A 922,746-nucleotide genomic window follows, 5' to 3' on the forward strand; every position below is an offset into this window, starting at 1 on the left:
TGACCGAACGCTCGGCCGCTGCGATGTCCGGACGGCGCTCAAGCAACTGCGAGGGCAACTGCACCGGAATCTGCGGCAACGCAGGGACACTGGTGGTCGGCGCCAGGCTGAAGTCGGCGGGCGCCTGCCCCATCAATACCGCAATGGCGCTTTCAAACTGCGCGCGCTGCCAGGCCAGGTCGATCAGGTCGGCTTGTGTGCTCTTCAGCTGGGTTTGCGCCTGAGCCACCGCATCACGACCGGAGACACCTGCCCGGTACTGGTTTTGCGTCAGTTTGAGCGAGCGCTCATAGGTATCGACCGTGGCTTCCAGCAAGCGCTTTTGCTCGTCGATCACGCGCAGTTGCAAGTAATTTTGCACCAGTTGCGATTGCAGACTCAGTTGCATCGAGGCCAGATCGGCCAGGCTCGCCTGTGCACTGGCCTTGTCCGCCTCCAGTCCGCGTCGCAGCTTGCCCCAGATATCCGCCTCCCAGCTCACGCCCAGTTGCGCGTTGTAGGTGTCACGAATCCCGCTGCTGGAGCTGCTGAGGCTGGAACTGCTGCTGCCGGTGCCCTGGCTTGAGCGGTTCTTGCTGGTGGTCAGGTCCAGTGTCGGGAAGAACGCGCCCCGTGCACTGCGCACCTGCGCTGCCGCCTGACGGTATTGCGCTTCGTACTGAGCGACCGTCTGGTTTGAGGTATTGAGTTTCTCTACCAGGCCGTTGAGTTGTGCATCGCCATAGATCTCCCACCATGCGCCGCGTGCAATGGCGTCGCTCGGGTTGGCCTGGGTCCAGCCTTCGGCCTGTTTGAAGTGCGCAGGCGTCGGCATGTCCGGCTGTTTGTAGTCCGGGCCCACCGCACACGCGCTGAGCAACAGCGCGCACAAGGCCGCGCCGACGGTGCGCTGCAAAGGCACCACACGCGGATATATAGAAACGTTCGGGCGACGGGTCATAGCGGAGTTTCCAGGGCAGCATCCGTTCGCACGCCGCGCCATTTATTGACACGATGACGCAAACGGTCGAGATAAAGGTAAACCACAGGCGTGGTGTACAACGTCAGAATCTGGCTGAGGATCAAGCCACCGATGATGGTCAGGCCCAGCGGGCGGCGCATTTCCGCGCCCTCGGCACTGCTCAGCAGCAACGGCACGGCACCGAGGATCGCCGCCAGCGTGGTCATCAGAATCGGCCGAAGACGCTGCAGACAGGCATTGCGGATGGATTCCAGTGGCGACATGCCACTGCCGCGCTCCAGTTGCAGGGCCAGGTCGATCATCAGAATGGCGTTCTTTTTCACCACGCCGATCAACAGAAACAGTCCCAACAGCGAGATCAGGCTGAACTGACCGCCGGTGAGGTAAATGCTCAGTAATGCCCCGACGCCCGCCGAGGGCAGCGTCGACAGAATCGTCAGCGGGTGGACATAGCTCTCGTAAAGAATGCCAAGGACCAGGTAAACCGCCACCAACGCCCCGAGGATCATCCACGGCTGGCTCTTCTGCGTGGCGGCAAAGGCATCGGCGGTGCCCGCCATTTTGGCAATCACGTCTTCAGGCAAGCCCACGGCAGCGACGGCACGTTCGATGGCTGCGGTGGCCTGATCCAGCGTGACGCCATCGGCGAGGTCGAAGGAGATGTTGTCCGAGGCGAACTGACCGTCGTGGTTGACCCGGTCATCCTCAAGGCTGCGTTCGTAGTGCGCGATGGTCGACAGCGGTACGCGTGCACCGTCTGCGGTGATCACCTGGACCTGCTCCAGCGTGACCGGGTCGAGCGCGTACTTGGGATTGACCTCCATCACCACCTGATACTGGTTCAGCGGGTCGTAGATGGTCGACACCTGACGCTGGCTGTAGGCGTTGTTCAGCACCGTGGTGACCATGTCCATGTCGATGCCCAGACGCTTGGCAGCATCGCGGTCGACGATCAGCGTCACCTGCTGCGTACCACCGCCGTCATGGGCGTCGATGGCCGTCAGTTCCTTGAGGGACTTCAAGGCCGTGACCACTTTCGGGTACCACAGACGCAGGCTCTCCAGATCGCCGCTCTGCAGGATGTACTGGTATTGCGAGGAAGTCTGCTCGCGCCCGCCACCCAGTTGCAGGTCCTGGTCCGGCTGCAGGAACAGACGTCCGCCCGGAACCTGAGGCATCTCCTTGCGCAGGCGTTCGACCACCTGCTCGGCGCCGATCTTGCGCTCGGCGATCGGTTTCAGGCGCACGATGATAAACGCATTGCCCGTGCCGCCATTGCCGCCGATGAATCCCGCAACGCTTTCAACCGCTGGGTCCTTGAGGATCGCGTTGCGGAACACGTCCATCTTCGGCTGCATGACCGAGAATGACAGCCCATCGTCACCGCGCACAAAGCCCATCAACTGGCCGGTGTCCTGTTGCGGCAGAAACGTTTTCGGCACGACCACGTACAGCACGATGTTCACGCCAATGGTCAGCAGCAACGTCAGCAGGGTCAGCCGGCGATGACGCAGCGCCCAGCCGAGGCTGCGGTCATAGCGGGCGACCATGCGGTCGTTGACGCGCTGGCTCCAGCGTTGCAAGCGGTTTTCAGTCCCGGGCACATGGGGCTTGAGCCAGCGGGCGCAAAGCATGGGCGTCAGCGTCAGCGAGACAATCAGCGACACCACGATCGACGCTGACAGCGTGATCGAGAACTCACGGAACAGGCTTTCCACCAAGCCGCCCATGAACAGAATCGAGATGAACACGGCCACCAGCGACACGTTCATCGACAGCAGCGTAAAACCGACTTCCTGCGCCCCGAGATACGCCGCTTTCATAGGCGGCACGCCTTCGTCGATATGCCGGGAAATGTTCTCCAGCACCACGATGGCATCGTCCACCACCAATCCCGTGGCGAGGATCAGCGCCATCAGCGACAGGTTGTTCAGGGAGAACCCGCACAGGTACATGATCGCGAACGTCCCTACCAACGATACCGGCACGGCCAGCGTCGGAATCAGCGACGCGCGGAAGTTACCCAGGAACAGGAACACCACGATGATCACCAGCACCACGGCAATGAGCAGCGTCATTTCGGCCTCGTGCAGCGTGGCCTTGATCACCGGCGAGCGGTCCATGGCCAGGTCCAGCTTGACGCTGGACGGGAGCACGGCCTGTAACGCGGGCAACTGAGCCTTGATCGCCGCGACGGTTTCGATGATGTTGGCACCGGCCTGACGGTTGATCACCAGCAGTACCGCCGATTTTTTGTTGAAGAAGCCGCTGTTGTAGCGGTCTTCGACCGAGTCCTTGACCTTCGCCACGTCTTTGAGCCGCAGTGCGGCACCGTTCTGATAACGAATGATCAGGGGTTCGTAATCCTTGGCTTTTTCCAGCTGATCGTTGGCTTGCACCTGCCAGTTGTTGTCGGCGTTCTCGACAAACCCTTTGGGCCGACGCACGTTGGAACCGGAAATCGTGGTACGCACATCGTCCAGCGACACGCCGTACTGATCGAGCAATTTGGGTTCGAGCTCGACCCGGACCGCCGGCAGCGAACTGCCGCCAATCTGCACTTCGCCGACGCCGTTCACCTGCGACAGGCTCTGCGACAGAATCGTCGACGCCAGGTCATACAACTGGCCTTTCTCCAGCACGTCCGAGGTCAACGACAGCACCATGATCGGCGCCTGGGACGGGTTGACCTTCTTGTAGGTCGGCATGCTGCGCATCCCGCTCGGCAACAGGTTGCGCGAGGCATTGATGGCCGCCTGCACTTCACGGGCTGCACCGTTGATGTCGCGGTCCATGTCGAACTGCAGAATCACCCGCGTCGTGCCCTGACTCGACCGGCTGCTCATGGTGTTGACCCCGGCAATCGTGCCCAGGGATCGCTCCAACGGTGTCGCCACGCTGGACGCCATGATTTCCGGGCTGGCACCGGGCAACGACGCCGTGACCACGATCACCGGGAAATCCATGTTCGGCAGCGGTGACACCGGCAGCAAGCCGAAGCTCATGCCGCCCAGCAGCATGATCGCCAGGCTCAGCAACATCGTCGCCACCGGCCTGCGGATGAAGGGCGCCGAGAGGTTCATGGCCGACAGCTCCAGGCCGCAAGTTTCAACTGGCAAGCAAAAGCAGAGGCCCCCGCATGCGCAGCCCTGCTTCTACCTTGCCGCTTGAAGCTTGAAACGTGCAGCTGGCCCGTCATACCGCCACCTCGGTCTTGCCCGAACGGCGGAACCGGCGCCCCATGCGATCAAAGTAAAGATAAATGACCGGTGTGGTGAACAGCGTCAGCACCTGGCTGACCAGCAAGCCGCCGACCATTACCAGGCCAAGGGGCTGGCGCAACTCGGCACCGGACCCGGTGGCGAACATCAGCGGAATCGCGCCGAACAGCGCTGCCAACGTGGTCATCAGGATCGGCCGGAACCGCAGCAGGGCCGCTTCGTAAATGGCGGTCTGTGGATCGACGCCGCGGTTGCGCTCGGCGTCCAGCGCGAAGTCGATCATCATGATCGCGTTCTTCTTCACGATCCCAATCAACAGAATGATACCGATGATCGCGATCATGCCCAGATCATTGCCGCTGAGGATCAACGCCAGCAACGCACCGATCGCGGCCGATGGCAGGGTCGAGAGAATGGTGATCGGGTGGATGTAGCTCTCGTACAGCACGCCCAGCACGATGTACATGGTCACGACGGCGGCCAGCACCAGCAGCAATGTGCTGGACAGCGAGGCTTGGAAGGCTTCGGCCGCACCCTGGAACTCGGTCTGTACGCCGATCGGCATGCCGATGTCTTTCTGCACCTGCTCGATCACCTCCACCGCCTGCCCCAGCGCCACGCCGGGCGCCAGGTTGAACGACATCATCACTGCCGGAAACTGGCCGATGTGAGTAATGGCGAGCTGGGCCTGACGTTGCTCGACCTTCGCCAGACTCGACAGCTTGACCTGCCCACCGTCGGTGGTCTTGACGTGAATCTGGTCCAGCGCCTTGGGGCCGAGGTCACTGGCCGCAGCCGCCTGCAGCACGACACGGTACTGGCTGGCCTGGGTGTAGATCGTGGAGATCTGCCGCTGGCCGAACGCGTCATACAACGCGTCGGTGATGTTGGACACCGTCACGCCCAGACGACTGGCAGCGTCCCGGTCGATGTTCAGGTACACCTGCAAGCCCTTGTCCTGAAGGTCGCTGGCGACGTCGGTCAGTTCGGGACGCTCGGCCAGCGCCTCCACCAGCTTGTTGCTCCAGAGACTCAACAGTTCAGCGTCCGGCGACGACATGCTGAACTGGTACTGCGTGCGACTGACACGGTCCTCGATCGTCAGGTCCTGCACCGGCTGCATGAACAGGCGGATGTCGGACAATTGATCGACCTGCGGCTGAATGCGTTGAATCACCTGAGTGGCGGTCAGGTCGCGCTGATTGTGAGGCTTGAGGTTGATCAGCATGCGACCGCTGTTCAGTGTCGCGTTATCGCCGTCGACGCCGATGTAAGACGACAGACTGGCCACCGCGGGGTCTTGCAGGATGATGTTCGCCAGCGCCTGCTGCCGCTCGCTCATAGAGGCAAATGACACCGATTGCGGCGCCTCGGAAATCCCCTGAATCACACCCGTGTCCTGCACCGGAAAGAACCCTTTCGGCACCGCCAGGTAGAGCAACACGGTAACCCCAAGGGTGGCGATGGCGACCAGCAGGGTCAGCGGTTGATGCTTGAGCACCCATTGCAGCTTGCGACCATAGGCGCCGATCAGCCAGTCGATCCACACACCACTGGCGCGATAGAAACGTCCCTGCTCCTCTTCCTTGGGTTCACGCTTGAGCAACCGGGCACACATCATCGGCGTCAGGGTCAGCGACACCACCAGCGAAATCAGGATCGCCACCGCCAGCGTGATGGCGAACTCACGGAACAACCGCCCAACCACATCTGCCATGAACAACAGCGGGATCAGGACCGCAATCAAGGAGATGGTCAGCGAAATCAAGGTGAACCCGATCTGCCGCGCGCCTTTTAGCGCCGCCTGCAACGGGGTTTCACCCTCCTCCAGATGCCGGGAAATGTTCTCCAGCATCACAATGGCATCGTCGACCACGAAACCGGTGGCAATGGTCATGGCCATCAAGGTCAGGTTATTGACCGAAAAACCGGCGAGGTACATGACGCCGAAGGTGCCCACCAGCGACAGCGGCACGGCAATGGAAGGAATGATGGTGGCGCTGAGCCGGCGCAGGAACAGGAAGGTGACCAGCACCACCAGCACGATGGAAATGAGCAGTTCGTGCTGCACATCGCTGACCGAGGCGCGGATGGTTTGGGTGCGGTCGGTCAGCACCACCACGTCGAGGCCGGCCGGCAGGTTGTCGGTGATGCTGGGCAGCAAGGCTTTGATCCGGTCGACCACTTCAATGACGTTGGCACCGGGCTGACGCTGGATATTGAGCAGGACCGCCTGATTCTGGTTCGCCCACGCGGCAAGCCGTTCATTCTCCGCGCCGTCGACGATCTGTGCGACGTCCTTGAGACGCAGCGGACCGCCGTTCTTGTACGCCAGGATCAGGTTGGCGTATTCCTCGGGGGATTTGAGCTGATCGTTGGCATCCAGCATCGACACCCGGGTCGGGCCATCGAAATTACCTTTGGGCGTATTGACGTTGGACGCGGTGACCAGCGTGCGGACGTCCGAAAGGTTCAGACCGTTGGCCGCCAAGGCGTCAGGGTTGACCTTGATCCGCACCGCCTGACGCTGACCGCCGGCAATGCTGACCATGCCGACGCCGCTGATCTGCGCGATCTTCTGCGCCATGCGCGTGTCGACCAGATCGTTGAGTTTAGGCAGCAGCATGGTTTTGGAGGTAATCGCCAGGGTCAGCACGGGCGTGTCGGCCGGGTTGACCTTGTTATAGGTCGGCGGTGCGGGCAAATCGTTCGGTAACAGGTTGGTCGCGCCGTTGATGGCGGCCTGCACTTCCTGCTCGGCGACATCCATGTTGATGTCCAGGCTGAAGCGCAAGGTGATCACCGATGCACCGCCCGAACTGGTGGACGCCATTTGCGTCAGGCCGGGCATCTGCCCGAACTGGCGTTCCAATGGCGCGGTCACGGCACTGGTCATCACTTGCGGGCTGGCACCCGGATACAGGGTCATCACCCGGATGGTCGGATAATCCACCTGCGGCAACGCCGAAACCGGCAGCAAGGTGTACGCGATCAGGCCGGCCAGGACGATGGCCAGCATGCTCAGCGTGGTCGCGACGGGCCTGAGGATGAACAGGCGGGACAGGTTCATACGTTGCCTTTTTTCGCGGTCGCGGCGTTGGCCGACTCACCGGACTCCTTTTCCTTGGACGGCTGCCCCTGCAGTTTCTGCCCAGGCGTCGCCGGCACCTCCTTGCTGTCGTTGACCACGTCCACATCGCTGCCGTCTTTCAGGCGGTCGGTGCCTTCGAGCACCACGCGGTCACCAGCGACCAGTCCTTCGGTCACGACCGTCGAGTTTTCATCGCTTGGCCCGGTTTTCAGCGAGCGAATACGGACTTTCTTGTCGCCCTCCATCACGTACACGAAGGTGCCATTGACGCCGAACTGAACGGCCGCCGAAGGCACCAGCACCACGTTTTTCAGGGTATTGGCCAGAAGCCGTGCGTTGACGAACTGATTGGGAAACAACGCTTCATTGGCGTTATCGAAGCGCGCCTTGAACTTCAGCGTGCCGGTGGTGATGTCGATCTGGTTGTCGATGCTCGCCAGCACACCCGTGGCCTGCAACTTCACGTCGCCGCGGTCCCACGCCTCGACCGGCAGCTTGTCGCCGCTGCGGTAGTGGCCGATCACGTCTGCCAGGTCTTTTTCCGGCAAGGTGAAGTTGACGGTGATGGGCTTGGTCTGGGTGATGACCGCCAGTGCAGTGGTGTCGTTGGCGGCAACCAGGTTACCGACGTCCAGCTGCCGCAGACCGATGCGGCCCGAGATGGGCGCCCGGATCTGCGTGAAATCGAGGTTGAGCTTGGCGTCACCCACGGCAGCCTGGTTGGTCTTGATGGTGCCCTGGTACTGACCGACCAACGATTCGGCGGTGTCCAGGGTCTGCTTGGCGATGCTGTCTTCTTTGTACAGGTCCCGATAACGCTGTACATCGATCTGAGCATTCTTCAGCAACGCCTGGTTCTGCATCAGCGTGCCTTCGGCCTGCTGCAACGCAATCTGGTAGCTGCGTGGGTCGATCACCGCCAGCAGATCGCCGGCCTTGACCTGCTGGCCTTCCTGAAAGTTGATCTTCATCAGTTCGCCGGCCACGCGGCTGCGCACATTGATCGTGTTCATCGCCGTGACGGTGCCCAGGGCTTTGTAGTAGATCGGGAAGTCACCGGTCGTTGCGGGTGCCACGCGCACCGGAACCAGGCCGGTGGAACCGCCGAATCCCGGACGCTGCCCCGTCATTTTCCCCGCCCCGCCACTGCGGCTGGCGCCCTTGTGCGCCTGACCGGATTGCTGCGCGGTGGCATCCATCTTGGCGGACGACCCCGGCCAGTACCGCCAACAGACGCCTGCGACAATCAATAGGACCAACAGGCTGATCAGCCAGCGGCGAGAATTACGGGAACCAGACGATTGCATGAATAAATCAACCAGTGTGCGCGTGAGCGTCTTCGGGAGGCTGAACAATAAGCATAGTGAGGTGCCAAGCAAAGGACCTTTACCGGCAATTTACCCAGTGCTTACTTAAGTAACGTGTTGACCTGCAAATGAAAACGGCCTGATCGAGTCAGGCCGCTTTGTGTTGCGAAGTATTGCCGTGCGTTATCCGGCAATACGCAACGAACAACTTACTTGAGCACGGCCAGTGCGGCGTCGTAGTTCGGCTCCTGGCCGATCTCGGGTACCAGTTCGCTGTGCAGCACGTTATCGTTTTCGTCCAGCACAACGACAGCGCGGGTGGTCAGGCCGACCATCGGGCCGTCAGCGATTGCCACACCGTAGGCTTGCATGAAGTCAGCGCCACGCATGGTGGACAGGTTTTTAACGTTTTCCAGGCCTTCGGCGCCGCAGAAACGCGCTTGCGCGAACGGCAGGTCAGCCGAGATGCACAGCACCACAGCGTTGTTCAGGTCATTGGCCTGAGCGTTGAACTTGCGGACCGAGGTGGCGCAGGTCGGGGTGTCAACGCTTGGGAAGATGTTCAGCACTTTGCGCTTGCCGGCAAAGGTTTCCAGGGTCACGTCAGACAGATCGCCACCGACCAGTTTGAAAGCGGGCGCCTTGCTGCCGACCTTTGGCAGTTCGCCGCTGATCTGTACCGGGGAGCCTCTACGAGTCACTTGAGCCATGAGCTGAGTCCTTATTTTGAGGTTGCGGGAAAGACAGGAAGTTAACCACGAATCGGCCTGACGACCTACTGGAAGGCATCACTTTGTTGTCGGTGGTGCCTTCGCCCTTTTAAAAATCCCGTTTATAGAAAATATCCAGCGAACTGGCGACGCCGCTCGCCGCCTCCACGTAGACCTTCTTGCTCAACAGGTACCGCAGGGCGATCGTATTCGCCGGTTCGAACACCCCTACTCCATACCGCAAACTGAGCTTGTCGGTGATCTTGCCACTGGCAACCACGGCGGTAGTGTCGCCACTGCCAGAGGTGTCCAGGTCGAAGTCTTTGATCCCGAGACCGGAGGCCAGTTTGCCCGCTGTTGACGAACTGCCGGCCAGCCCAAGTGCCAACGCGGCTTGAGCCATCATGTTGTTGTCTTCACCGTTGGTGGCCAACGGGCGGCCTAGCACCAGATAGGACAGCGCCTGCTCCTGACTCATCGCGGGCTCGGAAAATACCGTGGTCGTCGGCTGTTCGGCGCTGCCACTCAGGCGAATACCGGCAATCACATCGTCGGTCTGGCGAATCGCTTCGATGTCCAGGTACGGCTGATCCACCGGCCCCGCGAACAGCAGTCGCGCTTTGCGGATGGTCAGGCGCTGACCATAAGCGCGATAACGGCCGTCGTTGAGGTTCAGTTCGCCCCGGGTGTCCAGGTTGTCACCAATGTGAACGTGCCCCGCCAAGTTGGCCGTCAGACCGAAGCCGGTGAAACTCAACTGCTCCTGACCGACCTCGACGTTGATGTCCATGGCGATGGCCATCGGCGGCTTGCCCGCTTCGGTTTGCGCGCCGACGATCACCGTGTCATCGGACACTTTGACGGTGGACGGCGGCAATTGGCGGACCGTGATCTCGCCTTTGGGGATCAGCACCTTGCCCGACACCGCCAGCCGATCGCCCTGCAAGCTGATCTTAAGGTCGGGGGCTGCTTCCAGCTTGGCATAGGGTTCGACGGTGATCGGCAGATGCGAGCCCTGCAGGTTGATACCGACGTTCAACGCGTCAGCCCACGCAATCTGCCCGCTGATGCTGCCTTGACCCGCCGCGCCACTGCGCCAGTTGCCCTTCAACTGCACGTTCTCGCCTGCGATCAAGGCTTGCACATTGAGTTTTTCAAGGGTGATCGGCAGTTCCGGCCCGGACACTTCGCCGTCGCTCAACACGACATTGCCGTTAACCTGCGGTGCCAACAGACCACCGGAGATGCGCCCGCTGCCGTTCAGCTTGCCGTTGAGCTTTTCAACCATCGTGACGAAGGGCCGTGCCACGGACACATCAAGCCCCGTCAGCGTGAAATCGCCGTTGACGGGTTTGTTTTTCGCCACGGGATCAATGCTCAGGCGGGCCAGCAAGTCACCCAGCTTTCCACCTCGAAAATCCAGCGTGGTGTCGACTTTCTTAGGCGTCAGGCTGCTCGTGAGCTTCAGCGTCTGGTACGGAAAGTCCAGCCATTGGCTCTTCTCTTTGACGCGCAACGTGCCGCCACTGGCGTCGATCACCACCTGCCCGTGGGGTCCGGACGCCGGCAGATCCAGCTGGACATCAGCGTTCAACGCGCCTTTCCATGCAAAGTCCTTGGGCAACCACTGCGCGAGACTGTCCAGCGGGAACTGCTTGAGGTGGTAACGCAAGCGTGGGTCGGGCATCAGGCGCTGGTCTTCGCCGCACAGACTGGCCGGACCGGAGAGCCAGCAATGGGCGCCAAAATTGATTTTGCCGTCAGCGAGGCGTTCGAGTTTTGCCGGTTGCTGCAGCTTCCAGTCCTGCCCGCCCGTTTGCACATCACCGCTGGCCAGACGGCCGCGCCAGTTGCCCTTGTCAAGCGTGCCATCCAGCGCCAACGCCAGCTTGAGCAATGGCCCTTGCAGGTCAAGCTTGACCTGCTGACGCTTGATATCACCCTGACCATTCACCACGAGCGTGCCCAGCGCCGTGTCTCCTACCTGAATGCCGCTGGTTTTCAGGTCGACGGTCGCGCGTTGCGCAGTGTCCAGCTTCGCCGACAGGTTCAGGCTTTGCAGCTTGTTGGTCTCGTACGCCAGTTGCGTACCTTGCAGGCCCAGTTGCCCTTGGGGCGCCTGTAGCGTGCCGGCCAGATCGACACGGCCTTTGACCTGACCCTGCAGCCGCGGCCAGAGCTGACCCAGTCGCGGCAGGTTCAGGTCCAGTTGCGCGATCAGCTTCTGTTGCAGGCTTCCGGTGCCCTGAATGCGGTTGTCACCCAGACGAATGTCCAAGGCGCTCACGCTCCATCTGTCCCCTGCTCCATCGGCCTTGGCTTGCATCACCGCAGGCTGCCCCCGCAGGCGACCCTTGAGGTCAAGATCGGCATTCAGGTTCAGCCGTTCACCCTTGAAAGAACCCTTGCTGCGCAGCGGGCCAGCAAGTGATCCCGGTAGCTCCGCCACCCAGAACGAAGGATCGATGGCGCTCAAGTCCAGCGCGGTATCCCAAGCGACCCCGTCAGCGAACTGCACGTTAACGTGACCACTGGCTTTGCCTTGCCCCGCCACCAACTCAAGCTGCGGCAGGAAAATTTGCTGCAAATCCCCGCTGAACGGACTTTGCAGACTGAACGGACCCGCCGGGCCTTTGAAGTCACCGATGAAATTGCCCAGGTACTTGCCGTCTGTATAGGAAATCTCGCCATTAAAGGTATGAACACTGACTTGCGGTTCGTCGATCACCGGATATAGGCGGTGCCAGGGGAAATCGAGCCAGTCGACCTTTGCGTCGGCACTCAAGCCTTTTTGCCAATCCAGCGATCCGCTGATCTTCAACCACTGTTCGGCACTGGCGGTCAAGTCCAGGGTGGTGATTTGCGCACCCTTGGCATCGACCCGCCCTTGCAGCGCCAAGATAACCGGGCCCTGCTCGGCGGGCAGACTGGCGTTGCCGAGAATGGCGTATCCCTGCGCCAGATCGCCCTTGGCGTTCAGCGTCAGCTGGTTGAGTTGCAGCGTAGCGGGCAGGTCCTTGCTGGCTTTGAAACCGTCACTGGTGATCGCGACTTCTGCCGGCAGATTTTCCACCAGGGGCTGCAACTGCCCCACCAGCTTCGCCTCGATGTAGCCGCTGGTCTGAGCGTTCACATTCAGCGTCTTGAGCAGGTCGCCTGCCACATTCAAGGTCAACGACAACGGCTGACCACTCACATCAGGCAGCTTGACCTGACCTTGCGCCGTCAACGGCCAGTCACCGACGGGCTTCAGCAAACCGGTGAGGTCCAGCACGATGTCGTCGCGTTGCGCGTGCACGGAATCGATCTTCAAACCGTCTGCCGTCCAATGGGCCGCGAGCTGCACGTCCCGCACTTGCTCGGTCCCGTCCAGGTGCAGGCTGCCGATCTGAACCTCGCCCAGTTCGATGGCCACCGGCAACGTGAGCGTAGGCAGCGTGATCGGGCCGTCACTGCCTTCGTCGGTGGAAGGTGCGAAGTGCAGGCGAATATCCGAGGTCTTCAAGGTGTCGATGCACAGCGTCATCCGCATCAGGCACGACGGCGACCACTCGAACACCGGAGCGTCGACCTCGACCTTGCTCTCGCCTTGCTGCCAGACCAGGGCATCGGCTTGCCAGGCGCCGCCCAGACGACCCGAAAAGTTCTTGATCTCCAGACCCGGTACCCATGCTAATGCCCAGCGACTTCCTGACGATGTCCCAAGCACCAGCCCCAGTGAGATCACAATCAGGATCATCAGCGCCAAGACACTTGCCGCGAAAATAAGTGAAATGCGCTTCAACAGTGCCGCCTTTGTCACAATTCAGGTCCCATCGAGAAATGCAGACGAATGCCACCGTCATCATCCAGCGCGTGGGCCAGATCCAGTCGCAGCGGCCCCACCGGTGAAACCCAGCGAATGCCAATGCCGACGCCGGTTTTGAGGCTTGGCAAGTCCAGCGAGTTGAACGAGTTGCCTTGGTCGACGAAGGCCGCAACCCGCCACTTTTCAGCGATCGAGTACTGGTACTCAGCACTGCCGGCAATCATGTAGCGGCCGCCGATCTTGTCGCCATCAGAGTTTTCCGGGGACAGTGACTGATAGTCGTAACCCCGAACGCTCTGGTCACCACCGGCAAAGAATCGCAGCGAAGGCGGAATGGATTTGTAACCGTTGGTGGCCGTGCCGCCCACCTGCACGCGGCCGAGAAAACGGTGGTTCTGTGCAACCGTTGTCAGCCCCTTGATCAGTGCGGTGCCGTGCAGCACGTTGGCGTCCGAGCCCAGACCTTCCTTCGCCACCTCGGTTTCGAACTGCAGACGGTAACCGTTGTGCGGGTCAATCCGGTTATCGCTGCGCAGATAGGAATAGCTGATGCCGGGCATCAACAAGGTGCTCAAGCCTTCATCGTTGCCCAGACGGTACTCTTCCCGCTGCCATTTGAGGGAAATGACCCGCTCCCAGCCGCTGGGCAACTTGCTGTGCCACTCAGGACCGACCGTCAGCAGTTTGCTGAGGCTGTCGGTGTCAGCGATTTCTTCGTATTGATAGCCGCCAGCGAATCGCAGTTTATCGGTCAGTGGCGGGTCCAGCGGGATGTCATAAAACAGGCCGACGTTCTGGCGTGGCGCCGACAATTCGGATTCGACGCCGTAGCTGTGGCCTTGGGGATTGGCCCAGTGACGGGTCCAGTTGGCTTTTACGCGAGGACCGACGTCCGTCGAATAGCCCACACCCAGCCCCATGGTGCGAGGCTTGCGGGTTTGCAGTTGAACGTCGACGGGGATCACCTGACCTTGCGCATCGGTGGGTGACGCATCGACACGAACACCCTCGAAATAACCGCTTGATTGCATGGCCTGGTTGAGCTCGGCGATCAGCTCGGAATCGTAAGGCGTGTCCTCCTTGAAGGGCACCATGCGTTTGAGCAGGTCTTCATCAAACGGTGCATCGCCACTGAACGTGACTTTGCCCAGCGAAAACCGGGGGCCGCTGTCGTAAACCAGCTCGATGTCAGCGACACCCGCCCGCGGGTCAACGGACAGGCGTTGAACGACGAATCGCCCTTTGAAAAAGCCGTAGCGCGCGGCCTGATTCTGAATAAGGCGCTTGGCGTCCTCATAGCGACCGTGATTGAGCACCGCTCCCGACCTGAGTGCATCGCTCTTGGGCACTTTGAATGCCTTGAGCTGACGCGCATCGCCCTCGATCCGCACCGTGACGTTACGCAAATGCACCGGTTCGCCGGGCTCTACGGTAAGAACAAGGTGCAGGTCCTTGTCGGTCCGTTTGACCTCAGTATCGATCTGCGCCTGGTAGTAACCCAGCGCCTGGGCCGCTTTCTGTGCCTGCTCGACAGCGCCCACGCTAAAACGCTCGAGCGCCTGTTCATCACGCTCGCCGAGGGTGCCCACGTACCCTTCAATGTTGGATTTGAGCTCGGAATTGGACGGCTTGATCCTTACATCCAACTGCGCATCGGCGAACGCCGCACAGCTGGAAAACATCAGGATAAAACCACTGGTGAATCGACCGGGAAACTTCATAGGCGCGGATGCTAACACGAGCGGCGGGTGCTTCTGGAACCCGCTGGGATGGACAAAAGATCCGCGGTCAAACCATGGAACCGATTGAAACCTGAGGGTTTGGGTGAAAAAAGACGTGCTCTCGGATAGGTCCTACAGCCACTTCTCCAATCTCCTCATAACCCTGTCGTTTGTAGAACTCCAGATAATGGTCATTGCCGGTGTCCAGCACGATGCCTTTGGAGTGCTCGTCCACGGCGCACCAGTCATGCAGCGCTTGCAGCAACTGCTCACCGTGGTGTTTGCCCTGAAAATCGGGGTGGATCCCCAGCAGCGGCAGGACATGGACCGCATCGGAAGGCAGGCACGCCAGCACCGCCTGGTAATACTCCAGATACCGTTGAGTACAACGAAGCCCGGTGCTCATCACCATGCGCAACCGCCACGCCCAGCTTTCGGTGATGCCCAGACGCCGTTTCGGCGGCGCGATCAGCGCGACGCCGACCAGACGGTCCTCGACAAACAACCCCAGTGCCGGCATGTCTTGCAGGAAGTGCTGCTTCACCAACTCGCGAACCGTCGCGCGTACTCGATGCTCATAGCCGGACCGGCCGGATTCGAACAAATAACCGAAACTGGGTTCGTGCCGGTACGCCTGGTACAGCAATGATCGAGCTTCTCGGGAGTAACCGCTGTCCAGCTGACGGATGTCCGCAGATGCATGTGCTGATTCAGGCATGTGATCGTGTCCCTTTCGATGACCCGACTCGTTCGGACGGGCTCATGGTATCAAGCGTTCGAGTGGCGGGCCTTGACGACAGTTCCGATGAGTTTCCCAAGCATTTCCCACAGCGTAGCAGCCCGTCGATGAGTGAGATTGCCCTTGAGGCTGGCCGTTGGCAGGCAGGTCAGCTAGCATCGCGGTTTGTTTTTGCCAGGACTGCCGTCTATGAAAATTGTGTCTTTCAACATCAACGGCCTGCGCGCTCGCCCGCATCAGTTGGCGGCGCTGATTGAAAAACACCAGCCTGACGTCATTGGTCTGCAGGAAACCAAGGTCTCGGACGACCAGTTCCCGCAGGCCGAAATCGAAGCGCTGGGCTACCACGTGCACTTCCACGGGCAGAAAGGTCACTACGGCGTTGCCCTGCTCTCACGCCAGGCGCCACTTTCGCTGCATAAAGGCTTTGATACCGACGACGAAGACGCCCAGCGGCGATTTATCTGGGGCACCTTCGCCGACCGCAACGGCCTGCCGGTGACGATCATGAACGGTTACTTCCCGCAGGGCGAAAGCCGGGACCACCCTACCAAGTTCCCGGCCAAGACCAAGTTCTATGCCGACCTTCAGCACTTGCTGGAAACCCGGTTCTCCAACGACCAGGCTCTGGTAGTCATGGGCGACGTCAACATTTCGCCTGAAGACAGCGACATCGGTATCGGTCCGGACAACGCCAAGCGCTGGCTGAAAACCGGCAAGTGCAGCTTCCTTCCGGAAGAGCGCGAGTGGATGGCCAAACTCAAGAACTGGGGGTTGGTGGACAGCTTCCGTCATCTGTACCCGGAAGTGGTCGATCAGTTCAGCTGGTTTGATTACCGCAGCCGCGGCTTCGAAGACGAGCCCAAACGTGGCCTGCGCATCGACTTGATCCTGGCCTCCCATGGCCTGCAGCCGCGCATCCTGGCCGCCGGTGTGGATTACGACCTGCGCGGGATGGAAAAACCTTCCGATCACGCGCCGATCTGGCTTGAATTGAGCTGATACCTGGCGACTGTCCTCCGGCCAGCACCTGCTCCTGAACAGCCACTGGCTAACCCCCGTGGCTGTCATATCGCCGTAACGCATCTGTCTTATTCTCCGGCATCTCTCGACCATAAGAAGATGCCGCACATGCAGCGCGCTCGTTTTTTCTCACACGCCATCGCGGTCTGTCTGCTGTGGGCGCTCTCCTTCGGGGCCCGCGCGGCCGCACTCCCCGCCCCTACGGATGGCACGCCCGCGCTGCGCATTCAGGGCTCCAACACCATCGGCGCGCAACTGGGTCCGGCATTGGTCATCGGGCTGCTCAACCAGCAAGGCGCGCAGGCCATTGAGCAGCAGCCCGGCATCAGACCCAACGAATCGCGCATCGTCGGTCAACTGCCCTCAGGGCAGTCGGTCAGCATCGACATTGCCGCTCACGGCTCAAGCACAGGCTTCGTCGCGCTCAAGAGCGGTCAGGCGGATCTCGCCGCCGCTTCACGCCCCATCAAGGACGCTGAACTCAACGACCTGTCCGGCCTCGGCGATCTACGCAGCCGTGAGGCCGAACAGGTGATTGCCATCGATGGCGTTGCGGTCATCCTGCACCCGGCCAATCCACTGCGCGAACTGAGCACCGCGCAACTGGCGAAAGTCTTCTCGGGCGAGATCCATGACTGGGAGCAACTGGGCAGCACAGGCGGCCCCATTCATGTGTATGCCCGCGATCAGCAATCCGGCACTTTCGATACCTTCAACGAGCTGGTACTGGCGAAATTCGGCAAGACCCTGACCCGTGACACCCAGCGTTTCGAATCCAGCGAAGCGCTGTCCGACGAGGTCAGTCACGACCGGCAGGGGATCGGCTTCATCGGCCTGCCCTATGTCCGGCGGGCCAAGGCAGTGGCGATCAGTGACGGTACGTCGAAGCCTATGCTGCCCAGCATCAGTCTGATCGCGACGGAGGATTACCCGCTGTCGCGCCGTTTGTACTTCTATTTGCCGCCCGACGCCAAACAGCGTTGGGCCAAGGCGCTGGTCCGCTTCGCTCAAAGTCCGCAGGGCCAGTCCATCGTGGCGCAGAACGGTTTTGTCGCGCAGACCGTGCAGGCCGTGAAAGTACGCGCCACCTCGGAAATGCCCGTGGAGTATCAGAACCTGGCCCGTGAAGCCGAACGGCTGTCAGTGAATTTCCGCTTCGCCCAAGGCAGCGCGACACTGGACAACAAGGCTCGCCAAGACCTGAAACGGGTGGCCGACTACCTGAACGTCCACGACCTGCTGAATCAGAAGGTCACGCTGGTAGGGTTTGGGGATGCGAAAAGCGACCCGGCACGGGCCCAGTTACTCTCGAAACTCAGGGCCATGGCGGTGCGCCGGGAATTGCTGAAAAGCGGCGTGATCCCGCGCGATGTGCGCGGTTTCGGCGATGAAATGCCCGTCGCCGCGAACGACGCCGATGAAGGCCGTATCAAGAATCGTCGCGTTGAAGTGTGGGTGGAGTGAAGCGACCCTGCGGCGGGCTGGGCTGAATCACTGCGGGAGCGGATGGATTCTCATGGCGCTGTTAAGAATGCACCGCAGCCTTACCGACAAGGCTGCGAGTGCTCAAGCGCGTCCAATACCACCGCTGCATGAAGCTCAGCGATGCTCGCTGCGCATCAGCTCTTTCGGCACGTACTTGCCGACTTCGTATTTGCCGATGGCTGCGCGGTGCACTTCATCCGGGCCATCGGCCAATCGCAGGGTGCGCTGCATCGCGTACATGTAGGCCAGCGGGAAATCGCCGGAAACCCCTGCGCCGCCGTGGATCTGGATCGCCCGGTCAATGACCCGCAACGCCACGTTCGGCGCGACCACTTTGATCTGCGCGATTTCGCTTTTCGCCACCTTATTGCCGACCGTGTCCATCATGTACGCGGCTTTCAGAGTCAGCAGGCGCGCCATGTCGATTTCCATACGCGAATCGGCAATCTTGTCGATGTTCCCGCCCAATCGCGCCAGGGGTCGGCCGAACGCCGTACGCTGTACCGAGCGCTTGCACATCAGTTCCAGCGCACGCTCCGCCATACCGATCGAACGCATGCAGTGGTGGATCCGGCCAGGGCCAAGACGGCCTTGAGCGATCTCGAAACCACGGCCTTCGCCCAGCAAGACGTTTTCGTAGGGCACGCGTACGTTATCGAACAACACTTCAGCGTGACCGTGGGGCGCGTCGTCGTAGCCAAACACCGGCAACGGCCGCACGATTTTCACGCCGGGCGTGTCGGTAGGGACCAGAATCATCGAATGTTGCTGATGACGCGGTCCGTCAGGGTTGCTCAAGCCCATGAAGATCATGATTTTGCAGCGCGGGTCACAGGCGCCGGACGTCCACCATTTGCGGCCATTGATCACCCACTCATCGCCGTCGCGCTCCGCACGGGCGGCCATGTTGGTGGCATCCGATGAGGCTACGTCGGGCTCGGTCATGGCAAAGGCCGAACGGATTTCGCCGCGCAGCAAAGGCTCCAGCCACTGCTGCTTCTGCGCCTCGCTGGCGTAACGCACCAGCACTTCCATGTTGCCGGTGTCGGGCGCCGAGCAGTTGAACGGCTCAGGCCCCAGCAGAGAACGGCCCATGATTTCCGCCAGCGGAGCGTATTCCAGGTTGGTCAGGCCGGCGCCGAGTTCCGATTCGGGCAGAAACAGGTTCCACAACCCCTCGGCTTTGGCCCGCGCCTTGAGTTCCTCCATGATCGCCGTCGGTTGCCAACGATCCCCTTCTGCCACCTGCCGCTCAAACACGGGCTCGGCCGGGTACACGTAAGCGTCCATGAACGCGGTCACACGCTCGCGCAGTTCCTGGACCTTGGGGGAGTAAGCGAAATCCATGGGCAGCTACCTTCTGATGAGGTGGTTTCAAGTCATGGGACGATGCTAGAACAGGCCTTTCCATTTATCTAACCTATTCTCGGCGTGTATTAACATTCATAACCGATATATGATCAGGCCAGTTCCTGAACGACAGTACCAAGTCAGGCCGGACCCCAGCCCTAATAACAAAAGCAGCGTGAGGCGCACAGCAATGAACCTGAGCAAGGTCGATCTCAATCTCTTTATTGTCTTTGACGCCATCTATACGGAAGCCAACCTGACCCGCGCCGGTCAGATCGTCGGCATCACCCAGCCTGCGGTCTCAAACGCCCTGGCCCGTCTGCGGGAAACCTTCAATGATCCGCTGTTCGTCCGCACGGCCCAAGGCATGGTGCCCACGCCGATGGCCCAGAACATCATCGGCCCGGTGCGTAACGCACTCTCGTTGTTGCGCGTCTCGGTGCAGGAAAGCCGAATCTTCAACCCGCTCCAGGCCAACAAAAACTACCGCATCAGCATGACCGACCTGACCGAGGCCATTATTTTGCCGGCGCTGTTTCAACGGCTCCGCCGACTCGCGCCGGCAGTGACGATCGAAAGCTTCCTGTCCAAACGCAGGGAAACCACCAAAGAACTGGCCGCTGGCAGGCTTGATTTTGCGGTGGACGCGCCGCTCAACACCGATCCCCAGGTGCGGCACGTCAAACTCATGGAAGACAACTACGTGTGCGCCATGCGCCGAGGCCATCCGCTGGCCAATAAAGCCGCCATCAGCCTGGATGACTATTTGTCAGTGGCCCACATTCACATCTCCAGCCGCCGCAGCGGCTTGGGCTACGTGGACCTGGCGCTGGGTAAAATGGGCATTCAACGCAAAATCGCCCTGCGCTCGCAGCACTACCTGATGGCGTCACAAGTGTTGCAGCAGACCGACATGGTCATGACCGTCCCGGAACGTTTCGCGCGCCGCAACGACCTGCATTTCGTGTACCTGCCGGTCAACGATGTCCCCACCGTGGAGACGCACCTGTACTGGCACGAAAGCACCGATCAGGATCCGGCGAACCGCTGGATGCGCGAGCAGATCATTGAGCTTTGCCAACTGGTCACGGCTCAGGAACGCAAACTTGAGAAAGAACTTGAAGAAGCGGTTAAGTAATAAATATCAAATGGTTATGGCAATGTATTAATCCTTAATCGAGGTGAATGACGGTGGGAACCGCCTTGTTGGCGAGAGCGTCGTGTCAGCGATATCAACGTTCGTGACCTGACGCCTGTGCCAGCAAGTCGGCTGCCACCGCTCGAATGGCGAAGCTGATGCCGGCTTGACGTTTACGTCAAGGTCGCCGTACGTTAGCTCGACGCCTTTCTCGCACGAGCCCTTCCATGAGTAATCCGACTTACAGTATTTCCGACCTCGCACGCGAGCTGGACATCACCACGCGCACCATCCGCTTTTACGAAGAGCAAGGCATGCTATGTCCCGAGCGTCGTGGTCTGGAGCGTGTCTATTCGGCCCGGGACAAAGTCACACTCAAGCTGATCCTGCGCGGCAAGCGCATCGGCTTCTCGCTGGCTGAGTGTCGGGATCTGATCGGACTGTACGACCCGACCGGCGACAATCAGAAGCAACTCACCACGATGCTGGTGAAGATTGCGGAGCGCCGCGCACAGCTCGATCAACAGCTGCTGGACATCCAGCAAATGCAGCTGGAGCTCGACACCGCAGAAGAACGCTGCAGGGCGGCCCTCAGCAATTCTCTTTGAAAACGGCCGTTTAAATGCACTACCTGGAAATTGTTGAAGAAGGAATGCCTGTCATGCCCCTCCCGCAACGCGTACGTTTGGTGGAAGTCGGCCCTCGGGACGGCTTGCAGAATGAAGCCCGTCCGATCGACGTCGCCGACAAGATCCGCCTGGTGGATGACTTGACCCACGCCGGTCTTGGCTACATCGAGGTCGGCAGCTTCGTCTCGCCCAAATGGGTGCCACAAATGGCAGGGTCGGCAGAAGTCTTCGCCGGCATCCAGCGAAAGGACGGTGTCACCTATGCCGCCCTCGCGCCGAACCTTCGCGGCTTTGAAGACGCATTGACCGCCGGGGTCAAGGAGGTCGCGGTGTTCGCCGCCGCCTCGGAATCGTTTTCCCAACGCAACATCAATTGCTCGATCAGCGAGAGCCTCGATCGCTTCCTGCCGATCATGGAGGCCGCCCGCCTACACGGCATCCAGGTGCGCGGGTACGTGTCCTGTGTGCTGGGCTGCCCGTATGAAGGCGTCGTTTCACCTAAACAGGTGGCGGCGGTGGCCAATGAACTGTTCGCCATGGGCTGTTACGAAGTGTCACTCGGCGACACCATCGGCACGGGCACGCCAGGCGCCACCCGGGAATTGTTCAATGAAGTGGCCGGCCAGATACCGCGCAGCAAACTGGCCGGGCACTTCCACGACACCTACGGTCAGGCGTTGGCCAACATCTATGCGGGCCTCATGGAAGGCATTCAGGTGTTCGACAGCTCGGTCGCTGGCCTGGGCGGCTGCCCCTATGCCAAAGGGGCCACGGGCAATGTCGCGACTGAAGATGTGCTCTACATGCTGATGGGCCTGGGGATCGAGACCGGTGTGGATCTGGACGCGTTGATTGCCGCCGGGCAACGCATCAGCGACGTGCTCGGCCGCGCCAATGGCTCGCGGGTGGCAAAAGCGCGTTTGTCGGGCTGATGTGCGACAACTTGTCACACAGTGTTACCCTCACCGGCATTGGGACACAGAAACGGGTAACACGGAAACACTGAGTGACGATTGTCATGACCCGCTGTTTTCAAGCTTTTCTGCGAAGCCCCGGTTTCCGGGCCCTCCGCAAATTTCGGAAAAGTTGGCATGGCTTCTGCTATGTCTTACGTACAACAAAAATAACAAATCGCAGCAAACCAATAAAAACAAGACGTAACGGCTCTGACATAACAAGAACAACACGGACAGAGGCGTAGCTAACTGATTTTTTTGGAGTGGATCGCTTTGTGAGGCTTTGTCCTCTCGACCGTACAGAGAACAATAAAACTACCTTCAGGTAGCGACCGAACGGGTTGAATCGCAAGATCGAAGCAATATCAGCGCTCAAAAAAATACGTTTGCTCTTGATCCCGCATGGGGGTCGCTCAAAAAAGCAAAAAAGGTCTGGCCACCAAAAACAACAACAGGCCGCCTAAAAACAAAAAAGAGCATGCAACTGAACTTGGAGGGGAGCCTAGGCTCCCCTTCGTGCTGTCTGGGGTTTCAATCCCCTGCTCTCCCTGCCTGCCCCGACCTCGGTGTCCCGCCAACCCCCGAACCTCGTCACCACCTCGTTGACATCCGCCTGCTCACAGGTTTACGTTAACGTAAAGGTGATACTGAATATTGCCATCCGATAGCCCCTCCAAAAACAACAAGGGAACGCAGGCTCATGAATTACCCCACGCTCAATTTCGGCCTCGGCGAGACGCTGGACATGCTGCGCGATCAGGTGCAGGCATTCGTTGCCGCAGAACTCTCGCCTCGTGCCGCCCAGATCGACAAAGACAACCTGTTTCCGGCCGACATGTGGCGCAAGTTCGGTGAGATGGGCTTGTTGGGCATTACCGTTGATGAACAATACGGCGGCGCCGGACTGGGTTATTTAGCCCACGTGATTGCCATGGAAGAAATCAGCCGGGGCTCTGCGTCCGTCGCACTCTCCTACGGCGCGCATTCCAATCTGTGCGTCAACCAGATCAATCGCAACGGCAATCCCGAACAGAAAGCCCGCTATCTCCCCAGACTGATCAGCGGCGAACACATCGGCGCCCTGGCGATGAGCGAGCCCAACGCCGGTTCCGACGTCGTGTCGATGAAGCTGCGTGCCGACAAACGCGGCGATCGCTTCGTGCTCAACGGCAGCAAGACCTGGATCACCAACGGCCCTGATGCCAACACGTACGTAATCTATGCCAAGACCGACCTTGAGAAAGGTGCGCATGGCATCAGCGCCTTTATCGTCGAGCGCGACTGGAAAGGTTTTTCCCGCGGCAACAAGTTCGACAAATTGGGCATGCGCGGTTCGAACACCTGCGAGCTGTTCTTCGACGACGTGGAAGTTCCGGAAGAAAACCTTCTGGGTGCGCTGAACGGTGGCGTCAAGGTGCTCATGAGCGGGCTGGATTACGAGCGCGTCGTGCTCTCCGGCGGTCCGACCGGGATCATGCAGGCGTGCATGGACGTGGTGCTGCCTTACATCCACGACCGCAAGCAGTTCGGCCAGAGCATCGGCGAATTCCAGCTGATTCAGGGCAAGGTTGCCGACATGTACACCCAGCTCAACGCCAGCCGCGCGTACCTGTATGCCGTGGCCCAGGCGTGTGAACGCGGGGAAACCACACGCAAGGACGCTGCCGGGGTGATTCTCTACAGCGCGGAACGTGCCACACAGATGGCGCTGGACACCATTCAGATCCTTGGGGGTAACGGCTACATCAACGAATTCCCCGCCGGACGCCTGCTGCGTGACGCCAAGCTGTACGAAATCGGCGCCGGGACCAGCGAAATCCGGCGGATGCTCATCGGTCGCGAATTGTTCAACGAAACCCGCTGACAGCGCCGGAGGCAGCATGGCAATCCTGCACACCCGCATCAATCCGCGCTCGGCTGAGTTTTCCGCTAACCGCACCAGCCTGCAAAAACAGGTCGACGATTTGCGCCAGTTGCTGGCGCAGGTCCGGGAAGGCGGTGGCGCCAAAGCGCAAGAGCGCCACACCTCACGGGGCAAGCTGTTACCCCGCGACCGCATCGACCGATTGCTGGACACCGGCTCAGCGTTTCTTGAAATCAGCCAGCTGGCCGCGCACGACGTTTACGGTGAGGACGTGCCTTGCGCAGGCGTGATCGCTGGCATTGGCCGGGTCGAGGGCGTCGAGTGCATGATCATCGCCAACGACGCGACGGTCAAAGGCGGCTCGTATTACCCGCTGACGGTCAAGAAACACCTGCGCGCCCAAGCCATCGCGCAGCAGAACCGCTTGCCCTGCATTTATCTGGTCGATTCCGGTGGCGCCAACTTGCCGCGTCAGGACGAAGTGTTTCCGGACCGGGAGCATTTCGGCCGCATCTTTTTCAATCAGGCCAACATGAGTGCCCAGGGCATCCCGCAGATCGCGGTGGTCATGGGCTCTTGTACGGCGGGCGGCGCCTACGTGCCCGCGATGGCCGACGAGGCCATCATGGTCCGTCAACAGGCGACCATTTTTCTGGCAGGTCCGCCGCTGGTGAAAGCGGCCACCGGCGAGGTGGTCAGCGCCGAAGACCTGGGCGGTGCCGACGTGCACTGCAAGGTCTCCGGCGTCGCCGATCACTATGCCGACAGCGATGAACACGCCCTTGAGCTGGCACGTCGCAGCGTCGCTCACCTCAATTGGCGCAAACAGGGCGAACTGCAACGGCAAACGCCACTGGCGCCCCTTTACGCCAGTGACGAACTGTACGGCGTGATTTCAGCCGATCCCAAGCAGCCATTCGACGTGCGCGAAGTGATCGCCAGACTGGTCGACGGCTCGGTGTTCAATGAGTTCAAGGCGCTGTTCGGCACGACACTGGTCTGTGGTTTTGCACACCTGAACGGCTACCCGATCGCGATTCTCGCCAACAACGGCATTCTGTTCGCCGAAGCGGCGCAGAAAGGCGCGCACTTCATTGAACTGGCCTGCCAGCGCGGCATTCCCCTGCTTTTCCTGCAGAACATCACCGGGTTCATGGTCGGCCAGAAGTACGAAGCGGGCGGCATCGCCAAGCACGGGGCCAAGCTGGTCACGGCCGTGGCGTGCGCCAAAGTACCCAAGTTCACCGTCATCATTGGCGGCAGCTTCGGCGCCGGTAACTACGGCATGTGCGGTCGCGCCTATGACCCCCGCTTCCTGTGGATGTGGCCCAACGCGCGCATCGGCGTCATGGGTGGCGAACAGGCGGCGGGCGTGCTGGTGCAGGTCAAGCGAGAGCAGGCGGAGCGCAGCGGCCAGACGTTCACCGCCGAGCAGGAAGCCGAGTTGAAACAACCGATCCTTGACCAGTACGAACATCAGGGTCACCCCTACTACTCCAGCGCCCGGTTGTGGGACGACGGCGTGATCGATCCGGCGCAAACCCGCGACATTCTTGCCCTGGCGATCAGTGCCGCGCTCAACGCCCCCATCGAGGCGACACGCTTCGGCGTGTTCCGCATGTGACCGAGGATGACGCCTTCCATGAACGTCAATGATTTCGACACGCTTGAACTGGATTTCGACCCGCGCGGTTTCGCCACGCTGTGGCTCAATCGGCCGGAAAAGAACAATGCCTTCAACGCCCAGATGATTCGCGAGCTGATCATCGCGCTCGACCGTGTTCAGGGCGATGCCCGCTTGCGTTTTCTGGTGCTGCGGGCGCGGGGCAAGCACTTCAGCGCCGGGGCCGACCTGGCCTGGATGCAGGAATCCGCGAACCTGGACTACAACACCAACCTGGGGGACGCCCGCGAACTTGGCGAGCTGATGTACAACCTCGCCAAGCTGAAATTGCCTTCACTGGCCGTGGTGCAAGGCGCCGCCTACGGCGGTGCCCTGGGCCTGATCAGTTGCTGTGACATGGCAATCGGTGCCGACGACGCGCAATTCTGCCTGTCGGAAGTGAAAATCGGCCTGGCGCCTGCGGTGATCAGCCCGTTCGTGATTCAAGCCATCGGTGAACGCCACGCCCGCCGCTACGCACTCACCGCCGAACGTTTCAACGGCACACGCGCGCGCGAGATCGGGTTGCTCGCCGAGTCTTACCCCGCGTCAGAACTGGAACAGCAGGTTCAGCACTGGATCGACAACCTGCTGCTCAACAGCCCGCAGGCCATGCGCGTGAGCAAGGATCTGCTGCGCGAAGTCGGCCATGGCGAACTGTCGACCGCATTGCGCCGGTACTGTGAAAACGCTATCGCCAGAATCCGGGTCAGCCCGGAAGGCCAGGAAGGTTTGCGAGCCTTCCTGCAAAAACGCGATCCCGCCTGGCGCGATGACAACAATAAGAACGGAGAGTCACGCTGATGGACGCGATTAAAACCATCGCTTTAACCTCGGTGCTTGTCGCCAACCGGGGCGAAATCGCCTGCCGGATCATGCGCACCGCCCACGCGTTGGGCTTGACCACGGTGGCGGTTCACAGCGCGATCGATTGCGATGCCCGGCATGTGCGTGAAGCCGACGTCGCCGTGAATCTGGGCGGCAGCAAAGCCGCAGACAGTTACCTGCAGATCGACGCGTTGATTGCCGCCGCCCAAAGCAGCGGCGCTCAGGCGATTCATCCCGGTTATGGATTTCTCTCGGAAAACGCCGGATTTGCTCGCGCTGTCGAGCAAGCCGGCCTGGTGTTTCTGGGACCGCCTGCCTCTGCCATCGATGCCATGGGCAGTAAATCGGCGGCTAAATCGCTGATGGAAGCCGCGGGCGTTCCCCTCGTCCCCGGTTACCACGGCGAAGCGCAGGACGCTGCAACCTTCCGCGAAGCAGCCGCGCGCATCGGTTATCCGGTGCTCCTCAAAGCCACCGCAGGGGGCGGCGGTAAGGGCATGAAGGTTGTGGAGCGCGACGAAGACCTGGCCGAAGCGTTGGCGTCCGCGCAACGAGAAGCACAATCGTCGTTTGGCGACTCGCGCATGCTGGTGGAGAAATACGTGCTCCAGCCTCGCCATGTCGAAATCCAGGTGTTTGCCGATCAGCACGGTCATTGCCTGTACCTCAACGAACGGGACTGCTCGATCCAGCGTCGCCATCAAAAGGTGGTCGAAGAAGCGCCAGCACCCGGTCTTGGCCCGGCACTCCGTCGCGCGATGGGGGAAGCCGCCGTGCGGGCCGCGCAAGCCATCGGTTATGTCGGGGCCGGCACAGTGGAATTCCTGCTCGACGCCCGTGGCGAGTTCTTCTTCATGGAAATGAATACCCGCTTGCAGGTCGAGCACCCGGTGACCGAAGCCATCACGGGGCTGGACCTGGTCGCGTGGCAGATCCGCGTTGCCCAAGGCGAGCCGCTGCCCATGACGCAGGATCAGGTGCCGTTGAACGGGCATGCAATTGAGGTGCGGCTGTACGCCGAAGACCCGGCCAACGACTTTCTTCCGGCCACCGGCACGCTGACGTTGTATCGGGAATCGACGCCAGGTCCGGGACGCCGTGTCGACAGCGGCGTCAGCGAAGGCGATGACGTCTCGCCCTTCTACGATCCGATGCTGGGCAAATTGATTGCCTGGGGAGAGGACCGGGAACAGGCGCGCTTGCGGCTGTTGTCGATGCTTGACGAGTTTGCCGTCGGCGGGGTGCGGACCAATCTGGCGTTTCTGCGCCGGATCATTGCGCATCCGGCCTTTGCCGACGCTGAACTGGACACTGGCTTCATTCCTCGCTATCAGGCCAACCTGCTGCCACCGTCAGAGGCATTGTCGGACGCGTTCTGGCAAACCGCCGCGATTGCATGGCACCTCAGCACGCCGGCCAGGGTGCGCCATGACGATCCGCATTCGCCTTGGTCGGGGGCAAACGGCCTGCGTCTGGGGCTGCCCAGCGCGGTGGTCCTGCACCTGAGTTGCGCCGCAGAACACCGCGTGATTCGCCTGAAGGGCGATGACACGTCCACTGTTCAGTGGCTCGGCGAGCAGCTCGTCAGCGAGCACCATGGCGTGCGGCGCCAAACACGTGCGATGCGTCGCGCAGACACGCTGTACCTCAGTTGGCAAGGCGAGTTGCACGCGATCAGACGCTACGATCCAATCGCAGCCGTGGAGGCCAGCCACACCCATCAAGGCGGGCTGACCGCCCCCATGAATGGCAGCATCGTTCGGGTCTTGGTTGAGCTGGGTCAGGCGGTCGAGGCCGGGACACCTCTGGTCGTGCTGGAAGCCATGAAGATGGAACACAGCATCCGCGCGAGCGCGGCCGGAACGGTGTCGGCGTTGTACTGCACCGAGGGTGAAATGGTCAGCGAAGGGACGGTGCTGGTTGAGTTGAACGAGTTGAGCGCTGCCAAGGCGTCTTGACGTCCGTTGGGGATGGCCCCCGAATGCAAAATGCCAGTGGGAGCACATGCTTTGGCTCCCACCGGCATTAGTGTTTCATCACGACAGCAGCGCGGGCACCTGACCCGCGCCACCCTGCTTCCTTAAGCCGCGACTTCAAACAGCTTCGGCAACTCCACTTCCCCGCTGATCAGACTCTGACGCATCCGCGCCGCCTGCAACGCCGCTGCTTTCATCGCGGCCTCCTTGACGTGACCATATCCGCGAATACGCTCAGGCAGACGCGCCAGGCTCAACGCGGTGTGGCGATTCCCGGCATTCAAATGCGCCAGGATCAGTTCAACGTCGCTCACATAATGGTCGATCAATTCGCGCTCTTGACGACGCTCCAGGCTGCGCCCGAACGGATCAAACGCGGTGCCGCGCAGGAATTTGAACGTCGCCAGCACCTCGAATGCTTTCAGCATCCAGGGCCCGAAGCTGCGCTTGCGCGGCGCGCCGCTGTTGGGATCACGTTTGGCGAGCCACGACGGCGCCAGATGAAACTCCAGTCGGTAGTCGCCTTCGAATTGCGCCTGCAATTGCCGCGTGAACTCGCCATTGCTGTAAAGCCGCGCGACTTCGTACTCGTCTTTATAGGCCAACAGTTTGAAGTAATTGAACGCCACGGCTTCGGTCAGAACAGATGGCTCACCCGGGAACAACCGCGCTTCGGTGTCACGAACCTTATTGACCAACGCCAGATAGCGCTCACTGTAGGCCCGGTTCTGATAGTCGCCCAAGGTTTTGGCGTTATTGGCCAGACGCTCGTCCAGACTCAAGGCTTCTGGCGCCTGAGCCGGCACAGCGTCCGGGTTGGCGGCCGACTGCACCGCGGGCAGATCGAATGCGGCACGACGGCCCCACAGGAATGCCTGCTGGTTCAAATTGACCGCCACGCCGTTCAGCTCGATGGCTTTTTCAATGGCTGCTGAGGTCAACGGAATCAAACCAAGCTGAAAGGCGTACCCCAGCATGAACAGGTTGCTGGCGATGCTGTCGCCCATCAGTTTGGTGGCCAGATCCGTCGCCTGAACGAAATGGGTTTTCTCTGCGCCCACGGCCTCGATGATGGTCTGCATCATCGCCTCGGCCGGAAATTCGGCGTCCGGGTTGCGGGTGAATTCAGCCGTTGGCGTCTGCTGGCTGTTGACCACCGCGTAGGACTTGGCGCTGTTGAGCTTGGCAATCGCATCAGGTCCCGACGACACCAGCAAATCGCAACCCAGCAGCAGATTGGCTTCACCGGCGGCGATACGCACGGCGAACAGGTCTTCCTGCCGCGCGGCGATACGGATATGGCTCACCACAGGCCCGAACTTCTGCGCCAGGCCAGCCTGGTCCAGCACGCTGCAGCCCTTGCCTTCCAGGTTGGCCGCGTAGCCGAGCATCGCGCCCACGGTGGTGACGCCCGTGCCGCCGACACCCGGCAGCAGGATGTTGAAGGGCTGATCGAGGCTCGGCAGCGTCGGCTCAGGGAGCTCGGCAAACGCCTGCGCCTGCTTGGGCAGCTGCGGTTTGCGCAACTTGCCTCCGTGGACCGTCACGAAGCTTGGGCAAAAGCCTTCTACACAGCTGAAATCCTTGTTACAGGCGCTCTGATCGATCTCGCGCTTGCGCCCTTCAGCGGTTTCCTTCGGCAGAATCGACAGACAGCCTGATTTCGCGCCGCAATCGCCACAGCCTTCGCAGACGGCAGGGTTGATGATGGCGCGCTTGTCCAGGTCCAGCATCGTGCCGCGCTTACGGCGGCGGCGTTTCTCGGTCGCGCAGGTCTGGTCGTAAATAATCACCGAGACCCCTTTGAACTCGCGCAACTCTCGCTGCACGCTGTCCAGGTCACGGCGATGGTGGAAGGTGGTGATTGGTGCGAACTGCTCACGGCTCGGGTATTTGTCCGGATCATCCGACACCAGCGCAATCCGCTGCACGCCTTCGTTGAACACTTGACGGCTGAGCTGATCGACGCGCAAAACGCCATCGATTGGTTGACCGCCGGTCATGGCCACGGCGTCGTTGTAGAGAATCTTGTAGGTGATGTTGACCTTGGAAGCCACCGCAGCGCGCAGTGCCAGGTGCCCCGAATGAAAATAGGTGCCATCGCCCAGGTTCTGGAACACGTGCGGGGTTTCAGTGAAAGGGGCCTGACCGATCCACGTTACGCCCTCACCGCCCATCTGGGTAAAGGTGTCGGTTTCACGGTCCATCCAGATGGTCATGTAATGGCAGCCAATGCCTGCCAGCGCGCGGCTGCCTTCAGGCACCTTGGTGGAGGTGTTGTGCGGGCAACCTGAGCAGAAATGTGGCGTGCGCTGGGTCTTGAACAGCGGCGCGGCCAACGCCTTTTCCTTGTCTTGCAGAAATTGCAGACGCGCTTCGATTTTCGGGCTGCTGTAGATCGGCGCGAGCCGTTTGGCAATGACGCGGGCGATCATCGCGGGCGTCAATTCAGCCAGGTTTGGCAGCAACGAGCGGCCTTCTTCGTCGAACTCGCCCACCACACGCGGCCGCTGATCCACCGGCCAGTTGTATAACTGCCCGGTCAATTGGTCTTCGATCACGCTGCGTTTTTCTTCGACGACCAGGATCTCGTCGAGCCCTTCGGCGAAATCGTGTACCGAAACCGGCTCCAGCGGCCAGCTCATGCCGACCTTGAGCACCCGAATGCCCACCGACGCACACAGTGCCTCGTCGATGCCCAGCTCTTCCAGGGCCTGACGAACGTCCAGGTAGGATTTGCCCGTGGTGATGATGCCCAGACGCGGCTGCGGCGAGTCAATGACCACTTTGTTGAGCTGGTTGGCGCGGGCGAAGGCGCGGGCTGCATAGATCTTGTAGGTGTTCAGGCGTGCTTCCTGCGCCAGCGGCGGATCTGGCCAGCGAATGTGCAAACCGTCTTTGGGCAACTGGAAATCATCGGGGATGCGGGTCTGAATGCGCAGAGGATCGACTTCCACCACAGCGGAAGAATCGACGTTTTCGGCAATGGTTTTCATCGCTACCCAGCACCCGCTGTAGCGCGAAAGCTCCCAGCCGATGATGCCGTAATCGAGGATTTCCTGAACGTTGCTGGGGTTGAGCACCGGAATCATCGAGGCGATAAACGCATGCTCGCTCTGATGCGCGATGGTCGACGATTTGCAACCGTGGTCGTCACCCGCGAGGATCAACACCCCGCCCTTTTCGGCGACCCCGGCCGAGTTACCGTGCTTGAACACGTCACCACACCGGTCGACACCTGGCCCCTTGCCGTACCAGAGCGCGAACACGCCGTCGTACTTGCCATGGGGAAACAGATTGACCTGCTGACTGCCCCAGACCGCTGTGGCGGCCAGTTCTTCGTTGACGCCGGGCTGGAAGTGAATGGCGTTCTGCTGGAGATAGTCTTTCGCGTCCCACAGACTTTTATCCAGATTCCCCAGTGGCGAACCGCGGTATCCGGAAATGAACCCTGCGGTGTTCAGGCCACGGGCTTCATCCCGTTGCTTTTGCAGCATGGGCAGACGGGTTAACGCCTGGGTTCCGGTCAAGTACAGATTGCCGGTTGCGAGTCGGTACTTATCATCCAGACGAATATCAGCCAAAGACATTCAGGCACTCCTTTGTTTTTATTTAGTGCGTTTTGAATGTGGCGAGCAACGGCATCAGCGGCCTCGTGAGCCAAGGGCTGGCTGCTCGGTCGCCAGGACGGTTCAACCCGGCGCTCACAGGCCAAATACTGCCTGTGCCGCGCAGGCTTTTTCTTTCTAAATGGGCTGAAATCTGCTCATATCCTGCATGCCTGTTTCATTTAAAGAATAAAAAAGGGTCAATTCATGCAGGTCAAGCTCAGCCCCATCGATCGCAAAATTCTTCGCCTGTTGCAACACAATGCTGACCTCTCCGCCGCCGAGATCGCCGAGCGGGTGGAATTGTCGCAATCGCCGTGTTGGCGCCGGATCAACCGTCTGGAGGAGGAAGGCGTCATCGAGCGCAAGGTCGCCCTGCTCAACCCGGCCAAACTCGGGTTGACGATGACGGTGTTCGTCGACGTGAAATTATCCGGGCATGGCCGGCGTTATCTGACGGAGTTCGAAGAGGCAATCATCGGCTACCCCGAGGTGCTGGAGTGCTACACGATGGCGGGCGACATGGACTTCATGCTCAAGGTGGTGGTGCAAGACATCGCCAGCTACGAGCGTTTTCTGCGAGACCACCTGTTACAGAGCCCACACGTTCAGGAAGCGCACTCGAACATCGCCATGAGCGTGGTCAAGCGCACGACCGAGTTGCCGATTGATTAGGGAAGTTGCAGCAGCACGGAAAAATTTCGCCAGAATGCGAAATAACATTTGACGTGCAAATGATAATGATTATTATTGAGCGCAACCGGTCGCGAGACCGGTCGGTAACCCAGAAGCCTTAGGTCGGCTTCCGGATTATCTCCTCATCAGGCTAATCACGGTTTTTGACCCGGCTTTTTGCCGGGTCTTTTTTTTCTTGCCCTTTAAGGGTCTGGTTCGGTCGGGTGTTGCTGCGTCTTCAGGCTAATGAAGAAGGTGTCCCGTGCTTCGGAACTTGGTGATGGCGCGCATGATACCAAACCAGAATGAGCGTAGAACCCTTTGTGCTGTCAAATCCGACACAATTGGTAAAAAACCATCAATCAGCCGTTTAATATTGAGAATGAATCTCAGAAGCACTAACATCGAGCGGCATCACGGATGATGCCCCCACTCCTTCCTTAAAGGACGACACGGATGATCCGCGAGTGAACATGCCATGACGAATCAGCTCACTTCCCTGTTCTCTTTTTCAACGCAGCAACCCGACGAGCCTCTCAGCCAGCAAACGGACGGATACCGCCGTCGCATCCAGAAGCTGCCACGCAGGACTCAACAAGTCTTCCTGCTCAGCCGACTCGACCAGATGAGCTACGCCGATATCGCTCAGCTACTCGAAGTCGAGGTCAAGGCCGTCGAACGTTGCATGGTCCGCCTTCTGGAACAATGCAGCGATGGGCCCACACACCTGCAGGCAGCTAACACCATTAATTTGCAAGCGCACCGCTGGTATGTTCATTTGCAAAGCCCTCAGGCCACGGCGAGTCAGCGTATCGAGTTCCGTCACTGGCTCGATGCCGATGCAGGTCACCTGCGTGCCTTCCAGGAAACCGAACGCCTCTGGTGCCGCCTCGAAGCCCCGGCAGCCATTCTGGGCGCCAATGGCTGGCATCGTCGCAAACGCCGGGTCTACCTGGGATGGCTGTTGTTGACCGCCTTTTTGTGCAGCGTCCTGGTGACGGCCGAAGCATTTACCTGAACGCTGGCGTCTGCCGCGCATGGCCCAAAGACAAAACAATCTGTCGCGGTGCGCGCACCTGATCCGTGTAAAGTACCTGTCATAACAGCCCAGCGTGGCCGTCCGGCTTGCCCGCGACCGCCGCCCGATGGCCTCGATTTGGCATTTACGTACGCAGGACTTCTCCGTGACTCAGACCGCCCTTTCCATCACCTCTGATTTCGACAGCGGCAACATTGTCGTGCTCGACGCCAGCCACCCACAGAACGTGCAGCTGGCTATCCGCCCGGACACCCACAGCCCGCACTTTCAGTGGTTCCACTTCAAGGTTGATGGCATGCAGCCTGGGCAGCCACACGCTTTCAGCCTGAGTAATGCCAGCGAGTCCAGTTACAACCGTGCCTGGACCGGCTATAACGCCGCAGCGTCCTATGACCAGAAAACCTGGTTCCGCGTGCCCAGCCACTTTGACGGCAAGGCGCTGAACTTCAGCCTGTCGCCGGAACAGCCGCAGATCTGGTTCGCCTATTTCGAACCCTACAGCCGTGAACGGCATGACTGGCTGATCGATCAAGCGCTGAACAAGGCCGGTACCGAATTGCTGGCCACCGGCAAAAGCGTCGAAGGCCGTGACATCCCACTGCTGCGCAAAGGCGACGGCGCTGAGGGCAAGCGCAAGATCTGGATCATCGCGCAGCAACATCCCGGCGAGCACATGGCCGAATGGTTCATGGAAGGCGTGATCGAGCGCCTGCAAGAGAACGATGACGAGCTGCAAGCGCTCCTCGCCGCTGCCGACCTCTATCTGGTGCCGCACATGAACCCGGACGGTTCGTTCCACGGTCACCTGCGCACCAACGCACAAGGCAAGGACCTCAATCGTGCCTGGCAGGACTCCACGCCGGAGTTGAGCCCCGAGGTGTTCTTCGTCAAGGAGCAGATGGAGAAGTACGGCGTGGACATGTTTCTCGACGTGCACGGCGACGAGGAAATCCCTTACGTCTTCACGGCGGCGTGCGAAGGCAACCCTGGATACACCGACAAGCAAAAGGAACTGGAAGCCGACTTCCGCGCCCGTTTGAGCGGCCTGACCCGGGATTTTCAGACTCGCTACGGCTACCCGAAAGCGGCACCGGGCCAGGCCAATATGAATCTGGCCTGCAACAGTGTCGGCGAGCGTTACAAATGCCTGGCACTGACCCTGGAAATGCCGTTCAAGGATAACGACGACGCGCCGGACGCGCTCACCGGCTGGTCGGGCAAGCGCTCCATGCAACTGGCGCGCGATGTCCTGACGACGCTGGGGCAGATGGTGTCGGTGCTGCGTTGATCGATATTTAAAACCCGCTCGGCCGTTTCAGCGCCGATGGACTGCAGCGTGTGCGGTGAGTCAATGACGATGGATGTCAGGACTCACCGCATCCACGTCTGCTATTTGCCCCGCAGCATGCTGTCCAGCACCTCGTCCCTTCTGACCCAGCCGTGAAACAGTGCCGCCGCCAGGTGCATGAGAATGGTCAGGAAAAACAGATACGCCAGATACCGATGGGCCTTGCGCAAGAAGGCGAAAGTTTCCGCGTGGGCGGCGACAATCGACGGCAGGCGCACTGAACTGCTGAGCATCACCGGATCCCCTGCCGCCGAAATCATCGCCCAGCCAATCAACGGCATCGCCAGCATCAGGGCGTACAGAAGATAGTGCGAGAGCTTGGCCGCGAGTGCCTGCCAACCGGGTAGATCTACAGGCAACGGCGGCGTCTGTGTACTGAAGCGCACGATCAAGCGCACGATGACCAGCACCAGGATCGCGATGCCCAGCGGTTTGTGCAGATTCAACAGCCATTCGTGCCGCTCAGAGACTGAGGCGACCATGCCTGCGCCAATGAACAGCATTGCGATGACCATCAACGCCATCAACCAGTGAAGCGCGCGGGCCAGGGGCGCGAAATGTGCAGTGGGCGTACTCATGGCTGTTTCTCCTGTGCAGGCGCGGCTTTCAACTGATCGACTTCACTGGTGCGACGCATGTACGAAGACGCGTACGCTGCCGAGCGTGCTGCCAGCAAGGGGTCGTCGGACCCTTCTATGCCGCTGGGCAAGATCAGTGGATCGAAGTTGATGTCCCGGCAGTTGCCATCGAGTTGAGAGCTGTCGCCGTCAATGACCAGCGTCCCCGCGTTCACGGTCTTGTGATCGCCTGTCCAGGCTTTGGAGGCGTCGTTGGTCGGGTCTTGAGCGTTAGCCAGCGTCAACATCAGGTTCCAGCGTTGAGGACCGCTCGCCAGTTTCTGGCTCAGGTCCTGTTGCAGATAGTCTTTGGCATCCGGCGCGGGTGCATCGCCCTTGGCTTCCGGCACCAGGCTCCAGCGCACCGCTTGACGCTTGCCAGCGGCATCGACCAGCACGAACGCGTTCACGCTGTTATAGGTCTCGGTCACAAAGCTCGCTGACGGTTTTGCGGTCTTGACCCACGCAAGGAAGGGTTGGGCCTCGGGGTGAGCGGCGAAAAATGCCGGAGGCTTCGCGGGATCCGGCTTGCCGGTCTTGGGATCGGGCGAAGTGGCTTTCAGCAGATCGACAAAGGCCTCAGGCGTGCCCACCGGAAACACCGGCATGCTGTTCATGCCGGTACGCCATTGCTGGCCGTCGGGCTGCGTGAACTGAACGGCAAAACTGCGGATAGGGGCTGCGCTGTCCGGCGAATAGGGGTTGCCGGTGGGCAGCGCCAAACGGCCGATCACCGGCGTGCGACCACTGGCGAAGACCTGCGCTCTGGACAGCGAGGCCGCTGCACCATTGCTTTCAAAGTAACCCGCTACGCAAATCCCTTTTGGGTGGTTGCGGCGATAGCCCGGGTGTACGCCATTGCTCTGTTCGAACACGTTAACCACGCGGGCCGGGGTCAGGCGCTGGGGGTCCAGGCTGCCATTGACGTAGGCAAACGCGCCAGCGGCAATCAACACCACAAGGCCGATACCGGCCATGCGCACGAGCTTATCGGCATTGCTCAACGGTGGTTTACGCGGATACGGTGGCTCACGGTCAATCATCAATCACACTCCGGGCCTTGGGCCTCTATCAAACATACACATGGACAAGCGGTACGGTCCGACGCGTCTGGCGCAGGTTTATTCCACAGAACAATATTTATTTTTCAGGCAGTGGAATAACCTGCACTGGCATGCGTCTGTCTGGTCACACGATCTGAAACGATCCCGCTGATCGACCTGGAAGCCCCCATGAACGATGTCGACGATCAATTACGAGAGTTACTGCCGCGAATGCGTCGATTTGCGGTGTCGCTGACCCGTGATTACAGCAGCGCTGATGATCTGGTGCAGTCGACCCTGGAAAAGGCCCTGTCGGCCTGGTCCACCAAACGACAAGAAGGTGACCTGCGCGCCTGGCTGTTCTCTATTCTTTATAGGCAATTTCTGGACGCTCATCGACGTTCGCGTCGATACAGCCGCATGCTTGAACTGTTCACCGGTGGGAAAGAAGATCACTTCGAACCTTCCGTTGAACGTACGGTTGTGGCGCAGACCACGTTGCAGGCGTTCGAACGTCTGACGACCGAACAACGCGCCCTGCTGCTCTGGGTGTCGGTCGAGGGTCTGAGTTACAACGAAGTGGCGGCCATTCTCGATGTCCCCGTGGGGACCGTCATGTCCCGTTTGTCTCGCGCGCGTCAGGCTTTGCGCTTGCTCAGCGAAGGCGAAATCACCACCCCTGCCTTGCGGATACTGAAATGATTACCTTGCCTCCCAGCGAACGTGACGTGCACGCCTACGTCGACGGTCAGCTCAACGACGCCGACCAACAGACCATGGAAACCTATCTGGCGGCCAACCCTGAGCTGGCAAAACAGGTGCTGGCCTGGCAACTCGACGTGCAGAACCTACGCGCCGGCCTCAGCGGCGACTTGCACCGCCCCATGAACCCTGAGCTGGACCCTGCGTATGTTCGCCAGCGCCTGCGCCGTAACCGCACCCGTCATTTCGCAACCGCTGCGGTGTTGCTGATTGCCGTCAGTATCGGTGGCCTGAGTGGCTGGCAAGCACGCGAGATGACCCTCGCCAGCGGCGCACCACCGATGGCCGACGCCGTCCAGGCCTACCGGATGTTCGCGGTCAACGACAACATGGCCAGCGACTGGAACACCGGCAAACCGAACAACGTGCAAGTATGGCTGGACAAGAACTTCGCCCAGGCCAATCGCCTGCCAGACTTGGAATCCGCCGGGTTCAAACCGGTCAGCGGGCGTTTGACCAGCACCGAACAGGGCGCAGCGGCCATGGTGGTGTACAAGGATGAGCAAGGGCGCACGCTGAGCTTCTACATCCGGCCACCGGCCGAGCGCAACCATCTGCTGCCGCGCGGCACCCGCCGTGACGGCGAATTACAGGCCGATTACTGGTCAGGCGGTGGTTACAACTACGCCGTGGTCGGCCCCGCAGACGACCCGGCAGCGCAGGCGGCACGGCAAGCGTTGAAGCAGCCCATTTGAGACATGACGGAACTGGACGTTGTGGTTGCTCGCGAATGCGGTGGGTCAGGGACATCAATGGTGAATGACGCGCCGCATTCGCTGCCCTCGTAACCTCGGACGTCTCCTACAGGGATCGAGTCAACGCGCACATCGAGCGGCAGTCCATCTGTAGGAGTGAGTTTGGTCTGGGCGGCATTCCGACGAATGCGGTGGGTCAGGGACATCAATGGTGAATGACACGCCGCATTCGCTGCCCTCGTAACCTCGGACGTCTCCTACAGGGATCGAGTCAACGCGCACATCGAGCGGCATTCCATCTGTAGGAGCGAGCTTGGTCTGGGCGGCATTCCGACGAATGCGGTGGGTCAGGGACATCAATGGTGAATGACACGCCGCATTCGCTGCCCTCGTAACCTCGGACGTCTCCTACAAGGATCGAGTCAACGCGCACAAGCACGGTGACACACACAGGGTTCAGGTTCAGCCAGCCTCGGTTATCAGCCTCTCAACCTGCCCGGATCGCTCTGCAGCAACACCTTGTCCTGAATGTTGGACAGCGTGTCTTTCAGCCAGGAAACCCCGCGCCCCAACTTCGCCTGCGTGTCCTGCTGCAGTGCCTGGCTCAGCGTGCCGAGCAAATTCTGAGTTTTCGAGGATTTGAGCGGTGTGGTCTTGTCCTCTTCCAGATGACCCAGCACGTATCTGGAGATGCGCGTGGACTGGCTCGCCGACTGGCTGATCGACGCGTTAACCAATGCACCCTTTTCATACCCGATGCTGGTCTTGCTGCTCGCCTGATCATTGATCTGGAAATACTGGTAATTCTGCGAGTTCGGGTCAGTCGTCAGGTCCAGCTTCTGGCCCGGGTTCAAGGGTTTGTGGTAACTGGCGACCAGGTGCGATTGCTGGTCCTGCACGAGGGTGCGGTTCAGCTGATCACGGCCTTTGGACTGTGTCGACTGCGACACGTCATACGCGAAAGAATCCAGCTCGCCAGGACGCGCCGGGTTGCCTTCTCTGCTTTTCTCGGTCACCGATGCGCTGAAATCGGCAAGGCCGGTCAGCAGGCTATGGTCGGTTTCAGTCAGCTTGATCGAATTGACAGTCTCGGGTGCCGTCGCCGCGCGAGCCTCGGGATAGTGGCTGTGCAGCGTCTTGAAGGCGTCCTCGAACATCGACAGCAATTGCTGATCGCCGTCGCCGCGTTTGCGCGCCGCTTCGATCTGGTTCATGTAACCCTTGAGTGCTTTGGCCTGCTGATTGCTGTCGCCGAGAATCGCCGCGTTCTTAAGGTCCACGGACATGTTCAGATCGCCTGCCGCGCCGCTCATGCGCACCGATCGCCCGTCGGCGTCGGCGTGCAGCTCCAGGGTCTGCGTGCTGTCATCATTAAGCTTCAGGCGCGTGCTCAGATCGACCGAGGCAAATACGTTCGAGTCGAACTGGGTCAGGGCGTCGAGTTTGAGGGTTGGCGGGTTTTGAGTCAGGCCGTCGATGGCGGATTGAAAACCGTCAGCCATCTTGCCCAACGCCGCGAGCTCATCACTGCTGAGCTCACCACCATTCACCTGAGCCTGCACCGCCAGCCCGTTGTCCTGACTGGTCAAGGTCAGCTGCACGGTTTTCCCACTGGCGGTTTTCAGCGTCAGGCTGATCGAATTGTCCGCCGCCGTGCTGTGCAGTTTTGCCTGCGCCGCCTCCAGTGCAGCAGGCTCGAGCGCCTGGCCGGTGGTCGATCGGATGACTGACTGGGAAATGCTCTTGTTGGTCTGCGCCAGCTGGTTCAACAGCGATGCGCCCAGACCCTGGAAACGACTGGCACTGGAGGAACTGCCGAAATTGCCCGTCATGTTCAGCGAGACATTGTCCTGCTGCGTGTACTCCCAGGCAGGCGCAACGTCTGGGTCGGCAATCAGGCCACGTGCGGTATAGGTCTGTGCATCGATAACGCTGGCGTCTTGCCCCAGCGACACGACCGATGAAGGGGAAGACGGAACGGTTATCGAGTCCGCCACAGTGCTGATGGCCTGTGTATTGGTCACCGCTTTGGCAACCACCAGCGGCTGCGTGGCCGAAACCGAAGAAATCGCTGTCATGGCAGCTCCATGCTCAAGTGGGTCGTAGTTTCCTACACCTTGTGTCGGCTGCTCCAATTGTAACTTTAGCGATACAAAGCAGAGCGCCCTTACGGCGCCCTGCCCTTATACCTTCTGCCCGGCTTCTGTTCAGCTCAGCGCCTCGGCAATTTCAGCCAGAATCGACGGATCATCGATGGTCGCCGGCATGCTGTAGGGCTCTGCATCGGCAATCTTGCGCAGTACCGCGCGCAAGGTTTTGCCGGAGCGAGTCTTGGGCAGGCGCTTGACCACCACCACCCGGTTGAAGCAGGCCAACGCACCGATTTGCTCGCGAACGCGGGCGATCAATTCGAGCTGAACCTGTTCGGTGCTTTGCTGAACCCCGTCCTTGAGGACGACGAGCGCCAGTGGCACCTGTCCTTTGATCTCGTCATGCACACCAATGACTGCGCTCTCCGCCACGGCAGGATGTTGGCCGACCAGATCCTCCATTTCGCCGGTCGACAGTCGATGGCCGGACACGTTAATCACGTCGTCCGTGCGCCCCATGATGTAGACGAAGCCCTCGTCATCGACATAACCGCCGTCGCCGGTGTTGTAGTAACCGGGAAAGGTCTGCAGATACGCCTGAAGGTAACGTCCGTGATCGCCCCACAAGGTCTGGCTGCACCCCGGCGGCAGCGGCAGCGCGATCACGATCGAACCCTGCTCACCGGGTTTGAGCAAATGCCCTTCGTCGTCCATGACATGGACCGCGTAACCAGGAACCCCACGATTACTCGAACCTGGCGCGGGATGATGACCTTCCAGTCCCAGGCAAGGCGCGGTAACCGGCCAACCGGTCTCGGTCTGCCACCAGTGATCGAGCACTGGTTTGCCGGTCAGGCGCTCCAGCCATTCGTGGGTACTGGAATCGAGCTTTTCACCTGCCAGAAACAGGTGTCGGATGGAACTCAGGTCGCGGCCTTTCAGCCATTGGCCTTCAGGGTCTTCCTTGCGGATCGCGCGGATGGCCGTCGGTGCGCAAAACAGCGCATTCACCCGATATTGCTCAACGATGCGCCAGTACGCCCCGGCGTCGGGCGTCCGAATCGGCTTGCCTTCATAAAACACCGTCGTGCACCCGGCCATCAGCGGGCCATAGACGATGAGCGTATGCCCCACCACCCAGCCGACATCGGAAATACCCCACCACACATCACCTGCGCGCATGCCATACACCTGATGCAGGGTGTAAAGCATCGCCACGGCATGGCCACCGTTTTCGCGAACGATCCCCTTGGGTTTTCCGGTCGTGCCAGAGGTGTAAAGGACGTAGAGCGGGTCAAGGCTCGACACCGGGACCGGCTCGACCGGTTCAGCGCCTTGCAGGGCCGCCTCCCAGTCCAGATCACGCCCTTGCTGCATCGACGCGACCGCCTGCGGCCGTTGCCAGACCAGCACCTGTTCGGGCTGGTGTTGCGCCAGCGCGAGGGCTTTGTCCACCAGCGGCTTGTAGGGAATGACCCGGTCGAATTCCAGCCCGCAGGACGCCGTCAGCAGCAACCTTGGCTTTATGTCGTCGATCCGCAACGCCAGCTCGTGAGGCGCGAAGCCCCCGAACACCACCGAATGCACCGCGCCGATCCGCGCACAGGCCAGCATCGCCATGGCCGCTTGCGGGATCATGGGCATGTAGATGATGACCCCATCGCCCTTCCTTACGCCCGACTGGCGCAGCAAGCCGGCGAGGCGCGCCACCTCGTCACGCAATTCATTGAAGGTGTAGATCGCCTGTCGTCCGGTGACGGGCGAATCGTAAATCAGTGCCCGCTGCTCACCACGGCCCTGTTCGATCTGGTGATCGAGGGCCAGATAACAGGTATTGAGCTGTCCATCGGCAAACCAACGGTGGGTGCCATCAGGCAGGGTTTGGAGCGTGTTTTCAGGCGGGCGAAACCAGGCCACCTGTCGCGCTTGCTCTGCCCAATACTGCGCAGGTTCGGCAATGGAACGCCGATGATGCTCGGTGTAGTGCGCACTCGAGCCGGCGTCTTGACTGTCATTCATCCGTGGATCCCTGTGATTGTTCTTATGAGGGGCTGGCACACAGGAATGAAATTAGCAGAAGCTCAACGGCGCGCCATCGGCGTCCACTTTCTCAATCAATAAAACAGGTCACGCTGCGTTGGCTTTACCCGCACGCTGCACCAAGAGCCCAGCCAACGCGAGCAATGCCAGCACAACCACCACCGAACCATATACATTCGTGGTGACGATCAGGCCTTCGGTTTTGACCGCGAGCCCCGCGATCAACGACGGCACGCAAAACGCAAGGTAACTGAGGGCGAGAAAGGCCGACATCAAACCCGCCCGTTCATGGGCGTGGGCGAGCGGCAGCAACAAACGTAAGGCCCCGAGAAAACTCGCGCCAAAGCCAATGCCCGCCACCACGGCACCGGTGAAAAACAGCCACAGCCACCCCAGATTCACTGCAAGCAAGATGACCGACACCCCCACCGCTAAAAAGCTGCAGCCCACCAGCAACGCCAGTTGAGGCGCTCTCAAGCGCAGGTTGAGGATCGAAATCGCACCGCTGATGGTCAATGCAGCCACTGCCAGACCGCCGTTGATCACCGACGTTGATCCGGTGGCCGCCGTCAGCAGCGAAGGTGCCAGTGACAGGAAAAACCCGCCCAGCGCCCACGCCGCAATGTCTGCCGGCAGCACCAGCAACAACGTCCCTCGCGCCCGTTGAGGCACGAACAACGTAGGCTTGAGCGTCTTGAGCACACCCGGCTGCGGCGTCACCGTCTCGCCGACACGCAGCAAATACACCGCCTGAACCACGAACGCCGCGAGCAACAGCGCATACGCCAACAACAGGGGCATCGGCGCGAATTCGACCAGGACGCTCGTTCCCAACGCACCCAGCGCCATGCCAAACATCGGCGCAATGCTGTTGATCAACGGGCCCTGATGCTGGTCGGTGTCGAGCATGGCGGCGCCCAGCGCACTGCTGGCGATACCGGTCGCGATGCCTTGCACAATTCGCGCGGCAATCAGCCAACCGACGTCGCTCGCGGCAACGAACAGCAGCATCGACACGATCTCCAGCAGCAACGCGACGAAGATCACCGGACGACGCCCGAGGTAATCCGACAGCGAGCCAAACACCAGCAGTGTGCCGAGCAAACTCAAGGCATACACGGCAAAAATCAGCGTCAACAGCGCGGAGGAAAACCCCCAGGCGTGTTGATACACGTGATAGAGCGGCGTAGGCGCACTGGACGCGGCGAAAAAGCACAACATCACAAAGGCGAGGTAACCCAGGTGACCCTGTTTCCGACCATCGACTTGCGGGTTCTGCAAAGAATCAGACACGAGTACACTCTCCCCAAAAAGCACGCTGCAAAAGCTACGAGTTAGCGTTAGTGAGTGTGCGAGCAGAATCTGCTTAAAGCAAATACTTTGTGTTAAGGTCCGCTCCATGGCTATCAAAGAAGGCATTCGCACCGGCGGCCGCAGTGCCCGGGTGCAGACATCGATTCACGCGGCGGTTCGCGACCTGCTGCAAGAACAGGAACGCTCTGCATTGAGCGTGCCGATGATCGCAGCACGCGCCGGTGTCACACCCTCGACCATCTACCGTCGCTGGGGCGACCTCACGTCCCTGCTGGCTGACGCTGCGGTCGAGCGGTTGCGCCCGGACGAGCCGGTGGACTGCGGCAACCTGCGCGACGATTTGCGCACGTGGGTCGAGGTCTATCTGGAAGAAACCAACTCGGCACCCGGCCGCGAGATGATGCGTGACGTGGTCGCCAGCAGCGCGACCCTGTGCTCGGGAAAATGCCTGAACATCGTGCGCGATCAGTTGCAGATCATCATCGATCGTGCCAAAGCTCGCGGCGAACGCAGCCCTGACGCGGACGAACTGATCGACGCAGTCGTTGCACCGATGGTCTATCGCATTCTTTACGCCGAATCGGCCCCGACCCTTGAGCGCATGCATCAATTGCTGGATCGCTGTCTGGGATAAGCATGGCGCCTGTCAAATCGTTATGATGGCGGGCCCTCGGTCATTGGTGTCTTATCTCCATGCACACTCTTGCAGACCTGCGCGCCGGCAAGCTGGCGGGCATCAAGCGGCTGGACCTCAGTTGCGGCCTCACTGAATTTCCCGATGACATTTTCAGCCTCAGCGATTCGCTTGAGGTGCTGAACCTCTCCGGCAACCAGTTGAGCGAGCTGCCAACGGACCTGTACCGACTCAAACACCTGAAAATCCTGTTTTGCTCCGACAACCTCTTCACCCGGTTGCCGGAAGCACTGGGCCAGTGCGAGCAGTTGTTCTTCGTGGGGTTCAAAGCCTGTCGCATTCGCGAAGTGTCGCCACGTTCGTTGCCCCCTCACCTGCGCTCACTGGTGCTGACCGGGAACTGCATCGAGTCGCTGCCCGAAGAGCTGGGCCGGCATCCACACCTGCAAAAGCTGATGATGGCCGGCAATCGCCTGCAAAGCCTTCCTGCCTCGCTGGCGGCTTGCGAGCGCCTGGAACTGGTGCGTCTGGCCGCCAACGACATTCACCAACTGCCGGCGTGGCTGCTGAAGATGCCCAAACTGGCGTGGCTGGCCTTTTCAGGGAATCCGCTGAGCGACATCCATGTCGAGGAACCGATCCGTCAGATTCCATGGCAACAGTTGACGTTGCATCACGTGCTGGGCGAAGGCGCATCGGGCGTTATTCAGCAGGCTGAATGGCGCGACGAAGACGGTACCGTTCAGGACGTCGCAGTCAAACTGTACAAGGGCGACTTGACCAGCGATGGCTCGCCACTGAAGGAAATGGCGGCCTGCATCGCGGCGGGCCAGCATCCCAACCTGATTCCCGTGCTGGGGCAGATCTACGGCCACCCACAGCATGCACGTGGACTGGTGATGAAGCTCATTTCCCCGCGCTTCAGCACCCTCGCCCGCCCGCCGAGCCTGGAGTCCTGCACACGCGACGTCTACAACGGGACACGTCTGCCGTTGAATACACTGATGCGCATGGCCGCTGGCATCGCCTCTGCGTGCCGCCACTTGCATGCCCGCGGGATCAACCACGGCGACCTGTACGCGCACAACATCCTCTGGGACGAAGACGGCAACAGCTTGCTGGGCGACTTTGGCGCCGCTGCGTTTTATCCGGACGAACGGACAGGCGAAATGCTCGAACGCATCGAAGTGCAGGCCTTCGGGATATTGCTCGCAGAGTTATTAGCGTGTTGCGACGCGGGTGATGAACACACCGCCGAATTGAGGGCACTTCAAGCGCGTTGCGTGCAGAAGGACCTGATCACTCGCCCTGATTTTGCAGAAATCGAGCGATGCCTTCAGAACTGAGGGTTCAACCGGGCGTGATCGGGACATCCTTCATACGTTTGGGAGCGAATGAGTCCGCTCCCACACGATTTACCTGGTCTGATGCGGGTCGTTAATCAACCCGCCAGCCCGACGTACACGTTCTGCACATCGTCATGGCTGTCGATCGCTTCCAGGAAGGCTTCGACCTCAGCCATCTGCTCGTCGCTCAGACCTTCCACCGGGTTTTTCGGGCGATAGCCGATCTTCGCCGACTCGACGGTGAAACCGAATTCCGGCAGCGCCTTGCACACAGCGTCCAGGTCAGTGGGTTCGGTGTAGAACAGGGTGACGCCTTCATCGCCGGCCTCAACGTCCTGCGCGCCAGCCTCGATGGCGGCCTCTTCAGGGTCGGCCTTGCCATCGCCGGCGGCCTCAATCATGCCCAGATGGTCGAAGTCCCAGGTGATCGAACCTGCGGCGCCCATCTGACCTTTGCGGAACAGCACGCGGATCTCTGCGACGGTGCGGTTGACGTTGTCGGTCAGGCACTCGACGATCACCGGCACCTTGTGCGGCGCAAATCCTTCGTACGTCACCTTCTCGAAATGCACGTGCTCACCGGTCAGACCGGCGCCTTTCTTGATCGCGCGCTCCAGCGTCTCACGGGGCATCGAGGCTTTCTTCGCCTGTTCGACGACCAGACGCAACCGGGCGTTCATCTCGGGATCAGCGCCGGAACGTGCGGCAATCATGATTTCCTTGGACAGCTTGCCGAAAATACGCCCTTTGGCGTTGGCTGCTGCTTCTTTATGTTTGACCTTCCACTGTGCGCCCATGATTGCTCTCTTGTTCCGATGGCGATTGACCGTCGCTGTCAGCCCGACATGGCGCGCCGGACCGATAACGGTAAATGCTGAAAAAGGGTGACCGATGATGACACGCCAATGCAGGAGCATGGCGACCGGCGCATTTTATACGCGATGGCGACAGATGAAACCCCCGGCGTGCTGCCGTCGATCAAACCGGGGTCCATAAGTTTCAGAGAAAAAGCCACAAGATCCCTCAGCATATTCAAACGCGTGCTGTAGTCCGCTTCCGAAAATTTCGCAGCCGCTCTGCAGTTACCCTTTTGTTCCGCCTGTTTTCGTACCCTCTGCACCTCGAATTTTCAAGGTGACACAGCCGATGCGCGAAGCCCCGCACGTGACAATGACCCTGGCCATCGCCAATGGCCCCAGCAATCTGCAGGTCATCGGCGTCAACGGTCGGGACCGGTTGAATGCGCCCTTCTGCTTCGATGTCGACGTGGTCAGCCCTGATCCCTGGCTCGACTGCGCCGCTCTCCAGCAGCACGAAGCCTGGCTGCAACTCGGCGTGATCGCGGGCAATTCCCACGGCGTGCACGGGCAGATTCACACAGCGCACCCGCTGTATCGGGGCCGGGACCTGAGCCTTTACCGTCTGCGCTTGATGCCCGCCATGCAGCGGCTTGAACGCACAGTCCGCCGTCGAACCTTCAACGGCCTGACCGTGCCGCAGGTCATTGCCCGCGTACTGGAGAGCCATGGTCTGGGAGACGACCATGCCCGTTTCGATCACCTGATCGGCGTTTACCCCGCGCGCGAGCATTGCGTGCAATACGATGAGAGCGACCTGCATCTCCTGCGCAGGCTCTGCGAGGAAGAAGGCATCAGTTTTCGCTTCGAACACCACCCGCAGCGGCATACCGTGGTGTTTTCCGATGACCCGGCGGGCTTCCCAGAGTGGCCACGGGCAGTGGAGATTGATGACCTCGCCGAGCAACTGTCAGTCCGCACCTGCTACAGCAGCCACGCCGGCGAGCTTTACGTCCCTCAAACCTTTCTCGACGCGTCTACCCCCGCGCAAGCCGACAATCAACCGCTGTGGATGCCCTTCGAGTCAGGCGCGTTTAGTGGGCAAGGTCAGCAGCTCAGTGGCCGTCAACTGGAGCGTTTGCGCTGTGAACGGCGGGAGATCATGGGAAGCAGTGGTCACCCATGGTTGCGCAGCGGCGGTGTCATGCGAGTCGATGGGCAGGTTGAAGCCATGCTCAACGACCAGTGGCTGATCACGGACGTGCAGCATTCAGGCAAACAGCTGGCCCCTCTGCAGCATTGCCCGACCGCCAACGTCATCCAGATCCTGCATGCCGTTGCAGCCGCCGAGTCTTGCGCCCCCATCAGCGCAGCGCGGATGCGTGAGACAGCACTGGAGCAACCCGCGCTGGCCCGTTATTTCAACGCATTTCAGGTGCTTCCCTGGGCCATGCCGTTTCGCCCCTCACTGGAGCATGACAAACCGTGCCTGATCGGAGCACACGCCGCCACACAGACCATGGACGGTGCGGACAGGAAGGGTCGCATCAAGGTTCGCTACGACTGGCAGCCCAGTGACGTGATACAGGGCGGCGAGGACAGCTGGGCCCGCATTACCCACAACCTGGGGCACCGTCCGGCGGGGACGCGGCTGAACGTCATGTTTTTCGAAGGCGACCCGGATCAGCCCGTTGTGTGCGGCACCCTCGTCAGTGACACGCCCGAAACCCGTTTGACCCGTACCCTGCTGTTGGATGGCATCGGCCATGACAGGCCTGATTCGGTCTTGCAGCTGCGTGCCGGTCAACACCTGCGGGTTGACAGCCATACCCCGCTCATCCTGCGAAGCCCGCACGCGACGCTCAGCCTCTCCGACACCGGTATCCATCTTGCGCCCGTGGTGAAAGCGGCCGAGGTCGCTTCCGCGTTCCGACCGCAGGAGCAGGATGATCTGCCCTCTGATCTGCGACTGATGGCCCCCGCCGACCCCATGCGTCCGCTACCGCATTGCACGTGGTACATCGTGCGAATGCCGACGCCGGACCTGGCGCACCTGGCGCGCATTGCCCCCGAAGATATCCTCTTCGAAGGCACCACTGACCTCAACGGCTGGCTGGGCTTGAGTCCAACCGAGTTCTCGCGCCTGCTGTACCTTTATGGTGAGGCAGCCAACCCACTGTGCATAGCTCATCCGGGGCATTGCCGAACGCTGCGCAGCTGTTTTCATGTGGCGCCCGCTGCGCAGACCGGCGAGGCGTCTGAGGACTGGTCATAGGCGTCGCGCTAAGCGTGCTCGGCCAACGAGGCCCCTTGGTCCTCAGCGATGCTTGAACGTGGGTTCGCGTTTTTCGATGAAGGCCGCCATGCCTTCCTTTTGATCCTCGCTGGCAAAAGCAGCATGGAACACCCGCCGCTCGAAGCGAATGCCTTCGGCCAGACTGACTTCGAAGGCGCGGTTTACGCTTTCCTTGACCATCATCGCCACCGGTAAAGACTTGGCGGCGATGGTCTGGGCGACCTTCAACGCCTCTTCGAGCAGTTGCGCTTGCGGCAGGATTCGCGCCACCAGCCCTGCACGCTCGGCCTCTACCGCGTCGATCAAACGTCCCGTGAGGCACATTTCCATGGCTTTCGCCTTGCCGACCGCGCGGGTCAGCCGTTGCGTACCGCCCATGCCCGGCAATACACCCAATTTGATTTCGGGCTGACCAAACCGAGCGTTGTCTGCCGCCAGGATGAAGTCGCACATCAACGCCAGCTCACAGCCACCGCCCAGCGCAAAGCCCGCAACGGCCGCAATGATCGGCTTACGTCGATTGGCGACGCGATCACTGTCACTGAACAGGTCGTCGAGGTAGATCTGCGGGTATTTGAGCTCGGCCATTTCCTTGATATCAGCGCCCGCCGCGAACGCCTTGGCAGAACCTGTCAGGACGATGCAGCCGATATCCCGATTGCTTTCGAGCTCGTCAAGGGCATGGTTGAGTTCGCTGATCAGCGCTGAATTCAGGGCATTCAAGGCCTCCGGGCGATTAAGCGTAATGAGGGCAACCCGACCTTGAATCTCTTTGAGGATAGTTGTGTAACTCATTGTTCTTATTCCACTTTTTATTTTTTAACGGAAGCTCGAATCAACCTGATCGAACTTTAAGAGTCTTCTACAGGGCATTGATAAATAACGACTTTTATATAATTTCAATCGCCATCGCCGTGGCTTCTCCACCGCCGATGCAAATCGCTGCGACCCCGCGTTTCAACCCGCGCTGTTTCAATGCAGAAAGCAACGTCACCAGGATCCTCGCGCCCGATGCACCAATGGGGTGACCCAATGCACAGGCGCCGCCGTTAACGTTGACCTTTTCATGAGGCAACTCAAGCTTGCTCATCGTGACCAGCGCCACCACGGCGAACGCTTCATTGATCTCGAACAGATCGACGTCACTCAGTGACCATCCGGTTTTGCTCATGAGCGTTTCAATGGCCCCGATCGGCGCCGTTGGAAACAGTCCCGGCTGGTTCGCGTAGCCGGCATGTCCACGGATCACCGCCAATGGCGTCAGCCCCCGCCGCGTGGCTTCAGACTGGCGCATCAAGGTCAACGCCGCTGCGCCATCGGATATCGAACTTGAGTTGGCGGCAGTGACGGTGCCCCCTTCGCGGAAGGCCGGTTTCAGTTCAGGAATCTTGTCGAGCCGCGCTTTTGGCGGCTGCTCGTCCTGGCTGATGGTCTTCTGCTCTTTGCCGACCGTGACCAGGACGGGAACGATCTCCGCCTCGAAGCGGCCCTGCTTCATGGCGTCCTGAGCGCGCGTTAACGAGGCGACGGCGAACGCATCCTGCGCCTGCCGGCTGAATCCTTCGAACGACGCGCATTCTTCGGCAAAGGTGCCCATCAGTCGTCCGCGTTCATAAGCGTCTTCAAGGCCGTCGAAAAACATGTGGTCGATGATCTGGCCGTGGCCCATGCGGTAACCGCTGCGGGCTTTTTCCAGCAGATACGGCGCGTTGGACATGCTCTCCATCCCTCCCGCGACCACCACCTCGGCGCTGCCCGCGAGCAACAGGTCATGGGCCATGATCGCCGCCTGCATCCCGGATCCGCACATCTTGTTCAGCGTCGTGCACAGCGTGCCGTTGCTCAAGCCCGCTCCCAGAGCGGCTTGCCGAGCAGGTGCCTGGCCCAGGCCAGCGGGCAACACGCAACCGAAGAGCACTTGTTCGACGTCCGCTGCGCCGAAGCCAGCCCGCTCGACCGCCGCGCGGATCGCGGCCGACCCCAATTGCGGCGCGGTAAGGCTCTTCAAATCACCCTGGAACCCGCCCATGGGCGTACGAACGGCACTGACGATGACCACCGGGTCTTCGATCATTGTTTGGCGTTTGTTCAGTGACATGGAGCATCTCCTCGATTAGCGCGCCGCCATACGCAGGGCGCCGTCAAGACGGATCACCTCGCCGTTGAGCATGCTGTTTTCGATGATGTGGCGTGCGAGCGCAGCGTACTCGTCCGGCCGGCCGAGCCGTGGCGGGAATGGAACTCCGGCCGACAGGCTTTCACGCACTTGCGGGGTCATGCCCGCCATCATTGGGGTTTCGAAAATACCGGGCGCGATGGTCATGACCCGGATGCCGAACCGCGCCAGTTCCCGCGCAGCGGGTAATGTGAGGCTGGCGATGGCGCCTTTGGAGGCCGCATACGCCGCCTGGCCGATCTGGCCGTCGTAGGCCGCAACCGACGCGGTATTGATGATGACGCCGCGCTCCCCGCCCTCGTCGGCACTGCCTTCGGCAATGGCAGCAGCCGTGAGGCGCAAGAGATTGAAGCTGCCGATGAGGTTGACGTTGATGACGCGGCTGAAACTCTCGAGACCGTGAGGGCCTTCCTTGCCAAGGATTTTTTCCGCACCGACGATGCCGGCGCAGTTGATCAGGCCGTTCACCTGACCGAACTCGGTCAGCGCCTTCTCGACTGCCGCCCTGGCCGCGCTTTCCTGGGTAATGTCGGTGACACTGGCGCGCGCATTGGCGCCCAGCTTCTGGATCTGGCTGTCGAGCGCCTGAGCGTTGACGTCGACCAGCATGACTCTGGCGCCTGCGTCGATCAGCATCTGCGCCGAGGCGGCGCCCAGGCCGGATGCGCCGCCACTGACCAGAAATACCTTGCCTTCGATCTGCATGATGGTGTCTTCCCTACACTGTTTTTATTTTGTTTGTTGTCCGGAACAGCGAAATACTCCGCTCTGTCGCCCCGATGGGCAATAGTCAAAGCGCGCAGCGGGGGTGGTGCTTTTAGACAGTCGTCGGTGCCGGGCTACGCCTTGCGCTGCAATACCGCAGCGCCAGCCTGTGCCGACAACCGCCGGTTATCCAGTAACGCCAGCAGCGCAATCACCGCCACCCCGATGAAGGTCAGCTGGAAATCCGCCGTATGCGCCTGCCCTTCGTTCCCATGCAGGTACATCGAGCCGCGCAGCAGCAAGGCGGCAATCGCAACCCCCAAGCCCATGCTCAGCTGGAAGAACATGCTGAACATCGTCGAGGCGTCGCTCATCTGTGCCTTGGGCACGTCGGCAAAACCCAGCGTGTTGAACGCGGTGAACTGCATGGATCGCGACAGTCCGCCCACGAACAGGATCAGCAGGATCAACGGCCAGCTCATGTGCTCGTCGAGCAGCGCGCAGGCGGCGATGGCCAACACGCCGATCACGCCGTTGATCATCAGCACGGGCCGGAATCCCCAACGCTGCATGATCGCCGTGGTAAAGGGCTTCATTGCCAAGTTGCCAGCGAACACGCCCAGCACCAGCAGCCCGGAATCGAAGGCCGACAAGCCAAACCCCAGTTGAAACATCAGAGGGAGCAGAAACGGTAACGTGCTGATGGCGATGCGAAACAGCGAACCGCCGAACAGGCTGACACTGAACGTGCGAACGCCGATTACCGCAACGTTCATCAAGGGATGCTCGCGCTTGCGCATATGGGCCCACGCCAAGGCGCCGCAGGTCAGTCCCAACGCCGTCACGAGCAATCCGGGCCATTGGCTGGCGCGCCCCTGCCCGAGCATTTCCATGCCATACAGCAAAGCGGTGCAGGCGACGCCCAACAACACGAAACCGCCGAAATCGAAAGGGCGCTGGCTGGCCTCGTTGCGCCGGGGAATGAGCACCCAGGTGGCAAGCAAGGCAAGCACGCCCAGCGGCAGGTTCAGGTAAAAGATCCACTGCCAGGACGCATGGGTCACGATGAAACCGCCCAATGGCGGCCCCAGCACGGGCGCAACCAGACCCGGCCAGGTGATGAGTGAAATCACCCGCACCAGGTCTTTTTTCTCGGTTGCACGCATGACCGCCAGACGTCCAACCGGCACCATCATGGCGCCACTGATGCCTTGCAACACACGCGCCGCGACGAAGCTCTCCAGACCGGTGCTGATGCCGCACAGCAGCGATGACACTGTAAACAACACGATCGCGCCGCCAAACACCAGTCGGGACCCGAAGCGGTCGGCCAGCCAGCCACTGATAGGGATGAACGCGGCGATGGCCAGCATGTAGGCGCTCATGCCGATATTGAGGTCCACCGCCGCCACGCCGAAGGTTTTGGCCATTTCCGGGAGTGCGGTGGCGATCACCGTCGCGTCGAGGTTTTCCATGAAGAACGTAACCGCCACCAGCAAAGCGATCAGCGTCGATTGGCGTTGAGACATCAATACGGTCCTTGAATAGCGAGGGCAGGCTGCGCCTTAGAGTATCTGCTTCGACGCGTTTCCCGCAGACCGAAATGACCTCAAGCCGTCACGAATCGGTATTGGGCGATTATCGAACGAATTGCTGTGCAGGCGACGGTCCAGTGCTTTTGCAAGATTAACTATCTGGTACATTTTGCTTGCGCAGGCGTCTTCAAACGCGCACCCAATAAAAAGAGCGGACTGTCATGACCTCGAACGCTAAACACCCTTCCATCCTCGCAGGCCTCATAGGGGCAGGCATCCAGGCCTCACGCACGCCGTCGCTGCACGAACGCGAAGGCGATGCCCAAGGCATGCGTTACCTGTATCGAATCATCGATCTGGACGCCCTTGGACTCGACACCACCGCTCTGCCCGAACTAGTGACCGGGGCTCAGCGCAGCGGCTTCACCGGCCTCAACATCACCTTCCCGTGCAAACAGGCGGTCATACCGTTGCTCGACGCCTTGTCAGACGAAGCGCGCTGCATCGGCGCAGTGAACACCGTGGTGTTCCGCGACGGCCAGCGGATCGGCCACAACACGGACTGCTCAGGATTTGCCGAAGGGTTTCGGCGCGGGTTGGGCGACGTCGAGCGGGGCTGCGTCGTGCAAATGGGCGCAGGCGGCGCGGGTGCAGCCGTTGCTCATGGGTTGTTGAGTGAAGGCGTCGGGCAGTTGCGCATCTTTGACGTTGAGTCCGAACGCGCGCAAAGCCTGGTCGATAACCTCAACGCGCATTTTGGTGCCGGGCGCGCACGCGTCGGGCATGACCTGCCCGCCGCCATGGCGCAGGCTGATGGCCTGGTCAACACGACGCCCGTCGGTATGGCCAAGCTGCCGGGGACGCCCTTGCCGCCGGAGTTGTTGCGCGCAGAACAGTGGGTTGTGGAGATTATCTATTTCCCACTGGAAACCGAGCTGCTGGCGTTCGCTCGGCGCCTGGGTTGCCGCACACTGGACGGCAGCGCCATGGCCGTGTTTCAGGCGGTCAAGGCATTCGAACTGTTCACCGGCCAGACCGCCGACGTCGGTCGTATGCAAACGGCGTTTCGTTCGCTGGACGCCTGAAGCTGCCCAGGGCATCAGGTCCTAGGGCATCAGGTAACGCATCACCGAGTCGCTGATCATCGCTTTGTGTCGCGCCTTCACGTCCTGATCTTCCAGCTCGATCTGGAAGATCTCCGAAAACGTATGGCGGTTGGACACTCGGTAGAAACAGAACGAACTGATCAACATGTGCAGGTCGACCGCCTGCACACCCTTGCGGAAAATCCCTTCTTTTTCGCCCCGACGCAACGTTTCGTCCAGCGCTTGCAACACGTGCTGACTCAGCGCACGAATCGTCGGTGACTGTTTGACGTTGTCGCCATTGTGGATGTTCTCGATGCACACGATGCGCACGAAATCGACGTTACGATCATGGTGATCGAAGGTGAACTCGACCAGACGCTGGATCGCCGCCATGGGCTCCAGGACGTCGAGCTCCAGACTGCTCTCGGTGTGACGGATGTCGCCGTACAGCTTTTCCAATACTTCGGTGTACAGCTGTTCCTTGCTGTTGAAGTAGTAATAGATCATGCGTTTTGAGGTTTGTGTCCGTTCGGCGATGGCATCAACCCGAGCGCCCGAAAGTCCCTGGGCCACAAACTCGGCGACGGCCGCCTGAAGGATGCCGTCGCGGGTTTTTTCCGGATTGTTCTTGCGGCTCTTGCGTGGGGCCTCTACGGGCGCTTCGGCAAGGATGTCGTCGACAGTTTTCATGCTTGGCTCACGACCACGGTGGAATCGCGCGATTATGAGCCGCACGGCTGCGTTACGGAAGTGGCATATGCCAGCATGCCACCCTAACCTTCACAGACGCGCCTGCCGCGCGGCGCTGCTGCGCGACTTGGCCATGGCGGCCAACCGCACGGCCACGTTGGCGGCGCCGTAGCCGACATAGCCATTTTTGCGTTGCAGGATTTCGAAGAAAAACCGGTCGTCGAACGCCTCTGTGTAGACGTGGAACAGCTCGCCACCGTTGGCATCCCGGTCATACAAGACGTTGTAGTAAGCCAGCTCGCTCAGGAACTCGTCGTCGAAATCAAAACGGGCCGCCAGATCGTCGTAATAGTTGAGCGGGATGTCCAGCAACTGCACCCCCGCCTCTTTCGCCCTCGCGACCTGCGCAAAGATGTCGTCGCAGGCGAAGGCTATGTGATGCACGCCAGAGCCGCGGTAGCTGGACAGCGCGTGAGAAATGGCCGTGTTGCGGTTCTCCGAGATGTTCAACGGCAAGCGCACACTGCTGCAACGGCTGCGTAACGCACGGCTCTTCACCAGACCGTACGGGTCAGGCAGCACCACTTCGTCGTCCGCTTCGAAATCCAGCAGCGTTTTATAGAACAGCACCCAGCTGTCCAGGCTGTCGGCGGGCAACGCCATCGCCATGTGGTCGATGCGCTGCAGACCACTTCCGACCGCGGCCTGGGTGTCGATATTGAAATCACTGTCGTAGATCGACTGCCCGGCTGCGGCGGGCTCCACCAGATAGATCAGACTGCCGTCCGGCGCGCGCACGGCCGGAATTTCCCGCTCGTTGGGCCCGACCAGCCCACGGTACGGCTGGCCTTTGTACTGCCGCGCACGCTCGAGCGCCGCATGGCCGTTTTCGACCCGCAAGGCGGTGGCGCACAACGACGGACCGTGGGACTCGAAAAAACTGTGCGCGAACGAATAGGGCTCGGCATTCAGCACGATCTTGATGTCGCCCTGCCCCAGCAAGCTCACCGCCTTGGATCGATGCTGGCCGAGCCTGGCAAAACCGAGCTTCTCCAACCAACCGGCAAGCCGCGCGCCTTGCGCGTCATCCACGGCGAACTCAAGGAATTCGACACCGTCGTAACGACCCGCCTCGGGCGGGCTGAACAACAATGGCGGTGCGACCGGATGAGACTCACGCTCCAGCAACTCGCGGGTTTTCTCTTCCAGATACAACAGCGAACGCAAGCCGTCGGCAGCGTTGGCCCGCGGAGGCGCAGCGCGAAAACCGTCGTTGAAAATCTCCAGCGACAGCGGGCCGGTGTAACCACTCTTCAGAATCGGCGCGAGGAAGCCCGGCAAGTCGAACTCGCCCTGCCCCGGGAAACAGCGAAAATGCCGACTCCACTCCAGTACATCCATCGCCAGCACGGGGGCATCGGCCATCTGCACAAAAAAGATTTTGTTGCCGGGAATCTCGGCGATACCCGCAGGATTGCCCTTGAGCGAGAGCGTATGAAAGCTGTCGAGCAAAACGCCGAGGGCGGGATGGTCGACCTGACGCACCAGGTTCCATACCTGCTGCCAAGTGTTCACGTGACGCCCCCAGGCCAAGGCCTCGTAACCGATTCGCAGGTCGCGGGCGCCAGCGCGCTCGGCCAGCAGCGCCAGATCGTCCAGCAGAATGCGCTCATCGCCCAGTGAGTCACTGGCGGTGTTGCTGCACACCAGCACCAGGTCCGTGCCGAGCTCCTGCATCAGGTCGAACTTGCGCTCGGCGCGGTCGATGTTCCGCTGCAGACGGTCGCGGCGGCAGCCTTCAAAGTCGCGAAAGGGCTGAAACAGGGTGATCGCAATACCCAGATCAGCGCACATCTGGCGCACGTTGCGCGGACTGCCGTCGTAGTACAGAAGGTCGTTTTCGAATATCTCAACCCCGTCGAAACCGGCGGCGGCAATGGCTTCGAGCTTTTCTGGCAGGGTTCCGCTCAAGGAAACGGTGGCAATCGAGCGCTGCATGTTCTGACTCCTCGGTTATTTCACCTGACGGTCAGTTCTCCAGCCGGTGTTCAGGTGTTAAAGCGATTATTCTCCCGGTATCCTGTTACGGCAATTTAAATGTACGGACCGGTTAGTTTTGTGTTCGATAATCGCCCAAAAGCGCCCTGAGTCAATTGACGCTCCTGCCCATGCGCTCCACCATCGTTCTCACATTGTCGGACAAGGTTCAGCTTCAACCGATGCCGCGTGTCTGCGCTGCCTTGCATCGGCTTAGCGTCACCCAGACACAACCATAACAATTCCAAGACAGGTTAATGCTCATGCGCTCATACCCTGCTTCCCCTGCGCCGGTCGCAGCCACGCCCGTGCATCCCCATGCCGGGATCGGTGAAAAGATCCGCGGCGCGCTCGCCATCGGCAAGACCCGCTGGGGCATGCTGGCCCTGGTCTTCTTCGCCACCACCCTGAACTACATCGACCGCGCGGCGCTCGGCGTCATGCAGCCCATCCTGGCCAAACAGATGAGCTGGACGGCGATGGATTACGCCAACATCAACTTCTGGTTCCAGGTCGGATACGCCATCGGCTTTTTGCTTCAAGGACGGTTCATCGACCGGGTGGGCGTCAAGCGGGCGTTCTTTCTGGCGGTATTGCTCTGGAGCTTCGCGACCGGCGCACATGGCCTTGCGACCTCCGCCGCGGGCTTCATGGTCTGTCGCTTCATCCTCGGCATGACGGAAGCCGCCAACTACCCGGCGTGCGTCAAGACCACCCGTTTGTGGTTCCCGGCCGGCGAACGCGCGGTCGCCACCGGCATTTTCAACGCAGGCACTAACGTCGGCGCGATGGTCACCCCCGCCCTGTTGCCCCTGATCCTGACTGTGTGGGGCTGGCAGGCAGCGTTTATCTGCATGGGTGCTCTGGGTCTGACTTGGGTCGTCATCTGGCGCTTGAAGTACTTCAACCCTGAAGACCATCCGACCGTTCGCCAAAGCGAACTGGATTACATCAATCAGGCCAGTGAACCTGAACCCGCTCCCGCCAAAGTGCCCTTCTCGCAGATTCTCAAAATGCGCGGCACCTGGGCATTCGCGCTGGCCTATGCCATGACAGCGCCGGTCTTCTGGTTCTACCTGTACTGGCTACCGCCGTTCCTTAATCAGCAATACAACCTGGGCATCAACGTCACCCAGATGGGGATTCCCCTGATCCTGATCTGGCTGACCGCCGACTTCGGCAGCATCGGTGGCGGCATCCTCTCGTCGTGGTTGATAGGTCGTGGCATGCGCCCGACGACGTCGCGCCTGCTGTCGATGCTGGTGTTTGCACTGACGATCATCAGTGTGGTGTTTGCGGCCAACGCCAGCGGCTTGTGGGTCGCGGTCCTCGCCATTGCGCTGGCGGTCGGGGCGCATCAGGCGTGGACGGCGAACATCTGGAGTCTGGTGATGGACTACACGCCGAAACACATGATGAGCACGGTGTTCGGGTTCGGCGGCATGTGCGCGGCGATTGGCGGGATGTTCATGACCCAGATCGTCGGCGTCGTGCTGACGGCCACGCACAACAACTACAACGTGCTGTTCACGATGATCCCGGCGATGTATTTCATTGCGCTGGTGTGGATGTACTTCATGGCGCCTCGCACGGTTGAGAACGCGGGCGATTGATTGCCAAGGGCGAGAGAAAGGCTGTGGGTTTCACGTTATCTGGCGGATCCGGTGTTTGTGGTGACGCGATGTTTTGGGTTTAGCCTAAAGGCCAAACTGTTCCGCCTTCGGCGGGTTACTTGAAAACACCAAACAACCAAGTGTCTTTGCTCCTGGTTTGGCCCTCCTGCGTCGTCGTACCCTCCGGCGACGCTCCGCGGGCCCGCGCCGAACGGACATCCATGTCCTGACGGCGCTCTCTACTGTAGGAGCGCGCTTGCCCGCGATCTGCCGGGAACCGGCAGCAAAACCTGTGCATGCGGAGTGTCAGGCATAATCGAGTCGCCTGATTTTGCTACCGCTGCGCGGAAGATCGCGGGCAAGCGCGCTCCTACAAGGACTACAAAATCCTCCTGCTCCTGCTGTTGATTGTGCTCTTCTACATCAATAGTCCAAGCGCCACAAAACGCGACTTGGGTGCAGGCTGAACGCAGGCGGCGGGCCCACGGAGCGTCGCCGGAGAGAGGTACGACGACGAAGGAGTCGCCAAACCAGGAGCAAGCACCTGAACTGACCCCCGAAAGTTGGACACCCAGTCCAACCGAGGGGACAGTCATGACGAAGTACAATCCAGCCTTCAAGCTCAAGCTGGTTAAACAATGCCTGGCCGGCAACAGCACCAATAGGGTTGCAGTTAGAAATGGTATCGGTCACTCCATCCTGCAGCGCTGGGTGCGCAGCTATCAGCAACACGGTCTGCCCGGCCTTGCCAAGCAATACAGCCGCTATGACGCCCAGTTCAAACTCAATGTTTTACGGCGCATTGATCAGGATGGATTGTCGGACCAGCAAGCCGCCATTCTCTTTGGCATCCGCGGGCAAAACAGCATCGGGGAATGGAAGAGGCTGTACCATGCCGCAGGGATCAATGCGCTGAAACCGCATCGCGAGAGAGAACCTGCCATGCCTCAAAAACCGCCTGAAACACCTCTACAGTCCTGCCCTGACGATGACGAGCGTACTCGTCAGGAACTGCTCGATGAGCTGGGTTACCTGCGAGCGGAGAATGCCTACTTAAAAAAGCTCGATGCCTTGATCCGGGAGCAGAATGCAGCGCGAGCCAAAAAGCGCAAATAATCCAGGGGTTGAGGCATGAGCATTCGATGCAATGGCTGTTGCGTGCTGCTGGCCTGGCCCGAAGCACGTTCTACTATCAGGCCAAGGCAGTTGCCCGCGATAAATACGCCGGGCTCAAGGCTCACGTGCGACGCATTTATGAAGAGCACAAGGGACGCTACGGCTATCGCCGTATCACTGCGGTCCTGGGACAGATAGGCGAACATGCCAATCACAAGACGGTACAGCGGTTGATGCAGATGATGGGGCTCAAATCGTTGGTCAGGATCAAGAAATATCGCTCCTACAAAGGTCCTGAGGGCGAGACGGCGCCTAATCGGTTGGCGCGCCAATTCAAGGCCGACCTTCCCGACCAGAAATGGGTAACCGATGTCACCGAGTTCAAGGTCAACGGGCAAAAGCTGTACCTGTCGCCCGTGCTGGATCTTTGTACCCGAGAGATCGTGGCTTACCAGACCAGCAGGCGGCCGGTGTTTGAACTGGTGTCAAAAATGCTGGAAAAAGCTGTGGCACGACTGGGTCCAGGACAGACTCCGTTGCTGCACTCGGACCAAGGGTGGCAGTATCGTCAGCTCAACTACCGGCATCGGCTGGCCCAAATAGGCCTTCAACAAAGCATGTCTCGCAAAGGGAACTGCTACGACAACGCTGTGATGGAGCGCTTCTTCGGTACCCTGAAGAGCGAGTTTTTTTACCTTGAGCGCTTCGACACCGTTGAGCAATTAGAGGCCGGGCTCGACGAGTACATCCATTACTACAACCACGAGCGGATCAGCATGACGCTCAACGGCCTCAGTCCGGTGCAATTTCGAAAGCAGGTAATGAGTCAGTAATTTTGTCCAACTTTCGGGGGTCAGTTCACACCCTTGGTTACTTGGGGGTGGTGCGGCATCCCGACTTTTCCAAGTAACCCGCCGAAGGCGGAACAGCTTGGCCGTTAGGCCGAACCCAAACCTCGGCGCCGACACCTTTTAACAGCCATACGCCCTAACCCAGTGCCCCACCAAAAAAGTTAGCCGCCCTTCTTACGCTGCTGCCACGCCGCCGCCAGTCCACTCAGACAGATGATCGCAATCCCCGCCTGGGCCGTCAGTGACGGCGCATGGTTGAACACGATAAAGCCCCACAGCCCGGCAAACACAATCTGGCAATACCCGAACGGCGCCAACAGGGCCGGTGCCGCGAAGCGGAACGCCTGGGTCAGCATCAGGTGCGCAACCATGCCGCACGTGCCGAGCGCCAGCATGAACGGAATGTGCTTCCACTCCGGCGACTGCCAGAAGAAAGGCACGATGGCACTCATCAACAAGCTGTTGAACAACCCGGCGAAGAAGTTGCTGGTGGTCGGGCTGTCATGCGCCGCCACCAGGCGCGTGAGCAACTGGTAGCAGGCAAAGCACAACGCAGACCCCAGCGGCAGCAGCACGGCAGGCGTGAACAACTCGCCGCCCGGGTGCACGATCACCATGACCCCACTGAAACCCACCAGCACGGCAATCCACTGCCCGCGGCTGACCCGCTCCTTGAGCAACGGTACCGACAACGCCGTGACCAGCAGCGGCGCAAGAAAGTTGACTGCGGTCGCTTCAGCGATCGGGATGAACATCAACCCGCTGGTGAACAACAGGCTGGTTCCCAGCAAACAGGCCGCGCGCAGCGCCTGCAAGCCGGGACGCTTGGTGCGCAAGACCCGCAGTCCCGAAGACGGCATGAAGATGCAGGCCATCAGCGCGGTGTGCACCACGTAACGCACCCAGACCACCATCATGATCGGGTAAATGCCGGAAAGGTATTTGGACAAGGTGTCGTGACTGGAAAACAGGAAAGTCGCCAGGAGAATCAGTGCGATGCCCTTGAGCGGCTGGTTGACGCCGGAGAGCGGCGTGCTGGTGGTACTCATCAGCTTTCCTTTGGCCTTGCGTGAATGCGTGGTCGCCCCATTGCTGTTTAGAGCATTGGGGTAGACGAGGAAAGAATATAGAAGGCGTCGTCAGATAACCAAACATTCATGAACATTCAGTTGTTTTTTTGAATACGTAGTCGCGTTTGATCCTACCCGGACGCCAGATCTTTAACGGCAATAGACACGATGACGAATCCGGCGGGCGCCGGACTCGTTTCTCAAAGGCGGTTGAGGCGCTCCGCAGCTCAGTCCTGCAACGATTCAACGCCCAACTCGTTCCACACCTCCTCCGCCAGGTGAAACGACGCGTTGGCGGCGGGGATGCCGCAGTAGATCGCGCTCTGCATCAGCACTTCCTTGATCTCGTCGCGTGTCACGCCGTTGTTTTTCGCGGCACGCAGGTGCAGGCGCAGTTCGCCTTCACGGTTCATGCCGATCAGCATGGCGATGGTAATCAGGCTGCGGGTGTGGCGTGGCAAGCCGGGTCGGGTCCAGATGTCACCCCAGGCGTGCCGGGTAATCATTTCCTGAAACTCGCCGTTGAAGGGCGTGAGTTTTTCCAGGCTGCGGTCGACATGCGCGTCGCCCAGCACGGCGCGACGGACGTTCATGCCCGCCTCGTAACGTTGTTTTTCGTCCATTTTTGCTCTCGTCGGATTTAACGAAGATTGAAGGCCTGATGGTCAGCCACCGCGCGTTTGACCCAGCGCTTCGATTGCCCCAGGTACTGCGCGGGATTCAGCAAATTGTCCAGCGCCTGTGCTGACAGCTGCGCCGTGACCTCAGGCTCGTCGCCCAGGACCTCGCGCAGGTGCTTGCCCTGTTCGACGGCGCGGCGGCAGCATTGCTCGATCAGATGGTGCGCTGCGTCGCGGCCGATCCGCTGCGCGAGCGCAATACTCACCGCTTCGGCCAGCACCAGGCCGTGGGTCAGGTCCAGGTTCTGCGCCATGCGCCCGGCGTCGACTTCAAGACCCGGAATCACCGCCAGCGCTTGCTGCAACGAGCCGGACACCAGGCAGCACAGCTCTGGCAGGGTTTCCCACTCCGCATGCCACAACCCCAGGCTGCGTTCGTGTTCCTGTGGCATCGCGCTGAACATCGTGGCCACCAGACCCGGCGCTCGCGTGGCGGCGCCGATCATCACGGCGGCCCCCACGGGGTTGCGTTTGTGCGGCATGGTCGATGAACCGCCCTTGCCCGCCGCTGCGGGCTCGAACACCTCACCGGCTTCAGTCTGCATCATCAAGCTGATGTCCCTACCGATCTTGCCCAGCCCTCCCGCCACCAGGCCCAGCCAGCTGGCGAACTCCACCAGCCGGTCGCGCTGGGTGTGCCACGGCTGGTCCGGCAGGTTCAGTTTCAACTCCCGGGTCAGCGCTTCGGCAATCGGGAATGCCATTTCACCCAACGCCGCCAGGCTGCCCGACGCACCACCGAATTGCAGGCACAGCAGGCGAGGTTTGAGCTCCTTGAGCCGTTGCCGATGCCGAGTGATCGCGCCCAGCCACCCGGCGATTTTCGCGCCGAGGGTGATCGGGGTCGCCTGCTGCAGCCAGGTACGGCCCGGCATGGGCACGCCGGCATGCCGTTGAGCCTGCTGCGCCAGTGCGTCGGCCAGACTCGCCAGGTCCTTCTCCAGCAGGGTGATCGCGCTATGCAGTTGCACCACCAGCCCACTGTCCATGGCGTCCTGGCTGGTCGCGCCCATATGGACGTACCGCTCGGCCTTTTCGTTGCGCGTGGCGATTTGTTTGCCGAGCGCTTTGACCAACGGGATCGCCGAATTACCCGCATTGCCGATGGCAACCGCCAACGCATCGAAGTCGTAAAGCGAGGCGTCGCATGCCGCGACGATATCATTCACCACCTCGGCCGGGATCGCACCGATGGAAGCCTCGGCACGCGCCAGTGCGGCTTCGAAATCCAGCATGCCCTGCACACGGCCCCGGTCGGAAAAGACCTCACGCATGCCCTCTTGAGTGAAATAGTGGTCGAAAAGCTGATTGCCGGGTCTGTTCAACGTACTGCTCCTGACGGATCGTCCCTACCTTTGATGTCGCCTGCGATCAGAAATCGAAGAACACGGTTTCGTCTTCACCCTGAACGCGGATGTCAAAACGATAGGCTAATTGGCCGTCGACGCTGCACCGTTTAGCGATCAGTGTCTGGCGTCGCTGGGGCTGCTCGATCAGATTGAGCACTGGATCTACAGCGTTACTCGGGGCCTCGTCATCAAAGTACAGGCGCGTCTGCAGATGAATGTTGATGCCCCTGGCGAACAGGGAAACGTTGACGTGGGGCGCCATCGGTATGCCTGCAGCGTTCAGCACAACGCCCGGCTTGACGGTCTTGACCTGCCATTCACCCTCATCGGTGGTGGCTGTGCGACCAAAGCTGTTGAACGGTTTGTTGAGGTCGAAATCGGTGTGGTAACGACCCTCTGCGTCGGCCTGCCACAGCTCCAGAAAGGAGTCACGAATCAGGTGACCGTTGCCGTCGTAGACGTGCCCCAGCAACACGATATGCTCGCCGGTCGCGCCCGACCGGGCCATTTCGTTCCAGATTTCCTGTTCCCGCGCCGGGTTGCCCGCGGCTTCAAGTGCCAGACCGATGTGCACGTAGGGCCCGGCGGTCTGTGATGGGGTTTCCGGCAGTATTTGAACGGGCATGGGCAAACCTCCTCAGACGTTTTCGAAGTGTGTCTTGCGCTGACCGCGCAGGACGATATCAAAGCGGTAGGCCAGGCAATCCATCGGATTGGCCATGCTCATGTCGAGTCTGGCAATCAGGCTTTGCACCGCGTCTGCATTGGCGATGGACTTGACGATCGGACACATCCCGATCAGCGGGTCCCCATCGAAATACAGTTGCGTAATCAGGCGTGTCGAGATCGACGGGCCGCTGATGGACACGTGAATGTGCGCCGGACGCCAGTCGTTCGGGCCGTTACGCCATGGATACGGGCCGGGCTTTACCGTGCGAAAGCTGTAATGGCCATCGCGGTCGGTCAGGCAGCGACCTACGCCGCCGAAATTGGGGTCCAGCGGTGCCAGATACGCGTCTTTTTTGTGCCGATAACGGCCGCCCGCATTGGCTTGCCACATTTCCACCAGCGTGTGGGGCACTGGCTTGCCGTACTGATCGACGACCCGGCCAGCCAGGATGATGCGCTCCCCGATGGGCAGACCACCGTTGTTGAAATTCAACAGCAGGTCGGCGTCATGACGGCCGAATTGCAAATGGGAGAAGTCGGGCCCGCTGGTCTCGGAAATCGACTGCGGAATACTGACCAGTGCCTGCCGTGGAGAGCGCAGGATCGAGGTCTTGTAGTCAGGGGTCAGGGCTTTCGGGTGCCAGTTACGGTCGCGGATCGCGAAACGGCTGTCGAGTGCGTCGGACATGCCGGTCTCCTGTTTCCAGTTATTGAAGGTCCGCCTGCTTCAGCCCATTCGCTGACGGCGCGGCAATGCAGGCGATGACGCAGTGTCCCGCGCCATCGACCTCGACAACACTGAAAAGAAAGCCGACATCCATAACCAAACGGTTATGGATAGGTCCCCTCGCGATAGGCCTGCCCTACCTCTCGCAACGTCTCCACGCACCATTGGGCGGGAATCGACAGCGGTAGCGCCGGATTACTGCACAGGCCCACCGACCCGCCCGGTTCGCGAATCCCGAGCTCGAGCTCGACCAGTTCACCCACCTGCAGATCCTGGCGCACCGCATCGAACGGCGCGATCCAGACCGCATCGCTGCACTGCACGTAGCGGCGGCTGAGGGTCAGGGACAACGTTTCAAGACGCTGGCGTGGAGGATCGATACCATGCTGGACGAACAGGCTGTCGGCGAACTGGCGGATGGTGGTTCCCGCCAGCGGCAGCACAACCGGGAAATCCTCAAGCGTCAGTGAACGCTCCTCTGTTGTCAGCAACGGATGCCCCTGGCGCACCACCAACGTCATGGATTCGCTGTACAGGTGCTCGAAACTCAACCCGAGGATTTGCGGACTGTCAGTCATGCGTCCCACCACCAGATCGAGCTCGCCGAGGCGCAACTGCGACAGCAGATAGGCGCTCGGACCTGTCGCGACGCTGACCACCAATGCCGGATGTTTTGCATGCAAGCGACAGATGACCTCGGGCACCAGCAGGCTTTCCACGGTCGACAACACGCCCAGCCGGACCGCCACGGGCGCATGCTCCCCAGAACGCAGGCTGTTCACCCCTTCGCGCAATGCCTGGACACTCGGACCGGCATAGCGCATGAAGGCCACGCCCGACTCAGTAAGTGCCGCCCCGCTCTTGCTGCGCACGAACAGGCTGGCATTGAGCAGACCTTCCAGCTCCTTGAGGGTTTTGGACAATGCCGGCTGACTGATCGCCAGTTTGTCCGAGGCTTTTGCCAGGCTGCCTTGGCGCGCCACTTCAAGAAAACACACCAGGTGGCGGAATTTGATCCGGGTATCGATGTTCACGACGGTTTCGCGACCGGCACGGTGAAGCGAAACACGCTTCCTGTGCCCAAGGCGCTGGAAGCGGTCAATTCACCGCCATGAGCTCTGACGATCCCTTGCGAGATGTACAGCCCCAGACCCGTCCCGCTCGGATTGCCTTCCCGTATCCGCCAGTAACGCTCGAACACGTGAGGCAGTTGATCCGGGGCAATGCCGGCACCGGAATCGACGATGCTCACCGCGACGAAATCGCCCTCCAGGGTCGCCGTGACGCTGATCAACCCTTCCTTCGGGGTGAACTTGATCGCGTTACCTACCAGGTTGGACAGCACCTGAAACATCCGCTCCGGGTCGGCCATGATCTTGAGATGAGGCTCGCCGGAGAAGGTCAGGTCAATGAACTTGTTCAGCGCCAGCGGCGTCAGCAGCGACCAGGCGTCCTCGAAGAGCTGGCTGACTTCCAGCGTCTGCGGCGCGATGGAGTAACGACCCGCTTCGATCTTCGCAGTGTCGAGCAGGTCTTCCAACAGGTTGGTCATGCGCGCCGTGGCCCGCTGCAACGTGTCGATCGCCGAATTCAGGCGCTTGGACGCCGGGCTCACATCGGCGGCGATCAACCGTTGCATCATTCCGCACTGCATGACGATCGCTGTCAGCGGACTGCGCAGGTCGTGTGAAACCACCGCCACCAGTTCGTCTCGGGCCCGCACGGCGTCTTTCTCGCGCAACACTTGCCGCGACAAGTCCGACTCCAGTGCCGATCGCCGTAAGTCGGTCACGGCATACACATCGCCCACATCCCACCGCCGCGCCGTACCGTCAACCTGCTGCTTCCAGACTTCAAACGATTCACGGGGCTGCAAACGGTTGGCAACCACCACCTTCGACATCTCCGGGTTGCCGCTCCACTGCACGCTGTCCTTCTGCTCGGGCCGAAACCACAGGACGGCGTTGTCCACCGGCTTTGGCAAACTGAAGGCCAACAAACCACTGGCCACCGCCGGGTACGCCTGCGCAGGCGCAAACAGCGCGCCCAGGCTTTCTGTCGCCACGACGCTGTCCGGCTGCTGCTGAACCCAGCTTTGCAATGCCGTTATTTGCTCAGGCGTTGGACACTGGCCAAACAGATGCATCTGATCCTCGATGACGACCGCCAGGCCACTGGCGTCGACGAGTGCCAGGACGTCCTGCGCATGCTCGATCAAGCCCTGATACACATCGCCGTCAACCTCGGTCATCGCTCGGGCAAGCGTCGCAAGCAGGCCGGCTTTGGCCTGGCGCTGTTGCTGTGCATGCAGCGCTTCCAACGCGCTGATCTGCATCGAAAGCACCTGGCCGATGGTTTCGCAGGCCACGCGCAGTGCATGAGGCACCCGCAACGGCTGGCGATTACCGCAGCTGATCAGGCCCCACAACCGATCATCCTTGAGCAGCGAAATGCTCATGGACGAACGCACACCCATGTTTTGCATGTACTGACAGTGGACCGGCGACACACTGCGCAACACCGCGTACGCCATGTCCAGCGGCTGCCCCGTGTCAGGCCGCAGGGCCGGCACCATGGGCACAGGGATGTACGCGGCATCGGGAATGATGCGCAACCAGTTCAGGCGATAGAGTTCCCGCGCTTGCTCGGGGATGTCGCTGGCGGGGAAAAACAGGCCCTGATAGGCGTCAAGTTCACGGGTGGCGGACTCTGCGATGACCTGGCCGTGACCCTCCTCCTGAAAACGGTAGATCAGCACGCGGTCATAGCCGGTCAACGCACGAATCTCGGTGACGCTGATGTCGTAGAGCGCGGACAGGGTTTTCGCCGATTGAAGGCGGCGCAGCGTTCGGGACAGGCGTTGATCCAGCCTAAGCCCGGCAGACCGTGATTCGGCCTGAACCGGTTCAAGCTCGATGAACAGCAGGCCGTCGTGGCGATGAATCAGGCCCTCGAACGTCTGGTCGCCGATGTGCAGCGACAACGGATTGATTTCGTCGAGCGCTTCATGGAGCAATCGTTCACGCAGGTGTTCGGAAGGTTCGTCGCCGAGCCAGCCGGACAGACCCTGACCTGCCTGCGGCACAGGGTCGCCGGCCAGCAAGGATGAAGCATTGGCGCTGGCCTGCTGAACCGTCCAGGAAGCTTCGTCAACCGTCAGCAACACGCCATGGGGCTGAATCGCGCCCGGGATCCGGATGGGTTCGTCCGCGCAGCGCTGAAGCAGCGTCTGCAAATCGTGTTCAGACGTCATCGCAGCACTCCGTTGCATTCCAGCCAGCGGGCGAACAAGGCGAACGTCGCGCAGGCCGATTCCACCACCTGCGGGTTGTCGTCGGGATGATCGAAGTCAGCCAACCGGGTAAGGAAAGCCTTCCACAAGCGTCCTGTGTCCCGGCCGTAAACATCGAGGAATTCACCGCCGCTGTCGGCATCGATCGCCAATCGGTCGGCAATGATCCGGCGCAGGACTTGCCCGCCCAGCGTGGCGCCTTCCATCACATACATCACGCCGAGCAGGTCGGCCTCGCCGTTGATAGGCGGCAGGTCGGCGCACATCGGCAACGCGTCGATTTGTGCATCGCTCAGCCCCAAAGCGCGCAAATCTTTCACCAACGCCGGGACCTTTTGCCGTTCGGGCTGAGCGAGCCGCGGTGCATGAAATCGCTCGATCTGCCGTTGCAGCGGCGCATGAAAACCGTAGTACGCCTGGATGATTCGCTGATACGCATCGCGATCGAGGTCGGGGTGCGTCAGCGGCAATCGCGCCTCCAGCGCCTTGTGCTGCGCCGCAGTGGCGGCACGCAGCATCTGCAGGACGCAAGACGCCTGAGTTGCAGCACGGGAAGGCAGTAATTCGGGGGTAGCTTCAACCAAGGGCGGTGGCGTCCAGTCAGGATGGAAATGGCTTGGAGTACAGCGACATCCGCAGGTTCAGGGCAGATGGCTACCGCGCACACTAAGGGGCGCGGCGCCAAGGTGCAAACCTCTTTATCAAAAGATGTAATCGGTGGTCAGGAAGCTCGATTCGCGGTTGTGAATGATATCGCTGATCAGCGCTTTGTTGCTCTCCTGGAACTTGGTGGCCACCAATGTCCGGATCGAGAACACACGCAGTGCGTCGTCGACCGACAGAGTGCCTTCTGCCGAGTTCTTGCGACCGTTGAACGGGAAGCTGTCAGGGCCGCGCTGGCACTGGGCGTTGATATTGATCCGACCGACCTGATTGGCGAACGCATCCACCAGACGACCGACCTGCTTGGAATCGTTGCCGAAGATACTCAGCTGCTGGCCGAAGTCCGAGTCAAGCACGTATTCGATGACCGTTTCCAGATCACGGTACGCCACCACGGGCACCACCGGTCCGAACTGTTCTTCGTGGTAAACGCGCATGTCCGGGGTCACGGGGTACAGCACAGCCGGGTAGAAGAACTGCTGATGGGTCTCACCACCGCCTTCGTTGACCACTTTTGCGCCTTTGCTCACGGCGTCATCGACCAGGCCTTGCAGGTAGTCGGTCTTGCCGGGTTCTGGCAGCGGAGTCAGCGAAACGCCGGGTTCCCAAGGCATGCCTGGTTTGAGCTGTGCTAGCTTCTCTTCGAATTTTTCAAGGAAGCTGCCGACCACGTTTTCATGCACGAACAGGATTTTCAGCGCGGTGCAACGCTGGCCGTTGAACGACAAGGAACCGGTGATGGCTTCACTGACCGCGTTGTCCAGGTTGACGTCAGGCAACACGATGCCAGGGTTTTTGGCATCCAGACCCAGGGCTGCGCGCAGACGGTGCGGTTTCGGGTGCAGCTTTTTCAACGCGCTGGCGGCCTTGTTGGTGCCAATGAACGCAAAGACGTCGATCTTGCCGCTGGCCATCAGCGCGCTGACGGTCTCGCGGCCGCTGCCGTAAATCACGTTGATGACGCCGGCAGGGAAGCTGTCGCGGAAGGCTTCGAGCAGCGGACGGATCAACAACACGCCGAACTTGGCGGGCTTGAACACCACGGTGTTGCCCATGATCAGCGCCGGAATCAGGGTGGTGAAGGTTTCGTTCAACGGGTAGTTGTAAGGCCCCATGCACAAGGTGACGCCCAGCGGGACACGACGAATCTGGCCCAGCGTGTCCTGTTCAAGCTCGAAACGGCTGGAACGACGGTCCAGCTCCTTCAGCGCGTTGATGGTGTCGACGATGTAATCGCAAGTCCGGTCGAACTCTTTCTGTGAGTCCTTGAGGTTCTTGCCGATCTCCCACATCAGCAGCGTGACCACCGCATCGCGTTGCTCGCGCATGCGCTTGAGGAAGGTTTCGACATGATGGATGCGGTCGACAACGCGCATCGTAGGCCAGGCGCCCTGCCCGCGATCATAGGCTTTCACAGCGGCGTCCAGCGCGGTCATCGAGGTGTCTGCATCCATCAAAGGGGTGCTGCCGAGCACCACCGACTCCAGGCCCGCGTCGGTTTTCAACGACACCGGACTGAGCACCGGTGCCAGCGGCCCTTGCCACTGACGCAGCTCGCCATTCACCAGGTACTCACGCTGCTCGATGGCAGGCCCTGCCCGGAACTGCTCAGGAATCTCATCGGCCCTTGGGTACAGGTTGTCCAGGCGGTTTTGCAGGGTCATGTCTCTCTACCTCTTCCAGTCGGTAATCTTGCGAAACACACTACGCCACAGGTCGAAGCGAATGAAAAGAGTTGCGACGAATGTCACGGTGGCGTGACAGAGGCTTCGCCCTCTGGAAACTGCCGTTCATGCGCGTGAAGACGATAGCTTTGTCGCACCTCAGACCGGTGGGAGTCAGCTTGCTGACGAATGCGGCGTGTCATTCACCCTCGACAGTGATGATCCACCGCATTCGCTGCCCTCGTAACCTCGGACGTCTCCTACCGGTATGGGGGCGTCAGAGGAAAGTGCGTCAGGCATCGTAATGGGTGGGAGCCGGCTTGGTGCGGGCCGCGTTCGGACGAATGCGGTGGGTGCTCTGACATTTTCGTCACTGACCCACCGCATTCGCTGCCCTCGTAAACTCGGACGTCTCCTACCGGTATGGGGGCGTCAGAGGAAAGTGCGTCAGGCATCGTAATGGGTGGGAGCCGGCTTGGTGCGGGCCGCGTTCGGACGAATGCGGTGGGTGCTCTGACATTTTCATCACTGACCCACCGCATTCGCTGCCCTCGTAACCTCGGACGTCTCCCACCGGTATGGGGGCGTCAGAGGAAAGCGCGTCAGGCATCGTAATGGGTGGGAGCTGGCTTGGTGCGGGCCGCGTTCGGACGAATGCGGTGGGTGCTCTGACATTTTCGTCACTGACCCACCGCATTCGCTGCCCTCGTAACCTCGGACGTCTCCTACAGGGATGGCGGCGGTTCAGGCCACCGCTGTCTGGTTCCGACCCTGAGCCTTGGCCCGGAACAGTGCCTTGTCGGCGTCGTTGAGCAGCATGTGCACGTCCTGGTCAGCGCCGTTCATCGAAGCGACCCCGATGCTGGCGGTGATGCCTTCGACCTGCTCGCATGCCAGCCTTGCGATGGCCTGACGCAACTGCTCGGCCGTGGCCTGAGCGTCGTCGATCGAGGTGTCGATGAGCAGCATCGCGAACTCTTCGCCGCCCAGTCGGCCGCAGAGATCGATATCGCGAATGGACTCACAAATGACGGCGCCGATCTGCCTTAGCACCTTGTCGCCGGCCTGATGCCCGTATGAGTCGTTGATACGTTTGAAATGATCGATGTCCAGCATCAGCACTGACAGCGGCACTCGGTTGCGCTTGCAGTGCTCATAGGTCTGCTCGGCGCGTTTGAAAAACGCCCGACGGTTCTTCAAGCCGGTCAGCTCGTCGGTCTGCGCGGCGTGATTGGCGATGCTGTGCGCGTATTCCATTTCCCGCGTCAGCCGAAACGCCGTTTCCATGGCCTCCGACAGTTTGCGGGTTGCACTGATCACGAACGAGGCGAACACCAGCGTGGCAGCGGCCATGCCGATCTGCGTGGGCGCGGGCTGGAACAACAGCCATAACGAACACGGCAGCAACACCAGAGCAATCGACACGATGGTCATCGAACGGTAAGCGGAATAGCAGGACACTGCGCTCACCGACATTCCCACTATAAACAGCAGCACCAGCGTCTGGGTCAGCAGGTCGTTCGGACGCATCAATGCCAAGGCGCCACCGCCCCAGATCGCGGCCGACAGGGTCAGCGTCAGCCAGTATCGGAGCTCCCAGCGCTGTGGTGTCCGTGATTCGACCGGGCTGCGGAAATACGTCACCAACAGCACCGTCCGCAGCGCGGTCGATGCAGACAGCAGGCCGAGCCAGACCAGGATCACCGCGTGATCGACACGATCCCAACACAGCCAGCTCAACATCAGCGCAGCCAGATAGCTTCCCAACACAGAGAAAAACGTCTGGCGAAACAGCAAGTGCAAACGGTCGGTCCGCACGTGCCCCCGTATCAGGGCATCGCGCTCACGCTGATGCTCAAAGTGGTACATCGGATATTGGCTGCCCAACCCATGGTGACATGGCCGGATTGTGGCACCCGGCCATGAGGCAGCACAACTCACGCTCACTTAAACCGTGGAGAATTCCCGTTTGCGCAGGGAAAAACAGTGGGCATAGGCCAGAACGGCCAGTCTAGAGCCGTTACTTGGTCCCTGATTGAACGTTCAGTTCGATTCAACGAATTGGTTTGCCGACCTGAAGCCCTGCCGGAAACCTTAGACGTCCGCCCTCGTGATCAGGCAATGGGCCGGTACATCCGAGAGGGTTTGCTTGCATGGCTCGGCGACCCGCGAGCACACTGGGCCCAGGTTGATAACCACGCACTGATTTAGACAGGAAGGATGAATGATGACCACGCAAACCGAAACCGCCCTGCTTGCCGGCGGCTGCTTCTGGGGCATGCAGGATCTGCTGCGCCGCTACCCTGGCGTATTGTCCACGCGCGTGGGCTACTCGGGCGGCGACGTCGAGAACGCCACGTACCGCAACCATGGCACCCATGCCGAAGCGATTGAAATCGTGTTCGATCCAAACGTGATCAGCTATCGGCAGATCCTCGAATTCTTTTTCCAGATCCACGACCCGTCCACCGCCAATCGCCAGGGCAATGACATTGGCCTGAGTTACCGCTCAGCGATCTTCTACCTCAGCGAAGAACAGAAACGCGTCGCGCTGGACACCATCGAGGATGTCAACGCTTCAGGTCTCTGGCCGGGCAAAGTCGTCACTGAACTTGCACCGGCAGGCGCGTTCTGGGAGGCAGAACCTGAACATCAGGATTATCTCGAGCGCATTCCCAATGGCTACACCTGCCACTTCATCCGCCCGAACTGGAAGCTGCCGAAACGCGCTTGAGGCTCAGTGACAGCCCAACCCGTCGCTATTGCGTTGATCGCCCGCCACCGGCTGCTGCAGTGAAAACGGTGGTGCGCGGTCATATCGCGTTCGGCGGTGCAGCGCTGTAGGAGTGAGCTCGCTCACGAAGAGGCCGGAATGAACGACACGGATGTGCTGGATTCGCCGACGCCTTCGTGAGCAAGCTCACTCCCACAGAGACTCCGTTGCCTGACCCGACCAGTCAGGTCATGACACCCTGCTTCGCATCTCCCCATGCCAGTGGACCTCCTCAACACTCACGGCAATCCCCTCACCTGTAGGAGTGAGCTTGCTCACGAAGAGGCCGGCATGAACGACACGGATGCGCGGGATTTGCCGACGCCTTTGTGAGCGAACTCACTCCCACAAAGAACTCTATAAAACAGTGAGTGGATTAAGCGCCCTGCGAGTCGCGGTGGCTTTAATGCTTCATCCCTTCGAGCATTAACGTTATTCACACACGTGCGCAATAACGTCTTTAACTAGATCTCTTGCAATTGTTCACGCCATGTTTGCCAAGTGTTGCTGAGGCAACAGTGTTTATGCAGAAGGTGATGAGTCTGCGCATGCCTTTATATGCGGTCTTCTAGACGAAGCTCCGGTATTGCAAGCCTTCCTTGAAAACAACTGTCTGTTTAAACGACGGCACAGCCCTTGCACTTATACACCGACAACCGAGAGTGCCGGACTGTGTCCATTGTCGCCTTTAGTTCACCGCCCCATTTTTTGATAAGGCCTTATCCCAAGTATTCACCCACCCACTCCCCGCTGGGTTTGTTTGACCGGTTCAATCAACAGGATTCAGCTCGCCCGTTCTTCTCGCCAATCAGGAGCCACCTTATGACCCAACGCAAAGAGACCCTCAAACTCGGCCTGTTCTTGCGCGCGACCGGGCATCACATCGCCGCCTGGCGCGACAGCGGCTCACACGCCGATGCGGGGATTCGACTGGATCATTTCATCGATCTGGCGCGCAAGGCCGAAGCAGCGGGTTTCGACACGCTGTTTCTGGCAGACAGTGTCTCGGTGCGCGGCATCGACGCCCCCACCTTCGACCGAGTCATTGCGCCCAGCCTCAGCTTCGAACCGTTGACCCTGCTGTCGGCCCTGGCCGCCGTGACTTCACGCATCGGTCTGGTCGCGACCGCCAGCACCAGTTACAGCGAGCCCTTCAATCTCGCTCGACAGTTCGCCTCGCTGGATCAGATCAGTGGCGGCCGGGTGGGCTGGAATCTGGTCACCAGCAGTGATCCGGACGCGGCGAAAAATTTCGGCGGCGCATCTGAGGGCAGTCAGGCAGCTCATGCCGACCGCTATAGCCGGGCGCGTGAGTTTCATCAGGTGGTCGACAAGCTGTGGGACAGCTGGGAAGACGACACGCTGTTGCTGGACAAGGAAAAAGGCGTGTTTCTGGACCGCGACAAACTGCACCTGGCCGACCACCACGGTGAGCATTTCCACGTGCGGGGACCGCTGAATGTCCTGCGTTCGCCGCAGGGCAAGCCGGTCCTGGTGCAAGCGGGTGCCTCCGAAGACGGTCGCGCACTGGCGGCTTCAACCGCTGAAGCCATTTTCGCTGCGCATCAGAGCCTGGCCGATGCGCAAGCGTTCTACAGCGACATAAAATCGCGCGCCGCCGTGCTGGGGCGTAAGCCGGAACACATCAAGATCCTGCCCGGCGTGACCATTTTTACCGCCCCGACCTCGGCCCAAGCCCACGCCAAACATCAACGACTGCAGGATCTCGTTCATCCTCAGGTCGGTTTGAGCCTGTTGTCTGGCCTGCTTGGCGGCGTCGACCTCTCACACTTGCCACTGGATGGCCCGCTGCCCCAGGACCTGCCCGCGACCAACGCCTCGAAAAGCCGCCAGCAATTGATCCTGCAACTGGCCGCCGAAGGGTTGAGCATCCGCGAGTTGTACCTGCGACTGGCCGGAGCACGCGGCCATTGGACGTTAGTGGGATCCCCCGAAGAGGTGGTCGATCAGTTGCAGGCATGGTTCGAAGGTTACGGCGCTGACGGTTTCAACATCCTGCCGCCCACCTACCCCGAAGGCCTGGACGACTTTATCGCCCTGATCCTGCCGGAACTCAAACGCCGCGGGCTGGTGCCGGCGGATGGCCCAACTGGCAATACCCTGCGCGAACGCCTTGGCCTGCCCTACCCGGCGCACCCAGCGACCTTGCTGCGCGAGCGATCCTTGACAGTCTGATCGAACGAACTGACTGAGCGAGACGCTTGCAGGGGCGTCTTGCCCCTGCAAACAACCCTGCACCACAGCAAAGAGAGTTTCAGCATGGCTCACCAAATCAACGCGGCGTGGGGCGCAGGCCCCAGCGCCCGTTACGAACAACTCGCCGAGCGGTTTCGTCCGCTGTTCGCCAACCTGCGCGAAGGGGCAATCAGCCGCGAGCTTGAACGTCGATTGCCGTTTGAAGAAATCCAGCTGCTCAAGGCATCCGGGTTCACCGCCGTTCGCGTGCCCAAGGAATATGGCGGTTCGGGCGTCACACTACCTGAACTGACCAACCTGCTGATCGAACTGGGTGAAGCCGATTCCAATCTGGTCCAGGCGCTACGCGGGCATCTGGGTTTCACGGAAAACCTGCTCAACAGCCGCGATGAAGAGCGCCGCAAGCTGTGGTTCGAGCGACTGGTGCGGGGCGAAACGGTCGGACCGGCGACCGGCGAAGTCGGCTCGACGCCACAATCCCATCTCAACTCACGTCTGTACCTCGACGGTGAGCAATGGCGCATCGACGGCAACAAGTTCTATACCACCGGCTGCTTGTACAGCGACTGGATCGAGGTGGCCGTTAGCGATCATGACGACAAGCGAGTATTCGTCACCGTGCGCCGCGATGCCGACGGTGTCGAGGTCGTGGATGACTGGAACGGTTTCGGCCAGCGCCTCACGGCCAGTGGTACCACGCATGTGCGCGGCGTGGCGGTGGACACTCGCAATATCCTCAGCGTCGACGAGAAATTTCAATACTCGCCCGCGCTGTATCAGATCGTGCACCTGGCGAATCTGGCCGGTATCGGTCGCGCGCTCAGCGGCGAGGTCGCCGCCGCCGTGGCCCAGCGCACCCGTAGTTTCAGCAACGGCAATGCCCCGCGCGTCGCTCAGGACCCGCAAGTGCTGCAAGTCGTCGGCAGCCTGCGCGCCGCGGCCTACAGCGCAGGCGCCATTGTCCTGAAAACCGCCGAAGCGCTGGAACGCGCTTATCAAGCGCGGCTCAACGCAGATGACCACGCCGTCAAACAGGCCGTGGACATCGCAGAGCTGGAGATTGCGCAGTCGCAAACGGTGGTCAGCGACCTGATTCTGGAGGCGAGCTCGCGCATGTTCGACGCCCTCAGCGCGTCGGCCACTTTACGTCCGTTGGGTCTGGACCGATTCTGGCGCAACGCGCGGACGCTGACCTCGCACAACCCGCGCATCTACAAGGACCGTATCGTCGGGGACTTCGCGGTCAATGGCACAGCGCCGCCTGCGCAATGGAAAATCGGCGTGGTTTGAGGCTTTTTGGCGGGTCATCATCATGCCGAGTGACCTTGGCGCGATAAGTTTGCGCAAGCGTTTGCCGTGCCTCGGCAGGGGGAGCGGAATGTGACAGCCATCCGGGTGTCCGATTCTGCCAAAGCAGGCCCTTTGCGGTTGTGCGCCGGTCTGGCTGCGTATACTCCGGACAGCGATGAAGCGACAGGCTTTGAATCCGGGGGCCCGATGTCAGAAAAACGTCTTTCTCCACGCACGTCCGGCACTCATGAGGCCCCGGACCAGGCGTGGTCCGAGCACTACGACATGTCGCGGCTGCGGCGCGACACCGAGCAGACCTACCGCCTCCTGCCCGATCCTCACAGCGGCGTCGCCATCAGCGTTCTGCCCCCGCCTGCCTCCGCGCACCGGTTGGCCATGCTTGAACTCTGGGCACCGAGCATCACGCCCCCGTCTAAGACCGTCATCACCCAAAATTCGCCGCCGAACAATCCTCAAGCCGATTTTGCCAGCAGCGCTCACTTGCAAGTCATGGGCGAACTGACGGCCTCCATCGCGCACGAAATCTGCCAGCCGCTCCTGGCCATCGCTTCTAACGCGGCAGCGTGCATGCGTTGGCTACAACGGGAAAAACCGGTGGTGAGCGAGGCGATCGAGGGGCTCAGGGACATTCGTGCCGATTGCGAACGCGCGGCCAATATCGTCGCCGCCCTGCGCGCCCTGACCAGGCAGTCACCCTGCAATCCGCAACCTGTGGACGTAAATGACGTGATCCTTGAGGCTGTGAGGCTTCATAGGACCGCGCTGTCCGCCAGGAATGTAGCGCTGGTGATCGACTTGCGCGCCGATCAACCCGTGATAGCCGACCCCGTGCAGATTCAGCAATTGGTGTTCAACCTGATTGCCAACGCCATGGAGGCCATGGCCGGCCGCGAGTCGCCGGGGGCGATTGTGCGGCTTTCGTCCAGTACCTTGCAGGACGGTGTGCAGGTGTCGGTCGAAGACAATGGTCCGGGTATAGCGGTAGAGGACAGGCAGCGGATCTTCGAGGCGTTTCACACCACCAAGGAAAGCGGGCTGGGGATGGGGTTGACCATTTGCCGTTCGGTGGTGGAGGCGCACAAGGGTAATTTGTATGCCGAGGGGTCGGAGCTGGGGGGTGCGATGATACGGTTTCAGTTGCCCACTGGATGTAAGAATCACTGATTTCCTGCACGGGGTTGGGTTGGGGTGTATATCCGTTTCTTGCGGCGGCCCTGCCCACGCCACCTGCGTTCAGCCTGCACCCAAGTCGCGATGTGTGGTGTCTGGGCTTTCTCGGTTTGAAGATCAAAAGCGAGCGAGCTCAGACAATTTCTGCTGGCCGGCGCAAATCTCCTGACCGCCGCCTTACCTGTGGGAGACGTCGGACGTTAGGACGGCAGCGAATGCAGCCGGTCGTTCAACCATGACGGTTTTGGCCCTCCGCCTCCTTCAGAACCCGCGCGGACGAAGCTCGCGCCCGCAGGCTTCAATCAGCCCACCGCCAGGGTTGCAGTGACACTGGCGAATCTGACCCGGTGATAAATAGGCCATCTGTACCGAAAATCTCTCGAATTGGCCTAAACTGCCGCCTTGAAAGGCTTGTACCTCTTTGGCATCCGCCGATGGGGTCGCGATGAAGGCGGTTGAGGCATGCAAGACCCTGATTTTCTTAAGACTGTTGTGATGGTGCTGTTCAACGACGTGCTGATGCTCGACGTGACCGGCCCGATGGACGTTTTTTCGATTTCAAATCGCCTGTTGCCCAAGGAAAGACAGTACCGGCTCGTCACGGTGTCGGACCGGTCCGGGCTGGTGCGCAGTTCTTGCGGTCTCAAAGTGCACGCCGATCTGCGGCTGCAGGACTGTCCCGCCAATGTCGACCTGCTGCTGGTCCCCGGAGGCCCGGGCGCATACGGCTTCATCCACCCGGAGCTGACCGCCTGGCTGCCTGCTGCGGCAAAAAACGCACGCCGCTTTGGCGCGATCTGTACGGGGATCTTTCTGCTGGGCGAAGCCGGTTTGATCGACGGTTATCGTTGCACGACCCACTGGAATTATGTCGAGCGGCTGGCTCAGCGTTTTCCCGAGGCGCGGGTGGAAACCGAGCAGATTTACGTCATGGACCGCAACCTGATCACTTCGGGCGGTATTACGGCGGGCATTGACATGGCGCTGGCCGTGGTCGCTGAAGATCACGGCAAGGACATCGCGCTGGAAGTCGCCAAGGTGCTGCTGGTGGTGATGAAACGCCAGGGCGGTCAGACGCCTTATGGTCCATTGCTGGCTGCGGTACCCCGCGACGGCAGTGCCATTGCCAAAGTCCAGGCGCATGTCGTCGATCACATCGAGGCGCCCTACACCATCGATCGAATGGCCGAAATTGCCGCCATGAGCCCACGCAATTTCGCCCGTGCTTTCCAGCGTGACGTCGGCATGACACCCATGCAGTACGTGCAGAATGCGCGCATCGATCGCGCCCGCAAGCTGCTGGAATCCTGCGATGTCCCGCTTAAAGTGCTGGCCGCGCGCTGCGGTTTCGGCAGCGCGCGACACATGCGCAAAGTGTTCAGCGAGCGTATTGGCCTGTCGCCGAATCAGTATCGGCAGCAGTTCGGCGGCGAATGATCGAGGGGTGGTTTTGTATCGCTGTGTATCTGAATCACGCCGGGATACGCAGGCATTCATCCGCGGGGTGATTCGACACACGCAAGATACGTTGTCGCGTTGAAATGCACGCACGGTTTGAAGGGGCCCCGCCGGGTCTCCTGGCCATGAATGTGTATGGAGACATCCCCATGAAGCTGGCATTGCAGAACACCACCACCGGCCGTCTGTTCACCGCATCGCTGCTCGCGGCAAGCCTGTTTGGCGTGCTGGGCACAGCCCAGGCGCAAGACACTGCCACGCCCCCCACCACTGCCGTCAGCCATGCGGCGCCCTCGCCGTTCGGCCCCCTCAAGCACGTCAAGGCTGGCCTGCTGGACGTGGCGTATGCCGAAACCGGCCCGGCAGACGGGCAAGTGGTGATTCTCCTGCACGGCTGGCCGTACGACATTCATAGCTATGACGACGTCGCGCCTTTGCTTGCCGCCAAAGGATATCGGGTGCTGATGCCTTATGCCCGTGGCTACGGCGATACGCATTTCCTGTCCGACAAAACCCTGCGTAACGGCCAACCGGCTGCGCTGGCCAGCGATGTCATCGACTTCATGGACGCGCTCAAGATCAAGCAGGCCTTGCTTGGCGGTTATGACTGGGGCGCACGCTCAGCCGACATCGTCTCCGCCCTGTGGCCGGAACGCGTGAAAGCGCTGGTGTCGGTCAGCGGCTACCTGATCGGCAACCAGGCGGCGGGCAAGAACCCGCTGCCACCCAAAGCCGAACTCCAATGGTGGTACCAGTTCTACTTCGCCACCGACCGCGGCCGTGCCGGTTATGAAAAGAACACCCACGATTTCGCCAAACTGATCTGGCAGACCGCCTCGCCGAAATGGGCATTCGATGACGCGACCTATGATCGCAGTGCCAAGGCATTGGAAAACCCCGATCACGTCGACATCACGGTGTTCAACTACCGCTGGCGCCTGGGCCAGGTTGCGGGTGAGTCACGCTACGACGCGCTGGAACAGAAACTCGCCACCGCCCCCTCCATCGGCGTGCCGACCATCACGCTGGAAGGCGACGCAAACGGTGCTCCGCATCCGGCGCCCGAGGATTACGCCAAGCGCTTTACGGGCAAATACGAATTCCGTCTGATCAACGGCGGCATCGGCCATAACCTGCCGCAAGAAGCGCCACAGGCGTTCGCGCAAGCCGTGATCGATGCGGATCATTTGTAACGGGTGACCGGTGCCGTCGGCGAGGTGGGCCAACTGCCTCGCCGTCACCTTCTTTGCTGCAACCTGCCGTCACCGTGACATTCGGGTGTCACCGACACCAACCCGCCAGCTGAATGTCTTTTGCCCTCAAGGGCTTGCAAACGCTGCCGCACCGCCCTCTCTAAATCTGCTTGCCACCTAAAGATCTTGCTCCTAGACTCCGATGCATGCGTATGCAAGACAGGCTTCCGCAGCTGTGTCTTGCGCCCCGCCACGGCGGGAGGAAGCTAGCCAAAGGGCGTCTGGATCTGCCCGGATAAGAATAAAAAAAAGCAGGTGATGACGATGAATGCGTCCGTACACCAGGAACAACCGATCCTGCAGGTCAATGCCCTGCGTAAGTCCTACGGCCCCACCCATGCATTGGGCGGCGTCAGCTTCCAGATTTTCGCTGGAGAGGTGCACGCCTTGCTCGGTGAGAACGGCGCCGGCAAGTCGACACTGGTCAAGATTCTCACCGGGGTCGTCGCACCCAACGACGGAACCATGCAGTTCGCCGGTAGCGCTTATGCGCCCCGAACCATTCTGCAGGCGCGCGCCGCTGGCATCACGACGGCTTTTCAAGAACTCAGCCTGCTGACCAACCTGACCGTTGCGGAAAACCTGGCCCTGCCCAGGCAGACCAAAGGTTGGGGACGGTTGAACTCAAAGGCGAAGAACTGCGTTGCAGCCACCGCCACGCTGCTGCGCTACGGCCTTTCCGAGCTCAACCCCAATACCCGGGTGAGCGAACTGTCGCTCGCAGACCGACAGCGTCTGGAGATCGTTCGCGCGCTCAGCCATTCGCCTTCACTGCTGATTCTGGATGAGCCCACCGCGGTACTGCCCTCGACCGATTGGCTGTTCGATCTGATTCGCAAGGAAACCGCCAAAGGGACGGCGGTCCTTTACATCTCCCATCGCCTCAACGAGATCCGCCAGCTGTGCAGCCGCGCCACGGTCCTGCGCAGTGGTTGCAGCATCGAAACCACTGACCTGCAGAACACCGACGACGCGCGCATCTTCGAGATGATGGTCGGTCAGCGCATGGCATCGACCCTGAAGTCGTCCCACGTCCCGGCCGTTTCGTCACAGCCCCCCCGATTCCAGGTCACTGGACTGGACGCCGGTATGATCAAAGACCTGAGCTTTAAACTGCTTCCCGGTCAGATCGTGGGGGTGGCGGGGCTGGACGGTCAGGGTCAGTGCGACCTGTTTCACGCGCTGTATGGCTTGATTCCCAAGCGCGCCGGCACGCTGGAAGTCGATGGTAAAACCGTGACGATCAATTCGCCTTCCGGAGCGCTTGCGGCAGGTATTCAAGTCGCGCTCTTGCCCGAGGAGCGCAAGACGCAAGGGGTTTTCGGTGATCTGCCGGTCCGGGCGAACATGGCGATCTCAGCGCTCAACCGCATCGGCTTGCTCGGCTTCACCACACGCAAAAGCGAGCGGCAACTGGCCAAGGGTGTCGCCAGCGAGGTTGATCTTCAGGAGCGTTACCTGGATTTCCAGATCAGCGAATTGTCGGGCGGCAACCAGCAAAAAGCACTGCTCGGGCGCGTCCTGCTCACTCATGCCAATACCCTGCTGTTATTTGACCCGACGCGCGGGGTCGATGTGGGCACCAAGCAGGCCCTTTACCTTGCTATCGAGGCGTATGCCCGAAACGGCGGCGCGGTGCTGCTCTATTCTTCTGAACTCGCGGAACTGGTGCGATTGAGCGATCGTTGCCTGGTCATTTACGAAGGCCGCATCGCCGCGGAACTGGAAGGTGAGGCGATCGAAGAAACCCGACTCGTGGCGGCCGCCACGGGCAACCGTCGACACGCGGAAGGAGAAGCCGCATGACAAAGCCGTCTTCTTACCTGACCGCACTCTCCCGAAGCGGCGCGGGCACCGCTGCCCTGCTCTACCTTGTGCTCTTCGTGGCCTACGCGAGCGTTGAACGCAGTGCGCTGAGCGTGTCGGCGTTCAGCGACCTGATCAACAACGCCTCGCCGCTGGCGATCGCGGCCGCCGGCGGCACGCTGATCGTGCTGTTGCGCAGTTTCGACCTGTCGGTGGCCGGTGTCATTTCGTTGGTCAATGTGATCCTGGCGAGCTACCCGCTGGAAGACGCCACTGGCGCGGGCATCAGCCTCTGCCTGGCGTTGGCGATTGGCGCCCTGGTTGGCCTGGTGAATGGCGTGCTGGTCGCCTATGGCGGGTTCCAGTCGATTGCCGTGACGCTGGCCACGATGATCATGACCGGCGGCCTGGCGCTGGTGATCCTTGATGCACCCGGTGGGTCGGTCGCCGAATGGTTGAGCGAGACGCTGACCGATACGTTAGGGCCGGTGCCGATTTCAGGCCTGGTATTGCTGGCGGTGGTGATCGTGTGGGCGGTGATTCGAAAAACCGACTTCGGCGTGTCGCTGTACGCGGTCGGCCAGGACGAACACGCCGCTGCCCTGTCTGGCATAAAAGTACAGCGCACGCGCTGCCTGGCGTTTGTCATTGCAGGGGCGCTGTATGGCCTGAGCGGCTACATGCTCTCGGCGCAAACCGCCACCGGCAACCCGACGGCGGGCAATTCACTGTTGCTGCTGACCTTTGCTGCGATCGCGTTGGGCGGCACCTCGTTTCGAGGCGGCACGGGTGGCCTGACCGGCAGCATCATCGGCGCCGCCAGTCTGATGCTGCTGCAGAAGCTACTGTTCTCCATTGGGGTGCAGTCGTTCTACATCGGTTTGCTTCAAGGTGTGGTCATGATCCTCGCCGTCAGCCTGATGAACGTGGGCGAATGGTTCAACGTGAGGAAAGCCTGAGATGAGCAGCGTGCAGATCAAGTCGCCCGATTCCGCGCAAGCCGACGCCGTGAACGACGCCCCTCCCGACACCGCCACTGCGGACACTCGCAAATCGTCGCGGCTGTCCCGTGAAACGCTGAACATCGCCGGTGTGTTCCTGCTCTGCGTGCTGGCCATGCTCGCCGCCCGCTGGATCAACCCGAACGCCGGTGGTTATCAGCAGCTCGAAACGATTCTGGTGCTCTGCTCCTTTCTGGTGGTCGTGGCATTTGGTCAGGGGCTCGTGGTGTTGATCGGCGGCCTGGACCTGTCCATTCCCTCAGTGATCACCCTGGGTGGCATTCTGACCGCCGTGTGGGTCGGCGCGGACGGCGGCATCGTTAAAACCTGCGCCGTGCTTGCGGCCTGTGCCGGTGTCGGGGTGTTGAACGGTCTGGGAATCGGCATCTTCAAGGTCCCCGCCTTCATCATGACCCTGGCCATGGGCATCATCGTCTACAGCCTGTGCCTGGGCGCAACCGGCGGCTCTCCCAACGGTGTTTCGCCAAAAGCCCTGACCTGGCTCATGAGTGGTCGCGCGGCAGGCATTCCGGTCATCGTGATCTTCACGGTCATCGGGGCGGTGATCGCTTACCTCGTGCAGTCGCGCACCCGTTTCGGCATCCGCTTGTACGCGATGGGTTCGAACCCGACGGCCGCCCGTTTTGCCGGGCTGCACACCCTGCGCCTGACCCTCATGACCTATGCCTTGTGCGGGCTGCTCGCGGGGGTGACCGGCATGCTGCTGGTCGGCTATTCCAATGGCGCGACGTTGCGCATGGGCGAGCCGTATCTGCTGCCCTCGGTCGCGGCGGTGGTGATTGGCGGGTCCGCGATCAGCGGCGGGCGCGGCAGCTTTCTGGGCACCCTGGCCGGCGCGCTGTTGCTGACCATCCTGGACATGATCATTTCCAGCCTCGGTTTTTCCCAAGGCTGGCGAACCGTTATCTCCGGGGCAATCATCCTGTTCGCCATCCTCCTTCAGCACGAAGGGGCGATGGATTATCTGCGTTCACTCAAAGGCCGCAACAGCACCACCTGAACCGCGTTCACCGCCACATTCACCGCTACTTACAACAACAAAAGGCGCATGAGAATGAAGAGAGCACTGCAGTTAAACGCTTCACCCCTGCATAAAAAGATGCTGGCGATGCTCGCGGGCGTCATCGCACCGCTGGTGATCGGCGGCGTGTCGATGCCCGCCCACGCCGCGCCGAAGGATCACTACATCGTGTACCTGAGCCTCAGTTACAGCGGCAACGCGTGGCAATCGGAGGCTGCGAATCTGGTCAAGGCACTTGCGAAGACCCCGCCGTACGACAAGATGGTCGAGCTGCGCGAGGTCATTTCGGGCACGGATGTTCAGGCGCAGATTTCGGCGTACGAGAGCATCATCGCTGCGGGCGCCGACGGTGTGGTCAGTTTCCCGGTCTCGCCCACGGCGTTGAATCGCACGGTCAAGCGCGGCTGTGAAAAAGGCACCCTCTTCTACATGTACGACGCCACGGTCACCGAACCTTGCGCGTACAACGTCAGTTACATCACCGCCGGTTTCGGTGAGAACACGGCCCAGGCGCTGGTCAACGAGCTGCACGGCAAAGGCAAGATCTTCCTGAGCCGTGGCGTGCCGGGCAACTCGGTGGACAAGCGTCACTACGACGGCGCCATGAGCGTGTTCAAGAAATACCCCGGCATCCAGATCGTTGCCGAGTACTACGGCTATTGGGATGACCGCACCACGCAACAGGAAACCGCCAAGGCGCTCGCGGCCCATCCCGACGTGGAAGGCATCTGGGCCCAGGCCGGTGAGAATGGCGCGCTCAAGGCGTTGATTGCTGCCAATCACAAGCTGATCCCCATGACTGGCGAAAACTCCAACGGTTTCCGGCTCGGACTGGCCAACCCCGACTTCCAAGCCAAGGGCCTTCGCGGCGTCTCTTCCGGTTCACCACCAGCTGCAGCCGGCCTGGCGTTCAAGCTGTTGATGGAACAGTTGCAGGGCAAACGCGACATGAAGGTGCACAACATCGAGTACGCCTTACCATGGGTTCCGGCGGACAAGGTGAAGGTCTGCGAGGGCGACAAGGTGACGTCCGAATGCAACGTACTGGCGGAAGGCAAGGTCCCCGACTCGTTCGTGACCGAGGTTTTCGACCCGGTCCTGTTGCCGGAAATCTCGCTGCAATCAGCAACCGATGGCACCCCGACACCGGGCGCGACCATTCAGCCCTTGCCAGAAGACGCTGCGCGGGCCGCCGCCAACGAGCCCGGCATCAACTGCGCCAAGTGCGATGCGCCTCCCGGGCTCTATCACCTGACCAAGACCAAGGCATTTGACGCGCAATAACCGGACGATGGCCCGAGCATTCGGGCTCGGGCCACGGGAGCCTGCACATGACGTTACTGTTGAACTCCAGCCGTTTCGGGCTCACGGAACGGGCGTACAAACAGGTCGAACCGCGGATGTCGGCCGAACCCGGCGTCGGCGTGCGCATCGATGAATGGGTCTTCTATGCCGCGCGCATTCGTCCGCACTACGACCGCCTCAACGGCATCGTCGGCCAGCTCGCCGGGTTGCTGATTCTCGGGCAAGCCAGAAGCTGCTTCGAGGCGTACTACAACCTGGCCTCGACGCCTCTGGATCAGGTGGAGGAATGCCGCGATGGCCTGCTGTCGATCCGCCCGCCTGCGCAGGCTGCCGGTCATCACCGGCATCTGTGCAAAGCCGCCGCGCAGGTCGAGGACATCGCGCGTTCATTGCGTCGTACGGTCAATTGCCCTGAGGAACTGAGGCTTGAAATCCCGCGTATGGTGACGGCGCTGGAAGCGACGTGCGCGATGCTCAGGTGCGCCGCCGACCCTGAAGTCAGGCTTCAAACCATCGATTTTGCGCAGGGCTGTGCCTGCTGTATCCCTTTGCAAGCACTTGATTCTTCTCAGCTCGACCTCCCTTTCACCCCATAAAAACAACAGGTGATTTATGTCAGGCAATGCTTATTCCATCTGGGTGCTCGAATACAGCGCCGTGATCAACTACCCGGTCAGCGGCATCATCTTCGGCGCGCATAACCAGGGCGTTCGCAAACTGCCGTACTGCTACGTCCTGATTCAGGGCCACGGCAAGAACATCCTCGTGGACGTGGGCTACAACAGCAAAGAATACGGCGCCTATCTGGAGCAGAAATTCGGCGTCGGCAACTGGCATTCGCCCGCCACGGTGCTGGGCAATTGCGGCCTGACGCCTGAGGACATCGACACGGTCATCCTGACTCACGCCCACTTCGACCATCTGGGCAACACCGATGCGTTTCCCAACGCGACGTTTTACATCCAGGAAAAAGAACTCGCCAAGTGGATCTGGGTGATGTCGCTGCCGCAGCGTCACCAGAACTGGATGATGATCGCCACCGACCCGTCCGACGTGCTGCGCGCCGTGAATCTGGTCAAGGACGGCCGACTGAAATGCATCGACGGCGACGTCGCCGACTTTCTGCCAGGTATTGACCTGCACGTCGCCTACGACAGCCACACCTTTGCATCGATGTGGGTGCATGTGCGCAACGACCTTGCGCGGGAATCCCAGGACTCGTGGGTGCTGGCGGGCGATCTGGTCTACAGCTATGACAACTTCCTCTCCGAGGCCCAGGTGGCGAACGGCGAGGTGCGGGGTGAGTTGGCGATCACGCCGGTGGGGCTCGCATCGGGCAGCCAGACCAATCTGGTGCTGGCGACCGAGCAAATGCTCAAGGTCGTCGACTACGAGCCTAAACGGCTGATCCCGATCCATGAAGAACGCTTGAAAGACGTATTTCCGTCAAGACTGACTGCCCAGGGACTCCAGGTGACAGAGATCTGCCTGGGCGATCAACAGACCTCAAAGGTGGCCAACAATGCATGAACTTGACTCCCTGACCCAGGGCCGGCCCATTGCAATCGTCGGCGCGGGCCTGGTCGGCGCCGGCTGGGCACTGGTCTTTGCCCGGGCGGGACTCGCCGTTCGGATCTATGACGCAAACCCGGCGATTTCCAACGCCTCGGTCCCGTTGATCGCGCGGCAGATCGCAGACCTCACCGAGTTTGGCTTGTTGTCAGAACCTGCCGAGTCCATCCTCGCGCGCCTGACCGTGTGCGACACTTTGGAACAGGCCGTCAGCGGTGCATCGTATGTCCAGGAATCGATTCTGGAACGCACCGACGTCAAACGGGCGCTTATGCTTGAACTGGACGCCCTCGCCGGTCCCGACCTGATCATCGGGAGCTCCACGTCGGGTATTCCCGCCTCGGCGTTCGCATCGGATTTGAGCATTTCTTCGCGGGTCATCATTGCTCATCCGGTCAACCCGCCGTACCTCGTGCCCGTGGTTGAAATCGTACCCTCGCCTGACACCTCGTCGTCGGTCATCGCCTTCACGGCGTCGCTGATGGAGGCCGTGGGCCAAAGCGTCGTGCATGTGCGCAAAGAGGTGCCCGGCTTCGTGCTCAATCGCCTTCAGGCGGTACTGCTGCGCGAGGCCTGGGCACTGGTGGAAGAAGGCGTCGCGACCTGTGAAGACATCGATAAAACCGTGCGCGACGGGCTGGGCTGGCGTTGGTCGTTCATGGGGCCGTTCGAAACCATCGACCTGAATGCCGTCGGCGGTGTGGCTGATTATGCGCAACGTCTCGGGCCGCTCTATCGCGGCATTGCCGACTCGCGCTCCCACGAAGCAGAGTGGAGCCCTGAACTGATCAAGACCGTGGAAGACCAGCGCCGCACGTTTCTCGATTTCGGTGAACTGGAGACACGCCGTGCATGGCGCGACCGCCAGCTCATGGCGTTCAGCGCGCAGCGGCGCAAGACCGATCAGCGCTGATGAACTGACCCTCTAAAAGGCGGCCCTCACCTGAGGGCCGTTTGCGTTATTGCGCGGTCCAGCCACCGTCGACTTTCAATGCGGTGCCGGTGACCATCCTTGCCGCAGGCCCTGCGAGGTACAACGCCCCGCCGACGATGTCTGCCATCGTTGCCATGTGCCCCATCGGAATCTTCGACACCAGAAAGGCTTCCTTCTCCGGCGTGTCGACGATCTTGCGCACCATCGGCGTATCGACGAAGGTCGGGCACAGCGTGTTCACCCGGATGCCCTGCCCGGCCAGTTCGACCGCCATGGCCTTGGTCAGGCCTTCGATGGCGTGCTTGGTCATGCAGTACACCGTGCGATTAGGCGACCCGACGTGCCCCATCTGGGAAGACACATTGATGATGACTCCAGCGTCGGGCCCGGTATTAGCCAGCATCTTCTGCACCGCCGCTTGCGCGGTGACGAAGCACGCGCGCACGTTCAGGTTGAGCATGGTGTCCAGGTGTTCATCCGTGACCTCCAGCATAGGCTCGGGGTAATTAGTGCCCGCGTTGTTCACCAGGATGTCGAGCTGTGGGAGATCACCAATGACCGCCCGGATGGCGGTGCTGTCGGTGACATCGCAGACCGCCGTCCGCACGCTGCCGCCTCGCCGGCGAATGACGTCCGCAACCTGATCCAGATTGGCTTGCGTTCGGGCGACCAGCACCAGATCGGCCCCTGCTGCACTGAAGGCCAGTGCAACGCCCGCGCCGATGCCGGAACCGGCGCCCGTGATCAGGGCGACCTTTCCATCAAGTCGAAAAGAAGGCATCCCCAAGGTGTCGAATTCGCCTGCCAAGTCACTGTCCTCTAGCGGTATAAGATTTTGCTCGCACATCCGGGCGGCTCGCCAAGGCGGCGTTACCGCCCTCCCGTCACTTTTGCTGGCCTATTCGGCAATGCCCGCGTACGGCACCGCGCGCTTGCCGTAACGCCTTACACGAATATTGGCCTGCTCCCCATGGCCGGCAAACCCTTCCAGTGCACACAGCCGCGAACAGTACGCACCAATCATCGCTGACGCTTCGTCAGTCATGACTTTTTGATAGGTGCAGGTTTTCAGGAATTTACCGACCCACAGCCCACCGGTATAGCGCGCGGCCTTGCGGGTCGGCAACGTGTGGTTGGTGCCGATGGCCTTGTCGCCGAAGGCCACGTTGGTGCGCGGCCCCAGGAATAGCGCGCCGTAGTTGCGCATGTTCGCCAGGAACCAGTCCGGGTCCCTGGTCATGACTTGTACATGCTCGAAAGCAAGGTCGTTGGCGATGGCGAGCATCTCTTCATCGCTGTCAGCCACGATGACCTCACCAAAGCTGTGCCAGGATTTGCGCGCGATATCGGCCGTTGGAAGGATCTCAAGCAAGCGCTCGATCTCAGCCAGTGTGTCGCGCGCCAGCGATTCGGACGTGGTCAGCAGCACCGCAGGCGAGTCGGGCCCGTGTTCTGCCTGGCCCAGCAAGTCTGTCGCGCACAGTTCGCCGTCCACGCTGTCGTCGGCAATCACCAGGGTTTCCGTCGGCCCGGCGAACAGATCAATGCCCACCCGACCAAAGAGTTGGCGTTTCGCCTCGGCCACGAAGGCGTTGCCGGGGCCAACCAGAATGTCGACAGGTTTGATGCTCTGGGTGCCTATCGCCATGGCGGCGACCGCCTGAATACCGCCCAGGCAGTAGATCTCGTCGGCACCAGCCATGTGCTGTGCAACAACGATTGCAGGCGCGGGTTTGCCGTTGAACGGTGGCGCGGCCGTCATGACGCGCGGCACGCCCGCCACCTTGGCGGTGATGATGGACATATGCGCGGACGCCAGCAGCGGGTATTTTCCGCCCGGCACGTAGCAGCCCGCAGCATTCACCGGCAGGTTTTTATGCCCAAGAATGACGCCCGGCAGGGTCTCGATTTCGATGTCTTGAATACTGTCGCGCTGGTGTTGGGCAAAATTGCGCACCTGGGTTTGCGCGAACCGGATGTCTTCCAGATCACGCGGCGTGAGTTGCGCGTAGCAGGCGTCGATCTCTTCGGAGGTCAGTCGATAGCTGTCACGGTCCATCTTGTCGAACTTGATGGCAAGCTCACGGACCGCCACGTCACCACGGGCCTCCACGTCAGCGAGGATCGCTTCGACGGTGTCACGCACCTGGCGGTCGGCAGATTTTATCGCTTCTGCTTCGGCCCCCTTCTTTAGCCACTTAGCCATTTGCAGTCTCCAGAATTGTTATTGTTGATGGACGATTGCATACGCATGCAAACTCATCATAGAAGACCGCAAAGGGTTTTGAAAGCCAAGGGTGCGAACGGTCGTGAAATGATTTCAGGCGCGACAGTCGCCGTCAGCCAATCACCTCGGCGTAAACGTTTCGATCAATGTTGGCACCCGACAGGATCACGCCGACTTTTTTGCCTTTCATCGCCTCACCCTCCTGCATCAACGCCGCCAGCGCTGCAGCGCCTGCACCTTCAGCCAGATTGTGGGTGTCGCTGTAGTAAACGCGCATGGCCTCGGCAATCTCCTCGTCGCCGACCGAGACAACGCGTTGCGCGCCTTCTTTATAAATGGCAAATGCTTCCGGAATCGGATCGCGAACCGCCAACCCGTCGGCAAAAGTGTTCGCCGACGCGGTTTGGCGCACTACCCCCGCCTCGAACGATTGCCTGGCCGCGTCCGCTTCAGTGGACACCACGCCGACCACGCGGGTGTTCAGCTGCAATGCGTCACGCACGGCGATCACCCCGCAAATGCCCGAACCGCAACCAATGGGCACATAGACGGTGTGCAGGTCGGGTGCGGCGGTGAACAACTCCAGCGCATACGTCGCCACACCTTTGACCAAAGCCGGGTGGTAAGGCGGCACCAGGAAAAGGTCATGGGTTTTCGCCAGTCGCGCGGCTTCTCCACGGGCTACGTCGAAGTCCCGGCCGTACTCCACGACTTCCCCACCAAAACCGCGCATGGCGTTGTTCTTCTCCACGGAATTACCAACTGGCACCACGATCAACGCCCGCATCCCCGCTGCATGGGCCGCCATCGCGAGGCTCTGCCCGTGATTGCCGCGGGTGGCCGTGACGATGCCCTCAACGTCCGGGTGCGCGTGTTTCAGCCACTGCATGAAGGTGATACCACCGCGCACCTTGAAGGCCCCCGTAGGCGTGTGGTTTTCGTGTTTGACCCATACGGTGCAGCCCAGTCGTTCAGCGAGCAAAGGCCACGCGTATTGAGGCGTGGCAGGCATCACGCGGTACACCTGTCGGGCGGCATCTTCTAGGTCTTCACGAGTCAGTCGGTGCATGGTTTCCTCCAGCGTTCTGTTTGGTCGCAGTCTAGGCACCGAGCGGTGTCGCAGGCTTTCAAAAAACCCACCTGACCTTTGGGCAGATTCTTGAGTACTATCGCGCTTATGAGCCGTCCACACCGCGCCACCTCATCGCCCGTTGCCGAACCGGTCCGCCGCGTCGATGCGGGGTCGTGGACGATCGAATTGCTTCCGGCCTCCCCTTACGAAGCACGCTACGTCGCAACCCAGTCCAGCGTCGGTTTTGCGTTCGACAGTCAGCGGGGTACACACGCCATTGGCAGCGACCACCTCCGTCCGTTCGCTGCCGTGCCCAACGGCCTGGCGTTTGTGCCGGCGGGTTGCGACGTGTTTTCAGCGTCGCCCGACGGCGGTGAATACCTGTTGCTCAAACGCAACGACGGGGGGGCGTTGATCGGCGACCAAGCGTTCAACAACCTGGTCGACGCTCAGGCCATTCGCCTAGCACTCCGTATGCGCAATGCTTTGTTGCGTGCATCGGTCAATGATGACTGGGAGGCCTGGGCCATTGCCCTTACGGAACGGGCCATTCAGTCCCCCTCAAGCTTCCCTGCATCAAGTTCGGCAATGACCAGTAAGCGATTACGTTTACTCGATGAGTACATCGACTCAGGGCTTGATCGCCCTTTGAGCGTTCAAACCATGGCAAATCTGCTGGGATTGTCCGAGGGCTACTTCATGCGCGCCTTTACCCAGGCGACCGGGAAAAGCCCCCACAGCTACCTCATCGACCGCCGCGTAGCCCGCGCCCGCGCACTGCTGCGCGACGCCTCCGTCAGCGTCGCGGACATCGCACACGCGTGCGGCTTTTCCTCACAGGCACACCTCGCGACGACCTTCAGGCAGCGGCTGGGTGTGAGTCCGTCGCAATTGCGGGGGTGAGCGTAGAAAGGGTTTCAAAGCTGGTCAGCGTTGGACCTGCATCGCGCCAACACTGTGGGAGCCGAACTTGGTCTGGGCCGCATCCCGACGAACACTGAGTGTCAGGGACTGCAAATGCGGCTGCCTGTCCCGGCCTCTTCGTGAGCAAGCTCACTCCCACAGGTTTCGTGTTCAGCCAGTGACAGGAATTCTGCACCCAGACAGCGCAAAGCGCGCTTCGCTCTTGATCTTCATACCGCAGCAGCCCAGACACCACAAAACGCGACTTGGGTGCAGGCTGAACGCAGGCGGCGCGGAGTGGGTCGAGCGGCATGGATGCCGCGAGAGCGCTGCTAGGACATGGATGTCCGTTCAGCGCGGGCCCACGGAGCGTCGCCGGAGTGAAGGGACTCCGACGAAGGAGGAGCCCAACCAGGAGCATAAGACCCTTGGTTACTTGGGGTCTTTTCAAGTAACCCGCCGAAGGCGGAACAGTTTGGACGTTAGGACAAACCAAACCATCAGCGTCACCTCAAATCGTGGAAATGCACACCCTACAAGCGAGCTTGGTCTTAACCGCATACGAACGAAGACTGAGTTCCAGACACTGAATACGTGACTGCCCCGCACCGGCCTCTTCGTGAGCAAGCTCACTCCCACAGGTTCTGTGTCCGCCGGAATGTTGCGGTCATCGAGCCCACGGAGCCCACGCAACGGTCAGCTGGCACGCCCCAATCACTGTGGGAGCGAGCTTGCTCGCGAAGACTGAGTGTCAGGCACCACAAATGCGGCTGCCTGTCCCGGCCTCTTAAACCGGATGCGGCCCAGACCAAGCTCACTCCCACAGGTCTGAATCGTTGGGGAAATAGCCGCCAACCTCCTCCAGAGCACGTTCACTCCCACTGCCCGGATTTAGCCGGGCGCCTATCGCAAGCAACACGGCGGGCGCTGATCCGGATTTCTCACGCCTGACGCGCCAATAGACGTTCCAGCACCACTTCCAGCGGATGGCGCAACTCTCGGTCAGCCAGACGTTTGACCTGGCTGCGGCATGAATACCCCGTCGCCAAGGCTTCGCCCTGCTTGTCCAGTTTGGTCGCCCAGGATTGCTCGAAGATGGTCCGGGAGGTGTCCTGATTGCGCGCTTCGTGGCCGTAGGTGCCGGACATGCCGCAGCAGCCAGTGGCTTCGGTGACCAGCTTGAGGCCCATCCGCGCGAAGACTTTTTCCCATTGGGACGTACTGGCCGGGACGTTGGTTTTTTCAGTGCAGTGCGCCATCAGGCGGTATGCCTGGGCCCCCGGCTGCGGATTTTCCGGCAGGACGTCGATCAGCCACTCCTGAGGCAACAGCACCTTCGGGCAGTCGCTCAGCCCCGGCACCTTCTGGTATTCCTGCCGATAGACCAGGGTCATCGCAGGGTCCAGGCCCACCAGCGGCACGCCGCAATCCGCCAATGCCTTGAGTTGAGTGCCGTTGCGCACCGCCGCCTTGGCGAAGGCGCCCAGAAAACCTTGCACATGCAGCGGCTTGCCGTTGGCGCTGTACGGCGCGAGGAACACGCGATAGCCCAGTTGATGCACCAACTGAATGAGCGACGCCAGCAACGGGGTTTCGAAGTAGCGGGTGAAGGCGTCCTGCACCAACACCACGCTGCGCTCACGTTGCGCCGGGGTCAGTTCACGCAACGCCGGCACGCTGGCAACTTCGACTTTGCAGGCGCGCAAGGTCGATTGCAGGTTGTAGCGGTGGATCAACGGGCTGTCGAGCATGCCGACGTGGCGCTCCAGCAGCCCACTGACCCACTTCGATCCCATCACCGCGTTGTACAAACCGGGCGCGTACGCCATGTAGGGAATGGTGAATTCCAGCGACCCAATCAGGTAGTCGCGCAGAGGACGCTGGTACCGGCCGTGGTACAGCTCCAGGAAACGCGAGCGGAAATCCGGCACGTTGACCTTGATCGGGCATTGGCCCGCACAGGATTTACACGCCAGGCAACCGGCCATGGCGTCGTAGACCTCGTGGGAAAAATCCGGCTCGCCACGCTGGCGCGACAGGTTGTTACGCAGGCGCGCGGGCAGGCCCTTGATCCACGAGATCTTGCCTTGTGCCGCTTCCAGCACATCGATGTTGGCGGCCCCTTGCAGACGCAACCATTCGCGAATCAATGACGCGCGCCCTTTCGGCGAATGCTGACGCTCGCGCGTGGCTTTCCACGAGGGGCACATTGCGTCATTCGGGTCGAAGTTGTAGCAGGCGCCGTTACCGTTGCAATGAACCGCGCTGCCGAAACTCTGCCAGACGCGCTCGTCGATGCTCCGGTCCAGATCGCCACGCAGGGTGACTTCGTTGACCTTGAGCAAGCCTTCAGTGGCGTCTGGCGGCGTGCAGATCTTGCCCGGATTAAGCTGGTTGTGCGGATCGAACGCGCCTTTGAGTGATTGCAGCGCCGGGTACAGCTCACCGAAGAATGCCGGGACGTATTCGGAGCGCAGGCCCTTGCCATGCTCGCCCCACAACAGGCCGCCGTAGCGTTGCGTCAGTTCCGCGACGGCGTCGGAAATCGGCTTGACCAGCGCGGCCTGTGCCGGGTCTTTCATGTCCAGCGCAGGCCGTACGTGCAGGACGCCGGCATCAACGTGGCCGAACATCCCGTACGCCAGGCCATGGCCATCCAGCAGCGCGCGGAATTCGGCGATGTAATCAGCCAGTTTCTCCGGCGGAACAGCGGTGTCTTCCACGAACGGCTGCGGACGAACCTCACCCTCGACGTTACCCAGCAACCCCACTGAACGCTTGCGCATGGTGTACACGCGCGTCACCGCCTCGGCGCCCTCGGCCAGCGTGTGCCCCAGGCGCTCGATGGTGGTGTCGGCTTGCAGGTGTTCAACGAACGCCGCAACCTGCGCATTGACCTCGTCGATTGCATCGCCGCTGAACTCCACCAGGTTGATGCCCAAAGTCGGGCGTTCGGCATCGGCAGGGAAATACTCGGCGACGCTGTGCCAGACAATGTCTTTCATCGCAAGCATCAGGACCTTGGAGTCCACGGTTTCGATGGACAGCGGCTTCTTCGCAAGCAGCGCGTTGGCATCGCGCAAGGCGTCCATGAAGCTGCTGTAGCGCACGTTCACCAATACCGAGTATTTCGGAATCGGCAACACATTGAGCTTGGCTTCGACGATGTAACCCAGTGAGCCTTCAGCGCCGCACAGCACGCTGTTCAAGTTGAACTGCCCTTGCTCGTCACGCAGGTGCGCCAGGTCGTAGCCGGTCAGGCACCGGTTGAGCTTGGGGAAGATCGATTCGATCAGGTCGCCCTGGGTTTCCTGAATCTGCCGCGCCGTGCGGTACACCTCACCGATACGGCCGGGTCGAGCGCACGCAGCTTCCAGATCCGCATCCGACAACGGGTGGCTGTGAAGACGCTCCCCGCCCAACAACACGCTGTGCAATTCCAGCACGTGGTCGCGGGTCTTGCCGTAGGTGCAACTGCCCTGCCCGCTGGCATCGGTGTTGATCATCCCGCCAACGGTGGCGCGGTTGGAGGTCGACAGTTCCGGCGCGAAGAACAGCCCGTGAGGTTTGAGCGCGGCGTTGAGCTGATCCTTGACCACGCCCGCCTGCACGCGCACCCAGCGCTCGGCAACGTTAATTTCGAGAATGGTGTTCATGTGCCGCGACAGGTCGACGACGATCCCGTCGGTGAGTGACTGGCCGTTGGTGCCAGTGCCGCCGCCGCGCGGGGTCAGCTTGATCTGCCGGAAGCGCGGTTCGCCCATCAACGTCGCAATGCGCGCCACGTCGTCCGCGTCACGGGGGAACACTGCCGCTTGCGGCAGGCGCTGGTAGATCGAGTTGTCAGTGGCCAGCACCGTGCGGGTGGCGTAGTCGGCACTGAGCTGGCCGCGGAAACCGCTGGCGCGCAGGGCGTCGAGGAATTCGGGGTACTGGGCCGCAGGCAACGCGGTGGGCAGCTGGGCGATCATCGTGGGATGGCCTCTTGTCGGTCTATTCACGGGGAACATCAAAATACTTGTCGCCTGAGCATTAATCGGTCAGCCTCAGGTCGTTATGCCGCCAATGATCCTGCAGGTTACAGCGCGACACAAACGCAAATTCCTGCCGCTTTCGATGACTTTTGTGAATGAATTACCGTCACCTCACCCCTTCCATGTCGCTGCTGCTGGCCTTTGAGGCTGCAGCACGTCATGAAAGCTATACGCGCGCTGCCGTCGAACTGTCCCTGACCCAAAGCGCGGTGAGCCGTCAGGTTCAGGCCCTTGAGCAGCAACTGGGCCTGACGCTGTTTCGTCGCGAGGGCCGACAGGTGCAGCTGACGGACGTCGGGCGCCTGTATCAGCGTGAAATGAGCGAAGCCCTCGGCCGCATTCGCAGCGCGACCTTGCAGGCCATGGCCTATCAGTCCGGTGGCGGCACCCTTCGACTGGCCACCCTGCCGACCTTTGGTTCGAAGTGGTTGCTGCCGCGCCTGCATGATTTCTACCAGACACACCCCGGCATGCTGGTGCACATCAACTCGCGCATCGACGCCATCGACTTCGAAACCAGCGGCATCGACGCGGCCATTGTGGTCGGCACCCGTGATCTGCCGGGACTGATCAGCCACCGTCTGCACGCCGAAGAACTGGTGGTGATCGTCTCTGCACAGGTTGCCGAGACCCATGCAATATGGACGCCTGCGCTGATTGCCGAACAGATGCTGCTCACCGTCGCCAATAACCCCAACGTCTGGGGCGACTGGTTCAGCCATCACCATTTGCCCCATCGAATGATGCGCCTGGGCTCGAGTTTCGAGCTGACGTCGCACCTGATTCAGGCGGTGCGGGCCGGTATCGGCATAGGGCTGGTGCCGCGCATTCTGGTAACGGAGGAATTGGCGAGTGCCGAGCTGATCAGTCTGGACGTACCTTTCGCCAGCCAGCGCAATTACTACCTGACCTACCCGCCGCGTAACGAATTGCTGCCTTCGTTGCAGGCGTTTCGAGCGTGGCTGCTGGAGCAGATTTGAGCGCAAGAATGGCCGGGCGACCAAGCGATTCAGCGAGACGTGCTTACGCATAAGCTAATAATCAAAAGGTATTTAAATAATATTTTTTAGAACTCTATGATCGGGCATCCGGCGTCTGCCAGCGCCTTCCATCTGATCAAGAGTTCGTCATGCCCAACACATCGAATCGTGTACGCCGCCCGCTCTTCGCCGGACTTGTCGCCGCCCTCGCCTGCTGCTTCATCTTGCCGGCCCAGGCCCGTGAAACGGTCCGTATCGGTTATCAGAAATCTTCAACGCTGATCACCTTGCTCAAGGCACAGGGCACCCTCGAACAAGCGCTCGGCAAGGATGGCATCGACGTCACCTGGCATGAATTTCCCAGTGGATTACCGCTGCTGGAGGCGCTGAACATTGGCAACGTCGATGTGAGCGCCGACGTGGCCGACACCGTACCGATCTTCGCCCAGGCCGCGCAGGCCAAACTGACCTATTTCGCAGAAGAGTCGCCTTCGCCGAGCGCGCAGGCCATAGTGGTGCCCAAGGATTCGCCCATCCAGCAGCTGGCCGACCTCAAGGGCAAAAAAGTGGCGGTCACCAAGGCAGCCGGTACCCACTACCTGCTCATCGCTGCGCTGAGCAAGGCAGGACTTAAATTCTCGGACATCGAACCTGCCTATCTGTCGCCTGCCGATGGCCGGGCGGCGTTTGAAAACAACAAGGTCGACGCCTGGGTGACCTGGGAACCCTTTTTGACCAGCGTTCAGCGCCAGCTGCCGACACGCACACTCGCCGACGGTGCAGGTCTGGCCAGTTACAAGCGCTACTACCTGACCAGCACGCCGTACGCGAAAGCCCATCCCGAGGTGCTCAAGCGCGTTTATCAGCAACTGCAACAAGCCGGCAGTTGGATAAAGGCCAATCCGCAGGAAGCCGCCAAGGTACTCGGTCCGCTATGGGGCAACCTGGACGCCGCAACGGTCGAGGCCGCCAACGCCCATCGCAGCTATCAGGTCGAGCCGGTAAACGCCAACCAGTTGGGTGAGCAACAAAAGATCGCCGACGCATTCTTCGCTGCCGGTTTGCTGCCCAAGGCGGTAGACGCCAAGGACGTCGAGATCTGGAAGCCCTGATTATCCCGGCGGCCTGCCGCGGTGCAGGCCGTTATTCCCTTTCCCCTGTCGAGCATTCTGAATGAAAGGTCTTAAGCTGCTGTCGCTGTCCGTTGCCCTCGGCTCCGCCCTGCTGTTGAACGCTGTGTTTTCGGCCTCGGCCATGGCCGGCCTGCTGGAAAAAGGTCGCAGTCAGGGCCTGACGGCCGGCATCGCCAACGAACAGCCCTACGCATACATCGGCACGGATGGCAAAGTCACCGGTGCCAATGTCGAGATTCTCCAGGCCATCCTCTCACCGCTGGGTATCAACAAGATCGAGACACCGATCACCGAGTTCGGCTCGCTGGTGCCAGGGCTTGCCGCCGGGCGTTTCGATCTGATCGGTGCAGGTCTGTTCATCAACACGGCACGCTGCAAGGTCATTGGTTATTCCAACCCGGTGACACGTTCGGGCGGCGCGTTCATCGTCAAGGCCGGTAACCCGCTGAACCTGCACAGCCTCAAGGACGTTGCGGCCAACGGCAAGGCGCGGCTGGCGACTCAGCCAGGCAGCAATCAGGTGCAGGAGGCCAAAGACAGCGGCATCGCCACCGGCAACGTCGTGCTCTTCGACAAGGACACCGAGGCGCTGGCGGCGCTGGAGGCGGGTCGGGTCGATGTGGTGTATTTCCCGGACGCCGAAATCATCGGACTGCTGAAAAAGGCCAATAGTCCGACCATCGAGCGCGCCTTGCCGTTCAACCAGATCCCTGACGCGGAAGGCAAACCCACCTGGAATTACCACGCCTACGGCCTGCCGAAGAACGATCCTGAATTCACCCAGGCTTTCAACGAGCAACTGGCCAAGCTGCGCGCCTCCGGTGAGCTACTGAAAATCCTGCAGAAATACGGTTACACCGAGAACGAACTGCCACCGGCAGACATTACCGCCGAGCAACGCTGCAACCGCTGACCCTACCTTATTAGCGCTCAGCTCCTGAGCGCGTTTTGAACGCTGTAGCTGAACGCAAAAGAAGCCTCGGCCCCGACCCACACGAGTACGGCCATGTTCATCGATCCTTCTGCCGTGGAGACGGCCCGCTTCATCGCAGGCCAACTCGCCCACGGCGCCCTTGTGACCTTGCAGATCACCTTTTTCGCTCAGATCGTGGTGGTGGTGATGTCGTTCGTCATCGCGCTCATGCGCCTTTCGCCCTGGCGCGCGGTGCGCTGGGTGGCCACCGTCTACGTCGAAATCCTGCGCGGTATTTCTGCGCTGGTGTTGCTGTTCTATCTGTTCTTCATCCTTCCGCTGTTCGGCATCAGCCTGTCACCCATGACCACCGGTGTGCTGGGGTTGGGGCTGACCTTTTCGGCGTACGGGTCAGAGATCGTGCGCTCGGCATTGAGCAACGTCAGTCAGGGACAGCGTGACGCATTGCGCGCGCTGGACTTTGATTCGATCACTGCGTTTCGGCGCATCGTCTTGCCGCAAGCCCTGCCCTTCATGCTTCCGCCGATGGGCAATCAACTGGTCGAACTGCTGAAAACCACCTCACTGGTCTCATTGATCACGCTGACCGACCTGACCTTTGCAGGCGGACAACTGATCACCACCCTCGGACAGCAAACACTGATCTGGAGCATCGTCCTGGTGTGCTACTTCGTCATGGCCTGGCCGCTGAGCTGGCTGGTCAAACGCTACGAACTGCGCGTAACGGCCTGGCGCCAGGGGAACACCGTATGAACTTCGATTACGCGTTCGCCTGGTCCATCGTTCCCGAGCTTTTTCAGGGACTGCTGGTGACCGTTCAGGTCGTGGTACTGGGATTTCTGTTGGCGGTCGTGATGGGGCTGGTTCTGGCCATCGCCCAGCGTTCTGCAATGACCGTGATCCGGCGCGCGAGCAGCGGGTACCTGAGTTTCTTCCGCAACACGCCGCTGATGGTTCAGCTGTATGTCCTGTTCTTCGCGCTTCCCTTGGCCGGCATTACCCTTCCGGCGCTGTCGACGGGGGTGATCGGCCTGGGACTTTATTACGGCGCCTACATCGCTGAGGCCTTTCGCGGCGCGATTGAAGGTGTGCCCAAGGGCCAGTGGGAGGCGGCCAGAGCGCTGGACTTCGACAGCAGCACCACGTGGCAGCGCATCGTCTTGCCACAGGCCTTGAAACCCATGCTGCCCGTACTCGGCAATTACCTGATCGGCATGTTCAAGGAAACGCCGCTACTGGCCGTCATCACCATCCCCGAGCTGTTTCAGGCGGCCAAGCAAATCGCGGGCATGACCTACCGCTACAACGAACCGTATACGGTCATGGCGCTGATGTTCCTGGCCATCAGCGTGCCCACTTCCCTGTTGTTCAAATACATTGAAAGGCGCAGTCATGTCTGATCTCGCACACGGTCTACCGCTCTCTTCGCCCCAGATTGTGCTCAAGCACGTGGTCAAGCAATTTGGCGACCATCGGGTGATCGATCATCTGGACCTCAGCATCCCTCAAGGACAGAAAGTCGCGCTGATCGGTCCCAGTGGGTCAGGCAAATCCACCGTGCTGCGCCTGATCAAAGGGCTGGAAACCTACCAGCAAGGCCTCATCGAGGTCGCGGGCGCCGCTGTTCCCAGGCGCTCGTCGGGCTGGCGATGGCCCGGATCGAAAAAACAACCGGTCGAGCATCGGGTCGGCATGGTGTTTCAGCAGTTCAACCTGTTTCCGCACCTGACCGTTCAGGAAAACATCACCGAAGCGCCGTTCCACGTGCTCAGGCTCAGCCGCGAGGAGGCTCTGGAAAGTGCGCATCAATACCTGGCACTGGTCGGGCTCAGCCACAAGGCCGACGCTTACCCGAGTCAGTTGTCGGGTGGGCAGCAGCAACGCGTGGCCATCGCCCGAGCGTTGGCGATGCGTCCACGCGTGATGCTCTTCGATGAAGTGACGTCAGCGCTGGATCCGGAACTGGTGGGTGAAGTCCTGGCGGTCATTCGCGCCATCGCCCACGAACAGCAAATGACCATGCTGCTGGTGACCCACGAAATGAAGTTCGCCCAGGATATTGCTGACCGGGTGTTGTTCATGGAAGCGGGCAAGATCGTCGCCGATGGATCCCCGGAAGAGATTCTGGTGAACCCGACGAACGAGCGCACCCGACGGTTTCTGAACCTTGTGGAGCAACGCTGAAACGCCGATCCACGTAGTCGGCTTGACCCTTTTCGCGAACGACGTCTCTCCCACAGAGGGATTGAGAACGCATCCCCGATGCTGCATTCACTCCAAAGAGTCTGGCACCGGCTGCTTTTGATTCTGCTTGAAGGCTTAGCTCGGTATGCCAGTGATCCGGCACGAACGACAGTCATCCGTGTCAACCTGAGGTGTTGAGGCAAAGGATCTAGGCGTCATCCCGGAACCTTCCGTGGGAGATTCTATGATTCTCAAACCCGTGGTGTCAGTCCGTTTCTCGGGGGTCGCAAAGCCTGACAGCGTGCACCACATTCTGGATGACGCAGAGCGTCATTGAATGTGTTACCACGCGGAGCGTGGGAACCATCAGACAATCACGGGGCTCGCGATGGGAGTGGGCCAGTTTCATCAGGGGTGAATGACACACCGCATTCGTCAGCAAGCTGACTCCCACAGGTTTTGTGTTCAGCCGGTCACAGGAGTGAGTTACCCAAACAGAGCAAAGCGCGCTCTTGTTTTTGATCTTCATACCGCAGCAGGCCAGACACCACTAAACGCGACTTGGGTGCAGGCTGAACGCACGCGTCGCGCAGTGGGCCGAGCGGCATGGATGCCGCGAGAGCGCCGTCAAAACATGGATGTCCGTTCAGCGCGGGCCCACGGAGCGTCGCCGGAGTGAGCAACCGTGTCGCTTCTCAAGTCATTTCGCCGAAATGTTTTTGATCACGGATCATGGCATTGAGCCCTTCAGCATCGCAGCGAAGGGCTCGTAATGCCTCAGCGTTTGATGAACGCCAGGAGATCCTCGTTGATGACCTCAGGATGAGTGGTGCACATCCCGTGGGGATAGCCCTTGTAAACCTTGAGCGTTCCGTTTTTGACCAGCTTGATGGAAAGCTCGGCTGAGTCGGCGATGGGGACGATCTGATCGTCATCGCCGTGCAGGATCAGTACCGGCACGCTGATGTTCTTCAAGTCTTCGGTGAAGTCAGTTTCCGAAAACGCCTTGATGCAGTCATATTGGGCTTTCGCTCCACCGATCATGCCCTGGCGCCACCAGTTTCCTTTCACACCTTCCGACACCTTGGCGCCCTCGCGGTTGTAGCCATAAAACGGAATCGGCACCTCTGTGTAGAACTGGGCACGATTGGCGGCCAGCGCCGAGCGAAAGCCATCGAACACTTCCATCGGCAGACCACCAGGGTTTGCAGCCGACTTGACCATGATCGGAGGCACTGCGCCGATCAACACGGCTTTCGCCACGCGGCCAGCACCGTGCCGGGCGACATAACGCGCGACCTCGCCACCGCCCGTGGAATGTCCGATGTGCACGGCATTGGTCAACTTCAGATGAGCCACCAACTCAGCCACGTCCGCAGCGTAGGTGTCCATGTCATTACCGGTGGCGGTTTGCGTGGAGCGACCATGCCCTCTGCGGTCATGGGCGATCACACGGTAACCCTTGGAGACGAAAAACAGCATCTGGGCATCCCAGTCATCGGCAGTGAGCGGCCAGCCATGGTGAAACACGATCGGCTGCCCCGAACCCCAGTCCTTATAGAAAATTTTAGTGCCGTCAGTCGTGGTAAAGCTTGTCATGTCGGTGGGTTCTCCAGCGGTGTGCGGGGTTGTTGCGGCTTGAGCGACACTGCCGCCCACCACCATTCCTGAAAGCGAGCTCGCGGCCAGAACGGTCGCACTTACCTTCAGCATTTGTCGGCGTGAACTCGATGGCGTTTCATGGGTGTCAGACACACTACCTCCCTCTCTCGGCGATGCACGAAAGTCAGACTAAGAATGCGGATTTTAGAAAAGCGTGCTGAAGGTGGAGAAATTCGGCTTGTCGTCAAATCCGTCAGCCGTACGCTCGTCCTGGCACACACGAATGGATAAAAGCGCATTGCTCGCGATCAACCGTTCGAAGAAAGGCTGAAACACGCGCTCGACGCTCATGCGCATGGAATCTTCGGTCAACCACACGCCCTGAATGATCCAGCGAGCCAACCCACTGACGTCGCTGTGAAGCTGACAGCCGACGCAGCCAGCGTCGTCGTTTGCCTGGTCTACCGAGTCTCTTAGCAGCTGGCCGCAATGGGCCAGAAGGTGTTCACGCGTGTGAATCAGAACGACTCGGGATGCGGATTGAACGTTCATAGAGCTCTCCAGTTAACGGCTGCGCTTCCAACGGCGGCTGAGCGGCGTATGGATGTGGCTGGCCTGGTGGATATCATCGGTCGCCCGGACGGTGACCGCTATCGTCGATTCGGATAGCAGGCCTAAACCTTCGTATGACGCACAGGCACTCGTACTCGCCGTGGAAAGGCGATGGCGCTGGAGATGTCGGGATAAAGAGAGGCCTGCACAGCGCATGAACGGCTGACGGGCAGAAACAAAAAAGGCCAGCGCAATGCGCTGGCCTTTTCAGTGTTTCGTATGGCTCCACGACCTGGACTCGAACCAGGGACCCAGTGATTAACAGTCACTTGCTCTACCAACTGAGCTATCGCGGAATGCCGGCTATCTTACTGCCTGAAAAAGAGAAGTCAAGCGGCCACCTGAAAAAAATTAGCAGGATAATCAGGTGGTTAATCGATTAAACGCTCGTCAGACGAAAACGCCCCGTGCGGCACTCACCGTACGAGGCGTTCATTCATCGGCTCAGTCCGGCTTAACGACGATCGAGCCAGACGGTCTGCGCGTTGCAGAATTCGCGGATGCCGAAGTGCGACAGCTCGCGACCAAAACCGCTTTTCTTCACGCCACCGATTGGCACACGGGCATCGGAAGCCGTGTATCCGTTGATGAACACACCGCCCGTTTCCAGACGAGCGGCGATGTCGCGCGCTTTCTGCTCATCTGCGGTCCAGACGCTGCCAGCCAGGCCGAACTCACTGTCATTGGCCAGTTCAACCGCATGTTCGGCGTCCTGGGCGACGATCAGTGAAGCGACCGGGCCGAACAATTCTTCTTTGAAAGAGGTCATGCTCGGCGTCACATTCGACAGGATGGTCGGCGCGTAGTAGTTGCCCTCACCTGCCAGCTTTGCGCCGCCGAACAACAAGGTCGCGCCCTCGCCGACGGTCTTTTGTACCTGAGCGTGGAGCTCATCGCGCAAGTCGTAACGGGCCATCGGGCCAATGTAATGTTCTTCGACCAACGGATCGCCGACTTTCAGTGCCTTGACCGCCGCCACGAATTTTTCGGTGAACGCCGGCAATACGCTCTCTTCGACGATGATGCGCTTGGCGGCCACACAGATCTGGCCGCTGTTCTGATACCGCCCGACCGTTGCCGCTTTAACAGCCTCGTCGAGGTCCGCATCGGCGAGCACGATGAACGGATCGGAGCCGCCCAGTTCCAGTACGCACTTCTTCAGCGCCGCGCCCGCCTGAGCGGCGATCGCCGACCCAGCGCGCACGCTGCCAGTGACCGCCACCGCCGCAATGCGCGGATCGGCAATGGCCGTGGACACGCCTTCGTTGGTGACGTTGATGACCTCGAAGACACCCTCGGGCAATCCGGCTTCAACCCAGGCATCGCGCAACAGGTAGGCGCAGCCCATGACGTTCGGCGCATGCTTGAGCACGTAGGTATTGCCTGCAAGGATCATCGGAATCGCGCCGCGCAGCACTTGCCAGATCGGGAAGTTCCACGGCATCACGGTCAGGATCGGGCCCAACGGCAGATAGTCGATGTACGCCTTGTCATTTTCGACCGGGGTTTTTTCCGGGGTCAGCATGGCGGGGCCGTTTTCGGCGTACCACTCGCAGGTGACGGCGCACTTTTCGACTTCACCACGGGCCTGAGCGATCGGCTTGCCCATTTCGGCGGTGATCATCTGCGCAATCGTCTCGGCGTTGTTGCGCAGCGCCTTGGCCATCTTGCGCAATTGCTCGGCGCGCACACTCACCGGTTGTTTGCGCCAGAATTTAAAGCCCGCTGCGCTGCGTGCAAGTGATTGCTCGAGCTCGGCGGCGGTTTCGAACGGATATTCGGCAAAGACCACGCCGGTGGCAGGGTTCAGCGAGATGGCGTGGGTCGCAGAGGCGTGTTTGTACATAACGAAATCCTGTTGAATGGGTGTGATCTTAACCGTCAGGCGAACACCCGTTGCTGAAGTCTTGAGACCACGATAGGCTCTCGGCGGAATTTCCGATAATGAATAATTATCAAAAATACATTCTCAATTCGAGAAAGACTGAGACCTCGCTCATGGACCTGACCCAACTCGAGCTTTTCAAGGCCATCACCGAAGAAGGCAGCATCACCGCCGCCGCGCAGCGCCTGCATCGCGTGCCTTCAAACCTGACCACACGTATCAAGCAACTGGAGCAGGAACTGGGCGTCGATCTGTTCATTCGAGAGAAACTGCGGTTACGGCTCTCGCCCACAGGCTGGACGTTTCTCGATTACACGCGGCGTATTCTGGATCTGGTCGAAGAGGCCAGACAGGCGACCTCGGGGTCGGAACCACAAGGCGTGTTTTCGCTGGGTTCGATGGAAAGTACGGCGGCGGTGCGCATCCCTTCCCTGCTGGCGGAATTCCATCAGCGTTATCCGAAGGTCGAACTGGACCTGTCCACCGGACCTTCCGGCGACATGATCGATGGCGTGCTGTCGGGTCGGCTCAGCGCGGCATTCGTCGACGGTCCGCTGCGCCATCCTGAGCTGGAAGGGATCGAATTGTTCGAGGAGGAAATGCTGCTGATCACGGCCGCGAGCCATGAGCCTGTGACGCGGGCACTGGATGTGAACAGCAAGACGGTCTATGCGTTTCGCCAGAACTGCTCCTACAGGCGACATTTTGAGGCCTGGTTCAAAGCGGACATGGCAACGCCGGGCAAGATATTCGAGATGGAGTCCTATCACGGGATGCTCGCCTGCGTGACCGCTGGCGCGGGCGTGGCGATGATTCCACGCAGCATGCTGGAAAGCATGCCAGGCAGCCGCAACGTCAACGCGTACCCGTTGAGCGAGGCGTTTCGCTACCTGAACATCTGGCTGACGTGGCGGCGCGGCATACGCTCGCCCGCATTGAACACCTTCATCGATCTGGTGCAGACGGCCGTAAACGAAACGTCGCCGCCCGCCTCTCCATCCATTCCGGCTTGACGCCCGGTGCTCAGCAGCAACGCGCGTTACATTGGCGCTGACTGTAACGGGCCTTCTCGCGTTCACGAAAGAACGCTTCATAAGTCATCACGGGCTCGTCCGGGTGTTGCTTGGCCATGAACGCGAGATACCCGTCGTAGTCAGGCATGCCCAACATCAAACGCGCAGCGCGGCTGGCACGTGCAACGGCAGCAAGGGTTTTAGTGAGCATGGGGCGATCTCCTGAAAGCGAGGCCACTAGAATGCGCTCGATCACGGTATTTTGCACTGCGCAGATGGCACGTCTTTAAGCCATATCAGCCTGCTCGACCGCATACTCGATGCGGCGCACCCTGGATCAACCTTGCCGCCGGACCGCCACGCATTTGATCTCGACCAACAGGCCGGGATGCGCAAGCTCGCTCACGCCGATACAGGTCCAGGCGCACGTGCCTTGGGGAAACAGGCGATTCTTCACGTCGCGAAATACCGTCATGTGCTGCGACATGTCGACATGGTACGTCGTCATGTCAACCACATCCTCGAAGCGGCAACCTCCAGCAGCGAGCACACTGCGCAGGTTCTCCCAAGCCGCGACGAACTGCTGCTCGGGGTCTTCGATGACCTGAAGGTCGGCAGTACGGCCAACTTGCCCGGCACAAAACAGGGTCTCGGCCACCCTGACAGCGGGTGCATAGCTCGCTCGGGCGACGATAACCTTCATGGCATCTGGAACGATGATTTCGCGGTCGGTCACGGGACAGTCCTCAGGCAGTGTTCAAAGGGCGAGAATCTATCAGTTGTGGCATGCGGCTGCCTAACGACGGAAACCGTTTGGCCTGGGCATCCACCGATGCGGGTCTGACGGCCGCGATAAATCGCAGGCATAAAAAAACGCTGCATCAGATGCAGCGTTTTTGTGTGCGGCTATCAGCATAAATCACTACCAGATCGATTAGCCGTTCTGACGGCCGTAACCCATGGTGGTGTATTCCAGGCTGTGGGAGACGCCCGAGCCATCCACGTAGATCATGGTCGATTTAACCAGGCCGTCGACTTTTTCAGGGTCTTGAGCGGTTTTGACGCTGGTGACCTTGGCAACGTCGATGCCTTTGTGACGGTTGTACTGCTCGACCTGAGTCAAAGGCTGTGCGCTGGTTTGGGTGTCAGCGAAGGCGCTGACGGAAGCGAATGCGGCGAATACTGACAAGGCTGCGAAGGCTAAGGTTTTCATTTTTAAATCTCCAGAAAGGGGCTTGAGTCGTAAGTAAGCAAAGCGTGTGTTCGTTTGCTTGTGGAGCTGATTCTTCACCATTGTTCTCGAGATGGTAAATATTTACGGTCGATAAGACACATTACCGGCGTTGATACCAGAAGATTGTTTCACTCTAAGTAACAGACTGTTGTTGCAAATGATGGCAACGCATTAGATGCTGCGTGCGAATAACCGCGCCGTAGATTGGGCTAACTAATTATTTAGGCGCTTTACAGGATTAGGCTAAGGGTCTGATCGATCTATGCCCTTCCTGTTTGTTCGACTGATTCACCTATTTATTTCCATCCCCCTTATTTCGGAAAGCCAACCCTGCACGTCTTGATTCGAACTCGTGACGTGTCCGAGGGCATGGATTACGTGGGGTGTGGACCAAAAGTGTTGGACGGCCCAGCGAGTCGCGCCTGTTGGGCAGTGGAATATTCCACGCAGGAAAAAGAGATTGGCTGGGCACTCAGGATGCTCAGGAGCCCGACGGGCGAGCGGGCTTCTTGCGAAATACTCAATATCCAGAACACCAGACCAAGAGTCTTTCGTAAAAACTTCCACGGGACGCTGCCTTGGGTGACAGGTCATGTGAATTAGCCGACCAGGCACTTTCTAATCTAACTAACAATGCAGAAAGGCCCCTGACGCTGGCGGTGACAGACAACGAACAGGCAAAGAAAAAGCGATCACCCTGCCGCTGCGCAGGGTGATCGCTTTAACGTTCGCTATTTGGTGAGTCGATCGTAGTCCATCTCACCGGCCAGTTCACGGAAGTTCATGTGGTCCAATGGCTTGGCTGCCGTACGCCCGGCACCGACCTGATCGGAACCGTCGGATGCCAGCCCGCGCTCAGGCTTACCGTTGGCAGCGACAGCGTTGGCGCCTACGTGATCGGCACCGTCGGCGGCGACACGGTTAGCGCCAACGCGATCCGCGCCATCGGCGGCGACACGGTTTGCGCCCACGCGATCAGCGCCATCGGCAGCGACACGGTTTGCACCGACACGATCAGCGCCATCGGCAGCGACACGGTTTGCACCCACACGATCCGCACCATCGGCGGCAACGCGGTTAGCACCCACACGATCCGCGCCATCGGCAGCCACACGGTTTGCACCGACACGATCCGCGCCATCGGCAGCTACGCGGTTTGCACCGACACGATCCGCACCATCGGCAGCGACGCGGTTAGCACCCACGCGATCCGCGCCATCGGCAGCCACACGGTTTGCACCGACACGATCCGCGCCATCGGCAGCCACACGGTTTGCACCGACACGATCCGCACCATCGGCGGCGACGCGGTTAGCACCCACGCGATCCGCACCATCGGCAGCCACACGGTTTGCACCGACACGATCCGCGCCATCGGCAGCGACACGGTTAGCACCGACACGATCCGCGCCATCGGCAGCCACACGGTTTGCACCCACGCGATCCGCGCCATCGGCAGCGACGCGGTTTGCACCGACACGATCCGCACCATCGGCGGCGACGCGGTTAGCACCCACGCGGTCCGCGCCATCAGCGGCGAGTTTCGCGGCACCTACGTGATCGGCACCGTCGGAGGCCGTAGCGTTGGCGCCGACGTGATCTGCGCCGTCGGCTGCGACACGATTGGCCCCCACGCGGTCTGCGCCATCTGAGGCCAGCTTGCTGGCACCTACGTGGTCAGCACCATCGGCGGCTGTTGCGTTGGCCCCGACATGATCAGCGCCATCGGAAGCCGTCGCGTTCGCCCCGACATGATCAGCGCCATCGGAGGCTGTTCTGTTAGGGCCGACTTTCTCGGAACCGTATTCCGCAACCGTCTTGCCCTCATTCACATCTGAGGCTGCATACGCAGCCGACACGCCCAAGGCCAGCACGGAAACCGTCAGGCCCCAAATCATTTGTCTCTTCATAACCGAGTGCTCCAAGTGTCATGTCGGTTGATGTGAGCAAGATGCTCGGATGGTTGCCTACCTCGGCACTATTGTCTTCTTGGACATTCCATAACTTACGCTTTAAATGCGGAACGCCGATAAACGCTCGACGGCTATTTGAGTGGGTCAGTCAGCCGATCCAGTTGAACCGAACGGTTAATTAAAAACAGCGATCACACACGTTAACCTCAGGATAGTCCTCGCAGGGCCATTGTGCCCGTCTCTCAACGACGACCTGCCAAATGGCGGCTTATCTTATCCATTTCCGTTCGATCCAGCGCTGGGTTATTAGTTCGCCAGTTAGAGATAAAAGCACGATCAGGCAAGTTCGGCCAATAACACCTAAGTATGGAGTGACGAGGAGCAGCATTGCGTACTGAACCAAACTGAGGCCAAAGTAGTGCACCGAATAAGGGCATGACAGACGCCACGCTATAAAAGCCATCAGCCATAACTTGCAAGTACTTGATTCGTGACGGGCTTATAAAATCCGCAAGGGCGCCTAACGCCCTAACGGCCGCTTCACTTTCTTAACACTGAACGCAGACTTTCTGTGGAGGCAATGCCTCTGGAACAATCGCGCCAGAGCACTGCAAAGCCCCCATCATTCTGGTTAATGACGACCATGAAGACGATTGTCTTCAGGTTTCCGAGCCGTCACGTAACATCCCCCCATCACTTACCGCCCCATTGTCTACCTGAAGGACTCACGACCATGACTCTGCATCTGATCAACGCCGTCGCCCTCACCGCTGTCACCGTGTTCCTGGTCAACCGCGCCTTCGCACTGTACGACCTGGTCAATGCCGCCACCGTCTCCGAGCACATCTGAAACGGCCCGTGCCGCCTGAGATGTGCTCGGCATGCGCCGACCGCATTCAGGCGAACGGGTCCATTTGCCGCTTAAGTTTGTTCCCTTGCCCGTCTCCTGATGGTTGCCGTCCATTTCCAGTGACACCTCAATGCCCGTGATCTGGCGCGTAGCGGCAGTAAACCGGCGAGCGCGATCTTTCTGGATAGACCAACGCGTCTGACTTTACTGCTGCTGCGCAGCAGATCGCGGGCAAGCGCGCTACGCCCTGCGGGCAGAAGCGGGATTATCCTGCGTCTCTCTGCGCCCTCCTGGCAGAAGTGCGTGTTCGAACCCACGCCTTACGGCATGGGCCGGGTTTCCTGGGACATGAACTCGGTAATGCGTGAACGCAGCCAGCGCTCGGCAGGATCGTTGTCGTGCACGCCGCTCCAGACCATCGACAGCTCGGCCGGCTCGATCGGGAACGGCGGGTCTTCGGCGCGCAGAGCGCAACCTTCGACCAGCGCGCACGCGGCGTAATCCGGAACGGTGGCGATCAGTTCGGTGCCGGCCAGCAATGCACGCAGGCCACTGAACTGCGGCACGGCCACCACCACCCTTCTCGCCCGCCCCACCTTGGCCAGGTCGATGTCGATGTTGCCGGTCAGATCCCCCGAGAACGACACCATGGTGTGTGGACGCTCGCAGTAATCGTCCAGCGTCAATGTGCCGGGGCGTTTGTCGCCTCGCAGTACCTTGCAACCGATGTCGCGCAGCTTCTTGCGCTTGGCATTGGCGGGCAGCTCGGTGGTGTAGCTGATCCCGACCGAGATTTCACCCGACGCCAGCAACGCCGGCATGAGCAAAAAGTTGGCCCGACGCACCACGACGATAATGCCCGGAGCTTCTTCACGCAGTTTGCTGAGCAACGGTGGAAACAGCCCGAATTCTGCATCGTCGGACAAACCGATGCGGAACACGTCGCAACTGGTGCTCGGGTCGAACTCCTTCGCACGGCTCACCGCGCCGGAGATGGTGTCCAGCGCCGGTTGCAGCTCTTTGAGGATGTCCAGCGCGCGGGCGGTCGGCTCCATCGCCCGACCGTTGCGCAGCAGCAAAGGATCGTCGAACAGATCTCGCAAGCGCGCCAGCGCCGCACTGATCGCCGGCTGTCCCATGAACAGCTTCTCGGCCACGCGGGTCAGGTTTCGTTCGAACATCAACGATTCGAAGATCACCAGCAAGTTCATGTCGACGCGACGCAGGTCATTGCGATTCATTGAGCGGTTCCGGTTGTCAGGGAGGGAGGCGTGAACAAATGCCTGCGCGAGACATAAGCTTGCCAGATATACACCGCCACACCTCCCGGGAATTGAATAAATGTGCTCTTCGCGCGAGCAGGCGCCGTTTGGGGTCAGCAAACCCTGGCAGAGCACCGGTGGACTAAAAAGCGCACAGCGCAACAATCCCCTCTACCGCGCACCTGTCAGATTAGCCGCCTGCTTCCGATTTATCTCTAGAAGGCCGATTCATGGCAAGCCGATTGTCGCTGCTCACCCTGGCATTACTCGCATCTTCCACCGACCTGATGGCGGCCACTGACGACGGGGAGCACGGGTTTCTCGCCGACACCTCGTTAAACGTCCTGGCGCGTAACTTCTTTCTGCAAAACGACTACCGCACCGGGCATCCCGATCAAAGCTACCGGCAGGAATGGGCGCAAGGCTTCATCGCCAATCTACAGTCAGGCTTTACCCAGGGCACCCTGGGTGTGGGCGTCGATGCCCATGGATTCTATGGCTTGAAACTCGACAGCGGACGCGGACGCGCGGGAACCGGCCTGTTGCCACTGGACAGCGACGGTCGCGCCGAGGACGACTACTCCGATGCAGGCGGCGCGCTGAAACTGCGCCTGTCGAAAACCACCCTGAAGATCGGCGAGATGGAAGTGGAAACGCCGGTGCTCGACACCGGCGACAAGCGCCTGCAACCGGAGTACGCCAGCGGGTTGTTTCTGGACAGCCGTGACGTGGAAGGACTGAAACTGGTCGCTGGGCATTTCACCTCGTTCAAGAACGAAAACGCGTCCACCTCCCGGGGCGACTTCGACGGTTACGGCGCCACCACGCGCGGCCGCTCGATCAGCCTGGCAGGCGTGGAGACCACCGACAGCACGCCGGTCGGTGGCTCCGTGTACGCTTCGCAGCTCACCGACACCTGGCGCCAGTACTACGGAAACCTGCATTACACCGACGTACTGTCGGACAACAGCGCGTTGCTGTTGGACAGCAACCTTTACCGCACACTGGATCAAGGCAGTGAGCGTGCCGGGGCCATCGATAACACCGCCTACAGCCTGTCGGCCAAGTACAGCCTCGGTGCGCAAGCGTTTACCCTGGCCTGGCAAAAGATCGATGGCGACACGCCCTTCGACTTCGTCGGAGGCGACTCGATCTACCTCGCCAACTCGATCAAGTACGCCGACTTCAACGGTGCACACGAGCAGTCGTGGCAAGTGCGCTACGACCTGGATGCGGCATCGTTCGGTTTGCCGGGGTTGAAGTTCATGACCCGCTACGTGCGCGGCAGCCAGATCGATGGCACCCATGCACCACAAGGCGCGGTGTATCAGCCATTCGACGAGGTGTCAGGCCGTTATCAGCCCATTCAGGGCAAAGGTGGACGTCATTGGGAGCGCGATATCGACCTCAAGTACGTGGTGCAGTCCGGTCCGGCCAAGGACCTGTCGCTGGACGTGTCTCATGTCTCGCATCGCGGCAACGATGCTCAGGGCGGCGATGACATCGATCGTCTGTACATCGTCGTGCAGTATCCGCTCGACCTGCTCAAATGATGGGTATCGGCACGGTAGGTAATTGTCACTGCGCACCGCTGTGGGCGTGCGCCTGCTCGCGAACAAGCGCCCACAGCCTCAGCAGCCAGGCTTCACTCCGCACAGCACAAGGGAGCGGACGCCATCGAGCGCCGCCAGTTGAACGGCGTGACGCCGGTCATTCGGCTGAACACTCGGGTGAAATGCGACTGATCGGCAAACCCGCAATCCAGGCTGATCTGCGAAATGGTCAGCCCGGAATCGCTGAGCAGCCCCCTCGCCTTGTCCAGCCGCATCTGCAAATACCAGTCACGCGGCGAAAGGCCGGTGTTTTTCTTGAAGGCCCTGGAGAAATGGCTGCGGGACAACGAACATTCGCTGGCGATGCGGGCGATGGACAAGCCCTTGTCCATCTGGCTGGACATCAGCTCCTTGGCGCGGCGTTCCTGCCAGGGCGAAAGCGCCACCCGATCGGACGGAGGGTGCGGTGGTTGCTGGGCAGCATCCGGAACCAGGTGGGCGGATAGTTCGCGAACCACCTGTTCGAGCGCGTCGTGCTCGTCATCGGGCAGGGAGCGCAGGGACGCCAGTAGCGAACGAAACAGTGACGGGTTGATTGCGTTCATTCCGGGCTCTCCAGGTCATAGTGGACGGCCTCTGGAGTCTGGTCGGGCACCGCCTTAAAGTCCTTCTCGGGGTATTAAACGTTCTGAAGGGTTAATAAGGCAGCGTGCTTAAACCTCTGGATGCAGACGTCTTAAGAACAATTAAGGGCGACCGCCAATGACGCTGCCGGTGAACGGGTTTATCGTCGCATTCCTCAGAGGTTCGGTTCGCTGCGAGGGACGCAAGTGACCACTCGATACGTTGCAGGCATTCCGATCCCCGACAGCGCGATGGCACGCGCGGCGACCGAGCTGATGCGCGACACCCAATCCAGGCTGCTGTTCGATGCAGCCAGGCGTACGTTCGTGTTTGCCCGGCTACTGGGAGACAGCCGAGAACTGCGCCACGACCCCGAGCTGCTCTACATTGCCGCGCTGTTCCTGCGGATCGGCGTCACCGCGCTTTACCGTCATTCCCAGCAACGCTACGAGATCGACAGCGCCGACGCCGCAGCAGAATTTCTCAGCGGCTACGGCCGCTCTCGCGAGGAGATTGCCCAGGTCTGGGACGCCGTCGCACTGCACACCACCCCCGGCATTCCAGCGCACAAGCCACCGTTGACCGCGCTGCTCTGCGCCGCCGTGGACACCGACATGCTCGGCACCTACGGTCAGGCGCTCTCCCCAAGCGCGATCACCCGCATACTCCGCGAATTCCCCCGAGAGCCGGGGTTCAAGATCAAGTTTTTGCACACGCTGGCGCTGGGACAACTGCATCGACCGCACAGCACTTTCGGCACCATCAACGCGGATGTACTGGCCTTCCATGACCGGCACCTGAAGGTCGGCGGCTTTTGCGAGCAGTTGCTGGCGTCGACATGGCCGTATTGAACCCGGTATCGGACAGGCCCTAAACGACAGCAGGCAAGGTAAACACGAAGGTCGTCCCGCCATACCTCGCTGGCATCGCATACAACTGCCCGCCGTGGGCATGAATGATCGAGCGACAGATCGCCAGCCCCATGCCCATGCCTTTGTCCTTGGTGGTGAAAAAGGCATTGAACACCTTGTCCAGATCCTCCTGGTCAATGCCCGGCCCCGTGTCCTCAACGCTGACCACCAGATAATCACTGCCCACGACTTCGCTGGTGATCGACAGCCGACGCAGCACGTGATCGCCCGCACTCATCGCATCCACTGCGTTGAGGATCAGATTCAGCACCACTTGCTGCAATTGCACGCCCGAACCGATGACCTGCAACGGCGAAGGTGTCAGGTGCGTGCTCATCAGCACGCGCTGTTGTTCGACCTCGACCATCGTCAGGGTCACCACATGGCGGATCACATCGTTGATCAGCAGGCGTCGGCGTTGATGGGTGCCCTGCCGCGCCAGCGACTGCAACGCGTTGACGATCTGGCCTGCTCTTCGACCGTCCTGAACGATGTCCCGCAGACCTGACATCGCTTCGCCGATCTGCGGCGTCGCCCGGTTCAGCCAGCGAAGACTCGCTGCGGCGTTGGACACCATCGACGCCAGCGGCTGATTGATTTCATGGGCGATCGAAGCCGCCAGCTCTCCCATTACCGTGACCTGCGACACCTGCGCCAGCTTGGCGCGGGCATTGTGCAGCGCGGTCTCGATGTCCTGCCGACGGGCGTTTTCTTCTTTCAGCTGATGGTGCAGCCTGGCGGTTTCCAGCGAGATGGCCGCCTGCCCGGCGAGCAACTCCAACACCCCCGTGCGGCCAACGGTAAACACGCCCGCAGCCAGGTTGTTTTCCAGGTAGAGCACACCAATCAACTGCCCCTGCTTGAGCAACGGCAGGCACAACGCGGAACGGACAGGGTGCTTCTCGAGGTATTCGTCGTCGCCAAAGTAACCGTCGACACTGACGTCGTCGATCACCAACCGTTGGTGGGTGCGCATGACCCGATAAAGAATCGACAAGGGCAAATGGTGCTTGCCGGGAGTGAGCCGGACCAGCTGGACCTGCAGACCGTTGTCACAGCCCTGACCCATGGCACAGATAACAGGGGCGTCGCTTTTCACCAGCAGCAACACGGCACGTTGCGCGCCAGCATGCATGATGGTGGTGCTCATGAGCATTTCGATCAGCCGGTCCTGATCGGTTTCCTCGGACAACGCCTGCGCGGCCTTCATCACCGACGCCAGGTCCAGGGTGTCCTGGCCGCCAGGAATGACGACTGACGTACGCGAAGTCAGAATCGCCTCCTGGCGGCGAGCCTGTGCCGTGCGGAACTCGCTCCGGGCCGCGCTACGGTCCCCGTCGGGATCAAGTCCCAGATCAGGGATGTCCTTGAACTGATGCCATTGGCATTTGCACGAACGTAAATCAGCCAGCAGGCTTCCTGCGCTCTGATAGCGGTCATCCGGGTTCTTTGCGATCAGTTTCAGTACCAGTTGCGACAAGGGCTGCGGGATGTCGCCCCGAAACTCGCTCAGCGCCGGCGGCTGACGCGCCACATGGCAATACACCCATTCCACCGGGTCAAGGGCCTCGAACGGCAGACGCCCCGCCAGCCACTCGTAAAACGTCATGCCCAGCGCGTAAAGGTCGCTGCGCTGATCGGCCTGACGTTCGACCCTGCGGGCCTGCTCCGGAGACATGTAGGCCAGCGTTCCGCAGATCGAGTCAGACACGGGCAGAGCCCCTGCAGGGTAAGCGTCGACGCTCAACCCGAAACCGCTCAGGCGTACGATGCCGTCAGCGCCTTCCACCAGGTTGCAGGGCTTGATATCCCGGTGCAGCAGGCCATTGGCATGGGTTTCGAAGAGTGCGGCGGCGGCGCCTATCGCCAGGTGCAGAAAACGCTCGATGGAAACCGGCTGATCGGCCAGTGAGTGAAGCGGCTGCCCGCCCGGATCGCTCAACACCAGCAGTGGGCCGTTCTCTGATGAAAGCAGCGCCAGGGGTTGCAGTGACCAACCCGGCAGCAGCCTGTCGGCAAGACCGAATTCATGGGCAAGGCGCCGGGCTACCTCGTCCGTCGCGCTGCCAACGGCGCTGACGATTCGCCAATGTTGCTGCAGATCCTCAGCAAGCCTGACCCGATAGTGAGAGAGCTCGCCGTCCGTGAGCAGTAATGTCCACTCAAGCTGATCCCGCCACCCGGGTCCGAACGGTCCCGAGCCCAACATCACCCCGACTGGCGCATTTTGGGCGCTGCTCATGAAAATCCTTGATGACGTTCACAGTATTGGCCTAAGGCATTGCAGACTTCGCGCGCTGGGGAAAGAACCGGCTGTACCACCTCACCCCATGCAGCGACGAAGATGATCATAAGCCGAACTTTTTTATTTTGTTAATTGCCGTAAGTTGCATGTCGCTCGACATACCTACTACCTTCTTTGCACAAATGGATATTTGTGCGGTTAGTTCTTAAGGCAATACCGCGATGCGCTCGTGCATTTTCAGAAGTTCGATGACATTGCGCGCGTTCATTTTTGTCATCACGTGCTTCTTATGAACTTTTGCCGTGACTTCGCTGGTGCCCAACTCCACTGCAATCTGTTTATTCATTTTGCCGGTGATCAACAAACCCATGACCTGTTTTTCTCTTGGGGTCAGGCTGTTGAAACGCTCTTTGACGTTACAGGTCAGGCAGCGCTCGGTCAGATTCAGCGCGTCGTTCGCCAACGCTTCACGCACCAGATCGAGCAATTGCTCGGGTTCGAATGGCTTGGTCAAAAACTCATGAGCGCCGGCCTTGATCGCCCTGACCGACATCGCGATGGTGCCGTAACCGGTCATGAAAATGATGGGAAACTGCTGGCCTCTGACGGCCAATTCATCCTGCAGGTCGAAGCCGGTGCCCTGCGCCAGGTTCACGTCCAGCAGCAAACAGGTCGGCACCGCCTCCAACGGATGGGCGAGAAAGGCTTCGGCGCTGTCAAAGACGCTGCAGGCAATGTCCTCGGAGCTCAGCAACCGCTGCAATGCGGTGCGGATCGCTGCATCGTCGTCCACTACGTACACCCTGGGTGTTGCTTTCATACGTTCTTCCGTCAATTCAGTGGCCGACCGCCAGCGCTCTCTGATGTCGCGCATGATACCCGTCGGGCCCGCCGGGAACAGCCCTGGCGGCGCGCAGGTTTGCCAGCGACGCGGGGACATCCAGACCGCGAGGGTCAGGATCATGCGCCTCGCTTGCCCGTTCAGAGCCCAAGCCCAGCCGCAGACAGATGCGGGTCGCCGCCAGCATCCGGTAAAACCGGAAGGGTCCTTGCGCCGACACCATCAGCAGCGACTTGGTCGCCAGCCTGACCATGCAGTCCATCACGCAGCTACGGGCAAGCGTCGCGCACTGTAAGGCATTACAAGCCTGCTCAAGGGTGAAACGTCCGTCCAGATCGGCAAGTTGCCTGAGCACCGTGCGCTCATCGCGACTCAACAGGCGATAACTCCAGAACAGTGACGCCTGCATCGTCTGCTGGCGAGGCGGTGCCGTTCGCAGACTGGCGGACAGCAGGTGCATGCTCTCGTCCAGGCTCTCGACCAGCTGATACAAACCCAGCGCACACGCCCGGGCGGCGGCCATCTCAAGCGCCAACGGGATGCCGTCGAGACGCCGGCACACCTCACCCACCAGATCGATGCTGTAGTCGTCCAGTTCGGCATCGCTGGTGCTGGCGACCTGATAATCCAGCGCTCGCCAGTGCCTGAGAAAGAGCTGCGCCGAGTCGCTGTGCAGAATGGCGTCACGGCTCGCATCCGGCTCCGGCGATGTCAATGGCGGCACTTGAAGACTGCGCTCGCCGCCAATACGCAGCGGTTCGCGACTGGTCGCCAGGATCCGCAAACCCGGCGCGCCACGCAGGATCGCCTCCACCAGCGCCGCCACCTGATCGATCAGGTGTTCGCAGTTGTCCAGGATGAGCAAGCCCGAGCGCTGAGAAAGCTGTTGAATCAGAAACGCCAGCGGATCACCCGCGCAAACGTCGATCCCCAACGCCTGGAAGAATGTGTCGAGCAGACTTTCAGGGTGCTCCAACTCGGCCAGCGCCACGAAATACACCGCAGACGACGGGTCGTTTAGCCGCTGACGTCCCAGCTCCACGGCCAGACTGGTCTTGCCGACACCTCCGGGGCCGATGAGCGTGATCAACGCATGGTGGTCGCTCAACGCCGCATTGAGCTCGCCCAACAAGGCGTCGCGTCCGACCAGCTCTACGCCGGCAGGCAATCTGTTGCCGTGCGAAGCTGGCTGCCACTGAGTCGTGGGCGTCTCTTCAGGCTCCACCGCATCGACCACGCCACCCTCGCCGCCCAATAACAGGTAGCCGCGCCCTGGAATCGTGCGGATCAGATCACGATCGCTGCCCAGCGCCTTGCGCAACGCAGAGATGTGCACCTGCAGGTTATTTTCCTCGACGACCGTGTCCGGCCAGACCCGTTGCAGGATCTGCTCCTTGCTCACCAGTTGCCCCTGATGTCGGATCAGCAATTCGAGAATATCGAACGCGCGAGTGCCAATGCGCAGAGCAACGCCGTCTTTGAAAAGGTCCCTGAGGTCCAGGGACACCATAGCCTGACCGAGACTTATCATCGTATTCACGCAGTCCTTAGATTGGATTCGCACGCCCTGAGATCGCCGAACGCAGGCACGAAGTCATTCACTCGTGCACACGTACAACGCAGCTGATCCATTTTTAGTCAGCATTCATCTAATCAGTAAACGACAATGATCGATATTACCCGTAGGGGTAGTTACTACGAAGTAATTGATCTAACACCTGATCACCCGCCGAAAACGGTAGACGATTATTGGCCGATTATTAGTTGTTAATACAGCGTTCTGTCGTTGCATAACGAGCAACACGGCTTTGCGCAGCCGTCCCATTCTCCGGGTTTAACGTCTGCTTTAACGTGTCAGCCAATCGTCGATCACCGATCGACGCTCACATTGCCACTGACTGAGCAGACAGACATGACCACTCCCCTGACTTCCACGCTCAAGGCGCCCACGCAAGGGTTGTCCCGCGCCATGGTGCTGCTTTTTGCCTTTTGCTGCGGTGCCATCGTCGCCAATCTTTACTACGCCCAGCCCATCGTCGAGCTGATTGCGCCGGACCTGGGCCTCTCGTCCGGTAACGCCAGTCTCATCGTGTCGCTGACCCAGATCGGTTATGCGTTGGGCCTGCTGTTTCTGGTTCCGCTGTCTGACCTGGTCGAAAACCGCAAACTGATGATCGCCACCGCCGTGGTGGCCGGCGCCAGCCTGTTGGCGGCCGCAACGCTGCAGCACGCCAACGGATTCCTGCTGGTGTCACTGGTCATCGGCTTCAGTTCGGTGTCGGTGCAGATGCTGATTCCGCTGGCTGCCCACCTGGCGCCCGAGCAGTCTCGCGGCCAGGTCGTGGGCAACATCATGAGTGGCCTGCTGCTGGGCATCCTGCTCGCCCGTCCGCTGTCGAGCCTGGTCGCCGACCATTTCGGCTGGCGCGCGGTGTTCCTGTACGCCGCCGCGGTGATGCTGGCGATCGTCGCCGTGCTGGCGTTGACCATCCCGAAACGCGTGCCTGACCATAAAGCGTCGTACGGTGAGTTGTTGAAATCGCTGATGACGCTGATGCGTCGGCATGCGGTATTGCGCCAGCGTGCGCTGTATCAAGGCTTGCTGTTCGCGGCGTTCAGTTTGTTCTGGACCGCGGTGCCGATGGAGTTGGCGCGTCGTTTCGGCCTGTCGCAGACCCAGATCGCAATATTCGCGCTGGTGGGCGCCATGGGCGCAATCGCCGCGCCGATAGCGGGTCGGTTGGCTGACAGAGGCCTCACGCAACGAGCTTCGCTGGTGGCGTTGGTGCTGGCGCCAGTTGCCTTTCTGTTGGGATTGAAAGGCCCTGGCTACAGCGTGGTCGGGCTGGCGGTGACGGGCGTGTTGCTCGACTTTGCGGTGCAGATGAGCATGGTGTTGGGCCAACGGGCGATTTATGCGCTGGATCCGGCGAGCCGTGGGCGTTTGAACGCGTTGTACATGACGAGCATTTTTGTCGGTGGCGCGATAGGTTCGGCGCTGGCCAGCGGGCTGTATGAGCACCATGGCTGGCAGGGTGTGATCTCGTTGGGAGCGGGTCTGCCAGTGCTGGCGCTGGTGGTGTATTTGATCGTTGGTTTTAAGAAGCGCGTGTAGCTGCTGATCAGCGTCATCGTGAACTTCGACACCTCGGGGGCTTGGGCTTTCGGGGTGTTTTTTTGGGTGGTTCTGAGGTGGGTGCGGGGATCGGTTGTTTTGCTACTGCTGCGCGTCAGATCGCGGGAAAAGCCACGCTCCTACAGGGACCGCGTCGACCTGATGTTCTGTTTTTGGTCTGGAGCCGACGCTCGTCGTATTTTCGATTCAAGCATCAACCGTCTGGACTCCAAACTTCACTGTAGGAGCGCGCTTGCCCGCGATCTGCCGGGAACCGGCAGCAAGACCTGCGCATGCAGAGTGTCAGGCAGAAGCGGGTCGCTTGTTTTGCTACCGCTGCGCGGCAGATCGCGGGCAAGGTGGAACGCCACCCCGGTCGCTCCTACAGGGACAGCATCAACCTGACGTTTCTGTTTTTGGTCTGGGGCCAACGCTCTTCGCTTTCTTGATTCGATCATCAAGCGCCCTCCGTCCCAAATTGTAGGAGCGTGGCTTGTCCCGCGATCTGCCGGGAACCGGCAGCAAGACCTGCGCACGCGGGGTGTCAGGCAGAATCGAGTCGCCTGATTTTGCTACCGCTGCGCGGCAGATCGCGGGACAAGCCACGCTCCTACAGGGACAGCATCAACCTGACGTTTCTGTTTGATCGTTCCCACGCTCCGCGTGGTAACGCAGCGACTGACGCTCCGCGTCAACGTGGACGCAGAGCGTCCTGGCAGGCATTCCCACGCAGAGCGTGGGAACGATCGATCTATCTCGTCTGCGCTGCAATACCTGTGGGAGACGTCCGAGGTTACGAGGGGATGGGCCGCACTTCGGACGAATGCGGCGGGTCAGATACATCAACGCTGAATGACACGCCGCATTCGTCAGCTGCCGCCCGAACCCGACTATTCGCGTAGTTGCCAGCCCCGCCGCGCCAACGGCAAATCCACCAGCCGTCGCCCTACCGCCTGGCTCAACGCATTCCCCAGCGCCGCCGCCATCGGCCCCTGCACAATCTCCGCTGCCCCCAGAAACGGCTGGCCCGGCTGATCGATCAATTCCACCTCGACCTGACGCGGCAACGCTGGAAACCGGATGATCGGATAACCGCTCCAGTCATAACTGCGCACACCCTGCGGGTCATAATCCACCTGCTCGTAGAGGGTCCAGCTGGCCGATTGAACGATCCCGCCCTCGACCTGATTGCGCAGACCGTCTGGCGTCACGATCTGCCCGACATCCACCGCCGTCACCACCCGGTCGATCATCACCTCGCCTGTTTGTCGCTGGACGTGCACCTGAACCGCGATCGCGCAGTAGCCCATGATGTTCTTGTAACGGGCGAACGCAAAACCGATACCGCTCCCGGGACCTGGCGCCTTTTGCGGCCAGCCAAACGCTTTGGCCGTGTGCTCGATAACGGCCCGTGCGCGGGGGTCACTGAGGTTCTGCAAGCGAAACTGAACCGGATCGACACCCGCCTGTGCCGCCATCTGGTCCATCGCGCTTTCAATGCTGAAGACGTTGATGTGCGCCCCCAGCGAACGCATCGCCGACGTCCGGAACGGCATCTGCGTGACGAAGGTCATGTTGATCCGGCTGCTGGCGACGTCGTACAGCGGCACGACGTTTCGGTCGCCGTCGCCCTCGGGCTGCGCGATGGGCACCGAAGGCGACGGCGTAAAGGGTCGGGCCAGTAACCATGAGGGCATCAAGCGACCTGCGTTGACGATCCGCTCGTTGTGCGGCGTGGTCCACAGTTCGGTGTTCCAGTGCTGCAAGCGACCGGAACCGTCCATACCGACATCCAGCTCGACACGCATGGCCGAGCTGTAGGGCTCCCAGAGGTTTTCCTGCTCGCGCATCCATTGCAGCCGCACCGGCTGGCCTGGCATCGCCATCGCGATCAACGCCGCGTCGGCGGCAGCATCGTCGGCGCCGTTGTGGCCGTAACACCCTGAACCTTCGACGTGGATGCAACGCACCTGCTGCACAGGCAGACCCACCATTTCGGCGATGCCCGCACGCAAGGGGTAAACACCCTGGGTGTGCGTCCAGACCGTCAACACGCCGTCCTTGAACCAGGCAACCGAACACGACGGCCCGATAGAGCCATGCATCAGGTATTGCTTGGTGACCTTGGTCTTCCAGCCGTGGGGCACGGGCGCATCCGGCGTGCCTTTGCTGGTAATGGGATACCGCCGTGAAGGAAGCTCGGTGAGCAATTGATGTATGTTTCGGGCGTCAGGCAACGGGTTCCCATCGGACCAGCGCGCCACTTCATAGCCTTTGCGCATGGCCTTGATCGCCTGCCACTCGTCCTTGGCGACCACCGCCAGGTAGCTGCCGTCGCGCACCAGCTTGAGCACGCCGTTCATTTGCTCGATGACCGCCTGATCGATTTCCAGCAACTGGCTGCCGCGCCTGGGCGGACGGATGACCCGCGCATGCAGCATGCCGGGCAGACGCATGTCCTGCACGTAGCTGGCGACGCCGCTGACTTTGCCCGGAATGTCCAGACGCGGCATCGAGTGGCCGATCAATGTGAAGTGTTCGGGAGATTTTTTCGGCGAATCGGCACTCGCATAGCGGTGCAGTTGCACGCCCGCAACGGCCTGAACGTAGGTCATGGATCGACCTTCACGACCCAGCACGTTCCCGTCTCGGGTACTCAGGGTGTCGACCGGTTGCCCCCATTGCCGCGCAGCGGATTCCAGCAGCAACTGTCGAACCTGCGCAGCGGCGTTGAACAATGCCGTGCCGCTGTCGAACATCGTGTGGCTGCCCGCCGTGTAGCCCTCGTTGGGTGTCAACGCGGTGTCGGCTGTCAGGAACCGGATCGACTGGGGCGTGACCTCAAGGCGCTCGGCGGCGACTTGCAGCAACGCCGTCTTGACGCCTGTCCCCAGTTCGACCTTGCCGGTGTACACGGTAATGCCGTCTTTCTCGTCGATGCGAATCCACGCATCGAGGAACGGGTTCGTGCGCAGGCTGCCCGGTAAGTCCGGCGCCAGCACCTGAGTCCCGAGGGTGTCGACTTCGGTATCGGCAAACGCCCGACCGGCGCCCGGAACCATGGCGAACCCGACCACCAGCGCACCATTGATCAGGAAGGCGCGGCGGCCCTGATCCACCTCATCATGACGGTTCTTCATGCTTTCACCCCGCTGGCGACCACGGCCTTGATCGCCGAGAAGATCCGCATGTGAGTCCCGCAGCGGCACAGGTTGGGCGCCATGTGTTCGCGAATCTGTTCATCAGAAGGGTGCGGCACCGTCTCGATCAAGGCCTGAGCGCGCATGATCATGCCGGCGATGCAGTAACCGCATTGCGCGGCCTGCGCGTCGATGAACGCGGCCTGCAATGGTCCCGGCTTGTCGGCGCTGCCGAGCCCTTCCACGGTGCGGACCGTTTTGCCCGACGCCGCGGCGGCCGGTACCAGGCAGGAAAACACCGGTTTGTCGCCGACCATCACGGTGCACGCGCCGCACTGACCCAGGCCACAGCCGTACTTGGCACCGTTGAGTTCCAGATGATTACGCAAGGCATATAACAGGGGCATGTCGGGATCGATATCCAGCTGATGATCCTTGCCGTTGACGTTCAAGGTGATCATTTCGACTCCCCCTCATGACGAATCGTGGTGACGGTTTTTTCAAGGTCGGCCCATGGTTTGGCGGCACACGCCTGACCGCGCAGGTAACCGGCCAGTGCGGCGACGTGAGCGTCGTCGAGGGAGTCAGCGAACCCTGGCATGTAATGACTGGGCGCGCGGGTCGACAACGGAATGCCTTCGAGGATCGTTTTGATCAGGTTGCGCGGACTGTCCGAGGTCGCTGCAGACACCACGCTCAGGCCTGGGCGGCCGTCAATCGTGCGCATCGGGGCACCACCGCCATGGCAACCTGCACAGGCGCCTGCGAACAACGCCGCGCCTTCGCTTTGATCGGGTTTGGTTGCTGCGGGCGGAGCCGCAACGCAACTCGACACCGGCGCAGTTTTGTCAGCGCTCAGGCTGAGGATGTATTCAGCGACGGCTTCGGCATCCGCCCGAGGCAGCTGCGCCATGCTCAGGCTCACGGGTAGCATCGGCCCGGCGGCGCCACCATGACCCGGCGCGACTTCACCGCGCAGGTAAGCCACCAGTTGCTCCGGCGTCCACGGATTGGCCGCCTGGGCCATGCCGGTCAGGGCCGGCGCGTGCCAGCCATCCACCAGACCGCCCCCCAGATGCTCGCTGGATTTTTCGCCACCGATGAAGTTGAGAGGCGTGTGGCACGACGAGCAATGCCCTGCGCCCTCGACAAGATAACGCCCTCGGTTCCAACGTTCCGACTGCCCTGCGACCGGCACCAACGGGTCGTCGCGAAGGAACAGCAGGTTCCAGAACGACACCAGTGGCCGGAAGTTCATCGGGAACATCATGTGATTTTCCGGCGCGCGCGCCTGCACCGGGTCGACGCTCATCAAATAAGCGTAAGCGTCGCTGATGTCGGCGTTCGACATCCGGCTGTAATGCACGTAGGGGAACGCCGGGTAAAGAAAATGCCCGTCGCGGGAGATGCCTTTGCGCATCGCACGAACAAAGGCTTCTTCCGGCCAATTGCCGATGCCGGTATCCCGGTCAGGGGTGATGTTGGTGGTGTAGAGGGTGCCGAACGGCGTCACCAGCGGCAGCCCGCCCGCCATGTAGGCACCGCCGGGTCGCGTGTGGCAGACCGCACAGTCGCCCTGCTCCACGACCCGGGCGCCGCGCTCGATCTTCGTGGCGTCCGCCGTGACCGGCGTGTCGAGCGGTTTGATGGACGGGCGCCACATCATCACGGCGCACACGATTACGCCGATCAATGCGATCAGCAACACTGCCCAGAGCGTCATTCGCTTCATGGTCGGGCCTTCCTCGGATTCACGGCTTGTCGAGCGGAGAATCTAGCGGTCGGCTCGCAGATCGGCTTGTACCGCCGTGCTCATTCCGACGCCTGACTCGAAAAAAGTCCCATGCCTCGTTGCCGATTGCGCCAGGCGCTGGGGGTTTCACCGGTCAGGCGGGTGAACACGCGGGTCAGGTGTGGCTGATCGGCAAACCCGCAATCCTGCGCGATCTGCGCCATGGGAATGGGCGGCACGGCGCGCAGCAGTTCTCGCGCACGCTCGACGCGCATTTTCAACAGCCAGGCATGAGGCGCGATGCCTGTCGCCTGTTTGAAGGCCCGGGAAAAGTGGCTGCGGGTCAGTGCGCATTCCTGGGCAATGCGTTCCACCGACAGTTCACCGTCCAGCTGACTGGCGATCATGTCCTTGGCGATGGCCAACTGTGCAGGGGTCAGTGACGCGTGGGGCTTTCCGGATACCGGCGCAACACGCCCGTACCGATCGATGGCGTGGCTGCACATTGCCAATAACAGATGATCGAGAAACAGTCGGTTAGCCGTCTCGGGTTGCTGTAAAGCGGGCAACATCGCCTGGGCCAAGTGAAACAGCACGGCGTCCTGAGCACCGCCCTGCTCGTACCGAAAGACGCCCATTTTCTTGCCGCCGCGCTCAGCCTGCAGCTCGTCCAGTGTCTGGCGGGAGATCGTCAGTCGAAGGTTGTCGTAAGCCGAACGATGCTGGCAGCGCAGCTCGTTGCCCATGAAGGGCAAGGACACGCTGCCCGCGTGATAGCCGCCAGAATAATTAAGCCGTCGTCCGTGCCACAAACGATGGGCGGCGAAATCCTGCAGTTGGACGATGATCGAGAACGCATCGAGACAGGGAATATCGATGACTTTTTCAGGGTCGGGCGTTGTCTGTCTGATGCGCACGGCGGTGAATCTGTCATGGCTCAGCTGTTTGATCAGGGGCGCATTCAAGGATGCCTCCTCGTCTGAATCCTGTTTGATGAGTTCAGCCAACCGTCCACTCCCTGTATAGGGACGGCTGGCTTGCGGCAATCTTAGTCGACCAAAGGCACGTGTGCCGCACGCTGATAAGGACCGTACTCGACCGGCACCCACTGGAAATGCTTGCCGACCGCTACGATGTGGCCGGTGCCGGGGAACGGCAAATGGGCGGCCGCGACCCAGATCTTGCGCTTAGCTGCATCGCTGAAGACGGCATCGCGGCTGGCGATGGCGTTATTGCTGTTTTCATCGAAGGCGATGCTGACCTCCGGGTGCTCGAACTGCACGGCGAGGTTGTGCACCAGGTCGCCGATGAACAGGATGCTTTGCCCGTTCGAGGTGAACTGATAAGTCGTGCTGCCCGGCGTGTGCCCCGCCTCCAGCGTGGTGCGCACTTCAGCGACAGGGGACTGGCCCGCATCGAAGGTCTTGAAGCGACCGGCCGCCACGTAAGGCGCCGTCGAATCCTGGGCGATCTTGAAATAGGCTTTGGCTTGTTCCGGTACGCGATTCAGTGCCGTCGGGTCCAGCCAGTAATCGGCTTCGGGTTTGGCGGCATAGACCGTGGCATTGGCAAACACCGGCTGCTTGTTGGCGTCGACCAGCCCGCATACGTGATCCAGGTGCAGGTGGGTCAGCAGGATCGTATCGATTTGTTCCGGCTGATACCCGGCGGCCTTGATGTTCTGCGGCAGCATGCCGGCGGTTTCACCGATGCACTGCCCGGCGCCGGTGTCGACCAGGATCAGGTTTTTGCCGGTATTGATCAGAAAGGCATTGAACGCGGTCTGAACGCCCGGGGTTTCGATGGCATGCCGGGCCAAGAGCGCACGAATCTCTTCGGGCTTCATGCCTTTGAGCAACTTGGGTGACAGGTCGTTGTAACCATCGAACAACGCGGTGACTTCGTAATCGCCCACGGCAAGGCGGAAATAACCCGGCGCCTGGGTTTTCTGCTGGGCAGGGGGTTGCGCGGCGGCGAAGGGGATGGACAAGGCCATGCCCAGTCCCGCAATCATGGCCAGGGGAAACAGAGAAGCGCGCATGGGAAGCCTCGAATCGATGTATAGAGAGGCGCTCGATGGTGAGGCTCGCGTGCGCCGCGCGATTGAAGCAATGTGCTTGTTTTGGGAGCGCCTCTTCACCTCGCGCTTCCCGTTCCCGCATAGAGGGGTTGCAGGGCTTCTGGCTGCACGAACGCCCGCCTGCTGCAGCCCCACGCCTCTTCGGTTATAGACAGCTCGCCACCTGTGTCCCTACCATCCGCGCATGCCACAGCGACCTGCAACTTTCTAGCGGATATCCCTCAATGTCTACAGCCGTCCCCCACTACTCGCTGGCCTGGAGCCTGCTTCTGCTGTTGGCCGACGTGGTCGCCTGGCACCTCCTGGCCGACCGCAACCGCCTGGCGCGGATCGCCACTCGCCTGGCCGGATTTGTCGCCTATAGCCTGGTGATCATCAATGCCGGCGTCAGCCCGCTGGAAGCGCCGGCCTGGCCGGACGACAGCGCGCTTCAGTTTGGCGCGACGGCGCTGGCGATTGTCTGGTGGATGTATGCGGCTCGCACCCTGACCGTCTTGTTGGGCCTGTTGCTGACGGGACGCGTCGGCCACAGTGGGCGACTGTTGCAGGAGGTCATTGGCGCAGTGATCTTCCTGATCGCCATCGTGGCGGCCGCCGGTTATGTGTTGCAGTTGCCGGTGAAAGGTCTGCTGGCGACCTCCGGCGCCATGGCGATCATCGTCGGCCTCGCGTTGCAGAGCACATTGAGCGACGTGTTCTCCGGGATCATTCTCAACACCACCAAGCCCTATCAGGTGGATGACTCGATCTCCATTGATGGCATGGAAGGCAAGGTCATGGACATAGACTGGCGCGCCACGCACCTGCTGACCGGGGTCGGCACAATGGTGGTGATCCCCAACTCGGTGGCGGCCAAGGCGAAAATCGTGAATTTGAGCCGACCGGCCAATATTCACGGGGTGTCCATCAACATCATGATGTCGCCGCATATCCGCCCGCGTCGGGTACTCGATGCACTTGAACGCGCTTTGCAGGGTTGCAGCGCGCTGCTGCCGACACCCCGCCCCCGCGCCGTCGTCAAAGACACCAGCCCGACGACCATTGAATACTCCGTCACCGGTTTCATCAGCGACCTGGCGAACAAGAGCGATGTGCGCAATTTGCTGTTCGACCTGGCGTATCGTCACCTGGAAGCGGCCGGTATTGCCTGGCAGTCGGAAACCACGGCCGAAGCCGTGTCGCGCCCGAGGGCATTGCTGGACGAAGTGAAGATTTTCCGCACCAGCACAGCCGACGAGAAAGCCCAGTTGGCGCAGACCATGGTGTCGCGCGAATACACGACCGGTCAGACCATCGTCGAACTAGGGGACATCACTGACGGGCTGCTGGTCATCGCCACCGGCGTGGTCTCGGCCAACGTGCCGGATGGCAGCACTATGGTCGAGGTCGGGCGTATGGGCCCGGGCGAAGTGATGGGCGAACAGAGCGTACTTGCCGATACCCCTTCGGAGGCGCGCTTCATCGCCCTCACCTCCTGCGTCGTCTACCGCATCGACAAAGCCGCCACCCGCCAGTGCATGGAACACCGCGCCGACATCACCACCGCGCTGAACAAACTGCAGGCGATTCGTCAGCAAAGCACCCAGCATGTACTGCTGCGCAAACCGGTGATCATCAAGAAGAACAATTTTCTGGGCTGGTTGCAGAAGCGTTGATCAACAGGTTCGATGCCTGCTTCAGGTTTCGTCTTCGCTGCGATACCTGTGGCAGACGTCCGAGGTTACGAGGGTATGGGCCGCACTTCGGACGAATGCGCTGGGTCAGGTGCATCAAGGGTGAATGACAACTCGTATTCGTCAGCAAGCTGACTCCCACAGGTCCGGTTCCTGCTCCATATTTCGTCTGCGCCGCGAGACCTGTGGGAGACGTCCGAGGTTACGAGGGCAGCGAATGCGCTGGGTCAGGTACATCAAGGGTGAATGACACGCCGCATTCGTCAGCAAGCTGACTCCCACAGGTCCGGTGCCTGCTCCATATTTCGTCTGCGCCGCGAGACCTGTGGGAGACGTCCGAGGTTACGAGGGTATGGGCCGCACTTCGGACGAATGCGCTGGGTCAGGAACATCAAGGGTGAATGACAACTCGCATTCGTCAGCACGCTGACGCCCACCGATCTGAGGTGCAACCGCAGGTCCAGTAGACGCAGAGCGTCAGAGCCTGCATCCCCACGCGGAGCGTGGGTACGATCAAATCCTGCTTCCGCTCGAAAGGCTTGGGCGCGCTCCACGCATAAAGCGCATTGCATACAAATGCCCCTGATCCACACAGCACCAGGGGCCGTTGAAACGCTTTCAGGTCATTCGTCTTCCAGCAGCGAACGCAGCATCCACGCCGCTTTTTCGTGGACCTGCATACGCTGAGTCAGCAGGTCGGCAGTGGGTTCGTCGCTGACCTTTTCCAGCAGCGGGAACAGCCCGCGAGCGGTTCGGGTCACGGCTTCCTGGCCTTCCACGAGCTGTTTGATCATGTCGGTGGCCGCGGGTACGCCCGGCTCTTCCTTGATCGACGACAGGCGTGCGTAAGTCGAATAGGTGCCGGGTGCGGGAAAGCCCAGCGCCCGGATCCGTTCGGCTATGGCGTCGACGGCGGTGGCGAGTTCCGTGTATTGCTCCTCGAACAACAGGTGCAAGGTACGGAACATGGGACCTGTGACGTTCCAGTGAAAGTTGTGAGTTTTGAGGTACAGCACGTAGGTGTCGGAGATCAGCCGCGACAGCCCCTCGACGATCTCTGCGCGATCCTGTTCGTTGATGCCGATTTCAATAGCCATGTTGTTGCTCCCTGATGGTCTGTTTTCTCGTGATGAGACCATTGTAGGGAGCCGTTCACCGGGTCGGAAATCAGCCGTGGCAATCGCGGCCATCAACAATCGCTATGGCTGCGTGCGGTCTGGCCGGGTCAATCCGAGCTTGTCGATGCGGTAGCGCAGCATGTCGCGGGTCAACCCCAGCAGGCGTGCCGACTTGGTCACGTTCCAGTCAGTTTTGTCGAGGACCTTGCGCACCATTTCATTTTCCACTTCAGGCAGGTTCATGTTGCCCAGCCCCTCGTCTGCCAAGGGCGATTGAGGGTGCGGTTGATAGGACGACTGAGACTGCGCCTGGCCTTGATGCGAGGGTGCCTGAGGATTGAACGGCTGCATGAACCCGTGAGGCGTCATCGGCTCATCCATCAGGCTCATGCACAAGCCCAACTGATGCGGGGCGATGCAGCTGTTTTGCGTCAACAGCACTGTCTGCTCGAGCATGTTGCGCAGTTCGCGGACGTTACCCGGCCAGCTGTAACTGCGCAGCAGGTGTTCGGACTCGGCACTGAAATACAGATCGGTCTTGCCATAGCGCTTGCCATGCAACTGCAGGAAGTGCCGCGCCAGGCGGATGACATCGTCGCCCCTTGCCTGCAAGCGCGGCACCTTGATGGAGATGATGCGCAGGCGGAAAAACAGGTCACGACGGAATTTACCCTGCTGCACCATCTGTTCGAGGTTGCAATTGGTGGCGCTGATGATCCGCAGGTCTACCTTGCGCTCCTTGACCGAGCCGATCCTGCGCACCGTGCGGTCTTCGAGCAATTTGAGCAACTTGGCCTGCAGCAACAGATCCATTTCTCCGACTTCATCAAGGAACAGCGTGCCACCGTCCGCGGCTTCCACCAAGCCCGTGCGGCGATCCTTGGCGTCGGTAAAAGCGCCTTTCTCATGACCGAACAGCTCGGCCTCGATTAAATGCGCCGGGATCGACGCACAGTTGAACTCCACGAACGGCCCTTTGGCACGGGGTCCATCGAAATGCAGGGCGCGGGCAATCAGCTCCTTGCCGGTGCCGGTGTCGCCTTCGACGAGCACCGGTGGCAGGTCGCTGCTGGTCATGCGGCGCTCGGCGTCGAGCAGCTGGGTGACCACGCCCTTGACGTGCATCATTGCCGGCGAGTCGCCAATCAGGGCTTGCAGGCCGGAATGCTTGGCCTCCCGGTCCTGATAAAAGGACAGCGTTCGCTCCAGACGTTCGGCGGCCAGCGCCTTGTCCAGCAGCAGCTTCAGTTCAGGCAGCGCGACCGGTTTGGTCAGGTAATGAAAAGCACCCTCTTTCATCGCCGTGACCGCATCTTCGATGTTGCCGTAGCCGGTCATCATGATGAGCTTGAGGTCCGGCGCGCTTTCCTTGAGTGCATTGATCAGCTCATGGCCGCTCATGCCCGGCAGGGAGTTGTCGGTCAGTACGACATCAGGGCGCCAGTTCTGCAACAGCTTCAGCGCATCCTCGGCCGAATGACACACCCTGGCCTCGAAGTCCCGACGCTCCAGATAGGTCTGGATATTGCTGGCCAGGAGCTCGTCATCTTCAACCACCAGTATGCTGTGTTCCATCGAGTACCCCTCCCGCCGCAATTTTGAACGTCAGTTTCACACGGGTACCTTCCTGTTCACGGCTGGTCAACGAGACCTTGCCGGAGAACCGCTCCATGATCCGCTTTACCAGAACCAGCCCCACGCCCAGACCTCCCTGCTTGGTCGTGAAGAAGGGTTTGAACACCATTGCCTCCTGCTGCCGGGACATGCCCTTGCCGTTGTCTGTCACCGTCAGGTAAACCCGGCCGCTGGCAGGCTCGGAAACGACGTCAATCTTCAACTTGCCGTCTTTGGTCATTGCCTCCAGCGCGTTGGCCATCAAGCTATTCAGGATCTGTGCCAACAAAATTCGCTGGCTGATGACCAGAGGGGTTTCGACCGGGTTGAACTCCACCTCGATATTGGCGCGACGAATCTGCTGTTCGTAGGACTGCAGAACATCCTGCATGCACGACACCACATCCACCGCCTCGGATTCGCCACTGATGGGGCGTAACGAGAGCAGCAGTTCGCGCACCCATTTCGACATGCGGTCGACCTGGTTGATGATGTCGTTGATGTTCTTCTGGGCGGCCGGATCCACCACTTCCAGCGCCAGCTCGGCGCTGGACCGGATCGTCGCCAGCGGGTTGCGCAGGCTGTGCGCCACAGCCGATGACATCTCGCCCAAAGCGGCGAACTTCTCGCTGTTGATCAGTTGCCGTTGCTGGTATTCCAGAAGTCTGGAGGCCCGCCGTACGATCCAGAACAACCCGAGGTAAATCAGCATGCCGCCGATGCCGGTGGACACCCAGATCACGACGTAGCCGCGCTCGATACTGGCGATCAGGTCCTTGGGTTCCTTATAGATTTCGACGATTGCGAGCACGTCTTTTTCTTCTGCGTCGAACAGCGGGACGTAATTCTCGATGAATAGATAATCCGGGGGATTCAGGAACTTCTGCTCGTTCTGATGGCGTTGGGTTTCATGGTGCGCGCTGCCGGTTCGTTGCCGCGAACGGAACGCCGCTTCAAGGTCGTCGTTTCCAAGAATGGCCTTGCCGATCAAGGCCGGATTGGTCGACCAGATGATCACACGGTCCGAGGCGTAGACGTTGACGAGCAAGGCATCAGGCAATGAAGAAATGTGATCGAGAAACTCGTCCCGGGATTTGCGCCGCGTCTCCGGGTCGACATCCGCCACCGGCAAATCGCGCCGCGTATCCAGCAGTTCGGCCATGGTGCGGGTGGTTGGAATTTCAGCATGGCGGATTTCCGCACTGGCAATCGCATGGACGAATTGAGAGGTCAGCAGGGAGTCACGCTGGACCGCTTCACTGATGACGAAACGGGTGGAAATCAGCCCCAATCCAATAGCCACCGAAGCGATGACCAACAAGCTGACGATTGAAAACCAGCGCAGCAGGTTGAAGCGAGGCCGTGGTTTTTTTTCGAGTTCTTTGATGCTGGCTTGAGTCAGCATTTCACTGCGCCCTATAGATCCCATGACAGCCGTCCTGGTCACTTTTTAAAGTCGGTATAGCGCAAGGCATTGCTTTGCGACAGCTGATTTTTAGCGGCCTCCATCGCAATTGATATCATGGTGACACCATTTCGAATGACCGTTCGGCGCTTAGTCCCTGATAGCCAAGGGACTTTTCAAAAATTGATTGAACTTTTTTGAACGATCACCGTCCGTCCGACATTTTCATCGGTTTTCACGGGTGTCTTCCCCAGCCGTTCCCCAACAGTGGGGAGAGCGCCCCACTCCCCACACTGTTTCACCTGCGCAACGCCACGTCCCACTCTCGGGACCTGAACCTGCGGCCCCTCTAAATCAAGGCTCGCCAGCGATATTCAGCATTCTGGTACAGATGTTGCGCTGCCCGTCCCAGCCTCCTGGAACCGACGCCTTCGTCCGACTCACGCCAGAGGCAGGTTCATTGCGAGAGGGAAGACAAATGCCCAGCAAATTGACCCCCGCCGTAACGTTGCTGTCATTGATCGCAGCGATTCACGGTTCCGCCCAGGCCGCGCTGTTCGCGGTCGATCAGGGCCCCTACAGTCCGCAAAACGGTAACTTCGCCCAGTGGTATCAAGACACGCACGGTCGCACGCTCGACTTGTGCCTGGGCAAGGCACTGAGTTCCCGGGTCCCTTCCACCCCTGGGGTTCCATCGTATATGTGCACCCTGGCTGTCGCCGCTGGCGTGTTCGACGACACCCAGCCCACCGTGTTTCCGACCAACTTTCCTGACGAAGCGTTCTGGTTTCTGGCCGATGCCGCGATCCCGACGGCTGGCGCCACCGCGCTCAACCTGAAATACACGGCAGCCCTGGAGGCGGCGTTTGGTGGGGGCGATCCCGCGCCGAACGACCAGATCAGTTTTGCGCGGATTCGTATCCGGATGGACGCTCCCGTCGCAGGGACCTACACGATCACTCACCCCTACGGCGTCGATGTTTTTCAGGTGGACACACCCGGCACCAAAGCCATCAACATGACCCGCGACATCGGCATCGGCTCACCTGGAAATTACAGCGGAGCGCTGACGGGCGACGTCGGCCCCTTCCTGCGCAGCGTGAACGGCCCCTACATCGAGACTGACCCGACGACAGGCATCGCCTCAAGTTATATCGGCGATCCCAACCTGACGGAACAGGTGACCGGCAGCCCGTTCAACACCAACTTCATTCATGTCGAAGGCCCCAACGGCATTGACGGGCGCACCGACGTGTTCGGCATCACCGGCAAGCTGTCCACGGTCGTTCGGCCAACCCCGACGATCGTTCAGCGCGCCACGTACTCCCGCAAGACCGGGGGCACAGGCAACAGCGGCGTTCAGGCCCAGGAAGACGTGTTCTCGCTGGCGCCCCCACCGCCCGGCACTTCGCAATACGTCGACACCGACAACTCCACCATTGCCATGACCGAAGCCAATGGGACCGGCAGCTGGTACGGCCAGTCCACGGCCAACCCGACCCTGCCCGTCAACCTGCAGGTCACCGCCGACAACCATCTGGCGATTCCGCAGAACACGCCGACCACGGTGCCCCATGCGTTAACCGACCTGGTGAGCATCGACACGGCCAATTACAGCCTGTCGTCCGGACAACTCACCCTGGTTGCCAGCACCAGTGACGCGGCCACCGCGACCTCACTGACGGCCACCGGCAGTTCCGGCGGCGCCATCGGCACCCTCAGTGGCGACGGCGCGATCAAGACATTGACGACCGGCATTTCGCCGATCCCACCGGCCAAGGTCACGGTGACATCGGCCAACGGCGGCAGCGATACCGAAGAAGTGGTGATCGTTCCCTGATCGTAACCACTCCTTGCTCTCGAATCTGGAGGCAACATGAACAGTTGGCCAAGTCTGATTTTCGGCGCCATGAGTCTGATCGCAGTCAGTGAGGCGGCGTTTGCCGGTCTCTCGGCAGTGGACCCTGGGCCTTATACCGTCGCCACAGGACGTTTCCCCAAGTGGTACAAAGACCAGAACGATCTGTCGCTGGAACTGTGCCAGTCCAGGGCCGTGAGCTCACGGGTCGCGGCGACCGTTCCACCGGCTTACATGTGTACCCTCGGCGCGGTGCCGGGGCTGTATGACGACGCGTTTCCGATGGTCTATCCGGACAACTTCCCGGATGAGATGTTCTGGTACCTGCTCCAGGCCCAATTGAAAACCAACGTGAGCCCCATCGCGGGTTACGGGCTGGAAATCTACACGGCCGGCGTGGAAGCGGCGTTCGCCACCGATCCACCCACGGACGGTTCACAGCAGAGCTTCGCGCGGATTCGCATCCGCATCGACATCCCGGCCGGTCGTCCCGGGACGTACACCGTCACCCATCCATATGGCGTGGACACCTTCAATGTGACCACCACCGGCCGTCGGGCGATCAACCTCACCCGTGACATCGGCATCGGTGCCGCCGGCGACTTCGGTGGCGCGCTAAACGGCAACCTGGGCCCGTTCATCAAAGGCGTCGGTGCTCCTTACACCGAGGTCGATCCGGAAACCGGCAGCGTCAACACCTACATTGGCGACCCCAATGTGCCGGAGGCAATTGTCGGCAGTCCGTTCGGCACCAACTTCGTGAAAATCGAAGGCCCAGCCGGGACGCTCATCCAGAACCTCTTCACCGTCAGCGGCAAGGTGCTCGACCCAAGGGTTCAAACCCCGGTCGAGGTCAAACGCGGCACTTACAGCCGCAACGGCTCCGGCACCCGGATCGAGTTGTTCGCCTCATCCCCGAACAGCTCAAGCCTGTGCTATCGCGAAACACTCGCACTGGTTCCCGGCACCCCGGCTTCACCTTGCCAATTCAATATGCTCAGCGACAACAACGGCAACTTCTTCGTGGCGCATTCGGCCTCGACGCTGCCGCCGTTCGTGATCCTCACCGCGAGCAACCCGGTTGGCACCACCAAGCCCACCGCTGTTTCGACCAAGCTGGTGGACGTGGTGAAAATCCGCACCGCGCGCTACTCGTGGGACAACCACACCTTGGTAATGGAAGCCACGTCGAGTGACGAAAGCTCAGTCCCTGATTTGCTGGTCCAGGGTTTTGGACGCATGTCCAAGTCTGGCACCACCCAGCAGTTGAGCGTGCCGAACCTGACGCAGCCGCCGGCCTTCGTGACGGTCAAATCGGCCAGGGGCGGTTCCGACACCGAGCCCGTGACCGTCGTTGGCACCGCACCGAATACCGGCGCCAACCAGCCTCCCGTGGTGGTCAATGACACCGGCACCACTGGCTTCGGCGTCCCTCTGACCTTGAGCGTGCTGACCAACGACAGCGATCCGGACGGCGACCTGCCGCTGACCATCAGCGACCTGACCCAACCGGCCTCCGGCCAGGGCACCGTGGCACTGAACGGCACGACCTCGATCGTCTATACGCCGCCCGCAGTGGTCAACGCGCCGATCACGGCCACGTTCACCTACAAGGCTGTGGACAGCAAAGGACTGAAGTCGACCTCGGCGGCCACTGTCAGCGTCACCGTAACGCCTAACCGTCCACCGGTTGCCGGTGCCGACACGGGCGCAACGCTGGCCGGAACACCATTGGTTGTCAACGTACTGGCCAACGACACCGACCCTGAGGGCAACGTGCCGCTGAGCGTGACCAACCTGACTCAGCCTGCTGTCGGACGCGGCACGGTGACCACCAATGGCACCACCGTGACCTACACGCCGCCTGCGACGATCACCGCACCGTTCACCGCGACCTTCACTTACCAGGCAGCGGATTCCTTCGGAGCGTTGTCGACACCGGCCACGGTCAACGTCTCGGTCACCGCGCCTCCGGCCGGCACCGAAACCCTGACCATCACGGCGGCAACCGTGCAGGTACGCGGCGGCGGCGCGCTGTTCAGCTGGGATATTTCGGGCACCAGTTCGGTGACGACGGGCAACACCATCGTCATCCGGGTGACCACACCGACCGGCGTGCAGGAGCTTGATCGTGTGACGGTGCCTGTCACGGGTCGCTGGAGAAGTTCGGTGGTGAACACCATCGCACCGTCGGCCACCAACCCGACCGCCACCGCGACCTCGTCCAAAGGCACGGTCCGGACACTGCCGATCACCGTTCGTTGATGAAACCGGCCCGCCTGTGTGCACACGCAGGCGGGCCAACGTCGCTGGCCGCACACGCGGCCTGGGACAGGAGAACACCATGTCAGTCAGCCGTTGCCGTTTCCTGTATCGCACCGCCCTGCTTGTAGTGCTGGGCACGGTTTGCCTGTCGGCGCAGGCGGACGAGTTCATGGGCGGTGACGAACTGGGTGGCGGTTCGGAGTTGGGCGATGCGCCGATCAACTTTCCCGGAAGTTCGATCATCGGCCAGCACGCGACGATCCTGCAGCAGGGCTCGTCGAACATCGCCAGCCTGTCGCAAAGCGGCAGCTCGTTGTTGGGCAACATCGTTCAGGTCGGCAGTGCGCAAGAAGCCTACATCCTGCAACAGGGCTCCAATCTCTCGGCGTCCATCAACCAGCAGGGTTACGGCAACCAGGCGGACATCACACAGACCGGTTCGAACAATCAGGCAGCAATCACGCAAAACGGCGCCAACAACAGCGCCAGCATCAAACAGGCAGGCACAGGGCTGCAGAGCAGCATCAGTCAGTCTGGAAATGGCCAGAGCGTAGAGGTTCGTCAGCTGCATTGACGCGCTCGACACCTCGGCAACCAACCATCAGGAGTTCTACATCATGATTTTTAAACTCACCCCTGTCGCTGCTGCTGTTCTGGTCATGCTTACCGGACACGCCATGGCAGCGAACAGCCTGTCCACCCAGTACCAGAACGGAACGGGCAACACCGCCGACGTGCAGCAGATAACGGCCGCCCAGGCCAGTGTCCAGCAGGTGCAGATCGGTGACGGCAACGACACCGCTGCCTTCCAGCAGGACACCAATTCACAGATAGACCAGCTGCAAAACGGCAACCAGAACGGCGCGTATGGCGAGCAGCTTCAGGAGGTCGCCAGCAAGATCACCCAGCGCCAGGCCGATCAGCGCAACAACACCCATGCCAGTCAGTCGTTGGGTAGCGGCAACCAGATCACGACACAACAGTCGGGCAACAACAATATGGTCTTTGCCTATCAGGACAGCCAGATTGGCAGCACGATCATCACGGACCAGGCCGGCAGCGCGAACGACATCGCCGCCGAGCAACTGTTCGGCGGCAGCAACAACAGTTCGCAGATCACCCAGCGTGGCGATGGTAACCAGGGCTACAGCGAGCAGGTCAGCCACTTCAACGGGCAGATCCAGATCAACCAGAACGGCGAAGGCAACTACGCCTACACCGACCAGCGCAATGGCCTGGGTGGCTCGATCACGGTGGATCAGCTGGGTCAGTACAACACCGCGCAGATGTTCCAGGACGCGCAGACCAACAGCCATTCGAGCGTCAACCAGACCGGGACCTTCAACGAAGGCATTGTCGATCAGTACCAGGGCGCCAACAACCTGGGTGCGATCATCCAGTGGGGCGATCGCAACGCTGCAAGCGTCACGCAATACTTCGTCACCAGCAGCAACACCAACGTGTCCCAGAATGGCCAGGACAACTTGCATTACAGTTCCCAGGACGGCACTGGTCACAACCTGACGGCCGTTGCGACCGGCTCGGGAAACAAGGTGTACGCCAGCGATTACGAGAACACCAAGCCGGGTGGGCAGTTCGGGATTGGTCAAACGGCATTCCTGAACCAGAACGGTCAGCAGAACAGCATCAACCTGACCCAGAAAGGCGTCGGCAACCTGACCAACCTGAAACAGGACGGCGCGCGTAACGATGCGAAGGTGACTCAGAACGACAACTACAACGAGCTGTATTTCGAGCAGAACGGCAGCGACAACATTCTGATTGCCGATCAGCGCGGGGATGGTAACTACGCGACGGGCAACAGCTTCGGCAATGGCAACACGACGGACATTACGCAGTCGGGCAGTGACAACCGTTCGTACACCTATCAGGATGGCGATGCGAACATTGCGACGGTCAAGCAGGCTGACAGTTACAACGTGGCGTATGTGAGTCAAACGGGTAATGCGAACACCGCGAACGTGAACCAGAGCTCTACCAATCAGGCGGCGAGTGTGACTCAGGTGGGTTCCGCGAACATGGCGAGCGTGCGTCAGCAATAGTGGTTCAGTTGGCAGTAGAAGCCGCCGAAAGGCGGCTTTTTTGTTTGGTCTCGGGCTGCTGGGCGGACGCCAAATCTGTAGGCGCAATCGGAGGGTTACGACGGTCGCGAATGCGCTGGGTCAGGTACATCAAAGGTGAATGACAACTCGCATTCGTCAGCAAGCTGACTCCCACCGATCTGAGGTGCATCACAGATCCAGTAGACGCAGAGCGTCAGATCGTGCATGCCCACGCGGAGCGTTGATCGTTCCCACGCTCCGCGTGGTAACGCAGCGACTGACGCTCTGCGTCAACGTGGACGCGGAGCGTCCTTGCAGGCATCCCCACACAGAGCGTGTGGACAATCATATTTCGCCTGCGCTGCGATACCTGTGGGAGACGTCCGAGGTTACGAGGGCAGCGAATGCGGTGGGTCAGGTCCATCAAAGCTGAATGACACGCTGCATTCGTCAGCAAGCTGACTCCCACCGGTCTGAGGTAGACCGCGTGGATACTCTCAAACGGTAGGAGCGCTTGTCCGCGATCTGCCGGGCACCGGCAGCAAGACCTGTGCATGCGGGGCAACAGCCAGAATCGAGTCGTCTGGTTTTGCTACCGCTGCGCGGCAGATCGCGGGACAAGCCACGCTCCTACAGGGACCGAGCCCACCTGACGTTTCTGGCTTTGGTCTGAAGCTGACGTTCGTCGCATTTTCGATTCAGGCATCAATGTCTGGTCCTACCCATAATTGTAGGAGCGTGGCTTGTGTCTGGGCCGCATCCGGACGATCTGCCGGGCACCGGCAGCAAGACCGGTGCATGCGGGGCAACAGCCAGAATCGAGTCGTCTGGTTTTGCTACCGCTGCGCGGTAGATCGCGGGACAAGCCACGCTCCTACAGGGACCGAGCCCACCTGACGTTTCTGGCTTTGGTCTGAAGCTGACGCTCGTCGCATTTTCGATTCAGGCATCAATCGTCTGGACTCCAAATTTCACTGTAGGAGCGCGCTTGCCCGCGATCTGCCGGGCACCGGCAGCAAGACAGGTGCATGCGAGGTGTCAGGCAGAATCGAGTCGTCTGGTTTTGCTACCGCTGCGCGGCAGATCGCGGGACAAGCCACGCTCCTACAGGGACCGAGCCCACCTGACGTTTCTGGCTTTGGTCTGAAGCTTACGCTCGTCGCTGTTTCGATTCGGTCATCCATCATCTGGACTCCAAATTTCACTGTAGGAGCGCGCTTGTCCCGCGATCTGCCGGGAACCGGCAGCAAGACCGGTGCATGCGAGGTGTCAGGCAGAATCGAGTCGTCTGGTTTTGCTACCGCTGCGCGGCAGATCGCGGGACAAGCCACGCTCCTACAGGGACCGCGTCGACCTGATGTTTTTGTTTTTGGTCTGGAGCTGACGCTCCTCGCTTTTTGATTCGTGCATCCATCTCCCGAATTCCACTTCTCATTGTAGGAGCGTGGCTTGCCCGCGATCTGCCGGGAACCGGCAGCAAGACCTGTGCATGCGGAGTGTCAGGCAGAGTCGAGTCGCTTGGTTTTGATCGTTCCCACACTCCGCGTGGTAACACAGTGAATGACGCTCTGCGTCAACCGGGACGCAGAGCGTCCTCAAAGGCATTCCCACGCGGAGCGTGGGAACGATCATATTTCGTCTGCGCAGCGATACTTGTGGGAGACGTCCGAGGTTACGAGGGCAGCGAATGCGCTCAGTCGGCTACATCGGCGGTAAATGACACGCTGCATTCGTCAGCACGCTTAGTCCCACCGGCCTTAGGTGAACCGCGCGGGTACACTCAAATTGCTCTCCGCGTTGATCGTCCCCACGCTCCGCGTGGTAACGCAGCGACTGACGCTCTGCGTCAACCAAGACGCAGAGCGTCCGAACAGACATTCCCACGCGGAGCGTGGGAACGATCAACGATCATCAAGGCGGAACAGTTTGGCCGTTAGGCCGAACCAGAGAATTCAGCGACACCTGCGGCTTTGGATACTTGCATACGGCCATAATTTAACCAGCGCAGCGCCCCTCACTGCCCTTCTTCCGCCGGCTTGTTCTGGCTCAAATACCGGTCCAGCGTCTCATTCGGCGCACTGGTATCCCCGGCGATCTGCCACATGTGCCGCTCGATCCCCTGCGCCACCAGGTGCCCCACCGCCGCCTCGATCGCCGACAGTACACACAACTGCGCAGGCTCGTTCGTGGTATAGCCGGCTTCCAGTTCCAGCAACTTCTTGAACTCCACGAACTTGAACACCCCGGCGTTGTAACTGGTCGAGTAAATGGTCTTGCTGGTCATTACATTCGCCAGCACCTGACCACTGCGGACGTCCACCGCCCGCAAGTTGATGGTCACCTGATCCACACGGTATTCCTGAGAAGCACCGATCCCCAGGTAACGCGCGCCCTCCCCGCCACTGCGCACGTTGGTGTCGTACGCCACGATGCCGCCTTCGAGCATCAGGTTCGCCGCTTGCAAGGGCGGCAGTTCGTTGGGCAGTTGCACGTTTACCGGCGCACCATTGGGGCCCACCACGGCCGGCGGTTTTTTCTGCGAGGCGCGGATGATCTTGCGTTCGGTCAACAGGTTCTGCAGCCCTTCGCGTTCGAGCACCACGAACCAGCCGCTGGCCTGCATCGCATCCATCAGCATGCTGGCGGCGCCCTGGGTGACGCTGGTGGAGAAGGAACTGGCCGGGGTCGGTTTGTACTGCCCGGTCTGGTCACGAAAGCCATAGACCACCGCCACCAAACGCCCTTTGGGCCGGGGCATGGACAACAGGTCGTAGTAGGTCGACGCGCGCGGCGTCAGGGTCGGGGTTTCCTTCGCCTGTTCAGCCGGCATCGGCTCGCGGACGGCGCAGCCTTGCAGGGCAGCGACCAGCATCAGAAGGGTGATGCACTTTTTCATGGTCTTTCGCTCCTTTGGAACTTCAGCACCCGTCAGTTGGAGGTGAGTCCGTTGACGTTTACTTCCGAAATTTCGCCTGTGGCCCGATCGGTGATCTGAATACTCAAGGAGCCCGAATCGTCGATGACGTTGACGATGAAGGCATCCGTGGTCAGGCTGCCGCTGTTGCCGTTACGGATGTTGGTGAGCACCTGGGACAGCAGGCTTGATTGCAGTTGCTGGCTGAACCGCTCCAGTGCCGTCGTCCCGGCCGTGGATGACCGCTTCAGGTCAGGATCCTTGAAGTCGTTCTGCGCCTGGGCTTCGTTAAGCAGCGTGGGGCCGTTGAGCGGATTGCCACCGAAGTTCGGGTTCACCGGCGTGTACACCAGTTCGGTGGCCTGACTCAGCACGCTGAATCCAGTCAGCAACAGGCAGGTCGAGACGGCGGTTATTGTTCTGTTCATAGTTCGTCCTTCCCCAGATCGATGTTGTCCTGCAATTGAACTTGCAGCTTGCGTTGAACCACGGCCGCGCGAACGTCGTCAGCTGCTTGCTCGGCCAGCTCGCGGGTTTCGGTGGCGTTGGGTGCGATAAAGCGGCGGTACACGATGCGCTGGTCGTACTCGACCCAGATCAGGCTGCCCCAGCGCGGGTCGGGCCGTTCACGCACCACGAGGTTGAAATCCAGGCGGCTGGTGGCGCGCAGCCGGTCGGTGAAGGCGTTGTAGAAGTTATGGCCCACCAGCGAAATGCAGTCGTCGACGATGAACCCCATCATTTCGTCTTCCTCGTCGGCGTGCCCGACGGCGGCTGCCAGCCCGCCGATCAGCAACGCGGCACACAGCCCGATTTCTTTCAGACACAATGCTTTGAGGTGGAGGCCGACAGCGTTCATTGACTGCCCCCTCCCAACGGTGTGCCCAAGGACGTTCCCAGCGACACACCCGGTCCGTTGCTCGGTGGTGCGCCCGCGGTGCCGGGCGCGCCTGCCGGGCGGTTGCTCGAGGATTCCAGAAAGGCTTTTTCGGCCACGAAACGCCAGTCGGCATAGCTGGTCATGTCTTCGAATTCCTGCCACTGCGGCGGAAAATTCGCGGTTTTCAGCGGGGTCTGGGTGGACAGGCTGTAGACACCGGTGATGCGGCCGTCGATGGACTTGGTCAGCCCCCAGTCGTTGCTGCCGGTCATGGGGTCGGGGTACAGGCGACGGATGTGCCGCTGAACCGACGGAAAACGATGGTCTTCGAGCAGTTCGTCCAGCGTGGCCGGGTACTGAGCCACGCCGGTTCCGCTGCGGTAATAGCTGCGCAGCGCCTGGGCGTACTGGGTACCGACCCAGATCAGTTGCACTTCGCGCTCATGGGCGCCAACGGTGGACCAGACCTGACCAACCGCTGCCAGCGCCGTGCCCATGAGAACGATCAGCATCATCGCGCTCATGTAGGTGAAGCCTTGCTGGCGTCCCGCAAACGCGAGCGACTTACCATTGACCGAAGAGACTGCCATCACGCGCCCTCCCGGTGGCCCCGCTCTTGATATCCGCCACCGTGCCTGCGACACCTTCCGGTGGCGGGACGATGACCCACATGTCATTGCGTTCGGTGATCGGATCGGTCGGCAGGTTGCGCAGATAACGGTGAGTGACCATATCCTCCAGCGATTCAGGGTAGTGCCCGGTGTCGCCGTAATAGTGATCCAGGGCTTCGCGCATCACCGACAGGCTTTGGCGCAGCGCCGTTTCTTTAGAGTTTTCCAGGCTGGAAAAATAGCGCGGCACGGCGATGGTCATCAGCGTGGCGATGATGGCCATGACCACCAGCAACTCAATCAACGTAAAACCCTTGTGCTTACGCATGGCTCACCACTCCGAGTAGGCAATGCCGTTGAGGCCCTTGCCGCGTGTTTTGGAGTAAACGTCGAACACATCTTCACCATCGCGGGGGTTCTGCGCCGGACTGTCGTAGGAACGCAGGCCCCAGTCGTCTTCCGCTTCACGCTTGGGTTTGCCAAACGGATCGCGTGGAATGCGGCGCAGGAAAAAAATCTTGGCGCCCTTGGGGCTGCGCAAATCCCGCACGCCCTCGACCAACACTTTGAGGTTGGCCGGGTAGCCGTTGCTGGCCACCGACTTCTCGATCCGCCCTGAGTCGGCGGCGCGCTTGTAGGCGTCCAGCGCATCGCGAATCTGGTACAACGCGGTGCGCAGTTCCTGCTCCTTGCCACGGCGGATGACGGTTTCGGTCAATGGCGCCGCGATGCTCGCCAGCAGACCGACGATGGCCAGGGTCACGACCATCTCGATCAGGGTGAAGCCGCGGGTGGCGCGCTGGCGGTTCATGCTCAAGGTCTCTCTGCAGCGGCGGCCGGTGCAGCCGAAGGCACGGCGGCCAGAGGTGCCGACCGGCCGTTGATTTCTACGGTCACGGGGGCCATGTCCGGGTTGACCGTGTTCATGCGCATGCTGGTTTCGGTGCCGGAATCAAACTCCATGTCGCTCGGCGCCTGATACGGCAGGTTGCGTACGATGCGCGGCGTGATCGACAGCACCAGCTCGGATTTGCCGACAGTGTCCTTATTGCTGCCGAACAGGCGGCCGATGCCGGGGATATCACCCAGGCCGGGGATCTTGTTGCCGGTGGAGCTGTTGTCGTTGCGCACCAGGCCGGCGAGGATCTGGGTTTCACCGTCGTGCAGGCGCAATGTGGTCTGTGCGTTACGGGTGTCGACCTGGACCGGAATCGTGCCTTGGCGGGTCGGTTCCAGCGGCGTGGCGTTACTCACTTCCAGCGCGATCTTGATCGCCACCTCGTTGTCCAGGTGCACGATGGGCGTCACTTCCAGCTTCAGACCGACATCCAGGTACGTGATGCTTTCAGTGATCACCGGACCCTGTGTCGACGGCACCGAGGTGGCGCTGATGATCGGCACGCGTTGACCGATATGAATCCGTGCCTGTTCGCGGTTGCTGACGCGAATGGTCGGGCTGGCCAGCGTGTTGACGTCGTTGTCCTGGGCGTTGATCTTCAGTTGCGGCGACGGCGAGATCGAGATCCGGCTGGAGTTGATCCCCTTCAGCTGGTTGAGCACGCTGACCGCGGTGCCGTCGCTGTTGATCACCCCGAAGGTGTTCGGCCATTGCAGGCCCAGGTCGAGGATGCGCTGACGGGCGACCTCCATCACTTCCACTTCCAGCACGACCTCAGGGTTGGACTGGTCCTGGGAGAAAAACAGCTTCTCGGCCATGCGAATGGCATCTGGCGTATCACGCATGGTCAGGGTGTTAAGGCGCTCGTCGATGAACACATCGCGGGTCTTGAGCATGGTCTTGACCATGTTCAGCGCCGTGTTGGCGTCGGTGTTGGTCAGGTAGAAGGTGCGCATCACCAGTTCCTGATAGTCCTTCACCTTCTGTGGCGAGTCGGGATAGATCAGCAGCGTGTTGTCGTTCACCACTTTCTGGTGGAGCTGGTTCTGTTGCAGCAGCAGATCAATGGCGTCCTCGATACGCACTTCACGCACGAAGATCGTGGCTTTCAAGTCAGCACGCATGTCTTTGTCGAAGATGAAGTTCAACCCGGCCACCTGGGACAGCACCTCGAAGATCACCTTGAGGTTGGCGTCGCGAAACTCCAGGGTCACCGGTTTTTCAAGACGGGTCTTGAGCTGCGGGTTGGACACGGAGTTGCGCGTGCGCATCAGTTCGACGTTGCGCATCAGCTCCATCGCCCCTTCGTGCCGTGGGTCCAGTGCCAGCACCTGACGGGCTTCGTGTTCGGCGCCGGTCAGGTCGCCGCGGCGCAGGCTGGTCTGGCCCTTGACCAGCATGTCGTTGATATTGCGCATCTGTTCCAACAGGTACAGCGCGTCCCGGGCGCGGCCGTTGCTGGGTTCGATGGCGATCACCCGCGAGTAGTCGATCGCCGCGCTGTTGAAGTCCCGTTGGGACCGCTCGGAATCGGCCTTGGTCAGCAAGGTCTTGACCACGCGCGCCTTGCCGGAGGTCAGGGCGATACGCAGGGTCGCGTCCCGAGGATTGGCATTGACGGCGGCTTGCAACTTGGCAAGGCCTTCTTCGTAACGCCCCTCCTCGATCAGGTCCTGACCGATGGCCCGGTTCATGTCCGATGTGCAGGAAGCCAAAATCAGCCCCAGCGCCAAGGTGAAGCCCAGCAACAACGCGTTCAACGACAACCGCAGCGGACTCATGGTGCACTCCCCACAGACAAGGTCTGCGCAAACTTCAACGGCAGATAGACGAGGCTCATTTCAGTGGCCGAGATGCGGTCGACTTTGTAAACGTCGTCGATCACATCACCGGCCCTGACCACATAGAGCCGTTCTCCGTTTTGCAGGAAAACCTGCAACTGCTGGCTGTCCTCCAGCTTGCCAATGAACTGGAACGGAAGGGGCGGTGCAGTGGGCACCGTAGGGGTAGCGGGTGCGCTGTTGAGCGCGGCCTGCTGTTCGGCGGTCACCACGGGGGCGACGTACCAGCTTTGTGCAGCGAACAAATCCAGTTGAGGCACGTTCGCCACATCGGGTTTGACAACGCCGCTCTTGTCGGAACTGGCCTTCGCGGTGGCGACGGCATCCCGATGTTTGCTCGTGACCGGCGCGGCGGCGCTGCTCAGATCCTGCGCCTGTTCGCCGAAAAACTGCTCGGGCACCCAGGCAATCAGCCCGCAGATGCCAAAGAACGCCAGCCAGCCTGCTACGCGACGAGTGTTCATCACGACCTCGACAGGTAAAGGGTCATGCGGATACGCCCGGTCAACTCGGTGTCGGCGATGCGTTTACGCTGAAAGTCCACATCCTCGACCACCACCGCTGGCAGCTCGGTCAGCAGCGCGTGCAGAAAGCGGCGCAGTTGCGGGTAGCTGCCCCGTACCGGAAGCAGGATCTGATAACGCGCCAGTTGGGTTTTAGGGTCGATGCCCAGCGAGTACTCGCCGCGCGCCAGGTTGATTTTTTCCTTGCTGGCCATGGCGTAGATGCGGTCGATGGCCGACGTGGCGTCCAGTTGGGTCGGCAGTGCGCGATGGAATTCGTCCAGTTGCTGTTGGGGCACCACGGGCAGCACGGCTGTGCCGTTGGCGACTTTCTCGAGAAACTCGCTGGCCTTCTGGCTGTTCTGACGCAGGCTGTCCAGTGACTGCCAGTCCGGCAGCAGGCCGAACACGCCGTACGCCAGCACCAGCACCACCAGTGCCGCACCGCCCAGCCCCGGCCAACCGGCCCGCTGAACATGTTCACGCAGAATCAGGCTAGGGACGGACATCGCTCACCTCCCAGGTGGCCAACAGGTTGAACACGATCTGTTTTTGCGGCGAGTTGGCGACGATCTCGTGATTGACCAACGAGACATCGCTCAACTCGGGGCTGTCCTCCAGCTGCCGGTGAAAGGTCAGCATCGCTTCCAGATCCCGCGCTTCGGCGGTGATCCTGACCTGGCCTTTGCGGGCATCGGGGCTCAGGCTGAGCAGCGCGATGTCCTTGCCGCGCAGGGTTTCCAGCGCGGCAAACAGACGTTCCCAAGGGCGGCGCAGTTGGGTGGAAATCTGCTTCATCTCCAGCAAACGCACTTCCTGTTCACGCTGTTGCGCCGGGGACAGACCGGTCACGGGGCCGGTGTGCACCTGCAATTTCTTCTGTGCATGGCCCAGTTGGCCTTGCTCCTCGTGAATCTCTTCGCCGATGACGTGGGCACCGGCAGCCATCGCCACGCCCAGCACCAGGCCAATGGCCAGAAGGCTCCAGCCCAGCGTGCTGCCACGACGTTGTGGCTGAAACTCCAGATTCAGGGCGCGCATGTCAGTTCACCGCTCTGGACATGATGTGCAGGGGATCCTGGGTGTCGGCCTGATCGGCGGGCAACTCTAGGGTCTGGACGCCCAGGATCAGCGGTGCATCGGTGTGACGGGCCGGCGCATGCACGAACAGGTCCACGGGTTTATCGCCGTTCAGGCCGTGCAACTCGCTCTCGCGGGCGATCATCGAGGCGAGCGCGGCATCGCTGTCGGCGATCCGCAACGAACGCACGGCGGACCAGCGCCCTTCCCTGGCCAGCAACAACGTGCTGCGACCGGGCTCGGCGACCACGAACAGGAAGTCACGATCGCCGAAGCTTTTGTGAAAGCGGTTGAACGCCGTCATCACGTAGGGTTGCACCGACACCAGGCGCAAGCCGAGTGCTTTGACGATGTCGCGCAGACGGCTGAGCAAGGCCTCTGGCAAGCCGACCGCGATGCGCGCCAGCCCGGCGTTTTCTGGCGACAGACTGAGCGTCCACGCTTCGGCCGATTTGCCAAAGGTGTCGTCGAAGTACGCGCTGGCGTAGGCGCGCAGCTCGTCCGGCGTGGTGATGTGCTCGCTCCAGGGAATCAGCCCGAAACGGCTGTAATGGCTGGACAACAGAACACTCAACCGGGCGCGGCCCTTGACGTGCTCGGTGAGTAACCGTTGCAGCGTGTCCAGCGCCAGGGTGGCGGTCGATTGGCGGTCGGCGATGAAGCCGGCGCTGCCCAGCCAGGTCTTGCCGCGCGCATCGCAGCGGGACAGACCGACGCCATTGGCGCCGATCACGGCGACGTAGTGATCACGAAATGAAAGTGACACGATTGATCTCCTCCAGCGTGGTCCGGCCATCGCGCACCAGTTCCAGTGCCGAGCCGCGCAACAGGCGCAGGCCACGGCCGCAGGCGTACTGCTTGATCTGGGAGATGGGTTTGCGCTCTACGATCATCTGGCGAATTTCGTCGTCCAGGTGCAGCAGTTCGGCGATGGCGGTCCGGCCGCGATAGCCGGTGCCACGGCAGCGGCCGCAACCTGCGCCGTGTACGAAGCGGTAATGGCCGCTGTCTTGCGCGCTCAGGCCAGAGGCCCGCAGTTCGCTCTCGTCCGGAACGACCGGCGTCGCGCAGCCGGTGCACACCAGGCGAATCAAGCGTTGGGCAACCACCGCGTTGAGGGCCGAGACAAAACTGTAGGGATCGACTTCCATCTGGGTGAAACGGCCAATCACGTCGAACACGTTGTTGGCGTGAATGGTGGTGAACACCAGGTGCCCGGTCAGTGCCGATTGCACGGCGATCTGCGCGGTGTCAGGGTCGCGGATCTCACCGACCATGATCTTGTCCGGGTCATGACGCAGGATCGAGCGCAGACCGCGGGCGAACGTCAGGCCTTTTTTCTCGTTGACCGGAATCTGCAGGACACCCGGGAGCTGGTATTCCACCGGGTCTTCGATGGTGATGATCTTGTCCACGCCGTGGTTGATCTCGGTGATCATCGCGTAGAGCGTGGTGGTCTTGCCGCTGCCGGTGGGACCGGTCACCAGCACCATCCCGTAAGGTTCGGCGGCCAGACGACGCAGGCTGCGCAAGGTGGCCTCTTCAAACCCGAGTGCTTCGAGGCTGACGCCGCTGACCCGATCCGCCAGGTCCTGTTTGTCCAGCACCCGCAGCACGGCGTCTTCACCGAAAATGCTGGGCATGATGGAAATGCGGAAGTCGATCTGCCGACCACTGATGCCGATCTTGAAACGACCGTCCTGGGGCACGCGCTTCTCGCCGATGTCCAGCTCGGCCATGACCTTGATGCGGGAGATCACTTGATCGGCAAACTCGGCACCCTGCACTTTACTGATGTTGTTCAGCACGCCATCGATCCGGTACTTGATCACCAGACCGCTGCCGGTCACACCCAGATGGATGTCGCTGGCGTGCATCTTAAGGGCGTCGTAGAGGGTCGAGTTGACCAGCTTGACCACGGCGCTCGCGTCTTCGCTGATGCTGGTCAGCGACAGGCTTTCGAGGTTGTCGTATTCGTGCTGTTCGTCGTCGTGGCTGCCCAACGCGGCGACAGCATGGAAGCCTTCTTCCTGGCGGGCAAGGTAGGCACCGAGGTCGGCGGCGTGACACAGGTACAGCGCGGCGCCCTGCAGGCACTCATCGATCCAGGCCAGCCGTGCGTCGTCGAAGGGGTCGGCGAACACGCCGATCAGCGTGTCTTCGTGGCGCAACATGACGAATTCGCGTTTCAGTGCCTGAGCCAGGCTGACCTGATCGAACTCGGGAGTGCATTTGAACAGGCTGGAGGCATCCAGCACCGGGTAATGTAAGGTGGCGCCAAGGGCGCGAATGAAAGCGGCGGGTTCAAGGTTGGAGAGAGCTTCAAGCGCTTCGATCGGACGTTCGCTTTCAGCAACGGCGCGTTCTCTGGCGGCAGTCAGGAGGCTGCCTGGAAAACGTGTGGGTGACTCGACTGGCTGCGCCAGTGGCGGTCTTTCGACTGCGAGCGTAAGACTTTCCATCGAATGCACTCCCGGACCCCAAAAAAGGAACCACACATTCGACGCGCCTGACCGTCCCTGGCCAGTGTGCCGTTCCCGGAGCGCTCAAGAACACGATTCCTGAGGCGTCCGGACCCGGCTAGAGTTTGCCCTCCCCATCGAGGACCGCTTTGTCGCCGTCAGGCGACGCGATCTGCTTGTTGCCGCGACGGTCCGAGTGAACCCAGGTACCGTCGTACAACTGCAACGGGAATGCCTCTGCCGGGCTGTGCCGCCGTTCGATGAACCCGGCCGCCGGTGGCGCCTGGCTCGTCGAACGTCGCTCAGTACCCAACAAGTCACAGACAGCTCGGGCCAGTTCGGCCAGCGGAAACGGTTTGAAGAGGATGTGGCTGACACCCAGATCAGTGGCCCGACCGCAGACTTCGCTGGTCGGATGGCCGGTGATCAGAATGAAGTAACAATCCTTCTGCTTACGTACCGCATCGAGTACCTGAAACCCTTCCATATCGGGTAGGCGAAAATCGAGAACAACCACGTCCGGTGCGAACCCTTGTGCAAGGTCGATGGCACCCGCGCCATCGTTCGCGACCCGGACATCCAGGCCCTTGGCCTCCAGATACGACTGGAGGTTCTGCGCCAGGATCTGCTCGTCCTCAACAACCAATACTTTGTTTAACAAGGTGGACTCCTGAAATCGGGACAGGTCCTGTGGCCCGGTCTGGGGATTCCCGCCTTGTATTGGTACAAGAGCACTGTTCATGCCAGACCCTCCACTTGAAAATTTCTTAGCCCATGCCACTGATTTTCTTCATTAAAAAAGAAAGACCATGGGCACCACCTCAACCCCACTGCTGGGGGCAGTCGCCATCGGGAACCGGATTTGCCCCCACATTCGGGGAAAACCCGGGTCATCGCTCTGCCACCCGCTCTATCTTGCTTGCCGCGCGCAATCGTTGCAGTGCGGCGGCCGTCGCTTGCGCCTGTCGCTGCTGATCCAGCGCCTGACGTGCCATGGCCAGTCCCTGCCGGTCGTCGATGGCGTTGCCTGAGACTGTGTTCTCAACTTTGATCAAATGCCAGCCGTAAAGGGTCCGTACGGGCTGACTGACGGTGCCGGGTGTCAGGCTGAAGGCAGCGTCGGCGAACTCCGACACCATGCTTTCACGAGAAAAATAGCCCAGATCGCCGCCTTCGGCTGACCGGCTGTCCTGTGAGTAGCGTTGAGCGAGGGTAGCGAAGTCCTCGCCACCGATGATCCTGGCCCGTAACTGGAGGGCTTGTTGGTAAACAGCGTCGACTTTCGCAGCGTCGGCGTTGGCGTCGAGTGGCAGCAGAATGTGCCGGGCATGAATGCGCGGCGAGAGCTGCCGGTAGAACGCCTCCACCTCGGCATCACGCGCTGGCGGCACCTGGCTCAGCTCGGAGAGCATGCGCTGACTGGTCAGTTCCCGACGCAGGTACTCGGTGAATGTCTGGCTGTCGAAGCCGGCTTCCTCCAGGCGCCGATTAAAGATGTCATCGGAGGTGAACTCGTTACGCAGGGCGGTGAAGTTGTCCTGCACACTCTTTTCGTCGATACGCACGCCACGTTTGCCCGCTTCCTGCCACAGCAGTTCCTTGTCGATCAGGTCATCGAGTGCCGCGCTTCGAAGACGGCTGTACGCCACGGGATTGCGAATGGAGCCGACCATCCGTCCCTGGGCCTGCAAGTAGTCGGCGAAGTAGTGCTCCAGCTGCATCTGCCCGATCTCCACACCGTTGACCCGCGCCACCGCCACTTGGCCGAACGTGGGGTCTGCCACGGCTTCGGTGCGGCCCACCATGAGCAGCAAACCGGGCATCAAGAACGCCAACACGAATAAAATCAGCTTGAGCTTCATGGCGAAATCTCACTTCAGTTAGCAGCGTTGACCCTGGCGTATGGGCTGACCAGGTCAAAACGTTGTTGTTGCACATCCACCGTCACGACATGGGCGCCCGACATGCCCAGCCGACGCCCCGGTCCGAACCCCAACAGTGGGGTGAGCCCGGTGTTCACGTCATGCAACCCTTCCAGCGCCTTGACCAGTTGCTCGCGCGCGGGGTGACGACCGATCTGTCGCAGTGCCTCGGCGACCAGCAGCACCGAGCAATACGCATCGACCTGCAACACGGCGTACTGCCCTTTCAGCCCGCTTCGCGCTCGAACGCTGGCAAGGGCGGCCTTGCCCTCCTCCGTCCAGTCACCAGGAATGAACGGATACGCCAGAAACATGCGGCGGGAAAAAGATGCGGGGACTTGCCAGACATCGGCGGGCACCTGGGCCGAGGCCGCAAACAGATAAGGAGGCAACGCCGGGCCTTGCATCGACGATTGCAACGCCTGCGCCATCGGCACGAAGTCTGCGGAGCGCCCGAGGAAGAACAACGCTTTTGCAGCGGCCATGGATGCGTCAACCGTGACCGGTTGATCCAGTGAATAGGCTCTCAGACTGACATCGCTCCAGCCTTGTCCATTGAGGTGCTGCTTGAGGGTTTCGGCCTGGTGCTGATCCAGCGGATTGTCCTGATACACGATGAGCGTCTTGTCCGCTGCCAGTGCCAGGGTGTTCTGCGCGTAACCGGCCAGCGCCCGCAGTTGCTCGGAAGCACCGGGCAACGGTTCGAAGATCATCGGGCTGTCGCTTTCGCCACCCAGCAGAGAGACCGACCCCACCAACGGGACCCGGGCCTGCTCGATCAGCTCACCGATGCGACCGTCCAGCGCCGGAGCAAGGGGCGCAATCAACGCAAACACACCGTCTTCACCGGTCAGCGTCTGCAAGGCTGCCTCGGCAGTTTTCGCGTCAGGGCCGGGATCGACGATCTGCAGGGCCAGTTGCCGCCCATGAATGCCGCCCGCCTCGTTGATCGCGGCCAATGCGCCGTTCAGCACGGCGGCCATTGTCTCGCCCAATGGCGCCATCGCCCCCTGACTCGGCAGCAAGGTGCCCAACCGCAACGTCGAGCCTTGTATGCCGGGATCGCCGTCCTCTTCAATGCGTTTGAGGTAGGCCACAAGGTTGAGCTGATCCTGACTGGACATGACGAAACGCGGCATGGCGCTGTCCAGCGCATTACCGGCTGGATCGACGCCTTCGATGATGGCATGAGCGACAGCACCGTCGCTGTACGGCGGATGGCTGCGTCCTGCTCTGACCCGTTGACCGTAGGGCGTGCTCAGGCGTCGCCAAGTGATGTCCGGCGGACGCACGCCGCCTTCCGGTCGCCCACGGCCATCGGCGCCATGGCAGCCTGCGCACGGCATGGTCGAGGCAGGCACAACGGTGCCGGACACGCCAATGCGCGCCGATACCTCGGCACCGCTGACGGAAATGCCTTCGCGGTACAAACGTTTGCCAGCCGCCTCCGCCGGGCTCAGCTCCATGGCATGGGCCGCGCTCGTCAAGCACAACAGCAGGCTCAGCCTCAGGCTGAAAATCGCCAGCGACTTCATGGTCGACTCCTTAACGTCCGGCCACAGGCAAGGTCAGGAACTGCAAACGTTGAGCAATGGCGTCCACCGGCGCATCCGGACGGATCTTCGCCCAGCGCTTGTTCGCCACGTCCCCCACGATCAATTGTGTGGAGTGTTGTTCAGGGCTCGGAATCACTTGGCCCAAGCGCCCCAACACCAGGTTCATCTGCTCCTGCGTGCCGGTCAAAAAGCGCCAGTTGGGACCGTCGACCCCGTGTTTGGCCGCGAATGCCTTGAGCACGTCAGGCGTGTCGTTTGTCGGGTCGCTGGTCAGGGTGATGAAATACACCTGACGCGCCACCTCATCGCCCATCGCGGCCCGCACGTCCTTGAGCTTGCGCGTGATCAGCGGACAGGCGTCCTGGCAGTGGGTGAACACCACGTTGAGCAGCACCAGCCGATTCTTGAGCTCGTCGCTGTAGAAGCGCACGGTGTTGCCGTCCTGATCCTTCAAGGGCGTGTCGGTGAAATATTCCTGGGCGTCGTGAGTACCACTGGACGGCGGCGCGACCTGCACAGGCGACACCTTTGCCAGGGTCGGTGGTTCATGGGCTTCATGGGCCATCAACGCGGGCACGACCGACAGCAACGCCAGCCCCATCAGCCATCCTCTGGTCGACCGGCGGCCAGTACCAACGGCTATCCGGCTCATTGCTGTTCCCCCATCACGTACACCCCGTGACGACCGCTTTTGGACGCGCGGTCGCCGCGCAATTGTTCCACCCGTTCAACCAGCAAATCAGGGTCGGTAAAGCCGTAGAACCGCGTCCAGTGGCTGCTGCGCCCATCGCCGACCATGATCAGCGGCGGGTGATTTTGGGGGTCGGCGGTCCAGGTGCCGAGGCCTTTGAGGGTGGCGTCGATGGCCTGCGGGGTGCCGGTCAGCCACGCCCAGCCAGGGCCGTGCTGGAACCGGTTGGCGTACGTGAGCAGGCGCGGTGCGGTGTCGCGCAGCGGATCGACCGTGATGGAGACGATCTGCACCTCGGTGCCGACTTTCGCACCCAATTGCTTTTGCACCCGGGACATGATCGAGGAGATCACCGGGCACACCGTGGTGCAAGTGGTATAGATAAAGCCCATGACCACGATCCGGTCGCTGACCAGATCGTGCTTGAGGTTGACCGGCTCGCCGTTCTGGTTGGTCAGTTTGACGTCGGCGAAATGCACCACCGCACTGTCCTGTTTCACGGCGGCCTGCGGCGGCGCGTGATCGACGCCGCCATGGGCGTGCGCCGATAGGGTGAGTCCCTGAGCAATCAGCATGGCCAACATCGATACTGCAATGGCATTTTTCATGGCGTCGTCCTGTCGGAAACTGCAGGGCTTTGGTTGCTCAGGTGAACCGGCGAGTTGTCGACCGGCATTACCCGCAAGCTGGCGTAGGATTGTTCGTTGGCGCGGATGCCCAGGGATTCGGAGCGCGCGTGGAGGTAATACGCGCCGGTCTCGCTCAGGTCCGCCTGAGCTTCATAGATCCCCTCGCCGACTTCCACCGCCAGCACTTCTCGTGGCCGGGAGCTCGGTGCGAGGAAATAACGCAAATACACGTCTTTGGCGCCGGTCATGGGGGTGTTGTCGCGGCCCTGAACCAGGCGAATACGGATTGGCACCAGTTTGCCCACCGGTTCGAAACGGCGCTCCAGCAGAAAGGTCACGCGCGGGATCGCCAGGCGTTTTTCCAGCGCCGGGTTCACCTCGATCTGCGCGGTGAAACAGTGAATCACCTGGGGCTGGTTGAGCATGAATGCCACGTCGAATTTACCCGCGCTCGGCAGGCGCACCCGTGAGCTGTACACCCCTGGTTCAACCTCACGCAGACTGCGGTCGACCACCCGTACCGCACGCGCCGCGTTGCCCCGGTTGGGGTAACCGGACATCGGTGCGTTCATGCCTTCGGCATAGAAGTAGGTGGTGTTGTCCACGGGATTGACCACGAACACCGCATCGTTGTCCCGCGCCGGGCTCAGGCCAGCGGCGAGCGGCAAATCCCCCGCCAGGCGGGGTGCGGCGGGTCCGGCTTCGAACGATTGCAGGATCGGCTTGCGGTCCTTGCCCAGGCTGGACAGGTTGACCATGGTCACCCGCGGCGATGCCAAACCACGGATGTACGCGTAGTTCTGCGTCACGGTGACCTGAAACGGCTCCGGCGACACCTCCAGGTCATGCACGACGCTGTCGCTGGAGGCATCAATCACCAGGGCATGGCTGGTGAGGGTGTTGAGCACGAAACCATAGCGACCGTCTTCGCTGAAACTCATCGGGCCCAACCCTTGCTGCGAGGCAATGACCTTGCGCACCTCCAGGCTGCGCGCATCGATCACGGTCACCGAGCCGTCCTGACCATCGGCGACATACACCGCCTCGGACAGCGGCGAATAGGCAACCGACAGCGGATGAGCGCCGGTTTTCAGGGTTTTGCTGCGCGTGAGCGTCGCGATGTCGAAGACACCCACCGTGCCGGCGTCACGGCTGCTCACGAAGGCAAATCGTGAGTCCTTGCTGAAGGCGATCTCGTGATGGCCGGTGCCGGTCTGCAAGAAGCTCAGGACCTTCATCGACTGCGTATCGATCACGGTCACGCCGCTGGCGCCCTCGCTGGCAGCGTTGTTACCCACCCACAGGTAACGCTCGTCCGGCTGCAGCGCCACCCGCAACGGGTTCTCGCCGGCCGGGATGTTCAGCAGGACCTGGAATTTTTCCGCATCGATCACCGCCACCTCACCTGCGCCGGGCATCGACACGAACACCCGCTTGTCATCGTTGGTGGAGGTCCAGTCCATGCCGGGCTGCTTGAGCGCGATGCGGCTCATGGTGCTGGTGATCCCGCCCACCGAGACCGTCGGGTCGATCACCGTCGCGCTGGCGTCCTTGTTCAACACCATCAGAAAGTAACTGTTGAGGTCCAGCAAGGGCCGCGCGCCGATGGTGCTTTTCAGGTACAGCCCGACCCGCGACTTGCATTGCGCATCGTGGGAGCCGGCCTTTTCCTCGGCCACCGCCGGGTCGAGCCAGGCCCCGGGGGCGACGCCCGGCAACGGTTGACCGGTAGCCGTGTCGGTCACGCTGAAGCGCACGTCGGCAAACATCCCCTCCATGAGCGGGCCGCTGTTCAACGGCCGGGCTTCGAACTTGACGGTCACACCGTTTTTCACCAACTGCTGCTTGTCGCTGGCCATGCTGGGGATCGCCTGCGGACTGTCGCCTTCACTCAGGGCCAGGCTGGCGTCCTTGAGCGGCTCACCGGAGTGCCCCATGACCACCAGGGCCACCGCCAGCGCGCCGCCGGCAAAACCACCTCTGATCCATCCATTCACGCTGCACCCCCTGTGGAGCGGGCGCCAGTGCGCCGCTCCGATGAGTTGTGTCTGACCCGCGCCGATTGTTCTTGTACGCGCGGGCGGCTGGTTCGCAAGCCGGGCGCTAAGGCGCCGCAGCAGGTTCTGGATCGTTGGTGACCCGCAGGATGCCCCACAGCCCCGACGTGTTGCCGAACCCGGCATGGTCGCGGAACAGGTAATCCCCCGGCACAGCGTTCGCACCCCCGGCACTCGGGAACATGAGGCTGAAGTGCGCGGCGGGCAGGAGGCTCTCCTGGGCGCCGATGTACAGCGACATCGGGTTGTAGGCGAATCGCACCGACCCCACGCCCGACGGCCCCATCGGATAGCCGCCGGTGTCGGACTTCTCGGCCTGGAACGGATGCATCGGCCAGACATGACCGTCCAGCTGGAAGGTCGTGCCGCGACTGCCGCCGCCCGGCACCGTCAGATGCGTACGGAACGGCTGCCCCGGTTTGACGTACAGCACCGGTGTTTGCGGATCGCCGCCGACCAATGCGTTGCTGTAGGCCATGTGCGCGTTCGGCACATCGGCAAAGCCATGACCGTCGGCGTGGCCGAACGGCGCATCCGGGGACAGGCCGAACCGGTACCACAGCGGCTCGGTTCGGTAGTTGATGGCCATGCCGGAGTTGTCCTGCGGATCCGCCGGTACGCCATTGCCTTCGGCCGCCAGGTTCTCTACGGGCCGTCCATTGCCCCAGCGCATGTTCAGCGACTTCTGCATGACCAGCATGAAGTCCCGGTAGGCGGTCTGCCCGGTGACGCTCACCGTGGCGTTGGCCCGGGATTTGGTGTCCTCGGTCCAGGTCGCACCCAGCGGCATGATCGCCATGGCACCTGCCAGGCCTTTCTGCGGCTGCTTGATCATGTCTGCCGACGTCAGGTTGAAGCCGCCGAACTCCACAGGCGTGGTGTTGATGTTGTCCACGGCACGCCCCAGCTGCGACACCGGTTTGCCTTCGCGCTCCAGATGCCCCGCGTAGTACTGATAGGTGCGGGTTGGCCAGGCGCCCGATGTGCCGGCCCGAGGCGCAATGGTCTGCACCGGGTTGAGGCCGACGTTGAAGCCGTCCGACTTGGTGATGTCGTAAGCCAGCAACTGCGTGTGCATGCCCACGTGGCTCGATGGACGCATCAGGTTGTTGTTGAAGGTCGTCGAACCCTGCGCACTGTTGCGGTCACGTTTGACAGTACCGGCCATGACGGCGTAGGTCGGCAGGTCGGGCATGGCCGTTGGCAGGCGGTTTTCCAGGGTCACGTTGATGCAGTCGCCCGCACCGGCACGCAACATCAGCGGCTCGATCGGTACACCGGCCTTGAGCTTGCCAGTGATCGGGTCGAGATCGGCCTTGCGTACATACAGGATCGCGGTCGGATCGTGCAGCGGCCCGGCATGTCCACCGATGGTGAAGGTCACGCCATCCTCCGGATCCGTGACGGTGGTCTGTGGAATGGTCACCGCACGCTTGTTGTAGACCAGCGTACCGCCCGCCGGATTGAGCGGCGCACCAACGTGCTGCCCCTGCCCTGCGGCGTCGCCAACCGTCAGGTTCAGCGGATTGCCGAGGATGTCGTTGGCCAGTGCGACCACCACCTCGAAGTTGCGCTGCACGGTTGGCCGCGTTCCGACTCCGTTGGCATTGGTGGTGTAGCGTGGGCAGATCCCGTCGAACGCCACCGTGTTGCGCGCAATGACCGGTTTGGGGTTGTTCGGCAGCGCGAACAGGTCACTGCGCTGCGACCCGTAGTTGCGCATGATGCCCCACATGCCGTTCCAGTAGCCTTCCAGCGAAGCGTCCATCGAGTACAGATAGTCGCCGGTGTCGCTGGCTGCGCTGGACACCATGGCAACAGGCGCGTTGAAGCCCATCTGTTCGGAGATGCCGACCATCTGCGAAGACTTCCAGCCCGAGTTGGAGCTGTTGCCGAAGCCACTGCCGGAGTGCAGCCACTTCACGCCGTGCAACGTCACGTTGTGTTCTTCCTCGTGACCACCGGCGTGCAGGCGCAAGCGCACATTGTCACCGGTATAGGTGCGCAGCATTGGTGTGAACGGATCGCCCGGCATGTCGCCACCCCGATTGATGTGTGGCGGGAACTGCGTGATACCGCCGGTAGGACCGGTCGCCGAGGTGATCGCGCTCGGCGCCAGGTTCAGCGCAGGGATCGCCCGGTCGGTACGGGTCTGCAGGGCGTACGCCAGGTCGCCGGCCAGACCATTGGCCTGCATGCCCGGCTTGCCATCCGGCGCCGTGCGGTTCGGGTCATAGACCCTCAGCCCGACCGGCTCATGACGGTAGTTGACGACGAAGATACCAGGGTCATCCACCGAAATGGCTTGCGGACAGGGTCGGGTCGGGCAGCCTTCCAGCTCGCCGCTGCCGACTTCCAGCACCGAATCCAGCAGATTGGCGGCCGCCTTGCGCCCTGGCGGGTTGATCGCGTAGCGGAAACTGTTGGCACTGGCAGGATAGGCGTTGCCATTCGGCACCCCGTTCGGGCCGGCCCCGACATACACACCCGCTTCATAGGCATGCACGAAATCGCTGTATTCGAGGAAGAACTCGCGGAAGCTGTCGTTCTTGCCGTCGCCGTCCAGATCGCCGGTGGAAATCACCGCTTGCCACGACGTCGGGCCGCCATCCTGACGCGCGCCGCTGTACAAAGGTTCGCCGGTTTCCGCATGGAACCAGGTGGAGCCGGCAGGTTCAGCCAACACGGTGGCATAGAGGCCCAACTGCTGGTGAGTCGATGGGCCGAGGTGGTCGTGGGTGAAGATGGTGCCCAGGCCACGGTCGACACCTCGCGTGTTGACCACGGGGTCGGCGAACCAGCGCTGCATGGCAGTGCGGGCGCCCATCCAGTCGGCCCGGCCGAACTGGCCGAAATAAGGGTGTGCCTTGGCTTTCGGACACGCCGGGGTGCCGTCGCGGGCATCCGCCTCCGTGCAATTGTTGAAAGCGCGGATGGCGTGCACACGCTCCACCACGGTCGCCGGTGAAAGCAGCCCGTCTTCGTAGTTCCAGCCGTTGGCCGAACCATCGGCGGCGGTCAGGTCCCATTTGGGCAGGTGAATGTGTTGACCGATCACGTCGGTGGGCGTGCGCACCTGATAATCGTCCAGCTCGTAGTAATTCGGGATCAGGTTGGTCTGCTGGTACATCACGCAATCAAAGGTGTTGATGCGCATCACCAGCGGCTCAGGCGGACGTTGTTTGTTGATAACCGGCCATACGTCCTCCCACAGCGCCAGGATGCGCGCTTGCGGGAAGTGGTAGCCCACCTTGTTGTACACCGCGTCGAATTGCAGGTTGGCGGCTTTATAGATACGCGGGTGATCGGCGCTGTACTGCGAAGACCCCGTGAACGACATGCCGCTGCCCGTCTCACCGCTGTTGAACATCCCGTTGCCCGCCATGGACGTCAGGCGCTTGCCCCGATCGTCCATGCACGGTTCATAGAAGGGTGCGCCCGCCACCGGCAAGGCACCGTTGGTGCGGAACGCCTTCGCGACCACTTGCTTGCCGGGCAGCAAGGCAAAACTTGGGTGATCCGGTTTGGAATGGAACAGCATGGCGGCCTGCTCCACGTCCGTACCTTCTTCAGGCATGAACACGGCCTTGGCCTTGTGGACCACTTTCGACAGATCGGTGGCGGTGGTGACCGTTTCGGCTTCCCCGCCCGCCGCGACGCCATCCAGCGCGTGGCGTGGCAAGCCGCCATCCCAGCCGCCCGATTGCAGGGGATCGAGGTTGGCCCACAGCGCATTGCCGCTGTCGCGCAGGGCCTGGGCCTTGGCGCTGTCGAGCATGTCCAGGGGTGGGGTCGGCGGACGTTGTCCGACGGTGCTTTCCATGCCGCCGATCCAGAAGGGATAACCCGGGTTTTTCAATGAACCGTCGGCGTTGCGGTTGGCTTCGCTGCGGTCGACCAGGGCCACAGAACCGATGACCGCCTGACCACCCTCACCCGAGTGGCTGGCATCGTCGCCGCCCTGATCATCGTCGTCATCGCCATCATCGTCGTTGGCGGCCACCAACTCACCGAGTTTGGGCACCACGGCAACTTTGCCGGGCATGGGGGCCATGGCCTTGCCGGGCAGGGGCACGATGGCCGGTATTGGTGTGCCCGCTACGATTTCACCGTCCGGCAATGCGCGGGCACCCGCCGCCGGTTTACCGCTGCGCAAGGCAAACGGAGTGGTGTGGAACCCGTCGTTACTGGCCTGAGACACCTCAAGCCGGGTTCCTTCCTCGAATACGTCATGGATACGCCACATGGTCCACATGCCCTGGGCAAAGTGCGGATAGAAGTGACAGTGATAGATCGCATCGCCCGACACCCGGTTGCGGTTGCCCGAACCGCCGTTGGCGATTTCATAGGTATAGCCGCTGCCCGGACCGATGCCTTGGGCATCCATGTAATCGGAGTTGTCGTCGTTGGGGTTGAACAGCCACTGGTGTCCATGCAGGTGGAAGATGTGCTGTTCCTTGCCGTTATGGGTGTTGCGGATCTTCACCAGATCGCCGATGTAGCTGTGGTTGACGTTCGACGGTTCGGACGGATACAGCGCCATGCTCGCCTTGATGCCTGTCGCATCCCTGGGCGGTACCTGGCCGGGCAGGATCTGCTCAAGGCCGACGTTGGCTGGCACGTCCACCAGCATGCCGATGTCCCCCACGGTGTGGGAGCTGAGGAAGAACTCTTCATAGGCGCACGACAGGCAGTCGTGCATCGGCCCGACGCCCAGACGGTTGGCGATCACTTCAGCGCCGATACCGCCTGAGCCGTAGTTGATCATGAACGCGTCGCGGGTCGGTTCGAGCATGCGCCCGAACACGGGGTCGGCAAAGTAACCGGGGAACGCCTGGGTCACGGCGGATTCGTCGTTGAACACGGCAGCGAAATCGCGGAACGGTTCCAGTCGGTTGGGTACGGCCGGGTTGCGCTTGCCGATGCTTTCCAGCGGATAGGTGGAAGGCGGGAAGCTGCCATCCGGGTTGGGCCCCATCACAATGGCGTCGGTTTCGCTGTTGATGATCTCGTTGCCGTTGACCATGTTGACGATCGGCAGCCCCGCCTTGCCTTCGGTGATCCAGGGCTGGCGCTGCGGGTAGCGGGCTTCATAGTCGACGATGGGCTGACCGGTCGGCGCGCGGCCGACGCTGGCCAGGCGCATCTCCTCTTCGCTCAGGGTGTTGCGGTACATGCGCCCACCTTTAGGCACCACCACGACCTGGGCGAACAAGCCGTTGGCCATGTTGCCGGACGTGCCCTCCCCGCCGAAGGTTGCCGCCTGGCTGCTGGCACTGAAGGCGCCTTCACGCTCGGCGTACAAGGTATAGGAGCGCGTTGCGCCGGGAGCCAACAGGAAATTACCGTTGCGCCCGACGTTGGACGAGATGTCCGCAATGCTGTTGACCGCTTGCATGCCATTGACCGAGAAACCTACATAGCGCTCGCTGACCTGGTCGTTCACCACGAACTCGCCCGGCATGTTGGCGGCCGGGGTCTGGGCTTCGTCTTCGCCTTCCGGCACCTCCGGCCCTTCCATCTCGCTGTTCGGGTTGGCTTGCAGCGCCAGAAGGTTCTGCAAGGTGACGGTCAGACAATCCCCCGCCGCCACGCGTAACACCATCGGCCGCGGGCGTTTGTCGGGACGCAACGTCACCTTGCCGGGCACCGCAGCACCGCCTTTGGTGAGCAGGACGTTGTTTTCGTCGACCACATCACTGCGCAGGGCGTAGATCATGCCGTTGGCGTTTTGTGCGCCGAGCCGGTTGTACATCAGCGGTTGATCGAGTGCCACGACATTGGCGACCAGATTGCGCTCACACCGGATGGCGGCTTCGACGGTGTCCTCGACGGCGAACAAGGCACCGATCGACAGACAGAGATTGAGCAGACGGGATGGATTGGGCTTCATCGTGACGGGTCCTCCGCAACGGAAATCTCACATGACAGCGCATAACAGCCCTGAGCAACGTCCATGCCACAAAATCAAGGCTTAAAAATCAACGAGTTAGGTAACTGCGTCGTCAGAAATGGGGAAATGACAACGGTTCCGAACAACCCCCAGTCCCCGGAAGTGGGGCAATTCCCCACCTTGTTTTTTTCAGCTGAATTGCCTGAATCCCACTGTCTCCCCCACCTTTTAATCCGGACGGGAGGGCCAGTGGACCAGATGAGTCTTCACCGCCTGAACGTCAGTCTTCGCGAGCACGCTCACTTCCACAGTGGCACGTGCCCCTCGGGGTTCAATTGGCCAGTGCTGTCGAGGCATCACCCAGCAAACGGTGGTAATCACGCAGCACATCCGGCACGTAACGCTGGGTTTCGGCGAAGGGCGGGATCACGTTGCCGCGTTTGCTCACGGCTGCCGGGCCTGCGTTGTAGGCGGCCACGGCGAGCGACACGTCGTTGCCGAACATCACCATCAGTTGCTTGAGATAACGCGCGCCGCCCTGAATGTTCGCGCTCGGGTCCCAGACATTGGTCACCCCCATATCCCGTGCGGTGTCCGGCATCAACTGCATCAGCCCCGCCGCGCCCTTCACCGAGCGCGCCGAAGGGTTGTAGCCCGACTCGATGCGAATCACCGCGTGCAGCAACGCTTCGGGCAGTCCGTTGCTGGCCGCCGCCTGAGACACTTCCTGCGCATAGGGGCGTTGACTGGCGGTCATGCTTTTTTCGTCGGTGCCCGCCAAAGCGGTGCCGGCGGGTTGAAACGGGGGTTGCGACACCGGTTCGTGGAAGACGCTCTGAACGGCGCGACCGGCCCGCTTGACGTTGGAAATGATGATGTTGCCGTCGGGTCCCTTAGAGATATACACGTCGGCCTGAGCGGCCAGCGGCAGTATGCACAGCGTCAGCAATACGCCTCTGAACGTACGTTCAAAGTCCATCCGTGCCTCCTCTGGCACGCTCGCTAAAACTGGGGGTTATTCCCCACTCGCGGTGCCATGCAGGGGGTCAACGCAAAGGCTGTGCCGAACTGACACACCGCGCAAAACCCCGGTCCAGAAGCCTGCACGCAAAAGCTCAAGGCTGCGGGTGTCGGCGCGCACGGCAATTGCATAAGCCCTCCATACAACCCAGTTTGCGGAGGTTTCCATGGGGCTTTTCACCCGCTGTGCGCCGTCTTCTTCCCCACGTTTTCAGCGCGGCTTCACCCTGCTCGAATTGCTGGTGGTACTGGTGGTTCTGGGTCTGCTGGCTGGCATCGTGGCCCCCAAATACTTCAGTCAGCTGGGTCGCTCCCAGGCCAAGGTGGCCAGGGCGCAGATCGAGGGGCTGTCCAAGGCCCTGGACCTGTACCGGCTGGAGGTCGGCCATTACCCTTCCTCCGAACAAGGCTTGCAGGCCCTGGTCGCTGCCCCGCCGGAGGAAACCCGCTGGACCGGGCCGTATCTGCAGAAAAACGTGCCGCAGGATCCGTGGGGCCGGAATTACATCTACCGCTATCCCGGTGAAAACGGTGAGTACGACCTGCTCTCCATGGGCAAGGACGGTCAGCCCGGTGGCGAAGGCGAAGACGCCGAAATCACCAGTTGGCAGTGACAGCCATGAAATTTCTGATCAAGGCGGTGGGCAAACGCGGCGAAGTCCTGTCCCTGGCCATGGACGCCGACAATTCGATCGATGCGCAAAGTCTGGCGGAAGCGCAAGGCATGCGCGTCCTCAATGTCCGTGCCGAGTCGCGCTGGGTGATTCGTGGCTTTCGCAAACCTGAACATTTCAATCTGGTGCTGTTCAGTCAGGAACTGACCACCCTGCTCAACGCCGGCCTGCCGCTGATCGATGCGCTGGAAAGCCTGGCGGAGAAAGAAACCGCGCCTCAGGCACGCAAGACCCTCTGTGGTCTGGTGCGCCTGTTATACGAAGGCAAATCGTTCTCCCAGGCGCTGACCCAGTTCCCGGCGGTGTTCCCCACGCTGTATGTGGCGCTGGTGCAATCCAGCGAAAAGACCGGCGCGGTGGGCGAGGCACTGGGGCGGTACGTGTCCTACCGCAAGCGCATGGACGAAGTGCGCCAGCGCATCGTCAGCGCCTCGGTCTATCCGATGCTGTTGTTGATCGTCGGCGGCGCCGTGGTGCTGTTCCTGATGGGCTATGTGGTCCCGCGTTTCAGCCTGGTATTCGAAGGACTGGGTTCCAACCTGCCCTGGCTGTCGCGGGTCCTGATGGAAACGGGGATGTTCCTGCACGCTCACCAGATGGACTTTGCCATCGGTTTCGTGGCCTTCGTGCTGGGTTCGGTGATCCTGGTCCGCCAGCGACGATTTCGTCTGGGGTTCAACCGGGCCATCGAGCGGATACCCACGGTCTATCAGCGGGTGTTCATGTACGAGCTTGCGCGCTTCTACCGTTCGCTGGGCATTCTGCTGCAAGGCGGGATTCCGATCCTCACGGCCATGGGCATGGTGCGCAACCTGCTCGGCAGCGCTTCACAGCTGCGCCTGGACGCCGCCAGCGAGCGTATCCGCGAAGGTCAGGCGCTGTCCGTCGCACTGGAGCAGAACAGCCTCTCCACCCCGGTGTCGCTGCGCATGCTTCGCGCGGGCGAACAGTCCGGTAACCTGGGACAGATGATGGAACGCACCGCCGACTTCTACGACGAAGAGATCAGTCGCTGGATCGAGTGGTTCGTGCGCCTGTTCGAGCCCCTGCTGATGACCTTCATCGGATTGTTGATCGGCTTGATCGTGATCCTGATGTACATCCCGATCTTTGAGTTGGCGTCGAGCATTCATTGAATGGACCACGGATGGAGACTGTGTTGGAGGCCCCTTCGCGCAAGCAAAAAAAACGCCACGGCGAACCCTGGCGTTTTTTTGTCAACGACTGCTGTTCAAAGGATCAGCAGCACTTCGGACCGGCCTTGCCGCCGTAACGGGCGTCCTGACGTTCGCGGAAGAACGCTTCGTAGGACATCACCGGCTGGTCCGGGTGAGTCTTCTGCATGTGCTCGACGTAGTTGTCGTAGTCAGGCATGCCCACCATCAGGCGGGCCGCCTGCCCGAGGTATTTGCCGAGGCGACTCAGGTCATTGAACATCAGCGTGCTTCCGGCATCGCCTGGAACGGTGCTTCCTTGTCACTGCGCTCCTTCTTGACCCATGCCGCGCGGCCGACTTTCACCGCGTAGAACAGGATGCTGAGGACCACGAACAGGAACAGGGTGGTCAGCGCCGCGTTGGTGTACGCGTTGAAGATCACGTGCTGCATCTGATCGACGGTTTTGGCAGGGGCCAGGATCTGACCGGCTTCAGCTGCCGTGCTGTATTTCTTCGCCAGCGCCAGGAAGCCAACGGCCGGGCTGGGGTCGAACAGCTTGATGAAGCCCGCGGTCACGGTGCAGATCAGCAGCCACGACGCGGGCAGGATGGTGACCCACACGTACTGCTGACGTTTCATCTTGATCAGGACCACGGTCGCCAGCATCAGCGCGATACCCGCCAGCATCTGGTTGGAGATACCGAACAGCGGCCACAGCGTGTTGATGCCGCCCAGCGGATCGATCACGCCTTGATACAGCAGATAACCCCACAGCGCCACGCAACCACCGGTGCCAATCACGTTGGCGGTCCAGGACTCGGTGCGTTTGAGCGCGGGTACGAAGCTGCCCAGCAAATCTTGCAGCATGAAGCGACCGGCACGGGTACCGGCGTCAACCGCGGTCAGGATGAACAGCGCTTCGAACAGGATCGCGAAGTGGTACCAGAACGCCATGGTGTTCTGACCCGGCAGCACTTGGTGCAGGATCTGCGCGATACCGACCGCCAAGGTGGGTGCGCCACCGGCGCGGGCCAGCACGGTGTTTTCACCGATGTCTTTGGCCACCGCAGTCAGTGCTTCTGGAGTGATCGCAAAGCCCCAACCGGTGATGGTCTGAGCCACGGCAACCACGTCACCGCCGACCACTGCCGCCGGGCTGTTCATGGCGAAGTAAACGCCTGGATCGATGACCGAGGCGGCAACCATGGCCATGATCGCCACGAAGGACTCCATCAGCATGCCGCCGTAACCGATGTAACGGGCGTTCTTCTCGTTATCCAGCAGTTTTGGCGTAGTGCCGGAGGAGATCAGTGCGTGGAAACCCGACACCGCACCGCAAGCGATGGTGATGAACAGGAACGGGAACAGCGCGCCTTTCCAGACCGGACCGGTGCCGTCGGTGAACTGGGTCAGGGCCGGCATTTTCAGCTCGGGCGCCAGAATCAGAATGCCAATCGCCAGGGCGACGATGGTGCCGATTTTCAGGAAGGTCGACAGGTAGTCACGGGGAGCCAGCAGCAGCCAGACCGGCAGCATCGCGGCCACGAAGCCGTAACCGACCAGCATCCAGGTGATCTGCACACCGGTGAAGGTGAAGGCATGCGCCCACTCAGGGCTTGCCGCGACCTGACCACCGGCCCAGATCGACAGCAGCAAGAGCACAACGCCGATGATCGAAATCTCGCCGATACGACCCGGACGGATGTAGCGCATATACACGCCCATGAACATCGCGATCGGGATGGTCGCCAGCACGGTGAACATGCCCCATGGGCTTTCAGCCAGCGCTTTAACGACGATCAGCGCCAGCACTGCGAGGATGATGATCATGATCAGGAAGCAGCCGAACAAGGCGATGGTGCCTGGCACGCGGCCCATTTCCTCACGGACCATGTCGCCCAGCGAACGGCCGTTACGGCGGGTGGACAGGAACAGGATCATGAAGTCCTGAACCGCGCCGGCCAGCACTACACCGGCGATCAGCCACAGGGTGCCGGGCAGGTAGCCCATCTGCGCTGCCAGAACCGGGCCGACGAGCGGACCTGCGCCAGCGATGGCCGCGAAGTGGTGGCCGAACAGAATGTGTTTGTTGGTCGGAACGTAATCAAGGCCGTCATTGTTGATCACCGCAGGCGTGGCCCGGGTCGGATCGAGTTGCATGACGTGATTGGCGATGAACAGGCTGTAGTAGCGGTACGCAACCAGATAGATGGCCACGGCAGCGACGACAATCCAGAGAGCGTTGATGGCTTCGCCGCGGCGCAGCGCGACGACACCCAAGGCGCATGCCCCAAGGGCAGCGACGGCGAACCAACCCAGATGTTTGGTCAGTCGGGTCATTGTGGGTCTCCTGCCGAAGCTCATGGCTTGCGGCGTAATTGTTATTGTGTGCACCGGGATAACGGAGCGTCGCCACTATCCCCGCTGCTGTCACCCAGATAAATTCGTATTACTACGGGATCAACTGCGTAGTACTACGCAGACACGCCTGCACATACCTGACGCGGCTCTCGGCGCGGCGGGCTGCTGTGGGAGCGAATTCATTCGCGAAAGATGTTCCAGGCAACGCAGATGTTCGTGCTGTAATGCGCCCTACAACAACACCCCGCCCCGCCGGACATCACCACCATGCAACTCAAACACAAGATCGTCGCCCTTGGCATTTTGCCGCTGATCCTGGCCGTGTCGGTGATCTGCGCGTTGGTCATCGTGCAGAATCAGCGCCTGGGCGAGCAGCAAGCGCAGTTGATCGAAGACAGCATCCTGGCCAGCAAGCGCGCCGAACTGAAAAACTACGTAGAACTGGCCATGAGCGCCCTGGCACCGATCTACGACAGCGGGCGCAACGACGAGCAGACCAAACAGCAGGTGCTCGAAGAGTTGTCCAAGCTGAGCTTCGGCATCGACGGCTATTTCTTCGTATACGACCAGAGCGGCCGCAACCTGATGCACCCGCGCCAGGCGGCGCTGGTGGGCAAGGACTTGTGGAACATGACCGACCCGCAAGGGCTGCTGGTGATCCGCGCGTTGCTGCAAAGCGCGGAATCCGGTGATGGCTTCCAGCACTACGCCTGGGAAAAACCCTCCACCGGCCAGGTCACCGGCAAACTCGCCCACGTCGTCATGCTCAAGCGCTGGGGCTGGATGCTGGGCACCGGCATCTACCTGGAGGACGTCGAGCGCGCCACGCAACAGGCACGACAGGAAGTGGCGCGCGGTATCTACGCCACCATGCTCGATATCGGCGCTGTGGCCCTGATCGCGGTGCTGCTGGTCTTCGTCTGCGGTGTCACGCTCAACGCCAGCGAACACCGCCTCGCCGACCGCAAGCTGCAGATGCTCAACCAGCGCATCATGAATTTGCAGGAAGAAGAACGTTCCCGGCTGTCGCGAGAACTGCACGACGGCATCAGCCAGGTCCTGGTGTCGATCAAGTTCCAGTTCGAACTGGCCGGGCTGCAACTGGAAGGCAATGACCAGCGCGGCCTGGACACCCTGCGTCACGGCACCGAACGTCTCGGCGAGGCTATCGGTGAAATCCGCACCATTTCCCACGACCTGCGCCCTTCCCTGCTCGACACCCTGGGCCTGGCCGCCGCCGTCACGCAATTGGTGGCTGAATTCGAGCAACAGACCGGCCTGACGATTCATTACACCCACAACCTGAGCAACCTGAAACTCGCCGAAGGTGCGCCGGTGGCGCTGTTCCGGATTCTTCAGGAAGCGCTGACCAACATCGAGCGCCACGCCCATGCACAGAACGTCTACATCGACCTGCAAGGCACCCGCAAACAGGTGCAATTGACCGTTCGCGACGACGGCGTCGGCTTTCGGGTCGATGTCGCCAACCTGCAAGAGATACAGGGCGGCATCGGATTGCGTAATATCCGCGAGCGCGTCGAACACTTCCACGGCCAACTGAACCTGTACTCCGCGCCGGGCCATAGCGAGTTGACGGTCACCATGCCGGTGAGCGTCGCCGCGTGAACACCTTCTTCAGAACAGGAACCCTACCGCGATCATGAGCGCCAGCCAGACCATCCGTATTGCCCTGGTCGATGACCATTCTCTGGTCCGCGATGGCGTGCGCGCGCTGCTGTCCACTCGTCCCCTGTTCGAGGTGGTCGGCGAAGCGGAAAACGCTGCGCAGGCCCTGACGATGTGCGAGTCCCTCAAGCCGGACATCCTGCTGGTGGACATCGGCCTGCAGGACATGAACGGGCTGGAGCTGACCCAATTGATTCGCCAACGCTGCCCGGCGATCAAGATTCTGATCCTGAGCATGTATGACAATCAGGAATACGTTGCCACCTCGATCCGGGCGGGCGCCAGCGGTTACGTGCTGAAGAACGCCCCCTCCAGGGAGATCGTCGCGGCCATCGAAGCCATCGCCACCGGCGGCACGTTTTACAGCGCCGAGGTGACGCTGAAGCTGGTGTCGAAGAAGTCCGACGAAAACGAGCTGACACCCCGTGAAGTGCAGGTGCTCGTGGGACTGGCCAAAGGGCTGGACAACAAGACCATCGCCCGGGACCTGGCGATCAGCGTCAGGACCGTGGAAACCCACCGCCTGAGCATCCGCCGCAAGCTGAAAGTCGACAAACCGGCGGGGCTGGTGAAATACGCGATGGAGCATGGGTTGTTGTTGCCGTGATCAGTGAAGAGATCCTTCCATGTAGGAGCAGTGGCAATATTCACCCCTGCGGCAACGCCTTTTCTGCCGTTTCCTGATCCACTGGCAGCGCGAACCTGAACGTCGCCCCCTGCCCCGGCACATCAACCAACTCAATTCTGTGTCCGTGCAGTTGCAGGATCTGGTGCACGATCCTCAACCCCAGCCCGCCGTCGCGCCGCGCGCCGCCAATGTTGAACGGCCGCAGAAACAGCCCTTCGCGTAGCTCGGCGGCGATGCCGGGGCCGCTGTCGCTGACGGTGACTTCGACCTCGCGCCCTTTAGGCAACAGCGATACGCGAATTTCTCCACCGTGGGGCGTATGGCGCAAGGCGTTGTCCAGCAGGTTGGTCAACACTCGTTCGATCAACCCGAGGTCGGCGTGAACACCCGGCACGGACGGCGCGAAACTCGGCGTCAGGGTCACGGCCTTGGCTTCGGCGCTCAGCTCGAATTTCTGAAAGATGTCCTGCACCAGGTCCGTCAGCGAGAAACGCTCGACCACCGGGACCACAAAGCCATGCTCCAGTCGCACCAGTTCCAGCAATGACTGGGCGAGTCCACCGACCTTGCGGCTCTGGTCCAGCGCGATCCCCAGATACCGTCGACGCTCCTCGGGACTCAGGCTGGTGTCTTTGACCGACAGCACTTCCAGATAGCCGTGCAACGACGCCAAGGGCGTGCGCAGGTCGTGAGAAATATTGGCGACCAGCTCGCGCCGGTCCTGACTCTGGCGGGTCAAGGTCTGCCATTGCTCGCTCAACCGGTTCTGCATCTGTTTGAACGTCGCATCGAGCACGGCGATCTCGTCATGGCCCTGACGTGCGGGCGCCGCTGACGCACTCGGCAGCGGCACAGGCGCGGCGTTGATGTCGAAGCGTCCCACCGAATCGGTCAGCCGTCGCAAGGGACGCGTGATCAAACCGAACGCCGCCAGCCCCGCAAACAGACACAGCAACGCAATCAAACCGATGGACCACAGCGCCGTGTTCAACGCCTCGCTGGTGGCGCCACGCTCGGCAAACCGGTCATGGGCTTCACCCAACAGCACCACATACAAGAAACCTGAAGGCTTGCCCATCACCATCAACGGCGCCGCGCTGAACACCTTCCGCGCGTCGAGGCTGCGCGGGTCATCGCCCAGAATCGGCAGCGGCGCCCCGCTGAGCAGTTGCCGCACCGGTTCCAGATTGACCCGATCGCGCAAGATCCGGTCTTTAGGCGCGGCGTCGCCGACGATCTTGCCGTCCATGTCCAGCAGATAAACCTCGACGCTCGGGTTGACCAGCATCAACTGACTGAACAGCTCGCGCACCGCGTCCGGCTTGAGGCCATTGGCGTCCATCAACTGCGTGTCGCGGGCGATGTGCTGGGCAAGGTCACGGGACAGCCCTTGAACCACTTCCAGCTCGTGCATTTTGTTGGAGCGCACCTGCAGCCACACCGAGGTGCCGCAACAGATCAGCAACAACAGCGCGAAGACCAGTGACAATCGCTGGGTCAAGGTCATCTTCACGAAGCATCCCCCGACGATTCACCGGGTGCCACGAACTTGTAACCGCGTCCCCACACCGTGAGGATCCGCAACGGTTGTGCCGGATCGGCTTCGATCTTGGCGCGCAGGCGATTGATGTGGGTGTTGACGGTGTGCTCGTAGCCTTCGTGGTTGTAGCCCCAGACCGAGTTGAGCAGGTCGAGCCTGGAGAACACCTTGCCCGGTTGGCGGGCGAAGAAATACAACAGGTCGAACTCTCGCGGCGTCAAGTCCAGCAAACGGCCTTCCAGCGACGCTTCACGGGTCAACGGATCGATGAACAGCCCGGCGCTCGACAGGCTTCCAGCGTCCATCTTCAGGTTGCGCGCCATGGCGTCGACCCGACGCAACAGGGCCTTGACCCGGGCCACCAGTTCCATCATCGAGAAGGGTTTGGCCAGGTAATCATCGGCGCCCAGCTCCAGGCCGAGAATCCGGTGCATCTCGCTGGAGCGCGCGCTGGTGATGATGATGGGCGTGTAGCGGGTCATGGCGCGGGCGCGTCGGCAGATCTCCAGGCCGTCCACGCCCGGCAGCATCAGGTCGAGGATCAACGCATCCCAGCCGCCTTGCTCCAGCAGGCGCAGGCCCTTTTCGCCGTCGGCACTGTGCACCACGTCAAAATGCTCGTCCCGCAGATGCAGGCAAATCAGGTCGGCGATATGGCTATCGTCCTCGACCACCAGAATGCGTTTGGGCTGATCCATTGAAAGCAAACCTTACGGGCGCATCGTTTGCGCAATGACGCCATTGTGCCGATTTTGTCGGCGCGCAGTTATCACGAATTGTTTAACTCTCGGTGAGGATTCCGGGAACAGCGCGCGCCTAGTCTTGGCTCCATCGCATCAAAGGCCTGATCCGAAAGCGGTACGGGCTGTGCCGAGGAGATCATCATGCTTTCAAGAAGACAGTTCATGGTGCTGAGCAGCAGCGCCGGGGTCGCCGCCATTGCGCTAGGCGTCTTGCCCAAGTTTGCCGACGGCGAAACCATGACGCCATCTAGCGCGTTAATGGAAGACCAGCCCATCGGCAGTTTCGAAGTCAGTCACACCGACGCTGAATGGCATGCATTGCTCAGCGACGAACAGTTTCAGGTGCTGCGCCGTGAAGCCACCGAGCGCCCGTACAGCAGCCCGCTGAACGACGAGCACCGCACGGGCACGTTCGCCTGCGCCGGTTGCCAGTTGCCGCTGTTTTCCTCGAGCACCAAGTTCGACAGCCACACCGGCTGGCCCAGCTTCTGGCAGCCACTGGACAACGCCACGGCGATCCGCACCGACACCTCGTTCGGCGTGCTGCGCAAGGAAGTCCACTGTCGCCGCTGCGGCGGACACCTGGGCCACGTCTTCACCGACGGCCCGAAACCCACCGGCCTGCGGTATTGCATGAACGGGCTGGCGATGAGTTTTGCCGAGCAGCGAAGCTGACGCACGACACCGGTTCTGTGGGAGCGAATTCATTCGCGATGCGGTGGTTCAGACGCCAGAGAGGGGTCGGATGTACCGGCCTCTCGCGAATGAATTCGCTCCCACAGGGTAATCGTCATTTTATCGAATTCACATTTGAATGGACCCACTCCCATGCTCCTGATCATCCTTGCCTATCTCGGCGGCGTGCTGACCATCGTCAGCCCGTGCATCCTGCCGGTGCTGCCGTTTGTCTTTGCCCGCACCGGCCAACCGTTCGTGCGCAGTGGCCTGCCCTTGTTGGTGGGCATGGCGGTGACCTTTGCGCTGGTGGCGACCCTGGCGGCGGTCGGCGGTGGCTGGGTCGTCCAGCTCAATCAGTACGGACGCGGTCTGGCGCTGATTTTCGTCGCGCTGTTCGGCCTCACGCTGCTGCTGCCCAAGCTCGCCGAGCGCCTGACCCGGCCATTGGTGGCCGCGGGCAGTCGTTTGTCCGAAAACGCGGGCGTGGACGCCAGACCCAGCCCGTGGGCATCGTTCATGATCGGCGTCGCCACCGGCCTGCTGTGGGCGCCGTGCGCCGGGCCTATCCTCGGTCTGGTGTTGACCGGCGCGGCATTGCAAGGCGCCAGCATCGGCACCACCTTGCTCCTGCTGGCGTACGCTGCAGGCGCTGCAACGTCCCTGGCCCTTGCGTTGTTGCTGGGCGGCAAGGTGTTCACGGCGATGAAACGCTCACTGGGTGCCGGTGAGTGGATTCGTCGCGGGCTGGGTGCTGCCATGCTGGCAGGTGTCGCCGCCATCGCGCTGGGGCTGGACACCGGCATTCTGGCCCGCGTGTCGACGGCATCGACCGGCGGCCTGGAACAGTCGTTGGTGGGTCGGCTGACCGGGCGTACCCAGCCCGACAGCAACGTCATGCAGGGCGGCGCGATGATGGCGCAAAACATCCCCGGTCGCGACGAAGGCGGCGCCAGCATGCAGGCTTCAGGGGCAATGATGATGGCCGCGAAAAACACCACGTCGAGTCTGCCGGTCGAAGGCCAACTGCCTTCGCTCGATGGCGCCGTGCAGTGGTTGAACTCCGCCCCGCTGACCGCCGAACAATTGAAAGGCAAAGTGGTGCTGGTGGATTTCTGGACCTACTCCTGCATCAACTGCCTGCGCACCCTGCCCTATGTCAAAGCCTGGGCCGACAAATACCGTGACCAGGGCCTGGTGGTGATCGGCGTTCATGCCCCTGAGTTCGCGTTCGAACGCGACGTGAAGAACGTCACCAAGGCCATGGCCGATCTGGGCATTCATTACCCGGTGGCCATCGACAACGACTACAAGATCTGGCGCGCCTTCGACAACCAATACTGGCCTGCCCACTATTTCGCCGACGCCAAGGGCCGGATCCGCTACCACCACTTTGGTGAAGGCGCTTACGACGAGTCCGAGCGCGTGATTCAGGAACTGCTGCGCGAAGCAGGCCAGAGCCAGATCACCACCGACCTGATAGATGCCAACGGCAAGGGTGTGCAGCAGGCCGCAGACATGGGCGAGGTCAAGTCGCCAGAAACCTACCTGGGCCTGGAACGCGCCGAAAACTTTGTCTCGCCGGGCGGTGCCAAGGCTGACCAGGCTACCCGCTACAGCACGCCGGACACCCTGGCACTCAACCACTGGGGCCTGGACGGTCAATGGACCATCGGCGCCGAACGCGCCAGCCTCGCGGCTGCGAACGGCAAGATTGTCTACCGCTTCCACGCCCGTGATCTGCACCTGGTGCTGGGCCCCGGCAGCGACGGCAAGCCGGTGCGCTTCAAAGTGATGATCGACGGCCAGATGCCGGGTGACGCCCACGGCACCGATGTGGCGCCAGACGGCAGCGGCACCGTGACCGAACAACGTTTGTATCAGCTCGTACGTCAATCCGGCGATGTTGCCGACCACACCTTCACCATCGAATTCAGCGATCCGGGCGTGTCCGCTTACGCCTTCACCTTCGGTTGATTCCGTTCCCGTTTCAGGAGTGTCAGAAATGAAAAAGCTCAGTGTTTCCGGTTTTACCGCTGCGTTGCCTGCCTGGCGCCGCAACGGCCTGCGGTTGTTTGCCGGGGCCGTGCTGCTGCAAACCGCCGCCTGCTCCTTTGCCGGTGCCGAAGATGCAGTGCGCATCGCGCCGCCGCAAAAGGACGAGACAGTCAGCACCTCGCACAGCGAAACGGCGGTGCTCGCTGGCGGCTGCTTCTGGGGTGTTCAGGGCGTGTTCCAGCATGTGCAAGGGGTGAAAAAAGTCGTTTCGGGTTATGCCGGCGGCAAGGCCGACACCGCGCAATACGAGCGCGTCAGTGAAGGTGACACCGGGCACGCCGAATCGGTGGAAGTGACCTTCGACCCGACCCAGGTGAGCTACGGCACACTGCTGCAGATTTTCTTCTCGGTCGCCCACAACCCCACCGAGCTGAACCGTCAGGGTCCGGACCACGGCACTCAATACCGTTCGGCGATTTTCCCGGAGACACCGGAGCAGCAGGCCGTGGCCCAGGCGTACATCGCCCAGCTCGATGCCGCCAAATCGTTCAACGCACCGATTGTCACCAAGATCGAACAGTACAACGGGTTTTATCCGGCCGAGGATTATCACCAGAACTTCCTGACCACCCACCCGACCTACCCCTACATCGTGATCAACGACTTGCCCAAGGTCGGTCAGCTGAAGCAGTTGTTCGCCGATCGGTACAGCGAGCAGCCGGTGTTGTTGAAAACCGGGCAGTAGGTTGCCGGGGGTTGATTCTGGCTCGCAACGGCTGCTCACAGGCGGGTGAACAAACCAAAGTATGAGCGCCGAAAACCTACGTATCAGCCCGTGGTACCTAGGTACAAGTGACCTCGGCCGTCGGCAGGAATACCTTTAAGTCATTCCTGTCGCCCAGGCCGATCCCTCTTCAAGCTGTGGGAAACAGACCGTAACGGACAGGCCCGTCGAAGCACACTGTGAGGAGATTCATCATGTTTGCCGAACTCGATCCACGGCCCGGGCTGAACGCCGAATTCGCCGCCGATGCCCACGGTTTGTACACCACCCTGCACGGTCACGAGCGTGAGGCGTTTCTGCAGTTGCTGGATGAACACCTGCGCACGACCGAGCAGGTGGGAGGTTTCGCCCGGGAAGTGCGCTGGCGTTTGCGCAAGCTGAATTACCAGGCCCTCAAGCAACTGTTCAAGGGCCTCGATCAATCGACCCAGCAATTCATGGTGTTCTTGCGGGCCAAAATTCACGGTTTCGATGGGACCACGAGTCAGGACTTGCTGCCTGCACTGTCGCTGCCCGACGCCGAGCAGGCTCCGGGTTTTCGGGAGTGCTTCAAGGAAATCCACCAGCTGTCACAACATCTGGCCACGTTGACCACCCGTGCACAGCACTTCATGAACAAAGCCGTCGACGCGGGCGATTACGCCACCGCCAATCTGGTGAGTGAGTTGCTGTACCGCACCAATCAACTGATCTGCAAAATCAAGCTGGACATTCCGTCCGGCGCCTCGTTCACCAGCGAGTGCCGCCAGCCGACCCGTCCACATACCTGGTTTTCGACCATGGAAGTATGGGCACAAAGCCCGGGGCTCCTGGCCGTTACCGCCACCGACAGTCACCGTCTGTAAATCCACTCGCCGTGCCGTTTCTCTCCTCCCTTTGGCGCCCTGAACGGGCGCTTTTTTTTACTTCCCGATCAGGCATGGGTCATGTTCGCGTCATGAATTTCACCTGTTAATAAGAACGGGCTACGCTCACTCGATTCGAATGAAAAGATCTGCGCGGAAAGAATATTCAAATGAATGGGGCAGTCATCCCTCAGATGCATTGAACCGCTCTACTTCAAGGTCCATGGACCTTGGACGTGAGCAAGCAACACGAAAAAAGGCGCACGAGCGTCCAAGAACATGTCCGTTGATCCAGCGAGACTAACCGTCCCTAACCGGAGCCTGATAATGAACAAACTCACCACCGTGGCGGGCGCACCCGTCGTCGATAACCAGAACTCCCAATCGGCCGGCCCACGCGGCCCGCTGATGCTGCAAGACGTATGGTTGCTGGAAAAACTGGCCCACTTCGACCGTGAAGTCATCCCGGAGCGTCGCATGCACGCAAAAGGGTCTGGCGCCTTCGGCACCTTTACCGTGACCCACGACATCAGCCGCTACACCAAAGCGCAGCTGTTCTCGGACATCGGCAAGCAAACCGACATTTTTATTCGCTTCTCCACCGTGGCCGGTGAGCGCGGCGCTGCGGACGCCGAGCGCGACATCCGTGGTTTCGCCATCAAGTTCTACACTGAGCAAGGCAACTGGGACCTGGTGGGCAATAACACGCCGGTGTTCTTCCTGCGTGACCCGCTGAAATTCCCGGACCTGAACCACGCAATCAAACGCGACCCGCGCACCAACATGCGCAGCGCCGACAACAACTGGGATTTCTGGAGTTCGCTGCCTGAAGCGTTGCACCAGGTGACCGTGGTCATGAGCGACCGTGGCCTGCCCAAGTCCTATCGTCACATGCACGGTTTTGGCAGCCACACCTTCAGCTTCATCAGCCCGCAAAACGAGCGCTTCTGGGTCAAGTTCACGCTGAAAACCCAGCAAGGCATCGCGAACCTCACCGATCAGGAAGCGGCCGATCTGGTGGCCGGTGATCGCGAGACCCACCAGCGCGACCTGTACGACAGCATCGAAAAAGGCGACTTCCCGCAGTGGAAGATGTTCGTGCAGATCATGCCGGAGCAGGACGCCAACACGTACAAGATCCATCCGTTCGACCTCACCAAAGTCTGGCCGCACGCGGACTACCCGTTGATCGAAGTCGGCACGCTGGAGTTGAACCGCAACCCGGAAAACTATTTCCACGACGTGGAACAGGCTGCCTTCAACCCGGCGAACGTCGTACCCGGCATCAGCTTCTCGCCGGACAAGATGCTGCAAGGTCGTCTGTTCTCTTACGGCGATGCACAGCGCTACCGCCTGGGCGTCAACCATCATCAGATCCCGGTCAATGCGCCACAGTGCCCAGTCAACAGCTACCACCGCGACGGTCAGATGCGCGTGGACCGCAACGGCGGCGGCACCATCGGCTACGAGCCCAACAGCAAGGGTGCGTGGGTCGAACAACCGGACTTTTCCGAGCCACCGCTGGAGCTGCATGGCGCGGCAGCGAACTGGGATTTCCGCAAGGACGATGACGACTACTACTCGCAGCCTCGCGCATTGTTCCGCCTGATGACCCCGGCGCAGCAGCAGGTGCTGTTCGACAACACCGCTCGCGCTATCAGCGGTGCGTCGGCGGTGGTCAAGCAGCGTCACATCGACAACTGCACCAAGGCTGACCCCGCATATGGCGCAGGCGTTGCCGCCGCCATCGAGATGCTCGGCTGACGCACATTCGGCGTTGACACAAAGGGGTGTTCAGGCGACGGTACTGACACCCCTTTTTCTTGCGCCGTTTTTACCTGCGTATTCTGTGGAGCGACCCGCCATGAACGAACTCCAGCAATTGAACGAAAGCCACGGTCTGCTGCTGGTGTTCGTCAACGTGCTGCTGGAGCAGATCGGCTTGCCGGTCCCGGCGTACCCGACGCTGATCGTCACCGGCGCGCTGGCCATGCAAAGCAAGCCGTTGCTGGGCGCAGGCGTGCTGGTCGCCATGTTCGCCTGCCTTATCGCCGATGGTCTGTGGTATTGGGCGGGCAAACGTTATGGCGGCGTGCTGCTGAAATCCATCTGCAAAATTTCTCTGTCCCAGGACACCTGCATTCGTCAGGGCCTGAACGTCTACGACCGCGTCGGCCCGCGCGCCATGCTGCTGTCGAAATTCCTGCCCGGCGCGGGTGCTCTGGTCACTACAGTGGCGGGCATGAACGGTACGCCGATCGCTACGTTCATGCGTTACTCCCTCGCGGGCTCCTTCATATGGGCCGGCTCGGCGCTGCTGCTGGGCATGCTGTTCACCGACGCCATCATTCCGCTGCTAAGCCTGTTGGCCGGCTATCTGCCCATCGCCATTGCAGGCGTGCTGGCCGCTCTCGGGCTGTTCATTGGCTGGAAATACTGGAAGCGTCGGCACCTCTTGTCTCGCACCTCGAAAGTGCCACGCATTACCGTGCCCGAACTGCTTGCCCTGCGTGACTCGGAGGACGCGCCCGTGGTCATCGATGTGCGCCCCAAATTTCATACCGCCGTGGTCGAAGGCATTCCCGGCGCGGTATCGATCAGTCTTGAAGAGCCGCTGGAGCCCTGGCTCGAGCAACTGACCGACGTCGACATGGTGTTTTATTGCGCTTGCCCGAACGAGTTGTCGGCCGCTCTCCTGGCGCAGAAACTGCGCGCACATGGCCTGACACGGGGCAAGGCACTGGTCGGCGGGCTGGACGCCTGGCGAGAAGCACACGACGCATCCGATACACCGGGCCAGACCGCGACAGCCTAACCCGACCTGGCATCCATCAGGCGATGTCGATGACCACCTTCCCTTGGTTGCCTGCGCGGCTGACGCGTTCATACGCCTGATTGACGTCCGCCAGGGTAAAGCGCTGCTCGTCCAGTATCACCCGGAGTTGTCCGGCTTCGGCCATCCGCGTGGCCTCGGCCATGATTTCCCCGTGGTGCTTGCGCCCCTTCCCGGTCAGTAAAGGCAAAAGGGTCAACACGCCGGAATAGGTGGCGCCACGAAACGACAGCGGTGCCAGCACATGCTCGCCCCAACCCAGACAGCTCAGCACATGCCCAGTGTAGGTTTTGGCGGCGGCGAACGAAGCGTCCAGCGTGCTGCCGCCCACGGTGTCATAAACGATGTCGAAACCCTCGCCGTGGGTGTGCATCGTCAGATAGTCATCGACGGAGTTGCTGCGGTAATCGATGGCGATGGCGCCAAAGCGTTCGATGGCAGCGCGGCTGTGTGCCGACCCGGTGGCGAACACGTCGGCGCCTCGGGCCCTGGCAATCTGCACCGCGACATGCCCCACGCCGCCAGCGCCGCCGTGAATCAGGACTTTCTGGCCACTGCGCACGTTGGCGCGGTCCACCAGTCCTTCCCAGGCCGTTATGAAGATCAAGGGAAGCGCAGCGGCCTCGCGCATGCTCAGGTTGCTCGGCTTGCGAGCCAGCAAATCGGCATCCGTTGCGATGTACTGCGCCAGCGCGCCCTGATGGCCGCCGATGCCGCCTGCCATGCCGTAGACTTCATCGCCGACCGCAAAGGCAGTCACGCCTGCGCCGACCTATTCCACCACGCCGGCCACGTCCATGCCCAAGACCGCTGGCAGCAACTGTCTGGCATGGCCACCCTTGCCTGCGCTGATCTTGGTGTCCAGCGGGTTGACAGCGCTAGCCACCACCCGCACCAGCACCTGGCCTGCGCCGGGCGACGGTTTCTGCAGGGTCTGGACTTCAAGAGGTTGTTGATGTGTGACGGCGACAGCGGCCTGCATGGTGTTACGGGGATGAGTGCTCATGGTGCTCTCCGATTCAGTGACCCGGTATCGGGTGATGAGGCCAGTCTGTGCCCAAACTAGAATTCCGATAAGCCGCCAAATAGCTATAGTATTCATTCCATAAAACCACTAACTGAGGCCGCGATGGACACGCTTGAAGCCATGACCGTATTTGTCAGGGTTGTCGAACGGGGGAGTTTTTCGGCAGTGGCGCGCGAGCTGGGCACGACGCAGCCCACCGTCAGCAAGCAGATCAGCGCGCTGGAGCAGCGTCTGGGCGGACGGTTGATTGCACGCAGCACCCGGCAGTTGTCACTCACCGATGAGGGGCAGCGTTACTACCAGCAATGCCGCGAGATTCTGGCGGCCGTGGACAATGCCGAGCACAGCTTTCAGACCGGTCGCGAAGGCGTCGCGGGGCCGTTGCGCATCGCCTCTTCGGTGAGCTTCGGCCGATTACAGATCGCGCCTCGGTTGCACCGTTTTCTGCAGCGTTATCCGGACGTCACGATTGACCTGCAACTCAGCGACCAGAATGTCGACCTGGTCAGTGAAGGCGTAGACGTTGCGTTGCGGATCGGGGACCTCAAGGACAGCAGCCTGATTGCCCGTCAGATCGGCCTGACCCGCCGGCTGACGGTGGCATCGCCCGCGTACCTGAAGCACTACCACGCGCCGCAATCCCCGGATGATCTGACGCGGCACAACTGCATCCTGTTCAACCTGCTGGAGCAGTTCGACACCTGGACGTTCAACGCAGGTCAGTATCAGGTGCAGGTAAGCGGGAACGTGCGCAGCAACAACAGCGAGGCGATCCGGCAGATGGTGTTGAGCGGGCTGGGGATATCGCTGTCGCCGTCGTGGCTGTACCGCGATGACATTGAAGCCGGCCGGGTGATCCGGGTCTTGGAAGACTACACGCACTCTTCCCTGCCCATTCACGCAGTGTCACCGGCGAACCGCAGACAGTCGGCGCGGATTCGCGCGTTCGTGGATTTTCTGGTGGAGGCGTTTGCGGCGGATGAAGACCTGGCGCTTGTGTAAACGCCATTGATGCTGGTCGAAAGTTGTGGGAGCGCCACACGGGGCGCCTCCCACGCCCATCGCGCAGAAACTCGGCGGAAGCTTCAGACAGCGCTCAATGCAATACGCTCTGCAAGAACTGCCGGGTTCGAGGGTGCTCCGGTGCAGAGAAAATCTGCGCTGGCGGGCCCATTTCGACGATCTTGCCGGCATCGAAAAACACCACCCGATCCGCCACTTCACGAGCAAAGCCCATCTCGTGAGTCACTACGATCATCGTCATGCCTTCCGCCGCCAAGCCCTTCATCACGTTCAGCACTTCGCCGACGGTTTCCGGATCCAGCGCTGAAGTCGGCTCATCGAAGAGCAGCAGGCGAGGCTTCATCGCCAGCGCACGGACGATCGCCACACGCTGTTGCTGCCCGCCCGACAGTTCGCTCGGATAGCCATCGGCCTTGTGCCGCAGCCCAACGCGATCCAGCAACGCCAGCGCATTGGCTTGGGCATCGGCCTTGCTTTGCTTCTTTACCTTGACCGGCGCCAGAATCATGTTGGCCATGACCGTCATGTGCGGAAACAGGGTGTAATCCTGAAACACCATGCCGATGTCTTCACGCAAGCGGGCCATGGCTTTGCGGTCGTCGGCGCGTACCGAGTCGCCGCCCTCCACCACCACGCTGCCTGCCGAAGGCTCTTCCAAACTGTTGAGGCAACGAATGAATGTCGACTTGCCCGAACCGCTAGGGCCAATAATGACCACCACCTCGCCCTGCGCAACGTCCAGGTCGACGCCCTTGACCACCTCGACCTCGCCGAAGTGCTTGTGCAATCCACGCACCGTCAACATGCTTTTCATAGGCCGGCCTGCGCACGCGTGGCGGCTTGCAGTTTGTCCTGCGCGAGCGACAGGCGATCCCGTCGCGCCTGATTGGCCAGACGCTCCACCTGCAAGCGCGCATTGGCCCGCTGCAGGCTTGGGCGCAGTGACGACAATGCCGGGCCACCGGCCGAATCCCGGGACTGCACGTTGGCGGTCGGGTCCAGGCATTCGCGGACCTTATGCGCCGGCAAATTCAAAGCGTGCCCCAGTTGCGCCATGGCACAGGCGTCGACCATGTTTGTGTCGATGCGGTGCGCCGGTAAACCCGCGTCCATGGCCATGCGCACGGCCGCGCCGACCACGTGATGGGCCTCGCGGAACGACAGGTCGGCCTCACGCACGATAAGGTCGGCAAGCCCGGTGGCCGTAGAGAAATCTTCCCCGGCACGACGTACCGCCAGGTCAGCGTTGGGGATGGCCGTGCGCAGCACCAGTTCCAGCAGTTTCAGGCAACGCAGGGTTTCTTCCGCCGCCTCCCAGAAACCCCGAGTGCCTTCGCGGTTGGCGTCGCCGGTGTGGGAAAAGTTGCTGCCCTTGACCGTCACGCTCGCTGCCATCAGCAGGCCGACGATATGCCCGGTACGCCCTTTGAGGTATTCGAGCACGGTCGGGTTTTTTTTCTGCGGCATGATGCTCGACGTCGCTGCCACGCTGTCCGGGAAGTCGATCAGGCTGAACTCGTGGGTGCTCCAGACAAAGTAATCCTGAGCCACCCGGCTCCAGAACACCGACAACAGGCTCAGATGGGACAGGCTTTCCAGAATGAAATCCCGTGAGCCGACGGCGTCCAGTGCGTTGTCCAGATACCCGTCGAAACCCAGCAGTTCAGCCGTGCGCGCACGGTCGATGTCGAACGGCGTACCCGCAAACGCGGCGGCGCCCAGTGGGCTTTGATTCATGTTTTCCAGGGTCTGGGTCAGGCGTTTGCAATCGCGCTCAAGGGCCTGCTCCACCGCCGACAGGTAATAGCCGTAGGTGATCGGCTGCGCAGGCTGCAAATGGGTGTAACCAGGCATCACCACTTCGGCGAAGACTTCAGCATTGTTCAAGGCGGTCTGGCGGGTCTGGATAAGCACGTCGATCAGGCTCATCAGCACTTCCCGGCAACGCAGGCGATCCAGGGTGGCGAGGATGTCGTTGCGGCTGCGCCCGGTGTGCAGACGGCCGCCGATGTCGGTGCCGATCTGCTCGATCAGGTGCGCCTCGTAGTTGAAATAGGCGTCTTCGCGGGAAGGGTCGAGCGTCACCTCGCCTGGCCCGGCGGCTTCCATGTCCAGCACGCCTTTGGCCAGCGCAGTGGCGTGTTCGCCACGAATCAGACCCTGCTCGGCGAGCATCACGATGTGCGCCTTGTTAACGTTGCCCAGATTGATGAAGCCATCGGCAAACCCTTCCAGACGCGGCCGGTAGATGTACTCGTTGACCTCAGGGGCGGTGGTTTCCTTCAGGCGACGACTGACTTTGGATTCTTGCATGATCAAACCCCTTGACGAGTTACGCGCATCGCCGGACGACCCAGGCGACGCTCAAGATAACGGCTGAGCCAGCTCAGCAATGAACAGATGACGAAGTACACCAGCAGCACCAGCCCGTAGACACTGAACGCAGGGCTGACACCGGTCATGACGGTCGAGCGTTCGACGATGATCTGGCCGACCTTAAGAAACTCGCCGACGCCGACCAGCGCCCCCAGAGAAGTGGCCTGCACCAACATGGTGAGCAACCCCGTATATGCAGGAAGAATCGCCTTCATCGATTGCGGCGCAATCACATGCAGGTAGATCTGCCAGGGGCGCAGCCCCAGGGTCCACGCGCTTTTCCACTGGTGACGGGATACCGATTCCAGACCACCGCGCACGATCTCGATCCCGTTGGCGCTGCCCCACAACGTCAGACCCGTGACCACCGCCGCGAATGGACTCAAATCGAGCCCGAGCATCGGGGCGCCAAAGAAGATGAAGAACACATTGACGATCAGCGGGATTGAGCGGAACAGCTCGACGTAACCGTGGATAACCCAGCGCAACAGACGATTCTTCAGGGTCGCCAGCACGCCGAACAGGGCCGAGATCATCGTGGTAAACAGCAGAATCACCAGCGCGAGACGCACGGTCATCCACAAGCCCTTGAGCACGAAGCCCCAGTTCTCGATCAGAAAATTCATCGGAACCTCAGTGCCTGAAAGGTCGTTGCAGGTGGGCAGACAGGCGTCCGGTCAATAGCGCCAGGATCGCCACCAGGGTCAGGTACATCACGCAGATCGCGCTGAACATTTCGATCGCCCTGAAATCCGTGGCGATCCGATCAACCGCCACGAACGTCAGTTCCGCCAAGCCAATGGCTTGCAGATACGACGAGTTTTTCAGCAGTGAGATCGCGGTATTCAGCACAGCCGGCAGACTGGTACGGAATGCGATCGGCAAGGCCACCAGATAAAGGTACTGATAAGGCTTGAGGCTCAAGGCCATGCTCGCCTCGCGCATCTTGTGCTCCACCGTGGCCAACCCGCCCCGCATGTTCTCTACCTGATAGGCCCCTGCCCACAATGACAGGCAGAACACCCCTGACCAGAACAGCGACAATTCGAGCCCTATCGCTGGCAGGCCGTAAAAGATGAAGAACAGCTGCACCAGAATCGGTGTGTTGCGGATCAGCTCGACGTAGAGCACTACGACCTGCGCCAGCACCGGAATCCGCATCGCCCGCGCCGCACCACCGAAGATGCCGATCAGCAGGGAGAAGGCGATGGCGAGCAGCGAGACCCGGAGTGTCATCAGGACACCGTCGAGCAGCGCAGGCCATTGCGCGATCAGGTAATTGAAATCGAAATCCATGACAGCGCCCGATCAGAGTGTTTCAGCGGGTTTGGCTTGCTCGAATACGCTCAGGTAATAGCTCTGAATGTTTTCCGGTACGTACTGACGCACCCAGCCGCCGAACAGTTTGTCCTCGTGCATCTTCGCTACGGCGGCGCTGAGGTAGTCCCGTAATGGCTCGTCGTTCTTGCGCACGCCGATGGCGGCGTCGGAAATCTGGAACGGCTCGTTGATCAAGCGTGCATCGCTGTCGTTCGCGGCCACCACCACCAGTGTCGCGGCGTCATGGGTATAGGCATCAGCGCGGCCCTGGCGAAAGGTCTGCAAGGCATCGGCGGCGCTGTTCATGCGCAGGGTCTTGACCTGAGGCATGTGATCCTCGAACCACTTGGCTTGTACCGAGCCTTTGAGCGTGGCGAGGGTCTTGCCGTCGAGGTCCTTGATCGACTTGATCGGGCTGTCTTTCTTGACCACCACGTCACTCGCTCCCCAGCGATACGGTGTGGTGAAGTCGATGACCCGTTGACGCTCAGGCGTGACACCGAGGGTCGCGATGAGGAAGTCGACCTTACGTCCCAACAGCTGCGGAACGCGGTTCTCGGCGGTGACGCAGGTGAAGGTCACCTTGTCTTTAGAGCCCAATGCCCACAGCGCGATCTGCCTGGACATTTCCACCTCAACCCCGGCGAACTCGCCGTTGCCGTTCTGGAAACCGTAAGGCGGTTGGTCGCACCGCACCCCGGCACGGAGTTGGCCGGCTTCCTTTATTTCATCGGGCACTGGCGGCAGCTCCGTCGCGTGAACCTGTGCGATGCCTGTCAGCGAGACACATGAGAGCGCAAGTGCACGGCCCAATACGCTTAGCGAAAACAGCCTGGATGAGAACGACATATTGCCTCCTGGTTACCTACCAGCGCGGCGCCACACCACGTGACGTCACGCAACGATTTCAAGGGCAGAGAACAGCGGGTTTACAGCGCGGCCTGAGACGCCAGATACGCTTGAACATCGAGTCCGTCTGCGCGGAAGCTTCGATGTCGAAAACAGTTATAAAGCCTCTGGCTCATGCCAACAAATGACAATACATTGGTCATCCATACCAAATTGATATGGTCTGCCATGAACTTCAAACAAGTCGAAGCCTTTCGTGCCGTGATGTTGAGCGGCTCAATGACTGCCGCAGCCGAGTCGCTGCACACCTCGCAACCCAATATCAGCCGCCTGATTGCGCAACTGGAACGGGCCAGTGGCTTTAAATTATTCGAACGTGTGGGTGGCCGCCTCTTGCCCACCGACGAGGGCGCAGCGCTGTTCGCCGATGTGGAGCGGGCCTTCATCGGTTTGCAAAGCCTGCAGACTTCAGCGCAAAACATCCGCCGTGGAGGTACCGGGCAATTGCGCATCGCTGCAGTGCCGTCGCTGTCGCTGACCGTTTTGCCGAAGATCATCCAGCGCTTTCGTCAGGAGAACCCCGACGCGGCCATCTCGATCCACACCAGCGATTCGCCGATGGTTGCGCACTGGGCGGCCTCGCAGTTCTGCCATGTAGGGCTGGCGTCCTATGTCGGCGAGGATATGCCTGGCGTGCGCACGCAGAAAATCTGCGACGTGCCGGGAGTCTGCGTGTTTCCTACGGGGCATCGGTTGGGCGAGCTGACGGCGGTCAAGCCGGAGGATCTGAAAGGCGAGGAATTCATTTCGCTGTCGCTGAATGACGGCTCGCGAACCCGCGTGGATCGGGCGTTCGCAGGCGACAAGGAATACCGCAAGCTGAACCTGGAAACGCCCTATGCCGCGACCGTGTGTTCGTTGGTGGCGCTGGGACTGGGGGTGAGTATCGTCAGCCCGATGGTGGCGCTGGAGTATTTGCACATGGGCATCGAAACCCGCCCGTTCCTGCCCCAGATCCGTTTTTCCACTTACCTGTTGCTGCCGGAAGACCGGCCGCAAAGCCTGCTGAGTCAGCGTTTCGGCGTGTTGATCGAGGAGATGCTGACCGAGGCGAGCAAAGACTGGCAGGGATAGCGGACATGTCGATCGACCGAACGCTGTGAGCGTGAATGCGTTCACGAACACCGGGTCCATCCCTGAAAGGTTCATCGGATGTGCCCCGGCATTCGTCGGAATGCCGCCCAGAGCGAGCTCACTCCCACAGGTCTGCGGTCTGGACACAGGTTCGCGCATCAACCCGGCTCCCTGTGGGAGACGTCCGAGGTTACGAGGGTATGGGCCGCACTTCGGACGAATGCGGTGGGTCATTCACCGTCGAAGGCCCTAACCCAACGCATTCGCCAGCAAGCTCCCACAGACTCTCTGCTGCGTATGAATCAGATCCCGCTCAGCGCCAGGTCCATCGCGAAGTACGTGAAGATCAGGTCTGCGCCGGCGCGTTTGATCGCGCCCAGGCTTTCACGGACCACGCGTCCTTCGTCGATGGCGCCGGCCTGGGCGCCAAATTTGATCATCGCGTACTCGCCGCTCACTTGATACGCCGCCAATGGCAGGTTCGAGGCTTCACGGATATCGCGAATGATGTCCAGGTACGCGCCCGCGGGCTTGACCATCAGGGCGTCAGCGCCTTCGGCCTCGTCCAGCAGCGACTCGCGCAGGGCTTCGCGGCGGTTCATCGGGTTCATCTGGTAGCTCTTGCGGTCACCCTTGAGCGCCGAACCGCCTGCTTCACGGAAAGGGCCGTACAGCGACGACGCGAACTTGGTCGAGTACGCCATGATCGGCGTTTGGGTGAAGCCCGCTGCGTCCAGCGCGGCACGAATGGCCTTGACCTGGCCGTCCATCGCCGCCGACGGGGCAATCACGTCGGCGCCCGCGCGCGCGGCCATCACGGCCTGCTTGCCGAGGTTTTCGATGGTCGCATCGTTGTCGACATGTGCACCGTGCATCACGCCGCAGTGGCCATGGTCGGTGTATTCGCAGAAGCAGGTGTCGGACATCACGATCATTTCCGGCACGGCGTCCTTGATGGTGCGCGACATGCGCGACACCAGACCGTTTTCCTGCCAGGTGTCGCTGCCGGTGGCGTCCAGATGATGGGATACGCCGAAGGTCATCACCGACTTGATCCCGGCGCGGGCATAACGCTCCACTTCCTGGGCCAGCTTCGACTCGGGGATCCGACGCACGCCGGGCATGCTGTTGATCGGCACGAAATCGTCGATTTCTTCCTCGACGAAGATCGGCAGCACCAGATCGTTCAGCGTGAATTCGGTTTCCTGGAACAACGCGCGAAAGTTGGCGTTGCTGCGCAGGCGACGTGGACGGGCGGCGGGAAACAGACTGGACATGGCAATTCCTGATGAAAAGTTTCCGAAAAACGACCGGGCTGACGCATCCGGACGATATCAATGGCGCGAAGCTTATGCCTGCGCCGTTCTCGATTCAAATGTCGCGGCAATAAAGTCCCTTACTGAACCGGTAACAGTTGCTCAAGGGCCGTCGAACCAACTCAACGGCGCCCGGTCATTAAGCAAGAGCGGCAACCATTCCGGTTGCACGAGCGCTGACCCCGAGCCCCCTCTTGAACAGCCCATCCGCCGCGCGTCACTCAGACCTTCGTAACAACCGTTCACTGGACGGCCTCAACTTTTTCCTGGCGGATGTTCGCGACGGACTCGGTCCTTACCTCGCGATCTACCTGCTGGCTGTGCACAAATGGGACCCGGCCAGTATCGGGCTGGTGATGACCCTGGCTGGTATAGCCGCTTTGATCACCCAGACGCCAGCGGGTGCGCTGATTGACCGCACCCGCAGCAAGCGAATGGTTGTGGTCGTGGCGGCCTTGCTGGTGACCGCCGGGTGCGTGGTGCTGCCGTTCATCCACAGCTTCACCTGGGTCGCTATCACCCAATCGCTCAGCGCCATCGCGGGGTCCGTTTTCGCGCCGGCCATTGCGGCGATTTCCCTCGGAATCACCGGTCCCAAGGCGTTCACCCGGCGTACCGGCCGCAATGAGACCTGGAACCATGCGGGTAACGCTTGCGCGGCGCTGCTGGCAGGCGGCTGCTCCTGGTTGTTCGGGCCGATCGCGGTGTTTTATCTGATGGCGTTCATGGCCCTAGCGAGTATCGTCGCGGTGAGCTTCGTCGACGGTCATGCCATCGACCACGAGGTGGCCCGGGGCTTCGACCCCAGTGACAAGGGCGCGAACGAGCAACCGAGCGGATGGGCGACGCTGCTGAACAACAGGCCATTGTTGGTCTTCGCGATCTGTTGCGGCCTGTTCCACCTGGCCAATGCGGCGATGCTGACGCTGGTCAGCCAGAAGCTGTCACAGATCGACCTTCAACTGGCCACGCCGCTCACCTCGGCCTGCATCGTGGCTGCTCAGCTGGTCATGGTGCCGGTGGCCTGGCTGGTGGGTGCGAAGGCAGACAGTTGGGGACGCAAGCCGCTGCTCATGGCGGGATTTGTGATCCTGCCGCTGCGGGGGGTGCTGTATGTGCTCTCGGACAATCCGTACTGGCTGGTCGGCGTGCAGTTGCTCGACGGGATCGGCGCCGGGGCTTTCGGAGCGTTGCTGCCGCTGGTGGTCAAGGACCTGACGCAAGGCACCGGACGCTTCAACGTCAGCCTGGGTGCGATCTCGACGGTATTCGGTCTGGGCGCGGCACTGAGCAATGGCCTGGCGGGTCTGGTGGTTCGCGAAGCCGGTTACAGCGCTGCGTTTCTCACGCTGGCGGCCATCGCCGCCGTCGCGTTCGTGTTGCTGTGGCTGGGTGTTCCCGAAACCTTTAAGACCAGAACCGGTTCAACGGAGCGGCAACGCCATCCAGCGACTGAGCACGCCGACGATCACGACCAGGCGGAGCAACGCCCGATCAGCTGAAAGCCGATTGGGCATGCACAGGTACGAGTATTACGTAATACACCTATCAGAGGCATCGCTGTCGACTGACACAACCAGTCGGCGCGGTGTCCAGCCACTGTGCGGCGTCTTTTCGTGAGCCCGCCGCCCGCCTAGCCACGTGGCAGGCTATCTGCGCCCTCGCCCAGTTCGCGCTGCATCAACACCGTGTCGAGCCAACGGCCGTGCTTGAAGCCGACCGACTGGAACACGCCAACAGTACGAAATTCCAAACACTCGTGAAGGCGGATCGAGGCCGTGTTTTCGCTGTTGCCAATGACCGCAACCATTTGTCGACGACCACCCATAGTGCAACGCTCAATGATCTGCGCCAGCAAGGCTCGACCGATGCCCTTGCCAGCCATGCCCTCTCGAACGTACACGGAATCTTCCACGGTGAAACGATAGGCCGGACGCGGCCGATACAGCGTTGCGTAACCGTAGCCGACCACCTCGCCCTCAAGTTCCGCCACCAGATAAGGCAGGCCATGGCCACACACGTCCGTGCGGCGCTGACACATTTGCGTCAGGGTCGGCGGCTCCAGTTCGAAGCTGGCTGTGCCATGAATCACGTGATGGGCGTAAATTGCCTGCACGGCAGGCATGTCGTCTTCGAGGGCGTCGCGCAAGATAAGGTCGTGGGGCATGTGCGGTCTTCTTCTGGATCAAGATAAAGGCGGATGAGCGATGATGACGCGCCGCCATTCCAAAACAAAGCTATGATTCGTCATCCTCAGCATCAGTAAAACTTTGGCATGCAGCGGCTCAATCTCAATCACCTTCACACCTTCGCTCATGTCATTCACCACGGCAGCTTTTCCGCTGCAGCGGTGCGTCTGGGCCTGACTCAACCGGCCGTGAGCCTGCACATTCGCCTGCTTGAAGAACGGTTGAACCTGCGCCTCGTCGAGCGCGTTGGCAAACGCATCAAGCCGACGTCTGCCGGCAGCACGCTGCTGGAGCACATCAGTCGAATCGATGCCGTGGTCGAAGATGCCTTGCTTGACCTGTCGAGCCATGCGCAGGGCGTCGCCGGGCGAGTCGCTATCGGCACGGGCGCAACGGCCTGCATCCATCTCCTTCCGCCCATTTTGCAAACCTTGCGTCGGCAGTTTCCGGCGCTGGATGTGCGCGTCAGTACCGGCAACACCGACGGCATCTTGCGTGCGGTAGAGGAGAATCGCCTGGACCTTGCGCTGGTCACTCTGCCCGCGGCCGGTCGGAGCCTGTCGGTGACGCCGCTGATGGACGATGAGTTCGTGGCGATTTTCAGCGCCGAGCACCAGTCCCTTCCAGCGGATGTCACGCCCGGTTCACTGTTGTATCTGCCCCTGGTGGTGTTTGAAGCCGGCAGCAGCACCCGCCTGCTGATCGATGAGTGGTTCCTGCAAGCGGGGCTGCGGATCAAGCCGGTGATGGAGCTGGGCAGTATCGAGGCCATCAAGGAAATGGTCGCGGCCGGCTTGGGTTACAGCATCGTGCCGCGCATGTCGGTGGAAACGCCCCATCACCAAAGAGGCCTGCAGGTTCAGGGGCTGATGCCCACCTTGAGTCGCACGCTGGGCGTGGTGTTGCGTCAGGACAAACCGGTGAACAAGGCCCTGAGGCAGGTCCTCGACGCGTTGCAGACGCTCGCCCCCTGATTGGGTTTAGAATGCCGCCCTTTCTCATTACCGACCCGCCGCCACCCGATGAATGCCGACGCGCTGAACACCCTCAACGAACACCTGCTGACCGCCCTCGCCCCTGCGCCCGCGGAAACCCGTCGCCTGTTCCATGGCCGTGGTCGACGCTGGCCGGGGCTGGAGCAACTGACGGTCGACTGGATGCAAGGCGTCGTGCTGGTGTCGCTGTTCAAGGAACCTGCCAGCGTAGACCTCGACGCGCTGAAGCGCCTGCTCAATGATCTCGTTCAGACGCCCACTTGGCAGACCAGCCAGGCGCACACCCTGTTGCTGCAACACCGTTACCTGCCGGACAGCCTGACCGAAGCGCTGGTTGGCGAGATGCCGGACGAGTGGACGCTGACCGAGGGTGGCTTGCGCTACCTCGTGGATTTCGGCAAGAAGCAGAACACGGGGCTGTTCCTCGACATGCGTTATGGCCGCGACTGGGTGCGCGCCAATGCCTCGGGCAAACGCGTGCTCAACCTGTTTGCCTACACCTGCGGCTTTTCTGTGGCGGCCATCGAAGGCGGTGCGGATTTCGTGGTCAATCTGGACATGTCCCGTGCGGCGCTCAGCCGAGGCCGCGACAACCATCGCCTGAACGGCCATGACCTGAGCAAGGTCAGCTTTCTCGGGCATGAGCTGTTCAAGTCGTGGGGCAAAGTGAAAAGCGGTGGCCCTTATGACCTGGTGATCATCGACCCGCCGTCGTTCCAGAAAGGCAGCTTCCTGCTGACCAAGGATTACCAGCGCGTGCTGCGCAAGTTGCCGGAGTTGTTGAGCGCCGACGGCACTGTATTGGCGTGCATGAACGACCCGGCATTGGGCGCCGACTTCTTGGTTGAAGGCGTGACCCGAGAAGCGCCGAGCCTGCGCTTCGAGCAGCGACTCGACAATCCCCCGGAGTTTGCCGACGCGGAGGCCGGGGGCGGTTTGAAGGCGCTGGTGTTCCGACAGGGTTGCAACTGAGCCCCGGTGACGCAGCCCCGCGGTGACGCAGCCCCGCGGTGGCGCTAAGAGTCGCCACCGCTGCATGCCTTCGGGCCTAAGTTGCCAATGCCTGCTTCAACCGGGACTGCAACAAACCTGGAATCTTTCCTCCCTGCTCGACCACCGGCAAAAACCGCCTACGTTTTTTCTCCTCGTGGTTCTGCGCAATGTCGGCAATGCGGTGTTGCAGAAACGGATTGAGGAAACGGTCGCGCACACTGGCCAGATAATCCCGCGCCTGCGCCAATTCTCCTTTCGCTGCAAACACCGGCAGTACTTCCTCCTCCCATAGCGCCTCAAGACTCTGACGCAACGCTGAGTCGGCCATGGCCTGGTACACCGTTTCCTGGGCTGGACGCCCGTCGACCCGCCAGCGCTCGGCAAGCCAGCTGTGCCCCAGATTGAGCATGTACAGCTTGAACTGCTCGTATTGGTCCAGCTGGTCGGTGACCACGATGCAGGGATGCGTACAGGGCAGTCGCAGCCCGTCCTGCCGCTCGATGGCCCAGATCGCGTACGGCTCCGCCACCGCACCCACGGGCTGGATGGGCTGCGAAACGATGCGGTCTACCAGTGAGTTTGCCCAGCGGCAGGTGTCGCGCAAGTAATGGATGAACGCAGGCTCAATGCGCCACTCCGTCGCGAGGCGAATGATCAGGTCGCGCAGCACGTCGCCGTTGCGCGTCACCAGCTCGCAGGGAAACAACGACAGCGCGCCGCGTGGATTCAGCAACCAGCGGTCATGCAGCAAGACCAGCAATTTGGCCGGGAAGCTCACGGGTGCCGGCGCGTTGGCCGCCAGCCGGTCAGCGGAGTCTGCCGCATCGAGCACATAGCCTTTGTCGCCGGTATTGGAAATCACCACCTCGACGTCTTTCACGATGGCCTGACGCAGCTGCGACCAGTCTCGCCCGGCATTCAGCGCCGTCGCGATGGACGACGACCAGTACTCTTCATTCACCGTGCGCCCGCCTTCCGTGCCCTGGATCCGCACCGGATAACCGGCGCCGCTCGCCAAGGCCTGAACACGTTGCGCGCTGTCGGCACTGGCGGTGGTTTGCACGACCGTCACCTTGCCCAGTGCCTCGCCCTTGGCGAGCGCTTGGGAAATGAACAGGTCGGCATGCGCTTGCAGGAAACGGCTGGTGCCAAATTGCAGAATCGGGGTTGAAACGGGAGGGTTCATGCAGTGTCCCTTTCAAAGTGATGCGCGCCACCCATTCGGCGCTCGAGAACCTGTGGGAGCGAATTCATTCGCGATACCGGGGTGACGCCGCCACACAAGTCGCGCCTGAAACATTTTCGCGAATGAACTCGCTCCCACAGACGTTTATCTCTGCCCGATGGGTGCGATCAGCACTCGACGATCGCCTTGACCACGCCTTGCGCCGGGTCGAGCAGCGTTTGAAAGCGCTGCGGCACTTCGCTCAACTGCATGCGATGGGTGTTCAGCGCCGCATCGGGAATCAACCCGTCGCGCAGGCACTGTTCCACGTAACGGAAGTCCTCGACCGTCGCGTTCCGGCTGCCCATCAGTGTGGCTTCGCGCTTGTGAAATTCGGGATCGGAGAAGCTGATGGTGTCGCGCACAATGGACACCAGGACGTATTTGCCGCCGTGGGCGATGAACTCGAACCCACGCTCCATGGCCTTGGCATTGCCGGTGGCGTCGAACACCACGTCGAAGAATTCGCCTTGGGTCAGCTGTTCCAGTTGTTGCTTGTCATCGGCGCCAATCAACACGGCCGAACTGACTTTCAGATGCTCCTTGCAGAACGCCAGGCGATCCTCGCGGGTGTCGAGCACCGTGACCTGCGCGCCGCGCAAGCGGGAGAAAATGGCCACCGCCATGCCGATCGGGCCGGTACCGACGACCAGCGCACGCTGCCCTGCCTGAATATCGGATCGACGCACCGCATGCGCACCAATCGACAGAAACTCGATCATGGCCGCCTGGTCCAGCGTGATCCCGTTCGCCTTGAGCACAAAAGCGTGTGGCAGGCTGAGGTATTCGGTAAAGGCGCCATCGCGATGCACGCCCAGCACCTGAATGCGGACGCAACAATTGGTTTTCCCCTGACGACAGGCGATGCAATCGCCACACGACAGATACGGCATCACGTACACCACGTCGCCTGGCACCAGGCCGCTGCCGGCCTCGCTTTGCTCGACGATGCCCGAGAATTCATGCCCCATGACCCTGGGGTATTCGAGAAACGGTTGATTGCCGTTGAAAATGTGCAGATCAGTGCCACAGACCCCGACGCGCTTGATCCTGACCAGCGTTTCGCCAGGCGCGCGTTCGGGCTTTTGACGATCTTGCGCCAGCAGGGTACCGGGTGTTTCGCAAACGACGGTGAGCATGCTTTTTCTCCAGACCGTGCACGCTGCGCAGTGATGATGACAAAGGCTGCGGGTGACCGGGCGTGATCTATTGTTGTTGTGATCCTGGATGCGCCGGCCCTTGTAACGTACTCGGCGCTGCTGCGAAAAAGCTACACAGCGATTTGGATATTGGCAAGACCAATTAATTTTTAATCATATTGGCCTTACCAGATTAGGTATCAGAGGGTGGGCGCCGACAGGTGCATGTTGCGCGCCGACAGCCGGCTGTCATTCGCCCCTGAGCCTCGCTATGATCGGAGCCCATGACGCCCACTCTGCCCATTCGCTCACCCTGCCCGCCCGGCGCCTGCGTCTGCGACCGGGAACGCCTGCTGGAAACGCCCGGCACGGACATGCGCATCCTCTGCCTGACCCGTCAGGAGGAAAAGCGTCTGCTTGAGCGTCTGGAAAATATTGCCAGCCTGAGCGATCTGGAACATATGCAGCGACGCATGTTCGAGCTGCTCGGCATCCGCCTGGCGATTGCGCCCGGCTTCAATGAAGTGCGCAGCATGCGCGGCATCGTCATCGACATCGCCGAACTGCCCGGCATGTGCCGCAAGACCCGCGCGGCGATCCCGGCAGCGATCCGCCGCGGTCTTGAGAAGAACCCGGAAATTGCTTACGGCCTGCTCAATGCCCACGACCTGTTGCGGGATGCTTGAGGGATACGTCCCGCCATGCACAGTCCTGTGGGAGACGTCGGAGGTTACGACGGCAGCGAAGGCGGTGGGTCATTTGCCGGTGATGTATCTGCACCCGCGCATTCGCCACTGTCGTAACCTCCAGCAGCTCCCACAGGTCCTGCAGCAGCCACGCTTACCCGGCCTGCCCCGTCCATGGACTCAAATCCTTCTGCGCGGTCGGAACGATCAACAGCAAAACCTGTGGGAGACGTCGGAGGTTACGACGGCAGCGAAGGCGGTGGGTCATTTGCCGGTGATGTATCTGCACCCGCGCATTCGCCACTGTCGTAACCTCCAGCAGCTCCCACAGGTCTTGCAACAGCCACGCTTACCCGGCCTGCCCCGTCCATGGACTCAAATCCTTCTGCGCGGTCGGAACGATCAACAGCAAAAACTGTGGGAGACGTCGGAGGTTACGACGGTAGCGAAGGCGGTGGGTCATTTGCCGGTGATGTATCTGCACCCGCGCATTCGCCACTGTCGTAACCTCCAGCAGCTCCCACAGGTCTTGCAACAGCCACGCTTACCCGGCCTGCCCCGTCCATGGACTCAAATCCTTCTGCGCGGTCGGAACGATCAACAGCAAAAACTGTGGGAGACGTCGGAGGTTACGACGGTAGCGAAGGCGGTGGGTCATTTGCCGGTGATGTATCTGCACCCGCGCATTCGCCACTGTCGTAACCTCCAGCAGCTCCCACAGGTCCTGCAACAGCCACGCTTACCCGGCCTGCCCCGTCCATGGACTCAAATCCGCCTGCGCGGTCGGAACGATCAACAGCAAAACCTGTGGGAGACGTCCGAGGTTACGACGGCAGCGAAGGCGGTGGGTCATTTGCCGGTGATGTATCTGCGCCCGCGCATTCGCCACTGTCGTAACCTCCAGCAGCTCCCACAGGTCTTGCAACAGCCACGCTTACCCGGCCTGCTCCGTCCATGGACTCAAATCCTTCTGCGCGGTCGGAACGATCAACAGCAAAAACTGTGGGAGACGTCGGAGGTTACGACGGCAGCGAAGGCGGTGGTTCATTCGCCAAAGATGCCGCTGATCCACCGCATTCGTCCTAACGCGGCCCGCAGCAAGCCGGCTCACAGGGATTTGGTGTTCTGGTCGTTCCCACGCTCCGCGTGGTAACGCAGTGCCTGACGCTCTGCGTCAACCTGGACGCAGAGCGTCCTGACAGGCGTTCCAACGCAGAGCGTGGGAACGATCAACACGGTGTGCCATTGGCCGGTGATGTGACTGTACCCGCGCATTCGCCACTGTCGTAACCTCCAGCAGCTCCCACAGGTCCTGCAGCCGCCGCGCTTCCCCGCTCTGCTCCGTCCATGGACTCAGGTCTTCCCGAGGAAATGGACGGAGCAGCCCCACCTTGTTGCAACCGCAAGACTTACTTCTCCCATTGCGCCTTGGCGATCTTCAAGCCGTGCAGGCCGTTGTACTCCGCGCGTTTCGGTTGTTCCCAACCTTCCAGCAACGACGGCTCAAGGTCGTAGATTTCCACGCCCAGCGGACGGCAGACCGTCAGCGGGTCCTGCGCATCGGGGCCCCACATCGGCAGGGACAAGTCGCCGCCCGGGCAGGTCGACAGCGCGCACAGCACGTCGATCTCTGCGAAGAACTCCAGATAATCGCCCTTCTGCGCCGGACAGGCTTTCATGAAGTACATGTCATCGTGGTTCAGGCCCGTGCACTGGAAGATGTTCAGCACATCGTGCACGTCAAATTCGGTCAGGCCATGCGGCAAGACGGCACGGGTCAGGTTCGAGTGGCAGTGATGATGAAAATCTTCGCCCGTCAGCATCTTGTTCACGTACGGGTCGCAGCGAGTCCCGAGCAGGTCATGCAAGCGGCCGCCGTGCTCGTCGATGCCGTAGCTCGCCAGGCTGTCATCGGTAATCGTGACCATCGGCCGCAGGAACGGCAGGTTCGACCACAGGCGATCATGAGTGGTCACGTGCGCCCCTTGTAACTGACGGGTACGCGATGCCCACATGCGCTCACGGGGATCGTGGGCATTCCACACGTTGAAATCGCCGACCTGCGGCCCCACAGGCGTGGTCACACGGAACACCTGACCGGCCTTGACCTTCCAGGCGCGGCCGGTGCGAATCGGCACTTCGAACTGCTCGACCAGCGTTCGACCGTCCTGTCGCTCGCGAATACGCTCGTAGAACGCCGTATCGACCTGCAACGCAGCGCCTTTGCTGACCTGATAGGCGGCTGGGTAATCTTTGTACATGGCAATCTCCTGGTTCCTGAAAGATCGGGATTGTTCAACAACCCTGGTTCATTCAGGACAGCACACGGCGTGCCAGTGTTTGGATTGGAAGAGATAACCGTGTGTTACGCAGACCTGTAGGAGCGCGCTTGCCCGCGATTGCAGTGCGTCAGGCGATAGATGCGGCTCAGTCACTCCGCGTTCCGGGCAAGATGGAACGCTTCTGTCCTCAGGCCAAAACAATAACCTCAGCAGCACCCAAAAAAACGGAGACACACAACACCCAGCCCCGCCGATGAATCACTGGACTCACGGCAACCGCTTCACCCGCATCACCTCAACCGCCTCGACAAACCGCTTCACCGCCCACCGCTCCTGCAACGCCAACTCGACCAATTGCTGTCCGGTCTGCGGCGCCATGCCGTGCAACGGCGGATCAGTGTCCAGGTTGGTCGGAAAAGAATACCCGTCCGCACTCATGGCAATCACCGCCTGCATGCCCTCTTCATCCAGTTCACCCTGCTCGACCCGCTTGAGCATCAGCGGATACAGCGCCAGCATCATCCGTTCGCGGTTGACCGTCTCCATCGGCTTGCCGAACGCCGACGAAATTTGCAGCAGGTTCGCCATCCGGAACTGATCCGTCGTGTGGTTGGTACCCGCTGCATGGAACAGCGCAGGGTTAAAGAACAGCAGATCGCCCTTGTTCAACGGTAACTGAATCGCGTGGCCTGCGAAGTAGTCAATGAAGGCCCGATCACGCCAGGCCAGATACCCCAGTTCATATTGCTGGGAAAACGGCAACAACAGCGTCGGCCCGGTTTCCAGCGGCATGTCGGTGTGCGCCACCGCGCCTTGCAGCGTGAGGTGCTGCGACAGGCGATGCATCGGCAGCGGAAAGCGCGCGGCCACCTCATCGCTCTGGAAACCCAAGTGGTAATCGCGATGAGGCTGTTGCGCCTGCCCGCCCGGCGTCACCACATTGACCTGAGCCGTAGCCTGAAAATACGGCCCCAGCCACGACTCGGCGATCAGGCCGAGCAACGGATTGGCGTAGTACTCGATGAACGAGTCCGGCGAATGTTCGGCGGCTTTCTGCAGCGAATTCCAGATCCGCTGATTGGCGCCCGCCTTGGCGAAGTGGTCGGCCCGCACCACCCTCGCCGCTTCGTCCATGATGATCTGGCGGAACACCTCGCTGTGCCGGTCAACGACCGCCAGGTCAGGAAAGGCATTGCGCACCACCATCACGCCCGGCCCCTTGCTGAACAGGTGGTGCAGTTCGCTTAACAGGCCCTGACGGTCATGCAGAGCGGTGCTGCGCAGCGCGTCGGCGTCATAGATCACTACCCGGCTGACCACTTCCCGCGCGTGAGGATACTCGGCGGCATTCACCGGCTGTTCGCACAGCGCTGCGAAGGCCTGAACATCAATGTCACGCGCCGTGGCGAACAGGCTCACAATCCTGCTCCTGCGATGCCGTCCAGGGTCAACGGTGCATCAGGACGCGGCGTCGAACCGTCACCGCAGCCCATGATGCCCTGCTCCATGTCAATGATCGCGCCCGTGGTCATGCCCGACTGCTCGGAGAGCAGATAAGCGACGCTGTTGGCGACTTCCTGAGGTTTGAGCAGGCGACCGAACGGTGCCTGTGCTTCGGCGCGGGCCAGCCAGCCGTCATCGGCGCCGTGGTACTGGCGCTGGATCTGGTCTTCGTGGGGAGTGTCCATCCAGCCGATGTTCAGGCCGTTGACCCGAATCCGGTTGCGCAAGGTGCTGAAGGCAACGTTCTTGGTCAGCACGGCGAGCGCACCTTTGGAGGCCGCGTACGCCGACAGGAACGACTGACCGCCATGGCCGGAGACACTGAGGATGCTGACGATCGAGCCTTCGACCTGATTGGCGATCATCAACTTGATGCATTCCTGCATAAGGAAAAAAGGGGCTTTCACGTTGACCGCGAAGATGCGGTCGAACAACTCAGGTGAAGTGTCGATGATAGTGCCGCGGTCCGACATCCCGGCGCAGTTGACCAGGCCGTGAACGGTCCCGAAGTGTTCCTTGGCAGCGGCCACGACACGACGGCAATCGTCGACGTTTTCCATGTCGGCTTCAACGAAGAACGCCTGGCAGTCCAGTTCGGCCAATTGACGCACCTGCTGCTCGCCTTTGTCACGGCTGCGGCCGCAGACGATCAGCCCTGCCGCGCCACGCTGCGCAAGGGCGTGGGCCACTGCGGCGCCCAGGCCTTGGGTGCTGCCGGTGACGACGAAATAGCGACCGGTAAAAGAGGTAGATAGATCGAGTGCTGACATGCCTTCAGTCCTGCTGTTGTTGTTTTTGGCTGCGGGAATCGTCATCGCAATAGAATTTAAATTCCATCTGTACAACGATTGGAACTGAGACTAGCATTGCGAAAACCTCACAGACGCCCGAATCGACCTCAACAAGACCTCAAAAGGCTCAGGGATTCTCATGCTCGACCGCGCCCGACGTTTTTCCATCAAGCAGATCGCCGCCCAGGCGGGCGTCAGCAAAGCCACGGTCGATCGCGTGCTGCACGAACGAGGCTGCGTGCATTACCAGACCAACCGTCGCATTCAACAGGCCCTCGAAGAACTGGAAGCCCAGGAAAAAACCGGGCCTGCGGTCGGCCGCACCTTCCACATCGACATCATCCTGCACACCCCGAAACGTTTTAGCGACGCGGTGCAGGAGGCCATTCTCGGGCAACTGGGCAACCTGGCGCCGTTTCGTATTTTTCCCCGTTTCCACCTGTACCAGGAGATCGACACCCAGGAGATGCATGACCTTATCCTCAGGTGTGTCGGTAAAGGCAGTCAGGGCCTGATCCTCAAGGCGGCGGACGAGCCGCAGATCAATGAGGCCGTGAATCAGGTTACCGCCGCCGGCATCCCGGTCGTGACGCTGGTGTCCGATCTGCCCCAGAGCGAGCGCATCGGCTACATCGGCATGGACAATCGCACCGCCGGGCAAACGGCGGCGTACCTGATGGCGAGCTGGCTGGACAAGGCGACGCAGGACGTCGCGGTGGTGATCAGCAGCGAGTTGTTCCGTGGCGAAGAAGAGCGCGAGATGGGGTTTCGCACCTGGTTACGCAGCCGTGCCCCGCACCTGCGGGTGGTCGACATCACGGGCGGCTTGGGCGTGTACCAGCCGACCCTCGAACGCGTGACCGAAGCGCTAAAGGCCAATCCGTCGATCAAAGCCATCTACAGCGTCGGCGGCGGTAATCGCGCCATCGTCGATGCGTTCGCCGCGCTTGATCGCACCCTGGCCGTGTTCATCGGCCATGACCTGGATCAGGAAAACCGCCAATTGCTGGCGGAGGAAAAGATCGCCGCGATCATCGACCACAACCTGCTGGTCGACGCCCGGCATGCCTTCCTGCACATCCTGCAGTTTCACCGTCTGTGGAAGGTCGATCCGATCCCCGCCTCCCCCGTGCAGATCGTGACGCCGTTCAATCTGGCGCACTGACACCGTTTGCGAACCACAACCGATCTACCCGACAACAACAATCCCAGGAGATCCACCCATGCTACGCATCGCAGTCCTCGGCGCAGGCCGCATCGCCAACATTCACGCGGCCAACGTCGCGGCCAATCCGGATGTGCAACTGTCGGTGATCGCCGACCCCTGGCGCGAAGGCGTCGACAGGCTCGCGGCCAAACTGGGTTGCGCGGCCGCTTACAACTGCGCTGAGGCCATTGCGCGTGACGACGTCGATGCCATCGTCATCGGCACGCCCACCGACACTCACATCGACCTGATGCTGCGCGCCGTCCAACTGGGCAAACCGGTACTGTGCGAAAAGCCCATCGATCTGGATTTCGCCAAGGCGGCCAAAGCGGTGGAAGACATCGAGCGCCTGAACGGCAAGGTGATGCTGGGCTTCAACCGCCGTTTCGACCCGGACACCCTGCACATGCGCAAAGCGATTGCCAACGGCGACATCGGCGAGGTGCGCCAGGTGGTGATCACCAGCCGAGACCCTGGGTTGGCACCGGTGGAATACCTCAAGCATTCCGGAGGCATCTTCCGCGACATGACCATCCACGACTTCGACACCGCGCGCACGTTGCTTGGCGAGGAACCTGTTGAGGTGTTCGCCATTGCCAGCCGTCTGGTGGACCCGGCGCTGGCGCAGATCGACGACTACGACAGCGTCATGGTTCTGCTGCGCACGGCGTCCGGCAAGCAATGCCACATCAACTGTTGCCGCGAAGCGGTGTACGGCTACGACCAGCGCCTGGAGGTATTCGGCGCCAAGGGCATGATCCTCAACGACAACCACCGTCCCAGCACCGTGCGCACCTACAGCGCGACCCAGACCGAAGCCCGTGAGCCGTTGGAGAACTTCTTCCTTGAGCGCTACGCCGATTCCTATCGCAACGAGCTCAACCAGTTCATCGACGCCGTGAAGGCTGGCGAGCCGTTGCCCACCAACGCGCGGGATGGCCTGAAGGCGCTACACCTGGCCAACTGCGCGATTGAATCGATCAAAACCGGGCGGGCGGTGAAAGTCGAGGTTTGATCTGTCCCGATCTTCCAGCCAAATGCAAAACCCCTGTGGGAGCGAGCTTGCTCGCGAAGGCGTCAGGTCAGGTGTCACACCACTGAATGACAAACGGCTTTCGCGAGCAAGCTCGCTCCCACAGTTTCAGGTCCAACGACATCCATTTATTTTCTGAACCCGCTACCCGCGATTTATAACGCATCAAAACAGTGCCGCGTCCGCGCTCAAATCACGCCCGCAAAAACGGCCACCGCCCCCCTTCCCTGTCCATTTCCCACCTTTCGTACCTTTCCAGCCACAGAACCTGACCAAACGTGACAACAGCATGTCCACCCCGGACATGCGCCTCAAAGCGGACTGGAAATCGCACCTGTCGTCCTGAAGCTGCCCGATATGGCAGCGCAGATAACACTGACGAAGGGCGAAACCATGGCGATCGGCAAAATTCCCGTAACGGTCATCTCGGGCTTTCTCGGGGCAGGCAAAACCACATTGGTCAATCACCTGCTCAGCCAGAACCAGCAGTATCGGATCGGTGTCGTGGTCAATGAATTCGGCGAAGTCGGCATCGACGGCCAGTTGATCGTTTCCGAGCAGGAAGCGCTGATCGAGATCAATAACGGCTGCGTGTGCTGCACGGTGCGCGCCGATCTGGTGGCGAGCGTCAAGGAGATGCTTGACCTCGCGGGTCATCGCCTGGACCGGCTGATCATCGAAACCTCCGGCCTGGCAGACCCGGCGCCGGTGCTACAGACCTTTCTCGCCGATCCGGACCTGCGCACGCAGGTCGAGCTGGAGTCGGTGATCACGGTGGTCGATGCCCTGCACCTGACCGCTCAGTTGAAGGATGAGATCGTCCGCGAGCAGATCGCCTTCGCCGACACCCTGATCCTCAACAAGAGCGATCTGGTCAGCCAGGACGCGCTGGCCAGCATTGGCAATCAGGTGCGCCTGATCAACCGCACCGCGAGCGTGGTGCAGACCCATCACGCGCAAGTGGCCGTCGATGCCCTGCTCGGCACCCGGCGCTTCTCCTTGCCCAACCTGCTGATGATCGAACCCGATCTCCTCGAGGACGAAGGCCACGATCACGAACACGACGCCTCGATTTCCTCGTGCTCGGTGGTCACCCCCGGCGCGCTGGACCCCGACCGTTTCAACCGCTGGATCAGCCAGTTGGTTAACGACCAAGGCCAGCAACTGATGCGCATGAAAGGCCTGCTGAATTTCGCCAGTGAAGGCCGGCGCTTTCACTTCCACAGCGTGCACATGCTGCTCGAAGCGATGCCGGGCCGACGATGGGAAGAGGATGAATCCCGCGACAACCGCTTCGTGTTCATCGGCCGCGACCTGGACAGCGAACAGCTGCGTCAGGGTTTTCTCGACTGCCTGCACGCGGCCTGAGTTTTCAAACCTGCCCGCTTCACCTCTCACCCGAAACCGCTGGGTACGACAGCCCTCTACCTACAGGAACTGACCTCATGAAAAAGCAAGAAGCCTACACCGTCAGCATCGGTCTACTCGCCGTACTCGACACCTACCTGACCGCCACCGTATGGCCGGTACCCGTCTGGGTCACGTTCATTGCATGGGCGTCATTCTTCATCGTCGGCGGCGGCAATGCCGGCTTCGTGCGAAGCGTGGCGTCGAACCTCACGGGGCTTGTGATCAGCTCGCTCGTGCTGCTCGGGATCGCCACGGTCAGCGAGGCGCCGTTTTTCATCGCCCTGCTGGTGGGCGCCGGCAGCGCGTTGATGGTGCAGGCCTCGAAGGTGCCGCTGCTGAGCATCCTGCCGGCGATCGTCTGGGGGTTTGCCTCCACCGTCGGGACCACCGCCGTGGGTGGAAAACCCATGACCACGCCCGGCCTGGCCAATCCGGCGCTGATCGCCGCCGCTGCGCTGATCACCGGTGCCGTGTCCGGTTATGCCTCGGAACGCCTGGGCGATGCCCTCACCAGCAAGCCGCGCACGCAGCTGGCTTGATCCCTTTGACCCTCACACTGGAGCGCTAGATGAAACTACAACACTACCTCGGCGGCCTGGAAAACCTGGGCCCGGTCGATTTCGAGAAACAGGTCTTCGTGCAGGAATGGGAGAAACGCATATTCGGCATTCACACCACGATGATGGCCGAGAGCGCGCACCTGATCGACGCGCTGCCCAGGTACCCGATGGACACGCTGCCCACCGCGTTCAAAAGCGACTGGACCTGGGCCTCGTTGCGGACCGGCGCCGAAGGCATGCAACCGTTCGAGTACTTCAAGTTTCGCTACTACGAAAAGTGGCTGGGCGGGATTTCCGGGTTCTTTGTCGATCAGGGCTACATCAACGGCGATGAACTGAAGAGCCGCGCCGATTTTTACCGCCAGCAACCGGATGCGCCGCTGCCCGACAAGCCCAGCGCGCCAATTCGCGAACAGATCGTGCGCTACCTGCTGGAAGGCGATTCAGGCCTGCGCCCCTACGCCGGCACCGCGCTGTTTGCAGAAGGTGACAGCGTGACGGTCGCAGACCCCGTTGCGGTCGATCACACCCGCCTGCCCGGTTATTTGCGTTGCAAGTCGGGAAAGATCGTCGAGGTCTATCCGGGGGCCTACGCCTACTTCGTCAACACCGGTCCGGACGGGATTGGCGAGCCGATGCCCGTCTACCGCGTGGCCTTCGACGCGGCTGACATCTGGGGCGAGGAAAAGAGCGAACCCAACACCATGATCTACGCGGACCTGTTCGAGGCCTATCTGGTACCGCCGAAGTGAATCAGGTCCACGCCCGCTAACCCATGACAACGGAGCCATTCAATGAGCCAACTCTTCGATTATGAAAAACAACGAGAAGCCGAAAGCGCCGCCAAAGTGCGTGCGCTGGAAGCCCTGCTGATCGAAAAAGGGGTGATCGGCAGCGACTCGGTGGACACCGTGCTCGCCCATTTCGAGACCGTGGCCGGCCCTTTCAACGGCGCGAAAATCGTCGCCCGTGCCTGGGTCGACCCCGAATACAAGGCACGTCTGCTGGCCGATACGCCCAAGGCCATCGCCGAACTGAACCTGGCCCAGGGCATGGACGGTGCCGAGGGTGAGCACATGCTGGCCGTCGCCAACAGTCCGGAGGTGCACAACCTGATCATCTGCACCCTGTGCTCGTGCTACCCGTGGCCGATCCTCGGTTTGCCGCCGTATTGGTACAAGGACCCGGTGTTCCGCGCCCGAGGCGTGCGCGAACCTCGCGCGGTGTTGCGTGAATTCGGCGTACCGGTGAGTGACGACACCCAGGTCAAGGTCTGGGACAGCAGTGCGCAGATTCGCTGGTTCGTGGTGCCGGAACGCCCGGCAGGCTCCGAGCATTTGAGCGAAGCACAACTGGCCGAGCTGGTCACTCCCGAATCGATGATGGGTGTGGCGTTGATCGAACTGCCCGCTGTTTGAGGACTGCCCCATGTTTACGCGATTCGAAGAATTCGCTGCCAACAGCATGCTCGGCCACAAGGACTCGCCGCCGCGCTCGCAAGGCCGTTTGCACTTCACCCAGGACTGGCAGCGCAGCCTTTACGGGCTGGCGCTTGCGCTGTCCAAGGCGGGTCATTTCGAGTGGGAAGCCTTTCGCCAGAACCTGATCGGCTCGATCTCGACCTGGGAGCAGCTGCCCTGCGACAACCAGCCGCCGTGGGATTACTACGAACGCTATCTGGAGGCGCTGATCAAGGTGTTGCAAGCGCATTCGCTGCTGGACACCGATGAACTGCAAGCGCGCCTGATCGCGCTGAAAACCGACACCACTGACTCGAGGAACATCGCATGAGCAGCACTGTATTGACTCACTCCGCCACCCGTCGCCGCAGTTCGCGCCTGTTGGTGACCTTCGGTTCGATCCTGATGGGCCTGTCGCTGGTGTATTTCGCCGGCTTCTCACACCTGGAGCTGATCCATAACGCCGCCCACGACACCCGTCACAGCTCGGGTTTTCCTTGCCACTGATTGACCTTGCCGGAGCACCCTGAGCATGTTCAAACGCATCCTCACCACTGCCTGCTACACCGGCGCCATCGGCGCATTGCTGCTGACGCTGATGCAAAGCCTGTGGATCACGCCGTTGATTCTGCAGGCCGAAGTGTATGAAACCGCCGACGCTGCTCATGAACATGTTCAGGAGCAACAGGCTCATGAACACACAGCGGGCGCTCACGAGCACGAGCATGACGCCGAGGCCTGGACGCCGGAGGACGGCTGGCAGCGCACGTTGTCGACCTTTGGCGGCGATCTCGTCGTGGCCATCGGTTTCGCCCTGCTGCTTTGCGCGCTCTACAACCTGCGCGCCCCGGTCAAGGCCTGGCATGGTGTGCTGTGGGGCCTGGCCGGTTACGCCACGTTCTGTCTGGCCCCGGCTGCCGGTCTGCCACCGGAGTTGCCCGGGACCCTGGCCGCGGAACTGACCTCGCGACAGGACTGGTGGGGCGCCACGGCCTTGGCCACGGCGGTCGGGCTGGCTTTGCTGGTATTCGGCAAGCACGGGGGGTGGCGTGCGGCGGCATTGCTGTTGATCGCCGCGCCGCATGTCATCGGAGCACCCCAGCCGGCGGAGCACCATGCACTGGCACCGGATGCATTGCAGGCGCAGTTTCGGGTGGCGTCTTTACTGGTCAATGCAGTGTTCTGGATGGCGCTCGGTGGGATCAGCGGCTGGTGGTTCCGGCGTCATGGGCCTGAGGGCGAGGACCTCAGCACGCTGGCATCGGTGCGATAGCCCGGATATTGCATGTGTCATGTAAAGCCTCCTAAGGGGAGATGCTTAACCTGTAGGCGCGCGCTTGTCCGCGATTGTGTTGTGTCCACCCCTACACTGGCACAGACAGATCGCAATCGCGGGCAAGCGCGCTCCTACAACGTGCTGATCGTTGCTATTTCAAAGGAAACCCTATGCGCAAAATCAGCGTGGGCATGGTGTTGTTCCCCGGCTTTCAACTGCTGGACATCGCCGGCCCCAAGGACGCCTTTGCCCAGGTCAAGGTCTTGAGCAATGGCGAGTGTGAATACGAGATGCTCACGGTCGGCACGACGCGCAGCCCGTTGCTGTCTTCCAGCGGTCTGACGGTGATCCCGGACCGCACCATTTTCGACCCATGCCCGCATTTCGACACCATCATCGTGCCAGGCGGGCTGGGGATTTTCGATGTCTATGCCGACTCGACCCTGTGCGACTGGCTCAAGGTTCAGGAGAAGCGCTGCCGACGCCTGGCCGCGATCTGCAACGGCGTGTTCGCCTTCGGCGCAGCGGGCCTGATCGAACGTAAATCGGTGACCACGCACTGGATGGACGCCGCGCACCTGAGCGAGTTGTTTCCTTCGGCGCATGTCGACCCCGATCACATTCATGTCAAGGACGGCACGATCTACACCACCGCAGGCGTGACGGCCGGGATCGATCTGTCGTTGTTGATGATCGAGGAAGACTTCGGCAAACGCATGGCCATCGATGTTGCCAAGTACCTGGTGGTGTACCTGCGCCGTGCGGGCGGGCAATCGCAGTTCAGCCCGTTGCTGGATGTTCAGGGCGGCGTCGATTCACAGGTTGAGGCGATTCAGGATTACCTGCTTGCGCACCTGCACATCAACCATAGCCTGGCGTCGCTGGCCGAGCGTGTGCACATGAGCCCACGCAACCTGTCGCGGCTGTTTACCAAGGAAATCGGCACCCCGCCCATGGCCTTCCTCGCCGATGCAAGGATCGACGCCGTGCGCCGTTATCTGGAAACCACCGAGCAATCGATGAAAGAAATCGCCCACCGCTGCGGCTTCGAAAATGCCGACAGCCTGCGTCGGGTGTTCGTCAAACGACTGGCCATCAGCCCGGTTGAATATCGCCAGCGGTTTCGGTCGGGGACGTCGCCGGTCAAGGCTGAGCATGCGTTGTAACTTCTCGTGAACCTGAAACACTGTAGGTGTGAGCTTGCTCGCGAAGGCGGCCAGTCAGGCATTGAAGAGGTGACACGCCGTATTCGTGAGCAAGCTCTCTCCCACAGGTAGGTGTCTGTCCATGCGGTGGGTGTCGGTTGACCCACTCATCACTTGAAATCACGGCTGCGCACATCCAGTCCCGTCAGTAACGGCGTCAGGTCGAACAGCCGTTGCGCAATCACGTGACGTACGCCTTTCTGGTATTCGAATTTGCCGAACACCTGCATCAACTGCGACCCCACCAGCACCTTGCGCTGACGCTCGGCCAGGTCGCGCCAGACCACCACGTTGATCATGCCGTGTTCGTCTTCCAGGGTGACGAACGTCACGCCGCTGGCCGTACCGGGCCGTTGACGACCGACCACCAGCCCGGCGACGCTGAAGTTGCGCCCGTGCTCTTCGGTGAGCAGATCCTTTGAACTGCGAAAGCGTTTGGCCGCCAGCTTGTTGCGCAGCAAAGACAACGGGTGCGGACCCAGTGTCGTGCCGAGGGTGTCGTAATCGGCCACCAGATCCTGAGCGACGCTGGGCAATGGCAAGGCCACTTGCGCCTCTTCGCCGAAACAGTCATCGCCGAACAAGGGCCGCTGCACCTCGACCCCGGCAATCTCCCAACGCGCACGATGGCGATGCCCGGCCAACCCGCGCAAGGCCCCCGAATCGGCCAGTGATGCGCGGCCGCGGTTGTCCAGGTCGGCGCGTATGCACAGATCGGTGACGTCCTTGAACGCGCGTTGTTGCCGCGATTGCTCGATGCGCCGGGCGTCTTCTTCGCGAAAACCACGAATCATGCGCATCCCCATGCGGATCGCCAGATTGCGCGTGTATTCAGGGTTGTCGACCGGCTCAAGCGAACAGTCCCAGTCGCTGTAGCGCACGTCCACCGGACGGATCTCGATATGATGCCGACGCGCGTCCTGCAGCAACTGGTCGGGGCTGTAAAAACCCATGGGCCAGCTGTTGATCAGCGCGCAAGTGAATGCGGCCGGCTCGTGGCATTTGAGCCAGCAGCTGGCGTAGGTCAGCAAGGCGAAGCTGGCGGCATGGGACTCGGGGAAGCCGTAACTGCCGAAGCCCTTGATCTGCTCGAAGATGCGGTGAATGAACTCGTCCGGATAGCCCTTCTCTTTCATTCGTTCGCTGAGGCGAATCCGATGCGGCTCCAGCCCGCCATGACGTTTCCAGGCGGCCATGGAGCGGCGCAGCTGGTCGGCTTCTCCGGGCGAATAGTCGGCGGCAACGATGGCCAGTTGCATGACCTGTTCCTGAAACAGCGGCACGCCCAGCGTGCGCTTGAAGACTTCCTCAAGCGCCTCGGAGGGATAGGTCACCTCCTCCTCGCCATTTCGACGCCTCAAATACGGATGCACCATGTCGCCCTGAATCGGACCCGGCCGGACAATGGCGACCTCAATGACCAGATCATAAAACTCCTTGGGCCTGAGGCGCGGCAGCATCGACATCTGCGCCCGGGATTCAATCTGAAACACGCCGATGGTGTCGGCGCGGCTGATCATCTCGTAGGTCGGCTCATCCCCGGACGGAAGCGTCGCGATGGTCCAGCGCTGGTGCCGATGCAACTCCACCAGATCGAACGTCCGGCGCAGTGCGCTCAGCATGCCGAGGGCCAGGATGTCGACCTTGAGCAGCCCCACCAGATCCAGATCGTCCTTGTCCCACTGAATGATGGTGCGGTCAGCCATGGCGGCGTTTTCCACGGGCACCAGCGTCTCCAGTGGATGCTCGGAGATCACGAAACCGCCGGGGTGCTGGGACAGGTGCCGGGGAAAACCGATCAGTTCGCCGGTCAACGTCAATACGCGGCGCAACACCGGACTGTCGGCCTCGAACCCGCATTCACGCAGACGCTCAGGTGATGGCAAGGTATCGCTCCAGCGGCTGAAACAGTCCGCCAGTGCGTTGATCTGGTCGGGCGGCAAACCGAGCACCCGCGCCACGTCCCGCACCGCGCCCGCACCGTGATAAGTGCTCGCCACGGCGGTCAATGCCGCCCTGCCCCGGCCATAACGCCGAAAGATGTATTGCAGGACTTCCTCGCGGCGCTCGTGCTCGAAGTCGACGTCGATGTCCGGCGGCTCGTTACGTTCTTCGGAGATGAAACGCTCGAACAGCAGGTTGACGTTCGCGGGGTCAAGCTCGGTGATCCCGAGGGCAAAACACACGGTCGAGTTGGCCGCCGAGCCACGGCCCTGACACAGAATTCTCTGATCGCGGGCGAATTTGACGATGTCGTGCACGGTGAGGAAGTAACTTTCGTACTTCATCGTCGAGATGATCTTCAATTCCTTCTCGATGTTTTTCCGCGCCACCTCGGGCACGCCCTTGGGCCAGCGCCAGCGTGCACCGTCTTCGGTGAGCTGGCGCAGCCAACTGGCCGGTGTGTGTTGGGCAGGCACCAGCTCGTGGGGGTATTCGTAGCGCAGCTGTTTCAGGTCAAAACGGCAGCGCCGGGCGATGTTCAGGGTTTCAGCCAGCAGGTCGGCGGGATACAACTCGGCCAGCACATTTCGCGTGCGCAGATGCCGCTCGCCGTTGGGAAACAACCGATGGCCGGCCTCGGCCACGGTGGTGTGGTGACGAATCGCGGTCATGGTGTCTTGCAAGGCGCGACGGCCACGGGCGTGCATGTGCACATCGCCGCTGGCCACGGCCGGGATGTCGAGCGAACGCGCCAGCGCCAGAAGCCTCGACAGACGCAGGCTGTCATCGGGCCCGCAGTGCAGCTGCACGCTCAGCCACAGGTTTTGGTGAAAGGTCTGGCGCAGCCAGTTGCCTTGCTCATGCAACACCTCGGCACGCTGATCCAGGTCCGGCACCCATAACGCCAGCAACCCTGCCACCGGTCGCAGGAAATCCTCACGCAACAGCCGGTACTCGCCCTTCTTGCTGCGCCGTCGGCCCTCGGTGATCAACCCGCACAAGGCTTGATATCCGGCGAGGTCTTCCACCAACAGCACCATTTTCGGGCCGTTCTCAAGGGTGATCTCGCTGCCGATGATCAACGGCAGCTCACACTCCTGTGCGGCCTGCCAGGCGCGGACGATACCCGCCAGCGTGCATTCATCGGTGATGGCCAAGGCTTGATAGCCGTGACGTTTAGCCCGCTCGAACAGCTCCTTGGCGCTGGAGGCTCCGCGCTGAAAACTGAAGTGGGTGAGGCAGTGCAGCTCTGCGTAGTCGCCACTCATGCGAACCATCCCTGCAGCAACAGGCCGCTGTCATCCCCGACCTTGCGGTAGGCCCAGCCGCGCTGTCCGGTACGGGTCTCGACCAGAAAGTAATCGCGACGCACATCGCCGCCGTCCCACCATCCCGACTCGATGCGCTCAGGCCCGGCCAGCACCCGGACGCTGGAATCGCTCAGGTGTTCGGGCTCGCGCAGGAGCCATCCCGGACGGGAAACGTTGTGCACCGCCACAACGGGCTTGCTGGCAGACGTCGGCAACCACGCGCACTCGGGACGATGGTCGGCATGAAAGCCCAGGCCGCTGACCGCTTCATCGCCCAGTCGAGCACGCAGGCGTTCGCGTAACTGCTCCCACGGCATGTTCTGTTGCGGGCGATCATCAAACAGCTCGCGGTGAGAAGGCACGAAGGCCGGCAGATCCTTTGCCTGCAACCTCAACGCGCGCACGGGCGACGGCACCACCACCTGTTCCAGACGCCCGCGGGCCAGTTCGAACAGCCGGTCGGCTTCACGCTCGGCACTGAGTAAACCCACCGGAATCAGCGTATCGGGCGCCACGCTGCCGACACTGGGCACATGTTCCAGATGAATGATGAACCGCTGCACGCCGCTGTCGCGCCCGCCGAGAAACAACGCCAGATCGGCGATCATGCGTTTGAGCGGGAACAGCAGGGCCTGATGGGATTCCACGTCGAAATTGAGCTCGATGCGGGTGTCGAAATGATCGGGCGGCACGTAACACTCAAGGGGCATCGGCCTGCGCCCCAGCAAAGTGTCCAGGTGCTGCAGCACCTGGGGCGGAAAACGTCTGGCCAGGGTATCGCGAGGCAACGCCGACACCTGGCGCAGGCGATGCAGGCCCATGCGGCCAAAGGCTGTCGACACTTCCTGAGACAAGCCGATGCGATTGACCGGCATCTGTTCCAGCACCTGTTGCAGGCTGTCGTTGCAGGTCACCGCCAGGCCATCGTGGGCATTGGCGAGCATGCGCGCCGCCACCGGATTGGGCGCCACGACGATGCGATGAGTAAAACCCAATGCCGTCAGCTCCTGACGCAAACGCGCTTCGAACACCGGCCAGGGTCCGAACAGACCCAGGCTGGACTCGACTTCCATCAGCAGGACGCGGGGGTACTTAAGGCTGACCTGCGAGCTGAACCGATAGGCCCAGGCGGCCAGTAAACGGTGCCAGCGGCCTGTTTCATCCGGGTCGTATTCGACCGTCGCAAACGCGCGGGTCATGGCATGGGCGGCGGTCAGTGACTGACCGGGGCGTAATCCGAGTTCGCGCGCAGCGGCATTGACGGTTTGCAACACACGACGCTGGGCCGAGCCGCTGATCAACGCCAGCGGTTCTTCAGGGTTGGCGCGACGACGCATGACGCCGTCCAGCGCCAGTTGCGGCAGCAGGACACAGGCCCAGAGCATGGAAACCTCAAGCGTCGGTGGTAAACGGAATCGGAGAAGACGGCGCCAGACCACCACGGCACTTGAGCACCCGCAGCTGACGCGGTCGCACATCGATGGCGATGCGCAAGGCAGCGGGCGACGGGTTGACTGCCGCGTGTTGCCCACGGCAGGCAAAGGCCAGGGTTTCGCCGGTTTCCGCCGCCACCTGCAGACGGCGCAAGGCACGGTCGTCGACCTTGTCCGGCCAGCACAGTACCGCGCCACAACTGCCCGAACGCAGGCACTGCTCCACGGCCCACAAGGCGTCGCGTTCACTGGCTTCGATCACCGACAACTGCCGCAGATCGACACCGGCCGCCTGCCACGCTTGGGGGTACGGCACATGAGGCGGCGCCACCAGCACGATGCGCTCGCCACTGTCGGCCAGCCGCGCAAGGGTCGGCCACAGCAGGCGCAATTCACCGCTGCCATGGGCAGGAATCAGGATTTCGGTCAGCGCCGCAGGCGGCCATCCACCCATGGGCAACGCCGCATCGAGCAAGGCATGGCCAGTGGGTTGCGCTGCAACCGGCTGAACCTCGGGACGCCCTTTCCAGACCCGACGCTCGTCCAGCAGTGCGTTGAGGCTGACCACCGCGCCCATCATTCCCGGCGCACCAGGCCGCAGAACACGCCTTCGATGGCGAAGTCCTGATCGGGACGCACCACGATGGGGGCGTAGGCCGGGTTACGTGGCATCAGGCGAAAGGTGTCATGGCCGCGCTCCAGGCGCTTGATGGTCACCTCGCCGTCGAGCCGGGCCACGACGATCTGCCCGTCACGGGCCTCGGCACTTTGCAGGATGCCGACCAGATCGCCGTCGAAAATGCCGTCCTCGATCATCGAATCGCCTTTGACCCGTAGCAGGTAATCGGGAATGCGCAGGAAGGTGCGGCTGTCGAGGGTGAAAGTGTCGTGGACGTCGATGTCGGGACCGATGGGCGCACCGGCCGCGACGCGGCCCAGCACCGGAATTTCCAGCATGTGCACGCGTGGCCTGTTCTCCACCAGCCGGATGCCCCGCGCCTGATTGGCCGTGACTTCGATGAAACCAGCTTCGGTGAGCGCCACGATGTGCTTGCGCGCCACACTGCGCGACGCGAACCCGAAGGCCTCGGAGATTTCCGCCAGGCTCGGTGGCTGGCCATTTTGGGCGATGCGATCCCGAATGAAAGTCAGGATGGCAGAGCGTTTGGGAGATAAAGTCGTCATGGAGCACATTTGTACTCTTTTCGGATAAATCTGGCTAGGGCCGTTTATCCAGAGGCAACGTCTTACAGACAAGGTGACGTCAGCGTGAGGAACAGAAGGCCGCTGCACGGTCTTGGCCTATGCTCTGAAAACCCGCGCCCGCCCCTGTGCAGTCCTGGAGTCCCACCATGAACACACTGCCCGGCCTGTGCGCCCTGCTGCTGACACTCTGTTGCGCCTCGGCGACGGCCGAGGACTGGAAGCTGGCCAAGGACGAAGATGGCATCAAGGTTTACCTGAGCCGGTCGCCGACCTCGCAATACCAGAGCTTTCGCGGCGTAGCACTGATCAAGGCCGACGTGCCGACGCTCAGCCACCTGCAAGAGAACCTGACCATTGCCTGCAAATGGCTGTATGCCTGCGACGACATGCGTCTGTTGAAAGTCGACGGCGACAGCACCTTCGTCTACCTGACCACCGCCCTGCCCTGGCCCGCCAACACGCGGGACATGGTGCTCAAGGTGCAGACCGAGCAGGCTGACGACGGCAGTGTGATACGCCACTTGAGTGCGGTGCACGGCATGGAGCCGGTCGTGCCGGGGATGATTCGTGTCGAACAGCTGCAAGGCGTGTGGCAGATGGTGCCAAAGGGCGAGCGGGAAACAGAGGTGACGTATCAACTGCAAGCCGAACCGGCCGGGGACATTCCCTCATGGCTGGCAAATCGCTTCGTGATCGATGCGCCCATGGTGACGCTCAAAACCTTGCGCGCGGTCGCTGAGCGTCAGGGCGGGCATGCTGCGGACAACGATCTCCCGTAGGGTAGAAACAGGACATGTCCTGGCAGAAGCAAGCCTGGTCATCTCCATTGTTGGTTTTTGATGAGCCAAGGCGGATGAGTCTAGAACAGCGACGCCTGAGTGGGCGCGACAGGCTTCGCGGGCTTTGCCGATCGCTGAGGCATACCGCCCTCCAGGGTCAACAGCAGTTCCTTGGCCGCCAAACCACCGGCAAACCCGGTCAGCGCGCCGGAACGGCCAATCACACGGTGACAGGGCGCGACGATCGAAATCGGGTTCTTGCCATTGGCGGCACCGACTGCACGTACGGCCGCCGGGTTGCCGATCTGGACGGCAATGTCCAGGTAGCTGCGGGTTTCGCCAAAGGGAATGGTCAGCAAGGCGTGCCAGACTTTTTTCTGAAACTCGGTGCCGTGGAAGTCCAGCGCCAGATCGAAGCGATGACGGGTCCCGGCAAAATACTCGGTGAGTTGCTGCTCGGCTCGATCGAGAATCTCGCTGCCCTGATCCTCGTTCATGTCACCAAGCAAAACCCGGTTGGGACGGTCGTTTTCCCAGAGAATGGCCGCAAGGTAAGGACCGTTTGCAATCAGTTTCAACTGACCGACCGGGGATTCGATGAAGCGATAGGTGAAGGTCATGAGAGGCTCCTTGTGGAACGTCGACCGGGCCCTTCAGACATACGAGGCAGGTCGGTATGCGCCCATGGTAACCGCGATGGTTATCGCCGCGATCCAGTTCTTGCGATCAAATTCGGACTCAGCCGCCTTTGGCCTTGCCCGCCCCATCTGCCGCCGAGTTCCAGATGTGCATGGCCGCATACGCACGCCACGGCTTCCACGCCTCTGCCCGCACCTTGTGCAGCGCCAGCCGCGTGAGGCTCGAATCCTGCTGGGTCATGAGGTTCATCAGTACCAGGTCCGAGGCGGGCCAGGCATCGGGATCGCGCCAGGCGCGCATGGCGATGTACTCCACCGTCCACGGGCCAATGCCCGGCATCGCCAGCAACTGACGACGCAGTTCAGCGATGTCATCGCCATGGCTGACATTCAGCGAAATTTCGCCACTGGCAACGGCGGCGGCCACCCGTTGCAGCGTTTCAACGCGTTTGCCGGGCATACCGATCTTGTCCAGATCGACCCGCGCCAGTGCGTCCGGCGTAGGGAACCGCCAGGCAAGTTGTTCGACGGGGCTTTCAGGTACCTGCACGCCCGCTCGCTGCACCAGACGCCCGACGATGGTGGTCGCGCCCTTCACGCTCACCTGTTGCCCGACGATGGTCCGCACCACCAGCTCAAACCCCGAAAAAGCGCCTGGTACGCGCAGCCCTGGACGCTTCTGCACCAACGACGCCAGCCAAGGGTCGAGGGACAGACGGCGGTCGATGTCATCGGGCCTCGCGTACAGGTCGAACATGTGCGAGATCGGCTCGACCAGATCGTCGATGTGCCGACTGACCTCGCCGTGCACTGTCGCGATCAGATGATCCTGGGAAGGCGCCATCGCCACCGACAGCGTGCCGACGCTGCCCTTGAACTCGATATTGCGCAGATACACGCCGTCGATCACCGCCTCAACCCCGGCTGTCATCCGTGCGGCGAAGAAGTTGAGCATGCGTTGCCAGTCGAAAGGCGGATGAAACGGAAGGTGGCGGGACGCTTGGAGGTGGGATGTTTCGAGCATGGGGGAAGCCAGAGAGTCTTCGACCGGCTGTACGCTAACGCAGTGTCGGGCCAAACACAAAAAATGCAGCCACCCTCAAGACGCGGAGCGTCCGGGGAAGCATTACCACGCAGAGCGTGGGAACGATCAACAACAGACGCCGGGCATCCAGTGAGGTGTTACAACGCGGCGCGTGGGAACGATCAACATCAATTGCGCGTGAGGCCACGACAGCGCGTCATCACGTTGGACACCCCACCGCCCCGTCATTCAGATTCTGCTTGTAGTTCTCGTACTGCAGTGTGGCTTTGCCGTTGTTCCATTTCAGCGTCAGCACGAGCACGGAGTCGAAATCGTCGCCCATCCAGTCCTTGACCAGCTTGAGGTCCTTGCCGGAGGCCTCTTGAGCGACCTTGTTGATCAACTCAGGCAGGTAACCGTGGGACCAGGCGGTGTAGATCGTCGCGTCGTGGTATTTGTCGCGCATGAACTCATCGGCCAGGTCGCTGGTGTCGTTGGCGGCGAAATCGATATTGACCGGCAGGCCCAGCTTGATCGCGCTCGGCCCGACGGTCATCAAAGGGCGCAGGTAGCTGTAGGAATGGTCACCTTCACCCTCTTCAACATGGCGGCTCGGGTTGGCGGCGAAGATGAAGTCGGCTTTGCCGAAGGTCTTCGGCAACACCGTGGACAGGTCGATGGCGCGGTTAAGTCCCTGGCAGTTCAATTGCCCCAGCCCCATGTCGGGCTTCTCGGCATGGCGCAGAAAGACCAGCGTCTGAGTGCCGTTCTTGGGTTCTGCATGGACTCCTTTGCCCACGGTGAACCAGAACACCGCCGAGCAGATCAGCAAAAAGGGCAACAGAAAATAAGCGAAACGCTGGAGCGCGTGAGAAACAGCAGGTGATTTGAAAAAGGTCATGATGGCCCAAGTTCTGATGGTGCATGAGGGGCGTATAAGCCCTGAGCAACGTCCCTGTGAACTGGCAATTGGCTAACGAATGCAGGCTAGCGAAGCTTTATGTCCGTATGAAGAATGATCATCAGATGGGAAACAGCGTCAGAGGTTGCACGCAACCCCCTGATTTATCGTATTAATCGCCGAACGGTATGTAAGAAGATGTATCAAGACCGTGTTCAGGCAACCGCATCACGCCCTCTGTAACGGCTGCAAACGACTGCACTCACCACCACCGCCAGGCCCGCCAGGCTGTACACCCATGAAGGTGAGGCGATGGGCAGCAACACCCCGGCCAGCAAGGGACCGACGCCTGCACCGACATCACGCCAGACGGCATTGCCGGCCAGTGCCTGAACTCGCCCCGCGCCCGGATTACGCTCCGCGACCAAGGTGGTCACCAACGGCAGTTGCAACGCGCGCAGGATCAATACACCTCCCGCCCCCAGAATCAGCCAGTGAAACCCGAAGGCTGTCAGCGCCAGCGTGGTCAGCGCGGAAAACACCACCAGCATGCGCACGGCGCCGAAGGCATCGGCCGCACGCCCACCCAATGGGCTGAGCAACATCTCCGAGACATACCGCAGCGCCAGCAGTACGCCCGCAATGAACACCGCGTTGCCACCGAGCACCGATTGCGCCTGCAAAGACAAGCCAAAAATGAACAACCCGTCCAGCGCCACGCCTTCGATGAAGGACCACATGGCAATGCTGTCCGGCGCCTTGAATCGGCGCCCGCCCGGGCTTGGCATCGCATGGGGAATCTTCGGCAACCCTTTGGCGATCAATAACCCGGCCAGCGAAAAGAACGCCAGGATCAGGAAAATCAACCGGGGGCCGAAGTGCAGGCTGATCAAGGCGCCAATCGGCAGCGCCAGCATGGGACCAATCGCGATGATGGCGCGCGAGGTCCCTGAACGGCGTGCTGCGCCACCGGGCTCGGAGGTCGCCAGTGCCTGGGTCGACAGGTTCAGAGCGCCGAACGTCAGGCCCCACCCCAGACGCAGGATCAACAACCACCAGAACCCTGAAATGAACGAATTGCCCAGCGCACACAGTGCCGACACCAGTGCCGCGAGCATCACTGTCGGGCGATCACCGTGTCTGGCGTAGAAGCGCACCACGTAGCTGTAGCCGAAGATGCGCACCAACCGATTGGCTGCCAAGAGGATCCCCGCTTCGGGCAGGCTGATGCCAAACGCGTCGGCGTTCATTGGCAACAGCAGATACAGCAGAACATCGCTGGGCAGACACAGACTGAGAACGGTCGCCGAACGGCGTGAAGCGGAATCGGCATCTCGGGCGGCAAAAGACATGCGCAGAAAGATCCTGTAACACGTTGAAAGCCGCAGCATGAAGAGCGACGGCGCAACTGACAACCACTGATCGGGGCATTCCGCAAAAAAACACGACGCGCCCAACGCCGCTGTTCATCCAGCAACAGTGATTCAGCAATGTTGTTGACGGGGCAACTTACGCACGATGCGTAAAGCTGCCACAGGCACGATTTCCCGCGTGCAACCGCTCATGGCACAGAGCCTGCAATATTCCATTAACGCAGGCTGACTCGCGCTGACTGCCGATTTCGACATAAGCAGCCCTGTGCAGCTTCCGCCTCTTTCAATGGAATTTACCCATGAGCACTTTTCCTCGCTTGCCCACATCCCTGAAGCTGCTGGCTGCGGCACTGACCCTGACGCTTCAGCCTCTGGCTCACGCCGCTGAAACGCCGCCTGCCGAAGTCCATCTGGACTACGCCTATTACTCGCCCGTCAGCCTGGTGCTCAAGCATTTCGGCTGGCTGGAAAAAGCATTGCCTGACACCAAAGTGAGCTGGGTTTTCAGCCAGGGCAGCAACCGCTCGCTGGAGTACCTGAACAGCGGCGGCGTTGATTTCGCCTCGTCAGCCAGCCTCTCTGCCGTACTGGCTCGCGCCAACGGCAGTCCGATCAAATCGGTGTATGTGTACAGCCGCGCCGAATGGACAGCGTTGGTGGTGCGCAAGGATTCCACCCTCAAGAGCGTTGCAGACCTCAAAGGCAAGAAGATCGCCGCCACCAAAGGCACTGATCCCTACCTGTTCACCCTGCGCGCCTTGCAGCAGGCGAAACTGAGCAAAGACGATGTCGAGCTGCTGCACCTGCAACACCCGGACGGCCGCATCGCGCTGGAAAAAGGCGACGTTGACGCCTGGGCCGGCCTTGACCCCCATATGGCCGCCAGTGAAATCCAGGCCGGTTCGCGCCTGCTCTATCGCAACAAGGACTTCAACAGCTATGGCGTGGTCAGCGTGACCGAGCGCTATGCCAAGGAACACCCGGAGGCGATCAAGACCGTGCTGAGTGCCTACGAAAAAGCGCGGGAGTGGGCGCTGAAAAATCCGGATGAGTTTGCTCAGTTGCTGGCGACCGAATCGGGCCTGCCGCTGGACGTCGCCAAGCTGCAACTGACTCGCACCGACATCAGCAGCCCACAGCTCACCGCAAAGGACGTGACGGCGTCGAAAGGCGCCGCACCGATTCTGGTTTCCGAAGAACTGGTGCGCAAAGGCACTGATGTCGATCAGGTCATCGATCAATTGATCGACCCGAGCTTCGGCAAAGCAGCCATCGCCAAGCCATGAGCGACTCCAGAACGGCGACGTTGAACGTCCAGGCGTCTGCCTCGAAGAAGGCTGCCTCCCAAGCGGCGGCCCCCAGCGAAGTCGTCACGCAAACGCCCGGTCGATGGCGCACCCGACTCAAAGGCCTGGCCGTGCCGGTGGCGATTCTTGTGTTGCTGGAAATCGTCGTGCGGATTGGCTGGGTGCAGTCCTATCAAATGCCTGCGCCCAGCGAGATCGCCTCCACCCTGACCGATCTGGCCGACGGCGCGTTGTGGAAGCACATCGGCGCCAGCCTGACCCGCGTGCTCTGCGGGTTTGCCATCGGCGCCAGTCTCGCGCTGTTGTTCGCGGCCTGGGTGGGGCTGAGCCGCGAGGCCGAAGCGTATCTGGAGCCGACGTTTGCCGGGCTGCGATCCATTCCGAGCCTCGCGTGGGTGCCGCTGCTGCTCCTGTGGCTGGGGATCGGCGAGACGTCCAAAATCGTGTTGATCGCCATCGGCGCGTTCTTTCCCGTGTACCTCAACGGCGTGGCGGCGATACGCGGCATTGATCGCAAGCTGGTCGAAGTGGGCCGGATGTACCGCTTCAGTCAACGGCAGATGATCGTGCATCTGTTCTTGCCTGCTGCCCTGCCCGGCCTCTTCACCGGGCTGCGATCTGGGCTGAGCCTGGCCTGGATGTTTTTGGTGGCGGCGGAACTGATCGCCGCCACCAAAGGACTGGGGTATCTGCTCAGTGACGGCCGAGAGACGTCACGCCCGGACATCGTGCTGGCAGCGATCATCGTGCTGGCGTTGTTGGGAAAGCTGAGCGACGGCGTGCTGGCACTGCTCGAGAAACGCTTTCTGGCATGGCGCGATACGTTCAAGGGAAACCACTGATCTCGCGAACAATGCAAAAACCTGTAGGCGTGAGCTTGCTTGGGATGGGCGTATTCCAATCGATGACACGCGTGGGCAGTACCGGCCCCTTCGTGAGCAAGCTCACTCCCACAGAAAAACGCTGTTCACTTCTTACGCCCGCCTTCTGACTCCGCCTGCCTTTCATCCGATCCAGAGTTGACGAGACGATCGCTTTGGTGTTTCCTGAAACCGGTTTCAGAGCGTCATACGCTCTCCGTAAAAGCCTGCTGATAAATCCAATAAGGGTCAGGCCATGAACAGTATTCCATCACCGGCGCGCGCCCGCGTCACCATGAACGATGTCGCCGACATGGCCGGCGTGTCCAAAGCCAGCGTGTCGCGCTTCATCGGCGAAGACCGCCAATTGCTGTCCGAAGCCATTGCCCAGCGCATCGAACACGCCATCGAAACCCTCGGTTATCGCCCTAACCAAATGGCGCGCGGCCTCAAGCGCGGCCGTACTCGCTTGATCGGCATGCTGGTCGCCGACATCCGCAACCCCTACTCCATTGCCGTCATGCACGGCGTCGAAACCGCCTGCCGCAAGCACGGCTACAGCCTGGTGGTGTGCAACACCGACCGCGATGACGAACAGGAACGCCTGCATCTGGCGGCGCTGCGTTCATACAACATCGAAGGCCTGATCGTGAACACCCTCGGTCACCATCTGGATGAATTGCGCGAACTGCACAGCGAGCTGCCGATGGTCCTGGTGGACCGCAAGGTCGATCAACTGCAAAGCGATCTGGTGGGCCTGAATAACATCGCCGCCGTCAACCAGGCGCTGGATCACCTCCAGCAATCGGGGTACCGCGACATCCTCATGGTCACCGAACCGCAGGATGGCACCAGCTCGCGGATCGAGCGCGTTGACGCTTTCAAGTCCGGTATCGCCCAGCGTTCCGGCATGCGCGGTCAGGTGCGCGAGACCGGCGACCGCCTGCGCGATCATCTGCGTGAGTTCCTGGCCCAGACCGGTCATGGCCATAAAGCCGTGTTCACCGGCAACGGCGTAGCGACCCTGAACACCACCCGCCAGCTGCATGACCTGGGTTGCCATCTGTTCGATGACATTGGCCTGATTGCCCTCGACGAACTGGATTGGTATCCGTTGGTGGGCGGCGGTATTACCGCCCTGGCGCAACCGACCCACGACATCGGCGTGACCGCCTTCGAGTGCCTGCTCGGGCGTCTGCGCGGTGATCTGGACGCCGTGAAAACCTTTGACTTCCCGGCCCAACTGATCGTGCGCGGTTCCACGCGACAGCGACCCTGACCCCCTTTTTATACCGCAGGTCTTCGCGCCTGCTTTTTTGAAGAACTTTCTTCGAGCCCCTCGGCTCGAACAAAATGAAACCGGTTTCAGAGGACAATAACAATGAGCCGATTCCCCGTTGCCATCAGCCTGGGCGCCTTCGGTGCCGACTTCGTCCGCGAGCGCGGCCAAGCCAGCTTCATCCCGCTTCTGGTTGAGGCAGGCGTCACGCGCATCGAACTGCGCGAAGAACTGTTCAGCGGTCGCGAAGACCTGGCAGCCCTCGGCGAAGCCATTCGCGCCCAAGGACTGGAATGCCTGTATTCCGCACCGCTGGAGCTCTGGCTTGAAGGGCAGCGTCAACCCAATCCGGCGCTGGAAGCGACACTGCAGCGCGCATCGGCATGTGGCGCTGCATGGCTCAAGGTGTCGCTCGGGCATTTAACCGAGGACAGCGACATCGCCGCCCTCGCCGACCGTCTGGCCCGTTACGACGTGCACCTTCTTGTGGAGAACGACCAGACACCACAAGGCGGCCGCATCGAGCCTTTCACCGACTTCTTCGCCCGCGTCGATGCGTTGCAGATGCCCATCGGCATGACCTTCGACATCGGCAACTGGATGTGGCAGGAGCAGTCGGCCTCCAGCGCCGCCCGCCAGTTGGGTCGCTTCGTCGAATACGTGCATTGCAAAGCCGTAGTGCGCAACCCGGCGGGCAAGCTGATCGCCGTGCCGCCGACGCCAACCGACCTGCATCAGTGGGAACAACTGCTCAAGCACATGCCCACTGGCTTGCCCCGGGCCGTCGAATACCCGCTGCAAGGCGAGGATCTGCTGGAAGTCACGCGCACCCAGGTTGACGCCCTCGCCCGCCTCGGCCAACCGCGTGTTCAACCTGCTACTGAGGCCTTGAGCCATGTCTGAAATCGATATTCTTTCCTTCGGCGAAACCATGACCATGCTGGTCGCCGAGCAGACCGGCGATCTGGCTCAGGTTCGTCATTTCGAAAAGCGCATTGCCGGCGCCGACAGCAACGTTGCCATTGGCTTGTCTCGACTGGGTTTCAAGGTCGCGTGGCTGAGCCGTGTCGGCAACGACTCCATGGGCCGCTTCGTCACCGACAGCCTGCAACAGGAAGGTGTCGATTGCAGTCATGTGACGGTCGATGCGGGCCACCCCACCGGGTTTCAATTCAAATCGCTGGAGCTTGAAGGCGCCGACCCTGTGGTCGAGTACTTCCGCCGTGGCTCGGCAGCCAGTCACCTCTCGGTCAACGACATCGTTCCCGAATTGCTCAAGGCCCGGCACCTGCATGCTACCGGGATTCCTGCTGCGCTGTCCGACACCTGCCGAGAGCTGTCCCATGTGCTGATGACGCAGATGCGCGACGCCGGACGCAGTGTGTCGTTCGACCCCAATCTGCGGCCTTCGCTGTGGTCAAACCGGGCGACGATGATTCGTGAGGTGAACCGCCTCGCCAGCCTGGCGCACTGGGTGATGCCAGGCATGGCCGAGGGTGAACTGTTGACGGGCTACGACACCCCCGGCGACATCGCGAAGTTCTACCTGGACATGGGCGTGGAAGCGGTGGTGATCAAACTCGGCGCCAAAGGCGCGTATTACCGCACCCAACTCAACGAAGCGTTCGTGCCCGGCGTGCCGGTGGCCAAGGTCATTGACACGGTCGGTGCGGGCGATGGCTTTGCGGTCGGCGTGATCAGCGCGCTCCTGGAAAACCTCGGTATCGCCGAGGCAACCGCCCGTGGCAACTGGGTCGGCAGTCAAGCGGTGCAGAGCCGGGGCGACATGGAGGGTTTGCCCACTCGCGCCGCCTTGCACACGGCCGAACTGAACCAGACAACACGACGACAGACCGCCTGATTTCCCGTTAATTACGTGCACACACTGTTCCCCTTCACCTGCTGCGACAAAAACAACATGCTCAGGGAGCCTGAAATGGAAAAGCTACTCGAAACCGTCAAGCACGCCGGCCTCAAACGCCGCTGGCTGCTGATCATGCCGATTGTCTTCATCACCTACAGCCTGGCCTATCTGGACCGCGCCAACTATGGCTTCGCCGCTGCCTCGGGCATGGCCGAAGACCTGCACATCACCCCTGGCATGTCGTCGTTGCTGGGGGCGTTGTTCTTCCTCGGCTACTTCTTCTTCCAGGTCCCGGGCGCCATCTACGCCCAGAAGAAGAGCGTGAAGAAGCTGATTTTCGTCAGCCTGATTCTGTGGGGCAGCCTGGCGACCCTGACGGGCATCGTCTCCAACGCCTACATGCTGATCGGTATCCGCTTCATGCTCGGCGTGGTCGAGGCTGCCGTAATGCCGGCCATGCTGGTGTACCTCTGCTACTGGTTCACCAAAGCCGAACGCTCCCGCGCCAACACCGTGCTGATCCTCGGTAACCCGGTGACCATGCTCTGGATGTCGGTGGTGTCGGGCTATCTCGTAGCGCACTTCAGCTGGCGCTGGATGTTCATCGTCGAAGGCCTGCCTGCGGTGATCTGGGCGTTTATCTGGTGGCGCCTGGTGGACGAGCGTCCCGCGCAGGCCAAATGGCTGACCGAGGAAGAAAAGACCGAACTGCAAGCGCGTCTGGACGCCGAACAGGTCGGCATCAAACCGGTAAAGAACTACGCCGAAGCCTTCCGTTCGCCAAAAGTCCTGCTGCTGGCCGCGCAGTATTTCTGCTGGAGCATCGGCGTGTACGGCTTCGTGCTGTGGCTGCCAACGATCATCAAGAAAGGCATGCAGATAGACATGGTGGAAGCCGGCTGGTTGTCCGCACTGCCTTATCTGGCGGCGGTGATCGGCATGGTGCTGGTGTCCTGGGCGTCCGACAAACTGCAAAAACGCAAAGCCTTCGTCTGGCCGCCGCTGCTGCTGGCCGCCGTCGCGTTCTACGGTTCTTACGCGCTGGGTACCGACCACTTCTGGTGGTCCTACGCCCTGCTGGTAATCGCCGGCGCCTGCATGTACGCGCCTTATGGTCCGTTCTTCGCCATCGTGCCGGAAATCCTTCCCGCCAACGTCGCCGGTGGTGCCATGGCGTTGATCAACAGCCTGGGCGCCCTGGGTTCGTTTGCGGGCTCGTACCTGGTTGGCTACCTCAATGGCGTCACCGGCACCTTGAGCGCGTCCTACCTGTTCATGGGCGGCGCCTTGCTGGTGTCGGTCGTATTGACCTTGTTGCTCAAGCCGGACAACTCCGCAAAGCCGGTGCGCGATGAGCCGACTGTTCGTCGCACGCCTGCGCACCCCTGATCTGGAAGTCATTCGATGAAGAAGCACATTGTTCTCTATAAAAAACTGTCGGCGCCCCTGATGGAGCGCCTGCAGGCGCACGCCGAGGTCACGCTGATCGATGACCCGAAAACCCAGGATGGTCTGGCTCGACTGCGCGATGCCTTGCCCCAGGCGGACGGTCTGCTGGGCGCCAGCCTCAAGCTTGATGCGCAACTGCTCGATCTGGCGCCGAAGCTCAAGGCGGTGTCCAGCGTCTCCGTGGGCGTCGATAACTACGACATCGACGACCTCACCCGACGCGGCATCCTGCTGACGAACACCCCGGACGTACTGACTGAAACCACCGCAGACACCGGGTTTGCGCTGATCATGGCCACGGCCCGTCGCGTGGTGGAACTGGCCACGATGGTGCGCAACGGCGAATGGACGCAGAACATCGGCCCAACACATTTCGGTACCGATGTTCACGGCAAAACCCTCGGCATTGTCGGCATGGGACGGATCGGTGAAGCCGTGGCCCAGCGCGGCCACTTCGGCTTCGGCATGCCGGTGCTCTATCACAGTCACTCGCGCAAGCCGGCAGTCGAAGCCCGCTTCAATGCGCAATACCGCAGCCTGGACGCGCTGCTGCAAGAAGCTGATTTCGTCTGCCTGACCGTACCGCTGACCGCTGAAACGGAAGGCCTGATCGGCGCGGAGCAATTTGCCCGGATGCGCCCCGAGACGATCTTCATCAACATTGCGCGGGGCAAAGTGGTGGATGAGCAGGCCTTGATCAACGCCCTGCAGAACGGACAGATTCGCGCGGCAGGCCTCGACGTGTTCGAGCGTGAGCCGTTGCAGGCGGATTCCCTGCTGCTGCAACTGGACAACGTGGTGGCGACCCCGCACATGGGCTCGGCCACGCACGAGACCCGCGAGGCGATGGCACGTTGTGCCGTGGATAATCTGGTGGCGGCACTGACTGGAGAGCGGCCGAAGGATCTGGTGAATCCATCAGCCTGGAAAACCGGTGACCTTTAGGCGGGAGCTTGGTCTGCGGCGCATCCGGACGATTGCGGTGTTTCAGACTAAATTGCAGTGTCTGGTCTGACGCATCGCGAGCAAGCTCAATCCTGTAGAGATTGCAGTCCGCCTGGCGCAGCTTGCGCAGGCGAGAACTGCGCCCTCAATTCAAACCTTAAACCGCGTCACCATCGCCTTCAGGTCCACCGCCAGGCGCGACAGCTCATGGCTGGCCGCGCTGGTCTGGTTGGCACCCGCCGCCGTCTGCGCGGCCAGGTCGCGAATGTTCACCAGATTACGGTCCACTTCACGCGACACCTGCGCCTGCTCTTCCGAAGCGCTGGCAATGACCAGGTTGCGCTCATTGATCTGGGAGATCGCCTCGGTAATGAGCTCCAGCGCATCGCCCGCCGAACTGGCCAGGCTCAGCGTGGTGCGCGTGCTGTCCGTGTTACGTGACATGGATTGCACCGCATCGCCCGTCCGGGTCTGAATGCCGGCCACCATTTGCTCGATTTCAGTGGTCGATTGCGCCGTCCGGTGAGCCAGCGCGCGGACCTCATCGGCCACCACCGCAAAGCCACGCCCCGCCTCGCCCGCCCGTGCGGCTTCAATCGCGGCGTTGAGCGCCAACAGGTTGGTCTGCTCGGCGATCGAACGGATCACGTCGAGCACCTTGCCGATATCGCGGCCCTGCTCCGCCAGACCTTCCACCAACCCCGAGGTCGCCTGAATCTGCTGAGTCATGTCCTGAATCGACTTGACTGTTTCAACCACCCGGTCACGCCCCTGGCGCGCGGTCTGGTTGGATTGCTGCGAGGCTTCTGAGGTCGACACCGCGTTGCGCGCCACTTCTTCCACGGCAGCGGTCATTTCGTTGACCGCCGTCGCGGCCTGTTCGATTTCATTGTTTTGCTGCTGCAAACCCCGCGACGACTCTTCCGTCACCGCGCTCAGCTCCTCTGCGGCAGACGCCAGTTGCGTGGCCGAGCCCGAGATCAATTCGATGGTCTTGCGCAAGTTCTGTTGCATGGTCGCCAGCGCCTTCAATAACTGCGTGGCTTCATCCTTGCCATCCACTTCAATCGGTCGGGTCAAATCACCGGCGGCAATCTCTTCTGCAACCCGCACCGCTCTAGACAGCGGGTTGACGATACTTTTAGTCAGCAACCAGGCCAACAAAATGGTCATGAGCGCAGCGATAACCGAGACGGAAATAACACCTACATTGGCGCCATCATATTGCTGTTTCGAAACAACCGCCGCGTCGCCGGCACTTTTCTTATTGATGCTAATGAGCTGGTTAAGCTGGACCCCCATAAGGTCGGTGGCGTCTTTCATGCGGGTGTTGATCAAGTTGCGCATGTCTTCCGTCTTTTCCTGACGCGACAAGTCCAGTACTTGCGCCTGCACATCAAGAAAGGTTGCCAGCGTCGCCTCGAATTGACGATACACCGCCAACTCCTCGCCCTCGGCAGGTAACGCAGCGTAGTTCTTCTTGGCGTCCTGCAACTTTCCGATCAACTCGGCAATGCGCCCTTCGGTTTCGCGCAGTGCTGCAGGCTCGCGATTGACCAGCGTCCGGAAGGACGTGATGCGCAGGCGCAGAGTGTTTTCCAGCATGTTGCCCAGATACCCCACGCTGGGCAGCTGGTTGGTTTCAATGTCTGTGGTGGCCTGTCGAATCACAGCCATGCGATTGAGAGAGAAAAAGCCCAACCCGATCACCAGCACGGCGATGAAGGCGAACCCCAGGAATGCGCGAGGCGCGATGTTCATGTTTCTAATCGACATGGAATGTCTCTCTTCAAAGATCCGGCAGAGGCGTCCATGCGTAAATCAGGCGATCGAAACGTTAGTTCGTCTCGTTGGCAAAGGATGGCTGTCATATGACATGCAACTTCATGTTTCGCTGCCACCTGATCTTCTATCGGCAGAGGACGATCATTTATTCAGTGGACTTTGAATGTTTTTTTAAAACGGATGTTTTGCTGGATCCAATTCTTGGACCTAAAACGTTTGTGTGTTAACAGAGCGTTACAGTCAGACTAAACCGTCTTCGTTTGTCACAGGATTTGAGCCCGCTAATCACCTCGTCCATCCTGTTTGATCCGCAGAGAAACGCGCTGAAGTAATGGCCGTATGCCTTATTTTGCAATAACGATTCAGCGGGCCTTATAAAAATTAATTGGATATAACGAAGCTTGACGTCCATCAAAGAAACATAAAATTTTTCCTGCTGTAGGATTTTTTTCTCATGCCTGTCAGAAGTCGGTGCTACCTTTAGCTCTCTCGTGGCCTGTGGATCCATGCTCCGGCGAACCTGGTACTAGAAAATGCATCGTCATGCTCTGGCATGCGCGTTGCGACGTTCTCGGCACCGACTCACAGACACTTTTCCCTGCCCTGCGGAGCTCTGGATTTGCTCGATTGAACGAGGTAGGCCCCATGAACAAAGTCACGTTTCCAAACGCTTGTCAGCTGATGCGCTGGCACTTCCACCCGGTCGGCTTCGAAGCCAACATGGATGCACCCAGCAGCATGGTTGCGCGCCTGTTCGACCGTGCCAGCGGCGAGACGGTCATCGCGATCGCGGGGATTCCCTGCCAGACCGTGATGAACGCGATGGACGTGGAGCGCATTATCGAGGCCATTGAACTCGAGCTGGAAACCTTTGTTCCGCGGCAGACGCTCTACCTCAATCAGGCCTGAGGCCCACCGCGATGCAGGGCATCAGCGCCCTGCAATGTCCGTCCACCGGCCCGGAATTCGCCGCCTCCCGCCGTTCAGCTCAGGCAGCTCGTGCGAGCGCATCCCTCACCACACCGCAATCGTCGAATCCGCCCTTGGCTCTGTTCCTCCGCACAACACGCCACTCACTGGGTCGCGCACGATGATCTGCCCGCGACCGTAGTCGGTGGAATCGTAGGCGATGCTGATGTCGTGCCCTCGCCTGGCCAGCCCTGCCGCCAGGTCCCGCGAGGCGCCCTGCTCGATGCCTATTTTCAGGCCGCCCAGCCACTGCCAACGCGGTGCATCCAGCGCCGACTGCGGGTTGAGGTCGAAGTCCACCAGGTTCATCACCATCTGCACATGCCCCTGCGGCTGCATGTAACCGCCCATGACGCCAAACGGACCGACCGGCTGATCGTCCTTGGTCAGGAAGCCAGGAATGATCGTGTGGAAGGTCTTTTTGCCCGGAGCCAGGCAGTTGGCATGGGTTGGATCAAGGCTGAATTCCTGCCCGCGATTCTGCAACGCCAGGCCGCTGTCCGGCAGTACCACGCCGGAACCGAAGCCGTGGTAGTTGCTTTGAATGAACGACACCATGTTGCCCTCGGCATCGGCCGTCGCCAGGTACACCGTTCCGCTCGCGTGTGGATCACCCGGCGTGGGCGCTTGCGCCTGATCGCCAATCAACGCCCTGCGCGCGTCGCTGTAGCGGTCGCTCAACAGGTCTGCCACTGCCACGCGCATGTGATCGGGATCGGTGATGTGGTGCAGGCCGTCGCTGTACGCCAGCTTCATGGCCTCCAGCTGCCGATGCCAGGTCAGTTGACTGTCGCGATGATCGAATGCGAACCCCTCCAGTATCTTCAAGGTCATGAGTGCGACCAGGCCCTGGCCGCTGGGCGGGATCTCCCAGACGTCGTAGCCGCGATAGCGGATGCTGATCGGGTCAACCCATTGCGCGCGGAAACCCGCCAGGTCTTCAGCCCTCAAATAGCCGCCGGTTGAACGAGCATGCGCGTCGAGTCGCTGTGCCAGAGCGCCGCGATAGAGGCTTTCGCACTCCGTTGCTGCCAGTTCTTCCAGGGTGTTCGCCTGAGCCGGATTGCGAAACAGCTCACCCGCCTTTGGCGCTCGCCCGTCGATGAGGAAGGTCTGGAACCAGCTGTCCATCACGGGATCGCGGTGGGCACTGAATTCGTCGAACGCGATTTGCCATTGATGAGCAACCACGGGCGACAGCGGAAATCCGTCGCGGGCCAGGCTGATCGCCGGCTGCAACAGTTCGGCAAACGGCAGCTTTCCGAAACGCCGGGACAGCTCGGCCCAGGCCGAAGGGCAACCGGGCACCGTCACCGGTGTCCAGCCGTACATCGGCATCTGGTCATGCCCGGCGGCCTTCACGGCCTCGACACTCAAGGCCGCCGGCGCATGGCCGTTGGCGTTCAGTCCGTGGAGCTGACCCTTGCACCAGACCAGCGCGAAGGCGTCGCCGCCAATGCCGCAGCCGGTCGGTTCGACCACCGTTAATGCGGCCGCCGTGGCAATCGCGGCATCGATCGCATTGCCGCCCTTTTGCATGACTTCGATACCCGCTTGCGCCGCCAGCGGTTGCGACGCGGCGACCATGCCGCGTCGGGCAAACACGCTCTGGCGTTGCGAGGGATACGGGTATTGGTGAGCAGAAAATTTCAACATGACGAACGCTCTTCAGAAAACTGGATTCATTGCCCGGACTTGATGCGGTTCCATTCCCGGGTGATCAGGCGCTGGATGTTGTCCGGCAGGTCGGCGGACACGAAGGTGTGGCTGATCACCTCGTCACCCGGATAGATCCCCGGATTGCCGCTGACTTTTGGGTCCATCAAGGCAGTGGCGTCTGTGTTCGGGTTGGCATAACCGACGTAATCACTCACCGGCGCGATGACGTCCGGACGCAGCAGGTAATTGATGAACGCATGGGCGTTGGCGACGTTGCCGGCATCCTTGGGAATCGCCAGCATGTCGAACCACAGGTTCACGCCTTCCTTGGGAATCAGGTAGCGGATGTCGACGTTCTTCCCGGCTTCTTTGGCGCGCGTCTGGGCCTGCATCACGTCGCCCGAATAACCGACCGCCACGCAGATATCGCCGTTGGCGAGGTCAGCCGTGTACTTGGACGAGTTGAAATAGGTCACCGACGGACGCAGCTTCATCAGCAAGGCAGAGGCCTTTTTGTAGTCGTCGGGCTTGACGCTGTTGGGGTCCAGGCCCAGGTACAGCAGGGTCTGCGGAATGATCTTCACCGGCGCATCGAGAAACGCTACGCCGCAGCTCTTGAGCTTGGCCAGATTGTCGGGGTTGAGCACCATCGACCACGAATCCAGTACCGCGTCCTTGCCCAGCACCGCACGCACCTTCTCTTCGTTGTAACCGATGCCGACCGTGCCCCACATGTACGGCACGGCATAACGGTTGCCGGGGTCGGCGGCTTCCAGACGCTTCATCAAGCGCGGGTCCAGGTGATTCCAGTTGGTCAACAACGACCGCTGCAACGGCTGGTAGGCACCCGCCCGAATCTGCTTGGACAAGAACTGGCTGGAAGGCACCACCAGGTCATACCCCGAATGCCCCGACAGCATCTTCGCTTCGAGCATTTCGTTGGTGTCGAAGATGTCGTACTGAACCTTGATCCCGCTGTCCTTTTCGAAGTTTTTCAGGGTGTCGGGGCCGATGTAGTCCGACCAGTTATACATCTTCATCACGCCGTCGGCGGCATGCGCCGCGGGCAGAAAGGCAACAGAGCACAGAGCAGCGGCAAAGCAGAATGAACGCATGACGATTTCCTTGTGAGCGTTACAACACGCGGCTGAGAAAGGCTTGGGTACGGGGGTGGGTGGGACGGCTGAAAATCTGCTCGGGCGGGCCTTGTTCGATCAGTTCGCCCTGATCGAGCACCACCACACGGTCGGCGACTTCGCGGGCAAAGCCCATTTCGTGAGTCACGACCACCATGGTCATACCGTCTTCGGCAAGTGCCTTCATGACGTGCAGCACTTCGCCGACGGTTTCCGGGTCCAGCGCACTGGTCGGCTCGTCGAACAACATGGCCTTGGGTTTCATGGCCAGGGCGCGGGCAATCGCCACCCGCTGCTGCTGACCACCGGACAGCATCGAGGGGTAATGCCCGGCCTTGTCTGCCAGACCGACCCGCGCCAACAGTTCACGGCCCTGACTCAATGCTGCCTCACGCGAAACGCCCAGCACGTGAATCGGCGCTTCGATGATGTTTTCCAGCGCGGTCATGTGCGCGAACAAATTGAAGCGCTGAAAGACCATGCCGATGTCACGCCGCTGGCGAGCAATATTGCGCTCCGAATCGCGCACCAGACGGCCATCGGCACGTTCGCGATAGCCCATCGGCTGGCCATTGACCCGGATGCGCCCGGACTGGATGTCTTCCAGCAGGTTGATGCAACGGATGAACGTGGTTTTGCCCGAACCCGAGGCGCCGATCAGCACCACCACTTCGCCGCGACGGACCTGCAGGGAGATGCCCTTCAGGATTTCCAGATCGCCGAACGACTTGTGAACGTCCAGCGCCTCGATGATCAGTTCTTCGCTTTGATGCGCCATCTCAACGCCCCCTCAACAGTTTCATCGCACTGCGGCCAAACATGCGTTTCGCCGCAGGCGGTTGACGATCGGATTGGCCGAAACGCTGTTCAAGCCAGCGCTGGAAGAAGCCCCACAGGGTGGTGAGCATGAGGAAATAGATCGCGACCACGAGGTACAGCTCGAAGACCCGGAACGTTGCCGACGTGACCATTTGCGTGCTCAACAGCAACTCCTGCACCCCGATCACGCTGACCAGCGTTGTGTTTTTCAGCATCACGTTGAACTCGTTGCCCAGCGGCGGCACGATCACCCGGAATGCCTGTGGCAGCACGATGCGGCGCATCAGCTTGCCGAAGGTCATGCCCAGCGAACGGCCAGCTTCGTATTGGCCTTTGTCCACCGCGCCGATCCCCGCGCGGATGATTTCGGCCATGTAGGCGCCTTCATTCAGGCCCAGGGCGATGATCGCTGCCTGAATGTTGCCCGGCACGATGAACCAGCCCAGGTCGATGTCCTCGAAACGAAAAATGCCACCCGCGGCCAGTGCGGTGTAGAGGAACACGATCTGCACCAGCAACGGCGTGCCGCGCATCAGCCAGACGTAGAACCGAACCGGCAGGTTCAGCAGCGGATTCTTCGACAGGCGCATCAAGGCGGCGATCAGGCCCAGGGTGCACCCGAGCAGCATCGCCAGCACGCTGATCAGGCAGGTCAGCCACAACCCGGTGAGGTACACCCCACTGGGCTGCAACAGGTACTGCCAGAACACTTCCCAATTGAAATTCATCGGTCTATTCCGTTTGGCGGGCTTTCAATCGAGCTTGTCGCTTTCGACGTGCCATTTGGCGAGGAGCTGCGTGTAGCTGCCATCGCTGCGCATGTCGCTGATCACCTGTTGCACGGCGGCGGTCAGCTGCGGGTCGTCCTTGCGAATGCCCAGCCCGGTCAGAATCCGGCTGAAGGCAGGCACACCTTCCTGAAACAGGTCGGGCGCCATGTTGGCGTAGTAACCGGCGGTTTCTACCGTGGTGCCATAGGCGTCCACCTGACTGATCCGCAGCGCCTGAAAGGCATCGGTGTCGGTGTTGTAAACCACCAGTTTGAGCGGCGGCTTGCCGGCCTTGGTCAGGGTTTCGTTCTGGGCGTCTAGCAAGGTCTTGATGGTGGAGCCATTGAGCACCGCCACCTTGTGCCCCGAGAGATCATCCAGCGACTTGATGCCCTTGGGATTGCCTTTGGGCACCACCACCGACTGGCTGGAGTACATGTAGTTGACGATGTTGATCACTTCCCGACGCTCAGGCTTGTCGAACAACTGATCGACGATCATGTCGCACTGCTGCGCCAGCAATGCTGGCACCAGGCCGGAAAACGGAATCACCCGCCACTCGACCTTCTTGCCACCCAGACGCTTGGCAATTTCCACCCCGAGGTCGATGGTAAGGCCCACCGGTTTCTGCGCAGCATCGAACGACACCAGCGGCGGTGAGTCCATGCCAGAGCAATAGGTGACCTTATCGACCTTCTGCAGACGGTCTGGCACGGTCGGGTTGGCGAACACCATGGGTGCACACAGACTCATGGAAACGAGGGCGGCCAGCGCGGCGGGTTTGTGCATGACGAAAGCTCCGATTTCGGTAAGAAAGTAAGGGCAGTTCTGAACGTCGATACAGGGTGACCGGGTATCTCTGGCGGGCTGGTTGCCCGCTTCTGGTGTGAAAGAATGTCAGCCGCTCACGCAGGCTTATGTTGTTCGAGAAAAGCAACCAGGCTGGGAATCGTGCCTTCGATGTGGTCGCGCAGGACATGCTCGGCCTGATCGGCATCGCCCGCGCGCAACGCCTCAAGGATGACGGCATGTTCGTCACGGGCGCTCAGCGGCTTTTCACCATGCTCAAGCCAGACCCGCATGTGCGGCTCGATGGCGGTGTACAACGCAGAAATCTGGCGCATCAGTCGCGCCCGGCCGCTGAGGCTGCAGAGGTATTCATGGAATGCGCGGTGGCGCCCTACCCACTCGGAACTGTCGTCGCGGTAGTCGTCCATGTCGTCGAGCAGGCGTTCAAGGTGGATCAGGTGGCGCTCGGTGATTTTCGGCACAGCGACCCGGATCGCCAGGCCTTCCAGTGCGCTGCGCATCTCGAACACTTCGCGCATTTCTTCAATGTTCAATCCGCTGACTACTGCGCCACGGTTGGGGCGCAAGGTGACCAGTCCATCGGCCGCCAGGCGCCTGAATGCCTCACGCACCGGCATACGGCTCATGCCGATCTCGGTAGCAATGTCTTCGGCGATAAGCCGTTCGCCCATGCGGTACGTGCCCTTGCAGATAGCGTCGAGCAAAAAAGCGTAGGCCTCTTCTTCAGCAGTGACAGGTAAGCGGTCGGCGTATCCGGGTACGAGTCGCATAGCATTACCTTTTTGAATTTTTGTATCCAATCATCCACGGATACACAAAAGCAAAAGCGATGCCAGCTTGACACATCGTGCAGCAACTCAATGAACCTGTTACGAATTTTTAATGTGAACGCCCGCTGAGCAGTCACGATGGACTGCTACCGATTGGATCAGGCGTGGGAATGAACGCACCACCATCAAGCACAGGTGTGCGTTTGGGAAACGCGGGAATGTGACGGCGAACGGCTACGGGTGACGAATCACCGATTCGATCTGCAGCATGGCCGGCAGCAACGCGTCGGCGAGTTCCTGGGCCTTGGGCGTGGGTTGCATCTTGCGATTGCGTCGCAGGAACAATGGATCGCCGAAACATTGGCGTAACCGCACCAGCGATCCACTGACCGCAGGTTGAGACACGCGAAGGTGACGGGCCGCTTCGCTGACGCTGCGTTCGCGAAAGACCACCAGAAAGGTCAGAAGCAGATTCAGGTCAATGCCTAAAAGAATGTCTTCATTCAAGGACATGTCAGGTCACCTCATTCGCCTCGACGACGAAGCTGTTGAACTGGATGTGGCTGATGGCCCCGCTCGACAGCAAGTCCATGAAGCCGGTCAGCTCCGGGTGGGAGAAATGCGCTTGCATCTGAGTTTCGGACTGCCAATAACCGCTGACGATCCAAGAGGCGTCGTCATGTTTGCTGGCGGTAAAGGTGTAGGCGACGCACGGGGTCGTGCTGCTCAGAACGTCAAGCATGCGGGGCACACGCATGCCGACCTCGCTCGCACGCCCTTGGGCGGCGTGTATCTCCACGGTGTTGATGGCCGAAACAAGCATCATCCTCTCCTGCGATAAATGATCGGGTAAGTCTGACGACCGGAGGCGCCCGGATAAACCACAGGTTCGGAGTTTCAGCATTGCGGATTAAGCGACAATTAAGCAGATCTCGCTGGACAGAAGACCCTCATGGCAAAAGACAGGCTTTACCTGTGGGAGTCAACTTGCTGACGAATGCGGTGGGTCATTCAGCAGTGGTGTCACTGACCTAAAGCATTCGCCACTGTCGTAACCTCCAGCAGCTCCCACAAGGTACGCGGCAGGCGCGAAATCTCGGTTTATCCGGTCTTGCGCAGCAGACTCTCTGCCAGTTTATGCGTACCACAAAGCATGAATTCAACGCACTATCTGTGGGAGCAGTCCGAGGTTACGAGGGCCGCGAATGCGGTGTGTCATTTAGCGGTGATGTCACTGACCCACCGCATTCGCCACTGTCGTAACCTCCAGCAGCTCCCACAGGGTACGCGGCAGGCGCGAAGTCTCGGTTTATCCGGTCTTGTGCAGCAGACTCTCTGCCGGTTTATGCGTGCCACCAAGCATGAATTCAATGCACTACCTGTGGGAGCAGTCCGAGGTTACGAGGGGCTGGGCCGCAATTCGGACGAATGCGGTGTGTCATTTAGCGGTGATGTCACTGACCCACCGCATTCGCCACTGTCGTAACCTCCAGCAGCTCCCACAGGGTACGCGGCAGGCGCGAAGTCTCGGCTTATCCGGTCTTGCGCAGCAGACTCTCTGCCGGTTTATGCGTGCCACCAAGCATGTGTGCAACGCACTATCTGTGGGAGCAGTCCGAGGTTACGAGGGCCGCGAATGCGGTGTGTCATTTCGCGGTGATGTCACTAACACACCGCATTCGCCACTGTCGTAACCTCCAGCAGCTCCCACAGGGTACGCGGCAGGAGCGGAGTCTCGGGTAATCAGGTCTCTACTTGTGGGAGACGTCCGAGGTTACGAGGGCAGCGAATGCGATGTGTCATTCATCTTCGATGTCCCTGATCCAACGCATTCGTCGGAATGCCGCCCAGACCAAGCTCGTTCCTACAGTTCATGGGGCGTTCAACCGGGATGCCCGATCAGAAATTGCCTTTCAAGGCTTCCAGGCCGCCGTCATAGACACCTTGAAACAGCGCCTCGGCCTCGGCTTCGGAAATGCCGTTCGGGGTAAACACACCGGACCATTTCACCACGGCCGCGCTGTCGCCGTCGGCAATGACCTGTAGCTTCGCCAGATAGCCCGTTGCCGGAAATGGACCTTCGGTGATGGAGTAGCTGTAGGTGCGTGCCTGATTGTCGAAAGACTGCAGACGCTCGCTGATTTTCTCGCCGTCCTTCGTCGTCAGGTGACGAACGCGGCCGCCTTCGGCGGAGACGCTTTCGGCGATGAACGGCAGCCAGTCGGGCAGCGAAAGAAAACCGCCCACGAGTTCCCAGACCTTGTCCGCTGAAACCGGGATGCGGACGGATGCAGATGCTGTAGCCATGATGATTCTCCAGAAAGTTGTTCAGATTGCCAGGCTGTCGACGACGCCGCCATCGACCCGCAGGGCAGCCCCGGTGGTCGCCGAGGACAGTGGCGACGCGAGGTACGCAACCAGGTTGGCGACCTCGTCCACTTCCGCGGCGCGCTGGATGATAGACGAAGGCCGTGCGCGACGGACGAAATGATCGGCTTCATCACGGGCGCTGCGACCTGATTCAGCGATGGCGCCCTTGAGCATTTCTTCGACGCCATCGGTGAACGTCGGCCCTGGCAGAATGGCATTGACGGTCACGCCGGTGCCCGCCAGGCGCTTGGCCAGCCCGTGGGAAACCGCCAGATTCGCCGCCTTGGTGGTGCCGTAGTTGATCATGTTGGCGGGGATCGCCACGCCGGACTCGGACGAGACGAAGATCACCCGGCCCCACTTGTTGGCAACCATGTCGTTGACGTAATGCCGCGACAAGCGCACTCCGGAAATCACGTTCACTTCGTAGAAGCGTGTCCACTCCTCGTCGGGGGTCTCGAAGAAATCCATTTCGTTGAAGATGCCCAGGTTGTTCACCAGAATGTCCGCGCGCGGTTCGGCCTCGAACAACCGGTGCGCGCCTTCGGCGGTGCCCAGGTCGGCGACCACACCCCGCAATTGCGCATCCGGCACGTCGCGCTTGATCGCCGCAATGGCTTCATCAACCTTCCCTGCAGCACGGCCAATGATCACGACGGTTGCACCGGACAGCGCCAGCGCCTTGCCGATGCCCAGACCGATGCCGGCCGTCGAACCGCTGACAATTGCAAGCTTTCCACTCAAATCAATTTTCATCGTACACCTCAGAAATATGGGTTTGGCCTGGGCTGCCTTGGCAGCACACGATGGCCAGTCACCTGCTTGTTGACGTTGAACCGAAGCGTAAGGCGAGCAACAAAGACCGTCCAAGACTTGATTTGAATGGGTTGAGTCCCTAGACGTCTTACTGACCGATTCTGTATCCATCCGGACAGGATAAACCTCGGTTTTTCCTTCAGTTGTGTAGGACGCAGTCGATAACGTTGTCAGGATTGATACAAATACGGACGGGTGACGTCCGACAAAACGATAGAGACATCCCGGCCAACAGACCGCCGGGGTCAAACCGTGAGCTTGACTCAGGCGTGTGCCCGCGTTCGCACCGCTACTGCCAAGGAAGCCGAGATGATCGTCAACACTGCCTCAAGCGCTGCACTTGCAGCCTACTCCAGCGCCGCCACCCGCAAAGCCTCCGCTGACGCCAGCACCGCGCGCACCGACAGCGACCCGGTCGACAGCAACACCCAGACGGGCAGCATCGACTCGGTGAGCCTGTCGAAAACGTCCACGAACTATAGCCAGTCCATCGCCAACTATTCGCCCTTCTTCCCGGTTCGTTCAGGCATGGCGGCCGACGCGCTGGTGCTTGGTGTGTCTCAGCCTGGCGCGACGTCCAGCTCCAGGGACAAGACCTTCGCCGACGTCGCAACCGACGCCCGCAAGGGCATGGATGACAAGTACGCGCTGATGAAAGCCAGCGGCAAAGCCTACGACGGCAGTGACACCGACCGTAACTCGCTGATGGGCGATCTTGACCGGCGTTCGCTGTATGCCGTGGCCACTAACCAGGGCGGTCAGTTCAGTGCTGAAGAGCAGACAGCGGCCAAGGGCTTGATGCGTCAGCAAGAGCGTCTGGCCACCGGTTATTACAGTGGGCCTGCGGATCAGGAAAAGAACTTTACCGACCCTTACGCCAACGACCCGGTGGGTCGCGCAAAGGCGGCGCTGGCCTTCCTCGACAACATGGGCCCGGAAGAAAAAGCCGACCCGCAGTGGCTGATCCAGCACCAGACACTGAGCGATGCGCTGGCACAGACCGGCACCGACGACTCAACCACGAAGAAAGACCCAGGCCACTTCCACAACCTGTCGGAGATTCTGGCGGGCATCGACACCGATGGCTCGGACAGCAAAAAGCCCGGCGGCGATGAAAACACCACCAGCTATGTGTTCGAGCAGGTTCAGGCTGCGTTGCGGGCGACGCAGTAATTTAGAAGCGTCGCCGATCAGCGACGGACACATAAACCTGTGGGCGAATTCATTGGCAATGAGGTGATCCAGCCGACAGACACGTATCGGCTGAACCGGCCTCTCGCAAATGAATTCGCTCCCGCAGGGTTAGCGGGTGACGGGCTCGCTTACTTGGCCTTCAAGGCCGAGTAGCTGTTCATCAGGTTGCGGTAGTTCGGGATGCGCTGGGACAACAGGTTGGCCAGGCCTTCCATGTCGTTGCGCCAGTCGCGTTGCAGTTCGCACGCCACCGAGAACCAGTTCATCAGTTGCGCACCGGCAGCGGTCATGCGTGCCCAGGCAGCTTTCTGTACCACGTCGTTGAACGTGCCCGACGCATCGGTAACCACGAACACATCAAAACCTTCTTCCAGCGCGCACAGCGTCGGGAACGCCACGCACACGTCAGTCACCACGCCCGCGATGATCAGTTGCTTGCGGCCGGTGGCCTTGATCGCCTTGACGAAGTCTTCGTTGTCCCATGCGTTGATCTGGCCAGGACGGGCAATGTACGGCGCATCCGGAAACATTTCTTTCAGCTCAGGCACCAGCGGGCCGTTCGGGCCGGTTTCGAAGCTGGTGGTGAGGATGGTCGGCAGTTTGAAGAACTTGGCGCAATCGGCCAATGCCAGCACGTTGTTCTTGAATTCGTTGGGCGAGAAGTCCTGAACCAGCGAGATCAGGCCGGTCTGGTGATCGACCAGCAGCACGACGGCATCGTTGATATCCAGACGCTTGTAGGGAACGGTCATGGTTGACTCCAGTTAAGTGTGTGACAGGTGTGTGCGACTGCCGGCGAACTGCGCCGGCAAATAGCCTCGCCGGTCAGTCCCGGCGAGGTGTTTCATGCTCTTTCGGGCGGTGTTGTCAGAACGCAAAGCACGAGCAGCCAAACGCGCCCCAGAAACCCTGGAAGTCGCTGACCGGCACTTTCGATTGACGGGCCTTGTCATGGCTGTGGGCATGCACGGTGCATGGACCGCTGCACTGGTGAACGGCGGCCGCCATCGGCGCACCCGGACGCCAGTGCCCAGGCACCTTCGCCACCGGTGACCAGTCCGGCAGCACCGGCACGCTCGGCGGCGACAGCTGATCGAACTCTTGGGTGCCGTAGACGACCTTGCCGTCGACCACCGTCAACACCGACTCGATCCACTTGATCGACTCTTCCGGCACGCTGAAGAAGTCCTGCGACAGGGCGACGACATCGGCCAGTTGGCCGACCTTGATCTGGCCCTTCTTGCCCTGCTCGGACGAGAACCAGGCGCTGCCACGGGTGTACAACTCAAGCGCGGTGTCGCGAGAAAGCCCTTCGGGGTACAACTCCAGACCGCCCACCGTACGGCCGCTGACCATCCAGTACAGCGAAGTCCACGGGTTGTAGCTGGACACCCGCGTTGCGTCAGTACCCGCGCCGACCGGCACACCTTCAGCCAGCATGCGCTTGATCGGTGGCGTGTGCTCGCCAGCCTTGGCGCCGTAACGCTCGACGAAGTATTCGCCCTGAAACGCCATGCGGTCCTGAATCGCGATACCGCCGCCCAGCGCTTTCACGCGCTCGATGTTTTTCGGGGTGATGGTTTCGCAATGGTCGAAGAACCAGGGAATGCCGTTGAACGGGATCTCGCGGTTGACCTTCTCGAACACATCGAGCATGCGCGAGATCGACTCGTCATACGTGGCGTGCAGACGGAACGGCCAGCGGTGCTCCACCAGATGACGCACCACCGGCTCGAGGTCCTGTTCCATACCGGGCGGCAGGTCCGGACGTGGCTCGAGGAAGTCTTCAAAGTCCGCGGCCGAGAACGTCAACATCTCGCCCGCGCCGTTGTGACGCAGGAAGTCGTCGCCCTGATGCAAGGTGACCGAGCTGGTCCAGTTCTTGAAGTCGTTGAGCTCTTCCTTGGGCTTCTGGGTAAACAGGTTGTAGGCGATGCGCACGGTCAGCTGTTTCGCTTCAGCCAGTTGAGTGATGACGGCATAGTCGTCCGGGTAGTTCTGGAAACCACCGCCGGCGTCGATGGCGCTGGTCACGCCCAGACGATTCAGCTCGCGCATGAACTGGCGGGTCGAGTTGACCTGGTATTCAAGCGGCAGTTTTGGCCCTTTCGCCAGGGTCGAGTACAGGATCATCGCGTTCGGCTTGGCCACCAGCATGCCGGTCGGGTCACCGTTGCTGTCGCGGACGATCTCACCGCCAGGCGGGTTTGGCGTGTCACGGGTATACCCGGCGACCCGCAGCGCAGCGCGGTTGAGCAAAGCGCGGTCGTACAGGTGCAGGACGAACACCGGGGTATCGGGCGCTGCCTGATTGAGTTCTTCCAGAGTGGGCATGCGCTTTTCAGCGAACTGGAATTCGTTCCAGCCGCCCACCACCCTCACCCACTGCGGGGTCGGTGTGCGGTCGGCCTGCGCCTTGAGCATGCGCAAGGCGTCGGCCAGCGACGGCACGCCTTCCCAGCGCAGTTCAAGGTTGTAGTTCAGGCCGCCGCGAATCAGGTGCAAGTGCGAGTCGTTGAGGCCCGGGATCACCGTGCGCTTGTGCATGTCGATGACTTGGGTTGCACTCCCGCGCAACGACATGATTTCGGCGTCAGTGCCGACCGCGACGAATTTGCCGTCGCTGATCGCGACTGCGCTGGCCTTGGGTTTTTCCTGATCAACGGTGTGAAAGTTGCCGTTGTAGAGAATCAGATCGACGTTCATGGGGCCTCCGGCGGCTGAAGATTGAGAAGCACCGACGGCGAAGCCGGTGACAGGCATTGAAGAGAAAATGGCGGCCGCAGCGCTGAGCAGTGAGCCTTTGGCGACGAAGCTGCGACGTTCGCTGCTGGCCGGGGCTTCATCGCCCGGATCATCCTTCATGATCAGCTCCGGGCATGGGTTCAGGCTTGGCGTTGAGCCATGGCGCAAACAACCGGGTCGCCTGAGGCATCAGCAGATACACCACCAGCAGCACGATGGTGATGGTCACCAGTGCGGTACTGATGACGTAATTGCCCAACGGTGGAAAAGCACGGAACACCGGGCCCCACAGCAGGGGAATCAACAGGGTCAGCGGACAGATTACGAAAAAGGTGACGACCGCCTGTTTCCAGCGCGGCGGTGGCGGACTGTCGCTGGCAGGGACAAACCAGAATTCGTTGTGCCGGTTGACCTCCGTGAAGTCGCCATCGGCGAGCATCGGCGCCGCTTCGGCGACCAGCTCGCGGCGTTGCGTGGAGTCCAGCCAGCTTTGCATGGCATCGGTGGAGCAGAAACGCAGCACACTGGTGAACATGTGCAGACCGTTGGACTTGCCCCGAATCACGTCCACACCCAAATGCCCCGGATAGGTGGCCGCGACGGCCACTGTCCGCCGCAGCCAGGCTTCGTATTGCGCCTCCATGCCTTCCTTGGCGCGGTGCTTGATCACCAGCGTGACGATCTCGTCGGGCGACAGTTTCGAGGTCGGCGTGACCTCGGCAGACAAGGCAGACTCAGGCATAGCGAAGCGCTCCGGGCAAGCGAACATTGAGCGCCAGACGGCCAGGACCGGCGATCAGCACACTGGTAAAAATGATGATCAGCAACCAGCCGAACTGGCCTTGATCGATGCTCCAGTCGCTGTGCACCACGACCAGTGCCACCAGCAGCAGAAAGAGAATAGGCAGGCAAGCGAGTCTCGCCAGTACGCCGGTCAGAATCAGCAGCGGGCACAGCACCTCGGCGAAGATCGCCATGCTCAGGGTCAGGGGGGCGCCCAAATGGAACGGGTCTTCGATCAGGGACAACTGCGCATTGAAGTTCAGCAGCTTGGGCAGCCCGTGGACGAACAGCAGGAACAACGCACCGCTCGCCCGCAGGAACAAAAGCCCCAGATCCCGAGCGCGGTCGTCGACAGTTGAATAGTTCATCGCACACCCATGAATTCAGCGATACCCGTCGAGCCGAAACAGCGCCGACGGAAGGTGAAGCCATAGTGTCGTGGTGGGATATTCGGGTCTTGAACAGACGTGCTGTGAATGGACGGTTTGTGCGTGGGGCAACCGTTACCACTTGTTTCCGGATCATCCCGAATGACGCAGAGCGTCATTGAATGTGTCACCACGCGGAGCGCGGGACAATCAGCAGCGCAAAGCACGCTGTGGCTTTTGACCTTCATACCGCAGCAGCTCAGACGCCACAAAACGCGACTTGGGTGCAGGCCAAACGCAGACGGCGCGGAGTGGGTCGAGCGGCATGAATGCCGCGAGAGCGCCGTCAGGACATGGATGTCCGTTCGGCGCGGGCCCACGGAGCGTCGTCGGAATGCGGGTACCCGACGCAGGGGGGCCAAGCCAGGAGCCAGGACACTTGGTTACTTGGTGTCTTTTCAAGTAACCCGCCGAAGGCGGAACAGTTTGGACGTTAGGACAAACCAAACCATCAGCGTCACCTCAAATAACGGAAGTTCACACCATACATGTGAGCTTGGTCTGGGCCTGGAGGCGGACTACCATCCGTAGCAAATACTGAATTCAACGATACTTACGCTTTCAGTTGGCCTCCTGAATCTGCCCCTTGCGCTCCATGATCATCCGCTCGCCGCTTTGTTGCCGTTGCTGTTGCAGGGAATCGGAGGTGCCGCCGGAAGAGGACGAGCCAGAGCTCGTGCCCGGCCGTAATGCAGGGTTGGTCGTGCCCACACCGGAGCTGTTCACGCCGCCGTTGTTCATGCGGTTCTGACTGCTGGCGTTATTGACGCCGTTGGAGCCCGTGGCGGTGGTGTTATTGCTGTTGCTGCCATTGGTGTGGGTGGCATCGGTCCCGTTGGCGTTGGTGCCGTTGGTCCCCGTTGCATTGGTGTTGCTGCTGTTGCTGCCGTTGGTGTGCGTGGCGTCGGTGCCGTTGGCATTGATGCCGTTCGTCCCCGTAGCGTTCGTGTTGCCGCTGTTGGTGCCATTGGTCCCGGTCGCGTTGGTATTACTGCTGTTCGTGCCGTTGGTCCCGGTCGCGTTGGTGTTATTGCTGTTGGAGCCATTTGTGCCGGCCGCGCCGGTGCCCGAGGCGCCGCCCGCTGAGCCAGCCGCGCCACCACCCGCTGCACCACCGCCACCAATGCCCGAGGCGGCGAGCATTAACGGCGACGAGGCCGCCTGCTGCGCCATGGCGCCACTCGACGCGGCGGTCATGGCGGCAAACAACAAACACATCAAGGTCTTGTGTGAGCTGATCATCATCGTCTCTCCGGAATTGCCCCAAGGGTCTTTCCTTTCGAGGACAGACGATCATCAGCGTTCGCTTTATTTACGTCTCAGTACCTTGGCTTGACCGCTGTCCAGTCCGGCTTGTACTTCTGCATCTGCTTCACGTCGTCCCGTGAACGGATGCCGCAGGTCAGGTACTGGTCGTTGAGTTTGCCCAACTGGTCATAGTCCAGCTCAAGCCCCAGACCGGGTTCACGGGTGATTTTCACGCAACCGTCGACGATCGGCAGCTTGCCGCCCTTGATCACTTCTTCGTCCGGTTCCTGCCATGGGTAGTGGGTGTCGCAGGCGAAATCCAGATTCGGCACTGCCGCGGCCACATGCGTCATCGCCATCAGGCTGATGCCCAGGTGCGAGTTGGAGTGCATCGAAACACCCAGGCCGAACGTCTCGCACATCTTCGCCAGCGCCTGGGTGTCGCGCAGGCCGCCCCAGTAATGGTGATCGGCGAGGACGATCTGCACGCTGTTCTGTGCCACGCTGCGGCGAAACTCGTCAAAATCGGTGACCACCATATTGGTCGCCAGCGGCAAGCCCGTGCGCTTATGCAGCTCGGCCATGCCGTCCAGCCCCGGCGTCGGGTCTTCGTAGTACTGCAGATCATCACCCAGGCGTTCGGCCATGCGGATGGACGTTTCCAGCGACCAGTTGCCGTTCGGGTCGATACGCAGCGGGTAACCGGGAAAGGCTCTTTTCAGGGCCTTGATGCACGACACTTCATGTTCCGGATCAAGCGCGCCGGCCTTGAGTTTGATGCTCTTGAACCCGTAGGCTTCGATCATCCGCCGCGCCTGGGCGACGATCTGCTCTTCGCTCAACGCCTCGCCCCAACTGTCAGGTGCATACGGCGAGTCGGCGTGCTGCGCGTATTTGAAAAACAGGTATGCGCTGAACGGCACCTGATCGCGCACCGCACCGCCGAGCAGGTCCACCAGCGGCAGGTTCATCGAGCGTGCCTGCAGGTCGAGAAAGGCGACTTCGAACGCCGAATACGCGTTGCTCACGGCTTTGCTCGCGTGTGACCCCGGCGCCAGCTCGGCGCCTGCAAGGCTCGCCGGTTTGTGGACCGCAACCGTGGCTTTCACCACGGCTTTGAGCTGCGCGAGATTAAACGGATCCATGCCGATCAGTTGGCTCTTCACCTGTTTCTGAATCGCCAGCGCCGGGGCGTCGCCGTAGCTTTCGCCCAGACCGATATACCCGTTGTCGCTCTCGATTTCGATGATCGAGCGCAGCGCGAAAGGTTCGTGGATACCGCTGGCGTTGAGCAACGGCGGGTCACGGAACGCAATCGGAGTGACAGTAACGCGTGTGATTTTCAAAAGACGTCTCCCGGACGATCAAGGTTTAAGGCTCAATTCGAAACTGGGTCTGGGGTTACTTGGCAGCGCGCAGCGCCACCGGTTTCTCACTCGAGGGGGCGAGCGCCACGTCTCGCGGCTTTCCCGGTTGTTCACCTATGGGCGTGGTGCGGGCAAAGAAGATCACCACCGCAGCCACCAATGAGGTGATCGCCAGGCCGTAAAGGCCGCCCTGAATCGAGCCGGTGGTTTGCTCCAGGAAACCGAATGCGGTCGGCGCGACGAATCCGCCGAGGTTGCCGATGGAGTTGATCAGCGCAATCACCGCCGCTGCGATGCGTGCGTCCAGATAGCCTTGAGGAATCGGCCAGAACAGGGCCGAAGCCGCCTTGAAACCAATCGCCGCGAAACAGATGGCGACGAAGGCAAAGACCGGCCCGCCCGTGGTCGACATGAACATCCCGCAGGCGGCAATCACCAGCGTTACGGCGACCCACGCCTGTTGATGCTTGAAGCGTGCATCCAGTGCGGCAAAGCCATACATCGCGACGATGGAAATGATCCACGGTATCGAGTTGAACAGGCCGACTTCGAAGTCACTCAGGCTGCCCATCTTCTTGATCATGCTCGGCAGCCAGAACGTCGCGCCGTAGATGGTCAGCGCCACCGAGAAGTAGATGAAGCAGAACAGCAGGATCTGCCGATCCGCCAGCAATTTGAAGATCGACGGTTTGATCACTTGCGCCGCTTCCCGGGCGCGTTGCTCTTCTTCGATGGCATGGATCAGCGCGCCCTTCTCTTCCTCACTCAGCCACTTGGCGTCGCGGGGATGGGACTGCAACCAGAACCAGACGAAACCACACAAGGCGATGGACGCAAAACCCTCGATGATGAACATCCACTGCCAGCCGTGCAGGTTAAGGCCGCTGACGCCCAACAGTGCGCCGGACACAGGACCGGAAATCACCGATGCGATGGCCGAACCGCTGAGGAAAACCGCCATTGCTTTGCCGCGCTCGGCCGAGGGCAGCCATTGGGTGAAGTAGTAAATGATGCCGGGGAAGAAGCCCGCCTCCGCCGCGCCAAGGATAAAGCGCAGAACATAAAAGCTGGTCTCGCCTCGCACGAACGCCATGGCCATCGCCGCTGCGCCCCAGGTGAACATGATGCGGGTCAGCCAGGCGCGGGCGCCGAACCGTTGCAGCAGCAGGTTGGACGGGACTTCGAAGAGCGCATAGCCGACGAAGAACAGGCCGGCACCCAACCCGTACGCCGCAGCGCCAATGCCGAGGTCGGTTTCCATGTGGCTGCGCACGAAGCCGATGTTGACCCGGTCGATGTAGTTGACGATGAACATGATGACGAACAGCGGCAGCACGTGCCGCTTGACCTTGGCGGCCGCGCGGGCAAGCACGGTCGGGTCCGTCGTGGGATTGAGGGTATTCAAAGGGCAACTCCCGTTCATTGTTTTTTTGGGGATGAGCCGATGATGGACGCCGGTATTGTTCCCGTCTAATCTAGATTGACTGTTGATTGATACCCGGAATATATCAATGTTCGAGCTTGCTCAACTTCGCTGCTTCACCACGGTGGCCACGGAACTCAACTTCCGCCGCGCCGCCGAACGGCTGAACATGACTCAACCGCCTTTAAGCCGACAGATTCAGTTACTGGAGCATCACCTGGGGGTCGAACTGTTCACGCGCAGTACGCGAAGCGTGGCGCTCACGGCTGCCGGCCGGGCGTTCTTCATCGAGGCCCAGACGTTGCTCGAACACGCGCAACAGGCCGCACTCGCCGCCAAACGGATCGCCGAAGGGGATATTGGGTCGGTGACGATCAGTTTCGTCGGCAGCGCGGTGTACGAATTTCTGCCGAAGGTCATCGCCGAGGCGCGCCTCAATCAGCCACACGTGAAAATCTCCCTGACCGAAATGAACACCTATTCCCAGCACGAAGCCTTGAGGGCCCGGCGTATTGACCTGGGCATCGTCCGGGCGCCACTGCTGCAGGCCGGGTACGAAACCGAATGCCTGGTGCGCGAGCCCTTCGTGCTTGCCGTGCCGGGCAGCCATCCGCTGGCCAGCGCCGCTACCGTCAACGTGCAGGATCTGGATGCGCAGCCCTTCCTGATGTATTCGCACTCCGCTTACCCGCCGTTCAATGAACTGCTCACCGGTACGCTGCGTTCCGCGCAAGTGGCGCCGGAGTACGTGCAGTGGCTGGGGTCTTCGCTGACGATTCTGGCGCTGGTGAATGCGGGGATGGGTTTGGCACTGGTGCCCCGTTGCGCCACCAATGTGGTGTTCAAGAACGTGGTGTTCCGTGACATTGACCTGGGCGAAGGTGTGCAAAGCGAGCTGCATCTGGTCTGGCGTTCGGACAACGACAACCCGGCGTGCATGATGTTGCTGGAGGCGATTCGTGCGGCAGTGAAAGCCGAAACGGCGTAACGGAAGCGGCCTGATCGGACCGCTCCCATACCCAGGTCAGGTGCGTTGCGCGACCGTCGTGGTGTCCGTCGACAATGGTTGGTCCGGCGTGATCGACAACGGTTCGATCTTGCCGACGATGAACAGATAGCTGAACGCCCCCAGCAACGCGAATGCGCCTGCGGTCATCAACGGCGCGGTGAACGACCCGTTGCCCATCACCAGCATGAAACCGGTAAAGGTGGTGATGAAAATCCCTGCCGTGTTTGAGGCGAAATTCTGTATGCCACCGATGGACGCGACGTGGGCCGGCGTTGGCGCGACGTCGGCGGGCAGGCACCAGATGCTCGCGCCGGCAAATGCCAGGCTTGCATAGGCCAGGCTGAAGAACGCCAACATGGCGTAGGTGTTCGCGGTGAACACCGACAACGAGATACTCGATGACATCAGCATGCCGCCGACGATGCAGGTCTTGCGGGCTGCAGTCAGGCTCCAGCCACGACGGTACAAGGCATCAGAAGTCAGGCCGCCGACCCAGCCGCCGACAATGGATGCAATGGCCGGAATTGTCCCCAGAGTACCGAGGGACTTCAGCGAAAACCCGCGTTCAGTGACCAGGTAGGTCGGGAACCAGGTGATGAAGAAGTAGATGACGAAGTTCAGGCAGAAGAAGCCAAGCATCATGCCCCACAGCGTACGGTGGCGGAACAGTGATGCCCACTTGACCTTTGGCCGGGAAGCGACCGCTGCGACCTTGCCGGCCTCGTGCTGCTCAATGGCGGCAACGGCCTGTGGCTCCTTGTAGATCAGCCACCAGCCGATCACCCAGACCACGCCCACGGCACCAGTAATCACGAACGAAGCGCGCCAGCCCCAGAGCTCGATGATCAGCGCCACGACCGGAATCGACAGCGCCGAACCAACCCGCGAGCCGCTGTCGAAAATGCTGGTGGCAAACCCGCGCTCTTTCACGTCGAACCACTGACTGACGATTTTGGCGCAGGACGGATACGCCCCCGCCTCCCCCACGCCCAGCATCAACCGACAGCCGAACATCGTAGCCAGACTGCTGGCGGCAGCCGTCGCCGCCGTGAACAGCGACCACCAGGCCACCGCCAATGGCAGTGCGATCCTCGCGCCGACCTTATCGACGAACCAGCCAAAGGGCATTTGCATCAGCGCGTAGGTCCAGAAGAAACCGCTGAGCAGCAGGCCCATCTGTCCTGAGCCCAGGCCGAGTTCTTTCTGGATATAGGGCGCCGCAACCGCAAGGTTGGCCCTGTCGATGTAGTTGATGGCGACGGCAAGAAAGCAAAGAAATATGACCAACCAACGACCTTTCTGCATAGCGAGTCCTCCTGATTATTTTTATGAGTAAGACTTCGTGCGCGCTTCGGGCAGGGCCTTGAACCTGAATTCACGAGGGGCTTTTCAATGGATTGACATCCCACTGAAAATCGCAAATTGGCCTGACCAAATATCCGAATGCAGCCGATACTAGACCCGAAAAGAACGATATGGAAATCAGAAACGTGGTTTTTTTCGCACTTTTTCGCCAGCCGGTCGCGATTTGCATAATTTGGCCTGACCAATCTATGCTCCGCTCAACCGTCTTCCAAGAGGCTCTGCAAGGGCGACAGGCTGGGACAGCAACTGTAGGAGCGCGCTTGCCCACGATTGCGATTTACCTGCGACCTATTCGTTAACTGACACAACGTAACCCATAACAAAAAGGACTCCGCGATGAAGATGACTTTCCGTTGGTACGGGGACAGCGACCCCGTGACCTTGCCGTACATCCGCCAGATCCCCGGCATGACCGGCGTCGTGTCAGCCATTTACGACATCCCGGTTGGAGAGGTCTGGCCGCTGGAAAAAATCACCGAGCTCAAACGTACCGTGAACGCCCACGGCCTGGACCTCGACGTCATCGAGAGCGTGCCGGTGCACGAAGACATCAAACGCGGCCTGCCCAGCCGCGACCGCCTGATCGACAACTACGGCCAGACGCTGCGCAACCTCGCGGCGTGCGGGATCAAAGTGGTCTGCTACAACTTCATGCCGGTGTTCGACTGGACACGTTCGACGCTGGCCATGGAACTGCCCGATGGCTCGACCACACTGGCCTTCGACGTCGCCGTCATCGAACAGGCGAACCTCGACGACGGCATCAGCCTGCCGGGCTGGGACGTCAGCTATGAACCGGAAACCCTGAGGGCGCTGATCACCGAATACGCTCAGGTTGACGAAGCCACCCTGCGTGAGCGTCTGGCGTACTTTCTTCAGCGCATCATCCCGGTGGCCCGGGAGGCCGGAATCAAGATGGCCTTGCACCCTGACGACCCACCCCGCTCCATGTTCGGCATGCCCCGCGTGGTGAAAAACCGCGAAGACCTCGCGCAGGTCATGGCGATGGTCGATGATCCGGCGAACGGCCTGACGCTGTGCTCCGGCTCATTGGGTGCCGACCTGGGCAATGACATCCCGTCACTGGTCCGGGAATTTGGTGGCCAGGGCCGCATCCATTTCGCCCACCTGCGCAACGTCAAGGTCAACGAGGCCGGCGACTTCTATGAAACCGCCCACCGCTCCGAAGACGGCTCGCTGGACATGGCCGAAATCGTCAAGGCCTACGTGGAAACCGGCTTCGAGGGCTACTACCGCCCCGACCACGGCCGCATGATCTGGGGCGAAACCGGCAGACCGGGGTACGGCCTGTACGACCGGGCGTTGGGCGCGGTGTATCTCAACGGATTGTGGGAAGGGATTCGCAAGGGGATGCCAACAGCGCACTGAGCGATGCGTGGATGGGCGGTCAGCTCTAACCGAGGTGGTCAATGGGGTTATGTACCTGAATCAAACCTGAGGCCAGCATGCAGACTCAACAGCAGCGATGATCAACTGTGGGAGCGAATTCATTCGCGACTGGCCGGCGCATCAAGCACGTCTCTGTTGCCTGAACCTATTTCGCGAATGAATTCGGTCCCACAGCGTACGGGCCCAGGGCGGTCATCCCGTGTTGGCTCAACCCTGTTCGGTGTTCATCCCGTCCAGCCAGCGCGCTTCGGATCGGCGCAAATGCTCGCGCATAGCGGTCTGGGCGCCGATCAGGTCGCGGGCTTGCACCGCTTGCAGGATGGCTTCGTGTTCAGCGACGGCAATCGCCCAGGTTTCGCGGGTTTCGGAGTGCTCGCTGACGTGAGCCGTGAGCGGGCTGTAACGTTCTTCGAACAACGACGTGATGATGCGCACCAGCGTCGAGTTGCCGCTCATCTTCGCCAGGCGCTGGTGAAACTTGCGGTCATCGTCCAGCGCGGGCACGCCCTTGATCGCGCCTTCGCGCATCTTGTCGATGCAGGTCTGCAAATAGCGATAGTCAGCCTTGGTCCCGTGCAGGCAGGCCAGCATGACGCTCTCGCCCTCGATCAACGCACGGGCCTGCATCAGTTCGGACGGGCTCTCACCCAGCGTTCGCGTCTTGCCCTTGACGCCCAGCAAGTGCTCGCAGACGTAGATCCCCGAGCCCATGCGAATCTCGACACTGCCTTCGATTTCCAGTGCGATCAACGCTTCACGCAACGAAGGCCGCGAGACCCCCAACAACTGCGCCAGATCCCGTTCCGGAGGCAAACGGGAACCGGCCTTGATGCCATTCTTGCGAATATGCTCACGCAGGCGGTCAGCGGTTATCTGATAAAGGCGTCGTTCGGGGGGAAGGCTAGGCGCGGTCATGAATCACGTTCCATCGGTCTGCGCCGGAGCATATCACACGCCTCTCAACCAACCGCGCATGTGGCTAGCAATCCCGTTTCAACTTCTGCTCCGCCCGACCGGCCCTCCCCCGCTGCCCTTGTCCCTCCTGATCATCCCCACGCTCGGCGGTGGGATGCATCACCTGACGCTCTGCGTCAATCGAAGCAGAACGCAGAGCGTCCAAGGCGGCATTACCACGCGGAGCGTGGGAACGATCATGCAGCAAGGCTGACGCTTTACCTGTCGGGGCGACTGGGGTGCAGGCCAAACGCAGAAAACGCGCAGTGGGCCGAGCGGCATGGATGCCGCGAGAGCCGAAGGCGAAACGGTCAGGCCGTTAGGCCAGACCGCTAAGCACTCAACCGAGAAATCACATCATTCAACCCCACCGACAACCCATGCAAATCCTCACTGGCCGTCTGCGTACGCAACACATTGCTCTGATTCGTCGTCGCAATCGCCGTAATCTCCGTCAGATTGCGCGAAATATCCTCAGCCACCGATGTCTGCTCTTCCGCCGCCGTAGCAATCTGACGGTTCATGTCACGGATCGCCTCTACCGCAACCGTGATCCGCTGCAACGAAGAACCGGCCAACGCCACCTGATCCACGCTTTCCTGACTGCGCGCCTGCCCGCTTTCAATCGCCTGAGCCGCATCGATGGCACCGGTCTGCACCGAACTGATGATCTGATTGATTTCCGCCGTGGACGCCGCCGTCCGCTGCGCCAAGGTGCGCACCTCATCGGCAACGACCGCAAAACCGCGCCCGGCGTCGCCCGCACGTGCCGCTTCGATCGCCGCGTTAAGCGCCAGCAGATTGGTCTGCTCGGCAATCCCCCGAATCACCTCCAGCACCTTGCCGATCCGCCCACTGTCACTTTCCAGACGACGAATCACATCGGCGGTATTGCTGATCTCGGTGCGCATCTGTGTGATTGCCGTGATGGTTGCGCTCATCACCTTGCCACCGTCCTGTGAACTGCGGTCAGCTTCGTCGGCCGCCTGGGCGGCTTGTGCCGCATGACGCGCCACTTCCTGCGCGGTTGCCGACATCTCGGTCATCGCCGTTGCCACCTGATCGGTGCGCTCGAACTGCTCGTGCGTACCCTGCGCCATCAGGGCGGCAATCGCCTTCAACTCGCCGCCTGCGCTGTCCAGGTCGGTGGTGCTGCGTTTGAGGCGGGTGAAGGTATCCGCGAGAAAATCACGCAACGTATTGGCGGCCACCGCCAGACGCCCCAATTCGTCCTGACGGGTCACACCGACGCGGTCACTGAAACGTCCCTGACTCAACTGCGCGACGTATTCGATCAGCAGCGTGACCGGGCCGACGATGTTGCGATTGACCACCCACAGCGTCAGCACGCCCACCAGCAGGGCCGACGCCAGCATCACCAGCGTGCCGATCAGAATGGTCTGGTCCGCCGCGCTGCTGATCGACAACGACTGCTGGTCGCTCTGCTTGCGCAGGCTGGCCACCAGCGCGCTCATCTGCTCGCTGGCCGCGCGATCCACGCCTTTGACGGCCTGGTCGCCTGCGACCGGATCGCCCCCCGCCGCCACGAAAGCATCACGCCCCTTGCGATAGGCAACACCCAGCGCTCGGTGCTCGTCACGCAGCTTTTCCACCTGCCCTCGGATCTCGGCATCCAGAACGGTCATGGCACTCAGGCGCCCCAACGTGTCTTGTACCTGGCGTTCCTGCTCTTCGAACTGGGCCCAGAATTTGTCGCGATCCGCGGGCTGTTTGCCGCGCAGGAGCACGTTCTTCCACTCCTGAACCTGAATCTTGAATTGAAGATTGGCCTGATCGACCCGCTGTGAGGCCTGCAACGGACCTTCGAGCAAACCTCGGTAGGCGTGCACATTGCTGGAGAGGAACTGGAAACAGGCCAGGGCGATCAATAGCACCAGCACCAGACTGCCGCTGAGCAGCGCCAGAATCTGCAACTTCAAGGACTTGGACATACGGGAAAATCTCGTCAGGGGGGACTGCTGTCTTCAGCGCTGCCTCGTGAGCGCGCCGAAGGTTTGCCTGCTGGTCACATCCCTGTGCCGCTGTGTTGATCACGTTCGAAAACGTTTAAAAAACAACAGGGTTACCTAGGCTGATTCGACCCCATGGGACCGTTCTTTAGGCGACAGAACACAACGCCGACAGACGGTACGAAACCGTCAGCGAAGCGTCTAAAACGCGGGTCAAAAACTTGGCAGCCAGCGGCACCACCGACTCGTCGAAGTGGATCAACGTGCGACAGCGGGTTGTTTCAGCCAGCCCTCGCGGCACTCCATCAGGTAGTCGATGAAGGCGCGCAACCGCAGGGGCACATGCCGGTTGCTCGGGTAAAGCAGCGTGAACGGCCGAGAGCGCCCGGCGTAATCACCCAGCACTTCCACCAGTGATCCTTCTCGCAGCTCTTTTTCCACCGAAAAACGGTAGGCCTGAAACAGCCCAGCGCCGTGCCTGGCCAGCGTCACCCCGCCGAGTACGTCATCGGAGCAGCAGTAACCGCTTTCGGCCAGCAACTCGCGCGGCTGGCCGTTCTCCTGAAACAACCAGGGAATGCGTCGGCCGCTGCTGGGAAGCTCGTACTGAATGCACTCATGATTGGCAAGGTCCTCAAGGGTCAGCGGCGTGCCCGCCCGGTGCAGATAGTCCGGCGTGGCGATCATGACCAGCGCGCCATCCTCCAGCTTGCGCGCGATGAGCGTCGAGTCCGGCTGGGTACGCACGCGGATGGCCATGTCATAGCCCTCGGCAACGAAATCGATGTTGCGGTTGCTCAGGTTGATGTCGACGGTCACGTCCGGGTAGCGACGCCGGAACTCGGGGAGCAGCGGCAGAATCCGGTGATGCCCGTAGGTCGTCGGAATGCTCATGCGCAACGTGCCGGAGGGCTTCAATTGCTGGCCCGAGACCTGGCGTTCGGCTTCCACCAACTGCGTCAGGGCCTGGCTGCACTGTTCGAAATACACCCGACCGCTTTCGGTCAGACGAATGCTGCGGGTGGTCCGCACGAACATGCGCGCACCGAGCCGCTCTTCCAGCCGTGAAATGGAACGGCTCACGGCAGCTGGCGTCACACCCGCCGCCAGCGCCGCCGCTGTAAAGCTCCCCGCCTCTGCGGCCAGACAGAACAGCTCGATGCTGCCCAGTTGAATGTCGTCGAAATGGCGTTTCACGATTCGTTACACCGAGTATCAAGTGAAGGTTCCGGCACGCGGTTTATCACTTTGAGCAGCGTAAATATAGCCCTGTCAGACGTCGTCGCCGGGCTTGGAGTGCTGCCCAAACACTTGCGAAGGCCTGCGCAGCACCGGGTCGAACGGGTTGATCTTCTGACTGATGGCCGCCGCTTCACGCTTGAGCATGTCGACCACGGTCGGCATGCGTTCGGCGTTCAGGCGGTCGCTGATGGTTGCCACGCTCAGGGCGGCGACGGCGCGGCCTTCTCGGTCGAGGATCGGCACGGCAAGCCCGGCCATGCCTTCAAGCACGCCGGTGTTGCGTGAGGCATAGCCCAGGCGTCGCACGTTGTCGATTTCCGAGCGCAACATCACTTCGTCATACAAGTGAAAATCCCGAAGGCGCGGCAGGTTGTAGCGAATCACGGTGTCGCGCTCTTCCTCAGGCAGGAACGCCAGAATCGCCAGGCTGCCTTGCCCGACACCCAGCGCCACGCGGCCACCGATGTCGCCGGTAAAGGTGCGGATCGGGTATGGCCCTTCACTGCGATCCAGACAGACCGCATCGAATCCGCTGCGCGCCAGCAGGAACAACGAGTCGCCCAACGAGGCCGACAGTCGCAGCAGGCTGGGTCGCACCACGTCGCGCAAGTTGCCGGTCTGTCCCGCTCTCGCGGCCAGGGCGAAAAACTCCAGGCTCAAGCGATACCGTTTGCTGCGTGCGTCCTGCTCGACCATCCCTTCGTCCATCAGGCTGCGCAGCAGTCGATGCGTTGTGGGTTGCGAGAGTCCCACCTGTTGCGCGAGTTGCGTCACCCGTTCACCGCCTTCGGGGCACTCGCCCAGACAACGCAGAACCGCGAACAGGCGCGAAACCGCTCCGACACCTGCTTCTTTGGTCTCATCTTTATTCCGTTCAGTGGAATTCATTTGTCGTTATTCCTTAATCAAATCCACCTGATGAATAAACTTGAAAAAATCACTCATTCAGTGAAATTCGGCGTTGAGCCCATCCTATTCCCGGGCATAGGATCAGTCCACAGGGCGATTTGAATAACAGCGGCAGCCGACTCAGAGCGAGCGCCAGCGTCCACAGGTTTGCCAGCCTCCCGGCACGCCTTCTCTCTTCGCATCTGCCCATAAAAAACGCATGCCCCAGGCGTGCACGAATACGAGGTGGAAGCAGCCATGGCCTTTCTTCAGCTCCAGGCACTCTGTAAACGCTACGGCCCCGTCGATGCGGTGGTTGCCACTGATCTGTCGGTGGAAAAAGGCGAGTTCGTTTCCCTGCTCGGCCCGTCGGGCTGCGGCAAGACCACCACACTGCAAATGATCGCCGGCTTCGTGGACGTCAGCGCCGGACGCATCCTGCTCGACGGTCGCGACATCACCCACGCAAAGCCGGCGAGTCGCGGTCTGGGCGTGGTCTTCCAGTCCTATGCGCTGTTCCCGCACATGACCGTGCGTGACAACGTCGCCTTCGGCCTGAAAATGCGCAAGGTGGCCGCCGCCGATGTACAACGCCGCGTGTCGCGGGTGCTGGAACTGGTGCGCCTGGATCAACACGCCGAACGCTACCCCCGTGAACTGTCCGGCGGACAGCGTCAGCGTGTGGCGCTGGCACGGGCGTTGGTGATCGAGCCCCCGGTTCTGTTGCTCGACGAGCCGCTGTCCAACCTCGACGCCAACCTGCGCGAAGAAATGCAATTCGAAATCCGGCGCATTCAGCGCGAGGTCGGCATCACCACCCTGATGGTGACCCACGACCAGGCCGAAGCGCTGTCGATCAGCGACCGCGTGGTGGTCATGCAGGCCGGCCGCATCACCCAGATCGACGAACCTTACAAACTGTATGAACACCCCCGCACACGCTTTATTTCCGGGTTTGTCGGCAAGGCCAACCTGCTGCACGGCGACCGGGATCACAGCGGCACGGCCCAAGTGCGCCAGCAACAAGGCGAAGGCGAACTGACTCTCAGCCTGCGCCCGGAAAAAATCGATCTGGTGGACGCCGGCGCAGGTCGCCTTCAGGGCCGGATCGTCACGCGCTATTTCCTGGGCAGTCAGTGGTTGTACCGCGTCGAAACGTCCATCGGCGAACTGACCGTCGTGCGTCGCAACAATGGCGACGCGCCGCTCAACGAAGGCACTGCCGTCGGCCTCGACTGGCCCGCCGAATTGCTGCGTGTGCTGGCTGCCGATGAGGTGTCGGCATGAGTGGAGCAAGCGTGCTGCGCGACACCGGTCGCGGCTACCTGTTGTCGGCGCCCGCGCTGGCGCTGTTCGTCGGCCTGCTGGTGTTGCCGTTGCTGCTGACCCTGGTGCTGTCGTTCAACGTGTTCGATTACGAAGTCGGGGTCAAAGGCGATGCCTGGACCTTTGCGCAGTACCTGAACCTGATCACCGACTCCTACTTCTATGAAATCTTCTTTCGCACCTTTTGGATCAGTGCGCTGGTGACACTGCTGTGCGTGGTGATTGGTGTTCCGGAGGCGTACATCCTCAGCCGTATGGGCACACCGTGGCGCTCGATCTTCCTGATTCTGATCCTCACCCCGTTGCTCATTTCGGTGGTGGTCCGCGCATTTGGCTGGAGCTTGTTGCTGGGGGCCGACGGGTTGGTCAACCAGGCGATTCAGGCGCTGGGCGGTCGCCCGATCAAGATGCTCTATACCCCGTTCGCGGTGATCCTGGCACTGGTCCACGTGATGCTGCCGTTCATGATCATTCCCGTGTGGACCTCACTGCAGAAGCTCGACGCCTCGGCCGAGCAGGCCGCGCTGTCGCTGGGCGCTACGCAAGCCAAGGTCATGCGCCTGGTGGTGTTGCCGCAGGTCATGCCCGGCGTGTTGTCCGGCACGTTGATCGTGTTCGGCCTGTCGGCCAGTTCCTTCGCGATTCCGGGCCTGCTCGGCGGACGTCGCCTGAAAATGGTCGCGACCGTCGTCTACGACCAGTACCTCTCGGAACTCAACTGGCCCATGGGCGCCGCCATTGCCGTGGCGCTGTTGTTGATCAACCTGCTGGTCATGCTGTCGTGGAACCGGTTGGTCGAAGGTCGCTATAAAAAATCCCTGGGGGAATGATTGATGTCCAAGAACGGTCCTCTGGCCCTGTCTTTTCACGCCCTGGTCGTGGTGTTCATGCTGGCGCCGCTGGTGATGGTCTGTCTGGTGGCATTTACTCCGGAAAACACCCTGAGCCTGCCGTGGCACGGTTTCTCCCTGCGCTGGTTTGCAGCCGTGTTCGAACGCGCCGACTTCATTCAGTCGTTCTACAACAGCCTGATTCTGGCAGTGGTCGCGGCGACGCTCGCGACGCTGATTGCCGTGCCCGCCGCCCTGGCGATCACCCGCTATCAGTTCCCGGGCCGCAACTTCCTCAACGGGCTGTTTCTGTCGCCGATCATCATCCCGCATCTGGTGCTGGGCGTGGCGATGTTGCGCCTGTTCGCGCTGATGGGTGTCAACGGCAGTTTCGTCTGGCTGATGTTCGCCCATGTGGTGGTGATCACGCCTTACGTGTTGCGTCTGGTGATCGCCGCGGCCATTGGCGTTGATCGCAGCGCCGAACAGGCCGCCGAATCGCTGGGCGCCAGCCGCTTTACGCTGTTCCGCCAGATCACCTTGCCGATGATCCTGCCCGGCGTCGCCGGTGGCTGGCTGCTGGCGTTCATCAACAGCTTCGACGAGGTCACCCTGTCGATCTTCGTTACCTCGCCGTCGACCCAGACACTGCCGGTGCGCATGTACGTGTACGCCACCGAATCCATCGACCCGATGATGGCGGCCGTGTCGGCGCTGGTGATCGCACTGACGGCCGCGACCATGATCATCCTCGACCGGGTTTATGGCCTGGACCGCGTGCTCGTGGGTCGTCACTGATGAACATCACGCCCATGGACCACACCTGCCCCTTCTGCTGTTACCCGATAGAGAACGCACCATGGCTTTGCTGAAACGTCTGGCAGAACACGACCGCGAGGTCCTGCCGTTTACTCTCGATGGCCAACCTGCCACCGGGTTACAAGGCGACACACTGCTGACTGCCGTGCTGACCCGTGCCGACTCGCTGCGCGGCAGCGACTTCAGCGCCCAGCCCCGTGCGGGTTTCTGCCTGATGGGCGCCTGCCAGGATTGCTGGGTCAAACTGGGTGACGGCCGCCGGGTGCGCGCCTGCGCCACGCTGCTGGAGGCCGGACACTGCGTCAGCCGCGAGCCGGGGCGGACGCTATGAAGCCATCAGGTATTGTCATCATCGGCGCGGGGCCGGCCGGCATTCGTGCGGCTCAGACCCTCGTCGCCTACGGCCTGCAACCTTGCCTGATCGACGAAAGCCTGCGCGGTGGCGGGCAGATCTATCGCCGTCAACCGGAAAACTTCAAGCGTTCGGCCAAAGCACTCTATGGCTTTGAAGCGTCAAAAGCGCAGGCGGTGCACGCGACACTGGACCGGCTTCAGGCCGACATCGATTACCGCCCGCAAACCCTGGTCTGGAATGCCGAGGCGCGGTCGCTGGACACGTTGCACGACGGTGTCGCCGACCAGCTTCCGTATACGCATCTGATCGTTGCAACCGGGGCCACCGACCGCATCCTGCCGGTGCCGGGTTGGACGCTGCCGGGCGTCTACAGCCTGGGCGCTGCGCAAATCGCCTTGAAATTCCAGGGCTGCGCCATCGGCGAACGCGTGGTGTTCGCGGGCAGCGGACCTTTGCTCTATCTGGTGGCGTACCAATACGCGAAAGCGGGCGCGAAGGTGGCGGCAGTGCTCGACAGCTCGCCGTTGTCCGCGCAAACCCGCGCCCTGCCCGCGCTACTCGGTCAACCGGCGACCCTCGCCAAAGGCCTGTATTACCGTGGCTGGCTCACGGCCCATGGCGTGCCGGTGCATCAAGGGGTTCACCTGCAAAGCATTCAAGGCGAACAGCGTGTCCGCAGTGTGCGCTGGCGTCAGGGTGAGCAGGAAAGGACGCTTGATTGCGATGCCGTGGCCTTTGCTCACGCGTTGCGCAGCGAGACCCAGCTCGCCGATCTGCTGGGCTGTGCCTTCACCTGGAGCGACCTCAATCGCGCCTGGCTGCCGACCCAGGATACGTCTGGCCGCAGCAGCGTTGAAGGCGTTTACCTGGCAGGCGACGGCGCGGGCATCATGGGCGCCGACGCCGCCGAAATGGCCGGCGAACTCGCGGCCTTGACGCTCCTCAGCGACACCGGTCATCAGGTCGATGCCGCGCGCAGCACGGCGCTGCAACACAGGCTCGACGCCATCTGGCGCTTCCGTCACGGGCTGGAAACGGCGTTCCCTTTTCCCGAGGACTGGGCCGCCAAAGCGCCTGACAGCCTGACCGTCTGCCGCTGTGAAGAGGTCAGCGCTGGCAAGATCCGACAAACCGTCGAACAAGGCCACTGGGAGATCAACCGTGTAAAAGCCATGTGCCGCGTTGGCATGGGTCGTTGCCAGGGCAGGATGTGTGGCATGGCCGCCACGGAGATCGTTGCGCATGCGTCGGGCCGAGACATTGCCAGTGTGGGCAGGCTGCGCGGGCAGGCACCGATCAAACCGATTCCGTTCGGTGTGGAGGTGGACCAATGAGCCTGCCGATCGAGGTGGAGGCCGTGGTCATAGGCGGCGGCATCGTTGGCGCGTCCGCTGCGTTGTTTCTGGCGAAAAGCGGCAGGCGTGTGGTGTTGCTGGAGCGTGACTTTTTCGGCGCTCACTCCAGTGGAGTCAATTACGGCGGCGTGCGGCGGCAGGGTCGACCGCTGTCGCAGTTGCCGCTGTCCCAAAGGGCCCACGCCATCTGGGGCGACCTGACGAACCTGATCGGGATCGACGGCGAATACCTGCGCTCCGGTCATCTGAAACTGGCACGCAGTGACAAGGACATGGCCGCGCTGGCGGCCTACGAGCGGGCGTCGCGGGAGTTTGGTCTGGACCTGCAATTGCTCGACCGAGAGCAGCTGCGCGCCCGCTTTCCGTGGGCCGGTGATGTGGCGGTCGGCGCCTCGTTGTGCGCCGATGACGGTCACGCCAACCCGCGCATCGTTTCTCCAGCCTTTGCCCATGCCGCACGTCGAGCCGGTGCCGACGTCTACGAGCAGGCTGCGGCCTACGAGGTCAGCCATGACGGCCATGCGTTCACCGTCCGCACGGCCAGCGGCCAGACCTTTCGCGCCCCCTGGCTGCTGAACTGCGCCGGCGCGTGGGCGGCGGCGCTGGCGGAACAGTTTGGCGAACCGGTGCCGATGCGCTCGGGGCACCCTGCGATGCTGGTGACTGAACCGCTGCCGATGTTCATGGACGTCAGCACCGGCGTCGAAGGCGGCGGCATTTATGCCCGTCAGGTCGCACGCGGCAACTGCGTATTGGGCGGCGGTCAGGGCTTTGCGCTCGATCCCGCCACGGCGCGTCCCGGCCAGGCGGCGATTCTCGACATCCTGCGTAACGCCGTCGAACTCTATCCACCGCTGGCCGGTGCTCAGGCCATTCGCACCTGGAGCGGCACCGAAGGGTATCTGCCGGACCGCGAGCCGGTGCTCGGCGTCAGTTCCACTCAGCCGGGCCTGCTGCACGGCTTTGGTTTCGCCGGGTCTGGCTTTCAGATCGGCCCTGCGGCGGGCGAGGCCCTGGCACAGATTGTCTGCACCGGGGCGCCGTCGATCCGGCTCGATGCCTTTTCGATTCAGCGTTTTCAACCCGTTTCCCAGCCCGCATTGCCTACCGCACCGCCCGCAACCGCCGCCCCGGCTCACGCGGAAAACGTCATTCCATTGTTCAGAGGAAGATCGCAGCCATGAAAAACATGAACTCCGTTAAACGTTTTGCCCTGACCGGCTTGTCTTGTCTGCCGTTCGCCGCCCTGCTCACCTCGCTGCCGGCGCAGGCTGAACCGACGCTGTATCTGGGCATGAACGGCGGCACCATGGAACGCCTGTACGCCGATCAGGTGCTGCCGGCCTTCGAAATGGCCAATCACGTCAAAGTGGTGATCGTCCCGGGCACCTCATCGGACATCCTCGCCAAGGTCCAGGCGAGCAAGGACAACCCGCAGATGCACGTGATGTTCCTCGACGACGGCATCATGTACCGCGCCATTTCCATGGGCCTGTGCGGCAAGCTGCAGCCGAGCGCGGCCCTGGCGGACATTCCGGCCAAGGGCAAGATCAAGGACGAAGCCGTCGCGGTCAGCGTCGGGGTGACGGGCCTGGCGTACAACACCAAAATGTTCGAAGAAAACGGCTGGAAGGCGCCGACGTCGTGGGCTGACATGGCCGACAAGCGCTACAAGGACAAACTGGTGTTTCAGTCCCTCGCCTCTTCGACGTTCGGCCTGCATGGTTTCCTGATGTTCAACCGATTGCAGGGCGGCAGCGAAACCAACGTCGAGCCTGGGTTCAAGGCCTGGCCGAAGACCGTCGGGCCGAACGTGCTGGAGTACATTGCCAGCTCGGCGAAGATTTCCGAGATGGTTCAGACCGGCGAAGCGGCGTTGTTCCCGCTGACCCCGACCCAAGTCACCGCGATGAAGCTCAAGGGTGTGCCGGTGGAATACGCGCCGCCCAAGGAAGGCGCCGTGGTGTTGAACGTTGCGGAATGCACCATCGCCAATAACGACCAGCCGGAACTGGCGCAGAAGCTGGCGGAATTCCTGCTGACGCCCGAAGCCCAGGCCCCTGCGCTGGAACTGGGCGATCAGATACCGTCCAACCCAAAAACGCCGACCACTGACCGCACGCGTGGCCAGGTGGAAGCGATGAACAAATACCTGGAAACCGCCGTCACCATTGATTGGGATCAGGTCAACCAGATCCGCCCAGAATGGAACGCGCGCTGGAGCAAGACCATCGAGCGGTAAACGCGTTGCAGCATCTGTTCAGTGTGGGAGTGAACGTGCTCGCGAAGAGGTCCGTGCATCCGCAGGATCGCGAATGGATGACCCAAAGGCTTCGCGAGCAAGCTCGCTCCCACAGGTTCCGCGGCGGCCACGGGTATTGCGGCAGTCACGGGTTCTGGGTCTGCCTGGTCCACAGGTTTTGAGGCAGCAACAGACTCTGTGGTCTACCCGGTACCTGTGGGAGACGTCGGAGGTTACGACGGCAGCGAATGCGGTGGGTCAGTCTCCGTTGATGTCACTGCCCCACCGCATTCGCCACTGTCGTAACCTCCAGCAGCTCCCACAGGTCTTGCGGCGGCCACAGGTAGTGAGTAGGTCTTGAGGCTGCCACATGCCCTGAGCCTGCATGGTTCAGAAGTCTTGAGCCAGCCACAGGTTCTGGGTCTGCCTGGTCCAAAGGTTTTGAGGCAGCAACAGGCTCTGTGGTCTACCCGGTACCTGTGGGAGACGTCGGAGGTTACGACGGCAGCGAATGCGGTGGGTCAGTCTCCGCAGATGTCACTGCCCAACCGCATTCGCCACTGTCGTAACCTCCAGCAGCTCCCACAGGCCTTGCGGCGGCCACAAGCCTGAGTTTGCCTAGTTCAGAGGTCTTACGGGAGCCACAGGTTCTGGGTCCGGCTCAGCGATCTTGAGGCAGCCACAGGTTCTGGGTTTGCCCGGTCCTCAGGTCTTGAGGCAGCAACAACTTCTGTGGTCTACCCGGTACCTGTGGGAGACGTCGGAGGTTACGACGGCAGCGAATGCGGTGGGTCAGTCTCCGCAGATGTCACTGCCCCACCGCATTCGCCACTGTCGTAACCTCCAGCAGCTCCCACAGGTCTTGCGGCGGCCAAAAGCTCTGGTCTGCCTGGCCCACAGGTCTTGAGCCAGCCAAACGCCCTGAGCCTGCCTGGCTCAGAGGTCTTGAGCCAGCCACAGGTTCTGGGTCTACCCGGCTCAGCGATCTTGAGGCAGCCACAGGTTCTGGGTTTGCCCGGTCCTCAGGTCTTGAGGCAGCAACAACTTCTGTGGTCTACCCGGTACCTGTGGGAGACGTCGGAGGTTACGACGGCAGCGAATGCGGTGGGTCAGCCTCCGCAGATGTCACTGCACACCGCATTCCTGAGCAAGCTCTATTCCACAGATCTTGCGGCGGTGTGTCAGTCGCGACCGATGCCGATGTGCGCTCACCGAACATTGCGTCCAACTATCCTCTCTCGCGTCGGTCACACCCTTACTACCCACTGACTGATGACGAGACCGGATGAGTTTCATTCTTTGCATGACCGTGCTCGGCGTCTTGTTGATGCTGCTCGCACTGACCTCCTCTTACCTGCGCTGGCTGCCGGTCACGACCTCGGCGGTGTGTCTGGCGTTCGGCGCCGGTATTGGCCCTTGGGGCCTGGATCTGGTGCAGCTGGATATCCGCGACGCCCGCCACTGGCTGGAACGCCTGACCGAAGTCGCGGTGTTGTTCTCGCTGTTCAACACCGGCATCAAACTGCGCTTGCAACTGCATCGTAAAGCCTGGCATTCGGCCTACCTGCTGGCGGGGCCGGTGATGCTCGCCAGTATTTTGGGCATGTGCCTGGCCGCCCATTACCTGCTGGATATGCCGTGGGCTTTGGCGCTGTTGCTCGGCGCGATGCTGTCCCCCACCGACCCGGTTCTGGCGGGGCTGGTTCAGGTCAACAACGCGCAGGATTTCGACCGGGTTCGATTTGGCCTTTCTGGAGAGGCCGGGCTGAACGACGGCACCGCCTTTCCCTTCGTCATCTTTGCTCTGCTGTTTCTCAGTCATGGCACCTCGGACTTCACCTGGGTGCAGGGCTGGTTGCTGAAGAACCTGATCTGGGGCGTCCCCGTCGGCCTGCTGCTTGGCTACGGGTTAGGTCGTGGCGTCGGGCATCTGATGATCTACCTGCGAATCAAGAACGCCGACAGCACCAGTTCGCCCAATGATTTTCTGGCGCTCGCCCTGATCGCGATGGCCTACGTCGTCGCTGAAGGCCTGGGGGCCTATGGCTTTCTCTCGGTGTTTGCCGCAGGGCTGGGTCTGCGACGTGCCGAAGTTCACACCACTCAATCGGACCTTCCGTCCGAGCACGTGGCCAAACCGGTATTGGGGCACATGGACAGCGACCCCACGGCCGCCACGGTCACCCGACACGAAGAGCTCAGCGAATCGCAGTTGGCGGCCGGCGTGATGATGGGGGACATGCTCGCGTTTGGCAGCCTGGTGGAACGGGCCATGGAAGTGCTGTTGATCACCCTGCTTGGCGCGGCCATTGCCTTCTATTGGGACTGGCGCGCGGTAGGCTTGGGTCTTGCGCTGTTCTGCGTGATCCGGCCCCTGAGCGTCTGGCTACTGATCAGCTCCCGACTGCTTTCCCGTCCGCAAAAAGCGCTGGTGGGATGGTTCGGCATTCGCGGCATCGGCACGCTGTATTACCTGTGCTACGCGCTGTCTCACGGTTTACCCGCGGACGCGGTGCACACCACCATCGGCCTGACGCTTTCAGTGGTCGCGCTAAGCATTCTGCTGCACGGCATCAGCATTCAACCCCTGCTGGAGCGCTATGAGCGGAAAATGACGATGAACCGGGAAGAGTGATCGTTACGCCGATACAGGCGACAGCAGGCTTTCGATACCGGCGATCAGGTGCTCCAGAGTGACCGGTTTATGCAATACCACCGCAGCGTGTTCACAAGTCGCCCGCACCGCGTCCAGGTCGGCATGCCCGGTGAGCAGGAGAATCGGCAGTCCCGGCCTGATGTCGCGCAGCACGCGCGCCAGTGCCACGCCACTGAAATCGCGCATGGCGCAATCACTGACGACAATTGCCGGCGGCCGATGCCGGATCGCCTCGATGGCTTCAAAACCGCTGGAGACCGCCTCCACGTCGTAACCCGCATCGGCCAGGAGACGGGCCATGACCTCGCGTAGACGGTCATCATCATCGACCAGCAGCACGCTCACAGCACTGGCAGCCTGAGGGGTAGAGTCCAGCGGCGCGGTGTGCGCTCGCTCCTCGACAGCGCTGTCGCGCACCTTCAGCAACAACGTCACCGTCGTCCCGGATGTCATCCCGCAATGAATGGTCGCCGTGCCGCCCGCCTGTGCAGCGAATGCATACACCTGAGACAACCCCAGGCCGGTGCCCTGGCCTTCCTTCTTGGTGGTGAAAAAAGGCTCGAACACTTGGCGGGCGACGTCCGGAGGAATGCCGGGGCCGTCATCCTCCACCGTCAGCTCGACGTAAAGGCCGTCCGCCAACAGCTCATGCCCGCCCAGCTTGAGCAAGCGTGTGCTCACGCGAATGTTCCCGGTCCCCTGCATCGCATCGCGTGCGTTGACCAGCATGTTGAGCACGGCAGCCTCTAGCTGCGTGGCATCGCACAGTATTCGCGCGGGTGTGGTGTCCAGGTCGAACTGCAGGTTGATGTCCGGGCTCAGCACCCGGTTGAACAGCTCTTCGAGGCTGCGCACTTGAGCGCTGACGTCCAGCAGCGTCAAGGCGGAAGGATCTTCGCGAGTGAATGCCAACAGTTGCGCGATCAGCGATGCGCCTTTGTTCACCGCTTGCAAGCCCACTGACGCCCAGCGCCGGACGTCCTGCGGTTTGTCCGCCTTACGCTCGACGAACTGCAAGCTGGCGCTGATGGCTTGAAGCAGATTATTGAAGTCGTGAGCGATGCCGCTGGTGAGCTGCCCGATCGCAGAAACGCGCTGGTTTTGACGCAAGCGCGCGTGCTCATGCTGATCATCGGCCAATGCCGAGATGACTTTTCGACTCAGGCTGCGGGCCTGTTCGTCTTTCTCGGCGCTCAACTCACGCAACTGCAACAGCGCCGACGTCTGACGCGCCAACGCGGTCAGCGCGCCAATCTGGCGCGCGTCCAGGGTGCGCGGCACGGTATCGATTACACATACGGTGCCCAGTGCCTGGCCCTGCTGCGTGACAATCGGCGCGCCTGCGTAAAACCGAATGAACGGCTCGCCCACGACCAGTGGATTGCTGGCAAAACGCTCGTCCAGTGCGGCATCTTCAACGATCAGCAGCTGATCCGGTTCAAGAATGGCATACGCACAAAACGCCTGGTCACGGTGGGTTTCGCGTACCGACAGGCCGGTACAGGCCTTGAACCACTGCCGCTGATCATCGACCAACGACACCAGCGCAATGGGCGTCCCGCAAACGACCGACGCCAATTCGACGATGTCGTCGAATGCCTGTTCCGGGAGGCTGTCGAGGATCTGAAGGTGATCCAGCGCCTGAATACGTCGAGCTTCATCAAGTGGGAGCGGCGCGGGTCGATGGGTCATGGGGTTACGCAGGTCCACTAGGGGGTGGCGGATTATCGGTTCTGTGATCGGAGCACCGTTCCATGCGCTTTGTTCCGCTCTGTGTCACACATGATGCCCAAGGCTCGACAATACTGGCAAACGATCATGGCGTTCTAGTGGCTCCATCGGTCAGATTCTCACTCACCCTTCAGAACATTCCCGGCTAAATGAAATTGCTGTCCTCGTCTTGATAGACGACATCGATCATTTCATCGGAATAAGCGATTGGACGCTCTACGTCCCTATCGGTAGCTTGCTCATCAACTGATCCCGTCTTTTTCGCCACTTCTGCAATGTGGCCAAAAGTCGCACATCGTTGCCCTCACAAGGACCTGCCCTCGTGTCGCCCGACACGCTGCGCATCGAGACCGGATGCTTTGAACCATTCCTATATCTGCGTGGCGCGCGACATTATGTCGTGGTGCCGGCCATTGCGTGCGAGTCCAGAAACCATGTCCATCAATACGCCTCAACAGATTGCTGAAATCACCATCGAAGCCGGGGTGAAAAAGTCGCATTTGCCCACCCTCTCGGTTCTGGTCCTGGGATTTCTGGCCGGTGCGTTCATCGCGCTGGGCTTTCTGCTGGACATCCACGTCAGCACCATGATCCCCGCGCCATGGGCCTCGCTGGGTAACCTGCTGGGGGCTGCCGTGTTCCCGATTGGCTTGATCCTGGTGATCCTGGCCGGCGGCGAACTGTTGACCGGCAACATGATGAGCCTGCCAACCGCCCTGTTCGCTGGACGCATCTCGCTGTCTGCCGTCGCACGCAACTGGCTGCTGGTGACCTTCGCCAACCTGATCGGCGCCCTGTTTATCGCCTATTTCTTCGGCCATGTACTCGGCCTGACCGAAGGCGCGTATCTCGCCAAGACGCTGGCCATCGCCAAGGCCAAGGTGAGCGCCGATTTCGGTCAGGCCTTTATCTCCGGCATCGGCTGCAACTGGCTGGTGTGCCTCGCCGTCTGGTTGTCGTATGCGAGCAAGGACGTTACCGGCAAGATCCTCGGCATGTGGTTCCCGATCATGGCGTTCGTCGCCATCGGCTTCCAGCACGTGGTCGCGAACATGTTCGTGATCCCGGCGGCCATCTTCGCCGATGCGCTGAGCTGGGGTCAGTTTGTCGAAAACTTCTTCGCTGTGTTTCTGGGCAATGCGGTAGGGGGTGCAATTTTTGTCGGGCTGGCGTATTACGTATCGTATTCAAAGGCTTTCCCCAACTCGGCAGTCGGCGAAGACGCCGCGATGATCGAACAGCCGGGAAGCCAGAAAATTTAAACGATTCAATCGCGGGACGTTCAAAACAACGTTCCGCGGTTTGCTTCTGCCATGCAGCACGTTGTCGAGAAAAGTTATGTCGGATCGGGTTCTGATAGACGGGTATGCACGCAAGGTCGATTACGTTCGGATGTCCGTGACCGATCGGTGCGATTTCCGCTGCGTGTATTGCATGGCAGAGGACATGACGTTCCTGCCCCGCCAGCAGATTCTCTCGCTCGAAGAAATCCAGCAGATTGCCGAGCGGTTCGTTGCGCTGGGCACCAAAAAGATCCGCCTGACCGGTGGCGAGCCACTGGTACGCGCCGGCATCGTCGGCCTGTGCAAGAACATCGCGGCCCTGCCCGGCTTGCGCGAGTTGTGCATGACCACCAACGGGTCGCAATTGGAGAAGCTGGCGGCACCGCTGTTCGACGCGGGCCTCAAACGCTTGAACATCAGCCTGGACAGTCTGGACCCCGCCCGCTTCAAGGAACTGACGCGCACCGGTGATCTGGCCAAGGTCATCGCGGGCATCGATGCCGCCAACGCGGCCGGCTTTACCCATACCAAGCTCAACTGCGTGGTGATGCAGGGCCGCAACGATCACGAGATTAACGACCTAGTGGCGTTTGCCATCGACCGGGGCCTGGACATTACGTTCATCGAAGAAATGCCGTTAGGTGTGATCAGCGAACACAGCCGTGCCGAGTCATTTTTTTCCAGCGATCAGGTGCGTGAACGTATCGCCGAACGCTACACCCTGATCAATTCCACCGAATCGACCCAAGGTCCCTCACGCTATTGGCGCCTGGCCGAGGCGCCAGGCATTCGCGTGGGGTTCATCTCGCCTCACAGCCATAACTTTTGCGCGACCTGCAACCGGGTTCGCGTCACCGTCGAGGGCCGTCTGTTGCTGTGCCTGGGCAACGAGCATTCGGCCGACCTCAAAGCCGTCCTTCGGGCCAATCCCGGTCAGCCGGAGAAGCTGGAAAACGCCCTGATCGAGGCCATGAAACTCAAGCCCTACAAGCACAACTTCGAGATCAACGATGACGTGCAGGTGGTGCGGTTCATGAACATGACCGGTGGCTGATACGCCGACTTGATGAATCTGGACAGGTCCTGCGGGAGTCAGACGTTGATCCTCGGTTAATCCGCGATGGGGGCTCCAGACATCCCACGCAGTGCCTAACCCAACAACTGACTCACCACCGCTCGCAACTTCCCCGGCTTGACGGGTTTGTTCAACAACGGCGCGCCCAGCTTCTGCAGGGACCTGCGACACGCATCTGTACGGTCGGCGGTAATCATCACGCAGGGAATATCCAGGTTGAAGTGCGCGCGAATGTCCGCTACTACCTCGCAGCCCAGCACGCCGTGATCCAGATGGAAGTCAAACAGAATCAGCTCCGGCGCGCGGCCCTGCAGAACGCTGTAACATGCCGCCTGATCAGTCGCGGTAAGCACTTCACACCCCCACTGCCCCAGCAACGCCGCCATGCTCTCAAGGATGCTGGTCTCGTTATCCAGCACCAGCAAACGACGGCCCGGCAGCGGATTGCCTGCACCCGGTAACTGTTGCGCAACGGCACTGATCGGCACCGGCATGTCGGCTGACAGCGGCACGTTGATCGAGAACACTGAACCGCGCCCCGGTTGCGAGCGCACGTGAATGGCACAACCGAGAATACGGCCGATGCGCTCCACGATCGCCAACCCCAGCCCGACGCCTTTACGGTCCGCAGCGCGGCCGACGTCCAGTTGGTTGAACTCGAGAAAGATCGAATCCAGCCGGTCCTCGGCGATGCCGCGCCCGGTGTCCCACACCTCGATGCGCAACGACTCGCCGCGTTTGCGGGCACCCAGCAAAATGCCGCCGTGCTCGGTGTAGCGGCAGGCGTTGCTGAGAAAGTTACGCAGGATGCGCGTCAACAAACGCAGGTCTGTCCGCACGGCCAGCCCGGCGATGTGCGCACGCAGGGTCAACCCCGCTGCCGCGGCCACCGGCTCGAACTCGGAGACCAGTGGCGCCAGTATTTCTTCCAACCGATACAGCTCGATGTCCGGCTCAATGGACGCCCGGTCGAGCTTGGCAATGTCCAGCAGATCAGTGAGCAGGTCTTCGGCCCCCTCCAGCGCCTGATGCGTACGCTCCACCAATGTCTGTTCGGCAGTTGGCAGCGCGCGCTCACGCAGGGTGGAAATCAGCAGACGCGCCGCATTCAGTGGCTGCAACAGGTCATGGCTGGCCGCTGCGAGGTATTTGTCCTTGCTGCGGTTGGCGGATTCGGCAGCGTCCCGGGCTTCGCGCAGGTCATGTTCGATCTGCTCTCGCTGGTGGATCTGCTGTTGCAGGTTACGGTTGGCTTCCAGCAACTCGTCGGTGCGGGCGGCCACGCGCAATTCGAGTTGATCGTTGAGCTCCTGCAGGCGTTGCTGCGCCAGTTTGCGCTCGGTGATGTCCGCCACGAAGCCTTCGAACAAGCCGTCCTCGTCCGGTTTGAGCAGCAAGTTCATCAGCACGTCGACGTAACTGCCATCCCGGCGCCGCAACCGGGTTTCATACCCTTGCAGGCTGTGCTCGCGCTGCAGCACCTGAGCGATGGCGTTCATTTCCACCTGCCCCCCGATGAACAGCGTGCTGGCAAGGTCATCCAGCAACACCAACACCTCGTGCTCATCGCGATAACCGAGCATGCGCGCCAACGCCGGGTTAGCGGCGCGAAGGCCCTTGTGCAGGCTGGCCTGGAAGATGCCGTGCACGGCGTTTTCAAACAACCATTTATAGCGGTTGCGCTCGGTTTCCAGCTCCCCCAGACGCAGGGTCAGTTCCGGATAATGGCTTTTTCGGGTCGAGTGATTGCCCAACCCGAGCAGCGCTGTGAGCGCGCCTTGCTGGACGTCAGAGGGCTTCGCCATACACCACTTCGACGTCCCGCTGACTGGACACGCGCGGATTGGTCAGGATGCACGGATCGCCCATCGCATGCTGAGACAGAAACGGGATGTCAGCGATGCTCACGCCTTGCAGACCGAGGGTTTCGTGAAATCCGACCTGATGCTTGAGGGCGATCAGGTGCTCCACCAGACGTTTGCTGATGGCGACGTGATTCAGGCCCCGGCAATCGATACCCAGGGTTTCGGCGATCACCTTGAAGCGGTCCGGCGCCGAGCTGTAGTTGAACGCCACCACGTGCTCGACTAACACCGCATTGCACAGACCGTGTGGCAAGTCCAGAAAGCCCCCCAGGCTGTGGGACATGGCGTGCACGGCCCCGAGAATGGCATTGGAGAACGCCAGACCGGCCTGCATGCTCCCGAGCATGATTTTTTCGCGCAAGGCGATGTCGGCAGGGTTGGCGATCATCTGCACCAGATTGCCGTTGATCAGGCGCATGGCTTCCAGGGCATGAGGGTCGGTCAGCGGGCCATGACCGGTCGAGACGAACGCTTCAATCGCATGAACCAGCGCGTCGATGCCGGTACATGCAGACAGGAACGGGTCCATGCTCAAGGTGGTTTCCGGGTCGATCAGCGACACGTCGGGAACGACCGCCTTGCTGACGATGGAGAATTTCATGCGTTCCTGTTGATCGGAGATGATCACGAACTGCGACACGTCAGCCGAGGTGCCGGCCGTGGTCGGGATCAAAATCAGGGGTGGGCTCGGCACGCGGATGGTGTCGACGCCTTCGAACTCGAGGATGTTGCGTCCATGGGCCACAGCGATGCCGATGCCTTTGCCGCAATCCATCGGACTGCCGCCGCCCACGGCGACAATCACATCGCAGTGGTGCTCGCGATACAGCTCGGCGCCAAGCATGACTTCTTCGACCCGGGGGTTGGGCGACACGTTGCTATAGATGAAGTATTCCAGGCCATGGACCTGCAAGCTGGCTTCGACGTCAGCCACCCATCCGGCAGCGATGACGCCAGGGTCACTGACCACCAGCACTTTACGTGCGCCGAAGGTTTTGGCGTAGTTGCCCACGCTGTGACGACTGCCCGCACCGAAGATGATTTCCGGGGACACGAATTTACGCAGCTGGTGGAGGCTTTGGCTCATATCAAGCGCATTCTTGTTGTTATTAGAGAATGAACGCCAGCCTAGAGCATCTGCGGGGTAATGCAATAAGACCAACGACTGACGGTGTCGGCTCATGGCGAAGGTCTTCGTGCAGGAAAGAAGACCCGGTCAACGTTGATTGACCGGGCATGCCGATCAACGGTTGGCGAAGTACATGGTCACTTCAAATCCGATACGCAAATCGGTGAACGCTGGTGTTTTCCACATGGGCCTTTCCTCTTGTCGTTCAGGGGAGTGCCGGGTGGTCCGGCACCTTCATTAGCGCACGGAGCCGGTGCCCGGCGAATACTACTTTGGGACTGATTTGATCGTCCCCACGCTCTGCGTGGGGATGCCGCCCCGAATGCTCTGCGTCCACGCGAAAGCCGACGCGGGGCGTGGGGACGATCAACACTCTGGTTCGCTCCAGCGGGCTTGAGTATCAGCGCTTGTGTATCAGCGCTTGGTCACCAGTTCCTTGGGCAGCTTGAAGGTCCAGAGCATGCCGCCCTGGTTGAAGTCCTTCACCCGCTTGGCCACCTCGCCTCCCCACAGCGGCACCGCGCCGCCCCAACCGGACAGCACGGACACGTACTGTTCGCCGTCCATCTCCCAGGTGACCGGCGAACCCAGCACGCCTGAACCGGTCTGGAACTCCCAGACCTTGTCGCCGGTTTTGGCGTTGAACGCCTGCAAAAAACCTTCCGGCGTGCCGGTGAAGACCAGATTGCCCTTCGTCGCGAGCACCCCGCCCCACAGCGGCGCGTAGTTCTTGTGACGCCAGACTTCCTTGCCGGTTTTCGGGTCGATGGCGCGCAATACGCCAATGTAATCCTCGTTCAGCGGCTTGATGGTGAAGCCCGCGCCCAGAAACGCTGCGCCTTTCTTGTAGGCGATGCCTTCGTTCCAGATGTCCATGCCCCATTCGTTGCCCGGCACGTAGAACAGGCCGGTGTCAGGGCTGTAGGCCATGGGCATCCAGTTTTTCGCGCCGAGGAACGCGGGCGCCACGAACGCCGCCGAGCCCTTGGCTTCGCCGTCTGGTGCACCGGGACGGCTGGCGTCGATGTAGATCGGCCGACCGTCCTTGTCCAGGCCGCTGGCCCAGGTGATCTTGTCGGCGAACGGGAAACCGCGAATGAACTTGCCGTCCTTGCGATTGAGTACGTAGAAGAACCCGTTGCGGTCGGCCGTCGCGGCAGCCTGAACGGTCTTGCCGTTTTCCTGATAATCGAAGGAGATCAGTTCGTTCACGCCGTCATAGTCCCAGCCATCATGGGGCGTGCTCTGGAAGTGCCATTTGATGGTGCCGTCATCGGGGTTCAGCGACAGCCGCGACGAGGAATACAGGTTATCGCCCGGCCGCATGTGCGAATTCCACGGCGAGGGGTTGCCGGTGCCAATCAGGATCTGGTTATTGCTGGGGTCGTAATAGCCGCCAAGCCACGGCGCCGCGCCGCCGGTCTTCCACAGATCGCCCGGCCAGGTCTTGTTCGCCTCACCACCGGAGATGCCGTTTTCAATGGCCTGACCGTCTTTGTAGACGTAACCCATGTTGCCTTCCACGGTTGGACGCGACCACAGCAAGGTGCCGTTTTTCGGGTCGTAGGCTTCGACCTTGCCGACCACGCCAAACTCGCCGCCCGCAACGCCTGTGATCAGCTTGCCATTGACGATCATGGGCGCAGCGCTGATGGAGTAACCGGCCTTGTGGTCAGCGACCTGCTTGCTCCAGACCACTTTGCCCGTGTCTTTGTTGAGCGCGACCAGCTTGGCGTCGAGGGTGCCGAAGTACACCAGATCGCCGTACAGCGCCACGCCCCGGTTGATCACGTCGCAGCACGGACGGATGTCGTCAGGCAGACGCGCGTCGTACTGCCAAAGTTTCTTGCCAGTGCGCGCGTCCACCGCGAACACCCGTGAATAAGAGCCGGTGAGGTACATCACCCCGTCCTTGACCATGGGTTGCGCCTGCTGCCCACGCTGTTTTTCACCGCCAAACGAGAAGGCCCAAACGGGACGCAGGTCCTTGACGTTGTCGGTGTTGATGATGTCCAGCGGGCTGAAGCGCTGGCCCTGCACGCCCAGGCCGTTGGTGACGATCTGATTGGGGTTCTTGGGGTCCTGGAGGATTTCTTCGTCGGTCACAGCGGCCAGGAGGCTGCCGGACGACAGCATGGCGCTGACCAGCAGACCCAGTGCGAAAGAATGGCGACGTGCGGGTTGAATCATGACGGCTGCCTCTACGGTTTATTGTTGTTTTCTTCCTTTCGGGACATTTCCCCGATCAAGGCGATTGTTGGCGGGGAGGCCCGCCACAACAATTGCCCGCAGTGTGGAGGTCTCTAGTTCTTTGGTAGGTGGGTCAGCGCTCGGAGAACGGGCGTCAGTGCGCATCGACCCGCACCATCTGCGCCCGCTCGTACGCCGGATACAAATGGCTGACGCTGCGAATCAGTTCGTACCGGGTCAGGCTGATGGCAGCGAACCGCTCCGGAATCGGGCTTCCGATGAGCTCTGCCATGTCCGCGCCCTGGGCGGCCCCGTCCCTCAATAGCCTGTCGAGCCAGCCCAGGTAATCACGCATCTGCTCGAAAGGCCGGACGTCTGTCGCCACGGGACCATGGCCGGGTACCAACCATTTCCACGGCAGGCCCTGAAGGGTGTCCAGGTCGTTGAGCCACACCTGCACGCCCGGACTGTTCGGGGTTGTCAAAGCGCGTTGGTAAAAGACGATATCGCCCGCGAACAACACGCCCGTGTTTTCGTCGAGGATGGCGAGGTCGGCGCCCGTATGCCCGGAGAGCGCCACGAGGCGCAAGCGGTGACCGCCGAACGCCAGCGTGCCCGGCGCCACGACCTGCGTCGGAAGACGTATTTCGGTGCCTCGCATCCAGTCGCCGACCACCCGGTACAGGTTTTCCGTCAGGGCATCCCCGTGCTTGCGCATCAGGTCGGCGGCGCCGGCGAGCGCACCGATCGGCACATCGGCGAATGCCTGATTGCCCAGCACATGGTCGGGATGATGATGGGTCAGGAACACCTGAATCACCGGCTTGTCGGTCACCGTACCGATGGCAAGGCGCAAGGCCTCGCCATAGCGCCGTGACGGGCCGGTGTCGATGACCACCACGCCGCTGTCGGTGACGATAAAACCGGTGTTGACGATGTTGCCGCCGTTGCGTTTGTCGAAGTTTTCGGTCGTGCCCTCTAGCAGGTAAGTGTCTTCAGCGATCTGCCGGGGTTGCAGGCGATATTCCAGTTCCGCGTGTGCCAGCGCAGTGACGCAGACCAGCAGACACGCAACGAGGCACATGGCGGCACGCCGGCTCATTTCACGGCCGCGCTGAACAGGTTGCCGCTGATGTCGCGCAATGACAATTGGGTTTCGCCGTCATCCTCGATATCGAAACCCAGCGTCGGGTTCTCACTCACGGCCGGAAACAGCTCCAGCGTCGCCAGCAGTGTGCCGTGGGCGTCTTTCAGTTGCGCCTGATTCAGATAGAACTCGGGGATGCCGCTGACCATGCCGTTGTCCATCGGATGGGCAATCGTCACGCGCAAGCGGCTGAAGCCAGAACGTGGATATCGCCCTCCCATCACCTCGCCCATGTGCTCTTCCCATCCTGGCTGACTGCGCACGACGCTGGGCGCGGTGCACCCTCCGCCCGCTGCGTCAATGGTGGTCGAACCGATGTGCCAGACGCCATCCCGGGTCAACACAGCGGCACGCAAGGGCGTGGCCTGCTCAATGCGGATGCGGATCGACAGCCACGGCAGCACCCGCTCGACCGGTTGAAAATCGACGATCTGCGGCAAGGGATTGAGTTCGGCCCAGGCCAGAATCCGCACCACCTCACCCGCATACGCCCTGGCATCGATCTCGATCGGAACCTGGCGGGCGTCTTCGGCAAACGGCGGCGCGCGTAAAAGCACCTTATCGTCAAAGACGTAGGGCTGACCCTTCAGGAATTTCTGCTGGTAGTAGTCCCACATCACCGACGTGACCGGGTCTTTGCCAGGATCGGCGCAGGCCACCCCCGCCAGACACAGCAGCAAGGCAAACCCGGCCGCCCTGCCCTGAACACGGCTCACCGGTACATCTCCGGCACGTCGTACCGCATGCCGTACGCGGCGTAAATGCGCTGCACCTCGCCTTCACGAATCATCGTCTCCAGCGCCTCTTCGATGGCGTAAGCCAACTGGCGGTTGCTCTCATGCACCGCCATGCCGATCTCCCAAGTCTGCCGTCCCATGCTCGGGTAAGCGTTTTCGGCCAGCGACCATTGCGGGGCATGGGCCTGATGCAGTTGCCAGTCCACCTCGCCCCGCATGGCCATGACTGCGTCCACTTTGCCGTCGTGCATGGCCGCGAACGCCGCTTGTACCGACGGAAAATGGTGAGTACTGCCTGCAAATTGTGCGTTGAAGATCGAGGTCAGGTAGAACGACGGCACGCTGTCGATCTCGACGCCGATCGGATGTTCGGCAAACACTGCGACACTGGGCACGGCGTCCAGCCGCGTGCGGTCGAAGGCGACCTGCCAGCGCTCAGTCTGGTACGGCGCGAACATCACGACGTGGTCGTTTTCCAGCTCGCCGAGGTCATTGCGCTTCTGCGAATAATCCTTGTCGTAGGGCACGCGCATCATCAGGTCTGCCAGTTGCTGGCCACGCAACTGGCTGCCGCGCCAGATCAGGTCGCGCAGGTCGTCGTCGAGCTTTTCGCCGGGCGGCGCCCACATCAATTCCAGGCGCACGCCCAACGCCTTGGCCAGCATCGTCGCCAGGTCGACATCAACGCCGCGGGCCTGCCCGTCCACCTGGAAACTGTAGGGCGGAAAATCCTGGTACACCGCCACCTTGATCACTCCGGCCGCGATGATGCTGTCGTAGGTGCGAATCTGCGCGTGGGCAGGCTGGAACATCAGTACCAGGCAACAAAAGAAGGTGCTCAGTAGTACGGCGAAGGCACGCATACCGATCATTCCTCGGTGTGAACGCTGTCCAGATAAGTCCGCACCGCCCAGAGGGCTTCCTGACTCAAGTAGTCGGCCATCTTCGGCATGTACACACGACCGTCGCGCACCGCGCCATTGCGAACCCGCTCAACAAACCACTCATCGCCCGCACTGCCGACGTCCAGGTGCCGCAGGTCCGGCGCGATGCCGCCGGAAATGGCTTCGAGCCCATGGCAGGCGGCGCAGTTCTGGGTGTAGGCCGACTTGCCGATTTCCAGAGCCTTGTCGTGATCCCTGGACTCGCGATAGGGGTTTTCGGCCCGCCACTCAGGCCCCAGTTGTTCAAGGCCATCGGTGGCGACGGCATGGGGCACCACATCACCGTGAGCCTGAGCCAGGTTGCTGACGAGCAGACCACCGAGCATCAGTGCGCCCAACAGCAAGCTTCGTTTCTGGCTTCGGATTTCGGTCTCAGGCGGGGTCAGGTTTTTTGTTGTCATTATTTTGTCCTCAGAAGTGCATGCAAAAGCATGTCGCCATCTTAAGAACGGCTTCTGCGCGCCCGAATGCTGCTTTGGTGGCCGCGCCTTACTACCTTGGTACTGGCAGACCCGTACCATCTGCATATTTCCCCACCGGCCGGGCATTTCTATGCTGGCTCTGTCTGTAGGGAGTGCTCTATGCGCCAGATGGTGTTTCACCCATTGCTTTGCCTCGCCCTCGCCGCATGGCCGTTGCTGACGATGGCGGCCGAAGATCCTTTGCAGGTGCGCATCGGCTATCTGGCGTATATCCCGGACCCCGGCCCGGTCTTGTCCAACGTCATTCCCGAACCCCGAGACGCCGGGCTTCGCGGCGCAGAGCTGGCCATCGTCGATAGCAACAGCACCGGGCGTTTTCTCAAACACAGCTACAGCCTCACGAGTGCCAGTACGGACAACTCGGACGCATTGCTTGAGCAAGCCAGGGCGCAGCACGAACAGGGTTTGCGCCTGTTTGTGGTCAATGCACCGGCTGACACCTTGCGCCAGCTCAGTGCCGCGATGCCGGACAGCCTGTTGTTCAACGCGGGCAGTCCCGACGACAGCCTGCGCAGCACTGCCTGCCTGCACAACGTGCTGCACACATTGCCCAGCCGCGCGATGCTGGCCGATGCACTCGCGCAGTTTCTCACCGTTCGGCGCTTGACCCGCTGGCTGTTGATCGTCGGCCAGACGCCCGACGACCAGGCCTACGCCAATGCCTTGCGCCGCGCGGCAAAACGCTTCGGTCACATCATCGTCGCGGAGAAAGCTTTTACCTTCGATAACGATCAACGACGCAGCGCTCAGGCCGACATGCCGCTGTTCACCCAGACCGCCGAGTACGACGTGGTGCTGGTGGCGGACGAGCGCGGGGACTTCGGCGAGTACGTGCCCTACCAAACCTGGTACCCGCGCCCGGTGGCGGGCACACAGGGCCTGACCCCGACCGGTTGGCACAAGACCGTGGAAACCTACGGTGCCGCGCAACTGCAGAAACGCTTTGAAGCCGCGGCCGGGCGCTGGATGAACGACCGGGATTTTGCCGCCTGGATGGCCGTGCGCAGCATCGCCAGCGCCGTCACCCGGCTACGGGCCACCGATGCGATGCAGATTCGGGAACTCGAACTGGGCGACAACCTGCCGCTGGACGGCTTCAAGGGCAGCAAGCTCAGCTACCGGTCGTGGAACGGCCAGCTCCGGCAACCGATTCCGGTCGTCCAGCCCCGCGCGCTGGTCACTACTTCCCCGCAGGACGGTTTTCTGCACCCCGGTACCGAACTCGACAGCCTCGGCTATGACAAGCCCGAGGTGACCTGCACCTTTTGAACGCCTGACGCGTTGAAACACCGTTGCACTCCGGACAATTCCAACAACAAGGACCGCACCATGCGCCGCACCCTGATAGCCACTGCCCTGTTGATCGCTGCGGGCCAAAGCCTGGCCGCCACTGCGTTCGTCTCCAACGAGAAGGACAACAACCTCAGCCTGATCGACATGGAGACGTTGCAGGTGACCCAGACCTTGCCCGTCGGGATGCGGCCGCGCGGCCTGCTGCTGTCTCACGACAACACATTGCTCTACATCTGCGCGAGCGACTCGGACCGCGTGCAGGTGATGGACGTCGCCACGCGCAAGATCATCAAGGAACTGCCCTCCGGCAAGGACCCCGAGCAATTCGCCCTGCACCCCAATAACCGTTGGTTGTACGTCTCCAACGAAGACGACTCGCTGGTGACGGTCATCGACACCGAGACCTCGAAGGTGCTCGCGCAGGTGGACGTCGGCGTCGAGCCCGAAGGCATGGCGGTGAGCCCTGATGGCAAGTGGGCGGTCAATACCAGTGAAACCACCAACATGCTGCACTGGATCGACACCTCGACCCAGACGCTCGCCGATAACACGCTGGTCGATCAACGCCCGCGCTTCGTCGAGTTCACCAAGGACGGCTCGCAGCTGTGGTCGTCGGCAGAGATCGGCGGCACGGTGAGCGTGATCGACGTCGCCAGCCGCAAGATCCTCAGAACCCTGAAATTCGAGATCAAGGGCGTGCACCCGGACAAGGTGCAGCCGGTGGGCATCAAGATCAGCGATGACGGCAAATACGCATTTGTCGCCTTGGGGCCGGCCAATCATGTCGCGGTGATCGACGCCAAAACCCTGGACATCGTCGACTACCTGCTGGTGGGCCGCCGGGTCTGGCAGCTGTCCTTCACCCCGGATCAGAAACAGCTGTTGGCAACCAATGGCGTCAGCGGTGACGTCTCGGTGATCGACGTGGCCAGCCTCAAGGTGCTCAAGTCGGTCAAGGTCGGGCGTTATCCATGGGGCGTGGTGGTAGCGCCATGAGTGCGTTGCACGTCGACCAACTGAGTTTCTCCTATGGCCCACGTGAAGCATTGCGGCAGGTGTCGTTCAGCCTGGCGCCCGGTCGCTTCGCAGCCTTGCTGGGCCCGAACGGCGCGGGAAAATCCACCTTGATCGCGCTGTTGACCCGTCTCTACGACATACAGAAAGGCGAGATCCGCATGGGCGAATGTTCGCTGCGTCAGTCACCTCGCCCAGCCCTGAAGCAACTGGGTGTGGTATTTCAGCAAAGCACGCTGGATCTGGACCTGAGCGTTGAGCAGAACCTGCGGTATCACGCCGCGCTGCATGGTCTGGCCCGCCGCGAGGTCAACCAGCGGATTGAGCAGGAACTGGCCCGTCAGGGGTTGAGCGAGCGTCGTCGCGAGCGCGTCCGCGAACTGAATGGCGGGCACCGTCGCCGCGTAGAAATCGCGCGAGCGTTGCTGCATCAACCGCGGCTTCTGCTGCTGGACGAAGCCAGCGCAGGCCTTGATCCGGGAAGTCGTCTGGCCCTGAACCAGCATGTGCGCAGCCTGTGCCGCGAACAGGGTATCAGCGTGCTCTGGACCACCCATTTACTCGATGAAGTCCACAGCGACGACGACCTGCTGATTCTGCATCAGGGCCGTCTGGTTGCCAGCGGCCAGGCCCGTGACGTTAGCGCCGAGCACGGGGGCGGTCTGGACACCGCCTTCAATCGCTTGACCACCTCCTGCGGAGCGTCCCCACGATGAGCGCTTATTGGCACTGTTTCAGCGGGATCGTCTTGCGCGAATGGCTGCGGTTCGTGCTGCAACGCACGCGCTTCCTCAGCGCACTGGTGCGGCCGTTGCTGTGGCTGCTGGTGTTCGCCGCCGGTTTCCGTGCGGCGCTGGGCATCGCGATCATCGAACCTTATGACACCTACATTCCGTATGAGGTCTACATCATCCCCGGCCTGGCGTGCATGATTCTGCTGTTCAACGGCATGCAGGGCTCACTGTCGATGGTCTACGACCGTGAGATGGGCAGCATGCGCGTCCTGCTGACCAGTCCCCTGCCCCGCACGTTCCTGCTGGTAAGCAAACTGCTGGCGACCTCGCTGATCTCGCTGTTGCAGGTGTATACGTTTCTGGCCGTGGCGTGGGTGTATGGCGTGCAGCCGCCCGCGTCCGGGCTGCTCGTCGCATTGCCGGCCTTGCTGTTGGTCGCGTTGATGCTCAGCGCCCTGGGCTTGCTGCTGTCCAACGCCATTCGCCAACTGGAGAACTTCGCCGGCGTGATGAACTTCGTGATCTTCCCGCTGTTTTTCATGTCGTCGGCGCTGTACCCGTTGTGGAAGATGCGCGAGGCCAGCGAATGGCTGTATTGGCTGTGCGCGGTCAACCCGTTCAGCCATGCGGTGGAACTGGTGCGTTATGCCCTCTACGAACGGCTGAACCCGCTGGCACTCGCGGTCTGCCTGGTACTGACAGTGCTGTTTGCCTGGCTCGCCGTGCTGACCTTCAACCCGCAGCATGCGGCGGTGCGCAAACCGGGCTGAACGACGAAATTACGACTTTGGTACTGGTTTTCCTGTCTATGGTCGCATTCACAAAGCAGCGGGAGTGGCTTGTAATGCAGTCCATAAGAAGAAAGGAATTCTCGCCATGCCCCGTGCCTTGTCATTCGCCAGCCTGTTCGCCCTGATCCTGGGTTCAACCCCGATGATTCAGGCGGCGACCGCTGAGCCGGGTGCGCCGCTGTTCAACGCCGACGGTTACCGCATCACGCTGTACCGCAGCCCCACGCCCGAGCGGATAGCCGGCGCGCAGATCGTCAGCACCGAACAACTGCAGGCGTTGCTCAACCAACGTCCCCAACCTGTCCTGATCGACGTTTACCGCAGGCAATGGCTGCAAGGGCGCTTCATCGAGGACGAACCCCACGTCAACCTCCCCGGCAGTCACTGGCTGGCCAACACCGGCGACGGCGAACTGACCCCGCGCTGGATGGAATACCTGACCCTCAACCTGCGCGCGCTGACCGATGGTCATCAGGACACGCCCTTGGTGTTCTACTGCCGCGCCGATTGCTGGCTGAGCTGGAACGCGATAAAACGCGCCAGCGCCCTGGGCTACAGTCATCTGTATTGGTATCGCGACGGCCTGGACGCCTGGCAGGCTGCCGGACTGCCCGTGGAACCGGCACAACCCGAGCCTTTACGCTAAACGGCATCGACAATAAAAAAGGTAAAGAATCATGTACAAGATCCTGATTGCCGACGATCACCCGCTGTTTCGGGAGGCTATTCACAACGTCATCAGCGATGGTTTTCCTGGCAGTGACGTCATGGAAACCGAAGACCTGGACAGCGCGCTGGCCCTGACCCGGGCGCATGACGATCTGGATTTGATTCTGCTGGACCTGAACATGCCGGGCATGCACGGCCTCAATGGCCTCATCAACCTGCGCAACGAAGCACCAACCATTCCAGTGGTGATCGTGTCTGCCGAACAGGACAAACAGGTTGTGCTGCAGGCAATCACCTACGGCGCGGTGGGTTTTATCACCAAGTCTTCACCACGCAAGCAGATGACCGAGGCCATCGAGCAGATTCTCAATGGCAACGTGTACCTGCCGTCAGACATCATCCGCAGCCAGAAAAGCACGACACGGCGCAGCGGCAATGAAGCGCCCCACTTCCCGCCCGAACTGCTCCAGGCGCTTACCCGCAAGCAATTGCTGGTACTGGAGCGCATGACCAAAGGCGACTCCAACAAACAAATCGCCTACAGCCTGACCATTGCGGAAACCACGGTGAAGGCGCACGTCTCGGCGATCTTGCGCAAACTCAACGTGCATAACCGGGTGCAGGCGATCCTGAGTGCGGGCGATATCGATTTTGCGGCGTATTTGCGCAGGTAGCCGATCATGTCAATGCCAGTGGTGAGACTGTTTCCTGAGGGAGCGAATTCATTCGCGATTCGGCGGGCCGGCAGACACCTTTCTGTCGGTTGTGCGAGCCTCTCGCGAATGAATTCGCTCCCACAAGGTTCTCAACCGGACTGAAACCGGTCAGGACATTACCCCTGCTGCACCAATACCTCGAACGCCTCTTCGATATAACTGACCTTGGTCGGTCGCACCAACCGGGCGACCTCTTCGCCGTCGCGCATGAACACCAGCGTCGGCCATAACTTCACCCTGAAAGAACGCCCCAGCCGGCGTCCGCTGCCGTCCTCGATTTTGAGGCGCCGCACGTGCGGGTACTCGGCGATCACTTCTTCTATCAAGGGCTGCGCTGCATTGCAGTGACCGCACCAGTTGGTGCCGAACTCAATAACGCTGACGCCGCTCAGCGCATCCACGTCCGCTCGGATCAGGGTTTCGGGCACGTAAGGCTCGGTAGTCATGTGTTCACTCCCATCACGATCCCGCCAGTGTAGCGGCCCGCAGCAGCCCGACGCAAAACACCGAACGCCGCGCCACACCGGCAGCAAACCCTTCAAACGCGGTGTGACAGTCAGATCGAAGCTGCAGAAATTACGACTGCTGCGCAGCCGATCGCCGACAAGTCGGGCTCCCACGCCCTCCGGGCAGAATCAAAAGCGGCATGCCCGACACTATATGCTTCTGCCGAAGGCGTGGGAGTCCGCCGGGGTGGCGCTCCACCTTGCCGGGGATCTGGCGCGAAGCCGCAGTACCCTGAAAACCCGATGCGACAGGCAAATTGAATGCGCATCCGGAATGTTCAAGGTAACCAGATGGCATCCCACAATGGGTAATCGCCTATCCTTCTCACCAACCCGGCTCTCAGCGGGTTGGCGACGATATAGCGTGCGACGGCTTTGATATCTTCTTCCGAACGCAACGCCCGGTCATGGAATCCCTTCTGCCAGACCTGACACTGCCGGCCCAAGGCACGGTTGATGCTGTGAGCACTGCGTGATTTTGCGCGCCGCATCAAGGTCGATAACGTGCTGTCGTGCAGTTCAATGAGCCAGTGAAAATGGTCAGGCATGACGACCCAGGCCAGAGAGCGTGCCGCTCCCTCCTCCTCGGCGAGTCTGAACTCATCGACCACGAGTCTTCCCAGGCGCCAGTCGGCGAGGATTCGTGAACGGTTATGGACCACGGTGGTAAGCAGGTAGAGGTGATGACCGCCCGAATACCGGCCCGTGCGCAGTTGTCGTGAATGAGGTGCTGATTTCAGCATTCCTTTGCCTTTGCCCGTAAATGTCCTGGCAAAGGTTAGGAGGCATTGACCCTCATGGGAGCGGAGGATATTTTCCTGATGTGTCGCCCGAAGCAGCCGATCGCCGACAAGGTGCAGCGCCACCCCGGCAGCCTCCCACGCCCTCCGGGCAGAATCAAAAGCGTTGCGCCCGACACTGCACTGCGTCTGCCGAAGGCGTGGGAGTCTGGCTTGCCGACGATCTGGCGCGAAGCGGCAGTAAACCCTGACAACCCGGTGTGTCAGGCAGATTGAAGTAGCAGAGTTTACGACTGCTGCGCAGCCGATCGCCGACAAGGTGCAGCGCCACCCCGGCAGCAAAGACTGCGCTGCCGGTTAAGGACGCAAAGACGTCAACCCTTGATGAACCCCAGCAGGATCGTGTTGATCTCTTCCGGTTGGACGTTGCACATGCCGTGAGAACCGCCTTTCACCACGTGCAGGGTCGAGCCCTTCACGAGTTCGTGGCTCTTGTAGCCTGACGCAACGATCGGCACGATCTGGTCGTCGTCGCCGTGCAGAATCAGTGTCGGGACGTCGATCTTTTTCAGGTCTTCGGTGAAGTCGGTCTCGGAGAACGCCTTGATGCAGTCGAACTCGCCTTTGACGCTGCCGAGCATGCCGATCGACCAGAACGAATCGATCGCGCCTTGTGAGGTTTTCGCGCCGTCGCGGTTGAAGCCGAAGAACGGCACAGCAAGGTCTTTGAAGAATTGCGAGCGGTCGGCGGTGAAGCCGGCGCGGATGCCGTCGAACACGTCCATCGGCAGGCCTTCAGGGTTCGCCGCGGTTTTCAGCATGATCGGTGGAACGGCGCCGATCAGGACGGCTTTGGCCACACGCGAGGTGCCGTGGCGACCGATGTAACGCGCGACTTCGCCGCCACCGGTGGAGTGGCCGATCATGATTGCGTCTTTCAGGTCCAGCGCTTCGAACAGCTGCGCCAGGTCATCAGCGTAGGTGTCCATGTCGTTGCCGTCCCAGGTCTGCCCCGAACGTCCATGGCCGCGACGGTCATGGGCAATGACCCGGTAACCGTTTTGACCGAGGAACAGCATCTGTGCGTCCCAGGCGTCGCCGTCCAGTGGCCAGCCATGGGAGAACACGATTGGCTGGCCGGTGCCCCAGTCCTTGTAAAAAAACTCGGTGCCGTCTTTCAGGGTCAAGATAGACATTGGACGCAATCCTCGGGAACTGTGTAGGGAAGAGAGAGCGTAGTCCGGGATTGTGAATGTAGCTTGAAGGTATGTGCTTGTTTCAAGCCTGGTGCCGATGACCTGTGGGAGCGAATTCATTCGCGATGCGGGTGCAGGCGCCAACTGATGTGTCGGCTGTTCTGGCCTCTCGCGAATGAATTCGCTCCCACAGGGATTTGCTTGCGGACAGATGCGGCCGCGATGGACGCTAGATCTCCATACCGTCTCGAGCCACGTGCACGCCGTCCGGAAGCTCCCCGGCATGCTGGATCAGCCACGCATCCAGCGTGTGCCCGACGTGGGTCAGCACCGCCCGCTCGGGCTTCAATGCCTCGATGATCTGCAACGCCAGAGTCAAATCATTGTGATTACGCGGCGTTTGCGGCTGCGGCGGCATCGAGCAGTCCAGGACCAGTACGTCCAGCAGCTGACGCTGTAAATACGCCGTGGTGTCAGCGGGCAACCCCACTGTGTCGGTCAGGTAGGCCATTCGCCGGCCACCGCCTTCCAGCAGATAGCCCAGGGTCGGTTTCGAGTGCAGCAAGGGTAAGGCCGTGACACTCAGCTCGCCAAACTGGCGGGTCTCGAACGCCGCGAACGGCTGACTGAAATCCAGAATCCCCGGGTGTTTATACAGGTCCGACAGCCCTTCAGGATCGGCCGGGCCATGCACGGGAATCACCAGCCCCTGCCCCCAGCGTAAATGCAGCAAGCCCTGGGCGTGGTCGGCGTGGTAATGGGTCTGGAGGATGCCGCTGAAGCTGCGCGGCGGGAACCGCTCGGTGAGGTCTGGCAAGCCGCTGTCGATCAACCAGCGCTGATCGCCGAGCTCGACCAGCGCCGAGCACGGTCGTCGACGCCAACGCGAATCGGCATGGGCCGCCTGACAGGCCGGGCACTGACACCCGTAGACCGGCACCTGCCGCGCATCTCCGGTGCCGAGCAAGGTCAGACGCATGCGTGCTCCCGGTCGATCCGTTGCAGCAAGCGGACGACGGTTTGGTCCAGGGCTCCGGAATTGTCCAGCAGAATCACTGACGGACTATCCGCGAGCAAGTCATCGGCGAATTGCGCATTGCGCGTCAATCGCTCTTCGATCTCGTTCGCCGACTCCCGACCTCGCGCCAGCAAGCGTTGACGAAGGACCGCCTGATCGACCGACAGCAGCACCACCAGCAGATCCGGATAGCGCTCACGGGCCTGAGGCAGATGCCCGCGCGATCCGTTGATCAACACGTCATGACCATCAGCCAGCCATTGATCGATCTCTTTCGGAATCCCGTAGTGCAGGCCGTTGGCAAACCAGTCAAGGGCAAACGCGCCTTCAGCCTGCATGTGGTTGAACTGCTCGACGCTGACCGCCTGCGCCGCTTCGCCCTTGGCTTCCGCCGAGCGGGTGATGACCCGGCGCACGATCCGGCAGCCACGAGCGGCCATCGGTTCGCGCGCGGCATCCAGCAGGCTGTCCTTGCCCGAACCGGACGGTCCGATGAGATAGATCAACCTGCCAGCCATTAAAAAACCCTCTTCGCTTGTCGCCAGACCTGCTGGATCACCGGCAGTGTGCCCACGGCGCGGGCATGGATCAGGTCGGCGCGCAGCCCGACACGGATTTCGCCGCGATCGTGCAGACCGGCCGAACGCGCCGGGGCCAGGCTTACCGTGGTCACGGCCTGGGCCAGCCCTGCCCCCGACGTCTGCCGGGCTTCGTCCAGTTGCGCACCGAGCGCAAAGGCCGCTTGCAGCAGACTGGCCGGATAGTAATCGCTGGAGAGAATATCCAGTAGCCCTTCTTTAGCAAGGGTGGCCGCCGCAATATTGCCCGAGTGCGAACCGCCTCGGACGATGTTCGGCGCGCCCATCAGCACGCTCATGCCCAGGCGCCGGCACGCTTGCGCCGCTTCCAGCGTGGTCGGGAACTCGGCGATGGTCATCCCATACCCCGCCGATTCCTCGACGTGCTCGACCGTCGCGTCGTCGTGGCTGGCGACCGACAAGCCGCGGTCCAGGCAAATGTCGACGATCGCGCGGCGGTACCGGTCACTGTAGACCTTCGAGTTGGCGACCTGCTCGACGATGAATTCGTCCATCTGCTCGGTGCTCAGGTGGTACTTACCCATGTAGTACTCACGGTACTTGGATTCAAGGGCAAACTGACGCTGACCCGGCGAATGGTCCATGGTCGAGACCAGTTGCACCAGCGGCTGCTCCACCAGATCGCGGAACACGCTCAAGGTGTCCGGGTGGCAGACCTCGCAACGCAGGTGCAAACGGTGTTCGGCACGGGTCATGTCGGCTGCATTCGCCTGGGCGATGGCTTCGACCATCCCGGGCAGTTGCTGCATGCGCTTGCCCTTGGGGTTGACGTCGCCGATGGACAGCGCGTCGAACACCGTGGTGATGCCCGCAGCGATGATCTGCGCGTCATGGCTCATCACCGCCGAAGCTGACGGCCAGTCCACACCCGGACGTGGACTCAGGTGTTTTTCCAGGTTATCGGTGTGCAGTTCGACCAGCCCCGGCAGCAGGTAATCGCCGCCCAGGTTCTGTGCCTGTGGCAAATGGCTGACGCCGGTCTGAACGTCGCTGATCAGGCCGTCGCGAAGGACCACGGTGCCGGTGAACACCAGATCGGCAGTGACGATGTGGGCATTGGTCAGGATCTGTTCGTTCAGCATTGCAGTAACTCCTTCGCGGTCAAGTCCAGCGGTGTCATGTCCAGATGGCGGTCGGACACCGCCTCGCGAGCCAGACGGTCGTGAAAGATGCCGATCACGGCGGCACCGTCGGTTTTCGCTTCGTTGATCAGCTCCAGCACCACTTGGCGATTGCTGTCGTCCAGCGACGCCGTGGGTTCGTCCAACAGCATGACGGGCCACGGCACCATGAAGCCCCGCGCGATGTTGACCCGTTGCTGCTCGCCCCCGGAAAAGGTTCCCGGCGCCAGTTGCCACAGGCGTTGCGGGATGTTCAGACGACTCAACAGGTGTTCGGCGCGGGCCTGGGCCTCTGCGCGGCTCCAGCCGCGGGCCAACGCTGGCTCCATCACCACATCCAGCGTCGCGACACGGGGGATCACCCGCAGAAACTGGCTGACATAACCCAGCGTCAGTTGCCGCACCGCCAGTACATCACGTGGCTCGGCGTCCACCAGCTCCAGCCATTGGCCCTGATGCTGCACGCGGATGCTACCGCCTGCAGGCAGATAGTTGCCGTACAACGTGCGCAGCAGCGTGCTTTTACCGGCGCCGGAATGGCCGTGCAACACCAGGCACTCACCGCCTTGTACAGAGAAGCTCAAACCGCGTAACACGTTCAACACCACCCCGTTCTGCTGATGCAGGGTGAAGGTTTTCGAGAGGTCGCGGACCTCGATCAGCGTGTTCATTGGGACACCTTACAGTCAAAGGCTGAATTCAAATCAGGGCTGCAGCACCGAGGACACCAACAGTTGCGAATACGGGTGCTGCGGGTCGTCGAGGATCTGGTCCGTGAGACCGGTTTCCACCACGTGAGAACGGCGCATCACCATCAAGCGGTCGGCCAGCAGACGGGCCACGGCCAGGTCGTGCGTCACGATCACCACCGCCAGGTCCAGCTCACGCACCAGGCCGCGCATCAGATCGAGCAGCCGCGCCTGCACTGACACATCGAGGCCGCCCGTCGGCTCGTCCATGAACACCAGACGTGGTCCGGAAACCAGGTTGCGGGCAATCTGCAGGCGCTGTTGCATGCCTCCGGAAAAGGTCCGGGGCAGGTCGTCGATACGGGCAGGATCGATTTCCACCTGACTGAGCCAGTCAAGGCCCGCCGCACGCAGTTGCTGATAATTGCGCACGCCTTGAGCCATCAGGCGCTCGCCGATGTTGGCGCCCGCCGACACCGCCATGCGCAGACCGTCACGGGGGTTCTGCTCGACGAAGCCCCATTCGGTGCGTAACAAGGTGCGACGTTCGGCTTCACTGGCGCTGTACAGGTCCAACCAAGTGCCTTGTGTGGTGCGGTAATCGATGACGCCACGGTCCGGCGGGCAGCGACCGCTGAGCAGCGAAAGCAGCGTGGATTTGCCTGAGCCGGACTCACCGACAATGCCCAGCACCTCGCCTGGGTACAGCTCGAAGCTGACGTCCTGACAGCCCTTCTCAGCGCCATACAGTTTGGTCAGGCCATTGACCTTGAGCAGCGGTTGGGTGCGATCAGCGACCGTCACCTGAGAAACATTCTGAGCGGCATTCATTGGCCGTCCCTCCCCTCATTGACCCGCTGCGCGCAGTAGTCGGTGTCCGAGCAGACGAAGCTCTGGGTGCCCTGATCGTCGAGAATCAGCTCATCGAGGAACGAGTCATGGCTGCCGCAGATGGCACAGTTGTGCTCCCACTTCTGCACCTCGAACGGGTGATCCTCGAAGTCCAGGCTGGTGACGCGGGTGAACGGCGGCACGGCATACAGACGCTTCTCGCGGCCTGCACCGAACAGCATCAACGCCGGGCTCATGTCGAGCTTCGGGTTGTCGAATTTCGGGATCGGCGACGGGTCCATCACGTAACGCTCGTCCACCGTCACCGGGTAGGCATAGGCCGTCGCGATGTGGCCAAACGTGGCGATGTCTTCGTACAGTTTTACGTGCATCACGCCGTAGTCGTTCAGCGCGTGCATGGTGCGGGTCTCGGTTTCCGACGGTTCGATGAACCGCAGTGGCTCGGGGATCGGCACCTGATAGACCATGATCTGGTCGGCATGCAGCGGCGTTTCCGGGATGCGGTGACGGGTCTGGATGATCGTCGCCTCCGGCGTGCGCTCGGTGGTCTCGACGCCTGCGGTGCGGGCGAAGAACCGGCGGATCGACACCGCGTTGGTGGTGTCGTCAGCGCCCTGATCGATGACCTTGAGCACGTCTTCGGCGCCCAGGATCGCGGCAGTCAGTTGCATGCCGCCGGTTCCCCAACCGTACGGCAGCGGCATTTCACGCCCACCGAACGGCACCTGATAACCCGGAATCGCCACGGCTTTGAGCAGGCCGCGACGGATCATGCGTTTGGTCTGCTCATCCAGATAAGCGAAGTTGTAGGCCTCGTCGCGTGGCGGCCGAGGTTGCGTAGCGGCGTTCATTGGGCCTGCTCCTTGGAGGGCTTGCGCAGTTTGCGGATCAGTTCCAGTTCGGCCTGGAAGTCGACGTAATGCGGCAGTTTTAGGTGCGACACGAAGCCGGAAGCTTCGACGTTGTCGCAGTGCGCGAGCACGAATTCTTCCTGCTGCGCCGGCGAGACGATTTCCTCGGCGTATTCACCGGCGCGCAGCGAACGGTCCACCAGCGCCATGCCCATCGCCTTGCGCTCGGCATGCCCGAACGCCAGACCATAGCCGCGCGTGAATTGCGGCAGCTCGGTGGCCGAACCGACGAACTGGTTGACCATTTCGCACTCGGTGACTTCGATGGCGCCGATGGAGATCGGGAAGCCCAACTCTTCAGGCTCGATCCAGACCTCGACGTCTCCGACCCGTATCTCGCCCGCAAACGGGTGGTTACGGCCGTAGCCACGCTGCGTCGAATAACCCAGCGCCAGCAGGAAACCTTCGTCGCCCCGGGCCAGGGCCTGCAAACGCTCTGCACGGCTGGCCGGGTATTCCAGCGGTTCGCGGGTGATGTCGGCGACCGGCGCGCCGGTGTCGGCCTCTTCCTTGATCAGACCTTCTTTGGCCAACAAGCCCAGCACCCGCGGACAGGCCTCTACCGTGGCGTCTGGCTTGCCTTGCGGCCCCGGGTATTCACCTTCGGCCAGCAGCGTGAAATCCAGCAGACGATGGGTGTAGTCGAAGGTCGGCCCCAACAACTGTCCGCCCGGGACGTCCTTGAAGGTCGCGGACAAACGACGGTTGAGCTGCATCGACGAGGTGTTGATCGGCAGGCTCGCGCTGAAACGCGGCAGCGTGGTGCGATAAGCGCGCAGCAAAAAGATCGCCTCGACCAGATCGCCGGCCGCCTGTTTGATCGCCAGTGCGGCCAGTTCCTCGTCGTACAGCGAGCCTTCGGTCATGACCCGGGCCACGGCCAGCGGCAGTTGCTGACGGATTTGCTCGACGCCCAGTTCGGCCACCGAAGTGTCGCCACGACGTTTCTTCGCCAGCAGCTTGTGCGCATTATCGATGGCCTGTTCACCACCTTTGACGGCAACGTACATCAGGCACCTCCTTTCTTGAACGCGACCTGAGTGCTGCGCGGCAGGCCCATCAGTTCGCTGCCGGCGAGGAAAAACACGTCGATGCCACGGGGGAAATCGTTGTGCGCTTCACGCGCTTCCCAGAAGGCTTCCTGCAACGGCAGGCTCACATGGTTCTGGGTTTCGATGCCGGGACCGCGCAGGGCGACCTGGCGCCCACCTTGGAGGCTCGGCAGTTGAATCAGCAGCGTGCAAGACTGGTCGGGATATCGGTCGTTGCCCAGATCGAAGCCACTGAGGTCGTGCAACTGACTGTCGTCCAGCAGGGCAAAGCGCGCGTTCTGCCGGTCGCTGACGATCGGGCAGCCGCAATGAAAGGTCAGGTTGGCGCGAATTGCCTGGGTGTCGAATTTCGGCGCCAGCCACAGCGGTGTGTCGATATCCAGCAGCGCGAGGCACAACGCGTGACTGGCGGATGCCAGGCCTTCAAGGTGCGGCGGGGTCTGCGCTGACAGCAGGCTTTGCGTCACGCCAGGACCGGCAAGGGCCTTGAGGGCCGCACGGAAGCTGCGCTGGGCATCCAGCACGGGGTCGGCGAAGGCAGGCTGTAAAAGAGTCGCACTCATCAGTTTTCTCCTCTGACCAGCGTGAAGAACTCCACTTTGGTCGCTGCGGTTTCGGCTTGTTGTCGGGACCGGCGCGCGGCTTGCGCCTGGGCCAGCGGTTCAATCAGCTCACGCATCCAGTGAGCCTGTTGTGCACCTTGCAAATGCGCGTCGGCCAACGCCGCCAGTTCGGCATGGGCCTTGTCGCGGCCCGCCAGATAGCTGTAACCGGTGCGGCCATCGGCCAGGCGCACGACGCAGCGCGTCACGCTCATCTCACCGACGTTGAACGGTGCCCCGCTGCCGCCCATGCGGCCACGAACCAGGGTCATGCCGATTTCCGGGGCGCGAATCAGCTGGTATTCGGCGTCGCGCAATGCGTTTTCATGGGGCAGCAACTCGGCGCGCCGGGTACGCGAGAGCACGCCGATCCAGTGCTGGCGGGCAGCGTGCTCAGGCGCTGTAGCAGGAGCAGATGTGGCAGTCATCGAGGGCATCTCCATCAAGTGACGATCTGATACTGGAAGCGGTCGGAACGGCTGGTGGAATGGGCAATCTCCACCGGGTGTCCGTCCGCGTCGCGGGATAGGGTGAGCACGGTCAGCGCCGGCAGATGGCGCGGCATCAGCAACACGCTGGCCTCTTCACGGCTGGGCAGGCGTGCGCCGATGAGGCTGAACGTGCGGGTCAACGGCAGGCCGTGCCCTGCGAGAAACTGGCGCACCGAGCCGCTTTTGTAGTCGGCGAGCAAATCGCTGCGGCTGGCGCAGTAACGATGGCGAATCAGGCTCACCGGCTGGCCGTCGAGTCGACGCAGGGTTTGCAGCTCGATCAGCGGCGCCTGCTCTTCGAGGCCCAGGTGCTCGGCTTCTTCACGCGTCGCGACGCACTGGCGGCGTTGCAGCAGGATGGCTTCGACGCCATGACCCTGTGCCGACAGCGACTGGCTGTACGCGCTTTCCGCCGCCACCGGGTACACCAGCGGACGGCCCAGCACCTGAGTGCCCTTGCCCTGGCGGCGCAGCAGGCTGCCCTCGCGCACCAGTTCATCGATTGCCCGACGTACCGTGTGGCGGTTGACGTCGAAGCGCGCCGCCAGTTGCGTCTCGGCGGGCAGGAACTCGCCTGCGATATAACGGTTCAATTCGCTGCGCAAGGTGTCCGCCAGTTCGCGGTACACAGGCTCCCGCTGCGGGGTTTCACGGTGCAGGGCTTCGGCTTGTCTAGACAACTGCATGGCTAAAAAAAGGGTTCGCACCCTCTCCTGTCGTTGGCATTAGATGAACTGCTTGCGCAGGCGCTGGGAGAAGATGTCGATCACACTGACCACCACGATGATGACCAACAGCACCGAGCAGGTCTGGGTGAACTGGAAGGCGCGTATGTTTTCCCAGAGGATCACACCGATCCCGCCCGCGCCGACCATGCCCACGACCGTGGCCGAGCGCACATTGGATTCGAAGCGGTACAAGGCGTAGGAAATCCACAGCGGCATGACCTGCGGGATCACCCCGAAAATCACTTCCTGCAGTGCACTCGCACCGGTGGCGCGAACACCTTCCACGGGGCCCGGGTCAATGGCCTCGACGGCTTCGGCGAACAGTTTGGCGAGCACCCCGGTGGTGCTGATCCACAGCGCCAGGACACCGGCAAACGGGCCCAGGCCCACGGCCACGACGAACAACATCGCGAAGACCATTTCATTGATGGAGCGGAAGGCATCCATGACCCGGCGCAACGGTTGGTGAATCCACCACGGGGTGATGTTGTCGGCGCACAGCACGCCCAACGGCACCGAACAGACGATCGCGAGCAACGTGCCCCAGAGGGCGATGTGCACGGTGACGACCATTTCCTTGAGGTAGGCGCGCCATTCGTGGAAGTCAGGCGGGAAGAAGTCTGCGGCAAAAGTTGCCATGTTGCCGGAGTCGCGGTACAGCGCCAGCGGGTTCATTTCGGCGCCGTGCCAGGCCCAGGCCATGATGGCGAGGAAAAGGCCCCAGCCCAGGTATTGCGGCCAACTGCGCTTGCCGGCGATTTCAACGTAAGCAGCGTGAGTGGTCATAAAATTTCCCGATTGCTAATGCATGAACTGCGGTGACTGACGCGGCGCCCTGCTTGACCGTGAGGCATCAAGCCGAGTGCCACGTCCGGTGCATCAACCCGCCTTGGCGGTGTTCTGTTTTTCCAGTTCCGAGATGCGGTCCTGCAGCTTGGTCAGGCCAGCGTCGATCTCTTTCAGGCGGCTCGCCTTTTCGTCGGCGCTGAGCGTGGTGCTGGCAGTGGTCTCGGTCTTTTGCTTGAACAGCTCGAGCTGGCGAATGGTCAGCAACTGGTCATCCGAAGACTTGAGGAACTTGCCCATCTGCATGTTCTTCAACACCGCTTTTTCTTCGTCGGTGTCGCCATAGTTGGCGAAGAACTCGCGGATCTTGTTCTTGTCCGCGTCGGACAGGGATTTACGCAGGACCATCGGGTCGGCCGGGATGATCGGCGACTTCCAGATCACCTTGAGCTTCGCCGCGCTCTCCGGCTGGGTCACTTCCAGACGGTCCCAGCTTTCGGTGTTGAAGGTCGCGACATCCAGCTGACCCTTGGCAACGCTCAAGGCGTTGACTTCGTGGCTGGAGTTCAGCGTGCGTTTGAAGGCGGTGGCTGCATCCACGTGGTTCTTGGCGAACACGTAGTAGCCCGGAATCAGGTAGCCCGAGGTGGAGTTCGGGTCACCGTTGCCGAAGGTCAGTTCCTTGGCGTGCTTGAGCATGTCCTCGACCGAATTGATCGGGCTATCCTTGCGCGCAATGATCACGCTCCAGTAACCCGGCGCGCCGTTGGCGGCTGCGGTCTGGGCGAAGATTTCACCGCCCGAACGGTCCACGGCTTCCATCGCCGCCTTGTTGCCCAGCCAGGCCACGTCGACCTTGTTGAAGCGCATGCCCTGGATCAGGCCAGCGTAGTCAGAAGCGAAGGTGGCGTTGACTTTCAGGCCGGTTTTTTTCGACATGTCGTCGAGAAACGGCTGCCAGACACTTTTCAGGTTCTGCGAGGATTCGGTGGACATGATGCCGAAGTTGATAGCGCTGTCGTCAGCCTGCGCGGTGCCCATCAGGCAACCGGCGAGCACAGCGGCAGACGCGAACACGCGACCGAAACGGTTCAACATGGAGAGCTCCTGGAACGTGGTTATGGTGTTTTTTGGGGTTGTTGAAGCGACGCAATCGTCAGGCTTGGGCCAGCGCCAATTGCGGCGGTCGGCCTGGATTACGCCCTTTGTCTGCGAACATCAGGCTGGCGTCGGCGTCGGCGCCGTACAGGTCATTGAGGAACTGACCATTGAGGTCGGCGCCGCTGCCGTCGAAGTGGATGCGGCCGCCTTTGAGCGCCACGGCACGCGGGCAATAGCGCACGGCATAATCCACCTGATGCAAGGTGACCACGACGGTCTTGCCGTCCTGGCGGTTGATGTCGGCGAGAATTTCCATGACCTTGCGGGCGGACTCCGGGTCCAGCGACGCGATGGGCTCGTCCGCCAGAATCACTTCGGCTTGTTGCGTCAGGGCCCGGGCGATCGCCACGCGCTGCTGCTGACCACCCGACAAGGTTGAAGCACGCTGGCGAGCCAGATCGGCCAGGCCGACGCGTCCCAGATTAGCCATCGCACGGGCTTTTTCCTCGGCATTGAACATCCCCAGGCTGCCGCGCCAGCGCGGCATGCGGCCCAGGCAACCGAGCAGGACGTTGTCCAGCACGCTGAGGCGGTTGACCAGGTTGAACTGCTGGAAGATGTAACCAATGTCGGCGCGCAATCGGCGCACCTTGCCATTGAGTCGGCCCGAGGCCTGCACTTCACGGCCCAGCACACGGACACTGCCGCCATTGCTGCGATCACAGCAGGCAAGGCCTGCGAGATGGCGCAACAGCGTGGATTTCCCCGAACCCGAAGCGCCGATCAGCGCGACCATTTCTCCGGGTTGTATAGACAATGCGAGATCAACCAAAGCGGTTTTGCGAGCAAATGTCTTGTTCAAGCGGTCGACATGGATGGCTGCGTTCATGGGCTTCTCTTGTCTTTGATTGCGGCGTCCTGCCGAGGTGAAGGTTCTACCGTTCAGCCTGTCCCTGGCCGCGTTCGGTGCGAGTGACATTAGAGAGAGCGTGTGGCAGTTCGATGAACCGTCCATGAACGCGAGATAACAGTTCGTTGACCATTTGATGCCGGGGAATTTGCGGCTTTTGTCGACATGTTTGCCGAAAACAGCGGCCTTGACGGGGTGTTGGCTAGACAAGTCGAACGCAAGGAACGTGGCGTGTCCCGCGATCGACTGCGCAGAAGTCGTGAAAAAAATGAAGTGGGTCAGGTAAAACGCTTAGCAGGCATTACGACCGGTTCCCGGCCGATCACGGGACAAGCCACGCTCCTACACATTCAGCACCTGAGCACCTATCAATGAACTGGAAACAAACCCTCACCGTCGTACTGCTCAGCGCCCTGCCCTTCATGGCCAGCGCCGACAATCAGGAGAAGCCCACTTTGGCCGCAACCGGCTCTGCCCACTACCGCTTCGAACGTCTGAACATCGACTCGCCTGACGGCGAACGTCATTACCGTCTCGACATCGCGATTCCCGACGGAACTGCGCCAGCGACCGACTACCCGGTGATGTACCTGCTGGATGGCAATAACGCGCTGGCCGAGTTGCAGGACAGTTGGCTGGGCGAACTCGACGCAGGCACTCCGCCGCTGCTGGTGATGATCGGCTACGACATCGAGGGCACCTATGACGGTGAGCAGCGCACCCGGGATTACACCGGTACGACGTCCAGGGCGTTTCTCGATCTGATTGAAACGAAGATCAAACCCGAGGTCCAGGCGCACTACGCCATCGACCTCAACCGACAAACGCTGTGGGGGCATTCTTTCGGCGGGCTGTTCGTGCTCTCTGCGCTGCTGGAGCGCCCTGACGCTTTCCAGACCTGGATCGCCGCCAGCGCATCACTGTGGTATCAGCCAATGACCTTCGACAATGGCATGGCACTCAGAAAATTCCCCGAAGGGACCACGCGCACGGTGCGCCTGATCAGGGGTGAAAGAGAAGGCAAACCGCCCATCGCACAATTCGATGGTGGCTCGCCGGAAAGAAGGAAGGCGATGCAGGCAGTGCCCAGCGACGCCAATCGCCTGCTGGCGGAACATCTGGCGATCCTGCCCGGCGCCGAGGCCAGCTATGAACAGTTCAACGGACGTAACCACGGGCAGATGTTCAGCACGGCGTTGCACCTTGGCTTGCGCCGGGCTGCCGGATTGCCCGAGCGGCCTTGACGTTTTGAGCGATGACTCGTGCTCACCACACGACCTGTGGGAGCGAATTCATTCGCGATGCAATCCATCAGCCGATGCATCCGCGGCGGATGCACCGGCTTTCGCGAATGAATTCGCTCCCACAACGGCGTGCTTTGCGCCGCAGTCGGGGTTGTCAGATGCGGAACGTCCCCACCAGATGCTGCAAGCGCGCTGCCTGATGTTCCAGGTGGGTACAGGCCTCCAGCGTTGACTTCAGGTTGTCGACGCCTTCCTGGTTCAGTGTGTTGATCTCGGTGATGTCGACGTTGATCGATTCGACCACGGCGGTCTGTTCTTCGGTCGCGGTGGCCACCGACTGGTTCATGCCGTCGATTTCACCGATGCGGCGGGTCACGCTGTTCAGGCGTTCGCCGGCCTGGTTGGCGATGGTAACGCTGCTTTCGCTCTGGCGCTGGCTTTCGGTCATGTTCGCCACGGCGTCGCGAGCACCGACCTGCAATTCTTCGATCATGCCCTGCACCTGCTGCGCCGAATCCTGCGTCCGGTGCGCCAGATTACGCACTTCGTCCGCGACCACAGCAAAGCCACGACCGGCCTCACCCGCTCGCGCCGCCTCAATGGCTGCGTTGAGCGCCAGCAAGTTGGTTTGTTGCGAGATGCCGGTGATCACCTCGAGAATCTGACCGATGTTGGCGGTCTTGTTGTTGAGCGTTTCGATGTTCAGGCACGACTCGCTGATCTTTTCCGACAGTTGATCCATGGCCTTGATCGTCTGCGTGACAACGCCCTGACCTTCGCTGGCCAGTTGCGTGGCTTCGCTGGAATGCTGCGACGCCATGGCGGCGTTCTGAGCGATTTCCTGGGCGGCGGCACCGAGCTGATTGATCGCGGCGGCCACGCTGCTGGTGCGGCTGGCTTGTTGGTCGGAGTTGCCCATCGATGAGTTGGAAGCGCACACGACGCGTGCTGCCACTTCACCCAGTTGACCGGCGGTGGACGCCACCTCACGCATCGAACCATGAATACGCTCGACGAAGCGGTTGAAAGACTGCGCCATCGCGCCGAATTCGTCCTGCGAGACAATCGACAGACGTTTGGTCAGGTCGCCCTCACCGTCTGCGATGTCCTGCATGGCCCGGCCCATCTGGTGCAGCGGCTGCATGAGCACGCGGATCAGCAGGCCAAGCAGCAGCATGATGATTGCCACGGCAATGACCATCGCGGTGATCGCCGAAGAGCGGAATTCGCTGAGCATCGAGTAGGCCGCGTCACGGTCCAGCACCAGCGCGACGTACCAGTTGGCCGAGGACAAGCCGTCCACCTTGGTGAACGAAATGAACTGCGCCTTGCCGCCGGATTCGATTTCGGCCACGCCTGGCGCGATCTTCGGCGCCCCGTTCGGGTAAGCCTCACTGACGTTCTTGAGGATCAGCTTGCTGTCGGGGTGGATCAGGATCTTGCCATCGGCACTGACGATATAGGCGTAACCGTGCCCGCCGAAATTCAGCGAGTTGATGGTCTTGCTGATGACGTCCAGCGAAATGTCTGCGCCGGCGACGCCGATCATCTGGCCCTGCTGACGAACCGGCGTGGCCAGTGTCACCACCAGCTTGCCGGACGAGGCCGCAACGTACGGCTCGGTGACAATGGTGCCCTGCGCGGCATCGGCGGCCTTGTACCACCCGCGAGCTCGGGGATCGTAGTCGGCGGCGCGGTTACCGGCCGGCACCGAGAACATCAGCCCGTCCTTGCCGCCGAAGTAACTGAGCTGGAAGTTGTCCGGGTACACCGGCAGGCCGACGATACGCTGCAAGCTGCTCGGCGCCGGGCCGTCGGCGGCGATCTGCTGAGCCATGGAATACAAAAGCTGAGTACGACTGTCCAGCCAGGTCTGAATGTTCTGCGTGGTCAGACTGCCCAGTTGTTGCAGTTCTGCGTCCACGTTGTTCTTCAATGTTTCCCGCTGGCGAAAATCGTTCACCAGTATGAAACACGAGAAAGCAACAACAACTACCAGTGCAGCGGCCAGCAGGATCTTTCTGCTGAAACCCAGACGATTGATCATACGATTGTGTCCATAACCAGGAATGACAGCGACGTGAATGCGTAGCCGATCAGGCGCGCGCCGCGCTTTTTACGGGCTTATGCGAAGAAAGGGAAGACGCGGCCTGAAATATACTTCGGCCGCTGGATGGCAGAGTTTAATGCCGGTCGTCGAGGACACTAATCGGTCAGCACTTATTACGGGCGATACTTGGTTTTTGTTTAAACATCCGTCTAAGTGTGTTTAAAGCTGGATCCAATAATGTGCATTACATCGATAACGTGAAGGCGCTTGCTTGCCCGCGACTGCGGTTTGTCTGAGAAGAATTTATTAACTGACACTCCGCAATCGCGGGCAAGCAAGCGCCTACAACTAATGTGCAGCGTGTCAGGGCCCAACACGCACGCTGTTATTTTGCAAACAGCTGCCCGATGTCCTTGAACGCTTTGAACTCCAGCGCATTGCCGCAGGGGTCGAACAGGAACATGGTCGCCTGCTCCCCAACCTGCCCCTTGAAGCGCACGTAAGGCTCGATCACAAACTTCACGCCTTGGCCCTGCAACCGATCCGCAAGCGCCTCCCATTCTTCCCAGCCCAACACCACGCCGAAATGCGGCACCGGCACGTCATGGCCGTCCACGGCGTTGGTGCCCGCGTGGGCCTGGGAATCGGTTTTCGGGTGTTCGTGGATCACCAGCTGATGGCCGAAGAAATCAAAATCCGCCCAATGATCGCTGGAGCGACCTTCCGGCAAATTAAACACGTTGGCGTAGAAATGCCGTGCGGCGGCGAGGTCATAAACAGGAATAGCAAGATGGAACGGCGAGAGTTTCTGAGGGGTGGCGGTCACGGTCAACTTCCTCTTTTTGGGATGCGCTCATCTTTGCCCATTGAATCATTGATTGAAAGATCATAATTTTCGCGTCGAGCCACAATTATTTTGATCAGTGAGCCACCATGATCCGCGAGTTGAAAACGTTACTCACCGTCGAACGCCTCGGCACCTTTGTGGCGGCGGGCAACCAGATCGGCCTGACGCAATCAGCGGTCAGCGCGCAAATCCGAACCCTGGAAAAAGCGCTCGGCACCCCCCTGTTCGATCGCAGCGGACGCAGTGCCACCCTCAACGCGGCCGGTCAACGGGCATTGCCGATGGCACGGGAAATCGTTGAGCTGTATGAACGGATGGCCACGCCATCCGCCGACAGCGGCTATTTTGGCGAGCTGGTGATCGGCGCCATCGCCACGGTGCAAACCGGCCTGCTCCTCGCCGCACTGGTGCAACTCAACACCCAGGCGCCCACGGTCGAGGCCAAAGTGGTGCCGGGGGTTTCGCAGACATTGCTCAACAGCGTGGATGCCGGGGAGATCGACTTGGCGATCCTGATCCGGCCGCCCTTCGCGCTGCCCAAGGAACTCTCGCTGGAAGTCATCGAACGCGAGCCGTTCGTCCTGATCGCGCCTGTACATATGGAGGGTGATGACCCCCTTCAGCTGCTTCGCGATCACCGATTCGTGCGATACGACCGACACTCGTTCGGCGGGCGGCAGGTGACGCGGTTTCTGCGCGAGCAGGAAATTGAAACGCAGCCTGGACTTGAGCTGGACGAAGTGGACGCCATCGTGCGCATGGTCGAGGCCGGACTCGGTGTGTCCCTCGTGCCCCGAGCAGGTTTATGGCTGGAACGCGCCGCCCACATCCGGATCGTCGAACTCGGCGCGCTGACCTTTTACCGCGAGCTGGCGTTGGTGATGCGCCATGCGAATCGGCAACTCCCGCTGCAGCGGTTGTTTCGGGAGTGCCTGGCTCAAACCGACTGCAAATGACACCTCACCCTCTCCCCGCCCGCTGCCGCTTTGGCAGGCAATAGCTGTTGCGGCTTGTCGCATCCGGCGGTCGCTTTAGGGCAGCGATCCCGAAAGAAACACCCGGTCGGCAGGTTGCGGTTGCCCGGCAATTCGGTCGGCGCGGACACTTGGGCGTCGTCCACGGCCACGCCCAGTCGCGGCACGGCTTCCAGCAGCAACTGGGTGTAGGGATGACGTGGGCGTTCCAGCACCTCGGCGGCACTGCCCAGTTCGACGATCTGCCCCAGGTACATCACCGCGACCCGATCGGCCATGTGCCGCACCACCGAGACGTTGTGCGAAATCAGGATGTACGTCAGGTCACGACTGCGTTGCAGCTCGGCCAACAGATTGAGGATCTGCGCCTGCACCGAGATATCCAGCGCCGAGGTCGGCTCGTCGAGCACGATAATGTCCGGGTTCGATGACAGCGCCCTGGCGATGGCGATGCGCTGCCGTTGACCGCCTGAAAACTGATGAGGAAAACGGTCCATGTACTCGGTACGAATCCCGACCTGAGAGGCGACCTTCGCAGCGATGTCGCGCATGTCCCGACGCGGTGCCGAACGCTGGACGAACAGCGGCTCGGTGATCACCTTCCACACCGGCAATCGCGGATCGAGGGACGATTGCGGGTCCTGAAACACGATCTGCACGTTGCTGCTGCGTTCCTTGGCGTTGTTGTAGATCCACTCGAGTTTGCCCGACGTCGGCTTGATCAGGCCCATCAGCAACTGCGCAAGGGTGCTTTTGCCGCATCCCGACTCTCCCACCACGCCCAGGGTTTCTCCGGCACGCACCTGCAGGTCGATGCCGTTCAAGGCGTGGGCCAGGGCTTTGGGACGACCCAGCCAGTCCTTGCCCATGGGGTAATGCACGCGTACGTCTTCAAGTCCCAGAATGACCGGGTGTTCGTCGGGCAGTGATTTGAACGCTGCACGGGTCATGAATGCATCTCCTGGGCTGATGAGGATGATGGCTCGCTCAACCAGCAAGCGCTCTTGCGATCGGCAACGGCATTGATAACCTGCATGGGCGGGCGTTGCAGGCATTTGGGCATGGCATGGGCGCAGCGGTCGCGGAAGGTGCACCCCTCAGGCAAGGCCGACAGATTCGGCACCTGACCGGGAATGGTCATCAGGTCCTGACCCAGTTCAACCTGCTCCGGCAAGCCGCTGAGCAGCCCCTGAGTGTAGGGATGACGGGGATCGGCCATGACCTGCGAGGTCACGCCCTGCTCCACCACTGCACCGGTGTACATCACGTAAACCCGGTCGCAAAACTGCGAGACCAGCGCCATGTCGTGGGTGATCAGCAAAATCGCCGTGCCTCGCTCGCGGGCTTTCTCGCGCAGCAGCAGCAACACCTGCCGTTGCACGGTCACGTCCAGCGCGGTGGTCGGCTCGTCGGCAATCAACAACTGTGGATCGCAGGAGAACGCCAAGGCGATCATCACCCGCTGACGCATGCCACCGGAAAGCTCGAACGGGTAGCTGTTCATCACCTGTGCGGGATCGGCGATGTGCATGTCGCGAAGCAGCGCGATGGCTTTGGCGCGGGCGTCGGCCTTGCTCAGTTGCTGGTGATGGATGATCACATCCAGCATCTGCCGGCCGATGCGTCGTGTTGGATTCAGCGCGGTCATGGGTTCCTGAAAGATCATCGCCGCGTCGCGGCCACGGACCTTCAGCAGGTCTTTTTCCTTGGCGGTGAGCATGTCGCGGCCGAGGATGCTCAGGCTGCCGCTCTTCACTTGATAAGCGCGTTCAGGCAACAGGCGCAGGCTGAGCATGGCGGTGACTGACTTGCCGGACCCGGACTCACCGATCACCCCGACGATCTCACCGGGATTGACGTGCAACGACACGCCATTGAGCGCCTTGACCGTGCTCTTGTAGGCCGGGAACTCGATGCTCAGGTTGTCGATGGTCAATACCGGCGCGGTGTCGACAACGGGTTTAGAGGCTTGTGCGTGCATGATCATTTCCCCTGCTGGCGTGGGTCGAGCAGATCGCGTACGCCGTCGCCCAGAAGGTTGAATCCGGTGGCGGTGATCAGAATCGCCACGCCGGGAAAGGTCGAATACCACCACTGATCGAGGATGTAATTGCGACCCGTTGCGACCATCGCACCCCATTCGGCAGTGGGCTGTTGCGCACCGAGGCCGATGAAGCCCAGCGCCGAGGCCATGAGAATGGCGCTGCCGATGTCCAGACTGAGCTGCACCAGCAACGGCGGCATGGCGTTGCGCGCCACGTGCCAGAGCACCATGTGCCAGCGCCCTGCGCCGAAGGTTTCAGCGGCTTTGACGTAGCCCATCTGACGAATGCTCAGGGCCTGTCCCCGGGCCAATCGCACGTAAAAGGGAATTCGCACCAGGGTGATCGCCAGCATCGCGTTGAACAGGCTCGGGCCCAGGGCCGCGGCCAGCGCCATGATCAGCACCAGCGACGGCACCGACAGCATGATGTCCATCAGTCGCATAATCAGGCTGTCGAAGCGCCCGCCGATGATTCCGGACATGCAACCCAGCAGGCCACCCGCGAAGCATGACGCGAAGGCGACAAACAGCCCGACGCCCACGGACTGACGGCTGCCATACAGGACTCGACTGAACAGATCGCGGCCCACTTCATCGGTGCCGAACCAGTGCGCGGCAGAAGGCGCCGCCAGACGCTGGGTCAGGTTGAGCGCATTGGGATCATGGGACGCCAGCCAAGGCGCGAAGGCCATGCACAGCAGCACCATCAGGGTGATCAGCAACCCGGCCATGGTCAGCGGGCTGCGTCGCACCTGATGGGCCAGATACGCGAATTTGTCCTGCCAGCGCGAAGCCTTCGGCAGCGGCGCCACGACCGGCGCAGTGAGTGGAGTGGACATGTCAATTGACCTCGCCGATGCGTGGGTCGATCAGGCGGTACACCAGATCGATCGCCATGTTCAGCAGTACATAAATGAAGGACACCAGAATCGCGAAGCCCATGACCGCCGGGAAATCAAGCGACTGGATCGACTTGACCACGTAAGCGCCCATGCCGGGCCAGGCGAACACGGTTTCGGTGAGGACCGCGCCATAGAGCAGATCGCCCAGGGTCAGGCCCAGCACGGTCACCGATGGAATTAAGGCGTTGGGCAGCGCATGGCGCAGGATCACCGCCCACTTCGACAACCCATAGGCCCGCGCTGTACGGATGTAGTCCTCACCCAGTTGATCGAGCATCGCCGAGCGAATCTGTCGCGCGACCACCCCCAGGTTGACGAAGCCCAACGTGATCGCAGGCAGGATCAGGTGCTGGACGGCGTTGAAAAACAGACCGCTATCCCCCCCCAGCAAGGTGTCGATCAGGTAAAACCCGGTCACCGTCGGCGGCGGATCAAGGCCTTCATCAATCCGTCCGCTGCCCGGCAGCCAGTTCAAATGTCCGTAGAACAGCACGATCAGCCCCAGTCCGAGCCAGAACGCCGGAGTGGAAATCCCGGTGACCGCCAGGGTTCGCGCCACCTGATCGATAAACCGGTTGTGGTAGACCGCCGACAATACGCCCAGCGGTACTCCCACCAGAATCGACAGAGTCAGCGCCGCCAGCGCCAGCTCGAGGGTCGCCGGGAAGAACGCTTGCAAGTCTTCCAGCACCGGACGGTGGGTGCGAATCGACGTGCCCAGGTCGCCATGCAACAGGTCGAGCATGTAGCGGCCGTATTGGTGATACAGCGGCAGGTCCAGCCCCAGTTGATGGCGAATGTTCTCGACAATCGCGTCGGTGGCGCGGTCTCCCGCGATCAGCCGTGCGGGATCACCCGGAATCAGATGGGAGATGGAAAAAGTAATCAGGGAAACGCCGAACACCACCAGCAACAGGCCGCCCAGACGTTTACGCAAAATATTCAGGAAGGCCATCAGGCACCTCGGTCACGCATTCAATCGACAACGCGAAACAGATCGCGGACACAGCCCCGTCACGCCCTTCCCCGTGGGAGCGAATTCATTCGCGATGCGATCCATCCGCCGACACGTCTGCGGCGGATGTACTGGCCCTCGCGAATGAATTCGCTCCCACAGTGAAGCGTTGCGTGTGACACAGACCGATCACTCTCAATCCATGGCCTTGTGCAAGGCCATGAATGACGACAACGGCTTACTTGGTGATCGTGCCGATGTTGAACACTTGTTCCAGCATCGGGTTGAACACGTAGCCCTTGACCTTCTCGCTCATCGGCAAGGTGTAGGCCTTCTGGTACAGATAGGCGTAAACGCTGTCGTTGAGCACGATCTTCTGCGCCTGCTGGTACAGCTCGGTGCGCTTGGCCATGTCGTTGGTGGTCGCCGACTCGCGGATCAGCTTGTCCACCGCCGGGTTGTCGTAGAACGAACGGTTACCCGCCAGCCCTTTCAGCTTCGAATCGAAGAAGAAGTTCATGAACATGTAGGGGTCGGCGAAGTCCGGGCTCCAGGAGCCGATGGCGACATCGAAGTCCCCTGTGCCCAGACGCTCACGCATGCTCGCGTTGGCCAGCTTCTCCATTTTCAGGTTCACGCCCAGCGACTGCAGACCGGCTTGCAACGTCAGGCCGATAGGCTCCCAGTTCGGGTCCTTGTCGGAGTACATGAAGGTCAGGTTGCTGATCTTCGGCGAGACTTTGGCCAGGTCTTCTTTCGCCTTGGTCATGTCCTGTTTGAACGCAGGCTGCTTCTCGTCGTACGCCCACATGCCCTGAGGGATCGGACCGTTCAGTGGCTTGGCCTTGCCTTTGAGAATGCCGTTGATGATGCCGTCATAATCGAGCGACTCGACGATGGCGCGACGTGCATCAGGGTTGTTCATCGGCGCTTTCTGGGTGTTCAGGTAGAGCAAGGTGACACGCAGCGAAGGGTAATCGCCGACCACGATGCCGGACTTCTTCGCCAGGGCTTCGAGCTGGTCTTCTGGCATGTCCTCAATGATGTCCAGATCACCGTGCTCCAGTTGCAGACGACGCACCGACGCTTCACCGATGATTTTGACCACGACCTTTTTCAGGGTCGGCTTGGGGCCGGCGTAATAGCTGTTCTGCTCCATGGTGAGGGTCTGGCCCTTCTGCCAGTTGACCAGCTTGAACGCACCGGAACCGGCGGTGTGGTTCGACAGGTAAGCCTCGGCGCCTTCGCTTTTCTTGGCAACATCCGGGTTGATGATCGCCGCGCCGTTGTGCGCCAACGTCGAGAGAAACGGCGCATACGGCGCTTTCAGCGTGAATTTCACCGTGAGCGGATCGACCACCGTCACCGTCATGTCGTCCGGAAATGCACCGGACGGCCCTTGCTTGAGCTTCATCACCCGATCAAACGAAAACTTCACCGCCTCGGCATTCACTTCAGCGCCGTCATCGAACTTGTTGCCGGGCTTTAGCTTGAATTCCCAGGTCAGGTTGTCCGCCGAGGTCGACCAGCTGCTGGCCAGCTCACCCATGACTTCGGTGCTGCCTTTGCCATTCTCGACCTTATACGTCACCAGCCGCTGATACGCCGGGTAGGTCACGGTCCAGTCATTGTTGTCGATGGTCACGGCCGGGTCGAGGGTCTGCGGATCGGACGGTTTGCCGATCATCAGGGTGTCCTGGGGCACGGCTGCGCTGGCCGATTGCCAGGCACCCAGGCCCATGGCGGTGCAGAGGACTGCCATCGCCAGCGTGCGTGGGAGGGCGAGTGAGGTAACGATTGATTTCATGCCGGTTCCTTGATCGTTCGATGTGTGGAAGTTCGTCAGGTTTGTTGTTGGAGCTATACCGGGCAGTTAAAGCTCGAAGCCTTGCGGGCTACGACATGGCGCGCCCTGCTCTTTTCAAGTCAGGTCGGTGCCAGATTCAGCCGGGATTCATGGTCGTCCCGGTCAGGTGTCACAGGTGTCTCGGTCAGTGGGTCGGGCGAATCGATCCGTCGTCGATCAGCGGATAATCGTCAGCGCCCGGCAGCTCGTAGTGCCACCACTCGCTGTCGATGTAGGTGAATCCGGCCGCCAGCATGATCCCCAGCAGCAACAGGCGATTACGCTGCACGTCGGCGGGCAGATCGGAGAAGAACTGGTGGGAGTGCTCGCGCATGTCATCGAAGCCGGTGCCCATGTCCAGCGGCTTCCCCGTGGCATCGATCAGCGTCAAATCGACCGCCACGCCCCGGGAATGATGCGAACCGAGGCTCGGATCACGCACGTATTCGGGGTTGGGCAGCGCTTCCCAGAGCAGGTATTGCGCGTACGGCGGACGATAGGCATCGAAGATGCGCAGGGTCAGCCCGGCTTGGCGCGCCAGTCGGCTGGCCTTGCGCAGGCAGGCTTCGGCGTCGCGATGCAACAGGCAGCGCGGATCCTGATAAATCTGCTTGCCGGCCAGGTTGTCGACGCCGGCATAGATCAGGTCGACTTCGACCTGCAGCGCCTGGGCATCGACTTCGACGAGGGGGCTATTCACGTAAACACTCTCCAGATCAGCTCATACGGTTCATCACGCCCACGGCGCTTTTTTCAATCACGCAGTCGGGCTATTCGAACTGCCCGAACAGTTGTTGCAGTTCCCGGTTCTTCGCCAGGCGCTGATCGAGCCGGTCGCCGTACTTCTCGGCCACCGCCGACACCATCAGGTTGAACAGGCAGGTCAGCGGCGCCAGCGAGTCCCAGAACTGGCCGACATCGGAGTTCAGTTGCAGCAGATCGGTCGGGTAATCCCGCGCCCATGGGCAATGGAAATCCGTGATGAATGCCAGCGCCAAACCCTGCTGGTGCGCGACCTCGCAGAAGGTTCGGGCGACCGCCGAGTAGGTGCGAAAGTCAGCGATCACTGCGTAAGGATTTTCGAACTGCGAGTTCAACGACTCCGCGTAAGTGCCGGACAAACCGTCGACGTAATAGACCTTGGGCCGGATGTATTCGAGGTGCGAAAAAAAGGCATTGAGAATCCCGCGTGTGGTCTGAATACCGACAATGAACACCGCATCGGCGCTGTACAGCCGCTCGACGATGCGCGCAAAAGTGTCGCTGCGGGCCAGGGCATAGACGCGCTGAATGGCTTCCAGCTCCCGGTTCATCGAGCGCTCCAGGGCATCACCGTGAGTGCTTTCTTCGCGAAAGGCCCCCAGACGGTCAGTGATCACCCACGTGCTGGCGCTGTCGCCGCGCAGGCTCTGTTTGACGTCGTCAATATTGCGAAAACCCAGTGAGCGCAGGAACCGGCCCACCGAAATCCCGGTGGTGCCCGTTTGCTGGGCGATGCTGTCGGCGGTCTCGAACGGCAGCTTCTGGGGGTTGGCCAACAGGTACCCGGCGATACGTTTGCCGGTCGGCGTCAGGTCGCTGAACCGCTGCTCCAACGTCTCGAGGAAAGGACTCTTGGCCATGAACATCCTGCTTGAAACCGGCATTGAGAACAGCCGAAAAATGTTATCAGGAAGTCATTTTTCGACAAGATGTTATCAACATAACATCGGTTTTCGAGGTGGCACAATGATTTTTTTCAGGAGATTTCGGAAGGGATTTTTTGTGTTTCAGGGTGGTGCGGGCGGGACGCTAAATGCGCTTTTTATGGGCAAAAAACATCCCTGGAACGCTCTCCTGTAGGAGCGTGGCTTGTCCCGCGATCGGCGACGGAGTCGTCGTAAACCCTCACACGCACTCGTATCTCGAACGCCGCGTTTACCGAAGCCACGGCCGGTTCCCGGCCGATCGCGGGACGAGCCACGCTCCTACAGGAGAATGGCGCTTACCGGAAATTGGTCTTGACCAGTTCCAACACCTGATCCGCCTTGCCATTCATGACGGCCTTGAGCATGAACAGGCTGAAGCCCTTGGCCTGGGCCAGCTTGATCTTCGGCGGCAGACCCAATTCCTGCTTGGCCGTAACCACATCCACCAGCACGGGCCCCGGATGCTCGAAGGCTTTTTTCAGGGCGTTGGGGAGATCCGCCGAGTCTTCGACACGAATCCCCAGAATGCCCGAGCCGATGGCGATGTTGGCGAAACTGGTGCTGTGCAGATCGGTGTCGTGCGGCACGTAACCGCTGGCCTGCATCTCCATGGCGACGAAACCCAGCGAGCTGTTGTTGAACACCACCATCTTGATCGGCAGGTTGAGCTGACGAATGCTCAGCAAGTCCCCCATCAGCATCGACAGGCCGCCATCACCGCACAACGCCACCACCTGGCGCTGCGGGTGCGCGGCTTTCGCGCCCAGCGCCTGCGGCATGGCGTTGGCCATCGAGCCGTGGTTGAACGAACCCAACAATGAACGCTGGCCGTTCATGGTCAGGTAGCGCGCTGCCCACAGCGTCGGTGTGCCGACATCGACGGTGAAGATCGCATCCGGGTCGGCGTAGGCATCAACCATGCGCGTCAGGTACTGCGGATGAATGGGCTCACCGTGGCCCGACGGCGTGGCCAGCTCGTCCAGTTCCTCCCGGGCCTTGGCGTAATGATCCAGCGCCTTGTCCAGGAACTTGCGGTCCGTGTGCGTCTTGAGCCGTGGCAGCAGCGCAACGATGGTTTCGGCAATGCCGCCCGCCAACCCCAGCGTCAGCGGCACGCGTCGTCCCAGCGCTGCGGGATCAATGTCGATCTGAATGATGTTGGCTTTTTCCGGGTAGAAATTGCGGTACGGAAAGCTGCTGCCCAGGACGACCAGCGTGTCGCAGGACATCATCGCGTGGTAGCCAGAGCTGAAGCCGATCAGACCGGTCATGCCGACATCGAAGGGGTTGGCGTACTCGATGTACTGCTTGCCTCGCAACGCATGGACGACAGGGGCCGACAGTTTTTCCGCCAGCGCCACGACCTGATCGTGAGCATTGGCGCACCCGGCACCGGCGAGAATGGTCACGGCTTTTGATTGATCGAGGAGGTCCACCAAGCGTTGCAGGTCGTGCTCGGTCGGGATGACATGCGGCGGAGTGTGATCGACCCATGCCGGTTTGGCGTCCGGCGCCGCGCTCAGGGCGACGTCGCCCGGAATCACGATCACCGCAACGCCACGCTGGCTGATCGCCGCCCGCATCGCGCGTTCCAGCACACGGGGAAACTGCTCGGCGCTGCTGACGGCTTCGACGAAATGGCTGCACTCCTTGAACACATCCGTCGGATGGGTTTCCTGAAAGTAGTTCAGCCCGATCTCCGACGACGGGATCTGCGCGGCAATGGCCAGCACCGGGACGCGGCTGCGATGGCAGTCATAAAGGCCGTTGATCAAGTGCAGATTGCCCGGACCACAGCTCCCGGCACACACCGCCAGCTTGCCGGTGGACGCCGCCTCGGCGCCGGCCGCAAACGCAGCGACCTCCTCGTGGCGGGTGTGCATCCACTTGATCTTGCCCAAACGCTCCAGGCTGTCAGTCAGGCCGTTCAGGCTGTCGCCACTGACGCCCCAGATTTTCGAGACGCCTGCAGCGGCGAGGGTTTGCGCGAGGTAGTCGGCGATGGTTCTGCTGGACATGGGGCAGGTTCCTTGTCGAGTCAAAGGTACGCACGATGCCAGTGCCGACATCGCGCGCCGTTTCAAATCGACCTGTAGCACCGGTCACAGTTCAGTGCTTGTCAGGATGTGCGCCTTGTGGACAGCCGGATACGCAATGAACTGCACTGGACCTGTGGGAACGGGGGCCGCGTAAGGGCAGCGGCGAAGCCAGAGCACCATTCTCGCGCTCTGCACAACATCTCACGCGCCACACACGCCCCCTGTGTGAGCGAATTCATTCGCGATTGGCCGGTACAGACGAGACATCTCCATCGCCTTCCCCATCTTTCGCGAATGAATTCGCTCCCACAGGGGTTCGTTCACGTATTTCTCACACCGGAGGCTGCGCCACGGCCTTGCTCGGCGCGGCGATCTGGACTTTCGGGTTCACAGGTGTGGCAGCAGGCGTCGCGTATTGCTGCTTGAGGTGGCCGTCCTGGTCCAGCAGCCAGGCGTCGAGGATCTGCCGCACGACGGGACCGGCCACGCGACCGCCCGCCTCGCCGTTTTCGATCATGACCGCGACGGCGATCTTCGGGTTGGCAGCGGGTGCGAAGCCGACGAACAAGGCATTGTCACGATGGCGCTCCAGCGTCTTGTCGCGGTTGTAGCGCTCGCCCTGCTTGATCGCCACCACCTGAGCGGTACCACTTTTACCGGCGATGCGGTATTGCGCGCCTTGCGCGGCGGCACGGGCGATGCCGCGCGGGTCGTGCATCACCGCTTGCATGCCGTTGTTCACCTGATCCCACTCACGAGGATCGCGCAGGACGATGTTTGGCATCGGGTGCTCGTCGACCGGTGCGACCCCGCCGATTTCCTTGGCCAAGTGCGGCCGGTTCCAGACGCCTTTGTTGGCAATCAACGTGGTGGCCTGCGCCAGTTGCAACGGCGTGACCTGCATGTAGCCCTGACCAATGCCGAGAATGACGGTCTCGCCCGGGAACCACGCCTGACGTCGGGTGATGCGCTTCCATTCCTTGGACGGCATCAAGCCGGCGGACTCTTCGAACATGTCCAGCGAGACCTTCTGGCCGATGCCGAACATGGTCAGGTAATCGTGGAGACGATCGATGCCCAGCTTGTGCGCCAAGTCATAGAAATAAGTGTCATTGGAACGCATGATCGCAGCGTTCAGGTCCACCCAGCCGTCACCGCTGTGGTTCCAGTTGCGGTATTTGTGATCGAAGTCCGGCAACTGGAAGTAGCCGGGATCGAACACCCGCGTCGACGGCGTGATGATGCCGCTGTCCAGCCCGGCGATCGCCACCTCCGGTTTGATCGTCGAACCCGGCGCATACAGCCCGCGCAGCACGCGGTTGAACAGCGGACGGTCGACCGAATCACGCAGCGCCGAGTACTCCTTGAAACTGATACCGGTCACGAAGAGGTTAGGGTCGAAACTGGGTTTGCTGACCATCGCCAGCACCTCGCCGGTAGCCGGATCGATGGCGACCACTGAACCGCGACGATCACCCAGCGCTTCCTCTGCCGCTTCCTGCAACTTGATGTCCAGGCTCAGCATGATGCTTTTGCCGGCTACCGGATCCGTGTGCTTGAGGACGCGCAGGACACGGCCTTGCGCATTGGTCTCCACCTCTTCATAGCCGACGTGACCATGGAGTTCGTTCTCATAGAACCGCTCGATGCCGGTCTTGCCGATTGACTGGGTGCCGCGGTATTCGACCTGATCCAGCTGGGTGGCTTCTTTTTCGTTGATACGCCCGACATAGCCGATGGAGTGCGCAAAATGCTCGGCCAGCGGGTAATGCCGAACGAATTGCGCCTCGACGTCCAGTCCCGGCAGCCGGAACTGGTTCACCGCCAGCAGCGCGATCTGCTCTTCGGTGAGTTCATACAACAGCGTGACCGGCACGAACCGGTGCGGCGAGTTCTTCATCGCCTTGTCGAAGATGATGCGGTCTTCGTCCGGCAGGTTGAGGATCTGCATCAGTGTGTCGATGACCGCGTGCCAGTCCCCTGCCCGTTCACGAGTCATGGTCAGGTTGAAGCTGGGGCGGTTATCGGCGAGGATCACGCCGTTTCGGTCGTAGATCAGCCCACGTTCCGGCGGAATGGGCAGCACATGCACGCGGTTGTTTTCTGAAATGGTCGAGTGATAGGCGTATTCAGTGACCTGCAGGAAGTACATCCGGCAAACCAGTGCAACGCTGAGGATGGCCACGAACAAGGCGCAGGCGATCAAGCGTTTGTTGACCAGCCGCGTCTCTTTCTCATGGTCCTTGAGGGGTATGGGATCAGGCATTTCTACAGCTACTCGGTGAAAATGTGAACGGCACAGACAGCGTCCGCTGAAGATTGTCTGGACGCAAATGGCGTGCACGATACCAAGAAGCGCCTTCTTTCATGGACCGAACTTCATGAACATCCTGTCATGTTGGGGAGAAACGGCCAATGTCCGGCACCGCTGACGTCACGCCAAGCGGTCACTGCCCTCGAAGAATTATTACTGCAATTCAATGCAATTCCCGTTTGGCGAACCATACAGAGAGCTGCCCAACAGACGGATCAGATTGATCATGTCCTTCACGCCGGCTCAATCAGCACAAGAAACTCCACTACAACCCGCCTCACAGCGATCTTGAATATCTGTGCTGTAACTTGACCCGGATCAGCGCACAGTCAGACAAAAAATCCGACTATTACCAAATACGTAACAGTGATTTACCAATTCCACGGCATGCAACAGCCGGTAACACATCTATGATTGCAGTTCGCGTGGAAAAGATGGCCATCGGTAATGGTAGCTCCCCGCCTAGCGTGCGCCTTTCGCTCGCGGGCATGCCAGAGACCTAATGTCACACCCACCGCAGAGACGCCCGCACGACACCTCGTGCTGTCGTGCAAACCGTGAAATACACTTTAACGCCGCCCGCCTTTGGACCCTGCCCGTCATGGCCCTTGGACAGGTGCGTTCGCAAGGAGCCCTGAATGACAGAGAAATCCAAAGGTTTCACCCGCCGGCAGTTGCTGAAATCTTCAGCAGCGTCGCTGGCCGTGGGTGCTGCCGCTACGGCCAAGGCCGCCACCGTCGTCGGCGTTCCCCAATGGGTGCCTTTCGACCACAACGGCCCGATGCACTACGACACGCCGGGCTGGCAGTTCTTCAGTGCTGCCGAGGCCACGGCCGTCGAGGCTATCGTCGCGCGCCTGATTCCGGCCGATGAACTGAGCGTGAGCGGCAAAGACGCCGGTTGCGCGGTGTTCATCGACCGCCAGCTGGCCGGTGAATACGGCACCTTCAGCCGTCTGTACATGCAGGGTCCGTTCGAAAAAGGCACGCCGATGCAGGGCGATCAGTCGCCGCTCGTGCCCCGCGACCGCTACCGTCTGGGCCTGGCCGGGCTGGATACTTACTGTCAGAAGCAGTTCCAGAAGGGCTTCGCCGCCCTCGCCCCGGAAGAACAGGACAAAGTGCTTGTCGGCCTGGAAAAAGGCGAGATCGCGCTGGACGGCATCGACGCCAAGCTGTTCTTCCAGCAGGTACTGGGCAATACCATGGAAGGCTTCTTCGCCGACCCGGTCTACGGCGGCAACCGCGACATGGTGTCGTGGAAAATGATCGGCTTCCCCGGTGCCCGCTACGACTACCGCGAGTACATCGGCCTGCACAACCAGAAGCTCGACCTCGTGCCGCTCTCCATCATCGGCAGCTCCGCCTGGACCAAGAAAGGTTAATTCGACATGGCCAAAAAACTACCTTCCACGGACGTCGTGGTTGTCGGGCTCGGCTGGGCCGGATCCATCATTGCCAATGAACTGGCTGACGAAGACCTGAAAATCATCGGCTTCGAACGTGGACCATGGCGCGACACCGCGGCTGATTTCAACCTCGCCTCCGCCGCCGATGAATTGCGTTACAACCGCCGTCAGGACCTGATGCTGAGGACGCGGCAAAACACCACGACGATTCGCAACAGCGTCAACGAGACAGCGCTACCCATGCGCAGTTGGGGCTCGTTCCACCCCGGCAACGGTACCGGCGGCGCAGGCAACCACTGGGCGGGCATCACCTTCCGCTTCCAGCCTCATGAATTCCATCTGGCCACGCACCTCAGGGAACGTTATGGCAAGGAACTGTCGCCGGAACTGACCTTGCAGGACTGGGGCACCGACTGGGAAGAAATGGAACCGTTCTACACCAAGTTCGACCGTCTGGCAGGCGTCTCGGGCAAGGCCGGCAACATCAAGGGCGTGATTCAGGAAGGCGGCAACACCTTCGAAGGCGCGCGCTCCGAGGAATACCCCAACCCGCCGACCAAACAGACCTACGCCCCGATACTGTTTGCCGAAGCCGCTAAAAACCTGGGCTACAAACCGTTTCCGGTACCGTCGGCGCTGGTGTCCCAGCCTTACGTCAACTCGTTGGGCGTGGCGATGGGCCCTTGCACCTATTGCGGTTTCTGCACCAACTACGGCTGCGCCAACTACTCCAAGGCCAGCGCCATCACCACCGTGCTGCCGGTACTGATCCGCAAACCTAACTTCACCGCGATGACCAACTGCGAAGTCCTGCGGGTGACCATGGACAGCAGCGGCAAACGCGCCACCGGCATTGTCTACATGGACGCTAACGGCGAAGAGTGGGAACAGCCAGCGGAACTGGTGGTGATCAGCGCGTTCATTTTCGAAAACGTACGCCTGATGCTGCTGTCGGGCGTTGGCCAGCCGTACGACCCGGTCACCAACACCGGCACCACCGGCCGCAACTACGCGTACCAGACCGCCAACAGCGTGCGCATGTTCTTCGATGACAAGAACTTCAACCCATTTATCGGTGGCGGCGCCATTGGCATGGGCATCGACGAGTTCAACAACGACAACTTCGACCACTCCGGTCTGGGTTTCGTCGGCGGCGGCAGCACCCGGGTGACCCCGATTGGCGCTGCGCCGATCGACTCTCGTCCTACGCCGCCGGGCACGCCTGCCTGGGGTTCGGAATGGAAGAAGGCCACGGTCAAGAACTACGCCAGTACCATGTCCATCGGCTGTGAAGCCAGCAGTTACGCCACGCGCACCAACTACCTGTCGCTGGACCCGACCTACAAGGATCCGCTGGGCCGTCCGCTGCTGCGCATCACCTTCGACTTCCCGGAAAACGACCGCAAGATGGCGGCGTACGTCACGGGCAAGGTCGCCGAAATCGCCAAGAGCATGAACCCGCGCCAGATGGTACCGAGCGCACAAACCGGCCACTGGAACAGTTCGCCCTATCAGTCTTCGCACATCGTCGGCGGCTTCATCATGGGTGCCGATCCGAAGAACAGCTCGGTCAACAAGTACCTGCAAGTCTGGGGCGTGCCGAACCTGTTCGTGGTCGGTTCCTCGGCTTTCCCGCAGAACCCTGGCTACAACCCGACCGGTACCGTTGCGGCGCTGGCCTTCAAAGCGGCGGACGCCATCCGCACCCGCTACCTCAAGCGTCCAGGGGAGATGATCACGCTATGAAAACCCTACTGACTGTTTGTGCGGGCGTCATCGGACTGTCCATTTCAATCGCTCACGCCGCAACCGGTGCCGATTCCTACAACATCGTGGAAAAGGGCCGCTACCTGACCACGGTCGGCGACTGCACAGCGTGTCACACCATGCCGGGCAAACCGCTGTTTTCCGGCGGCGTGATCCTCGACACGCCGTTCGGCAAACTGGCGGGCGCCAACATCACACCGGACCCGGTTAACGGCATCGGCCGCTGGAGCTTCGAAGACTTCCAGAACGCCATGTCCAAGGGCCACGGGCTGGACGGCAAACGCCTGTATGGCGCCATGCCGTACACCGCGTACACCAAGGTCCTGCGTGAGGATAATCTGGCGATCTTCGCGTATCTGAAAACCGTCGATCCGGTGGACAACAAGGTCGAGACCAATCAGCTGCCCTTCCCGTTCAACGTGCGCACCAGCCTGATCGGCTGGAACCTGATCAACTTCAAGGAAGGCGAGTTCAAGGCCAATCCCCAGAAGTCCGAACAGTGGAACCGTGGCGCGTATCTGGTCGAAGGCCTGGGCCACTGCGGCACCTGCCACACGCCGAAAAACCTGATAGGTGGGGACAAGAATGACCAGTTCCTGACCGGTGCCAACCTGCAGAACTGGGTTGCACCGAATATCACGTCCACTGGCCACGACGGTCTTGGCGCGTGGAGCGAGGACGACATCGTCAAGTACCTGAAGACGGGTGCCAACCGCTTCGATATCGCCTCCGGGCCGATGGCCGAAGAAGTCGAGCACTCATCGCAACACTGGACCGATCAGGACCTGATGGCCGTGGCGGTTTATTTGAAGGACGGCGCGAAGCCGGTGGAAGCGGCCAAACCGTTGGCGGCAACCGATGCCTCAATGGTGACGGGCAAGGCGATCTACGCCGACCGCTGCTCGGCGTGCCATACGCCGAACGGAGAAGGCGCACCTAACCTGTTCCCGAAACTGGCGATGGCCCCGCTGATCAACAGCAACGATCCGTCGTCGCTGATCCGTGTGGTCCTGGCGGGCAGTCGCGCAGGCGCCACCGACGCAGCGCCCACGGCTCCGGCCATGCCGGCGTTCGGCTGGAACCTGTCGGACGAGAACGTCGCTGACGTGCTGACCTACGTCCGCAATACCTGGGGTAACGCGGCACCGGCGGTGTCCAGTGCCAGCGTGAAAGATGTGCGTGAGGCGTTGCGGGCGAAGTAATCGCGCCGCCGCTGTCCAAGCGTTGCTGGCGACATGAAATGCCCGGCTGCAGAGATGAGGCCGGGCATTTTTATTCACGAAAAAATGAGTGCGCTTCTGCTTCCGCCCGGATGGCACGCGAGTTGCCGGGGTGGCGCTCCACCTTGCCCCGCGATCTGGCGCGTAGCGACACTAACCCCGGCAATTGCAATGTCTCAGAAATGACCGAGGCGCTGGGTTTGCTGCCGGTCCCCGGCAGATCGCGGGACAAGCCGCGCTCCTACAGGGTGTCGATCACTGAGCAGACTCACACTTGTACGATGTCTTATCACGAGGTATTACTAGCGCGCCCGTAAGAAAAACAATCAACGGAGAACGCTACATGGCCTCAACGCTTTCTGACCTGTCCGGCAACGACGGTCGCAGAAGTTTCCTGAAGAAGTCCCTGGCTGTTTCGGCCACCCTCGCCGCCGCTGGCAGCATCACCCTGCCCCGCATCGCCAGCGCAGTGGAACCGCTTAGCCAGCGTTACCCGGACCCTCTGATTCACATCCTCGACGACAGCTTCCTCGACCTGCGCGTGTTCAACGCCAGCGTGGAAAAGCTCGCCACCGGCATGCGCTGGGCGGAAGGCCCGGTGTGGGTCGGAGACGGACGCTACCTGCTGGTCAGCGACATCCCCAACAACCGCATCATGCGCTGGGACGAGATCACCGATACCTTCACGGTGTATCGCCAGAATTCAAACTTTTCCAACGGCATGTGCCGTGATCGCCAAGGGCGTTTGCTCGTGTGTGAGGGGTCGACCACCACCAGCGAAGGTCGTCGGATCACCCGCACAGAGCCCAACGGCAAGATCACCGTGCTCGCGGACAGCTTTGACGGTAAGCCTTTCAACTCGCCGAACGACATCGTCTGCAAGCGAGATGACTCGATCTGGTTCACCGATCCGCCTTTCCAGACCGGCAACAACTACGAAGGGCACAAGATCACACCGACGCAACCTCACGCTGTGTACCGGATCGATGGTCAGAGCGGCAAGGTCTCCCGGGTCATCGACGACATGAAAGGCCCGAACGGCCTGTGTTTTTCGCCGGACGAAAAGACCCTGTATGTGGTAGAAGGCCGTGCGACGCCCAATCGTCTGATCTGGGCCATTACCGTGAACGATGACGGTTCTTTGGGCGCACGCCGCAAGCACATCGAAGGGCTGGATTATGCCGCCATCGACGGCATGAAATGCGACGAAGCCGGCAACTTGTGGTGTGGCTGGGGTGGCAACGGCGACCCGAAAGCCGATCTGGAGAAGCTGGACGGTGTGCGCGTGTTCAACCCGCAAGGCAAGGCGATCGGGCATATTTCTCTTCCTGAACGCTGCCCGAACCTGTGCTTTGGCGGACGTGAAGGCAACCGGTTGTTCATGGCCAGCAGTCATTCGATCTACTCGCTGTTCGTCAACACGCGGGGCGCCACTTTCGAATAAGGGTCAACCAGACCCTGAGCCATTCGGCTCAATGGCAAAGAAAAAAGGGCAGCCGGTTCACACCGCTGCCCTTTTCATGAATCACCCACCCGACCTTTCCAGCCAATCCCTCAAGCCATTTCAGCCTTGGCCATCGCGATCTTGGTCTTGACCTCTTGCTCAGCGATCTGCTGCTCTTGCTTTTGCTTCTGCAAATCGGCCACTTTCTTGTCAACCGCCGCCTGCTGTTCCGGCGACATGTTGTCGTACTCTTCCTTGCTCACGCCGGTCAGCTGCTGACGCACCTTCTCGGCATCGCTCTGGTTCATGTACGCCAGAAACTGGTCTTTGGCCGACGACGTCACCGACGCATCCGAATCGCTGCCCTCAACGGCAGCGAGCTCGCTGTCGACGGTTTTTGTCACGCTGTCCGTCGCGGCAACTTGCTTGTCAGCGCTGGACGAAAACGCAGCCGCAGCGGCCGCCTTGTCGTCATCCGACACCGAGGACGTGGTGTTGGCCATGGCCGCCTTGAGGTTCACCATCATTTTGGCGAAAGACTCGTTGTAGCCCTGGTCGGTGCTGCTCCCGGTCGAACTGTCGTTACTGCCGGCAATCGCCGCGACAGGCGCAGACGCACCCGCCATCGCGCTGACGGTGTACGCATCCTTCTCCGTTGGGTCGAAGTGCGTGTGGGCCACGGCTTTCGACGCAAAGTGCTGGATGGCACTGTTACCAATGATCATCTTTCACCTCCTTATCCAGGTTATCGATGTATCACAGGTCACAGCAAAACCGGTGCCATATGCCTTCACACCTGACGCAAGCCCCGTCTTGCCTGGATTCCGGTCATGTTTACCCGGCAACCGGAGCGGCAATACCGGCCCCGATTTGCCGTCGGCGGCAGACACTCGCCGCAGGGCTCATGCGCACCTCGCTCATTCGAGAAAGGCCTTCACCGTCTGATCGACCTTTTTCATCTCACAGACCGGCGCCATGTGACCGCAATCGTTGTCCAGCACCAACAGCTTCGTGGTGCGTTTCTGCGCCGCCAGCGCTTTGGAGGGCGCCGGGTCGACCAACCGATCCTGCTCGGAGGTGATGATGAGCAGGCGGGCCTTGATTTTGCGGGACAAGGTTGCCATGTCGCCGTCCCGCAGCAGTTCAAACGTGGTCATGGCCTGCAATTGTCGATACCAGTCCACCGCGCTGAAACTCTGGCTGGTTTGCGTGCCGTGCAGACGGTCTTCGGTCGGTCGCTTGGCCGCGACGGTTTTTGCGGCAGCATGCTCCGGCGTCCACAGCGACTCGGTGTGCAGGGCGGCAAGGTTTTTGAAGGGCGTGCCCGGTAGATAGTTGCCGCCGTTCCACCCAGGATTGCGCTCGATGGCACTCAATTCGGCTTTCCAGATCTGCAGATCGCTGGCGGTCGGTTGCGGCGTGCCGACGATGGTCACGATGTTGCTGGCGTAATCAGGGTACATCACGGCCCATTGCAACGCCTGCATGCCACCCATCGAAATCCCGACGATGGCATGTGCGTGATCGATGCCCAGGGTCAATGCCAATAGCCGATGCTGCGCCTTGACCATGTCACGAATCCCGAACTCAGGGAATTTAAGGCGCGGGTTGGTCTTGCTGTTGGAGGGCGAGCACGACACACCATTCCCCACTGCATCCAGCGCGATGACGTACCAGCGGTCGGTGTCGATGAGCTTGCCGGGACCGATCATGTCGACCTGGTCCGCCGTCCGCCCGGTAAGCCAGGTCGGCACTAGCACCACGTTGCTCTGGTCGGCGGCCAGCGTGCCGTAGGTGCGATAGCCGATCGAGCATTGCTTGACCTTGCCACCAACCATTGTCAGTGAGCCAATGCTCGCCAGTTGTTGTTCAGACGCGATGGACACACAGGCACTCGTCGCCGCCAGCAGCGCACAGAGCGCTTGGCCCGTCATTCGAAACAGATTCATGGCCTTCCCCCAAGAAGATCAGACTTCAATAATGCGGCCGAGGAAAACCATGTACGTCACAGACCATGCCGTCGTGCTGCAAAATCAGCGTAGACGGTTGTATCGCGGAGGATGAAAGAAGGGATGAACTGCTGTTTCGGAAGTTATGACCGTGAGGGTGAATCGGGATTTTCAGCCTGCAGCTGCAAGCCCCAATCACGCAGTGACGCGACCACCGGCCCGACTTCCCGCCCCTTGGCGGTCAGCAGGTATTCCAGCCGCGGCGGGTGCTGTTCATACAGGCGGCGCTCGATCAAACCGTGAGCTTCAAGCGCTTTGAGCCGCGTCGACAGCGTGCTGGGCGCGCACCCCTTGAGCGAGTCCTGCAGGTCCTGAAAACGCCGCGTGGGATTGCGCAGCAGATCACGCAGGATAAGGATGACCCACCGCTCCCCGATCACCTCAAGCGCGGTGATCACCGGGCAGAAGGCGTAGGTCGGCATGGCCGTGAACTCTGTTTTCTTAGCAGGAATGTCTGACATGGGCGGGAGTCTAGCAAGGGCGTACTGGACTGGAAAGCGTCCAGTCCAGGGGGCAATCCACAGGCGCCCTTCCTATTTACGGGCCTCCAGTATGAGGTTGAAGGGTGTCTCGGCGGCGCGACGGAAATACTTGAACCCCGCTTCGACAAACACATCGCGCAAGCGCCCCTCTCCCGCCTGCGCACCCAAGCCGAGCCCCACCTCTTGCGACAGTGAATTCGGCGTGCAGATAAACGTCGAGGCCGCATAAAACAAGCGACCTACCGGTGAGATGTTCTGCTCCAGCGTGTCGTTCGCATAAGGCTCGACCAACAGAACGGTCCCGTCCGGCTTCAAGGCCTGGAACGCATGACGCGCGGCACCGACCGGGTCTCCCATGTCGTGCAGGCAGTCGAAGTAACACACCAGATCATATGCTTCGCCGGGAAAATCCTTGGCCGCACCCTGCGCAAAGCTGACGCGATCACTGACGCCGCCCTCCTTTGCGCGCTGAGTTGCCGTGGAAACAGACGGCGCGTGATAGTCGAAACCTACAAACCGAGATGCCGGAAAGGCCTGTGCCATGACGATCGTCGAGGCGCCATGCCCGCAGCCAATGTCGGCAACCCTGGCACCTTTTTTCAGCTTGTCGACGACACCGTCCAACGCCGGTAGCCACTGACTCACCAAGTACGTCTTGTAACCCGGTCTGAAAAAACGCTCGGTGCCGCTGAACATACACGGATGGTGATCGCCCCAGGGAAGCCCGCCATCTCCCCGCATGGCGGCGACCAACTTGTCCTTGTCGTGGAACATCGACGCCACCACCATGATGCCGCCTGCCACGTAGACCGGCGAATCCTCGATGGCCAGCGCCAGCGCCTGTTCTTCGGGTAACACGAACTCACCGCCGCAGTGTTCCATATAGCCGGATGCGACATGCGCGCTCAGCCACTCGCGGATCAGCCGGGCATTGCAGCCTGTCTTCTCGGCAAGGGCTTGCGGGGTCACCGGTTTGCTATCCGCCATCGCCTTATACAGCCCCAGTTCATCGCCCAGCATCACATTGGCGAGCATCGCGGCGGCGCCCATGTCGGACACCAGCGAGCCCATGAACGCGTGAAGTTTTGCCTCGTCCATAACGGACCCTCCTCTCAGAAGGCCACCGTCGGCACGGGCTGATCTGTCCTGAAAACTGTTGGCGGTGGTCGGATGTAAACGACGGCGTGTTTCGTCAAGCCCGAACCGAGACAGGCCCTGCGTCGTCGTGAAGCGTAGATTCTAACCCCACGATGGAACGACGTACGTTTCACTGGGCCGAACGGCACCACCACGATTGCGCGTACCAGCGCTCACCGTCGAACTCGATCCCGCTCAGTGTGAAGCCCTCTCTGGCCATCGCCGAGACTGTGGCGTCGTAGAGTTCTGGCAATAACAACGCGCCTGCGCCGTAGACCGGCCGCAGGCTTGCCACGTTGGAGTGCCGGTTCAGCGCGTCGCACACGCGGTGGGCGATGGTCAGATCGCCGAGGATCGCGGCAGTGCGTTTTGCAGGCACCGACTGAAGTGCGACACCTTTGCTGCGTCGAGGGGTGATGACAAATTGCATGGTGGGGTTGCCTGATAAACTGTACGTATATACAGTTAACGCAACATGGCGTGCAGGGTCAACGGCGCCGAACCTCATTCCGACAAGGTGACGGCTCATGTGCGGCGGAATCGAAGCGAAAGACAAAAACCGGGCGTATGAGCCTGTGCGGGTCTATTTCCCGAATCCCAAAGCGGCGTTCCCGGTCATGCTGGAAGACGGCACCGATCTGGGATGGTTGCCCTGGGGGCGCCGTAAGGAACAACTCGGCAGCGGACCGCAAGGCGGCTGGGCAAGACGTGAGAGCCTTGAAAATGGCACGTGGGCGAAGTACCGGCCTCAGCGCGCGTTCGGGCTGATCAGCCGCTACATGGAGAAAGACGCCGAACGCGTGTCGCACTGGTTCGACGTGGAAGATGGGCAGGCGCTGGAATGCGTGGTGACCGGCGAGCCGGGAGACCGACGCGTGTATGTTGTGACGTCACCTTCGCCACCGCAGTTCTCAGCCATCCACGACCGCTGGCCGCTGATCGCGCAAATTCCGGGCGATGGGTTTATTGCAGCGTACTGAGGTCCAGCTTGTCCTGCGGCACCGGCATCGAGAAATAATAGCCCTGCGCCTGCCCTGCCCCCATCTCCCTCAACAGTTCCAGGGTCGCTGCATCCTCGACCCCTTCGGCGACCACGGTCAGCCCCAAAGACTCGGCCATGCGCACAATGGCGCGGACGATGGCGCGGCTGCGTGAACTGGTGGTCAGCTCCAGGGTGAACGACTTGTCGATCTTCAAACCGCTGAAATGGTACTGATGCACGTAACTGAGCGAGGAGAAACCCGCGCCGAAATCGTCGAGCACCACGGAAACACCGTTGTCGGCCAGATGCTTCATGGCCTGACGGGCCAACTCGGGCTCGGCCACCAGCGCGCCTTCGGTCAGTTCAAGGCAAATGCGCGACGGCGCGACCCCGTGCTGACTGAGCAGACCCAGCACCTCACTGGCGAACTCAGGCCGGCTGATGCTGTAGCTTGAGCAGTTCACGTGCACCGTCGGCCAATGCGCATGCGCGGGCTTGGCGAGCATCGCCACGACCTGCTGCAGCATGTAGAAGTCCAGTCTGCCGATCAGGCGCAAACCTTCCAGCGCGGGCAGGAATTGCCCGGGTGCAATCACCCGGCCATCCGACTGGCGCCAGCGAATGAGCGCTTCCAGCGCGAGAATCTTGCCCGTGGCGACGTCGATGATCGGCTGAAAATACGGCAGCAGTTCGTCGGTGCGCTTGAGCGCATTGCGCAGCGCCCCTTCCTGCTCCATCTGGTCGGACACCTCGCGGCGCACTTCCTGGTTGAACACTGCATAACTGTCGCGCCCGGCGTTCTTGACGCGGTACATCGCCGTGTCGGCGTCGCGCAACAGATCGGCCGGCTCTTTATGAAACTGTAAATCGGCCCCCACCACACCGATGCTGCAGGAGGAAAACACCGCATGCCCATCGATGTAAAACGGCACGTCGAACGCCAGCAGAATGCGCTCGGCAATCGCGACCGTGATGTCGGGCGGCGCCGCATAGGCCAGCACCGCGAACTCGTCGCCACCCAGCCGCGCCAACAGGTCGCTGTCACGCATGCAACTGCGCAGACGGTCGGCGGCCTGAATCAGCAGCAGGTCACCCGAATGGTGCCCCAGGCTGTCATTGACCATCTTGAAGCGGTCGAGGTCGATGAACATGACCACCAGTTCCTGCCCCTTGTCGCAGAAATTGTCCCACGCCACCTGCAAACGCTGTTGCAAATGGCTGCGGTTGGGCAGGCCGGTCAGTGAGTCGTGGGCATTCTCATGCTGCAGCTTGGCGTTGGCGTAATCCAGTTCACGGGTGCGGTCTTGCACTCGGGCTTCAAGCCGCAGATTGGCGGTATGAATCGCCTCGGCAGCGCTGCGTCGTGACAGCGCGGTGTCGATGTGCCGGGAAACGAAGGTCAGCAAATCCTGATCGCGAAGCGAATAGCTGACCTGTGGCGAATAACTCTGCACCGCCAGCACCCCACGCACGACACCGCCTTCGAACAACGGGATCCCGAGCCAGGAGCAGGAACGGTTGATGTCATTCTGGATGGTGATCTCACCCGAGTTTTCCAGGCGCCGCGCCTCGGCACTGTCGATCAGGCACGGACGGCGCTGGCGGATGACGTACTCGGTGAATCCACGCTCCCCCCGTCGAGGGTCGGGACGTCGGGTCAGGCGCTCATCGACGTAGTACGGGAAGGTCACCTCGCCCGTCGCGTCGTCGAACAGCGCGATGTAGAAGTTCAGGGCAAACAGCAGTTCACCGACGATGCCGTGCAGGCTTTTGAACAGGTCGGCCATATCGCCCGGCTGACTGGACAGCTCGGTGATCTGGAACAGCGCGCTCTGCAAGTGTTCCGCGCGCTCGCGGTCAGCGACTTCGCTGCGCAAGGCGTCGTTGAGGCGGGAGAGCTCGAGGGTTCGACGGGCCACGGTTTCTTCAAGCTGAGCGCGGTGCAGGATGCGGTCCAGCGCCATGGCCACGTGACGGGCGACAACCAGAAACAGCTCCTGATCCTCAACGCTGTAAACCCGCGAAACGTCGTAGACCTGCATGGCAAGCATGCCGAACACATCGTCGGAGGCGTTCTTCAGCGGCGCCCCCATCCAGAACTCGGGACGATGCCCGACGCAGTGAAAATGCTCCAGCGCCTGGGCCCGCTCGATGCCGGCGGCGTCAACGAACAGCGGTTGCTCGGTGGTCAGGACATACCCGGTCATGGACAGCCGCTCCGGGTCGAGAAATTCCTGGGTTTCGGCCTCCAGTGCGTCCACGTCAGTGATGTCAATGTAATAGGGATACGTGACCTTGCCGCTGTGGCTCTCGTACAGCGCCAGATAGAAGTTCTCGGCGTCGATCAGCGTCGACAGCTGTTCATGAACGCCCTGAAGAAACGCCGAACGGTCTCGGGTCGAACTCGCCAGGTAGGTGATTTCGTACAGCACCCGCTGAGTGGCCTGGGCGCGCGCCAGCGCGTCGGTCTGCAAGCGCGCACCCAGCTTGCTCGCCAACGCCACCAGAAACGGATTCCCGGACTCACGCTCAGGCGTCAGCAACCAGCCCAGCGCCGATTCGCCATGCCCCGTTACCCAGCGCTGCAGCCCGTGATCGCGACAGAACGCGTCGAAGCCTTCCCGGGGAATCAACCGGGGCCATTCGGTCCACGCATCGCCCTGCCCCATCAGATGCATGTGCTGTCCAGCGCGGTAGGCCGCCCAGCTCAGTTCAGGAGCGGCCAGCCTGGCTGCGCGCAATAACGATTCAAGGGTGGTTTCGTCGATCATCGAAGACACATCTTCCAGCCCGTCGTCGCGCGGTCGCGACGCCTGTTCGTCGGCTAATGGCGAGCGCTGGGTAGGGTTCGAGACACGGGAATTCATTGGCGCTCCATTGCCAGCCTGGGACTGGGCTATCTTCATGGGGTCTGACAGATGGTTGCAAGCGCCATATTCGTTTTTGCTGCCTATAAACGACGGAAAATGGGCATTTCACGACATTTCACGTGACTCTGACGTATTTATCGGCAGGCTGGCATTGAAATGAAAGTTTTTCCTGAAACGCCGGTCGGGTGAAGCGTCCCCGACATCGCGCTGTCTGAGAATGACCTTTGACCGTCTTCCCCGGTCTCAGAACCCCTAGGCACAGTCCTTTTTGCCCAACTGGAGATGATCACAACATGATCAAGACTTACAGCTACGCCGCGCAAAAACCCACTGACAAACTGGCGCCCTTTCAAATCGAACGCCGTGATCCGGGCGCCGATGACGTGCAGATCGACATCCTTTTTTGTGGCGTCTGCCACTCCGACCTGCACACCGCGCGTAATGAATGGAACAACACCTTGTACCCGTCGGTGCCGGGCCACGAGATCGTCGGCAAGGTCACGGCCGTCGGCGCCAACGTCAAACAGTTCAAAGTCGGTGATCTGGCAGGCGTGGGCTGCATGGTCGACAGCTGCCAGCATTGCGCCTCCTGCGCCGAAGGCGACGAGCAGTACTGCGAAAACGGCTTCACCGGCACGTACAACGGTCCGGTGTTCGGCGGCGAAAATACCTTCGGTGGCTATTCCGACAAGATCGTGGTGAAGGAAAAGTTCGTTCTGAAGATTTCTCACAGCGACAACCTCGCCGCTGTCGCGCCGTTGCTGTGTGCCGGGATCACTACCTATTCCCCGCTGCATCACTGGAAAGTCGGCCCGGGCAAGAAAGTCGGGGTGGTCGGGCTCGGTGGTCTGGGTCACATGGCCGTGAAAATCGCGCATGCCATGGGCGCACACGTAGTCCTGTTCACTACTTCGCCGAACAAGCGTGAAGACGGCCTGCGCCTGGGCGCCGACGAAGTCGTGGTCTCCAAAAACCCGGATGAGATGGCAAAACAGGCCAACAAGCTCGACTTCATCCTCAACACCGTCGCCGCGCCTCACGATCTGGATGCGTTCCTGAACCTGCTCAAGCGCGACGGCACGATGACGCTGGTCGGTGCGCCGGATCATCCCCATCCATCGCCTACGGTGTTCAACCTGATCTTCAAGCGCCGCAGCCTGGCAGGCTCGCTCATCGGCGGCATCAAGGAAACCCAGGAAATGCTGGATTTCTGCGCCAGACACGGGATCGTCTCGGACATCGAGATGATTCACATGAAGGACATCAACGAAGCCTACGAGCGCATGGTCAAGGGTGACGTGAAATACCGTTTCGTCATCGACATGGCCACCCTTAAAGAAGAAGCGTCAGCAGCCTGATGCTTCCAAGGCGCAGGGCTGATCGGCGTTCGCCGACCCGCCCGGCCCTTTCGTAACCTCCTGTGTTTTTCCTGCGCAAAATTTCCGCAACCATTCTCGTCGGCACAGGTCACTAATCCTGCGCTCCTTGCTCTGCAAGCCCCGCAACCCCTTGTTCCGCTTCAGCCGCCAGGCCCTTGTTCAAGTGTGCAAAGCGGATTAGAGAGAACCATTCAAAAGCGTATGTACTTATTCAAATGAATGCGCAGACCGTTCATTGATTATGGTGGGTCGCTTGACGCATCAACTGCCGTACATGCCTGGGCGCCCGCCCACCGTCGGGGCCAGGCTTGACTCAACGCTGACGAGGAACCTGTCCATGACCGATCAGCCTGATAAAAATGAGCCGCAATCCGACCTCACGGCCTTCACCGTGCCGTCGCGCAGAAACTTTCTCAAATCCATCGGTGTTTCCAGCCTCGCCGCCGCGACGGCGCCGATCTGGACCCAGGCACTGGAAGCCCAGGCCGCCGTGCCCGACGACACCGACCCACCGGCCAGGGATGAGCGGCGCATGACCCTCAAGGTCAATGGCCAGGCCCATACCCTCAATCTCCCCGCCAACGCCGCGCTGCTGGATGTGCTGCGTGACCGTTTGCAACTGACGGGCACCAAGAAAGGCTGCGACCACGGCCAGTGCGGGGCTTGCACCGTTCATGTCAACGGCACCGCGATCAACGCGTGTCTGTCGCTCGCAGCCATGCACGAAGGCGACGAGATCACCACCGTTGAAGGCCTCGCGAAAAACGGACAACTGCACCCGGTGCAGGAAGCCTTCTGGGAGCACGACGCCTACCAATGCGGTTACTGCACCAGCGGCCAGATCATGAGCGCCGTGGCCATGCTTCAGGACAAGAACATCGGCAGCGACGACCACAGCGTTCGCGAGGCCATGAGCGGCAACATCTGCCGCTGCGGCGCCTACAAGAACATTCTGGCGGCGATTCAGAGCGCAAGAATCAAGCTGCAGGAGGTGACCTGATGAGAGCCTTTGATTACGTCCGCGCCGGCAGCGTCGAGCAGGCCGTCGCGACCCACGCGAAAAGCGATACAGCGTTTTTTCTCGCCGGCGGCACCACCCTGCTCGATCTGGTGAAACTCGACGTGATGCCAGCCGATCAGGTAATCGACGTCAATCACCTGTCCCTCAAGCAGATCGAGGTGCAGAAGGACGGCCGCGTGCGCATCGGTGCGCTGGTGACTAACAGCGATCTGGCGCATCACGCCTACATTGTCGAACACTACCCGGTGTTGTCTCAGGCGCTGCTGTCCGGCGCGACCACGCAGTTGCGCAACAAGGCGACCACGGCGGGCAATGTCATGCAGCGGGTGCGTTGCAATTATTTCCGGGACGGCTATTCGCCGTGCAACAAACGTCAACCCGGCTCGGGCTGCGCCGCCATCGACGGCCATAACCGCAGCGTGCATGCGGTCCTCGGCACCAGCGACCAGTGCATCGCGACGCATCCGTCGGACATGTGCGTGGCGATGGCAGCCATCGGCGCAACCATCGACGTGCAGGGTCCCAAAGGCAAACGCAGCATCGACTTCCTCGACTTCCATCTGCTGCCGGGCTCGACACCCTGGAAAGAGCATGCCCTGCAGGACGACGAACTGATCACTCACGTGGTGCTGGAGGCACCGCTGGCCGGGAGCCGATCGGGTTACCTGAAGCTCCGTGACCGGGCCTCGTATCAGTTTGCCCTGGCGTCCAGCGCGGTGATTCTGGTGATGGATGGCGACACCGTGCGCGAGGCACGGATTGCCATGGGCGGCGTAGGCACCAGACCCTGGCGGGCGATGGAAGCCGAACGCGCGCTCAAAGGTGCGACCCTCACGCCGCAAAACATGGAGAAGGCGGCCGCGATCGCGATGCAAGGCGCCAAACCCTATCGCCATAACGCCTACAAGATTGCCCTTGGGCAACAGGCGATCGTGCGCAACCTCAGCACCCTGACGGCATGACCGGGAGGACACGAACATGACGGACTCAACCATGATCGGCTCGGCGCCACGCCGGATTGACGGGCGGCGCAAGGTGACCGGCGCGGCCATGTACGCCTCCGACCACCACCTGCAAAACATGGCTTACGGCTACGGCGTTTTCAGCACCGTCGCCAGCGGCAAGATCACCGCGCTGGACCTCGACGCGGCACGCAAATCCCCAGGCGTGCTGGAGGTTTTCCACCACGGCAATTTCCCGTCGCTGTACCACAACTCGGCGCTGCCGATGTCCTTCGCGCAGATCCTCAAGGCGGCCAAGTCCGACGAAAGCCGCCTGCCGTTCGAGGACGACACGGTGTACTACGCCGGGCAGTTCGTCGCCCTGGTGGTGGCCGATACCTTCGAGCACGCCCGCGCAGCGGCTTACAAGATCAAGGTCAGCTACAGCAAGACCAACGCCGTCGCCAACCTTGAGCAGGGTCTGAAAGCCGGCACGCTGCAGGACGGCAGCCCGAACCACACCCGAGGGGATGCGGCATCGGCCTTTGACAGCGCCGCCCACAGCATCGACGCGACGTATTCGACGCCGGTGGAAACCCATAACCCGATGGAAATGCACGCCACCGTCGCCAGTTGGGAAGACGGCCGACTGATTGTCTACGAGGCCTCTCAGGGTGTGGTCGCGCATCGCAACTCGCTGGCGAAGATCTTCGGGTTGATACCGGAAAAGGTCGAGGTTCGCGCGCCGTTCATTGGCTCGGGATTTGGCAGCAAGCTATGGATCTGGCCGCACTCGGTCGCGGCCTGTGGCGCAGCCAAGGTCCTCGATCGCCCGGTACAGTTGGTCGTACCTCGGCAACAGATGTTCACCACCACCGGGCATCGGCCTGAAACCCGGCAGCGGCTGCGCCTGGCCACCGACGACAAGGGCCAGCTGGTGTCGGTCCGTCACGAGTCGATCAACACCACGTCGTTCACCGACCCGTACAAGGAAAACTGCGGCACCTCGACCAAAAGCCTGTACAGCTGCGCGAACGTACTGGTGACGCACAAGACCATTGAAGTCAATCGCGGCACACCGACCTCGATGCGCGCGCCAGGCGCCGCGCCCGGGCTGTTCGCCCTGGAATCGGCGATGGACGAGATGGCCGATAAAATCGGCATGGACCCGCTGCAGTTTCGCAAGCTCAACGTCTCGGAACGTGACGAGAGCCAGAACCTGCCATGGTCCAGTAACCATTTGCAGGAATGCATCGACCAGGCGGCCGAGCGCTTCGGCTGGAGCAAGCGTAATCCCAAACCGGGTTCGATGAAGGAAGGCACTGAAATCATCGGCTATGGCATGGCGGCCTGTAACTGGGACGCCTATCGCACCCCTGCCGAGGCGCAAGTTTCATTGCGTGCAGACGGCACGGCGTACGCGATCTGCGGCGTGCAGGACATCGGGACCGGCACCTACACCATCGTGGCGCAAGTGGTCAGCAGCATCACCGGCATCCCGCTGGACAAAATCGAGGTCGAACTCGGCAACTCCTCGTTCCCTCCCGCGCCCGTGTCAGGCGGGTCCTGGGCGACGGCCAGCGTGTTGCCTGCGATTGCAGAAGCGACGCGTCAGGCCATCGAGCAACTGAAAGCCTTCTCCGCAGCACCCAAAGGCGTGTTTGCAGGGACCAAGGCCGATCAGATCAGCTTCGAACAGGGCCAGTTGAAAAGCGGCGAGAAAGCCTTTGCCATCGCCGACGTGCTCAAGGCGCAGAAGCAGTCGAGCGCCTTCGGTGAAGCGAAAACCGGGATGAACGACACCAGCAAGCATTCGTTCCGCTCGTTCGGGGTGCATTTCGTGGAAGTCCGCTGGGATCCGGGCATCTCGCGGCTGCGCGTCGCGCGGGTGGTCAGCGCCATCGACGTCGGCAAAGTGATCAACCACAAGACCTCGCTCAATCAGGTCGAAGGGGCCATCGTCATGGGCGTCGGGATGGCGCTGTTCGAAGCCACTGATTTCGACGAGCGCGACGGCATGCCGGTCAACAACAACTACGCCGAGTACGTGGTGCCCGTGCACGCAGACCAGCCGGAAATCGACGTGATCCTGCTCGATTATCCCGACTACGAACTCAATGAGTTCGGCGCACGCGGCATCGGCGAGATCGGCATTACCGGCCTTGCCGCGGCCGTCGCCAACGCCGTGTCACATGCCACTGGCAAGCGCATCCGCGACCTGCCGATCACCCTCGACAAACTGATGGAGCTGCCGCCAACGATGAGTGCCTAATCAACGATGAGGCCATCGTGTGGGCGCGAGTTCATTCGCGCCCACACGATATTGCGCCAACCCGGTACTGATCAAACGCTCACAGTAACTCCGGCTCGATCCGGTCCCGCCCTCCCATCTTTGCGGCATAGACACCCGAATCGGCGCGCAGCAGCAAGGCATCGCCTCCCTCGCCTTTACGCCAGCTGGCGATCCCGAAACTGGCGGTCACCCGGCCCACGCCGTCCACCGGTTCCGCGCGCAACGCCGCCCATAGCTCACTGGCGAGCGCAAACGCCTGGTTGCCATCGGTGTCCGGGCACAGCACCATGAACTCCTCGCCCCCGAGGCGGCAGAACACATCGCTGCGACGCAGACGGTGACAGAGGCGCCTGCAGATCGCCTGTAACACATGGTCACCCACCGCGTGCCCCAGTTGATCGTTGATGCACTTGAAATGATCGATGTCGAGCATCACGACCGCGAAAATCCCGCCGTGCCGCTCGACGCGCAGCAATTCAGCCTGCAGACGCTCCTGGAAATATCGCCGGTTGTAGACGCCCGTCAACGCGTCGGTCACCGACATGGTCCGCAGCTCTTCCTCCACACGCTTGCGTTCGGTGATGTCCAGACACACTGCCAGGTAGCCGATCCATTGATCGTGCTCATCAAGCACCGGGCTGACCTGCATGTTGACCCGCAGATGGCTTGCGTCCTGGCGCACCAATGTCCAGTCATGCGCCTGATGGCCGTGCTCCTCGACCGACTCCACAAGCATGGCTTCCCCGGTCTTGATCGAACGTCCATAACGCTGGCTCAGCTCGCAGACATGCTCGGCCAGCTCGGACGACAGGTGCAGCTGACGCAGCGTCAGTTGCCCGCACACCTCTTCACTGCTGTACCCCAGCATCCGTTCGGCGCCGATATTGAAGGTAGTGATCACCCCGTCCAGATCGGTGGCGATGATCGCCACTTGTGTCGCGGCGTCCAGCACATTGCGCAGCTGTCCGTGGGCGCTGCGCAGTTGCTGCTCGCGCTGACGCAACTGCCCGGTGCGCTGCTCCACCAGACGCAAGGCGCGCTGACGCTGGCTGATCAAGGCGTACAGCAAGGCACTGAGCATGAAACTGAGCAGCGCGCCGAGAACCACCACGCTGTCATTCCCGGACGGGTTGGCGGTGATGAACACCGTGGTCGGCCGGACTTGCAGGCGATAGCTGCGCCCAGCGAAATCCAGCGTTTTGGTGAGTTTCAGATCACTGATCGCTGGCTTGGTCGCCGATTCATACAACAGCGCCGGCGCCTGCGCCGACGTGAGGTCTTCCAGGCCAACCGCCAGATTGTCCTGGTCAGTGGGGGGCAATGCTTCGGTCATCATCTGGCGCAGGCTGATCACCGCCAGCAAGAATCCCTGCAAGGGCTCTGCCTCGGCTCCCGTGACATGAGAACGGGCCACCACGGGCGCAACCAACAGCACACCCTCGCGATTCTCCGTTTCCAGCCCCATCAGGTCCATCCGGGGCGAAGCCGCCATTTCACCAGACTGCAGCGCGCGCTCAAGCGTTGCCCGTCGTACGCTTTCGGAGTTCACGTCGAAGCCCAATGGCAAGGCCGAGGTGCCGAGGCTCCGGGCATACCGGACCGGGAAGTAATACGGCCGTGTGCCGGCCACCTTGAGCGCTTGATCGTCGCCGAGCTCTCGCACGGAATAATCCGTCAGACCAGCTTCGCGCGCGCGACGTTCATACGATGGTCGATCAGCATCAGCCACTTTCGGCGCCCACGCATAAACCTGGGTGTACACGAGCAGAGGATGAGTGAATCCGTTGAATTCGTCTTCCGACACCTCGTCGGAATACACGAAGAAGCGACGCAGACTGTCCACGCGTCGAACCTGTCCTTCGAGGCGGTCCTCAATTCGGCTGATACGCTCCGCGGCCAACAGTTCGAACCGCTGATACAACTGACGCTGATACGACTCGACATTGGCCCAAGCCAAAAAGGCTGTCAGCACGGCGCCCGCAGAAAACACGAGCGTACCCACAACCCATGAGGAGCTGTCTTCGTTGATGAGGCCAAGGATTTTGGCGCTTGCCTTGTTTGACGACATACGCAGAACTCATGACGCCACAGTGTTGCCGCGACACGTGGCCAGAATTCACTTATAGCTATTCGCCATTAGTTTGCATAGTGCTGTGTGTCGCCCGCCTTATAACGTGTCCAAGCGCCGGCCCGTGCGGGCTGGCGCTTGGCGCACGGCGGTAACGGTTCAGCGCGCGGTGATCTTCCAGGCGCGGTGGACTTTGCCGTTACGGGCGAAATCCGGGTCGATGGTTTGCTGGGTGATCTCCTCGACGGCATAACGTTCGGCCAGGTTCTCTTCCAGCTGGAACTTGCGGAAGTTGTTCGAGAAGTACAGCACCCCGCCGCTGGCCAGACGCGCCATCGCCAGGTCAATCAACTGCACCTGATCGCGCTGCACATCGAACACTCCCTCCATGCGCTTGGAGTTGGAGAACGTCGGCGGATCGATGAAGATCAGGTCGTACTCGTCACGACTGGACTCAAGCCAGGCCATGACATCGCCTTGCTCCAGACGGTTCTTGTCCGAGAAACCATTGAGCGACAGGTTGCGGCGTGCCCAGTCCAGATAAGTTTTCGACAGATCGACACTGGTCGTGCTGCGTGCACCGCCTTTGGCTGCATGAACGCTGGCCGTGGCGGTGTAACAGAACAGGTTAAGGAAACGCTTGCCCGCCGCTTCGCGCTGAATGCGCATCCGCATGGGTCGGTGATCGAGGAACAGACCGGTGTCCAGGTAGTCGGTCAGGTTGACCAGCAGCTTGATGCCGCCTTCGTTCACCTCGTTGAACTTGCCCTGCGCGCTCTGACGCTCGTATTGCCTGGTACCGCTCTGGCGCTCACGGCGCTTGACCACCACGCGGCTCTTGTCGATGTTCAGTGCCTGCGGAATCGCGGCCAGTGCGTCGAACATGCGAATCGAGGCCTTTTCCGGGTCGATGGACTTCGGTGCCGCGTACTCCTGAACGTGGACCCAGTCGTGGTACAGATCGATGGCCATCGCGTATTCAGGCATGTCCGCATCGTAGACGCGGTAGCAGTCGATCCCTTCGCGCTTGACCCACTTGCTCATTGCCTTGAGGTTCTTCTGCAGGCGGTTGGCAAACATTTGCCCGCCTTCGCTCAAGCGTGGCTGCTCGATGACCGGCGCCGGCGCAGGTGTCGGCTTGATCGGGTTGCCGTTCTTGTTGAACTGACGCTCTTGCGGCTCGTCCGGTGTCTGGTCGTAGGCGGCCTGCTCGCGCTCAGCCTGACGCTGTTCCGGGGTACGCCGCTCGCCCGTGACGAACTGGTCAGGCTGGACCTTGATCAGCAAAAGCTTGCAGGGCAACGCACCGTTCCAGAACGCATACTGCTTGTGGCTGCGGATGCCCATGCGCTTGCCCAGGTCCGGGGCGCCGGTAAACACGGCAGCCTCCCAGTTCAGGCATGCCTGACGCAGGCGCTCGCCGAGGTTCTGGTAGAGGTACAACAGGCTTGCCTCATCACCCAGACGCTCGCCGTACGGAGGGTTACAGATGACCAGGCCTTTCTGGTTCTGGTCTGGACGTGGCTCGAAGGTCGCGACCTCGCCCTGGTAAATCTTGATCCAGTCCGACAGGCCCGCGCGCTCGACGTTGTTGCGGCCGGGCTGAATCAGCCGTGGATCGGCTTCGTAGCCACGGATCCAGGACGGCGTCTTCGCAAGGCCTGCCTCGGCACGCGCCAGCGCTTCATCGTGCAATTTGCGCCACAGGGCCGGAACATGCCCCAGCCAGGCCGAAAAGCCCCAACGCTCGCGCTTCAGGTTCGGGGCGATGTCGGCGGCGATCATGGCGGCTTCGACCAGGAACGTGCCTGCGCCGCACATCGGGTCAGCCAGTGCACCGCCTTCGGCCGCGATACGTGGCCAGCCGGAACGGATGAGGATGGCGGCCGCGAGGTTTTCCTTCAACGGCGCCGCACCCTGCTGCAAGCGATAACCACGCTGGTGCAGGCTGTGGCCGGACAGGTCCAGGGAAAGGATGGCTTCGCCACGGTCCAGGCGCAGGTGAACGCGCAGGTCGGGATTGAGCTTGTCGATGGACGGGCGCAAACCGTCCGAGGTGCGCAGACGGTCGACGATGGCGTCTTTGACCTTCAAGGCGCCGAAATGGGTGTTGTCGATGCCCGAGCCGTGGCCACTGAATTCCACGGCCAGCGTGCCGTCGGGCTCCAGATGGTCGGCCCACTCGATGTCATGAACCCCGTGATAGAGGTCTTCGGCGTCCTTCATCGGGAAGCGCTTGAGCACCAGCAACACACGGTTGGCCAGCCGCGACCACAAACACAGCCGGTAGGCGGTTTCCATGTCGGCGCTGCCGCGGATGGTCGATGTGTGTTCGCGGGTTTCCTGGAGGCCAAGTGCAGTGGCTTCCTCAGCGAGCAGGCCTTCGAGGCCTTTGGGACAGGTGAGGAAAAGTTCGTAACGGTCCGACATGAGTATTCCAGAGCCTTGGCTATGAGTGGCTGGACAACGCATTGTCCAGCCCGATTCAAACAGGCGCCTTTCATGGAGAACGCCTGCGTGGCACACACATTGTGCCGATCCACCACACCGATACATTTCGAGTGAGGCAGCAGTGAGGCAGCTATGCCCGCCCGCATGGCGGGCCGACATTCTGATATTAAAAAACCACTATTCAGCCCGACGACGCCAGTAATAAAAAGTCACATCACTGACCCTTCGTCGTTTTAAATCTGACGTCAATCAGCCATCAGACGTACATGAGAACCACTCGCGAATTTCATGAAGACCCCCGAATCAGGGCGTCTGGCGAAAAAAACACCCTTGGAGCTGCTCGTTGCTTATGGTCTTAATGCCTCAACGGTTACGTTCTTATGACAAAACGATCATTCACAGCGTCCCATGCATTGGTTAGAAATCAACTCAGGTTGTCGTCGCAACGACGACAGCATCTGGCCCGCGACGCCGGCAGCGGGCCTGCAAAGGCAGAAGATTTCTGCCTGACCTCGACTCGAGGTCTCCAAGGACATAACAGTCAACAAACGAGGGCAACACCCTATGAGAAGACTTAAGCGTGATCCGTTGGAAAGAGCTTTTTCGCGCGGATATCAATACGGCGTAACTGGTAAATCCCGTGAGCTTTGCCCATTTACTCTACCGTCGGTACGTCAAGCCTGGATCAACGGCTGGCGAGAAGGACGAGGCGACAACTGGGACGGTATGACCGGCACTGCGGGTATACACAGGCTCAACGAACTTCACGCGGTCGGCTGACACTTAACTACCAAAGGGACATTCCGACTTTTTTAAGGTTTCTTCAGGAATTCGACAACTAGATTCGCTTCACCTTAACCATGCACGTCCCATCCGGACGGCGGGCTAAAGCCCAAGAGGGGTTCCAGTCGGAACCCCTCTTTTTGTTTCGGCATTCAAGCGTGTCAGCACAAGCTATTTCGGCATCGCAGCGATGGCGTCCACCGACTCGCGGATCAGCGCCGGGCCTTTGTAGATAAACCCTGAATAAATCTGCACCAGACTTGCCCCCGCTGCGATTTTTTCCGCTGCGTGCTTGCCCTCGGTAATGCCGCCCGCCGCGATGATCGGCAACTTGCCGCCCAGCTCACTGGCCAGCACCTTGACGATGTGCGTGCTTTTCTCCCGCACGGGCGCACCCGACAGACCGCCCGCCTCGTCACCGTGTGGCAGTCCTTCGACGCCTACGCGGCTCAATGTGGTGTTGGTGGCAATCACCGCGTCCATGCCCGACTCCAGCAGCGCGCTGGCGACCAATACCGTTTCTTCGTCGCTCATGTCCGGGGCGATCTTGATGGCCAGCGGCACGCGCTTGCCATGCGCCAGCGTCAAGGCTTCCTGGCGCACACGCAGCGCTTCGAGCAACTGTTTGAGCGAATCACCGAATTGCAGGCTACGCAGGCCTGGGGTGTTCGGCGAACTGACGTTGACGGTGATATAGCTGGCGTGGGTGTAAACCTTGTCGAGACAGATCAGGTAGTCGTCGACTGCGCGCTCGACCGGGGTGTCGAAGTTCTTGCCGATATTGATGCCCAGCACGCCGTTGTATTGGGCGGCCTGCACGCGACTGATCAGGTTGTCGACGCCCAGGTTGTTGAAACCCATGCGGTTGATGATGGCCTCGGCATGGGGCAGACGGAAAATCCGTGGCTTGGGATTGCCCGGCTGCGGACGCGGCGTCACAGTGCCGATTTCAACGAAACCGAAACCCAACTGAGCGAACCCGTCGATGGCCGCACCGTTCTTGTCCAGCCCGGCGGCAAGCCCGACCGGGTTTGGAAACTGCAAGCCCATGACCGTCACCGGCAACCGCACAGGCGCCTTGGTGAGCAGGCCATTGAGCCCCAGACGACCGCCCGCGCCGATCAGGTCGATGGACAGATCGTGGGACGTTTCCGGGGAAAGTTTGAACAGTAACTGGCGGGCCAGGTTATACATGGGCGGGCGCGGCTCGTTGAGGCTGAAGTCAGCGGCGGATTATAGACGCGCGCAGGGGTGAAGCGCGAGGCATGTCGAGCACTTTGCTCAACGCTCGGCGACTCACTGGCATATGGCTTGCTTGAGTCGGTTATCGAACTCGCTCCAACGGCGGAGAGAGTGATCGGACAATGGCGTCGTTTTCGTCCCGGTTATGGCCAGGATGAGGCGACGTTTTTTATGGAAGACCGCCAGCCTCTGCGCGCACGTCGGTCTTCAGGCGGAACCGAAAACCATGAACGACACCCTTGATACACCACTGGCCTGGGTCAATGGCAGCGACGCCCCGGAACTGACCACCATCGACGTGGGCTTCATGGCGCTCACCGACGCCGCTTCGCTGATCATCGCCGCGACGCAGGGCTTTGCTCAACCGTATGGTCTGAACATCAACTTGCACCGGCAACCGTCCTGGGCGAGCCTGCGCGACAAACTGGTCAGTGGCGAACTGCACGCCGCACACAGCCTTTACGGTCTGGTGTATGCCGCACAGCTGGGGATTGGCGGGCCCGCGAAGGACATGGCGGTTTTGATGGGTCTGAATCAAAACGGCCAAAGCATCAATCTCTCCCGGGCGCTGCAAGAACAAAGCGTGACCACTCCTGAAGCGCTGGACCGTCGTACGCACCAAAGCGGAACAAAACTCACCTTTGCGCAGACGTTTCCGACCGGCAATCACGCCATGTGGTTGTATTACTGGCTCGCCAGTCAGGGGATTCACCCCTTGCAGGACGTCGACAGCGTGGTCGTCCCGCCGCCACAGATGGTCGAACACCTCAAGGCGCAACGCATCGACGGCTTTTGTGTCGGTGAGCCGTGGGGCGCCAGCGCCGTCAGCCAGAATCTGGGCTTCACCCTGGCGACCACCCAGGCCATCTGGCCGGATCACCCTGAAAAGGTGCTCGGCTGCAGCCTGGAGTTCGTGCAGCGATACCCCAATACCTCGCGCGCCCTGGTCATGGCCGTGCTGGAGGCCAGCCGATTCATCGAAGAAAGCCCGGAAAATCGACGCAGTACCGCGCATATGCTCAGCGGCAGCGATTATGTGAACGCCGCCGTCGAGGACATCGAAGGGCGTTTGCTGGGCCAGTACAGCGACGGCCTTGGCAACGATTGGCAGGATCACCATGCCGCGAGCTTCCACCGTAACGGCGAGGTGAACATGCCTTACCTTTCCGACGGCATGTGGTTCATGACCCAGTTCCGCCGCTGGGGCCTGCTGCGCGAGGATCCGGATTACCTCAACGTCGCCCGGCAGGTACAGCAGCTTGCGCTCTATCGCCAGGCAGCCGAGGCACTGAACATCCCCGTGCCCGCCCAGGCGATGCGCAGCAGCCAGCTCATCGACGGCAAGGTCTGGGACGGCAGCGACCCGGTGGGTTATGCCCATGGTTTCAAACTGCACGCGCTGGCCGATACCGTGCCTGCCTCCATCGATCACTGAAGGGAGACGCAATCATGCTGCGAATCCTGTTGATCAACGACACCCCCAAGAAAGTCGGACGCTTGAAGGCCGCGCTCAGCGAGGCCGGCTTCGAGGTGATCGACGAGTCCGGGCTGATCATCGATCTGCCGGAGCGCGTGCAGGCGGTGCGTCCGGACGTGATTCTGATCGACACCGAGTCGCCGGGACGGGACGTACTGGAGCAAGTCGTGCTGATTACCCGCGACCTGCCCCGCCCGATCGTGATGTTCACCGATGAGCACGACCCCGGCGTCATGCGCCAGGCCATCAAGTCCGGGGTCAGCGCCTACATTGTCGAAGGCATTCACGCACAGCGCCTGCAGCCCATTCTCGACGTGGCCATGGCACGCTTCGAGAGCGATCAGGACCTGCGCGCGCAGCTTCAGGCGCGTGACCAGCAGTTGGCCGAGCGCAAGCGCATCGAAACCGCCAAAGGCCTGCTGATGAAGATGAAGAGTTGCACCGAGGACGAGGCCTACACGCTCATGCGCCGTCAGGCCATGAGCCGGCAGCAGAAGCTGGTGCAAGTGGCGGAGCAGATTATCGCCATGAGTGAGCTGCTGGGTTAACGGATGGCCCACGTTTTGCTACGTAGTTTGCACAGGTAGCCAACGGCGGTTGCCCCACTTTCGACAAAGACGTCGCACACCCTTTCGCACAGCGCGAACAGGGTTGCGACGTTTTTTCGTTTTGGCCCCCAGAAAACGGGCCGGGTGGAGCGCCGGGTTGGTGCTTCACCTGCAAGACCTGACCCGTGACGGTGCGAGCGACAGCCGCTCCAGCAACGATTTCCTGCAGATGAGGTGTTAGATGAATACAAGCTTCTGGAAAGCCGGCCATAAACCCACGCTGTTCGCAGCCTTCCTCTACTTCGACTTGAGCTTCATGGTCTGGTACCTGCTCGGCCCGCTGGCCGTGCAGATCGCCACAGACCTTCACCTCACCACGCAACAACGCGGCCTGATGGTCGCCACCCCGATCCTGGCGGGCGCATTCCTGCGGTTTTTGATGGGCATGCTCGCCGATCAGCTGTCACCCAAGACGGCCGGCATCATCGGCCAGATCATCGTCATCGCTGCTCTGCTTTGCGCCTGGCAACTGGGCATTCACAGCTATGAGCAAGCGTTGTTGCTGGGCGTGTTCCTGGGCATGGCCGGTGCCTCGTTTGCCGTGGCCCTGCCGCTGGCGTCGCAATGGTACCCGCCGCAGCACCAGGGCAAGGCGATGGGTATCGCAGGTGCAGGTAACTCCGGCACGGTGTTCGCCGCCCTGATCGCACCGGTCTTGGCTGCCAGCTTTGGCTGGAGCAATGTGTTCGGCTTCGCGGTCGTACCCCTGGTCCTGACCCTGATTGCCTTCTCGCTGATGGCGCGCAATGCGCCGGAGCGCCCGAAAGCCAAGTCGATGGGCGACTACTTCAAAGCCTTGGGCGACCGCGACAGCTGGTGGTTCATGTTCTTCTACAGCGTTACGTTCGGAGGCTTCATCGGTCTGGCCAGTGCCCTCCCCGGCTACTTCAACGATCAGTATGGCCTGAGCCCGGTGACGGCGGGCTACTACACCGCAGCCTGCGTGTTCGGCGGCAGCCTGATGCGCCCTCTTGGTGGCGCGCTGGCAGACCGCTTCGGCGGCATTCGCACCTTGTCCGGCATGTACGCGGTTGCCGCGATCTGCATCGCTGCTGTCGGTTTCAACCTGCCGAGCTCATGGGCCGCGCTGGCGCTGTTCGTCGCCGCCATGCTGGGCCTGGGCGCAGGTAACGGCGCGGTGTTCCAACTGGTGCCACAACGCTTTCGTAAAGAAATTGGCGTGATGACCGGCCTGATCGGCATGGCGGGCGGCATCGGCGGATTTCTCCTCGCCGCCGGTTTGGGTGCGATCAAGCAAAATACCGGCGACTATCAGCTGGGTCTGTGGCTGTTCGCTCTGCTCGGTGTGCTGGCATGGTTCGGCCTGATGAACGTCAAGCGCCGCTGGAGAACCACTTGGGGTTCCGCCGCCGTCACCGCTGCTCGCGTCTGAGCCTGACGGAGGTTGGCGATGAATCAACCGTTGACGTTGACCCCGGCCAAGGCAGTCGGCTTGCAGGTGCGCTTTGCCGAGTACAGCGCCAGCGGACCACGGGCTGAGAACCAGGACGCCACGCGCCTGGTCACCCCCGCGCCAGCGCTCGCCGCCAGCAAGGGATACCTGTTCGGGCTGGCGGACGGTGTCAGTCACTGTGCCGATGGCGGCCTGGCGTCCCGCTCGACCCTTCAGGCCCTGGCAATGGATTACTACGCCACGCCGGAAACCTGGGGCATCGCCCAGGCACTGGACCGCCTGCTGCTCGCACAGAATCGCTGGTTGCTGGCGAACGGTCTTTTGACCACGCTCAGCGCACTGGTCCTGCGCGGCCGTCGCTTTACCCTCGCCCATGTCGGTGACTCCCGGGTTTATCGCTGGCATGAAGGGGTGTTGCAGCGCATCAGCGAGGATCACGTCTGGGAGCAACCGGACATGCAGCACGTGCTCAAACGCGCGCTGGGCCTGGATCAATACGTGGTCATGGATTATCTGGACGGTGAACTGCGTCAGGGCGAACGTCTGCTGCTGATCAGCGACGGCGTCTGGTCGACGCTGAACGATGGGCGTATTCGTACGATTCTCAGCGAACAGCATGATCTGGACGCCGCCGTGCGGACGTTGGTCGACGCCGCGCACTTGTCTGGAAGCCAGGACAACGCCAGCGCCGTGCTGATCCAGATCGATCAGTTGGGCACCGATACGCTGGCCGATACGCTGATTCAGTTACAGCAGTGGCCGTTGCCGCCGTCACTCAAGCCTGGCCAGTCCTTCGAGGGCTGGCAGATCGAGCAGCGGCTGGGTGACTCACGGCAATCCTTGCTGTATCGGGTTCTCGACGCCGAGCGACAACCCTGGTTACTCAAAACCCTCCCCGACGCGCGTGACGATGAGCCCGGGGCCGGCCAGGCATTGCTGCTGGAAGAGTGGTTTCTGCGCCGGGTTGCCGGACGCTTTTTCCCACAAGTGCATCTCCTGCCTGATCGCCAGCATCTGTACTACGTCATGCGTGAGTACCCGGGCCAGACCTTGGCGCACACCTTCCGGCAACAGGGACCTATGGAGCTGGCGCGATGGTCAACCCTCGCGCGGGACCTGATAGGGGCTGTTGGCTTACTGCACCGACGCAATATCGTTCATCGCGACATCAAGCCGGAAAACGTGCTGATCGATGCCAACGGCGAGCTGCGCGTGCTGGATTTCGGCCTCGCCTTCTGCCCCGGTCTGTCTGCTGACGTCCAGGGCGATGTTCCTGGCACGCCGAGCTTTATCGCCCCCGAAGCGTTTGAAGGGGCCGAACCCGCGCCAGCACTCGACCTGTATGCCGCGAGCGTCACGCTGTATTTCCTGCTGACCGGGCACTATCCGTACGGAGAAATCGAGGCCTTTCAACACCGACGCTTCGGCAGCCCCATCCCCGTCAGCCGCTACCGCCCGGACGTACCCGAATGGATCGAGCATCATCTGGATCAGGCACTGCAAGCCGATCCGGCGAAACGCTTCGAAACGGCCGAACAATGGCTGCTGCAGCTCCAGCACGGCGAACTTGCGACCTTGAACACCCGGCCCAAACCTTTACTGGAACGCGAACCGCTCAAGGTCTGGCAAACCGTGGCACTGCTGTCGCTGGTGTTGAACCTGTTGTTGTGGATAGCGCTAATCAAACACTGACGCTGCCAACAGCGGGCATGAAGCAATTCCGCTTATCGCGCCATCCGCGAATACTTCTAAAGAAGAACGCATCGCAAAGCAGTTTCTTTTTCTCACCCGCCAGAAAAAGAAAAACCCGGCCGAGGCCGGGTTTTTCGTGAAGCGGGGGCTAATTACTTAGCTTGAGCTTCTACTTTCGCTTCTACGCGACGGTTTACAGCGCGGCCAGCTTCAGTTGCGTTGTCAGCAACTGGACGGGTTTCGCCGTAGCCAACCGAGTTCACGCGGTTAGCGCCAACACCGTACTGGTTAACCAGAACTTGTTTAACGGCGTTTGCACGACGCTCGGACAGTTTCTGGTTGTAAGCGTCAGGACCGACGGAGTCAGTGTGACCTTCAACAGTGGTGGTGGTTTGTGGGTACTGCTTCATGAAGTCAGCCAGGTTCTTGATGTCGCCGTAGCTGTTTGGCTTGACGACCGACTTGTTGAAGTCGAATTTCACGTCCAGCTCAACACGTACGACTTCAGCAACAGCCGGGCAACCGTTGGCATCAACAGTCACGTTAGCCGGGGTGTCCGGGCACTTGTCGACGTTATCGCAAACGCCGTCGTTGTCGCTGTCGGAGCACACTTCAGCAACTGGAGCAGGTGCGGCTTCAACTTTCTTGGAGCCACCACCGAAGTTCACACCGATACCGACGCTAGGCGCCCACTCGGTGTCGCCCTGGTCGATGTTGTACTGAGCTTCAACGCCAGCACGGGCGTAGAAGTTGTCGGTGAAGTAAAGCTTGGCACCGCCGCCGATGTTGGCGAAGGTGGAGCGGTTACGACCGCCGCTGCCGTTCTGACCGATGCTCTGATCGGAGAAACCAGCCGAGACGTACGGACGCAGCATGTCGCCCGGGTTGTTGAAGTGGTACAGAGCGTCCAGAGCGGTGTTCGCGCCCTTGATGTTCTTACCATCATCGCTACGGACGTTGTGAACTTCGTCGTAGCCCAGACGCAATTCAACGTCATCAGTCAGGAAGTAGCCAACCGAACCGCCGAACAGGTTGCCGTCGTTTTTGAAATTACGAGCGCTGTCGAACTGTTCTTTCTTGGCAAAGCCTTCGATTTCGACTGCGCCTTGGCCTTGTGCCAGAGCGCCGAACGAAGTTGCGGCAACAATAGTACCAATGGCCAAGCCCAAGGTGTTTTTCAGTTTCATCCGTTAAATCCCCATCTGGTGATTGTAAAGCGGTCCCCCTAACCGGGGGACAACTCGTCGGCAAGTCTATCAGAACTTGCCTGCCCGTTAGAGATATTTGCTCCGAGTTAAGTTTCGGTAACGCCTGCAAATTTCTCACGTAATTTATCGAGTGCCCTTTTGTACCGCATTTTCGTGGCACTCAGGCCCATGTGCATTATGTCTGCGATCTCCTGAAATTCCAGTTCTGCGACAAATCGAAGCACCAGAATCTCCCTGTCAATCGGGTTCACATGCACGAGCCAGCGATCGAGGCCGCCCTTCTCTTCCGGTTTCGGCGTCTTGTCTTCAGACGCTTCCTCGAGGGGGTCCAGACTCAAAGCGTCCATCAACCGACGCTTTCGTCGCTCCTTCCTGTACTGCGTGATGCATTCGTTGTAGGTGATGCTGTAGAGCCAGGTTTTGAACTTCGATTTCCCTTCGAAATTCTTCAACCCATACAACACCTTAAGCATCACTTCCTGACAGACATCGTCCGCATCGCGATCGTTCCCTAAATAGCGCGCGCAGACGTTAAAAAGTGTCCGCTGGTAACGTCGCATCAGCTCTTCGTAGGCCCGAGTCACGTGAAACAACTCGGCGTGCGAGCGCGCAACCAACTCCTCATCAGAGAGCTCGCGGGGGTCGTAACGCAGTGAGAGCGATTGGGGTTTATTCAAAACAGGTCGTGCCGACAGTCAGATAAATGTCCGCCTGGTCCCGGGACCTCCGGGATTTTGCGGCGGCATACATTAGCAGATTTGCCGGTTCAGCGGCTGCTCACTCGCTGCTCGAGAAGGATTCGGTTCGACAACGACACCAGTTCCCCTTCATCGGTCAGCAACGTGGTCTTCACCGTGCCAATCTCTTCGATCTGTCCTTCGACCTCTCCAATACGCACTTGTTGCCCTACCTGATACAACTCCCGCACATAAATTCCTGCCAGGATCTGGCTCGCGATTTCGCGGCTGCCCAGCCCCATGGCCAGCGCAACTGCCAGACCAACGGTAATCAATCCGATAACGATGACGTGGTTCAGCAGGTCGGTTTTGACCTCCAACTGGCTGATCGCCACCGAAATACTGATGATGATCACCAGCCACTGAGCGACACGCCCCAGGCCCGCCGCGTAATCCAGTCCGACGCCTTCTGCCGCGCCGCGAACGATACCGTTGACCAGCTGCGCCAACAATACGCCTACCAACAGTACCAGTGCCGCGCCAAACACCTTCGGCAGGTACAGCGCGAGCATGTCCAGGGTGGCCGATACACGCTCAAGGCCCAGGGACTCTGCCGCCGACACCAGGAAAATCAACAGCACGAACCAGTAGACGATCTTGCCGATCAGCGTCGAAATCGGAACCTGAATCCCTGCGCGACTGATCAGTTTCGTCAGGCCGGTGCCGCCCATCAAGCGATCCAGACCCAGTTTTGCCAACAGCTTGGATAACAGGGTGTCGAGCAGCTTGGCCACCACGAAACCCAACAGAACAACCACCAGAGCGCCGAACAGATTCGGGATGAAGTTCGCAACTTTGGTCCACAACGCAGTCATTGCGGTGACCAGGCTCTGTGTCCAGAGATCCAATTCCATATTCAATCAGCCTTGTCTTTGGCAGCGGTAAACGCAGTGCCGGCAATCGTCGCCTTGCGACGGGAAACAGGTGAAACGTGAGCCGAGCCGTTGTTCACGGCCATCATCAATGCTTGTGTGCAGCGGCCGAACAGGCTGAACAGATCGCCTGCACCGACCTGGCGGTTGGCCGTCTTCAGCACGCGCCCCAGTGCCGCATCATCATCCCGGCTGGAGGACGAGGAGTTAAGCATGTCTCGCAGTGATTCTTCAAACGGGTCGTGCATAGGCACCTCACGTGATGTCACTGAAAGACGCAGCCAATTTTGCCTGAGTCACACATCACACGGTAAACGACGTCGTTTTTTTCCATCAGACCCACCGCAGACGCTTCAACAACCACATCTGCCCCACCGCAACCACGACCATCAGCGTGCAGGCAAACACAAAACCATACGGATTATCCGAGCCTGGAATGCCGCCGACGTTGATACCCAGCAAACCGGTCAGGAAGCTCATGGGCAGGAAGATCCCGGTGATGATCCCGAAGCGGTACATGGTGCGGTTCATGCGTTCGTTGAGGCGTCTGTCTTCAGCCTCAAGCACCAGCCCAACGCGCTCCCGGGTCAATTCCAGTTCTTCCAGATAACGCGTCAGGCTGTTGTTCAATTCATTCCAGTAGTCAGCATCGTCGTCCAGAAACCATGGCATCTTGCTGCGCGTCAGCTGCGCGTAGATTTCACGCTGAGGGTGCAGAAACCGACGCATGCCCGCCGCCCTGCGGCGGATGTGAACCATGTTGCCGTGCTCAGGCATGTACCGTTCGTCGGCATCTATGCGTTCTTCCATGTCGTCGACCAGTTCGGTCAGCTCGCTGACCACCGCCTGGACCTTGTCGGTGAGCAATTGCGCCAGGTAAACCAGCAATTCGGATGCGGTTTTCGGTCCCTTGCCCTCGTTGAGCAAGTCAATCAATTCATCCGTCGCACGCAATGAGCGAAGACGCAGGGAAATCACACGCTGAGCCGCCGCGAAAATTCTCACCGACACCATGTCTTCAGGTTCGGCACCGGGGTTGAGATTCACCCCGCGCAAAAACAACAGCAGTTCATTGTCCGGCAGCGACAGCAAGCGAGGCCGGGTGTTTTCTTCAAGCATCAGGTCGCAAACGAACTCACTGAGGCCGCTCGCCGTGCGCAGCCACGTCTGTGTCTGCGGGTGACTGCGGTCCCAGTGAAGCCACACGCTTTCGTGGGGCTCCAGCTGCAGGCCATCCAGTTCGGTTCGAGCTATTGAACGCGCCCCGCCTTTACCGTCCAGCACGAAGGCATGAACCAGCCCCCACTGCGCGTTTGTCTCATCGAACATTCACTGTCCTTGGTGTCCTTGCGGTTTTCTGAAGGGCGAAGCCGGTCAGTCCGGCATTTTCAGGGGGCTAGGCGAAACGATGATGCCGTTATTGTCGGCGTACACGTATTCACCGGGGCGGAAAGTCACGCCGCCAAATGTCACCACCACGTTCAGATCGCCCAGTCCGCGTTTATCGGTCTTGAGCGGGTGACTGGCCAACGCCTGCACACCGAGATCGGTCTGCGCCAGGACATCGACATCACGCACGCAGCCATAGATGACCATGCCTTCCCAGCCATTTTTGGCTGCCTTCTCCGCCAGCATGTCACCCAGCAATGCCCGCCGCAGCGAGCCGCCACCATCGACCACCAGTACTTTGCCTTTGCCGTTCTGCTCGGCTTGCTCACGCACCAGCGAGTTGTCTTCGAAACACTTGAGGGTGACGATTTCGCCACCGAACGAATCGCGACCGCCAAAATTGCTGAACATCGGCTCGACCACCTGAACCAGCTCAGGGTAGGCGTCGCACAAATCCGGAGTGATGTAGTGCATGGGTAACTCCTGTCAGTGATTCGTTTCAAGGATGAACCTGCGGCTGGCAGGTTCGCGTGGCACGCATGTCAGACCATGACAAACGCCACAATGCTTCCTTATATAGAACAAAATACTGACCGACGAGTCTTGCTCACCTGCCGCACACCTTGGCCACTCGAACGGGTGTAGCTTAGCGCCACACGACGCCCATAGGAACGCTTATGGACGCGCAAGTCAGGAAGTTGCCACCCTATTCAGCGTTGATTCAGCATTTGACGGCGTGACCTGCCGGCTGAGCCAATCCGCCACCTTGGGCCACACCTGCGCCTGCGCGGACTTGCTGACCAGCATCTGGACATGACCGAACGCTTCGCTGAAGCCTTCCTGGCGCCCCAGGCACCAGAATTCTTTCTGCTCTGAACCGACTTGCTCGAACAACTCGCGACACGCCCATTCAGGGTCCTGATGATCGCCAGCTCCCGCCACACACAGCAGCGGCACCTGCACATGACGCAAGCCGGACCACCAGTCGTCTTTCTTGTCACCGAAGCGACCGAACAGGCCGTGCCAGCGCATGCTTTCAAGCAATATGCCCATCGGCTCGTCTTCAGGGCCTCGCTTGAAACGCGGTCCGGACACGTGTTCGAAGCGCTTGAGCAGCAACCTCGAACCCCACTGCAGTGGCGGCACCTTGAGCGGCCAGTACGTGCGCGAGACCTGACTGCCGAACAACGCCGCCGAAGCCACCTGCCCAGCGTCCAGGTAGTGACCGCCCAATGCCGCGGCGAGCGTTGTGCCGCCGAGAGAATGGCCGATCCAGTGCGGAATTTGCCCGGTCTGCTCACAGACGAACGCCGCGATGGCCGGCAGGTCGTAGCGCGCATAATCGGCGACACGGTTGTGCCGGTAGGCTTCATTACGCGCAGACAACCCGTGCCCACGCATTTCCGGAATCCACACGTCGAACCCTGCACGTGCCAGAAAGGCGCCCAGCCCGATGCCTTTGGGCGAGTACCAAAAACGTCGATTGGAGAAGCTGCCATGCAGCAGGATCACTGGCACGCCACGGACATCGGGAGCGGTGACCCGCCCGAGTCGGGTCACGGCCAGCTCGACCGTGAAGTCCATGCTGTTGCCGGGTTTCAGACGGTAGACGTCCTCGACCAGGTCGCCGCGTCGTTCGGCGCTGATCAAGGCCACTGGAAAAAGATGGCTGCTGCTTTGCATAGTGCTCTTGCTTGGTTCTGAAAAGGCACACCGCCGGAATAGCACGTAGAGGCTGTCCCGGGGCTGAACCCTTCACCTGAAAAATTCGCATGAAAAAGGGCGGAACCGTTGGGCCGCCCTTCTTCAGAAAGCCGGCCCGTCGAAACGGGCCAGCATCTTACTCGATTGCTCTACCTGTGGGGTATCAGGTTGGCGCATCCTCTTCAGAGAGGAAGAACCAGGTTTCCAGTACCGAGTCGGGGTTCAGCGAAACGCTTTCGATGCCCTGCTCCATCAGCCAGCGCGCCAGATCCGGGTGGTCGGACGGGCCCTGACCGCAGATGCCGATGTACTTGCCGGCCTTGTTACAGGCCTGAATGGCGCTGGACAGCAGCTTCTTGACCGCAGGATTACGCTCGTCGAACAGGTGCGCGATGATGCCGGAGTCGCGGTCCAGGCCCAGAGTCAGCTGGGTCAGGTCATTGGAACCGATGGAGAAGCCGTCGAAGAACTCGAGGAATTCTTCGGCCATCAGGGCGTTGGACGGCAGTTCGCACATCATGATCACGCGCAGACCGTTGTCGCCGCGCGCCAGACCGTTTTCGGCCAGCAGGTCGACCACCTGGCTCGCTTCACCCAGAGTGCGCACGAACGGTACCATGATTTCCACGTTGGTCAGGCCCATCTCGTTGCGCACGCGCTTGAGGGCGCGGCACTCGAGTTCGAAGCAGTCGCGGAAGTTTTCGCTGATGTAACGCGACGCACCGCGGAAGCCCAGCATCGGGTTCTCTTCTTCCGGCTCGTACAGCTTGCCACCGATCAGGTTGGCGTATTCGTTGGACTTGAAGTCCGACAGACGCACGATGACCTTCTTCGGCGAGAACGCAGCGGCCAGGGTACTGATCCCTTCGACCAGCTTCTCGACGTAGAAACCGACCGGATCGCTGTAACCGGCGATGCGCTTGTCGACGCTTTCCTTGATGTCCAGCGGCAGGTTCGGATAGTTCAGCAGCGCTTTGGGGTGCACGCCGATCATGCGGTTGATGATGAACTCCAGACGCGCCAGACCGATACCTGCGTTTGGCAACTGGGCGAAATCGAACGCACGATCCGGGTTACCGACGTTCATCATGATCTTGAACGGCAGCTCCGGCATGGCATCGACCGAGTTCTGCTTGATGTCGAAGCCCAACTCGCCTTCGAAGATGTAACCGGTGTCGCCTTCCGCACAGGAAACCGTCACGCCCTGACCGTCTTTCAACAGTTCGGTCGCGTTGCCGCAGCCCACAACGGCGGGAATGCCCAGTTCACGCGCAATGATCGCGGCGTGGCAGGTACGGCCGCCACGGTTGGTGACGATAGCGCTGGCACGCTTCATCACCGGTTCCCAATCCGGGTCGGTCATGTCGGAGACCAGCACGTCGCCGGCCTGAACCTTGTCCATCTCGGACACGTCCTTGATGATCCGCACCTTGCCCGCGCCGATGCGCTGACCAATCGCACGGCCTTCCGCCAGAACGGTGCCCTTCTCTTTGAGCAGGTAGCGTTCCATGACGTTGCCCGAGCTGCGGCTCTTCACGGTTTCAGGACGCGCCTGAACGATGTAGAGCTTGCCGTCGTCACCATCTTTCGCCCATTCGATGTCCATCGGGCACTGGTAGTGCTTCTCGATGATCATCGCCTGACGGGCCAGGTTGCTGACTTCTTCGTCGGAGAGACAGAAACGTGCGCGATCGGCGGCTTCCACGTCGATCACCTTGACCGATTTACCGGCTTTGGCTTCGTCACCGTAAATCATCTTGATCGCCTTGCTGCCCAGGTTACGGCGCAGGATCGCAGGACGACCGGCTTCAAGGGTGTTCTTGTGAACGTAGAACTCGTCCGGGTTGACCGCGCCTTGTACGACTGTTTCGCCCAGGCCGTAGGCGCCGGTAATGAACACCACGTCACGGAAACCGGATTCGGTGTCCAGCGTGAACATCACGCCCGCCGTGCCGGTTTCAGAGCGGACCATGCGCTGCACGCCCGCGGACAGTGCGACCAGCTTGTGGTCGAAGCCCTGGTGCACGCGGTAGGAAATGGCGCGGTCGTTGAACAGCGAGGCAAAGACTTCTTTCGCCGCGCGGATGACGTTGTCGACGCCACGGATATTAAGGAAAGTTTCCTGCTGACCGGCGAAGGACGCGTCAGGCAGGTCTTCTGCGGTGGCGGAAGAGCGCACGGCAACGGCGATGTCCGGATTGCCCGCCGAGAGCGCGGCGAAGGCAGTGCGGATTTCAGCGTTGAGCTTCTCGGGGAATTCGGCCTCCATGATCCACTGACGAATCTGCGCACCGGTTTTCGCCAGGGCGTTGACGTCGTCGACGTCCAGGGCATCGAGTGCCGCGTGAATCTGATCGTTCAGACCACTTTGCTCAAGAAAATCACGATAGGCCTGAGCGGTAGTGGCGAAGCCACCGGGGACGGAAACGCCTGCGCCCGCCAGGTTGCTGATCATCTCGCCGAGGGATGCGTTCTTGCCCCCCACATGCTCAACATCATGTTTGCCGAGCTTATCGAGGGAAACTACGTACTCTACCAAGGTGATCTCTCCACTAACCGAATTGTTGTTGGGAAAAGCATTGGTGCTGTCATCACAGGAAGAAAGTGACCCTTACGCGAATGGCCCGGACCCGAAAATCTTCATCCTGAAAATCAGAACCTTGAAAAAAGGTAGAATGCGGCCAGTCATGGCTCGCAAGCCCGCCTATGATATCCAAGAATCGTCACCAGCTTAAGGCCCAAGGCGCAAATGAAACGATCCGCTTTCTTTATCTCCGACGGCACCGGCATCACAGCCGAAACGCTTGGTCAGAGCCTGTTGGCGCAATTTGAAAACATAACCTTCAACAAGTTCACCAGGCCCTATATCGACAGCGTCGAGAAGGCCCGGGCGATGGTCCAGCAAATCAACAAGGCTGCCGAAAAAGACGAGGCGCGCCCCATCATCTTCGACACCATTGTCAATCAGGACATCCGCGAGATTCTGGCGACGTCCGACGGCTTCATGATCGATATTTTCTCGACCTTCCTGGCGCCTCTTGAGCAGGAGCTTAGTTCACACTCCTCCTACTCGGTGGGCAAATCACACTCCATCGGTCACAACTCCAATTACATGGAGCGGATCGAGGCGGTGAACTTCGCGCTGGACAACGATGACGGCGCCAGAACCCATTATTACGACAAGGCCGACATCATTCTGGTGGGTGTCTCTCGCTGTGGGAAGACGCCTACCTGTCTATACATGGCCATGCAATTCGGTATCCGCGCAGCCAACTATCCGTTGACCGAAGACGACATGGAGCGCCTGCAACTGCCGCCCGCGCTGAAGCAACACCGCTCGAAACTGTTCGGCCTGACCATCGACCCTGATCGCCTGACCGCCATTCGCCACGAACGCAAGCCCAACAGCCGTTATTCAAGTTTCGCCCAGTGCGAGTTCGAAGTGCGCGAAGTGGAAAACCTTTTCCGCCGCGAGAACATTCCGAACATCAATTCCACGCATTTTTCGGTCGAAGAAATCTCGGCGAAAGTGTTGGTGGAAAAAGGCGTCGAACGACGGTTTAAATAGCCGTTTTCAAACGGTAGGAGCGTGCTTGCGCGCGAATGCGTTGGGTCAGTTAAGCATTCGTAACAGGCAGAATGCTTTCGCGGGCAAGCGCGCTCCTACAAAAGACGAAGTCAAGCGTCAGAAACTGTCGCCCGGCACGCGAACCCACCCTTCCATCAACACCCGCGCACTGCGGCTCATGATGGCTTTCTTGACCTGCCATTCGCCGTCGACCAGCTCCGCCTCAGCGCCTACGCGCAAGGTGCCGGATGGATGGCCGAAACGGACCGCGCTGCGTTCGCCACCGCCTGCCGCCAGATTGACCAACGTGCCTGGAATCGCCGCCGCTGTCCCGATCGCGACCGCCGCCGTCCCCATCATGGCGTGGTGCAGCTTGCCCATGGACATGGCGCGTACCAGCAGATCGGCGTCCTCCACGGTCACACGCTTGCCGCTGGACGATACATACTCGCTGGGCGCTGCGACGAAGGCCACTTTGGGTGTGTGCTGACGCTTGGCCGCCTCGTCCACATGGGCAATCAAACCCATGCGCACGGCGCCGTACGCGCGAATGGTTTCAAACCTGTTTAAGGCATTCACGTCACTGTTGATCGCGTCCTGCAACTCGGTGCCGGTGTAACCGATGTCGCTGGCATTGACGAAAATGGTCGGGATGCCGGCATTGATCATGGTCGCCTTGAACGTGCCGACACCTGGCACCTCAAGCTCGTCCACCAGATTGCCGGTCGGGAACATTGAACCGCCCGCGCCCTCTTCTTCCGCTGCCGGGTCCATGAACTCTAACTGAACCTCGGCGGCCGGAAACGTCACGCCATCGAGTTCGAAGTCACCGGTTTCCTGCACCGCGCCGTGGGTCATCGGCACGTGGGCAATGATCGTCTTGCCAATGTTGGCTTGCCAGATACGGATCACGGCGACGCCGTTGTCCGGGACATGGCTCGCATCCACCAGACCATTGCTGATCGCGAACGGCCCAACCGCCGCGGAGAGGTTGCCACAGTTGCCGCTCCAGTCCACGAACGGCGTGTCGATGGACACCTGGCCGAACAGGTAGTCAACGTCGTGATCGGCCTTGATGCTTTTGGACAGAATCACGGTCTTGCTGGTACTGGACGTCGCGCCCCCCATGCCGTCGATCTGCTTGGCGTACGGATCGGGACTGCCGATCACCCGAAGCAACAGGGCATCACGGGCCGGACCAGGTACTTGGGCGGCCTCGGGTAGATCCTGTAGACGGAAAAACACGCCTTTACTGGTGCCGCCACGCATGTAAGTGGCGGGAATCCTGATTTGCGCTGTATGAGCCATGGAATCGTTTTCCTTTCGTTCAAACGCTAACGCCACCCCGAGGTGGCGTCAGCACATCGTCAGGCCACCGCGGCCGATTCGAGGAAGTCCTGAGCGAAGCGCTGCAAGACACCGCCTGCTTCGTAAATCGACACCTCTTCACCGGTGTCGAGGCGGCAGGTGACCGGCACCTCCAGACGCTCGCCGCTCTTGCGGTGAATCACCAGCGTCAGGGTTGCACGCGGCGTGCGCTCGCCGATGACGTCATACGTCTCGGTGCCGTCGATGCCCAGGGTCATGCGGTTGGTCCCGGGTTTGAACTCCAGCGGCAGGACGCCCATACCCACGAGGTTGGTGCGGTGGATGCGCTCGAAACCTTCGGCAACGATGGCTTGCACACCTGCCAGACGCACGCCTTTGGCCGCCCAGTCCCGGGACGAACCCTGACCGTAATCGGCACCTGCGACGATGATCAGCGGCTGCTTGCGCTCCATGTAGGTTTCGATGGCTTCCCACATGCGGGTGACCTGGCCTTCCGGTTCGATCCGCGCCAGCGAGCCCTGCTTGACCTTGCCGCCTTCCTGAACCATTTCATTGAACAGTTTAGGGTTGGCAAAGGTGGCGCGCTGCGCGGTCAGGTGGTCGCCACGGTGGGTCGCATAGGAGTTGAAGTCTTCTTCCGGCAGGCCCATTTTTGCCAGGTACTCACCCGCCGCGCTGTCGAGCATGATCGCGTTGGACGGCGACAGGTGATCGGTGGTGATGTTGTCCGGCAATACTGCCAACGGCCGCATGCCCTTGAGCGTGCGAGCTCCTGCCAGCGCGCCTTCCCAGTAAGGAGGACGGCGAATATAGGTGCTCATCGGGCGCCAGTCGTACAGCGGATCGACTTTCGGGCCGGTGTCTTCATGGATCGCGAACATCGGGATATAGACCTGGCGGAACTGTTCCGGCTTGACCGATGCCTTGACCACCGCATCGATTTCTTCATCCGTGGGCCAGATGTCTTTCAGGCGGATCTCCTGGCCGTCAGGGCCAATACCCAGCACATCCTTCTCGATATCGAAACGGATGGTGCCCGCGATTGCGTAGGCCACGACCAGAGGTGGTGAGGCGAGAAAGGCCTGCTTGGCATAAGGGTGGATACGGCCGTCGAAGTTGCGGTTGCCTGACAAAACGGCAGTGGCGTACAGGTCGCGGTCGATGATTTCCTGCTGAATCACCGGGTCCAGCGCACCCGACATGCCGTTGCAGGTGGTGCAGGCAAACGCGACGACACCGAAACCCAGCTGTTCCAGCTCGGTGGTCAGCCCGGCTTCGTCCAGGTACAGCGCCACCGTCTTGGAACCCGGCGCCAGCGAGGACTTGACCCACGGCTTCCGGGTCAGGCCCAGCGCGTTGGCATTGCGCGCCAACAACCCTGCGGCAATCACATTGCGCGGGTTGCTGGTGTTGGTGCAACTGGTGATGGCGGCAATGATGACCGCGCCATCGGGCATCTGGCCGGGCGTTTGCTCCCAGGCGCTTGCGATGCCTTTGGCCGCCAGATCCGAGGTCGCGACCCGGGCGTGAGGATTCGACGGCCCGGCCATGTTACGCACCACACTGGACAAGTCGAAGCTCAATACCCGCTCGTATTCGGCGGTCGTCAGGCTGTCAGCCCACAGACCGGTTTCCCTGGCATACGTCTCCACCAGCTTCACCTGATCGTCTTCACGGCCAGTGAGCTTGAGGTAGTCGATGGTTTGCTGGTCGATGGAAAACATCGCCGCCGTGGCGCCATATTCTGGCGCCATGTTGGAAATCGTCGCGCGATCCCCCAGCGTCAGCGCCCGAGCCCCCTCGCCATAGAATTCGAGGTACGCACCGACCACTTTCTGTTGGCGCAGGTATTCGGTCAGCGCCAACACCACGTCGGTGGCGGTAATCCCCGGCTGTGGGCGGCCGGTCAACTCGACACCAATGATGTCCGGCAGACGCATCCACGATGCGCGACCGAGCATGACGTTCTCCGCCTCCAGGCCGCCCACACCAATCGCGACCACCCCAAGAGCGTCAACGTGCGGCGTATGGCTGTCGGTCCCCACCAAGGTATCCGGGAACGCGACGCCGTTGAGCACCTGAATCACCGGCGACATTCGCTCCAGGTTGATCTGGTGCATGATGCCGTTGCCCGGCGGAATCACCTCAACGTTCTTGAACGCCTGCTTGGTCCAGTTGATGAAGTGGAAACGGTCTTCGTTGCGACGATCTTCGATCGCACGGTTCTTGGTGAACGCGTCGGGGTCATAGCCACCACACTCGACGGCCAGCGAGTGGTCGACGATCAATTGCACCGGCACCACCGGATTGACCTGCGCCGGATCACCGCCCATGTCGGCAATGGCGTCGCGCAGCCCGGCGAGGTCGACCAGCGCGGTCTGGCCCAGAATGTCGTGGCACACCACACGTGCCGGAAACCACGGAAAGTCGAGGTCGCGCTTGCGCTCGATCAGTTGTATCAGCGACGCCTTCAAGGTCGCGGGATCGCAGCGGCGGACCAGGTTCTCGGCCAGCACGCGGGAGGTGTACGGCAGTGTCGCGTAGGCACCGGGCTTGATGGCATCGACCGCCGCTTGGGCGTCGAAGTAGTCAAGCGAAGTGCCGGGCAGTTGCTTGCGATGTTCAGTGTTCATCATCAGGACTCGGTCACGGTAGTTGCGGAGGGTGGGGCCTGATCCGGCATTTTGAGTAGGAGCGCGCTTGCCCGCGATTGCGGTAAGCCAGACGACACATCCGTGTCTGATATGCCCAATCGCGGGCAAGCGCGCTCCTACAGGTATTCAGGCATCCCCACCGTTCAGCGTTGTTCGATTGGCACGAACGTGCGCTGCTCGACGCCGATGTATTCGGCGCTTGGACGGATGATGCGGTTATTGGCGCGCTGTTCGAACACATGGGACGCCCATCCCGTCAGGCGCGAGCAGACGAAGATCGGCGTGAACAGCTTGGTCGGAATGCCCATGAAGTGATACGCCGAGGCATGGTAGAAATCGGCGTTGGGAAACAGCTTCTTCTGCTCCCACATGGTCTTGTCGATGGCTTCGGAGACCGGAAACAGGACCTTGTCGCCTACTTCATCAGCCAGTTTTTTCGACCAGGCTTTGATCACCTCGTTGCGCGGATCGTTGTCTTTATAGATCGCGTGGCCGAACCCCATGATCTTGTCCTTGCGCGCCAGCATCGCCAGCGTCCCCTGGGTCGCCTCCTCAGCCGAAGAAAACTTTTCGATCATGTCCATGGCCGCTTCGTTGGCGCCGCCATGCAACGGACCGCGCAACGTGCCGATGGCGGCCGTGACACACGAAAACAGGTCCGACAGGGTCGACGCACAGACCCGCGCGGTGAAGGTCGAGGCGTTGAATTCGTGCTCTGCGTACAGAATCAGCGAGACGTCCATCACCTTGCGGTGCAGCTCGCTCGGGGCCTTGTCCAGCAGCAGCTTGAGGAAGTGTCCGGCGATGGACACCTCATCGGTCACGCAGTCGATACGCTTGCCGTCGTGGCTGAAGCGGTACCAGTAACACATGATCGCCGGGAACGCGGCCAGCAGCCGGTCGGTGGAATCGTGTTGCTGATCGAAGCTGGCTTCAGGTTCCAGCGTGCCGAGCATCGAACAGCCGGTCCGCATCACGTCCATCGGATGGGTGTCGGCGGGAATACGCTCCAGCACTTCTTTCAAGGCTTGCGGCAGATCACGCAGCCCCTGCAGCTTTTTCAGGTAACCGTCCAGCTGCGCCTGAGTCGGCAGCTCGCCGTACAGCAGCAAGTAGGCCACTTCTTCAAAACGAGCGTCAGCCGCCAGCTCGCGCACGTCATAACCGCGATAGGTCAGCCCGGCACCGGCCTGGCCAACGGTCGACAGGGCAGTCTGTCCGGCCACCTGGCCACGCAGACCAGCACCACTTAATACTTTTGCTTCAGCCATTGCTGTCTCCAATCTTATAGTTTTCGGAAAATCGGCAATTCATGTCTGCGCTCACCGGATCATCAGAACGACGCAGGTCTGTGGGAGCGAATTCATTCGCGAAACATTCAACAGGCACAGAGATGCACCGCCTCGACGGACGTCTCGCGAATGAATTCGCTCCCACAGTGTTGTAGACGCCCTTCCAAAAATCAGGGTGAACGCTTAGCCCTTCTTCTGCGCAAACAGCGCATCCAGCTTCTGTTCAAACGCGTGGTAATCGATGCGCTCATACAGCTCCATACGGGTCTGCATGGTGTCGACAACGTTCTTTTGCGTGCCATCGCGACGAATCGCCGTGTACACGTTTTCGGCAGCCTTGTTCATCGCACGGAAGGCCGACAGCGGATACAGCACCAGAGAAACCTCCGCGGACTTCAGTTCGTCGGTGGTAAACAGCGGCGTCGAGCCAAATTCAGTGATGTTCGCCAGAATCGGCGCCTTCACGCGCGACGCGAACAGTTTGTACATCTCAAGCTCTGTGATGGCCTCGGGGAAGACCATGTCTGCGCCCGCCTCGATGCATGCGGCCGCGCGGTCCAGTGCCGACTCCAGACCCTCGACCGCCAGCGCATCGGTCCGCGCCATGATCACGAAACTGTCGTCGGTGCGTGCATCGACCGCCGCCTTGATGCGGTCGACCATTTCCTGCTGCGAGACGATTTCCTTGCCCGGACGATGGCCGCAACGCTTGGCGCCCACCTGATCCTCAATGTGCATGGCCGCCGCGCCGAACTTGATCATCGACTTCACGGTCCGCGCCACGTTGAACGCCGACGCACCGAACCCCGTGTCTACGTCCACCAGCAATGGCAAATCGCAGACATCGGTGATACGACGCACGTCGGTCAACACGTCGTCCAGCCCGGTAATGCCCAGATCAGGCACACCCAGCGAGCCGGCCGCCACACCGCCGCCCGACAGGTAAATCGCCTTGAAGCCGGCACGTTGGGCCAACAGCGCATGGTTGGCATTGATGGCGCCGACCACTTGCAAAGGATGCTCGCTCGCCACGGCATCACGGAAGCGTTGGCCGGCAGTCGTTCTTGAAGTCATTGTTCACCTCGGGCAGGAGTGGCTTGATGGTGTTGTTCTTGATAGCGCTGTTCGATGTTGCGTTTCGAGGCGCCGATGTGACGGCGCATCAACAGTTCGGCCAACTCCCCGTCGCGGTCGGCGATGGCATCCAGAATGCGGTGATGCTCCGTGAAGGCCTGACGCGGGCGATTGGGCGTGGTGGAAAACTGGATGCGGTACATGCGCACAAGCTGGTAGAGCTCGCCGCAGAGCATCTGGGTCAACGTGCTGTTGCGCGCGCCCTGAATGATCCGGTAATGAAAGTCGAAATCGCCTTCCTGCTGGTAATAGCCCACACCCGCCTGAAACGCCGTATCGCGCTCATGGGTTTCGAGCACACGGCGCAACTCTTCGACTTCCTGAGCCGTCATCCGCTCGGCAGCGAGCCGACAGGCCATGCCTTCCAGGGATTCGCGAATTTCATAAAGCTCGACGAGTTCGGCATGACTCAGCGAAACCACGCGAGCGCCTACGTGTGGAACGCGCACCAGCAGGCGCTGGCCTTCGAGGCGATGGATCGCCTCACGCAAGGGCCCGCGACTGATGCCATACGTGCGCGCCAGTTCGGGCTCGGAAATCTTGCTGCCCGGCGCGATCTCACCCTTGACGATCGCGGCCTGAATGCGCCGGAAGACGTTCTCCGACAAGGTTTCCGAATCGACCTGAGCAATCGCCGGGGTTTCGATGGAATCCATCATTGTCGACACCTTTCAATGGAATGCGCCTAAAGCTAGCTAAATACCCCCTACCAGTCAAAGACAAATTTAGGATTGTCGACAATCGTCTAATAACCTCGGAGCATGAAGCGCTTTCCCACAGGCGCTGTCCATCCAACCCGTCACTGGCGCCATAAAACCTTCATGCTAGAATGCCGACCGCATCAGCCTGCCTGGTCACGCGACCAGAGACGTCCTTGCTGGACGTGGCTCTAAAGCCAGTCCGAACCCCGAGCTGACGTCAGAACAGCTCCTCGTTTCCCTTCATCACGCCAGGACCTATGAGCCGCCATTCCCTACTTCTTCTCCTGTGCCTGTTCTTCCTGGGCGTGCTTCACCCGGATTCGAGCCTGGCGGCCGACAAGACGGTATACGGCCTGAACGAGTACGCAGAACTGGCCGGCATTGACCTTCAGGTGGCGGCAAAACTGGACACGGGCGCTAAAACGGCGTCGCTCAGTGCGCGCGACATCAAGCGTTTCAAACGCGATGGCGAGTCCTGGGTACGCTTCTACCTGGCCATCGATGATGCCCACGAACACCCCATCGAACGCCCTTTGGCGCGAGTCAGCAAAATCAAGCGCCGCGCGGGCGATGTCGATCCCGACGACGAAAAGAAATACACCTCGCGGCCGGTGATCAGTCTCGATGTGTGCATGGGCAGGGCTTCACGCACCATCGAAGTGAACTTGACCGACCGAAGTGCATTCCAATACCCGCTTTTGATTGGCTCCGAGGCGCTCAAACACTTCGACGCGCTGGTCGATCCAAGCCTTAAATATGCAGCGGGCAAACCCGCCTGCGTCACTGATGCTCAAACCGCAGAGTAAACACATGCGCTCTCTAACCCTTCATCTGAAAATCCTGATCACAGCCCTGGTGGCACTGGGGACCGCGATCACGGCCTATCAGATATTGGTGCTCGGCATCCCGGTGACCGAAGACGAAACAGACGATTTGTGGAACATCGACGCCAAGGTCGAGTTCGTTGCCAACCCGAAAGACTCGGTCAAGGTCCAGATGTACGTACCGCCGCTCTCGCGCGACTACATCAGCCTCAACGAAAGCTTCATCTCCAACAACTACGGTGTGAACGTCAATCGCGCCGACGGCAACCGCAAGGTCACCTGGTCCGCCCGACGCGCCAACGGCAACCAGACGCTCTACTACCGCCTGGTGCTGACCAAGCGCTACAGCGGCGAAAAATCCAAGGTCAAGGGCCCGATCTTCCGGGACAGCATTGCTGTGGAGGGCCCGGAAAAAATCGCTGCCGACGCCCTGCTCGCCCCCATCCGCCAGCATTCGGCCGATGTCGAGACGTTCGTCAGCGAAGCCATCCGGCGTGTCAACAACCTGAGCGATGACAACGTCAAACTGCTTCTGGCCGGCGACACTTCGGTACAGAACAAGGCCCGCATCACCGAAATCCTGCTGTCCATCGCTCACGTCCCTGTCGAGAAGGTTCACACCATCCGACTGGTCGCCGACCAGCCGCAGACACCAGAGCTGTGGTTGCGCAGCTTCAATGGTAAGGACTGGCTGTATTTCAACCCTGAAACCGGTGAAGCCGGCCTGCCGCAGGACCGCCTCTTGTGGTGGATCGGCGACGACAACCTGATTACGGTCGAAGGAGGCAAGAAAGCGGCGGTCAGCTTCAGCCTGAACAACAGCGAGATGAATGCCATTCGCCTCGCCAAGCTCACCGACGAAAGCACGGACGCCGACTTCCTCGAATATTCGCTGTACGGCCTGCCGTTGCAGACCCAGCAGACCTTTATGATCATGGTGATGATCCCGATCGGGGTGCTGGTCATTCTGATCCTGCGCAACCTGATCGGCCTGCAGACCCTGGGGACGTTCACCCCGGTACTGATCGCACTGGCATTTCGTGAAACCCAACTGGGTTTCGGGATCGTCTTGTTCACGATCATTACCGCACTGGGGCTGTCGCTGCGCTCTTACCTTGAACACCTCAAGCTGCAAATGCTGCCCAGGTTGTCGGTGGTGCTGACCTTCGTGGTCGTGCTGATCGCCGCCATCAGCCTGTTCAGCCACAAACTGGGGCTTGAACGCGGCCTGTCGGTGGCCTTGTTCCCGATGGTGATTCTGACCATGACCATCGAACGCCTGTCGATCACATGGGAAGAACGTGGCGGCAGTCACGCCATGAAAGTCGCCATCGGCACGCTCTTCGCCGCCTCGTTGGCCCACATCATCATGAGTGTCCCGGAATTCATTTATTTCGTGTTCACCTTCCCGGCCATTCTCCTGATTCTCGTCGGCTTCATGCTGGCGATGGGTCGCTATCGCGGCTACCGTCTGACCGAACTGGTGCGTTTCAAGGCCTTCCTCAAGGAAGACGCCGAACGGGAAAACGTCAAATGATCGGCTGGTGGAAAACCTGGAAGGCGCTCGAGGCGAAAGGGATCATGGGCATCAACCGGCGTAACGCCGACTACGTGCTCAAGTACAACAAGCGCAGCCTGTACCCGATCGTCGATGACAAGATCATCACCAAGGAACGGGCCATCGCGGCTGGCATTCATGTGCCTGAAATGTACGGGATCATTTCCACCGAGAAGGAAATCGAGAAGCTCGACGACATCATCGGCGGGCGCAGCGACTTCGTCATCAAGCCCGCGCAGGGTGCGGGCGGCGACGGCATTCTGGTCATCGCCGACCGGTTTGAAGAGCGCTTTCGCACGATTTCCGGGCGCATCATCAGCCACGAAGAAATCGAGCATCAGATTTCCAGCATCCTGACCGGGCTGTACTCACTGGGTGGACACCGAGACCGCGCGCTGATCGAGTACCGCGTGACGCCCGACCAGATTTTCAAGAGCATCAGTTACGAGGGCGTGCCTGACATCCGGGTGATCGTGCTGATGGGCTACCCGGTCATGGCCATGTTGCGCCTGCCGACCCGCCAGTCCGGGGGCAAAGCCAACCTGCACCAGGGCGCCATCGGCGTAGGCGTTGACCTGGCCACCGGCCTGACCTTGCGCGGCACCTGGCTGAACAACATCATCAGCAAACACCCGGACACCACCAACGCCGTGGACGGCGTGCAGTTGCCCAACTGGGACGGATTCATGAAACTGGCCGCCGAATGCTACGAGCTGTGCGGCCTGGGCTACATCGGTGTCGACATGGTGCTGGATCAAGACCGCGGACCGCTGATTCTGGAGCTCAACGCCCGTCCGGGCCTGAACATTCAGATCGCCAACGACTGCGGCCTGACGCACCGAACAACAGCCGTAGAACAACGACTGGCCGAGCTCGCCGCCGAAGGCAGACACGAGAGCCCGGAAGAACGTGTGAAATTCGTCCAGGAATTGTTCGGACACGTCTGACTGACCAGCGAGCAAAGCGCCACGACACAGCGCAGACCCGACGCTGCCCCTAGGACTGAACCTCTCGGAGGACTACAATCGCCCTCCGCTGCCACCACTGATTTAGCTCGAATGCCAACCTGCTCCGTACACCCGCTTGCCTATCATGTCGACCCGACCGGGTATTTCTCGATCATTCGCCACGCCCCCGGTGCCGTGTTGCTGGACAGCGGTCGACCCGAAGCTGATCGCGGACGCTTCGACATCCTCAGTGCCTGGCCGGTGGAGACATTGGCGCCGGCGCCCCATGAAAGCGGCACGGCCTTCCTGCAGCGATTGCGCGAGCGCCTGGCCCGAATGGGCGAGGCGGATTTACCGGAAGAACACCCGCTGCCCTTTGCCGGCGGACTGATCGGCTATCTGGCGTACGATTTCGGTCGGCTGCTCGAACCCCTGCCCTCACAGGCCGTCGACGATCTGCACCTGCCCTCGGCCCGGCTCGGGCTTTATGCCTGGGCATTGATCAGCGATCACCAGTCAGGCACCAGCCAACTGGTGTTTCACCCGTCAATCGACGACGAAGCCCGTGAGCGACTGATCGGTCTATTTGAGCAACCACCTGCCAGAGACGACACCAGGTTCCAGCTGGCGGGTCCTTTTACCCCTGACATCAACGCCCCGCAGTATCAACAGGCCATCGAGCGTATTCATGCCTACATTCACGCAGGCGACTGCTATCAGGTGAATTATGCGCAGCGCTTCCGTGCCGAATACCGGGGAGATCCGTGGGCGGCCTATCAGGCGTTGCGTGTTGCCTGCCCCACTCCGTTTGCCGGCTATCTCAGCCTGCCCGAGGGGGACGCCGTATTGAGCCTGTCGCCGGAGCGCTTTGTCAGGGTCAGTCAGCGTCAGGTGGAAACCCGCCCCATCAAAGGCACCCGCCCACGGGGCAAGGATGCGACTGAAGACGTTGCCTACGCCGCAGAGCTTTTGTCCAGCCCGAAAGACCGCGCCGAAAACCTGATGATCGTTGACCTGCTGCGTAACGACCTGGGTCGCACCTGCCGCATCGGCTCGGTAAAGGTGCCCGAATTGTTCAGCCTTGAAAGCTACCCGAACGTCCACCACCTGGTCAGCGCCGTGACGGGCGAGTTGGCAATGGGTAAGGACGCGCTGGACCTGATTGGCGGAAGCTTCCCCGGAGGGTCGATTACCGGCGCGCCGAAAATCCGCTCCATGCAGATCATCGACGAGCTGGAACCCAGCCGTCGGGCGCTGTATTGCGGGTCGTTGTTGTACCTGGACGTGCGCGGCGAGATGGACAGCTCCATCGCCATTCGCAGCTTGCTGGCCAAAGACGGCCAGATCGCCTGCTGGGGCGGCGGCGGTATCGTCGCCGACTCGCAGTGGGAAGCCGAATACCAGGAAACCTTCACCAAAGTTCGGGTCTTGATGCAGACGCTGGAGGCGCTGTAACGCTCAGAACAATGGAAGCCACGCTGCTTACAGGCTCAACGCCCGATTCGATGCCTTGATGAACTCCCTTTTCAGCGCGTCGAACGAATGCACGGCCGGAAACTGGGGAAATTCCCGTATCACATTGTCGGGTGCATGAAACAGAATACCGACATCAGCCTCACCGAGCATGGTCGTGTCGTTGTACGAATCCCCCGCTGCGATCACGCGGTAATACAGGCTCTTGAAGGCCAGCACCGACTGACGCTTCGGATCTTTCTGCCGCAGCTGATAACTGACCACCCGATCGGTTTCATCCGTCACCAGACGGTGGCAAAGCAAGGTCGGGAAACCCAGCTGGCGCATCAGCGGCTGGGAAAATTCGTAGAAGGTGTCAGAGAGAATGACCACCTGAAACCGTTCGCGCAGCCAGTCGACAAATTCCACGGCGCCCTCCAGCGGCGACAGCGCGGCAATGACTTCCTGGATGTCTGACAGCTTCAGCCCGTGTTCGTCGAGTATTCGCAGGCGTTGCTTCATCAGCACGTCGTAGTCGGGGATATCGCGCGTGGTCGCGCGGAGCGACTCGATACCGGTTTTTTCCGCGAATGCGATCCAGATTTCCGGGACCAGCACACCTTCCAGGTCAAGACAGGCAATTTCCACAAACCACTCCTTGTGTGTTTATTCATGCGACGTCAGGGAAGCAGCACTCTAACCAGCTCGGCGGGCATCGCGCAAACTCAGGTTTCAGGCAAATCGCCGAAGGTTTTTGTTACCATCTGCGCCATTACGAGCGCTCAAGCGCCGCATTAAGAGCGCCTACGCGCCGCCACCGATTAGGAAGCCGCCTGATGAGCCATCCCTTCGACGTCGCCGAGATTGCCGCGACCTACGCTAACAAGTCCGCCCAGGACATTTTGAAGTTCGCCTTCCAGCACTTCGGCGACGAGCTGTGGATTTCCTTCAGCGGCGCCGAAGACGTGGTGCTGGTGGACATGGCCTGGAAGATCAACAAAAACGTCAAGGTCTTCAGCCTCGACACCGGCCGTCTGCATCCGGAAACCTACCGCTTCATCGATCAGGTCCGCGAGCACTACAAGATCGCCATCGATATCGTTTCACCTGACCGTGAAAAGCTTGAGCCTTTCGTCAAGGAAAAGGGACTGTTCAGCTTTTACAAGGACGGCCATGGTGAGTGCTGCGGCGTGCGCAAGATTGAACCGCTGCGCCGCAAACTCACCGACGTGAAGGCTTGGGCGACTGGCCAGCGCCGTGATCAGAGTCCGAGCACTCGCAACAGCGTGGCCGTGGTGGAAATCGACAGCGCGTTTTCGACGCCAGAGCGCCCGCTGTACAAATTCAACTCACTGGCGCAGATGAGCAGCGAAGACGTCTGGAATTACATCCGCATGCTCGAACTGCCCTACAACAGTTTGCACGAGCGCGGCTTCATCAGCATTGGCTGCGAACCTTGCACACGCCCTGTCCTGCCGAATCAGCACGAGCGCGAAGGCCGTTGGTGGTGGGAAGAGGCGACGCAGAAGGAATGCGGGCTGCATTCGGGGAATTTGATCACTAAAGCTTGATGGCCGCCGAACCGTAGGAGCGCGCGTGCCCGCGATAGCGGTATTTCAGTCACAGATGCAATGCCATGGCTGAAAAATCGCGGGCAAGCGCGCTCCTACGCGTCAGTGCCTGTCAATGCTCCGGCAGCACCACACCGTCGAACAGATCTTCCAGTTCCTGCTTGTTATGGCACTGGATCGCCTTGGCCATGACATCGCGGGTCAGGTGCGGCGCGAATTTCTCGATGAAGTCACACATGAAGCCCCGCAGGAATGTGCCGCGACGGAAACCGATCTTGGTAATGCTGGCTTCGAACAGTTCGCTGGCATCCAGTACCACCAGATCGCTGTCCAGCTTGGGGTCTACCGCCATTTTGGCGACGATGCCCACGCCCAGGCCAAGCCGTACGTAGGTTTTGATCACGTCGGCGTCGGCGGCCGTGAACACCACCTTCGGTGTCAGACCGCGATGACTGAACGCCTCGTCCAGCTTCGAACGGCCGGTGAAACCGAATACGTAGGTCACGATCGGGTATTCGGCCAGAATTTCCAGTGTCAGCTTGGGCACCTTGGTCAGCGGGTGTCCCTGAGGCACGACCACGCAGCGGTTCCAGGTGTAGCACGGCATCATCACCAGATCGCCGAACAGTTCCAGCGCCTCGGTGGCAATCGCGAAATCCACGGTACCGTCGGCGGCCATCTCAGCGATCTGCATCGGTGACCCCTGATGCATGTGCAACGCCACGTCCGGGTATTGCTTGATGAAATTGCTGATCACTGGCGGCAAGGCGTAACGCGCCTGGGTGTGGGTGGTCGCGATCGACAGAGTGCCTTTCTTCTCGTTGGAGAACTCCTGAGCGATCTGCTTGATGCTCTCGACCTTGCGCAGGATTTCGCCCGCTGTGGTAATGATCCGCTCCCCCGCCGGCGTCACGCGTGTCAGGTGCTTGCCACTGCGTGCAAAAACCTCGACACCCAACTCGTCTTCGAGCAAACGGATCTGTTTGCTGATACCCGGCTGCGAGGTATACAGGCTTTGTGCCGTCGCCGAAACGTTGAGGTCGTGGTGCGCCACTTCCCAGATGTAGCGCAATTGCTGAAGCTTCATATGTGTCCCTCAAAGCCGGAAGACGCCGCAGGCATCAGCGACGGTATATAACTGGATTAATGGTCAGGAAGGCAAAGATAGAACTTTTTATCACTTTTAAGCGGTAATGGCACGCTGCTTTTTTCGCGGCCCATGCGTTTCCCCTGATAACACTCACACGCCGGAACGGTTCTGCACCATCGGCACCATGTACACCGGCACCTCCGAAAGCTGTAAAACCCGCGCTGCAGTTCGCCCGATGGGCGTATCCCCCTCGGCGCCGTGGCTGTGGCTGCCGACCACCAGCAGATCGACTTCAAGCCTCTGCGCCTGTTCGAGTATCACGTTGGAGGGATCGCCCTGAACGACGCGTACGCTGCGAATCAGTTCAAGGTCCTGGTGATCTTCGCCAAGCTCATCACGAAAGCTGGCGAGCACCCTTTGCTCGATGCCTTCAATGACCGTATTCACACCTTCGCTGTGCAACTCTCTGAGCACGTCCTCAGCCAGATAGCTTTGCAGCACGGATTCAGCAAACAACCCCATGGGCTCGACGACATGGACCACGTGAAGCTCGGCATTGAACGTTTTGGCCAGCGCCAGCGCATGCTGCAGGACGTAGGGCGCATAAAGACCAAGGTCCGTGGCATACAGCATCGAGCGAATCATGTGACCTCCAGGCAGCCATGAAGGCGGAGACACCATTGAGCGTAGCAGCGCGCACGCGAAGCGGCGGGTTTGATACAGCTTTCCGGTCTAAAGGTTCACGGTTTTAGCTCATTGCTGATGCCATGGGGCACATGGCCCGTGGCGACCACCTCCCGTGCTTTCTCGCAATGCCCGGGTTGATCGTCGAAAAACACGTCGGCAGCGAAGGCCTCGAGGAAGGCCGACTTTTCCAGTCCTCCCAGGAAAAGCGACTCATCCAGTCGGATGTCCCACTCCCGCAGCGTGCGGATGACACGCTCGTGAGCGGGTGCAGAACGCGCGGTGACCAACGCCGTACGAATGGGGCATGACTCTTCGGGAAACTCGCGCTGCAGCAGGTTCAACGCGGCAAGGAACGGTTTGAACGGCCCGCCCGGCAATGGCTGACGCGCCGCTTCCCGCTCGCTGGCCTGAAAAGCCTCAAGGCCGCCGGATTGGTAGACGCGTTCGGACTCGTCGGAAAACAGCACCGCATCACCGTCGAAGGCGATGCGCAACTCGGCACTGGCGGCACGCCGGGCGCCACCGGACAGAATCGTCGCCGCCGCAAACCCCGCGTCCAGCGCGCTGCGCACATCCTCCGCGTGGGTGGACAGAAACAGGTGGCTGCCAAAGGCCGCGAGATAAGGAAATGGACTGCGCCCTCCGACGAATGCAGCGCGGGAGATGTCCAGACCGTAATGCTGAATCGAATTGAAGACGCGCAGGCCAGTGTCCGCGCTGTTACGGGAGACCAGAATGACCTCCACGCGGGACTGACTGAGACTGGCATTGAGGCTCAGCAGCTTTTCCACCAGCAGAAAGGCATCGCCGGGCTCCAGCACTTCATCTTCATGATCGATCTGGTACTGGCGATAGGCGGCCACCCCATCTGCCATGTAGATCGCATGACTTTCCCGCAGGTCGAACAAGGCGCGCGAAGAAATCGCCAACACCAGCTTGCCGCCTGCAGTTTTCATGGTGAGATCGTTGGCCATCGACTACTCCGTCCATTCAATGAGCTCGCGCTCCCCCCAGGGGTCGCGATTATAGAAAGATCGCTTCTAGCCTCCACGATGACTGCGATCGATGAAGGCCAGCGCGTGGTACAACGCCCGAATCTTCGGCATGTCACAGCCCGCCGCCAGCGCGACGGCCAGTGGTTTTGCGTAAATCGCTTCCAGCTCCAGAGGGCGCTTTTCGACAAAATCGTGGTGCATGCTCGGGCGGTAATCCGGCATGTGGCCGGTGACCTTGAATAATTGCTCCGCGTACCCTTGCGGCAAGGTATGGCCGCAGGCTTCAGCCCCCTGCACCACCTCGGCCATCAGCCCTTGAATCAACTCGCGGCTGTCCGGGTCCGCCATCAGCGGCGTGGTGCTGGCATTGAGCAAAACCGAAAGCCCGTTATAGGGTACGTTCCACACCAGTTTCTGCCAGCGCGCCTTGTCGAGGTTATCCATCGCCACCGATTCGATACCGGCCGCATGGAACAGCGCCGCGCCCTCTTCGACCACGTTCAGTCGGGCCGCCCCATCAGCCGCGGGACCGCTGTGATAACCAATGTTGACGGCGCCGAACGCCTGGTGTGCGATCTGACCGGGACCGGTGCGGTGTACGCAAATGAAGCACAATCCGCCAAGCAAATGCAGCGAGTCGGGCAACACGGCGCGCAGGTCATCCTCGACGCCAAGCCCGTTCTGCAGCATCAACACCTTGGCATTCGGCGCAGCGGCTTGAATGATTGCTGGCGCGACGCCGTCATTGCCGGTGGTCTTTGCGCCCACCAGCAACCAGTCACAGGCAGGCATCTCGTCGGCCAAGGCATAGGCCTGAACAGACTCCAGGCTCAACGCACCGTGCACCTGGCTTTCCACGCGCAAACCGTTCTGCGACACCGCGCTGAATTCACTGCGCAGCAGAAAGTGCACGTCATAGCCGGCCCGGGCCAGCATCAGGCCGTAAAAACCGCCGATCGCGCCGGTGCCGATGATGCCTATCCGTGGTTTTTTAATGGTTTCGCTCATGCTCCCCCCTTCAAGGTAACTCCTCAGGTGCGCGCCCCATGGCCTGGTCCAGGCCGATCATGAGGGCTTCAGCGGACATCTTGCTGCGTAACGCGCCGTAAAATTCACCGTCGCGAATGACGAACAGCGACGGCAGGTGGAAGACGCCATAGCGCTGCACCGCGCCTCCGTTTTCTTCGGCATCGATCCAGCACAGCCGGTCGACGGGCAACGATTGCTCTGGCAGATGCTGGCGGGCCCAACGGCAACTGGAGCAACCCACGCTGGTGAATATAAGCAGCGAGACGCCAGGCAGCGCCAGCAGTTGCTGGTCGAGGTCAAAATCCGTCAGTTGCAGTTGATCCACGTCGATCTCTCCAGGGTGCGCCGTGCGCTGTCCGTCCACAGGGCGCAGTTTAACCACATCGGGCGCGCTGTCTGCCCCGCCCCCAGACAAAAGTGGTCTGCAATCCCGCGCCTGTTGGACGAAAGCCACGTTTACCCATTGTCGAAGTACCGGCGAACGCGCTAAGGTTCGGCTCCCCCGTTGCGCTCCATAATGCTCGGCTCCGCCGCACGGGGACGTTGGCGGCCAGCATCCGTGACCTGATGAGTAACACGATGGCTGATTTACCGATTGACGACCTCAACGTTGCCTCCAACGAGACACTGATCACGCCGGATCAGCTCAAGCGCGAAATCCCCCTCACCGCTGCCGCCCAGGCCACCGTGAGCAAGGGTCGCGAAGTGATCCGCAACATTCTCGATGGCAAGGACCACCGGCTGTTCATCGTGATCGGGCCGTGCTCGATCCATGACATCAAGGCTGCCCACGAATACGCCGAGCGCCTGAAGGCACTGGCTGCGGAAGTGTCCGACACTCTGTATCTGGTCATGCGCGTCTACTTCGAAAAACCGCGCACTACCGTTGGCTGGAAAGGCCTGATCAACGACCCGTACCTTGATGACTCCTTCAAGATTCAGGACGGTCTGCATATCGGTCGTCAACTGCTGCTGGATCTGGCCGAGAAAGGCCTGCCGACCGCGACCGAAGCCCTTGACCCGATCTCGCCGCAATATCTGCAGGACCTGATCAGCTGGTCGGCCATCGGCGCACGCACCACCGAATCCCAGACTCACCGTGAAATGGCGTCCGGCCTGTCCTCGGCCGTCGGCTTCAAGAACGGCACCGACGGTGGCCTGACGGTTGCCATCAACGCCCTGCAGTCGGTGTCCAGTCCGCACCGTTTCCTGGGTATCAATCAGGAAGGCGGTGTCTCCATCGTCACCACCAAAGGCAATGCCTACGGTCACGTGGTGCTGCGCGGTGGCAACGGCAAGCCGAACTACGACTCGGTCAGCGTCGCGCTCTGCGAACAGGCGTTGAACAAGGCGAAGATCAAACCGAACATCATGGTCGATTGCAGCCACGCCAACTCCAACAAGGATCCGGCGCTGCAGCCACTGGTCATGGAAAACGTCGCCAACCAGATTCTGGAAGGTAACGAGTCGATCATCGGCCTGATGGTTGAAAGCCATCTGAAATGGGGTGCCCAAGCCATCCCTAAAGACCTCGCCGACCTGCAATACGGCGTGTCGATCACCGACGCCTGCATCGACTGGGAAAGCACCGAGAAGACCTTGCGCAGCATGCACGCGAAGCTCAAGGACGTGCTGCCCAAGCGCAAGCGCGACTGATCGCTACGCCAGAAACAACAACGCCGAGCAATTGCTCGGCGTTTTTCATTACAACGTTTATGGCTTAATCCAGGAATCCAGGTTCAGATCTTGGCGGCCTGACGCTGATTGCGCTCCATATAGCGTTCGACGTAAGAGCACGAGGGAATGACGGTGTAGCCCATGCTTTCTGCGTAATCGAGCGCCACTTCAGTCAGTGCCGCCGCAATGCCTCGTCCCCGCAAAGCGTTGGGAACGAACGTACGATAAATGTCCAGGGTCTGTTTCCCCAGGTCCATGTACGTCAGATAGGCTCGGTGACCGTCGATGTTGATTTCGAACTGGTGACCGGTCTTGTCATGGTGGATGGACAACGCCTCGCTCATCACTACTCCTCGCGGGTCTTGGAATTGGACCCTTACCTTACCCATCTTTGTCCGGCGAAGGAACCTCTACAGGCAAGTATGAAAACCACCGCGAGCCGACCGCCTTAGGGGCCTGTGCGCGCAATACTGCCTTCTACGCCACCCTGTGCCTGATTTGGACACCGAGAAGAGCTTTGCTGTTCTCAAACAAAGAGCACCTGCAAATAGTAGGCGCCATTATCGAATCCGCTCAAGTGAATCAACAGCAAAATGCACTGCCGCACATCTGACCGGGCAGCACGATGGAACCTGACGTCGCCGGGGAATGTCCATTGAGACGCCAGTGCTTCGCCAAAGTCACTTTAAGCACCAAAGAACAAGCATCCTCGGCGATCATCGTCTATACAAAAAAAGGCTGCAAAGCGGTTCAACGCCACTTGGCCGAGGCCGAAGTCACGACGATCGGCCTTGGTCAGGTTATTGACGTATGCAGGGTTTGGCGTCCATGGCCGCCCCACTGGCAGGTGTATTCGCCTGACAGGGCTGGGGTTTTTCCAGACAAAAAGCGTGAAGAAGTGCGCGGAACACTTTCAAAGCAAAGAATTTTATGCGGTTCTTGCGCTTAGTCCGTTTACTTACTACAAACAATGGGTAGTATGTACGCCGGTCATTTTCTCATTTTCGAGAGATGACTAATTTGATAGAAGTCCTTTAAGGGGAACACGATGAACAACGTTCTGAAATTCTCTGCTCTGGCCCTGGCCGCAGTTCTGGCTACCGGTTGCAGCAGCGCCTCCAAAGAAACCGAAGCTCGTCTGACTGCAACTGAAGACGCAGCTGCTCGTTCGCAAGCTCGTGCTGATGAAGCCTATCGCAAGGCTGATGAAGCTCTGGCTGCTGCTCAGAAAGCTCAGCAGACTGCTGACGAAGCCAACGAGCGCGCTCTGCGCATGTTGGACAAGGCAAGCCGCAAGTAATAATCCCTCGGGATTATTGATAAGCCGATCCGGTTTCGGATCGGCTTTTTTGTTGCCTGATTTCCTCACCCGGAACGCTTCCGGAATCGCCTTGAACGGCACGGTCTTCAGGCAATAAAAAACCCGTTCACCCTGCCCTGCCTTGCAGAGCCTGGTGAACGGGTATCAGCGTCAGGTCAGGCAGTTGCCGTTACTGCAGCGTGACCGGCGTGTTGTTCACGACCGGAGCCGCCGTTCCAGGCACCGCGATCTCCACCGGCATGCCGTCTTCGGCAGCGACCACATCACGCACTTCATCCCAATTGATCCGCAGGTTGTTGGCCAGGTCTTCACGCTTGAGCAGCGCGTTGATCACGGTTGTGTGCTTGTCGACCACCGACGGGTTGCCGCTTTCATCCAGTGGCGTGTGCGCTTCGAGGTACACCTTGCCACCGCTGATGCCGAACTTGTACGGCTCATTCATGATGCGCACAGTCGTGCCGACCGGAACCATGTTGGCCATTTCCAGCACGTTGTTGTTGTACATGCGGAAGCAGCCATGGCTGGTGCGCATGCCGATCCCGAACTTTTTGTTCGAGCCATGGATCAGGTAACCCGGCAAGCCCAGACCGAACTTGAACGGCCCCAGCGGGTTGTCCGGCCCTGCTGGCACCACGTTGGGCAGGATGTCGCCATCGGCGGCATGCTCGGCTTTGACCGAAGCAGGCGGTGTCCAGGTCGGGTTGGGTGTCTTGGCGGTCACCTTGGTGGTGGACACCGGCGAGCCCCAGCCTTCACGGCCAATACCCAGCGGGAAGGTGTACACCACGTTCTGGCCTTTCGGGTAGTAGTACAACCGGTACTCGGCAAGGTTGATGACGATCCCTTCACGCGGGCCCGGCGGCAGGATGAAGCGGGTCGGCAGAATGACCTGAGTCCCGGCGCCCGGCAACCAGGCGTCAACGCCGGGGTTGGCTGCGATCATTTCCAGATAGCCCAGGTCGTACTGGGTGGCGAGGTCGGCGAAGGTGTCTTCGTACTTGGCGGTGACGGTCTGGACCGCGCCGATGATGTCTTCGCCGGGTGGCGGCAACGGGAACTCCAGAGCGGAGACAGGGCCGGCCGCACACAGTGCAGCAAGCGACAGACAGCGGGCGAAAGCTGGAATGCGCGACAACATCCGGAGAATCCTTGGGTAAACGGGAGGCTTGAATGAGCGCGATTGTACACGCACCCAAAGGCCTTCGGGAGTAGGCGCGACGGCTTACTCGCCGGTGTCCAGTTCGGGCCAGATGGGGTTCCATCCGCGGCGCTGTGCGTCGATGATTGCCCGGCACAACGGGCACAGACGCTCATCCTGGTAAATGGCCTGCTCGACATTGGACCAGCGTGGCTGCGCGGGCAGCAGACTGCCACACAGAGTACGGTCGGCGGAACCCGCCAGCTCCAGTTGCCGGGCGGCCAGATGCACTCGAACTTCCTGGCACGCGAACAGGTCGAGCTGCTCATCGGGCTCGATCAGTTGATAGGCAAAAAGGGACCAGGCGGGACGGCGCGGCATGGGGGGCTCCAGTTCGGGGGCGCCACATTAGCCGAAAGCCTTAATTTGGAAAAGGGTTGGCTTGAGATTGTGACTCTGAAGCCCTTCGGGCCTATCGCGGGCAAGCCGCGCTCCTACATTTGCTTAAACGTGCCGCAGCCTGAAAGTTCTCCTTGTCCGCCTTGGCCCACCTCACCCAATTTCCAGCGAACTCAAAGACTGACAGCGCGATCCATCAGGCCATGGCATGTTTAAGCAAATGTCGGAGATTCTAGGGTTCTCAAACCAGTGATGCCAGTCCGTTTCTTGAGGGTCGCAAAGCCTGACAACGTGCGCTACATCCCGGATGACGCAGAGCGTCATTGAATGGGTTACCACGCGCAGCGTGGGAACCATCAGTTTGCTCGCGATGGGAGTGGGCCAGTTTCGTCAAAGGTGAATGACATGCCACATTCGTCAGCAAGCTAACTCCTACAGGGTTTATGTGTATTCAACAATTGAGGTGTTGAATCTAATCAGCGCCAAGCGCGCTCTGGCTTTTGATCTTCATACCGCAGCAGCCCAGACGCCCCAAAACGCGACTTGGGTGCAGGCTGAACGCAGGCGGCGTGGAGTGGGACGAGCGGCATGGATGCCGCGAGAGCCGCCCCCCGCCATGGATGGCGGATGGCGGCGGGCCCACGGAGCGTCGCCGAAGTGAAGGAACCCGACGAAGTCGGGCCCAACCAGGAGCCTGAAACCTGAACTGACCCCCAAAAGTTGGACACCCAGTCCAACCGAGGGGACAGTCATGACGAAGTACGATCCAGCCTTCAAACTCAAGCTGGTTAAACAATGCCTGGCCGGCAGCAGCACCAACGGGGTTGCAGTCAAAAATGGTATCGGTCATTCCCTCCTGCAGCGCTGGGTGCGCAGCTATCAGCAACACGGTCTGCCCGGCCTTGCCAAGCAATACAGCCGCTATGACGCCCAGTTCAAACTCAATGTTTTACAGCGCATTGATCAGGATGGATTGTCGGACCAGCAAGCCGCCATCCTCTTTGGCATCCGCGGGCAGAACTGCGTCGGGGAATGGAGGAAGCTGTATCATGCCGCAGGGATCAATGCGCTGAAACCGCATCGCGAGAGAGAACCTGCCATGCCTCAAAAACCGCCTGAAACACCTCTACAGTCCTGCCCTGACGATGACGAGCGTACTCGTCAGGAACTGCTCGATGAGCTGGGTTACCTGCGAGCGGAGAATGCCTATTTAAAAAAGCTCGATGCCTTGATCCGGGAGCAGAATGCAGCGCGAGCCAAAAAGCGCAAATAATCCAGGGGTTAAGGCATGAGCATTCGATGCAATGGCTGTTGCGTGCTGCTGGCCTGGCCCGAAGCACGTTCTACTATCAGGCCAAGGCAGTTGCCCGCGATAAATACGCCGGGCTCAAGGCTCACGTGCGACGCATTTATGAAGAGCACAAGGGACGCTACGGCTATCGCCGTATCACTGCGGTCCTGGGACAGATAGGCGAACATGCCAATCACAAGACGGTACAGCGGTTGATGCAGATGATGGGGCTCAAATCGTTGGTCAGGATCAAGAAATATCGCTCCTACAAAGGTCCTGAGGGCGAGACGGCGCCTAATCGGTTGGCGCGCCAATTCAAGGCCGACCTTCCCGACCAGAAATGGGTAACCGATGTCACCGAGTTCAAGGTCAACGGGCAAAAGCTGTACCTGTCGCCCGTGCTGGATCTTTGTACCCGAGAGATCGTGGCTTACCAGACCAGCAGGCGGCCGGTGTTTGAACTGGTGTCAAAAATGCTGGAAAAAGCTGTGGCACGACTGGGTCCAGGACAGACTCCGTTGCTGCACTCGGACCAAGGGTGGCAGTATCGTCAGCTCAACTACCGGCATCGGCTGGCCCAAATAGGCCTTCAACAAAGCATGTCTCGCAAAGGGAACTGCTACGACAACGCTGTGATGTAGCGCTTCTTCGGTACCCTGAAGAGCGAGTTTTTTTACCTTGAGCGCTTTGACACCGTTGAGCAATTAGAGGCCGGGCTCGACGAGTACATCCATTACTACAACCACGAGCGGATCAGCATGACGCTCAACGGCCTCAGTCCGGTGCAATTTCGAAAGCAGGTAATGAGTCAGTAATTTTGTCCAACTTTCGGGGGTCAGTTCAAACCCTTGGTTACTTGGGGTTATCAAGTAACCCGCCGAAGGCGGAACAGTTTGGACGTTAGGACAAACCAAGCTATCAGCGTCAGCCCGCACAGTGGAATTGCACACCAGCTTGCTGGCGAACTGGCCCGCAGGGCATCAGATTAAACATCCCAAGCCAAACCCTCAAAGCAACGCCTTCAACTCCGGCCAGACATTCTCCAACAACCGACCTTGCGCATTCGCCGCCGGGTGCAGACCGTCCGCCTGGGTGTACTCGGGAACGCCGCCGACCCCTTCGAGCATGAACGGCACCAGCGCGACCTTCTTCTCCGCCGCCAGATTGCTGTAAACCTCCTTAAACGCCTGGGTATAGCGCGCCCCATAATTCGGAGGAATCTGCATGCCCAGCAGCAACACCTTCGCACCCGCAGCCCGTGAGCTGTCGATCATCGACGCAAGATTTTGTTGCAATTGTGCAGGAGGCTGGCCGCGCAACCCATCGTTACCGCCCAGTTCAAGGATCACGAGGTCCGGCTTGTGCTCTGCAAGCAGCGCCGGCAGCCGCGCCTGCCCGCCTGCGCTGGTGTCGCCGCTGATCGACGCGTTGACCACTTTGTCCTTGTACCCTTGCTGCGCCAGGCGCTGCTCCAGCAAAGAGACCCAGCCCAGACGGGTATCCAGGCCGAAAGCCGCGCTGATACTATCCCCAACGATCAGCACCGTGCCTGCCATCGCTCCTTGAGACAACAACAGCAACCCCAGGCCAGCACTTAAAAACCACGCACGCATCGGATTCTCCATGAGCGAAAGTATTCTCAGTGCTCGGAACCTCAGCAAAGTGGTCCCAAGCACCGAAGGTGACTTGACCATCCTGCACGAACTCTCCCTGGAACTAAACAAGGGCGACACGCTGGCCATCGTCGGCGCCTCGGGTTCCGGCAAATCTACCCTGCTGGGTCTGCTGGCCGGCCTGGACTTGCCCAGCGCGGGCGCAGTGACGCTGTCGGGGCGTAACCTCAGTGAACTGGATGAAGACCAGCGGGCCAGGGTTCGCGCCGAGCACGTCGGCTTCGTGTTTCAGTCTTTTCAGTTGCTCGACAGCCTCAATGCGCTGGAAAACGTCATGTTGCCCATGGAGCTCGAGGGCCGCAAAGACGCCCGCGAGCAGGCGCGTCATCTGCTGGAACGCGTCGGTCTGGGCCAGCGACTGACCCATACGCCCCGACAGCTGTCCGGCGGCGAGCAGCAACGGGTCGCCATCGCCCGTGCCTTCGCGGCCGACCCTGACGTGCTGTTTGCCGACGAGCCGACCGGCAACCTCGACAGACACACCGGCGAGCGCATCAGCGATCTGTTGTTCGAACTGAACCAGGAACGCAACACCACCCTGGTGCTGGTGACCCATGATGAACGTCTGGCCCATCGATGCCGGCGCCTGATCCGACTTGAAGGTGGCCGTCTCGTCACCCCTATGGAGCCTTGATGGCACGTCTGCCGTTTGCCCGCCTGCTCAGCCTCGCCGCCCGCCAGTTGCTGCGCGACGCCCGCGCCGGGGAATTGCGTGTGCTGTTTTTCGCCCTCGTAGTTGCCGTGGCGGCCAGTACCGCCATCGGTTATTTCGGCTCGCGCCTGAACAGCGCCATGCTGCTGCGCGCCACCGAGTTCCTTGGCGCGGACCTGATTCTCAGCGGCTCGACCCCGGCCAGCCCTGAACAGATCGAAGCAGGAACCGCGCTCAAACTCGACCATTCTCAAATCGTGATCTTTTCCAGCGTGGTCGCGACCGACAACGGTATTCAACTGGCCAGCGTAAAGGCGGTGGATGCTGCTTATCCGTTACGGGGCGAACTGAAAAGCGCCGATGCGCCGTATCAGCCCGAGGTCACCGGTGGCGAACCGCAGGCGGGCGAAGCCTGGGCGGAAGCGCGCGTGCTGGCTGCACTCAATCTCAAGGTGGGCGACAGCATCGATGTCGGCTCCACGACACTCAAGCTCACTCGCGTCCTGACCTATGAGCCCGACCGCGCAGGCAATTTTTATAGCCTGACGCCTCGGGTCATGATCAACATGGCAGATCTGGCGGCCACCAAAGTGGTGCAACCGGGAAGCCGTGTCAGTTTTCGCGACCTGTGGCGCGGCACGCCGGAAAACCTGGCGGCGTATCGCAAAGCCATCGAGCCCGCTCTGGCCGCGAATCAGAAGATCGACGACGCCCGCGATGGCAATCAACAGATTGGCGGAGCGCTGGGCAAAGCCGAGCGTTACCTGAACATGGCCAGCCTCGTGGCTGTGCTGTTGGCGGGTGTCGCGGTGGCGCTGTCTGCCGCCCGTTTTGCCGTGCGACGGTTCGATGCCAGCGCTTTGCTGCGCTGCCTGGGCCTGTCACGCAACGAAGCCCTGGTGCTTTTCAGTCTGCAACTGGCGATGCTCGGCATCGTGGCAAGCGTTGCAGGCGCCCTGCTCGGCTGGTTCGCCCAATTGGGCCTGTTCTATCTGCTGGAAAATCTGCTGCCCGCCGCCGTTCCCCCAGGAGGATGGCTGCCTGCGCTTGCCGGGATCGGCACCGGCCTGGTCGCGCTCGCCGGTTTCGCCCTGCCGCCGCTGGCGGCGCTGGGCCGCGTTCCGCCGCTGCGCGTGCTGCGTCGCGACATGCTGCCGATTCCCGCCAGCACCTGGCTGGTGTACGGTGCGGCGCTGCTGGCCCTGGGCCTTATCATGTGGCGCCTGAGCCTGGATCTGGTGCTGACCTTCGCCCTGCTGGGCGGCGGCCTCATCGCTGCCGTGGTACTGGGCGGCGTCCTTCTGCTTGCCCTGCAAAGCCTGAGGCGTTTGCTGGCCGGGGCTTCATTGCCTTGGCGGTTGGGCTTGGGGCAACTGCTTCGGCATCCGATGGCGGCAGCCGGACAGTCGTTGGCGTTTGGCCTGATCCTGCTGTCGATGGGGTTGATCGCCCTGCTTCGGGGCGAACTGCTCGACACCTGGCAGAACCAGTTACCGAAGGATGCCCCCAACTATTTCGCCCTGAATATCCTGCCCACCGAGCGTGATCACTTTGCCGAGCGCATGGGCCAATTGTCGACCCACAGCGCGCCGCTGTACCCGATGATTCCGGGGCGCCTGATGAGCATCAATGGCGAGCCGGTCAGCAAGTTCGTGACCAAGGATTCACGCGGCGAAAACGCCACACAGCGCGATCTCAACCTGACGTGGTCCGCCAACCTGCCCGAAGGCAACAGCATCACGGAAGGCCAGTGGTGGACCAGCGACCAGCCGCCCGCCGACGACGAGATCCCGGGCGTATCGGTTGAAACCAAACTGGCCAAGAGCCTGAACATGAAGCTGGGCGATACCTTGAGTTTCGTGATTGGCGGTGCGAATCATGAGGTCAAAGTCACCAGCCTGCGCGACATCAACTGGGACACCTTTCAACCCAACTTCTTCATGATCTTCCAGCCCGGCACGCTCAAGGACGTCCCGACGACCTACCTGACCAGCTTCTACCTGGCGCCCGGCAACGACCAGCAGATCGTCGAGCTGTCCCGCGCGTTTCCCGCCGTGACCATCCTGCAAGTGGAAGCGTTGCTGGAACAGCTGCGCAGCATCCTCGATCAGGTCACGCTGGCGGTGCAGTACGTGCTCTTGTTCGTCCTGGCCGCCGGCCTGGCGGTGCTGTTCTCCGGCTTGCAGGCGACCCTTGACGAGCGCATTCGTCAGGGAGCGCTGCTCAGGGCGTTGGGGGCTAATCGGGCGCTGCTGATCAAGGCGCGTCGCATCGAATTCGGCCTCCTGGGCGCGGTCAGCGGTGTTCTGGCAGCGCTCGGCTGCGAACTGGTCAGCTTTGCGCTCTACCGCTACGCATTCAATCTGGAATGGCACCCGCACGCCTGGTTGCTGGTGCTGCCGTTGATCGGCGCCGCGCTGGTGGGAGGCGCAGGCGTGTTTGGCACCCGCCGGGCGCTGAACGCCAGTCCGCTAACGGTCCTGCGCGAAGGCTGACCCGCAAGGGTTGACCGGGGCGATGCCGACAGCAAAGATGTGGGCATCGCGCTCGGCCTCTCATCCTTGAGGCCGACCCTCGAACAGCGACCATCGAGAAATGCTTTGAGCACCAATATCAGTACCCGTGAAGGCCATACCGCCCTCAAGCAAGAACTCGATCACTTGTGGCGCGTCTACCGCCCGGAAATCACCCAGAAAGTGGCTTGGGCGGCCTCACTGGGTGACCGCAGCGAGAACGCCGACTATCAGTACAACAAGAAGCTGCTGCGTGAAATCGACCGCCGCGTGCGCTACCTGCGCAAGCGCCTGGAAGACATGCGCGTGGTGGATTATTCCCCCGAACAGGAAGGCCGGGTGTTCTTCGGCGCCTGGGTGGAAATCGAGAACGATGATGGCGACACCAAACGCTTTCGCATCGTGGGCTACGACGAAATCTACGGCCGTATGGACTACATCTCCATCGACTCACCCATGGCCCGTGCGCTGCTCAAGAAAGAGGAAGGCGATGAGGTGAAGGTGCAGACGCCCACCGGAGAAGCGATGTGGTACATCAACCACATTTCCTACAAAAACCCGCCAGACGCTGAGCCAGAGCCCGAGCAGAACGAATAACTCGGTTTGATTCGGCGACCCAGCCCATCAGCGTGAGCCGCTTCGCAGAGGCTCACGCGTTCGTGGAACGTGTCAATACTTCCAGGTCAGCGACGCCGTGACGTTGCGAGGGGCTCCGTAGTTGCTGGCGGTGCCGCTGTACAACGACGTCAGGTACTTGCGGTCGGTGACGTTGTTGAAGTTCAGCGCCGTGCTCCAGTTGCTGTCGATGTCGTAGCTGGTCATCAGGTCAACCAGTGCGTAGGCGTTCTGGCGGATGACGCTGATGTTGTCGTTCTGAATGCCGCTCTGCCAGCTGACGCGGGTGCCGATGCGGGCCTGCGGCAAGCCTGGCAGTCGGTAGGTCGCCATGCCACGGAAGCTGTGCGTCGGCACATACCGGCGCGATTTTTCGCCGTCTTCATTCTCGATATGCACGTAGGTGTAGCCCGCCAGCAGGTCCAGACCTGGCAGCGCTTCGCCCGAGGCTTCGAGCTCGATACCGCGGCTCTTGTAGTCGCCCGTGGGGTAGCGGTACTGAGAGCCGACCTGCACCGACTGGTCCAGCGCGACGACATTGCTTTGCTCGGTCTTGAATACCGCTGCCGTCAGGTTCAGGCGCTCATCCAGCACGCTGCCCTTGACGCCCGCCTCCAGGCTCTTGCCTTCGAGCGGGTCCACCGGTTTCCCATCGATACCGGCATAGCCATACTGCGGGTTATAGATTTGCGTCCAGCTGGTGTACAGGCTCCACTCCTTGTTCAGGTCATACACCAACCCGGTGTACGGCGTGACCTTGCCGTGCTCACGTTGTGCGTGGTCGACCCCATAACTCTCGCCCGTACCGTCGGTGCTGAGCATGCGCGCGCCGGCAATCCAGTGCAGGTCGTCCGCCAGACTGAAGCGGGCGCCGGCGAACAGGCTCTTCTGCCGGTCAATGGTGTTCTGGGTATTGATGTCGCTGGTGTAGAGGAATTGCGGTGGAGCCTCGGTGCCGGCCAGGATGCTGGCGAACGAGGTTTGGTAATAGCCGGTGTCCGCCGCGTCGTACTCGCGCGCCTTCTGGTGCGTGCGGCCATAGCTGGCGCCGAAGGTCAGTTCATGGTCCCGCCCGAACAGGCTGAACGGGCCGGTGACTTTCGCTTCGCCAATCAACTGGTGTGAACGGCCAGAGGTCCGGGCGGAGAAGGCTGTCGCATCGTCGTCGGTGACGCTGGCGACGTACAGCATGCTGCTGTTCTGGTATTCGGTGATGGCGGTGCCGCTGAGCGTGGCGTTCCAGCCGTTGCCGAAGTCATGGTTCAGCTCGGCAAAGACGCGCTGCGTATGAATGTTCCAGTAGGTCCACGGCTGGCCGACGTTCGAGCTGCGACTTGAGTAATGAATAGGGTTGTTATTGCCGTCGACCAAGGGCAGGTTGCCCCAGGTGCTGCCGTTCGAATCGCTGTTGTGCTGGGAGAAACCAACCGTCAGAGTGTCGGCGTCGGACAGGTCGAATGCCAGCAAGCCCGCCGCGACGTTCTTTTCGTGGCTGTAGCGGTCCATCCACGAATTGCCTTTTTCATGGGCGTAGATGAAGCGTCCGCGCACGTTTCCCGAGTCCGTCAGCGGGCCCGAAACATCCACATCGACACGACGGGTGTCCCAGGAACCCACGCTGGTGTCGATCTGCGCCTGAAAGTCCTTCGTCGGTCGCTTTCGCACGAAGTTGACCGTGGCCGACGGGTTGCCCGCCCCGCTCATCAAACCGTTCGCACCGTGCAGCACGTCGATCTGCTCGTATTCGGCCATGTCCAGATCACCGTTCAGGATGGTCTGGGTGAACGGCATGTTCATGCCGTCGAATTCGAAGCTGTTGATTTCGAAACCGCGCGAGGTGAATTCCGTTCGGTCGGATTCACTCTGCTCCACAGTCACCGACGGCGCGGAACGCAGCGCGTCCTTCACGCTGTTCATCTTGTAATCGTTGATCTGGTTACGGGTGATCGTGGTGATCGCTTGTGGCGTTTCCTTGTTGGTCAGCCCCAGCTTCGTGGTGCTGGAAGACGGCTTCCCGACATACCCTACGCTTTGCGCGTCATCCTGAGCGGCAATGTCCTGGATTTGCGTGGCGGGCAGGGTCATTTCATCGGCGGCATGCGCGAGGGAAACACTGTTGACGGCACTGGCAAAGAGCAACGTGGCGGAAACACAACGATTCAAGGTCTCGGTTCCTGGTAGCATAAAAAGAGACCGGATTCTGAATCAGAGTGAGAATGATTACTATATGTATCACTAACATTTATTCACATATTTTTCACAATCACTTCAAATGAATAGCTTAATCGTCGCCACGCGCTGCTTATGGATAGCCTTCGGGACGAAGAAGCCCGACCTAGAGGGGTCGCACAGGTATACCCCGCAACACTCAGATGGCCTTTCTTGACGCCAAGACAAACGCGGGTGAATGCAAATGCCGCAGTGACGCTCTCGCCTCCTCACGGCTGGCGTGAACCGCACGCCTTGTCGACGAACAGCGCGCAGCCTCCAGCGCCGATACACACCCCGGCGCACAGCATCACCGCCCAATGAAACGCGCTGATCAACGCCAGCCCCTGCAACGCCAGCACCTGCCCGAGCATCGCGGTCGCCATGAGGCCGCCGGTGCGGGCGATGGCGTTGTTAAGGCCAGACGCAGCGCCGGTCTGACGCGGATGAACAGACGAGAGGACCGCTGTCGTCAAGGGCGACACGGCAAGGGCCAGGCCCAGCGCAATGATCGCCAGTGCCGGAAACACTCCTCGCCAGTAATCCGCCTGAAGCCCGACACGTGCCAGCCACACAAAACCTGCTGCGACGATGCACGGCCCAACAGAAACCGGCGTACGCCGTACCGGCCCGCAAGCCCGCCCATCCAAGGCGACGTGACGGCAATGATCAGCGGCAGGGGCAACAATGCAGCGCCAGCCTCGGTGCTGGAATAGCCGCTGGCGACGATCAACACGTAAGGCAGCAGCACCATCAGGCAACCCAATGCGCCGTAGAGCAACAAGGTCAACGCGGTCAGGCTGCTAAACGTCGGCGAGCCGAACATCACCAGCGGCATCATTGCTGCAGCGCCCTTGCGGTGCTCCCAACAGATGAACGCCACCAGCAAGCCCACGCCGACGCACACGCCCGTGCCTCCCGCAGGCGTCAGACCTTCCGGCCCCGTCGCCAGGATCAGCCCCCAGGTCATCGCACCCAGCGCGACGGTCGCGAGCAATGCGCCGAGGCTGTCCAACGGCTGTCTGACCGCGGCACGCCCATCGACGCAATCGTTCTCACGCACATAGCGCCACGCGAGAAAAATCGCCGCGCTCGCCAACGGCACATTGATCAGGAAGATCATTCGCCAACTGAGCGTATCGATCAGCCATCCCCCGAAAATCGGGCCGCCAGCGCCCGTGGCGGCGCCCGCCGCTGCCCAGATGCCGGTCGCGCGGCCCCGTGCTTCACCCTGAAAGGTATCGCCGAGAATGGCCAGGCTGTTGGGCACCAACAACGCGGCACCGATACCCTGAACGAAGCGTGCCACCAGCAACACCGACAGGTTTGGGGCCGCGCCACAGGCGACCGAAGCCAGCGCAAAGGCCAAAGCGCCGACGATCAGGATACGCCGACGCCCGTAACGGTCGCCCAGTGCGCCGCCCAGCAACAGCAAGGCACTGAGCGGCAGCAGGTAGCCACCAATCAACCACTGCAGCGACTGGTGATCGCCCTGCATCGCGTGCCCGATTGCAGGCAAACCGACGTTGATCACGGAACTGTCGATGAACGCCAGACTCGACGCCAGGACACAGGTGATCAGTATCATGCGACGGCGATGATCGGTCAGTGACGGATCTGGCGCAGGGTTCATGGTCATCGACACGCTCGTACGCAAGGCAATCGGGGAAGGAGACATCGTGCTGTCGAGCGTGGCTCACAAACGGTTTTTTCGCCTGTTTCATGCGCGCCGCCGCGACAAGCTGCTAACGTGTGGCGCCACGACGAACCTATTGATAACCGACGACACCAAGGACAGACATGTTCGAATTTATCTTCCTCGCCGTTCTCATCGGCATGGGTGGCACCGCGTTGCTGGACCTCTGGGCCCAACTGCTCAAACGAACCCTCGGCTTGCCCACCCCGCCCTGGCATCTGGTGGGACGCTGGTTCGCCGGGATGCGCCACGGCCAGTTCGTGCACCGCAACGGCATCGGCAACTCGCCCGAGGTTCCGAATGAACTGAAGATCGGCTGGGCCGTGCATTACGGGGTCGGGATCATTTTCGCGGCCGCGTTGCTGATGATCTGGGGCGTGCAATGGGCGCACGCCCCGACATTCTTTCCGGCGCTGATCGTCGGGCTGGTCACGATCGGTGCGGGCTGGTTCATCCTGCAACCGGGCATGGGCGTTGGCGTTGCGTGCAATAAAGCACCCAACCCGACGCTGGCGCGCTTGCAGAATGTCATCGGCCACGTGGTGTTCGCGACAGGCATGTACTGGGCGGCGCTGTTGGTCGGCTGAATAGCGGTGGGCCCGGAACGCGTCTGATCGAGATGAACCTCTGCCCTGCTTGCGGGCTCTGAGTCTTCAGGGCCGAGACGGCTGATTCTCTTCATCTTCAAGGAGCAACCCATGACTCAGACTGCATTGGTCGTCGGCGCCAGCGGCATCGTCGGCAGCGCAACCACCCAACTGTTGCTTGCGAACGGCTGGCAGGTCGCCGCGCTTTCCCGTCACCCTTCGCAAGCTGCCGGTGTGATTCCCGTCGCCGCTGACCTGCAGGACCCTGATTCGGTCAAGCAAGCGCTCGAAGGCATCAAGCCGACCCACGTGTTCATCACCACCTGGTCGCGTCAGGCCACCGAGGCTGAGAACATCAAGGTCAACGCAGCCATGGTGCGCAACGTGCTGGATGCCTTGAGCCCTGGCAAAAGCGTCAAGCACGTGGCCCTGGTGACCGGTTTGAAACATTACCTCGGCCCGTTCGAGGCTTATGGCAAAGGGACGCTGCCACAGACGCCGTTTCGTGAAGAACAGGGCCGACTGGACATTGAGAACTTCTACTACGCCCAAGAAGACGAAGTGTTTGCCGCCGCCGAGCGCGACGGCTTTACCTGGAGCGTGCACCGCCCGCACACCGTGACCGGCGTTGCCGTGGGCAATGCCATGAACATGGCGACCACGTTGGCCGTCTACGCGTCGGTCTGCAAAGCCACGGGCAGGCCCTTCGTGTTCCCGGGCTCACGCGTGCAGTGGGACAGCCTCACCGACATGACCGACGCCCGCCAGTTGGCCAAACAACAGTTGTGGGCCGCCACCACGCCTGCGGCGGCGAATCAGGCGTTCAACGTCACCAACGGCGACGTGTTTCGCTGGAAATGGATGTGGACCCGGATCGCCGACTACTTCGGCCTGCACCCTGCGGCCTACCCGCCAAGCGTCTCGCCGCTGGAGACTCAAATGGCCGACGATCAAGCGGCCTGGACCGATATCGTGCGCGAACACGGCCTGAAAGAAGCCGACATCAACCGCCTGATCTCGCCCTGGCACACCGACGCGGACCTTGGACGCCCCATTGAAGTGATCACCGACATGTCGAAAAGCCGCGCATTGGGCTTCAAGGAGTTTCAAGCGAGCGATCAGGCGTTTTTTGACGTGTTCGACGAGCTGCGCAAGCAGCGGTTGATTCCGTAACGCCGTTGACTCCCTCTTCAATCAACTCGATACCACGGGTGGATGATCGTTCCCGCGCTCTGCGTGGGAATGCAGGGGTGGGACGCTCCGCGTCCAGGCTGAAGCAGAGCGTCGATTACTGCGTTACCACGCGGAGCGTGGGAACGATCATCATGAAGCGCTACATCTGCGCGACCAGGCGCCCTACGTCGGCCATTAGCGTGTTGATCTGATCGCCGGAGGCCTTCGCGCCGGTGTAATACACCGTGACGATCAACGGCGGACGATTCGGCGGCCAGATCACGGCAACGTCATTGCTCGCGTTGTTCGCTCCTGAACCGGTCTTGTCCCCTACCCTCCAGCCCTTGGGCAACCCGGCGCGCAGTTTCTTGTCGCCCGTCGTGTTGCTCACCAGCCAGGCGATCAGCTGGTCCCGCGAAGCACCGGACAGTACATCCCCCAGGATCAAGGAACGCAAACTCCGCAGCATCGCAATCGGCATGGTCGTGTCCTGCGGATCACCCGCGCGGTTTTCGTTCAGATCGGGTTCGCGTCGATCCAGTCGGGTGACCTGATCGCCCGTCGAACGCAACCATGCGGTCAACGCGGACGGGCCGCCAAAACTGTCCAGCAGTAGGTTGGCCGCCGTGTTGTCGCTCAACGTCACCGCCGCCTCGCAGATCGAACCCACGCTCAACCCGCCGTCACCCGTGTGTTTTTCCGTGGTCGGCGAATACGGCACCAACTGTTCCTTGCCGTACACGATCACCCGTGAAAGGTCTTCTTCCTTGCGGTCGACCCGCGCCAACACATACGCAGCAGCGAGCGCCTTGAACGTGCTGCACATCGCGAAACGCTCATCGCCGCGATGGGCGATCAGCCGCTGGCTGCCGGTATCGAGGATGGCCACGCCCAGGCGTCCGCCATGACGACGCTCCAGCTCAGCCAGTGCCTGTTCAATCGAAAAAGAGGATACGGCGCCGGGATCGGCAGCCATTAGGTTGAAACAATAAAAAGAAGGGATCGCCGCCAATGAGGCGCCAATCAGTTTCCTGCGGGTAATGGGCATACACTTCCCTGTCTTGCTTGATGGATGGACAACTGGATCGCCGTGGAGGGCAGCCCCCTACCTTGGGCGCCGTCAGGTCACGGTGATCGACGCACTCAGGCAGGCACGCCCAGAATGATGTGCGACGCCTTGATCACGGCGGTGGCGCTAACGCCCGGTTTCAGGCCCAACTCGGTCACCGCTTCGCGGGTCACGATCGAGTAGACCTCGGCGCCGCCCGCCAGCGTGACAATCACCTCGGCATTGACCGCCCCCTCGCTGACGCGGGTGACAGTGCCTTCCAGGCAATTGCGGGCAGACAGACGGAAACCGCTGGAGTCGGTCATCAGCATGACCCACGGCGCCTTGATCAGCGCAACCGCTTGCTTGCCAACGACCAGCCCCAGGCTCTTCACGCTTTGCAGCGTGACCACGGCGACCAGTTCTTCGCCGCCCGGCAGGGTCAGCACGACCTCGGCATTGACCGAGCCGTTCTGAATCTTGCTGACAACACCCTTGAACACGTTGCGAGCGCTGACTTTCATAAGCCTGACCTTGTGTGGTGGGGACGAACCGAGACACATCATCCGGTCAGACAGCGGGTCATTTCAACCCTCATCTGCGCTCGAACGAGCATCCCGGTGTGAGCGTGAGCTTCGCCCCACCCTCAGCCCCATCACGTCGAGGGCGTCACAACCATCATCGGTGGCGACTGAACGCTGAAACCGATCGCACCCAGGAAATCAGCCGCAAGGTCGTCGGGGAGTCATGCTCCTCGTGGCTTGCGGCCAGTTCCCCGGCCAGCGATGCCAGGGATTGTGGTAACAGCCACGACACCTCCTGCTCGGTGGCGTGCATCAGATTGGGATCGTCTTCTTTCTCGAACGCTGGCCATTCACTCATCGCAGTCACTCCCGTCAAACATGTTCTGCACACGCATGGATGTTTACAGATCGAGCACCAGCGGCCCTGAGGCCGGGACTGCGCAGCAGATCAGCACGTGGTCGGCCGCCGTCATTTCGGCGGGTGGGACCGGGTAATGCACCTGGCCACTGACGAGCCGGGTCTTGCAGGTGCCGCACGAACCGCCGCGGCAACTGTATTCGGGTTCGAGGCCGCGGCTCTCGGCCAGTTCCAGCAACGTCCCGCCATCGGGTTGCCAACGCGCTTCCTTGGCTGATCGCTCAAAGAGCACCGGCACCGAAACCGTGGCGGCAGGCGGCTGTTGAATCCCGGCCGTCTGTTGGTCGCGGGTGCGCTGCAGGGTCGACGGGCCAAAGGTTTCGGCATGGATTCGCTCGTCACGAACATGCATCGCCCTTAATTCGTCATACAGACCTTGTGTGAAGCTTGCCGGTCCGCAGACGTAAAAATCGAAATCGTCGAACGGCAGCAGCGCCTTGAGCAGATCCAGATCAATACGACCCGCAAGATGAAAGTCTTTGCTTAAACGGGCTTCGCGCTCAGGCTGGCTCAGCAGGCGGACAGCCGTCAGTTGTTCTCCGGCGCTGGCAACCAGTGTGTCCAATTCTTCGCGAAAAGCCAGATCCGCCAGACGACGTGCACTCTGTATGAACCAAGTGGGGCGCATGTGTCGGACGCGTTTGCCTTCATAGATCACCTCGCGCAGCATCGACAGCATCGGTGTCACGCCGATGCCGGCGCCCAACAACACCAGCGGCCGTTGCTCCCGAGGGTCCACCACAAAGCTGCCTTGCGGGGCTCGCGCTTCGATCAGGTCGCCGACCTTGTAGGCATCGTGCAAGTGCGCCGAGACCAGTCCGTCACGCTTGACACTGATGCGGAAGAAATCATCGGACGGCGCGCTCGACAGGCTGTAGGTGCGGATCACCGGTTTGGCATGCCCCTCCAGGGTCAGTCGCAACGGCAGATGCTGGCCCGCCTTGAATGCAGGCAAACCGGCGCCATCGGCTGGCTCGAAATAGAACGAGCGGATGCCTGCGCTTTCGTCTTCAATACGCGTCACCCGCAACGGGCGCCATTGGTCGCGCAGTGCATCGGCCTGAAGGCGCGCAGCGGTCTGTTCCCAATCGCCGGTCATCAGGCTATTGGGGGAGAAACCCTGGAATTCCCAGCGCGAACGCAACGCCTGAGGACGTCGAACCACGGCCTCGACCTTGACTTGCCAGAGTCGCTCGGCACCCTGAAAGGCGGCGATTTCCGGCCCGTCCAGGATCACCGTGGTACGGCCCACCAGTTGCAGCAGATCACCGGTGGTGAAGTCGATGAACACCAACCCGGCTTTCGGGTTGACGAGAAAGTTGCCCAGCGTATTGAAATGCAGGTTCCCGGCGAAGTCAGGAATCGTCAGCACGTCGCCCTCGACCCTGACGAAGCCCGGCTGCCCGCCGCGATGGGAAACGTCCACCGAGCGGTGTGGCTGCTCGCCCTCAAGGTCCACATAGCTGGCGACAAAAAAAGTATCGGCAGCACGGATCATCGCCACGGCCGCGTCGTCCAGACGGGCCATGCGTTCCATCGGCGCACGCGCCTTCACGTCAGGCAGCGCGACCTGTTTGAGCTCACGCAACTGGATGTATTGCGGACAGTTGCCGAATGAGTGCTCCACCTGCACCGTGAAACCCTGATCGCTGATCGTCTGGATATGGCCGTTGATACGGTTGCGCCGACGGGTGCGCAGGTCGATACCCAGCATGCCCACCGCCGCACCCGGTACGAACTGTGCGCCCATGGGATCGTCACGGTCGGGCAAGCGGGAAAACTGCAGATGGCGTCGATCGGGTGACGCGATGAAGCCTGCCTGCGCATCCATCAGGCTTGCCCACGGCCAGCCCTCGTCGTCCACCGCACCGATGAACATGTAGGGCAGATGCGCGTAGAACTCACGATGCTGATCGGGCATGTAATCACGAATGACTTTCTTGCCCATCACGCCCATCTGCTCGGCAACGCCGACGTGAGCTTGCAGCTCCACTTCACCGGAATGCCAGGGTGAGGGTCTTTCAAAAGAGGCATCGTTCATGACACAGACTCCCAAGGTCAGAGGGCCGCGTTTCTGCCCGTCGGCCGCAGGAAACTGGTTTGTCAGCGCACAGATCGCCAACAAACAGTACCCCTGCGGCCTTAGGCCAGAATCAAAAACAGCATCGAACTCCGTCAGCCGTTTCTCGGCACCTCGGAGGTTCCCGTCGAATCAGACCACCAGGCCTGCTTTGGTCCGGGGCATCGGCACAAAACCGTTGAGCCCTTCGATGCGCGCCAGCCAGGCGCGGACGTTCGGGTATGCCTGCAGCGAAACGTTGCCTTCCGGCGCATGGGCGATGTAACTGTAGCCCGCAACATCGGCGATGGTGGGGTGATCCGCCGCCAGGTATTCGCGACCGTTGAGGTGCGTCTCGATCACTTGCAGCACAGCGTGAGCGCGGTCGATGGTGTCCTTAGGGTCGAAACCCGCACCGAATACGGTGATCAGACGTGCGCGGGCCGGGCCGTTGTTGATCTGTCCAGCCGCGACCGCCAGCCAGCGTTGCACTTCTGCGGCACCGGCAGGATCAGCGGGTAACCATTTACCCGACGTGTCGTACTTTTTCGCCAGATACACCAGGATCGCAGTGGAATCGGCGATGATCGTGCCGTTGTCGTCAATGACCGGTACTTGGCCGAAGGCATTGATCGCCAGGTATTCCGGTGTCTTGTGCGCGCCTTTGGCCAGATCCACGAACTCGATCTGAGGGTCGAGCCCCAGCAGCGACAGCATCAACTGGGCACGATGAGAGTGGCCGGACAACGGGAAGTGATAGAGCTTGATGGCATTCATGGGTGTGGCTCCTGAGGCTGTCGTTGAGTGAGTTCAGCGCGGGAGAGGCGTTGCCGCCAGCGGGTTCACCGCGCCGATGGGTGAATACTGGGCCACGACGCCAAAGAGCAGAATAACCACAAAAGGCAATCCAGCATTTCAACCAGTGAAATGATTCGCCAAGGCCGGCGCGGTGCTCAGTGCTGCAAAACCGGGTGCTGACGCATGCGTTCAACGGCGAAGTCGACAAAACTGCGCACCCGGGCCGACGCACGCCGGCCTTCCCGATACACGAGGTGCACCGGTACAGGATCAGGCTCGAAGCCTTCAAGCACTACCCTCAGCCGACCCGCCAGGAGATGCGCATGTATTTCGTAGCCCAGGCAAGACGCGAGTCCCGCGCCGTTGATGGCGGCGCCGATAACGCCCACCTGGGTGGTGCAGCGCAGATTCGGCTTCAAGGCAACGCTGCGCAGTGAGCCCTCTCGCTGAAATCGCCACTCGAGCAGGCGGTGGCTGGCGCTGCACAACACCAGCGAATGCGCCGCGACGTCGGACGGTGTCGACGGCGCGCCGTGCCGTTCCAGGTAAGCAGGACTGGCGCAAACCATCTGGCGTACCGTCCCGACCTTGCGCGCCACCATGTAGGCATCGGGTAACGCGCCTACGAGCACGGCAACATCGACGCCTTCCTCGTGCAGATGGGGAAAGCGATCCTGATAGACCACCGACAGTTCGATACCGGGCCAGGCGTCCAGATAATCGAGAATGGCCGGGATCAGCAACTGGTCGCCGAACAACAGGGGCGTCACCAGTGTCAGCAAGCCACGGGGCTCGACATGCAGTCCGTTGGCCGAGGCATCGGCCTCGTCTGCCGCGCGTAGCAGGCGCGCACAATCGCTGGCGAACAGTCGCCCCGATTCAGTCAAGGTGACGCCCCGCGTGCTGCGCGCCAGCAGCCGCGTGCCCAGGCGCTTTTCCAGAGCGGCCAGCGAGCGACTGACAGTGGCTTCGGAGACGCCCAGTGTGCGCGACGCTGCCGCCAGCCCTTGCTCGGTGGCCACGGCGTCGAAAATGGTCATCTGTTGGTGGCGGTCCATCAGCGATGACTCCTGCCCGCCGCCTTGATCGCCGGGTCCTGCGTCATGCGCTCGACGCAATAATCGACGAAGGTGCGCACTTTGGCGGACACTTTGCGCTCCGCCTGATAGCAGACGTGTATCGGCAAGGCAGGCTCTTCAAACTCTTCGAGCACCAGCTCAAGCGCACCGCTGGCCACTTGATTGGCGACCTGATAGGACAGAACGCGGGTGACGCCCCAACCCATGGTTGCCGCCGTGATCGCGGCCTGGTTCGCCGACACGGTCAGACGCGACTGGAGATCGACGTGCACTGGCTTGCCTGCTTCCATGAACTCCCAGCGCCGGAGCAGGACGCTGGCGTGGGACACCACCAGCCGATGCTGTTTCAGGTCTTCGGGGTGTTGCGGACGCCCGTTGGCGTCAAGGTAGGCAGGCGATGCGCAAAGCACACGACGCACTTCGCCGACCTTGACGCCGTGCTGGGTGCTGTCCATCAGATGGCCGATGCGCACCGCGACATCGATGCCCTCTTCGACCATTTGCGTCACCCGGTCCAGCAACAGCGCGTTGATGCTCACGCCGGGGTATTGCTGCAGATAACCCACCACCAGCGGCATGACGAACAGCTCGCCGAAGAGCATCGACGCGGTGATCGTGAGTTGGCCGACCGGCGCGGCAATGCTCCCGCCAGCGGAGTCTTCAGCCTCTTCCAGCTCGCTCAAAATGCGACGACAGTCGGTGAGGTAACGTTGCCCCGCTTCGCTCAGGTGCACGCTGCGTGTGGTCCGTGACAACAGCAAGGTGCCGATGCGTTTCTCCAGCGCTGCGACCGCTCGGGTCACGCTGGGCGCCGACATATTCAGTCGCCGCGCGGCCGTGGCAAAACTGCGCTCCTCGCACACGGCAATGAAGACCTGCATTTCCTGAAATCTGTCCATGGATGGGCTCGGCTGTACGATGTTCTTGTAAGTGCTTGCGATAGTAGCGTTTTGAACCGGGAAACGGGCAACTCCTCCTCCCTACTTCTCGGGCGACCCATTCTTGTGGGAGCGAATTCATTTGCGAGACGGTCGTGCAGCCCACATACCTTCAGCGCCTGATCAATCTTTCGCGCATGAATTCGCGCCCACAGGTTCTTGGCGAGTCGACGTTGTGCCGTACACTCACGAAACATCCCGAAATATCCTCTTGACGAAACCCGTGCTTCTGAGCGTTCATATTGGCGCACGGTCATACTCTATTTTTCGCTTTTCTGCTCCTCGGGGAACACTCATGGTTTCGTCGGTTCTTGCAGCCTCGCTCTCGCGTCGCCGCATTCATTACAGCTGGGTCATTCTGGCCGTCACATTCCTGACCATGCTGGTAATGGCAGGTGCGGTCGGTGCTCCCGGGGTGTTCATCAAGCCGCTGGAGGCAGAGTTTGGCTGGGACACGGCCGAAATCTCTTCGGCGCTCGCGGTGCGTTTTGCCCTGTTCGGTCTGGTTGGACCGTTCGCGGCCGCCTTCATGAACCACTTCGGTGTCCGCAAGGTTGTGCTGACAGCCCTGACACTGGTCGCCAGCGGCATGATCCTGTCGCTGTTCATGACGCAGTTCTGGCAACTGGTGGTGTTGTGGGGATTGGTCGTGGGCTTCGGCACCGGACTGACGGCCATGGTGCTGGGAGCAACGGTTGCCACGCGCTGGTTCTCGCAACGCCGCGGCATGGCGATGGGCTTGCTGTCCGCCAGCTCCGCCACCGGTCAACTGGTGTTCATGCCGATGCTCGCCAACCTGACCGAGCATTTCGGCTGGCGGACCGCGCTGACCTGCATCTGTGTCGCCATCGTGATCGCCGGCGTTGCCGTGCTCGCGCTGATGCGCAACCGCCCTGCCGACCTGCAACTGCCGTCCTATGGCGAGACCGACATACAGCCGGTGGTGGCCAGCAATCAGACGTTCGCCGAACTGCTGGTCACGCCGATCAAGGTGCTGCGTGACGTGGCCGGGACCTGGACGTTCTGGGTGCTGTTCATGACGTTTTTCATCTGTGGCGCAAGTACCAACGGCCTGATTCAGACTCACTTCATCAGCCTGTGCGGCGATTACGGCCTCATCGCCACCACTGCAGCGGGCATGCTCGCGGTCATGGGGATTTTCGATTTTATCGGGACCATCGGCTCAGGCTGGTTGTCGGATCGCTTCGACAACCGCTGGCTGCTGTTCGGCTATTACGGGCTGCGCGGGGTGGCGCTGATCATCCTGCCGTTCTCGGATTTCACGGTGTACGGCCTGTCGTTCTTCGCCCTGATCTATGGCCTGGACTGGATCGCCACCGTACCGCCAACGGTGAAGCTGACGGTACAGAAGTTCGGACCTGAGCGTGCCAACATTGTCTTCGGCTGGATTTTCGCCGGCCACCAGTTGGGCGCCGCCTTCGCCGCTTTCGGTGCCGGATGGACACGCACGCATTTCGCCAGCTACCTGCCGGCCTTCTTTATCTCAGGCCTGCTGTGCGTCATTGCCGCGTTGATCGCGCTGTCCATTCTGCCGGTCCTGAAAACACCAAAGGCTCAGATCCACTGACGCGCGAGTACCCACAACCCAAACCCCAGGGCCATAAAGGCCCACGCCAGCAGCGGGTGGAACACCACCCGCCACGCCAGCGCCCGAGGTTCGAAGCCGACCCCGTGCACGTAGCCTGCGGCCACGCCCCACATGATCAGCATCAACAGGCTGTGGGAATAATGGCCCTGAGTATTGAGCATGGATGCCGGGTGGATCAGCAGCACCAGACTCAAAGGCACCGCCATCAGCAGGGACAAGACCCGGCCGATGGCATGCCTGTAGGGAGCGGCCAGCGCCTCAGCGGTCACGACCGTTCTCCCGAGCCCGGGCGTCCGCAGCCTCCAGCCACAAGGCGTTGATGATGCCGAAGCTGCAGGCCAGCAATACGCCAAGAATCCAGGCGAAATACCACATGACGATTCTCCTTAGTAAAGACCGTGAGGGTTGTGCTCGATGTGTGCGGTGGTGACCGTGCCCCACATCCTGGCGTAGCACCACAGGGTGTAGCAGAGGATCAGCGGCACGAAGATCGACGCCGCGATGAGCATGATGATCAGGGTTTTATGGCTGGACACTGCGTCCCATGCGGTCAGGCTCGACGCCGGGTCCAGACTCGACGGCATGACGAACGGAAACAGTGCGAAGCCTGCGGTGCACAGTGCGCCGACGATCGCCAGGCTGCTGCCCAGGAAGGCCGTTCTGCCCTGCCCCGCGCTGGCACCCAGCAACGCCAGCAGACCACCGAAAATCCCCAGCAACGGCGCAATGACGGTCAAAGGATGCGCGTGATAGTTGGCCATCCAGCCAGGGTTGGTCGCCGCGACGGTCTTGGCCAACGGGTTCAGCGCGGCGCTGGGGTCAAATGTCGAGGTGATGGCCAGGCCCTGAATGCCGCCGAACAGCAGCCAGGCACCTGCGCCAGTGAACGCCAGCAAGAACACCAGTGACAATCCTTGCGCGGCACGCCGCGAACGACGGGCAATCGCGCCCTCGGTGCGCATCATCAACCAGCTGCCGCCGTGCAGGCCGAGCATGCTGAGGCTGACCACGCCCGCCAGTAATCCGAACGGGCTGAGCAGTTGCCAGAAATTACCCTGATAGCTTGAGCGCAGCGTGTCATCGAACTGGAAAGGCACGCCCAGCAGCAGGTTGCCAAAGGCCACGCCGAATACCAGCGACGGCACCAGCCCCCCGACGAACAGGCCCCAGTCCCAACTCTGCCGCCAGCGGGTGTTTTCCAGCTTGCTGCGGTAATCGAAGCCCACTGGGCGCACGAACAAGGCAAACAGCACCAGCAGCAGCGCCCAATACAGGCCGGAAAACGCCGCCGAGTAGACCAGCGGCCATGCCGCGAACAGTGCGCCGCCGGCGGTGATCAACCACACCTGATTACCGTCCCAGTGCGGCGCGATGGTGTTGATCACTACCCTTCTCTCGTTGTCATTGCGACCGACAAAAGGCATCAGCATCGCCGCGCCCAGGTCGAAGCCGTCAGTCAGGGCGAAACCGATCAGCAGCACGCCGACCAGCACCCACCAGATCAGTTTGAGTGTTTCGTAATCGAACATCGTGTGTTCCTCAGGCCAGCGTCGGTTGGGGTGCGGCGGACACGTCAGCGTCGCGTCGTTCGAAGTGATAGCGACCGGTGTGCAAGCTGCTTGGGCCGAGTCGGGCGAACTTGATCATCAAGTACATCTCGATGATCAGCAGCACGGTGTAGAAACCCACCAGCGCCAGGATCGAGCCCAGCACGTCGCCCGACGACAGCGTCGACGCCGACAGGTGCACCGGCAGCACTTCACCGATCGACCACGGCTGACGACCGTGCTCGGCAACCCACCAGCCGGTCTGCGTAGCGATCCACGGCAGCGGCAGGCTGAACAGCGCCCACTTGAGCAACCAGCGCTTGCTGGATTCGTTCTTGCGCGCTGAGGCCCAGAAGGCACAGGCAAACAACAGCAGCATCAACACGCCGCTGAGCACCATCACGCGGAAGGTCCAGAAGATCGAGGCGACGTGAGGAATGGAATCCAGCGCGGCCTGATGAATCTGTTGCTCGTTGGCGTCCACCACCTTGTCGGTGTACTTCTTCAGCAACAGGCCGTAACCCAGGTCTTTCTTTACGTCGTTGAAGGCGGTGAGGGTCTGCTGGGTCTTGTCGCCGGCCCGCAGCTTGCCCAGCAGGTCGTATGCGACCATGCCATTGCGGATGCGGGCCTGATGCTCGCTGACCAGGTCCTTAATGCCGGTGACTTGTTTGTCCACCGAGCGCGTGGCGATGATGCCCATCACATACGGAATCTTCACCGCGTAATCGGTGCGCTGCTCCGCCTGGTTCGGCAGACCGAACAGCGTGAACGCAGCAGGCGCCGGTTCGGTTTCCCACTCAGCCTCGATGGCGGCGAGCTTGGTTTTCTGAACGTCACCGATTTCGTAACCGGATTCGTCGCCCAACACGATCACCGACAGGATCGAGGCCATACCGAACGCCGAGGCAATGGCGAACGAGCGGCGCGCGAAGCCGATGTCACGACCTTTGAGCAAATACCAGCTGGAAATCGCCAGCACGAAGATCGCGCCCGTGACGTAGCCGGAAGCAACGGTGTGAACAAACTTGACCTGTGCGACCGGGTTGAACAGCAGGTCGCTGAAACTGGTCAGTTCCATGCGCATGGTGGTGAAGTTGAATTCGGCGCCGACCGGGTTTTGCATCCAGCCGTTGGCGATCAGAATCCACAAGGCCGACAGGTTGGAACCGATCGCCACCAGCCACGTGACGGTCAGGTGCTGCACGCGGCTCAGCCGGTCCCAGCCGAAGAAGAACAAGCCAATGAAGGTCGACTCAAGGAAGAACGCCATCATGCCTTCGATGGCCAGCGGCGCGCCGAAAATGTCGCCCACGTAATGGCTGTAATACGCCCAGTTGGTGCCGAACTGGAATTCCATCGTCAGGCCCGTGGTCACCCCCAGGGCAAAGTTGATGCCGAACAGCTTGCCCCAGAATTTAGTCATGTCCTTGTAGACCTGTTTACCGGTCATGACGTAGACCGACTCCATGATCGCCAGCAGGAAGGTCATGCCCAGCGTCAGCGGGACGAACAGAAAGTGGTACAGCGCGGTCATTGCGAACTGCAGCCGAGATAAGTCGACGACTGATTCCGAAATCATTTTGGGTTCTTCTCAGGAAGTTCGGGAGGGGCGCCCACGACATGCAGGCCGGCTTGCACCCCGTCGTCCCTGACCTCGACCGGAGCGTCGAACCAGACGCTGCGAATCGCCATCAGCAAGACGAGTTTGATCAACAGGATCAGACCTATCTCTTTCGCCAGCGGGTGTTTGAGGAAATCGAAAGGACCGGGCATGTTGAGGACTCGTCGGGGTGCGGGGTATTTTTCCTACAGCCTCGTCCGAGACCCTTGATCTGGGTCAAAAAACGCAGAATCCGCCGGTGTGGCAGAACGCCACAGGGTTACGCCCTGCCAACTGTGTCCTCGGGGTCATCAGACGCTGGAAACGCGCAACTGATAACCCAGAGCACCACATGATGAACGGCAGATAAAGCTCTCAAGTGCCGGATTAATCAGCCGATATCGTGGTTGTACGAAGCAGTCTGGTCGTGTTCCTTTTCCGATGTCCGTCCGGAATCGGAAGACCTTGCGACTGCAGCCATGAGGTAGCCGTCCATGACACCCCCTGTTCTCCGTCGCCTGGCCCGCCGCGTGCTTGATCACGCCGTATGGCTGTGCCTGAGTGTTTTGGGGGTTCAGGCCGAACCGATTCGCATCGTCACCGAAGAGTTGCCGCCCTATAACATGACCCGCGACGGTCAGCTGACCGGGATGAGCACGGAGGTGGTGCAGGCGGTACTGAAGGAGGTAAACGTCCAGGCAACCATTCAGTCGATGCCATGGGCGCGCGCCTACGACCTGGCGCTGCACGACCCTGACGTCCTCATCTATTCCATCACCCGCACGGCCGAGCGCGAGCACCTGTTCAAGTGGGTCGGCACCATCGCCTCCTCTCGTTGGTACATCTATTCTTCGTCTGCCCATCCGGTCACCCTCCTGGACCTGAACGACGCCCGCGACTGGCAGACCGCAACGGTCAACGAAGACGTGGGCGAGCAATACCTCATGAGTCAGAAGTTCTTGATTGGCCAGCAACTGCAGTCCAGCAACCGATACGAGCTCAACTATCAAAAGCTGCAAACCGGGCACGTCGACCTGTGGATCTCCGACGAATTGAACGCCGACTACCTGGCCCGCCAGGTCGGCGACGACCCAGGCCGCACGCTGGTGCAGTCATTGCGCGTGCCCGCGCTGGAAGAAGCAGGAGGGTTCAACATGGCTTTCAGCGCAGGGACGGCGGATGCTACTGTTCAGCTGTTTCAAAAGGGCCTGAACGCCATTCGTGAGAACGGAACCTACGATGCTATTGCGCGGAAATGGAATTGAGCATGCTCGCAGAGTCCGAATCGAAACTCCCTGAACATTTCGCTGTGCGGCCTCGCACCGGCTCGCTGGCGCGCCGGTTGGTGATGGCGACACTGGCGTTTTGTGTGCTGTTCACGGTCGCCACCGTCACGGTGCGCACCTGGTTTGCCTGGAGCAACAACCTGGCGACCATGAATGCCGAATTGAACCTGATCGATCAGGTGTTCCAGGGCACGCTGTCCAAGGCCGTGTGGGAAATGGACAGCGAAGCCTTGCAGGCCCAGATCGACAGCGTGGCGCTGGCCGCTCCCGTCGGGCGTGTCGAGCTGCGCATCCTTCGCCCAGGCCGTGCGGCCGAGGTGCTGGAGCGTCAGCATCCGGGGCATACCGGCTCGATTCTCGCCCCGGCGTTGCATCGCCAGTTGATGGTCACTCCCTACCCCGGCGCCAACGAAGTGGTCGGCGAGTTGATCATCGAGGGCGACGAAAGCCTGCTCTGGAAGCGCCTGTGGAAAGAAGTCGGGATCATCATGCTGACCCAGATCATCCAGTCGCTGGCCCTTGCCGGTCTGATCATGGGCATGTTCAACCGTTCGGTGACGCTGCACGTACGTCGCATCGCCCGTCACCTGGAACAACTGACGCCGCAAAACCTCAAACAGCACCTCGCGCTGGAGCGACGGGGTAACGCCAGTGACGAACTGGACCTGTTGGAGGCCGGGGTCAACGATTTGCAAGACAAGCTGGCCAACCACCTGGAGCGCCAGACCCGCGACGAAATCGCCCTGGCCGCCAGCCGCGACCAACTGGCCGAGCTGGTCGAACAACGCACGGCGCAGTTGAAGGCGGCGAACATCCGTCTCGAAGCCCTGACCCGTTTCGACCCATTGACCGGCCTTGCCAACCGCCGGCATTTCGACGAGCTCAAGGAGCTGGAATTCAACCGTGCGTTGCGCCACCAGCAACCGTTTTCGGTGCTGATGTGCGACATCGATTTCTTCAAACTGTACAACGACACCTACGGCCATGCGATGGGCGACCAGTGCCTGCGCGACGTCGCACTGACCATGAGCGCGCTGTTTTCCCGGTCGGGTGAACTGGTGGCGCGTCTGGGCGGGGAAGAATTCGCGGTGCTGCTGCCAGGCCAGAACCGGCAGCAGGCACTGGACTCTGCGGAGCGTCTGCGTGAACTGCTGGAAAATCAGAAGCTGCCCCACAGCGCGTCGGCGGTGTCGCCCTACGTCACGCTGAGCATTGGCATCGCCGAACTCGACGCGGCGACCATGGATCGCTTCGACCAATTACTCCAAAGCGCCGACAAGGCGTTATACCGGGCCAAAAGTCAGGGCCGTAACCGGTGCGTGATCTGATCAGGGAGGATCTGACATGAGCAATGCCTCACACTCGATCAAACAGGGCTGGCGCGCTGCCGCAGCGACCGTGCTGGTGCTGTTCTGCCTGCAGGCTCAGGCCGAGCCGCTGCAGGTGGTCACCGAAGATTCGTCGTACAGCGAATTGCGCGACGGCAAGGTCGTAGGGGTCGCGAGTGAAATCGTCGAGCAGACCCTGGCCAAGGCCGGCGTCACCGAGTACCACATGGCCCTCTATCCCTGGGCGCGCGCCTATGACATGGCGCGACTGGAAGCCAACGTGCTGATCTACCCGATCATTCGCAGCGCCGAGCGCGAGCCGCTGTTCAAATGGGTGGGCGAACTGGATCAGGTCACGCCGATGTTCTACAAACTGCGTGAACGTCGCGACGTCGTGGTCAAGAGCCTGCAGGACGCCAAGAACTACAGCGTCGGCGTGGTGCGTGATGACTCGCGTCAGGAATACCTGGAGGGCAAGGGTTTCAGCAAGATGGTGGTGTCGTCCAACAACCTCGACAACCTGCGCAAACTGCTGAGCGGACAGGTCGCGCTGGTACCGTTGCCGGAACGTGAGGCACGGGAGCAGTGCGCAGACCTGCACATCGCCTTCGAAGACCTGGAAAGCGTGTACACGATTGACGAGCTGTCCAAAGGGCTCTACGTCGCACTGAGTCTCAAGACGCCTGACGAGACGGTCAAACGCATCACCGCCGCCTTCGCACAATTGAAAGAGGACGGGACGCTGGCGAAGGTCATGGCGCAGTAGACCCGGGTTGGCCGGATCTAACGCGCCGGCCTACACCATCGGCAGGCTTTTGAAGATGTCCAGTCGCTCGGCCTCTGACGCGAACGCCGCCAGGACCGGATAGGACTCGGCGCTGGCCTGATCGGGCACCACCAGTTGAATGAACGACCAGCCGACGGCGATGCTGATGCCGTCCTGACCGATGTCTTGACCTGCACTCAACGGCCGCTCGATCAGCTCCCGCTCAAGTTCCGCGCACGCCGTTTTCAATTGCTCGCTGACCCGCTCGACCCACGGTGCATGCTGAATCTCGGCCGGCCGCAGGTTGCGTTCGTAATAAATCTGCACGGCTTTCTCGTAAGCCACCAAGGCCAGCCCGGTCAGACGCAGGGTTCGTGCCCGCTCCGCCAGTGCCACAGGCATCAACCCATTGCCTGCGCCCTTAAGACACTCGACGTAATCAAGAATCAGGCTGGACTCCATGAGCACCTGGCCGTCATCGGTGATGAACGTGGGCGCCTTGATGACCGGATTGAGCTCCCTGAAACGCTCCATGCCTCGAAACACCGAGACCGACTCGTGTTCGAACGCAATGCCCATACGCTTAAGACTGACCGCGACCCGCCGAACGTAAGGCGAATCCAGCATGCCGATGAGCTTCATCCCGCACCCTCCTGTTAAGCAACGACATCAAGATACTGGCACTTTTTTGTGACGATGTTTCGCAGGCTAGCAAAAAGGCTCTGGCACGCCACTCTGCCTGTTGAAAAATACGTGAGTGTCCTCACAGTTCGTCTACGCTGTTTCACAAAGTCTTCACAAACATTCTGAAAAACTCCGCGCGACCTACGCCTCCCCCATTAATCCACCTGTCATCGACAGGTTTGTCCGACGTGCCGGTCGCAAGGATAGGACCGTTTTGGCGCACGTGCGGGCCATGTTTCGAGTAGTGCTTTATATGGAAATGCGTTCAAAGCTGAAACCGGTTACCTCCACTCGCCTCGTCATGCTGTTCTCCCTGTCTCTGGTTGCCTTTTACAACCTGGCGACATGGCATGCCCTGGTCGGTCTGACCCAGCTGCAAGGCATCAAGGCGATTGCGTTCTACGCCTCTTTTGCGTTCTTTCTCTGGGCCGCCATTACGCTGCTGCTGACCCCCTTCTCTTTCAAACCCACGCTCAAGCCCGTGCTGAGTCTGGTGGCGCTGTGCTCCGCCTCGGCGGCCTACTTCATGAACACTTACGGCATCACCATCGACACCGTGATGATGCAGAACGTGCTGGAAACCAACCCCGGCGAGGCCAAGGCCCTGATCAGCGGCAAGCTGTTCCTGTACCTGGGCTTGCTGGGTGCGTTGCCCATTGCCGTGATCTGGATGATCCCGGTCACCTATCGCCGTGTGCTGCCCGGTCTGGTCAACAAGGTGCTGGTGTGCATCGGTTGCGTGCTGGTGATCGCCGCCTCCGTCGGACCGTTCTATTCCACCTACGCGCCTATTTTTCGCGATGAAGACAAGCTGACCCACTTCATCAACCCGACCAATTACATTTACGCCATCGGCAAGCTGACCAAGCAGACGGTCGCGATCAAGGAAACCGTTAAGATCCAGGCCGTCGGTGAAGATTCGGTACTCAGCGCAGAAGCACAGCAGCGGCCGAAAAAGAGCCTGATGATTTTCGTCGTGGGTGAAACCGCCCGCGCCGACCATTTCTCGCTCAACGGTTATGCGCGCGACACCAACCCGGAATTGAAGAAGCAAGACATTCTCAACTTCACGCAAGTCGCCTCCTGTGGCACCTCGACCGCTGTGTCGGTGCCGTGCATGTTCTCCAAGTTTCCCCGCAGCGATTACAGCGACAAGAAAGGCAAGACCTACGAAGGCCTGCTGGACATGCTGCGGCGTGCGGGGTTGAAGGTCGTGTGGCTGGACAACAACAGCGACTGCAAGGGCACCTGTCTGCGCGTGCCGCACAGCGACATTCCAAAAACCCAGCCGAGCCCGTTCTGCGACGGTCAGAACTGCCTGGACGAAGCACTGCTGGTGGGTTTGCAGGACTACATTGACTCGCTAAAAGATAACGCCATCATCGTGCTGCACTCCGACGGCAGCCACGGCCCCGAATACTACGATCGTTACCCGAAAACCATGGAGCGCTTCACGCCGGTCTGCCACACCAACCAGTTGGGCAGTTGCACGTCGGATGAGCTGAAAAACGTTTACGACAACACGATCCTGTACACCGACCACTTCCTGTCGCAGACCATCGAGCTGCTCAAGCGCAATCAAGACAAAGTGGACACCTCGATGATCTACGTCTCGGACCATGGCGAGTCGCTGGGTGAAAACGGTGTTTACCTGCACGCCGCGCCGTACGCCATCGCCCCAAGCGCGCAGACTCACGTGCCGATGGTCATGTGGTTCGGCAACCAGACGCTGGAAGACGCCAGCATCGACCGCAGTTGCCTGGCGGCCAAGCAGAACCAGCCCGACCTGAGCCATGACTACATGTTTCATTCGGTGCTAGGCTTGCTCGGCGTCAACACCACCGAATACCAGCCGGCCCTCGATATTTTCCACAGCTGCAAGCGCAGCAAAGGATGACCTGACATGACCCTCCAGAACCCGGTGAACCACGCAGCAACACCGGTGTTCTGGAGGGACGCGCAGCTACCTTTCATCGAGGCGCGCTCCATCGCCGATGGCCGCAAGGTCTGCTATTCGCGCCATTCCCACGACGTGTTTTCCATCGGTGCCATCACCTCCGGGCACAGCACCTACCTGCACGAAAAGCACGAACAGCGCATCAGCACGGGCACCGTGGTATTGATGAACCCTGGCGATGTTCACGCGTGCAACCCCATTGACGATCAGCCTTGGTCGTACCTCATGCTGTACGTCGATGCACAGTGGCTGGGCCGGGTTCAGCAGGCGTGTGGCATCGATGGGTTTCGCCCGATTCCGGCCATCTCCAGTACCGATGCGGCGCTTTTTTCAGGGCTGCTGGATCTGCATCGGACGTTGATCGACCCGGGGCTGGATGCACTGGAAAAACACGAAGCGGCCATCGCCTTCTTCACCCTCCTGCAACAACGGTTGGGAGGTGCGGACGCACCGCTGAAGAAGGTCAACGCCAAAGTGGAACGCGCGGCGCAGTACATCAACCGGCATTTTCTGCGCGCCATCCGCCTGGAAGAAATCTGCCAGGCGGCCAACCTGTCGGAGGCGTACCTGATTCGCGCGTTCGAGCAGCATTACCACATGACGCCCCACGCCTACCTGATCAACCGGCGCATTCAGCATGCCCAGGCGCAACTGCGCGAAGGCGAGCCGATTGCCGACATCGCCCAGCAGAGCGGGTTTTCCGATCAGGCGCATTTCCAGCGGGTGTTCAAAAAGCACCTTGCCGCGACACCGGGCCAATACCGTCAGTGATTCAGACGTAAAGCAATGAAACGGCACACCCGGCCAGCAACGCCGCCATGCTGCGGTTGAACACCCGGATGCGATGGGCACTGCGCAGGTAAGGTCCCAGAAACGCACCGGCATAGGCCCAGCACGCGACGGACAAGAAGCAGACAACAAAGTAAACAAGCGCAAACAGACCGATCAACCGCGCTTCGCCATCCGCGACAAACGCCCCCATCCCCGCCACTGCCGCCAGCCATGCTTTGGGGTTGAGCCACTGCATCGCTGCGCCATGCCAGAACGACGGCCGGCGGGTGGGTTTGTCGACGTTGAGGCGGCCGTCGTCCATCGCCAGTTTCCACGCCAGGTACACCAGAAACGCCATGCCCGCCCAGCGAATGATGTCGGTCAGCATCGGGTACTGATGCAGCACCTCGTGCAGACCAAAGCCGGTGAAGATCAGCAGCACCACAAAGCCGACCGTCGACCCCATCACGTGTCGCAAACTGGTAACCAGCCCGAATTGCGCCCCACTGCTCAACGCCACCACGTTGACCGGGCCGGGTGAAATGGAAGCCGCCAGTGCAAAAGTCGCCATGGAAATCATCAGGTTCATTACAGCCGTTCTCCGTTCAATGAATGAACGGGGACGTTAAAGAACAGGACGCACGGCGTATTGAAGAAAACTGACCAGTGCACCCTTGCCCGTCCGTGGATCAATCGCTGGCTTGCGACAGCGGGCGCGCCACCTCTTCCAGCGACTTGCGTTCCGACGATACGCCCCAGATTGCCTGCACAGTCGCTGCCAACAGCATTAACGCCGCACCGATCAGATAGCCCACGAACACCGGACCGCGTTGATGGCTGTCGATCAATTCGCCAAACAGCGTGGGACCGACAATCCCGCCCAAGGCTGTGCCGAAGGCGTAAAACACGGCGATCGCCAACGCACGAATCTCCAGCGGAAAGGTTTCGGCCACCGTGAGATAGGCCGAACTGGCCGCCGCTGAAGCAAAGAAGAAGATGATCATCCAGGCAATCGCCTGCTGGGTGACGCTGAACAGACCCTGCTCGAACAGGTAGCCGCTGATGCTGAGCAACACCGCAGAAATCGCATAGGTGAGGCTGATCATGACGCGCCGTCCGATCACGTCGAACAGGCGCCCCAACAGTAATGGCCCGCAGAAGTTGCCCAAGGCCAGCGGCAACACGTACCAGCCAATCGACGCCGACGGCACTTGATAAAACTCGGTCAGGACCAGTGCGTAGGTGAAGAAGATCGCGTTGTAGAAAAATGCCTGGGCGGTGAGCAGTGTCAGTCCCACCAGCGCGCGTTGCCGATAGGTGTTGAACAAAGTGTCGAAGATCTCTCCCAGCGGCGTGTGGTCCCGGGCGTGAAGGCGCAGCTTCTGGCCGGTGGGCGTCGACAGCTCATGCCCCTGCTGACGGAAACGTTCTTCGATGCCCTCGACAATCACCCTCGCCTCCTCAGCCTGACCATGGATCAGCAACCAGCGTGGACTTTCCGGCAACCACAGGCGCATCAGCAGAATCACCAATCCCAGCACGGCCCCGATCCCGAAGCATAAACGCCAGCCCAGATCGCCACCGATCCAGTCAGGATCAAGCAGCAGTATCGACCCGCCTGCGCCCAGGGCCGCACCAATCCAGAACGTGCCATTAATGGTCAGATCGACCCAGCCGCGAAAACGCGCCGGGGTGAATTCCTGAATCGTCGAATTGATCGCCGTGTACTCGCCGCCGATGCCCATGCCGGTGAGAAAGCGAAACAACATGAAGCTCCACAGGCTGAACGAAAACGCCGTGGCGGCCGTCGCGCTGATGTACAGCGCCAAAGTGATGAAGAACAACTTGCGCCGCCCCAGCCGGTCGGTCAGCCACCCGAAAAACAACGCGCCAAGCACGGCCCCGGTGATGTAAGCGCCGCCCGCCAGACCGATATCGGCATTGGTCAATCGCAACACCGGACTTTCTTTCAACGCGCCGGACACCGACCCGGCCAGCGTGACCTCCAGTCCGTCGAGCAACCAGGTGATGCCCAGCGCAAACACCAGCAAGGTATGAAACCGCCCCCACGGCAACCGGTCGAGACGCGCCGGGAGGTCTGTTTCGAACAGCTTGCCCTTGCCCTGCTGCGATTCGGATGGAGTGCCCATGGTGCTCATGCCTGATCCTTGCGCCAGTGATCGGGGTGATCTCTGGCTTGAGAGTCCGGCGCTTGGGCGGGAGTTCAGACAAAACGCAGTGGGGCTCGCTTGGAGCAGGTACAGGCTGCCACATTTTCAGCGGCTGAAACTCAGCCTTCGTCCAGATGCGGCCCAGACCAAGCTCGCTTGTATGGTGTGCATTTCCACTACTTGAGGTGACGCTGATGGTTTGGTTTGGTTTGTCCTAACGGCCAAACTGTTCCGCCTTCGGCGGGTTACTTGAAAAGACCCCAAGTAACCAAGGGTCTGAGGCTCCCGGTTTGGCCCGACTTCGTCGGGTCCCTTCACTCCGGCGACGCTCCGTGGACCCGCGCTGAACGGACATCCATGTCCTAGCAGCGCTCTCGCGGCATCCATGCCGCTCGGCCCACTCCACGCCGCCTGCGTTCAGCCTGCACCCAAGTCGCGTTTTGTGGTGTCTGGGCTGCTGCGGTATGAAGATCAAGAGCCACAGCGCGCTTTGCGCTGCTTAGATTCAACACTTCAATCATTGAATAAACATAAGCCTGTGGGAGTTAGCTTGCTGACGAATTCGATGTGTCATTCACCCTTGATGAAACTGGCTCATTCCTATCGCGAACAGGCTGATGGTTCCCACGCTCAGCGTGGTAACACATTCAATGACGCTCTGCGTCATCCGGGATACAGCGCATGCTGTCAGGCTTTGCGATTCTCAAGAAACCGACTGACCGCACTGGTTTGAGAACCATAGAATCTCCCACAGGGAATGTGGTGTGCCCGATACCTGGAACGGACCTGGCGGCGATAGCAGAGGTTGCCTGCCATGCCCGGGCCGACCGTAAACCTGTGGGAGTGAGCTTGGCCTGGGCGGCATTCCGACGAAGAGGCCGGGACAGCCTGCCACATTTTCAGCGGCTGAAACTCAGTCTTCGTCCGGATGCGGCCCAGCCCAAGCTCGCTCCCATCGAGTGCGTGTCGCTCGGGATGTCCCACAAAAAAGCCCACCATTGGGTGGGCTCTCTGTCTGGATACAGCCGTCTAAGCCTTACAGGTTGAACACCGTCACCAGCTTGGTGTTCAGGTACGCTTCGATCGCCTCGGTGCCGCCTTCGGAGCCGTAACCGGAATCCTTGACGCCGCCGAACGGCACTTCCACCAGGCCGATGCCCTGATGGTTGATCGACAGCATGCCGGCTTCGATGCGGGTGCTGAGGATGTGGGCGGTTTTCATCGAGGTGGTGAACGCGTAGGACGCCAGACCGAACGGCACGCGGTTGGATTCCTTCACGGCGTCCTCGACGGTGTCGAATGGCACCAGCAACGCCAGTGGACCGAACGGTTCTTCGCTCATGACGCGCATGTCAGTGGTCAAGCCGCTGAGGACGGTTGGCTGGAAGAAGTAGCCCGGGCCGTCGATGGCCTTACCGCCGGTGTGCAGCGTGGCGCCTTTTTCACAGGCATCGTTGATGAGCGCTGTCAACGCTGGCGCGCGCCGTTCGTTGGCCAGAGGGCCCATGGTGACGCCCTGCTCCAGACCATTGCCGACTTTGACCTCGTGGGTCAGGCCGACGAACTTCTCGACGAACGCATCGAACACGCCGCGCTGCACCAGAATACGCGTCGGAGACACGCAGACCTGACCGGCATTACGGAACTTGGCGCCTGCCAGGGTGCGCGCCGCCAGATCGATGTCGGCATCGTCGAACACCAGTGCCGGCGCATGACCGCCCAACTCCATCGTGGCGCGTTTCATGTGCTGACCGGCCAAGGCGGCCAGCTGCTTGCCGACGGGCGTAGAGCCGGTGAAGGTGACTTTCTTGATGGTCGGGTGGGCAATCAGGTAGCTGGAGATCTGTGCCGGATCGCCGTAGACCAGGCCGATCACACCCGCAGGTACGCCAGCGTCGATGAAGGCGCGGATCAGTTCCGCAGGCGAAGCCGGGGTTTCTTCCGGCGCCTTGACGATGATCGAGCAACCCGCCGCCAGTGCAGAAGACAACTTGCGCACCACCTGGTTGATCGGGAAGTTCCACGGGGTGAATGCGGCGACCGGGCCGACCGGTTCCTTGATGACTTTCTGTTCCACAGAGACGTTGCGCGACGGCACCAGGCGGCCGTACGCACGGCGGCCCTCTTCGGCCAGCCAGTCGACGATGTCGGCGGCGGCCAGGGTTTCCATGCGCGCTTCGGCCAGTGGCTTGCCCTGCTCCTGAGTCATGATGCTGGCGATGTTATCGACCCGGTCACGCAGTAGATTGGCGGCTTTTTGCATGATCTTGTAGCGGTCATACGCCGGGGTGCTGCGCCAGGTTTCAAAACCACGCTCGGCGGCGGCCAGCGCCTGATCCAGATCGGCGATGTTGGCGTGGGCAACCGTGCCCAGGGTATCGCCCGTCGCCGGGTTGATCACGGCAATGGTGCGGCCGTCTTCACTGGCTCGCCATTGGCCATCGATATACAGCTGAACGTCTGGGTACATAAGAAGCTCCGGATGCGCCTGCGCGAGGCGGGAGAATGGGAAAACAAGCCGGACAATTTACGGGCATATACCAGTAATGGTCAAGGCTGCTTTATAGGATGTCTGATGAGGATGACACGCACACATGACGAGCAAACGCTCCATCAGCAGAACTGCATGAGTTGCTCCGCGTACGCCTTCAACACTTCGCGCTGCATCAGGAAGCTGGCGTATTTGCCTTCGCGGATGGTGGAAATCAGACCGGCACGCTCCAGCTCCTTGGTGTGATGGGACACCGTTGCGGCGCTCACCGGATGCACCTTGAGCAACTCGGCGCAGGGCACCGGTTCGGTCGACTCGCTGATCTGGACCAGAATCTGATAACGCCTGCGATCCGCCAATGCCCGAGAGATCAAGGCGATTTGCAGATCGGTCAACGGAAATTGATGTGCAGTGCTCATGAAGAACAGTAAACCCCAGTTGGAACCTCCTTGTCGGGACCTTTTGGTTGAGAGTCATGCTGACCACCGCTGACTTTCCCCGAATGTCACACCCTGAGTTCGACGCCAGCAGACGACTCAGGTTCACCGGCGACAGAATAAGCGTCTAGCGCAGACCCGCGAAGTCTTTTCTGGCATTCTGCGCGCCCTTTTTACTACGACCGCGCGTCCCGCCCATGCCATTTTTTTGTACACAATTTACAAATGAATTGTTTTTCCATGTGTCGACATGTTGTAGAGTCGCAAAACCTGACCAGCTAGACAGCTTTTGTATACAGGTCAGGACAGCGTCACTTGCAAAGCCCATGACCGTATAAAAACAAATGGCAGGCTAAACATGACCACACCGCAAAGCAGCTCTTCGTCCCGCTCCGTGTCACCCAAGAACAGGACCGACCTGATCTACGGGCTCAACGACCGTCCACACTTTACCGCCGCGATATTTGCAGCGTTGCAACACGTGCTCGCGAGCTTCGTCGGCATCATCACGCCGACCCTGATCGTCGGCAGCGTGCTGGGACTGGACAGCGAAGTGCCCTACCTCATCAGCATGGCGTTGTTCGTGTCCGGCCTGGGCACTTTTGTCCAGGCCAAACGCTTCGGCCCCATCGGTTCAGGGCTGCTATGTTTGCAGGGCACCAGCTTTTCGTTCCTCAGCGTAATCCTCAGCGCCGGGTTTCTGGTGAAAAGCCGGGGCGGCGGCACCGATGAAATATTGTCGACCATCTTCGGCGTGTGCTTCTGCGCCGCCTTCGTCGAAGTTGCGCTGAGCCAGTTCATTGGCAAGCTGCGCAAGCTGATCACGCCAGTGGTGACTGGCACCATCATTACTTTGATGGGCCTGTCGCTGTTAAAGGTCGCGATGACCGACATGGCGGGCGGCTTCGGTGCTACCGATCTGGGTTCAGCCACCAACCTGGGTCTGGCTGCACTGGTGCTCGGTACCATTGTGATTCTCAATCGTTTCAATATTCCGTTGCTGCGCCTGAGCGCGATCATCATCGGCCTGACCTTGGGCTTTCTGGTGGCCTGGTACATGGGGCGCGTGGACTTCGCGCACATGCCGCAGGTGCCGGTCATGAGCATTCCGGTGCCGTTCAAATACGGTTTCTCGTTCGACCTGCTGGCGTTCATCCCGATCGCGGTGATCTTTCTGGTGTCTCCACTGGAAGCGGCCGGCGATCTGACGGCCAACTCGATGATCTCGCAGCAACCCGTCAGCGGGCCGGTTTACATTCGGCGGATCAAATCGGGCCTGTTGGCTGATGGTCTGAACTCGGCGATGGCCGCCACCTTCAACAGCCTGCCCATGGTCACGTTCGCGCAGAACAACGGCGTGATCCAGTTAACCGGCGTGGCAAGCCGCTACGTCGCGTTCTTCATTGCCGGGATTCTGGTGCTGTTGGGGCTGTTCCCGATCATCGGCGCCGTCCTGCAACTCATGCCCAAGCCGGTACTCGGCGGCGCGACGTTGATCATGTTCGGCACCGTGGCGGTCGCAGGCATCAAGATCCTGTCCGAGGCCGGGCTACACCGGCGCAACATGCTGATCGTGGCGATTTCGCTGGGGATGGGGTTGGGCGTCGCGGCGGTCCCGGAAGTGTTGCGTGAGCTGCCCAAAGCGTTGCACAACATCTTTGAATCGCCGATCACCGTAGGCGCGTTCTGCGCGATCCTGCTCAATATCTTCCTGCCGGAAGAGCATGCTGAAGACGAGCTGACCGAATTCGACCCCGAAGCCTCGACCCTCAAGGTGTTGCAGGACCCGGCACCCGACGTTGAAAAGAACGCCGAAACAGAACCTCTCCCCGCACAAGCGGTCGCACAGTTGAACCGCTAGGCTGGTTGGCAGGGACGCAGTCGCGCCCCTGCCTGGCCTCGGCAACTGGAGCATTACGATGCAATTACGTCCCCTTCGGACCTTTTTTGCCTGCTTACTGATTCTGGCGTTAAGCGCTTGCGCGCTGTTCCCCAACCGCGACCCGCTGAACATCAACGTGGTGGGCATCGAGCCCCTGCCCGGGCAGGACCTGGAAATCCGGTTTGCGGTGAAACTGCGCCTGCAGAATCCGAACGACACCGACATCCAGTATGACGGCGTCGCGTTGAACCTGGACGTGAACGGCAAGCTGCTGGCGTCGGGCGTCAGCGACCAGAAAGGCACGATTACGCGGTTTTCTGAAGGGGTGTTGACCGTGCCGGTGACGGTGTCGGCCTTCGCCGCATTGCGTCAGGCGGTCGGTCTGAGCGAGCAGCAGCGTCTGGACAACCTGCCGTACGAATTGCACGGCAAGCTGGCGGGCGGGCTGTTTGGCACCATGCGTTTCTATGACAGCGGGACCTTGAGCCTCCCGCAGCCAGCGAGTGGGAGTTGGTGAACTGCCTCAAAATCCACAGGCGGCATTGATCACGGAGATGCTCATTCAATCACTGACAAACCGCACGCCAGGCTTGGCGCGCTCATCCACGACCAGTTCGAAAACGTCCGGCCGGGAATAATGACCGACGACGTCGAAGTCGTACCGCGCGCGCACCAGTTCATCGGTGTCGATCTCAGCCGTCAGCAAGCCCTTTTCTCCAACCAGCGGTCCGGCCAGCACTTCTCCCATGGGGCTCACGATCACGCTGCCGCCATTGATCAATGGCCGCTCAGCCGGCCAGTTGGCCACGTCGATACCCAATGCCTGGGGCGACGCCTGCACTTGGCACGCACTGATCAGAAAGACCCGACCTTCCTGCGCGACATGGCGCATCGTGCATTGCCACATTTCCCGCTCATCTACGGTCGGTGCACACCAGATCTCCACGCCTTTGGCATACATCGCGGTGCGCAACAGCGGCATCTGGTTTTCCCAGCACACTGCCGCACCGATGCGCCCGGCCTTGGCATCGATGACCGGTAATGTCGACCCGTCACCTTTGCCCCAGATCAGCCGTTCGGTGCCGGTAGGCATCAGCTTGCGATGCTTGGCGACCAGACCGCCTTCCGGCTCGAAGAACAGCACAGTGCAGAACAGGCTGCTGCCCGCCCGCTCAATCACCCCGATGACCAGGCTGGCGCCGGTGCGGGCCGACATCTCGGCCAATGCGTCGGTTTCTGCACCGGGCACATCGATGGCGTTCTCGAAATAGCGGGCGAACGCATCACGCCCTTCCGGCAGCCGATAACCTAGCTGAGTACCGAAGGTTTCACCTTTTGGGTAGCCGCCGAGCAACGCTTCGGGCATTACCACAACGCTGACGCCGGCATCGCGGATGGCCGCTTCGTAAGACAGAATCTGCGCGAGCGTGTCGGCTTTGCCGCCGGGCAACGCGCCGATCTGCAGCGCAGCAACGATGGATTTGGGCATTGGAAAACTCCTGTTTGGCGGTATGAGGCATCTGTTGCCAATTGTCCTCCCGTCACCCAACATGAATAAAGCCCTGCTCAATTGTAAATGATATGAACCAGATGAATATCGCCGACGTCGACCTCAACCTGCTGAAAGTCTTTGAAGCCCTGCACGATGAAACCAGCGCCAGCCGTGCAGCGTTGCGCCTGGGCGTTACTCAATCGGCGGTCAGCGCGGCGCTGCGGCGTTTGCGCGACGTGTACGACGATCAATTGTTCATCCGCACTGGACGCGGCCTGGCCCCCACTCTGCGCGCCAATCAGCTCAAACCCGTTGTGACGGACGCCTTGAACAAGTGCCGACAGAGCCTGGCCATGGTCGACCCGTCAGGCGCACATTTCGAAGGTCGCTCGGTCGCGCTGGGGCTCTCGGACGATTTCGAGATGGCGTTTGGCAGGCGCCTGATGGCTTCCATTCGCGAACGAGCGCCCGGCCTCAGGTTGATCTTTCGTCAAACCCACAGCCAGATCGTCGGCGCGGCATTGATGGAGCGCAGCATCGATCTGGCGATCGCGTCAGGCGGGCTGGCCGACCGGTTGCTGAGTCGGCGGGTGTTGGGCGAAGGGAGCTATTTGTGTCTGGCCGATGCCGCGAGTTTGAGGCCAGGTCAGCAGGCGCTGACCCTGGAAGAGTTCATCGCCCGCGAGCAGATTCTGGTGTCGTCGGGCGGCATCATCGGCATGGTCGATGAAGGGTTGTCGAGTCTGGGGCTGACGCGGACGGTGTGCGCGTCCACCACGCACTTCGCGGCGCTGCCCTATCTGCTCAAAGGCACTGACGCGATCTCGACCATTCCAGCGCATGCGGCCGAAGCGGTGGCGCAATTATCGGGCCTGGCCCTGCTCGATTGCCCGTTGTCGATGCCGCGTTATCCCATCGAGCTGGGCTGGCGCACCAGCGCTCAGATGGACCCGGCGGTCATGAAAGTACGAGAAGCCATCGAGGCGCTGTTCAAGGACAGCGCCTGAACCCTCAACCTCGGGCAGCGGCCACCAGGCGATTGACCTCGGCACGGACCATGTTGGCAAATTCCGGCGGCGACATGGCGTCCAGCTCGGCCCGGACCCACTCCGACCATTTGCCCTTGCGCTTGGCGCGCTCGCCCATCAGCCGGGCGGCTTCGCCCTTGGCCTTGCCAAGGTTGCTCTGCCACAGCTCGAACAGACGGGACTTCTCGTCTTCGATTTCGGCGCGCTCGGCGAGAGTCTTGTTGGCCAGGTTGTAACTCATGACGTTTACCTCGGTCTGCAAAAACGGGTGTTCAAAAACAGGGCGCGCGATCCCGGGCCAGTGCTGACCCGAAAGCGTCAGCATCTTACACCTGACGGCACGGATGCCCGATTACATTCGTCGCACTTTTTACGCGCAGGCGCGAATACAGTGCAACTTTTCCGGACCCGCAAGACTCAATTGGTCACTGCCATCATCAACTGAAAGGAAATAACCATGGCTCGTAAAACTGCTGCCCAGACCGCCGCCGAACAGATCAAGGATCAGGCATTCAGCGAACTGGCTTCCCTGATTGAAGAGTCCGACAAACTGCTCAAGGACAGCGCTGCGCTGGTCGGCGAAGAGGCAGAAACCGTGCGTCAGCAGCTGAGCGTGAAGCTCAAACAGGCTCTGGAGTCAGTCGGCAGCGTGCGTGAACGCACCAAACCTGCCGTTGAAGCCACCGAAACCTACATCGGCGGCCACCCGTGGCAGACCGTGGCGATCTCCGCCGGTTTTGGTCTGGTTGTGGGTCTGCTGCTGGGTCGTCGTTGATTCAAACGAGGCCAGCCCTGTAGGAGCGCGTTTGCCCGCGATTGCGATGGCGCTGTATCAGCAAAATCTTCATTGGCTGACACGGCGAGTTCGCGGGCAAGCGCGCTCCTACGATTGAACACTCGGCAACCGTCAAGAATCTTAACCCTGCCGCTGCGGCACCACGCCTTGCAGCAATCGGCCGAAGTAATCCGCCGTAAACGCCAATGGCTCGGCGTCCTTCACACCCACGGTCTTTCTCAGCATCCAGTCCCTGCGGCCCGCATCCAGTTGCAAGCTGTATTTTTCCTGTCCATGCAGGCTCAGGCCGCTGACCGAAAGACTCACCTGCCCTTTCGAGCCCATCGCATCCGGCACGAACTCGACCGGATGAGTCCCCAGTGCAAAGCACATGCGGCGCGTCATGAACGGGGAGTTTTCGTCGGGATAACCTTTGTTCTGGGCGAGGTGCGGTTCGTATTCAAAACGGGTCTGCCCCGCTTCGACCAGGGGCGCGAGCCAGTCCTCGACCTGCTGATACAGGGCCTCGATGCTGGCGTTCCACTGCGTCAGGTCATCCCGAAAACGCTGATGCTTTTGTTCCTCAAAACGCTGGTTGGCGGACAGCAGTTCACTGAGGCGTTGAATCTCGTCCATAACGGCGGTTCCCGGTTCACGCGCTCGAGCATTCGAGCGCGTGAACAGAGGGTGGCACAGCAGGCCAGTGCTGTCGCGTCACATCGTCGGGAGAGGTCTCAGGATTTGGGCGGGATCACTTCCAGCTGCGACAGGCGATGGCCCTTGACCAGCGCGGCGTCGATATCGGTCTTGGCTTTTTCGGCGACTTCCTGAGATTCGAACGGCCCGATCATGACCACTTCCTTGCCCTCGACCTTGACCACGTAAGAAGGGTAATGGTGCTCGACCAGCCAGTACGTCATGTCACTCAACGCTTCTTTCAAATGAACGCGAATGGTCCATTGAGGTGACGCCGGGGTCGGTGCTTCTGCGACCGAGTCAGCGGTCGATACCTTGGGGGCTGGCGCGGGTTTGCCAGCGTCACAGCCTGCCAGCATCACTACCGCCACCATCATTGCCATCTTGCGCACGTCTGTCGCTCCTCGTCTGAAGTGACGAGAGTCTATCACCGCAGGCCACCGCGAGTTGTAACGGGAAAGGCCGACGACCGGTGAGTAACCACCGATCACCTGCCTCTGCGCATCACACCTGCGACTTTCCGACGCGGGCCGGGTTCAGCGCTTCAGCCCCTGACGTCCCGGCACCGGCGTGTTTTCCCGAACGCGCATTCATGGCGGCGATTTCCTGCGCGGCCTTGGCCTTGTCGAACGACCCGTCCCACTTGGCGATGGCGATGGTGCCGATACCGTTCCCGATCAGGTTGGTCACCGCCCGCGCCTCGTTCAGAAAACGGTCGACGCCCAGGAGCAACACCAGACCGATCATGGGGATGCCGTGGAATACGGACAGCGTGGCGGCCAGCGTCACGAAACCTGCACCCGCCACACCCGCCGATCCCTTCGACGTCAACAGCAGCACGCCGAGCACGGTCAGCTGGTCCCACAGGGTCAGTGGCGTGTTGGTCGCCTGGGCCACGAAGATCGCGGCCATGGTCAGGTAGATGCAGGTGCCATCAGAGTTGAACGTGTATCCGGTGGGCAACACCATCCCCACCACCGACTTCTCGCAGCCGAGCTTTTCCAGCTTGACCATCATGCGCGGCAACACCGCCTCCGTTGAGCACGTACCCAGGGTGACGAGGATTTCATCCTTGAAATAGCGCAGGAACTGCAACAACGGAAGGCCCGACCAACGCGCAACCGCCCCGAGGATCACCACGATAAAGACCAGCGTGGTGACATACAGCGCCACCAGCAACTGGCCCAGCGACAACAGCGTGCCGATCCCGTATTTGCCGATGGTGAACGCCATACCGGCGCCAGCCCCCAGCGGCGCTAGGCGCATGACCATGGCGACCACGCGAAACAGACTCTGCAACAGCATGTCGATCACATTGACCAAGGGTTTGACAGGCTCACCAATCTGCACGAGCGCCACGCCCATCAGCACCGAGACCAGAATCACCTGCAGCATCGCGCCTTTGGCAAATGCGTCGAACAGCGTGGTCGGGATGATGTTCATGAAGAACTCGATCACCCCACCCTGCGCAGCCGCCGCCTGGGTGTAGCCTGAAATTGCGCTGCCGTTGATGGTGTTGACGTCGATATTCATGCCGACGCCCGGCTTGAGAATATTGACCACCACCAGGCCGATGACCAGCGCCAGCGTCGAAAGCACTTCAAAATAAATCAGTGCCTTGGCACCGATACGCCCGACTTCCTTGACGCTGCCCATCTTGGCGATGCCCACCACCAAGGTGCCGAAAATGATCGGAGCCAGCAGCATCTTGATCAGTTTGATGAAGCCATCGGCGAACGGTTGCAGCTTGGCGCCAATGTCGGGAAGGAAGAAGCCGATCGCACCGCCAATGACGATACCGATCAGCACCTGAACGTAGAGCTGGGAATACCAGCGTGTCGAAGCCTGTTCCATGGGATGCCTCACTGTTGTTTTTGTATGAGGGGAAAGGACTGAGCGGATACTGCAGGTCTCTCTGTGGGAGCGAGCTTGCTCGCGAAGCGATCGGTACAGTCGCTGCATTGTCGGTGGTTGAACCATCGTCTTCGCGAGCAAGCTCGCTCCCACAAAAGAGCTATTGCCCGTCGAGGGAAATCAGGCGCCCTCACCCAATTCGCGCATCACCGCATACAGCGCCGACTTGGCTTCGAAGCCCACACCCGGGATATCAGGCAGGCCGACATAACTGTTTTCGACGCGAATGCCATCGGCGAATCCACCGAATGGCTGGAACACGTCTGGATAGGATTCGTTCCCGCCCAGGTGCAGGCCGGCGGCGATGTTCAGCGACATCTGATGACCACCGTGGGGCACGACGCGGCGGGAGGACCAACCCAGCTCCTTCATCACATCGAGGGTGCGCAGGTATTCCACCAGGCCGTAGGACAGTGCGCAGTCGAACTGCAGGAAATCGCGGTCCGGGCGCATGCCGCCGTGGCGCAGCAAGTTGCGGGCATCCTGATGGGAGAACAGGTTTTCGCCTGTCGCCATCGGCAGGTCGTAGTGATTGGCCAGTTCGGCTTGCAGTGCGTAATCCAGAGGGTCGCCGACTTCTTCGTACCAGAACAGGTTGTACGGTTTGATGGCCTCGGCGTACGCAATACCGGTCTTGAGGTCGAAGCGACCGTTGGCGTCGACCGCCAGGCGCTGACCATCACCCACCACCTCCAGCACCGCTTCGATCCGGCGCAGGTCTTCGGCCAGCGGCACGGCGCCGATCTTCATTTTGACAACGTCGTAACCGCGATCCAGATAGCTCTGCATTTCGGCTTTGAGCTTGGTCTGGTCCTTGCCAGGGTAGTAATAGCCGCCTGCGGCGTAGACCCACACCTTGTCGTCCGCCACGCCGTTGCGATAACGGTCGGCCAACAGACGATACAGCGGTTTGCCTTCGATCTTCGCGACGGCGTCCCACACGGCCATGTCAATGGTGCCGACGGCGACTGAACGCTCGCCATGGCCGCCCGGTTTTTCGTTCGTCATCAGGGTTTTCCAGATGGCGAACGGGTCCAGGTTGTTGTGTTCCTTGTCGATCAACGATTCAGGGTCGGCTTCCAGCACGCGGGCCAGGAACCGGTCACGCATCAGGGCGCCCTGGCCGTAACGGCCGTTGGAGTTGAAGCCGTAGCCGATGACCGGCTTGCCGTCGCGGATGACGTCGGTGATCACGGCGACGACCGAGCAGGTCATTTTGGAGAAGTCGATGTAGGCATTGGCAATCGGCGAGGCAATGGAAACGGTTTTCTCGCGGATATCGACGATACGCATGGGTAACTCCTATTGTTTTCTGAAGCGTTTTTCGAAAAGACGGGCAGCCGTTGATGGGCTCACTCTAGGGCTGGACCTTTCGCCGCGGCCAATGCTAAAAACGCGGCACTCAATGCGCGGACGGCATCACGATGGAATTGGTCTGGCTGGAAGATTTCAATGCGTTGGCGCAGAGCGGCAACTTTTCTCGCGCGGCGGAACTGCGTCATGTGACCCAACCGGCGTTCAGCCGAAGGATCCGTGCGCTGGAGACGTGGGTCGGCGTGGACCTGTTCGAACGCACCACACAGGGCGCAACGTTGACCGATGCCGGGCGACACATGCTCGGCAGCGCGCAGGAAATGACCCGACGGCTCTATCAGATGCGTCAGGAAGCCCGCGAAGTCGCCGGCAAACAGGCACGGACGCTGCACTTTGCCGCCACGCACTCACTGTCGTTCACGTTTTTCCCCGGCTGGGTTCGGGCGGCGGAACGTACCAGCCCGATCGAGGCGATACGGCTGCACTCGGACAACATGCGGGTCTGCGAGCAGATGCTGCTCGGCGGCGAAGTGCAGTTTCTGCTGTGTCACCAGCACCCGGATGTGCCGCCGCAATTTCCCGCCGAATCCTTCCATTCGAAAGTGGTGGGCAGCGATCTTCTGATGCCGTTGCAGGCGCAGCAGTTTGAACACGCGCCTGTCACCGAATCGCTGTCATTGCTGGGTTACACGGCGGAATCCGGGCTTGGGCGAATCGTATCGGCGCGCCTGCGGCAGGAGGCACAACCACCCCATCTGCACACGGTGTTCAGCTCGCATCTGGCGGCCGTTCTGCTGTCGATGGCACTGGAGGGCAAAGGCTTTGCCTGGCTGCCGAAAACACTGGCCGAACCCGAACTCGTCAGCGGCAAGCTGGTTCGTGCGCTGGACGCGCACTGGGACATTGCGCTGGAGGTCCGCCTGTTCAGACCCGCCATGGCCCTGAGCGATTTTGCTGAGGATTTCTGGGCGAAACTCTAGCCATCTGGCCCCTCGAGCGCGGGGTGCAACGACCACGAAAAAGCCCCGACAACCTGAAATTGCCGGGGCTCTCGTCTAGGGTTCAACGGCTGGCGAAGTACATCGTGACTTCAAAGCCGATGCGCAGATCGGTGTAGGTCGGTTTGGTCCACATAAGCAACACTCCCTGGCGACACCGGGACAGTCCGGTGGCTCAGTTATACGCCAATGTCTACGCGTCGCAAGGCCTGAGGCCGCCCGCCCCGGCGTTGACCTTTATCGCCAGCGCAACACGGTCGCTACACCTGTCGCATCGCTGGGACGGACGTTGCGCAACGGAACGGGTGGATGTAAACCATTTGGCCGTGCAGCAGCGGCCTTGCGCTCATAGCCCGTAGGCCGGTACGGGTTTTGCTGCGGTGTCAGTGCGTCGCTGGATTATTTTTTGTAACAGGCGATATTTTCGGTAACGGCTAGTCTGAAGCATTACGCCCGCCGCCGAGAACCTTCGCGGCCTCACTCGTTGAGCACTGAAGAACAATAATTCATGCGCTGTCGCCGCCAGGTCGCAGACGCATCAGGAGAGAACGCCATGTCCTTGCAGACCACGGGAACCGGTCCCGCTGATCTCAATGCCTTTGTCGGAGACTACTTCCCCGACCGCAGCCTGCCCTCCGATGGCCTGATCGTGCAGTCGTGGTACCGCAGCGTCGTGGAGCACGGCCTGGAACCCGCCGCACGCGGCAACAAGGTGGTACTCAGTGCCGCAGAGATCCATCGCCATCAGGACTTTCACCACGACTATATGTCCATTGCCGGCCAAGGCGTCAGCGGGCTGGCAAAACGCGTAGGCCAGGCCGGTTTTGCCGTGTTGCTCAGCGACGAGCACGGCATCGCCCTTGACTCTCGCGTGCCCACGACCGGCAGCGCGTATGCCGATTCGGGGTTGATCATCGGCTCACGCTGGGACGAGTCGCTGGTCGGCACCAACGGCATCGGCACGGGCCTGGCCTCGGGCTGCGCGCTGATCATTCACCGGGACGAACACTTTCTGCGTGAGAACGACCGACTGAGCTGCTCCGTGTCGCCGATCTTCGATTCGCTGGGCAATGTGCGCGGCTGCCTGAATGCCTCATGCCTGAACAGCAACGGTCCGAAAGAGGCGCAGTACCTGACCCTGCAACTGGTGATCATGTACGCGCGGATGATCGAAAACGCGTATTTCCGTCACAGCCACCGCAATACGTTGACGCTGATGATCAAGCCGTGCGACGAGATCAGCGACCTGGCCAACGAGCAGCTACTGGCGCTGGACGATCAAGGACGGGTCATCGGCGCCAACCGCGCCGCCTTCGTCGAACACGAAACCCACGGCCACGGCCTGCTGCTCGGACGCAAGCTCAGTGAGCTGCTACCGGTGGACGTCGACGAGCTGCTGCGTCTGAACAACGGTGGCGCCAATGCGACTCGCCTGCGCATTGGCACGCGTCTGGTGGAGGTCGGGCTGCGCATGCCGGTCAAGGTTCACTCCGCCAAACCTGTCGACAGTCGCCCGCCCGCCGTGATCCACCGCGCGCCGACCCTGGACCAGCTCAGTGGCGCCGACGTTCGCCTGCAGCAGAGTGTGGCGCGTTTGTACAAGGTGCTGGACAAGGACCTGCCGATTCTCATCAACGGCGAAACCGGCACCGGCAAAGAAGCCTTTGCCCGTGCAATTCATCTGGCGAGCCGACGGCGGGCCGGGCCGTTTGTCGCGCTCAATTGCGCGGCGATTCCCGAAACCCTGATCGAAAGCGAACTGTTCGGCTACCGCAGCGGAAGCTTCACCGGGGCCAACAAGAAAGGCATGAAGGGCAAACTAGAAATCGCCAATGGTGGAACGTTGTTTCTCGATGAAATCGGCGACATGCCCGCTCACCTGCAAACCCGTTTGTTACGCGTGCTCGCTGAGCGTGAAATCTCGCCGCTGGGTGCTGACACGCCGCTGCCCCTGGATATTCAGGTGATCTCGGCAACCCATCAAAACCTTTCACAGATGATCGCCGGCAAGGCGTTCCGGGAAGACCTGTTCTATCGCCTCAACGGCATGTCGCTGCAACTCCCTGCGTTACGCGAACGCAGCGATATCCGGTCATTGATCGAAACGGTCCTGCGCGATCAGCCCGGAGGGGAATACTGCCGGATCGACACCGCCAGCCTGTCGCTGCTGAGCCGGTACGCCTGGCCAGGCAACATCCGCCAGTTGATCAACGTGCTGCGTTATGCCGTCGCGCTGGCGGAAGACGGCAGGATCACCACCGATTGCCTGCCTGCGGACGTGATCGATCAGGAGCAGGCTGTTCACTGGCCCGCGCCTGCCGAAACCCGACCGCCTTTGGCGCGATTGACCGCCGACGATGAAGGCCAGCACCTGCTGGACGCCTTACGCCGTCATCAATGGAACATCACCGCCGTGGCCGATGAGTTCGCGGTGGCGAGGTCGACGCTGTATCGCAAGATGAAAAAGTACCGGATCGTGGCGCCTAACCGGCTGACCTGAAGGACGCATCAGGCCGGTCAGTGACCTACTTCATGAACCCCTCCATGAAGTCGGCCACACCGCTGGCGATCTTTCGCCGCCAAGGGGGTGTCGAAGGATCGGCCAGGGTCTGATCCTCGTGCACAAAACTGCGAATGATCGCGTTGTAGCCCAACCAGCGGCAGGGTTCAGGCTCCCAACCCTTGAGTCGGTTCAGCCCGCCATCGCGGATCACCCACGGCTGACGTACCAGCGGCGTGTCGCGCGCCAGCATCAGGTCGGCCAGGGTCCGACCGCCCAGGTTGCTGGCGCCCACACCCTCTCCGCCGTACCCGCCGGACAGGGCAATCCCGCTGGCGTGATCGCAGAGCATGTGGGGGTGAAAGCGTCGGGACATGCCCAGGTTGCCGCCCCACGAATGCGTGATTCGGGTGTTTTTCAGTTGAGGGAACAGCTCGCCAAACAGGTAGCGGCGCAACTGGACCTCACTGTCGGTCAGGTCGAAGTTTTCTCGCAGGCGTCCGCCAAACTGATACCCACCACGCGCGCCGAACACCAGTCGGTCGTCCATGGACCGCTGGCCGTAAGTCACCTGCCGACTGTTTTCACCAAAGGCCTGGCCGTGACTCAGCCCGATCTCGTCCCAGACACTCGCGGGCAGCGGTTCGGTGGCAACGAGCAGGCTTTGTACCGGCAGCTGATAGCGGTCCAGCGGCGGCAGTTTCGCGGCGTAACCTTCAACCGCAGGCACCACCCACCGGCTGCGGACCTGACCGTGCGCAGTCGATACCTGCCCTGATCGCCAGTCAATGGCGGGGGTGTTCTCGTAGATGCGCACGCCCATGGCCTCGACCGCACGGGCCAGCCCGCGCACCAGTCTGGCCGGCTGAATCGTCGCCAAATGGGAATAATGAATCGCGCCATAGGGACGTGCGATACGCAGCTGCCCGGCCAATTGGTCGGGGCTCAGCCAGCGATAATCAGCCTCGGTCAGCCCTTGCTTGTGAAGCTTGTCCAGGTACTCGCGCAGGGTGCGTTCCTGTTCCGGATAACGCGCGGCGCAATACAACGCGCCGCCCTTGCGGTAATCGCAATCGATGCTCTCACGGTCGATGACGGCCTTGACCTCATCAGGGATGCCGAACAGCAGGTCGTACGAAGCGCGACGATCCTCAGCCGAAAGGCCGGCGAGCATACGGTCCTCCCCGAGCAGATTACCCATTACCCAGCCACCATTGCGGCCCGAAGCACCGAAGCCGGCGGTTTGACCTTCGATGATGACGACGTTCAGATCAGGCGCCTGACGCTTGAGGTAATAGGCCGTCCACAGCCCGGTGTAACCCGCGCCAATGATTGCCACGTCGACGTCGAGATCCTCGTGCAACGAAGCGCGAGGCGACAAGGGTTCGTCGAGCTGGTCCATCCATAAACTGATCGTTTGCCACGCAGGCATTGCAGCACTCCATCGACTTCGGCAGGTGGCGTTGATCCTAGCCGTGATGTCAAAAAATGTCTTGTACGCGGGTGTTTACGGTTGGGCCTGCCGTCGGCGTGACGGCAGGCCCACGTGCGACCGTGTGGGGGTCCAGGATGCTGACGCCCACAGGTCAGAGGCACACGCGAATCGTGCGATCCGTCGTGATGAATGGCTTAACAAGCCCGATCAGATCTGGATGTACACCACATGCGTATGCGTGAACTCGTACACGCCATGCTTGCCATCCGCGCCGCCGATCCCGGATTTGCGAACCCCGGCATGGAAACCCTGCATTGCCTCGAAGTTCTCACGGTTGATGTACGTCTCGCCGAAGTCGATCTCGTTGCAGGCGCGCATCGCGGCGGTCAGGTCGCGGGTGTAGATCGAGGATGTCAGGCCGTATTCGCAGTCGTTGGCCAACGCGATGGCTTCGTCCAGGTCGTCGACGATCTGGATCGGCAGCACCGGGCCGAAAATCTCCTGACGCATGACTTCCATGTCCTGACGGCAATTGGCAAGCACGGTCGGCTGGTAGTGAAAGCCCTTGCCGTTCTTGTCGGCAATGGCACCACCGGTGATGACCTGCGCGCCGTCGCTGACCGCCGTCTTGACCATCTGAGCCACCTTGTCCAGGCCCGCCTTGTTGACCAGCGGCCCCATGTCCAGCCCCTCTTCGGTCAGCGGATCGCCGTATTTGGTCGCCGCCATGGCCGCGCTGACCAGCTCGACGAACTGATCGGCGACTTTGCGTTCGACGTAGACCCGCTCGGCGCAGTTGCAGACCTGTCCGGTATTGATCACCCGGGATGCGGTAATCGCTTTCACGGCCAGTCCCAGGTCGGCATCGGCCAGCACAATGGCCGGGGCTTTGCCGCCCAGCTCCAGGTTCAGCTTGGTGATGTTGTGCGCCGCGGCCGCCATGATGCGCTGGCCGGTAGCGACGCTGCCGGTAAAGTTGACCATGTCCACGGCGGCACTGGCGCTGAGCGCATTGCCCACGGTGGCGCCCCTGCCTGAAACGATGTTGACGACGCCTTTGGGCAGGTCAGTCTCAGCCAGCAGCCTGGCGAACTCGAAGCAATTGATCGGCGTTTCTTCGCTCGGTTTGATGACGATCGTGTTGCCGGTGATCAACGCCGGGGCGAGCTTGCGGGCAATGAGAAAGAACGGGAAGTTCCACGGCAGGATTCCGGCCACTACGCCCAGCGGTTTGCGGAACACGAAGATGTTTTCGCCAGGCCGGTCGCTGGTGAGGATTTCCCCTTCCAGACGACGGCCCCATTCAGCCATGTAGTCCAGATAGTCCGCCGTGAAGTTGACCTCCACCCGCGCCAGCCCCAGCACCTTGCCCTGCTCGGCAGTGATGATCCGCGCCAGGCGCTCGGCGTTGTCGCGCACCTTTGTTGCGATCCGGCGTAGGTAACCGGCGCGTTCGTTGGCCGGTTTGCGTGCCCAGCCCTTTTGCGCCGTGCGGGCGGCCGCAATGGCGCGCTCGACCTCACTGAGGCTGGTTTCAGGCACCGACCCCAGCAGCTCGCCGTTGGCCGGGTTGAAGACCTCGATCAGGTTGTCGCCCGCGCTGAAGGCGCCGTCGATGTAACTTTGGTAAATCGGAAGAGAATTGCCCATGAGTGCTGCCTCTGCTGATTGATTGTTCTGTAGCGTTCCTTCCAGAACGCATCTGATCTGCTGTGGGAGCGAATTCATTCGCGAGACGGCCGTCTACCGACACACTCGCATCGCCGGGCCGCTTTCTTCGCGAATGAATACGCGCCCACAGGTCTCTGCCACCGCTGATGTCGGGTTTACTGAGTCGCCGCAGTCTTGGCCGACGCCATTTCTTTCTTCAGGTCGTTAGCGCGCTTGATGATGTATTGATGGACCAGCTCCACTTCGTCCGGCTTGAGTTCTTCGGCAAACGACGGCATGCCGTCATTGACCCGGCCGCCATACACAATTCCGAGGAACATCTGGTGGTTTTCCTTGCTGAGCATGCGCAAGTCCGGCAACACCCCACCGCTGATCGCGTTGATGCCGTGACACGTGTCGCAATGGCCGTTGAACAGCGCCCGGCCCTTGTCCACTTGCTCGGTGGTGCCGGTGAACGCAGGAGGATCGACCTTGCGGTCCGCGTATTTGTATTTGAGGTCGGGCAGTTTCGCCGTGCCGCCCAGCTTGTAGGTCAGCACTTGCGCGTTGGGCTTGACCCCGGCACGCAGCGACAGCGCACCGGCGAAGGTCGAAAAAGCTCCGCCCCAACCGGCCATGAACGTCACGTACTGTTCGCCGTCCACCTCGTACGTCACAGGCCCGGCCATCACGCCGGTGTTGGCGGGTTGTTCCCATAACACCTTGCCTTTGTCGGCCGAATAGGCCACTACCCGACCATCCGCCGTGCCCTCGAACAACAGATTGCCTGCAGTACTCAAGGTGCCGCCATTGAAGATCGTCGAGTACGGCACTTCCCAGCGCGCTTCCTGCTTGAGCGGGTCCCAGGCAATCAGCTTGCCGGTCCAGGTGTCCGCCAGTTTGCGCAGGCCATCAGGGTCTTCCGGCATCATCCCGGTGTTGACCTGCAGCTGGTACATGCTCTTGAACTTCTTGCGGGGCGGCTGGCCGTCGACGTCCTGGTACAGCGCCGACATGATGTGCGCCGGGATGTAGACCAGGCCCGTTTGCGGGTTGTAGGACATCGGCTGCCAATCGTGGGCGCCCCAGAACGCAGGCTGCACCAGCAGCGCTTTCTTCTCCGGATCGCGCCAGTAGACCGCAGCCTTCTCGTCGACAATCGGCCGGCCGGTCTTCATGTCCACGCCGGTGGCCCAGTTGATCGGCACGATGTTCTTCGCCGACAGCAATTCACCGGTCTTGCGATCAATGACGTAGAAAAAACCGTTCTTGGGCGATTGCATCAGCACCTGACGCATTTTGCCGTCGATCTTCAGGTCCGCGAGCATGATGTGGGCGGTCGCGGTGAAGTCCCACGCGTCCCCCGGGGTGGTCTGGTAATGCCAGACGTACTCGCCGTTGTCCGGGTTGATCGCAACGATGGACGACAGGAACAGATTGTCGCCCTTGCCTTCGGACCGCAGCCGAGGGTTCCACGACGAAGCGTTGCCCACGCCGATGTACAGCAGATTGAGTTTCGGGTCGTAGGACATGGAGTCCCAGACGGTACCGCCGCCGCCCTGCTCGACGAACTTGTCGCCAAACCAGGTTTTGCTGGCGATCTCCATGGCCTTGTTTTCCGGCGGCAGTTTCGGATCACCCGGCACGGTAAAGAACCGCCAGTCCTGCTTGCCGGTGTTCGCATCGTAAGCGGTGATGTAACCGCGCACCCCGTATTCGGCGCCGCCGTTGCCGATGATGACCTTGCCCTTCACCACGCGCGGCGCGCCGGTAATGGTAATGGAGCGGTCCGGGCTGGTCCGGGTGTCCACCGACCAGACCTTCTGGCCGGTTTTGGCATCGATGGCTTCAAGACGCCCGTCCAGCACGCCCACGAAGACTTTGCCGTCCCACACTGCCACGCCACGGTTCACCGCGTCGCAACAGGCTTCACCTGCACGACTGCGGTCCGAATGCGGGTCATATTTCCACAGCAGTTTGCCGTTGCGAGCGTCCAGCGCGTAGACCACCGAGAATGGCCCGGTGGTGTACATCACGCCGTCCACCACGATGGGGGTGGCCTCGACGCCCCGGTCGATATCAAGCTTGTATGACCAGGCCAGACCCAGCCCGCTCACGTTGTTGTCGTTGATTTTTTTCAACGGGCTGAAACGTTGCTCGTCGTAGGTCCGCCCGTGGCTCATCCAGTTGCCCGGCTCCTGATCGGCGGCGCTGATTCGTGCGCCGTCGACAGCGGCAGGCTGCTCGGCAGCAAGGCTTGAGGAAATGAAGCCGCCTTGGGACACGAAAGCGACTCCCAGCGCGACGGCGCTGACAAACAGGCGGGGCGGTGTGCCGGAAAGGCGAAGGTGCTGGCCAAATCGGTTCATGTGGCTCTCCGTTCTTATTAGCACCGGGCGCTCGTGTGTCCCGGCTGAACTCGAAAAGAGCAAAGGCTGTGCCACGCCTGAGAAACGTCTGATTTTCAGCCACTTATGACGATTAGCACGAGCGCAGTACACGGCTGTCGCGCTACACTTGTCGCGTTTGGGACAACACAGGCTGCAACAATTTCCGGCCAGGCGTGACAGTCAACCCAGCTGCAATCAAGATTGTTTTTCTAGACTGTCTGGCCACGGCCGAACCCGATGCTGGCATTGTGGTCAATCTCTCATTCGAACTCTCATCAGCGTGCTGTTCATGACCTCAGTCCTCCGTGACACTAACGCGTACAACGCCGCGACCCCCGCGTGCGCGGTACCTCACTCAAGCACGCTATGCTGCAAAGCCGAACTATGGTGAACACCTCCAATCCGCCAACGATGGCCACAATGACCGACCGCGCTGCGACCGATATCCCGTCTCCTCTGGACGATCCCGCACAGTGGATCATCTGCGAGCACTGCGATTCGCTCTACCAGGCTCAACCCCTGAACAAGAGCGAAGCCGCGTATTGTCTGCGGTGTGCGGCCCTGCTCGAACGAGGGCACCGCATGACCATTGAGCAGATGCTGGCGCTGAGCATTGCGGCGGGCATTTTGTTTATCTTCGCCAATGTATTTCCCGTCATCAGTATCAGCATGAAAGGGCTGTACAACGAGGTGACCTTGTGGGGGTCGGTCGAGGCCCTCGCCCAAGGACAGATCACGCTGATCGCGCTGGTTGCAGGGCTGGCCATCATCCTCGCCCCGGCCCTGCAGATCGCCCTGCTGTTCTGGGTCCTGGTCCATGCGCACCGCAACGAAATCGCTCCGGGCTTCAAGACCTGCATGCGCACCCTTGAACACTTGCGCCCCTGGAGCATGCTTGAGGTCTGCCTGCTCGGCATTCTGGTGGCGATCATCAAGCTGGCTGGCATGCTGGACGTGCATCCCGGCGTTGGGCTGTGGGCCATGGCGATGCTAATGGTGCTGATCCTGCTGATTGCCGGCAAAGACATCCGCAGGCTGTGGAACGAGTTGGGAGTGGAGCCCGAATGAACGGCATTCCTTTCGCCCGTGAGCACAAGGTTACCCTCTGCCATGTATGCAGCTACGTGTGTCCGCAGGACGCCCACGAGTGTCCGCGTTGCGACTCCGCCGTGCACACGCGCAAACCCAACAGCCTGATCCGGACGTGGGCCTTTCTGATCGCCGGCCTGATTTTCTACATCCCGGCGAACGTATTGCCCGTGATGTTCACGACCCTGCTGGGCAGCGCCAGCGAAAATACCATCATGAGTGGTGTGATCGAGTTCGCCGAAGGTGGCTCCTGGGACATCGCCATCCTGATTTTCATCGCCAGCGTGCTAGTGCCCTGCATCAAGTTTCTGGTGCTGGGGATGCTGTTGATTACCTGCCAGCGTCGCAGCCAGTGGGCGATGCGCGAGCGCTCACGGCTTTATCGGTTCATCGAGTTGATTGGCTACTGGTCGATGCTCGACGTGTTGGTGGTCGCCCTGGTGGCGGCGCTGGTTCAGTTTCGCGGGCTCAGCACCATCGAGCCACGGCTGGGCATCCTGTTCTTTGGTTTAGTGGTGGTCATGACGATGTTGGCCGCCATGAGTTTCGATCCCCGGCTCATCTGGGACGCAGAGGTTGAAGATGTCTGATAACACGCTACCCCCGTCAGCGCCGGCGCCCGTACGACCGCAGGTCAAGGCGCGCAAGGCCCGCATTTCACTGGTCTGGCTGGTACCGATCGTTGCCGGTGTCATCGGGCTTTCGATGGTCATTCATGACTTCCTCAACGTCGGCCCCAAGGTCGTGGTGAGTTTTCAGACCGCCGAAGGTCTGGAAGCCAAGAAGACACAGGTCAAATACAAGAACGTGGTGATCGGGACGGTGACCGACATCACGCTCAGCGATGACCGCACACACGTTCTGGCAACCATCGAACTGAACCAGTCGGCTGCGCCGTTTACCCGTGCAGACTCCCAATACTGGGTGGTACGTCCGCGCATCGGCGCGCATGGCATCTCCGGGGTCGACACCTTGCTGTCCGGCGCATTCATCGGCGCCGACGCGGGCAGCTCGGACAAGACCGAGAAGAATTTCACCGGCCTTGAAAACCCGCCGCCCGTGACCTTTGGCGAGAAAGGCAAACGCTTCATCCTGCACACCGACGACCTGGGCTCGCTCGACATCGGCTCGCCCATCTACTTCCGCCGCATTCAGGTTGGCCAGGTCGTCGCGTACGAGCTCGCCAAGGACGGCAAAGGCGTCGATGTCGAGATTTTCATCAATTCGCCCAATGACAAATACGTACTCGACGACTCACGCTTCTGGAACGCCAGCGGGGTCGACGTCAGCGTGGGCGCGGCAGGCCTGAAGGTCTCGACACAATCGCTGACCTCGATCATTTCCGGCGGCATCGCATTCCGTGAGCCGAAATACAGCCCGGACGCCAAGCCTGCGCAAAGCAATGCCGAGTTCAAGCTGTTCGAAGACCAGGCCACCGCCCTGGCGCCGCCGGATGGCGAACCCAAGTACATCCGCATGCGCTTCAACCAGTCGCTGCGGGGGCTGGTGGTCAATGCGCCGGTGGATTTTCTGGGCGTGAACATTGGCCGGGTGGTCTCGGTCGATCTGGATTATGACGCAGCGACCCGCACCTTCCCCGGAGTAGTCGGTGCCGTGATTTATCCTCAGCGCCTCGGCGCCGCCAACGACAAGCTCAAGGAGCAGGCCGGCGGTGGCGATGAAGAGGAGCAGACCTCGCGCATTCTGGGTGGCTTCGTGGAACGCGGGCTCCGCGCTCAGGTGCGCACCGGCAACCTGCTGACGGGCCAGCTTTATGTGGCCATGGACTTCGACCCGAAAGCCCCGAAGATCACGTACAACGCCAAAGCCCGCCCGCTGGAAATCCCCACCGTGGGCGGCAGTTTCGACAAGCTGCAGGAGCAGTTGCAGGCGTTCGTCGACAAGCTGGGGAAAATCCCGATCGACGAGTTGGCGACCAACTTGAACGGCAGCCTGGTTGAACTGCAAAAAACCATGAAGCAGGTCAATACAGACATCCTTCCGCAAATGCGCGGCACGCTGCAGCAAGCGCAGAAAACCATCGGGACCGCCAATTCGGCATTCTCCGAAGATTCGCCAGCGCGTCAGCAACTGGGTCAGGCGATGGAAGAAGTCCAGCGCACGGCCCGTTCGGTCCGCGTGCTGACAGACTTCCTCAGTCGCCATCCTGAGTCGCTGATCCGCGGCCGTTCCGGCGATGCCGCACCCGGCTCGTACAAAGGTTCTTCTTCTTCCCGTGAAATCGCTCCGGAGCCTGCCCAATGACTGTGCGCAAACACCTGTTGACCCTGGCCTGCGCGTTGAGCCTTGGCGCCTGTTCGTCGACGCCGACGCATTACTACACCCTGATCACGCCGCCCACCCAGGCACCGGCGAACACCGCGCAAGCGCCCTTCCAGTTCGAGATGCAGCCAGTGCTGATGGCCGTACAAGTGGATCAGCCGCCGCTGGTGGTCCGTCAGGGCGATAGCAGTCTGGCCATTCTGGAGAATGAACGGTGGGGCGCGCCGTTGGGCGACGAGTTCCACGACGCGTTGACCGGAGAACTGGAGCGGCGGTTTGGTTCCCGCGACCTGGCGGGCTTGCCCAAGCAGACCGACGAGCCGGTGTTGTCGGTGCGCACCGATGTAAGACGTTTTGAATCGGTGCTCGACCATTACGCAATGATTGACGTCGTCTGGAACCTGAGCCTGCGCAACAGCGGTAACAAACGACAGACACTGACCTGCAGCAGTGTCATTCGCCAGCCCGCGGGTGTCGGCATGGAGAGCCTGGTCCTGGCGCATCAAAAAGCGGTATCCAGTCTGGCCGACGTCATTGCCAGAACCGCCAATGCATGGGCGCGTCAACCCACTTCCCGGTGTCCGTCTTGAAACACGGCGAGTGCCGGACCTGAAACTCCCGATGGCCTGATAGCCCCGAACGCAGTGTTCGGGGCGTTGTTCAAACCTAGGCCTGTCGCCCTCTAAAACCTTTATAAAATCAAGCACAAGCACAATTCTTGTAACATGTGCTTCAAAGGCTGATAAGAACCCTTCGCGAAACCCACCCAAATGGGTTCAAAAACCGCCTCAGCGACCGAAAAGCCCCATCCAACGGAATGTGCGGCTACACTACTGATCGCTACCGTCGCAAAAAACCGTACGTGATCACACCCATTTCGTAAGTGTGCGCGTGAAAGGCACCCCGCCAGGTCGCTTTTCAACACGACGGTCAGTCGTTAAGCCATGGAGAAATATATGACCGGGATAGGTCCGAGACTGCGCCAGGAACGCCATCGTCTCAAACTTTCGCAAAGCGCAATGGGCGCAATCGGCGGGGTGGAAACCAACGCACAAGGCAATTACGAAAGTGGCGTGCGATACCCAAAAGCCGATTATCTGCTCCGCCTGATCGACGCTGGCGTGGACATCAACTTTGTCATGACCGGCACCCGGTCACCGGGTATCGGCCCTTTTACGTCAGTGGCTACGCCACCCAGTCCCGTCATCGATGAACATCTGGGCAAGGTCACGCATCAATTGCATCGCAATCTCCACGGCCTCATCGATGCGCTTTACCAGATGACGGTGCTGATCGAGTCCCGGGTGAACGACGCGGCCGACGAATCCGTGAAGATGGAACTCGATACCATTCGATCCGAAGCACAGGCACTCGCGGAAGCCTCCGTCAGACTGATTTTCGTCACCTCGAAACTGAGTTGATCTCGACCAGGCACGGTGTACACGCAACGCACACTGGGGCATGATCCGGGCATCGTCAGACCTTCCGGACAGCACCGTGCCCCTCCTCCGCCACGACCTCACCCAGCTCACCGCCAGCGCCGCCGCTCGCCTGCTTCAACGTCGCGAACTGACCGCGCACGACCTGCTCGGCGCATGCCTTGAGCGCATTCAGCAACGAGAGCCTGACGTTCTGGCCTGGCGCCAGTACGACGCCGACCGTGCGATGGCGCACGCACGAACACTCGACAACGGCCCCCTGCGTGGCCCCTTGCATGGTTTGCCGCTGGGCGTCAAAGACCTGTTCGACACGCGGGACTTTCCTTCCGCCTATGGCTCGGCCATCTACCAGCAGCACCAGCCCGTCAATGACGCGGCGGCTGTCGCGTTGTGCCGGGAAGCCGGTGCAATCGTTGTGGGCAAAACGGTCACCACCGAGTTCGCGACGTTTACGCCCGGTCCGACTCGCAATCCGCATAACCCAGCTCATACACCCGGCGGATCATCGAGCGGGTCGGCCGCTGCGGTGGCCACCCACATGGTGCCGCTCGCGCTGGGCACGCAAACCGCCGCGTCGGTGATTCGACCGGCCGCGTATTGCGGCATCGTGGGCTTCAAGCCCAGCTTTGGTCTGATTCCGCGCGCTGGCATCAAAAGCCTCAGTGAGTCGCTCGACACCGTCGGAGGGTTCGGCCGCAGTGTCGAAGACGTTGCGTTGCTGACTTCGGTAATGGCCAACGCCCCGCAATGGCGTCAACTGCCCCAGGACGCCAAGCCTCGCGTCGGCGTGTGCCGTACACCGCACTGGGACAGCGCCAGCCCGGCCGCACAGCAGGCATTCGAAAACACGGTTGAGCGTCTGGTCAAGGCAGGCGTGCGAGTGGTCGATGTCTCGCTCACCGGCGCCGTCTCGGCACTGACCGAGGTGCACGATCAGGTTATGTGCGCCGAGGCGTTCAAGGCCCTGGCGGATGAACGACTGAACCACCCGGATCAGTTGAGTGAACGTCTGAAGACGATGCTGGAGCATGGTTCACGGGTAACGTTCGAAGACAGCTTGAGACACCGCGCTCAAGTGGCTTCGGCGCGGCATCAAATGGGGCGAGGGTTTGTCGACTACGACCTGCTCCTGACGCCCAGCGCCTGCGGTGAAGCCGAACAAGGCCTTGAGCGCACCGGCGATCCACTGTTCTCGCGGATCTGGAGTCTGCTGGGATTGCCCAGCCTGAACTTGCCGGTCGGGTTCGGGCCGCAAGGTTTGCCGCTGGGCGTGCAGTTGATAGGGCCCGTCATGAGCGACACTGCAACGTTGGCGTTTTGCGCGTGGATCGAGCGACGCCTCAAAGCGTAATGCCCGTGCAGGTGCGCGCTTGCCCGCGAACGCATGCTTTCAGACACCTTCGCGGCATCTGAAAGCACGTAGAGCGGGCAAGCGCGCGCCTACCGTTCGCAGCCAGCTTAGCGACGCTTCATCCGGTCGATGATCACCGCCAGCAACAGGATTGTGCCGCGAATCACATACTGGTAGAAGGTGTCGATGTTCTTCAGGTTCATCGCGTTTTCAATGATCGCCAGAATCAACACCCCGGCAATCACATGACGAATCATGCCGATCCCGCCGCTCAGCGACACACCGCCCAGTACACAGGCAGAAATCACCGTCAGTTCGAAACCCTGACCGACCATGGGCTGACCGGACGTCATGCGCGAGGCCAGCACCACGCCCGCAAGGGCGCCGATGACGCCATGAACGACGAAGATGATGATCTTGGTACGATCGACATGCACGCCTGCCAGCAACGCTGCTTCCTGGTTGCCACCGATGGCCAGCGTGTTGCGACCGTAGGTGGTGTAGTTGAGCAGCCAGCCGAAGAACGCGAAGCACACAACCGTGATCAGGATCGGCACCGGTACGCCGAACAACTGGCCGTTGCCGAACACGAAAAAGGATTCCTCGCCGACGCCGACGGCCTTGCCGTTGGAGAAGATATAAGCCAGACCGCGAACGATCTGCATGGTCGCCAGTGTCGTGATCAGCGCATTGATGCGCAGCTTGGCGATGACGATGCCGTTGATCAGGCCCACCACCAAACCCATGGCCAGCGCCGCAGAGACGCCGAGAAACACGCTGTCGGTATCACGGATGACGATGGCCGCGATAACGCCCGAGCAGGCCAGTACGGAGCCGACCGACAGGTCGAAATGCCCGGAGGCCAGGCAATACAGCATCGTGCAGGCGGCAATGCCGACCGTCGAAATCGCCAGGCCCAAGCCACGCATGTTCAGCGGGGACATGAAGTTGTCGATCAGCAAGGCACAGAGCACGAAGATGCCCAGTGCAGCCAGGAGCATGGCCCAGTCGTCGAAGAATCGACGCATGTTCATGCCCTGGCGGGGAGCCGTCAGGCTGGTTTCGGTTGACATACGCACCTCGTTTTTATTTTTCACTGTCGTGACCAGAGTGTTCAGCCGCGTGTGCGCGGCAGTGCCAATTGCAACAACCGTTGTTCATTGGCCTCGTCGCGAGAAAGCTCGCCGGTGATGGCGCCTTCGCTCATGACCAGAATGCGGTCGGAAATACCCATGACTTCCATCAGATCGCTCGAAACCACGATGACCGCGATGCCATCGGCGGCCAGGTTGTGGATGATCTGGTAGATCTCGGATTTGGCGCCGATATCGATGCCGCGAGTCGGCTCGTCCAACAGCAGGACCTTCATCGGCATCGAGAGCCAGCGACCGAGAATGGCCTTCTGCTGATTGCCCCCTGAAAGGAACAGCATCTGCTGGTCCGGCGAAGGCGTCTTGACGTTCATCGAGCGGATCTGACCCTTGGCGTTTTCCCGCTCCCACTTGCCCTGAATCAGGCAACCCAGGTGCACGTGCCGTGGCCGCGCGCCGATGTTGATGTTCTCGGCGACGCTGGACAGCGGCACGATGCCTTCCTTCTTGCGGTCCTCGGGGCACAGCAGAATTCCGGCGTCGATGGCGTCGCGCGGCGAGCGCAGGTTCAGCGGCTGACCCTCCAGCTGCAACGTGCCGGCCTGACTGCGGGTGAGGCCCGACAGCATGCGGAACAGTTCGGTACGACCCGCGCCGACCAACCCGAAAAAGCCCAGCACCTCGCCCTTCTGCACCGCAAAACTCGCAGGTTCCTGAAGACCCGGACCCAGCAGGCCAGTCACCCGCAGGCTCGGCCCGTGATGCTGACGTGGACGGTAGTTGTAGATGTCCTGAATGTCGCGGCCGACCATACAGGTCACCAGCCGGTCGTGATCCAGTTCGGCCATGTCCTCAAAGGTGCGCACGAAGCGGCCATCCTTGAACACGGTCACGGCATCGCAGACGCGGAAAATTTCTTCCATGCGATGGGACACGTAGAGAATGACTCGGCCTTCGTCGCGCAGCTTGACGATGATCGCCATCAATCGGTCGATTTCCCGCGCAGACAGGCTGCTCGTGGGCTCATCGAACGCGATGACGTGGGCGTTGCGCGACATCGCCTTGGCAATTTCCACCAGCTGGCGCTGTCCCAGAGACAGATCGCCCAGACGGGTGCCCGGATCGATTTCGTCTGCCAGGCCTTTTAGCAGCTCCCGCGCGCGACGAATCATCGCCCGGCGATTGACCATGCCCCAGCGGTTGGGCATATGGCCGAGCAGCAGGTTCTCCGCCACCGACATTTCCGGCACGAGATGCAGTTCCTGGTGAATCACGGCCACGCCAGCGGCAATGCTGTCGGCTGTTGATTTGAAAGCCAGATGCTGATCGCCGATCTGCAGGTCGCCGCTGTTGGGTTGATACGAGCCGCCGAGGATCTTCAGCAGCGTCGATTTGCCCGCGCCGTTCTCGCCCATCAGCGCATGCACGCTGCCTGGCCGAGCTTCGAAATTGATGTCCGACAGGGCCTTCACGCCGGGAAATGTCTTGCCGATCCCGTTGAAGCGCAGGCTGCCGCCGTGCTGCGTTTGTTGTTGAACCGATGCCTGTTGCATGAACCACCTCCACCTCGCTCCGCCCCTCAAGGCGCGGAGCGAGGTCTTGCAGATATCCGCCTGACTTTCAGGCGTCCCGACTCGACTGCCGCGTTTACTTGTACAGACCGATTTTGGTCAGCACGTCCTTGAAGTTGGCGCGGGTGATCAGCGTCACGTCGTCCATCGCGGTGTATTTCGCAGGTTCTTTGCCGGTGGTGACCCACTCGTACATTTGCAGGGCGGTGTTGTAGCCCTCTTTGTCCGGGCTAGGCAGCATCGAGCCGAAGAAGCCGCTTTCCTTCTTCTTCAGTTCGTCGATGGCGTCGGTGCCGTTGATGCCGATACCGATCACGTTGGCCGGGGCGAACCCTGCGCCGGCGGTTGCGCGCACGCCACCGAGTACGGTGTTGTCGTTCATGCCGCCAACGATGAGGTTTTTCGCGCCGCTTGGCAGTTTAGGCAAGGCCGCGTTGGTGGCGTCCATGCTGCCGGGTACGTCGAGGGTTTTCTGCGGGGTGAAGAGGATATGGTCGGCTGGCAGGCCGGCCTTTTTCAGCGCATCGACCGAACCGTCCGTGCGCTTCTTGCCGGTGTCCAGTTCTTCATAGGTGTTGATGATCGCGTAGGTTTCTTTCCAGTCCCATTTGCGATTCTGTGCTTCGGTGGCCATCGCCGCGCCCTGCTTCTGGCCGACTTCGAACGCCGCCATGCCCAGGTACGGCACGTCTTCCATGAACTTGCCTTTGGCGTCGACGAAGCGATCGTCCACTGCCATGACCTTCATGTCGTTTGCCTTGGCTTTGGCAACGATCGATGGGCCGAGGGAAACATCAGGCGGGCAGATGACAAAGCCCTTAACGCCATTGGCGGCCAGGCTGTCGATGGCAGACAGGGTTTTCTCGCCGTCCGGTACGGCAATCTTGATCACTTCGAAACCGTGATCCTTGCCCGCCTTCTCAGCGAAGGCCCATTCGGTCTGGAACCAGGGTTCTTCAGCCTGCTTGACCAGAAATCCGATTTTGACCTTGTCGGCAGCGGATACACCGCCGCTCATGCCCAGAATGGCGGTGGCAACAGCGGCACAGCACAGGGAACGAATCCCGTGGCGACTCAACATAGCTAACTCCTTATTTTTATTGACTAGCTACAGCGTTCAGCAGTGAGTGTCGTGACGACCGAACCGTTACCGGACCGGGCGTCGATCGACTGAAAACAGTCATATCATATTATCAATGACGTCTATGTAACCGAGTGTCACACCCCTTGAGCAGTCCGGCATTCAACCGGCAAAACGGTGTGAAACCTTTCCTTCGATGCCCGTTTCGGCGCTGATCACACAGCCATCCAGCTCGAGCGCATCGCTGGCGGGTCTGGCGCTGGTGACAAACAGCGTGGTCATGTCCGGTCCGCCGAACACACAACTGGTGGGATGACTTAGCGGCACCTCCACGATCCGGTCGACACGGCCATCCGGCGCAAATCGAATAAGGCAGTGCCCGCCCCATCGGGCGTTCCATACATAGCCTTGAGCATCCATGGCGGAGCCGTCGGGCACGCCGCGTTCGTGTTGCGGCGCCCAGAGCGTGCGCTCGCCCAGCGCGCCATCGGCCTGGATCGGGTAGCGATAGATCACCCCGTCGAGGCTGTCGGCGCTGAGCAACGCGCGGTCGTCGTCGACCCAGAGCAAGGTGTTAACGATGCCTTGACCATTGAGCAACGGCGTGACACGAGCATCGGCATCGACCCGATAAATCCCGCCGGAACGCCGCTCCAACGGGAGGTCGCCGCCTTCGGCGTCCAGGTTGTTTTGCATGCTGCCCAGCCACAGCCGGCCCTGACGATCACAGCGGGCTTCGTTTGCGCGGTTGCCGGAGATCGGATCGGCGACGCACAGCAGGGAATACGCGGGATGATCGGCGGGAGAGTCAAGGTCGAGCCGGTAGACACCGCTGGCCAGTGTGACCAGCGCGTCGCCTTGAACAGTGGGAATGAAAGCAGACACCGGCTCGTTGAATTGCCAGTGGCGCACCTGCCCTTGATGCAGGCGCAGCGCGCGGAATCCGGCGATATCGACCCAGTACAGCGACTGTTGAAGATCATCCCAGAACGGCCCTTCGGCCAATTTGAATCGCTGGTCACTGACCGGCTGCCACTTCATAGCGAATGTCCTGTTTTTTATTCTTGTCCGAGGCCGATGGCCCCTCTTGTCTACTGACTGTCGAACGCTTGATGCGCCAGCGATCGCGAGATCACCTCGCAGGCGTTTTCAATCAAACTCATGCAGGCCCAGACACCCCGGGCCGAATCACGTGTTGCGATGGCGTCGGCCAGGTCCTTGTGCAACGGCAACGTTCTGCCCAACTCACCCGGCACCGCCGAGGACACCTCGAACGAAATTGCCAACAGCGCACCGAGCGCCGGCAGCATCTGCTCGATGAACTGGTTATGACTGGCCGCCAGCACCGCTTCGTGAAAACGCTGGTCGGCATGGTTGTAGTCACCCTTGTCCTTGACGCTGGTCTCCAGCACCCGGTACGCGGTCTGAATCTCGGCAATCTGCTGCGGTGTCGCACGTTCGCATGCCCAGCGCACCGCCATGGGTTCAATGGCGCGGCGCAGGTCCAGCAAGTCCATCACAAAGCTTTTAGGCAAGCCTTTGGCCGCTAACCAACCGACCACCTGCGGGTCGAACAGGTTCCAGCTGCGCACCGGCAAAACCCGTGTTCCCACCTTCGGGCCCACTTCCAGCATGCCCTTGGCAACCAGGGTCTTGATCGCTTCGCGGATCACCGTACGACTGACCCCGAACTCTTCACCCAATGCCGCCTCGACCTTCAACGACTGCCCTGCCCCCACGTTGCCTTGAGCAATCCAGGCGCCAAGGCGGTCTACAGTCGATGCGTGAAAACTGTTGCTCATTCGACCACCCCTCCTCGCGGCGTTTTCCGCGAATCGAGGCTAATCATCATACGATTGAGTGTCAAACGGCTGTACAACCCGAAAAAGCTCGGCTAAACCTGTTCGACGGATCTCAGCACACTGAACACGCCCCAATAGTATTACAATTTATTTTTAAATCGAGTGGTTTTGATCTATAAATCGATTAATTCGAGTGGATACAACCGAATAGTATTACGAATTCCCGGATGCAAGCCTTCGCAGCAAGGTGATTCTTCTTGTCGCCAGCGGCTTGCAGCCTGTAGCTGTTCCTAAAACAACAAAAGGAAGGACGTAATGAGGAAGACGCTTATCCCTGCTATTGGACTCTCACTGCTCGCAGCGGCCCTTCAGGCGAATGCCGCCGGGCTTACCGCAAAACACGGCGCATTCGGCAAGATGCCGGACGGCACCACCGTCGAGAAGTACACCCTGCGCAACAGCCTGGGCATGCAAGCCACGGTCATCACCTACGGTGGCACGCTGCAGTCGCTGCTGGTGCCGGACAAACACGGCAAGACCGAGGACGTGGTACTGGGTTTTGATGACCTGGACGGCTACCTCAAAGGCACTTCCTACTTCGGCGCGACCATCGGCCGCTTCGGCAACCGTTTGGCGGATGGCAAATTCAGCCTCGACGGCACGACCTACCAGGTCCCGCAGAACGACAAGACCAACGCACTGCATGGCGGCCCCAAAGGCTTCGACAAGCAGATCTGGAAGGCTGAACAGATCAAGGACAAGGGCTGGGTCGGCGTCAAACTGACCTACGTGTCGGCCGACGGAGAAATGGGCTTCCCCGGCACGCTGAAAACCGAAGTCACCTACAGCCTCAACGAAAAGAACGAGCTGCGCATTCAGTACCACGCCACCACCGACAAGCCGACGGTGCTGAACCTGACCAACCACAGCTACTTCAACCTGGCGGGTGCCGGCAATGGCGACATCCTCGACCAGGTGGCGATGGTCAAGGCATCGCACTACACGCCCGTCAACGTGAAACTGATTCCTACCGGCGAACTGCCGCCCGTGGCGGGCACGCCGCTGGACTTCCTCAAGCCCACGGCATTCGGCAAGCGAATCCGTGAAGATAACGAACAACTGAAGTTCGCCGAGCCGACTCAGGGCGGGTATGACCATAACTGGGTGCTGGACACCAAGGGCAAGGTGTCGGCGCTGGCGGCTGAAGTGGTCGATCCGAAATCCGGGCGGCACCTGCAGCTGTTCACCAGCGAGCCTGGCGTACAACTCTATACCGGCAACTTCCTGGACGGCACCGTGAAAGGCAAAGGCGGCAAGATCTACCCGCATTGGGGAGCCTTCACTCTGGAAACCCAGCACTACCCTGACTCCCCCAATCAGAAGGGATTTCCGTCAACGCGCCTCGATCCGGGCAAGGCCTACACCCAGACCACAGTGTTCAAGTTCGTCAGCAAGTAAACTGAACGACATTCGCCATGCCATGTGCGTGGCGAATGTCCGCTTACCTCTCTACTGCGGCACCCGCCAGCCACGCCCGAGCGCATGCTGGCACCCGCAAGAACGCGCCCCATCCATTCGCGCCCATCCTGACTTTCACCCGCCCTCATCTGTACCCAACGTAACCGTTTGGCCCCAAAAGAATTATTTCGAGTGAATTTTCCGGGCAGCAGCGACTCACTGAACTGTGAGCGACTGATACGGAGGTTTGCAAGAGTGGCACAGTACAAGCACTTCAGAATCGATTATCTGCTGCATGGCAAGTACAAAAGCTTCTACATCAGTGCCGAAGCCATGGATAACGCATCCGCCTGGCATTGGGCATCCGTGGACGCAGGATTCGGGCAGATACCGAAATACCGTTCGGACAAAGTGCCGAAAGTCAGCAAACCCAAAGCCGAGCAACTTGGGCTCACGGATGTTGAGTGGGCCGAATCCTGATTGGCTGAGTACAATCCCGACATTTGATCCGTCCTCGCCGGTTTGTCTGCACAGACGTATCGGCGAGGTTCGTTTTGCCCCTTGAAGTGGCCTATTGGCCGGGTGCGTGGAGCCAGTAACTGACCCCGCGCGCGCTGGAAAAAGCGGGATTGCCGGTATGGCGGCACTGGATCGGGCAGGCTGACATGAGTGCTTGCCCCGTGGATGCAAGCGCTGCCACGGACTATCAGAACAACCGCCAATTTCCTCGTGCAAACGGGGGCACTGCCCAAGGCATTTGACACCAAAAGCGTGATCGACACTTCATTCAATCACGCGTTCCACTGACCAGATTTCTGACAATTGGCGCACTGCATCAGTGCCATTGACGAAACTGATCATTAAACGACCATTACGGGTCAGCCCTTGCATTTAATGGCTTGCAGCCAGTTATCCACAGAGATACTCACGCTTTCCGTGGACAACTTTTTGAACGATATGGCGTTGACTTTTTTGAGCGGACGAGGCTAGCCGGCCGCTTTCAGATCACTGGCTCGCTCAACCGAATCTGATCAGATTCAACCCTTCGATTGCCAAAGGGTATGACGCGGCCATCGGCGGCTTGGAGCTTTCACAAGGGGTCATTGCCCGAGCGCTCGCCCCCGCGCACGTCATTGCTGTCGCGTCTGCGGATTACATGGCGGGACGCGCCCTGCCCCAGACACCAGAAGCACTGGGCACCCTTCAAGGCATCACCATGCGCGGCTCCAGCACGGGGCGCATCCGCCAGTGGGTATTTCGAAATGCCGCGGGCACAGAAGCCCAGGCAAACATCAATCCCGACATGGTGGTGAACGACCCGGCCGCCTTGCGCCAGGCGGCGCTGCTGGGTCTGGGTGTAGCCTTGCTGGTGGTGATGGACGCGCAGCCATGGATTGAAAGCGGCGCCCTGGTCAGGCTGTTACCGGGGTGGTACGCCGACGCCGGGCATGTCTCTCTGTACTACCCAAGCCGGAGGCTGGTACCCGCGAAAAAACCGCGTTTTTTTCGATTATCTTGTTCAAGCCTTCGAGCGTGAAGATTATGCCCGCCGCTTTGTGGGAGGCCCGGATTAGAGACCTGCAACGCGCTCCTTACACAGGCATCAGCTTGCGTCTTCCCTGTCAAAGAACAGCTATGGCGCTTGCAAGTTGCAGTTAACAGGTCTATTAACTTCCTGCGTCGCAGCCATGCTGCTGTCTAACATTCATTGAACCGGACCCCGCCAGGTCATGCGAATCACCACCCTGCCCATGGCCTTGCGCCGCTCCAAAGTACGGCACTCAGCCCGTCCGCCGGATACCTCGTCTCTCGCTTGAGCGCGTCTGCATATTCGCGCCAAGTCCGCCTGCTATTCCCCTTCAGTACGCCTGCCAACACGACCCCGAGCCTGCAAGCCCGGTCATGGTCGCGTGGCCTGATTCTGCGCGCCTTTGTGGCGCAAGCGAGAGACCGATGAAATTTGCACCCGTTGAAGACGCTCAGCGCTTTCTGGCGCAGCACCTCGATGTCGAAATGTTTGAACTGTTCATCCTCGATGCCAATGGCGTGCCGCGCGGCAAGCTGTTGCACCGCGATGAGCTGATCGCTGTTTATGAAAATGGACGGCCGTTGCCGAGTACGATCCTGGGCCTGACGCTGCAAGGCGACGATGTCGAGAACTCCGGCCTGGTCTGGGACGTGGGCGACATCGATTGTCGCGCCTACCCGCTGGAGGGCAGTCTGGTGCGACTGCCGTGGCGGCGGATTCCCACGGCTGCGGTGCAAGTCAGCATGCACCCGACCGAGGGCCTGCCAGCGACCATCGCCGATCCTCGTCACCTGCTGATCAGCGTCATCGAACGCCTGAACGCCGACGGTTACTACCCGGTCATGGCCTGCGAGCTGGAGTTTTATCTGCTGGATGCCAAACGCGATGTCAATGGCCGTCCGCAACCTGCGCTGGACGCCGACGGTGCCCGCCCTCGTCAGACGCAGGTCTACGGGCTACGCGAACTTGAACAGATCGAACCCTTCCTGGCCGACCTCTATGCCGCCTGCAAACTGCACGGCATTCCGGCGCGCACGGCGATCTCCGAATATGCGCCAGGGCAAGTGGAAATCACCTTAGAACACGGCGACGCACTTGAAGCCATGGATCAGGCCGTGCGCTACAAACGTCTGGTCAAGGCCGTCGCGCACACGCATGGCATGCAGGCCACCTTCATGGCCAAGCCGTTCGACGACCTCGCAGGCAGCGGCATGCACATGCACGTCAGTATCGCCGACGCAGAGGGCGTCAACCTGTTCGCCTCGCAAGATCCGGCGGGTACGCCTCTGCTGCGCAATGCCGTCGGGGGCATGCTCGAATCTCTGCTCGACTCATTGCTGCTGTTCTGTCCAAACGCCAACTCCTATCGTCGCTTTCAGGCCAACAGCTACGCGCCGCTCGCGCCGACATGGGGCGTGGATAACCGCACCGTCAGCCTGCGGGTACCTGGCGGCCCGGCCCACACCCGCCATATCGAACACCGTATCTGCGGCGCCGATGCCAATCCGTATCTGGCGGCGGCCGCGATCCTTGCAGGTATCCACCGTGGTATCACGCACAACATCGACCCGGGCGCGCCCGTCGAGGGCAACGGTTACGCGCAAGCCACGCGCCTGCTGCCCACTGACTGGTTGACCTCGCTGACCGCGCTGGAAAATTCGGCGTGGGCACGCGATGCGCTGGGAACCGAATTTCTGGGTGTTTACCTGGCCGTCAAACGTGCGGAATACCGGCAGTTCATGGCCGAAGTGGGAGAGCAGGACTGGCGTTGGTACCTGACGCAAGCCTGACCATCGCCCCCCACTTCTGACGAGTATCGGACATGACAGCACGCAGCAATTCCTACTACACCGCCACCCTGAATCAGGAAACGGACTACCCGACATTGCAAGGCCGGCACCAGGTCGACGTGGTGATCATCGGCGGGGGATTCACCGGCGTCGCCACGGCGGTCGAACTGGCGGAGCAAGGCCTGAAGGTCGCCATTGTCGAAAGCCACAAGATTGGCTGGGGCGCAACAGGACGCAACGGAGGACAAGTGACCGGTAGCCTCTCGGGCGACGAGGCCATGCGTAAGCAAATGCGCAAAACCCTGGGCGACGACGTGGACGACTTCATCTGGCAATTGCGCTGGCGCGGGCACGAGATCATTCGCCGTCGCGTGGAGAAATACGCCATCCCATGCGACCTGCGACACGGTCATCTCCATGCAGCCTACAAACCCGGCCACATGAGCGGCCTCAAGAACGACTACGACGAAGCGGTGCGTCGCGGCATGGGCGACGAAGTCACTCTGCTAGACCGCAGCCAGTTGCGGGACATCCTGCAAACCGATCTGTACCACGGCGCGATCAAAAACACGCGAAACATGCACTTGCACCCCCTCAACCTGTGCATCGGAGAAGCCCGTGCAGCTGAAGGAATGGGCGCGTTGATCTTCGAGAACAGCGAAGTCCTGCAGATCGTTCATGGCGACCGTCCTGCCGTGATCACGGCCCATGGGCGCATCGATGCCAAACACGTGATGCTTGCAGGCGACGTTTACCACCGCCTGGAGCCAGGCAAACTCAAGGGCAAGATCTTTCCGGCCATGGGTGGCATCGTCACCACCGCCCCTCTCGGCGCTCTCGCGTCCGAGCTCAACCCGGAAAACCTCGCGGTGTATGACTGCCGTTTCGTGCTCGATTATTACCGGATGACCGCCGACGGACGACTGTTGTTCGGGGGTGGCGCCAACTACAGCGGCAAGGATTCGCGGGACATCGCTGCGGAGCTGCGCCCTTGCATCGAACGCACGTTCCCTGCCCTCAAAGGCGTCGCAATCGATTATCAGTGGAGCTGCGCGATGGGCATCGTGATCAACCGCATCCCTCAGTTGGGCAAGCTTTCGGACAATGTCTGGTATTGCCAGGGCTATTCGGGTCACGGCATCGCGACCACCCATATCATGGGGGAGATCATGAGCCGTGCGATCACCGGTCACCTGGAGCAATTTGATACGTTTGCCGCGTGCAAGCACATTCGCGTGCCGATGGGCGATGTCCTCGGCAACCCGATGCTGGCGGCGGGTATGTGGTACTACCAGATGCTTGAACGGCTGCGGTGAGGCATGACCCAGGAGCAGGTCGGCGCGGCCTGACTCCCGTCCTGCGCCAGGCGCAAAAAATTTCGTTTTTTGAGCGACGGATATCCACCAACACGGCGTTAAACCCTCAGCTGCACACACTTTCGCGTGCAGGCATGAAGGAGTTGTCATGAGAGTCCCACAATCTCTGGCGAAATTACGCTATGCCCTGATCATCCCGTTGGCCTTCGCCGCGTTGGCCAGCACACCTGTCTATGCAAGGCCCGAGGTCATCATTCAGCAAGCACCTCCGCCCGTGCGCATGGAACCCATCCCCGGAGCCCGTCCCGGTTACGCCTGGGACCGTGGACACTGGCGCTGGGAAGGCCGGGGGTATGCCTGGGTTCCGGGGCACTGGCAGCCAGTGCGGCGCAATGCCCGCTGGGAACCCGGACACTGGGAGGCACGAGGCCCTAACTGGTACTGGATAGAAGGTCGCTGGGTCCGCTGAACCAATGGCGGGGTTGTGGTCTGTAATACAGGATATTTCAGCCCACCTCCCCGCCAGTCCGTCAATCGGATCTGGCTGCCCAGTGACCGGACCGAGACACGCCCCATTGAAAGACACTGACCCGGACATTGAGTTGTTGGCCCGCGTCGGCAACAACGAGCCGGAGGCCGTTAAAGAAATGGTGTCGCGCAAGTTACCGCGCTTGCTCGCGCTGGCCGGCAGACTGCTGGGCGACGCCGAAGAAGCACGTGACATCGCTCAGGAAAGCTTTCTGCGGGTCTGGAAAAACGCGGCCAGTTGGCGCAGTGGCCAGGCCCGATTCGATACGTGGCTGCACCGCGTAGCGCTGAACCTGTGTTACGACCGTTTGCGCAGTCGCCGAGAGCGGCCGCTGAATGCCATCGCCCTGGAAGACGAACCGCTGATCGACGCGATCGACAGCTCGCCGTCTCCGGAAGAGCAGTTGCAGCATCAGGCGCAAAGCGCACAGTTGTCGGCGGCACTGGCTGCACTGCCGGAACGTCAGCGTGAGGCGATCGTGCTGCAGTACTACCAGGATTTGTCGAACATCGAGGCGGCGGCGCTCATGGACGTCAGTGTCGAGGCACTGGAAAGCCTGCTCTCGCGAGCGAGGCGCAACCTGCGCCGCTATTTAGCCGAATCAGACCGTGCCGAATCAGCCGGTACGGTCACACCAGGGAGAGGAAAGCGATGACGCCCGAACGTTTTGCCCATCTGGCCGATGCCTACGGCGCCGACCTCAAACACTGGCCCGAAGCCGAACGCGAGGACGCGCGCACACTGATCGCGAGTGGGGATACACGCGTGCTTGTCGCACTGGACCAGGCGGCCTGGCTCGATCAGCGACTGGACGCCCATCAAGCGGCGCAACCGGATGTCCTGCTGATTCAAACGATCGTTGCCTCGGCATTTGCGGTCGAGCGGCCCTCTTTCCGGGCGCGCTATTCAAACTGGCTGCCGCGTATCGGCTTCTTCGGCGTAGGCCTGGCAGGCATCGCTGCCGGCATGCTGGTGGCCTCCCTCAGCCTGCCACTTGCGGGTACGCCTGAGGTGCTTCCAAGCATCTTCGACCATGGCGATGCCGACCTGATGCTGAGCCTTGATGCCGAGGAGAGCGAACAATGATTCGATCGTCAAAGCGCTTGAAAACACTGTTGGTGGTTTCGCTGCTGATCAATATTTTCCTCATCGGGGGCGTGGTCGGCGGGCTCTATCAATGGTCCAGCCATCAGCGTCCGACAGGAACAGTGGTGCAGCATGGATTGCGCCAGGCGCTCGCAAAACTGCCCGATGCCCAGCAGCATCAACTGCGGCGGATGCTGCGAGAGACCCGGCTGAAAAATCAGCCCCTGATCGTTGCCAGTCGCCAGGCACATCTGGACGTCATTCATCGCCTGCAGGCCCCGACGCTGAATCGCGAAGCGCTGGACGCCGACCTGGAGCGTGCGCGCACCGCCGACATTAACTTGCGTACACGCGTCGATGAGACGCTGGCGGATTTCGCCGCCAGCCTGCCTGCGGATGAACGAGAGACGCTGGCCGAAGCAATTGCCTCGCGCCGCCACAACGCCGCCCAAAAAGTGATGAACGACTGAAACACGGCGGCGGATTCCGCTCCCAGCTGCGTTAAACCCTTGTACGCCCTGGCAATCTGGCCGAGGCAGGACCCAACAAGGATCACTTATGCTGCGAATCACCAAGGCTGTATTGATCGTCACCGCCGTGACGATCTCGTTGTCAGGCTGCGTTATCGAACGCCCTCATCCACGCCGGCCACCGCCGCCTGTGGAAGTGGTTCCGGTCATGCCCGCGCCCGGCGCGCAATGGGTGGGCGGACACTATCGCTGGGGCGGTAACCAATGGCTGTGGGTGCCGGGTCACTGGCGCAGAATCTAAAGTGAATGCTCAGGCAGCGGTTCCCTTGGCTTGCTGGTCAAGATAGACCTGCAATTGCGGGTCAATGTGCAACGCTGCGACCAACTCATCCAGGTCATTGCGCTCCGCGTCCTGTCGATCGTCGACCAGCAGGACACTCGCGAGGTAGAGCGCATGACCGTCCAGCCGACCGCGCCCCGAATGTTCTCCGGTCTTCGCGTATCGATGCGCGTGCTAGCATCGCGGTCACGCTGATCGACAAAGGAGAAAACGCATGCTGGAACAGCATTCATTCGCCGCGTTTCTGTTCGACATGGACGGAACACTGACCAACTCGATTGCCGCCGCCGAACGCGTCTGGACGCGGTGGGCGCAGAGCAAAGGGCTGGATGTCGCGGCGTTGTTATCGACGATTCACGGCGTGCGATGCGTGGACACCTTGCGCCGCTTGAACCTGCCTGGCGTTGATCCAGAGCGTGAGGCGGAGCGGCTGGCACAGGCTGAAATCGATGACGTCGAGGGCGTGATCGCCATCGAAGGAGCGGCAGGTTTTTTGGCCGCGTTACCCGTTGAACGCTGGGCGGTGGTGACCTCAGCACCGCGGTTACTGGCCGAGCGCAGGATTCTCGCCGCAGGCTTGCCCCTTCCGCGCATCATGGTCGCCGCTGAGGACGTTCATCAGGGCAAACCTGCGCCAGACTGCTTTTTGCTCGCCGCGAAAAAGTTGGGGGTCAAGGCCGAGGAATGCCTGGTGTTCGAAGATGCACCGGCCGGCATTGCCGCCGCCGAAGCCGCCGGCGCCAAGCTGATGGTCATCACGGCCGCGCATCAGCACGCCTTCGAAACCACCCATCCGACGTTGGCCAGTTATGACACGTATGGCGTCGCAGTCACCGAACAGGGCTTGTTGCAATTGCGCTCACGTTGAACGCCATAAGATGAACAGGCACCGATTGCCGGTGCCTGTCGTTGCATCCCGATCAGGCAGCGCTGAGCACCCGCGCTAACGTCGCCTTGACCTTGCCGATGCCGTCGTGCAGCGCCTGCTCGATTTCAGCCATGGTGATCACGGCCGAAGATTTACCCGCGGCCGGGTTCACCACAAGCGCCAGACAGGCGTAGTCCAGTTCCAGCTCTCGGGCCAAGGCGGCCTCCGGCATGCCGGTCATGCCGACGATGTCGCAGCCATCACGCTCCAGACGAACGATCTCCGCCACCGTTTCCAGACGCGGGCCTTGCGTGCACGCATACACGCCAAAATCGCTGAACGTGCACCCTTCTGCCGCCAGCGCCGCAATCAGACGCGCGCGCAACGGCTCGCTGTAGGGATAACTGAAGTCGATGTGCGTGACCTGCTCCAGATCCTCCGCAAAAAAGGTGTGCTCACGCCCGCTGGTGTAGTCCACCAGGTCATGGGGTACACAGAAATGGCCGGTGCCCATGTCAGGGTGAATGCCGCCGACGGCATTGACCGCCAAAATGGCTTGAGCGCCAGCCTGCTTCAAGGCCCAGATATTGGCGCGGTAGTTAACCTTGTGCGGCGGAAAGCGGTGCGGATGGCCGTGGCGGGCAAGAAACATCACCTCACGTCCGGCATACTCGCCCACCTGAATCTCACCCGACGGAGCGCCATAGGGGGTATTCATTGGCAGTGACTGACGGATGGTCAGACCATCCAGTTGCGTCAGGCCGGTGCCGCCGATAATCGCATAAACAGTCATGGCAAATCCTTAATCGATCAGTTGAGCCGAGCGCAGCGCGCCCAGCGCCGCCAGCCAGCGTGGGTGCTGACGGTATTCGGTGGTGGCCAGGCCTCGTCCACGCATGCAAGCGAGACGCGCAGGGACGCTGAGCTTCATCCGCTGTGCGGCGCTCAGGGCCAGTTCAGCGGCGGAGCGATCGTTGCACACCAGTCCCATGTCGCAGCCCGCCGTCAAAGCCGCTTCAATGCGGCTGGCAGCATCACCGACGACGTGCGCACCGGCCATGGACAGGTCGTCACTGAAAATCACACCGTCGAAGCCCAGCTCCCCGCGCAGAATGTCCTGCAGCCAACGGCGCGAAAAGCCCGCAGGTTGTGAATCGACTTGCGGGTAGATGACATGCGCCGGCATCACGGCCGCCAGCTGGTTGCTCAACCGCGCGAAGGGCACCAGGTCGTTGGCGCGAATGGTGTCCAGACTGCGTTCGTCATTAGGGATCGCCACATGAGAGTCCGCCTCGGCCCAGCCGTGACCCGGAAAATGCTTGCCGGTGGCCGCCATGCCCGCCTCGTTCATGCCGCGAATGAAAGCGCCTGCCAACAGCGCCGCACGCTCGGGATCGCCTTCGAATGAACGGCTACCCACCACGGCGCTGCGTTGATAGTCCAGGTCCAGCACCGGCGCAAAGCTCAGGTCCAGGCCGACCGCCAGCACCTCGGTCGCCATCAACCAGCCACATTGCTCGGCCAGAAACTCGGCATTCGGGTTGTCCGCAATCGCACGCATCGCGGGCAACCGCACGAACCCCTGACGCAGGCGCTGAACGCGACCGCCCTCCTGATCCACCGCGAGCAGCAGGTCAGGACGGATGGCACGGATGGACGCGCTCAGCTCGCGGACTTGCCGCGGGCTCTCGATGTTTCGCGCGAAGATAATAAGGCCGCCCACTTCGGGCTGACGCAGAAACTGACGGTCTTCGGATGTCAGCCAGGTACCGGCGATATCCACCATCAGGGAGCCTTGCAGGCCAGAACTCATATGAAGATCCTTCAACAACCGTTGCTCAGTGCGGCATGGTGAGGGATCGAGGGGTGCGATGCAAATGCTCGCACCTTCGACACGGCAGGAAGCGCGTGATCAGACTTTTGCAGGCGCGGGTGCGGTGCTTTTGCTGCGTGGCTTGAGCTGAGCGCTGATCATTGCAGCGTCAGTGACACCGGTTTCGGCACGCATACCAGCGGCAAGGAACGGCACCATCAGCCGCATGACCTGCTCGATGGAGGTGTTCACACCGAAATCGGTTTCCGCGATGGCGCGTAGGGCCTTGATACCGGACATGCTGAACGCGGCGGCACCCAGCATGAAATGCACGCGCCAGAACAGTTCGATCGGGGGAATACGCGGTGCGGCTTCGTTGACCAGCAGCATGTAGCGGCGGAAAACCTTGCCGTACATGTCTTCCAGATAACGCCGCAAGTGGCCCTGACTCTGACTGAATGCCAGCCCCAGCAGCCGCATGAAAATAGACAAATCATTGCCGCTTCGAGGCTGCACGACCAACGCCTGCTCGACGAGCATCTCAAGCAATTCTTCAAGTGTCGGCTTGTGCTCGGGCCTGGCCTGGCGACGCTCCAGCTCTTTATCGAGACTGACGCAGAAAGGCCCGAGAAACCGCGAGAACACGGCCTGAATCAGCGCCTTCTTCGACCCGAAATGGTAGTTGACCGCTGCAAGATTCACCGAAGCCTTGCTGGTGATCAGCCGCAACGACGTTTCTGCAAAACCCTTTTCCGCGAACAGCTGCTCCGCAGCATCGAGAATTCGTTCAACTGTTTCCGACTGAGCCATGGTTAATCGCCTGACAAACACTTGTTTGAAACATACGTTTCAGCCGACGCCCTGTCAACCCTGGCTGTTCGCTTTCTGCCTGATCAGTCACGCCATTTAACCATACAAACCGGGGCGTTGAGCCACTCTCTCCTGCCGACTTGAAACCTCTTGGCAACAACCGTCCGGCCCGACCACTAAAAAGGAGGATTGCCAAGACGCGAGCACTGTATATAATCCCAGTCACTGTATAAAAAGCCAGAGCGATGCACATGATCAAACTGACGTCACGCCAAGCCGAGATTCTGGACTTCATCAAACGCTGTCTTGAAGACAACGGCTATCCGCCCACCCGCGCGGAAATCGCTCAGGAACTGGGGTTCAAATCACCGAACGCCGCTGAAGAACACCTCAAGGCGCTGGCACGCAAGGGCGCAATCGAAATGACACCGGGCGCCTCGCGAGGCATCCGCATTCCAGGCTTCGAACCCAAGACCGAAGACAGCGGCCTGCCGATCATCGGCCGTGTGGCAGCGGGCGCTCCGATCCTGGCGCAGCAACACATTGAAGAATCGCTGGCGATCAATCCCGCGTTCTTCCATCCCAGCGCTGATTATCTGCTGCGCGTACACGGCATGAGCATGAAAGACGTCGGCATCCTTGATGGCGACCTGCTGGCGGTGCATACCACCCGCGAGGCCCGTAACGGCCAGATCGTCGTGGCGCGGATCGGTGATGAAGTTACCGTCAAACGCTTCAAGCGTGAAGGCAGCAAGGTCTGGCTGATCGCCGAGAACCCTGACTTCGCGCCCATTGAAGTCAACCTGAAAGATCAGGATCTGGTCATTGAAGGGCTGAGCGTTGGCGTCATTCGCCGATAAGGAGAACGTTTATGCAGTTCCCACAGACACCGCAACAACATGCACAACTGCCGCTGTTCGAAGCATTCATGGCGCCCAGCCTGCCCATGCTCGACGTTCCGTTGCTTCAGGTGCCGGTATTGGACGACATCGTCGAATCGCCCTGGAGCAACGAACCAGAAGTTTTCAGTGAATTGTCATTGCGCGGCGCTGCCGGAAACTGCCTGAACCTGCTCGCGCCCATCTTGCGCGACCTGAGCCAGGACACAAACGATCGCTGGCTCACTCTGATCGCGCCTCCCGCCAGCGTGACTCAAGCCTGGCTGCGCGACGCGGGGCTTAACCGGGAACGCATTATCATGATGCAGCCCCGCGGCACGCAAAGCGCGCTGGAACTGACTCGCGAGGCCTTGCGCCTGGGCCGCAGCCACACCGTAGTGAGCTGGATCAACCCAATCTCCGGTCCTGCACGCCAGCAACTGATCAGCGCGGCACGAAGCGGGAGCGCACAGAGCCTGAACATTCGCTTGGGCTGAAGTGCCTCAACGGACGCGTGTGACAGGTAAGGGGATATCCCGGGCTTCTTTAGGGCAAAGAAGCCGACAGATACACATGCGACGATGCCGATCCTGAACAGGAGCGACGCAAAATCAATGCAGGACCCGAGGCCCCTCTTCTTCCTTGCTCAACTCGCCTTCAGCCAGGCGACCTGCCATCTGCACGCCAACGCTGAGCATCGCCTTGGCGACTTCGACGTGTTGACCCTGCAGAAATGCCTTGGCGTCCTCGGAAAAATTCAAGGTCACGAGCGACCCTTCATCCTCGGCGCGGCGCAGTTCGATGCGGCCGTCAGGCAGTTCAACAATTTCCAGAAAAGAGGTTGGCATCAGGACAGTTCTCCACGAAAGGCGGGCATTGTAACAGCCTGATGACTCATGCCCTAGCCCATCGATCATTCTGTCTCAGCACTCACTCAAGCCTTCACGAAAGCGAATGGCGAGTCCTTTGAGCTGCTGACGCCAGCTTTCCATCTCCTCACGGGTCAGCACAGGCTCTTCTGCTTCGTCGCCGCCAACTGCGATGATCAACGGCTGGGTAACATCACCTTTCGGTTTTTTGGGGGCGCGAGGCGGCTGAAACAGCCCGTTGTAGGACGCCAGCAACTGCGCCAGCCAGGTTTCGCGCTGCTGTGCCAGCTCGACCAGTTCAGCCATCTCAGGAATGGCGATGGCTTCCAGCACCTGCGGCGTCAGCAGGTCCTCGGCGCGCGGGGAATTGGCCTGCGGCAGACGATAGAAGCCCGCGATTTCGTGGCACAGCCCCAACAATGCGCCGTACAGATGAAACACCGCCGATTCGCGCTCGGCCTGCTCCAGCCCCTGCGCGTTCATGGCACGGCTTTCTTTGGCCTTGGCCATAGATTCCAGCGCAAGTCCTGCGAAGAAAATTTTCTGATTGGTGCGGGTATAGAGTTCGTGAGCCATGACGATGGCCTCCACATCAATGAAATTTGAACGAGCAAGCCAGGGTCAAAAAAATCCCTCGGCGCACGTTGCACGCCGAGGGATCTTTTAACGCAAAGCGCAGAGGCTCGCCAGTCTGATTCGAATCAGGCTCGCGCGATCAACGCTTGTCTTCGACCTTCCACGTGCCGCCGTCATAGAACGCGCGCCAGCCTGTCGGCTTGCCGTCCACTTCGGTCTGCACATATTGCTCCTTGGACTTGCGGCTGTAACGGATCACTGCCGGACGGCCGTCGGGGTCTTTCTTCGGCGCTTCGCACAGGAAATGGTACTTCGGATCGATCTCGTCCTTGTGCGGCACGATTTCCAGCACCAGTGGTGCACGGGTCTCGCGATTTTTCGGGAACTGGCTGGCCGCCAGGAACAGACCCGAAGCGCCGTCACGCAGGATGTAGGTGTCGTCGACCTTTTCGCACTTGAGCTCCGGCATTTTGACCGGGTCCATTTTTGGCGGCGCCGCCTCGCCGCTCTTCAGCAGCTTGCGGGTGTTCTTGCAGTTGGTGCAGCCGAAGAACTTGCCGAAACGGCCCGTCTTGAGTTGCATCTCGCCACCACACTTGTCGCATTCAACGCTCGGGCCTTCATAGCCCTTGATGCGGTAGGTGCCTTCTTCGATCTCATAGCCGGTGCAATCCGGGTTATTACCGCAGATGTGCAGCTTGTGCTTCTCATCCAGCAGGTAAGCGTCCATGGCCGTGCTGCACACCGGGCAACGGTGCTTGCCGCGCAGCACGCGGGATTCCGACTCACCCTCGTCGTCTTCGGCAATTTCATCGCCCGGCGTCAGGTTGACGGTGGCCTTGCAGCGCTCTTTCGGCGGCAGGCTGTAGCCCGAGCACCCGAGGAACACGCCGGTCGATGCGGTACGGATCTGCATCGGACGACCGCACACCTTGCACGGGATGTCCGTCATGACCGGCTGGTTGGCCCGCATGCCGCTGTCAGCCGCCTCGGCCACTTCCAGTTTTTTCTTGAAGTCGCCGTAGAATTCGTCGAGCACGTTTTTCCAGTCACGCTCGCCTTGTGCCACGTCGTCGAGGTTTTCTTCCATGCCGGCGGTGAAGCCGTAGTCCATCAGGTTAGAGAAGCTCTCAGACAGACGTTCCGTGACGATGTCACCCATCTTTTCCGAATAGAAACGACGGTTGTGAAGCGCGACATAGCCGCGATCCTGAATGGTCGAGATAATCGCCGCGTAAGTCGACGGGCGACCAATACCGCGCTTTTCCATCTCCTTGACCAGGCTCGCTTCGGAGTAACGCGCTGGCGGCTTGGTGAAGTGCTGGCTCGGGTCGAGTTTGATCAGCTTCAGGGTGTCGCCCTGGGCCATGTCCGGCAGTACGTCGTCGTCGCCTGGCTTGCTCATCTGGGGCAACACACGGGTGTAACCGTCGAATTTGAGGATACGACCCTTGGCACGCAGCTCGAATTCACCTGCGGCCACACTGACAGTGGTCGACAGGTATTGCGCCGGTGGCATCTGACAGGCCACGAACTGACGCCAGATCAGCTCATACAGGCGCTCAGCGTCACGCTCCATGCCGGTCAGCTTGCTCGGATGGGTATTGACGTCGGAAGGACGAATCGCTTCGTGAGCCTCCTGGGCGCCTTCCTTGCTGCTGTAAACGTTTGGCGACTCAGGCAGGTACTTTTTGCCGAACTCGTTTTCGATGTAAGTGCGCGCCATAGCCACGGCGTCGGCCGACAGGTTCGTCGAGTCGGTACGCATGTAGGTGATGTAACCCGCTTCGTACAGACGCTGAGCCATCATCATGGTTTTCTTCACGCCGTAGCCCAGGCGGTTGCTCGCGGCCTGCTGCAGCGTGGAAGTGATGAACGGTGCCGACGGTTTGCTGCTGGTCGGTTTGTCCTCACGCTTGGCGATGCTGTAAGCCGAAGCCTTGAGCTTCTCCAGCGCCGCCATGGCCTGGGCTTCGTTCAGCGGCTTGAAGGCTTCGCCGTTCTCGCGCGCCACTTCGAAACGCACGTTGGCGCCCTTGGCGGTGCCCAGATCGGCATGAATCTCCCAATATTCTTCCGGGATGAAGGCGCGGATTTCACGCTCGCGCTCCACCACCAGCTTCACGGCAACGGACTGTACGCGACCTGCCGACAGGCCCCGGGCGATCTTTTGCCACAGCAGCGGCGAAACCATGTAACCCACGACGCGGTCGAGGAATCGACGCGCCTGCTGGGCATTGACGCGGTCGATGTCCAGTTCGCCCGGCTTGGAGAAGGCTTCCTGGATGGCTTTCTTGGTGATCTCGTTGAACACCACGCGCTTGTAACGATCGTCGTCACCACCGATGGCTTCGCGCAGGTGCCAGGCAATGGCTTCCCCTTCGCGGTCCAAGTCCGTCGCGAGATAGATGGTGTCGGCATCCTTCGCCAACCGGCGCAACTCGTCGATCACCTTCTCCTTGCCGGGAAGGATTTCGTACTTGGCTTTCCAGCCATGTTCCGGATCGACGCCCATGCGTGCCACGAGCTGGCGCTTGGCCTTTTCCTTGGGCGACAGCGCAGGCGCTTCAGACGCGGTCTTGCCGCGCTTGGCAGCAGGCTCTTTGGCGGCGCTCGCCGAACCGCTGGTGGGCAGGTCTCGGATATGGCCGATACTCGACTTCACCACGTACTGGCTGCCCAGGTACTTGTTGATGGTCTTGGCCTTAGCCGGGGATTCCACAATGACCAGCGATTTGCCCATGGATCGGAAAATTCCTAATGCGAGAAAAAAGACGTTGGAGCCGTCGAGGCCCCGCTATATATAGTGGCTACAAGGTGAGGTCAAGCAGAGGCTACTGCAAGGGCTCGCCTTGCGACCTTGAAAAAAGGTCAGGTTCGGCCTGGACCAAAGCAAAGCGCGGCACGTGCTCCCCGTCAACCTCGACCGATTCCAGAAACATGCTCAAAGGGCGTACCCACAAGCCGAATTCGCCGTACAGCGCCTGATAGAACACCACTTCCTCTTCCGTCTCGGAATGCTTGGCGACACCGAAAACACGGTACTCGGGGCCTTTATAGTGGCGATAGAGACCTGGCTGTAACTGCATGGTGCGGACCTCACGGATTGACGCGAAAAAAACTTTCAAAAAACATTTCTCGAAAAAAACAAAAGCCGGGGCACCTGGCCCCGGCTCGCACACTCAGACCGGTTAAACGCGTTCGAACACGGTAGAGATGCCTTGGCCCAGGCCAATACACATGGTGGCAACACCCAGAGTGCCGCCCTTCTGCTTCATGACATTGAGCAAGGTGCCGGAAATACGCGCTCCCGAGCAACCGAACGGGTGACCCAAAGCGATAGCGCCGCCGTGCAGGTTAACCTTCTGGTCCATCTTGTCGAGCACTTTCAGATCTTTCAGTACAGGCAACGCCTGTGCAGCGAACGCTTCGTTGAGCTCGAAGTAGTCAATATCAGCGATGCTCAGACCCGCACGCTTGAGGGCTTTCTGGGTTGCTGGCACCGGTCCGTAACCCATGATCGCAGGATCGACACCGGCGACTGCCATGGAGCGGATCACCGCCATCGGCTGAATGCCCAGATCCATCGCACGCTGACCGGACATGACGATCATGCACGAGGCGCCGTCAGTGATCTGCGAGGACGTGCCCGCAGTCACGGTACCACCTTTTGGATTGAAGGCAGGTTTGAGGGCCGCCAGACTTTCCAGGGTGGTTTCGGGACGGATGGTCTCGTCGAAGTCATACATCTTCAGGAAGCCGTTCTCGTCATACCCTTGCATCGGGATGATTTCGTCCTTGAAGTTGCCTTCAACGGTCGCCTGGTGCGCCAGACGGTGCGAACGCACGCCGAACGCGTCCTGCGCTTCACGGGTGATGCCGTGCATCTTGCCGAGCATTTCTGCCGTCAGCCCCATCATGCCCGAGGCTTTCGCCGCATAAAGCGACATGTGCGGGTTGGGATCGACGCCGTGCATCATGCCGACGTGGCCCATGTGTTCGACACCACCGATGACGAAGACGTCACCGTTGTTGCTCATGATCGCCTGGGCCGCAGTGTGCAGCGCACTCATGGACGAACCACACAGGCGGCTGACCGTCTGGGCAGCGGAGGTGTGCGGGATCTGGGTCATCAGCGACGCCATGCGCGCAATGTTCCAGCCCTGCTCCAGGGTCTGGTTGACGCAGCCCCAGATCACGTCCTCGACTTCCGCCGGGTCGACCTTGCTGTTGCGCTCCAGCAGTTTGCTGATCAAGTGCGCCGACATGTCTTCAGCGCGGGTATTGCGGTGCATGCCACCCTTGGAGCGGCCCATCGGGGTGCGACCGAAGTCGACAATCACGACGTCTCTCGGATTCAAGCTCATATTTTCACCTGTTCGTTGGGCACTTAGCCGAAGAAGCGCTGGCCGGTCTTGGCCATTTCGCGCAGCTTCGCAGTGGGGTGGTACAAAGCGCCCAAATCAGCGTATTGGTCAGCCAGGGCAACGAATTCAGCGACACCGATCGAATCGATGTAGCGCAGTGCACCGCCACGGAACGGAGGGAAACCGATGCCGTAGATCAGGCCCATGTCGGCCTCGGCCGCCGTATCGACGATGCCGTCTTCCAGGCAACGAACGGTCTCCAGGCACAGCGGGATCATCATCCAGTTGATGATGTCTTCGTCAGTGACGTCACGCTGTTCGTAGACGATCGGCTTGAGCACTTCCAGCACGGAAGCGTCGACGACCTTCTTCGGTTTGCCTTTCTTGTCGGTCTCGTAGACGTAGAAGCCTTTGCCGTTCTTCTGACCGAGACGGTTGGCCTCGTACAGCGCGTCCACCGCAGAGCGACGGTCGTCCTTCATACGATCAGGGAAACCTTCGGCCATCACGTCACGGCCGTGGTGGCCGGTGTCGATACCCACGACGTCCATCAGGTAAGCAGGGCCCATCGGCCAGCCGAACTTCTCCATCACCTTGTCGATGCGCACGAAATCGACGCCAGCGCTGACCAGCTTGGCGAAACCGCCGAAGTACGGGAACAGAATACGGTTGACCAGGAAGCCCGGGCAGTCGTTGACCACGATCGGGTTCTTGCCCATCTTCTTGGCGTAAGCCACCGTGGTCGCCACCGCGACTTCGCTGGACTTCTCGCCGCGGATGACTTCAACCAGCGGCATCATGTGCACCGGGTTGAAGAAGTGCATGCCGACGAAGTTTTCCGGACGCTTGAGGGCTTTCGCCAGCAGGCTGATGGAGATCGTCGACGTGTTGGACGCCAGGATGGTGCCTTCGGCGACCTGACCTTCCACTTCGGACAACACCGCTTGCTTGACCTTTGGGTTCTCGACCACGGCTTCGACGACCAGATCGACATGGCCGAAGTCGCCGTAGGACAGCGTTGGACGAATCGCATTGAGCGCTTCAGCCATCTTCGCCGGCGTCAGACGGCCCTTCTCGACACGCTTGCCCAGCAGTTTCGACGCTTCGTTCAGGCCCAGTTCGATGGCCTCTTCACGAATGTCCTTCATCAGGATCGGCGTGCCTTTGACAGCCGACTGGTAGGCGATGCCGCCGCCCATGATGCCAGCGCCCAATACGGCTGCCTGCTTCACGTCCTTGGCGACTTCGTCGTAGATCTTGGCTTTCTTTTTCAGTTCCTGATCGTTGAGGAACAGACCGATCAGACTCTCGGCGGCCGATGTCTTGGCCATTTTGACGAAGCCGGCGGCCTCGACTTCCAGCGCCTTGTCACGACCGAAGTTAGCGGCTTTCTGAATGGTCTTGATCGCTTCGACCGGGGCCGGGTAGTTCGGACCCGCCTGACCGGCAACGAAACCCTTGGCGGTTTCGAAGGCCATCATCTGCTCGATGGCGTTCAGCTTGAGCTTTTCCAGTTTCGGCTGACGCTTGGCCTTGAAGTCGAACTCGCCCGAAATCGCGCGCTTGATCAGGTCCAGTGCCGCTTCTTGCAGCTTCTCTGGCGCGACAACAGCATCAACGGCGCCCACTTTCAGGGCATCTTCGGCACGATTGTCCTTGCCGGAAGCAATCCACTCGACCGCGTTATCGACGCCAATCAGACGCGGCAGGCGAACGGTGCCGCCAAAGCCCGGGTAGATCCCCAGCTTGACCTCAGGCAGACCGATCTTGGCCGTCGCAGACATGACCCGGAAGTCGGCTGCCAGGCACATTTCCAGACCGCCACCCAGCGCAATGCCATTGATGGCAGCAAGGGTTGGCACGTTCAGGTCTTCGAAGTCACTGAAGATTTTGTTCGCTTCAAGGTTTCCGGCAACCAGCTCGGCGTCCGGCAGCTTGAAGTTATCGACGAATTCGGTGATGTCGGCGCCGACGATGAAAACGTCCTTGCCGCTGGTGACGATGACGCCTTTGACTGAGCCGTCGGCCTTGATGGCATCGACAGCCTGACGCAGGTCGTTGAGGGTGAGGCGATTGAACTTGTTGACGGACTCACCCTTGAGGTCGAATTTCAATTCGACGATGCCACTTTCAAGAGCCTTAACCGTGATGGCTTTACCTTCGTAAATCATCAACTGATCTCCACGATATGGAAGCTGAACAATACGCGTCAGACGCTGAAATCCGGCGAAAAACACGACGTTTCCGTCGACGTACACACCAAACGCCAGGTACCCCGTCGACGCGATTCGGGCGCCTGTAAGAGCGTTCCTACGGCAAACACTCAATTCATACGCCCGTTTGATTTGGGTGCGCCTACCTTCGGCCATATTCCAGCAATTGTCAATTCGCCCGACAGCGGACAAAACCGGCAAATCACAGGTAAATGGCACATTTGATAACCCGCCATTCAGCGAAGTGATCTCGTTGAGCGGCAGACCTGAGGAATAAACGCGAGAAGCGACGACTGGCGTGGGTTGGCTGAAAAATAATGGGATCCACAGCAGACAAATGCACCATTAAGGTCTACATTCAGCGCACTGCGCATCAAGACGGGTCGTTTCTCGCAAGCCGTGTGAAGCGAATCTGAACGTCTTTTGCGGCATTGCACCGCAAAGCGCCACGAATTATCGGCCTGCCTGGCCAACCCCCAGCCCGATGTTGTTATCGGGCTTTTTAATGCCTGCGATTTGGTTAATGGCTCCGGCTCGAGGTCACGCCAAGGCTTTCAGCACCGCGGTGATGCGGTGCAACACTTCCGTTTCGCCCCGCTCTCCCCAATACAGTGCAATCAGCTGCTTGCCCGCCTCAACTTTGTAGACATCGGCTGGCAGCGTCTGCAAGTGCGGCAGCACGCGTGCATCTTCACAGGGCTCACGCCACTGATTGACCCAGTTTCCAGGCGTTGTCTGCCAGTAACTCCACGTATCCGGTTCGCGCGCGCGTCGAGGCCGGTGATACTGCGCGCATGGGCTCGGCGGCTCAACGGGCAGCCAGTGCGGCCAGCCTTGAGGAATCAGCTGCATCGCCAGCCCCATGCGTCGCGCCTCCATGCGCATGGCCATCCGGCCGCTCTGGGAGCGGGATGGCCTGAGCCACACCAGAGGACTCAAAACCACCGCAATGATTGACAGCACTATCCACACCGTCATATCTGTATGCCCCCGCCGCCGCAAGCGGTGAGCGAAACACAAAGGCGTGCCATGAGGCGCGTGAAAAGAGCCATAATCAAAACCATCGCAAACCTCAGAAGGAACATCCCATGTCCTATGTACATATTCTGGTAGCCGTGGACCTCACTGAAGAGTGCGATCCGGTTATCAAGAAAGCCAAGGATCTCGCGATTGCCAGCGGTGCCAAGCTGTCACTGGTGCACATCGTCGAGCCCATGGCCATGGCCTTTGGTGGCGATGTACCGATGGACCTGTCGCAACTGCAGCAACAGCAGTTCGATCAGGCCAAGGAAAAGCTTGAAGCCCTGAAACTGAAATACCCTGACGTACGCACCGGCGACAGCCACCTGACCTACGGCCAGCCCAGGCAGGAAATTCACAACCTGGCCAAGGAACACAACGTTGACCTGATCGTCGTGGGCAGCCACGGCCGTCACGGCCTTTCCCTGCTGCTCGGTTCCACCGCCAATGACGTACTGCACGGCGCGCCTTGCGACGTCCTGGCCGTGCGCCTGGCCAAACGCACGGAGTAATCGCACCCCTCAAACAAAAGCCCGAACCCTTGAAGGGGCTCGGGCTTTTTTGTTGCGAGGTGTCAGCGGATTACTCGTCCAGTTCAGCCCAGCGCTCAACCAGCGCTTCCAGTTCGCTGTTCATCTGTTCAAGCGACGCAAGTACCTTGGTCGTCTCAGCGGCAGGACGCTGGTAGAAAGCAGGGTCAGCGATTTCAGCCTCAACCGCCGCGATCTGCTGCTCTTTGGCATCGATCTCGCCAGGCAAAGCCTCCAGCTCGCGTTGTAGCTTGTAGCTGAGCTTCTTCTTCGCGACAGGCGCTGACTCCGACGCAGGCGTCGGGGCTGCGACCGGCTCTACAATCGCCGAATTCAGGTCGGCCTTGCCGGATTTGCTTTCGGTCACGCCCAGCAGACGCGGCGAACCGCCCTGACGCAGCCAGTCCTGATAGCCGCCGACGAACTCCCGCACCTTACCCTCGCCTTCGAAGACCAGGGTGCTGGTGACGACGTTATCGAGGAATGCCCGGTCGTGGCTGACCATCAGCACCGTGCCCTTGAAGGTCAACAGCACCTCTTCGAGCAGCTCCAGCGTTTCGACGTCCAGGTCGTTGGTGGGTTCGTCGAGGACCAGCAGGTTCGCGGGTTTGCTGAACAGCTTGGCCAGCAGCAAACGCGCACGCTCACCACCCGACAGCGCCTTGACCGGCGTCCGCGCACGTTGCGGGCTGAACAGGAAATCGCCGAGGTAGCTGAGCACGTGGCGGCTCTGACCGTCGATGTCGATGAAGTCGCGACCTTCCGCGACGTTGTCGATCACGGTCTTTTCCAGATCCAGTTGATGACGCAACTGGTCGAAATAAGCGACGTCCAGACGTGTGCCGACTTCCACCGTGCCGCTGGTGGGCTGGAGGTTGTCCAGCATCAGCTTGAGCAAAGTGGTCTTGCCGGTACCGTTGGCGCCCAGCAGACCGATGCGGTCTTCGCGCTGCAGCACCATCGAGAAATCCTTGATCAGCATCGGACCGCCCGGGTGCGCGAAACTGACGTTTTCCAGGACCATGACCTGCTTGCCGGACTTGTCGGCAGTGTCCAGCTGGATATTGGCCTTGCCGGTGCGCTCACGACGCTCGCTGCGCTCTACGCGCAATGCTTTAAGGGCGCGAACACGACCTTCGTTGCGGGTACGACGGGCCTTGATGCCTTGGCGAATCCACACTTCTTCCTGGGCCAGACGCTTGTCAAACAACGCATTCGCCGTCTCTTCGGCGGCGAGCATCGCTTCCTTGTGCACCAGGAAGCTGGCGTAATCGCCGTTCCAGTCGATCAGACCGCCACGGTCCAGCTCCAAGATGCGGGTCGCGAGGTTTTGCAGGAAAGAACGGTCGTGCGTAATGAACAGCACGGCACCCTGGAATTCCTTGAGCGCTTCTTCCAGCCAGGCAATGGCACCGATGTCCAGGTGGTTGGTCGGTTCGTCGAGCAGCAGCAAATCAGGTTCGGAGACCAGCGCCTGCGCCAGCAGGACACGACGACGCCAGCCACCGGACAACTCGGCGAGGGTCTTGTCGGCAGGCAGTTGCAGGCGGCTGAGGGTACTGTCGACCAGTTGCTGCAAGCGCCAGCCGTCACGGGCTTCGAGGTCCGACTGCACATGCATCAGCTTGTCGAGGTCTTCGGCAGTGACGATGTTCTGGCTCAGGTGATGGTATTCGGCAAGCAAGGCACCCACGCCGTCCAGGCCTTCCGCCACGACGTCGAACACGGTGCGGCCGTCGGCCACGGGCAATTCCTGAGGCAACTCGCCGATTTTCAGGCCAGGTGCACGCCAGACGCTGCCGTCATCGGGCAGTTGAACGCCCTTGACCAGCTTGAGCATGCTGGATTTACCGGTGCCGTTACGACCGATGATGCAGACCCGCTCTCCACGGGCGATCTGCCAGGACACCTTGTCCAACAACGGCATGGCGCCGAACGCAAGGGACACATCGGTGAATTTGAGCAGGGTCATGAGCTTCTCCAAAAACCGGGCGCGCATTCTACCTGAGATAGCGCAAGGATTGGGCGGGATTCGATGACGGGTTTGGGGGTTGACCTGAGAATCCAAAGTCAACGCCTCCCTCAACTGCAAGTATTTGTTTCCTTGGCCCCTCTCCCGCACCTTCGCGCTTCAACCCGCGCTGGCAAAAGGCTAAGCTAACGGCACTTTTCACGGTTCATCTGCACGGAAGTCTCATGCGCAGTCGTTTGTTCAGCCTTTTGTCCTGCCTGCTTCTGTCGGCCACCGCCGCCCAGTCCGTCCAAGCGGTCGATATCACCACCCAACGTCAATATTACGATCAAGCCAAACGCGCGCTGGCCAAAGGCGATGCGGGTCCTTATCGCATGTACGGCTCGGCGCTGGCGGATTACCCTCTCGAACCTTACCTGGCGTACGACGAGCTGACGGCTCGTCTGAATACCGCGAGCAACGACGAAGTCGAAAAATTCCTCGCCGATCATGGCGACCTTCCGCAGGCCAACTTCATGAAGTTGCGCTGGTTGCGTCTGCTGGCCTCACGAGGCGACTGGCAACCGTTCGTCAAGTATTACGACCCCAAACTCAACTTCGTGGAGCTCGACTGCCTCTACGGGTCTTATCAACTGAGCCATAACTTGCGCTCGGAAGGCTACGCCAACGCCGAAAAGACCTGGATGACAGGCAAGACCCTGCCAGCGGCCTGCGACACGTTCTTCGCGCAATGGGCCGTCGAAGGCCAACTGACCGAACAGAAGCGCTGGCAACGCGCCAAGCTGGCGGCCCAAGCGCGCAACTACGCGCTGGCCAACCAGTTGGTCAACAGCATGACGACACTCGCACCCCAAGGCCGTTTGCTGATCGCCGTGGCCCAGAAGCCGGAGATGGTCAACAACCAAAGCCAGTTCATGCCGGCGGACGAAGCCATGTCCGATGTCGTCGGACTGGGCCTGAGACGCCTGGCCAAGCAAGACCCCCAACGCGCGATGGAGCTGCTGGACAGCTACTCCCCGGTCCTGCACTTCTCCCATGAGGAGCAAGTGCAGATCGCCAAGGAAATCGGCCTGACGCTGGCGCGCAGCTACGATGGTCGCGCCCTTGAGGTGATGACCAAATACGACCCTGACCTGCGCGACAACACGGTCACTGAATGGCGCCTGCGTCTGTTGCTGCGCCTGGGTCGCTGGAACGATGCCTATGAACTGACCCGTCGCCTGCCTCAGGATCTGGCCACGACCAACCGCTGGCGCTACTGGCAGGCCCGCGCTCTTGAGCTGTCTCAGCCCAACAACCCGCAACTGCCGACGCTGTACCGGGCGGTTTCGAAAGAGCGCGACTTCTATGGTTTCCTCGCCGCCGATCGCATTCAGACCCCGTACATGCTGAATAACAAGCCTCTGATACTCAGCCAGGCGACGATCAACAAAGTCCGCAATGCTCCGGGCGTACGTCGGGCCCTGGAGTTCTACGAGCGTGGCGAGGTGGTCAACGGGCGTCGCGAGTGGTACCACGTCACCCGGCGCTTCAGCCGCGACGAAATGGTCGCCCAGGCCAAGCTGGCCTACGACATGCGCTGGTACTTCCCGGCCATTCGGACCATCAGCCAGGCGCAATACTGGGACGACCTCGACATTCGGTTCCCCATGGCGCATCGGGACACCCTGGTGCGTGAAGCACAGATCCGCGGTCTGCACTCCAGCTGGGTGTTCGCCATTACACGCCAGGAAAGTGCCTTCATGGACGACGCACGCTCAGGCGTCGGTGCTAGCGGTTTAATGCAATTGATGCCGGCGACGGCAAAAGAGACGGCCCGCAAGTTCAGCATCCCGTTGGCCTCTCCGGCGCAGGTGCTGGATCCGGACAAGAACATTCAGCTGGGTGCGGCTTACCTGAGTCAGGTGCATGCGCAGTTCAACGGCAACCGGGTGCTCGCTTCGGCGGCGTATAACGCAGGTCCGGGGCGTGTGCGGCAGTGGCTCAAAGGCGCGAATCATTTGTCGTTCGACGTGTGGGTCGAGAGCATTCCGTTCGATGAGACGCGTCAGTACGTGCAGAACGTATTGTCGTATGCGGTGATCTACGGGCAAAAGCTGAATGCACCGCAGCCTCTGGTGGATTGGCATGAGCGGTTTTTTGATGATTTTTGAGCGGGCCTCAGCTTGATGCGAAGGGGTGGATCATCTGGTTGATCTGCCCCTTTTTTTGGCTGGTTGGCGCTGGTTTCGTGTGAATACCCCATTGCTCTGGTCGCGCAGATACGGTTAGGCCTGCCCAAGTCGCGCTCGGCGGCGTTTGGGCCATTGATGTATGAGAAGCAAAATCAACAGCAGAAACAGAACAAAATCTGAACACAACTCTCTGGTTGACGCAGTCCCTGTACGAGCGCGCTTCCCCGCGATCTGCCGGGAACCGGCAGCAAGACCTGTGCATGCGGAGTGTCAGGCATGAATGAGTCGCCTGATTTTGCTACCGCTACGCGGCAGATCGCGGGACAAGCCACGCTCCTACGGGATTTCCGTCATTCGATACGTTTGATTTTGCTTTTCCTACGCGATAGTCCAAACGCCAAAAAAACGCGACTTGGGTGCAGGCTGAACGCAGGCCATGGATTTAAACCGAAATCCCGCGCCGAAGAACAACCCTGCGCGTGATTCGCACAACGCAACATCACTCGAGCACTTCAACCTCCATGCCAACCTCCACCACTCCCGGCCCGTCATTCACCATGTTCTGACCAAACCAGACCTCGCCTTCTTTCTCGCGATAGGTCTTGAGTGTGCTCAGCGGTTCACGGTCCTCACTGCGCTCGCCAGTGGCCGGATCGATCGTGGTCAGAATGCAACGCGAACACCCTTTGAGCAGACGAAACTCCACGCCACCGATGCGAATTCGCTTCCAGCCATCCTCCGCGAATGCCTCTGCCCCCTCCACCACCAGATTCGGACGAAACCGCAGCATCTCCTGAGGCCGGCCAATTTTTGCCGACAGGTCGTCCAGCGACGCCTGACCGATCAGCAACAGCGGAAACCCGTCAGCGAAACCGACTTTGTCCTCGACCGTGCCGTACCCGGACGGCAGCCAGCGCGCCCGCGCCTCGGGGATATGCACCATGCGCGTCGGCTTGCCGATGAACTCACTGACCCAGCGCGCCGCTTCATCGCCTGCATCGGGCACACGCAACGTGTCGCGCCAGACCGTCACACCGCGCAAGCTGGCTTCCAGCTCTTCAGGCACCGCGACATCCAGCGCCTCGATGCCCGGTGCCGACAGCGTCACACCGCCGCGGGCATTCCACAGCACGGAAAGTTGGGACATCTGCGGCAAGGCGCGTTGGGTGAAGAACCGACCATTGCTCTCATCGACCAGCATCCAGCGTCGATCACCCGTCAATCCCAACGCGTCGAAGCTGGCTTGCTGCAACGGTTCGGCCTTGCAGGATTTCAGGGGATACCGATACAGCGCACTGAGATGCAACATGAACGTGTCCTTGAAGTGATGAGCGCAAAGCCATCACTTTATACGAGGGAATGCCTCAAGGATCGGTACAGATACAAAAAAGCCCCTCCATACAGCAAGGGGCTCGAAACACGTGCGGGCGAATCAGTGGTCGAGCATCAGACGCTCGCGAACCACATCCACCAGCTTGTCCGGCTGGAATTTGGAGAGGAAGTTGTCGCAACCGACCTTCTTCACCATCGATTCGTTGAAGCTGCCGGACAACGAGGTATGCAAGACCACGTACAGACCCCGCAGACGTGGGTCGTGGCGTATTTCGGTGGTTAACCGGTAACCATCCATTTCCGGCATTTCCGCATCGGTGAAGATCATGAGCAACTTGTCGGTCATGACCTCGCCGCTGTCGGCCCAGCCCTTGAGCATATTGAGTGCCTTGAGTCCGTCGCTGGCCACGTGCATCTTCACGCCAAGCTGGGACAAGGTGTCACGCAGTTGCGAAAGCGCCACGTTAGAGTCATCGACCAGCAGCACTTCACGACCACGGGCACGCTCCAGAACCGGGTCCTCCAGCTTGTCGCGGGACACCTTGGCACTGTAAGGGACGATTTCCGCCAATACCTTTTCGACGTCGATGATTTCGACCAATTGGTCGTCGACCTTGCTGATGGCCGTCAGGTAATGCTGGCGCCCTGCACTGGTGGGCGGCGGCAGGATGGCCTCCCAGTTCATGTTGACGATGCGGTCAACGCCGCCGACCAGGAACGCCTGGACCGAGCGGTTGTATTCGGTAACGATGATGGTGCTCGACGGGCCCGGGACCAGCGGACGCATGCCGATGGCCTGAGACAGATCAATCACAGGAAGGGTTTGACCGCGCAGGTTTACCACGCCGCAGACAAACGGGTGGCGCTGCGGCATCAGCGTCAACTTGGGCAATTGCAGCACTTCCTGCACCTTGAATACGTTAATTGCGAACAATTGCCGACCCGCCAGGCGGAACATGAGAATTTCCAGGCGGTTCTCACCCACCAGCTGTGTTCGTTGGTCTACTGTGTCGAGAATGCCAGCCATCTGTTGCTCCTGGAGCAGGTTCTAGTAAGTCCGCCTACCCTTTATCGGCAGAGCCGGTGCAGACCTTAATGCTGATAAAAATGCCTGACGGCACAATTGATATCACATTAACATCATGCTTTACTGGCGTGCATCCAAAACACTGAAACTGCAGACAAACAGTGACTGTCTGTCCAATCTGCAGGCGGGTCTCAGCGTTTCCCCTAGGGGTATTCCTTAACGACAATCAGGGCAAACCTGATATTCGCGCTTTCTAATAGCCATTATTGTGACGCCATTCTCATTGAATGAATGGAGTCAGGTACGTGGTCGCGTTCGTGGAATCCCTCGATCCCCTCGTAAAACCAGTGATAACAGACCGGATTGTCTGGGCTGCGCCACGGGGTATCGCACACGACTGCACCTCGCTGACCGCAAACAAATCACAACAATCAGAAACGCCCTACAGACTTTCAATTGCCTTCAACATTAACTTTGGGCCACTCGCCCCCTGCGACCTTGAGTCGCTGTCCATGAAGAGTGGAGATTTCACATGCTGAACGGCAATGAGTGGCATCAACTGCACAGTGATTTTCTCGGCGACACCCAGCACCTGATGGGCCGCGCAGACGAATGCCTGAGTCACCTGGAACTGATCAGTGACGATAAGGATGCGATCGAGTGTCTGCTCGGCACGCTGCAACAGATCGCCGGCAAATCCGACGCGGCTCACGTCCAGGCGATCGCCAGCTTCGCCCGACAATTGCGTTACCTCTTGTACTTTGCCGGAGCGGCGGGACGCTTGCAGCCCAAAGCACTGGTGACCCTGCGCCAATGCCTGTCGCTGCTGTCGTGGCAGATCGAACTGGTCGACCCCCTCACCGGGCAACTGCCAATGGACGACAGCGAACAGCAACATTTGCTTGAGCAGTTCGGCTGCTGTTGCGGCATCGGACAGGTTGAAAGCAGCCCTGCCGTGGCTGTCGAGTGGCCCGTGCCTCTGACAGCGGCTCATTCCGAAACCGCCCTCGGCGAACGCGCCGAACGCTCCAGCGCACTCTGAGCCCTGCCCTCCGTCGCTGCGCCCTGCCGCTGCTGTTCGCCGGGGCGACCTGCCTGATAACCAGACCTTGTTGCGCTGCCCTCACTTGATCAAAATCAAACGTGACATGCCTGGGCCTTTCGGTTGCAGCGTAAGTTGGCAGGCGGCACGCGGAACTTCTGCAATACGCGACAACGTGCTTATATGTCGCGGAGGGCTTAATTAGCACTATCGTCCCAACCATAAATCCTGACTAACTGGACAACCCTTTTGCGTGCGTTATTTGCGCGCAAGGCTTAATAACGGCAGCATTTAAGGTAAGATCGGCGCCCGCGAATGAAAGCGGGAAGTTTGCGAACACATTATTCCTGTTAAAAGTCGACTCCTGGTTTTTGTACACACGTATAAAGGTGAACAGAAGCGTGCCGCTCTGTTGACCACGTTAAGTGGCCTGATACGTCCTGTTCAGGTATCCGCAGCAATTATCCGATGGCTTCATCCGCTATGCATGTCAGCAACAAGACCTTCACGTTATGGCCTATGAGCGCCAACACCGCATTTCGATGGGTAGCGATAGTCTGTCTCGGGATAACCGTGTGCAATGTCGCCGCTTTTTTTCTCGACGATGGCCTGTCATCCGCGCTGGCGCTGATTAATGTGCTCGCCTTGCTGGGCATCTGTTATTGCGTGAGTCGCCCCAGCAAGACCATACAGTTCCAGCCTCAGGAGCTGGCCGATCACATGCTGCAGGTCCAGGAAACGGAGCGTCATCGCCTGAGCCGTGAGCTGCACGACGATATCGGCCAGATGCTGACCGCCGCCAAACTGCAAAGTGACTGGCTGCAACGTCGAGCTCCCGAAGACCTGCATCCCCACTGCGCAATGCTCAACAACATTCTCGACGAAACGCTGGCCAAGGTACGAGATGTGTCGGCCATCCTGAATCCACGACAGCTGACAAGCCTGGGGCTCGAAGCCAGCCTGCGTGCACACCTGCTGCGCACGCTGGCGGACACTCCGGTGCTCTGGAGCCTGGAGTGTCACCAGCGGCTGGCGGGCATTCCTGAGGAAATGGCCGTGGCGGCCTTTCGCATCACTCAGGAAGCGGTCACCAACATGCTGCGTCACGCGCAAGCGAAGAACCTGCTGGTGCGCATCCAACGTCGTCCCGAAGGTCTGGCACTGAACATTTCCGATGACGGGCTGGGATTTTCGCCCGCCGACAATCCGGGTCAGCAAGGGCAACGCGGCATGGCGGGCATGGTCGAGCGGGCTACTCTGCTTGGCGGCCATCTCACCGTGGAAAGCGCGCCAGGCCATGGCACACACATTCAAGCCTTGTTTCCCTGGGCACCCCGCGCTCGGGAACGCGCCGACATAAGTAAGCACTCATGATCTGCAATCTTCTTCTGGTCGACGACCACGCTCTGATTCGTGCAGGTGTTCGCGCACTGGTTTCCGACATCCCCGGCTATCAGGTCATCGGCGAAGCCGCCGATGGCGATCATTTGCTGGAGATGACACTGGAATTGAAGCCGGACATCATCCTGCTCGACATTTCAATGAAGGACAGTAACGGACTGGACGCGCTGGAGCGGCTTCACAAAGCCCTGCCGGACAGCAAGGTGCTGATCCTCTCCATGCACACCGAACCGCAGATGATCATGCGGGCGCTGGAGGCCGGCGCGCACGGTTACCTGCTCAAGGACGCCACCGGCACCGAGATCGAGCAGGCCCTGGAAGCGTTGCGTAACGATGAACGCTACCTCAGCCCCGCCATCGCACACACCGTGATCAACCAGGCATTGGTCAGTGCTCAGTCGAACAAAGTGGAGCCGGTCGAGAACCACAACCTCACGGCACGCCAGCTGGAAATCCTGCGCCTGATCGTACGCGGCAAATCGACCCGGGAAATCGCGAACGGCCTGAACCTCAGCGTCAAGACCGTTGAAACCCACCGCTCGCAGATCATGAAGCGACTGCAGATCTACGACGTGGCGGGCCTGGTGTTGTTCTGCGTGAGAGAGCAGATCATCAGCCTGGACGACTGACGCTCGCGGCATTGCGCAAACGTTTGTCCCTCGTCGGCTGACCACCCGAGGCTTCGCATTAAGTTGCGAAATAGCTTGCCGGTCGATACACCCTCAGCGACTGAAAGGCTGCATCGCGAAGGCATGCGCTCCCACGGTTCACAACAAACAGCGGGTTACCCAATCCGCTTCGACTGCCCCAGCAGCGGCGAATGCGCGGGCAAGTGAATGCGCAAGGCCCCGGGACGCGCCTCGAAACGCAGGTTTTCGCCGCGCAGAGGCTCACCGTCCAGATTGATGTCCAGGCCCTCGGCGGACTTCAGCTCAACCCACGGCAAGCGTGCGCGAACGAACAGGTTGTCGATCCCCAACCCACCCTCCAGCAAGCTCTTGAGCGTACTGACAATTTCCTGTGGCGCCGGCAGAATGCTGATGTCGAGCAGGCCATCGTCCGCTAAGGCGTTGGGGCACAACGGATGCCCGCCACCCGCCTGTCGACCATTGCCAATCCCCAGCGCGAGCAGGTCGCCGCGCCAATGGAAGTCCGGACCGATCAATTCGCCGTAAGCAGCTTTCAACTCACTGAAACGCGACAGTCCCGTGAACAGGTACGCCGCGCCGCCCAGCACCTTTTTCAGGTCTTCCGAGGTGTTGGCGGTGACCTGACTGCCAAATCCTCCCGTGGCCATGTTGAGGAACATCTGGCCGTCGACAGCGCCCATGTCGACCGGCCGCGCCGGTACATCCAGCAAGTCGAGTGCACGTTCGATTTCCAGCGGGACGCCTGCAGAACGGGCGAAATCATTGGCAGTGCCCAATGGCAGTATCGTCAGACTCGCGTCGCTGTCCGCCAATGCCAGCGCCTCGGCGACATCGCGCAGCGTCCCGTCACCGCCGCCCGCAATGATCTGCGTGTGTCCGGCCGCCAGCGCTTCTGCAACCAGACGCTGCGCATCGCCGCCTTCCCACGTCAGTCGTACGTCCAGTTCCCAGCCATGCTTGCGTTTACGGTTAACGGCATCGCGAACGTCGTCGTTGAGCGCCTGTTTGCCATGAAGAATCAAGAGTGCCCTGCGCTCCGTCATACCTTTCCCTCTTCCTGTGCGATTCATTGCGTGAAGTGTTGACCTCAGCACCACGAAAAAAAGCCCTTTCAGGGATTTTTTTTTGCATCGCGGCGAAAATCGTCAAAACGCCCGCGAGCATTGGATCCCAAACCAAATCGGGTCCGGCGAACGTCTCACGCAGGCAGCGCGATGATGGCTTATGGCAGTCCTCGGCATGACAGTGACTGTTTCATGGGCTTTACTCTCGTAAGCACTCGTTTGAGGGATTTTCTGATGTGCTTTTGGAAGTGGTCTTACACCGTTTGAGAAGAAATAGGATTTTTTCCCAACGGCGGGATTGAAAAGCAGGTCAATAGGGTGCTTAATCGACAAATTATTGGCTTATTTTGAATTACCTTGCAAAAAAGTCATTAAATTGACTTTTAGACGGAATGCGGGGCGGATAGGCCAGTCATGGATTCATGGATTGAAGATGTGAGGACGATTTATGCGACTGCAACCGGTCGACAGCCTTCTGCTGACGCGAACCAGCCTGATCGAGTATTTCCTGTTCGCCGTCCGGCTGGTTCATGGAGTGACAGCCGTTCTACCCGGCATCCTGATCCTCGCGTACTGGAAAGCCGAAACACCAATACCGCCTCAAAGCTACCTGATGGTGCAGGTCTTCTTCGGCGTGGTGTGCGTGTTGATGTTCCAAGCGCTGGGGGTTTATTCGGAAAGCATTTTCACCAACCGCTCCCGCTTCAAGATGATCCTGTTCGTCTGGTCCTCTGCGTTTTGCGTGTTGTTGTTCATGCACAAAGCGATGAATCTCTTTGATTACATCACCCAGGAACAACTGATGGTGTGGTTCGTCGCCAGCCTGGTGATGTTCTGCGCCGACCGTTTGCTGCTCCTGCTGATCTACAAGCGCCTGATGGCACGTGGCTTCTTCCTGCAGAACGCAGTGATTCTGGGCGCCACCGAGAATGGACAGCGCCTGGCCGAATACATGCTGCAGAACCAGGACATCCGCTCCGGGGTATTGGGGTTCATCGACGACCGCATCGGCCGCCTGCCGAAAACCATGGCCGGCCTGCCCCTGCTTGGGAACACCAAAGACCTGGAAGTCCTGATCCGCGAGGAAAAAGTCACCCAGGTGCTGGTCGCCCTGCCCTGGTCTGCGGAAAACCGCATGGATTACATCATTCGCGAGCTGCGCAGGCTGCCGGTCAACGTCTTGCTGGTGCCGGACATGGTCGCCTTCAGGCACGCTCACAATCGCATCACCGAAGTGGCCAGCCTGCCGATGTTCAATGCCTCCGACGTCCCGTTGCGCGGCTGGTCGCCGTTGTTCAAGCGGGTCGAAGACATGGTGCTCTCGAGCCTGGCAATCCTGCTCCTCTCCCCGGTCATGCTGGTCATCGCCGCAGCCATCAAGCTGGACTCCCGAGGGCCGGTGCTGTTCTGGCAAAAACGCTATGGCTACAACAACCGGTTGATCACGGTGTGCAAATTTCGCTCGATGCACACCCATCAGGCGGACGCCACAGCAGAACAGCAGACCGTCAAGGGCGATACGCGGGTGACACGCGTCGGGCGTTTCATCCGCAAGACCAGCCTGGATGAGCTACCGCAATTGTTCAACGTCTTCGCGGGCAGCATGTCAATGGTGGGACCGCGCCCACATGCCACGGCCACCAAGGCCGCGGGCATTTTGTTCGAGCAAGCTGTCAAGGAGTACACCTCGCGTCATCGGGTCAAACCGGGCATTACCGGACTGGCTCAGATCAACGGTTTTCGTGGTGAGACAGATACTGTGGAGAAGATCGAAAAGCGTGTCGAATTCGATCTTGAGTACATCGAAAACTGGTCCGTCTGGTTCGATCTATACATCCTATTGCGCACTGTTCCGGCAGTGCTCTTCTCTCGCGAGGCTTACTGATGGGCACCCTTATTCCCTGCATTATCGCCGGCGGTGCCGGCACCCGATTGTGGCCAGTTTCACGTGAAGCGATGCCAAAGCCCTTCATGCGCCTGCCAGATGGCGAAAGCCTGCTGCAAAAGACCTTCAACCGTGCCAGCAACCTGGACGGCGTCGAAAGCCTGCTGACGGTAACCAACCGGGAAGTCTACTTCCGGACCGTCGATGACTATCGCTTGTTGAACAAGAACAAGATCCACCTCGACTTTCTGCTGGAGCCGTTCGGACGCAACACCGCGCCCGCCATCGCCGCCGCCGCGCTGCATGTCCAGGCGCTGCACGGTGACGAGGCTCAGTTGCTGATCCTTCCTGCCGATCAGCTGATCCACGACGTGGAGGCGTTCGCCACGGCGGTCAAGGATGCCCGCAAGCTCGCTGATGAGGGCTGGCTGGTGACCTTCGGCCTGATTCCCACGCGCGCGGAAACCGGCTTTGGTTACATCGAAAAAGGCCAGGCCTTGAGTGACAAGGCCTACCAGGTCGCGCGATTCGTCGAGAAGCCCGATGCGACCACCGCCAACGAGTACCTGAACGGTGGCCTGCACCTGTGGAACGCCGGGATGTTCTGCATGCGCGTCGACGTGCTGTTGCGCGAGCTGGAAACCCACGCACCCGATGTGCTGGCGGCCGTGCGTCACTGCCTTTCCCGGTGCAACAGCAAGGAAGGCAGCAACGAGCTGCAGATGGAACTGGACGCCACCACCTTCGCCCAGGCACCGGACATCTCGATTGACTACGCCTTGATGGAGCGCTCGCAGAAAGTGGCCGTGGTGCCATGCGAGCTTGGCTGGAGCGACATCGGTTCCTGGTCAGCGATTCGCGAGCTGGCCCCGGCGGATGAAAACGGCAACCAGTGCAACGGTCAGGTGGTGCTGCACGACGTCACCAACTGCTACATCGACTCCAAGAAGCGACTGGTCGGTGCCGTCGGTCTGGACAACCTGATCATTATCGACACCCCGGACGCCCTGTTGATTGCCGACGCCGAGCGCACCCAGGAAGTCAAACTCATTGCGCAGGAGCTCAAGCGCCAGGGCCATCCGGCGTACCTGCTGCACAACACCGTGACCCGGCCGTGGGGCACTTACACCGTCCTGGAAGAAGGCAAGCGCTTCAAGATCAAGCGCATCGTGGTCAAGCCCCAGGCGTCGTTGTCGCTGCAGATGCACCACCATCGCAGCGAACACTGGATCGTTGTCAGCGGCATGGCCCGCGTTACCAACGGCGAGCGCGAGTTCATGCTCGACACCAACGAATCGACCTTCATCAAGCCTGGCCACACTCACCGTCTGGTAAACCCCGGCGTGATCGATCTGGTGATGATCGAGGTACAGAGTGGCGAGTACCTGGGTGAAGACGACATCGTGCGTTTCACCGATGTGTACGGCCGCGTACCGGCTGCGCCGACGGTCTGATGAAACCCTGAACCGGCCGCGCGTGTCGCGGCTGACACCTCTTTAACGCAGCGAGGCACTCGTTCTCCCCTGAGCATTACCCCGCCCACGGCCATGCCGGGGCACTTCAGACATTGGACTTGGCGGTATCGCCGACATGATTGTTTTACCCGCAAGGGAGCCGTATTCATGCATGACAGGAGTTCTGGACCAATGAAAAATACGCTGCTGCTCGCCAGCGTACTGCTGCTGTGCGCGTGTAACACGCCCGCACGGATCGGGCTGCCGGAATCACCGGAAATCAAGGCCGCACAGGATGCAGGCCGAGCCCTGGCCGGCAAACCGCTGCCGCCTGAACGCATCCACGCCGGCGACACCCTGCGTATCGTGCGCAACACCGGCGAAGCGCCTTCGATCTCGGCGTTCACCGCCAACTCCATCTATGAGCTGACGCTGTTCCCGGTGCTCAACGACGGTACGTTTTCCTACCCGTACATCGGTTCAGTGAAAGCGGCCGGGTTGACCGTGCCGCAGCTCACCCAAGTGCTGGAAGACAAGCTTGCACCGGTCTACCGGGAAACCGCGCTGACCATCAACATCAGCCAGGCGCCCAGCAACATGGTGTTCGTGGGAGGCGCGGTGCGCAATCCGGCCAACCTGCCCGTGTCGGTGGTCACCAACCTTGAGCAGGCGCTGGTGGGGGCCGGGGGTATTAACCCGGATGCCGATGCGCGCCTCGTCGCGTTGCTGCGTCAGGGCGACGACGGCCTCTACAAGACGTATTTCTTCGATTACAGCAAGCTTCTCTACGCGGGCAGTGGAGGCCCGACGGCGCCGGTGTTGTTGCAGCGCGGTGATGTTGTGTTCGTCCCCAAATCCGGGGTCGGCAACAAGATCGACGGCGTGAATCTGTACTTCAACCAGTTGATCCCCTTCTCGAAATCGTTGGGCTTCGGTGTGAATTACAACCTGCGCGACAACAACTAATCGGAAGGGACCGCCGACATGATAACCATCCGCTCATTCCGCGATTTATTGCGCCTGTATTTCATCTTCCGACGCGAGGTGCAGATCACTGTGGTGGCGACGTTCGCGATCATCGTGCTCGGCGCATTCCTTTTGCCTAACCGGTACGAATCCACTGCCCTGTTGCTGGTCAAGCCTGGCCGTGACACCAGCACCGTGCCGATCGAACTCGCTGACCGGCAGTCGATCGCCGTGCCGAGTGCCCTGCGCGACCCCTTGCTCGACGAAGAGCGCATGCTGACGGGTCGCCCGATCATCCGGCTGGTCGTGCAGCAGTACATGGAAAAGCTGGCCGATGCACCGAAGCCCTCGGGCGTTTTCGCCACGATCAAAAACGCCCCGGGCGAGGTGTTCCGCGCCATCGTCAATGTCCTTCGCAGTGGGTTGGAAATGCTCGGACTGGTCGAGGCCCGCTCGCCGGAAGAGCGCCTCGCGGAAGACCTGGAAAAGAATTTCAAAGCCAGTCACGAACCGGGCTCTTCGGTGATGGAGCTGACCTTCACCTGGAACGATCCCGAGGTGGCCCAGGCGGTGTTGAAAAGCTGGGTAGATGAGTACGGCAACGAGCGTGCCCGGACCCTGGGGCGGGTAAACCTCTACGCGTTCTACGAACAGGAGGTCAAGGACACGCAAGCCAACATTCTCTCTCACAAGCACGACATCCAGACCCTGCTCGACCAGTTGGGCACCGTGAGCATCAATCAACGGCTGGCCGACATCGCTCAGGGCCTGAATGACCTGCGCACCGAGCGCAACAACACCGCCCGTTCCATTGCCTCGACCAAGGCCGGGATGGACAAGATTCAGGAGCAGATCAACAAGCAGACCCGGCTGATCAGTTCAGGCAAGGAGCTGGCCCTCAACCCGAGCCGTCAGGACTTGCAAAACCGCATCAACAGCAAGGAAGTCGAGCGTCAGGAACTGTTGCGCTCGTTCAAGGAAAGCGCGCCTCCGGTCCAGGCGCTGGACAATGAGATCAAGAACCTCAAAGCACTGTGGGCCAGTCAGGCAACGACCGTGCAACGCTCTGAAAACATTGCGCCCAATCCATTGTTCACCCGCCTGCAAAACATCCTCAACGACCAGCAGGCCAGTTACACCCGGCTGCTGGTGCAGCGAGAGCAACTCGACGCACAACTCGCTCAACTGGAGAAGGACCGGACCCAGGCACTGGACCTCGAACCCAAATTCTCGCGGCTGCAAAACGAGCTGAATGCCGAGGAAAAGAACTTCATTCTTTACACCGACAGCCTGGAAAAGGCACGCATCGACCGCGAGCTGGATAACAAGCGCATCAGCAACATTGCGATCATCGAACAAGCCACGCTCAACCCCAGCCGGGTATTTCCGAAAAGCCTGTTGATGTTGCTGCTGGCCATTCCGTTGAGTCTGGGTGTAGGCCTGTTAGCCCTGTATCTGTTCTACCTGCTGGACCAGCGCATCCACGACGGCGACAAGATCGAAGCGCAGTTCGGGGTGCCGTTGTGGACCAGTCTGCAGGACACCAGCATCGCGCAGCCGCATCGCAACAGCGCCTTCATCGCCAGTCTGTATCGCCTGTACAGCGTGCTGCCGCTCAACCAGGTGCCCGAAAAAGGGCTCAGCATCGGGCTGACATCGGCGCACTCGGGCGAAGGGGTGAGCTTCGTCGTCGAACACCTGCGCACGCTCCTTGAAGAGCATGGCCACAGCGTCCGTGTGGGGGATGGACGCGCGGCACAACCCGGTGAAATCCAGCTGATCGCTGCGTCCGATTTCTATTCGAACCAGCAAGCCTTCGTGCACTTGCGCGATGCCGACCTCATCGTGCTGGTGGTCCGGGCAGAAAGCTCCACCGTACCGATGCTGCAAAACGCACTGACGACGCTGACGACCGCGTTCAAGCATGTCGACGGCATCATTCTCAATCGTCGTCGCTTTGAAATTCCGGAAGGCGTCCTGGCCTGGATCGGCCGTTTCCGGAGGCAGCATTAACATGCAGATTGCCCTGCTCGCCCCTCTGCCGCCAGAACAGAACGGCATCGCCGATTACGCCGGCCACCTCAAGCAAGCCCTTGAGGAGATGGGGGTGCGGGTCAGAACGCCGCTGCAAGGAGTTGGCAACGATCCCCACGCGGCCCGTCGGCGTGTGGCCGATGCCGACTGGGCCGGCATTGACCTGGTGCATGCTGAAATCGGCGGCGGACGACTGGCCGAATTCCATGCGTTGCGCGCGTTGCGTAAGATGTACCCGCAGTTGCCCCTGACCGCTACGGTTCACGACCCTGAACGTCTTGTCTGGCGTCGGCACAGTTTGCCCTGGCCACTGTCGCTGGCGGCGTCGCTGCGCTCACCCCTGCCTGAAATCGCGACCGTGCTCGCCGACCCGCTCTGCTTGCGCGAGGAACGTCAGCTGGCGCGGCAATTGACCCGACTGGTGACCCTGACCCACATCGGGAATCGCTGCCTGCAACAACGCATGGGGCTGCAACAGGCACAGATGGCGGTGATCCCCCACGGCAATCTGCCGATCACACCGTTGCCGTTGCCTGCTCTGCAACCGCTCAAGCTGCTTTATTTCGGTTTCATCTACCGGGGTAAGGGCATTGAGGATCTGCTCGAATCCCTGGCGCAGCTGTTCGTCGAAAAACCCGCTTTGCGCGCCCGCGTGCGCCTGACCCTGGCGGGCGGCAGTGAGCCTGAAATGGCGTTCGGCCCCTCGGGCAGCTACCTGGAACAACTGCGTCAGCGTATCCGTGAGCTGGGGCTGACAGACCTGATCGGCTGGCACCTGGACCTACCGGCTGCCGATATCCCACGTGTGATCCAGGCGCATCACGTGATGGTGCTGCCGTATCGGGAGTCGAGCAAGCTGAAGATCCTCGGCAAACTGCGCGGCACCAGCGGCGCTCTCTCGTGGGCCACGGCCTGCGGGCGGGGCGTGATCACCTCCGACGCCCGCTCGTTTGCCGAAGAGGTGTCCCACGGTAATGGCGAAATTTATCCGCAAGGCAACGTTCCCGCGCTGACGTCGGCGTTGTCTCGCCTGTGCGAGCAGCCCCAAATCGCCCAGACGTGGGCCGACCGAGCGTCTACGCTGGGACGCGAGCGGGTCTGGAGCCTGACCGCCGAACGTTTTCACACACTTTTCCAACAGGCCTGCGGGGTTCGTCGATGAAGGGCAGAGCGTTACGGGCAATGGCAGTGGTCGGCGTCTGTGCGTTGACGTTGAGCAGTCCGGTGGTGGAGGCCGAGACTGTGTTGCGAGGGCAACGGGCAGTGACCTGGAAGGATTTTCTGGGGGTTAACGTGCAATTCCACTATTTCACCCCGGACATCTACCAGAAGCAGATGGCGCGGCTCGACGAGCTGGGGCTGAACTGGATTCGCTGGACGTTGCACTGGCCGATTCTGGAACCGGCGCCGGGGCAGTACAACCTGGCTGACCTGGACGCCGCGATGGCCGCTGCCGCGCCCCACCACTACAGCACGGTGGCGTACCTGGTAGGTTCGGCAACCTTCGACAGCAGTGGACCGCAGGGCGCGAGCAACGCGGATCAGTACCCGCCACGCGACAACAGCATCTTTGCCGAACGCATGACCGCCCTCGCCCAGCATTACCCGCAAGTCAGCCACTGGCAGGTCTGGAACGAGCCCAACATCATCTGGCTGCCGCAAGCGGATCCCGTCGCCTATTACAACCTGCTGACGCAGACCGCCAGCGCCATCCGCACCGCGTTGCCCGGCAAGCCGATCGTCACCGCCGGCGTCGCCTATTACGGGCAAATGCGCGGCTCCACCGCTTACATGCTGCAATCCATGGTCGACCAGGGCCTGGCCAGTCAAAACATCACGGCGGCCTACCACCCGTATTCCGAATACCCGGAAGGCGACTCGATCGGCGACCGGGATTTTCTGGTGCGTGGCAATGCCCTGAACAAGAGCCTGCATGACGCAGGCGTTAAAGACGTCTGGGCCACTGAATGGGGCTGGTCGAGCTACAAAGGCCCGGTGGAGATGCAGCACATCGTCGGGCTCGACGGCCAGGCCGACTACACGCTGCGCCGGTTGGCCATGATGAGCACGATGGATTATCAGCGCATCTTTCTGTTCAACCTGAGCGATCTCGATCAACGTGCCAGCGCCCGCGATCGAGGCTACGGGCTGGTGGACCTCAATGGCGAACCAAAGCCGGTGTACACCGCGCTGAAAAACTTTTTCGGCATCACCGGCCCGACGCTCATGCCTGCCGATCCACCGCCTGCACTGGCGATCCCCGAAGACCTGTACGCCGTCGCCTGGAACCGTGCGGACGGCGCTCATCTGTTGATGGCCTGGAGCGCCAGCAGCGCGCACCTGAACTTCCCTGGCATCAAGACCGCCACACTGTATGACCCGCTGACCGGCAACCACAGCGAACTGGCCAGCGCAAAGGGCGTCGATGTGCCGCTGACGCCCACCCTGCAAATTCTCGTCTGGAAGCCCTGACCATGCGCATTCTCTGGACATTGCCCTACCTGCCCTGGCCCACCACCAGCGGCGGCAAGACCCGGCAGTATCATCTGCTGCGCAACCTGGCCGCGCGGGGTCATCGCATCACGTTGCTGGTGCAGTCCAAGACCGAACTGGACGACGACACCCGCGCCGCGCTCGAACCGTGGCTGGAGCGGCTGATCGTGATCCCGCGGCGACCGTTGCGCAGCGTTCGCACGCTGCTCGCAGTGGCGTTCGCCAGACCGCCGATGCTCGCCAGCGCGAACGGTTTCTCGGCGCCGCTGCAACAGCAATTCGAAGCCTTGCTGCAAGAGCAATGGGACGTGATCCAGATTGAGCACAGCTACAGCTTTCAGCCCTTCGAAGAGCCGCTACGTCGCACCGGCAAGCACTTCATCATGACCGAACACAACGTTGAATCCGGCCTCGGCGCCGCCAGCTATCACCACTTCCCGGAGTGGGCGCGCCCGTTCACCCGCTTTGATCAGTGGCGTTACAGGCAATGGGAAGCACGCGTGTTCCGCCAGACCCGCGAACTGATCGCAGTCACCGAAGAAGACGCCAAGGGCCTGGCCCGGTTGAGCGCCAGAGCCACGGCGGTGGTGGTCAACGGCGTCGACTGCGATTACTACGCCAAAGTCTCCCCCGACCGCTACAGCCGACGCCTGCTGTTCATTGGCAACTACGAATACGGGCCGAATCTGGACGCTATGGAATGGGCGCTCGAACACATCATGCCCAAGGTCTGGAACCTCGACCCGATGGTGCGCATGACCGTAGGCGGCTATGCGCTGCCTGAAGAATGGAAAGAACGCTGGGCCGATCCGCGCATCGACTGGCTGGGGTTTGTGCCGGACCTGCGCACGGTCCAGAAGGAAGCGGCGATCTTCTTTGCGCCGCTGCGTGAAGGGGGCGGCTCCAAGCTCAAAGTGCTGGAGGCCATGGCCGCGGGCCTTGCAGTGGTCACCACCGAGCAAGGCTGTTCGGGGTTAAACGTGATCAATGGCACGCACTACCTGGGGTGCGAGGACGCACACGGTCTGGCGCTGCTGCTCGTTGAGGCCATCGAGCAACCCGCTCGACTGGCGAAAATCGGCGAGGCGGGCCGTGCCTACGTGCGCAGGCACCATGACTGGTCGGTGTCGGCCGCGCAGCTGGAAGGCATCTACTCTCGGGTTCACCAGCAGGAGGACGCTGACGCATGCGTGTAGGACTGGATTACCGCCCGGCGACTGGCTTTCCCAACAGCGGCATCGGCCGACAGAACATCGCGCTGGAGGACGCTTTCCGCGCACGGCCCGACGTGCAGCTGCAACTGTTCAGCATCGGGCCGCTCGGACATCCGGTTCGCAAGATTGCCCATTGCCCACGCTGGGCGACCCCGCTAAACGGCATTCACCGCTTACCAGAGCGCCTGCGTTTCGAAGCCTTCTTTCTCCCGGAGGCGTTGCGTGATGCGGAAATAGAGGTCTACATGGCCAACCTGAACATGGGGCTTCCAATGGGCCGCAAGCCTGCGGGCATGCGCTACATCCTGCAGCTTCATGACGTCTTCCAGCTGACCCTGAGCAACGCCCACGGATCGAAGATCAAGGCCAAGATCTACGGTCAGACCGATCGGCTGTCCATCGGTCATTCGGTCCGGGTCGCCGACCGCATCTGGACGCCGTCACAGTTCACGGCCGATGAAACCGTACGCCTGTTTCCCCATGCCCGGGACAAGGTACGGGTGCTGCCCAACCTGGTGGAAGGCTTCACCGCCGAACCCGCCGACCTCGAGACCCCGCTGCCCGAGCGTTACTGGTTGTGCGTGGGCACCCGCGAGCCGCGCAAGAACATCCCGTGGTTCGTCGAGGCCTGGCAGATCGCGCGCCGACAGTTTCCAAAAACCCCCGACCTGGTGCTGGTCGGTGGCCCTGCCGGATTGACCGGCACGCAACGTGAGCTGCCCGGTTTGCACATCGTCAGCGGTATCAGCGACGGCCAATTGCATCACGTCTACCGTCAGGCAGACCGCTTGTGGCATCCGTCTTACGGGGAGGGTTTCGGGTTGCCCGTCGTCGAAGCGCTGAGCGTCGGTACGCCGGTTGCGGTCGCCAGCGGTTCCTCCCTGGACGAGGTCACGCCCGACGGCAGCCCACGTTTCGCACCCGACGACCAGGCCGCGCTGGTGCGACTGATGGGCACGCTGTCCACCGAAGAAAAACACGACCCGGCGCCGCTGCTGGCATGGGCTCATCGTTACGGCGTCGAAGCGTATCGCCAGCGTTTCAATGAACTGCTGGACGAGTTGACCGGGGAGCCCGACTGATGCAATTGGCCATGCCCGTAGGCGTGTTCGTCGCACTGCTGTTCGGTGTGCTGGTCTGGGTGCTGCCCGCCATCAAGGTAACGGCGGCACTGATCGGTGTCGCCGCAGTGGTGACGATCATTCGCCGCCCGCTGCGTGGCCTGTTGCTGTTCGGTGTGCTGGCGACCTTTTTGCCCTACGCCACGGTGCAGATCGGCATCCGCACCACGGTGTCGGAAGCCCTGGTGATGCTGATCTGGGCCAGTCTGTTGGCGCATCGGCTGTTTGCCTTGTACAACCCGCCGCTGCAGCTGCTGCGCACCGAACGCTGGTTGATCGCCCTGATGATGTTCAGCGCCCTGCCCTTCGTGGCCGGGCAGTTGACGGTCAACGCCGACGGAAACGGGCCGGTCAACTGGGTGCGCTGGCTGTTCAATCTGTCCCCCCTGTTTCTCGTCCCTCGATTATTGAACGATGAAAAATCCCGTGAACAGATGACGGTCGCGCTTCTGCTGGGGACGCTGTTTCTGTTGCTGCTGTCGATTCCGGTGTACCTGAAGAGCGGCAGCTCGACGGCGATCATCTCGATCATCGGCGGGCTCGGCTACAGTAATCTGGACACTCTCAACGAAGGTTTATCCGGTCTGTCGACGCGTATGGGCACGCCGTGGACGCACCCCAACATCGCAGGCGGTGCATTGGCCATGCTGCTTCCGCTGGCATTCTGCATCGGCGTCACCCGCCAAGGAGCGGTGCGCACGCTGGGCCTGGCGGTGGCCGTGCTGGCGGCTGCCGGTCTGCTGTTCACAGGATCGCGCGGCGCCCTCCTGAGCCTGGTTCTGGTGATGTGCTGGATGGCACGCAGGCGGGTGCCGTATGTCGGCCGGTTACTGATGGCGGGCGTGTTTCTCGGTGCATTGCTGCTGATGTTCTACCCGCCGTTGCAAGAGCGATTGATCGGGCTGTTCTCCAGCAATGACGCCAGTACCGCGATCCGTTTCCAGGAATACTCGCACTTTCCCGACGCCATGAAGGTGTTCCCGCTGGGCATCGGCTTCAAGGTCGACCCACCGGTCCCCGGCACCGGGTTGTGGGGGATTTCCAATCTGTGGCTGAACTACGTCTACAAGCTGGGCATCCCCGGCATGCTGCTGTTCATTGCCGTCACCGTCAGTTGGTGGAAAGAAGCCCGGCTCGACCACAACACCGTGACGCTGAACCGTGACACCGCTTTGTGGCTCGGGACGCGCGCTGGCGTCCTGGCGGCGTTGCTGAGCGGATTCTTTGACCACTATTTCAGCTTCACCACGGTGCTGATTGCGCTGTTCTGGCTGCTGCTCGGGCTGAACCTGCACGAAGCCCGGCGCCTGGAGAAAAAGCGGCACAGCATGGCAACGGAACCAAGGGAGACACCATGAAACACCGCATGATGCATTCTCACGACCTGCGTCAACAATTGCCCGAATATGCGCGCAAGATGGGGGTCAGTGCGGAGGAACTCGAAGGCGCGTACGACTGGATGCTTGAAAACGACGTGTGCTTCGAAACACCGATGAAAGACAAGACCCTGTGTTTCATCAGCTACCTGAACATCGAGCCGCGCATCGAGCATCCCCTCGCCCGCCGCTTTTACCGGCTGCTCGGGAAAGAGACGCCAGGCGCCCTGATTCCGCTGTACGGGATCAACTGGCCGACCCTGCGCGACCGCATGCTGCGCACCTGGGAGCAGGCCTACAACATCCTCATCTGCAAGATCCCCAGCCATACGCTGCGGCTGTTATGGCTGCGCATGGGCGGGGCGAAGATCGGCAAGGGGTCGTCGGTGTGGCGCAACACGGAGATTCTCGGTGTCGATGGCCTGAGGATCGGTGACGACAGCACCGTCGGCTGGCACTGCCAACTGGACGCGCGTGGCGGTCTGATCATCGGTGACCACGTCACCATCGCCTCCCACGTCCTGATCATTGCCGGCGGCCACGACCTCAAGGCCCCCGAGTTCTGGGCGGTCGGCGGCCCGGTGTTCATCCGCGACTACGCCTGGATCGCCAGCCGGGCCCTGCTCTCGTTCGGCGCCGATATTGGCGAAGGTGCGGTGGTCGGCGGCGGTTCGGTGGTGTCCAAAGCGATTCCACCCTACGCCATCGTCAGCGGCCCGAATGCCGAGATCAAAGGCGAGCGCGCCCGAGGCCTCAACTACAAAGTGGGCGGCAAAGGCCTGTTCACGTTGTTCCACTGAGGACAGCCCATGTTCGGTTCGACGCTGTGGCTGACGCTGGCAACCCTGACCGGGCTGGCTGCAGGCTTCGCGCGCGAGTGGCTGCTGGTGGCGGCCTGGGGCGCGGGCGGCCGCAGCGATGCCTTTCTGGTGTCGTTGTTTTTGCCCGAGGCGTTGCGCATGGCGCTGGCCGCCGGTTTGCTCAGCGCCGCCGCCCTACCCTTGTATCAGCAGCGTTCACCGCAGGCACAACACGACTGGCTCGGGGCATTGGCGCCTCGGCTGCTGCTGTGCGGCGTTGGATTGAGTGTGTTGCTCGGGGTCGGTTCGCCTTTCTGGGTACGGTTGATCGGGCCGGGACTGGACGAGTCGGGGTGCGCGCTGGCGTCCGCTTCACTTCAGTGGCTGGCGTGGTCGGCACCGGGGTTTCTGTTGCACGCGCTGCTGTGCGTCCCCTTGCAGGCCCGCTCACGCTTCGTGCTGGCAGGGTTGGGGTCACTGCTGTTCAACCTGCCGCCGGTGATTTACCTGACGCTGATGCGCCACGCCGCTACACCCACAGGACTGGCAAGCGCGTGCGTGCTGGGCAGCCTGCTCATGCCCGCAGCGCTGCTGCCCACGCTGCTTCGCGATGGCTGGACGCCGTGGCGCTTGAGCCGCGCGCCCGGCGCGGGCCGTGAATTGCTGAAGCGCATCGGCCCACTGCTCAGCAGCAACCTGGCGAGCCAGGGCCTTGCCTTGCTGGAACGCATGGTCGCCTCGTTGCTGGGGGAAGGCGCAGTGACGTGGGTCAATCTGGCCCGCAAGCTCATCAACCTGCCCTTGATCGCCCTCATGAGCCTCAATCAGGTGCTGTTGGGGCTCATGAGCGGCACCCAGGGCGATCAACGCATGGCGTTGTTGCGCAAAGGTTTGAGCAGCGCCACGTTGCTGACCGTCCCCGCCGTGGCCGGTTTGATTGGCGCAGCCGGCGCACTGGTGACGTTGCTGCTGCCCCATCAGGCGATCGACAGTCCCTTGCCTGCACTGCTCGCCTGGTTCGCCGTGCCGCTGATGTTTGGTGCCTGGAACGCGTTGCTGGCCCGGTACGCCTACGCAGCGGGCGACACACGCCTGCCGCTACGCTGTGAACTGGCGGGCAGTTTGCTCAATGCCGTCCTGCTGGCGGTGCTGCCGTTTTTCTTCGGCTTGATCGGCATCGCCATGGCGGCCGTGTGCGGCGCGATCCTGACCGGGTTGCTGCTGATGCGTCGTCAGGACCTGTTGATGCATCTGCCGTGGCGTCAGCAGTGGCTGCTGGGCGTCGCGATCATGCTGCTCGCCGCCATCGTGTTGCATCCGCTGAGTAACACCTGGCTGCAACTGGGCCTGAGCAGCGCGTACGGCGCGGTGTTGCTGGCCGGTCTGGCGCTGTGGTTGAGGCCTTGGCGTGCCGTGAGCGCTTGACGTTTCCGGCGCTACCTCTGCGGCCAGATACCCGCGTAATGCGCATTCACTGTGCCGCAGATTTCCTTGACTGTCTGACGCAGCCAGCGGTGTGCCAGGTCCTTGTCGAAACGCGGGTGCCAGGCCTGAACGACCTGAACCGGCTCGAACTCAAGGGGAATCACGAACGGCCGCATGCGCAGCCCCAGCTCGCGCAGCCCCCACAGCACCGTCTCCGGCAAAGAAACGATCCGGTCGGAACTCGCCGTGGAGAAAATTGCGGAGTGGAAATTCGGCGTGGTCAGGGTGACACGCCGAGACAGCCCAAGGCGCTCCAGCGCCAGGTCAATCGGCCCGTGGGGGCGCCCCCGTCGGGACACGCTGACATGGTCGTAACGAGCGAACGTCTGTGGGGTGATCGGCGCGTCGAAGATCGGATGGTCTCCTCGCGCCAGCGCAACAAAACGGGTGGTGAGCAGTTGCTGCACCTTGATTTCAGGCCCGAAGTTACACCGCGCGGTCACGTGCAGGTCAATCCGGCCTTCACGCAGGGCATCGTCGTCACCCTCGCCCTCAGGCGCAAAACGCAGGGTGCTGTCAGGCGCATGGACCCGCAACGCGTCGACCAGTCGCCCGCCAAAGGCGCCGAAGAACACATCGTTGGAGCGCACATTGAAACAGCGCGCCAGCGTGCTCATGTCCACCTCATCCCGCGCCTGGAACACCTCCGTCGCCTGCTCGACCAGGTTGCGCACCTGAGCCTGCAACGCCAGCGCTCTGGGCGTGGGCACCAACCCGCGCCCGGCCCGCACCAGAACCGGATCGCCCAGCGCCTCGCGAATCCGCGTGAGCGTACGGCTCATCGCGGCCGGGCTCAAATGCATGCGCCTGGCGGCACCGACGACACTGCCCTCTTCCAGCAAGGCGTCGAGAGCGATCAGCAGGTTCATGTCAGGCAAAGGCATGGCGCGGTATCCGGTGTCAGTGGACACCGATGATGCGGGAAATGGTGGGGTTTGAGAATAACGGGAGAAGCAGAGGCCGCTCCTCCCTCGGTTGGAATCCGTTTAAGAGGGGTGGTTCGGTCGGAAACAGTCGGGCCGTTAGGCCAAACCTATCAGCCGCTCCCCTCAACAGCGGATGTGTACATGCCCTATGAGCCCTTTTAAACGAGCTCTGAAATCTCAATCAGATTCAGATCAGGATCCCGCACATACACCGACCGAATCGGCCCCGTGGCACCGGTGCGCAGGATCGGCCCTTCGATGATCGGCCACTGCGCCTCGTTCAGCCGCACCACCACCTGCTCCAGCGGAATCGAGGCGATGAAACACAGGTCCAGCGCACCGGGGACCGGCACGTGCGCCTTGGGCTCGAATTCCCGGCCGCGAAGGTGCAGGTTGATTTTCTGATTGCCATACCTGAACGCCATACGGCCCGCGCCAAAGGTTTCCAGCTGCATCCCCATCACACGGGTGTAGAAATCCACGGTAGCCTCGGCGTCGACCGCCGTCAGCACCAGATGGTCAAGATGATCGATCATGGTGTTGCCTCCAGGCAGGTCAGCTTCAAATCAATCCGCGAGCGCGCCACTCGGCACGTTGGCCGGCGTCGATCCCCAGTTGTTCCAGCACCTCATCGGTGTGCTGCCCCAACGTCGGGGCAGGACGACTGACGCCGCCCGGCGTGCTGCCCAGTTTGGGCACGATCCCCGGCAGCGTGACCGGCGTGCCGTCATCCAGCCGACTGTCCAGCAGCATGTCGCGCGCCTTGTAATGCGGGTCACTGGCGATGTCGGAGGCGTCGTAGATCTTGCCCGCGGGAATTCGCTCTGCGGTGAGTTTTGCCAGCACCTCGTCGAGGTCCAGGCTCGCGGCCCAGGCGGAAATCGCCGCGTCGATCAACTCGACCTGCTTCACCCGACCATCGTTGTGCGCGAGCGCCGGGTCAGCGGCCAGATCGGGCCGTTCGATCAAGGCCATCAGACGCTGATAGATACTGTCGCCGTTGCCCGCGATCAACGCATAGCGCCCATCGCGGCAACGGTAGGCATTGGACGGCGCGATGCCCGGCAGGCTGCTGCCCGCGGGCTGGCGCACAGCACCGAACACCGAAAATTCCGGGATCAGGCTTTCCATCATGTTGAAGACCGACTCATACAGCGCCACGTCGATTTCCTGACCTTCGCCACCGTTCTGGTCACGATGGCGGAGCGCGAGCAGCACACCAATGACGCCATGCAGGGCCGACAGCGAATCGCCGATGGAAACTCCGACTCGCACTGGTGTACGGTCCGGCTCGCCCGACAGATGACGCAAACCGCCCATGGCCTCACCGACCACGCCGAAACCCGGACGATCACGGTACGGCCCGGTCTGTCCGTACCCCGATACTCGCAGCATCACCAGTTTCGGGTTGAGCGCATGCAGCTCTTTCCAGCCCAGGCCCCAGCCTTCGAGCGTTCCAGGACGGAAGTTCTCCACCAGCACGTCGGCTTCGGCGATCAGCTTGCGCACGATGTCCTGACCTTCCGGTTCACGCAAATCAAGGGTGACCGAACGCTTGTTGCGTGAGGACACGGCCCACCACACCGACGTACCTTCGTGCAGCAGGCGCCACTTGCGCAGTGGATCACCGGTGCCCGGCGGCTCGATCTTGATCACATCGGCGCCGAACTCACCCAGCATCTTGGCAGCGAAGGGCCCGGCGATCAGTTGCCCGACTTCGATGACCCGGATCCCTTGCAAAGGCTTTTGCATGACATGCCCTTTGTTGTTCTGAAAAGTGAGGGCAATTGTCTGCTCTGCCGCGCGTGATGAAAATGCCTAATTTTCCACAGGGCATTCTGTTTCGCGAAGGCTCGGCTCACCAGCCGCCGCCCAGAGACGTGTATAAACCCACCAGCGCCAGCGTCTGTGCGGTCGCGCTGTCCACCTGCTGTTCCTGACTCGCCAACAATGCCTGCTGCACGGTCAGCACGTTGAGAAAATCCACCGCACCGGCCTTGTACTGCTCCCTGGCGTTGTTCAACGCGATCTGATTCTGCTGCACGGCCTCCTGGAGCGTGTGCTGCTGCAACTGGCTCGCGTTGTACAGGCTCATGCTGTCATCGATTTCCTGCCAGGCACGCAGCACGGTTTTCTGATAATTCAACGCCGCTTCCTGCTCCTGCGCTTCACGCAGATGCAACATGCCGCGCAGCCGCCCGCCTTCGAAAATCGGCACACTCAACTGAGGGCCTATCCCGAACTGGCGAGCGCCCCAACTGCCGAAATCCGCCAGTTGCAGAGACTGGAAACCGACGTTGCCCGACAACACGATCCGAGGATAAAAATCGCCCTCGGCCACCCCGACACTGGCGGCGGCAACGTGCATGCGCGCTTCGGCCTGGCGAATGTCGGGCCTCCGTTGAGCGAGATCCGACGGCAGACCCACCGGAATCGCGGCGGGCAGAGGTGCCATATCGGCGGGTTTTTCCAGCACTGACTGTAAGGTCCGGGGCGTCTGCGCGAGCAACAGGCTCAACGCGTTGATCAACTGCGCCTGACGGTGTTCGAGCAACGGAACCCGTGCTTCGACCGTCGCCACTTGCGCGGCCGCCTGAGCGACGTCCAGGTGCGTCGCGACGCCGTTGGCCAGCCGTGCGTTCGACAATTCCAGGCTGTTGCGCGACACCGCGAGGTTGTCCCGGGTCACGGCGAGGGTGTGTTGCACGCCCCGCAGTTGCAGGTAATCGCGAGCCGTTTCCGCCTGCACCGACAGCAGCACGCCGCGGCGGTCATTGTCAGCGACGGCAACGGTCGCGTCTGCCGCTTCGACTTCGCGCTTGACCCGGCCCCAGAGGTCCACTTCCCAGGAAGCATCGAATCCCCCGTCCCACAGATTGAACGCCGACTTGCCGCTCATGCCGGAGGGATCGCTCAACCCTTCCCCGCTGTTGCGGGCACGCTGGTAACTCATGCCTGCGGAGACGCTCGGCAGTTGATCGCTGGCCACGACCTGGCGTGCAGCGCGGCTTTGCTCAAGCCGTGTGCTCGCGATCTTCAGGTCGAGATTTGCGTTGCTCGCCTGGTCTATCAGCGATGAAAGCAGCGGATCGTTGAACACCTCCCACCAGCGCGGATTGATGGACGTGGCTTGAGGGCGGCTCGCCGCTTGCTCGCCCTGAGTCGGCAGCCAGTCGACCTGAGCCGCACTTTCCGGCGGCTTGAAATCGTGGCCGACCTGACAGGCGGACAGCAGAGCGGACAGCACCGCCGACGCCATTACCCAACGCCCTGCGGCACTGAGCGTGCTCAAGGACGCTGACCGCCCGCCGCTCGACATGTCACTGCCCACGGCTGGGCTCAGCGTCAAGACGAAGCGGCTCATCGGACGCTGACCTCTGCGTCAGGTGCATTGCGGGTATCGATGCTGGCCTCCACCGACATGCCCACCCGCAGGCGACTCAACACGGGTTGCTGCGCGTCCAGGACGATTTTGACCGGCAATCGTTGCACGACCTTGGTGAAGTTGCCCGTGGCGTTGTCCGGCTTGATCGCGGCAAAGGTCACACCGGTCGCGGGGGCGACGCTCTGAACGCGGCCTTTGAGGGTTTCACCGGGAAACGTGTCCACGCGTACCTGAACTGCCTGGCCCGGCGTGACGTCGGTCAGTTGGGTCTCCTGAAAGTTACCCACCACGTACACCTGATCCAGCGGCACCACCGACAGCAGCCGCGCACCAGGGGTGACGTAGTTGCCGACGCGTACGGCGCGTTCGCCGACCATGCCGTCCACCGGCGCGACAATGCGCGTGTAGGACACTTGCAACTGCGCCTGATCATGCGCGGCTTGCGCGCGTTTGAGCCCCGCTTCGGCGGCGTGTTGCTGCGCGGTCAGGATATCGACCTGTTTACGGTCAGCCGCCAGCGAGGCCACCGCGCTGTTCTGCCGCGCCCGCGCCGTGTCGATCCGGTTGCGCGCCTGTTGTGCATTCTGCACCGTGCCCGCGCCCATGCCTGCCAGATGCGCATAACGCGCCTGCTCCTGCTCGGCGAAGGTCACCTCGGCCTTGCTGGCAGCCAACGCCGCTTCAGCCTGAGCGATCACCGAAGCCTGGCGTTGCAGCACCGCGCTTGCCTGTTCGTACTGCGCCTTGGCCGTCAGCACCTCAGCCTGGGAGGCCGCCAACGCCGTCAGGAAATCCCGATCGTCGATCACAGCCAGCAACTGGCCCGCCTTGACCTGTTGGTTGTCTTCTACCAGCACCTGGCTGATGAAACCGGCGACCTTGGGTGCGACGTTCGAATAGTCGGCAGCGATGTAGGCGTCGTTGGTGCTCTGATGCCCACTCGTGCCAGTGAAACCGTAGATACTGGCAGCCGCCACCGCGATCACGGCGCCGCACACGGCCAGGGTTTGCTTGGAGGTCATGCTCATAAAAAGTGCTCTCAAACGTCTTGAATTCAGACGGCTGCGCGTGGCGGGTAGACCCGGCTCGGCATCAGCGGGATGAGCAGGATCAGCGCAGCTGCCACCCAGCCCATGCAGAAATAAAGGTCGATGCTGGTCAGGGTCACGACCTGCTCGTGAATGCGGTGCGCCAGTGACGCCAGCGCGTCCTGTCCAGCCAGCTCCGGCGTGTTGCCCAAACGATCCACCAGCACGCTGGAGTGAAAGTGCTGACGCGAGGTCGTCAGGGCATCCAGCACCCCGGTCGCAATCACCGAGGCCAGGCCGCGCACGGTGTTGAACCACGCCGAGGCAAAGGGACCGTCGGGCGGCGCAATGCCGCCCGTGGCTTGCATCAGCAATGGCAGGACGGCCATGGGTTGCCCGACCACCTGCAGCAGTTGCAGTGCGTAGAAGTTGTCGCGAATCCACTCCGGGCTCATCCGGGTCGCGGCGAAGCAATACAACGCCAGCACGCCCAGTCCGGCGGTCAGTACCCATCTGCAATCGATACGACGGATGTTGCACAGGGCGGCGACCAGCGGCAGCACCAGCAGTTGCGGCAACGCGACGAGAAGCATCATTGGCGCTGTCTGCAACGGCCGGTACCCATGCACCTGCGCCAGGTACGCTGAGGGAATTGAGCCTGTCGCGGTGAGCACCACCAGCACGCCACCGAGTGTGATCAGCGCGTGAGACAGGTTGAGATTGGAGAGCATCTGCAGCTTGAAGAACGGGATGGGCGCGAACCACTCATTGACCAGGAACAGCACCAGCAGCAGCAACCCGCCACAGAGCAACCCGGTGATCAGCGTCGACTCGAACCAGTCCAGACGGTTGCCCTGCAAGAGACCCGTGACCAGCATGCAGATCGCCGGCGTCCCCAGCAGCACGCCACGCCAGTTGAACGAATTGAACCGGTCAAGGCGCAGTGGGTCCTGTGGAATGCCGTGGGCAATGGCAATCATCGCCACCACACACGGCGCGATGACCTGCCAGAAGGTCCAGTGCCAATTGAAATAGTCAGTCCACAACGCAGCCAGCGGTGTGCCGAGACTGGGCGCGAAGGTGGCCGTCAGCGCATAACCCGCCAGACCATAGAGTTTGATGCCTGGCGGCAGAAATCGCAGCGCCACGGTCATCAGCATCGGTGGCAGGCAGCCGGCCGCAAGTCCCTGCAGGGCGCGCAGCAGCAGAAAGCTGCAATAGTCGGGTGCCAATGGACACAGCAGCGCCAGCACGATAAACACCGCAATGGCCCCGAGGGTGAAGCGGCGCAAGGACAGGGTGACGGCGAACCAGGGAGCGAATGCGGTGGCGGTCAACGAGGTGGCCGAATACAGCGAGGTAACCCATGTGGCTTCGTCGTAGCCGATGAACATCGCCCCGCGAATGTCTGCCAGGGCGATGCGAGTCACACCTTCGTTGATCCCCGCGACGAGCACCGCGATCAGTACACCCACCAGACCGGTGATGGTTTGCAGACCGAACGCGGTGGGCGCCGGGGCTTTAAGCGGCGCCACGCTGGCAGCCGCCGTCACGGCCGGGCACGCAGGTTTTTGCGCGGCGCACCGATCAACGCATCGCGAGACATAGGCAATCAACTCCGGGAACAGGGTTTATGCCTGGGAGTTTAAAAAAACCTGGGGATGAGAAAAATTAACATTTGAGCAGTGTATGAGTGCACCAGACGCACGAATCCAGCCACATCGCTGTTGCTGGAGCCAGGTCATGAAGCCTGAGGTGCGACTGTAGGCTGCGCACTCACGCGTACTCTGCGCGACAAGTCATCGGTTACGCGGGCAGCAAAGGAGTCACGCGTTCTCGCTGTCCCAAAACCGTTTGTACATCCCCAGTTTGCGTTTCAACGGCCGCGACAACCTGGCCTCCTCCTTGCCCAGTTTGAACGCCAGCAATTTCAAGCCGTTGCGCACGAACGATGCTGGCCAGAGGTACCAGCGTCGCAGGCCGAGAAAATCCAGTTCGGACTTCACGTAGCGAAATCCCTCCCCTCGCACACCGCCGAACCGCGCGTGAATCCAGGACTCACGGGCCTGAAAGACGCCAATGTCGAAGTACCGGCGAAACTCTTCGCGCAGGGTGTAGTTGTGCGAGTGACGGCAAACGGCGGAGCCTTGATAGGCGACTTTCCAATGGGTGAGCAGCATCTTTGCCGCCACGTACATGTCTTCGGACAGAATCACATGCCGAGGGAAGCCGCCCACCGCGCGCAAGGCATCGCGGCGGTAGGCAGAAAACGAGTTGGACATGAACGGCACCTTGATGCCCAGCTCCGGCACGTCGTCCATGCTCTTGATCCGAGACACCGGCGGGTAGTTGAACCAGCGGGCATGCTGGGACAGGACGGTGGCGTCCAGGTGCGGCAATTGACGCCCGCAGACCGCGCCGACCAAGGGGTCCTCGAACGGCGTCAGGATGTTTTCAACCGCACGCGGGTCTTCGAGATAAGCATCCTGGGTCAGGTAGACGAAGACGTCGTACCGGGGATGAGTCTCGGCCATCATCTGTCGGGTGCCACCGTGATTGAAATCCTTGCTGTCGATCTGGATCACGTCGTTGCAACGTGAGCGCGCCAGCTCCAGCGTGCCGTCAGTGGAGCTGGAATCAACGATCAAGGTGTCGAATTCTGCGGTCTGGGCCCAGAGAGAATCGAGCAAACGCTCAAGCTCCCTGCGCCCGTTGTACGTCGGGATCACACAGGCCACGCGCAAAGACTGCATAACAATACTCCGAGGCAAATGCTGGATGCCTATTTGTCATGACACGCTTTGAGGGTAGCGCAGGATTTCGAGATTGGATCCAGCCGCTTGTCAGCCCATGACCTCGCTCATCGGGATGAAGTTGAGCAAGTCACCTTCGGCAACCGTGGTGCCTTCGATCACTTCAATCAAGCCATCGGCCCACGCCGCACTGCGCAGCACGCCCGAGCTTTGGTTGCGGTAAGCGATCAGACGCCCTTGCTCCAGACGCCCGCGCAGGTACTCGCGACGGTTGCCAGGCTTGTCCCAGACAAACCCGGCGGGCACCTTGAATTGCAGCGGTTTGACGTCTTGCACGCCCAGACGGCGCAGCAGATAAGGCCTGGCCAACAGCGCAAAGGTCACCAGCGTCGAAGCCGGATTGCCGGGTAAACCGATCACCGGTACGCCGCGAAAATGACCAAAGGTCAGGGGTTTTCCCGGCTTGATCGCCAGTTTCCACAGCGCAATTTCACCCTCCTCACGCAATGCATGGCCGAGGAAATCCGCCTCGCCCACCGACACACCGCCCGTTGAAAGAATCAGGTCCACGTCACCCAGTGCGGCCAGCGCCGCGCGGGTCTTTTCAAGGTCGTCCGGTAGAATCCCGGCATCCACGACCTCGCAGCCCAGACGCTTGAGCCAGCTGCACAGCAACACGCGATTGCTGTTGTAGATCTGCCCCGGTCCCAACGGCAGACCCGGCTCGATCAACTCGTCGCCGCTGGACAACACAGCGACCCGGGCGCGCCGGACAACGTCCAGTTGCCCCAGGCCTAATGTGGCCGCCAGTCCCAGCTCGATGGACGTCATGACCGTGCCTGCGTCGAGCACCTTGTCGCCAACGGTGGTCTCCTGGCCTTTGGGACGGATGTTCTGCAGGGCCCTCAACGGCTCAAGGAAACGCACACGCGCATCGGGCTGAACCTCGGCGTTCTCCTGCATTTCCACGCAGTCCGCGCCTTCGGGCACCGGAGCGCCGGTAAAGATCCGCGCACACGTGCCCGGCTGCAAGGGTTGCGGCGCCTGACCCGCGAAAATCCGCTGGCTGACCGGCAACGGTTCCCCGGTCCAGTCGGCCATCCGCAGCGCGTAGCCGTCCATGGCGCTGTTGGGCCACGGCGGCAGGTCCAGCGTGGAAATCAGGTCATCGGCGAGTACCCGGCCCTGTGCATCGGCCAGTACCACCGTTTCACGCTCGGTGATCGACGTGGCTTCGGCCAGGCTCATCAAGCGTTCCATGGCTTCTTCCACCGGAATCAGGCCACGCATTTCAGGCTTGCTCATGGGTTCTCATCCACGGGTTGCGCACGGTTCAGCTTTCTTCAGGTGAGGCACGAAGTTGCACGGGCGAAAACTGTTGTTCAACTGATCGGCAAGGATGCCGTCCCAGCCCGTGCGCACCGCATTGGTCGAACCTGGCAGGCAGCAGACCAGCGTGCCATTGGCCAGGCCCGCCAGCGCCCGGGACTGAATGGTGGAGCTGCCGATGTCCGGTACCGAGATCTGGCGAAACAGCTCGCCAAAACCGTCGACCTGTTTGTCCAGCAGACACGCCACGGCTTCAGGCGTGCTGTCGCGACCGGTGAAACCGGTACCGCCGGTGATCAGCACCACTTGCACCGAGTCGTCTGCAATCCAGGTCGCGACCTGAGCGCGGATCTTGTACAGATCGTCCTTCAACAGCACGCGGTCGATCAACCCGTGACCGGCGGCGGTCAGGCGATCGACGAACATCTGTCCGGAGGTGTCATTTTCAAAAGTGCGGGTGTCGCTGACGGTCAAAACAGCAATGTTCAACGGCACAAAAGGTGTGTCAGCCTTGGCTTTCATCGGCGAGGTCCAGTTGTAGGGGAAACAGACCGGTGTTATATCACAGCACTCCTTTTTTCTCCGCTGACCGAGTTCGCCATGACTGCTCCCGACGCCCTACCGCCCTGCTCGATTCTGCTGTTGGCCGGGGGTCGGGGGCAGCGCATGGGCGGACGCGACAAAGGCCTGATCGAATGGCGCGGCGAGCCGCTGATTCAGCACCTGCACCGCCTGACTCGTCCCTTGACCGACGACCTGATCATTTCCTGCAACCGCAACCGTGAGCAGTACGCGCGTTTCGCCGATCAACTGGTGCAGGACGACGAAAGCGATTTTCCAGGGCCGTATGCCGGGATTCGCGCGGGGCTGGCGGTGGCGCGTCATGCGTACCTGCTGGTGATGCCATGCGACTCGCCGCTGCTGGATGTCGGATTGCTGGAGGGTCTGCGGCGCATGGCGCTGGCGCACCCCGGCAAGCCGGTGATGGTGCGTCAGGGTGAGCAATGGGAGCCCTTGTTGTGTTGCATACCTGCGGTTCACGCGCCGGTGTTCGAGGCGCATTGGCAGCAGGGCCAGCGCAGCCCGAGGCGGACTATGACCGACCTGGGCGCCGTGCCATTTCAATGTCCGGCGCAAGATCCACGGCTGGCGAATCTGAATACGCCGGATTTGTTGATCGATGTCAGGCCTTGAGGCGACAAATCAGGTTTCATGGAACTTTGCTGATCCCCTCTGCGTCAGAAACTTCACTACATAAAGAATTACCCTCGGAGACACAGTAATGAAACAACGGACCCTTCCTGCAGCCTTCCTGCTCGCACTTGGCCTGGCTTCCCTTGCCGGTTGCTCCTCGCCGACTGTGATCACCCTGAATGACGGCCGTGAGATCCAGGCTACGGATGCGCCGAAATATGACGAAGAATCCGGCTTCTATGAGTTCAAGCAATTGGACGGCAAAGAGACCCGTATCAACAAGGATCAGGTTCGTACTGTAAAAGAACTGTGATGTTTGATTGATTCAAAAAACCCGCCTTGATTGGCGGGTTTTTTTTGGGTTCTTGTCTAGTTTTGGCGCGGAATTTTGGTCTGGAGTGCTGCGGTATGAAGATCAACAACGAAACGCGCTTATGCGTTTGATCGTTCCCACGCTCCGCGTGCTAACGCAGCGTCTGACGCTCTGCGTCAGCGGGGACGCAGAGCGTCCTGGCAGGCAATTCCACGCAGAGCGGGGGAACGATCAAACACTCGAATCCGCAGAATGAGTAGAGTTAGGTACACCCACCAGCGTCCCGCCCTACCCTCAAATCAACTCCTTGAACCGATACCACATCATCCCCAACGCTAACAGCGGCGAACGCAGCCGCTCCCCGCCGGGAAATGTGCGGTGCGGAACCCTGGCAAACAACTCCACCGCCCGACTGTCCCGCTCGGCAATCGCCTGTGCCAGAATCCGCGCCGCAAAATGCGTGACGTTCAAACCGTGCCCCGAATAACCCTGTGCGTAAAACACATTCGGCGCCTTCGGCAAATACCCGATCTGCGGAAAGCGATTGGCACTGATACCGATCATCCCGCCCCATTGAAAGTCAATTCCCACACCCTTCAACTGCGGGAACACCCGCTCCATCTTCGGCCGCATGTAATCAGCGATGTTCGCCGGATCACGCCCCGAATAATTACAGGCCCCGCCGAACAACAGCCGGTTGTCCGCCGACAACCGGTAATAATCCAGCGCCACCCGCTGGTCACACAACGCCATGTTCTGCGGGATCAACGCCCTCGCCCGCGCCTCGCCCAACGGCTCGGTGGCGATGATGTAACTCCCGGCCGGCAGGAGCTTGCCCGTCAGTGCCGGCTCCAGCTTTTCGAGAAACGCATCGCACGCCAGCACCACCTGACCCGCCGAGACCTGACCATGATCGGTGAACACCTGGACCTTCGAACCGTGCACGATCCGGCGCACCGGGCTCGCCTCGTACAGGATCGCCCCCTTCGCTTCCGCCAGCCGCGCCTCGGCCAGGATCAGCTTGAGCGGGTGCAAATGCCCCGAGCCCATGTCGATCAACCCACCGACATAGGCGGATGAATTCACCACTTCGTGTAGCGCGTGTTTTTCGACCAGCCGCAGCGGGTGCGGATAGCCCTGGGCCGTCAGCGCGTCCAGTTCCTCCTGCAATCCCTTCCAGTGCGACTGAGTGTTGGCCAAGTCGCAATACCCCCAACGCAGGTCGCACGCCAGGCCGTTGTCGTTCACCCGCTGGCGCACGATGTCGACCGACTCGGAACCCGCCTGCTGCAAATACCGCACGCCTTCCTTGCCGACCCAGCGCTCGACGCCGCTGACGTCATGCCCCAGGCCACGAATCAACTGCCCTCCATTGCGGCCACTGGCGCCCCAGCCGATGCGCTGCGCCTCCAGCAGCACCACCGACATCCCGCGTTCGGCCAGTTCCAGCGCGGTGTTCACCCCTGTGAATCCACCGCCGATGATACAGACATCGGCGCTGATGGCGGTGTCCAAAGAGGCGCGCTCAGGTTCGAGCGCGACCGACGCGGCGTAGTACGAACCCGTGTGTGGCAGTGCAGCAGGCATAAAGCGTTCCTTAGCGATTGGATTTGATGTCGGTCCACTTGCGCGTCATCAGGCGCAAGGTCGCAGGTTTCAATTCCGAGGAGATGTAAAACCGGCTAATCACCTCAGACGTCGGGTAGATCGACGGGTTCTCGGTGATTTCCTTGCCCATCAGCGCATTGGACGCAGGGTTCGGGTTGGCGTAACCGACCGTCTCACTGACTTTGGCGATGACCTGCGGTTCGAGCAGGTAGTTGATGAATGCCAGCGCCTCTTTCGGGTGCTCAGCGTCCTTGGGAATCGCCAGCATGTCGAACCAGACGTTGGCCCCTTCCTTGGGAATGGAGTAGGCGATGTTCACGCCATTCTTCGCTTCTTCAGCACGGGACTTGGCCTGCAAAACATCGCCGGAATAACCGAACGCGACGCAGATGTCGCCGTTGGCCAGGTCCGACACCCATTTGGAGGAGTGGAAATAGGTGATGTACGGGCGCACTGCTTTGAGCTTCGCGGTCGCCGCGTCGTAGTCCTTGGCGTTCTCGCTACGCGGGGAAAGGCCCATGTAGTTGAGCACGGCGGGGAACACTTCATCGGGCGAGTCCATGTAGGAAACGCCACACTTCTGCAGTTTCTTCATGTTCTCGGGCTCGAATAACACCGCCCAGGAATCGATGGTGTCGACACCAAGTACGGCCTTGACCTTGTCCACGTTGTAGCCGATGCCATTGGTGCCCCACAGGTACGGCACGGCGTACTGGTTGCCCGGATCGTTGGCCTCCAGTTGCTTCATCAGTTGCGGGTCAAGGTTTTTCCAGTTCGGCAATTGGCTCTTGTCGAGCTTCTGGAACGCCCCGGCCTTGATTTGCCGACCCAGGAAGTGGTTCGACGGCACGACCACGTCGTAGCCCGAACGGCCGGTCAGCATCTTGCCTTCCAGCGTCTCATTGGAGTCGAACACGTCATAGGTCGGCTGGATGCCGGTGGCTTTCTGAAAATCCTCCAGCGTCGTCGGACCGATGTAATCGGACCAGTTGTAAATCTTCACGGTGTTGCCTTCGGCGTGCGCCTGGGTGACTGCGCCAGCGAGCATGGCCGGCAGAAACAGCGTGGTAACGATCAACTTCATGGTGCCCCCAACGTCAATGGAAAAGACCGCTGCGCTTAGACGCTCATCATCAGGAACTGGCGTTCCCATGAGCTGATCACGCGCTTGTAGTTTTCATGTTCGGCGCGTTTGACCGCGACGTAACCCTGCACGAACTTGTCGCCGAGGACCCTGCGCACCGCAGCGCTGGCTTCCATGCGTTCCAGCGCGTCTTCGATGGTCAATGGCAGGCGCAGGTTGCGTCGTTCATAGCCCCGGCCCTGAACCGGGGCGCTCGGGTCGCAGCCTTCGATCATGCCCATGTAGCCGCACAGCAGGCTGGCGGCGATGGCCAGGTACGGGTTGGCGTCAGCGCCCGGCAGACGGTTTTCGACCCGCCGCGCCTGCGCGTTGGACGCCGGCACACGCAAGCCGACGGTGCGATTCTCCTCGCCCCATTCCACGTTGACCGGCGCCGAGGTATCCGGCAGAAAACGGCGGAACGAGTTGGCGTTCGGCGCGAACAGCGGCAGCACTTCGGGGATGTAGCGCTGCAGGCCGCCGATGTGTTGCAGAAACAGTTTGCTGGGCTCGCCTTCGGGCGTGCTGAAGACGCTCAGGCCGGTCTTGATGTCGACCACGCTCTGATGCAGGTGCATGGCGCTGCCGGGTTCGTCGGTGATCGGCTTGGCCATGAAGGTCGCCGCCACATCATGCTTGAGTGCCGCCTCGCGCATGGTGCGTTTGAACACTGTGATCTGGTCGGCCAGGTCCAGCGCGTCGCCATGACGGAAGTTGATTTCCATCTGCGCCGGGCCGTCTTCGTGGATCAGCGTGTCCAGGTCCAGCCCTTGCGCCTCGCACCAGTCGTACACGTCTTCGAACAGCGGATCGAATTCGTTGGCCGCTTCGATGGAGAATGATTGACGCCCGCTCTCGGGACGCCCGGAACGTCCGGTCGGCACTTGCAACGGCAAGTCCGGGTCCGCGCAGCGCTGGGTCAGGTAGAACTCCATCTCCGGCGCCACCACCGGCCGCCAGCCCTGCGCGGCGTAGAGCTCCAACACTTTCTTGAGCACGTTGCGTGGCGACAACTCGATGGGATTGCCGTAGCGATCAAAGGTGTCGTGAATGACCATCGCCGTCGGCTCGATCGCCCAGGGCAGCACGTAGACCGCCTGCGGATCGGGGCGGCAGGTCATGTCGATGTCGGCCGGATCGAGCAGGTTGTAGTAGATGTCGTCGTCGACGTAGTCGCCGGTCACGGTCTGCAGCAGCACGCTTTCGGGCAGGCGCATGCCGTGTTCGTTGAGGAATTTGTTGGTAGGCAGAATCTTGCCGCGGGCGATGCCGGTCAGGTCGCTGACCACGCATTCGACTTCGGTGATGCCGTAGCTTTTCAACCACTCGGCGAGTGGGTCTTTCACGCTGCTGTCCATGGGACCTCTGGGGGTGACGACGAATCGTGGCGCGGTGGGCATTGGCCCGAGCGCTGTGCTGGGCCCTATGCTGGAAGATCGTCAAGCCGCCGGTCTATCCACTTTCGCGCCACCTGCCCGCCCTGTTTTGGTGCGGGCGCAGATTCAGCCAGCGGTCGCCGAAAGCCCCGGAAAGCGCGGCTTGCGGGGCGCAAAGGTGGGCTGCTATGGTGCCCGCACCTCATAACAACAGCGCTCAAGCGCAGGCCATTTATGTCGGTCAAGGTATTCGAAACCGTCGCCGCCGATCAGCAAGGCACTTCATACGCGGGCTGGAGCCTGCACTACGCGCAGATGTCTTCGGGGCAGTTCAAGGGCCGGCTGGTCGAGGCGGAACTGGGCGGCGTGCAAGTCTACGAAGAGCACATGAATACCCGCATCGAGCAGTATTACAAGGCGCCGAGCGATGCCTTGGTGTTCAGCTTCGACATGGCCGACCGCGCGCTGTACCTGCTAGACGCCAGCACGCAGAACCTGTGGATCACACCGGAGAACTATCGCGAAATCGCCGTGGTGATCAGACAGCACAGCCTCGGCACCCGCCATCTGCACCGCACCTTCGAAGACCTGTTGCTGACACCGCTCACGTCGACTCACGGCGCCTTGTTCAGTGGCTGGCTGAGCACAATGCTGACCCGCATGACTCAGGCAGAGAGCACAGAGTCGGTCCACTTGGGGGACCAGTTGATCGAAGATTGTCTGTACGTGCTGGAGCAGTCGGAGTGTTCGCCCGTATCGGGCAGAAACCTGCGCGTGCGTGATCAGCGCAAGATCGTCCAGCGCGTATTCGAACAGGTCAACGCCTACCCAACCGAGAACTTCAGCGTCGCCCAACTGGCCGAGACCGCGGATACCTCGTTCCAGCAGTTACGCAAGGCCTTCAATGAATGCGTCGGCATGGCGCCGACCGCCTGGCTGCGGACTCGACGCCTGAACCTGGCGCGTCAGGATCTTTTGTCAGCCAAGACCGAAGACACCAATGTTGCCGAAGTGGCGATGCGCTATTCGTTCTGGCATCTGGGGCGGTTTGCGGAAACCTACCGGGCGCTGTTCCTGGAATACCCCAGCCAGACCCTGGCTCGGTCTTCTCGATAGCACAGGCAACGCAGGCCGACCCTACTTCTGCCGTCCAATCACCCTTTCCACGCACCTCCCCTTGACGCGCGATGTTCGCTTGAGAACTGCCTCGCCCTTATAGTCCCCAAAAAGGAAACAATGAGTCTCTAATTAGGCCAATTGTTCCTCAATCTATTAGTCCGTACATTCACCTCCAAGCCAGCAAGCAGACAGCTCAACGAGCATCAGCGGCTACCCACGACTGACTCATTCGACCTAAAGGACTAAGACCTCATGAACGCCCTGAAAAAGACCCTGACCGCTACCCTCCTCGCGCTGTCCATCGGCAATGCTTTCGCCGCCGAAACTGCCGTGCCTGAGCATCAGACTCAAGCCTTCCTCAACGCCCTCGCGGCAGGTGGCGGACGCCCGCTGGAGCAAATGACGCCCAAGGATGCCCGTGCGGTGCTCACCGGTGCGCAAAACTCAGTGAAGGTAGACATGTCCGGCATTCAGGTCAGCGAGAAGACCATCAAGGCCGACAACCAGACCATCAAGCTGACGATCGTGCGTCCAGCAGGCGTCAAGGGTGACCTGCCGGTGTTCATGTATTTCCACGGCGGTGGCTGGGTACTCGGTGACTACCCGACGCATGCCCGCCTGATTCGCGATCTGGTGGTGGGCTCAGGCGCGGTGGCGGTTTACGTGGACTACACGCCTTCGCCGGAAGCGCATTACCCGACGGCGATCAATCAAGCCTATGCCGCGACCCGCTGGGTGGCTGAGCACGGTAAGGACATCAACGTCGATGGCTCAAGACTGGCCGTGGCCGGTAACAGCGTCGGCGGCAACATGGCCGCAGTGGTGGCGCTGATGGCCAAAGAGCAGAACACGCCGAAGCTGCGTTTCCAGTTGCTGCTGTGGCCGGTCACCGACGCGAACTTCGACACAGGCTCCTACCAGACGTACGCCGAGGGTCACTTCCTCACCAAAAACATGATGACCTGGTTCTGGGACAGCTACACCACCGACGCGAAACAGCGTGCCGACATTCACGCATCGCCTTTGCGTGCGACCACCGAGCAACTCAAGGGCCTGCCACCGGCGCTGGTGCAGACGGCCGGTCTGGATGTATTGCGTGACGAAGGCGAAGCCTATGCCCGGAAGCTGGATGCCGCTGGCGTCGATGTGACCGCGGTGCGCTACAACGGCATGGTCCACGACTATGGCCTGCTGAATCCGCTGAGCAACATTCCGGAGGTCAAGGCGGCGATGCGTCAGGCGGCAGGCGAGCTCAAGGCACACTTGAATTGATTGCCTGACCCGGCTGGCCGGCGAAGGCGGTGAGTCAATTGAGGACGACGTTGACTGACCTGCCGCATTCGCTGCCGTCGTAACCTCCGACGTCTCCCACAGGGACCGGGTAAACCCAGGACCTGTGGCTGGCGCAAGAGCTGTGGCAGACGCAGCACCCGTGGCTGCCGCAAGACCTGTGGTTGCCGCAGAACCTGTGGGAGCGAGCTTGCTCGCGAATGCGTTGGGGCAGTGACATCGATGGCGACTGACACACCGCATTCGCTGCCGTCGTAACCTCCGACGTCTCCCACAGGGATCGGGTAAACCCAGGACCTGTGGCTGCCGCAAGACCTGTGGCAGACGCAGAACCTGGGACTGCCGCAAGAGCTGTGGTTGCCGCAGAGCCTGTGGGAGCGAGCTTGCTCGCGAATGCGTTGGGGCAGTGACATCGATGGCGACTGACACACCGCATTCGCTGCCGTCGTAACCTCCGACGTCTCCCACAGGGACCGGGTGAACCCAGAACCTGTGGCTGGCGCAAGACCTGTGGCAGACGCAGAAGCCGCAAAATCTGTGGCTGCCGCAGAACCTGTGGGAGCGAGCTTACTCGCGAATGCGTTGGGGCAGTGACATCGATGGCGACTGACACACCGCATTCGCTGCCGTCGTAACCTCCGACGTCTCCCACAGGGATCGGGTAAACCCAGAACCTGTGGCTGGCGCAAGAGCTGTGGCAGACGCAGAACCCGTGGCTGCCGCAAGAGCTGTGGTTGCCGCAGAACCTGTGGGAGCGAGCTTGCTCGCGAATGCGTTGGGGCAGTGACATCGATGGCGACTGACACGCCGCCTTCGCTGCCGTCGTAACCTCCGACGTCTCCCACAGGGACCGGGTGAACCCAGAACCTGTGGCTGCTGCAAGACCTGTGGCAGACGCAGAACCTGGGACTGCCGCAAGAGCTGTGCAGACGCAGAACCTGGGGCTGCCGCAAAATCTGTGGTTGCCGCAGACCCTGTGGGAGCTGCTGGAGGTTACGACAGTGGCGAATACGGTGCTTCAGACACTGCAACGCTGGCTGACTGGACACCGCAATCAAACGCACATCGGTTCAAGGCTTTTTCTCCTGTGCACCGTAACGTCATGACTGACACCCTTGAGGCAACTGAAATGAGCCATACCTCCCGCACATGGGGCCGCAAAAGCAGTTTCTGGGTGGCCGCCGCCGTGGTTGTCCATACCCTGTGGACCAGCGCCGCCCCTGCCATGATGTACCCGCTTTACGCGCACCAATGGCAACTGACACCGACCGTGACCACGCTGATTTTTGCGGTGTTCCCGGTGTTCGTGGTGGCGACGCTGATTGCCTTGGGCGACCTCTCCGATTACATCGGCCGCCGTGCCGCGATGCTGTGGGGACTGACGGCGTCGTTGATCGGCGTGCTGCTGTTTGCGGTCGCGCCAGATGTCACTTGGTTGCTGGTGGGTCGGGCGTTCATGGGCATCGGCGTCGGGCTCTCCGCAGGCCCTTCAGCGGCCGCTGTGGTGGAATTCAGCGCACCGGGCAAAGCCAAACTTGCCGGCGCCATTACCACCGCCGCGCAGGCATTCGGTCTAGCGGCGGCACTGATCATGGGCGGCGGGTTGATTCAATACGCGCCCTTCCCCACCCGTTTGAGCTTCTGGGTGCTGGTGGTGGTGCTGGTCGCCACGCTGGCCGGCGTCTGGCACCTGCCGCGTCACACCAAGGCTGAAAGCAGCAAACGCTGGTCATTGAAACTGCCGCAGATTCACAAGCCGTTGCGCCGCGTTTTTCTGGTGTCGGTGAGTGCGGTGCTCAGCGCCTACTCAGTGGGCGCGACCATGTTGTCGCTGGGCTCGCAAATTGCCCATGACCTGATCGGCTCCAGCAATGCGCTGGTCAACGGCGGCGCGATTTCGCTGTTCGCCATTCTGGTGGGTTTCACCGGGATCGTTGCCAAACGCTTCACTTCAAAGCTGTCGATCATTGCCGGCGCGAGTCTCTCCATCGCCAGCCTGTTGTTGCTGATGCTGGCGACGGCGACCCATGCGCTGCCGGTGTTCCTGTTGTCCAGTGCCGCCAGCGGCGCCGGTTACAGCCTGTTGTTCATGGGCGGCTTGAACCTGATCAACGCCCATGCCCCGATGCACCACCGAGCCGGAACGCTGTCGGCGCTGTTTCTGGTGGCGTACCTGATGCAAGGCGTGGTTGCGATGCTGCTGGGCCGCGCGGCGACGGCCTGGGGCCTTGATCTGGCGATCGATGTGGGCTCGCTGGCGCTGGCCGGATTGAGTCTTGGGGCCATGCTGCTGGCGATCTATGTGCGGGAGCCGCAAAAACAAGCCGCAGACCAGCCGGCGTCCAGCGCTCAACCTGAAGCCGAGCGTTGATTGATCGAGCAGCAGGCACCTTAAGTAGCGAGTTTGTTCGCGAGGGTCAGCATCCCCATTGCCTGACCGCGTCCCGCGAATGAATTCGCCTTTGCGGCGATCTCACGGAGGTTCAAAATGCCCACGATTCACCGTTCCATGGCCCCGGCCCTCAGCTTCAATGGCGGCTTTGTCGACACCATCGGCTTTCTCGCCCTGCAAGGCCTGTTCACGGCTCACGTGACCGGCAACTTCGTGACCCTCGGCGTCAGCATCGTCCACGGCACTTCAGGCGCGCTGGCCAAACTCCTGGCATTACCGGTGTTCGCCGTGGTGGTTGGCCTGAGTCACATCGCCGCCGTTTCGATCAACCGGCGTGGATTGACACCCCTGCGACCGCTGCTGATCCTGCACACGCTCTTACTCGCCCTGTTCGGCGCATTGGCGATCGGGTTGGGGCCGTTCAGCGATGGCGACAGCGCCTCGGCGTTGATCACCGGCATGACCGGCGTGGCCGCCATGGCGATCCAGAACGCCATTTCGCGTCAGCACCTCAAAGGCGCGCCGCCTACCACCCTGATGACCGGGAATGTCACCCAAGGCGCTATCGATGTGTTCGCGCTGATCGGTTTACGCGACGAGCAAGAACGCAGTGTGATCAAACAGCGGCTCAAGCCCATCGCGCTGAACCTGCTGGGCTTCACCGTCGGCTGCATCGGTGCTGCGCTGTTGTATCTGGCGATAGGTCTGTGGTGCCTGGCTGTGCCGGTGCTGGTTGCAATCTGGACGTGCGTCAGGACATTTGGCAGCAATGACAGCCTGAGTTGAATCCCGTCTCACCCTCCCCGCGTTACCGCCGCAGCGAACCTGCATGGACAAGACGGCCGACGCCCTTCATGGCGTTGCGCCGTCAAGGCCGCTGTCACCCGCTCCGGGGCGACAGTTTCAGTAACAAGCCCATCCAGATGAATACATCGACGTTTCACCTCCTACCTTATGACTAGTACCCCCTATACCCCGACGACCGGTACGCAATCCAATCAAGCGCTGTTATCTGATAGTTATCAGCGTATTAACGCTGCCAATGGTTATAAAGAACGGGATTTGTCAATTTAACTGACATTGAAACCCGTGGGATCCAATCTAGGTTTCTAATCAAACGGATAACCGCAGACGAATAAAAACAATGCTCACTTTGAGGGTCGTGAGGCCCGAAGAGCGGCGGCAAGTTACATGGAACTGCTGCGCGGTTGTTGTCCCGAAGCGAAAATGGAATCAGGGTCACTGAAATGGAAAACATCGTCGTCGCTGACAAAGCAACTTCTCAGCTCACTGCCACTACCTGGGGCGATCTGGCCCTCAATCACCCCTCTGTCGTTCAGATGCCTGTTGCGCCTGACCGGGTTGCCTCGGCGAGCCGCAGTGGACAGGACCTGGTGGTCAATCTCAAGAATGGCGAACACATCAAGGTCGCCAACTTCTTCAATACCGGACCGGACGGCGTCCACAGCGACATGGTGTTTCAAGGCGACGACGGCGCGCTGTGGCAAGCCCAGTACGACGCGCAAGTGTTCAAGGGCTTTACTTTCGAAGAAGTCTCTTCCATTGACGAGTTGATTGCCGGTGCCGGTGTCGTGGGCAGCGCTACGCCTACTTGGGCGATTGCCGGATTGGGGTTGCTCGGCGCGGGCGGCGCTGCTGCGGCAGCAGGTGGAGGCGGTGGTGGAGGCGGCAGCGGAGGTGGCGCCGCGTCCCCCGATACGACAGCGCCCGATGCCCCCACAGGACTCGGCTTGTCCGCTGACGGTCTGTCGTTGAGTGGCCTGGGCGAAATAGGGTCGCGAGTCACCGTGTACGATGCCGCCGGGAACGTGCTGGGCTCCGGAACGGTAGGCAGCGACGGCCGTTTTCAGGTCGTTCTCAATGCACCGCAGACCAATGGGCAAGCACTGGATGTGACGCTGACCGACGCAGCCGGGAACGTCTCGACGCCAGGCTCCGTAACCGCGGTGGACACTACTGCCCCCAACGCACCCGGTAATCTGACGTTATCAGCAGACGGTCAGTCTCTGACCGGCACCGGCGAACCTGGCAGTAACGTGATCATCCGCGATGCAGCGGGCAACGTCCTGGGCACTGCTGTGGTGGGCAGCGACGGAACCTTCCAGGCCGTGCTCAATGCGCCACAAACCAATGGGCAGACGCTGGACGTCACCCTCACCGACGCAGCCGGGAACGTCTCGACGCCAGGCTCGGTGACCGCGGCAGACACCACTGCGCCTGCGGCACCAGGCAGTCTGGCTGTCAATGCGAATGGCACTGCCCTGAGCGGCACCGGTGAGGCCGGTGCAACGATTCAGGTACGGGCAGCAAATGGCACCTTGCTTGGAACCGCTACGGTTGCCGCTGATGGCACGTTTAACGTGACATTGAATCCCCCGCAGACCGATGGCCAATCGTTAACGGTCATCGCCATCGATGGGGCGGGTAACAGCTCGGCACCGGCCCAGGCCCAGGCGCCCGATACGGACGTCACGACACCGGGCAATGGCGATGTCACGGCACCGGACTCCCCTACAGGTGTCGCGATAAGCGGCAGCGGCGCACTGGTCAGCGGACACGGCGAAGCAGGCAGCACCGTCAACATCATCGACGCCAACGGCGTGTTGCTGGGGACCGGCATCGTCGGCGCTGACGGCACCTTCAGTGTCGGGCTGAATCCCGCGCCGCATAACGGTCAGGTCCTGCAGGTGACCCTGACTGACGCGGCCGGCAACGTCTCTTCAAATGTGCCGCTGCAGGCGCCCGACACCACCGCTCCGGCGCAGCCGGGCACGCTCGTCCTGTCGGCGGACGGCTTGACGCTGACCGGTGTCACCGAAGCTGGCGCACGGGTGCTGGTTCGCGATGCCTCAGGCGCGGTGATCGGATCGGCACGCGCCGGTCTGGATGGCACGTTCAGCGTGACGTTGTCGAGTGCCCAGACCAATGGCGAACACCTGGACGTCAGCGCCACTGACGCCGCCGGCAACACATCCTCCACGCCACTGACAGCCGCCGACACCACCGCCCCCGATCAGGTCACCAACGTGGTGATCAGCGCCAACGGTGCGCTGCTGTCTGGCAATGGCGAAATCGGGGCAACCGTCACCGTGCTTAACGCAGGCGGAACGGCAATCGGCACCGGTACTGTCGGCGCTAACGGCACGTTTCTGATCACGCTGACCAGCGCGCCAACCCCTGGCGAGCAACTGCAGATTATCCAGACCGATGCCGCAGGCCATCCTTCGCCGGCGCTCGACGTGACCGCACCCGATAACGCCGGGCCGGCGACGCCTGGAAACCTCGCGCTGGATGCGACCGGAGCGCAACTGACGGGCACCGGAACGGCCGGAAATCTCATCGAGGTACGTGATGCCCAAGGCAACGTGCTGGGAAGCACAGTGGTCGGGAACGACGGCACCTTTACCCTGACACTTACGACACCGCAGGCCAACGGTGAAGTGCTCAATGTCATCGCCACCGACAGCAGTGGCGAAAGCTCGGTGAGCGTACCGTTGACAGCGCCGGACATCACCGGGCCGCTGGCTGCCACTGATCTCGCCGTGGCGCAGGACGGCCTTTCGGTCACCGGTCGTGGCGAGCCTGGAGCAACGATCACCATCAGCAACGCTCAGGGTACTGTGCTCGGCACCGGCACCGTCTCTGCGACCGGCGCGTTCTCCGTGGTCCTGAATGCCGCGCAGACCAACGGTCAGGCGTTGCAGGTCGTGCTGACGGATGCCGTTGGAAATCCTTCGGCTTCGGCCCCCGTGGTTGCCGGGGATCTGGACGGGCCGCTGCAGCCTGATGGTCTCTCGCTCAGCAGCAATGGGACGTTACTCAGCGGTCACGGTGAAGCGGGATCGAGGATCACCGTCACCGACGCCAACGGTAACGTGCTCGGCACCGCCAGCGTCGCCGCCGACGGTTCATTCAGCGTGACCCTCAGCAGTGCGCAGAATAACGGGCAGACGTTATTGATCACCGCCAGCGACAGCGCCGGGAACCCTGCGGCACCGGTTCCCTTCACAACGCCCGATACCCAGGCACCGGCGGCGTTGACCAACGTTGCGCTGGATACATCGGGCGTTGTGCTCACGGGTACGGGCGAACCCGGTGCTGCTGTGACCGTGCGTGATGCACTCGGCACCGTGATCGGCTCGGGAAGTGTCGGGCCAAACGGCACCTTTACGCTCAACCTCACCACAGCGCAAACCGACGGGCAGTTGCTGCAGGTCACCCAGACCGACGTCGCGGGCAATCCGTCCACACCGGTGCCGGTCAATGCGCCTGACTTGAGCGTGCCTGCGCCGGTGACCAACGTCGACATCTCTGCCAATGGTGCGGTGGTCACCGGTAATGGTCAGATTGGCGCGACGGTGACGGTGACCGATGCCTCTGGCAATGCATTGGGCACAGCGGTGGTGGGCGCAAACGGGCGCTTCGAGGTCACGCTTTCCAGCCCGCAGATCAACGGCCAGGTGTTGAATGTGAGTCAGGCGGACGGTTCGGTGACCCCATCGACGCCAGTGCCTGTCGATGCCCCGGACATTCAGGCACCCGACGCGCCTGGCAACCTTACCCTGGACAACGCAGGCGTTCTGCTGAGCGGGCAAGCCGAGCCGGGTGCGACCGTGTACGTGCGGGATCAGAGTGGCAACCTGTTGGGCACTGCCACGGCAGATACCACAACCGGTGCCTTCCAGGTGACGCTGTCGCCCGCTCAGAGCAATGGTCAGACGGTACAGGTCACACAAACCGATACGCATGGAAACCTGTCGGCTTCTGCCCCGCTGACCGCACAGGACACAACGCCTGCCGATGCGCCGAGCAACGTGGCGATCACTGCGGACGGACATTATGTTTCGGGCAACGGCGTCGCCGGCGACACCATCGAAGTCCGCAGCGCGAACGGCACGCTGCTCGGGACAGCCGTGGTCGCAGCAAACGGCAGCTTCACCGTCACCCTGACCAGCCCTCAACAAAACGGCGAAACGCTGAATGTGACGCAGGTCGACGCCAGTCAGATCCCTTCGGCTGCGAACAGCGTTACCGCCCCTGACATTACCGCGCCGCTTGCGCCCACTGACCTGGCCGTCGACGCCAACGGCGTATTGACCGGCACCACCGAAGCCGGCGCCACCGTCAACGTGCTGGATGCCAACGGCAACCTGCTGGGCACGACAACGGCCGGGCCAAACGGCGGGTTCACCTTTAACCTGCCAGGCACACTCACTAACGGTCAGTGGGTGCAGGTCGTCGTTTCCGACGGCACCCATGACTCACTCCCGGTCAGCACTCAGGCGCCCGACACCACGCCCCCGCCCCCAGTGGCCAACCTCGCCGTCAGCCCGGACGGCTCTCAGGTGTCCGGTACCGGCGAGCCGGGAACCACCATCACCATCACCGCTCCCGGCAATGTGGTGATCGGGACTGGCGTTGTCGGGAACGACGGTGTCTTCGTCATCGGTCTGAACCCACCTGCGCAAAACGGCAGCATCAGCACGGTCATCAGCACGGACAGCAGCGGCAACCCCTCCACGGCGGTCCCCCTGCCCGGTCCTGACGGTACTCAGGTGGCCACGCCCACGGACCTGGCCATCAGCAGCGACGGCTTTACCCTGACCGGTGCCGGCACGCCTGGTACCACGGTCAATGTCCTTGCGGCAGACGGGACGAATCTGGGATCAGGCACCGTCAACAGCCTGGGTCGCTTCACCATCTTCATGCGCTTCGCCCAGCTGAATGCACAGACCTTGCACGTCACTGCCAGCGACGCCAGTGACCACAACTCGGTACCCGGCACGGTGGTTGCCGCTGACTCGACAGCGCCTGACGCACCCTCGGACCTGACCATCAACGCCAACGGCAGCGCGGTGACGGGCAAAGGTGAAGTCGGTGCTACCGTCACGATTACCGACAGTAGCGGCAACGTCTTGGGTACAGGCGTGGTTGCCAGCACCGGTAACTTCAGCATTGTCCTCAACCCTGCTCAGCTCAACGCGCAACCCCTGACGGCGACCCAAAGCGATGCGGCGGGTAACAGTTCGCAACCGGGCAGCGTGATCGCGCCGGACCTGCAAGCACCGAATGCCGCGACCGGTTTGTCCATCAACAGTGTCGGGACCGTGATCAGTGGCCAGGGTGAAGCGGGCGCCACCGTCACCGTTCGCGATGCGGCGGGCAACGTGCTGGCGACCGGAATCGTCGACCAGAGCGGCCAGTTCCAGGTGACGTTGCCGAACGCACAGACCAGCGGCGCGGCGTTGCAGGTCACCCTCACCGATGCGGCGGGCAACACCTCGCCGCAGAGCAACCTGAACACGGTAGACACCACACCACCGGCCCTCGTCCAGAACCTCAACATCAGCGCCAGCGGCAGCACGCTCACCGGCACCGGTGAAGTGGGCGCGACGGTGCGTGTCACCGACAGCAGCGGCACGCTGCTGGGCACCGGTATCGTGGCGGCGGACGGTTCATTCAGCATCACCCTCTCCCCGGCGCCGAACAACGGCCAGACCCTGGACATCAACCAGGTCGACCCCAGCGGCAACGCATCCCCGTCAGTCACCTTGCAGGCGCCTGACATCAGCCCGCCTGCGGCGCTGACTCAAGTCGCGGTCAATGGTGACGGCCTGACCGTCACAGGCCATGGCGAGCCGGGAGCCACCGTTTCGGTGCGCGGCGTGGACGGCACCTTGCTCGGCACCGGTCTGGTCGGGGCGAACGGTTCATTCAATCTCACACTCAGTTCGCCACAGATCAATGCTCAGGTGCTCACCGTCACCCAGGAAGACCCACCGGGCAACGTCTCCACTGCCGTGAATGTGGTATCGGTCGACCTCACAGCGCCTGATGCCCCGGCGGCCTTGAGCCTTAATGGCGCTGGCCTGCAACTGACCGGTAACGCCGAGGCCGGCAGCACCGTCATCGTGCGCGATGCCTCTGGCGGGATAATCGGTACCACCACTGCGGCCGCCAACGGAACGTTTCAGGTCACGCTTGGTTCGCCGCAACTCAATGGTCAGGCGCTGACCGTGACCGCCACTGATGCGGCAGGCAATGTGTCGACTTCGGCAGCCTATGTGGCGGGTGACACCACAGCCCCGCTGGCGGTGAGCAATCTGGCCGTCACGGCGGACGGTCTGTCACTGGCCGGTCACGGTGAAGCGGGCGCGACCGTGGTGGTGCGCGACGCCAGCGGAAACCAGTTGGGCACTGCAACCGTCAATGCCAATGGCAATTTCAGCCTGTCACTGACACCGGGCGCCTCAGCCGGCACCGTGCTCAATGTCATCCAGACCGACGCGGCGGGTAACGCATCGCCGCAAGCCGCCGTCACCGCGCCGGGCAATCTGGCGGAACCGGCACCGGCCAATCTCGCCTTGAGTGCCGACGGTCTTACCTTGACAGGTACCGCCACGGCCGGCAGTACGGTGAGCATACGCAGCCCATCCGGCACCTTGCTGGGGACCGCGCTGGTCGCCAGTGACGGTACGTTCAGCGCCACGCTGGGTACGCCGCAACTCAATGGCGAGCAACTGTCGGCGACCGCGACGTCGAGCGACGGCATCAATTCCTTGCCCACCGGTTACACCGCCGCAGACATCACCGCCCCGGCGCCACTGAGCAACCTTGTGCTGACCGCCGACGGCGCGGTGCTTACCGGCCATGGCGAAGCAGGCTCGACTGTGACGGTGATGGGCGCTGGTGGCGTGATTCTGGGTAACGCACTGGTCGCCGCCAACGGCACCTTCAGCCTGACGCTCACCACGCCGCAAATTGCAGGGCAAACACTGAACCTGAGCCAGACCGATGCGGCCGGGAACGAATCCACCAGCGTGAACCTTGTGGCAAGGGACCTCGTTGCGCCCGATGCGCCGGCCGCGCTGGCGGTCAGCAGCGACGGCAGCGTGCTCTCCGGGACCGGGGAAGCAGGCGCGACGGTCAACGTCTTCAGTGCCTCCGGCGCATTGTTGGGGTCCGGTAGCGTCCGGCTCGACGGCAGCTTCCAGATCACCCTCACAACCCCTCAGGCCAACGGTCAGACGCTCGCTGTCACCCTGACCGATGCCGCCGGGAATACCTCGGCCACCACCAACCTGGTCGCCGTCGACACCACCGCTCCCGCCGCACTCACCCAATTGGGCATCTCCAGCGACGGCGCTACGTTGACCGGACATGGCGAGGCCGGTGCAACGGTGACCGTCACCGACTCGGACGGCACCGTACTGGGCACGGTCGTGGTAGGCAGCACCGGGACATTTACCCTCGTCCTGGCCAACCCGCTGACCAATGCCGAAGTGCTGACGCTGGTGCAGACGGACACCACAGGCAACGTGTCGCCCACTGCGACCCTGGTAACGCCGGACTTCACGCCGCCTGACCCTCTGGCCAACGTCGACATCAATGCGGCGGGCGCGGTGGTGACCGGTAGCGGTGAGCCCGGGGCGACGGTCACCGTCAAAGACCCTGCCGGTAATGTGCTCGGCACCAGCGTGGTGTTGGCCGATGGCTCGTTCAGCGTCACCTTGAGCACACCGCAGATCAACAACCAGATCCTCAGCGTGCAGCAGGCCGACCCTCCGGGCAACGTCAGCGCAGCAGTGCCGGTGACCGCGCCTGACCTGACGCCTCCTCCAGTGCCGACGCAACTGCTGTTCAACGCAGACGGCGGCGTGCTGAGTGGCAGCGGCGAAGCCAACACGACCGTGCGTATCACGCTGGCTGATGGCACTCAGGTCGGCACCGGTTCGGTCGACGCCAGCGGACATTTCCTGATAACGCTCACGCAAGGACAAACCAACGGCGAGCAAGTCTTCGTGGTGCTCACCGATGCCAAAGGCAATGTGTCGGCGGCGGGCACTCTGTTCGCTCCGGATACCACCGCGCCGAACGCAGTGGCCAACCTGACGATCGATGATGCAGGCCGAGTCGTCAGCGGCACCGGTGAAGCAGGCGCGGCCATCGTCGTCAGCGACGCGGCGGGTAATGTTCTCGGTACTGCAACGGTCAGCGCGGGCGGCACCTTTACGCTCACGCTTTCGGTGCCTCAGCTCAATGGCGAGACGCTTTCGGTCATTCAACGGGACACGGCCGGGAACCCTTCGACACCCGCGACCATCGACGCGCCGGACATTACGGCGCCTGCCCTGCCCGTCGTCACCGGGCTGAGTGCCGATGGCGTGACCCTGACCGGCACCGGGGAAGCCGGGGCAACGATCCTGGTGACCAGTGCAACCGGCGCAGCGCTCGGCACTGCGACGGTCAATCCGGACGGTACATTCAGCGTCACCTTGGGATCACCCCAGCTCAACGGGCAGGTGCTCACCCTGACGCAGACCGATGTGGCCGCCAACGTCTCCGGCAACGTCACCTATCCAGTGCCGGACGTGACCGATCCAGCGCCGGTTGGCAACCTCGCCGTCAGCTCGAATGGCCTGGTCCTGACGGGTACAGGAGAAGCTGGCGCCACCGTGACAGTTTCCTTCCAGGGCGTCTCCCTGGGCTCTGCAACCGTTGCGGCCGACGGCACGTTCAGCGTCGACCTGTCGACGGCTCAGCTCAACGGTCAATTGCTGTCAGTGGTTCAGGTGGATGCCGGGACCAACGATTCAGCGCCAGTCACCGTCAATGCCCCGGATATCACTGCCCCTCTGCTGCCAACTGTCACCGAACTGACGGGGGGGACTGTACTGACCGGCACCGCCGAGGCAGGCAGCACCGTGACCGTGACGTCGGCAAGTGGCGTGTTGCTGGGGTCGGCCACAGCGCTGGCTGACGGCACCTACACCGTCAATTTGAATGCATCACAGACCAACGGCGAGACCCTGTTGGTGACGGCGACCGATGCCTCGAGTAACACATCGGTCACACTGGGCTTTGTTGCGCCCGACACCACCGATCCGGACCCGGTCAACACGCTGTCGATCAACCCGGATTACACCCAACTCGCCGGTCGTGGCGAAGTCGGCGCGACCGTGACGGTCAGCGTCAACGGTGCGGAGGTCGGGACCGGGACCGTGGGGGCCAACGGCACCTTTGTCATCAACCTGACCGGCGTCGCTGCCAATCAGACACTGTCCGTTGTTCAGACCGATGCCGCGGGCAATGACTCCACCGCCTCCACGCTCGTGGTGCCCCTCACACCTCCACCGGGTGCTCCGGACAACCTGGTCCTTACGCCAGACGGCGTGACACTGACCGGGACCGCAGCCAGCGGTGCCACCATCAACGTGTACAACGCGAACGGCACTCAAGTGGGCACAGGCACCGCAGGCATCGACGGCACCTTCACGGTGACGCTCAGCCCGGCGCAAACCAATGGCCAGATTCTGGACGTCACGGCGAGCACGGTGCTCGGTGGTTCTTCCGTGCCGAGCGAGGTCACGGCGGGCGACACCACGGCGCCGGTGCCGCTGACCGATCTGGCCATCAACGCGACGGGAACGACCGTCACTGGACGCGGCGAAGTCGGCGCGACGGTCACCATCACCTCCGCAAACGGAACGGCGCTGGGAACCGCTGTGGTCGGCGCAAACGGCACCTTCAGCGCGCAACTCAACAGCGCTCAAGCCAATGGACAAATCCTTAACGCGTTCCAGACAGACCCCGCAGGTAATCCGTCGACCACGCTGAATGTCACGGCGCCGGATATCACCGCGCCGAGTGCGCCCTCCGCGCTCGGCCTGAATGGCACCGGTCTGCTGTTGACGGGCCTGGGTGAGGCCGGCGCCACGGTGACCGTGCGCAGCGCGGCAGGCCTGGTGCTGGGCACCGGAATCGTGGCGGCGAACGGCACCTTCTCGGTGACGCTGAACACCGCACAACTCAACGGCCAGCCGTTGACCGTGAGTCAGGCCGATGCTGCTGGCAACGTCTCGGCATCGACGGGTTTGAACGCAACCGACACCACCCCGCCGGCCGGGTTGAGCAACCTCGCGCTCAACGCCGGTGGCTTGCAACTGAGCGGAACCGGCGAGCCGGGTGCGACCGTCAGCGTGACCAACGCCGCAGGCCAGGTGCTGGGCACCGCGCTGGTGGGTGCCGGTGGCAGCTTCACCGTGCAACTGTCCAGCGCGCAGCTCAACGGGCAGTCACTCAACGTGCAACAGGCGGACCCTGCCGGAAATCTCTCGCCTGTTACGAATCTGGTTGCCGCCGATATACAAGCGCCCACCGCCCCGACCGGCCTGACACTGGCGGCCAATGGTCTGACGGTGAGTGGCAGCGGCGAAGCGGGCGCGACGGTCAACGTCTACAGCGCGGGCGGCGCGTTGCTGGGCACCGGCACCGTGGGCAGCGGCGGGACGTTCAACTTCAACCTGACTTCGGCCGCGCAACTGGACGGGCAGCCGCTGACGGTTCGTCTGGTGGACGGCGCGGGCAATGTCTCCGCGGCGGGCAGCCTGACAGCGCCCGACACCACCGCGCCCGGCGCGCCAACCGGTGTTGCCATCAACGGCAGCGGTACCGTGTTGACGGGACTGGGTGTAGCAGGCTCGACCGTGACCGTACGCAGTGCGACAGGCGTTGTTCTCGGCACAGGCACCGTGGCAGCCAACGGCAGTTTCTCGGTCGCCCTGGCCGCTGCGCAGATCGACAACCAGGTACTGACCGTGACCCAGGCCGACCCGACCGGAAACGTCTCGGTATCGGCGACGGCAATCGCACCGGACCTGACCGCTCCCGTCGCGCCGACCACGCTGCTGGTCAGCGGCGACGGTCTGACGGTCAGTGGCACCGGGGAGGCCGGCTCCACGGTGACCATCAAGTCCGCCAGCGGCACCGTGCTCGGCACAGCGGTCGTTGGCAGCACCGGGGTGTTCAGCGTCGGGCTCAATGCGGCGCAGATCAACGGTGAGAAATTGTCCGTCAGCCTCACCGACACCCATGGCAACGTGTCGGTAGCGACCGTCGTCACGGCGCCCGATATCGACGTCAACGCGCCCGTGGTGGCCAGCGATAATCTGGCCACCGCCACGGTGATCATCGCGCCGGTCAAGGTCACGCAGAACTTCTCCGACTCTTTTGCCACCCTGCTGTCCGGCTTCTCGAAAACCTTCACCTTCACCGTCGCCAGCGGCACCAGCGTCGACCCAACGCTGACCCTGACCACGGGCAGCCTGGTCTCGTTGCTCGACGGCGTTTCCTACACGCTGCAAGTCAAGAGCGCCAGCGGCGCCTGGGTCACGCTGGACGTCAATGGCAGCGGTGGACTGCTCGACCTGATCGCCATTGCCGGTCAGGGTGTGCGGGTCAATATCGGCGACCTGCTGGGGGGCGACTATCGCCTGATCGTGGCCAGCTCCGGGATCGGATTGCTGACCACCGTCACCACTCAACTGCAACTGGATATCACCAGCCTGACGCAGTTCACCGGAACGGCCGGTGCTGCGATCACCGGCAACGTGATCAGCGACGTCGGCACCGACGGTCAGGTCGACCAGACCGGCCCTGACCAGGGCGCCTTGCTGCAGATCCAGAAAAACGGCAGCTATGTGGCGGCAGGGGGCGGCACGACCGTGCAGGGCCTGTACGGCACGCTGACCATCGACGCCAGCGGCAACTACAGCTACAAACCCAATGGCAGCCTGAGCAGCGTCGGCAAAGTGGATGTCTTCAACTACCAGCTGGTGCACGCGAACGGCCTGAGCGACACCGCCACGCTGTACGTTCGCATCGACAGTCCACAAGCGGCCGAGATCTGGAGCAACACCAACCTCGCCAGTCCGGCCTTGCTGGTGGACGCCACCAACGATATCGCCCACACGGGCATCACGCTGGTCAACCAGGAGACCACCACCAACTCGGCCTTGGGCAGCTTCAGCGTTTTGCTGGGCGGCAGCAGCGGTACCTACACGACAAGTGTCGGGGCCAATACCGTCAGTGACCTCACGGTCGTGGTCAACGCCAGTAATCTGTTGAGCCTGCTGAGTTCGGTGACGGTCAGTCTGTACAAGCTCAACACGGCCACCGGCCAATATGTGCTGGTGAAAAGCTACGGCGGCGGCTCGCTGCTCAACCTGGGGGGTGGCAACTACGGCATCCAGTTCGACGATCAAACCTCCGGCAGCTATCAGGTCAAAGTGGCCGTTGGCGGTCTGGGAGTGGGGAGCACGATCAACACCAGCCTTATCAACGTCGCCACCTCGACTAACCAGTTCGTGGTAGGCAGTTACACCCCTGTGGCGGGCAACCTGCTCACTGACACAGCGGGTGCCGGTGCAGACGTACTCGGCTCGGCCTACACCGTGCTGAGCGTGCAGCAGGGCGGGACGTTCGTTACGCCGGGCTACAACGGCACGACCCTCGTGGGCACCTACGGTTCGTTACTGGTGCATGCCGACGGCAGCTACGTCTACACACTCAATCCCGGTCAGAGCAGTGCGGTCATCGGGCACCAGGATGTGTTCACCTATCAGCTGACCCATCCCAATGGCAGCACGGATACCGCTACGTTGACCGTGGACCTGGACGCGGCCGGCGCCGTGGCCAGCACGTCCTTTGCGGCTCTGGCCAGCGTCGATGATCACAGCGCCGCGTCTCTGGCGACAACGGCCGCCGTTGCGGGCACCGAGCTGATTCAGGGCACCGACGGCAACGACACCCTCGACGGGTCCCACGGCGGCGCCGTGACCCTGCAAGGCGGTGCCGGTAACGACACGCTGATCATCGGCGACCAGCACTTTGCGTCAGTGGACGGCGGTACCGGCACCGACACGCTGCTGTGGGCCGGTGGCGACGCGACGATCAATCTGGGCGATCTGCAGAGCCGGATTCACAACATCGAAGTGCTGGACCTGAACCACACCAGCGCCGTCGCGCTGACGGTAAACCTGGCGGATCTGGTGGCGATCACTTCATCTGACAACAACACCCTGCTGATCAAGGGCGACAGCAAGGACAGCGTACACATGACCGACACCTGGGTGGCCGACGGCACCCACCAGGCGGACGGCATCGACTACACCCAATACACACCGCAGGAGGACCCGAGTCACCATTTGTGGGTACAGAACGGCATTCAGGTTGTTTGATATCCAGGGAAGTCTGACCGCAGTCAGTAAGGAAACCATGTGAAGTTAGTGCGCCGTCACCCATGGCCGATGGTCCTGCTGACCATCGGCTTGCAGCACATGATCAACCTGCCCGCCTGGGCAGACGAATACATCGATCCGGGGCTGCGCAGCATCAGCCCTTCCCGGCTGCAACAGCAACCGGGGGACAAACAACCGCAGCCCCGTAGCGGTAAATCGCCCGTCGCCGCTGTACCAGGCAAGGAGGACACACAGACACTGGGCCTCGAACAGGCCGTGAGGCTGGCAGTGGACTGGCACCCCAGCATTAGCGAGGCCATCGGCACGCTGTATCAGCAGGCCGAAGGCATTAACGTGGCCGAGGCCGGTTATTACCCGCAGATCGCCGGCGGCATCAAGGGCGGGTACAACAGTGGCTATGGCAGTGACGCCAGCAGCCAGTCGGTGAGCATTTCCCTGAAGCAGATGCTGTACGACTTCGGCAAGGTTTCAAATGCTGTCGAGGCGGCCCGGGCCAAGGCCGCACGCAGTCAGGCGAGCATTCTGCTGGCGATCGATCAAGTCGTTCGGGACACCGCCTTCGCGTATGTAGAGGTTCAGCGCTATCAGCGTTTGATCGACATTGCCCGCCAGCAGATTCAAGGGATTGGCGGGATTGTCGATCTGGCAAAACAGCGCAGCGACATGGGCGCCAGTACCCGCTCCGATGTGGTTCAGGCACAGTCCCGCGCCGAGGGCGGCATGGCGACCTTGCAGGAGTACAAGGCGCAATACGCGCGGTGGCAGGCGACGCTTGGCAATCTTCTGGGGCGACAGACGTCTCCGCAAGTGACGGACGCCTTCCCGGACTCGCTGAATCAGTCCTGCAACACACCCGTGATTACCGATGCCCTGCCCGCCGTGCTGCAGGCAGCCGCCCAGCGCACCCAGGCCCAGGCCGAACTCGCTCAGGCCAAGGCCGAGGCGTATCCGACGCTGTCGCTGGAGCCCTCGTTCAACCAGTACCTGGACAACAATTACAACAATCAGAACCCGGCCATCGACCGTACTCAGGTCGGGATTTTCCTCAATCTCGAAGTGCCCATTTACCAGGGTGGCGCCATCAGTGCCCGCAGCCGGGCTGCCGGTTATGCGCTGACCGCTGCCGATTCCGCCGAAGACGCCGCTCGCTTACAGGCGCGCCAGGGCTTGAGCGAATCTCAGGCCCAGACGTCCGGCCTGACACGTCGTCTCAACTCACTGGAGTTTCGCGAAACCACGATAAAGGAAGCCCGTGAGCTGTACGGCAAGCAATACCTTGAGCTCGGCACGCGCCCCTTACTGGATCTGCTCAATGCCGAGCAGGAGATTCACCAGTCGCGCTTCGATCTGGCCAACACTCAAGCCGACCTGCGCCGCCTGCAAATCGATTGTCTGTACAACAGTGGCGCGTTGCGCCGGGCATTCGGTATCGATCACAGCACCATCCAGCATGTGGAGATCCTGCCATGACCGATCCCATCGTCATCGCTCAACCTGTGCAGGCCGACGCGGCGCGTCAGGATTATTCGCCCTGGCTGGAGGCCGTGCTCAAAGTCGCACGGCATTACCGACTGGACGTGTCGCCGGAAAGCGTGCGCCTGGCGTCGATCCACAGCGAGGGCCGGGTCGAGGAAGTAGTCCGGCACATGGCGCGTCAGGCCGGGCTCAGCGTCAAGTTCGCCGATTACGACCACAAAAGCCTGAGCCGCTGGCGCACGCCGCTGGTGGTGCAATTGCAGGACGGCCAGGTCGGGGTCATCGAAAGCGTCAGTGAAACCGGCGAGCTGGGCATTGCCTACAGCGGCGACCAAGGCCTGCAAAGCCGCATCGAACCCGCTGCTCTGGCCGACCAGGCCGTGCGCACCGTAATTCTGCGTCCGATCCAGCCGCTGAGCGATGTGCGCACCAACGATTACATCAAACCCTACGACGAGCACTGGTTCAGACGCATCGTGCTCAGCGACCTGCGCCCCTACAGCCAGGTCATGCTCGCCTCACTGGTGGCCAACCTGCTGGGCATGGCCGGCGTGCTGTTTTCGATGCAGGTCTATGACCGGGTGATTCCCGCGGAATCGCTGCCGACCCTGTACGTGCTGTTCGGCGGTGTGATGCTGGCGCTGCTGTTCGATTTCGTGATGCGCATCATGCGCCTGCGCATTACCGACATTCTCGGCAAACGCGCCGACTTGCGGGTTTCCGATCTGGTCTTCGGCCACGCTCTGCGTCTGCGCAATTCGGTGCGCCCAAAATCCACCGGCTCGTTCATCTCGCAGTTGCGTGAGCTGGAGCAAATCCGCGACCTGATCACGTCCAGCACCGCCACGGCCCTGGCCGACATGCCGTTCTTCTTCCTGTTTTTGCTGGTGTTCTACCTGATCGGCGGCCCCTTGGTGCTGATTCCCCTGCTCGCGCTGGTCGCCATGGTAGTGCCGGGCATTCTGGCGCAACACCGGTTGGCGAAACTGGCCAACGAATCGATGCGCGAAGCTGCGTTGCGCAACGCGATGCTGGTGGAAAGCGTTCAAGGCATGGACGACATCAAGGCCTTGCAGGCCGAGCAGCGTTTCCAACAGCAGTGGAACCACTACAACGCCGCCTCCGCCGACAGCAGCCTGCGGCTGCGTACGTTAACCAACAGTTTGGTGACCTGGACCCAGAACGTTCAGGGCGGCGTCTTCGCGGTGGTCATCGTGTTCGGTGCGCCGATGGTGATTGCCGGCGACCTCACCACCGGCAGCCTGGTGGCGGCGTCGATCCTGTCGTCGCGGATGATGGGCCCTATGGCACAACTGACCCATGTGTTGACCCGCTGGCAGCAGGCCAAGGTCGCGTTGCAGGGGCTGAACCGGATCATGCAGATGCCGGTGGATCATCCCGAAGGCAGCCAGCGCGTGCACCTGCCCGCGATTCGCGGCGAGTACCGGATGCGTCAATCGGGTTTTCGTTACAGCGAAGAGTCATCGCCAGCGCTGAGCAATATCGACCTGAAGATACGCCCCGGCGAACGGATCGCCATTCTCGGCCGTAACGGCGCAGGCAAGTCGACCCTGCTTCAGGCACTGGCCGGCGCCATGGACCTGAGTACGGGCGAAACCACACTGGACGGCATCGCCCTCGCCCACATCGACCCCGCCGACCTGCGTCGCGACGTCGGCCTCATGTCGCAGCAGGCGCGGCTGTTTCACGGCACTCTGCGCGACAACATTACCCTCGGCGCCGGCCAGGCCAGCGATCAGGAAATCATCGCGGCGCTCGCCGTCACCGGCGCACTGGATTTCGTGCGGCAGATGCCCAAGGGCATGGACCACCTGATTCTCGAAGGTGGCCTGGGGCTGTCGGGCGGGCAACGCCAGAGCCTGCTGCTTTCGCGGCTGTTGATCCGTCAACCGCAGGTCCTGTTGCTGGACGAACCCACCGCCTCGCTGGACGACATCACCGAGCGCCTGCTGCTGGAAAAACTCGCGACCTGGTGCACCGGCAGAACGCTGGTCGTCGCCACTCACCGGGTCAGCGTGCTGCAACTGGTGGAGCGCATCATCGTGCTGGACAACGGCCGGATCGTGATCGATGACCACCGCGACGCCGCACTCGCGCGCTTGCGGCAACCCCAAGGAGCACAGGCATGAAAGCGTTGACGGCCGAACACGCGCCGAGGTTGCCGGACCCGATCACCTACCTGGACGGTCGCGACGAGCGCAGCATTGCCGGGGGCGTCCGTGTCATCTGGGGCTGCGCAGTGATGATCGCGTGCTTCCTGGCCTGGGCGGCCTGGTTCGACGTGGTCGAAGTGTCGACCGGCACCGGCAAGGTGGTCCCCAGTTCCCGGGAGCAAGTGATCCAGTCCATGGAAGGCGGCATCATTAAGGAAATGAACGTCACTGAAGGTTCGCTGGTGGAGCGCGGCCAGGTGCTGGCTCAGCTCGATGCGGTGAAAACCGAATCCAACGTGGGGGAAAGCGAAGCCAAATATCGGGCGGCACTGGCCAGCGTCAATCGGCTGCAGGCGGAAGTCAGTGAAAAACCGCTTTCGTTCGACGCTTCGCTCAAGGGCTTCCCCGAACTCGTCCGCGCCGAAACCGAGCTGTACACCACCCGGCGCAAGGGTCTGCAGGACACACTGGACGGCATCCAGAGTTCACTGAAACTGGTGCGCAGCGAGCTGGAGATCACCGAGAACCTGGCAAAGATCGGCGCGTCGAGTCGGGTTGAAGTGCTGCGTTTGAACCGGCAGCGCTCGGAGCTTGAACTCAAGGCCACCGAAGCCCGTTCCGATTACATGGTGCGCGCACGCGAAGACTTGGCCAAAGCCAACGCCGAAGCGCAGATGTTGGTCGCGGTGATTCGCGGACGTAACGACTCACTCGCCCGTCTGACTTTGCATTCGCCGGTGCGCGGCATCGTCAAGGACATCGAAGTCACCACCCTTGGCGGCGTGGTTCCACCGAACGGGAAACTGATGCAGATCGTGCCGCTGGACGAACAACTGCTGATCGAAGCGCGAATCTCACCGCGCGACATCGCCTTCATTCACCCGGATCAGGAAGCCAAAGTGAAGATCACTGCCTACGACTACTCGATCTACGGCAGTCTCGACGGCAAGGTCGTGACCATCTCCCCGGACACCATCCAGGACGAGGTCAAACCCGAAATCTTCTACTACCGCGTTTACATCCGCACGGACTCCGATGTACTGCGCAACAAGGCCGGCAAAACGTTCGCCATCGTGCCCGGCATGATTGCCACGGTGGATATCCGCACCGGCCAGAAGACGGTGCTGGATTACCTGATCAAGCCACTGAACCGTGCCCGCGAAGCGTTGCGCGAGCGTTGATCAACGACTGGCAAGATGCGGCGGCGCGGTCACCGGCCTGGCCTGCGCCAGGTAACGGCCCCACTCGCGATTGATCTCGGCATAGGGCAGAAAAATGCTGACCCGAGGCTGGTTGGCAAGGTCGGGACGTTTGAGTGCGGCCAGATCGCTGGACGACAGGAACGCCACGGTGATCCCGACAACCTTGCCATCGGCGGCGAACACCGGCCCGCCCGACATGCCTTTGGCAACCGGGCCATCATGGGTGCCATAGAGCACGTTGCCCTCTTTGGTGTCCAGACGCACCATCGCTGGCAAGGCATGACCACTGCCCTTCACCGACATGTACAGCGAGTTGTAACCCACCGCCGTCACCGCCTCGCCGGGGGTGTATCCACGCCAGAGTGGAACGCCATTGGCCTTGTGCCGGAAAAACTGGATGTCCCCCTGCCCTTGGTAAACCGACCCGGAGACGTAGGGAATATGCTTGACGGTGACGGCGTATTCTTCATTCCACTGCACCGCCGTGCCCATCAGCATGTAGGGAAGCGGTCCGCCGGAGTGGACGACGAACGCTTGGTCGTAGACTGGATCCTGGTTAAAAGCGACTGGCATTCCATTGCACCCGCTGAGCAGCACTGAGGCCGCAACAAGTGACTTTAGGGGGCGCATTTTGCACACGGGGAGTGAGTTGTAGACGGCGCCAATATGTCATTGAGCCATCACTCCTTCAATAGTCTGAGGCTACCTTTAGTCCGAATTCGATACAGTGAGTGCATTGGATCCAACGCCTGCCATGCAGGCATTGGCCAGGTCGGTGGAACACTCAGAAGAACGAATAGGTGTAGTTGAAGATCAGTCGAGTCTGGTCTTGATCCGCAATGCTGGTGCCGCCGCCACGGTACGTCCCATGACGCAGTGTCGTGCCGAAGCCCTTCAAGGGACCTTGTGCCACAACGTAGTCGACCCGCATGTCGGTTTCCCACTCGTGGGTATCCGGCCCGCTGCCGTTGACGGCCTTGGCGTCCACGCCGCGCAGGTAGCCAATCGAAGCCTTCAGGCCAGGCGCTCCAAGGCTTGCGAAATCATAGGTGTATTGGCCGAACGTGGTGGTCTCACCTGCACGCCCAAAGTTGCCGACCACGGCATCGGTGAAGGAGTAGAACGACGCACCGCCCTCGCCTTCGTTGCGACCCCGGCTGTCAGTGACGTTCGCCTGGTTCAACCAGACAAACCCGCCGTTGTCCGACACACGTTGCTGCCCCAGCATCAGGCTGTTGCTGCCCAGGGTGTAGGTGAACATGGCAATGGCCGTATCGTTGTCCACTTCGCCCGGTGTTTTCGCGTAACCACCGTTGTTGTTGAACCGGTAGCCGGCCTGACCGTTGGCGCCGTCCGCGTAGCTCTTGAAATAGCGCAGATCGGTTTTGAAACTTCGCCCTTCGCCCAGCGGCTGGACATGGATCAGGCCGAAAAAGTGCTGGGAGTAATAGTCCTGGAGGTTGGCGTAGTAGTACTGCAAGGTCAGGTTTTTTGTGGCTTTCCAGTCGCCTCCCGCAAACCTGAATGTGTTGCTGTCCTGAGTGCCGCCCGCCACCGACAGGCCTTGGCTGTTGGTCGACGCCCGGCCCCTCGCGCGCTCGATCTGCCCGCCCGTGAGGGTCAGGTTGTCGATTTCTTTCGAGGTAAACATCGCCCCGCCATAGGTCTGCTGCATCAGTCGGCTGTCCGACGCAATGAGGATGGGCAGGTTCGGTGTCAGCGAGTTGCCTAAACGAAACTCGGTCTTCGAAATGCGCGCTTTCGCCGTGGCGCCAAGGCTGCTCCACTCATGCTGCGCCGAGCCGTCACTGTCGCTGGGGGCGAACGTGTTGGTGTCCGGGTGATGGCCTTTGCCACCGTCCAGGTGAAGGCCGGTCAGGCTCAACACATCGACGCCGAAACCGACCGTGCCGTCGGTAAAACCGGAGACGTAATCCAGCCTGAATGCTTGCGCCCATTCGCGCTGGTCCGCACCGCCTTCACGATTATCGGCGTCGTAATAAAAGTTGCGCAGCCCCAGTGTCAGTTTGCTGTCTTCGATGAAGGCGGCATGGGTGATGGGCACCGTTCCCAGTACAGACCCGGCAAGCAGGAAGTTGAGGGAAGTGCTGATGTTTTTAATCACGTTTATTGTCACTCTTATCGTGTGTTGCCGAGAGCAGATGAATTATTTTTTTGAGAGGGCCTTGTGCGTTCGCCATGCCGTTGTGACGAACTTCCGCGAACTCTGTCATTCCGAACCGCGATGAATCACAGGCCTGCACAGGCGCCCGCGCGCAGGTTAAGTCTTTGATGCACCTGCACCTATACGCATGAAGGACAAAGACTTTGTTCAAAACACCTGATAATCATGACACCCAAATTTATTACATGGGGTATCGACTGAAACAACGCGCGAGGGGATAAAACAATGCCCGCCAGCTCGCTAAACTTTCGCTGGGAAGTATGGATTCGGCGGGTTATTGACAACGGCAAACAGCCTCGTCCGTGCAGCCCGCACGGACAGACCGCTGCCCGACTTTAGAGGGCATTCACTCTTCTTCCAGCACTTCATAGGAGTATCGGTTTCTGCCCGCACTCTTGGCCTTGTACATCGCATGGTCGGCATGCTGAATCAGTGCGCCAATGTCGTTACCGTCACGGGGGAACAGGCTCACACCCATGCTGGCGTGGATCTGCACGCGGTGCCCGTCGATAAATAAAGGCAGCTGGAAACACTGATGCAGCTTTTCCAGCAGCGTGACGATTTTCTGTGGGTCCGTGACGTCGCTGAAGAAAATCACGAACTCATCCCCTCCCAGGCGCGCAACACAGTCGGCGTTGTCGCTTGCCGAGGTCAGCAGCTTGGCGACCGCCTGTAACACCAGATCGCCGAAACGGTGCCCGTACTGGTCGTTCATTTCTTTGAAGTGGTCCAGGTCGACAAACAGCAAAGCCATCTTCTTGCCGCTCTCCCGCGCGGACACCAGCGCCTGCTCAAGCTGCTCAAAGCACCTGCGGCGGTTGGGCAGCTCGGTCAGGGGATCGTGCCTCGCCAGGTGTTCGAAAGCCGCCCGGCTGCAGGTCAAGTCATCGAGCTGGCTGAGAATTTCATGTTTCATCGCATGAAAGCGATGCGCCAACACGCCTAGCTCGTCATCTCTGGGCGGCAGTTCACTGATCTTTCGTTCGCGGGAAAACAGCTCGACGGCGTCGGTCATGCTGCGCAGTGGCCGGATCAAGGCGCGCGAGGCGATGAACGCCGCCAGCAACGCCAGTGCGCTGAACAGCAGGGCAATCTGCGCAATGTTGGTCCCAGCACGAGAAGCCTGGGCGAGCACATGGCTTTGTGGCTGTCCCAGCCCAAGCACCACGAACGGTTCGGACGCGTCGTTGTGTGAAAGCCTGACGAACGCCGCCACCAGACGATCCTGCTGCCCTTGTTCGATGCTGCGACTGATCAGGCTGTTGGAGCCGGTTTCCGTAAGGAGGCGTGACACCTCCGGAAATTCGTCCTGCAGAAACAGCCGGCGGCCCTGATCGAAACCGAAGGTGCGCCGATGGTCCGGGTGAATCAGCAAATCGCCCCAGCGGTTGCTCAGGTACACCTGATATTCCTTGGGTAAATCGCTTTGCAGCTGGCTGAATAATTGGTCGAGGTCGACGTTGATCACCAGCAGGGCAAACACCTTGCCGGTTGCGTCCGCGACGGGCGTCGAGACGTGCAGCGTCGGCTTGCCCAGGCCCGAGTGCGCGCCCTGTTCGTGATTGATGACGATCGGCGAAATCCGCACTTCGCCAGGCGCCAGTCGCAAGGTTTCGAATACGTAGGCGTAGTGTCCCTTCTCCTGCAGGTCATCGCCCTCGACCCTGACGATGCTGGGCCCGTCACGGTCCTGCCGCACCAGTTCCAGACCATGGTTCGTGGCGCTGATCAGGCGAATCTGCATGTAGTCGGGATGCGCCAGCAACATCGCGCGAAACGTCTGGGCAAGATCGTCCTGTGTATGCTTGAGCGCTTCCGGGTTTTTGATCTCGCCCAATTCACGCACGTGCGGACTGTTGGTCAAGACCGCAGCATCGAGCGAAATCGTCCGAAGACTGCCGTGCAGGTTGCGCCCCAGCACTTGCACCGACGTCAACAAATCACGCTCGGCCGCGTGCAACAGCATCTCGCGGCTGCTGCTGTAGATGTAATAACCGGCCAGCCCCGTCGGCAGCATGCCGAACAGGGCCATCAGACAACCCAGCTTAAAGGCGATGCCGAATCTCATCGTTGTTCCCTCAATGGCGGACGCTCCCCGGAAACGATCCGCTGCCACAGCGCCGCACGACGCTCGTCGTCTTCCACAGGGCGCAGCCATATCAGGCGGCTTGAAGGGCTGGCGTCCTTGGGTTCCTGCAGGGTGTTGGAGAGATCCTGTCGATCGGTCAACGCCCGACTGACCTCCGGTTCAAGCATGTAGTTGATCCAGAGACTGGCGAGTGCCGGATCCCGCGCGCCCTGGCTGACCGCCCAGCAATCGAGCCAGGCCAGCGCCCCCTCTCGTGGCACCACATACCCCACGTCCACGCCGGCATCGCGCAATTGCCTGAGCTGTTGACGGCCGTAGTTGGCGAAGATCAGTGCAACCGAATGGGTACGGAAGAGCTCGGCGGCCTCTTCGGGCAACGAATAGAAGGTCAGGACATTGCGCCGCAGAGCGATCAGTTTGTCGGTGACCCGTGGAAAGTCAGCCGAGCGTATTTGAAACGGGTCTCCGCCCAGCGCGAGACTCGCCAGCGAAAAGTTATGGTTGCCGGTGTTGAATGCCAACACGCGCCCTTGAAACCTGGGGTCCCACATGGCGTCGATCGACTCCGGCGGCTGACTGAATTGCTTGCGATCATAGATCAGCCCCATATCGGACCATGCGTAGGGAACGGCATAAATCTGGCCGTCGACGACAATGTCGGGGAGGCGTGAATAGTCACGGAAACGCGGAAGCTGGCGGGCCGTGTTCGCGATGCGTTCAGGGTGCAGGGGCTGCAGCAGTCCTTGGTTCACATAATTGTGGATTTCGGCGGTATTGGCGGCGATGACGTCAAAATCGCCGCCGTGATTGTCTGCCAGCTTACTGCGCAGCACTTCGTCGCTGCCGACCAGCGTCACCTCGACTTTGACCTTGTAACGCTTTTCGAAGGCAGCGACCAGGTCGCCGTCGGCGTAACCGGGCCATGCCAAGACACGCAATGTCTGCTCAGCGCCACTCACCTGACATGCGGCGAACAGGCAGCAAACCATTAACCACAGTGGGCACAGGTATTTCATGGCAGATGCCCGGAATCGGAAATCACGCCACTATACATATGGCAATGTGCCGTTGCTTGGCAACCTGTTTGCGCACACGCCGCCTCCGGTCGGAAACGCGATGCGCGGTACCACTGCGAATGAAGCGCCGCCCCACGCTTGATCCGCTAGAATCGTCGCTCAGACCATCAGGGAGCGTAGGGGGAAAGTACCGGACTACTTGCTGCTCGCCTTGATTTTTTCGAACGATTGATGAAGATCCGAGGCCCAACCATCCAGCACGCCTTTGGCATCGGCGACCGTCATCGTTGACTGGCTGTTCTCCAGGTTCTTGCCGGCACCCTTTCGGACAACTTGAGCGACCACCTTGTTGGTATCGGCATCCAGAAAAGCAACTTCCGTTGCAATCGAGGTTTCCTGATCGCGCCCGCCCGCAGCGGTATTGACGGCCGCAGCCACCAAGGCGATGGGCAAGACTTCGTACGGTTTAAACCCTTCTGCCTTGCTGCCGACGGCGGTAATGGCCGGACGAATAATCAGCGTGCCCGGGGCGGGCGCACTCGCCAGCGGCAGGGACTTGCCAATTTCGCGCTTTAACGCCTGATCATAGTAGTGGGTAATGCCCTGCAACGTACCTTGAGGGATTTGCGCCGTGGGTTGTGGTTTGGGGTAAAGCTGGCTGGGCTCAATGTAAACGCTGGTGAACTTCGACACTTTCACGTCCGGGTCGATCCAGCGCATGACAGCCACGCCACTCGCGGATTTGTCCTGTTTCAAAAGACTGTAGTCTTTCAGAAACCCGGAGTATTCCTCAGGCGGCGTCGCAGTCGAAGCGCATCCGGTCAGGATGAAAGTGGTCATGCACAGTGAGTGGGCGAGTAACGATAACTTCATTCGGCAGCTCCTTGACGTTGCGTGGCGGATCCATGAACCAAGGCAACCACGGCCCTGCACTCGTCTGCGCGCGTGACCGTTGTTTCGAGCAAATGTAGGTATAGTTCAGGTTTTAAGAGCAAGGGCGGATGGGGCAGATTTTTGATGTCTGGTTCAAGCGATCCATACGTCCCCGTATCGTTATCAGTCAACTCAGCGGACCGTGGACATCAATGATCTGAGTCCGTAAGGTGCGCTGTTTTTAATACTCCCAACGTCGAGCGCCACCATGAACCGGCAAAAAAAGATCAAGCAGCTCCTTCAGGCACACGCCAAAAAGGCGAGTGCCAAACTGGCCCCAAAGAAAGAGAAATACATCAGCAAGGCGGACCGTTTGAAGCTTGCGGCCGAAACCGATCAAGACTCGACGACCGCCCCTGAAGCCTGATCAACCCGGCCGAGGTATCCGGTTCACCACGCTGACTCGATTAACGTTGCGTCAGGCCGCTGGACGCTTGGGGTTCCACAACCTGAGCTTCGTCGATTTCTCCTACCCCTTCCCGTGCGGGTAGCCCACCAGCTCCATTTCCGAGCCCCAGGGTGTCAGGAAGTGCACCCAGGTTTCACCTTCGGTGTCGCCGCTGGGCATGGTCATCGGTTCGCCGAGCACTGTGATGCCTTTTGACTTCAGATACGCCACGCCCGCCTTCACGTCATCGGTGTAGAACGCGATGTGCGATGCGCCAAGGTCTTCGGCGTTTGGCACTTGTTGACTGCCGGTCGATCGCGCGTATTCGAACAGCTCGATGTTGGAGCCTGTGCCACACCTCACCATCGAAATTGAAACGCTCGCCGCACGGGCTGCCACCGGACGGCTGCGGTCCGGCGACAACGAGGTCGTCATATTGAAGGGGCCGATATGCGTGACCGGGGTGCAGCCAAATGTGGAGGCCAGAAAGGCCTGTGCCTGCTTCAGGTCCGGCACGGTGATGCCTACGTGATCGACGCCCGCCGTATGGATACCCACGGGCTGGGATGGAGGGGTTTGAGCTGACGCGTGCAGGCTGAATGACAACAACAAAAATGCGGCTGCGATGAGTTTCATGATCGGTCTCTTTGCTCCCGTGAATCAGTGGGTGTCGAGGAAAACGTGGAGGGTGGCGAGCTTGCCGTCGCGGACAGTGAAAATGTCTTCGCCACGCACCTGGTCGGGGCTGTCTTTGGGACCGAATCCCCAGGTCACGCGGCCAATGCCGTGGTTCCAGCTGACAGGTTTCGGCAAGAAGACAAACCCTTCATGCTGCCCCTGAACCCGCTCGATCAGTTGGTTGACAGCGGTGTAACCGATCGCCTCGGCGGCGTAGTCGGCAACGACCAGATCCGGGGTGTAGACCGTGGCGAATCGGGCGAGTCGAATTTCGCTGTTGCGCTCGTTCCAGATTTGAAAGTGGCGGTCGATCAGCATTTGAGCCGTCGTGAGGGACTGAGCATCGTTACTCATGGGTCGAGTTTCCTGCGAATAGGACGTTGACGCGGTCAGTGCAGCGATGAGCCAGACCGCGGTGCGAATCAATTTTTTCATGATGAATGTTCCAGCCTTGGATCAGGGCCCGGCCAGTGACCGGGCCCGAGGTGTCGTCAGACCTGAGCCATGCCGCCGTCAACGAAGAGCTCGATACCGTTGATGAAGCTGGCCGAATCTGACGCCAGGAAGGCCACGGCCTTGCCGATTTCCTGTGGTTCACCCAGACGTCCCAGGGGGACTTGAGATGCCAGTGCATCGAACAGACCCTGACGGGCTTCTTCGGGCACCAGGTCACCGAGGCCCGGGGTGCGGATCGGGCCAGGGCTGACGACGTTCACACGAATGCCGCGATCCTTGAGGTCCAGTGCCCACGACCGGGCGAAGTTGCGAACGGCCGCTTTGGAGGCGCTGTAGACGCTGAAATTGGCGGTGCCGGTGACGGAGGTGATCGACGACGTCAGGATCACCGAGGCGCCATCCACCAACAGTGGCAGCGCCTTTTGCACGGTGAACAGTACGCCGCGGACGTTGGTGCCAAAGATGCGGTCGAAGTGCTCCTCGGTGATCGCGCCCAGGGGCAGCATGTCACCGCCCCCCGCATTGGCGAACAGGATGTCGAGTTTGCCCGCTGTTTTCGCGATCTGGGCGTACACCGTGTCCAGGTCCGACAGCACCGAAACGTCGGCGCGGATAGCGGTGGCCGTACCGCCGATGCTGGCGACGGCGGCGTCCAGTTCAGCCTGACGACGGCCGGTGATGAACACGCGGGCGCCTTGGGCGGCCAGTTCTTGAGCGGCGGCCAGTCCGATGCCGGTGCTGCCGCCAGTGATCAGTGCAATTTTGCCGTTGAGGGGTGCGTTCATGATGGACTCCAATAATTGATTCGGTTGGTTGAGTGGGCCGTCGAACCGAAGGGCTGACGGTTGTCGCCGCGCTTGTTGTCTCAGGCATGGCGCTACTCTAGGCCTCGACCAATTATTGAAAAAGCGCGCACAATGGAATCACTATCCATGGACATGGATAATCAACTCAACATTTCATAGGGCTTGAGCGCCATGGATCAACTGTCGGCAATACGCGCCTTCGCCCGTGTCGTGGAAGCGGGCAGCTTCACCCGCGCAGCAGCGTCTCTGGACATGCCCAACGCCACGGTGAGCAAGCTGGTGCAGGATCTGGAACTGCACCTGGGCGTGCGCTTGCTGCAACGCACCACGCGACGGGTCACGGTGACGCCGGAGGGGCAGGATTATTACGCCAAGGCCACGCGGGTCCTGCGGGATCTGGAAGACATCGATTCTTCATTTAACATCGCCCGCAGCACACCACGGGGGCACCTGCGGGTCGATGTCGGGGGCTCGACCGCGCGTGATGTGCTCATTCCGCTGCTGCCTGACTTCCTGGCGCGTTATCCCGACATTCACATCGACCTCGGCGTCTCCGATCGCGCTGTGGACCTGATTGGCGACAACGTTGACTGCGTGATTCGCGGCGGTCCGCTGGACAGCTCCTCACTGATTGCCCGCGCCATCGGCCACGCAGACATGGTCACCTGCGCAACGCCTGCTTACCTCAAGCAGCACGGCGTGCCCGCCTATCCGGAGGAGTTGAAAAACGGCCACAAACTGATTGGCTACCTGTCGACACGCACCGGCAGAGCGTTTCCGTTTCGCTTTGAACAGGACGGAGAACGAAGGGAGATCGCATTCGATTATCGCGTCGGGATCAATGAAAGCAATGCGCACCTGGCCGCCTGCGTGGCGGGGCTGGGCATCGTGCAGACGTTCACGTATGCCGTAGACAGCGCCCTGCGAGAAGGCAGCCTGATCGAAATCCTGCAGAAATGGCGACCGCCGCCCTACCCCTTTCACGTCGTCTATCCCCACAACCGTCATGTGACCCAACGCCTGCGCGTATTCATTGACTGGCTGGTGGAACGGTTCCCCGCACAACTTGAGGTACGCGACGGCGTCATGAGCCAGCCCGGCAACCGACAGTAAACCGGTGACCATGGCGATAATCAGCCAGACGATCACCCACACGTCGAACAGTGCTCGCGCAAGACGAGCGAAGCCTGTTGGCTGCTGAACATGGCGTCCCGTAGCGCTAGTGCAACTTTTGACGGATTCTGATTTCATTACGAACACAGGAATGACGTCAAAGCCAGCACAGGAATGAGCGATGCGTGATCGGGGGCTGCTCTGGAAAGACTGACTCAAGAAGAGCTGGAGGCCGAAGTCATTCGTCTCCGCGCTGCGTTGGACAAGACGGCCCAACGCGAAGAGCGGTTCCGGACCATTCTGGAAACGATCGAGGCCGCGTTTGCCATCGTTCAGGTCAAGTACGACGCTGACGACCGCCCGATCGATTACCGCTTCGTCGAGGCCAACCCCGCCTTTGAAAGACAGGCCGGGGTCAACCTTCGGGGCAAATGGGTCACCGAATTTGCGCCTGATCTGGAGGACTTCTGGTTCCAGACTTACGGCCACGTCGCCAAGACCGGCGAACCCGCCAACTTCGAGAACTACGCCAGCCACTTCGAACGCTGGTTCGACGTAAAGGCCATTCAGGTCGGTAACCCGGCCGACCGGCAGATTGCGATCTTCTTCAGCGATGTCACCGAGCGGCGGGATGCACAAGAGCGTCTTCGGATCAGTGAGGCACTTGCCCGGGAAAACGTCGAGCGCGTGCAACTTGCCCTGGCGGCCGGCGCAATCATCGGCACCTGGCACTGGGATCTGCCCACTGACCGTTTTACCGTAGACAAAGCTTTCGCTCAGGCGTTTGGCATGGACCCGGCATTGGGCCACGAGGGTCTGAGCCTTGAACAGATAATCGCCACCGTTCACCCCGAGGACAGAGATCCTCTGAAAACCGCCATGACCGAGGCTATCGATCGCGGCGGTGCGTACGCTCACCAGTACCGTGTTCGGCGCGCTGACGGTCGTTACTACTGGATCGAAGCAAACGGCCGGGTTGAGCAGGCTGACGATGGCACCCCGCTGCGTTTTCCCGGTGTGCTCATCGACGTGGAAGAACGTCGCTCGGTCGAGCGTGAACGCGACCGCGCCACCGCTGCGCTGCGGGCACTCAATGAAACCCTGGAGCAGCGCGTCATCGAACGCACCGCGGACCTGATGCAGGCGGAAGAAAAGCTGCGTCAGGCGCAGAAAATGGAAGCGGTCGGCCAACTGACCGGCGGCATCGCGCACGACTTCAATAACCTGCTGGCCGGCATCTCGGGCTCCCTCGAGCTGATCAACCAACGGATCGCCCAAGGCCGGCTCGAAGAAGTCGACAAGTACATGCACGCCGGGCAAGCCGCCACCCGACGTGCCGCCGCACTCACCCACCGATTGCTCGCCTTTTCTCGCCGCCAGACGCTCGACCCTAGGCCAACCGACGTGAACACGCTCATGGTCGGCATCACCGAAATGGTTCAGCGCACCGTTGGCCCCGGCATTCAGGTCGAGACCGTTGGCGCACCTGCTCTGTGGCCGACGCTGGTCGATGCCGGGCAGCTGGAAAACGCTCTGTTGAACCTGTGCATCAATGCCCGGGACGCCATGCCCGAAGGCGGAAGCATCACGATAGAGACGGCCAATCAGCGAATAGACGGTGACATCGCCGCTGCACTGGATCTGCCGGCAGGCGAGTACGTGTCCCTGTCGGTCACCGATACGGGCACCGGCATGTCGCCGGACATCATTGCCAAGGCGTTCGATCCCTTCTTCACTACCAAACCCATTGGCCAGGGCACCGGCCTGGGGTTGTCCATGATCTACGGGTTCGCGAAACAGTCAGGCGGGCAAGTCCGGGCGTACTCGACCGTCGGCGAAGGCACCACGATGTGCATTTACCTGCCTCGCTACGACGGCGAGGTCGTTACAGACGACGTGGATATCCGCCATTTGCAGGGCGCTTGCGCCAGCGCCAGTGAAACCATTTTGGTGGTCGATGATGAACCCACCGTGCGCATGCTGCTGACCGACGTTCTGACGGAACTTGGCTACACGGTGATGGAGGCGCCGGACAGCGCCGCCGGATTGAAGATTCTACAGTCCGATGTGCACATCGACCTGTTGATCACCGATGTTGGCCTGCCGGGCGGCATGAATGGGCGGCAGATGGCTGACGCAGGGCGAGAAACCCGGCCGGACCTCAAAACGCTGTTCATCACCGGCTATGCCGAGACGGCCGCCATCGGCAACGGCCCCCTCGGCGTGGGCATGTGGGTGTTGACCAAGCCGTTCGGGGTTGATGCACTCACGTCCCGCGTGCGAGAGCTGATGAGCAGCCAGGCTTAGCCTTCAAGGTCCATGACCATTTCATGCCACGCCATCCCGCCGTGGTCAGAGGGCGATGGCTGAACGTAGCGGTAGCCCATGCGCGTGTACAAGGGCACATGTTGTTCCTTGCACATCAGGTGGATGGTTTGCTTGTTCGAATCCTTCATGCGCTGCACGAACTCGCGCATCAACCGCGTCGAGTAGCCCTTGCCTTGAGAGGCGGGCTCGACCACCACCGACATGATCACCACATTCGGCGCATCGGCCGAATGCCCCACCAGTTCCTTGAAGTCTTCATCCGACATCACGACGTCATGGGCGCATCCGCTGTTGATGAAACCGACCACATGCCCGGCCTCTTCCAGAATCAAGAAGCCCTGCGGGTACTGGGCGATCCTCGTGGCGATCTTTTCCAGCGTGGCGGCTTCGTCACCCTCGTAGGCAGTGGACTCAATCTCGAAGCAGCGTGGCGCGTCCGCTGCGGTGGGGTGGCGAAAACGGAGGGTGGACATGGGTGTTCCTTTCTTTTGGGACATTGAACGGCATCGGGTGAACCCGCTAACGCTAACGAAGACGCCGCCCGGAAACAACAGCAGTCATCCTCCCTGCCGATCAATCCCAGTCACAGCACGATGCACGCCGGCCCCAACAAAAAAGGCGAACGGCTCATTGCTGAACCGTTCACCTTTTTTTAACGCCCTGTGCGCCAGGGCGGACCGTTACAGGTCGGTGATTTCCTTATGACGCGGCACCAGGGCCTTCATCACGGTCCAGGCCACCAGGTAGGCCAACGCACAGATGGCGAACATGATCATGTAGCCGGTGTGAATGTCGTTGATCGATTTGTAGTAGTCGAACACCCAACCGCCGATCTTGGTCATGACCACGCCACCGAAACCACCGGCCATGCCGCCGATGCCCACGACCGAGGCAATGGTCTTCTGCGGGAACATGTCAGACACGGTGGTAAAGATGTTGCACGACCAGGCCTGGTGCGCCGACGCACCGATGCCGATCAACAGCACCGGTACCCAGAAGCTGATGTAACCCAGTGGCTGTGCGAGCAGCACCAGCAGCGGGAACAGTGCAATCACGAACATGGCTTTCATACGACCGTCGTACGGCTTGTCGCCACGGGCCATGAAGTAGCTGGGGAACCAGCCGCCGCCGATGCTGCCGACCATGGTCATGCTGTACAGCACGAACAGCGGGATCACGATGGCCTGGCCCTTCATGCCGTACTGCGCCGACAAGTACGTTGGCAACCAGAACAGGAAGAACCACCACACACCGTCCGTCATGAACTTTCCGAACGCGAACGCCCACGTCTGGCGATAGGTCAGCAGTTTGAACCACGACACTTTTTTCTCGCCAGCGGTCGACGCAGGGCGGGCAGCAGCCTCGGCGGTCTCGTCACTGCGGATGTAAGCCAGTTCTTGCGCGGTCAGGCGCTTTTGCTGCTCCGGCTTCTCGTACAGCGCCATCCAGACCGCCAGCCAGACGAAGCCCAGCAGGCCGATCACAATGAACGCCCACTCCCAACCCCAGACGCTGGCGATCAGCGGTACGCAGATGGGCGCGGTGATCGCGCCGACGTTGGCGCCGGAGTTGAAAATGCCGGTCGCAAATGAGCGCTCTTTCTTGGGGAAGTATTCGGCGGTCGCCTTGATCGCGATCGGAAAGTTACCGGCTTCGCCAATCGCCAATACAGCGCGCGACAGCATGAAGCCCGCGATGGAGACCGGAATGACGGCCAGCCCTAAAGCGCTGCTTATAGAGGCAATGCCCTCCCCCAGCGGCACCGAAAACGCGTGCATGACCGCGCCGGTCGACCAGATGCCGATGGCCAGGATGTAAGCGGTTTTGGTGCCGATTTTGTCGACCACGCGGCCGGCAAAGATCATGGCGATCGCGTACACGAACTGGAACACCGAGGCAATGTTGGCGTAGTCGGTGTTGCTCCAGCCAAATTGCGTCGAGAGATCCGGCGCTAAAAGACTGAGCACCTGACGATCCAGGTAATTGACCGTGGTGGCGAAAAACAGCAGCGCACAGATCGTCCAGCGGTATTTGCCGACGGCCTTGCTGATCACGGCAGACTGACTGACGCTTTGCGGATGAGTGGACTCGTTCAGGTTCATGGCATCACTTTATTGTTTGGATTCGGGTGATGATCTCTCGACAGCATCGCGAGAGCGCACGCGTGCGGATTTCAGGCTTTGTGGCCTGATTCAGGACGTGTGACGTGGGCTAAGAAGTGGTAGGCGGGACGTTCACGTCCACCGAGGACGCGCGACGGGCTGCCGCGGTCAAGTCGTGGGGTACTGCATTGAGCGAGATGAGTGAGCAAGTCGATTTCATGATGGAGGCCGACACTGTTTTTTATAGTTGGGCGTGATCAGTAAAGATCATCTGTCGTCGTACAACAATCCTTATATCGATTCCCACATCTGGCTGTCAATCGGGAAAAACGTCGGGGCTCAGACGGAATGGTTCTGACTAAACCCCTACAAAGCCTAAAAACAGGGCAAAGGACGGCGAGAGCTGATGCCTGGGCGATGGCCGTCGCACCCCATCCACTGAATACCGTTGTATGACAACGCGTGATGAGGTGGACTATTCCGCGACCTGAACATGGGTAATCCCGACCACTTCCGCTTGCTCCAGGGTTTCCTCGGGGGTTGCGTCCGCGTTGGGCATGATGAGGCTGTTCTCACTGTCGCCAAAGTGCAGTTGCAACAGGTGCATGGCGGCCTCATGGACGGTTAATTCAGGTTGTTTGAGTTCGAAATGATGGGTGCGAGGCTCATCGTTAAACAGGTAATGGACCGTGTAGGTATGCATAGTGAACGCTCGTGTCGGGCTGATGGGAGGAATGTCGTGACGCTGATTATCCTGACTAAGCAGTCAGTTTTTAGTTCAGCTGCTATGTGACCGGGCCGCTGGTCGGGACACTTGACCTGTCGGGGCTGGTCTAAACATATGGATAACCGTATATTCGGATCTCCATATGTACGAGCATGCCCATGATCACCCCTCCGCAACTCTTCAAAAGCCTGGCTGATGAAACACGCGCGCGTGCGACGCTGCTTATCGCCAGTCAGGGCGAGCTATGCGTCTGCGAACTGATGTGCGCCATGGACGAGAGCCAGCCAAAGATCAGCCGCCATCTGGCGCAACTGCGCAGCAAAGGGCTCCTGCTCGACCGTCGTCAAGGCCAATGGGTGTACTACCGCCTCAACCCGGAGCTTGCGGCGTGGGTCAATGAAATGCTCAAGGTGACCCTACTGGCGAATGCAGAATGGCTCCGAATCAACACCGCCCGTTTGCAGAACATGGACGGACGCCCCGTGCGCGAATCCGCCTGCTGCTGATTGCCCCTTTTGCTCTGACGTTGCGCCAGAGCGTTTGACGCCCGCCCTACGGCGGCTGGAGCTTTACATGCGAGTTCTGTTCATGTGCACGGCCAATAGCTGCCGCAGCATCTTGTCCGAGGCACTGTTCAACCACCTGGCACCGGCCGGCTTCAAAGCCGTGAGCGCCGGGAGCTTTCCCAAGGGACAGGTGCTGCCCCGCAGCCTGAGCACCCTGGAGCAGGCCGGTATTTCGACCGCAGGGCTCAGCAGCAAAGGCAATGACGCCTTCGAGCATTGCCCACCGGATATCGTCATCACGGTCTGCGACAAAGCAGCGGGCGAATCGTGCCCGGTCTATTTCGGCCCTGCGCTGAAGGCCCATTGGGGCCTGGAGGATCCGTCGGATGTCATCGGCGACGAGGCCACCGTCAACGAGGCATTTATCGCGACCCTGAAGCACATAGAACGGCGCTGTCAGGCGTTCTTCGCACTGCCTTTTGCCTCGCTCAACCCGCTGGCACTCAAGCGCGCGCTGGATCACATCGGAACGCTTTAAGCAGGAGCTCCCATGTCAGAAGAATTGCACAACCTCGATCTCAGCCTGTTTGACGGTGAATCGCCCAAATCCCGCGCGAGCACGCACAAACCGCGCATCCTTTTGCTGTATGGATCGACACGCGAGCGCTCGTTCAGCCGGCTGCTCGTGGAGGAATCCGCACGCCTGCTGGAGCATTTCGGCGCCGAGACACGCATCTTTGATCCATCCGGGCTGCCATTGCCCGACGATGCTCCGGTCGAGCATCCGAACGTCCAGGCGTTACGCGACCTGGTGCTGTGGTCCGAAGGTCAGGTGTGGTGTTCGCCCGAACGTCACGGCGCGATGTCGGCGGTCTTCAAAGCACAGATAGACTGGATTCCCTTGGCGCTGGGCGCCGTTCGCCCGACGCAGGGCAAAACCCTGGCGGTCATGCAGGTCTGCGGCGGTTCGCAGTCGTTCAACGTGGTGAACCAGCTGCGCGTGCTCGGCCGCTGGATGCGCATGTTCACCATCCCCAACCAGTCTTCCGTGCCCAAGGCCTACCTGGAGTTCGATGACACGAACCGGATGAAGCCTTCGCCTTACTACGATCGTCTCGTCGACGTGATGGAGGAACTGGTGAAATTCACCCTCCTGCTTCGGGATCGCAAGGATTTCCTGGTGGACCGATACTCCGAACGCAAAGAGACTGCGGAACAGCTTTCCTCGCGCGTCAATCAGCGTTCAATCTGAAAGAAGACCGGTAAGTGCGGCGCGATGCCTCAAGGTGTCGCGCCCGTGTTCTAAGTGCTAAACGGGAGCGCGTCTCGCCTGACGACTCACGCTTCGCCGCTACTGCCCGACAAGCGCCTGTGCGGTGGCGGCCAACTGAGCGCCGACCCGTTCTTTCAGTGCGTCGATGAAGCAGGTGATCTTGGCGTCCACGTACTGCCGGGACGTGTAAACGGCGTACACGTTGCGCTCATGGGTGTGGTACTCGGGCAATACGCGCACCAGTTTTCCCGAGCGCAGATCCTCAATCGCCGAGAATCCCGCAAGCAAACCAATGCCGGCGCCCGCGCGAACCGCGACCGCCATGGCGTCCATGTCATTCACGCTGAAGCTCGGTCCCGTCGGCACAAAGGTGGTGGTGCACGCGTTGCTCTTGAGTTGCCATTCATCCCGTGCGTAATCCACCGTGCTCAGCAACAGGCACGCGTGCTGGCTGAGATCGTCTGGCACCCGGGGCGCCGGGTGCTTTGCAAGATACTCAGGCGACGCCACCAGCACGCAATGGCTGACCCCGATCGTGCGGCTCACGTAGGCGGAGTCCGGCAGCGTTCGAGCAATCAGGATCGAGACATCCAGCTGATCTTCCAGCAGGTTCGGCATCCGCTGAGACAGCAACAGATCGACCGTGACTTCCGGAAACGCCTGGCGGTACTCCAGCACCGCGCCCGTTACCAGATGGCGCGCCAGACCGGGAACGCAATGGACGCGCAGCGTGCCTTTAGGCTTCAACAGCGCGTTGCTCGCCTCGGCTTCAGCGTTCTCGAGGTCGGCCAGGATTTTCGTGCAGCGCTCGTAAAACCTCCGGCCCGCATCGGTGACTGACAGCCGCCGGGTCGAGCGCTGCAGCAAGCGGGCATCGAGCTGGGTTTCAAGCGCAGAAACGGCACGGGACACGTTACCCACGGTGGAATCGAGGTGATTGGCCACGGCCGTGAAACTGCCCATTTCCACGACTTTCACGTACACCGACATATTTGAAAACTTGTCCATTCCTACCGTCCTTCTCGCTCTGCCGTACCGCTCACGCCGTGGAAATGCCCGGCCATCATGGCTGCCTGCAGCGGCGGGTGCAATCGGTCGATGGCCGCCGATATTTCCTTTGCACACAACATTGATTCCCTTCCCGCGGGCTCAATCAAACAGAGCGTCCTCCATAGACTCGGTTGCACAGGCCAGCGGCATCCGCCGCGCTGAATGGCCACTGACCCGATTTCTGTTAACTCTATGAAGGCCCACGCTATGAATACGCCCTACGACTCGCTCTATCTTTTCATCGGTGGTGAATGGATCGGTACTGAAGGACGCGACACTGCGGCGGTCGTGAACCCCGCGACCGAAACGGAACTGGGACGCGTACCGCTCGCCACCGCGAGTGACCTTGATCGCGCGTTGGCCATCGCGCAATCGAGCTTTGAGGTATGGCGTCGCACGGTGCCGGATCAGCGCGCAAAGATCCTCAAGCGTGCAGCCGATCTGATTCTGGAACGCGCACCGCACATCGCGGCACAGATGACCCTGGAAGAAGGCAAGCCGCTCGGCGAAGCGCTGGATGAAGTTACCCGCGCCGCCGAGTATTTCGAATGGTTCGCCGAGAGCGCGCGGCGCATTGACGGCCGTGTCGTGCCTGCCAATCGACCCGGTGTTTTGCAACTTGTAAAACGTCAGCCCATTGGACCGGTCGCGGCCTTCACACCCTGGAATTTCCCGGCCATTACCCCGGCCCGCAAATTGTCTGCCGCGCTGGCCGCCGGTTGCAGCGTCATCCTCAAGCCTGGCGAGGAGAGCCCCTCAACGGCGCTGGCACTGGCCCGTGCCCTGGACGACGCGGGGCTTCCGAAAGGCGTGTTGCAGATCGTGTTCGGCGTGCCGGATCAGGTTTCCAGCCACCTGATCGGATCGCCGATCATCCGCAAAGTCACGTTCACCGGCTCCGTGCCGATCGGCCGGCTGCTGTCTGCCCGCGCTGCAGAGGGCGTCAAACCCATCACGCTGGAACTGGGAGGCCACGGGCCGGTGCTGGTGTTCGAAGATGCGGACGTTGAAAAAGCCGCCGTAGAAGGCGTTGCAAACCGCTTCCGTGGCACCGGTCAGGTCTGCATCTCGTCCACGCGCTTTCTTATTCAGCGCGGTGCTTATCAAACCTTCGTTCACCGCTTCGTTGCTGCCACCCAGGCGCTGCGAATCGGTAACGGCCTGCAGCCGGACACTCAGGTCGGGCCGCTCGCCAATCCACGACAACTGGCGAAAATGGAAGCGCTGGTCGCTGACGCAGTGGCCAAAGGCGCCACGCTGCTGGCGGGTGGCAAACGTGTGCCGGGCCAGGGTTTCTTCTTCGAGCCCACGGTGTTGGCCGATGTACCCATGACCGCGCGTGTCATGCATGAGGAGCCCTTTGGTCCCATCGCGATCCTGATGCCCTTCGATGAAATGAACGACGGGCTGCAAGAAGCCAACCGCTTGCCGTACGGCTTGTCCGCCTACGCGTTCACCTCCAGCGCACGCACGGCCATCGACGTCGCCGACGGCCTTGAGGCAGGAATGATCGGCATCAACCAATATCGAATCGTCGCCACTGAACTGCCCTTTGGTGGCCTGAAGGAAAGCGGCCACGGCTCGGAAGGCGGGATCGAAGGCATCGAGCATTACCTCACCCACAAATTCATCAGCCAAGTGTAAGGACGCGATCATGTCGAACATCAATTTCACCAGTCCTCGTGAAGCGGCCAGAGCCTTCACCCCTACACTTTCGCAGTTCGTCGACACGACGCTGTATCCGGTGATCTGGAGCGATCCGGCGCTCTCGCAACGTGACCGCAGCCTGATCACCGTCGCGGCGCTCATTGCCGGTGGTCATGCCGAAGAGTTGCCTGCGCATTTGCGCCGAGCGGTAACCAATGGCGTCACCCATGAGGAGCTGTCGGCCGCCATCACGCACCTGGCGTTCTATGCAGGCTTGCCTGCCGCCATCACAGCCTCAGCCATCGCCAACGCCACCCTCAACGAATCGGAGCAACAGCCATGAAAGCCATCATCATCCATGAGTTTGGCGACGCCGACGTGCTCAAGCTGAGCGACGCAGCCACGCCTGAAGTGCGCCCGACCGACCTGTTGGTGCGCGTCTATGCCGCCGGCGTCAATCGCGCCGACCTGACCCACCGCACCGGCGGTTACGGGCACCCCAACTTTGGCGACTCCCCGATCATCGGCCTGGAAATCGCTGGCGAGGTCATCGAAAAAGGCAGCGACGTCGAAGGCTTCGAAGTGGGCGCACGGGTGATGGGCGTCGTGGGCGGCGGCGCGTATGCCGAGCTGGCACGCATCGACTACCGCATGGCGATGCCCATTCCGGCTCAGCTGGATTACGTTCACGCTGCGGCAATTCCCGAGGTGTTCGTCACCGCGCATGAGGCGATGATGCACTTGGCGCGACTCACCTCGGGCGACTCCGTGCTGATTCATGCCGCGGCAGGCGGCGTGGGCTCCGCCGCCGTGCAACTGGCGTACGCCACGGGCGCTACCGTGTATGCGACCACAGACGGCAGCAAGTTGTCGCGGGTCGAGCACCTCGGCGCCGAGGTCGCGATTGACTACAAGACCCAGGATTTCGCCGACGTCATTGCCCGGAAAACCAATGGCCAGGGTGTGGATGTCATCATCGATTTCGTTGGCAAACCCTACTTCGAACGCAACATCGCCTCCCTTGCCAAAGGCGGCCGACTGATCCAGGTCGGCATCCTCGGCGGCGGGGGCAGCGTGAACGTGACCCTGGAGCAGATCCTGTATCGCCACCTGCAAATCATCGGCACGGTCATGAAGTCCCGCACCCAACCGCAAAAGCACGCCATGATCAAACGCTTCCGCGACCATTGGCTCGAGCGGTTTGAAGGTGCCGGAAGCCTGGAACCCGTGGTTGACAGCACATTCCCCCTGTCCCGTGCCGCCGAGGCGCATCGTCGTATGGAGTCTTCGGAAAACGTCGGCAAGATCATCTTGACGATGCAACCTGAGGACTTGATCGAGGGCTGACGATTCATAGCCAGGCTTTGAACCCGGGCGCCTTCTGATCGGAGAGCGCCTCGCTCTGGCGTCAGGCAACCTTCACTCGATGTCGAGCAAGAAGGTCGATTCACATTACGGATTCAACCCATCCCGTTGCTGTGCGCTCCAAAGCTCCAGGTTCGACTTCACAAGGGCCTGAGGCAGCGTGCTCGACACGATTTTCTGCATCTCATCGCTGATCTGCTTTTGCAAGGCTGGATGGATGCAGTCCGCGTTGGGCGACAGCGCCAGATAAAGCCCCTCGCTGCTGATCGGCGGTTCAAGGGCTTCTACGGCCGCTTCAACGCCCAGCTTTTTAGCCAGCGCCATTCCAGGGTACTGCTCGAATAACACGAAGTCGTTGCGTTTGAGGATGAGCTTCTGGAACGCCTGACTGGCCGTAGGCACGGCCTCCAGCGAGAGGTTGGCTTTGGCGTAATTGTCGAACGCCTGACCAAAACTGTTGTTGACCAGCGTTCCCCCGCTGCGTCCGATCAGGTCGGACCATTGATGATACGCAAAGGCATCTTTTTTCCTGACCCAGACCATGCTGCGCGTGAACAGGAACGGCGGCTTTATGAAGTTCAACGTCTGCTCACGATGCGCGGTCAGAAAATACCCGGCCAGCATATCGATGCGCCCTGCCCTCACTTCCTCCTGCGCACGGGACCAGGGCCCTCCGTAAATGACCTCGATCTGCAGGCCTAACGCCGTGCCCAGGTGTTTGATCAGGTCGGCATTGGCGCCGATGAGTCGATGCGGGTTGTGCGGGTCTCGCCACAGGTAGGGAGGGTATTCCGCATTGCCGGTTGCGGTGAGGTGATCACATGTGGTCTCACTCAGCGCAACGCCGGGCATCAACAGCATCAAGGCGGCCGCGGACATGAACCTGCACAAACGACGGCCGATCATATTCAACCCCCAATGAAAACCCCGCGTATGAGCAGTATGCCCACGGGTGCCTGAAGCCAACCGTTGAAGGGCGCTGGCTCAGGGAGCAACACGCAATGGTCCTTTATGCTGCCTGCACACCCGCGAACCGGATGCGGTTCACAAGCGTGTGTCGATTTCAGGTTAGAGGTCACACGACGTCCTGGTTTCATTGACTGCATGAAACAATAGACGGAATCCTGAAATGAGCCTCTGTTTAACGTGAAGGCGTTGTCGTGTGGGATCGAAGCGCGGCCGCGGACCACCGCCGCGCGCTCGCCCCGCGACGTCAGTCGGTCGTGCGCTGGTGATGACTCGCCACAAACTGCCGAAAACGCTCGGTGGGCAGGCCTTCAAACAGTTCATCCGGCGTACCCTGTGCGTCGATCAAGCCCTGCGCCATGAACACCACCCGGTTCGACACGTGGCGGGCAAAGCCCATTTCGTGGGTCACCACCAACATGGTCCTGCCCTCTTCAGCCAGCGAGCGCATCACGCGCAGGACCTCGCCGACCAGTTCCGGGTCCAGCGCGGAGGTTGGTTCGTCGAACAGCATGACCTGCGGATTCATGGCCAGCGCCCGTGCGATGGCGACACGTTGTTGCTGCCCGCCGGAGAGGTGCGCCGGGTAGTAATCACGGCGGTCGTACAGCCCCACTTTGTGCAGCAACTGCTCGGCCTCTTCCACGCACTCGGCGCGCGAGCGTTTAAGCACGCGCATCGGGCCTTCAATGATGTTCTGCAGCACGGTCATGTGCGACCACAGGTTGAAGCTCTGGAAGACCATGCCGAGTTTGCTGCGCATTGCCTCAACCTGGCGGGTGTTGCTGGGCTGAAGGCGTCCGTTGGCGTGCTGCTTCATTTCGATCACTTCGCCGTCCAGCACGATGCGGCCCTGGTCAGGGGATTCCAGCAGGTTGATGCAGCGCAGGAAGGTGCTTTTACCCGAGCCGCTGGCACCGAGTATGGAGATGACATCGCCCTTGTGCGCCTCCAGCGATATCCCTTTGAGCACCTGCACCGATCCGAACGATTTGCAGATATTGGTGACCGACAAAGCAGCCGCGACGTGTTGATTCATGATGAGCTCCGCTGCGATCAAAGGGATGAAGGGGTTTCAGGGACCGGTTCGGCCGCCCGCTGTGTGGGGCGTTCGCGCAGGTGCGGCGAGAGCTGGTACTCGACCCACGCCATGGCGCGAACGATCAGGAAATTGAGCACCAGATAAATCAGCGCGGCGCAGAGGAAGACCTCCATCGTGCGGTAGGTGCGCTGAATGATTTGCTGGGCAATGCCGGTCACGTCCCACACGGTCACCAGGCTGGCAATGGCCGTGGACTTGACCATCAACACGGCTTCGGTCGAGTAGGATGGCAGCGCCTGGCGAAGGGTGACGGGACCGATCACGCGCCACAGCAAGGTCCAGCGGCTCATGCCGACCGCAAGCCCGGCTTCGATCTGGCCCTGGGGAATGCTCTGGATACCGCCGCGAATGATCTCAGCCGTATAGCCCGCAGTACACATGGCCAGAGCCACGACGGCGCAGCCATAGGTCGAGCGCAGGATTTCCCACATGAAGCTGCTGCGGATCGCACTGAACTGGCCAAGGCCGTAGTAAATCAGGAACATCTGGATCAACAGCGGTGTGCCGCGAAACAACCAGATGTAACAACGAGCCGGGTAGCTGAGAATCGGCCAGCGGCTGACGCGCATGGCCGCCACGCCGAGGGCGAGCAGCAGGCCAAGCGACAGGCTGGAAAAGAACAGACTCAAGGTGGTGGGCAACGCCGCCAGCAGTTTGAGCATCGTGTCGCTGAGAAAGGCAAAATCGATCATGAGTGGTTCCCCGTCTCAGGAATGTGGCGTGCGGCGTTGCGTGCGCAACACACGGTTTTCAGCCATGTTGAACAGGCGACCGGACAACCCGGTGAGGATCAGGTAACAGGCGCCGCCGACGATGTAGAACGTGAAGTACTGGCGCGTGGAGCCGGCCGCCACCTGACTGGCGCGCATCAACTCGACGAGGCCAATCACGGAAATCAGCGCGGAGTCCTTGAGGGTCATCTGCCAGACATTGCCCAGACCCGGTAACGCGTAACGCCAGACTTGCGGAATGAGGACCCGCCTCACGCGCATGTGCCAGGTCATGCCAATCGCCAGCGCGGCTTCAAGCTCGCCTTTGGCGACGGCCAGGTAAGCACCGCGATACACCTCGGCCTGATACGAGCCGGAGATCAGCCCGACCGCGAGTGCGCCCACCAGAAACGGCGGCGTATCGACAAAGCCTTCGCCACCGAACCAGTGATTGATCGCACCCAGCACGCTGGCGCCGCCGAAGTAAAACAGGTAGATCACCAGCAGCTCGGGAATGCCCCGGAACAGGATCGAATAGGCGTCGCCGACATAACGAAACAGACGACGCTTCGACAGCTTGGCCGCCGCCACCGCGCTGCCGGCAATTGCCCCCACCACCAACGCCGACAGGGTCAGCAACACGGTCATGCCGGCCGCCTTCAAAAGGGCCGCGCCCCACCCGTTGTTTCCGAAACTGAGCAGCTGTAAGAGATCCATAGCGTTATTCCTGCAGCGAACGGTGATACGTCTGGTGCCTGGCGACACCGCCCAACTCATACATACTTGTCTTTACAAGCATATGCAATTTGATTGCCACATCCTTCCCAGGCCAGGGTCCGGGACGCGGCGAGCCCTCTGCTTAGGCGGTCCGACGCTCATAAGGTTTAACGGGATGCCGGAGAAAGGTCATCAGCGAAAGGGGTCGGGTTACCGCAGGGTGCCTCACGCTGGGGCGGGGAGAAACATCCGGCCCCAGCAAAGTGCGTCGACTTGTAACAACCGCTTGCAGCCTTCGGATCAGGGTGTACCCAACAATTCGATGAGGCTTTGCACGTTCGGTCGTTTGCGTTTTTCAGCCGGTACAAACGCGCAATACGGATGCCCCAACGGCAGCGATCTGGCGGACAATACGATCAGGCGACCCGCCGCCAGATCAGGCTGAGCGATGAGTTTCTGCCCCAGCGCGATGCCACACCCGAGTTTCGCCAGCGTGATCGACAGGCTGGACAGCCCGGAGCGACGCCCCAGCGCCGGATCGGGTGAGACCTGTCCGACTTCACTGGCGTACCAGTCGCTCCAGGTCGGGTGCGAGGCGTAACTCGGTCCCCACTGCGTATGGATGAACAGGCTTTCGTGAATCCGCGTCAGGTCAAAATCGCTGTTGCCGTGGCGATACCACAACTCCGGCGCACACAGCGGCACCACCTGATCGTGTACCAGAGGGATCGCTTCGAGCGAAGGGTAATGGTAGTCGCCGTAGCTGACACGGATGTCGACGTCATGCCGGGCCAGGTCGACCGGGTCATCTTCGACCCGCACGTCCACCGAGAGCTGCGGATAGCTTTCCAGCAACACCGCAAGCTTCGGCGCCAGCCAGACTTCAGCCAGTGAGAACGGCACGCTGATGATCAACCGCGTACGCATCTCGCCTTCCAGCAGACGCACTGTCATGGCGGCGATGTCGTCCAGCGCGCGGGATGTCTGCGGAAAAATCGCCAGCCCGGCGTCCGTCAACGAAAGCCGGTTGCCGCTGCGCACGAACAGTTTTTTGCCGAAGTACTCTTCCAGGTGACGGACTTGCTGGCTGACCGCAGCGGCCGAAACCCCCAGCTCTTTCCCGGCTGCAACAAAGCTCGCCAGACGCGCAGCGACTTCAAACGTTCTCACGGCATTCAGTGGCGGCAGTCGTTTCATGGAGCTGCTTCCCTAAGTTTTCCTGGGGGGAGGCTAACAATTTTTGCCGTTGTTGCGAAGATTTTCACAGGTTAGGTTTAAACCACACCTAACGGAGGGCCGTCATGAACACCGTCATCAATCTTCAACGCTATCCGCTGGACCGCCCAGGCAGCGAGGAATGGAACACCTTGGTCGACCACGCTCGCACCGCGCTGGCCCGCAATGGCATGTTCAGCCTCGAAGGCTTCATAGAGGACGATAACGTGCGCGCCGCCGCGCAACAGATCCAGCCGACCATGGACGCTGAATCCCACACCCACAAGCGCTCGCATAACATTTATTTCAAACCTGAAATACCGGAACTGGCCGCCGATCATCCCGCGCTGAAGAAGGTCGAAACCGTCAGCCACACGCTGTGCGCAGACCAGCTCAAGAGCAGCCTCGTCACCGACGTGTATGAGTACCCGCCGCTGGTGGCGTTCTTGAGCGCCGTCATGGATAAACCGGCGTTGTATGTCATGGCCGACCCGTTGGCACGGGTCAACGTGATGAGTTATCGCGAAGGCGAAACGCTGAATTGGCACTTCGATCGCTCTGAATTCACCACCACGCTGATGCTCCAGTCACCCGAAGAGGGTGGCGAGTTCGAGTACCGCACCGACTTGCGCACGGCGGATGATCCCAACTATGACGGCGTGGCCGATCTATTGAACGGTCGCGACCCCGATGTGAAGAAATTACGACTCAGTGCTGGCACTCTCAACGTGTTTCGTGGGAAAAATACCGCGCACCGCGTCACCCCTGTGCGTGGCCACCGCGAGCGGATGGTGGCGGTGTTCTCCTACTACGAAAAACCCGGCGTGATGTTCACGCCTGAAGAACAAACGGGGTTCTACGGACGCGCGTCTCAACCGACGCCTGAAGACACAGCGGCATAATAAAAATGACTGTTTAGCGGCTTTTGATCTAGCTTGACCCTGCCAGTCTTATTTCCAATTAGATGGGGAAACACATGGGCCACACCTACCACGTCACTAAAAAAATCCTCGCGTGTGCGGCTTTAGGCAGCAGTCTGGTCTTCGGCACCACCGCCTTCGCGAAGGAATGGACCTCGGTTCGGGTTGCGACCGAAGGGGCTTACGAGCCTTGGAACATCACCCTGCCCAGCGGTGAAATTTCCGGCTTCGAGCCTGAGCTGCTGAAGGATGTCTGCGCCCGGATCAAGCTTGAATGCAAGCTGCAGGCGCAGGACTGGGACGGCATGATCGCAGGCCTGAATGCCGGCAAGTTCGACGTGCTGATGGACGCCATCGTGATCACCCCTGAGCGCGAAGCGGTGATTGCGTTCTCCAAACCTTACGCCAACACCCAGGCGGTGTTCGCCAGCGCCGATCCCAAGCTGATCGCGAGCATGCCGAGCAATGAAATCATCAAGCTCAGCGGTGACGAGAACGCCGACAAGGCCGCGATCGACAAGATGAAAGCGCTGGTGAAAGGCAAGACCCTGGGCATCCAGTCCGGTACGGCCTACACCGAATTCGTCGAGAAGAACTTCCGCGACATCGCGACCATTCGTGAGTACAAGAAATCCGGCGAGCACATGATGGACCTGAACGCGGGCCGCATCGACTTCGCTTTCGACGACGTGACCTTCTTCACCTCGGCACTGGACAACCCCGATAACAAAGGCGTGCAGATGATCGGCCCGAAAATCGGCGGCACCATCTGGGGCCCGGGTGAAGCGCTGGGCTTCCGCAAGGCCGATAACGACCTGCGCGAGAAATTCAACGGCGCGCTGACGGCCGCGCTGGAAGACGGCACCGTGAAGCGCCTTTCGGAAAAGTGGTTCAAGGCCGACATTCGCCCTTGATGCCACGGGTGTAAACCCGCCAAAAGCCACTGCCGTTGTGCGGTGGCTTTTTTGTTTCTGCTGCCTTGCGCCCTGCCCCGTAACGAAAAATACCGGCCTGCGCTGAATTATTTCGTGTCTGGTTGTATCTGATCGGAAATAACGTGCCACCAAAACGCTGTCATCGAGCTCGCGCGTTACGTGCGTCCGAGGCGACATCGACGCCCGCGTTTTGCAGCGACACCGATCCGCAAGAGAGTGATTCACATGAAATCAGGCAAGAAAAAAGTCAGCCCCATCGGGTTGAACGACATCACCATCGTTGACGACGCGAAGATGCGCAAGGCGATCACCGCCGCTGCCTTGGGTAACGCCATGGAGTGGTTCGACTTCGGCGTGTATGGCTTCGTCGCCTATGTGCTCGGCAAGGTGTTTTTCCCCGGTGCCGACCCTGGCGTGCAGATGATCGCCGCACTCGCCACGTTCTCCGTGCCCTTCCTGATTCGCCCGCTGGGTGGCTTGTTTTTCGGCGCGCTGGGTGACAAGTACGGTCGCCAGAAAGTCCTGGCGGCGACGATCGTGATCATGTCCCTGAGCACCACCGCCATCGGCCTGATCCCGTCTTATGACTCCATCGGGATCTGGGCCCCTATCCTGTTGCTGCTGGCCAAGATGGCTCAGGGTTTCTCGGTGGGTGGCGAATACACCGGTGCCTCGATCTTCGTCGCCGAATACGCCCCGGACCGTAAACGCGGCTTCCTCGGCAGCTGGCTCGATTTCGGCTCCATTGCCGGTTTCGTGCTTGGCGCAGGCATCGTGGTGATGATTTCTGCAGTGATTGGCGAAGACCAGTTCCAGGAATGGGGCTGGCGCCTGCCGTTTTTCCTTGCGCTGCCGTTGGGCATGCTCGGTTTGTATCTTCGTAACGCCCTTGAAGAGACACCTGCGTTCCAGCAGCACGTCGAGAAACTCGAACAGGGTGATCGCGAAGGCCTGTCGGGCGGCCCGAAGGTGTCGTTCAAGGAAGTCGCGACCAAGCACTGGCGCAGCCTGATCACTTGCATCGGTATCGTGGTGGCGACCAACGTCACTTACTACATGCTGCTGACCTACATGCCGAGTTACCTGTCGCACAACCTGCATTACAGCGAAAACCGGGGCGTGCTGATCATCATCGCGATCATGGTCGGCATGCTGTTCGTCCAGCCGCTGATCGGCTTCATCAGCGACAAGATCGGCCGTCGGCCGTTCATCATCGTCGGCAGCATTGCGCTGTTCCTGCTGGCGATTCCGGCGTTCATGCTGATCATCAGCGGCAAGATCGGGCTGATCTTCGCCGGGTTGCTGATCCTCGCCGTGGTGCTCAACTTCTTTATCGGTGTCATGGCGTCCACGCTCCCTGCAATGTTCCCGACGCACATTCGTTACAGCGCACTGGCCAGCGCCTTCAACGTCTCGGTGCTGATCGCCGGTCTGACCCCGACCCTCGCCGCGTGGCTGGTGGAAACCACCAACAATCTCTACATGCCGGCGTATTACCTGATGGTGGTGGCAGTGATTGGCCTGGCCACTGGCCTGACGATGAAAGAGACCGCCAACAAGCCATTGCGCGGCGCGGCGCCTGCCGCTTCCAACATCGAAGAGGCCAAGGAGCTGCTGGAAGACCTCCACGACAACATCGAGCAGAAAATCGAGGACATCGACACCCAGATTGCCGAGCTCGAAGCCAAGCGCAAAGAGCTGGTGCAGCAGCATCCACGGATTGATTGAACACGCACGGACGCTGATTGAGGGTGTGGTCGATTGCGTTGGGCAAGCGCCTCGCTTACGGTATTGAACCGTAACTCGGTGCCTGTTCATCCATCGATCACTCCCCTGCTTGGAAGCAATCCCATCATGCCCCTGCACATTGAAACGCCGCTGATTGAATCCCGTCCGATGAGCGCCATTGCCAAGCGCTCGATCAACTTGAAGCTCGATGCGCTTCAGCCCTGCGGCTCCTTCAAACTGCGGGGCGTGGGCCACGCCTGCGAGGTTCACCATTCCCGTGGCGCAAAACGTTTCATTTCATCGTCCGGCGGAAATGCCGGGCTGGCCGTGGCCTATGCCGGTCGCGTTCTGGGCGCAGCGGTAACGGTCGTCGTCCCGGAAACCACGACCGACAGGGCCAAGGAGCTGCTCGTTCTTGAGGGTGCAGACGTCATCGTTCACGGCCGCTCCTGGCAGGAGGCCAACGAACTGGCCCATACGCTGATCGCTGCCGGAGACGCGTTCATTCACCCCTTCGATGACCCGCTGTTGTGGACCGGCCACGCCAGCATGATCGACGAGGTCGCCAGGACCGCGCGCAAGCCCGGCGCCGTGGTGCTGTCGGTCGGCGGCGGTGGATTGCTGTGCGGTGTGATTGAAGGCCTGCAACGCAACGGCTGGGGCGACGTGCCGGTGATCGCGGTAGAAACCGAAGGCGCTGCGTCGTTCCGGGCCGCGACGCTGGCGGATGCACCGGTGGAAATCGACGCCATCACCTCCATCGCCACGTCGCTGGGCGCCAAACGCGTGTGCAGCCAGTCTGTCGCGTACCTTGAGACCCATCGGATCGAAAGCGTCGTGGTCAGCGACAAAGACGCCCTGGACGGCTGCGAACATTTCCTGGCCGATCACCGGATACTCGTCGAGCCTGCCTGTGGCGCGGCACTGTCGTTGGGGTATTCCCCGACCCTGCTCACAGGGTACGACAACGTGTTGATGGTGGTCTGCGGCGGCGCCACCGCTACGCTTGAACAAATCAGGGCGTGGCGACAGGCACTCTGACGAAGCGCCTCATGCCTCATGCCTTGGCCGGCAGAAGCCCCGCGTCCTGATAGCTGTCGATCAATTCGTCGAAAATCGAAATGTCTGCGCGACTGCGGGCCATGAGCTGCGCGCCGGAGACCGCCGAAAAGATGGCGCGGGCGCGCTTTTCGGCGTGTTCTGATGACACCTGCTTCGACGCGACCAGCGCTTTGCCCAGCCAGGCCACGTTCACCTCGGCGAAGGCCTGAACCTCTGTTTTCACCGCATCCGGCAGGTCGTCGTACTCAGCCGACATGAAACTGCACAGACACAACCGGTTGCCGCACTCCAGGGATCTGCGAAAGATCCACGGGTATCGGCGCAGCGCGCTTGCCGCATCGTCGGCTTCCGCCAGCAGCTCATCCAGATCGCGTGCGGTGTCTTCCCAGTAGCGCCGCGCCACGGCTGCGCCGAGATCGGCCTTGCTGGGAAAGTGATGGTAGACGCTCGCCGCCTTGATACCGACCTCTGCCGCCACATCGCGGAAATTCAGACCGCCGTAGCCGTGCGCCTGGGCGGTTTGCCGAGCCGCCGTCAGGATCGACTCCTTCGCATTCGTGCTCATGTAAAGACCTCGCATTCGTCAATGGTCACAAGCCTACCATTTGTTAGGTAGGGGTTGACAGCCCCTTTTTAACGCTCTAGCTTTTGCCTACCAATCGGCAGGTAGAGATGCATCTCTGCCGCTCCAATTGCGACAGACCCTTCTCCCATCAGGCAGGAAAAATCACATGAGCGACGAATTGTTTTTCTCCGACGCAACCCGACTCGCCGAGTTGATTCGCACTCGGGAGGTTTCACCGGTTGAAGTGATGCAAGCCCATCTTGACCGCATCGAAGCAGTCGACCCCCAGGTCAATGCGATCGTGACCGTGGTGGATGACGCACTCCAGTCCGCGAAGGCCGCCGAGCGAGCGGTGTTGTCGGGCGAACCGCTGGGCGTGCTGCACGGCGTCCCGTTCACCGCCAAGGATTCCATCGACACCGCCGGCGTACTCACTCAGCGTGGCTCGCCGATCTTCAAAGGCCGCCAGCCAGACACCGACGCCACCAGCGTGGCGCGCATGAAGCAGGCAGGCGCAATCCTGCTGGCCAAGACCAATCTCCCGGAGTTTTCCTACTGGATCGAAAGCGACAACCTGCTCTCAGGGCGCTCGAACAACCCTTGGAACCTGGAACGCACACCCGGTGGCTCGAGCGGTGGAGAATCAGCCGCCATCGCCGCCGGGATGTCGCCCATCGGCCTGGGGACCGACCTTGCGATTTCCGTGCGGGGCCCGGCCGCGCAAACGGGGATCAGCTCGATGAAAGCAACGCACGGTCGCGTGCCCATGACCGGCATCTGGCCGCGCGTGCCGCGTCGCTTCTGGCATGTCGGTCCGATGGCCCGGTCGGTTCGGGACATCGCCCTCGCCTTCTCGCAACTGGCCGGGCCGGACGGCCAGGACGCCTTCGCCACCAGCACCGTGGCGTTCGATGCGGGCATCGGTCGCCAGCCTTATCGCCCGCTTCGGGTGGGCTGGATGACGGGGCCAGGTTTCGGCCCGGTCGACCCCGAAGTCGTCGCCACCGTTCGTGCCGCCGCCGAGGCGCTGAAGGACATCGGCATTGAGGTTGAACACGTGGGCATCCCTGCGCTGGAGCGGGACTTCGCCCTTGATGTGTTCAACAAGCTGCATGTGATGGAGATGAAATCCGCATTCGCCGAAGCCACTGCCGGGCGCAGAGAGGACGAGCTCTACAAGATGGCGAAGACCATGCTGTCGTTGCCCGATACGTCGATGAAAGACTTCATCGAGGCCGAGCAAGCCGCCGAGCGGCTGCGCGACGGTTACGCCGAATACTTCGCGCATTACGATGCGTTGATTACCCATGTGCTGCCGATACCGGCACACAGGCATGGCGTCGAACAGTTCATCATCGATGGCCAGACCGTGGACGCCACCTTTCTGCAAGGCGCGACTGTACCGCTCAACGTGACCGGGTTGCCGGGTGTGTCGATGCGGTTCGGGACGAGCAAGGAAGGACTGCCGATCAACGTGCAGATTGTGGGCGCGTGGCAAGCAGAGTCGACGATTCTGCACATTGCTTCATTGCTCGAAAGCATCAGCACGGTACGCACGCTTCGTCCCGCGCTGTAACCCCACAGCCATGGAGCGTCAGGCTTCAAGCGTTGAACCCGCTCGAAGCCATGCTCTCGCGACAATCCGCGAGAGTGGCCGGACGCTTTACATCAGCGTCCGGCCTTCGACGCTGCCATCAGCCGGCGTAGACCGGATAATCCGTGAATCCCGCTTCGGCGCCGCCGTAGAGGGTGGCGGGGTTGACGGGATTGAGCGGCCAGCCGTTGACGATGCGCGCCGGTAAATCCGGATTGGCAATGAACGGACGGCCGAAGGCGATCAAGTCAGCCAGCCCCGCCTCGACCAGCCGTGCGCCCCGCTCGGCCGTGTAACGACCCGCGTAAATGATCCGGCCACTGAAGGTGCTGCGCACGTCACGGCGAAAGGTTTCCGGCAGGTCGGGAGCATTGTCCCAGTCGGCTTCGGCGATGGAGACGTAGGCGACGCCCGCGTTTTCCAGCACCTTGATCGCTTCGATGTAAGTCTGGTGCGGGTCCTTTTCCACCATGCCGATGTACACCCGATCCTCATCGGTCGTGGTGAACAATGGGGTGAACCGCACGCCCAGACGGTCAGCACCGATGGCCTGCGAAACCGCTTCAACGATTTCCCTCAGAAAGCGCAAACGGTTCTCCAGCGAGCCGCCGTATTCATCATCCCGCTGGTTGGCGTGTTCGGAGATGAACTGATTGACCAGATACCCGTTGGCCGCATGGATCTCGACGCCGTCGAAGCCTGCTGCGATGGCATTGCTCGCGGCGGTGGCATACAGCCGGACCAACGCTTTGATTTCAGGCACGGTGACTGCGCGAGGCATCGACGGCGCCACCAATTCACCCGTTCCGGCGCCAGTCTCGATAAAGGCTTTGGAGCTGGTGGTCTGAATCGCGGACGGCGCGATGGGAGCGTTGCCATCCGGCTGCAAGGCGTGATGGGAAACCCGGCCGACGTGCCAGAGCTGCGCGAAGATCACACCGCCTTGCGCATGCACCGCGTCAGTCACCTTGCGCCAGCCGTCAATCTGCTCTGGCGTGTAGATACCCGGCGTCCAGGCGTAACCCTGACCCCGCGGCTCGATCTGTGTCCCTTCGCTGACCATGAAGCCTGCCGACGCGCGCTGGCCGTAATACGTGGCCATCAAATCCGAAGCGATATCGCCAGGCTGCACACTGCGTTGACGGGTCAAGGGCGGAAAGACGATCCGGTTCTTGAGGGTGAGGTTGCCCAATCGCACAGGCGAAAACAGTGATTCATGTTTCATGGTTTGACTCCAGAGTTTAAAAGGCTTTTTTTGGGCAACAAGCGCCCGTGAGATCAACGTGGGGATGACCTCGTACAAGGGGTTAAGGGTGTTTAGTCGGGGTGATTCAATACCGTTTCAGTCATCGACAGGGCTTCATCGAACGGCGCCGTCGTGCGGGTTATTTTTGCCATGACACTGGCGCCCAACCACACTGCGTAGAGCCTGAACGCGGTGCGTTGAGGGCTCTCATCGGCCCTGATCGAACGCTCTTCGATCCCCCGCGAGATAGACGCGGCCAGGACATCGATAATGCGCGATGTACCGCGCTGGAGCGCCAGCCGCATAGGCTCCGACAGGTCGGCAACCTCGGCGCCCAGCTTGACCGCCAGGCAGTTTCCCGCGTCGGTTTTACCTGTCTGGTTGTCAATCCAGTGTTGCCAGTACAGGCCCAGTTTTTGAGCGTCGTTTAGCCCTTTTCGCTCGAAAATCCGCGTCATGTTTTCCAGATATTCGTCGAAGTACGCCTCCAGCATTGCGACCCCGAAGAGGTCCTTGGAACCGAAATAGTGATAGAAAGAACCTTTCGGAACGTGCGCAGCCGAGAGCACTTCGTTGAGACCAACGGCTGAATACCCTTTTTTACTGATGATCACTCTCGCCGTCTCGAGAATGTGCTGTTTTGCGTGTTTGCGTTCATTGGCGGTCATCGGTTCGCCTCTAAGTAGACCAGTCGTCTTGCTTGTCGGGCCAATTCTAGGAGCGGGCTAAAACAGGGACAATGTCGAATCCGCAAGGATTTCGGCCATGCCTCGCCTGTCCGTTTTGCTGCGTCTGCGCTGAACGGCGTTGCCAGCCGCTCGTTGGGCAATGACAATCCCCGCACGCTTCATCGACCTGGAGACTCTGGATGCATAGCGTTGCACTGGTGGTTTATCCCGCCTTTCAGTCGTTGAGCCTGTCCCTGGGTTCTGTATTCGAATGCGCCAACCTGTTTCAGGGCGAACAGGCCTATGAGTTTCATCTGGTGTCTGAAGCCGGAGGCGCCGTGATGTCCTCGCAAGGTTTTTCGGTCAATAGCACGGCCCTCAGGCCTGAGGGTTACGACACGGTGATCGTCAGCGGTTACCTCGAACTCGACGCGCCGGACAACGCCCTGATCGAATTCGTGCGGGCGGCCTCGGCCCAGTCGCGTCGGGTCGCCTCACTGTGTGTCGGCGCGTTCGTGCTTGCAGAAGCCGGCCTGCTGACCGGCAAGCGCGCCACCACGCACTGGTTGCACGTACCGGCATTCCGGCAACGCTATCCCGAGATTCAACTGGAAGAGGATCGACTGTTCGTCGTGGACGGTCAGACCTGGACAGGCGCAGGCATGAGTGCCGGCGTGGACATGGCACTGGCGATGGTCGAGAACGATCTGGGCAGCGATCTGGCGCGCAGGATCGCCCGCAAACTGGTCATTTATCAGCGTCGAGGCAGCGAGCAATCGCAGTTCTCCGCACTCCTTGAACTGGACCCGAAGTCCGATCGCGTACAACTCGCGATGGCGTATGCGCGTGAAAATCTGACGGACGACTTGTCGGTCGATGCCCTCGCTGCTGTGGCTCGCCTCAGCCCTCGGCAGTTCAGTCGGGTGTTTCGAGAGGAAACCGGGCAAACCCCGGCGAAGGCCATCGAAAGCCTGCGACTGGAAGCGGCTCGCGTGATGATGGAAACCAGCCGCCATCCGGTGGAAGTCGTGGCCAGGGCAACAGGATTCGGGGACCGGGAACGTATGCGGCAAGCATTTTTGCGCGCGTTCGGCAAACCGCCACAAGCGATGCAAAAAGCGCTGTTCACGGCCGCGAACGGAGCGAATGGCTGAGGACGCTCAATCAGCCGTCAACGCGCCGCATGCACGACCAGGTTTTCATGGCTGATGATGTGCGGTTCCGCGACATAGCCGATTTGCCGTGAAAACGCCTCGACGAACTGACCACGCAGCTTCTGGATCTCCTGGGAGCTGTAGTTGACCAGCCCGCGCGCCAGCTCAACGCCGTCGGCGCCTCGGCACACCACCATGTCGCCACGTTGAAACACACCTTCGACCCGCAGGACCATAAGCGCCGTGATTCCGCTCGCATCCGATTCAACGGGGTATGAGCCGGCGATGATTTCCAGCACGCCACGCATCGGCAACTGATTGGAAAGCCAGCGACCCCGCGAAGCCGCCGGGTGCGTGTCCGAGGTGAGCAAGGTACCCACTGGCGCGCCACCGGCAATGGCCTCAAGGACACCGGCCTGGCGTCCGTCAGCGATCACCGTGTGCGCACCGGATCGCGCCGCCAGGCGGGCCGAACGCAACCAGGAACGCACGTCGTAGCCGAGGCGTTCGGTCATGTCGTGCGCGCACCGGTCCAGGGTCGCATCACCCACCGCAGCCTCGCCGATAAAGGTGTCAGCCAGCCCGGCTTCGGCGCCAGGCATCGACAGACCTTGCACGTCGGTCAGCAGCACGTACACGTCGGCTTGAACCAGATTGACCACTAGCGCGCCCAGGCTGTCAGTGTCACCGGCACGAATCCCGTGGCTGGCAATGGTGCCGTTTTCACTGATGACCGGGACCACGCCTATGCCGAGCAACACCTGCAACGTGCTGCGGGCATTCAGGTAATGCTTGCGATGGGACAGGTCGTCCTGAGTCAGGAGGATCTGCGCGGATTGCAGGCCATGCGCGGCCAGGCCCTGGGCCCAGGCATTGGTCAGTTTGATCTGGCCGATGGCGGCCAACGCCTGCGCTTCGTGCAGCGGCAACGTGGTGCCCATGCCGGGGCCAGCACAGGCGGCTGTGGCACCGGCCGACACCACGACCACGTCGAGGCCGGGTTGATGCAGCCTGGCCAGTTCAGCGGCCAATCGGTTGATCGCGTCGATGTTCAGGCCGTCAGGGGCTGTAATCAGTCGGCTCTCGATGTGGATGACCCAGCGCTGAGTAGTCGCTATCGCCTCACGCATGTTCTCACCTCGGTTCTCGTGTGTAGGCCGGTTGACGCCGGGCGCGGATCATGGCGTTCGCACAACCGTCACGCCATCGCTCATCTGTGCCAACACGCTCGCCGACTCAAGGTCTGCGCCATTGGAGCCATGAATCACATAAAGGCACTGCCCCGGTTTGACGTGATCACCCGGTCCGACCTTGAGGTCGATGCCCGCGGACTTATCCGCAGGAGCGCCTGCGCGTCGGGCAATCTCGCCGATCCGCCAGCCATCCAGTTCACTCACCCGCCCCTCGGCCGTCGCGCGAACCGAACAGGTCAGCGCACTGGGCAATACCGGTGTCTTTCTGCCCTGCGCATCAATGATCCGCTCGAAGGCGGCATTGGCTTCGCCGCTCGCCAGCAGTTTTTCGGCCAGCTCACGGCCGGCTTCCACGCTGCCCACGGCAGGGTCCCACGCCAGAATCTGCCCGGCGAAAAAAACCGCCTTGTTGCGCAGATCCCGAGGTGCATCCGGCTCATTGGCCAACACTGCGCGTACGTCGCGCACTTCAAGCGACGGCCCGATGCCTCGTCCGACGGGTTGGCTCCCGTCTGTCGCAAAGGCGACCACGGTCAGACCCAGGCCCGCGCCGACCCGCTCGAACAGGTCGCCCAGTTCCCGGGCCTGCGCCTGTGTCTTGAGCTTGGTGCGTGGGCCGTACGGCAGATCGACGACCACATGGGTCGAGCCTGCCGTGAGTTTTTTCGACAGGATCGAGGCGACCGACCAGCGATTGGAGTCCAGCCCGAGCGGCCGGGTGATTGCGTTCATGACGTCATCGACCACCGAGTGATTGAGCCGGCCGTTCCAGGCGATGCACGCCCCCGCCTCTTGCACACAGCGCTGTACATCGGCGGTGGTCAGGTCCACCCGCGCCACCGACTCCATGGCATCGGCCGTGCCCGCCGCCGACGTGATCGCCCGGGATGAGGTCTTGGGCATTGCCATGCCGTGGGCGGCCACGATGGGCACCACCAGGAGTGTGATGCGGCTCCCGGGCACACCGCCCATGGAGTGTTTATCGACCACGATGGGACGATCCCATTGCATCGTCGGCGTGAAACGGCTGCGGACCCTGGCGAGGGCAATGACTTCGGCATCGGACAGGCTGCGCGTGGCGCTGACCAGAAACGCACTGATTTCACCGTCCGTATAGCGCCCTTCGATGATGTCACGCAGCAGCATTTCGTATTCCGTTTCGCCCAGCTCGTGACCCTGGACTTTCTGGATCAACGCCTGACGACTGGCCGGCGATGGCGTACGGCGCAAGGCAATCTCGCTGCCCTCGGCTACGCCCCAGTGCGAGAACGCCTCCTCGCTCAGACCGATCTCATCCGGCGCCAGCAAATGCGGCGCATCGAGACCATGAATCTGCACGCTCAAGGACGTGCCGTCCGCCAGCAGGTCCACTTTCGATCCCCCCAAGTAATCCGCGGCCGAGAGGACAGCGATCTGACCAGGCCCCTTCCGGGTCGGCAAATACGCCACCCGCTCAAGCCCGGTGGACAAGGGCACACGGCGCAATCGAACGCGCTGGCTGGCGTTCGTCAACGCGCGAACGAAGGCGTTGATTCCCTGCTCCAGTGCGCCGTCGTTGTTGACGCGGATCGTTTCGATGTCCACCGGCAACGGCTCGACCTGACGCATGACCCGCGCCCGCGCCTCAAGCGCAGTTTCCCGCCCGCGAGCCAGAATCCGCGCCGCCAGCACGTCTGTGGAGGCGGTTACCTCCACGACGACCAGCCTCGGCACCCGCCGCGACAGTTCGCGTATCATTTTGCGCGAGCCATTGGCGATGACATTGCAGCCATCGCTCAGTGCAGCAAGCAGATCGACGGACAAACCATAGGACAGCCCGTGAGCATCCCAGGTGATCAGGAACTCTCCTGCGCTCACGGACGATTGAAATTGTGCCTCTGTGACGCCGTGGTGATCCTCGCCCGGGGCGCCCGTGGGGCGTGTGATGGTGCGGCGAGCGAACACATAACGACCGGTGTCTGCGAGGTGGGCGCGGGCGCCTTCGATCAACGAATCCTTACCGGCTCCGCTGGGGCCGACAACAAAGAAGAAGATGCCCTGCGCCATGTACCTTACTCCGCTTCGTCCAGGCCGATGTCTACACACACCGCCGCCTGGTTGAGTTTGCTGGTGGAGATGTAGTCGACACCGGTCTTGGAGATGGCGCCAATGGTAGACAGGTTGATGCCGCCTGAAGCTTCCAGTTTGGTGCGCCCGTTGACCATCTTCACAGCTTCGGTCATGTCCACCACGCTCATGTTGTCGAGCATGATCACGTCGACGTTGGCTTCCAGTGCTTCGGCGACCTGGGTCAGGCTGTCGCACTCCACTTCCAGCTTGGTCAGCACCGGCAGCTGACGACGTGCACGTTGCACCGCCTGGGTGATACCGCCACACACGGCGATGTGGTTGTCCTTGATCATCACGCCGTTGTCCAGGCCCAGACGGTGGTTCAGACCGCCGCCGCAGGTAACCGCGTGCTTCTCAAGCATGCGCAGACCCGGTGTGGTTTTGCGGGTGTCGATCAGGCGAGCCTTGCTCCCCGCGACAGCGGCCACGTATTTGGCGGTTTCGTTGGCGATGCCGGACATGCGCTGCACGATGTTCAGCGCGGTGCGTTCGGCGGTCAGCACGCTGCGAGCGTTGCCGCGCACATCGATCATCACCGTCCCGGCCTCGATCTTCTGGCCGTCCTTGACGCGGACAATCACTTCCAGTGTCGGGTCGTAACGCTTGAAGACCCGGGCGGCAATGTCGATACCGGATACGATCAGTGTCTCGCGGGCATTCATGTAGAAAGCGCCGACTTCGTCCGCCTCGATCATCACCTGGGCGGTCAGATCGCAATAACCGATGTCTTCGGCCAGCCAAAGATCGATGAGGCGGTCAGTCTGGAATACGTCATACATCGTGGTTACCCCTATGTGTGGAAACAGTTCGGTGAACGTCAGTTATCGGTGCTGCAGTTTCTTGTCGAGCATCAGCATCAAGCTGTTGCAGGTGACGGCAATCAGCGTGAGCAACAGCGCCACGGCCATGATCGTCGGGATGTCGCCGAGGCCCATCGCATTGACAGCCATGTACCCCAGGCCGCGCTGCGAGGCGAACATCTCGCCGATCAGCACGCCGAGCAGCGTCAGTGCGAAACCGAGTCTCACGCCGGCTACGATCTCCGGCAGAATTGCCGGCAGCAGCACATGGAACAGCGACTGGATCGGCGTCAGCCGAAGGGTGCCGGCCGTGCGCAGGTACACAGGGCGCATCTGGCGGATGGCGTTCATCGTGAACAGCAGGATCGGGATCAGCCCGTGCATCACGCCGAACGCCACTTTCGAGGAAAGCCCAAGGCCGAAGCACAGCAGCACCAGCGGATACAGCGTTACTTTGGGAATGGCGTACAGGTTGAGCAGGATCGGCTCGGCCACCGCACCCGCCAGCCGGTTCACCCCCAGCAGCACGCCGAGAACGATGCCGCCCACCAATGCCAGGCTCATGGCATAGGCAAACGCCTTGGCGGTTTCGCCGACGTTGGCCCACAGCTCGGCCGTGCCCATCATCGACAGCAGGTGCGTAAGCGTCATCCAGGGCGAGGTCAACGCCCCCGCCCCTATCGTCAGGTGCAACACTTGCCAGGCCGCGATCAGCGCCACCACCAGTAAACAGGTCGGGAAAAATCTCTGCATGGCTGTCACCGTTGACGACGCGCTTGCAAGCGTCGGTCGAAGAAGTTGAGCACCGCATTGATCAACGTGACGCTGATCAACACCAGCAACATGAGGGCATACATGTTGTCGCTTTCAAAGTTGTTGTAAGCGAAGGCAATGGCGTAACCGATGCCGGCGCCAGAGAGAATGAACTCGGACGCAATCACACCGATGAACGAGTACGCCACGGCCAGCTTCACCCCGCCGAACAGGTACGGCAACGCGGCCGGCAGCTCGATACGCCAGGCGGTCTCCAGCCTCGACATCCGCATCACCGACGCGCTTTTACGCAGGACGTGGGGAATGCGATCCAGGCCGGTCAGGGTCGCGGTAATCATCGCCACGATGGCGAGTAGCACCGCGATCGCGATGATCGAACCATGGCCCACCCCGAATACAACAATGAACACCGGGTAGAAAATGAACGTCGGGACGGCGTAGTAACTCGCCAGCAACGGCTCCAGTGCGGCGCGAAAACGCGGCATGGAATGCACGGCCAGGCCGATGAAAAACCCGCTGATGATGGCGATGAACGCCGACACCAGAATATTGGTGAAACTGAACAGGATGTCGTTGCCATAATGACCGGCCGACATGAGCGCCAGCAGATGCGTGAACATCTGCGAGGGCGCAATCAACACGCTTTGCGGGATGACATGAGTGCGACACAGCAACTCGATCAGCCCGATAAAACCGGCGACCAACGCGGATCGCAGCACGCTTTCGGTATTCAAATCGACGTCCTCAAGAATGGCTCGGCCAGATCAGTGCTGCGTGCCCATGACCTTCATGGTTTCCACCCGCAGCTTTTCCCACAGGCGCGCATTGATCTCGCCGAATCGCGGCGTTGACACCACCCGACTGTCGCGGTCGCGCTCCCAGCCGGTCTCGACCATGTCGATGAACAAGCCGGGCCGTGAAGACATGACCCCGACGCGGTCCGAGAGCATCGCCGCCTCGTCCAGTGCATGGGTGATCAGCAATACCGTGGCGGAGGTTTCGCGCCACAGCCGCAGCAACTCATCGCCCATCAACAGACGGGTCTGCTGGTCCAGGGCTCCGAAGGGTTCGTCCATCAGAATCAGCCGCGGCTGCATCACCAGCGTGCGGGCAATACACACACGCTGGCGCATGCCGCCAGACAGTTGGGCCGGGTAAGCGCTCGCGAAATCCCTCAGCCCCATGAAGCCCAGCGCATAGGCGACACGGCGCTCGACTTCGGGACCATCGACACCGCTGCGACGAAGCCCGAACGCGATGTTGTCGCGCACCGTCAGCCACGGAAACGAGGCGTCTTCCTGAAACACCACCCCGACGCCGTCCGGCACGCTGGAAATCACTTTTCCCTCGAACCTCACTTCGCCAGACGTGGGACGGGCAAGCCCGGAGAGCACGTCCATCAACGTTGACTTGCCGCAGCCCGAAGGCCCGACAACGGAAAAGAATTCACCTTTGTTCAGCGTCAGATCGATTGGTCCCAGCGCTGCGAACAACTCGCGAGCTCCAGCCTTCTTGAATGAGCGAGTCACTTGACTCAGGGTGACATGCGGCGTCCGGGTATCCGCAGCGACCCGTAACGTTTCGACCAAACCACCTTTCAATGCAAACGTCATTCTTCACTCCTCCGGACCGGCTGGTGAACCTTGAGCCTGTTAAGGCTGAAAGCGCTCTAAATACAATGCATACGCTAGATATAGGAGGAGTAGCAAGATAGACGCCAGAATGGCGACAAGTCGTTAATCGTATGGGTTTAATAAAAACAGGTAATTGATTTATAACGATTTAAAAATACATTTTCTGTTTGATCAAAATGAAAACAACCCACAAAAGACGCACTTACTTCAAAGCATGCGAGCTATTCTTTATTACGTACACGCTATTCGCTCCAGTGTAGTGCCGTGGGTACGACAGTCGCACCAAAGCAGGACGACTGGCCCGGACGTGCTCAGCACCGCCGACAACTGATCGCTTATCGCGCACAAATCAACGTATACGCTTTATTTAGGGATACTGTTTCAACCTATGGAGAGCGCCGCTACGTTTTTACATCGAAAGAAAAGATATATATTTCATAAAGTTATGATTCATACACCCGACTAAAACGCGTAACGGCTGCCTTGGCCTGCATTTTGCTGAATGATCTTTAATAGCGTACAGAAACTAAAATAACACCGCTTAGCCTTAATTCTTGCCATGACCCAAGCACCTTGATGCTATCAGGAGTTTCGAGAATGACCGCACAGCACACCCTGTTCCGCTCAACCAGAAAGCTCGCCGTCGCCGGCCTGGCGGCGATGTCGCTGCTGGCCTCGATTGCCCGCGCCGATGAAATCTCCGTGACCCAGTGGGGCACAAGCCTCTATGGCCTGCCGTATGCCGTGGCGATGGAGGACGGGTTGTTCAAGAAAGCCGGTGTCGACATTACCGGCATCCTGGGTTCGGGCGGTGGCGGAACGACCGTGCGCAATATTCTGGCAAGCGACACACCGTACGGAGAAGTGGCGGTGGCCGCTGCCCTGGCCGCTCAACGGCAAGGTCTGGACCTGGTTATCGTCAACATCGGCACCCGGTCGGTGGCTGAATCGTCGGTGGTGACCCTCAAGGGCTCCCCGCTCAAAGACATTGCCGGGCTGGACGGGAAGAAGGTCGCGATCACCTCGCCCAAAGGCGTGTCGGAAATGCTGCTGCTGATGTCGCTGAAAGCCAAGGGCATCGACGCAGACAAGGTCACCCGAGTGGCCTCCGGCGGCTACGTGAACGGTCTGACACTGCTGGATCAAAAAGCCGTCGATGCCGCCGTGCTCATCGAACCGCTGTCGATCCTGCGCAAGGACCAATACGCCACGCTCTATAAATCCGGCGACCTGCTGCCCCCCATGACCACCTCGGTCGGCATCACCACGCGCGAGTTTGCCAAGGCGCACCCGGACAAATTGAAAGCCATCATCGAAGGGCGCCGAATGGGCGTCAAAGCCATCTACGACAACCCACAACACGCGGCCGACATCCTCGCCAAAGGCTTCAAACTTGAGCCGGCGGTGGCCAAAGAAGCCGTGGACAACATGATTGCGCCCCATATGTGGAGCGAAGGCGATTTCAACCTTGTGGAGATGGAACGCATGGCCGACGGCCTGCGGCTCAACGGTGAGTTGAAGGGTGACGTGGACTGGGCGGCCATCATGGACAAGTCGTATTTACCGACCGACTTGCAGCATTGATCAACGACGATGCACGGACGCAGGGCTGAACGAAGTCAGAAACAAGCGGGCGTTAACAGCCCGTCCGCTCAGACACTGAAAACCGGCAGACAATGGATGCTCGCTCCAGGCTGTCATCCATTGCCACATCGATTACTGCAGAACGTATTCGTGAAAAATTTTCGAACCGTGCTCATCGTTATTGCGACAGGTAAAGCCAAGGCTTTTCGCCAACAGATCCATGTGCTGATTGTTGGACGCATCCATCGACGAGATTTTTTTAAAACCCTGCCGTTTGGCGGTGTCCATCACATGCTGCATGAGCGCAGAAGCAACTCCTTTGCGCTGCCATTGTTCGGAAACCGCCACCGCGAACTCGCAATGCGCATCCCCATCGAAAGCACCGTAACGCGCCTTGCCGACCTCTTTGAGCTCGTTGCCTTCAAACGCAAGGGCGATGTACGCCATGCGGTTGGGTAAGCTCACATCCATTAATTGGTCGTGGGTGTCTTCAAGCTCGCTGAACGTGGCCAAAAACCGAAAATGCGGCGTGTCCGCGCCGAGCCCTTCGAAGAATACAAGGTCCCGTTCACGGTCACGATCCGCCAGCTCTCGGATTAACATCGGCGTTCCATCCCGCATTTCTTCGAGCCAGTAATCCCCGCTGAGTGCTTTGATCTCATCACTGAACCTTGTCTCAATGCTCTCATTGTAAGCCATGCTTGACACTCCCAATTGACCCGGTTGGCTCTTGATGACCTTAGGCTTATAACGATAAGTGCGGGGACAATTTCAACGACGGCACGCAGGTTACGGATGGCCGGTCACTTAACCGGCGTCGTGGTAAAAGGTGTAGAGGTAACCCTTACGGCTTTTGCCTGACTGCGCTATGTGCGCCAGCGCACAGACGGAGCACGCTCAAAAACATCACACTCTTCGCTGCAAAGCTTCGTCCTATAAGGCGCTGCTCGTGCTGGCGCATGTCGTCAGCGCACCTTTCAAAACGCACGCCTTCACCTCCGTGCGTTTCAGGCTCAGGACCTTATGAACAGCATATGGACACGCATACGGAGAGTGGTCGCTCGCTCGTCCGGGCTTTACCGGACCGGTTCATTTGCCCTTCCCCGCTTCGAATACGAGCCGATTCTGCGCTCCGAGCTGTTCAGCGCCGATCAGATGGCCGACCACGGGATCGCTTTGGCCAGGCAGCACCGGCTCACCGCGTTGTCCTCGCGGGACGCGATGCTCGGCAGGCTGGACGACAACGAGGCGTTGCTCAAACGCAGCTGTACGGCGCTGTCCGAGGCACAGCAGTCCAGCCGACGCGTCACCCCTGCCGCAGAATGGCTGCTGGATAACTTTTTCCTGATCGAAGATCACATACGCACCGCGAAGACTCACCTGCCCAAAGGCTACAGCCGGGAACTGCCACGGCTGATGAACGGCGCCTCCGCCGGCCTGCCGCGGGTCTACGACATTGCCCTGGAAACCATTTCCCATGGCGACGGGCGCGTCGACGAGCAAAGCCTCAGCCGCTTCATCTTTGCCTATCAGACGGTCATGCCGCTGGCACTCGGAGAACTCTGGGCGATCCCCATCATGTTACGCCTGGCGCTGATTGAAAATCTGCGCAGGGTCGCCTCACGGGTCATGGCCAATGCTGACGACCGGAACCTCGCCGATGACTGGGCCGAGCGCCTGATCGAGACCTCCGAGCGCGACGTTAAAAGCCTGGTGCTGACCGTCGCCGACATGGCGCGGTCCACGCCGCCCATGTCACCCGCTTTCGTGGCCGAGTTCACCCGACGGTTGCAGGGCCAGAGCGCGTCCCTCGCCCTGCCGCTGAACTGGATCGAACAGATGCTCGGGGAAACAGGCTCCAGCATCGAGCGTCAGGTCCAGATCGATGCCCAGCAGCAGGCCGCGGACCAGGTCTCCATCAGCAACAGCATCGGCAGCCTGCGTCTGTTGTCAGCGACGGACTGGCGTGAGTTCGTCGAGTCGATGAGCCACGTGGAACAGATCCTGAGCGAAGACCCTGCCGCGGTTTACCGGGCAATGGATTTCGGCACACGGGACAGCTATCGGCATGTCATCGAGCGACTGGCACGCCGCAGTCCGCAGCATTCGGAAATCCAGGTGGCGCGCGCCGCGATTGATCTCGCCACAGCCCAGGCGGCATCGGTGTCCTGCGAAGGGCTTGCACGTCATGTCGGGTATTACCTGGTCAGCACGGGACTGCCGCTTCTGGAACGTAGCCTGAATGCCCGCGTGCCCATTCATGAGCGCTGGAAACGGTTGTTACAGCGCTCGCCGCTGATGTTTTACCTGGCACCGGTGTCGCTGCTGACAATGGTCTTCGCCGCGCCCTTGCTGGCTTCCGCACACCGGGACCGCATGCCGGACATCGCCCTGCTGGTGCTGGCCGTGCCCTGCCTGATCATGACCAGCCGCCTGGCGATCAGCCTGATCAACTGGCTGGTGACCTTCAGTCTGTTGCCCTCCGTTCTGCCCAAGATGGATTACGAGCGCGGGATTCCGGATGACGCGCGCACGCTGGTGGTGATCCCCACATTGATCGCGAATCTGGCCGATGTCGACGAGTTGGTCGAAGGCCTCGAAGTGCGGTTTCTCGCTAACCGCGACGCTCATCTGCACTTCGCCTTGCTCAGCGATTTTCTTGACGCCGCAGAGCAAACCCTGCCGCAGGACGCTGAACTGATCGCCCACGCCTGTCAGGCGATCACTCGGCTCAACCGCAAATACGCTGAAGGTACTGAAGGCGCCGAGGATCGGTTTTTCTTGCTGCATCGACCGCGCTGCTGGAATCCCAATGAGCGTGTGTGGATGGGGTATGAGCGCAAACGCGGCAAATTGATCGAACTCAATGCGCTGTTGCGCGGCAGCGGGCGCGCGTCTTTCAACGCCATTGTCGGAAACGTCGATCAGTTGCAGAGCGTTCGTTACGTGATCACCCTGGACACTGACACATTGCTGCCACGGGATACCGCCCGCCATTGCGTGGCGGCCATGATGCACCCGTTGAACCGGCCGGTGTTCGATGCCATGGGTGCGCACATCGTTGCCGGGCACGCCATTTTGCAACCGCGCGTGGGCATCAGCCTGACCAGCGTCACCCGCTCGGCCTACGCGCAGTTGTTCGGCAGCGATGCCGGTGTCGATCCCTATACCCGAGCGGTCTCGGACGTCTATCAGGACCTGTTCCAGCAAGGCTCGTTCATCGGCAAGGGCATCTACGAGGTGGATGCTTTTACCTGCGCGCTGGAAGGTTGCCTGCCGGACAACCAGATCCTCAGCCACGATTTGATCGAAGGTTGCTATGCGCGCTCCGGTCTGCTGAGCGATGTGCAAGTGTACGAGCAGTACCCCGCGCGCTATGGCGCGGACGTCAAACGCAGGCATCGCTGGATTAGGGGCGACTGGCAATTGCTGCCCTGGCTATCGCCCTGGGCGCGGGACGCGAGCGGCGAGTGGGCACGCAACCGGCTCGGTGTCATGGCGCGCTGGAAGATTCTAGACAACCTGCGACGCAGTCTCGAACCCTTGGCCACGATGCTGATGTTGGGTTGGGCCTGGCTGTTCAGCAACGACCCTTTGGGCTGGACGCTGACCGTGGTCGGATTACTGGTGATTCAGTCGCTGCTTCGCGCACTTACTGAATTGATGCAGCCCCCTGCGCCGGCCGTTCCCTATCGGCAACACGTCCGGGCGGTGGCCGGCGATCTGGGGCAGGATCTCGCCCGCGCCTGTCTGACGCTGGCCTGGTTGCCCTTCGAAATGTTCTACAGCACGGATGCGATTCTGCGGTCGCTGTGGCGGCTGGGTTTCAGCCGACGCCTGCTGTTGCAATGGCAGCCGTCCCGGGAGGTCGAACGCCTGGCCGCCAGCCGTCTGGGCGGGCTCTACCGGCTGATGTGGGTCGCGCCAGCGACGGCAGCGATCGCCATCGCCGTGCTGTGCACGGATCCGCTGACCCTGGGAATTGCCGCCCCACTGCTGCTGGCGTGGTTGATCGGGCCATGGATCGCCTGGCGCCTGAGCTCGCCTCCCCGTCAATCGGTGTTCACACCGTCAACCGAGGCACTGCGTTTCCTGCGCATACTCGCACGCAAGACCTGGGCCTTCTTCGACCTGTACGTCGGGCCCGACGACCATTGGCTGCCGCCCGACAATATTCAGGAAGCCCCTAAAGCGGCCATCGCCCATCGCACCTCGCCGACCAACATGGGCATGTCGTTGCTCGCGCATCTGGCCGCCCACGACTTCGGTTACCTGAGTACCGAGCGCCTGCTGACCCGGCTTGCTGCGTCGCTCGACAGCATGGACGGGCTGGAACGGTATCAGCGGCATTTCTACAACTGGTACGACACCCAGACGCGCGAACCTCTGCGGCCACAGTATGTGTCTACCGTCGACAGCGGCAACCTGGCGGGACTGTTGCTGACCCTGCAAGCCGGGCTTGCGCAACTGCCTGATGCGCCGATGTTCGGCGTGACGGTGATCGATGGCCTGCGCGATACGCTGGACACGTTGATCGAGGTACAACGTGCCGGCGACAGCGACGAGGAACCGCTGGATACGTTGAGAATAGGGCTTGACCGGGCGGCGCTGACGCCGGACGTCGACACCCTGACCGACTTGTTGCAGACCGCGCGGGCCATGGTTTCACGCGCTGATCCCGGCAGCGATGAAGACAGCGCGTACTGGGTTGAAGCCTTCAGCCGTCAATGCATCGACTGGACCGACGAACTGCAACGCTTTCGGCTCCCGACGCATCGGGTTGGCGTGCTCCCGATGACGTCTACATTGCGCCAGCTGGCGTGCCTGAACATCGACGACTGGGACGCCGCCCACCATGACGAGGTCATGCAGGTTCGCCGGGCCGCCCATGAACGTCTCAAGACCGTGGAGCGGCTGAGCCAGCTCGCCGCTTCGATGGCGCAGATGGATTTCTCCCTGCTCTACGACCGTCAACGCGACCTGTTCGTCATCGGCTACAACGTCGACGAACGGCGGCTCGACACCGGCTATTACGACCTCCTGGCCTCTGAAGTGCGTCTGGCCAACTTCGTGGTCATCGCGCAAGGGCAGATTCCGCAGCAGGCCTGGTTCACGCTGGGCCGGTTGCTCGGCGAAAACGCCGGGACGCCGACCTTGCTCTCCTGGTCCGGCTCGATGTTCGAATACCTGATGCCCATGCTGGTGATGCCCAACTACGATGGCAGCTTGCTGGACCAGACGTGCCGCGCCGCCGTGGCGGTGCAGATCGAACACGGCAATGCGCTGGGTATTCCGTGGGGGGTGTCGGAGTCGGGGTATTACACCCTTGATGCCCATTTCAACTATCAATACCGCGCGTTCGGGGTTCAGGGCCTGGGGCTCAAACGCGGGCTGAGCGAGGATGTGGTGATTGCGCCCTACGCCAGCGCGCTGGCGTTGATGATTGATCCGGAGGCGGCCTGCAAGAACCTGCAACGCCTGGCCCAGCAAGGGTCGGCCGGCCGTTTCGGCCTGTACGAAGCGGTGGATTACACCGAAGCGCGATTGCCGCGCGGCCAGCGGTTTGCAATCGTGCAGTCGTTCATGGCGCATCACCAGGGCATGAGCCTGCTGGCCCTGACCAGCGTGTTGCTCAACCAACCCATGCAGCGACGCTTCGAGGCGGTTCCCTCGCTGCAGTCCGCGTTGCTGTTGCTCCAGGAGCGAGTCCCCAAAGCCGCGGCACCGTATCTTCAAACCGCGCAGTCACCGATCCCCGGCGAAAACGCTCAAGACCCGGGGCTTCGAATCTTCGCCGACCCGGGCCGCAAACGCCCGGCCGTGCAGTTGCTGTCCAACGGTCGTTACCACGTGATGCTGACCAGCGGTGGCGGCGGCTACAGCCGACGCAACGAGATGGCCGTGACCCGCTGGCAAGAGGACACGACCCAGGACAACTGGGGCATGTTCTGTTATCTGCGGGATGTCGAAACCTCGACCGTCTGGTCGGCGACGCACCAACCCACGTTGCAGCAGCCTGAAAGCCACGAAGCGATCTTCAGCGACTCCCGAGCCGAGTTCAGGGCCCGTCATCTGGATTTCGATACGCACCTGGAAATCGTCGTGTCGCCTGAAGACGACATCGAACTGCGTCGGCTGCACCTCACCAACCGGGCGTCGTTGGCCAAGACGATCGAGATCACCACGTACGCCGAAGTCGTGCTTACCGCCTCGGGCAGCGACGCCATGCACCCGGCGTTCAGCAAGCTGTTCGTGCAGACCGAACTGCTGCGCCCGCTTCAGGCCATCGTGTGCAGCCGCCGACCGCGTGCCAGCGATGAGCCGACGCCCTGGATGTGCCATTTACTGGCCGCGCACGGGGTCGACATCGATGCGATTTCCTACGAAACCGACCGCATGCGATTTATCGGGCGAGGACGCAACCTGGTCGCGCCCCAGGCGCTGGATGCTACGTGCGTAGCCTTGTCGGACACGGCGGGACCCGTGCTCGACCCCGTGGTCGCCATACGCTGCCGCATCACGCTGCAACCCGGCCAACAGGCGACCATCGACCTGGTCACGGGTGTCGCCGACAGTCGCGACGAGTGCCTGTCGTTGATCAGTAAATACCGCGACCGTCACCTCGCCGACCGCGTCTTCGACCTGTCCTGGACCCACAGCCAGGTGCTGCTGCGCCAGCTCAATGCGTCACTGGCTGACGCCCGCTTGTTCGAGCAGATGGCGTCCTCGTTGCTGTATGCCAACACCTCGATGCGCGCCGACAGCGCCGTGCTGATCGCCAATCGACGCAACCAGTCCGGCCTGTGGGGGCAGGCGATTTCCGGGGACCTGCCGATCGTGCTGTTGCAGATCTCCAGCCTGGACAACATTGAACTGGTGCAACAACTGGTTCAGGCCCATGCGTATTGGCGGCAGAAAGGGCTGATGGTCGACCTGCTGATCTGGAATGAGGATCAGGCCGGCTATCGCCAGCAGTTGCAGGACGCAATCATGGGGCTGATCACCTTGGGCAGCGAAGCCACGCTGCTGGATCGCCCGGGCGGCATCTTCGTACGGCCGGCCCAGCAGATATCGGCCGAGGATCGCGTGCTGGTCCTGTCGGTGGCCAGGCTGGTGTTGAGCGAAGGGTACGGCACCCTGTCCGAGCAGGTCGTTCGTCGCAGGGTTTCGCCTGTGCACGCGCCGTTCGTGGCGACCCGGCAGCACCTGCCTACCTCGCGGCCGACTCACGCGACCCCGCCCGAGCTGCTGCTGGGCAATGCCTATGGCGGGTTCAACGCCGACGGCAGTGAGTACATCATCGCAGGCCTTGCCACTCATCCAACCCCCGCGCCCTGGGTTAACGTGCTGGCCAACGCGCAACTCGGCACCGTGGTGTCGGAAGCGGGCGGCGCCTACACCTGGGCTGAAAACGCCCATGAGTTTCGCCTGACACCCTGGCACAACGACCCGGTCACCGATCGCAGCGGCGAAGCGCTTTACCTGCGTGACGAAGAGACGGGCCATTTCTGGTCGGCCACACCTCAGCCCTGCCCGGGTTCCGGCCCTTACCGGACCCGACACGGTTTTGGCTACAGCGTCTTCGAACACGAAGAAGATGGCATCTACAGTGAGCTGTGGGTCTATGTAGCACTGGACGCGCCCATCAAGTTCTCGCGACTGGTGTTGACCAACCGCTCCGGGCGCGCTCGATCACTGTCGGTCACCGGTTACGCGGAATGGGTGCTGGGCGATCTGCGCAGTAAGTCAGCGATGCACGTGGTGACCCAGTCCGACCCCGTGAGTGGTGCCCTGTTTGCGCGCAATGCGTATTCAGTGGAGTTTTCCGACCGGGTGGCGTTTTTCGACACCGACACCATCGATCACGGCATCAGCGGGGATCGCACCGAATTCCTCGGGCGCAGCGGAACACTGGCCTCTCCGGCCGCCATGCGCCATGCAGGACTTTCCGGGCGCGTGGGCGGCGGTCTGGATCCGTGCGCCGCGTTGCAGGTGCAAGTGAGCATGGCGGAGGGCCAGAGCAAGGAAGTCATTCTGCGGTTGGGCGCCGAAACCTCGACACAGGCCGCCACCCAACTGGTGCAGCGATTCCGCGGCAGTCAGGCGGCCGCGACGGAGCTGCAGAAAGTCCGGGAGCACTGGCGCTCGGTGCTGGGCGTCATCCGCATCGAAACCCCTGCCCCCGCGGTGGACGTCATGGTCAACGGCTGGCTGATGTATCAGGTTATTGCCTGTCGTTTCCTGGCCCGCAGTGGTTACTACCAATCGGGCGGCGCGATTGGATTCCGTGATCAATTGCAGGACAGCATGGCGATGATTCACGCCGATCCGACGGCGGTACGAACCCATCTGCTGCTGTGCGCCGGCCACCAATACGCCGAAGGTGACGTGCAGCACTGGTGGCACCCACCGATGAATCGAGGCGTACGCACCGCGTGCTCCGACGACTTCCTGTGGCTCGCCGCCGCCACCAGTCGCTACGTCGAAATGACAGGGGACCTCAGCGTTCTGGACGAGCCCGCTGGCTATCTGGAAGGCCGGCCATTGGTGGCAGGCGAAGAGTCCTATTACGACCAGCCGGGAACCTCTCCCCTGCAAGAGTCACTGTACCGGCATTGCGTGCGCGCCATCGAACACAGCCTGGGTCGCGGCCAGCACGGCTTGCCCCTGATGGGGTGCGGTGACTGGAACGATGGCATGAATCGCGTCGGACATCTGGGCAAGGGTGAAAGCGTGTGGTTGGGTTTCTTTGGCTATCAGGTGCTGGAACAGTTTGCCGAGACGGCACGCCTGCACGGTGATCTCGCCTTCGCCAGTCGCTGCAGCGACAACGCCCAGTTGTTGCGCCGCGCCCTGGATCAGAACGCCTGGGATGGCGCCTGGTATCGGCGTGCCTGGTTCGATGACGGCCAACTGCTCGGCTCGGCCACCAACGAGGAATGCCGTATCGACTCGATTGCCCAAAGCTGGTCGGTGTTGTCCGGAGCCGGTGCGCCCGCCCGCCAGCGTCAGGCCATGCAGTCACTGGACGAACATCTGATCAAGCGTGACATTCGCGCAGTGCTGCTGCTCGATCCACCGTTTGACAAAAGCAGCCTGGACCCTGGCTACATCAAAGGCTACGTGCCCGGCGTACGCGAGAACGGCGGTCAATACACCCATGCGGCCGTCTGGGCGGGGATGGCCTTCGCTCGGTTGGGAGAAGTCGCTCAGGCCTGGGAGGTGCTGGGTCTGATCAACCCTGCCGATCCAGCGAACCTGACGCGAATCGATACCTACAAAGTCGAACCCTACGTCATGGCGGCCGATGTCTACGGCACACCGCCCCATGCCGGACGCGGTGGCTGGACCTGGTACACCGGCTCCGCTGGCTGGATGTACCGTTTGATTGTCGAATCCTTGCTGGGGGTGCAACGCATCGGCAAGACCCTCACGATTGAACCGTTGATGCACCCTGACTGGTCGGGCTTCACCCTGCATTACCGCTTCGGCAAGGCCGTGTACCACTTCGAAATACGCCAGGGCAGCTCGGCGATAACGTCCCTGACGCTGAACGGTGAACCCGTCAGCGGCAATGTACTGACACTCAGCGACGACGACGGCGAGTACCGGGTCAGGGTGGATTGTCGCGCACGTTCGCCGCGGCCCGAAGAACGGGAGTACCAGCCCGTCGTCGCTGACTGAAGAACTATCCCCTGTCGGGGCGTGCAGGGGAGTACCCTGACCCTGCACGCCCTCCTCCCCAACGGTGCTTCGCCATGTCTGCTCCTCCGCTGCCCAACCATAACCATCTGCTTGCGGCGCTGCCGGCCGAGGACCTTAAACGGCTGACGCCGCATCTGGAGCAGGTTGCACTGGAACTGGGTGAGGTGTTGTATGAACCGGGAGACACCCTGCGCCATGTCTACTTCCCGACGGACGCCATCGTGTCCCTCCTGCATGTCACGGAAAACGGCTCATCCGCTGAAATCGCCGTGGTTGGAAACGAGGGCCTGATTGGCATTGCGCTGTTCATGGGCGGCGAAAGCACCTCCAGTCGGGCGGTGGTGCAAAGCGCCGGCATCGCCTTCCGGCTTCCCGGGCAGAAACTGAAAAAGGAATTCAACCGCCACGGCGATCTGCTCCTGCTGATGCTGCGCTACACCCAGGCGCTGATTACGCAGATGTCCCAGACCGCCCTGTGCAACCGTCATCACTCCATCGATCAGCAATTGTGCCGCTGGCTGTTGTTATCGCTGGATCGCCTGCACGGGAATCACCTGAACATGACCCAGGAACTGATCGCCAACATGCTTGGTGTGCGCCGCGAAGGCGTGACGGAAGCAGCAGGCAAGCTTCAGCGCCAGGGCGTTATCGAATACAGCCGAGGCCAGATCACCATCCTGGATCGCCCGCGTCTGGAACGGTTGAGCTGTGAGTGCTACTCGGTGGTCAAGACCGAAACCGATCGACTGCTGCATTACACCCGTCGGCAAGACGAATAGTGCCTGCGGCGGCTCAATCGGTGAGACACAGACGAATAAGCAGCGCCCACAAAAAAAGCCCGGCATTGAGCCGGGCCTTTCGGGTAAAGCTTATGCTGCGATATTGGGCGACATCGACTTCTTGTAGCTGGCCTTCATCGCTTCCATCTGCGCGCCCAGCTCATCCAGTTTGGCCTTGCCGAGCAATTTGTTCGCTTGAGGAAACATCTCCGTTTCTTCCTCTTCGATGTGATGCTCAAGGAGCTCTTTAACGACTTTAACCCGGCCTGAAAATTCGGGCGTCCCGGGGTCGGTGGCCTTGAGGTCCGGCAGCACCAGCGAATCCACAGTGCGATGCTCCTCCTTCGCTTCGTAATACATGACATCCTGTTCTTTGCCACCCGCCTCTTTGAAAGCCGGGTAAAGGATTTCTTCCTCAAGTTTGGTGTGAATCGTGATTTCCATTTCAAGCTTCTGAAGCAGGTCCGTCCTTTTTTTCACACCGCGCTCGGTGGACTCACTCAGCTGGGTCAGTATCGCTTTGACGCGTTCGTGGTCAGCTTTCAGCAGTTCGATAGCGTTCATGGTTCGTCCTCTGGTATCACGGTCGTTGAACCGGTCTAGGTGCCGATCCTTCTCAGTCACAGGGGAACGTTGCAGCGCACATGCCAGTCTCGCGAATGAATTATTGTGAACATTTTCAATCGGTTACAGAATCGCTGGTCAGACCGGATCGGGCGTACTGCACGAATATGCTCAACCGGGTGTTGCAGATAACCATGACTTCCGAACGCCGCGACGGCCGAACTCCGCACTCGGCAACGTGATGCTCATGCCGAAGGGACTGCCTGAGCCTTACGCTGTCCGCCACTCGACATCGGTGATGCCGTGCTTCTCGGCCTGAGGTTTGCTGAGTTTATTGATCGGGTCAGTTCTGTACTTGGGCAACTGGCCGATACCTGCGTCCACGGTTGCCCAATGCCAGGCTTCAGCGTTATCCATCCTGGCTGCGCGGATGTAAAAGGTTTTGTAATTCCCGTTCATCAGGTAGTCGATACGGTAATGTTTTTCCTGCGCCATGTTTCTTCTCCTTGGCCTCGGTTCCGATAAGCCAGAGATTGTCCGACACAGAAAAAATTCCCTTTTTAAAACAGAAGATTAAGCCGGCCACTCGTTTGAATGGCGCGAAATTTTGACCCGTTTCAAACGCGTGTCTCTGAATCGACATGGCGCAGTCGACCCAGATTGGGCGTTGCTCAGGTGATAGGGGGAATGTCGGCCTGTCAGACGGCGACCCGGGGCCCGGCGGGTAAAACGATATAGGCGTTCTTCTGCTTCACACCGTTGTGTTCGCCTTCGACCAGATGCACGTAACGGCCTTCCACCCTGTCGATCGGCAAGCAATCGTCGACGTCCATGACCGCATCCGTATGAGGCTGTCCCCAGTTCGCGAGCATGTGCCGCTTACCCTTGGACTTCGCCTCGTTCTTGCTGTGAGCCACCACCAGCAGGTAGTGATGCGCCTCACCGAAGACTCTCGCGTCGTAACCGCCCAGGTTGATCAGATACAAACGGGGGGATCCGGGACGAGGCGCCAGCGGACTCAGTTCCACTTTCCAGTCCTCCACGCCGTCGACGGCCATCCAGGAGTCGATGTGCAGACCCGCCTGAGTGCCAAACCAGCTCTCGCGCAGTTGCGGATACGTCGCTTCAAGGCTGTCGCCGACGACGATTGCCACGTCATGCACTTCGATCCTGGCCTTCGGGTGCTTGCCACCCAGCAACACTACAAACAGCACCGTGACGCCTCCTCAAAATCTGCAATAGACCTGCCGCCGCGTCGAGGACGTGGTCACAAGACGGATGCAGCAGACGCTGATGCGTCTTGCGAACGCCACACCCGGGCAAGCTGCCACACCGTACCGTGGCAGGTCGGCGATGACCAGCATTGCATAGACTGGCCGCCACTTCCGGAAAGGCTGCCGGACTTATCCGGCACGATGCTAAACAGGAGAAGCACTTAACCAGCCCTACCGCTGATCCCGCTGCCTGGCAACGCCATGAACTAATACTGCCTTTACCCCCTCCGCTAGTTACAGGCCCCTTCAAACTGCGGAGAGCGATATGAGAGCACTGACTTACCATGGCGCGCATGACGTGAAAGTGGACACCGTTCCAGACCCCACGATTCAAGACGCCGACGACATCATCCTGCGCGTCACCGCTACCGCTATTTGCGGCTCGGATCTGCATCTGTACAGAGGCAAGATACCGACCGTCGAGCATGGCGACATTTTCGGCCATGAGTTCATGGGCATCGTCGAGGAGACCGGATCTGCGGTGACGGCTGTCCAACCCGGTGATCGGGTTGTCATTCCCTTCGTAATCGCGTGCGGTGACTGTTTCTTCTGCCAGCAAGACCTTTTTGCCGCCTGTGAGACCACCAATACCGGACGCGGTGCGATCATCAATAAAAAGGCAATTCCCCCAGGCGCTGCGTTGTTCGGGTTCAGCCACCTGTATGGCGGCATTCCCGGCGGTCAGGCCGAGTATGTACGGGTGCCAAAAGCCAATACCGGGCCATTCAAAGTGCCAGGGACGTTGGCCGATGAGAAGGTGTTGTTCCTTTCCGACATCCTCCCCACTGCGTTCCAGGCCGTGACGAATACCGGTATTGGTCAAGGCTCAAGCATTGCCATTTATGGCGCCGGCCCAGTCGGGCTTCTCAGCGCTGCGTTCGCTCGTATGCTAGGTGCCGACCGTATTTTCATGGTCGACCATCACCCCTACCGCCTTGCGTATGCCCAGCGAACGTACGGGGTGATCCCGATCAATTTCGATGAAGACGACGACCCGGCGGATACCATCATCCGCCAGACGCCTGGCATGCGCGGTGTCGATGGCGTCGTCGACGCTGTCGGTTTTGAAGCCAAAGGCAGCACCACTGAAACGGTCCTGGCCACGCTCAAGCTCGAAGGCAGCAGCGGTAAAGCGCTGCGCCAATGCATTGCAGCAGTGCGACGGGGTGGCGTGGTCAGCGTTCCCGGTGTGTATTCGGGTTTCATCCACGGCTTCCTCTTCGGCGATGCGTTCGATAAAGGGCTGACGTTCAAGATGGGCCAGACGCACGTTCAGCGCTTCCTCCCGGAACTGCTTGAGCATATCGAGATGGGCCGTCTGGAACCTGAAGCGATCATTACCCACCGCATGTCGCTGGAGCAGGCGGCTGAGGGCTACAAGATTTTCGACAAGAAAAAGGAAGACTGCCGGAAGGTCATTCTGACGCCGGGTGGGACCGATATCGCCCTGCCTGAAATGGACTCAACCACAGCGGTTCCTGCCATGTAACCGGTAACCGCTTGAAAGAGCAGACGACACAGGACAGGACTTTCCGGCAGATTCGATGCCAGTCGCACCCTCAGGCAAAGTCAGCCAATCACCCCGGTCATTGCGGTGAACTGACTTTGCTTGTTGTTCACCCGGTCCAGCACTTCAGGCGGTGTGGACTCCCGGAACACCACCAGATGCCCCACTTCCTTGCCGCCCTCGGTCACCCGCTCGATGTCGTTGATCATCCAGGTCTTCAATTCCTCGAAGGTGATGCCCAATTCCTGCGCCACTCGGTGGTGGAGCTGTTCAGCGTCGTACTGATTGAATTGATCGTTGTTCATAAGGCTGCCTCTTGGGTTTGCTGTCAGGGTGAGGCCACAGCGCAGCTCGACAGTTCCTTCATCCAGATGAGCTGATCTGCGTGGGAATGGGTCAAAGCGGTTCGAGGCAATGACGGAGCCACCATGAACACAACCACCCCGGATGGACGTTACTTTGTCGTCAAAGGACGGCTGTGGCGCTGCTCAAATCCCACCCTTGACGAGGGTGAACGGCAGCGCCGGGTCAACGAACTCATGGACGCGCGCAGGGCGGTGAAAGCAGCCAAAGCCTCGGGTGATCCAGGCGAGATGAAGGCCGCCCGGGCCGCTGTTCAGACCGCTAAAGTGGCACTGGGGGAACGTGGGCCGGTCTGGTGGGAAGATGGATCGCCAGACTTCAACCGCTACAAGGTCACCAATAGCCCCTACGCTGACTGGTACTGCAAGCTGGGTTCAAGCGACCCGTGAACAGCGGGACGGACTTTTCGCGCGTATTAGCGTCCAATCCTCAGATGGCCCATTGGCCGCTCAGATCCGGATTCTTCAGCCAAGGACAACCGATGACCTTTTATATCTTCCTGATAGCCTGCTGCGCCGCTGCCACCACCGGCATCATCTTCAAACCGGGGGCGTGGTACGCATCGCTTCAGAAACCGGCATTTACGCCGCCCAACTGGCTCTTCCCCGTTGCGTGGACGACGATTTATCTGTTGCTCGCCTGGGCCGGTTATCGACTGACTCAGCTGCCTGGCAGTGAGACCGTTCTGGCGCTCTGGGCCGCTCAGATTGCCCTCAACACGCTGTGGACGCCGGTGTTTTTTGGTGCGAACCGGATTTTCGCCGCCATGGTGATACTGGCCGCGCTCTGGGTTGTGGTCGCTGTGATGGTCGTCATGGCCTTGCAACTGGACGTCATCACCGGGCTGATCCTGTTCCCCTACCTGGTCTGGTTGTGCGTGGCCGCTGCGCTGAATTTCTCGATATTGCGTCACAACCGATAACGAGCACCTCGGCGCTGGGAAGCCCTACGGGACATGGGTAAGGCGGCGTGTTTCACCTTGGGTCGCCCTGGAGCAATGCCAGGGTTCGTCCGTCGGCCTGTCCCGAATAAAACCGGTCAAGCGCCTGCTGAAACACAGGCGCTTCGGGGGCGACGGCGATGAACACTGTCAGGCAGGAGCGCAGTTTCAGGTCATCAGGTGACCCGAGAATCTCCAATGCACTGCGATCGTGATGCATCAAGAGCGTCTGGACGCATTCTTTTAGCCGAGGCCCAAGCAAGCGATGCTCCAGGTACGCTCGAGCCTCGGCCTCGTTTGAGAGCGCGTAATGCTCGGCCATTTCGCTCCGGCCAAGACCACGCACTTGCGGAAACACAAACCACATCCAGTGACTCGTTTTTCGTCCAGCCCGCAATTCTTCAAGCACCCGGCTATACACCGGACGTTGTGCATCGACGAAACGTGAAAGCTTGAAAGGGTCGTTCATCATCGGCATCGCCACTCAGTCAATTAGAAGGAATTTATCCGCAGACCCCCGCCTCTGAGATTTATACCAAAAATATCAGTGGTGTTTTCATGACGGTCTTGCGCCAGATTTCAACGCATTCTGCCCAACTCGAATCGGATTCCAGAGACGCCTGCTCGGTGTACCACGCCGCGCTGAAAACGCCGCCTGAAACCTGCCGGGCCAGGCTTACGCGGTTTCTCAATGACCACCTGAACGCTGTGGCCAACGCAGACTGCGAGCTTCCATCCGCCGTGGAAGACTGGACCGCCTGGGTGGTCGAGCACGCGCACACGGTGGGCGAAGACTACGCACTCTACTTGCAGGATCGCCATAACGGTGCGCCCCGTCGTTTCTTCACCAACAAAGCCCACGCGCTGTATTTCCTGCAGCACGTGTCGCCCAGCAAACTGGTGGACGGAGCCTGGCTGCACAGCGCGCTGGGACACCCGGCGGACGGGCGTTATCACGACCTTATTCGCACCTACCTCGAAGAACTGGGCGACGGCGATCCGGCCCTGAATCACGTGGTGCTCTACCGCAATCTGTTGCTGGAACATGATTGCGCTCCCGCTGGGAAGCTTCCAGACGACCGTTATATTCAGGGTGCGCTGCAGCTCGCGCTGGGCCATCTCGGGGAGGCGTTTCTGCCTGAGTTCATCGGGTACAACCTCGGGTATGAGCAACTGCCGCTTCACTTGCTGATCACGGCGTTCGAGCTGAATGAGCTTGGCATCGATCCTTACTATTTCACTTTGCATGTGACCATCGACAACGCGAGCTCCGGTCACGCCAAGAAAGCGGTGGAAACAGTCAACCAGTTCCTGGCGACGGCAGCCGACCCGGAGGACTTTCTCTTCCGGATACGGCAGGGCTACAAACTGAACGATCTGGGTACTGGCACCGCGTCGGTCATCGAATCGTTCGATCTGGAACGGGAGCTGGTGGCCATGCTGGAAGCCAAGCGTTCGTTCGGCCAACACATGCATTCAGACTACTGTCGTCTGGGCGGAAGAACGATCAACGAATGGCTGGCTGCGCCCGGTGAATGTCGCCCATTCCTCGCTGCACTTGAGAACATGGGCTGGATAAAGCGAGATCAGAACCCGGAGGCAAGCCGCTTCTGGCAACTGATCGAAGGGCCTCGTGCCGTGATGTTCGGCGTATTCAACGGTTATGAAAAACAGCTGATCCGAGACTGGATTGCTGGCAACTGGCAGGAAAACCAAACTGACGCCGAGCCCTTCCGCGCTCGTTTCCGCCGTCGGCCTGCCGCTGCGGCAGGCGTGCCCATGAAGTCCACCGTATCTCCCGCTTCCCTGGTGGAACTGGTTGACCTCATCTCGCCGTCGCTACACCACACACTCAATGGCCTGCATGCCACGAAAACCTACAGCAGCCAATTCGCACAAGGACTTTTCCGATGAGCAATCTGCAAGCCCCTACCCTGCCTTCAGAGGAGACAACTGCGCCGGACACCTCCTACGATCTGGCCTTGCTGCAACTGGGGCGACGGCTGCAAGCGGATGGCTACCGATTCACCACCGTCACGCCGCTCACCCATGAGCGTAACAACGCCCGTGAAGAGAATCGTAAGGCCAGAAGCCTGCGGGACATCTTTGGCTGGAACCGCCCTTTTGAAACCGACCTGCTTCCTGCGGCTGAACTTGAAGCGCTGCTGAAAACCGGTGTGCTGCGGGCCCATGCAGGCCTCTGGGTCAGCGAGGTACGCTGGTCGAGTCTGGACGATCTGTTGTTCGTTCACTCGAGTTTTCCCACGGTGGCTCATGACTCGGTTTTTTTCGGGCCTGACACCTACCGTTTCGCCCAGGCGATTGAGGAGCATCTTCGCACCTCGCCTCATCCCATCAAAAACGCCGTGGACATCGGAAGTGGTAGCGGCGTGGGTGCAATTTTGATCGGCAGAGCCCGCAGGGACGCCCAGGTTCTCGCCCTGGATATCAATCCGGCAGCCTTGAGATACACCGCCGTTAACGCGGCCCTTGCCGGTACAGAGAACGTCTCGGCGTGGCACAGCGATATTCTCGCCGGCGCCTCTGGTGAGTTCGACCTCATCGTGGCCAACCCTCCGTACATGCAGGACACTCAACAGCGAGCCTACCGCCACGGAGGTGGGCGACTGGGTTCCGAGTTGTCAGTCCGTATCGTGGCGCAGGCCATCAATCGATTATCGGTTGGAGGCTCGCTGCTCCTTTACACGGGGGCTCCCTCGGTCGATGGCGTGGACCTGTTCCTGGAGAGCGCCCGCGCGCTTGTGGACATGCCAAACCTGGCGTGGACTTACCGTGAAATGGATCCGGACGTCTTCGGTGAGGAGCTTGAGACACCAACCTATGCAAAGGCGGAACGGATTGCAGCGGTGGTGCTTACGGTGACGAGGACCCAATGAGCGCCGCTGCAGAACGGTACATTATCGACCCGAGGCTGCCTGCCGAATCGCAGGGCATTAACCGAGTTTCCAGCCGACACCTCTGTTTCGCTGCAAACCCTGCGGTCAGTGTTCAGAAACGATTCGCTCGATACAGTCAATGATCGTCTGGGCGTTGTAGGGCTTCGCCAGAAAACACACAGCGCCCGCCCTCATGGCCTGCGTGCGAACCGTTTCTTTGGGGAAGGCCGTGATGAAGATGATCGGAATACGACGTCCGGCTTCAGCCAGTTTGCGCTGTAGCTCCAGTCCATCCATGCCAGGCATTTGCACATCGGATATCAAACAATCGGTGTTATGGATGTCGGTGGAGGCGAGAAAGTCCTCTGCCGAGGAATACAGGCAAGGCTTGTAGCCTAGAGAGCGCACCAGACTGCCAAGGGCCATTCGGCATGATTTATCGTCATCGACAATAGCGATACAGGGAGCGTTATTCACGTTATTTTCCTGAGCTCGCGAAGACACGGATTAAATGCAGCGTGCGCCCGCCGTTAACCTCCACTATTGCGTAACCGCACTGGGATTCTCAGAGGTGAGAGACCCCATCTGCGATTGCCACCGCCGTGGGCTGATGCCTTTCAATTGTCTGAATACGCGGGTGAAGTAGGACTGGTCCGAAAATCCGCATTCTTGAGCCACTCGGCTGATGGGGATTTGCCCTGTTTTCAGCAACGCTTCGGCCCGGCGTATTTTTTCTTGCCGAAGCCAATCGTGCGGCGCCAATCCCGTGGTGTTCTTGAACGCCCGAGAAAAATGGCTTCTCGATATTGCACATTCATTCGCGACCTGCTCAATCGAACAACCTTGGGCCATGAGCTCTATCATCAACGCCTTGGCTCTTTTGACCCGCCAGGGTGCCAGGTTTTCCTGGGTGCGCTTGGTGGCCTCTGCGTCACCTGCCTCGGCTCCTGAGTAATATTCCGCGGCGTGCTCGCAGTTGATGGGCGCCTCTGCTGACAATATGACCAATCGAATGACCTCTACATCGGTGAAATGGATGATGCGCAAGCAGGCGCATAGCCATTGACGACCGCGCGCCTACCCGTCAGGAAAGTTGCAGCTGGTGACCCGCCATGACGACGTCTGCAATGGTGTTGGCGTGCATTTTTCGCATCATGTTGGCGCGATGCAGCTTCACCGTGATCTCACTGACCGCCAGATCGCCGGCGATCTGCTTGTTCATTGAGCCTTTGACCACGCCGGCCATGACCTGCCGTTCTCTCGGGGTCAGGCATTCGAACCGCTTGCGCAGAGAATCGAGGGCGCGTTGTTTTTCCAGATAGTCTTGATAGGTGGCCACCGCTTCGGTCACGGCATCAATCAAATCCTGGGATCTAAAGGGCTTGGTCAGGAAGTTCGCGGCGCCCGCTTTCATGGCACGCACCGACATGGGTATGTCCCCATGCCCGGTCATGAAAACAATGGGCAGACGACTGCCGGACTCAGAGAGTCGTTGCTGCAGATCAAATCCACTGTAGCCCTGCAGCCTGACGTCCAGCACGAGGCAGCCAGCCAAACCGGCCAACGGGTCCGCGAGCATTTCGTTCGGGCCGGAGAACGCCCTGACGTTGTAACCCACCGACTTGAGCAAACTGGCGACCGCGCCACTCACCACCTCGTCGTCATCCACGACAAAAACGATGGGCGCGCCCGTTGAGGGAAGCGTCGAGGACGTGAAAGTATGCATTCAGCCTCCTTACGACTGTCAGCGGTGACGCGCCAGGCAAAACCGGACGCGCTCAGCGCCGGCCCCTCGCACACTTAGTGACGGGTTGCGGTTAACCCACAGGAATCGGGTTATCCACCAACGACTGGTTGAACCCATGAATCAACGCGTGCTCCTGCGAGCCCGGGTTGTCGCGCAACGGACGAATGGCCTCGACGATCACCTCGGGCACGTCAGTCGCCAGGCCCCGCATGGTCTCCTCGATAAATGCGTCAAGCGGCATCGCACGAGGATCATCGCCCTTGTGAATGAGATCGGTATTGACCCAAGGCGGCGCGATTTCCTGCACCGTCACCGAGGTACCGCGCAGCATGAAACGCTGAGAAAGGGAGTAAGAGTGCAGCGCCGCCTTGGTGGCCGAATACACCGCATTGCCGGCCAGAGGCACGAAGGCCAGAACGGAGGTGTTATTGATGATCACGGCACGAGGCTGCGATTTCAGGTGTTCGACCAGCGCCGAGGTCAGGCGGATCGGCCCCATCAGATTGGTCGTGATCGTCCCGATCATCGTGGCCTCGTCGATGTGCCCGGCGGCGTCGTCGAACGGCATGATGCCCGCGTTGTTGATCAACACGTTCAGCGACGGGAAACGGCTGATCAGCGTCTTGGCGACCTTATCGATGCTTGCAGGGTCGTTGATATCGAGCTCAAGCCCTTCCATCCCTGGATTTGCCGCGATGACCTCATCGAGCAACGCCTTGCGGCGGCCTGCGATGATGACTTTATTGCCCAGTTTATGGAAAGCTTCTGCGAGACCACGGCCAATACCCGAGGCGCCACCGGTAATAAACAGTGTGTTATTGGTCAGCTGCATGGATATGAATCCTAACGTGGGAAGTTCATGACAACACATCATGATATGACGACTCAAAGTGCCAATTACACCGTCAGTCGCGTACAACTTACCCACCGTTAAGCACGATGGAGAAGCGCGTATTAATACGACGAACTGAAAGCGTGTTGTCACAAACTCTGGACCCACACAGCGTCAGGGTCAATTCATACGAAAGGTTAGGTCGGGTATCGGGAAAATCGTTTTGCCCAATAACAAAGGCTCCCCGTTCGTCCCGATACTTCAGCGGTTTTATACAACCACGTCATCTTCTCTGGCATCACGCCGCAGCGACTGGGGTGATACACCTAGTTTGCGGACAAACACTTCACGCAGATGCCGTCTGTCGCGGAACCCTGTTTCCCTCGCAATGACTTCCAGCGGATGGTGCCCCCGCTGGATCATGTTCCTGGCGGTCTCAAGCCGGAGCTGCTCCACCGCTTTCGCAGGCGACATGCCGGTTTCCGCCAGGAAAATCCGCCGGAATTGTCGCTCACTGAGGTAAACGACCCTGGCCAGGGCATCCGCACTCAGATCACCTCCAAGATTGGCCCGGGCATGGGTCAGCGCGGCCTGAACCCGGTCAGACTTAGGGGCTATCTTGAGCATTTCCGAATGCTGGGACTGCCCGCCCGATCTGCGGTGGTACATGACCAGCACGCGAGCCACCTTATTCGCCAGCTCGTGCCCCAGGTCCTTCTCGACCATCCCCAGCACCAGGTCCATGGCCGCTGAGAGCCCGGCTGACGTCCAGATGGCCCCGTCATTGATGAAGATCCGGTCGGCCTCGACATAGGTGTTTGGAAAACGCTCCTTAAGAATGCCCGCATACGCCCAGTGCGTCGTAACACGCCGCCCCTCCAGCAATCCGGCCTCGGCGAGCACGAAGGCGCCGCTGCACAGCCCGCCGATGCGCTGGGCGCGACCGGCGGCAGACTTCACGAAATCCAGCTCCTCGACCGTGCTGTCCCGGGCAAGGGGATCGACAATGCCGGACACCATCCACGTATCGGCCTGCGACTCTGAGGAGGCTCGCTCGGTGTTGAGTGAGGCCCCGATCGACGAGGTGATCACCCCGCCGGTCAGCGAATAATTGGTGACCTGGTAGACCTGCTCCTTGGCGACAACGTTGGCGAACTCGAACACTGACTGGGTGCCCAGCGCCATGACCTGGAATCCTTCCGTCAAGAAGTAACCGATCTTGTGCATTTTCTCTCCGCCTGGCGTCATGTCCGAAAACACGACCGTAAATGTCGTTTCAATTCCAGTCAACGCGATGCACGATGACTCAACTGGTCGCACGTCAGGAGAGGTCATGCAACGACTGGGATGGCAGGTCATCGGGGGATGATCACGGTCGCATCCTACGCCAAGCCGAACACTTAAGCCATGCTGTAACTCACCACTTCAACGCCGCCTCTGCACGAACTGTGCAGCCGTCAAAGTGTGCGCGACACTCATTAAAGATCCGGCAGCACTGAACACTTAATCAACTTTCACAATACGCACCAGAGTCCTAGTCAAGCCTCCCGCTTGATCGCTGTAATACAGTCAAACGATAAAACCAGCGTGGCCACTGCCCCTGCACTTAATCAGTCGGTATTTGAAGTTTTCAATAACAAAGAGCAACCGCTATGACTGAACACTCCGTAAGTTTTCATGCACCCACTCAATACTTGGAACTCATTGGCAGGACGCTGGCTTATAGAACGTTTGGACACGGCACGCCTCTTGTACTCTGCGTCAGATTTCGCGGAACAATGGAATCGTGGGACCCCGTATTTCTCGACAGCCTGGCACAGCAAGGTTTCCAGGTCACGGTGTTCGACTACAGCGGTCTGGGGCGATCAACCGGTGAAAAAAGTTACAACCCGGGCGCGTTGGCGAAGGACACCATTGAACTGATTACCGCTTTGGGATTAGGAAAAGTCGCCCTCGGAGGCTGGTCGATCGGTGGTGTCGCGGCGCAAATTGTCCTCGCACAGGCGCCTCAACTCGTCAGTCACCTGGTGCTGATCGCCACGACGCCCCCAGGCGGGCTGGCCAAAACCGGCGAGCCGCTTTTTTATGAGCTGGCCAAGCGGGAAAACGACTTCGAGGATTTCGTCAGCCTGTTTTTCGAGCCCGACTCAGCGTCGAGCAGAGTCGCCGCTGAGCGTTCGTGGGCTCGGCTTGCACTGAAAAGAGAAGACGCAAGCCCCGCCGTGCCCCACGAATGGGCTGGCGCGCAGCTGGGCGACGGCCCCAAGAATCCGGTGTTCCCGGTCGATGCCGTGCTGCATGTGCTCAAAACGACGGACATCCCGGTCATGCACCTCGGGGCCGATCATGACATCGCATTCCCGGTAGAGAACTGGTACGCCCTCAGCGATCAACTCCCAACCCTGCACATTGTGACCTTCCCGAGTTCCGGGCATGGCCCACAACTGCAGTACCCACGCACTGCAGCCAAACACATTGCGGCCTTCGTCGACGCTTCGAATGACTGATGCCTGAGCAACCGGGCCACCGTTCGAGCAACCGGACTGCTGGCCCCCTTTAACTTCCAGCAAGACAGCAACGGACGGCTTCTTCATCGCACCTGCGAAGGAGATACGACATGCAGAACCGTTGCCGCTCCCGCTGGCGAATCACTGAACAAGACCCTTGGCGTTCGGTTCTCGCGCGTTCAAGCCACCCGTGCAGGCGATGAAGTCACGCCTTTGGCGCGCGAACCTCTGCCGGTGCCCAACAACATACCCTTGCAATCAGGTGACATATGACATCCCGTACGACTTACAAAGCCATTGTGGCAACCGCACCCGGTCAACTTGAACTGGTGGAACGTCCGGTGCCGACACCCGGGCCTGGCCAGGTCCGCATTGAGGTTGAAGCCTGTGGCGTTTGCCATTCGGACAGCGCGACTGTTGAAGGCTTCGCAGGCGTGCCCTACCCCCGCGTGCCTGGGCATGAAGTCATCGGGCGCATCGACGCGGTGGGTGATGGCGTTCATGAATGGAAGGTTGGTCAGCGCGTCGGCGTAGGTTTTCTGGCGGGCGAAGACGGCACCTGCCCGTCCTGCCGCCAGGGTGACCCAGTCACTTGCCAGAACCCGGTGATCACCGGCATGACCACCGATGGCGGCTACGCCGAAATCATGCTCGCCGAAGCACGCGGGCTGGTGAAGGTGCCGGAAGACCTCGACGCTGCGCAAGCCGCACCGCTCCTGTGCGCAGGCCTCACCACGTTCAACGCACTCCGTCACTCGGGTGCCCAGGCGGGTGATGTGGTTGCCATCCACGGCCTCGGCGGCCTGGGCCACTTGGGGGTGCAGTTCGCCCGCAAAATGGGATTCCATACCGTGGCCATTGCGCGTGGCGCGAACAAGGCTGAGCTGGCGTTATCCCTGGGGGCTCATCGGTACATCGACGCCACGGTAGAAGACGTCGCTGCAGTCTTGCGCTCCATGGGTGGCGCGCGCGTCGTGCTGGGCACCGCCCCGACCGCACAGGGCATGGCCCAGACCATCCCGGGGCTGTCGCCGCGTGGTCAACTGGTCGTGGTCGCCGTACCGGGCGAGCCCATCACTGTCAATGCCACGGATCTGATCTTCGGCGCACGCTCGGTCGCCGGCGCACTCACCGGCACGGTGGCGGACAACGAGCAGACGCTCGCATTCGCCAACCTCCAAGACATTCGCGCGCACGTTGAGACCTTCCCGCTCGAACAGGCACAAGAGGCCTACGACCGAATGATGCGTGCAGAGGTCCGGTTGCGCGCGGTTCTGGTCATGAAACCGTCTTCACCTCAACACCCATGAGATAGCCGAAGGCGCCCGTGGGAGAAGTCCCGGGCGCCGATTCCCGCAGAGTTTTCCGAGGCCACTCAAGCCTTGAACCGCTGACATTTAAATCTGGAGATTCAACATGGCACGTTTCACCTCGGTTCCCGCAGAACAAGCCACCGGCGCAACGGCAGACATCTACGCAGGTATCAAAAAATCGCTGGGCAAGGTCCCTAACGCCTACGCCACCCTCGCGACGCTGGCACCTGCCGCGCTCCAGGCGATGCTGGCTGCCGATAAAGTGCTGTCCGGCGGTCCCTTGAGCAAACCCGACCAGGAAACCATCAAGCTGGTGATCAGTGAACTGGCGGGCTGTGACTACTGCGTGGCCGCCCACAGCATGGTCGGCAAGATGGTTGGGCTAACGACCGAGAACATGCATCGCATTCGCGAAGGCCAGGTGACTGGCGACGCCAAACGAGATGCCCTCGTGGCGTTCGTACGCCATCTGGCGCTCAACCCCGGCACCCTGCCTGACGCCCAGGTGCAGGCGCTAAAAGAAGCCGGCTACAGCGGCGAGGACGTCGTTCACATGGGACTGGCGATTTCCGTGATCACGTTTACCAACGTGTTCAACCGCATCAACGACACCACCGTCGATTTCCCCAAGCCCGAGTAATCGCCTGAGCGGCATCAGGCCTCAAGGACTCAGCCCATGAGTACGCTCCAGAACCTGCTATCGAACGATCCCGCCCTCGAAGCGGCATGCCGGGCATTCGCTGTCCCGGACCGAGTACATGCCACGGCGCAGGAAGTGGCGTTCCTCGCCACTGCGACATGCTCCCGGCTCAAGGTCGATGCGCAAGACATCGTCTACTGGACCCTCGGAAACGGCCCCCGCGTTCTGCTCGTGCACGGCTGGTGCAGCCGGGGTTCCCACCTCATGGGGTTCGTGGAGCCCTTACTCGCGGCGGGGTTCTCGGTGGTCTTGTTCGATGCGCCCGCTCACGGTGATTCCGAGGGCGTTGTCTCGAGCATGATTCATGCGGGCAGGACCGCCCTTGCGCTTGCACAGGCGCTAGGCGACTTCCATTCCCTGATCAGTCACTCGGGTGGGTCGACGGCCGCACTGTGGGCATTGGCGAACGGCCTGTCGGTGGAAAAAAGCGTGCACATCAGCGGTCCCTCCTCCATGAAGCAGGTCGTGATCGGCAGCGCCCGTGCCCACGGGCTCGATGACACACAAGCCCAGGCCTTTCAACGATGGGCAGAAGCGTTCACACGGGTCAGCCTGGATTCCGCAGATCTCCCTGCGCTGACCGCCCGGCTCAGCCATCAGGGCTTGATCGTTCATGACGCGGGTGACCGCGTCGTAAGCCTCGCACAGTCTCAGGCGCTACAGAGTGCCTGGCCGAATTCAACGCTGGTCATCACAGAGGGGCTTGGGCATCGCAGGATACTCAGCGCCCCCCAGGCCATCACCACCATTGTCGGGTTTCTACCAATTGAGCGTTAACGTCGTAGCCACTTCAAAAAAAGTGACCCCACGGAAAGCCGACAGCTTATTAAGGGCGGCCGAATGAAACCACCGATCACTCCCGCCGAAGCCGAGGTATTCGAGCGTTTTCACGACGCCGTTTTCGTGCGCGACATGGAGGGAAATATCCATTTCTGGAATTCGGCATCCGCCGCCCTGTATGGATGGCCCTCCCACACGGCGTTAGGGGCCAATGCCCAAAACCTGCTTCAATGCAGGCACGAGAAAGAAAACTACGACACTGTTGATGCGCTGCTGTTGGCCAACGGCTATTGGGAAGGCGAACTTTCCCGGCTGACCGGCACCGGGACCCGCCGTCTTGTGAACGCGCGCTGGTCACTGCGCAGGGACGCGGACGGTCATCCCATCGGAATTCTGGAAACCGGCCATGACATCTCTTCGGCGAAAGAGACCGAGCGGCATCTGAAGGCCAGCGAATACCGTTACCGCAACCTGTTCCAGGCCATGGCTGCTTCATTCTGGGAGCTCGACTTCACAGCGGTCGGCCCCAAAATCCGCGCGTTACTCGACGCCGGCGTTCGCGATCTCGAGGCGCATTTCCTCGCGCACCCCGACGTCGTTCGCGACTTCATGCAGAACACCCGGGTCGTCGACTTGAACGATCACAGCGTCCGGCTGTTCGGCCGCGGCGATCGCACCGAAATGTTAGGTACGATAGATCGCTACTGGCCTGACGAGAGCATTCAGGTGTACGCCCGCTGCGTCGTCAAATCCCTGGCCGGACTGCCCAACAACATTGAAGTCACGCGGCTCCGAACCCTTGAAGAGAAAGAATTCGAGTGCCTGTTCACCGCCTGTTTTTCCAAAGAGAACATCGCGCGCGGCGTGATTCTGATCGGCATCATTGACCTGTCGGAGTTAGTCGAAGCGCGTCATGCGCTTGAGATCATGCAGACAGAACTGGCGCATGTCGCACGCATTTCTATACTCGGCGAATTAAGCGCGTCCATCACCCACGAGATCAACCAGCCACTGACCTCGATTTCGACCTATGCGCAAGCCGCACTGCGCTGGCTGCAACGCCCGCAACCTGATTTGCGAGAGGTCGAAAACGCGCTGTTGCAGATCGTTGACGAAGCGCAGCGCACCAATGATGTGATCTCGCGCATTCGCAGCATGGCGCTGCGCAGACCGGTTCAGGAAACGGATCTTGCGTTGAACGAGGTGATTCAGGATTCACTGCAGTTCACTGACCACGAACTGCGCAAGAATTCAGTGCGGCTCACGACGGATCTGGCGATATCATTACCACCGGTTCGCGCTGATCGGGTGCTGATGCAGCAAGTGATCGTCAATCTGGTCATGAACGCCGCGCAATCCATGGCTTCTGCGAAGTCATCGACTCGAGAGCTGATGGTCAGGAGCGAAGTGCTGGAGGACAACGAAGTCCGGCTCGAGGTACTGGACAGTGGACCCGGTATCGCACCCGGACTGGAAGGGAAACTGTTTGACAGCTTCTTCACCACCAAAGCCACTGGAATGGGGATGGGGCTGCCTATCTGCAGGTCGATCATCGAGGCCGCCGGAGGGCTGATTCAACTGACAAATAGAGATGACGGCAAGGGGGGCGCGAAGGTAGCCTTCACATTGCCCGCGTTACCGCAATCGAGCGCTCTCGGTCGCGGGTTTCCACACGCATCACCCTAAAAAAGACCGCCCTGATCGATGACACGGGGCGAAGTCGAATAAACCGAGCTTTGCGCCCATGCCTGAGTCAGCGTTCCGGCATGGGCGTCTACCGTGATGAACGCCAGAGGTTGCGATGCAAAAATTAATGGTTAATGGCGTAGAGCATCAGCTGGATGTCCCCGATGACATGCCGCTGCTCTGGGTCTTGCGGGATGTGATGGGACTGACCGGAACCAAATACGGCTGCGGCATCGCCCAGTGCGGCGTATGCACGGTGCACCTGGACGGCCATGCAACGCGGTCCTGCGTGTTGCCCGTCAGTGCGGTGGCGGGCCGACAGGTCACCACCATCGAAAGCATCGGCGAACAGCCCATCGGCCAGGCCGTGCAGAAAGCCTGGCTGGAGCATGAGGTCGTGCAATGCGGTTACTGCCAGTCGGGACAGATCATGTCCGCGGTGGCCCTGTTGACCGAACACCCCAAGGCCAGCGATGAGCAAATCGTCGACGCCATGTCCGGCAACCTGTGCCGTTGCGCGACGTACACGCGCATCCGCGCGGCCATCAAAAGCGTCAGCCAGGCGTGAGGGAATGACCATGTCCGACAATCAATCGTCCCCTGCCCTGCTTTCACGCCGTGGCCTGCTCAAAGGCGGTGCAGCCTTGAGCGGTTTGATCATCAGCGCCTTCTTGCCGCCCATGGTGTCCCGCAGCTTTGCGGCGGATGTCGTCAAAGGCGCCAACCTGGGCGATGGCGCGGAAAAAGGCTACGGTGCATTCGTTCGCATCGACCACACCGGCGCGGTCACTGTCATCTCGCCGAAGATCGAAATGGGCCAAGGGGTTCAGACCGGCATCGCCATGATGGTCGCCGAAGAGCTTGAAGTCCCCCTCAGTCAGGTCACTATCGCCGAAGCCCCGCCCAATGCGGCGTTGTATACCGACCCGCTTCTGACGTTCCAGGCCACCGGCGGCTCCACCTCGACCCGCTATACCTGGGAGCCTTTGCGCAAGGCCGGTGCTGGCGCGCGCATGGTGCTGATTCAGGCAGCCGCGTTGCGCTGGAACGTGGCCCCGAGTCAGTGCCGTGCCGAAAACGGCAGGGTTTTGGGCCCGAACAATCAAAGCGCCGGCTACGGCGAACTGGTCGATGCCGCCGCAGCCCTTCCGCTGCCCACCGACATTCCCCTCAAGCCGGTCAACGCGTTCAAGTTGCTGGGCAAACCCGCGCAGCGTCTGGACACGCCGCACAAGGTCAACGGCACCGCGAAGTTCACCATCGACCTGCAAGTGCCCGGCATGCTGATTGCGTCCACGCGGACCTGCCCGGTTTCGGGCGGCACGCTGCGCAACCTCAAGAACGAAGCCGCCGCAAAAGCGATCCCAGGCGTGCGGGACATCGTGCGGCTGAACAACGCGGTCGCCGTCACGGCCACGAATTTCTGGGCGTGCCAGCAAGCGCTCAATGCCTTGGACATCGAATGGGACATGGGGCCTCACGCGGGTCTCGATTCGGCGAAACTGGATAAATCCCTGTTCGACGCCAGCGCGGGCGACGGTGTTTTTGCGCACCAGGCAGGCGACATCGCCAGCGCGCTGAAAAACGCGTCCAGCCGTTTCGAAGCGATCTACGAGCAGCCCTTCCTGTCGCACTCCCCGCTCGAGCCGATGACCTGTGTCGCCCATGTTCGGGCCGATGAATGCGAGTTGTGGGTCGGCTGTCAGGCACCGGGACTGGCCCAGATGGGCGCCGCGAAAGTCTGCGGACTGCCCGTTGAAAAAGTCGTGATCCACAACCAGTTGATCGGCGGCGGCTTTGGCCGACGCCTGGAATCCGACTTCATTTTTCAAGCGGTGGACATCGCCCGCCAGCTGAGCTACCCGATCAAACTGATCTGGAGCCGCGAAGAGGACATGACCCACGACCGCTACCGTCCGCACTACGTCGATCGCCTGAATGCAGCCCTGGACAAGGACCTGCGCCCCGTCGGATGGGAACATCGCATCGCGGGTGCGTCGGTCGTGGCGGCTTACCTCGGAGCGCTGCCTGCCGATGGCGTCGACTTTGACGCCGTCGAGGTCGCCAAAGACCCGATCTACACCCTGAAGGATCTGCAGGTTCGCTACATCCGGCACGACCCGGAGGTCATCCCGGTCTCCTGGTGGCGAGGCGTAGGCCCCCTTCGCAGCACCTATGCGGTGGAGTGCTTCATCGATGAATTGGCGCACAACGCCAAAGCCGACCCGGTCAACTATCGACTTGGCCTGATGCAATCGCAGCCTCGTGCCCAGGCCGTGTTGCGCAAAGCGGCGGAAATCGTTGGATGGGACAAGGCCCTGCCTGCCGGGTCCGGGCGCGGCGTGGCGGTGTCGGCCGTGTTTGGCAGCTTCGTTGCGACCATCGTCGAGCTGGAAAAACAAGGCGCAAAAGGGCTACGCATCAAACGCCTGGTGTCGGTCATCGACTGCGGGTTTGCGACCAACCCGACCTCCGTGGCTTCGCAGATGGAAGGCGGCACCTTGTTCGGTCTGTCGGCTGCGCTGTTCAACGAAATTCTCATTGAAAACGGACAGGTTCAGCAGACCAACTTCCACCAATACCGACAAATTCGCATGAGCGATGCGCCTCCTGTCGAGGTGCACATCGTCGACAGCGTCGAGAGTCCTGGTGGCGTGGGTGAAACGGGCGCAGTCCCGGCCGCCGCTGCGCTGGTCAATGCGCTGTATGCCGCGACCGGCGTACGCGAACGCCGCCTGCCATTGAGCCGCTCGGGCTATTTCACTGTTTAAGGAGTGCACCATGAAATTTTTCCATCATGCACTCGGGCTTGTCGCCAGTTGCCTGACCCTGAGCGTTTACGCAAATGAAACCTCGACCCTGAGCAAGGGTGAATACCTGACCCGCGCTGCCGATTGCGTGGCGTGCCATGTCGTCCCGGGCGGTAAACCCTATGCTGGCGGGCTTGAGTTCAAGCTCCCGTTCGGCAGCATCTACTCACCCAACATCACCCCGGACAAAGAAACCGGCATCGGCAACTGGACCGACGACGAGTTCGTCAGCGCCTTGCAAAAAGGTGTCGGCAAGGACGGCAAACACTACTACCCGGCGTTCCCGTACACGTCCTACACCCTGATGTCGCGCGAAGACATCCTGGCGATCAAGGGCTACCTGTTCAGCCTGGAACCGGTGAAGCAAGTACCGCCCGAGAACACGGTGTCTTTTCCGTTCAACCAGCGCTGGGGAATGATGTTCTGGAACGCGATCTTTGCGTCCAACGAGCGGTTCACCCCCGACAGCAAGCAAACCGTTGAATGGAACCGGGGCGCCTACTTGGTTCAGGGGCCGGGCCACTGTGGCGAGTGTCACACCCCGCGCAACCTCTTCCAGGCGATGAGCTCGGGTCGTCCGCTGGCCGGCGCCGAACTGGGGAACTGGCAGGCGTACAACATCAGCTCCGATGTGCAACACGGCATCGGTGCATGGCCGGAAGACGCTCTTGTCAGCTACCTCTCCAAAGGCTACGCGCCGGGCTTCGGTGGCGCTGGCGGCCCAATGGCCGATGCGGTGGAACACAGCCTGCGTTATCTGAGCCCGGAGGACCTCAAAGCCATCGCGGTGTACCTCAAGAGCACGCCTGCGCAAGCGGAAGGCATCACCAGGCCGTCCATGGCCATGAACGATGCGGCGCTGCAAAAAGGCGTCGGCCTGAAGCTCTTCAATGACTCCTGCGTCGCCTGTCACCTCCTCGATGGCAGCGGAAGGCAATCGCCTGCGGGCGGACTGGCGGGTCTGAAGACCGTCAACGACGCCTCGGGTAAAAACCTGATCGCGACCCTGATCGAAGGCCACTCCCCTCACGCGATGCGAGTAGACCAGCGCATGCCTGACTTTGCCGGCAGCTACTCCAACGAGGAACTGGCTGCAGTGAGCACATTTGTGCTGCGACGGTTTGGTCAAACTCAGGGACAGGTCAAAGCGGAAGACATCGAAAAAAGCCGCGCCAGCGCTCTGCACTGATCGGCGCTTCAATAGAATCCCCGGCAGGCGACTGCCGGGGATTTTTATTTCTCGCGAATAATATCCGCGACGTGCTGTTCCAAAATCCGCACAGGCCTCCTAGTCGGAACAGGCCGGGTGAAAGAACCTTACCCCTGACCCATAAGGCCTGTTGGCATGGGCTTCCACGGTGCTGAATCGCAGCCATTTTGCAGGCAGCATTCAACGATCAATGGCCCGAAGCACGCGCTGAACGTCGCTGACGACATGCCCTCTGCGGCGGGTCCAGTGTGATGCTTCGGGCCTGACCGCAAGCCTCTAAATCCCGACACCATAGGAATTCCCATGAGGACAGATCAACAGGTGACGCGAGCACTTCGCGCCTTGAGCGTGGCCTATTTCGTACAAGCGGTGGGGGCTCTGTCGGTCATTGGCAGCCTGGAACCCATTGGCCGCGAATGGCGCCTCAGCAATGCGGAAGGCGCCTACCTGATGACTGCCTTCGGTATCACATTTGCCTTGGCTGCACCGTTGCTGCAGGTGTTACTCGGGCACCTGCACAGGCAGCGCCAGGTGTTGCTCGGGCTGTGCGTGTTCGGGGCTGGCGCGCTCTTGTTCGCCGCCGCGCCCACCTATCCGGTCTTGCTGGTTTCCCGAATCGTCATGGGATTGGGAGCCGCTTTTATAGGCCCGGTTCTGGCAACCCTGGGCTCAAGCCTGGTCAGCAGCGAACGTCAGGGAAGCGCTATCGCCATCGTACTGCTGGGCCTGAGTGTTGCAGGGTTGGCAGGCATTCCACTGTCCAGTTGGGTGGCGTACCAAGTCGGCGTTCGCAGTCTTTTCCTGGTCATAAGCGCGGCCGCATTCGCGACCGCACTGCTGATCGCCTGGCAAGTTCCCAATCAATCCGAAGGCCAACGAGTCGCCGTCAGTACCCTCGTCAACCTGCTGACCCAAGCGCATTCCCTGAGTGTGTTCGGCGTTGCTTTTTTTGTCACCGCCTCGGTCTACACCACGTATTCATTCATCGCGCCGATCGTGCATGATTTTTATAACGGGAGTGCTCATGACGTATCGATCGCCCTCCTGGTGCTGGGCGTGGCCGGTGTCACGGGCAACCTCCTGGTCACTCGTCTCGCTGCGCGTCATAGCTCCGATCGCCTGCTCGTCGGCAGCATGTCAGTGCTGGCTATCTTGATGCTGGCACTGGGGGCTGGACCGCGCTCCCTCGGGTGGCTCTTCCTGATGCTGGTAATGTGGGCGCTTGCAACAGATGTCATCTGGCCGTCGCAGCAGCGAAGGGTCATCGAGCATTTGGCAGAATACCGAGGCGCCGCGTTGGCGTTGACCGCAGCGTTCGTATTTTGCGGCATCGGCGGCGGTGCCGCAGTCGCGGGCTGGGTATACCCGATCGCAGGCTTCACAGGCTTACTGGGGGCAAGCTTTGCGTTGATGGTATTGGCTGTCGTTTGCATGCTTATTTCTGCAAAGCGATCGCCGCTGCGTGCAGCGGTGATCTAGGCTTTTATCCGCCGACAGACCCATGACCGTCGGGGCAGCGGCCCTCATGCCGATGGCGCCTCACAAGATTGGCACGGATGAGTTGAATCCCACTTGCTGTGTTTATTGCGGCGTACGAGGCTGCTTAAAATGACGAACCCGCAACTCCACGGCACCAGGACCAGAGTTGCTCGCCTGCCTGCATACCTAACAATCCGACCAATGCTACAAGCGGTGGCGCTGGAGACCGGAAGTCCAGAGCGCCGTAAAGAAGCCCAACCGCCACTCCTATCGCGAGTGAAATGAGATAACTCACAATAACCTCCAAACGTATCAACGACTTCCAACGGGGTTTTACTTTTTAACGGTGCGAGGATCGTCCGCCGTATTTTCGTAGACAGTATCGGTTGGGCCAGTCCCTGTGATGAGAATAACAACCGGTTCGCCGTGCGTTTCAGCGTAGTGAGCCGCATTGGAAGGCTCTGTGTAAACGGAGCCCCGCGGCAGCGCGCGTAGCTCTTTTTCAGATCGTTCTGCGCCGTAACCGAAGTACCAGGTGCCCGACAATACGGTTGCCACCCGATCACCCGCATGGTGGTGCGGAGCGATCCTGGCGCCCTGTTTGACTTTTAGAAGCTGTGCATAGGGACCTGGAGCTGCCGGGTTACCCAGGATAGTCACCACTTGAACCTTGGAATTTTCTGATCCACCCGGCCCGCCTGTTTCTTTACCCGCCAACAGCTCAGGGAGGGTTTTAGAGTAGCTGGGAAGTTTAGGTCCCTCGTCCGCAGCATAGCTTGTCGCCACCAGGAAAGTACTGATGAAGCATCCTTTGATAAGTGCATGCATGCCTATATCCCTAATCAGAACGTTAGTGTAAGAAAGTCATTAGCGCTGGCACTACCGTCAAAAACACGCACGCAACTAACAGTCAATTGAAGTGAGAAGCGTTAGAGTGCGATTGGCAATCAGGCGCTCGGCGCGTCGGGCCATTCTAGAAATTCCAGCGTCAAGCCATCGGGCGCACGCACGTAACCCAGCCGCAGCCCCTTACGCTCGCCGTCCTCCACGGTCTGCAACTCGCCAAGTCTCTGCCCTCCTACCGATTCGATCTTCGCGAGCAGCCCATCGATATTTTTCACGGTGAACGCAAGGTGGGCGGCGCCCACGTCGCATGATCTCGGTTTGAAGACTTGAATATCGTCGGGAGAGTGATATTCCAACAGCTCAATCATATGTCCGCCCGGTGCTTCAATCATTGCCAGTGTCAGTGACGCACCCTCAACCCCGACGACATTGTCGAGAAACACACCGGCCTCATACGTATTGGTATACAAGTGCTTGAAGCCAAGTACGTTGACCCAAAAGTTCAAAGAAGCTTCAAGCGAGTGAACGGTAAACCCTGTGTGATTAGCACAAATTAAATTTGGAAAATGATTGGTGTCGTTCATATGTCACCCTTCTGATAGGTCGGGATGCGTTCACGTCTTGATTTTAAAAGGTGCCTGAAGGACACCATTTGTGCACCAAACCCTTGGTTCACATCAGCGGGCGTCCACCTTGGCCGCTTCGCTCGGCATGATCTTGAAGCTCCTGACTTTCAGCTTGGCGGACAGCCGCCGCTGGGCGATGCGAAGGCCATGCAAGCTGCGAGGTGGTATCGAAACAAACAGAGTTGATCTCGCGAAGAGGATCGCTCCTCACCAGCGAAAAAAAAACTGCTCGCGAATGGTAAGACCTACTCTCTTGGAGCGTAGGTCCACGCCCCTCTTGCGTAATGCGGTAGGAGTGGCTTCTCGCTCAGTGCCGCGAGTGCGCCTCTCAGTTGTCCTATCAAGTTGGCTATCGGAGCGCAGAGCCGATCGTTATGATCCAGATCGGCCGAGATAGAAATGACGATTGAGTAAAAGGCTGCCCTTAACCGCTCTGGCCTCGTGGTGCAACCATGACCATGGAGCACATTGCTGTTGGCGGCAGGCTTCATTACGGCTAGCCCTTCCAGCCCAAAAACCGATAGCAACTGACTGTCATCGATTCACTTGAAAACCAGGTAACTAGCCGAAAGGGAATTGGCGAGCAGTGGGCGCGATCTTGAAAAAGTGAAACTGTACTCTGACGGTCCAAGGAACATGATTTTATAGGTAGTGGGGCAACAACATGACACACCAACGATGGTTGATCCTGATCGGATGCTTTATCGCATACCTATTCGATTCGGTAGAAATCGTTCTGTTTTCCCTGGCGCTCCCGGCAATGTGCAGCGATTTGGGACTGACCGTCGTTCAGGGCGGCTTGCTCGTGACTGCCATGTTGTTGGGCGTTGGAGTCAGCAGCATTACTGGTGGCTACATCTCCGACAACTTCGGGCGCAAGCGAGCGTTGGTTACCTCGCTGATTGTCTTTGGCTTTTTCACCGCGGCATTGTCTTTCGGCACCAGCTTCACCAGTCTGGTCCTGCTTAGGTTCATCGCCGGGATTGGCCTCGGTTCCCTCTGGAGCGTAATTTCTGCCTACATCGTGGAGACATGGCCTGTAGAAAGCCGGGGACGAGCTGCCGCATTCGTTACCAGCGCCCTACCTGCCGGAGGCGTCATTGCAGGCATAGTGTCCGGCTATTTTCTTCCTGACTGGCGGACAATGTTCTTGATCGGGGGGTGCTCGATAGTAATCCCCGCCATTCTCATCCTCATCGGATTTCGCGAGTCGGCTTTATGGTCTGAACAGAGGACCAGATATGGAAACGAGAAGGTGGCTCTGAATCACGTATTTACCGCTGCGCTGCGTCGCTCCACGATCCTCGGCACGCTGATGTCAGCCCTCGCCCTGACCGGTTTTTGGGGAACGATGACATGGCTTCCGACTTATCTGGCGCAAGAGCGAGGTCTAAACGCCGCATCCGTGGCCTGGCTGGTCACCGTATTGAACATCGGCATGTTCGTCGGATACAACGCCTTCGGCTTGGTGGCGGACCTTATCGGCCGGCGTCTGACGATCATCATCACACTCATGGGCGTCGCAGTGATCATCCCGATGTACGCATCCACGAGCGAGCATGACACCCTGCTGTGGCTAGGTTTAGCATTCGGTTTTTTCACCGCATTCTTCGGAATTTTCGGATCGTATCTTGGCGAGCTGTTTCCTACACGCGTTCGATCTACCGGTGCAGGCTTCTGCTTTAACGTCGGACGAGGCGTGGCCGGCATCGCGCCTTTGGGACTGGCAGAGATTTCCGGCGTTGTTGGTTTTAGCGGTGGGCTGATCGTATGTGCCTTTTTATTCGCCTCCTCAGCACTGGTAGCAATGCTGATGCCCAAAAGCGGCGGTCATGCACATTGACCCTGCGCAACCACCGTTAATAGTCAGCGCTGGGACGGGTTCGAAAATGCCTGTACCAAGCGTCTAGTCGTGGATGGTGCGTTGCAAACGGAAGATTGAACCGTTCGCGTGCGGTCTGGAAAATCGCGAAAAGGGTGCAGTCGGCAATAGTCGGCTGATCACCAGCCAGAAACCGATTGCCACCGATCGCCAATTCCAGCACGTCCAGCAACTCCTCGACATGTCTGAACAGGGCGCTGGCGAATTCTTGAGACGGGTCTGGCTCATTTCTCGGAAAAGCGCCTGTAACGTTCCACAACCACAACTGGCTTCTGACGATCAGATCGTTGGCTGTTCGCTCCAGTGCCCGAACCTGAGCGCGAGACACAGCATCAATGCCGATCATAGGGTTCTCGGGATACAGCTCTTCCAGGTATTCGACGATTGCGGCGGACTCGGTAATTGAGACGCCCTCATCAGTAACCAGCGATGGCGCGCGCCCTGAAGGATTGATTTGCAGGTACGCAGGGGATCGATGCTCCAAATTGACATGATCAAGCTGGTGACAAGGTACATCGATCCCTTTTTCCGAGATGTAAATGGCGACCCGTCGAGGATTAGTGCCCATAGGAAACTGGTAGAGCATCATGTCTCAATTTCCACTGTTATCAGATGTTGAGCGGAGGCCTTCACATTGCCACCCATGTTGAAGAGTTGCGTGCTTGGAAACGACGGCAATCAGCCGCTGTAGGAGAAGTAAAATCAGTCTTGAATCCTCCTTCGCGACCGCTCACAGATAAACGAAGTCGGGTGAGCAAGTCTTACTTTCTCAGAGCGTAAATAAGGGCCAGCACAAGACCGCCCACCGTAGTAGCCTCCTTGTCTAACAAAGGAGAGCAAACACCATGACAGTCCCTGACAAAAACCCTGACTTCGATGCGCTGCTGCGCGCTAACCTGGATCGCATCTTCAACGAACGCGATGGCACTAAACGAGCGGCGGCGGCGAAAGAGCTGTTTTCAGAAACGCCGACTATGTACGAACCTGATGGCGTCGTTACGGGTCAAGCCGCAATCTGCGATGTTGCAGGCGCGCTGCTGGATCGATTCGGCGCCGACTTTACTTTTGTGGCCGAAGGGCCAGCTGTCGGCCATCACGGGCTGGGCTATCTGCCTTGGCACGCGGGACCTAAAGAAGGTCCCGTCACTGTGAGTGGTGCCGACGTCGCTGAGGTCAAGGATGGCAAGATCGTGCGACTCTGGGTGCTTTTGAACCCGCCGCAATCGTGATGGAATGAGCTTTTTCTGAGCACTCGATCAGAGCAGCCGCAAAGCGAATGATGCTCTGATCGAATGTGCCAAATGTCCCATGATTTCAGCACGGGCTTATCGCCCCCGATGGATTAAGGTGCCTGAATCTGTACCAATGCCCCTGGCTGATCCGGCTTGCCTGCCACGACCACCAGATAACGTCGCTGCTCGGGCGTGTCGTTCTGCACGATCTGGCGGATCGGGCCGATGGTGTTGACGATGGCCGACCCCGCCGGGTTGGTCATGAACGCTGACAACGGTTGCAGGTTGCCACTGCCATCCGGCTTGTCGGCCAGCGCCAGGGTGTAAGGCTGCTTGGGTTCAAGACCCGTCACTGCCGCTTGCAGCACTTGTGTCAGGCCCTGATTGAACAGCGTGACACTGGTGGGTGCCTGATCCGCAGGCTTGCCCACCGCGTTCAAACTCAGGTGCGCTGCTTGCCCGGCCACGCCCAGCGGCTTGAGGTTATCGGTACCGTCACCTTTTTCCACCGCATTGGGCACATAGGCAATCGCTTGCGGCGCCTGGCCAATCGGGATGTTGGCGATGACCTTGTTGCTCAACGTGTCGATCACCGCAAACGCATCGGCGTTTTCCAGACCCACATAAATACGGCTGCCGTCACCCGACGGCCAGATGCCGTGAGGCAAGTTGCCGACCGGGATCGTCGCCACTCTCTCGAAGGTGTCGGTGCGATAGACCTGCACCTGATTCAGCCCGCCCACGGTGATGTAGGCGAACGAGCCATTGGCGTTGTTGACCAGGTTGACGTGGTTGGCAATCGGCCCGATGTCCAGCGTCTTGATCAGCTTGAACGGAGGTGTGGCTTCAAATACCTGCGCTTTGCCGACATCCTTCAGCGTGAACCAGACCTGCTTGCCATCGGCTGACGCGGCGATGTTCGGGCAGAACGGGCTGGCCTGAGGCACGTGGCCAACGATCTTGTGATCCGCCACCGACACCACTACGGTCTCCGGGTTGAACGACGAGCAGACGTAACCGTATTTGCCGTCCGGCGAGAAAATCTGCATGCCGGGACCGGCCGGTGTCTTGATGCGGGTCTTTTCCTCGAAGGTCTTGGCGTCGATCACCGACACATAGTCCTCGCCGCGCACCGTCACCCACACCTCTTTGCCATTGAGCGTAAAAAACGCTTCATGGGGCGCACGCCCAACGTAGGTCTTGTGCTTGACGGTGTTGGTTTGCGTGTCGATGAACGACACCGAGTTCGTGCCGATGGACACTACCGCGAGAGTTTTGTGATCCGGCGAAAAGCCCAGTCCGTGCACCAGCACCTCGCCCTTGTACAACGGACTGAGGTTGCCCGGTTGCGGATCGCCGAGGCTGATCACCCCAAGCAGTTTGTTGTCCACCGGATCGGTGACCGACACGGTGTTGGAGAACTGCTCGGCTGCATACAGGCGATCCTGATGAGAGACGGGAATCTCCCTGGCCGAGGCTTTACCGGGGATCTGTCCGGCAAAACCGGGCATCGAAGCGGTCAGCAATGCGCCGGTCAGCAGCGCCATGGGAAAGCGAGGGAAGTGCATGGGATTTCCTTCTTTTTGTGAAGTCAGGGAGTGACGATCAGGGTTGTGCCGTGACCGGTGTCTGGGTCGGCGAGGCAACAGAGGGCGGCAATGGATCGCCGATGGCCAGGCGCATCGCGGCGATTTCCTGCTGTTGCTCGACGATGATTTCCTGGGCCATGCGCTTGAGCTGTTCGTTGTGGCCGTACTTGAGCAGGGTCACGGCCATATCGATGGCGCCCTGATGATGCGCGCTCATCATCGCCACGAAATCGCGGTCGATGTCGCCGGTGGGTTTGCTGTCCATGCCGGCCATCATCGTTTCCATGGCGGCAGCGTTTTCGCTGAGGAAGGGAGCCTCGGCGCTCACGGGGTCGGGTGTGTTCCCGTGCTCGTGGCCTTCGTGACCCATGGCAACGGACACCGCGCTCACCAGAAGCAGTGCGACGCCGTAGCGCAGGGAATGGCGGGTGAGTCGTGACATGTGCGTTTCCTCCTGTCTGAATGCGTTCACAAGCAGGACGTATGGCGATGACTTTTATTCCCAGATATGCGTCCAGTTGCCTATAGCAGGCAGCATCAGCACTGAATCGCTGAAGCACGGCGTCAATTCAGGCAGGACCAGCCTCTTCCCGATCACTTACTGCTGATATCACGGAGAGCCCTGCGCCCAACTTAATGCCGAGCATTAAAGATGCCGAACAGCTTGTTAATGCTGGCTTTTCCATAAGAAGACGGAATGTGTCGGTTTTGTCAGGATTAGACTGAAGAGAGCGCCCAATACCAGAACGCCACGCACGCGGGCTAATGCCAGCCTCTCGCTTGAACCAACGGCAGAAATGAGACTGATCACAAAATCCGAACTGGAATGCGATGTCTGTCAACTTTAAATGGCTGTGAAGCATCACCCAACGGACTTGCTCCAAACGCCGATACATCAAGAAGGTGGCGGGTGGCACACCAAATGAACTTCTGAACGCTCGTGTAAAATGGCTACGGCTATACCCCAACACACTCGCAAGTTGTTCAACCGTCAACACTGGATAAACTGACGCGTTCAGAAACTTGATAAGTTTCTTGACCTGCCACACGACGAGATAGTTGTCAGACGTCGAGCGGAAGTGGTTCAGCGGATATTTGCCTAACCAAACACGGGGGTAGCTGCCACCCTCTCGCGTCGCACGGCAATATTTTTGCGAAAGTTTCAGCCCCAAATCCAGAACCTCTTGAGAGGTGACGATGGTCGGCTTGCGGGAGGTGACTGCAGCACAAGCCCCACCGGCATCGTAGCGAACAACCATCCCTTCGCCTTGATCGACTTCACTCATTAACTTTCTCACACACCTCAAGATTTTTATTCATACGTGTAGCGACTCCGCGATCGCATTCGCGAACGCTTTCATGTTTGTCCCATCTGCAGTGATCAGCCAACCTGAACGAACAACGGGAGACGCTTTATAAATGCCGCCATATCGGCGCAATGCTTCGATGGCAGCAGGAACAGACGACGTGGTGGCTTGCTTGCCCAACAACAACCCGGCCCGGGCGAGAACCAGACAACTGTTTCCCGCCGCAGCTATCAGCATCCTGTGTTTGTCGTAGGCCTGAAGTTGGTCAGTCCACGCATGATAATTGAGCGGATAACCCTGCCCTTCGAGCCCGTCCATCAACACGATCCCATCAAATCTAAATGTCGCAAAACTGCCCGGTTTACGGTTCCTTGCAGGCACTTGCATCGCTTCCCCACGATGCGGAATGGCCTCGGAAGTCGCGACCGAGGCTTTTAACCGCCCCTCCCATGCCGCTAGACAGACGCTGAGTCCTGACACCGGTTTAGGCGGAATCACAACGATGATTGTTTTCATGGCCGTATCCTTTCGACTGTCCGAGTAAATGAGAAACCGGATGCGAGACGAATTGCACTTCCCTGTTGAGCGCACCACTTTTATTGAACAACCTGAAGTTTTAGCACTCACTTCAGCGGGTAGACGGTCGACTGTTAGGGAAAGAACAGCGTCTACCACCGATACGCCATGAGCAGATGGTGTCCGATACACTCCCGCAACGCCACGCAACGAACTGCGCAGGACTTGCTCTTCAACAGCGCAGGTATCGACTGTGAGGGTTGGTTAAGAAGCGACTACTGCTGTTGACTGAGTGATGCGGACGCCACAATTGCGTCCCATGATGTAGGCGCTGGAAACAGCGCCGAGAGAAACTCCAGGAACACCTTCACGTTGGGACTTCCCCGCCGACTGACCGGCCAGAGGGCGGTAATTGCGAACTTGTCGACTTGGTACTGCGCAAAAACCGGAATCATCTCGCCACGTTTGACGAACGGAGCTGCGACATAAGTCGGCGATATGCCGATCCCGCCGCCCGCCGCCACGACCGCCGCCACTGCATCGCTGGCATCAATGACAATCCGGGATTCTGGAGAAACTTCGACCAAGCGCTCGTTCAGCATAAAAGGCCAGCGTAGCGCCTGTCCTGAGCTTTGATAGCGAAAATTGATGCAGTTGTGATGAATCAGGTCGTCCAGATGCTTCGGCATTCCCTTCCGCTCAATGTAAGCGGGAGACGCGAAAGCACCGATCCTGTGAGGGCCTAATGAGCGTGAGATCAGACGAGAATCTGAAAGATTACCGACGCGGACGGCGACGTCGATCCCCTGCTCGATGATGTCCGAAAACTGACCTCCCAATCGTAAATCGATGACCAGTTTTGGGTATCGTTCGCTGAACTCAGGCAGCGCCGGAGCGATGATGTTGATACCGATCGGCAAGGGCGCGGTGACCTTCAGAACACCCGACGGCTCCGCCCTGGATGCCATTGCCGCCTGCTCAATATCATCGACTTCCCGAATGATACGCAACGCCCTTTCATAGAGCTCGCGCCCCTCCGGCGTTAACGTTAATGAGCGCGTGGTGCGGGCGAAGAGCTTGAGCCCGAAATGTTCCTCCAAACGCTGGACGCTTTTGCTGACAGCCGAAGGAGACACTGAAAGCTCACGAGCCGCCGCTGTATAGCTACCTAAAGACGCAGTCCGCGCAAAGGCGACCAAGCCTGTCAAACGATCCAATCCGATTTGTTCTTTCATCGCCGGATTGAAGCCAATCTGATTACGATTATCAACCCCCAAGCGCAAGTAGGATCGCTGCCGCTGCACGCGCTGCACTGGTTCTCGTGATAATCGGGTTAAATTGGCCAGAATTGCTCAAGTAATCGGAAGCTTGCCAACGGAATCAAATATTCACAACCTCCAATTTCCCCAAGAAAATCATAAAGATAGATTTGTATAAGGTCTGATTACAACCTTCGTATTTACCAAGCTGATGAAATGAAGATTTGTGCCATCCAGGAAAAACTGAAACGACACGGCACCTTATTACCATTCCCTCTACAACCCACTATCGTCCACCTACAAAGAACGCCCCATTCTGTCGGAGGATCAAAAGCCGAGACCGGTTGTCGCTGAACTTCAACCACCGGCATAACCCTCGCTCGATCCAGCCGCTATTTCGACACGAAGCGCTTTGGGAGAGCTTTTGTAGTGCATCCCTGCTTAAAGACGAAGAGACGCACGTATATGTCAGCATCCTTTACCCCGCTCTATCGGCCCCTGATGAGACCCGCAAGATTAATTGTCAGTTGTTCGATTACGCCGATACAGATCAGGCGACCCATCCGCCCGCCTCTCCTCCCGCCTGGTCGACCAAAGCTCACAGCGAACGTGCTTCGGCACTAAGACCGCTATTGATGTGCAGTCATGTGCAGCAACCGAACCTGGTGACGCCACTGTGATGCGCAAGGCAACTGTGCCGTTTCTTCCGGGCCGGAAACTAATAGAAGCGAGCGACCCCAATGATCCGGATAGACGATCTCGTCATATTCATACGCGTTACTTCTTTGGACAGTTTTTCAGCTGTTGGCAGAGAGATGGACCTTCTGCCTTCGCAGATCAGCGCCTCGATCAAGAGACTTGAGCGTGAGCTCGATATCAGGTTATTTGCCCGCTCGACCCGAAGCCTTCGATTGACTGCCGAAGGCGAGCAATATCTGCCGTACGCCCGAGCAGTGGTCGACTCCTTGAACGAGGGCAAGGCGTGCTTTCAGCAAACCGACAAGAACCTCAAAGGTATGCTTCAAATCGCCTGTTCGTCTGACTTTGGTCGGAATGTCCTATTGCCTTGGCTGATAGAGTTTCGGCAGAAGCATCCTTCTCTCGCATTGAGGTTGTCGCTGTCCGACCAAGTCGCTGACATCTACCGTGATCCCGTCGATGTCGCCGTTCGCTACGGGATGATTCCCGAAGCTGACTTTGTTTCATTACCCTTGCTGCCGATGAATCGCAGAACCCTTGCTGCCGCCCCCTCCTACCTGGAAAAGTATGGTCGCCCCACGTCAATCGAAGAGCTGAACGCTCACCCTTGCTTGAGATTTCAGCTGAACGGAAAACTCTATGATCGATGGACTTTCCCCAAAGACGGCGATCATCAGTCGGTCTGCGTGACAGGGCCGGTCATCAGTGACGATGCCGACGTCATTCGTCGATGCGCGATCGCCGGTGAAGGTATTCTGTACAAATCCTGGCTGGACATTTGCCAGGACGTGCGTGCAGGTCATCTCGAAGTGCTGCTCCCTGAGCAACCCGGTGAGCTATTTCCCCTGCACTTTATCTGTCCCCACCGCAAACAGTTCTCCCCTTCGGTCAGGTCGCTTTACACCTATCTGAGGAGCCGCTGCGAATCGCTAACCGGCACTCAAACTAAAAGTTCAAGAAGCATCATGTGAGTGCGCACTGCCCGTAGCGAAGGTTTTTCGACACGGGCAATGGCTATCGGCTTACTTCAAGTGCGCCCTGAGTTCGATAGCAGCCTGACGCATCGCCGCCTTAACCTCGGCAATTCCGCTCAACGGATTCAGCAAACCGTAATCGTGCACCATGCCGTTGTAACGCACCGCCGTCACATCGACCCCGGCAGCATCGAGCTTACGCGCATAGGCCTCGCCTTCATCACGCAAGACATCCAGTTGAGCGGTCTGCACCAATGCAGGCGGTAAACCTTTGAGCTGCTCAGTGGTGGCACGTAGCGGCGAAGCATGAATCTCGGCCCGCTGCTTCGGATCGGTGGTGTAGCTGTCCCAGAACCAGGTCATCATGTTCTTGGTCAGGAAATGCCCCTCGGCATAAGTCTTGTAGGACTCTGTGTCGAAGTTGGCATCGGTGACCGGCCACAACAGCACTTGGTAACGCAGCTTCGGTGTGTTCTGCTCCTTGGCCATCAAAGCCACTACCGCAGCCATATTGCCGCCCACGCTATTACCCGCGACGGCCAGACGCGAGCCGTCGACATTGATTTCCTTGCCATGTTCGGCGACCCATTTGGTCGCAGCGTAGGCCTGATTGATGGCAGTGGGGTAGTGGGCTTCAGGGGACGGTGAGTAATCCACATAGACCGCTACCGCTTCCGAATCCACCACCAGATCACGAATCATTCGGGCATGAGTCGGATAATCGCCCAGAACCCAACCGCCGCCATGGAAGAACATGAACGCAGGCAACGCGCCCTTGAGGTTCGCCGGGCGTACGATGGTGATCTTGATATTCTGATTATCGGCCTTGATGGTCTTCTCGCTGACTTGAACGCCAGACATATCGACCTTCACCGAGTTCTGCGCCCCGGTCAGTACGGCACGCGCGTCTTTGGGGCTCAACTGCTCGATCGGCTTACCCCCGCCTGCGGCCAAGGCTTTCAGAAAAGCCTGAGTCTGATGCTCCGGAACGTCGATCTCGCCAGCAAGGGCCGTTCCGATGGACAGGGCAAGAACGGTAGCAGTCAGCGGTGCACATATCGTTTTCATATTGATCACTCTGTGGATTGAGTCGTTTTTACTTTTCACTTGCCAACGACGTGCGCAACAGCGTGCGCACGACTTCAACCTCGAATCAGGCATGCTCGTGAGAGCAGCCCGAGAACGTTTTTTACGGACGGCCCAGGTTGGCCTCATTCAGATCAAGCTCAGCGAGTACCTGATTAAGTACGTCATCTGCGATCTCGTGGTCCTTGTGCAGCCGATACAACTCAAGGCGCTGTGCCTTGAGTGCGTTGATACGCATGCGGCGCTCTACCACTTCCACGTGGAACGCCAATGCCTGGGCCTCTGCCGAGCCGTTGTAAATTTCAAGTCGATGTCTGTACTCGGACATCACTCTGGACTTTGCCTGGACGATCAGTACGAGCTCTGCAGCATCAGAGGGGTTTTGCACAGTAGGGTCATCGACGCGTTCCATTGACCGGATAGCGGCCAATGCGGTTCGCCGCCAGGCATCGTCGATCTCACGCCGAATCTGCTGATCAGGCACGGTGTTGATGCCCCTGAGCAACAGCGGCAATACAACGGTGGCGCTCACCAAAGACAGCAAGATGACGCCTGCCGAGATGAAGATCAGAAGGTTGCGCTGCGGAAAGTCAACGCCCTGCGCGATGTACAGCGGTACTGAAAGAACGCCCGCGAGGGTGACCGACCCACGCACGCCGCCGAAGGTCAGAAGAAGGGACGACCTGTGCCTGGAGATCAGCCCCGAATAATCCCCGCTCGTGCGCCACGCATGAATGCCGGAGAGCAACAGACACGTGCCCTGGGTCCACACATAACGCAGCAATAACAGCACTGCGAAGATCCACAGCACGTCCAGGCAGCGAAGTGGCAGCGCTGACCACTGAGCCTGATCGTCGTGGGCAAGTGCGATCACAATGTCGGGAAGCTGTAACCCCATCAGCAGGAAGATCAGTCCGTTGAAAGCGAACTCAAGCAAAGTCCAAACGCTGCGATTGAGTAACCGCGTGCTGGTTTGTCGCGGCAGCAGGTCGACCCAACTTTGCATCATTCCAGCCGCAACTGCTGACAGAATGCCTGAGACCCCCAGCCTTTCCGCCACCACGTAAGCTGCGAAAGGCAGTAGCAACATGAAGACCACGTGAGTCGCGGGATCGTCCCACCCTCGCTCAACCATCCAGCCGCGAAACCGCCCCATCAGCCAGCTGAACGCGATGCCAACACACAGACCGCCACACGCCACGAACACGAAAGTCGCGGCGGCGGTCGGCAACGAAAAAACACCCGTGATCGAGGCGGTTATCGCGAAGTTGAACGTCACCAGCCCTGAGGCGTCGTTCGTCAACGCCTCACCCTGAAGCACCCGCATGACAGGAGCCGGCAAGCGATCCTGCGCGATTGCGATGACGGCCACCGCGTCCGTGGGTGAGATGACGGCTGCGAGTGCAAATGCCACCGGCAACGCAATAGCGGGGAGTATCCAATGAATGAAGAAACCGGCAATGACCACGGTGAACAGCACCAGGCCCACGGCGAGTAAGAAGATAGGGGCTCTGTAACGCCATAAGTCACGCTTAGGCACTCGCCAGCCGTCCGAAAACAACAGAGGCGGTAAGAACATGAACAAAAACAGCTGTGGGTCTAGCGCCACATGCAATCCCAGTGTTGGCCAGGCGAGCATGGCGCCCATGCCTATTTGAACCAATGGCAGCGGCAGCGGCAGCACCCTTGCGACCAAGCGGGAAACGCCAACCAGGGCAAGCAAAATAAGTATCGTGTAGGCCGTCTGCATACTGACGTCTCTGCTTATCGAAGCATTGCGCAGGATGCTCATGCGACCAGGCATTCAAGCCCTTGAATCACACCCATACTGCTCGGGGTTCCGCTGTCATCAACGCGAGATCTCCCTGAAGGAATGGATCATCTCTGTCTCTCAAGTGAGCAGGCGAACGAAGTAATCAACTGCTCGAAATCCTCGCCGCTCGCCAGCTGACGTCGTGACCTGCGTCAACGATGCAGCCCTGCAGGGTTTGCCCGACCTGCTTAAACGGGCCAATCGTTGGGTTGATCATCAGTCAAATGCTGCGCTCTGGAAACACATGCGCATGCGCAGCACTTGCGCTGCAGAAGGGAAAATCGCCAGCGTTCTCGTCGTTCGAAACATCCGATCTTGGATCGGTTTCGGCCGCCACGTAATGACCGCATTCATCTGCGCCTGCAAAGCGCAAGTGTTTACGCACGCAAAGGTCTTATCTTCCACCGGGAATTGGGATCTGATAGGGGCGTTCATTTTCTTCGGCGCAGTATTGCGATACGCGCGCAGCGATCAAGCTTGACCGTCGCCGCAATCGATCAGGCAGTCCAGACAAGACTTCATGAGGAGTTACACGCGATGGCTCAACTCTACAATCGCTTCACCGCCTACGAGAGCTACAGCAAACTGAAAGTGCTGTTTCATAAGCCTCTTGAACAAATGCCGGAGCTGTTCATTACCCACGTTGAAGCAGTCCAGATGATCCCGGGGTGCCAGAAATACACGATCAGACACAGCGAGAATCCACAGTTCCACATCATCTTTGTTGGCGTCTGGGACTGCCCGAAATCAACACTGGGCTACTACCAGGGAAATGAGTTGCAGGTCCTCATCAACGCGTTGATGAGGACAGGCGCACGCGTCATTGAATTTGAGGAAGTCGCTGTGCTGTAGGCCTGACTTCAAACCGGCATGCAATCAGCGATAGCCTGGTCCCAAGGCGCTGGAGAAGGGAAAACCTCGGCGAGGAATTCGAGGAAGGCTTTGACGTTGGGGCTGCCCCGTCGGCTCTCTGGCCACAGCGCAGTAATCGGGAATCGCTCCATGACAAATTGCGGCAAGACCGGCACCAGCTCTCCACGCAGCACATAAGGCGCGGCGACATAGTTAGGCGATATGCCGATGCCTCCGCCGGCTGCTAGAGTCGCGGCGACTGCGTCGCTAAGATCGATCGTGATCGTCGGCTCCGGTATTAACTCAATCGAACGCTCGCCCTCCATGTAAGCCCACCTCAGCGCCTGACCTGAACTCTGATAGCGAAAGTTCACGCACTCATGATCGCTGAGTTCATGAGGATGTTGGGGGGTGCCCTTGCGCGACAGGTAATGCGGCGAGGCGAACGCGCCGGTCCGGTTTGGCCCCAAATGGCGACTGATCAATCTTGAGTCCACCAGGTCTCCAACTCGGATGACCACATCGATGCCCTGATCAATGATGTCCGAGTACTGATCTCCCAAGCGCAGATCCACATTCACCTTGGGATAACGCTCGCGAAACCGGGGAAGCGCTGGCGCCAGAATGTTCAAACCTATCGGAAGCGGAGCCGTGACCCTGAGGGTCCCCGAGGGTTCGGCACGAGAAGCGACCGCAGCCTGATCTATACCTTCGACTTCATGCAGGATGCGCATGGCTCGCTCGAAGAGATCACGCCCTTCTGGAGTCAGTGTCAGTGAGCGGGTAGTACGTGTAAACAGCGTGAGCCCGAAATGTTCCTCAAGGCGTTGAACACTTTTGCTGATCGCCGAGGGCGAAACAGACAAGGCACGAGCGGCCGCCGTGTAGCTGCCCAAGGAGGCGGCACGGGCAAAGGCAATGAGCCCCGTCAAACGATCCAGACCTATTTGTTCCTTCATGGCACTAGTAAAGCGACTTTCAGCCTGATTATCAATCAACCTGCAAGCATTTAGTCTTTCTCCATCGAACGCCACGTCGGCATTCCAAGGAGATGACCATGACCCAGACTTCGTTCACCCAAGCCCTTGCTTCGAACCTCAAAGACCAACGTGTCGTCATTTTTGGCGGCACCTCAGGCATAGGCCTTGCCGCCGCCATTCAGGCAACGGCAGCAGGCGCTTCAGTCATCGTGATCGGCTCCAACGCCGAGCGCGCACGGCAGGCCGCTGAGGCACACGGTCTGGCAGGCTGGCGAGCTGCTGACGTCACTCGCAGTGAAACCATCTACGCGGCGCTTGCAGACATCGAACACGTCGACCATCTGGTTATGCTCGCCGGCACATTCGTTGCTGGCGAAGTGATGAATGCTGACATTGAATACTTGCGCCGAGCTTTCGAAGAGCGCATCTGGGCGTCCGTTCATGCCATTCGCGCATTGGGCGACAAACTGTCGAAAAGCGGCTCGATCACCTTCATCTCCGGGAATCTTGCCGATCGCCCGAATGCCTACGGGACTGCAGTACTCGCCGCCGCCTCTGCCGCAATGGAAGCCATGGCCAGAGGTATGGCGCTGGAGCTGGCGCCCGTGCGCGTCAACACCTTGTCTCCAGGTCCGATCAACACCCCGATTCTAAGCAAGGCGTTGGGCGACAGGCGCGACGCTTTCGTCGCGTCACTGGAACAGTCCCTGCCCCTGCATCGCCTGGGTTCTGCCGAAGAAGCTGGCAACGCTGTCGTCTTTCTGATGGCCAACACCTTCATGAACGGTGCGGTGCTCAATATTGATGGCGGCGCCCGCCTGGTTTAACGCCCCTTCAGCAAAATTCAGGAGACGCTGCAATGACATCACTTTTTCAACCGTTGCGTATGGGGGCAATCGAGCTGCCACATCGTATTCTCATGGCGCCGATGACACGCGGTCGCGGCACGCGAGATCACGTTCCCACTGCGATCATGGTGGACTATTACGCCCAACGCGCGAGCGCCGGTCTGATCATCTCGGAAGCCATCGGCATCAGCCAACAAGGCCTGGGCTGGGCCTACGCGACAGGCCTCTGGTCGAAAGAACAGGTGGCGGGCTGGAAGCTGATTACCGATGCCGTGCACGCCCAAGGTGGACGCATCATCGCGCAACTCTGGCATATGGGGCGAGTCGTCCATCCGAGCTTCCTGCGGGGTGGGCAACCTGTTTCAGCGTCGGTGACTACCGCCCCGGGTCTGGCGCACACCTATGCTGGCAAGCAACCCTACACCGCGGCGAGGGCATTGGGTGCGCAAGAAATACCCGAGTTGCTGGAACAGTTCCAACAAGCGACTCGCAATGCAATCGAAGCCGGGTTCGATGGGGTTCAGATTCACGCCGCCAACGGTTATTTGATCGACCAGTTCCTGCGCGACAGCGGGAATTTCCGCACTGACGCCTATGGCGGGTCGATAGAGAATCGCATCCGCTTGCTCAAGGAAGTCACGCAAGCTGTCGCAGACGTAATTGGCGCCGATCGAACATCGGTACGGCTGTCGCCGAGCAGCTACGATCAGGGCGTGCGAGACAGTGACCCTGAACCGCTTTTCGTGCAGGCGGCGAAGATGCTCTCAGGTATCGGTATCGCTCACCTCGAGCTGCGCGAGCCGCCGCTGGACGGTACCTTCGGAGCATCGGAGCGACCACCTATGGCGGCGACGATTCGTCGAGCATTCAAGGGCGTGCTGATCCTCAATTCCGATTACGACGTTGACCGGGCGCAGGCCGCCGTTGAAGCAGGTCTGGCGGACGCCATCGCATTCGGCCGCCCCTTCATTGCCAACCCTGATCTGCCGAAGCGCTTGCGCGATCAGCTGCCGTTGTCACAGGACGACGCCGGCACCTGGTTCACGCAAGGCGTCGAAGGCTATACCACCTACCCGCCTTTCGAATCCGCCTTTGCCTGACCACAACAGACATGGCCGCCATCCGTGACGGCCTTTTTCGCGCGGATGACGACCGGATTCTACCTATAGGTCCCATGCTTGCGTGTACAGAGCAGCCCGACAGCGCAGGCAACTGCCTGTCGTTGTCGCAAAAAGTTTTCTGACACTCAGGCTTCAAAAATCTCCCGGCACCATGTCCAAACCCCAGATCTCATGGGTGATTCTAATCGTACTTTCTCCAGAACTCGCTCAACGCTTCGCAGATGAAATCCGTTTTCTCTTCAAACACCCAATGCCCGCAATCCTCAATAACCCCTCCGACCACTGACTCCGCTATAGCATCGGCGCTCCGATAGCAGTGGTCCCCGAAAGACACACTGCCTCCCCATGCCAACACCGGGACCTTGAGCTTATTTTTGGTCAGTTCGGCCGTTTGTTCAGCCATCTGAGGGATATAACCGTAATGATTCAAGCTGGCGCGCAAGTTGCCAGGCTGCTTCATCTGCATGACGTAATATTGAACCTGCTCCTCGGAAATGGCCGATGGGTTGTAGGCAAAGTCCCTGAAAAAATGCCGCAGGTATTGCTCCTCACGACCCTCGATCAACATCCGCGTGATGTCCATGTTCATGTGCATGCTCAGGTGCCAGTAAGGTACGCGGGGGTCAACGTAGCCCGGAAAGTCCAAACCGAAATAGGGAGTCTCGATGGTCGAGAGTGACAGTACGTTGTCCGGGAACATGTACGCCAGAGCGACGGAGGGCGGACCTCCCAGGTCATGACTGAGCACATGGAACTGCTCAATGCCTTCGATCCTGACCAGTTCGATCATGTCCTGAGCGATAGTCTTGGGTTCATACCCGGTGTATGGCTTGTCACTGTCGGCAAACCCTCTCAGGTCCGGTGCGATGAACGTGAAGTGCTCAGCCAGCTTCTCAATGACAGGGAAAAACTCTCGGTGGTTCTGTGGCCAACCGTGCATACACAAAACCGCTGGTCCGTGGCCTACGACCACGTAGTGCAAGTTGACACCATTAACGCTGGCACGTTTTTCGACAAGACCTTGCATGTTGAGACTCCTGGGCTATGGCATGAAATTCAGGGAGGAAGTTACGCGGGGTCATTCCTTGATTTGCAAAACATTTGCGGCCTCGTTCGCTCCCCCATCAACGGTGCAAATCGATTCAGACAGCTGCCTTTTCAGAGAGAGGGCTTTTTTGCAAAAACATCGAACAGGCAGGCTGCTGCCGAACACGTTGCAAGGAAGAGGGATGCTCGCAAACAGAAATCAAGGCCATTAAGGCCGCCGCATGGAAGTTGAACCCAGCGGCCTGTACCTGATATTTACAAGCGCCGGACGCGTTTGATAAAGACCCACCTGAAGTAAGGACCTGCACTTCCAAAGTGCAGATAACTCAGCATATGCACGCAGGTTGAGGTATCAACCGATTACCTGCCAGTAGCGGTCCGCGCATCAAGCCGCTGTGCCCATTGCCCTTGCCGGGCGTGCCCAACCACAAAATCGACGAATGCCCTGGTTTTGGCAGGAAGCAGTTTCTGGCTGGAAAAATACAGAGAGATCTTGCCTGCGTTCACATACCAGTCAGGAAGAACCCGAGACAGACTCCCGTCTTCAAGGTGCTTTAGAACGTCAGGTACAGCCAGCAACGCGATGCCCAATCCAAGCAAAACACTTTGGCAAAGCGCCTGTGGGTCGTTGACTAGAAGGCGAGGCTTCATTTCCAACGTGCGCTGCTGTGACTCAGGGCCTTGCAGCATCCAACTTCTGACTTTGCCTGTTGTTGTAGAGCGCATGGCCAAGTGTTCCAGCCGAGACAGGTCGTCAAGATGAGTAATGCGACCTTTTCCCGCCAGATAATCTTTCGACGCAACGAGTATCAAGTGCGCCGGAGCAATTTCCCTGGCTACTTGACCAGGAGCGAGTTCGAAGCCTCCACCAATAGCAGCATCAAACCCTTCAGCGACCAGATCCACTTGCCGGTTGTCCAGATGCCACTCCGGTATCACGCTTGGGTATTGATTCAAAAAAGCGGGCATCAGCGGCAGTAAAAAGTCACGACCGAAGCTCGGTGCAGCTGTGAGTTTAAGCACTCCGGCGGGCTCGCCCGCATGACTGGTGATATCCGCTATTGCCGCCTGAACGCCCTCAAGACCAGGCTCAACATTCAAGAGAAAACGCTCGCCAGCCTCAGTCAACGTGACCCGACGCGTACTGCGCTGGAATAGCTGTACGCCAAGGTTGGCCTCTAGTTGGGCGACGTTGCGACTGACCGCGGCCGGCGTTAAGCCGAGTCGGCGGGCCGCCGCAGAAAAACTGCCGGATTCAGCGCTGCGAACAAACGAAAGCAGATTTCCCAACGTCTCCATTCAAACGACCTTCAAGTAACGATTGAAACTGATTATAGCGACTACGTACTACTCGTAACATTATCAAAAGCGTCTCATAGCCTCACCACTTACACACCTGAGGCTTCAACGATGAACACGACTACCCGCCCCCTTACTGGCAAGATTGCAATCGTCACTGGCGGCTCGCGCAGCATCGGCGCTGCCATCGCCAAGCGCCTTGCCGCTGAAGGCGCGACCGTCACCATCACATATAACGCATCGCCCGACCGTGCTGATTCGGTTGTGAACGACATCATCGATGCGGGCGGCAAGGCCATCGCCCTGTCTGCTGATGCTGGCAACCCTGATGCGGTGCGTACCGCCATCAGCGAAGTCGCCAAGCGTTTCGGCAAAGTCGACATTCTCGTCAATAACGCCGGTATCAGTGTCCTCGGTGCGCCCGAAGACATTGCGTTCGAGGACTTCCAGAGAATCCTCGCCGTTAACGTCACCGGTGTCTTCGTCGCCACTCAAGAGGCGCTGAGACATATGGGCCAGGGTGGCCGGATCATCCACATTGGCAGCTCAATGGTTCAGTACGCAGCGTTTGGTACAGCATCGGCTTACACCCTGACCAAAGGTGCGGTTGCAGGCTTCAGTCGCGGACTGGTTCGTGACTTGGGTCCTCGCGGCATCACGGTCAACACTGTTCATCCAGGCCCTACCGATAGCGACATGAACCCTGGTGATGGCCCCGTCGCTGATTTTGTTCGTCCCAATATCGCTGTGGGTCGCTACGGCGAAGGCAAAGACATCGCGAGCGCGGTGGCGTATCTCGCCAGCCCGGAAGCCGGCTTTGTCAGCGGCGCCGAGTTAATGGTCGACGGTGGTTTCACCGCCTGAGGAGGCTGCCATGAACATCAGCATCATAGGCGCAGGCGCCATCGGCGCAGCCATTGCCCATTTGGTCGTCAAAGCAGGTTTGAACGTCAGCGTCGCCAACAGTCGAGGACCGGACAGTCTCGCAAAACTGGTCGCCGAGCTGGGCCCGCTCGCGCAAGCGGTGACGGTCCAACAGGCCAGCGAGGCGGACATCGTCTTCCTGGCGGTGAACTGGTCGAAGATTGCGAAAGCGGTTGAAGGTTTGGGCCCGTGGGATAGCCGGATAGTGGTGGACACCAACAACCCTATCGAAGCTCCACTGTTCAAACCTTTCGATCTGGGCGGCAAAACTTCTTCTCAGGTCGTCGCGGAGATGGTGCCGGGCGCTCGGCTGGTGAAGGCATTTAACCATCTGGCGCCGCCACTGCTCGTCAATCCAGCGGCTGAAGGAGGGAAGCGAGTGCTGTTCTACGCAGGTGAGGACGCAGAGGCTAAGTCGCAAGTCGCCGAGCTGATCAGTCAACTTGGATTTTACGGCCTCGATCTGGGAGGCCTGCAACAAGGTCGACTGGCGCAGTTTCCGGGTGGCCCTTTACCCGGCCTCAACCTCGTCAAACACAACTGACAAGCAGGCCGGTAACCCGGCCTCGCTTTAGGAGATTTTTGTGCAACCCTCCTCTTCTTCAAGTGCTGCATCCCCCTGGCTCTCAGTAGCAGCGGTAGGGATTGGCGCGTTCGCTCTGGTGACGACCGAGTTCCTTCCAGTCGGACTGCTGCCACAGGTCGCGCGGGAACTCTCAATGACCGAAGGGCAAACCGGACTGATGGTGACATTACCCGGTCTGCTCGCCGCGCTGACCGCACCGTTGACGCTCCTGTGGGCTCGTACGTTTGACAGACGCCATGTGCTCTGTGCTCTTCTGGCCTTGCTCGCCTTGTCCAACATGACCGTGGCTATTGCTTCGAATCTTTGGAGTTTGCTGCTTGGCCGCGCGTTTCTCGGTATCGCTGTAGGAGGCTTCTGGACAATCGGTGGCACGCTCGGACCGCGGCTACGCCCCGAGCAGGCGGCGAAAGCCAGCTCATTGATTTTTTCGGGCGTTTCAATCGGTACAGTCGCGGGAGTGCCTGCCGGTACACTCTTGGGCGAGATGCTGGGGTGGCGCGTGGTATTCGGCGTTGCCGCAGGATTGTCGGTCATCGTCACATTGCTGCTCTGGCGGACGCTGCCTCGGCTGCCCGCACAATCCGGAGCCGGGCTTGGAGTGCTGGGAGAAGTCCTTCGCATGCGTAAAACCCGAGTAGGACTGCTGGCGGTGCTGTCGATCTTCGTTGGGCAATTCGCGGCATACACCTACCTGTCGCCTTACCTGATCAACGAGGCGGGTATGTCCTCAGTGTCACTCAGTGCGATCTTGCTGGGGTTCGGTGCCGCTGGTTTTGTCGGCAACCTGGCAGGAGGCTGGGCGGTGGCCAAAAGCTCAACCTGGACGTTGATTGGAACGGCCTTGCTGATGGGGCTTCCGATGATCCTGTTATCAGCGGTCGCCTCGCTCGCACCGGCCGTTGTGCTGTTCGTCATGGTATGGGGCGTCGGTTTCGGCCTGTTGCCTTTCGCGATGCAGAGCTGGCTGTTCGCAATGGCACCGGACAAGCTGGAGGCCATGGGGGCCATTTTCGTGTCCAGCGCGCAAGCGTCGATCGGCGTTGGTGCACTGGCGGGTGGGCTGATTGTGGACCATCTCGGCGTGCTGAGCGCACTGACCGTTGGCGGGACGCTGGGTGTGCTGACGGCCGTCGTGATCCTTATCAGTCAGTTCAGGACATCCAAGGAAGTACAGTGGAGCCCTGAAGTTTAGATGCATTGAGGAGCGCCGCGACCGGAGCCAGTGAAGCTGCAATGCTTTTGTCCCCCGCATCTGCCGCCCCCCGAAGAACCGATTTTATGTCTGAAAGCGCAAGTGCTCACCTTCGCAGGCAGTGTCTGCGGCTTAGGGGCTCTGGGATCATCGTTTGGTTCATACCGGAGATGGCAAAGCCACTCGGCGAGCGGATGGGCGCGGATGTGTATTGCCGGTTGCATTAGTAGCCCGCGAACAGCCGACAGTTTACCCGCCCTCACCTGATCCTGCGTATGGGCGTATCGATGTCGGACGTTACCCACCAGACAAAGGCTCAAGAATGAAAAAATCTACGAAATCGGCTTCTGCAGTTCTCGCAACCGTTTTGGCGCATTCAGCACTGGCTTCAACGCCGGTGGAAACCGATGGTCACCTTGATCCGCAGATCCGCGCTTTCCTGTCTCAAGTGAACAAGGACAGCAGCCCTTTCTGGACTTTGCCCGGCCCGCAGGTGCGGGCCACACTGACCGGGCTTCAATCCAAGTCGGACGTTGACGTGTCTGGAATAGTGATCAACGAAAAGACCATCTCCCAAGACGGTCGAAACGTAAAGCTGTATGTCGTCAAACCGGAAAACGCCAAAGGCTCTCTCCCAGTCGTCTTGTTCATTCACGGCGGTGTATGGCTAGCAGGTAACTTTGAAAACCATAAACGTCTGGTTCGAGACATAGCTGTAGGATCAGGGTCTGCAGTCGTGTTCGTGGAATACACCCCTATCCCAGACGCGGTCTTTCCAACGCAGTTGGAAGAGAGCTACGCGGCGGCAAAATGGGTCGCGGCTAACGGCGATCAAATTGGTGTCGACGGATCCAGGATGGCTGTTGCGGGTAACTCGGTGGGTGGCGATATGTCCGCGGCATTGACTCTGATCGCCAAAGAGCGCGGCGGTCCGAAACTACGCTTTCAGGCGCTCTTGATCCCGGCCACAGATGCCAATTTCGAGACGCAGTCCTACAAAGACTTCGCCACAGGACGGTTCCTGGCGCGGGATTTCATGAGCTTCGGCTGGAACATCTATGCACCTGATGCCGCTACCCGCAAAAACCCTCACGCTGCCCCCTTGCAGGCCAGCATTGCACAGCTTCAGGGATTACCGCCTGCACTGGTCATCACTGCAGAAAACGACCCGTTGCGCGACGAGGGCGAGGCTTATGCCCGCAAGTTGAAAGAAGCGGGGGTGCCAGTCACTGCTACGCGTTACAACGGAACTATCCACGACTTCGTGCTGCTAAACGGACTTCGTCAGGTACCGTCGACCATTGCCGCGCTGGATCAGCTCAATCAGGAACTGCACAAACATCTTCAGCCCTGATCAGCAGGACAGATGACATGCGCGATAAGGGCGCGTGAAGCCTTCCGAAACTTCGGTCTTAACGCGCGATGGACTGACCTCATAGCCGTCGTGGTAGAAATGCCTGTTCCCGGGCATTTCAACCGCGGCCGCTTAGAGGCTGCGTTACCAATCTGCGAGCCTCTCGACCAAATGCGCTACCGCTTCATCTGCAAATCGGCTGACCGCTAACGGAATATGTTTCCGACTGGGGAGCACGACGGATAAGTCGTTGTTGAGATGGCCATACGCAGGTAATACATGAACCAATTGCTTGCTTTGTAACGCAGATCGCATGAGTGACTCGGGCATCAGACAAATGCCCAGCCCAGCCATGGCGGCCCTGATTTGGGCCTGGGCTGTGCTCGCCTGAAAACGACAACTAATCTCGACCCGGGCCGAACCGTCCGGACCGACCAAGTCCCACCACAGTTGGCTGGAGGGATGAGAGAAGCTAATACAGTTGTGCTGATTGAGGGAGTGCACATCTGTGGGCAAACCGAAGCTTTCCAAATATTCAGGGCTTGCAGCCAAGATACGGCGGACAGCGCCAATCTTCCGGACGATTAGTGCAGAGTCACGCATTGCACCCGATCTAAATGCAATATCTATCCCCTCCGCAATCAAATCGTTGTGCTGGTCTCCGAGCACGAAATCCACTTGGGTTTTTGGATGGCGAGCGAGAAATCCGGCAACAAATTCCATCTGAAACACTTCAAAAAAATCGGCGTGAGCTGCGACCCTAATCCGCCCTGCCGGCTCTTGCCCTTGGTCGATCAACTGACGACTGACTTCGATCAGCGCATTGACCGGGCTCGCACTTTGTTTATAGAGCAATTTTCCCGCGTCAGTTAACGTCAGCTTACGGGTTGATCGGTGGAGCAGCCGTGCGCCTAGACTCTCTTCAAGCAGCTTGATACGTCGACTTAAGGTGTTGGACGGCGCCCCGGTAGATCGTGCCACTTTTGCGAAACTGCCCGCATCGGCAATCTGGACGAAAATTGCCAAGTCATTTAGGTCGAACATGATTAAGCCATTTTTGGATTACTGATTGCTGATTATAGCCACTAATCATCCCAAACAATCGCATCTATGATTGAACGCACTGCAAGCGCGACAACGCTTTTTTTTAACTAAATCATTGTTTTAGAAACAACACGCTGATTGCCAAAAAACCTGGCTCAACCCTGAAAACGATGTGCAGGTCAGCGCTCCTTTCAGGCTGTCTCCCTTCGAATGCGACTTCAGAATTCACGGTTAGAGGAGCTGCATCAGGCTGGAAGTTCTCGACCGCCGTTCAAAGCAGCGCGTGGATTTTCCGCGCGCTCGGTCACGTACTTTTCCAAGAACTACACGACGCGGGAATGTTTTTAGCCAGATGGTTACCCACACTCACATCACAGCCATTTATACACCCCCTGAATCACAGAACTTACTGAATCGAATCAGTACTCTGAATGACAAAGGCGCTGAACTATCATGATTCGGATTGACGACCTGATCATTTTCTTACGCGTTGTTTCTCTTGATAGCTTTTCAGCTGTGGGTAGAGAGATGGATCTGCTTCCCTCCCAGATTAGCGCTTCGGTAAAAAGGCTTGAGCGAGAGCTCGATATACGGTTATTTGCACGTTCTACGCGCAGCCTTCGATTGACGCCAGAAGGTGAGCAGTATTTGCCCTATGCCAAGACCGTGGTGGACTCCTTGAACGAAGGCAGAGCCTGTCTGCAGCAAAGCAGCAATGACCTGAAAGGTCCGATACAGCTCGCATGCCCTTCCGATCTCGGCCGGAATATCTTGCTACCTGAGTTAATCGAGTTCCGGCAAAAAAATCCGTGCATCTCGCTGAAACTATCTCTGTCCGACCGAATAGTCGATATTTACCGCGAGCCGATCGACGTAGCGATCCGCTACGGTGTGATTCCGAATTCAGATTTTGTGTCTATCCCGCTCTTGCCGTTCAACCGCAAGACGCTTGCCGCTGCGCCGTCCTACCTGAAGAAAAAAGGGAGACCCAACAGTGTTCAGGATTTAAACGACCATGCATGCCTGACCAGTCATTCAAACGGGAAATCACATGACAGATGGGTGTTCCCTGACGCGGGTAATGACCTGACAGTTCGCGTATCAGGTCCCATCATTAGTGATGACACAGATGTCATTCGCCAATGTGCTATCGCTGGCGAAGGCATTCTCTACAGGTCATGGCTCGATATATGCCAGGACGTGACCGCCGGCCATCTTGAGGTTCTTCTTCCCGACCAGCCTGGGGAACGCCTCCCGCTTCAGTTTATCTGTCCGCACCGCAAACAGCTTTCAACGTCGATTCGGTCACTTTACAGCTACCTCAAAAACCGCTTTGAACAGCTTGCCGGCAATGGTTCATGTGGTGAACGGCCGTAGCTCAGCGCATGTCGGGAACCCACCAAGAGTCTCCCGTATATAGGACTACCGCGCGTACGACTTCACTCTCGGCATGGCATCAGTCCAATATTACAAGGCTCAACTGACCTGAGGAATCAGCACAATCGACCCGGTATGCTTGCGCGCTGCGATGGCTTTATGGGCCATTGCCGCTTCTTCCATCGGGTAGCGGGAAAGTTCTAAGTGGCCGAGCGCGCCTGCCCGGAAGCGCTCGAACAACTCGGATGCAGCCCTGTTCTGGTTCTGCGTGTTGACGTATTGCGGCGTCGAGGGTTGGACGTATCGAATGCCCCGTGCCGCCAGCAGCTCGGCGTCCGCAGCCACACCGCCCGAAGCATTGCCGACGTGAATGAGGTCGCCACCTTCACGCAGCGCGCTAATTGAGGCGTCCAGCGTCTGCCGCCCGACTAGGTCGTATACCACGTCGACACCGACGCCACCATTCACGGCTTTGATCCGTGCGGCCAGATCCGGCTCGTCAGAGCGCAACACATGGTTCAGCCCCCAGCCCTCGACGATTCGAGACTTATCGGCTGACCCGACCGTAGCGATGACGGTGGCGCCCAGCGATTTGGCCCAATGTACGAGCAGGCTCCCTACGCCACCTGATGCGCCATGTACGACAACGGTCTCACCGGCTCGCACCTGATGGACCTGCTTAACCAGCGCCCAGGCTGTGAGCCCCTTTGATAGCAGCCCGGCGGCCTGCTCGCTGGAGATATCGTCGGGAAGTTTGATCAGCGCACTGGCATCGATCACTCGACGATCGGCATACGCGCCGAACGCGAAGAAATAGCCCACACGGTCACCCACTTTCAAGTCCTGCGCACGCGAGCCGACAGCCTCCACGATGCCCGCCGCCTCCACGCCCATGCTGAATGGCAGTGGAACCTTGAAGGTGCCGTCCCTGAACATGGTGTCGACGAAATTCACCCCGATGGCTTCGTGGCGTATCACGACCTGCTCACGCGCGGGTGACTCCAGATCAAAGGTTTCGTGATGAAGTACAGCGGGTGTGCCTTGCTGGTAAATCCGGATGCGTTGAGTCATGGCCGCCTCGGCTATTGAAAACGTGATCAGCGAAAAACCTCAGAGGTAAGCAGTGCCTCGTTGCTGGAGCGCGGCACCGCCGATCGGATCGCAGGATGAGAGGTCGATCAGGCGCTCTGGCCGCCATCGACGTTGAGCGTGGCGCCGGTGATGTACGACGCCTCAGGACCTGCCAGGAAAGCCACGGCTGCGGCGATGTCTTCGGGTTGACCGTAGCGGCCCAGCGCTGCCAGGCCCGCAAGGAACGGAGCATGGTCGGCGGTTTCAGGGTTCATCTCGGTGTTGATCGCACCCGGCTGGATGACATTGACAGTGATGTTGCGAGGGCCCAGGTCGCGGGCCCAGCCACGGGTGTAAGCAGCGACGGCGGCTTTGGTCGCGATATAGTCGGCAGCACCCGGGAATGGCACGTGGTCAGCGCCCGTCGTGCCCAGGGAAATGATTCGTCCACCGTCATTCATCAGGCCAACCGCCGTGCGCACTGCGGTCACCACGCCGCCCACGTTGACGGCTTGCTGGCGATCGAATGCTGCGATGTCGGCGTCAGGAGCACCCACGGGGCCCGTGACAAAAACGCCAGCACTGTTGACCAGGATGTCCAGTTGACCAAAGTGTTGATGAACCTGTTTGACCAGCGCGATAACCTGCGCGGTGTCACCTTGGTCGGCCTGGATCGCCAGTGCCTGCACGCCCTGACGCTCAATCTCGGCGACCACGTTTTGCGCCTGCTCAGGGGATCTTGCGTAGCTGAATGCGACGTGTGCGCCGTCTGCTGCGAGACGTTTCGCGATGGCTGCACCAATGCCACGAGAGCCGCCGGTTACCAGTGCCACCTTACCTTTGAGTTGCTGAGTCATCTGTCTGATCTCCACTTGGAGCCAACCGGATTGGCCGGCTTCGTTTCGGTGAGATCAATGTATGAGATGGCTAACGCAGGATAAACTAGCTAAAAAGAACACCACTGTTCCTTAATACGGGCTAATAGACTTAGCCCTGATCTGATGAGCGATAAACAACGTGGACTATTTCAACGCAGTCAAAGCGTTTATCCAGGTGGTGGAGGCCGGAAGCTTCGTCAAGGCCGCGCAATCTCTGAACCTTCCACGCAACACCGTCACCAAGCACATCCAGTCGCTGGAAAGTCACCTGCGGATCAAACTGCTTAACCGCACCACGCGACGCATTTCACTCACCAACGACGGAACCGCCTATTACGAACGCATGGTGCGTGTGGTGGATCAATGGCTGGAGGCTGAGTCGGATCTGGTCAGCGCCCAGGCCCGTGCTCACGGTCGTTTGCGTGTGGACATGGGCTCGACCATGGCGACCATGCTGGTATTGCCTGCGTTGCCGGACTTCCAAAAACGCTATCCCGAATTGCAACTGGACATTGGAGTGAGCGACAGGCCGGTCGACCTGCTCGGTGATCGGGTCGACTGCGTTATTCGCGGCGGCACGTTGAATGACCCGTCGTTGATTGCCAGACGGCTGGGCAGCCTCAAGTTCGTGACTTGCGCGACGCCTGAATACCTCGGCACTCATGGCGTGCCTTCCCACCCGAAAGATCTGGAAACGAACCACCAGATGGTTCGCTACTTTTTCGCCGGAACCAATCGACGGCTGCCTGTGGAGTTCGTGAAAGGTGACGAGCGTATCTCGGTGGATGCTAACTATTTCGTATCAGTGAACGATTCGAATGCGCTGCTCGCTGCCGCGCTCGCCGGTATGGGCGTGTTGCAGACATTGATGTTCATGGCTGAACCCCACTTTAAATCAGGCGCGCTGGTGCAGTTGCTGGAGGACTGGACGTTGGAGCCGAATCCGACCTATATCGTTTACTCACCCAATCGACACCTCAGCGCCCGCGTGAGGGTCTTCGTAGATTGGCTTGTCGAATTGTTTGAAACGAAGGGATTACGCTGAAGAGTTGCACACGGCCAGGCGCTTCTTTTCTGACGCCTGGACAACAGCTCGTTTGGGAATGGGGCATTCGTACGAGTGGGGACGACATGCGGTCCAGTGACCGCAATCGGCTGTGGATTTAACCAATCTGTTGCGCTGACCGGTTGAATACACATTCGATTGCTGCCTGTGCTCGATGACTGCCATCCGCCCCAAGCGGGCGATCCACACGCCCCCGGTTAGACATCCGCCCCTCAAAACCACCCCTCCCCATCACCCCTCAGGCTGCACCAGCTTCTCCCCACCCTCAGTCACCAACACCATGCTCTGCGGCGACGACAACGCAATACCCAACTCGCGCAACCGTCCGAGGACGGTGAACAGCAGATCGCTGCGGGCGCCGCCCACTGAGCGTGGGCTGTTGACGTAGCCGCTGACGGCGATGATCACGCCGGTGTTCGTCAGGTCCTTGAAGGACACCGAGGGTGCCGGGGTGTCGAGGATCGCTTCGTGCTCGGTGAATGCTTGCATCAGCAGGTCGCGGATTTTCAGTACATCGGTGTCCAGCGGCAGGGTCAGGGTGATGCCGACCACGCCCAGTGCATTGCCCATGGTGACGTTGCGCACGTTCTGGGTGATGAATTGCGAGTTGGGCACGATCACGGTGGAGCGGTCGGACATCTGGATTTCCGTTGCACGGACGTTGATCCGGCGAATGTCCCCTTCCACGCCAGCCAGGCTGACCCAGTCGCCCACTTTGACCGGCCGCTCGGTGAGCAGAATCAGCCCGGAAATGAAGTTCTGCACGATGGCTTGCAGACCGAAACCGATACCCACGGACAGTGCGCTGACCACCCAGGTCAGGTTAGTGAGGCTGACGTGCAGCGTGGACATGACGACGATCGCGAGCAGGACGACGCCGATGTAACCGACCAGCGTCACCAGCGACGCTTGCATGCCGGCGTCCATGTTGGTTTCAGGCAGCAGCCGTTCGGCCAGCCAGTCCTTGAGGATCCGAATGCTCAGCATCCCGATGACCAGGACGCCGATGGCCAACAGAATGTCGCTGGGCGCGATTTCCAGACCGCCCAACGGTTTGTTGCCGAAGTCCAGCTGAGTGAAGCCTTCAAGCAGTTCGCCCGGACTGGAACCCGACGGCATGAAGGCGAGCACGACTGCGGTGAACAACAGCAAGGTCCGGCCAATGCCCGCGAGCGCGGTACTCGCTTGCGCCTGGTGACGCGGCGCCAGGCCCAGCGCGGCCCCCAAGGCTTCGCCACCGGGTTGTTTGGGCGACAGCAAGGTCTCGCAGATGTCGCCAAAACACGCAATCAGCAGATAACCGGTAGCGGCCACCACGCTCATCCAGAGCAGTTTCACCGTCAGGAAGTACGCCAGGGTGAGGTAACCGGCCAGCAGCGCCAGCAGGCTGAACCCCACCCAGACCGCCACCACGAACGGAACCAGGCCGGCGAAACCGGGGAGACGCTCCAAACCCTGCTTGCGGCGGGTTCGGCGATAGCGCAACAAGGTAAAGAAGAACACCAGCGAAACCGCCAGCGCGGTCAGACCGTTCACCGCCACGGTCAACGCCAGGCTGCTGGCGATCACGCTGTTGATTCGCTCCTGGGTGCCGATGATGACCAGCGCCAAGGCCAGCAGCACGGGGAAATGGCCGATGGCTTCGGCGATCGGATCAGGTATCTGCGGCAAGCGCCATGACGGGTGAGAAAGCATCAATAGCCCGCGACCGAGGCCGACGATGAAGGCGCAGAAGATGATCAGCGTTTGCATCTGGTCAAGCAGGTTGACCACGTCAGCGCTCAATACTGCATTGGTCTCAATGCCCCAATGCAGCAAAGACGTCGCGGCGCCGATGGTCAGAATGGTCGTCAGCCCGACTGTGAGCGCCAGGGCACTGCGTCGCAGGCGTCCCTCGGGCAGCCAGCGGATCATCATCCAGATCAGCACATGCTCTATCAGGCGCCGGCCGGCGACCCAGATCAGCAACGCACCAGCGAACACGCAGAAGAAGAAAAACCGCTTGCCCGGCGCCAGCGCAGCGCTGGAAGCGCTCTTTAGATCATCGAGCAGCCCATGCAAGCGTCCCAGATCGTCGTCGGTCGGGCGGATCATCGTTGACCAGAACACGGTGCTGAGCGGGCTGGCCGAGCGCGTGGTGATCTGGGAGTCGAAGAGACTGCGGCGCAAGCTGAAGATCTGGCTGGCCAGGTCGCGAGCCGACTGGCTCAGCGTGTTGGTCTGACGCTGATCGTCAACCAGCGCATTCTTCTTCGCCGTCAGCGCTTTACGCTGGCTGCTGATGGTGGGCGGTTCGTCGGGCTGGGGAGCACCGAGAATATTCAACTGATCGTTCAGGTGTTCGATGCTGGTGGTTTGTTGGGCGACGAGCGTATCGGCCTGTTTCTGCACCTGAAGCGCGGCCTGGCGCAAGTCCGAGAGCACGTCGTCATTGGCGCTTCCCGTTACCTTTTGCCGAATCTGGTCGAGTTGGTCGTTGAGCTGCTCCAGCGTCGGGCCCTCGGCCGGAGGCTGCAACGCGCTGAGGTCGTTAGCGGGAGCAGGAGCAGGACTCGATTGAGCGAGGGCTGGCAAGGTGACGCACAGTGACATCAGGACAAGCAGTCCAGCAAAAAAGCGGTTCAGCATGACGGGCTGCATTCTCATTACCTGTTCTGGGCGGCGGCACGAAAGCCTGCCTGCGCCGGGTACCAATAGATTCGGACGCCAGTTTAGGGAAGTCGGGTCGTGGCCGCATCACCGCTAATCCATTTCACGGCTTATTGATGAAATGAAACGGCGGCGACGCCTGCCCGGCGCTGCATGTGAGCCATCCAAGCGGTCAGGGATCATCGGGACGGTCAGTGACTTCACACTGGCAAGCGGGGTGAAGGCTCACGTACAGTGAGCCACCAACGATGCCGGTTGTCATAAAAACAGGGATGATATGTCAGGAAACACGCCAAATTCCGCACCTCGCACCCGCCGAGCGCCCAAAGGCGAGAAACGCCGCGAAGAACTACTGGATGCCGCGTTAGGGCTGTATTCGATCGAAGGCTATGCCGGCGCGTCCATCGCCCGGATCGCCGAGCTCGTCGGGATCTCCGTGGCAGGTGTGTTGCACCACTTTCCCAATAAGGTCGCACTGCTGATGGCGGTGCTTACCCGTCGCGACGAAGTCAATCAGAAGATTGTTGACGAGGTGCAGAGCGAACCGACCCTGGATGGCTTCATCGAAGGGTTGCAGCAGATCAACCGATCGAACGCGACAGCGCCGGGGGTGATTCGCGCGTTCAGCATTCTCAATGCCGAAAGCCTGGTGGACAGCCATCCGGCCTGGGAATGGTTCCAGTCTCGCTATCTGACGATTCATCAACGGATGCGTGCCCGCCTCGATCACTTGGTGGCAGCAGGAGAAGTGCGTACGGATGTGGATCTGGACGCGATCGTGTATCAGGTGCTGGCGATGATGGACGGCTTGCAGCTGCAATGGCTGCGTTTTCCGGAAAAAGTTGATCTGGTGAAAAGCTTCGAAAGCTACATGGCACAGGTCAAGCGCGACATCCAGGCATAAAACGAAGGTAAAAAAAGGGGCGATCCAAACGCTGGATCACCCCGATAGGTCACAGGCCGCAAGGCCGGTGTCGAACCCTCAGGCTCGCCCCCTGCCCTGCGGCTTTCTGGATCAGTAGTCGGTGTTGCCGTCGTAGTCGGCGTTACCGGTACTGTCGTCGACGCTTTCATCCTGATCGAAGATACCGCCAGTCTTGACCGCTGGCAGCGCCACTTTGACCGAGTTCAGCGCCGAGCGTGGCAGCGGGTTACTGGTGGTGGTCGACAGTTCCTGACGGAACGAGTTGACCAGTTTGGCGTTGAGACGGAGGTCGTCCGACGCCGCGCCCACGCTGAGGTTGAAGGTGTCGGCATCGATAACCCACTGCTTGCTGGTGTCGTCGTAGTAAGCCAGCGAACGGTCATTGAGTTCGATGGTGACGTGACGGGTTTCGCCCGGCTGCAGGAAGACCTTCTTGTAACCCTTGAGCTCTTTGACGGCGCGCTCGACTTTCGGGTTCTGTTGACCGACATACAGCTCGGCGACTTCTGAACCGGCGCGCTTGCCGCTGTTGGTGAGGTCGAACGAGACCTTGATCGGCGTGTTGCCCACCGCAACACCCGGGGTGACCGAGATGTTGTTGTAGGTGAACTGGGTGTACGACAGGCCGTGACCGAAGGCAAACAGCGGTTTGGTGCCGGTCTTGTCGTAACCGCGATAGCCGAGCATCGTCAGGTCATTCTTGTAGCTGATTTCTTTCAGTGTGCGGGTGTTGTCGAAGTGCGGGAAATCCGCATACAGCGGGTTGTCTTCGATGTTGCGTTCGATACTGATCGGCAGTTTGCCCGACGGGTTGACCTTGCCGAAGAGGATCTCGGCCAGCGCCTGACCGCCGTTCTGACCCGGATAGAACGCATGCAGCGCGGCCGGAACCTGATCGATCCAGTCGCTCATCTTCAAGCCCGTACCGCCGTGCATGGTGACGATGGTGTTCGGGTTGGCCTTGGCGATGTTCTGGATCAGTTCGTTCTGGTACTCAGGCAGGTCGAAGCTGTGGTCAAACCCTTCGCCTTCGTATTCGGCGCTGTTACCGACGGCAACGACCACCGCGTCGTACTTGGACAGGTCCTGCGGCGCGGCCAGCGAAGCCCAGGCCATCTGCACGCCGACCAGCCCGCCCATGGTGGACAGGTAACCGTCGCGGCGCGAGTACTCCAGCTTCACGTCATAGGCTTTGCCCGCTTCGAGCTTGATCTTGCCCGACACGGGAATGGTTGGGGGAATGCTCTTGTTGGTGATGTTCTCGCCATCGCCGTTGTCGATGATCTTTTCACCGTTGACCCACAGACGGACAGCACCGTCAGCGCGGACCTTGAAGACCTGCTCGCCACTGGTGACGGGCTTCATCTGGCCGCTCCAGCGGATCGAGGTGTTGGCCGTGTCGCCGTTGCTCGGCAGGTCATCGGTGGACCAGTCCATGTCGACGTGGGTGTCGATGCGGGTGGCCGACGGGTCACCGGACCAGTTGGCGTTGGTGAAGAACTCGGTCTTCAGACCGGCGACCGCGTTGCCTTTGCTGTCAGTGGTGGTCCAGTTCGATGCGGCCGGATCCAGCGACAGGCCGTCGAGGAACTCGACCTTGGCGCCAGGGGCGATTTGCTGCAGGCCGCTCAGCTCACTGACGTAGTGAGTGGCGTCTACGTGCGCACTGCCGAAACCGGTCGGTGGCGCGTACTTGGCCAGATCGCCGACCACGGCAATGCGTTTGACCTTGGCCTTGTCCAGCGGCAGGACGTCGTTCTGGTTTTTCAGCAGCACGATGCCTTCACGGGCGATGTTCAGCGCAACCTTGTTGCTGGTGGCGCTGTTCATGTTGTGGGTGGTCAGCGGTGCGAATTTGTCGAACTGGTACAGGTAGATGTTCTTGAGGATGCGGCGGACCTTGTCATCGATGGTCGCCATGTCCAGCTCGCCACTGTCCAGGTACGGCTTGAGCACCGAGCTGTTCATCTGCCCGCCCATCATGTCCAGGTCGGACCCGGCCTGAGCGGCTGGCAGACCATGCACGATGGCGTTGTAGTCGCTCTGCACCAGCCCTTTGAAGCTCCATTCCTTTTTCAGAATGTCAGCAATCAGGTGCTTGTTTTCGCACGCGTACTCGCCGTTTACCTTCTGGAACGAGCACATCATCATCGCGACGGTGCTGTTCTTGGTGGCCGATTCGAACGGCGGCAAGGTCATCTCGCGCAGCACCCTCTCGGGCATGACCTGATTGAGGATAAAACGGTTGGTCTCCTGATCGTTACCCGCATAGTGCTTGGCTTCGGCCCAGACACGACGTTGCTGAATACCGTTGATCACCGCAGGGCCCAGGCTGGCACCGAGGAAAGGGTCTTCGCCGGAGAGGTATTCGAAGGCGCGACCGCTCCATGGCATGCGATAGAGGTTCATGCCTGGGCCGGTGACGAACTGATAGCCACCGGTGGCGGTGTCATAGCCCAGTGCGCGACCGAAGTCGATGGCGCGACGCGGGTTGAACGTGGCGGCCAGGTTCGGACCCGACGGATAGACCACGCCTGGATCGTTGCCTTCGCTGGTGTAACGGATACCGGCGCCGCCGTCGGCACCATGGATCTGAGGGACGCCGTACTGAGACAACGGTTTGACGTCCCACCCGCCGATCCCGCCGATGTAGGCCAGCTTTTCTTCCTGGGTCATCTTCGCCAGGGTTTTCTCAGCGGCCTTGTCGGCACGGACCTCTTTGGCCGCCAACTGCTCTTGAGTCGTGGTCTGTGCCGCGTTGGCATGACCGATTGCCAGACTCAACAGCGCCAATGCCGAATGAGCACCTAAAGTTCTACGGGTTCGCATGATAAACAACTCTCCAGATATCGCCTGCGCGCAAATGCCGCAGTTGACACGCCACAACCCTTTTATTCAGGGCAATAGATCGCCTATACCGAAGTTCCAGAACGAAACAGCGGACAAAGAAAAGTGACGCACCCGCAAGCAAAAACTTGGGCGACAGGTTAGGTAAAACCAAAGTTACTGGCACTGCGCCAGTTAAAAACGCGGCAGACCTCCGCGCCATTTAAATTAAGGCAATTGTTTTTAGTTGAAGTCAAACAAAAATATCGACATTGAAAAATATCGACATTTTTTGATACACACGCTGAACTCTCGCTAAACCAACAGGTCTGTAGGTTTAGCAAAAATGATCAAGACCTGCCTGAACCCCTTTAGATACGGGGCTTTTTTCGAGCAGAAGCACCAAAACAGAGCCCTCCCTCCTCGGAGCGAGATCATTTCAACACGGGTACATACACTGGAAAATCATCATATGAAATTGCCATTACTTGGTGCCGTTGCCGCCATGACATTCGCAATCGCCACCACCACAATGGCGGCAGAATCAAGCACTCAGGATTCCGCATCTGCCGCTCCTGACTCCACCGTTATGACACAAACGAAAAATGTAAAAGCCGAAACGAAACAGCATAAGCAAGTTCAGGCCGATGAAAACAAGCGGGGTCGCCCTGCCGCGTCATCTTCAAAGTCGGCTAACTAATACACCCAACTTTATTTATTAATCACGAACGAGGGGGACTGAAAAGAGTCCCCCTCTGTTCGTCGCTACTTGAAGCCTCGTCGTGTCCGATACGTTAAATCCTGTCCACCTTGATCACCTGACCGGGCATTCGTCAGATGTGTTGTGTGCCTGGTTAATGGTCCATGCCGGGCTCAAATCAGCCGATCTGGACCGGGCACGGCGAATCACGCAGGAATCGGCAGGCAGTTCATTGACCGAGATGCTGACGCGTCTTGGCCTGGTGTCCGAACTGGACCTGGCCCGGGCGTGGGCATCGACCCTTGAAGCACCGTTACTGATCGCCGACGCCGTTCCCCTTCCCGCCGATGCCTTGCCCTCATTGAGTGAGCGCTTTATGCGTCACCATCGTCTGCTGCCCATCGGCTGCCACGCGAACGGCGTCCATGTGCTGGCGGCCAATCCTGGCAATGCATACGGCCTGGAGGCGGTGCGCTATGCCTGCCAGACACCGGTGTATGTGTCGGTGGGACTGTCCAGCGAAGTGGACGGCCTGATCGAACGGTTCTACGGTCAGGGCCGTTCGGCAATGGGTTCGCTGATCGAGACGATGGACGATGTCGGTGGCGCAGAGGAAGACATCGAGCACCTCAAGGACCTGGCTTCCGAAGCCCCGGTCATCCGCTTGGTTAACCTGATTCTGCAGCGCGCGGTCGAGCAACGCGCTTCGGACATCCATATAGAACCCTTTGAAAGCCAGCTGAAAGTGCGTTACCGCATCGATGGCGTGCTGCACGAAGCCGAAGCCCCGCCGTCCAGTTCGTCCGCCGCCATCATTTCGCGTCTCAAAATCATGGCCCGGCTGGACATCGCCGAACGTCGTCTGCCTCAGGACGGGCGGATCATGCTGCGAATCCAAGGCAAGGAACTGGACCTGCGGGTGAGTACGGTGCCCACCAGTTTCGGCGAATCGGTGGTCATGCGCCTGCTCGACCGCCAGACCGTGAGTTTCGATTTTCCCAGCCTCGGCATGGACGGCGAACGCCTGCAGAACTTTCTCGACGTGCTGGAAAACCCCCACGGCATCCTCTTGGTGACCGGCCCGACCGGATCGGGCAAGACCACCACCCTGTACACCGCGCTGTCGCGCCTGAATACCGCCGAACGCAAGATCATCACCGTCGAAGACCCGGTTGAATACCAACTGGAGGGCATCAACCAGATTCAGGTGAAGCCTTCCATAGGCCTCGACTTCGCCGGAGCACTGCGCTCCATCGTGCGCCAGGACCCGGACGTCATCATGATCGGCGAGATGCGCGACCTGGAAACCTGTCGCATCGCGATCCAGTCCTCGCTCACCGGCCACCTGGTGCTGTCCACCCTGCACACCAACAGCGCGGCGGCGAGTATCACCCGTCTGCTCGACATGGGGGTCGAGAGCTACCTGATCGCGTCGACCGTCAAAGGCATTCTGGCTCAGCGTCTGGTGCGCCGCCTCGACCCTGTGACGCGCATCGCGTTTGAGGCACCGGCCGAACTGATTGTCGAACATGGCCTGGAACGCTTCACCGAACAGCGGCCGATCATTCTGTACCGGCCAGCCAGTGAACTGCCCGGCGGTGGTTATCACGGCCGCAGCGCGATCACTGAATTGCTGGTGATGAACGAAGAGCTTCGCAGCCTGCTGATGCGCCAGGCCGATGCCGCGACACTGGAACAGGCGGCCCGGCGCGGTGGACTGCGCACCTTGTATGAAGAAGGCCTGCGCCAGGCGGTCGCCGGTGTGACCTCGCTCGAAGAGGTGCTGCGCGTCACGCGCGGCGATTGATCATGGCCCATTTCAAATACCGCGCACTGGACGCCGATGGCGTCGCGCAGAACGGCACGCTGGAAGCGAGCGATCAGAACGCCGCAGCGGCGATCCTGCAAAAGCGCGGTCTGTTGCTGCTCAGTCTGGAAGCCGGCACTCACAGCGGACTCGGCGGCGTCATGCGTCGCAGCGTGCTGAACGGCGCTGCGCTGGTCAGCTTCACCCAACAACTGGCGACCCTGATCGGTGCGGGCCAACCGCTGGAGCGGGCACTGGGCACATTGCTCAGGCAACACCACGACACCAAGCGCCAGGCGTTGTTTGAGCGGGTACGCGAGCAGGTCAAGGCGGGCAAGCCGTTGAGCCAGGCGCTGGAAGAAGAGCACGGGGAATTTTCCAGCCTCTATATCAGCATGGTCCGGGCCGGTGAGGCCGGCGGCTCGCTGGAAAACACGCTGCGTCAACTCAGCGATTACCTGGAACGCAGCCAGAAGCTGCGCGGCGAAGTGATCAACGCGCTGATCTACCCGATCTTTCTGGTGGTGGGCGTTCTCGGCTCACTGGCCCTGTTGCTCGCTTATGTGGTGCCGCAATTCGTGCCGATCTTTCGCGACCTGGGCGTTCCCATTCCATGGATCACCCAGGCCATTCTCGGACTGGGTGAGTTCTTGAGCGCCTACGGCCTCGTCCTGTTGGGAGCCCTCGTGGCGACGATCTGGAGCGTCGCGGTCTTGCGGCGCGATCCCCAACGACGACAACGACACGACCGCCGCGTGCTGTCACTGAACATCATCGGCCCACTGCTGCAGCGCATCGAAGCCGCACGGCTGGCCCGAACGCTGGGCACCTTGCTGAGCAATGGTGTCGCTCTGCTCCAGGCCATGAACATTGTTCGCCAGGTCTGTGGCAACCACGCCCTGCGCGCTCAGGTTGAGCAAGCGACGGACTGGGTCAAAGGCGGCGGCACGCTGGCCCAGGCGTTTGGCGAACAACCGCTGCTGCCGGAACTGGCGCTGCAGATGATCGAAGTCGGCGAACAGGCCGGCAACCTCGACAGCATGCTGCTCAAGGTCGCCGACGTTTTCGATGTCGAGGCCAAGCGTGGCATCGACCGCATGCTCGCCGCGCTGGTTCCCAGTCTGACCGTGGTCATGGCCGTCATGGTCGCGGTGATCATGCTGGCCATCATGCTCCCGCTGATGAGCCTGACCAGTAACATTTGAGGACACACACATGACTCGATTCAAACCCGTCCATGGCCGTCGCCAAGGCGGCTTCACCCTGTTGGAAATGCTCGCGGTAATCGTCCTGCTGGGCATCGTCGCTACCATCGTCGTGCGCCAGGTCGGCGGCAACGTCGACAAGGGCAAGTACGGCGCAGGCAAGGCCCAGTTGGCGAGCCTGAGCATGAAGATCGAAAGCTACGGCCTGGACGTCGGTTCGCCGCCGGCCAACCTCCAGCAACTGGTGACTAAACCCGCCAATGCCACCGGTTGGGCGGGTCCCTACGCGAAACAGTCCGACCTCAAGGACCCGTTCGGCCACGCCTTCGGTTACCGCTTCCCCGGCGAGCACGGCAGCTTCGACCTGATTTTCTTCGGCCAGGACGGTCAGCCAGGCGGCGACGGCTACAAGGCCGACCTGGGTAACTGGGAATAACATGCACGCCCTGCCCCGCGCCCGCGGCTTTACCCTGTTCGAACTGCTGGTGGTGATCGTGCTGATCGGCATCAGCGTCGGCCTGGTGGGCTTTGGCGTGGGCAAGGGTCTGCACGCCGCCAGCGAACGCCGCGCCTTAAGCGAGGTGGTGCAGGCACTGCGTGCAGCGCGGGTTCAGGCGATCGTCACCGGGCAACCGGCGCAAACGCGTTTCGATCTGAAGGACGGGCGTTTTCAGGGGCCGCAGCAAAAAGCCAGGCAACTGCCCAGCGACATGCACGTCCAGCTGCAGACGGCCGACGGACTGGGCCCGGCCTTCGAGTTCTACCCCGACGGCGGATCGAGCGGCGGGCACCTGTTGCTGACGCGGGATGACAAGCGTTGGCGGGTCGACATCAACTGGCTCACGGGCAACGTTCAGTTGCGCACGCTCAATTGAGCGCCGAGCGCGGGTTCACGCTGCTGGAGATGCTCGCTGCCCTCGCAGTGCTGGCGGTGTGCAGCAGCGTGCTGGTGGTCGCGTTCGGTCAGAGCGCCCGCGCCCTGCAACAGGCGCAACGCAGCGATCTGTTGAGCCTGACCGCGCGCTCGTTGATGGACGAAGCCATCGCGGGTCGCTTGCAGGCCGGCGTCACACAAGGGCGATGGTCCGGCGTGAGCTGGCGGTTGAACGTCAGCGCGTTGCCCGCTGCCAACGCGCCGCTGGATACCTGGCGGCTGGACCTGGACGTCAATGACGGGGCTCGACAGGCGCACTACAGCACGCTTCAGGTGCGCAGCGCAGGCTCGGGGGCGGGCCGATGATCCGTCGGGCGCAAGGCTTCACTTTGCTGGAAGTGCTGGTGGTGCTGAGCCTGCTCGGCGTGCTGCTGACCCTGATCGGGGGCGCAATCACGGGTGCCAATCGGGCCATGGGCAAGGCCGAACGCTACAGCACGCGACTGGACGAAGTGCGCTCGACGCAAAACTTTCTGCGCACTGCCGTTGGCCAGGCCCTGCCCTTGGCGGCAGGCGCCCCGGGAGTGGAGCCATCGCCGGTATTCGTTGGCGAGTCGCACCGCATGAGTTTTTACGCGCCGCTCGTGGCCACCCTCGGCGGTGGCATATATCGATACAGCGTCTCGCAGGCACCGGGACAACGCTTGCAGGTGAGTCTGGAGCGGTTGCGTGATCAAGGCTTGTTGCCGGCGGATGAACCGCAGGTGTTGCTGCATCAGGTGCAGGACGTGCAGTTCAGCTACCGCGGGATCTCGCCCAAGGGTGAGGCAACGGACTGGCTGGATCACTGGCCCTGGCCCGGGCGACTGCCAGTGAGCGTACGCGTCGATGCGCAACTGGCCGGCCCCGTACCGTGGCCGTTGCAAAGCATCGACCTGCGCCTGGACTTGTCGTCCGAGGCGCGCACGTTATGAACCGCGAGCGCGGCGTGGCGCTGCTGTTGGTGCTGTGGGTCCTGGCGCTGCTGGGCACCTTGCTCGCCGGCCTTCTGGGTTGGGTGCATCTGCAGAACCGTCAGGCGCTGTGGCAGCGCCAGCATACCCAGGCGGTGCTGGCCGCTGAAGCGGGAGTGGGCATGGCCGTGCTGGCGCAGCTGGACCGCGATCCGCTACGCCGCTGGAAGGCTGACGGTCAGCCGCATGCCCTGCGATTCGACGACGCGTCGTTGGCGGTAAGCGTGACCAGCGAGGCCGGAAAGCTGGACCTCAACGCTGCGCCGGTCGAGTCGTTTGCCCGGCTGGTGCTGGCGTGCGGCGGATCGAGGGAGCAATCGGCGGACCTGTCGCAAGCGCTGAACCAGCGCCGGGGCGGTGACCGCGCCCCGCTGCGCACGATCGAGGAAGTTCGAGAATTGCCAACCATGGACCAGCGGCTTTACAGCTGTGCCAGTGCGCAGTTGACCTTGTGGAGCGGTCTGCCCGCTCCCGATCCGCGACTGGCCTCGCCCTGGTTGCGGCGTGCCCTGAACCTGCCTCAGGGCGGCGCAATCACCGGCGATGCAGGCCCTGTGATCACCGTACACAGCCAGGCGACATTGCCCGGCGGCTTTACCACGACGCTGAGCGTCACGCTGTTACTGAACCCATCGAAGGAGGGTGCCAGGCCTTACCGGGTCCTGCGCTGGCAAGAATGAAGCATTTATCTTTCAAACGGCTCGCCCCGCTCCACGCCAGCCTTCACAGTCAATGGCGTAGCAGCCGCGCACAACAACTGTGGCGCGCCTGGCTGAACGAGCTGCAGGCCCTGCTGCCCGCTCCCGTTCGTGCGCGTTTGCTGCCGCAGGTGCGCGAACGGCTGATCGACTGGCCACTGCCCGTCCCGATCGATGAGCGCCACGATGAGCGTGTGGTGCTGGTCTTGCCCGCGAGCATGATGCTGGTTCAGACGTTGTTATTGCCGACGGCTGCCGTGCGTGATCTGCACAACGTCATCGGCTTCGAGCTCGACAAATACACGCCCTACCCCCGCGATCAGATGCAGTACGTCGCGCGGGTTATCGGTAAGGAAGGCGCGCTCGCGCAAGTGATGCTGGTCGCGGTTTTGCGTGAACGTCTGCAGCCAGCGCTCGATGCCTGCAACGCACAGGGCCTGGCCCTGCATGCCGTCGATGGCCGCGATGCACAGGGTCGCAGGCTGGGCGTCGACCTGTTGCCCGCCGGGCAGCAGCCGCCCCGCCGGGGACGTGCGCGGCTGCCACGTTATCTGGCGCTGGTCTGCTGCGCGCTGCTGGTGAGCTGCATGGTGCTCTGGCTGAACGCCCGCAGTGCCATGGTCGACGCCATGCGCAGCAGCGTCGATGAACAACGCACACAGGTCCAGGCCGTGCAAAACCTGCGGCGGGAATTGATCAACACCCAGGGTGCCGCCCGTTATCTGGCCCAGCAGAAAGCCGCTCAACCCACGCTGTCCAGCGTGCTGGTGGACCTCACCGGATGTCTGGGGGCTGACACCTGGGTCGAGCAGCTCGAAATCGCCGACGGTGGAGGTGTTTCCCTCTCCGGACAAAGCGCCAAGGCCAGCGCACTGATAACCCGCATGAAGGACTGCAAGACCCTGAGTGACGCCCAGTTCCAAGGGATCATCCAGCCCGATGCGCAGACCGGCAAAGAGCGCTTTTCCCTGAGAGCGCACCTGCGCAAGGAGGTCGTCGATGCGCCGTGAACTGACCCCTCGAGAACGCCGTGGCGCGGCATTGATCGTCCTCGCCTTATTGCTATGGGTCGCGTGGTGGTTGCTGGTGCAGAGCTGGTTCCTCGACCCGCTGAACGCCCTCGACGAGCAGGCCGATACGCTGCGCGCACAGCAACAGCGCTACGCCGCCATCCTGCAACAACGCGACGGCCTGGAGCAGCAGTTGCAGGCAGCGCGCCGTGATCCGTCCAGCCGCACCAGCCTGCTACCCGGCGAAGACCCCAGCGCCGTGGCGGCTGACCTGATGCAGCGCAGTCTCGATCTGGTGAAGGCCCACGCCGATCAGGGCCCCGGCTGCCAGGTCACGCAACGCATGCCGATCACCCCTGAGCACGACAGCGCCGAGCCTTATCGCCAGGTGAAAGTCAGCCTGACACTGGAGTGCGCCATGGAGCCGCTCGCCAACCTGCTGCATGACGTCGAATACGGGCAACCGTTTCTGTTCGTCGACAACCTGAGCCTGCGCCGCGCGACCTCCGCGCCCGCCAGCGGCGGGGCCGGCCGGTTACAGGTGCACCTGTTGCTGCGCGGCTATCTGCAACAGCCACCAGCGTCGTCGGCTCGGGAAAAACAGCCTGAACAACCGCCCGCACCCGGCGAGGAGCCCGACGCATGAGGTTCGACACCCTGACCCTGACGTTGCTGGCGAGCACCGCCCTGTTGACCGCAGCGGCCGTCAGCCTGGCCATGGGCGCCGGGCAGACTGTCGACTGGCTACCGGCGAGCGCAACCCGCGAAGCCGCGCCTGCCGCCAAGCCCCCGACACTGTCGCCCCTGTCGGCCCAGGCCCTGTCGCTGACCTGGCAGCAGTCGATGTTCAGCCCGGATCGCAAAGGCGATCTGGCCATCGGGAAACATCAGGCCTCCTCCCTCGACGGCATCAGCCTCAGCGGCGTAATCATCGACGGTCAAGCCCAGTGGGTGCTGTTGCGCATGCCGGATAAACACAACCTGAAACTGGCCGTCGGCAGCTCCCTCGATAACGGCTGGACCCTGACCGCTGCCACGCCCCAGCAAGCCACCTTCAGCCACCAGGGACAGACCCGCGAACTGCGCCTGCCCCTGCTTCGACTTCCACCGCCTTCGAAGGCGCCCCTTATTACCCTTCCAGACGTACCCACACCATGAACAATCGCTACCTTGAGTTTCCCCGTTTGCGCAGCCCTCTGTTTTGTCTGGCTACCGCAGTCGCACTGGCCGGTTGTGCCAGCACGCCGGAGCACTTTGAAAACGACCCGGCACTGATGCAGGAAGCACTCGATGGTACAGGCTCGCAACGAGCTCCCCTGACCGAACCGGCACCCTTGACGAACCCGTCGAACGCGAGCGCCAGGGCGGTGCCGCGCCAGCAGATCATTCGTGGCACTCAGACATTCGTGCACAGCCCGGGCACGGCGGCAGGCGCAAACGGCCCGGCGCAAGCGATCGGCGATATCGTCTTCAACTTCACCAATCAGCCCATCGAGGCGGTGATCAACAGCGTGATGGGCGACCTGCTGCACGAAAACTACAGCATTGCCCAAGGCGTCAAAGGCGACGTGAGCTTTTCCACCTCCAAGCCGGTAAACAAGCAACAGGCGCTGTCGATTCTGGAAACCCTGCTGTCGTGGACCGACAACGCCATGATCCGTCAGGGCGACCGTTATGTGATCCTCCCCGCGAATCAGGCGGTGGCCGGTAAGCTGGTCCCCGAAATGCCCGTGGCGCGACCTTCCAGCGGGCTTTCCGCGCGGCTGTTTCCGCTGCACTACATCTCGGCGACAGAGATGCAGAAGCTGCTAAAACCCTTCGCGCGGGACAACGCGTTCCTGTTGGTCGATCCGGGTCGCAACGTGCTCAGCCTCGCCGGTACGCCGGATGAACTGGCCAACTATCAGGACACCATCGACACCTTCGATGTCGACTGGCTCAAAGGCATGTCGATCGCTGTCTATGGGCTGCAACGTGCGACCGTCGGCGAGCTGATGCCTGAACTGAAGAAGATGTTCGGCCCCGACAGCGGCATGCCCATGGCAGGCATGGTGCGCTTTCTGCCCATCGACCGAACCAACTCGGTGGTGGCGATTTCCGCGCAACCGCGCTACCTGAGTGAAGTCGGTGACTGGATTCATACCATCGACGAGGGCGGCGGCAACGAACCCCAGATGTACGTGTATGACGTGCGCAACATGAAGGCCTCCGACCTGGCTAAATACCTGCGTCAGATCTACGGCAACGGACAGATCAAGGATGACAGCGCCGCCAGGGTGGCGCCCGGCTTGCGCACACGCTCGCTGTCGTCGCTCAATGGCAACGGTAGCAGCGCGGGCGGCATGGGACTGAGCGGCACCGGTCAGGGAATGGGCTCGGGCGCCGGGATGGGCGTGAGCGGCAGCAACGGCAGTCTGCAGAGCGGCATGCAGCAGAACGAGGAAGAGACGGACGACGAGCCAACCGATGATAACGCCGGCGGCGTCGAAGGCACCGACAGCGAGACGGCCAGCTCAGACTCCGGTGCCAGCAAACGACTGGACGACAGCACCCGCATCACTGCACAGAAAAGCAGCAATCAGTTGCTGATCCGCACCCGTCCCGCGCAATGGGCGGAGATCGAGTCTGCCATCAAGCGACTGGACAACGCGCCGATGCAGGTGCAGATCGAAACGCGGATTCTGGAAGTCAATCTGAGCGGTGAACTGGACCTGGGCGTGCAATGGTATCTCGGCAAACTGGCCGGTAACTCCGGCAGCACCACCGTCGCCAATGCCTCCGGCAGTCAGGGCGCGTTGGGCGGCGGCGGAGCCGGACTGGGCGCCACTGACTCGCTGTTCTATTCGTTCGTCAGCAACAACCTGCAAGTGGCGCTGCATGCGCTTGAAACCAATGGCCGCACCCAAGTGCTGTCAGCGCCTTCGCTGGTGGTCATGAACAACCAGCAGGCGCAGATTCAGGTCGGCGACAACATCCCCATCAGCCAGACCACGGTCAACACCAACGTGTCCAACACGACGTTGAGCAGCGTCGAATACGTTCAGACCGGGGTCATCCTCGACGTGGTGCCGCGCATCAACCCGGGTGGACTCGTCTATATGGACATCCAGCAGCAGGTGAGCGACGCCGACAACACTGCCGCTTCCGACAGCAACGGCAACCCGCGCATCTCCACCCGCTCGGTGTCGACGCAAGTCGCGGTGCAGAGTGGACAGACCGTCCTGCTCGGCGGGCTGATCAAGCAGGACAACAGCGACACCGCCTCATCCGTGCCCTACCTGGGCCGCATACCGGGATTGCGCTGGTTGTTTGGCAGCACGAGCAAAAGCAAGAAACGCACGGAGCTGATCGTGCTGATCACCCCGCGCGTGGTCACCAGCAACAGCCAGGCCCGACAGGTGACCGATGACTATCGCCAGCAGTTACAGTTGATCAAGCCGACGCTGTAACTGTTGGGGATTCATGAGGCGAACACGAGGTGCGCCGACGAGTTCCGGACTTAAAAAAAAACCGCCCATCCAGGGCGGTTTTTTTATGGGATGGCGTTCTTTATAGCCACGCTTTTATCTGGGCACTCACCGCATCGGTGGAGATACCGTAGCGGTCATGCAGGGTCGGTAGCGCGCCCGCGTCCAGAAACGCATCCGGCAGCGCAATCTGGCGGAACGTCGGTGTCACGCCATTTCGCATCAGCAGCCCCGCCACTGCCTCACCCAAACCACCGATGATCGACGCGTTCTCGGCCGTCACCACCAGCCGTCCGGATTTACGCGCTTCAGCCAGAATGGTCTGCTCGTCCAGTGGCTTGACCGTGGGCACGTGCAGCACCGCCACGTCGACACCATCGGCTTTCAGCTTCTCGGCCGCCTCGAGGGCGCGCATGGTCATCAGGCCGGTGGAAATGATCAGCACATCGTTGCCCGTGCGCAGGGTCTTCGCTTTGCCGATTTCAAACGTGTAACCGTACTCGTCCAGTACGACCGGTACGTTGCCGCGCAGCAAGCGCATGTACACCGGGCCCTGGTGCGCCGCGATGGCGGGCACCGCCTGCTCGATTTCCAGCGCATCGCAGGGGTCGACGATCATCAGATTGGGCATGGCGCGGAAGATCGCCAGGTCATCGGTTGCCTGGTGGCTGGGGCCGTAACCGGTGGTGAGGCCGGGCAAACCGCAGACGATTTTCACGTTGAGGTTTTCCTCGGCAATCGCCATGCAGATGAAATCGTAGGCACGACGCGACGCGAACACCGCGTAGGTCGTGGCGAACGGCGTGAAACCCTCGCGCGCCATGCCCGCGGCGGCGCTCATCAGCAGTTGCTCGGCCATTCCCATCTGGTAGAAGCGGTCCGGGTGCGCCTTGGCGAAGATGTGCAGGTCCGTGTATTTCGACAGATCGGCAGACAGGCCGACGATGTCCTGGCGTTGCTCTGCCAGCGCCGCCAGCGCATGCCCGAAAGGCGCGGATCGGGTGGCCTGACCTTCAGAGGCAATGGAGGCGATCATGGCCGAGGTCGTCAGTCGTTTCTTGCCGCTTTGAGGGGTATTTACCGTGCTCATTTGTCGCTCCCGACCTGAAGGTTTTGCAATGCCAGATCCCATTCGTTTTCATCGACGCGGATGAAGTGGGTCTTTTCCCGGGTTTCGAGGAAGTCCACGCCTTTGCCCATCTTGGTGTCGCAGATGATCACGCGAGGTTGACTGCCGGTGTGGCTGCGCGCAGCGTCGAAGGCGTCGACCAACGCTTGCAGGTCGTTCCCGTCTACCCGTTGCGTGAACCAGCCAAATGCCTGCCAACGATCCACGATGGGCTCGAACGCCAACACTTCGCTGGAATGGCCGTCCGCCTGTTGGTTGTTCACGTCGATGATCGCGATCAGGTTGTCGAGCTTCCAGTGCGAGGCCGACATCGCAGCTTCCCAGGTCGAACCCTCGTTCAGCTCACCGTCAGAGAGCAGGTTATAGACGAACGAGTCGGATTTTTTGCGCTTGAGTCCCAGACAGGCGCCGACCGCGATCCCCAGTCCGTGCCCGAGCGAGCCGCCGGTGATCTCCATGCCCGGGGTGTAAGCGGCCATGCCCGACATCGGCAAACGGCTGTCATCCGAGCCGTAGGTTTCCAACTCATCCAGCGGGATGACACCCGCCTCGATCAGTGCGGCGTACAAGGCTATCGCGTAGTGACCGATGGACAGGTAAAAGCGGTCGCGCGCTTCCCACTCTGGGTTTTCCGGCTGATAGCGCAGCGCGTGGAAGTACGACACGGCCAGCAGATCGGCAGCGCCCAACGCCTGCCCGACGTAACCCTGGCCCTGAACCTGCCCCATGCGCAGGGCGTGGCGACGAATGTTGTAAGCGCGCTCGGTCAGTGACGCGAGACTGGTGTGTGATGCATGAACCGTCATTTCAGAAGACTCCATTGACTCAACGATTGACCGACGCGGCCGGAATGCGCAGCACTAGGGTGGCGCCGATAAACAGCACGGCGGTGATGAGGTACATCCCGATGGCGCTTGATCCGGTCGTGGTCGTGATCCAGCCGATCAGATAGGGCGAGCAGAACCCCGCCAGGTTGGCGAAGCTGTTGATGCCCGCGATGCCTGCTGCCGCGGACACGCCGCCCAGAAGCGTGGTGGGCAACATCCAGAAGAGTGAAGACGCAGACAGCACGCCCGCTGCCGCCAGACAGAGACTCAGCACAGAGAGCACCAGATTGCCGCCCAGCAACGCCGCCAACGTAAGGCCGATGGCCCCGGCGATCATGGGCGCAACCAGGTGCCAGCGGCGCTCGCGGTGTTTATCGCCACTGCGCCCCATCAGCAGCATCGCGACGATGGCGCACATATACGGCAGGCTGGTCAGCAGGCCGATGTGCAGCGGGTCGGACACCCCGGCGTTGCGTATCAGCGTGGGCAGCCAGAAGGTGATTGCGTACTGGCCCATGACCACGCAGAAATAGATGCAGGCCAATAACCAGAGACGGCGATCACGAATGAATTCGCGCGGCGACGCATGGGTCACTTTGCGGCTGTTGTCTTCGGCCAGTTCCTTGTTCACCAGCGCCTTTTCGTCGTCGGTGAGCCAGGTGGCCTGATGCACGCCATCTTTGAGGTAGGTCAGCACCAGCAGCCCGACGATGACCGTTGGAATGGCTTCGATCACGAACATCCACTGCCAGCCGGCCCAGCCGTGCATGCCGGCGAAGTGGTTCATGATCCAGCCTGACAAGGGGCCGCCGACCATGCCCGACAACGGGATGGCGACGAACCAGAGCACGGTCATCTTTGCCCGGCGGTAAGACGGAAACCAGTAAGTCAGGTACAGCAGCAAGCCAGGGGCCAGCCCCGCTTCGGCAATCCCCAGCAGGAAGCGCAACGCGTAGAACTGCCAGGCCGTTTCCACGAAGGCAAAGAGCGCCGAGATGATCCCCCACGAGATCATGATGCGTGCAATCCAGCGCCGGGCGCCGACTTTATGCAGGATCAGGTTGCTGGGGACTTCACAGAGAAAATAACCGAGAAAGAACATGCCGGCGCCAAGCCCGTAGACGGTCTCGCTGAGCGACAGGTCGTTCATCATTTGCAGCTTGGCGAAGCCGACGTTGACCCGATCCAGATACGCGCAGAGGTAGCACAGCATGAGGAATGGCATCAGGCGCCAAGCCGTTTTGCGATAAGCATTCGAGCGCACGGCCGATGCCGCGTCGAGCGTCATAGTGGTAATCATGATGATCTGATCTCTTGTTTTTATAGACCGCCAGACTGCAGAGCCCGGCGAATCATCGATCCAGAACAGTACGGGCTGATGGCCCGGCCACATGTCGTCAGTGAATTAGCATGCCGCCGTTAACATCCAGCGTAATGCCTGTCAGGTAGGAAGACAGGTCGCTGGCCAGGAACAGTGCGGCGTTGGCAACGTCCTGCGCTTCACCCAGACGGCCCAGCGGAATGCCGTCGATGATCGCGTGGCGGCGCTCATCATGCATCAGACCGCCGGTGATGTCGGTGTGGATCAAGCCGGGGGCGATGGAGTTGACGCGAACATTGTCAGGGCCCAGTTCCCGGGCCATGGCCTTGGCCAGACCGAGCACACCGGCTTTCGCGGCGCTGTAGTGAGGACCGCCGAAAATACCGCCGCCACGCTGCGCGGACACCGAGGACATGCACACGATGCTGCCCGAGGACTGCTTGCGCATCAGCGGAATGACGGCCTGAGACATCAACAACGTGCCGCGCAGACTGACATCGAGCACTTTGTCGTAATCCGAGTGGCGGATGTCGAGGGTCTTGAGGGGTTGGGTAATACCGGCGTTGTTGACCAACACGTCGATACGGCCGAAGTGCTCGATGGCCTGGGCCACGGCGTTGTTAACCTGTGCCTCGTCGGCGACGTTGGCAGCGAGTCCGAGATGACCTTCGCCGAGGGACGCTGCTGCGTCGCGTGCGGCGGCTGCATCGAGATCGAGAATGACGACCTTGGCCCCGTGGCGAGCGAAGGTGGCGGCGGTGGCACGGCCAATACCACGCGCAGATGCTGCACCCGTGATGATTGCAACTTTGCCTTGAAGAAGCATGAGCGAAACCTCTGATTATTGTTATGAGATTTTGGGTGGCTTCGATCCCTGAGAATCGATGGACTCAGATTGATCTTCGAGATGAGGGCGAGCAATAACGCAAAAGTCATTGGATGCTGAAAAAAATTCAGCCCTCGTCAAGAGGCTTGCAGGAGTGCTTGAATAGAAACCGCCGAATCACAACAAGAACACAGGAGTCACCAACCATGGCAACTGGCGGAGAAGCCTCACCACCGCTCCCACCCTTGAGAGCAATTCAGGCCTTCGAACAGACAGCACGCTTCGGCAACGTCGCACGAGCCGCAGAAGCGCTGGACCTCACGCCCTCGGCCGTCAGCCATCAACTGGCCAATCTTGAAGCGATGATCGGGCGCCAATTGTTCGTCCGTAACGCCCGAGGCGTGACGCTGACGCCGGTAGGCGAGCAATACCTGAAGGAAATTTCCGGCCTTCTACACAGCCTGGCCATTGCGACCGAGCGAGCCACCAGCGATGTCAGCCTCGATTGCCTGCGCCTGCACTCCTCGCCCAGTTTCGGGCTGTTGTGGCTGATGCCTCGACTGGAGGCGTTTCGCGTCAGCCATCCCGATATCCAGATCAACCTGTCCTGTTCATACGAGTCCCTGCACTTCAGCCGGGACAAGATCGACGTGGACATTCGTCATGGCGTGCCGAACTGGCCAAGTTATGAAGTGCGCACCGTGCGCAACGAAACCTTCGCGGTGCTGGCCGCGCCCAAATTGCTCGCCCGCAGGCCGATCAGCGCCGCAGCCGATCTGCTGGACTGTGAGTTGATCCTCTCGGAAGCTACGTTGCTGAAGTGGCCCGCCTGGTTTGCCCAACACGGCCTGGCACGCCCGGAGAATCCCTATGCACTGAGCTTCGATCGCTCCTACATGACTCTCGAAGCCGCGAGCCATGGGCTGGGCTTCGCACTTGAAAGCTCGCTGCTGGCGCAGAAGTACCTGGCCTCCGGGGACCTGGTGGAAGTATCACCTGAATCCTTGAGTGCGCCGGTGGCGGCGCATCACCTCGTATTTCCGAAAGCACACTCCAGCTTTCCGCGTGTCAGACGGTTTCTGGAGTGGATGGAAAGCGAGCTGGGGCACGGTTTCGTTTTTTGATCGGCAGCTCATCGGGCGTCCAGGTTCGGCGCGCGGGTGCAAGGCCGTCGCCGTCATGAGCGAGATCGTCGATTCGGGAATTTCGTTCATCAAGGTCGATCCAAAAGATCGGTAATCGGCTGCCGGTTCAACACTAGACTGGTGCGATCTGTTTTCAAACCGGGGTACGCATGATGAATCAGGACAGTCACTCGAACGATCTGGCACACCATACGGCGTTCAACCAGACCTTTCAGCAAGGCCAGTTAACCATCGGCTTTATTTCGCCCGCCTGTGGTTACCCGGACAGTCCCTTCCCGAGCCTGTCGGATCAAGCCGAAATCGTCCAGCGCCTTGACCAGAGTGATGCTGCGACGCTGTGGCTGCGCGATGTGCCCTTTTACGATCCGTCATTTGGGGATACCGGCCAGGTGCTGGACCCACTGGTGTATGCCGGCTGGCTGGCAGCGCTGACCCACCGGATCGCGATCGGCACGGCCGGAATCGTCACGCCATTGCGCGAACCCGTCATCACCGCCAAGCAGATCGCCAGCGCGGATCAGCTATTGGGTGGCCGCTTTCTCGCCGGCATGGCCTCGGGTGACCGGCCCGCCGAATACCCGGCCTTCGGGGTCGATTTCACGAGCCGTGTGGAGCGCTATCAAGAAGCGATCACCTTGGTGAAGACCTTGACGTCAGAGTCATTCCCTGGCCTGCAGACCCGGCATTTCGGTCAATTGCGAGGGGACATCGACCTCGTGCCCAAACCGGCGGCGACCCGTATTCCCATCGTTGCCATCGGCCGTGCTGGCCAGACGCTGGAATGGCTCGCGGGAAATGTCGATGCATGGATCTGGCACGGCGACCCGATGCGCATGACAGCCGCCGTAGCCCATTGGCGCGAAGCGACCGAGACGCGAGGATTTGTCCCGTTCGGCTATGGCGCAATGTTCGACCTGGACGTCGATCCCGATGCACCTCTGCAAACGGGAAGAATGCTTAGAGGGGGTCGACACGCACTCAAGGACTTCCTGGCGAGTCAACGCGAGTCCGGAATCAACCACGTTGCCCTGAACCTCAAGCCTACCCGACGCCCTGCGCTGGACGTCATCGATGAACTGCAAACGCACATTCTTCCCGAGTTCGCGGTGTCGCCTGGTCAATAAGTCACTCGCTTGGCCACCACGCCACGCATCGCAAGCGTACCCGGCTCAGCGACGCCCGGCTGGCGTGAGATGGGCACTCAGGTAGGTAAGTAACGCGCTCACCTTTGGCAACGCCTCACGACTTTTGAGCCATACCAGGTTCATCGGCATGCCTTCGGTGGCGAGGTGCGGCAGCACTTCGATCAGTCTGCCGCTGCTCAGATGCGTTTGAACCAGCCAGGTCGGTAATTGCGCGATGCCAAGCCCTGCCAGAACGGCCATGACCTCACCCTCCCCGTCCCCCACGGCGATGTGGGGATGAATGATCCTGCGCTCCCTGTCTCCCGGTTGTCGGCCTTTGAAATACCACGGGATGGTCATCCCATCGTTCTGCCCGTAGCCCACGCATTGGTGCCGGTCCAGATCGGCCTCCGAAGCCGGTTCCCCGTAGCGTTCCAGGTAGTCAGGCGACGCGCAGAAAATGAGTTTCTGGGTGCCGAAGAACTGATGCCCTATGGTCGAGGGCCACGCATCGGAGCCCCCGATCCTCACGACGATATCGATACCCTCGTGTACCGGGTCGACGTAACGGTCGGAAAACGAGACATGCGGAGAGAGTCGCGGGTGCAGCTTCATGAACTCGAGAATCAGCGGCAGAACGTGCAAGCGGCCATAGGACGCGGGCAAATCGATACGGACCTTGCCCTGTGGCTCGGTCTGCGTCGACGTCAGGGCAATCTCGACCTCCTCCAGATCGGAAAGCACCGTGGTGCAGGTGCGGTAGAAGGTCTCCCCGGCTTCCGTCAGCGACAATCGACGCGTGGTGCGTTGGAACAACCGCGTACCCAGGCGCCCTTCCAGTCGCGCGATGCTTTTGCTGACGGCAGAGTTGGTAAGGCTCAGGCGTTCAGCTGCCGCAGTGAAGCTGCCCATATCGGCAACGATGACGAACACATCAATGCCCTTGAGCCGTTCGGAAGAAAACATAGCCGCTCCAATTAGTGAATCTGGTTCCAGTCACTCGGTAAAAACCAGCCAAGATAAAACACAATTTCTCCAATAGGCTATGCCGAAATCCGTTTGGAGTTAAGCACCATGCAGTCCCCTTCCACGGCAAGCGCCACGCTGAACCCTGCTGAAACCTCAGGTTCAGGGCTTCAGATCCTGATCATGGCGGTCGCGGCCTTCATCATCGTCACCACCGAATTCCTGATCGTCGGTCTGCTGCCCGCCCTGTCCCGAGACCTGAACATCTCCATCGCCCTGGCGGGTCAGGTGGTCACCCTGTTCGCCTTTACCGTCATGCTGTTCGGGCCTGTTCTCACTGCCAAACTGGCTCACGTTGAACGCAAGAAGCTGTTCACGTTGATCCTCATGGTATTCGCCGCCTCCAATGTCCTGGCGGCGGTCTCCACCAACATCTGGATAATGGCATTGGCACGCTTCATCCCCGCTCTGGCATTGCCCGTATTCTGGGGAACAGCCAGCGAAACCGCTGGACAGCTCGCAGGTCCGGGTCAATCGGGCAAGGCCGTAGGACGGGTCTATCTGGGCATTACGGCAGCGCTGGTATTTGGGGTGCCGCTGGGCACGCTGGCGGCCGACTCGGTGGGCTGGCGCGGAAGTTTCTGGATTCTGGCCGCGATCTCCTTTTTCATCGGCGTGCTGATGCACCTTGTGATGCCACAGTTGCCGGTGTCCGCCAGTGCGCACCCTGATCAGAAACAAACCGCGATCCTGCGCCAACCGCGCTTCCTCGCTCATCTGTTGCTGTCGATCCTGACCTTCACCTCGCTGTTCACCGCTTACACCTACCTGGCGGACATCCTTGAGCGACTGGGTGGCATTCCTGCAGGTCAGGTGGGCTGGTGGCTGATGGGCTTCGGCGCGATCGGCATGGTCGGTAACCACCTGGGCGGCAGCATGGTCGACCGCAAGCCGCTCGCCGCGATGGTGCTGTTTCTCGTGCTGGCTGGTGCAGGCATGCTCGCGGCGGTGCCTCTGGCGCCGAATCACACGTGGCTGATCGTTGCGCTGGTGGCATGGGGTATCGGATACACCGCGCTCTTCGTCGTGTGCCAGGTTCGGGTCATGCAAGCCGGGTCGCACGCTCAAGCACTGGCCGCTTCCATGAACATCTCCGCAGCCAACGCCGGCATCGGCCTGGGTGCCATCTTCGGCGGTATCGGCATTGGCCACTTCGGCCTGGGCTCGATCGGCATCATCGCCACCCTCATCGCTGCGCTGGCAGTGATCGTCGCATTGCTGATGATGCGTCGTCAGTAATCACAAGGGCTGCAACCTTTCTGCAGGTCGCGGCCCTCGTTTACTTCCTGATTCCGTCCGTGAAAAAGATACTCTCGGCCTGTTCAGCCAACGCAGGCCGGGTCGTGTGGCGTAGCGAAGCGGTCGTCGACATACTGAGTGAACGCATGAGGCGTGCACGAGTGAGTGGCGCCCCTGGCTTTCTCGTGGGCCAAGCCATGGCTATATTTATGGGGAGAAAAGCAGCCGAAGAGCTATGAAAAATCTTGTTGCTCGTTTCCCTTGGTGGACAGAGTTGCTGGGGCCGATTGTATGGGGGCTAATCTTAGGCTGGCGTGCTATCGATTTGCCGGGCGCTGCAGACAGGAAAACTATACCAGCGCTCCTGTACCTGGGAATTGTTCGCTTGAGAGATGTTCAGAAGACAGCGAGGCTTTCTGGGGCGAGCCAGCACACGTCTAATCCCCCAGCTTGATTTATGTGAAGATGCCGGAGCTAAAACCATATGCAATAAACGCCTCGCTCCGGGCATCAGCAAAATCGCCGCAGAGAGACGATTCTGACCGGCAGCTTTGGGTCGAAAGCGGACATGCGAGCCACCGAAATGAACCCGAAACCGACAAGATCAACTATTCCGGCGGGATTGAGGGCGATCTGAATGCTCACTCCTTGATACTGAAGCGCTCAATCATCTCTAACGACGCGGCCTTGAGTTTTTCCCGATCATCCAGTAATGCAGCAGCAAAACGCACGGTTACTAGCGCGGGGACTCGATCAAGGAAGTAACTCAGCTTGCATGTATCTGTGGCCCTTGGGTTATCAGGGTAATACCGGCATTCCACCAATTCTATAGAGGGGCCAGTCGCCGGTTTCCAATATAATTTGAAGGGGCCTCTTCCGTACACAGGATCGATACCATCCAAGCCGGTAAATCCATTCGACACCAGCGCCGATACCGGCCCCAGATGCTCCATCTCGCCAGTATATCTAGCAACAGTCGCATCGAAGGTGTGTGTTCCCGAAACCACAGAAAGGAGAGTAACGGTGACAGCAATGTGCTTTTTGTTCGGATCGTTGTGTTGATTGAAACCAGTGGCTGGCGACAGTGAAGGGTAATAAAACTCTAGTGTCACCGTCTGGATTTTTCTCTCGCATTTTGCAGGGTCTTGCCGTGGCTGGTTTTTTGCCCACACATCACCTACTCGCTCCATGGGAAAGTAAAGGTAGCCGCTGGGTACCGAGAAAGTGAGGCTACCAAGCGTGCCACAGGTATCCCCTGTGCCGAAGCCGCTACGGCCCACGAGGAACAGAGTATAAATAGCAGCCGACCGACCGTCATTCGATCATTCCCTGACCAGTACTGTAGTTGACCGATTCCGATGCCTGCCGGGCATGTGCTTCGCCGCAATCAGTTTGAATTCATGAGTGTGCTTTGCCGTTGGTGCCGCCGATTCCACAAATTGCATGCTGGCTCTACTAATTGGCACCGGCGATCCCTGCTACGAGAGTACGTGCTTCAGCTAACCCCGAGCGGCAACTATCGGCCAGGAGCAGCCGCTCGCTAAAGCGATTTTCGGTAGACGACAAAACCAGATTTTTCAGCGACCTTGTCGTACAAGCGCATAGCGGTAGTATTGGACTCGTGCGTTTGCCAGTAGACCCGGCCTATCTCCTGCTGTTTGGCATAGGCGTAAACTTCCTCAATTAGCAAGCGAGCTACGCCCTTGCCTCTGGCGCTTTCCGCTGTGAAAACGTCTTGCAAATAGCAGCTCGGTTGCAGCTGGATTGTGCTGCGATGAAATAAGCAGTGTGCCAACCCAATCAATCGGTTTGCTCGTTCGGCAACAAAAGCATGCATTGGCTCGTAGGCATCAAAAAAGCGCAGCCAAGTTGTATGTGTGACTTCGTCCGGTAACGCAGTGTTTCCAACCCGCCCGTAAAAAGCGTTGTAGCCGTCCCACAGCACCTTCCAGGCCTCGAAGTCAGCAGGGTTTGCCTTGCGGATTATCACCTGATCGTCACCGGCATCACACATCTGCATAAAATCTCCCCTTTGCATTCTCAGCGTCCCACAAAGTCTATCGGGTTTCTGCGAAAGGGCTTTGGCTGGAGGCAGTTTTGGGTCGACATAGGCCGCTGCTCACGGAGCATGATGGTCAAACCCGATGCAAACGGGTGGTCAAGTCTGTGCAATTACCCAGATGATTGCGAAACTCTCCGAGGATGCAGATCGGCTGGCTCCCAAGAGATTTGAACGCACGACAAGAAAACTTACCGGAGAGCCGGAATAGTGGGCACTATGGCGTGATCTCTCGAAAGCATCGAAGCTGCCCCCGAGCAGCTACACTTCACAATGACATACGATCCCCCTAGCGCCTAAGCCGAAAGTCCGGCTAAGCGCCGGTTTTTTCTTAATTCGTTCCCCCCCAACGCCACTTCACTTATCAAGGTTGAAATCATGCGAATTACTCTGCCCATATTAGTTTTAGGGTTTCTTGCCACTCAAGGTGCAATGGCTGCCGGCGATGGCACGGCTGCCGTTGGTGGGGGTATTGGCGGCGCGCTTGGTAATGTCATCGGCCAGCAGATGGGCGGAAGTACAGGCGCAGCTGTAGGAGCGGGTGTGGGGGGTGCGGCTGGCGGCGCTTTAGGCGCTGGGAAAGGTAACAAGACTGAGGCCGCAATTGGCGGCGGGCTGGGCTCGGCTGGCGGATCGATAATCGGCAACCAGTTAGGCGGAGCAACCGGTTCGACGGTTGGCGCAGGCCTGGGCGGGGCTGCTGGCGGCGCAGTGGGTAATAACGTAGGCAATAGTGACGGCGGTGGTCGATCTCACGGAAAGCGACACGGTCACAAAAAGAATAAACACGATTGAGATTCAGGGTGTTTATTCCCGAACTCTAGTGCTCGTGCGAAATTGCACTCCACCTGACCATCCGCTTGCATTTGACCTGACCAGTCATTTGCATCGGATTTGACCAGCACCCTGCGTGGCCATGACTGGGAGAGAACGGCCCGAGGCGGACTGTGGACAGCTTCCCGTTCAGCCCCATACGCCGTTTGGTCTGAATGCAATTTTCTGAGGGGGTCATGATGCTGGTAGTTGCCATTGATCGAGACAGCGTCCACCCGGGAGACGATCTGATCAGCCATGCTAACTCAGTCAAGCTCGATCCGGTTGCAACACTGCGTATAGCGTTAGAAGCCATACAGGCCATGCACTACCTTTCCAGCATCAGTGGGGATGAGGCTACCTGGATTATCTGCGCGTCAGGCCAACCAATTGGAGTTATCGCACAGCAATGGGCGGCGCCCAAACTAGTGGTACCCATCGAGAGTCTGGTAACGCAGTTTTTTGGAGGAGACGAACCTGTCCTTTTCTTTAAATACTGGTGCCAGACAGATCCTCACGTTGTTTTTTCACGCATCGAAGCAGGAGAGGTGTTGCCTTCCCGATATTAGCGTTCCCAGTTGAAGAGGCAGCCGGGTGTCCGCTTTGGGTCGATTGTGTTGAAAAAGTCGGTCCTTCCAGACTGCCCGCGTACTGACTGCTGAAAACGCTGTTTTTGCGCGCAGCTACGCAAAATCTGAGCCCGCAATCTTCTGCTCAAAGTAAAGATTTCAATCTCAAGCGCGTACTTTTCTGCCGTGGAAACCATGGCCTACTTTTTCAACAGAATCGGTCGATAGCGGTCGCTCGTGCGCAGAGGCCTTCGTAGCGGAGAAAACCACGCTGGCTTGAGATTCAGGATTTGCGAAGGGGCACAGATACTGGGGAGATAGGCAGACTCAATACCTATCGGCTGCATACTCTTATCGAGTTCAAAACTGCCGACGCATCCCTAGCCGGGTAGCTATGCATTCACGACATCGACATTTTGAGTGGCAAGCTAAAGGGTGAGCGATGAAACGAATGTTGTCATCGACGACGCCGCAGACCAATGCGCACCGGGATGTCTTAACGGCTTTAAACAAACTTACGACAGCGGTGAGCGAGCTACCAGTGGCGCCGTGGCAGCGATGTAGCACGCTGCTCAGCTATCTACCAGCAGCTTATCCATGGTAATGGGGAGGTCACGAACACGCTTGCCGGTGGCGTGGTAGACAGCATTGTTGATAGCCGCTGCCACGCCGACTATTCCCAGTTCGCCCACCGCTTTACCGCCCAGAGCAGTAGCCTGCAGGTCTGGTACGCCCACTGAAATCGTCGTTATTTCAGGCACATCGGCGTTCACCGCAACCAGATAGTCGGCGAGACTTGCGCTGACAACTCGACCCGTCCGGGGATCGAAAACACCATCCTCCAGAAGAGCCTGTCCTAGCCCCATAATCATGCCCCCCATCCACTGACTTCTTGCAAGTGTCGGGTTAAAAACCTTACCACTGTCGAATGCGCCGACCATGCGCCGTACTCGGACGGTACCGAAATCCTCGTCTACCCGGACCTCGACGAATTGAGCGCTCCATGCGTGAGCCGATAATCCGCCCATGGTCGGAGCGACCATTTGCTTAAAGGTTCGACCTGCCTGAAAACGATCTTGCGCGGTGGCGTTCTCACCGAAGGTATCGCCACTCGCCTCTACGGTCTCACGGCCGGAGAGGGTCATCAGCGCGACAAGGTCGAGCCCGCTTGCTGGCCTGCGCTTGAGACGTATCTGGCCGTCCCGGATAACCAGGTCCTCGATCCTTGTGTGCAGGAGCGGTGATTGATTCGCCTCGGTGGCCAGTCTCAGCAAAGCGCTCTTCAGATTCAGTGCGGCCTTGTGCACAGCCCCCACCAGGACATTCGCCAGCTGCGAGCCTCCCGCTAAAGGGGCGAGCGGCAAGCTGGTATCTCCCAATAGAACAGTAACGCGATCGGTCGATACGTCGAAGACTTGCGCAACGGTTTGCGCCAGGATGGTGTAGGTTCCGGTGCCCATATCGATCCCGGCACTGCGAACTATCCATTGTCCATCCTGGCGGAATGTAAGCTGGGCCTGGCCAGGCGTTCGGCGTACCGGGTAGGTTCCTGAAGCCATCCCCCAGCCGATCAGCTCACGCCCCTCACGCATCGAGCGAGGCTGGTGGGACCGCCTTGCCCAGCCAAAGGCCTGCGCCCCGGCAGCGTAGGCTTCCTTAAGGCGGCGAGTGGTCCATGGCGCGTTGGCCTGATGATCGAATTCTGCATAGTTCTTCAGTCGCAGCTCGAGGGGATCCATGCCCAGCGCATAAGCCAGCTCGTCCATCGCGGTTTCAAGCGCATAGGCGCTGGGATTCTCTCCAGGTGCACGCAGCCATCCGGGATTTACGGTATGCACCCGCCGAAGGGAATGTGTCGACGAAAAGTTGGGCACCGCATACATCAGGGGCGTGACTGCATTGCAAGGTTCCTGATGTATATCCTCCATGGCCGTCTCATTCCAGCTGGTGTGACTGATCGCCAATAGCGTTCCGTCCTCCCTGGCGCCGATGGACAGAGCCTGTCGGGTCTTGGGGCGTCCCCCGTAACCTGTGAACGTCTGTTGACGCGTCAGCGAGGTCTTGATGGGGCGCCCTAATGCTCGCGCAGCTGCACAGGTAATGGCGACATGTGGATGTGGAGACACCTTGCTCCCGAAGCCACCCCCGATGAAAGGCGATAAGACGTGAACGTTGTCCACATCGATGCCCATCCATTCAGCGATCACCCCGCCTGCCCCGCCGACCCACTGACTGGGCTCCCATACCGTCAATTCGTCCCCATCCCACGCCGCGATGCAGGCGTGCAATTCGATCGGAACGTTGTATTCCCTCGGTGTGGTATACACCCCGTCTACACGCACCTGCGCTGTCTTCATAGCTTGCGCGGCATCCCCCCAGCTAACGTTCAGTTCTTCAACCGGCAGCTCGGGTGAATCATCAGCTTGCGCCTGTAGAGTCGGTGTGAACGCCTCATACTCGACCTGAATCAGATGTGCTGCCTCGGTGGCCTGCTCCAAGGTTTCAGCTACGACGAAGCCGATATGCTGGCCATTCCAGAGCACGCGGTCGTCCTGCAGCGGAAGGAAATTTTCCGTTGCTGCTCCCCCTTTGCTGTAAACCAGTGCCGGCAAGATTTTTGGTGCGTTGAGGTGGGAGTACACCGCAAGTACCCCGGGCGCCGCCATGGCCTCTTTCACGACCATCCGGGTGATTCGGCCTGAAGCGATCGTGGATTGCACGAGAACGCCGAAAGCCAAACCCTCGACGTGGTGTTCAATGGCGTAGGGGGCTAGCCCTGTTACCTTCAGCTTCCCGTCCACCCGCTGCACTGGAGCGCCCAAGCCCGCTTTTTCCATCGGTGCGTTGGCCGATGCAGAACTCGGTGCGGTTGGAGCGTCACTGGCAGCGACCTGGGCTGGCAACACGCCTGCGGCGGCACCGACAGCCATGGCTTGAAGCATCTCGCGGCGGGTGAGATCAAGATTAATCGGGTCCATTAGGCAGATCTCCTGGCTTGGAGCAAGGCTCGCGTCACGACACGGGGGATAAGGGCAATTTTATATGCATTGTGCTCGTAGACCTGAGCACCATCGGTTGCGCGCATAGCTGCTTGCCTGATGACCGGTTCAGTGAAGTGCTGCCCAATCAGCGAAGTTTCGACGTCGCGTAATCGCCAGGGCTTGGTTGCCACCCCGCCTAGCGCAATCCGTACTTCTTTGATCGTCTGACCGTCGTTCTCCAGTTCCACGCCTGCGGCTGCACTGGCCGCCGCAAACTCATAAGAGGCGCGGTCGCGGACTTTTAAATAGTGAGAGCTCTGAAGCGCAGGAGTGACGGGAATTTCGATGGCGGTAATGACCTCTCCGGCTCTGAGGTCGTTTTCAACATCAGGTGTGCCGCCGGGTGCTCTGAAAAAATCTTCTGCCCGAACGACCCGAAGCTGCTGACCCTGGATATGAATCTGTCCGTCGAAGGCCGCTAACGCGACGGCAAAGTCGCCTGGGTAAACGGCAATGCATGATTCGCTGGTGCCCAGTACCGCGTGATTGCGATTGATGCCACGCAGTGCCGCACACCCGCTGCCGGGGCTGCGTTTGTTGCACTGCGCATTGCCAGTAGCATCTCGGAAATACGAACAACGTGTCTTCTGCAGCACGTTACCGCCAAGCGTCGCCATATTCCGGATCTGCGCGGAGGCCGCCCGCCAGAGACTTTCGGAGATGGCGGGTGCGAGACGCATTATTTCCGGGTGATCGGCCACTGCGCTCATCCTGGCGAGGCTGCCGATAAGCATCCGCGAGGAATCAACGTAAATTTGATCGAGGCCGTTGATTCTAGTGAGATCCAAGAGTGTTGCAGGTCGCTCAACGCCACACTTCATGAGATCGACCAGATTCGTCCCCCCACCCAGCAGTCGAGTGCCGGGTTGGCCTGCGAGGCGAACGGACTCGGCAATGTCCGATGCACGCTGGTACTCAAAGCGTCTCATGTTCGATCCCCTTGGCCAGCGATCCTGCCGCGTCTTTGATCGCCTCGAGAATGTTTGCATACGCTCCGCAGCGACAAATATTGCCGCTCATGTATTCGCGAATGTCGCTGTCAGAACCCGCATGCCCCTCACGAATACACGCCACTGCGGACATGATTTGGCCCGGCGTGCAGTAGCCGCACTGAAAGGCATCGTGTCTGACGAAAGCAGCCTGCACGACGTGCAGCTCATCAGCATTGCGAGACAGGCCCTCAATCGTAACCACCGGTAGGCCCTCCGCCTGCGCGGCCAGTGTCAAACAGCTCAGGATGCGTGCACCGTTCACATGGACCGTACAAGCGCCACATTGGCCGTGATCGCAACCTTTTTTGGTGCCAGTCAGCCCTAGATGCTCACGCAGTGCATCAAGTAATGTGGTACGGGGATCAATAGCCAATGCACGATCCAATCCGTTGATATGCAGCGTAATGGTTTCGACGTTTTTCATTCCCAAGCCCGACGTACTTGAGCCTTGGTTAGCGCTGGCTCCTGTCCAGACTATAGGGGCGACAACGAGTACCTTGAGAGCCTGTTTCTCTTCGATGATTGCCTATTACTCTTGTGCGCAATAAGCCATGAACAGCGCCTTGGCAACAGGCTGAGCCAATCCGGACAAATTGCCCGGCGGCTATGACATATCCATGATTGACCGCATGTCTCGAATCGGGGGCTGGCCAAATTGTCGGCGGTACTCACGACTGAACTGGGTACTGCTCTCGTAACCCACTCTGAATGCAACGGTGGATGCATCTGCCTGTTCTGCCAGTAAAAGCCGCCTGGCTTCATGCAAACGCAGCTGTTTCTGATATTGCAGGGGACTCATCGATGTCATCGCCCGAAAATGATGATGAAACGTTGAAACGCCCATGCCTGCTTTTCCCGCCAGGTCTTCTACTTTAATGGGAAGAGTGAAATTGTCTTTAAGCCAATTGATAGCTTTCGCGATACGGTTACTTTGCGTACCTGTCAAAACTGTCTGGCGCAACCTCGCGCCCATGGGGCCGACCAGCAGTCGATAAATGATCTCTCGCTGCAGGATTCCCCATAAATAAGCGGGGTTACCCGAGTAGTCGCACAGATCCAGGGTTTTGGAGACCAACTCCAACATTTCGTTTGTGGCTGGCCCGGTCGCCATCCCGGAATCTGAACAGATCTCTCCATAGTTGTTCAGCTCCAGATCGGCTAACACTTCGCGCGCGATATCAAGGTTGAGCTTTATCAACACCGACACATAAGGATCATCTTCCGTGGCTCCCAAGACTTCGGTCGTTGTAGGCAAGTTCATGGACGTCAGCAAAAACCTTGAGGCGTCATAGTGAAAAACCGAATCGCCCAGCTTAATTCGTTTCGCACCTTGGAGAATAACCGCAAAACTGGGCTCATAAAAGTAACCGGTTGGCGGTAAAGGCTGATCCCGAAAGTGCAGCCCGACGCCCGGTAATAATTCGGCGTCGGAAGAGTGTTTCGCAATAAGCCCCAAAACTCTTTTTGCCAAAGAACTCCGGATCGGAGATGTGAGACGCAAGAGATTCAAATCCGCTTCACTCATTTCGTGTTTCATGAATTCCTCACTTTACTGAAGCGCTGAAGGAGCTTGAGCTTAGCCCAAAGCCGCGGCCGACCAGATAATCGGGCATCCCATGCGAAAGGTCCACCGCTTGCATCTAAGAGCTTTTACCCGTCGGTAGGATAGCTCAATCGCAGCACACCTGTCGGCCTCGATCCTCGGTAACTGCATCGCAAGAGGATCGGGCAATCAAAAGGAAGGATTCGGCTAACCCTCGTATCGCTTCCCGAAATATTATGAAATAACTGTATCGCATAAATAATTCGTTGATTCTAACGACGCCATCTAATTAGTGAGAAATGGATATATGTAGGAGGTGTAAATGAGGACTTGGCTAATCACCGGCGCAAACCGTGGCCTGGGCTATGAAATGGCAAAGTCAGCGCTGCTCCAGGGCGACCAAGTAATAGCGACCGCTCGAAATATGAAACATCTTCATGAAAAGTTTGAAATGTTTCACCCACGTGTACTCACCCTTTCTCTAGATGTGACTGACAGTACATCGATCTCTTTGGCTATCGACGCAGGTGTGAAGCGGTTCGGACGAATCGACATATTGGTCAATAACGCAGGGTTCGGGCAACTGGGTCCATTCGAACAGATTTCGGAACAGGCCGTAGAGCGGCAGTTCCAGACCAACGTGTTTGGTGTCTTCGCTGTGACCCGTGCGGTGCTGCCTATCATGCGCAGCCAGCGCAGCGGACACATTATCTCCATTACTTCTCTGGCCGGGCTGAAAGGAATGGGCGGATCGTCAATCTACTGCGCGTCCAAGTTTGCCGTAGAGGGTTGGTCTGAGGCGCTTAGGGAAGAGGTTGAACACTTCGGCATCAAAGTAAGCCTGGTCGAACCTGGACAGTTCAGAACCGATTTTCTTGATAAAACTTCTGTTCAGTATGCAGACACGTGGATGGACGAATATGCCGATTACGCACAGGCCCAGCGTAGTCGTCTTGACGCCGTCAGCCATCAACAATTGGGGCATCCCGAGAAACTCGGAGCGGCTGTCCTGGCCTTGGTCGATGCCAAATCCCCGCCCACCCGTTTGCCATTGGGCTCTGATGCCTACGCGGTGCTGATCAAGCGTTCGGAGCAGCAACGTCTAGAGGCACAGGCGTGGCGCGAACTGTCGCTCTCGACCGATTTTCCATCCAGCTGATACTCAAAAGCGAGCCAACAAATGAGCGCTTTATTCTCTGAATTCAACTTGTCCGGCCTGGTCCTGCCCAATCGCATCATCATGCCGCCCCTCACCCGATCCCGCGGTCCTGAGGACGCAGCTACCGAACAGGTTGCGCTGTATTACACACAGCGTGCCACCGCCGGGTTAATCATTGCTGAAGGTTCGCCGATTTCCAATGAGGGCCAAGGATACCTGTTCAACCCAGGCATCTTTACGCCTGAACAGATCGCCGGTTGGCGGTTGGTCACCGACTCGGTTCACAGCGTGGGCGGGCGGATGTTCCTCCAGATCTGGCACGTAGGACGTATTTCGCACACTTCCATTCAACACGAAGGGCGTGCACCGGTAAGTTCCACCCATCAGATCGCTGAGGGCTCCATGGCGTTTGGCCGTGATGAAGAAGGAAACGTGGCGTTCTTGCAATCTTCAGCTCCCCGCGCGCTTGAAACGGACGAAGTATCCCGCGTCGTTTCAGATTTCGCCCAAGCGGCCAGAAATGCCATTGAAGCGGGGTTCGACGGCATAGAGCTGCATGCTGCCAATGGCTACCTGTTCGATCAGTTTATGAACCCGCTTATCAACGATCGGACCGACAAGTATTCGGCGCAGACCATGGAAGGCCGCCTGAGATTCACTCTGGAAGTGGTTGATGCAGTCGCGCAGACCATCGGCGCCGAACGTGTGGGTATCCGGCTGACACCTTACGGCGTTATCAATTCGGTGCCGCTCTTCGATGAAACTGCCGAGACATATATTGCGTTGGGCAAGGCTTTAGAAGAGAAAAAAATCGCCTACATCCACGTGATGGATCAGACCGGCTTCTTCAACACTCCTGAAGGCCAGAAGCCAACCAGTGAAGCCATCCATGACATCCTTTGGCAATGGCGAAAAGTTGCACCAAATGTCGCACTCATGCTTGATGGCGGATTGACTAAGGCCCGTGCCGAACAAATGATCAGTGATGGTCTCATCGATCTGGCAGGGTTCGGTCAACCGTACATTGCCAATCCCGATCTGGTCGAAAGACTGCGCTTTGATCGCCCACTTGCTCAAGCAGACAGACCAACCTACTACACCGGCGGAGCCAAGGGTTACATCGACTATCCGCCCTATCGCCTCGGGCGTTGAGTCTGAATGATCCCTCTTTAACCGACTAAATCATCAGGACCATAAAATGCCTCGTTATCTGGAAATGCAAGACAAAGTCGCTCTGGTTACAGGAGCTGGGTCTGGGATCGGCCAAGCGGTCGCGCTGGCGTTCGCGAAACAAGGCGCCCGTGTTGTCGTTTCCGATGTTAATACTCAAGCAGGAGAACAGACTGTCAGCCTAATTACTGAGTTGGGAGGGGAAGCGATTTTCATCAAAACTGACGTCAGTGATGACACTCAGGTCGGTCATCTGGTCGCACACTCTGTGGCCAAATACGGTCGAATTGACTACGCACTCAACAATGCCGGCGTGACTCAGAACTCACAGAAACTCGCCGAGCAGCCTGTCGAGACCTACGACAAAATATTCGATGTAAGCGTCAGAGGGATGTGGCTATGCATGCGCCACGAAATCGATCAGATGCTCAAACAGGGCGGCGGCGCGATCGTGAACATGGGCTCCATGTCGAGCGTCGTCGGTATCCCAGGACTTTCGACGTATTCAAGCTCAAAGCATGCAGTGCTCGGGCTCACCCGAGGCGCAGCGTTGGACTACGCCAAGCAAGGGATACGCGTGAATGCAGTAGGCCCTGGCACGATTGATACGCCCATGATTCAGCGATTTATCGAATTGGCCGGTAGCGAAGACGTCATGGCACCGATCCGAGCAGCGCATCCCATAGGACGTACAGGACGTCCCGAGGAAGTCGCTGATGCAGTTCTATGGCTCTGCTCTGACGCGTCTTCGTTCGTAGTAGGCCATATGCTCATGGTTGATGGCGGATATTCAGTCCAGTGACAAATGTCGAGGCGGCCATGGCGATTAATCCGTCGTCGTGGCCGGCTTCTAGTTTGAGTCATCACTATAACGATTCACTCAAGCAAACCATGGCGCTAACCGTAGGCCATACCAAATATCAAATTCAGCAAAAGGTAGCTGTCGGCCAGAAGCTGCCTGTCGTAATCGATTCAATCAGCCAGAGGCGGACTCGCCCCACCATCCTTCTGTACTTTTATGCTCGATTATGATGACGAGGCTGGTGTGGCTCGCTCGTGAAAAAAGGGAGCAACTTGGGAGCCTGAGCATGCTTGGCAGCGCGGTCTACCGGCTACTGTGAAACGCCTAATGATAAAAGCCGCCCGATCTTTCTGGTCGCTTCCTGCATCAAAAGAGTAAGACGAGGCAGGTCACGCTCATCTTTGCGATATTGGGGGATCGTCGCGGAAATTGAGCCACGGATTTTGCCATCAATAAAGAACGGTACCGCCAAACCAAAAGCGCCGAGAACACGCTCCCCTGCCCCGGTCGCCCAGCCACGCTCAGCGATCACTTGAAGGTCAGCCTTGAGCTCGATACGGTCGGTAATCGTTGCCTCAGTCAGCTTGATCAGCTCAATGGATTCAATCGTCTCCTGGTCACAGAACGCGAGCACCGCTTTGCCTGCCGCACCTGCATAAAGTGGCACATCCGTATTCACCGAGAGCTGGTACTGAATGGGCCGCCACCCCTGAATCACGTCTAAAAATTCAGCGCGTTTGAGCTCCTCATCGAATGACAGAATGGCGATGGTCTCACCGGTTTCCTGAACAAGACTTTGAACCGTAGGGCGCGTCAGGTCTGCAATGTTTTCTCGAAAACCCAGCCTGGATGCCCACTGAAAAAGCTTTGGGCCGGGATACAACATTGAGCCTATTAAAACCACTACCCCAGACTGTATTCCGGACTGCACTAGACGCTTAGCGGTAGCTGCATTGCACAACAACTGATCGTGCAAACCGACGGTATTTTTCACACCTTGAGGCAGGGCACAAGCGATGAGCAGAAGCCGTTCAAGGCGCGAGGCCGTGGACTTCGTATCTTCGAGCGAGACAATAGGCTGGGACACTTCTCGTTTGCACAAAGTCTCGTCAATCATCTTTACGAGCTCGTCAGAAAAACTCAACACACCATCATTGAATAGCTCTGCATTATGCGTTGGCTTGCCATCGGCTGAATGGACAGAAATGGCAATCACTAGACCGCTCTGTAGTCTTCGGACAACTACAGACAGCGGCTCTGGGAATTCATACTCAGATGAGTCGGAGACGTTCAGCGGCCCAGATTGAATCAGCTCTTCCATTCCCAAGAATGCTGCTAGCTGCCCTCCGATTCCTCCAAACGACAACGGATGCATAGCCCCCAACTCGGGCCGGAAGGTCAGCGAGGCCTTAGGTTCACTGCATGCCGCAACAAAATATCCGCCGGCTCCCGGGCTGTAGATCGACAACAGCGCAGTGGCATTAGTGGAGTCTGCCAACTCAGCAAGCCTCGCACTGCAAATCTGCAGCAACACGCTTCTCGCAATCAGCGCGTTGGTCAGAACACTCACCCTGGGGCCTACGATGTACTTCCCGGCACCCGCCTCGAGGGCAAAACCTTGCTCGACGAGTGTGAGCAATATCCGATTAATGGTGCTTCGACTCTCCCCCAGCTTGGCGGCTAGCTCTCGGACGCCCCAGGGCTCTGCGCTGGCCCTCAATACAAGCGCATCTATCACCTCAATCAGCCTTGTGTGACTGGACGCAATTGAATTGGGCTGTGAGCGTTGATTTACGGGGGTTTCTTGAGCCATCGGAAGACTAAATTGAAATGCAGGGTCTCCATTCTGCGGGTTAACCAAGTCCCGCCGCAATGACGCTCGGCAGTTGACAACCTCCTCGCCCTTCTAGATTCTAGAAAAAACAAAAGCAGGACACTGTCCCATTTTTTGAAATGGCAAGTGTTCGACTACCTGGAGAGGCCATGAATAACAATAACGTTATGGCGGAGCCCGCCGTGCTGCCGACAAAAACCAAGGAGCAGGTATCGAAGGCCAAGAAGGCTACGCGAGCGGCTGTGTTCGGAACCTTCGTCGAGTACTACGATTTCAGCGTGTATGGTTACGTCGCCGCCACGCTCGCGATGGTGTTCTTCCCATCTGACGATCCCACCATCGGATTGCTGAATACGTTTCTGGTGTTTGGCTCGGCGTTCCTTGTTCGCCCGCTGGGAGCGATAGGCTTTGGGTGGCTTGGCGACAAAGTCGGTCGGCGTGCCAGCCTTATCGCCAGCATCACTTTGATGGGCGCGGCGGCGACCTTGATCGGACTGCTACCGGGTTACGCAGTCATTGGCGTTTGGGCGCCCATCCTGTTGGTAGCGCTGAGGATGCTCCAAGGGTTCTCGGCTGGCGGCGAGATTGGCGGTGCTGCCAGCTACATCCGCGAGTGGGCACCGCCCAGTCGGCGCTCCTTGTATATTTCTTTCCTGCCCTCCATCGCCCAGCTCGGGAAAGGCCTGGCCGCAGCATTCGCTGGCTTGGCGGCAGCAACCCTGACCGATCCTCAGATGTTCGAATGGGGTTGGCGTATACCGTTCCTTTTGGCGCTTCCCCTCGGCATCATCGGCCTGTGGATGCGTCTGAGCATCGAGGACAGTCCTGAGTTCGAATCGAAGAAAGACGACACCGCCGTCAAGAAAGGGCAACCTTTTGCCGAGTTGATCAGCACCTATCCTCGTGCGCTTTTTAAGGTGATCTTGATTTCGCTAGTGCAGAACATTGGTACCTACATCGGAACTGTTTTTATCGCCGCTTACTTCAGCTCCATCCTGGGTTACACCAAGGGGCAAGCTTCGACAATTGTTCTGATCGCAGTGATCCTGGCTGCCTTTTTAATTCCGCTGGCTGGCCAGCTCGGCTCTTATCGTGGCGCCAAGTCGGTATTGCGCCTCTCCTACCTCGCTTACGCCGTGCTTTCAGTTCCTTCTTTCATGCTAATGCAGCAGGGGTCGGTCAATCTCGCAATCGCGGGTTTGGCGCTTGGCATGATCCCGTACGCACTTTGCCAAGCAGGTACTTACTCGGTAATGCCTGAGTTCTTCCCTATGCACATCCGCCACACGGGTGTCGCGTTCGGCCATAGCGTGGGAGCGGTTATTGGCGGCGGTGCCGGCCCTTACTTTGCCACGTGGCTCATCGGCGCCACGGGTAACCAATACGCCCCCGCCTACATCTTGTGTGTTGCCGGCCTCATTGGGCTGATCGTCATTTCGACCGTTCGCAAGAACGCCCCAACTGACCAAGACACCACCACACATCAATATTCCTGAGATGCCGATCATGCCTTTGATTTACGTTACAAGCCCCGTTCATAAAGACGTACTGACTCAGCTCGCCACGGTCGGAGAGGTTCGTCTTGGCTATGGCCCCAACGCTGTTTCGTACGAAGAAGTTCAAAAGCAGGTCGATGCTGTGTTCCTTCGCGGAGGGCACATCTCTGCCGAAATGATTGCAGGCTCACCCAAACTTCAGATCGTTGCACGTCATGGTGCAGGTTATGACAACGTCGACTTCCAGGCAGCAGCTGAATACGGCGTGTGGGTGACCAACACGCCTGGCGCCAACAGAAGAAGTGTCGTGGAACACGTGTTCGCATTGCTTCTGAGCCTGGGTCGCAAACTTCAGATGGCATCAGATCAGACTCGAAACAGTGTCTGGGCTGAGGATCGCCTGTCGCTGACCGGCATCGAACTGGAAGGTCGCACGATTGGACTGATTGGGTTCGGTGACATCGGCCAACATGTTGCACCCGTTGCAGAAGCCTTCGGCATGAAGGTATTGGCGACCGATCCGGCCTACGACTCGAGCTTCGACAAGCGCTTGGTCAGCCTGGAAACCCTTCTCGCAAACTCTGACGTCGTGAGCCTCCACGTCCCACTTCTACCTGGAACCCGTCAGCTTATCGGTGGCGCGGAACTGGAGAAGATGAAGGACGGCGCCATCCTGATCAACACCAGCCGTGGCGGTGTCATGGACGAGACAGCGGTCGCCGCTGCTCTCCAATCGGGAAAACTTGGAGGTGCGGGCGTGGACGTTCTGGACGCTGAGAACATCGACATGATCCACCCGTTCAAACATAACACATTCCCTGTTTCCGACCTTCCAAACCTGATCGTCACGCCGCACGTAGCAGGGCAGACAAACGAGTCGCTCCTGCGTGTAGGGATAAGTGCTGTCGAAGCCATCGCTGCGGTACTCCGAGGCGAAGCTCCTCAACACCCAGTGAACAAGCCAGTCGCCAAATCATTCCATTAAATCACCCGCTCACTATCATCAGAGGTCACCATGTTTATCAATGCATCAGATGAAAACATCGCAGTGAGCGATAACTGGGAACGCGCTCCCCTCAATCTGATTGAAGACATTTCGCACTACCCTGTTGCTCTGATCGGCGACGTTCTTCAACGCTTGGGAATGATGGCGTCGGCCATCCACCATGTCGCCGGCAAGCCATCCTTTTTCGGGACTGTGCTACCGATTCTTACCTGGGAGGGGGATAACCTCGCGATCCATCGCGCACTGGATGATGCTCAGCCGGGAGATGTTCTGGTCATCAATGCCAACGGTGAAACCAACCGCGCTGTTTTTGGTGATCTGCTTGGCGAAGTTTGCCTGGCACGCAAGGTGGCGGCAGTCGTCATCGACGGCGCAGTCCGGGACGTCCAGGAACTCGACACCATGGGTCTGCCCGTATACGCGCGGGCGGTGAATCCAGCGGGCCCATCCAAATACGGCCCAGGTCAGGTGGGTGCGCCGGTCGCTTGCGGAAATGTCGTATGCAATGCCGGCGATGCCATCGTGGGAGATCGCGACGGCATCATTGTGATCAGCCGGCACGTCCTGCCAACCTTGGCGGAAAAGCTGAAAATCCAGGACGGCATCGAGAGCTCGTTTCGGGAGCGTGTGAGAGCGACCATCCGCTAACGAGCAGTCCAAAGCGAAGCCATTAATGGCTTCGCTTGTGACAACACTTTCGAGAGGTCGCCAGCTCGAATTTTGGGAGGCCCGCCCCCCCGCCTCACCGCAAACCGCCCTAAAACACAACAATATGGGAGTTTGACCATGCGTAAGCGCTACGTAGTTTATGGTCTGCTATTCTCGCTGACCGCGATCAACTACATCGACCGGATGGCTCTCGCCATCGCGTCTCACCAAATCACCGCAGAATTCGACATCAGCCCCTTTATGCTGGGTTTGCTGCTCTCATCGTTCCTGTGGCTTTACCTGTTTGCCCTCATCCCAATGGGCATGCTGGTCGACCGTTTCGGAACACGTTTGGTAAATGCATGGGGCATCGGCGTCTGGTCAGTCGCAACCTTACTGTCCGCAGCATCGGGGGGCTTTTTGTCGATGCTGATTACGCGTTTGTTGATGGGCGTCGGGGAGTCGACTTCCTACCCCGCAGGCGGACGGGTTCTCAGAGAGTGGGTGCCTGCGCGCGAGCGCGGCATGGCAACGTCACTGTTTCACGCAGGTAGCTTGATTGGCCCCGCCATAGCGGCACTGGGCTTGAGCATCATCGTCAACAGCTATGGATGGCGGTGGTCGTTCGTCCTGGCTGCAGCGATAGGCTTTGTCTGGCTCACTGCCTGGCTAGTCTGGTTCAGACAACCTGAGAGGGCTTCATGGTTATCGGAGGAAGAGCGATCCCTTATCCTCAGCACTCGTGATACCGCCACAGTCGCCCAGATCCCTGACGTACCGAGACTGGGTCTAAAAGCTCTGCTTCGTTCCAAAACATTGTGGGCCATCACGTTTACACACGGCTGCGCCGTTTACACGACCTACCTCTTCCTCACCTGGCTACCGAGCTACCTGCAGGCAGAGAAAGGCCTGACACTGTTAAAGAGCGGCCTCTACACGGCCATTCCTTATCTGGGTGCAGCCTTGCTGGGAATAGTCATCGGTACGCTCGGTGACCGGATCATGGCGGGAAAATCGTTGGGGGATGGACAACGCAGGGTCGTCGTTGCGGCTTGCCTGCTGATGTCCACGCTGATTTTTTTCGTGCCCTTCCTCGACGACATTCGCCTCATTCTTGCAGTCTTTACCCTGTCACTCACGGGCTGTACTGCTGCCGTAGCGGCCAATCTTTCGCTGATCAACGACCTTATTCCCTCGAAAGAAGACTCGGGAACAGCGATTGCTGTGATCAGTACCGGCGGCAATTTTTTCGGCATCTGCGCACCTATCGTCACTGGGTACGTGATCTCCATGACCAACCAATATCAATACGGATTTGTCATCGCTGGAGTTCTACTTGCGGTAGGCGCACTGGTATCGATGTTTCTTACCCGCAAGCCCATTGGCCAGGCGCAGGAGGTTCAAGATGTTCGAGTTGCCCACAGTACTCCACAGTGAAGTATTCGCAAGGTACCCACTCTCTCTTCAGAACGGGAGCGAGCATTCAAGCTGGAGCAAAGCGCAGCCGGGGAAGCACGTCTATAAGAGCTTCCTGGAAGGCCCATCCTTCGATAAAGCAGGCGTGCTTTGGTGCGTGGACATCGTCAACGGACGTCTGCTAAACGTTGATCGCACAGGGGGCTTCTCAGTGGCGGTTGAGTACGACGGCTGGCCAAACGGGCTCAAAATTCGGGAAGACGGTCTTGTCTTCATCGCTGATTACAAGCACGGGATCATGACCCACGAGCCGGGCTCTGGAAAGGTAGTGCCACTGCTTGAGCGTGCAGGCGTAGAGCGCTTCAAGGGCATCAACGACCTCTTCTTCGCGCGCAACGGAGACTTGTACTTCACCGATCAAGGGCTCACCGGATTGCAGGATCCGTCCGGGCGCGTATTTCGCCTGAAGCCAGGCGGGCGAATTGATTGCATCCTTGACGCAGTGCCGAGTCCTAATGGGCTTGTCATGAATCTGGACGAGGACGCGCTACTTTTGGCGGTCACCCGGGCGAATGCGGTCTGGCGCGTGCCACTGACAGAATATGGCGCTGCCAAGGTGGGGACGTTCATCCAACTGTCAGGAGGCGTAGGGCCTGACGGGTTGGCGCTTGATGCGCAGGGAGGTTTGTGGATCGCTCACGCCGGCCTCGGATCAGTCTGGGGGTTCAACGCTATCGGCGAGCCGCAGACACGGATCAAAGCTCAAGGTGGCTTGCTTACCACCAACCTGGCTTTCGCCTGCGACACAGGCAATGAGCTCTACCTGGTTGAGTCGGCCTCTGCCACGATACAGCGGGTGAGAAGCCCTGTAGCGGGGAAAGCAATGCAGTCGCACCGAATCTCCTCTGCCCACCGAGAGAAGTACTTAACCTGAGGTAATGCCGATGATGGGTTCGGTTTTCCAGGCACTGATCCCTGTAGTCACACTGATCGTACTGGGCTTTCTGATCGTTCGTCTCGGATGGCTCCGCGCAGAAGGGATGAGGGACATCTCGAACGTCGCGTTTCTGGTGTTAGCTCCGGCGTTGCTGTTCCGTAGCATGGCCACCGTACATCTCTCACAAATTGATTTCACGCCCGTAGCGGTCTACTTCTGCGCCATATGGGTGGTGTTTGCCATGGTGATGGTAAAGCATGGATTCAACAAGCGAGCCGCAGTCCTAGCCTTGTCTACAACGTTTTCAAACACCCTGATGATCGGCGTGCCCCTGGTGAGCATGGCCTACGGCCAAGAAGGTCTTGTCACCCTTTTCGCGCTGATGTCGGTGCACTCTCTCATCATGCTGACAATGGTCACCAGTATCGTAGAGTTCGCGGACGCTCGGGAGGCCAACTCCGGTTCGGCTTCTCCGGGAGAAGGTTTGCGGATTGCCAGGTTAGGCGTGACTCTTCTGAAGGCAACGAAAGCGACGCTACTTCACCCCGTTCCCCTGCCCATATTGCTCGGGCTGCTCTACTCAACTACAGGGCTGGCTCTCCCCTCCATTCTGGATCAGACACTCCAGCTGATCGGCAGCGCCTTCTCCCCCATCGCCTTGATGCTCGTAGGGGCGACGCTTGCGATTAATAGAGACCTCGGACATATCAGAACAGGTCTGTTGCTGGCTCTGACCAAAAACTGCATTCACCCTCTGGTAATGTTCGCGCTAGGCATGGTCGTGGGTTTAAAAGGCGTCGGCTTCAAAGTGATGATTTTGTCCGCTGCCTTACCCATCGGGGCCAATGTCTATCTCTACGCCACGCGCTACAAAGTCGCGGAGCAAGAGGTGACGGCCAGTATTGCGGCTTCGACGGTGCTTGCACTGGCCACATTGAGTGTCGTCATGTTGGGATTGCACATTTAGGACGATGACAGAAGAGGGGATTCTCCGAAAACTCCCGGAAGCGTCAGTTTATGTCCGTGACTGGCAGAAACCCGATTTTCAAGTTTCCTTTGCACGCAATCCCCTTCATGCCGGACAGCCAAGCCTCAGGTAACTGCAAGGGCACTGGGTTCCACACATATCCTGCTGCGCCACCCGACTGTCCGCTATGGGTCCTTTGCTGACCTCCTCGACCGACCGCTATGGGTCGGTAGCTGCCGCGAGTGGGTAAGACCCCGCTCAGGTATCAGCTGCGGACGGCGCACATCACCAAACTGACCACGCCCTCTGCACCACTGCGAGATCGAGTAAGAGCACTCCTCATGCCAGCTCATCCGAAGCGCTGCGCCGCTGCCCAGCCCAGAAACTCGGAGCGGCTAGATTACTCCCATTGGATGAACCGAGGACTTCAGGCTGCTACGCTCACAGGATGGATAATTTGTCATGGGCATGGCAATCAAATACCAAAGATAGCAGTGAATATTGGATGAAATGGATCAGAGCGTTCTCAATAGCGTCATCTGCGGTGGCGCTGGGCTATCTGATCTTGGTATCGATTGCCAGCCTGAAGCAGGGCTATGCCTGGGCGGAAATGGACTGGGATCAAAAAGGCCACACCACATTCGCAGACTTTCTGGCTGCAAGCGATATCGGAATGCGAGAAACTGATATAGACGGTATGCACTGCACGGAATTTTTTGCGTATAAGGACGGCCTTGCGATAAAAACTGTTTGTCCATAGCGACCCGTGGCGCGGCTAACGACAGGCAGCCATCGGCCAGAAGCGGACGCTGGACAGTCCACCGCGGGATGAGTAGCGTGCACTCGAAACATCGTCTAATTAGAGTTGGCTCATGGTTTCTATCGTTGTTCAAGAAGAGGTTCGAGACCGGCTACGTCGTGCTGAGAACGAGCATGACGTGAAAGTTCTTTTAGCTATTGAGTCTGGCAGTCGTGCCTGGGGATTTGCCTCTCCCAACAGCGACTACGACGCACGCTTCATCTACGTAAATAAACCCGAGTGGTATCTCTCTGTCGGCCTCGAGGAGCAACGCGACGTCATCGAGTATCCGATCATTGACGACATGGATATCAATGGCTGGGATCTACGTAAGGCACTCAGGCTATTTTGGAAGTCCAATCCCGGCTTTGTGGAGTGGATACAGTCGACCATCATTTACGAGCATGCTGGCTGTTTCCACGAGCGGGCAAAGGAGTTATTGCCGCAGGTGTATTCGGTGGAGAGTGGTATCTATCACTATCGCAGCATGGCCAAAACCAACTATAGGGGATATTTGCAGGCCCCTCAGGTACCGCTGAAAAAATACTTCTACGTTCTGCGCCCGCTGTTATCGGTGCGGTGGCTTGAGCAGTTTGGTACACCTGCCCCCATAGAGTTTGAGAAGCTGCGCGGTGTCATCGAGCGAGAGTCCGGGCTCCAGCAGGCCATTGATGAATTGCTTGCGATCAAGCGCGCGTCTCCGGAGATGGGGTTATCACCTCAGATCACTCCCATTCAACAATTCATTGAGCGTGAACTGAATCGACTTGAGTCCATTAAGCCGATACGCACCGAGCGCAAAGACGTTGAGCCATTACTTTCGGAACTGTTTCGAACTGTACTCAAAGAAACTTGGGGATGAGGTGCCCAATGGAATAAAGCGTTTGAAAGGCCGATGACGGATCGTCAAAGCAATGCGCACGCGTTCACTTTGACCGTCCGCTTTGGGTCGAAAGCAGTCAGACTGCACGCGAGTTGCCGTGTATTGACTAGATCAAAGTGGCATCCCCATCTCAAAAGCACGCGTCTCGAACCCCATCTCTTCATACAACCGAACAGCAGGGGCATTGAAAGTCCACACGGCTAATCTGATGTCTTTGGCACCTTGTTGAATTCCCCACTCCTGAACCAAATTCACCAGCTTTCGACCGATACCGTTGCCCCAAAAGCGCTCTGCCACACATACCGACCCAATTCGAACGAACTTAATCGGCTGCATGAGTGGACCACTGCCTGACGACAGGCTGGCAGTGATAAACCCCGCAGCTACCCCATCGACATGACCAATGAAGACCATCTGCCCCGGTTCCTCGAAGAAACTCATCCAGTGCGAAGCATCCCGAGAAAAATCCTGGGTGGCAGCGGTGTAGATATCTGGCCGTACCGCGTGGTGAATCGTGTTGAGCAACTGGCCCAACTCACAGATGGCAGGCACATCACTGATGTTTGCCTGGCGGCAATTGATCGACGTGCCCATTTTTCATGACGCTTCTGTTTGCGGTAACGCAATACCTCCGCTGTCACACAGAGGATCTGGCCCTGCCCTTTTCTCGACATCACATCCCTACGTTTACCGCAACCCCGCACTGCCCGGAGATTTCTCAGTCTGATTGGCGCTTCAATTGCTTGTAAGCGCGGCACCGAACAGAAAGGGAGATACACCATGCAAGAATGGATCACGAATGAACACGTAGACGCAAATACTCTGCAAGCAATCAAAAGTGGTGTGATCGATACAGGCCGTGAGTTGGCTCGAACGTATGGGGGCTACGCTCAACCTATTGCCTGTGCCCTTATCGAGCACTCGTCCTTGATCGGAGGCGTCACAGGTCGCACGGAGTTCAATCGTCTGTTCATAGACTTTCTATGGATCGCCCCCCAGTGGCGCCTCCGTGGTTTAGCAGCCGAAGCATTGCACAAGATAGAGGCACTCGCCGCACAACGAGGTTGCATAGACGCCATCATTGAAACCCTGGATGACGGCATCGCTCAGTGGTATCAACGAACGGGCTATTTGCCTATCGCGCAACTGCCTGGTTACTGCGGCCCTTGGAGCCGACATACATTGCTGAAATCACTCACTTCCCCGAAATCGTCGGTATAGAAGATCAATCAACATGACTGGCAATCTAAGTACCTTCTTAGAGCAACAACGCTGGTTGAGAGAGCATCTTGCGGACGATCCAGCGCGGATGCGAATTCTCAAGCATGTTCGCGCACTGAACGCCCCGGACTGCTGGGTGGCAGCAGGTTTCATACGAAGTCTGGTGTGGGACAAACGTCACCAGCGAGCCCATTCCCCACTGCCAGACGACATTGATGTCATCTGGTTCAAATCCTAATGCCCGCAAGCAATGAGCGGCAATGCGGTGCGCATCATCTGACACCTCCACAGTGCCACTAAATTGTCGGCTCAAGCCATGATGATCGCCATCACGCTGCCGGCTTCAGAATGACCTTCGTCCATCCCTCATCCCGCGCATCAAAATGCTTGTAAGCATCAGGCCCTTCAGCCAGTTTCAGGCTGTGGGAAATGATCTGCGAAGGTTTGGCGCGGTCGTGGTGAATCAGCTCCGCGAGCCGACGATTATAGGCCTTCACATTAGCTTGCCCGGTGCGAATCTGCTGACCCTTGAACCAGAACGCACCGAAGTCGAACGCCATCTTCCCTTCTTTGGCGAGTTCATTCTGTGCACCTGGATCCTGAGGCACGAACACCCCGACGACGCCAATACCACCAGTGGCCTTGGTCGAAGCCACCAAGTTGTTCATGGTCAGATGATTGGCTTCATGACCATGTTTGTCACAGCATTGATACCCAACACATTCACAGCCCCGGTCAGTACCTTTGCCGTGAGTCAGGTTGAGAATCTGGTCGACCGCGTCCTTTTCCAACGAGTTGATCGGCGTGGCACCCATCTGCGCCGCCAGCTTCAATCGATCCGGATGACTGTCAACTACGAACACCTGCGAAGCGCCTTTGATCATCGCGGCATGTGCAGCCATGAGTCCCACCGGCCCCGCGCCGTAGATAGCAATGCTTTCGCCCGGCATCAGGCCGGCCAGCTCCGTTGCATGCCAACCGGTAGGAAAAATGTCCGACAGCATCACGTAGTCGTTTTCTTTTTCCTGCGCATCTTCTGGCAGAACCAGACAGTTGAAGTCGGCATAGGGCACCCGGAGCAGCTCAGCCTGGCCGCCCTGATAAGAGCCCATGTCGGCAAAACCATAAGCAGCACCGGCAGTGCCGGGATTGGCCGTGAGGCAAAAGCCGGTCAATCCTTTTTCGCAGTTCTCGCAGAATCCGCAGCCGATGTTAAAAGGCAGGCAGACACGATCACCCACCTTGACGCGATCTACTCCGACCCCGACCTCAACGACTTCTCCGAGATTCTCGTGACCAAAGACTCGACCGGTTTCCATGGAGGTGCGGCCCTCGTACATATGCAGGTCGGAGCCGCAGATATTGGTGGTGGTAATGCGCACTACTGCGTCGGTAGGCTTTTCGATCTTAGCGTCGGGGACGTTTTGCACGCTGACGTCGCGTGGCCCGTTGTACACGATGGCTTTCATTGTATTCTCCCGTTCAAACTGAGTTGGATTCGTCTGCTACGAGATATTTGACTGGTCGGTGCCTCCCTTCGATCAAAGATCCAGTGACTACCGGACCGACGGCGATCCGGGCCACCGGCGATCACAAGCACTGAATCTACAGCGCCACGTTAAGTCAGAGCCTTTCATTTATAAGATATTTAAAATGTGCGATGGACCCACCCAAGGCCCATACGACTCTCTGGGCCAGCGCGAGGATACGATGTCCGCTTTGGGTCGAAAGCTGTCCGTGAGGAGGAGCCTATGGTTCTGGTGTGTTTGGTCTTTTATCGCGTTGCTTGAGGCCGATCGCGGCCCGGCAGTTTCGGGCTTCGGTGCTTTCCGTGCGTGTCCAAGCGCCTGAAGCAACACGGTTTGCGTGATGGGTACCTGGAGCTGGAGATTACCCAGTCGTTTCTGTGGTACCTCTTAGAAGCCCTCCAGAACGATCTTGCCTTTCGCCTTGCCGCTTTCCAGCAGAGCATGGGCACGACGAAGATTTTCTGCGCTGAGGCGTCCGTAGTTATCGCCAAGAGTGGTGCGCAAGAGACCCGAATCGACGTGCCGCGCAATTTCGTTGAGGATGTTGTGCTGCTCCTGCATGTCCTCGGTTTCGTAAAGCGAGCGGGTATACATCAGCTCCCAGTGCAGCGACAGGCTCTTACGCTTCAGCGGCACAGCGTCAAGCGTGGCCGGATCATCGATCAGGCCCAGCCTGCCCTGAGGCTTCAGTGATTCGATGATTTGCTCGTAGTGCCGATCAGTCTGGGTCAGGCTTGCGACATAGCTGACTTGTGCAATGCCAATGCGCTTGAGCTCTTCGCTGAGTGGCTTGGTATGGTCGATGACGTGATGCGCACCCAGCTCGGTGACCCAGGCCTGGGTTTCCGGGCGCGAAGCCGTGCCGATGATTGTTAGTCCGGTCAGTTGACGCGCCAACTGAGTCAGGATCGAACCCACCCCGCCCGCAGCGCCGACGATGAGCAGCGTTTCGCCCCGGTCGGTGGTATCACGTGCAACACCGAGGCGATCGAAGAGTAACTCCCAGGCGGTCAGGGAAGTCAGTGGCAATGCCGCAGCCTGGCTGAAATCCAGCGATTGGGGCATTGAACCGACGATACGCTCGTCCACCAGTTGCAGCTCACTGTTGCTTCCCGGGCGGATCAACGATCCGGCGTACCAGACCCTGTCACCAGGCTTGAACAGCGTCACGTCGCTGCCGACCGACTTGACCACGCCGGTAGCGTCCCATCCGAGGATACGGGGCTGGCTTTCGTCTTCGTGCGGTACGTAGCCCTGTCGCACCTTGGTATCGACAGGATTGACCGATACGGCCTTTACCTCTACGAGCAGGTCGCGCGGCTTCGGCACTGGCTCGGGTATATCGATCTCCACCAAGGCGTCGGGATGTTCGATAGGCAGGCATTTGAAGTGTGCAATGGCTTTCATTCGAAGAACCTCAGGAGATGCGATACATTTTCGTGATAGTGAGCTTTTCAGCAGCACGCTCGATGAAAGGGAGCGCGGCCTGAAAATGCGGTGTCGCTTCGTGAGCAGTCAGCGCCGCTTCAGTGCGCCACTGTTCGATCATGTGGAAAGTGCGAGCCTGCTCGGCATCACGATGGAAGTCGTACTGGATGCAATCCGCTTCGGCTCGGCTCGGGCCTTGCAGGCGCTGCAGCGTCTCCTCGAGTTCGGCTTCAAACCCGGCCTTGGCGATCAAAGTGGCAATCAGTGTCAGAGGGGTGGTCATCAAACCTCCTGCTTGTAAGCGTTAAATAAAGAGAGAGCGCATTGGCTGGCACGGGTGTATCGAAGATATCCATGGCGTCGGCCGTGCAGCCAACAATTTGAATCTGCGGTGCTGCGAGATGGCGGCCTGGTCGAGATCCAGGTTATCGGCACGACACACATGAACTCGTCGAAGGGGAAGACTGAGTCACTGTCTTCCGGGCCCGGTGCACACGATCCTGTGTCGGCGTGACTAAGCCTTTCGCTCAATGACGACTTTGCCAATGGCACGACCTGACTCTAGGCGATCATGTGCCGCACTGACACCCGCAGCAGTGAAATCATGGCGCTCATCGATCAGTGGCTTGACCAAGCCGCGATCAACCAGGGCAGCCAGTCTTTGCAGGATCTCGCCATGGTGCTTGCGGTCTTGGTTATGAATGATCGAAACAGCCATGAATACCAGGTCGAGTCTCAATGCCTTGAAGTGCATTTCGGTCAGATCGTAGGTGTCGTAACCGATGATCGAGACGACGTGGCCCTTGAGCTTCGCGGCTTTCAGCGAGTTCTGTAAGACCTCGCCGCCCAGGGTATCGAAGACCGTATCGAATCCCTTTCCTTCAGTGATTCGCTGACTGTATTCCTCAGGCGTCTCGCTGTTATAAATAATAATTTCATCGGCGCCCAACCGACGGGCAATTTCCGCTTTTTCCGGTGTGGAAACCGTCGTCGATACCCTGGCTCCCAGCACCTTGGCCAATTGAATGCCTATATGCCCGACACCGCCGGTGCCACCATGTACAAGGACATTGTCATTGGGTTTGATCGAAGCACGGTCGATCAGCGCCTCCCATGCAGTAATCGCCACGAGCGGCAAGCTTGCTGCTTCGCCAAAAGAGAGCGACTTGGGTTTTAGCGCCAGCATCTGGGCATCGACCTCCATCTGATCTGCCAGTGCACCGGGAATCCCTACGATGCCGCCGAAACAGCCATAGACTTCATCGCCTGGGTTGAAGCGCGTCACACCAGTACCGACGGAGCTGACTACCCCTGAAACATCAATGTGGAGAGTGGCCGGGAAAGTCAGACCAGCCGTTCCTTCGCTGCCACGACGAATTTTCGTGTCCACTGGATTCACGCTTGTCGCCTGCACATCAACAATCACATGACCTGCGCGCGCGCGGGGATTGTCCGTCTGAATTTCGACAAAAAGGTCTGAGCTACCATGCTGATTTATCACAATGGCTTTCAAAGGTTTAACTCCGAGGAACTATAGGCCACAAAATTATCATCAATAAAATTGGATAAGTACGTTAGAGTTGTTGAATCTTTCGGTCCTGTTGGTTGGTAATAAGTGCTGGATTCCATCGATGAATTGCGTTTGTTTGTTGCCGTTTTTGAGGAGGGATCCATCCGTGCGGCTTCTGAACGACTGGGGATGACAGCTGCGGGCGGCAGCAAACGTCTTCTGGCCCTTGAAGACAGCGTGGGCCGGAGACTTTTTAACCGAACCACCCGCAAACTCAGCCCCACTTCTGACGGTGAGAAGCTTTATCAGCATGCCCTGAGCATCCTCGAAAGCGTCGAGAAGGCCGAGGGAGGATTTTTCCAGAAGACCGAGATTACCGGTCATCTGCGCATAACCGCTTCCGCGACATTTGCCCAAGGTTATTTATCGAGCGTCGTAAGCAGTTATCTCAAACGCTACCCTGGCGTCATCGTCGATCTCCATCCAACGGATCAACTGGTTGATCTGGCCGCCCATGGGACCGATCTTGCGATTCGGCACGGCGTGATGGCCGATTCGTCCCTGATCGCGCAAAGAATAGCTGCCTCTCGACGTCTGATATGCGCCGCCCCCCAGTATTGGGAAAAACAGGGCATGCCTATCTCTCCAAAAGAACTGGTCATGCTGGACGGGCTCATCGTTGGTAAGGATTCCAGCTGGGCCATGTCCCGGGGAGGCGTCAAAAAAACCTGCAAAATACGCAAACGGTTTTCATCCAGTCTGGGGGAAGTGGTTCGCCAGATGGCGATAGATGGACATGGAGTAGCGCTGCTCATGGACTGGCATGTACGAGATGATCTTGATTCAGGCGCGCTGGTGGAGGCATTGTCCGATTGGGCCATTGAGCCGCCGGTGGGAATGTATGCGGTCTACCCTTCAAGAGAAAACATTGCTCCGACTGTGCTGAGCTTTGTTGCTCATCTCAAAGAGTGGGTCGCGGCCCACCCCGTTTAAAGAAAGCGACAGTGCCGCCACGATAAATCCTGCTGGATGGAGTAAGAAGACCAGATGGACCCTCGCCCTCACTGCTCTCATTACGCTCGTCGGTATATGCCTAGCACTCATCGCTAGCAAAAAAACACCCTACCTCGATGGCACCTCTTTCGCACTGGGCCAAGGTCGCTCATTACGCTGCAACGCCATTGTTTGGCATGCGGAAACGTGGTTCCTCCCGTTGGACACACTGCTCTCGCCACGTCCTCGATCGGCGTATGGATCATCGAGATAGCGATGAATACACCCAGCCGAAATCGCGCAACCAAATCTATTCAAGGACATGCAATTGCCAGTCGCGCGCGCAGCGCTCGCTCAGTCGAATTGCGTACCTTTTTGAATCAGTTCAACCTTATATCCATTGGGGTCCTCAATGAACGCGATGACCGCACGCCCATGTTTCATAACACCTGCTGGTCGCGGAACGCGATATCCCATGATCGCAGCACGGATGCATAATGCGTCTGCATCCTCAACCTCAATGGCGACATGCCCGTAAGCATCACCAAGCTCATAGCTGCTTTGTTCCCAGTTATGCGTCAGCTCCAGAGCAACCGTCTCGGTCTCCGGACCATAACCAAGGAAAGCCAGTGTGAACTTACCCTCTGGGTAGTCTTTGCGTCTCAAGAGGCTCATGCCAAGCAGCCTCGTGTAGAAGTGAATGGATTTGTCCAGGTTCACTACACGCAACATGGTATGCAGTATGCGCATTTACTTCTCCGCGGCAGCGTCGGCCCATTGCATAGCCAACATCTCTAAAAAGTCTTTCACCGTAAGCCCGATTTCAGCTCTGGTGCTCAGCCAAAAGCCAGTCTGTTTAAGGCTGGATGCGTTTGACGGGACAATGTTAAGCTGCCAAACCAATCACTAAAAGTGATCAGAAGTGAGCCAGACCATCATAAAAGGAGATTCTCTTGAAACTTTCGCAGCTCGGCTTTTTTTGCGCTGTCGTCGACCACGGCACGATAGCCGCCGCAGCCGCATCGCTGCATTGTGTGCCGTCGAACATCACGGCCAGACTGCGAGAGCTCGAAATTCAACTCGGCGTCGTTTTGTTCAATCGCGAAAATAACCGATTGCTGGTCACTCCCGAGGGCAGGTTGGTATACCGAAAAGCCAAACAGCTCATTGACCTGGCAGCTGAAACGCGCTCGTTGTTCTCAAACGATTCCATGCAGGGAGTGCTTCGCGTCGGAGCGCTAGATGTAGCACTGGCCAATCATCTACCAGAGCGCCTCGTACGCTATCGCCTTGAGGCGCCGGGGGTAGAACTTCACATTCGCCCGGAGCACTCGCTATTCCTTGAGCGACTTTTGATGGATGGCGAGCTTGATTTGATTCTTACTGACGGCCCGATCCAGCACCCTTTGCTGGATAGCCGACTAGCGTTTCGTGAGCGCTTGATCAGAGTAGTGCCCAAAGCTCTTTCCTCGCCCACTCCCCAAGACTTGTCGGGGCTCGAACTATATGTATTCGGTCGCACGTGTCACTACAGACAACAGGTCGATAACTGGTTGGAAAGCAGCGGTATCCAGCCTCGGGCTATTCTGGAAATCGAATCGTATCCGAGTATCTTCGCCTGTATCGCCCAAGGGATAGGTTTCGCCTGCATACCAGAGAGTTACGTGGATCGTTTTGCCAGTCAGGCGCACACGTTTCAGGCTGACCAAGTGCCCAGTCTGGATTCAAGCGATATCTATTTCGTCTGGAGAAAGAACCAGCAATCACCCCTGATCAGAAACTTCATCGAGGTCATCGACAGTCAGGGTGTTTAATTGCAACCACGTCTAAACGATTCGAACTCGTCAAACCCCGACGGCGTCTTTTAGCGGGGATGGTGGTAATCCCCAACGAAATAGGGCTGGGCCGTCTATTCCTCCGGCCATCTACCCCGTTTTGTGAACAACCAATAGATGATCCCCAAGACCAGCGTTGCAAACCCCAATGCAGCAATAGTGGCGGCGGGCGTTGAAGCGGAATCAAGAATCACGAATTTGCGACTCAGGGCCAGGAGCGAGATAAGAATCACTGTTCGCAGCTGCACGATGCTGCCGTGCCTGAACGCCGGACGAATGATGGAGTGCTTGAACTCCAAGGCGATCAACACAGTGAAGATCGAACCGAACAGTAACTGGAAATCGCCGTGATCCAAGGGATCAATCGCGCCGCCTACCACCAGCGGCAGCACTCGTCTATAGAGCTGGATCAAAGCAATGACGATGACGCACGAGATCATCACGCCAAGCGCCAGCACGATGATCTGCTCGAATCGCTCATAGGCGTTCATCAGTGACCACTGGACACGAAGGCTTTTCAACGTCGATCTCGGAGGCAGTGGCGCTGAGGGGTCCGGATTCTTCATTAGGTTTTTGCTCCAGCACGTGTGGTTTCAGCCGTCGGCATGGCTCGCCTGTAGCCGCTGATCCAGCGCGCCAGATAGTTGAGTGAAGCAGAGTTTCGGGGGTACGGCCGAATCATTCCCAGTGCTCTCGATGCGTTACCCGCATCGGAGTCTGCCCGACCGCCTCGGCAACAGTGAACCCAGGCTGTTGACGTGAGCTGGTCTGGGTTCTAGTTGCTGATAATGGAGATCTTATCGTTGCGCTCGATGATTGCGAGCGTGATCTGTTCAAACCGCTCAATCCCCTGCCCCAGTATTGCCGCCAGCGATCGCGGCTGGTTCATCGACGCGTATCAATCATCGTCACAACCAGCATGGCGATTCATTGCAAACCCGCCTACGCTTGTTGGATGACCCCACGCCTTTACTCAGTTGAGGCAAAGGTTGGGGCAATCAGATTCCCTTCTGACTGTCCGTTCGCCGTGATCTGGACCTGCCCGCGTGCATCGCCAGCCACTGGCCCCTTAAGACGTCCCGCCCGACCAACATTTACCGCACAACGGGTAAACGTTTTACGCACTCCTCCACCTGTCGTTCTCAAGCGACCGATGCCGCAGCACCTCTGGAAATGAGACCGCTGTTCACGTTCTCCATTGAGGAAAATCAGTATGTATCGGCCGAGCACCATTACTTATCAGCAGCATCGAGGGTTCAGCCGGACCTTCACTCAGGGTCATTTGAGCCTTGGATTGTTTTTCCCTTTGGAGGCTTTCGATGGGGACATGCCCAGCATGCTCAACCAGGTCGCTTTGGCCAAACGAGCGGAGGCGTTGGGTTTCTGCGCACTCTGGTTTCGTGATGTGCCTCTTCGGGATCCCGGTTTCGGCGATGTTGGCCAACTGTTCGACCCTTGGGTTTATCTAGGCTACATGGCCGCGCATACGTCTGAGATTGCGCTTGGCACTGCGTCCATTGCCATACCGTTGCGCCATCCGCTGCATACTGCCAAGGCATCTGCCAGCGTCGATCAACTGAGCGCAGGTCGCTTGATTCTGGGGGTGGCTTCCGGCGATCGTCCGGTGGAGTTTTTAGCTTTCGGCGTCGATCCCGAAAGGCGTGGAGAGCTCTTTCGGGAGCACTACGAGGTTATTAGGAAAGCCCACAGCACCAGCTTCGAACCCATCCGCTGGAGCGGTGGTGAGATGCAGGGCGCTGACTTGATTCCCAAACCCACAACCCAATCCATTCCAATGCTTGTGACTGGAAACAGTCGCCAGTCGCTGGACTGGATCGCGCGCGAAAGCCTCGGATGGATCAACTATCCACGCATACCGAACATGCAGCGGCTGATCGTTGAAGACTGGCGACGTGAGGTCATGAAGCAATGTGGCGCCGTCTATAAGCCCTTCGCTCAGTCGCTTTATATCGACCTCGACGAGACTCCATCCACGCCGCCCACCCGCATTCATTTAGGGTTCAAACTGGGACGCTACCATCTGCGGTTTTTGCTGGAGTCGCTTGAGGAGATCGGGGTGGACCACGTTATCCTGAATCTCAAATACGGAAAGCGCCCTGCTGAGGAAGTCATTGAGGAGCTGGGTACTCACATTGTTCCGGAATTCGCAGTACAGCGGCGTCCTGAAGTGGACTGATTCACACACCAGCGCTAGGCCAGGCATGCTGAACAGCGAGGACATAAGTGGTCAGTCCCGAAAAAACTTCAGGGCCACGCACCTCCTTAACGTGCATCAAGCACGCATCATCGTCTGCCGGGTTCGTCCAGGCATCCGAAGATCGCGTGCTTGATAGCACGACGTCATCAACAGTCCTGCTACCCAATGACGGTAGCGCGTTGAGCTAAGTCCCTGTCCCGGCGATAGACACGCGATCATCAGGCTGGTCCGGCGGACTCATGTTTGCTGAGGCGTTTGGCGCATCCAGCTTATTGAAGAGCACTACGTCACGGGCTTTGTCGTAACCCAGTTCAACGCTGTCGCCGGCCTGGAGCTTGCCAGCGAGCATTTCCTTCGCGAGCCGCGTTTCGAGGGTCTGGCGAATCTGACGCTTCAACTCTCGCGCGCCAAACTCGGGCTGATAACCAACATCCGCCAGATGATCAATGAGGGTGTCAGCCACTTTCACCGTGATGTTCTGGGCAGCCGCGGTTCTAATGACCCGATCAAGCTGAATGCCCACAATCGATCGGATGTTGTCCCGAGTAAGGGCATGGAACACGATGATGTCGTCGATACGGTTCAGGAATTCGGGACGGAAATGCCCTTTCAAGACGCCCATCAATTCATCACGTAACGCTTTATCCGTAAGGCGTTCATTTTCTGGTCGCCCAAGATTCTGCATGATGACGGGAGAGCCCAGATTGCTGGTGGCGATGATGATCGTATTGCTGAAGTCCACAACTCGTCCCTTGCCGTCCGTGAGACGACCATCATCGAACACCTGCAGCAATACGTTGCTCACATCGGGATGCGCCTTCTCAATCTCGTCGAGCAAAATCACGCTGTAGGGCTTGCGGCGGACGCGCTCTGTCAACTGACCGCCTTCGTCGTATCCGACATAACCGGGTGGCGCACCGATCAACCGGGCAACCGCATGACGCTCCATGTACTCCGACATATCGATGCGAATGATCGATTGCTCGTCTCCAAACACCGTCTCTGCCAACGCCTTGGCCAACTCGGTTTTGCCTACGCCGGTTGGACCAAGAAAGAGAAACGTGGCAATCGGTCTGTTGGCTTGTCCAAGGCCGGCGCGAGACAAACGAACCGCATCGCTGACCGCAAGCACAGCATCTTCCTGCCCGACCAGCCGATCACGCAAAGTGTCTTCCATATTCAGCAGCTTCTGACGCTCTTCCTGGGTGAGTTCGGTTACCGGAATACCGGTCAGACGGGACAGTACTTCGGCAATCGACTCAAGGGTCACCTCGAGGGTTTCGGAACCCGTTTTGCGCTCCCAGGCTTCTGTCTCCTCTCCCAATTGGGCTTGTTTTTGACCGATGCGCTCTTCGAAGCCTTTGGATTCATCGAAGCGTTTACGCGAGGATGAATAGTCCTGTTCGCGTTTGAGCTGGATGATTTCTGCTTCCAGCTCCTGAATGCCAGCGGGCCTTGAGGAGGCGCTGATGCGCACGCGGGCCGCAGCCTGGTCGATCAGGTCAATGGCCTTGTCCGGCAGAAAGCGCGAGGTAATGTAACGGTCCGACAGCTCCGCCGCTGCCACGAATGCTTCGTCGGCGAACGTCACCTGATGGTGCGCCTCAAGTTTATCGCGCAGCCCACGCAGGATAATGATGGTCTGTTCTACGGTAGGCTCGGATATCAGGACGGGCTGAAAACGTCTTTCGAGCGCCGCATCTTTTTCGATGTGCTTTTGATACTCATTGAGCGTCGTCGCACCGATCAGACTGAGCTCCCCGCGTGCCAATGCGGGTTTCAATACGTTGGCAATGTCCAGGCCGCCCTCTTCACCTCCCTGCCCCGCGCCAACGATCGTATGCAACTCGTCGATGAACAGAATCAGCTCCGAGGTCTTCGCAGCGACTTCATCGAGCAGTTGCTTGGCGCGCTCCTCAAATTCGCCCCGGTATTTGGAGCCCGCGACCATTGAGTTCAGATTGACTTCAACCAGCCGTCTGCCACGCAGAATTTCCGGGACATCGCCCTTGACTATGCGCTGGGCAAGCCCTTCGACGATGGCTGTCTTGCCGACGCCGGGTTCACCGATCAGGACCGGATTGTTCTTCCTGCGGCGGGCCAGCACCTCGATGGTGTTTTCGATTTCCTGCGCGCGGCCCAATACGGGATCCAGCTTGCCCTCACGAGCCAATGACGTCAGATCGCGACCGAACTTGTCGAGTGTCGGTGTTCCCGTGGGGGTATCGACTCTCCCGTCCTCAGCTCCCTTACCCACCACTTTGACCACCTTCTGCCGCAAAGCTTCAGGGGTCACGCCGTATTTTTTTAGCAGCGTTCCGGCAATGCTTTCGGGCACCGATGAAAGCCCGATCAACAGATGCTCGGGGCCAACATATGAGTGCCCTAAATCACGAGATGCCTGAAACGCAAAATTGAACACTTTTTTCAGGCGAGGCGAGATGCTCATCTGATCCACCGAAGCCTGCGCCTGCGCTGCGCCCCTTTGAGCGTGTTGATCGATGTAGCCTTTGATGTCGTCCGCAGAAAGCAACAATTCCTTGAGCAACGCTGTGCCTACGTCGGTATCGGCAAGCACATACAACAGATGCTCAGTATCGAGCTCGCTGCGGTTGAACTCATGGGCTTTCTCTCCAGCGCGTTGCAGGATTTCCAGCGTCTGGGAGCTGAATGCATCGGTTGCATCGACAGATTCGCGAGGCACATGCGCAGAGAGCCTGAAGTCATCACCCCTCTGATCCGCTGCTCCGCCCATGTTGTCGAAAAAGCGGGACACGCCACCGCCCAGCAAAGAGTCGAAGGGGTTCAACATACTTTGATGGCGTAAAAGTTGACGGTAGTCGTGGTCGCAAATGGACATTGTTCTGGCCTGACCATTTTGCGACACGGTCACTCGCGCGACAGCCGGTCTGGCGTTACAAATTTCACAGAGAGTAGCCATGATGAGTTGTCTCCAAAAATGGATAACACGGACTCATACAGATGGATCTACGTGCCCTGAACGATGCTCAGGAAACAGGGGCATGAGACCAGCAATACGTTGAGCTTGGTCGGGAAGACGATGACGTGGGAGGGAATGGCAGCTTTGAGAAACGATGCCACCCGATCAACATAGTCGCGATCTCATGACAGCGCGCCACGGCTACTTGATTACCGACGAACGACGTCTAGACATTTCGTGTGAATAAACAGCCTGTCGTTAGCTATCAACCCAGGCGCTAGCTAGCGATTGAGTCCACGCATTGAGGAAAGCTCAATCGCCTGACTCATCTCGGTGACCTCGGGAGGCCCGTCATAGCGAAGCCCGCCGATGTAGAACGCAGGCGTGCCGTTTACCCCGCTGCGTACGCCTCCATTAAAATCGGATTGTATTTTGGGCAGATAGATATCGGTTTGCATCGCAACAACGAGTTCATCGCTGGAAAGGCCGTGTCTCAGTGCGATGGCGCCATACAGCGGCACGCCCAATCGATCCTGATTTTCATACAACTCGTCGTGGGCCTCCCAGAAGAATCCTCGACTCCCGGCATATTCAGCGGTGACAGCTGCGCCCAGCGCGTGCGGGTGAGCAGTGGTCAGTGGAAAGTTGCGAAACACAAGCAACAGATCCTCGCCAAAATGCTGCTGCAGCTGCTTGACGACCCAGTACGCCAAACCGCAATAGGGGCATTCGTAGTCGCCATATTCCACCAGTGTGACCTTGGCATCCGCCCTTCCCTGGCGATGGTCGTTTGCAGTTACCGGGACTTTGAGAGTGGCCATGTGATCACCTACTGGTTTTTGGCGGGCGTGCTGTGGGGGGAATCTGCCAGAGCATCCAGCGCATCCAGAATGCCGTCCGCTCCAGGATTGATTGCCATCGGTGAAACGTAGCTCCAGGCGACCACCCCCTCCTTGTCAATCACGAACAACGCACGCTTACAAACTCCAAGGTGGGAATCGTACGCGCCATACTGTCGCGCCACCGCTCCTTTGGGCTCGAAATCGGCAAGCAGGCTGAAGTGAAACCCACGATCTTTGACGAAGGCCTGATGACACCAGGCGCTGTCGACGGAAATACCCAGCAGCGTCGCGCCGTACTCTCTGAAGGTGGGAAGCACCTGGTTGTACAAGGTCAGTTGGTCGCCACACACCGAGCTCCAGTCAGCGGGGTAGAACGCCAATATTACGGGACTTCCCTTTAGCTCGTGCAGGGACAGCCGCTGATCGGGCGTTGCGTACAGGGAGAAATCGGGGGCGACAGTGCCGGCTGGAAGTGGTCCTTGAAGCAGGCGGTCGGTCGTTTCTTTTGCATCATCCAATGCTGAAGTGTTCATTGCTTGAGCCCTGATAGGTGGGGTGGGTTCTGTACAGCCGGATACAACTCGCCCGGCGGAGTAATTCCATCCACCGTCAACGGGTTCAGAATGGCGAAGAGGCCTAGAGACAAGCCTGAGTGTCTTCGGCTGCGAGGGTATGGCCGCATTACGAGCACGAGGCGATCCGCCGTGCTTTCGCGGAATGGGGGTTGAGGCCAGGTTGGCAGCGCAACGGCTGATTTGATCTGACGCACCAATGACTATAGTCGCTGTAGGCACCTGCCCGCCGAAAAGAGACCCGCGGTAACGTCCAGACTCAGCCGCGTCCCTGAGGCTGCAAAAAGGCGGCAGGGACGGGTTGGAGCCTTGTCGGGCTTGCTTAGCCGGGCAGCTTAGCCGCAAGCACGTCAACCTTCTCGATTGACGGCGGTTCGGCAAACAGCTCGGCAGCCTTTGCCATAAGCGCGGCGGCGACCTTGCCCGAAAGATGAGCCTGTCGGCCTGCTTCATCCGGGAAGGCGTCAAAGATGCCAAAGGTGGAAGGTCCCAAGCGGATGGCGAACCAGGCCGTGGTGGCTGGCTCCTCCGCCACGATTGCAAGACCACTCATTAAAAAGCTCTCAACCTCTTTCTCTTTCCCGGGTTTTGCTTCGAGACGAACGAACAACGCTACGTTGACCATGACGTGTCTCCTCTTGTTATGACCAGGTCATCATGCGCCATGCTTTCCAGTAAGCCCAACGGGATATTTGCCGACTTGCCAGCAAGCTCCAGCGTCGCGGGGATGGAAGATAGCGTCGAGTCATTCCGCCGGCAGACCAAACGGCCAGAAGCAGACGCCGGACCGCATCGTCACCCGTCATTAGCTGCACCCAGCCCATTTACTCGGCAGCGGCGCCCTTTCCCTCAGCATCCGATGTTCAAGACGCAGACCAACCGAACGGCCGGTCAGCGATGAAACTCTGGATGGCCCAGGAACGCTTCGAGGGCGGCAAACGGCATCGGTCTGGCGAAGTGATAACCCTGAAAAATATCGCAGCGACTGCCTTTCAGGAATTCCATTTGAGACGCCGTTTCCACGCCTTCGGCGACCACAATGAGGCTGAGGTGGTGGGCCATGGAAATAATGCCCTGGGTGATCGCTGCATCGTGGTGATCGGTAACGATTTCCCGGATGAACGAACGGTCGATCTTGATCTTGTCGATCGGCAAGCGCTTGAGGTAGCTGAGGCTGGAAAAACCGGTTCCGAAGTCATCGAGTGCAATGCGCACCCCCAATGCCTTGAGCCGATGCAACGTCTCGATCGCCTGTTCAGCGTTATGCAACAGAAGCGATTCGGTGATCTCCAGCTCCAGTTGTTCACCTCGCAGACCGTGTTTCTCCAGCGTCGCCTGGACATACTGCACGAAATGGCCACGCTGAAAATGCATCGGTGAGATATTAACGGCCATCGAGATGCCCGTGATGCCCTGGTCGTCCAGCTGGCGCAACTGAGCGCAGGCCGTATCGAGCACCCAAAGGCTAAGCGGGATGATCTGACCACTGTCCTCGGCCACCGGCACAAACACCGCTGGGGGGATAAATCCCTTTTCCGGATGCTCCCAGCGCAGCAACGCTTCGATCCCGACCACACGCCCGGTACGTGCGTCGATCTGCGGTTGATAATGCAGCTGTAACGACCGAGTCTCGATAGCCTTTTGCAGGTCATTGCGCAGCCTGGCGTGCTCGCAAACACGCTGATTCAGGTCGCTGGTGTACCACTGAAAGTTGTTGCGCCCTTGTTGTTTGGCTTTGTACATGGCCATGTCAGCCTGTTGGATCAACTGCATCGGCTGCTCAAGGTGACCATCGCTCAGGGTGATACCGACACTTGCGCTCACGTGCAGGTCGATGCCCTGGATGCAGTAGGGTCTGGCAATGCTGGCCATCAATCGCTCAACCACTGGCACGACGTCTTCATCACGCAGCAGGTCCGGCAGCAGAACGATGAATTCGTCACCGCCCATGCGCACGATCGTGTCCGCGGGCCTAACCTGCTCGGCCATGCGTCGCGCTACCTCGATCAGCACCTGATCGCCAAAGTAGTGCCCGATGGAATCATTGATGGATTTGAATCCATCCAGATCAATGCACATTACCGCCAGCCGCCGCTTTCGCAGACGACTGAGGTGACAATCCAGAATAAGCTGGTCTTCAAGCGACACACGGTTAAGCAAGCCGGTCAGTTGGTCATGGCTGGCGTTGAAACTCAACTGGCGCTCGAAATGCTTCTGATCGCTGATGTCACGGGCAATGCCAAACACACCAACGATCTCGCCGTTGACCATGATGGGCAGGTTCGAAATGTCCATGGTCAACAGTTTTTCATTCTCGTCTCGAAGCCGTGCCTCGAAACGTTGAGGGGCTCCGGCGCGGGCTGCGGAAAAATGCTGACTGACCCGCATCAGGTCTTCCTCAGGCACCAGACGGGAAAAGTGATGGCCAATGAACTGGGTTGCAGTCTGCGGCTTAAGCTTCAGGCCTGCGGGATTCACACTCTGGATGTTGCCGAGCAGATCGAGCGCGAACACCGGGTTGGGGTTATAGGTGAACAGCGAACGGAAGCGTTGCTCGCTCTCCTCCAGGCGCTGACCGTCACGCTCATGGCGGATTGCGATGACTGCCAGTTGGGCGGCGCAGGCAAGTTGTTGAATCTGTAATTCGTCTGGCGTATGGGTGCGATTCTGATACAGGGCAAATGTGCCCAATACGCTGCCTTCATGGGAGAGCAAAGGAACCGACCAGCAGGAATGCAAGTTATGCCCAAGCGCCAGGCTGCGGAAACGCTCCCAATTCGGATCTTGAGCGATGTCTTCAGTGACCACCATTTCGCGCCGGAACGCTGCCGTGCCGCAGGTGCCTTCCCGTGGACCGATCGCCATTCCATGAATCGCCTCACTGTACTTGGCCGGCAGGCCGGGCGCTGCGCCGCTCAGCAAGTGCTTGCCCTCGGCGTCAGTGAGGAGAATGGAACAGAACGTATCGGGGCTCTGGGCGTTTTGCATCTCGCAGATAGCGGTAAGTATTTCGTCCAGATGTTGGTCGCTTGCGATCATGCCGAGAATGTCACGTTGCGACTCGGGGAACGTATTGCTGTGAAAATCGGGACGAGTATTCATGGTGGTTCCTGAAGACTCTCGAGGTCGTCCGGTCTACAGAGAGCCAGAAATAGCGGGCGGCCGATCACTGTCCACTAGTGCGTCGGTCGCGCACTGTAGGCAGCTGCGCCCCGCTGAAGAAAGGCTCAGAGGTGACATAAAAAGCAGTGTCAGATTGACGCCGGTTGGCGGTGAACGGACCACGACCATTCCGCCGATGTGATCGCCCTCTGCCCGAACGATCATCGTGAAGCGCACTATCGAAGGAACAAGGCAGAGGTCCGCGAATTTCCTCACCTTGGCCCTGGGTTTTACCTGATCGTCACATGTTCGAGACGTGGCTCTGGTCAATTTCTGGGTGTCATAACGGGCAGCAATTGTCCCCCAGAAAGCAGAAGTACCCTCGACTTTAGTAGCGCAACAGCCGCAAAAACCATCGAGTGAAAAAGCCGCCTAAAACTGCAGCAAGATAAGTGCGCGAGCTGCTGGTGGTCTCGGATGCCGAAAATTCGTTCTACGGCTACGGTAAGTGCCAAATACGACTATAGTCACTGGTGAGCCAGGGAGCATCCAGCCGCTATGTTACACGCCTGGCCCTCAATCCAATACCGCGAAGACACGGAGGATTACCTCGTGCTTCTTCCCGCGAAACTTGAACGTCTGGCTGCCAAAAACACTCAGGCTCAGGCTGAGATTAGGGCCCGTTTCTTTTGTGAATCCACTGATGGTGGATTGAGTTATCCCGCCGGGCACGTTGTATCCCGCCAAGCACGCCCCCACCACCCATCTATCAAGGCTCAGGCAATGGACTCTTCTAGATGCACGCGGAGCCAGCAGCGAATGAAATCTTTGAAGTATTATGAAAAAAATCGACACGCCACCTGGTTAGAGTTGTTTTTTGACCTTATTTTTGTCGTTACAATTGGCAAGGTGACTCATACGCTCGGACATCTTCATCAAGGCCACTATGAACGTGAGCAATTATGGAGTTTCTTACTGCTTTTTGTTCCATTATGGTGGATCTGGTCAAGCCATACTATTTACTCTAACAGGTTTGATACAGACGGCAACCTTCACCGTCTTTCAACATTATTTATAATGTTATTACTCATTGTGCTATCCGCACGGATTGGCGAAACACTGGAAGTGTACTACCCGCTTGTTATCACCTGCTATGTGGGTATACGTGCCATCATCAGCATCATGTACATTTCAACCATAAATACTGTCGACGACCGTAGCGAATTCGCCTCCAGGCTTGGCTTCGCCCTTTTAGTCAGCTCAGCTATCAGTCTCTCATCCATTATTTTTGATCCACCCATGCGTTACCTCGTAGCTTACATTGGAATTTTTCTTGATATTCTGCTTCCTGTTTTTTCCTGGAGCAAAGCAAAACCATTGCCAGCGCATACAGAACACTTAGTTGAACGACTAGGTTTGCTCACCCTTATCTTGTTAGGCGAGTCAGTGATCAGCCTTTCTGGAGGGTTATCTGATATTCAATGGAATCTTTATAATGTAATGGCGGCAATCACCGGGTTTATCATGATTTGCAGTATATGGTGGATCTATTTTGATAGCTTTTACCTGCTGAGCAAAAATGAAAGCAGCATGAGCGGCCACTCCTTAATCTACTCGCACCTCTTCCTGTTTTTAGGGCTGGCCCTCCTTGCTAATTTGATCAGGCATGCGATCTTGAACGACATTGCGATACATGATTTCCAAATTGTGTCAGTCATCGGCATGATCTTATTTTTCCTGGGTAAGCAATATGGCTACTTCATAGCCGTACCCAAGATAAGGAAATACATTCTTCAAAACACGTTGATCGTGTTTTCTTTAGGTGGTTTAGCTATATTCCTGCCTCGTGTCGAGTACATATTGATCGGTCTAACATTGACCATGATCAGTTATGTTTTGCTGAATTTCAGGTATCGTTGAGTCACTCTCGATCTCTGAAGCGAGTGCCCAAGGGTACGCATTATTTTCTCGACCACCGGCTTCGTGTATTTCTCGCTGGGGTCAGTTCCTGGTGGGTCGTTACTGCGGATCCATTCACCTTGATCGAAGGCCTGGTAAAGCGAGAAAGCGGGCTGAGGCATGTCGTTAGTCATGCCTACTTCAACCACAGCATTTATGATCCCGTTCATAACGCCGTCGCAAAACTCATAAAGCAAAGATCCTTGCAGATAGCCTTCCGCAACCAAAACGGACAGCTCGTTCAGCACATCATGCGGTGCAACGCCGAACCTTTCGCAAATCGGGACTAGATCACTCAACGTTAAACCGTCCGCCTCCGCTTTCACCGACAGTTCCTTGAGTTCGATCTTAGGTAACAACATGATTGTGAGCTTCTTCCGGTCTGTGCCTTTTTTACCCCGCCAACCGCTATGTGCCAGCCGGACTTCGAGCGTTTATCGACCTGGTTCGCGAGATGGATTATCGGGCCTGACGCCTGCGGAACATCTCGGGATAATCAAGCACTACATCCCATTGGTCGACCTGGAGTTCAGCCGTGAAACCGTTTGGCGTGCTCTCGTATCGATAGCGTTTACCCGGGATCAGGCACGTGTAGTTTTGTGCCATTACTCGAGGAAAAACGTCGCACTCGTTACCGGTAGCCAGCGGTATGTAGGCAACGAGGATGTCATGGGTCGCATGCTCCTTCATTGCCAGCCGCTTAATGGGAAGCGTGTTTGTGGCCGGTGTTGCGGCGATGTCGACATCCAGGCATCCCGCCAAAAGAGGTACAGGATGTGCGCTGATCACATCGAACCAATTTCCCTTGCCGTCCGCGGTGAGATGCAGGCGTGGACCGCCTACGAATTCAACGCGGACTTCTCGTGTGCAGAAATCGCAATCGGCAAGCACATAGTAATGCGCAGCGTAACCTTCGGATCGGCTTCCAATCACTACGCCTTCGATGACGAAAGAGTCGGCGCTGTTGAGAAACGAGCAATGGTCTACCCCGTTTCCTTCCCAGCTGTCCCATTGCACGACAGTCCGCATTCATCACCTCCACGTCGTACCGATCCAGATGCTCATTGCCGTTCAACTTAACCCCGTTGCATGTAAACATGAAAGCACAGCCCCTCGAGGCCGGCTGCAAATCGCAGATCGACTTGCAATCACGCGTCCGTCGCACGGTCTGTGGCGCGTTGCCGTCGGTAAGCTGACAACGGCAACCCGCCCTGGCTGATGTCGTCGATGTCGTGCTCGTGGAAGATCACCGTCGTGTCTTCACGAGGCTTCCCCATGACGTTGAAGAGCAAATCGGCGATGCCCTGATAGACGGCTGCCTTCTGGTCGGCAGTGGTCCGGTCCGCGCCCGGCGTCGTGCCTTCCCGGGTCACCAGGATGTTTACGATTGGCATTGGAAAACTCCAGGGTAATGAGGGGAGCGCGCTTGGTGCGCTCCCCTGCAGGCTTTAACGGCCGGCGATGAGGCCGCCGTCAACGTGCAGGATTTCACCGGTCGAAAAGGCAGCGTCCTCAAGGTAGAGAACGGCACGGACGATGTCCTCGACCTCGCCGAGCTTGTTCATGGGATGGAAGGCTGCCAACTGCTCGACAATTTCGGGGTCATGCATCGGCGTGCGAATAACACCAGGCGCGACGGCGTTGACACGAATCCCACGCGTGGCGTATTCGATCGCCAAGCTCTTGGTCGCCGAATTCATGCCGCCTTTGGTGAGCATGGCAATGAAGGCGGGAGCGCGCGAGCTGGCGAACTCTGCCGTCGAGGCAGTGATCTGAACGACGTGACCGCTGCCCTGATCAAGCATCACCGGGATGACGGCCTGGGTCGCAAAGTAAAAGCCGTCGACATTCGTCTTCAACTTCAGGCGGTAATCTTCTTCTGTGTAATCGGTGAACGCTTTGCCGATGAAAATGCCGGCGTTGTTGACCAGTGTGTCGATGCGACCAAACCGCTCCAGCGCCGCTGCCACGAGCCGCTTGCCCGTCGCGGGATCGCCGATGTCGCCGGCGAGGGTGATCAAGTCCGGGTGTGTGGATGGCTGAATGGATCGCGAGGTGGCAACGACACCGTACCCCTTCGCCAGAAACGCATTCACGATAGCCTCACCCATCCCCTGTGAAGCGCCGGTAACAATCGCAACTTTCTGCACGTTTGACATGGTTTTACTCCTGCCTATTTGTCTGGTGAGCAGAAGATAAGCCGTTGTCAGGTGCTCGAAAATTACCTATCTTCGCTCAATGACTGTTCAAAAACGCACAGACCTCGATTGGCAAGACGTCAGGATTTTCCTGGCGCTTGCGCGACATGGAAGCCTGTCTGCCGCCGCGCGGATGCTTTCGGTCAACCATGCGACGATTGCGCGGCGGCTCCATTCGCTGGAGGAGAGTCTTGGCGAGAAGCTCGTCGAGCGCCGACCTGACGGCTATGCACTGACGCTGGCGGGAACGCATGTGCTCGAAGCGGCAAGCGACATGGAGCACGCGGCGCAGACGCTGAGTCGTGGAATGCAGGACGGCACACCTTCCGGTCTTGTCAGAATCAGCGCCTCGCCCGGCCTCGCTGGCGGCTATCTCATTTCACGCCTGCCTGCGCTGACAGCCCGTTATCCCAAGCTGGATATAGACCTGTCCCCTGCCCTGCGCTCCATCAGCCTCGACCGGCATGAAGCGGATATTGCCATCCGCTTCGACAGGCCCAAGGACGGCGATATCATCGCGCGTCCGCTGGTCAATGTCGGCTTTGGGTTTTACGGAACGGATGAAGCCTGTCGCTCGGTTGAAGCTGGAGGCAACCTGGTTTTGATCGGCTTCAATGAGGCTGATGGTCACTTGGCCCAGGAGAAATGGGTGGCCCGACATTTCCCCCGAGCTCGCATCGCATTTCGCGCCAAAGATCAGGCGCTTCATGCCGTCGCCGCCCGGTCAGGTATCGGACTGGCGTTGATTCCGCATTACATCGGGCGCGCGGAGGCGACGCTGCGGATATGCGATCTTGGCGCAGTGCCCTCCAGCCGAGAGGTGTTTCTGCTGACGCGCAGTCGCGATCGAAAAGACGCGTCCATCCGGGTGGTGGCCGATGAGGTCGCTGACCTGTTTGAGCAGGAACGTGACCTGTTCTCTGCCCAAAGCACGTTGGGTTAACACGCTGCTTCACACCGAATCGTCAGCCACTTCCACGCGATTTCGGCCTGCGCGTTTGGCATGGTAAAGCGCGGTGTCCGCCAAGCCATAGGCCGTGTCGAAACCGGTGCCTGCCGGGTTGGCGCTGACGCCGAAGCTGGCGGTGATGCTGCGATCGACAGGCGCACCGAACACATGGGCAGCGATGGCCTGGCGCATGGCTTCGGCCAACTTGACGCCTTGTTCGAGCTGGCCGCCGGGAATGAGCACGGTGAACTCTTCACCGCCTACCCTGCCGATGGCCGCGTCCTCGCCCACGATCTGCCGCAGGCAATCGACGATGCCCCGAATCACGGCGTCGCCCGCAGGATGGCCGAACTCATCGTTAACGTGCTTGAAGTGGTCGATGTCCAGAACGATCATCACCGCGCCGGTCTGCAGCAACGCCTGGGCCGTCAAGTCGATGATTGCGCCGCGGTTCAGCACGCCCGTGAGGGCATCGTGGGTCGCGCGGTATTCCAGCTGACGGGCCAGCGTCTGCAGCTGTGCATTGAGCGCGTTCATCTCACGTTCGGCCCGGTCGCTGCGACCGATCAGGCGACGGGTTTCACGCATCAGGCGCTCATAGTGCGTCGCAAGTTCCGACAAGGATTTGCGGTAGACCTGCGCGTCGGCTTCAGGGAGCGCCAGGATCGAGCGAGCCTGCTCCAGCGCCTCGGCCTCGCTTTTGAACAAGTCTGGCGCCGGGTCGGGCAAGGTGCCCCGCGATGCGACAGAAGCTGCCATGTTGATCACCCTGTTCACGTGGTTACTGGATGGTCATTGAAGATGATCGAGGTGAAGTCGGCCTTGAGCTCCTCGCCAAACTCGAAGATGGTCTCGTCTTCTTCCTCGTAGTACCAGTTCACTTCAATCCGGTTGCCTGCCTCGGCGGACTGATCCAGGGCATCGAAAATGCTGAACAGCATCTTGGTACTGGAGCTGTTGAAGTAGGCCAGTGCGATGTTCGCCGTGATCGTCGCGCCTTCTTTGGCCTCCAGAAATGCTCGCAGCTGCTGCACGATCGGTGCGTAAAAAGCCGCAGCGTTTTCCGGGTAGGATTCGCCTTTCATCGACAGAAGATTCTGGTCAAAACGAAAGTCGACTTCCGGCGAAGTGGCCGTTGCTTCAATGTAGAAGTTGTCCATGGCTAAGCGTCGCTCAATCAAATGGTGGCTTTAAGGCAAAACAAGGTGGTTTCGGGGTCGTCCGGGCGCGGATGAAAACCGAATTCCAGCGGCGCGCTGGCGTCACGGGCCATGGTGAGGAAGCCCAGGCCAGCCCCTTTGCTGTCTTCCGGCGTCTCGGCGCGCAGCGTGACTTTGTAGGCGTGCTTGATCTCTTCCAGTGACATGGTGCGCAGCGGCTCGAGCTTCTCGCGCAGCCGCTCGATGTCGGCCGTCGCAATGGGGTTGGCGCAGAGCATCAGGTGCCGCTCACCGTCGGTGCTGATGCAGACGGCGCCCTGACGCAGCGCAGACGCTTCGGCGACCGTCGCACTCAAGGCGTCGGAGGAATAATGAATGATGTTCTGCGAGAGTTCGACGAACGACGAAAACAGTTTGCGTCGCGTCGGGCCGCTGACCCCGGAGATTTCCAGTTGCAGCTTCACCACTTCGGCCATCGCCGAGATGATGTGATGCGAGAAATACCCCATGTGATAGAAAATCACGTTTCTCTGTTGGGCCAGATCGAAAAACGTGCAGTCCTGCTGAGCGGTGGGTGAAGTGAACATCGTCATTCCTGAATACGGGCACAGAAAAGGGTCAAGTCGTCACGCCGCGATTGCTCGCCCTGCCACACGGCCAGTGCCGTTTGCAGGGCCTCGCAGATCGCGCTCGACGGCTGGGTGCGGTGCGCAATGATCGTCTCGAAGGCTTTGCGCTTACCGAACGCAATACGCTTCGGGCCGCCGATCTGGTCGATCAACCCGTCGGTGGCGATGAACATCAGGCTTCCCGGTTGCATCTGCACGCGACTGACCGACCATTGGTAATCGAAGTGGCTGTCGACATACCCCACGCCCATGCGCTGGCCGGCAATGGTCTCGAGCTGTTCGGCGTCGGGATGCAACACATGCAGCGCCATACTCGCGCCCGCAAAACTGAGCACTTGAGTGGCGTTATCGAACCAGAAAAAGGAGGCGTCCAGACCGTCGTCGGATTCGGGGGTGCCATCAAGGCCGTTCACCTGCCCCAGTTGCTCCTTGACGCTGCGATTGACCGCCGACAACAGGTTCGCAGGGTTGCGCGGCCCCAGTTGTGCCAGCGCCTGGGTCAGGGATGACGACGCAATCAACGTCATGAACGCGCCGGGAACGCCGTGTCCCGTGCAATCGGCGATGGCGCCGAACCAGCCATCGGCGTAGGCGCAGAAGTGATAGAAATCACCACCCACGACATCACGCGGCTCCCACAACAGCGAGGCATCGCCCAGCGTCGAACTCAGTGCCTCGCGGGAGGCCCGCAGCATGGCGCGCTGAATCACACTGGCGTATTCGATGCTCTGCATCATCTGGCGGTTCTTCTCGGCCTGCATCGCCGCGACCACCGCCATCAATTCCAGGCCATTGCCCAACCCGGCAAAGTGCCCGTTGCGGGTAACGATGAAGCCGTCAGCCAGGGCTTTTTCACCGTATTCGACGGTCTTGAATGTCAGCGCCTCGATGCTCATCCCGGCATCGACGATCAGCGGTTCCTTGTCCATGAAGGCGATGCAGCTTTTCTTGTCGTACAGCTCGCGGTGAAACGGCTTGCTCATCTGCGACAGGAAGATATTGCGGTTGATCAGCCCGATCGGTCGATCGCCCTCCAGCACGGCCAGGCACGCGCGCTCGCGGTGGGCACTGAAAATTTCCATGACACGATTGTTGGTGCTGTCCGATTCGATGCCGGGCACCTCATTGCACAGATCGCCTGCGCAACGGTGATCTCGGGGCAACGTCGGCCGCATGAATGTGAAATGTTCCGCCTGCATGCTAGTACTACCGCGCCAGACCAAAGCGCGGACAGTATCAGCATGATATTAAAGTGATGTTACAGAACGCGTCATTTGTTCGGTCGAGCGCCATTTCGCCCCGTGCCTCGCGCCTTGCACTTGGTGTTAAATACACCACCCGGGTCGAACGCTCAGACCCTGTCGGACAGTTCAGCGAAACGGAACGCGATATGACAAGCCTTTTTGACACACGCAACGCCCTTCATTTTCCTTCGTCGGCGGTGGCAGCATGATCGAAGTCACCGAAGTTTCCATCGCTCAATTGCGCGCGGCGTTGGCGTCCGGCGAAACCACCGCCGTGGAACTCGTCCAGGCGTATTTGGCGCGCATCGATGCCTATGACGGCCCTGACACCGCGACCCGCCTCAACGCGCTGGTGGTCCGAAACCCTGAAGCCCTCAAAGAAGCCGAAGCCTCCGACGCTCGACGTGCGAGCGGCCAGACACTCGGCCCGCTCGACGGTATTCCGTACACCGCCAAAGACAGTTACCTGGTCAAAGGCCTCACCGCCGCGTCCGGCAGCCCTGCGTTCGCCGATCTGGTTGCTTATCGCGATGCGTTCACCGTGGAACGGCTGCGCGCTGCCGGGGCGATCTGCCTGGGCAAGACCAACATGCCGCCCATGGCCAACGGCGGCATGCAACGCGGCGTTTACGGCCGCGCCGAAAGTCCCTACAACGGCGACTACCTCACCGCACCCTTTGCCTCGGGATCTTCGAACGGCGCTGGTACAGCGACGGCGGCCAGCTTCGCCGCGTTCGGTCTGGCTGAAGAAACCTGGTCAAGCGGTCGCGGTCCTGCATCCAACAACGGCCTGTGCGCTTACACCCCGTCGCGCGGCGTGATTTCGGTGCGTGGCAATTGGCCGCTGACACCGACCATGGACGTCGTCGTGCCTTTCGCCCGCACCATGGCCGACCTGCTGGACGTGCTGGACGTAGTGGTCGCGGACGATCCCGACACACGCGGCGACCTGTGGCGGCTGCAACCCTGGGTGCCGATTCCCTCGGTCGCGTCGGTGCGTCCGGCCTCGTACGCGGAGCTCGCGGTGAAGGCCGAGGCGCTCGCAGGCAAGCGCCTGGGCATCCCGCGCATGTACATCAACGCAGACCCTGACGCAGGCACCAGCGAAGCGCCGGGCATCGGCGGCCCGACCGGCCAGCGCATCAACACCCGTCCCTCGGTCATCGCACTGTGGCAAGAGGCTCGCCAGGCGCTCGAAGCGGCAGGCGCGGAAGTCATCGAAGTCGATTTCCCGCTGGTCTCCAATTGCGAAGGCGATCGCCCGGGCGCGCCGACCGTGTTCAACCGGGGAATCGTCTCCAAGGAATTCCTGCACCACGAATTGTGGGACCTGACGGCGTGGGCCTTTGATGATTTCCTGCAGGCCAATGGTGATCCCAAGCTGAACCGCCTGGTCGATGTCGACGGGCCGAAGATCTTCCCTCACGACCCCGGCACCCTGCCCAACCGCGAAGGCGATCTGGCGGCAGGCATGGACGAATACGTGCGCATGGCCGAGCGTGGCATCACGCCGTGGAACGAAATCGACACCTTGGCCGACGGCTTGCGCGGGCTGGAGAAAACCCGACGCATCGACCTGGAAGAGTGGATGGATGCGCAGGGACTGGACGCCGTGCTGTTCCCGACCGTCGCCGATGTCGCACCCGCTGATTCGGACGTCAATCCTGAATCCGCGGACATCGCGTGGAGCAACGGTGTGTGGGTCGCCAACGGCAACCTCGCCATTCGCCATTTGGGCGTTCCGACGGTCACCGTGCCCATGGGCATCATGTCGGACATCGGCATGCCGGTCGGCCTGACGTTCGCCGGTCGCGCCTATGACGACTCGACGCTGCTGCGTCTGGCGTCTGCGTTTGAATCGACCGGGTCGAAGCGGATGATCCCGCCGCGCACACCTGCCCTTGTTTCCGCGAATTCCTAGAGAGAACCCCGCATGCTTTTGCACCTGTCAACGTGGCGCGAGATCGAAGCGTTTCTGACCCGCAGCCGCACCATCGTCGTGCCCATTGGTTCGAACGAGCAACATGGCCCGACCGGGCTCCTGGGCACTGACTGGATGTGCCCGCAGATCATTGCCGAAGAAGCGCAGAAAGACGCCGATATCCTCATCGCCCCGACGTTCAACATCGGCATGGCACAGCATCACCTCGGGTTTCCGGGCACGATTTCGCTGCGCCCATCGACCTTCATCGCCGCCATAGGCGACTGGGTTCGCTCCCTGGCCGGGCACGGTTTCGAGAAGATCCTGTTCCTCAATGGCCACGGCGGTAACGTGGCGTCGATTGAAGCCGCCTTTTCCGAGCTGTACGCCGAAGCCAGCTTCGCCGGACGGCCGGCGGGGTTCGCGTTGAAGCTGTGCAACTGGTGGGATCTGGAAGGCGTCGGCCAACTCGCCCACGCGCAGTTTCCGGTGGGCCATGGTTCGCACGCCACACCGTCGGAGATCGCGGTCACGCAGTGGGCTTATCCAGACGCCATCAAGTCGGCGGCGTATTCGCCACGCATTGCGCCAAACGGCCCTATCCGCGAAGCACGGGACTTTCGTGCGCGCTTCCCGGACGGCCGCATGGGCTCAGACCCTGACCTCGCTACCCCGGAAAAAGGCGGCGAACTGGTGAAGCTCGCCGCCAAGGGGCTGGTGCAGGCGGTGGGAGCCTTCAGTCGGGAATCGACGCCGGACTGACAGCACTACGCCACGGCATCCAGTTCAGCCAACATCTGCGGCGGTATCTTCAGTTCACTGGCGGTCAGGTTTTCCCGCAGATGCGCCACCGACGACGTGCCCGGAATCAACAGAATGTTCGGGGCACGTTGCAGCAGCCAGGCCAATGCCACCAGAAGCGGCGAAGCGTCCATTCGCGTCGCCACGCTGGACAGGACGTCGGATTGCAGTGGCGTAAAACCACCCAGCGGGAAAAACGGCACGTAGGCGATGCCTTGTTTGCCGAGGTCGGCGATCAGTTGCTCGTCATCTCGGTGAGACAGGTTGTAGTGGTTCTGCACGCACACGACATCGGCGATGGACTGCGCCTGTTTGACCTGTGCCGCCGTGACGTTGCTCAGGCCCAGATGCCCAATCAGCCCCTGGCGTTGCAGTTCGGCGAGCGCGGTGAACTGTTCTTCGATGGACTCCTCGCCCGGTGAGTGCATGTTGCCCCAGGCGCGCAGATTCACGACATCCAGGACATCCAGCCCCAGATTGCGCAAATTGTCGTGCACGGCCTTGATCAGCTCGGCCGGGCTTTGCGCCGGATTCCAGGAAGCGTCTTCACCCCGTTGAGCACCGACTTTGGTGACGATGACCAGGTCGTCGGCATAAGGATGCAGCGCCTCGCGGATCAACTGGTTGGTGAAATGGGGGCCGTAGAAGTCGGAGGTGTCGATGTGATTGACGCCCAGCGCCAGCGCCTCGCGAAGGACCGCGATGGCGGCTTTGGGGTCCTTGGGCGGACCGAACACGCCCGGCCCGGCCAGTTGCATCGCGCCGTAGCCCATGCGGTTGACGCTGCGATCACCCAGTTGAAACGTGCCTGCCTTGCTTGCGTTACTCATGCCGTTTGCCTCTGTCACGAAGTGTGCCGCCACTATAGGCATTGACCACTTCTCTGATAATCAGGTGCAATCGGCACAGGGCGTACGGGTGGGCGAACAATGGCAGCGGATATTCAAGACTTGTTGGCCTTTGTGGCCGTGGTAAAAGCAGGCGGCTTTCGTGAAGGTGCCCGCGCGAGCGGTAAGTCGGCGTCGAGCCTGAGTGACGCCGTGCGACGTATGGAGTCCCGACTCGGCGTGCGCCTGCTCAACCGGACCACGCGCAGTGTGGTGCCGACGGAAGCCGGCGCCAGGCTGATGGAGCGGATCGTACCGGCGCTGGGCGAAGTCGAGTCCGCCATGGACGTGGTGAATGATTTCCGTGACCGACCTTCAGGGACGCTGAAACTCAACGTGCCCGCCAGTGCTGCGCGTCTGGTGTTGCCCGCGATCATCACGCCGTTTCTGCAGGCGCACCCTGATATCCGCCTGGAAGTCATCGTTGAAGAAAGCTTCGTCGACATGCTCGCCGCCGGTTGCGATGCGGGCATTCGTTACGATGATCGCCTGGAGCAGGACATGATTGCCGTGCCGATCGGGCCGAGGATTCAGCGCTTCGCCACGGCGGCGTCGCCCGCTTACCTGGATGCCAGAGGTCGCCCCAAGCACCCTCGTGATCTGCTCGAACACGATTGCCTGCGCGGCAAGTTCCCCAGCGGCGCGATACCGTTGTGGGAGTACGAGCGCGACGGCGAAACCCTGCGCGTCGACCCGACCGGCCCGCTGGTCGTCAACATCGCCGGCGCTGTCGACCTCGCCGTACAGGCCGCCATCGACGGGCTCGGCATTGTCTTCCTCTTCGAAGACTGGCTGCGCCCTCACCTGGAAAGCGGCGCACTGGAACCGGTGCTTGAGCCGTGGTGGCAGAGCTTTAGCGGGCCCTTCCTTTATTACTCGGGCCGCCGCTACCTGCCCTCGCCGCTTCGCGCGTTTGTGGATTTCATCAAGGCAAGGTGAGGCAGTCACCATTGGACTGTTCTACAGGTATTGCGGCGTTCCGATGCTTTGCGGCATACACCACAACCTGTGGGAGCGAGCTTGGTCTGGGCGGCATTCCGACGAATGCAATGGGTCTGGAACATCATCGGTAAATGAACCACCGCATTCGCGGCCCTCGTAACCTCGGACTGCTCCCACATGTATCGCGGCGTTCCGATGTTTTGCGGCACACCCTGAACTGTGGATGCCTGGCACGGCAAAGTGGGCGATAATGCACGGCGTTTCAGCCCGCCCAAAAGGAACGACCGTGCCGTCGAGTGTGTCATCGCCCCATCCGTCGTCCGAACCCTTGCTTGAGGTCAGGCGGTTGACTCGTCTGGACCAGAACGGTGCCAACGAGCTCCTTAAACCTACCGACTTTACCTTGATGCCTGGCGCACAAGTCGCGATTACCGGCGCGTCGGGATCGGGTAAAAGTGTGTTCCTGCGCACCCTGGCGCTGCTCGATGCACCTTCCAGCGGCGAATTGCTGTGGCAGCACGCGCTACTGTCCAATGACAGGATTCCTGCGTATCGCACGTGCGTGTCTTACCTGTCGCAACGCCCCGCGCTGATCGAAGGCACGGTGCTCGACAACCTGCAGTTCCCCTTCACTCTGAAAAGCCTGCGGGCGCGCACGTTCGATCTGCAACGGGCGACCGACTTGCTGGCTCAGGCCGGCAAAGAGCCTTCGTTTTTAAACAAGACCACAACCGACCTGTCAGGTGGCGAGTCGCAGATCGTCGCGCTGGTGCGCACGCTGCAACTGGAGCCTCAGGTGATGCTGTTCGATGAACCCACCTCGGCGCTCGACCCGCAGTCGGCGGCAGCGGTCGAATCGCTGGTGCTGCACTGGTTCAACGCAGGCGCGGGCTCGCGCGCTTACATCTGGATTTCCCATGACCCCGAACAGGCCCGACGCATGAGCACCCGGCGTTTGACGATGAACAATGGCGTGCTGCTCGCGGGAGAAGCAGCATGAACTACCAGGACCTGTCGGCCACCGACCTCTCCATTGCCGCCGCGCTGATCCTCATCAACGGTGCGTTGTCGCTGATGTTGAAGCTCGGACTGGAGCGCCAGTTGTTGTGGGCATCCGTGCGGACCGTCGTGCAGTTGCTGGCGGTCGGTTACCTGCTCGGCTGGGTATTCGCCCATGCCGACTGGTACGTGGTGCTGCCCCTGATGTGTCTGATGACACTGGTCGCCGGTTTCTCTGCCGCCAGCCGGGGCAAGCGCACGTACGCCGGGCAATTGATCGACAGCGTGGTGTCGGTCTGGAGCAGTTCATGGCTGGTCGCGGCCATCGGGCTGTTCGTGATTATCCGCATCCGGCCGTGGTACGAGCCTCAATACGCGATCCCGATTCTCGGCATGATCCTGGGCAACACGCTGACGGCGGTGTCCCTGGGCATGGAGCGCATGACCCAGGAGTTGATGTCGGGCCGCAACACCATCGAGATGATCCTGGCACTGGGCGGCACCCGCTGGGAGGCGGCACAATCGGCCGCCAGGCAAGCGGTTCGCGCGGGCATGATGCCGACGCTGAACCAGATGACCGTGGTCGGCATCGTCAGCCTGCCCGGCATGATGACCGGTCAGGTGCTGGCGGGAGAAAACCCTGAAAGCGCCGTCCGCTATCAGATCATGATCATGTTCCTGATCGCCGCGGGCTCGGCGCTGGGCACGGTCTGCGCGGTCCTGCTGACATTCAGGCGGTTGTTCTCGGCGGATCACCGTTTCATGGTTCACCGACTGGTTGCGAGGCCTAATGCATGAGTATCAATTTCGACCTCAATGACCTGCAGGCTTTTCGTGCGGTGGTCGAGAACGGCAGCTTCCGCAAAGCCGCGGACGCAATCAGGATCACTCAGCCAGCGCTGAGTCGACGCATCGAAAAGCTTGAATCAGCGCTCAACGTCAAACTGTTCGAACGCACCACCCGCAAGGTCAGTCTCACCACGGTCGGGCTGGCTTTTCTGCCGCAAGTCGAACGCATGCTCGATGACCTGGACATCGCCCTGATGAGCATCAGCGAGGTTGCGTCGACGCGCATGGGGCATGTGACCATTGCCTGCGTACCCTCTGCGGCGTACTACTTCATGCCGCAGGTGATCAGCGCCTTTCACCGGTTATACCCCAGGATCAAAGTCCGGGTGCTCGACGCCAGCGCCAACGAGGTCAACAGCGCGGTAGCCTTGGGCGAAGCGGATTTCGGCGTGAGTTTCAGCGGTACGCTGGCGGCGGAAGTCGATTTCGAATTGTTGTTGCAGGAACGCTACGTGGTCGCCTGCCGGCGCGACCATCCCCTGGCCGAGCGTGAGCAGGTCAGCTGGGAAGAGATGTACGAACACGATTACATCAGCCTCGACAAGACCTCAGGCAACCGAATGGTGCTGGATCAGGCGCTGCTGCGCTCGCCCGCCAAAAAGCCCAGCATCTGTGAAACCCGCCACGTAACGACCATGATCGGGCTGGTCGAAGCCGGCCTGGGGGTCGCTGCGGTGCCGTCCATCGCGATGCCGGCAGCGGGTCATCCGATTCTGGTGAGCGTCCCGCTGATCGAGCCCGAAGTGCTGCGTAACGTCGGGCTGATCAAACGCCGCGGGCGTACCTTGACACCCGCGGCCATCGAGCTGGAACAACTGGTCAGGCAGATGCCTGTTCGCTCAGCGGGGCACTGAGTCCAGGCCGGTGGCTTGCACCTGAGCCTGCGCTTTGGCTGACGACAGATAGTCCAGCAATGCTTTTGCCTGCTGCGGGTGTTCGGCATTTCGCGGGATGCCGGCGGCATAACGCGTCACGGACTGGACATCCTCCGGGATCTTGCCGACGAAGGTCACTCCCGGGACGGGCAACAGTTCGGCGACCTGTTGAAAGCCCAGTTCGTAATCCCCCTTGGCCACCACCGAGGCCACCGGAATGCGTTCGATCATCTTGCCCTTCGGCCCGACCTGCTCCTGAACGCCCAGCTTCTTGAACAACTCCTTCTCGATGTAAACACCACTGGCGCTGTCGGAGTACGCTACGGACTTGGCCTTGAGCAACGCCTCCTTGAGCTCGGCATCAGTCGCGATGGCCGGTTTGGCAGCGCCCTGCTTGACGACCATTCCGATGCGTGAATCCGCAAGCTCTACGCGTGAAGCGGGATCGACTTTGCCTTGCTTGATGAGCTCATCCAGCGCATACCCCACCATGATCACCACGTCCGCATGCTCTCCGCGCGCCAGCCGGTTGGGAATGGCCTCCAGCGCCTTGCCCATCGACGGGCCGAGGATGGTTTCCAGCGTGTCGCCGCTTGCAGCCGCGTATTGCGGGCCCAGCGCTTTATAGGCGGCAGTGAAGCCCCCGGACGTCATGACGGTGAGCTCTTCGGCCTGGGCAAGGGAGCTCGCCAGCAGCGAACCAAGACTTAAAGCAGCCGCTACATTGAACAAAGCTTTCATATCAAATCCTTCTACATCAAACGGTGGGTCAGACCGCCAACTGCGGGCGGGCGGAGATGTTCCGGTACAGCATCAGCGTTGCACCCAGGGCGCACGCGGCGGCAAACGTCATCCAGTAAGCGGGCGCGGCCTTATCGCCGGTGAGATGAATCAGCCAGGTCGAAATGGCGGGCGTGAAGCCTCCAAAAACGGCGGTTGCCAGGCTGTACGCCAGCGAGAAGCCCGCGACGCGCACCTCCACCGGCATGATTTCGGTGAGCGCAGGAATCATCGCGCCGTTGTACAGGCCATACAGGCAGGAAAACCACAGCAGCACCTCGAGCATGTGCCCAAAGCTGGGCGCCTGGGCCAGGAACGACAAGGCCGGATAGGCCGTGACGATGGTCAACAGGGTCATGGCAATCAGCAGCGGCTTGCGGCCGAAACGGTCACTCAACGCGCCGCCGATGGGCAACCAGATGAAGTTCGACACCCCCACCAGCAAGGTCACCAGCAAGGCATCGGCCGTGCTCAGGTTCAGTACGGTTTTGCCAAAGGTCGGCGCGTACACCGTGATCAGATAAAACGCGGTGGTGGTCATCGCAACCATCAGCATACCGGCCACCACCACGCCCCAGTTCTGCAACAACGTGGCGATGACGTCCTTCATCGTGGGCCGGTGCGTGCGCGTGGCGAATTCTTCGGTTTCCTGAAGGCTACGGCGCAACACAAAAATGAACGGGATGATCAGGCATCCGATGGCGAAAGGAATCCGCCATCCCCAATCCGCGATGGCTGCAGGCGCCATCCATTGATTCAACGCAAACCCCAGCGCAGCCGCCACCACGATCGCCACTTGCTGGCTGCCGGACTGCCAGCTGGTATAGAAGCCCTTGCGTCCAGGTGTGGCCATTTCCGCCAGGTACACCGACACACCACCCAGCTCGGCACCGGCCGAAAAGCCTTGCAGCAGGCGACCCAACAGTACCAGCGCCGGGGCCCATAAGCCGATACTCGAATAACCCGGCACCAGCACGATGAGCAACGTCCCGCTGGCCATGATGGACAGGGTGACAATCAACCCTTTGCGGCGCCCCACGTCATCAATGTAAGCCCCGAGAATGACTGCCCCCAACGGACGCATCAGGAACCCGGCACCGAAGACTGCGAAGGTCATCATCAATGATGCAAATTCACTGGACGCGGGAAAGAACGCCGAGGCGATCTGAGTGGCGTAGAAACCGAAGAGAAAGAAGTCGAACTGTTCGAGGAAGTTGCCCGAGGTGACGCGAAAGACGGCACCGGCTTTTGACGTGGCGGACGTTGCCCGCGGATGGGGGGAGCCATGCATGATTGTTCTCCAGCGATCTTGTTAATGAGCCTTTCGGCGCTTTATGACCGGGAGTTTGATCGACACACTTTGAAACGATAAGTGCTATGTTTTCATCGATTGATGCACAACGCTTATCAATCGATGCTGAATCCGCTAGGCGGGAACAGCGCAAGACCGTCACGAACCCGACATAAACTAGTAGTATTCTGCCATCATCTCGCGGCAGGAATAAAAGCAGTGATCCGCCGATCTTTTTCTTCCCTCAGCTTTCTCCAGTGGCTGCTCATGACGTTGTGCGCCGCGACGCTGGTGTTTCTGTGGGCGCTGTATTTCCAGCAGAAAGCCACCTCGCACCGCGAAGCGCTGGCCGCCAAATCCGCAGAGCACCTGAACCTGGCCACCATCGCTGCAGAGAACCTGCGCCAACTGGTCGACCGTGCTCAAGCCATTGGCCGTGTGACCGGTGGTGACATGGATGATCTGGGTCAGCGTCATCGCGGGTTAGTGCGCATGCTCGCTGAAGACCCGGTGTTCAAACGCATGAGTCTGTACGGCAGCGATGGCGAACTGTTGTCCGCCAGCCATTTCGATGAGCCTCATCAGTTGCCGAGTGCGTGGCTCACGCAACTGCAGCAACACACCGAACGTTACGGCTTCAAACCCCTGCTGCCGGGATCGATGCTGTCGACGGGCAACGTGTTATCGCCCAACTGGCGGCTGCCCTTCCTGCTGCCGCTGGTCGACTCGTCAACCGGCAAGATGGACAGCGTTCTGGTCGTGCAACTGGACGTCGGGTATCTCGCGGGGCTGTTCGAGCACATCGAACTGGGTCAGAGCGGCATGATGCGTTTGCTCGACAACGACGGCCAGGAACGCCTGCGCATCAGCAACAGCGGCGTGATGGTGTCCGGCGCCTCCATGACGCCCGAACTGCCCGCCAGCGGCGACATCACCGGCATGCTCATCCAGCACACGGTAAACGGCGGTTATCAGAGCATGTACCTGCGGGTGCCGCAGCGTGGCTTCAGTGTCGTGGTCAGCCAGAGCACAGACGAAATCCTCGCCTCTTCCAGACTCACCTACCAACGCCAGCTGTGGCTGAACCTGTGCATGACGTTGCTGATCCTTGGCACCCTGTTCTGGACCTTGCGTGTACTGCGCAAACGCCAGGAGGCGTTCAACGCGCTGGAGCAGGCGCAGCAGGTCAATCAGCAGTTGATTGATCGCCTGGAAGACGAACACCGTCGCAGCAGCCATGCGGCCGCCACCGATCACCTCAGCGGGCTGCACAACCGCCGTCAATTCCTTGAGGTGGCGGCACGCACCCTCTCCCGCCAACGTGGCAAACGGCGCCTGATGGCGATTCTGTTCATCGACATGGACCGCTTCAAGTCGATCAACGACTCGCTGGGCCACAAGGTCGGTGACATGCTGCTGCAAGCGGTCGCCGGCCGTATCAGCCGGATGCTCGAACAGGATGACGAAGCAGCGCGTTTTGGCGGCGACGAGTTTGTCGTCCTGCTGGCCGGCGAACGCACCGAAGATCAGATCGACGCCTGGGTCAGGGCCCTGGTGCAAAAGCTGTCAGCGATCTATTCCCTTGGCGATCATGAAGTCACCACCAGCCCGAGTGTCGGTGTGAGCATCTGCCCACGCGACGGTCAGGACGTCGAAGACCTGATTCGCAGCGCCGACGCCGCCATGTATTCGGCCAAGCGCGCAGGCCGCGGGCAGTTTCGTTTTTTCGACCCTTCGTTGAACGTTGCCGATGTCGAAGAATTCATTCTCGAACAGGCCTTCGGCAACGCCTTGAACGAACGTCAATTCGTGCTGCATTACCAACCACAAATCCGCCTGGATTCGATGCAGGTGGACGGCTACGAAGCGCTTGTGCGCTGGCAACACCCTGAGTTCGGCCTGCTTTATCCGGACCGGTTCATTTCGTTGGCCGAACGCAGCGGTTTTATCATCGAACTGGGCTGGGAGGTGCTAAGGCGTGCCTGCGAAACCCTGCAACTCTGGCTGTCACAAGGCCGGGCATTGCGCTTGGCGGTCAACGTCTCGGCGATGCAGCTGCACCAGGCGGATTTCAGTGACCGGGTGCTCGGTAAACTGGCGCGCCACGGCATTGCCCCTCACTGGATGGAGCTGGAGATCACCGAAACCACGTTGCTCGACCAGGAAGGTCAGGCCATCGAGCACCTGCAGCGCCTGCGCGAGGCCGGGATGAACATCAGCCTGGATGACTTCGGCAAGGGCTACGCTGGCTTCGCGCACTTGCAATCGCTGCCGCTGACCAAGCTGAAAATCGACCGCACGCTGATCGCGCCGTTGTCCAACAGCCCCGATGACAGCCCGATCGTGTCCTCGACCATCATCCTGGCCAAACGCCTGGGGCTGAAGGTCGTCGCCGAAGGGGTCGAAACCCGCGAACAAGTGGTGTGCCTGAAGCTTGCCGGCTGCGACGTCGCGCAGGGCTATCACTTCAGCCGCCCGTTGTCGGCCGAACAGCTTCTCGACTATCCCCCGTTTGCCCAGACAGCCCTTATCGTTGCGCCTTCCATGGATGCGGAACACACATGCGCGCAGTGAAACGCTTCGCCCTGATTCTGAGTGCCTTGCTGCTCAACGCATTCTTCCTGGCGGACAACGCCCAGGCACAATGCGCCCAGCAGAGCCTGCGTATCGCGGTCATTCCCAAGAAGAGCATGGACGAACTGCTGAAGGAGCAGAAACCGTTGATCGACCGGCTCAGCCACGCGACCGGCATTCCGGTTGAAATCGTCCCGTCGTCCTCCTACGAGAGCGTGGTCGATGCCATTGTTTCGGGTGGTGTCGACATCGCGTGGCTGGGCCCCGCCTCGTACCTGCTTGCGTATCAACGCGATCCACGCATCGAGCCTTTCGCCAGCCTGACCATCAGCCCCGGCTATTTCACCCCCGCCGGTCATGACTATCAGGCATTGCTGCTGGTGCGCAGCCAGGTCGCCAGCGACATTCAGACGCTTCGTGGCAAACGGGTTGTGCTGACGGACCCGGCCAGCACGTCCGGCAACATCATTCCCAACGCCGAGTTTTCGGACAAAATCGGCATGCCCATGGCACGTTTCTTTGGCTCGATCGCCTTTTCCGGCTCTCACGACAAATCACTGGATGCACTGCTGGCGGGTAAAGCGGACGCCGGCTTTGTGTCCAGCGTGCGAGCCGATGAGTACCTGAAACGGGGCTTGATCGACCGCAACACCTTCAAGGTCCTCTGGCGCTCCTCGCCGATCCACTACGACCCGTTTGTCTTCAGCGGCACGCTCTGCAGCGCGCTGAAAGAACGTATTCGCACGGCCATGCTCAACGATCAGCCAGGTCTGGCGACCTTCCTCGAATCACAGGAAGCCACTGGCATCGTCCCAGTCAGCCACGCCGAATACGCGCCCTTGCTGCGCTCGATGCAGGCGACGCCCGCGTTGAACTGATCAGGGCAGGCGTCAGCAATCGGGGTCGCCCAGTTGAGCCGCCCGCCGCAACTCGCGGTAAGCGTCCACCAATTGTTCGAGGGAAAAAGCGAGGTTTCTGCCACTTGGGTTGGGCAACACCCACACGGCTGCATCACCGAAGCGGCTCGCCTGTCGGCCCCAGTTCACCTGCTTCTGGCCAGAAAGCGCCGCGTAAGCGGTTTTCCCGAGGAAGGCGACAAACCGTGGCGCACAGCGCGCGATCTTTTCTTCGAACGCAGCGGCGGCTGCCTGGAACTCGTGGAGCGACACCTGATCGGCGCGCGCGGTGGGCCGATTCACCACGGCGGTCAGTCCACACCGATAATCCAGAATCGTACGATCGTCTTCCGGACGCACTTCCTCCGGCGTGAAACCCGCCAGATGGAGCGTGCGCCAGAAACGGTTGCCTCTGCCCGCAAAGTGATGCCCTTGAGCCGCTGCGAGCAGGCCCGGATTGATGCCGCAGAAAATCACGGCGAGGTCCTTCGCCACAATGTCTTGCAGGGGTGCAGCCACGTGAGCCTCACTCACCCCGCCGACGGACCACAATCGCTCATCCACAGATCACGTTGACCGCATTACGCGCCAGTGCGGTCAAGTCATCCCGGGACTTCCCTGCCCTGGCGCGAATTGAAATGCTGTGCAGCATCGCCGAGGCCAAAACCGCCAGCGCGGCGGGATCCACATCCGGGCTCAATTCGCCCGCATCGACGGCGGCGCGCAGTCGCACTTCAAGCTCGTCATCGAGCCTGCCAAGGCGGTCGGCCAGCACCTCGCGAATCGCGGCATCCTCGACCGCCTCGGCGGTGGCCGTGCCAATCGCGAAGCACCCGCGAGGCAAACCACCGCCCGAGTAATAGATCGACAACTGCCCTTCGTAAAAACGCATCAGCGCCTCGGGCAGGGTCAAGTCCGGGTTGGTCAGCGCCTCGTGCATATCGGCCGCAGCGAAGTCCCAGTATTGCTCCAGCGCCTTGATGTACAGCGCATGCTTGTCGCCGAAGGCGGCGTACAGGCTCGGGCGGTTCATGCCCGCCGCCGAGGCGATACTGTCCAGCGAAGACCCTGAATAGCCCGTGTTCCAGAACACCCCAAGCGCCTGTTGCAGCGCCACGTCGGGGTCATACGCACGAGGACGGCCGCGGCCTTTTCCCCCTCCATCTTTATTTTGTGCCATGTCGTATAAAATCCTTGAGTCGCATTGGATGTGGCTATATTCTTACACCATCGCACAAAATTCAGAAACCATAAATTTCTGAATCCAGAGTTTGTTGTAGCCGAACCCGAACCCGGCGTTGCGGCGACGAAACAGGTGCGGTGGAGCGACCCTCCCTACCGCACGCGCTTATGGCTTTTTTGTGAGAGAGGTTGGCTGGGATCGAGTCGTTGCCAGTGCCACCGGGTGTGAGTCCTCACAGCAATCAATGACATCAGGGCCGCCAGCAACAGCGCTGCCGTCCGACTTCCCGGTTACAGGTGAATGCGATCATGACTAAACCGTTCGATAGCTCAGCAACACCCTCTTCCGAGCACCCTGGCCCTGGCGCGATCGCAACACCCGCGCGCAAGCCGTTCAGAGACAAAGCACGACCGTGGCTCATGATCGGCGTACCGCTGATCGTGGCCGTTTTCGGCATCGCTCACTACACCGCCAGCGCGCCGTTCGTTTCGACCGACAACGCCTACGCCCGCATCGCCAAGACCGCGATCAACGCCCGGGTTTCCGGACAGGTCGTGGAAATCTCGGTGGAAGACAACCAGTGGGTTCGCAAGGGCCAGATGCTCTATCGCATCAACCCCGAGCCGTTCCAGATCGCCGTTGATCGTGCAGACGCCCAATTGAGCGTTGCCCGCCTGCGCATCGACAGCCTCAAGGCCAGCTACCGCCAGCAGCAGGCCGAACTGCAATCGGCCAAAGAACAGGCGGATTTCGACCAGAAGGAATTTGCCCGCAAAAAGGCCCTGGTCGCGACCGAGTTCGTCTCGCGCGCCATCTTCGAGCGTGCGGACACCGACCTGAAGATGTCCCGCCAACGCATCGCGTCCATCGAGCAACAGATCGCCAACACCGTCGTTGCCTTGAACGGCAATCCAAACGTTGACGTCGACAGCCATCCGAGCGTTCGTGAAGCCAGGGCGCAACTCGATGAGGCGAAACTCTACCTCTCTTACGCCACGGTCTATGCGCCGGAAGACGGGATCGTGGCCAAAGTGGACGATCTGCAAGTCGGCAACTTCGTCAACAACGGCACCCCGGCCTTCGCCTTGCTGTCCGACAAACACGTCTGGATCGAAGCCAACTTCCGCGAAACCGAAGTGACCCACATGCGCCCCGGCCAGGCTGCCGACATCCGCATCGACACCTATCCGGGCAAGGTCTTCAAGGCCCACGTCATCAGCATGAGTCCGGGTGCGGGGTCTGACTTCGCCCTGCTGCCGCCCGAAAACGCGACCGGCAACTGGGTCAAGGTGGTTCAACGGGTTCCGGTTCGTCTTGAACTGGACGACATCGACCACGAGCACCCGCTGTATTCGGGCATCAGTGCGACGGTCAAAGTCGACACCGGTGTCACTAGCCCATGGTGGACCCCGTTCAAAACCTTGTTGACCGCGGGTAACCCATCATGAACGCCGGCGCTGCAGGAACACCTGCGGCAGGCGCCCTGCGCACCGTGAGGTACGCAGCGCTGCTTGCGACCTATGTTCAGTCGGTCAACGTCTCGATCCCCAATGCCGTGTTGCGCTTTATTCAGGCGAGCACCTCGATGGCGGACGATCAGGCGGGCTGGATCTTCACGTCGTACCTGGCCGCTTCGGCGATCTCCATGCCGGTGGCGTCATGGCTGGCCGCGCGCTTCGGGGTAAAAACGATGTATCAGGCCGCGCTGATCCTGTTCATCGTCGGGCTGTGGATCGCCACCTGCACCACCACGCCGCTGGAATTCATGGGCGCGCGCATCATTCAGGGCGTCGCCGCCGGGATCATCGCGCCACTGTCGTTGGGCATTGCGCTGGAAACCTTGCCGCCCGCGAAACGGTCCGCTTTCGGCGTGCCGTACGGCGCGGCGGTGTTGCTGGGCATTGTCAGCGGGCCAGCCATTGGCGGGCTTATTGCGGAGTACCAGGGCTGGCACACGGTGTTCTACACCAGCATCCCTTTGGCCGCAGTGATTTTGGGTGTGACGCAAGTTTCGCTGGAAAGAAACAAGGCGCCGACGACCCCGCCGTTCGATTTCTTCGGCTACGGCACATTCACCGTCGGGATGATCATGCTTCAGGTGCTCCTCGACCGCGGCGAGCGCATGGAATGGTTCGAGTCGCGCGAGATCTGGATCGAAGCCCTGATTTCAGCACTGGCCTTTTATCTGTTCTTCACGCATGTGCTGACCGCCAGGACGCATTTCCTCGGCAAGCACCTGTTCAAGGACAGCAACTACGTGCTCTCGACGATCCTGTTTTTCGCCTTCGGCTTCGTGCTGTTGCCGACGCTGGCACTGACGTCGCCCATGCTCAATGAAATCCTCGGCTACCCGCCGATCACCACCGGGTACATGACCATTCCGCGCGGTGTCGGGTTGGTCGGCACGTTCCTGCTGATGACGCGGATGCCCGCATTCATCGACAACCGCCTGGTTATCGCCAGCGGCATGGCCGTGGTGATCTACGCCAACTGGCTGATGCTGGGTTATTCGCCGCTGATGGACTGGACGCCGGTCGCAGTCGCCGGATTCGTGCAAGGCGTCGGCATGGGCATGTTGATGCCGTCGATCACCAAGATGGCGTTCAGCACACTCAACCCGACGTTGCGCCCGGAAGGCACGGGGTTGTTCAACCTGGCTCGGGTGTACGGAAGCACAATCGGCATTGCGATCGTGCAGGCCTATTTCTACAACAACACCCAAGCGATGCACCTGGCGCTCGCCAGTCACCTGACGCCCTATCGCACCGCCGTACATTCCGTAACGGCGTCGACACCCCTGCAAGCTGTTGGGGCGCTCAACGAAATGATCACGGGCCAGGCGGCCTTCATCGCGGTGGTCGACCAGTTCAAGATTTTGATGCTGGCGATGGTCGTGGTGATTCCGCTGGTTGTGTTTCTTCGCAAGCCCGGTCCGGCCAACTAACTTTCGTGGAGTCTGCCCAATGATCCCTACTACCTTTGCTGCCAACAGACCACCCTTCACCCTCAAGATCGGTGCCCTGTCCGTCTTCATGTTGCTCTGCGCCTGCACCGTCGGTCCTGACTTCCAGTCGCCCGCGCCTGCGACCTCGCAACACTACGATCAACACGCCGAACAACGCTTGGGCAAGAACGGCGACACCGTCGGCGTACAACACATCGAGCTGGGCCAGGCCGTCAACGGCAACTGGTGGACGGCCTTCAAGTCGCCAAAGCTCGATCAGGTCGTGCACCGCGCCATCGACGGCAACCTTGAGCTGGTCGCCGCCGACGCGACAATTCGCCAGGCGGCCTCGTCTGTCGCGGCGGCTGAAGGCGCGCTGTATCCGCAAGTGGACTTCGCCGCGTCAGGCGGCCGTCAAAAGACCCATAACGCCCCGCAAACGTCGGTCGATAACGTCTATGCCATCGGCCCACGGGTCAGCTTCGACCTGGATGCCTTTGGCGGTAACAAGCGTCGCGTCGAACAACAAGCCGCGTTTGCCGAACTGCAGAAGCACCGTTACGAAGCGGCGTACCTGACACTGACCGGCGACGTGACCAGTCAGGCGATCCTGATCGCCTCGGCCAATGCCCAGATGACCGCCGTACAGAACCTGCTCGCCAACGACGAGAAGAACCTGAAGCTGGTGCGCTCGGCGCACGCCAGCGGCAGTACAACGCAGATCGACGTGTCGCTCGCTGAAACGCGGCTGGCTCAGGACAAGACCTTACTGCCGCCCCTGGCCCAGCAACGTGACGCCGCCCGTCACGCACTGGCCATCCTGACCGGCAAAGGCCCGGGGGACTGGACGCCCCCAACCTTCGAGTTTGCCGAGTTCGTCCTGCCTGCCAGCGTCCCTGTCAGTCTGCCGTCGGAAACCGCGCGCAATCGCCCGGATGTACGGCAGGCAGAATCCGAGTTGCACATGGCAAGTGCCGAAGTCGGCATCGCCACCGCCAATCTGTACCCTCATGTCGAACTGTCCGCCGCACTGACACAGTCGGCCTCAGGCAATGGCGGTGCTGCCCTTTGGGGTCTGGCGGCAGGCTTGACGGCACCGATCTTCAATGGCGGCACACTGGAAGCCGAGCGTCAGGCGGCCGTGGATGGCTACAAAGCCACGCTGGCCGGTTATCAGCAGACCGTCATCACCTCGTTTGGCCAGGTCGCCGACACCTTGCAGGCGATCAACCACGACGCCGAACAATTCCAGGCACAGGACGACGCGTTACGTTCCGCGCAAACCAGCTTGCGACTCAACCAGCAGGCCTATGCGCAAGGCGAAAACAGCATCCTGCAGGTGCTCGAAGCCGAGCGTGCCTATGAACAGGCGCTGCTGGGTCAGATCCGCGTGAAGACTGCACAATACCTCGACACCGTGCGGCTGTTCGTCGCCTTGGGTGGAAATTCGGTGGGTGTCTTCGACCAACGCGCTGACCGCCACGAAATGGCTACCGCTGCGAACTGAACGCGTGTCACCGGGCACGTTTCCCAAACCGGAAACGCGCCCTTCAGCGCGTTCGATGCGCCCCGTCAGCCGCTAACCTTGCACCTGTGATTTGCCATCGAACGCCTCCTTCCCTCAGGACATTTCCCTTAAGGTAAAAGCGATGGACACCTTTCAGACCATGCGTTTTTTCATCGCCGTTGCTCAAAGCGGCAGCTTTACCGCAGCGGCCGCCCTGCACAACACGACCACCACCAACGTGTCCAAGGCCGTCTCGAGTCTCGAGGCCAGACTGCAGACGCGCTTGATCAATCGCACCACACGTCGCCTGGCGTTGACCGAAGCTGGCGCGCGTTATCTGCAGCGTTGCGAAAAGATCCTCGACGAAGTGCGCAACGCTGACGAGGAAGCCGCCACCGCACACGTCAAGCCCTCAGGCCGACTGAAGATCCACGCCATGTCGGCCATCGGCAACCATTACGTCATCGGTGCGATTGCCCGATACAGAGAGATTCATCCAACGGTCAGGTTCGACCTTAACCTGACTAACCGCGTACCCGACCTGATCGAGGAAGGCTATGACATGTCCATCGTGCTGGCGCGGGACCTGCCCGACTCGGGGTTCGTCGCGCAACGGCTGGGCATCACCTACAGCATCCTTTGCGCGTCACCGGCCTACGTGGGCAAACGCGGCATTCCACAATCGCCCAGCGACCTGCACGACCATGATTGCCTGCGGATCGTGAACACGGTCATGCCGGCGCAAAGCTGGACATTCGATGGACCTGAAGGGGTGGAAACGGTCAACGTGCCCACCTCGCCGCTCCACCTCAATACAGCGGATGGCATGACGGTCGCGATAAAGAACGGAATGGGTATCGGGATACAGCCGATTGCGTCAGCGGTCGAGGGACTTGGCGCGGGGACATTGGTGCGCGTGTTGCCGGATTACCATCTGGAGGAGTTGAATCTGTTTGCGATCTATCCGTCGAGAAAGTTCGTGGACGCAAAGATAAAGACCTGGGTGGAATTTCTTAAAAGTGCCATTCCGGATTTGCTGGCGTCGGATGAGAAAGTCGCGGGTTCGGCAAGAAAAACGTGATGATCACGGCGTCGGTCAGTCAGCGGCAGTATGGAGTGTCGACCCTCCATTGCCCGCACGAGCATCAGCCGTTGGTGCAGGCGATACCGACGCCCAGGTATTCAATGACATGCTGCTGACCGTGGGAATCCTGATAGGTCATCTGCACCGGCGTTGCACCGCACTTGTCGGAAACATCGGTCACCGAGATCACTTTCTGGATGTCTAGACGCGTCGAGTAAGCGTAGGTTTCGACCGGCGATTTATTGGCCGTTTCAGCGGATTGACGGTCGTCTGCAAACGCAGGCGCCAACACACTGCTCATGACCATACCTATCGCAATTTTTGCAAAGTTCATTTCATTCACCTTATCGTCGAGGAAGTAACACAGCGCGTTCCAGGTTCCCGTGTGAGCCACTGGCTTGTTTCTTTTGCTCTGCGGTTGGAACAAATGCTAAGTGTTAAGCCGGGTCCCAAATAGCCATCGACGGGACAAAGACTGTGGACGAATCCGGCACAAATGAAGGCTTGAAATTGAGCGCCTGGCCGCTGGAATCTGGCGCATAATGCCCCGGCCATTTTCCACGCAGAGGAAGGCTGACGATGACAGTTGTTCACAAAGCAGCTCAGGTGGGGTTTTCAACGCAGGCGGGCACGTACACGCAAGGCCGACCGGATTACCCGAATGAAATCAGCACGTGGTTACGCGACACCCTCGGCATCACGCCCACGTCTACGGTCATTGATCTGGGCGCCGGAACCGGCAAGTTCACGCGGTTGATCAAACCGCTGTCCGAACACCTGATCGCTATCGAGCCGGTCGACGCCATGCGGCAGGAATTTTCCACGCACTTGGCCGACACGAGGATCTTGCAAGGCACAGCGCAGTCCATGCCGCTGGTGGACGGCGAAGCCGATGTCCTAGTGTGCGCTCAAGCCTTTCACTGGTTCGCCCACGAGGCGGCGCTTTCGGAAATACACCGGGTACTCAAACCCGGCGGTCGTCTGGGGCTGATCTGGAACGTGCGAGACGAATCAGTGGACTGGGTCGCGGAAATCACCCGCATCATCACCCCCTACGAAGGCGATACCCCGCGCTTTCACACCGGCGACTGGCGACGCCCGTTCAACGGGGCATTATTTTCCCAGCCCGAGATGACCTGCTTCCCCTATACCCATACGGGCAGCGCCGAGACCGTGATCATGAACCGGTTTCTGTCGGTGAGCTTCATCGCCGCCCTGCCCGCCGCCGACAAAGCCATCGTCACCGAACAATTGCGCGAGCTGATCAGCACGCATCCTGCACTGCGCGGGCAAGAGACCATCGCCTTTCCCTACCAGACACAGGCCTACCTGTGCCGTCGGCTCGACTGAAGAGAAGGTAAAACCGTGAAGATCATCCGCAGTAAATCCTTCACCGGCGAGCGCGCCTGGGCGGCGCTCGACATCGCCAACATGAACGGCATCACCACCCGGCTGCACTGGACCGACCAACCCTACAAATGGCACGTGAACGACGGCCAGGAAGTCTTTGCGGTGCTGGACGGCCGCGTGGAAATGCACTTCAGGGACAACGGTGTCGAACAGTCGACGATCCTTGAAACCGGGGATGTCTTTTATGCGTCGGTCGGCACTGCGCACGTCGCTCACCCGCTGGGCGTAGCGCGCATTCTGGTGGTGGAAAGCGAAGGCAGCGTCTAAGCCGACCAAGACAGGCTGCATCGCCGGACCGTGTTACCCCTCGGTCTTGCGCGATGCAGTGTCCGCTTGCGCCGTCTGCAGAAACCCGCGTGCCAGTTGCTGGTACAGCTCCGGCCCCATGCGCGAACTCACGGCCTTGGCAATCAAGGCAACGGCCATGAGGCTGATCACCATGCCGTGACTGTCGATCATCTCCATCACGATGATGGCTGAGGTGATAGGCGACTGGGTGACCGCCGCCAGAAAGCCGACCATGCACAAGGCAATGGTCGGTTGAAGCGCAAGATGAAACAGCTCGGCGGCGTTGCTGCCGACGGCGGCGCCCACCGCCAGCGAAGGGGCGAAGATACCCCCGGGAATGCCTGAAAAATACGTCACCACCGTCGCCAGGAAGCGTGTGATGGGCGCATGCCACGGCAGGCCGACTTCAGAGGCGATCACTTGCGAGGTGATCCCGTAACCACTGCCGAACGACATCCCGCCGCTGACCCAGCCCAGTACCGCGACGATCAGCCCGCACGCGCCGGCGAACCACACCGGATGCAGACGGCGCCATTCCCAGACGATGAACTGGCGGTGCCGTTGAGGCCACAACAGCATCCGGCTGAACAGCCCGCCCAGCAGCCCGCAACCGATGCCGATCGCCAAGGCGGGGACCACGATGTCGATGCCAATGTCCTGAACGCCGAAGTGGCCGAAATAGTTGTAATTGCCCTGCAGGGCGATCGCCACCATGCCGGACAGAATGATGGTGCTGAGCAGCACGCCGCTGGTGCGGGTTTCCAGCTTGCGCCCCAGCTCCTCCACCGCAAAGGCGATGCCCGCCAGCGGCGTGTTGAAAGCGGCAGCAATGCCGGCGGCGCCACCGGCGAGGATAAGGTCCTCGGCCCGGACGATTCGCGCGTTCGGCAAAAACCGGTGGAAGACATGCATGATCGAAGCTGCCACCTGAACCGATGGCCCTTCTCGTCCTGCGGAAAAACCGCCAGTCAGCGCCAGCGTCCCCAAGCTTATTTTGGCGAAGGCAATGCGCAGTGAGACCAGCGTGTTGACCGGTTTCCCCTGATGAACAAGACGCGTCGCCGCGATCACCTGCGGGATCCCGCTGCCCTGCGCGCCGATGAAGAAACGGGTGGTGAGCCACACCACCAGCATCCCGATCAACGGCGTGTAGATGAACGGCAGCCAGGGCCTCTCGCTGGTTTGTTGGGCGAATTGAGCTAGCGCCAGGTCGGCAAGCCGGGCAAACATTACGACGAGCAGCCCGGCCAGCGTGGCGGCTACCCAAAGCGTGACGCGGGTGCGCCAGCGCATGGAGGCAAAACGACGGCGTAGCAGCGTTATAGGCTTGATCACCCGAGGCAGGTCCCGTTGAAGTTCGACACGAAGATGCTGGCAGACTAACCAAAGAACCGGTGAGCGCCAAATGACTTCGAGTGCCGAGGGTCAGGCCGCCCGCTCCAGTTCCGTCAACAACGACACGAACTGCAACGTCAATTTGTGCCGTGCGTCGAGATGAATCAGCGGCACCGACGCCTCGTGGGACTCGCGCATCTTCACTGAACTGTTCAGGTAGGTCGACAGCACCGGCAGGCCTTCGGCGATCAATTCGTCGATCAGGTTCTGATGCAGGCTCGCGCGGCTGACAAACTGATTGACCACAATGCCTTCCACGGTCAGTGATTCATTGTGATCGGCCTGCAACTCGGCGACTTGCGCAATGACGCTGTACAGCGCCTGGCGGGAAAAGCTGTCGCAATCGAACGGAATCAGCACCCGTTCGGCGGCAATCAATGCGCTGTAGGAATAGAAATTCAGCGCGGGCGGCGTGTCGATGTAGATCCGCTCGAAATCCTCAGAAAGCTCGACCAGCAAACGACGCAGCTTGTTGATCTTGAATTTGGATTCAAGCTTGGGCTGCAGATCGGAGAGCTCCGCGCTGGCGGCGATCAGGAACAGATTGTCGTAGCGTGTCTCGCTGATCTCGGCCCGGTTCTTCTTGCCCGAAGAGGACGACGACAGGGTCTGCTTGAAAAAATCGGCGATGCCGACGGGCATGTCATCGCCCGTGAGACCGGTCAGGTAATGGGTGGAGTTGGCTTGTGCATCGAGGTCGATCAACAGCGTCCGATACCCTTCGGCCGCGCTAACGGCGGCCAGATTACAGGCGATGCTGGATTTGCCCACCCCTCCCTTTTGATTGAATACTGCGCGACGCATGAGACAGATGACCCGTGAAAAAAGTCATCGATCATACCAGCGAATGTTTTCGTTTGATGTGGCAGGTCACAGACAGTTACGTGACAGTTAAATGACAAAAGCCCGCACAGGTCTCAAACGCAGTCTTTCGCCGCCCGCCCAAAACCGGAGTTAATCAGACTGCGTTCATACACAAACACCTTACCGCCGTTCGATGCCTTGTAGGCTTCGATTACGTTGTCGGCGGCGACGGAACTGGAGACGACAATCCGGTAATGCCGCTGAGTCTGGGACAGGTTCGGACTCAGCGCATTGTCCTGCAGTTTCGGCATCACGCAGGCGGTGAACTGCTCGGGGGATTTCTGGGTGACCAGGGTCAGCGTCGGCTCATTGGGCGCGGACGCACAGCCCGCCAACAGCGAGCCGGACATCAAGACGGCGGAAAAAAACAAACGACGCATCGGCGATCTCCTGTAAAAAATGCTGCCGCGCTGGCAGGCTCTTCAATACAGGCCATTGTCCAGTTCCGGGCCCAGAACTGAACTTGAAAGACGTGATGCTGACTATCGACGCCGACGATGGATAGCGATGCGTCCAGGCGTTCAGCGCAAGGACGAGCTCGACCGGCGAACGATCTTGATCGAGTGTTTGACGTCAGGCTTGCGGGTCACGCTGATTGCCCGTTTGGTCACGGTATCGATCGTGATGTTCCAGAAGCCGCTGCTTGGCACCACGATTTTCGCCGGAAACGTATCAAACGCGCCGCCATGATAGGTATGACGTCCACCGTTCTTGAAACTGCGAAAATTGGCGTCGCTCATCAGACGAATGTTGCAGGTGCCAGAGGCCTGGATCACCACAATGTCGTCTTCGTTGAGGTGTTCGCGCTGGTGAATGAATTTCACGGGGGTTCCACTGAGAGGGTTGGCAAGGCGGCAAGAATATCACGGCGCAGGCGTCCCCCGCTGACCGCACCTGAACCCGTGCGATCACTCGCAACGCACAGTCCACGCCACAAGCCGCGCCACAATCGGGCGGACGAGCACGAAAAACCTCAGCGTTTCGGTTTGTAGTCACGCGGATCGATGCCCCATTTGCGCAGCCGTGACGCGAGGGTCGTCGGCTTGACCCCCAGTAATTGCGCCGCACCGCCATCGCCGGAGACCTTGCCCGCCGTGCGTTTGAGCATCGCCACCGCGTTCGCCCTTAACTTCAACTGCAGGATCTCGTCGGGCACGGGTTCGCCGGTGTCCGGGGACTGCAAGGCCACGGGCGCTTGAACCCGTGCCCCGGCCACCACCAGGTCGTCGAACCGCAGGCGCCCGTCCTGCGACACGATCATCTGCCGTTCGATCACGTTTTCCAGTTCTCGAATGTTACCGGGCCACGCGTAGCGTTTGAGCAGTTCGACCTGGGCCAGCGGCAAGCGTACCCCGGTCTTGTTGAACGCCTTCGACGCGCGCCGCAGGAAGTGGCTGGCGAGCAGAGGGATATCCTCTATGCGTTCACGAAGCGGTACCGAACGCACCGGGAACACGTTCAAGCGAAAATACAGATCCTCACGGAAACCTCCCTCCCCGATCATCGCGCGCAAATCACGATTGGTCGCGGCGATGACCCGCACGTCCACCACGCGGGTCACGTTATCGCCGACGCGTTCGAACTGCTGATCCTGAAGCACCCTCAGCAATTTGCTTTGCAGCTCCAGCGGGATCTCGCCGACTTCATCAAGAAACAGCGTGCCGCCGTCGGCAAGCTCGAAGCGCCCCATCCTGGCGTTGACAGCGCCGGTGAACGCGCCTTTGACGTGACCAAAAAACTCGCTCTCGAACAGGTCCCTCGGGATGGCCGCGCAGTTGACGCGAATCAGCGGCCGATCACAGCGACGGCTGCTGGCATGGATGGCCCGCGCGATCAGCTCTTTGCCGGTGCCTGATTCGCCGTTGATCAGCACGTTCGCATCGGTCGGTGCCACCAGCTCGATCTGGCGAATCAGGTGCAGCACCGCCGGGCTCTCGCCGACGATTTCATGGTGATTACGTTCGGCCTTGATCTCTTCCTGCAGGTACTGGTTTTCCACCTCCAGACGCTGTTTGAGCTGCTCGACTTCGTTCAACGCCTCACGCAGTCGCTGCTCGGCGCGCTGGCGCTCGCGAATGTCGCGGAACAACACCACGGCGCCCACCAGTCGCCCCATCTCGAAGATCGGCGTGCTGGTGTACTCCACCGCGATGGCGTCGCCGTTCTTGTGCCAGAACACCTCGTTGTCGACGCGATGCACCTGACCGTCGCTGAACGAGGCGTGAATAGGGCACTGCATCACGGGAAAGCGCGTGCCGTCGCGGTGGCTGTGGTGGAACAACTGGTGCGCATCGTGGCCGACCATGTCGGCGGCGCTCCAGCCGAGAATGCGCTCGGCCGCCGGATTGATGAACGTGGTCTGGCCTTTCGCATCGAGCCCGTAGATGCCCTCGCCGACTGCGCCGAGGATCATCCGGTTTTGTCGTTCGATGCGCTCGAAGACCTGCGAAATCCGCTCCCACCCGACGTGTCCGAGACGATGCTGACGGCGCGCTTCGGAGCGGTTGCGCCGCGTCTCGAGCAGATCCCGCTGCTGCACCATGAACAGAATGCGCCTGCCATCGGCCAGCGCGCTGGCGCTCACCTCCACGGCGTGCTGGCGCCGGTTCAAGTCAACCAGCACCAGATCGTCCGACCACGCCTGGCCCTGGGTCAGCACCTCGTCACTGAAACTGACCCACAGCGACAGCCCTTCGCCGAGGAAGTGGCTGAAGCGAACCGCCACGTCATCGTGCCCCGCACAGCCCAGAATCGCCAAGGCGGCACGGTTCGCTTGCAGCAGCGCATCAGCCTGGGGATCGACCACCAGCATCGCCTGGGAGGCACGATCAATTGCTTCATCGTCGAAACCGGTGGTGGTCATGTCGTCATTTCCATGGGGTAAGGCCTCGGACAGGCCCGACTGGAAAATATGAACTTTCGTTATTCTTTTCACCATATTTCGTGAATAACGAAATATCGTAAGTCCGGATGCGGTTTATAAAAATTAGAAAACCATTAACTTTCAATAGGTTATTGATTTATGCGGTGCTGGCACGACTCTCGCTATCGCTATAGAGAAACGTACATACGATCACTCCCCTGACGAGAGAAGCACCGACGATGAACAAAGCCGAAATGCACCACACCCTCATGGCCGCCAAGGCCCGCCTGAACCTGAGCTGGGACAGCCTCGCCGACGCTGCGGAGAAAGCGCCGGTCTGGGTCGCCTCAGTGTGCTATGGCATGAACAGCGCGCCAGCGGATGTGGCGGCACGCATCTGCAAAACGCTGGGTCTGGTCGGCGAACAAGGGGAAGAAGTGGCTGCCGCCATGACCGTATTCCCGACCAAGGCATGGGATCAGGCCATCCCGCAGGACCCGCTGATCTACCGCTTGTACGAACTGGTTGGCGTGTACGGGCCGACCCTCAAGGACGTGATCCAGGAAAAGTTCGGCGACGGCATCATGAGCGCCATCGACTTCTCCATGCACGTCGACAAGATCGAAGACCCCAAGGGCGACCGCGTGCTGGTAACCCTGAACGGCAAATTCCTGCCGTATCGATCCTGGTAATCGCTACGCCGCCTTCACTCATCCCGTCGCCCTTAACGCTCGCCCCGAGGTCACCCCATGTCCTATCTGCTTCCGTTTGAATTTGTCACCAAGATGGTCGATGCCGGCGAGTCCAAGATTCACATGTCGACCCGGGATACGCTGATCCGCGCCTACATGGCGGGTGCGATCCTCGCCCTCGCCGCCGTGTTCGCGGTCACCATCGCGGTGCAGACCGGCTCGGCGCTGCTGGGCGCCGTGCTGTTTCCGGTGGGGTTCTCGATGCTCTATCTGATGGGCTTCGACCTGCTCACGGGTGTGTTCGTGCTGACGCCGCTGGCGCTGCTGGACAAGCGCCCCGGCGTCACGCCGAGCCGGGTCCTGCAAAACTGGGGGCTGGTCTTCGCCGGTAACTTTGCCGGCGCGCTGACCGTTGCGTTCATGATGGCGTTCATCTTCACCTACGGCTTCAACGCAGCACCGGGCGCCGTGGGCGAAAAGATTGCCAGCATCGGCGAAGCGCGCACGCTGGGTTACGCGCATTACGGTGTCGGCGGCTGGATCACGATCTTCCTGCGCGGCATGCTGTGCAACTGGATGGTCTCGATGGGAGTGGTCGGCGCGATGATCTCGACGTCGGTGAGCGGCAAGGTGATCGCGATGTGGATGCCGATCATGCTGTTCTTCTTCATGGGCTTCGAGCACTCGGTGGTGAACATGTTCCTGTTCCCCTCCGCGATGATCATGGGCGGGAATTTCTCGGTGATGGATTACATGGTCTGGAATGAAATCCCGACGGTGCTGGGCAATCTGGTCGGCGGACTGGCGTTCACCGGCCTCACGCTTTACAGCACTCACATCCGCACGGCCGCAAAACGCCATTTTCCCGAACATCAACCGCCCCGCCCTCGCGTCGTGAGCGCTACTGCAGCGTCGGACCGCTGAAGCTGCCCTCTTCTTGCAGCCACGCACAAAACAGCGCGATGGTTTCGTCCGCTGTTTTGTCGGCTGGAACGTAAGCGCAATAACTGCGGGATTTGAGCCGCGGCTGGGCAAATGGAATGACCAGCCGACCGGCCTGCAGATCGCTGGACACCAGGGCAATGGGCCCCATCGCGATGCCCACCCCGTCAATGGCCGCCTGCAAGGTCAGGTAGAAATGATCGAAGACCACGGCGGCAGCGGGTTTCAAGGCGGGAATCCGGGCGCTCGCCAGCCAGTCCGGCCAGAGCCGTGGAAGGCTCGAGGTGTGCAGCAAGGTGTGTTGGCGCAGGTCTTCGGGCACTTGCAGTGGCAGACGCTGCAAGAGCGCGGGACTGCACACCGGCACCCGTTCTTCGCCGAGAAACACGTGGGTCGCATAACCGTAAAGCGTGTCCGGTCCGCCGCGAATAACGACGTCATACGCCGTCTGCAAACTTTCCACCGGCCTGTTCGACGTCTCGACCTGCACCTCTATGCCGGGGTGTCGGGCACGAAGCCCTTCCAGTCGCGGCACCAGCCAGCGCAGCGTGAAGGTCGCGGAGGCATTCACGGACAGCGTACGTGTTGCAGACACCGGAAAGCCGAACCTCGCAGTCGCCTGGGACAACTGCTCGAACAGCGGCCCGACGTCCGCCAAATAAGCGCTTGCCGCTGGCGTGAGGACGACCCGCCGGTTGTGCCGTTCGAATAACGCTGCGCCGAGCCAGTCTTCAAGCAGACGCACGCTCTGACTGACCGCCCCTTGCGTGACATGCAATTCCGCCGCGGCGTCCTTGAAGCTGCCCAGCCGGCCAGCCGCCTCGAAGGCGCGCAACGCATTGAGAGGAGGCAACACCCGATTCATTCGCAATAGCCTTTCTGATGTGAAGCGCCAATTTATCTGGTTTGTCAGGGACCACCAAGATAGATATTTTGCTGATCACGCCAGCGTCGGCCGACGATGTCTACTTTGCAGCACTCCTCTCTGCCCTTACTTTGGAATACACCACCATGCTCAGCGCCACTGGCGGTTTTGTACTGCTTGCCGCCATCCTTCATGCCAGCTGGAATGCCCTGCTGCATGGCAACCGCGACCGACATCTGTCCATGGCCTGGATGAGCATCGTCATCGCCACCGTCTCTACGCTGGTCGCCCTTAACCTGCCGCTGCCCGCCGCCGGGGCATGGCCATACATCATTGCTTCCGGCCTGGTGCACATCGTCTACAACATCAGCCTCATCCGCTCGTACGGCCGCAGCGACCTGTCAGTGGCCTACGCCATCGCGCGAGGCTCGTCGCCATTGCTCGTCACCCTCGGCGCGGCGCTGTTCGCCCAAGAGGCGATCAGCCCGCTGCACGCCCTCGGGATCGTCATGATATCGGGCGGTATTCTTGCGCTGGCACTTCTCGACCGCCGCGTCTCCCGCGCCGATGTCCTCGCGGCACTGAGCACAGGCGTGATCATCGCGCTGTACACCGTGATCGATGGCATTGGCGTGCGTCAGTCCAACGGCCAGGCCTTCGCCTACACCGCCTGGATGTTCGTGTTCTATTGGTCGATGCCGCTGCTCTTCATCGCCAAACGCGGATGGGCCGCGCTGCTGGATCCGGTCCGCACCCACCCGCTCTCCGTGACCGCATCGCTGGGCGGCGGACTGGTGTCCATCGGTGCCTATGGAATCGTGATCTGGGCGATGCAATCGGGCGCCATGGGCGGCGTGTCGGCGCTGCGCGAAACCAGTGTGGTGTTCGCGGCACTGATCGGGCGCGTGTTTCTGGGCGAGGACATGAGCGGGAAACGCTGGACCGTGTGCGCCGTGGTAGCCGCCGGCGCCGTGTGCCTGGGGCTTTGAACGGCGCAACATGGCCCAGACGCGTTACGGCGTTACGGCGTTTCCACCGGCCATGGACACCGGTTGTTCAGGATTCCAGGACCCGCCCAGCGCCGCCTGCAACTGCACGCTGGTGACCAACTGGGTGGCCACCAGACTGAGCAATGTCTGGCGCTCGTTGAGGCTGGTGGCCTGGGTCGTGGCCACGTCGAGGTAATCGATGACGCCGGCTTCGTACTGGTCACGGCTGACCGCTGCCGACTCTTCGGCCGATTGAGCCGAGTTACGCCGCGCTTCCAGCTCAGGCTGCAAGGTGCGCAGTTCCACCAGGTAATCCTCGACTTCACCCAGACCGGTGAGCACGGTCTGGCGATAGGTCGCCACCGTTGCGTCGTACGCATGCCGCGCTTGATCGACGCCCGCCCGCGTCGCGCCAAAATCGAGAATGGTGCCGGTCAGGCTGGGGCCGATGGACCAGAAACGGTTGGGCAAGGAAAACAGATTGCTCACCGTCGAGCTTCGATAACCGCCACTGGCGCTCAGTGTCAGGTCAGGGTAATAGGCCGCCGTCGCGACGCCGACCGCCGCGTTCGCAGCGGCCATCTGACGCTCGGCGGCGGCGATGTCCGGACGACGTTCCAAGAGGCGACTCGGCACGCCCAATGGCACGTCGGGCACGTGATACTGCCAGGCCGGGTCAGCGGTCAGGGCGAAGTCCGCAGGCGGCTTGCCGATCAACAATGCGATGGCGTGCTCCAACTGCGCGCGCTGCCACTGCAGGTCCAGCATCGAGGCCTGGGCGCTCTGCAGTTGGGTCTTGCCGGTCGCGAGATCGGCACGCGAGGAAATCTGCTCGTCGTATTTGTTCTGAATGATCTGCAAGTAACGCTCATAACCCGCGATGGTTTCCCGGTACAAGGCGATACGCTGATCGAGCAGACGCAGCTGAAAGTAATCCTGAGCCAGTGACGATTGTGCGCTCAGGGTCGCGTTGGCGAGGTCGGCAGCACTGGCCTGCGCGCTGGCCCGGTCTTGCTCGTTGGTGCGGCGCAACCTGCCCCAGATATCCGCTTCCCAGCTCAGGTCCAAGCTCGCCGAATGTTCCTTGCTCACGCCGCCCGCACTGCCCACGCTGCCGCCAGACGACGACCCATTGGACGACGACCCGGTGCCCGACTCGCTGCGGGTGCTTGATCCCGTGCCGGTCAGTGTGGGGAACAGCTCGGCGCGGGACTGACGCACCAGCGCCAATGCTTGCTGGTACTGAGCGGCGTACAGCGCAACGTTCTGGTTATTGAGCTGCACCTGGCTGACGAGCGCGTCCAGTTGCGGGTCCTGATAGAGCGTCCACCAGGCGCCCTTCGGCAGTTCGTCCTGAGGGTTGGCCGCCTTCCAGCCTTGCGCTTCCTTGAAGGTCGCGGAAAGCGGCGCGGTCGGCTTCTGGTAGTCAGGGCCGACCATGCAGCCGGCCAACAGGGTGCTGGACAGCAACAAGGCGATGCAGAGACGGGACAAAGGAAATGCGTTCATTCAGTTAAACCCTGTCAGTCAGCCGGGCACGTGAGCGCGGCGAATACGCGTGTGCCATAAGGTGCGGGACGCGCGGCTCAGGCGATCAAGATAGAGGTACACCACCGGCGTGGTGAACAGCGTCAGCAGTTGGCTCAGCACCAGACCTCCTGCGATGGCCACGCCCAGCGGCTTGCGCAGGTCGGCATCACCGCCGCTGCCCAGGGCCAGCGGCAACGCGCCGAAAAAGGCCGCCAGCGTGGTCATCATGATCGGCCTGAAACGCATGCGGCAGGCCTCGATGATCGCCTGTTCGGGCGACAGCTTGCGGTCGCGCTCCGCCATCAAGGCGAAATCGATCATCATGATGGCGTTCTTCTTGACGATGCCGATCAACAGCAGGATGCCGATCAGGGCAATCACGGTCAGCTGCATGTTCACCACCTTGAGCAGCAACAGTGCGCCCACGCCCGCCGACGGCAAGGTCGAGAGGATGGTCAGCGGATGGATGTAACTCTCGTACAGCACGCCCAGCACGATGTAGACCGCCAATAACGCCGCCGCGATCAACCACGGCATGCTCGCCGCCAGTGATGCGTAAGCCTGTGCGGTCCCCGCAAAACCGTATTGTATGTCTCGCGGCAGCCCGACCTTGTCGACCGCTGCATTGATGGCCGCCGTCGCCTGATCGAGGGACACGCCGTCCTGCAGGTTGAAGGCAATGGTGCTGGTGGCCGACTGGCCCTGATGGGCCACCGCCAGCGGTGCGTTGTCAGGGGCGAACGTGGCAAACGCGGTCAGTGGCACCTGCTGGTTGTCGCTGTTGATCACGTACATGCGATCGAGCATGGTCGCGTCACTCGTGTAGACCGGGTCGAGCCCCATGACCACGTGGTACTGGTTCAAGGTCTTGTACAAGGTGGCGACCTGCCGCTGGCTGTAGGCATTGTTCAGCAGGTTATCAATATCGGTGACGCTCACGCCCAGACGGCTGGCGGCAGCGCGATCAATGTGCAGCTTGAGCTCCTGGCCGCCGGTCTGGGAGTCGGAGTCGATACCGGTCAATTGCGGCAAGGTACGCAGCGCGGCCTCGACCTTGGGCGCCCACAGGCGCAGCACATCCAGATCGTCGGCCTGCAAACTGAACTGGTAGGTGGCGTTGGCACTGCGGCCACCCACGCGAATGTCTTCAGCCGGGGTCAGGAAGAGCTGAATGCCCGCCACTTTGTTATTGGCTCGGGTCAAGCGGTTCGCCACGGCCGCCGCGCTGCTGGTGCGAAGGGTGTAATTCTTGAGCCGGACAAAGAAATCACCGGTGTTGCGCGAGCCTGCGCGGCCGCTGCCGGTCGACGACATCACCGCTTCCACGTCGGGGTCAGCCGCCAGGTCATGGGCAATCTGCATCAGGTGCGGTTTGAGCGCCTGAAACGAGATGCTCTGATCGGCTCGCACCGCCCCCATCAACACGCCGGTGTCCTGCGCCGGGAAGAAACCCTTGGCGACCGTGGCGTACAGATAAACGTTGAAACCGACCGTCAAGAGCAGGCTGAACAGCGTCAGTAGGCGATGGCGCATGACCCAGGCCAGTGCAGCGATGTACGCCCCCTGCAACCGCGCAAGCCCCGCCTCGATCCACTGGTAGACACGCGGTTGTCTGGCATCGTGGGCGGGCTGGCGTAGCAGCATCACGCACAGGACCGGCGTGAGGCTCAAGGACACGATCATCGACAGGCACAGGGCGATGCTCAGTGTCACCGCAAACTCGCGAAACAGCCGACCGACGATGTCGCCCATCAGCAGAATGGGGATGAACACGGCAATCAGCGACAGCGTCATCGACAGCACCGTAAAGCCGACCTCGCGGGTGCCCATCAACGCGGCGCGCAACGGGCGCATGCCCTGTTCCTGATACCGTGCGATGTTCTCCAGCACCACGATGGCATCGTCCACCACGAAGCCGGTGCAGATGATCAAGGCCATCAGCGACAGGTTGTCGAGGCTGTAGCCGAGCAAGTACATGATTGAGCACGTACCGATCAACGACACGGGCAGCACCACCGCCGGAATCAACGTCGCGCGCAGGTTGCGCAGAAACACGAAGACCACGGCAATCACCAGCAACGTCGCGATCAACAAGGTTTCTTCAGTGTCATGCAACGACGAGCGCACCGTCGGGCCACGGTCAATGACACTGATCAACTGCACGTCGCCCGGAATCTCGCGCTGCAGCTCCGGGATCAGCGCCTTGATGCTGTCGATGGTCTGCAGCATGTTCGCGCCCGCCTGACGGGTCACGCCCAGCGTCACCGAAGGCTGGCCGTTGTAGTAGCCGCCGACGAAGGTGTCCTCCACCGAATCGTAGACGTTCGCGACATCACGCAGGCGCACGGCCGCGCCGTTCTGGTAGGTGATGACCAGCGCCTGGTAATCGCTGGCCTTGTCGATCTGATCGTTGCCGTCGACCACCCAGCTTTGAGCGTCGCCCTGCAGAATGCCCTTGGGCTTGGCCTTGGTCGCGTTGTTGACGGCTTCGCGCACCGCCTCCAGCGAAATACCGGCGTGGTTCAGCAGGTTGGGCTGGATGTCGATGCGCACCGCGGGCAACGCGCCGCCACGGACCGAGACCTCGCCCACGCCGTTCACCTGAGCGATTTTCTGTTGCAGCTTGCTGTAGGCCAGGTCGTAGAGTTCGCCCGGACTGCGGGTCGACGAGGTCAGTGCCAGCATCAGCACCGGCGCTTCGGAAGGGTTGGCCTTGCGGTAGGTCGGCAGCGACGGCATGGAACTGGGCAGCAAACTGCGCGAGGCATTGATGGCCGCCTGCACGTCACGGGCGGCGCCATTGATGTCGCGATTGAGCTCGAACTGCAGGATCAGGGTGGTCGATCCCTGGCTGCTGGTCGACGTCATTTCGGTGATACCGGCGATCTGTCCGAGGCTGCGTTCCAGTGGCGTCGCCACCGTGGCCGCCATGGTTTCGGGGCTGGCACCGGGCAGCGAAGCGCTGACCATGATGGTCGGGAAATCCACTTGAGGCAGCGGCGCCACCGGCAGCAGCTTATACCCCAGGATCCCGGCCAGCGTGATACTCAGGCTCAGCAACAGCGTCGCCACCGGACGACGAATGAACAGCCGGGAAAGGTTCATGCCTGCGCCCTGCCTCGGTTAATACGTGCCTTGGCCCGCTCCGAGAGACGATCGAACATCAGGTAAATCACCGGTGTGGTGAACAGCGTCAGCACCTGGCTCAGCAGCAGACCGCCCACAATCACCAGGCCCAACGGCCGGCGTAACTCAGCACCGGCGCCCGTGGCGAGCATCAGCGGCAGTGCGCCAAACAGCGCCGCCAGCGTGGTCATCAGGATCGGCCGCAAACGCAACAACGCCGCCCGGTGAATGGCCGCACGCGCATCGAGGCGAAGATGCTGGCGACCTTCAAGCGCGAAGTCGATCATCATGATCGCGTTCTTCTTGACGATCCCGATCAGCAGCACCACGCCGATCAAGGCGATGAGGCTGAACTCGGTGCCGGTCAGTATCAGCGCCAGCAACGCCCCGATGGCTGCCGATGGCAGCGTCGAAAGAATGGTCACCGGGTGAATGAAGCTTTCGTACAGCATGCCCAGCACGATATACATCGTGACCAGCGCCGCGAGGATCAACCACAACGTATTGCCGGTTGCCGTCTGGAACGCCTCGGCCGCGCCCTGATACCGCAAGGTGATGCTGCTCGGTGCGTCGAGTTCGGTCATGACCTGGCTGATCGCTTGCTGCGCCTGCTCCAGCGAGTAACCGTCTGCCAGGTTGAACGACAGGGTCACGGCCGGAAACTGATCCAGGCGGCTGAGTGACAGGGAGCCGGTCCGCTGACCGACCTTGGCGATGTCGGTAAGGCGCACCATCTGCGCCGGCGTGGTGGCGGTGCTGGTCGCGCTGCCTGTGCCCGACGACGTGCCGCTGACGGTGGACGTGCTCGTGGTGGAGTTCGGGGTGACGGCAGCCAGGTAGATGTCGTTAAAGGACGCCAGCGATTGCTGGAATTTGCCCGGCACCTGCAGCACCACCCGGTATTGGTTGGACTGGGTGAATATGGTCGAAATCAGGCGCTGGCCGAAGGCGTTGTACAGCGCCGTGTCCACATCCGAGGCACTGATGCCGTAGCGCATGGCGGCGGCTCGGTCCAGTTCGACATACGCCACCAGTCCCTGATCCTGCAGGTTGTCGATGACATCGCGCATTTCCGGACGATGCTGCAACTTCTCCATGAGTTTGGGCACCAGCACCGACAGGTTGGCACTCTCCGAGTCGTCCAGCGTGAACTGGTACTGACTCGGGGTCAGTTGGTCGTCAACGGTCAGGTCCTGGGATGACACCAGGTTCAACTGGATACCCGCCACGGCCGCAGCGGATTTCTCCAGACGCGTGATCACCTGAGTGGCCGTTTCGTCGCGCTCATCGAACGGCTTGAGTTCGATCTGCAGACGGCCGTTATTCAGCGAGCTGTTGTTGCCGTCGACCCCGATGGTGGATGACACCGACTGCACGGCAGGGTCCTGACGCACCACCTCGACCATGGCTTGCTGACGGCGGGCCATTTCACCGAACGACACGTCTTGCGACGCGCGGGTGAAGCCCTGGATCAAACCGGTGTCTTGGGTCGGGAAGAAGCCTTTGGGCACGACCAGATAGAGCAGCGCGGTCAGCGCCACGGTGCCGAGCGCCATCAGCAGGGTCAGGCGTTGGTGATCGAGCACCCACACCAGCCCACGGTCGTAGCCGTCCAGCACTCTCTGATACTGACGATCGCCCCAAGCCGCAAAGCGACCTTTCCGGTCGTCGGGCACGTGGCGCAACAAGTGACCGCAGAGCATCGGCGTCAGGGTCAGCGAGACCACCATCGACACCAGAATCGCTACTGCCAGCGTGATGGCGAACTCACGAAACAAGCGCCCGACCACGTCGCCCATGAACAGCAGCGGAATAAGAACGGCGATCAATGAAAAGGTCAGCGAAATGATGGTGAAGCCGATTTCCTGTGAGCCCTTGAAGGCGGCAGCCATCGGTTCCTCACCCTCCTCCAGGTGCCGGGTGATGTTTTCCACCACCACGATCGCGTCATCGATGACGAAGCCGGTGGCGATGGTGAGGGCCATCAGCGTCAGGTTGTTGATGCTGAAACCCGCCAGGTACATCACCCCGAATGTGCCCACCAGGGAAAGCGGCACCGCGAGGCTGGGAATCAGGGTGGCCGTGAAATTGCCCAGAAACGCGAAGGTGACCAGGACCACCAGCCCGATGGACAGCAGCAGTTCAATCTGAACGTCTTTGATCGAGGCGCGAATGGTCTGGGTACGGTCGCTGATCACGGTCAGTTTGACCGAGTCAGGCAATGCGGTTTGCAGCGTCGCCAGCTTCTGCTTGATGCTGTCGACCACTTCGATGACGTTCGCACCGGGCTGGCGCTGCACGGCAATCACGATGGCCGGCTGGCCGTTGGCCGTGGCCCCCAGGTATTGGTCCTGGGGCGCTTCGGCAGTGGTCGCGACGTCCTTGAGTCGCAACGCCGCGCCGTTTTCGTAAGCCAGCACCAGCTCGCCGTACTCCACCGCGTCACGCAACTGGTCGTTGGCATCGATGGTGATGGAATGCGACGGCCCGTCGAAGCCGCCTTTGGAGCCGTTCACGTTGGCCGCGTTGACCTTGTCGTAGACGTCTTCAAGGGTCAGGCCGTGGGCGGCGAGGCTGGTGGGGTTGACCTCGATCTTCACCGCCGGCTGCTGGCCGCCCGCAAGGCTGACCATGCCCACGCCGGAAATCTGCGAGAGCTTGAGCGCGACGCGGGTGTTGACCAGATCCTGCACCCGGGTGAGCGGCAGGCTGTCGGACGTCGCAGCGAGGGTCAGTACGGCGGTATCGGCCGGATTGACCTTCTTGTAGGTGGGCGGGTTTGGCAGGTCGGTGGGCAGCAGGCTGTCGGCGGCGTTGATGGCCGCCTGCACTTCCTGCTCGGCAACGTCCAGCGACAGATCCAGCGAGAACTTCAGGGTGATCACCGACGCCCCGGCCGAACTGGTCGAGTACATCTGCGCCAGACCCGACATCTGACCCAGCTGACGTTCCAGGGGCGCAGTGACGGCCGACGCCAGGACGCTCGAACTGGCGCCGGGGTACAACGTGCTGACCTGGATGGTCGGGTAGTCGACTTCAGGCAGGGCCGAGGTGGACAACAGCCGGTACGCAAAAATGCCTGCCAGCATCACCGCCATCATCAACAGCAACGTCGCAACCGGCCGCTGGATAAACAGTCGTGACGGGTTCATGGGCTGACATTGCCGGTGGCTGGCTTCGCGCTTCCGGTTGCAATGACGTCGGTGCTGGCAGGCTTCTCGATTTCGACCTTGCTGCCCTCACGCAGGTGGTCGATCCCGCGAGTGACCACCTGCTCGCCCGGCTGCACGCCTTGGGTGACCACCGTCTGCTCGCCCATGACCGGACCGACCTTGATGCTTCGGCGGGTGACCTTGGCGTCCTTGACCACGTACAGAAACTCGCCGTCACTGCTCAGTTGCACTGCGGCGGACGGCACCACCACGGCGTTGTGCAGCGTGTCGGTGGTCAGCTTCACGTTGACGAACTGGTTGGGGTAGAGCTTCTCGTCCGGGTTATCGAACAGCGCCTTGAGCTTGATGCTGCCGGTGGTGGTGTCGATCTCGTTGCTGATGAATTTCAATGTACCGCTGGCCAATGGCGTCGTGCCCAATTGGTCCAGGGCCTGTACGCTCAATGCCTCCCCTTTGCGCACTTTGGGCAACAGTGTCGCCAGTTGCGCCTGGGGCAAGCTGAAGGTGACGGCGATGGGGTTGGTCTGTGTCACGGTGACGATGCCAGTGGTGCTGCTGGACGAGACGATGTTGCCGGGATCGACCAGACGCAGGCCGACGTAGCCGTCGATGGGCGAAACGATTTTGGCGTAAACCAGATTCAGTTTTGCGGCATCGATCTGGCCCTGATCCGCCTTCACCGCACCGGCGTACTGACCGACCGTGGCGGTCTGGGTGTCCAGGTCCTGCTTGGCGAGCGAGTCTTTGGCGAACAAACGCTTGTAACGCTCCTCGGTCAGCTGCGCGCTCTTGAGTAATGCCTGGTTCTGCGCCATGTCGCCCTGATATTGATCCAGCGTGGCCTGATACGCGCGCGGATCGATTTGCGCCAGTAACTGACCCTTCTTCACGTACTGCCCTTCGGTGAAATACACGGCCATGAGTTCACCGTCGACGCGACTGGTGACCGTGACCGAATAATTGGGAACAACTGTGCCCAGCGCTTGTTGAATCACCGGCACATCCGCCGTGCCCGCGGTGCCCACGGCAACGCTGACGGCCACGTTGGGATCGGTCATGCCCGGCCCGCCGTGACGTCCACCGGGGCTGGACGCGGTTGCGCCGCTAGCCGGCGCCGACGACGGTGTGCGTTCGATGTAGACGAAAACAGCGCCAATGGCTGCGGCTATCAGGAGCGCAACTACAAGGCGCTTTCGTGAGCGGGCTGCCGGAATCTGGGTCATTGGATACTTCTGCGTGGACAAGGAACGAATGGACAAAAAAACGGGTGCGCTCGAGGGCATAGCGCCGGGCATGCATCGGTCGGCGACAGGGCAGCCGCGCACAGGGCACCGCCAATGACAGCGGGCGGGCCAAAGAGGTTCAAGCAGCTGAGGATGTTTCGAATTGTTGCGCCATTTAGCCCTGCACGGCCCAGGCGAACAAGCGAGGTGGACGACCTTTGCAGATTATTTACATTCCGCTGCTGACGGAATCAGTGCGGCGAGCGACACGGTTTTCACCACTGACAGTGCCACGCCTGGGGCCACCGAGGTCTAAATGCACCTATCGCCCGTTATCGAGCGGGCTCAGTAATAGACGTCCTCAGCACTCATCCGGCCAATCTTCCAGAACGTCAGCAGCGAGATGCCGAACAACACCATAACGATCAGTACGCCACCGGTCATGATGAAGAAGCCCGGCCGCAAGTGGTTCACATGCTCAGCGAGGCTGTTGATCGACGGGAACCAGTCGCAGTACACCAGCGCGACGGGGCCACCCTCGACATACCGGCGTTGTTCACCGTATCGAGTGTCGAGGTACTCAGCCTCGTGTGCATTGCCGGATTGATCGTTGTAGCGATAGTGGAGAATCGCAGCGCTGCTGTTTCGGGGCAGTGGCTCGATCTGCGTGATCGTTGCGGAGGTTTCCACCGCGCTGATGCGCAACAGTGCATAGCGGCCGCCTTCACGCATGGCCATGGCGGCGATTCCCAGCACAAGGATGCACACCAGGGTCAGCAGAATAATGCGGTTGTAAAGGTTGTCGCGTTCGGCTTCGCGTGGGTAATACATGGACGCTCCTTCGTATCGATCCTTGAGACTGAGGCTATTGGCATCGGCTGTCGGAGACAAAGCTTTAAGCGCCCTGTCGACACCACCGAGCAACCGACCTGCGCCACAGCCCTGCTCCACAACACACCACCGAATCACGCGTCTGTACTGTGTACAACCACCAGCAACTCCGCCTGTTCTTCAGAGACGGTGCGCAGCCGATGGGATTTCTGCGCGTTGAAATGCAGCGCGTCCCCTTCGTCCAGAGTCTGGCGCTCGTCACCGAAATCGACCTCCACGCGTCCGCGCACCACGAAGATGAACTCCTCGCCCACGTGCTCCTTGAACGCCGAATGACCGAACGAACGCGGCGGATACACCAGAAATGGCAACAGCGCCCTTTGCCCGATATGACGCGCCAACGGCACATGGGCACCCGCAGATGCGCCATCGGATGCTCCGCGTGGCTGACGTCGAACGAGGCTGTAGCCCTCCAACGGCAACGGCTCAGTGCTGAACAGCTCCTCGGCCTGGGCATTGAGGGCCTTGGCCAGTTTCAGCGCGACGGCAATGGACGGCGAACTCACGCCCCGCTCCACTTTGGACAGGTAACTTTTGGTCAACCCGGTCAGGCGGGCCAGTTGCTCCAGCGTGATGCCCATCTTCTTGCGCAAGATTCTCAGGTGTACCGCCATCCCGCGTTGTTCCTTGAAAGGTCATGACACACAGCTTGATAATGACACAAGGTGTCATTAGGATCACGAAGTGTCTTGAGGGCGTTGCAGCGCCCGTGAATGTTTAAACGGCTCTCAAACAGGTGCTGACCGTGACCACGACCATGAACGCCCCGAAAGATCAGCTGGTAAAGCTCGCCGAACAACAGATGATGACCGCCCTGATCGACAACGATTACAACGCCCGGCAAAAACTCGCGCTCACCTGCCGCATTCTGTTCGACGGCGGCCACGACTCTGGCCTCGCAGGCCAGATCACGGCGCGTGCGCCAGAACCCGGCACGTATTATACGCAGCGCCTGGGCCTGGGTTTTGACGAGATTACGGCGTCCAGTCTTCTGGTGGTCGACGAAGACCTGAAGGTCTTGCAGGGCCAGGGCATGGCCAACCCTGCCAATCGCTTTCACAGTTGGCTCTACCGCGCCCGGCCCGATGTGAACTGCATCATCCACACCCACGCGCTGCACAGCGCGACCTTGTCGATGCTCGAAGTGCCGCTGGCGGTGTCGCACATGGACATCTGCCCGCTGTTCGAGGACTGCGCGTTTCTGAAGGACTGGCCCGGCATCCCCGTGGGCAACGAGGAAGGCGAAATCATCGCCAATGCGATCGGCGACAAGCGCGCCATTCTGCTTGCTCACCATGGGCTGCTCATCGCGGGTGGGTCCATTGAGGAGGCCTGTGTGCTGGCACTGCTTTTTGAACGGGCAGCCCGCATGCAATTACTGGCCATGAGCGCGGGTGAGATCCGCCCGATCCCGGAGACGCTGGGCAAAGAAGCCCACGACTGGATTTCAACCCCCAAGCGCCACGGCGCGGCCTTCAATTACTACGCGCGACGAGCGCTGCGCGGGCACGGCGACTGCTTGGGCTGACGCACGAGAAACGGCGCATCGGATCAAGTCCTGACGCCGAGCCAGCCCTGCGGAATCAGTAACCGTTCATCGCCGGTTACTGATTTTTTCTAACTCTTCCATTGCCGCGGTGAGTCACAGACTTACAAGAACGGGCCACACCGCCCGTCCCTGTACTTTTTGCGACCTTCTGATTTTTTTGATGAAGAGGCATTTACCCATGAACAAGAAATTAAGCATCGCGTTGGCGATGGCAGGTCTGACCTGCGTCCTGTCGGCGCCGTCAATGGCCGGTTCTTCAACCCCGAGCAGCTCGAGCGGCAGTAGCATGAGCGGCCCGTCCTCGTCTTCTAACGGCAGTTCCTCAAGCTCGGGCGAATCCTCAAGGCCCAGCGGCACCAATGGCGCCGCCACCAAAGGCACCGCCCTGCCCGGCTCCGGCGGCGAGGCGGGGAGCGGCGGCAATTCGAGCCCCGGCAATAAATCTCCATCCGGCGCTGGCTCAAGCTCCACCAGCGGAAGCGGCGGCTAAACCCTGCGCTTCTGCACGAGTTTCTGGCCAGCTCAGGTGCCTGCCTGAGGCTGGTCAGTGCTTCTCATCGCCATGATCGCTGCGCCAAGGTAGCGCTGCTTTCACGAACCTGGACGACAAAGGGCTCCAGGTTTTCCAGGCGCAAGCATCTTAAATCATCGCTCCACATGACCTTGATGTGATGGTAGGTTGCATATCTTTCTGATCGAACGATCAGTTATTTCCCACCCACCGCCTGCAAAGGAATGCCTCCAGCAATGGACTTCTCACTCAAAAAACTGGCTGCGGCCACAGTGGTTCTGGTCAGCCTTTCGTCGTTCACTACTCCGGCATCTGCCAACCTCACGGCCCAGCAAAGCGCGGCCATTCTCACGACGTTCAACGATGCATCGGTCAAAGACTTCAGGCAGTTCCTCGGCCGTCTTGCCAAGAGCGATGTCGCTAAAACCGACACCATGGCGCCTGCCATCAACGGCTTCCTGGACAACAAAACGTTGTCGGCCGAGCAGCAAAACGAAATCCATCGTCTGCTGGGGCTGTACGCGCGGGTGAAGTACGGCGCGGCGGCCACTGAAACCCTGCGCGAACTGGTTGCCATTCCCACCGTGCGTGCCGATGGCGTTCCACAGCACGAGAACCCTGAGTTCCTCAAGATCGCCGACAAGATCAAAAGCCTCGCCCAGGCGTTTAACCTGAATTTCCGTAACATCGACAACCGCGTGTATGAAGTGTCCCTCGAGGGCAGTGGCAAGGAAGTCGTCGGCATCCACGCCCACGCCGACGTGGTGCCCGTCACGCCGGAAAACTGGGTGCTCCAGGACGGCACCAGGCTCGACCCGTTCAAAGTCACCCTGATCGGCGATCGCATGTACGGACGCGGCACGGAAGACGACAAGAACGGCATCGTCGTCGCGCTCTACGCCATGAAAGTCATCAAGGAAGAAAAGCTGCCCCTGGCACGCCACTTCAAGTTGCTGATCGACACCACCGAAGAAACAGCAGGCGACGCCATCCCCTACTACTTCGAACGCAACCCGGTGCCTGAATACAACCTCGCACTTGACGGCAGCTACCCGGTGGTGATTGCCGAGAAAGGTTACGGCACTGTCATGGCCACGTTTGCCCGCCGCAGAGCCGAAGGCAGCGGCGCGGAAATGACCTCCATGACCGGCGGCCTGGCGACCAACCAGATTCCCTCAAGGTCAGTCGCCACCCTCGTCACCGACACACCTGCCGAACTGGCCGAGGCTTTGCAAAAAGCGGGCGCGGACTATGCGAAACACAACGGCGGCGACTTCCAGATCGATGCCAAGGTCGTTGGCAAAGACGTCACCCTTACCGTGACCGGCGTTTCCGCCCACTCATCCGAACCGCAATCGGGCGTCAATCCCGTCGCCAGAATGCTGGACTTCATCAACAGCCTCGACGGCAACATCGCCCTCAAACACAACCACATCACCGACGCCGCGCGATACGCCGCTGATAACTGGGGCCTGGACTACCTGGGTGGCAAACTCGGGGTCGGCTTCTCCGACGCATTCATGGGCCCGCTGACCGCTTCGCTGACCTACGTCGCCATGGACGACAAAGCCTTCAAGCTGGCCGTCAACCTGCGCGTGCCGAAAGGCAAGTCACCGGAAACCCTCAAGTCCGACATCGCCGCAAAGCTTGACGCCTGGACGCAGAAGAGCCACATCACACCCGCGTTCGAGCTCTCGATTGCCGAACCGATGTACCGCAACCCAGAAGGCGAGTGGGTGAAAGCCTTGCTCTCCGTGGCCACAGAAAACCTGGACATGGCCCACCAATTTGGTACGTCCGCCGGCGCGACGTCGGTGCATGAATTGCCAAACGGCGTGCAGTTCGGGCTGGCGAAACCCGATGTGAAGTACACCGGGCATACGGATGGGGAGTTCAAGACAACGGGTCAGTTCTTGATGGATTTGCAGATCGTGACGGAGATGATGGGCCGGATCGGGCAGTTGCCGAAGCTTTGATGGGCCGCGGCAGGACTCGCCGCGAGGGCGGGTCCTGCCGGGCTGGATGCGTCCAGCATAGTCATCGAGGTGGGCGCGCGGCCCATCTCACGAACACACATCGCTCGTTGCGCTCAACGTGCATCGCCTTATTCCGGTGGATGCTCGGTCAAGTTGTGGAACAACAGTGGCCCAGGAAGGTTAAGAAGGCGGCCGCCCTCGTCAATCCGCCCGACACCAATCGGCGAGAACCCGAGTTGCTCTGCTATGGCTTTTACGGTCGAAGCAGCACGTTCATCGTTGCTGGATACGAAGACGACACGCTTTCCGCCATCTTGCGACGGATCCCGTGCGAGTACGGCAGCCGGAATCTGGTTGAAAGCTTTGACGATCGATGCGCCTGACAGCGCTTGGGCGACAATGTCAGAAGAGGGCCGCCCCGCCAGCGTTTCTGGCGATACGCCGAAGGCGTTGGTCTGATCGATGATGATCTTGCCAGCCCAGTCAGATCGACTGCGAGCCAGCGCTTGCACAGCGATAAATGGAATTGCCAGGAACAGAACCTCGGCCGAGAGCGCCTCTTCCAGAGAGGTGGCAGTGACGCTCTCTCCCAACTCTTCGGTGAGGGGAAGAATGGTTTCCGGCCCTCGCGTGTTTGCGATGGACACTGGAATCGCGACGCGTGCAAATTGGCGGGCAATGGCGGTTCCCACATTACCGGAACCAATAATGGCGTATTTCATCTTTTAACTCCTGAAAAGGAATGAAAGTCGAATGCTTACAACGGAAGTTGTTAATCCGCCCCAACCCTAAAGGGAGCTGCGTTCGTGGACGTCTTCAGCGTCCAGGAACCCGATTGCCGGAACGAAGCGGCTGTCGCATAGGTATCTTCCATGAACTGGAAATACGTCATCTTTCCGTTATGAACCTTGGCATGGATGGAAAACGGTGATGTCACGACGTGGTTGGCCGCGACGGAGCGATAGGTGAACTTACCGAAAATCGCGACATCCTCGCCTGAGGCGATCTTGGTCGTAATGGAAAAGTCTTCGATCTTCCAATAATCCGACACCTTCAAGAATAATGAGCTGAACGCTTTAGGGCCCTTATTGGTGCCGGTCCAAGGCATTATCTTTCTGAGTTCCGGGTTGTCGAAGTTAAGAGAAACGTAGGTGGCGTCCGGCGCCGCCAGCTTCTGTGCGGCGGCTTCAACTTTATCGGGTGCAGTATTGGCCAGAAATTCCATGACAACCGCAAGTGAAGCAGCAGACTGTGCTTCGCCAGTGGCCTGTGCTGCAGCGGGGTTTGCAGCCAGAACGCACGCGATAAGGGTCATGGCCCCGGCGAGCGACTTTATTTTAGAGGTAATCATCAACTTTCTCCGTTTGTATCGACCGTTTGAAGTTCGTGAAACTCAACGCATGCTGCCAAGGCCTGATGTATTCAAAGTGCATGGTTAGTACCTGCGCAAAAACACAATTCAGCCTCAATGAGGTTCGGTGAAAATGGCAGCAAAATTCCGAGAACCTGCGTTATCACTTTTTTGCTCTTTCACGTCGACCACGTCGACAAAAGGGACCAGCCGACATCTGCCCGCGATCCCGAGATGTTGTTAAAACGAGTTGGTGTTACCGCGCTCGTTCTGGAAGTGCCTTACACGGCCCAGCAGGAACAACCCAGGGCACCAAAGAAACTTCGCGGATCCGACACGGGAGCATTGGAGCCCCAAGCACTCGCATGGTCATGACCGTGCAGACCACAGCCGCTTGCGCAGCCGCAAGATGCAGCAGCCTGAGCGCGCACCGGCGCCAGCGAATTCCTGCCGGTGCCCTCCGGGTCTCCCCAGGCGCCGTAACCCTTGAATGTGCGGGTCGGCGACCAATCCGGCATCGCGGGCGGTAGCGGGTTATCGTCCAACGGAGCAAAGAGGCCGGCACCGTAGACAATGCGCCCGCCCACCACGGTAAGGTCGGAGGTCAGAAATGAAATCTCGTGCTCTGGGACCGAAAAGTAATCTTTGCTCGGCACGATCAGGTCAGCGAACTGACCGGCCTGGATGCGTCCACGTTTCCCTTCCTCGTTAGAAAACCACGCGACATTCTCGGTCCACATCCGCAACGCGGTTTCGCGATCAAGCAGATTGTTCTGTGGATAGAGATTCAGGCCGCCGACAGTCTTGCCGGTGACCATCCAGGACAGTGACACCCAAGGGTTATAAGACGCGACGCGAGTGGCATCAGTACCCGCTGACACGTTCACGCCTTTCTCCAGGATACGCTTCACAGGCGGCGTAGCCTGTGCAGCGCGGGCGCCATAGCGCTCAGCGAAATACTCACCCTGGTAGGCCATGCGATGTTGCACGGCAATACCACCGCCGAGGACAGCAATACGGTCGATCGATTTTTCCGAGATGGTCTCCGCGTGATCGAAGAACCAGTTAATGCCGATGAGGGGGATGTCCTCGTTGACCTTCTCAAACACATCCAGGGCACGAGTGATGGTCTCGTCATAGGTGGCATGCAACCGCCATGGCCATCGGTTCTGCGCCAGGATGCGGACGACCTCTTCCAGTTCTCCTTCCATCTGCGGCAGCAACTCCGGACGTGCTTGTCGGAAGTCCTCGAAATCGGCCGCAGAGAACACCAACATCTCGCCTGCACCGTTATGACGGAAGTAGTCGTTGCCTTGCTTGTACTTGACGCTGGACGTCCATTTGAGGAAATCGTCCTTTTCTTCCTTAGGCTTCTGCGTGAACAGGTTGTAAGCCAGCCTGACCGTCATCTGGCCATCATTGTCCAGCTTTTGAATCACTGCGTAGTCGTCGGGATAGTTCTGGAAGCCGCCGCCCGCGTCGATTACGCCAGTCACGCCCAAGCGATTGAGCTCACGCATGAAATGGCGGGTGGAGTTGACCTGGTAGTCGAAAGGCAGCTTCGGGCCCTTGGCCAACGTGGCGTAGAGGATCATGGCATTAGGCTCCGCCAAGAGCAGGCCCGTGGGGTTGCCATTGGCATCGCGGGTGATCTGCCCTCCTGGAGGCTCAGGCGTATCCCGGGTGTAGCCAACGGAACGCAAGGCAGCACCATTGAGCAAAGCCCGGTCATAGAGATGCAGCAGGAATACAGGCGTATCGGGCGCGATCGCGTTGATTTCGTCGAGGGTCGGCAGCCGCTTCTCAACGAACTGATGTTCGGTGAAGCCGCCGACCACGCGAACCCATTGTGGCGCTGGTGTGATGGCCACCTGACGCTTGAGCATGTCCATGGCGTCAGCCAACGAACGCACACCGTCCCAGCGCAATTCCAGATTGTAGCTAAGACCGCCGCGGATCATGTGGGCGTGGTTGTCAACCAAGCCAGGGAGCACGCATCGGCGCTTGAGGTCGATAACCTTTGTGGCGGCGCCAGCCAAGGGCATGATTTCCTGGTCTAGACCTACGGCCAGGAACTTGCCGTCTTTGATGGCGACAGCACTGGCGACCGGGTTAGTGCGATCAAGCGTAGTGAACTCGCCGTTTCGGAAAATGATGTCGGGAATGGAATCAGTCAATTTTGGACCCTTCTGTTCTTGGTGACTTCAAGAAAAGGTTGCCCCTTGGTGCGCGAGCCAAGGCCTGCGCGGAGGCTGCCATGAAAAATTTTCGACGGATTTCAGCGCTCGCGTGGTGGATCAGCGTCAAACCTGATTGCTCAGGTGTGACTGGATTCCTCCTCACGTTGCTGCGCAGGACGGCCAGGCAATTGACCGAGAACATGGTCCACAGCATGGGTTTTGTCGCAGGCAGCATTGAAGGTCGTTCCACTCAGCAAGTGTTTGCCGATCGGAATCACTTGCTCGCCAACCAGGATTCCGAGCAGTCCGATCAAGGCCACCAGCGGGGGCGCCGGCGAGCGCACATTCAGGAGGCTGTAGACGACACCAACAAGCAGGCCTGCAGCCAGGGACAATGCATATATCTTCATGCTTCACCTCTTGTTGCGGACGGTAAAGGCGGCGCTGTGGAGCTATCGCCTGGAAGCCAGGCGACAGCTCGTGCACAGCAGGCTTACTTGGCCGGGTTCGGACCGATACGTTCGCCGTGTTGCACGCGCTCGGGCGCCTTGTGGACCATGGTGTAGGCATAATCCACACCCATTCCGTAGGCACCGGAATGCTCCTGCACGATCGCCATCACCGCTTCATAGGTCTCTTTACGCGCCCAATCGCGCTGCCATTCGAGGAGTACCTGTTGCCAAGTGACCGGCACGATACCGGCCTGGACCATGCGGTCCATGGCGTAGTTGTGCGCATCAACCGAAGTGCCGCCCGATGCGTCTGCAACCATGTAGATTTCGTAATCCGTGTCGCGCAGACAGGACAGCGCGAAGGTGGTGTTGCAGACCTCGGTCCACAGACCGGATACGACAATTTTCTTGCGGCCAGTGCCTGCCGACTTTGCCAATGCATCACGAACGTTCTGGTCATCCCAAGAGTTCATCGAGCTGCGCTCAAGGATCCTGTTTTCCGGATACACCGCCAGCAGCTCAGGGTATGTATTGCCAGAGAAGCCTTCGGTTTCTACCGTGGTGATGGTCGCAGGAATGCCAAAGACTTTAGCGGCCTTGGCCAGCCCCACGACGTTATTCTTCAACACCTGGCGATCAATCGACTGCACACCAAACGCCATTTGTGGCTGCTGGTCGATGAAAATGACCTGGCTGTTTTGCGGGGTCAGGACCTCTAAAAGCTTATTGGACATGGAGAGTTTCCTTCATGAGTAAACGGCTTCGAAAGCGGCGTTAGAGTGCCGCATGAGCGGCGATTGCCCGTCCCTGTAGTGGCAAGGACAACAGTCGGGGCAAAGTCAGGGGACGCCGCGAAGCCCCCCTGAGTTTTCAAATATGAAATTCATTCAGCGGCGGCTTGTTCGGCCGCTTTAACCATTAATGAAGTCACTTTGTCCGTTTTGACGTCATCACAACGCGATCGAATGACAGACACAACGTTGGTGCCCGGAAGTTTGATTGATCGTCTCACCGCTGCAGTTTCAAGCGACGCGGTGCTCATCTGGAAGTTGCTTACCGCACCGTGCCTTACCGCGTCAGAACCTGACGATCCTGCCAAGTCTTAGTTTGAGTGCGACCGATAAGCGGGTTGGTGGATACGTGAGTGATCGGGGAAAAATTTAGCCGCTACGCGTGCAGAGTTCGCTGACGTGGATGGCAGGGATGTTAAATACGTCGTCAGCCTTCGGCATTGCCGTCGTATGGGTTACCGCAAAATGAATTTCATGGCTGCCCGGGTTTGTCAGCTGCAAACGTTGATGGTCGATAAGGGCGAGTACCAAATCGTCTGAGCGAAGAAGCGAAGCGAGACCGTTACGAAACTTCATCAACCCTCCTTATTATTGTGTCGGGATCTGGTGTGATCAGAGTCCGGATATAGGCGTTGTCGGCAACTTAGGCCAGCACACTATGCAGCGCTGCTGCATTGCTCCGCTAGTAGCGAATAATGATTAACTGTGTCGCCTAACTTGGAACACTGAAGCATTGATGGGGGTGTAAGGACTGCCGATCGACACACTGGATAACGACCTTACTGGCCACCTGATTCGCCGGATTGCCATGGACGAGCCATGTCACGCTTGAAGGTCGAGTTCCAGCGCAGGAATCCCTCTTCTGAGGCAGACGGCAATGGCTGCCCGCTCTTGCTCGAACTCATGCACAGGCTCTTGCGTTCCGCTTTGGACGACACAGTTTGGCGTTGCTCAGGGCTACAACCAAACGGATCGGGCTCCTACTATCGCTGTCCTCAGCGTGGCTGACTTCACTATTGATGGTGGAGCGCGGCCACATAATCGCCACAAAGAAAGGTGAATCAATGATTGATTTGAACGGGAAACGTGCGTTGGTGACGGGAGGTTCGCGAGGCATCGGCGCTGCAATTGCACTGGCCCTCGCAGAGAACGGCGCTGATGTCGCGTTCACTTATCAAAATTCGATCAGCAAAGCTGAATCAGTTGCCGCCTCTATCCAGGGAACAGGGCGCCGCGCAATCGCAATCAAAGCCAACAGTGCCGACACGGAGGCCATTACGCGATCAGTCACCGAAGCCGTCTCGGCGCTTGGCGGACTTGATATTTTGGTTAACAACGCGGCCATCGGCCTCAACGGAATGATTGCCGACATCAATCTGGACGATTACCAGGCGCTGATGGACATTAACGTACGAGGGCCGGTCCTGTTTGCAAAGGCGGTTATTCCGCATCTGGCTGCTGGCGGGCGCATCATCTCGATTGGCTCAGGACTGGCGGAGCGGGTGCCATTTCCGGGAGTGACCGCTTATGCCATGTCCAAGTCAGCGTTGCTCTCGTTCACCCGGGGCCTCTCGCGCGAACTCGGCCCCAAAGGGATCACTGTGAATCTGGTCCTGCCTGGCTCGACCGATACCGAGGCAAATCCGGCAGATGGCCCAGCGGCCGATTTCCAGCGAAGCATGTCGTCGCTGGGACGTTTTGCAGAACCGCATGAGGTGGCGAGCGCAGTAGTCTATCTGGCCAGCCCTGCGGCAAGCATGATCACCGGCGCCATCCTGGCCGTAGACGGAGGCGCGATCGCTTGAGCGATCCTCACCGAAACGGCGTTCAAGCGGTGGTTACAGCTGCACGAACAGCGGGCTAGCCACGGCTTGCGCGGCAGTTCCCAGGCTAGATTCGAGGCACCGCAGCGCTTGTCGAGGCCTCTTCTGTCGAGCGCCCCCCGGCCCTCTGCGACCTCTACCACGTCAAGGCAACCGCTCACCCGGTCAGCCTTGGACGCGGGGTCTACCCCCTCCCGAGATGACCCACCTAAAGCCACGTCTGGCTTCGTAAGGTTGTCCCCACTTTTAACCGGTGGAATGGATTTTATCGATGTTATTTGTCGAGGAGTTGAGTATTGGACATTGAAGAGCTCCAAACCTTTGTTCAGGTTGCTGATGCTGGCGGAGTTTCGCCCGCTGCGAGGCGTTTGGGTGTCACGAAATCCGTGATCAGCCGCAGACTTCTGCGACTGGAAACTCAGCTCGGTGTACAGCTACTTGCCAGAACGACCCGTGGAGCCGCACTCACTGATGCGGGGATTACCTTTCGAGAATATGCCGCCCGGATCGTCGCTGAGATCGAGGCCGCCAGAGATGCCATTCTTCCAGCTGGAGAACTTCAAGGACGCTTGCGCATCGCAGCGCCCATCTCATTCGGTCCGACGCATCTCGCGCCGGTGCTTGCGCAAATGGCGCGCCGTCACCCGCTTCTAAATATTCACACGAACTACAGTGATCGGACCGTTGATTTGATCGGTGAGGGTTACGACTGCGCTATTCGGGTGGGGCATCTACAGAGTTCCAACTTGATCGCGAAACGTGTGGGAAGCATCTACGGCAAGCTTGTGGCCAGCCCGGAATATGTGAAAGCGAATGGCGCCCCCGAGACACCTACCGAGCTTCTCGACCACCAATCGCTGATGCAAGGGACTGAAAGCTGGCGATTCATGGACGGCGACAAAATCATCACCGTCAATCCGCAGGGACGTTTCAAGGCCGACAATCCCGTCGCCCTCGTTGCGGCCGCCGTGGCAGGCCTGGGCCTGGGGTATCTTTCTGACAGCGTCACCGAAGAACACATCAAAAACGGCGCTCTCGTGCCGGTGATGGTCCGTTATCCGCCACTGCTGGCGGGAATCCACGTAGTTCGTCCACGGAGTCGACATCCGACGCGAAAGATTCGGGTGCTCACTGAAATGCTGGTCGAGTGCCTGGATAAAACCCCGGACCCATGGCACGAGTCATCATGAGGCGCTCAGCGCTTACGCCTGACACGTTCGTATCGCTGTGCGTCGTCCCTGCCCTGCCGCGCGCTTTTCTTATCCCCGGCCTTTCAGTCATGCGGCTGCAGAGCACCGCCGACGATCAGATTAAACTGTCCCGCACGCGACGTGCGGTTCGGGAGCGCATCCCGGGGCGACCTCAGTTATGCGGGGTTCCGGCAAAGTGAGGAGACTGTCCGAAATACTCGATCAGCAGATCGGTCAGCACACGAATCTTCTGAGCCGGATGCTGACCTGACGGGCGAACCACGTAGGCACCCGCAGGTGGCGCCGGAAAACGCGTCATGATCGGCACCAGCGCGCCGGACACCACGTTGTCGTAGGTGAGGCAATCGGGCAGGTAGGCGATCCCCAGACCTGCTACGGCGGCAGCGACCAGCGCGATGCCGTTGTCGGCCCTGAAGCGCCCGCGCGGACGCACCGAGACCACCTTGTCGCCATCCATGAATTGCCAAGTCTCAGTTCCGGTCATGAGGGCCTGGTGGGCGATGATCTCCGCCGGTTCCTGAGGCGATCCATGCGCCTCGATGTAACCTGGACTGGCGAGCAGACTCGCGTTGATCGGGCCGATGCATCTCGCGATCAGGTTCGAGTCCGGAAGATAACCAACCCGTATCGCACAGTCGAAACCTTCGGCAATGACATCCACAAAGCGATCGCTGTAGCAGGCCTGGACATGAAGCTCCGGATGGCGTCGGGCCATTTCCGCGAGTATCGGTGCGAAATGGGTCGGGCCGAAGGACAGCGGCGCAGCAACGCGCAGTCGACCCCGCAGCGCCCCAGTGGGCAGGATCGCCTCTTTGGCGACGTCCATCTCGGTGCAGACCCTGGCTGCGTAGTCGCGGAATGTGGCGCCGGCCTCCGTCAGCGCAGCCCCGCGGGTGGACCGAGCAAGCAGTTGCACGCCAAGCTCCTCTTCCAGCCGCGCCAGCCTGCGACTCACGATTGACTTGGACACACCAAGCCGAACCGCAGCCGGCGACACGCCGCCCGCATCAGCAACCTCAACGAACGTCTGAAGCTCTTCGATATTCAAATCAGCGTTCCCCCATCCGCAACACAGTTCATCGCCTGATGCTACTACCGAAGCAGATACAGGAACAGCAGAATGCCGCTGTCTCCTCTGGCAGGTTGCTGTTGACGCATGCCTTTCGAACGCCTGCATCCTCATTCGCCGCATGCGGCCTGGCGACCGCGGCCTCAGGAGGTGCGATATCCATCCCTGGCACAGACATGAATCAACAACCACTACAAGGACCCAGTAATGGCGAGCGAAATCATCCGCAATACTCAAACCGATCAGCTGTTAACGCCCGAGAATTCGGCGTTGATCATCATCGACTACCAGCCAATCCAGGTGTCCTCAATCCGCTCGATGGCCCGTGAAGAGCTGATCTTCAACATCACCGGCGTCGCTAAGGCTGCGCTCAACTACAACCTCCCCATCATTCACTCCACCGTCAACGTCCAGACCGGTCGCAACAAGCCACCGATTCAGCAATTGCAGGACGTGATTGGCCACCTGCCAACCTACGACCGCACCTCGATCAACAGCTGGGAGGACGTCGAGTTCAAGCAGGCGGTCAAAGCACTTGGCCGCCGCAAGCTCATCATGACCGCGCTATGGACCGAAGCCTGCCTGACGTTCCCTGCGCTGGACGCGATCCAGGAAGGCTACGAAGTGTATGTGCCGGTCGACGCGGTCGGCGGCACGTCGGTCGCCGCACACGAAGCAGCGCTTCGCCGCATGGAGCAAGCGGGCGTGAAGCTCATCAGCCGCGTGCAGATGTACTGCGAGCTTCAGCGCGACTGGTCACGGGAGGCGACCGTTCCCGGTTTCATGGGCGTGTTTGACAGCTTCGACGGCTTCAACCCTGAAAGGGCCGCCGAATAAGGCAGAGACCTTGCGCAGTCGGGGGTCAGAGGCCAAACCCTGCCGGGTTGGCCTGGCCAAGCCGACCATCGATACGCGATATTTCCAATCAGGTCATCGCTTTATTGAAGCGTCCTTTAACGCTCTGATAACCCTAAGCCAGCTCACTGTCCTTGATGTTCGCGATAGGCCCTAGCAGTGAGAAGTCAAACGCCTCCAAGGGTTGATTCATCACCAGCCGCGTTGGGTAATCAGGGTTAGCCAGCGCGCCTTTACCCAGTGCGACGATATCAGCGCCGTCGTTGAGAACGTGCTCAGCATGCTGAGGGTTGTCCAGACCGCCATTGGCAACTAGAACGACCCCAGGAGCATGACGACGCGCCAGGTTGACCAGGCTGGGGCCGCGCTCGCTGAATGCGGGCTCCCACGCTTTGTGTTCTGTGACGTGAATGTAATGGACACCTGCGTCTTGCAGAGACCCAAAAATGGTCTCGGCGGCAGCTTCGCCTTCAGCCCATTTGTGTGCGTAATCGTTGACCTTGCCCTGTGAGATTCGAACACCAACGGGAGCCCCTCCGACGGCAGCCCTTACGGCTTTGATGACCTCCAACGTCAGGGCGATTCGATTACCTACGCTTCCCCCCCAGCGGTCATTTCTCTGGTTTGTGTAGTCGGTGAGGAATTGATCGAGCAGATAGCCGTTGGCGCCATGAATTTCTACGCCATCGAACCCTGCACTCCCGACTGCCAGTCTTGCGGCATTGGCGAACCCTTCAATGGCATCGGCGATGTCTTCATCCGTCATGCTCCTGGGTACAGCGTATTGGCCCTCGCCATAGTAGAACTTCATCTGCTCCCCTTTAGGGCGTACAGCGGACGGGCCGGCCGTTTCACCCAGGAAACGGTTTCCCTGATTCAAAGCGCCTGCGTGCATCAGTTGCGCGAAGATAACGCCTTGATGATCGTGTATCCGTCGGGTAACGGCTCGCCAGGCCAGGGCTTGTTCGGCATCCGTCATGCCGGGTTGAAACGGATAGCCTTGGGCGAATTTTTGATCGGTGTAAATCCCTTCCGTAATCACCAGCCCAAAACCGCCCTTGGCAAAGCGTTCGTAGTATTGACCCATCTTCTCCGAGGCGCTGCCCTGTTCAGTCGCGCTGATGCGGGTCATGGGGGCAACAGCGAGCCGGTTCTTTAATTTCAGATCGCCAATATCGAAAGTGGCTAGAATCTTTTTGCTGGACATGTTCATGTGATTGAGCCTTCGTTGGCCAGAGATTCATTTCCAAGGCCTTATGGTTGGCGACGATATCCCCAATCAGGTGAAGGCAGAAGCCGGCCGGGGAGATAAGGCGGCGTAACGCAAAGAGATATAATCGATGCAGATTCCGGATGTTGAAGTGTTCGCTGCCGTGGCAACCGCCAGCAGCCTTTCAGGGGCCGCGCGACGACTTGGGCTGTCAGCCATGACCGTGTCCCGACGGCTTGCCTCGCTGGAAAAAGAGTTAGGTGTGCGGCTTGTCCAAAGAACAACCCGCTCTGCGTCCCTCACGCCCGAGGGAGAAGTACTGTTACCGTTCGCCAGAAGCATTCTGGAGGCTGACGAGGCCGCGCGCGCTACATTGAAAGCGAATGCCGGAACGGCCAGTGGTTTACTCAGAGTCACCGCGCCCACTGTGTTCGGCCAGGAACTGATCATGCCGGTGATTCCCCGGCTGCTCGCCGAAAACCCGGCACTGCAGGTTGATCTGACACTGTCAGATCGCATCGTCGACATCGTGGGCCTGGGTATCGACGTCGCTATCCGCATCGCGACGCTGAGCGATTCAGGGTTGGTAGCCCGCGCGCTTGCTCCGAACCCAAGGGTCATCTGCGCAAGTCCTGATTATCTCGCCAGACAGGGTACGCCTACCCGCCTTGAAGACCTGAAAGGTCATCAATGCATTGGCTTGCATGGCATGCCTTATTGGCCATTTGTCCATCAGGGAGAGTCGGTCTCCATCCGTGCTGAGGCATCGTTCTCGGCCAACAGTGTCGAGTCCGTCAGAGCGGCCAGCAAATTGGGACTGGGCCTGGCCATGCTGACTTACTGGGACGTACGCAACGAGCTCGCGGATGGCAGTCTGGCTCTCGTCGAGTTGGAGGATGTCGTGCCTGAGCAACTGTCCATCGCGGCAGTGCTTCCAACTCGTCAGTACGTACCCAACCGCGTGCGCGTACTTCTTGAACACCTTGAACGGGCCTTGAAGTAGAGAAGCGATTTAGCGGCTTATTGACTCAAATGGTGACTGGCGGCCGGGAGGGATGTGCAAGGAATACACAGTCCTCTCGGGCGGCGATTGATGCACGCCGCCATGCTTCCAAAGTGGCAAGGCCGTTCTAATGATGACGTGCTACAACACGGCCATTGTTTTGAGTTTGGACGAGTCAAGACGATCTGCACCGAACGCAATACGTTCTAACACCACGAGCGTGCACACAAAGGCAACACTGTTTCCACTCCCATCGCCCACGGCGCAGGGTCGGTAATCAGCGTTCCTTATCACACTCCTGGAAGCATTGATCATGAAAACCTCAAGAATCGAAAACGACGAAACCAACAACGCACAAACCCCTTCAACGCCTGGGTATAAAATCATGGCGCTTGGTATTTATGGGGCCTATTTTGCACTCGCCGTCATTTACTTCTGGTTCGGCGGCATGAAGTTCACGCACTACGAAGCAGCCGGGCTTGTTCCGCTCGTAAGTAACAGCCCCTTTCTGGGGTGGGTTTATGACATTTTCAGCGTCGATACCTTCTCCAGTCTGCTCGGTGTGCTGGAAGTATCGATCGGTACACTCATTGCTGGTCGCTTGTTGTCACCGAAGCTGTCTTTGATAGGTGGCGCGCTGTCTGCCGGACTGTTTTTCACCACCTTGAGCTTCATGTTTTCAACCCCCGGCGTGATCGAGCCTGGCCTCGGTTTTCCCGCTATTTCTGTCGCTCCAGGCCAGTTTCTACTCAAAGATATCGGGCTACTTGCCGCCTCGATATTTGTGGCCGGCCATTCGCTGATGGCCCTGGAACGCCGATGAGCCGATGATCGCCACTGAAATGACCTGAAGGGATCCGATGCTTTCAGGTCATTGCCCCCTCTTCTCCGCCTGCCACGTCCTTCATCCAGTCCCGAGGACTGTAGCCAGTCTTGCGTCGAAACGCGCGAGCAAGTGCCGAGGGACTTTCATAACCCACTTCGGAGGCAATCAGAATCATCGACCGGCCTTCACGAAGACGCTTCTGCGCCAGGCTGATACGCCAACTCAACAGATAATCGGCGGGCGTCTGCCCGATGATTGCCCGGAAGTGCACTGCGTAGGCCGCCCGGGACATATTCGATTCGCTCGCCAGTCCCGCAATTGACCACGCCAGATGAGGTGCGTTGTGAATCTGCAAAAGGGAGCGTGACAGCCTCGGATCGGCTAGACCCGCCATGACCCCGGTCTGCAACTGGTGGTGATCGAGTAGATGTCGAACCAACAGGATGACCAACAACTCGAACAAGCGTTCAAGCGCAGCCTCCCGGCCACAATGCGAGCCCGCCGCCTCGCGGAACATCCATTTCAGCGTATCGGCCAGCATGGGTAGTTCATCCAGCGACAGCACCAGACAATCGGGTAATGAAGCGGACACCGGATTGTCGACCCCTCCCTCAAACTCCATCGTTGCACACAACAACTGAGCGCCCTCGGACTCACCGGCAAACAGTTGATGCCGACTCGGACGCGGCATGAAAATCAGGCTGGGCCGGGTCAGCAGCAAGTCCTTACGATCAGGTCCCCGCAATGTAACGCTGCCAGCCTGTAGCAAGTGGAGATAACCACGTCCTTGTGCACCGTCATAAGACGACAAACCGCACAGCTTGCCACTGTAAAACAGGTTTGCGCGCACGCCGAACTGCGATAACAAAGTAGACAAGCGATCCATGGACAGTCTCTTGGCAGGAAATGCACGCTCAAATCATAACATCGAAGGAGTGCGCCACTTTGTGGCCGGCCGGCCTTCTATTCAAACTCGAGTGAGCAGGAAAATGAGACAGAGCGCGGAAGAGTTGATCGACGTACCGGAAGCGTTGAGGTTGGTACGATCTGATTGGCAATCCCGGCCATCGGTTGATCTGCCTGCGGATCGCCGGGCTTTTCAACCGTGAATATCTGGATGACGAAACGCATATTGCCTCGTCAGTGGGTAGTCGGGGCGGTTACCGATACCCACGCGCCTGGATGTTGAACAGGCTGGCATAGCGCCCGCCGCCAGCCATCAGTTGCACGTGGGTTCCTTGTTCCAGAATCCGGCCCTGATTCAGCACGATGATGTGATCGGCGTTGCGCACGCTGGAGAATCGGTGAGAAATCAGCAAACTCATGCGCCCCTCGGCGTACTCGCGGAAATGCTCGAATACGGCAGCCTCGGCCCCAGCGTCGAGGGCGGCCGTCGGTTCGTCCAGAATCAGCAGATCGGCCTCACGGCGCATGTACGCCCGAGACAGCGCCACCTTTTGCCATTGCCCACCGGACAATTCCTGCCCACCGACGAACCAGCGCCCCAACTGCGTGTGGTAGCCGTTACTCAAGCGCTCGATGAAGTCGGCGGCGATCCCTTGCGTGGCCGCATCGCGCCAACGCGCCTGGTCATCGAAAGCGTCGACGTCACCCACCCCCAGGTTTTCGCCGACCGTCATCTGGTAACGGATGTAGTCCTGAAAGATCACCCCGATGCGCTGGTGCAAGGCCTGTTCGTCCCAGTCCTGCAAATCGCTGCCGTCCAGCAGGATCCGGCCTTCGTCAGGCGTATAGAGTCGGGTAAGCAGTTTGATCAATGTGGTTTTACCCGAGCCGTTTTCGCCCACCAGGGCCAGGCTCATGCCAGGCGTCAGGTGCAGGCTGATGTCGCTGAGCGTAGGGTGCGCGGCACCCGGGTAGCGGAAGCCCAGGCGTTCGCAGCGCAGGCCGTCACCAGGGCGTGCACCCGCCTTCAGCGTGCCGCGTTTCGGTGCCACCGGCACCTCAAGGTATTCGTAGAGGTCAGACAGGTACAGGCCGTCCTCGTACAAACCGGCAATCGCACTGAGGCTGGCAGTGATGGCGACCTGGCCTTGCTTGAACAGCACCAGGTACATCGTCATCTGTCCCAGCGTGGTCTGGCCGCGCACGGTGTCCAGCACCACCCAGGCGTAGGCCACGTAGAACGCAGCAGTGCCCAATAGCCCGAGGGCAAACCCCCAGGCGTCGCGCCGCACGGTGAGCCGGCGGTCTTCGGCGTACAGGCGCGTGAAATTGTCGCGATAGCGTTGCAGCAACAGCGGCGCCATGCCGAAAAGCTTCACTTCCTTGGTGTGCGCCTCATGGGACAGCAACGATTCCAGGTAATTTTGATGGCGAGTTTCCGGGGCGCGACGCTGGAACAGCCGGAAGGCATTACCGGAAAAATGCGTCTCGGCGAAGAACACCGGCAGCGCGCCGACCACCAGGATCAGCAGCGCCCAAGGGGAAAAATGCACCAGCAGCACCGCAAAGCTGACCAGCGAGATAAGGTTTTGCGTCAGCCCCAGGCCTTTTGTGACGAGGCCCAGTGGCCGGGTCGATGCATCCCGGCGCACGCGCACCAGCTTGTCGTAAAAGGCCGAGTCCTCGAACTGCAGCAGCGAGAAGGTCTGGGCCTTTTCCAGGATCATCAGGTTGACCTTCTGCCCCAACTGCACCCGCAGTAGCGCTTGTTGCATTGAAAGCGCCCGTTGCGCCGCGGCCAGCAACGCCAATACGCCCGCCTCGGCCAACACGTAACGCAGGACCGGCCATAGCGGCGCCTGGCTGCCACTGCCAAGGATCTGCATCGCCTGAACCACCGCGTCGACGATCCGCTGGCCGATCCATGCGGCGAGCGCGGGCAAAATGCCGGCGATCAGCGTCGCCACGATCAAGCCGCTGAACAACGGGCGGGAGGTCGCCCAGACGAGACCGACCGCCCTGCCGCTCTGGGTTGAAAATGCAGTCAAACGGTTAAACAACGACATTAAAGGCGCAGGCTCCGGGTAGTCAGTGACCGGCCATTGTACCGACGAGTTCGGCATGCCTCGCCGGTCTTGTTGATCGCTACAGCGCATTCTCCGGATGAACCCGGACCGGCCTGAAGGACTGAGTGATGTGGTTTCGGTAAATTGGTGAAGACTACCATTCGGGCAACCAGCGAGGATTTCTGTATCTCAACACCGGAAGGCAAGTTGATTGAGTTCCTCGGTCAGGGAAGCTGCCTCCACTGGACAACGAGAGCGCCTCTCAAACAATTTCTTCCCGTACGGGTACCAGCGCTCATCCCGGGCAGGCATTGCTCCCCAATGCCGATTCATTCAACGACGCCGCACCTGCCCTTGATCACTCACGACCCACGGCTTTTGATCGGCGACGATATGAACCCCGCCCACCCAGCGCTCCGCTGGCGCGCAGTCGAGCCAGTTTGTGCGCCCCTGCAACACGCGTTCACCCAGCGCCGTGAGGCGAATAGCGCGTTTTTGCCACTCGCCCTGCGGCTGTTCATGCAGCAATGGCTGCGGCGAATCGATCATCGGTCGCAGCAGCGCATGGAACATCAAATCGCCCAGATACGGCAAAGGCTCATAGCTCAGGCTGAGATGCCCGAAGACTTTTCCTGAGGGCAGCTCGCCGTGGTCTGCCAGCACGCGCAAACCGACAGGCCCGAACGGCGCTTCTCCAAGTCACTACCGCGCCGAGACATTTTGTATAAACTGCCGCTTTCGTTCAGTCCGGGGGCCGATCCATGTCATCGAAGGTAATTTCCAGATCGGCCGAACCCTCGGCATCGCTGGAGAGCCGCATTCGCAGCCGTTACGACCAGATGTCGGCGGTGGAACAAAAACTGTCCGATGTCATCCTCGCCTCCCCTGGCCAACTGGCGATGCAGACGGCCACCGAGCTTGCGATCAGCGCTGGCGTATCGAAAGCGACTGCGACCCGGTTCTTCAGGGCGCTGGGCTATGACTCCTACGACGCGGCTCGGCGCGAGGCACGCAAAGCCAGCAGCGCCGGCTCCCCTCTCTACCTGCAACACCTGAACGATGCCGACCAGGACCCCAAGGCGCTGATGCAGCATCACCTGGATCAAGAGATCGCCAATCTGGCGAAAACCTACGAGTCGTTGTCGCACAATGATCTGGCGCAGATGGCCCAGGCCATCGCCAAAGCACGGCGTGTGGTGCTCATCGGCTTTCGGCACAGCCAGACCATTGCGGTGATGTTTCGCAGCAACCTGATCCAGGTGCGCGATGACATCCTGCTGCTCCCGGCGCCAGGCGACAGCCTCGCCGAATACCTGGCGGGACTGGACGGGCGCGATGTGGCGATCTGCATCGGGCTGCGTCGACGCGTCCCTGAACTGGAAAGCGCCATGTCAGCGATGGCTGAGCTTGGCGTGCACCTGCTCTACATTTCCGACGTGTTGGCCGGTAAACCGGCAAAGCTGGCCCGCTGGGTGATTCGCTGCCACACCGAAGGCAGCCTGATGTTCGACAGCAATGCCAGCGTGGCCGGAGTCACCAACCTGATCTGTTCACTGGTGGGCAAAGAGCTGGCAGGTGAGAGATCCACTCACCTTGCACAAGCCGAAGTGCTGCATCAGAAACTCCAGGCACTGGAATAAGTGATCAGTGCGCTGTCTTGGGCCGGCAGCCTCCGCAATACGCACCAGCTTTGGGCGCAAACGGATTTAATAGCGGCGTTGATCGCCCGACAAAGAAACATACGTTTCTTTAAATTAATTGCTGAAACCTTTGTTTCTTAAGGTCTGCACAGTTTCTTGACCTCGATTCGCCGCTGCTGGCACAGAAACTGCGATACCCCTTGGGTCAACCCATCTACCCAAGGGCGCCACCATGAAAAAAACGTTTCCCGGATTTCCGCTCGTACTGGCCGCCATGACGCTCGGTGTCAGCCTGCATGCCTCGGTGTCCACTGCCGATACGCTGGATGACGTCAAGGCGCGGGGCACGCTGGTCGTGGCCATCGACCCGACCTTCGCGCCCTATGAGTACACCGATGACAGCGGCGCCATCACCGGGTATACCCCGGCGATCATGGCGCAGGTGGCGAAATCCCTCGGCGTGAAAGTCGAATACCAGAAAATGGCCTTCAGCGGGATCATCCCTGCCTTGATTTCAGGTTCGGTGGATGCTGAAGGCTCCTCACTGAACGTCACCGCCGAGCGCGCGGGCAAGGTGTTGTTCGTCGCGCCCTTTGGCAAAAGCGTCAATGCGGTGATGACCCGCGCCGATGACAAACGCCTGGACCCGGCCAGCCTTAAAATCGAGAGCCTGGCCGGTCTCAGCGCCGCCGTGAAAACCACCTCAGCCCCCGAGCAGCTGGTCAAGCAATTCAACGTCGAGCTGAAAGCCAAGGGCCTGGCGCCGATCAAGATCGTCGGCGTAGACAGCGTCGACCAGACCCTGTCGGCACTGATGACCAAGCGCGCCGACTTCATCCTCGACGACATCACCGTGCTGGGCAGCCTGCGCAAACAGCACCCGGACAATCTGCGTCAGGTCGGTGAGCTGGGCGACAGCCAGTGGATCAGCTGGGCCACGCGCAAGGACGACACCCGCCTGAACAAGGCCATCAGCGACCAGATCATCGCCATGAAAAACTCCGGCGACCTGCAGAAATTGCAGCAGCAGTACCTGGGCGTGACCTTCGACCTGCCGTCCCAAGACTTTATTCCTGCCAAGTGAGAACCCCTATGTCTTCATCATCCATCCACGTTCACGTGCCCGCCGGGCACGGCCGGACTTTCGAAGTGCGCAGTGGCCAGTTCATCACGGTGATCGACCGCGATGGCCAGCAAGCGGCTGACTTCGTGGCTGTCGTCAATGGCCAGACCGATCACTACCTGTCACCGACACACACGCGTCGTCGCCTCGATTCGCTGTTCTTCAGCGTGGGCGACAGCCTGTATTCCAACGCCGACGAGCCCTTGTTGCACGTGCTGCAGGACACCGTCGGCGTCCATGATGCCAACGTTCCGGCCTGCGATTGCACACGTTTCAGTGTCGATTTCGGGGTCGACGGCCACCGCAACTGCCTGGACAACATGCATGAGGGCCTGAGCCATTACGGCGTGTTGCCGGTGAATGTCCCCGAGCCCTTCAACCTGTTTCAGAACGGCCCCGTGACCGCTGACGGCCGCATGCAAGTGACCGACCCGATCAGCAAGGCCGGCGACCGCATCGTTTTCCGCGCGCTTAAAGATCTGGTCTGCGCGGTGTCGTCCTGTCCGCAGGACATCATTCCCGGCAATGGTTTGTTGGTGACCCCTATCGACATCGTCATCTCCGATGACGAACCGTTGTCCGCTTGACTGCCCGCTCAAGGAGTAACCCATGCTGTTAATGAAAGAGGCCACCGAAACCCGAGCGCCGCTGCCCATGCAGACGGTCACGGTCGATGCCGCCAGCGCCGGCTCGATCCTGGTCAAGCGCGGCCAGTTGTTGCGCATCACCGCACTGGAAGACGGCGCGGTGGCCAGCCTGTTCGGCTTCAGCGAAACCGATCCGAATGTGCACCTGTCCGTCCACCACACTCGGGTGTTCAGCAACTCTTACGTATTGGGCGCCGGCATGCGCATGGTCAATAACCGCAGGCGTCCGGTGATGGTGTTGGGCAAGGACAGCGTCGGCCAACACGACCTGCTGTTGCCGGCATCGACCAGCGCTTTTCTTGCAGCCAACGGCTATGCCAGGCAAATCGGCTGTGTCGAAGCGCTGCAGGCCGAACTGCAGAGACTGGGTCGCCAGCAGCCCAAGCTGCCCGATCCCATCAACCTGTTCATGAACGTGCAACTGGATCAGCGGGGAACGTTGACGCCGTTACCCACGACCGTGAAAGCCGGTGACTCGGTGACCTGCCGTGTGGTGCTCGATACGGTGTTCGTGGTCTCGACCTGCTGCACGGGTATCCCCGGTAATGACACGCCCGGGGCCGTCCGGTTGTCGGTGGCCGAAGACCTCAGCGACTTCGCGGGCTAGCCGATGATGACAGGCGCACAGATGCTCAACGCACTGCCCGATCTCGGCAAAGGCCTGTGGGTGACGCTCGAACTGACGGTGCTCGCCGCCGTCACCAGTTTTGTCATGGGTCACGTGATCTGGTGGCTGCGCGGACGGTCCCTGCCGCTGTGGCGAGGCGTCGGGCATTTGTACGTCAGCCTCATGCGCGGTGTGCCGTCGATCGTGCAGTTATTCATCGTGTTCTTCTCCCTGCCGCTGATCGGGCTGGGCGGCAAACCGCTGCTGGCTGCCGTGCTGGCAATCGGATTCAACAGCGCAGCCTATGTCGCCGAGATTCTGCGCGCCAACTATCGCACGCTGCCCCACGGCCAGACAGAAGCGTCCCATGCGCTCGGTCTGTCAGCGTTCGAGACATGGTGGTACGTCTCGGCACCTCAGGCGCTGCGCAGCAGCCTGCCGGCTCTGGTCAACGAGTTCACGCTGGTGGTCAAGACCACCCCGCTGGCCTCGGTCGTGGCGGTGACTGAATTGACCTACGCAGGCCAACTGGTAATCGCTCGCACGTTCGAAGCCACACCGGTGCTTGCCCTCGTGGTCGCCGGCTATCTGCTCATCTGCTGGCCAACCCTCAAGCTCGCACGACGCCTTGAAGGCCGCTTCAACCGTGCAAGGAGCCACTGATGGATTGGTCGGCGATTATCGACAACGCTCCGGACCTTGCCACCGGACTGTTGGTCACCTTGCGCTTGAGTCTGGTATCGGCCTGCTCGGCGCTCACCCTTGGCGCCTTGCTGGCGTGGGCACTGCAAAAAGGAAGTCCGTGGTTAAGCGCGGCGGTGCGCGCCTACATCGATTTCGTTCTGGGTTTGCCTATGCTGGTGTTGATCTACCTGCTGTTTTTCATTCTTCCCGAATACGGCATCACCCTCAGCTCTCCGGTGGTCGGGGTCACGGCACTGACCCTGTATTACGGTCCCTACATGGGCGAGGTGCTGCGCGCCGCGTTTGGCGGTATTGCTCGCGGACAATACGAGGCCAGTGCCGCGCTGGGCCTGCGACCCTGGGAAACGCTGCGTCACGTGCTGCTCAAGCAAGCGCTGCCCGTGGCGCTGCCGCCCTCGGTGGGCTTACTGATCGGCCTGATAAAGGACACCGCGCTGCTATCGGTGGTCGGCGTCGAAGAGTTTATGTACGCCGCCAAGCAAGCCATTTCCACCAGCTACGCCCCGCTTGAGATTTATCTGGTGGTTGCCCTCGCTTACTGGCTGATCACCCTTTTACTCGACACCGCAGCCGGCGCTTTGGAGCGTCGCCTGAATCGTCATCGTCCAGCATGAATCTGTTGTTCTGAATTGGAGTATGCCCATGTCTGTCCCCTCATCCCTGACCATTCCTGCCGGCCATGGCAAAGCCGTACGCCTGAAAGCCGGGCAATCGGTGCGCGTCATCAACACCCACGGCACCCAGGTCGTCGACTGCTGGGCGTGGAATGCCTATGACCTTGAAGAGTTCATGTGCATGGAGGCCACGCGCGTGTGGACGCAGCATCTGAACCCGGTCGTCGGCGACACGTTCGTCACCAGTGCCCGCCATCCCATCCTGACACTAGTCGAAGACACCTCCCCCGGCGTGCACGACACCTTCATGGCGGCCTGTGACCGTCGGCGCTACGAGCTGCTGGGCTGTACTCACTACCATCGCAACTGCAGCGACAACCTGTTCGAGGGCATGCTCGAGCTCGGCGTGACCCCGCCCCGCCGAAACCTCGCCTCGTTCAACATTTTCATGAACATCCGGGTGCAATCGGACAACATCACGCTGGCCACGCTACCCACCGTCACCAATCCCGGCGACTACATCACCCTGCGTGCGGAAATGGACTGTTTCGTTGCGTTCTCGGCGTGCCCGCAGGACATCGTCAACATTCAAGGCCAGGGCGACAACACGCCCAAAGATGCCGACTTGCAGATCATCGACCAGGCGTTCGCGGCTGTCAGCGTGAAGGGTCCGTGGGTCCCCGACCACGTCAAATCGGCGCGGCACTGATCCCGGCACTCATCACTTCAAGGGTTGATTCATGCACACCTCCAAACACCCGCTTGAGAAATACCTGAATCTGGCGGACGCACGCCTGGGCACGGTCGCGCTGTCGGTCACCGACGATTGGTTCGCCGACGTGAACCGTCTGTTCCTGCACACGCCCGCCGTGTTCAAGGCCGATGTGTTCGACGACAACGGCAAATGGATGGACGGTTGGGAGTCGCGACGCAAACGTCATGAAGGGTACGACCATGCGGTGATTCGTCTGGGCGTGGCGGGCACCCTCAAGGGCGTGAACATCGACACGTCGTTTTTCACCGGCAACTATCCGCCCTCCGCGTCCCTCGAAGCGTGCTTTGTGAACGACGGCGACCCCGATGAAGACACGGCCTGGACTGAAGTCCTCGGCGCCGTCGAGCTGAACGGTGACAGCCATCACTATCACCTGATCGACGACGCCCGCCCATACAGCCACCTGCGTCTGAACATCTATCCCGATGGCGGCGTCGCCCGGCTGCGCGTGTATGGCATTTCCTACAAGGACTGGTCCGCAATGGCTCCCGGGGAAACCATCGACTTGTGCGCCGCGCTCAACGGAGGACGTGCCATCGCCTGTTCCGACGAGCACTACGGGCAGATGGGCAACATCCTCAACCCCGGTCGCGCCGCCGTGATGGCCGAGGGCTGGGAAACCGCTCGCCGCCGCACGCCGGGTAATGACTGGGTGATTGTCGCGTTGGGCATTGCCGGGGAAGTCGAGCGGATCGTGGTCGACACGCTTCACTACAAAGGCAACTATCCAGACCGCGTCTCGATTCAGGGCGCTTACGTCAAAGGCGGTACCGACAGCCAGATCGAGACCCAGAGCCTGTTCTGGCGAGACTTGCTGCCGGAGCAAAAAATGGAAATGGACCGTGAGCACTTCTACGCCACGGAGCTGGCCCGACTTGGGCCGATTACTCACGTCCGTCTCAACGTGTTTCCCGACGGCGGTGTCAGTCGGCTGCGATTGTTCGGCACACCCGCGCGATAGCGCCGGGCGTTTGTAATCGCGGCGACCTGGAGTACCCGGCCCACGTGAAGGGCGACGAAAAAAATGATTTTCCATCGCAGTGAAACAAGGCCGGGCCCACAACTTCAGAGTTGAGACGGGCCCCTCAACGCCCGCGGATGCGGTGAGGGACAGTCACACTCAAGGAGCTTTTACTTGTTCAAGCCCTACCTCGTTCCTTGGGATCTCAAGCGATTTCTTGCGTGGCGCACGGGCCAGATATAACCCCAGCAATCCTCCAGCAAACAGAGCAATCGCAACCATCAACAACGCTGAGTCGTAGCTCTGCGTAGCGTCCTTGATCCACCCCATGACAGGTGGCAGGCCGAGCCCGGCGATGTTGGCGATCGAGTTGATGAGAGCGATCGATGCCGCGGCAGCGGCGCCGGAAAGGTATTCGGTCGTGGTGGCCCAGAAAACGGGCGTCGCCGCCCAGTTCAAGCCGACCGCGATCACCAGCATGCCATAGGCCAACCACGAATTATTTGTGGCCACCGCCAAAGCCAAAAGCACGCCGGCGATCATGAGTGGCAACCCCAGATGCCACGCCCGCTCTCGCTTACGATCAGAATGAGTGCCATTGAAGTACATGAAGATACAGGCAAACAGAAATGGCAGTGCAGACAAAGCGCTCACGGTAAAAGACTCTTGGCCAGATACCGACTTCACAATGAGAGGCAGAAACAGGGTAATGCCGATGGTCCCGAATGCCTGGAGTAACCAGAAAAGGCTCAATAGCCAGACCTGCCGACTGCGGAACGCCGCCGACCAGCCTGCATGATGCGAGATAGGAGTTGCAGCCTGTTCAGCCGCGATCGTCTGGCTCAACCATTCTTTCTGGTCAGCCTGAAGCCACTGCGTTGTGGCCGGGCTATCTGGCAGGTACCGCAAGACAACGATTCCAAGAACGACAGCTGGCAGTCCTTCCAACAGGAACAGCCACCGCCAGCCACTGACACCGAAATACCCGTCCAGATGCAGAAAGGCACCCGAAAGCGGCAGGCCGATAACGGAGGCCAAAGCCGCACCGATGTAGAAGAAGGACATTGCTTTTGCGCGGTCGGTACGCGGGTACCACTGTGAAAGGTAATAGATGATCCCAGGTGTGAAGCCTGCTTCGGCCGCCCCCAACAGTAATCGCATGCCGTAGAGCTGACCGGCGCTTTGCACGAACGCCATTCCCGCCGCAACGATGCCCCAGGTGATCATGATCCGCGCAATCCAGCGTCGGGCACCGACCCGGGTCAGTATCACGCTGCTGGGAACTTCAAAAATGATGTAGGTGAGGAAGAACAGCCCTACCCCTATGCCGTACATTCTGGCGGTGAGCCCCAGTTCGGCATTCATCTGCAGTGCTGCAACTGAAATGTTCGACTTGTCGATATAAGCGACCATGTAGAGCAACATCAAAAATGGGATCAATTTGATGTTGAGTCGTTTCATGGTACTGGCATGCATGCCTGCATTCACGGACGGAAGTTGCATATCGCCTCTCTGTTTTTTGTTCTGAGACTTCTGGTTCGTGTGGATCCACCATAGACGAGAGAATCAAATGACTCAATATATGATTATAAATCCCATATATTGGGATATAGCGACCAGCATTCTCAGGCGCGTCCCCGCACTGAATGCCCCGGACTGTTGGATGGCGGAAGATTTCTTGCGCAGCCTGGTGTGGGATCGGCTACATCAGCGGGCATATTCCTCATTGCCTGAGGACATTGGTGTCATCTGGTAAGACGCTGAACAGGCTGACGTTGCGAACAGCGCTATTAAAGGTCGGAGGCGCAACGTTTAAGCAAGTCACGAATCGGCTCTCGCACATTGCGCTTGCTCATGTCCTTAGGGCTGATCCAGCGGCAATCATCAATTTCATTCAGCGGGCGAGGTTTCCTGGACGACGAACGCCGCGCCTCGAACAGGAAGTGCACAACGTTGTCTTGCCGATATTGGGAGACATAGGCTAATCGATCAAAACTGAGGCCCGTTTCCTCTGCCATCTCGCGCTTCGCTGCCTGCAGCGGGGTCTCCCCTCGCTCGACGCGTCCACCCGGCAAATTCCATTTTGAACGACGCTTGCGAACGAAGAGTATTTCCCCATCCCGGCGATAGATCACCGTGGCGCGGCGTTTCAAGCCCTTGTGTTTGGCCGTACTGGCTTCCGTGGCACCCATAGGTCATCCCGTTGGCAGTGACATCACGTCGTTAGGAAATCCGATTGGGGTTTTACGACGCTTTCACCATCTTGACCCTGGAAGGTGTCGATCTGATGACGGTGTAAATGGATCGGTCATGTACGAACACAGGTATCGGCGTCCGCTCACAGACCTTGACCCTGGCTGACAGGGACAGTTCCGGCAGGTGTGTGGATACTCGATGGGGGATGGTTGTTTTCAGGTTATCGACCGCTATCCAGCGGTCGATAACCTGCGGATACGCAACGCACTGGAAAGCGCTCAACCCGGAAGCAGGCACCGAGGTCGGTGTGAACATGAACGACTTTGATCCGCAACTTACTCAGAACACGCCAGTGAGATTTTCTGATGGCGCGAATACGTGGGCTTATCTGGATTGAGCTTTTGGACGGTGGACTTCTCAACTACTCAGCACGCGCAGCCATACAAACTATGCCGGCAATGGCCCGTAGGCACGGTAGGTATCAATCAGCGTGTCAAATAGCGAAATGTCCGATCGACTCCTGGCAATAAGCTGAGCACCCGCCACGGCCGAAAAAATCGCTCGGGCTCGCTTTTCACTGTCTTCTGGCTCGCATGCCAGGTAACACGGACGATTGGGTCATCATATTTCCTTGTTGTTATGTACATGGGCGGGCATTCTGCGAACCCGATCATAGGGAGATGGTTTTCTGCCCGGCAGTCGCAAATTGGTTGGCCTGACAACCATTGGTTAGCATGCGCCATTACAGGAGGCACTCATGAAACTGCATCAGTTGCAGGCATTGGTCGCGACTGCAGACTGCGGCAGTATTCGTGCCGCAGCCCGCCGAATGCAGGTGTCCCAGACCGCCGTGGCCAAGGCGTTGCGCGAGCTTGAAAGCCAGTTGCAGCTTTCCCTTCTGGTTCGCAATGCCAGCGGCGTGATGCTCACCCAATACGGACGGTCGCTGCTGCTGCACGCCAGACAAATGCTCGGTCAGCTGGAACAGGCGGAGCTGGAATTGGCTCACCTGCGTGTCAGGCGGAGGGTCACCTGCGGCGGGGTATTTCTCCATGGATGGGAATGACCCTGCTGCCAGAAGTGGTGCTGCTGTTTCGGCAAAAAATGCCGCAGGTGAGACTGGGGATTTTCGAGGGTTTGATGGCCGTCACCCTGCCTCGGCTAAGGGACGGCACCATGGAGTTCGCCGTCGGTCTGGTCTCAGGGCTGCTGTCCCGACCGGAGTTCACAAGCGAGCCATTGTTTTCCTACAAGATGGCGGTCGTTGCGCGTCGGGGACACCCAAAGCAGCACTGCCGCTCAATGCAGGATCTGCTGGATCAGGACTGAGTGGTCAATGACCCGGACGCCGATCATGAAAGCTTCATGACCGAACTGTTCTGGCAACATGATGCGCGTATCGCCGTAGAACGGGTCCAACGGGCACAGCCGCTTCAACTGATGCTGTCGCTCATGAAGCAGACGAACATGCTCAGCCATTGCCCCGAGCCCATGCTGACCGTGCCCACGTTCAAGGAGCGCATTTTAAAGCTTGAGCTGTCCGAGACATGTGCGACCGACACCATCGGAATCGTGACCTCGCGCTATGCCCAACTGGGAAGCGCGGCACAGTGCTTTGTAGAGTGCCTGCTGCACGTCATACGACGCCGATCCCGCTCGTGGAAGCCGGAAGATCGACACCTGTTTGACACGCTCCAGCTACTGACCTGAGCAGATCGTGCTCAGTGCCGTGGACACCGCTTCTCGCCATCCATTGAATGGACCCATTAAGATAGCCGCCTGACTCCTGGCTTCAACGACCGGGGTGACATCAAGCCAGAGTGCGCAAAATGCTTGAATCGGAACTCAAGGCCTTCTACATGGTTGCCCAGCTGGGCAGCGTGACCCTTGCCGCCAAGAAACTGGGCTTGAGCCAACCCACGGTGACCAATCAGATTCGTCAGTTGGAGAGTCAGTTCGCGGTCGAGCTTTTTTACCGTGGCGGCAGGCGTTTGACCTTGAGTGAAACGGGCGCCCGCTTGCTACCGCTCGTCAAACCCATGATGTCCCAGAGCTCGAACATCGAGTTTTTCCTGAACAATGCGAGCAGCAAAGCCGGGAAGTTGCGCATCGGCGCCACCGCGCCCTATTACATTCTCGATCTGGTGAAGGCGTTTCGAGAGCTGCACGGATCGCAAGTCAGTCTGGAGTTGGGTAACTCTCAACAGATGATCGAAGCCCTCGATGATTACCGCGTTGACCTGGTGACGTCGTCTCAACAGCTCACGGATGCCCGACTTTACTGTTTGCGACTGGGGCAAGATCCGCTGGTACTGGTGGTCCATCGCAGCCATCCGCTTGCGAACCAGAGCCGCATTGCCTTGAGCGCCATCGCCAGTCATTGCGTGCTGATGCGGGAACAAGGCTCCCACACCCGACAGCTCACTGAAGAGATGCTGGGCCACGCCCGGCTCACCCTTGAAAACGTCATTGAAATCGGCAGCCGGGAAGCCATCCGCGAAGCGGTGCTTCGCAACATTGGGGTCAGCATCATCGCCCGCCACGAAGTTCCGGACAGTCAGGAGCTGCGCATCGTGACGATTCATCAGGCAGCGATGCTCGACGAATTTCTCTACTGCCTCAAAGAGCGTCGTGCTGCGCGCCTTATCGATGACTTCCTGCAAGTCGCGCAAAAACGCTTCGGTTAAGCCGCGGCCTTGATCAGCAGGATCCCTGCGGTGACGGTGAGCGCCGCGATCAACCGGCGCCGTCCAAAGGGTTCTTTGAACAGCAACGTGGCAATCACTGCGCCGATAATCACGCTGCTTTCCCTTAGCGCTGCAATTTTCGCGACGTGATCCAGCGTCATGGCCCACAGCACCAGTGCGTAAGCTGCGCAATACGTCAGCCCTCCGAACACCGATAATCGCCAATTTTCCCGCAGATGACGGCGCAGAGCCTGACGACGAAATCTGGCAGCAAACAGCGGGATCGGCACACTCAAGACCAAGGTGAAATACACCAGGTACGACAGCACGCCCTGCGAACTCCGCACACCTTGAGCATCTATCACCGTATACAGCGCGACACACACACCCGCCGCCACCGCATTGCGCGGCGCGTGCCATTGTTCGGTCACGTGCAACAGGCTCAGGACGCCCAGGGATAAGATCACCACGCCCACCATCCCCGGCAGGGATAACGATTCATCCAGCCAACAGGCGGCAAACACCACCACCAACAACGGGGGCACTCCCCGAACTAACGGGTACACCTGGCCGAAGTCTCCGAAGTGGTAGGCGCGAATCAGGAAATACCGATAAAACACATTGACCACGGCAGATAGCACGATCAGCCCCCATACCGACAATGAGGGCAACTCGACAAAGGGCACAGCCATCAGCGCAACGACGAACGCCACACCGTCGACTGTCGCCATCGAAGACAGTCGATCATTGCTGGACTTGACCACTGCGTTCCAGCTGGCGTGCATGAAAGCAGAAATCAAGACCAGCAGTGTGGCCAGATTGGTATCGGACATGGGGAGGCTCGCTGTAGGAAGGCCGTCAGCATGCCGCCCCGACAACCATCAATCCAATCGGTTATAGAACGATCCTGCATCAGTAAAACTGATGATCAGATGTATTTGCGGACGTTAGCGTTCGGTCCGTAGAAGGTCCTATCGGCTGAGAAACTGCCAAAAACGCTATGAATTCATAGCCATTTTTGCGCAGCAGAAAACGACGGTACCAATCCAAAAAACCCGATTCAAACCATTGAATCAGATAGCTTTTATTGGTTTTCCCCGATGAATCAAGCCGGGTTGTTTGCGCCATCTTTGTTTTTTTTCGGTTTTGTATTTGCGGGTCAATTTTCTGCGTGATACATCAAATCCAAGCGAGTTGACACCCGCACGGCAACGACAGATTGCCGGCTTTCGCTTCTTTCCTACCTGCCCGTCATTTGTTCATTTCCGTTGGTTTACATCGGTACCACCATTGTTATTGGTGGCTGGCATTGCACAGGGAAACCTCATGGCTCCTACAGTTACTCAACTATCTACCGTGCCGCTATCGGTTCAAAGCGTGGGTAAGTCCTACGGCAAACTGAGCGTCCTGAATGACGTGTCGCTCGGGGTCGAGGCCGGAGAACTCGTATGCCTGCTCGGCCCTTCAGGGTGTGGTAAAACCACCCTGCTGCGCATTATCGCGGGCCTGGAAAAGCTAGACGCGGGCCGTTTGATACTCGGCAACAAGGACATAACGCGCGCTCATCCACACCAGCGCGATTACGGCATCCTGTTCCAGTCTTATGCCTTGTTTCCCAACCTGACCATTGCCCAGAACATTGGCTATGGTCTGAGCACACGCAACCTGCTGCACTCTCAAATACGAGAGCGCGTGGAGGAAATGCTTGAGCTCGTGGGCCTCACAGCGATTGCAGACAAGTACCCGGGCCAATTGTCCGGCGGGCAACAACAACGTGTGGGCCTTGCGCGGGCTTTGGCGCCTTCCCCTTCGTTGCTGCTGCTTGATGAGCCAATGTCCGCCCTGGATGCCAAGGTCCGCGAACACCTGCGCCATGAACTCCGCGCCCTGCAGAAGAAGCTTGGCATCACCACCGTCATGGTCACCCATGACCAGGATGAAGCCATGGTAATGGCGGACCGCATCGCCGTGATGAATCAAGGACGGATCGAGCAGTTCGACACCCCGGAAAACATCTATCGCTCGCCCGCCACGCCTTTTGTTGCCAACTTCATCGGCCATGCCAACTGGCTTGAGTATCAGAGTCTGAGTGATGGCCAGGCTCACGTTGGATCGGTGTCGCTGCAACTCGATAAGCCTCATGCAGGAGGGCCGGGCCGACTTTTTTGCAGACCCGAAGCGCTGCGCGTCGATAACCTGGCCCAACCCTCGAACAGCATGGCCGCCCGCGTCATTGAAAAACTGTTTCTGGGCAACCGCTACCGGCTCACCGTTGAGCTGGAGCAACTTCGCGGCCAGCACCTTGTTGCAGAAGTCAGCGCTGACCTCAACGCCGTGCAGTTGAACGCTGAACGGGTATGGCTGACGTTTCCGCCCCATTGCTTGCGAGCGTTTCCAGGAGTCGGCCAATGACCAGTCTGCGCCTACCCCAGTCGCGTGAGTTGCCGCCTCAGCCCAAGACGAATTCGTCTGCGGCGGCGAAGCTGGACCTGCTGTTCAGCGGCGGATTAAAGCTGGTCATGGTGATGGTGCTCGTGGTCGGGCTCGCCCTTCCACTGATCGCCATGCTGAGCAAAGTGGCCGATGTACAAAACGGAATCGCCGGCGTTTGGCAGATGCTGTCGAGTTCCCGATTTTTATGGCTGTTGGGTAACAGCATCAAGGTTTCACTCAGCACGGTCGCGTTGGTGGTGCCCGCCGCGTACCTCTTCGCTTATGCCCTGCAACGCAGCTGGATACCCGGCAAGGCGCTGCTGCGCAGCATCTCGCTGCTGCCACTGATGGCACCGTCGATGCTCTCGGCCATCGCGCTGATTTACTTATTCGGAAATCAGGGGCTTCTCAAATCCTGGTTCCCGGACGGTATCTACGGCTACAGCGGAATTGTGCTGGGCCAAGCGTTTTACAACTTCCCCATGGCCCTGATGATCCTCATCTCCGCGCTGGGTCTGGCAGACGCACGCCTGTACGACGCGTCGCTGAGCATGGGCGCGACTCACTGGAAAACCTTCCTGAATGTCACGTGGCCGAGCACCCGGTACGCGGTGTTTGCCGCCAGCTGCCTGGTCTTCACCCAAACGATCACCAACTTTGGTATTCCCGTTGTCATTGGCGGGGACTATCAGGTGCTGGCGATGGAGGCTTACAAATCAGTGGTGGGCCAGCAGAAGTTTTCCGAGGGCGCACTGATTGGCAGCATCCTGCTGGTGCCTGCGCTTATCAGTTTTGCGGTTGACGTGTGGATGCGCCGCTTGCGCGGAGGCCAGGTCAGCAGTCAGGCAGCCGCCTATGTGGCGCCGGACAACGGCCTTCGGGACTTCGTTCTGCTGTTGGCCGCAGGCATTGTCGCCCTCGCGCTGTTGAGCCTGGTGGTGGTCGCAGTCGGGGCTTCGCTGATCAACTTCTGGCCCTATGATCTGTCGGTTTCACTTCGTCATTACGACTTTGAAACCAATGGCGATGTTGGCTGGCTGGCCTACCGCAACAGCTTGATGCTGGCCAGCCTGACAGCGCTGATCGGCACCCCGGTGATTTTCACGTGCGCCTACCTCATGGAAAAAACCCGCAGCGGGTGGCTCGACAATCTGCTGCGACTGCTGTGCATGCTGCCGATGGCGGTGCCAGGTCTGGTCATGGGCCTGGGGTATGTATTTTTCTTCAACCATCCCGATAACCCGTTGAACGGGATGTACGGTGGCATCGCGTTGATGGTCGTGTGCTGTGTGATGCGCTTCCTGACGCCGGCTCAAATGACGGCGACTACCGCACTGCGTCAGCTGAACGAAGAGATCGAATACGCCTCGCTGTCGTTAAAGGTCCCGCTGATCACCACCTATCGGCGTGTCACGCTGCCCATCTGCCTGCCCGCGCTGCTCGAAGTTTTCCGCTACCTGTTCGTGTCTTCGATGACGTCCGTGTCCGCACTGATTTTCCTTTACAGCCCCGACACCGTGCTCGCCGCAGTCGCAGTGCTCAACCTGGATGACGCAGGCAATATCGGCGCCGCCGCGGCGCTGTCCTCGCTGATTCTTTTGACCTCGGCACTCGTCTCACTTGCGCTTTACCTGCTTTCGCGCGGTCTGCTCAGGCATACCCAGCACTGGCGAACCGGTCACGCCTGACCCCCGACATTCCTGCTGCCAACCTTCCACTTAAAGAGACCTACCATGATTAAATCCTGGACTACAGCCGTTGCCGCCGTTCTTGGTTTTGGCGTTGCCGCCAGCGCCTTCGCCAGTACAGAACTGACCGTTTACACGGCCATGGAAAACGAACAGCTGGCCGGTTACAAAAAAGCCTTTGAAGCCAAAAACCCTGATATCCAGATCAAGTGGGTACGGGACTCTACCGGCATCATCACCGCCAAGCTGCTGGCGGAAAAATCCAACCCGCGAGCCGATGTCATCTGGGGACTCTACGCCTCGAGTGTGGCGCTGCTGGGCAAAGAGGGAATGCTGGAGGCTTATGCGCCCAAGGATGTGGAGAAAGTCGATCCTCGTTTTCGGGACAAGCAGGTCCCCCCGCTGTGGGTCGGCAACGGGGTCGAGGCGACCGCAGTGTGCGTGAATACGGTGGAGGCGAAAAAGCAGAACCTCCCCATCCCGACGAGTTGGGAGGACCTGACCAAGCCGGTGTACCAAGGCAAAATCGTAATGCCTAACCCCGCCTCTTCCGGCACCGGTTATTCGGCGGTCAATGCCTGGATACAAATCATGGGCGAACAAAAGGCCTGGGACTTCATGGACAAGCTGCACGCCAACATCGGCCAATACACCCACTCGGGCTCCAAGCCTTGTACCCAAGCCGCCATGGGCGAGTACCCGATCGGCATTTCCCTCGACTTCCGCGCCATCACCCTGAAACGCCAAGGTGCCCCGCTGGACATTGTGCTCCCTGCCGAAGGGCTCGGGCTGGACATCAACGCGGTCGCGTTGATCAAGGGTAGCCACAACCTGGAGGCGGCGAAAAAACTGGAGGACTTCGCAGTGAGCGAACAGGCATTCCTGCTGTACCAGCCCAACGCTGCGGCGCTTGCCCGTCCGGAGTTCAACAGCAAGCTGGCGGAGATGCCGAGCGCCTACTACGACCGCCTGATCACCGTTGATTTTGACAAAGCCGGCAGTCAGCGTGCTAGCGTGCTGGAGAAGTGGCGCGCTCGCTACGACGGTAAGTCCGAACCGAAGAAATAAGCTCGGAACTTGCCTCTCCATAGCGGCCACACCGCGTGTGACCGCTATGACTTACGCTGAATCCACACGCCCATCAAGCGCCATGAACGCCGCAATCAAGCGTGATTCAGCGCGTCGCTCCAGGCATCCGATCATGTGACGGTTGGTCAGCCCCTCGCCCACAATGGGCACCGCGATCACTCGCGGGTCGTGGCTCAGCTCGACCGACGACACAATGCCAATCCCCAGATCAGCAGCCACGGCTTCAGTCACGGCTTCCCGACTGTCCAGCTCCAGCAACACCCGAGGTTGAACGCCTGCCTGTTCGCATGCCTTATCGAAGGTACGTCGAGTGATCGAGCTCGGCTCGCGCAACACCATGATCTGCTGATCCAACTGGTTGATGTCGATCCGCTTGCCGGCCAACGAGTGGCCTTGCGGAACCAATGCGCAGATCTGCGAAGGCGACATTTCCTGCAAGCGCAGACCTTTGCGCGGTTCGACCTCAGTCATCACCGCCACATCGGCGTGCTCGGACAACAGCGCTGCCAGGGTTTCCTGGGCATTCCCCAACCGAAGGTTGACCACGACCCCGGGGTATCGGGCACGCAAGCTGGCGATCATGGGCATGACCCGGTGCGGGCCATCCGCCGCGACTTCCAGACGTCCGGTCAGCAGTTGGCGATTGGACTCCAGCAATGCCTGTGCCTCCTCGACCAGTCCGAACATCGCCCGGGTGATGGCCGCCAGCTGAATGCCTTCCTGGGTCAGTTCTACGCGCCTGGCCGTCCGTCGCAGCAAGGTGATCTGGTAATGCTCCTCCAGCATTTTCACGTGGCCGGTCACCGCCGGCTGACTGATGAACAACCGTGCGGCCGCACGGGTAAAGCTGCCTTCGCGGGCGACGGCGTCAAATGCGCGGAGTTGAAACAGGTTCATATCTATCGGCCTGACTTATACCTTGGATAACAACAAACAATTTGCTTGATACCCGGCGTGATTGCAACCTGTGCTCCGTACCTTAAGCCACTCCTGAGAAATCACTATGAGCACTGCTGCGCCGATTCTGTTGACCCCAGGCCCCCTCACCACCTCAACCCGTACCCGTCAGGCGATGATGATGGATTGGGGCTCTTGGGACGGGGACTTCAATGAAATGACGGCCAGCCTGCGTGAGCGATTGCTCACGATCATCAACGGCCAGGACTCCCACTATTGCGTGCCGCTACAAGGCAGCGGCACGTTCGCCGTCGAGGCTGCCATCGGCACATTGGTGCCGCGTAACGGAAAAGTCATGGTGTTAGTCAACGGTGCGTATGGACAGCGACTGGCGAAGATCTGCAGCGTACTGGGCCGCGCCTACAGCACATTCGAAACGGCCGAGGACCAGCCGACCACGGCAGACGATGTCGACAGACTGCTCACTGAGGACCGCGACATCACCCACGTCGCACTGATCCACTGTGAAACCAGCACGGGGATACTCAATCCGCTGCAAGCCATCTCGGAAGTGGTCGCAAGCCACGGCAAGCGGCTGATCATCGATGCAATGAGCTCGTTCGGGGCGCTGCCCATCGATGCGCGTGAACTGCAATTTGATGCACTGGTCGCCGCGTCAGGCAAATGCCTGGAGGGGGTACCGGGCATGGGCTTTGTGTTCGCCAACAAGCAGACACTGGATCAGGCGCAAGGCAATTCGCATTCGTTGGCGATGGATCTCCACGACCAGAACAGCTATATGGCCAAAACAGGCCAATGGCGCTTTACGCCCCCAACCCATGTCGTCGCAGCCCTTCACGAAGCGCTTCTGCAATACGCCGAAGAAGGTGGACTGCCCGCTCGTCATCAGCGTTACGCGCAAAACTGCAAAACACTGCTGGACGGCATGAGCGCGCTGGGGCTGCGCAGCTTTATCCCTGCGGACATTCAGGCGCCGATCATCGTCACCTTCCATGCGCCGGACAGTCCTAACTACCGGTTCAGGGACTTCTACGAACGCGTCAAGGCCAAGGGCTTCATTTTGTACCCGGGCAAGTTGACTCAAGTTGAAACCTTCCGCGTCGGCTGTATCGGCTGCGTGGACAGCCGCGGCATGCAAGGCGCCGTGGACGCTATCGGCCAGGCCCTGCGCGAAATGCAAGCCATCTGAACCCTCACCTCAGCGGAATCCAGTCATGAACTACAACAACCCAGCTAAAACCCAGGCACTGATTCTCGATTGGGCGGGCACCGTCGTCGACTTCGGATCGTTTGCGCCCACTCAGATTTTCGTCGAAGCGTTCGCCGAGTTTGACGTAGCGGTCTCTATCGAAGAGGCACGCGGCCCCATGGGAATGGGCAAGTGGGATCACATTCGCACGCTGTGCGACCTTCCGGCGGTCAGTGAGCGGTACAAAAAGGCCTTTGGACGCGCGCCGAATGACGACGACGTCACGGCCATTTACAACCGTTTCATGCCCTTGCAGATCGAGAAAATCGCGACTCACTCGGCGCTCATTCCCGGCGCGCTAGCGACAATTGATGGCCTGCGCAAACAAGGCTTGAAGATCGGATCCTGCTCCGGCTATCCGGCAGTGGTCATGGAAAAAGTGGTCGAACTGGCTCGACGAAACGGCTATGTCGCCGACCACGTTGTGGCGACCGATGAGGTGCCCAACGGCCGCCCGCATCCCGCGCAGGCCTTGGCCAATGTGATTGCTCTAGGCATCAGCGATGTCGCCGCCTGCGTCAAAGTCGACGATACGGTGCCCGGCATCCTCGAAGGGCGCAGTGCGGGCATGTGGACCGTGGCGCTGGTGTGCTCCGGCAACGCGCTGGGCCTGACGTACGAGCAATACAAAGCGTTGGGTACAGACGCACTGGCCAGTGAGCGTGGACGTATTCACGGCCTCTTCGAAGGCGCTCGCCCTCACTATCTGATTGACACCATCAACGAACTTCCGGCCGTTATCGCCGACATCGACCGACGTCTGGCGGCCGGTGAAGTGCCTCAAGCTTCATAACCAAAACGCTGAGAAAGTTCTCAACTCAGTAGCCCCTATCGACAGCCGATGCAATGCGCATCGGCTGTTTCATATTTGCAGGCGTTAGCCATTGCCCAACCACCTGCCGCACCTGTTGCTATCGGCTGGACCGATACAAACCCCGAATCAATCGATTTGAGCATTGCTCGCCACGCCCCGATCATGACTTCCAGAAAACAACAACAAGAGGAAGCATCATGCCCGCCCATTTCCACAACCCTGTCGCCACTTACTTTGGCAGTGGCAGCCTAAGCCAGATCACTGCGCTCACCGCTGGCCAAAAAGTGGCGCTGGTGACGTTCCCCGAAGCCCGCGGTCTGGGATTGATCAAACAGGTCGAAGACTTGTTGGGCGACCGCCTGGTCTACGTCCTCGAAGACGTTCAGCCCAATCCCGACGTCCAACAGCTGCGGTCGGTGTACGAGCATTTCTGGCAGCACGCCGAGCACTGTGACGTGGTGTTCGCCCTGGGTGGCGGCAGTGCCATAGACACCGCCAAGGCGCTGATCGTGGGCACCGAATCGGGTCGTTTCGATGAGTTGCTGGCACTGCTGGCGCAGGGCAATCCCTTTACGCCTGCTCACTGCAAAACACTCATTGCAGCGCCCACGACTGCGGGTACCGGCAGCGAAGTCACGCCATGGGCGACGATCTGGGATTCGGCGCAGAAGAAGAAATACTCGCTGCACCTGGAATGCACCTGGCCGAAAGCGGCCATTGTCGATCCGGACCTGATGCTGACGGTGCCCGCCAGCGTCACCGTGTCCACCGGACTGGACGCACTGTCCCATGCACTGGAATCGATCTGGAACGTGAACGCCAATCCCATCTCGGACACCTTTGCCGTTTCGGCCATCGAGGAAGTGTTTCTGTGTCTGCCGGGCCTGCGCAAGAACCTGCACAGCCAGGAGCTGCGTTCAGGCATGGCACTGGCGGCGCTCAAGGCAGGGATGGCGTTCTCGAACACCAAGACCGCGTTGGCGCATTCCATCTCCTATGAAATGACCCTGCGCCACGGCTTGCCCCACGGCATCGCCTGTTCCTTTTCCTTGCCTTATGTACTGGGCCTCGCGTGGGGCCGTGATCACGAACGTGACCGCGTGCTTCAACGGGTCTTCGGCCCTGACCTGGCCAAGGCTCAGAACCAACTGCAGAACTTCCTGCAAAGCCTTGAGGTGAAGACGGAGTTCTCTGACTACGGTGTGAGCGATACCGAAGCCCGAGAGATGGTCGAATACGCCCTGCAAGGCGCGCGAGGCAAGAACTTCATCGGCGCGCGCGCCGCCTGACGGACCCTGCGCAACTACGCTGGAACGATCTTGTTCATCGTTCTATTTCCTGCTGCACCGTAAAGAGTGCCGACTCGCTGGCTGCCGCCACGCGAGAGCGAAACAAGAAAGGAAAACACCATGAATCGTGCCGAAAGTCTCTCTGGTCTTGCCGTACCGATGTCACGCTTTCGTATTGCCCAGTGGCGGATGCTGTTGGCGGCCATGTTTTGCTATCTGTTCTTCTACACCGGACGCCAGACGTTCGGCTTCGCCATCCCCGGCATTCAGGCTGAGTTCGGTCTGAGCAAGGAAACACTGGGCTGGGCATCCAGCGCAATGCTCTGGGCGTATGCCATCGGTCAGGCCATCAACGGCAACCTGGCCGACAAGTTTGGCGGACGACGCATCATGACCTTGGGCGCTGTGCTGTCCTGCGGCGCCAATTGGGTCACCAGTTTTGCCGCAGGCTTCGGCAGTCTGATCCTGCCCTGGGGCATTAACGGGTACTTCCAGGCACTGGGCTGGGCACCGGGCAGCCGGCTGCTCTCCAACTGGTGGAGTGCCGGTGAGCGCGGCAAGATGTATGGCTTTTACGTGTTCGCAGCGGGCTGCGCTTCGGTGCTGTCCTACGTCACTTCAGTGGTGGTTCTGGAGGTCTTTCATCTGGAATGGCGCTGGATCTTCCGGCTTCCCGTCCTGCTGATGCTGGCCGGCGGGATCATTTTCTATCTGGTCGCCCGCGAGAAGCCTGAGGATCTGGGCTTCAGCCCGTTGACTGACACCGGCGTTGCCAATGCTGACGACAAACAGCACGAAGGCCATCACGAAAACGAAGAGACCTCGGCCCAACGTTACAAGGCTGTGCTGAAAAACGTTCGTCTCTTGATCGCCGCCGTCTCGTTGGGTTTCCAGAACGCCGCTCGCTACGGACTGATCGTCTGGGTGCCTGTGCATTTTCTGGGTGCCGACTGGCAGAAAGGCCAGAGTCTGGTCGATCCGAAGTGGATCACGGTAGCGCTGCCGGTAGGCATGGCGGTGGGCGCCTTGAGCAACGGTTGGGTGTCGGACAAATTGTTCGGGTCCAAGCGTTATCTGGCGATCATGCTGTACATGTGCCTGGGCGCCATGACCAGCCTGTGGATGTGGAGCCTGCCAGCACACAGCTCGATCGGCCTGATTGCCTTGTTTCTCTGCGGGTTCTTTGTCTACGGACCTGCTTCCAGCTTCTGGGCCTTGTGCCCGGATCTGGTGGGCGCGAAACGCGCCGGCACTGCGACCGGCATCATGAACTTCTCGTCGTACCTGTTCGCGGGCTTGGCGGAGCCCCTGATCGGTCGCATGCTGGACAGCACAGGCAATACCTCGCTGATTTTCATTGTGGTGACGATCAGCTGCCTGTGCAGCGCGTTCGTGGCGCTGTTCGTCAGGCGCTGAAGCGGCGCAAACCACAACCATAAAAAACCGACGATTCAGGAAACGAACGCATGTATCAGTATCACAAGTGGTTACGTTCCTTTCATGCCGTGGCTAAAACCGGGAGCTTTTCCCTGGCGGCGAATTACCTGAACGTCGGTCAGCCCACGATCAGCGAACAGGTCAGCGCGCTGGAGAAGCGGTTTTCCGTCGAGCTGTTTCATCGCCGTGGCAGGTTCGTGGAGTTGAGTGCCGCTGGCGTGAAACTGTACGAGATCACTCAAGGGGTGTTCGGCCAGGAGGATGAAGCGCTGCAATTGCTTCAGAGCTTCAGTCAGCGCAAACACGGCATGCTACGAATCGGCGCTGTATCGCCTCCGATTGCCATGAGCCTGACCTACTCGCTCATGCAGCAGTATCCGAACATCGATCTGGAAACCTCATTTACCACCGAGGCCGAAACGCTGGAGCGTTTGTACAACTTCGACATCGATGTCGCGATCCTCGCCCTGTCCGAGTTCGACCATAGGCTTACGACGCAGCTGTATCGCACCTACCCGATCCTCGGCGTGGTGCGTGACGACCATCCCTGGGCAACTCAGGCGCAGGTCAGCATCAACGAGATCAGCGCGCAGCGGGTGGTGCTGCGGGAAAAAGCGTCGCGCACGCGGCAACTGGTCGAGGAAGCCTGCCACACGCGGGGTATCCATCTGGACTGCGTCATGCAATTGAACAGCCGCGAAGCCATCGTCCATGCCGTGGTGCAAGGCATCGGCGTCGGGTTTGTGTCGGCCGTGGAGTACGCGGAACAGCCCGGCACCAAGGCCGTGTCATTTATCGAGAACCCTCTGCACATCCACTACTTTCTTTGCTGCCTGGGGGTGCGCCGCAACCGACCGATCATCTCTGACTTGTTCGATTCCTGCGCGCTGCCGGAAACCTCTCACACCTGAACACTTGGCAATAACCCGATTCACCGGCCTTTTTCCCATCCGAAGAAGCGGGCCACCTTTATCTAAAAACAAGGAGAACACCCATGAACTATCAAACCCCGGAACGCCTGCAAGCCGTTGTCCTCGACTGGGCGGGCACGGTTGTCGACTTTGGCTCATTCGCCCCGACGCAAATCTTCGTCGAAGCCTTTGCCGAGTTCGGCGTCGCTGTCTCGCTCGAGGAAGCACGCGGGCCAATGGGCATGGGCAAATGGGACCACATCCGCACCCTCTGCAATCAACCGGAAATCGCCAAGCGCTATCAAGCTGCCTTCGGACACTTGCCAAGCGATGACGATGTCACCGCGATCTACAACCGCTTCATGCCGCTGCAAATCGAAAAGATCGCCGAGCACTCCGCGCTGATTCCCGGCGCGCTTGAGGTGATCAAGACACTGCGGGACAACGGACTCAAAATCGGCTCCTGCTCCGGTTATCCCGCCGTCGTGATGGCCAAGGTCGTAGAGCTGGCGCGCACCAACGGCTACGTCGCCGATCACGTTGTCGCGACGGATGAGGTGCCTAACGGCCGCCCTCATCCCGCACAAGCGTTGGCCAACGTGATTGCACTGGGTATCGACGACGTCGCCGCTTGCGTGAAGGTCGACGACACGTGGCCCGGGATTCTGGAAGGTCGCAAAGCAGGCATGTGGACGGTCGCGTTGACCTGCTCGGGAAACGCCCTGGGTCTCTCGTACGACGCCTTCAAAGCCCTGTCCCCCGAGCAGCTGAAACACGAGCGTGCGCGCATCGGCGAACTGTTCGAAGGGTCTCGCCCGCACTACCTGATCGACACCATCGTCGAGTTACCCGGCGTCATCGAACACATCAACGCGCGCCTTGCACGAGGTGAAATGCCTCAAGCGTACTGACCCTATCCGTGGCTGAGTCACGAAGTGCCCGCGTATGGAGACAGGCACTTCGTGAAGTGATGGGCGCGGCCCACCTGATGAGGTTCAACCGAGCGGACGTGATTAACGGCCTGACCGGCAGGTGTTAGAATCCGCTGCCCCACTGCTGACCTTCTTGTGAACGCCAGCGCTCGAATCACGACTGGGGCCGATGGTGCGCCGATGTTTCTAAGCCTTGAGATTCGCAGTTACGAGGGTGAAAGCCCTCACCACCACCATGATCATGTTCAATTGGTGTTGCCGACGCATGGCCAAATGGAAATTGAGGTGGACGGCCGCGGGGGATGCATTGATCAGTCAGTGGCCGCTGTCGTAGCGCCTTGTTCGGTGCATTCACAGTTCGCCCATCCCGACAGCCGTTTTCTCATTGTGGACTGTGCGCCGACAACGCTGGAGGTGCTCCAGATGGAGCGTTTGGCGAAGGGCGTCTATATGCCCATTCCCCCGGCGGCACGTCGGCTTGTCGAATTCGCTGCGCTGATCGGCAACGCGCAACTGTCCATCGCGGCCTCGCAGTTGGGCCCGCTGCTTTTGTCGTCACTCAGCCCGGACACTTCTTGTTTCCCAACGCCCATGGAGCGGCTGATCGCCCGCCTTCGGGCGAATCCTGGCGCGAACTGGAGTAACGACGTCATGGCTGAAGCCGCAAACATGAGCGTTAGTCAGCTGCATCAGCGATTCCGTCAATTGTTCGAGATGACTCCTCAGGCCTGGCTCACCGACTTGCGCATTCAGGAAGCGCAACGATGGTTGCGCGAAACCCCATTGCCGATTTCTGAGATTGCCTTGCGCGCAGGTTTTTCCGACCAGGCATCACTGACCAGAACCATGCAGCGCGTGAGCGCCACGACCCCGGCGGTTTATCGTAAAGCGCAAAAACAGTCTGGGTAAAAAATCCCGAAATTTCCGACAATACTCCCCTGCTCGACTTCTCCAGACTTCATCGTTTAGGCGGTGGAGTGCTGACGAAATGGTTGCTGATCGATCACTGATGAAGGGCGCGGTCTACGGGGTTTGCGCGGGGCTGTGCTGGGGGGTGATTTTTCTCGGCGCGGAACTGACGCCGGGCTTGAGCGGCCTGCAACTCGCTGTCTTGAGATTCCTTTGCTACGGCGCGATTTCGGCGGTACTGCTCATGCGGCGTTGGCGTCGCGTTTGTACCCCTCTCACTCTGGAAGACTGGAAGTCGCTCTTCTGGCTCAGCCTGATCGGAAACCTCATCTACTACTCACTGGTGGGCACAGGTGTTCAGTGGGTGGGTATCGCGACTACGTCCCTGATCGTCGGACTCATCCCGGTGCTGGTCACGTTGGCAGGTCGTCATGACGCAAATGCCGTCCCCTTGCGCAAGCTCTTCCCCTCGTTGTGCTGCGCGATGGGTGGGGTCGTACTGATCAGTTGGCATGCACTGAGCAGTGATGACGGGCTGAATACGCTGACGAACCTCTTCGGAATTTTATGCGCCTTCGGCGCCCTGGTAACGTGGAGCTGGTTCGCGGTGAGCAATGCGCGGCGGCTCATAAAAGTCACCCGCGTTTCATCCCATGACTGGGCATTGCTGACAGGCATCATGACCGGCGCTCAATCGCTGCTGTTAGCAGTGCCGGTCCTGGGTTTTCAGGGCAGTCAACATGGCCTTGCAGAGTGGCTGGATTTTCTCTGGGTCGCGGGGGGCGTAGCGCTTTTGTCTTCGGTCGTGGGGGGCGCATGCTGGAACCAGGCGAGCCGGCTGTTACCGTTAGCGCTCAGCGGTCAGGTGCTTGTGATTGAAACGTTGGCGGCGCTGGTGTTTGGTTTTTTGTGGGAGCATCGACTACCCGACGGCCATGAGCTGTCTGCCATTGCACTGCTGCTGACCGGCGTCGTCTGGTGCCTGAATGTTCACCGTGCTCCGCAGCGCTCCTCAACGGCTTAGCCCCGCCCCAGGATTAATGGCTGCCTTGGCCATGAACCGAGTGGCGGGAGACGCTGCACTCAGGAGTTGTCCGCAAGCCCATAAGCCCGCGCAATGAATTCGGCCACTTCATCACGGCGCACGGTCGCGTCGCTTGCGTGCGCATCAGCTGGCACTGTTGTAACCAGGCCCTTTGCAGCCATGGCTTTCACGGCTTCAGCCCATTCATCCCAGGTCACCGGTTTATCGGGCTCGAACGCCGGCCCACTTTTCATCCAGCCATTGGAAACCACGATCTCGGCTTGCTCAAACAGAGGGGAGTCGGCCGTCAGATCGGTGAATTCAACTTGCTTGCCGATCTTCAGCTCACCGGCCAGCGTCATCTGCAACGTGTTGGCCAATTCCCCTCGGGTAATGGCACGAGCCGGCTCGAAGGCATTGACCTCGTTACAGGTCATCAGGCCACGGAAAACCACCGCGCGCACTGCACTGGATGCCTGAGAAGCCGGAATGTCGGCAGGCAGGTTCTTTTGCGCGGGCCTTAACCCTGCATCGACCGGCGTGACGTCCAGGCGCACACCCTGGGCGGTGTAGTTGGTCAATGAGTCATACGTCTTGCTGTGCGCGATGAAACCGGGGGACTTGGTGAAATCAAACCGGTATCCGTAGTGGTACCCATTGGAAGGATTGTAGCGAGTCATCAATCCCGATTGACGGGTAGCGGTGTTGTCAGCCAGGCCATACAGCACGGCTCGACGCATCGCTGCCACAGCGGACAGGTCGGTGATCAGTTGGTTGCCCACCAGATATTCGTCGCCCGGCTTGATAACGTCTTTGCCTTCGGCGGGTGAGACCGCGTTTGTGGCAGGGTTGTAGCGATCGCCGTTGCCAAGCATCGCCAACTGTACATTGTGCAATTCCGTACCGTAGACGCCGAACTGTCGGGTGGCGTGGCTGGCATCCATCACGGTCAAATAACCTTCGCCAATAACCTCAATCTGACCGTCAGGCTTAACCCACATGGCCGTGTTGGTGTCCAGCCCGAACCCGATACTGCGCTGGGCGTTCACCAGATAACTTGCCATGCGTGCCGTGCGCCCGGTACTGGTCTCTTCCAGCTGATCCAGGTGTTGATCGATTATTCCGCCCTTGAACAAGCCAGAACCTTTGAGCAAAGCCGCACCACGTTGCCCGGCAGACTTCGCGACACCAAAGTCCAGCGTGTCCATGACAACCCCGTAGGCCGTGGGCATCTGGGCGCCGAGTATGCTTGCTCCGGCGCTGGTGCCGCCGATGACCCCGCCCTGCTCGTAAACCTTGCGCACAGCCTGCATCGCCAACGAATCACTGCCGTCTGCGTTAAACAGCGCCTTGGCGATTCGTGCCTGATCCCCGCCCACAAACCATACGGCGCTTGCCTCGGTGATCGGTTTAACGGCCTCGGGATCGTTCATGGTCTGTGCGAAGTTCTTGTTATCGATCGAAGCGATCTTGACGTGCGACGCCGGCACTCCCAAGGCAACCAACTCGGTTTGAAAGCGTTTACTCGATCCCAGGCTGCCGCTGGCGGTGGGGAAAATCACGATGTTGGCCGCACCCGCCCCACCCGCCAGATCCACGAATTTTTGATACACAGGCAAGTTGCTAGCCCTCAGCATGCCCCCCACCGCCAGTAAATGGCCGTCCGCGAGCACCGATGTCGCTGAACACGCGACCGCCAGCGCGACCAACACCCTGCCTTTTCTCATTTTGCTCATCCGTATGGCTCTTTTTGTAGGGAGAACATCGACGGCCTGCCAGCCGAAGTCACCAGCACCGAAAACGAAAATATTTCAATCAGATTTCTAGGAATTGAAATCTTATACGCCGCATTTTTTTACTGATCAAGAGCCGACATTCAAGCTTGAAAAATACGAAATGCCACGAGTAAAAACGTATTTATCTTTAATTTCCATACGGTTATTTGAGTTGAAAGGTCCGATGTTGCCCCCTTTAAAATGGCCATAATATTTTCTTGATTTACATATCGTGAAAATAATCGTTTCATTGATCCCGTAGCGGCGTCCCATCAAGCTAAATGCCATGCCTGCTCGTCGATCAGCTCCACCTACCCTGATAACCCGAAATAGGAGTCGTCCAATGAAAACAATCGCACTGCTGGGTGCCGTGGCGCTGACTGCCATGAGCACGTTGGGGATGGCAGAAGAACAGACCCTGCGCATCGGCATCGAAGCCGCCTATCCGCCCTTCGCGTCCAAAACAGCTGACGGCGCGATCACCGGCTTCGACTACGACATCGGGAATGCGCTGTGCGAGAAAATGGCGGTGAAATGCGTATGGACCGAACAACAGTTCGACGGGTTGATCCCATCACTGAAGGTTCGCAAGATCGACGCGATCCTCTCGTCCATGTCGATCACGGCCGACCGCCTAAAATCGGTCGATTTCAGCAAAAAGTACTATCACACGCCCGGCAAACTGGCGATGAAGGCTGGCACCGTCATCAACGATCCGCTGGTGGACCTCAAAGGCAAGCGAGTCGGGGTTCAACGCGCCTCTACCTACGATCGCTATGCGACTGACAACTTCGCCCCGGCGGGCATTGAGGTCGTGCGCTACGGCTCCCAAAGTGAAGCGTTCCTGGACCTGACATCCGGTCGCCTCGACGCCACCCTCGCCGACATCGTCAACATCGATGAAGGCTTCATCAAGACTGACGCTGGCAAGGGCTTCGCGTTGGTGGGTCCCGACTTCACCGACAGCAAATACTTCGGTAACGGCGCAGGTATTGCTGTGCGCAAAGGCGATTCGGTAACCGCTGAAAAACTCAACGCAGCAATCGACGCCGTTCGCGCTGACGGCACTTACCAAAAAATCCAGAACAAGTATTTCAGCTTCGACATCTACGGCGGCTGATCACGTGTGCAGGAGTGGCGATTGCGCGACTCCTGCCCTCCTCAGGAATTCTTCATGGAACATATTGAGCATGTGCTCCCTTGGGGCAGCCCCGGTATCGAGCGACGCTTGTCGGTTTTTCGGTTCGGTCACGGCCCTCGAAAAGCCTACATTCAGGCATCGCTGCACGCGGATGAACTGCCTGGCATGCGCGTTGCGGTGGAGTTGAAAAAACGCCTGGGCGAGCTGGAGAAAGCAGGTCGGTTGAACGCGACGATCGAGCTGGTGCCTGTGGCCAACCCCATCGGGTTGTCGCAGATGTTTCAAGCCACTCATCAGGGTCGGTTCGACTTTGCCAGCGGCAAGAATTTCAATCGGGATTTTCCTTCACTCGGCAAAGCGGTGGCTGCCCGTGTTGCCGGTCGCCTGAACGAAAATGCCAGCGATAACGTGAAGGTCATCAGAGCCGCCATGCACGAAGTGCTAAATGCGCTGGCTGAGCCGAAATCGACCCTCGAAGGTTTGCAACGCCATTTATTGACTCACGCCTGTGATGCAGATGTGGTCATTGATCTGCACTGTGATTTTGAATCCATTCTTTTGCTTTACAGCCTGCCTCAGCTTTGGGACTCACTTGAGCCATTGGCAAAACGGATCGGCGCCGGCGTGGCGTTACTGGCTGAAGCCGCAGGCGGCGATTCTTTTGACGAAGCATGCTCCACTCCCTGGCTTGAGCTGGCGAGGCAATTTCCAGAAGCGAGCATTCCCATGGCTTGCATCGCGACAACGGTAGAACTGGGCGGTATGGCGGACACAGGTCACGTCGAGGCCGAAGCGCATGCAGACGCCATCCTGGGATACCTGGGTGGCCTGGAGATGATCAGCGGCAACTGGCCTGATGTGCCTTCCTCCTCCTGTGAAGCCACACCCTTTGCAGGCGCGCAGTATGCTTATGCAACCCACGCCGGTGTCGTCTCGTTCCTGAAACCGTTGGGTGCCAGGGTCAGCAAAGGCGACGCGCTCTTTGACGTCTTCGATCCCATCACTGACCGCCATTCACGGGTGTGCGCCACCACAGACGGCGTGCTCTACGCCCGCGAGCGGTTGCGTTTTGCTCAACCAGGCCTTTGGCTGGCCAAGGTGGCGGGCAGCGAACCCATTCGCCAAGGGCGCCTTCTGACCGACTGAAGCCAGACTCCCGTGAATTCGCTCGCTTCAGATACACTGGGGCAACTGATCGACAGGCCGGCCCAACCTATGCTCCAACCTTCCGCCCGCAATACCACCGTTTATACAGCCCCCATCATGCGCAACCTCGCCGAGGCTGCGCCAGACCTGCAACCTTCGCTGCGCAAGGTGGCGGACTTTGTTCTGCGTCATCCACTCAAGGCCGCGACCCTGACCATCGAAGAACTGGCGCAGGAGTCTCTGACTTCACCGGCAGCAGTCAATCGGCTGGCGCGGGCCATCGGCCTGAAGGGCTATACACAATTAAAGGCCGAGTTGGTCGCGACTCTGCAGGACATGGTGTCCCCGGTCGACAAACTGCGCAATGAGATGGCGCAGCGGCCTTCGGGCGAATTCGGATTGGCCGAACAAATTCAAATCGCGACCAGCAATCTGAGCAGAACCAACGCGAACAATCCCTCGGAGTTATTCGACGCCTTCGTCGGTGCCCTGATTCAGGCGCGCAAGATTTACATCCTGGGCTTCGGCAACAGCGCATACATGGCAGGACTGGCCGCCTCAAACCTGATCCCGTTCATTGCTGATGCACAGGCAATCAGCATGGAAGGCGGCAACGAGAACGCAGCCTATCGGTTGGCGTCCATCACGCCCGACGACGTACTGCTGGCCATCTCACTGCCCCGCTACTCTCAGGACACCCTGCAATTAGCGAGATTTGCCAAAGAACGCGGCGCCTCAGTTCTGGCTATCACAGACTCGCCCGCCTCCCCGTTGGCCAATATTGCTCATCACACACTGTTCGCCGAAGCCAGCCATCCGGTACTGATCAGCTCAAACGCTGCCGTGCTGGCACTGATCGAGGGATTGGTCGCTGCCGTCATGACGCGCAACAAGGAGGCGGTCAGACTGTCGGCGGAGCTCACCGAGAGTGTGCTCTCCTACCTGCACGTATCTGCCAAACCCAATCTGGCAAACAAGAGAAAACCGCTCGGCCGCTGACCCCTGAGGCAGATGGTTTACGCCGTTTTCATCCCATCGCGGTGTCAGATGCTCTAAGCCCGCCGTGGCTCTCGACCACGGCGTTCTCGATGGACGCATGCTGCGCACACATCATGGCTTTCACGTTCTGAAGTGCGAGGTCATTTTTTGCAAATCGTGCCCCAGGGAAGCCAGTTCAATCGTTGCCGCAGCGCTTTCTTCGCTTGCCACCGCGGACTGATCGGCCACGTCACGAACGCTCAGAATGCTGCGATTGATTTCATCGGCCACAGCGCTTTGCTGCTCAGCGGCCGCCGATATCTGCAGGCTCATTTCCTGAATGGTCCCGATGGAGTGGTTGATCTGGGTGATGGCCTGCTCAGCCTTGTGCGCCAAATCGACAGTGTCCAATGTGCGCTCGCGGCTGGACACCATCAACGTCGCTGCGGCCTGGGTACCTTGCTGCAAGGCAAGAATCAGCGTTTCGATTTCCTTGGTAGAGTCCTGTGTACGCTGAGCCAGTGAACGCACCTCGTCGGCAACCACCGCAAAACCGCGCCCCTGCTCGCCTGCCCTTGCGGCTTCGATGGCCGCGTTCAACGCCAGCAAGTTGGTTTGTTCCGCGACTGCTTTAATCACGTCAATGACTTTGCCGATTTGCTCACTGTCCTGAGTCAATACGTTCATGGCGCCACCCAGATCCTCGATGGCATGAGCCAGCTCGCTGATCTGAAGGGTGGCCTGCTTGACGACGGCGCCGCCGTGACGTGCCTGCTCTTCGGCCAGGGTTGCCGCGGCCGAGGCATCGGTGGTGTTGCGCGCAACCTCCTGGACGGTGGAGGCCATCTCGTGCATCGCGGTGGCCACTTGATCCACCTCGACTTTTTGCTGACGAACACCCGCGCTGGTCTGCTCGCTCATCGCCGACAGCTTTTCAGCAGACGTCGAGATCTGCGTCACACCCATGCCAATGCCTTGCACCAGCGTGTTCAGGTTTTGGGCCATGTCCTGCATCGCATTTTGAAGATCGCCCAGCTCATCGCGGCGCGATGACTTGGCCTGCACCGTGAGATCACCTTTGGCGATCCGTCGAGCCAGCTCGACAGTGAGCGCGAGCGGTGCGGTGATCTGGCGTGAAATAACGACCGAGGCCACCAGTCCTACCAGCAACGCGACCAGGGCCAAAACAGCCACCTGGATAAACGCACTCTGCTGATCGGCACGCGCCAGGCTTTGCTGGGTGTCCATCAAGCCGGTCATGATTTTATCCATGGCGTCGCTTTCCTGATCCACTTGCTGGCGCAGGCTTTGCTTCTGCTCAAACAGCGCAGCGACTTGAACCAGCACGTCGCGGTATTGACGCATGCCGGCGTAGGCTTCCTCCAGCTGAACGGAAAGTGCAGCAGGCAGGCTGGTACGGGCTTTGACGATCTCGTTCAAAAAACCGTCGGTTGTGGCGAGCAGCGCTGTTTTGTTGGTCGCGTCAGGAACAGCGATGTAGCGACGCAAGACAAGACGAAACATCGTCATGCCATTGCGTAAATCAGCGACCGTGCGCAGCTCAGCGACGCGCTCGGTGCCCGGCTGCTCCAGTGCACGGGCATTGGTTGTTTCAAGCAGTTGAGCGAAGGTGCTTCCAAACTTGTCAGACAACGCCGTTAGCGGCTTGAGCGAATCGCTGGTGGACTTATCGGTATCGACCAGTCGATTGACCTTTTGGTCGTAGGAAACTGTCCTGGTCTGCAACTGGGTAAGGGCTAGCTGATTCTCCGCACGTGTCAGTGACAGCAAGGCCTTTGAGATAAGCCCTTGCAGGGTACCGAGCTGGGTGCGGTATGCCTCAAGAGCGGCCGGATCGGCGGACGCTTCGTACTGTTTCTCTGAGAGACGCACGTCCTGTGCGGCATCGTTGAGCGTACCGATCAGGCGTGTGGTATCCAAACGATCAACGAGGATGTTGTTACTGGTGTAACCGACGAAAGCAACCGCCAGCACTGCCAGCAACAGGATGCCAAACCCGATTCCCAGCTTTCGGGAAACTCTTAAATTGTCCAGAAATCTCACTTGCTTCGTCATTTTTCAGCCCCAAAACGCCAGCACGTATCAGTCCGTGAGGCACGAGATTAATTCCGGCAACCACCGTTGCCTTCAACGGGTTTGGGGGCGTCATCCAAAGCGATGTTCAGGGTCAATTTCAAGGTAAATGGCGGAACGGCTGCACCCAATCAGGTGAGCTGAGTTCAGGCGAGCCCGAACAGATGCACACCACCCCATCACCTCGAACTGCATGTATCGAACACGCTTAAAGGTTTCAGCCCTTGCATTCGGCGAGGATGCTATGGGCTTTGGATAAGGTTGTACATCGATTTATTTTTGTATAACTTTTGAACTTTTTAACGATCAAGAAAGCACTTTGCCATCACGCGGCGGTTCGCCTACGTAAAGGCGTTCCAGGGTCGAATCCAGGTCCGACACGTTGCTGCCGCTGCTCAACCGAGAATGCTTTTCAAGAGAGGGGCTGGGATAAGAATGGTGTGTTTGCGTCAAACAGCAGGAGGGTGGGTTGTCTCGGGCAGAGCAATGCATGCCTGATCTGCGATTGCGCAGACCAGGCAGTGTGAATCAGGCTGATTGTTCCTGTTTCAGGCGTTTGAGCAGTGCTTGAGCCACCGCCTCCGACGACGCTGGATTCTGACCTGTGATCAGGTGCCCGTCTTCCACCACGTAGCTGGCCCAATCTGCGGCCTTGGAGTAATTGCCGCCTTTGGCCCGTAGCATGTCTTCGACGAGAAAGGGCACGACCTGAGTCAACCCGACCGCCTCTTCCTCAGAGTTGGTAAATCCGGTGACCTTCTTGCCCTTCACCACCGGATGGCCATCCGGGGCGTTGACGTTCTTCAATACGCCCGGCGCATGGCACACGGCGGCAACCGGCTTGTTGGCCGCATAGAACGCTTCGATCAGCGTTTTGGAGTCTGTGTCTTCGGCCAGGTCCCACAGAGGGCCATGGCCGCCGGGGTAAAACACCGCATCGAAATCGTAGGGGTCGATCTCGCTCAATGGCACGGTATTGGCCAATGCGGCCTGTGCCTCGCGGTCCTTGCTGAAACGGCGGGTGGCCTCGGTCTGGGCATCGGGTTCGTCGCTTTTAGGATCTAAGGGCGGCTGTCCGCCCTTGGGTGAAGACAAGGTAATCTCGGCGTTGGCGTCGACGAATGCGTAATACGGGGCCGCAAACTCTTCCAGCCAGAAGCCGGTCTTTTTGCCAGTGTCGCCAAGCTGGTCGTGAGAGGTAAGCACCATGAGGATTTTCATACGAACCGGTCTCCTTGCGAAATAAGGCAGCACAATGTTGCGCCGCGTTACTGTCAGAGACCTTGGGCGCGCAGACGTTCAAGTCGATTCACGGGCCGCGAGGGCATGTCTGCGGTTCTATCTCCCTGACAGCGGCCTGACGCCCCCCGGTTAGTTCTGGCACTGACGCGTTGCGCCCACGAGCAACTCAAGGCGCGACTGTGTGCCCTCAGGCATTGTCACGGGACTCGCCACAGAGCTGCGAAAGGCTTGCCGCGAGCTCGTTCTTGCGAAACGGCTTGGTGAGCCGCGGAAGATCAGGGTCAAGCCCCTCTCGTTCTGCATAGCCGGAGACCAGCAGGATCGCGGTTCCCGGCCTGGAGGTACGGACCACCCTGGCCAGGTCGGTGCCGTTGATGCCCGGCATGAGATGGTCTGTTACAAGCAGGTCGAACGCCTCCCCGGCCTCTATCAGCTCGAGCGCTTCCTCGCCTGAGGCCGCCTCGACCACGCGATAACCCAGCTCGGCCAGCATGTACGACGTACTGGTACGCACCAGTTCTTCATCGTCGACCAACAGCGCGAGCCCGCGTGTCAGCTGAGGCTCCACTGCCTCCATGATGCGCAACGCCGGCGCCGGCCCGGTTGTGCTGCGCGCAAGCCATAGCTCCACGTTCGTGCCGAGACCGGGTGCGCTCTGAATCGTAAGCGCACCGTTGAGCTGCGATGCCAGCCCATGCACCATCGAAAGCCCCAGGCCGGTGCCTTTGCCGACACCCTTGGTGGAAAAGAAGGGCTCAACCGCGCGCGCGAGCGTCGCCGCGTCCATGCCAATGCCGGTGTCCGCGACAGACAGACACAGGTATTCCCCCGGCGGAAGCTTGGAACGGTGCTCCACGCCGACCCGCTCGGTGCTGGCAGAGATGCGCATCGTCCCCCCCTCGAGCATCGCGTCCCGCGCGTTGACGGAGAGATTGAGAAGGGCCATTTCCAACTGGTTCAAATCTGCAATGGCGGGAGGCAGATCCTCTGGCACATCGACGACAACCTTGATTTGCGGGCCGGTCGTGCTGGCCACGAGATCGCCCATATCGCTGACCAGCTTCGCCACGTCGACGGGAACCGTACGCAGCGGTTGACGACGTGCGAAGGCAAGCAACCTTTGCACGAGTGTCTTCGCACGTTCAGCCGATTGCACCGCGCCAGAAATAAGCCGCTGCTCTCGTTCGCCGCCGACGCCTCGTCGCTGAAGCATGTCGAGGGTGCCGACAATCGGGGTGAGCAGGTTGTTGAAATCGTGGGCCACGCCGCCCGTGAGCTGCCCCATGGCTTCCATCTTCTGGCTCTGACGCAACGCTTTTTGAGCCTCTTCCCGTTCGGCAATGGCTTGCGCAATCCTGCCTTCAAGCGTGGCATTGAGTTCTCGCAGCTTCTCTTCGGCAGCCTTGCGCGGGGTGATCTCGATCGCAGTGCCGGTGACGCGCAAGCAGCGGCCGGCCGCATCGAAAACGCCCCGCCCCTTGGCCGCAACCCAGCGCACAATGCCGTCCTCCCGGCCAATCGTGCGATAGTCGACGTCGTAGAGGGCGCGACGCTCAGGGTCAGCGGCTGCCGTGAAGGCTTCAATCGTCGCGTCCCGATCCTCGGGATGCAATCCGTCGTAGAAGTCTTGCAACGTGACCGGCACATCAGCCGAGATGCCGAACATCGCTTTGGTTTGTGACGGCCAGACCAAGGTGTTCTGAACGAAATCCACATCCCAGAAACCCACATCGGCATGGTCAACGGCCAGACGCAATCGCGCTTCGCTGATCCGGATCGCGGAGTCGGCTCGAGCACGATGCACGACCAGCCCGACTGTTTGAACCACGAAGTCAATGATCTCGATATCCGCCGGCATCGGCTCGCGCTGCTCAGGGTGGTACAGGACGAAAGCGCCCAGCATGGCGCCTTGCGCAGAACGGATCGGGATTGACCAGCGCACGTGCAGCCCGTGGCCTGCGCCCAGATCCCGAAACTCGCGCCAGCATGCAGCATTGATGAGATCAGCCACCGGCTTGGCCGCATGGCGACCCGTCGGCGAGCCGAGGGCGATGCCCTTTATGAGGTCGATGTAAGCGTGGGGCAGGCTCGGACCCGCGCAATGCTCCACGCGCTGCGCGTCTTCATTCAACAACAGGATGCTGCCTGAAAAGCCCGACGTGGATAGCGCGTCCACCTCACGAACGATCGCATCCAGCGTAACGTCGAGGGCTGTTTCTCCTACGGCCAGTGCCAGAATCCGGTTCTGTGCAGCCGCCACGGCCGCCCCGCGATTACGCGCCTGGGTCAGGCGCGCATTCTCGATGGCGATCGTCGCCAGTCGCGCCAGACTTTCCAGCCGTTTGACGGTGTCGGGGTCGTGGTCGCGCACTTGCGACCAGTACGCGCCAAGCGCCGCAACCGGAACAGGTTTGCCGATGGGCACCATCACCACGCTGCGAACGAAGGTCGGCGCGTAGGCTTCCTTGGGAATACGTGGATCGAGTCGCACGTCACGGATCGCTACCGTCTCGCAGCGACGCATCGCCCAACCTGAGATGCAGTGGTCAAGCAAAAAGCTCTGACCTTGCCAGAGAGGCGAAATAGCGTCCTCGGCAACATAAAAGCAGCGTCCATCATTTTCGATGACGACCGCGACGCCTTCCGCGCCTATCGTGGCGCGCGCCGTGTCTCTCAGCACAGCGACGACCTCATCCACCGAAGCCGCCATAGCCAGCCGCTCACTGGCATTGAGCACATGAAACAAGCGGTCGTCGCCGATCATATCCACCGGAACAGTAGGCAAACGGATCTCCCAATGGCCGCAGCGTCTTTTTCTGCGGTCTGGTTCAAATAAAGGTGGGGAAAGAGGTGCTGAAGCGCAACCCTCTCTTTACGGCATGTCCGGATTTCAGTGTCTCAGAAAAGCAACTATCAAGCATCATCGTGACGGTGCTGTGCGACCAACAGCAAACGGTCAGAGACGGACACTGAGGTCATCGCGCTATGTGGGCCAGCACACAGACGACTTCCACTGCAGAGGTCATGATCGAATCACGGGCGCAAAAGCCCGGGTTTATCGCTCGCAATGGCGGTACCGTTTGCAGGTCCTTTGCCCCGATGAGTGACGATACTCATGCCAAATGATGAACGAAGACGCAGCGCACCGCTGCTAAAGGCAGTGGGAAGCGATCATTCCAGCGCCATTCAAGTGTCCGAAGAGTTCGCGCAGACACTGGAACAGATGCGTGCGGTGCTCACACCGATACTGGGCCCGCAGGCCGTAGCCGCGCTGTATCGACGCTGCCTTCACCTCTGCGCTGCGACCCATCCGTGTTTCGAATCTCTCTGCGAGACCGAAGAAACCGCCATGAATACCCTGCCTTTCAAAACGATGCTGGCTCAGCAAAGCAGTGCAGAGGCTCGTCGACGGGGTGATGCGCTGGTCACCACCTTCCATACCTTGTTGGCTTCCCTGATCGGCCCCGCGCTCACTGAGCAACTGTTGGGCGATTGCACGGCAATCTCCAAGGATCGCAACGATCGCCAGAGCAGTGCCGACTGAGCAGCAAACCACGTATCAAACGCCTGATCACGGGCGTGTCCGAGAAACTCAAAGGCGCGTAAGGGCGAATGGATTTCCCGCGCGACACTGACGGAGCACTGTCATGAAACCTCCCCTTGACCCCGAACAGCTGTTGGCCATCAACGAACAACTCGTACTGGGCATGCTGCGGATTCAAAACGAGGTAGAAGCGACCGACAAAACCTTGCGGGAGATATTTCGCGTCGCCAGTCTCGACGAGTTAACCGGCTTGCCTAATCGTCGGGAGCTTCGAACACGACTGCAGCAGACCCTCGATCACGCGCAACAGTCCGGTGAACGCTTTGCGTTGCTGTTTCTGGATCTGAACGATTTAAAGCAGATAAACGACGCCTTCGGTCATGAGGCCGGGGATGCCGTGCTCATCGAAGCGGCGCGCTGCCTGACTGAGTGCGTTCGCGATCACGACACGGTCGCGCGATACGGCGGCGACGAGTTCGTCATCCTGCTCACCCGCTGCGTTTCCCACGCTGAGGCGTTGGCCGTCGCCGATGACATCATCCAGCGCCTGCGCAATCCCAGGTTGATCAACGAGCATCAGCTGTTCATCAGCATGAGTATCGGCATCAGCATTTACCCACAGGACGGCGCCGATGCCCGAGCTCTGATCGCTAGCGCCGATGCTGCAATGTACCGGGTCAAACGCGCAAGGCTTGCAAGCGCTCCCAGCCAAGACCTGCAAATGTCTCAGATGCGCGCGGCTAACAGCGCGCTGGTCATGGCTGCTCTGGACGCCCAGCTGTCGCAACAGCGTGCCGAAGCCACGCTGCAGCAGGAGAAATTTATCCTGGCCAAGGTCGCCCACGAATTGCGCGCGCCCCTGGCGCCGCTTTGCCTGAGCACAGAGATGCTCAGCCGTGTCGAACAAAAAGCGTTGCCACGGTTGCATGAGGTGATCGCAAGGCAGATAGAGCACTTGACCCGACTGGTTGACGATCTGGTCGACGTCACTCGAGTCCGTTCGGGAAAGATGCATCTGAGACGGACGACGGTGGAACTGTCGACGGTCATTCGGCAGGCGATCGATGTGTGCACACCTGCGATGAACGCGAGGCTCCAGATGCTTGAACTCCACTCGCCGAGCAGTGTGCTGTACGTCGATGGCGATCCGTTGAGACTCACCCAGGTGTTCACCAACCTGCTAGGCAACGCCTGCAAGTTTTCGCTGACCACCGGGGTGATTACCCTGTCGCTCAGCGCTGTCGACGGCTGGGCACAGGTGGAAATTGCAGACAATGGCGTGGGTATTTCCCCAGAAGCGCTGCCGACCATTTTCGAGCCGTTTGTCCAGGACCCACACTCACGAAGCGTTAACAGCAAGGGCTTGGGGATCGGATTGACGGTAGTACGCGAACTGGTTGAGGCGCATGGTGGCTGCGTGGTCGCCCATAGCGGCGGACTGGGGTTGGGCTGCGCCTTCACCGTACGGCTGCCACTTGCGGAGCTCAGTCTATTGATCGGCGAGGCATAACGCTGGTCGTCGGCGCTCATCATAGAGCGCTCTTGGCATGAATGAGGATGAGTGCAGCTTGCAGCACTGACAGATTGGCGGCCTTCAAATACGGCCGGACGGGTGAGAGCCACTTGGGATTCAGCGACGACGGCAGTGAACCGGGTCACAATGAGGTGAAATAAAAAAGCCACGACATGATCGTGGCTGAAGGAGAGTTGGTGTTGAGGCGCTTGGGTTATCGCGATACGTAGGTAGGCATATCGAACCGTTGTTGACTCTGAAGCGCCGTGATCGCAGGCAAATTCTCGGGCGTCACTGCCATATCACGTCTAATAGAGCTGATTAACCACTCCATCTGAAGGGCGTTGTGGAGCTGCATATGCGAAATCGCCCGGGTAATTGTGCTTCCGCTGCCATCTTTGATTTCAAATAACACGCCGCCATCAGGCCGATTTCTGGTACTGGTCTGAAAGCCTGCAAACGCGGAGGTCAGTCGATCGAAATGATTAGTCACGGTGGGATGCTCATAGCAGTTTGATGAATGAAACTGATATCGCAGCAACTATGCCAACCTCAAATAAAAATAAAGTTATTTATAATCAATGAGTTATCGATAGCTATAAAAATATCGTCGGGCTTTTTGCCTGATTTGCTTCTGGATGTCTTGCATTACGCCAGTGGGTCTGCCTGATGGAGAGGGTGGGCTTGTGGCCGTAATCATCAGCCAGCGCGACAGTGAGTGTCAGGTGGGCATACAGACACTTGGCCCTGCTCTCCCCGGTTGCCGGGATAACAGATCTGACGGCCAAAGCCTGAACACCATTAAAGGGAGATTTGCTAACGCGGGCTCTTGTTCTCCGTGAGACAGTTGCCACCGTCGACCACGAGCAACTCGCCGGTGATATAGCTGGACTCAGGGGATGCGAGGAAGGCGACGGCCGCGGCTACCTCGTCCGGCCTACCCGCGCGCCCGACCGGAACATACTCCGCAGCGGCCAGTTCCTCCGGTGAACTGGACAGCGTTGCGATCCACCCGGGAGCAACAGCGTTCACCGTGACGCCATAAGGCGCAACTTCCAGAGCAAGGCTCATGTTCATCCCCACCATTCCCGCTTTCGCTGCGGCATAGGCGGCCTCGCCAGGATTACTCACTCGGGTGCCGGTTGTGGAACTGATGTTGATGATGCGGCCATATCGTCGACGCTGCATTCCCGGCAACACAGAGCGGGTCAGCAAAAACGCGGTGGTCAGATTACGGGCAATCGAAGCGTTCCACACCTCAAGACTCATGCCAGCCACTTCAGAGAAGGGCTCGGCATCGCCTTGCATCGCCATGCCTGCGTTGTTCACCAGCACATCCACTCGTCCCCAGAGTGATTCAGACCACGTCACCAGTTCGATGACCTGGGACTGATCTGTAAGATCTGCAGCGCGACCTTCCACTTCATAACCCGCCGCGCTCAGGTCCGCGACGCGGTCATGGATGCGAGCACTACTGCCGGTGATGATCAGCTTTGCGCCAAGATCGCCAAGCCGCCTGGCGATGGCGAACCCAATTCCCCCCTCGCTGCCCGCCCCACTGACCAGCGCGACGTGGCCCCTCAAATCATTGAACATTATCTGCCCCTTCAGACGTACTGATTGCAGCAGAGCGTAGACGCTTACGGACAGAATGAATGCACAGGGGACAGCCTGCATGTTGTCGTGACAGATGGCGTTGGGTATAGCGATAGCAGCGGCAGGAATCCGGTTGGTGATCCAGGCTGAGGTCCGACAAGGGGAAACGGCGTCATGCGACTCGACTTGCGCGCCCCTAACGGCGCTTAGGGCTGTGACGCTGAGAACAACTCACTGCCCGCAACGGGTAGCCAGTCGTTCAAAGGCGTCAAGTAGTGAAGCTCGAATCGCCTCGACAGAAACGCCCACTTGCCTGCGCGGCGTTCGAACGTGTCGTGATACAGCCCGCTGACCTGGACTGGACCTTTTTCGATGTCATGGAACAGGCAGTTCGCGGCGACGGTTCCGGTCGCGCTGTCGCCTACGATTTCGATCAAAGGATTGGCCATCCAGTGGTGCATATGAGGCATCTGGCGCCAGCTGTTTTCAGCCATGGCAAGGATCCCGTCACGGCACGTGGCGGTGCCGAACCCCGGAAGATCGAGGCTGGCGTCGGGGTGCCAGATGTCCCGCAAACGCGCCACATCGATGCGGTCGAATGCGTTCGCGTAAGCGCTGATCAATCGATCGATCGCGGCGCGGCTTTCCAGCGCGTCGAGTCGAGCGGTCAGGGTTTCGATGTTCATGATGTTCTCCGGATTGAACTTAAGACTTCAGATTTGCGACAAACCGCCATCGACCATCAGCTCGACGCCGTTCACGTATCTGGCGTCGTCGGAGGCCAGAAACAGTGCCGCACTGGCGATCTCCTCAGGTTGCGCCATGTAACCCAATGGCGTGATTTGCTCGACGTATTGGCGCAGTGTGGCGATGTCGCTCTCGCTCATTTTCAGCCCGTTGTCCATCAGCGGCGTGCGGGTGAAGCCAGGGCTCAACACGTTCGCGCGAATTTTACGGTCCTTGAGCTCGTTGGCCCACGTGCGTGCAAACGATCGCACCGCCGCCTTGGAAGCGTTGTACAGGCTCAGTCCTTCCATGCCGTTGCTGGAGCAGATCGAGGCGGTCAATACAATGGACGAAGCATCTTTCATCAAGGGCAGAAGCGTTTGAACAGTGAAAAACGCGCCTTTGACGTTCACGTCGAACATGGCGTAGTAAGCCGCCTCGCTGGTGTCTCCCACCGGATTTTTCTCACAGATCCCGGCATTCGCGAACACGGTGTCCAGCCGATCACCCCGCGCCTGGATTGTCGTTTTGAGCGCATCGAGATCCGCCTGACGCGAGACATCGGAAACCACCGCGACAGCCTTGTCGCCGAGCCTGGCAACCGCCGCCTCCAGCGTGTCCGTTGACCGTCCCGTGATGTAGACGCGTTTGGCGCCCTCGGCGATCAAGGCTTGCGCGATGGAGAATCCGATCCCCGTCGACCCGCCGGTCACGACGGCAACCTGATTGCTGAATTTACCTGACATGTCTGACTCCTCAGTCGTTGATAAAGGGGTCGTCTGAAACGACCTGCCCATGGTGAGCGTCATCGGAGCAGAGCGGCACTGACACGAATGAACGGTGGCCGTGCAGTTTTGTAAGGCGAAAGACCACGTGTGATCCCCTAAATTGGGACCCGTCGGCTTGGCGCGAGCAGGCGAGAAACCTGCTCGACAGAAGCCTGGCTTTTCACTCGTCGCCTTTCACGCGTCGTGAAACCTGAGTCTCCAAACAGGATGCCTGTCATGTCTCAAATCGAAATCGAAGCGCCCGAGCCTCGGCGCTGGCTGATGTTCGCCATCTTGCTGGTAGGTGCGTTTCTGCCGCCCCTGGATTTTTTTATCGTTAACGTCGCGCTGCCCTCGATACAGGAAGATCTGGGTACAGCGTCGTCAGCCGAGCAGCTTGTCATCTCTTCCTACGCGACGCTTTACGCCGTGACGCTGATCACCGGCGGGCGACTCGGCGATCTGTACGGTCGCGGCCGGATGTTCTTCCTCGGACTGCTGGGCTTCGCCGCCGCGTCACTGATGTGCGGCCTGGCGGCTTCGCCCTGGACCCTCATCCTCGGGCGCGCCTTGCAGGGCGTGACCGCTGCCGTGATGGCGCCTCAGGCGCTCGCATCGGTGCAGGCGATTTTTCCGGCGTCGGAAAGGCCATTGGCACTGAGTCTGTACGGGGCCGTGTTTGGACTGGCGTCGGTGATCGGTCAGGCGCTGGGCGGCGTTTTGATTGCAGTCGACGTGCTGGGTTTGGGATGGCGGGCAATATTCCTGGTCAACCTGCCCATCGCGTTGCTGGTCATTGCGTTCGGCATCCCGGTGCTCAAAGAAAACCGTGCCGTGCACGCGAGCAAGCTGGACCTGGTGGGCACGGCGTTGTCGATGCTGACCCTGACCGCCCTGATCGTGCCGTTGATTGAAGGCCGCGAAGCCGGATGGCCGCTGTGGGCGTGGCTGTCGCTCGCCGCAGCCCCCGTGCTGGCGGTGTTGTTCTGGCGCTACGAGACCCGCTTGCACCTGGCCGGCGGGACGCCCCTCCTCGACCCCGCCGCACTGAAAGCGCCTGGCCTGGGCAAAGCGCTGCTGGTCGCGTTGTGCTTCTACGCAATCGGCGTGTTTTTCCTGCTGTTTTCGATGTACCTGCAAGGCGCACTGCAGATGACCGCACTGCGTGCTGGCCTGATCTTCCTGCCGTTCGGCGCGGGATTCCTGATCGGCCCCCTGTCGGTTCCTCACCTCAGGCGCATCTTGGGAGAATACGTAAACGCGGTCGGCATGGGGCTGGAAGTATTCGGATTCCTATGGATGGGCTGGCTCGTGTCAGTGACACCCGCTACCCTCGCCCCGCCCCTCACGTCCTTGGCGGCCATCCTGTTCGTGATCGGGTCAGGACAAGGGCTGGCGCTGCCGACGTTGATGCGCATGGTCACGGGCCGGGTCGCGCCAGCGTATGCCGGGATGATCGCAGGCATCACCAGTGCAACGTTGCAAATCAGCACATCGCTGAGCGTCGCACTGATCGGCGGTGTCTTTTATACCTTGCTGGGGGAACAGGCCACGGCGGTCAGCATCGCTCACGCCTTCACGATCTCTGCCCTGTGCATCGCCGCCTGCCTGGCCGTGGGGGCGTCGCTGAGTCTGACCTTGGCGCGGCAGCCAACGCAGGTATCGAAGGCCTCGGCTGTTCGCTCCACCTGAGGGCTGCAACGTTCTACCCCTCGCCGATCATGCTGGAGGCGAGGTCGGCCAGCGCGCGCAGCCGGTCCATCTGGCGCATGTCCTGGTGATACCCCATCCAGATGTCCCGCCCTGGCGGCGGCTCGTCCTCATCCAGCAGTCGCAGTCCTGGCACTGAGTCGCCGAGAACACGAGGTAATACGGCAACGCCGAGCCCCTTCGCGCACATCTGCGCCTGCACCGTCCGACTGCTGCTGGTAAACACGGTACGCGCCAGGGGATAGCGGTGCTGCAGCCATTGCACGTCCGGGTAATGGGCCTGGGCGACGTTCATGAGGATCAGGCCCATGCCTTCGCCATCCCGGTGCGGCGCTGGCGCATGCACAGCGGCGTACAGCCCGTACGGCAGGGTTGTCAGTTTGCGGTGGACGATGTCGGGCTCGGTGAAGGGCACGATCCGGAAGGCGATGTCGGCATCCCGGCGGGCAAGGTCGAACAGCCGGTGTCCGGCGATGACTTCGGGAACGATCAGCGGATACCGCCGCACCAGTTCGCTGATGACCGGCGATAACACATGGCAGGCGAACCAGTCGGCTGAGGATATGCGCAACAGGCCTTCGGGTTGATCGCCATGCCCCGCCAGACGACGCTCGATGGCCAGAGCGCTGTCCTCCATGTCCTGCGCCAGACTGAGAATCCTCTCGCCACTGTCCGTAAGCACCAACCCCTGGGCAGTGCGCAGAAAAAAGGGTTGCCCACTGGTTTGTTCAAGCACCTGCAAGCGCCGGCCAACCGTCGGGTGACTGACGCCCAACTGCCTGGCGGCGCCCCCTAGCGAGCCGCTGCGGGCAATCGCCAGAAAGATCCGCATGTCACTCCAGTCCATGCCTCACCCCCTACAAAAATGAACGATGAGGTTGCAGCAATGGCAGTCCCGCAGCAATCCCTTGAGCCACATACTTTGAAGCCATCAATTAAGAACGCCAGAGGCTTGCACATGAACATCGGCTTTATCGGAACAGGCAGCATGGGGCGCGCCATGATTCCCTTGCTTATCGACGCCGGGCATCGCGTCTCGGCGTGGAATCGTAGTCAGGAAACCCTGGCGACGCTGGATGGCGTGCACGTGCTCGCCTCCCCCGCCGCCGCATTTCAGCAGGACGTCGTGATCAGCATGCTCGCCGACGATCACGCCGTCAGAACGGTGCTGTTGGCTTCCGGAATTCTGGACAGTGCCGACAAAGGCTGTATTCACATTGTGATGTCGACGCTCTCTCCTACGCTGATGAAAGAGCTGCAGGACATCCATCATGCCAACGGCATCGCGCTGGTCGCGGCGCCGGTTTTCGGCGTGCCAGCGGTGGCGACAAAGGGCGAAGTGAATATCATGGCGGCCGGGTCGTCGACGGCGATTGCGACGGTGCAGCCCCTCTTCGACGTGCTGGGAAAACAGACCTGGCGGATGGGCGACGATCCTGTGCACGCAAGCATTGCCAAGATCGCCGGGAACATGATGGTCACCCAGGCCATCCAGTCCCTGGGCGAGGCCAGCGCCCTGGCCGGGCGTCATGGGCTGAGCCCGGCCACATTCATTGACCTCATGACCCAGACCCTGTTTGCCTCGCCCAGCTACCAACGCTATGGACAGAACATCGTCAATGGCTCCTTCGAGCCGGGCTTCACATTGTCGTTGGGTCTCAAGGACATCAACCTCGCCATCGATGCAGCCCGTCGCGTAAACCTGAAATTGCCCGCTGCCAATGCGGTGCGGGCAAACATGACGGCAGCCGTGGCCAGAGGGCTGGGGCACAAGGATTGGTCGATTTTTGCCACCGAGACGATTGCCCGCTAAGGTTTCCTCAGTTGCAGTTGCTGGCAATCATCGTCGGTGACCTGCCGGGCCTGACCCGCCCTGGCAACACGCCTGGGGTGATCGGCAGAATCAGCTCGGTTCGGTCCTGAGAGGCTATCGCACGCTGGAGGATCGACGATTGGGGAGACCCTTGCATCAGGTTTTGGGAGGGTAAACGCTGACTCTGTCACGCCCCAGTTTTTTAGCGTGATACAGCGCATCGTCGGCGTGTTTCAACAGCTCATCAAAACTGTTCATGGTGCAAACATTCAGGCTGGCAACCCCGATGCTCAAAGTCACCACGCCCGATATCGGTGATGCGGGATGAGGAACACCCCGCGCCATCAGCTGCGCTCGAATCGTGTGTGCCAAGAGGCAGGCCTCTTCATCCGCCGTGCCGGGCAGCAGCACAACGAACTCTTCTCCGCCGTATCGAGCAGCGAGGTTCGCCTTTCGGCTCGATACCGAGTGGATGACCTGAGCGACAATTCGCAAACATTCGTCACCCTCTCCATGGCCAAGGGCGTCGTTATAACGCTTGAAGTAGTCAACGTCGCACATGAGAACGGAGAGAGGTGCCCTTCGCTCCCTGGCAGACCGGAACTCGCGTTCCTTCACTTCGTCGAAATGCCTACGGTTGGCCAATCCGGTCAAAGCGTCCTTGCGACTGATCTCTTCAAGGCGGCGATTGAGGTCTTCAAGCTCGGCCGTTCGGTCCTTCACCAATTCGGCGCTGGCCCAGTGTGCGTTTTACCTTGGACAGCGACGCCTCTCTTTCCGAATTCAGCCGCCGGCTAGCAAACATCCCGCAGCGCCCCGGATACACCGCAACAGCAACATTTCTTATCGGCAAACGGGCTCATACCCAAACCTTTTCGTCAGATAACGGGCGGACGTACAGAAAACTTCTGAACGTCCTGCTCACTTGGTGTAGGTGAATCCGGGACAGCTTGATCGAAGACGTCCTGTTCGTTGAAGAGAACCTTCCAGGCTTTCCAGTGGAAGGGTATGCCGTCGGACATGATCAGATCCTGTTGCTGCGCCGGCATTCATTTGCCTTGACGATCAACGCTCTGATCGACGCATTCAGGTGTCGATCCTTGAAATTTTTAGCACCAATGCCTTGAGCTTCTCATCGAGAACGCGCGCCGCAGACAGCAGGTCATCATCGGTTTCCACTACCATCAAAGATGACGGTTTGAGATACATGACGCGGCTCCCTCCTTGAGGCTCCGCAACGAGCAGCAGCTCGACAGGAGCAAATAAACCGGCGTTTACATCATGCTTGAGCATGGTGATCGCAAGAGCGGGATTACCGAGAATCACCCGTGTTGACCGGGGAAACGATCCGACTTTTCGCATCCATCCGCCATGATCGATGATCCCGAACAGCATGAAACCACTTGGCCCGGCCAGGCTTTCCGCTTTGGCGCGATAGCTTTCCCACGAATCGAAATCTCGCTCCAAGGCGTCCAGATCCACCGGGGTGTCCCCGATGTCCTTCAAAAGTGACGCCAAGAGCTGCTCATACGGCTTTGGCGACGAAAAATGCATGCGTACAGCGTCGAATCGTTGCTCGGATATCATTGGGTTCATCTCCTACACGGTTTTGGTCTGCATAGGATTACATTCTAAATCTAATGTTCCACTTACTCTTTCCAGTGCGTCTGTTGGACTCGACGACGTGGGACAGGCGATCGCTGCAGTCAAAGGGTAGGCGTCCGGCGCGGCGTGGCTGCAGGTAGCACCTGATCAACTGCGAGGCAGAATTTCAGGATGATCCAGCCAGTACTGAGATGCCACGGAAGCGCCCGCCGCGGTAAACAACGAAAAAGCGTCACTGTCTAACCCACCGCTCTTACCCGACGTGTACATACTGAAAAGCTGCTGGAAGATGTCATTTCCTCCCTTGTTGTGAGCGATGATGCCCTTGACGTAATCATCCAGAGAAAGGGCATCCCCTTTGGAGTGATTAAATTCATCGAAGAGTTGGTCAGCATGGTCATCGTCGACACCCACCCGCTTTAGCTGCTAAGCGAACTCGTTGCGACTCAATGAACTGTCCCCATCCAAATCGCCCTGTACGAATAATTGGGGAGCCATCGCAACGCTCATCGGGACCATTTTAAGCTTGACGCTGTACACCGACACTTCACTGTTCGTTCCATCACTCAGGGTCACGAGGGTTGCTGGACTGGGTTTCTCTGAGTTCACGGCATCTGTTTGGCCCTCTGAACCGGAGGACTCTTTAGCAACATTCTGAACGTGTCCTATCGCAGTGCGGTATGCAGCCGCAGAATCATCAACACCTAAAACCGACATAGCACATTTCCTCGAAATATCAGGATCGACGTTATGAGGTCGTCCTGATCTTCTGGCCCTTTAATCTTATTTCCGAGACAGCGAAAAACAAATTAGCAGCTTTTATACCCCGCGTCGCCCTACGTGTAGAAAAACACCCTCCCTTGCTGCGTACCTTGCGCTGAACAATCACGAGCACAAGCGACGTATATTGTTTAAAACAATATCTGTTGCCACCAGCCAACCTAGACATCACTAAAAACGATATATAACCAAGCGTTGCCTCATCTATCATTCCAAACAATATATCGCCGTAAAAATGGCAATTTCTTTCCGCAAACGCGGCAACTACTTGCCAAACTCAGCGCACATTTAACCTAATAACGGCGCCAGGCCTCGTAATCTTTGACCTTAAAAGACTTTGGCCCAGAGCTTGCATTGCATGTCACTCAACATATTTATCAGGAGATGAGCATGAACGGAGTCGTGGGTGTTGATGGCGATCCCCGGGTCATTCGACACAAAGTTGAAAAGACGATCCCACCATCGGATTCGGACGCTTACACGTCAGCCGCCGTTGCTGCCGCTGGGGGCAACCACAACAGCGTGGAAACCCGGGCTGACAGCGCTCCGAAACAAGGCGACAGCGCAGACAGCGAGCGGATCGAAGAAGCCTTCGCGAAACTCAAGGTCGTCATGCAAACCCAGGAAAACGGGGTATCCGATGGGATCTCCGCGGCAAAGAGTCATGGACAAAAATCGGCCTCTGAGCAGTTCATGGAGTATATGCACCTCACCCCGCGAGAAAAGATCAAGGCTGGCATGCTCGCCGAGCTTGGAATCACCCAAGAAGAATATGACGCCATGTCCCCTGAGGAAAAAAACAAGGTGAACAAGAAGATAGAAGAGTTGGAAAAGATAGAGGCCCAGCACAAGATCGCCGAGGCTGAATCACCTCAACCCATGATGAAAGCTTCGGCCGGTGAAGCGATCAAAGAACACGATAGCCATCAACGCGAGTTCGACATCAGGTCCCCCGACACTGACGAACCTGACAGTCCGTTGGTTTAAACCTCAGCTAGAACAACCTTGAGATCGAGACTGAACTTTAATTCCGCTTAGTACGATTGATCGTTACAAACGTCTACGCCACTCAGGCGAAGCCATGCCCGAATTAATGAACTTAATGCAAGCACAACTGGAGACATGCCATGTCATTCAATATCGGTCTCAGCGGGCTTAAAGCCGCGAACAAAAGCCTTGATGTCGCAGGTAACAACATCGCAAACGTTGCCACGGTAGGATTTAAATCCTCACGCGCTGAGTTTGCGGACCAGTACGCCCAGTCAATCCGCGGCACTTCTGGGGGCACCGACGTTGGCAACGGTGTTTACACTTCTGCTGTGACACAGAACTTCAGCCAAGGCTCATTAAGCAGCGGCACTGGCCGCAGTCTGGATCTGGCCATTCAGGGAAATGGTTTTTTTATGGTCAGCAACAACGGTGAGAAGCTATATACGCGAGCAGGCAATTTCCACACGGACCCCAAAGGTTACGTCGTCGACAACAACGGAAATAATCTCCAAGGATATGGCGTTGACGCCAATGGCAACGTCCAGAGCGGTGTTCTGGCGGATCTGAGGGTTGACAGCTCCAACATGCCCCCCAAGCCGACCAGCCTTTTCACGTTGTCTTCCAATCTGGATTCAACTCAGCCCATCATTTCCAAAACATTCGATGTGAAGGATCCGAGTTCCTACACCAACACCATCAGCACTTCCGTCTACGACAGTCAGGGTAACGAACACACCCTGAGCCAATACTTCACCAAAACGGGAACCAACACCTGGAGTATGCATTCGCTGATGGATGGGCGAAATATTTCCAATCCAGGCACAGATCCAGTCGTGGCCGATGAAACCGAGCTCACCTTTGACTCGTCCGGAAACCTGCTGACCAGCCCTCCTCCCACCTCCACTGCAAATATATCGGTCAACCCCGACGGGACGTTCAACATCGTTAACTGGGTTCCAGCTCAGAGCAAGACGGTAGGGTCAGTCACGACATGGGGCCCTAATGGCGCTTCAGCCAATCCTTCCGGGATCAAGCTGGACATGCTTGCCACAACTCAGACTGCAGCTCCCGGTGGCGCGATTGCGAAGCATCAAGATGGAAATAACACCGGGCAGATCACGAATATGCAAGTGGATGCCTCAGGCAACATGTTTGCGACTTATTCCAATGGGTTGTCTCGGGTGATTGGCCAGGTTTCGTTGACGACCTTCGCAAACGTTCAAGGCCTTGAGCCCGCTGGCGGGACAATGTGGCGAGAGAGCTATGCATCTGGCACAGCGGTCACGGGCGCCCCAGATACCGGCACGCTTGGCTACATCAATGGCTCCTCCCTTGAAGAATCAAACGTAGACCTGAGTGACGAGCTGGTAGAGCTGATCAAAGCTCAAGCGAACTATCAGGCGAACTCGAAAACCATCTCGACTGAAAACACCATTCTGCAGACAACGATCCAGATGACCTAAGCAGCCGTCCACTCCCTGGACGGGTGCTTACACACCTGACAGGGACGGCGGCAACCGTTGGACCACCTTGGCAAACAACACTGCTTACGCCTGAAGCTCGGCGCACGGTGTGAAACTGCATAAAACTCGGAAGGAACGAAAATGGCTAGTCCGATCACCCCCTCCACCGGTCTGGGTTCAGGCCTGGCAATCGGCGACATCGTCACCGCGTTGGTCAATGCGGATAAAACTGCAAAGCAGACCCAGATAACGACTCAGACCAAGCTGGTCACCACCAAGCTGTCTGGCATTGGCACGCTGCAGTCCGCACTGTCATCGCTGCAGGCACTGCTCAAGCCTCCAACCGGAACGACAAGCAAGCTTCAGTTCGCCGGTTATGCAGCCACCTCGTCAGATCCAGCCAAGGTTGCGGTGACCTCCGATAACGAAGCCGTTCCTGGCACGTACGTCGTCAAGATCAACAAGGTTGCCACGAGTTCCAACGTGGCGACCGCGTCCATCGCAGGAGGCGTCGACGGTACCGTTCCCGCAGGCGACTTCACGATCACGCAGAATGGCGTCTCCAAGACGTACAACATCCCCGCCGGCACTACGCTCGGTTCCCTGGTGAAGCAAATCAACGCCGACGCCAAGACGACCAATATCAGCGCTAACATCATCACCGACGACCACGGATCAAGGCTGATATTGGGGTCTACAACCACTGGCGCTGGCTCGGAAATCACGACCACCAGCAGCATCCCAGGCTTCAGCATTGGCAAGACCGATCAACTTGATCCAGCTTCCGCAACGTCAGCAGGCTACATCGGCAGCCCACCGTCCGATGCATCATTTACCATCAACGGGTTCGCCATAACCAGCAAGAGCAACAACATCGACAAAACAGTAGGCGGACTGTCGATGAATCTGATGCCGGGTAGCGAAAACTCCACAACGACCGTCACCGTCAGTACGGACAAAGATGGACTCAAGGCGTCGCTTCAGACATTCATTGACGCCTATAACGCAGTGGTCTCTGCAGTCGCAACCGTCACCAAAGCAACGATTAGCGATACACCCGATCCCAAGACGGGAGCCCGTGTCACCCCGGCTGCCCTGACCGGCGATGCCCTGCCTCGGTCGATCCTTGCGGCGCTTCGCAACGAACTGGTAACGACGGGCGCAAGCGGCAAGCTGTCAGTGTTGTCACAGCTGGGCATCAACACCAGTCAAACGGACGGTACATTGTCGCTGGACGCCACGAAGTTCGGCGCGGCGCTGGACAAGGGGTTGGCGGGAGAAGTACAGCAATTGTTCAGCGGCACCGGTGACGGAACGAATGGTTTGCTGGCGCGTATGAATGCTGCGGTGACTCCCTACACCCAGACAGGGGGGATTTTCGACACCCGTAAATCGAGTTTGAACAAGCAACAGAGTCAACTTCTGGATCAGCAGGCAGCACTGGACCTTCACGTGACCAAGCTGACCGAAACATTGACCGCCAAGTACAACGCGATGGACCTGCTGGTGGGACAACTCAAAGCGTCGGCGAGCAACATCACCTCCTTCTTCGAGTCTTTGAACGCTCAAAACAAAGGCTAGGTTCCCTGAGAGGAGGTGATCGGGTCAGCAGTCCCGCCCGGCAAACGGACGTCAACGAGACGCGCCGTGGGCATTTGAGCTGATGCAAAGCACGCTGAGGACCTCCATGCTGCAACGGTCCTCAGCAACGGCCACAAAAGAAAATTCACATGTCCTAAAAGGAGGTAACAACGACATACCGCCATAAAATTTCAACTGTAATCTTTCCCTCACTTGCTAACCAACCTACCGCGTGAGGAACTCCATATGACCATCGTCAAAGCCGCCGCCGTCCAGATTGCACCTGTTCTCTACAGCCGTGAAGGCACCGTCGCCAAAGTCGTCGAGAAGATTCGAGAGCTCGGCACCAAAGGTGTCCAGTTCGCCGTTTTCCCGGAAACGATCGTTCCGTACTACCCCTACTTCTCCTTCGTACAGTCACCCTTTGAAATGGGCAGCGAGCACTACAAGCTGCTGGATCAGGCCGTTACGGTTCCATCTGCGACCACCGATGCGATCGGTCAAGCCGCCAAAGAAGCCAACATGGTGGTGTCCATCGGTGTTAACGAACGCGACGGCAGCACGCTGTACAACACTCAACTGTTGTTTGATGCTGACGGCACCTTGATCCAGGCTCGTCGCAAGATTTCGCCGACTTATCACGAGCGCATGATCTGGGGTATGGGGGATGGCTCGGGCCTGAAGGCCGTCGACAGCGCAGTCGGCCGAATCGGACAGTTGGCCTGCTGGGAGCACTACAACCCACTCGCCCGTTATGCCCTGATCGAAGACGGTGAGCAGATCCACGCCGCCATGTACCCCGGCTCCTTCGCCGGCCCACTGTTCACCCGTCAGATGGAAGTGAGCATCCGCATGCACGCCCTTGAGTCGGCCTGCTTTGTGGTCAACTCCACTGCCTGGCTCTACCCGGAACAGCAAGCACAGATCGTCGAAGCCACCGGCTGCGATATCGGCCCGATCTCCGGTGGATGCTATACCGCTATCATCGACCCACAGGGCGAAGTACTCGGCGCACTGACCGAAGGCGAAGGTGAGGTTATCGTCGATATCGACCTGTTCCAGATCGAGATTCGCAAGCGCCAGATGGATTCACGCGGCCACTACAGTCGCCCGGAACTGCTGAGCTTGAACATTGACCGGACGCCACACCGCCACGTGCACGAGCGTAATGATCGCCCGACCGTAGTAGCCAACGACGCACAGGACAACGCTGGTAAGTAACAGCACAAGAGCAAACCTTAACCTCGTGCCCATCCCAGGCACGGGGTTTTTGTCTACGATTAGCAATCTTGTATGGGTGAGACCGTCATGCAGGAAATTGGATTGATTGTATATCCCGGCTTTCAAGCGCTTGGGCTCTCGATGTCCGCGACCTTCGAGCTGGCCAACTCAATCATCGGACGGCCGGTCTATGGCATCACCCTGCTCTCCGAAGAAGGCGGACTGGTGATGACATCTGCGGGCTTTGCAGTGAATACCGAACCGTTCGATGACCGGAGGTTCGACACATTGCTGGTCCTGGGCGACAACGTGATACCCCCCATCACCGACAGGATGGTGAATTACCTGCGTGATGCCCGTGCAATCACCCGCCGTCTGGGTTCTATCTGTACCGGCGCGCATGTTCTCGCCCACGCGGGGTTACTCGATGGTCGCCGTGCAACCACACACTGGTGTCACTCACGTGAGCTGCAGCGAGCATATCCCTCCATCAAGGTGGAAGAAGACCGGATATTCATTAACGACGGTTCGATTTGGACTGCGGCTGGCATGAGTGCTTGCGTCGATCTTTCGCTGGCATTGCTGGAAAAGGATCTGGGGGAAGAGACGGCTCGAATGGTGTCCAAGCAGCTGGTGGTGTATCACCGGCGGGCGGGGGGGCAGTCCCAGTTCTCGGTGATGCAAGAGTTATCGCCGAAGTCCGATCGAATTCAGGTGGTGCTCACGTACGCCAGGCAGCATCTCAACTAGGATCTATCGGTGGAAAATCTTGCCGACATCGCCCATATGAGCCCTCGTCAGTTCAGTCGAGTTTTTACAGCGGAAACAGGACAGTCACCTGCCAAGGCAGTCGAGCATCTGCGGGTCGAGTCAGCGCGAATGATGATGGAAGTGGGCAGCCATACGGTAGATTCGGTGGCCAGGGAAGTGGGGTTCGGTGATCAGGAGCGCATGCGGCGCGCTTTCCTCCGGGCCTTCGGGCAACCGCCCCAGGTTTTTCGTAGAGCGAGCCGTCATTGAGTGACGGCACTCCGATGATTGATGGCCTGATGGACATCGAGCGTCGTGGAAAGGAGGCGGGACGCCAACTTTTTGCCAAGCAATTCCTGCATCTGCGCCTGTGCTGCGCCCCAAGCCTCATAGGTCGCCCAGTACTTGGCCGTGCCTGATTCCGTTAATTGCAGCCCGAAGGAGCGCTTATCGATCACCGCCCCTTCCGGCATGACAACGGTCTGGACCCACCCTTCAGCGATTAACGGCTTGAGCCCGCGACTCAGGGTACTCTTGTCCATTCCCATCTCTGTCGCAAATTCAAGATTCGCGATCGGTCCCAGTAAATGTAAACGCTGTAAAAGCGAGAATTGAGGAGCACTGACACCATGAGGCGCCAGGTGGGTTTCGTAGAGTGAAGTGATGTGTCGAGCCAACTGGCGAACGCTCGTACACAAACAGTTGGTGGGCATGGGTATTCCTGGGCATCGTAGATTAAACGGAAGCGACCCCGGCATTATTGCCCAATAGCGAACAGGTCGGCATCCATTACCCCGCTTCCCCTACTCGTCAGCGACGAAAAGCGCTTCAGGGTCCGAGGAAGCAACAGCGGCGCCACCGGCCATCAACAGCCAAGTCAGTGCCAGAGTTATCGCGGCAACACCGACGGCGACCCAAGCGGCGGCAGCGAAACCGGATTCGAACGCTGTACGGAGGGCTGTTCCGACCTCGCCTCTCAGTGATCCGGGCAGGTGGGCCAAAGCTGAGCCAGCATCACCTGCTGAAAACCTGCGAGCCAGATCGATCGCCGCTTCCTCGGTTAACCCCATTCGCTGCGCAATGGGGTCAAACACCCTGAACATAGAGGACACCAAAACTGCCCCAAGTGCGGCCACGCCGAAAAGTAGCGTTGTGAACCGTATGGTGGAGGCTATTCCCGAAGCCACACCCGATCGATTGGCAGGCAAAGCACTCTGCAAAGCTTTTGCGGTTTCGCCGTTAAGAATGCCCGCACCCGTACCGGCAACGATCATGGCCACAGCAAAGATGGGATAGGAAGCGCTCGCGCCAGAGAGCAAAGCCATGAGTGCATTACCGACCACTGTGATGGATAAGCCAAGCGAAAGCACCGAGCGAGAAGGCCACGTTAATCGTGCACCCAGTCGCGGCACCAGAAACATAGGCAGCGCAAAGGGCAGCATGGAAATGCCCGCAGTCATAGGTGCAAAGCCGTACGCGTTCTGCAAATACAGCGGCAGATAGAAGATCATCACCTGGGCGCCCGCTGCGTACCCAACCATCGCAGCCGCGGCGCCACCGAAATTCGCTGATCGGAACATCGCGAAGTCGACCATGGGGTTGACCTGGCGGCGCTCGACTACGACAAAGACAAACAGCAGCACCACCCCGCCGAAAATCCGCCATAACACTGCGGGTGCAAGCCACCCTAACGTGTTTCCATCAATGACGGCCCACGTCAGCAGGAACAGGCCAGCACTGAACGAGAATATGCCTGCGTAATCCAGACCTTTCGCATCTGGATCCCGAGACTCGGGAACGACTTTAAGCGTCGCGAAGATCAATACCGCACAGATCGGGACGTTGATCAGAAATGCCCAACTCCAACCGAAAACGCTGGAAATGACGCCGCCGATGATCGGCCCGCAGGTGATCGCAACGCCGAGGCTCGCGCCCCAGAACGCGTAGGCTCTGGCGCGCTCTGCGCCTGAGAATGTGTGGTTGATGACGGCAAGAGATGCCGTGAGAAGCAGACTTGCACCCACGCCTTGAACCGCGCGGGCAAGGTTCAACATCAATGGCGTAACTGCCAAGCCACAGGCCAGCGAAGACAGGCCGAAGAGGACCATGCCGATCACGGCGGAGCGCCGTCGGCCAGCCTTGTCGCCGAACGAGCCCGCCGCCAGCAACAGAGCAGCGAACGGCAATACGTAAGCGGTAATGACCCACTGCACATCAGCGAAATCGGCATTCAACGACGCTGCAATGGTGGGCAATGCTACTGCCACGACATTCGAATCCAGCATGACCAGCGAGGAGACCAACGCGATGACAATCAGAATCATCCGTTGCTGTTTGGCGGTTTTAACGGTGGCGTCCAAGGGCGTGTACCTGGAGGAGTGATTGGATTATGATCGAAATACCAAGCAGGAATTATTGCACCATGCACTGACCGATGTATATGCATCGATCTGAGATCGAGGCGAACTGGCATGCAGATCTTCAAAAAACTGGCTGTTTCCATTTCCTCGAGCACCGCTGCGGTATTCACCGCAGACGATCAGCAAGCCAGAGGTTGAACCATCGGTGCTTGGACTAACGACGCTTTGCTGAGGACCACACGATGTCTGTGAACGTGGAATTGTATGGCGCCGAGACAGGCAACAGTTTGAGGGCGGCCATTGCCTTGAATGAGGCTGGCATAGCGTTCGTTGCGAAACGTCTTGATCTTGGATCGGGCGCGCATCGTGAACCGGAATTCCTGAAACTGAATCGAGCGGGCAAGGTGCCGACACTGGTCGACCATACTGTGTCGCCGGCACTGGTCATCAACCAATCAAATGCGATCATTCAATACGCTGATCTGCATTCCCCCGGGCGCCTTTCCCCATTAGCGACGAATCACCGTTTAAAGGTCGTGGACCGATTTTTCTATTTCGTGACCGACGTCATTGCGATCAGCCAAGCTGCTTTTGTCTTGCGCCGGGCAGGACAGAGGGATGGATCCCTCTCTCTGGACCAACGCGCGATGGATCACTTGGTTTTGTCAGAGCAATTTCTCGAGAACGACTACATTGCAGGCGATGCTTTCTCGATGGCCGACATCGCCGCGTTTACGTACACCCTTTCTGTACAGGACCGACTGCCCTGGACCAGCCTGCCACGAATGGCTGCCTGGTTTGAACGGGTCGGCTCACGGCCTGCCGTCCTGGCCGGAAGAAGCGCGTTTTCGAAATGACGTCCTCTACAGTGCCCTGGCGGCCGATCGTTGACCCCTGACCTGTCCAGGCGTTAACCCACGTACCTGTTTGAATGCCTTGCTGAAGGAGTACTGCGAGGAGTAACCAATGCGCCTCGCTATCTCGGAAATACTCTCCTCTGTGTCTTTTAACATTTGGGTCGCCAATCCCATGCGGAACCGCGTCAGATAGGCATGGGGAGGTTCACCGACTGAGGTCGAGAACAGCTGAGCAAACATCGTACGTGACAAGCCTGCCTCCATCGCGAGCCCCTCCAAGGTCCAACGATAGAAAGGCCGTTCATGTATGCAGGCAAGCGCGATCGCGACTTGGCGACGTTGGGCAAGAGAGAGCGCATTCACGCTTTCATCTCTTAACTTCTCCCACTCACGTAAAATATATATAAAGATCGTTGATAACAGATGCCGGATCATGTGTTGAGAACCAAACTCCGACCGACGTAATTCCTCACGCAGCTGCTTCAGGTTCTCAGCGATGGGAACACTGTTACATGCCTCCAAATGCACAAAAGACGGCAAGTTTTCCAGCGCAGTTAACAACAGGCCTGAATCGGGTCCGAAAAAACCGCAGACAATGGAAGTTGCGTCGCGTGCCGGACTGATTTTCCCGTTAACTTGCGATAAAAACGCTTGCACAGGCAGGGTATGACCACCCACTTTGTGAGTGACGACATGAGGTGCCCCTTGTGCAACCAGCATAATGTCACCGGCTTCCAGCCTTACGTCAGGCTGTCCCTCGGCACTGACATAGGCGCAGCCTTCCAGGCAAAAGTGAAAAAATGCGCCATTACGTTGTGGCAGTGTTACACCCCACTCCCCGTTTATTCGCGCCTGCAAAAGAATGACGCCTTGTGCCACAAATGGATAGGGCAGCGTGTCTGGTTGTTCCATGTAATTCCTAAACTCTATTTTCGAATTATAAGTGCGCTCACCGTACGAAAACTCAAACGATCGAACGTCAATTATGCCCCTCGCTGAGCCCCACAGGTATGACCGGCTGTCTTGTAACCGCAGAGCTGCATGCGCAATCGTCTGGCTCAATCCCTGATCCGACAATGGGCATCGCCAACAAGGTGCATTTACCCTGGTCAGGGCAATCTCCAATGTTAATATTATGATATAAATACTAAGAGTTTTTCCTTCCCGCTTTGCTTCGCCACACGTGAAGCTTAACCACGAGGTATCCAGCCATGAACAGCGACAAGCCCATTCTAGTCACAGGCGCTGCGGGTAACATCGGCGCGGTCGGCAACACCATCACATCTTTACTATTAGAGCGGGGCTTTGCAGTGCGCGCAATGGTTCATCGGGACGATGATCGAGCGCAAAGCCTACGCGATAAAGGTGCTGAAGTTGTGATAGGGGATCTTTTAGACCTTAACGACATGCACAGAATAATTGAAGGTTGCGGCACCCTCTATTTTGGTATGTCCGTGTCCGATCAATACCTTGAAGCCAGTATCAACGTTGCGGCTGTCGCTCTGCACCACAAGGTTGAAGCCTTTATAAATATGTCTCAAATGACACTTTCCCAAATGAGTATCACTGAAACCACAGACAGTCCTCAGCACAAACTCCACTGGCTGGCTGAGCAAGCTCTGAATTGGTCCGGATTGCCCGTGGTCCATGTAAGACCAACCGTATTCATGGACGGATTTTTTTTGAAGTTTTCCGCCCCCACCATTAAAACGCGTGACGCCTTGCTTCTTCCGTTTGGCGAAGGCAAAACCTCCCCTATTGCGGCGACAGATGTGGCCCTTGCGGTAACTGAAATTCTTGTCAACCCGCAACCTCACCTTGGGGAGGTCTACCATCTCACGGGCCCTGAATGTGAAGATGTCAGGTACTACGCAAGCGTATTCACGGAAGTTTTGGGGCGCCCAATTACCTACACGGACGTGCCGGTCGCGGCATGGCGTGAGGCGGTGAAAGGCGCCGGGCTACCCGACCATGTCATTGACCACCTCTCCACGATGGGAGACCTCCACCGTGCGGGCCGGTATGCCCGAATGACCGACGATTTCGTCAAGCTCACCGGAAAGGAGCCCATCACTGCGAAGACATTTATCGAGAGGCATGCGGCCAGTTTTGCTAAATAAGTCCGCGGACGTCATCTCGGCCTCTCCTGAAAACGCCCCGAAATCCGGGGCGTTTTTTTTAACCGAGGGGTTCAACCGTGAGGCGTCATATGGGGAAACCGACCCAGATAATCCATCTTACCCAGCGGCACCCCTTTGTGACGCAGGATGTCGTACGCGGTACTGAGATGGAAAAAAAAGTTGGGAAGCGAAAACTGCAAAATGTAGTCCTGGGGGGAGAAAGTCAGTGTCCCATAGGGAATGACCAGCGAGACAGGTGCACCAGCGCTGGCCTGGAACGGCTCTGCGTGAAGTCCCTCCAGAAAGGATACTGTCGCCGCGATGCGCTTGCGCAAGTCGTCGATGGACACTTCATCATCGTTGAACACGGGCGCTGCGACTCCCGAGAGCCGCGCGGCGCAGCCTTTGGCCATATCCGTGGCGACCTGAATCTGCCCCCTGAGCGTGAACATGTCGGGTGCAAGGCGCGCCGACACCAGCTCTGCCATCCGTTCGTCACTGCCTGCAAAAACCTGAGCCTTGTCGAGCCAGCGCAACAAGTTACTGAATCCTCTGAGAAAAACGGGCACGGATATATCGTAGTTGTTCATGCCGCAGGCCACTCCAAAGGTTTTAAAAACGGAAACGTCAGGCGCTGAAACCAGCACCTGACGGTGTAGCGGTCAGATTTCTACGGAAGGAAAATCCAGAGTGGTGTGAGCAACGTTGTTGAGCAAATTGGTGAAAACCAGCAAGGTCACCTGCGAAATAATGTCTACCAACACTGAGTCGGTGAGGCCTTGCGCGCGAGCTTCGGCCAGCATGTCATCGCTGATGTGACCGCGGGTCGAGGCCACGGACCGAGCGAAACGAGCATAGGCATCGAGGCTGCCATCTCGCGCATTGGCGATTTCAGCATCCGACATTCCGACCTTGGACCCGACAAAGCTATGCACTGCGCTGCAGTATTCGCAGCTGTTCACCTGGGAGACCGCAAGCGAAACAGTCTCACGTTGCTTAGGCGTAAGCGACGTTTCTTCGTTGGCTTGGTGAAACTGTAGATAAGTGGCCAGGGCGGCGGGAGAATGCGCCAGTACCTTGAACACGTTGGGAACCATTCCATAGGCTCGTTTGACATTATCCAGCAATGGACGAGCGCCCTCTGGGGTCTGGTCATCCGAAAGTACACTGATACGCGTCATTAATAATCACCTTTATATGGGCCGGGCGATAATCGCCAGCGAATTAAGAAAAACACACCATTACCACCAGGAGTTGCTAATACTCAGGTGCACTCTCCGGACCGGTACGACACTCATTGACAATCCCTTGAATGGCACTCATTGACGGCAGAAGTGCCGCCGCCAGTTCAACTGCTTTAGGGGTGGGCCGCATGCCTCGCGGGCCGATCCGAACAAACAACGGATCATTGAACCGCGTTCGTAATCTTGATAGTGAACCACTGATCGCAGGTTGTTTCAGATTGAGGCATTGAGCCGTCTTTGAAACACTCCGCTCCCTGAACAACACCATGAATACAACCAACAAGTTCAGATCAATACCTGCGAACTTGTTTTCATCGATAGTCATTTCCTACAACACCCGTTGAGCGCATCGGACAGCGATGCGCCCGATATCATTTAGCGGGAGGATTCAGCAACAAGCCAAGGGGTGAGAGTGGACCCACGGGAATGAATTCGAACGATATCAGCCCCGCTTTATCAAGGGGCATTTTCGCGAAGATCGCCTTGGCCTCTTCAACGTTTGTCATGTTCAGGACAAACACCACACCCAGTTTATCGTTGCGCACATTCCACTGTTCAATTTTGCCATCCAGATGAAGCTGTACGGTTTCGCGTACTTCCTGAGGCAATACTGCATTGATAGCCTCTTGCGTCGACCCGGGTGTGACAGTACCCACGGCAATGATCTTAGTGGTGGGCACTTTTGGAAGCGGTGCAGCCGATACAGCGGAGAGCGTGCAAGCTGTAAGCAATGTTGCGGAAACTAACGCCATCAGGCGGGTTTTAGTCTTGGAAACGCGAGATGTAAACTTCATCATTTATCCTCTGGTCATGGGTATGCACGTCTGAAGCGAGCAACAGGCAATTCGTCGCCGTCAACACAACTGTGTTGCGCATGCAGCATTGCGTTGAATCAAGAGCGTTCTGACGCGATTGTCCGTGATGGCATTTTTATAACGATGGCTCCTAACGGATCATTCACATCAGATTGCATTTAAATGTTGCGGTGAGGTGTAGTCTGATCCCTTGCTCACCAGAACTCCATGTCGTAGTTCCCTCCTTTTATGTCACTGTGTCGCTGACGGGTCTCCTGCCTTGCAGCTGTCCTTCAACTTGTGAGCTACTAGCGCAAATGAATCGTTCCGGGCCATTTGCGTGATGAAAATTACAATCCTTGCTATAGAAGGTGTGTTCGATACAGGCCTTACCGTTCTGCTGGATGCATTCGCCACGGCCAACGATCTGGGCATCTTGCTGCTCGACACCTCTCCACATTTTGACGTGAGCACGGTAGGGGTGCGCCCCTCGGTTCATACTGCCAGGGGACTGGAAGTCCCGGTTCGCCCTGTCGCATCTCAAATGCGCCCGGACTGGGTCATCATCCCGGCGCTCAACACGCGAATGCCGGAGGAGTTGGTCGAATCCCTTGGCCGCTCTGACATGCTCGATGCCAAACAGCAATTGCTGACCTGGCATGAGGAAGGGGCCGGCATTGCAGCTTCCTGTATCGGCACATTCCTGTTGGCAGAAACGGGTTTGCTCGCAGGCCATGAGGCCACGACAAGCTGGTGGTTAGGGCCATTCTTCCGGCAGCGTTATCCCGAAATTCTTCTGGATGAATCACGCATGCTCGTCCCGGCATCCCGGCTTGTCACAGCAGGCGCTGCGATGGGGCACCTGGATCTTGCGCTGTGGATCATTCGCAAGTTCAGCCCTGAACTGGCGACCCTGGTGGCGCGGTACATGCTGGCCGATTATCGATCCCAGCAAGCCCCTTACATCATTCCCGAGCATCTTGCTCATTCCGATCCCTTGATCGAAAACTTCGAGCGGTGGGCTCGCAGCCAGCTCAGCGCAGGCTTTTCACTTCAAAATGCCGCCAAAGCCCTTGCCACTACTCCCAGAACGTTACAACGGCGCACCGAAGCCGTTTTGGGTAAGTCACCTTTAGCTTTCTTTCAGGACATGAGGGTCGAGCGAGCGCAGCACTTGGTGCGCACGACGAACATGGATATCGAAGCGATCGCCACGGAAGTCGGTTACGTGGATGGAGCAACCTTGCGCACCCTGCTCCGCCGGCGGTTGGGACGCGGTGTCCGCGAGCTGCGAGCAGACCTGCGCTGACAGACATTCACTTTGGCTGGCCTCATTTGAAAGGGGTCATCTGGAAACTGCTTCGCACTGACAGCCGTTCGTGCAAATCGCGCAAACTCAAAAATCTGCTTTGCCAGTCATTGAGCGGTGCACGAAATGCCAGATACGAAAGCGCTACGCCAATCACAATTTCCCCTAAGGTGAACGCTTCGCAAGTACGTGCCTGGGTAATGTCGTTCAACCGTGCAAGTGATCGCGCGATTGCCTGCTCTCGCCTACGTCCGAAAAAAGAATCGCGCATCTGCGCCCCTTCAAATTTTTCGTTGACAACATGCGTGAAAGCAGCTTCCATCAGACCCAGACCCAATCCCACAAGCTGCACACAACGAAGATCGCCTGCAGGTTGCAACGACGACAGGCTGGATAATGAGTCGAGGTACTGAGCAATCAATAAAGATTCGGTGATGGCGACACCATCGTGAGTCAGCAATACCGGAATTCTGCCCGCCGGATTATGCTCCAGAAGCCTCTCATCATCAGCCCATGGATTCGACCACACGAGCGATACCGACTCGCTCAGGCCTTTTTCGAGCGCAACGATTCTGACCAACCGAGAATAGGGTGATGAGTCATTGATAAATAATTTCATGAGCCGATACCGGACCGAGCGGAGCACTGGAATGGGAGTGGATCATGACTGCTTTACGCAAACGGCCATGACCAGTCGGGCCCTGCCCTGCCTGAGACTGCGGGCAAAATTTTCGGCCATCAGGGCAAAGCGATCGCCCATGGCGAGCTTGAGGGACGGACCCGCTTGAGGCATATCCATGCTCGGAAGCCGGATGTTTTCAATCCACTGAACAATGTCGTTTGTGACATCCGACCAATGATCAATCGCGAAACCGCTATCGGCCAACACAGCTCGGGTCTCGGATTCCGTCAGCAAGAAACTCTGTTCCGAGCGTTCTGCCCAGGGAACGGGATAAAAAGGCTCAAGTCCGTCATCCACTGCGAGCACATCGAAAAATCCAAAACGGCTGCCGGGTTTCAGAACCCTGAAGACCTCTCTGTAAGCGGTTTCTCGATCGCTGATATTCATGACCACATGCTGCGTGTATGCCGCATCGAACTGCTCGTCGGCGAGCGTTAAACCGCACAGGTTGCCAACCTGGTAATCGACCTGCCTGGCCATCCCGGTGCGCTGCGACAGCAGCTGAGCCACCGCCACGAATGAATCGGTCAAGTCCACGCCCGTGACATGGCAATCGTAGGTTTGAGCGGTGAACCGTGATGGACCACCCAGGCCGGAACCTGCATCGAGTACCTTCATTCCAGGCTTGATATTCAACATCGCGATGAAATCAGCAGTCGCTTTCAGACCACCGCTGTGAAATTGATCGAACGATGCCAGCTGCTGGTGAGTAAGAGGGCCATCGCCCAGTTCACTGAGCATGCGTTGGACACGCGCCACGAGGTCTTCACTTAAAGCATCCGCCTGGTAGTGATCACGGACGGGGTTGGACTCATCGTTCATAGCACACCTTAGAGTTGCTCTACGTTCCAGGGGGTTACAACAGTGCGTCGCGCACTTTGGCAGCGGTGACGCACAAGGTTCGCTGAGTGAGGCCGTTATGCGTCAGGGCGCAGCTGGGCCGGAGGAACCACGACATTCACTCGACCCGTGGCGACGTCATAGACCAGTCCGGTTACCGTGAATCCACCAGGCAAGCTGGGGTTGGCCTTCAGCTTGGCGACGTCAATGGCCACCGCCTCGTAGGGATCGGCAATGGCCAGGCTGTCCAGGTCTTTGGTTTCAACGCCAAGATTCTTGGCAAGCAGATCGGGAACCAGATGGCGGCATGGACCAATCCCGCAGTCGGTGTGATGCAGCACGATCAAATTCCATCCGGGGCCAATGTCTTTTCCTTGCGCCGCAGCAAGCGAGCGCACAATGGCCATGTTCTGGAGAGCCGGCGGATTGATACGGCCGCCCACGTTGCGAATGATGGCGGCCTCACCATGTTTGAGCCCCAGCACTTCGGCGGGATCGACACGCGGGTCGACACAACCAATGACTACGGTCTTCATGGAAGGCATCATTTTCAGTTCGGCATTGAAACCCTCGGTGGCGAAGGCTTCGTTGCGTTGCATCAGATCATCGATAACGCTCATAACAGATTCTTCCTATAGCTGATAAGTAATTAGCGAAGCCGTCCTCGAACCGGGAACGCCTTCGTCGCTGGGGAAAATTATCGGTTGTTAAAGAACGAGGCGGTATTTTCGAAAATGACAAGTTTGGGATCGTTTACGTCATTCGATGCGCACTGAATGCCACTAACTCGCGAGTGCTCCTGTTGGAGACACGCTACCGCCCCTCCGAAGCCGGACGCTGCCAAAAGGCTCAGCCGACATTGCTTCGCGCACACCAATCGGCCACATTTCCTAAAGAAAGGGATCCGTGCAGTTAGCGACAGAAATTGCTGGCTGGCGCAGAGACTAGACGGGGCGGCTGGGCCGGCCAATGTCGAACCATCCCAATGCTTTATCCATTCGTTCGAACCGCTTGCGATGAGGTGTTCTTGCAAACTGTTCCGTGCGTCCCGCTCGGTCTAAAGCTGTGCCTGATGCTCGTTTTCCGTCGGCGGTTGCAGCAACCCTCAACGCCGACTGGCGAACCTGATCGCTGTGGAAGATACGTTGTAAAGGATCTCAGGCCCCGTGGACCCTATAGTGAACGCCAGGAGATCCTCGACTTTTTCAATGTTTACCAGGCAACTGTTGATGGTCGGGGACTGACTCAATGAAGAAGTGCCGCCGTCGCTGGTAACGGTGCAAGGATTGCCGTAACGGCTGATGCCGTATCGGTCTGTAACGTCTAGAAGCTCTAACGAGGAATCATGCGACACCTGAAGAACTCCGCAGCTCACGTCCGTGGAGGTCAATACCCTGGCTATAAACCCTCCGCGTGCGTTGGAGACCATGCTCAAGTCCCCATCCTGTAGCTGCAAGAGAAATGCATCCCTTGGATTGATCCGGACAGATCCGTGCCTGCGTTCATGGGTGGGGCCGGTCGTATCCTCATTGCCCCTTGGTGGGTCCGCTGAGAGCAGATGAAAAGGGTAAACGGCTGCCAGACTGCTCCCAAGCCACTCGCGTTTTTCGTACCATGCAGGGTGTCCGCCACAGTCCCGATAACCGAAATCTGCAATGGTCTTTGAAAAGAGTTCGACCTTCCCGGAAGGCGTCTTCAGCGGATAAGTTTCGGGTGCCGACAGGAAGCGCTCAAAGGATTCGGCGGTCTCTTTCAAAGCGCGATTACCCGGCGTGCGCTCCTTCAGCGCTCTCTGGCTGAGATGGGCAATCCACTCGGTAGCGCATCTGCCACGGGAAAACGATTGGCCAAATCCAAGCTTGTCGGCGAGGGCAGAAAAAATGTCGTAATCGCTCCAGGCCTCTGGCAACGATTCAGAAAAAAAATCGGTATGAGCGCGCTCACGCGTTTCGGCCAGGTCAAAATCCTTGAGTTCAGCAGGGGGCAGATGTGGCAACACGATGTCCGCGAAGCGCGAGGTCGGTGTCCAGCTGGATGCATGACACACCACCGTTTCTGGAGAAGCCCAAGCTGCACGGAGGTGGTTGAAATTTTGCGGGTTGGCGGTATCGGCGACGAGATAGACAAGCCCAATATCTGGATAACGGATAGTTGCTCCATTGAGCTGAAAAACGCGACCAGGCGACTCGAGCATTTCGGCCAGACGCCCAAAAGGCACGAGTCGGAATGAATCCGGGCACGGACCACTCTCGGAGCCGAAGACGAATGGCCACATTGGCCGCTGCGCATGTGCGTCGTGATTCTTACACTCCATCAACAAGCCAGCGTTCGCAGCTCCGAGGTAGCCGAGCGCCGCGACCAGCGCGATGGCAGCCCACAGGACCTGTTCTCCATGCTCGACGCTCAGCACGGAAGCAGAAAGCTGCACCACACAAGGCTCTGCCGCCATAAGCCTGGCAAGCATCAGGAGATCTTCTTCTGGTACGAGCGATTGGGCGGATGCCCAGCCAGCATTTTTGGGTATGCCGTCTGTAACGCCCAAAACGTAATCGGCAAAGACGTCAAATCCTGTGCAATACCGGTCCACAAAAGCCCGATCGTAGAGCTCTTCCTCGATGAGTGTGTGAATCAGGCACAACATCACCGCCACTTCACTCGCAGGGCGGCACTTGAGCCAGCACGCTCTTAGTCTGATATCGATACTGTCACGCACAGGACCGATATTGACGACAGGTATGCCTTTATCGGCGACGGACTTCGCACGGATAACGGACTCCGGATGAGCATCTGAACCGAACGACAAGGTTGACTGGCCGCTACCGGCGAAACACACAACTCTCTTGCAGTTTTCCAACACTTGCGCATCCGCGAGGCGAGGCAGCACATCACCGATGACATGGTATGCCAGCGTTTCCTCAACGGTGAATGGATGGGTATAGGTGATGTCCGGAGAATCCCCCGAATACCGCAAGAAGCGCTGAAGCTGGGATTGTGGATCGTGAAACAAGCCCCCTTCAGACCTGGAAAAGGTACCTCCGTAAATGCTGGCTCCGGCGGCTTTGGTGCTCGCGATTGCCTCTGCCACTCGCTCTAGCGCTTCGTCCCATCCGACCGCCACAAAAGGTTCCTGCCCCCGTTCCGCGCACAAACCAGTCCCGGATCGATCGTAATAACTTTTACGAATCATTGGTTGGAGAATCAGGCGCTCAGAGCCAGTAGGCCCTTGAGCTTCAATGGGTGGCAGAAGAGAACCACTTGAACCCGCGTAAGGAGGGCCTTCAACGTCGCTTTCTACGACATGCCGGAAGAATCTTCCGCGCAGCGTCGCCAGACGCAGCAATGAAGCACGTTTCATCTGCTCACTCCTTCAACCCGGCAGGCTATGGATGGAGACAGGAAACCTAAACACCGAAACGCTGATAATCGCCGCTGCGCGGGACGAAGACGATCGCAAGCCCGCTCCCCAGAGAGCGCCTTGAATGCTGCGTTTCAGAAAACAGAAGTTTCGTAGTCATGCGGGACTGCGACTGGGCGGGCCCGGCAGTCGACACTAATGATTCGGATTACATTGAGTGGGTGTTGCGCCAGGACTGTCGGCACGACCTGGCGTCGACACTGTCAGGAGTCTTCCAATATAAATTGAAGTTGCTTCAAAGGACCCAGTGGCGTCAGGTCGAACTTCATCAACCCAGCCTTGCCCAAAGGGAGTGCCTCAAGTAATGCATGCGCTTCTTCCACTGAATCGACATCCATTATGAATACCGGACCGCGTCTGTCTTGCAAGGCATACCACTGGTCAATCTTCCCTTGAAGATACAGCCGAACGGTGGCGGTGACTTCCTGAGGCATGATCGCCTTGAGCTGCTCGAGGTCCGGCGGGTTCACAAACTGGCCGATCGCTAGAACTCGAGTGGTTGGAACGGGCTTCAAATAAGCCGTGTTGCTGTCAGTACTCATACATTCTCCACAACCGCTAGTTGGCATTAGGTCTTAATTGCTACCCGGCATGAATCGATCGCGTTTCTCCTGGACAAACTGCTGCACTGTCATCGGTGGCAAACCGGTGATGTCCTGAATGAGTGAGTCATGTCCCGCGAAAATACCGTTCTGATAGTCTCGGTACACCGCGCTCACATGCTGTATGAAATGCTCCGGTAAACCCAACGCGCTCAGGCGCTGTTCAAAACCCTCAATGCTCTCGGGCACATAACGAATTTCTCTTCCCAGCGCCTCGCCAACGGCTGCTGCGATCTGCTGGTGGTTCATTTCCTTCGCGCCAAAAAGCGGGTAGACCTTGCCGACGTGCCTGGCGGGTTCAAGCAAGATGGCCGCGATCAGCCGACCTTGATCCTCGGCGGCAATCGGCGCATGACGTCCCTCCCCGGCGGGTACTTGAAGAATGCCGTGTTGCGCAATCAAGGGAAGTTGAAAGCCATAGAGCAACCACTCCATAAAGAAGGTCGGCCGCAGATGGGTAGTCGGGATACCGGACCAATTGAACACCTGCTCTGAAAACCAATGGTCTCGAGCGGCATGGCTGGCGGCATCGCGGCGCGCAGATATCTGAGACATATTCACGACGGCCTGCACGCCGGATTCGCGTGCGGCTTCGGCAAAGAAGGCCGTAGCATTCAGAATGCCCGGCTGCATGATCGGGTAAACGAAATACGCCGCGTGTACGCCTTGCATCGCGCTCCGGACGCTATGGAAATCCACCAGGTCACCCAGTGCCACTTCAACCCCACGATCCCGTAGAGCTTGCGCGCGGGCATCGTCGCTGCGCACAAACGCCCTGACTTGAGCGCCTTTCGCGAGCAGATGATCAATCGCATACCCGCCGGTTGCGCCCGTGGCCCCTGTCACCAGAATCCGGTGATCGCTATTCATGTATCCAGTCTCCATCTGTTTGTACTTTTCTGATGGGGTATCCATGAGCATGCATCGCTGGCTGTGCAGCTCGGCAGCGCCGGCATCACACACCACGGGGCGGAAATCGCCTGACGAGTGTGTGTCTAACGACTAAGATTTCCCTGTTGTCTGCTGACGTGAGCTTGAGGCTAGACGCCTTGGGAAAGCCGATCAATGTCAAAAAGTCCGCGTTCTGTGACAAATCGTCCGCGCAGGAGCCCAGCATGAATTCCGACCATTGGCTCAACTACCTCACCGCCGAAGGGATCATCATTTCTCAAAGTTTTCTCAAGGGTGATTGGGGTGTGGAGATGGAAAGTGCCCAAGGCACGTATTTCCACTTCGTTGCTCAGGGAAGCGCACTTTTCGCAACTGAAGGCGGCAAGGAGATCTGCCTTGGGGCTGGCGACCTGATCGTTTTGCCGCGGGGTGATGCTCATGTTCTCAAACGGTTCAAAGACAGCAAGACCCTTTCCCTCGGCCGTTTTATAAGCCACTCAAAAGGGCTTCATCGCCGAGACCCTGATGCCACGAGTTTCATCTGTGGATCGTTCGGCATCGACCGAGACATGGTCATGCCCGCAATCAAATCCCTTCCCAACTCGCTGCACCTCAGGAGCGAGTCGAGGGACCTTCCTTCGGCCATTACCGACACCCTGAAACAGCTGCGCGCTGAGGTGGAACAGTCCAGACTCGGCAGTCAGGTGGTGATCCGACACCTGCTGTCCACCCTGTTCGTGTACGTGTTGCGGGAGTGGTCCGAGAACTCAGCCAAGGAGGCCGGAAACTGGTTTTCGGCCATGCAAAACCCACTCATCGCCAAAGCCCTCGCATGCATCCATGAGAAGCCTCACCACACTTGGACACTGGAGCGTTTGGCGCAGGAGGCCTCCATGTCACGGTCAGCATTTGCGAAACAGTTCCGCGATACCGTAGGTGAAACACCGCATTCCTACCTGACGAGGTGGCGGCTCGGAATTGCAGCTCAACTGCTGGGGCAAACGACGCTGAGCATTGGCGAAATAGCCTATAAGGTTGGCTTTCAATCCGAATACTCATTCAACCGGGCGTTCAAAACAGCGCGGGGCATCACCCCCGCGAAGGCCAGAGAACAACAGCGAGTAGACGCCGTTGGCCCCTTGATTCCGGTTTGAACGCTGCGCCCGCTCGGGCCGCTCACCAAAGCGCCACGTGAAGATCTCGGTGCTCGCTGACACACGCTACAGTTTGAATTTCGCCACCATGCCGTTAAAGGAAATGGCCAGGCGAGAAAGCTCCTGAGTAGAGGCGCTGGTTTGATTTGCGCCCGCCGCACTCTGAGCCGAGAGGTCCTGTATGTTCGTCAGGTTTCGGTCTACAGATCGCGCAACTTGCGCCTGCTCTTCCGCAGCGCTGGCAATAATGAGGTTTTGCTCGTTGATCCGCCCTACCCCGTCACTGATACGCTCCAGCGCTGCTCCCGCTTCTGTCGCCAAGGATTGTGTACTGAGCGCGAGCGTCTGGCTTTTTCCCATAGCCTGCACTGCTTCATCAGCGCCCTGTCGCACCTTGTTGATCATCGATTCGATTTCACCGGTCGAATCTTGAGTACGATGCGCCAAAGCACGGACTTCATCGGCTACCACCGCAAACCCGCGACCTTGCTCACCGGCTCGCGCAGCCTCAATTGCAGCATTCAGCGCCAGCAAGTTGGTTTGCTCTGCAATGCTTCGAATGACATCCAGCACCTTCGTGATATCCCGGATCTGGCTCGCCAGGTTTTGAACACGCTGGGTAGAGTCAGTGATCTCCAGCGTCATGGTATCCATGGCCGTGATCGCTTGCTTGACCTGGCCCTGGCCACTGATAGCTTCTTCTGCAGTCTGCGCAGAAGCCTGCGATGCATTGGCCGCACTGCGAGCAACCTCCTCAGCGGCAGCTGTCATCTGATTAACCGCAGTGGCCGCTTGTTGGATTTCATCATTTTGGCGTACCAGCGCCTTCGTCCCTTCGTAGGTGACTGCAGTCAACTCCTCTGCGGCCGATGCCAACTGATCCGAAGCACCTGCTATCTGCTGGACAGTACCCTTCAGGTTGCTTTGCATATTTGCCAACGCCCTGAGCAATTGACCGGTCTCGTCCTTTCCACCTTCGACAATGGGGTGAGTCAGGTCGCCGTCAGCCACCTTGGCGGCGCTGTGCATGGACTCAAAGATGGGTTGGGTGATGACGTTCGTCACTACAAGACCGAGCCCAATTGCGCTGCCAACGGCGACGAGTGACCCCACCAGTAAGATCCATGTCGATTGGCGGTTGGTCTCTACGCCCGTTTCAGCAGATTCGTTCGCTTGCCGACCATTGGAAGAAATGATGATGTCCAACTCTTCTGTCAGTTTTTTGTACACGGGCTCAAACACAGCGCTGATCAATCTGTCGAGTTGCTCAGAATCCCCGCTGCGTAGAGCGCCGTTGATATCTCTGATGGCGGCGGTATACGTGACCCAGTCACGCAGAAAGGCATCCCCAGCCGTTCGCTCGTCATCGTCTAACGGTGCAGTGCGATAAGCATCAAAATCTTTTTTAGCCTGGATAACGTTCTCGTCAACGCCCCTGAGAGACTCTTCAATCTCCCGCTGAGGCATCTTTCTCGTCGTAGATGCGATAGCCTTGAACATATTCCCACTGGAAGCAGTAACATTACTCTTTACCGAGGCAATCTTGGTGATGCAATACAGATTGTTGTCAACAGAATCACGAAACAAGTCGTAAAGCCGTGAGATCCCCGACTGCCCTAATACCGCCACCACAATTGTAATGGCTGCACAGATACCAAACGCGGACAGAAGCTTAGGCCTCAATTTCAGATTTTTTATTCCGGACATAGGAGTACTCGACAAAAGAGTTTTAGATGAGGTCTGTGCATTTCATGCGAATTTTTATAGTTTGCGAAAAACGGGGCTTTTTGGCGAAACTTAGGCAGGAGCGGTCGAACCCAATACTGGCTAATAAATAGCTGCGCTTTGGGAAACCGTTGAATCAAAAGCCAAAATAAATCTGATGCGGACAGCCAGACACATAAAATAATTACAAATTTATTACATGCCTGCGTCTCAGATTTGGAAAATTTGAATCTAAAATCCTGGCTATAACAGTCTTTTTAATTGCCAGCTTGCACAGAGACTAGCTGCACTCATTAACGGAGCCAATGCTTGATCGTTCAGATTCTTTGTCAATTCGTGCTCAACAGCGTTGGTTTCGCCCTATTTATTGAGCAGGGCCATGAATAGCTGACAAGCCCAGAACGGGGCACAAAGTTTTATTCGAAGTGGGCAAAGCGAGGTCCTGGTGGGCTCGTTATGCCAGGCCCCACTTTCAGTCACTGTGACTAGATCTACCCCACATCGCTAACCGCACTCCCTTCACCAGTAACGAACCTTCTGCTGACCGTAACCTGTTGGGAGCAGCACTGAGACCAGGGGTCCAGTCGCACCCCATCGACCGTTACTTTTTCGCCGTCGTTTCTTTGCCGGCCTGCGGCCAACCGCCACCCAGTGCACGGAAGGTCGAGACTGCCGCGCGCGCGTCATTGGCGTGTAGTTGCGCCAGTTGATCCCTCGAAGTCAGCAGCTGGCGATCTTCGTCCAGCACTTCAACCAAGCTCACAGCACCGCCCTTGTAGGCGTCCTGCGCTGCATCGCGGGCAGTCTGGTGCGCGGTGACTTCCTGATCCACTTCACTGCGCTGGGATTCGAGTTCGACCAGCGTCACGATCGAGTCCTCGACGTCCTCGGTGGCCTTCAACATGGCCTGCCGGTACTCGGCCAGTGCCTCAGCGTTGGCGCCTTTGGCCTGAGCCACTTCAGCATCCACCCGACCGAAATCGAACAGCCGCCAGTGCAGGCCGATGATCGCTTGCGGTTGAAACGCCGCCGAGCTGAATAACTGACCACTGTGGGCGGTATCGAAGCCGAGCAGACCGGACAGCGAGACCTTCGGGTAGTACTCGGAAATCGCCGCGCCGATGCGCGCATTGGACGCCGCCAGTTTGCGTTCGGCGGCAATCACGTCAGGACGACGACGCAGCAGTTCAGCCGGGCCTTGCGAATCGCTGATGGTCGGCACGCTGTATTGCTGCGGGCTGTTTGTGAGTTCCTGAGAATAGGTGCCGGGTTGCGCGCCCATCAGCACATCCAGACGGTTGAGCTGGGTCGCCAGTTCGGTGCGCAGTGGCGGGATGGTCGCCCGTGCCTGCAACACCAGCGCTTCGGCCTGAGCCTGTTCGCGATTGGTCGCAAGACCGCTGCCCATGCGGTCCTTGATCAGGTCCAGCAGGTTGTTCTGGGTCTTGACCTGATCCTCGGCGACTGCCAGTCGTTGCTGGGCGCCACGGATGCGGAAGTAGGCGTCGGCCGCTTCCGAGGCCACAGAAATGCGCACGCCGATATGGCTGGCCTCGGCGGCCTGAGCCTCATCAATTGCCGCCTCTTCGCCACGCTTCAGACCTCCCGCCAGATCGGCTTCCCAACTGGCGCCGACCCCGAGAGTTTCCAGCGTCTGATTGCGGTCGTAGCCAGGAAACGCGCTGCCCACTTGGCCCTGCGAGCTTTCGGTGGACTGTCGTTGACGCGTCGCCTTGCCGTCCAGCGACCCCTGCGGCATGCGAATGGCGCCTGCTTGCTGAGCAGCGGCGCGGGCCTGTTCGACCCGGGCGAAGGATTTGGCCAGGTCCAGATTCTGGTCCAGTACACGTTGCACGATGCGGGTCAGTTCCGGATCGTTGAAGCCGGTCCACCAGGTGTCCAGCGCCGGGGATGGCGTATCGCCGACCCGCTGCTGCAACAGGGTCTGGTTCTGGTATGACGCGGTCAGGGTGCTGTCCGGTTGCTTGTAATCCGGGCCGACGGTGCAGCCAGCGACGACGATAAACAAGGCGCTAAGGGCGAAAAGGCCGGTGCGCTTGAAACGAGACGCCAGAGTGTTCATGGGGCTGTCCTCGAAACGTGATGCGAAAAGTGGGAAATGGATGTTCATGGCAGTCTCAGGTCTGTCCGGATCAATGCGCATCAGCGGACGGCGCGGCTGGAGGCACGACTTTGCGCATCAGCGGGACCATCGCGACGGCGACGATGAAGCAGACCATGATCGCCAGAAACGCATCGGCGTAGGTCTGGGTCTGCGCCTCGCGATACGTCAGCAGCCAGAGCTGATGCAGCGCTGAATTGCTCGCGTCAGCAGCGTTCTGGCCCAGCGCCGCAAAGTTGCCAGTCACGGTGGACAGCCAGTTGTTCATGGCTTCGTTGCTGTAATTCAGGTGCTCGGCCATGTGCGTAAAGTGCAAGTTGGTACGGTCGTTGAGGATCGTGGCACAAGCCGCGATGCCGATGGCGCCGCCCAGGTTACGCATCAGGTTGAACAATCCCGAAGCCTGCTTGAGGCGCGATGGATGCAGGCCACCCAAGGTCAGGGTCACGGTCGGTGGCACCGCCATCTGCTGGGCGAACCCGCGAATGGCTTGGGGCAGCAGCAATTCGTGGCCGCCCCAGTCGTGGGTGATCGGCGAGAAGTCCCACATCGACAGCGCGAACAGCGCCAGGCCAAACATCATGATCCAGCGCAGGTCGACGCGGTTGGCGAGAAAGCCGTAGACCGGAATCGCCGCCAGTTGAAACACGCCAGTGGAAAAGATGGCTTCGCCAATGTCCAGGGCGCTGTAGCCACGAACGCGGCCGAGAAACAGCGGTGTCAGGTAAATGGTGGCGAACAGGCCGATACCGGTGACGAAGGAGAAGAAGCAGCCCAGCGCAAAGTTGCGGTCCTTGAGGGCGCGCAAATCGACAACAGGGTTCTTCGACATCAACGTACGGCCAATGAACGCGATGGCAGAAAGGCCGGAAATCCAGGCGGTGGTGAGGATGGTCTGGTCGCTGAACCAGTTCCAGCGCGGCCCCTCCTCCAGGGTGTATTCCAGGCAGCCCAGGAACAGCGCCAGAAAAACCATGCTGATGTAATCGGCGCCCTTGAGCAGCTTCAGGTCCATAGAGTCGATGTTGACCAGAATCGGCACGGCAATGGCGACGACGATGCCCGGCACCAGGTTGATGTAGAACAACCAGTGCCAGGACGAAACGTCGGTAATCCAGCCACCGATGACCGGGCCCAGCGTCGGGGCCAGCGAGGCGATGGCGCCAATGGTCGACGCGGCAATGACCCGTTGTTTGCCGGTGAAAAACATGAACGCCGAGGTGAACACCATCGGGATCATCGAACCGCCCAGAAACCCTTGCAGCGCCCGAAACGCGATCATGCTCTGGATATTCCAGGCCAGACCGCACAAGAGGCTGGCGAGGGTGAAACCCACCGCCGATGCGCAGAACAGCCAGCGGGTAGAAAACACCCGCGCCAGCCAGCCGGACAAAGGAATCACCACGATTTCAGCGATCAGGTAGCTGGTCTGGACCCACGCCGTTTCATCAGAGCCTGCCGAGAGACCACCGCCAATATCACGCAGCGAGGCGGATACGATTTGGATATCCAGCAGCGCAATGAACATCCCCAAACACATGCTTGCGAAGGCAAGGACCTTGGCAGCAGTGGGCATCGAGGCAGCGTCTACCGGCCCTTTCGGTTTTGCAGCAGGTGCACTGGCATTGGCGGTGGCGGTACTCATGGGGTTTTCTTCCCGTCAGCAGCGCTGGCAACGTGGTTGGAGGTGGGCTGGTCGGCGTGCTGATGGTCGGCGCTGGCTTTGGTGTCGACTTCAGCGATCACCGACAGGCCAGGACGCAGCTTGCCGAGGTTGCCGTCTTCGCCGTCCAGATACACCCGAACCGGCACACGCTGAACGATCTTGGTGAAGTTGCCGGTGGCGTTTTCCGGTGGCAGCACGCTGAACTGCGAACCGGTGGCCGGTGCCAGACTGTCCAGATGACCGTGGAAAACCTGTCCCGGCAGCACGTCCGCCTCGATGCTGACTTCCTGACCGGGAAGCATGTGGGTCAGTTGGTCTTCCTTGAAATTGGCGTCGACCCACAGGCCTTTGGCCGGCACCACGGAAATCAGCTGAGTGCCTGCGGCGGCGTAGGCGCCGACCCGAGCCCGACGGTTGCCAATCACGCCATCAACCGGGGCGCGCAATTCGGTGTAACCGACGTTCAGGCGGGCCATGTCACGTTCGGCCTTGGCTTGTTGCAACGCGGCGCGGGCCTGTTGTTTCTGGGTCGCGATCACGTCCAACTGGCGTTGCGAAGCGAGCATCGACGCCTGCGCTTTGGCGCCGTTGGCTTGAGCCGTTTTGTAGGTGGCATCCGCCCGCTGGAAGCTTTCGATCGAGACCGCAGAGCGACCGGACAGCGTCTGATAACGCACTTGGTCGTCGCGGGAACGCACGGTTTCGGCATTGGCGGCATCGATCCCGGCTTTGGCCTGGCTGACCACCGCATGTTGCAGCTGTTCGGTGGCGTCCAGGTTGGCCAGCAATGCTTCTTCTGCTGCAACAGCGCCTTCTGCCTTGTTCAACGCGGCGACGTAATCGCGATCATCAATTTTCACCAGCAGGTCGCCAGCGTGCACGAACTGGTTATCGACCACTTTGAGTTCGGTGATGTAGCCAGGGACTTTTGGCCCGATTACGGTGACATCGCCACCGACGTAGGCGTCGTCCGTGGACTCGATAAAACGGCCGACGGTCCACCAGTGGATTCCGAAAATGATCAGGCCAACTACGATGGCCACGGCCACCACCAACAGAATCAGGCGTTTGCCCCGAGCGGGTTTCGGCGGTGCGGCTGCAACGGCGGGCTCAGTGACAGTTTGTGGGTTGTTCATCGCAAATTACCTGTGGGTCTGCAGTGGTTGGGAGGTTGGCAGGATGTTTTCGTAGGCTTCACGTCGAGCCCGCCCCGCTTCCACGCGCCAGGCGGAAAGCGTGCCGGAGGGGCCGATGTAACGCATGCCGTGCTCGCGTAAGTTGATGGGTTTCCCTGTGTTGCCGTCGGTGAGCATCACGTCGACGGGTTTGTTCAGGTGTTCATCAAAAAGCTGGATCTTGATGCCGTCGGGCGAGAAGTGCTTGTTGCCGAACTTCATCAACATGAGCACCACCGGACGAAAGTCCCGGCCGCGCTCCGTGAGCAAATAGTCATAGCGAAGCGGCTTGTCGGTGTAAGCACGCTTTTCCACCAGGCCCGACTCGATCAGGCCGTTCAGACGACGGGTCAAGGTGCTGGGAGCGATGCCCAGACTCGTCTCAAACTCGTCGAAACGGCTGAGACCGTAGGACAGATCGCGCAAGATCAGGATGTTCCACCAATCACCCACGTGCTCGAGGCTGAGCGCAATCGGGCACGGCATGTCGGCGAAGCTTTTTTTCTTCATGACCTGTCCTCCATCGCATAAGGTTTGTAAAAATGATGGTTGTAATTTAAACGAGTGGCTTTCATCGTGCAAGTGACTATTTTTATGAAAGCTATAGGTGGCTTTGAGGCGGCAACGTCTTTAGGGGAAACGGGTTCAAAGGTGGCAGCGGATGAATCAGGCGATCTGGCTTGCGACTGTCTTCTAACCGATGCCTTCCGAACGCAAGCCCATTAAACGGAGTCGAACGCTTCAGGTCACAGCAGAAAGCACCACCACCGACAAGGAGCCCCCATGACACTGAGATCATTCTTTCCCATCATGATGTTCATCACGGCCGCCACGGCACCCGTTGCCGCTAGCGCTGAGGTCGATACGTCACCGGGCCCAGGGGGTGTCTTTCGCCTGAAACCAGGCGTGTATGTATCCAAAGGTCAACCCTGCAGCGACCCCGCAAACGCAGCCATACGTGTTTACGATGGGAAAGGGATTCGGGGATCCGCGACGCATGGCTGTGTGGCAAAAATCGTGAAAAAGGTGGGGAACCGCTTCACCGTCGATGAGACTTGCACAGACACGCCTGCCGGCGCGGGTAAGAGGACCACTGCACGACAGATCGTCACCGTCAGCAATGCCATCGAGTTTGCGATTGACGAACGCGGACAGGTGACGACGTATCACTACTGCCCCGTCTATCAGCTTCCAGGCTCGCTGAAGGGTCTGCAAAATTAGCCGCGCACAACGCTGATCGATACCGACACGAGACCTTACCAAACCGCCGCGGATTGAAAGGTCATGTGTTGCGATTGGCTATAGCGGGCCTGGGGACAGGCATCTATCGAAGCGATTGCCTTCGCGATAAAGGCTCACCCTTTGTAAACCGAGATCCTCAGTAACCCTGCCCCACCAGAAACACCACCAGCCCAGCCATGCCACTTCCCATCAATACGGTAATGACCCCACGCTTGTATTTGAAAAGCGCAACGGCGGCGACCAAAGCGATGATCACCGATGCCCAGTCAATGGCCCCTGCCATCCCGGCAGGCCAGAACACGTGATAAGCAAAGAACAGCGCCAGATTGAGGATGACGCCGACAACCGCAGCTGTAATCCCGGTGAGTGGAGCCGTGAACCTGACGGCGTTCTGGGTGGATTCCACTAAAGGCCCGCCTGCCAGGATGAACAGGAAAGACGGCAGGAACGTAAACCAGGTAACCAGTGAGGCGGCGACGGCCCCTGCCAGAAACGCGTGATGCGGGCCGAATACCTGCAGCACGTACGCACCGATGAACCCGACGAAGGCCACCACCATGATCAGCGGTCCAGGCGTTGACTCACCCAACGCCAGTCCGTCGATCATTTGAGTGGGGGTGAGCCATCCGTAGTGACCGACCGCACCCTGGTACACGTAGGGCAGAACGGCGTACGCGCCCCCGAACGTCAGCAGCGCGGCCTTGGTGAAGAACCAGCCCATTTGCGTCAGGGTGGCGTTCCAGCCCAATAGAAGGGTCAGCAGCCCCATTGGCAGGACCCACGATGCCATACCGACTGAGGCAATCAGGGCAAGCTTCGGCCAACTGAACCTGGCATGCACGGGTGATGGCGTGTCGTCATCGATCAGAGCGGGACCGTAGGATTTTTTCGCGGCGTGTCGGCTTGCGTTGTCGAACGTGTCGGGCGCAAACCGTCCCCCCAGATAGCCGATGACGCCAGCCCCCAGCACGATCAGGGGAAACGGGACGTTGAATGCAAAAATGGCGACGAACGATGCTGCGGCAATCCCCCACAACCCGGTGTTCTTGAGCGTTCGCGATCCAATCCGGTGGGCCGCGTGAACCACAATCGCCGTCACGGCAGGTTTGATCCCGTAGAGAATACCGGCCACCCACGTAACCTCACCGAACGCGATATACAGCCAGGACAGGGCAATCAATACGAAGAGTGAGGGCAACACAAAGAGCGCGCCTGCAATCACGCCCCCTCGGGTGCGATGCATCAGCCAACCAATGTAGGTCGCCAGTTGCTGTGCTTCCGGACCGGGAAGCAACATGCAGTAGTTGAGCGCGTGCAAGAACCGCCGCTCGGAGATCCAGCGACGGCGTTCCACCAATTCCTGGTGCATCATCGAGATTTGGCCAGCCGGGCCACCGAAACTGATAAAACCCAGTTTCAGCCAGAACCAGAAGGCCTCGCGCAGGCTTATTTCCTGGGGAGCAGCCATTTCGGCTTGATCCTTTTTCGATTTATTCATGGGCGACTGCTTGTTGACCCTATCCGCTTATTAAGCCTGTTCAAGAAAGTCGATTGAACCGGGCGAGCCAGGCGGCACTCTCATCCGCGCAACCCATTTGAACATGCCGGCACCGCTGCCAAAAAGAGGCTGTTACGGTGCAGCGCTCGCGGACGTTTGCTAGAGGCGCGGGTCATATAAACCTGGTAACCGCTGGGGGACAGGCTTAGTTGATCTAACAGACAGCCCGCTATATCGGCCATAACACCGGAAAAAACGTTTAATAACCCCTACGCATCGACCAGCGGTAAACGTCAGAGCCCACGTTGCCGTCAGACTGGTGTGAAACTTGCGAGGGAATAACGCTTTATCGCTGAGTGCCGAGCTTAGTGATTTGCGAACAGGAGCATCAATGCAGGCACAACACGAAAAGAACTTCGACTATTGGTGGAACACATCCGGCCCGTGGGTGGAAGAACCCAACGTCCGCAGGCGCGGAACCAGCGGCGTACAGCGCGTCATACATGACGGAAACCTGGTGTATGTAAAGCGCCAGACTGGTCACCTGTCCCGCAGCATCCGGTATCCCTTCGGGCGCCCCACTGTCATGCGCGAAGGCAAGGCACTGTCTAAGTTATTGCAGCTGGGCGTCGCAGCGCCCGCCCCCCTCTTTTATGGGGCGCAAAAAGTGGATGGCGTTTGGCGCGGGATTCTGGTGACCAAAGATCTGGGCGGCTTTCAGGACCTGGACACGTGGTATTCGGAAGGCGGCCGTCAACGAATGACCGAAATCGAGCATCTCAAGATGCTGGACCAGTTGGCCCAACTTTTGGCACGTATGCATTTGGCACGCTGGCAACACGGCTGCATGCGTTCGAAGCATATTTTCATAAGGGTCAGGAATGGCAACGCTGGCCATGAATTCGACCTGGCGCTGCTGGACCTTGAGAAATCCCACGGAAGACTCACCGCGCTGGGGGCCGCGCGGCACGACATTTCCCAGCTAAGGCGCCATTCCTTCTGGAGTGAGTCGGAGTGGCAGGCGCTGATGTCTCGCTATGAGTCGGGTCTGGGTAAAACGATTGTCAGGCCTGCCCGCAGGCTCGCCTTAAGTGACGATGTGAAACGAAAATCCTGACCCTTTACTCAACGTTTACCGAGTCTGGACGTTCGTTTACACGCAATCGGTGTTTCATAGATCCATGGCGAACCCAAACACATCGCCTGAGGAGACACCATGTTTTCGAAGATGACCCAAGCCTTGATCCTGTCCGGTTGCCTGGTCGCTGCGGGTGCAGCATCCGCCGGTGAACGCAACGTGATAGTGCCCGTCATCGCCGGGGCCGCCGTGGGTGCCGTGTTGGCCACCGCGATCAGCAATTCGGGCCATGATCATTACCGCCCTCAGTACCAGGAATACCGGCCACAGCCGCGTTATCAACCGCAGTATCAGTACCAGCCGGTGGCTTATGTGCCGGTGGCCACGCGGGTTGAATACCGCCGCTTCGCCCCGCCACCGCCTCACGGCTATTACCACGGCGGCTACGATCGCCGGGGCTGGGATAACCGAGGCTACGATCGAGGTTACGACCATGGCCGGGGCGATGGCCGCTGGTAAGTCGCTGTAGGCAGACAGGCCGCCGTCATCACTGACGGCGGCCTTTTGCATGGGATCGGTCTACCCTGACTGTGCAATGAGGTTATAGCTCCACGCTGCGCCCACACTTGACGCCGTCGCTCAGGAGATCTCCATGCGCCGACTTTGGCAACGCTATCTGGCGTTACTCGACAACGATCTCAGCCCGAAAATATTCGACAATTTCAAAAACATGGTGCTGTGCGCCCTGTTGCTTGCGGCGGGCACGGATGCACTGCGCAAGGGTCACCCGCTGTTCATGAGTCCCGTGGACTCCAGCACCACCGGATGGGGTCTGATCGCGATCGCGGCGATCCTGATGGTGCTGAACCTCAGCGACGGTATTCGCCGGCTGTCCCGTCTGCGCTATCACACCGTTTGGCAGATCCTGATCGTCGTCCTGTACGTGCTGATCTCGGAGCGCGTGGTGGAGCTGGTGTGGAACTATCGGGCCGAGTGATACAGCCGTGATCGCGGCGGGCCTCGGTTTCAGATCCCACGTACGAATCGCTGTTCCACGGCGGCCACGTCGCGTTTCAGAGGGTGCTCAGGCACAAACCCGCAGCGCTCGAGCACCTTTTTAGAACCGGCATTTTCCGGAAACACATACGCCACCAGTTGCGTCAGCGCCCAGCGCGTCCGGGCCTGCCCGATCAGGTGTTCCAGCGCCTGGGTCGCCAGCCCTTGTCCGCAGGCGCTTTGCGCGATTCGATAGCCGACCTCCGCAACGCCCGCATTCGTATCAATACCCTTCAAGTTGGCGCGGCCGACGACTCTTCCCCTCGAGTCCTCGAGCACAAAGGGATGCCAGACACCCCGCGCGAAACCGGACAGATACTCCTCGATATGTTCGTTAACGCCTGCCACTGAGTAGAACGAAGGCGCGCGGCCATCGATATGGGATTCGAACCACGCGCGGTTCTCCGTTTCGAATGCCAGCAGCGCTTCGGTGTCGGTGTGGCGCAGCTCGCGAACACTGAATGATTCCCTCAAACCCCTCTCCTTTTTTCATCGGTCCGTGACGGCGCAGGACGACTGCGCCGCTGGCACAGTGCCCGAGAATCGCCTTTCATCGCGCTAAAGCCTCATCGGAAACCGCGCCACGAAGCACGTTCCCTGATCCGGCGACGAACTGACCGAAAGCGTGCCGCCATGGCCTTCGAGAATCTGTGAAGCGATGTAAAGCCCAAGGCCCAGGCCCTCTCCCCTCTGCCCTCCATCCGAGCGCTTGAAGGGCTGAAAGAGCAGCGGGATCAATGCATCGGGAATACACGCCCCATGATTGGTCACCGACAAAACACATTCATCGCCCTCGGTTGTCGCCACGATCCGGACCGGCGATTCGCGGGTGCCATGGGTCACGGCGTTGCCCACCAGATTGGACAGCAATTGCCCGATGCGCGTCGGGTCACAATAAATGCCCGAAGGGATCGTGAAGTCCTGTTCAATCTGCACACCCGGCTCCGCCGCCTGGATCTCCGCGATGACCGAACTGAGCACGGCCCCCAGATCGTCCACCCGCGTGCGCCTGACCGGAATCCCGCCACCGAGTCGGCCACGGGCGAAATCCAGCACGTCCTCGATCAAGGCGCCCATGCGCTGCGAACTCTTGCGGATCGCACTGGCCAGTCCACGCTCGCGCTTGTCCTCAAGTCTGGATTCAAGCAGGTCGGCGCTCATACGTATGGCGCTGAGCGGCGTGCGCAGGTCGTGGCCGAGCACAGCAATGAACTGCTCGCGCAGACGACCGGCTTCGGTGGCATCGGCCAGAGCGGTTTCAGATCGTTGCAAATCATCACGCAAGTCCAGGTGCATCGCGATCAACTGAGCGAATAACCCCAGGGTCTTGACGACTGCACACTCATCGAAGTGCGCAGGCAACGTGTCGATGGCGCACAGAGTGCCGAAAAACTCGCCGTTGCCTTTGACGATCGGGATCGAGACGTAACTTTCCAGCCGGTAGGTTTTAGGCGTGTGGTGTTTCGAGTAGATCGGATGTTCACTGGCGTGGGTGAACACCACCGGTCGCCGGCTCTGCCTGATTTCATGACAGATGGTCGACTCCAAGACCAACTGACCTCCGGGCTTGAGGCCAAAGTCGATGGCGTCATCGACCGCCAACGCGACCCAATGCGACTCCGTGACCCGTGCGACCGCCGCAAAGCGCATACCGGTCACATGTTTGACCATGTCCAGAATGATCGGGACTGCGTCGATCCTGGCGACGGCGGCGATATCCTGGGTGAACGTATCGTTTTCAGCCATCAGCTCGCCTGAAGGTGGATAAATTGGAAGGAGGCTATCAGCCACAACGCGAGCGATCTTATCGCAACGGTCAGGAAAACGAATACTGAATCCGTTGATGGAGAGGGGATCTCGCACTCCCCTCCTCTTCAGCCGACGACCGGCGCGTGCTCGGCCATCAACTCGATCATCCAGTCGATGAAAACCCGCAGCTTGAGGCTGATGTGCCGATTGGGCGGAAACGCCACGAACATGGGCATCGTGTCCAGACGCCAGTCCTCGAACAACGGCAGCAGGTCACCACTGGCCAGTGGCGCCCGGGCCATGTAATGCGGCAGCCAGAGTATGCCCATCCCGGCCAGACCCGCGGCCATGTAGGCATTGCCGTCGTCCACGGATAGCACGTAACGGCCTTGCACCTGAAGGGTGTCTTCGCCTTTGTGCATGACCATCGGAAACAGCTTGCCAGTGCGTGCCCAACGATAACCCACGATCCGTTGATGGGTATCTTCCAGTTCTCGCGGATGAGCAGGCCGTCCTGCTCGCGCCAGATAATCGGGCGCCGCATACACCCCCAACTGCAGATCGCCTATACGTCGCGCCATCAGCGACTGATCGGTCAACTCACCGCCGCGCACCACACAATCGATGTTCTCGCCGATGATGTCGACCATCCGGTCACTGACGCCCAGGTCGATCTGGATGTCGGGGTAGCGCGCGTGAAACGCAGGCAGCGCCGGAATCAGGATCAGACGCGCGAACGGACTCGGAACGTCCACGCGCAAGCGTCCACGAGGCAACGTCGCGGCGCTCGACAAGCCAGTTTCCGCATCGTCCAGATCGGCCAACACCCGCACTGCGCGCTCGTAATACGCAGCACCATCGGCCGTCACGTTGACCTTCCGCGTGGTGCGGTTGAGCAGCTTGACCCGCAAGCGCGCTTCCAGCTGCTGCACCAGTTGGGTCACGCTGGTCTTGCTCAAGTGCAGCGTTGCAGCGGCCTTGGTGAAACTGCCGGTTTCCACCACTCGAACGAAGGCCTGCATGGCATCGAAACGGTCCATCACCACTCCCGAAAATGAAGGTGATTGTTTGGGATTTACAAACAGTCCTGATCAAGGTTGCTCGTTTATCGGCGGTGCGCAAGCCCTTTACAGTCTCCTCATCGCCAATAACGGGTCACACGCGACCCACAGATGGAGGCTTCAAATGACCGTTCGCAACGTGGTTTTCCCCGCTGGACGCCAGGCGCTTTACGACATCAACCGGTATTCGCCGGCCATCAAATCCAACGGTTTGTTGTTCGTCTCGGGACAGGTCGGCAGCCGCGAAGATGGCTCCCCCGAACCCGATCTGCAAGCGCAGGTCAGGCTGGCCTTCAACAACCTCAACGCCATCCTCGACGCGGCAGGTTGCACCTTCGATGACGTGATCGACGTCACGGTCTTCATGGTCGATCCGCAGTCGCGATTCGAAAGAATCTGGGCCGTCGTGCAGGAGTTCTGGGGGCAAGCGCCGCACCCGACCGTGACGGCTGTCGGTGTGAGCTGGCTGTACGGTTTTGATTTCGAGATAAAAGTCATTGCCAAATTGCCGGAGGGTGACGCCGCCTAATAACGCCCGGACTCGGCGTCTTCACGCCTTAACCGATACACCAGACTCGCCGCCTGTCCCGGCACATCGTCCAGGGTGTCGATACGCAGCATGCCGACCTTTTCCAGTACGCGTATCGACGCCTGGTGGTGAGGTCTGACCACGGCGAAGACTTCCGGCACGTTCAGCTCGGCGAATGCACAGTCGAGCGCCGCCTGACTGAGTTCCGTCGCGAAGCCTTTGCCCCACGCCTGGGTGCCAAACCGGTAACCCAGGTTCAGACGCTCGACCGTGAGGTATCTACGCGCGTCGATCCCGCCGAAGCCGATGATTTCATCGGGGGATTCGCGCGTGCAGATGACCCATTGTCCGTACCCATGGGCTTTCCAGTGCGCCATCCAGCCGTCCAGCAGCCACTGCGCTTGCTCGATGCTGGACAAAGGCCCTGATGGGTTGAAGCGGTTGGTCGCCGGGTCGCCATAAATGGCGAACAGCCTGTCGAGGTCGTCGGGGACAGGCGGCCGTAAAACCAGTCGGGCGGTGGTTTTGTGCATGTCTGGGCGGCCTCTTGAGTCAGATGAAAAACATTACCCACTTCCACTTCGTCCTGTACAGCCCCGCTGCTTCAGCGCGATACGCGGCGGCTCGCAAGGGTCGGCGTTCAGGAATCTCAGGAAACGCAGCAGAAAACCGCGTGTTTGTATCGCTCTGTGTACAACCTTGCGCGCGATACATCCACCTTCATTTACAAGCTGCGACGGACACAGACGCGATACACCCGAGGGGTTAACTAAGCCTGTCGATCAGCGCAGCCCCTCACAGGCGCGACGTGATCAAAACCTTGAAACCCAATCGGTCATGACCGCAGGAGTTCACCCATGAAACGCCAGATCCTTCTCAGCCTCACGCTGTCCGTACTCGCCGCCAACGTGTTCGCCGCCGATGGCGCAGAACACCTGAAACAGTTCCAGACGGCCCAGGCCGGTTCGCAAATCGTCAGTCAGCAGAGCGTTGCATCGGACGGTTCGGATCACTTGAAAGCCTTTCAGACCGCCGAGCGTGGTGCAGTGAGCTTTGACCTGAAGTCTGCCGAAACCGTTGCTGAAGTGCGCTCCGAGTTCGGTTCGCAGTACCAGCGTTATTGATCCGCTGGCTGCAATGCGATGCGAACGCCTGAGGCGAGGACGCAGGCGGCTCGCATCGCAGCGTGGCTTAGGCGTGTTTCGGCTGCCAGTCGTCCGGAACCACCGCAATTACGTCGATTTCCATCAACCACTGGGGCTGGCCCAACCCTGAAATCACCAGCCCCGTGGAGATCGGGAACACGCCCTTGAGCCACTTGCCGATCTCCTGGTACACCGGTTCGCGATAGCGCGGGTCGATGATGTACGTGGTGGTCTTGACGATGTGCGACAGGTCGGAACCGGCTTCTTCCAGCAGTTGCTTGACGTTTTTCATGGCCTGCTCGGCCTGCGCTCGCGGGTCGCCGAGGCCCACCAGATTGCCTTCAAAGTCGGTGCCGATCTGGCCACGCACATAGATCGTGTTGCCGGCCCGAACTGCCTGGCACAGGTCATTGTCCAGCGACTGGTTCGGGTAGGTTTCTTTGGTGTTGAACATGCGAATGCGGGTGTGGGTTGGCTGCGCCATCTGAAGCTCCTCGAAAACACAAAACGGGCCGCGCCGCCGACAGGTGGGTCGGCACGGGTATTCACGGTCAGGCAGTGACGACGGGGTGCCCTAGGGTCGCCGATACCGGCGCCACGGTTTGGGCGGCCTGGCGCTGCGCGGCGTCGCGGTATTCCAGGTACGTGCGCTGGATCGCGATGTGGTCAGCGACGTACTTGGCGTCGTGCCACACACCCCAGATGAACGAAGACCCGCGTCGCGACTGCCATGGCAAACCGAGGAAGTAGATCCCCGACTCGGTGGACACCCCACGCTGATGAAGCGGTTTGCCCTTGGCGTCGAAGGCATCGATCTTCAGCCAGCTGTAATCGGTGGCAAAACCGGTCGCCCAGATGACGGTGGTGATGCCGGCCTTGGCCAGATCGAGTTCAAGAATGGGCGTGCTCACGCATTCAGGGTCGGGAAACACCCGACGCGCTGCGGGCTCAAGCGGCAGGTCCAGGCCATTGCGTTCGATGTAAGCGTCCGCCGCGTCCAGCACCGCCAGATAGTTTTCATCGCCCCGCGCCAGGTTGTCGGCGAGGTCCGGTTGAAAGGTCACCACGCCGTCGTTGAAGCCGCGAGTCACACCCACCAGCTTCATGCCGCGCTGCGCCAGTTCACGGAAGTCCACTGTGCGGCCGCCATGGGCACCGCTGACTGCGATCGTCACGTGCTCGCGACCCGGCTTCATCGCGGCCTGATCCCACTCACCGAGTACGCCCAGCCACCAGCAGAAATCCCGGTTGCGATACGCGCGCGGTGGACGATCATGCTGACCCACCGACAAGTAAACCTGCTTGCCCGCACGCTGAAGTTCGTCCGCGATCTGCGTGCCGGAAGACCCGGCGCCGACGACCAGCACGGCACCTTCCGGCAACTGCTGCGGGTTGCGGTACTGGGCGGAGTGAAGCTGCGTCAGGCGCTCTTCTTTGGGCGCGATGGCCGGAATCACCGGGTGTTGAAAGGGCCCGGTGGCCACGACCACACGATTGGCCTCGATCACCCCTTCGGACGTCTCGACCGTGAATCCAGGCCGACCGACGTTACGCTCGACCTTGCGCACGTCCACGCCGGTACGGATCGGGGCCTTGAATTTGCGCGCGTAGGCTTCGAAATAATCGGCGACCCGCTCTTTGGGCGCGAAACCGTCCGGGCTGAGGTCATCGAACTCAAGGCCCGGAAACCGGTCGTGCCAGGCAGGTCCATTGGCGACCAGTGAATCCCAGCGGCCGCTGCGCCAGGCTTCGGCAATGCGGTTGCGCTCAAGGACCAGGTGAGGGATTGCGAGCTTGCTCAGGTGCTCGCTCATGGCCACGCCTGCCTGACCGGCACCGACCACGAGCGTATCGATTTCTGTTTTTCCAGCTGTCATACCTGTGTCCTTCACGAAGGCGGGTGTGAGCGCATTCTGTGCAGGATCAGGGGATAGCGAAATTATGTTTTTTGTCGTCGCAAAGCAGGAAAAAGCTAGGCCTGTGAACCGCGTTGCTCAGCTCAGCATGCCGTGGCACATCAGGCTAAGGGCGCTGCGCATGTGGGCGGCATGAGCCTCGCGATCCGGCACGGCTTCGGTGGCCAGCCGAATAAACGCCAAGTTGGCGTACTGGTTGAACACCGTGGCAGCCACGTCGATATCGACCGAATCGCGCACTTTGCCCAGCGCCTGAAAGTGCTGGAGCAGTGCCTTGGCTTCGGCGACCACGGCGGCATTCCACGGATGGAACGCCTGGGCCAGTTCGCCGGTAAACAGGAACGGCGCCAACTCGCGCCATAGCGACGTCGGCATGGCGCGCAACTGGTAACGGGTCATCAAACCCTCGAGCTCGCACAACGCGTCAAGCGGGTCGGTGTTTTCGTCCAGATTGGCCCGCGCCTCGCGCATCGCCTGTTCGTCCGGCGCTTTGAGCAGCGCCAGCAGAATCTCCTGCTTGCCGCCGAAATAATTCACCACGGTAGGCGCTGAGACCCCCGCTTCATTGGCGATGTGTTCCAGCGTGGTGGCGCCGAAACCATTGGCCTTGAACAACGTCAACGCAGCGTTCGCGATGAGCTGTCGGCGTTGTTCCTTCTGCCGTTCTCTAAGCCCTGTCATGTTGCCCCTGAGATGAATGTGCAGTGCCGCTCAGATTACGGGCGTATGTTTTTCTCAACAAATATTTTCTTTACAAAAATATTTTTAGGTGACAAAACTTATTGCCAATGAAGCCCCGGCAACCCCGTCCTGCTCGCTGTAAAACGGTAATCGCAGGTGTGGGGCGCCATCGACCCTGGAGACGCGTCATGTCCAACAACCTCGATACCTCTCGCACCACGAGTGACTACCAGGCCGCCGATGCCGCCCACCACATCCACGCGTTCGTCGACCAGAAGGCGCTCAACGAGGAAGGTCCGCGAGTGATGGTCAAAGGTGACCGGCTGGCGCTGTGGGACAACGACGGCAAGCGTTATCTGGATGGCATGTCAGGGCTGTGGTGCACCAACCTGGGTTACGGGCGCAAGGACCTGGCGGCTGCCGCCAGCGCACAACTGGAGCAACTGCCCTACTACAACATGTTCTTCCACACGACCCACCCGGCGGTGATCGAACTGTCGGAACTGCTGTTCAGCCTGCTGCCGGCCCACTACAGCCACGCGATTTACACCAACTCAGGCTCCGAAGCCAACGAGGTGCTGATCCGTACCGTGCGCAAGTTCTGGCAGGTCATGGGCAAGCCCGAGAAGAAAGTCATGATCGGGCGCTGGAACGGTTACCACGGTTCGACTCTGGCGGCGACGGCGCTGGGCGGCATGAAATTCATGCATGAAATGGGCGGCACGATTCCGGATGTCGCCCACATCGACGAGCCCTACTGGTTTGCCCATGAAGGCGACCTGAGCCCGGAAGCCTTCGGCCTGCGTGCCGCTCGCCAACTGGAAGAGAAGATTCTCGAGCTGGGGGCGGACACCGTCGCTGCCTTCGTTGCCGAACCCTTCCAGGGCGCGGGCGGGATGATCATTCCGCCCTCGACCTACTGGCCGGAAATTCAGCGTATTTGTCGCAAGTACGACGTGCTGCTGTGTGCCGACGAGGTGATCGGCGGATTCGGCCGCACCGGTGAATGGTTCGCGCACCAAGCCTTCGGTTTTGAGCCCGACACGCTGTCGATCGCCAAAGGCCTGACCTCGGGCTACATCCCCATGGGCGGTCTGATCCTGTCGCGGCGCATGGCCGAGGCGCTGGTGGAAAAAGGCGGTGTATTCGCCCATGGTCTGACCTACTCCGGGCACCCGGTCGCCGCCGCCGTGGCGATTGCCAACCTCAAGGCACTGCGCGACGAAGGCGTGGTCACTCAGGTGAAGAGCGACACCGGCCCTTACCTGCAGAACTGCCTGCGCGAAGTCTTCGGCAACCACCCGCTGGTGGGTGAGGTTCAAGGCATCGGGTTGGTCGCCGCGCTGCAATTCGCCGACGACAAAGCAACGCGCAAACGCTTCGCCAACGAGAACGACATCGCCTGGCGCTGCCGCACCCTCGGCTTCGAGGAAGGCATCATCATTCGCTCGACGCTGGGCCGCATGATCATGGCCCCTGCGCTGGTCGCCACCCGCACGGAGCTGGACGAACTGGTGGACAAGACCCGCATCGCGGTGGATCGCACCGCCCGGGAGTACGGGCGGCTGTAAAGCGCGGTCAGGCTCTGGCACGTTTTTTCGTCATCAGGCTCCACAAAAAACCTCGTTTCGCCAACCGCAACGCATGGAGAGAATGCAGTCATGTCCCATCCGCGCCCGGGCAGCGTCAAGCACGCTCGCCGGGCGACGGATGGCGGGTCAGGACGAAACAGGACGAACACATCATGACGTTTTCAATCGTCGGCCGTTGCGCCGAAACCGGACAACTGGGCATCGCCATCAGCTCTTCCAGCATCGCGGTGGGCGCGCGTTGCCCCTGGTTGCGCCCCGGCGTGGGCGCGGTCGCCACACAGAACATCACCCTCCCCGCGCTGGGCCCACATGTCCTCGATCAACTGGAACAAGGCCTGTGCCCTGCCGAAGCGCTGGACAAGGCGCTGACCAGCAACGGCTACAGCCAGTTTAGACAGTTGACCGCCATCGACCACCTCGGCCGCACCGCGCATTTCAGTGGCAGTCAAACCCTTGGCACGCACAATGCGCTAGCGGGTGAACAGTGCGTGGGCGCCGGCAACATGCTGGCCGACCGTGCCGTCATCGAAACGCTGGTGCAGACCTTCGAAAACAGCGGCGGTCAGCTCGCGGACCGGTTGATCGCAGCCATGCAGGCGGCGGTCGCGGCCGGCGGCGAAGCAGGTCCCGTGCATTCTGCTGCGTTGGTGGTGGTCGGTGAACTGACCTGGCCGATCGTCGACCTGCGCGTGGACTGGGCCGATGAGGACCCCATCGGTCAACTCGCACAACTATGGACCGACTACCGCCCTCAGTTGCAGGACTACATCACCCGCGCCCTGGACCCGACCAAAGCGCCGAGTTATGGCGTTCCCGGTGATGAATGAAACGCGACCCCTCACGCGCTTATGAACCCCGCAAGGATCGACGTATGAGCAAAAGCCGTGAACTGCTGGCCGCACTGGTTGGCTTCGACACCACCAGCCGTGAGTCGAATCTGCAATTGATCGCGTTCGTTCGCGACTACCTGGCGCAATTCGACGTACCGTGTGAACTGATCTACAACGCCGAACGCAGCAAGGCCAACCTCTTCGCCACCTTGGGCCCGGCGGATCGCCCAGGCATCGTGCTGTCCGGCCACACCGACGTGGTGCCGGTGGACGGTCAGCCGTGGAGCGTGCCGCCCTTTGAACTGAGCGAACACGACGGCAAGCTGTATGGGCGTGGCACGGCGGACATGAAAGGCTACATCGCCTGCGTATTGGCGGCGGTGCCGGACCTGCTGGCGGCACCCTTGCAAATGCCGGTGCACATCGCCCTGTCCTATGACGAGGAAGTCGGCTGCCTCGGCGTGCGTTCACTGCTGGCCGAGCTTGAACAGCGACCGGTCAAACCGCTGCTGTGCATCATCGGCGAACCCACCGAGCTCAAGCCCGTGCTGGGCCACAAGGGCAAACTGGCGATGCGTTGCGATGTACACGGCGCAGCCTGCCATTCGGCCTATGCGCCGCAGGGTGTGAACGCCATCGAATACGCCGCCGAGCTCATCGGCGAGCTGGGGCGTATCGGCACCACGTTGCGCGCAGTTGACCTGCACGATCCGCGCTTCGATCCACCCTTCACCACGGTGCAGACCGGTGTGATCAGCGGCGGCAAGGCGTTGAACATTGTACCGGCCGACTGCCGCTTCGATTTTGAAGTGCGGGCATTGCCTGCCCATGACCCGCTTGAAGTCGCTCAGCGTTTGCAGCAGTACGCCAAAGACCACGTGCTGCCGCGCATGCACGCGGTCAACCCGGACAGCGATATCAGCTTCTCGGAGCTCTCCGCCTATCCGGGTCTGGTGACCGATGAGAGAAGCCAGGCGGCACGGTTGATCGCGCAATTCTGCGGCTCGGATGAATTCACCACCGTGGCGTTCGGGACCGAAGGTGGCTTGTTCGATGCCATCGGCATTCCCACCGTGGTGTGTGGTCCCGGCAGCATGGACCAGGGGCACAAGCCGGATGAGTTTGTGAGTGTGGCGCAGCTGGAAGCGTGTGATGCGATGTTGCTGCGGCTGATGGAAGCATTACGAACGGGCCTGCACCAATAACAACGGGAAGCATGTCCCCCTGTGGGAGCGAATTCATTCGCGAAGATTCGTCCAGTCGATATCCCTGTATCGCCTGAACTGGCCAATAGCGAATGAATTCGCGCCCACAGTCAATCAGGGCCCGGTTTGCATTGTTTATTTCACTCCTTTCGGCGCCAGCTCTTCCCGGCAATGATCCACGAACAACTGCGCCGGCTTGGTCAATTGCGAACGACGCAGCCAGGCAGCGGACAGCCCCGAACCGGTGACCTGCTCGGCCAGCGGCACGCACACCAGCTTCTGCCCGTCGTAGGTGTATTCGGACTTGGGTCGTGTCACCAGAATCGAAAAACCGAACCCGCGACCCACCATGCCGCGAACCATCTCGATCGACGGCGAGCTGAACTGGATGTGCGGGGTCAGTCCCCGCTCCTCGAAAATACTCACGAAATAGGTACGGCTCGGCTGCACATCCAGCAGCACCATCGGTTCCAGCACCAGATCATTCAGCGAAACCTTGGCCTGATTGGCAAAGCGATGCCCCTCGGGCAACAGCGCATAAGGTTGCTGCGGCGCCATCAGCGGCACGGTGTCGATGGTGCTGTCCAGATCGTGCTCGTACAGAATCGCCAGATCGATACTGCCCGACGTCAGGGCCTGCACCAGCTCCTGCTGCTCGCCATCGCGGATGCGAATTTCCACGCCCGGCCAGCGATCACGAAACCCCGCGATCAAGCGTGGCAGGTACAGCGGCGCGACGGTCTCGAAACAGCCAATGTCGATCTGACCGGCGACCACGTCGTTGTCCGCGAGGGCGTTTTGCTCGAATTCGTGCGCCACCCGCAGCAACTCTTGCGCCTTGCGGTAAAAGCGCGCGCCGCTGGGCGTCAATGACACACCTTGCGCGTGATGCCGAATGAACAGCTGCACGGCAAAGCTTTCTTCCAAATGTTTGATGGCGGTAGAGACCGAAGGCTGTGCGATGTAGAGCTTGCGCGAGGCTTCGGCGACGCTGCCGCACTCCACCGTGGTGACGAAATACTTGAGTTGTCGCAGGTTGTACGCGGCCATTGTTACCTCGAAATCGGTGAACCGTCAGACCAGATCTTGCGCGTTATTCTGCGGTGTTCCCAGCGCCGGAGAAACAAACAATTTCCTGCCCATTGAAGCTAAAAAAACTGACCTTAAAACGGTGCGCGTGCGCACCGCAAAGGTGCGTCATTGGTGAGTTTTTTTATCGACAGCGAACACATTTTTACTCGTTTCCTGACCTCTCCACATCGCCCACTATCGGCACCATCGATTGTGAACATGGCCCGCAGAGGCCATCCAGGAGTGTGTGCAGTGACGGACTTTGAACACTGGCAACAGCGTGGCGGACATCAACGTTTCATCGACGCCGCCCTGATCGCAGGCCGTCCTCATCAGGCCCGCAACGGCAAGACCTTTGCCGTCATCAACCCCGCCACCAATGCCGTGTTGGCCAACGTGGCGGCCTGCTCGGATACGGAGGTCGACCTGGCCGTCAGCGTCGCCCGGAAAAGCTTTGAAAGCGGCCCGTGGGCGCGCATGCAACCCAAGGAGCGCAAGGCAATCCTGTTGCGCTTGTCCGAGCTGATTCTGGCTCACCGGGAAGAACTGGCTTTGCTTGACTCGCTGAGCATGGGCAAGCCGGTGATGGACGCTTACAGCATCGATGTGCCCGGCGCCGCGCACGTGTTCGCCTGGTACGCCGAAAGTCTCGACAAGCTGTATGACCAGGTCGCCCCCACCGGCCCCGGTACGCTGGCGACCATCACCCGGGTGCCGTTGGGCGTGATTGCCGCCGTGGTGCCGTGGAACTTCCCGCTGGACATGGCCGCCTGGAAACTCGCGCCCGCCCTCGCCGCCGGCAACAGCGTGATCCTCAAGCCCGCCGAACAATCACCCTTCTCGGCACTGCGTATGGCCGAACTGGCCCTGGAAGCCGGCGTTCCCGAGGGCGTTTTCAACGTGGTCACAGGGCTGGGCGAACAGGCCGGGCGCGCGCTGGGGCTGCACCCGGACGTCGATGCACTGGCTTTCACCGGATCCACGCAAGTCGGCAAGTACTTCATGCAGTACGCGGCGCAGTCCAACCTCAAGCAAGTGTGGCTGGAGTGCGGCGGCAAGAGCCCGAATCTGGTGTTCGCCGACTGCCAGGACCTCGACCTGGCCGCTGAAAAAGCCGCCTTCGGCATCTTCTTCAATCAGGGCGAAGTGTGCTCGGCCAACTCCCGGTTGCTGGTGCAGCGTTCGATTCACGATGAGTTCGTCGAGCGCCTGATCGAGCAAACACGTCACTGGCAGCCCGGCGATCCGCTGAACCCCGCCAGCCGAATGGGCGCCATCGTCGACGCGAACCAGGCTGCACGGGTGATGGAATACATCACTGAGGCCAGTGCCAGCGGTGCCCGTTTGGTCGCAGGCGGCGACCGGGTCGTGATCAACGGCTCGAATAATTTCATTCAGCCCACGCTGTTTACCCATGTCACCCGCGACATGCGTTTGTCCCGCGAGGAAGTGTTCGGCCCGGTACTTGCGATCACCCCGTTCGACACCGAGGACGAGGCGGTACAAATGGCCAACGATCATATCTATGGCCTGGCGGCCTCCGTGTGGAGCGATGACCTCAATCGCGCGCACCGCGTCGCCAGTCGCTTGAACGCCGGCACCGTCTCGGTCAACACCGTGGACGCCCTGGACGTGACCGTTCCGTTCGGCGGTGGCAAGCAGTCCGGGTTCGGACGTGATCTGTCGCTGCACTCATTCGACAAATACACCCAGCTGAAAACCACCTGGTTTCAGTTGCGCTGAGTCTCAGTAAGCGCCCTCGGGAGACACCCATGAAAACCGATTACGACTACATCATCGTCGGCGCCGGTTCGTCCGGCTGCGTGCTGGCGAACCGTCTGAGCGCTGACCCCGCCGTGAGTGTCTGTTTGATCGAAGCAGGCAGTCAAGACAACAGCCTGCGCATCCAGACGCCTGCCGGGACCATCACGCTGTACAAGAGCAAGAAGTACAGCTGGAATTTCTTTTCCGCCCCGCAGAAAAACCTCAATGGTCGCAGCCTGCATACACCACGCGGCAAGGCGTTGGGTGGCTCAAGTTCGATGAACAGCATGATCTACATCCGCGGTCACGCCAGCGATTACGACCGCTGGGCGCAGGCCGGCTGCCCCGGTTGGGACTGGAACAGCGTGCTGCCCTACTTCAAGAAATCCGAGAACAACCGGCTTGGCCAGGACCCACGCCTGCATGGCACCACCGGAGAGTTGAATGTGGAGGCAGCGCGTGATCCCAACCCGGTGTCGCAGCTGTTCGTGAAGGCTGCGCAACAGGTGGGCATTCGCCGTAACGACGATTTCAATGGCGATCAGCTTGAAGGCTGCGGCATCTACAACCTCACGCAGAAAGACGCCAGACGCCTGTCGAGTTATCGCGCGTTTGTCGCTCCGGTGCTCGACCGCCCGAACCTGACCGTGATCACCGACTGCTCGGTGCAGTCACTGGTCATTGAAACCCGTGTGGCCAAAGGCGTACGGGTCGAATCCGAGGGTCAGCGGACGACCCTGACGGCCCGCCGCGAAGTGATTCTGTCCGCGGGTTCGCTGGGCAGTCCGAGCCTGCTGCTGGCGTCCGGGATCGGGCCAGCGGACGACCTGACCAACGCGGGTATCAAGGTGGAACATGACCTGCCGGGCGTCGGCAAGAACCTGCAGGACCACCTCGATGGCCTGATCACCGTGCGCTCGAAAAGCCCGCTGACCCTGGGCTTTTCGTTAGGCTCGCTGCCGAGCATTCTGGCTTCGCCGCTGCGCTATCTGTTCGGTAAAAAAGGCTGGCTGACCACCAACTACGTCGAGGCCGGTGGCTTTGCCCGTACGCCGCTGGCAGAGACGCTGCCCGATGTGCAGTTTCACTTCGTGCCGGGCTATCGCAGCCATCGCGGGCGGCTGTTTGAATGGGGTCATGGCTACGCGGTGCACACCTGCGTGCTACGCCCGAAAAGCATCGGCGAAATACGCCTGGGTCGCGACGGCAAACCCGTGATCGATTTCAACTTCCTCTCTGATCCGCAGGACGCCAGGGTGCTGGTCGAAGGCCTGAAACTGGCGCGCAGGATCCTGGCCGATCAACCGTTCGACGGCATTCGCGGCACCGAGATGCTTCCCGGCAAGCACGTGCAGACCGACGAGCAACTGATGACTTACGTGCGCGACTACGCCGCGACCGTGTTCCACCCGGTCGGCACCTGCAAGATGGGCATCGACCCGATGAGCGTCGTGGGGCCGGACCTGAAAGTGCACGGTGTGCAAGGCCTGCGAGTGGTCGACGCATCGATCATGCCGACACTGATCAGCGGCAACACCAACGCGCCGTGCATCATGATCGGGGAAAAAGCGGCGGACATGATCCTCAACAAAAACACACAGATCTGTGAGCAAGCTGGGTCTGGGCCGCATCCGGACGAAGAGGCGCGAACCACCCAAACATCTCCGGCGTCTGAAACTCAGTCTTCGTGAGCAAGCTCACTCCCACAGGATATGTCTGGGTGGACGTCATTCCTGTGGGAGCGAGCTTGCTCGCGAATGCGGTAGTGGGATCGTTCCAACGCTCCGCGTGGGAATGCCTTCCAGGACGATCCGCGTCCACGTTGACGCAGAGCGTCAGTCGCTGGGTTACCACGCGGAGCGTGGGAACGATCAATTCCTGTGGGAGCGAGCTTGCTCGCGAATGCGGTGTGTCATTCACCTTCGATGTATTGGCGTCCTGACGCAGCCCTCTCCCCACCATCTCTCCCAGGTTTGAGGTCTACCCAGCATTTCGTGCTCCGCTCAACACCCGATAAAACGCCGCGTTCCTGCACTAGGAAGCGGCGTTTTTCGTGCGCCTGCCCCAGCTTCGAACACCTTTTCCCACCCCAGTTTTTTCCTCGTCAGGGACCACATATTTACTAATTTTCGTATCCCGCGACATCGGCCAACATCAACCTCGCCCCACAGAGGCAAAAGGTCCGTCAGAGGCCACGAGCGGTTCAAGTTTTGGCGTCTAGCCCCACTGCCCCGAGACAACGTCGAATTAAAAAACCACCATCCGGGAGTGTTCCATGATCAAGTCTTTCGTATCGCGCTGTGTGCGTCCGCTGGCCCTGACTGCACTGGCGGCCGGCATCGCCAGCGGCGCTCAGGCCGGCACCCTGTCCATCGGGCACACCACCTGGGTGGGTTACGGCACCCTGTACCTGGCCAAGGACCTGGGCTACTTCAAAGACGCCGGCCTGACCGTCGAATTGCCCACCATCGAAGAAGCCTCGATGTACATGGCGGCCCAGGCCTCGGGGAAGCTGTCCGGCTCGGCGTCGACCCTGGATGAAATCCTCAAATACCGTCCGCAGTTCTGCTTCAAGGCGGTCGCCGCGCTGGACGAAAGCCACGGCGGCGACGGCGTGCTGGTCGGCAAGGACATCAACAGCCTGCAAGACCTCAAGGGCAAGGCCGTCGCGGTCAACGAAGGTTCGGTTTCGCAGTTCTGGCTCAACTACCTGCTGAAAAATGCCGGCATGAAGATGAGCGACCTGACCATCCAGAACATGACCGCCGACGACGCCGCCACCGCGTTCATTGCCGGTCGTGTCCCGGCCGCCGTGACCTGGGAACCTCACCTGACCACCGTGCGCAACAAGCAGCAAGGCAAGGTGCTGGTCGACAGCAGCACGACACCCGGCGTGATCGTCGATGTCGTGGCGTTGAGCTGCGATGTGATCGACAAGCAACAGGCTGACGTCAAGGCGCTGGTCGCAGGTCTGTACAAAGCCGTGCAGTACACCAAGGACCATCCGAAAGAAGCCTACGCAATCATGGCCAAGGGCGTCGGCGGCTACCTGGCTGATCCGGCTGAACTGGAAGCCGCGGCCAAAGGCGTGCGGTTCTACGATCAGGCCATGAGCGAAAAACTGCTCGGCAGCAACGGTAGCACGGGCGATGCCGCGACCGTCATCAAGCTGGCCAACGAAACTGCCAGCGAGTTGCAGGGCAAGCCATACAACGTCAGCTACAGCGACCTGATCGATAACCGTTTCATCAGCCCGAAATAACCAGGAGCACGTCATGTCCAAGCGCAATTCGTGGCTGAACCGGTGCCTCACGCCCAAGACCAGCTTGCCGATCCAGGTGATCTGGAGCGCCAGCGGTCTGGCCTGGGCGCTGCTGATCGGCCTGTGGGCTTTTCTCTCCTACGGCGGCGTGGTGCCGGCGATGTTTCTGCCAACGCCCGGTGCAGTCTTCGATGCGGCGATGCGCCTGGCTCGTGACGGCACCCTCGGCCCGCACGTGTGGGCCAGCGTCGAAGTGGTGATGGTCGGCTTCGTGATCTCGTCGGTGGTCGCGGTGCCGATCGGTTTGATGATGGGCAGCTTCCGGGTCGTGCAAGCGTTCCTGGAGCCGCTGGTCAATTTCATCCGCTACCTGCCGGTCACCTCGTTCGTCCCACTTTTCATCCTGTGGATCGGCATCGGCCTGGAGCAACGGGTGTCGATCATCATCTTCGGCGTGTTCTTCCAGCAACTGGTGATGATCGCTGACGTGTCCAAAGGCATTTCCAAGGACCTGATCAACGCCTCGTACACCCTCGGCTCCAGCCGCGCGGACGCCGTGTTGCATGTCATCGCACCGGCTTCGCTGCCCGGCGTGCTGGACACCCTGCGCGTCACCATGGGCTGGGCCTGGACCTACCTGGTGGTCGCCGAGCTGGTCGCAGCCTCCAGCGGCCTGGGCTACCTGAGCCTCAAGGCCATGCGTGGCTTTCAGGTGGACGTGATTTTCCTGGCGATCGCCGTCATCGGGCTGTTGGGCCTGATCACCGATCAACTGTTCAGATTTCTTCGCTTGAAGGTGGCCGCATGGGCTCAGTAACCGCAACCTCGCCGATTCAGCTACGCCCCGCTCCCGTGACCACTGCCGCCACGCCACGCCTGCGGGTCGACAACGTCACCTTGCAGTACAAGACGCCGTCCGGCAGCACCTTCACGGCGCTGGACAAGGTGTCGTTCGATGTCCCCGATCAACAGTTTGCCGTGCTGGTCGGCCCTTCGGGTTGCGGCAAGTCCAGCCTGCTCTACCTCACAGCCGGCCTGGCCGAACCGACGTCGGGCGACATCTATGTCGGCGGCCAGCAAGTCGACGGCCCCGGCGCAGATCGCGGCATGGTGTTCCAGGGCTACACGCTCTTCCCGTGGCTGACCGTGCGCAAGAACATCGAATTCGGCCTCAAGCGCCGTGGCATGCCCGCGGCCGAACGCAAGGAAATCGTCGAGTTCTACCTCAACGAAGTGGGCCTGACGCGCTTTGCCGACAACTACGCCAAGCAGCTGTCCGGCGGCATGATGCAGCGCGTGGCGATTGCCCGCGCCTTGGCCAACGACCCGCAGATCCTGCTGATGGACGAGCCGTTCGGCGCGCTCGACAGCCAGACACGTCTGCAGATGCAGCAACTGCTGCTCAAGGTCTGGGAGCACAGCAAGAAGACGGTCTTGTTCGTCACCCACGACATCGACGAGGCCATTCTGCTGGGCGATCGCATCTTCGTCATGGGCGCACGCCCTGGTCGTATCAAGGAAGTGCTCGACGTGCCGATTGGCCGTCCGCGCAACCTGGACATGGTCATGGACCCCGAATTCATCCGCATGAAGCGCAACATTTTTCATCTGTTGCATGACGGGCCGGAAGAACACCTATGACGTGAAAGCACGTTTGTATGACCCCGTGTAACGCCATGCGGTGCTAGAGTCCTTCGCCACACAGGTGACACTCATCACACCGCTAACGGGAGTACATCGGATGAAAATCGGTTTCTTGGGCCTGGGCAACATGGGTCAGGCCATCGCCGCCAATCTGCTGAAAGGCGAACATGAATTGCGGGTCTGGAACCGCTCGCCGCAGGCGACGCAATCGCTGGTCGAGCTCGGCGCCAAGGCAGTGACAGAACCCGCAGAGGCGTTCGACGCCGACGTGGTGTTCAGCATGCTCGCCGACGACAAGGCGCTGCGCTTGGTGCTGCTGGATTCGGGCCTGCTCAAGCAACTCAAGGCGCCGCTGATTCACGTCAATCTCGCGACCATTGCGGTGACGTTTGCCGATGAACTGGCCGAGCTGCACAAGGCTCAAGGCATCGACTACATCGCAGCACCGGTGATGGGCCGGCCGAATGTCGCGGCTGCGGCTCAGCTGAATATTCTGGCTGCCGGGCCCGAACAGGCCATCGACACCGTTCAGCCCCTGTTCGACCTGATCGGGCGCAAGACCTGGCGCCTCGGCGAAAAAGCCTCGGCCGCCAACGCGATGAAACTGGCGACCAACTTCCTGCTGGTGTCGGCGGTTGAAGCCATGAGCGAAGCCGCCGTGCTGGTCACCCGCCACGGCCTCAAATCGGCGGACCTGGTGGACCTGGTGTCGAACACCATCTTCACCGGCCCGGTGTACTCCGGCTACGGCGCGCTGATCGGGGAACGCCGCTACGAGCCCGCCGCGTTCAAGGCCGTGTTGGGGCTCAAAGACGTGGATTTGATCCTGGCGGCCGCCAGTCAGGTGCAGGTTCAAATGCCGACCGCCGACATGATCCGCGCCAACCTGCAGGACGCCGTCGACCACGGCCAGGGTGAAATGGACCTGGCGGTCCTGGCTGAAGTCGCGGAGCGTCGCAACCCGGCGTGATGTGTGCCGTTGTCCCCCGGTATCGCGGCGTTAACCGGATTTTCGGCTGGCGCAGCACCTGTGGGAGCAAGCTTGGTCTGGGCGCATTTCAAGGAATGCGGTGAGTCTGTGACGTCGAGGGTGAATGACCCACCGCATTCGCGGCCGTCGTAACCTCCGACTGCTCCTACAGGTGGTATGTCAGTCACCATCGTCGGCGACTGTCCCACCGCAATCGTCCGAGTTCGGCACAGACCCTCGTAACCCCCGATTCCTATAGAGACCGGGTTGATACACGAACCTATGTCCAGACCTCGGACCTGTGGGAGCCGGCCTGGTGTGGGCCGCGTTCGGACGAATGCGGTGCGTCAGTCGATATCGTCAGCGACTGATACGACACACACCCTACCCCTCCAGATCATCCCACTAAGGCGGCGTGCCGACTGCTTCCAGGAAGTCATCCCAAACCGCTGACCCCATTGCACACCTGCAATGGTGGGCCTTGATCACAACATGAAAGGCGGTCAAGGCGCCCAGCGAGTGAACACCAGGTCATGGTCCTTGACCCTGGCCTGATGGCACCCGAGGCAGGTCTGGTGTTGTTTCTCGTCCACGGGCTGACCGTTGACAAAGCGCCCGAATCCCCAGCCGCCCGAATCCTTGTACTTGACCGAGTCCTTGACCATGAATTGCACCGTGGTCGCGGCACCCGGCACCGATGCCGATTCAGATTCCGAAGACTGCACGTGCTTCCAGGCCAGCTTGGTCAGGACGGTGCCGTTGGGAAATGGCAGCGTTCCTTCCTGGTACGCCTTGATTGCGATGTCGTTGCCCAGCACGGCGCGGATCTCGTTGAGCGGCGCGGCTTCGGTCGCGGGCGCGATCAGTTGCCACCGCCGGTACCCTTCCGGAATCGTCACGCCATAGATCGGCGATGCTTTCGCACCGGTGTCACTGGCGCTGTCCGGAGGGCCGCTTTGCGGGCTCGTTTGCGCGAAAACAAACGGCGCGGCAATGGCAGAGGCCATCACGGCGGTGAACAAACCGATGCGGGCACGCTTCATGAGCGGCGTCCTCTCTTAAGGTGAGTGACTGAGCCGCAACGGTACGCAGGCGATGTATCCGAGGTGTATCGACCAAGCGCGGTTTTGCATGAACGTGTATGCGCGCACTGTGCAGATACGCTGCGATACAAACCTTGCTCGACAGCTTCAAGCGCCAGGCGCTTGGGACGCGTTGCGTTGCCGCGCCGTATGCAGCCGGTGCAGGGTGATCTTGCGCACTTCCTGCTTGCTGACGTCGATATGGTTTTTCAGCAGCTGCTGGGCCTGTTCGGTGCGGCGTTGCAGGATCGCGTTGAGGATCTGCCCGTGCTCGGCGTAGGTCGCGTCAATGCGTGGCCCCTGAGTGAAATCCAGACGCCGGATGATGCGGATCTTTTCGGTGATCTCGAAGTGCATGCGCGCCATTTCGGTATTGCCGGCGGCCTCGACCAGCGCGCAGTGGAAGCGCTCGTCCAGCGCTGAGACCCGTGCGCCCTCCTGCACGCGTTCGGCTTCGGTCACCAGCCAGGTGCGTTTCAGTTCAGCGATCACCGGATGGGCCTCGATATCCATGTGTTCCAGGCGCGCGACCGCCGCGCTTTCCAGCACGATCCGGACGTCGTAGAGCTCTTCGAAATACTGGAAGTCGAACGCCTTCACCTGCCAGCCGCTGCGAAAATACACCTGCAGATAACCTTCGCGTTCCAGCCGATACAGCGCCTGACGCACCGGCGTGCGACTGGCCTGAACGCGCTCGGCCACTTCGCTTTCGCTGAAGCGGTCGCCCGGCAGCAGCCGGAACTCGAAGATGTCGTCCTTGAGCTGTTGATAGATCCGCTCGACCATGTTTTCCGGGCGGTCCTTGGGCTTTTGCGACGTGGCGATCTGCATGGTGTTGTCCGAGCGGTTATCAGGGTTTGACGAGAGTTTGGCGGGTAGTTTTGAGGAGCGTCAGGCCTTGTTCAAGCTGGCGATGTAGGCGCGCCAGCCACCGAACGCGGTGATGTCCTGGGCGTCTGCCAGCGCCCACGGTTCGCAGATGAAACCCTTCACGCTGCGCCCGTCCACCAGTGTGAGGTTGCCGATGCCCAGCGGCGCAGGGATCTCGGCGACGAACTCGCCGAACCGCGCCAGTGGAATGTCCCACAGCTCGACGATGATCGACTGCCCGCCCTCGGCCTTGGCCAGTCCAGGCTTGGGCGGCACTGTACCGGGCAGCGCATACAGGCGGTAATCGCCCTGGGTCAGGGTCTGCTCGACGAACACGGCATCGCGACCGGTCAGCTGGAAATTCAGCGGCATGCCGGTCAGGTGGGCGCCGACCACGGCAACGCGAACACTGCCTCGCGGTTGAGATGCGGCCAACGCGGCAGGCAATGGGCGCCCGGTTGCGCCCATCGGCAGCTTGAGATGCGCTTGCCACTGTTTGCCGAAACGCGCGAGCGCTGCGTCATGCCAGGCCGGAGCGATCAGCGTGATGCCGGCAGGTAAGCCATCCGCTCGCAGCCCCGCTGGCAATGCCAGTGCGGACAGGTCTGCCAGGTTGGTGAAATTGGTGTAGAAACCGAATTGCGAGTTGTAGAGCACCGGCTCCGCCGCCATCTCGGCCAGCGTGCGAATCGTTGCCGAGGTTGGCACAACCAGCGCGTCGAAACCGGCCAGTGCGTCGTTGATCTGCCGGCTCAGCGTCGCCCGCAGGTACTCGGCCTTGTAGGCGTCGCACGCGCTGTACGCCAGCCCGTTTTCGACGATCCCGCGCACCACCGGGTTGATCGCGTCCGGGTTGGAGTCGAGCATCGACTCAAGGGCCACGGTCCGCTCCGCGACCCATGAACCGTAATAAAGCTGCTCGGCCAGCGCCTTGAAGGGAGTGAAATCGATGCGCGTGATCTCGGCACCCAGGTCGCTCAGCGTCTTCAACGCCTGCTCGTAGACCGCCTGATTCTGAACATCGCCAAAGAACTCAAGCGTGGCCGGCACCGCCAGTTTGATCGACGCACCGAACCCCACGGGCGCGGTGTTGGGGTTGACACGGGAATAGGCGTCGGTGGCGTCGTAACCTTCGGCGATCCCGGCCACGCACTCGGCGTCCTCGACGGTCAGGGCGAAGACTGAGATGCAATCCACGGTGCGACACGCGGGCACCAACCCGGTATTGGAGAAGCGCCCTTTGGTGGGTTTAAGGCCCACGATGTTATTGAACCCGGCAGGCACCCGTCCGGAACCGGCGGTGTCGGTGCCCAGGGAGAACGCCACCAGCCCCCGCGCCACGACTGACGCCGAGCCTGAGCTCGAACCGCCGCTAACGTAGTCGGGATTGAAGCTGTTCGGCACTGCGCCGTAGGGAGAACGCGTGCCGACCAGCCCTGTGGCGAACTGATCGAGGTTGGTCTTGCCCATCAGAATCGCACCGGCCGCGCGCAGCCTGGCGACCACCGTCGCATCGGCACTGGCGGTGTAGGCAAACTCCGGGCACGCCGCCGTCGTCAGCCAGCCCGCGGCGTCGATGTTGTCCTTGATGGCGAAGGGCACCCCATACAACGGCAGCTTCCCGATATCACCGCCGACAGCCTCGAGACGAGCGGCCAGCTCGGCCAATTGCGCATCGAGCTGCCCGTGGCTGACGCGAGAGATCCAGGCGGTATCGGACGCAGGAAAAGCGTCGAGCAGGGTCACCAACCCGCTTGGGGTCATCTCGCCGCTCTGATACGCAGCGATCCATTGGTTTACGGTCCAGCCGAACAAGGGGTTTTGAGCGTTCTGCATTGTGGATTCCATCTTGTATCCAAGTTTGAATCCAGCGAAAGCAAAACGCAGGCCATTTTGCTCAAGCCTCTATTTACGGGGCGTATAGGGGATGTCAGCTGCGGCAGACCACGGGAAGATGCCCGCAAAGGAGGCAGCCGTGCGAGGTTTTGGTGCCCGCCAGCGTCTGAATGCACGCTTCCCCAGCGGCCGCGCCGTCGACGTGCATTAAACGAGGTATTTGCGGAACCACTCCAGCGTCCGGTCCCACGCCAACCGCGCGGCCGCGTCGTCATAGCGTGGCGTTGAGTCATTATGGAAGCCGTGGTTAACCCCGGGATACACGTAAGCCTGATAGGTCTTGCCCGCTGCTTTGAGCGCCTGCTCATAGGCTGGCCAGCCGTCGGTAATGGGCTTGTCGAGTTCCGCGTAGTGCAGCAGCAAAGGTGCCTTGATACGCGCGACGTCTTCCGCCTTGGGTTGCCGCCCGTAAAACGGCACTGCTGCTGCCAGCTCGGGGTAGGCGACGGCCGCCGCATTGGCCACGCCACCGCCGTAGCAGAACCCGGTGATACCGACCTTGCCGGTCGATGCGTCATGCGCCATCAGCCATTCGATGGCCGCAAAGAAGTCGTTCATCAGTTTCTCGGGATCGACCTTTTGCTGCAGCTCCCGGCCCTTGTCGTCATTGCCCGGATAGCCGCCGACCGAGGACAGGCCATCAGGCGCCAGCGCGACGAAACCGGCTTTTGCAACCCGCCGGGCGACGTCTTCGATGTAGGGATTCAGACCCCGGTTTTCATGCACCACAAGCACCGCCGGTACTTTCGCGCTGGCCTTGGCCGGGCGCACCAGGTATCCACGGACCTGGCCGTGACCTTTAGGGGACGGGTAGGAAATGTATTCGGCGACGATGTCCGGGTCGGTGAATTCGACCTGCTCCGCCAGCGCGTAATCCGGGCTGAGCGATGACAGAATGGCGGTCGCCGTGAGGCCACCCAAGGCAAACACCGCAGCCCGATCAAGAAACTCACGGCGGTTGATCTTGCCGTGAACGTAGAAGTCATACAGCTCGAGCAATTCAGGGGCGAAATCCTTGGCAGTGAGACGGGTCATCTGTGCACTTCCTCATTGATTGTCGGCTTGGCACCGCGTCTGAACCTTGCGGCTCAATGGCGTGGTAAAGAACAATCATTAAAGCAGTGTTTTCACCCGATGGCAGCTGCCGGATTATCCCGGAGATCTGTTTGATCGATCACCATCGCAAATCTTCACCTTCCTCAGTCAAAAAAAGCGATTGCTTTATATATAAACAGACAATAGCTGACGCTGTGTGATTACACACAAGCGCTACTTCTCTACATCGCCGCGCTTCAATGCTTACTTCAAAACCTGTCCTGACCCGAACCGCACGGATTTCTATAAAATCATGCCACCCGCCCTTTAACATTTAACCCACACCCTCACTTAGCAATTTTTTTGCCAATGTCCACAACCGGAGACACAAGCGAACAACCCATTGAAAGAATTGATTTTATTATTTAATTTTTTGCCATTCGCCGGTTACTCCCCCAATACCGGGGAAGAATACCCCCCCACACTTAGGGCTTTTCCATTCACGCCCTCAAGCACTTCCCTACCCATTAAAATTATTTCAAAATATAACTTCCATTTTTTTCTGGCAGCGCTATTGTCACTCTCAGCAGCCTTCTGTCTTCGCGACAGCACGTCACCGGCAACTGTAAACGCCAACGTGTCGTCTGCACCGCGCCATTCAACTTTCAGTCGACGTGATACTCACGAGGACCGCTATCGCTTTGGCTCGGTTTTTTTAAAACAAGAACAACACGAACAGTTCCGGTAATCCTTCACTTACCGAGAGTGCCGATATCATGAATGACCTGATGAGCGTTCGATCCCTGCGTCTGACCTGCACCCTCGCGGGTGGCCTGATTGCCGGATACCTGTTCATGCCCTTCGCCTGTGCGGCGACGCCCGTGGAAGTGGTCGCCCCCGGCCCGGACATCCCCACGTTGCAATCGATGCGCGGCGTCACGCCGCCCGACCCGTCCGGCACCGAAGGCGGGCGCAAGGTCGACCTGATGGGCGACTTCGTCCTCAACCGCGACGCAGCGATTCGACTGGGCAAGGCGATGTTCTGGGATCAGGACTTCGGCAGCGACGGCTTCACCGCCTGCGCGTCCTGTCACTATCACGCTGGCGTGGATCACCGCATCACCAACCAGCTCAATCCGGGGCAGGCCCACACCAACGCTAACGTGGCGTCGCTGTTCAACAAACCCTTCATTGCGCCGAACATTCCGGGGGATGTGGCGTCCTACACCACCCTGTCCGGCGGTAAGGGCGGCCCTAACTACACGTTGAAGAAGACCGACTTCCCGACCCACGTGCTGGCCGATCCGCTGGACCGCAACTCGGCGATCGTTTATTCCTCGGACGATGTAGTGGGTTCTCAGGGCGTGTTCGAAGCCAACTACGTCCGGCCGCGCCAGCCCCGTTTTGACCGTTGCACGCCGCAGACCGATGCGCTGTTTGCCGTCGGCAAGACCAGTGTGCGCCGCAGCACCGGACGCAACGCCCCGACCGTGATCAACGCCGCCTTCAACGTGCGTAACTTCTGGGATGGCCGGGCCAATAACGTGTTCAACGGCTTCTCGCCGTTCGGCAATCGCGACCCCGATGCGGCGATTTTTGTGACCACTGAACGTAACCCGGTGGCGACCAAGGTCCGGCTGGCGCTCAATGACGCCTCTGCCGCGTCCCAGGCGGTCGGCCCGCCCGGCAGCCCGGTGGAAATGTCCTGCGGAGGCCGGACGTTTGCCGACATCGGTCGACGCATGCTGGATTCATTGGTGCTCAGTCACCAGCGCATCGCTTCCAATGACTCGGTGTTGTCGTCGATTGCCGTGCGCCGCCCCAGCTACCGCGACCTGATCAAGGCCGCGTTCCACCCACGCCTGTGGAACGCCACGCAGCCTGTGTCGCTGGGCGGCGTCGACTATGCGCAGATCGAGGCGAATTTCCCGTTGTTCTTCGGTCTGGCGATTCAACTGTACGAGTCGACCCTGGTATCCGATCAGACGCCCCTCGACGCCTACCTGCAAGGCAACACCCAGGCGATGGACGCGCAGCAGATCGAGGGGATGAACCTGTTCACCGGCAAAGGCAAATGCGTGGCATGTCATGCCGGGCCCGAGCTGACCAATGCCGCGACGCGCCTGCGCCTCGAACCCCGTGAGCGCATTGAACGGATGGTGATGGCCGACAACCTGATCACGCTCTACGACAACGGTTTCTACAACACCGGCGTGCGCCCGACCGAGGAAGACCTGGCGCTGGGTGGCAGCGACGCCTGGGGCAATCCGCTGTCGTTCACCCGTCAATACAACACGCTGCTGCAAGGTCTGAGCGTGCCGGATCCGTTCGACGTCGACGTGTGCAAATTCGAAGCGCCCTTGAGCCCGGCGATTCCGTGTGATGCCACGCTCAAACCGAATGTCGGGTTCCGGGATTCGGTCGATGGCGCCTTCAAGACACCGACCCTGCGCAACATTGCGCTCACCGGGCCGTATTTCCACAACGGCAGCCGCTCGACGCTCAAGCAAGTGGTGGAGTTTTACAACCGTGGCGGCGACCGGCGCGGTCAGGATGCGAGCAATACCAGCGGGTTCGACCATCCGAGCGTGAACCAGCACAACGCCTCGAACCTGGACCCGGACATGACCGCGCTGAACCTGACCCCAAGCGAAATAGACGCGCTGGTCAAATTCATGGAAGTGGGCCTCACTGATCCCCGGGTGGCATGGGAACAAGCGCCGTTCGATCACCCATCATTAACGATCGCGCAAGGGGAAGTCGGTGACGAGAACGCCGTGACCGTCCGGCCGGTGGACGCCAGCTCCACCACGCCACGGGCCAAAGACCTAGAGATCATGCTCAACGCCGTCGGCGCCACAGGCCGCCGTCCGAGCGATGGACCTTTGATGCCGTTTGCCAGTGATTTGAAATGAGGTGTCGGTAAGGAAATGCGGTGGGTCAGGTACATCCGTTTTGAATGACCCACCGCATTCGTCCGAAGTGCGGCCCATACCCTCGTAACCTCGGACGTCTCCCACAGGGACCGGGTTGACGCATGAGCCTGTGTCCAGACCTCAGAGTGCGCGATCGCTGAGTATTTTGCGTCGAAGCTGAGTTTTGTGGGAGCGAGCTTGCTCGCGAATGTGATACGTCAGCGACATCAATGCTCAATGACCCAACGCATTCGCTGCCCTCATAACCTCGGACGTCTCCCACAGGGACCGGAGTGATGCATGAGCCTGTGTCCAGACCTCAGAGCGGGCGATCGCTGAGTATGTTGCGTCGAAGCTGAATTTTGTGGGAGCCGGCTTGCTGGCGAATGCGGCAGTCAGTCACATCAATGCTGAATGACCCACCGCATTCGCTGCCCTCGTAACCTCGGACGTCTCCCACAGGGACCGGGTTGATGCATGAGTCTATGTCCAGACCTCAGACTGTGGGAGCGAGCTTGCTCGCGAATGCGGCAGATCAGTCACATCAATGCTGAATGACCCACCGCATTCGTCCGAAGTGCGGCCCATACCCTCGTAACCTCGGACGTCTCCCACAGAGACCGGGGTGATGCATGAGTCTGTGTCCAGACCTTAGAGTGCGCGATCGCTGAGTATTTTGCGTCGAAGCTGAATTTTGTGGGAGCCGGCTTGCTGGCGAATGCGGCAGGTCAGTCACACCAATGCTGAATGACCCACCGCATTCGTCCGAAGTGCGGCCCATACCCTCGTAACCTCGGACGTCTCCCACGGGAACCGGAGTGATGCATGAGCCTGTGTCCAGACCTCAGACTGTGGGAGCTTGCTCGCGAAGTGCGGCCCATACCCTCGTAACCTCGGACGTCTCCCACGGGAATTGCGGTGTTCCCGGAATTTAGGGCAGCCGTCAGTCCGCTGCTTTTTAATAAAAATTTCCGTGCCTCATGCAACTAGTCCCTTAACCCACAGTCCTATCCGCGCTCTGAAAATCCTGCTCCACAACCTCCCCGTTTGATCACCCGAGCTGTCCGCCTCATGCGTCCACCTGTTCGTCTGTCTCGATTTGCCCTGCTCAGCCTGGCTGCTTTGCTTTACATCATTGCCCCACCGGTTCACGCCGACGGCGAGCGACAACTGGCGCAAGCCATCAACAGTTATCGGGCGCACCCGCAGCGGTGCGAGGGCCGGACCGCTTCGCCGATGCCGCCGCTGTCATTGAAGGCCAACGTTGCGCTGCCGGTGGGCTACGGCGGCAGCTTGCGTGAAGGCTTGAAAGCGGCGGGTTATCAGGCCGCGACGGTTCAGAGTATTCAACTGGTCGGCGCAGGTGACGCCAGTGCCGCATTCGCCATGCTGCAACGCGAGTACTGTGATTCGATGCTCGACAGCCAGGCCGCCGACCTCGGCATCAGCCATGCGGGGGGCCAGTGGCAACTGGTGCTGGCCAAACCGCTGGTGGATGTCCGTCTCACCGACGTGCGCGCAGCGGACAAAGCGTTGCTGGCGCAGGTCAATGCCGCTCGCGCCACCCCGCGCATGTGCGGCTATAGGCGCTTCGCGGCAGCGCGTCCGTTGAGCTGGAGCAACGCGCTGGGGACTGCCGCACAAGGTCACAGCAAGGCCATGGCCCACGACAACTATTTTGCGCACCAGGACCCGGACGGCGACACGCCGGCCGACCGCGCGCGGGTGGCGGGCTATCGCGGGCGGCAGATCGGCGAAAACATCGCCGCCGGTCAAGGCTCTCCCAGCCAGGCCATGCAGAGCTGGCTGGCGAGCCCCGGGCATTGCGCCAACTTGATGAACCCGATGTTTACTCAGGTCGGTGCGGCGTATGCGACCAACACGCGCAGCGATCTGGGCATCTACTGGACGATGCTGTTTGGCGCGCCTTAAACGCGTCTACCGTCACCTCGCACTAGCCAGCTCACCACAGTTGTATGATAACGTACGAAAACTCGTTTTCCGGCTGGCCATGTCGGCGCCCGAACGGGGATTCAGTGTCGATCCGATCACAATAAAAAGGGAAACATCAATGACCAAATTCAAACTGGTGGTAGGTTTTGTGTGCCTGTTTTCGGGCTATGTCGCCGCTGCACCGTCTGCCGATGAGCAAAATGTCGCCAAGGCCGTCGACCAGATGACTCAGGCCATGTTGCACAAAGACATCAAGGCCCTGAACGCCCTGACATCAGACAACGTCACCTACGGTCACTCCAGCGGCAAGATTCAGAACAAGCAGGAATTCATCGCCGACATCGAAACCGGCCGCAGCGGCTTCAAGACCCTGCAGATGCTCAACCAGAAAATCACCCTGGACGGCGACACCGCGCTGGTTCGCAACCACTTCTCCGCCCAGGCCGTGAACAGTGGCGTCGAAGTGCCGACCGAGATCGAAAACTTCCAGGTCTGGCAGAAGCAGAAAGGCCACTGGCTGTTGATCGGTCGTCAGGCATTTAAGTTCTGATCGACCGCTGATTCACCTGTGGGAGCGACGATGGCGTGTGCTCCCGCAGGTCAGGTTCTGCATCTTTACAACGCTTCCAGTCCCCACAAAACCTCCAGCACATGCCGGGTCGAGCGTTCGACTTCTCCGGCCCGATGAGCAATGCCCAGCTCTCGCCACAACGACGGTTGCAGCGGACGCATGACGATGCGGCTCTCCGGCGCCGGCGTGGAGGCTTCATGGGGCAGTACCGTCGCACCGTACCCGGCCGCCACCAGACTCTTGATCGCGTCGTTGTAGTTGAGCTGAATCCGCGGCGTCGGTTGCGGGCCTTCCGTGGCGAACCACTCCCCCACCTGACGCGACAGGCGCGTGCTGTTGTCGTTGAGAATCAACGGTTGGGCCGCCAGCCAGGCCGGCGAGATAACGTCCGGACACGCCCACCGCGCAGGCAGAAACGCCATCACCGGGTCACGTCTCCACGGCTTGATCTGCAAGCCTTTGACCGGCGATTGCGGCAACGCAATCACGCCGATGTCGAGACTGCCATCGGCCAGTTTCTGCAAGGTCTGCTGGGAGGTGAGCACCGCCACCTGCACGTCGATCCCCGCGTGCTCCTGGCTGAGGGTTTCCAGCGCCTGCGGGATCAATTGCGCGATGACGCCGGTGGACGCGCCGAGCCTGACCCGCCCGGCCAACCCCTGAACCTGACGCTCGACGTCTTCGAGCGCCTGTTCGGCATCGGCCAGCAAGCGACGCGCACGTTCGATCAGGGTTTCCCCAATCGCCGAAGGCTGGACGCGGCCTCGGGTGCGCGACAATAACAACCCACCGACACGCTCCTCCAGATCGGCGATGTGCAGGCTCACCGTCGGCGGCGCCAGGTTCAACACCCTGGCCGCTTCGGCAAACGAGCCGTGGTCGGCGATCGCCACCAACGTGCGCAAACGGTCGAGACTGATCTCACGCACCGCACTTCTCCTTCATGAAATCTGAATTTGATGGTTAGTAAATTCAACTTTTCCTATCTTACGCCCTGACCGAAGATGCTCGCCATTGATGACTCTATGCGAGCGCCCCAACATGACCCTTCCTGTTGTTTTCATCGACGGTGACCAAGGCACGACCGGCCTGCAAATCCACCAGCGGCTGCTGGGTCGCACCGACCTGAAACTCGTGACGTTGCCCGCCGACCAGCGCAAGGACGCGAGAAGCCGTGCAGCGGCCATCAACGCCTGCGACATCGCGATCCTGTGCCTGCCCGACGATGCAGCCCGTGAGGCCGCAGCGAGCATTGAAAACCCTGCCGTGCGGGTGATCGACGCCAGCTCTGCCCACCGTACGCACCCGGACTGGGTCTATGGGTTTGCGCAGATGAGCGAACAGCAGAAAACGATCATCACCACCGCGAACCGTGTGACCAACCCAGGCTGCTACCCAACCGGCGCTGTCGGACTGCTGCGTCCCTTGCTGGACGCCGGGCTGGTGCCACGGGACTACCCGATCAGCATCAACGCGGTGTCAGGCTACTCGGGTAAAGGCCGTGCCGGTGTCGATGAATTCGAGGGGCCGGACGCCGCCCAGGCAACGCCATTTCAGGTCTACGGCCTGAGCCTGGCGCACAAACACATCCCTGAAATCCAGCAATACAGCGGGCTTAGCGAACGCCCGATGTTCATCCCGGCCTACGGTTCGTTTCGTCAAGGCATCGTGCTGACCATCCCGCTGCAACTGCGCTTGCTGCCATCCGGCGTGACGGGCGCCCGGTTGCACGCGTGCCTGGAGCAGCATTATGCGGGCAGCGGTTTCGTCGAGGTCATGCCGATGGAGGCCTCGCAGGCGCTGACGGGTCTGGATCCTCGGGTCATGAACGACACGGACAAACTGCGCCTGATGGTGTTCGAAAATGCCGGGCACGTGCTGCTGGCGGCCGTGTTCGACAACCTGGGCAAAGGTGCTGCCGGCGCGGCCGTGCAGAACCTGGACCTGATGATCGCTGGTGTCTGAGCATCAGCGCTCAGGTCAATTCGGCCCGCAACCATTCCACCAGCAGGTTCGCCTCTTCGCGGCGCGCCTGCCCATGACGGCGGTAGACCGACAACGCTTCGCTGAGGTGAACGCTTTCGGCGAACGGCGCAACCAGCATGCCGTTGTCGAGCATGCGTTGCGAGGTGCGCCGCCAGCCCATGGCCAGGCCGTGTCCCTCAACGGCGGCGTGCAACATCAGTGAATAGTTGTCGAACGCCAGCCCACGGGCCTGGCGTGGCACGTCATGGCCGAACGTCGCCAGCCAGGTGTCCCACTCCAGTTGATAAGCCGGCAAGGCGTCGTGATGCAGCAAGGTGTGAGCGCCCAGCTCATCGAGCGTGACGGGTAAAGCACGCCCTTCGAGATAACGCGGGCTGCACACTGGAAAGACCTCGTCTGCGGCCGTGAACAACAGAGGATGCAAGCCGTGGTCGCGGTTGCTGCTTTGCATCGCGACGTCAAAGTAGCCCTGGAAGTCAGTGAGCGGGTTGGCCCAGGTCACCATTTTCAGTTCGATTTCCGGGTACTGCTGGTGGAAATTCGACAACCTGGGCATCAGCCAGTGAAAGGCTTCGCAGGGCTGACACAGCAACACCACTTCATTCTTCCGTGCTACCCCGCGCAGCCGATCCGCCGCGCTGCCCACGTCACGCAATGCATTACCCAGAGTGAGGCTGAAATCGCGCCCGGCATCCGTCAGGAAAACCGCGCGATTGCGCCGCTGGAACAGGCTGATCCCCAGATCCTCCTCCAATGCCCGGATCTGCCGGCTCACCGCCGCCTGAGTCAGGTTCAGCTCTTCGGCCGCACGGGAAAAGCTTAACAACCGAGCCGCAGCCTCGAACGGCAGAAGCGTGGCCAGCGGAGGCAGTGACTTGCCGAGCTTATTCATAACTTCTCGTAATGCATCGTGACGAAGACATCATTTGTAGCACAGCCGTGTGGATCGGCAAGATCACACTCATCGCGCAAAACCTGTGGGAAGGAGCTTGCTCACGAAGGCGTCCGGTCAGCCACCGCGACGGGGACTGGCATATAGCATTCGCGAGCAAGCTCGCTCCCACAGAGAGATCCAGCGTCCGGCGCGGTTTCAGATTGATGCGCCAACCTGTGGGAGTGAGCTTGCTCACGAAAGTGTCCGGTCAGCCACCATGACGGCGACCGGCATATCGCATTCGCGAGCAAGCTCGCTCCCACAGAAAGATCCGGCGTCCGGCGCGGTTTCAGATTGATGCGCCAACCTGTGGGAGTGAGCTTGCTCACGAAGGCGTCCGGTCAGCCACCATGACGGCGACTGGCATATAGCATTCGCGAGCAAGCTCACTCCCACAGATGATTCAGCGCCCTAAAAATCGGGTATCCACCGGAGTCCACATGAACTCACCCCGTTCAATCCTCTTGCAAGGCGTAGCATTCGCAGTGCTGGCGACGTTGTGCTGGGCGTGCAACTTCATCGCGCCCTATGGGCTACAGGGCTACAGCATTCAGGACTTCATGCTGGTGCGTTTCATGATGGCCGGCGCGCTGGGCGTCTTGCTGCTGCCCCTGTATCGCTCGCAACTGCGCGGCCTGCGTCCGCGTCAGTGGCTGACCGGCATGGGACTGGGCGCATCGGGTTATCTGGCCTACAGCAGTTGCATCGCGGGCGGCGTGATCTACGGCGGCCCGTTGATGATCGCCGCCTTCATCGGCGCCGTCCCGGTGTTGCAGGCGTTGCTGGGTAACGCCAGACACCGGGCGTTGCGCTGGGGCCAGTTGGTGATGCCGATTTCCCTGCTGTGCCTGGGTCTGGGCCTGATCAACCTGCAGGTGCTGGGCGACCCGCCGGATCCCCACACTCATCTATGGGCCGGACTGGCCTTTTCGCTGGCTGCCGTGCTGATCTGGCTCTCGTTCAGCGTCGTCAATCAGGCCGCCATGGAGCACCTGCACACCCGTTCCACCAGCGCCTGGACCTGCCTGATGATGATCGGCGCGGGGCTTGCGGCCCTACTGCTGACACCGCTGGCGTGGGCCTGGGATTGGCTGCAACTGCCGTTTCAAGGCGTCGACACACCCGCTGCGCTGCGACTTTATGGCTGGGCCATGCTGATTGCGTTGCTCTCTTCAGTGATTGGCGCCTGGGCCTGGAACCTCGCTTCCCGGCGTCTGCCAATGGTGCTGTCCGGGCAATTGATCGCGCTCGAATCGTTTTTCGCCACCGTATTGGGCCTCGCATTCCACGGGCGCTTACCCACTCTGGCTGAATTCATCGGCCTGACGCTGATCCTGTTTGGCACCGTGTATTCGGTGCGCATCATTCTCGCGCCCCGCCGATCCGGGCGCGGTCGACCGGCCACGCTGTAAGCCTCGCACCACGGCCTGCTTCACAACCCACAGACTCAGGAGCACTGCCCATGAACGCCATCGCCGACTACCGCACCTACCCGCTGATCAGCCCGCTGCTCCGCGCCACGCTGGCACCCGATCTGGTTGAGGTGACATGGGCGGATCATCGCCGCAGCCCCTTTCATCACCTGTGGCTGCGCGACAATTGTCCGTGCCCGCAATGCGTGTACAGCGTCACCCGTGAGCAAGTGTTCGAGATCGCCGACGTCTCGGAAAACCTTCAGCCGCTGAGCGTGGAAGTCGATTGCGAAGGCGCGCTGCACGTTCAATGGGATGACGGTCACGAAAGCCGCTTCGACCCCGGTTGGTTACGCGCCCATGCCTATGACGAAACATCGCGCGGCGAACAACTGGCCAGACGTGCGACCAAGCGGCACTGGGTGGCTGGACTGGAGCTGCCGGTTTTCGAGTACCAGGCAGTGATGGAGGACCCAGAGACCCTGCTCGACTGGCTGCTGGCGGTACGCGACATCGGGCTGACCCAGGTACGGGGCGTGCCCACCGTGCCGGGTTCGCTCAGTACGTTGGCTCAGCGCATATCGTTCATTCGCGAGAGCAATTTCGGCGTGCTGTTCAACGTGCAATCCAGAGCCGATGCCGACAGTAACGCCTACACCGCCTTCAACCTGCCGCTGCACACCGACCTGCCGACACGTGAGTTGCAGCCCGGCTTGCAGTTTCTGCATTGCCTGGTGAACGACGCCGAGGGAGGCGACAGCCGCTTCGTCGATGGCTTCGCGATCGCGCAAACGCTGCGTCAGGAGGACCCGAATGCCTACCGTTTGCTGTGCGAAATCCCGGTGGAGTTTCGCAACAAGGACCGGCGCAGCGACTACCGCTGCCGGGCTCCCGTGATCGCGTTGGACGCTCTGGGTGAGGTTGCGGAAATCCGTATGGCGAACTTCCTGCGCGGGCCGCTCAACCTCACGCCTGAATTGATGCTGCCGTATTACCGCGCCTATCGGCGCTTCATCGAAATGACGCGCGAGCCACGCTTTCAGTTTCGTCAGCGCCTGGAAGCCGGGCAACTGTGGTGTTTCGACAACCGCCGCACCCTGCACGCCCGTGACGCCTTCGATCCTGCCAGCGGCGCGCGGCATTTTCAGGGGTGCTACGTGGATCGGGATGAGCTGCTGTCGCGGATATGGGTGTTGCAGCGTTGACGGTCTGAACGTGGGTGGACACGTCTTTGCCAGAGCCGTCCCGCAGCAAACCGGCTCTGACAAAGCTAATGGTGCAGCCGATTGTCGACCGTCACCCGCCGATCAGAAAGTTTCCAGGACGCACGCCCTCGTCCGCCTCGAGAACCGGCACCTGCGCGTCATCCTTCAGATTCACGCCGGACAACTGCCGCCGCCAGGCTTCGCGCATCAGGTACAGCAACTTGTGCGCGGCCATGGCGTAGCTCATGCCTTCCAGCCGCACGTTGGAAATGCAATTGCGCGACGCATCATTGAGCCCGACCCGAGGCGCGTAAGTGAAATACAGACCCAGGCTGTCCGGCGAACTCAGGCCCGGCCGCTCACCAATCAGGATCACTACCATCCGCGCCTTGAGCACTTCGGCCACTTCATCCCCCACCGCGACCCGTCCCTGCTCGACCAGCACCACAGGCGCAACGCTCCAGCCCTCGGCAGCCGCCAGCTCATCGATGCGTTCGAGCATGGCCGGGCTATGGCGTTGCACGGCCAACGACGACAAGCCGTCCGCCACGACCACCGCCAGATCGAAGCCGTCAGGATGCGCCTCGGCGTAGGTGCGCAGTTGCTCGACCGAGTCCGCTGACAGGCGACGCCCCAGGTCGGGCCGTTGCAGGTAGACGTTTCGGTCAGAGGCAGAACTGTGGACCGTGAGCGTTTCGCGCTGGCGCGCCGCCAGCTGTTCACTCAGGGCGGCGTGATCGAAGGGCAAGTGCACCGCGTCCCGGGCCTGCGCGTGAGCGAACTGGAAATCCAGTTGTGCAGCGGTCGGAAGGCTCGTGCCCGCATGCCCCAAGGCAATCCGCGCCGAGGTCAGCGAGCGCAGCTGGCGCCAGGCATCGGCTTGCGCGGGTGATTTACTGTGGTCATCGCTCATGGCCCATCCTTCTCTCTTTTCACTGCCATTGCTGTGTCGATGGCGGAGGTTATTTCAACTGCGCAAGTGCCTGACGAAACAACGGCGGCACGCCCTGCCCCAGACGCACGCCACCGTCGTCCTGACGCAGGATGTCCATGCGCGTCAGCCACGCCTCGAATTCCGGTGCCGGACGCAGCCCCAGCGTCTTGCGCGCATACAGGGCATCGTGAAACGAAGTGGTCTGGTAATTCAGCATTACGTCGTCGGAGCCGGGAATGCCCATGATGAAGTTGATGCCGGCCACACCGAGCAGTGTCAGCAACATGTCCATGTCGTCCTGATCGGCCTCGGCATGATTGGTGTAGCAGATGTCACAGCCCATCGGCACGCCCAGCAGCTTGCCGCAGAAGTGATCCTCCAGGCCCGCGCGGATGATCTGCTTGCCGTTGTACAGGTATTCCGGGCCGATGAAACCGACCACGGTGTTGACCAGGAACGGGTTGAAATGCCGCGCCACGGCGTAGGCGCGGGCCTCGCAGGTCTGCTGGTCAACGCCATGGTGAGCGTTGGCCGACAGCGCGCTGCCCTGCCCCGTTTCGAAATACATCAGGTTGTTGCCCAGCGTGCCGCGGTTGAGGCTCAGCCCTGCTTCGTAGCCTTCTCGCAGTATGTCCAGACTGATGCCGAAGCTGCTGTTGGCCGCCTCGGTGCCGGTGATGGACTGAAACACCAGGTCGACCGGCACGCCTTTCTCGATGGCCGCAACCGACGAAGTGACGTGAGTCAGCACACAGGACTGGGTGGGAATGTCGTAATGGCGAAGCACGCCGTCGAGCATTTTCAGCAATTCGGTGATGGCGCTGATGCTGTCGGTGGCCGGGTTGATGCCGATCATGGCGTCGCCGTTTCCGTACAGCAAACCGTCGAGCACGCTGGCCGCGATGCCCGCTGGGTCATCGGTGGGGTGATTGGGCTGCAAGCGGGTGGACATCCGCCCGCGCAGGCCCACGGTGTTGCGAAAACGGGTGACCACGCGGATCTTCTGCGCCACCAACACCAGATCCTGCACGCGCATGATCTTCGACACCGCTGCCGCCATTTCCGGGGTCAATCCCGGTGCCAGCGCCTTGAGGCTGGCCTCGGTGGCCTCATCGCCCAGCAACCAGTCGCGGAAACCGCCGACCGTCAGGTGACTGACCACCGAAAACGCCGCCAGGTCGTGAGTGTCCACGATCAGCCGGGTGACCTCGTCCTGCTCGTACGGAATCAATGCCTCGTTGAGGAAGCGCTTGAGCGGCACCTCGGCCAAGGCCATTTGCGCCGCTGCCCGTTCGGCGTCACTGGTGGCGGCGACTTCGGCGAGGAAGTCCCCGGAACGTGCAGGGCTGGCCTTGGCCATGAGTTCCCGCAGGCTGTCGAAGCGCCAGACCATGCCACCGATGCTGTGGGAAAAGCTCATGCGTAACCTTCCTTCTATCGACTTACTTGATTAACCGGCCACCGCAGCGACTTCAACGAGCCACTGCAACCGCTGCGCCGCGGCTGCGCACCCCTTTGACGAAAAGCGCACCCACCGCCATCAGGCACAGGAAGATGCCGCAGATCACCAGATTGAACCAGACCATCGCGATCAGGCACACCACCGCCAGCACCAACGCGATGCCCGGCACGATCGGGTAGCCCGGTGCGCGGAAGCTGCGTTCCAGATTCGGTTCGCTGCGACGCAGTTTGAACAGGCTCAGCATGCTGACGATGTACATCACGATAGCGCCAAATACCGACATGGTGATCATCGCCGCCGTCAACGTCATGCCCTGCAGGTTGACCAGGCCGTCGCTGAGGATGGCCAGGATACCCACAACGCCCCCGGCGAGAATGGCACGGTGCGGGGTCTGGAAGCGCGAAAGTTTGGCCAGGCTCGGCGGAAGGAAACCGGCGCGGGCCAGGGCGAAGAACTGACGCGAGTAACCAAGGATGATGCCGTGGAAACTGGCGACCAGACCGAATAGGCCGATCCACACCAGCATGTGCATCCAGTTGGAGTTGTTGCCGACGACAGCCTTCATCGCCTGTGGCAGCGGGTCGTTGATGTTCGACAGCGTACGCCAGTCACCCACGCCACCGGCGAAGATCATCACGCCAATCGCCAGCACCACCAGGGTCAGAATCCCCGCAACGTAGGCACGCGGGATGGTGCGTTTAGGGTCTTTGGCTTCTTCAGCGGCCATGGCCGCGCCTTCGATGGCGAGGAAGAACCAGATCGCAAACGGAATCGCCGCGAAAATCCCGCTGATCGCGGGCAGGCTGAAGGTGTCTGAACCGGCCCAGCCGCCGAGCACGAAATTGCTGAAACTGAAGCCAGGCGCGACCACGCCCATGAACACCAGCAGTTCGGCGACGGCCAGCACGGTCACGACCAGTTCGAACGTCGCGGCGATGCTGACGCCGAGGATGTTGAGGGTCATGAAGACGATGTACGCCCCGATCGCCGCGACCCGCGGGTCAAGGGACGGATACTGCACATTGAGGTACGCGCCAATGGCCATGGCGATGGCCGGTGGCGCGAACACGAATTCGATCAGGGTCGCCAGGCCGGCAATCATTCCGCCGGTCACGCCGAAGGCACGAAGGCTGTAGGCGAACGGACCGCCCGCGTTGGGGATCGCCGTGGTGAGTTCCGTGAAGCTGAAAATGAAACAGGTGTACATCACGGCGACCATCAGCGTCGTGACCAGGAAGCCCAGCGTCCCCGCCGTGCCCCAGCCATAGCTCCAGCCGAAGTATTCGCCGGAAATCACCAGGCCGACGGCCAGTCCCCACAGGTGCAGGGTTCCCAATGTGGGTTTGAGTTGTGTAGCGGTCATGAGTGTTACCCCGGTAGCCAAGCGACGGTATTTGCCTGACGTCGAGCATAGACACAGGGTTACCGCCAAGGCTTGACCGCGCAGGACGCAGGTTGTCATGTGCGGTCAAGTTTTTCGGGTATTTGCGCGGGGTGCGCCAAGGCGGCGCGTGAAATGGGGGGTGTGCTTTATAGAGGGTCACTGCTCTACCCAGATCAGCATTCAGCAGGTGAGTCGATGGGTAGCAATGAAAGCGAATCAAAACGCTCTTTGTAGGAGCGCGCTTGCCCGCGAAAGCGGTGGGTCAGCAGAAGAATGGGTTGCAGATAGACCGCAATCGCGGGCAATCGCGCTCTTACAGCTCGGCGTCAAACCGTAACAAGGTACGACATTTGCTTGAATGAAATTCATACAGACCCTGACGGCCCTTCATCTCGATGCTCCAGACCCTCATCCCCAGCGCTGCCCCGACCTCCCCCGCCGCCAGCAATCGCGGCGTGCTGTCGGCTGCCGCCAACGGTCTGGATGGCTTCATCGTGCAGCACGGCGGCGACCTGGATCGAGTGTTCGGCTGCGCCGGCATCGACCCCGAACACCTGCTGCACCCCACGCTCAGCCTGCCTCTGACCAACTACTGCAAAGTGCTTGAAGAAGCCGCTCGGCAAACCGGCTGCGACAACTTCGGCCTGCGTTACGGCCAGCAATTTCAGCCTCAGGCGCTGGGTTTGCTGGGCTATATCGGGTTGTGCTCCACCACGCTGGAAGACGCGCTCATCAACTTCTCGCAAGCCTTTCCGTTTCACCAGCACAGCACCTTGATCGAGCTGGTGGACCAAGGGGATTGCTACCGCTTCGACTATCAGGTCAGACACGGCGCGATCCATGAACGTCGCCAGGACGCCGAACTGACCATGGGCATGGCCATGAACCTGGTGCGCCATGTGCTGGGCCCGGACTGGGCGCCTCGGCATGTGGCGTTCGAGCACGGCCGGCCGCAGGAATGGCACGAACATCGCGACACGTTCCGTGCCGACGTCAGCTTCGGCCAAGGCTGCAATTCGCTGCTGATTCCCAAGCGAGAACTGATCGGCAAGGCCATGCCGGGCAGCGACCCGATCCTGCTGATGTTGATCAAGGATGCCATTCGCCAGTTGGGCGACAACGGCAACGAAATCGGCCTGCTGGAACGCGCACGGCAGACCATTCTCGCCACGCTGCACCTGGGTGAACCGGCACTGGACGAAATCGCCCACCACCTCGGTCTTTCCGAATGGGCCTTGCAGCGCAAGCTGCGCGAACAGGGCCTGAGCTTTACGCAACTGGTGGACCAGATCCGCCAGGACTCAGCCATCGCCCACCTCAAGCAACAGCACCTCAGCGTCACCCAACTCGCCTCCATGCTGGGTTATTCGGAAACCAGCGCCTTCTCACGCGCGTTCAAGCGCTGGTTCGGGTTGAGCCCCAAGCAGTGGCGCAGCGCGGCTTTCAGCACTCAGTAAAACGTCACAGACGTTCCCGCTCCCTCCTGCCGAAGCGACAACCTTTCGACCACTGGTCAGACCGGTAAGATCTTTCTTACATCCATCTCTTGTTCCGTGGCTGTCTTCGGGCCTAGACTGCGCGTGCATTGGACATACCGGTAAGACCACAATAATTAAGTCCGGGCATCAGGCCGCAGCGTCTGGGTCAGGACACCGACTAGAGATCCTCATCATGCTCAAATGGTGCTCCCGTTCGATTTTCCTTCAGGTTGTCATTGGATTGATGCTCGGCATCCTCTGCGGCCTGGCCCTCCCCGAATTCTCTTCGCAGCTCAAACCCTTGGGTGACGGCTTCATCAAGCTGATCAAGATGCTCATTGGCGTGATCGTGTTCTGCGTAGTGGTCAGCGGCATCTCCGGCGCTGGCGACTTGAAAAAAGTCGGCCGCATCGGCCTTAAATCCGTGCTGTATTTCGAAGTCCTGACCACCATCGCACTGATCATCGGCCTGATCGTCGCCTACGGCACCGGGCTGGGCAACGGCGCCAACATTCATCTGGATCAGCTGTCGGTCGCGGACATGGGCGACCTCGCAGAACGCACCAGGCAGATCCATGGCGCATCCACCTTCCTCATGGACCTGATCCCGACGTCGGTGATTGGCGCCTTTGCCGACAACAACATCCTGCAAGTGCTGTTGTTTGCCGTGCTATTTGGCAGCGCGTTGAACCTGGTGGGGGAATCGGCCAGCGGCATCTCGCGACTGATCAATGAGCTGAGCCATGTGATTTTCCGCATCATGGGCATGATCGTGCGGCTGGCGCCTATCGGCGTATTCGGCGCCATCGCGTTCACCACCAGCAAATACGGCGTGCAGTCGCTCCAGCATCTGGGCAGCCTGGTGGCCCTGTTCTACCTGACCTGCTCCGCCTTCGTGCTGCTGATCCTGGGCGGCGTCATGCGTGCTTCGGGGCTGAAAATCCTGCCGTTCCTGAAATACCTGCGCGAAGAACTGCTGATCGTACTGGGCACCGCCTCGTCTGACGCCGTGCTGCCACAGGTCATGCGCAAGCTGGAGCACATGGGCATCGGCAGCTCCACTGTCGGCCTGGTGATTCCCACCGGCTATTCGTTCAACCTCGACGGCTTCTCGATCTACCTGACCCTGGCCATCGTGTTCATCGCCAATGCCACCGGCACGCCGCTGGCGTTCACTGACCTGCTGACCATCCTGCTCGTGTCGTTGATCACCTCCAAAGGCGCCCATGGCATTCCGGGCTCGGCACTGGTTATCCTCGCCGCCACCCTGACGGCCGTACCGGCGATTCCCGTGGTCGGTCTGGTGCTGGTGTTGGCGGTGGACTGGTTCATGGGCATTGGTCGGGCGCTGACCAACCTGATCGGCAATTGCGTGGCCACCGTCGCCATCGCTCGCTGGGAACGTGACATCGACGTGAAACGTGCCAACAACGTCCTGGCCAGCAAACAGGGTTTTGTCTTCCAGGCGAAGAAAACCGCAACGCCCGTTCACCAACAGGAATTCTGACGCTGCGTCATCGGGCGCTCACAAGGCGCCCTCCCGGCCTCACTGACAACTCAGGAAAAACAGGATGATCAGTTCATCGACTGTCGTTAACTCCGTGGTAGAAAAACTGCGCGCAGCTTTGGCACGCGGGCAATGGCGTAGCGGCGACATGCTGCCAGGCCAGCGCGAACTGGCCGAGCAACTGGGCATCAGCCGTCCCAGCCTGCGCGAAGCCGTCATCGTGCTGGAGACGCTGGGGCTGGTGCGCTCGATGCCTGGCAAAGGCGTGGTGGTGCTGGATGAACCCTCGGCGCCTGCCAGCGCACCGGTCCCGGCCGCGGGCGTCGCCGACGCGACACTGGCCGACGTCATGCAACTGCGTTACACCCTGGAACCGTTCATTGTCAGCCTGCTCGCTCAATCGATCAGTCAGAAGGAAATTACCGAACTGCGCCTGACCCTGATGGATATGCGTGAAGCGCTGGAGGATCAGAACAGCGAGTCGGGCAGCAACGCGTACATCGCGTTTCACGAGCAGTTGTTCACCCTGACCTCGAACCCGATCTTCAGCAGCATGGTGCAGCAGACCAGCCAGGCGCTGAAACACTGCGCCCCCACCCTGCGCAACACCCCCGAGCACCTCGCAGCACGCCTCAAAGAGACCGAAGCGCTGGTGCGCGCCATCCGCAACAAGGACAGCGCAGGTGCCAGTGAATTGATGCGCCAGCACATTCTTCAGGAAGGCCAACGGATGGAAGTGGAACTGGAGATTCCGAGGCAAGATTGATGAGGACGCCTCTGAACGAACGCGGTGTATCCGTCAACATTGATGTGGCGGACCCACCGCGTTCGCCACTGTCGTAACCTCCTGCAGCTCCCACAGGTGTTATGTTCAGTCAGCAACAGGCGTTTTGTACCCAAAAAGCGCACCGCGCGCTCCGCTCATGATCTTCATACCGCAGTAGCCTGGACCGCTTGAAAAACTACCGACGCTGCAACTCCAACCGCCGAAGGCTGCCCATGCTCAAAAACGCCAGCGCCCCCACCAGCGCATGCGCCGCCACCACGTACATCGCTCCGGAAAAGGACCCGGTGGACTGCACGATGTAGCCGATCACAATCGGGGTGAAGATGCCCGACAGGTTGCCGAACATGTTGAACAGGCCGCCCGCCATGCCGGTGATTTCTTTGGGCGAAGTGTCCGATACCAGCGTCCAGTCGACCGCCACCACGCCTTTGCCGAAGATCGCCAGCGACATCAGGATCGTCACGATCCACATCGACTCGGTGAAGTTGCAGAATACCAGCGTGGCGCCCATGGTCATGCCGCACACCAGCGGAATCTTGCGCGCCACCGACAACGAAAAGCCCTTGCGGATCAGGTAATCGCACACCGCCCCACCGCACAACGCGCCGAGCAATCCGCAGATACCGGGGATCGCCGCGATGGCGCCCGCTTCCATGATGTTCAGCCCGCGGCCCTTGACGAGATACACCGGAAACCACGTCAGGAAGAAGTACTGCAACGAGGTGTCGCAGTATTTACCCAGATAAATCGACCACATCATCGGGCTCTTCAGCAGGACTTTCAGGTCCGAGAAGCGTGGCACAAACGCGCCCTTTTCCTTGGGTTTGTCCATGTCCACCTGAGCGCCGCCTTCACGCAGGTGTTCAAGCTCGGCGCGGTTGACCGAGGGATGCTCGGTCGGAGTCTTCACAAACTTGAACCAGACCAGGCTGACCACGATTCCCAGCCCGCCCATGAACCAATAGACGTGCTCCCAACCGTAGCGATGGGCGATGAAACCCATGGCCGGTGCCAGTAATACCACCGACATGTACATCGACGAGTTGAAGATCACCGTCGCCAGGCCGCGCTCCTGCAACGGGAACCACGCGGCGACGATGCGGCTGTTGGCGGGATACACCGGGGCCTCGATCAAGCCCAGTAGAAACCGCAGCAGGAACAGCGTGCCAATGGCCACCGGCACCGAGAAGAAACCGATCATCCCTTGCGCCACGGTGATGGTGGACCAGAGAAACAACGACAGCCCGTAGACCCGCACCGAGCCGAACTTGTCGAGCAACCAGCCGCCCGGCAGCTGCCCGAGCACATAGGCCCAGGCGAACGCGGAGAACATGTAGCCAAGGGTGACGGAATTGATGCCCAGCACTTCGGTCAGCGCGGAGCCTGTGATCGAGAGCGTGGCGCGGTCGCCGACGTTGATTGCGGTGACGATGAACAGCATCGCAAGAATGCCGAAGCGCACCTTGCTGCGCACGGCCGTTGCGTCAGCAGCCGGGGCGGCTGCGCTTGCGGTATTGGAATGTTCCACATGAAAGCCCTCATCTTGTTGTTGTCGATCGGCCACAAGAGCGCCTTGGCAGAGGCGCTCCCGGTCATGCACAAACGCTGTTGAAGGGGTCAATCAGGGGCGAGAACCGACCTCGACGGTCTGCGCGGTCCAGGCCTTGACCTGTTCGCTCAGCGACAGTCCGAGCCCTGGGCGGGTCGGCACCAGCATCCGACCGTTGCGGGTTTCCAGACGCTCGTTGAACAGTGGCTCCATCCACTCGAAATGCTCGACCCATGGCTCGGTCGGGTACGCTGCGGCGAGGTGCACGTGCAGTTCCATGGCGAAATGCGGCGCCAGCATCATTCCCGCTTGCTCGGCCATGGCCGCGACTTTCAGGTAAGGGGTGATGCCGCCGACGCGAGGGGCATCGGGCATCAGAAAGTCTGCGCCGCGCAGCTTGATGAACTCGGCATGCTCGGCAACGCTGGTGAGCATTTCACCGGTGGCGATGGGCGTGTCGAACTGCTGCGCCAGCGCCGCGTGCCCTTCGGCGTCATAGCAATCCAGCGGCTCTTCGATCCAGATCAGGTTGAATTCTTCGAATCGGCGGCACATGCGCTGAGCGGTCGGCCGATCCCATTGTTGGTTGGCGTCGACCATCAAGGGAAAGTCATCCCCCAGGTGCTTGCGAACGGTCGCGACGCGGTGCAAGTCAATGGCACAGTCGGGTTGACCGACCTTCAACTTGATTCCACCGATGCCCTTCTCTCTGGACATGTCGGTGTTGTGCATCAACTGTTCCAGCGGTGTGTGCAGGAAGCCACCCGAGGTGTTGTAACAGCGCACGGAATCGCGGTGCGCGCCCAGGAGGCGGGCCAGCGACAGGTTGGCGCGTTTGGCCTTGAGGTCCCAGAGCGCGACGTCAAACGCGCCAATCGCCTGGGTCGACAAACCGCTGCGGCCAACGGAGGCGCCTGCCCAGCACAGCTTGGTCCACAACTTGGCGATGTCGCTGGGATTCTCGCCGATCAGCGCCGGCGCGATCTCCTTGGCGTGAGCAAACTGACCCGGACCGCCTGCGCGTTTCGAATAGCTGAAGCCCATGCCGCGATGACCGTCGGTGGTTTCGATTTCCGCCACGAGAATGGCGATTTCGGTCATCGGCTTCTGCCGCCCGGTCAGGACCTTGGCGTCACTGATCGGGTTGGCCAACGGCAGAAACACCGAAGACACCTTGACCCAGGCGATCTGATCATCATCGGCGGACTTGAGGGGGACATTGGATTGAACAGACATGGCATTCTCCTTTCGAGTTCTTGTGAGGTGAGTCATCAGATGCGCTGACCGGACAGGTCGTCGTTCTGGCTGCGCTGGGTCGCGTCGGCCACAGGAGCGTCCTCCAGGTCATCGATGTCGAGGCGATTCAGGGGGCCGACAATCACCAGGTAGGCGAAAGCGCCGAGCAGGCCCATCGCTCCGACGTAGAGCAACGCGGAGTCGAACGATCCCAGTTGATTGACAAGTACGCCGATGGCAATCGGGGTGACGATGCTGGCGATGTTGCCGCAGAAGTTGAACATCGCCCCGCTGATCCCCATCGAGCGTTTCGGCGAGACATCACCAACGATGCACCAACCCAGATTGCCGATGCCTTTGGCGAAAAAGGCCAGCGACATCACGCCGATCACCACCGGAATCGACTGGGTGTAGTTGGCGATGACGATGGTGCTGGACAGCAACAGACCGCAGATGATCGGCGTCTTGCGGGCGGCAGTCAGGCTGTAGCCTTTTTTCAGCATCCAGTCGGACCAGACGCCACCGATCATGCCGCCCAGGCAACCTGCAATCGGCGGAATGGCCGCCACGAGGCCGACCTTGAGCATGGTCATGCCCTTGGCTTCGATCAGATAGGTCGGGAACCAGGTCAGGAAAAACCAGGTGATGGACGTCAGGCAGAACTGCCCCAGATAAACGCCCACCATCATGCGATTGGCGCCGATGGCCTTGGCCCGCTTCCAGCTGAACGGGGTTTTCACGTCGCCGATGTTCGGCAGACCGCCGCCGGCTTCGATGTAGTCGAGCTCCGCTTGATTAGCGCGTTTGTCCTTTCTCGGCTCATGGACCAGCTTAAACCAGAGCAGACCGATCAGGATGCCGGCCCCGCCCGTCCAGAAAAACACGTGCTGCCAGCCGAAGCTGTTGAGCAGCAGCACCATCAGCGGCGTGAACGCGGCCAAGGCGAAGTACTGGGCCGACTGGAAGATCGCTGTGGCCAGCCCCCGTTCATGACGCGGAAACCACATCACGGTCAGACGGTTGTTGGCAGGGAACGCTGGGGATTCGGCCACCCCCATCAGAAAGCGCAGGACGAACAGCGCGACGAAGGCCGAACTGAACATATCGACGTACCCCTGCAAGTACGTCAGGGCTGACCAGATGATCAGGCTCATGCCCAGCACCAGACGTGAACCGAAACGGTCGAGCACGATGCCGCCCGGAATCTGCATGCTGGTGTAGGCCCAACCGAACGCCGAGAACGCGATACCCATGGTGATGGCATCGAACCCAAGGTCGCCGCGCATTGCAGGCGCAGCAATGGACAACGTGGCGCGATCAACATAGTTGAACACGGTCACGATGAAGATCATCGCGAGGATGAGATAGCGAACATTGGTTTTCGCCGGAACCGGTGGTGTGGGTATCACTGTTATTTTCCTTATTGTGATGAAGCCCGGGCTCTTGTGCTGGCTTCGCCCGTATCTGCGCACTGATAACGCAATGATTGCGCAATCATCAGCAAGCAATAAAAAGGGCGATGCCACGCCGCCGCATCTGCCCTGAAGGAAAATACTACACTGATTGCGCAATCATTCAACACCGCGTTCGTCGGTAAATCTGCAAGGGCAATCGAAATCAGGGATCAGGGATCAGGTACTGGCGCGGTCGATCAACGTAAAGCCGGTGTCGACGCGTACAGGCGTACCGCTAGAGGTGTGCTCCTGGAAGCGATCCAGTAATGCCTGAGCGACTTGCAACCCAATCCGGTTGCCGTCAACCCGAACCGTCGACAGGGCCGGATACACCTGTGCAGCGCTGCTCAAATCACCGAAGCCCATCACCGCCAGGTCTTCAGGTACGCGCAACCCCCGACTCGCAGCCTCTGCCAGAACGCCTTGAGCCACCGTGTCCGAGCTGCACACCACAACGTCGGTCGAAACCCCGCGATCCAGCAAGCCGGCCAGCCCTTCCCGCCCGACCTGCAAGGTGGCAGGTGGCGCGAGCAACTCCATCGGCACCTCGTCAATGCCGTGTTTCTTGAGTTCGGCGATCAGGCTGTTGCAACGGCGCAGACCGCGCGGGTCGCCAATGGTGATGACCGAAAAGCGTCTGTAGCCTTTCTGGAGCAAGTGCCGGGCGGTTTCCTCACCCACCCGCTCGTGGGAGAAGCCGACCAGCATGTCGATGGGTTCTTCGCTCAAGTCCCACGCCTCGACCACGGGAATACCTGCCTGAGCCAGCCGCATACGGCTGGATTCGGTGTGCAGTGTGCCGGTCAGCACAATGCCGTCGGGACGTCGCCCCAACACCGCTTCAAGCAATTTTTCCTCCTGCTCGGCGTCATAGCCGGTCAAGCCCAGCAGCGTCTGGTAACCGGCCTGCGTCAGGCGGTCCATCAACGCCTGCACAGTGTCGGCAAAGATCGAGTTGGCAATGGTTGGCAGAAAAATCGCCACCAGCCGACTCTTGTTACTGGCCAGTCCGCCCGCCAGCATGTTCGGCACATAACCCGTCTTACGCACCGCCTCACGTACTTTTTCACGTGTGTCTTCACTCACCAGATCAGGACGATGCAACGCCCTCGACACCGTCATGGGCGATACGCCGGCGACTTTGGCGACATCGATCAACGTGAGACTGGCGGCCTTCTTCGGCACGGACGACACGTGCTCGGCAGACCTGCCTGGTTTTTTCGGCATGAAGAGTTCCGGATTCAGCGCATGGGAGTTGACGCAGCGAGGGTGAACGCTGCGCCGCAGAGCAATTTAACAAAGGTGGGGGTGACAAGCACGGGGGCAACGCTTTACACCGATTGCAAGGCAGGCAAGAACCCGGAAGTTACTTGAACGCGTTGTTACGAGAGGCTGCGTAATGTCGAGTCTGGTAAGGCAGCAGGGTCTGGATTTTAGGTCCAAGGCCTTCATTTACGCCCCATGACACCGCGAGTTCATCGCGAAGATCACGCAGTCGGACGCCCTCGGGTGGATCAAGTTCGTCCTGACGAGGAAAGCGCTTTGACAATAACGCCAATGCATTCAGGGTCTCAAACGCCCGATCGTCCGTCGCGCAAGGAAAACGAGTCAGTTTTTCCAGGAGATATCCGACTCGCCGTGCAGCGACCTCATCAGGATCTCGCGCCAAAAAGAGACGAAGCTCGGAGTCTACGCTCGAATGCTCGTACCAGACCTCGTGCGCCAGGCTTACCAATGCCTCATCATCGGCCTGATCGAGCGGCTCTTGCCCTAACGTGTTCAATGTCTCGGAAAGAACGTGACGGTCAGTCGGCTCCACCATCATTTGTCTCCAGATAGTCCTGCAGAATATTTTTCAGGATTGATGTGGGTGGTTCATGATTGCCAACATAGCAATCAATGGCCTGCAGCGCCAAGCGTTCGAATTCAGAGGCCAGTATGAAGCCGGTGCGCAGCAGAGCGAAGATATCGCTGATGTCCTGCTCGGTTGCCCGTCCCAGCTTGGAAATCGCGAGGTCAACAGGCGATGCGATCAGCACTTCGAGCGGTGACTTGGCGCAGAATCTCTCCAGGGGTATCCCTCTCTCCACGTAATCTTCATGCAAAGGCCCCAGAGACGTGGAAAACTTCAAATCGTAGGACAGCTCAACAAGTCGACCGCCGGGCTCGGTGATGTATTTTTTCTGTGGAGCCATTGTCAGCATCTTGCGCAAGTTGACATCTTGCGGCATAGCCACCGGGAAGAACTCCGCATCAACATCCATCGACACCCTATGGCTTGTATAGAGGTGAACCGCACATCCGCCGAAGACGATAACCCTGAGCGCGCCCGGCGGGGCATTTTCAGCGTCCAGTTCCCGCGCCAGAGAACCGAACATCGAAATCAACGCCTGCCCTAACGGGGTCTCGCAATTAAGTATTGCAGGCCTGACATCACCTGAAGTGCCCTCGTTCATCGTTCATCCCTGCACCGAATTGATCGGTCAGCAAATTAACAACGCCAAGGCAAACGGTAAGTCAGGCGATTCCACGGCAATTCGTAGGACACGCCGCTCATTCAGGCAGGCTTCGGCCCTCTACAAGAACTCTTCCCCTTCCCTCATCAGCACCGCGCGGTCCACTTCGTCCAGCGAGCACACGCCGAGCATGCCCATGTTGCGGCTGATTTCCTGTGACAGCAGCCGGGCGGCGTGGAGCACGCCCTCTTCGCCTGCGACCGAGGCGGCGAAATTGAAGGGGCGACCGACGAAGACGAAGGCCGCGCCCAGTGCCAGGGCCTTGAGTACGTCGCTGCCACGGCGGATGCCGCCGTCGAGCATCACGGGTACGCCCGGGCAGGCGGCGATGATCGAGGGCAGCACACGCAGAGGTGCTACCGAACCGTCCAGCTGACGGCCGCCGTGGTTGGAGACGATCAGAGCATTGGCGCCCGTTTCCACCGCGCGTCTGGCATCGTCGGGATGAAGAATGCCTTTGACCACCAACGTGCCAGGCCACAGGTCGCGAATGAGCTGCAGGTGCGACCAGTCCAGATGCCCCCTATCGGAGAAGTCGCGCTCCACAGACGATGAAATGATCGGCGCGCCGCGATGGGCGTAGTTGTTCTCGAAATGCGGAATGCCGTGTTTGACCAGGGTGCGCAGGAAGGTGGCAATCAACCAGCGCGGATGACTGATGCCGTCCCAGGCCAGACGCACGCTGGGACGCAGAGGCGTGGAAAAGCCTGCCCTGACGTTGTTCTCGCGATTGGCGGCGACCGGCGTGTCGACGGTGATCACCAGCGTGCGGAAACCGGCCGCGAGCACCCGTGCGATCAAGGCGCGAATATTGGCTTCATCCCCTGGCAGATACGCCTGAAACCAGGCATCGGGGTTGACCTTGACCGCCTCCTCCAGACGAATCAGCGAGGAGCCGCTCATGATCATCGGCAGGTTCAAATGCCCGGCAGCCTTCGCCAGCACGATATCGCCGCGATAGGCCGACAATGCACTGATGCCCATCGGCGCAAATCCGAATGGCCAGGCATAGTCATGGCCGAACAACCGGCGCGTGCCGCTGCGGCCCGAGACGTTGCGCAGCACGCGAGGGACGAACGCATAGCGCTGGAAGGATTCGGTATTGGCCATTGAGGAGCGGTTGTCTTCGACGGCGCCCGCGACGTACTCGTAGATCGGGCGCGGCAGATGCCGTTTTGCCGCCTGCTGAAAATCATCCAGGTTGAGGATGTGGCTCAGTCTCGCGTTACCCAACGTTCGCTCCTTGCTTCGCTATCAGAGAAGGGATGGACTCACGACGCCTTACGCCCGATGTCCTGCAGCCAGTCATTCAGGTTCCCCGGCAACAACAGTTCATGCCGCGCCCGAGAGCTGGCGGTGTACAGCAGCGAGCAGACGCTGGCCAGCGAATGCGGCGAGCCGGTGCGCGGAGGACGCATCAGGTCGCGGGACAACAGCACAGTGTCGAACTCCTGGTTCTTCACGTCTTCGACCTTCGCCAGCTTGAGGATGGCGCCAGGCTCGCTGCAGAAGCGTTGCAACGTCTCGGCAAACTGCTGCTCCGTATTGCCCTGCCCCAGCCACTCGTGCACCGCTTTGAATTCGTGACTGCCGCCCATGGCCGAGGCCAGCGCGTCCCAATGGGTGTAACGAAAAATCAGGCGATGCTGGGGCCGCAGGTCTTCACGGTACAGCAGCACCAGCCCTTTGATGAACAGGGTCAGGTCCTGCGCCGTGCCCGCCGGCAATTGAAACCGCGCACCGGCTTCGGTCAGACGCTTGAACCAGGCGAACAGGCCCCATTCGTTGGCGACCAGAATTGTGGTGGGTTTGTCCGGGATCGGCATGACGCTGTGGCCGATGATGCGCGTCGGGTAAGGTGCCCGTCCTACGAACCCTTCTTTGATGTCGCTGGGGTGCAGCTGAATCAACGGGTTGAGGACGTCAGCTATCTGCCGCCCGGCGCGAATCGACTGAGTCATGAACCGTTGACGAATCGAGCCGCCATGGCGCGAGGCCTTGCCGCTCAGTTGCTGAAACTCGTCACCCAGCGTGATCACCGCCTGGGGGCTGCGGTCCAGGATCTGCACCATCGGCGCGGTCAGTTCGTGGCTTTCATCGATGATGATGTGGGTGAAGTTTTCGAAGACCACTTCCGAGGTCATCGAGAGAAACTTGATGCGATGACTGTTGCGCACCGGCAAACGGATGTGCGGCGCGGAGGGCCTGACGATTTCCCGCCAGAGCAGCCGGCTGTATTCCAGCAACATGGCGATGTCCGCCTGACTCGCGGCATACCCCAGCGACGGCAAATGCCGCGGCTCAATCGTGGGCAGCGGCGACAGACAGAAACTGTAGACCGTGGTGCGGCACACCCATGCCACTTGCCGGGGAGGCAGATTTCCGACTGTTTGCAGGTTCAGCCATTGGGCGATCTGCTGATCGGACACCAGCGAGTCGGCGCCGGTCCGCTGCCTGGCCGTGTTGCGCCATCCGGCCGAGGTCTGGTCGCGATTGAGCAGCAGGTTGGCCATGTGGCCGAAGGTGCAGGCATGAAGCTTTCGGCCCGGATCGCTTTGCCTGACGCGGTCCTCCAGCGCTTTGACCTGTTGCGGATAAATCGCCATGAGCAAGGTCGTTTCAGCGGGCAGTGTCTCGAAGAACTTCGCCAACAGGAAGGTCTTGCCCACACCCGCGTAGGCCTGCAAATGAAACGACTCATCCTGGCAGCCACGAAACTCGTCGAAGATCCGGCTCTGCTGGTCGCTCAGATACAACAGATCGCCGGTCGGCAGGACCACTCCGCGGGTCAGGGGCTCGAGCGTCTGGCGATGGCGCTTGCCAAAACCGAAGTCCCAATGACCGTTTTCGTCGAGGTATTGCTCATCATCGACTTCGTGGGCTTCGAGCAAGCTGATGCCGGCCACTTCCAGGACGTTCAGGCTCTGCGCGAGGTTGCCGGCGTTGAAGCGCATACGCAGCAGATCGGCGAACGACCCGCCCGCTTCTTCCATCGACAGCGCCGCACGCATGACATCGTCAAGCATGCGCTCCAGTTTCTCGATGGGAGTGTTTTGCTGGACCAATACGTTGAGGTTGATCAGCAACATGAGAGCAGCGAGCTGCGCCCGGGTTGCGTCGGCCAGAAAATCGTCCAGCGACTCGCCAGCGGCCAAGCCTTGGGCAGCCTCTTCGGTCAGCGGCAAAAACAGCGAGGGCGGTGGAGCAAACGGACCGGGTGAACTCATTACGGGGCAATCGTCCTGATAAACGCGACGGCGTGGGGCAGAAACAGCGGAAGATGACGCAACAGCTTACCCTTCCCGACGCCCCGCCGCCCACCACGTTGTCACGCCGATTCGGCAGTGCGAAGCAACTATCGTCATCGCATCACCTGTGCAGTGTCTCTGGAGACATCTAACCACACGCTGTAGGAGCGTGGCTTGTCCCGCGATCTGCCGGGAACCGGCAGCAAGACCTGTGCATGTGGCGTATCAGGTACAACCGCATCGCCCGTTTTGGCCATCGCCGCATCAGAAATTCATCAACCACCCGTGCGCTCGCCAAAAAGGCCGACCAGGTCGGGATCAGTTGTCCCCGGCGCAGTCCTGAGCAATGGTGCGGTAGTTCAGGGTCTGCTTCTGGCCGTGAGAATCAACATAGTTGAGGTGCGTGTTGACCAGACCGCAGGTGGGTGTTGCATCGACTTCGGTAGACAGGGCCCGGGCGATGTCCAAGTGTTCGCCATACATGTAGCTGTGTGTTGAAACGCTGTCCTGGGCCTGAGCCGAGAGCGCACCGAGGCTCAGTGCAGCAAACAGAGTGGCGATTCCGATTTTCTTCATGTTCATGGTGTTCTCCGTGCGTTCAATGGGTGATCCGTTGTCTGGTTCGAGACGGTGTGGCTGTGTTGTCTCGATGGGTCCCATGAATGCCCCGCAGGTGTCCCGGATGTGTCGGGAAATGCCTGAAAATCATCTTTAAGTGTCATAGCGTCGTCTGGATACACAGCGATACATTTGCACTGAAAAATGCGCTTTTTGCATCCGGATGTATTCGTCGCAGGATCAGATACAGTGCAATACAAAGGGCGGCAGGCAAGCCGTGCGCGGCTGGTTAAGATGCGCCACACGTCAATGAAAACGGGGAGCTGAGGCAATGGAGCACGTAGACCACATTCTGATTGTCGACGACGATCGCGAGATTCGGGAGCTGGTGGGCAACTACCTGAAGAAGAACGGATTGCGCACCACGGTAGTCGCCGACGGCCGCCAGATGCGCTCGTTCCTGGAGTCGACCCCCGTGGACCTGATCGTGCTGGACATCATGATGCCCGGTGACGACGGCCTGCTGCTGTGCCGCGAACTGCGCGCAGGCAAGCACAAGACCACCCCTGTGTTGATGCTGACGGCCCGCAGCGACGAAACCGACCGCATCATCGGTCTGGAAATGGGCGCCGACGATTACCTGGTCAAGCCTTTCGCCGCCCGTGAACTGCTGGCGCGCATCAACTCCGTGCTGCGCCGTACACGGATGCTGCCGCCCAACCTGATCGTCAGCGAGAGCGGTCGTCTGTTGGCGTTCGGTAAATGGAAACTGGACACCACCGCCCGTCACCTGCTGGATGCCCAAGGCACCGTGGTCACGCTCAGCGGCGCGGAATACCGCCTGCTGCGCACCTTCCTCGATCATCCGCAACGGGTGCTGAGCCGCGATCAACTGCTGAACCTGACCCAAGGCCGTGACGCCGACCTGTTCGACCGCTCCATCGACCTGCTGGTCAGCCGCCTGCGCCAGCGCCTGCAAGACGACGCGCGGGATCCGGCCTACATCAAGACCGTGCGCAGTGAAGGCTATGTCTTCACGTACGCCGTCGAAATCCTCGGGGACGAGGCATGAAGCTGACGTTCGGATGGCCACGGACGCTGGCGTCGCGGCTGTCGCTGATCTTTCTGATCAGTCTGGTGTTGGCTCACGGCTTGTCGTTCGGGTTGCAGTTCTACGAGCGCTATCAGAGCGCGATGACCCTGATGTTGGGCAACCTGGAGCAGGACCTGACCACCACCGTCGCCGTGCTGGAACGTTTGCCCGCCAATGAACGTGAAGCCTGGCTGCCACGTTTCGAACACCCCAATTATCGTTACATCCTCGGCACCGGTCAGCCGGGCACGGCGATGAACATGACGCATTCGCCGGTGTCGGTGCGCTCGATGCAGGCTACGCTCGGCCGCGAGTACACCTTGAGCTTTCAGGACGTGCCGGATGTCCGCCCGCACTACCAGGCGCATTTGACGCTGAGGGACGGCTCCCCGCTGACGATCGACGTTCGCCCCTCGATCATGCCCTTGTCGCCTTGGTTGCCCCTGCTGCTGATCGTGCAACTGGTGCTGCTGTTTACCTGCACGTGGCTGGCGGTGAGAACCGCGATCCGCCCGCTGACTCGCCTGTCCGAGGCCGTCGACAACCTGGACCCGAACGGCGAAGGTACTCATCTCGACGAGAGCGGCCCGACCGAGGTGGCGTTCGCGGCGGTGGCGTTCAACACCATGCAGCAACGCATCGCGACCTACGTGAAGGAACGCATGCAGCTGTTGGCGGCCATCTCCCACGACCTGCAGACCCCGATTACCCGCATGAAGCTGCGCGCCGAATTCATGGACGAAGGCGTCGAAAAAGACAAGCTGTGGAGCGACCTGAGTGAAATGCAGCATCTGGTTCAGGAAGGCGTGGCCTATGCGCGCAGCATGGACACCTCCACCGAAGCCGTTCGACGGGTTGATCTGGATTCGTTTCTCGACAGCCTCACGTTCGATTATCAAGACATGAACAAGCAGGTCCAGCTGTGCGGCAAGACAGGCTGTGTGATCGACACCCGCCCTCACGCCTTGCGCCGGGTCTTGGTGAACCTGACTGACAACGCGCTGAAGTTCGCCGGTGCAGCGGAGATCAAGGTGCAGACCCACGGTGACCACGAATTGTCGATCCAGGTCCTGGATCGCGGGCCGGGGATCGCCGAAGCCGAGCTGCCGGAAGTGCTCAAGCCGTTCTATCGCGTCGAGAGTTCGCGTAACCGCGATACCGGCGGCACGGGATTGGGCCTGGCAATTTCGCAACAACTCGCCTCGGCGCTGGGCGGTATGTTGCGTCTGTCCAACCGTGAGGGCGGTGGCTTATGCGCCGAGCTTCGCTTGCCGCAGAAGGCAGGTTAATCCGACCTGTAGCAGCGCGCTTGCCCGCGAATGCGTTCGGTTGGTGATATCTCCTTCACTGACGTACTGCAATCTCGGGCAAGCCGTTGCTGCACGAAGCGCGGATCTCAAACGCCACGTCAGAGGCTCCAACGTGGCACGAACCCCAAACAAATAAGCAAACTGCTATCAATCCGGTTTTCCGAAACACCCTGTATCATCCCCCTCGCCTCACCCTCTCTCTACGTAGCGAAATCAAGGATTGTTCATGCGTATGCGCGTTCTGACCCCTCTTGCATTGATCATTGGCGCAACACTTTGCGGTCAGGCGCAGGCCAGCAGTGACGATTCCTGTTATCCCGCCTGGTCACTGGTGCGCGACTCGCTGGACGTCTGCAACAACCTGGCCTTTCTCAACCCTGGCAACGACAGCCGGGTGAACTTGCGTTTGCTGCTGGCTGACCGCAAGGCGCTGGAACTCAAGCCCAATGCACTGACCGAGGACGAGCTGTCAGAGGGTTACGGCCCGGTGCCATTTGCGGTGGCGCGCCTCGACACCGCGCAGATCGAGGGAGACGAAAGTGAGGAATCCGGCGCGGCCGCTTTGAGCGGTCTGCTGGAAAAGCTCGGGATAAAACGCGACAGCACTGACAGCGCCGGGCAGGCGTTCCTGCAAGGGGAAGGCAGCCGCTGCCGCAGTAATCGAGACGACAGCGCAGCCGTGTTCATCGGGCAACTGGTCGACACGCCGTCGCTCTCCGATTCAGAACGTCAATCGCTGGCGCGCAGTCGTTTGCAACTGCTCGATGGCTGCACTTGGGACGCGGCAAAACAGGCAAGCCTGCTGCCGAGCGACATTCAGTCGGCTGAAGGCAAGGCGTTTGTCACCTACCTGCAAGCGGCGTCGGACTTTTACAGCGGCCGATTCAACGAAGCCGAAAACGGCTTTGCCAGCCTCAACGATAACGCCCAGCCGTGGCTCAAGGAGGTGTCGCTGTACATGGTCGCCCGCACCCGCCTCAACGCGGCGCAGCAGGATGCATTCGATGAGTACGGCACCCGCAAGGACACCCTCGACATCGCGCCTTACACCCAGGCCGGCGAAGCCTTCGATCATTACCTCACCGCCTATCCGCAGGGCACCTACGCCTTGTCGGCCAAAGGGTTGATGCGCCGGGTTCACTGGCTGTCCGGGGACACCGATAAACTCGCCGACGACTACACCTGGCAAATGACCCAGGCGAATGACACGCAACGCAACCTGCCGATCGATGCCTTGATCCAGGAGACCGACAACAAGCTGCTGATGAGCATGGCTGACGCAACACCGTCCGCCTTGATCACCGCCGTCAGCGACCTGATGCAGATGCGCAAGGACGCTCAGTCCAAGCTGACCCGCGAGAAGCTGGCGGCGCAAAAAGCGCTGTTCGCCGAACAGCCGGCGATGTTCGATTATTTGCAGGCGGTGTACGCCTTCTATGTGGAACAGAAGCCGGAAGAAGCCCTGAAGCTGTTGCCGAAGGACCTTCCCGATACGCTCGACTATTTCGCGTTCAGCCAGCACACCTTGCGTGCCCTGGCACTCGAAGCCAGCAACGATCTGCCTGGGGCTCAAGGTCTGTGGCTGAAATTGCTGCCACTGGCGACACAGCCACTGCAACGTGAGCAGTTGGAGCTGGCGCTGGCCATGAACCTCGAGCGCAGCGGCCAGCTTGAAAAAGTCTTCGCCTCCGATTCGCCGATCCAGTCGGCCCAAGTGCGGCTGATCCTGCTGGGCAAGGTGGCGGGCGCTCCCTTGTTGCGTCGACAGATCACCCAAGGCATCAGCGACACCGAGAAGAACACCGCGCAATTCGTCCTGCTTTATAAAGACCTGCTGCACGGTCAGTACGCCGCGTTCGCCGAAGACTTCAACGCGCTGCCTGAGAAGTCCGGGGAAGAGAAACTCGGCACCAGCCTGGGCTATGTCTACGGCACCGGGCAGACCTTGCAGTTGTTCCGCTGGAAGGGCGACAAGGCCGAATCGAACTACGCCTGCCCGAGCATCGGCGAAACAGCGGTTCTGCTTCAGGCGAACGACAAAGACCCCAAAGGCCTGAATTGCCTGGGCGAGTTCATTCGGCGCAACGGCCTGGACAGCATGCCGCTGGACCAGCGACCGGGCAGCGGTCAGCTGGGCAGCAGCGAACCGGGTTTCAAGGGCGACGTGTTCTCGCGTCTCAATGGTTATCAAACGGTCATCGCCGACGCCAAGGCCGGACGTGACGACAAAGCCTACGCCCTCTTCCGCGCAATCAACTGCTACGGGCCTTCGGGCTACAACAGCTGCGGCGGCAAGGACGTCGCGCAGTCGGTGCGCAAGGCGTGGTTCAAGCAATTGAAAACCACGTATGGCAGCACTTCGTGGGGCAAGTCGTTGCAGTATTACTGGTGAAGCGCCGGGCGCGGTTACTGTTCGCACTGCTCGCCCTGCTGGGCAGCCAACCGGCGTCCGCCACCGTCGATGCACGGGACTACGACGCCTTCTGGCTGTGGAGCGGCGTCGCCAGTCAGCCGGTCCTGCATCAGGCGAAAACGCTCTATGTGCTGCAAGGCCAGATCAGCGCGCCTCGCACCGACCGCCAGCATCCCACGCTGATCGCCCAAGGCATGAGCGTGGCACGCCTGCCGCAGCAGGCGTTGTGGATCGTCTACCGCGCCCACACCTTGCGCTGGTCCGAGACGGTCTACCGACAGTTATTCGGCCAGGTCGAGCGTTGGCAGCAGGCGGGAAATGCGGTGACCGGCATTCAGATCGATTTCGATGCCCGAACCCGTTACCTGCAGGACTATGTGGCGTTTCTCAAAGACCTGAGGTTGCGCCTGCCACCGTCACTGAAGCTCAGCATCACCGGCTTGATGGACTGGAGCAGCAACGCAGACCCACAGGCCATCGGCCAACTCACAGGCGTGGTCGATGAAGTGGTGGTGCAGACCTATCAGGGTCGCCACAGCATCCCGGACTATGCCGCGTACCTGCCGCGCATAAGTCGGTTGGGAGTGCCGTTCAAGATCGGCTTGATTCAGGGCGGAGAATGGACGGCGCCGGATTACCTGAAAGACAGCCCGTGGTTTCGGGGGTATGTGGTGTTTTTGCGTAATCAGGATTGAGCGCAATTTCGCTTCTGCCCGGAGGGCGTGGGGGCGAGCTACTTTTATGGTGTGCATTCACTATTTGTGGTGACGCTGCTGGTTTGGTTTGTCCTAACGTCCAAACTGTTCCGCCTTCGGCGGGTTACTTGAAAAGACCCCAAGTAACCAAGGGTCTGCTCCCGGTTGGGCCCGACTTCGTCGGGTTCCTTCACTCCGGCGACGCTCCCTGGGCACGCGCCGAACGGACATCCATGTCCTGACGGCGCTCTCGCGACATCCATGCCGCTCGGCCCACTGCGCGACGCCTGCGTTCAGCCTGCACCCAAGTCGCGTTTTGTGGTGTCTGGGCTGCTGCGGTATGAAGATCAAAAGCCACAGCGCGCTTTGCGCTGTCTAGATTCAACACCTGAATCGTTGAATAAACATAAAACCTGTGGGAGTTAGCTTGCTGACGAATGCAGTGTGTCATTCACCTTTGAGGAAACTGGCTTAATCCCATCGCGAGCAAGCCGATGGTTCCCACGCTCTGCGTGGTAACGCATTAAAGGACGCTCTGCGTCATCCGGGATGTGGCGCATGCTGTCAGGCTTTGCGCCACTCAAGAAACGGACTGACACCACGGGTTTAAGAACCATAGAATCTTCCACGCCCCGGGCCAGAATCAAATGCGGCTCGCGCTTGTAGGCCTCCTTCTATTCGATCTCGATATCCAGCAACGCCGCGCCTAATGCCTTGCCATGGGCATCGAGCGCCAGCGAGCGGGTCACACCGCCTTTGAGGATGCCGGGCAGCACGAAATTCAGGGCGTGTACGTTGGGCAATTCATAGCGCCGCACCGGTCCTGCTGCTGGGTCGAGTAACTCGGCAAAGTGCGCCGTGACCCGTTCCAACGTCAGTTGTTGAACCAGACGCCGGTAGTCTTCGGGTTTGAAGGCAATCACCGAGATGTTCGACGTATCGCCCTTGTCCCCGGTCCGCGAATGCGCGAGTTCGCGCAGTTTGATTGTGCTCACGAGGCGTCCTCCAGATGAACGTGGGGTGTGACCGAACCACGGGGCAGCAACAAGGACGCCACCGCCACCACCTGCCGCACGCCCTTGGTTGCACCGCCACCGCCATACGGGCCGTTGGTGTAGAGGGTTTCAACTTCGTTGCCGATGCGTATGGCTTCGGATTTGTCGGCGCACCGGGCCGCTACGCGCAAACGCACTTCCCACGGTTCAGCCGTCGTGCGCGAACCCAATGTCGCCCCATGCAGTGAATCCACACCGATCAATTCGGCGCGGACGTCATCGACAACCACGCCGGTCAGTTTCAAGCGTTCCAGGACGACTTCCCGCGCCAGCCGGGCGCGCGCCAACGCGCCCGGCCCGCCGTAGGACATCTGCCCTTCGCCGATCCAGCCGTCGAGGTAGCCGACCGATACTTTCAGGGTGTCGGGTCGCGCGCGCCCCTCTGCACCGTCGGCACGGACTTCGTTTGCCCCCACGGCGGTGAACGACACGTTTGAAAAGTCGGCGGTCACGTCCGGTGTCAGATACGCCTCGGGATCGTGCACCTCGTAAATCATCTGCTCGGTACAGGTGGCGGTGTCGATTCGTCCGCCAGAGCCTGCAACTTTGCTGATCACCGCCCTGCCCTCGGCGTCCACTTCGGCCAGCGGAAAACCCAGTCGGGCGAGGTCCGGCACATCCTTGACGCCCGGATCGGCAAAGTAACCGCCGGTGATCTGCCCGGCACATTCGAGCAGATGCCCGATCAGCGTGCCGCGCCCGATGCGCGTCCAGTCATCCTGAGCCCAGCCAAAGGTGAACAGCTGTGGCGCGAGAAACAGTGATGGGTCAGCCACGCGGCCGGTGATCACCACATCGGCATCAGCATTCAACGCCTCAACGATGCCGTCGGCCCCCAGATAGGCGTTGGCGGAAATCAACCGATCCCCCAACGACTCCACCGTCGCGCCGTTGTCCAGCAACGCCTGAGGGTCGGATTGCAGCGTCGCCAGCACGTCGTCACCGGTCAGTGCAGCGACCTTCAGCCCCTGCAGGCCCAGCTCGGCCGCGATACGCCGCACCTCACGCGCCGCCGACAAGGGATTGGCCGCGCCCATGTTGCTGATGATGCGCAGACGTCGCCGCCCGGCTTGACGTCCTCGAGCCACGAACGGCAGCACACGGCGCATGCGCTCACTGAGCAACGGGTCGAACCCGGCGTCGGGGTCGGTCAACCGAGCCTGTTGCGCAAGGGCGATGGTGCGTTCGGCGAGGCATTCGAACACCAGGAAATCCAGATCGCCCTTATCGGCCAGTTCCACCGCTGGCTCGATGCGGTCACCGGAATACCCGGCGCCGGAGCCGATACGTAAGGTTGTCATTCAGAACACTCCCAGCAGCAATGCGGTCAGGGTCATCAGCACCGATGCGCCGAACAGAAAAGGGATGGTGAAGCGTTGATGGTCGGCCAGTTCGACCTTGCACAACCCCACCAACAGAAAGGTCGCGGGTGTGAGCGGGCTGACCGGGAATCCGGTGGTGTGGACGCCCAGCAAGGACGCTTGCGCCACCTGCAAAGGATCGACACCCAGCGCGCGTCCGACTTCCGCGATCACCGGCATCACGCCGAAATAGAACGAGTCAGGGTCGAACAACAGGCTCAGCGGCATGGACAGAAAACCCACCACCATCGGAATCAGCTTGCCGTGACCCGCCGGGATCTGCGCCACCGCCACCTCGGCCATGGCCTTGAGCATGCCGGTGCCCTGCATGATGCCGGTGAACACGCCCGCCGCCAGAAGAATGCTGGCCATGGTCAGCGCGGTTTTGGCATGGGCATCAATACGCGCGCGTTGCGCGTCCACATTCGGGTAGTTGATGCACAGCGCCAGCACCGTGCCGACCATGAACATCACCACCGGATCGACCCAACCGGCGATCATCACCGCCATGACCACAATAGTCAGCAGCAGGTTGAGCCAGAACAGGCGCGGGCGGCGCAGCACCTCTTCCTGCTCGGTCAGGGTCCGCTCCGGCACGACATCGACCTTGGCGCCGGCACCCAACCCCAGGCGTTTTTCCTCACGATGTCCCAACCACCAGGCACTGAAGAACACGAACGCCAGGCCGACGATCTGCACGGGAATCAATGGCTGGAACAGGTCGGCCACAGGCACATGCAGCGCTGCGGAAGAGCGCAGCACCGGGCCGGTCCACGGCAGGAAGTTGACCCCCGCCGCCATCGCGGCGACGCACGCCAGAATCCGCCGATCAATGCCAAGCCGCGTGTACAACGGCAGCATGGCAGGGATGGTCACCAGAAAGGTCACGGCGCCCGAACCGTCCAGGTGCACCAGCAAGGCGAGCAGTGCCGTACCCACGACAATGCGTGTAGGACGTGTGCCCACGGTGCGCAGGATTCGGTCGATGATCGGGTCGAGCATGCCGGCGTCGGTCATCACCCCGAAAAATAGGATGGCAAACACGAACATGCCGACCACGGGCGCGACGTTCTTGATACCGGTGATGATGAAACCGCTGGTTTGCAGACCGAAGCCACCGATCAATGCCGCGATGATCGGCAAGGCAATCAACGCAACCAGAGGCGAGAGACGTTTGCTCATGACAGCGGCGAGCAAACAAAGAATGGTGATGACACCCAGAATGGCGAGCATGCAGAGATCCTTTCGTCATTCCTGACCGGCAGGCGGCGGAATGAGCTGTTGTTGTTTTCAGCGAGTATCGAAACGGGGGTAAGCTTTGTAAATTGAAATGTTCAGGGCCTTACGTTCAGAAAATACGAACGTAGATGCGCTGGTCACCTCACGGAAGCTCATCATGAAGAACGCCATCCAGCACATCCGCGCCTTTCTGGCCGTGGCCAACAGCGGCAGCTTTGCCAAGGCCGCCATCGAGCTGAACCTGTCGCCCTCGGCCCTGACCGTGCAAATCCAGCAACTGGAAGAATGGCTCGGCGTCACGCTGCTCGAACGCAGCCCGCGTCAGGTCAGCTTGACCGCCGCCGGCCAGAACAACCGCGGCCCCATGGAAAAACTGCTGCTGGACCTGGACAACATCGTCAGCGGCTCGCGGGATCTGGCAGCGTTGCGCCGAGGCGTGGTCACCATCGCCGCCCTGCCTTCGCTGTGCTCTGGGGCGCTGCCACCGATCCTTAAAACCTTCCGCGAACAATTCCCCGGCGTCGAAATACGCCTGCGCGATGTCGTGGCGCAGCGCATTGACGCGCTGGTGCGCGACGGGGAGGTGGATTTCGGCGTGGGCGTTCGTGCGCGAATGAGCCACGGGCTGGATTTTCAGGTGGTGATGGTTGATCGCCTGAGTCTGTTCGTGCCGGCTCATCACCCACTCGCCAAACGCCAGTCGATCAGCCTGTCAGAACTGGCGGGCGAGCCGATCATTCTCACGGGGCGAGACAGCAGCGTGCGCGAACGGGTTGAACACTTGTTTTCAGAAGAAGGGCTGATGCTGACGCCGGGCCTGGAAGCGAACTACATGTCGACGGTCATGGCGTTGGTGCGTCAGGGATTGGGGATGACGTTGTTACCGGAGTCTGCCGATGAAGGCCGTGGCGACCTGGTCCAGGTGCGTATCGACCATGCTGGGGTGAATCGAGAGATCGGTTTGATCACGCGCGCGGGGTTCGGGTTGAGTCCTGCGGCGGGGAGGTTCATCGAGATGATGAGAGACGACATGTCAACGCAACCCGTGTAGGAACGCGCTTGCCCGCGATGGCGTCCGCCCTGCCACTTCTTCATTGGTTGAAACACCGCAACCGCGGGCAAGCGCGCTCCTACACAGGTCCTGCAAAACGCAGTAGCTGAACGCCACCTGAACACCTGCACAAAACCGGGAAAAAGCAAAAAAACAAGTATGCTCATTCAATAATGAGTATCATTATGTTACACATGCCTGAATGCGAATGACTTACCGAAGCGTTCACGGCTCACACCCTATCAGATTTACACCGGTGATAAATGCTCGTTCCTTTTTTGATCATGTTGCGCGAAGGGATTGAAGCCGCGCTTATCGTTGGCATCATTGCCAGCTACCTCCGTCAGACCGGCCGTGGCGAGTGGATGCCCGCCGTCTGGATCGGGGTTTTCCTCGCCGCTGCGCTCGCACTGTTTGTCGGTGGCGGCCTGGAACTGGTCAGTGCCGAATTCCCGCAAAAGCAACAGGAACTGTTCGAAGGCCTGGTTGGACTGCTGGCGGTGATCATCCTCAGCTCCATGGTCTTCTGGATGCGCAAGGTCGCGCGCTCCATCAAGCATGAGCTCCACGAATCACTGGACGCCGCCCTCGCTGGCTCGAAAAACCAGACGTACGCCCTGATCGGCATGGTGTTCTTCGCCGTCGCTCGCGAAGGTCTGGAAACCGTGTTCTTTCTGCTGGCGATTTTCCAGCAAAGCGAAGGGGCCAGCGCTCCGATTGGCGCTCTCCTCGGCCTGATCATTGCCGTGGGCATCGGCTTTGCGATCTACAAAGGCAGCATGCGCCTGAATCTCGGACGCTTCTTCCGCTGGACCGGCTTGTTCATTCTGGTGGTCGCGGCGGGCATTCTGGCCAACTCGGTTCAAGCCCTGCATGAGGCTGGCCTCTGGAACCACTTCCAGACCGTGGTTTTTGACATCAGCGCAGTGCTGCCAATGGACGGCCCGACCGGCTCGGTGCTTGCCGGCATGTTCGGTTATCAGGACGCACCGACCGTCAGCGTGCTGACCGTGTACGTCGCCTACCTGATCTTCGCGCTGGTGTTGTTCTTCCTGCCGCAGCCACGCGTGGTGAGCCTTCCCACGCGACCTGCGCACGCACACGGCCACTCTTCTTCAGTTACGAATAAATAAGGGCTTTCATGACCAGTCGTCCCTCCGGGCTTCCTCCCCAGCAAGCCAAGCCTCCTCGCGCATTGCGGATGGCCGTCGCCGGATCGGTGATCCTGATGATCGGCGCCGGTGCCATGTTTTACTACGCTTCACAGCAGGCGCAGAAAAAGCGTCAGGCCAACAACAGCGCCGAGACCGTGGTCACCATCCACCCCAAAAGCTGTGAGCCGAACGCGATTACGGTGCCTGCCGGGAAGAATGCCTTCCGCATCGTCAACGCCTCGGAGCGTGCGGTGGAATGGGAAATTCTGGACGGCGTGCTGGTGATCGAAGAGCGCGAGAATATCGCACCCGGTCTGAGCCAGGTCATCAATGCCAATCTGCAACCGGGTGATTACGCGATCACCTGCGGCCTGCTCAGCAACCCGCGCGGTACCCTGCACGTGACCGCAACCGCCGAATCCGACGCTGCCGCCAAGGCGCGTCCTTCGATGGTCGCGTTCATCGGCCCGTTGTCGGAATACCGGGTGTACCTGAGCACCAGGAGCAGCGCCCTGATCCGCGCCGTGAACGACCTGCAGCAAGCCATCGAGAGCGGCAACCTGGCAGCGGCGCAGCAAGCCTATGCGCCAGCGCGCGCAGCCTATCAGCGCATCGCCCCGGCGGCTCAGCGTCTGGCTGAACTGGACAACGCGATCAACGCCCGTGCCGACTACTTCGAAAAACGCGAACAGGATCCGGGCTTCAGCGGCTTCCATCGCATCGAGTTCGGTCTGTTCTCGCAGAAGTCTGTCGATGGCCTGGCGCCGGTCGTACAGAAACTGCAGGCCGACATCGCGTCCCTGAAAGAACAACTGCTGGCCCAGAGCATCGCCCCTGAGCAACTGGCGAGCATGGTCGTGCGCAACATGCGCAGCCTGGCCGACATCCGCAGCAACGGCGAAGAAGAGCGCTACAGCCACCTCGATGTCAACGGTTTCGCCGCCAACCTAGAAGGCACCCGTAAGGTCATCGAACTGCTGCGTCCCCTTCTGGCCAAGACCTCGGGCGAGGTGCTGAAAAAGATCGACGACGCGACCACCGCGCTGGACGACCAGTTGCTGATGCTCAAGACCGACAACGGCTTCAAGCCGTACGACCAGGTCAGCACCGAACAACGAAAACAGATCGCAGACAAGGCCAAGGCGCTGGCCGATGCACTCGAAGGAATCGATCCGGCCTTGGGCCTCACCGGCCTGTAAGCGTGCCCTGGCGGGTGCCCGACGCGCCCGCCCGGCCCTGAAACCAGAGCGAAGTAAGCATTCACATGAAAGACTCCGATTCATCCAACGCCCCTGTTTCCGTTGAACGCCGCCGTGTCCTGATGGGCCTGGGCGCAGCCGGCGCGGCCATCGCTGGCGCCAGCCTGACCGGTAACGCCCTGGCCGCCACGGCCCCGGCGCAAGTGACCGAAGCCCCGAAAAGCGAAAAGACCCAAGACCACAACGCATTCCATGGTGTGCATCAGACCGGCATCGTCACCCCGCGCCCGACGGCCGGCATGATGGTTTCCTTCGATGTGCTGGCGCAGGATCGCGAGGACCTGGAGCGTCTGTTCCGCACCCTGAACGAGCGCATCGCGTTCCTGATGACTGGCGGCCCGGTGCCACAGGTCGACCCGAAACTGCCGCCGCTGGACTCCGGCATCCTCGGCCCAGTCGTCACCCCGGATAACCTGACCATCACGGTGTCCGTGGGCGACTCGCTGTTCGACGAGCGTTTCGGCCTGGAGCACGTCAAACCCAAGCGCCTGCAACGCATGGTCGGGTTTCCCAATGACGCGCTGGAAGCGGACTGCTGCCATGGCGACCTGAGCATTCAGTTCTGCTCTAACGCCCCGGACAGCAACATCCACGCCCTGCGTGACATCGTGAAAAACCTGCCGGACCTGCTGCTGGTGCGCTGGAAACAGGAAGGCACCGTACCGGCCCAGGCGCCGCTCAAGCCCGGCCAGCCACCGGAAAGCGCCCGCAACTTCCTCGGTTTCCGTGACGGCTCGGCCAACCCCGATTCGAACAACCAGAAGACCATGAACGAGCTGGTCTGGGTGCAGCCGGGCAGCGACGAACCGGCCTGGGCTGCCAACGGCAGCTATCAGGCCGTGCGCATCATCCGCAACTTCGTCGAGCGCTGGGACCGTACCCCGCTGCAGGAACAGGAATCCATCTTCGGCCGCAGCAAAGCCTCGGGTGCGCCGATGGACGGCAAGACCGAAACCGACGTCCCGGATTACGCGAAGGACCCGGAAGGCAAAATCACCCGACTGGATTCGCACATTCGTCTGGCGAACCCGCGCACCCCGGAAAGCCAGCGCAACCTGATCCTGCGTCGCCCGTTCAACTACTCCAACGGCGTGAACAAGAACGGCCAGTTGGACATGGGCCTGCTGTTCATCTGCTACCAGTCGGACCTGGAAAAAGGCTTCATCACCGTCCAGACCCGCCTCAACGGCGAGCCGCTGGAGGAATACCTCAAGCCCATCGGCGGCGGGTATTTCTTCACCCTGCCGGGCGTCGTGGACAGCAACGATTTCATTGGCCGGTCGCTGCTGGCCGCCTCTGCTCCAACAACAAAAACTGCCTGACAACCCTTACCTCACAGGAAGAGCTCCATGAAAAAGTCGCCTCTCGCGTTGTTGCTTACTTTTGGCTTGTTGCAGACCCCAATGTCCGTGTTCGCGGCCACCGCGCCGCTGGACCTGGTGACCCCGGTTTCGGACTACAAGATCTACGTCACTGAAAACGTCGACAAGCTGGCCGAAGATACCCAGAAGTTCACCGATGCCATCAAGAAAGGCGACCTGGCGACTGCCAAGAAACTGTTCCCGACCACTCGCCTCTCCTACGAGTCCATCGAGCCGATCGCCGAACTGTTCAGCGACCTGGACGCCTCGATCGACTCCCGTGAAGACGACCACGAAAACGGCGTGAAAGCCGACGACTTCACCGGTTTCCACCGTCTGGAATACGCGCTGTTCTCGCAGAACACCACCAAGGATCAGGCCGTGTTCGCCGACAAGCTGCTGGCCGACGTCAAAGAGCTGCAATCGCGCATTGCCGATATGACCTTCCCGCCGGAGAAAGTGGTCGGCGGTGCTGCCGCGCTGATGGAAGAAGTGGCCGCGACCAAGCTATCCGGTGAGGAAGACCGTTACAGCCACACCGACCTGTATGACTTCCAGGGCAACGTTGACGGTTCCAAGAAAATCGTCGACCTGTTCAAGCCGCAGCTGGAGAAGTCGGACAAGGCGTTCGTGGGCAAGGTCGAGAAGAACTTCGCCACCGTGGACAAGATCCTGGCCAAGTACAACACCAAGGACGGCGGTTACGAGACCTATGACAAGGTCAAGGAAAACGATCGCAAGGCACTGGCCGGTCCGGTTAACACCCTGGCAGAAGACCTGTCGCAGATGCGTGGCAAACTCGGTTTGAACTGAGTCTGGACGCAATGAAAAGCCCGCCGATTGGCGGGCTTTTTATTGGGGTTTTTGATCGCTCCCACGCTCCGCGTGGTAACGCATCGATTGACGCTCCGCGTCGACTTGGACGCAGAGCGTCTTGCCACGCATTAACACGCGGAGCTTGGGAACGATCAGAACACCGCATGCGCAGGCCTTGCTGCCGGTCCCCGGCAGATCGCTCGAGTGCGGCCCCGAGCAAGCGCGCTTCTACGCCCGACAAAGCCTCAAATCCCACTAAACCAGTTGTAACCCTGATCCTCCCAATACCCACCCGGATAATCATTGGTCACGAAGATCTCGACAATGTGCTTGGGGTTCTTGAACCCCAGCTTGGTCGGCACCCTCACCCGCAACGGATATCCATAGTCGGGCGGCAACGCCACCTCGCCGAAATCCAGCGCCAGCAGCGTCTGAGGGTGCAACGCGGTCGGCATGTCCAGACTCGAGTAATAGCGGTCAGCGCACTTGAACCCGACAAACTTCGCCGTCGTGTCCGCCCCCACATGCTCAAGGAACGTCCTCAGCGGGACACCGCCCCACTGCCCGATCGCACTCCAGCCCTCGACACAGATCAACCGCGTAATGTCAGTCCGCTGTGGCAGTTTGCGCAGGCCGTCCAGCGTCCACGGCGCCTTGTCACGCACCAGCCCGGAGACACCGAGTTTCCAGTCCGCCACGTCCAGATCAGGGATGTCGTCCTCGCTATAAAACGCGTTGAACGGAAACGGATTGCGGATCTGCTCCTTGCGGAACGTCGGCGCCAGCTTCTGTCCGCTGAACAGCCACGCCTGCACCCGGTCGTTCCAGCGCGACATGGCCCAGAGCACCTTGTCCACCTGATCGCCATCCTGCAGGTTACAGCCGGTGAGCATCGCCATCGCGCCCACGGTCAGCCCGCCTCTCAGGAAATTCCGGCGCTGGATGCTTTCCAGCTGGGTCTGTTGCGCCGGTTCCAGCGTGATGCGCTGAATGGCGCGTTTCTTCGGTTCAATCATGTTCGACCTTCCCGCTTTCAACCGTTTTGACGCCACCGGTGATCATTGGCAACAGGGTTTTGGGGACCAACAGCACCAATGCCAGGTGCACCACGACGAACGCCCCGATCGCCGCCATCGCCGCAAAATGAACGAATCGGGCGAAGTCATACCCGCCGAACAGTGCGGTCAATTCCTGCAGCTGAATCG

General features: G+C 60.2%; 804 protein-coding genes, 1 tRNA gene and 15 pseudogenes (2 of these 820 running past the window's edge). 371 read left to right on the top strand and 449 right to left on the bottom strand.

Going from position 1 to position 922,746, the window contains the following annotated elements; translation table 11 throughout:
- From ABDX87_RS00235 to ABDX87_RS00270, 8 genes are all read right to left on the bottom strand, one after another.
- On the bottom strand, window positions 1-940 hold the 5' portion of the coding sequence (locus ABDX87_RS00235) for an efflux transporter outer membrane subunit (protein ID WP_346831021.1). The gene continues 551 nt to the left of window position 1, outside the view; only the first 940 of its 1,491 coding nucleotides appear in the window; the start codon lies at window positions 938-940; its stop codon lies beyond the left edge, outside the window.
- On the bottom strand, window positions 937-4,044 hold the full coding sequence (locus tag ABDX87_RS00240; protein ID WP_346831022.1) for an efflux RND transporter permease subunit: 3,108 nt from the start codon (window positions 4,042-4,044) through the stop codon (window positions 937-939). The genes ABDX87_RS00235 and ABDX87_RS00240 overlap by 4 nt, the downstream gene beginning before the upstream one ends.
- Before the next feature lie 112 nt (window positions 4,045-4,156).
- On the bottom strand, window positions 4,157-7,252 hold the full coding sequence (locus ABDX87_RS00245; protein WP_346831023.1) for an MdtB/MuxB family multidrug efflux RND transporter permease subunit: 3,096 nt from the start codon (window positions 7,250-7,252) through the stop codon (window positions 4,157-4,159).
- Entirely contained in the window at window positions 7,249-8,595 is a 1,347-nt protein-coding gene (locus ABDX87_RS00250; RefSeq protein ID WP_346833656.1) for an MdtA/MuxA family multidrug efflux RND transporter periplasmic adaptor subunit, read from the bottom strand. The genes ABDX87_RS00245 and ABDX87_RS00250 overlap by 4 nt, the downstream gene beginning before the upstream one ends.
- A gap of 194 nt (window positions 8,596-8,789) precedes the next feature.
- Window positions 8,790-9,290, bottom strand: coding sequence for a thiol peroxidase (tpx, locus tag ABDX87_RS00255; RefSeq protein WP_346831024.1), 501 nt, complete (start codon window positions 9,288-9,290; stop codon window positions 8,790-8,792).
- Window positions 9,291-9,399: 109 nt separating this feature from the next.
- Window positions 9,400-13,029 (bottom strand): translocation/assembly module TamB domain-containing protein, encoded by a 3,630-nt coding sequence (locus ABDX87_RS00260; protein ID WP_346833657.1) that lies wholly within the window; start codon window positions 13,027-13,029, stop codon window positions 9,400-9,402.
- 59 nt (window positions 13,030-13,088) lie between these two features.
- Window positions 13,089-14,819: an autotransporter assembly complex protein TamA gene (locus ABDX87_RS00265; RefSeq protein WP_346831025.1), complete on the bottom strand. Its 1,731-nt coding sequence runs from the start codon at window positions 14,817-14,819 to the stop codon at window positions 13,089-13,091.
- Window positions 14,820-14,886: 67 nt separating this feature from the next.
- Window positions 14,887-15,537: a GNAT family N-acetyltransferase gene (locus ABDX87_RS00270; protein ID WP_346831026.1), complete on the bottom strand. Its 651-nt coding sequence runs from the start codon at window positions 15,535-15,537 to the stop codon at window positions 14,887-14,889.
- A gap of 210 nt (window positions 15,538-15,747) precedes the next feature.
- On the opposite strand from ABDX87_RS00270, the gene xthA reads away from it, so the two are divergent.
- Both xthA and ABDX87_RS00280 read left to right on the top strand, forming a co-directional pair.
- Window positions 15,748-16,560, top strand: a complete 813-nt coding sequence (gene xthA, locus ABDX87_RS00275; RefSeq protein WP_346831027.1) for an exodeoxyribonuclease III — start codon at window positions 15,748-15,750, stop codon at window positions 16,558-16,560.
- 120 nt (window positions 16,561-16,680) lie between these two features.
- Window positions 16,681-18,045 (top strand): substrate-binding domain-containing protein, encoded by a 1,365-nt coding sequence (locus ABDX87_RS00280; protein ID WP_431061193.1) that lies wholly within the window; start codon window positions 16,681-16,683, stop codon window positions 18,043-18,045.
- Between the two features lie 135 nt (window positions 18,046-18,180).
- Here ABDX87_RS00280 and ABDX87_RS00285 read toward each other — a convergent pair whose 3' ends face one another.
- On the bottom strand, window positions 18,181-19,413 hold the full coding sequence (locus ABDX87_RS00285; protein WP_346831029.1) for an acyl-CoA dehydrogenase: 1,233 nt from the start codon (window positions 19,411-19,413) through the stop codon (window positions 18,181-18,183).
- Between the two features lie 193 nt (window positions 19,414-19,606).
- Here ABDX87_RS00285 and ABDX87_RS00290 point away from each other — a divergent pair, with 193 nt between their 5' ends.
- From ABDX87_RS00290 to ABDX87_RS00325, 7 genes are all read left to right on the top strand, one after another.
- Complete coding sequence (locus ABDX87_RS00290; protein WP_346831030.1) at window positions 19,607-20,554, top strand: LysR family transcriptional regulator; 948 nt, start codon at window positions 19,607-19,609, stop codon at window positions 20,552-20,554.
- Between the two features lie 227 nt (window positions 20,555-20,781).
- Complete coding sequence (locus tag ABDX87_RS00295) at window positions 20,782-21,162, top strand: MerR family transcriptional regulator (RefSeq protein WP_346831031.1); 381 nt, start codon at window positions 20,782-20,784, stop codon at window positions 21,160-21,162.
- Between the two features lie 53 nt (window positions 21,163-21,215).
- Entirely contained in the window at window positions 21,216-22,115 is a 900-nt protein-coding gene (locus ABDX87_RS00300) for a hydroxymethylglutaryl-CoA lyase (protein ID WP_346831032.1), read from the top strand.
- A gap of 724 nt (window positions 22,116-22,839) precedes the next feature.
- On the top strand, window positions 22,840-24,003 hold the full coding sequence (locus tag ABDX87_RS00310; protein ID WP_346831033.1) for an isovaleryl-CoA dehydrogenase: 1,164 nt from the start codon (window positions 22,840-22,842) through the stop codon (window positions 24,001-24,003).
- 16 nt (window positions 24,004-24,019) lie between these two features.
- The gene (locus ABDX87_RS00315) at window positions 24,020-25,627 is read left to right on the top strand and encodes a carboxyl transferase domain-containing protein (RefSeq protein ID WP_346831034.1); all 1,608 of its coding nucleotides are present in this window, start codon (window positions 24,020-24,022) and stop codon (window positions 25,625-25,627) included.
- A gap of 18 nt (window positions 25,628-25,645) precedes the next feature.
- A complete protein-coding gene (locus ABDX87_RS00320) occupies window positions 25,646-26,470 on the top strand; it encodes a gamma-carboxygeranoyl-CoA hydratase (RefSeq protein WP_346831035.1) in 825 nt (274 codons plus the stop codon).
- Window positions 26,470-28,452, top strand: a complete 1,983-nt coding sequence (locus ABDX87_RS00325) for an acetyl/propionyl/methylcrotonyl-CoA carboxylase subunit alpha (RefSeq protein WP_346831036.1) — start codon at window positions 26,470-26,472, stop codon at window positions 28,450-28,452. The genes ABDX87_RS00320 and ABDX87_RS00325 overlap by 1 nt, the downstream gene beginning before the upstream one ends.
- Window positions 28,453-28,574: 122 nt before the next feature.
- Here the strand turns inward: ABDX87_RS00325 and ABDX87_RS00330 are convergent, their stop codons facing one another.
- Window positions 28,575-32,060 carry an indolepyruvate ferredoxin oxidoreductase family protein gene (locus ABDX87_RS00330; protein WP_346831037.1) on the bottom strand — a complete coding sequence of 1,162 codons (3,486 nt, stop codon included), beginning with the start codon at window positions 32,058-32,060 and terminating at the stop codon, window positions 28,575-28,577.
- A gap of 225 nt (window positions 32,061-32,285) precedes the next feature.
- Between ABDX87_RS00330 and ABDX87_RS00335 the strand changes: the two genes are divergently transcribed.
- The 3 genes from ABDX87_RS00335 to ABDX87_RS00345 all read left to right on the top strand — a co-directional run bounded on the left by ABDX87_RS00335 (window position 32,286) and on the right by ABDX87_RS00345 (window position 35,080).
- Window positions 32,286-32,753 (top strand): Lrp/AsnC family transcriptional regulator, encoded by a 468-nt coding sequence (locus ABDX87_RS00335; protein WP_346831038.1) that lies wholly within the window; start codon window positions 32,286-32,288, stop codon window positions 32,751-32,753.
- Between the two features lie 478 nt (window positions 32,754-33,231).
- Window positions 33,232-33,771 carry a sigma factor-like helix-turn-helix DNA-binding protein gene (locus ABDX87_RS00340; RefSeq protein WP_346831039.1) on the top strand — a complete coding sequence of 180 codons (540 nt, stop codon included), beginning with the start codon at window positions 33,232-33,234 and terminating at the stop codon, window positions 33,769-33,771.
- Window positions 33,772-33,898: 127 nt separating this feature from the next.
- Window positions 33,899-35,080: a M14 family metallopeptidase gene (locus tag ABDX87_RS00345; protein ID WP_431061194.1), complete on the top strand. Its 1,182-nt coding sequence runs from the start codon at window positions 33,899-33,901 to the stop codon at window positions 35,078-35,080.
- Between the two features lie 101 nt (window positions 35,081-35,181).
- On the opposite strand, the gene ABDX87_RS00350 is transcribed toward ABDX87_RS00345, so the two are convergent.
- Together ABDX87_RS00350 and ABDX87_RS00355 are read right to left on the bottom strand one after the other, a co-directional pair.
- Entirely contained in the window at window positions 35,182-35,718 is a 537-nt protein-coding gene (locus ABDX87_RS00350; protein ID WP_346831041.1) for a cytochrome b, read from the bottom strand.
- Window positions 35,715-36,800 (bottom strand): catalase family peroxidase, encoded by a 1,086-nt coding sequence (locus ABDX87_RS00355; RefSeq protein ID WP_346831042.1) that lies wholly within the window; start codon window positions 36,798-36,800, stop codon window positions 35,715-35,717. Before ABDX87_RS00355 ends, ABDX87_RS00350 begins: the two co-directional genes overlap by 4 nt.
- 189 nt (window positions 36,801-36,989) lie before the next feature.
- On the opposite strand from ABDX87_RS00355, the gene ABDX87_RS00360 reads away from it, so the two are divergent.
- Together ABDX87_RS00360 and ABDX87_RS00365 are read left to right on the top strand one after the other, a co-directional pair.
- Window positions 36,990-37,502: a sigma-70 family RNA polymerase sigma factor gene (locus ABDX87_RS00360; protein WP_346831043.1), complete on the top strand. Its 513-nt coding sequence runs from the start codon at window positions 36,990-36,992 to the stop codon at window positions 37,500-37,502.
- Entirely contained in the window at window positions 37,499-38,257 is a 759-nt protein-coding gene (locus ABDX87_RS00365) for an anti-sigma factor family protein (RefSeq protein WP_346831044.1), read from the top strand. Before ABDX87_RS00360 ends, ABDX87_RS00365 begins: the two co-directional genes overlap by 4 nt.
- Window positions 38,258-38,736: 479 nt before the next feature.
- On the opposite strand, the gene ABDX87_RS00370 is transcribed toward ABDX87_RS00365, so the two are convergent.
- The 3 genes from ABDX87_RS00370 to ABDX87_RS00380 form a co-directional block, all read right to left on the bottom strand.
- Entirely contained in the window at window positions 38,737-40,335 is a 1,599-nt protein-coding gene (locus tag ABDX87_RS00370; protein ID WP_346831045.1) for a lactate dehydrogenase, read from the bottom strand.
- 129 nt (window positions 40,336-40,464) lie between these two features.
- Window positions 40,465-42,366 (bottom strand): propionyl-CoA synthetase, encoded by a 1,902-nt coding sequence (locus ABDX87_RS00375; protein WP_346831046.1) that lies wholly within the window; start codon window positions 42,364-42,366, stop codon window positions 40,465-40,467.
- A 108-nt stretch (window positions 42,367-42,474) separates the two neighbouring features.
- Window positions 42,475-43,608 carry an MFS transporter gene (locus ABDX87_RS00380; protein WP_431061295.1) on the bottom strand — a complete coding sequence of 378 codons (1,134 nt, stop codon included), beginning with the start codon at window positions 43,606-43,608 and terminating at the stop codon, window positions 42,475-42,477.
- 178 nt (window positions 43,609-43,786) lie between these two features.
- On the opposite strand from ABDX87_RS00380, the gene ABDX87_RS00385 reads away from it, so the two are divergent.
- A complete protein-coding gene (locus tag ABDX87_RS00385; protein ID WP_346831048.1) occupies window positions 43,787-44,335 on the top strand; it encodes a TetR/AcrR family transcriptional regulator in 549 nt (182 codons plus the stop codon).
- A 59-nt stretch (window positions 44,336-44,394) separates the two neighbouring features.
- Window positions 44,395-45,681, top strand: a complete 1,287-nt coding sequence (locus ABDX87_RS00390; protein WP_346831049.1) for a leucine-rich repeat-containing protein kinase family protein — start codon at window positions 44,395-44,397, stop codon at window positions 45,679-45,681.
- A gap of 95 nt (window positions 45,682-45,776) precedes the next feature.
- Here the strand turns inward: ABDX87_RS00390 and ABDX87_RS00395 are convergent, their stop codons facing one another.
- Window positions 45,777-46,478: a YebC/PmpR family DNA-binding transcriptional regulator gene (locus ABDX87_RS00395; protein ID WP_346831050.1), complete on the bottom strand. Its 702-nt coding sequence runs from the start codon at window positions 46,476-46,478 to the stop codon at window positions 45,777-45,779.
- Between the two features lie 349 nt (window positions 46,479-46,827).
- On the opposite strand from ABDX87_RS00395, the gene ABDX87_RS00400 reads away from it, so the two are divergent.
- Entirely contained in the window at window positions 46,828-48,753 is a 1,926-nt protein-coding gene (locus ABDX87_RS00400; RefSeq protein ID WP_346831051.1) for a type VI secretion system Vgr family protein, read from the top strand.
- 42 nt (window positions 48,754-48,795) lie between these two features.
- Here the strand turns inward: ABDX87_RS00400 and ABDX87_RS00405 are convergent, their stop codons facing one another.
- The 4 genes from ABDX87_RS00405 to ABDX87_RS00420 all read right to left on the bottom strand — a co-directional run bounded on the left by ABDX87_RS00405 (window position 48,796) and on the right by ABDX87_RS00420 (window position 53,184).
- Complete coding sequence (locus tag ABDX87_RS00405) at window positions 48,796-49,569, bottom strand: enoyl-CoA hydratase (protein ID WP_346831052.1); 774 nt, start codon at window positions 49,567-49,569, stop codon at window positions 48,796-48,798.
- A 94-nt stretch (window positions 49,570-49,663) separates the two neighbouring features.
- On the bottom strand, window positions 49,664-50,845 hold the full coding sequence (locus tag ABDX87_RS00410) for an acetyl-CoA C-acyltransferase (RefSeq protein ID WP_346833658.1): 1,182 nt from the start codon (window positions 50,843-50,845) through the stop codon (window positions 49,664-49,666).
- Window positions 50,846-50,887: 42 nt separating this feature from the next.
- A complete protein-coding gene (locus tag ABDX87_RS00415) occupies window positions 50,888-51,655 on the bottom strand; it encodes an SDR family NAD(P)-dependent oxidoreductase (protein WP_346831053.1) in 768 nt (255 codons plus the stop codon).
- Between the two features lie 134 nt (window positions 51,656-51,789).
- Window positions 51,790-53,184: a DHA2 family efflux MFS transporter permease subunit gene (locus ABDX87_RS00420; protein WP_346831054.1), complete on the bottom strand. Its 1,395-nt coding sequence runs from the start codon at window positions 53,182-53,184 to the stop codon at window positions 51,790-51,792.
- A 227-nt stretch (window positions 53,185-53,411) separates the two neighbouring features.
- Between ABDX87_RS00420 and ABDX87_RS00425 the strand changes: the two genes are divergently transcribed.
- Window positions 53,412-54,275 (top strand): shikimate dehydrogenase, encoded by an 864-nt coding sequence (locus ABDX87_RS00425; protein WP_346831055.1) that lies wholly within the window; start codon window positions 53,412-53,414, stop codon window positions 54,273-54,275.
- Window positions 54,276-54,296: 21 nt separating this feature from the next.
- Here ABDX87_RS00425 and ABDX87_RS00430 read toward each other — a convergent pair whose 3' ends face one another.
- Together ABDX87_RS00430 and quiC are read right to left on the bottom strand one after the other, a co-directional pair.
- Window positions 54,297-54,968 (bottom strand): TetR/AcrR family transcriptional regulator, encoded by a 672-nt coding sequence (locus ABDX87_RS00430; RefSeq protein ID WP_346831056.1) that lies wholly within the window; start codon window positions 54,966-54,968, stop codon window positions 54,297-54,299.
- Window positions 54,969-55,058: 90 nt separating this feature from the next.
- Entirely contained in the window at window positions 55,059-56,966 is a 1,908-nt protein-coding gene (quiC, locus tag ABDX87_RS00435; RefSeq protein ID WP_346831057.1) for a 3-dehydroshikimate dehydratase QuiC, read from the bottom strand.
- Window positions 56,967-57,268: 302 nt separating this feature from the next.
- Between quiC and ABDX87_RS00440 the strand changes: the two genes are divergently transcribed.
- Together ABDX87_RS00440 and ABDX87_RS00445 are read left to right on the top strand one after the other, a co-directional pair.
- Window positions 57,269-58,618, top strand: coding sequence for an MFS transporter (locus ABDX87_RS00440; protein WP_346831058.1), 1,350 nt, complete (start codon window positions 57,269-57,271; stop codon window positions 58,616-58,618).
- Between the two features lie 594 nt (window positions 58,619-59,212).
- Window positions 59,213-60,567, top strand: a protein-coding gene (locus ABDX87_RS00445) for an IS3 family transposase (protein ID WP_346832036.1) whose coding sequence is annotated in 2 segments (ribosomal slippage) — window positions 59,213-59,672 and window positions 59,672-60,567 — 1,356 coding nt in all. Because the reading frame shifts where the segments join, the coding sequence is not laid out codon by codon here.
- Between the two features lie 179 nt (window positions 60,568-60,746).
- Here the strand turns inward: ABDX87_RS00445 and ABDX87_RS00450 are convergent.
- The 10 genes from ABDX87_RS00450 to ABDX87_RS00495 all read right to left on the bottom strand — a co-directional run bounded on the left by ABDX87_RS00450 (window position 60,747) and on the right by ABDX87_RS00495 (window position 72,568).
- A complete protein-coding gene (locus ABDX87_RS00450; RefSeq protein WP_346831059.1) occupies window positions 60,747-61,634 on the bottom strand; it encodes a DMT family transporter in 888 nt (295 codons plus the stop codon).
- 248 nt (window positions 61,635-61,882) lie between these two features.
- Window positions 61,883-62,278, bottom strand: coding sequence for a 4-carboxymuconolactone decarboxylase (pcaC, locus tag ABDX87_RS00455; protein ID WP_346831060.1), 396 nt, complete (start codon window positions 62,276-62,278; stop codon window positions 61,883-61,885).
- A gap of 17 nt (window positions 62,279-62,295) precedes the next feature.
- A complete protein-coding gene (locus ABDX87_RS00460; RefSeq protein ID WP_346831061.1) occupies window positions 62,296-63,660 on the bottom strand; it encodes a 3-carboxy-cis,cis-muconate cycloisomerase in 1,365 nt (454 codons plus the stop codon).
- A gap of 46 nt (window positions 63,661-63,706) precedes the next feature.
- Complete coding sequence (gene pcaG, locus ABDX87_RS00465; RefSeq protein WP_346831062.1) at window positions 63,707-64,309, bottom strand: protocatechuate 3,4-dioxygenase subunit alpha; 603 nt, start codon at window positions 64,307-64,309, stop codon at window positions 63,707-63,709.
- A 12-nt stretch (window positions 64,310-64,321) separates the two neighbouring features.
- On the bottom strand, window positions 64,322-65,041 hold the full coding sequence (pcaH, locus tag ABDX87_RS00470) for a protocatechuate 3,4-dioxygenase subunit beta (protein WP_346831063.1): 720 nt from the start codon (window positions 65,039-65,041) through the stop codon (window positions 64,322-64,324).
- Window positions 65,042-65,184: 143 nt separating this feature from the next.
- Window positions 65,185-66,114, bottom strand: a complete 930-nt coding sequence (pcaQ, locus tag ABDX87_RS00475; RefSeq protein WP_346831064.1) for a pca operon transcription factor PcaQ — start codon at window positions 66,112-66,114, stop codon at window positions 65,185-65,187.
- Window positions 66,111-68,333 (bottom strand): ATP-binding protein, encoded by a 2,223-nt coding sequence (locus tag ABDX87_RS00480; protein WP_346831065.1) that lies wholly within the window; start codon window positions 68,331-68,333, stop codon window positions 66,111-66,113. Before ABDX87_RS00480 ends, pcaQ begins: the two co-directional genes overlap by 4 nt.
- Window positions 68,330-68,956: a biliverdin-producing heme oxygenase gene (locus tag ABDX87_RS00485; RefSeq protein WP_431061195.1), complete on the bottom strand. Its 627-nt coding sequence runs from the start codon at window positions 68,954-68,956 to the stop codon at window positions 68,330-68,332. The genes ABDX87_RS00480 and ABDX87_RS00485 overlap by 4 nt, the downstream gene beginning before the upstream one ends.
- Before the next feature lie 117 nt (window positions 68,957-69,073).
- Window positions 69,074-70,699: an NADP-dependent glyceraldehyde-3-phosphate dehydrogenase gene (locus ABDX87_RS00490; RefSeq protein ID WP_346831066.1), complete on the bottom strand. Its 1,626-nt coding sequence runs from the start codon at window positions 70,697-70,699 to the stop codon at window positions 69,074-69,076.
- A gap of 744 nt (window positions 70,700-71,443) precedes the next feature.
- Complete coding sequence (locus ABDX87_RS00495) at window positions 71,444-72,568, bottom strand: GGDEF domain-containing protein (protein WP_346831067.1); 1,125 nt, start codon at window positions 72,566-72,568, stop codon at window positions 71,444-71,446.
- Window positions 72,569-72,926: 358 nt separating this feature from the next.
- Between ABDX87_RS00495 and msrA (ABDX87_RS00500) the strand changes: the two genes are divergently transcribed.
- The 13 genes from msrA (ABDX87_RS00500) to ABDX87_RS00560 all read left to right on the top strand — a co-directional run bounded on the left by msrA (ABDX87_RS00500) (window position 72,927) and on the right by ABDX87_RS00560 (window position 88,520).
- A complete protein-coding gene (gene msrA, locus ABDX87_RS00500; protein ID WP_346833660.1) occupies window positions 72,927-73,433 on the top strand; it encodes a peptide-methionine (S)-S-oxide reductase MsrA in 507 nt (168 codons plus the stop codon).
- Window positions 73,434-74,294: 861 nt separating this feature from the next.
- Complete coding sequence (locus tag ABDX87_RS00505) at window positions 74,295-75,668, top strand: LLM class flavin-dependent oxidoreductase (RefSeq protein ID WP_346831068.1); 1,374 nt, start codon at window positions 74,295-74,297, stop codon at window positions 75,666-75,668.
- A gap of 84 nt (window positions 75,669-75,752) precedes the next feature.
- On the top strand, window positions 75,753-76,979 hold the full coding sequence (locus ABDX87_RS00510) for an acyl-CoA dehydrogenase family protein (protein ID WP_346831069.1): 1,227 nt from the start codon (window positions 75,753-75,755) through the stop codon (window positions 76,977-76,979).
- Window positions 76,980-77,186: 207 nt separating this feature from the next.
- Window positions 77,187-78,164 (top strand): sensor histidine kinase, encoded by a 978-nt coding sequence (locus tag ABDX87_RS00515; RefSeq protein ID WP_346831070.1) that lies wholly within the window; start codon window positions 77,187-77,189, stop codon window positions 78,162-78,164.
- A 468-nt stretch (window positions 78,165-78,632) separates the two neighbouring features.
- Window positions 78,633-79,607: a GlxA family transcriptional regulator gene (locus tag ABDX87_RS00520; protein ID WP_346831071.1), complete on the top strand. Its 975-nt coding sequence runs from the start codon at window positions 78,633-78,635 to the stop codon at window positions 79,605-79,607.
- Between the two features lie 170 nt (window positions 79,608-79,777).
- Window positions 79,778-80,821 carry an alpha/beta fold hydrolase gene (locus ABDX87_RS00525; protein ID WP_346831072.1) on the top strand — a complete coding sequence of 348 codons (1,044 nt, stop codon included), beginning with the start codon at window positions 79,778-79,780 and terminating at the stop codon, window positions 80,819-80,821.
- A gap of 324 nt (window positions 80,822-81,145) precedes the next feature.
- Window positions 81,146-82,687: a sugar ABC transporter ATP-binding protein gene (locus ABDX87_RS00530; RefSeq protein WP_346831073.1), complete on the top strand. Its 1,542-nt coding sequence runs from the start codon at window positions 81,146-81,148 to the stop codon at window positions 82,685-82,687.
- Window positions 82,684-83,646 (top strand): ABC transporter permease, encoded by a 963-nt coding sequence (locus ABDX87_RS00535; protein ID WP_346831074.1) that lies wholly within the window; start codon window positions 82,684-82,686, stop codon window positions 83,644-83,646. The genes ABDX87_RS00530 and ABDX87_RS00535 overlap by 4 nt, the downstream gene beginning before the upstream one ends.
- Before the next feature lies 1 nt (window position 83,647).
- Window positions 83,648-84,709 (top strand): ABC transporter permease, encoded by a 1,062-nt coding sequence (locus tag ABDX87_RS00540; protein WP_346831075.1) that lies wholly within the window; start codon window positions 83,648-83,650, stop codon window positions 84,707-84,709.
- 54 nt (window positions 84,710-84,763) lie between these two features.
- Window positions 84,764-86,014 (top strand): sugar ABC transporter substrate-binding protein, encoded by a 1,251-nt coding sequence (locus tag ABDX87_RS00545; RefSeq protein WP_346831076.1) that lies wholly within the window; start codon window positions 84,764-84,766, stop codon window positions 86,012-86,014.
- 47 nt (window positions 86,015-86,061) lie between these two features.
- The gene (locus ABDX87_RS00550; RefSeq protein WP_346831077.1) at window positions 86,062-86,631 is read left to right on the top strand and encodes a hypothetical protein; all 570 of its coding nucleotides are present in this window, start codon (window positions 86,062-86,064) and stop codon (window positions 86,629-86,631) included.
- A gap of 16 nt (window positions 86,632-86,647) precedes the next feature.
- Entirely contained in the window at window positions 86,648-87,565 is a 918-nt protein-coding gene (locus tag ABDX87_RS00555; RefSeq protein ID WP_346831078.1) for an N-acyl homoserine lactonase family protein, read from the top strand.
- On the top strand, window positions 87,558-88,520 hold the full coding sequence (locus tag ABDX87_RS00560) for a 3-hydroxyacyl-CoA dehydrogenase (RefSeq protein WP_346831079.1): 963 nt from the start codon (window positions 87,558-87,560) through the stop codon (window positions 88,518-88,520). Before ABDX87_RS00555 ends, ABDX87_RS00560 begins: the two co-directional genes overlap by 8 nt.
- 46 nt (window positions 88,521-88,566) lie before the next feature.
- Here the strand turns inward: ABDX87_RS00560 and ABDX87_RS00565 are convergent, their stop codons facing one another.
- The 3 genes from ABDX87_RS00565 to ABDX87_RS00575 form a co-directional block, all read right to left on the bottom strand.
- The gene (locus ABDX87_RS00565; protein ID WP_346831080.1) at window positions 88,567-89,349 is read right to left on the bottom strand and encodes an SDR family NAD(P)-dependent oxidoreductase; all 783 of its coding nucleotides are present in this window, start codon (window positions 89,347-89,349) and stop codon (window positions 88,567-88,569) included.
- Window positions 89,350-89,439: 90 nt separating this feature from the next.
- Complete coding sequence (gene hisD, locus ABDX87_RS00570; RefSeq protein WP_346831081.1) at window positions 89,440-90,747, bottom strand: histidinol dehydrogenase; 1,308 nt, start codon at window positions 90,745-90,747, stop codon at window positions 89,440-89,442.
- A gap of 133 nt (window positions 90,748-90,880) precedes the next feature.
- The gene (locus ABDX87_RS00575) at window positions 90,881-91,837 is read right to left on the bottom strand and encodes a threonine dehydratase (RefSeq protein WP_346831082.1); all 957 of its coding nucleotides are present in this window, start codon (window positions 91,835-91,837) and stop codon (window positions 90,881-90,883) included.
- A gap of 108 nt (window positions 91,838-91,945) precedes the next feature.
- Here ABDX87_RS00575 and ABDX87_RS00580 point away from each other — a divergent pair, with 108 nt between their 5' ends.
- Complete coding sequence (locus ABDX87_RS00580; protein ID WP_346831083.1) at window positions 91,946-92,743, top strand: AraC family transcriptional regulator; 798 nt, start codon at window positions 91,946-91,948, stop codon at window positions 92,741-92,743.
- A gap of 941 nt (window positions 92,744-93,684) precedes the next feature.
- Here ABDX87_RS00580 and ydiJ read toward each other — a convergent pair.
- Complete coding sequence (gene ydiJ / locus ABDX87_RS00585; RefSeq protein ID WP_346831084.1) at window positions 93,685-96,714, bottom strand: D-2-hydroxyglutarate dehydrogenase YdiJ; 3,030 nt, start codon at window positions 96,712-96,714, stop codon at window positions 93,685-93,687.
- A gap of 158 nt (window positions 96,715-96,872) precedes the next feature.
- Between ydiJ and ABDX87_RS00590 the strand changes: the two genes are divergently transcribed.
- The 6 genes from ABDX87_RS00590 to ABDX87_RS00615 all read left to right on the top strand — a co-directional run bounded on the left by ABDX87_RS00590 (window position 96,873) and on the right by ABDX87_RS00615 (window position 102,008).
- Complete coding sequence (locus ABDX87_RS00590) at window positions 96,873-97,757, top strand: LysR substrate-binding domain-containing protein (RefSeq protein ID WP_346831085.1); 885 nt, start codon at window positions 96,873-96,875, stop codon at window positions 97,755-97,757.
- A 149-nt stretch (window positions 97,758-97,906) separates the two neighbouring features.
- Window positions 97,907-98,869 (top strand): aliphatic sulfonate ABC transporter substrate-binding protein, encoded by a 963-nt coding sequence (locus ABDX87_RS00595; protein WP_346831086.1) that lies wholly within the window; start codon window positions 97,907-97,909, stop codon window positions 98,867-98,869.
- Between the two features lie 61 nt (window positions 98,870-98,930).
- Window positions 98,931-99,803, top strand: coding sequence for an ectoine/hydroxyectoine ABC transporter substrate-binding protein EhuB (gene ehuB / locus ABDX87_RS00600; protein ID WP_346831087.1), 873 nt, complete (start codon window positions 98,931-98,933; stop codon window positions 99,801-99,803).
- Between the two features lie 93 nt (window positions 99,804-99,896).
- Window positions 99,897-100,577, top strand: coding sequence for an ectoine/hydroxyectoine ABC transporter permease subunit EhuC (gene ehuC / locus ABDX87_RS00605; RefSeq protein WP_346831088.1), 681 nt, complete (start codon window positions 99,897-99,899; stop codon window positions 100,575-100,577).
- Window positions 100,574-101,224, top strand: coding sequence for an ectoine/hydroxyectoine ABC transporter permease subunit EhuD (gene ehuD / locus ABDX87_RS00610; RefSeq protein ID WP_346831089.1), 651 nt, complete (start codon window positions 100,574-100,576; stop codon window positions 101,222-101,224). The genes ehuC and ehuD overlap by 4 nt, the downstream gene beginning before the upstream one ends.
- Complete coding sequence (locus tag ABDX87_RS00615) at window positions 101,217-102,008, top strand: amino acid ABC transporter ATP-binding protein (protein WP_346831090.1); 792 nt, start codon at window positions 101,217-101,219, stop codon at window positions 102,006-102,008. Before ehuD ends, ABDX87_RS00615 begins: the two co-directional genes overlap by 8 nt.
- 777 nt (window positions 102,009-102,785) lie before the next feature.
- Here ABDX87_RS00615 and ABDX87_RS00620 read toward each other — a convergent pair.
- The 4 genes from ABDX87_RS00620 to ABDX87_RS00635 form a co-directional block, all read right to left on the bottom strand.
- A complete protein-coding gene (locus ABDX87_RS00620) occupies window positions 102,786-103,607 on the bottom strand; it encodes an alpha/beta fold hydrolase (protein ID WP_346833661.1) in 822 nt (273 codons plus the stop codon).
- Between the two features lie 207 nt (window positions 103,608-103,814).
- Window positions 103,815-104,162 carry a hypothetical protein gene (locus tag ABDX87_RS00625; protein ID WP_346831091.1) on the bottom strand — a complete coding sequence of 116 codons (348 nt, stop codon included), beginning with the start codon at window positions 104,160-104,162 and terminating at the stop codon, window positions 103,815-103,817.
- A gap of 280 nt (window positions 104,163-104,442) precedes the next feature.
- Window positions 104,443-104,518 (bottom strand) — tRNA-Asn (locus tag ABDX87_RS00630).
- Between the two features lie 158 nt (window positions 104,519-104,676).
- Window positions 104,677-106,068 (bottom strand): aldehyde dehydrogenase family protein, encoded by a 1,392-nt coding sequence (locus ABDX87_RS00635; protein WP_346831092.1) that lies wholly within the window; start codon window positions 106,066-106,068, stop codon window positions 104,677-104,679.
- 152 nt (window positions 106,069-106,220) lie between these two features.
- Between ABDX87_RS00635 and ptrR the strand changes: the two genes are divergently transcribed.
- The gene (ptrR, locus tag ABDX87_RS00640) at window positions 106,221-107,120 is read left to right on the top strand and encodes a putrescine utilization regulator PtrR (protein ID WP_346831093.1); all 900 of its coding nucleotides are present in this window, start codon (window positions 106,221-106,223) and stop codon (window positions 107,118-107,120) included.
- Window positions 107,121-107,130: 10 nt separating this feature from the next.
- Here the strand turns inward: ptrR and ABDX87_RS00645 are convergent, their stop codons facing one another.
- The 6 genes and pseudogenes from ABDX87_RS00645 to ABDX87_RS00675 form a co-directional block, all read right to left on the bottom strand.
- Complete coding sequence (locus tag ABDX87_RS00645) at window positions 107,131-107,331, bottom strand: YbdD/YjiX family protein (protein WP_346831094.1); 201 nt, start codon at window positions 107,329-107,331, stop codon at window positions 107,131-107,133.
- 126 nt (window positions 107,332-107,457) lie between these two features.
- Complete coding sequence (locus ABDX87_RS00650; RefSeq protein WP_346831095.1) at window positions 107,458-107,856, bottom strand: RidA family protein; 399 nt, start codon at window positions 107,854-107,856, stop codon at window positions 107,458-107,460.
- 198 nt (window positions 107,857-108,054) lie between these two features.
- Entirely contained in the window at window positions 108,055-108,333 is a 279-nt protein-coding gene (locus tag ABDX87_RS00655) for a DUF2790 domain-containing protein (RefSeq protein ID WP_346831096.1), read from the bottom strand.
- Between the two features lie 1,013 nt (window positions 108,334-109,346).
- Window positions 109,347-109,559: pseudogene (locus ABDX87_RS29060) on the bottom strand (hypothetical protein); the annotation flags it as partial.
- Between the two features lie 60 nt (window positions 109,560-109,619).
- A pseudogene (locus ABDX87_RS00665) lies at window positions 109,620-109,871 on the bottom strand (hypothetical protein); the annotation flags it as partial.
- Window positions 109,872-111,437: 1,566 nt separating this feature from the next.
- Window positions 111,438-112,358: a LysR family transcriptional regulator gene (locus ABDX87_RS00675; protein WP_346831097.1), complete on the bottom strand. Its 921-nt coding sequence runs from the start codon at window positions 112,356-112,358 to the stop codon at window positions 111,438-111,440.
- A 251-nt stretch (window positions 112,359-112,609) separates the two neighbouring features.
- Between ABDX87_RS00675 and ABDX87_RS00680 the strand changes: the two genes are divergently transcribed.
- A complete protein-coding gene (locus ABDX87_RS00680) occupies window positions 112,610-113,932 on the top strand; it encodes an OprD family porin (protein ID WP_431061196.1) in 1,323 nt (440 codons plus the stop codon).
- Window positions 113,933-114,024: 92 nt separating this feature from the next.
- Here ABDX87_RS00680 and ABDX87_RS00685 read toward each other — a convergent pair whose 3' ends face one another.
- Window positions 114,025-114,537 (bottom strand): AraC family transcriptional regulator, encoded by a 513-nt coding sequence (locus ABDX87_RS00685; RefSeq protein ID WP_346831098.1) that lies wholly within the window; start codon window positions 114,535-114,537, stop codon window positions 114,025-114,027.
- A 225-nt stretch (window positions 114,538-114,762) separates the two neighbouring features.
- On the opposite strand from ABDX87_RS00685, the gene ABDX87_RS00690 reads away from it, so the two are divergent.
- Window positions 114,763-115,407 carry a phosphohydrolase gene (locus ABDX87_RS00690; protein ID WP_346831099.1) on the top strand — a complete coding sequence of 215 codons (645 nt, stop codon included), beginning with the start codon at window positions 114,763-114,765 and terminating at the stop codon, window positions 115,405-115,407.
- A gap of 19 nt (window positions 115,408-115,426) precedes the next feature.
- Here ABDX87_RS00690 and ABDX87_RS00695 read toward each other — a convergent pair whose 3' ends face one another.
- The 3 genes from ABDX87_RS00695 to ABDX87_RS00705 form a co-directional block, all read right to left on the bottom strand.
- Window positions 115,427-117,709, bottom strand: coding sequence for an ATP-binding protein (locus ABDX87_RS00695; RefSeq protein WP_346831100.1), 2,283 nt, complete (start codon window positions 117,707-117,709; stop codon window positions 115,427-115,429).
- A 208-nt stretch (window positions 117,710-117,917) separates the two neighbouring features.
- Window positions 117,918-118,532 carry a response regulator transcription factor gene (locus ABDX87_RS00700; RefSeq protein WP_346831101.1) on the bottom strand — a complete coding sequence of 205 codons (615 nt, stop codon included), beginning with the start codon at window positions 118,530-118,532 and terminating at the stop codon, window positions 117,918-117,920.
- 16 nt (window positions 118,533-118,548) lie between these two features.
- Complete coding sequence (locus ABDX87_RS00705) at window positions 118,549-120,084, bottom strand: ATP-binding protein (RefSeq protein ID WP_346831102.1); 1,536 nt, start codon at window positions 120,082-120,084, stop codon at window positions 118,549-118,551.
- A 381-nt stretch (window positions 120,085-120,465) separates the two neighbouring features.
- On the opposite strand from ABDX87_RS00705, the gene ABDX87_RS00710 reads away from it, so the two are divergent.
- Window positions 120,466-121,668: an MFS transporter gene (locus ABDX87_RS00710; RefSeq protein ID WP_346831103.1), complete on the top strand. Its 1,203-nt coding sequence runs from the start codon at window positions 120,466-120,468 to the stop codon at window positions 121,666-121,668.
- Between the two features lie 890 nt (window positions 121,669-122,558).
- On the opposite strand, the gene ABDX87_RS00715 is transcribed toward ABDX87_RS00710, so the two are convergent.
- The 5 genes from ABDX87_RS00715 to ABDX87_RS00735 all read right to left on the bottom strand — a co-directional run bounded on the left by ABDX87_RS00715 (window position 122,559) and on the right by ABDX87_RS00735 (window position 128,554).
- Complete coding sequence (locus ABDX87_RS00715) at window positions 122,559-124,808, bottom strand: xanthine dehydrogenase family protein molybdopterin-binding subunit (RefSeq protein ID WP_346831104.1); 2,250 nt, start codon at window positions 124,806-124,808, stop codon at window positions 122,559-122,561.
- The gene (locus tag ABDX87_RS00720) at window positions 124,805-125,269 is read right to left on the bottom strand and encodes a (2Fe-2S)-binding protein (protein ID WP_346831105.1); all 465 of its coding nucleotides are present in this window, start codon (window positions 125,267-125,269) and stop codon (window positions 124,805-124,807) included. The genes ABDX87_RS00715 and ABDX87_RS00720 overlap by 4 nt, the downstream gene beginning before the upstream one ends.
- The gene (locus ABDX87_RS00725) at window positions 125,266-126,540 is read right to left on the bottom strand and encodes a cytochrome c (protein ID WP_346831106.1); all 1,275 of its coding nucleotides are present in this window, start codon (window positions 126,538-126,540) and stop codon (window positions 125,266-125,268) included. The genes ABDX87_RS00720 and ABDX87_RS00725 overlap by 4 nt, the downstream gene beginning before the upstream one ends.
- Window positions 126,541-126,620: 80 nt before the next feature.
- Complete coding sequence (locus ABDX87_RS00730; RefSeq protein WP_346831107.1) at window positions 126,621-127,505, bottom strand: AraC family transcriptional regulator; 885 nt, start codon at window positions 127,503-127,505, stop codon at window positions 126,621-126,623.
- Window positions 127,506-127,588: 83 nt separating this feature from the next.
- Entirely contained in the window at window positions 127,589-128,554 is a 966-nt protein-coding gene (locus ABDX87_RS00735) for an MBL fold metallo-hydrolase (RefSeq protein ID WP_431061296.1), read from the bottom strand.
- A gap of 290 nt (window positions 128,555-128,844) precedes the next feature.
- On the opposite strand from ABDX87_RS00735, the gene ABDX87_RS00740 reads away from it, so the two are divergent.
- Window positions 128,845-130,275 carry a mechanosensitive ion channel family protein gene (locus ABDX87_RS00740; protein WP_346831108.1) on the top strand — a complete coding sequence of 477 codons (1,431 nt, stop codon included), beginning with the start codon at window positions 128,845-128,847 and terminating at the stop codon, window positions 130,273-130,275.
- A 641-nt stretch (window positions 130,276-130,916) separates the two neighbouring features.
- On the opposite strand, the gene ABDX87_RS00745 is transcribed toward ABDX87_RS00740, so the two are convergent.
- The 3 genes from ABDX87_RS00745 to ABDX87_RS00755 all read right to left on the bottom strand — a co-directional run bounded on the left by ABDX87_RS00745 (window position 130,917) and on the right by ABDX87_RS00755 (window position 134,430).
- Complete coding sequence (locus ABDX87_RS00745) at window positions 130,917-131,390, bottom strand: Dps family protein (RefSeq protein ID WP_346831109.1); 474 nt, start codon at window positions 131,388-131,390, stop codon at window positions 130,917-130,919.
- A 102-nt stretch (window positions 131,391-131,492) separates the two neighbouring features.
- Window positions 131,493-132,986 carry a sigma-54-dependent transcriptional regulator gene (locus tag ABDX87_RS00750; RefSeq protein ID WP_346831110.1) on the bottom strand — a complete coding sequence of 498 codons (1,494 nt, stop codon included), beginning with the start codon at window positions 132,984-132,986 and terminating at the stop codon, window positions 131,493-131,495.
- Entirely contained in the window at window positions 132,961-134,430 is a 1,470-nt protein-coding gene (locus tag ABDX87_RS00755; RefSeq protein ID WP_346831111.1) for a sensor histidine kinase, read from the bottom strand. Before ABDX87_RS00755 ends, ABDX87_RS00750 begins: the two co-directional genes overlap by 26 nt.
- 478 nt (window positions 134,431-134,908) lie before the next feature.
- Here ABDX87_RS00755 and ABDX87_RS00760 point away from each other — a divergent pair, with 478 nt between their 5' ends.
- The 4 genes from ABDX87_RS00760 to ABDX87_RS00775 all read left to right on the top strand — a co-directional run bounded on the left by ABDX87_RS00760 (window position 134,909) and on the right by ABDX87_RS00775 (window position 140,616).
- Window positions 134,909-136,270: a hypothetical protein gene (locus tag ABDX87_RS00760; protein WP_346831112.1), complete on the top strand. Its 1,362-nt coding sequence runs from the start codon at window positions 134,909-134,911 to the stop codon at window positions 136,268-136,270.
- 36 nt (window positions 136,271-136,306) lie between these two features.
- Complete coding sequence (locus ABDX87_RS00765; RefSeq protein WP_346831113.1) at window positions 136,307-138,553, top strand: Ig-like domain-containing protein; 2,247 nt, start codon at window positions 136,307-136,309, stop codon at window positions 138,551-138,553.
- 79 nt (window positions 138,554-138,632) lie between these two features.
- A complete protein-coding gene (locus ABDX87_RS00770) occupies window positions 138,633-139,127 on the top strand; it encodes a curlin (protein ID WP_346831114.1) in 495 nt (164 codons plus the stop codon).
- Between the two features lie 43 nt (window positions 139,128-139,170).
- Window positions 139,171-140,616: a curlin gene (locus tag ABDX87_RS00775; RefSeq protein ID WP_346831115.1), complete on the top strand. Its 1,446-nt coding sequence runs from the start codon at window positions 139,171-139,173 to the stop codon at window positions 140,614-140,616.
- A 2,014-nt stretch (window positions 140,617-142,630) separates the two neighbouring features.
- Here the strand turns inward: ABDX87_RS00775 and ABDX87_RS00780 are convergent.
- The 20 genes from ABDX87_RS00780 to ABDX87_RS00875 form a co-directional block, all read right to left on the bottom strand.
- Window positions 142,631-143,512 (bottom strand): CsgG/HfaB family protein, encoded by an 882-nt coding sequence (locus tag ABDX87_RS00780; RefSeq protein WP_346831116.1) that lies wholly within the window; start codon window positions 143,510-143,512, stop codon window positions 142,631-142,633.
- Window positions 143,513-143,544: 32 nt separating this feature from the next.
- Window positions 143,545-143,958: a curli assembly protein CsgF gene (locus tag ABDX87_RS00785; RefSeq protein WP_346831117.1), complete on the bottom strand. Its 414-nt coding sequence runs from the start codon at window positions 143,956-143,958 to the stop codon at window positions 143,545-143,547.
- Window positions 143,955-144,389, bottom strand: a complete 435-nt coding sequence (gene csgE / locus ABDX87_RS00790) for a curli production assembly/transport protein CsgE (RefSeq protein ID WP_346831118.1) — start codon at window positions 144,387-144,389, stop codon at window positions 143,955-143,957. Before csgE ends, ABDX87_RS00785 begins: the two co-directional genes overlap by 4 nt.
- On the bottom strand, window positions 144,386-145,000 hold the full coding sequence (locus ABDX87_RS00795; protein WP_346831119.1) for a type II secretion system protein: 615 nt from the start codon (window positions 144,998-145,000) through the stop codon (window positions 144,386-144,388). The genes csgE and ABDX87_RS00795 overlap by 4 nt, the downstream gene beginning before the upstream one ends.
- Window positions 144,975-145,349, bottom strand: a complete 375-nt coding sequence (locus ABDX87_RS00800) for a type II secretion system protein (RefSeq protein WP_346831120.1) — start codon at window positions 145,347-145,349, stop codon at window positions 144,975-144,977. Before ABDX87_RS00800 ends, ABDX87_RS00795 begins: the two co-directional genes overlap by 26 nt.
- 3 nt (window positions 145,350-145,352) lie before the next feature.
- Window positions 145,353-145,832 (bottom strand): type II secretion system protein, encoded by a 480-nt coding sequence (locus tag ABDX87_RS00805; protein ID WP_346831121.1) that lies wholly within the window; start codon window positions 145,830-145,832, stop codon window positions 145,353-145,355.
- Window positions 145,833-145,834: 2 nt separating this feature from the next.
- Window positions 145,835-147,700 carry a secretin N-terminal domain-containing protein gene (locus ABDX87_RS00810; protein ID WP_431061197.1) on the bottom strand — a complete coding sequence of 622 codons (1,866 nt, stop codon included), beginning with the start codon at window positions 147,698-147,700 and terminating at the stop codon, window positions 145,835-145,837.
- A complete protein-coding gene (locus ABDX87_RS00815; RefSeq protein ID WP_346831122.1) occupies window positions 147,697-148,224 on the bottom strand; it encodes a hypothetical protein in 528 nt (175 codons plus the stop codon). The genes ABDX87_RS00810 and ABDX87_RS00815 overlap by 4 nt, the downstream gene beginning before the upstream one ends.
- Window positions 148,224-148,772, bottom strand: coding sequence for a GspMb/PilO family protein (locus tag ABDX87_RS00820; RefSeq protein WP_346831123.1), 549 nt, complete (start codon window positions 148,770-148,772; stop codon window positions 148,224-148,226). Before ABDX87_RS00820 ends, ABDX87_RS00815 begins: the two co-directional genes overlap by 1 nt.
- Window positions 148,759-149,304: a PilN domain-containing protein gene (locus ABDX87_RS00825; RefSeq protein WP_346831124.1), complete on the bottom strand. Its 546-nt coding sequence runs from the start codon at window positions 149,302-149,304 to the stop codon at window positions 148,759-148,761. The genes ABDX87_RS00820 and ABDX87_RS00825 overlap by 14 nt, the downstream gene beginning before the upstream one ends.
- Before the next feature lies 1 nt (window position 149,305).
- Entirely contained in the window at window positions 149,306-150,109 is an 804-nt protein-coding gene (locus ABDX87_RS00830) for a hypothetical protein (protein WP_346831125.1), read from the bottom strand.
- A complete protein-coding gene (locus ABDX87_RS00835) occupies window positions 150,090-151,805 on the bottom strand; it encodes a GspE/PulE family protein (protein ID WP_346831126.1) in 1,716 nt (571 codons plus the stop codon). The genes ABDX87_RS00830 and ABDX87_RS00835 overlap by 20 nt, the downstream gene beginning before the upstream one ends.
- A 118-nt stretch (window positions 151,806-151,923) precedes the next feature.
- Window positions 151,924-152,466, bottom strand: a complete 543-nt coding sequence (locus tag ABDX87_RS00840) for a response regulator (protein ID WP_346831127.1) — start codon at window positions 152,464-152,466, stop codon at window positions 151,924-151,926.
- Window positions 152,467-152,695: 229 nt separating this feature from the next.
- On the bottom strand, window positions 152,696-153,667 hold the full coding sequence (locus ABDX87_RS00845) for a peptidylprolyl isomerase (RefSeq protein WP_346831128.1): 972 nt from the start codon (window positions 153,665-153,667) through the stop codon (window positions 152,696-152,698).
- Window positions 153,668-153,681: 14 nt separating this feature from the next.
- Window positions 153,682-155,262, bottom strand: coding sequence for an ABC transporter substrate-binding protein (locus ABDX87_RS00850; RefSeq protein ID WP_346831129.1), 1,581 nt, complete (start codon window positions 155,260-155,262; stop codon window positions 153,682-153,684).
- Window positions 155,263-155,272: 10 nt separating this feature from the next.
- Entirely contained in the window at window positions 155,273-155,884 is a 612-nt protein-coding gene (locus ABDX87_RS00855; RefSeq protein ID WP_431061297.1) for an SCO family protein, read from the bottom strand.
- 47 nt (window positions 155,885-155,931) lie between these two features.
- Window positions 155,932-156,582, bottom strand: a complete 651-nt coding sequence (locus ABDX87_RS00860) for an SCO family protein (protein WP_346831130.1) — start codon at window positions 156,580-156,582, stop codon at window positions 155,932-155,934.
- Complete coding sequence (locus tag ABDX87_RS00865) at window positions 156,579-158,600, bottom strand: cytochrome D1 domain-containing protein (RefSeq protein WP_431061198.1); 2,022 nt, start codon at window positions 158,598-158,600, stop codon at window positions 156,579-156,581. Before ABDX87_RS00865 ends, ABDX87_RS00860 begins: the two co-directional genes overlap by 4 nt.
- A gap of 106 nt (window positions 158,601-158,706) precedes the next feature.
- Complete coding sequence (gene mnxG, locus ABDX87_RS00870; RefSeq protein ID WP_346831131.1) at window positions 158,707-164,553, bottom strand: manganese-oxidizing multicopper oxidase MnxG; 5,847 nt, start codon at window positions 164,551-164,553, stop codon at window positions 158,707-158,709.
- Between the two features lie 331 nt (window positions 164,554-164,884).
- Window positions 164,885-165,532 carry a lytic transglycosylase domain-containing protein gene (locus tag ABDX87_RS00875; RefSeq protein ID WP_346831132.1) on the bottom strand — a complete coding sequence of 216 codons (648 nt, stop codon included), beginning with the start codon at window positions 165,530-165,532 and terminating at the stop codon, window positions 164,885-164,887.
- A 208-nt stretch (window positions 165,533-165,740) separates the two neighbouring features.
- Between ABDX87_RS00875 and gspG (ABDX87_RS00880) the strand changes: the two genes are divergently transcribed.
- Together gspG (ABDX87_RS00880) and ABDX87_RS00885 are read left to right on the top strand one after the other, a co-directional pair.
- Complete coding sequence (gene gspG / locus ABDX87_RS00880; protein WP_346831133.1) at window positions 165,741-166,187, top strand: type II secretion system major pseudopilin GspG; 447 nt, start codon at window positions 165,741-165,743, stop codon at window positions 166,185-166,187.
- A 5-nt stretch (window positions 166,188-166,192) separates the two neighbouring features.
- Window positions 166,193-167,383: a type II secretion system F family protein gene (locus ABDX87_RS00885; protein WP_346831134.1), complete on the top strand. Its 1,191-nt coding sequence runs from the start codon at window positions 166,193-166,195 to the stop codon at window positions 167,381-167,383.
- Between the two features lie 103 nt (window positions 167,384-167,486).
- On the opposite strand, the gene ABDX87_RS00890 is transcribed toward ABDX87_RS00885, so the two are convergent.
- Window positions 167,487-167,684 (bottom strand): YbdD/YjiX family protein, encoded by a 198-nt coding sequence (locus tag ABDX87_RS00890; RefSeq protein ID WP_346831135.1) that lies wholly within the window; start codon window positions 167,682-167,684, stop codon window positions 167,487-167,489.
- Window positions 167,684-169,744 carry a carbon starvation CstA family protein gene (locus ABDX87_RS00895; RefSeq protein WP_346831136.1) on the bottom strand — a complete coding sequence of 687 codons (2,061 nt, stop codon included), beginning with the start codon at window positions 169,742-169,744 and terminating at the stop codon, window positions 167,684-167,686. The genes ABDX87_RS00890 and ABDX87_RS00895 overlap by 1 nt, the downstream gene beginning before the upstream one ends.
- Window positions 169,745-170,032: 288 nt before the next feature.
- Between ABDX87_RS00895 and ABDX87_RS00900 the strand changes: the two genes are divergently transcribed.
- Entirely contained in the window at window positions 170,033-171,391 is a 1,359-nt protein-coding gene (locus ABDX87_RS00900) for a cache domain-containing protein (protein ID WP_346831137.1), read from the top strand.
- A 34-nt stretch (window positions 171,392-171,425) separates the two neighbouring features.
- Window positions 171,426-172,058: a response regulator transcription factor gene (locus ABDX87_RS00905; RefSeq protein WP_346831138.1), complete on the top strand. Its 633-nt coding sequence runs from the start codon at window positions 171,426-171,428 to the stop codon at window positions 172,056-172,058.
- 40 nt (window positions 172,059-172,098) lie between these two features.
- Here ABDX87_RS00905 and ABDX87_RS00910 read toward each other — a convergent pair whose 3' ends face one another.
- Both ABDX87_RS00910 and ABDX87_RS00915 read right to left on the bottom strand, forming a co-directional pair.
- Window positions 172,099-173,592, bottom strand: coding sequence for a sensor histidine kinase (locus ABDX87_RS00910; protein WP_346831139.1), 1,494 nt, complete (start codon window positions 173,590-173,592; stop codon window positions 172,099-172,101).
- Complete coding sequence (locus tag ABDX87_RS00915) at window positions 173,589-174,317, bottom strand: response regulator transcription factor (RefSeq protein ID WP_346831140.1); 729 nt, start codon at window positions 174,315-174,317, stop codon at window positions 173,589-173,591. Before ABDX87_RS00915 ends, ABDX87_RS00910 begins: the two co-directional genes overlap by 4 nt.
- Before the next feature lie 186 nt (window positions 174,318-174,503).
- Here ABDX87_RS00915 and msrB point away from each other — a divergent pair, with 186 nt between their 5' ends.
- From msrB to ABDX87_RS00945, 6 genes are all read left to right on the top strand, one after another.
- A complete protein-coding gene (gene msrB, locus ABDX87_RS00920) occupies window positions 174,504-175,037 on the top strand; it encodes a peptide-methionine (R)-S-oxide reductase MsrB (RefSeq protein WP_346831141.1) in 534 nt (177 codons plus the stop codon).
- Window positions 175,038-175,190: 153 nt separating this feature from the next.
- Window positions 175,191-177,014: a cytochrome c biogenesis protein DipZ gene (locus ABDX87_RS00925; RefSeq protein ID WP_346831142.1), complete on the top strand. Its 1,824-nt coding sequence runs from the start codon at window positions 175,191-175,193 to the stop codon at window positions 177,012-177,014.
- A 28-nt stretch (window positions 177,015-177,042) separates the two neighbouring features.
- Window positions 177,043-177,780, top strand: a complete 738-nt coding sequence (msrA, locus tag ABDX87_RS00930) for a peptide-methionine (S)-S-oxide reductase MsrA (protein ID WP_346831143.1) — start codon at window positions 177,043-177,045, stop codon at window positions 177,778-177,780.
- Between the two features lie 233 nt (window positions 177,781-178,013).
- Complete coding sequence (locus ABDX87_RS00935) at window positions 178,014-178,664, top strand: hypothetical protein (RefSeq protein WP_346831144.1); 651 nt, start codon at window positions 178,014-178,016, stop codon at window positions 178,662-178,664.
- Window positions 178,665-178,991: 327 nt separating this feature from the next.
- Window positions 178,992-180,428, top strand: a complete 1,437-nt coding sequence (locus tag ABDX87_RS00940; RefSeq protein WP_346831145.1) for a catalase — start codon at window positions 178,992-178,994, stop codon at window positions 180,426-180,428.
- Between the two features lie 100 nt (window positions 180,429-180,528).
- A complete protein-coding gene (locus ABDX87_RS00945) occupies window positions 180,529-181,479 on the top strand; it encodes a VTT domain-containing protein (protein WP_346831146.1) in 951 nt (316 codons plus the stop codon).
- Between the two features lie 16 nt (window positions 181,480-181,495).
- On the opposite strand, the pseudogene ABDX87_RS00950 reads toward ABDX87_RS00945, so the two are convergent.
- A pseudogene (locus ABDX87_RS00950) lies at window positions 181,496-182,479 on the bottom strand (zinc-dependent alcohol dehydrogenase family protein).
- Window positions 182,480-182,626: 147 nt separating this feature from the next.
- Here ABDX87_RS00950 and ABDX87_RS00955 point away from each other — a divergent pair.
- Window positions 182,627-183,526 (top strand): LysR family transcriptional regulator, encoded by a 900-nt coding sequence (locus tag ABDX87_RS00955; RefSeq protein WP_346831147.1) that lies wholly within the window; start codon window positions 182,627-182,629, stop codon window positions 183,524-183,526.
- A 94-nt stretch (window positions 183,527-183,620) separates the two neighbouring features.
- On the opposite strand, the gene ABDX87_RS00960 is transcribed toward ABDX87_RS00955, so the two are convergent.
- From ABDX87_RS00960 to ABDX87_RS00980, 5 genes are read right to left on the bottom strand one after another with little or no spacing between them, the layout of a single operon-like run.
- Window positions 183,621-184,361 carry an amino acid ABC transporter ATP-binding protein gene (locus tag ABDX87_RS00960; RefSeq protein WP_346831148.1) on the bottom strand — a complete coding sequence of 247 codons (741 nt, stop codon included), beginning with the start codon at window positions 184,359-184,361 and terminating at the stop codon, window positions 183,621-183,623.
- A complete protein-coding gene (gene argH, locus ABDX87_RS00965) occupies window positions 184,358-185,860 on the bottom strand; it encodes an argininosuccinate lyase (protein WP_346831149.1) in 1,503 nt (500 codons plus the stop codon). Before argH ends, ABDX87_RS00960 begins: the two co-directional genes overlap by 4 nt.
- A gap of 2 nt (window positions 185,861-185,862) precedes the next feature.
- Window positions 185,863-186,549: an amino acid ABC transporter permease gene (locus tag ABDX87_RS00970; RefSeq protein WP_346831150.1), complete on the bottom strand. Its 687-nt coding sequence runs from the start codon at window positions 186,547-186,549 to the stop codon at window positions 185,863-185,865.
- Between the two features lie 7 nt (window positions 186,550-186,556).
- Window positions 186,557-187,219, bottom strand: a complete 663-nt coding sequence (locus ABDX87_RS00975) for an amino acid ABC transporter permease (protein WP_346831151.1) — start codon at window positions 187,217-187,219, stop codon at window positions 186,557-186,559.
- A gap of 12 nt (window positions 187,220-187,231) precedes the next feature.
- Complete coding sequence (locus ABDX87_RS00980; protein WP_346831152.1) at window positions 187,232-188,092, bottom strand: transporter substrate-binding domain-containing protein; 861 nt, start codon at window positions 188,090-188,092, stop codon at window positions 187,232-187,234.
- A 228-nt stretch (window positions 188,093-188,320) separates the two neighbouring features.
- Here ABDX87_RS00980 and ABDX87_RS00985 point away from each other — a divergent pair, with 228 nt between their 5' ends.
- Window positions 188,321-189,226, top strand: a complete 906-nt coding sequence (locus ABDX87_RS00985) for a LysR substrate-binding domain-containing protein (RefSeq protein WP_346831153.1) — start codon at window positions 188,321-188,323, stop codon at window positions 189,224-189,226.
- A 302-nt stretch (window positions 189,227-189,528) separates the two neighbouring features.
- Here the strand turns inward: ABDX87_RS00985 and hemB are convergent, their stop codons facing one another.
- Complete coding sequence (gene hemB / locus ABDX87_RS00990; protein ID WP_346831154.1) at window positions 189,529-190,503, bottom strand: porphobilinogen synthase; 975 nt, start codon at window positions 190,501-190,503, stop codon at window positions 189,529-189,531.
- A gap of 233 nt (window positions 190,504-190,736) precedes the next feature.
- Between hemB and ABDX87_RS00995 the strand changes: the two genes are divergently transcribed.
- Window positions 190,737-192,044, top strand: a complete 1,308-nt coding sequence (locus ABDX87_RS00995; protein WP_346831155.1) for an MFS transporter — start codon at window positions 190,737-190,739, stop codon at window positions 192,042-192,044.
- A 131-nt stretch (window positions 192,045-192,175) separates the two neighbouring features.
- On the opposite strand, the gene ABDX87_RS01000 is transcribed toward ABDX87_RS00995, so the two are convergent.
- Complete coding sequence (locus tag ABDX87_RS01000; protein ID WP_346831156.1) at window positions 192,176-192,709, bottom strand: GNAT family N-acetyltransferase; 534 nt, start codon at window positions 192,707-192,709, stop codon at window positions 192,176-192,178.
- Window positions 192,710-192,817: 108 nt separating this feature from the next.
- Between ABDX87_RS01000 and ABDX87_RS01005 the strand changes: the two genes are divergently transcribed.
- Together ABDX87_RS01005 and ABDX87_RS01010 are read left to right on the top strand one after the other, a co-directional pair.
- Window positions 192,818-193,705 (top strand): LysR family transcriptional regulator, encoded by an 888-nt coding sequence (locus tag ABDX87_RS01005; RefSeq protein WP_346831157.1) that lies wholly within the window; start codon window positions 192,818-192,820, stop codon window positions 193,703-193,705.
- 48 nt (window positions 193,706-193,753) lie between these two features.
- The gene (locus ABDX87_RS01010) at window positions 193,754-194,698 is read left to right on the top strand and encodes a class I SAM-dependent methyltransferase (RefSeq protein ID WP_346831158.1); all 945 of its coding nucleotides are present in this window, start codon (window positions 193,754-193,756) and stop codon (window positions 194,696-194,698) included.
- A 76-nt stretch (window positions 194,699-194,774) separates the two neighbouring features.
- Here the strand turns inward: ABDX87_RS01010 and ABDX87_RS01015 are convergent, their stop codons facing one another.
- Together ABDX87_RS01015 and ABDX87_RS01020 are read right to left on the bottom strand one after the other, a co-directional pair.
- Window positions 194,775-195,905 (bottom strand): mannitol dehydrogenase family protein, encoded by a 1,131-nt coding sequence (locus ABDX87_RS01015; RefSeq protein WP_346831159.1) that lies wholly within the window; start codon window positions 195,903-195,905, stop codon window positions 194,775-194,777.
- 167 nt (window positions 195,906-196,072) lie between these two features.
- On the bottom strand, window positions 196,073-197,083 hold the full coding sequence (locus ABDX87_RS01020; RefSeq protein ID WP_346831160.1) for a zinc-binding alcohol dehydrogenase family protein: 1,011 nt from the start codon (window positions 197,081-197,083) through the stop codon (window positions 196,073-196,075).
- 284 nt (window positions 197,084-197,367) lie between these two features.
- Between ABDX87_RS01020 and ABDX87_RS01025 the strand changes: the two genes are divergently transcribed.
- Complete coding sequence (locus tag ABDX87_RS01025; protein ID WP_346831161.1) at window positions 197,368-197,769, top strand: hypothetical protein; 402 nt, start codon at window positions 197,368-197,370, stop codon at window positions 197,767-197,769.
- 1,409 nt (window positions 197,770-199,178) lie between these two features.
- On the opposite strand, the gene ABDX87_RS01030 is transcribed toward ABDX87_RS01025, so the two are convergent.
- From ABDX87_RS01030 to ABDX87_RS01040, 3 genes are all read right to left on the bottom strand, one after another.
- On the bottom strand, window positions 199,179-200,030 hold the full coding sequence (locus ABDX87_RS01030) for an urea carboxylase-associated family protein (protein WP_346831162.1): 852 nt from the start codon (window positions 200,028-200,030) through the stop codon (window positions 199,179-199,181).
- A 288-nt stretch (window positions 200,031-200,318) separates the two neighbouring features.
- Window positions 200,319-201,470, bottom strand: a complete 1,152-nt coding sequence (locus tag ABDX87_RS01035) for a phytanoyl-CoA dioxygenase family protein (RefSeq protein WP_346831163.1) — start codon at window positions 201,468-201,470, stop codon at window positions 200,319-200,321.
- Window positions 201,467-202,324 (bottom strand): SDR family oxidoreductase, encoded by an 858-nt coding sequence (locus ABDX87_RS01040; protein ID WP_346831164.1) that lies wholly within the window; start codon window positions 202,322-202,324, stop codon window positions 201,467-201,469. The genes ABDX87_RS01035 and ABDX87_RS01040 overlap by 4 nt, the downstream gene beginning before the upstream one ends.
- Before the next feature lie 160 nt (window positions 202,325-202,484).
- Here ABDX87_RS01040 and ABDX87_RS01045 point away from each other — a divergent pair, with 160 nt between their 5' ends.
- The 10 genes from ABDX87_RS01045 to ABDX87_RS01090 all read left to right on the top strand — a co-directional run bounded on the left by ABDX87_RS01045 (window position 202,485) and on the right by ABDX87_RS01090 (window position 210,457).
- Window positions 202,485-203,510 carry a LacI family DNA-binding transcriptional regulator gene (locus tag ABDX87_RS01045; RefSeq protein WP_346831165.1) on the top strand — a complete coding sequence of 342 codons (1,026 nt, stop codon included), beginning with the start codon at window positions 202,485-202,487 and terminating at the stop codon, window positions 203,508-203,510.
- A 58-nt stretch (window positions 203,511-203,568) separates the two neighbouring features.
- On the top strand, window positions 203,569-204,567 hold the full coding sequence (gene iolG, locus ABDX87_RS01050) for an inositol 2-dehydrogenase (RefSeq protein ID WP_346831166.1): 999 nt from the start codon (window positions 203,569-203,571) through the stop codon (window positions 204,565-204,567).
- 411 nt (window positions 204,568-204,978) lie between these two features.
- Window positions 204,979-205,953 (top strand): CobW family GTP-binding protein, encoded by a 975-nt coding sequence (locus tag ABDX87_RS01055; RefSeq protein ID WP_346831167.1) that lies wholly within the window; start codon window positions 204,979-204,981, stop codon window positions 205,951-205,953.
- A gap of 77 nt (window positions 205,954-206,030) precedes the next feature.
- On the top strand, window positions 206,031-206,534 hold the full coding sequence (locus ABDX87_RS01060) for a DUF1097 domain-containing protein (RefSeq protein ID WP_346831168.1): 504 nt from the start codon (window positions 206,031-206,033) through the stop codon (window positions 206,532-206,534).
- Between the two features lie 29 nt (window positions 206,535-206,563).
- Window positions 206,564-207,307, top strand: a complete 744-nt coding sequence (gene nthB, locus ABDX87_RS01065) for a nitrile hydratase subunit beta (protein ID WP_346831169.1) — start codon at window positions 206,564-206,566, stop codon at window positions 207,305-207,307.
- Window positions 207,308-207,349: 42 nt separating this feature from the next.
- Window positions 207,350-207,973, top strand: coding sequence for a nitrile hydratase subunit alpha (gene nthA, locus ABDX87_RS01070; RefSeq protein WP_346831170.1), 624 nt, complete (start codon window positions 207,350-207,352; stop codon window positions 207,971-207,973).
- Window positions 207,974-207,983: 10 nt separating this feature from the next.
- The gene (locus ABDX87_RS01075; protein ID WP_346831171.1) at window positions 207,984-208,346 is read left to right on the top strand and encodes a nitrile hydratase accessory protein; all 363 of its coding nucleotides are present in this window, start codon (window positions 207,984-207,986) and stop codon (window positions 208,344-208,346) included.
- The gene (locus tag ABDX87_RS01080; protein ID WP_346831172.1) at window positions 208,343-208,522 is read left to right on the top strand and encodes a CbtB domain-containing protein; all 180 of its coding nucleotides are present in this window, start codon (window positions 208,343-208,345) and stop codon (window positions 208,520-208,522) included. Before ABDX87_RS01075 ends, ABDX87_RS01080 begins: the two co-directional genes overlap by 4 nt.
- Window positions 208,523-208,547: 25 nt before the next feature.
- Window positions 208,548-209,288, top strand: a complete 741-nt coding sequence (locus tag ABDX87_RS01085) for a CbtA family protein (protein ID WP_346831173.1) — start codon at window positions 208,548-208,550, stop codon at window positions 209,286-209,288.
- A 173-nt stretch (window positions 209,289-209,461) separates the two neighbouring features.
- Window positions 209,462-210,457 (top strand): GlxA family transcriptional regulator, encoded by a 996-nt coding sequence (locus ABDX87_RS01090; RefSeq protein ID WP_346831174.1) that lies wholly within the window; start codon window positions 209,462-209,464, stop codon window positions 210,455-210,457.
- Between the two features lie 149 nt (window positions 210,458-210,606).
- Here the strand turns inward: ABDX87_RS01090 and ABDX87_RS01095 are convergent, their stop codons facing one another.
- Genes ABDX87_RS01095 through lexA (ABDX87_RS01110) form a run of 4 tightly spaced genes read right to left on the bottom strand, consistent with a single transcriptional unit; the run spans window position 210,607 to window position 216,377 of the window.
- Entirely contained in the window at window positions 210,607-213,708 is a 3,102-nt protein-coding gene (locus tag ABDX87_RS01095) for an error-prone DNA polymerase (protein ID WP_346831175.1), read from the bottom strand.
- Complete coding sequence (locus ABDX87_RS01100) at window positions 213,705-215,135, bottom strand: Y-family DNA polymerase (protein ID WP_346831176.1); 1,431 nt, start codon at window positions 215,133-215,135, stop codon at window positions 213,705-213,707. The genes ABDX87_RS01095 and ABDX87_RS01100 overlap by 4 nt, the downstream gene beginning before the upstream one ends.
- A gap of 7 nt (window positions 215,136-215,142) precedes the next feature.
- The gene (imuA, locus tag ABDX87_RS01105) at window positions 215,143-215,760 is read right to left on the bottom strand and encodes a translesion DNA synthesis-associated protein ImuA (RefSeq protein WP_346833667.1); all 618 of its coding nucleotides are present in this window, start codon (window positions 215,758-215,760) and stop codon (window positions 215,143-215,145) included.
- Window positions 215,760-216,377 carry a transcriptional repressor LexA gene (lexA, locus tag ABDX87_RS01110; RefSeq protein WP_346831177.1) on the bottom strand — a complete coding sequence of 206 codons (618 nt, stop codon included), beginning with the start codon at window positions 216,375-216,377 and terminating at the stop codon, window positions 215,760-215,762. The genes imuA and lexA (ABDX87_RS01110) overlap by 1 nt, the downstream gene beginning before the upstream one ends.
- A 158-nt stretch (window positions 216,378-216,535) precedes the next feature.
- On the opposite strand from lexA (ABDX87_RS01110), the gene ABDX87_RS01115 reads away from it, so the two are divergent.
- Window positions 216,536-217,168: an START domain-containing protein gene (locus ABDX87_RS01115; protein WP_346831178.1), complete on the top strand. Its 633-nt coding sequence runs from the start codon at window positions 216,536-216,538 to the stop codon at window positions 217,166-217,168.
- Between the two features lie 80 nt (window positions 217,169-217,248).
- On the opposite strand, the gene ABDX87_RS01120 is transcribed toward ABDX87_RS01115, so the two are convergent.
- The 4 genes from ABDX87_RS01120 to ABDX87_RS01135 all read right to left on the bottom strand — a co-directional run bounded on the left by ABDX87_RS01120 (window position 217,249) and on the right by ABDX87_RS01135 (window position 221,083).
- Window positions 217,249-217,788 carry a methylated-DNA--[protein]-cysteine S-methyltransferase gene (locus ABDX87_RS01120; protein WP_346831179.1) on the bottom strand — a complete coding sequence of 180 codons (540 nt, stop codon included), beginning with the start codon at window positions 217,786-217,788 and terminating at the stop codon, window positions 217,249-217,251.
- Window positions 217,789-217,906: 118 nt separating this feature from the next.
- Entirely contained in the window at window positions 217,907-218,830 is a 924-nt protein-coding gene (locus ABDX87_RS01125; protein ID WP_346831180.1) for a DNA-3-methyladenine glycosylase family protein, read from the bottom strand.
- Between the two features lie 220 nt (window positions 218,831-219,050).
- Window positions 219,051-219,731 (bottom strand): hypothetical protein, encoded by a 681-nt coding sequence (locus tag ABDX87_RS01130; RefSeq protein ID WP_346831181.1) that lies wholly within the window; start codon window positions 219,729-219,731, stop codon window positions 219,051-219,053.
- Window positions 219,732-219,946: 215 nt separating this feature from the next.
- Window positions 219,947-221,083, bottom strand: a complete 1,137-nt coding sequence (locus ABDX87_RS01135) for an MFS transporter (protein ID WP_346831182.1) — start codon at window positions 221,081-221,083, stop codon at window positions 219,947-219,949.
- A 320-nt stretch (window positions 221,084-221,403) separates the two neighbouring features.
- Between ABDX87_RS01135 and ABDX87_RS01140 the strand changes: the two genes are divergently transcribed.
- The 7 genes from ABDX87_RS01140 to ABDX87_RS01170 all read left to right on the top strand — a co-directional run bounded on the left by ABDX87_RS01140 (window position 221,404) and on the right by ABDX87_RS01170 (window position 228,808).
- A complete protein-coding gene (locus ABDX87_RS01140) occupies window positions 221,404-222,390 on the top strand; it encodes an aliphatic sulfonate ABC transporter substrate-binding protein (protein WP_346831183.1) in 987 nt (328 codons plus the stop codon).
- Window positions 222,387-223,253: an ABC transporter permease gene (locus tag ABDX87_RS01145; RefSeq protein WP_346831184.1), complete on the top strand. Its 867-nt coding sequence runs from the start codon at window positions 222,387-222,389 to the stop codon at window positions 223,251-223,253. The genes ABDX87_RS01140 and ABDX87_RS01145 overlap by 4 nt, the downstream gene beginning before the upstream one ends.
- Window positions 223,254-223,527: 274 nt before the next feature.
- A complete protein-coding gene (locus tag ABDX87_RS01150) occupies window positions 223,528-224,550 on the top strand; it encodes a LacI family DNA-binding transcriptional regulator (protein WP_346831185.1) in 1,023 nt (340 codons plus the stop codon).
- 102 nt (window positions 224,551-224,652) lie between these two features.
- Window positions 224,653-225,453: a sugar phosphate isomerase/epimerase family protein gene (locus ABDX87_RS01155; protein WP_346831186.1), complete on the top strand. Its 801-nt coding sequence runs from the start codon at window positions 224,653-224,655 to the stop codon at window positions 225,451-225,453.
- The gene (locus ABDX87_RS01160) at window positions 225,446-226,411 is read left to right on the top strand and encodes a sugar kinase (RefSeq protein ID WP_346831187.1); all 966 of its coding nucleotides are present in this window, start codon (window positions 225,446-225,448) and stop codon (window positions 226,409-226,411) included. Before ABDX87_RS01155 ends, ABDX87_RS01160 begins: the two co-directional genes overlap by 8 nt.
- Window positions 226,412-226,486: 75 nt before the next feature.
- Window positions 226,487-227,803, top strand: coding sequence for an MFS transporter (locus ABDX87_RS01165; RefSeq protein WP_346831188.1), 1,317 nt, complete (start codon window positions 226,487-226,489; stop codon window positions 227,801-227,803).
- Window positions 227,804-227,818: 15 nt separating this feature from the next.
- Window positions 227,819-228,808, top strand: coding sequence for a 2-hydroxyacid dehydrogenase (locus tag ABDX87_RS01170; protein WP_346831189.1), 990 nt, complete (start codon window positions 227,819-227,821; stop codon window positions 228,806-228,808).
- Window positions 228,809-228,958: 150 nt separating this feature from the next.
- Here ABDX87_RS01170 and ABDX87_RS29065 read toward each other — a convergent pair whose 3' ends face one another.
- Both ABDX87_RS29065 and ABDX87_RS29070 read right to left on the bottom strand, forming a co-directional pair.
- Window positions 228,959-230,008 (bottom strand): methyl-accepting chemotaxis protein, encoded by a 1,050-nt coding sequence (locus ABDX87_RS29065; protein ID WP_431061298.1) that lies wholly within the window; start codon window positions 230,006-230,008, stop codon window positions 228,959-228,961.
- A gap of 84 nt (window positions 230,009-230,092) precedes the next feature.
- Window positions 230,093-230,584, bottom strand: a pseudogene (locus ABDX87_RS29070) (MCP four helix bundle domain-containing protein); the annotation flags it as partial.
- A gap of 636 nt (window positions 230,585-231,220) precedes the next feature.
- On the opposite strand from ABDX87_RS29070, the gene ABDX87_RS01180 reads away from it, so the two are divergent.
- A complete protein-coding gene (locus ABDX87_RS01180) occupies window positions 231,221-231,502 on the top strand; it encodes a DUF1652 domain-containing protein (protein WP_346831191.1) in 282 nt (93 codons plus the stop codon).
- 105 nt (window positions 231,503-231,607) lie between these two features.
- On the opposite strand, the gene ABDX87_RS01185 is transcribed toward ABDX87_RS01180, so the two are convergent.
- From ABDX87_RS01185 to ABDX87_RS01230, 10 genes are all read right to left on the bottom strand, one after another.
- Window positions 231,608-233,218 (bottom strand): gamma-glutamyltransferase family protein, encoded by a 1,611-nt coding sequence (locus ABDX87_RS01185; protein ID WP_346831192.1) that lies wholly within the window; start codon window positions 233,216-233,218, stop codon window positions 231,608-231,610.
- A 26-nt stretch (window positions 233,219-233,244) separates the two neighbouring features.
- Window positions 233,245-234,336, bottom strand: coding sequence for a polyamine ABC transporter substrate-binding protein (locus tag ABDX87_RS01190; protein WP_346831193.1), 1,092 nt, complete (start codon window positions 234,334-234,336; stop codon window positions 233,245-233,247).
- A 19-nt stretch (window positions 234,337-234,355) separates the two neighbouring features.
- Window positions 234,356-235,135: an amino acid ABC transporter ATP-binding protein gene (locus ABDX87_RS01195; protein ID WP_346831194.1), complete on the bottom strand. Its 780-nt coding sequence runs from the start codon at window positions 235,133-235,135 to the stop codon at window positions 234,356-234,358.
- A 1-nt stretch (window position 235,136) separates the two neighbouring features.
- Window positions 235,137-235,904 carry an amino acid ABC transporter permease gene (locus ABDX87_RS01200; protein ID WP_346831195.1) on the bottom strand — a complete coding sequence of 256 codons (768 nt, stop codon included), beginning with the start codon at window positions 235,902-235,904 and terminating at the stop codon, window positions 235,137-235,139.
- Between the two features lie 24 nt (window positions 235,905-235,928).
- Window positions 235,929-236,735, bottom strand: a complete 807-nt coding sequence (locus tag ABDX87_RS01205) for an ABC transporter substrate-binding protein (RefSeq protein WP_346831196.1) — start codon at window positions 236,733-236,735, stop codon at window positions 235,929-235,931.
- Between the two features lie 116 nt (window positions 236,736-236,851).
- Window positions 236,852-237,526 carry a GntR family transcriptional regulator gene (locus ABDX87_RS01210; RefSeq protein WP_346831197.1) on the bottom strand — a complete coding sequence of 225 codons (675 nt, stop codon included), beginning with the start codon at window positions 237,524-237,526 and terminating at the stop codon, window positions 236,852-236,854.
- A 234-nt stretch (window positions 237,527-237,760) separates the two neighbouring features.
- Entirely contained in the window at window positions 237,761-238,039 is a 279-nt protein-coding gene (locus ABDX87_RS01215) for a LysR family transcriptional regulator (RefSeq protein ID WP_346831198.1), read from the bottom strand.
- Between the two features lies 1 nt (window position 238,040).
- Entirely contained in the window at window positions 238,041-238,352 is a 312-nt protein-coding gene (locus tag ABDX87_RS01220; RefSeq protein WP_346831199.1) for an antibiotic biosynthesis monooxygenase, read from the bottom strand.
- A 1,073-nt stretch (window positions 238,353-239,425) separates the two neighbouring features.
- Complete coding sequence (locus ABDX87_RS01225; protein WP_346831200.1) at window positions 239,426-239,833, bottom strand: SRPBCC family protein; 408 nt, start codon at window positions 239,831-239,833, stop codon at window positions 239,426-239,428.
- A gap of 21 nt (window positions 239,834-239,854) precedes the next feature.
- The gene (locus tag ABDX87_RS01230; RefSeq protein WP_346831201.1) at window positions 239,855-240,652 is read right to left on the bottom strand and encodes an SDR family NAD(P)-dependent oxidoreductase; all 798 of its coding nucleotides are present in this window, start codon (window positions 240,650-240,652) and stop codon (window positions 239,855-239,857) included.
- A gap of 369 nt (window positions 240,653-241,021) precedes the next feature.
- Between ABDX87_RS01230 and ABDX87_RS01235 the strand changes: the two genes are divergently transcribed.
- Window positions 241,022-241,885 (top strand): hypothetical protein, encoded by an 864-nt coding sequence (locus ABDX87_RS01235; protein ID WP_346831202.1) that lies wholly within the window; start codon window positions 241,022-241,024, stop codon window positions 241,883-241,885.
- A gap of 149 nt (window positions 241,886-242,034) precedes the next feature.
- Here the strand turns inward: ABDX87_RS01235 and ycaC are convergent, their stop codons facing one another.
- The 7 genes from ycaC to ABDX87_RS01270 form a co-directional block, all read right to left on the bottom strand.
- Window positions 242,035-242,658, bottom strand: coding sequence for an isochorismate family cysteine hydrolase YcaC (ycaC, locus tag ABDX87_RS01240; RefSeq protein ID WP_346831203.1), 624 nt, complete (start codon window positions 242,656-242,658; stop codon window positions 242,035-242,037).
- Window positions 242,659-242,773: 115 nt separating this feature from the next.
- Window positions 242,774-244,612 (bottom strand): amidohydrolase, encoded by a 1,839-nt coding sequence (locus tag ABDX87_RS01245; protein WP_346833668.1) that lies wholly within the window; start codon window positions 244,610-244,612, stop codon window positions 242,774-242,776.
- 148 nt (window positions 244,613-244,760) lie between these two features.
- The gene (locus ABDX87_RS01250; protein WP_346831204.1) at window positions 244,761-245,393 is read right to left on the bottom strand and encodes an antibiotic biosynthesis monooxygenase; all 633 of its coding nucleotides are present in this window, start codon (window positions 245,391-245,393) and stop codon (window positions 244,761-244,763) included.
- Window positions 245,386-245,802, bottom strand: a complete 417-nt coding sequence (locus ABDX87_RS01255; protein WP_346831205.1) for a DoxX family protein — start codon at window positions 245,800-245,802, stop codon at window positions 245,386-245,388. Before ABDX87_RS01255 ends, ABDX87_RS01250 begins: the two co-directional genes overlap by 8 nt.
- Window positions 245,803-246,423: 621 nt before the next feature.
- Window positions 246,424-247,107 (bottom strand): hypothetical protein, encoded by a 684-nt coding sequence (locus tag ABDX87_RS01260; RefSeq protein ID WP_346831206.1) that lies wholly within the window; start codon window positions 247,105-247,107, stop codon window positions 246,424-246,426.
- A gap of 74 nt (window positions 247,108-247,181) precedes the next feature.
- Window positions 247,182-248,456 (bottom strand): glucarate dehydratase family protein, encoded by a 1,275-nt coding sequence (locus tag ABDX87_RS01265; protein WP_346831207.1) that lies wholly within the window; start codon window positions 248,454-248,456, stop codon window positions 247,182-247,184.
- A gap of 55 nt (window positions 248,457-248,511) precedes the next feature.
- Window positions 248,512-249,882 (bottom strand): MFS transporter, encoded by a 1,371-nt coding sequence (locus ABDX87_RS01270; protein WP_346831208.1) that lies wholly within the window; start codon window positions 249,880-249,882, stop codon window positions 248,512-248,514.
- Between the two features lie 106 nt (window positions 249,883-249,988).
- Here ABDX87_RS01270 and ABDX87_RS01275 point away from each other — a divergent pair, with 106 nt between their 5' ends.
- Window positions 249,989-250,888 carry a LysR substrate-binding domain-containing protein gene (locus ABDX87_RS01275; RefSeq protein WP_346831209.1) on the top strand — a complete coding sequence of 300 codons (900 nt, stop codon included), beginning with the start codon at window positions 249,989-249,991 and terminating at the stop codon, window positions 250,886-250,888.
- A 36-nt stretch (window positions 250,889-250,924) separates the two neighbouring features.
- On the opposite strand, the gene ABDX87_RS01280 is transcribed toward ABDX87_RS01275, so the two are convergent.
- Complete coding sequence (locus ABDX87_RS01280) at window positions 250,925-252,214, bottom strand: MFS transporter (RefSeq protein ID WP_346831210.1); 1,290 nt, start codon at window positions 252,212-252,214, stop codon at window positions 250,925-250,927.
- Between the two features lie 396 nt (window positions 252,215-252,610).
- Between ABDX87_RS01280 and uxuA the strand changes: the two genes are divergently transcribed.
- Window positions 252,611-253,663, top strand: a complete 1,053-nt coding sequence (gene uxuA, locus ABDX87_RS01285) for a mannonate dehydratase (protein ID WP_346831211.1) — start codon at window positions 252,611-252,613, stop codon at window positions 253,661-253,663.
- Window positions 253,664-253,891: 228 nt separating this feature from the next.
- Here uxuA and ABDX87_RS01290 read toward each other — a convergent pair whose 3' ends face one another.
- From ABDX87_RS01290 to ABDX87_RS01305, 5 genes and pseudogenes are all read right to left on the bottom strand, one after another.
- Window positions 253,892-254,599: a FadR/GntR family transcriptional regulator gene (locus tag ABDX87_RS01290; RefSeq protein WP_346831212.1), complete on the bottom strand. Its 708-nt coding sequence runs from the start codon at window positions 254,597-254,599 to the stop codon at window positions 253,892-253,894.
- 371 nt (window positions 254,600-254,970) lie between these two features.
- Complete coding sequence (locus ABDX87_RS29075) at window positions 254,971-255,738, bottom strand: methyl-accepting chemotaxis protein (RefSeq protein WP_431061299.1); 768 nt, start codon at window positions 255,736-255,738, stop codon at window positions 254,971-254,973.
- Window positions 255,739-255,903: 165 nt separating this feature from the next.
- Window positions 255,904-256,590 (bottom strand): annotated as a pseudogene (locus ABDX87_RS29080) (methyl-accepting chemotaxis protein); the annotation flags it as partial.
- A 276-nt stretch (window positions 256,591-256,866) separates the two neighbouring features.
- Window positions 256,867-257,805, bottom strand: coding sequence for a LysR family transcriptional regulator (locus ABDX87_RS01300; RefSeq protein WP_346831214.1), 939 nt, complete (start codon window positions 257,803-257,805; stop codon window positions 256,867-256,869).
- 75 nt (window positions 257,806-257,880) lie between these two features.
- Window positions 257,881-258,738 carry an IclR family transcriptional regulator gene (locus tag ABDX87_RS01305; protein ID WP_346831215.1) on the bottom strand — a complete coding sequence of 286 codons (858 nt, stop codon included), beginning with the start codon at window positions 258,736-258,738 and terminating at the stop codon, window positions 257,881-257,883.
- Between the two features lie 258 nt (window positions 258,739-258,996).
- On the opposite strand from ABDX87_RS01305, the gene ABDX87_RS01310 reads away from it, so the two are divergent.
- From ABDX87_RS01310 to ABDX87_RS01345, 8 genes are all read left to right on the top strand, one after another.
- The gene (locus ABDX87_RS01310) at window positions 258,997-260,025 is read left to right on the top strand and encodes an ABC transporter ATP-binding protein (RefSeq protein WP_346831216.1); all 1,029 of its coding nucleotides are present in this window, start codon (window positions 258,997-258,999) and stop codon (window positions 260,023-260,025) included.
- The gene (locus ABDX87_RS01315; protein ID WP_346831217.1) at window positions 260,022-260,894 is read left to right on the top strand and encodes an ABC transporter permease; all 873 of its coding nucleotides are present in this window, start codon (window positions 260,022-260,024) and stop codon (window positions 260,892-260,894) included. Before ABDX87_RS01310 ends, ABDX87_RS01315 begins: the two co-directional genes overlap by 4 nt.
- Before the next feature lie 3 nt (window positions 260,895-260,897).
- The gene (locus tag ABDX87_RS01320) at window positions 260,898-261,692 is read left to right on the top strand and encodes an ABC transporter permease (protein WP_074749899.1); all 795 of its coding nucleotides are present in this window, start codon (window positions 260,898-260,900) and stop codon (window positions 261,690-261,692) included.
- A 61-nt stretch (window positions 261,693-261,753) separates the two neighbouring features.
- Window positions 261,754-262,044, top strand: a complete 291-nt coding sequence (locus ABDX87_RS01325) for a (2Fe-2S)-binding protein (protein ID WP_346831218.1) — start codon at window positions 261,754-261,756, stop codon at window positions 262,042-262,044.
- Entirely contained in the window at window positions 262,041-263,402 is a 1,362-nt protein-coding gene (locus tag ABDX87_RS01330; protein WP_346831219.1) for an NAD(P)/FAD-dependent oxidoreductase, read from the top strand. The genes ABDX87_RS01325 and ABDX87_RS01330 overlap by 4 nt, the downstream gene beginning before the upstream one ends.
- Complete coding sequence (locus tag ABDX87_RS01335; RefSeq protein WP_346831220.1) at window positions 263,399-264,607, top strand: NAD(P)/FAD-dependent oxidoreductase; 1,209 nt, start codon at window positions 263,399-263,401, stop codon at window positions 264,605-264,607. The genes ABDX87_RS01330 and ABDX87_RS01335 overlap by 4 nt, the downstream gene beginning before the upstream one ends.
- Window positions 264,608-264,612: 5 nt before the next feature.
- On the top strand, window positions 264,613-265,665 hold the full coding sequence (locus ABDX87_RS01340; protein WP_346833669.1) for an ABC transporter substrate-binding protein: 1,053 nt from the start codon (window positions 264,613-264,615) through the stop codon (window positions 265,663-265,665).
- A gap of 1,285 nt (window positions 265,666-266,950) precedes the next feature.
- Complete coding sequence (locus tag ABDX87_RS01345; RefSeq protein WP_346831221.1) at window positions 266,951-268,300, top strand: cation:proton antiporter; 1,350 nt, start codon at window positions 266,951-266,953, stop codon at window positions 268,298-268,300.
- Window positions 268,301-268,303: 3 nt separating this feature from the next.
- Here ABDX87_RS01345 and ABDX87_RS01350 read toward each other — a convergent pair whose 3' ends face one another.
- A complete protein-coding gene (locus tag ABDX87_RS01350) occupies window positions 268,304-270,013 on the bottom strand; it encodes an ATP-binding protein (protein ID WP_346831222.1) in 1,710 nt (569 codons plus the stop codon).
- A gap of 473 nt (window positions 270,014-270,486) precedes the next feature.
- Between ABDX87_RS01350 and ABDX87_RS01355 the strand changes: the two genes are divergently transcribed.
- Complete coding sequence (locus tag ABDX87_RS01355; RefSeq protein ID WP_346831223.1) at window positions 270,487-271,314, top strand: formate/nitrite transporter family protein; 828 nt, start codon at window positions 270,487-270,489, stop codon at window positions 271,312-271,314.
- A 76-nt stretch (window positions 271,315-271,390) separates the two neighbouring features.
- Window positions 271,391-272,389, top strand: a complete 999-nt coding sequence (gene moaA, locus ABDX87_RS01360) for a GTP 3',8-cyclase MoaA (RefSeq protein WP_346831224.1) — start codon at window positions 271,391-271,393, stop codon at window positions 272,387-272,389.
- A 95-nt stretch (window positions 272,390-272,484) separates the two neighbouring features.
- On the opposite strand, the gene ABDX87_RS01365 is transcribed toward moaA, so the two are convergent.
- The 8 genes from ABDX87_RS01365 to pedF all read right to left on the bottom strand — a co-directional run bounded on the left by ABDX87_RS01365 (window position 272,485) and on the right by pedF (window position 280,823).
- A complete protein-coding gene (locus tag ABDX87_RS01365; RefSeq protein WP_346831225.1) occupies window positions 272,485-274,215 on the bottom strand; it encodes a PAS domain-containing hybrid sensor histidine kinase/response regulator in 1,731 nt (576 codons plus the stop codon).
- Window positions 274,199-275,362: an alcohol dehydrogenase-like regulatory protein ErcA gene (gene ercA, locus ABDX87_RS01370; RefSeq protein WP_346831226.1), complete on the bottom strand. Its 1,164-nt coding sequence runs from the start codon at window positions 275,360-275,362 to the stop codon at window positions 274,199-274,201. Before ercA ends, ABDX87_RS01365 begins: the two co-directional genes overlap by 17 nt.
- Before the next feature lie 156 nt (window positions 275,363-275,518).
- Window positions 275,519-275,590, bottom strand: a complete 72-nt coding sequence (pqqA, locus tag ABDX87_RS01375; protein WP_346833670.1) for a pyrroloquinoline quinone precursor peptide PqqA — start codon at window positions 275,588-275,590, stop codon at window positions 275,519-275,521.
- Window positions 275,591-275,818: 228 nt separating this feature from the next.
- Window positions 275,819-277,594 carry a PQQ-dependent methanol/ethanol family dehydrogenase gene (locus ABDX87_RS01380; RefSeq protein WP_346831227.1) on the bottom strand — a complete coding sequence of 592 codons (1,776 nt, stop codon included), beginning with the start codon at window positions 277,592-277,594 and terminating at the stop codon, window positions 275,819-275,821.
- A gap of 154 nt (window positions 277,595-277,748) precedes the next feature.
- The gene (locus ABDX87_RS01385; RefSeq protein ID WP_346831228.1) at window positions 277,749-278,678 is read right to left on the bottom strand and encodes a quinoprotein relay system zinc metallohydrolase 1; all 930 of its coding nucleotides are present in this window, start codon (window positions 278,676-278,678) and stop codon (window positions 277,749-277,751) included.
- A 14-nt stretch (window positions 278,679-278,692) separates the two neighbouring features.
- Entirely contained in the window at window positions 278,693-279,421 is a 729-nt protein-coding gene (locus tag ABDX87_RS01390) for a quinoprotein dehydrogenase-associated SoxYZ-like carrier (protein WP_346833671.1), read from the bottom strand.
- 32 nt (window positions 279,422-279,453) lie between these two features.
- The gene (locus tag ABDX87_RS01395; RefSeq protein ID WP_346831229.1) at window positions 279,454-280,341 is read right to left on the bottom strand and encodes a substrate-binding periplasmic protein; all 888 of its coding nucleotides are present in this window, start codon (window positions 280,339-280,341) and stop codon (window positions 279,454-279,456) included.
- 5 nt (window positions 280,342-280,346) lie between these two features.
- Entirely contained in the window at window positions 280,347-280,823 is a 477-nt protein-coding gene (gene pedF / locus ABDX87_RS01400; protein ID WP_346831230.1) for a cytochrome c-550 PedF, read from the bottom strand.
- A 189-nt stretch (window positions 280,824-281,012) separates the two neighbouring features.
- Here pedF and ABDX87_RS01405 point away from each other — a divergent pair, with 189 nt between their 5' ends.
- The 6 genes from ABDX87_RS01405 (at window position 281,013) to ABDX87_RS01430 (ending at window position 286,079) form a co-directional block, all read left to right on the top strand.
- Window positions 281,013-282,173 carry an ABC transporter substrate-binding protein gene (locus tag ABDX87_RS01405; RefSeq protein WP_431061300.1) on the top strand — a complete coding sequence of 387 codons (1,161 nt, stop codon included), beginning with the start codon at window positions 281,013-281,015 and terminating at the stop codon, window positions 282,171-282,173.
- A gap of 60 nt (window positions 282,174-282,233) precedes the next feature.
- Window positions 282,234-283,193 (top strand): YVTN family beta-propeller repeat protein, encoded by a 960-nt coding sequence (locus ABDX87_RS01410; RefSeq protein ID WP_346831232.1) that lies wholly within the window; start codon window positions 282,234-282,236, stop codon window positions 283,191-283,193.
- Window positions 283,190-283,927 carry an ABC transporter ATP-binding protein gene (locus ABDX87_RS01415; protein WP_346831233.1) on the top strand — a complete coding sequence of 246 codons (738 nt, stop codon included), beginning with the start codon at window positions 283,190-283,192 and terminating at the stop codon, window positions 283,925-283,927. The genes ABDX87_RS01410 and ABDX87_RS01415 overlap by 4 nt, the downstream gene beginning before the upstream one ends.
- Entirely contained in the window at window positions 283,924-284,715 is a 792-nt protein-coding gene (locus ABDX87_RS01420) for an ABC transporter permease (RefSeq protein ID WP_346831234.1), read from the top strand. The genes ABDX87_RS01415 and ABDX87_RS01420 overlap by 4 nt, the downstream gene beginning before the upstream one ends.
- 106 nt (window positions 284,716-284,821) lie before the next feature.
- Window positions 284,822-285,382 carry a PQQ-dependent catabolism-associated CXXCW motif protein gene (locus tag ABDX87_RS01425; protein ID WP_431061200.1) on the top strand — a complete coding sequence of 187 codons (561 nt, stop codon included), beginning with the start codon at window positions 284,822-284,824 and terminating at the stop codon, window positions 285,380-285,382.
- Between the two features lie 31 nt (window positions 285,383-285,413).
- Window positions 285,414-286,079 carry a response regulator transcription factor gene (locus ABDX87_RS01430; protein WP_346831235.1) on the top strand — a complete coding sequence of 222 codons (666 nt, stop codon included), beginning with the start codon at window positions 285,414-285,416 and terminating at the stop codon, window positions 286,077-286,079.
- Window positions 286,080-286,237: 158 nt separating this feature from the next.
- Here the strand turns inward: ABDX87_RS01430 and ABDX87_RS01435 are convergent, their stop codons facing one another.
- Entirely contained in the window at window positions 286,238-286,567 is a 330-nt protein-coding gene (locus tag ABDX87_RS01435) for a thioredoxin family protein (RefSeq protein ID WP_346831236.1), read from the bottom strand.
- Between the two features lie 338 nt (window positions 286,568-286,905).
- Window positions 286,906-287,367, bottom strand: coding sequence for an REP-associated tyrosine transposase (locus tag ABDX87_RS01440; RefSeq protein ID WP_346833673.1), 462 nt, complete (start codon window positions 287,365-287,367; stop codon window positions 286,906-286,908).
- Between the two features lie 81 nt (window positions 287,368-287,448).
- On the opposite strand from ABDX87_RS01440, the gene ABDX87_RS01445 reads away from it, so the two are divergent.
- Complete coding sequence (locus ABDX87_RS01445) at window positions 287,449-287,643, top strand: hypothetical protein (RefSeq protein ID WP_346831237.1); 195 nt, start codon at window positions 287,449-287,451, stop codon at window positions 287,641-287,643.
- Window positions 287,644-287,741: 98 nt separating this feature from the next.
- On the opposite strand, the gene ABDX87_RS01450 is transcribed toward ABDX87_RS01445, so the two are convergent.
- The 14 genes from ABDX87_RS01450 to phnC all read right to left on the bottom strand — a co-directional run bounded on the left by ABDX87_RS01450 (window position 287,742) and on the right by phnC (window position 299,402).
- Window positions 287,742-288,563, bottom strand: a complete 822-nt coding sequence (locus ABDX87_RS01450) for an alpha/beta fold hydrolase (RefSeq protein ID WP_346831238.1) — start codon at window positions 288,561-288,563, stop codon at window positions 287,742-287,744.
- A 229-nt stretch (window positions 288,564-288,792) separates the two neighbouring features.
- Window positions 288,793-289,542 (bottom strand): phosphonate metabolism protein PhnP, encoded by a 750-nt coding sequence (gene phnP / locus ABDX87_RS01455; protein ID WP_346831239.1) that lies wholly within the window; start codon window positions 289,540-289,542, stop codon window positions 288,793-288,795.
- Entirely contained in the window at window positions 289,533-290,099 is a 567-nt protein-coding gene (phnN, locus tag ABDX87_RS01460; protein WP_346831240.1) for a phosphonate metabolism protein/1,5-bisphosphokinase (PRPP-forming) PhnN, read from the bottom strand. Before phnN (ABDX87_RS01460) ends, phnP begins: the two co-directional genes overlap by 10 nt.
- Entirely contained in the window at window positions 290,099-291,262 is a 1,164-nt protein-coding gene (locus ABDX87_RS01465) for an alpha-D-ribose 1-methylphosphonate 5-triphosphate diphosphatase (RefSeq protein WP_346831241.1), read from the bottom strand. The genes phnN (ABDX87_RS01460) and ABDX87_RS01465 overlap by 1 nt, the downstream gene beginning before the upstream one ends.
- Window positions 291,256-291,972 (bottom strand): phosphonate C-P lyase system protein PhnL, encoded by a 717-nt coding sequence (gene phnL, locus ABDX87_RS01470; protein ID WP_346831242.1) that lies wholly within the window; start codon window positions 291,970-291,972, stop codon window positions 291,256-291,258. The genes ABDX87_RS01465 and phnL overlap by 7 nt, the downstream gene beginning before the upstream one ends.
- 33 nt (window positions 291,973-292,005) lie before the next feature.
- The gene (gene phnK / locus ABDX87_RS01475) at window positions 292,006-292,821 is read right to left on the bottom strand and encodes a phosphonate C-P lyase system protein PhnK (RefSeq protein WP_346831243.1); all 816 of its coding nucleotides are present in this window, start codon (window positions 292,819-292,821) and stop codon (window positions 292,006-292,008) included.
- Complete coding sequence (locus ABDX87_RS01480) at window positions 292,818-293,693, bottom strand: alpha-D-ribose 1-methylphosphonate 5-phosphate C-P-lyase PhnJ (RefSeq protein WP_346831244.1); 876 nt, start codon at window positions 293,691-293,693, stop codon at window positions 292,818-292,820. Before ABDX87_RS01480 ends, phnK begins: the two co-directional genes overlap by 4 nt.
- Window positions 293,690-294,763 carry a carbon-phosphorus lyase complex subunit PhnI gene (locus tag ABDX87_RS01485; RefSeq protein WP_346831245.1) on the bottom strand — a complete coding sequence of 358 codons (1,074 nt, stop codon included), beginning with the start codon at window positions 294,761-294,763 and terminating at the stop codon, window positions 293,690-293,692. Before ABDX87_RS01485 ends, ABDX87_RS01480 begins: the two co-directional genes overlap by 4 nt.
- The gene (gene phnH / locus ABDX87_RS01490; RefSeq protein ID WP_346831246.1) at window positions 294,763-295,368 is read right to left on the bottom strand and encodes a phosphonate C-P lyase system protein PhnH; all 606 of its coding nucleotides are present in this window, start codon (window positions 295,366-295,368) and stop codon (window positions 294,763-294,765) included. The genes ABDX87_RS01485 and phnH overlap by 1 nt, the downstream gene beginning before the upstream one ends.
- Window positions 295,368-295,835, bottom strand: a complete 468-nt coding sequence (phnG, locus tag ABDX87_RS01495) for a phosphonate C-P lyase system protein PhnG (RefSeq protein WP_346831247.1) — start codon at window positions 295,833-295,835, stop codon at window positions 295,368-295,370. The genes phnH and phnG overlap by 1 nt, the downstream gene beginning before the upstream one ends.
- 14 nt (window positions 295,836-295,849) lie before the next feature.
- A complete protein-coding gene (phnF, locus tag ABDX87_RS01500) occupies window positions 295,850-296,584 on the bottom strand; it encodes a phosphonate metabolism transcriptional regulator PhnF (protein WP_346831248.1) in 735 nt (244 codons plus the stop codon).
- A gap of 39 nt (window positions 296,585-296,623) precedes the next feature.
- Window positions 296,624-297,412 (bottom strand): phosphonate ABC transporter, permease protein PhnE, encoded by a 789-nt coding sequence (gene phnE / locus ABDX87_RS01505; RefSeq protein WP_346831249.1) that lies wholly within the window; start codon window positions 297,410-297,412, stop codon window positions 296,624-296,626.
- 93 nt (window positions 297,413-297,505) lie between these two features.
- On the bottom strand, window positions 297,506-298,510 hold the full coding sequence (phnD, locus tag ABDX87_RS01510) for a phosphonate ABC transporter substrate-binding protein (RefSeq protein ID WP_346831250.1): 1,005 nt from the start codon (window positions 298,508-298,510) through the stop codon (window positions 297,506-297,508).
- Window positions 298,511-298,568: 58 nt separating this feature from the next.
- Complete coding sequence (phnC, locus tag ABDX87_RS01515; protein ID WP_346831251.1) at window positions 298,569-299,402, bottom strand: phosphonate ABC transporter ATP-binding protein; 834 nt, start codon at window positions 299,400-299,402, stop codon at window positions 298,569-298,571.
- Between the two features lie 392 nt (window positions 299,403-299,794).
- Between phnC and ABDX87_RS01520 the strand changes: the two genes are divergently transcribed.
- Window positions 299,795-300,667: an alpha/beta hydrolase gene (locus ABDX87_RS01520; RefSeq protein WP_346831252.1), complete on the top strand. Its 873-nt coding sequence runs from the start codon at window positions 299,795-299,797 to the stop codon at window positions 300,665-300,667.
- A 154-nt stretch (window positions 300,668-300,821) separates the two neighbouring features.
- Here the strand turns inward: ABDX87_RS01520 and ABDX87_RS29085 are convergent, their stop codons facing one another.
- The 3 genes and pseudogenes from ABDX87_RS29085 to ABDX87_RS01530 form a co-directional block, all read right to left on the bottom strand.
- Window positions 300,822-301,706 (bottom strand): methyl-accepting chemotaxis protein, encoded by an 885-nt coding sequence (locus ABDX87_RS29085; RefSeq protein WP_431061301.1) that lies wholly within the window; start codon window positions 301,704-301,706, stop codon window positions 300,822-300,824.
- Between the two features lie 21 nt (window positions 301,707-301,727).
- Window positions 301,728-302,714: pseudogene (locus tag ABDX87_RS29090) on the bottom strand (cache domain-containing protein); the annotation flags it as partial.
- Window positions 302,715-303,102: 388 nt separating this feature from the next.
- The gene (locus ABDX87_RS01530; protein ID WP_346831254.1) at window positions 303,103-303,543 is read right to left on the bottom strand and encodes a VOC family protein; all 441 of its coding nucleotides are present in this window, start codon (window positions 303,541-303,543) and stop codon (window positions 303,103-303,105) included.
- A 107-nt stretch (window positions 303,544-303,650) separates the two neighbouring features.
- Between ABDX87_RS01530 and ABDX87_RS01535 the strand changes: the two genes are divergently transcribed.
- Complete coding sequence (locus tag ABDX87_RS01535; RefSeq protein WP_346831255.1) at window positions 303,651-304,520, top strand: LysR family transcriptional regulator; 870 nt, start codon at window positions 303,651-303,653, stop codon at window positions 304,518-304,520.
- Here ABDX87_RS01535 and ABDX87_RS01540 read toward each other — a convergent pair.
- The 7 genes from ABDX87_RS01540 to ABDX87_RS01570 form a co-directional block, all read right to left on the bottom strand.
- Complete coding sequence (locus ABDX87_RS01540) at window positions 304,502-305,488, bottom strand: oligopeptide/dipeptide ABC transporter ATP-binding protein (protein ID WP_346831256.1); 987 nt, start codon at window positions 305,486-305,488, stop codon at window positions 304,502-304,504. The two genes, ABDX87_RS01535 and ABDX87_RS01540, sit on opposite strands and share 19 nt — an antisense overlap.
- The gene (locus tag ABDX87_RS01545; protein ID WP_346831257.1) at window positions 305,485-306,519 is read right to left on the bottom strand and encodes an ABC transporter ATP-binding protein; all 1,035 of its coding nucleotides are present in this window, start codon (window positions 306,517-306,519) and stop codon (window positions 305,485-305,487) included. The genes ABDX87_RS01540 and ABDX87_RS01545 overlap by 4 nt, the downstream gene beginning before the upstream one ends.
- 2 nt (window positions 306,520-306,521) lie before the next feature.
- Window positions 306,522-307,421 carry a D,D-dipeptide ABC transporter permease gene (gene ddpC / locus ABDX87_RS01550; RefSeq protein ID WP_346831258.1) on the bottom strand — a complete coding sequence of 300 codons (900 nt, stop codon included), beginning with the start codon at window positions 307,419-307,421 and terminating at the stop codon, window positions 306,522-306,524.
- 1 nt (window position 307,422) lies between these two features.
- Window positions 307,423-308,439 carry an ABC transporter permease gene (locus tag ABDX87_RS01555; RefSeq protein WP_346831259.1) on the bottom strand — a complete coding sequence of 339 codons (1,017 nt, stop codon included), beginning with the start codon at window positions 308,437-308,439 and terminating at the stop codon, window positions 307,423-307,425.
- Window positions 308,440-308,677: 238 nt separating this feature from the next.
- Window positions 308,678-310,246 (bottom strand): ABC transporter substrate-binding protein, encoded by a 1,569-nt coding sequence (locus tag ABDX87_RS01560; RefSeq protein WP_346831260.1) that lies wholly within the window; start codon window positions 310,244-310,246, stop codon window positions 308,678-308,680.
- A gap of 184 nt (window positions 310,247-310,430) precedes the next feature.
- Entirely contained in the window at window positions 310,431-310,985 is a 555-nt protein-coding gene (gene ddpX, locus ABDX87_RS01565) for a D-alanyl-D-alanine dipeptidase (protein ID WP_346831261.1), read from the bottom strand.
- 70 nt (window positions 310,986-311,055) lie between these two features.
- Window positions 311,056-311,907: a MurR/RpiR family transcriptional regulator gene (locus tag ABDX87_RS01570; protein ID WP_346831262.1), complete on the bottom strand. Its 852-nt coding sequence runs from the start codon at window positions 311,905-311,907 to the stop codon at window positions 311,056-311,058.
- On the opposite strand from ABDX87_RS01570, the gene ABDX87_RS01575 reads away from it, so the two are divergent.
- The gene (locus ABDX87_RS01575) at window positions 311,906-312,127 is read left to right on the top strand and encodes a hypothetical protein (protein WP_346831263.1); all 222 of its coding nucleotides are present in this window, start codon (window positions 311,906-311,908) and stop codon (window positions 312,125-312,127) included. The genes ABDX87_RS01570 and ABDX87_RS01575 overlap by 2 nt on opposite strands.
- A gap of 142 nt (window positions 312,128-312,269) precedes the next feature.
- Here ABDX87_RS01575 and poxB read toward each other — a convergent pair whose 3' ends face one another.
- Both poxB and mrdA read right to left on the bottom strand, forming a co-directional pair.
- On the bottom strand, window positions 312,270-313,991 hold the full coding sequence (gene poxB / locus ABDX87_RS01580; RefSeq protein ID WP_346831264.1) for a ubiquinone-dependent pyruvate dehydrogenase: 1,722 nt from the start codon (window positions 313,989-313,991) through the stop codon (window positions 312,270-312,272).
- Between the two features lie 352 nt (window positions 313,992-314,343).
- Window positions 314,344-316,278: a penicillin-binding protein 2 gene (gene mrdA, locus ABDX87_RS01585; protein WP_346831265.1), complete on the bottom strand. Its 1,935-nt coding sequence runs from the start codon at window positions 316,276-316,278 to the stop codon at window positions 314,344-314,346.
- A gap of 686 nt (window positions 316,279-316,964) precedes the next feature.
- Here mrdA and ABDX87_RS01590 point away from each other — a divergent pair.
- From ABDX87_RS01590 to ABDX87_RS01605, 4 genes are all read left to right on the top strand, one after another.
- The gene (locus tag ABDX87_RS01590; protein ID WP_346831266.1) at window positions 316,965-317,711 is read left to right on the top strand and encodes a gluconate 2-dehydrogenase subunit 3 family protein; all 747 of its coding nucleotides are present in this window, start codon (window positions 316,965-316,967) and stop codon (window positions 317,709-317,711) included.
- Between the two features lie 6 nt (window positions 317,712-317,717).
- Window positions 317,718-319,481: a GMC family oxidoreductase gene (locus tag ABDX87_RS01595; RefSeq protein WP_346831267.1), complete on the top strand. Its 1,764-nt coding sequence runs from the start codon at window positions 317,718-317,720 to the stop codon at window positions 319,479-319,481.
- Entirely contained in the window at window positions 319,478-320,704 is a 1,227-nt protein-coding gene (locus ABDX87_RS01600) for a c-type cytochrome (RefSeq protein ID WP_346831268.1), read from the top strand. The genes ABDX87_RS01595 and ABDX87_RS01600 overlap by 4 nt, the downstream gene beginning before the upstream one ends.
- Before the next feature lie 361 nt (window positions 320,705-321,065).
- The gene (locus ABDX87_RS01605) at window positions 321,066-322,166 is read left to right on the top strand and encodes an SMP-30/gluconolactonase/LRE family protein (RefSeq protein ID WP_346831269.1); all 1,101 of its coding nucleotides are present in this window, start codon (window positions 321,066-321,068) and stop codon (window positions 322,164-322,166) included.
- Between the two features lie 110 nt (window positions 322,167-322,276).
- Here the strand turns inward: ABDX87_RS01605 and ABDX87_RS01610 are convergent, their stop codons facing one another.
- The 5 genes from ABDX87_RS01610 to ABDX87_RS01630 all read right to left on the bottom strand — a co-directional run bounded on the left by ABDX87_RS01610 (window position 322,277) and on the right by ABDX87_RS01630 (window position 326,224).
- On the bottom strand, window positions 322,277-322,891 hold the full coding sequence (locus tag ABDX87_RS01610) for a hypothetical protein (protein WP_346831270.1): 615 nt from the start codon (window positions 322,889-322,891) through the stop codon (window positions 322,277-322,279).
- A gap of 192 nt (window positions 322,892-323,083) precedes the next feature.
- Window positions 323,084-324,115 carry an alpha/beta fold hydrolase gene (locus ABDX87_RS01615; protein ID WP_346831271.1) on the bottom strand — a complete coding sequence of 344 codons (1,032 nt, stop codon included), beginning with the start codon at window positions 324,113-324,115 and terminating at the stop codon, window positions 323,084-323,086.
- Window positions 324,116-324,258: 143 nt separating this feature from the next.
- Entirely contained in the window at window positions 324,259-324,636 is a 378-nt protein-coding gene (locus ABDX87_RS01620; protein ID WP_346831272.1) for a winged helix-turn-helix transcriptional regulator, read from the bottom strand.
- A gap of 72 nt (window positions 324,637-324,708) precedes the next feature.
- Window positions 324,709-325,755: a class I SAM-dependent methyltransferase gene (locus ABDX87_RS01625; RefSeq protein ID WP_346831273.1), complete on the bottom strand. Its 1,047-nt coding sequence runs from the start codon at window positions 325,753-325,755 to the stop codon at window positions 324,709-324,711.
- 169 nt (window positions 325,756-325,924) lie between these two features.
- Window positions 325,925-326,224, bottom strand: a complete 300-nt coding sequence (locus tag ABDX87_RS01630; protein WP_346831274.1) for a hypothetical protein — start codon at window positions 326,222-326,224, stop codon at window positions 325,925-325,927.
- Between the two features lie 97 nt (window positions 326,225-326,321).
- Here ABDX87_RS01630 and ABDX87_RS01635 point away from each other — a divergent pair, with 97 nt between their 5' ends.
- Entirely contained in the window at window positions 326,322-326,774 is a 453-nt protein-coding gene (locus tag ABDX87_RS01635; RefSeq protein WP_346831275.1) for a hypothetical protein, read from the top strand.
- On the opposite strand, the gene ABDX87_RS01640 is transcribed toward ABDX87_RS01635, so the two are convergent.
- Window positions 326,758-329,643 (bottom strand): sensor domain-containing phosphodiesterase, encoded by a 2,886-nt coding sequence (locus ABDX87_RS01640; RefSeq protein WP_346831276.1) that lies wholly within the window; start codon window positions 329,641-329,643, stop codon window positions 326,758-326,760. The two genes, ABDX87_RS01635 and ABDX87_RS01640, sit on opposite strands and share 17 nt — an antisense overlap.
- Before the next feature lie 296 nt (window positions 329,644-329,939).
- On the opposite strand from ABDX87_RS01640, the gene ABDX87_RS01645 reads away from it, so the two are divergent.
- The 4 genes from ABDX87_RS01645 to ABDX87_RS01660 all read left to right on the top strand — a co-directional run bounded on the left by ABDX87_RS01645 (window position 329,940) and on the right by ABDX87_RS01660 (window position 335,259).
- On the top strand, window positions 329,940-331,004 hold the full coding sequence (locus ABDX87_RS01645; RefSeq protein ID WP_346831277.1) for an NAD(P)-dependent alcohol dehydrogenase: 1,065 nt from the start codon (window positions 329,940-329,942) through the stop codon (window positions 331,002-331,004).
- Window positions 331,005-331,362: 358 nt separating this feature from the next.
- Window positions 331,363-332,025, top strand: a complete 663-nt coding sequence (locus ABDX87_RS01650; RefSeq protein ID WP_346831278.1) for a (2Fe-2S)-binding protein — start codon at window positions 331,363-331,365, stop codon at window positions 332,023-332,025.
- Window positions 332,025-333,008, top strand: a complete 984-nt coding sequence (locus ABDX87_RS01655; RefSeq protein ID WP_346831279.1) for an FAD binding domain-containing protein — start codon at window positions 332,025-332,027, stop codon at window positions 333,006-333,008. Before ABDX87_RS01650 ends, ABDX87_RS01655 begins: the two co-directional genes overlap by 1 nt.
- A 16-nt stretch (window positions 333,009-333,024) precedes the next feature.
- Window positions 333,025-335,259 (top strand): xanthine dehydrogenase family protein molybdopterin-binding subunit, encoded by a 2,235-nt coding sequence (locus tag ABDX87_RS01660; protein WP_346831280.1) that lies wholly within the window; start codon window positions 333,025-333,027, stop codon window positions 335,257-335,259.
- Between the two features lie 79 nt (window positions 335,260-335,338).
- Here the strand turns inward: ABDX87_RS01660 and ABDX87_RS01665 are convergent, their stop codons facing one another.
- Window positions 335,339-337,348 carry a diguanylate cyclase gene (locus tag ABDX87_RS01665; RefSeq protein WP_346831281.1) on the bottom strand — a complete coding sequence of 670 codons (2,010 nt, stop codon included), beginning with the start codon at window positions 337,346-337,348 and terminating at the stop codon, window positions 335,339-335,341.
- Between the two features lie 159 nt (window positions 337,349-337,507).
- Complete coding sequence (gene rlmKL, locus ABDX87_RS01670) at window positions 337,508-339,778, bottom strand: bifunctional 23S rRNA (guanine(2069)-N(7))-methyltransferase RlmK/23S rRNA (guanine(2445)-N(2))-methyltransferase RlmL (protein ID WP_346831282.1); 2,271 nt, start codon at window positions 339,776-339,778, stop codon at window positions 337,508-337,510.
- A 585-nt stretch (window positions 339,779-340,363) separates the two neighbouring features.
- Here rlmKL and rmf point away from each other — a divergent pair.
- The gene (gene rmf / locus ABDX87_RS01675) at window positions 340,364-340,579 is read left to right on the top strand and encodes a ribosome modulation factor (RefSeq protein ID WP_010223328.1); all 216 of its coding nucleotides are present in this window, start codon (window positions 340,364-340,366) and stop codon (window positions 340,577-340,579) included.
- Between the two features lie 174 nt (window positions 340,580-340,753).
- Here the strand turns inward: rmf and ABDX87_RS01680 are convergent, their stop codons facing one another.
- On the bottom strand, window positions 340,754-341,776 hold the full coding sequence (locus tag ABDX87_RS01680; protein WP_346831283.1) for a quinone-dependent dihydroorotate dehydrogenase: 1,023 nt from the start codon (window positions 341,774-341,776) through the stop codon (window positions 340,754-340,756).
- A gap of 274 nt (window positions 341,777-342,050) precedes the next feature.
- Between ABDX87_RS01680 and ABDX87_RS01685 the strand changes: the two genes are divergently transcribed.
- From ABDX87_RS01685 to ABDX87_RS01700, 4 genes are all read left to right on the top strand, one after another.
- Window positions 342,051-343,259 carry a CmpA/NrtA family ABC transporter substrate-binding protein gene (locus ABDX87_RS01685; RefSeq protein WP_346831284.1) on the top strand — a complete coding sequence of 403 codons (1,209 nt, stop codon included), beginning with the start codon at window positions 342,051-342,053 and terminating at the stop codon, window positions 343,257-343,259.
- A gap of 14 nt (window positions 343,260-343,273) precedes the next feature.
- Entirely contained in the window at window positions 343,274-343,849 is a 576-nt protein-coding gene (locus ABDX87_RS01690) for an ANTAR domain-containing response regulator (RefSeq protein ID WP_346831285.1), read from the top strand.
- Window positions 343,850-344,090: 241 nt separating this feature from the next.
- Window positions 344,091-345,302, top strand: a complete 1,212-nt coding sequence (locus ABDX87_RS01695) for a nitrate/nitrite transporter (protein WP_346831286.1) — start codon at window positions 344,091-344,093, stop codon at window positions 345,300-345,302.
- 18 nt (window positions 345,303-345,320) lie between these two features.
- On the top strand, window positions 345,321-347,015 hold the full coding sequence (locus ABDX87_RS01700; protein WP_346831287.1) for a bifunctional protein-serine/threonine kinase/phosphatase: 1,695 nt from the start codon (window positions 345,321-345,323) through the stop codon (window positions 347,013-347,015).
- Between the two features lie 152 nt (window positions 347,016-347,167).
- Here the strand turns inward: ABDX87_RS01700 and ABDX87_RS01705 are convergent, their stop codons facing one another.
- From ABDX87_RS01705 to ppsA, 8 genes are all read right to left on the bottom strand, one after another.
- The gene (locus ABDX87_RS01705) at window positions 347,168-348,202 is read right to left on the bottom strand and encodes an OmpA family protein (protein ID WP_346831288.1); all 1,035 of its coding nucleotides are present in this window, start codon (window positions 348,200-348,202) and stop codon (window positions 347,168-347,170) included.
- 107 nt (window positions 348,203-348,309) lie between these two features.
- Window positions 348,310-348,900, bottom strand: coding sequence for an RNA polymerase sigma factor SigX (gene sigX, locus ABDX87_RS01710; RefSeq protein WP_346831289.1), 591 nt, complete (start codon window positions 348,898-348,900; stop codon window positions 348,310-348,312).
- An 89-nt stretch (window positions 348,901-348,989) separates the two neighbouring features.
- A complete protein-coding gene (locus tag ABDX87_RS01715) occupies window positions 348,990-349,814 on the bottom strand; it encodes a mechanosensitive ion channel family protein (protein WP_062382443.1) in 825 nt (274 codons plus the stop codon).
- A 2-nt stretch (window positions 349,815-349,816) separates the two neighbouring features.
- Window positions 349,817-350,080: a CrfX protein gene (locus tag ABDX87_RS01720; protein ID WP_346831290.1), complete on the bottom strand. Its 264-nt coding sequence runs from the start codon at window positions 350,078-350,080 to the stop codon at window positions 349,817-349,819.
- A gap of 85 nt (window positions 350,081-350,165) precedes the next feature.
- Window positions 350,166-351,161: a zinc transporter ZntB gene (locus ABDX87_RS01725; RefSeq protein WP_346831291.1), complete on the bottom strand. Its 996-nt coding sequence runs from the start codon at window positions 351,159-351,161 to the stop codon at window positions 350,166-350,168.
- Between the two features lie 45 nt (window positions 351,162-351,206).
- On the bottom strand, window positions 351,207-351,695 hold the full coding sequence (gene rraA / locus ABDX87_RS01730) for a ribonuclease E activity regulator RraA (RefSeq protein ID WP_346831292.1): 489 nt from the start codon (window positions 351,693-351,695) through the stop codon (window positions 351,207-351,209).
- Window positions 351,696-351,911: 216 nt separating this feature from the next.
- On the bottom strand, window positions 351,912-352,904 hold the full coding sequence (locus ABDX87_RS01735; RefSeq protein WP_346831293.1) for an alpha/beta fold hydrolase: 993 nt from the start codon (window positions 352,902-352,904) through the stop codon (window positions 351,912-351,914).
- A gap of 184 nt (window positions 352,905-353,088) precedes the next feature.
- Window positions 353,089-355,464, bottom strand: a complete 2,376-nt coding sequence (gene ppsA, locus ABDX87_RS01740) for a phosphoenolpyruvate synthase (RefSeq protein WP_346831294.1) — start codon at window positions 355,462-355,464, stop codon at window positions 353,089-353,091.
- 210 nt (window positions 355,465-355,674) lie between these two features.
- On the opposite strand from ppsA, the gene ppsR reads away from it, so the two are divergent.
- On the top strand, window positions 355,675-356,493 hold the full coding sequence (gene ppsR / locus ABDX87_RS01745; RefSeq protein ID WP_346831295.1) for a posphoenolpyruvate synthetase regulatory kinase/phosphorylase PpsR: 819 nt from the start codon (window positions 355,675-355,677) through the stop codon (window positions 356,491-356,493).
- Window positions 356,494-356,610: 117 nt separating this feature from the next.
- On the opposite strand, the gene prpF is transcribed toward ppsR, so the two are convergent.
- The 5 genes from prpF to ABDX87_RS01770 form a co-directional block, all read right to left on the bottom strand.
- Window positions 356,611-357,801, bottom strand: coding sequence for a 2-methylaconitate cis-trans isomerase PrpF (prpF, locus tag ABDX87_RS01750; protein ID WP_346831296.1), 1,191 nt, complete (start codon window positions 357,799-357,801; stop codon window positions 356,611-356,613).
- A gap of 59 nt (window positions 357,802-357,860) precedes the next feature.
- Window positions 357,861-360,455 (bottom strand): Fe/S-dependent 2-methylisocitrate dehydratase AcnD, encoded by a 2,595-nt coding sequence (gene acnD, locus ABDX87_RS01755; protein ID WP_346833674.1) that lies wholly within the window; start codon window positions 360,453-360,455, stop codon window positions 357,861-357,863.
- Between the two features lie 164 nt (window positions 360,456-360,619).
- Window positions 360,620-361,747, bottom strand: a complete 1,128-nt coding sequence (gene prpC, locus ABDX87_RS01760) for a bifunctional 2-methylcitrate synthase/citrate synthase (RefSeq protein ID WP_346831297.1) — start codon at window positions 361,745-361,747, stop codon at window positions 360,620-360,622.
- A gap of 204 nt (window positions 361,748-361,951) precedes the next feature.
- A complete protein-coding gene (prpB, locus tag ABDX87_RS01765; RefSeq protein ID WP_346831298.1) occupies window positions 361,952-362,842 on the bottom strand; it encodes a methylisocitrate lyase in 891 nt (296 codons plus the stop codon).
- Window positions 362,839-363,561, bottom strand: a complete 723-nt coding sequence (locus tag ABDX87_RS01770) for a GntR family transcriptional regulator (protein WP_346831299.1) — start codon at window positions 363,559-363,561, stop codon at window positions 362,839-362,841. Before ABDX87_RS01770 ends, prpB begins: the two co-directional genes overlap by 4 nt.
- A 299-nt stretch (window positions 363,562-363,860) precedes the next feature.
- Here ABDX87_RS01770 and ABDX87_RS01775 point away from each other — a divergent pair, with 299 nt between their 5' ends.
- From ABDX87_RS01775 to pabB, 4 genes are all read left to right on the top strand, one after another.
- Window positions 363,861-364,409, top strand: a complete 549-nt coding sequence (locus ABDX87_RS01775; RefSeq protein ID WP_346831300.1) for an ATP-dependent zinc protease family protein — start codon at window positions 363,861-363,863, stop codon at window positions 364,407-364,409.
- 4 nt (window positions 364,410-364,413) lie between these two features.
- Window positions 364,414-365,964 carry an inactive transglutaminase family protein gene (locus tag ABDX87_RS01780; RefSeq protein ID WP_346831301.1) on the top strand — a complete coding sequence of 517 codons (1,551 nt, stop codon included), beginning with the start codon at window positions 364,414-364,416 and terminating at the stop codon, window positions 365,962-365,964.
- Complete coding sequence (locus ABDX87_RS01785; protein ID WP_346833675.1) at window positions 365,964-366,932, top strand: alpha-L-glutamate ligase-like protein; 969 nt, start codon at window positions 365,964-365,966, stop codon at window positions 366,930-366,932. The genes ABDX87_RS01780 and ABDX87_RS01785 overlap by 1 nt, the downstream gene beginning before the upstream one ends.
- A gap of 111 nt (window positions 366,933-367,043) precedes the next feature.
- Window positions 367,044-368,387: an aminodeoxychorismate synthase component I gene (gene pabB, locus ABDX87_RS01790; RefSeq protein WP_346831302.1), complete on the top strand. Its 1,344-nt coding sequence runs from the start codon at window positions 367,044-367,046 to the stop codon at window positions 368,385-368,387.
- A gap of 27 nt (window positions 368,388-368,414) precedes the next feature.
- On the opposite strand, the gene thrH is transcribed toward pabB, so the two are convergent.
- Window positions 368,415-369,032: a bifunctional phosphoserine phosphatase/homoserine phosphotransferase ThrH gene (gene thrH, locus ABDX87_RS01795; RefSeq protein ID WP_346831303.1), complete on the bottom strand. Its 618-nt coding sequence runs from the start codon at window positions 369,030-369,032 to the stop codon at window positions 368,415-368,417.
- Between the two features lie 188 nt (window positions 369,033-369,220).
- Here thrH and ABDX87_RS01800 point away from each other — a divergent pair, with 188 nt between their 5' ends.
- A complete protein-coding gene (locus ABDX87_RS01800) occupies window positions 369,221-369,955 on the top strand; it encodes a phosphoadenylyl-sulfate reductase (RefSeq protein ID WP_346831304.1) in 735 nt (244 codons plus the stop codon).
- A 112-nt stretch (window positions 369,956-370,067) separates the two neighbouring features.
- Here ABDX87_RS01800 and cysB read toward each other — a convergent pair whose 3' ends face one another.
- The 5 genes from cysB to ABDX87_RS01825 form a co-directional block, all read right to left on the bottom strand.
- Window positions 370,068-371,042 carry an HTH-type transcriptional regulator CysB gene (gene cysB / locus ABDX87_RS01805; RefSeq protein ID WP_346831305.1) on the bottom strand — a complete coding sequence of 325 codons (975 nt, stop codon included), beginning with the start codon at window positions 371,040-371,042 and terminating at the stop codon, window positions 370,068-370,070.
- A gap of 153 nt (window positions 371,043-371,195) precedes the next feature.
- Complete coding sequence (locus tag ABDX87_RS01810; RefSeq protein ID WP_346831306.1) at window positions 371,196-371,690, bottom strand: universal stress protein; 495 nt, start codon at window positions 371,688-371,690, stop codon at window positions 371,196-371,198.
- Window positions 371,691-371,785: 95 nt separating this feature from the next.
- On the bottom strand, window positions 371,786-372,688 hold the full coding sequence (locus ABDX87_RS01815) for a 5'-nucleotidase (protein WP_346833676.1): 903 nt from the start codon (window positions 372,686-372,688) through the stop codon (window positions 371,786-371,788).
- Between the two features lie 84 nt (window positions 372,689-372,772).
- Window positions 372,773-373,735, bottom strand: coding sequence for a putative 2-dehydropantoate 2-reductase (locus ABDX87_RS01820; RefSeq protein ID WP_346831307.1), 963 nt, complete (start codon window positions 373,733-373,735; stop codon window positions 372,773-372,775).
- 10 nt (window positions 373,736-373,745) lie between these two features.
- The gene (locus ABDX87_RS01825) at window positions 373,746-374,081 is read right to left on the bottom strand and encodes a thioredoxin family protein (protein WP_346831308.1); all 336 of its coding nucleotides are present in this window, start codon (window positions 374,079-374,081) and stop codon (window positions 373,746-373,748) included.
- A 254-nt stretch (window positions 374,082-374,335) separates the two neighbouring features.
- Here ABDX87_RS01825 and ABDX87_RS01830 point away from each other — a divergent pair, with 254 nt between their 5' ends.
- The gene (locus ABDX87_RS01830) at window positions 374,336-375,412 is read left to right on the top strand and encodes a 3-deoxy-7-phosphoheptulonate synthase (RefSeq protein WP_346831309.1); all 1,077 of its coding nucleotides are present in this window, start codon (window positions 374,336-374,338) and stop codon (window positions 375,410-375,412) included.
- An 83-nt stretch (window positions 375,413-375,495) separates the two neighbouring features.
- On the opposite strand, the gene ABDX87_RS01835 is transcribed toward ABDX87_RS01830, so the two are convergent.
- Entirely contained in the window at window positions 375,496-375,777 is a 282-nt protein-coding gene (locus ABDX87_RS01835) for a GNAT family N-acetyltransferase (protein WP_346831310.1), read from the bottom strand.
- 704 nt (window positions 375,778-376,481) lie between these two features.
- Between ABDX87_RS01835 and oprI the strand changes: the two genes are divergently transcribed.
- Entirely contained in the window at window positions 376,482-376,733 is a 252-nt protein-coding gene (oprI, locus tag ABDX87_RS01840; RefSeq protein WP_003199355.1) for an outer membrane lipoprotei OprI, read from the top strand.
- Between the two features lie 190 nt (window positions 376,734-376,923).
- On the opposite strand, the gene ABDX87_RS01845 is transcribed toward oprI, so the two are convergent.
- Both ABDX87_RS01845 and ABDX87_RS01850 read right to left on the bottom strand, forming a co-directional pair.
- A complete protein-coding gene (locus ABDX87_RS01845; protein WP_346831311.1) occupies window positions 376,924-377,892 on the bottom strand; it encodes a L,D-transpeptidase family protein in 969 nt (322 codons plus the stop codon).
- Window positions 377,893-377,976: 84 nt separating this feature from the next.
- A complete protein-coding gene (locus ABDX87_RS01850; protein WP_081566109.1) occupies window positions 377,977-378,273 on the bottom strand; it encodes a hypothetical protein in 297 nt (98 codons plus the stop codon).
- A gap of 769 nt (window positions 378,274-379,042) precedes the next feature.
- Here ABDX87_RS01850 and ABDX87_RS01855 point away from each other — a divergent pair.
- Window positions 379,043-380,397, top strand: a pseudogene (locus ABDX87_RS01855) (IS3 family transposase).
- Between the two features lie 192 nt (window positions 380,398-380,589).
- Here ABDX87_RS01855 and ABDX87_RS01860 read toward each other — a convergent pair.
- Entirely contained in the window at window positions 380,590-381,195 is a 606-nt protein-coding gene (locus tag ABDX87_RS01860; protein ID WP_346831312.1) for an arylesterase, read from the bottom strand.
- 10 nt (window positions 381,196-381,205) lie between these two features.
- On the opposite strand from ABDX87_RS01860, the gene ABDX87_RS01865 reads away from it, so the two are divergent.
- The 3 genes from ABDX87_RS01865 (at window position 381,206) to greB (ending at window position 385,017) form a co-directional block, all read left to right on the top strand.
- Window positions 381,206-381,889, top strand: coding sequence for an ABC transporter ATP-binding protein (locus ABDX87_RS01865; protein WP_346831313.1), 684 nt, complete (start codon window positions 381,206-381,208; stop codon window positions 381,887-381,889).
- Window positions 381,889-384,402, top strand: a complete 2,514-nt coding sequence (locus ABDX87_RS01870) for an ABC transporter permease (protein WP_346831314.1) — start codon at window positions 381,889-381,891, stop codon at window positions 384,400-384,402. The genes ABDX87_RS01865 and ABDX87_RS01870 overlap by 1 nt, the downstream gene beginning before the upstream one ends.
- A gap of 105 nt (window positions 384,403-384,507) precedes the next feature.
- The gene (gene greB / locus ABDX87_RS01875) at window positions 384,508-385,017 is read left to right on the top strand and encodes a transcription elongation factor GreB (RefSeq protein ID WP_346831315.1); all 510 of its coding nucleotides are present in this window, start codon (window positions 384,508-384,510) and stop codon (window positions 385,015-385,017) included.
- 72 nt (window positions 385,018-385,089) lie between these two features.
- Here greB and ABDX87_RS01880 read toward each other — a convergent pair whose 3' ends face one another.
- From ABDX87_RS01880 to ABDX87_RS01890, 3 genes are all read right to left on the bottom strand, one after another.
- Window positions 385,090-387,219, bottom strand: a complete 2,130-nt coding sequence (locus ABDX87_RS01880) for a TonB-dependent siderophore receptor (protein WP_431061201.1) — start codon at window positions 387,217-387,219, stop codon at window positions 385,090-385,092.
- A 254-nt stretch (window positions 387,220-387,473) separates the two neighbouring features.
- Window positions 387,474-387,719 carry a hypothetical protein gene (locus tag ABDX87_RS01885; protein ID WP_346831316.1) on the bottom strand — a complete coding sequence of 82 codons (246 nt, stop codon included), beginning with the start codon at window positions 387,717-387,719 and terminating at the stop codon, window positions 387,474-387,476.
- Entirely contained in the window at window positions 387,716-388,921 is a 1,206-nt protein-coding gene (locus ABDX87_RS01890; RefSeq protein WP_346831317.1) for an MFS transporter, read from the bottom strand. Before ABDX87_RS01890 ends, ABDX87_RS01885 begins: the two co-directional genes overlap by 4 nt.
- A gap of 122 nt (window positions 388,922-389,043) precedes the next feature.
- On the opposite strand from ABDX87_RS01890, the gene ABDX87_RS01895 reads away from it, so the two are divergent.
- Both ABDX87_RS01895 and ABDX87_RS01900 read left to right on the top strand, forming a co-directional pair.
- Complete coding sequence (locus tag ABDX87_RS01895) at window positions 389,044-389,526, top strand: DUF2938 domain-containing protein (protein ID WP_346831318.1); 483 nt, start codon at window positions 389,044-389,046, stop codon at window positions 389,524-389,526.
- Between the two features lie 111 nt (window positions 389,527-389,637).
- Window positions 389,638-390,699 (top strand): SDR family oxidoreductase, encoded by a 1,062-nt coding sequence (locus ABDX87_RS01900; RefSeq protein WP_346831319.1) that lies wholly within the window; start codon window positions 389,638-389,640, stop codon window positions 390,697-390,699.
- 160 nt (window positions 390,700-390,859) lie between these two features.
- On the opposite strand, the gene bla is transcribed toward ABDX87_RS01900, so the two are convergent.
- From bla to ABDX87_RS01935, 7 genes are all read right to left on the bottom strand, one after another.
- Window positions 390,860-391,675, bottom strand: a complete 816-nt coding sequence (gene bla, locus ABDX87_RS01905; RefSeq protein WP_346831320.1) for a class A beta-lactamase — start codon at window positions 391,673-391,675, stop codon at window positions 390,860-390,862.
- Between the two features lie 167 nt (window positions 391,676-391,842).
- Window positions 391,843-392,271: a TOBE domain-containing protein gene (locus ABDX87_RS01910; protein WP_346831321.1), complete on the bottom strand. Its 429-nt coding sequence runs from the start codon at window positions 392,269-392,271 to the stop codon at window positions 391,843-391,845.
- A gap of 154 nt (window positions 392,272-392,425) precedes the next feature.
- A complete protein-coding gene (locus ABDX87_RS01915) occupies window positions 392,426-392,629 on the bottom strand; it encodes a hypothetical protein (protein WP_346831322.1) in 204 nt (67 codons plus the stop codon).
- A 43-nt stretch (window positions 392,630-392,672) separates the two neighbouring features.
- On the bottom strand, window positions 392,673-394,730 hold the full coding sequence (locus tag ABDX87_RS01920) for a pyridoxamine 5'-phosphate oxidase family protein (RefSeq protein ID WP_346831323.1): 2,058 nt from the start codon (window positions 394,728-394,730) through the stop codon (window positions 392,673-392,675).
- Window positions 394,731-394,901: 171 nt separating this feature from the next.
- On the bottom strand, window positions 394,902-395,525 hold the full coding sequence (locus ABDX87_RS01925; protein ID WP_346831324.1) for a glutathione S-transferase family protein: 624 nt from the start codon (window positions 395,523-395,525) through the stop codon (window positions 394,902-394,904).
- 176 nt (window positions 395,526-395,701) lie between these two features.
- Window positions 395,702-396,604: a LysR family transcriptional regulator gene (locus ABDX87_RS01930; protein WP_346831325.1), complete on the bottom strand. Its 903-nt coding sequence runs from the start codon at window positions 396,602-396,604 to the stop codon at window positions 395,702-395,704.
- The gene (locus ABDX87_RS01935) at window positions 396,604-397,524 is read right to left on the bottom strand and encodes a LysR family transcriptional regulator (protein WP_346831326.1); all 921 of its coding nucleotides are present in this window, start codon (window positions 397,522-397,524) and stop codon (window positions 396,604-396,606) included. The genes ABDX87_RS01930 and ABDX87_RS01935 overlap by 1 nt, the downstream gene beginning before the upstream one ends.
- Window positions 397,525-397,858: 334 nt before the next feature.
- On the opposite strand from ABDX87_RS01935, the gene ABDX87_RS01940 reads away from it, so the two are divergent.
- Window positions 397,859-399,151, top strand: a complete 1,293-nt coding sequence (locus ABDX87_RS01940) for an MFS transporter (RefSeq protein WP_346831327.1) — start codon at window positions 397,859-397,861, stop codon at window positions 399,149-399,151.
- Here ABDX87_RS01940 and ABDX87_RS01945 read toward each other — a convergent pair.
- Genes ABDX87_RS01945 through cydP form a run of 5 tightly spaced genes read right to left on the bottom strand, consistent with a single transcriptional unit; the run spans window position 399,139 to window position 402,495 of the window.
- Window positions 399,139-399,378 (bottom strand): cyd operon YbgE family protein, encoded by a 240-nt coding sequence (locus tag ABDX87_RS01945; protein ID WP_431061302.1) that lies wholly within the window; start codon window positions 399,376-399,378, stop codon window positions 399,139-399,141. The genes ABDX87_RS01940 and ABDX87_RS01945 overlap by 13 nt on opposite strands.
- A 52-nt stretch (window positions 399,379-399,430) precedes the next feature.
- Window positions 399,431-399,547 carry a cytochrome bd-I oxidase subunit CydX gene (gene cydX / locus ABDX87_RS01950; protein ID WP_346831329.1) on the bottom strand — a complete coding sequence of 39 codons (117 nt, stop codon included), beginning with the start codon at window positions 399,545-399,547 and terminating at the stop codon, window positions 399,431-399,433.
- A gap of 11 nt (window positions 399,548-399,558) precedes the next feature.
- On the bottom strand, window positions 399,559-400,701 hold the full coding sequence (gene cydB / locus ABDX87_RS01955; protein ID WP_346831330.1) for a cytochrome d ubiquinol oxidase subunit II: 1,143 nt from the start codon (window positions 400,699-400,701) through the stop codon (window positions 399,559-399,561).
- A gap of 10 nt (window positions 400,702-400,711) precedes the next feature.
- Window positions 400,712-402,301: a cytochrome ubiquinol oxidase subunit I gene (locus ABDX87_RS01960; RefSeq protein WP_346831331.1), complete on the bottom strand. Its 1,590-nt coding sequence runs from the start codon at window positions 402,299-402,301 to the stop codon at window positions 400,712-400,714.
- A complete protein-coding gene (cydP, locus tag ABDX87_RS01965) occupies window positions 402,298-402,495 on the bottom strand; it encodes a cytochrome oxidase putative small subunit CydP (protein ID WP_346831332.1) in 198 nt (65 codons plus the stop codon). Before cydP ends, ABDX87_RS01960 begins: the two co-directional genes overlap by 4 nt.
- Window positions 402,496-402,816: 321 nt before the next feature.
- Here cydP and ABDX87_RS01970 point away from each other — a divergent pair, with 321 nt between their 5' ends.
- From ABDX87_RS01970 to ABDX87_RS01980, 3 genes are read left to right on the top strand one after another with little or no spacing between them, the layout of a single operon-like run.
- Complete coding sequence (locus ABDX87_RS01970; RefSeq protein ID WP_346831333.1) at window positions 402,817-403,587, top strand: substrate-binding periplasmic protein; 771 nt, start codon at window positions 402,817-402,819, stop codon at window positions 403,585-403,587.
- A gap of 2 nt (window positions 403,588-403,589) precedes the next feature.
- The gene (locus ABDX87_RS01975) at window positions 403,590-404,936 is read left to right on the top strand and encodes a GGDEF domain-containing protein (protein WP_346831334.1); all 1,347 of its coding nucleotides are present in this window, start codon (window positions 403,590-403,592) and stop codon (window positions 404,934-404,936) included.
- Window positions 404,937-404,952: 16 nt separating this feature from the next.
- Window positions 404,953-405,702 carry a substrate-binding periplasmic protein gene (locus tag ABDX87_RS01980; RefSeq protein ID WP_346831335.1) on the top strand — a complete coding sequence of 250 codons (750 nt, stop codon included), beginning with the start codon at window positions 404,953-404,955 and terminating at the stop codon, window positions 405,700-405,702.
- A 30-nt stretch (window positions 405,703-405,732) separates the two neighbouring features.
- On the opposite strand, the gene ABDX87_RS01985 is transcribed toward ABDX87_RS01980, so the two are convergent.
- Complete coding sequence (locus ABDX87_RS01985; RefSeq protein ID WP_346831336.1) at window positions 405,733-406,344, bottom strand: glutathione S-transferase; 612 nt, start codon at window positions 406,342-406,344, stop codon at window positions 405,733-405,735.
- A gap of 274 nt (window positions 406,345-406,618) precedes the next feature.
- Here ABDX87_RS01985 and ABDX87_RS01990 point away from each other — a divergent pair, with 274 nt between their 5' ends.
- Together ABDX87_RS01990 and ABDX87_RS01995 are read left to right on the top strand one after the other, a co-directional pair.
- A complete protein-coding gene (locus tag ABDX87_RS01990) occupies window positions 406,619-408,283 on the top strand; it encodes a phosphoethanolamine transferase (protein WP_431061202.1) in 1,665 nt (554 codons plus the stop codon).
- A 6-nt stretch (window positions 408,284-408,289) separates the two neighbouring features.
- The gene (locus tag ABDX87_RS01995) at window positions 408,290-409,114 is read left to right on the top strand and encodes a helix-turn-helix transcriptional regulator (protein ID WP_346831337.1); all 825 of its coding nucleotides are present in this window, start codon (window positions 408,290-408,292) and stop codon (window positions 409,112-409,114) included.
- A gap of 1 nt (window position 409,115) precedes the next feature.
- On the opposite strand, the gene ABDX87_RS02000 is transcribed toward ABDX87_RS01995, so the two are convergent.
- From ABDX87_RS02000 to ABDX87_RS02015, 4 genes are all read right to left on the bottom strand, one after another.
- Entirely contained in the window at window positions 409,116-409,703 is a 588-nt protein-coding gene (locus tag ABDX87_RS02000) for a LysE family translocator (protein WP_346831338.1), read from the bottom strand.
- A 100-nt stretch (window positions 409,704-409,803) separates the two neighbouring features.
- Complete coding sequence (locus ABDX87_RS02005) at window positions 409,804-411,264, bottom strand: MFS transporter (protein ID WP_346831339.1); 1,461 nt, start codon at window positions 411,262-411,264, stop codon at window positions 409,804-409,806.
- A gap of 1,057 nt (window positions 411,265-412,321) precedes the next feature.
- Window positions 412,322-413,755 (bottom strand): NAD-dependent succinate-semialdehyde dehydrogenase, encoded by a 1,434-nt coding sequence (locus ABDX87_RS02010; protein ID WP_346831340.1) that lies wholly within the window; start codon window positions 413,753-413,755, stop codon window positions 412,322-412,324.
- A 143-nt stretch (window positions 413,756-413,898) separates the two neighbouring features.
- Window positions 413,899-414,195 carry an ArsR/SmtB family transcription factor gene (locus ABDX87_RS02015; RefSeq protein WP_074749710.1) on the bottom strand — a complete coding sequence of 99 codons (297 nt, stop codon included), beginning with the start codon at window positions 414,193-414,195 and terminating at the stop codon, window positions 413,899-413,901.
- A gap of 376 nt (window positions 414,196-414,571) precedes the next feature.
- Between ABDX87_RS02015 and ABDX87_RS02020 the strand changes: the two genes are divergently transcribed.
- Both ABDX87_RS02020 and ABDX87_RS02025 read left to right on the top strand, forming a co-directional pair.
- Window positions 414,572-416,074, top strand: a complete 1,503-nt coding sequence (locus ABDX87_RS02020) for a nucleobase:cation symporter-2 family protein (RefSeq protein WP_346831341.1) — start codon at window positions 414,572-414,574, stop codon at window positions 416,072-416,074.
- 58 nt (window positions 416,075-416,132) lie between these two features.
- Window positions 416,133-416,612 carry an LEA type 2 family protein gene (locus ABDX87_RS02025; protein WP_346831342.1) on the top strand — a complete coding sequence of 160 codons (480 nt, stop codon included), beginning with the start codon at window positions 416,133-416,135 and terminating at the stop codon, window positions 416,610-416,612.
- Between the two features lie 45 nt (window positions 416,613-416,657).
- Here the strand turns inward: ABDX87_RS02025 and ABDX87_RS02030 are convergent, their stop codons facing one another.
- Window positions 416,658-417,584 carry a carbon-nitrogen hydrolase family protein gene (locus ABDX87_RS02030; RefSeq protein ID WP_346831343.1) on the bottom strand — a complete coding sequence of 309 codons (927 nt, stop codon included), beginning with the start codon at window positions 417,582-417,584 and terminating at the stop codon, window positions 416,658-416,660.
- A 92-nt stretch (window positions 417,585-417,676) separates the two neighbouring features.
- Between ABDX87_RS02030 and ABDX87_RS02035 the strand changes: the two genes are divergently transcribed.
- Window positions 417,677-418,594, top strand: coding sequence for a LysR family transcriptional regulator (locus ABDX87_RS02035; protein WP_346831344.1), 918 nt, complete (start codon window positions 417,677-417,679; stop codon window positions 418,592-418,594).
- Window positions 418,595-418,598: 4 nt separating this feature from the next.
- Here ABDX87_RS02035 and ABDX87_RS02040 read toward each other — a convergent pair whose 3' ends face one another.
- The gene (locus ABDX87_RS02040) at window positions 418,599-418,856 is read right to left on the bottom strand and encodes a hypothetical protein (protein ID WP_346831345.1); all 258 of its coding nucleotides are present in this window, start codon (window positions 418,854-418,856) and stop codon (window positions 418,599-418,601) included.
- Window positions 418,857-419,072: 216 nt separating this feature from the next.
- Here ABDX87_RS02040 and ABDX87_RS02045 point away from each other — a divergent pair, with 216 nt between their 5' ends.
- Entirely contained in the window at window positions 419,073-419,390 is a 318-nt protein-coding gene (locus ABDX87_RS02045) for a DUF883 family protein (protein ID WP_346831346.1), read from the top strand.
- A 141-nt stretch (window positions 419,391-419,531) separates the two neighbouring features.
- On the opposite strand, the gene ABDX87_RS02050 is transcribed toward ABDX87_RS02045, so the two are convergent.
- From ABDX87_RS02050 to ABDX87_RS02065, 4 genes are all read right to left on the bottom strand, one after another.
- The gene (locus tag ABDX87_RS02050; RefSeq protein WP_346831347.1) at window positions 419,532-420,026 is read right to left on the bottom strand and encodes a hypothetical protein; all 495 of its coding nucleotides are present in this window, start codon (window positions 420,024-420,026) and stop codon (window positions 419,532-419,534) included.
- 98 nt (window positions 420,027-420,124) lie between these two features.
- Window positions 420,125-420,478, bottom strand: a complete 354-nt coding sequence (locus ABDX87_RS02055) for a hypothetical protein (RefSeq protein WP_346831348.1) — start codon at window positions 420,476-420,478, stop codon at window positions 420,125-420,127.
- A gap of 112 nt (window positions 420,479-420,590) precedes the next feature.
- On the bottom strand, window positions 420,591-421,940 hold the full coding sequence (gene dctA / locus ABDX87_RS02060) for a C4-dicarboxylate transporter DctA (protein ID WP_346831349.1): 1,350 nt from the start codon (window positions 421,938-421,940) through the stop codon (window positions 420,591-420,593).
- A gap of 180 nt (window positions 421,941-422,120) precedes the next feature.
- Window positions 422,121-423,293 carry a mandelate racemase/muconate lactonizing enzyme family protein gene (locus ABDX87_RS02065; RefSeq protein WP_346831350.1) on the bottom strand — a complete coding sequence of 391 codons (1,173 nt, stop codon included), beginning with the start codon at window positions 423,291-423,293 and terminating at the stop codon, window positions 422,121-422,123.
- 131 nt (window positions 423,294-423,424) lie between these two features.
- On the opposite strand from ABDX87_RS02065, the gene ABDX87_RS02070 reads away from it, so the two are divergent.
- Entirely contained in the window at window positions 423,425-424,294 is an 870-nt protein-coding gene (locus ABDX87_RS02070) for a LysR family transcriptional regulator (RefSeq protein WP_346831351.1), read from the top strand.
- Between the two features lie 82 nt (window positions 424,295-424,376).
- On the opposite strand, the gene pqqA (ABDX87_RS02075) is transcribed toward ABDX87_RS02070, so the two are convergent.
- On the bottom strand, window positions 424,377-424,448 hold the full coding sequence (pqqA, locus tag ABDX87_RS02075) for a pyrroloquinoline quinone precursor peptide PqqA (RefSeq protein ID WP_074750225.1): 72 nt from the start codon (window positions 424,446-424,448) through the stop codon (window positions 424,377-424,379).
- Window positions 424,449-424,865: 417 nt separating this feature from the next.
- On the opposite strand from pqqA (ABDX87_RS02075), the gene ABDX87_RS02080 reads away from it, so the two are divergent.
- Window positions 424,866-426,812, top strand: coding sequence for a sigma-54-dependent Fis family transcriptional regulator (locus tag ABDX87_RS02080; protein WP_346831352.1), 1,947 nt, complete (start codon window positions 424,866-424,868; stop codon window positions 426,810-426,812).
- Between the two features lie 25 nt (window positions 426,813-426,837).
- Here ABDX87_RS02080 and ABDX87_RS02085 read toward each other — a convergent pair whose 3' ends face one another.
- The 3 genes from ABDX87_RS02085 to ABDX87_RS02095 form a co-directional block, all read right to left on the bottom strand.
- Window positions 426,838-428,244, bottom strand: coding sequence for an NAD(P)/FAD-dependent oxidoreductase (locus ABDX87_RS02085; RefSeq protein ID WP_346831353.1), 1,407 nt, complete (start codon window positions 428,242-428,244; stop codon window positions 426,838-426,840).
- A 210-nt stretch (window positions 428,245-428,454) separates the two neighbouring features.
- A complete protein-coding gene (gene aldA, locus ABDX87_RS02090) occupies window positions 428,455-429,897 on the bottom strand; it encodes an aldehyde dehydrogenase (RefSeq protein WP_346831354.1) in 1,443 nt (480 codons plus the stop codon).
- 176 nt (window positions 429,898-430,073) lie between these two features.
- Window positions 430,074-432,266: a PQQ-dependent dehydrogenase, methanol/ethanol family gene (locus ABDX87_RS02095; protein WP_346831355.1), complete on the bottom strand. Its 2,193-nt coding sequence runs from the start codon at window positions 432,264-432,266 to the stop codon at window positions 430,074-430,076.
- Between the two features lie 441 nt (window positions 432,267-432,707).
- Between ABDX87_RS02095 and ABDX87_RS02100 the strand changes: the two genes are divergently transcribed.
- The 6 genes from ABDX87_RS02100 to ABDX87_RS02125 all read left to right on the top strand — a co-directional run bounded on the left by ABDX87_RS02100 (window position 432,708) and on the right by ABDX87_RS02125 (window position 438,449).
- Window positions 432,708-433,355: a paraquat-inducible protein A gene (locus tag ABDX87_RS02100; protein WP_346831356.1), complete on the top strand. Its 648-nt coding sequence runs from the start codon at window positions 432,708-432,710 to the stop codon at window positions 433,353-433,355.
- The gene (locus tag ABDX87_RS02105; protein WP_346831357.1) at window positions 433,352-433,966 is read left to right on the top strand and encodes a paraquat-inducible protein A; all 615 of its coding nucleotides are present in this window, start codon (window positions 433,352-433,354) and stop codon (window positions 433,964-433,966) included. The genes ABDX87_RS02100 and ABDX87_RS02105 overlap by 4 nt, the downstream gene beginning before the upstream one ends.
- Window positions 433,959-435,641, top strand: coding sequence for an intermembrane transport protein PqiB (locus tag ABDX87_RS02110; RefSeq protein ID WP_346831358.1), 1,683 nt, complete (start codon window positions 433,959-433,961; stop codon window positions 435,639-435,641). The genes ABDX87_RS02105 and ABDX87_RS02110 overlap by 8 nt, the downstream gene beginning before the upstream one ends.
- Entirely contained in the window at window positions 435,638-436,249 is a 612-nt protein-coding gene (locus ABDX87_RS02115) for a PqiC family protein (protein ID WP_346831359.1), read from the top strand. Before ABDX87_RS02110 ends, ABDX87_RS02115 begins: the two co-directional genes overlap by 4 nt.
- A 366-nt stretch (window positions 436,250-436,615) precedes the next feature.
- Window positions 436,616-437,080, top strand: coding sequence for a helix-turn-helix domain-containing protein (locus ABDX87_RS02120; RefSeq protein WP_346831360.1), 465 nt, complete (start codon window positions 436,616-436,618; stop codon window positions 437,078-437,080).
- Between the two features lie 76 nt (window positions 437,081-437,156).
- Entirely contained in the window at window positions 437,157-438,449 is a 1,293-nt protein-coding gene (locus tag ABDX87_RS02125) for an amidase (protein ID WP_346831361.1), read from the top strand.
- A gap of 107 nt (window positions 438,450-438,556) precedes the next feature.
- Here the strand turns inward: ABDX87_RS02125 and araH are convergent, their stop codons facing one another.
- The 5 genes from araH to ABDX87_RS02150 all read right to left on the bottom strand — a co-directional run bounded on the left by araH (window position 438,557) and on the right by ABDX87_RS02150 (window position 443,994).
- Entirely contained in the window at window positions 438,557-439,522 is a 966-nt protein-coding gene (araH, locus tag ABDX87_RS02130) for an L-arabinose ABC transporter permease AraH (protein WP_346831362.1), read from the bottom strand.
- A 41-nt stretch (window positions 439,523-439,563) separates the two neighbouring features.
- Window positions 439,564-441,093 carry an L-arabinose ABC transporter ATP-binding protein AraG gene (araG, locus tag ABDX87_RS02135; protein WP_346831363.1) on the bottom strand — a complete coding sequence of 510 codons (1,530 nt, stop codon included), beginning with the start codon at window positions 441,091-441,093 and terminating at the stop codon, window positions 439,564-439,566.
- A gap of 94 nt (window positions 441,094-441,187) precedes the next feature.
- A complete protein-coding gene (locus ABDX87_RS02140) occupies window positions 441,188-442,192 on the bottom strand; it encodes a substrate-binding domain-containing protein (protein ID WP_346831364.1) in 1,005 nt (334 codons plus the stop codon).
- A 162-nt stretch (window positions 442,193-442,354) separates the two neighbouring features.
- On the bottom strand, window positions 442,355-443,233 hold the full coding sequence (locus ABDX87_RS02145; RefSeq protein ID WP_346831365.1) for an SMP-30/gluconolactonase/LRE family protein: 879 nt from the start codon (window positions 443,231-443,233) through the stop codon (window positions 442,355-442,357).
- A gap of 50 nt (window positions 443,234-443,283) precedes the next feature.
- Window positions 443,284-443,994 (bottom strand): FadR/GntR family transcriptional regulator, encoded by a 711-nt coding sequence (locus tag ABDX87_RS02150; RefSeq protein WP_346831366.1) that lies wholly within the window; start codon window positions 443,992-443,994, stop codon window positions 443,284-443,286.
- Window positions 443,995-444,309: 315 nt separating this feature from the next.
- Between ABDX87_RS02150 and ABDX87_RS02155 the strand changes: the two genes are divergently transcribed.
- The 11 genes and pseudogenes from ABDX87_RS02155 to ABDX87_RS02205 all read left to right on the top strand — a co-directional run bounded on the left by ABDX87_RS02155 (window position 444,310) and on the right by ABDX87_RS02205 (window position 452,472).
- Window positions 444,310-445,452, top strand: a complete 1,143-nt coding sequence (locus ABDX87_RS02155; RefSeq protein ID WP_346831367.1) for an aldose epimerase family protein — start codon at window positions 444,310-444,312, stop codon at window positions 445,450-445,452.
- Between the two features lie 255 nt (window positions 445,453-445,707).
- The gene (locus tag ABDX87_RS02160; RefSeq protein ID WP_062382299.1) at window positions 445,708-445,932 is read left to right on the top strand and encodes a DUF6555 family protein; all 225 of its coding nucleotides are present in this window, start codon (window positions 445,708-445,710) and stop codon (window positions 445,930-445,932) included.
- Between the two features lie 152 nt (window positions 445,933-446,084).
- Window positions 446,085-446,259: pseudogene (locus ABDX87_RS02165) on the top strand (ABC transporter substrate-binding protein); the annotation flags it as partial.
- Between the two features lie 274 nt (window positions 446,260-446,533).
- Window positions 446,534-446,989, top strand: a complete 456-nt coding sequence (locus ABDX87_RS02170) for a LysR substrate-binding domain-containing protein (protein WP_346831368.1) — start codon at window positions 446,534-446,536, stop codon at window positions 446,987-446,989.
- A 416-nt stretch (window positions 446,990-447,405) separates the two neighbouring features.
- Window positions 447,406-448,770, top strand: coding sequence for a glutamine synthetase family protein (locus ABDX87_RS02175; RefSeq protein ID WP_346831369.1), 1,365 nt, complete (start codon window positions 447,406-447,408; stop codon window positions 448,768-448,770).
- A gap of 32 nt (window positions 448,771-448,802) precedes the next feature.
- Entirely contained in the window at window positions 448,803-450,086 is a 1,284-nt protein-coding gene (locus ABDX87_RS02180) for an NAD(P)/FAD-dependent oxidoreductase (protein ID WP_346831370.1), read from the top strand.
- Between the two features lie 148 nt (window positions 450,087-450,234).
- Window positions 450,235-450,555, top strand: coding sequence for a YXWGXW repeat-containing protein (locus tag ABDX87_RS02185; RefSeq protein WP_346831371.1), 321 nt, complete (start codon window positions 450,235-450,237; stop codon window positions 450,553-450,555).
- 106 nt (window positions 450,556-450,661) lie between these two features.
- The gene (locus tag ABDX87_RS02190; RefSeq protein WP_346831372.1) at window positions 450,662-451,270 is read left to right on the top strand and encodes an RNA polymerase sigma factor; all 609 of its coding nucleotides are present in this window, start codon (window positions 450,662-450,664) and stop codon (window positions 451,268-451,270) included.
- Window positions 451,267-451,701 carry a hypothetical protein gene (locus tag ABDX87_RS02195; protein WP_346831373.1) on the top strand — a complete coding sequence of 145 codons (435 nt, stop codon included), beginning with the start codon at window positions 451,267-451,269 and terminating at the stop codon, window positions 451,699-451,701. The genes ABDX87_RS02190 and ABDX87_RS02195 overlap by 4 nt, the downstream gene beginning before the upstream one ends.
- The gene (locus ABDX87_RS02200) at window positions 451,698-452,171 is read left to right on the top strand and encodes a periplasmic heavy metal sensor (RefSeq protein WP_346831374.1); all 474 of its coding nucleotides are present in this window, start codon (window positions 451,698-451,700) and stop codon (window positions 452,169-452,171) included. Before ABDX87_RS02195 ends, ABDX87_RS02200 begins: the two co-directional genes overlap by 4 nt.
- 88 nt (window positions 452,172-452,259) lie before the next feature.
- Complete coding sequence (locus tag ABDX87_RS02205) at window positions 452,260-452,472, top strand: hypothetical protein (RefSeq protein WP_346831375.1); 213 nt, start codon at window positions 452,260-452,262, stop codon at window positions 452,470-452,472.
- 9 nt (window positions 452,473-452,481) lie between these two features.
- Here the strand turns inward: ABDX87_RS02205 and ABDX87_RS02210 are convergent.
- Window positions 452,482-452,622, bottom strand: a pseudogene (locus ABDX87_RS02210) (DUF533 domain-containing protein); the annotation flags it as partial.
- A gap of 103 nt (window positions 452,623-452,725) precedes the next feature.
- Between ABDX87_RS02210 and ABDX87_RS02215 the strand changes: the two are divergent.
- Entirely contained in the window at window positions 452,726-453,379 is a 654-nt protein-coding gene (locus tag ABDX87_RS02215; RefSeq protein ID WP_346831376.1) for an HAD-IA family hydrolase, read from the top strand.
- 52 nt (window positions 453,380-453,431) lie between these two features.
- On the opposite strand, the gene ABDX87_RS02220 is transcribed toward ABDX87_RS02215, so the two are convergent.
- The 3 genes from ABDX87_RS02220 to ABDX87_RS02230 form a co-directional block, all read right to left on the bottom strand.
- Window positions 453,432-454,172 (bottom strand): S-methyl-5'-thioinosine phosphorylase, encoded by a 741-nt coding sequence (locus tag ABDX87_RS02220; protein WP_346831377.1) that lies wholly within the window; start codon window positions 454,170-454,172, stop codon window positions 453,432-453,434.
- A gap of 9 nt (window positions 454,173-454,181) precedes the next feature.
- Window positions 454,182-455,180, bottom strand: coding sequence for a beta-N-acetylhexosaminidase (nagZ, locus tag ABDX87_RS02225; protein WP_346833679.1), 999 nt, complete (start codon window positions 455,178-455,180; stop codon window positions 454,182-454,184).
- A gap of 111 nt (window positions 455,181-455,291) precedes the next feature.
- Complete coding sequence (locus ABDX87_RS02230; RefSeq protein WP_346831378.1) at window positions 455,292-456,002, bottom strand: TetR/AcrR family transcriptional regulator; 711 nt, start codon at window positions 456,000-456,002, stop codon at window positions 455,292-455,294.
- 251 nt (window positions 456,003-456,253) lie between these two features.
- On the opposite strand from ABDX87_RS02230, the gene lexA (ABDX87_RS02235) reads away from it, so the two are divergent.
- Both lexA (ABDX87_RS02235) and sulA read left to right on the top strand, forming a co-directional pair.
- Entirely contained in the window at window positions 456,254-456,862 is a 609-nt protein-coding gene (lexA, locus tag ABDX87_RS02235; protein WP_346831379.1) for a transcriptional repressor LexA, read from the top strand.
- 11 nt (window positions 456,863-456,873) lie between these two features.
- Complete coding sequence (gene sulA, locus ABDX87_RS02240; RefSeq protein ID WP_346831380.1) at window positions 456,874-457,377, top strand: SOS-induced cell division inhibitor SulA; 504 nt, start codon at window positions 456,874-456,876, stop codon at window positions 457,375-457,377.
- 114 nt (window positions 457,378-457,491) lie between these two features.
- Here the strand turns inward: sulA and ABDX87_RS02245 are convergent, their stop codons facing one another.
- The 7 genes from ABDX87_RS02245 to ABDX87_RS02275 form a co-directional block, all read right to left on the bottom strand.
- Entirely contained in the window at window positions 457,492-457,728 is a 237-nt protein-coding gene (locus ABDX87_RS02245; protein ID WP_062382289.1) for a hypothetical protein, read from the bottom strand.
- 75 nt (window positions 457,729-457,803) lie between these two features.
- Entirely contained in the window at window positions 457,804-458,325 is a 522-nt protein-coding gene (locus ABDX87_RS02250) for a DUF6586 family protein (protein ID WP_346831381.1), read from the bottom strand.
- Between the two features lie 139 nt (window positions 458,326-458,464).
- Window positions 458,465-461,068: a type I DNA topoisomerase gene (gene topA, locus ABDX87_RS02255; RefSeq protein ID WP_346831382.1), complete on the bottom strand. Its 2,604-nt coding sequence runs from the start codon at window positions 461,066-461,068 to the stop codon at window positions 458,465-458,467.
- Between the two features lie 91 nt (window positions 461,069-461,159).
- Entirely contained in the window at window positions 461,160-461,414 is a 255-nt protein-coding gene (locus ABDX87_RS02260; protein ID WP_346831383.1) for a DUF1653 domain-containing protein, read from the bottom strand.
- A 102-nt stretch (window positions 461,415-461,516) separates the two neighbouring features.
- On the bottom strand, window positions 461,517-462,692 hold the full coding sequence (gene fadA, locus ABDX87_RS02265) for an acetyl-CoA C-acyltransferase FadA (protein ID WP_346831384.1): 1,176 nt from the start codon (window positions 462,690-462,692) through the stop codon (window positions 461,517-461,519).
- A gap of 23 nt (window positions 462,693-462,715) precedes the next feature.
- Complete coding sequence (gene fadB, locus ABDX87_RS02270) at window positions 462,716-464,863, bottom strand: fatty acid oxidation complex subunit alpha FadB (protein ID WP_346831385.1); 2,148 nt, start codon at window positions 464,861-464,863, stop codon at window positions 462,716-462,718.
- A 582-nt stretch (window positions 464,864-465,445) separates the two neighbouring features.
- A complete protein-coding gene (locus ABDX87_RS02275; RefSeq protein WP_346831386.1) occupies window positions 465,446-465,883 on the bottom strand; it encodes a hypothetical protein in 438 nt (145 codons plus the stop codon).
- A 110-nt stretch (window positions 465,884-465,993) separates the two neighbouring features.
- On the opposite strand from ABDX87_RS02275, the gene ABDX87_RS02280 reads away from it, so the two are divergent.
- A complete protein-coding gene (locus tag ABDX87_RS02280) occupies window positions 465,994-466,437 on the top strand; it encodes a universal stress protein (RefSeq protein ID WP_346831387.1) in 444 nt (147 codons plus the stop codon).
- 70 nt (window positions 466,438-466,507) lie between these two features.
- Here the strand turns inward: ABDX87_RS02280 and ABDX87_RS02285 are convergent, their stop codons facing one another.
- Window positions 466,508-468,427, bottom strand: a complete 1,920-nt coding sequence (locus tag ABDX87_RS02285; protein WP_346831388.1) for an ATP-binding cassette domain-containing protein — start codon at window positions 468,425-468,427, stop codon at window positions 466,508-466,510.
- 224 nt (window positions 468,428-468,651) lie between these two features.
- Here ABDX87_RS02285 and ABDX87_RS02290 point away from each other — a divergent pair, with 224 nt between their 5' ends.
- Window positions 468,652-470,580: a transglycosylase SLT domain-containing protein gene (locus ABDX87_RS02290; protein ID WP_346831389.1), complete on the top strand. Its 1,929-nt coding sequence runs from the start codon at window positions 468,652-468,654 to the stop codon at window positions 470,578-470,580.
- 520 nt (window positions 470,581-471,100) lie between these two features.
- On the opposite strand, the gene ABDX87_RS02295 is transcribed toward ABDX87_RS02290, so the two are convergent.
- On the bottom strand, window positions 471,101-471,910 hold the full coding sequence (locus ABDX87_RS02295; RefSeq protein WP_346831390.1) for an MOSC domain-containing protein: 810 nt from the start codon (window positions 471,908-471,910) through the stop codon (window positions 471,101-471,103).
- 123 nt (window positions 471,911-472,033) lie between these two features.
- Complete coding sequence (locus tag ABDX87_RS02300; protein WP_346831391.1) at window positions 472,034-472,960, bottom strand: chemotaxis protein CheV; 927 nt, start codon at window positions 472,958-472,960, stop codon at window positions 472,034-472,036.
- Between the two features lie 532 nt (window positions 472,961-473,492).
- On the opposite strand from ABDX87_RS02300, the gene ABDX87_RS02305 reads away from it, so the two are divergent.
- The 3 genes from ABDX87_RS02305 to ABDX87_RS02315 all read left to right on the top strand — a co-directional run bounded on the left by ABDX87_RS02305 (window position 473,493) and on the right by ABDX87_RS02315 (window position 476,032).
- Complete coding sequence (locus ABDX87_RS02305; RefSeq protein ID WP_346831392.1) at window positions 473,493-474,002, top strand: hypothetical protein; 510 nt, start codon at window positions 473,493-473,495, stop codon at window positions 474,000-474,002.
- Between the two features lie 468 nt (window positions 474,003-474,470).
- A complete protein-coding gene (locus tag ABDX87_RS02310; protein WP_431061203.1) occupies window positions 474,471-475,376 on the top strand; it encodes a sensor histidine kinase in 906 nt (301 codons plus the stop codon).
- Window positions 475,373-476,032, top strand: a complete 660-nt coding sequence (locus tag ABDX87_RS02315; protein ID WP_346831393.1) for a response regulator transcription factor — start codon at window positions 475,373-475,375, stop codon at window positions 476,030-476,032. Before ABDX87_RS02310 ends, ABDX87_RS02315 begins: the two co-directional genes overlap by 4 nt.
- Before the next feature lie 155 nt (window positions 476,033-476,187).
- Here the strand turns inward: ABDX87_RS02315 and yegS are convergent, their stop codons facing one another.
- A complete protein-coding gene (yegS, locus tag ABDX87_RS02320) occupies window positions 476,188-477,096 on the bottom strand; it encodes a lipid kinase YegS (protein ID WP_346831394.1) in 909 nt (302 codons plus the stop codon).
- 469 nt (window positions 477,097-477,565) lie between these two features.
- Between yegS and ABDX87_RS02325 the strand changes: the two genes are divergently transcribed.
- The 11 genes from ABDX87_RS02325 (at window position 477,566) to ABDX87_RS02375 (ending at window position 491,885) form a co-directional block, all read left to right on the top strand.
- The gene (locus tag ABDX87_RS02325) at window positions 477,566-479,002 is read left to right on the top strand and encodes an undecaprenyl-phosphate glucose phosphotransferase (RefSeq protein WP_346831395.1); all 1,437 of its coding nucleotides are present in this window, start codon (window positions 477,566-477,568) and stop codon (window positions 479,000-479,002) included.
- Entirely contained in the window at window positions 479,002-480,456 is a 1,455-nt protein-coding gene (locus ABDX87_RS02330; RefSeq protein ID WP_346831396.1) for a mannose-1-phosphate guanylyltransferase/mannose-6-phosphate isomerase, read from the top strand. Before ABDX87_RS02325 ends, ABDX87_RS02330 begins: the two co-directional genes overlap by 1 nt.
- 192 nt (window positions 480,457-480,648) lie before the next feature.
- Window positions 480,649-481,422, top strand: a complete 774-nt coding sequence (locus tag ABDX87_RS02335) for a polysaccharide biosynthesis/export family protein (RefSeq protein ID WP_346831397.1) — start codon at window positions 480,649-480,651, stop codon at window positions 481,420-481,422.
- Between the two features lie 18 nt (window positions 481,423-481,440).
- Window positions 481,441-483,435 (top strand): exopolysaccharide transport family protein, encoded by a 1,995-nt coding sequence (locus tag ABDX87_RS02340; RefSeq protein WP_346831398.1) that lies wholly within the window; start codon window positions 481,441-481,443, stop codon window positions 483,433-483,435.
- Window position 483,436: 1 nt separating this feature from the next.
- Window positions 483,437-484,618 carry a glycosyltransferase gene (locus ABDX87_RS02345; protein ID WP_346831399.1) on the top strand — a complete coding sequence of 394 codons (1,182 nt, stop codon included), beginning with the start codon at window positions 483,437-483,439 and terminating at the stop codon, window positions 484,616-484,618.
- A 20-nt stretch (window positions 484,619-484,638) separates the two neighbouring features.
- Window positions 484,639-485,928: a beta-xylosidase gene (locus ABDX87_RS02350; RefSeq protein WP_346833681.1), complete on the top strand. Its 1,290-nt coding sequence runs from the start codon at window positions 484,639-484,641 to the stop codon at window positions 485,926-485,928.
- Window positions 485,929-485,930: 2 nt separating this feature from the next.
- Window positions 485,931-487,145 carry a glycosyltransferase family 4 protein gene (locus ABDX87_RS02355; RefSeq protein WP_346831400.1) on the top strand — a complete coding sequence of 405 codons (1,215 nt, stop codon included), beginning with the start codon at window positions 485,931-485,933 and terminating at the stop codon, window positions 487,143-487,145.
- Window positions 487,136-488,245 (top strand): glycosyltransferase family 4 protein, encoded by a 1,110-nt coding sequence (locus ABDX87_RS02360; RefSeq protein WP_346831401.1) that lies wholly within the window; start codon window positions 487,136-487,138, stop codon window positions 488,243-488,245. Before ABDX87_RS02355 ends, ABDX87_RS02360 begins: the two co-directional genes overlap by 10 nt.
- On the top strand, window positions 488,245-489,642 hold the full coding sequence (locus ABDX87_RS02365; RefSeq protein ID WP_346831402.1) for an O-antigen ligase family protein: 1,398 nt from the start codon (window positions 488,245-488,247) through the stop codon (window positions 489,640-489,642). The genes ABDX87_RS02360 and ABDX87_RS02365 overlap by 1 nt, the downstream gene beginning before the upstream one ends.
- Complete coding sequence (locus ABDX87_RS02370; protein ID WP_346831403.1) at window positions 489,639-490,460, top strand: acyltransferase; 822 nt, start codon at window positions 489,639-489,641, stop codon at window positions 490,458-490,460. Before ABDX87_RS02365 ends, ABDX87_RS02370 begins: the two co-directional genes overlap by 4 nt.
- A gap of 9 nt (window positions 490,461-490,469) precedes the next feature.
- Window positions 490,470-491,885, top strand: a complete 1,416-nt coding sequence (locus ABDX87_RS02375) for a lipid II flippase MurJ (RefSeq protein WP_346831404.1) — start codon at window positions 490,470-490,472, stop codon at window positions 491,883-491,885.
- Between the two features lie 11 nt (window positions 491,886-491,896).
- Here ABDX87_RS02375 and ABDX87_RS02380 read toward each other — a convergent pair whose 3' ends face one another.
- The 9 genes from ABDX87_RS02380 to moaB form a co-directional block, all read right to left on the bottom strand.
- Complete coding sequence (locus tag ABDX87_RS02380) at window positions 491,897-492,829, bottom strand: LysR family transcriptional regulator (protein ID WP_346831405.1); 933 nt, start codon at window positions 492,827-492,829, stop codon at window positions 491,897-491,899.
- A 200-nt stretch (window positions 492,830-493,029) separates the two neighbouring features.
- On the bottom strand, window positions 493,030-493,407 hold the full coding sequence (locus ABDX87_RS02385; RefSeq protein WP_346831406.1) for a VOC family protein: 378 nt from the start codon (window positions 493,405-493,407) through the stop codon (window positions 493,030-493,032).
- A 25-nt stretch (window positions 493,408-493,432) separates the two neighbouring features.
- Window positions 493,433-494,623 (bottom strand): CaiB/BaiF CoA transferase family protein, encoded by a 1,191-nt coding sequence (locus ABDX87_RS02390; RefSeq protein WP_346831407.1) that lies wholly within the window; start codon window positions 494,621-494,623, stop codon window positions 493,433-493,435.
- Window positions 494,624-494,729: 106 nt separating this feature from the next.
- Window positions 494,730-496,130, bottom strand: coding sequence for an efflux transporter outer membrane subunit (locus ABDX87_RS02395; protein WP_346833682.1), 1,401 nt, complete (start codon window positions 496,128-496,130; stop codon window positions 494,730-494,732).
- Between the two features lie 101 nt (window positions 496,131-496,231).
- Window positions 496,232-497,284 (bottom strand): HlyD family secretion protein, encoded by a 1,053-nt coding sequence (locus ABDX87_RS02400; RefSeq protein ID WP_346831408.1) that lies wholly within the window; start codon window positions 497,282-497,284, stop codon window positions 496,232-496,234.
- A gap of 26 nt (window positions 497,285-497,310) precedes the next feature.
- Window positions 497,311-498,837: an MFS transporter gene (locus tag ABDX87_RS02405; protein ID WP_431061204.1), complete on the bottom strand. Its 1,527-nt coding sequence runs from the start codon at window positions 498,835-498,837 to the stop codon at window positions 497,311-497,313.
- A 273-nt stretch (window positions 498,838-499,110) separates the two neighbouring features.
- Window positions 499,111-500,037, bottom strand: a complete 927-nt coding sequence (locus ABDX87_RS02410) for a glycosyltransferase (RefSeq protein ID WP_346831410.1) — start codon at window positions 500,035-500,037, stop codon at window positions 499,111-499,113.
- Between the two features lie 90 nt (window positions 500,038-500,127).
- Window positions 500,128-501,342, bottom strand: a complete 1,215-nt coding sequence (locus ABDX87_RS02415) for a molybdopterin molybdotransferase MoeA (protein ID WP_346831411.1) — start codon at window positions 501,340-501,342, stop codon at window positions 500,128-500,130.
- A gap of 6 nt (window positions 501,343-501,348) precedes the next feature.
- Window positions 501,349-501,888: a molybdenum cofactor biosynthesis protein B gene (gene moaB, locus ABDX87_RS02420; protein WP_346831412.1), complete on the bottom strand. Its 540-nt coding sequence runs from the start codon at window positions 501,886-501,888 to the stop codon at window positions 501,349-501,351.
- Window positions 501,889-501,966: 78 nt separating this feature from the next.
- On the opposite strand from moaB, the gene mobA reads away from it, so the two are divergent.
- Both mobA and ABDX87_RS02430 read left to right on the top strand, forming a co-directional pair.
- Window positions 501,967-502,560, top strand: a complete 594-nt coding sequence (mobA, locus tag ABDX87_RS02425) for a molybdenum cofactor guanylyltransferase MobA (protein WP_346831413.1) — start codon at window positions 501,967-501,969, stop codon at window positions 502,558-502,560.
- An 88-nt stretch (window positions 502,561-502,648) separates the two neighbouring features.
- A complete protein-coding gene (locus ABDX87_RS02430) occupies window positions 502,649-502,873 on the top strand; it encodes a YgdI/YgdR family lipoprotein (protein ID WP_346831414.1) in 225 nt (74 codons plus the stop codon).
- Window positions 502,874-503,167: 294 nt separating this feature from the next.
- On the opposite strand, the gene ABDX87_RS02435 is transcribed toward ABDX87_RS02430, so the two are convergent.
- The 3 genes from ABDX87_RS02435 to ABDX87_RS02445 are packed head-to-tail and all read right to left on the bottom strand — an operon-like array spanning window position 503,168 to window position 506,950.
- On the bottom strand, window positions 503,168-504,460 hold the full coding sequence (locus tag ABDX87_RS02435; RefSeq protein WP_346831415.1) for an NAD(P)/FAD-dependent oxidoreductase: 1,293 nt from the start codon (window positions 504,458-504,460) through the stop codon (window positions 503,168-503,170).
- A gap of 10 nt (window positions 504,461-504,470) precedes the next feature.
- A complete protein-coding gene (locus ABDX87_RS02440; protein ID WP_346831416.1) occupies window positions 504,471-505,565 on the bottom strand; it encodes a polyamine ABC transporter substrate-binding protein in 1,095 nt (364 codons plus the stop codon).
- Window positions 505,566-505,600: 35 nt separating this feature from the next.
- Entirely contained in the window at window positions 505,601-506,950 is a 1,350-nt protein-coding gene (locus ABDX87_RS02445; RefSeq protein WP_431061205.1) for a glutamine synthetase family protein, read from the bottom strand.
- A 264-nt stretch (window positions 506,951-507,214) separates the two neighbouring features.
- Between ABDX87_RS02445 and ABDX87_RS02450 the strand changes: the two genes are divergently transcribed.
- The 8 genes from ABDX87_RS02450 to ABDX87_RS02485 all read left to right on the top strand — a co-directional run bounded on the left by ABDX87_RS02450 (window position 507,215) and on the right by ABDX87_RS02485 (window position 530,672).
- A complete protein-coding gene (locus ABDX87_RS02450; protein ID WP_346831418.1) occupies window positions 507,215-508,096 on the top strand; it encodes a helix-turn-helix domain-containing protein in 882 nt (293 codons plus the stop codon).
- Window positions 508,097-508,351: 255 nt separating this feature from the next.
- The gene (locus ABDX87_RS02455) at window positions 508,352-509,371 is read left to right on the top strand and encodes an alpha/beta hydrolase (protein WP_346831419.1); all 1,020 of its coding nucleotides are present in this window, start codon (window positions 508,352-508,354) and stop codon (window positions 509,369-509,371) included.
- 1,147 nt (window positions 509,372-510,518) lie between these two features.
- Window positions 510,519-511,760 (top strand): MFS transporter, encoded by a 1,242-nt coding sequence (locus ABDX87_RS02460; protein WP_346831420.1) that lies wholly within the window; start codon window positions 510,519-510,521, stop codon window positions 511,758-511,760.
- A gap of 117 nt (window positions 511,761-511,877) precedes the next feature.
- On the top strand, window positions 511,878-512,567 hold the full coding sequence (locus ABDX87_RS02465; protein WP_346831421.1) for a YoaK family protein: 690 nt from the start codon (window positions 511,878-511,880) through the stop codon (window positions 512,565-512,567).
- A gap of 461 nt (window positions 512,568-513,028) precedes the next feature.
- Window positions 513,029-525,820, top strand: coding sequence for a BapA/Bap/LapF family large adhesin (locus ABDX87_RS02470; RefSeq protein ID WP_346831422.1), 12,792 nt, complete (start codon window positions 513,029-513,031; stop codon window positions 525,818-525,820).
- Between the two features lie 69 nt (window positions 525,821-525,889).
- Window positions 525,890-527,311 carry a TolC family outer membrane protein gene (locus tag ABDX87_RS02475; protein ID WP_346833683.1) on the top strand — a complete coding sequence of 474 codons (1,422 nt, stop codon included), beginning with the start codon at window positions 525,890-525,892 and terminating at the stop codon, window positions 527,309-527,311.
- Window positions 527,308-529,467, top strand: a complete 2,160-nt coding sequence (locus tag ABDX87_RS02480; protein ID WP_346831423.1) for a type I secretion system permease/ATPase — start codon at window positions 527,308-527,310, stop codon at window positions 529,465-529,467. The genes ABDX87_RS02475 and ABDX87_RS02480 overlap by 4 nt, the downstream gene beginning before the upstream one ends.
- Window positions 529,464-530,672 carry an HlyD family efflux transporter periplasmic adaptor subunit gene (locus ABDX87_RS02485; RefSeq protein ID WP_346831424.1) on the top strand — a complete coding sequence of 403 codons (1,209 nt, stop codon included), beginning with the start codon at window positions 529,464-529,466 and terminating at the stop codon, window positions 530,670-530,672. Before ABDX87_RS02480 ends, ABDX87_RS02485 begins: the two co-directional genes overlap by 4 nt.
- Here ABDX87_RS02485 and ABDX87_RS02490 read toward each other — a convergent pair whose 3' ends face one another.
- The 5 genes from ABDX87_RS02490 to ABDX87_RS02510 all read right to left on the bottom strand — a co-directional run bounded on the left by ABDX87_RS02490 (window position 530,673) and on the right by ABDX87_RS02510 (window position 536,856).
- Entirely contained in the window at window positions 530,673-531,266 is a 594-nt protein-coding gene (locus tag ABDX87_RS02490; RefSeq protein WP_346831425.1) for a trypsin-like peptidase domain-containing protein, read from the bottom strand.
- A 211-nt stretch (window positions 531,267-531,477) separates the two neighbouring features.
- Entirely contained in the window at window positions 531,478-532,785 is a 1,308-nt protein-coding gene (locus ABDX87_RS02495; RefSeq protein WP_346833684.1) for an OprD family outer membrane porin, read from the bottom strand.
- A gap of 439 nt (window positions 532,786-533,224) precedes the next feature.
- Complete coding sequence (locus tag ABDX87_RS02500) at window positions 533,225-534,946, bottom strand: diguanylate cyclase domain-containing protein (RefSeq protein WP_346831426.1); 1,722 nt, start codon at window positions 534,944-534,946, stop codon at window positions 533,225-533,227.
- A complete protein-coding gene (locus ABDX87_RS02505) occupies window positions 534,943-535,983 on the bottom strand; it encodes an ABC transporter substrate-binding protein (RefSeq protein WP_346831427.1) in 1,041 nt (346 codons plus the stop codon). The genes ABDX87_RS02500 and ABDX87_RS02505 overlap by 4 nt, the downstream gene beginning before the upstream one ends.
- Window positions 535,984-536,178: 195 nt before the next feature.
- Window positions 536,179-536,856, bottom strand: a complete 678-nt coding sequence (locus ABDX87_RS02510) for a DUF3313 domain-containing protein (RefSeq protein WP_346831428.1) — start codon at window positions 536,854-536,856, stop codon at window positions 536,179-536,181.
- Between the two features lie 268 nt (window positions 536,857-537,124).
- Between ABDX87_RS02510 and ABDX87_RS02515 the strand changes: the two genes are divergently transcribed.
- Window positions 537,125-537,283, top strand: coding sequence for a DUF2986 domain-containing protein (locus tag ABDX87_RS02515; RefSeq protein WP_346831429.1), 159 nt, complete (start codon window positions 537,125-537,127; stop codon window positions 537,281-537,283).
- A gap of 102 nt (window positions 537,284-537,385) precedes the next feature.
- On the opposite strand, the gene ABDX87_RS02520 is transcribed toward ABDX87_RS02515, so the two are convergent.
- From ABDX87_RS02520 to ABDX87_RS02530, 3 genes are read right to left on the bottom strand one after another with little or no spacing between them, the layout of a single operon-like run.
- A complete protein-coding gene (locus tag ABDX87_RS02520; protein WP_346831430.1) occupies window positions 537,386-537,940 on the bottom strand; it encodes a VOC family protein in 555 nt (184 codons plus the stop codon).
- Window positions 537,941-537,964: 24 nt separating this feature from the next.
- Window positions 537,965-538,417 carry a nuclear transport factor 2 family protein gene (locus tag ABDX87_RS02525; RefSeq protein ID WP_346831431.1) on the bottom strand — a complete coding sequence of 151 codons (453 nt, stop codon included), beginning with the start codon at window positions 538,415-538,417 and terminating at the stop codon, window positions 537,965-537,967.
- A gap of 56 nt (window positions 538,418-538,473) precedes the next feature.
- A complete protein-coding gene (locus ABDX87_RS02530) occupies window positions 538,474-539,223 on the bottom strand; it encodes an SDR family oxidoreductase (RefSeq protein ID WP_346831432.1) in 750 nt (249 codons plus the stop codon).
- Window positions 539,224-539,415: 192 nt separating this feature from the next.
- On the opposite strand from ABDX87_RS02530, the gene ABDX87_RS02535 reads away from it, so the two are divergent.
- Window positions 539,416-540,357, top strand: a complete 942-nt coding sequence (locus ABDX87_RS02535; protein ID WP_346831433.1) for a LysR family transcriptional regulator — start codon at window positions 539,416-539,418, stop codon at window positions 540,355-540,357.
- Between the two features lie 273 nt (window positions 540,358-540,630).
- A pseudogene (locus ABDX87_RS02540) lies at window positions 540,631-542,664 on the top strand (ATP-binding protein); the annotation flags it as partial.
- Here the strand turns inward: ABDX87_RS02540 and ABDX87_RS02545 are convergent.
- From ABDX87_RS02545 to ABDX87_RS02555, 3 genes are all read right to left on the bottom strand, one after another.
- Window positions 542,661-543,158 (bottom strand): GNAT family N-acetyltransferase, encoded by a 498-nt coding sequence (locus ABDX87_RS02545; RefSeq protein WP_346831434.1) that lies wholly within the window; start codon window positions 543,156-543,158, stop codon window positions 542,661-542,663. The pseudogene ABDX87_RS02540 and the gene ABDX87_RS02545 overlap by 4 nt on opposite strands.
- A gap of 207 nt (window positions 543,159-543,365) precedes the next feature.
- Window positions 543,366-544,787 (bottom strand): MFS transporter, encoded by a 1,422-nt coding sequence (locus ABDX87_RS02550; protein ID WP_346831435.1) that lies wholly within the window; start codon window positions 544,785-544,787, stop codon window positions 543,366-543,368.
- A gap of 475 nt (window positions 544,788-545,262) precedes the next feature.
- A complete protein-coding gene (locus ABDX87_RS02555) occupies window positions 545,263-545,490 on the bottom strand; it encodes a hypothetical protein (RefSeq protein WP_346831436.1) in 228 nt (75 codons plus the stop codon).
- A gap of 182 nt (window positions 545,491-545,672) precedes the next feature.
- Here ABDX87_RS02555 and ABDX87_RS02560 point away from each other — a divergent pair, with 182 nt between their 5' ends.
- From ABDX87_RS02560 to arsH, 3 genes are all read left to right on the top strand, one after another.
- Window positions 545,673-546,020, top strand: coding sequence for a metalloregulator ArsR/SmtB family transcription factor (locus ABDX87_RS02560; protein WP_346831437.1), 348 nt, complete (start codon window positions 545,673-545,675; stop codon window positions 546,018-546,020).
- Window positions 546,021-546,087: 67 nt separating this feature from the next.
- Window positions 546,088-546,558, top strand: coding sequence for an arsenate reductase ArsC (locus ABDX87_RS02565; RefSeq protein WP_346831438.1), 471 nt, complete (start codon window positions 546,088-546,090; stop codon window positions 546,556-546,558).
- Between the two features lie 12 nt (window positions 546,559-546,570).
- The gene (gene arsH, locus ABDX87_RS02570; RefSeq protein ID WP_346831439.1) at window positions 546,571-547,272 is read left to right on the top strand and encodes an arsenical resistance protein ArsH; all 702 of its coding nucleotides are present in this window, start codon (window positions 546,571-546,573) and stop codon (window positions 547,270-547,272) included.
- 99 nt (window positions 547,273-547,371) lie between these two features.
- Here the strand turns inward: arsH and ABDX87_RS02575 are convergent, their stop codons facing one another.
- Complete coding sequence (locus ABDX87_RS02575; protein WP_346831440.1) at window positions 547,372-548,301, bottom strand: LysR family transcriptional regulator; 930 nt, start codon at window positions 548,299-548,301, stop codon at window positions 547,372-547,374.
- A 249-nt stretch (window positions 548,302-548,550) separates the two neighbouring features.
- Between ABDX87_RS02575 and ABDX87_RS02580 the strand changes: the two genes are divergently transcribed.
- From ABDX87_RS02580 to ABDX87_RS02590, 3 genes are read left to right on the top strand one after another with little or no spacing between them, the layout of a single operon-like run.
- On the top strand, window positions 548,551-549,987 hold the full coding sequence (locus ABDX87_RS02580; protein ID WP_346831441.1) for an NAD-dependent succinate-semialdehyde dehydrogenase: 1,437 nt from the start codon (window positions 548,551-548,553) through the stop codon (window positions 549,985-549,987).
- Window positions 549,988-549,997: 10 nt separating this feature from the next.
- Entirely contained in the window at window positions 549,998-550,333 is a 336-nt protein-coding gene (locus tag ABDX87_RS02585; RefSeq protein ID WP_346831442.1) for a carboxymuconolactone decarboxylase family protein, read from the top strand.
- Complete coding sequence (locus tag ABDX87_RS02590) at window positions 550,330-551,337, top strand: NAD(P)H-quinone oxidoreductase (protein ID WP_346831443.1); 1,008 nt, start codon at window positions 550,330-550,332, stop codon at window positions 551,335-551,337. Before ABDX87_RS02585 ends, ABDX87_RS02590 begins: the two co-directional genes overlap by 4 nt.
- A gap of 105 nt (window positions 551,338-551,442) precedes the next feature.
- On the opposite strand, the gene ABDX87_RS02595 is transcribed toward ABDX87_RS02590, so the two are convergent.
- From ABDX87_RS02595 to ABDX87_RS02615, 5 genes are all read right to left on the bottom strand, one after another.
- Window positions 551,443-552,261, bottom strand: coding sequence for a substrate-binding periplasmic protein (locus ABDX87_RS02595; RefSeq protein WP_346831444.1), 819 nt, complete (start codon window positions 552,259-552,261; stop codon window positions 551,443-551,445).
- Window positions 552,262-552,568: 307 nt separating this feature from the next.
- Window positions 552,569-553,360, bottom strand: a complete 792-nt coding sequence (locus ABDX87_RS02600) for an ABC transporter ATP-binding protein (protein WP_346831445.1) — start codon at window positions 553,358-553,360, stop codon at window positions 552,569-552,571.
- Window positions 553,361-553,377: 17 nt separating this feature from the next.
- Window positions 553,378-554,115: an ABC transporter permease gene (locus ABDX87_RS02605; protein ID WP_346831446.1), complete on the bottom strand. Its 738-nt coding sequence runs from the start codon at window positions 554,113-554,115 to the stop codon at window positions 553,378-553,380.
- 15 nt (window positions 554,116-554,130) lie between these two features.
- A complete protein-coding gene (locus ABDX87_RS02610) occupies window positions 554,131-554,850 on the bottom strand; it encodes an ABC transporter permease (protein ID WP_346831447.1) in 720 nt (239 codons plus the stop codon).
- Between the two features lie 300 nt (window positions 554,851-555,150).
- Entirely contained in the window at window positions 555,151-556,047 is an 897-nt protein-coding gene (locus ABDX87_RS02615) for a LysR substrate-binding domain-containing protein (RefSeq protein ID WP_346831448.1), read from the bottom strand.
- A gap of 104 nt (window positions 556,048-556,151) precedes the next feature.
- Between ABDX87_RS02615 and ABDX87_RS02620 the strand changes: the two genes are divergently transcribed.
- The 4 genes from ABDX87_RS02620 to ABDX87_RS02635 all read left to right on the top strand — a co-directional run bounded on the left by ABDX87_RS02620 (window position 556,152) and on the right by ABDX87_RS02635 (window position 560,689).
- Window positions 556,152-556,967: a HalD/BesD family halogenase gene (locus ABDX87_RS02620; RefSeq protein ID WP_346831449.1), complete on the top strand. Its 816-nt coding sequence runs from the start codon at window positions 556,152-556,154 to the stop codon at window positions 556,965-556,967.
- Window positions 556,968-557,041: 74 nt separating this feature from the next.
- Complete coding sequence (locus ABDX87_RS02625) at window positions 557,042-557,899, top strand: transporter substrate-binding domain-containing protein (protein ID WP_346831450.1); 858 nt, start codon at window positions 557,042-557,044, stop codon at window positions 557,897-557,899.
- 246 nt (window positions 557,900-558,145) lie between these two features.
- Window positions 558,146-559,648, top strand: a complete 1,503-nt coding sequence (gene proP, locus ABDX87_RS02630) for a glycine betaine/L-proline transporter ProP (RefSeq protein ID WP_346831451.1) — start codon at window positions 558,146-558,148, stop codon at window positions 559,646-559,648.
- A 126-nt stretch (window positions 559,649-559,774) separates the two neighbouring features.
- Complete coding sequence (locus tag ABDX87_RS02635) at window positions 559,775-560,689, top strand: pyridoxal-phosphate dependent enzyme (protein ID WP_346831452.1); 915 nt, start codon at window positions 559,775-559,777, stop codon at window positions 560,687-560,689.
- A gap of 16 nt (window positions 560,690-560,705) precedes the next feature.
- Here ABDX87_RS02635 and ABDX87_RS02640 read toward each other — a convergent pair whose 3' ends face one another.
- Window positions 560,706-561,275: a TetR/AcrR family transcriptional regulator gene (locus ABDX87_RS02640; RefSeq protein ID WP_346831453.1), complete on the bottom strand. Its 570-nt coding sequence runs from the start codon at window positions 561,273-561,275 to the stop codon at window positions 560,706-560,708.
- A gap of 166 nt (window positions 561,276-561,441) precedes the next feature.
- Here ABDX87_RS02640 and ABDX87_RS02645 point away from each other — a divergent pair, with 166 nt between their 5' ends.
- On the top strand, window positions 561,442-562,851 hold the full coding sequence (locus ABDX87_RS02645; RefSeq protein WP_346831454.1) for an amidase: 1,410 nt from the start codon (window positions 561,442-561,444) through the stop codon (window positions 562,849-562,851).
- Window positions 562,852-562,969: 118 nt separating this feature from the next.
- Here ABDX87_RS02645 and ABDX87_RS02650 read toward each other — a convergent pair whose 3' ends face one another.
- Together ABDX87_RS02650 and ABDX87_RS02655 are read right to left on the bottom strand one after the other, a co-directional pair.
- Complete coding sequence (locus tag ABDX87_RS02650) at window positions 562,970-564,094, bottom strand: alkene reductase (RefSeq protein ID WP_346831455.1); 1,125 nt, start codon at window positions 564,092-564,094, stop codon at window positions 562,970-562,972.
- A gap of 92 nt (window positions 564,095-564,186) precedes the next feature.
- Window positions 564,187-564,783 (bottom strand): TetR/AcrR family transcriptional regulator, encoded by a 597-nt coding sequence (locus ABDX87_RS02655; protein ID WP_346831456.1) that lies wholly within the window; start codon window positions 564,781-564,783, stop codon window positions 564,187-564,189.
- A gap of 200 nt (window positions 564,784-564,983) precedes the next feature.
- On the opposite strand from ABDX87_RS02655, the gene ABDX87_RS02660 reads away from it, so the two are divergent.
- The gene (locus ABDX87_RS02660; RefSeq protein WP_346831457.1) at window positions 564,984-565,937 is read left to right on the top strand and encodes a GlxA family transcriptional regulator; all 954 of its coding nucleotides are present in this window, start codon (window positions 564,984-564,986) and stop codon (window positions 565,935-565,937) included.
- Window positions 565,938-565,954: 17 nt separating this feature from the next.
- Here the strand turns inward: ABDX87_RS02660 and proB are convergent, their stop codons facing one another.
- The 6 genes from proB to ABDX87_RS02690 are packed head-to-tail and all read right to left on the bottom strand — an operon-like array spanning window position 565,955 to window position 572,426.
- Complete coding sequence (gene proB / locus ABDX87_RS02665; RefSeq protein WP_346831458.1) at window positions 565,955-567,067, bottom strand: glutamate 5-kinase; 1,113 nt, start codon at window positions 567,065-567,067, stop codon at window positions 565,955-565,957.
- Between the two features lie 48 nt (window positions 567,068-567,115).
- Entirely contained in the window at window positions 567,116-569,176 is a 2,061-nt protein-coding gene (phnN, locus tag ABDX87_RS02670) for a phosphonate metabolism protein/1,5-bisphosphokinase (PRPP-forming) PhnN (RefSeq protein ID WP_346831459.1), read from the bottom strand.
- A 5-nt stretch (window positions 569,177-569,181) separates the two neighbouring features.
- Window positions 569,182-570,018 (bottom strand): carboxylating nicotinate-nucleotide diphosphorylase, encoded by an 837-nt coding sequence (nadC, locus tag ABDX87_RS02675; protein WP_346831460.1) that lies wholly within the window; start codon window positions 570,016-570,018, stop codon window positions 569,182-569,184.
- A 42-nt stretch (window positions 570,019-570,060) separates the two neighbouring features.
- The gene (locus ABDX87_RS02680; protein ID WP_346831461.1) at window positions 570,061-570,792 is read right to left on the bottom strand and encodes an ABC transporter permease; all 732 of its coding nucleotides are present in this window, start codon (window positions 570,790-570,792) and stop codon (window positions 570,061-570,063) included.
- 5 nt (window positions 570,793-570,797) lie between these two features.
- Window positions 570,798-571,547, bottom strand: a complete 750-nt coding sequence (locus ABDX87_RS02685; RefSeq protein ID WP_346831462.1) for an ABC transporter permease — start codon at window positions 571,545-571,547, stop codon at window positions 570,798-570,800.
- A 30-nt stretch (window positions 571,548-571,577) separates the two neighbouring features.
- Complete coding sequence (locus ABDX87_RS02690) at window positions 571,578-572,426, bottom strand: ABC transporter ATP-binding protein (protein ID WP_346831463.1); 849 nt, start codon at window positions 572,424-572,426, stop codon at window positions 571,578-571,580.
- Window positions 572,427-573,044: 618 nt separating this feature from the next.
- On the opposite strand from ABDX87_RS02690, the gene ABDX87_RS02695 reads away from it, so the two are divergent.
- Window positions 573,045-574,031 (top strand): ABC transporter substrate-binding protein, encoded by a 987-nt coding sequence (locus ABDX87_RS02695; protein ID WP_346831464.1) that lies wholly within the window; start codon window positions 573,045-573,047, stop codon window positions 574,029-574,031.
- Window positions 574,032-574,163: 132 nt separating this feature from the next.
- Here the strand turns inward: ABDX87_RS02695 and ABDX87_RS02700 are convergent, their stop codons facing one another.
- Window positions 574,164-574,730: a GNAT family N-acetyltransferase gene (locus ABDX87_RS02700; RefSeq protein WP_346831465.1), complete on the bottom strand. Its 567-nt coding sequence runs from the start codon at window positions 574,728-574,730 to the stop codon at window positions 574,164-574,166.
- Window positions 574,731-575,054: 324 nt separating this feature from the next.
- On the opposite strand from ABDX87_RS02700, the gene ABDX87_RS02705 reads away from it, so the two are divergent.
- A complete protein-coding gene (locus ABDX87_RS02705) occupies window positions 575,055-583,715 on the top strand; it encodes a GH36-type glycosyl hydrolase domain-containing protein (RefSeq protein WP_346831466.1) in 8,661 nt (2,886 codons plus the stop codon).
- A gap of 74 nt (window positions 583,716-583,789) precedes the next feature.
- A complete protein-coding gene (locus tag ABDX87_RS02710) occupies window positions 583,790-584,515 on the top strand; it encodes a Crp/Fnr family transcriptional regulator (RefSeq protein WP_346831467.1) in 726 nt (241 codons plus the stop codon).
- Window positions 584,516-584,605: 90 nt separating this feature from the next.
- Here ABDX87_RS02710 and ABDX87_RS02715 read toward each other — a convergent pair whose 3' ends face one another.
- The 3 genes from ABDX87_RS02715 to ABDX87_RS02725 form a co-directional block, all read right to left on the bottom strand.
- Window positions 584,606-585,079, bottom strand: a complete 474-nt coding sequence (locus ABDX87_RS02715) for a hemerythrin domain-containing protein (protein ID WP_346833686.1) — start codon at window positions 585,077-585,079, stop codon at window positions 584,606-584,608.
- Window positions 585,080-585,349: 270 nt separating this feature from the next.
- Window positions 585,350-585,574 (bottom strand): DUF6555 family protein, encoded by a 225-nt coding sequence (locus ABDX87_RS02720; protein WP_346831468.1) that lies wholly within the window; start codon window positions 585,572-585,574, stop codon window positions 585,350-585,352.
- 203 nt (window positions 585,575-585,777) lie between these two features.
- Window positions 585,778-586,293: a DUF1543 domain-containing protein gene (locus ABDX87_RS02725; protein ID WP_346831469.1), complete on the bottom strand. Its 516-nt coding sequence runs from the start codon at window positions 586,291-586,293 to the stop codon at window positions 585,778-585,780.
- 325 nt (window positions 586,294-586,618) lie between these two features.
- On the opposite strand from ABDX87_RS02725, the gene ABDX87_RS02730 reads away from it, so the two are divergent.
- Window positions 586,619-587,842 carry a zinc-dependent alcohol dehydrogenase gene (locus ABDX87_RS02730; RefSeq protein WP_346831470.1) on the top strand — a complete coding sequence of 408 codons (1,224 nt, stop codon included), beginning with the start codon at window positions 586,619-586,621 and terminating at the stop codon, window positions 587,840-587,842.
- A gap of 80 nt (window positions 587,843-587,922) precedes the next feature.
- On the opposite strand, the gene ABDX87_RS02735 is transcribed toward ABDX87_RS02730, so the two are convergent.
- Entirely contained in the window at window positions 587,923-588,165 is a 243-nt protein-coding gene (locus ABDX87_RS02735; protein WP_346831471.1) for a hypothetical protein, read from the bottom strand.
- 123 nt (window positions 588,166-588,288) lie between these two features.
- On the opposite strand from ABDX87_RS02735, the gene ABDX87_RS02740 reads away from it, so the two are divergent.
- Complete coding sequence (locus ABDX87_RS02740; RefSeq protein ID WP_346831472.1) at window positions 588,289-588,612, top strand: hypothetical protein; 324 nt, start codon at window positions 588,289-588,291, stop codon at window positions 588,610-588,612.
- 92 nt (window positions 588,613-588,704) lie between these two features.
- Window positions 588,705-589,145 carry a tryptophan-rich sensory protein TspO gene (tspO, locus tag ABDX87_RS02745; RefSeq protein WP_346831473.1) on the top strand — a complete coding sequence of 147 codons (441 nt, stop codon included), beginning with the start codon at window positions 588,705-588,707 and terminating at the stop codon, window positions 589,143-589,145.
- Between the two features lie 52 nt (window positions 589,146-589,197).
- Here tspO and ABDX87_RS02750 read toward each other — a convergent pair whose 3' ends face one another.
- Window positions 589,198-589,632, bottom strand: a complete 435-nt coding sequence (locus tag ABDX87_RS02750) for a DUF1810 domain-containing protein (RefSeq protein WP_346833687.1) — start codon at window positions 589,630-589,632, stop codon at window positions 589,198-589,200.
- Window positions 589,633-589,721: 89 nt separating this feature from the next.
- On the opposite strand from ABDX87_RS02750, the gene ABDX87_RS02755 reads away from it, so the two are divergent.
- Both ABDX87_RS02755 and ABDX87_RS02760 read left to right on the top strand, forming a co-directional pair.
- Window positions 589,722-591,077 carry an iron-containing redox enzyme family protein gene (locus ABDX87_RS02755; protein WP_346831474.1) on the top strand — a complete coding sequence of 452 codons (1,356 nt, stop codon included), beginning with the start codon at window positions 589,722-589,724 and terminating at the stop codon, window positions 591,075-591,077.
- On the top strand, window positions 591,074-592,060 hold the full coding sequence (locus ABDX87_RS02760; protein WP_346831475.1) for a class I SAM-dependent methyltransferase: 987 nt from the start codon (window positions 591,074-591,076) through the stop codon (window positions 592,058-592,060). The genes ABDX87_RS02755 and ABDX87_RS02760 overlap by 4 nt, the downstream gene beginning before the upstream one ends.
- Before the next feature lie 105 nt (window positions 592,061-592,165).
- Here the strand turns inward: ABDX87_RS02760 and ABDX87_RS02765 are convergent, their stop codons facing one another.
- The 5 genes from ABDX87_RS02765 to ABDX87_RS02785 all read right to left on the bottom strand — a co-directional run bounded on the left by ABDX87_RS02765 (window position 592,166) and on the right by ABDX87_RS02785 (window position 595,866).
- Window positions 592,166-592,537: a response regulator transcription factor gene (locus ABDX87_RS02765; protein ID WP_346831476.1), complete on the bottom strand. Its 372-nt coding sequence runs from the start codon at window positions 592,535-592,537 to the stop codon at window positions 592,166-592,168.
- Window positions 592,538-592,600: 63 nt separating this feature from the next.
- Window positions 592,601-593,107 (bottom strand): helix-turn-helix transcriptional regulator, encoded by a 507-nt coding sequence (locus tag ABDX87_RS02770; RefSeq protein ID WP_346831477.1) that lies wholly within the window; start codon window positions 593,105-593,107, stop codon window positions 592,601-592,603.
- Window positions 593,108-593,144: 37 nt separating this feature from the next.
- Window positions 593,145-593,786, bottom strand: coding sequence for a response regulator transcription factor (locus tag ABDX87_RS02775; RefSeq protein ID WP_346831478.1), 642 nt, complete (start codon window positions 593,784-593,786; stop codon window positions 593,145-593,147).
- A gap of 91 nt (window positions 593,787-593,877) precedes the next feature.
- The gene (locus ABDX87_RS02780; protein WP_346831479.1) at window positions 593,878-594,639 is read right to left on the bottom strand and encodes an SDR family oxidoreductase; all 762 of its coding nucleotides are present in this window, start codon (window positions 594,637-594,639) and stop codon (window positions 593,878-593,880) included.
- A gap of 270 nt (window positions 594,640-594,909) precedes the next feature.
- Complete coding sequence (locus ABDX87_RS02785) at window positions 594,910-595,866, bottom strand: GlxA family transcriptional regulator (protein WP_346831480.1); 957 nt, start codon at window positions 595,864-595,866, stop codon at window positions 594,910-594,912.
- Window positions 595,867-596,417: 551 nt separating this feature from the next.
- Between ABDX87_RS02785 and ABDX87_RS02790 the strand changes: the two genes are divergently transcribed.
- From ABDX87_RS02790 to ABDX87_RS02830, 9 genes are all read left to right on the top strand, one after another.
- Window positions 596,418-597,146, top strand: a complete 729-nt coding sequence (locus ABDX87_RS02790) for an alpha/beta fold hydrolase (protein ID WP_431061206.1) — start codon at window positions 596,418-596,420, stop codon at window positions 597,144-597,146.
- A 269-nt stretch (window positions 597,147-597,415) separates the two neighbouring features.
- Window positions 597,416-598,456, top strand: coding sequence for an alcohol dehydrogenase catalytic domain-containing protein (locus tag ABDX87_RS02795; RefSeq protein ID WP_346831482.1), 1,041 nt, complete (start codon window positions 597,416-597,418; stop codon window positions 598,454-598,456).
- Window positions 598,457-598,562: 106 nt separating this feature from the next.
- Entirely contained in the window at window positions 598,563-599,099 is a 537-nt protein-coding gene (locus ABDX87_RS02800) for a carboxymuconolactone decarboxylase family protein (RefSeq protein ID WP_346831483.1), read from the top strand.
- Window positions 599,100-599,135: 36 nt separating this feature from the next.
- Entirely contained in the window at window positions 599,136-599,936 is an 801-nt protein-coding gene (locus tag ABDX87_RS02805; RefSeq protein WP_346831484.1) for an alpha/beta fold hydrolase, read from the top strand.
- Between the two features lie 63 nt (window positions 599,937-599,999).
- Complete coding sequence (locus ABDX87_RS02810; RefSeq protein ID WP_346831485.1) at window positions 600,000-601,625, top strand: PAS domain-containing sensor histidine kinase; 1,626 nt, start codon at window positions 600,000-600,002, stop codon at window positions 601,623-601,625.
- A gap of 115 nt (window positions 601,626-601,740) precedes the next feature.
- Window positions 601,741-602,193, top strand: coding sequence for a (2Fe-2S)-binding protein (locus ABDX87_RS02815; protein WP_346831486.1), 453 nt, complete (start codon window positions 601,741-601,743; stop codon window positions 602,191-602,193).
- Between the two features lie 10 nt (window positions 602,194-602,203).
- On the top strand, window positions 602,204-604,396 hold the full coding sequence (locus ABDX87_RS02820; protein WP_346831487.1) for a xanthine dehydrogenase family protein molybdopterin-binding subunit: 2,193 nt from the start codon (window positions 602,204-602,206) through the stop codon (window positions 604,394-604,396).
- Between the two features lie 10 nt (window positions 604,397-604,406).
- Complete coding sequence (locus ABDX87_RS02825) at window positions 604,407-605,624, top strand: cytochrome c (RefSeq protein ID WP_346831488.1); 1,218 nt, start codon at window positions 604,407-604,409, stop codon at window positions 605,622-605,624.
- Between the two features lie 324 nt (window positions 605,625-605,948).
- The gene (locus ABDX87_RS02830; RefSeq protein WP_346831489.1) at window positions 605,949-607,124 is read left to right on the top strand and encodes an MFS transporter; all 1,176 of its coding nucleotides are present in this window, start codon (window positions 605,949-605,951) and stop codon (window positions 607,122-607,124) included.
- Window positions 607,125-607,248: 124 nt separating this feature from the next.
- Here ABDX87_RS02830 and ABDX87_RS02835 read toward each other — a convergent pair whose 3' ends face one another.
- The 3 genes from ABDX87_RS02835 to ABDX87_RS02845 form a co-directional block, all read right to left on the bottom strand.
- Window positions 607,249-607,419: a DUF1427 family protein gene (locus ABDX87_RS02835; RefSeq protein ID WP_346831490.1), complete on the bottom strand. Its 171-nt coding sequence runs from the start codon at window positions 607,417-607,419 to the stop codon at window positions 607,249-607,251.
- A 38-nt stretch (window positions 607,420-607,457) separates the two neighbouring features.
- Entirely contained in the window at window positions 607,458-607,952 is a 495-nt protein-coding gene (locus ABDX87_RS02840; protein WP_346831491.1) for a cupin domain-containing protein, read from the bottom strand.
- Window positions 607,953-608,071: 119 nt separating this feature from the next.
- A complete protein-coding gene (locus ABDX87_RS02845) occupies window positions 608,072-608,554 on the bottom strand; it encodes a VOC family protein (RefSeq protein ID WP_346831492.1) in 483 nt (160 codons plus the stop codon).
- Between the two features lie 706 nt (window positions 608,555-609,260).
- Between ABDX87_RS02845 and ABDX87_RS02850 the strand changes: the two genes are divergently transcribed.
- Window positions 609,261-610,439, top strand: coding sequence for an MFS transporter (locus tag ABDX87_RS02850; RefSeq protein WP_346831493.1), 1,179 nt, complete (start codon window positions 609,261-609,263; stop codon window positions 610,437-610,439).
- Window positions 610,440-610,455: 16 nt separating this feature from the next.
- On the opposite strand, the gene ABDX87_RS02855 is transcribed toward ABDX87_RS02850, so the two are convergent.
- Window positions 610,456-611,067 (bottom strand): glutathione S-transferase family protein, encoded by a 612-nt coding sequence (locus tag ABDX87_RS02855; RefSeq protein ID WP_346831494.1) that lies wholly within the window; start codon window positions 611,065-611,067, stop codon window positions 610,456-610,458.
- Window positions 611,068-611,323: 256 nt separating this feature from the next.
- Between ABDX87_RS02855 and ABDX87_RS02860 the strand changes: the two genes are divergently transcribed.
- Window positions 611,324-611,707, top strand: a complete 384-nt coding sequence (locus ABDX87_RS02860) for a nuclear transport factor 2 family protein (RefSeq protein WP_346831495.1) — start codon at window positions 611,324-611,326, stop codon at window positions 611,705-611,707.
- Between the two features lie 113 nt (window positions 611,708-611,820).
- Here ABDX87_RS02860 and ABDX87_RS02865 read toward each other — a convergent pair whose 3' ends face one another.
- The 5 genes from ABDX87_RS02865 to ABDX87_RS02885 all read right to left on the bottom strand — a co-directional run bounded on the left by ABDX87_RS02865 (window position 611,821) and on the right by ABDX87_RS02885 (window position 616,435).
- Window positions 611,821-613,278, bottom strand: coding sequence for a YncE family protein (locus ABDX87_RS02865; RefSeq protein WP_346831496.1), 1,458 nt, complete (start codon window positions 613,276-613,278; stop codon window positions 611,821-611,823).
- A 37-nt stretch (window positions 613,279-613,315) separates the two neighbouring features.
- Window positions 613,316-613,741: a DUF305 domain-containing protein gene (locus ABDX87_RS02870; RefSeq protein WP_346831497.1), complete on the bottom strand. Its 426-nt coding sequence runs from the start codon at window positions 613,739-613,741 to the stop codon at window positions 613,316-613,318.
- Between the two features lie 127 nt (window positions 613,742-613,868).
- On the bottom strand, window positions 613,869-614,585 hold the full coding sequence (locus ABDX87_RS02875; RefSeq protein WP_346831498.1) for a helix-turn-helix domain-containing protein: 717 nt from the start codon (window positions 614,583-614,585) through the stop codon (window positions 613,869-613,871).
- 30 nt (window positions 614,586-614,615) lie between these two features.
- Window positions 614,616-615,122 (bottom strand): DJ-1/PfpI family protein, encoded by a 507-nt coding sequence (locus ABDX87_RS02880; protein WP_346831499.1) that lies wholly within the window; start codon window positions 615,120-615,122, stop codon window positions 614,616-614,618.
- 275 nt (window positions 615,123-615,397) lie between these two features.
- Window positions 615,398-616,435 (bottom strand): LysR family transcriptional regulator, encoded by a 1,038-nt coding sequence (locus tag ABDX87_RS02885; protein ID WP_346831500.1) that lies wholly within the window; start codon window positions 616,433-616,435, stop codon window positions 615,398-615,400.
- 686 nt (window positions 616,436-617,121) lie between these two features.
- Between ABDX87_RS02885 and ABDX87_RS02890 the strand changes: the two genes are divergently transcribed.
- Complete coding sequence (locus ABDX87_RS02890; protein ID WP_346831501.1) at window positions 617,122-618,051, top strand: LysR family transcriptional regulator; 930 nt, start codon at window positions 617,122-617,124, stop codon at window positions 618,049-618,051.
- Window positions 618,052-618,102: 51 nt separating this feature from the next.
- Here the strand turns inward: ABDX87_RS02890 and ABDX87_RS02895 are convergent, their stop codons facing one another.
- Both ABDX87_RS02895 and ABDX87_RS02900 read right to left on the bottom strand, forming a co-directional pair.
- The gene (locus tag ABDX87_RS02895; RefSeq protein ID WP_346831502.1) at window positions 618,103-619,122 is read right to left on the bottom strand and encodes an alpha/beta hydrolase; all 1,020 of its coding nucleotides are present in this window, start codon (window positions 619,120-619,122) and stop codon (window positions 618,103-618,105) included.
- Window positions 619,123-619,243: 121 nt separating this feature from the next.
- On the bottom strand, window positions 619,244-620,890 hold the full coding sequence (locus ABDX87_RS02900) for a Na+/H+ antiporter (RefSeq protein WP_346833688.1): 1,647 nt from the start codon (window positions 620,888-620,890) through the stop codon (window positions 619,244-619,246).
- A gap of 205 nt (window positions 620,891-621,095) precedes the next feature.
- Between ABDX87_RS02900 and ABDX87_RS02905 the strand changes: the two genes are divergently transcribed.
- Both ABDX87_RS02905 and ABDX87_RS02910 read left to right on the top strand, forming a co-directional pair.
- The gene (locus tag ABDX87_RS02905) at window positions 621,096-621,434 is read left to right on the top strand and encodes a hypothetical protein (RefSeq protein ID WP_346831503.1); all 339 of its coding nucleotides are present in this window, start codon (window positions 621,096-621,098) and stop codon (window positions 621,432-621,434) included.
- Between the two features lie 56 nt (window positions 621,435-621,490).
- A complete protein-coding gene (locus ABDX87_RS02910) occupies window positions 621,491-621,805 on the top strand; it encodes a hypothetical protein (RefSeq protein ID WP_346831504.1) in 315 nt (104 codons plus the stop codon).
- An 8-nt stretch (window positions 621,806-621,813) separates the two neighbouring features.
- Here the strand turns inward: ABDX87_RS02910 and ABDX87_RS02915 are convergent, their stop codons facing one another.
- Complete coding sequence (locus ABDX87_RS02915) at window positions 621,814-622,839, bottom strand: LysR family transcriptional regulator (protein WP_346831505.1); 1,026 nt, start codon at window positions 622,837-622,839, stop codon at window positions 621,814-621,816.
- Between the two features lie 23 nt (window positions 622,840-622,862).
- On the opposite strand from ABDX87_RS02915, the gene ABDX87_RS02920 reads away from it, so the two are divergent.
- On the top strand, window positions 622,863-623,612 hold the full coding sequence (locus tag ABDX87_RS02920) for an SDR family oxidoreductase (protein ID WP_346831506.1): 750 nt from the start codon (window positions 622,863-622,865) through the stop codon (window positions 623,610-623,612).
- A gap of 32 nt (window positions 623,613-623,644) precedes the next feature.
- Complete coding sequence (locus ABDX87_RS02925) at window positions 623,645-624,733, top strand: alkene reductase (RefSeq protein ID WP_346831507.1); 1,089 nt, start codon at window positions 623,645-623,647, stop codon at window positions 624,731-624,733.
- Window positions 624,734-624,935: 202 nt separating this feature from the next.
- Here ABDX87_RS02925 and ABDX87_RS02930 read toward each other — a convergent pair whose 3' ends face one another.
- Window positions 624,936-625,781, bottom strand: coding sequence for an alpha/beta fold hydrolase (locus tag ABDX87_RS02930; protein ID WP_346831508.1), 846 nt, complete (start codon window positions 625,779-625,781; stop codon window positions 624,936-624,938).
- Window positions 625,782-626,161: 380 nt separating this feature from the next.
- Entirely contained in the window at window positions 626,162-627,100 is a 939-nt protein-coding gene (locus ABDX87_RS02935; protein WP_346831509.1) for a LysR family transcriptional regulator, read from the bottom strand.
- A 111-nt stretch (window positions 627,101-627,211) separates the two neighbouring features.
- On the opposite strand from ABDX87_RS02935, the gene ABDX87_RS02940 reads away from it, so the two are divergent.
- The 4 genes from ABDX87_RS02940 (at window position 627,212) to ABDX87_RS02955 (ending at window position 631,156) form a co-directional block, all read left to right on the top strand.
- Window positions 627,212-627,964, top strand: coding sequence for a 3-oxoacyl-ACP reductase family protein (locus tag ABDX87_RS02940; protein WP_346831510.1), 753 nt, complete (start codon window positions 627,212-627,214; stop codon window positions 627,962-627,964).
- 10 nt (window positions 627,965-627,974) lie between these two features.
- Window positions 627,975-628,568 carry an NADPH-dependent F420 reductase gene (locus ABDX87_RS02945; protein WP_346831511.1) on the top strand — a complete coding sequence of 198 codons (594 nt, stop codon included), beginning with the start codon at window positions 627,975-627,977 and terminating at the stop codon, window positions 628,566-628,568.
- 40 nt (window positions 628,569-628,608) lie between these two features.
- A complete protein-coding gene (locus ABDX87_RS02950) occupies window positions 628,609-629,802 on the top strand; it encodes an MFS transporter (RefSeq protein ID WP_346831512.1) in 1,194 nt (397 codons plus the stop codon).
- Between the two features lie 322 nt (window positions 629,803-630,124).
- Entirely contained in the window at window positions 630,125-631,156 is a 1,032-nt protein-coding gene (locus ABDX87_RS02955; protein WP_346831513.1) for an alpha/beta hydrolase, read from the top strand.
- Between the two features lie 144 nt (window positions 631,157-631,300).
- Here the strand turns inward: ABDX87_RS02955 and ABDX87_RS02960 are convergent, their stop codons facing one another.
- Entirely contained in the window at window positions 631,301-632,200 is a 900-nt protein-coding gene (locus tag ABDX87_RS02960) for a LysR family transcriptional regulator (RefSeq protein ID WP_346831514.1), read from the bottom strand.
- A gap of 453 nt (window positions 632,201-632,653) precedes the next feature.
- On the opposite strand from ABDX87_RS02960, the gene ABDX87_RS02965 reads away from it, so the two are divergent.
- A complete protein-coding gene (locus ABDX87_RS02965; RefSeq protein ID WP_346831515.1) occupies window positions 632,654-633,577 on the top strand; it encodes a LysR family transcriptional regulator in 924 nt (307 codons plus the stop codon).
- Window positions 633,578-633,676: 99 nt separating this feature from the next.
- Here the strand turns inward: ABDX87_RS02965 and ABDX87_RS02970 are convergent, their stop codons facing one another.
- Both ABDX87_RS02970 and ABDX87_RS02975 read right to left on the bottom strand, forming a co-directional pair.
- On the bottom strand, window positions 633,677-634,648 hold the full coding sequence (locus tag ABDX87_RS02970; RefSeq protein ID WP_346831516.1) for a zinc-binding dehydrogenase: 972 nt from the start codon (window positions 634,646-634,648) through the stop codon (window positions 633,677-633,679).
- Window positions 634,649-634,755: 107 nt separating this feature from the next.
- Entirely contained in the window at window positions 634,756-635,505 is a 750-nt protein-coding gene (locus tag ABDX87_RS02975) for an SDR family NAD(P)-dependent oxidoreductase (RefSeq protein ID WP_346831517.1), read from the bottom strand.
- Between the two features lie 160 nt (window positions 635,506-635,665).
- On the opposite strand from ABDX87_RS02975, the gene ABDX87_RS02980 reads away from it, so the two are divergent.
- Window positions 635,666-636,571 carry a LysR family transcriptional regulator gene (locus tag ABDX87_RS02980; RefSeq protein ID WP_346831518.1) on the top strand — a complete coding sequence of 302 codons (906 nt, stop codon included), beginning with the start codon at window positions 635,666-635,668 and terminating at the stop codon, window positions 636,569-636,571.
- 252 nt (window positions 636,572-636,823) lie between these two features.
- Here ABDX87_RS02980 and ABDX87_RS02985 read toward each other — a convergent pair whose 3' ends face one another.
- Window positions 636,824-639,232: a DUF3772 domain-containing protein gene (locus tag ABDX87_RS02985; RefSeq protein ID WP_346831519.1), complete on the bottom strand. Its 2,409-nt coding sequence runs from the start codon at window positions 639,230-639,232 to the stop codon at window positions 636,824-636,826.
- 286 nt (window positions 639,233-639,518) lie between these two features.
- On the opposite strand from ABDX87_RS02985, the gene ABDX87_RS02990 reads away from it, so the two are divergent.
- Entirely contained in the window at window positions 639,519-640,145 is a 627-nt protein-coding gene (locus ABDX87_RS02990; protein WP_346831520.1) for a TetR/AcrR family transcriptional regulator, read from the top strand.
- 111 nt (window positions 640,146-640,256) lie between these two features.
- On the opposite strand, the gene ABDX87_RS02995 is transcribed toward ABDX87_RS02990, so the two are convergent.
- Window positions 640,257-642,995 carry a beta-glucosidase gene (locus ABDX87_RS02995; RefSeq protein ID WP_346831521.1) on the bottom strand — a complete coding sequence of 913 codons (2,739 nt, stop codon included), beginning with the start codon at window positions 642,993-642,995 and terminating at the stop codon, window positions 640,257-640,259.
- A 343-nt stretch (window positions 642,996-643,338) separates the two neighbouring features.
- On the opposite strand from ABDX87_RS02995, the gene ABDX87_RS03000 reads away from it, so the two are divergent.
- The 12 genes from ABDX87_RS03000 to gspD all read left to right on the top strand — a co-directional run bounded on the left by ABDX87_RS03000 (window position 643,339) and on the right by gspD (window position 653,748).
- Entirely contained in the window at window positions 643,339-643,692 is a 354-nt protein-coding gene (locus ABDX87_RS03000; protein ID WP_346831522.1) for a hypothetical protein, read from the top strand.
- Window positions 643,693-643,849: 157 nt separating this feature from the next.
- Window positions 643,850-645,499, top strand: a complete 1,650-nt coding sequence (gene gspE / locus ABDX87_RS03005) for a type II secretion system ATPase GspE (protein WP_346833689.1) — start codon at window positions 643,850-643,852, stop codon at window positions 645,497-645,499.
- A gap of 2 nt (window positions 645,500-645,501) precedes the next feature.
- Window positions 645,502-646,704, top strand: a complete 1,203-nt coding sequence (gene gspF, locus ABDX87_RS03010) for a type II secretion system inner membrane protein GspF (protein ID WP_346831523.1) — start codon at window positions 645,502-645,504, stop codon at window positions 646,702-646,704.
- 10 nt (window positions 646,705-646,714) lie between these two features.
- Window positions 646,715-647,140: a type II secretion system major pseudopilin GspG gene (gene gspG, locus ABDX87_RS03015; RefSeq protein WP_346831524.1), complete on the top strand. Its 426-nt coding sequence runs from the start codon at window positions 646,715-646,717 to the stop codon at window positions 647,138-647,140.
- Window position 647,141: 1 nt separating this feature from the next.
- Window positions 647,142-647,579 (top strand): GspH/FimT family pseudopilin, encoded by a 438-nt coding sequence (locus tag ABDX87_RS03020; RefSeq protein ID WP_346831525.1) that lies wholly within the window; start codon window positions 647,142-647,144, stop codon window positions 647,577-647,579.
- The gene (locus ABDX87_RS03025) at window positions 647,576-647,944 is read left to right on the top strand and encodes a type II secretion system protein (RefSeq protein WP_346831526.1); all 369 of its coding nucleotides are present in this window, start codon (window positions 647,576-647,578) and stop codon (window positions 647,942-647,944) included. Before ABDX87_RS03020 ends, ABDX87_RS03025 begins: the two co-directional genes overlap by 4 nt.
- A complete protein-coding gene (locus ABDX87_RS03030) occupies window positions 647,941-648,552 on the top strand; it encodes a prepilin-type N-terminal cleavage/methylation domain-containing protein (RefSeq protein WP_346831527.1) in 612 nt (203 codons plus the stop codon). The genes ABDX87_RS03025 and ABDX87_RS03030 overlap by 4 nt, the downstream gene beginning before the upstream one ends.
- The gene (locus ABDX87_RS03035) at window positions 648,549-649,271 is read left to right on the top strand and encodes a type II secretion system minor pseudopilin GspK (protein ID WP_346831528.1); all 723 of its coding nucleotides are present in this window, start codon (window positions 648,549-648,551) and stop codon (window positions 649,269-649,271) included. The genes ABDX87_RS03030 and ABDX87_RS03035 overlap by 4 nt, the downstream gene beginning before the upstream one ends.
- Window positions 649,268-650,299, top strand: coding sequence for a type II secretion system protein GspL (locus ABDX87_RS03040; protein ID WP_346831529.1), 1,032 nt, complete (start codon window positions 649,268-649,270; stop codon window positions 650,297-650,299). Before ABDX87_RS03035 ends, ABDX87_RS03040 begins: the two co-directional genes overlap by 4 nt.
- Window positions 650,289-650,945 (top strand): type II secretion system protein GspM, encoded by a 657-nt coding sequence (gene gspM, locus ABDX87_RS03045; protein ID WP_346831530.1) that lies wholly within the window; start codon window positions 650,289-650,291, stop codon window positions 650,943-650,945. Before ABDX87_RS03040 ends, gspM begins: the two co-directional genes overlap by 11 nt.
- Window positions 650,942-651,457 (top strand): hypothetical protein, encoded by a 516-nt coding sequence (locus ABDX87_RS03050; RefSeq protein ID WP_346831531.1) that lies wholly within the window; start codon window positions 650,942-650,944, stop codon window positions 651,455-651,457. Before gspM ends, ABDX87_RS03050 begins: the two co-directional genes overlap by 4 nt.
- Entirely contained in the window at window positions 651,454-653,748 is a 2,295-nt protein-coding gene (gspD, locus tag ABDX87_RS03055) for a type II secretion system secretin GspD (protein WP_346831532.1), read from the top strand. The genes ABDX87_RS03050 and gspD overlap by 4 nt, the downstream gene beginning before the upstream one ends.
- A 100-nt stretch (window positions 653,749-653,848) precedes the next feature.
- Here gspD and ABDX87_RS03060 read toward each other — a convergent pair whose 3' ends face one another.
- The 4 genes from ABDX87_RS03060 to ABDX87_RS03075 all read right to left on the bottom strand — a co-directional run bounded on the left by ABDX87_RS03060 (window position 653,849) and on the right by ABDX87_RS03075 (window position 657,869).
- Window positions 653,849-654,856 carry a transketolase family protein gene (locus ABDX87_RS03060; RefSeq protein ID WP_346831533.1) on the bottom strand — a complete coding sequence of 336 codons (1,008 nt, stop codon included), beginning with the start codon at window positions 654,854-654,856 and terminating at the stop codon, window positions 653,849-653,851.
- Complete coding sequence (locus ABDX87_RS03065) at window positions 654,853-655,701, bottom strand: transketolase (RefSeq protein ID WP_346831534.1); 849 nt, start codon at window positions 655,699-655,701, stop codon at window positions 654,853-654,855. Before ABDX87_RS03065 ends, ABDX87_RS03060 begins: the two co-directional genes overlap by 4 nt.
- A gap of 19 nt (window positions 655,702-655,720) precedes the next feature.
- Window positions 655,721-657,022 (bottom strand): MFS transporter, encoded by a 1,302-nt coding sequence (locus tag ABDX87_RS03070; RefSeq protein ID WP_346831535.1) that lies wholly within the window; start codon window positions 657,020-657,022, stop codon window positions 655,721-655,723.
- Between the two features lie 97 nt (window positions 657,023-657,119).
- Window positions 657,120-657,869, bottom strand: coding sequence for an SDR family NAD(P)-dependent oxidoreductase (locus tag ABDX87_RS03075; protein ID WP_346831536.1), 750 nt, complete (start codon window positions 657,867-657,869; stop codon window positions 657,120-657,122).
- 206 nt (window positions 657,870-658,075) lie between these two features.
- Between ABDX87_RS03075 and ABDX87_RS03080 the strand changes: the two genes are divergently transcribed.
- Window positions 658,076-658,993, top strand: a complete 918-nt coding sequence (locus tag ABDX87_RS03080; RefSeq protein WP_346831537.1) for a LysR substrate-binding domain-containing protein — start codon at window positions 658,076-658,078, stop codon at window positions 658,991-658,993.
- Window positions 658,994-659,166: 173 nt separating this feature from the next.
- On the top strand, window positions 659,167-660,138 hold the full coding sequence (locus ABDX87_RS03085; protein WP_346833690.1) for an LLM class oxidoreductase: 972 nt from the start codon (window positions 659,167-659,169) through the stop codon (window positions 660,136-660,138).
- 45 nt (window positions 660,139-660,183) lie between these two features.
- On the opposite strand, the gene ABDX87_RS03090 is transcribed toward ABDX87_RS03085, so the two are convergent.
- Window positions 660,184-661,104 carry a LysR substrate-binding domain-containing protein gene (locus ABDX87_RS03090; protein WP_346831538.1) on the bottom strand — a complete coding sequence of 307 codons (921 nt, stop codon included), beginning with the start codon at window positions 661,102-661,104 and terminating at the stop codon, window positions 660,184-660,186.
- Between the two features lie 108 nt (window positions 661,105-661,212).
- Here ABDX87_RS03090 and ABDX87_RS03095 point away from each other — a divergent pair, with 108 nt between their 5' ends.
- Window positions 661,213-662,403 (top strand): MFS transporter, encoded by a 1,191-nt coding sequence (locus ABDX87_RS03095; RefSeq protein ID WP_346831539.1) that lies wholly within the window; start codon window positions 661,213-661,215, stop codon window positions 662,401-662,403.
- 641 nt (window positions 662,404-663,044) lie between these two features.
- Here ABDX87_RS03095 and ABDX87_RS03100 read toward each other — a convergent pair.
- Window positions 663,045-663,575 carry a hypothetical protein gene (locus ABDX87_RS03100; protein WP_346831540.1) on the bottom strand — a complete coding sequence of 177 codons (531 nt, stop codon included), beginning with the start codon at window positions 663,573-663,575 and terminating at the stop codon, window positions 663,045-663,047.
- Window positions 663,576-663,943: 368 nt separating this feature from the next.
- Window positions 663,944-664,423, bottom strand: coding sequence for a GNAT family N-acetyltransferase (locus ABDX87_RS03105; RefSeq protein ID WP_346831541.1), 480 nt, complete (start codon window positions 664,421-664,423; stop codon window positions 663,944-663,946).
- A 417-nt stretch (window positions 664,424-664,840) separates the two neighbouring features.
- On the opposite strand from ABDX87_RS03105, the gene ABDX87_RS03110 reads away from it, so the two are divergent.
- Together ABDX87_RS03110 and ABDX87_RS03115 are read left to right on the top strand one after the other, a co-directional pair.
- Window positions 664,841-665,257: a glycine zipper domain-containing protein gene (locus tag ABDX87_RS03110; RefSeq protein ID WP_346831542.1), complete on the top strand. Its 417-nt coding sequence runs from the start codon at window positions 664,841-664,843 to the stop codon at window positions 665,255-665,257.
- 215 nt (window positions 665,258-665,472) lie between these two features.
- On the top strand, window positions 665,473-665,844 hold the full coding sequence (locus ABDX87_RS03115; protein WP_346831543.1) for a hypothetical protein: 372 nt from the start codon (window positions 665,473-665,475) through the stop codon (window positions 665,842-665,844).
- Between the two features lie 572 nt (window positions 665,845-666,416).
- On the opposite strand, the gene ABDX87_RS03120 is transcribed toward ABDX87_RS03115, so the two are convergent.
- The 4 genes from ABDX87_RS03120 to ABDX87_RS03135 all read right to left on the bottom strand — a co-directional run bounded on the left by ABDX87_RS03120 (window position 666,417) and on the right by ABDX87_RS03135 (window position 671,414).
- A complete protein-coding gene (locus ABDX87_RS03120) occupies window positions 666,417-668,822 on the bottom strand; it encodes a xanthine dehydrogenase family protein molybdopterin-binding subunit (RefSeq protein ID WP_346831544.1) in 2,406 nt (801 codons plus the stop codon).
- Window positions 668,822-669,814: an FAD binding domain-containing protein gene (locus ABDX87_RS03125; protein WP_346831545.1), complete on the bottom strand. Its 993-nt coding sequence runs from the start codon at window positions 669,812-669,814 to the stop codon at window positions 668,822-668,824. The genes ABDX87_RS03120 and ABDX87_RS03125 overlap by 1 nt, the downstream gene beginning before the upstream one ends.
- On the bottom strand, window positions 669,801-670,301 hold the full coding sequence (locus ABDX87_RS03130; protein ID WP_346831546.1) for a (2Fe-2S)-binding protein: 501 nt from the start codon (window positions 670,299-670,301) through the stop codon (window positions 669,801-669,803). The genes ABDX87_RS03125 and ABDX87_RS03130 overlap by 14 nt, the downstream gene beginning before the upstream one ends.
- Before the next feature lie 180 nt (window positions 670,302-670,481).
- Window positions 670,482-671,414: an AraC family transcriptional regulator gene (locus ABDX87_RS03135; RefSeq protein WP_346831547.1), complete on the bottom strand. Its 933-nt coding sequence runs from the start codon at window positions 671,412-671,414 to the stop codon at window positions 670,482-670,484.
- A gap of 328 nt (window positions 671,415-671,742) precedes the next feature.
- Here ABDX87_RS03135 and ABDX87_RS03140 point away from each other — a divergent pair, with 328 nt between their 5' ends.
- The 3 genes from ABDX87_RS03140 to ABDX87_RS03150 are packed head-to-tail and all read left to right on the top strand — an operon-like array spanning window position 671,743 to window position 674,551.
- Window positions 671,743-672,579 carry an oxidoreductase gene (locus ABDX87_RS03140; protein ID WP_346831548.1) on the top strand — a complete coding sequence of 279 codons (837 nt, stop codon included), beginning with the start codon at window positions 671,743-671,745 and terminating at the stop codon, window positions 672,577-672,579.
- Between the two features lie 21 nt (window positions 672,580-672,600).
- Complete coding sequence (locus tag ABDX87_RS03145) at window positions 672,601-673,731, top strand: alkene reductase (RefSeq protein ID WP_346831549.1); 1,131 nt, start codon at window positions 672,601-672,603, stop codon at window positions 673,729-673,731.
- Window positions 673,732-673,777: 46 nt separating this feature from the next.
- Window positions 673,778-674,551: an SDR family oxidoreductase gene (locus ABDX87_RS03150; RefSeq protein WP_346831550.1), complete on the top strand. Its 774-nt coding sequence runs from the start codon at window positions 673,778-673,780 to the stop codon at window positions 674,549-674,551.
- Between the two features lie 310 nt (window positions 674,552-674,861).
- Here ABDX87_RS03150 and ABDX87_RS03155 read toward each other — a convergent pair whose 3' ends face one another.
- Together ABDX87_RS03155 and ABDX87_RS29095 are read right to left on the bottom strand one after the other, a co-directional pair.
- The gene (locus tag ABDX87_RS03155) at window positions 674,862-676,121 is read right to left on the bottom strand and encodes an IclR family transcriptional regulator (protein WP_346831551.1); all 1,260 of its coding nucleotides are present in this window, start codon (window positions 676,119-676,121) and stop codon (window positions 674,862-674,864) included.
- A gap of 90 nt (window positions 676,122-676,211) precedes the next feature.
- Window positions 676,212-676,364 (bottom strand): annotated as a pseudogene (locus tag ABDX87_RS29095) (hypothetical protein); the annotation flags it as partial.
- Between the two features lie 170 nt (window positions 676,365-676,534).
- Here ABDX87_RS29095 and ABDX87_RS03160 point away from each other — a divergent pair.
- The 8 genes from ABDX87_RS03160 (at window position 676,535) to ABDX87_RS03195 (ending at window position 684,516) form a co-directional block, all read left to right on the top strand.
- Window positions 676,535-677,881, top strand: coding sequence for an MFS transporter (locus tag ABDX87_RS03160; RefSeq protein ID WP_346831552.1), 1,347 nt, complete (start codon window positions 676,535-676,537; stop codon window positions 677,879-677,881).
- Between the two features lie 10 nt (window positions 677,882-677,891).
- A complete protein-coding gene (locus ABDX87_RS03165; RefSeq protein ID WP_346831553.1) occupies window positions 677,892-678,866 on the top strand; it encodes a hydroxyacid dehydrogenase in 975 nt (324 codons plus the stop codon).
- A gap of 30 nt (window positions 678,867-678,896) precedes the next feature.
- On the top strand, window positions 678,897-679,535 hold the full coding sequence (locus ABDX87_RS03170) for an RraA family protein (protein ID WP_346831554.1): 639 nt from the start codon (window positions 678,897-678,899) through the stop codon (window positions 679,533-679,535).
- Between the two features lie 138 nt (window positions 679,536-679,673).
- Window positions 679,674-680,972, top strand: a complete 1,299-nt coding sequence (locus ABDX87_RS03175) for an MFS transporter (protein ID WP_346831555.1) — start codon at window positions 679,674-679,676, stop codon at window positions 680,970-680,972.
- Window positions 680,941-681,885, top strand: a complete 945-nt coding sequence (locus ABDX87_RS03180; protein ID WP_346831556.1) for an SMP-30/gluconolactonase/LRE family protein — start codon at window positions 680,941-680,943, stop codon at window positions 681,883-681,885. Before ABDX87_RS03175 ends, ABDX87_RS03180 begins: the two co-directional genes overlap by 32 nt.
- A 10-nt stretch (window positions 681,886-681,895) precedes the next feature.
- A complete protein-coding gene (locus tag ABDX87_RS03185) occupies window positions 681,896-682,855 on the top strand; it encodes an AEC family transporter (protein WP_346831557.1) in 960 nt (319 codons plus the stop codon).
- A gap of 505 nt (window positions 682,856-683,360) precedes the next feature.
- Complete coding sequence (locus tag ABDX87_RS03190) at window positions 683,361-683,615, top strand: hypothetical protein (protein ID WP_346831558.1); 255 nt, start codon at window positions 683,361-683,363, stop codon at window positions 683,613-683,615.
- 112 nt (window positions 683,616-683,727) lie between these two features.
- Window positions 683,728-684,516 (top strand): nucleotidyltransferase domain-containing protein, encoded by a 789-nt coding sequence (locus ABDX87_RS03195; RefSeq protein WP_010457953.1) that lies wholly within the window; start codon window positions 683,728-683,730, stop codon window positions 684,514-684,516.
- A gap of 132 nt (window positions 684,517-684,648) precedes the next feature.
- Here ABDX87_RS03195 and ABDX87_RS03200 read toward each other — a convergent pair whose 3' ends face one another.
- Window positions 684,649-685,131, bottom strand: coding sequence for a GNAT family N-acetyltransferase (locus tag ABDX87_RS03200; protein WP_346831559.1), 483 nt, complete (start codon window positions 685,129-685,131; stop codon window positions 684,649-684,651).
- A gap of 186 nt (window positions 685,132-685,317) precedes the next feature.
- Between ABDX87_RS03200 and ABDX87_RS03205 the strand changes: the two genes are divergently transcribed.
- Together ABDX87_RS03205 and ABDX87_RS03210 are read left to right on the top strand one after the other, a co-directional pair.
- Complete coding sequence (locus tag ABDX87_RS03205) at window positions 685,318-685,758, top strand: GNAT family N-acetyltransferase (protein ID WP_346831560.1); 441 nt, start codon at window positions 685,318-685,320, stop codon at window positions 685,756-685,758.
- A gap of 13 nt (window positions 685,759-685,771) precedes the next feature.
- A pseudogene (locus ABDX87_RS03210) lies at window positions 685,772-685,987 on the top strand (nucleotidyltransferase family protein); the annotation flags it as partial.
- Window positions 685,988-686,087: 100 nt separating this feature from the next.
- Here the strand turns inward: ABDX87_RS03210 and ABDX87_RS03215 are convergent.
- From ABDX87_RS03215 to ABDX87_RS03230, 4 genes are all read right to left on the bottom strand, one after another.
- Window positions 686,088-687,227, bottom strand: coding sequence for a glutathione-independent formaldehyde dehydrogenase (locus ABDX87_RS03215; RefSeq protein ID WP_346831561.1), 1,140 nt, complete (start codon window positions 687,225-687,227; stop codon window positions 686,088-686,090).
- Between the two features lie 447 nt (window positions 687,228-687,674).
- On the bottom strand, window positions 687,675-688,694 hold the full coding sequence (locus tag ABDX87_RS03220; protein ID WP_192067732.1) for a zinc-binding alcohol dehydrogenase family protein: 1,020 nt from the start codon (window positions 688,692-688,694) through the stop codon (window positions 687,675-687,677).
- 10 nt (window positions 688,695-688,704) lie between these two features.
- Window positions 688,705-688,998, bottom strand: a complete 294-nt coding sequence (locus ABDX87_RS03225) for a putative quinol monooxygenase (RefSeq protein ID WP_153338437.1) — start codon at window positions 688,996-688,998, stop codon at window positions 688,705-688,707.
- Window positions 688,999-689,229: 231 nt separating this feature from the next.
- A complete protein-coding gene (locus tag ABDX87_RS03230; protein WP_346831562.1) occupies window positions 689,230-690,228 on the bottom strand; it encodes a zinc-dependent alcohol dehydrogenase family protein in 999 nt (332 codons plus the stop codon).
- 102 nt (window positions 690,229-690,330) lie between these two features.
- Between ABDX87_RS03230 and ABDX87_RS03235 the strand changes: the two genes are divergently transcribed.
- On the top strand, window positions 690,331-691,218 hold the full coding sequence (locus tag ABDX87_RS03235; RefSeq protein WP_346831563.1) for a LysR family transcriptional regulator: 888 nt from the start codon (window positions 690,331-690,333) through the stop codon (window positions 691,216-691,218).
- A gap of 354 nt (window positions 691,219-691,572) precedes the next feature.
- On the opposite strand, the gene gloA is transcribed toward ABDX87_RS03235, so the two are convergent.
- Entirely contained in the window at window positions 691,573-691,968 is a 396-nt protein-coding gene (gene gloA / locus ABDX87_RS03240) for a lactoylglutathione lyase (RefSeq protein ID WP_346831564.1), read from the bottom strand.
- A 203-nt stretch (window positions 691,969-692,171) separates the two neighbouring features.
- Here gloA and ABDX87_RS03245 point away from each other — a divergent pair, with 203 nt between their 5' ends.
- Window positions 692,172-693,032: a LysR family transcriptional regulator gene (locus ABDX87_RS03245; protein WP_346831565.1), complete on the top strand. Its 861-nt coding sequence runs from the start codon at window positions 692,172-692,174 to the stop codon at window positions 693,030-693,032.
- A gap of 95 nt (window positions 693,033-693,127) precedes the next feature.
- Here ABDX87_RS03245 and ABDX87_RS03250 read toward each other — a convergent pair whose 3' ends face one another.
- On the bottom strand, window positions 693,128-693,619 hold the full coding sequence (locus tag ABDX87_RS03250) for a phosphate-starvation-inducible PsiE family protein (RefSeq protein WP_346831566.1): 492 nt from the start codon (window positions 693,617-693,619) through the stop codon (window positions 693,128-693,130).
- Window positions 693,620-694,266: 647 nt separating this feature from the next.
- Here ABDX87_RS03250 and ABDX87_RS03255 point away from each other — a divergent pair.
- A complete protein-coding gene (locus ABDX87_RS03255) occupies window positions 694,267-695,250 on the top strand; it encodes an LLM class oxidoreductase (protein ID WP_346831567.1) in 984 nt (327 codons plus the stop codon).
- 205 nt (window positions 695,251-695,455) lie between these two features.
- Here the strand turns inward: ABDX87_RS03255 and ABDX87_RS03260 are convergent, their stop codons facing one another.
- The 5 genes from ABDX87_RS03260 to ABDX87_RS03280 all read right to left on the bottom strand — a co-directional run bounded on the left by ABDX87_RS03260 (window position 695,456) and on the right by ABDX87_RS03280 (window position 702,728).
- Complete coding sequence (locus ABDX87_RS03260) at window positions 695,456-698,215, bottom strand: AAA family ATPase (RefSeq protein ID WP_431061303.1); 2,760 nt, start codon at window positions 698,213-698,215, stop codon at window positions 695,456-695,458.
- Between the two features lie 278 nt (window positions 698,216-698,493).
- Window positions 698,494-699,033, bottom strand: a complete 540-nt coding sequence (locus tag ABDX87_RS03265; protein ID WP_346831569.1) for a DsbA family protein — start codon at window positions 699,031-699,033, stop codon at window positions 698,494-698,496.
- 8 nt (window positions 699,034-699,041) lie between these two features.
- On the bottom strand, window positions 699,042-699,587 hold the full coding sequence (locus ABDX87_RS03270) for a redoxin domain-containing protein (protein ID WP_346831570.1): 546 nt from the start codon (window positions 699,585-699,587) through the stop codon (window positions 699,042-699,044).
- Between the two features lie 361 nt (window positions 699,588-699,948).
- Window positions 699,949-700,251, bottom strand: a complete 303-nt coding sequence (locus ABDX87_RS03275; protein WP_192067712.1) for a putative quinol monooxygenase — start codon at window positions 700,249-700,251, stop codon at window positions 699,949-699,951.
- Between the two features lie 266 nt (window positions 700,252-700,517).
- A complete protein-coding gene (locus tag ABDX87_RS03280; protein ID WP_346831571.1) occupies window positions 700,518-702,728 on the bottom strand; it encodes a putative bifunctional diguanylate cyclase/phosphodiesterase in 2,211 nt (736 codons plus the stop codon).
- A 612-nt stretch (window positions 702,729-703,340) separates the two neighbouring features.
- Here ABDX87_RS03280 and ABDX87_RS03285 point away from each other — a divergent pair.
- Window positions 703,341-704,648: a low temperature requirement protein A gene (locus tag ABDX87_RS03285; RefSeq protein WP_346831572.1), complete on the top strand. Its 1,308-nt coding sequence runs from the start codon at window positions 703,341-703,343 to the stop codon at window positions 704,646-704,648.
- Here ABDX87_RS03285 and ABDX87_RS03290 read toward each other — a convergent pair.
- The 4 genes from ABDX87_RS03290 to ABDX87_RS03305 form a co-directional block, all read right to left on the bottom strand.
- Window positions 704,618-705,049, bottom strand: coding sequence for a hypothetical protein (locus ABDX87_RS03290; protein WP_346831573.1), 432 nt, complete (start codon window positions 705,047-705,049; stop codon window positions 704,618-704,620). The genes ABDX87_RS03285 and ABDX87_RS03290 overlap by 31 nt on opposite strands.
- A 97-nt stretch (window positions 705,050-705,146) precedes the next feature.
- Window positions 705,147-705,716 (bottom strand): putative glycolipid-binding domain-containing protein, encoded by a 570-nt coding sequence (locus tag ABDX87_RS03295; protein ID WP_346831574.1) that lies wholly within the window; start codon window positions 705,714-705,716, stop codon window positions 705,147-705,149.
- 119 nt (window positions 705,717-705,835) lie between these two features.
- Complete coding sequence (locus tag ABDX87_RS03300; protein ID WP_346831575.1) at window positions 705,836-706,081, bottom strand: tautomerase family protein; 246 nt, start codon at window positions 706,079-706,081, stop codon at window positions 705,836-705,838.
- 54 nt (window positions 706,082-706,135) lie between these two features.
- The gene (locus ABDX87_RS03305; RefSeq protein WP_346831576.1) at window positions 706,136-706,846 is read right to left on the bottom strand and encodes an SDR family NAD(P)-dependent oxidoreductase; all 711 of its coding nucleotides are present in this window, start codon (window positions 706,844-706,846) and stop codon (window positions 706,136-706,138) included.
- 79 nt (window positions 706,847-706,925) lie between these two features.
- On the opposite strand from ABDX87_RS03305, the gene ABDX87_RS03310 reads away from it, so the two are divergent.
- Window positions 706,926-707,828 carry a LysR family transcriptional regulator gene (locus ABDX87_RS03310; RefSeq protein WP_346831577.1) on the top strand — a complete coding sequence of 301 codons (903 nt, stop codon included), beginning with the start codon at window positions 706,926-706,928 and terminating at the stop codon, window positions 707,826-707,828.
- A 9-nt stretch (window positions 707,829-707,837) separates the two neighbouring features.
- On the opposite strand, the gene ABDX87_RS03315 is transcribed toward ABDX87_RS03310, so the two are convergent.
- The 4 genes from ABDX87_RS03315 to ABDX87_RS03330 are packed head-to-tail and all read right to left on the bottom strand — an operon-like array spanning window position 707,838 to window position 710,798.
- On the bottom strand, window positions 707,838-708,593 hold the full coding sequence (locus tag ABDX87_RS03315; RefSeq protein ID WP_346831578.1) for a GGDEF domain-containing protein: 756 nt from the start codon (window positions 708,591-708,593) through the stop codon (window positions 707,838-707,840).
- Window positions 708,594-708,607: 14 nt separating this feature from the next.
- Window positions 708,608-708,994: a DUF1987 domain-containing protein gene (locus ABDX87_RS03320; RefSeq protein ID WP_346831579.1), complete on the bottom strand. Its 387-nt coding sequence runs from the start codon at window positions 708,992-708,994 to the stop codon at window positions 708,608-708,610.
- Window positions 708,995-709,011: 17 nt separating this feature from the next.
- Window positions 709,012-709,581, bottom strand: coding sequence for a SiaB family protein kinase (locus ABDX87_RS03325; protein ID WP_346831580.1), 570 nt, complete (start codon window positions 709,579-709,581; stop codon window positions 709,012-709,014).
- Window positions 709,582-709,583: 2 nt separating this feature from the next.
- Window positions 709,584-710,798: a SpoIIE family protein phosphatase gene (locus ABDX87_RS03330; RefSeq protein WP_346831581.1), complete on the bottom strand. Its 1,215-nt coding sequence runs from the start codon at window positions 710,796-710,798 to the stop codon at window positions 709,584-709,586.
- A 274-nt stretch (window positions 710,799-711,072) separates the two neighbouring features.
- On the opposite strand from ABDX87_RS03330, the gene ABDX87_RS03335 reads away from it, so the two are divergent.
- Entirely contained in the window at window positions 711,073-712,788 is a 1,716-nt protein-coding gene (locus ABDX87_RS03335; protein ID WP_346831582.1) for an amidase, read from the top strand.
- A 12-nt stretch (window positions 712,789-712,800) separates the two neighbouring features.
- Window positions 712,801-713,550, top strand: coding sequence for a creatininase family protein (locus ABDX87_RS03340; RefSeq protein ID WP_346831583.1), 750 nt, complete (start codon window positions 712,801-712,803; stop codon window positions 713,548-713,550).
- A gap of 5 nt (window positions 713,551-713,555) precedes the next feature.
- Here the strand turns inward: ABDX87_RS03340 and ABDX87_RS03345 are convergent, their stop codons facing one another.
- Window positions 713,556-714,419 carry an aldo/keto reductase family oxidoreductase gene (locus ABDX87_RS03345; protein WP_346831584.1) on the bottom strand — a complete coding sequence of 288 codons (864 nt, stop codon included), beginning with the start codon at window positions 714,417-714,419 and terminating at the stop codon, window positions 713,556-713,558.
- Between the two features lie 99 nt (window positions 714,420-714,518).
- On the opposite strand from ABDX87_RS03345, the gene ABDX87_RS03350 reads away from it, so the two are divergent.
- The 4 genes from ABDX87_RS03350 (at window position 714,519) to ABDX87_RS03365 (ending at window position 718,120) form a co-directional block, all read left to right on the top strand.
- Window positions 714,519-715,415, top strand: coding sequence for a LysR family transcriptional regulator (locus ABDX87_RS03350; protein WP_346831585.1), 897 nt, complete (start codon window positions 714,519-714,521; stop codon window positions 715,413-715,415).
- Between the two features lie 289 nt (window positions 715,416-715,704).
- A complete protein-coding gene (locus ABDX87_RS03355; RefSeq protein WP_346831586.1) occupies window positions 715,705-716,418 on the top strand; it encodes an ABC transporter ATP-binding protein in 714 nt (237 codons plus the stop codon).
- Window positions 716,415-717,215: an ABC transporter permease gene (locus ABDX87_RS03360; RefSeq protein ID WP_346831587.1), complete on the top strand. Its 801-nt coding sequence runs from the start codon at window positions 716,415-716,417 to the stop codon at window positions 717,213-717,215. Before ABDX87_RS03355 ends, ABDX87_RS03360 begins: the two co-directional genes overlap by 4 nt.
- Window positions 717,212-718,120 carry a LysR family transcriptional regulator gene (locus ABDX87_RS03365; RefSeq protein WP_346831588.1) on the top strand — a complete coding sequence of 303 codons (909 nt, stop codon included), beginning with the start codon at window positions 717,212-717,214 and terminating at the stop codon, window positions 718,118-718,120. Before ABDX87_RS03360 ends, ABDX87_RS03365 begins: the two co-directional genes overlap by 4 nt.
- Here the strand turns inward: ABDX87_RS03365 and ABDX87_RS03370 are convergent.
- Both ABDX87_RS03370 and ABDX87_RS03375 read right to left on the bottom strand, forming a co-directional pair.
- Window positions 718,106-718,882: a substrate-binding domain-containing protein gene (locus ABDX87_RS03370; protein ID WP_346831589.1), complete on the bottom strand. Its 777-nt coding sequence runs from the start codon at window positions 718,880-718,882 to the stop codon at window positions 718,106-718,108. The two genes, ABDX87_RS03365 and ABDX87_RS03370, sit on opposite strands and share 15 nt — an antisense overlap.
- Window positions 718,883-718,910: 28 nt before the next feature.
- The gene (locus tag ABDX87_RS03375; RefSeq protein WP_346831590.1) at window positions 718,911-720,212 is read right to left on the bottom strand and encodes an MFS transporter; all 1,302 of its coding nucleotides are present in this window, start codon (window positions 720,210-720,212) and stop codon (window positions 718,911-718,913) included.
- Between the two features lie 219 nt (window positions 720,213-720,431).
- Here ABDX87_RS03375 and ABDX87_RS03380 point away from each other — a divergent pair, with 219 nt between their 5' ends.
- A complete protein-coding gene (locus ABDX87_RS03380; RefSeq protein ID WP_346831591.1) occupies window positions 720,432-722,786 on the top strand; it encodes a bifunctional diguanylate cyclase/phosphodiesterase in 2,355 nt (784 codons plus the stop codon).
- Entirely contained in the window at window positions 722,774-723,664 is an 891-nt protein-coding gene (locus tag ABDX87_RS03385; RefSeq protein WP_346831592.1) for a phosphate/phosphite/phosphonate ABC transporter substrate-binding protein, read from the top strand. The genes ABDX87_RS03380 and ABDX87_RS03385 overlap by 13 nt, the downstream gene beginning before the upstream one ends.
- Before the next feature lie 12 nt (window positions 723,665-723,676).
- On the opposite strand, the gene mug is transcribed toward ABDX87_RS03385, so the two are convergent.
- Together mug and ABDX87_RS03395 are read right to left on the bottom strand one after the other, a co-directional pair.
- Complete coding sequence (mug, locus tag ABDX87_RS03390) at window positions 723,677-724,201, bottom strand: G/U mismatch-specific DNA glycosylase (RefSeq protein WP_346831593.1); 525 nt, start codon at window positions 724,199-724,201, stop codon at window positions 723,677-723,679.
- 37 nt (window positions 724,202-724,238) lie between these two features.
- On the bottom strand, window positions 724,239-724,862 hold the full coding sequence (locus tag ABDX87_RS03395; RefSeq protein WP_346831594.1) for a TetR/AcrR family transcriptional regulator: 624 nt from the start codon (window positions 724,860-724,862) through the stop codon (window positions 724,239-724,241).
- A 311-nt stretch (window positions 724,863-725,173) separates the two neighbouring features.
- Here ABDX87_RS03395 and ABDX87_RS03400 point away from each other — a divergent pair, with 311 nt between their 5' ends.
- From ABDX87_RS03400 to ABDX87_RS03415, 4 genes are all read left to right on the top strand, one after another.
- Entirely contained in the window at window positions 725,174-726,313 is a 1,140-nt protein-coding gene (locus ABDX87_RS03400) for an HlyD family secretion protein (protein ID WP_346831595.1), read from the top strand.
- Complete coding sequence (locus ABDX87_RS03405; RefSeq protein ID WP_346831596.1) at window positions 726,310-727,809, top strand: MFS transporter; 1,500 nt, start codon at window positions 726,310-726,312, stop codon at window positions 727,807-727,809. Before ABDX87_RS03400 ends, ABDX87_RS03405 begins: the two co-directional genes overlap by 4 nt.
- Window positions 727,810-727,828: 19 nt before the next feature.
- Window positions 727,829-729,316, top strand: a complete 1,488-nt coding sequence (locus ABDX87_RS03410; RefSeq protein ID WP_346831597.1) for an efflux transporter outer membrane subunit — start codon at window positions 727,829-727,831, stop codon at window positions 729,314-729,316.
- Window positions 729,317-729,458: 142 nt separating this feature from the next.
- Window positions 729,459-730,397 (top strand): LysR family transcriptional regulator, encoded by a 939-nt coding sequence (locus ABDX87_RS03415; protein WP_346831598.1) that lies wholly within the window; start codon window positions 729,459-729,461, stop codon window positions 730,395-730,397.
- Window positions 730,398-730,461: 64 nt separating this feature from the next.
- Here ABDX87_RS03415 and ABDX87_RS03420 read toward each other — a convergent pair whose 3' ends face one another.
- On the bottom strand, window positions 730,462-730,734 hold the full coding sequence (locus ABDX87_RS03420; protein WP_346831599.1) for a DUF2790 domain-containing protein: 273 nt from the start codon (window positions 730,732-730,734) through the stop codon (window positions 730,462-730,464).
- Window positions 730,735-730,979: 245 nt separating this feature from the next.
- Between ABDX87_RS03420 and ABDX87_RS03425 the strand changes: the two genes are divergently transcribed.
- Together ABDX87_RS03425 and ABDX87_RS03430 are read left to right on the top strand one after the other, a co-directional pair.
- The gene (locus ABDX87_RS03425; RefSeq protein ID WP_346831600.1) at window positions 730,980-731,750 is read left to right on the top strand and encodes a class I SAM-dependent methyltransferase; all 771 of its coding nucleotides are present in this window, start codon (window positions 730,980-730,982) and stop codon (window positions 731,748-731,750) included.
- Window positions 731,751-731,765: 15 nt separating this feature from the next.
- The gene (locus tag ABDX87_RS03430; protein WP_346831601.1) at window positions 731,766-732,077 is read left to right on the top strand and encodes a cupin domain-containing protein; all 312 of its coding nucleotides are present in this window, start codon (window positions 731,766-731,768) and stop codon (window positions 732,075-732,077) included.
- Window positions 732,078-732,110: 33 nt separating this feature from the next.
- Here ABDX87_RS03430 and ABDX87_RS03435 read toward each other — a convergent pair whose 3' ends face one another.
- From ABDX87_RS03435 to ABDX87_RS03455, 5 genes are all read right to left on the bottom strand, one after another.
- Complete coding sequence (locus tag ABDX87_RS03435) at window positions 732,111-733,433, bottom strand: chloride channel protein (RefSeq protein ID WP_346831602.1); 1,323 nt, start codon at window positions 733,431-733,433, stop codon at window positions 732,111-732,113.
- A 90-nt stretch (window positions 733,434-733,523) separates the two neighbouring features.
- Window positions 733,524-734,297, bottom strand: coding sequence for a ParA family protein (locus ABDX87_RS03440; RefSeq protein WP_346831603.1), 774 nt, complete (start codon window positions 734,295-734,297; stop codon window positions 733,524-733,526).
- A gap of 113 nt (window positions 734,298-734,410) precedes the next feature.
- The gene (locus ABDX87_RS03445) at window positions 734,411-734,737 is read right to left on the bottom strand and encodes a hypothetical protein (protein WP_346831604.1); all 327 of its coding nucleotides are present in this window, start codon (window positions 734,735-734,737) and stop codon (window positions 734,411-734,413) included.
- 141 nt (window positions 734,738-734,878) lie between these two features.
- Window positions 734,879-735,181, bottom strand: coding sequence for a DUF1883 domain-containing protein (locus ABDX87_RS03450; RefSeq protein ID WP_346831605.1), 303 nt, complete (start codon window positions 735,179-735,181; stop codon window positions 734,879-734,881).
- Between the two features lie 149 nt (window positions 735,182-735,330).
- A complete protein-coding gene (locus ABDX87_RS03455) occupies window positions 735,331-737,220 on the bottom strand; it encodes a sigma 54-interacting transcriptional regulator (RefSeq protein WP_346831606.1) in 1,890 nt (629 codons plus the stop codon).
- Between the two features lie 239 nt (window positions 737,221-737,459).
- On the opposite strand from ABDX87_RS03455, the gene cynS reads away from it, so the two are divergent.
- Window positions 737,460-737,912: a cyanase gene (gene cynS / locus ABDX87_RS03460; protein ID WP_346831607.1), complete on the top strand. Its 453-nt coding sequence runs from the start codon at window positions 737,460-737,462 to the stop codon at window positions 737,910-737,912.
- A gap of 57 nt (window positions 737,913-737,969) precedes the next feature.
- On the top strand, window positions 737,970-738,836 hold the full coding sequence (locus tag ABDX87_RS03465; RefSeq protein WP_346831608.1) for a formate/nitrite transporter family protein: 867 nt from the start codon (window positions 737,970-737,972) through the stop codon (window positions 738,834-738,836).
- Here ABDX87_RS03465 and gcvA read toward each other — a convergent pair.
- Entirely contained in the window at window positions 738,814-739,710 is an 897-nt protein-coding gene (gene gcvA, locus ABDX87_RS03470; protein ID WP_346833691.1) for a transcriptional regulator GcvA, read from the bottom strand. The two genes, ABDX87_RS03465 and gcvA, sit on opposite strands and share 23 nt — an antisense overlap.
- A 155-nt stretch (window positions 739,711-739,865) precedes the next feature.
- On the opposite strand from gcvA, the gene ABDX87_RS03475 reads away from it, so the two are divergent.
- The gene (locus ABDX87_RS03475; RefSeq protein WP_346831609.1) at window positions 739,866-740,708 is read left to right on the top strand and encodes an EamA family transporter; all 843 of its coding nucleotides are present in this window, start codon (window positions 739,866-739,868) and stop codon (window positions 740,706-740,708) included.
- A 24-nt stretch (window positions 740,709-740,732) separates the two neighbouring features.
- On the opposite strand, the gene ABDX87_RS03480 is transcribed toward ABDX87_RS03475, so the two are convergent.
- The 6 genes from ABDX87_RS03480 to ABDX87_RS03505 all read right to left on the bottom strand — a co-directional run bounded on the left by ABDX87_RS03480 (window position 740,733) and on the right by ABDX87_RS03505 (window position 751,265).
- Window positions 740,733-742,217, bottom strand: coding sequence for an efflux transporter outer membrane subunit (locus ABDX87_RS03480; protein ID WP_346831610.1), 1,485 nt, complete (start codon window positions 742,215-742,217; stop codon window positions 740,733-740,735).
- Window positions 742,218-742,235: 18 nt separating this feature from the next.
- Window positions 742,236-745,343, bottom strand: coding sequence for an efflux RND transporter permease subunit (locus tag ABDX87_RS03485; protein WP_346831611.1), 3,108 nt, complete (start codon window positions 745,341-745,343; stop codon window positions 742,236-742,238).
- The gene (locus ABDX87_RS03490; protein WP_346831612.1) at window positions 745,340-748,516 is read right to left on the bottom strand and encodes an efflux RND transporter permease subunit; all 3,177 of its coding nucleotides are present in this window, start codon (window positions 748,514-748,516) and stop codon (window positions 745,340-745,342) included. Before ABDX87_RS03490 ends, ABDX87_RS03485 begins: the two co-directional genes overlap by 4 nt.
- A complete protein-coding gene (locus ABDX87_RS03495; protein ID WP_346831613.1) occupies window positions 748,513-749,760 on the bottom strand; it encodes an MdtA/MuxA family multidrug efflux RND transporter periplasmic adaptor subunit in 1,248 nt (415 codons plus the stop codon). Before ABDX87_RS03495 ends, ABDX87_RS03490 begins: the two co-directional genes overlap by 4 nt.
- A 345-nt stretch (window positions 749,761-750,105) precedes the next feature.
- Window positions 750,106-750,591 carry a hypothetical protein gene (locus tag ABDX87_RS03500; RefSeq protein ID WP_346831614.1) on the bottom strand — a complete coding sequence of 162 codons (486 nt, stop codon included), beginning with the start codon at window positions 750,589-750,591 and terminating at the stop codon, window positions 750,106-750,108.
- A gap of 134 nt (window positions 750,592-750,725) precedes the next feature.
- Window positions 750,726-751,265 (bottom strand): helix-turn-helix domain-containing protein, encoded by a 540-nt coding sequence (locus tag ABDX87_RS03505; RefSeq protein ID WP_346831615.1) that lies wholly within the window; start codon window positions 751,263-751,265, stop codon window positions 750,726-750,728.
- 131 nt (window positions 751,266-751,396) lie between these two features.
- On the opposite strand from ABDX87_RS03505, the gene ABDX87_RS03510 reads away from it, so the two are divergent.
- Window positions 751,397-752,179, top strand: coding sequence for an aldolase (locus ABDX87_RS03510; protein WP_346833692.1), 783 nt, complete (start codon window positions 751,397-751,399; stop codon window positions 752,177-752,179).
- Between the two features lie 114 nt (window positions 752,180-752,293).
- On the opposite strand, the gene ABDX87_RS03515 is transcribed toward ABDX87_RS03510, so the two are convergent.
- The gene (locus ABDX87_RS03515; protein ID WP_346831616.1) at window positions 752,294-752,638 is read right to left on the bottom strand and encodes a hypothetical protein; all 345 of its coding nucleotides are present in this window, start codon (window positions 752,636-752,638) and stop codon (window positions 752,294-752,296) included.
- Between the two features lie 309 nt (window positions 752,639-752,947).
- Between ABDX87_RS03515 and ABDX87_RS03520 the strand changes: the two genes are divergently transcribed.
- A complete protein-coding gene (locus ABDX87_RS03520; RefSeq protein ID WP_346831617.1) occupies window positions 752,948-754,687 on the top strand; it encodes a dipeptidase in 1,740 nt (579 codons plus the stop codon).
- A gap of 128 nt (window positions 754,688-754,815) precedes the next feature.
- On the opposite strand, the gene ABDX87_RS03525 is transcribed toward ABDX87_RS03520, so the two are convergent.
- The 7 genes from ABDX87_RS03525 to ABDX87_RS03555 form a co-directional block, all read right to left on the bottom strand.
- Window positions 754,816-755,409, bottom strand: a complete 594-nt coding sequence (locus ABDX87_RS03525) for an NADPH-dependent F420 reductase (RefSeq protein ID WP_346831618.1) — start codon at window positions 755,407-755,409, stop codon at window positions 754,816-754,818.
- Between the two features lie 50 nt (window positions 755,410-755,459).
- Entirely contained in the window at window positions 755,460-756,038 is a 579-nt protein-coding gene (locus ABDX87_RS03530) for a nuclear transport factor 2 family protein (protein ID WP_346831619.1), read from the bottom strand.
- 281 nt (window positions 756,039-756,319) lie between these two features.
- Entirely contained in the window at window positions 756,320-758,203 is a 1,884-nt protein-coding gene (locus ABDX87_RS03535; protein ID WP_431061304.1) for an amidohydrolase, read from the bottom strand.
- A gap of 152 nt (window positions 758,204-758,355) precedes the next feature.
- Window positions 758,356-758,628 (bottom strand): XapX domain-containing protein, encoded by a 273-nt coding sequence (locus ABDX87_RS03540; RefSeq protein WP_346831621.1) that lies wholly within the window; start codon window positions 758,626-758,628, stop codon window positions 758,356-758,358.
- Between the two features lie 83 nt (window positions 758,629-758,711).
- Window positions 758,712-759,404: a hydrolase gene (locus ABDX87_RS03545; RefSeq protein ID WP_346831622.1), complete on the bottom strand. Its 693-nt coding sequence runs from the start codon at window positions 759,402-759,404 to the stop codon at window positions 758,712-758,714.
- A gap of 426 nt (window positions 759,405-759,830) precedes the next feature.
- Entirely contained in the window at window positions 759,831-760,037 is a 207-nt protein-coding gene (locus ABDX87_RS03550) for a hypothetical protein (RefSeq protein ID WP_346831623.1), read from the bottom strand.
- A 203-nt stretch (window positions 760,038-760,240) separates the two neighbouring features.
- Window positions 760,241-760,366 carry a hypothetical protein gene (locus ABDX87_RS03555; RefSeq protein WP_346831624.1) on the bottom strand — a complete coding sequence of 42 codons (126 nt, stop codon included), beginning with the start codon at window positions 760,364-760,366 and terminating at the stop codon, window positions 760,241-760,243.
- 159 nt (window positions 760,367-760,525) lie between these two features.
- Here ABDX87_RS03555 and ABDX87_RS03560 point away from each other — a divergent pair, with 159 nt between their 5' ends.
- Together ABDX87_RS03560 and ABDX87_RS03565 are read left to right on the top strand one after the other, a co-directional pair.
- Window positions 760,526-761,266, top strand: coding sequence for an SDR family NAD(P)-dependent oxidoreductase (locus tag ABDX87_RS03560; protein ID WP_346831625.1), 741 nt, complete (start codon window positions 760,526-760,528; stop codon window positions 761,264-761,266).
- Between the two features lie 314 nt (window positions 761,267-761,580).
- A complete protein-coding gene (locus tag ABDX87_RS03565) occupies window positions 761,581-762,474 on the top strand; it encodes a LysR family transcriptional regulator (protein WP_346831626.1) in 894 nt (297 codons plus the stop codon).
- 172 nt (window positions 762,475-762,646) lie between these two features.
- Here the strand turns inward: ABDX87_RS03565 and ABDX87_RS03570 are convergent, their stop codons facing one another.
- Window positions 762,647-763,543 carry a LysR family transcriptional regulator gene (locus tag ABDX87_RS03570; RefSeq protein WP_346831627.1) on the bottom strand — a complete coding sequence of 299 codons (897 nt, stop codon included), beginning with the start codon at window positions 763,541-763,543 and terminating at the stop codon, window positions 762,647-762,649.
- Window positions 763,544-763,771: 228 nt separating this feature from the next.
- Here ABDX87_RS03570 and ABDX87_RS03575 point away from each other — a divergent pair, with 228 nt between their 5' ends.
- Complete coding sequence (locus ABDX87_RS03575; protein WP_346831628.1) at window positions 763,772-764,401, top strand: hydrolase; 630 nt, start codon at window positions 763,772-763,774, stop codon at window positions 764,399-764,401.
- 133 nt (window positions 764,402-764,534) lie between these two features.
- On the opposite strand, the gene ABDX87_RS03580 is transcribed toward ABDX87_RS03575, so the two are convergent.
- Window positions 764,535-765,632, bottom strand: coding sequence for an NADH:flavin oxidoreductase (locus ABDX87_RS03580; protein ID WP_346831629.1), 1,098 nt, complete (start codon window positions 765,630-765,632; stop codon window positions 764,535-764,537).
- Between the two features lie 127 nt (window positions 765,633-765,759).
- Between ABDX87_RS03580 and ABDX87_RS03585 the strand changes: the two genes are divergently transcribed.
- Window positions 765,760-766,632 carry a LysR family transcriptional regulator gene (locus ABDX87_RS03585; RefSeq protein ID WP_346831630.1) on the top strand — a complete coding sequence of 291 codons (873 nt, stop codon included), beginning with the start codon at window positions 765,760-765,762 and terminating at the stop codon, window positions 766,630-766,632.
- Between the two features lie 313 nt (window positions 766,633-766,945).
- Complete coding sequence (locus ABDX87_RS03590) at window positions 766,946-767,455, top strand: YkgB family protein (protein ID WP_346831631.1); 510 nt, start codon at window positions 766,946-766,948, stop codon at window positions 767,453-767,455.
- Between the two features lie 43 nt (window positions 767,456-767,498).
- Here the strand turns inward: ABDX87_RS03590 and ABDX87_RS03595 are convergent, their stop codons facing one another.
- The 3 genes from ABDX87_RS03595 to ABDX87_RS03605 all read right to left on the bottom strand — a co-directional run bounded on the left by ABDX87_RS03595 (window position 767,499) and on the right by ABDX87_RS03605 (window position 771,093).
- Entirely contained in the window at window positions 767,499-768,344 is an 846-nt protein-coding gene (locus ABDX87_RS03595; protein WP_346831632.1) for an AraC family transcriptional regulator, read from the bottom strand.
- Window positions 768,345-768,618: 274 nt separating this feature from the next.
- Window positions 768,619-770,430, bottom strand: a complete 1,812-nt coding sequence (locus ABDX87_RS03600) for an ABC transporter ATP-binding protein (RefSeq protein ID WP_346833693.1) — start codon at window positions 770,428-770,430, stop codon at window positions 768,619-768,621.
- A gap of 333 nt (window positions 770,431-770,763) precedes the next feature.
- Window positions 770,764-771,093 (bottom strand): hypothetical protein, encoded by a 330-nt coding sequence (locus ABDX87_RS03605; protein WP_346831633.1) that lies wholly within the window; start codon window positions 771,091-771,093, stop codon window positions 770,764-770,766.
- Window positions 771,094-771,191: 98 nt separating this feature from the next.
- On the opposite strand from ABDX87_RS03605, the gene ABDX87_RS03610 reads away from it, so the two are divergent.
- From ABDX87_RS03610 to alc, 8 genes are all read left to right on the top strand, one after another.
- A complete protein-coding gene (locus ABDX87_RS03610) occupies window positions 771,192-772,070 on the top strand; it encodes a MurR/RpiR family transcriptional regulator (RefSeq protein WP_346831634.1) in 879 nt (292 codons plus the stop codon).
- A 232-nt stretch (window positions 772,071-772,302) separates the two neighbouring features.
- Entirely contained in the window at window positions 772,303-773,154 is an 852-nt protein-coding gene (locus ABDX87_RS03615) for a transporter substrate-binding domain-containing protein (protein ID WP_346831635.1), read from the top strand.
- A gap of 8 nt (window positions 773,155-773,162) precedes the next feature.
- On the top strand, window positions 773,163-773,780 hold the full coding sequence (locus ABDX87_RS03620) for an urea carboxylase-associated family protein (protein ID WP_346831636.1): 618 nt from the start codon (window positions 773,163-773,165) through the stop codon (window positions 773,778-773,780).
- A 22-nt stretch (window positions 773,781-773,802) separates the two neighbouring features.
- Window positions 773,803-774,447: an urea carboxylase-associated family protein gene (locus ABDX87_RS03625; RefSeq protein ID WP_346831637.1), complete on the top strand. Its 645-nt coding sequence runs from the start codon at window positions 773,803-773,805 to the stop codon at window positions 774,445-774,447.
- A gap of 21 nt (window positions 774,448-774,468) precedes the next feature.
- Window positions 774,469-775,110, top strand: coding sequence for an amino acid ABC transporter permease (locus tag ABDX87_RS03630; protein ID WP_346831638.1), 642 nt, complete (start codon window positions 774,469-774,471; stop codon window positions 775,108-775,110).
- Window positions 775,110-775,766: an amino acid ABC transporter permease gene (locus ABDX87_RS03635; RefSeq protein ID WP_346831639.1), complete on the top strand. Its 657-nt coding sequence runs from the start codon at window positions 775,110-775,112 to the stop codon at window positions 775,764-775,766. The genes ABDX87_RS03630 and ABDX87_RS03635 overlap by 1 nt, the downstream gene beginning before the upstream one ends.
- A 28-nt stretch (window positions 775,767-775,794) precedes the next feature.
- On the top strand, window positions 775,795-776,475 hold the full coding sequence (locus ABDX87_RS03640; RefSeq protein ID WP_346831640.1) for an urea carboxylase-associated family protein: 681 nt from the start codon (window positions 775,795-775,797) through the stop codon (window positions 776,473-776,475).
- A gap of 31 nt (window positions 776,476-776,506) precedes the next feature.
- A complete protein-coding gene (gene alc, locus ABDX87_RS03645) occupies window positions 776,507-777,502 on the top strand; it encodes an allantoicase (RefSeq protein ID WP_346831641.1) in 996 nt (331 codons plus the stop codon).
- 159 nt (window positions 777,503-777,661) lie between these two features.
- Here alc and ABDX87_RS03650 read toward each other — a convergent pair whose 3' ends face one another.
- The 3 genes and pseudogenes from ABDX87_RS03650 to ABDX87_RS03660 form a co-directional block, all read right to left on the bottom strand.
- Window positions 777,662-779,005 carry an MFS transporter gene (locus tag ABDX87_RS03650; RefSeq protein ID WP_346831642.1) on the bottom strand — a complete coding sequence of 448 codons (1,344 nt, stop codon included), beginning with the start codon at window positions 779,003-779,005 and terminating at the stop codon, window positions 777,662-777,664.
- A gap of 287 nt (window positions 779,006-779,292) precedes the next feature.
- Window positions 779,293-779,694 (bottom strand): NUDIX hydrolase, encoded by a 402-nt coding sequence (locus ABDX87_RS03655; protein WP_346831643.1) that lies wholly within the window; start codon window positions 779,692-779,694, stop codon window positions 779,293-779,295.
- A 451-nt stretch (window positions 779,695-780,145) separates the two neighbouring features.
- Window positions 780,146-780,292: pseudogene (locus ABDX87_RS03660) on the bottom strand (TetR/AcrR family transcriptional regulator); the annotation flags it as partial.
- Window positions 780,293-780,455: 163 nt separating this feature from the next.
- Here ABDX87_RS03660 and ABDX87_RS03665 point away from each other — a divergent pair.
- The 4 genes from ABDX87_RS03665 (at window position 780,456) to ABDX87_RS03680 (ending at window position 782,385) form a co-directional block, all read left to right on the top strand.
- Entirely contained in the window at window positions 780,456-780,764 is a 309-nt protein-coding gene (locus tag ABDX87_RS03665; protein WP_346831644.1) for a LysR family transcriptional regulator, read from the top strand.
- Complete coding sequence (locus tag ABDX87_RS03670) at window positions 780,761-781,027, top strand: LysR substrate-binding domain-containing protein (protein ID WP_346831645.1); 267 nt, start codon at window positions 780,761-780,763, stop codon at window positions 781,025-781,027. Before ABDX87_RS03665 ends, ABDX87_RS03670 begins: the two co-directional genes overlap by 4 nt.
- A 36-nt stretch (window positions 781,028-781,063) precedes the next feature.
- Entirely contained in the window at window positions 781,064-781,408 is a 345-nt protein-coding gene (locus ABDX87_RS03675) for a hypothetical protein (protein ID WP_346831646.1), read from the top strand.
- Between the two features lie 119 nt (window positions 781,409-781,527).
- Window positions 781,528-782,385: a LysR substrate-binding domain-containing protein gene (locus ABDX87_RS03680; RefSeq protein ID WP_346831647.1), complete on the top strand. Its 858-nt coding sequence runs from the start codon at window positions 781,528-781,530 to the stop codon at window positions 782,383-782,385.
- Here the strand turns inward: ABDX87_RS03680 and ABDX87_RS03685 are convergent.
- On the bottom strand, window positions 782,382-783,218 hold the full coding sequence (locus ABDX87_RS03685; protein WP_346831648.1) for an EamA family transporter: 837 nt from the start codon (window positions 783,216-783,218) through the stop codon (window positions 782,382-782,384). The genes ABDX87_RS03680 and ABDX87_RS03685 overlap by 4 nt on opposite strands.
- Window positions 783,219-783,711: 493 nt before the next feature.
- On the opposite strand from ABDX87_RS03685, the gene ABDX87_RS03690 reads away from it, so the two are divergent.
- The 3 genes from ABDX87_RS03690 to ABDX87_RS03700 are packed head-to-tail and all read left to right on the top strand — an operon-like array spanning window position 783,712 to window position 787,574.
- Entirely contained in the window at window positions 783,712-784,797 is a 1,086-nt protein-coding gene (locus ABDX87_RS03690) for a putative 2-aminoethylphosphonate ABC transporter ATP-binding protein (RefSeq protein ID WP_346833694.1), read from the top strand.
- The gene (locus ABDX87_RS03695) at window positions 784,794-786,506 is read left to right on the top strand and encodes a putative 2-aminoethylphosphonate ABC transporter permease subunit (protein ID WP_346831649.1); all 1,713 of its coding nucleotides are present in this window, start codon (window positions 784,794-784,796) and stop codon (window positions 786,504-786,506) included. The genes ABDX87_RS03690 and ABDX87_RS03695 overlap by 4 nt, the downstream gene beginning before the upstream one ends.
- A gap of 45 nt (window positions 786,507-786,551) precedes the next feature.
- A complete protein-coding gene (locus ABDX87_RS03700; RefSeq protein WP_346831650.1) occupies window positions 786,552-787,574 on the top strand; it encodes a putative 2-aminoethylphosphonate ABC transporter substrate-binding protein in 1,023 nt (340 codons plus the stop codon).
- Window positions 787,575-787,625: 51 nt separating this feature from the next.
- Here the strand turns inward: ABDX87_RS03700 and ABDX87_RS03705 are convergent, their stop codons facing one another.
- On the bottom strand, window positions 787,626-788,492 hold the full coding sequence (locus ABDX87_RS03705; RefSeq protein WP_346831651.1) for a LysR substrate-binding domain-containing protein: 867 nt from the start codon (window positions 788,490-788,492) through the stop codon (window positions 787,626-787,628).
- A gap of 106 nt (window positions 788,493-788,598) precedes the next feature.
- Here ABDX87_RS03705 and ABDX87_RS03710 point away from each other — a divergent pair, with 106 nt between their 5' ends.
- From ABDX87_RS03710 to ABDX87_RS03745, 8 genes are all read left to right on the top strand, one after another.
- Window positions 788,599-789,702 carry a 2-aminoethylphosphonate--pyruvate transaminase gene (locus tag ABDX87_RS03710; RefSeq protein ID WP_346831652.1) on the top strand — a complete coding sequence of 368 codons (1,104 nt, stop codon included), beginning with the start codon at window positions 788,599-788,601 and terminating at the stop codon, window positions 789,700-789,702.
- Window positions 789,703-789,727: 25 nt separating this feature from the next.
- Window positions 789,728-790,555 carry a phosphonoacetaldehyde hydrolase gene (gene phnX / locus ABDX87_RS03715; protein ID WP_346831653.1) on the top strand — a complete coding sequence of 276 codons (828 nt, stop codon included), beginning with the start codon at window positions 789,728-789,730 and terminating at the stop codon, window positions 790,553-790,555.
- Between the two features lie 218 nt (window positions 790,556-790,773).
- On the top strand, window positions 790,774-791,865 hold the full coding sequence (psrA, locus tag ABDX87_RS03720) for an iron-containing alcohol dehydrogenase PsrA (protein ID WP_346831654.1): 1,092 nt from the start codon (window positions 790,774-790,776) through the stop codon (window positions 791,863-791,865).
- A gap of 120 nt (window positions 791,866-791,985) precedes the next feature.
- A complete protein-coding gene (locus ABDX87_RS03725; RefSeq protein WP_346831655.1) occupies window positions 791,986-793,281 on the top strand; it encodes an MFS transporter in 1,296 nt (431 codons plus the stop codon).
- A gap of 50 nt (window positions 793,282-793,331) precedes the next feature.
- Window positions 793,332-794,213, top strand: a complete 882-nt coding sequence (locus ABDX87_RS03730; RefSeq protein ID WP_346831656.1) for a LysR substrate-binding domain-containing protein — start codon at window positions 793,332-793,334, stop codon at window positions 794,211-794,213.
- An 83-nt stretch (window positions 794,214-794,296) separates the two neighbouring features.
- The gene (phnX, locus tag ABDX87_RS03735) at window positions 794,297-795,124 is read left to right on the top strand and encodes a phosphonoacetaldehyde hydrolase (protein ID WP_346831657.1); all 828 of its coding nucleotides are present in this window, start codon (window positions 794,297-794,299) and stop codon (window positions 795,122-795,124) included.
- A 201-nt stretch (window positions 795,125-795,325) separates the two neighbouring features.
- Entirely contained in the window at window positions 795,326-796,054 is a 729-nt protein-coding gene (locus ABDX87_RS03740) for a helix-turn-helix transcriptional regulator (protein WP_346831658.1), read from the top strand.
- Window positions 796,055-796,133: 79 nt separating this feature from the next.
- Complete coding sequence (locus ABDX87_RS03745; RefSeq protein WP_346831659.1) at window positions 796,134-797,078, top strand: DMT family transporter; 945 nt, start codon at window positions 796,134-796,136, stop codon at window positions 797,076-797,078.
- A 59-nt stretch (window positions 797,079-797,137) separates the two neighbouring features.
- Here the strand turns inward: ABDX87_RS03745 and ABDX87_RS03750 are convergent, their stop codons facing one another.
- Both ABDX87_RS03750 and ABDX87_RS03755 read right to left on the bottom strand, forming a co-directional pair.
- Window positions 797,138-798,814, bottom strand: a complete 1,677-nt coding sequence (locus ABDX87_RS03750; RefSeq protein ID WP_346831660.1) for a cyanophycinase — start codon at window positions 798,812-798,814, stop codon at window positions 797,138-797,140.
- Window positions 798,815-798,940: 126 nt separating this feature from the next.
- Window positions 798,941-799,141, bottom strand: a complete 201-nt coding sequence (locus tag ABDX87_RS03755) for a hypothetical protein (protein ID WP_346831661.1) — start codon at window positions 799,139-799,141, stop codon at window positions 798,941-798,943.
- 55 nt (window positions 799,142-799,196) lie between these two features.
- Here ABDX87_RS03755 and ABDX87_RS03760 point away from each other — a divergent pair, with 55 nt between their 5' ends.
- The 3 genes from ABDX87_RS03760 to ABDX87_RS03770 all read left to right on the top strand — a co-directional run bounded on the left by ABDX87_RS03760 (window position 799,197) and on the right by ABDX87_RS03770 (window position 802,139).
- Entirely contained in the window at window positions 799,197-799,973 is a 777-nt protein-coding gene (locus tag ABDX87_RS03760; RefSeq protein ID WP_346831662.1) for an ABC transporter substrate-binding protein, read from the top strand.
- Between the two features lie 54 nt (window positions 799,974-800,027).
- Window positions 800,028-801,140: a succinylglutamate desuccinylase/aspartoacylase family protein gene (locus ABDX87_RS03765; RefSeq protein WP_346831663.1), complete on the top strand. Its 1,113-nt coding sequence runs from the start codon at window positions 800,028-800,030 to the stop codon at window positions 801,138-801,140.
- A 69-nt stretch (window positions 801,141-801,209) separates the two neighbouring features.
- Window positions 801,210-802,139 carry a MurR/RpiR family transcriptional regulator gene (locus tag ABDX87_RS03770; protein ID WP_346831664.1) on the top strand — a complete coding sequence of 310 codons (930 nt, stop codon included), beginning with the start codon at window positions 801,210-801,212 and terminating at the stop codon, window positions 802,137-802,139.
- A gap of 120 nt (window positions 802,140-802,259) precedes the next feature.
- Here ABDX87_RS03770 and ABDX87_RS29100 read toward each other — a convergent pair whose 3' ends face one another.
- The 4 genes and pseudogenes from ABDX87_RS29100 to ABDX87_RS03785 form a co-directional block, all read right to left on the bottom strand.
- On the bottom strand, window positions 802,260-803,132 hold the full coding sequence (locus tag ABDX87_RS29100) for a methyl-accepting chemotaxis protein (RefSeq protein WP_431061305.1): 873 nt from the start codon (window positions 803,130-803,132) through the stop codon (window positions 802,260-802,262).
- 33 nt (window positions 803,133-803,165) lie between these two features.
- Window positions 803,166-804,194: pseudogene (locus ABDX87_RS29105) on the bottom strand (methyl-accepting chemotaxis protein); the annotation flags it as partial.
- Window positions 804,195-804,740: 546 nt separating this feature from the next.
- Complete coding sequence (locus ABDX87_RS03780) at window positions 804,741-805,433, bottom strand: type 1 glutamine amidotransferase domain-containing protein (RefSeq protein WP_346831666.1); 693 nt, start codon at window positions 805,431-805,433, stop codon at window positions 804,741-804,743.
- 208 nt (window positions 805,434-805,641) lie between these two features.
- Entirely contained in the window at window positions 805,642-808,134 is a 2,493-nt protein-coding gene (locus ABDX87_RS03785; RefSeq protein ID WP_346833695.1) for an ATP-binding protein, read from the bottom strand.
- A 435-nt stretch (window positions 808,135-808,569) separates the two neighbouring features.
- Here ABDX87_RS03785 and ABDX87_RS03790 point away from each other — a divergent pair, with 435 nt between their 5' ends.
- Window positions 808,570-808,998, top strand: a complete 429-nt coding sequence (locus ABDX87_RS03790) for a hypothetical protein (RefSeq protein ID WP_346831667.1) — start codon at window positions 808,570-808,572, stop codon at window positions 808,996-808,998.
- 103 nt (window positions 808,999-809,101) lie between these two features.
- Window positions 809,102-810,508 carry a diguanylate cyclase domain-containing protein gene (locus tag ABDX87_RS03795; protein ID WP_346831668.1) on the top strand — a complete coding sequence of 469 codons (1,407 nt, stop codon included), beginning with the start codon at window positions 809,102-809,104 and terminating at the stop codon, window positions 810,506-810,508.
- A 217-nt stretch (window positions 810,509-810,725) separates the two neighbouring features.
- On the opposite strand, the gene ABDX87_RS03800 is transcribed toward ABDX87_RS03795, so the two are convergent.
- The 4 genes from ABDX87_RS03800 to ABDX87_RS03815 all read right to left on the bottom strand — a co-directional run bounded on the left by ABDX87_RS03800 (window position 810,726) and on the right by ABDX87_RS03815 (window position 813,579).
- Window positions 810,726-811,004 (bottom strand): DUF3509 domain-containing protein, encoded by a 279-nt coding sequence (locus ABDX87_RS03800; protein ID WP_346831669.1) that lies wholly within the window; start codon window positions 811,002-811,004, stop codon window positions 810,726-810,728.
- Between the two features lie 323 nt (window positions 811,005-811,327).
- Window positions 811,328-812,107 carry an SDR family NAD(P)-dependent oxidoreductase gene (locus ABDX87_RS03805; protein WP_346831670.1) on the bottom strand — a complete coding sequence of 260 codons (780 nt, stop codon included), beginning with the start codon at window positions 812,105-812,107 and terminating at the stop codon, window positions 811,328-811,330.
- A 206-nt stretch (window positions 812,108-812,313) separates the two neighbouring features.
- Complete coding sequence (locus ABDX87_RS03810) at window positions 812,314-812,793, bottom strand: nuclear transport factor 2 family protein (RefSeq protein WP_346831671.1); 480 nt, start codon at window positions 812,791-812,793, stop codon at window positions 812,314-812,316.
- Window positions 812,794-812,820: 27 nt separating this feature from the next.
- Window positions 812,821-813,579 carry an SDR family NAD(P)-dependent oxidoreductase gene (locus ABDX87_RS03815; protein WP_346831672.1) on the bottom strand — a complete coding sequence of 253 codons (759 nt, stop codon included), beginning with the start codon at window positions 813,577-813,579 and terminating at the stop codon, window positions 812,821-812,823.
- A gap of 258 nt (window positions 813,580-813,837) precedes the next feature.
- On the opposite strand from ABDX87_RS03815, the gene ABDX87_RS03820 reads away from it, so the two are divergent.
- Window positions 813,838-815,292: an MFS transporter gene (locus ABDX87_RS03820; RefSeq protein WP_346831673.1), complete on the top strand. Its 1,455-nt coding sequence runs from the start codon at window positions 813,838-813,840 to the stop codon at window positions 815,290-815,292.
- A 13-nt stretch (window positions 815,293-815,305) separates the two neighbouring features.
- On the opposite strand, the gene ABDX87_RS03825 is transcribed toward ABDX87_RS03820, so the two are convergent.
- Window positions 815,306-816,157 (bottom strand): LysR family transcriptional regulator, encoded by an 852-nt coding sequence (locus ABDX87_RS03825; protein ID WP_346831674.1) that lies wholly within the window; start codon window positions 816,155-816,157, stop codon window positions 815,306-815,308.
- Window positions 816,158-816,268: 111 nt separating this feature from the next.
- Here ABDX87_RS03825 and ABDX87_RS03830 point away from each other — a divergent pair, with 111 nt between their 5' ends.
- Window positions 816,269-817,123: an NAD(P)-dependent oxidoreductase gene (locus ABDX87_RS03830; RefSeq protein ID WP_346831675.1), complete on the top strand. Its 855-nt coding sequence runs from the start codon at window positions 816,269-816,271 to the stop codon at window positions 817,121-817,123.
- 156 nt (window positions 817,124-817,279) lie between these two features.
- Here the strand turns inward: ABDX87_RS03830 and ABDX87_RS03835 are convergent, their stop codons facing one another.
- The 4 genes from ABDX87_RS03835 to ABDX87_RS03850 all read right to left on the bottom strand — a co-directional run bounded on the left by ABDX87_RS03835 (window position 817,280) and on the right by ABDX87_RS03850 (window position 819,142).
- Complete coding sequence (locus tag ABDX87_RS03835; protein ID WP_346831676.1) at window positions 817,280-817,846, bottom strand: GGDEF domain-containing protein; 567 nt, start codon at window positions 817,844-817,846, stop codon at window positions 817,280-817,282.
- Window positions 817,847-818,001: 155 nt separating this feature from the next.
- A complete protein-coding gene (locus ABDX87_RS03840) occupies window positions 818,002-818,145 on the bottom strand; it encodes a hypothetical protein (protein WP_346831677.1) in 144 nt (47 codons plus the stop codon).
- A gap of 64 nt (window positions 818,146-818,209) precedes the next feature.
- On the bottom strand, window positions 818,210-818,710 hold the full coding sequence (locus tag ABDX87_RS03845; protein WP_346831678.1) for a DUF302 domain-containing protein: 501 nt from the start codon (window positions 818,708-818,710) through the stop codon (window positions 818,210-818,212).
- A 165-nt stretch (window positions 818,711-818,875) separates the two neighbouring features.
- The gene (locus tag ABDX87_RS03850; protein ID WP_346831679.1) at window positions 818,876-819,142 is read right to left on the bottom strand and encodes a hypothetical protein; all 267 of its coding nucleotides are present in this window, start codon (window positions 819,140-819,142) and stop codon (window positions 818,876-818,878) included.
- Window positions 819,143-819,898: 756 nt separating this feature from the next.
- Between ABDX87_RS03850 and ABDX87_RS03855 the strand changes: the two genes are divergently transcribed.
- The 5 genes and pseudogenes from ABDX87_RS03855 to ABDX87_RS03875 all read left to right on the top strand — a co-directional run bounded on the left by ABDX87_RS03855 (window position 819,899) and on the right by ABDX87_RS03875 (window position 825,783).
- A complete protein-coding gene (locus tag ABDX87_RS03855; RefSeq protein ID WP_346831680.1) occupies window positions 819,899-820,495 on the top strand; it encodes a hypothetical protein in 597 nt (198 codons plus the stop codon).
- Window positions 820,496-820,635: 140 nt separating this feature from the next.
- Entirely contained in the window at window positions 820,636-821,961 is a 1,326-nt protein-coding gene (gene flgE / locus ABDX87_RS03860; protein ID WP_346831681.1) for a flagellar hook protein FlgE, read from the top strand.
- 141 nt (window positions 821,962-822,102) lie between these two features.
- Complete coding sequence (fliD, locus tag ABDX87_RS03865) at window positions 822,103-823,542, top strand: flagellar filament capping protein FliD (RefSeq protein ID WP_346831682.1); 1,440 nt, start codon at window positions 822,103-822,105, stop codon at window positions 823,540-823,542.
- A 246-nt stretch (window positions 823,543-823,788) separates the two neighbouring features.
- Window positions 823,789-824,763 (top strand): nitrilase-related carbon-nitrogen hydrolase, encoded by a 975-nt coding sequence (locus tag ABDX87_RS03870; protein WP_346831683.1) that lies wholly within the window; start codon window positions 823,789-823,791, stop codon window positions 824,761-824,763.
- 87 nt (window positions 824,764-824,850) lie between these two features.
- Window positions 824,851-825,783 (top strand): annotated as a pseudogene (locus ABDX87_RS03875) (GlxA family transcriptional regulator).
- On the opposite strand, the gene ABDX87_RS03880 reads toward ABDX87_RS03875, so the two are convergent.
- Together ABDX87_RS03880 and ABDX87_RS03885 are read right to left on the bottom strand one after the other, a co-directional pair.
- Window positions 825,777-826,226: a MarR family winged helix-turn-helix transcriptional regulator gene (locus ABDX87_RS03880; RefSeq protein WP_346831684.1), complete on the bottom strand. Its 450-nt coding sequence runs from the start codon at window positions 826,224-826,226 to the stop codon at window positions 825,777-825,779. The pseudogene ABDX87_RS03875 and the gene ABDX87_RS03880 overlap by 7 nt on opposite strands.
- A 90-nt stretch (window positions 826,227-826,316) precedes the next feature.
- A complete protein-coding gene (locus ABDX87_RS03885; RefSeq protein WP_346831685.1) occupies window positions 826,317-827,873 on the bottom strand; it encodes an MFS transporter in 1,557 nt (518 codons plus the stop codon).
- A 242-nt stretch (window positions 827,874-828,115) separates the two neighbouring features.
- On the opposite strand from ABDX87_RS03885, the gene ABDX87_RS03890 reads away from it, so the two are divergent.
- Entirely contained in the window at window positions 828,116-828,730 is a 615-nt protein-coding gene (locus tag ABDX87_RS03890; protein WP_346831686.1) for a glutathione S-transferase family protein, read from the top strand.
- Window positions 828,731-828,736: 6 nt separating this feature from the next.
- On the opposite strand, the gene ABDX87_RS03895 is transcribed toward ABDX87_RS03890, so the two are convergent.
- Entirely contained in the window at window positions 828,737-829,642 is a 906-nt protein-coding gene (locus ABDX87_RS03895; protein ID WP_346831687.1) for an AraC family transcriptional regulator, read from the bottom strand.
- A gap of 299 nt (window positions 829,643-829,941) precedes the next feature.
- Here ABDX87_RS03895 and ABDX87_RS03900 point away from each other — a divergent pair, with 299 nt between their 5' ends.
- Complete coding sequence (locus ABDX87_RS03900) at window positions 829,942-830,850, top strand: NmrA family NAD(P)-binding protein (protein WP_346831688.1); 909 nt, start codon at window positions 829,942-829,944, stop codon at window positions 830,848-830,850.
- 71 nt (window positions 830,851-830,921) lie between these two features.
- Here ABDX87_RS03900 and ABDX87_RS03905 read toward each other — a convergent pair whose 3' ends face one another.
- The 4 genes from ABDX87_RS03905 to ABDX87_RS03920 form a co-directional block, all read right to left on the bottom strand.
- A complete protein-coding gene (locus ABDX87_RS03905; protein ID WP_346831689.1) occupies window positions 830,922-831,440 on the bottom strand; it encodes a DUF1993 domain-containing protein in 519 nt (172 codons plus the stop codon).
- Window positions 831,441-831,512: 72 nt separating this feature from the next.
- Window positions 831,513-832,031 (bottom strand): carboxymuconolactone decarboxylase family protein, encoded by a 519-nt coding sequence (locus tag ABDX87_RS03910; RefSeq protein ID WP_346831690.1) that lies wholly within the window; start codon window positions 832,029-832,031, stop codon window positions 831,513-831,515.
- 76 nt (window positions 832,032-832,107) lie between these two features.
- Complete coding sequence (locus tag ABDX87_RS03915; RefSeq protein ID WP_346831691.1) at window positions 832,108-832,419, bottom strand: LysR family transcriptional regulator; 312 nt, start codon at window positions 832,417-832,419, stop codon at window positions 832,108-832,110.
- 46 nt (window positions 832,420-832,465) lie between these two features.
- Window positions 832,466-832,891 carry a hypothetical protein gene (locus ABDX87_RS03920; RefSeq protein ID WP_346831692.1) on the bottom strand — a complete coding sequence of 142 codons (426 nt, stop codon included), beginning with the start codon at window positions 832,889-832,891 and terminating at the stop codon, window positions 832,466-832,468.
- Between the two features lie 340 nt (window positions 832,892-833,231).
- Here ABDX87_RS03920 and ABDX87_RS03925 point away from each other — a divergent pair, with 340 nt between their 5' ends.
- Entirely contained in the window at window positions 833,232-834,197 is a 966-nt protein-coding gene (locus ABDX87_RS03925) for a GlxA family transcriptional regulator (protein ID WP_346831693.1), read from the top strand.
- A gap of 22 nt (window positions 834,198-834,219) precedes the next feature.
- On the opposite strand, the gene ABDX87_RS03930 is transcribed toward ABDX87_RS03925, so the two are convergent.
- From ABDX87_RS03930 to ABDX87_RS03955, 6 genes are all read right to left on the bottom strand, one after another.
- On the bottom strand, window positions 834,220-834,816 hold the full coding sequence (locus ABDX87_RS03930) for a glutathione S-transferase N-terminal domain-containing protein (protein WP_346831694.1): 597 nt from the start codon (window positions 834,814-834,816) through the stop codon (window positions 834,220-834,222).
- A 42-nt stretch (window positions 834,817-834,858) separates the two neighbouring features.
- Window positions 834,859-835,701: a class I SAM-dependent methyltransferase gene (locus tag ABDX87_RS03935; RefSeq protein ID WP_346831695.1), complete on the bottom strand. Its 843-nt coding sequence runs from the start codon at window positions 835,699-835,701 to the stop codon at window positions 834,859-834,861.
- A gap of 95 nt (window positions 835,702-835,796) precedes the next feature.
- Window positions 835,797-836,339: a carbonic anhydrase gene (locus tag ABDX87_RS03940; RefSeq protein WP_346831696.1), complete on the bottom strand. Its 543-nt coding sequence runs from the start codon at window positions 836,337-836,339 to the stop codon at window positions 835,797-835,799.
- Window positions 836,340-836,824: 485 nt separating this feature from the next.
- Window positions 836,825-839,074 carry a molybdopterin-dependent oxidoreductase gene (locus ABDX87_RS03945; RefSeq protein WP_346831697.1) on the bottom strand — a complete coding sequence of 750 codons (2,250 nt, stop codon included), beginning with the start codon at window positions 839,072-839,074 and terminating at the stop codon, window positions 836,825-836,827.
- 263 nt (window positions 839,075-839,337) lie between these two features.
- Complete coding sequence (locus ABDX87_RS03950; protein WP_346831698.1) at window positions 839,338-839,676, bottom strand: muconolactone Delta-isomerase family protein; 339 nt, start codon at window positions 839,674-839,676, stop codon at window positions 839,338-839,340.
- Window positions 839,677-839,709: 33 nt separating this feature from the next.
- The gene (locus ABDX87_RS03955; protein WP_346831699.1) at window positions 839,710-840,606 is read right to left on the bottom strand and encodes an NmrA family NAD(P)-binding protein; all 897 of its coding nucleotides are present in this window, start codon (window positions 840,604-840,606) and stop codon (window positions 839,710-839,712) included.
- A gap of 245 nt (window positions 840,607-840,851) precedes the next feature.
- Between ABDX87_RS03955 and ABDX87_RS03960 the strand changes: the two genes are divergently transcribed.
- Window positions 840,852-841,781, top strand: a complete 930-nt coding sequence (locus ABDX87_RS03960) for an AraC family transcriptional regulator (protein ID WP_346831700.1) — start codon at window positions 840,852-840,854, stop codon at window positions 841,779-841,781.
- Between the two features lie 66 nt (window positions 841,782-841,847).
- On the opposite strand, the gene ABDX87_RS03965 is transcribed toward ABDX87_RS03960, so the two are convergent.
- From ABDX87_RS03965 to ABDX87_RS03985, 5 genes are all read right to left on the bottom strand, one after another.
- Window positions 841,848-843,488 carry a methyl-accepting chemotaxis protein gene (locus ABDX87_RS03965; RefSeq protein WP_346831701.1) on the bottom strand — a complete coding sequence of 547 codons (1,641 nt, stop codon included), beginning with the start codon at window positions 843,486-843,488 and terminating at the stop codon, window positions 841,848-841,850.
- A 619-nt stretch (window positions 843,489-844,107) separates the two neighbouring features.
- Window positions 844,108-845,589: an efflux transporter outer membrane subunit gene (locus ABDX87_RS03970; protein ID WP_346831702.1), complete on the bottom strand. Its 1,482-nt coding sequence runs from the start codon at window positions 845,587-845,589 to the stop codon at window positions 844,108-844,110.
- A gap of 70 nt (window positions 845,590-845,659) precedes the next feature.
- Window positions 845,660-847,204, bottom strand: a complete 1,545-nt coding sequence (locus ABDX87_RS03975; RefSeq protein ID WP_431061306.1) for a DHA2 family efflux MFS transporter permease subunit — start codon at window positions 847,202-847,204, stop codon at window positions 845,660-845,662.
- A gap of 65 nt (window positions 847,205-847,269) precedes the next feature.
- Window positions 847,270-848,430: an HlyD family secretion protein gene (locus tag ABDX87_RS03980; protein ID WP_346831704.1), complete on the bottom strand. Its 1,161-nt coding sequence runs from the start codon at window positions 848,428-848,430 to the stop codon at window positions 847,270-847,272.
- Between the two features lie 6 nt (window positions 848,431-848,436).
- Window positions 848,437-848,979, bottom strand: coding sequence for a winged helix-turn-helix transcriptional regulator (locus ABDX87_RS03985; RefSeq protein ID WP_346831705.1), 543 nt, complete (start codon window positions 848,977-848,979; stop codon window positions 848,437-848,439).
- A 273-nt stretch (window positions 848,980-849,252) separates the two neighbouring features.
- Between ABDX87_RS03985 and ABDX87_RS03990 the strand changes: the two genes are divergently transcribed.
- Entirely contained in the window at window positions 849,253-849,690 is a 438-nt protein-coding gene (locus ABDX87_RS03990; protein ID WP_346831706.1) for a hypothetical protein, read from the top strand.
- A 157-nt stretch (window positions 849,691-849,847) separates the two neighbouring features.
- On the opposite strand, the gene chrA is transcribed toward ABDX87_RS03990, so the two are convergent.
- Window positions 849,848-851,209, bottom strand: coding sequence for a chromate efflux transporter (gene chrA, locus ABDX87_RS03995; protein ID WP_346831707.1), 1,362 nt, complete (start codon window positions 851,207-851,209; stop codon window positions 849,848-849,850).
- Window positions 851,210-851,600: 391 nt separating this feature from the next.
- Between chrA and ABDX87_RS04000 the strand changes: the two genes are divergently transcribed.
- The 3 genes from ABDX87_RS04000 to ABDX87_RS04010 all read left to right on the top strand — a co-directional run bounded on the left by ABDX87_RS04000 (window position 851,601) and on the right by ABDX87_RS04010 (window position 853,284).
- Complete coding sequence (locus ABDX87_RS04000; RefSeq protein WP_346831708.1) at window positions 851,601-852,326, top strand: lipopolysaccharide kinase InaA family protein; 726 nt, start codon at window positions 851,601-851,603, stop codon at window positions 852,324-852,326.
- 99 nt (window positions 852,327-852,425) lie between these two features.
- On the top strand, window positions 852,426-852,806 hold the full coding sequence (locus tag ABDX87_RS04005) for a hypothetical protein (protein ID WP_346831709.1): 381 nt from the start codon (window positions 852,426-852,428) through the stop codon (window positions 852,804-852,806).
- Window positions 852,807-852,939: 133 nt separating this feature from the next.
- The gene (locus tag ABDX87_RS04010) at window positions 852,940-853,284 is read left to right on the top strand and encodes a hypothetical protein (protein ID WP_346831710.1); all 345 of its coding nucleotides are present in this window, start codon (window positions 852,940-852,942) and stop codon (window positions 853,282-853,284) included.
- Between the two features lie 29 nt (window positions 853,285-853,313).
- Here ABDX87_RS04010 and ABDX87_RS04015 read toward each other — a convergent pair whose 3' ends face one another.
- The 3 genes from ABDX87_RS04015 to ABDX87_RS04025 form a co-directional block, all read right to left on the bottom strand.
- Window positions 853,314-853,817 carry a GNAT family N-acetyltransferase gene (locus tag ABDX87_RS04015; RefSeq protein WP_346831711.1) on the bottom strand — a complete coding sequence of 168 codons (504 nt, stop codon included), beginning with the start codon at window positions 853,815-853,817 and terminating at the stop codon, window positions 853,314-853,316.
- Between the two features lie 84 nt (window positions 853,818-853,901).
- A complete protein-coding gene (locus ABDX87_RS04020; RefSeq protein ID WP_346831712.1) occupies window positions 853,902-855,089 on the bottom strand; it encodes a GAF domain-containing sensor histidine kinase in 1,188 nt (395 codons plus the stop codon).
- 128 nt (window positions 855,090-855,217) lie between these two features.
- A complete protein-coding gene (locus tag ABDX87_RS04025) occupies window positions 855,218-856,132 on the bottom strand; it encodes a LysR family transcriptional regulator (protein ID WP_346831713.1) in 915 nt (304 codons plus the stop codon).
- Between the two features lie 145 nt (window positions 856,133-856,277).
- Here ABDX87_RS04025 and ABDX87_RS04030 point away from each other — a divergent pair, with 145 nt between their 5' ends.
- Complete coding sequence (locus ABDX87_RS04030; RefSeq protein WP_346831714.1) at window positions 856,278-856,682, top strand: RidA family protein; 405 nt, start codon at window positions 856,278-856,280, stop codon at window positions 856,680-856,682.
- Here the strand turns inward: ABDX87_RS04030 and ABDX87_RS04035 are convergent.
- Window positions 856,679-857,215, bottom strand: a complete 537-nt coding sequence (locus ABDX87_RS04035) for a GNAT family N-acetyltransferase (protein ID WP_346831715.1) — start codon at window positions 857,213-857,215, stop codon at window positions 856,679-856,681. The two genes, ABDX87_RS04030 and ABDX87_RS04035, sit on opposite strands and share 4 nt — an antisense overlap.
- A 324-nt stretch (window positions 857,216-857,539) precedes the next feature.
- Between ABDX87_RS04035 and ABDX87_RS04040 the strand changes: the two genes are divergently transcribed.
- Entirely contained in the window at window positions 857,540-857,806 is a 267-nt protein-coding gene (locus ABDX87_RS04040; RefSeq protein ID WP_346831716.1) for a hypothetical protein, read from the top strand.
- Between the two features lie 67 nt (window positions 857,807-857,873).
- Here ABDX87_RS04040 and ABDX87_RS04045 read toward each other — a convergent pair whose 3' ends face one another.
- From ABDX87_RS04045 to ABDX87_RS04055, 3 genes are all read right to left on the bottom strand, one after another.
- Window positions 857,874-858,311 (bottom strand): RidA family protein, encoded by a 438-nt coding sequence (locus ABDX87_RS04045; protein WP_346831717.1) that lies wholly within the window; start codon window positions 858,309-858,311, stop codon window positions 857,874-857,876.
- A 67-nt stretch (window positions 858,312-858,378) separates the two neighbouring features.
- A complete protein-coding gene (locus ABDX87_RS04050) occupies window positions 858,379-859,704 on the bottom strand; it encodes a flavin-containing monooxygenase (protein WP_346831718.1) in 1,326 nt (441 codons plus the stop codon).
- Window positions 859,705-859,821: 117 nt separating this feature from the next.
- Window positions 859,822-860,424, bottom strand: coding sequence for a TetR/AcrR family transcriptional regulator (locus ABDX87_RS04055; RefSeq protein ID WP_346831719.1), 603 nt, complete (start codon window positions 860,422-860,424; stop codon window positions 859,822-859,824).
- A 188-nt stretch (window positions 860,425-860,612) separates the two neighbouring features.
- Between ABDX87_RS04055 and ABDX87_RS04060 the strand changes: the two genes are divergently transcribed.
- The 3 genes from ABDX87_RS04060 (at window position 860,613) to argE (ending at window position 864,051) form a co-directional block, all read left to right on the top strand.
- Complete coding sequence (locus tag ABDX87_RS04060; protein ID WP_346831720.1) at window positions 860,613-861,995, top strand: aspartate aminotransferase family protein; 1,383 nt, start codon at window positions 860,613-860,615, stop codon at window positions 861,993-861,995.
- A 173-nt stretch (window positions 861,996-862,168) separates the two neighbouring features.
- A complete protein-coding gene (locus tag ABDX87_RS04065) occupies window positions 862,169-862,843 on the top strand; it encodes a DUF1028 domain-containing protein (protein WP_346831721.1) in 675 nt (224 codons plus the stop codon).
- A gap of 44 nt (window positions 862,844-862,887) precedes the next feature.
- Window positions 862,888-864,051, top strand: a complete 1,164-nt coding sequence (argE, locus tag ABDX87_RS04070) for an acetylornithine deacetylase (protein ID WP_346831722.1) — start codon at window positions 862,888-862,890, stop codon at window positions 864,049-864,051.
- Between the two features lie 135 nt (window positions 864,052-864,186).
- On the opposite strand, the gene ABDX87_RS04075 is transcribed toward argE, so the two are convergent.
- The gene (locus ABDX87_RS04075) at window positions 864,187-865,101 is read right to left on the bottom strand and encodes a LysR family transcriptional regulator (RefSeq protein WP_346831723.1); all 915 of its coding nucleotides are present in this window, start codon (window positions 865,099-865,101) and stop codon (window positions 864,187-864,189) included.
- Between the two features lie 273 nt (window positions 865,102-865,374).
- Here ABDX87_RS04075 and ABDX87_RS04080 point away from each other — a divergent pair, with 273 nt between their 5' ends.
- From ABDX87_RS04080 to ABDX87_RS04105, 6 genes are all read left to right on the top strand, one after another.
- Complete coding sequence (locus tag ABDX87_RS04080; protein ID WP_431061207.1) at window positions 865,375-866,865, top strand: aldehyde dehydrogenase; 1,491 nt, start codon at window positions 865,375-865,377, stop codon at window positions 866,863-866,865.
- A 29-nt stretch (window positions 866,866-866,894) separates the two neighbouring features.
- Window positions 866,895-868,577 carry a GMC family oxidoreductase gene (locus ABDX87_RS04085; protein WP_346831725.1) on the top strand — a complete coding sequence of 561 codons (1,683 nt, stop codon included), beginning with the start codon at window positions 866,895-866,897 and terminating at the stop codon, window positions 868,575-868,577.
- A gap of 584 nt (window positions 868,578-869,161) precedes the next feature.
- A complete protein-coding gene (locus ABDX87_RS04090; RefSeq protein WP_346831726.1) occupies window positions 869,162-870,148 on the top strand; it encodes an ABC transporter substrate-binding protein in 987 nt (328 codons plus the stop codon).
- Window positions 870,149-870,161: 13 nt separating this feature from the next.
- Window positions 870,162-870,965: an ABC transporter permease gene (locus tag ABDX87_RS04095; RefSeq protein WP_074754236.1), complete on the top strand. Its 804-nt coding sequence runs from the start codon at window positions 870,162-870,164 to the stop codon at window positions 870,963-870,965.
- The gene (locus tag ABDX87_RS04100) at window positions 870,953-871,789 is read left to right on the top strand and encodes an ABC transporter ATP-binding protein (protein WP_346831727.1); all 837 of its coding nucleotides are present in this window, start codon (window positions 870,953-870,955) and stop codon (window positions 871,787-871,789) included. The genes ABDX87_RS04095 and ABDX87_RS04100 overlap by 13 nt, the downstream gene beginning before the upstream one ends.
- 100 nt (window positions 871,790-871,889) lie before the next feature.
- Window positions 871,890-872,762, top strand: a complete 873-nt coding sequence (locus ABDX87_RS04105) for an NAD(P)-dependent oxidoreductase (protein ID WP_431061208.1) — start codon at window positions 871,890-871,892, stop codon at window positions 872,760-872,762.
- Window positions 872,763-873,265: 503 nt separating this feature from the next.
- Here ABDX87_RS04105 and ABDX87_RS04110 read toward each other — a convergent pair.
- From ABDX87_RS04110 to yghX, 4 genes are all read right to left on the bottom strand, one after another.
- The gene (locus tag ABDX87_RS04110) at window positions 873,266-873,805 is read right to left on the bottom strand and encodes a cytochrome P460 family protein (RefSeq protein ID WP_346831729.1); all 540 of its coding nucleotides are present in this window, start codon (window positions 873,803-873,805) and stop codon (window positions 873,266-873,268) included.
- Window positions 873,806-873,952: 147 nt separating this feature from the next.
- Entirely contained in the window at window positions 873,953-874,675 is a 723-nt protein-coding gene (locus ABDX87_RS04115; protein ID WP_346831730.1) for a GntR family transcriptional regulator, read from the bottom strand.
- 60 nt (window positions 874,676-874,735) lie between these two features.
- A complete protein-coding gene (gene atzF, locus ABDX87_RS04120; RefSeq protein WP_346831731.1) occupies window positions 874,736-876,550 on the bottom strand; it encodes an allophanate hydrolase in 1,815 nt (604 codons plus the stop codon).
- 207 nt (window positions 876,551-876,757) lie between these two features.
- The gene (gene yghX, locus ABDX87_RS04125; protein WP_346831732.1) at window positions 876,758-877,645 is read right to left on the bottom strand and encodes a YghX family hydrolase; all 888 of its coding nucleotides are present in this window, start codon (window positions 877,643-877,645) and stop codon (window positions 876,758-876,760) included.
- Between the two features lie 403 nt (window positions 877,646-878,048).
- Here yghX and ABDX87_RS04130 point away from each other — a divergent pair, with 403 nt between their 5' ends.
- The 4 genes from ABDX87_RS04130 to ABDX87_RS04145 all read left to right on the top strand — a co-directional run bounded on the left by ABDX87_RS04130 (window position 878,049) and on the right by ABDX87_RS04145 (window position 883,063).
- Window positions 878,049-878,393: a hypothetical protein gene (locus tag ABDX87_RS04130; protein WP_346831733.1), complete on the top strand. Its 345-nt coding sequence runs from the start codon at window positions 878,049-878,051 to the stop codon at window positions 878,391-878,393.
- A gap of 106 nt (window positions 878,394-878,499) precedes the next feature.
- Window positions 878,500-880,560 (top strand): cytochrome-c peroxidase, encoded by a 2,061-nt coding sequence (locus ABDX87_RS04135; RefSeq protein ID WP_431061307.1) that lies wholly within the window; start codon window positions 878,500-878,502, stop codon window positions 880,558-880,560.
- A gap of 1,071 nt (window positions 880,561-881,631) precedes the next feature.
- Window positions 881,632-882,492: a CAP domain-containing protein gene (locus tag ABDX87_RS04140; protein WP_346831735.1), complete on the top strand. Its 861-nt coding sequence runs from the start codon at window positions 881,632-881,634 to the stop codon at window positions 882,490-882,492.
- A gap of 139 nt (window positions 882,493-882,631) precedes the next feature.
- Window positions 882,632-883,063 (top strand): nuclear transport factor 2 family protein, encoded by a 432-nt coding sequence (locus ABDX87_RS04145; protein WP_346831736.1) that lies wholly within the window; start codon window positions 882,632-882,634, stop codon window positions 883,061-883,063.
- A 65-nt stretch (window positions 883,064-883,128) separates the two neighbouring features.
- Here the strand turns inward: ABDX87_RS04145 and ABDX87_RS04150 are convergent, their stop codons facing one another.
- On the bottom strand, window positions 883,129-884,013 hold the full coding sequence (locus ABDX87_RS04150; protein ID WP_346831737.1) for a LysR family transcriptional regulator: 885 nt from the start codon (window positions 884,011-884,013) through the stop codon (window positions 883,129-883,131).
- Between the two features lie 112 nt (window positions 884,014-884,125).
- On the opposite strand from ABDX87_RS04150, the gene argC reads away from it, so the two are divergent.
- Window positions 884,126-885,049: an N-acetyl-gamma-glutamyl-phosphate reductase gene (gene argC / locus ABDX87_RS04155; protein WP_346831738.1), complete on the top strand. Its 924-nt coding sequence runs from the start codon at window positions 884,126-884,128 to the stop codon at window positions 885,047-885,049.
- 10 nt (window positions 885,050-885,059) lie between these two features.
- Here argC and ABDX87_RS04160 read toward each other — a convergent pair whose 3' ends face one another.
- Window positions 885,060-885,962: a LysR substrate-binding domain-containing protein gene (locus ABDX87_RS04160; RefSeq protein ID WP_346831739.1), complete on the bottom strand. Its 903-nt coding sequence runs from the start codon at window positions 885,960-885,962 to the stop codon at window positions 885,060-885,062.
- A gap of 482 nt (window positions 885,963-886,444) precedes the next feature.
- Here ABDX87_RS04160 and ABDX87_RS04165 point away from each other — a divergent pair, with 482 nt between their 5' ends.
- Together ABDX87_RS04165 and ABDX87_RS04170 are read left to right on the top strand one after the other, a co-directional pair.
- Complete coding sequence (locus ABDX87_RS04165) at window positions 886,445-887,416, top strand: DMT family transporter (protein WP_346831740.1); 972 nt, start codon at window positions 886,445-886,447, stop codon at window positions 887,414-887,416.
- Between the two features lie 50 nt (window positions 887,417-887,466).
- A complete protein-coding gene (locus tag ABDX87_RS04170) occupies window positions 887,467-888,621 on the top strand; it encodes a gamma-butyrobetaine dioxygenase (RefSeq protein WP_346831741.1) in 1,155 nt (384 codons plus the stop codon).
- Window positions 888,622-888,712: 91 nt separating this feature from the next.
- Here ABDX87_RS04170 and eutC read toward each other — a convergent pair whose 3' ends face one another.
- Genes eutC through eat form a run of 3 tightly spaced genes read right to left on the bottom strand, consistent with a single transcriptional unit; the run spans window position 888,713 to window position 892,380 of the window.
- Window positions 888,713-889,534, bottom strand: coding sequence for an ethanolamine ammonia-lyase subunit EutC (gene eutC, locus ABDX87_RS04175; RefSeq protein WP_346831742.1), 822 nt, complete (start codon window positions 889,532-889,534; stop codon window positions 888,713-888,715).
- A 49-nt stretch (window positions 889,535-889,583) separates the two neighbouring features.
- Entirely contained in the window at window positions 889,584-890,975 is a 1,392-nt protein-coding gene (locus tag ABDX87_RS04180) for an ethanolamine ammonia-lyase subunit EutB (protein WP_346831743.1), read from the bottom strand.
- Between the two features lie 52 nt (window positions 890,976-891,027).
- A complete protein-coding gene (gene eat / locus ABDX87_RS04185; protein WP_346831744.1) occupies window positions 891,028-892,380 on the bottom strand; it encodes an ethanolamine permease in 1,353 nt (450 codons plus the stop codon).
- Window positions 892,381-892,796: 416 nt separating this feature from the next.
- Between eat and qhpR the strand changes: the two genes are divergently transcribed.
- From qhpR to ABDX87_RS04200, 3 genes are all read left to right on the top strand, one after another.
- Window positions 892,797-893,858 (top strand): AraC-like transcriptional regulator QhpR, encoded by a 1,062-nt coding sequence (gene qhpR / locus ABDX87_RS04190; RefSeq protein WP_346831745.1) that lies wholly within the window; start codon window positions 892,797-892,799, stop codon window positions 893,856-893,858.
- Window positions 893,859-894,072: 214 nt separating this feature from the next.
- Complete coding sequence (locus ABDX87_RS04195) at window positions 894,073-895,386, top strand: C4-dicarboxylate transporter DctA (protein ID WP_346831746.1); 1,314 nt, start codon at window positions 894,073-894,075, stop codon at window positions 895,384-895,386.
- 64 nt (window positions 895,387-895,450) lie between these two features.
- Complete coding sequence (locus ABDX87_RS04200; RefSeq protein ID WP_346831747.1) at window positions 895,451-896,152, top strand: FadR/GntR family transcriptional regulator; 702 nt, start codon at window positions 895,451-895,453, stop codon at window positions 896,150-896,152.
- A 196-nt stretch (window positions 896,153-896,348) separates the two neighbouring features.
- On the opposite strand, the gene ABDX87_RS04205 is transcribed toward ABDX87_RS04200, so the two are convergent.
- From ABDX87_RS04205 to ABDX87_RS04245, 9 genes are all read right to left on the bottom strand, one after another.
- The gene (locus tag ABDX87_RS04205; RefSeq protein ID WP_346833696.1) at window positions 896,349-897,614 is read right to left on the bottom strand and encodes an MFS transporter; all 1,266 of its coding nucleotides are present in this window, start codon (window positions 897,612-897,614) and stop codon (window positions 896,349-896,351) included.
- A 180-nt stretch (window positions 897,615-897,794) separates the two neighbouring features.
- Window positions 897,795-898,958, bottom strand: a complete 1,164-nt coding sequence (locus ABDX87_RS04210; protein ID WP_346831748.1) for an L-talarate/galactarate dehydratase — start codon at window positions 898,956-898,958, stop codon at window positions 897,795-897,797.
- A gap of 35 nt (window positions 898,959-898,993) precedes the next feature.
- Window positions 898,994-900,310 (bottom strand): MFS transporter, encoded by a 1,317-nt coding sequence (locus ABDX87_RS04215; protein ID WP_346833697.1) that lies wholly within the window; start codon window positions 900,308-900,310, stop codon window positions 898,994-898,996.
- A gap of 279 nt (window positions 900,311-900,589) precedes the next feature.
- On the bottom strand, window positions 900,590-901,639 hold the full coding sequence (locus ABDX87_RS04220) for a LacI family DNA-binding transcriptional regulator (protein ID WP_346831749.1): 1,050 nt from the start codon (window positions 901,637-901,639) through the stop codon (window positions 900,590-900,592).
- A 139-nt stretch (window positions 901,640-901,778) separates the two neighbouring features.
- Window positions 901,779-902,237, bottom strand: a complete 459-nt coding sequence (locus tag ABDX87_RS04225) for a hypothetical protein (RefSeq protein WP_346831750.1) — start codon at window positions 902,235-902,237, stop codon at window positions 901,779-901,781.
- A complete protein-coding gene (locus ABDX87_RS04230) occupies window positions 902,218-902,868 on the bottom strand; it encodes a DUF6036 family nucleotidyltransferase (protein WP_346831751.1) in 651 nt (216 codons plus the stop codon). The genes ABDX87_RS04225 and ABDX87_RS04230 overlap by 20 nt, the downstream gene beginning before the upstream one ends.
- Before the next feature lie 120 nt (window positions 902,869-902,988).
- Window positions 902,989-904,161 (bottom strand): alpha-hydroxy acid oxidase, encoded by a 1,173-nt coding sequence (locus ABDX87_RS04235; RefSeq protein ID WP_346831752.1) that lies wholly within the window; start codon window positions 904,159-904,161, stop codon window positions 902,989-902,991.
- A 38-nt stretch (window positions 904,162-904,199) separates the two neighbouring features.
- A complete protein-coding gene (locus ABDX87_RS04240) occupies window positions 904,200-906,155 on the bottom strand; it encodes a hypothetical protein (RefSeq protein ID WP_346831753.1) in 1,956 nt (651 codons plus the stop codon).
- 339 nt (window positions 906,156-906,494) lie between these two features.
- Complete coding sequence (locus ABDX87_RS04245) at window positions 906,495-906,758, bottom strand: DUF2790 domain-containing protein (protein ID WP_346831754.1); 264 nt, start codon at window positions 906,756-906,758, stop codon at window positions 906,495-906,497.
- A 307-nt stretch (window positions 906,759-907,065) separates the two neighbouring features.
- Between ABDX87_RS04245 and ABDX87_RS04250 the strand changes: the two genes are divergently transcribed.
- From ABDX87_RS04250 to ABDX87_RS04265, 4 genes are all read left to right on the top strand, one after another.
- Window positions 907,066-907,806, top strand: a complete 741-nt coding sequence (locus tag ABDX87_RS04250) for a response regulator (RefSeq protein WP_074749374.1) — start codon at window positions 907,066-907,068, stop codon at window positions 907,804-907,806.
- Window positions 907,803-909,116: a HAMP domain-containing sensor histidine kinase gene (locus ABDX87_RS04255; protein WP_346831755.1), complete on the top strand. Its 1,314-nt coding sequence runs from the start codon at window positions 907,803-907,805 to the stop codon at window positions 909,114-909,116. Before ABDX87_RS04250 ends, ABDX87_RS04255 begins: the two co-directional genes overlap by 4 nt.
- Window positions 909,117-909,363: 247 nt before the next feature.
- The gene (locus ABDX87_RS04260; protein WP_346831756.1) at window positions 909,364-911,529 is read left to right on the top strand and encodes an outer membrane assembly lipoprotein YfiO; all 2,166 of its coding nucleotides are present in this window, start codon (window positions 909,364-909,366) and stop codon (window positions 911,527-911,529) included.
- A complete protein-coding gene (locus ABDX87_RS04265) occupies window positions 911,526-912,245 on the top strand; it encodes a DUF3142 domain-containing protein (protein WP_346833698.1) in 720 nt (239 codons plus the stop codon). The genes ABDX87_RS04260 and ABDX87_RS04265 overlap by 4 nt, the downstream gene beginning before the upstream one ends.
- Window positions 912,246-912,919: 674 nt before the next feature.
- Here ABDX87_RS04265 and ABDX87_RS04270 read toward each other — a convergent pair.
- From ABDX87_RS04270 to ABDX87_RS04280, 3 genes are read right to left on the bottom strand one after another with little or no spacing between them, the layout of a single operon-like run.
- Window positions 912,920-913,240: an AtuA-related protein gene (locus ABDX87_RS04270; RefSeq protein WP_346831757.1), complete on the bottom strand. Its 321-nt coding sequence runs from the start codon at window positions 913,238-913,240 to the stop codon at window positions 912,920-912,922.
- Window positions 913,237-914,601: an acyclic terpene utilization AtuA family protein gene (locus tag ABDX87_RS04275; protein WP_346831758.1), complete on the bottom strand. Its 1,365-nt coding sequence runs from the start codon at window positions 914,599-914,601 to the stop codon at window positions 913,237-913,239. The genes ABDX87_RS04270 and ABDX87_RS04275 overlap by 4 nt, the downstream gene beginning before the upstream one ends.
- Window positions 914,602-915,894, bottom strand: coding sequence for a CitMHS family transporter (locus ABDX87_RS04280; protein WP_346831759.1), 1,293 nt, complete (start codon window positions 915,892-915,894; stop codon window positions 914,602-914,604). It abuts the gene before it with no gap.
- A 163-nt stretch (window positions 915,895-916,057) separates the two neighbouring features.
- On the opposite strand from ABDX87_RS04280, the gene ABDX87_RS04285 reads away from it, so the two are divergent.
- The 5 genes from ABDX87_RS04285 to efeO (ABDX87_RS04305) all read left to right on the top strand — a co-directional run bounded on the left by ABDX87_RS04285 (window position 916,058) and on the right by efeO (ABDX87_RS04305) (window position 921,538).
- The gene (locus tag ABDX87_RS04285; protein WP_346831760.1) at window positions 916,058-916,951 is read left to right on the top strand and encodes a LysR family transcriptional regulator; all 894 of its coding nucleotides are present in this window, start codon (window positions 916,058-916,060) and stop codon (window positions 916,949-916,951) included.
- A 263-nt stretch (window positions 916,952-917,214) separates the two neighbouring features.
- Window positions 917,215-918,084, top strand: coding sequence for an iron uptake transporter permease EfeU (gene efeU, locus ABDX87_RS04290; protein WP_346831761.1), 870 nt, complete (start codon window positions 917,215-917,217; stop codon window positions 918,082-918,084).
- An 8-nt stretch (window positions 918,085-918,092) separates the two neighbouring features.
- Window positions 918,093-919,304, top strand: a complete 1,212-nt coding sequence (gene efeO, locus ABDX87_RS04295) for an iron uptake system protein EfeO (protein WP_346831762.1) — start codon at window positions 918,093-918,095, stop codon at window positions 919,302-919,304.
- Between the two features lie 65 nt (window positions 919,305-919,369).
- Complete coding sequence (gene efeB, locus ABDX87_RS04300) at window positions 919,370-920,686, top strand: iron uptake transporter deferrochelatase/peroxidase subunit (protein WP_346831763.1); 1,317 nt, start codon at window positions 919,370-919,372, stop codon at window positions 920,684-920,686.
- Between the two features lie 27 nt (window positions 920,687-920,713).
- Window positions 920,714-921,538: an iron uptake system protein EfeO gene (gene efeO, locus ABDX87_RS04305; protein ID WP_346831764.1), complete on the top strand. Its 825-nt coding sequence runs from the start codon at window positions 920,714-920,716 to the stop codon at window positions 921,536-921,538.
- Between the two features lie 248 nt (window positions 921,539-921,786).
- Here the strand turns inward: efeO (ABDX87_RS04305) and ABDX87_RS04310 are convergent, their stop codons facing one another.
- Window positions 921,787-922,557, bottom strand: a complete 771-nt coding sequence (locus tag ABDX87_RS04310) for a molybdopterin-dependent oxidoreductase (RefSeq protein WP_346831765.1) — start codon at window positions 922,555-922,557, stop codon at window positions 921,787-921,789.
- Window positions 922,550-922,746 carry the final stretch of a cytochrome b/b6 domain-containing protein gene (locus tag ABDX87_RS04315; RefSeq protein WP_346831766.1) on the bottom strand. It continues 427 nt past the right edge of the window, so the window shows 197 of its 624 coding nt (coding positions 428-624); the start codon falls outside the window, past its right edge — the gene reads right to left on this strand; it ends in the stop codon at window positions 922,550-922,552. Before ABDX87_RS04315 ends, ABDX87_RS04310 begins: the two co-directional genes overlap by 8 nt.

Origin of the sequence: Pseudomonas abietaniphila (assembly GCF_039697315.1) — a bacterium.
GTDB classification, from domain to species: Bacteria; Pseudomonadota; Gammaproteobacteria; order Pseudomonadales; family Pseudomonadaceae; genus Aquipseudomonas; species Aquipseudomonas abietaniphila_B.

Coding starts and splice junctions, on each gene's coding strand:
- ABDX87_RS00240 (WP_346831022.1), bottom strand. CDS start 4,044: ATGAACCTCTCGGCGCCCTTCATCCGCAGGCCGGTGGCGACGATGTTG.
- ABDX87_RS00245 (WP_346831023.1), bottom strand. CDS start 7,252: ATGAACCTGTCCCGCCTGTTCATCCTCAGGCCCGTCGCGACCACGCTG.
- tpx (WP_346831024.1), bottom strand. CDS start 9,290: ATGGCTCAAGTGACTCGTAGAGGCTCCCCGGTACAGATCAGCGGCGAA.
- ABDX87_RS00260 (WP_346833657.1), bottom strand. CDS start 13,029: ATGATCCTGATTGTGATCTCACTGGGGCTGGTGCTTGGGACATCGTCA.
- ABDX87_RS00265 (WP_346831025.1), bottom strand. CDS start 14,819: ATGAAGTTTCCCGGTCGATTCACCAGTGGTTTTATCCTGATGTTTTCC.
- ABDX87_RS00270 (WP_346831026.1), bottom strand. CDS start 15,537: ATGCCTGAATCAGCACATGCATCTGCGGACATCCGTCAGCTGGACAGC.
- xthA (WP_346831027.1), top strand. CDS start 15,748: ATGAAAATTGTGTCTTTCAACATCAACGGCCTGCGCGCTCGCCCGCAT.
- ABDX87_RS00280 (WP_431061193.1), top strand. CDS start 16,681: ATGCCGCACATGCAGCGCGCTCGTTTTTTCTCACACGCCATCGCGGTC.
- ABDX87_RS00285 (WP_346831029.1), bottom strand. CDS start 19,413: ATGGATTTCGCTTACTCCCCCAAGGTCCAGGAACTGCGCGAGCGTGTG.
- ABDX87_RS00290 (WP_346831030.1), top strand. CDS start 19,607: ATGAACCTGAGCAAGGTCGATCTCAATCTCTTTATTGTCTTTGACGCC.
- ABDX87_RS00295 (WP_346831031.1), top strand. CDS start 20,782: ATGAGTAATCCGACTTACAGTATTTCCGACCTCGCACGCGAGCTGGAC.
- ABDX87_RS00300 (WP_346831032.1), top strand. CDS start 21,216: ATGCCCCTCCCGCAACGCGTACGTTTGGTGGAAGTCGGCCCTCGGGAC.
- ABDX87_RS00310 (WP_346831033.1), top strand. CDS start 22,840: ATGAATTACCCCACGCTCAATTTCGGCCTCGGCGAGACGCTGGACATG.
- ABDX87_RS00315 (WP_346831034.1), top strand. CDS start 24,020: ATGGCAATCCTGCACACCCGCATCAATCCGCGCTCGGCTGAGTTTTCC.
- ABDX87_RS00320 (WP_346831035.1), top strand. CDS start 25,646: ATGAACGTCAATGATTTCGACACGCTTGAACTGGATTTCGACCCGCGC.
- ABDX87_RS00325 (WP_346831036.1), top strand. CDS start 26,470: ATGGACGCGATTAAAACCATCGCTTTAACCTCGGTGCTTGTCGCCAAC.
- ABDX87_RS00330 (WP_346831037.1), bottom strand. CDS start 32,060: ATGTCTTTGGCTGATATTCGTCTGGATGATAAGTACCGACTCGCAACC.
- ABDX87_RS00335 (WP_346831038.1), top strand. CDS start 32,286: ATGCAGGTCAAGCTCAGCCCCATCGATCGCAAAATTCTTCGCCTGTTG.
- ABDX87_RS00340 (WP_346831039.1), top strand. CDS start 33,232: ATGACGAATCAGCTCACTTCCCTGTTCTCTTTTTCAACGCAGCAACCC.
- ABDX87_RS00345 (WP_431061194.1), top strand. CDS start 33,899: ATGGCCTCGATTTGGCATTTACGTACGCAGGACTTCTCCGTGACTCAG.
- ABDX87_RS00350 (WP_346831041.1), bottom strand. CDS start 35,718: ATGAGTACGCCCACTGCACATTTCGCGCCCCTGGCCCGCGCGCTTCAC.
- ABDX87_RS00355 (WP_346831042.1), bottom strand. CDS start 36,800: ATGATTGACCGTGAGCCACCGTATCCGCGTAAACCACCGTTGAGCAAT.
- ABDX87_RS00360 (WP_346831043.1), top strand. CDS start 36,990: ATGAACGATGTCGACGATCAATTACGAGAGTTACTGCCGCGAATGCGT.
- ABDX87_RS00365 (WP_346831044.1), top strand. CDS start 37,499: ATGATTACCTTGCCTCCCAGCGAACGTGACGTGCACGCCTACGTCGAC.
- ABDX87_RS00370 (WP_346831045.1), bottom strand. CDS start 40,335: ATGACAGCGATTTCTTCGGTTTCGGCCACGCAGCCGCTGGTGGTTGCC.
- ABDX87_RS00375 (WP_346831046.1), bottom strand. CDS start 42,366: ATGAATGACAGTCAAGACGCCGGCTCGAGTGCGCACTACACCGAGCAT.
- ABDX87_RS00380 (WP_431061295.1), bottom strand. CDS start 43,608: ATGTTGTGCTTTTTCGCCGCGTCCAGTGCGCCTACGCCGCTCTATCAC.
- ABDX87_RS00385 (WP_346831048.1), top strand. CDS start 43,787: ATGGCTATCAAAGAAGGCATTCGCACCGGCGGCCGCAGTGCCCGGGTG.
- ABDX87_RS00390 (WP_346831049.1), top strand. CDS start 44,395: ATGCACACTCTTGCAGACCTGCGCGCCGGCAAGCTGGCGGGCATCAAG.
- ABDX87_RS00395 (WP_346831050.1), bottom strand. CDS start 46,478: ATGGGCGCACAGTGGAAGGTCAAACATAAAGAAGCAGCAGCCAACGCC.
- ABDX87_RS00400 (WP_346831051.1), top strand. CDS start 46,828: ATGCGCGAAGCCCCGCACGTGACAATGACCCTGGCCATCGCCAATGGC.
- ABDX87_RS00405 (WP_346831052.1), bottom strand. CDS start 49,569: ATGAGTTACACAACTATCCTCAAAGAGATTCAAGGTCGGGTTGCCCTC.
- ABDX87_RS00415 (WP_346831053.1), bottom strand. CDS start 51,655: ATGCAGATCGAAGGCAAGGTATTTCTGGTCAGTGGCGGCGCATCCGGC.
- ABDX87_RS00420 (WP_346831054.1), bottom strand. CDS start 53,184: ATGTCTCAACGCCAATCGACGCTGATCGCTTTGCTGGTGGCGGTTACG.
- ABDX87_RS00425 (WP_346831055.1), top strand. CDS start 53,412: ATGACCTCGAACGCTAAACACCCTTCCATCCTCGCAGGCCTCATAGGG.
- ABDX87_RS00430 (WP_346831056.1), bottom strand. CDS start 54,968: ATGAAAACTGTCGACGACATCCTTGCCGAAGCGCCCGTAGAGGCCCCA.
- quiC (WP_346831057.1), bottom strand. CDS start 56,966: ATGCAGCGCTCGATTGCCACCGTTTCCTTGAGCGGAACCCTGCCAGAA.
- ABDX87_RS00440 (WP_346831058.1), top strand. CDS start 57,269: ATGCGCTCATACCCTGCTTCCCCTGCGCCGGTCGCAGCCACGCCCGTG.
- ABDX87_RS00450 (WP_346831059.1), bottom strand. CDS start 61,634: ATGAGTACCACCAGCACGCCGCTCTCCGGCGTCAACCAGCCGCTCAAG.
- pcaC (WP_346831060.1), bottom strand. CDS start 62,278: ATGGACGAAAAACAACGTTACGAGGCGGGCATGAACGTCCGTCGCGCC.
- pcaG (WP_346831062.1), bottom strand. CDS start 64,309: ATGCCCGTTCAAATACTGCCGGAAACCCCATCACAGACCGCCGGGCCC.
- pcaH (WP_346831063.1), bottom strand. CDS start 65,041: ATGTCCGACGCACTCGACAGCCGTTTCGCGATCCGCGACCGTAACTGG.
- ABDX87_RS00480 (WP_346831065.1), bottom strand. CDS start 68,333: ATGACGTCTGAACACGATTTGCAGACGCTGCTTCAGCGCTGCGCGGAC.
- ABDX87_RS00490 (WP_346831066.1), bottom strand. CDS start 70,699: ATGACCCTGCAAAACCGCCTGGACAACCTGTACCCAAGGGCCGATGAG.
- ABDX87_RS00495 (WP_346831067.1), bottom strand. CDS start 72,568: ATGTACCACTTTGAGCATCAGCGTGAGCGCGATGCCCTGATACGGGGG.
- msrA (WP_346833660.1), top strand. CDS start 72,927: ATGACCACGCAAACCGAAACCGCCCTGCTTGCCGGCGGCTGCTTCTGG.
- ABDX87_RS00505 (WP_346831068.1), top strand. CDS start 74,295: ATGACCCAACGCAAAGAGACCCTCAAACTCGGCCTGTTCTTGCGCGCG.
- ABDX87_RS00510 (WP_346831069.1), top strand. CDS start 75,753: ATGGCTCACCAAATCAACGCGGCGTGGGGCGCAGGCCCCAGCGCCCGT.
- ABDX87_RS00515 (WP_346831070.1), top strand. CDS start 77,187: ATGTCAGAAAAACGTCTTTCTCCACGCACGTCCGGCACTCATGAGGCC.
- ABDX87_RS00520 (WP_346831071.1), top strand. CDS start 78,633: ATGCAAGACCCTGATTTTCTTAAGACTGTTGTGATGGTGCTGTTCAAC.
- ABDX87_RS00525 (WP_346831072.1), top strand. CDS start 79,778: ATGAAGCTGGCATTGCAGAACACCACCACCGGCCGTCTGTTCACCGCA.
- ABDX87_RS00530 (WP_346831073.1), top strand. CDS start 81,146: ATGAATGCGTCCGTACACCAGGAACAACCGATCCTGCAGGTCAATGCC.
- ABDX87_RS00535 (WP_346831074.1), top strand. CDS start 82,684: ATGACAAAGCCGTCTTCTTACCTGACCGCACTCTCCCGAAGCGGCGCG.
- ABDX87_RS00540 (WP_346831075.1), top strand. CDS start 83,648: ATGAGCAGCGTGCAGATCAAGTCGCCCGATTCCGCGCAAGCCGACGCC.
- ABDX87_RS00545 (WP_346831076.1), top strand. CDS start 84,764: ATGAAGAGAGCACTGCAGTTAAACGCTTCACCCCTGCATAAAAAGATG.
- ABDX87_RS00550 (WP_346831077.1), top strand. CDS start 86,062: ATGACGTTACTGTTGAACTCCAGCCGTTTCGGGCTCACGGAACGGGCG.
- ABDX87_RS00555 (WP_346831078.1), top strand. CDS start 86,648: ATGTCAGGCAATGCTTATTCCATCTGGGTGCTCGAATACAGCGCCGTG.
- ABDX87_RS00560 (WP_346831079.1), top strand. CDS start 87,558: ATGCATGAACTTGACTCCCTGACCCAGGGCCGGCCCATTGCAATCGTC.
- hisD (WP_346831081.1), bottom strand. CDS start 90,747: ATGGCTAAGTGGCTAAAGAAGGGGGCCGAAGCAGAAGCGATAAAATCT.
- ABDX87_RS00575 (WP_346831082.1), bottom strand. CDS start 91,837: ATGCACCGACTGACTCGTGAAGACCTAGAAGATGCCGCCCGACAGGTG.
- ABDX87_RS00580 (WP_346831083.1), top strand. CDS start 91,946: ATGAGCCGTCCACACCGCGCCACCTCATCGCCCGTTGCCGAACCGGTC.
- ydiJ (WP_346831084.1), bottom strand. CDS start 96,714: ATGATCGCCCAGCTGCCCACCGCGTTGCCTGCGGCCCAGTACCCCGAA.
- ABDX87_RS00590 (WP_346831085.1), top strand. CDS start 96,873: ATGAATTACCGTCACCTCACCCCTTCCATGTCGCTGCTGCTGGCCTTT.
- ABDX87_RS00595 (WP_346831086.1), top strand. CDS start 97,907: ATGCCCAACACATCGAATCGTGTACGCCGCCCGCTCTTCGCCGGACTT.
- ehuB (WP_346831087.1), top strand. CDS start 98,931: ATGAAAGGTCTTAAGCTGCTGTCGCTGTCCGTTGCCCTCGGCTCCGCC.
- ehuC (WP_346831088.1), top strand. CDS start 99,897: ATGTTCATCGATCCTTCTGCCGTGGAGACGGCCCGCTTCATCGCAGGC.
- ehuD (WP_346831089.1), top strand. CDS start 100,574: ATGAACTTCGATTACGCGTTCGCCTGGTCCATCGTTCCCGAGCTTTTT.
- ABDX87_RS00615 (WP_346831090.1), top strand. CDS start 101,217: ATGTCTGATCTCGCACACGGTCTACCGCTCTCTTCGCCCCAGATTGTG.
- ABDX87_RS00620 (WP_346833661.1), bottom strand. CDS start 103,607: ATGACAAGCTTTACCACGACTGACGGCACTAAAATTTTCTATAAGGAC.
- ABDX87_RS00625 (WP_346831091.1), bottom strand. CDS start 104,162: ATGAACGTTCAATCCGCATCCCGAGTCGTTCTGATTCACACGCGTGAA.
- ABDX87_RS00635 (WP_346831092.1), bottom strand. CDS start 106,068: ATGTACAAACACGCCTCTGCGACCCACGCCATCTCGCTGAACCCTGCC.
- ptrR (WP_346831093.1), top strand. CDS start 106,221: ATGGACCTGACCCAACTCGAGCTTTTCAAGGCCATCACCGAAGAAGGC.
- ABDX87_RS00645 (WP_346831094.1), bottom strand. CDS start 107,331: ATGCTCACTAAAACCCTTGCTGCCGTTGCACGTGCCAGCCGCGCTGCG.
- ABDX87_RS00655 (WP_346831096.1), bottom strand. CDS start 108,333: ATGAAAACCTTAGCCTTCGCAGCCTTGTCAGTATTCGCCGCATTCGCT.
- ABDX87_RS00675 (WP_346831097.1), bottom strand. CDS start 112,358: ATGAATCGCAATGACCTGCGTCGCGTCGACATGAACTTGCTGGTGATC.
- ABDX87_RS00680 (WP_431061196.1), top strand. CDS start 112,610: ATGGCAAGCCGATTGTCGCTGCTCACCCTGGCATTACTCGCATCTTCC.
- ABDX87_RS00685 (WP_346831098.1), bottom strand. CDS start 114,537: ATGAACGCAATCAACCCGTCACTGTTTCGTTCGCTACTGGCGTCCCTG.
- ABDX87_RS00695 (WP_346831100.1), bottom strand. CDS start 117,709: ATGAGCAGCGCCCAAAATGCGCCAGTCGGGGTGATGTTGGGCTCGGGA.
- ABDX87_RS00700 (WP_346831101.1), bottom strand. CDS start 118,532: ATGAAAGCAACACCCAGGGTGTACGTAGTGGACGACGATGCAGCGATC.
- ABDX87_RS00705 (WP_346831102.1), bottom strand. CDS start 120,084: ATGATAAGTCTCGGTCAGGCTATGGTGTCCCTGGACCTCAGGGACCTT.
- ABDX87_RS00710 (WP_346831103.1), top strand. CDS start 120,466: ATGACCACTCCCCTGACTTCCACGCTCAAGGCGCCCACGCAAGGGTTG.
- ABDX87_RS00715 (WP_346831104.1), bottom strand. CDS start 124,808: ATGAAGAACCGTCATGATGAGGTGGATCAGGGCCGCCGCGCCTTCCTG.
- ABDX87_RS00720 (WP_346831105.1), bottom strand. CDS start 125,269: ATGATCACCTTGAACGTCAACGGCAAGGATCATCAGCTGGATATCGAT.
- ABDX87_RS00725 (WP_346831106.1), bottom strand. CDS start 126,540: ATGAAGCGAATGACGCTCTGGGCAGTGTTGCTGATCGCATTGATCGGC.
- ABDX87_RS00735 (WP_431061296.1), bottom strand. CDS start 128,554: ATGATTGCGGGACTGGGCATGGCCTTGTCCATCCCCTTCGCCGCCGCG.
- ABDX87_RS00740 (WP_346831108.1), top strand. CDS start 128,845: ATGTCTACAGCCGTCCCCCACTACTCGCTGGCCTGGAGCCTGCTTCTG.
- ABDX87_RS00745 (WP_346831109.1), bottom strand. CDS start 131,390: ATGGCTATTGAAATCGGCATCAACGAACAGGATCGCGCAGAGATCGTC.
- ABDX87_RS00750 (WP_346831110.1), bottom strand. CDS start 132,986: ATGGAACACAGCATACTGGTGGTTGAAGATGACGAGCTCCTGGCCAGC.
- ABDX87_RS00755 (WP_346831111.1), bottom strand. CDS start 134,430: ATGCTGACTCAAGCCAGCATCAAAGAACTCGAAAAAAAACCACGGCCT.
- ABDX87_RS00760 (WP_346831112.1), top strand. CDS start 134,909: ATGCCCAGCAAATTGACCCCCGCCGTAACGTTGCTGTCATTGATCGCA.
- ABDX87_RS00765 (WP_346831113.1), top strand. CDS start 136,307: ATGAACAGTTGGCCAAGTCTGATTTTCGGCGCCATGAGTCTGATCGCA.
- ABDX87_RS00770 (WP_346831114.1), top strand. CDS start 138,633: ATGTCAGTCAGCCGTTGCCGTTTCCTGTATCGCACCGCCCTGCTTGTA.
- ABDX87_RS00775 (WP_346831115.1), top strand. CDS start 139,171: ATGATTTTTAAACTCACCCCTGTCGCTGCTGCTGTTCTGGTCATGCTT.
- ABDX87_RS00780 (WP_346831116.1), bottom strand. CDS start 143,512: ATGAAAAAGTGCATCACCCTTCTGATGCTGGTCGCTGCCCTGCAAGGC.
- ABDX87_RS00785 (WP_346831117.1), bottom strand. CDS start 143,958: ATGAACAGAACAATAACCGCCGTCTCGACCTGCCTGTTGCTGACTGGA.
- csgE (WP_346831118.1), bottom strand. CDS start 144,389: ATGAACGCTGTCGGCCTCCACCTCAAAGCATTGTGTCTGAAAGAAATC.
- ABDX87_RS00795 (WP_346831119.1), bottom strand. CDS start 145,000: ATGGCAGTCTCTTCGGTCAATGGTAAGTCGCTCGCGTTTGCGGGACGC.
- ABDX87_RS00800 (WP_346831120.1), bottom strand. CDS start 145,349: ATGCGTAAGCACAAGGGTTTTACGTTGATTGAGTTGCTGGTGGTCATG.
- ABDX87_RS00805 (WP_346831121.1), bottom strand. CDS start 145,832: ATGAACCGCCAGCGCGCCACCCGCGGCTTCACCCTGATCGAGATGGTC.
- ABDX87_RS00810 (WP_431061197.1), bottom strand. CDS start 147,700: ATGAGTCCGCTGCGGTTGTCGTTGAACGCGTTGTTGCTGGGCTTCACC.
- ABDX87_RS00815 (WP_346831122.1), bottom strand. CDS start 148,224: ATGAACACTCGTCGCGTAGCAGGCTGGCTGGCGTTCTTTGGCATCTGC.
- ABDX87_RS00820 (WP_346831123.1), bottom strand. CDS start 148,772: ATGTCCGTCCCTAGCCTGATTCTGCGTGAACATGTTCAGCGGGCCGGT.
- ABDX87_RS00825 (WP_346831124.1), bottom strand. CDS start 149,304: ATGCGCGCCCTGAATCTGGAGTTTCAGCCACAACGTCGTGGCAGCACG.
- ABDX87_RS00835 (WP_346831126.1), bottom strand. CDS start 151,805: ATGGAAAGTCTTACGCTCGCAGTCGAAAGACCGCCACTGGCGCAGCCA.
- ABDX87_RS00845 (WP_346831128.1), bottom strand. CDS start 153,667: ATGAAGCTCAAGCTGATTTTATTCGTGTTGGCGTTCTTGATGCCCGGT.
- ABDX87_RS00850 (WP_346831129.1), bottom strand. CDS start 155,262: ATGAAGTCGCTGGCGATTTTCAGCCTGAGGCTGAGCCTGCTGTTGTGC.
- ABDX87_RS00855 (WP_431061297.1), bottom strand. CDS start 155,884: ATGGGGCTGGCGTTGCTGTCGGTCGTGCCCGCGTTGATGGCCCATGAA.
- ABDX87_RS00860 (WP_346831130.1), bottom strand. CDS start 156,582: ATGAAAAATGCCATTGCAGTATCGATGTTGGCCATGCTGATTGCTCAG.
- mnxG (WP_346831131.1), bottom strand. CDS start 164,553: ATGAAGCCCAATCCATCCCGTCTGCTCAATCTCTGTCTGTCGATCGGT.
- ABDX87_RS00875 (WP_346831132.1), bottom strand. CDS start 165,532: ATGGACTTTGAACGTACGTTCAGAGGCGTATTGCTGACGCTGTGCATA.
- gspG (WP_346831133.1), top strand. CDS start 165,741: ATGGGGCTTTTCACCCGCTGTGCGCCGTCTTCTTCCCCACGTTTTCAG.
- ABDX87_RS00885 (WP_346831134.1), top strand. CDS start 166,193: ATGAAATTTCTGATCAAGGCGGTGGGCAAACGCGGCGAAGTCCTGTCC.
- ABDX87_RS00890 (WP_346831135.1), bottom strand. CDS start 167,684: ATGTTCAATGACCTGAGTCGCCTCGGCAAATACCTCGGGCAGGCGGCC.
- ABDX87_RS00895 (WP_346831136.1), bottom strand. CDS start 169,744: ATGACCCGACTGACCAAACATCTGGGTTGGTTCGCCGTCGCTGCCCTT.
- ABDX87_RS00900 (WP_346831137.1), top strand. CDS start 170,033: ATGCAACTCAAACACAAGATCGTCGCCCTTGGCATTTTGCCGCTGATC.
- ABDX87_RS00905 (WP_346831138.1), top strand. CDS start 171,426: ATGAGCGCCAGCCAGACCATCCGTATTGCCCTGGTCGATGACCATTCT.
- ABDX87_RS00915 (WP_346831140.1), bottom strand. CDS start 174,317: ATGGATCAGCCCAAACGCATTCTGGTGGTCGAGGACGATAGCCATATC.
- msrB (WP_346831141.1), top strand. CDS start 174,504: ATGCTTTCAAGAAGACAGTTCATGGTGCTGAGCAGCAGCGCCGGGGTC.
- ABDX87_RS00925 (WP_346831142.1), top strand. CDS start 175,191: ATGCTCCTGATCATCCTTGCCTATCTCGGCGGCGTGCTGACCATCGTC.
- msrA (WP_346831143.1), top strand. CDS start 177,043: ATGAAAAAGCTCAGTGTTTCCGGTTTTACCGCTGCGTTGCCTGCCTGG.
- ABDX87_RS00935 (WP_346831144.1), top strand. CDS start 178,014: ATGTTTGCCGAACTCGATCCACGGCCCGGGCTGAACGCCGAATTCGCC.
- ABDX87_RS00940 (WP_346831145.1), top strand. CDS start 178,992: ATGAACAAACTCACCACCGTGGCGGGCGCACCCGTCGTCGATAACCAG.
- ABDX87_RS00945 (WP_346831146.1), top strand. CDS start 180,529: ATGAACGAACTCCAGCAATTGAACGAAAGCCACGGTCTGCTGCTGGTG.
- ABDX87_RS00955 (WP_346831147.1), top strand. CDS start 182,627: ATGGACACGCTTGAAGCCATGACCGTATTTGTCAGGGTTGTCGAACGG.
- ABDX87_RS00960 (WP_346831148.1), bottom strand. CDS start 184,361: ATGAAAAGCATGTTGACGGTGCGTGGATTGCACAAGCACTTCGGCGAG.
- argH (WP_346831149.1), bottom strand. CDS start 185,860: ATGCAAGAATCCAAAGTCAGTCGTCGCCTGAAGGAAACCACCGCCCCT.
- ABDX87_RS00970 (WP_346831150.1), bottom strand. CDS start 186,549: ATGAATTTTCTGATCGAGAACTGGGGCTTCGTGCTCAAGGGCTTGTGG.
- ABDX87_RS00975 (WP_346831151.1), bottom strand. CDS start 187,219: ATGGATTTCGATTTCAATTACCTGATCGCGCAATGGCCTGCGCTGCTC.
- ABDX87_RS00980 (WP_346831152.1), bottom strand. CDS start 188,092: ATGTCGTTCTCATCCAGGCTGTTTTCGCTAAGCGTATTGGGCCGTGCA.
- ABDX87_RS00985 (WP_346831153.1), top strand. CDS start 188,321: ATGAACTTCAAACAAGTCGAAGCCTTTCGTGCCGTGATGTTGAGCGGC.
- hemB (WP_346831154.1), bottom strand. CDS start 190,503: ATGTCCAGTCTGTTTCCCGCCGCCCGTCCACGTCGCCTGCGCAGCAAC.
- ABDX87_RS01000 (WP_346831156.1), bottom strand. CDS start 192,709: ATGCCCCACGACCTTATCTTGCGCGACGCCCTCGAAGACGACATGCCT.
- ABDX87_RS01005 (WP_346831157.1), top strand. CDS start 192,818: ATGCAGCGGCTCAATCTCAATCACCTTCACACCTTCGCTCATGTCATT.
- ABDX87_RS01010 (WP_346831158.1), top strand. CDS start 193,754: ATGAATGCCGACGCGCTGAACACCCTCAACGAACACCTGCTGACCGCC.
- ABDX87_RS01015 (WP_346831159.1), bottom strand. CDS start 195,905: ATGAACCCTCCCGTTTCAACCCCGATTCTGCAATTTGGCACCAGCCGT.
- ABDX87_RS01020 (WP_346831160.1), bottom strand. CDS start 197,083: ATGCTCACCGTCGTTTGCGAAACACCCGGTACCCTGCTGGCGCAAGAT.
- ABDX87_RS01025 (WP_346831161.1), top strand. CDS start 197,368: ATGACGCCCACTCTGCCCATTCGCTCACCCTGCCCGCCCGGCGCCTGC.
- ABDX87_RS01030 (WP_346831162.1), bottom strand. CDS start 200,030: ATGTACAAAGATTACCCAGCCGCCTATCAGGTCAGCAAAGGCGCTGCG.
- ABDX87_RS01040 (WP_346831164.1), bottom strand. CDS start 202,324: ATGTCAGCACTCGATCTATCTACCTCTTTTACCGGTCGCTATTTCGTC.
- ABDX87_RS01045 (WP_346831165.1), top strand. CDS start 202,485: ATGCTCGACCGCGCCCGACGTTTTTCCATCAAGCAGATCGCCGCCCAG.
- iolG (WP_346831166.1), top strand. CDS start 203,569: ATGCTACGCATCGCAGTCCTCGGCGCAGGCCGCATCGCCAACATTCAC.
- ABDX87_RS01055 (WP_346831167.1), top strand. CDS start 204,979: ATGGCGATCGGCAAAATTCCCGTAACGGTCATCTCGGGCTTTCTCGGG.
- ABDX87_RS01060 (WP_346831168.1), top strand. CDS start 206,031: ATGAAAAAGCAAGAAGCCTACACCGTCAGCATCGGTCTACTCGCCGTA.
- nthB (WP_346831169.1), top strand. CDS start 206,564: ATGAAACTACAACACTACCTCGGCGGCCTGGAAAACCTGGGCCCGGTC.
- nthA (WP_346831170.1), top strand. CDS start 207,350: ATGAGCCAACTCTTCGATTATGAAAAACAACGAGAAGCCGAAAGCGCC.
- ABDX87_RS01075 (WP_346831171.1), top strand. CDS start 207,984: ATGTTTACGCGATTCGAAGAATTCGCTGCCAACAGCATGCTCGGCCAC.
- ABDX87_RS01080 (WP_346831172.1), top strand. CDS start 208,343: ATGAGCAGCACTGTATTGACTCACTCCGCCACCCGTCGCCGCAGTTCG.
- ABDX87_RS01085 (WP_346831173.1), top strand. CDS start 208,548: ATGTTCAAACGCATCCTCACCACTGCCTGCTACACCGGCGCCATCGGC.
- ABDX87_RS01090 (WP_346831174.1), top strand. CDS start 209,462: ATGCGCAAAATCAGCGTGGGCATGGTGTTGTTCCCCGGCTTTCAACTG.
- ABDX87_RS01095 (WP_346831175.1), bottom strand. CDS start 213,708: ATGAGTGGCGACTACGCAGAGCTGCACTGCCTCACCCACTTCAGTTTT.
- ABDX87_RS01100 (WP_346831176.1), bottom strand. CDS start 215,135: ATGCTCTGGGCCTGTGTCCTGCTGCCGCAACTGGCGCTGGACGGCGTC.
- imuA (WP_346833667.1), bottom strand. CDS start 215,760: ATGGGCGCGGTGGTCAGCCTCAACGCACTGCTGGACGAGCGTCGGGTC.
- lexA (WP_346831177.1), bottom strand. CDS start 216,377: ATGTGCTCCATGACGACTTTATCTCCCAAACGCTCTGCCATCCTGACT.
- ABDX87_RS01115 (WP_346831178.1), top strand. CDS start 216,536: ATGAACACACTGCCCGGCCTGTGCGCCCTGCTGCTGACACTCTGTTGC.
- ABDX87_RS01120 (WP_346831179.1), bottom strand. CDS start 217,788: ATGACCTTCACCTATCGCTTCATCGAATCCCCGGTCGGTCAGTTGAAA.
- ABDX87_RS01125 (WP_346831180.1), bottom strand. CDS start 218,830: ATGCTCGAAACATCCCACCTCCAAGCGTCCCGCCACCTTCCGTTTCAT.
- ABDX87_RS01130 (WP_346831181.1), bottom strand. CDS start 219,731: ATGACCTTTTTCAAATCACCTGCTGTTTCTCACGCGCTCCAGCGTTTC.
- ABDX87_RS01135 (WP_346831182.1), bottom strand. CDS start 221,083: ATGTCTTTTGCCGCCCGAGATGCCGATTCCGCTTCACGCCGTTCGGCG.
- ABDX87_RS01140 (WP_346831183.1), top strand. CDS start 221,404: ATGAGCACTTTTCCTCGCTTGCCCACATCCCTGAAGCTGCTGGCTGCG.
- ABDX87_RS01145 (WP_346831184.1), top strand. CDS start 222,387: ATGAGCGACTCCAGAACGGCGACGTTGAACGTCCAGGCGTCTGCCTCG.
- ABDX87_RS01150 (WP_346831185.1), top strand. CDS start 223,528: ATGAACAGTATTCCATCACCGGCGCGCGCCCGCGTCACCATGAACGAT.
- ABDX87_RS01155 (WP_346831186.1), top strand. CDS start 224,653: ATGAGCCGATTCCCCGTTGCCATCAGCCTGGGCGCCTTCGGTGCCGAC.
- ABDX87_RS01160 (WP_346831187.1), top strand. CDS start 225,446: ATGTCTGAAATCGATATTCTTTCCTTCGGCGAAACCATGACCATGCTG.
- ABDX87_RS01165 (WP_346831188.1), top strand. CDS start 226,487: ATGGAAAAGCTACTCGAAACCGTCAAGCACGCCGGCCTCAAACGCCGC.
- ABDX87_RS01170 (WP_346831189.1), top strand. CDS start 227,819: ATGAAGAAGCACATTGTTCTCTATAAAAAACTGTCGGCGCCCCTGATG.
- ABDX87_RS01185 (WP_346831192.1), bottom strand. CDS start 233,218: ATGTTGAAATTTTCTGCTCACCAATACCCGTATCCCTCGCAACGCCAG.
- ABDX87_RS01190 (WP_346831193.1), bottom strand. CDS start 234,336: ATGCGTTCATTCTGCTTTGCCGCTGCTCTGTGCTCTGTTGCCTTTCTG.
- ABDX87_RS01195 (WP_346831194.1), bottom strand. CDS start 235,135: ATGGCGCATCAAAGCGAAGAACTGATCATCGAGGCGCTGGACGTTCAC.
- ABDX87_RS01200 (WP_346831195.1), bottom strand. CDS start 235,904: ATGAATTTCAATTGGGAAGTGTTCTGGCAGTACCTGTTGCAGCCCAGT.
- ABDX87_RS01205 (WP_346831196.1), bottom strand. CDS start 236,735: ATGCACAAACCCGCCGCGCTGGCCGCCCTCGTTTCCATGAGTCTGTGT.
- ABDX87_RS01210 (WP_346831197.1), bottom strand. CDS start 237,526: ATGCGACTCGTACCCGGATACGCCGACCGCTTACCTGTCACTGCTGAA.
- ABDX87_RS01215 (WP_346831198.1), bottom strand. CDS start 238,039: ATGTCCTTGAATGAAGACATTCTTTTAGGCATTGACCTGAATCTGCTT.
- ABDX87_RS01220 (WP_346831199.1), bottom strand. CDS start 238,352: ATGATGCTTGTTTCGGCCATCAACACCGTGGAGATACACGCCGCCCAA.
- ABDX87_RS01225 (WP_346831200.1), bottom strand. CDS start 239,833: ATGGCTACAGCATCTGCATCCGTCCGCATCCCGGTTTCAGCGGACAAG.
- ABDX87_RS01230 (WP_346831201.1), bottom strand. CDS start 240,652: ATGAAAATTGATTTGAGTGGAAAGCTTGCAATTGTCAGCGGTTCGACG.
- ABDX87_RS01235 (WP_346831202.1), top strand. CDS start 241,022: ATGATCGTCAACACTGCCTCAAGCGCTGCACTTGCAGCCTACTCCAGC.
- ycaC (WP_346831203.1), bottom strand. CDS start 242,658: ATGACCGTTCCCTACAAGCGTCTGGATATCAACGATGCCGTCGTGCTG.
- ABDX87_RS01245 (WP_346833668.1), bottom strand. CDS start 244,612: ATGAACGTCGATCTGATTCTCTACAACGGCAACTTTCACACCGTTGAT.
- ABDX87_RS01250 (WP_346831204.1), bottom strand. CDS start 245,393: ATGCCTGAGTCTGCCTTGTCTGCCGAGGTCACGCCGACCTCGAAACTG.
- ABDX87_RS01255 (WP_346831205.1), bottom strand. CDS start 245,802: ATGAACTATTCAACTGTCGACGACCGCGCTCGGGATCTGGGGCTTTTG.
- ABDX87_RS01260 (WP_346831206.1), bottom strand. CDS start 247,107: ATGATGATCAGCTCACACAAGACCTTGATGTGTTTGTTGTTTGCCGCC.
- ABDX87_RS01275 (WP_346831209.1), top strand. CDS start 249,989: ATGTTCGAGCTTGCTCAACTTCGCTGCTTCACCACGGTGGCCACGGAA.
- ABDX87_RS01280 (WP_346831210.1), bottom strand. CDS start 252,214: ATGCAGAAAGGTCGTTGGTTGGTCATATTTCTTTGCTTTCTTGCCGTC.
- uxuA (WP_346831211.1), top strand. CDS start 252,611: ATGAAGATGACTTTCCGTTGGTACGGGGACAGCGACCCCGTGACCTTG.
- ABDX87_RS01290 (WP_346831212.1), bottom strand. CDS start 254,599: ATGACCGCGCCTAGCCTTCCCCCCGAACGACGCCTTTATCAGATAACC.
- ABDX87_RS29075 (WP_431061299.1), bottom strand. CDS start 255,738: ATGGCGCAGGGTACGCACGAGCAGTTCGAGCGCACCGATCAGGTGGCA.
- ABDX87_RS01305 (WP_346831215.1), bottom strand. CDS start 258,738: ATGAATTCCACTGAACGGAATAAAGATGAGACCAAAGAAGCAGGTGTC.
- ABDX87_RS01310 (WP_346831216.1), top strand. CDS start 258,997: ATGGCCTTTCTTCAGCTCCAGGCACTCTGTAAACGCTACGGCCCCGTC.
- ABDX87_RS01315 (WP_346831217.1), top strand. CDS start 260,022: ATGAGTGGAGCAAGCGTGCTGCGCGACACCGGTCGCGGCTACCTGTTG.
- ABDX87_RS01320 (WP_074749899.1), top strand. CDS start 260,898: ATGTCCAAGAACGGTCCTCTGGCCCTGTCTTTTCACGCCCTGGTCGTG.
- ABDX87_RS01325 (WP_346831218.1), top strand. CDS start 261,754: ATGGCTTTGCTGAAACGTCTGGCAGAACACGACCGCGAGGTCCTGCCG.
- ABDX87_RS01330 (WP_346831219.1), top strand. CDS start 262,041: ATGAAGCCATCAGGTATTGTCATCATCGGCGCGGGGCCGGCCGGCATT.
- ABDX87_RS01335 (WP_346831220.1), top strand. CDS start 263,399: ATGAGCCTGCCGATCGAGGTGGAGGCCGTGGTCATAGGCGGCGGCATC.
- ABDX87_RS01340 (WP_346833669.1), top strand. CDS start 264,613: ATGAACTCCGTTAAACGTTTTGCCCTGACCGGCTTGTCTTGTCTGCCG.
- ABDX87_RS01345 (WP_346831221.1), top strand. CDS start 266,951: ATGAGTTTCATTCTTTGCATGACCGTGCTCGGCGTCTTGTTGATGCTG.
- ABDX87_RS01350 (WP_346831222.1), bottom strand. CDS start 270,013: ATGACCCATCGACCCGCGCCGCTCCCACTTGATGAAGCTCGACGTATT.
- ABDX87_RS01355 (WP_346831223.1), top strand. CDS start 270,487: ATGTCCATCAATACGCCTCAACAGATTGCTGAAATCACCATCGAAGCC.
- moaA (WP_346831224.1), top strand. CDS start 271,391: ATGTCGGATCGGGTTCTGATAGACGGGTATGCACGCAAGGTCGATTAC.
- ABDX87_RS01365 (WP_346831225.1), bottom strand. CDS start 274,215: ATGGCGAAGCCCTCTGACGTCCAGCAAGGCGCGCTCACAGCGCTGCTC.
- ercA (WP_346831226.1), bottom strand. CDS start 275,362: ATGAGCCAAAGCCTCCACCAGCTGCGTAAATTCGTGTCCCCGGAAATC.
- ABDX87_RS01380 (WP_346831227.1), bottom strand. CDS start 277,594: ATGATTCAACCCGCACGTCGCCATTCTTTCGCACTGGGTCTGCTGGTC.
- ABDX87_RS01385 (WP_346831228.1), bottom strand. CDS start 278,678: ATGTGCCTCGTTGCGTGTCTGCTGGTCTGCGTCACTGCGCTGGCACAC.
- ABDX87_RS01395 (WP_346831229.1), bottom strand. CDS start 280,341: ATGCGTGCCTTCGCCGTACTACTGAGCACCTTCTTTTGTTGCCTGGTA.
- pedF (WP_346831230.1), bottom strand. CDS start 280,823: ATGACAACAAAAAACCTGACCCCGCCTGAGACCGAAATCCGAAGCCAG.
- ABDX87_RS01405 (WP_431061300.1), top strand. CDS start 281,013: ATGGTGTTTCACCCATTGCTTTGCCTCGCCCTCGCCGCATGGCCGTTG.
- ABDX87_RS01410 (WP_346831232.1), top strand. CDS start 282,234: ATGCGCCGCACCCTGATAGCCACTGCCCTGTTGATCGCTGCGGGCCAA.
- ABDX87_RS01415 (WP_346831233.1), top strand. CDS start 283,190: ATGAGTGCGTTGCACGTCGACCAACTGAGTTTCTCCTATGGCCCACGT.
- ABDX87_RS01420 (WP_346831234.1), top strand. CDS start 283,924: ATGAGCGCTTATTGGCACTGTTTCAGCGGGATCGTCTTGCGCGAATGG.
- ABDX87_RS01425 (WP_431061200.1), top strand. CDS start 284,822: ATGCCCCGTGCCTTGTCATTCGCCAGCCTGTTCGCCCTGATCCTGGGT.
- ABDX87_RS01430 (WP_346831235.1), top strand. CDS start 285,414: ATGTACAAGATCCTGATTGCCGACGATCACCCGCTGTTTCGGGAGGCT.
- ABDX87_RS01435 (WP_346831236.1), bottom strand. CDS start 286,567: ATGACTACCGAGCCTTACGTGCCCGAAACCCTGATCCGAGCGGACGTG.
- ABDX87_RS01445 (WP_346831237.1), top strand. CDS start 287,449: ATGTGTCGCCCGAAGCAGCCGATCGCCGACAAGGTGCAGCGCCACCCC.
- ABDX87_RS01450 (WP_346831238.1), bottom strand. CDS start 288,563: ATGTCTATCTTGACCCTGAAAGACGGCACCGAGTTTTTTTACAAGGAC.
- phnP (WP_346831239.1), bottom strand. CDS start 289,542: ATGCGTCTGACCTTGCTCGGCACCGGAGATGCGCGGCAGGTGCCGGTC.
- phnN (WP_346831240.1), bottom strand. CDS start 290,099: ATGGCTGGCAGGTTGATCTATCTCATCGGACCGTCCGGTTCGGGCAAG.
- ABDX87_RS01465 (WP_346831241.1), bottom strand. CDS start 291,262: ATGCTGAACGAACAGATCCTGACCAATGCCCACATCGTCACTGCCGAT.
- phnL (WP_346831242.1), bottom strand. CDS start 291,972: ATGAACACGCTGATCGAGGTCCGCGACCTCTCGAAAACCTTCACCCTG.
- phnK (WP_346831243.1), bottom strand. CDS start 292,821: ATGAATGCCGCTCAGAATGTTTCTCAGGTGACGGTCGCTGATCGCACC.
- ABDX87_RS01480 (WP_346831244.1), bottom strand. CDS start 293,693: ATGAACGCCGCTACGCAACCTCGGCCGCCACGCGACGAGGCCTACAAC.
- ABDX87_RS01485 (WP_346831245.1), bottom strand. CDS start 294,763: ATGTACGTTGCCGTCAAAGGTGGTGAACAGGCCATCGATAATGCGCAC.
- phnH (WP_346831246.1), bottom strand. CDS start 295,368: ATGAGTGCGACTCTTTTACAGCCTGCCTTCGCCGACCCCGTGCTGGAT.
- phnG (WP_346831247.1), bottom strand. CDS start 295,835: ATGACTGCCACATCTGCTCCTGCTACAGCGCCTGAGCACGCTGCCCGC.
- phnF (WP_346831248.1), bottom strand. CDS start 296,584: ATGCAGTTGTCTAGACAAGCCGAAGCCCTGCACCGTGAAACCCCGCAG.
- phnE (WP_346831249.1), bottom strand. CDS start 297,412: ATGACCACTCACGCTGCTTACGTTGAAATCGCCGGCAAGCGCAGTTGG.
- phnD (WP_346831250.1), bottom strand. CDS start 298,510: ATGTTGAACCGTTTCGGTCGCGTGTTCGCGTCTGCCGCTGTGCTCGCC.
- phnC (WP_346831251.1), bottom strand. CDS start 299,402: ATGAACGCAGCCATCCATGTCGACCGCTTGAACAAGACATTTGCTCGC.
- ABDX87_RS01520 (WP_346831252.1), top strand. CDS start 299,795: ATGAACTGGAAACAAACCCTCACCGTCGTACTGCTCAGCGCCCTGCCC.
- ABDX87_RS29085 (WP_431061301.1), bottom strand. CDS start 301,706: ATGGCGCAGTCTTTCAACCGCTTCGTCGAGCGTATTCATGGTTCGATG.
- ABDX87_RS01535 (WP_346831255.1), top strand. CDS start 303,651: ATGATCCGCGAGTTGAAAACGTTACTCACCGTCGAACGCCTCGGCACC.
- ABDX87_RS01540 (WP_346831256.1), bottom strand. CDS start 305,488: ATGACCCGTGCAGCGTTCAAATCACTGCCCGACGAACACCCGGTCATT.
- ABDX87_RS01545 (WP_346831257.1), bottom strand. CDS start 306,519: ATGCACGCACAAGCCTCTAAACCCGTTGTCGACACCGCGCCGGTATTG.
- ddpC (WP_346831258.1), bottom strand. CDS start 307,421: ATGTCCACTCCACTCACTGCGCCGGTCGTGGCGCCGCTGCCGAAGGCT.
- ABDX87_RS01555 (WP_346831259.1), bottom strand. CDS start 308,439: ATGGCCTTCCTGAATATTTTGCGTAAACGTCTGGGCGGCCTGTTGCTG.
- ABDX87_RS01560 (WP_346831260.1), bottom strand. CDS start 310,246: ATGAAATCAATCGTTACCTCACTCGCCCTCCCACGCACGCTGGCGATG.
- ABDX87_RS01575 (WP_346831263.1), top strand. CDS start 311,906: ATGAACATCCTGCTTGAAACCGGCATTGAGAACAGCCGAAAAATGTTA.
- ABDX87_RS01570 (WP_346831262.1), bottom strand. CDS start 311,907: ATGGCCAAGAGTCCTTTCCTCGAGACGTTGGAGCAGCGGTTCAGCGAC.
- poxB (WP_346831264.1), bottom strand. CDS start 313,991: ATGTCCAGCAGAACCATCGCCGACTACCTCGCGCAAACCCTCGCCGCT.
- mrdA (WP_346831265.1), bottom strand. CDS start 316,278: ATGCCTGATCCCATACCCCTCAAGGACCATGAGAAAGAGACGCGGCTG.
- ABDX87_RS01590 (WP_346831266.1), top strand. CDS start 316,965: ATGACAGAGAAATCCAAAGGTTTCACCCGCCGGCAGTTGCTGAAATCT.
- ABDX87_RS01595 (WP_346831267.1), top strand. CDS start 317,718: ATGGCCAAAAAACTACCTTCCACGGACGTCGTGGTTGTCGGGCTCGGC.
- ABDX87_RS01600 (WP_346831268.1), top strand. CDS start 319,478: ATGAAAACCCTACTGACTGTTTGTGCGGGCGTCATCGGACTGTCCATT.
- ABDX87_RS01605 (WP_346831269.1), top strand. CDS start 321,066: ATGGCCTCAACGCTTTCTGACCTGTCCGGCAACGACGGTCGCAGAAGT.
- ABDX87_RS01610 (WP_346831270.1), bottom strand. CDS start 322,891: ATGATCATTGGTAACAGTGCCATCCAGCACTTTGCGTCGAAAGCCGTG.
- ABDX87_RS01615 (WP_346831271.1), bottom strand. CDS start 324,115: ATGAATCTGTTTCGAATGACGGGCCAAGCGCTCTGTGCGCTGCTGGCG.
- ABDX87_RS01620 (WP_346831272.1), bottom strand. CDS start 324,636: ATGTCAGACATTCCTGCTAAGAAAACAGAGTTCACGGCCATGCCGACC.
- ABDX87_RS01625 (WP_346831273.1), bottom strand. CDS start 325,755: ATGGACGAGGCAAAACTTCACGCGTTCATGGGCTCGCTGGTGTCCGAC.
- ABDX87_RS01630 (WP_346831274.1), bottom strand. CDS start 326,224: ATGCAATTTGTCATCACCCCTCGACGCAGCAAAGGTGTCGCACTTCAG.
- ABDX87_RS01635 (WP_346831275.1), top strand. CDS start 326,322: ATGTGCGGCGGAATCGAAGCGAAAGACAAAAACCGGGCGTATGAGCCT.
- ABDX87_RS01640 (WP_346831276.1), bottom strand. CDS start 329,643: ATGAATTCCCGTGTCTCGAACCCTACCCAGCGCTCGCCATTAGCCGAC.
- ABDX87_RS01645 (WP_346831277.1), top strand. CDS start 329,940: ATGATCAAGACTTACAGCTACGCCGCGCAAAAACCCACTGACAAACTG.
- ABDX87_RS01650 (WP_346831278.1), top strand. CDS start 331,363: ATGACCGATCAGCCTGATAAAAATGAGCCGCAATCCGACCTCACGGCC.
- ABDX87_RS01655 (WP_346831279.1), top strand. CDS start 332,025: ATGAGAGCCTTTGATTACGTCCGCGCCGGCAGCGTCGAGCAGGCCGTC.
- ABDX87_RS01660 (WP_346831280.1), top strand. CDS start 333,025: ATGACGGACTCAACCATGATCGGCTCGGCGCCACGCCGGATTGACGGG.
- ABDX87_RS01665 (WP_346831281.1), bottom strand. CDS start 337,348: ATGTCGTCAAACAAGGCAAGCGCCAAAATCCTTGGCCTCATCAACGAA.
- rlmKL (WP_346831282.1), bottom strand. CDS start 339,778: ATGTCGGACCGTTACGAACTTTTCCTCACCTGTCCCAAAGGCCTCGAA.
- rmf (WP_010223328.1), top strand. CDS start 340,364: ATGAGAAGACTTAAGCGTGATCCGTTGGAAAGAGCTTTTTCGCGCGGA.
- ABDX87_RS01680 (WP_346831283.1), bottom strand. CDS start 341,776: ATGTATAACCTGGCCCGCCAGTTACTGTTCAAACTTTCCCCGGAAACG.
- ABDX87_RS01685 (WP_346831284.1), top strand. CDS start 342,051: ATGAACGACACCCTTGATACACCACTGGCCTGGGTCAATGGCAGCGAC.
- ABDX87_RS01690 (WP_346831285.1), top strand. CDS start 343,274: ATGCTGCGAATCCTGTTGATCAACGACACCCCCAAGAAAGTCGGACGC.
- ABDX87_RS01695 (WP_346831286.1), top strand. CDS start 344,091: ATGAATACAAGCTTCTGGAAAGCCGGCCATAAACCCACGCTGTTCGCA.
- ABDX87_RS01700 (WP_346831287.1), top strand. CDS start 345,321: ATGAATCAACCGTTGACGTTGACCCCGGCCAAGGCAGTCGGCTTGCAG.
- ABDX87_RS01705 (WP_346831288.1), bottom strand. CDS start 348,202: ATGAAACTGAAAAACACCTTGGGCTTGGCCATTGGTACTATTGTTGCC.
- ABDX87_RS01715 (WP_062382443.1), bottom strand. CDS start 349,814: ATGGAATTGGATCTCTGGACACAGAGCCTGGTCACCGCAATGACTGCG.
- ABDX87_RS01720 (WP_346831290.1), bottom strand. CDS start 350,080: ATGCACGACCCGTTTGAAGAATCACTGCGAGACATGCTTAACTCCTCG.
- ABDX87_RS01725 (WP_346831291.1), bottom strand. CDS start 351,161: ATGTTCGATGAGACAAACGCGCAGTGGGGGCTGGTTCATGCCTTCGTG.
- rraA (WP_346831292.1), bottom strand. CDS start 351,695: ATGCACTACATCACTCCGGATTTGTGCGACGCCTACCCTGAGCTGGTT.
- ABDX87_RS01735 (WP_346831293.1), bottom strand. CDS start 352,904: ATGCAAAGCAGCAGCCATCTTTTTCCAGTGGCCTTGATCAGCGCCGAA.
- ppsR (WP_346831295.1), top strand. CDS start 355,675: ATGAAACGATCCGCTTTCTTTATCTCCGACGGCACCGGCATCACAGCC.
- prpF (WP_346831296.1), bottom strand. CDS start 357,801: ATGGCTCATACAGCGCAAATCAGGATTCCCGCCACTTACATGCGTGGC.
- acnD (WP_346833674.1), bottom strand. CDS start 360,455: ATGAACACTGAACATCGCAAGCAACTGCCCGGCACTTCGCTTGACTAC.
- prpC (WP_346831297.1), bottom strand. CDS start 361,747: ATGGCTGAAGCAAAAGTATTAAGTGGTGCTGGTCTGCGTGGCCAGGTG.
- prpB (WP_346831298.1), bottom strand. CDS start 362,842: ATGACTTCAAGAACGACTGCCGGCCAACGCTTCCGTGATGCCGTGGCG.
- ABDX87_RS01770 (WP_346831299.1), bottom strand. CDS start 363,561: ATGATGGATTCCATCGAAACCCCGGCGATTGCTCAGGTCGATTCGGAA.
- ABDX87_RS01775 (WP_346831300.1), top strand. CDS start 363,861: ATGAGCCGCCATTCCCTACTTCTTCTCCTGTGCCTGTTCTTCCTGGGC.
- ABDX87_RS01780 (WP_346831301.1), top strand. CDS start 364,414: ATGCGCTCTCTAACCCTTCATCTGAAAATCCTGATCACAGCCCTGGTG.
- pabB (WP_346831302.1), top strand. CDS start 367,044: ATGCCAACCTGCTCCGTACACCCGCTTGCCTATCATGTCGACCCGACC.
- ABDX87_RS01800 (WP_346831304.1), top strand. CDS start 369,221: ATGAGCCATCCCTTCGACGTCGCCGAGATTGCCGCGACCTACGCTAAC.
- cysB (WP_346831305.1), bottom strand. CDS start 371,042: ATGAAGCTTCAGCAATTGCGCTACATCTGGGAAGTGGCGCACCACGAC.
- ABDX87_RS01810 (WP_346831306.1), bottom strand. CDS start 371,690: ATGATTCGCTCGATGCTGTATGCCACGGACCTTGGTCTTTATGCGCCC.
- ABDX87_RS01815 (WP_346833676.1), bottom strand. CDS start 372,688: ATGAAAACTGCAGGCGGCAAGCTGGTGTTGGCGATTTCTTCGCGCGCC.
- ABDX87_RS01820 (WP_346831307.1), bottom strand. CDS start 373,735: ATGAGCGAAACCATTAAAAAACCACGGATAGGCATCATCGGCACCGGC.
- ABDX87_RS01830 (WP_346831309.1), top strand. CDS start 374,336: ATGGCTGATTTACCGATTGACGACCTCAACGTTGCCTCCAACGAGACA.
- ABDX87_RS01835 (WP_346831310.1), bottom strand. CDS start 375,777: ATGAGCGAGGCGTTGTCCATCCACCATGACAAGACCGGTCACCAGTTC.
- oprI (WP_003199355.1), top strand. CDS start 376,482: ATGAACAACGTTCTGAAATTCTCTGCTCTGGCCCTGGCCGCAGTTCTG.
- ABDX87_RS01845 (WP_346831311.1), bottom strand. CDS start 377,892: ATGTTGTCGCGCATTCCAGCTTTCGCCCGCTGTCTGTCGCTTGCTGCA.
- ABDX87_RS01850 (WP_081566109.1), bottom strand. CDS start 378,273: ATGCCGCGCCGTCCCGCCTGGTCCCTTTTTGCCTATCAACTGATCGAG.
- ABDX87_RS01860 (WP_346831312.1), bottom strand. CDS start 381,195: ATGCGTGCGTGGTTTTTAAGTGCTGGCCTGGGGTTGCTGTTGTTGTCT.
- ABDX87_RS01865 (WP_346831313.1), top strand. CDS start 381,206: ATGAGCGAAAGTATTCTCAGTGCTCGGAACCTCAGCAAAGTGGTCCCA.
- ABDX87_RS01870 (WP_346831314.1), top strand. CDS start 381,889: ATGGCACGTCTGCCGTTTGCCCGCCTGCTCAGCCTCGCCGCCCGCCAG.
- ABDX87_RS01880 (WP_431061201.1), bottom strand. CDS start 387,219: ATGCTACCAGGAACCGAGACCTTGAATCGTTGTGTTTCCGCCACGTTG.
- ABDX87_RS01890 (WP_346831317.1), bottom strand. CDS start 388,921: ATGTCTCCTTCCCCGATTGCCTTGCGTACGAGCGTGTCGATGACCATG.
- ABDX87_RS01895 (WP_346831318.1), top strand. CDS start 389,044: ATGTTCGAATTTATCTTCCTCGCCGTTCTCATCGGCATGGGTGGCACC.
- ABDX87_RS01900 (WP_346831319.1), top strand. CDS start 389,638: ATGACTCAGACTGCATTGGTCGTCGGCGCCAGCGGCATCGTCGGCAGC.
- bla (WP_346831320.1), bottom strand. CDS start 391,675: ATGGCTGCCGATCCCGGCGCCGTATCCTCTTTTTCGATTGAACAGGCA.
- ABDX87_RS01910 (WP_346831321.1), bottom strand. CDS start 392,271: ATGAAAGTCAGCGCTCGCAACGTGTTCAAGGGTGTTGTCAGCAAGATT.
- ABDX87_RS01915 (WP_346831322.1), bottom strand. CDS start 392,629: ATGAGTGAATGGCCAGCGTTCGAGAAAGAAGACGATCCCAATCTGATG.
- ABDX87_RS01920 (WP_346831323.1), bottom strand. CDS start 394,730: ATGAACGATGCCTCTTTTGAAAGACCCTCACCCTGGCATTCCGGTGAA.
- ABDX87_RS01925 (WP_346831324.1), bottom strand. CDS start 395,525: ATGAATGCCATCAAGCTCTATCACTTCCCGTTGTCCGGCCACTCTCAT.
- ABDX87_RS01930 (WP_346831325.1), bottom strand. CDS start 396,604: ATGGACCGCCACCAACAGATGACCATTTTCGACGCCGTGGCCACCGAG.
- ABDX87_RS01935 (WP_346831326.1), bottom strand. CDS start 397,524: ATGGACAGATTTCAGGAAATGCAGGTCTTCATTGCCGTGTGCGAGGAG.
- ABDX87_RS01940 (WP_346831327.1), top strand. CDS start 397,859: ATGGTTTCGTCGGTTCTTGCAGCCTCGCTCTCGCGTCGCCGCATTCAT.
- ABDX87_RS01945 (WP_431061302.1), bottom strand. CDS start 399,378: ATGGCGGTGCCTTTGAGTCTGGTGCTGCTGATCCACCCGGCATCCATG.
- cydX (WP_346831329.1), bottom strand. CDS start 399,547: ATGTGGTATTTCGCCTGGATTCTTGGCGTATTGCTGGCCTGCAGCTTC.
- cydB (WP_346831330.1), bottom strand. CDS start 400,701: ATGTTCGATTACGAAACACTCAAACTGATCTGGTGGGTGCTGGTCGGC.
- ABDX87_RS01960 (WP_346831331.1), bottom strand. CDS start 402,301: ATGATTTCGGAATCAGTCGTCGACTTATCTCGGCTGCAGTTCGCAATG.
- cydP (WP_346831332.1), bottom strand. CDS start 402,495: ATGCCCGGTCCTTTCGATTTCCTCAAACACCCGCTGGCGAAAGAGATA.
- ABDX87_RS01970 (WP_346831333.1), top strand. CDS start 402,817: ATGACACCCCCTGTTCTCCGTCGCCTGGCCCGCCGCGTGCTTGATCAC.
- ABDX87_RS01975 (WP_346831334.1), top strand. CDS start 403,590: ATGCTCGCAGAGTCCGAATCGAAACTCCCTGAACATTTCGCTGTGCGG.
- ABDX87_RS01980 (WP_346831335.1), top strand. CDS start 404,953: ATGAGCAATGCCTCACACTCGATCAAACAGGGCTGGCGCGCTGCCGCA.
- ABDX87_RS01985 (WP_346831336.1), bottom strand. CDS start 406,344: ATGAAGCTCATCGGCATGCTGGATTCGCCTTACGTTCGGCGGGTCGCG.
- ABDX87_RS01990 (WP_431061202.1), top strand. CDS start 406,619: ATGTTTCGAGTAGTGCTTTATATGGAAATGCGTTCAAAGCTGAAACCG.
- ABDX87_RS01995 (WP_346831337.1), top strand. CDS start 408,290: ATGACCCTCCAGAACCCGGTGAACCACGCAGCAACACCGGTGTTCTGG.
- ABDX87_RS02000 (WP_346831338.1), bottom strand. CDS start 409,703: ATGAACCTGATGATTTCCATGGCGACTTTTGCACTGGCGGCTTCCATT.
- ABDX87_RS02005 (WP_346831339.1), bottom strand. CDS start 411,264: ATGGGCACTCCATCCGAATCGCAGCAGGGCAAGGGCAAGCTGTTCGAA.
- ABDX87_RS02010 (WP_346831340.1), bottom strand. CDS start 413,755: ATGTACCCAGACGTTCAGCTGTATATCGATGGCCAATGGCGAGCCAGT.
- ABDX87_RS02015 (WP_074749710.1), bottom strand. CDS start 414,195: ATGAGCACTGCACATCAATTTCCGTTGACCGATCTGCAAATCGCCTTG.
- ABDX87_RS02020 (WP_346831341.1), top strand. CDS start 414,572: ATGACCACACCGCAAAGCAGCTCTTCGTCCCGCTCCGTGTCACCCAAG.
- ABDX87_RS02025 (WP_346831342.1), top strand. CDS start 416,133: ATGCAATTACGTCCCCTTCGGACCTTTTTTGCCTGCTTACTGATTCTG.
- ABDX87_RS02030 (WP_346831343.1), bottom strand. CDS start 417,584: ATGCCCAAATCCATCGTTGCTGCGCTGCAGATCGGCGCGTTGCCCGGC.
- ABDX87_RS02035 (WP_346831344.1), top strand. CDS start 417,677: ATGAACCAGATGAATATCGCCGACGTCGACCTCAACCTGCTGAAAGTC.
- ABDX87_RS02040 (WP_346831345.1), bottom strand. CDS start 418,856: ATGAGTTACAACCTGGCCAACAAGACTCTCGCCGAGCGCGCCGAAATC.
- ABDX87_RS02045 (WP_346831346.1), top strand. CDS start 419,073: ATGGCTCGTAAAACTGCTGCCCAGACCGCCGCCGAACAGATCAAGGAT.
- ABDX87_RS02050 (WP_346831347.1), bottom strand. CDS start 420,026: ATGGACGAGATTCAACGCCTCAGTGAACTGCTGTCCGCCAACCAGCGT.
- dctA (WP_346831349.1), bottom strand. CDS start 421,940: ATGGAACAGGCTTCGACACGCTGGTATTCCCAGCTCTACGTTCAGGTG.
- ABDX87_RS02065 (WP_346831350.1), bottom strand. CDS start 423,293: ATGCGTATCGTCGATATCCGCGAGAAAACCGTTTCCATTGCCTCGCCG.
- ABDX87_RS02070 (WP_346831351.1), top strand. CDS start 423,425: ATGGAATTGGTCTGGCTGGAAGATTTCAATGCGTTGGCGCAGAGCGGC.
- ABDX87_RS02080 (WP_346831352.1), top strand. CDS start 424,866: ATGTCCTTGCAGACCACGGGAACCGGTCCCGCTGATCTCAATGCCTTT.
- ABDX87_RS02085 (WP_346831353.1), bottom strand. CDS start 428,244: ATGCCTGCGTGGCAAACGATCAGTTTATGGATGGACCAGCTCGACGAA.
- aldA (WP_346831354.1), bottom strand. CDS start 429,897: ATGGGCAATTCTCTTCCGATTTACCAAAGTTACATCGACGGCGCCTTC.
- ABDX87_RS02095 (WP_346831355.1), bottom strand. CDS start 432,266: ATGAACCGATTTGGCCAGCACCTTCGCCTTTCCGGCACACCGCCCCGC.
- ABDX87_RS02100 (WP_346831356.1), top strand. CDS start 432,708: ATGACCGACCGCGCTGCGACCGATATCCCGTCTCCTCTGGACGATCCC.
- ABDX87_RS02105 (WP_346831357.1), top strand. CDS start 433,352: ATGAACGGCATTCCTTTCGCCCGTGAGCACAAGGTTACCCTCTGCCAT.
- ABDX87_RS02110 (WP_346831358.1), top strand. CDS start 433,959: ATGTCTGATAACACGCTACCCCCGTCAGCGCCGGCGCCCGTACGACCG.
- ABDX87_RS02115 (WP_346831359.1), top strand. CDS start 435,638: ATGACTGTGCGCAAACACCTGTTGACCCTGGCCTGCGCGTTGAGCCTT.
- ABDX87_RS02120 (WP_346831360.1), top strand. CDS start 436,616: ATGACCGGGATAGGTCCGAGACTGCGCCAGGAACGCCATCGTCTCAAA.
- araH (WP_346831362.1), bottom strand. CDS start 439,522: ATGTCAACCGAAACCAGCCTGACGGCTCCCCGCCAGGGCATGAACATG.
- araG (WP_346831363.1), bottom strand. CDS start 441,093: ATGCAACAGGCATCGGTTCAACAACAAACGCAGCACGGCGGCAGCCTG.
- ABDX87_RS02140 (WP_346831364.1), bottom strand. CDS start 442,192: ATGTTGAGTCGCCACGGGATTCGTTCCCTGTGCTGTGCCGCTGTTGCC.
- ABDX87_RS02145 (WP_346831365.1), bottom strand. CDS start 443,233: ATGAAGTGGCAGCCGGTCAGTGACCAGCGATTCAAATTGGCCGAAGGG.
- ABDX87_RS02150 (WP_346831366.1), bottom strand. CDS start 443,994: ATGAGCAACAGTTTTCACGCATCGACTGTAGACCGCCTTGGCGCCTGG.
- ABDX87_RS02155 (WP_346831367.1), top strand. CDS start 444,310: ATGAGGAAGACGCTTATCCCTGCTATTGGACTCTCACTGCTCGCAGCG.
- ABDX87_RS02175 (WP_346831369.1), top strand. CDS start 447,406: ATGAAATTTGCACCCGTTGAAGACGCTCAGCGCTTTCTGGCGCAGCAC.
- ABDX87_RS02180 (WP_346831370.1), top strand. CDS start 448,803: ATGACAGCACGCAGCAATTCCTACTACACCGCCACCCTGAATCAGGAA.
- ABDX87_RS02185 (WP_346831371.1), top strand. CDS start 450,235: ATGAGAGTCCCACAATCTCTGGCGAAATTACGCTATGCCCTGATCATC.
- ABDX87_RS02195 (WP_346831373.1), top strand. CDS start 451,267: ATGACGCCCGAACGTTTTGCCCATCTGGCCGATGCCTACGGCGCCGAC.
- ABDX87_RS02200 (WP_346831374.1), top strand. CDS start 451,698: ATGATTCGATCGTCAAAGCGCTTGAAAACACTGTTGGTGGTTTCGCTG.
- ABDX87_RS02205 (WP_346831375.1), top strand. CDS start 452,260: ATGCTGCGAATCACCAAGGCTGTATTGATCGTCACCGCCGTGACGATC.
- ABDX87_RS02215 (WP_346831376.1), top strand. CDS start 452,726: ATGCTGGAACAGCATTCATTCGCCGCGTTTCTGTTCGACATGGACGGA.
- ABDX87_RS02220 (WP_346831377.1), bottom strand. CDS start 454,172: ATGACTGTTTATGCGATTATCGGCGGCACCGGCCTGACGCAACTGGAT.
- ABDX87_RS02230 (WP_346831378.1), bottom strand. CDS start 456,002: ATGGCTCAGTCGGAAACAGTTGAACGAATTCTCGATGCTGCGGAGCAG.
- lexA (WP_346831379.1), top strand. CDS start 456,254: ATGATCAAACTGACGTCACGCCAAGCCGAGATTCTGGACTTCATCAAA.
- sulA (WP_346831380.1), top strand. CDS start 456,874: ATGCAGTTCCCACAGACACCGCAACAACATGCACAACTGCCGCTGTTC.
- ABDX87_RS02245 (WP_062382289.1), bottom strand. CDS start 457,728: ATGCCAACCTCTTTTCTGGAAATTGTTGAACTGCCTGACGGCCGCATC.
- ABDX87_RS02250 (WP_346831381.1), bottom strand. CDS start 458,325: ATGGCTCACGAACTCTATACCCGCACCAATCAGAAAATTTTCTTCGCA.
- topA (WP_346831382.1), bottom strand. CDS start 461,068: ATGGGCAAATCGCTGGTCATTGTGGAATCCCCGGCTAAGGCCAAGACC.
- ABDX87_RS02260 (WP_346831383.1), bottom strand. CDS start 461,414: ATGCAGTTACAGCCAGGTCTCTATCGCCACTATAAAGGCCCCGAGTAC.
- fadA (WP_346831384.1), bottom strand. CDS start 462,692: ATGAGCTTGAATCCGAGAGACGTCGTGATTGTCGACTTCGGTCGCACC.
- fadB (WP_346831385.1), bottom strand. CDS start 464,863: ATGATTTACGAAGGTAAAGCCATCACGGTTAAGGCTCTTGAAAGTGGC.
- ABDX87_RS02275 (WP_346831386.1), bottom strand. CDS start 465,883: ATGACGGTGTGGATAGTGCTGTCAATCATTGCGGTGGTTTTGAGTCCT.
- ABDX87_RS02280 (WP_346831387.1), top strand. CDS start 465,994: ATGTCCTATGTACATATTCTGGTAGCCGTGGACCTCACTGAAGAGTGC.
- ABDX87_RS02285 (WP_346831388.1), bottom strand. CDS start 468,427: ATGACCCTGCTCAAATTCACCGATGTGTCCCTTGCGTTCGGCGCCATG.
- ABDX87_RS02290 (WP_346831389.1), top strand. CDS start 468,652: ATGCGCAGTCGTTTGTTCAGCCTTTTGTCCTGCCTGCTTCTGTCGGCC.
- ABDX87_RS02295 (WP_346831390.1), bottom strand. CDS start 471,910: ATGTTGCATCTCAGTGCGCTGTATCGGTATCCCCTGAAATCCTGCAAG.
- ABDX87_RS02300 (WP_346831391.1), bottom strand. CDS start 472,960: ATGGCTGGCATTCTCGACACAGTAGACCAACGAACACAGCTGGTGGGT.
- ABDX87_RS02305 (WP_346831392.1), top strand. CDS start 473,493: ATGCTGAACGGCAATGAGTGGCATCAACTGCACAGTGATTTTCTCGGC.
- ABDX87_RS02310 (WP_431061203.1), top strand. CDS start 474,471: ATGGCTTCATCCGCTATGCATGTCAGCAACAAGACCTTCACGTTATGG.
- ABDX87_RS02315 (WP_346831393.1), top strand. CDS start 475,373: ATGATCTGCAATCTTCTTCTGGTCGACGACCACGCTCTGATTCGTGCA.
- yegS (WP_346831394.1), bottom strand. CDS start 477,096: ATGACGGAGCGCAGGGCACTCTTGATTCTTCATGGCAAACAGGCGCTC.
- ABDX87_RS02325 (WP_346831395.1), top strand. CDS start 477,566: ATGCGACTGCAACCGGTCGACAGCCTTCTGCTGACGCGAACCAGCCTG.
- ABDX87_RS02330 (WP_346831396.1), top strand. CDS start 479,002: ATGGGCACCCTTATTCCCTGCATTATCGCCGGCGGTGCCGGCACCCGA.
- ABDX87_RS02335 (WP_346831397.1), top strand. CDS start 480,649: ATGAAAAATACGCTGCTGCTCGCCAGCGTACTGCTGCTGTGCGCGTGT.
- ABDX87_RS02340 (WP_346831398.1), top strand. CDS start 481,441: ATGATAACCATCCGCTCATTCCGCGATTTATTGCGCCTGTATTTCATC.
- ABDX87_RS02345 (WP_346831399.1), top strand. CDS start 483,437: ATGCAGATTGCCCTGCTCGCCCCTCTGCCGCCAGAACAGAACGGCATC.
- ABDX87_RS02350 (WP_346833681.1), top strand. CDS start 484,639: ATGGCAGTGGTCGGCGTCTGTGCGTTGACGTTGAGCAGTCCGGTGGTG.
- ABDX87_RS02355 (WP_346831400.1), top strand. CDS start 485,931: ATGCGCATTCTCTGGACATTGCCCTACCTGCCCTGGCCCACCACCAGC.
- ABDX87_RS02360 (WP_346831401.1), top strand. CDS start 487,136: ATGCGTGTAGGACTGGATTACCGCCCGGCGACTGGCTTTCCCAACAGC.
- ABDX87_RS02365 (WP_346831402.1), top strand. CDS start 488,245: ATGCAATTGGCCATGCCCGTAGGCGTGTTCGTCGCACTGCTGTTCGGT.
- ABDX87_RS02370 (WP_346831403.1), top strand. CDS start 489,639: ATGAAACACCGCATGATGCATTCTCACGACCTGCGTCAACAATTGCCC.
- ABDX87_RS02375 (WP_346831404.1), top strand. CDS start 490,470: ATGTTCGGTTCGACGCTGTGGCTGACGCTGGCAACCCTGACCGGGCTG.
- ABDX87_RS02380 (WP_346831405.1), bottom strand. CDS start 492,829: ATGCCTTTGCCTGACATGAACCTGCTGATCGCTCTCGACGCCTTGCTG.
- ABDX87_RS02385 (WP_346831406.1), bottom strand. CDS start 493,407: ATGATCGATCATCTTGACCATCTGGTGCTGACGGCGGTCGACGCCGAG.
- ABDX87_RS02390 (WP_346831407.1), bottom strand. CDS start 494,623: ATGCAAAAGCCTTTGCAAGGGATCCGGGTCATCGAAGTCGGGCAACTG.
- ABDX87_RS02395 (WP_346833682.1), bottom strand. CDS start 496,130: ATGGCGTCGGCGGTGCTGTCCGCTCTGCTGTCCGCCTGTCAGGTCGGC.
- ABDX87_RS02400 (WP_346831408.1), bottom strand. CDS start 497,284: ATGAGCATGACCTCCAAGCAAACCCTGGCCGTGTGCGGCGCCGTGATC.
- ABDX87_RS02410 (WP_346831410.1), bottom strand. CDS start 500,037: ATGCAGTCTTTGCGCGTGGCCTGTGTGATCCCGACGTACAACGGGCGC.
- ABDX87_RS02415 (WP_346831411.1), bottom strand. CDS start 501,342: ATGAGCAAGCCTGAAATGCGTGGCCTGATTCCGGTGGAAGAAGCCATG.
- moaB (WP_346831412.1), bottom strand. CDS start 501,888: ATGAAAGCCAAGGCTGACACACCTTTTGTGCCGTTGAACATTGCTGTT.
- mobA (WP_346831413.1), top strand. CDS start 501,967: ATGACTGCTCCCGACGCCCTACCGCCCTGCTCGATTCTGCTGTTGGCC.
- ABDX87_RS02430 (WP_346831414.1), top strand. CDS start 502,649: ATGAAACAACGGACCCTTCCTGCAGCCTTCCTGCTCGCACTTGGCCTG.
- ABDX87_RS02435 (WP_346831415.1), bottom strand. CDS start 504,460: ATGCCTGCTGCACTGCCACACACGGGTTCGTACTACGCCGCGTCGGTC.
- ABDX87_RS02440 (WP_346831416.1), bottom strand. CDS start 505,565: ATGAAGTTGATCGTTACCACGCTGTTTCTGCCGGCCATGCTCGCTGGC.
- ABDX87_RS02450 (WP_346831418.1), top strand. CDS start 507,215: ATGTCGGTCAAGGTATTCGAAACCGTCGCCGCCGATCAGCAAGGCACT.
- ABDX87_RS02455 (WP_346831419.1), top strand. CDS start 508,352: ATGAACGCCCTGAAAAAGACCCTGACCGCTACCCTCCTCGCGCTGTCC.
- ABDX87_RS02460 (WP_346831420.1), top strand. CDS start 510,519: ATGAGCCATACCTCCCGCACATGGGGCCGCAAAAGCAGTTTCTGGGTG.
- ABDX87_RS02465 (WP_346831421.1), top strand. CDS start 511,878: ATGCCCACGATTCACCGTTCCATGGCCCCGGCCCTCAGCTTCAATGGC.
- ABDX87_RS02470 (WP_346831422.1), top strand. CDS start 513,029: ATGGAAAACATCGTCGTCGCTGACAAAGCAACTTCTCAGCTCACTGCC.
- ABDX87_RS02475 (WP_346833683.1), top strand. CDS start 525,890: ATGGTCCTGCTGACCATCGGCTTGCAGCACATGATCAACCTGCCCGCC.
- ABDX87_RS02480 (WP_346831423.1), top strand. CDS start 527,308: ATGACCGATCCCATCGTCATCGCTCAACCTGTGCAGGCCGACGCGGCG.
- ABDX87_RS02485 (WP_346831424.1), top strand. CDS start 529,464: ATGAAAGCGTTGACGGCCGAACACGCGCCGAGGTTGCCGGACCCGATC.
- ABDX87_RS02490 (WP_346831425.1), bottom strand. CDS start 531,266: ATGCCAGTCGCTTTTAACCAGGATCCAGTCTACGACCAAGCGTTCGTC.
- ABDX87_RS02500 (WP_346831426.1), bottom strand. CDS start 534,946: ATGAGATTCGGCATCGCCTTTAAGCTGGGTTGTCTGATGGCCCTGTTC.
- ABDX87_RS02505 (WP_346831427.1), bottom strand. CDS start 535,983: ATGAAATACCTGTGCCCACTGTGGTTAATGGTTTGCTGCCTGTTCGCC.
- ABDX87_RS02510 (WP_346831428.1), bottom strand. CDS start 536,856: ATGAAGTTATCGTTACTCGCCCACTCACTGTGCATGACCACTTTCATC.
- ABDX87_RS02515 (WP_346831429.1), top strand. CDS start 537,125: ATGAACCGGCAAAAAAAGATCAAGCAGCTCCTTCAGGCACACGCCAAA.
- ABDX87_RS02520 (WP_346831430.1), bottom strand. CDS start 537,940: ATGAAACTCATCGCAGCCGCATTTTTGTTGTTGTCATTCAGCCTGCAC.
- ABDX87_RS02525 (WP_346831431.1), bottom strand. CDS start 538,417: ATGAAAAAATTGATTCGCACCGCGGTCTGGCTCATCGCTGCACTGACC.
- ABDX87_RS02530 (WP_346831432.1), bottom strand. CDS start 539,223: ATGAACGCACCCCTCAACGGCAAAATTGCACTGATCACTGGCGGCAGC.
- ABDX87_RS02535 (WP_346831433.1), top strand. CDS start 539,416: ATGGATCAACTGTCGGCAATACGCGCCTTCGCCCGTGTCGTGGAAGCG.
- ABDX87_RS02545 (WP_346831434.1), bottom strand. CDS start 543,158: ATGTCCACCCTCCGTTTTCGCCACCCCACCGCAGCGGACGCGCCACGC.
- ABDX87_RS02550 (WP_346831435.1), bottom strand. CDS start 544,787: ATGAACCTGAACGAGTCCACTCATCCGCAAAGCGTCAGTCAGTCTGCC.
- ABDX87_RS02555 (WP_346831436.1), bottom strand. CDS start 545,490: ATGCATACCTACACGGTCCATTACCTGTTTAACGATGAGCCTCGCACC.
- ABDX87_RS02560 (WP_346831437.1), top strand. CDS start 545,673: ATGATCACCCCTCCGCAACTCTTCAAAAGCCTGGCTGATGAAACACGC.
- ABDX87_RS02565 (WP_346831438.1), top strand. CDS start 546,088: ATGCGAGTTCTGTTCATGTGCACGGCCAATAGCTGCCGCAGCATCTTG.
- arsH (WP_346831439.1), top strand. CDS start 546,571: ATGTCAGAAGAATTGCACAACCTCGATCTCAGCCTGTTTGACGGTGAA.
- ABDX87_RS02575 (WP_346831440.1), bottom strand. CDS start 548,301: ATGGACAAGTTTTCAAATATGTCGGTGTACGTGAAAGTCGTGGAAATG.
- ABDX87_RS02580 (WP_346831441.1), top strand. CDS start 548,551: ATGAATACGCCCTACGACTCGCTCTATCTTTTCATCGGTGGTGAATGG.
- ABDX87_RS02585 (WP_346831442.1), top strand. CDS start 549,998: ATGTCGAACATCAATTTCACCAGTCCTCGTGAAGCGGCCAGAGCCTTC.
- ABDX87_RS02590 (WP_346831443.1), top strand. CDS start 550,330: ATGAAAGCCATCATCATCCATGAGTTTGGCGACGCCGACGTGCTCAAG.
- ABDX87_RS02595 (WP_346831444.1), bottom strand. CDS start 552,261: ATGATCGGCCGTCGTTTGTGCAGGTTCATGTCCGCGGCCGCCTTGATG.
- ABDX87_RS02600 (WP_346831445.1), bottom strand. CDS start 553,360: ATGAATCAACACGTCGCGGCTGCTTTGTCGGTCACCAATATCTGCAAA.
- ABDX87_RS02605 (WP_346831446.1), bottom strand. CDS start 554,115: ATGATCGATTTTGCCTTTCTCAGCGACACGATGCTCAAACTGCTGGCG.
- ABDX87_RS02610 (WP_346831447.1), bottom strand. CDS start 554,850: ATGGATCTCTTACAGCTGCTCAGTTTCGGAAACAACGGGTGGGGCGCG.
- ABDX87_RS02615 (WP_346831448.1), bottom strand. CDS start 556,047: ATGAAACGACTGCCGCCACTGAATGCCGTGAGAACGTTTGAAGTCGCT.
- ABDX87_RS02620 (WP_346831449.1), top strand. CDS start 556,152: ATGAACACCGTCATCAATCTTCAACGCTATCCGCTGGACCGCCCAGGC.
- ABDX87_RS02625 (WP_346831450.1), top strand. CDS start 557,042: ATGGGCCACACCTACCACGTCACTAAAAAAATCCTCGCGTGTGCGGCT.
- proP (WP_346831451.1), top strand. CDS start 558,146: ATGAAATCAGGCAAGAAAAAAGTCAGCCCCATCGGGTTGAACGACATC.
- ABDX87_RS02635 (WP_346831452.1), top strand. CDS start 559,775: ATGCCCCTGCACATTGAAACGCCGCTGATTGAATCCCGTCCGATGAGC.
- ABDX87_RS02640 (WP_346831453.1), bottom strand. CDS start 561,275: ATGAGCACGAATGCGAAGGAGTCGATCCTGACGGCGGCTCGGCAAACC.
- ABDX87_RS02645 (WP_346831454.1), top strand. CDS start 561,442: ATGAGCGACGAATTGTTTTTCTCCGACGCAACCCGACTCGCCGAGTTG.
- ABDX87_RS02650 (WP_346831455.1), bottom strand. CDS start 564,094: ATGAAACATGAATCACTGTTTTCGCCTGTGCGATTGGGCAACCTCACC.
- ABDX87_RS02655 (WP_346831456.1), bottom strand. CDS start 564,783: ATGACCGCCAATGAACGCAAACACGCAAAACAGCACATTCTCGAGACG.
- ABDX87_RS02660 (WP_346831457.1), top strand. CDS start 564,984: ATGCATAGCGTTGCACTGGTGGTTTATCCCGCCTTTCAGTCGTTGAGC.
- proB (WP_346831458.1), bottom strand. CDS start 567,067: ATGCGTGAGGCGATAGCGACTACTCAGCGCTGGGTCATCCACATCGAG.
- phnN (WP_346831459.1), bottom strand. CDS start 569,176: ATGGCGCAGGGCATCTTCTTCTTTGTTGTCGGCCCCAGCGGAGCCGGT.
- nadC (WP_346831460.1), bottom strand. CDS start 570,018: ATGTATGACGTATTCCAGACTGACCGCCTCATCGATCTTTGGCTGGCC.
- ABDX87_RS02680 (WP_346831461.1), bottom strand. CDS start 570,792: ATGCAGAGATTTTTCCCGACCTGTTTACTGGTGGTGGCGCTGATCGCG.
- ABDX87_RS02690 (WP_346831463.1), bottom strand. CDS start 572,426: ATGACGTTTGCATTGAAAGGTGGTTTGGTCGAAACGTTACGGGTCGCT.
- ABDX87_RS02695 (WP_346831464.1), top strand. CDS start 573,045: ATGACCGCACAGCACACCCTGTTCCGCTCAACCAGAAAGCTCGCCGTC.
- ABDX87_RS02700 (WP_346831465.1), bottom strand. CDS start 574,730: ATGGCTTACAATGAGAGCATTGAGACAAGGTTCAGTGATGAGATCAAA.
- ABDX87_RS02705 (WP_346831466.1), top strand. CDS start 575,055: ATGAACAGCATATGGACACGCATACGGAGAGTGGTCGCTCGCTCGTCC.
- ABDX87_RS02710 (WP_346831467.1), top strand. CDS start 583,790: ATGTCTGCTCCTCCGCTGCCCAACCATAACCATCTGCTTGCGGCGCTG.
- ABDX87_RS02715 (WP_346833686.1), bottom strand. CDS start 585,079: ATGAACGCTATCGAACTGCTGAAAGCTGACCACGAACGCGTCAAAGCG.
- ABDX87_RS02720 (WP_346831468.1), bottom strand. CDS start 585,574: ATGGCGCAGGAAAAACATTACCGTATCGACTACCTGATGAACGGGAAT.
- ABDX87_RS02730 (WP_346831470.1), top strand. CDS start 586,619: ATGAGAGCACTGACTTACCATGGCGCGCATGACGTGAAAGTGGACACC.
- ABDX87_RS02735 (WP_346831471.1), bottom strand. CDS start 588,165: ATGAACAACGATCAATTCAATCAGTACGACGCTGAACAGCTCCACCAC.
- ABDX87_RS02740 (WP_346831472.1), top strand. CDS start 588,289: ATGAACACAACCACCCCGGATGGACGTTACTTTGTCGTCAAAGGACGG.
- tspO (WP_346831473.1), top strand. CDS start 588,705: ATGACCTTTTATATCTTCCTGATAGCCTGCTGCGCCGCTGCCACCACC.
- ABDX87_RS02750 (WP_346833687.1), bottom strand. CDS start 589,632: ATGAACGACCCTTTCAAGCTTTCACGTTTCGTCGATGCACAACGTCCG.
- ABDX87_RS02755 (WP_346831474.1), top strand. CDS start 589,722: ATGACGGTCTTGCGCCAGATTTCAACGCATTCTGCCCAACTCGAATCG.
- ABDX87_RS02760 (WP_346831475.1), top strand. CDS start 591,074: ATGAGCAATCTGCAAGCCCCTACCCTGCCTTCAGAGGAGACAACTGCG.
- ABDX87_RS02775 (WP_346831478.1), bottom strand. CDS start 593,786: ATGCATACTTTCACGTCCTCGACGCTTCCCTCAACGGGCGCGCCCATC.
- ABDX87_RS02780 (WP_346831479.1), bottom strand. CDS start 594,639: ATGCAGCTGACCAATAACACACTGTTTATTACCGGTGGCGCCTCGGGT.
- ABDX87_RS02785 (WP_346831480.1), bottom strand. CDS start 595,866: ATGCACAAGATCGGTTACTTCTTGACGGAAGGATTCCAGGTCATGGCG.
- ABDX87_RS02790 (WP_431061206.1), top strand. CDS start 596,418: ATGGAATCGTGGGACCCCGTATTTCTCGACAGCCTGGCACAGCAAGGT.
- ABDX87_RS02795 (WP_346831482.1), top strand. CDS start 597,416: ATGACATCCCGTACGACTTACAAAGCCATTGTGGCAACCGCACCCGGT.
- ABDX87_RS02800 (WP_346831483.1), top strand. CDS start 598,563: ATGGCACGTTTCACCTCGGTTCCCGCAGAACAAGCCACCGGCGCAACG.
- ABDX87_RS02805 (WP_346831484.1), top strand. CDS start 599,136: ATGAGTACGCTCCAGAACCTGCTATCGAACGATCCCGCCCTCGAAGCG.
- ABDX87_RS02810 (WP_346831485.1), top strand. CDS start 600,000: ATGAAACCACCGATCACTCCCGCCGAAGCCGAGGTATTCGAGCGTTTT.
- ABDX87_RS02815 (WP_346831486.1), top strand. CDS start 601,741: ATGCAAAAATTAATGGTTAATGGCGTAGAGCATCAGCTGGATGTCCCC.
- ABDX87_RS02820 (WP_346831487.1), top strand. CDS start 602,204: ATGTCCGACAATCAATCGTCCCCTGCCCTGCTTTCACGCCGTGGCCTG.
- ABDX87_RS02825 (WP_346831488.1), top strand. CDS start 604,407: ATGAAATTTTTCCATCATGCACTCGGGCTTGTCGCCAGTTGCCTGACC.
- ABDX87_RS02830 (WP_346831489.1), top strand. CDS start 605,949: ATGAGGACAGATCAACAGGTGACGCGAGCACTTCGCGCCTTGAGCGTG.
- ABDX87_RS02840 (WP_346831491.1), bottom strand. CDS start 607,952: ATGCATGCACTTATCAAAGGATGCTTCATCAGTACTTTCCTGGTGGCG.
- ABDX87_RS02845 (WP_346831492.1), bottom strand. CDS start 608,554: ATGAACGACACCAATCATTTTCCAAATTTAATTTGTGCTAATCACACA.
- ABDX87_RS02850 (WP_346831493.1), top strand. CDS start 609,261: ATGACACACCAACGATGGTTGATCCTGATCGGATGCTTTATCGCATAC.
- ABDX87_RS02855 (WP_346831494.1), bottom strand. CDS start 611,067: ATGATGCTCTACCAGTTTCCTATGGGCACTAATCCTCGACGGGTCGCC.
- ABDX87_RS02860 (WP_346831495.1), top strand. CDS start 611,324: ATGACAGTCCCTGACAAAAACCCTGACTTCGATGCGCTGCTGCGCGCT.
- ABDX87_RS02865 (WP_346831496.1), bottom strand. CDS start 613,278: ATGCACTTCCCTCGCTTTCCCATGGCGCTGCTGACCGGCGCATTGCTG.
- ABDX87_RS02870 (WP_346831497.1), bottom strand. CDS start 613,741: ATGTCACGACTCACCCGCCATTCCCTGCGCTACGGCGTCGCACTGCTT.
- ABDX87_RS02875 (WP_346831498.1), bottom strand. CDS start 614,585: ATGAGTGAAGTCGATCAAGGCGAAGGGATGGTTGTTCGCTACGATGCC.
- ABDX87_RS02880 (WP_346831499.1), bottom strand. CDS start 615,122: ATGAAAACAATCATCGTTGTGATTCCGCCTAAACCGGTGTCAGGACTC.
- ABDX87_RS02890 (WP_346831501.1), top strand. CDS start 617,122: ATGATCCGGATAGACGATCTCGTCATATTCATACGCGTTACTTCTTTG.
- ABDX87_RS02895 (WP_346831502.1), bottom strand. CDS start 619,122: ATGAAAACGATATGTGCACCGCTGACTGCTACCGTTCTTGCCCTGTCC.
- ABDX87_RS02900 (WP_346833688.1), bottom strand. CDS start 620,890: ATGCAGACGGCCTACACGATACTTATTTTGCTTGCCCTGGTTGGCGTT.
- ABDX87_RS02910 (WP_346831504.1), top strand. CDS start 621,491: ATGGCTCAACTCTACAATCGCTTCACCGCCTACGAGAGCTACAGCAAA.
- ABDX87_RS02920 (WP_346831506.1), top strand. CDS start 622,863: ATGACCCAGACTTCGTTCACCCAAGCCCTTGCTTCGAACCTCAAAGAC.
- ABDX87_RS02925 (WP_346831507.1), top strand. CDS start 623,645: ATGACATCACTTTTTCAACCGTTGCGTATGGGGGCAATCGAGCTGCCA.
- ABDX87_RS02930 (WP_346831508.1), bottom strand. CDS start 625,781: ATGCAAGGTCTTGTCGAAAAACGTGCCAGCGTTAATGGTGTCAACTTG.
- ABDX87_RS02935 (WP_346831509.1), bottom strand. CDS start 627,100: ATGGAGACGTTGGGAAATCTGCTTTCGTTTGTTCGCAGCGCTGAATCC.
- ABDX87_RS02940 (WP_346831510.1), top strand. CDS start 627,212: ATGAACACGACTACCCGCCCCCTTACTGGCAAGATTGCAATCGTCACT.
- ABDX87_RS02945 (WP_346831511.1), top strand. CDS start 627,975: ATGAACATCAGCATCATAGGCGCAGGCGCCATCGGCGCAGCCATTGCC.
- ABDX87_RS02955 (WP_346831513.1), top strand. CDS start 630,125: ATGAAAAAATCTACGAAATCGGCTTCTGCAGTTCTCGCAACCGTTTTG.
- ABDX87_RS02960 (WP_346831514.1), bottom strand. CDS start 632,200: ATGTTCGACCTAAATGACTTGGCAATTTTCGTCCAGATTGCCGATGCG.
- ABDX87_RS02965 (WP_346831515.1), top strand. CDS start 632,654: ATGATTCGGATTGACGACCTGATCATTTTCTTACGCGTTGTTTCTCTT.
- ABDX87_RS02970 (WP_346831516.1), bottom strand. CDS start 634,648: ATGACTCAACGCATCCGGATTTACCAGCAAGGCACACCCGCTGTACTT.
- ABDX87_RS02975 (WP_346831517.1), bottom strand. CDS start 635,505: ATGACTCAGCAACTCAAAGGTAAGGTGGCACTGGTAACCGGCGGCTCT.
- ABDX87_RS02985 (WP_346831519.1), bottom strand. CDS start 639,232: ATGCAGCCCGTCATGCTGAACCGCTTTTTTGCTGGACTGCTTGTCCTG.
- ABDX87_RS02990 (WP_346831520.1), top strand. CDS start 639,519: ATGTCAGGAAACACGCCAAATTCCGCACCTCGCACCCGCCGAGCGCCC.
- ABDX87_RS02995 (WP_346831521.1), bottom strand. CDS start 642,995: ATGCGAACCCGTAGAACTTTAGGTGCTCATTCGGCATTGGCGCTGTTG.
- ABDX87_RS03000 (WP_346831522.1), top strand. CDS start 643,339: ATGATCAAGACCTGCCTGAACCCCTTTAGATACGGGGCTTTTTTCGAG.
- gspE (WP_346833689.1), top strand. CDS start 643,850: ATGGTCCATGCCGGGCTCAAATCAGCCGATCTGGACCGGGCACGGCGA.
- gspF (WP_346831523.1), top strand. CDS start 645,502: ATGGCCCATTTCAAATACCGCGCACTGGACGCCGATGGCGTCGCGCAG.
- gspG (WP_346831524.1), top strand. CDS start 646,715: ATGACTCGATTCAAACCCGTCCATGGCCGTCGCCAAGGCGGCTTCACC.
- ABDX87_RS03020 (WP_346831525.1), top strand. CDS start 647,142: ATGCACGCCCTGCCCCGCGCCCGCGGCTTTACCCTGTTCGAACTGCTG.
- ABDX87_RS03030 (WP_346831527.1), top strand. CDS start 647,941: ATGATCCGTCGGGCGCAAGGCTTCACTTTGCTGGAAGTGCTGGTGGTG.
- ABDX87_RS03035 (WP_346831528.1), top strand. CDS start 648,549: ATGAACCGCGAGCGCGGCGTGGCGCTGCTGTTGGTGCTGTGGGTCCTG.
- ABDX87_RS03040 (WP_346831529.1), top strand. CDS start 649,268: ATGAAGCATTTATCTTTCAAACGGCTCGCCCCGCTCCACGCCAGCCTT.
- gspM (WP_346831530.1), top strand. CDS start 650,289: ATGCGCCGTGAACTGACCCCTCGAGAACGCCGTGGCGCGGCATTGATC.
- ABDX87_RS03050 (WP_346831531.1), top strand. CDS start 650,942: ATGAGGTTCGACACCCTGACCCTGACGTTGCTGGCGAGCACCGCCCTG.
- gspD (WP_346831532.1), top strand. CDS start 651,454: ATGAACAATCGCTACCTTGAGTTTCCCCGTTTGCGCAGCCCTCTGTTT.
- ABDX87_RS03060 (WP_346831533.1), bottom strand. CDS start 654,856: ATGAGCACGGTAAATACCCCTCAAAGCGGCAAGAAACGACTGACGACC.
- ABDX87_RS03065 (WP_346831534.1), bottom strand. CDS start 655,701: ATGACGGTTCATGCATCACACACCAGTCTCGCGTCACTGACCGAGCGC.
- ABDX87_RS03070 (WP_346831535.1), bottom strand. CDS start 657,022: ATGATTACCACTATGACGCTCGACGCGGCATCGGCCGTGCGCTCGAAT.
- ABDX87_RS03075 (WP_346831536.1), bottom strand. CDS start 657,869: ATGCTTCTTCAAGGCAAAGTTGCAATCATCACGGGTGCAGCATCTGCG.
- ABDX87_RS03080 (WP_346831537.1), top strand. CDS start 658,076: ATGGCAACTGGCGGAGAAGCCTCACCACCGCTCCCACCCTTGAGAGCA.
- ABDX87_RS03085 (WP_346833690.1), top strand. CDS start 659,167: ATGAATCAGGACAGTCACTCGAACGATCTGGCACACCATACGGCGTTC.
- ABDX87_RS03090 (WP_346831538.1), bottom strand. CDS start 661,104: ATGTTTTCTTCCGAACGGCTCAAGGGCATTGATGTGTTCGTCATCGTT.
- ABDX87_RS03095 (WP_346831539.1), top strand. CDS start 661,213: ATGCAGTCCCCTTCCACGGCAAGCGCCACGCTGAACCCTGCTGAAACC.
- ABDX87_RS03105 (WP_346831541.1), bottom strand. CDS start 664,423: ATGCAGATGTGTGATGCCGGTGACGATCAGGTGATAATCCGCAAGGCA.
- ABDX87_RS03110 (WP_346831542.1), top strand. CDS start 664,841: ATGCGAATTACTCTGCCCATATTAGTTTTAGGGTTTCTTGCCACTCAA.
- ABDX87_RS03115 (WP_346831543.1), top strand. CDS start 665,473: ATGATGCTGGTAGTTGCCATTGATCGAGACAGCGTCCACCCGGGAGAC.
- ABDX87_RS03120 (WP_346831544.1), bottom strand. CDS start 668,822: ATGGACCCGATTAATCTTGATCTCACCCGCCGCGAGATGCTTCAAGCC.
- ABDX87_RS03125 (WP_346831545.1), bottom strand. CDS start 669,814: ATGAGACGCTTTGAGTACCAGCGTGCATCGGACATTGCCGAGTCCGTT.
- ABDX87_RS03130 (WP_346831546.1), bottom strand. CDS start 670,301: ATGAAAAACGTCGAAACCATTACGCTGCATATCAACGGATTGGATCGT.
- ABDX87_RS03135 (WP_346831547.1), bottom strand. CDS start 671,414: ATGAAACACGAAATGAGTGAAGCGGATTTGAATCTCTTGCGTCTCACA.
- ABDX87_RS03140 (WP_346831548.1), top strand. CDS start 671,743: ATGAGGACTTGGCTAATCACCGGCGCAAACCGTGGCCTGGGCTATGAA.
- ABDX87_RS03145 (WP_346831549.1), top strand. CDS start 672,601: ATGAGCGCTTTATTCTCTGAATTCAACTTGTCCGGCCTGGTCCTGCCC.
- ABDX87_RS03150 (WP_346831550.1), top strand. CDS start 673,778: ATGCCTCGTTATCTGGAAATGCAAGACAAAGTCGCTCTGGTTACAGGA.
- ABDX87_RS03160 (WP_346831552.1), top strand. CDS start 676,535: ATGAATAACAATAACGTTATGGCGGAGCCCGCCGTGCTGCCGACAAAA.
- ABDX87_RS03165 (WP_346831553.1), top strand. CDS start 677,892: ATGCCTTTGATTTACGTTACAAGCCCCGTTCATAAAGACGTACTGACT.
- ABDX87_RS03170 (WP_346831554.1), top strand. CDS start 678,897: ATGTTTATCAATGCATCAGATGAAAACATCGCAGTGAGCGATAACTGG.
- ABDX87_RS03175 (WP_346831555.1), top strand. CDS start 679,674: ATGCGTAAGCGCTACGTAGTTTATGGTCTGCTATTCTCGCTGACCGCG.
- ABDX87_RS03180 (WP_346831556.1), top strand. CDS start 680,941: ATGTTCGAGTTGCCCACAGTACTCCACAGTGAAGTATTCGCAAGGTAC.
- ABDX87_RS03185 (WP_346831557.1), top strand. CDS start 681,896: ATGATGGGTTCGGTTTTCCAGGCACTGATCCCTGTAGTCACACTGATC.
- ABDX87_RS03190 (WP_346831558.1), top strand. CDS start 683,361: ATGAAATGGATCAGAGCGTTCTCAATAGCGTCATCTGCGGTGGCGCTG.
- ABDX87_RS03195 (WP_010457953.1), top strand. CDS start 683,728: ATGGTTTCTATCGTTGTTCAAGAAGAGGTTCGAGACCGGCTACGTCGT.
- ABDX87_RS03200 (WP_346831559.1), bottom strand. CDS start 685,131: ATGGGCACGTCGATCAATTGCCGCCAGGCAAACATCAGTGATGTGCCT.
- ABDX87_RS03205 (WP_346831560.1), top strand. CDS start 685,318: ATGCAAGAATGGATCACGAATGAACACGTAGACGCAAATACTCTGCAA.
- ABDX87_RS03215 (WP_346831561.1), bottom strand. CDS start 687,227: ATGAAAGCCATCGTGTACAACGGGCCACGCGACGTCAGCGTGCAAAAC.
- ABDX87_RS03220 (WP_192067732.1), bottom strand. CDS start 688,694: ATGAAAGCCATTGCACACTTCAAATGCCTGCCTATCGAACATCCCGAC.
- ABDX87_RS03225 (WP_153338437.1), bottom strand. CDS start 688,998: ATGACCACCCCTCTGACACTGATTGCCACTTTGATCGCCAAGGCCGGG.
- gloA (WP_346831564.1), bottom strand. CDS start 691,968: ATGCGCATACTGCATACCATGTTGCGTGTAGTGAACCTGGACAAATCC.
- ABDX87_RS03250 (WP_346831566.1), bottom strand. CDS start 693,619: ATGAAGAATCCGGACCCCTCAGCGCCACTGCCTCCGAGATCGACGTTG.
- ABDX87_RS03255 (WP_346831567.1), top strand. CDS start 694,267: ATGTATCGGCCGAGCACCATTACTTATCAGCAGCATCGAGGGTTCAGC.
- ABDX87_RS03265 (WP_346831569.1), bottom strand. CDS start 699,033: ATGGCCACTCTCAAAGTCCCGGTAACTGCAAACGACCATCGCCAGGGA.
- ABDX87_RS03270 (WP_346831570.1), bottom strand. CDS start 699,587: ATGAACACTTCAGCATTGGATGATGCAAAAGAAACGACCGACCGCCTG.
- ABDX87_RS03275 (WP_192067712.1), bottom strand. CDS start 700,251: ATGGTCAACGTAGCGTTGTTCGTTCGTCTCGAAGCAAAACCCGGGAAA.
- ABDX87_RS03280 (WP_346831571.1), bottom strand. CDS start 702,728: ATGAATACTCGTCCCGATTTTCACAGCAATACGTTCCCCGAGTCGCAA.
- ABDX87_RS03290 (WP_346831573.1), bottom strand. CDS start 705,049: ATGTTGTTACCTAAGATCGAACTCAAGGAACTGTCGGTGAAAGCGGAG.
- ABDX87_RS03295 (WP_346831574.1), bottom strand. CDS start 705,716: ATGCGGACTGTCGTGCAATGGGACAGCTGGGAAGGAAACGGGGTAGAC.
- ABDX87_RS03300 (WP_346831575.1), bottom strand. CDS start 706,081: ATGCCAATCGTAAACATCCTGGTGACCCGGGAAGGCACGACGCCGGGC.
- ABDX87_RS03305 (WP_346831576.1), bottom strand. CDS start 706,846: ATGTCAAACGTGCAGAAAGTTGCGATTGTTACCGGCGCTTCACAGGGG.
- ABDX87_RS03310 (WP_346831577.1), top strand. CDS start 706,926: ATGACTGTTCAAAAACGCACAGACCTCGATTGGCAAGACGTCAGGATT.
- ABDX87_RS03315 (WP_346831578.1), bottom strand. CDS start 708,593: ATGGCAGCTTCTGTCGCATCGCGGGGCACCTTGCCCGACCCGGCGCCA.
- ABDX87_RS03320 (WP_346831579.1), bottom strand. CDS start 708,994: ATGGACAACTTCTACATTGAAGCAACGGCCACTTCGCCGGAAGTCGAC.
- ABDX87_RS03325 (WP_346831580.1), bottom strand. CDS start 709,581: ATGTTCACTTCACCCACCGCTCAGCAGGACTGCACGTTTTTCGATCTG.
- ABDX87_RS03330 (WP_346831581.1), bottom strand. CDS start 710,798: ATGCGGCCGACGTTGCCCCGAGATCACCGTTGCGCAGGCGATCTGTGC.
- ABDX87_RS03335 (WP_346831582.1), top strand. CDS start 711,073: ATGATCGAAGTCACCGAAGTTTCCATCGCTCAATTGCGCGCGGCGTTG.
- ABDX87_RS03340 (WP_346831583.1), top strand. CDS start 712,801: ATGCTTTTGCACCTGTCAACGTGGCGCGAGATCGAAGCGTTTCTGACC.
- ABDX87_RS03345 (WP_346831584.1), bottom strand. CDS start 714,419: ATGAGTAACGCAAGCAAGGCAGGCACGTTTCAACTGGGTGATCGCAGC.
- ABDX87_RS03350 (WP_346831585.1), top strand. CDS start 714,519: ATGGCAGCGGATATTCAAGACTTGTTGGCCTTTGTGGCCGTGGTAAAA.
- ABDX87_RS03360 (WP_346831587.1), top strand. CDS start 716,415: ATGAACTACCAGGACCTGTCGGCCACCGACCTCTCCATTGCCGCCGCG.
- ABDX87_RS03365 (WP_346831588.1), top strand. CDS start 717,212: ATGAGTATCAATTTCGACCTCAATGACCTGCAGGCTTTTCGTGCGGTG.
- ABDX87_RS03370 (WP_346831589.1), bottom strand. CDS start 718,882: ATGAAAGCTTTGTTCAATGTAGCGGCTGCTTTAAGTCTTGGTTCGCTG.
- ABDX87_RS03375 (WP_346831590.1), bottom strand. CDS start 720,212: ATGCATGGCTCCCCCCATCCGCGGGCAACGTCCGCCACGTCAAAAGCC.
- ABDX87_RS03385 (WP_346831592.1), top strand. CDS start 722,774: ATGCGCGCAGTGAAACGCTTCGCCCTGATTCTGAGTGCCTTGCTGCTC.
- ABDX87_RS03395 (WP_346831594.1), bottom strand. CDS start 724,862: ATGGCACAAAATAAAGATGGAGGGGGAAAAGGCCGCGGCCGTCCTCGT.
- ABDX87_RS03400 (WP_346831595.1), top strand. CDS start 725,174: ATGACTAAACCGTTCGATAGCTCAGCAACACCCTCTTCCGAGCACCCT.
- ABDX87_RS03405 (WP_346831596.1), top strand. CDS start 726,310: ATGAACGCCGGCGCTGCAGGAACACCTGCGGCAGGCGCCCTGCGCACC.
- ABDX87_RS03410 (WP_346831597.1), top strand. CDS start 727,829: ATGATCCCTACTACCTTTGCTGCCAACAGACCACCCTTCACCCTCAAG.
- ABDX87_RS03415 (WP_346831598.1), top strand. CDS start 729,459: ATGGACACCTTTCAGACCATGCGTTTTTTCATCGCCGTTGCTCAAAGC.
- ABDX87_RS03420 (WP_346831599.1), bottom strand. CDS start 730,734: ATGAACTTTGCAAAAATTGCGATAGGTATGGTCATGAGCAGTGTGTTG.
- ABDX87_RS03425 (WP_346831600.1), top strand. CDS start 730,980: ATGACAGTTGTTCACAAAGCAGCTCAGGTGGGGTTTTCAACGCAGGCG.
- ABDX87_RS03440 (WP_346831603.1), bottom strand. CDS start 734,297: ATGCGTCGCGCAGTATTCAATCAAAAGGGAGGGGTGGGCAAATCCAGC.
- ABDX87_RS03445 (WP_346831604.1), bottom strand. CDS start 734,737: ATGCGTCGTTTGTTTTTTTCCGCCGTCTTGATGTCCGGCTCGCTGTTG.
- ABDX87_RS03455 (WP_346831606.1), bottom strand. CDS start 737,220: ATGACCACCACCGGTTTCGACGATGAAGCAATTGATCGTGCCTCCCAG.
- cynS (WP_346831607.1), top strand. CDS start 737,460: ATGAACAAAGCCGAAATGCACCACACCCTCATGGCCGCCAAGGCCCGC.
- ABDX87_RS03465 (WP_346831608.1), top strand. CDS start 737,970: ATGTCCTATCTGCTTCCGTTTGAATTTGTCACCAAGATGGTCGATGCC.
- ABDX87_RS03475 (WP_346831609.1), top strand. CDS start 739,866: ATGCTCAGCGCCACTGGCGGTTTTGTACTGCTTGCCGCCATCCTTCAT.
- ABDX87_RS03480 (WP_346831610.1), bottom strand. CDS start 742,217: ATGAACGCATTTCCTTTGTCCCGTCTCTGCATCGCCTTGTTGCTGTCC.
- ABDX87_RS03485 (WP_346831611.1), bottom strand. CDS start 745,343: ATGAACCTTTCCCGGCTGTTCATTCGTCGTCCGGTGGCGACGCTGTTG.
- ABDX87_RS03490 (WP_346831612.1), bottom strand. CDS start 748,516: ATGAACCCGTCACGACTGTTTATCCAGCGGCCGGTTGCGACGTTGCTG.
- ABDX87_RS03495 (WP_346831613.1), bottom strand. CDS start 749,760: ATGACCCAGATTCCGGCAGCCCGCTCACGAAAGCGCCTTGTAGTTGCG.
- ABDX87_RS03500 (WP_346831614.1), bottom strand. CDS start 750,591: ATGTATTACCCACGCGAAGCCGAACGCGACAACCTTTACAACCGCATT.
- ABDX87_RS03505 (WP_346831615.1), bottom strand. CDS start 751,265: ATGGCGGTACACCTGAGAATCTTGCGCAAGAAGATGGGCATCACGCTG.
- ABDX87_RS03520 (WP_346831617.1), top strand. CDS start 752,948: ATGGACTTCTCACTCAAAAAACTGGCTGCGGCCACAGTGGTTCTGGTC.
- ABDX87_RS03525 (WP_346831618.1), bottom strand. CDS start 755,409: ATGAAATACGCCATTATTGGTTCCGGTAATGTGGGAACCGCCATTGCC.
- ABDX87_RS03530 (WP_346831619.1), bottom strand. CDS start 756,038: ATGATTACCTCTAAAATAAAGTCGCTCGCCGGGGCCATGACCCTTATC.
- ABDX87_RS03540 (WP_346831621.1), bottom strand. CDS start 758,628: ATGAAGATATATGCATTGTCCCTGGCTGCAGGCCTGCTTGTTGGTGTC.
- ABDX87_RS03545 (WP_346831622.1), bottom strand. CDS start 759,404: ATGTCCAATAAGCTTTTAGAGGTCCTGACCCCGCAAAACAGCCAGGTC.
- ABDX87_RS03550 (WP_346831623.1), bottom strand. CDS start 760,037: ATGAAGTTTCGTAACGGTCTCGCTTCGCTTCTTCGCTCAGACGATTTG.
- ABDX87_RS03555 (WP_346831624.1), bottom strand. CDS start 760,366: ATGAGTTCGAGCAAGAGCGGGCAGCCATTGCCGTCTGCCTCAGAAGAG.
- ABDX87_RS03560 (WP_346831625.1), top strand. CDS start 760,526: ATGATTGATTTGAACGGGAAACGTGCGTTGGTGACGGGAGGTTCGCGA.
- ABDX87_RS03575 (WP_346831628.1), top strand. CDS start 763,772: ATGGCGAGCGAAATCATCCGCAATACTCAAACCGATCAGCTGTTAACG.
- ABDX87_RS03580 (WP_346831629.1), bottom strand. CDS start 765,632: ATGAACATGTCCAGCAAAAAGATTCTAGCCACTTTCGATATTGGCGAT.
- ABDX87_RS03585 (WP_346831630.1), top strand. CDS start 765,760: ATGCAGATTCCGGATGTTGAAGTGTTCGCTGCCGTGGCAACCGCCAGC.
- ABDX87_RS03590 (WP_346831631.1), top strand. CDS start 766,946: ATGAAAACCTCAAGAATCGAAAACGACGAAACCAACAACGCACAAACC.
- ABDX87_RS03595 (WP_346831632.1), bottom strand. CDS start 768,344: ATGGATCGCTTGTCTACTTTGTTATCGCAGTTCGGCGTGCGCGCAAAC.
- ABDX87_RS03600 (WP_346833693.1), bottom strand. CDS start 770,430: ATGTCGTTGTTTAACCGTTTGACTGCATTTTCAACCCAGAGCGGCAGG.
- ABDX87_RS03610 (WP_346831634.1), top strand. CDS start 771,192: ATGTCATCGAAGGTAATTTCCAGATCGGCCGAACCCTCGGCATCGCTG.
- ABDX87_RS03615 (WP_346831635.1), top strand. CDS start 772,303: ATGAAAAAAACGTTTCCCGGATTTCCGCTCGTACTGGCCGCCATGACG.
- ABDX87_RS03620 (WP_346831636.1), top strand. CDS start 773,163: ATGTCTTCATCATCCATCCACGTTCACGTGCCCGCCGGGCACGGCCGG.
- ABDX87_RS03625 (WP_346831637.1), top strand. CDS start 773,803: ATGCTGTTAATGAAAGAGGCCACCGAAACCCGAGCGCCGCTGCCCATG.
- ABDX87_RS03630 (WP_346831638.1), top strand. CDS start 774,469: ATGCTCAACGCACTGCCCGATCTCGGCAAAGGCCTGTGGGTGACGCTC.
- ABDX87_RS03635 (WP_346831639.1), top strand. CDS start 775,110: ATGGATTGGTCGGCGATTATCGACAACGCTCCGGACCTTGCCACCGGA.
- ABDX87_RS03640 (WP_346831640.1), top strand. CDS start 775,795: ATGTCTGTCCCCTCATCCCTGACCATTCCTGCCGGCCATGGCAAAGCC.
- alc (WP_346831641.1), top strand. CDS start 776,507: ATGCACACCTCCAAACACCCGCTTGAGAAATACCTGAATCTGGCGGAC.
- ABDX87_RS03650 (WP_346831642.1), bottom strand. CDS start 779,005: ATGCAACTTCCGTCCGTGAATGCAGGCATGCATGCCAGTACCATGAAA.
- ABDX87_RS03655 (WP_346831643.1), bottom strand. CDS start 779,694: ATGGGTGCCACGGAAGCCAGTACGGCCAAACACAAGGGCTTGAAACGC.
- ABDX87_RS03665 (WP_346831644.1), top strand. CDS start 780,456: ATGAAACTGCATCAGTTGCAGGCATTGGTCGCGACTGCAGACTGCGGC.
- ABDX87_RS03670 (WP_346831645.1), top strand. CDS start 780,761: ATGACCCTGCTGCCAGAAGTGGTGCTGCTGTTTCGGCAAAAAATGCCG.
- ABDX87_RS03675 (WP_346831646.1), top strand. CDS start 781,064: ATGACCGAACTGTTCTGGCAACATGATGCGCGTATCGCCGTAGAACGG.
- ABDX87_RS03680 (WP_346831647.1), top strand. CDS start 781,528: ATGCTTGAATCGGAACTCAAGGCCTTCTACATGGTTGCCCAGCTGGGC.
- ABDX87_RS03685 (WP_346831648.1), bottom strand. CDS start 783,218: ATGTCCGATACCAATCTGGCCACACTGCTGGTCTTGATTTCTGCTTTC.
- ABDX87_RS03690 (WP_346833694.1), top strand. CDS start 783,712: ATGGCTCCTACAGTTACTCAACTATCTACCGTGCCGCTATCGGTTCAA.
- ABDX87_RS03695 (WP_346831649.1), top strand. CDS start 784,794: ATGACCAGTCTGCGCCTACCCCAGTCGCGTGAGTTGCCGCCTCAGCCC.
- ABDX87_RS03700 (WP_346831650.1), top strand. CDS start 786,552: ATGATTAAATCCTGGACTACAGCCGTTGCCGCCGTTCTTGGTTTTGGC.
- ABDX87_RS03705 (WP_346831651.1), bottom strand. CDS start 788,492: ATGAACCTGTTTCAACTCCGCGCATTTGACGCCGTCGCCCGCGAAGGC.
- ABDX87_RS03710 (WP_346831652.1), top strand. CDS start 788,599: ATGAGCACTGCTGCGCCGATTCTGTTGACCCCAGGCCCCCTCACCACC.
- phnX (WP_346831653.1), top strand. CDS start 789,728: ATGAACTACAACAACCCAGCTAAAACCCAGGCACTGATTCTCGATTGG.
- psrA (WP_346831654.1), top strand. CDS start 790,774: ATGCCCGCCCATTTCCACAACCCTGTCGCCACTTACTTTGGCAGTGGC.
- ABDX87_RS03725 (WP_346831655.1), top strand. CDS start 791,986: ATGAATCGTGCCGAAAGTCTCTCTGGTCTTGCCGTACCGATGTCACGC.
- ABDX87_RS03730 (WP_346831656.1), top strand. CDS start 793,332: ATGTATCAGTATCACAAGTGGTTACGTTCCTTTCATGCCGTGGCTAAA.
- phnX (WP_346831657.1), top strand. CDS start 794,297: ATGAACTATCAAACCCCGGAACGCCTGCAAGCCGTTGTCCTCGACTGG.
- ABDX87_RS03740 (WP_346831658.1), top strand. CDS start 795,326: ATGTTTCTAAGCCTTGAGATTCGCAGTTACGAGGGTGAAAGCCCTCAC.
- ABDX87_RS03745 (WP_346831659.1), top strand. CDS start 796,134: ATGGTTGCTGATCGATCACTGATGAAGGGCGCGGTCTACGGGGTTTGC.
- ABDX87_RS03750 (WP_346831660.1), bottom strand. CDS start 798,814: ATGAGCAAAATGAGAAAAGGCAGGGTGTTGGTCGCGCTGGCGGTCGCG.
- ABDX87_RS03755 (WP_346831661.1), bottom strand. CDS start 799,141: ATGGCATTTAGCTTGATGGGACGCCGCTACGGGATCAATGAAACGATT.
- ABDX87_RS03760 (WP_346831662.1), top strand. CDS start 799,197: ATGAAAACAATCGCACTGCTGGGTGCCGTGGCGCTGACTGCCATGAGC.
- ABDX87_RS03765 (WP_346831663.1), top strand. CDS start 800,028: ATGGAACATATTGAGCATGTGCTCCCTTGGGGCAGCCCCGGTATCGAG.
- ABDX87_RS03770 (WP_346831664.1), top strand. CDS start 801,210: ATGCTCCAACCTTCCGCCCGCAATACCACCGTTTATACAGCCCCCATC.
- ABDX87_RS29100 (WP_431061305.1), bottom strand. CDS start 803,132: ATGCAGGACATGGCCCAAAACCTGAACACGCTGGTGCAAGGCATTGGC.
- ABDX87_RS03780 (WP_346831666.1), bottom strand. CDS start 805,433: ATGAAAATCCTCATGGTGCTTACCTCTCACGACCAGCTTGGCGACACT.
- ABDX87_RS03790 (WP_346831667.1), top strand. CDS start 808,570: ATGCCAAATGATGAACGAAGACGCAGCGCACCGCTGCTAAAGGCAGTG.
- ABDX87_RS03795 (WP_346831668.1), top strand. CDS start 809,102: ATGAAACCTCCCCTTGACCCCGAACAGCTGTTGGCCATCAACGAACAA.
- ABDX87_RS03805 (WP_346831670.1), bottom strand. CDS start 812,107: ATGTTCAATGATTTGAGGGGCCACGTCGCGCTGGTCAGTGGGGCGGGC.
- ABDX87_RS03810 (WP_346831671.1), bottom strand. CDS start 812,793: ATGAACATCGAAACCCTGACCGCTCGACTCGACGCGCTGGAAAGCCGC.
- ABDX87_RS03815 (WP_346831672.1), bottom strand. CDS start 813,579: ATGTCAGGTAAATTCAGCAATCAGGTTGCCGTCGTGACCGGCGGGTCG.
- ABDX87_RS03820 (WP_346831673.1), top strand. CDS start 813,838: ATGTCTCAAATCGAAATCGAAGCGCCCGAGCCTCGGCGCTGGCTGATG.
- ABDX87_RS03825 (WP_346831674.1), bottom strand. CDS start 816,157: ATGGACTGGAGTGACATGCGGATCTTTCTGGCGATTGCCCGCAGCGGC.
- ABDX87_RS03830 (WP_346831675.1), top strand. CDS start 816,269: ATGAACATCGGCTTTATCGGAACAGGCAGCATGGGGCGCGCCATGATT.
- ABDX87_RS03840 (WP_346831677.1), bottom strand. CDS start 818,145: ATGTCCGACGGCATACCCTTCCACTGGAAAGCCTGGAAGGTTCTCTTC.
- ABDX87_RS03845 (WP_346831678.1), bottom strand. CDS start 818,710: ATGATATCCGAGCAACGATTCGACGCTGTACGCATGCATTTTTCGTCG.
- ABDX87_RS03855 (WP_346831680.1), top strand. CDS start 819,899: ATGAACGGAGTCGTGGGTGTTGATGGCGATCCCCGGGTCATTCGACAC.
- flgE (WP_346831681.1), top strand. CDS start 820,636: ATGTCATTCAATATCGGTCTCAGCGGGCTTAAAGCCGCGAACAAAAGC.
- fliD (WP_346831682.1), top strand. CDS start 822,103: ATGGCTAGTCCGATCACCCCCTCCACCGGTCTGGGTTCAGGCCTGGCA.
- ABDX87_RS03870 (WP_346831683.1), top strand. CDS start 823,789: ATGACCATCGTCAAAGCCGCCGCCGTCCAGATTGCACCTGTTCTCTAC.
- ABDX87_RS03880 (WP_346831684.1), bottom strand. CDS start 826,226: ATGCCCACCAACTGTTTGTGTACGAGCGTTCGCCAGTTGGCTCGACAC.
- ABDX87_RS03890 (WP_346831686.1), top strand. CDS start 828,116: ATGTCTGTGAACGTGGAATTGTATGGCGCCGAGACAGGCAACAGTTTG.
- ABDX87_RS03895 (WP_346831687.1), bottom strand. CDS start 829,642: ATGGAACAACCAGACACGCTGCCCTATCCATTTGTGGCACAAGGCGTC.
- ABDX87_RS03900 (WP_346831688.1), top strand. CDS start 829,942: ATGAACAGCGACAAGCCCATTCTAGTCACAGGCGCTGCGGGTAACATC.
- ABDX87_RS03905 (WP_346831689.1), bottom strand. CDS start 831,440: ATGAACAACTACGATATATCCGTGCCCGTTTTTCTCAGAGGATTCAGT.
- ABDX87_RS03910 (WP_346831690.1), bottom strand. CDS start 832,031: ATGACGCGTATCAGTGTACTTTCGGATGACCAGACCCCAGAGGGCGCT.
- ABDX87_RS03915 (WP_346831691.1), bottom strand. CDS start 832,419: ATGACTATCGATGAAAACAAGTTCGCAGGTATTGATCTGAACTTGTTG.
- ABDX87_RS03920 (WP_346831692.1), bottom strand. CDS start 832,891: ATGATGAAGTTTACATCTCGCGTTTCCAAGACTAAAACCCGCCTGATG.
- ABDX87_RS03925 (WP_346831693.1), top strand. CDS start 833,232: ATGAAAATTACAATCCTTGCTATAGAAGGTGTGTTCGATACAGGCCTT.
- ABDX87_RS03930 (WP_346831694.1), bottom strand. CDS start 834,816: ATGAAATTATTTATCAATGACTCATCACCCTATTCTCGGTTGGTCAGA.
- ABDX87_RS03935 (WP_346831695.1), bottom strand. CDS start 835,701: ATGAACGATGAGTCCAACCCCGTCCGTGATCACTACCAGGCGGATGCT.
- ABDX87_RS03940 (WP_346831696.1), bottom strand. CDS start 836,339: ATGAGCGTTATCGATGATCTGATGCAACGCAACGAAGCCTTCGCCACC.
- ABDX87_RS03945 (WP_346831697.1), bottom strand. CDS start 839,074: ATGAAACGTGCTTCATTGCTGCGTCTGGCGACGCTGCGCGGAAGATTC.
- ABDX87_RS03950 (WP_346831698.1), bottom strand. CDS start 839,676: ATGAGTACTGACAGCAACACGGCTTATTTGAAGCCCGTTCCAACCACT.
- ABDX87_RS03955 (WP_346831699.1), bottom strand. CDS start 840,606: ATGAATAGCGATCACCGGATTCTGGTGACAGGGGCCACGGGCGCAACC.
- ABDX87_RS03960 (WP_346831700.1), top strand. CDS start 840,852: ATGAATTCCGACCATTGGCTCAACTACCTCACCGCCGAAGGGATCATC.
- ABDX87_RS03965 (WP_346831701.1), bottom strand. CDS start 843,488: ATGTCCGGAATAAAAAATCTGAAATTGAGGCCTAAGCTTCTGTCCGCG.
- ABDX87_RS03970 (WP_346831702.1), bottom strand. CDS start 845,589: ATGAACACTCTGGCGTCTCGTTTCAAGCGCACCGGCCTTTTCGCCCTT.
- ABDX87_RS03975 (WP_431061306.1), bottom strand. CDS start 847,204: ATGCCCACTGCTGCCAAGGTCCTTGCCTTCGCAAGCATGTGTTTGGGG.
- ABDX87_RS03980 (WP_346831704.1), bottom strand. CDS start 848,430: ATGAACAACCCACAAACTGTCACTGAGCCCGCCGTTGCAGCCGCACCG.
- ABDX87_RS03985 (WP_346831705.1), bottom strand. CDS start 848,979: ATGAAGAAAAAAAGCTTCGCCGACATGCCGTGCCCGATTGCGCTCAGC.
- ABDX87_RS03990 (WP_346831706.1), top strand. CDS start 849,253: ATGACACTGAGATCATTCTTTCCCATCATGATGTTCATCACGGCCGCC.
- chrA (WP_346831707.1), bottom strand. CDS start 851,209: ATGAATAAATCGAAAAAGGATCAAGCCGAAATGGCTGCTCCCCAGGAA.
- ABDX87_RS04000 (WP_346831708.1), top strand. CDS start 851,601: ATGCAGGCACAACACGAAAAGAACTTCGACTATTGGTGGAACACATCC.
- ABDX87_RS04005 (WP_346831709.1), top strand. CDS start 852,426: ATGTTTTCGAAGATGACCCAAGCCTTGATCCTGTCCGGTTGCCTGGTC.
- ABDX87_RS04010 (WP_346831710.1), top strand. CDS start 852,940: ATGCGCCGACTTTGGCAACGCTATCTGGCGTTACTCGACAACGATCTC.
- ABDX87_RS04020 (WP_346831712.1), bottom strand. CDS start 855,089: ATGGCTGAAAACGATACGTTCACCCAGGATATCGCCGCCGTCGCCAGG.
- ABDX87_RS04025 (WP_346831713.1), bottom strand. CDS start 856,132: ATGGACCGTTTCGATGCCATGCAGGCCTTCGTTCGAGTGGTGGAAACC.
- ABDX87_RS04030 (WP_346831714.1), top strand. CDS start 856,278: ATGACCGTTCGCAACGTGGTTTTCCCCGCTGGACGCCAGGCGCTTTAC.
- ABDX87_RS04035 (WP_346831715.1), bottom strand. CDS start 857,215: ATGCACAAAACCACCGCCCGACTGGTTTTACGGCCGCCTGTCCCCGAC.
- ABDX87_RS04040 (WP_346831716.1), top strand. CDS start 857,540: ATGAAACGCCAGATCCTTCTCAGCCTCACGCTGTCCGTACTCGCCGCC.
- ABDX87_RS04045 (WP_346831717.1), bottom strand. CDS start 858,311: ATGGCGCAGCCAACCCACACCCGCATTCGCATGTTCAACACCAAAGAA.
- ABDX87_RS04050 (WP_346831718.1), bottom strand. CDS start 859,704: ATGACAGCTGGAAAAACAGAAATCGATACGCTCGTGGTCGGTGCCGGT.
- ABDX87_RS04055 (WP_346831719.1), bottom strand. CDS start 860,424: ATGACAGGGCTTAGAGAACGGCAGAAGGAACAACGCCGACAGCTCATC.
- ABDX87_RS04060 (WP_346831720.1), top strand. CDS start 860,613: ATGTCCAACAACCTCGATACCTCTCGCACCACGAGTGACTACCAGGCC.
- ABDX87_RS04065 (WP_346831721.1), top strand. CDS start 862,169: ATGACGTTTTCAATCGTCGGCCGTTGCGCCGAAACCGGACAACTGGGC.
- argE (WP_346831722.1), top strand. CDS start 862,888: ATGAGCAAAAGCCGTGAACTGCTGGCCGCACTGGTTGGCTTCGACACC.
- ABDX87_RS04075 (WP_346831723.1), bottom strand. CDS start 865,101: ATGGCCGCGTACAACCTGCGACAACTCAAGTATTTCGTCACCACGGTG.
- ABDX87_RS04085 (WP_346831725.1), top strand. CDS start 866,895: ATGAAAACCGATTACGACTACATCATCGTCGGCGCCGGTTCGTCCGGC.
- ABDX87_RS04090 (WP_346831726.1), top strand. CDS start 869,162: ATGATCAAGTCTTTCGTATCGCGCTGTGTGCGTCCGCTGGCCCTGACT.
- ABDX87_RS04095 (WP_074754236.1), top strand. CDS start 870,162: ATGTCCAAGCGCAATTCGTGGCTGAACCGGTGCCTCACGCCCAAGACC.
- ABDX87_RS04100 (WP_346831727.1), top strand. CDS start 870,953: ATGGGCTCAGTAACCGCAACCTCGCCGATTCAGCTACGCCCCGCTCCC.
- ABDX87_RS04105 (WP_431061208.1), top strand. CDS start 871,890: ATGAAAATCGGTTTCTTGGGCCTGGGCAACATGGGTCAGGCCATCGCC.
- ABDX87_RS04110 (WP_346831729.1), bottom strand. CDS start 873,805: ATGAAGCGTGCCCGCATCGGTTTGTTCACCGCCGTGATGGCCTCTGCC.
- ABDX87_RS04115 (WP_346831730.1), bottom strand. CDS start 874,675: ATGCAGATCGCCACGTCGCAAAAGCCCAAGGACCGCCCGGAAAACATG.
- atzF (WP_346831731.1), bottom strand. CDS start 876,550: ATGCAGAACGCTCAAAACCCCTTGTTCGGCTGGACCGTAAACCAATGG.
- yghX (WP_346831732.1), bottom strand. CDS start 877,645: ATGACCCGTCTCACTGCCAAGGATTTCGCCCCTGAATTGCTCGAGCTG.
- ABDX87_RS04135 (WP_431061307.1), top strand. CDS start 878,500: ATGCCCTTCGCCTGTGCGGCGACGCCCGTGGAAGTGGTCGCCCCCGGC.
- ABDX87_RS04140 (WP_346831735.1), top strand. CDS start 881,632: ATGCGTCCACCTGTTCGTCTGTCTCGATTTGCCCTGCTCAGCCTGGCT.
- ABDX87_RS04145 (WP_346831736.1), top strand. CDS start 882,632: ATGACCAAATTCAAACTGGTGGTAGGTTTTGTGTGCCTGTTTTCGGGC.
- argC (WP_346831738.1), top strand. CDS start 884,126: ATGACCCTTCCTGTTGTTTTCATCGACGGTGACCAAGGCACGACCGGC.
- ABDX87_RS04160 (WP_346831739.1), bottom strand. CDS start 885,962: ATGAATAAGCTCGGCAAGTCACTGCCTCCGCTGGCCACGCTTCTGCCG.
- ABDX87_RS04165 (WP_346831740.1), top strand. CDS start 886,445: ATGAACTCACCCCGTTCAATCCTCTTGCAAGGCGTAGCATTCGCAGTG.
- ABDX87_RS04170 (WP_346831741.1), top strand. CDS start 887,467: ATGAACGCCATCGCCGACTACCGCACCTACCCGCTGATCAGCCCGCTG.
- eutC (WP_346831742.1), bottom strand. CDS start 889,534: ATGAGCGATGACCACAGTAAATCACCCGCGCAAGCCGATGCCTGGCGC.
- ABDX87_RS04180 (WP_346831743.1), bottom strand. CDS start 890,975: ATGAGCTTTTCCCACAGCATCGGTGGCATGGTCTGGCGCTTCGACAGC.
- eat (WP_346831744.1), bottom strand. CDS start 892,380: ATGACCGCTACACAACTCAAACCCACATTGGGAACCCTGCACCTGTGG.
- qhpR (WP_346831745.1), top strand. CDS start 892,797: ATGCTCCAGACCCTCATCCCCAGCGCTGCCCCGACCTCCCCCGCCGCC.
- ABDX87_RS04195 (WP_346831746.1), top strand. CDS start 894,073: ATGCTCAAATGGTGCTCCCGTTCGATTTTCCTTCAGGTTGTCATTGGA.
- ABDX87_RS04200 (WP_346831747.1), top strand. CDS start 895,451: ATGATCAGTTCATCGACTGTCGTTAACTCCGTGGTAGAAAAACTGCGC.
- ABDX87_RS04205 (WP_346833696.1), bottom strand. CDS start 897,614: ATGCTGTTCATCGTCACCGCAATCAACGTCGGCGACCGCGCCACGCTC.
- ABDX87_RS04210 (WP_346831748.1), bottom strand. CDS start 898,958: ATGTCTGTTCAATCCAATGTCCCCCTCAAGTCCGCCGATGATGATCAG.
- ABDX87_RS04215 (WP_346833697.1), bottom strand. CDS start 900,310: ATGATCTTCATCGTGACCGTGTTCAACTATGTTGATCGCGCCACGTTG.
- ABDX87_RS04220 (WP_346831749.1), bottom strand. CDS start 901,639: ATGCCGAAAAAACCAGGCAGGTCTGCCGAGCACGTGTCGTCCGTGCCG.
- ABDX87_RS04225 (WP_346831750.1), bottom strand. CDS start 902,237: ATGATGGTGGAGCCGACTGACCGTCACGTTCTTTCCGAGACATTGAAC.
- ABDX87_RS04230 (WP_346831751.1), bottom strand. CDS start 902,868: ATGAACGAGGGCACTTCAGGTGATGTCAGGCCTGCAATACTTAATTGC.
- ABDX87_RS04240 (WP_346831753.1), bottom strand. CDS start 906,155: ATGAGTTCACCCGGTCCGTTTGCTCCACCGCCCTCGCTGTTTTTGCCG.
- ABDX87_RS04245 (WP_346831754.1), bottom strand. CDS start 906,758: ATGAACATGAAGAAAATCGGAATCGCCACTCTGTTTGCTGCACTGAGC.
- ABDX87_RS04250 (WP_074749374.1), top strand. CDS start 907,066: ATGGAGCACGTAGACCACATTCTGATTGTCGACGACGATCGCGAGATT.
- ABDX87_RS04255 (WP_346831755.1), top strand. CDS start 907,803: ATGAAGCTGACGTTCGGATGGCCACGGACGCTGGCGTCGCGGCTGTCG.
- ABDX87_RS04260 (WP_346831756.1), top strand. CDS start 909,364: ATGCGTATGCGCGTTCTGACCCCTCTTGCATTGATCATTGGCGCAACA.
- ABDX87_RS04275 (WP_346831758.1), bottom strand. CDS start 914,601: ATGACAACCTTACGTATCGGCTCCGGCGCCGGGTATTCCGGTGACCGC.
- ABDX87_RS04280 (WP_346831759.1), bottom strand. CDS start 915,894: ATGCTCGCCATTCTGGGTGTCATCACCATTCTTTGTTTGCTCGCCGCT.
- ABDX87_RS04285 (WP_346831760.1), top strand. CDS start 916,058: ATGAAGAACGCCATCCAGCACATCCGCGCCTTTCTGGCCGTGGCCAAC.
- efeU (WP_346831761.1), top strand. CDS start 917,215: ATGCTCGTTCCTTTTTTGATCATGTTGCGCGAAGGGATTGAAGCCGCG.
- efeO (WP_346831762.1), top strand. CDS start 918,093: ATGACCAGTCGTCCCTCCGGGCTTCCTCCCCAGCAAGCCAAGCCTCCT.
- efeB (WP_346831763.1), top strand. CDS start 919,370: ATGAAAGACTCCGATTCATCCAACGCCCCTGTTTCCGTTGAACGCCGC.
- efeO (WP_346831764.1), top strand. CDS start 920,714: ATGAAAAAGTCGCCTCTCGCGTTGTTGCTTACTTTTGGCTTGTTGCAG.
- ABDX87_RS04310 (WP_346831765.1), bottom strand. CDS start 922,557: ATGATTGAACCGAAGAAACGCGCCATTCAGCGCATCACGCTGGAACCG.